This window comes from Thermomonospora cellulosilytica (assembly GCF_014138835.1).
GTDB lineage: Bacteria > Actinomycetota > Actinomycetes > Streptosporangiales > Streptosporangiaceae > Thermomonospora > Thermomonospora amylolytica.
In genome coordinates this window covers 2204539-3104168 of the sequence record NZ_JACJII010000001.1, presented here as the reverse complement: position 1 = coordinate 3104168, position 899630 = coordinate 2204539, and the positions used below count along the sequence as shown (strand labels likewise).

869 protein-coding genes, 8 tRNA genes, 3 rRNA genes, 2 pseudogenes and 3 riboswitches (2 of these 885 only partly in view) are annotated in these 899630 nt (G+C 73.0%); of the genes and pseudogenes, 447 read left to right on the top strand and 435 right to left on the bottom strand.

The annotated features are described in order from the left end of the window. Nucleotides 1–410 carry the 3' portion of an RtcB family protein gene (locus tag HNR21_RS14915; RefSeq protein ID WP_220500166.1) on the top strand. 1009 nt of this gene lie to the left of the window's left edge, so 410 of the gene's 1419 nt are visible here — the last part of the coding sequence; its start codon lies beyond the left edge, outside the window; its stop codon occupies nt 408–410. 10 nt (nt 411–420) lie between these two features. On the opposite strand, the gene HNR21_RS14910 is transcribed toward HNR21_RS14915, so the two are convergent. After that, nucleotides 421–864, bottom strand: a complete 444-nt coding sequence (locus tag HNR21_RS14910; protein ID WP_119727637.1) for an archease — start codon at nt 862–864, stop codon at nt 421–423. Between the two features lie 88 nt (nt 865–952). Between HNR21_RS14910 and HNR21_RS14905 the strand changes: the two genes are divergently transcribed. Continuing rightward, a complete protein-coding gene (locus tag HNR21_RS14905) occupies nt 953–1957 on the top strand; it encodes an LLM class flavin-dependent oxidoreductase (RefSeq protein ID WP_119727636.1) in 1005 nt (334 codons plus the stop codon). A gap of 69 nt (nt 1958–2026) precedes the next feature. On the opposite strand, the gene gabT is transcribed toward HNR21_RS14905, so the two are convergent. Continuing rightward, complete coding sequence (gabT, locus tag HNR21_RS14900; RefSeq protein WP_182705695.1) at nt 2027–3373, bottom strand: 4-aminobutyrate--2-oxoglutarate transaminase; 1347 nt, start codon at nt 3371–3373, stop codon at nt 2027–2029. 85 nt (nt 3374–3458) lie between these two features. On the opposite strand from gabT, the gene HNR21_RS14895 reads away from it, so the two are divergent. Both HNR21_RS14895 and HNR21_RS14890 read left to right on the top strand, forming a co-directional pair. After that, entirely contained in the window at nt 3459–4886 is a 1428-nt protein-coding gene (locus HNR21_RS14895) for a PucR family transcriptional regulator (RefSeq protein ID WP_182705694.1), read from the top strand. 77 nt (nt 4887–4963) lie between these two features. Next, on the top strand, nt 4964–6394 hold the full coding sequence (locus HNR21_RS14890; RefSeq protein WP_119727633.1) for an aldehyde dehydrogenase family protein: 1431 nt from the start codon (nt 4964–4966) through the stop codon (nt 6392–6394). Here HNR21_RS14890 and HNR21_RS36375 read toward each other — a convergent pair. From HNR21_RS36375 to HNR21_RS14840, 11 genes are all read right to left on the bottom strand, one after another. After that, a complete protein-coding gene (locus HNR21_RS36375) occupies nt 6366–7763 on the bottom strand; it encodes a sensor histidine kinase (RefSeq protein ID WP_182705693.1) in 1398 nt (465 codons plus the stop codon). The two genes, HNR21_RS14890 and HNR21_RS36375, sit on opposite strands and share 29 nt — an antisense overlap. 423 nt (nt 7764–8186) lie before the next feature. Then, complete coding sequence (locus HNR21_RS14880) at nt 8187–9305, bottom strand: PP2C family protein-serine/threonine phosphatase (protein WP_182705692.1); 1119 nt, start codon at nt 9303–9305, stop codon at nt 8187–8189. Between the two features lie 301 nt (nt 9306–9606). Next, on the bottom strand, nt 9607–9771 hold the full coding sequence (locus HNR21_RS14875) for a hypothetical protein (protein WP_182705691.1): 165 nt from the start codon (nt 9769–9771) through the stop codon (nt 9607–9609). A gap of 55 nt (nt 9772–9826) precedes the next feature. After that, entirely contained in the window at nt 9827–10294 is a 468-nt protein-coding gene (locus HNR21_RS14870) for a ribose-5-phosphate isomerase (protein WP_182705690.1), read from the bottom strand. 56 nt (nt 10295–10350) lie between these two features. Then, a complete protein-coding gene (locus HNR21_RS14865) occupies nt 10351–11520 on the bottom strand; it encodes a hypothetical protein (RefSeq protein WP_182705689.1) in 1170 nt (389 codons plus the stop codon). A 40-nt stretch (nt 11521–11560) separates the two neighbouring features. Continuing rightward, entirely contained in the window at nt 11561–12502 is a 942-nt protein-coding gene (locus HNR21_RS14860; RefSeq protein WP_182705688.1) for an ATP-binding protein, read from the bottom strand. An 83-nt stretch (nt 12503–12585) separates the two neighbouring features. Then, nucleotides 12586–13341: an energy-coupling factor ABC transporter ATP-binding protein gene (locus HNR21_RS14855; RefSeq protein WP_312881038.1), complete on the bottom strand. Its 756-nt coding sequence runs from the start codon at nt 13339–13341 to the stop codon at nt 12586–12588. Then, on the bottom strand, nt 13338–14099 hold the full coding sequence (cbiQ, locus tag HNR21_RS14850) for a cobalt ECF transporter T component CbiQ (protein ID WP_119727626.1): 762 nt from the start codon (nt 14097–14099) through the stop codon (nt 13338–13340). The genes HNR21_RS14855 and cbiQ overlap by 4 nt, the downstream gene beginning before the upstream one ends. Then, nucleotides 14100–14438 carry a PDGLE domain-containing protein gene (locus HNR21_RS34700; protein WP_220500163.1) on the bottom strand — a complete coding sequence of 113 codons (339 nt, stop codon included), beginning with the start codon at nt 14436–14438 and terminating at the stop codon, nt 14100–14102. A 3-nt stretch (nt 14439–14441) separates the two neighbouring features. Then, a complete protein-coding gene (locus HNR21_RS34695; protein WP_198679414.1) occupies nt 14442–15137 on the bottom strand; it encodes an energy-coupling factor ABC transporter permease in 696 nt (231 codons plus the stop codon). A gap of 111 nt (nt 15138–15248) precedes the next feature. Further along, nucleotides 15249–15860, bottom strand: coding sequence for a mycothiol-dependent nitroreductase Rv2466c family protein (locus HNR21_RS14840; RefSeq protein WP_119727625.1), 612 nt, complete (start codon nt 15858–15860; stop codon nt 15249–15251). A 146-nt stretch (nt 15861–16006) separates the two neighbouring features. Here HNR21_RS14840 and pepN point away from each other — a divergent pair, with 146 nt between their 5' ends. Then, complete coding sequence (gene pepN / locus HNR21_RS14835) at nt 16007–18541, top strand: aminopeptidase N (protein WP_182705686.1); 2535 nt, start codon at nt 16007–16009, stop codon at nt 18539–18541. 58 nt (nt 18542–18599) lie between these two features. Here the strand turns inward: pepN and malQ are convergent, their stop codons facing one another. Then, nucleotides 18600–20699, bottom strand: a complete 2100-nt coding sequence (gene malQ, locus HNR21_RS14830; RefSeq protein ID WP_182705685.1) for a 4-alpha-glucanotransferase — start codon at nt 20697–20699, stop codon at nt 18600–18602. A 29-nt stretch (nt 20700–20728) separates the two neighbouring features. Continuing rightward, complete coding sequence (locus HNR21_RS14825; RefSeq protein ID WP_182705684.1) at nt 20729–22135, bottom strand: amidase; 1407 nt, start codon at nt 22133–22135, stop codon at nt 20729–20731. Nucleotides 22136–22350: 215 nt separating this feature from the next. Between HNR21_RS14825 and HNR21_RS14820 the strand changes: the two genes are divergently transcribed. Further along, complete coding sequence (locus HNR21_RS14820; protein ID WP_182705683.1) at nt 22351–23166, top strand: nuclease-related domain-containing protein; 816 nt, start codon at nt 22351–22353, stop codon at nt 23164–23166. Nucleotides 23167–23422: 256 nt separating this feature from the next. Next, nucleotides 23423–25279 carry a dihydroxy-acid dehydratase gene (gene ilvD, locus HNR21_RS14815; protein ID WP_182705682.1) on the top strand — a complete coding sequence of 619 codons (1857 nt, stop codon included), beginning with the start codon at nt 23423–23425 and terminating at the stop codon, nt 25277–25279. A gap of 215 nt (nt 25280–25494) precedes the next feature. Here ilvD and HNR21_RS14810 read toward each other — a convergent pair whose 3' ends face one another. Genes HNR21_RS14810 through HNR21_RS14795 form a run of 4 tightly spaced genes read right to left on the bottom strand, consistent with a single transcriptional unit; the run spans nt 25495 to nt 27855 of the window. Continuing rightward, on the bottom strand, nt 25495–26628 hold the full coding sequence (locus tag HNR21_RS14810) for a phosphatidylinositol-specific phospholipase C1-like protein (protein ID WP_182705681.1): 1134 nt from the start codon (nt 26626–26628) through the stop codon (nt 25495–25497). Between the two features lie 45 nt (nt 26629–26673). Further along, a complete protein-coding gene (locus HNR21_RS14805) occupies nt 26674–27036 on the bottom strand; it encodes a cupin domain-containing protein (protein ID WP_119727619.1) in 363 nt (120 codons plus the stop codon). Nucleotides 27037–27094: 58 nt separating this feature from the next. Next, on the bottom strand, nt 27095–27319 hold the full coding sequence (locus HNR21_RS14800; protein ID WP_182705680.1) for an FmdB family zinc ribbon protein: 225 nt from the start codon (nt 27317–27319) through the stop codon (nt 27095–27097). A 23-nt stretch (nt 27320–27342) separates the two neighbouring features. After that, complete coding sequence (locus HNR21_RS14795; RefSeq protein WP_119727618.1) at nt 27343–27855, bottom strand: HNH endonuclease; 513 nt, start codon at nt 27853–27855, stop codon at nt 27343–27345. A 388-nt stretch (nt 27856–28243) separates the two neighbouring features. Between HNR21_RS14795 and HNR21_RS14790 the strand changes: the two genes are divergently transcribed. From HNR21_RS14790 to HNR21_RS14780, 3 genes are all read left to right on the top strand, one after another. Next, nucleotides 28244–29161, top strand: a complete 918-nt coding sequence (locus tag HNR21_RS14790) for an SCO4651 family lipoprotein (RefSeq protein WP_182705679.1) — start codon at nt 28244–28246, stop codon at nt 29159–29161. 55 nt (nt 29162–29216) lie between these two features. Further along, complete coding sequence (locus tag HNR21_RS14785) at nt 29217–31316, top strand: prolyl oligopeptidase family serine peptidase (RefSeq protein WP_182705678.1); 2100 nt, start codon at nt 29217–29219, stop codon at nt 31314–31316. A 95-nt stretch (nt 31317–31411) separates the two neighbouring features. Then, nucleotides 31412–32176 (top strand): class I SAM-dependent methyltransferase, encoded by a 765-nt coding sequence (locus tag HNR21_RS14780; RefSeq protein ID WP_312881037.1) that lies wholly within the window; start codon nt 31412–31414, stop codon nt 32174–32176. 61 nt (nt 32177–32237) lie between these two features. Here HNR21_RS14780 and HNR21_RS14775 read toward each other — a convergent pair whose 3' ends face one another. Then, nucleotides 32238–32831, bottom strand: coding sequence for a GNAT family N-acetyltransferase (locus HNR21_RS14775; protein WP_119727614.1), 594 nt, complete (start codon nt 32829–32831; stop codon nt 32238–32240). Nucleotide 32832: 1 nt separating this feature from the next. Further along, on the bottom strand, nt 32833–34455 hold the full coding sequence (locus HNR21_RS14770) for an NsdA family TPR-like regulatory protein (RefSeq protein ID WP_182705676.1): 1623 nt from the start codon (nt 34453–34455) through the stop codon (nt 32833–32835). A gap of 415 nt (nt 34456–34870) precedes the next feature. On the opposite strand from HNR21_RS14770, the gene HNR21_RS14765 reads away from it, so the two are divergent. The 4 genes from HNR21_RS14765 (at nt 34871) to HNR21_RS14750 (ending at nt 37708) form a co-directional block, all read left to right on the top strand. Beyond that, complete coding sequence (locus HNR21_RS14765; RefSeq protein ID WP_119727612.1) at nt 34871–35170, top strand: hypothetical protein; 300 nt, start codon at nt 34871–34873, stop codon at nt 35168–35170. A 359-nt stretch (nt 35171–35529) separates the two neighbouring features. Then, entirely contained in the window at nt 35530–36537 is a 1008-nt protein-coding gene (locus tag HNR21_RS14760; RefSeq protein WP_182705675.1) for a mechanosensitive ion channel family protein, read from the top strand. A gap of 49 nt (nt 36538–36586) precedes the next feature. Then, entirely contained in the window at nt 36587–36970 is a 384-nt protein-coding gene (locus HNR21_RS14755; RefSeq protein ID WP_119727610.1) for a globin, read from the top strand. Nucleotides 36971–37093: 123 nt separating this feature from the next. Then, nucleotides 37094–37708, top strand: coding sequence for a hypothetical protein (locus tag HNR21_RS14750; protein WP_182705674.1), 615 nt, complete (start codon nt 37094–37096; stop codon nt 37706–37708). On the opposite strand, the gene HNR21_RS14745 is transcribed toward HNR21_RS14750, so the two are convergent. The 4 genes from HNR21_RS14745 to ettA form a co-directional block, all read right to left on the bottom strand. Continuing rightward, on the bottom strand, nt 37614–38873 hold the full coding sequence (locus tag HNR21_RS14745; protein ID WP_312881036.1) for an MFS transporter: 1260 nt from the start codon (nt 38871–38873) through the stop codon (nt 37614–37616). The two genes, HNR21_RS14750 and HNR21_RS14745, sit on opposite strands and share 95 nt — an antisense overlap. Before the next feature lie 40 nt (nt 38874–38913). After that, nucleotides 38914–39345, bottom strand: coding sequence for an acyl-CoA thioesterase (locus HNR21_RS14740; protein ID WP_182705673.1), 432 nt, complete (start codon nt 39343–39345; stop codon nt 38914–38916). A 281-nt stretch (nt 39346–39626) separates the two neighbouring features. Beyond that, nucleotides 39627–39893, bottom strand: coding sequence for a hypothetical protein (locus tag HNR21_RS14735; RefSeq protein WP_182705672.1), 267 nt, complete (start codon nt 39891–39893; stop codon nt 39627–39629). 915 nt (nt 39894–40808) lie between these two features. After that, nucleotides 40809–42473, bottom strand: a complete 1665-nt coding sequence (ettA, locus tag HNR21_RS14730; protein ID WP_182705671.1) for an energy-dependent translational throttle protein EttA — start codon at nt 42471–42473, stop codon at nt 40809–40811. Between the two features lie 246 nt (nt 42474–42719). On the opposite strand from ettA, the gene HNR21_RS14725 reads away from it, so the two are divergent. Then, complete coding sequence (locus HNR21_RS14725) at nt 42720–43184, top strand: pyridoxamine 5'-phosphate oxidase family protein (RefSeq protein ID WP_182705670.1); 465 nt, start codon at nt 42720–42722, stop codon at nt 43182–43184. Between the two features lie 208 nt (nt 43185–43392). Here HNR21_RS14725 and HNR21_RS14720 read toward each other — a convergent pair whose 3' ends face one another. From HNR21_RS14720 to HNR21_RS14625, 20 genes are all read right to left on the bottom strand, one after another. Then, nucleotides 43393–43740 carry a hypothetical protein gene (locus HNR21_RS14720; RefSeq protein ID WP_182705669.1) on the bottom strand — a complete coding sequence of 116 codons (348 nt, stop codon included), beginning with the start codon at nt 43738–43740 and terminating at the stop codon, nt 43393–43395. A gap of 116 nt (nt 43741–43856) precedes the next feature. Next, entirely contained in the window at nt 43857–45146 is a 1290-nt protein-coding gene (locus HNR21_RS14715; RefSeq protein ID WP_182705668.1) for a sensor domain-containing diguanylate cyclase, read from the bottom strand. A 534-nt stretch (nt 45147–45680) separates the two neighbouring features. Beyond that, the gene (gene ssb, locus HNR21_RS14710) at nt 45681–46202 is read right to left on the bottom strand and encodes a single-stranded DNA-binding protein (protein ID WP_182705667.1); all 522 of its coding nucleotides are present in this window, start codon (nt 46200–46202) and stop codon (nt 45681–45683) included. Nucleotides 46203–46326: 124 nt separating this feature from the next. Continuing rightward, nucleotides 46327–48000, bottom strand: a complete 1674-nt coding sequence (locus HNR21_RS14705) for a GTPase family protein (protein WP_182705666.1) — start codon at nt 47998–48000, stop codon at nt 46327–46329. Nucleotides 48001–48088: 88 nt separating this feature from the next. After that, complete coding sequence (locus HNR21_RS14700; RefSeq protein WP_312881035.1) at nt 48089–49981, bottom strand: GTPase family protein; 1893 nt, start codon at nt 49979–49981, stop codon at nt 48089–48091. After that, nucleotides 49978–51285 carry a uroporphyrinogen-III C-methyltransferase gene (cobA, locus tag HNR21_RS14695; RefSeq protein ID WP_312881034.1) on the bottom strand — a complete coding sequence of 436 codons (1308 nt, stop codon included), beginning with the start codon at nt 51283–51285 and terminating at the stop codon, nt 49978–49980. The genes HNR21_RS14700 and cobA overlap by 4 nt, the downstream gene beginning before the upstream one ends. A 134-nt stretch (nt 51286–51419) precedes the next feature. Beyond that, nucleotides 51420–53162, bottom strand: coding sequence for a nicotinate-nucleotide--dimethylbenzimidazole phosphoribosyltransferase (gene cobT / locus HNR21_RS14690; protein WP_182705664.1), 1743 nt, complete (start codon nt 53160–53162; stop codon nt 51420–51422). Continuing rightward, the gene (gene cobC, locus HNR21_RS14685; protein WP_182705663.1) at nt 53146–54168 is read right to left on the bottom strand and encodes an Rv2231c family histidinol phosphate aminotransferase CobC; all 1023 of its coding nucleotides are present in this window, start codon (nt 54166–54168) and stop codon (nt 53146–53148) included. The genes cobT and cobC overlap by 17 nt, the downstream gene beginning before the upstream one ends. Beyond that, on the bottom strand, nt 54158–55072 hold the full coding sequence (locus HNR21_RS14680) for a sirohydrochlorin chelatase (RefSeq protein ID WP_220500162.1): 915 nt from the start codon (nt 55070–55072) through the stop codon (nt 54158–54160). The genes cobC and HNR21_RS14680 overlap by 11 nt, the downstream gene beginning before the upstream one ends. After that, the gene (locus tag HNR21_RS14675) at nt 55072–55692 is read right to left on the bottom strand and encodes a precorrin-8X methylmutase (RefSeq protein ID WP_182705662.1); all 621 of its coding nucleotides are present in this window, start codon (nt 55690–55692) and stop codon (nt 55072–55074) included. The genes HNR21_RS14680 and HNR21_RS14675 overlap by 1 nt, the downstream gene beginning before the upstream one ends. Further along, a complete protein-coding gene (locus tag HNR21_RS36000; protein ID WP_312881033.1) occupies nt 55689–55874 on the bottom strand; it encodes a 4Fe-4S binding protein in 186 nt (61 codons plus the stop codon). The genes HNR21_RS14675 and HNR21_RS36000 overlap by 4 nt, the downstream gene beginning before the upstream one ends. Then, nucleotides 55871–57676 (bottom strand): precorrin-3B C(17)-methyltransferase, encoded by a 1806-nt coding sequence (gene cobJ / locus HNR21_RS14665; RefSeq protein ID WP_182705660.1) that lies wholly within the window; start codon nt 57674–57676, stop codon nt 55871–55873. Before cobJ ends, HNR21_RS36000 begins: the two co-directional genes overlap by 4 nt. Next, nucleotides 57673–58950: a precorrin-6y C5,15-methyltransferase (decarboxylating) subunit CbiE gene (cbiE, locus tag HNR21_RS14660; RefSeq protein ID WP_182705659.1), complete on the bottom strand. Its 1278-nt coding sequence runs from the start codon at nt 58948–58950 to the stop codon at nt 57673–57675. Before cbiE ends, cobJ begins: the two co-directional genes overlap by 4 nt. After that, nucleotides 58947–60143 carry a cobalt-precorrin-5B (C(1))-methyltransferase gene (locus HNR21_RS14655; protein ID WP_182705658.1) on the bottom strand — a complete coding sequence of 399 codons (1197 nt, stop codon included), beginning with the start codon at nt 60141–60143 and terminating at the stop codon, nt 58947–58949. The genes cbiE and HNR21_RS14655 overlap by 4 nt, the downstream gene beginning before the upstream one ends. Continuing rightward, nucleotides 60140–60946, bottom strand: coding sequence for a precorrin-4 C(11)-methyltransferase (gene cobM, locus HNR21_RS14650; protein WP_182705657.1), 807 nt, complete (start codon nt 60944–60946; stop codon nt 60140–60142). Before cobM ends, HNR21_RS14655 begins: the two co-directional genes overlap by 4 nt. Next, on the bottom strand, nt 60943–61662 hold the full coding sequence (cobI, locus tag HNR21_RS14645; RefSeq protein ID WP_182705656.1) for a precorrin-2 C(20)-methyltransferase: 720 nt from the start codon (nt 61660–61662) through the stop codon (nt 60943–60945). The genes cobM and cobI overlap by 4 nt, the downstream gene beginning before the upstream one ends. A gap of 46 nt (nt 61663–61708) precedes the next feature. Beyond that, entirely contained in the window at nt 61709–62242 is a 534-nt protein-coding gene (locus HNR21_RS14640) for a GNAT family N-acetyltransferase (protein ID WP_182705655.1), read from the bottom strand. After that, the gene (locus HNR21_RS14635; protein WP_182705654.1) at nt 62239–63597 is read right to left on the bottom strand and encodes a cobyrinic acid a,c-diamide synthase CobB; all 1359 of its coding nucleotides are present in this window, start codon (nt 63595–63597) and stop codon (nt 62239–62241) included. Before HNR21_RS14635 ends, HNR21_RS14640 begins: the two co-directional genes overlap by 4 nt. After that, entirely contained in the window at nt 63594–64196 is a 603-nt protein-coding gene (gene cobO, locus HNR21_RS35265; RefSeq protein ID WP_182705653.1) for a cob(I)yrinic acid a,c-diamide adenosyltransferase, read from the bottom strand. The genes HNR21_RS14635 and cobO overlap by 4 nt, the downstream gene beginning before the upstream one ends. Nucleotides 64197–64209: 13 nt before the next feature. Beyond that, a complete protein-coding gene (locus tag HNR21_RS14625) occupies nt 64210–66195 on the bottom strand; it encodes a putative cobaltochelatase (protein ID WP_182705652.1) in 1986 nt (661 codons plus the stop codon). A 73-nt stretch (nt 66196–66268) separates the two neighbouring features. Next, a riboswitch (cobalamin riboswitch) is annotated at nt 66269–66389 on the bottom strand. A gap of 126 nt (nt 66390–66515) precedes the next feature. On the opposite strand from HNR21_RS14625, the gene HNR21_RS14620 reads away from it, so the two are divergent. Further along, on the top strand, nt 66516–67382 hold the full coding sequence (locus tag HNR21_RS14620) for an oxygenase MpaB family protein (RefSeq protein ID WP_182705651.1): 867 nt from the start codon (nt 66516–66518) through the stop codon (nt 67380–67382). Between the two features lie 21 nt (nt 67383–67403). Here the strand turns inward: HNR21_RS14620 and HNR21_RS14615 are convergent, their stop codons facing one another. Continuing rightward, a complete protein-coding gene (locus tag HNR21_RS14615; protein ID WP_182705650.1) occupies nt 67404–68021 on the bottom strand; it encodes an ATP-binding protein in 618 nt (205 codons plus the stop codon). Nucleotides 68022–68200: 179 nt separating this feature from the next. Between HNR21_RS14615 and HNR21_RS14610 the strand changes: the two genes are divergently transcribed. The 3 genes from HNR21_RS14610 (at nt 68201) to HNR21_RS14600 (ending at nt 70382) form a co-directional block, all read left to right on the top strand. Further along, nucleotides 68201–69040 carry a helix-turn-helix domain-containing protein gene (locus HNR21_RS14610; RefSeq protein ID WP_182705649.1) on the top strand — a complete coding sequence of 280 codons (840 nt, stop codon included), beginning with the start codon at nt 68201–68203 and terminating at the stop codon, nt 69038–69040. Nucleotides 69041–69045: 5 nt separating this feature from the next. After that, entirely contained in the window at nt 69046–69255 is a 210-nt protein-coding gene (locus HNR21_RS14605) for a DUF397 domain-containing protein (protein ID WP_198679409.1), read from the top strand. 107 nt (nt 69256–69362) lie between these two features. Then, nucleotides 69363–70382 carry an LLM class F420-dependent oxidoreductase gene (locus HNR21_RS14600; protein ID WP_182705648.1) on the top strand — a complete coding sequence of 340 codons (1020 nt, stop codon included), beginning with the start codon at nt 69363–69365 and terminating at the stop codon, nt 70380–70382. Nucleotides 70383–70486: 104 nt separating this feature from the next. On the opposite strand, the gene HNR21_RS14595 is transcribed toward HNR21_RS14600, so the two are convergent. Next, nucleotides 70487–70702 (bottom strand): hypothetical protein, encoded by a 216-nt coding sequence (locus HNR21_RS14595; RefSeq protein ID WP_182705647.1) that lies wholly within the window; start codon nt 70700–70702, stop codon nt 70487–70489. 250 nt (nt 70703–70952) lie between these two features. Here HNR21_RS14595 and HNR21_RS14590 point away from each other — a divergent pair, with 250 nt between their 5' ends. The 3 genes from HNR21_RS14590 to HNR21_RS14580 all read left to right on the top strand — a co-directional run bounded on the left by HNR21_RS14590 (nt 70953) and on the right by HNR21_RS14580 (nt 72826). Beyond that, a complete protein-coding gene (locus HNR21_RS14590) occupies nt 70953–71294 on the top strand; it encodes a hypothetical protein (RefSeq protein ID WP_182705646.1) in 342 nt (113 codons plus the stop codon). A gap of 87 nt (nt 71295–71381) precedes the next feature. Continuing rightward, nucleotides 71382–72065 (top strand): DUF4328 domain-containing protein, encoded by a 684-nt coding sequence (locus HNR21_RS14585; protein ID WP_182705645.1) that lies wholly within the window; start codon nt 71382–71384, stop codon nt 72063–72065. Nucleotides 72066–72106: 41 nt separating this feature from the next. Continuing rightward, nucleotides 72107–72826 carry a sulfite exporter TauE/SafE family protein gene (locus HNR21_RS14580; RefSeq protein WP_182705644.1) on the top strand — a complete coding sequence of 240 codons (720 nt, stop codon included), beginning with the start codon at nt 72107–72109 and terminating at the stop codon, nt 72824–72826. Nucleotides 72827–72967: 141 nt separating this feature from the next. Here HNR21_RS14580 and HNR21_RS14575 read toward each other — a convergent pair whose 3' ends face one another. The 5 genes from HNR21_RS14575 to HNR21_RS14555 all read right to left on the bottom strand — a co-directional run bounded on the left by HNR21_RS14575 (nt 72968) and on the right by HNR21_RS14555 (nt 77060). After that, nucleotides 72968–73612: a class F sortase gene (locus HNR21_RS14575; protein WP_182705643.1), complete on the bottom strand. Its 645-nt coding sequence runs from the start codon at nt 73610–73612 to the stop codon at nt 72968–72970. A 2-nt stretch (nt 73613–73614) separates the two neighbouring features. After that, on the bottom strand, nt 73615–74463 hold the full coding sequence (locus HNR21_RS14570) for a hypothetical protein (protein WP_182705642.1): 849 nt from the start codon (nt 74461–74463) through the stop codon (nt 73615–73617). A 261-nt stretch (nt 74464–74724) separates the two neighbouring features. After that, a complete protein-coding gene (locus tag HNR21_RS14565) occupies nt 74725–76197 on the bottom strand; it encodes an MFS transporter (protein WP_182705641.1) in 1473 nt (490 codons plus the stop codon). Nucleotides 76198–76317: 120 nt separating this feature from the next. Further along, nucleotides 76318–76602 (bottom strand): DUF6504 family protein, encoded by a 285-nt coding sequence (locus HNR21_RS14560; RefSeq protein ID WP_182705640.1) that lies wholly within the window; start codon nt 76600–76602, stop codon nt 76318–76320. Nucleotides 76603–76787: 185 nt separating this feature from the next. Then, nucleotides 76788–77060: a hypothetical protein gene (locus HNR21_RS14555; RefSeq protein ID WP_246442164.1), complete on the bottom strand. Its 273-nt coding sequence runs from the start codon at nt 77058–77060 to the stop codon at nt 76788–76790. Nucleotides 77061–77355: 295 nt separating this feature from the next. On the opposite strand from HNR21_RS14555, the gene HNR21_RS35995 reads away from it, so the two are divergent. After that, a complete protein-coding gene (locus HNR21_RS35995) occupies nt 77356–79023 on the top strand; it encodes a serine/threonine-protein kinase (protein WP_281402046.1) in 1668 nt (555 codons plus the stop codon). Here HNR21_RS35995 and HNR21_RS14545 read toward each other — a convergent pair. From HNR21_RS14545 to HNR21_RS14535, 3 genes are all read right to left on the bottom strand, one after another. Continuing rightward, the gene (locus HNR21_RS14545; RefSeq protein ID WP_119727576.1) at nt 78996–79961 is read right to left on the bottom strand and encodes an alpha/beta hydrolase; all 966 of its coding nucleotides are present in this window, start codon (nt 79959–79961) and stop codon (nt 78996–78998) included. The genes HNR21_RS35995 and HNR21_RS14545 overlap by 28 nt on opposite strands. 56 nt (nt 79962–80017) lie before the next feature. After that, nucleotides 80018–83722, bottom strand: a complete 3705-nt coding sequence (gene cobN / locus HNR21_RS14540) for a cobaltochelatase subunit CobN (RefSeq protein ID WP_182705639.1) — start codon at nt 83720–83722, stop codon at nt 80018–80020. A gap of 40 nt (nt 83723–83762) precedes the next feature. Further along, nucleotides 83763–83933: riboswitch (cobalamin riboswitch) on the bottom strand. A gap of 77 nt (nt 83934–84010) precedes the next feature. Continuing rightward, complete coding sequence (locus HNR21_RS14535; protein ID WP_182705638.1) at nt 84011–84166, bottom strand: hypothetical protein; 156 nt, start codon at nt 84164–84166, stop codon at nt 84011–84013. A gap of 59 nt (nt 84167–84225) precedes the next feature. Between HNR21_RS14535 and HNR21_RS14530 the strand changes: the two genes are divergently transcribed. Then, nucleotides 84226–84726 carry an SAM-dependent methyltransferase gene (locus tag HNR21_RS14530; RefSeq protein WP_182705637.1) on the top strand — a complete coding sequence of 167 codons (501 nt, stop codon included), beginning with the start codon at nt 84226–84228 and terminating at the stop codon, nt 84724–84726. A 166-nt stretch (nt 84727–84892) separates the two neighbouring features. Continuing rightward, nucleotides 84893–85255 carry a cupin domain-containing protein gene (locus HNR21_RS14525; protein ID WP_119727574.1) on the top strand — a complete coding sequence of 121 codons (363 nt, stop codon included), beginning with the start codon at nt 84893–84895 and terminating at the stop codon, nt 85253–85255. Between the two features lie 149 nt (nt 85256–85404). Here the strand turns inward: HNR21_RS14525 and HNR21_RS14520 are convergent, their stop codons facing one another. The 5 genes from HNR21_RS14520 to HNR21_RS14500 all read right to left on the bottom strand — a co-directional run bounded on the left by HNR21_RS14520 (nt 85405) and on the right by HNR21_RS14500 (nt 90055). Further along, nucleotides 85405–85977, bottom strand: coding sequence for a hypothetical protein (locus HNR21_RS14520; RefSeq protein ID WP_157995780.1), 573 nt, complete (start codon nt 85975–85977; stop codon nt 85405–85407). A gap of 134 nt (nt 85978–86111) precedes the next feature. Beyond that, nucleotides 86112–86765, bottom strand: coding sequence for a DUF1444 domain-containing protein (locus tag HNR21_RS14515; protein ID WP_182705636.1), 654 nt, complete (start codon nt 86763–86765; stop codon nt 86112–86114). Between the two features lie 62 nt (nt 86766–86827). Then, a complete protein-coding gene (locus HNR21_RS14510) occupies nt 86828–88321 on the bottom strand; it encodes a cobyric acid synthase (RefSeq protein ID WP_182705635.1) in 1494 nt (497 codons plus the stop codon). After that, nucleotides 88318–89259: a cobalamin biosynthesis protein gene (locus HNR21_RS14505; RefSeq protein WP_182705634.1), complete on the bottom strand. Its 942-nt coding sequence runs from the start codon at nt 89257–89259 to the stop codon at nt 88318–88320. The genes HNR21_RS14510 and HNR21_RS14505 overlap by 4 nt, the downstream gene beginning before the upstream one ends. Beyond that, nucleotides 89243–90055, bottom strand: a complete 813-nt coding sequence (locus HNR21_RS14500; protein ID WP_312881030.1) for a phosphotransferase — start codon at nt 90053–90055, stop codon at nt 89243–89245. The genes HNR21_RS14505 and HNR21_RS14500 overlap by 17 nt, the downstream gene beginning before the upstream one ends. Before the next feature lie 131 nt (nt 90056–90186). On the opposite strand from HNR21_RS14500, the gene HNR21_RS14495 reads away from it, so the two are divergent. The 8 genes from HNR21_RS14495 to HNR21_RS34690 all read left to right on the top strand — a co-directional run bounded on the left by HNR21_RS14495 (nt 90187) and on the right by HNR21_RS34690 (nt 96214). Next, nucleotides 90187–90807: an MSMEG_1061 family FMN-dependent PPOX-type flavoprotein gene (locus tag HNR21_RS14495; protein WP_182705632.1), complete on the top strand. Its 621-nt coding sequence runs from the start codon at nt 90187–90189 to the stop codon at nt 90805–90807. A 53-nt stretch (nt 90808–90860) separates the two neighbouring features. Then, entirely contained in the window at nt 90861–91871 is a 1011-nt protein-coding gene (locus HNR21_RS14490) for an iron-siderophore ABC transporter substrate-binding protein (RefSeq protein ID WP_182705631.1), read from the top strand. A 4-nt stretch (nt 91872–91875) separates the two neighbouring features. Continuing rightward, nucleotides 91876–92910, top strand: a complete 1035-nt coding sequence (locus HNR21_RS14485) for a FecCD family ABC transporter permease (protein WP_182705630.1) — start codon at nt 91876–91878, stop codon at nt 92908–92910. Beyond that, nucleotides 92907–93947, top strand: coding sequence for a FecCD family ABC transporter permease (locus tag HNR21_RS14480; RefSeq protein WP_220500161.1), 1041 nt, complete (start codon nt 92907–92909; stop codon nt 93945–93947). Before HNR21_RS14485 ends, HNR21_RS14480 begins: the two co-directional genes overlap by 4 nt. Then, nucleotides 93947–94786: an ABC transporter ATP-binding protein gene (locus tag HNR21_RS14475; RefSeq protein ID WP_182705629.1), complete on the top strand. Its 840-nt coding sequence runs from the start codon at nt 93947–93949 to the stop codon at nt 94784–94786. Before HNR21_RS14480 ends, HNR21_RS14475 begins: the two co-directional genes overlap by 1 nt. A gap of 230 nt (nt 94787–95016) precedes the next feature. Beyond that, complete coding sequence (locus tag HNR21_RS14470) at nt 95017–95319, top strand: DUF6247 family protein (RefSeq protein WP_182705628.1); 303 nt, start codon at nt 95017–95019, stop codon at nt 95317–95319. Further along, a complete protein-coding gene (locus tag HNR21_RS14465) occupies nt 95316–95558 on the top strand; it encodes a type II toxin-antitoxin system RelE family toxin (protein WP_182705627.1) in 243 nt (80 codons plus the stop codon). The genes HNR21_RS14470 and HNR21_RS14465 overlap by 4 nt, the downstream gene beginning before the upstream one ends. Nucleotides 95559–95788: 230 nt before the next feature. Continuing rightward, entirely contained in the window at nt 95789–96214 is a 426-nt protein-coding gene (locus tag HNR21_RS34690; protein ID WP_220500160.1) for a hypothetical protein, read from the top strand. Between the two features lie 559 nt (nt 96215–96773). On the opposite strand, the gene HNR21_RS14455 is transcribed toward HNR21_RS34690, so the two are convergent. After that, nucleotides 96774–96847: transfer RNA gene (locus HNR21_RS14455), tRNA-Arg, on the bottom strand. Between the two features lie 375 nt (nt 96848–97222). Between HNR21_RS14455 and HNR21_RS14450 the strand changes: the two genes are divergently transcribed. After that, on the top strand, nt 97223–98362 hold the full coding sequence (locus tag HNR21_RS14450) for an SDR family oxidoreductase (RefSeq protein ID WP_182705626.1): 1140 nt from the start codon (nt 97223–97225) through the stop codon (nt 98360–98362). A 126-nt stretch (nt 98363–98488) separates the two neighbouring features. Continuing rightward, nucleotides 98489–100126, top strand: coding sequence for a cytochrome bc1 complex cytochrome b subunit (gene qcrB / locus HNR21_RS14445; protein ID WP_182705625.1), 1638 nt, complete (start codon nt 98489–98491; stop codon nt 100124–100126). Nucleotides 100127–100295: 169 nt separating this feature from the next. Here qcrB and HNR21_RS36370 read toward each other — a convergent pair whose 3' ends face one another. Continuing rightward, nucleotides 100296–101471 carry a zinc-dependent alcohol dehydrogenase gene (locus HNR21_RS36370; protein ID WP_182705624.1) on the bottom strand — a complete coding sequence of 392 codons (1176 nt, stop codon included), beginning with the start codon at nt 101469–101471 and terminating at the stop codon, nt 100296–100298. Next, nucleotides 101468–101920 (bottom strand): hypothetical protein, encoded by a 453-nt coding sequence (locus HNR21_RS14435; RefSeq protein ID WP_119727563.1) that lies wholly within the window; start codon nt 101918–101920, stop codon nt 101468–101470. Before HNR21_RS14435 ends, HNR21_RS36370 begins: the two co-directional genes overlap by 4 nt. Nucleotides 101921–102041: 121 nt before the next feature. Here HNR21_RS14435 and HNR21_RS14430 point away from each other — a divergent pair, with 121 nt between their 5' ends. Further along, a complete protein-coding gene (locus tag HNR21_RS14430; RefSeq protein WP_182705623.1) occupies nt 102042–102275 on the top strand; it encodes a hypothetical protein in 234 nt (77 codons plus the stop codon). Between the two features lie 54 nt (nt 102276–102329). Here the strand turns inward: HNR21_RS14430 and HNR21_RS14425 are convergent, their stop codons facing one another. Then, the gene (locus HNR21_RS14425) at nt 102330–103079 is read right to left on the bottom strand and encodes a hypothetical protein (protein ID WP_182705622.1); all 750 of its coding nucleotides are present in this window, start codon (nt 103077–103079) and stop codon (nt 102330–102332) included. Nucleotides 103080–103234: 155 nt separating this feature from the next. Beyond that, entirely contained in the window at nt 103235–103570 is a 336-nt protein-coding gene (locus HNR21_RS14420) for a hypothetical protein (RefSeq protein WP_182705621.1), read from the bottom strand. Nucleotides 103571–103745: 175 nt separating this feature from the next. Here HNR21_RS14420 and gvpJ point away from each other — a divergent pair, with 175 nt between their 5' ends. From gvpJ to HNR21_RS34685, 15 genes are all read left to right on the top strand, one after another. Next, on the top strand, nt 103746–104135 hold the full coding sequence (gene gvpJ / locus HNR21_RS14415; protein WP_119727560.1) for a gas vesicle protein GvpJ: 390 nt from the start codon (nt 103746–103748) through the stop codon (nt 104133–104135). Then, nucleotides 104132–104881: a GvpL/GvpF family gas vesicle protein gene (locus HNR21_RS14410; protein ID WP_182705620.1), complete on the top strand. Its 750-nt coding sequence runs from the start codon at nt 104132–104134 to the stop codon at nt 104879–104881. Before gvpJ ends, HNR21_RS14410 begins: the two co-directional genes overlap by 4 nt. A gap of 1 nt (nt 104882) precedes the next feature. Continuing rightward, entirely contained in the window at nt 104883–105122 is a 240-nt protein-coding gene (locus tag HNR21_RS14405; RefSeq protein WP_119727558.1) for a gas vesicle protein GvpG, read from the top strand. Between the two features lie 3 nt (nt 105123–105125). Then, nucleotides 105126–105386, top strand: a complete 261-nt coding sequence (gene gvpO / locus HNR21_RS14400; protein ID WP_119727557.1) for a gas vesicle protein GvpO — start codon at nt 105126–105128, stop codon at nt 105384–105386. Nucleotides 105387–105405: 19 nt separating this feature from the next. Next, complete coding sequence (locus HNR21_RS14395) at nt 105406–105966, top strand: gas vesicle protein (RefSeq protein WP_182705619.1); 561 nt, start codon at nt 105406–105408, stop codon at nt 105964–105966. Continuing rightward, a complete protein-coding gene (locus HNR21_RS14390) occupies nt 105959–106756 on the top strand; it encodes a GvpL/GvpF family gas vesicle protein (protein WP_182705618.1) in 798 nt (265 codons plus the stop codon). Before HNR21_RS14395 ends, HNR21_RS14390 begins: the two co-directional genes overlap by 8 nt. A gap of 4 nt (nt 106757–106760) precedes the next feature. After that, the gene (locus HNR21_RS14385; RefSeq protein WP_233358975.1) at nt 106761–106946 is read left to right on the top strand and encodes a gas vesicle protein; all 186 of its coding nucleotides are present in this window, start codon (nt 106761–106763) and stop codon (nt 106944–106946) included. Next, the gene (locus HNR21_RS14380; protein ID WP_119727553.1) at nt 106943–107233 is read left to right on the top strand and encodes a gas vesicle protein K; all 291 of its coding nucleotides are present in this window, start codon (nt 106943–106945) and stop codon (nt 107231–107233) included. The genes HNR21_RS14385 and HNR21_RS14380 overlap by 4 nt, the downstream gene beginning before the upstream one ends. Before the next feature lie 119 nt (nt 107234–107352). Beyond that, entirely contained in the window at nt 107353–108564 is a 1212-nt protein-coding gene (locus HNR21_RS14375) for a winged helix-turn-helix domain-containing protein (protein ID WP_182705617.1), read from the top strand. 82 nt (nt 108565–108646) lie between these two features. Then, nucleotides 108647–110164: an acetaldehyde dehydrogenase ExaC gene (gene exaC / locus HNR21_RS14370; RefSeq protein WP_182705616.1), complete on the top strand. Its 1518-nt coding sequence runs from the start codon at nt 108647–108649 to the stop codon at nt 110162–110164. Beyond that, nucleotides 110164–110616, top strand: a complete 453-nt coding sequence (locus HNR21_RS14365; RefSeq protein ID WP_119727550.1) for a DUF779 domain-containing protein — start codon at nt 110164–110166, stop codon at nt 110614–110616. The genes exaC and HNR21_RS14365 overlap by 1 nt, the downstream gene beginning before the upstream one ends. 84 nt (nt 110617–110700) lie before the next feature. Further along, on the top strand, nt 110701–112440 hold the full coding sequence (locus HNR21_RS14360; RefSeq protein ID WP_182705615.1) for an RNA ligase family protein: 1740 nt from the start codon (nt 110701–110703) through the stop codon (nt 112438–112440). Then, the gene (locus HNR21_RS14355) at nt 112440–115304 is read left to right on the top strand and encodes a poly(A) polymerase (protein WP_182705614.1); all 2865 of its coding nucleotides are present in this window, start codon (nt 112440–112442) and stop codon (nt 115302–115304) included. The genes HNR21_RS14360 and HNR21_RS14355 overlap by 1 nt, the downstream gene beginning before the upstream one ends. A gap of 287 nt (nt 115305–115591) precedes the next feature. After that, nucleotides 115592–116557 carry a hypothetical protein gene (locus tag HNR21_RS14350; protein WP_220500158.1) on the top strand — a complete coding sequence of 322 codons (966 nt, stop codon included), beginning with the start codon at nt 115592–115594 and terminating at the stop codon, nt 116555–116557. Further along, nucleotides 116472–116861, top strand: coding sequence for a hypothetical protein (locus tag HNR21_RS34685; protein ID WP_220500157.1), 390 nt, complete (start codon nt 116472–116474; stop codon nt 116859–116861). The genes HNR21_RS14350 and HNR21_RS34685 overlap by 86 nt, the downstream gene beginning before the upstream one ends. Here HNR21_RS34685 and HNR21_RS14345 read toward each other — a convergent pair. After that, nucleotides 116858–118084 (bottom strand): hypothetical protein, encoded by a 1227-nt coding sequence (locus HNR21_RS14345; protein ID WP_182709001.1) that lies wholly within the window; start codon nt 118082–118084, stop codon nt 116858–116860. The genes HNR21_RS34685 and HNR21_RS14345 overlap by 4 nt on opposite strands. A gap of 116 nt (nt 118085–118200) precedes the next feature. Between HNR21_RS14345 and HNR21_RS14340 the strand changes: the two genes are divergently transcribed. Beyond that, nucleotides 118201–120402 carry an MMPL family transporter gene (locus tag HNR21_RS14340; protein ID WP_182705613.1) on the top strand — a complete coding sequence of 734 codons (2202 nt, stop codon included), beginning with the start codon at nt 118201–118203 and terminating at the stop codon, nt 120400–120402. A gap of 22 nt (nt 120403–120424) precedes the next feature. Further along, nucleotides 120425–121078: a TetR/AcrR family transcriptional regulator gene (locus HNR21_RS14335; RefSeq protein WP_182705612.1), complete on the top strand. Its 654-nt coding sequence runs from the start codon at nt 120425–120427 to the stop codon at nt 121076–121078. A 62-nt stretch (nt 121079–121140) separates the two neighbouring features. On the opposite strand, the gene HNR21_RS14330 is transcribed toward HNR21_RS14335, so the two are convergent. Continuing rightward, nucleotides 121141–122487: an alpha/beta fold hydrolase gene (locus HNR21_RS14330; RefSeq protein ID WP_182705611.1), complete on the bottom strand. Its 1347-nt coding sequence runs from the start codon at nt 122485–122487 to the stop codon at nt 121141–121143. Nucleotides 122488–122766: 279 nt separating this feature from the next. Between HNR21_RS14330 and HNR21_RS36365 the strand changes: the two genes are divergently transcribed. Beyond that, nucleotides 122767–123984 (top strand): PucR family transcriptional regulator, encoded by a 1218-nt coding sequence (locus tag HNR21_RS36365; protein WP_182705610.1) that lies wholly within the window; start codon nt 122767–122769, stop codon nt 123982–123984. Here HNR21_RS36365 and HNR21_RS14320 read toward each other — a convergent pair. The 3 genes from HNR21_RS14320 to HNR21_RS14310 all read right to left on the bottom strand — a co-directional run bounded on the left by HNR21_RS14320 (nt 123937) and on the right by HNR21_RS14310 (nt 129020). Beyond that, a complete protein-coding gene (locus HNR21_RS14320; protein ID WP_182705609.1) occupies nt 123937–125355 on the bottom strand; it encodes a cytochrome P450 in 1419 nt (472 codons plus the stop codon). The two genes, HNR21_RS36365 and HNR21_RS14320, sit on opposite strands and share 48 nt — an antisense overlap. A gap of 169 nt (nt 125356–125524) precedes the next feature. After that, on the bottom strand, nt 125525–126616 hold the full coding sequence (locus HNR21_RS14315; protein WP_182705608.1) for an acetate/propionate family kinase: 1092 nt from the start codon (nt 126614–126616) through the stop codon (nt 125525–125527). A gap of 28 nt (nt 126617–126644) precedes the next feature. Further along, the gene (locus HNR21_RS14310) at nt 126645–129020 is read right to left on the bottom strand and encodes a phosphoketolase family protein (protein WP_182705607.1); all 2376 of its coding nucleotides are present in this window, start codon (nt 129018–129020) and stop codon (nt 126645–126647) included. A gap of 181 nt (nt 129021–129201) precedes the next feature. Between HNR21_RS14310 and HNR21_RS14305 the strand changes: the two genes are divergently transcribed. The 4 genes from HNR21_RS14305 to HNR21_RS14290 all read left to right on the top strand — a co-directional run bounded on the left by HNR21_RS14305 (nt 129202) and on the right by HNR21_RS14290 (nt 135735). Continuing rightward, the gene (locus HNR21_RS14305; protein ID WP_182705606.1) at nt 129202–130041 is read left to right on the top strand and encodes an acyl-CoA thioesterase; all 840 of its coding nucleotides are present in this window, start codon (nt 129202–129204) and stop codon (nt 130039–130041) included. Nucleotides 130042–130220: 179 nt separating this feature from the next. After that, entirely contained in the window at nt 130221–130757 is a 537-nt protein-coding gene (locus tag HNR21_RS14300) for a hypothetical protein (RefSeq protein WP_182705605.1), read from the top strand. 204 nt (nt 130758–130961) lie between these two features. After that, nucleotides 130962–132128 carry an FKBP-type peptidyl-prolyl cis-trans isomerase gene (locus HNR21_RS14295; protein WP_119727537.1) on the top strand — a complete coding sequence of 389 codons (1167 nt, stop codon included), beginning with the start codon at nt 130962–130964 and terminating at the stop codon, nt 132126–132128. Nucleotides 132129–132378: 250 nt separating this feature from the next. Further along, nucleotides 132379–135735 (top strand): transglycosylase domain-containing protein, encoded by a 3357-nt coding sequence (locus HNR21_RS14290; RefSeq protein WP_182705604.1) that lies wholly within the window; start codon nt 132379–132381, stop codon nt 135733–135735. A 73-nt stretch (nt 135736–135808) separates the two neighbouring features. Here HNR21_RS14290 and HNR21_RS14285 read toward each other — a convergent pair whose 3' ends face one another. Further along, on the bottom strand, nt 135809–136204 hold the full coding sequence (locus HNR21_RS14285) for a DUF8711 family protein (RefSeq protein ID WP_182705603.1): 396 nt from the start codon (nt 136202–136204) through the stop codon (nt 135809–135811). Nucleotides 136205–136454: 250 nt separating this feature from the next. On the opposite strand from HNR21_RS14285, the gene HNR21_RS14280 reads away from it, so the two are divergent. From HNR21_RS14280 to HNR21_RS14270, 3 genes are all read left to right on the top strand, one after another. Beyond that, entirely contained in the window at nt 136455–139421 is a 2967-nt protein-coding gene (locus tag HNR21_RS14280; protein ID WP_182705602.1) for an SseB family protein, read from the top strand. After that, nucleotides 139418–139786: a UCP033725 family protein gene (locus HNR21_RS14275; RefSeq protein ID WP_119727532.1), complete on the top strand. Its 369-nt coding sequence runs from the start codon at nt 139418–139420 to the stop codon at nt 139784–139786. The genes HNR21_RS14280 and HNR21_RS14275 overlap by 4 nt, the downstream gene beginning before the upstream one ends. A 142-nt stretch (nt 139787–139928) precedes the next feature. Beyond that, nucleotides 139929–140948: a hypothetical protein gene (locus HNR21_RS14270; RefSeq protein ID WP_182705601.1), complete on the top strand. Its 1020-nt coding sequence runs from the start codon at nt 139929–139931 to the stop codon at nt 140946–140948. Between the two features lie 18 nt (nt 140949–140966). On the opposite strand, the gene HNR21_RS14265 is transcribed toward HNR21_RS14270, so the two are convergent. Further along, nucleotides 140967–141782, bottom strand: coding sequence for a TrmH family RNA methyltransferase (locus HNR21_RS14265; protein WP_182705600.1), 816 nt, complete (start codon nt 141780–141782; stop codon nt 140967–140969). A gap of 39 nt (nt 141783–141821) precedes the next feature. After that, nucleotides 141822–142811 (bottom strand): endonuclease/exonuclease/phosphatase family protein, encoded by a 990-nt coding sequence (locus HNR21_RS14260; protein ID WP_220500156.1) that lies wholly within the window; start codon nt 142809–142811, stop codon nt 141822–141824. A gap of 389 nt (nt 142812–143200) precedes the next feature. On the opposite strand from HNR21_RS14260, the gene HNR21_RS14255 reads away from it, so the two are divergent. After that, nucleotides 143201–145747 (top strand): substrate-binding and VWA domain-containing protein, encoded by a 2547-nt coding sequence (locus tag HNR21_RS14255; RefSeq protein ID WP_182705599.1) that lies wholly within the window; start codon nt 143201–143203, stop codon nt 145745–145747. Between the two features lie 267 nt (nt 145748–146014). Beyond that, nucleotides 146015–147562, top strand: coding sequence for an RNA polymerase sigma factor (locus tag HNR21_RS14250; RefSeq protein WP_182705598.1), 1548 nt, complete (start codon nt 146015–146017; stop codon nt 147560–147562). 62 nt (nt 147563–147624) lie between these two features. On the opposite strand, the gene HNR21_RS14245 is transcribed toward HNR21_RS14250, so the two are convergent. Continuing rightward, nucleotides 147625–148710: a phosphotransferase family protein gene (locus HNR21_RS14245; RefSeq protein WP_182705597.1), complete on the bottom strand. Its 1086-nt coding sequence runs from the start codon at nt 148708–148710 to the stop codon at nt 147625–147627. Between the two features lie 388 nt (nt 148711–149098). Here HNR21_RS14245 and HNR21_RS14240 point away from each other — a divergent pair, with 388 nt between their 5' ends. Then, nucleotides 149099–149767 (top strand): hypothetical protein, encoded by a 669-nt coding sequence (locus tag HNR21_RS14240; protein ID WP_233358974.1) that lies wholly within the window; start codon nt 149099–149101, stop codon nt 149765–149767. A gap of 29 nt (nt 149768–149796) precedes the next feature. Here HNR21_RS14240 and pdxR (HNR21_RS14235) read toward each other — a convergent pair whose 3' ends face one another. Then, on the bottom strand, nt 149797–151194 hold the full coding sequence (pdxR, locus tag HNR21_RS14235) for a MocR-like pyridoxine biosynthesis transcription factor PdxR (protein ID WP_182705596.1): 1398 nt from the start codon (nt 151192–151194) through the stop codon (nt 149797–149799). A 71-nt stretch (nt 151195–151265) separates the two neighbouring features. On the opposite strand from pdxR (HNR21_RS14235), the gene HNR21_RS14230 reads away from it, so the two are divergent. The 5 genes from HNR21_RS14230 (at nt 151266) to HNR21_RS14210 (ending at nt 154044) form a co-directional block, all read left to right on the top strand. Next, entirely contained in the window at nt 151266–151934 is a 669-nt protein-coding gene (locus HNR21_RS14230; protein ID WP_182705595.1) for a pyridoxamine 5'-phosphate oxidase family protein, read from the top strand. A gap of 59 nt (nt 151935–151993) precedes the next feature. Further along, nucleotides 151994–152929: a DUF2510 domain-containing protein gene (locus HNR21_RS14225; protein WP_182705594.1), complete on the top strand. Its 936-nt coding sequence runs from the start codon at nt 151994–151996 to the stop codon at nt 152927–152929. 56 nt (nt 152930–152985) lie between these two features. Next, complete coding sequence (gene orn, locus HNR21_RS14220) at nt 152986–153609, top strand: oligoribonuclease (protein ID WP_119727523.1); 624 nt, start codon at nt 152986–152988, stop codon at nt 153607–153609. A 67-nt stretch (nt 153610–153676) separates the two neighbouring features. Next, nucleotides 153677–153749 (top strand) — tRNA-His (locus tag HNR21_RS14215). A gap of 222 nt (nt 153750–153971) precedes the next feature. Continuing rightward, nucleotides 153972–154044 (top strand) — tRNA-Lys (locus HNR21_RS14210). Between the two features lie 106 nt (nt 154045–154150). Here HNR21_RS14210 and HNR21_RS14205 read toward each other — a convergent pair. Further along, nucleotides 154151–155668 carry an alpha-L-fucosidase gene (locus HNR21_RS14205; protein WP_182705593.1) on the bottom strand — a complete coding sequence of 506 codons (1518 nt, stop codon included), beginning with the start codon at nt 155666–155668 and terminating at the stop codon, nt 154151–154153. A gap of 138 nt (nt 155669–155806) precedes the next feature. Here HNR21_RS14205 and HNR21_RS14200 point away from each other — a divergent pair, with 138 nt between their 5' ends. Beyond that, nucleotides 155807–156982, top strand: coding sequence for an ADP-ribosylglycohydrolase family protein (locus HNR21_RS14200; protein ID WP_182705592.1), 1176 nt, complete (start codon nt 155807–155809; stop codon nt 156980–156982). On the opposite strand, the gene HNR21_RS14195 is transcribed toward HNR21_RS14200, so the two are convergent. From HNR21_RS14195 to HNR21_RS14180, 4 genes are all read right to left on the bottom strand, one after another. Further along, on the bottom strand, nt 156967–157791 hold the full coding sequence (locus HNR21_RS14195) for an SAM-dependent methyltransferase (RefSeq protein ID WP_182705591.1): 825 nt from the start codon (nt 157789–157791) through the stop codon (nt 156967–156969). The genes HNR21_RS14200 and HNR21_RS14195 overlap by 16 nt on opposite strands. A gap of 404 nt (nt 157792–158195) precedes the next feature. Beyond that, entirely contained in the window at nt 158196–158732 is a 537-nt protein-coding gene (locus HNR21_RS14190; protein WP_182705590.1) for an rRNA adenine N-6-methyltransferase family protein, read from the bottom strand. Nucleotides 158733–158825: 93 nt separating this feature from the next. Beyond that, the gene (locus tag HNR21_RS14185; RefSeq protein WP_312881028.1) at nt 158826–160076 is read right to left on the bottom strand and encodes a sensor histidine kinase; all 1251 of its coding nucleotides are present in this window, start codon (nt 160074–160076) and stop codon (nt 158826–158828) included. Then, nucleotides 160073–160729 carry a response regulator transcription factor gene (locus HNR21_RS14180; protein WP_119727518.1) on the bottom strand — a complete coding sequence of 219 codons (657 nt, stop codon included), beginning with the start codon at nt 160727–160729 and terminating at the stop codon, nt 160073–160075. The genes HNR21_RS14185 and HNR21_RS14180 overlap by 4 nt, the downstream gene beginning before the upstream one ends. 368 nt (nt 160730–161097) lie before the next feature. On the opposite strand from HNR21_RS14180, the gene HNR21_RS14175 reads away from it, so the two are divergent. The 5 genes from HNR21_RS14175 to HNR21_RS14155 all read left to right on the top strand — a co-directional run bounded on the left by HNR21_RS14175 (nt 161098) and on the right by HNR21_RS14155 (nt 166465). Continuing rightward, on the top strand, nt 161098–161643 hold the full coding sequence (locus tag HNR21_RS14175; protein WP_182705589.1) for a hypothetical protein: 546 nt from the start codon (nt 161098–161100) through the stop codon (nt 161641–161643). Next, nucleotides 161640–162869, top strand: coding sequence for an efflux RND transporter periplasmic adaptor subunit (locus HNR21_RS35990; protein ID WP_312881027.1), 1230 nt, complete (start codon nt 161640–161642; stop codon nt 162867–162869). The genes HNR21_RS14175 and HNR21_RS35990 overlap by 4 nt, the downstream gene beginning before the upstream one ends. Continuing rightward, nucleotides 162866–163564, top strand: a complete 699-nt coding sequence (locus HNR21_RS14165; protein WP_182705588.1) for an ABC transporter ATP-binding protein — start codon at nt 162866–162868, stop codon at nt 163562–163564. Before HNR21_RS35990 ends, HNR21_RS14165 begins: the two co-directional genes overlap by 4 nt. Then, nucleotides 163561–164766, top strand: a complete 1206-nt coding sequence (locus tag HNR21_RS14160; RefSeq protein WP_182705587.1) for an ABC transporter permease — start codon at nt 163561–163563, stop codon at nt 164764–164766. The genes HNR21_RS14165 and HNR21_RS14160 overlap by 4 nt, the downstream gene beginning before the upstream one ends. A gap of 124 nt (nt 164767–164890) precedes the next feature. After that, entirely contained in the window at nt 164891–166465 is a 1575-nt protein-coding gene (locus tag HNR21_RS14155) for a carboxylesterase/lipase family protein (protein WP_220500155.1), read from the top strand. 73 nt (nt 166466–166538) lie between these two features. Here the strand turns inward: HNR21_RS14155 and HNR21_RS35985 are convergent, their stop codons facing one another. Both HNR21_RS35985 and HNR21_RS14150 read right to left on the bottom strand, forming a co-directional pair. Next, on the bottom strand, nt 166539–166652 hold the full coding sequence (locus tag HNR21_RS35985) for an LPFR motif small protein (protein WP_281402045.1): 114 nt from the start codon (nt 166650–166652) through the stop codon (nt 166539–166541). A gap of 82 nt (nt 166653–166734) precedes the next feature. Further along, entirely contained in the window at nt 166735–167121 is a 387-nt protein-coding gene (locus tag HNR21_RS14150; RefSeq protein WP_182705586.1) for an SSI family serine proteinase inhibitor, read from the bottom strand. A gap of 587 nt (nt 167122–167708) precedes the next feature. On the opposite strand from HNR21_RS14150, the gene HNR21_RS14145 reads away from it, so the two are divergent. Beyond that, the gene (locus HNR21_RS14145) at nt 167709–168332 is read left to right on the top strand and encodes a DUF3618 domain-containing protein (RefSeq protein WP_182705585.1); all 624 of its coding nucleotides are present in this window, start codon (nt 167709–167711) and stop codon (nt 168330–168332) included. A 65-nt stretch (nt 168333–168397) separates the two neighbouring features. Here the strand turns inward: HNR21_RS14145 and HNR21_RS14140 are convergent, their stop codons facing one another. Beyond that, entirely contained in the window at nt 168398–169651 is a 1254-nt protein-coding gene (locus tag HNR21_RS14140) for an IS30 family transposase (RefSeq protein WP_220500154.1), read from the bottom strand. 62 nt (nt 169652–169713) lie between these two features. Continuing rightward, a complete protein-coding gene (locus tag HNR21_RS14135; RefSeq protein WP_182705584.1) occupies nt 169714–170889 on the bottom strand; it encodes an acyl-CoA dehydrogenase family protein in 1176 nt (391 codons plus the stop codon). A gap of 252 nt (nt 170890–171141) precedes the next feature. On the opposite strand from HNR21_RS14135, the gene HNR21_RS14130 reads away from it, so the two are divergent. Continuing rightward, nucleotides 171142–172275: a hypothetical protein gene (locus HNR21_RS14130; protein WP_182705583.1), complete on the top strand. Its 1134-nt coding sequence runs from the start codon at nt 171142–171144 to the stop codon at nt 172273–172275. On the opposite strand, the gene egtC is transcribed toward HNR21_RS14130, so the two are convergent. The 3 genes from egtC to HNR21_RS14115 form a co-directional block, all read right to left on the bottom strand. Continuing rightward, entirely contained in the window at nt 172263–173027 is a 765-nt protein-coding gene (egtC, locus tag HNR21_RS14125; RefSeq protein ID WP_182705582.1) for an ergothioneine biosynthesis protein EgtC, read from the bottom strand. The genes HNR21_RS14130 and egtC overlap by 13 nt on opposite strands. An 83-nt stretch (nt 173028–173110) precedes the next feature. Further along, nucleotides 173111–174883, bottom strand: a complete 1773-nt coding sequence (locus HNR21_RS14120) for an N-acetylglutaminylglutamine amidotransferase (RefSeq protein ID WP_182705581.1) — start codon at nt 174881–174883, stop codon at nt 173111–173113. Between the two features lie 68 nt (nt 174884–174951). Beyond that, nucleotides 174952–177453, bottom strand: a complete 2502-nt coding sequence (locus tag HNR21_RS14115; protein ID WP_182705580.1) for a carboxylate--amine ligase/circularly permuted type 2 ATP-grasp protein — start codon at nt 177451–177453, stop codon at nt 174952–174954. Between the two features lie 237 nt (nt 177454–177690). On the opposite strand from HNR21_RS14115, the gene HNR21_RS14110 reads away from it, so the two are divergent. The 5 genes from HNR21_RS14110 to HNR21_RS14095 all read left to right on the top strand — a co-directional run bounded on the left by HNR21_RS14110 (nt 177691) and on the right by HNR21_RS14095 (nt 180954). After that, the gene (locus HNR21_RS14110; RefSeq protein WP_119731657.1) at nt 177691–177924 is read left to right on the top strand and encodes a hypothetical protein; all 234 of its coding nucleotides are present in this window, start codon (nt 177691–177693) and stop codon (nt 177922–177924) included. Nucleotides 177925–178031: 107 nt separating this feature from the next. Beyond that, nucleotides 178032–178262, top strand: coding sequence for a hypothetical protein (locus HNR21_RS14105; RefSeq protein WP_119727501.1), 231 nt, complete (start codon nt 178032–178034; stop codon nt 178260–178262). A 100-nt stretch (nt 178263–178362) separates the two neighbouring features. Continuing rightward, nucleotides 178363–179328, top strand: a complete 966-nt coding sequence (locus tag HNR21_RS34680; RefSeq protein ID WP_220500153.1) for a glycoside hydrolase family 43 protein — start codon at nt 178363–178365, stop codon at nt 179326–179328. Nucleotides 179329–179372: 44 nt separating this feature from the next. After that, nucleotides 179373–179840, top strand: a complete 468-nt coding sequence (locus tag HNR21_RS34675; protein ID WP_220500152.1) for an RICIN domain-containing protein — start codon at nt 179373–179375, stop codon at nt 179838–179840. Between the two features lie 283 nt (nt 179841–180123). Further along, on the top strand, nt 180124–180954 hold the full coding sequence (locus HNR21_RS14095) for a nitroreductase/quinone reductase family protein (protein WP_182705579.1): 831 nt from the start codon (nt 180124–180126) through the stop codon (nt 180952–180954). A gap of 10 nt (nt 180955–180964) precedes the next feature. Here HNR21_RS14095 and HNR21_RS14090 read toward each other — a convergent pair whose 3' ends face one another. From HNR21_RS14090 to HNR21_RS14070, 5 genes are all read right to left on the bottom strand, one after another. Beyond that, nucleotides 180965–181393: a cupin domain-containing protein gene (locus tag HNR21_RS14090; RefSeq protein ID WP_182705578.1), complete on the bottom strand. Its 429-nt coding sequence runs from the start codon at nt 181391–181393 to the stop codon at nt 180965–180967. Nucleotides 181394–181508: 115 nt separating this feature from the next. After that, nucleotides 181509–182048, bottom strand: coding sequence for a cysteine hydrolase family protein (locus tag HNR21_RS14085; RefSeq protein ID WP_182705577.1), 540 nt, complete (start codon nt 182046–182048; stop codon nt 181509–181511). An 85-nt stretch (nt 182049–182133) separates the two neighbouring features. Next, nucleotides 182134–183483, bottom strand: a complete 1350-nt coding sequence (locus tag HNR21_RS14080; protein ID WP_220500151.1) for an alpha/beta hydrolase family protein — start codon at nt 183481–183483, stop codon at nt 182134–182136. A 5-nt stretch (nt 183484–183488) separates the two neighbouring features. Next, nucleotides 183489–184982, bottom strand: a complete 1494-nt coding sequence (locus HNR21_RS14075; protein ID WP_182705575.1) for a long-chain-fatty-acid--CoA ligase — start codon at nt 184980–184982, stop codon at nt 183489–183491. Between the two features lie 33 nt (nt 184983–185015). Beyond that, nucleotides 185016–186377 carry a PucR family transcriptional regulator gene (locus HNR21_RS14070; RefSeq protein ID WP_119727495.1) on the bottom strand — a complete coding sequence of 454 codons (1362 nt, stop codon included), beginning with the start codon at nt 186375–186377 and terminating at the stop codon, nt 185016–185018. Nucleotides 186378–186626: 249 nt separating this feature from the next. Here HNR21_RS14070 and HNR21_RS14065 point away from each other — a divergent pair, with 249 nt between their 5' ends. Genes HNR21_RS14065 through HNR21_RS14045 form a run of 5 tightly spaced genes read left to right on the top strand, consistent with a single transcriptional unit; the run spans nt 186627 to nt 191303 of the window. After that, nucleotides 186627–187385: an ABC transporter ATP-binding protein gene (locus HNR21_RS14065; protein ID WP_182705574.1), complete on the top strand. Its 759-nt coding sequence runs from the start codon at nt 186627–186629 to the stop codon at nt 187383–187385. Next, nucleotides 187382–188113 (top strand): ABC transporter ATP-binding protein, encoded by a 732-nt coding sequence (locus HNR21_RS14060; protein ID WP_182705573.1) that lies wholly within the window; start codon nt 187382–187384, stop codon nt 188111–188113. Before HNR21_RS14065 ends, HNR21_RS14060 begins: the two co-directional genes overlap by 4 nt. Nucleotides 188114–188115: 2 nt before the next feature. Further along, nucleotides 188116–188997 (top strand): branched-chain amino acid ABC transporter permease, encoded by an 882-nt coding sequence (locus HNR21_RS14055; protein WP_182705572.1) that lies wholly within the window; start codon nt 188116–188118, stop codon nt 188995–188997. Beyond that, on the top strand, nt 188994–190028 hold the full coding sequence (locus HNR21_RS14050; protein WP_182705571.1) for a branched-chain amino acid ABC transporter permease: 1035 nt from the start codon (nt 188994–188996) through the stop codon (nt 190026–190028). Before HNR21_RS14055 ends, HNR21_RS14050 begins: the two co-directional genes overlap by 4 nt. Before the next feature lie 3 nt (nt 190029–190031). Then, nucleotides 190032–191303 (top strand): ABC transporter substrate-binding protein, encoded by a 1272-nt coding sequence (locus tag HNR21_RS14045; RefSeq protein ID WP_182705570.1) that lies wholly within the window; start codon nt 190032–190034, stop codon nt 191301–191303. Nucleotides 191304–191366: 63 nt separating this feature from the next. Here the strand turns inward: HNR21_RS14045 and HNR21_RS14040 are convergent, their stop codons facing one another. From HNR21_RS14040 to HNR21_RS14025, 4 genes are all read right to left on the bottom strand, one after another. Then, nucleotides 191367–191657 carry a DUF2218 domain-containing protein gene (locus tag HNR21_RS14040; protein WP_182705569.1) on the bottom strand — a complete coding sequence of 97 codons (291 nt, stop codon included), beginning with the start codon at nt 191655–191657 and terminating at the stop codon, nt 191367–191369. A gap of 61 nt (nt 191658–191718) precedes the next feature. After that, a complete protein-coding gene (locus HNR21_RS14035; RefSeq protein WP_182705568.1) occupies nt 191719–193251 on the bottom strand; it encodes a penicillin-binding transpeptidase domain-containing protein in 1533 nt (510 codons plus the stop codon). A 169-nt stretch (nt 193252–193420) separates the two neighbouring features. Beyond that, nucleotides 193421–193981: a dihydrofolate reductase family protein gene (locus HNR21_RS14030; protein WP_182705567.1), complete on the bottom strand. Its 561-nt coding sequence runs from the start codon at nt 193979–193981 to the stop codon at nt 193421–193423. 21 nt (nt 193982–194002) lie between these two features. Then, nucleotides 194003–194584 carry an NADPH-dependent FMN reductase gene (locus tag HNR21_RS14025; protein WP_182705566.1) on the bottom strand — a complete coding sequence of 194 codons (582 nt, stop codon included), beginning with the start codon at nt 194582–194584 and terminating at the stop codon, nt 194003–194005. Nucleotides 194585–194690: 106 nt separating this feature from the next. Between HNR21_RS14025 and HNR21_RS14020 the strand changes: the two genes are divergently transcribed. Beyond that, nucleotides 194691–197879: an AfsR/SARP family transcriptional regulator gene (locus tag HNR21_RS14020; protein ID WP_182705565.1), complete on the top strand. Its 3189-nt coding sequence runs from the start codon at nt 194691–194693 to the stop codon at nt 197877–197879. A gap of 1 nt (nt 197880) precedes the next feature. On the opposite strand, the gene HNR21_RS14015 is transcribed toward HNR21_RS14020, so the two are convergent. Together HNR21_RS14015 and HNR21_RS14010 are read right to left on the bottom strand one after the other, a co-directional pair. Beyond that, complete coding sequence (locus HNR21_RS14015) at nt 197881–198567, bottom strand: hypothetical protein (RefSeq protein ID WP_182705564.1); 687 nt, start codon at nt 198565–198567, stop codon at nt 197881–197883. 10 nt (nt 198568–198577) lie between these two features. After that, nucleotides 198578–199417 (bottom strand): MBL fold metallo-hydrolase, encoded by an 840-nt coding sequence (locus HNR21_RS14010; RefSeq protein ID WP_119727484.1) that lies wholly within the window; start codon nt 199415–199417, stop codon nt 198578–198580. A 237-nt stretch (nt 199418–199654) separates the two neighbouring features. On the opposite strand from HNR21_RS14010, the gene HNR21_RS14005 reads away from it, so the two are divergent. From HNR21_RS14005 to HNR21_RS13995, 3 genes are all read left to right on the top strand, one after another. Beyond that, the gene (locus HNR21_RS14005; RefSeq protein ID WP_182705563.1) at nt 199655–201364 is read left to right on the top strand and encodes a S8 family peptidase; all 1710 of its coding nucleotides are present in this window, start codon (nt 199655–199657) and stop codon (nt 201362–201364) included. Nucleotides 201365–201535: 171 nt separating this feature from the next. Further along, nucleotides 201536–203347, top strand: a complete 1812-nt coding sequence (locus HNR21_RS14000; RefSeq protein WP_182705562.1) for a bifunctional metallophosphatase/5'-nucleotidase — start codon at nt 201536–201538, stop codon at nt 203345–203347. A gap of 260 nt (nt 203348–203607) precedes the next feature. Next, the gene (locus tag HNR21_RS13995; RefSeq protein ID WP_182705561.1) at nt 203608–204837 is read left to right on the top strand and encodes a helix-turn-helix domain-containing protein; all 1230 of its coding nucleotides are present in this window, start codon (nt 203608–203610) and stop codon (nt 204835–204837) included. Between the two features lie 384 nt (nt 204838–205221). Here HNR21_RS13995 and cyaB read toward each other — a convergent pair whose 3' ends face one another. Both cyaB and HNR21_RS13985 read right to left on the bottom strand, forming a co-directional pair. After that, nucleotides 205222–205776: a class IV adenylate cyclase gene (gene cyaB, locus HNR21_RS13990; RefSeq protein WP_182705560.1), complete on the bottom strand. Its 555-nt coding sequence runs from the start codon at nt 205774–205776 to the stop codon at nt 205222–205224. Continuing rightward, on the bottom strand, nt 205763–206569 hold the full coding sequence (locus HNR21_RS13985) for a helix-turn-helix domain-containing protein (protein ID WP_220500150.1): 807 nt from the start codon (nt 206567–206569) through the stop codon (nt 205763–205765). Before HNR21_RS13985 ends, cyaB begins: the two co-directional genes overlap by 14 nt. Before the next feature lie 448 nt (nt 206570–207017). Here HNR21_RS13985 and HNR21_RS13980 point away from each other — a divergent pair, with 448 nt between their 5' ends. After that, the gene (locus HNR21_RS13980; RefSeq protein ID WP_182705558.1) at nt 207018–207275 is read left to right on the top strand and encodes a hypothetical protein; all 258 of its coding nucleotides are present in this window, start codon (nt 207018–207020) and stop codon (nt 207273–207275) included. Nucleotides 207276–207288: 13 nt separating this feature from the next. Here HNR21_RS13980 and HNR21_RS13975 read toward each other — a convergent pair whose 3' ends face one another. Further along, the gene (locus HNR21_RS13975; RefSeq protein WP_182705557.1) at nt 207289–208242 is read right to left on the bottom strand and encodes a pirin family protein; all 954 of its coding nucleotides are present in this window, start codon (nt 208240–208242) and stop codon (nt 207289–207291) included. A 78-nt stretch (nt 208243–208320) separates the two neighbouring features. Here HNR21_RS13975 and HNR21_RS13970 point away from each other — a divergent pair, with 78 nt between their 5' ends. Both HNR21_RS13970 and HNR21_RS13965 read left to right on the top strand, forming a co-directional pair. Then, nucleotides 208321–208761 carry a carboxymuconolactone decarboxylase family protein gene (locus HNR21_RS13970; RefSeq protein WP_182705556.1) on the top strand — a complete coding sequence of 147 codons (441 nt, stop codon included), beginning with the start codon at nt 208321–208323 and terminating at the stop codon, nt 208759–208761. Between the two features lie 177 nt (nt 208762–208938). Continuing rightward, on the top strand, nt 208939–209421 hold the full coding sequence (locus tag HNR21_RS13965; RefSeq protein ID WP_182705555.1) for an HU family DNA-binding protein: 483 nt from the start codon (nt 208939–208941) through the stop codon (nt 209419–209421). Between the two features lie 2 nt (nt 209422–209423). Here HNR21_RS13965 and HNR21_RS13960 read toward each other — a convergent pair whose 3' ends face one another. The 5 genes from HNR21_RS13960 to HNR21_RS13940 form a co-directional block, all read right to left on the bottom strand. Beyond that, entirely contained in the window at nt 209424–209816 is a 393-nt protein-coding gene (locus HNR21_RS13960) for a DUF4180 domain-containing protein (protein WP_182705554.1), read from the bottom strand. Next, a complete protein-coding gene (locus HNR21_RS13955; RefSeq protein ID WP_182705553.1) occupies nt 209809–210687 on the bottom strand; it encodes an alpha/beta fold hydrolase in 879 nt (292 codons plus the stop codon). Before HNR21_RS13955 ends, HNR21_RS13960 begins: the two co-directional genes overlap by 8 nt. Then, nucleotides 210684–211100, bottom strand: coding sequence for a helix-turn-helix domain-containing protein (locus tag HNR21_RS13950; protein ID WP_119727474.1), 417 nt, complete (start codon nt 211098–211100; stop codon nt 210684–210686). The genes HNR21_RS13955 and HNR21_RS13950 overlap by 4 nt, the downstream gene beginning before the upstream one ends. Before the next feature lie 75 nt (nt 211101–211175). Then, nucleotides 211176–211928, bottom strand: a complete 753-nt coding sequence (locus HNR21_RS13945; RefSeq protein ID WP_182705552.1) for an enoyl-CoA hydratase-related protein — start codon at nt 211926–211928, stop codon at nt 211176–211178. Between the two features lie 49 nt (nt 211929–211977). Next, the gene (locus tag HNR21_RS13940) at nt 211978–213777 is read right to left on the bottom strand and encodes an acyl-CoA dehydrogenase (RefSeq protein WP_182705551.1); all 1800 of its coding nucleotides are present in this window, start codon (nt 213775–213777) and stop codon (nt 211978–211980) included. 193 nt (nt 213778–213970) lie between these two features. On the opposite strand from HNR21_RS13940, the pseudogene HNR21_RS36360 reads away from it, so the two are divergent. The 4 genes and pseudogenes from HNR21_RS36360 to HNR21_RS13925 form a co-directional block, all read left to right on the top strand. After that, nucleotides 213971–214279: pseudogene (locus HNR21_RS36360) on the top strand (SAM-dependent methyltransferase); the annotation flags it as partial. Nucleotides 214280–214382: 103 nt separating this feature from the next. Then, nucleotides 214383–214700, top strand: a complete 318-nt coding sequence (locus HNR21_RS36355; RefSeq protein ID WP_312881022.1) for an SAM-dependent methyltransferase — start codon at nt 214383–214385, stop codon at nt 214698–214700. A gap of 338 nt (nt 214701–215038) precedes the next feature. Continuing rightward, nucleotides 215039–215314: a DUF4235 domain-containing protein gene (locus tag HNR21_RS13930; RefSeq protein WP_119727471.1), complete on the top strand. Its 276-nt coding sequence runs from the start codon at nt 215039–215041 to the stop codon at nt 215312–215314. Then, entirely contained in the window at nt 215311–216390 is a 1080-nt protein-coding gene (locus HNR21_RS13925; RefSeq protein ID WP_246442156.1) for a YihY/virulence factor BrkB family protein, read from the top strand. The genes HNR21_RS13930 and HNR21_RS13925 overlap by 4 nt, the downstream gene beginning before the upstream one ends. Here the strand turns inward: HNR21_RS13925 and HNR21_RS13920 are convergent. Genes HNR21_RS13920 through HNR21_RS13910 form a run of 3 tightly spaced genes read right to left on the bottom strand, consistent with a single transcriptional unit; the run spans nt 216380 to nt 218148 of the window. Continuing rightward, nucleotides 216380–217399, bottom strand: a complete 1020-nt coding sequence (locus HNR21_RS13920; protein WP_220500149.1) for an alcohol dehydrogenase catalytic domain-containing protein — start codon at nt 217397–217399, stop codon at nt 216380–216382. The two genes, HNR21_RS13925 and HNR21_RS13920, sit on opposite strands and share 11 nt — an antisense overlap. 13 nt (nt 217400–217412) lie before the next feature. Next, nucleotides 217413–217706 (bottom strand): hypothetical protein, encoded by a 294-nt coding sequence (locus HNR21_RS13915; protein WP_182709000.1) that lies wholly within the window; start codon nt 217704–217706, stop codon nt 217413–217415. Nucleotides 217707–217722: 16 nt separating this feature from the next. After that, on the bottom strand, nt 217723–218148 hold the full coding sequence (locus HNR21_RS13910; RefSeq protein ID WP_182705549.1) for an SRPBCC family protein: 426 nt from the start codon (nt 218146–218148) through the stop codon (nt 217723–217725). Between the two features lie 97 nt (nt 218149–218245). Between HNR21_RS13910 and HNR21_RS13905 the strand changes: the two genes are divergently transcribed. Further along, on the top strand, nt 218246–218995 hold the full coding sequence (locus HNR21_RS13905; RefSeq protein ID WP_233358967.1) for an SDR family oxidoreductase: 750 nt from the start codon (nt 218246–218248) through the stop codon (nt 218993–218995). Nucleotide 218996: 1 nt separating this feature from the next. On the opposite strand, the gene HNR21_RS13900 is transcribed toward HNR21_RS13905, so the two are convergent. Continuing rightward, nucleotides 218997–219761: a MerR family transcriptional regulator gene (locus tag HNR21_RS13900; protein WP_182705548.1), complete on the bottom strand. Its 765-nt coding sequence runs from the start codon at nt 219759–219761 to the stop codon at nt 218997–218999. Nucleotides 219762–219850: 89 nt separating this feature from the next. Here HNR21_RS13900 and HNR21_RS13895 point away from each other — a divergent pair, with 89 nt between their 5' ends. The 4 genes from HNR21_RS13895 (at nt 219851) to HNR21_RS13880 (ending at nt 225421) form a co-directional block, all read left to right on the top strand. Beyond that, nucleotides 219851–220699 carry a PHP domain-containing protein gene (locus HNR21_RS13895; RefSeq protein WP_182705547.1) on the top strand — a complete coding sequence of 283 codons (849 nt, stop codon included), beginning with the start codon at nt 219851–219853 and terminating at the stop codon, nt 220697–220699. A 69-nt stretch (nt 220700–220768) separates the two neighbouring features. Further along, nucleotides 220769–222094, top strand: coding sequence for a cytochrome P450 (locus HNR21_RS13890; protein ID WP_220500147.1), 1326 nt, complete (start codon nt 220769–220771; stop codon nt 222092–222094). Nucleotides 222095–222367: 273 nt separating this feature from the next. Further along, a complete protein-coding gene (locus HNR21_RS13885) occupies nt 222368–223324 on the top strand; it encodes a hypothetical protein (protein WP_182705545.1) in 957 nt (318 codons plus the stop codon). A 297-nt stretch (nt 223325–223621) separates the two neighbouring features. Beyond that, the gene (locus HNR21_RS13880) at nt 223622–225421 is read left to right on the top strand and encodes a protein kinase domain-containing protein (RefSeq protein ID WP_182705544.1); all 1800 of its coding nucleotides are present in this window, start codon (nt 223622–223624) and stop codon (nt 225419–225421) included. Between the two features lie 54 nt (nt 225422–225475). Here HNR21_RS13880 and HNR21_RS13875 read toward each other — a convergent pair whose 3' ends face one another. After that, entirely contained in the window at nt 225476–227290 is a 1815-nt protein-coding gene (locus HNR21_RS13875; RefSeq protein ID WP_220500741.1) for a class I SAM-dependent methyltransferase, read from the bottom strand. 249 nt (nt 227291–227539) lie between these two features. Between HNR21_RS13875 and HNR21_RS13870 the strand changes: the two genes are divergently transcribed. The 3 genes from HNR21_RS13870 to glpK all read left to right on the top strand — a co-directional run bounded on the left by HNR21_RS13870 (nt 227540) and on the right by glpK (nt 230962). Further along, complete coding sequence (locus HNR21_RS13870) at nt 227540–228466, top strand: alpha/beta hydrolase (RefSeq protein WP_182705542.1); 927 nt, start codon at nt 227540–227542, stop codon at nt 228464–228466. 125 nt (nt 228467–228591) lie between these two features. Further along, nucleotides 228592–229419 carry an MIP/aquaporin family protein gene (locus tag HNR21_RS13865; RefSeq protein ID WP_182705541.1) on the top strand — a complete coding sequence of 276 codons (828 nt, stop codon included), beginning with the start codon at nt 228592–228594 and terminating at the stop codon, nt 229417–229419. Nucleotides 229420–229444: 25 nt separating this feature from the next. Then, a complete protein-coding gene (glpK, locus tag HNR21_RS13860) occupies nt 229445–230962 on the top strand; it encodes a glycerol kinase GlpK (RefSeq protein WP_182705540.1) in 1518 nt (505 codons plus the stop codon). Between the two features lie 223 nt (nt 230963–231185). On the opposite strand, the gene HNR21_RS13855 is transcribed toward glpK, so the two are convergent. From HNR21_RS13855 to HNR21_RS13825, 7 genes are all read right to left on the bottom strand, one after another. Next, nucleotides 231186–232430, bottom strand: coding sequence for a styrene monooxygenase/indole monooxygenase family protein (locus tag HNR21_RS13855; RefSeq protein WP_182705539.1), 1245 nt, complete (start codon nt 232428–232430; stop codon nt 231186–231188). A 21-nt stretch (nt 232431–232451) separates the two neighbouring features. After that, nucleotides 232452–233084 (bottom strand): GTP-binding protein, encoded by a 633-nt coding sequence (locus HNR21_RS13850; RefSeq protein ID WP_119727458.1) that lies wholly within the window; start codon nt 233082–233084, stop codon nt 232452–232454. Beyond that, nucleotides 233062–233406 (bottom strand): DUF742 domain-containing protein, encoded by a 345-nt coding sequence (locus HNR21_RS13845; RefSeq protein WP_119727457.1) that lies wholly within the window; start codon nt 233404–233406, stop codon nt 233062–233064. Before HNR21_RS13845 ends, HNR21_RS13850 begins: the two co-directional genes overlap by 23 nt. A gap of 31 nt (nt 233407–233437) precedes the next feature. Next, nucleotides 233438–233914 carry a roadblock/LC7 domain-containing protein gene (locus HNR21_RS13840; RefSeq protein WP_246442152.1) on the bottom strand — a complete coding sequence of 159 codons (477 nt, stop codon included), beginning with the start codon at nt 233912–233914 and terminating at the stop codon, nt 233438–233440. Further along, complete coding sequence (locus HNR21_RS13835; protein WP_182705538.1) at nt 233911–235107, bottom strand: ATP-binding protein; 1197 nt, start codon at nt 235105–235107, stop codon at nt 233911–233913. The genes HNR21_RS13840 and HNR21_RS13835 overlap by 4 nt, the downstream gene beginning before the upstream one ends. A gap of 1251 nt (nt 235108–236358) precedes the next feature. After that, nucleotides 236359–237849, bottom strand: a complete 1491-nt coding sequence (locus HNR21_RS13830; protein ID WP_182705537.1) for a carboxyl transferase domain-containing protein — start codon at nt 237847–237849, stop codon at nt 236359–236361. After that, a complete protein-coding gene (locus HNR21_RS13825; protein ID WP_182705536.1) occupies nt 237846–239006 on the bottom strand; it encodes a CaiB/BaiF CoA transferase family protein in 1161 nt (386 codons plus the stop codon). Before HNR21_RS13825 ends, HNR21_RS13830 begins: the two co-directional genes overlap by 4 nt. Nucleotides 239007–239200: 194 nt before the next feature. On the opposite strand from HNR21_RS13825, the gene HNR21_RS13820 reads away from it, so the two are divergent. Continuing rightward, nucleotides 239201–239734 carry a superoxide dismutase family protein gene (locus tag HNR21_RS13820; RefSeq protein ID WP_182705535.1) on the top strand — a complete coding sequence of 178 codons (534 nt, stop codon included), beginning with the start codon at nt 239201–239203 and terminating at the stop codon, nt 239732–239734. A 104-nt stretch (nt 239735–239838) separates the two neighbouring features. On the opposite strand, the gene ku is transcribed toward HNR21_RS13820, so the two are convergent. Then, entirely contained in the window at nt 239839–240723 is an 885-nt protein-coding gene (gene ku / locus HNR21_RS13815) for a non-homologous end joining protein Ku (protein WP_119727451.1), read from the bottom strand. A 113-nt stretch (nt 240724–240836) separates the two neighbouring features. Here ku and ligD (HNR21_RS13810) point away from each other — a divergent pair, with 113 nt between their 5' ends. The 7 genes from ligD (HNR21_RS13810) (at nt 240837) to HNR21_RS13780 (ending at nt 246018) form a co-directional block, all read left to right on the top strand. Further along, nucleotides 240837–241823 carry a non-homologous end-joining DNA ligase gene (gene ligD / locus HNR21_RS13810; RefSeq protein WP_182705534.1) on the top strand — a complete coding sequence of 329 codons (987 nt, stop codon included), beginning with the start codon at nt 240837–240839 and terminating at the stop codon, nt 241821–241823. Further along, nucleotides 241801–242703 (top strand): non-homologous end-joining DNA ligase, encoded by a 903-nt coding sequence (ligD, locus tag HNR21_RS13805; RefSeq protein WP_182705533.1) that lies wholly within the window; start codon nt 241801–241803, stop codon nt 242701–242703. The genes ligD (HNR21_RS13810) and ligD (HNR21_RS13805) overlap by 23 nt, the downstream gene beginning before the upstream one ends. Before the next feature lie 188 nt (nt 242704–242891). Then, complete coding sequence (locus tag HNR21_RS13800) at nt 242892–244232, top strand: FAD-dependent oxidoreductase (RefSeq protein WP_182705532.1); 1341 nt, start codon at nt 242892–242894, stop codon at nt 244230–244232. Nucleotides 244233–244266: 34 nt separating this feature from the next. After that, nucleotides 244267–244449, top strand: coding sequence for an Rv3202a family protein (locus HNR21_RS13795; protein ID WP_119727447.1), 183 nt, complete (start codon nt 244267–244269; stop codon nt 244447–244449). Nucleotides 244450–244579: 130 nt separating this feature from the next. Further along, nucleotides 244580–245200: a TetR/AcrR family transcriptional regulator gene (locus tag HNR21_RS13790; RefSeq protein WP_119727446.1), complete on the top strand. Its 621-nt coding sequence runs from the start codon at nt 244580–244582 to the stop codon at nt 245198–245200. 180 nt (nt 245201–245380) lie between these two features. Then, complete coding sequence (locus HNR21_RS13785; RefSeq protein WP_119727445.1) at nt 245381–245608, top strand: DUF3107 domain-containing protein; 228 nt, start codon at nt 245381–245383, stop codon at nt 245606–245608. A 131-nt stretch (nt 245609–245739) separates the two neighbouring features. Continuing rightward, on the top strand, nt 245740–246018 hold the full coding sequence (locus tag HNR21_RS13780) for a GlsB/YeaQ/YmgE family stress response membrane protein (protein ID WP_246442149.1): 279 nt from the start codon (nt 245740–245742) through the stop codon (nt 246016–246018). 66 nt (nt 246019–246084) lie between these two features. Here the strand turns inward: HNR21_RS13780 and HNR21_RS13775 are convergent, their stop codons facing one another. After that, on the bottom strand, nt 246085–247899 hold the full coding sequence (locus tag HNR21_RS13775) for a serine/threonine-protein kinase (RefSeq protein WP_119727444.1): 1815 nt from the start codon (nt 247897–247899) through the stop codon (nt 246085–246087). Continuing rightward, the gene (locus HNR21_RS13770) at nt 247899–249653 is read right to left on the bottom strand and encodes a serine/threonine-protein kinase (protein WP_182705530.1); all 1755 of its coding nucleotides are present in this window, start codon (nt 249651–249653) and stop codon (nt 247899–247901) included. Before HNR21_RS13770 ends, HNR21_RS13775 begins: the two co-directional genes overlap by 1 nt. A 343-nt stretch (nt 249654–249996) precedes the next feature. On the opposite strand from HNR21_RS13770, the gene HNR21_RS13765 reads away from it, so the two are divergent. Beyond that, nucleotides 249997–251802 (top strand): DEAD/DEAH box helicase, encoded by a 1806-nt coding sequence (locus tag HNR21_RS13765; protein WP_376766587.1) that lies wholly within the window; start codon nt 249997–249999, stop codon nt 251800–251802. A 97-nt stretch (nt 251803–251899) separates the two neighbouring features. Here the strand turns inward: HNR21_RS13765 and HNR21_RS13760 are convergent, their stop codons facing one another. Then, nucleotides 251900–252706, bottom strand: a complete 807-nt coding sequence (locus tag HNR21_RS13760) for a glycerophosphodiester phosphodiesterase (protein ID WP_312881020.1) — start codon at nt 252704–252706, stop codon at nt 251900–251902. Between the two features lie 127 nt (nt 252707–252833). Here HNR21_RS13760 and HNR21_RS13755 point away from each other — a divergent pair, with 127 nt between their 5' ends. Together HNR21_RS13755 and HNR21_RS13750 are read left to right on the top strand one after the other, a co-directional pair. Further along, nucleotides 252834–253715, top strand: coding sequence for an alpha/beta fold hydrolase (locus HNR21_RS13755; RefSeq protein ID WP_182705529.1), 882 nt, complete (start codon nt 252834–252836; stop codon nt 253713–253715). A gap of 75 nt (nt 253716–253790) precedes the next feature. Next, nucleotides 253791–254702 (top strand): oxygenase MpaB family protein, encoded by a 912-nt coding sequence (locus HNR21_RS13750; protein ID WP_182705528.1) that lies wholly within the window; start codon nt 253791–253793, stop codon nt 254700–254702. Between the two features lie 76 nt (nt 254703–254778). Here the strand turns inward: HNR21_RS13750 and HNR21_RS13745 are convergent, their stop codons facing one another. Genes HNR21_RS13745 through HNR21_RS13735 form a run of 3 tightly spaced genes read right to left on the bottom strand, consistent with a single transcriptional unit; the run spans nt 254779 to nt 257105 of the window. After that, the gene (locus HNR21_RS13745) at nt 254779–255654 is read right to left on the bottom strand and encodes a RecB family exonuclease (protein ID WP_182705527.1); all 876 of its coding nucleotides are present in this window, start codon (nt 255652–255654) and stop codon (nt 254779–254781) included. 40 nt (nt 255655–255694) lie between these two features. After that, complete coding sequence (locus tag HNR21_RS13740) at nt 255695–256402, bottom strand: MBL fold metallo-hydrolase (protein ID WP_182705526.1); 708 nt, start codon at nt 256400–256402, stop codon at nt 255695–255697. Nucleotides 256403–256460: 58 nt separating this feature from the next. Then, nucleotides 256461–257105, bottom strand: coding sequence for a DUF6758 family protein (locus HNR21_RS13735; protein WP_182705525.1), 645 nt, complete (start codon nt 257103–257105; stop codon nt 256461–256463). A gap of 72 nt (nt 257106–257177) precedes the next feature. Between HNR21_RS13735 and HNR21_RS13730 the strand changes: the two genes are divergently transcribed. The 3 genes from HNR21_RS13730 to HNR21_RS13720 are packed head-to-tail and all read left to right on the top strand — an operon-like array spanning nt 257178 to nt 259360. Further along, nucleotides 257178–257579, top strand: coding sequence for an NUDIX hydrolase (locus tag HNR21_RS13730; RefSeq protein WP_182705524.1), 402 nt, complete (start codon nt 257178–257180; stop codon nt 257577–257579). A 36-nt stretch (nt 257580–257615) separates the two neighbouring features. Continuing rightward, nucleotides 257616–258257 (top strand): nicotinamide riboside transporter PnuC, encoded by a 642-nt coding sequence (gene pnuC / locus HNR21_RS13725; protein WP_182705523.1) that lies wholly within the window; start codon nt 257616–257618, stop codon nt 258255–258257. Then, a complete protein-coding gene (locus tag HNR21_RS13720) occupies nt 258254–259360 on the top strand; it encodes an AAA family ATPase (protein WP_182705522.1) in 1107 nt (368 codons plus the stop codon). The genes pnuC and HNR21_RS13720 overlap by 4 nt, the downstream gene beginning before the upstream one ends. Here HNR21_RS13720 and HNR21_RS13715 read toward each other — a convergent pair. The 4 genes from HNR21_RS13715 to HNR21_RS13700 are packed head-to-tail and all read right to left on the bottom strand — an operon-like array spanning nt 259347 to nt 263583. After that, on the bottom strand, nt 259347–260660 hold the full coding sequence (locus tag HNR21_RS13715) for a CPBP family intramembrane glutamic endopeptidase (RefSeq protein WP_182705521.1): 1314 nt from the start codon (nt 260658–260660) through the stop codon (nt 259347–259349). The genes HNR21_RS13720 and HNR21_RS13715 overlap by 14 nt on opposite strands. A gap of 44 nt (nt 260661–260704) precedes the next feature. After that, the gene (locus HNR21_RS13710) at nt 260705–261646 is read right to left on the bottom strand and encodes an HpcH/HpaI aldolase/citrate lyase family protein (protein WP_182705520.1); all 942 of its coding nucleotides are present in this window, start codon (nt 261644–261646) and stop codon (nt 260705–260707) included. A 21-nt stretch (nt 261647–261667) separates the two neighbouring features. Continuing rightward, a complete protein-coding gene (locus HNR21_RS13705; RefSeq protein WP_182705519.1) occupies nt 261668–262621 on the bottom strand; it encodes a serine hydrolase in 954 nt (317 codons plus the stop codon). Continuing rightward, entirely contained in the window at nt 262618–263583 is a 966-nt protein-coding gene (locus HNR21_RS13700) for a LysR family transcriptional regulator (protein ID WP_182705518.1), read from the bottom strand. Before HNR21_RS13700 ends, HNR21_RS13705 begins: the two co-directional genes overlap by 4 nt. Before the next feature lie 111 nt (nt 263584–263694). On the opposite strand from HNR21_RS13700, the gene HNR21_RS13695 reads away from it, so the two are divergent. Continuing rightward, nucleotides 263695–265338 carry a penicillin-binding transpeptidase domain-containing protein gene (locus HNR21_RS13695; RefSeq protein WP_182705517.1) on the top strand — a complete coding sequence of 548 codons (1644 nt, stop codon included), beginning with the start codon at nt 263695–263697 and terminating at the stop codon, nt 265336–265338. A gap of 16 nt (nt 265339–265354) precedes the next feature. Beyond that, entirely contained in the window at nt 265355–265870 is a 516-nt protein-coding gene (locus HNR21_RS13690) for a hypothetical protein (RefSeq protein ID WP_182705516.1), read from the top strand. Here the strand turns inward: HNR21_RS13690 and HNR21_RS13685 are convergent. Beyond that, a complete protein-coding gene (locus HNR21_RS13685; protein WP_182705515.1) occupies nt 265867–266772 on the bottom strand; it encodes an RNA polymerase sigma-70 factor in 906 nt (301 codons plus the stop codon). The two genes, HNR21_RS13690 and HNR21_RS13685, sit on opposite strands and share 4 nt — an antisense overlap. Beyond that, on the bottom strand, nt 266769–267101 hold the full coding sequence (locus tag HNR21_RS13680) for a carboxymuconolactone decarboxylase family protein (RefSeq protein ID WP_182705514.1): 333 nt from the start codon (nt 267099–267101) through the stop codon (nt 266769–266771). The genes HNR21_RS13685 and HNR21_RS13680 overlap by 4 nt, the downstream gene beginning before the upstream one ends. 196 nt (nt 267102–267297) lie before the next feature. Here HNR21_RS13680 and HNR21_RS13675 point away from each other — a divergent pair, with 196 nt between their 5' ends. Both HNR21_RS13675 and HNR21_RS13670 read left to right on the top strand, forming a co-directional pair. After that, the gene (locus tag HNR21_RS13675; protein ID WP_119727426.1) at nt 267298–268620 is read left to right on the top strand and encodes a magnesium transporter MgtE N-terminal domain-containing protein; all 1323 of its coding nucleotides are present in this window, start codon (nt 267298–267300) and stop codon (nt 268618–268620) included. Then, the gene (locus tag HNR21_RS13670; RefSeq protein ID WP_119727425.1) at nt 268617–269135 is read left to right on the top strand and encodes a DUF1003 domain-containing protein; all 519 of its coding nucleotides are present in this window, start codon (nt 268617–268619) and stop codon (nt 269133–269135) included. Before HNR21_RS13675 ends, HNR21_RS13670 begins: the two co-directional genes overlap by 4 nt. On the opposite strand, the gene HNR21_RS13665 is transcribed toward HNR21_RS13670, so the two are convergent. Beyond that, nucleotides 269114–269602 carry a MarR family winged helix-turn-helix transcriptional regulator gene (locus HNR21_RS13665; RefSeq protein WP_312881019.1) on the bottom strand — a complete coding sequence of 163 codons (489 nt, stop codon included), beginning with the start codon at nt 269600–269602 and terminating at the stop codon, nt 269114–269116. The genes HNR21_RS13670 and HNR21_RS13665 overlap by 22 nt on opposite strands. 79 nt (nt 269603–269681) lie before the next feature. Between HNR21_RS13665 and HNR21_RS13660 the strand changes: the two genes are divergently transcribed. Next, nucleotides 269682–270833 (top strand): Mrp/NBP35 family ATP-binding protein, encoded by a 1152-nt coding sequence (locus tag HNR21_RS13660; RefSeq protein WP_376766586.1) that lies wholly within the window; start codon nt 269682–269684, stop codon nt 270831–270833. A gap of 150 nt (nt 270834–270983) precedes the next feature. On the opposite strand, the gene HNR21_RS13655 is transcribed toward HNR21_RS13660, so the two are convergent. From HNR21_RS13655 to sigE, 5 genes are all read right to left on the bottom strand, one after another. Next, a complete protein-coding gene (locus HNR21_RS13655) occupies nt 270984–271331 on the bottom strand; it encodes a sec-independent translocase (protein WP_182705512.1) in 348 nt (115 codons plus the stop codon). Nucleotides 271332–271417: 86 nt separating this feature from the next. Beyond that, entirely contained in the window at nt 271418–273220 is a 1803-nt protein-coding gene (locus tag HNR21_RS13650) for a S1C family serine protease (protein WP_246442144.1), read from the bottom strand. A gap of 83 nt (nt 273221–273303) precedes the next feature. Continuing rightward, entirely contained in the window at nt 273304–274386 is a 1083-nt protein-coding gene (locus HNR21_RS35240; protein ID WP_182705511.1) for a sigma-E factor regulatory protein RseB domain-containing protein, read from the bottom strand. Continuing rightward, a complete protein-coding gene (locus tag HNR21_RS13640; RefSeq protein WP_182705510.1) occupies nt 274383–274988 on the bottom strand; it encodes an anti-sigma factor family protein in 606 nt (201 codons plus the stop codon). The genes HNR21_RS35240 and HNR21_RS13640 overlap by 4 nt, the downstream gene beginning before the upstream one ends. A 13-nt stretch (nt 274989–275001) precedes the next feature. Continuing rightward, nucleotides 275002–275616 carry an RNA polymerase sigma factor SigE gene (sigE, locus tag HNR21_RS13635; RefSeq protein WP_233358963.1) on the bottom strand — a complete coding sequence of 205 codons (615 nt, stop codon included), beginning with the start codon at nt 275614–275616 and terminating at the stop codon, nt 275002–275004. Between the two features lie 252 nt (nt 275617–275868). On the opposite strand from sigE, the gene HNR21_RS13630 reads away from it, so the two are divergent. Continuing rightward, nucleotides 275869–276471 (top strand): O-methyltransferase, encoded by a 603-nt coding sequence (locus HNR21_RS13630; RefSeq protein WP_119731646.1) that lies wholly within the window; start codon nt 275869–275871, stop codon nt 276469–276471. Between the two features lie 108 nt (nt 276472–276579). Here HNR21_RS13630 and HNR21_RS13625 read toward each other — a convergent pair whose 3' ends face one another. From HNR21_RS13625 to HNR21_RS13605, 5 genes are all read right to left on the bottom strand, one after another. Further along, the gene (locus tag HNR21_RS13625; protein WP_182705509.1) at nt 276580–278034 is read right to left on the bottom strand and encodes a leucyl aminopeptidase; all 1455 of its coding nucleotides are present in this window, start codon (nt 278032–278034) and stop codon (nt 276580–276582) included. Nucleotides 278035–278130: 96 nt separating this feature from the next. Continuing rightward, a complete protein-coding gene (locus HNR21_RS13620) occupies nt 278131–278298 on the bottom strand; it encodes a DUF3117 domain-containing protein (RefSeq protein ID WP_103938117.1) in 168 nt (55 codons plus the stop codon). A gap of 198 nt (nt 278299–278496) precedes the next feature. Then, nucleotides 278497–279072, bottom strand: coding sequence for a DNA-3-methyladenine glycosylase I (locus HNR21_RS13615; protein ID WP_182705508.1), 576 nt, complete (start codon nt 279070–279072; stop codon nt 278497–278499). After that, on the bottom strand, nt 279069–279506 hold the full coding sequence (locus HNR21_RS13610; protein ID WP_182705507.1) for an SRPBCC family protein: 438 nt from the start codon (nt 279504–279506) through the stop codon (nt 279069–279071). The genes HNR21_RS13615 and HNR21_RS13610 overlap by 4 nt, the downstream gene beginning before the upstream one ends. Next, entirely contained in the window at nt 279503–280042 is a 540-nt protein-coding gene (locus HNR21_RS13605) for a hypothetical protein (protein ID WP_182705506.1), read from the bottom strand. The genes HNR21_RS13610 and HNR21_RS13605 overlap by 4 nt, the downstream gene beginning before the upstream one ends. A gap of 9 nt (nt 280043–280051) precedes the next feature. On the opposite strand from HNR21_RS13605, the gene HNR21_RS35235 reads away from it, so the two are divergent. Continuing rightward, nucleotides 280052–280612, top strand: a complete 561-nt coding sequence (locus HNR21_RS35235) for a hypothetical protein (protein WP_246442140.1) — start codon at nt 280052–280054, stop codon at nt 280610–280612. A gap of 126 nt (nt 280613–280738) precedes the next feature. Here HNR21_RS35235 and HNR21_RS13595 read toward each other — a convergent pair whose 3' ends face one another. The 4 genes from HNR21_RS13595 to dapE form a co-directional block, all read right to left on the bottom strand. Then, nucleotides 280739–281890 (bottom strand): RNA-guided endonuclease InsQ/TnpB family protein, encoded by a 1152-nt coding sequence (locus tag HNR21_RS13595; RefSeq protein WP_182705505.1) that lies wholly within the window; start codon nt 281888–281890, stop codon nt 280739–280741. Nucleotides 281891–282101: 211 nt separating this feature from the next. Next, entirely contained in the window at nt 282102–282695 is a 594-nt protein-coding gene (locus HNR21_RS13590; RefSeq protein ID WP_119727415.1) for an LOG family protein, read from the bottom strand. Beyond that, on the bottom strand, nt 282695–283495 hold the full coding sequence (locus HNR21_RS13585; RefSeq protein ID WP_182705504.1) for an LOG family protein: 801 nt from the start codon (nt 283493–283495) through the stop codon (nt 282695–282697). Before HNR21_RS13585 ends, HNR21_RS13590 begins: the two co-directional genes overlap by 1 nt. A 56-nt stretch (nt 283496–283551) precedes the next feature. Continuing rightward, the gene (dapE, locus tag HNR21_RS13580; protein ID WP_182705503.1) at nt 283552–284607 is read right to left on the bottom strand and encodes a succinyl-diaminopimelate desuccinylase; all 1056 of its coding nucleotides are present in this window, start codon (nt 284605–284607) and stop codon (nt 283552–283554) included. A 163-nt stretch (nt 284608–284770) separates the two neighbouring features. Between dapE and HNR21_RS13575 the strand changes: the two genes are divergently transcribed. Continuing rightward, on the top strand, nt 284771–285565 hold the full coding sequence (locus HNR21_RS13575) for a putative protein N(5)-glutamine methyltransferase (RefSeq protein WP_119727413.1): 795 nt from the start codon (nt 284771–284773) through the stop codon (nt 285563–285565). A gap of 18 nt (nt 285566–285583) precedes the next feature. On the opposite strand, the gene HNR21_RS13570 is transcribed toward HNR21_RS13575, so the two are convergent. Further along, nucleotides 285584–285862, bottom strand: a complete 279-nt coding sequence (locus HNR21_RS13570) for an isoamylase early set domain-containing protein (RefSeq protein WP_182705502.1) — start codon at nt 285860–285862, stop codon at nt 285584–285586. 149 nt (nt 285863–286011) lie between these two features. Continuing rightward, nucleotides 286012–286848: a 2,3,4,5-tetrahydropyridine-2,6-dicarboxylate N-succinyltransferase gene (locus HNR21_RS13565; RefSeq protein WP_182705501.1), complete on the bottom strand. Its 837-nt coding sequence runs from the start codon at nt 286846–286848 to the stop codon at nt 286012–286014. Nucleotides 286849–286892: 44 nt separating this feature from the next. On the opposite strand from HNR21_RS13565, the gene HNR21_RS13560 reads away from it, so the two are divergent. After that, complete coding sequence (locus HNR21_RS13560) at nt 286893–287735, top strand: hypothetical protein (RefSeq protein WP_182705500.1); 843 nt, start codon at nt 286893–286895, stop codon at nt 287733–287735. Between the two features lie 157 nt (nt 287736–287892). Here the strand turns inward: HNR21_RS13560 and HNR21_RS13555 are convergent, their stop codons facing one another. After that, complete coding sequence (locus tag HNR21_RS13555; RefSeq protein ID WP_182705499.1) at nt 287893–289035, bottom strand: acyl-CoA dehydrogenase family protein; 1143 nt, start codon at nt 289033–289035, stop codon at nt 287893–287895. Nucleotides 289036–289120: 85 nt separating this feature from the next. Between HNR21_RS13555 and HNR21_RS13550 the strand changes: the two genes are divergently transcribed. After that, on the top strand, nt 289121–289834 hold the full coding sequence (locus HNR21_RS13550) for a MerR family transcriptional regulator (protein WP_119727408.1): 714 nt from the start codon (nt 289121–289123) through the stop codon (nt 289832–289834). Nucleotides 289835–289912: 78 nt separating this feature from the next. Here the strand turns inward: HNR21_RS13550 and HNR21_RS13545 are convergent, their stop codons facing one another. The 8 genes from HNR21_RS13545 to fdxA form a co-directional block, all read right to left on the bottom strand. Further along, entirely contained in the window at nt 289913–291613 is a 1701-nt protein-coding gene (locus HNR21_RS13545) for a polyamine aminopropyltransferase (protein ID WP_376766624.1), read from the bottom strand. A 516-nt stretch (nt 291614–292129) separates the two neighbouring features. Continuing rightward, nucleotides 292130–292579, bottom strand: a complete 450-nt coding sequence (locus tag HNR21_RS13540) for a DUF350 domain-containing protein (protein WP_182705497.1) — start codon at nt 292577–292579, stop codon at nt 292130–292132. Beyond that, nucleotides 292579–293358: a hypothetical protein gene (locus tag HNR21_RS13535; protein WP_182705496.1), complete on the bottom strand. Its 780-nt coding sequence runs from the start codon at nt 293356–293358 to the stop codon at nt 292579–292581. The genes HNR21_RS13540 and HNR21_RS13535 overlap by 1 nt, the downstream gene beginning before the upstream one ends. Further along, nucleotides 293355–293759, bottom strand: a complete 405-nt coding sequence (locus HNR21_RS13530; protein WP_182705495.1) for a DUF4247 domain-containing protein — start codon at nt 293757–293759, stop codon at nt 293355–293357. The genes HNR21_RS13535 and HNR21_RS13530 overlap by 4 nt, the downstream gene beginning before the upstream one ends. Further along, on the bottom strand, nt 293756–294256 hold the full coding sequence (locus tag HNR21_RS13525) for a DUF2617 family protein (protein WP_119727404.1): 501 nt from the start codon (nt 294254–294256) through the stop codon (nt 293756–293758). Before HNR21_RS13525 ends, HNR21_RS13530 begins: the two co-directional genes overlap by 4 nt. Nucleotides 294257–294261: 5 nt before the next feature. Next, nucleotides 294262–294867 (bottom strand): DUF4178 domain-containing protein, encoded by a 606-nt coding sequence (locus HNR21_RS13520; protein WP_182705494.1) that lies wholly within the window; start codon nt 294865–294867, stop codon nt 294262–294264. Between the two features lie 103 nt (nt 294868–294970). Continuing rightward, entirely contained in the window at nt 294971–296080 is a 1110-nt protein-coding gene (gene dapC / locus HNR21_RS13515; protein WP_182705493.1) for a succinyldiaminopimelate transaminase, read from the bottom strand. A 204-nt stretch (nt 296081–296284) separates the two neighbouring features. Next, complete coding sequence (fdxA, locus tag HNR21_RS13510) at nt 296285–296611, bottom strand: ferredoxin (RefSeq protein ID WP_119727401.1); 327 nt, start codon at nt 296609–296611, stop codon at nt 296285–296287. A 113-nt stretch (nt 296612–296724) separates the two neighbouring features. Between fdxA and HNR21_RS13505 the strand changes: the two genes are divergently transcribed. Continuing rightward, a complete protein-coding gene (locus HNR21_RS13505; protein WP_182705492.1) occupies nt 296725–296967 on the top strand; it encodes a putative acetyltransferase in 243 nt (80 codons plus the stop codon). A 39-nt stretch (nt 296968–297006) separates the two neighbouring features. Here HNR21_RS13505 and HNR21_RS13500 read toward each other — a convergent pair whose 3' ends face one another. From HNR21_RS13500 to HNR21_RS13485, 4 genes are all read right to left on the bottom strand, one after another. Further along, a complete protein-coding gene (locus HNR21_RS13500) occupies nt 297007–297876 on the bottom strand; it encodes a PH domain-containing protein (RefSeq protein ID WP_182705491.1) in 870 nt (289 codons plus the stop codon). 135 nt (nt 297877–298011) lie between these two features. Then, nucleotides 298012–298782 carry a polysaccharide deacetylase family protein gene (locus tag HNR21_RS13495; RefSeq protein WP_182705490.1) on the bottom strand — a complete coding sequence of 257 codons (771 nt, stop codon included), beginning with the start codon at nt 298780–298782 and terminating at the stop codon, nt 298012–298014. A gap of 63 nt (nt 298783–298845) precedes the next feature. Beyond that, entirely contained in the window at nt 298846–299715 is an 870-nt protein-coding gene (locus HNR21_RS13490) for a crotonase/enoyl-CoA hydratase family protein (protein WP_182705489.1), read from the bottom strand. Nucleotides 299716–299807: 92 nt separating this feature from the next. Further along, nucleotides 299808–300206 (bottom strand): hypothetical protein, encoded by a 399-nt coding sequence (locus tag HNR21_RS13485; protein WP_119727396.1) that lies wholly within the window; start codon nt 300204–300206, stop codon nt 299808–299810. Between the two features lie 156 nt (nt 300207–300362). On the opposite strand from HNR21_RS13485, the gene HNR21_RS36350 reads away from it, so the two are divergent. The 7 genes from HNR21_RS36350 (at nt 300363) to HNR21_RS13450 (ending at nt 308538) form a co-directional block, all read left to right on the top strand. Continuing rightward, on the top strand, nt 300363–302195 hold the full coding sequence (locus HNR21_RS36350; RefSeq protein WP_312881017.1) for a class I SAM-dependent methyltransferase: 1833 nt from the start codon (nt 300363–300365) through the stop codon (nt 302193–302195). A 10-nt stretch (nt 302196–302205) separates the two neighbouring features. Continuing rightward, on the top strand, nt 302206–302865 hold the full coding sequence (locus HNR21_RS13475; protein WP_182705488.1) for a hypothetical protein: 660 nt from the start codon (nt 302206–302208) through the stop codon (nt 302863–302865). 325 nt (nt 302866–303190) lie between these two features. Beyond that, nucleotides 303191–303745 carry a hypothetical protein gene (locus HNR21_RS13470; protein WP_182705487.1) on the top strand — a complete coding sequence of 185 codons (555 nt, stop codon included), beginning with the start codon at nt 303191–303193 and terminating at the stop codon, nt 303743–303745. 790 nt (nt 303746–304535) lie between these two features. Next, a complete protein-coding gene (locus HNR21_RS13465; RefSeq protein ID WP_182705486.1) occupies nt 304536–305294 on the top strand; it encodes a hypothetical protein in 759 nt (252 codons plus the stop codon). 200 nt (nt 305295–305494) lie between these two features. After that, nucleotides 305495–306751: an IS256 family transposase gene (locus tag HNR21_RS13460; protein ID WP_376766621.1), complete on the top strand. Its 1257-nt coding sequence runs from the start codon at nt 305495–305497 to the stop codon at nt 306749–306751. 202 nt (nt 306752–306953) lie between these two features. Next, nucleotides 306954–307553, top strand: a complete 600-nt coding sequence (locus HNR21_RS13455) for a cysteine hydrolase family protein (protein WP_182705485.1) — start codon at nt 306954–306956, stop codon at nt 307551–307553. A gap of 7 nt (nt 307554–307560) precedes the next feature. After that, nucleotides 307561–308538, top strand: coding sequence for a GlxA family transcriptional regulator (locus HNR21_RS13450; RefSeq protein ID WP_182705484.1), 978 nt, complete (start codon nt 307561–307563; stop codon nt 308536–308538). Here HNR21_RS13450 and rraA read toward each other — a convergent pair. After that, nucleotides 308490–308969, bottom strand: coding sequence for a ribonuclease E activity regulator RraA (gene rraA / locus HNR21_RS13445; RefSeq protein ID WP_119727390.1), 480 nt, complete (start codon nt 308967–308969; stop codon nt 308490–308492). The genes HNR21_RS13450 and rraA overlap by 49 nt on opposite strands. A gap of 180 nt (nt 308970–309149) precedes the next feature. Here rraA and HNR21_RS13440 point away from each other — a divergent pair, with 180 nt between their 5' ends. Continuing rightward, complete coding sequence (locus HNR21_RS13440) at nt 309150–310790, top strand: serine/threonine-protein kinase (RefSeq protein ID WP_246442138.1); 1641 nt, start codon at nt 309150–309152, stop codon at nt 310788–310790. 6 nt (nt 310791–310796) lie between these two features. On the opposite strand, the gene HNR21_RS13435 is transcribed toward HNR21_RS13440, so the two are convergent. Continuing rightward, on the bottom strand, nt 310797–311252 hold the full coding sequence (locus tag HNR21_RS13435) for an Lrp/AsnC family transcriptional regulator (RefSeq protein ID WP_119727388.1): 456 nt from the start codon (nt 311250–311252) through the stop codon (nt 310797–310799). A 166-nt stretch (nt 311253–311418) separates the two neighbouring features. Between HNR21_RS13435 and rocD the strand changes: the two genes are divergently transcribed. Beyond that, nucleotides 311419–312615 carry an ornithine--oxo-acid transaminase gene (gene rocD / locus HNR21_RS13430; RefSeq protein WP_312881563.1) on the top strand — a complete coding sequence of 399 codons (1197 nt, stop codon included), beginning with the start codon at nt 311419–311421 and terminating at the stop codon, nt 312613–312615. Nucleotides 312616–312645: 30 nt separating this feature from the next. Here the strand turns inward: rocD and HNR21_RS13425 are convergent, their stop codons facing one another. From HNR21_RS13425 to HNR21_RS13410, 4 genes are read right to left on the bottom strand one after another with little or no spacing between them, the layout of a single operon-like run. Continuing rightward, entirely contained in the window at nt 312646–313158 is a 513-nt protein-coding gene (locus HNR21_RS13425) for a flavin reductase family protein (protein ID WP_233358962.1), read from the bottom strand. A 41-nt stretch (nt 313159–313199) separates the two neighbouring features. Beyond that, the gene (locus HNR21_RS13420; RefSeq protein ID WP_182705482.1) at nt 313200–313682 is read right to left on the bottom strand and encodes a DUF6113 family protein; all 483 of its coding nucleotides are present in this window, start codon (nt 313680–313682) and stop codon (nt 313200–313202) included. A 22-nt stretch (nt 313683–313704) separates the two neighbouring features. Further along, nucleotides 313705–314604, bottom strand: a complete 900-nt coding sequence (mshB, locus tag HNR21_RS13415) for an N-acetyl-1-D-myo-inositol-2-amino-2-deoxy-alpha-D-glucopyranoside deacetylase (RefSeq protein ID WP_182705481.1) — start codon at nt 314602–314604, stop codon at nt 313705–313707. A gap of 13 nt (nt 314605–314617) precedes the next feature. Beyond that, the gene (locus HNR21_RS13410) at nt 314618–316165 is read right to left on the bottom strand and encodes a serine/threonine-protein kinase (protein WP_182705480.1); all 1548 of its coding nucleotides are present in this window, start codon (nt 316163–316165) and stop codon (nt 314618–314620) included. A 193-nt stretch (nt 316166–316358) separates the two neighbouring features. Here HNR21_RS13410 and HNR21_RS13405 point away from each other — a divergent pair, with 193 nt between their 5' ends. Continuing rightward, the gene (locus tag HNR21_RS13405) at nt 316359–318437 is read left to right on the top strand and encodes a S9 family peptidase (RefSeq protein ID WP_182705479.1); all 2079 of its coding nucleotides are present in this window, start codon (nt 316359–316361) and stop codon (nt 318435–318437) included. A 13-nt stretch (nt 318438–318450) separates the two neighbouring features. Here HNR21_RS13405 and HNR21_RS13400 read toward each other — a convergent pair whose 3' ends face one another. Further along, the gene (locus HNR21_RS13400; protein WP_182705478.1) at nt 318451–320211 is read right to left on the bottom strand and encodes an ABC transporter ATP-binding protein; all 1761 of its coding nucleotides are present in this window, start codon (nt 320209–320211) and stop codon (nt 318451–318453) included. A gap of 9 nt (nt 320212–320220) precedes the next feature. Further along, nucleotides 320221–321945: an ABC transporter transmembrane domain-containing protein gene (locus HNR21_RS13395; RefSeq protein WP_182705477.1), complete on the bottom strand. Its 1725-nt coding sequence runs from the start codon at nt 321943–321945 to the stop codon at nt 320221–320223. 316 nt (nt 321946–322261) lie between these two features. Between HNR21_RS13395 and HNR21_RS13390 the strand changes: the two genes are divergently transcribed. From HNR21_RS13390 to HNR21_RS13360, 7 genes are all read left to right on the top strand, one after another. Continuing rightward, nucleotides 322262–323476 (top strand): PP2C family protein-serine/threonine phosphatase, encoded by a 1215-nt coding sequence (locus HNR21_RS13390; protein WP_233358961.1) that lies wholly within the window; start codon nt 322262–322264, stop codon nt 323474–323476. Then, nucleotides 323473–325182 carry a sensor histidine kinase gene (locus HNR21_RS13385; protein ID WP_182705476.1) on the top strand — a complete coding sequence of 570 codons (1710 nt, stop codon included), beginning with the start codon at nt 323473–323475 and terminating at the stop codon, nt 325180–325182. The genes HNR21_RS13390 and HNR21_RS13385 overlap by 4 nt, the downstream gene beginning before the upstream one ends. Continuing rightward, entirely contained in the window at nt 325175–325612 is a 438-nt protein-coding gene (locus HNR21_RS13380) for a response regulator (protein ID WP_119727379.1), read from the top strand. Before HNR21_RS13385 ends, HNR21_RS13380 begins: the two co-directional genes overlap by 8 nt. Nucleotides 325613–325792: 180 nt before the next feature. Then, nucleotides 325793–326491: a succinate dehydrogenase cytochrome b subunit gene (locus HNR21_RS13375; protein WP_182705475.1), complete on the top strand. Its 699-nt coding sequence runs from the start codon at nt 325793–325795 to the stop codon at nt 326489–326491. 63 nt (nt 326492–326554) lie between these two features. Beyond that, complete coding sequence (locus HNR21_RS13370; RefSeq protein ID WP_182705474.1) at nt 326555–328495, top strand: fumarate reductase/succinate dehydrogenase flavoprotein subunit; 1941 nt, start codon at nt 326555–326557, stop codon at nt 328493–328495. A 17-nt stretch (nt 328496–328512) separates the two neighbouring features. Further along, on the top strand, nt 328513–329268 hold the full coding sequence (locus HNR21_RS13365) for a succinate dehydrogenase/fumarate reductase iron-sulfur subunit (protein ID WP_182705473.1): 756 nt from the start codon (nt 328513–328515) through the stop codon (nt 329266–329268). A 167-nt stretch (nt 329269–329435) separates the two neighbouring features. After that, nucleotides 329436–330425 carry a LysR family transcriptional regulator gene (locus tag HNR21_RS13360; RefSeq protein WP_119727375.1) on the top strand — a complete coding sequence of 330 codons (990 nt, stop codon included), beginning with the start codon at nt 329436–329438 and terminating at the stop codon, nt 330423–330425. A 74-nt stretch (nt 330426–330499) separates the two neighbouring features. On the opposite strand, the gene HNR21_RS13355 is transcribed toward HNR21_RS13360, so the two are convergent. From HNR21_RS13355 to sdhC, 4 genes are all read right to left on the bottom strand, one after another. Continuing rightward, on the bottom strand, nt 330500–331207 hold the full coding sequence (locus tag HNR21_RS13355; RefSeq protein WP_182705472.1) for a Crp/Fnr family transcriptional regulator: 708 nt from the start codon (nt 331205–331207) through the stop codon (nt 330500–330502). A 381-nt stretch (nt 331208–331588) separates the two neighbouring features. Then, nucleotides 331589–332359: a succinate dehydrogenase/fumarate reductase iron-sulfur subunit gene (locus HNR21_RS13350; protein ID WP_182705471.1), complete on the bottom strand. Its 771-nt coding sequence runs from the start codon at nt 332357–332359 to the stop codon at nt 331589–331591. Further along, nucleotides 332356–334323 carry a fumarate reductase/succinate dehydrogenase flavoprotein subunit gene (locus tag HNR21_RS13345; protein WP_220500143.1) on the bottom strand — a complete coding sequence of 656 codons (1968 nt, stop codon included), beginning with the start codon at nt 334321–334323 and terminating at the stop codon, nt 332356–332358. The genes HNR21_RS13350 and HNR21_RS13345 overlap by 4 nt, the downstream gene beginning before the upstream one ends. A gap of 13 nt (nt 334324–334336) precedes the next feature. Beyond that, complete coding sequence (gene sdhC, locus HNR21_RS13340) at nt 334337–335140, bottom strand: succinate dehydrogenase subunit SdhC (RefSeq protein ID WP_182705470.1); 804 nt, start codon at nt 335138–335140, stop codon at nt 334337–334339. Between the two features lie 855 nt (nt 335141–335995). On the opposite strand from sdhC, the gene HNR21_RS35230 reads away from it, so the two are divergent. From HNR21_RS35230 to HNR21_RS13305, 7 genes are all read left to right on the top strand, one after another. Continuing rightward, nucleotides 335996–336286 carry a DUF4282 domain-containing protein gene (locus HNR21_RS35230; protein WP_119727371.1) on the top strand — a complete coding sequence of 97 codons (291 nt, stop codon included), beginning with the start codon at nt 335996–335998 and terminating at the stop codon, nt 336284–336286. Nucleotides 336287–336336: 50 nt separating this feature from the next. Beyond that, nucleotides 336337–338721, top strand: a complete 2385-nt coding sequence (locus HNR21_RS13330; RefSeq protein ID WP_182705468.1) for a protein kinase domain-containing protein — start codon at nt 336337–336339, stop codon at nt 338719–338721. Between the two features lie 22 nt (nt 338722–338743). After that, complete coding sequence (locus HNR21_RS13325) at nt 338744–339883, top strand: response regulator receiver protein (RefSeq protein WP_182705467.1); 1140 nt, start codon at nt 338744–338746, stop codon at nt 339881–339883. Continuing rightward, nucleotides 339880–341799 (top strand): AAA family ATPase, encoded by a 1920-nt coding sequence (locus HNR21_RS13320; protein WP_182705466.1) that lies wholly within the window; start codon nt 339880–339882, stop codon nt 341797–341799. Before HNR21_RS13325 ends, HNR21_RS13320 begins: the two co-directional genes overlap by 4 nt. Beyond that, the gene (locus HNR21_RS13315) at nt 341796–342521 is read left to right on the top strand and encodes a 4Fe-4S single cluster domain-containing protein (protein WP_182705465.1); all 726 of its coding nucleotides are present in this window, start codon (nt 341796–341798) and stop codon (nt 342519–342521) included. The genes HNR21_RS13320 and HNR21_RS13315 overlap by 4 nt, the downstream gene beginning before the upstream one ends. Then, entirely contained in the window at nt 342518–343783 is a 1266-nt protein-coding gene (locus HNR21_RS13310; RefSeq protein ID WP_182705464.1) for an FHA domain-containing protein, read from the top strand. Before HNR21_RS13315 ends, HNR21_RS13310 begins: the two co-directional genes overlap by 4 nt. Nucleotides 343784–343953: 170 nt before the next feature. Beyond that, nucleotides 343954–344379 carry a DUF4282 domain-containing protein gene (locus HNR21_RS13305; RefSeq protein ID WP_119727366.1) on the top strand — a complete coding sequence of 142 codons (426 nt, stop codon included), beginning with the start codon at nt 343954–343956 and terminating at the stop codon, nt 344377–344379. A 167-nt stretch (nt 344380–344546) separates the two neighbouring features. On the opposite strand, the gene typA is transcribed toward HNR21_RS13305, so the two are convergent. Then, complete coding sequence (typA, locus tag HNR21_RS13300) at nt 344547–346403, bottom strand: translational GTPase TypA (RefSeq protein WP_182705463.1); 1857 nt, start codon at nt 346401–346403, stop codon at nt 344547–344549. Nucleotides 346404–346594: 191 nt separating this feature from the next. On the opposite strand from typA, the gene HNR21_RS13295 reads away from it, so the two are divergent. Then, nucleotides 346595–347131 carry an RBBP9/YdeN family alpha/beta hydrolase gene (locus HNR21_RS13295; RefSeq protein ID WP_182705462.1) on the top strand — a complete coding sequence of 179 codons (537 nt, stop codon included), beginning with the start codon at nt 346595–346597 and terminating at the stop codon, nt 347129–347131. 191 nt (nt 347132–347322) lie between these two features. On the opposite strand, the gene HNR21_RS13290 is transcribed toward HNR21_RS13295, so the two are convergent. The 11 genes from HNR21_RS13290 to HNR21_RS13240 form a co-directional block, all read right to left on the bottom strand. Then, nucleotides 347323–347715, bottom strand: coding sequence for a (deoxy)nucleoside triphosphate pyrophosphohydrolase (locus HNR21_RS13290; RefSeq protein WP_119727363.1), 393 nt, complete (start codon nt 347713–347715; stop codon nt 347323–347325). 42 nt (nt 347716–347757) lie between these two features. Next, complete coding sequence (locus HNR21_RS13285) at nt 347758–348243, bottom strand: MarR family winged helix-turn-helix transcriptional regulator (protein WP_182705461.1); 486 nt, start codon at nt 348241–348243, stop codon at nt 347758–347760. 82 nt (nt 348244–348325) lie between these two features. Beyond that, nucleotides 348326–349378 (bottom strand): bifunctional lytic transglycosylase/C40 family peptidase, encoded by a 1053-nt coding sequence (locus HNR21_RS13280; protein WP_182705460.1) that lies wholly within the window; start codon nt 349376–349378, stop codon nt 348326–348328. Between the two features lie 48 nt (nt 349379–349426). Then, nucleotides 349427–350071 (bottom strand): hypothetical protein, encoded by a 645-nt coding sequence (locus HNR21_RS13275; RefSeq protein ID WP_182705459.1) that lies wholly within the window; start codon nt 350069–350071, stop codon nt 349427–349429. Next, nucleotides 350071–352587, bottom strand: coding sequence for a type IV secretion system protein (locus HNR21_RS13270; RefSeq protein WP_182705458.1), 2517 nt, complete (start codon nt 352585–352587; stop codon nt 350071–350073). The genes HNR21_RS13275 and HNR21_RS13270 overlap by 1 nt, the downstream gene beginning before the upstream one ends. Nucleotides 352588–352598: 11 nt before the next feature. Beyond that, nucleotides 352599–355064: an ATP-binding protein gene (locus HNR21_RS13265; RefSeq protein ID WP_182705457.1), complete on the bottom strand. Its 2466-nt coding sequence runs from the start codon at nt 355062–355064 to the stop codon at nt 352599–352601. A 751-nt stretch (nt 355065–355815) separates the two neighbouring features. After that, on the bottom strand, nt 355816–360102 hold the full coding sequence (locus HNR21_RS13260) for a TcpE family conjugal transfer membrane protein (RefSeq protein WP_182705456.1): 4287 nt from the start codon (nt 360100–360102) through the stop codon (nt 355816–355818). A gap of 89 nt (nt 360103–360191) precedes the next feature. Next, nucleotides 360192–360473, bottom strand: a complete 282-nt coding sequence (locus tag HNR21_RS13255) for a hypothetical protein (protein ID WP_119727355.1) — start codon at nt 360471–360473, stop codon at nt 360192–360194. A gap of 102 nt (nt 360474–360575) precedes the next feature. Further along, on the bottom strand, nt 360576–361583 hold the full coding sequence (locus HNR21_RS13250; protein ID WP_312881013.1) for a conjugal transfer protein: 1008 nt from the start codon (nt 361581–361583) through the stop codon (nt 360576–360578). 475 nt (nt 361584–362058) lie between these two features. After that, nucleotides 362059–363150, bottom strand: a complete 1092-nt coding sequence (ychF, locus tag HNR21_RS13245; protein WP_119727353.1) for a redox-regulated ATPase YchF — start codon at nt 363148–363150, stop codon at nt 362059–362061. Between the two features lie 63 nt (nt 363151–363213). Continuing rightward, nucleotides 363214–364278 (bottom strand): alpha/beta hydrolase, encoded by a 1065-nt coding sequence (locus tag HNR21_RS13240; RefSeq protein WP_312881012.1) that lies wholly within the window; start codon nt 364276–364278, stop codon nt 363214–363216. A gap of 88 nt (nt 364279–364366) precedes the next feature. Here HNR21_RS13240 and HNR21_RS13235 point away from each other — a divergent pair, with 88 nt between their 5' ends. Together HNR21_RS13235 and HNR21_RS13230 are read left to right on the top strand one after the other, a co-directional pair. Next, nucleotides 364367–365680 carry a DNA recombination protein RmuC gene (locus HNR21_RS13235; RefSeq protein ID WP_119727351.1) on the top strand — a complete coding sequence of 438 codons (1314 nt, stop codon included), beginning with the start codon at nt 364367–364369 and terminating at the stop codon, nt 365678–365680. Further along, a complete protein-coding gene (locus HNR21_RS13230) occupies nt 365677–366237 on the top strand; it encodes a DUF6542 domain-containing protein (RefSeq protein WP_182705453.1) in 561 nt (186 codons plus the stop codon). Before HNR21_RS13235 ends, HNR21_RS13230 begins: the two co-directional genes overlap by 4 nt. 25 nt (nt 366238–366262) lie before the next feature. Here HNR21_RS13230 and HNR21_RS13225 read toward each other — a convergent pair whose 3' ends face one another. Beyond that, the gene (locus HNR21_RS13225) at nt 366263–367228 is read right to left on the bottom strand and encodes a 4-hydroxy-3-methylbut-2-enyl diphosphate reductase (protein ID WP_119727350.1); all 966 of its coding nucleotides are present in this window, start codon (nt 367226–367228) and stop codon (nt 366263–366265) included. 231 nt (nt 367229–367459) lie between these two features. On the opposite strand from HNR21_RS13225, the gene HNR21_RS13220 reads away from it, so the two are divergent. Then, nucleotides 367460–368194: a DUF8129 domain-containing protein gene (locus HNR21_RS13220; RefSeq protein WP_182705452.1), complete on the top strand. Its 735-nt coding sequence runs from the start codon at nt 367460–367462 to the stop codon at nt 368192–368194. Nucleotides 368195–368218: 24 nt separating this feature from the next. Here the strand turns inward: HNR21_RS13220 and HNR21_RS13215 are convergent, their stop codons facing one another. From HNR21_RS13215 to HNR21_RS13205, 3 genes are all read right to left on the bottom strand, one after another. Further along, nucleotides 368219–369604, bottom strand: coding sequence for a tyrosine-type recombinase/integrase (locus tag HNR21_RS13215; RefSeq protein ID WP_182705451.1), 1386 nt, complete (start codon nt 369602–369604; stop codon nt 368219–368221). 93 nt (nt 369605–369697) lie between these two features. Beyond that, complete coding sequence (locus tag HNR21_RS13210; protein WP_182705450.1) at nt 369698–369943, bottom strand: hypothetical protein; 246 nt, start codon at nt 369941–369943, stop codon at nt 369698–369700. A gap of 273 nt (nt 369944–370216) precedes the next feature. Next, the gene (locus HNR21_RS13205; protein WP_182705449.1) at nt 370217–370714 is read right to left on the bottom strand and encodes a hypothetical protein; all 498 of its coding nucleotides are present in this window, start codon (nt 370712–370714) and stop codon (nt 370217–370219) included. Between the two features lie 128 nt (nt 370715–370842). Between HNR21_RS13205 and HNR21_RS13200 the strand changes: the two genes are divergently transcribed. The 33 genes from HNR21_RS13200 (at nt 370843) to HNR21_RS13040 (ending at nt 390756) form a co-directional block, all read left to right on the top strand. Beyond that, the gene (locus tag HNR21_RS13200) at nt 370843–371061 is read left to right on the top strand and encodes a helix-turn-helix domain-containing protein (protein WP_182705448.1); all 219 of its coding nucleotides are present in this window, start codon (nt 370843–370845) and stop codon (nt 371059–371061) included. Between the two features lie 166 nt (nt 371062–371227). Beyond that, nucleotides 371228–371425 (top strand): helix-turn-helix transcriptional regulator, encoded by a 198-nt coding sequence (locus tag HNR21_RS13195; RefSeq protein WP_182705447.1) that lies wholly within the window; start codon nt 371228–371230, stop codon nt 371423–371425. Beyond that, complete coding sequence (locus HNR21_RS13190) at nt 371422–371625, top strand: hypothetical protein (RefSeq protein WP_182705446.1); 204 nt, start codon at nt 371422–371424, stop codon at nt 371623–371625. Before HNR21_RS13195 ends, HNR21_RS13190 begins: the two co-directional genes overlap by 4 nt. After that, nucleotides 371622–372005 carry a hypothetical protein gene (locus HNR21_RS13185; RefSeq protein ID WP_182705445.1) on the top strand — a complete coding sequence of 128 codons (384 nt, stop codon included), beginning with the start codon at nt 371622–371624 and terminating at the stop codon, nt 372003–372005. Before HNR21_RS13190 ends, HNR21_RS13185 begins: the two co-directional genes overlap by 4 nt. Beyond that, on the top strand, nt 372002–372175 hold the full coding sequence (locus HNR21_RS13180; RefSeq protein ID WP_182705444.1) for a hypothetical protein: 174 nt from the start codon (nt 372002–372004) through the stop codon (nt 372173–372175). The genes HNR21_RS13185 and HNR21_RS13180 overlap by 4 nt, the downstream gene beginning before the upstream one ends. Then, nucleotides 372172–372903, top strand: a complete 732-nt coding sequence (locus HNR21_RS13175) for a hypothetical protein (protein WP_182705443.1) — start codon at nt 372172–372174, stop codon at nt 372901–372903. The genes HNR21_RS13180 and HNR21_RS13175 overlap by 4 nt, the downstream gene beginning before the upstream one ends. Further along, nucleotides 372903–373322, top strand: a complete 420-nt coding sequence (locus HNR21_RS13170) for a hypothetical protein (RefSeq protein WP_182705442.1) — start codon at nt 372903–372905, stop codon at nt 373320–373322. Before HNR21_RS13175 ends, HNR21_RS13170 begins: the two co-directional genes overlap by 1 nt. Continuing rightward, nucleotides 373319–373711 (top strand): hypothetical protein, encoded by a 393-nt coding sequence (locus HNR21_RS13165; protein ID WP_182705441.1) that lies wholly within the window; start codon nt 373319–373321, stop codon nt 373709–373711. The genes HNR21_RS13170 and HNR21_RS13165 overlap by 4 nt, the downstream gene beginning before the upstream one ends. Next, entirely contained in the window at nt 373711–373887 is a 177-nt protein-coding gene (locus tag HNR21_RS13160) for a hypothetical protein (protein ID WP_182705440.1), read from the top strand. The genes HNR21_RS13165 and HNR21_RS13160 overlap by 1 nt, the downstream gene beginning before the upstream one ends. Next, entirely contained in the window at nt 373884–374102 is a 219-nt protein-coding gene (locus tag HNR21_RS13155) for a hypothetical protein (protein ID WP_182705439.1), read from the top strand. Before HNR21_RS13160 ends, HNR21_RS13155 begins: the two co-directional genes overlap by 4 nt. Beyond that, nucleotides 374099–374707, top strand: a complete 609-nt coding sequence (locus HNR21_RS13150) for a RuvC family protein (protein WP_182705438.1) — start codon at nt 374099–374101, stop codon at nt 374705–374707. The genes HNR21_RS13155 and HNR21_RS13150 overlap by 4 nt, the downstream gene beginning before the upstream one ends. Further along, the gene (locus tag HNR21_RS13145) at nt 374704–374892 is read left to right on the top strand and encodes a hypothetical protein (protein WP_182705437.1); all 189 of its coding nucleotides are present in this window, start codon (nt 374704–374706) and stop codon (nt 374890–374892) included. Before HNR21_RS13150 ends, HNR21_RS13145 begins: the two co-directional genes overlap by 4 nt. Continuing rightward, nucleotides 374889–375182 (top strand): hypothetical protein, encoded by a 294-nt coding sequence (locus tag HNR21_RS13140; protein WP_182705436.1) that lies wholly within the window; start codon nt 374889–374891, stop codon nt 375180–375182. The genes HNR21_RS13145 and HNR21_RS13140 overlap by 4 nt, the downstream gene beginning before the upstream one ends. Further along, a complete protein-coding gene (locus HNR21_RS13135; protein WP_220500142.1) occupies nt 375176–375598 on the top strand; it encodes an Lsr2 family DNA-binding protein in 423 nt (140 codons plus the stop codon). Before HNR21_RS13140 ends, HNR21_RS13135 begins: the two co-directional genes overlap by 7 nt. 28 nt (nt 375599–375626) lie before the next feature. After that, nucleotides 375627–375989, top strand: a complete 363-nt coding sequence (locus tag HNR21_RS13130; protein ID WP_182705435.1) for a YfdP family phage-associated protein — start codon at nt 375627–375629, stop codon at nt 375987–375989. Between the two features lie 2 nt (nt 375990–375991). Next, a complete protein-coding gene (locus tag HNR21_RS13125; RefSeq protein WP_182708618.1) occupies nt 375992–376846 on the top strand; it encodes a DUF2303 family protein in 855 nt (284 codons plus the stop codon). Continuing rightward, nucleotides 376843–377223, top strand: a complete 381-nt coding sequence (locus tag HNR21_RS13120; protein ID WP_182705434.1) for a hypothetical protein — start codon at nt 376843–376845, stop codon at nt 377221–377223. Before HNR21_RS13125 ends, HNR21_RS13120 begins: the two co-directional genes overlap by 4 nt. After that, complete coding sequence (locus tag HNR21_RS13115; RefSeq protein WP_182705433.1) at nt 377220–377570, top strand: hypothetical protein; 351 nt, start codon at nt 377220–377222, stop codon at nt 377568–377570. The genes HNR21_RS13120 and HNR21_RS13115 overlap by 4 nt, the downstream gene beginning before the upstream one ends. Then, the gene (locus HNR21_RS13110) at nt 377567–378061 is read left to right on the top strand and encodes a hypothetical protein (protein WP_182705432.1); all 495 of its coding nucleotides are present in this window, start codon (nt 377567–377569) and stop codon (nt 378059–378061) included. Before HNR21_RS13115 ends, HNR21_RS13110 begins: the two co-directional genes overlap by 4 nt. 166 nt (nt 378062–378227) lie before the next feature. Further along, complete coding sequence (locus tag HNR21_RS13105; RefSeq protein ID WP_182705431.1) at nt 378228–379076, top strand: hypothetical protein; 849 nt, start codon at nt 378228–378230, stop codon at nt 379074–379076. Nucleotides 379077–379140: 64 nt separating this feature from the next. Continuing rightward, entirely contained in the window at nt 379141–379788 is a 648-nt protein-coding gene (locus tag HNR21_RS13100; RefSeq protein ID WP_182705430.1) for a hypothetical protein, read from the top strand. 86 nt (nt 379789–379874) lie between these two features. Beyond that, on the top strand, nt 379875–380162 hold the full coding sequence (locus HNR21_RS13095; protein ID WP_182708999.1) for a hypothetical protein: 288 nt from the start codon (nt 379875–379877) through the stop codon (nt 380160–380162). Nucleotides 380163–380246: 84 nt separating this feature from the next. Beyond that, on the top strand, nt 380247–382667 hold the full coding sequence (locus HNR21_RS35980) for a bifunctional DNA primase/polymerase (RefSeq protein ID WP_182705429.1): 2421 nt from the start codon (nt 380247–380249) through the stop codon (nt 382665–382667). After that, nucleotides 382664–383032 carry a hypothetical protein gene (locus tag HNR21_RS13085; protein WP_182705428.1) on the top strand — a complete coding sequence of 123 codons (369 nt, stop codon included), beginning with the start codon at nt 382664–382666 and terminating at the stop codon, nt 383030–383032. The genes HNR21_RS35980 and HNR21_RS13085 overlap by 4 nt, the downstream gene beginning before the upstream one ends. After that, nucleotides 383016–383954, top strand: coding sequence for a hypothetical protein (locus HNR21_RS13080; RefSeq protein WP_182705427.1), 939 nt, complete (start codon nt 383016–383018; stop codon nt 383952–383954). Before HNR21_RS13085 ends, HNR21_RS13080 begins: the two co-directional genes overlap by 17 nt. A 5-nt stretch (nt 383955–383959) precedes the next feature. Next, nucleotides 383960–384235, top strand: a complete 276-nt coding sequence (locus HNR21_RS13075) for a hypothetical protein (RefSeq protein WP_182705426.1) — start codon at nt 383960–383962, stop codon at nt 384233–384235. Nucleotides 384236–384239: 4 nt separating this feature from the next. Further along, nucleotides 384240–384551, top strand: a complete 312-nt coding sequence (locus tag HNR21_RS13070) for a hypothetical protein (RefSeq protein ID WP_182705425.1) — start codon at nt 384240–384242, stop codon at nt 384549–384551. A gap of 123 nt (nt 384552–384674) precedes the next feature. Beyond that, on the top strand, nt 384675–385184 hold the full coding sequence (locus tag HNR21_RS13065) for a helix-turn-helix domain-containing protein (RefSeq protein ID WP_182705424.1): 510 nt from the start codon (nt 384675–384677) through the stop codon (nt 385182–385184). Then, a complete protein-coding gene (locus tag HNR21_RS13060; RefSeq protein ID WP_182705423.1) occupies nt 385181–386461 on the top strand; it encodes a PBSX family phage terminase large subunit in 1281 nt (426 codons plus the stop codon). The genes HNR21_RS13065 and HNR21_RS13060 overlap by 4 nt, the downstream gene beginning before the upstream one ends. A gap of 84 nt (nt 386462–386545) precedes the next feature. After that, nucleotides 386546–387007 carry a WDGH domain-containing protein gene (locus HNR21_RS13055; protein ID WP_182705422.1) on the top strand — a complete coding sequence of 154 codons (462 nt, stop codon included), beginning with the start codon at nt 386546–386548 and terminating at the stop codon, nt 387005–387007. A gap of 3 nt (nt 387008–387010) precedes the next feature. Beyond that, nucleotides 387011–388612, top strand: a complete 1602-nt coding sequence (locus HNR21_RS13050) for a phage portal protein (protein ID WP_182705421.1) — start codon at nt 387011–387013, stop codon at nt 388610–388612. 6 nt (nt 388613–388618) lie between these two features. After that, on the top strand, nt 388619–390553 hold the full coding sequence (locus tag HNR21_RS13045; RefSeq protein ID WP_182705420.1) for a phage minor capsid protein: 1935 nt from the start codon (nt 388619–388621) through the stop codon (nt 390551–390553). Further along, the gene (locus HNR21_RS13040) at nt 390550–390756 is read left to right on the top strand and encodes an Rmf/CrpP fold protein (RefSeq protein WP_182705419.1); all 207 of its coding nucleotides are present in this window, start codon (nt 390550–390552) and stop codon (nt 390754–390756) included. Before HNR21_RS13045 ends, HNR21_RS13040 begins: the two co-directional genes overlap by 4 nt. Here the strand turns inward: HNR21_RS13040 and HNR21_RS13035 are convergent. Further along, nucleotides 390744–391040: a hypothetical protein gene (locus HNR21_RS13035; protein ID WP_182705418.1), complete on the bottom strand. Its 297-nt coding sequence runs from the start codon at nt 391038–391040 to the stop codon at nt 390744–390746. The two genes, HNR21_RS13040 and HNR21_RS13035, sit on opposite strands and share 13 nt — an antisense overlap. Nucleotides 391041–391135: 95 nt before the next feature. Beyond that, the gene (locus HNR21_RS13030) at nt 391136–391420 is read right to left on the bottom strand and encodes a hypothetical protein (protein ID WP_182705417.1); all 285 of its coding nucleotides are present in this window, start codon (nt 391418–391420) and stop codon (nt 391136–391138) included. Between the two features lie 177 nt (nt 391421–391597). Between HNR21_RS13030 and HNR21_RS34670 the strand changes: the two genes are divergently transcribed. From HNR21_RS34670 to HNR21_RS12940, 19 genes are all read left to right on the top strand, one after another. Next, nucleotides 391598–392296, top strand: a complete 699-nt coding sequence (locus HNR21_RS34670; RefSeq protein ID WP_220500140.1) for a hypothetical protein — start codon at nt 391598–391600, stop codon at nt 392294–392296. Nucleotides 392297–392349: 53 nt separating this feature from the next. Then, a complete protein-coding gene (locus HNR21_RS13020; protein WP_182705416.1) occupies nt 392350–393573 on the top strand; it encodes an SU10 major capsid protein in 1224 nt (407 codons plus the stop codon). A gap of 48 nt (nt 393574–393621) precedes the next feature. Continuing rightward, nucleotides 393622–393816 (top strand): hypothetical protein, encoded by a 195-nt coding sequence (locus HNR21_RS13015; RefSeq protein WP_182705415.1) that lies wholly within the window; start codon nt 393622–393624, stop codon nt 393814–393816. A 3-nt stretch (nt 393817–393819) separates the two neighbouring features. Continuing rightward, nucleotides 393820–394170, top strand: a complete 351-nt coding sequence (locus tag HNR21_RS13010; protein WP_182705414.1) for a hypothetical protein — start codon at nt 393820–393822, stop codon at nt 394168–394170. 180 nt (nt 394171–394350) lie between these two features. Further along, on the top strand, nt 394351–394743 hold the full coding sequence (locus HNR21_RS13005; RefSeq protein WP_182705413.1) for a head-tail connector protein: 393 nt from the start codon (nt 394351–394353) through the stop codon (nt 394741–394743). After that, a complete protein-coding gene (locus tag HNR21_RS13000; RefSeq protein WP_182705412.1) occupies nt 394743–395072 on the top strand; it encodes a hypothetical protein in 330 nt (109 codons plus the stop codon). Before HNR21_RS13005 ends, HNR21_RS13000 begins: the two co-directional genes overlap by 1 nt. Then, nucleotides 395069–395410 (top strand): minor capsid protein, encoded by a 342-nt coding sequence (locus HNR21_RS12995; protein ID WP_220500139.1) that lies wholly within the window; start codon nt 395069–395071, stop codon nt 395408–395410. The genes HNR21_RS13000 and HNR21_RS12995 overlap by 4 nt, the downstream gene beginning before the upstream one ends. Next, a complete protein-coding gene (locus tag HNR21_RS12990; protein ID WP_182705411.1) occupies nt 395407–395829 on the top strand; it encodes a minor capsid protein in 423 nt (140 codons plus the stop codon). The genes HNR21_RS12995 and HNR21_RS12990 overlap by 4 nt, the downstream gene beginning before the upstream one ends. A 14-nt stretch (nt 395830–395843) precedes the next feature. After that, the gene (locus HNR21_RS12985; RefSeq protein ID WP_182705410.1) at nt 395844–396296 is read left to right on the top strand and encodes a phage tail tube protein; all 453 of its coding nucleotides are present in this window, start codon (nt 395844–395846) and stop codon (nt 396294–396296) included. A 2-nt stretch (nt 396297–396298) separates the two neighbouring features. After that, nucleotides 396299–396754, top strand: coding sequence for a hypothetical protein (locus HNR21_RS12980; protein WP_182705409.1), 456 nt, complete (start codon nt 396299–396301; stop codon nt 396752–396754). Nucleotides 396755–397038: 284 nt separating this feature from the next. Continuing rightward, nucleotides 397039–399888 (top strand): phage tail protein, encoded by a 2850-nt coding sequence (locus tag HNR21_RS12975; RefSeq protein ID WP_182705408.1) that lies wholly within the window; start codon nt 397039–397041, stop codon nt 399886–399888. 3 nt (nt 399889–399891) lie between these two features. After that, complete coding sequence (locus HNR21_RS12970) at nt 399892–400767, top strand: phage distal tail protein (protein ID WP_182705407.1); 876 nt, start codon at nt 399892–399894, stop codon at nt 400765–400767. A 10-nt stretch (nt 400768–400777) separates the two neighbouring features. Further along, nucleotides 400778–401863 carry a hypothetical protein gene (locus tag HNR21_RS12965; protein WP_182705406.1) on the top strand — a complete coding sequence of 362 codons (1086 nt, stop codon included), beginning with the start codon at nt 400778–400780 and terminating at the stop codon, nt 401861–401863. 3 nt (nt 401864–401866) lie between these two features. Next, nucleotides 401867–403024 carry a hypothetical protein gene (locus HNR21_RS12960; protein WP_182705405.1) on the top strand — a complete coding sequence of 386 codons (1158 nt, stop codon included), beginning with the start codon at nt 401867–401869 and terminating at the stop codon, nt 403022–403024. Beyond that, complete coding sequence (locus tag HNR21_RS12955; RefSeq protein WP_182705404.1) at nt 403021–403560, top strand: hypothetical protein; 540 nt, start codon at nt 403021–403023, stop codon at nt 403558–403560. Before HNR21_RS12960 ends, HNR21_RS12955 begins: the two co-directional genes overlap by 4 nt. Continuing rightward, the gene (locus HNR21_RS12950) at nt 403560–403925 is read left to right on the top strand and encodes a hypothetical protein (protein ID WP_182705403.1); all 366 of its coding nucleotides are present in this window, start codon (nt 403560–403562) and stop codon (nt 403923–403925) included. The genes HNR21_RS12955 and HNR21_RS12950 overlap by 1 nt, the downstream gene beginning before the upstream one ends. 14 nt (nt 403926–403939) lie before the next feature. After that, a complete protein-coding gene (locus HNR21_RS35975) occupies nt 403940–404065 on the top strand; it encodes a hypothetical protein (protein ID WP_281402044.1) in 126 nt (41 codons plus the stop codon). 2 nt (nt 404066–404067) lie between these two features. Further along, nucleotides 404068–404859 carry a peptidoglycan-binding protein gene (locus HNR21_RS35215; RefSeq protein ID WP_246442132.1) on the top strand — a complete coding sequence of 264 codons (792 nt, stop codon included), beginning with the start codon at nt 404068–404070 and terminating at the stop codon, nt 404857–404859. Nucleotides 404860–404931: 72 nt separating this feature from the next. Then, nucleotides 404932–405171 carry a hypothetical protein gene (locus HNR21_RS12940; protein ID WP_182705402.1) on the top strand — a complete coding sequence of 80 codons (240 nt, stop codon included), beginning with the start codon at nt 404932–404934 and terminating at the stop codon, nt 405169–405171. 67 nt (nt 405172–405238) lie between these two features. Here HNR21_RS12940 and HNR21_RS12935 read toward each other — a convergent pair whose 3' ends face one another. From HNR21_RS12935 to HNR21_RS12925, 3 genes are all read right to left on the bottom strand, one after another. Then, nucleotides 405239–405415: a hypothetical protein gene (locus HNR21_RS12935; RefSeq protein WP_182705401.1), complete on the bottom strand. Its 177-nt coding sequence runs from the start codon at nt 405413–405415 to the stop codon at nt 405239–405241. Next, complete coding sequence (locus HNR21_RS12930) at nt 405412–405582, bottom strand: hypothetical protein (RefSeq protein WP_182705400.1); 171 nt, start codon at nt 405580–405582, stop codon at nt 405412–405414. Before HNR21_RS12930 ends, HNR21_RS12935 begins: the two co-directional genes overlap by 4 nt. 294 nt (nt 405583–405876) lie before the next feature. Continuing rightward, on the bottom strand, nt 405877–406842 hold the full coding sequence (locus HNR21_RS12925) for a hypothetical protein (RefSeq protein ID WP_182705399.1): 966 nt from the start codon (nt 406840–406842) through the stop codon (nt 405877–405879). 188 nt (nt 406843–407030) lie between these two features. On the opposite strand from HNR21_RS12925, the gene HNR21_RS12920 reads away from it, so the two are divergent. The 3 genes from HNR21_RS12920 to HNR21_RS12910 all read left to right on the top strand — a co-directional run bounded on the left by HNR21_RS12920 (nt 407031) and on the right by HNR21_RS12910 (nt 409210). Next, entirely contained in the window at nt 407031–407288 is a 258-nt protein-coding gene (locus HNR21_RS12920) for a GntR family transcriptional regulator (RefSeq protein ID WP_182705398.1), read from the top strand. Nucleotides 407289–407751: 463 nt separating this feature from the next. Then, complete coding sequence (gene xseA / locus HNR21_RS12915) at nt 407752–408963, top strand: exodeoxyribonuclease VII large subunit (RefSeq protein WP_182705397.1); 1212 nt, start codon at nt 407752–407754, stop codon at nt 408961–408963. 10 nt (nt 408964–408973) lie between these two features. Continuing rightward, nucleotides 408974–409210, top strand: coding sequence for an exodeoxyribonuclease VII small subunit (locus HNR21_RS12910; protein WP_376766585.1), 237 nt, complete (start codon nt 408974–408976; stop codon nt 409208–409210). Here HNR21_RS12910 and HNR21_RS12905 read toward each other — a convergent pair. Beyond that, nucleotides 409207–409902 carry a DUF4245 domain-containing protein gene (locus HNR21_RS12905; protein WP_312881006.1) on the bottom strand — a complete coding sequence of 232 codons (696 nt, stop codon included), beginning with the start codon at nt 409900–409902 and terminating at the stop codon, nt 409207–409209. The two genes, HNR21_RS12910 and HNR21_RS12905, sit on opposite strands and share 4 nt — an antisense overlap. Nucleotides 409903–409922: 20 nt before the next feature. Then, nucleotides 409923–410630: a TetR/AcrR family transcriptional regulator gene (locus tag HNR21_RS12900; protein ID WP_182705395.1), complete on the bottom strand. Its 708-nt coding sequence runs from the start codon at nt 410628–410630 to the stop codon at nt 409923–409925. Between the two features lie 221 nt (nt 410631–410851). Here HNR21_RS12900 and glpX point away from each other — a divergent pair, with 221 nt between their 5' ends. Further along, nucleotides 410852–411904: a class II fructose-bisphosphatase gene (gene glpX / locus HNR21_RS12895; RefSeq protein WP_182705394.1), complete on the top strand. Its 1053-nt coding sequence runs from the start codon at nt 410852–410854 to the stop codon at nt 411902–411904. A gap of 9 nt (nt 411905–411913) precedes the next feature. On the opposite strand, the gene HNR21_RS12890 is transcribed toward glpX, so the two are convergent. Then, on the bottom strand, nt 411914–412528 hold the full coding sequence (locus HNR21_RS12890) for a DUF1707 SHOCT-like domain-containing protein (protein ID WP_182705393.1): 615 nt from the start codon (nt 412526–412528) through the stop codon (nt 411914–411916). Nucleotides 412529–412602: 74 nt separating this feature from the next. Between HNR21_RS12890 and HNR21_RS12885 the strand changes: the two genes are divergently transcribed. Next, nucleotides 412603–413310, top strand: a complete 708-nt coding sequence (locus HNR21_RS12885; RefSeq protein ID WP_182705392.1) for an MFS transporter — start codon at nt 412603–412605, stop codon at nt 413308–413310. Nucleotides 413311–413436: 126 nt separating this feature from the next. Further along, the gene (locus tag HNR21_RS12880) at nt 413437–414360 is read left to right on the top strand and encodes a tyrosine-type recombinase/integrase (RefSeq protein ID WP_182705391.1); all 924 of its coding nucleotides are present in this window, start codon (nt 413437–413439) and stop codon (nt 414358–414360) included. A gap of 58 nt (nt 414361–414418) precedes the next feature. Here HNR21_RS12880 and HNR21_RS12875 read toward each other — a convergent pair whose 3' ends face one another. Both HNR21_RS12875 and HNR21_RS12870 read right to left on the bottom strand, forming a co-directional pair. Then, nucleotides 414419–414964, bottom strand: a complete 546-nt coding sequence (locus HNR21_RS12875) for a hypothetical protein (protein WP_182705390.1) — start codon at nt 414962–414964, stop codon at nt 414419–414421. Nucleotides 414965–415320: 356 nt separating this feature from the next. Next, on the bottom strand, nt 415321–415941 hold the full coding sequence (locus HNR21_RS12870) for a helix-turn-helix domain-containing protein (protein WP_182705389.1): 621 nt from the start codon (nt 415939–415941) through the stop codon (nt 415321–415323). 156 nt (nt 415942–416097) lie between these two features. Here HNR21_RS12870 and HNR21_RS12865 point away from each other — a divergent pair, with 156 nt between their 5' ends. The 35 genes from HNR21_RS12865 (at nt 416098) to HNR21_RS12695 (ending at nt 436070) form a co-directional block, all read left to right on the top strand. After that, the gene (locus tag HNR21_RS12865) at nt 416098–416295 is read left to right on the top strand and encodes a helix-turn-helix domain-containing protein (protein ID WP_182705388.1); all 198 of its coding nucleotides are present in this window, start codon (nt 416098–416100) and stop codon (nt 416293–416295) included. A 151-nt stretch (nt 416296–416446) separates the two neighbouring features. Beyond that, nucleotides 416447–417244 carry a phage antirepressor KilAC domain-containing protein gene (locus tag HNR21_RS36345; RefSeq protein ID WP_182705387.1) on the top strand — a complete coding sequence of 266 codons (798 nt, stop codon included), beginning with the start codon at nt 416447–416449 and terminating at the stop codon, nt 417242–417244. Further along, nucleotides 417241–417504 (top strand): hypothetical protein, encoded by a 264-nt coding sequence (locus HNR21_RS12855; RefSeq protein WP_220500138.1) that lies wholly within the window; start codon nt 417241–417243, stop codon nt 417502–417504. The genes HNR21_RS36345 and HNR21_RS12855 overlap by 4 nt, the downstream gene beginning before the upstream one ends. After that, nucleotides 417501–417674, top strand: a complete 174-nt coding sequence (locus HNR21_RS12850; protein ID WP_182705386.1) for a hypothetical protein — start codon at nt 417501–417503, stop codon at nt 417672–417674. Before HNR21_RS12855 ends, HNR21_RS12850 begins: the two co-directional genes overlap by 4 nt. Nucleotides 417675–417756: 82 nt before the next feature. After that, nucleotides 417757–418224: a hypothetical protein gene (locus tag HNR21_RS35205; protein ID WP_246442127.1), complete on the top strand. Its 468-nt coding sequence runs from the start codon at nt 417757–417759 to the stop codon at nt 418222–418224. Next, nucleotides 418221–418673: a hypothetical protein gene (locus HNR21_RS12840; RefSeq protein ID WP_182705385.1), complete on the top strand. Its 453-nt coding sequence runs from the start codon at nt 418221–418223 to the stop codon at nt 418671–418673. Before HNR21_RS35205 ends, HNR21_RS12840 begins: the two co-directional genes overlap by 4 nt. Further along, nucleotides 418670–419149 carry a hypothetical protein gene (locus HNR21_RS12835; protein ID WP_182705384.1) on the top strand — a complete coding sequence of 160 codons (480 nt, stop codon included), beginning with the start codon at nt 418670–418672 and terminating at the stop codon, nt 419147–419149. The genes HNR21_RS12840 and HNR21_RS12835 overlap by 4 nt, the downstream gene beginning before the upstream one ends. After that, complete coding sequence (locus HNR21_RS12830) at nt 419149–419406, top strand: hypothetical protein (protein ID WP_182705383.1); 258 nt, start codon at nt 419149–419151, stop codon at nt 419404–419406. The genes HNR21_RS12835 and HNR21_RS12830 overlap by 1 nt, the downstream gene beginning before the upstream one ends. Next, nucleotides 419403–419987 carry a hypothetical protein gene (locus HNR21_RS12825; RefSeq protein ID WP_182705382.1) on the top strand — a complete coding sequence of 195 codons (585 nt, stop codon included), beginning with the start codon at nt 419403–419405 and terminating at the stop codon, nt 419985–419987. The genes HNR21_RS12830 and HNR21_RS12825 overlap by 4 nt, the downstream gene beginning before the upstream one ends. After that, nucleotides 419984–420487: a hypothetical protein gene (locus HNR21_RS12820; protein ID WP_182705381.1), complete on the top strand. Its 504-nt coding sequence runs from the start codon at nt 419984–419986 to the stop codon at nt 420485–420487. Before HNR21_RS12825 ends, HNR21_RS12820 begins: the two co-directional genes overlap by 4 nt. Continuing rightward, nucleotides 420484–420936: a hypothetical protein gene (locus HNR21_RS12815; RefSeq protein ID WP_182705380.1), complete on the top strand. Its 453-nt coding sequence runs from the start codon at nt 420484–420486 to the stop codon at nt 420934–420936. The genes HNR21_RS12820 and HNR21_RS12815 overlap by 4 nt, the downstream gene beginning before the upstream one ends. After that, nucleotides 420933–421367 carry an HNH endonuclease gene (locus tag HNR21_RS12810; RefSeq protein ID WP_182705379.1) on the top strand — a complete coding sequence of 145 codons (435 nt, stop codon included), beginning with the start codon at nt 420933–420935 and terminating at the stop codon, nt 421365–421367. The genes HNR21_RS12815 and HNR21_RS12810 overlap by 4 nt, the downstream gene beginning before the upstream one ends. Before the next feature lie 14 nt (nt 421368–421381). Further along, nucleotides 421382–421762 (top strand): helix-turn-helix domain-containing protein, encoded by a 381-nt coding sequence (locus HNR21_RS12805; protein ID WP_182705378.1) that lies wholly within the window; start codon nt 421382–421384, stop codon nt 421760–421762. Further along, nucleotides 421759–422442, top strand: coding sequence for a hypothetical protein (locus tag HNR21_RS12800; RefSeq protein ID WP_182705377.1), 684 nt, complete (start codon nt 421759–421761; stop codon nt 422440–422442). Before HNR21_RS12805 ends, HNR21_RS12800 begins: the two co-directional genes overlap by 4 nt. Then, a complete protein-coding gene (locus tag HNR21_RS12795) occupies nt 422439–422849 on the top strand; it encodes a hypothetical protein (RefSeq protein ID WP_182705376.1) in 411 nt (136 codons plus the stop codon). Before HNR21_RS12800 ends, HNR21_RS12795 begins: the two co-directional genes overlap by 4 nt. After that, a complete protein-coding gene (locus HNR21_RS12790; RefSeq protein ID WP_182705375.1) occupies nt 422846–423487 on the top strand; it encodes a hypothetical protein in 642 nt (213 codons plus the stop codon). Before HNR21_RS12795 ends, HNR21_RS12790 begins: the two co-directional genes overlap by 4 nt. After that, entirely contained in the window at nt 423484–423678 is a 195-nt protein-coding gene (locus tag HNR21_RS12785; protein ID WP_182705374.1) for a hypothetical protein, read from the top strand. The genes HNR21_RS12790 and HNR21_RS12785 overlap by 4 nt, the downstream gene beginning before the upstream one ends. Nucleotides 423679–423730: 52 nt before the next feature. Beyond that, a complete protein-coding gene (locus tag HNR21_RS12780; RefSeq protein WP_182705373.1) occupies nt 423731–424129 on the top strand; it encodes a hypothetical protein in 399 nt (132 codons plus the stop codon). Beyond that, nucleotides 424126–424587 carry a DUF6248 family natural product biosynthesis protein gene (locus HNR21_RS12775; RefSeq protein WP_182705372.1) on the top strand — a complete coding sequence of 154 codons (462 nt, stop codon included), beginning with the start codon at nt 424126–424128 and terminating at the stop codon, nt 424585–424587. Before HNR21_RS12780 ends, HNR21_RS12775 begins: the two co-directional genes overlap by 4 nt. Next, a complete protein-coding gene (locus HNR21_RS12770) occupies nt 424584–425072 on the top strand; it encodes a hypothetical protein (RefSeq protein WP_182705371.1) in 489 nt (162 codons plus the stop codon). Before HNR21_RS12775 ends, HNR21_RS12770 begins: the two co-directional genes overlap by 4 nt. Next, complete coding sequence (locus tag HNR21_RS12765) at nt 425069–425563, top strand: hypothetical protein (RefSeq protein WP_182705370.1); 495 nt, start codon at nt 425069–425071, stop codon at nt 425561–425563. The genes HNR21_RS12770 and HNR21_RS12765 overlap by 4 nt, the downstream gene beginning before the upstream one ends. After that, the gene (locus HNR21_RS12760; RefSeq protein ID WP_182705369.1) at nt 425551–425973 is read left to right on the top strand and encodes a type 2 periplasmic-binding domain-containing protein; all 423 of its coding nucleotides are present in this window, start codon (nt 425551–425553) and stop codon (nt 425971–425973) included. Before HNR21_RS12765 ends, HNR21_RS12760 begins: the two co-directional genes overlap by 13 nt. Continuing rightward, nucleotides 425970–426893, top strand: a complete 924-nt coding sequence (locus HNR21_RS12755; RefSeq protein WP_182705368.1) for an LvrA C-terminal domain-related protein — start codon at nt 425970–425972, stop codon at nt 426891–426893. Before HNR21_RS12760 ends, HNR21_RS12755 begins: the two co-directional genes overlap by 4 nt. Beyond that, nucleotides 426890–427711 (top strand): ATP-binding protein, encoded by an 822-nt coding sequence (locus tag HNR21_RS35970; RefSeq protein WP_182705367.1) that lies wholly within the window; start codon nt 426890–426892, stop codon nt 427709–427711. The genes HNR21_RS12755 and HNR21_RS35970 overlap by 4 nt, the downstream gene beginning before the upstream one ends. Further along, nucleotides 427708–427929, top strand: a complete 222-nt coding sequence (locus tag HNR21_RS12745; protein ID WP_182705366.1) for a helix-turn-helix transcriptional regulator — start codon at nt 427708–427710, stop codon at nt 427927–427929. The genes HNR21_RS35970 and HNR21_RS12745 overlap by 4 nt, the downstream gene beginning before the upstream one ends. Beyond that, nucleotides 427926–428189, top strand: coding sequence for a hypothetical protein (locus HNR21_RS12740; RefSeq protein ID WP_182705365.1), 264 nt, complete (start codon nt 427926–427928; stop codon nt 428187–428189). The genes HNR21_RS12745 and HNR21_RS12740 overlap by 4 nt, the downstream gene beginning before the upstream one ends. Further along, entirely contained in the window at nt 428186–428452 is a 267-nt protein-coding gene (locus tag HNR21_RS12735) for a hypothetical protein (RefSeq protein WP_182705364.1), read from the top strand. The genes HNR21_RS12740 and HNR21_RS12735 overlap by 4 nt, the downstream gene beginning before the upstream one ends. Further along, nucleotides 428449–429249 carry a hypothetical protein gene (locus tag HNR21_RS12730; protein ID WP_182705363.1) on the top strand — a complete coding sequence of 267 codons (801 nt, stop codon included), beginning with the start codon at nt 428449–428451 and terminating at the stop codon, nt 429247–429249. Before HNR21_RS12735 ends, HNR21_RS12730 begins: the two co-directional genes overlap by 4 nt. A 375-nt stretch (nt 429250–429624) precedes the next feature. Next, nucleotides 429625–430044 carry a TnsD family Tn7-like transposition protein gene (locus HNR21_RS12725; protein WP_182705362.1) on the top strand — a complete coding sequence of 140 codons (420 nt, stop codon included), beginning with the start codon at nt 429625–429627 and terminating at the stop codon, nt 430042–430044. Beyond that, a complete protein-coding gene (locus tag HNR21_RS12720) occupies nt 430041–431360 on the top strand; it encodes a PBSX family phage terminase large subunit (protein ID WP_182705361.1) in 1320 nt (439 codons plus the stop codon). The genes HNR21_RS12725 and HNR21_RS12720 overlap by 4 nt, the downstream gene beginning before the upstream one ends. Before the next feature lie 140 nt (nt 431361–431500). Beyond that, nucleotides 431501–432244, top strand: a complete 744-nt coding sequence (locus HNR21_RS12715) for a GIY-YIG nuclease family protein (protein ID WP_182705360.1) — start codon at nt 431501–431503, stop codon at nt 432242–432244. Further along, nucleotides 432244–433767: a phage portal protein gene (locus tag HNR21_RS12710; protein ID WP_182705359.1), complete on the top strand. Its 1524-nt coding sequence runs from the start codon at nt 432244–432246 to the stop codon at nt 433765–433767. The genes HNR21_RS12715 and HNR21_RS12710 overlap by 1 nt, the downstream gene beginning before the upstream one ends. Before the next feature lie 2 nt (nt 433768–433769). After that, complete coding sequence (locus tag HNR21_RS12705) at nt 433770–433955, top strand: hypothetical protein (protein WP_182705358.1); 186 nt, start codon at nt 433770–433772, stop codon at nt 433953–433955. Then, nucleotides 433939–435867 (top strand): phage minor capsid protein, encoded by a 1929-nt coding sequence (locus HNR21_RS12700; protein ID WP_182705357.1) that lies wholly within the window; start codon nt 433939–433941, stop codon nt 435865–435867. The genes HNR21_RS12705 and HNR21_RS12700 overlap by 17 nt, the downstream gene beginning before the upstream one ends. Next, complete coding sequence (locus HNR21_RS12695; protein ID WP_182705356.1) at nt 435864–436070, top strand: Rmf/CrpP fold protein; 207 nt, start codon at nt 435864–435866, stop codon at nt 436068–436070. The genes HNR21_RS12700 and HNR21_RS12695 overlap by 4 nt, the downstream gene beginning before the upstream one ends. On the opposite strand, the gene HNR21_RS12690 is transcribed toward HNR21_RS12695, so the two are convergent. Together HNR21_RS12690 and HNR21_RS12685 are read right to left on the bottom strand one after the other, a co-directional pair. Beyond that, nucleotides 436058–436309, bottom strand: a complete 252-nt coding sequence (locus tag HNR21_RS12690; protein ID WP_182705355.1) for a hypothetical protein — start codon at nt 436307–436309, stop codon at nt 436058–436060. The two genes, HNR21_RS12695 and HNR21_RS12690, sit on opposite strands and share 13 nt — an antisense overlap. Beyond that, the gene (locus HNR21_RS12685) at nt 436309–436554 is read right to left on the bottom strand and encodes a hypothetical protein (RefSeq protein ID WP_182705354.1); all 246 of its coding nucleotides are present in this window, start codon (nt 436552–436554) and stop codon (nt 436309–436311) included. Before HNR21_RS12685 ends, HNR21_RS12690 begins: the two co-directional genes overlap by 1 nt. Nucleotides 436555–436693: 139 nt before the next feature. Between HNR21_RS12685 and HNR21_RS12680 the strand changes: the two genes are divergently transcribed. From HNR21_RS12680 to HNR21_RS12585, 19 genes are all read left to right on the top strand, one after another. Then, the gene (locus HNR21_RS12680) at nt 436694–437353 is read left to right on the top strand and encodes a hypothetical protein (RefSeq protein WP_182705353.1); all 660 of its coding nucleotides are present in this window, start codon (nt 436694–436696) and stop codon (nt 437351–437353) included. 24 nt (nt 437354–437377) lie between these two features. Beyond that, the gene (locus tag HNR21_RS12675) at nt 437378–438382 is read left to right on the top strand and encodes a major capsid protein (protein ID WP_182705352.1); all 1005 of its coding nucleotides are present in this window, start codon (nt 437378–437380) and stop codon (nt 438380–438382) included. Next, a complete protein-coding gene (locus HNR21_RS12670) occupies nt 438382–438552 on the top strand; it encodes a VIT1/CCC1 transporter family protein (RefSeq protein ID WP_182705351.1) in 171 nt (56 codons plus the stop codon). Before HNR21_RS12675 ends, HNR21_RS12670 begins: the two co-directional genes overlap by 1 nt. Nucleotides 438553–438554: 2 nt before the next feature. Further along, nucleotides 438555–439244, top strand: a complete 690-nt coding sequence (locus HNR21_RS12665; RefSeq protein WP_182705350.1) for a hypothetical protein — start codon at nt 438555–438557, stop codon at nt 439242–439244. 1 nt (nt 439245) lies between these two features. Continuing rightward, nucleotides 439246–439632, top strand: a complete 387-nt coding sequence (locus HNR21_RS12660; protein WP_182705349.1) for a hypothetical protein — start codon at nt 439246–439248, stop codon at nt 439630–439632. Continuing rightward, nucleotides 439629–439976 carry a hypothetical protein gene (locus tag HNR21_RS12655; protein ID WP_182705348.1) on the top strand — a complete coding sequence of 116 codons (348 nt, stop codon included), beginning with the start codon at nt 439629–439631 and terminating at the stop codon, nt 439974–439976. Before HNR21_RS12660 ends, HNR21_RS12655 begins: the two co-directional genes overlap by 4 nt. Nucleotides 439977–439986: 10 nt before the next feature. Then, the gene (locus HNR21_RS12650) at nt 439987–440337 is read left to right on the top strand and encodes a hypothetical protein (protein WP_182705347.1); all 351 of its coding nucleotides are present in this window, start codon (nt 439987–439989) and stop codon (nt 440335–440337) included. A gap of 4 nt (nt 440338–440341) precedes the next feature. Continuing rightward, entirely contained in the window at nt 440342–440791 is a 450-nt protein-coding gene (locus tag HNR21_RS12645) for a minor capsid protein (protein ID WP_182705346.1), read from the top strand. A gap of 12 nt (nt 440792–440803) precedes the next feature. Then, entirely contained in the window at nt 440804–441526 is a 723-nt protein-coding gene (locus HNR21_RS12640) for a phage tail tube protein (protein WP_182705345.1), read from the top strand. A 19-nt stretch (nt 441527–441545) separates the two neighbouring features. Then, entirely contained in the window at nt 441546–442067 is a 522-nt protein-coding gene (locus HNR21_RS12635) for a DUF7426 family protein (protein WP_182705344.1), read from the top strand. Nucleotides 442068–442262: 195 nt separating this feature from the next. Beyond that, nucleotides 442263–444425, top strand: a complete 2163-nt coding sequence (locus HNR21_RS12630; protein ID WP_182705343.1) for a phage tail family protein — start codon at nt 442263–442265, stop codon at nt 444423–444425. A 1-nt stretch (nt 444426) separates the two neighbouring features. Continuing rightward, nucleotides 444427–447183 (top strand): hypothetical protein, encoded by a 2757-nt coding sequence (locus HNR21_RS12625; protein WP_182705342.1) that lies wholly within the window; start codon nt 444427–444429, stop codon nt 447181–447183. Between the two features lie 12 nt (nt 447184–447195). Further along, nucleotides 447196–447693 carry a hypothetical protein gene (locus HNR21_RS12620; RefSeq protein WP_182705341.1) on the top strand — a complete coding sequence of 166 codons (498 nt, stop codon included), beginning with the start codon at nt 447196–447198 and terminating at the stop codon, nt 447691–447693. Between the two features lie 3 nt (nt 447694–447696). Continuing rightward, nucleotides 447697–447993, top strand: coding sequence for a hypothetical protein (locus HNR21_RS12615; protein ID WP_182705340.1), 297 nt, complete (start codon nt 447697–447699; stop codon nt 447991–447993). 15 nt (nt 447994–448008) lie between these two features. Further along, nucleotides 448009–448344 (top strand): hypothetical protein, encoded by a 336-nt coding sequence (locus HNR21_RS12610; protein ID WP_182705339.1) that lies wholly within the window; start codon nt 448009–448011, stop codon nt 448342–448344. A gap of 542 nt (nt 448345–448886) precedes the next feature. Further along, a complete protein-coding gene (locus tag HNR21_RS12600; RefSeq protein ID WP_182708998.1) occupies nt 448887–449045 on the top strand; it encodes a hypothetical protein in 159 nt (52 codons plus the stop codon). Beyond that, on the top strand, nt 449045–449797 hold the full coding sequence (locus tag HNR21_RS12595) for a peptidoglycan-binding protein (protein WP_182705338.1): 753 nt from the start codon (nt 449045–449047) through the stop codon (nt 449795–449797). The genes HNR21_RS12600 and HNR21_RS12595 overlap by 1 nt, the downstream gene beginning before the upstream one ends. 41 nt (nt 449798–449838) lie before the next feature. Then, complete coding sequence (locus HNR21_RS12590; RefSeq protein ID WP_119728327.1) at nt 449839–450054, top strand: hypothetical protein; 216 nt, start codon at nt 449839–449841, stop codon at nt 450052–450054. A 12-nt stretch (nt 450055–450066) separates the two neighbouring features. Further along, nucleotides 450067–450258 carry a hypothetical protein gene (locus HNR21_RS12585; protein WP_119728326.1) on the top strand — a complete coding sequence of 64 codons (192 nt, stop codon included), beginning with the start codon at nt 450067–450069 and terminating at the stop codon, nt 450256–450258. Nucleotides 450259–450510: 252 nt separating this feature from the next. Here the strand turns inward: HNR21_RS12585 and HNR21_RS12580 are convergent, their stop codons facing one another. From HNR21_RS12580 to HNR21_RS12550, 7 genes are all read right to left on the bottom strand, one after another. Continuing rightward, the gene (locus HNR21_RS12580; protein WP_157995869.1) at nt 450511–450981 is read right to left on the bottom strand and encodes a PIN-like domain-containing protein; all 471 of its coding nucleotides are present in this window, start codon (nt 450979–450981) and stop codon (nt 450511–450513) included. After that, on the bottom strand, nt 450911–451579 hold the full coding sequence (locus tag HNR21_RS12575) for a DUF433 domain-containing protein (RefSeq protein WP_119728324.1): 669 nt from the start codon (nt 451577–451579) through the stop codon (nt 450911–450913). Before HNR21_RS12575 ends, HNR21_RS12580 begins: the two co-directional genes overlap by 71 nt. A 154-nt stretch (nt 451580–451733) precedes the next feature. Next, on the bottom strand, nt 451734–452516 hold the full coding sequence (locus tag HNR21_RS12570; RefSeq protein WP_119728323.1) for a DUF2637 domain-containing protein: 783 nt from the start codon (nt 452514–452516) through the stop codon (nt 451734–451736). A gap of 79 nt (nt 452517–452595) precedes the next feature. Further along, nucleotides 452596–453234, bottom strand: coding sequence for a hypothetical protein (locus HNR21_RS12565; protein WP_182705337.1), 639 nt, complete (start codon nt 453232–453234; stop codon nt 452596–452598). Nucleotides 453235–453307: 73 nt separating this feature from the next. Beyond that, entirely contained in the window at nt 453308–453595 is a 288-nt protein-coding gene (locus HNR21_RS12560) for a hypothetical protein (protein WP_182705336.1), read from the bottom strand. A gap of 262 nt (nt 453596–453857) precedes the next feature. Then, nucleotides 453858–454145 carry a hypothetical protein gene (locus HNR21_RS12555; RefSeq protein WP_182705335.1) on the bottom strand — a complete coding sequence of 96 codons (288 nt, stop codon included), beginning with the start codon at nt 454143–454145 and terminating at the stop codon, nt 453858–453860. A 146-nt stretch (nt 454146–454291) separates the two neighbouring features. After that, nucleotides 454292–454543: a hypothetical protein gene (locus tag HNR21_RS12550; protein WP_182705334.1), complete on the bottom strand. Its 252-nt coding sequence runs from the start codon at nt 454541–454543 to the stop codon at nt 454292–454294. A 98-nt stretch (nt 454544–454641) separates the two neighbouring features. On the opposite strand from HNR21_RS12550, the gene HNR21_RS12545 reads away from it, so the two are divergent. Continuing rightward, nucleotides 454642–454899 (top strand): GntR family transcriptional regulator, encoded by a 258-nt coding sequence (locus HNR21_RS12545; RefSeq protein WP_182705333.1) that lies wholly within the window; start codon nt 454642–454644, stop codon nt 454897–454899. Nucleotides 454900–454967: 68 nt separating this feature from the next. On the opposite strand, the gene HNR21_RS12540 is transcribed toward HNR21_RS12545, so the two are convergent. Next, nucleotides 454968–455252 (bottom strand): hypothetical protein, encoded by a 285-nt coding sequence (locus HNR21_RS12540; RefSeq protein ID WP_182705332.1) that lies wholly within the window; start codon nt 455250–455252, stop codon nt 454968–454970. 176 nt (nt 455253–455428) lie between these two features. Between HNR21_RS12540 and HNR21_RS12535 the strand changes: the two genes are divergently transcribed. Continuing rightward, complete coding sequence (locus HNR21_RS12535) at nt 455429–455878, top strand: MFS transporter (protein WP_182705331.1); 450 nt, start codon at nt 455429–455431, stop codon at nt 455876–455878. 15 nt (nt 455879–455893) lie between these two features. Here HNR21_RS12535 and HNR21_RS12530 read toward each other — a convergent pair whose 3' ends face one another. Further along, on the bottom strand, nt 455894–456121 hold the full coding sequence (locus HNR21_RS12530; protein WP_119727341.1) for a hypothetical protein: 228 nt from the start codon (nt 456119–456121) through the stop codon (nt 455894–455896). 34 nt (nt 456122–456155) lie between these two features. Next, nucleotides 456156–457562, bottom strand: a complete 1407-nt coding sequence (gene pdxR, locus HNR21_RS12525; RefSeq protein ID WP_119727340.1) for a MocR-like pyridoxine biosynthesis transcription factor PdxR — start codon at nt 457560–457562, stop codon at nt 456156–456158. A gap of 141 nt (nt 457563–457703) precedes the next feature. On the opposite strand from pdxR (HNR21_RS12525), the gene HNR21_RS12520 reads away from it, so the two are divergent. Then, the gene (locus HNR21_RS12520) at nt 457704–459344 is read left to right on the top strand and encodes a fumarate hydratase (protein WP_182705330.1); all 1641 of its coding nucleotides are present in this window, start codon (nt 457704–457706) and stop codon (nt 459342–459344) included. A 3-nt stretch (nt 459345–459347) separates the two neighbouring features. Here HNR21_RS12520 and HNR21_RS12515 read toward each other — a convergent pair whose 3' ends face one another. Next, the gene (locus HNR21_RS12515) at nt 459348–460739 is read right to left on the bottom strand and encodes a serine/threonine-protein kinase (RefSeq protein ID WP_182705329.1); all 1392 of its coding nucleotides are present in this window, start codon (nt 460737–460739) and stop codon (nt 459348–459350) included. A gap of 176 nt (nt 460740–460915) precedes the next feature. Between HNR21_RS12515 and HNR21_RS12510 the strand changes: the two genes are divergently transcribed. After that, entirely contained in the window at nt 460916–462169 is a 1254-nt protein-coding gene (locus HNR21_RS12510) for a serine/threonine-protein kinase (RefSeq protein WP_182705328.1), read from the top strand. A 167-nt stretch (nt 462170–462336) separates the two neighbouring features. Continuing rightward, nucleotides 462337–463728 carry a class II fumarate hydratase gene (locus HNR21_RS12505; RefSeq protein ID WP_182705327.1) on the top strand — a complete coding sequence of 464 codons (1392 nt, stop codon included), beginning with the start codon at nt 462337–462339 and terminating at the stop codon, nt 463726–463728. Nucleotides 463729–463776: 48 nt separating this feature from the next. On the opposite strand, the gene HNR21_RS35195 is transcribed toward HNR21_RS12505, so the two are convergent. The 9 genes from HNR21_RS35195 to HNR21_RS12460 all read right to left on the bottom strand — a co-directional run bounded on the left by HNR21_RS35195 (nt 463777) and on the right by HNR21_RS12460 (nt 474899). Next, nucleotides 463777–464319 carry an aggregation-promoting factor C-terminal-like domain-containing protein gene (locus HNR21_RS35195; protein ID WP_246442119.1) on the bottom strand — a complete coding sequence of 181 codons (543 nt, stop codon included), beginning with the start codon at nt 464317–464319 and terminating at the stop codon, nt 463777–463779. A gap of 181 nt (nt 464320–464500) precedes the next feature. Then, the gene (locus HNR21_RS12495) at nt 464501–465118 is read right to left on the bottom strand and encodes an aggregation-promoting factor C-terminal-like domain-containing protein (RefSeq protein WP_182705326.1); all 618 of its coding nucleotides are present in this window, start codon (nt 465116–465118) and stop codon (nt 464501–464503) included. 657 nt (nt 465119–465775) lie between these two features. Continuing rightward, complete coding sequence (phoH2, locus tag HNR21_RS12490; RefSeq protein WP_119727334.1) at nt 465776–467104, bottom strand: RNA 5'-3' helicase PhoH2; 1329 nt, start codon at nt 467102–467104, stop codon at nt 465776–465778. 264 nt (nt 467105–467368) lie between these two features. Continuing rightward, nucleotides 467369–468184, bottom strand: a complete 816-nt coding sequence (locus HNR21_RS12485) for an isoprenyl transferase (protein ID WP_119727333.1) — start codon at nt 468182–468184, stop codon at nt 467369–467371. A gap of 108 nt (nt 468185–468292) precedes the next feature. Then, the gene (abmR, locus tag HNR21_RS12480) at nt 468293–468814 is read right to left on the bottom strand and encodes an ATP-binding transcription factor AbmR (RefSeq protein ID WP_182705325.1); all 522 of its coding nucleotides are present in this window, start codon (nt 468812–468814) and stop codon (nt 468293–468295) included. Between the two features lie 248 nt (nt 468815–469062). Beyond that, nucleotides 469063–470226, bottom strand: coding sequence for a C40 family peptidase (locus HNR21_RS36340; RefSeq protein ID WP_312881004.1), 1164 nt, complete (start codon nt 470224–470226; stop codon nt 469063–469065). A gap of 256 nt (nt 470227–470482) precedes the next feature. Continuing rightward, nucleotides 470483–472474, bottom strand: a complete 1992-nt coding sequence (locus HNR21_RS12470; RefSeq protein WP_182705323.1) for a thioredoxin domain-containing protein — start codon at nt 472472–472474, stop codon at nt 470483–470485. 60 nt (nt 472475–472534) lie between these two features. After that, nucleotides 472535–473902, bottom strand: coding sequence for a dihydrolipoyl dehydrogenase family protein (locus HNR21_RS12465; protein ID WP_182705322.1), 1368 nt, complete (start codon nt 473900–473902; stop codon nt 472535–472537). Between the two features lie 52 nt (nt 473903–473954). Further along, nucleotides 473955–474899 carry a ribonuclease Z gene (locus HNR21_RS12460; protein WP_119727328.1) on the bottom strand — a complete coding sequence of 315 codons (945 nt, stop codon included), beginning with the start codon at nt 474897–474899 and terminating at the stop codon, nt 473955–473957. A 78-nt stretch (nt 474900–474977) separates the two neighbouring features. Here HNR21_RS12460 and HNR21_RS12455 point away from each other — a divergent pair, with 78 nt between their 5' ends. Next, nucleotides 474978–475451, top strand: coding sequence for a pyridoxamine 5'-phosphate oxidase family protein (locus tag HNR21_RS12455; RefSeq protein ID WP_182705321.1), 474 nt, complete (start codon nt 474978–474980; stop codon nt 475449–475451). A 61-nt stretch (nt 475452–475512) separates the two neighbouring features. Here HNR21_RS12455 and HNR21_RS12450 read toward each other — a convergent pair whose 3' ends face one another. From HNR21_RS12450 to mca, 5 genes are all read right to left on the bottom strand, one after another. Next, the gene (locus tag HNR21_RS12450) at nt 475513–477501 is read right to left on the bottom strand and encodes a hypothetical protein (protein ID WP_182705320.1); all 1989 of its coding nucleotides are present in this window, start codon (nt 477499–477501) and stop codon (nt 475513–475515) included. Nucleotides 477502–477574: 73 nt separating this feature from the next. After that, on the bottom strand, nt 477575–478123 hold the full coding sequence (locus HNR21_RS12445) for an OmpA family protein (protein WP_182705319.1): 549 nt from the start codon (nt 478121–478123) through the stop codon (nt 477575–477577). Next, nucleotides 478120–478656, bottom strand: coding sequence for a hypothetical protein (locus HNR21_RS12440; protein ID WP_182705318.1), 537 nt, complete (start codon nt 478654–478656; stop codon nt 478120–478122). Before HNR21_RS12440 ends, HNR21_RS12445 begins: the two co-directional genes overlap by 4 nt. A 231-nt stretch (nt 478657–478887) precedes the next feature. Continuing rightward, nucleotides 478888–479187, bottom strand: a complete 300-nt coding sequence (locus tag HNR21_RS12435; RefSeq protein WP_182705317.1) for a hypothetical protein — start codon at nt 479185–479187, stop codon at nt 478888–478890. Continuing rightward, nucleotides 479178–480032 (bottom strand): mycothiol conjugate amidase Mca, encoded by an 855-nt coding sequence (mca, locus tag HNR21_RS12430; protein WP_119727327.1) that lies wholly within the window; start codon nt 480030–480032, stop codon nt 479178–479180. Before mca ends, HNR21_RS12435 begins: the two co-directional genes overlap by 10 nt. Before the next feature lie 165 nt (nt 480033–480197). Between mca and HNR21_RS12425 the strand changes: the two genes are divergently transcribed. Both HNR21_RS12425 and greA read left to right on the top strand, forming a co-directional pair. Further along, nucleotides 480198–480581: a DUF4307 domain-containing protein gene (locus tag HNR21_RS12425; RefSeq protein WP_157995763.1), complete on the top strand. Its 384-nt coding sequence runs from the start codon at nt 480198–480200 to the stop codon at nt 480579–480581. A gap of 139 nt (nt 480582–480720) precedes the next feature. Then, entirely contained in the window at nt 480721–481221 is a 501-nt protein-coding gene (gene greA / locus HNR21_RS12420) for a transcription elongation factor GreA (RefSeq protein WP_119727325.1), read from the top strand. Between the two features lie 103 nt (nt 481222–481324). On the opposite strand, the gene HNR21_RS12415 is transcribed toward greA, so the two are convergent. After that, nucleotides 481325–481822, bottom strand: a complete 498-nt coding sequence (locus HNR21_RS12415) for an Lrp/AsnC family transcriptional regulator (protein ID WP_119727324.1) — start codon at nt 481820–481822, stop codon at nt 481325–481327. A 124-nt stretch (nt 481823–481946) separates the two neighbouring features. Here HNR21_RS12415 and hppD point away from each other — a divergent pair, with 124 nt between their 5' ends. The 5 genes from hppD (at nt 481947) to HNR21_RS12390 (ending at nt 488504) form a co-directional block, all read left to right on the top strand. Next, entirely contained in the window at nt 481947–483041 is a 1095-nt protein-coding gene (hppD, locus tag HNR21_RS12410; RefSeq protein ID WP_182705316.1) for a 4-hydroxyphenylpyruvate dioxygenase, read from the top strand. A 77-nt stretch (nt 483042–483118) separates the two neighbouring features. Further along, nucleotides 483119–483784 carry an RDD family protein gene (locus HNR21_RS12405; protein ID WP_182705315.1) on the top strand — a complete coding sequence of 222 codons (666 nt, stop codon included), beginning with the start codon at nt 483119–483121 and terminating at the stop codon, nt 483782–483784. Nucleotides 483785–483839: 55 nt separating this feature from the next. Continuing rightward, the gene (locus HNR21_RS12400) at nt 483840–485375 is read left to right on the top strand and encodes a M1 family metallopeptidase (protein WP_182705314.1); all 1536 of its coding nucleotides are present in this window, start codon (nt 483840–483842) and stop codon (nt 485373–485375) included. Nucleotides 485376–485483: 108 nt separating this feature from the next. Next, complete coding sequence (locus tag HNR21_RS12395) at nt 485484–486980, top strand: M1 family metallopeptidase (RefSeq protein WP_312881003.1); 1497 nt, start codon at nt 485484–485486, stop codon at nt 486978–486980. Between the two features lie 99 nt (nt 486981–487079). Beyond that, the gene (locus HNR21_RS12390; RefSeq protein WP_182705312.1) at nt 487080–488504 is read left to right on the top strand and encodes a M1 family metallopeptidase; all 1425 of its coding nucleotides are present in this window, start codon (nt 487080–487082) and stop codon (nt 488502–488504) included. Between the two features lie 52 nt (nt 488505–488556). On the opposite strand, the gene ilvA is transcribed toward HNR21_RS12390, so the two are convergent. Genes ilvA through HNR21_RS12375 form a run of 3 tightly spaced genes read right to left on the bottom strand, consistent with a single transcriptional unit; the run spans nt 488557 to nt 492003 of the window. Next, complete coding sequence (gene ilvA, locus HNR21_RS12385) at nt 488557–489765, bottom strand: threonine ammonia-lyase (protein ID WP_182705311.1); 1209 nt, start codon at nt 489763–489765, stop codon at nt 488557–488559. Nucleotides 489766–489814: 49 nt separating this feature from the next. After that, nucleotides 489815–490822 carry an ROK family protein gene (locus HNR21_RS12380; RefSeq protein WP_182705310.1) on the bottom strand — a complete coding sequence of 336 codons (1008 nt, stop codon included), beginning with the start codon at nt 490820–490822 and terminating at the stop codon, nt 489815–489817. Nucleotides 490823–490833: 11 nt separating this feature from the next. Then, complete coding sequence (locus tag HNR21_RS12375; protein WP_182705309.1) at nt 490834–492003, bottom strand: FIST signal transduction protein; 1170 nt, start codon at nt 492001–492003, stop codon at nt 490834–490836. Between the two features lie 161 nt (nt 492004–492164). Here HNR21_RS12375 and HNR21_RS12370 point away from each other — a divergent pair, with 161 nt between their 5' ends. The 3 genes from HNR21_RS12370 (at nt 492165) to HNR21_RS12360 (ending at nt 496228) form a co-directional block, all read left to right on the top strand. After that, nucleotides 492165–493583 (top strand): sigma 54-interacting transcriptional regulator, encoded by a 1419-nt coding sequence (locus tag HNR21_RS12370; RefSeq protein ID WP_246443813.1) that lies wholly within the window; start codon nt 492165–492167, stop codon nt 493581–493583. Nucleotides 493584–493711: 128 nt separating this feature from the next. After that, entirely contained in the window at nt 493712–495685 is a 1974-nt protein-coding gene (locus HNR21_RS12365; protein ID WP_119727314.1) for a vWA domain-containing protein, read from the top strand. Nucleotides 495686–495721: 36 nt separating this feature from the next. Continuing rightward, nucleotides 495722–496228, top strand: coding sequence for a hypothetical protein (locus HNR21_RS12360; protein WP_182705307.1), 507 nt, complete (start codon nt 495722–495724; stop codon nt 496226–496228). A gap of 4 nt (nt 496229–496232) precedes the next feature. Here the strand turns inward: HNR21_RS12360 and HNR21_RS12355 are convergent, their stop codons facing one another. Together HNR21_RS12355 and HNR21_RS12350 are read right to left on the bottom strand one after the other, a co-directional pair. Beyond that, complete coding sequence (locus HNR21_RS12355; protein ID WP_312881000.1) at nt 496233–497210, bottom strand: alpha/beta hydrolase; 978 nt, start codon at nt 497208–497210, stop codon at nt 496233–496235. Nucleotides 497211–497293: 83 nt separating this feature from the next. Then, nucleotides 497294–498442 carry a cystathionine gamma-synthase gene (locus HNR21_RS12350; protein WP_182705306.1) on the bottom strand — a complete coding sequence of 383 codons (1149 nt, stop codon included), beginning with the start codon at nt 498440–498442 and terminating at the stop codon, nt 497294–497296. Nucleotides 498443–498602: 160 nt separating this feature from the next. Here HNR21_RS12350 and HNR21_RS12345 point away from each other — a divergent pair, with 160 nt between their 5' ends. Continuing rightward, nucleotides 498603–500768, top strand: coding sequence for an MMPL family transporter (locus tag HNR21_RS12345; RefSeq protein ID WP_182705305.1), 2166 nt, complete (start codon nt 498603–498605; stop codon nt 500766–500768). Between the two features lie 461 nt (nt 500769–501229). Further along, nucleotides 501230–501904: a hypothetical protein gene (locus HNR21_RS12340; RefSeq protein ID WP_220500137.1), complete on the top strand. Its 675-nt coding sequence runs from the start codon at nt 501230–501232 to the stop codon at nt 501902–501904. Between the two features lie 148 nt (nt 501905–502052). Here HNR21_RS12340 and HNR21_RS12335 read toward each other — a convergent pair whose 3' ends face one another. Genes HNR21_RS12335 through HNR21_RS12320 form a run of 4 tightly spaced genes read right to left on the bottom strand, consistent with a single transcriptional unit; the run spans nt 502053 to nt 504272 of the window. Beyond that, complete coding sequence (locus tag HNR21_RS12335) at nt 502053–502358, bottom strand: hypothetical protein (protein ID WP_182705303.1); 306 nt, start codon at nt 502356–502358, stop codon at nt 502053–502055. Next, nucleotides 502355–502735 carry an SgcJ/EcaC family oxidoreductase gene (locus tag HNR21_RS12330; protein ID WP_182705302.1) on the bottom strand — a complete coding sequence of 127 codons (381 nt, stop codon included), beginning with the start codon at nt 502733–502735 and terminating at the stop codon, nt 502355–502357. The genes HNR21_RS12335 and HNR21_RS12330 overlap by 4 nt, the downstream gene beginning before the upstream one ends. Before the next feature lie 43 nt (nt 502736–502778). Continuing rightward, the gene (locus HNR21_RS12325; protein ID WP_182705301.1) at nt 502779–503363 is read right to left on the bottom strand and encodes a PadR family transcriptional regulator; all 585 of its coding nucleotides are present in this window, start codon (nt 503361–503363) and stop codon (nt 502779–502781) included. Nucleotides 503364–503423: 60 nt separating this feature from the next. After that, nucleotides 503424–504272, bottom strand: coding sequence for an alpha/beta fold hydrolase (locus tag HNR21_RS12320; protein ID WP_182705300.1), 849 nt, complete (start codon nt 504270–504272; stop codon nt 503424–503426). A gap of 86 nt (nt 504273–504358) precedes the next feature. On the opposite strand from HNR21_RS12320, the gene HNR21_RS12315 reads away from it, so the two are divergent. After that, nucleotides 504359–505075: a TetR/AcrR family transcriptional regulator gene (locus tag HNR21_RS12315; protein WP_182705299.1), complete on the top strand. Its 717-nt coding sequence runs from the start codon at nt 504359–504361 to the stop codon at nt 505073–505075. Between the two features lie 150 nt (nt 505076–505225). Here the strand turns inward: HNR21_RS12315 and HNR21_RS12310 are convergent, their stop codons facing one another. Further along, the gene (locus HNR21_RS12310; protein ID WP_119727308.1) at nt 505226–506593 is read right to left on the bottom strand and encodes a cystathionine beta-synthase; all 1368 of its coding nucleotides are present in this window, start codon (nt 506591–506593) and stop codon (nt 505226–505228) included. 198 nt (nt 506594–506791) lie between these two features. Between HNR21_RS12310 and HNR21_RS12305 the strand changes: the two genes are divergently transcribed. The 4 genes from HNR21_RS12305 to HNR21_RS12290 all read left to right on the top strand — a co-directional run bounded on the left by HNR21_RS12305 (nt 506792) and on the right by HNR21_RS12290 (nt 511034). Beyond that, entirely contained in the window at nt 506792–507823 is a 1032-nt protein-coding gene (locus tag HNR21_RS12305; RefSeq protein ID WP_182705298.1) for an SGNH/GDSL hydrolase family protein, read from the top strand. A gap of 151 nt (nt 507824–507974) precedes the next feature. Further along, nucleotides 507975–509294: an outer membrane protein assembly factor BamB family protein gene (locus HNR21_RS12300; protein WP_246442116.1), complete on the top strand. Its 1320-nt coding sequence runs from the start codon at nt 507975–507977 to the stop codon at nt 509292–509294. Nucleotides 509295–509427: 133 nt separating this feature from the next. Next, entirely contained in the window at nt 509428–510648 is a 1221-nt protein-coding gene (locus HNR21_RS12295) for an acetyl-CoA C-acetyltransferase (RefSeq protein ID WP_182705296.1), read from the top strand. Between the two features lie 158 nt (nt 510649–510806). Further along, a complete protein-coding gene (locus tag HNR21_RS12290) occupies nt 510807–511034 on the top strand; it encodes a DUF4287 domain-containing protein (RefSeq protein WP_119727304.1) in 228 nt (75 codons plus the stop codon). 71 nt (nt 511035–511105) lie between these two features. Here the strand turns inward: HNR21_RS12290 and HNR21_RS12285 are convergent, their stop codons facing one another. The 5 genes from HNR21_RS12285 to HNR21_RS12265 form a co-directional block, all read right to left on the bottom strand. After that, entirely contained in the window at nt 511106–511897 is a 792-nt protein-coding gene (locus HNR21_RS12285; RefSeq protein ID WP_119727303.1) for a Bax inhibitor-1/YccA family protein, read from the bottom strand. Nucleotides 511898–512053: 156 nt separating this feature from the next. After that, a tRNA-Leu gene (locus tag HNR21_RS12280) sits at nt 512054–512127 on the bottom strand. 127 nt (nt 512128–512254) lie between these two features. Continuing rightward, nucleotides 512255–513556 (bottom strand): class I SAM-dependent methyltransferase, encoded by a 1302-nt coding sequence (locus tag HNR21_RS12275; protein WP_182705295.1) that lies wholly within the window; start codon nt 513554–513556, stop codon nt 512255–512257. Between the two features lie 18 nt (nt 513557–513574). Next, the gene (locus tag HNR21_RS12270) at nt 513575–514939 is read right to left on the bottom strand and encodes an NAD(P)/FAD-dependent oxidoreductase (RefSeq protein ID WP_182705294.1); all 1365 of its coding nucleotides are present in this window, start codon (nt 514937–514939) and stop codon (nt 513575–513577) included. Between the two features lie 211 nt (nt 514940–515150). Continuing rightward, nucleotides 515151–515972, bottom strand: coding sequence for a uracil-DNA glycosylase (locus tag HNR21_RS12265; protein WP_182705293.1), 822 nt, complete (start codon nt 515970–515972; stop codon nt 515151–515153). A gap of 113 nt (nt 515973–516085) precedes the next feature. Between HNR21_RS12265 and HNR21_RS12260 the strand changes: the two genes are divergently transcribed. Next, on the top strand, nt 516086–516736 hold the full coding sequence (locus HNR21_RS12260) for a DUF2510 domain-containing protein (RefSeq protein ID WP_220500135.1): 651 nt from the start codon (nt 516086–516088) through the stop codon (nt 516734–516736). A 67-nt stretch (nt 516737–516803) separates the two neighbouring features. Here the strand turns inward: HNR21_RS12260 and HNR21_RS12255 are convergent, their stop codons facing one another. Genes HNR21_RS12255 through eno form a run of 4 tightly spaced genes read right to left on the bottom strand, consistent with a single transcriptional unit; the run spans nt 516804 to nt 520026 of the window. Further along, a complete protein-coding gene (locus tag HNR21_RS12255) occupies nt 516804–517739 on the bottom strand; it encodes a Ppx/GppA phosphatase family protein (RefSeq protein WP_182705291.1) in 936 nt (311 codons plus the stop codon). Further along, the gene (locus tag HNR21_RS12250; protein WP_182705290.1) at nt 517736–518275 is read right to left on the bottom strand and encodes a DUF501 domain-containing protein; all 540 of its coding nucleotides are present in this window, start codon (nt 518273–518275) and stop codon (nt 517736–517738) included. The genes HNR21_RS12255 and HNR21_RS12250 overlap by 4 nt, the downstream gene beginning before the upstream one ends. A 32-nt stretch (nt 518276–518307) precedes the next feature. Then, a complete protein-coding gene (locus tag HNR21_RS12245; RefSeq protein ID WP_312880999.1) occupies nt 518308–518733 on the bottom strand; it encodes an FtsB family cell division protein in 426 nt (141 codons plus the stop codon). A 9-nt stretch (nt 518734–518742) separates the two neighbouring features. Further along, nucleotides 518743–520026, bottom strand: coding sequence for a phosphopyruvate hydratase (eno, locus tag HNR21_RS12240; RefSeq protein ID WP_182705289.1), 1284 nt, complete (start codon nt 520024–520026; stop codon nt 518743–518745). A 293-nt stretch (nt 520027–520319) separates the two neighbouring features. Here eno and HNR21_RS12235 point away from each other — a divergent pair, with 293 nt between their 5' ends. Genes HNR21_RS12235 through HNR21_RS12225 form a run of 3 tightly spaced genes read left to right on the top strand, consistent with a single transcriptional unit; the run spans nt 520320 to nt 523001 of the window. Beyond that, on the top strand, nt 520320–521360 hold the full coding sequence (locus tag HNR21_RS12235; RefSeq protein WP_182705288.1) for an ABC transporter substrate-binding protein: 1041 nt from the start codon (nt 520320–520322) through the stop codon (nt 521358–521360). After that, on the top strand, nt 521357–522136 hold the full coding sequence (locus HNR21_RS12230) for an ABC transporter ATP-binding protein (protein WP_119727296.1): 780 nt from the start codon (nt 521357–521359) through the stop codon (nt 522134–522136). The genes HNR21_RS12235 and HNR21_RS12230 overlap by 4 nt, the downstream gene beginning before the upstream one ends. Next, nucleotides 522126–523001 carry an ABC transporter permease gene (locus HNR21_RS12225; RefSeq protein WP_182705287.1) on the top strand — a complete coding sequence of 292 codons (876 nt, stop codon included), beginning with the start codon at nt 522126–522128 and terminating at the stop codon, nt 522999–523001. Before HNR21_RS12230 ends, HNR21_RS12225 begins: the two co-directional genes overlap by 11 nt. A 6-nt stretch (nt 523002–523007) precedes the next feature. On the opposite strand, the gene HNR21_RS12220 is transcribed toward HNR21_RS12225, so the two are convergent. Further along, on the bottom strand, nt 523008–524105 hold the full coding sequence (locus tag HNR21_RS12220) for an NAD(P)-dependent alcohol dehydrogenase (protein ID WP_182705286.1): 1098 nt from the start codon (nt 524103–524105) through the stop codon (nt 523008–523010). Further along, nucleotides 524102–524872, bottom strand: a complete 771-nt coding sequence (locus HNR21_RS12215) for a helical backbone metal receptor (protein ID WP_182705285.1) — start codon at nt 524870–524872, stop codon at nt 524102–524104. The genes HNR21_RS12220 and HNR21_RS12215 overlap by 4 nt, the downstream gene beginning before the upstream one ends. A 49-nt stretch (nt 524873–524921) precedes the next feature. On the opposite strand from HNR21_RS12215, the gene HNR21_RS12210 reads away from it, so the two are divergent. Next, nucleotides 524922–525368 (top strand): DUF4334 domain-containing protein, encoded by a 447-nt coding sequence (locus HNR21_RS12210; protein ID WP_182705284.1) that lies wholly within the window; start codon nt 524922–524924, stop codon nt 525366–525368. 220 nt (nt 525369–525588) lie between these two features. Here the strand turns inward: HNR21_RS12210 and icmF are convergent, their stop codons facing one another. The 3 genes from icmF to HNR21_RS35185 form a co-directional block, all read right to left on the bottom strand. Next, nucleotides 525589–528825 (bottom strand): fused isobutyryl-CoA mutase/GTPase IcmF, encoded by a 3237-nt coding sequence (gene icmF, locus HNR21_RS12205; protein ID WP_182705283.1) that lies wholly within the window; start codon nt 528823–528825, stop codon nt 525589–525591. A gap of 69 nt (nt 528826–528894) precedes the next feature. Next, nucleotides 528895–529425: a MarR family winged helix-turn-helix transcriptional regulator gene (locus HNR21_RS12200; protein ID WP_182705282.1), complete on the bottom strand. Its 531-nt coding sequence runs from the start codon at nt 529423–529425 to the stop codon at nt 528895–528897. 255 nt (nt 529426–529680) lie between these two features. Continuing rightward, nucleotides 529681–529899 carry a hypothetical protein gene (locus HNR21_RS35185; RefSeq protein WP_246442113.1) on the bottom strand — a complete coding sequence of 73 codons (219 nt, stop codon included), beginning with the start codon at nt 529897–529899 and terminating at the stop codon, nt 529681–529683. A gap of 162 nt (nt 529900–530061) precedes the next feature. On the opposite strand from HNR21_RS35185, the gene HNR21_RS12195 reads away from it, so the two are divergent. Then, the gene (locus tag HNR21_RS12195; RefSeq protein ID WP_312880997.1) at nt 530062–531711 is read left to right on the top strand and encodes an NAD(P)/FAD-dependent oxidoreductase; all 1650 of its coding nucleotides are present in this window, start codon (nt 530062–530064) and stop codon (nt 531709–531711) included. Beyond that, entirely contained in the window at nt 531711–533120 is a 1410-nt protein-coding gene (locus HNR21_RS12190) for an ATP-binding protein (protein WP_119727288.1), read from the top strand. Before HNR21_RS12195 ends, HNR21_RS12190 begins: the two co-directional genes overlap by 1 nt. A 91-nt stretch (nt 533121–533211) precedes the next feature. On the opposite strand, the gene HNR21_RS12185 is transcribed toward HNR21_RS12190, so the two are convergent. The 4 genes from HNR21_RS12185 to mfd all read right to left on the bottom strand — a co-directional run bounded on the left by HNR21_RS12185 (nt 533212) and on the right by mfd (nt 540979). After that, the gene (locus HNR21_RS12185) at nt 533212–535593 is read right to left on the bottom strand and encodes a penicillin-binding protein (protein WP_157995761.1); all 2382 of its coding nucleotides are present in this window, start codon (nt 535591–535593) and stop codon (nt 533212–533214) included. Between the two features lie 104 nt (nt 535594–535697). Further along, the gene (locus HNR21_RS12180; RefSeq protein WP_182705280.1) at nt 535698–536672 is read right to left on the bottom strand and encodes a nucleoside triphosphate pyrophosphohydrolase; all 975 of its coding nucleotides are present in this window, start codon (nt 536670–536672) and stop codon (nt 535698–535700) included. 1 nt (nt 536673) lies between these two features. Then, nucleotides 536674–537375 carry a SurA N-terminal domain-containing protein gene (locus HNR21_RS12175; protein WP_182705279.1) on the bottom strand — a complete coding sequence of 234 codons (702 nt, stop codon included), beginning with the start codon at nt 537373–537375 and terminating at the stop codon, nt 536674–536676. Nucleotides 537376–537439: 64 nt separating this feature from the next. Further along, the gene (mfd, locus tag HNR21_RS12170) at nt 537440–540979 is read right to left on the bottom strand and encodes a transcription-repair coupling factor (RefSeq protein ID WP_182705278.1); all 3540 of its coding nucleotides are present in this window, start codon (nt 540977–540979) and stop codon (nt 537440–537442) included. A gap of 220 nt (nt 540980–541199) precedes the next feature. Between mfd and HNR21_RS12165 the strand changes: the two genes are divergently transcribed. From HNR21_RS12165 to HNR21_RS12155, 3 genes are all read left to right on the top strand, one after another. Further along, entirely contained in the window at nt 541200–541901 is a 702-nt protein-coding gene (locus HNR21_RS12165; protein WP_312880996.1) for a class I SAM-dependent methyltransferase, read from the top strand. Nucleotides 541902–542026: 125 nt separating this feature from the next. Beyond that, on the top strand, nt 542027–543535 hold the full coding sequence (gene cysC, locus HNR21_RS12160) for an adenylyl-sulfate kinase (RefSeq protein WP_119727285.1): 1509 nt from the start codon (nt 542027–542029) through the stop codon (nt 543533–543535). A 75-nt stretch (nt 543536–543610) separates the two neighbouring features. Beyond that, nucleotides 543611–544612, top strand: coding sequence for a sulfite exporter TauE/SafE family protein (locus HNR21_RS12155; RefSeq protein WP_182705276.1), 1002 nt, complete (start codon nt 543611–543613; stop codon nt 544610–544612). A gap of 5 nt (nt 544613–544617) precedes the next feature. On the opposite strand, the gene HNR21_RS12150 is transcribed toward HNR21_RS12155, so the two are convergent. Next, nucleotides 544618–545403: a LamG-like jellyroll fold domain-containing protein gene (locus HNR21_RS12150; protein WP_182705275.1), complete on the bottom strand. Its 786-nt coding sequence runs from the start codon at nt 545401–545403 to the stop codon at nt 544618–544620. A gap of 198 nt (nt 545404–545601) precedes the next feature. On the opposite strand from HNR21_RS12150, the gene HNR21_RS12145 reads away from it, so the two are divergent. The 4 genes from HNR21_RS12145 (at nt 545602) to HNR21_RS12130 (ending at nt 551159) form a co-directional block, all read left to right on the top strand. Next, on the top strand, nt 545602–546459 hold the full coding sequence (locus tag HNR21_RS12145; RefSeq protein WP_182705274.1) for a hypothetical protein: 858 nt from the start codon (nt 545602–545604) through the stop codon (nt 546457–546459). Nucleotides 546460–546613: 154 nt separating this feature from the next. Then, nucleotides 546614–548395: a Wzz/FepE/Etk N-terminal domain-containing protein gene (locus HNR21_RS12140; RefSeq protein WP_182705273.1), complete on the top strand. Its 1782-nt coding sequence runs from the start codon at nt 546614–546616 to the stop codon at nt 548393–548395. Then, on the top strand, nt 548386–549963 hold the full coding sequence (locus HNR21_RS12135; RefSeq protein WP_182705272.1) for an O-antigen ligase family protein: 1578 nt from the start codon (nt 548386–548388) through the stop codon (nt 549961–549963). The genes HNR21_RS12140 and HNR21_RS12135 overlap by 10 nt, the downstream gene beginning before the upstream one ends. Then, nucleotides 549960–551159: a hypothetical protein gene (locus HNR21_RS12130; protein ID WP_119727280.1), complete on the top strand. Its 1200-nt coding sequence runs from the start codon at nt 549960–549962 to the stop codon at nt 551157–551159. Before HNR21_RS12135 ends, HNR21_RS12130 begins: the two co-directional genes overlap by 4 nt. Nucleotides 551160–551317: 158 nt before the next feature. Here the strand turns inward: HNR21_RS12130 and HNR21_RS12125 are convergent, their stop codons facing one another. Then, a complete protein-coding gene (locus HNR21_RS12125) occupies nt 551318–554125 on the bottom strand; it encodes a PKD domain-containing protein (protein WP_182705271.1) in 2808 nt (935 codons plus the stop codon). Between the two features lie 332 nt (nt 554126–554457). Between HNR21_RS12125 and HNR21_RS12120 the strand changes: the two genes are divergently transcribed. The 4 genes from HNR21_RS12120 (at nt 554458) to pssD (ending at nt 558383) form a co-directional block, all read left to right on the top strand. Then, complete coding sequence (locus HNR21_RS12120; RefSeq protein ID WP_182705270.1) at nt 554458–555447, top strand: glycoside hydrolase family 26 protein; 990 nt, start codon at nt 554458–554460, stop codon at nt 555445–555447. Next, entirely contained in the window at nt 555440–556309 is an 870-nt protein-coding gene (locus tag HNR21_RS12115; RefSeq protein WP_312880995.1) for a sulfotransferase family protein, read from the top strand. Before HNR21_RS12120 ends, HNR21_RS12115 begins: the two co-directional genes overlap by 8 nt. Beyond that, nucleotides 556306–557850, top strand: coding sequence for a lipopolysaccharide biosynthesis protein (locus HNR21_RS12110; RefSeq protein ID WP_182705269.1), 1545 nt, complete (start codon nt 556306–556308; stop codon nt 557848–557850). Before HNR21_RS12115 ends, HNR21_RS12110 begins: the two co-directional genes overlap by 4 nt. Before the next feature lie 98 nt (nt 557851–557948). Then, nucleotides 557949–558383 (top strand): PssD/Cps14F family polysaccharide biosynthesis glycosyltransferase, encoded by a 435-nt coding sequence (gene pssD, locus HNR21_RS12105; protein WP_119727276.1) that lies wholly within the window; start codon nt 557949–557951, stop codon nt 558381–558383. Nucleotides 558384–558397: 14 nt separating this feature from the next. On the opposite strand, the gene HNR21_RS12100 is transcribed toward pssD, so the two are convergent. Next, complete coding sequence (locus tag HNR21_RS12100; protein ID WP_182705268.1) at nt 558398–559597, bottom strand: RNA-guided endonuclease InsQ/TnpB family protein; 1200 nt, start codon at nt 559595–559597, stop codon at nt 558398–558400. Between the two features lie 53 nt (nt 559598–559650). Between HNR21_RS12100 and HNR21_RS12095 the strand changes: the two genes are divergently transcribed. Further along, the gene (locus HNR21_RS12095) at nt 559651–561138 is read left to right on the top strand and encodes a glycosyltransferase (protein ID WP_312880994.1); all 1488 of its coding nucleotides are present in this window, start codon (nt 559651–559653) and stop codon (nt 561136–561138) included. On the opposite strand, the gene HNR21_RS12090 is transcribed toward HNR21_RS12095, so the two are convergent. The 11 genes from HNR21_RS12090 to glmU form a co-directional block, all read right to left on the bottom strand. Continuing rightward, nucleotides 561135–562301, bottom strand: coding sequence for a glycosyl hydrolase (locus HNR21_RS12090; protein ID WP_182705266.1), 1167 nt, complete (start codon nt 562299–562301; stop codon nt 561135–561137). The two genes, HNR21_RS12095 and HNR21_RS12090, sit on opposite strands and share 4 nt — an antisense overlap. A gap of 172 nt (nt 562302–562473) precedes the next feature. Beyond that, a complete protein-coding gene (locus HNR21_RS12085) occupies nt 562474–563427 on the bottom strand; it encodes a sulfotransferase (protein WP_246442111.1) in 954 nt (317 codons plus the stop codon). Nucleotides 563428–563436: 9 nt separating this feature from the next. After that, entirely contained in the window at nt 563437–564705 is a 1269-nt protein-coding gene (locus HNR21_RS12080) for a sulfate adenylyltransferase subunit 1 (protein ID WP_182705265.1), read from the bottom strand. 2 nt (nt 564706–564707) lie between these two features. Continuing rightward, the gene (locus tag HNR21_RS35965) at nt 564708–564833 is read right to left on the bottom strand and encodes a hypothetical protein (RefSeq protein WP_267898980.1); all 126 of its coding nucleotides are present in this window, start codon (nt 564831–564833) and stop codon (nt 564708–564710) included. Further along, complete coding sequence (gene cysD / locus HNR21_RS12075) at nt 564833–565747, bottom strand: sulfate adenylyltransferase subunit CysD (protein WP_119727273.1); 915 nt, start codon at nt 565745–565747, stop codon at nt 564833–564835. Before cysD ends, HNR21_RS35965 begins: the two co-directional genes overlap by 1 nt. A gap of 24 nt (nt 565748–565771) precedes the next feature. Then, nucleotides 565772–566614, bottom strand: a complete 843-nt coding sequence (locus tag HNR21_RS12070) for a 3'(2'),5'-bisphosphate nucleotidase CysQ (RefSeq protein ID WP_119727272.1) — start codon at nt 566612–566614, stop codon at nt 565772–565774. Nucleotides 566615–566755: 141 nt separating this feature from the next. Further along, entirely contained in the window at nt 566756–568231 is a 1476-nt protein-coding gene (locus HNR21_RS12065) for a sugar transferase (RefSeq protein WP_119727271.1), read from the bottom strand. Between the two features lie 241 nt (nt 568232–568472). Beyond that, nucleotides 568473–569057: an aminoacyl-tRNA hydrolase gene (pth, locus tag HNR21_RS12060; protein ID WP_182705264.1), complete on the bottom strand. Its 585-nt coding sequence runs from the start codon at nt 569055–569057 to the stop codon at nt 568473–568475. Nucleotides 569058–569297: 240 nt separating this feature from the next. Next, nucleotides 569298–569930, bottom strand: coding sequence for a 50S ribosomal protein L25/general stress protein Ctc (locus HNR21_RS12055; RefSeq protein ID WP_182705263.1), 633 nt, complete (start codon nt 569928–569930; stop codon nt 569298–569300). Between the two features lie 320 nt (nt 569931–570250). After that, nucleotides 570251–571228, bottom strand: coding sequence for a ribose-phosphate diphosphokinase (locus HNR21_RS12050; RefSeq protein ID WP_119727268.1), 978 nt, complete (start codon nt 571226–571228; stop codon nt 570251–570253). 28 nt (nt 571229–571256) lie between these two features. Further along, nucleotides 571257–572723: a bifunctional UDP-N-acetylglucosamine diphosphorylase/glucosamine-1-phosphate N-acetyltransferase GlmU gene (gene glmU / locus HNR21_RS12045; protein WP_182705262.1), complete on the bottom strand. Its 1467-nt coding sequence runs from the start codon at nt 572721–572723 to the stop codon at nt 571257–571259. A 319-nt stretch (nt 572724–573042) separates the two neighbouring features. Between glmU and HNR21_RS12040 the strand changes: the two genes are divergently transcribed. Further along, nucleotides 573043–573114 (top strand) — tRNA-Gln (locus HNR21_RS12040). A 1-nt stretch (nt 573115) separates the two neighbouring features. On the opposite strand, the gene HNR21_RS12035 is transcribed toward HNR21_RS12040, so the two are convergent. Further along, nucleotides 573116–573703, bottom strand: coding sequence for a hypothetical protein (locus HNR21_RS12035; protein ID WP_182705261.1), 588 nt, complete (start codon nt 573701–573703; stop codon nt 573116–573118). A gap of 522 nt (nt 573704–574225) precedes the next feature. Between HNR21_RS12035 and HNR21_RS12030 the strand changes: the two genes are divergently transcribed. The 3 genes from HNR21_RS12030 (at nt 574226) to HNR21_RS12020 (ending at nt 576682) form a co-directional block, all read left to right on the top strand. Beyond that, a complete protein-coding gene (locus tag HNR21_RS12030; protein WP_182705260.1) occupies nt 574226–575170 on the top strand; it encodes an acyl-CoA desaturase in 945 nt (314 codons plus the stop codon). A gap of 26 nt (nt 575171–575196) precedes the next feature. Continuing rightward, nucleotides 575197–575982, top strand: a complete 786-nt coding sequence (locus HNR21_RS12025; RefSeq protein ID WP_233358947.1) for a TetR/AcrR family transcriptional regulator — start codon at nt 575197–575199, stop codon at nt 575980–575982. A gap of 358 nt (nt 575983–576340) precedes the next feature. Beyond that, nucleotides 576341–576682: an eL19 family ribosomal protein gene (locus tag HNR21_RS12020; protein ID WP_182705259.1), complete on the top strand. Its 342-nt coding sequence runs from the start codon at nt 576341–576343 to the stop codon at nt 576680–576682. A 178-nt stretch (nt 576683–576860) separates the two neighbouring features. Here HNR21_RS12020 and HNR21_RS12015 read toward each other — a convergent pair whose 3' ends face one another. Continuing rightward, nucleotides 576861–577694 carry a trans-aconitate 2-methyltransferase gene (locus HNR21_RS12015; RefSeq protein ID WP_182705258.1) on the bottom strand — a complete coding sequence of 278 codons (834 nt, stop codon included), beginning with the start codon at nt 577692–577694 and terminating at the stop codon, nt 576861–576863. A gap of 311 nt (nt 577695–578005) precedes the next feature. Here HNR21_RS12015 and HNR21_RS12010 point away from each other — a divergent pair, with 311 nt between their 5' ends. Then, a complete protein-coding gene (locus HNR21_RS12010) occupies nt 578006–578281 on the top strand; it encodes a WGxxGxxG family protein (RefSeq protein WP_119727262.1) in 276 nt (91 codons plus the stop codon). A gap of 163 nt (nt 578282–578444) precedes the next feature. Next, nucleotides 578445–578933, top strand: a complete 489-nt coding sequence (locus tag HNR21_RS12005) for a MarR family winged helix-turn-helix transcriptional regulator (RefSeq protein WP_119727260.1) — start codon at nt 578445–578447, stop codon at nt 578931–578933. 78 nt (nt 578934–579011) lie between these two features. On the opposite strand, the gene HNR21_RS12000 is transcribed toward HNR21_RS12005, so the two are convergent. The 8 genes from HNR21_RS12000 to metG form a co-directional block, all read right to left on the bottom strand. Next, complete coding sequence (locus tag HNR21_RS12000) at nt 579012–580766, bottom strand: ABC-F family ATP-binding cassette domain-containing protein (protein WP_182705257.1); 1755 nt, start codon at nt 580764–580766, stop codon at nt 579012–579014. Nucleotides 580767–580996: 230 nt separating this feature from the next. Beyond that, the gene (locus HNR21_RS11995; RefSeq protein WP_182705256.1) at nt 580997–581398 is read right to left on the bottom strand and encodes a hypothetical protein; all 402 of its coding nucleotides are present in this window, start codon (nt 581396–581398) and stop codon (nt 580997–580999) included. A 73-nt stretch (nt 581399–581471) separates the two neighbouring features. Then, nucleotides 581472–582356 (bottom strand): 4-(cytidine 5'-diphospho)-2-C-methyl-D-erythritol kinase, encoded by an 885-nt coding sequence (locus HNR21_RS11990; protein ID WP_312881561.1) that lies wholly within the window; start codon nt 582354–582356, stop codon nt 581472–581474. Nucleotides 582357–582389: 33 nt separating this feature from the next. Next, nucleotides 582390–583472 (bottom strand): glycoside hydrolase family 26 protein, encoded by a 1083-nt coding sequence (locus HNR21_RS11985; protein WP_246442108.1) that lies wholly within the window; start codon nt 583470–583472, stop codon nt 582390–582392. Then, nucleotides 583402–584349, bottom strand: a complete 948-nt coding sequence (rsmA, locus tag HNR21_RS11980) for a 16S rRNA (adenine(1518)-N(6)/adenine(1519)-N(6))-dimethyltransferase RsmA (RefSeq protein WP_182705254.1) — start codon at nt 584347–584349, stop codon at nt 583402–583404. Before rsmA ends, HNR21_RS11985 begins: the two co-directional genes overlap by 71 nt. A 42-nt stretch (nt 584350–584391) precedes the next feature. Further along, nucleotides 584392–585186: a resuscitation-promoting factor gene (locus tag HNR21_RS11975; protein WP_182705253.1), complete on the bottom strand. Its 795-nt coding sequence runs from the start codon at nt 585184–585186 to the stop codon at nt 584392–584394. A gap of 236 nt (nt 585187–585422) precedes the next feature. Then, nucleotides 585423–586256, bottom strand: coding sequence for a TatD family hydrolase (locus HNR21_RS11970; protein WP_119731630.1), 834 nt, complete (start codon nt 586254–586256; stop codon nt 585423–585425). 66 nt (nt 586257–586322) lie between these two features. Beyond that, nucleotides 586323–588119, bottom strand: coding sequence for a methionine--tRNA ligase (metG, locus tag HNR21_RS11965; protein ID WP_182705252.1), 1797 nt, complete (start codon nt 588117–588119; stop codon nt 586323–586325). A gap of 137 nt (nt 588120–588256) precedes the next feature. Between metG and HNR21_RS11960 the strand changes: the two genes are divergently transcribed. Next, nucleotides 588257–589810 carry an ArnT family glycosyltransferase gene (locus HNR21_RS11960; RefSeq protein WP_182705251.1) on the top strand — a complete coding sequence of 518 codons (1554 nt, stop codon included), beginning with the start codon at nt 588257–588259 and terminating at the stop codon, nt 589808–589810. Between the two features lie 6 nt (nt 589811–589816). Here HNR21_RS11960 and HNR21_RS11955 read toward each other — a convergent pair whose 3' ends face one another. Next, nucleotides 589817–591598 (bottom strand): hypothetical protein, encoded by a 1782-nt coding sequence (locus HNR21_RS11955; protein ID WP_182705250.1) that lies wholly within the window; start codon nt 591596–591598, stop codon nt 589817–589819. A gap of 69 nt (nt 591599–591667) precedes the next feature. After that, nucleotides 591668–592951, bottom strand: a complete 1284-nt coding sequence (locus tag HNR21_RS11950; RefSeq protein ID WP_312880991.1) for a glycosyltransferase family 2 protein — start codon at nt 592949–592951, stop codon at nt 591668–591670. Between the two features lie 250 nt (nt 592952–593201). On the opposite strand from HNR21_RS11950, the gene HNR21_RS11945 reads away from it, so the two are divergent. Next, a complete protein-coding gene (locus HNR21_RS11945; protein WP_182705249.1) occupies nt 593202–594731 on the top strand; it encodes a glycosyltransferase family protein in 1530 nt (509 codons plus the stop codon). Between the two features lie 22 nt (nt 594732–594753). Here HNR21_RS11945 and HNR21_RS11940 read toward each other — a convergent pair whose 3' ends face one another. Beyond that, nucleotides 594754–595056 (bottom strand): hypothetical protein, encoded by a 303-nt coding sequence (locus HNR21_RS11940; RefSeq protein ID WP_119727247.1) that lies wholly within the window; start codon nt 595054–595056, stop codon nt 594754–594756. Nucleotides 595057–595183: 127 nt separating this feature from the next. Further along, a complete protein-coding gene (rsmI, locus tag HNR21_RS11935) occupies nt 595184–596032 on the bottom strand; it encodes a 16S rRNA (cytidine(1402)-2'-O)-methyltransferase (protein ID WP_312880990.1) in 849 nt (282 codons plus the stop codon). Nucleotides 596033–596169: 137 nt separating this feature from the next. Between rsmI and HNR21_RS11930 the strand changes: the two genes are divergently transcribed. Next, nucleotides 596170–597819: a dolichyl-phosphate-mannose--protein mannosyltransferase gene (locus HNR21_RS11930; RefSeq protein WP_246442104.1), complete on the top strand. Its 1650-nt coding sequence runs from the start codon at nt 596170–596172 to the stop codon at nt 597817–597819. A 143-nt stretch (nt 597820–597962) separates the two neighbouring features. On the opposite strand, the gene HNR21_RS11925 is transcribed toward HNR21_RS11930, so the two are convergent. After that, nucleotides 597963–599180 (bottom strand): MFS transporter, encoded by a 1218-nt coding sequence (locus tag HNR21_RS11925; RefSeq protein ID WP_312880989.1) that lies wholly within the window; start codon nt 599178–599180, stop codon nt 597963–597965. 118 nt (nt 599181–599298) lie between these two features. On the opposite strand from HNR21_RS11925, the gene HNR21_RS11920 reads away from it, so the two are divergent. The 8 genes from HNR21_RS11920 to HNR21_RS11885 all read left to right on the top strand — a co-directional run bounded on the left by HNR21_RS11920 (nt 599299) and on the right by HNR21_RS11885 (nt 611298). Next, complete coding sequence (locus HNR21_RS11920) at nt 599299–600294, top strand: LacI family DNA-binding transcriptional regulator (protein WP_182705247.1); 996 nt, start codon at nt 599299–599301, stop codon at nt 600292–600294. Nucleotides 600295–600403: 109 nt separating this feature from the next. Further along, complete coding sequence (locus HNR21_RS11915; protein ID WP_182705246.1) at nt 600404–600622, top strand: hypothetical protein; 219 nt, start codon at nt 600404–600406, stop codon at nt 600620–600622. Beyond that, complete coding sequence (locus tag HNR21_RS11910) at nt 600619–601434, top strand: MOSC domain-containing protein (protein ID WP_312880987.1); 816 nt, start codon at nt 600619–600621, stop codon at nt 601432–601434. Before HNR21_RS11915 ends, HNR21_RS11910 begins: the two co-directional genes overlap by 4 nt. A gap of 47 nt (nt 601435–601481) precedes the next feature. Further along, nucleotides 601482–604787 carry a DUF4132 domain-containing protein gene (locus HNR21_RS11905; RefSeq protein WP_182705245.1) on the top strand — a complete coding sequence of 1102 codons (3306 nt, stop codon included), beginning with the start codon at nt 601482–601484 and terminating at the stop codon, nt 604785–604787. A gap of 16 nt (nt 604788–604803) precedes the next feature. After that, complete coding sequence (locus tag HNR21_RS11900) at nt 604804–605904, top strand: ATP-binding protein (RefSeq protein WP_182705244.1); 1101 nt, start codon at nt 604804–604806, stop codon at nt 605902–605904. Further along, entirely contained in the window at nt 605904–608180 is a 2277-nt protein-coding gene (locus tag HNR21_RS11895; protein WP_182705243.1) for a DUF5682 family protein, read from the top strand. The genes HNR21_RS11900 and HNR21_RS11895 overlap by 1 nt, the downstream gene beginning before the upstream one ends. Then, entirely contained in the window at nt 608177–609325 is a 1149-nt protein-coding gene (locus tag HNR21_RS11890; protein ID WP_182705242.1) for a VWA domain-containing protein, read from the top strand. The genes HNR21_RS11895 and HNR21_RS11890 overlap by 4 nt, the downstream gene beginning before the upstream one ends. Then, nucleotides 609325–611298 (top strand): YehQ family protein, encoded by a 1974-nt coding sequence (locus tag HNR21_RS11885; RefSeq protein WP_182705241.1) that lies wholly within the window; start codon nt 609325–609327, stop codon nt 611296–611298. The genes HNR21_RS11890 and HNR21_RS11885 overlap by 1 nt, the downstream gene beginning before the upstream one ends. Before the next feature lie 119 nt (nt 611299–611417). On the opposite strand, the gene HNR21_RS11880 is transcribed toward HNR21_RS11885, so the two are convergent. Then, nucleotides 611418–612149: a methyltransferase domain-containing protein gene (locus tag HNR21_RS11880; RefSeq protein ID WP_312881560.1), complete on the bottom strand. Its 732-nt coding sequence runs from the start codon at nt 612147–612149 to the stop codon at nt 611418–611420. After that, complete coding sequence (locus tag HNR21_RS35180; protein ID WP_281402043.1) at nt 612122–612646, bottom strand: DUF6069 family protein; 525 nt, start codon at nt 612644–612646, stop codon at nt 612122–612124. The genes HNR21_RS11880 and HNR21_RS35180 overlap by 28 nt, the downstream gene beginning before the upstream one ends. 102 nt (nt 612647–612748) lie before the next feature. On the opposite strand from HNR21_RS35180, the gene HNR21_RS11875 reads away from it, so the two are divergent. Further along, the gene (locus tag HNR21_RS11875; protein WP_182705239.1) at nt 612749–613174 is read left to right on the top strand and encodes a MarR family winged helix-turn-helix transcriptional regulator; all 426 of its coding nucleotides are present in this window, start codon (nt 612749–612751) and stop codon (nt 613172–613174) included. 117 nt (nt 613175–613291) lie between these two features. Here HNR21_RS11875 and HNR21_RS11870 read toward each other — a convergent pair whose 3' ends face one another. Further along, nucleotides 613292–613678, bottom strand: a complete 387-nt coding sequence (locus tag HNR21_RS11870; RefSeq protein ID WP_119727229.1) for an Hsp15 family ribosome-associated heat shock protein — start codon at nt 613676–613678, stop codon at nt 613292–613294. Between the two features lie 303 nt (nt 613679–613981). Between HNR21_RS11870 and HNR21_RS11865 the strand changes: the two genes are divergently transcribed. Then, nucleotides 613982–614473, top strand: a complete 492-nt coding sequence (locus HNR21_RS11865; protein WP_182705238.1) for an NUDIX domain-containing protein — start codon at nt 613982–613984, stop codon at nt 614471–614473. A 204-nt stretch (nt 614474–614677) separates the two neighbouring features. Here HNR21_RS11865 and HNR21_RS11860 read toward each other — a convergent pair whose 3' ends face one another. Continuing rightward, nucleotides 614678–615097 (bottom strand): integrase, encoded by a 420-nt coding sequence (locus HNR21_RS11860; RefSeq protein WP_182705237.1) that lies wholly within the window; start codon nt 615095–615097, stop codon nt 614678–614680. A 343-nt stretch (nt 615098–615440) separates the two neighbouring features. On the opposite strand from HNR21_RS11860, the gene HNR21_RS11855 reads away from it, so the two are divergent. Then, nucleotides 615441–615887, top strand: a complete 447-nt coding sequence (locus tag HNR21_RS11855; RefSeq protein WP_182705236.1) for a DUF6069 family protein — start codon at nt 615441–615443, stop codon at nt 615885–615887. A gap of 91 nt (nt 615888–615978) precedes the next feature. Here HNR21_RS11855 and HNR21_RS11850 read toward each other — a convergent pair whose 3' ends face one another. After that, nucleotides 615979–616458 (bottom strand): hypothetical protein, encoded by a 480-nt coding sequence (locus HNR21_RS11850; protein ID WP_182705235.1) that lies wholly within the window; start codon nt 616456–616458, stop codon nt 615979–615981. A 60-nt stretch (nt 616459–616518) separates the two neighbouring features. Here HNR21_RS11850 and HNR21_RS11845 point away from each other — a divergent pair, with 60 nt between their 5' ends. The 6 genes from HNR21_RS11845 to HNR21_RS11820 all read left to right on the top strand — a co-directional run bounded on the left by HNR21_RS11845 (nt 616519) and on the right by HNR21_RS11820 (nt 621621). Further along, a complete protein-coding gene (locus HNR21_RS11845; protein ID WP_182705234.1) occupies nt 616519–617496 on the top strand; it encodes an aldo/keto reductase in 978 nt (325 codons plus the stop codon). A gap of 93 nt (nt 617497–617589) precedes the next feature. Further along, nucleotides 617590–618462 (top strand): RNA polymerase sigma factor SigJ, encoded by an 873-nt coding sequence (gene sigJ, locus HNR21_RS11840; RefSeq protein ID WP_182705233.1) that lies wholly within the window; start codon nt 617590–617592, stop codon nt 618460–618462. Between the two features lie 67 nt (nt 618463–618529). Continuing rightward, nucleotides 618530–619696: an NAD(P)/FAD-dependent oxidoreductase gene (locus HNR21_RS11835; RefSeq protein WP_182705232.1), complete on the top strand. Its 1167-nt coding sequence runs from the start codon at nt 618530–618532 to the stop codon at nt 619694–619696. Nucleotides 619697–620024: 328 nt separating this feature from the next. After that, nucleotides 620025–620618: a sulfite oxidase-like oxidoreductase gene (locus HNR21_RS11830; RefSeq protein WP_182705231.1), complete on the top strand. Its 594-nt coding sequence runs from the start codon at nt 620025–620027 to the stop codon at nt 620616–620618. After that, a complete protein-coding gene (locus HNR21_RS11825) occupies nt 620588–621346 on the top strand; it encodes a ferredoxin reductase (RefSeq protein ID WP_182705230.1) in 759 nt (252 codons plus the stop codon). Before HNR21_RS11830 ends, HNR21_RS11825 begins: the two co-directional genes overlap by 31 nt. Then, nucleotides 621343–621621: a DUF6510 family protein gene (locus HNR21_RS11820; protein ID WP_182705229.1), complete on the top strand. Its 279-nt coding sequence runs from the start codon at nt 621343–621345 to the stop codon at nt 621619–621621. The genes HNR21_RS11825 and HNR21_RS11820 overlap by 4 nt, the downstream gene beginning before the upstream one ends. A gap of 358 nt (nt 621622–621979) precedes the next feature. On the opposite strand, the gene HNR21_RS11815 is transcribed toward HNR21_RS11820, so the two are convergent. The 8 genes from HNR21_RS11815 to galU all read right to left on the bottom strand — a co-directional run bounded on the left by HNR21_RS11815 (nt 621980) and on the right by galU (nt 627056). Further along, nucleotides 621980–622192: a hypothetical protein gene (locus tag HNR21_RS11815; RefSeq protein ID WP_182705228.1), complete on the bottom strand. Its 213-nt coding sequence runs from the start codon at nt 622190–622192 to the stop codon at nt 621980–621982. Nucleotides 622193–622411: 219 nt separating this feature from the next. Continuing rightward, nucleotides 622412–622485: transfer RNA gene (locus HNR21_RS11810), tRNA-Ala, on the bottom strand. A 73-nt stretch (nt 622486–622558) separates the two neighbouring features. Then, complete coding sequence (sepX, locus tag HNR21_RS11805; protein ID WP_182705227.1) at nt 622559–623125, bottom strand: divisome protein SepX/GlpR; 567 nt, start codon at nt 623123–623125, stop codon at nt 622559–622561. Between the two features lie 173 nt (nt 623126–623298). Further along, nucleotides 623299–623937, bottom strand: a complete 639-nt coding sequence (locus HNR21_RS11800; protein WP_233358940.1) for a GNAT family N-acetyltransferase — start codon at nt 623935–623937, stop codon at nt 623299–623301. A gap of 36 nt (nt 623938–623973) precedes the next feature. Further along, nucleotides 623974–624474 carry a MogA/MoaB family molybdenum cofactor biosynthesis protein gene (locus HNR21_RS11795; protein WP_182705226.1) on the bottom strand — a complete coding sequence of 167 codons (501 nt, stop codon included), beginning with the start codon at nt 624472–624474 and terminating at the stop codon, nt 623974–623976. After that, a complete protein-coding gene (moaC, locus tag HNR21_RS11790; protein WP_119727212.1) occupies nt 624471–624944 on the bottom strand; it encodes a cyclic pyranopterin monophosphate synthase MoaC in 474 nt (157 codons plus the stop codon). The genes HNR21_RS11795 and moaC overlap by 4 nt, the downstream gene beginning before the upstream one ends. Nucleotides 624945–624954: 10 nt before the next feature. Next, entirely contained in the window at nt 624955–626145 is a 1191-nt protein-coding gene (gene glp / locus HNR21_RS11785) for a molybdotransferase-like divisome protein Glp (RefSeq protein WP_182708606.1), read from the bottom strand. 5 nt (nt 626146–626150) lie between these two features. Beyond that, a complete protein-coding gene (gene galU / locus HNR21_RS11780) occupies nt 626151–627056 on the bottom strand; it encodes a UTP--glucose-1-phosphate uridylyltransferase GalU (protein WP_182705225.1) in 906 nt (301 codons plus the stop codon). Between the two features lie 34 nt (nt 627057–627090). Between galU and HNR21_RS11775 the strand changes: the two genes are divergently transcribed. The 9 genes from HNR21_RS11775 to HNR21_RS11730 all read left to right on the top strand — a co-directional run bounded on the left by HNR21_RS11775 (nt 627091) and on the right by HNR21_RS11730 (nt 637530). Continuing rightward, nucleotides 627091–627702, top strand: a complete 612-nt coding sequence (locus tag HNR21_RS11775; protein ID WP_182705224.1) for a 5-formyltetrahydrofolate cyclo-ligase — start codon at nt 627091–627093, stop codon at nt 627700–627702. 77 nt (nt 627703–627779) lie between these two features. Then, complete coding sequence (locus tag HNR21_RS11770) at nt 627780–628775, top strand: 2-hydroxyacid dehydrogenase (protein WP_182705223.1); 996 nt, start codon at nt 627780–627782, stop codon at nt 628773–628775. A gap of 94 nt (nt 628776–628869) precedes the next feature. After that, nucleotides 628870–630354 (top strand): potassium/proton antiporter, encoded by a 1485-nt coding sequence (locus HNR21_RS11765; RefSeq protein WP_182705222.1) that lies wholly within the window; start codon nt 628870–628872, stop codon nt 630352–630354. A 228-nt stretch (nt 630355–630582) separates the two neighbouring features. Beyond that, nucleotides 630583–630882, top strand: a complete 300-nt coding sequence (locus tag HNR21_RS11760; protein ID WP_119727204.1) for an FmdB family zinc ribbon protein — start codon at nt 630583–630585, stop codon at nt 630880–630882. A gap of 1068 nt (nt 630883–631950) precedes the next feature. Then, the gene (locus tag HNR21_RS11755) at nt 631951–634089 is read left to right on the top strand and encodes an MMPL family transporter (RefSeq protein ID WP_182705221.1); all 2139 of its coding nucleotides are present in this window, start codon (nt 631951–631953) and stop codon (nt 634087–634089) included. Nucleotides 634090–634178: 89 nt separating this feature from the next. Continuing rightward, entirely contained in the window at nt 634179–634550 is a 372-nt protein-coding gene (locus HNR21_RS11750; RefSeq protein ID WP_119727201.1) for a cupin domain-containing protein, read from the top strand. Nucleotides 634551–634620: 70 nt separating this feature from the next. Next, on the top strand, nt 634621–635430 hold the full coding sequence (locus HNR21_RS11745; RefSeq protein WP_182705220.1) for an S-methyl-5'-thioadenosine phosphorylase: 810 nt from the start codon (nt 634621–634623) through the stop codon (nt 635428–635430). A 528-nt stretch (nt 635431–635958) separates the two neighbouring features. Next, nucleotides 635959–636759, top strand: coding sequence for an SAF domain-containing protein (locus tag HNR21_RS11740; protein WP_246442100.1), 801 nt, complete (start codon nt 635959–635961; stop codon nt 636757–636759). Nucleotides 636760–637128: 369 nt separating this feature from the next. Beyond that, nucleotides 637129–637530, top strand: coding sequence for an NUDIX hydrolase (locus HNR21_RS11730; protein WP_182705219.1), 402 nt, complete (start codon nt 637129–637131; stop codon nt 637528–637530). A 46-nt stretch (nt 637531–637576) separates the two neighbouring features. Here the strand turns inward: HNR21_RS11730 and HNR21_RS11725 are convergent, their stop codons facing one another. Continuing rightward, nucleotides 637577–638620: a D-alanyl-D-alanine carboxypeptidase family protein gene (locus HNR21_RS11725; protein ID WP_182705218.1), complete on the bottom strand. Its 1044-nt coding sequence runs from the start codon at nt 638618–638620 to the stop codon at nt 637577–637579. A gap of 462 nt (nt 638621–639082) precedes the next feature. On the opposite strand from HNR21_RS11725, the pseudogene HNR21_RS36620 reads away from it, so the two are divergent. Next, nucleotides 639083–639181 (top strand): annotated as a pseudogene (locus tag HNR21_RS36620) (IS5/IS1182 family transposase); the annotation flags it as partial. Between the two features lie 302 nt (nt 639182–639483). On the opposite strand, the gene HNR21_RS11715 reads toward HNR21_RS36620, so the two are convergent. Next, nucleotides 639484–639921: a hypothetical protein gene (locus HNR21_RS11715; RefSeq protein ID WP_182705216.1), complete on the bottom strand. Its 438-nt coding sequence runs from the start codon at nt 639919–639921 to the stop codon at nt 639484–639486. 711 nt (nt 639922–640632) lie between these two features. On the opposite strand from HNR21_RS11715, the gene HNR21_RS11710 reads away from it, so the two are divergent. Next, nucleotides 640633–641319: a hypothetical protein gene (locus HNR21_RS11710; protein WP_182705215.1), complete on the top strand. Its 687-nt coding sequence runs from the start codon at nt 640633–640635 to the stop codon at nt 641317–641319. On the opposite strand, the gene HNR21_RS11705 is transcribed toward HNR21_RS11710, so the two are convergent. Then, nucleotides 641214–641642 (bottom strand): helix-turn-helix domain-containing protein, encoded by a 429-nt coding sequence (locus tag HNR21_RS11705; protein WP_182708604.1) that lies wholly within the window; start codon nt 641640–641642, stop codon nt 641214–641216. The two genes, HNR21_RS11710 and HNR21_RS11705, sit on opposite strands and share 106 nt — an antisense overlap. 79 nt (nt 641643–641721) lie before the next feature. Here HNR21_RS11705 and HNR21_RS11700 point away from each other — a divergent pair, with 79 nt between their 5' ends. Continuing rightward, entirely contained in the window at nt 641722–642171 is a 450-nt protein-coding gene (locus tag HNR21_RS11700) for a hypothetical protein (protein ID WP_182705214.1), read from the top strand. A 159-nt stretch (nt 642172–642330) separates the two neighbouring features. Here HNR21_RS11700 and HNR21_RS11695 read toward each other — a convergent pair. Next, a protein-coding gene (locus tag HNR21_RS11695) for an IS5 family transposase (RefSeq protein ID WP_182705030.1) occupies nt 642331–643145 on the bottom strand; the annotation gives its coding sequence in 2 pieces (ribosomal slippage) (nt 642331–642803 and nt 642803–643145; 816 coding nt in all). Nucleotides 643146–643458: 313 nt separating this feature from the next. Between HNR21_RS11695 and HNR21_RS11690 the strand changes: the two genes are divergently transcribed. Further along, nucleotides 643459–643531, top strand: a tRNA-Arg gene (locus tag HNR21_RS11690). A 128-nt stretch (nt 643532–643659) separates the two neighbouring features. Here HNR21_RS11690 and HNR21_RS11685 read toward each other — a convergent pair. From HNR21_RS11685 to HNR21_RS11630, 12 genes are all read right to left on the bottom strand, one after another. Next, entirely contained in the window at nt 643660–645108 is a 1449-nt protein-coding gene (locus HNR21_RS11685) for a tyrosine-type recombinase/integrase (RefSeq protein ID WP_182705213.1), read from the bottom strand. After that, entirely contained in the window at nt 645108–645308 is a 201-nt protein-coding gene (locus tag HNR21_RS11680) for a helix-turn-helix transcriptional regulator (protein ID WP_182705212.1), read from the bottom strand. Before HNR21_RS11680 ends, HNR21_RS11685 begins: the two co-directional genes overlap by 1 nt. Nucleotides 645309–645346: 38 nt before the next feature. After that, a complete protein-coding gene (locus HNR21_RS11675) occupies nt 645347–646924 on the bottom strand; it encodes a YfjI family protein (protein WP_182705211.1) in 1578 nt (525 codons plus the stop codon). Beyond that, complete coding sequence (locus HNR21_RS11670) at nt 646921–647805, bottom strand: bifunctional DNA primase/polymerase (RefSeq protein ID WP_220500133.1); 885 nt, start codon at nt 647803–647805, stop codon at nt 646921–646923. The genes HNR21_RS11675 and HNR21_RS11670 overlap by 4 nt, the downstream gene beginning before the upstream one ends. A gap of 356 nt (nt 647806–648161) precedes the next feature. Beyond that, the gene (locus HNR21_RS11665) at nt 648162–648416 is read right to left on the bottom strand and encodes a hypothetical protein (protein WP_182705210.1); all 255 of its coding nucleotides are present in this window, start codon (nt 648414–648416) and stop codon (nt 648162–648164) included. A gap of 24 nt (nt 648417–648440) precedes the next feature. Beyond that, on the bottom strand, nt 648441–648719 hold the full coding sequence (locus tag HNR21_RS11660) for a hypothetical protein (protein WP_182705209.1): 279 nt from the start codon (nt 648717–648719) through the stop codon (nt 648441–648443). Between the two features lie 145 nt (nt 648720–648864). Further along, nucleotides 648865–651105 carry a cell division protein FtsK gene (locus HNR21_RS11655; protein ID WP_182705208.1) on the bottom strand — a complete coding sequence of 747 codons (2241 nt, stop codon included), beginning with the start codon at nt 651103–651105 and terminating at the stop codon, nt 648865–648867. Continuing rightward, nucleotides 651105–652193, bottom strand: a complete 1089-nt coding sequence (locus tag HNR21_RS11650; RefSeq protein WP_182705207.1) for a DUF2637 domain-containing protein — start codon at nt 652191–652193, stop codon at nt 651105–651107. The genes HNR21_RS11655 and HNR21_RS11650 overlap by 1 nt, the downstream gene beginning before the upstream one ends. Nucleotides 652194–652252: 59 nt before the next feature. Continuing rightward, nucleotides 652253–652648 carry an RRQRL motif-containing zinc-binding protein gene (locus HNR21_RS11645; RefSeq protein WP_182705206.1) on the bottom strand — a complete coding sequence of 132 codons (396 nt, stop codon included), beginning with the start codon at nt 652646–652648 and terminating at the stop codon, nt 652253–652255. Nucleotide 652649: 1 nt separating this feature from the next. Then, nucleotides 652650–653099 (bottom strand): DUF3307 domain-containing protein, encoded by a 450-nt coding sequence (locus tag HNR21_RS11640; RefSeq protein WP_182705205.1) that lies wholly within the window; start codon nt 653097–653099, stop codon nt 652650–652652. Beyond that, nucleotides 653099–653404 carry a WhiB family transcriptional regulator gene (locus HNR21_RS11635; protein ID WP_182705204.1) on the bottom strand — a complete coding sequence of 102 codons (306 nt, stop codon included), beginning with the start codon at nt 653402–653404 and terminating at the stop codon, nt 653099–653101. Before HNR21_RS11635 ends, HNR21_RS11640 begins: the two co-directional genes overlap by 1 nt. Nucleotides 653405–653519: 115 nt before the next feature. After that, nucleotides 653520–653663 carry a hypothetical protein gene (locus HNR21_RS11630; RefSeq protein ID WP_182705203.1) on the bottom strand — a complete coding sequence of 48 codons (144 nt, stop codon included), beginning with the start codon at nt 653661–653663 and terminating at the stop codon, nt 653520–653522. A 126-nt stretch (nt 653664–653789) separates the two neighbouring features. Between HNR21_RS11630 and HNR21_RS11625 the strand changes: the two genes are divergently transcribed. Continuing rightward, nucleotides 653790–654119 (top strand): helix-turn-helix domain-containing protein, encoded by a 330-nt coding sequence (locus HNR21_RS11625; RefSeq protein WP_220500132.1) that lies wholly within the window; start codon nt 653790–653792, stop codon nt 654117–654119. 148 nt (nt 654120–654267) lie between these two features. Continuing rightward, nucleotides 654268–655668, top strand: a complete 1401-nt coding sequence (locus tag HNR21_RS11620; protein WP_182705202.1) for an NsdA family TPR-like regulatory protein — start codon at nt 654268–654270, stop codon at nt 655666–655668. Here HNR21_RS11620 and HNR21_RS11615 read toward each other — a convergent pair. Next, the gene (locus HNR21_RS11615) at nt 655665–656594 is read right to left on the bottom strand and encodes a phosphotransferase enzyme family protein (protein ID WP_182705201.1); all 930 of its coding nucleotides are present in this window, start codon (nt 656592–656594) and stop codon (nt 655665–655667) included. The two genes, HNR21_RS11620 and HNR21_RS11615, sit on opposite strands and share 4 nt — an antisense overlap. Nucleotides 656595–656716: 122 nt before the next feature. Here HNR21_RS11615 and HNR21_RS11610 point away from each other — a divergent pair, with 122 nt between their 5' ends. Next, nucleotides 656717–657646 (top strand): YDG/SRA domain-containing protein, encoded by a 930-nt coding sequence (locus HNR21_RS11610; RefSeq protein WP_182705200.1) that lies wholly within the window; start codon nt 656717–656719, stop codon nt 657644–657646. 882 nt (nt 657647–658528) lie between these two features. Here the strand turns inward: HNR21_RS11610 and HNR21_RS11605 are convergent. Then, on the bottom strand, nt 658529–658807 hold the full coding sequence (locus tag HNR21_RS11605) for a site-specific integrase (RefSeq protein WP_182705199.1): 279 nt from the start codon (nt 658805–658807) through the stop codon (nt 658529–658531). Between the two features lie 324 nt (nt 658808–659131). Between HNR21_RS11605 and HNR21_RS11600 the strand changes: the two genes are divergently transcribed. Further along, complete coding sequence (locus HNR21_RS11600; protein ID WP_182705198.1) at nt 659132–659641, top strand: SMI1/KNR4 family protein; 510 nt, start codon at nt 659132–659134, stop codon at nt 659639–659641. A 157-nt stretch (nt 659642–659798) separates the two neighbouring features. Next, nucleotides 659799–660719, top strand: coding sequence for an IS5 family transposase (locus tag HNR21_RS11595; protein WP_182705197.1), 921 nt, complete (start codon nt 659799–659801; stop codon nt 660717–660719). 148 nt (nt 660720–660867) lie between these two features. Here HNR21_RS11595 and HNR21_RS11590 read toward each other — a convergent pair whose 3' ends face one another. Then, a complete protein-coding gene (locus HNR21_RS11590) occupies nt 660868–661305 on the bottom strand; it encodes a hypothetical protein (protein WP_220500131.1) in 438 nt (145 codons plus the stop codon). 349 nt (nt 661306–661654) lie between these two features. On the opposite strand from HNR21_RS11590, the gene HNR21_RS11585 reads away from it, so the two are divergent. The 3 genes from HNR21_RS11585 to HNR21_RS11575 all read left to right on the top strand — a co-directional run bounded on the left by HNR21_RS11585 (nt 661655) and on the right by HNR21_RS11575 (nt 664892). Next, nucleotides 661655–663238, top strand: a complete 1584-nt coding sequence (locus HNR21_RS11585; protein ID WP_182705195.1) for a hypothetical protein — start codon at nt 661655–661657, stop codon at nt 663236–663238. A 331-nt stretch (nt 663239–663569) separates the two neighbouring features. Then, entirely contained in the window at nt 663570–664169 is a 600-nt protein-coding gene (locus HNR21_RS11580) for a hypothetical protein (RefSeq protein ID WP_182705194.1), read from the top strand. An 18-nt stretch (nt 664170–664187) separates the two neighbouring features. Further along, nucleotides 664188–664892: a spermine/spermidine synthase domain-containing protein gene (locus tag HNR21_RS11575; RefSeq protein ID WP_182705193.1), complete on the top strand. Its 705-nt coding sequence runs from the start codon at nt 664188–664190 to the stop codon at nt 664890–664892. 286 nt (nt 664893–665178) lie between these two features. Here HNR21_RS11575 and HNR21_RS11570 read toward each other — a convergent pair whose 3' ends face one another. The 4 genes from HNR21_RS11570 to HNR21_RS11555 form a co-directional block, all read right to left on the bottom strand. Further along, nucleotides 665179–666690 carry an NCS2 family permease gene (locus HNR21_RS11570; protein ID WP_182705192.1) on the bottom strand — a complete coding sequence of 504 codons (1512 nt, stop codon included), beginning with the start codon at nt 666688–666690 and terminating at the stop codon, nt 665179–665181. A gap of 148 nt (nt 666691–666838) precedes the next feature. Continuing rightward, complete coding sequence (locus HNR21_RS11565; protein ID WP_182705191.1) at nt 666839–668518, bottom strand: AMP-binding protein; 1680 nt, start codon at nt 668516–668518, stop codon at nt 666839–666841. Nucleotides 668519–668538: 20 nt separating this feature from the next. Next, nucleotides 668539–670179: an AMP-binding protein gene (locus HNR21_RS11560; RefSeq protein ID WP_182705190.1), complete on the bottom strand. Its 1641-nt coding sequence runs from the start codon at nt 670177–670179 to the stop codon at nt 668539–668541. A 75-nt stretch (nt 670180–670254) separates the two neighbouring features. After that, nucleotides 670255–671076, bottom strand: a complete 822-nt coding sequence (locus HNR21_RS11555) for a LuxR C-terminal-related transcriptional regulator (RefSeq protein ID WP_182705189.1) — start codon at nt 671074–671076, stop codon at nt 670255–670257. 229 nt (nt 671077–671305) lie between these two features. Between HNR21_RS11555 and HNR21_RS11550 the strand changes: the two genes are divergently transcribed. Next, the gene (locus HNR21_RS11550; protein ID WP_182705188.1) at nt 671306–671671 is read left to right on the top strand and encodes a DoxX family protein; all 366 of its coding nucleotides are present in this window, start codon (nt 671306–671308) and stop codon (nt 671669–671671) included. A 135-nt stretch (nt 671672–671806) separates the two neighbouring features. On the opposite strand, the gene HNR21_RS11545 is transcribed toward HNR21_RS11550, so the two are convergent. Next, nucleotides 671807–672139, bottom strand: a complete 333-nt coding sequence (locus HNR21_RS11545; RefSeq protein ID WP_119727183.1) for a cupin domain-containing protein — start codon at nt 672137–672139, stop codon at nt 671807–671809. A 71-nt stretch (nt 672140–672210) separates the two neighbouring features. On the opposite strand from HNR21_RS11545, the gene HNR21_RS11540 reads away from it, so the two are divergent. After that, nucleotides 672211–673308: a GlxA family transcriptional regulator gene (locus HNR21_RS11540; protein ID WP_182705187.1), complete on the top strand. Its 1098-nt coding sequence runs from the start codon at nt 672211–672213 to the stop codon at nt 673306–673308. On the opposite strand, the gene HNR21_RS11535 is transcribed toward HNR21_RS11540, so the two are convergent. Together HNR21_RS11535 and HNR21_RS11530 are read right to left on the bottom strand one after the other, a co-directional pair. Further along, nucleotides 673205–673858, bottom strand: a complete 654-nt coding sequence (locus HNR21_RS11535) for a hypothetical protein (RefSeq protein ID WP_182705186.1) — start codon at nt 673856–673858, stop codon at nt 673205–673207. The genes HNR21_RS11540 and HNR21_RS11535 overlap by 104 nt on opposite strands. 97 nt (nt 673859–673955) lie before the next feature. Further along, on the bottom strand, nt 673956–674606 hold the full coding sequence (locus tag HNR21_RS11530) for a maleylpyruvate isomerase N-terminal domain-containing protein (RefSeq protein WP_182705185.1): 651 nt from the start codon (nt 674604–674606) through the stop codon (nt 673956–673958). A gap of 361 nt (nt 674607–674967) precedes the next feature. On the opposite strand from HNR21_RS11530, the gene HNR21_RS11525 reads away from it, so the two are divergent. Continuing rightward, entirely contained in the window at nt 674968–678306 is a 3339-nt protein-coding gene (locus HNR21_RS11525) for a hypothetical protein (protein WP_182705184.1), read from the top strand. 13 nt (nt 678307–678319) lie between these two features. Here the strand turns inward: HNR21_RS11525 and HNR21_RS11520 are convergent, their stop codons facing one another. The 3 genes from HNR21_RS11520 to HNR21_RS11510 are packed head-to-tail and all read right to left on the bottom strand — an operon-like array spanning nt 678320 to nt 680349. Continuing rightward, on the bottom strand, nt 678320–678922 hold the full coding sequence (locus HNR21_RS11520) for a CGNR zinc finger domain-containing protein (RefSeq protein ID WP_220500130.1): 603 nt from the start codon (nt 678920–678922) through the stop codon (nt 678320–678322). Nucleotides 678923–678932: 10 nt separating this feature from the next. After that, nucleotides 678933–679844 carry a pyridoxamine 5'-phosphate oxidase family protein gene (locus HNR21_RS11515; RefSeq protein ID WP_182705183.1) on the bottom strand — a complete coding sequence of 304 codons (912 nt, stop codon included), beginning with the start codon at nt 679842–679844 and terminating at the stop codon, nt 678933–678935. Nucleotides 679845–679884: 40 nt separating this feature from the next. Beyond that, nucleotides 679885–680349: a VOC family protein gene (locus tag HNR21_RS11510; RefSeq protein ID WP_119727176.1), complete on the bottom strand. Its 465-nt coding sequence runs from the start codon at nt 680347–680349 to the stop codon at nt 679885–679887. Nucleotides 680350–680548: 199 nt separating this feature from the next. Between HNR21_RS11510 and HNR21_RS11505 the strand changes: the two genes are divergently transcribed. Then, entirely contained in the window at nt 680549–680719 is a 171-nt protein-coding gene (locus HNR21_RS11505) for a hypothetical protein (RefSeq protein ID WP_157995748.1), read from the top strand. 159 nt (nt 680720–680878) lie between these two features. Beyond that, nucleotides 680879–682744: a serine/threonine protein kinase gene (locus HNR21_RS34665; protein ID WP_312880986.1), complete on the top strand. Its 1866-nt coding sequence runs from the start codon at nt 680879–680881 to the stop codon at nt 682742–682744. Between the two features lie 69 nt (nt 682745–682813). On the opposite strand, the gene HNR21_RS11495 is transcribed toward HNR21_RS34665, so the two are convergent. Further along, entirely contained in the window at nt 682814–683056 is a 243-nt protein-coding gene (locus tag HNR21_RS11495) for a DUF397 domain-containing protein (protein ID WP_119727175.1), read from the bottom strand. Further along, nucleotides 683057–683923, bottom strand: coding sequence for a Sco1979 family transcriptional regulator (locus HNR21_RS11490; protein ID WP_182705182.1), 867 nt, complete (start codon nt 683921–683923; stop codon nt 683057–683059). A 351-nt stretch (nt 683924–684274) separates the two neighbouring features. Here HNR21_RS11490 and HNR21_RS11485 point away from each other — a divergent pair, with 351 nt between their 5' ends. From HNR21_RS11485 to HNR21_RS11460, 6 genes are all read left to right on the top strand, one after another. Next, complete coding sequence (locus HNR21_RS11485; protein ID WP_246442096.1) at nt 684275–684763, top strand: ATP-binding protein; 489 nt, start codon at nt 684275–684277, stop codon at nt 684761–684763. Between the two features lie 32 nt (nt 684764–684795). After that, nucleotides 684796–685014: a DUF2277 domain-containing protein gene (locus tag HNR21_RS11480; protein WP_119727174.1), complete on the top strand. Its 219-nt coding sequence runs from the start codon at nt 684796–684798 to the stop codon at nt 685012–685014. A 128-nt stretch (nt 685015–685142) separates the two neighbouring features. Further along, complete coding sequence (locus tag HNR21_RS11475; protein ID WP_119727173.1) at nt 685143–685496, top strand: STAS domain-containing protein; 354 nt, start codon at nt 685143–685145, stop codon at nt 685494–685496. A 375-nt stretch (nt 685497–685871) separates the two neighbouring features. Beyond that, complete coding sequence (locus tag HNR21_RS11470) at nt 685872–687143, top strand: M16 family metallopeptidase (RefSeq protein WP_119727172.1); 1272 nt, start codon at nt 685872–685874, stop codon at nt 687141–687143. Then, a complete protein-coding gene (locus HNR21_RS11465) occupies nt 687140–688498 on the top strand; it encodes a M16 family metallopeptidase (protein WP_182705181.1) in 1359 nt (452 codons plus the stop codon). Before HNR21_RS11470 ends, HNR21_RS11465 begins: the two co-directional genes overlap by 4 nt. A 95-nt stretch (nt 688499–688593) precedes the next feature. Beyond that, nucleotides 688594–689487 carry a hypothetical protein gene (locus HNR21_RS11460; protein ID WP_182705180.1) on the top strand — a complete coding sequence of 298 codons (894 nt, stop codon included), beginning with the start codon at nt 688594–688596 and terminating at the stop codon, nt 689485–689487. A 10-nt stretch (nt 689488–689497) separates the two neighbouring features. Here the strand turns inward: HNR21_RS11460 and HNR21_RS11455 are convergent, their stop codons facing one another. Further along, the gene (locus HNR21_RS11455; protein ID WP_182705179.1) at nt 689498–690304 is read right to left on the bottom strand and encodes a hypothetical protein; all 807 of its coding nucleotides are present in this window, start codon (nt 690302–690304) and stop codon (nt 689498–689500) included. A gap of 864 nt (nt 690305–691168) precedes the next feature. Between HNR21_RS11455 and HNR21_RS11450 the strand changes: the two genes are divergently transcribed. Then, entirely contained in the window at nt 691169–694324 is a 3156-nt protein-coding gene (locus HNR21_RS11450) for a M14 family metallopeptidase (RefSeq protein WP_182705178.1), read from the top strand. 100 nt (nt 694325–694424) lie between these two features. On the opposite strand, the gene HNR21_RS11445 is transcribed toward HNR21_RS11450, so the two are convergent. Beyond that, complete coding sequence (locus HNR21_RS11445) at nt 694425–695819, bottom strand: serine/threonine-protein kinase (protein WP_182705177.1); 1395 nt, start codon at nt 695817–695819, stop codon at nt 694425–694427. Between the two features lie 252 nt (nt 695820–696071). Here HNR21_RS11445 and HNR21_RS11440 point away from each other — a divergent pair, with 252 nt between their 5' ends. Then, nucleotides 696072–697241 carry an IS110 family RNA-guided transposase gene (locus HNR21_RS11440; RefSeq protein ID WP_182708600.1) on the top strand — a complete coding sequence of 390 codons (1170 nt, stop codon included), beginning with the start codon at nt 696072–696074 and terminating at the stop codon, nt 697239–697241. Nucleotides 697242–697411: 170 nt separating this feature from the next. Here HNR21_RS11440 and HNR21_RS11435 read toward each other — a convergent pair whose 3' ends face one another. Continuing rightward, nucleotides 697412–699244 (bottom strand): N-6 DNA methylase, encoded by a 1833-nt coding sequence (locus HNR21_RS11435; RefSeq protein ID WP_312880985.1) that lies wholly within the window; start codon nt 699242–699244, stop codon nt 697412–697414. A gap of 552 nt (nt 699245–699796) precedes the next feature. Between HNR21_RS11435 and HNR21_RS11430 the strand changes: the two genes are divergently transcribed. The 5 genes from HNR21_RS11430 to HNR21_RS11410 all read left to right on the top strand — a co-directional run bounded on the left by HNR21_RS11430 (nt 699797) and on the right by HNR21_RS11410 (nt 705628). Next, nucleotides 699797–700369: a sigma-70 family RNA polymerase sigma factor gene (locus HNR21_RS11430; RefSeq protein ID WP_198679369.1), complete on the top strand. Its 573-nt coding sequence runs from the start codon at nt 699797–699799 to the stop codon at nt 700367–700369. A 68-nt stretch (nt 700370–700437) separates the two neighbouring features. Next, entirely contained in the window at nt 700438–700830 is a 393-nt protein-coding gene (locus HNR21_RS11425) for an SSI family serine proteinase inhibitor (protein WP_182705176.1), read from the top strand. 237 nt (nt 700831–701067) lie between these two features. Continuing rightward, entirely contained in the window at nt 701068–701814 is a 747-nt protein-coding gene (locus HNR21_RS11420) for a GAF and ANTAR domain-containing protein (protein ID WP_182705175.1), read from the top strand. A 148-nt stretch (nt 701815–701962) separates the two neighbouring features. Next, nucleotides 701963–703861: a SpoIIE family protein phosphatase gene (locus HNR21_RS11415; RefSeq protein WP_182705174.1), complete on the top strand. Its 1899-nt coding sequence runs from the start codon at nt 701963–701965 to the stop codon at nt 703859–703861. A 246-nt stretch (nt 703862–704107) separates the two neighbouring features. Continuing rightward, nucleotides 704108–705628, top strand: a complete 1521-nt coding sequence (locus HNR21_RS11410; RefSeq protein ID WP_182705173.1) for a bifunctional serine/threonine protein kinase/MFS transporter — start codon at nt 704108–704110, stop codon at nt 705626–705628. A 249-nt stretch (nt 705629–705877) separates the two neighbouring features. On the opposite strand, the gene proS is transcribed toward HNR21_RS11410, so the two are convergent. The 5 genes from proS to HNR21_RS11385 form a co-directional block, all read right to left on the bottom strand. Next, a complete protein-coding gene (proS, locus tag HNR21_RS11405; protein WP_312880984.1) occupies nt 705878–707326 on the bottom strand; it encodes a proline--tRNA ligase in 1449 nt (482 codons plus the stop codon). A 218-nt stretch (nt 707327–707544) separates the two neighbouring features. After that, the gene (locus HNR21_RS11400) at nt 707545–707946 is read right to left on the bottom strand and encodes a DUF2795 domain-containing protein (protein WP_182705171.1); all 402 of its coding nucleotides are present in this window, start codon (nt 707944–707946) and stop codon (nt 707545–707547) included. Between the two features lie 29 nt (nt 707947–707975). Next, complete coding sequence (locus tag HNR21_RS11395; protein WP_182705170.1) at nt 707976–708935, bottom strand: LLM class F420-dependent oxidoreductase; 960 nt, start codon at nt 708933–708935, stop codon at nt 707976–707978. A 16-nt stretch (nt 708936–708951) separates the two neighbouring features. Continuing rightward, nucleotides 708952–709173, bottom strand: coding sequence for a DUF6158 family protein (locus tag HNR21_RS11390; protein ID WP_119727161.1), 222 nt, complete (start codon nt 709171–709173; stop codon nt 708952–708954). 101 nt (nt 709174–709274) lie between these two features. Further along, entirely contained in the window at nt 709275–710813 is a 1539-nt protein-coding gene (locus HNR21_RS11385; protein WP_182705169.1) for a bifunctional phosphatase PAP2/diacylglycerol kinase family protein, read from the bottom strand. A gap of 195 nt (nt 710814–711008) precedes the next feature. Here HNR21_RS11385 and HNR21_RS11380 point away from each other — a divergent pair, with 195 nt between their 5' ends. The 3 genes from HNR21_RS11380 (at nt 711009) to HNR21_RS11370 (ending at nt 713364) form a co-directional block, all read left to right on the top strand. Further along, the gene (locus HNR21_RS11380; RefSeq protein ID WP_376766584.1) at nt 711009–711914 is read left to right on the top strand and encodes an ABC transporter permease; all 906 of its coding nucleotides are present in this window, start codon (nt 711009–711011) and stop codon (nt 711912–711914) included. Beyond that, nucleotides 711907–712719 carry an ABC transporter ATP-binding protein gene (locus HNR21_RS11375; protein ID WP_376766583.1) on the top strand — a complete coding sequence of 271 codons (813 nt, stop codon included), beginning with the start codon at nt 711907–711909 and terminating at the stop codon, nt 712717–712719. Before HNR21_RS11380 ends, HNR21_RS11375 begins: the two co-directional genes overlap by 8 nt. A 108-nt stretch (nt 712720–712827) precedes the next feature. Continuing rightward, nucleotides 712828–713364, top strand: coding sequence for a YbhB/YbcL family Raf kinase inhibitor-like protein (locus HNR21_RS11370; RefSeq protein WP_182705167.1), 537 nt, complete (start codon nt 712828–712830; stop codon nt 713362–713364). Between the two features lie 84 nt (nt 713365–713448). Here HNR21_RS11370 and HNR21_RS11365 read toward each other — a convergent pair whose 3' ends face one another. After that, complete coding sequence (locus tag HNR21_RS11365; protein ID WP_119727157.1) at nt 713449–714789, bottom strand: KamA family radical SAM protein; 1341 nt, start codon at nt 714787–714789, stop codon at nt 713449–713451. Nucleotides 714790–715029: 240 nt separating this feature from the next. Here HNR21_RS11365 and HNR21_RS11360 point away from each other — a divergent pair, with 240 nt between their 5' ends. From HNR21_RS11360 to plsX, 3 genes are all read left to right on the top strand, one after another. Beyond that, nucleotides 715030–715887 (top strand): alpha/beta hydrolase, encoded by an 858-nt coding sequence (locus HNR21_RS11360; protein ID WP_182705166.1) that lies wholly within the window; start codon nt 715030–715032, stop codon nt 715885–715887. 86 nt (nt 715888–715973) lie between these two features. Further along, complete coding sequence (locus HNR21_RS11355) at nt 715974–716363, top strand: hypothetical protein (RefSeq protein ID WP_119727156.1); 390 nt, start codon at nt 715974–715976, stop codon at nt 716361–716363. A 118-nt stretch (nt 716364–716481) separates the two neighbouring features. After that, nucleotides 716482–717615 (top strand): phosphate acyltransferase PlsX, encoded by a 1134-nt coding sequence (gene plsX / locus HNR21_RS11350; RefSeq protein ID WP_182705165.1) that lies wholly within the window; start codon nt 716482–716484, stop codon nt 717613–717615. Nucleotides 717616–717628: 13 nt separating this feature from the next. On the opposite strand, the gene HNR21_RS11345 is transcribed toward plsX, so the two are convergent. The 5 genes from HNR21_RS11345 to deoC all read right to left on the bottom strand — a co-directional run bounded on the left by HNR21_RS11345 (nt 717629) and on the right by deoC (nt 721843). After that, nucleotides 717629–717874, bottom strand: a complete 246-nt coding sequence (locus HNR21_RS11345; protein ID WP_182705164.1) for a DUF2630 family protein — start codon at nt 717872–717874, stop codon at nt 717629–717631. A 38-nt stretch (nt 717875–717912) separates the two neighbouring features. Further along, entirely contained in the window at nt 717913–718257 is a 345-nt protein-coding gene (locus HNR21_RS11340) for a hypothetical protein (protein ID WP_182705163.1), read from the bottom strand. A 223-nt stretch (nt 718258–718480) separates the two neighbouring features. Next, nucleotides 718481–719341: an aldehyde dehydrogenase family protein gene (locus HNR21_RS11335; protein WP_182705162.1), complete on the bottom strand. Its 861-nt coding sequence runs from the start codon at nt 719339–719341 to the stop codon at nt 718481–718483. Next, entirely contained in the window at nt 719334–720776 is a 1443-nt protein-coding gene (locus HNR21_RS11330; protein ID WP_119727152.1) for an aldehyde dehydrogenase family protein, read from the bottom strand. The genes HNR21_RS11335 and HNR21_RS11330 overlap by 8 nt, the downstream gene beginning before the upstream one ends. Before the next feature lie 125 nt (nt 720777–720901). Further along, nucleotides 720902–721843, bottom strand: a complete 942-nt coding sequence (gene deoC, locus HNR21_RS11325; protein WP_119727151.1) for a deoxyribose-phosphate aldolase — start codon at nt 721841–721843, stop codon at nt 720902–720904. Between the two features lie 169 nt (nt 721844–722012). Between deoC and HNR21_RS11320 the strand changes: the two genes are divergently transcribed. Next, entirely contained in the window at nt 722013–722819 is an 807-nt protein-coding gene (locus tag HNR21_RS11320; RefSeq protein WP_182705161.1) for an SAM-dependent methyltransferase, read from the top strand. A 12-nt stretch (nt 722820–722831) separates the two neighbouring features. On the opposite strand, the gene HNR21_RS11315 is transcribed toward HNR21_RS11320, so the two are convergent. Beyond that, nucleotides 722832–723431: a hypothetical protein gene (locus HNR21_RS11315; RefSeq protein WP_182705160.1), complete on the bottom strand. Its 600-nt coding sequence runs from the start codon at nt 723429–723431 to the stop codon at nt 722832–722834. Between the two features lie 188 nt (nt 723432–723619). On the opposite strand from HNR21_RS11315, the gene HNR21_RS11310 reads away from it, so the two are divergent. Then, nucleotides 723620–726478 carry a helix-turn-helix transcriptional regulator gene (locus HNR21_RS11310; protein ID WP_182705159.1) on the top strand — a complete coding sequence of 953 codons (2859 nt, stop codon included), beginning with the start codon at nt 723620–723622 and terminating at the stop codon, nt 726476–726478. Between the two features lie 465 nt (nt 726479–726943). Here HNR21_RS11310 and HNR21_RS11305 read toward each other — a convergent pair whose 3' ends face one another. Then, nucleotides 726944–727756, bottom strand: a complete 813-nt coding sequence (locus tag HNR21_RS11305) for a class I SAM-dependent methyltransferase (RefSeq protein ID WP_246442093.1) — start codon at nt 727754–727756, stop codon at nt 726944–726946. 472 nt (nt 727757–728228) lie between these two features. Beyond that, entirely contained in the window at nt 728229–728987 is a 759-nt protein-coding gene (locus tag HNR21_RS11300; RefSeq protein ID WP_182705158.1) for an IclR family transcriptional regulator, read from the bottom strand. Nucleotides 728988–729257: 270 nt separating this feature from the next. On the opposite strand from HNR21_RS11300, the gene HNR21_RS11295 reads away from it, so the two are divergent. Then, complete coding sequence (locus HNR21_RS11295; protein WP_182705157.1) at nt 729258–731195, top strand: acyl-CoA dehydrogenase family protein; 1938 nt, start codon at nt 729258–729260, stop codon at nt 731193–731195. 3 nt (nt 731196–731198) lie between these two features. On the opposite strand, the gene HNR21_RS11290 is transcribed toward HNR21_RS11295, so the two are convergent. The 6 genes from HNR21_RS11290 to HNR21_RS11265 form a co-directional block, all read right to left on the bottom strand. After that, entirely contained in the window at nt 731199–731558 is a 360-nt protein-coding gene (locus HNR21_RS11290; protein WP_119727144.1) for a MerR family transcriptional regulator, read from the bottom strand. Between the two features lie 104 nt (nt 731559–731662). Further along, nucleotides 731663–732100 (bottom strand): Hsp20/alpha crystallin family protein, encoded by a 438-nt coding sequence (locus HNR21_RS11285; protein ID WP_119727143.1) that lies wholly within the window; start codon nt 732098–732100, stop codon nt 731663–731665. Between the two features lie 344 nt (nt 732101–732444). Beyond that, on the bottom strand, nt 732445–733593 hold the full coding sequence (locus HNR21_RS11280) for an acetyl-CoA C-acetyltransferase (protein ID WP_119727142.1): 1149 nt from the start codon (nt 733591–733593) through the stop codon (nt 732445–732447). A 118-nt stretch (nt 733594–733711) separates the two neighbouring features. Further along, on the bottom strand, nt 733712–735748 hold the full coding sequence (locus HNR21_RS35955) for an MFS transporter (RefSeq protein ID WP_182705156.1): 2037 nt from the start codon (nt 735746–735748) through the stop codon (nt 733712–733714). 58 nt (nt 735749–735806) lie between these two features. Further along, the gene (locus tag HNR21_RS11270; protein WP_182705155.1) at nt 735807–737843 is read right to left on the bottom strand and encodes an MFS transporter; all 2037 of its coding nucleotides are present in this window, start codon (nt 737841–737843) and stop codon (nt 735807–735809) included. Between the two features lie 177 nt (nt 737844–738020). Continuing rightward, nucleotides 738021–738434 carry a hypothetical protein gene (locus HNR21_RS11265; protein WP_182705154.1) on the bottom strand — a complete coding sequence of 138 codons (414 nt, stop codon included), beginning with the start codon at nt 738432–738434 and terminating at the stop codon, nt 738021–738023. 106 nt (nt 738435–738540) lie between these two features. On the opposite strand from HNR21_RS11265, the gene HNR21_RS11260 reads away from it, so the two are divergent. Both HNR21_RS11260 and HNR21_RS11255 read left to right on the top strand, forming a co-directional pair. Further along, the gene (locus tag HNR21_RS11260; RefSeq protein WP_182705153.1) at nt 738541–738705 is read left to right on the top strand and encodes a hypothetical protein; all 165 of its coding nucleotides are present in this window, start codon (nt 738541–738543) and stop codon (nt 738703–738705) included. 80 nt (nt 738706–738785) lie between these two features. Beyond that, nucleotides 738786–739616 (top strand): class I SAM-dependent methyltransferase, encoded by an 831-nt coding sequence (locus tag HNR21_RS11255; RefSeq protein ID WP_182705152.1) that lies wholly within the window; start codon nt 738786–738788, stop codon nt 739614–739616. Between the two features lie 89 nt (nt 739617–739705). Here HNR21_RS11255 and HNR21_RS11250 read toward each other — a convergent pair whose 3' ends face one another. Continuing rightward, nucleotides 739706–741928: an ATP-binding SpoIIE family protein phosphatase gene (locus HNR21_RS11250; protein ID WP_182705151.1), complete on the bottom strand. Its 2223-nt coding sequence runs from the start codon at nt 741926–741928 to the stop codon at nt 739706–739708. 158 nt (nt 741929–742086) lie between these two features. Beyond that, the gene (locus HNR21_RS11245) at nt 742087–742788 is read right to left on the bottom strand and encodes an iron-dependent transcriptional repressor DtxR (RefSeq protein WP_119727135.1); all 702 of its coding nucleotides are present in this window, start codon (nt 742786–742788) and stop codon (nt 742087–742089) included. Between the two features lie 122 nt (nt 742789–742910). Here HNR21_RS11245 and HNR21_RS11240 point away from each other — a divergent pair, with 122 nt between their 5' ends. Continuing rightward, the gene (locus HNR21_RS11240; RefSeq protein WP_182705150.1) at nt 742911–743606 is read left to right on the top strand and encodes a UdgX family uracil-DNA binding protein; all 696 of its coding nucleotides are present in this window, start codon (nt 742911–742913) and stop codon (nt 743604–743606) included. A 47-nt stretch (nt 743607–743653) separates the two neighbouring features. Here the strand turns inward: HNR21_RS11240 and HNR21_RS11235 are convergent, their stop codons facing one another. Together HNR21_RS11235 and pdxH are read right to left on the bottom strand one after the other, a co-directional pair. After that, nucleotides 743654–744940 (bottom strand): MFS transporter, encoded by a 1287-nt coding sequence (locus HNR21_RS11235; RefSeq protein WP_312880982.1) that lies wholly within the window; start codon nt 744938–744940, stop codon nt 743654–743656. Continuing rightward, nucleotides 744937–745626, bottom strand: coding sequence for a pyridoxamine 5'-phosphate oxidase (pdxH, locus tag HNR21_RS11230; RefSeq protein WP_119727132.1), 690 nt, complete (start codon nt 745624–745626; stop codon nt 744937–744939). The genes HNR21_RS11235 and pdxH overlap by 4 nt, the downstream gene beginning before the upstream one ends. A gap of 126 nt (nt 745627–745752) precedes the next feature. Here pdxH and HNR21_RS11225 point away from each other — a divergent pair, with 126 nt between their 5' ends. Continuing rightward, nucleotides 745753–746865, top strand: coding sequence for a citrate synthase 2 (locus HNR21_RS11225; RefSeq protein ID WP_182705148.1), 1113 nt, complete (start codon nt 745753–745755; stop codon nt 746863–746865). A gap of 197 nt (nt 746866–747062) precedes the next feature. Here the strand turns inward: HNR21_RS11225 and HNR21_RS11220 are convergent, their stop codons facing one another. Further along, nucleotides 747063–749951: a type 1 periplasmic-binding domain-containing protein gene (locus HNR21_RS11220; RefSeq protein ID WP_182705147.1), complete on the bottom strand. Its 2889-nt coding sequence runs from the start codon at nt 749949–749951 to the stop codon at nt 747063–747065. A 140-nt stretch (nt 749952–750091) separates the two neighbouring features. On the opposite strand from HNR21_RS11220, the gene HNR21_RS11215 reads away from it, so the two are divergent. Next, nucleotides 750092–750391 carry a hypothetical protein gene (locus HNR21_RS11215; protein WP_182705146.1) on the top strand — a complete coding sequence of 100 codons (300 nt, stop codon included), beginning with the start codon at nt 750092–750094 and terminating at the stop codon, nt 750389–750391. A gap of 64 nt (nt 750392–750455) precedes the next feature. Beyond that, nucleotides 750456–751577: a phosphoserine transaminase gene (gene serC / locus HNR21_RS11210; RefSeq protein WP_182705145.1), complete on the top strand. Its 1122-nt coding sequence runs from the start codon at nt 750456–750458 to the stop codon at nt 751575–751577. Between the two features lie 534 nt (nt 751578–752111). Here serC and HNR21_RS11205 read toward each other — a convergent pair. Then, nucleotides 752112–753041: a class II glutamine amidotransferase gene (locus HNR21_RS11205; protein WP_182705144.1), complete on the bottom strand. Its 930-nt coding sequence runs from the start codon at nt 753039–753041 to the stop codon at nt 752112–752114. 196 nt (nt 753042–753237) lie between these two features. Between HNR21_RS11205 and HNR21_RS11200 the strand changes: the two genes are divergently transcribed. Together HNR21_RS11200 and HNR21_RS11195 are read left to right on the top strand one after the other, a co-directional pair. Next, entirely contained in the window at nt 753238–754287 is a 1050-nt protein-coding gene (locus HNR21_RS11200; protein ID WP_246442091.1) for a YjiK family protein, read from the top strand. Between the two features lie 115 nt (nt 754288–754402). After that, on the top strand, nt 754403–756319 hold the full coding sequence (locus tag HNR21_RS11195) for a hypothetical protein (RefSeq protein WP_312880981.1): 1917 nt from the start codon (nt 754403–754405) through the stop codon (nt 756317–756319). A 10-nt stretch (nt 756320–756329) separates the two neighbouring features. On the opposite strand, the gene HNR21_RS11190 is transcribed toward HNR21_RS11195, so the two are convergent. From HNR21_RS11190 to HNR21_RS11155, 8 genes are all read right to left on the bottom strand, one after another. Next, nucleotides 756330–757118 carry an SDR family oxidoreductase gene (locus HNR21_RS11190; protein ID WP_182705142.1) on the bottom strand — a complete coding sequence of 263 codons (789 nt, stop codon included), beginning with the start codon at nt 757116–757118 and terminating at the stop codon, nt 756330–756332. A 47-nt stretch (nt 757119–757165) separates the two neighbouring features. Beyond that, nucleotides 757166–757657: a pyridoxamine 5'-phosphate oxidase family protein gene (locus tag HNR21_RS11185; RefSeq protein ID WP_182705141.1), complete on the bottom strand. Its 492-nt coding sequence runs from the start codon at nt 757655–757657 to the stop codon at nt 757166–757168. Between the two features lie 124 nt (nt 757658–757781). After that, on the bottom strand, nt 757782–758195 hold the full coding sequence (locus HNR21_RS11180; RefSeq protein WP_119727124.1) for a hypothetical protein: 414 nt from the start codon (nt 758193–758195) through the stop codon (nt 757782–757784). 81 nt (nt 758196–758276) lie between these two features. Further along, nucleotides 758277–758840, bottom strand: a complete 564-nt coding sequence (gene thpR, locus HNR21_RS11175; RefSeq protein WP_182705140.1) for an RNA 2',3'-cyclic phosphodiesterase — start codon at nt 758838–758840, stop codon at nt 758277–758279. A gap of 72 nt (nt 758841–758912) precedes the next feature. Next, nucleotides 758913–760520, bottom strand: a complete 1608-nt coding sequence (locus HNR21_RS11170; RefSeq protein ID WP_182705139.1) for a TerD family protein — start codon at nt 760518–760520, stop codon at nt 758913–758915. A 19-nt stretch (nt 760521–760539) separates the two neighbouring features. Beyond that, nucleotides 760540–761112, bottom strand: a complete 573-nt coding sequence (locus tag HNR21_RS11165; protein ID WP_182705138.1) for a TerD family protein — start codon at nt 761110–761112, stop codon at nt 760540–760542. Nucleotides 761113–761232: 120 nt separating this feature from the next. After that, nucleotides 761233–762444 carry an MFS transporter gene (locus tag HNR21_RS11160; protein WP_376766582.1) on the bottom strand — a complete coding sequence of 404 codons (1212 nt, stop codon included), beginning with the start codon at nt 762442–762444 and terminating at the stop codon, nt 761233–761235. A 50-nt stretch (nt 762445–762494) separates the two neighbouring features. Further along, a complete protein-coding gene (locus HNR21_RS11155; RefSeq protein WP_182705137.1) occupies nt 762495–762974 on the bottom strand; it encodes a MarR family winged helix-turn-helix transcriptional regulator in 480 nt (159 codons plus the stop codon). Nucleotides 762975–763140: 166 nt separating this feature from the next. On the opposite strand from HNR21_RS11155, the gene HNR21_RS11150 reads away from it, so the two are divergent. Then, a complete protein-coding gene (locus HNR21_RS11150; RefSeq protein ID WP_182705136.1) occupies nt 763141–763497 on the top strand; it encodes a DUF2530 domain-containing protein in 357 nt (118 codons plus the stop codon). A gap of 7 nt (nt 763498–763504) precedes the next feature. Here HNR21_RS11150 and HNR21_RS11145 read toward each other — a convergent pair whose 3' ends face one another. Together HNR21_RS11145 and HNR21_RS11140 are read right to left on the bottom strand one after the other, a co-directional pair. Then, complete coding sequence (locus HNR21_RS11145) at nt 763505–766504, bottom strand: sacsin N-terminal ATP-binding-like domain-containing protein (RefSeq protein ID WP_182705135.1); 3000 nt, start codon at nt 766502–766504, stop codon at nt 763505–763507. A 2-nt stretch (nt 766505–766506) separates the two neighbouring features. Then, on the bottom strand, nt 766507–767337 hold the full coding sequence (locus HNR21_RS11140; protein ID WP_376766581.1) for a DUF3027 domain-containing protein: 831 nt from the start codon (nt 767335–767337) through the stop codon (nt 766507–766509). Nucleotides 767338–767447: 110 nt separating this feature from the next. Between HNR21_RS11140 and HNR21_RS11135 the strand changes: the two genes are divergently transcribed. Next, the gene (locus HNR21_RS11135; RefSeq protein WP_182705133.1) at nt 767448–768806 is read left to right on the top strand and encodes an MFS transporter; all 1359 of its coding nucleotides are present in this window, start codon (nt 767448–767450) and stop codon (nt 768804–768806) included. Nucleotides 768807–768849: 43 nt separating this feature from the next. Here the strand turns inward: HNR21_RS11135 and HNR21_RS11130 are convergent, their stop codons facing one another. The 3 genes from HNR21_RS11130 to HNR21_RS11120 form a co-directional block, all read right to left on the bottom strand. Continuing rightward, complete coding sequence (locus HNR21_RS11130) at nt 768850–769245, bottom strand: cold-shock protein (RefSeq protein ID WP_119727115.1); 396 nt, start codon at nt 769243–769245, stop codon at nt 768850–768852. Nucleotides 769246–769317: 72 nt separating this feature from the next. Next, on the bottom strand, nt 769318–769980 hold the full coding sequence (locus tag HNR21_RS11125; protein ID WP_182705132.1) for an HAD family hydrolase: 663 nt from the start codon (nt 769978–769980) through the stop codon (nt 769318–769320). A 207-nt stretch (nt 769981–770187) separates the two neighbouring features. Next, nucleotides 770188–770670 carry a GNAT family N-acetyltransferase gene (locus HNR21_RS11120; protein ID WP_182705131.1) on the bottom strand — a complete coding sequence of 161 codons (483 nt, stop codon included), beginning with the start codon at nt 770668–770670 and terminating at the stop codon, nt 770188–770190. A gap of 186 nt (nt 770671–770856) precedes the next feature. Here HNR21_RS11120 and HNR21_RS11115 point away from each other — a divergent pair, with 186 nt between their 5' ends. From HNR21_RS11115 to HNR21_RS11080, 9 genes are all read left to right on the top strand, one after another. Further along, a complete protein-coding gene (locus HNR21_RS11115) occupies nt 770857–771474 on the top strand; it encodes a TetR/AcrR family transcriptional regulator (protein WP_119727112.1) in 618 nt (205 codons plus the stop codon). 91 nt (nt 771475–771565) lie between these two features. Continuing rightward, a complete protein-coding gene (locus HNR21_RS11110; protein WP_182705130.1) occupies nt 771566–773953 on the top strand; it encodes a helicase-associated domain-containing protein in 2388 nt (795 codons plus the stop codon). Nucleotides 773954–774844: 891 nt separating this feature from the next. After that, a complete protein-coding gene (locus HNR21_RS35170) occupies nt 774845–775381 on the top strand; it encodes a hypothetical protein (RefSeq protein ID WP_246442089.1) in 537 nt (178 codons plus the stop codon). Between the two features lie 6 nt (nt 775382–775387). Beyond that, nucleotides 775388–776179, top strand: a complete 792-nt coding sequence (locus tag HNR21_RS35165) for a TROVE domain-containing protein (RefSeq protein ID WP_312881558.1) — start codon at nt 775388–775390, stop codon at nt 776177–776179. 339 nt (nt 776180–776518) lie between these two features. Further along, entirely contained in the window at nt 776519–778045 is a 1527-nt protein-coding gene (locus HNR21_RS11100; protein ID WP_182705129.1) for a class I adenylate-forming enzyme family protein, read from the top strand. Nucleotides 778046–778232: 187 nt separating this feature from the next. Next, nucleotides 778233–778682, top strand: coding sequence for a helix-turn-helix transcriptional regulator (locus HNR21_RS11095; protein ID WP_119727108.1), 450 nt, complete (start codon nt 778233–778235; stop codon nt 778680–778682). Nucleotides 778683–778687: 5 nt separating this feature from the next. Continuing rightward, entirely contained in the window at nt 778688–779098 is a 411-nt protein-coding gene (locus HNR21_RS11090; RefSeq protein WP_182705128.1) for a VOC family protein, read from the top strand. Between the two features lie 28 nt (nt 779099–779126). Beyond that, complete coding sequence (locus HNR21_RS11085; protein WP_182705127.1) at nt 779127–779597, top strand: nitroreductase family deazaflavin-dependent oxidoreductase; 471 nt, start codon at nt 779127–779129, stop codon at nt 779595–779597. Nucleotides 779598–780066: 469 nt separating this feature from the next. Then, nucleotides 780067–781719 carry a DNA repair helicase XPB gene (locus tag HNR21_RS11080; RefSeq protein WP_182705126.1) on the top strand — a complete coding sequence of 551 codons (1653 nt, stop codon included), beginning with the start codon at nt 780067–780069 and terminating at the stop codon, nt 781717–781719. A gap of 283 nt (nt 781720–782002) precedes the next feature. Here HNR21_RS11080 and rrf read toward each other — a convergent pair. The 9 genes from rrf to HNR21_RS11035 form a co-directional block, all read right to left on the bottom strand. Further along, nucleotides 782003–782119, bottom strand: a 5S ribosomal RNA gene (gene rrf, locus HNR21_RS11075). A gap of 192 nt (nt 782120–782311) precedes the next feature. Then, nucleotides 782312–785428, bottom strand: a 23S ribosomal RNA gene (locus HNR21_RS11070). Nucleotides 785429–785886: 458 nt separating this feature from the next. Then, nucleotides 785887–787403: ribosomal RNA gene (locus HNR21_RS11065) — 16S ribosomal RNA — on the bottom strand. The 16S, 23S and 5S rRNA genes sit together here, the layout of an rRNA operon. Before the next feature lie 641 nt (nt 787404–788044). Continuing rightward, a complete protein-coding gene (locus tag HNR21_RS11060; protein WP_182705125.1) occupies nt 788045–788392 on the bottom strand; it encodes a hypothetical protein in 348 nt (115 codons plus the stop codon). A 1220-nt stretch (nt 788393–789612) separates the two neighbouring features. Beyond that, nucleotides 789613–790239, bottom strand: a complete 627-nt coding sequence (locus HNR21_RS11055; protein ID WP_157995744.1) for a phospholipid scramblase-related protein — start codon at nt 790237–790239, stop codon at nt 789613–789615. Nucleotides 790240–790373: 134 nt separating this feature from the next. Beyond that, nucleotides 790374–791999 (bottom strand): chaperonin GroEL, encoded by a 1626-nt coding sequence (gene groL / locus HNR21_RS11050; protein ID WP_119727102.1) that lies wholly within the window; start codon nt 791997–791999, stop codon nt 790374–790376. Between the two features lie 576 nt (nt 792000–792575). After that, nucleotides 792576–792854, bottom strand: a complete 279-nt coding sequence (locus tag HNR21_RS11045; protein ID WP_182705124.1) for a MoaD/ThiS family protein — start codon at nt 792852–792854, stop codon at nt 792576–792578. 32 nt (nt 792855–792886) lie between these two features. Further along, nucleotides 792887–794128: a threonine synthase gene (gene thrC, locus HNR21_RS11040; protein ID WP_182705123.1), complete on the bottom strand. Its 1242-nt coding sequence runs from the start codon at nt 794126–794128 to the stop codon at nt 792887–792889. A 15-nt stretch (nt 794129–794143) separates the two neighbouring features. Further along, nucleotides 794144–794285: riboswitch (SAM riboswitch) on the bottom strand. A 159-nt stretch (nt 794286–794444) separates the two neighbouring features. Next, nucleotides 794445–795506, bottom strand: a complete 1062-nt coding sequence (locus HNR21_RS11035) for a cation diffusion facilitator family transporter (protein WP_182705122.1) — start codon at nt 795504–795506, stop codon at nt 794445–794447. Between the two features lie 99 nt (nt 795507–795605). On the opposite strand from HNR21_RS11035, the gene HNR21_RS11030 reads away from it, so the two are divergent. After that, complete coding sequence (locus tag HNR21_RS11030; protein WP_182705121.1) at nt 795606–797075, top strand: alpha,alpha-trehalose-phosphate synthase (UDP-forming); 1470 nt, start codon at nt 795606–795608, stop codon at nt 797073–797075. Between the two features lie 157 nt (nt 797076–797232). On the opposite strand, the gene HNR21_RS11025 is transcribed toward HNR21_RS11030, so the two are convergent. Together HNR21_RS11025 and HNR21_RS11020 are read right to left on the bottom strand one after the other, a co-directional pair. Then, the gene (locus tag HNR21_RS11025; RefSeq protein ID WP_182705120.1) at nt 797233–798249 is read right to left on the bottom strand and encodes a sulfotransferase family protein; all 1017 of its coding nucleotides are present in this window, start codon (nt 798247–798249) and stop codon (nt 797233–797235) included. 187 nt (nt 798250–798436) lie between these two features. Further along, nucleotides 798437–798988 carry an RNA polymerase sigma factor gene (locus HNR21_RS11020; protein WP_119731607.1) on the bottom strand — a complete coding sequence of 184 codons (552 nt, stop codon included), beginning with the start codon at nt 798986–798988 and terminating at the stop codon, nt 798437–798439. Nucleotides 798989–799104: 116 nt separating this feature from the next. Between HNR21_RS11020 and HNR21_RS11015 the strand changes: the two genes are divergently transcribed. Further along, nucleotides 799105–801012, top strand: a complete 1908-nt coding sequence (locus tag HNR21_RS11015) for a serine/threonine-protein kinase (protein WP_182705119.1) — start codon at nt 799105–799107, stop codon at nt 801010–801012. On the opposite strand, the gene HNR21_RS11010 is transcribed toward HNR21_RS11015, so the two are convergent. The 3 genes from HNR21_RS11010 to HNR21_RS11000 form a co-directional block, all read right to left on the bottom strand. Further along, nucleotides 801013–802611, bottom strand: a complete 1599-nt coding sequence (locus tag HNR21_RS11010) for a serine/threonine protein kinase (protein WP_182705118.1) — start codon at nt 802609–802611, stop codon at nt 801013–801015. A gap of 146 nt (nt 802612–802757) precedes the next feature. Then, nucleotides 802758–803579 (bottom strand): trehalose-phosphatase, encoded by an 822-nt coding sequence (gene otsB / locus HNR21_RS11005; protein WP_182705117.1) that lies wholly within the window; start codon nt 803577–803579, stop codon nt 802758–802760. Between the two features lie 19 nt (nt 803580–803598). Then, nucleotides 803599–803910 carry a DUF3263 domain-containing protein gene (locus HNR21_RS11000; protein ID WP_182705116.1) on the bottom strand — a complete coding sequence of 104 codons (312 nt, stop codon included), beginning with the start codon at nt 803908–803910 and terminating at the stop codon, nt 803599–803601. 166 nt (nt 803911–804076) lie between these two features. Between HNR21_RS11000 and HNR21_RS10995 the strand changes: the two genes are divergently transcribed. Continuing rightward, nucleotides 804077–804895: an SAM hydrolase/SAM-dependent halogenase family protein gene (locus tag HNR21_RS10995; protein WP_182705115.1), complete on the top strand. Its 819-nt coding sequence runs from the start codon at nt 804077–804079 to the stop codon at nt 804893–804895. 49 nt (nt 804896–804944) lie between these two features. Here HNR21_RS10995 and HNR21_RS10990 read toward each other — a convergent pair whose 3' ends face one another. The 3 genes from HNR21_RS10990 to HNR21_RS10980 all read right to left on the bottom strand — a co-directional run bounded on the left by HNR21_RS10990 (nt 804945) and on the right by HNR21_RS10980 (nt 808169). Continuing rightward, complete coding sequence (locus HNR21_RS10990; RefSeq protein ID WP_220500125.1) at nt 804945–805217, bottom strand: SHOCT domain-containing protein; 273 nt, start codon at nt 805215–805217, stop codon at nt 804945–804947. A 122-nt stretch (nt 805218–805339) separates the two neighbouring features. Continuing rightward, nucleotides 805340–807457 carry a S8 family peptidase gene (locus tag HNR21_RS10985; RefSeq protein WP_182705114.1) on the bottom strand — a complete coding sequence of 706 codons (2118 nt, stop codon included), beginning with the start codon at nt 807455–807457 and terminating at the stop codon, nt 805340–805342. A 250-nt stretch (nt 807458–807707) separates the two neighbouring features. Beyond that, a complete protein-coding gene (locus HNR21_RS10980) occupies nt 807708–808169 on the bottom strand; it encodes a hypothetical protein (RefSeq protein ID WP_182705113.1) in 462 nt (153 codons plus the stop codon). Nucleotides 808170–808307: 138 nt separating this feature from the next. On the opposite strand from HNR21_RS10980, the gene HNR21_RS10975 reads away from it, so the two are divergent. Next, a tRNA-Thr gene (locus HNR21_RS10975) sits at nt 808308–808381 on the top strand. Nucleotides 808382–808507: 126 nt separating this feature from the next. Here HNR21_RS10975 and HNR21_RS10970 read toward each other — a convergent pair. Further along, nucleotides 808508–809395 (bottom strand): LysR family transcriptional regulator, encoded by an 888-nt coding sequence (locus HNR21_RS10970; protein ID WP_182705112.1) that lies wholly within the window; start codon nt 809393–809395, stop codon nt 808508–808510. Between the two features lie 252 nt (nt 809396–809647). Here HNR21_RS10970 and HNR21_RS35950 point away from each other — a divergent pair, with 252 nt between their 5' ends. Then, complete coding sequence (locus HNR21_RS35950; RefSeq protein ID WP_281402040.1) at nt 809648–809770, top strand: hypothetical protein; 123 nt, start codon at nt 809648–809650, stop codon at nt 809768–809770. Then, the gene (locus HNR21_RS10965; RefSeq protein WP_182705111.1) at nt 809767–810687 is read left to right on the top strand and encodes a GNAT family N-acetyltransferase; all 921 of its coding nucleotides are present in this window, start codon (nt 809767–809769) and stop codon (nt 810685–810687) included. Before HNR21_RS35950 ends, HNR21_RS10965 begins: the two co-directional genes overlap by 4 nt. A 99-nt stretch (nt 810688–810786) precedes the next feature. On the opposite strand, the gene HNR21_RS10960 is transcribed toward HNR21_RS10965, so the two are convergent. Continuing rightward, nucleotides 810787–812034, bottom strand: coding sequence for a PP2C family protein-serine/threonine phosphatase (locus HNR21_RS10960; protein WP_182705110.1), 1248 nt, complete (start codon nt 812032–812034; stop codon nt 810787–810789). Further along, the gene (locus HNR21_RS10955; RefSeq protein ID WP_182705109.1) at nt 812031–812354 is read right to left on the bottom strand and encodes a hypothetical protein; all 324 of its coding nucleotides are present in this window, start codon (nt 812352–812354) and stop codon (nt 812031–812033) included. The genes HNR21_RS10960 and HNR21_RS10955 overlap by 4 nt, the downstream gene beginning before the upstream one ends. A 163-nt stretch (nt 812355–812517) precedes the next feature. Between HNR21_RS10955 and HNR21_RS10950 the strand changes: the two genes are divergently transcribed. Next, complete coding sequence (locus HNR21_RS10950; protein WP_220500124.1) at nt 812518–814347, top strand: alpha/beta hydrolase; 1830 nt, start codon at nt 812518–812520, stop codon at nt 814345–814347. Nucleotides 814348–814576: 229 nt separating this feature from the next. On the opposite strand, the gene HNR21_RS10945 is transcribed toward HNR21_RS10950, so the two are convergent. The 9 genes from HNR21_RS10945 to HNR21_RS10905 all read right to left on the bottom strand — a co-directional run bounded on the left by HNR21_RS10945 (nt 814577) and on the right by HNR21_RS10905 (nt 830478). After that, nucleotides 814577–816703 (bottom strand): glycoside hydrolase family 3 protein, encoded by a 2127-nt coding sequence (locus tag HNR21_RS10945; protein ID WP_246442084.1) that lies wholly within the window; start codon nt 816701–816703, stop codon nt 814577–814579. A gap of 261 nt (nt 816704–816964) precedes the next feature. Continuing rightward, on the bottom strand, nt 816965–818887 hold the full coding sequence (locus HNR21_RS10940; RefSeq protein WP_182705107.1) for a lectin: 1923 nt from the start codon (nt 818885–818887) through the stop codon (nt 816965–816967). A 110-nt stretch (nt 818888–818997) separates the two neighbouring features. Continuing rightward, nucleotides 818998–822447: a discoidin domain-containing protein gene (locus tag HNR21_RS10935; protein ID WP_182705106.1), complete on the bottom strand. Its 3450-nt coding sequence runs from the start codon at nt 822445–822447 to the stop codon at nt 818998–819000. Nucleotides 822448–822466: 19 nt separating this feature from the next. Then, entirely contained in the window at nt 822467–823783 is a 1317-nt protein-coding gene (locus HNR21_RS10930) for a discoidin domain-containing protein (RefSeq protein WP_182705105.1), read from the bottom strand. A 61-nt stretch (nt 823784–823844) separates the two neighbouring features. Then, on the bottom strand, nt 823845–825989 hold the full coding sequence (locus HNR21_RS10925; protein WP_182705104.1) for a discoidin domain-containing protein: 2145 nt from the start codon (nt 825987–825989) through the stop codon (nt 823845–823847). After that, complete coding sequence (locus HNR21_RS10920) at nt 825986–827320, bottom strand: GH1 family beta-glucosidase (RefSeq protein ID WP_182705103.1); 1335 nt, start codon at nt 827318–827320, stop codon at nt 825986–825988. The genes HNR21_RS10925 and HNR21_RS10920 overlap by 4 nt, the downstream gene beginning before the upstream one ends. A gap of 39 nt (nt 827321–827359) precedes the next feature. Continuing rightward, on the bottom strand, nt 827360–828199 hold the full coding sequence (locus HNR21_RS10915) for a carbohydrate ABC transporter permease (RefSeq protein ID WP_182705102.1): 840 nt from the start codon (nt 828197–828199) through the stop codon (nt 827360–827362). Next, on the bottom strand, nt 828192–829160 hold the full coding sequence (locus tag HNR21_RS10910; RefSeq protein WP_182705101.1) for a carbohydrate ABC transporter permease: 969 nt from the start codon (nt 829158–829160) through the stop codon (nt 828192–828194). The genes HNR21_RS10915 and HNR21_RS10910 overlap by 8 nt, the downstream gene beginning before the upstream one ends. A gap of 4 nt (nt 829161–829164) precedes the next feature. Continuing rightward, a complete protein-coding gene (locus HNR21_RS10905) occupies nt 829165–830478 on the bottom strand; it encodes an ABC transporter substrate-binding protein (protein WP_182705100.1) in 1314 nt (437 codons plus the stop codon). 170 nt (nt 830479–830648) lie between these two features. On the opposite strand from HNR21_RS10905, the gene HNR21_RS10900 reads away from it, so the two are divergent. Next, nucleotides 830649–831836, top strand: a complete 1188-nt coding sequence (locus tag HNR21_RS10900; RefSeq protein WP_182705099.1) for an ROK family transcriptional regulator — start codon at nt 830649–830651, stop codon at nt 831834–831836. Nucleotides 831837–831973: 137 nt separating this feature from the next. On the opposite strand, the gene HNR21_RS10895 is transcribed toward HNR21_RS10900, so the two are convergent. The 4 genes from HNR21_RS10895 to HNR21_RS10880 form a co-directional block, all read right to left on the bottom strand. After that, nucleotides 831974–832336 (bottom strand): histone-like nucleoid-structuring protein Lsr2, encoded by a 363-nt coding sequence (locus HNR21_RS10895; protein WP_119727060.1) that lies wholly within the window; start codon nt 832334–832336, stop codon nt 831974–831976. A 135-nt stretch (nt 832337–832471) separates the two neighbouring features. Next, a complete protein-coding gene (locus HNR21_RS10890; protein WP_182705098.1) occupies nt 832472–832636 on the bottom strand; it encodes a hypothetical protein in 165 nt (54 codons plus the stop codon). Nucleotides 832637–832640: 4 nt separating this feature from the next. Continuing rightward, nucleotides 832641–834029, bottom strand: a complete 1389-nt coding sequence (locus HNR21_RS10885) for a glycosyltransferase family 2 protein (protein ID WP_220500123.1) — start codon at nt 834027–834029, stop codon at nt 832641–832643. A gap of 34 nt (nt 834030–834063) precedes the next feature. Continuing rightward, a complete protein-coding gene (locus HNR21_RS10880) occupies nt 834064–834720 on the bottom strand; it encodes a class F sortase (RefSeq protein ID WP_312880977.1) in 657 nt (218 codons plus the stop codon). 115 nt (nt 834721–834835) lie between these two features. Here HNR21_RS10880 and HNR21_RS10875 point away from each other — a divergent pair, with 115 nt between their 5' ends. From HNR21_RS10875 to HNR21_RS10860, 4 genes are all read left to right on the top strand, one after another. Next, nucleotides 834836–835027, top strand: a complete 192-nt coding sequence (locus tag HNR21_RS10875) for a hypothetical protein (protein ID WP_182705097.1) — start codon at nt 834836–834838, stop codon at nt 835025–835027. Next, entirely contained in the window at nt 835024–836388 is a 1365-nt protein-coding gene (locus HNR21_RS10870) for an alkaline phosphatase family protein (protein ID WP_182705096.1), read from the top strand. The genes HNR21_RS10875 and HNR21_RS10870 overlap by 4 nt, the downstream gene beginning before the upstream one ends. A 69-nt stretch (nt 836389–836457) precedes the next feature. Then, nucleotides 836458–836865 carry a MerR family transcriptional regulator gene (locus HNR21_RS10865; protein WP_182705095.1) on the top strand — a complete coding sequence of 136 codons (408 nt, stop codon included), beginning with the start codon at nt 836458–836460 and terminating at the stop codon, nt 836863–836865. Between the two features lie 82 nt (nt 836866–836947). Beyond that, entirely contained in the window at nt 836948–837568 is a 621-nt protein-coding gene (locus HNR21_RS10860) for an alpha/beta hydrolase (protein WP_157995741.1), read from the top strand. Nucleotides 837569–837605: 37 nt separating this feature from the next. Here the strand turns inward: HNR21_RS10860 and HNR21_RS10855 are convergent, their stop codons facing one another. The 3 genes from HNR21_RS10855 to HNR21_RS10845 all read right to left on the bottom strand — a co-directional run bounded on the left by HNR21_RS10855 (nt 837606) and on the right by HNR21_RS10845 (nt 839192). Continuing rightward, entirely contained in the window at nt 837606–838361 is a 756-nt protein-coding gene (locus HNR21_RS10855) for a VIT1/CCC1 transporter family protein (RefSeq protein ID WP_182705094.1), read from the bottom strand. Nucleotides 838362–838537: 176 nt separating this feature from the next. Then, nucleotides 838538–838825: a hypothetical protein gene (locus tag HNR21_RS10850; RefSeq protein WP_182705093.1), complete on the bottom strand. Its 288-nt coding sequence runs from the start codon at nt 838823–838825 to the stop codon at nt 838538–838540. Beyond that, the gene (locus HNR21_RS10845) at nt 838815–839192 is read right to left on the bottom strand and encodes an ATP-binding protein (RefSeq protein WP_182705092.1); all 378 of its coding nucleotides are present in this window, start codon (nt 839190–839192) and stop codon (nt 838815–838817) included. The genes HNR21_RS10850 and HNR21_RS10845 overlap by 11 nt, the downstream gene beginning before the upstream one ends. 347 nt (nt 839193–839539) lie before the next feature. On the opposite strand from HNR21_RS10845, the gene HNR21_RS10840 reads away from it, so the two are divergent. Beyond that, nucleotides 839540–841054, top strand: coding sequence for a helix-turn-helix domain-containing protein (locus tag HNR21_RS10840; RefSeq protein ID WP_220500122.1), 1515 nt, complete (start codon nt 839540–839542; stop codon nt 841052–841054). A 56-nt stretch (nt 841055–841110) separates the two neighbouring features. On the opposite strand, the gene HNR21_RS10835 is transcribed toward HNR21_RS10840, so the two are convergent. Next, a complete protein-coding gene (locus HNR21_RS10835) occupies nt 841111–841941 on the bottom strand; it encodes an alpha/beta hydrolase (protein WP_182705091.1) in 831 nt (276 codons plus the stop codon). Between the two features lie 233 nt (nt 841942–842174). Beyond that, a complete protein-coding gene (locus tag HNR21_RS10830) occupies nt 842175–843770 on the bottom strand; it encodes a phosphodiester glycosidase family protein (RefSeq protein ID WP_220500121.1) in 1596 nt (531 codons plus the stop codon). 288 nt (nt 843771–844058) lie between these two features. Between HNR21_RS10830 and HNR21_RS10825 the strand changes: the two genes are divergently transcribed. Then, nucleotides 844059–845237, top strand: coding sequence for an MFS transporter (locus tag HNR21_RS10825; RefSeq protein WP_220500120.1), 1179 nt, complete (start codon nt 844059–844061; stop codon nt 845235–845237). Between the two features lie 161 nt (nt 845238–845398). Next, nucleotides 845399–846364, top strand: a complete 966-nt coding sequence (locus HNR21_RS10820) for a DUF5954 family protein (protein WP_182705089.1) — start codon at nt 845399–845401, stop codon at nt 846362–846364. On the opposite strand, the gene HNR21_RS10815 is transcribed toward HNR21_RS10820, so the two are convergent. From HNR21_RS10815 to fusA, 3 genes are all read right to left on the bottom strand, one after another. Further along, nucleotides 846340–847233 (bottom strand): hypothetical protein, encoded by an 894-nt coding sequence (locus HNR21_RS10815; RefSeq protein ID WP_182705088.1) that lies wholly within the window; start codon nt 847231–847233, stop codon nt 846340–846342. The genes HNR21_RS10820 and HNR21_RS10815 overlap by 25 nt on opposite strands. A 57-nt stretch (nt 847234–847290) precedes the next feature. Further along, nucleotides 847291–848196 (bottom strand): oxygenase MpaB family protein, encoded by a 906-nt coding sequence (locus tag HNR21_RS10810; protein WP_182705087.1) that lies wholly within the window; start codon nt 848194–848196, stop codon nt 847291–847293. A gap of 174 nt (nt 848197–848370) precedes the next feature. Continuing rightward, nucleotides 848371–850452 (bottom strand): elongation factor G, encoded by a 2082-nt coding sequence (fusA, locus tag HNR21_RS10805; RefSeq protein WP_182705086.1) that lies wholly within the window; start codon nt 850450–850452, stop codon nt 848371–848373. A gap of 256 nt (nt 850453–850708) precedes the next feature. On the opposite strand from fusA, the gene HNR21_RS10800 reads away from it, so the two are divergent. Next, nucleotides 850709–851485 (top strand): thioesterase family protein, encoded by a 777-nt coding sequence (locus HNR21_RS10800; protein ID WP_182705085.1) that lies wholly within the window; start codon nt 850709–850711, stop codon nt 851483–851485. A gap of 16 nt (nt 851486–851501) precedes the next feature. On the opposite strand, the gene HNR21_RS10795 is transcribed toward HNR21_RS10800, so the two are convergent. After that, nucleotides 851502–852407 (bottom strand): S1C family serine protease, encoded by a 906-nt coding sequence (locus HNR21_RS10795; protein WP_220500119.1) that lies wholly within the window; start codon nt 852405–852407, stop codon nt 851502–851504. Between the two features lie 155 nt (nt 852408–852562). Here HNR21_RS10795 and HNR21_RS10790 point away from each other — a divergent pair, with 155 nt between their 5' ends. The 3 genes from HNR21_RS10790 to HNR21_RS10780 all read left to right on the top strand — a co-directional run bounded on the left by HNR21_RS10790 (nt 852563) and on the right by HNR21_RS10780 (nt 855106). Continuing rightward, complete coding sequence (locus tag HNR21_RS10790; RefSeq protein ID WP_119727042.1) at nt 852563–852952, top strand: hypothetical protein; 390 nt, start codon at nt 852563–852565, stop codon at nt 852950–852952. Beyond that, nucleotides 852949–854448 carry an NADH-quinone oxidoreductase subunit NuoF family protein gene (locus tag HNR21_RS10785; protein WP_182705084.1) on the top strand — a complete coding sequence of 500 codons (1500 nt, stop codon included), beginning with the start codon at nt 852949–852951 and terminating at the stop codon, nt 854446–854448. Before HNR21_RS10790 ends, HNR21_RS10785 begins: the two co-directional genes overlap by 4 nt. A 100-nt stretch (nt 854449–854548) precedes the next feature. Beyond that, nucleotides 854549–855106 (top strand): Uma2 family endonuclease, encoded by a 558-nt coding sequence (locus tag HNR21_RS10780; protein WP_182705083.1) that lies wholly within the window; start codon nt 854549–854551, stop codon nt 855104–855106. Nucleotides 855107–855260: 154 nt separating this feature from the next. On the opposite strand, the gene HNR21_RS10775 is transcribed toward HNR21_RS10780, so the two are convergent. After that, nucleotides 855261–855611: a helix-turn-helix domain-containing protein gene (locus tag HNR21_RS10775; RefSeq protein ID WP_182705082.1), complete on the bottom strand. Its 351-nt coding sequence runs from the start codon at nt 855609–855611 to the stop codon at nt 855261–855263. Nucleotides 855612–855613: 2 nt separating this feature from the next. After that, nucleotides 855614–855994 (bottom strand): type II toxin-antitoxin system RelE/ParE family toxin, encoded by a 381-nt coding sequence (locus HNR21_RS10770; RefSeq protein ID WP_312880976.1) that lies wholly within the window; start codon nt 855992–855994, stop codon nt 855614–855616. Between the two features lie 222 nt (nt 855995–856216). Here HNR21_RS10770 and HNR21_RS10765 point away from each other — a divergent pair, with 222 nt between their 5' ends. Both HNR21_RS10765 and HNR21_RS10760 read left to right on the top strand, forming a co-directional pair. Further along, nucleotides 856217–857221 carry an ATP-binding cassette domain-containing protein gene (locus HNR21_RS10765; protein ID WP_182705081.1) on the top strand — a complete coding sequence of 335 codons (1005 nt, stop codon included), beginning with the start codon at nt 856217–856219 and terminating at the stop codon, nt 857219–857221. Further along, nucleotides 857218–858057, top strand: coding sequence for an ABC transporter permease (locus HNR21_RS10760; RefSeq protein ID WP_182705080.1), 840 nt, complete (start codon nt 857218–857220; stop codon nt 858055–858057). The genes HNR21_RS10765 and HNR21_RS10760 overlap by 4 nt, the downstream gene beginning before the upstream one ends. 27 nt (nt 858058–858084) lie before the next feature. On the opposite strand, the gene HNR21_RS10755 is transcribed toward HNR21_RS10760, so the two are convergent. After that, nucleotides 858085–861222 carry an ATP-binding protein gene (locus HNR21_RS10755; protein WP_182705079.1) on the bottom strand — a complete coding sequence of 1046 codons (3138 nt, stop codon included), beginning with the start codon at nt 861220–861222 and terminating at the stop codon, nt 858085–858087. Between the two features lie 202 nt (nt 861223–861424). Between HNR21_RS10755 and HNR21_RS10750 the strand changes: the two genes are divergently transcribed. Further along, on the top strand, nt 861425–861925 hold the full coding sequence (locus HNR21_RS10750; protein ID WP_182705078.1) for a DUF4383 domain-containing protein: 501 nt from the start codon (nt 861425–861427) through the stop codon (nt 861923–861925). Nucleotides 861926–862166: 241 nt separating this feature from the next. Here the strand turns inward: HNR21_RS10750 and recQ are convergent, their stop codons facing one another. From recQ to HNR21_RS10735, 3 genes are read right to left on the bottom strand one after another with little or no spacing between them, the layout of a single operon-like run. Continuing rightward, nucleotides 862167–864011 (bottom strand): DNA helicase RecQ, encoded by a 1845-nt coding sequence (gene recQ / locus HNR21_RS10745; protein ID WP_182705077.1) that lies wholly within the window; start codon nt 864009–864011, stop codon nt 862167–862169. A 58-nt stretch (nt 864012–864069) separates the two neighbouring features. Beyond that, nucleotides 864070–864381, bottom strand: a complete 312-nt coding sequence (locus tag HNR21_RS10740; RefSeq protein WP_182705076.1) for a DMT family transporter — start codon at nt 864379–864381, stop codon at nt 864070–864072. Next, nucleotides 864378–865022 carry an FMN-dependent NADH-azoreductase gene (locus tag HNR21_RS10735; protein WP_182705075.1) on the bottom strand — a complete coding sequence of 215 codons (645 nt, stop codon included), beginning with the start codon at nt 865020–865022 and terminating at the stop codon, nt 864378–864380. Before HNR21_RS10735 ends, HNR21_RS10740 begins: the two co-directional genes overlap by 4 nt. Nucleotides 865023–865111: 89 nt before the next feature. Here HNR21_RS10735 and HNR21_RS10730 point away from each other — a divergent pair, with 89 nt between their 5' ends. The 4 genes from HNR21_RS10730 (at nt 865112) to HNR21_RS10715 (ending at nt 870544) form a co-directional block, all read left to right on the top strand. Beyond that, nucleotides 865112–865663, top strand: coding sequence for a TetR/AcrR family transcriptional regulator (locus tag HNR21_RS10730; protein WP_119727032.1), 552 nt, complete (start codon nt 865112–865114; stop codon nt 865661–865663). Nucleotides 865664–865763: 100 nt separating this feature from the next. Then, nucleotides 865764–867047, top strand: a complete 1284-nt coding sequence (locus HNR21_RS10725; RefSeq protein WP_182705074.1) for a hydroxyacid-oxoacid transhydrogenase — start codon at nt 865764–865766, stop codon at nt 867045–867047. Beyond that, nucleotides 867041–869821 carry an FAD-binding and (Fe-S)-binding domain-containing protein gene (locus tag HNR21_RS10720; protein ID WP_312880975.1) on the top strand — a complete coding sequence of 927 codons (2781 nt, stop codon included), beginning with the start codon at nt 867041–867043 and terminating at the stop codon, nt 869819–869821. The genes HNR21_RS10725 and HNR21_RS10720 overlap by 7 nt, the downstream gene beginning before the upstream one ends. 12 nt (nt 869822–869833) lie before the next feature. Further along, a complete protein-coding gene (locus HNR21_RS10715) occupies nt 869834–870544 on the top strand; it encodes a GntR family transcriptional regulator (RefSeq protein WP_182705073.1) in 711 nt (236 codons plus the stop codon). A 24-nt stretch (nt 870545–870568) separates the two neighbouring features. Here HNR21_RS10715 and HNR21_RS10710 read toward each other — a convergent pair whose 3' ends face one another. After that, nucleotides 870569–871399 (bottom strand): UTRA domain-containing protein, encoded by an 831-nt coding sequence (locus tag HNR21_RS10710; RefSeq protein ID WP_312880974.1) that lies wholly within the window; start codon nt 871397–871399, stop codon nt 870569–870571. A gap of 50 nt (nt 871400–871449) precedes the next feature. Continuing rightward, complete coding sequence (locus HNR21_RS10705) at nt 871450–872298, bottom strand: GntR family transcriptional regulator (protein ID WP_182705072.1); 849 nt, start codon at nt 872296–872298, stop codon at nt 871450–871452. 277 nt (nt 872299–872575) lie between these two features. Here HNR21_RS10705 and HNR21_RS10700 point away from each other — a divergent pair, with 277 nt between their 5' ends. The 3 genes from HNR21_RS10700 to HNR21_RS10690 all read left to right on the top strand — a co-directional run bounded on the left by HNR21_RS10700 (nt 872576) and on the right by HNR21_RS10690 (nt 873722). After that, entirely contained in the window at nt 872576–872905 is a 330-nt protein-coding gene (locus HNR21_RS10700; RefSeq protein WP_182705071.1) for a hypothetical protein, read from the top strand. Further along, a complete protein-coding gene (locus tag HNR21_RS10695; RefSeq protein WP_182705070.1) occupies nt 872902–873396 on the top strand; it encodes an ATP-binding protein in 495 nt (164 codons plus the stop codon). Before HNR21_RS10700 ends, HNR21_RS10695 begins: the two co-directional genes overlap by 4 nt. Nucleotides 873397–873530: 134 nt before the next feature. Continuing rightward, nucleotides 873531–873722: a DUF397 domain-containing protein gene (locus HNR21_RS10690; protein WP_119727025.1), complete on the top strand. Its 192-nt coding sequence runs from the start codon at nt 873531–873533 to the stop codon at nt 873720–873722. Between the two features lie 119 nt (nt 873723–873841). Here HNR21_RS10690 and rlmB read toward each other — a convergent pair whose 3' ends face one another. From rlmB to HNR21_RS10670, 4 genes are all read right to left on the bottom strand, one after another. Continuing rightward, nucleotides 873842–874765 carry a 23S rRNA (guanosine(2251)-2'-O)-methyltransferase RlmB gene (gene rlmB / locus HNR21_RS10685; RefSeq protein ID WP_182705069.1) on the bottom strand — a complete coding sequence of 308 codons (924 nt, stop codon included), beginning with the start codon at nt 874763–874765 and terminating at the stop codon, nt 873842–873844. A gap of 109 nt (nt 874766–874874) precedes the next feature. After that, nucleotides 874875–876275: a cysteine--tRNA ligase gene (cysS, locus tag HNR21_RS10680; protein WP_182705068.1), complete on the bottom strand. Its 1401-nt coding sequence runs from the start codon at nt 876273–876275 to the stop codon at nt 874875–874877. Nucleotides 876276–876318: 43 nt separating this feature from the next. Continuing rightward, the gene (locus HNR21_RS10675; protein ID WP_182705067.1) at nt 876319–877089 is read right to left on the bottom strand and encodes a DUF6585 family protein; all 771 of its coding nucleotides are present in this window, start codon (nt 877087–877089) and stop codon (nt 876319–876321) included. Nucleotides 877090–877171: 82 nt separating this feature from the next. Next, nucleotides 877172–878365 (bottom strand): homogentisate 1,2-dioxygenase, encoded by a 1194-nt coding sequence (locus tag HNR21_RS10670; RefSeq protein ID WP_182705066.1) that lies wholly within the window; start codon nt 878363–878365, stop codon nt 877172–877174. A gap of 263 nt (nt 878366–878628) precedes the next feature. Here HNR21_RS10670 and HNR21_RS10665 point away from each other — a divergent pair, with 263 nt between their 5' ends. The 3 genes from HNR21_RS10665 to fahA all read left to right on the top strand — a co-directional run bounded on the left by HNR21_RS10665 (nt 878629) and on the right by fahA (nt 882068). Further along, the gene (locus tag HNR21_RS10665; protein WP_182705065.1) at nt 878629–879855 is read left to right on the top strand and encodes a DUF2637 domain-containing protein; all 1227 of its coding nucleotides are present in this window, start codon (nt 878629–878631) and stop codon (nt 879853–879855) included. A gap of 91 nt (nt 879856–879946) precedes the next feature. Continuing rightward, complete coding sequence (locus HNR21_RS10660; protein ID WP_182705064.1) at nt 879947–880834, top strand: hypothetical protein; 888 nt, start codon at nt 879947–879949, stop codon at nt 880832–880834. Beyond that, nucleotides 880797–882068 carry a fumarylacetoacetase gene (fahA, locus tag HNR21_RS10655; protein ID WP_182705063.1) on the top strand — a complete coding sequence of 424 codons (1272 nt, stop codon included), beginning with the start codon at nt 880797–880799 and terminating at the stop codon, nt 882066–882068. Before HNR21_RS10660 ends, fahA begins: the two co-directional genes overlap by 38 nt. Before the next feature lie 271 nt (nt 882069–882339). Here the strand turns inward: fahA and ispF are convergent, their stop codons facing one another. Both ispF and HNR21_RS10645 read right to left on the bottom strand, forming a co-directional pair. Continuing rightward, entirely contained in the window at nt 882340–882807 is a 468-nt protein-coding gene (gene ispF / locus HNR21_RS10650; RefSeq protein ID WP_198679355.1) for a 2-C-methyl-D-erythritol 2,4-cyclodiphosphate synthase, read from the bottom strand. 23 nt (nt 882808–882830) lie between these two features. After that, nucleotides 882831–883313, bottom strand: a complete 483-nt coding sequence (locus HNR21_RS10645) for a CarD family transcriptional regulator (RefSeq protein WP_119727017.1) — start codon at nt 883311–883313, stop codon at nt 882831–882833. 363 nt (nt 883314–883676) lie between these two features. Between HNR21_RS10645 and HNR21_RS10640 the strand changes: the two genes are divergently transcribed. After that, nucleotides 883677–884453: a hypothetical protein gene (locus HNR21_RS10640; RefSeq protein WP_182705062.1), complete on the top strand. Its 777-nt coding sequence runs from the start codon at nt 883677–883679 to the stop codon at nt 884451–884453. A 171-nt stretch (nt 884454–884624) separates the two neighbouring features. Next, complete coding sequence (locus HNR21_RS10635; RefSeq protein ID WP_182705061.1) at nt 884625–885323, top strand: copper chaperone PCu(A)C domain-containing protein; 699 nt, start codon at nt 884625–884627, stop codon at nt 885321–885323. A 69-nt stretch (nt 885324–885392) separates the two neighbouring features. Here the strand turns inward: HNR21_RS10635 and HNR21_RS10630 are convergent, their stop codons facing one another. Continuing rightward, the gene (locus HNR21_RS10630; protein WP_512700786.1) at nt 885393–886064 is read right to left on the bottom strand and encodes a winged helix-turn-helix domain-containing protein; all 672 of its coding nucleotides are present in this window, start codon (nt 886062–886064) and stop codon (nt 885393–885395) included. A 5-nt stretch (nt 886065–886069) separates the two neighbouring features. After that, nucleotides 886070–887290 carry a sensor histidine kinase gene (locus tag HNR21_RS10625; RefSeq protein WP_182705059.1) on the bottom strand — a complete coding sequence of 407 codons (1221 nt, stop codon included), beginning with the start codon at nt 887288–887290 and terminating at the stop codon, nt 886070–886072. A gap of 158 nt (nt 887291–887448) precedes the next feature. On the opposite strand from HNR21_RS10625, the gene phoU reads away from it, so the two are divergent. Next, nucleotides 887449–888111, top strand: coding sequence for a phosphate signaling complex protein PhoU (gene phoU, locus HNR21_RS10620; RefSeq protein ID WP_182705058.1), 663 nt, complete (start codon nt 887449–887451; stop codon nt 888109–888111). A gap of 350 nt (nt 888112–888461) precedes the next feature. Here phoU and HNR21_RS10615 read toward each other — a convergent pair whose 3' ends face one another. From HNR21_RS10615 to mshA, 3 genes are read right to left on the bottom strand one after another with little or no spacing between them, the layout of a single operon-like run. Next, nucleotides 888462–889283, bottom strand: coding sequence for a phosphoglyceromutase (locus HNR21_RS10615; RefSeq protein WP_246442078.1), 822 nt, complete (start codon nt 889281–889283; stop codon nt 888462–888464). Between the two features lie 10 nt (nt 889284–889293). After that, the gene (locus HNR21_RS10610) at nt 889294–889779 is read right to left on the bottom strand and encodes a type III secretion system chaperone family protein (protein WP_182705057.1); all 486 of its coding nucleotides are present in this window, start codon (nt 889777–889779) and stop codon (nt 889294–889296) included. Further along, nucleotides 889776–891077: a D-inositol-3-phosphate glycosyltransferase gene (gene mshA / locus HNR21_RS10605; RefSeq protein ID WP_220500118.1), complete on the bottom strand. Its 1302-nt coding sequence runs from the start codon at nt 891075–891077 to the stop codon at nt 889776–889778. The genes HNR21_RS10610 and mshA overlap by 4 nt, the downstream gene beginning before the upstream one ends. A 100-nt stretch (nt 891078–891177) precedes the next feature. Here mshA and HNR21_RS10600 point away from each other — a divergent pair, with 100 nt between their 5' ends. After that, entirely contained in the window at nt 891178–891942 is a 765-nt protein-coding gene (locus tag HNR21_RS10600; protein WP_182705056.1) for an SDR family NAD(P)-dependent oxidoreductase, read from the top strand. Between the two features lie 45 nt (nt 891943–891987). Here HNR21_RS10600 and HNR21_RS10595 read toward each other — a convergent pair whose 3' ends face one another. Beyond that, nucleotides 891988–892833, bottom strand: coding sequence for a class I SAM-dependent methyltransferase (locus HNR21_RS10595; protein WP_312880973.1), 846 nt, complete (start codon nt 892831–892833; stop codon nt 891988–891990). A gap of 96 nt (nt 892834–892929) precedes the next feature. On the opposite strand from HNR21_RS10595, the gene HNR21_RS10590 reads away from it, so the two are divergent. Next, entirely contained in the window at nt 892930–894537 is a 1608-nt protein-coding gene (locus HNR21_RS10590; RefSeq protein WP_182705055.1) for an AMP-binding protein, read from the top strand. Between the two features lie 29 nt (nt 894538–894566). Here HNR21_RS10590 and HNR21_RS10585 read toward each other — a convergent pair whose 3' ends face one another. Continuing rightward, nucleotides 894567–895079 carry an O-acetyl-ADP-ribose deacetylase gene (locus tag HNR21_RS10585; RefSeq protein WP_182705054.1) on the bottom strand — a complete coding sequence of 171 codons (513 nt, stop codon included), beginning with the start codon at nt 895077–895079 and terminating at the stop codon, nt 894567–894569. Between the two features lie 149 nt (nt 895080–895228). On the opposite strand from HNR21_RS10585, the gene HNR21_RS10580 reads away from it, so the two are divergent. Then, nucleotides 895229–896065 carry an NAD-dependent epimerase/dehydratase family protein gene (locus HNR21_RS10580; protein WP_119727006.1) on the top strand — a complete coding sequence of 279 codons (837 nt, stop codon included), beginning with the start codon at nt 895229–895231 and terminating at the stop codon, nt 896063–896065. Nucleotides 896066–896391: 326 nt separating this feature from the next. Then, nucleotides 896392–896841 carry an ATP-binding protein gene (locus HNR21_RS10575; RefSeq protein ID WP_182705053.1) on the top strand — a complete coding sequence of 150 codons (450 nt, stop codon included), beginning with the start codon at nt 896392–896394 and terminating at the stop codon, nt 896839–896841. Between the two features lie 17 nt (nt 896842–896858). Here the strand turns inward: HNR21_RS10575 and HNR21_RS10570 are convergent, their stop codons facing one another. Both HNR21_RS10570 and HNR21_RS10565 read right to left on the bottom strand, forming a co-directional pair. Then, nucleotides 896859–897767, bottom strand: coding sequence for a M56 family metallopeptidase (locus HNR21_RS10570; RefSeq protein ID WP_119727003.1), 909 nt, complete (start codon nt 897765–897767; stop codon nt 896859–896861). Beyond that, the gene (locus HNR21_RS10565; protein ID WP_119727002.1) at nt 897764–898174 is read right to left on the bottom strand and encodes a BlaI/MecI/CopY family transcriptional regulator; all 411 of its coding nucleotides are present in this window, start codon (nt 898172–898174) and stop codon (nt 897764–897766) included. The genes HNR21_RS10570 and HNR21_RS10565 overlap by 4 nt, the downstream gene beginning before the upstream one ends. A gap of 92 nt (nt 898175–898266) precedes the next feature. Here HNR21_RS10565 and HNR21_RS10560 point away from each other — a divergent pair, with 92 nt between their 5' ends. Further along, nucleotides 898267–899625 carry a cytochrome ubiquinol oxidase subunit I gene (locus tag HNR21_RS10560; RefSeq protein WP_182705052.1) on the top strand — a complete coding sequence of 453 codons (1359 nt, stop codon included), beginning with the start codon at nt 898267–898269 and terminating at the stop codon, nt 899623–899625. After that, on the top strand, nt 899622–899630 hold the 5' end (the start) of the coding sequence (locus tag HNR21_RS10555) for a cytochrome d ubiquinol oxidase subunit II (RefSeq protein ID WP_119727000.1). 885 nt of this gene lie beyond the right edge of the window; 9 of the gene's 894 nt are visible here — the first part of the coding sequence; the start codon lies at nt 899622–899624; its stop codon lies beyond the right edge, outside the window. The genes HNR21_RS10560 and HNR21_RS10555 overlap by 4 nt, the downstream gene beginning before the upstream one ends.

Sequence of the window (899630 nt, the reverse complement as noted above, 5' to 3'; positions counted from 1 at the left end):
GGCGGCTGTGCGTGCACCGCAAGGGGGCCACGCGGGCACTGCCGCCCGGTCACCCCGACCTGCCGCCAGACCTGCGCGAGGTCGGCCAGCCGGTGCTGATCCCCGGCACGATGGGCACCTCGTCGTACGTCCTGGTCGGTGTGCCGGGCGGGCGGGCCTTCCACTCCACCTGCCACGGCGCCGGCCGGGTGCAGAGCCGCCACCAGGCCGCCCGCGGGGTCAGCGGCAGGCACCTGCGGGACACGATGGAGGCCCACGGCATCGCGGTGCGCGCCTCGTCGTGGCGCGGCCTGGCCGAGGAGACCCCGGACGCCTACAAGGACGTGTCCGCCGTGGTCGAGGCGAGCGAGGGGGCGGGGCTGTGCCGCAAGGTCGCCCGCCTGACCCCGATCGGCGTCGTCAAGGGCTGAGGCCTCCCCGTCACACGTCGATCGTCACCGCGCACGACCAGCGGCCGTCTTCTGGGCCGAAGCGCAGGTCGTGCAGCGACACCGCCTTGGGCACCGCGCCGACCGCGGTCGCCTCCGCCGCGTCCCCGACCGACAGCCGGGCCGCCGGCCTGCCGTCCGGCGCCCGGGTGATCTCGGCGCCGAGAACGACCTCGCCGTCGACGTCCAGCCGGTAGATCACCTCGTCCAGCACGGCCACCAGCACGTCCGCGTCCGGTCCCGGCGGCACGTCCACCGTGACGGTCCACCGCGTCCGGACGCCGGAGGTGTCGGCGAAGGACTCCACCAGCCCGGCCACCGCCTCGGCGATGCAGCGTTCCCAGGTCGGCCCCCACGCCTCGATCCGCAGGTCCGCCGTGTGCGGGACACCGCGATGCCCGCCCTCGCCGGCGGCCGGAGTGGACGACGGTCTCACGCGCCCCGCCTACCCCCGCCCGTACCGGCGAAACAACGGGACGGGCGGGCCGGGAAGACGGCTCCGCGGGCGCGGGTTATGCCACTTCATGAGCATTCCCTTCTCCGTCCTCGACCTGTCCCCCGTGGTCACCGGCTCGACCTCCGCCCAGGCCCTGCGCAACACCCTGGACCTGGCCCGGCACACCGAGCGGCTGGGCTACCACCGGTACTGGCTGGCCGAGCACCACAACATGCCCGGCATCGCCAGCTCGGCGACCGCGGTGCTGATCGGCCAGGTCGCCGCCGCCACGGAACGGATCCGGGTCGGCTCGGGCGGCGTGATGCTCCCCAACCACCCGCCGCTGGTGGTGGCCGAGCAGTTCGGCACCCTGGAGGCGCTGTATCCGGGGCGGATCGACCTGGGCATCGGCCGCGCCCCCGGCACCGACCAGAGCACCGCCCGGGCGCTGCGGCGGGCCACCGGGCCGCTGTCGGTGGACGACTTCCCCGAGCAGCTCGTCGAGCTGCGCCGCTACTTCGACGACGACAGCGCCGCGACCCCGGCCGCGGGAAACCGGCCGCCGATGTGGCTGCTGGGCTCCAGCGGCTACAGCGCCCGGCTGGCGGGGATGCTGGGCCTGCCGTTCGCGTTCGCCCACCACTTCAGCGCCGAGAACACCCTTCCCGCGCTGGCGCTCTACCGCGAGTCGTTCCGTCCCTCGGCCGACCTGGACCGCCCGTACGCGATGGTCGCCGTGTCGGTGACCGCCGCCGAGACCGACGAACGCGCCCACGAGCTGGCCCGCCCGCAGGCCCTGCAGTTCCTGCGCCTGCGCCAGGGCCTGCCCGGTCCGCTGCCCAGCCCCGAGGAGGCCGCCGCCCACCCGTACACGCCGCTGGAGCAGGAGATCATCGCCTCCCGCCTGGACTCCCAGGTCGTCGGCGGCCCCGGCACCGTGCGCGCCAGGATGGACGCCTTGATCAAGTCCACCGAGGCCGACGAGGTCATGGTCACCACCAGCGTCTACGCCCACGCCGACCGCCGCCGTTCCTACGAGCTCCTGGCGGACCTGTACGACCTGGCCGGCTCACCGGCCGCGCAGGTCGTGTGAGCGCGTCAGGGCCACCGGTGGAGGAACGCCGAGCGGAGAGGTGCGGTGGCGGCGTTCCGGGCCGGGACGTCAGGCCGCGTCGAAGGCCCGCTCCAGGATCTCCAGGCCCTCGTTCAGCAGGTGCTCGGGGATGACCAGCGGGGGCAGGAAGCGCAGGACGTTGCCGTAGGTGCCGGCGGTGAGGACCAGGAGCCCGGCCTCGTGGCAGCGGCGGGCTACCTCGGAGGTGAGGCCGGGGTCGGGGTCCTTGGTGCCGGGACGGACCAGCTCGATGGCGGTCATGGCGCCCCGACCCCGGACGTCGCCGATCGAGGGGTGGCGTTCGGCCAGGGCGCGCAGGCGGGGCAGCATGATCTCGCCGATGCGGCGGGCCCTGGCGGTGAGGTCGCCCCGCTCGATCTCCTCCAGGACGGCCAGGGCCGCCTCGCAGGCCAGCGGGTTGCCGCCGTAGGTGCCGCCGAGACCGCCGGGGTGGACCTTGTCCATGATGTCGGCGCGGCCGGTGACCGCGGCCAGGGGCAGGCCGCCGGCGATGCCCTTGGCGGTGGCGACCAGGTCGGGCACGACGCCCTCGTGCTCGCAGGCGAACAGGTCGCCGGTGCGGGCGAAGCCGGTCTGCACCTCGTCGGCGATGAACAGGATGCCGTTGGCGCGGCAGAACTCCGCCAGCGCCGGCAGGAAGCCCCGGCCGGGCACGATGAAGCCGCCCTCGCCCTGGATCGGCTCGATCACCACGGCGGCCACGTTCTCGGCGCCGATCTGCTTGGTGATCTGGTCGATGGCCTGCGCCGCCGCCTGCGGGCCGCACTCGTCCGGGCCGGTCGGCCAGCGGTACGGGTAGGCCAGCGGCATCCGGTAGACCTCGGGGGCGTACGGGCCGAACCCGTGCTTGTACGGCATGTTCTTGGCGGTCAGCGTCATCGTCAGCAGCGTCCGGCCGTGGTAGCCGTGGTCGAAGACGACGACGGCGGGCCGCCCGGTGGCGTACCGGGCGATCTTGACGGCGTTCTCCACCGCCTCCGCGCCGCTGTTGACCAGGAACGAGCGCTTGTCGTGGTCGCCGGGCGTGATCCGGTTGAGCGCCTCGCACACCGCCACGTACGACTCGTACGGGGTCACCATGAAACAGGTGTGGGTGAACCGGCCGGCCTGCTCGCGGACCCGCTCGACCACCCGGGGGTTGGCGTTGCCGACGTTGGTGACCGCGATGCCGGAGCCGAAGTCGATCAGCGAGTTGCCGTCCACGTCCACGACGACGCCGCCGCCCGCCTCGGCGACGTAGACCGGCAGCACGCTGCCCACCCCGGGCGGCACCGCGCCGGTCCGCCGCCGCTGCAGCTCCCGCGACCGGGGGCCGGGGATCTCGGTGACGAGACGGCGCTCCTGCTTCAGGGTGAACGTGTGTTCGCTGGTCATGGCCGCGACGATAGGTCGGCGGGATCTAGGCTGCACCATACGGACCGTCCATGTGCGGTCGCCCGATTGGACACTGTGGAGAACCGTGCCGCCCACCCTCGCCGCCGTCGCCGCACTCCCCCGCCTGGACCTGCGGATCCTCACCGGCCCCCCGGACGCCCTGCGGGCCCCCGTGCAGTGGGTCGCGGTCAGCGAGCTGGAGGACCCCACCCCGTTCCTGGAGGGCGGCGAGCTGCTGCTGACCACCGGGATGCGGCTGTCGGCCGAGGGCGCCGGGCCGTACGTGACCCGGCTGGTCCGGCGCGGGGTGACGGGGCTGGGCTTCGGGGTGGGACTGGGTCATCCGGTGGTGCCGCCGGAGCTGGTCGCCTCGGCCGAGGAGCACGGGCTGCCGCTGCTGGAGGTGCCGCGCCCCACCCCGTTCATCGCGATCGGCAAGGCGGTCTCGCAGATGCTGGCCGCCGAACGGTACGAGGCGGTGACGCGGGCGTTCCAGGCGCAGCGGGCGCTGACCCGCGCGGCGCTCAAGGGGCCGCGGCGGCTCGTCGCCCGGCTGGCCCGCGAGCTGGACGGCTGGGCGCTGCTGCTCGGCCCGGCCGGCGAGGTGCGGCAGGCCGCGCCCGAGTCGGCGCGGCGGCGGGCCGGCGACCTGGCCGGGGAACTGGACCGGCTGCGCGGCGGCGGGGCGAGCGCGGCGGTGTCCGGGCGGGACTCGCACGTGGTGATCCACCCGATCGGGGTGGCGGGACGGCCGCGCGGGTTCCTGGCGGTGGGCACGGCCGAGCCGTTGCCGCAGGTCGCGCACACGATCGTGGGGGCGGCGGTGGCGCTGCTGACGCTGCGGTCGGAGTCCTCCCCGTCCGGGCGGGCGCTGCGGGCCGCGCTGGCGGGGCTGCTGCTGGGCGAGCCGTCCCCGGGCGACCTGCCCGGCCTGCCCGAACCCCCGGTCAGGGTGCTGGCCTGCGCGGCGGGCCCGCAGGTGCCGGACGTGCTGGAGGCGGGCCCGGCGGCGGACCGATGCCTGGCGGTGCGGCGGGCGGACGGCTGCCTGGTGATCGTTCCCGAACCGGTGGCCGAGCAGGTGATCGCGGCGCTCGCGGCCACCGGCCCGGTCGGCGTCAGCGACCCGGCCGACCTGAACGGCCTGGACCGCGCGCTGGCCCAGGCCGACCAGGCGCTCGCCGCCGCCCGCCGCCGTCCCGGCCGCCCGGTGCTGCGGTACGGGAACCTGCCGGGCCAGGGGGTGCACGGGCTGGTCGACCCGCAGGCGGCACGGGGATTCGCCGACGCCCTGCTGGGGCCGCTGCGGGCGGAGGACCCGGAGCTGGTCCGTTCGCTGCACGCCTACCTGGCCGCCAACGGCCAGGGCGAGGCGGCGGCGCGCGCCCTGGGCGTCCACCGGCACACGCTGCGGCACCGCATGCGCAGGGCCGCCGAGATCCTCGGCCGCGACCTGGACGACCCCGGCGTACGGGCCGAGCTGTGGTTCGCGCTGACCCTCCCGCCCCCGTGACAGTGTGTCCACCCCGGATGCCGGGAGTGGACGCGGTGGAGAGTGGGAGGCCGGAGGCTCGGGGATAGCGTGGAGGCATGCCCGAGACGACCCCCTTCTGGCTGGCAGGCCGGCCCGCCACCGGCGACGGCGAGCTGGCCGTGACGCACCCCTACGACGGACGGCCGGTCGGCGCCGTCTCCGTGCCGACCGACGAGCAGGTCGAACAGGCGGTCGCCGCCGCCGACGCGGTCCGCGCGCAGGCCGCCGCGCTGCCGCTGCACGTGCGGGCCGAGGCGCTCGCGCACGTGGCCCGGCGGCTGGGCGAGCGCGCCGCGGAGATCGCCCGGCTGATCACCGCCGAGAACGGCAAGCCGCTGCTGTGGGCGCGCGGCGAGGTGTCCCGGGCGATCTCGACGTTCCGGTTCGCCGCCGAGGAGACCCGCCGGTGGAGCGGCCGGACCCAGCGGCTGGACACCGACCCGGCCGCCGAGGGCCGGATGGCCTACGTCTCCCGGGTCCCGCACGGGCCGGTGCTGGCGATCACGCCGTTCAACTTCCCGCTCAACCTGACCGCGCACAAGGTCGCCCCGGCCGTCGCGGTCGGCGCGCCGGTCATCGTCAAGCCCGCCCCGGCGACCCCGCTGTCGGCGCTGCTGCTGGGCGAGATCCTCGCCGAGACCGGGCTGCCGGAAGGAATGTTCTCGGTGCTGCCGGTGCCCAACGAGCGGGCCTCGGCGCTGGTGGAGGACCCGCGGCTGCCGGTGGTGTCGTTCACCGGGTCCGGCCCCGTCGGCTGGATGATCAAGGACCTGGTGCCGCGCAAGCACGTGACGCTGGAGCTGGGCGGCAACGCGGCGGTGGTGGTGTGCGCCGACGCCGACCTGGACCACGCCGCCGCCCGGATCGGGCTGTTCTCCAACTACCAGGCCGGGCAGAGCTGCATCGCCGTGCAGCGGGTGTACGTGGCGCGCGAGGCGTACGAGTCGTTCGTGCCCAGGCTCGTGAGCGCGGTCGAGGGCCTGGTCACCGGGGACCCGTGGGACGAGGCCACCCAGGTCGGGCCGCTGATCAGCGAGGACGCCGCCCGGCGGGTGGAGTCGTGGGTGGCCGAGGCGGTGGACGGCGGGGCCAAGGTGCTGACCGGCGGCACCCGCGAGGGGGCCTCGTTCGCGCCGACCGTGCTGGCCGACGTGCCCGCCGACGCCAGGGTGTCCTGCGAGGAGGTCTTCGGCCCGGTGCTCCTCGTGCAGCCGTTCGACACCCTCGACGAGGCGTTCGCGCTGGTCAACGACTCCCGGTACGGGCTGCAGGCGGGCGTGTTCACCCGCTCGCTGGACGTGGCGTTCCGGGCGAACCGGGAGCTGGAGGTCGGCGGCGTGGTGATCGGCGACGTGCCGTCCTACCGGGCCGACCAGATGCCGTACGGCGGGGTCAAGGAGTCCGGGGTGGGCCGCGAGGGGCTGCGGTCGGCGATGGAGGACTTCACCTACGAGAAGGTCATGGTCCTGACGGGCCTCCGTCTTTGAGCGGCAGCCGCATCATCAGCAGCGCCCCGCCCTCCTTGCTCTCCCCCGCGGTGAGCGTCCCGCCGTGGGCGGTGACGATGTCGCGGGCGATCGGCAGGCCCAGCCCGGAGCCGTGGGCGTCGCGCTCACGGCTCTCGGGCAGCCGGGTGAACCGCTGGAACACCCGCTCACGGTCCTGCGCCGGGATCCCCGACCCGTCGTCGGCGACCTCCAGCACCGCGTCCGGGCCGTCCCGGTAGACCACGATCCGGATCTGCGAACGGGCGTGCCGTTCGGCGTTGTCCAGCAGGTTGGTCAGCACCCGGATCAGCTGGGTGCGGCTGCCGTGCACGATCACCGGGTGCGCCACGTCCTGCACGTGGACGTGCACCGGGACGCGGCGGAGCCGTTCGGTGGCCTCGCTGCGGGCCAGCTCCCCCAGGTCCACCGGCTGGCGCTCGCCGCGCACCCCGGCGTCCAGCTTGGCCAGCGTCAGCACGTCGGTGACCACCCGCTGCAGCCGGTCGGCGTCCGACAGCGCCGCCATCGCCACCGCCGGCCAGTCCTCGTCCTCCGGATGCGCCAGCGCCACCTCCAGCTGGGTGCGCAGCGCGGTCAGCGGGCTGCGCAGCTCGTGCGAGGCGTCGGCGACGAACTTGCGCTGCCCCTCCACGAACCGCTGCAGCCGGTCCAGCGTGATGTTGACCTCGCAGGCCAGGTCGGCCACCTCGTCGTCGGCGTCCGGCACCGTGACCCGGCGGCTCATGCAGCCGCCGGTGATCTGCGACAGCTCCCGCCGCATCCGGTCGAACGGCCGCAGCGCCCGGCCCACCGACCGCCACACGATCACCCACACGCCCGCCAGCACGACCGGCATCACCACCACCGCCAGCCGGGCGAACGTCTCCTGCACGTCGTACAGGTCCGACATCGGGGTGGCCGCGACCACCAGGTACCTGTCGCCGGGGGCGCTCACCCGGACGGAGGTCGCGTACAACGGCATCCCGTAGCCCGGCGCGCGGATGATCCGGCTGACCGCCACGTCGTCCCGGCCGGGCACCGGCGCCTCGGCCATCGCGGGGCGGCCGCGCAGCGCCGGGCTGGAGGCCACCACGCGGCCGTTGCGGTCGACGACCTGCAGCAGGTAGTAGCCGGGCACCTCGGGGAGCAGCTCGCCGGGCGGGGCGCCCTCGCGTGCCTCGTCGGCGATCCGGTACGCGGCGGCGCTGCCGCGTTCCTCCAGGCCGTCGAGCGCCATCCGGTGCATGAGCTCGTAGAGGCCCAGCACGCCGACACAGAAGATCAGCGCCACGATCCCGGTGGCGATGAAGGTCAGCCGCCACTGCATCGATGTGCGTGAGGCCCGTCGCCGCCGCTCGTCCTCGGCCACCCGCCGTCAGCCCTCCCTCGACCGTCGCCGTTCCCAGGGGGGTTGATCGTTTGGCATTCCAAAGGACCAGCAGAGCTGGTTGTAACCAAGTCATTGCCGGGCGAAACCTCGGCGCGCGGACCGGGACCCGGGACGCCGCGCGATCGCGACGTCCGTGCGGGCGGAACCTCCCACCCCTGGGGTACCGCCCGCACGGACGACGGTCTTCCGCGCCCACCGCCGGCCGTTCGTCTTCGCCCGTCGAGGAGGATCCCGTTCGACGACGAACCCGGCCGGTCTGATCGACGCGACCCCGTGCCGTTCCCCCTCCTGGGAGGGGGCGGCCCGGCGGCCTGTCTCCACAGTGGCGCGGTCACGTTCATCCGATGAAACATCGAGATGACGATCTCGTTTCCGGCACCCGGACATCCCGGGCGCGGGCGATCAGCTCCGCCAGATCAGCACCAGCGCGCAGTCGTCGTCGCGGGCGGCGGCCATCCGCTGCACCAGCTCCTTGGCGCCCTGCCCGAACCCCTGCGGCACCAGCCGGTCGGCCTCGGTGAGCAGCCGGTCGATGCCCTCGTCCAGGTCCCGGCCGGGGGCCTCGACCAGCCCGTCGGTGTAGAGCAGCAGCGCGTCCCCGGGCCGCAGCGTGCCCCGGGCGGGCTCGCACTGCAGCTCCGGAACGACCCCGAGCACCATGCCCTTGGTCTCGTTGACCTGCCAGGTGCCGTCGGTGGAGTCGAACTGGGCGGACGGCGGATGCCCGGCGGACTCCACCACGTAGTCGCCGGTGGTCAGGTCCAGCACCAGGTGGACGGCGGTGACGAAGCCCTCGTCCCAGCGCTGGCGATGCAGATAATCGTTACAGGAGGGCAGGAAACGGTCAGGTTGGATCGATCCAAGCAGCCCACCGAACGCCCCCGACAGCATCAGCGCCCGGGTGCCGGCGTCCACGCCCTTGCCGGACACGTCCACCAGCGCGACCTCCAGCGTCCGCTCGTCGCAGGCCGACACCACGAAGTCGCCGCCGAACGAGGACCCGCCCGCCTGCAACAGCACCACCTGGGCGTTCCAGCCGCCCGGCAGCGGCGGCAGCTCGCCCTGACGGCGCAGCCGGTCGCGCAGCTCCAGCAGCATGTACTCGCCGCGCAGCCCCTGCACCCCGAGCTGCTGGCGGGTCCGCGCCAGGGTCAGCGCCAGCACCGCCGTGATCACCACGGTCGCGATCATGCCCAGGCCGACCCTGCGCACCCCCAGCTGCCACATGTCGTAGCCCAGCATCACCGCGACCACGCCGAGCAGCCCCACCAGCGTGCGCACCCGCAGCAGCAGGCCGCCCGCCAGCACGGTCAGCACCAGCGCGCCCGACGGCGCCCACGCCTCCGACCAGGTGGCGCTGACCCCCAGCGCCACCGCCACCAGCGCCAGCACCACGAACACGTAGCGCTCACGGGTCCACCGCCGGCGCCTGAGCCACCGGTACGCCCGCACGAGAACCGGGATGCGGCGCAGGAAGGCGCGCATCCCCGGCGGCAGGCGGTGGACCAGACGTTGCAGCATCTCCGGCAGACTACCGACCAACCACGGCACCCGGCGGGAAATGGCGTGCCTCTTGTGGGGGGGCGACCCCCCACACCCCCCGCACGCGGCTCGGACCATCCTCGCCGCCCGGGTTCCGCTCGCCTGGCGGCTCGCTCCACCCGGGCGGCTGCGGTGGTCCGACCGCGCTCGATCGGCCGGAGCTCCGCCTGGGGGCTCCGCTCCGGCCGATCGAGGAGTGGCCTGTCTCGAGTTGTTGTGGAAGTTCTGGGGGCTCTGCCCCCAGACCCCCGTCTCGATTTTCGGACAGGGGTGTGAGGGGTTATTTGCGTTTGCTTTGGCGGCGGCGTTCGGCTCTGGCGGACTTGCGTCGCGGGGCGGGGGGCGGGGGCTCGGGGGGGCGTTCCTCGCCCTCGGGGTAGGGGCGGGAGACGTCCCGGGCCCGCATGGCCGCGTCGATCGTGATCCGCATGCCCGGCTGGGTCATGGCGTCACCTCCGCCGACCATCCTGCCGTCGTTCCGCCGCGCCGGACAGGCCCGGCTACGGGAGCGGGGGGAGCTTTCCGGTGGTCTCGTAGTCGGCGAGCATGCCGATGCGGCGGGTGTGGCGCTCCTCGTCCGAGTACGGGGTGGCCAGGAAGACCTCGACGAAGCGGGTGGCGGTGTCGAGGTCGTGCTGGCGGGCGCCGATGCTGATGACGTTGGCGTCGTTGTGCTCGCGGGCCAGCCGGGCGATGTCCTCGCTCCACACCAGGGCGGCGCGGATGCCCTTGACCTTGTTGGCGGCCATGGCCTCGCCGTTGCCGGAGCCGCCGAGCACGATGCCGAACGAGCCGGGTTCGGCGGCGGTCCGCTCGGCGGCGCGCAGCACGAACGGCGGGTAGTCGTCCACCGCGTCGTAGACCTCCGGCCCGCAGTCGACCGGCTCGTGGCCGTTGGCCGACAGCCATCCGATCAGGTGCTGCTTGAGCTCGAAGCCCGCGTGGTCGGATCCAAGAAAGACGCGCATGCGGGGAAGTCTTTCAGGACCGCCCGCCGGGACCGAAAACAGGGTCCGGGAAACCGTCAGGCCGGCGGCACCAGAGGCCGGTCCGGGGGCTCCTCGGACGCGTCGGACCCACCGGACTCGCCCGGTCCGCCTGGTCCGCCGGGTCCGCCGGGTTCGCCGGATCCGCCGGAGGCGGGTACGTCGTCGGCCGGGAGATCGTCGCGGTCGTCCGGAAGACGTTCCCCACCGGAATCGGTGCGGGTCCAGTCCGCTGGGAGTTCCGCTTCGAAGTCCGCGCGGGTGAAGTCCGCGGGGGGCTCGGCGTCCCGGCCGATACGCCCCCGGTCCTCGGCGGGCTCGGCCTCCTGGCCGACACGAGGCCGGTCTGTGCCCGGCCCGGCGTCCTGATCGGTACGGGCCTGTTCCCCGGCTGGTCCGGGGTCCTGGTCGGTGTGGGTCCAGGCCGCCGGTTGCGAGGGCTGGGCCGCGGCGATGGCGGCCGGGGCGTCGGGGGTGTGGGCGACGGGCGGCGCGTAGCCCGCCGGAGGGAGCTGGGGAACCGGCAGGCCCCCGGTCGGTCCCGCCCCGGGGGACGGCGGCGGGGGCGCCCAGCCCTGCGGGGCGGGCTGTCCCGGCGGCGGCGCGTAGGGCTTGGCCGCGGGATGGTTCGGGGGCAGGGAGCCGCCGGCGGCCGGCGCGGGGCTCGCCCAGGGAGGGGCGGACGAGGGGTTCCGGGCGTCGCGGGTCGCCAGGAACGCCACCAGGCACGCCAGCGCGGGCAGCCAGCCGTACACCATCCCCCAGAACAGGCCCTGCGCCATGTGGTTGAGCATGACGTTCCGCATCAGGGACGACGGGAAGTCGCCGACGACGACCAGCAGCGTCCCGCGGACCAGGCCGGTGATCGCCGCCGCGACGAGGGCCGCCCACCAGCCGAGGACGAGCGCGCCGAACGCGCCGCGCCGCGGCTCCAGGGACCGGGCGCCCGCCAGGATCAGCACGGCCAGCAGGCCCAGCAGCACCAGCAGGCTCACATCGATGCCGACCTGGTCGAGGACCGGGCCGCGCCCGACCACCCAGGCCGGGAAGTGCAGCCACCGGGCCAGGTCGCGGACCAGGGAGTCCTCGCTCGCGGTTCCGTCACCGTTGGCCAGATCCCCGAACCACTGGTTGCCGAACACCAGCGCCATCAGGGCCGTCGTTCCGACACCGGCCAGGAGCATCGCCAGGACCCGCCGCACCGCCATGGCGGGCAGGCTAGCGGCCCCGCACCCCGGCCCGGTAGCCCTAGATCGGCTGCGGCACCCGGAAGCCCGGGTCGATCTGGGCCTCCAGATCCTCCCCCACGGCGCGGTTGGCCCAGCTCCGGGCGTTCTTGACGTGGAACTCCACGGCCTGCCGCCAGAACCTGTCCCAGTCCCGGGTCCGCCCGTCGACCTGGCGGCGCATCAGCTCCAGCGCCGCCTCGTTCTCGGGCTCCAGCGCGACGCCCTCGCGGCCCTGCTCCAGCGCGCGGACGGCGGCGGACTGGCCGAACCAGGTCAGCAGGTCGTCGCCGACGTGCGAGCGCAGGTACGCCACGTCGTCGGGGCCGGTCACCTTGTTGCCGACGACCTTGATCGCCACGTCGTAGTCGGCGGCGTACTCGACGTACTGGCGGTAAACCCCGACGCCCTTGCGGGTGGGCTCGGCCACCAGGAACATCAGGTCGAACCGGGTGAACAGCCCGGAGGCGAACGAGTCCGCGCCGGCGGTCATGTCGACCACCACGTACTCCCCGGGCCCGTCGACCAGGTGGTTGAGGTAGAGCTCCACCGCCCCGGTCTTGCTGTGGTAGCAGGCCACGCCCAGGTCCTCCTCGGTGAACGCGCCGGTGACCAGCAGCGTCGCGCCGTTCACCTCCTGGCCGAGGGCGTGCACCGGGTCGTCGCCGCCCAGCCGCAGCAGCCGGGAGCCGCGGCCGGGCGGGGTGGTCTTGACCATGCTGGCGGCCGAGGAGATCCGGGGATTGTCGCCGCGCAGGTACTCCTTGATCTCGGTGAGGTGGTCGCCGAGCGCGGGGATCTTGGCGGCGCGGTCCTCGTCGAGGCCCAGCGCGACGCCGAGGTGCTGGTTGATGTCGGCGTCGATGGCGACCACCGGCCGCCCCTGCCCGGCCAGATGGCGGACGAACAGCGACGAAAGGGTCGTCTTGCCGCTGCCCCCCTTGCCGACGAACGCGACCTTCACGGCATTGCCTCCCGAAGTGGATATGAAAACCGTTGCCATTTGCAGCAGGCACGAGCCTAGCGAAGGACGGCGCGAAGGGAGGACTAACGCGAGGCGATGGCGCGGGGATCGAACCCGTACGGCAGCTCCAGCCGGTGGGCGCGCATCAGCGGCTCGTCGGCCAGCAGGTCCAGGGTGGGGCCGTCGGCGACGATCACCCCGCCGGACAGGATCAGCGACCGGGGGCACAGCTCGGCCGCGTACGGCAGGTCATGGGTGACCATCAGCATGGTCACGTCCAGGCCGGTCAGGATCTCGGCCAGCTCGCGGCGCCCGGCCGGGTCGAGGTTGGACGACGGCTCGTCCAGCACCAGGATCTCCGGCTCCATCGCCAGCACGGTCGCCACCGCCACCCGGCGGCGCTGGCCGAAGCTCAGGTGCTGCGGGGGCCGGTCGGCCGCGTGCAGCATGCCGACCTGGGTGAGCGCGCGCTCCACCCGCCGGTCCAGCTCGGCGCCGGTGACGCCCAGGTTGGCCGGGCCGAACGCGACGTCCTCGCGGACCGTGGGCATGAACAGCTGGTCGTCGGGGTCCTGGAAGACGATGCCGACGCGCCGCCGGATCTCCCGCAGGGTCCTGCGGTCCTCGGGGTCGACGGTGAGCCCGCCGACGCGGACGGTGCCCGCTCCCCCGTGCAGGATCCCGTTCAGATGCAGCACGAGGGTGGTCTTGCCCGCCCCGTTGGGGCCCAGCAGGGCGACCCGCTCGCCCCTGCCGATGGTCACGTTCACGCCGAACAGCGCCTGCGTGCCGTCCGGATAGGCGTACGCCAGGCCGCTCACCTCAAGCGAAGGGGTCACCGCACCATCCAAGCACCGGAGGCGACGAGCGCGGCCAGCGCCGGCAGCACGGCGGCGGCCGCCCACTGGGCGCGGGTCGCCGCCGCGTCGTGCAGCACGGGCATCCGGCCCTCGTAGCCGCGGCTGAGCATGGCCAGGTGGACCCGCTCGCCGCGTTCGTAGGAACGCAGGAACAGCGCGCCCGCCGACCGGGCCAGGACCCCGAACGCCCGCACGTCACGGGCCTCGAAGCCGCGAGCGGCGCGGGCCACCTTCATCCGCCGCATCTCCCCCACGATCACGTCGGCGTACCGGACCATGAACGCGGCGATCTGCACCAGCAGGGAGGGCAGCCGGAGCCGTTCCAGCCCCAGCAGGAGCTGCCGCAGCTCGGTGGTGGCGGCCAGCAGGACCGAGGCGGCGGTGCCGAGGCTGGCCTTGGCCAGGACGTTCCACGCCGACCACAGGCCGCTCTCGCTGAGCGCCACGCCCAGCACCTCCACCCGCGGCCCCTGCGCGACGAACGGCAGCAGCACCGCGAACACCACGAACGGGACCTCGATCGCCATGCGCCGCAGCACGAACCCCGCGGGCACCCGGGCGGCCGCCGCGACGGCCGCGAGCAGGACCGCGTAGACGCCGAACGCCCAGACCGCCTCGCGCGGCGTGCTCACCACGGCCAGGACGAACAGCCCGGCCGCGGCCAGCTTGCACTGCGGCGGCAGCCGGTGGACCGGGGTGTCCCCCGGCCGGTGCAGCCGCCGCCCCAGACCGTCCATTCAGCGCTCGGCGGAGGCGCCCGCCGGGGCCTTCTCGTCGCGCCCGTCGCGGCGGCGCACCAGCCAGAACAGGCCGCCGCCGACCGCGGCGGTCAGGCCGACGCCGAGCACGCCGGCCAGCCCGCCGGACAGGCGCTCGTTCTCCACGCCCTTGACGCCGTAGTCGCTCACCGGGGAGTCCGACAGCGCGTGCTCCTTCTCCTGCGCGGCGAAGCCCTTGTCCTCGGCGACCTTGGTGAGCCCGTCGGGGTCGCCGCTGGCGTAATAGCTGAGGACACCGGCCACCACCAGGGCGACCAGGAGGAAGGCGAGCAGGAAGCGCCGGTTGGCGGTCTTCATGGGTCAGGCCTCCGCGGGCTCGGGGGTGCGGATCTCCAGCGGCGCGGCCTGGCCGCGCAGGCCGTGCACCAGGTCGGGGCGGACCGCGGCGACGGTGCCGACCGTGAGCGCGGTGATCACGCCCTCGCCGATGCCGATCAGGACGTGCACGCCCAGCATCGCGGTCAGGACCGCGCCGAGCGGCAGGTCGGCGGTGCCGCCCAGCGCGAACAGCGCCACGAACACCAGCGCCGAGGCGGGCACCGAGGCCAGCGCCCCCAGGAAGGACCCCACGGTGACACCGGTCCGGCGCGGGGCGCTCGCCGGCCACAGCCGGGTGACCAGCCGGAACACCCCGTACCCGACGAGCACCCCGGTGAGCGCCATCAACGTGACGTTGATCCCGTACGCGGTGACGCCGCCGTCGGCGAAGAGCATCTGCACCAGCAGCACCACCGAGATGCACAGCACCCCGGCGTACGGGCCGACCAGGATGGCGGCCAGCGCCCCGCCCATCAGATGGCCGCTGGTGCCGGCCGCCACCGGAAAGTTGATCATCTGGGCGGCGAACACGAACGCCGCGCTCAGCCCGGCCAGCGGGGCGGTGCGGTCGTCCAGTTCGCGGCGGGCGCCGCGCAGGCACACGGCGATGCCCGCCGCCGCCACGACGCCCGCCCCCACCGACACCGGGGCGTCGAAGAACCCGTCAGGTACGTGCACCGCGCCTCATCCTCCTACCCGTCAGACCGGACATGCCGGACAGGCTCAGTCTGCGGGCAGGAGGATGCAGTTGCAAGTCATGTGCAACTAGGCCCCGGTGGCAGCTGCGGCTCAGTCGAAGCTGGGGTCCGCGGTCCGGCTCCGCTTCAGCTCGAAGAAGCCGGGCACCGAGGCCACGGCCAGCACGCCGTCCCACAGCTTCACGGCCTCCTCGCCGCGCGGGATCGGGGTGACCACCGGGCCGAAGAAGGCCACGTCCCCAACGGCGATCACCGGGGTGCCGACCTCCTCGCCGACCCGGTCGATGCCGTCCTTGTGGGAGGCGCGCAGCGCCTCGTCGTACTCGGTCGACTCGGCCGCCGCCGCCAGCTCGGGGTCGAGGCCGGCCGCCTTGAGCGCGTCCTCGATGGTCTCCCGGTCGAACGGGCGCTTCTGGTGGTGCCGCCGGGTGCCCAGCTCGGTGTAGAGATCGCCGAGGACCTGGGGGCCGTACTTCTGCTCGGCGGCGATGCAGACCCGTACCGGGCCCCAGCCCTCGGCGATCAGCTTCTTGTACTTCTCCGGAACGTCCTTGTCCTCGTTGAGCACCGACAGGCTCATGACGTGCCAGCGGGGTTCGATCGGCCGGTGCTTCGCCACCTCGTGGATCCAGCGGGAGGTGATCCACGCCCAGGGGCACAGCGGGTCGAACCAGAAGTCCACGGGGGTGCGGGCCTGCGTCACTGCAGCCTCCAGTCAGGGGTCGGACATTCGTTCATCCCGGACAACCGAAGCACGCGCCCCGCGATTCCCGCCCGCGCTGCAGGGGACACCGGCGACGGCCGGTTGATAGACATGGACGAGCGGTTAACCGACATCAAGGAGTGGATGTGGCAGGCAACCTCACGCGCGACGAGGCGCGGGAACGGGCCCGGCTGCTCGAGGTCGAATCGTACGCGGTGGATCTGGACCTGACGACCGGCGACGAGCGGTTCGGATCCACGACCGTGGTCCGGTTCGGCTGCGGGGAGCCCGGCGCGTCCACCTTCATCGACCTGCACGACGCGGTGGTGCGGGAGGTGGTGCTGAACGGGCGGTCGCTGGACGTGGCCTCCTACGACCCGGCCAAGGGGCGTTTCCCGCTGCCGGACCTGGCCGCGGACAACGAGCTGCGGGTGGTCGCCGACTGCGCCTACTCCCGGTCCGGGGAGGGCCTGCACCGGTTCGTGGACCCGGTGGACCGGCAGGTGTACCTGTACACCCAGTTCGAGACCGCCGACGCGCACCGGATGTACGCCTGTTTCGACCAGCCGGACCTGAAGGCGACCTTCCGGTTGTCGGTCACCGCGCCGGAGGGCTGGGAGGTCGTCACCAACGAGGCGGCCGAGTCTGCGGAGAGGGGCCGCTGGACGTTCGCGCCGACCCCGCGGATCTCCACCTACATCACGGCGCTGGTGGCCGGGCCGTACCACGTGGTCCGCGACGAGTACCGGCGGCCGGACGGGTCGGTGATCCCGCTGGGGGTGTTCTGCCGGGCGTCGCTGGCCGAGCACCTGGACGCCGACGCGATCATCGACGTGACCCGGCAGGGCTTCGCCTTCTTCGAGGAGGTCTTCGCCCGGCCGTACCCGTTCGGCAAGTACGACCAGCTGTTCGTGCCCGAGTTCAACGCGGGCGCGATGGAGAACGCCGGGTGCGTGACGTTCCTGGAGGACTACGTCTTCCGGTCGCGGGTCACCGACGCCGCCTACGAGCGCCGCGCGGAGACGATCCTGCACGAGATGGCGCACATGTGGTTCGGCGACCTGGTCACCATGCGCTGGTGGGACGACCTGTGGCTGAACGAGTCGTTCGCCACCTACATGAGCGTGCTGTGCCAGGCCGAGGCCACCCGCTGGAAGGGCTCGTGGACCACGTTCGCCAACCTGATGAAGGCGTGGGCCTACCGGCAGGACCAGCTCCCCTCCACCCACCCGATCTCCGCCGACATCCCCGACATCCGGGCGGTGGAGGTCAACTTCGACGGCATCACCTACGCCAAGGGCGCCAGCGTCCTCAAGCAGCTCGTCGCCTACGTGGGCCGGGACAACTTCCTGGAGGGCGTGCGGCGCTACTTCGACCGGCACGCGTGGGGCAACACGGTGCTGGCCGACCTGCTGGACGCGCTGGAGGAGACCTCCGGGCGCGACCTGACCTCCTGGTCCAAGGAGTGGCTGGAGACCGCCGAGGTCAACACGCTGCGGCCGGAGTACGAGACCGACGGGGACGGCACGTTCACCTCGTTCGCCGTGCTGCAGGAGGCCAAGCCCGACCACCCGACGCTGCGCTCGCACCGCGTCGCGATCGGCCTGTACGACCGCACCGACCAGGGCATCGTGCGCCGCAGGCGGGTCGAGCTGGACGTGGTGGGCGCCCGCACCGAGGTGCCGGAGCTGGTCGGCGAGCGGCGGCCCGACCTGGTGCTGGTCAACGACGACGACCTGACCTACGCCAAGATCCGCCTGGACGAGCACTCGCAGCGGACCCTGGTGGAGGGCATCGGCGACATCGTGGAGGGGCTGCCGCGGGCGCTGTGCTGGTCGGCGGCCTGGGACATGACCCGCGACGCCGAGATGGCCACCCGCGACTATGTCAAGCTGGTGCTGTCGGGCATCCGCGGGGTCACCGACATCTCGGTGGCGCAGACCCTGCTGCGGCAGGCCCGCACCGCCCTGCAGCAGTACGCCGACCCGGCCTGGCGCACCACCGGTCAGCAGATGATGGCCGACGCGCTGTTCGAGCTGGCCCGCGAGGCCGAGCCGGGCTCGGACTTCCAGCTGTGCTTCGTGCAGGCGTTCGCCGCCGTCGCCACCTCCAACGAGCATCTGGCGTTCGTACGGGGGCTGCTGGAGGGCACCCAGTCGCTGGAGGGCCTGACCGTCGACACCGAGCTGCGCTGGGCGCTGCTGCGGCGGCTGGTGGTGACCGGCGCGGCCGGTCCCGCCGAGATCGACGCCGAGTACGCCCGCGACAGCACGGCCGCCGGGGAGCGGCACGCCGCCGGCTGCAAGGCCGCCATCCCCACCACCGAGGCCAAGGCCGACGCCTGGTCCCGGATCATCGGCGGGGAGCTGCCGAACGCGCTGTTCCGCGCCACGCTGGGCGGGTTCGTCGAGCCCGAGCAGGCCGACCTGCTGACCCCGTACGTGGAGCGGTACTTCGCCGAGGTGGGCCGGATCTGGGCGGAGTGGAGCAGCGACATGGCGCAGACGTTCGCCGAGGTCGCCTACCCGTTCCTGATCATCGACCAGTCCACGGTGGCCCGCACCGACGCCTACCTGGAGGCGGAGAACCCGCCGCCGGCGCTGGCCCGGCTGCTGTCGGAGGGCCGCGACGGCGTGGCCCGCGCCCTGCGCGCCCGCGCCAAGGACGCCTCCGCCGGCTGACGCCCGCCGCGGTTTCCGGCCCGCCGCCCCGCCGGGGCGGCGGGCCGTGCCGTGCCGGTCAGCGGTCGCGCACCGCGGTCAGGGAGCCGCGGATGCGTCCGGCCGGCAGGTCCTCCAGGAGAACGGGCTCTCCCCGGGCGTCGGCCAGCGGGACCCGCCAGTTGGGGTACTCGTGGGAGGTGCCGGGCTGGTTCTGGGTGCGGCGCTCGCCCACCAGGTCGGTGAGGGCCACGCCGAGGAGACGGGCGGGGGTGCGGGCCAGGAACGCGTGCAGGGCGTCGGTGATCTCCTGGTCGTGGTCGGTGGAGCCGGCCGCCAGGGCCTGCACGATCTTGTCGGGGTGGGCGGCCAGCAGGCCCTCCTCGTGCAGCAGGCGCAGCCAGTCGGCGAGCTGGCGGCGGTGGTCGGCGCGCTCCTCGGCGGCGGGGCGGGTGAGCAGGTCCAGCCGGTCGCGCAGCTCGACGTGGTCGCCGTGCAGGTAGCCGGTGATGGGCGGCATGTCGTGGGTGCCGACCGTGGCCAGGGAGGTCTCCCGCCAGTCGGCCGGGCGGCGGGGGCGGCCCTCGGCGTCGCGTTCGAACCACAGCAGGGACGTGCCGAGGACGCCGCGGCTCGCCAGGTCGTCGCGGACGTCGGGTTCGACGGTGCCCAGGTCCTCGCCGATCACCACGGCCCCGGCGCGGGCGGCCTCCCAGACCAGGCAGGACAGCATGGCGTCGCGGTCGTAGCCGACATAGGTGCCGTCCGCCGGGGAGCCGCCCTCGGGCACCCACCACAGGCGGGACACCTGCATGGCGTGGTCCAGGCGCAGGCCGCCGCCGTGCCGGAGGGCGGCGGCGAGCATGGCCCGGTAGGGGCCGTACTCGGCCTCGGCGAGGCGCCCGGGATGCCAGGGCGGCTGGCCCCAGTCCTGGCCGCGCTGGTTGAACTCGTCCGGCGGGGCGCCGACGCTCATGCCCTCGGCGAACAGGTGCCGGTGGATCCAGGAGTCGGCGCTGCCCTGGGCGACCCCCACCGCCAGGTCGTGGACGACGCCGATGGGCATCCCGGCCCGGCGGGCGGCGTCCTGGGCGGCGGCGAGCTGCTCGTCCACCTGCCACTGCAGCCACAGGTGGAAGTCGACCCGCGGGGCCAGGCGCTCGCGGGCGGCGGCGACGGCCGGGCTCTGCGGGTTCCGCAGCTCGGCGGGCCAGCGCCGCCAGTCGGGGCCGTGCTCCTCGGCCAGCGCGCACCAGGTGGCGAACGCGGTCAGCGCCTCGCCCTCGCGTTCCTTGAAGCGGTCGAACGCCCGTTGCCGTCCGGTGCCGCGGGGCCGGCGGTGGAGCAGTTCCAGGGCGGTGCGCTTGAGGGTCCAGATCCGGTCCCGGTCGATCTCGTCGAGGGTGCGGACGCTCCGGCGCACGGGGGCCGACAGGGACTCGACGCGGGCCCGGTCGGCGTCGGGCAGCGCCGCGTACTCCGGGATCTCCTCGATCCGCAGGTAGATCGGCGCGGCGAAGCGGCGGCTCATCGGCGAGTACGGGGACGGGTTGATCGGCGCCGCGGGCTCGGTCGCGTGCATCGGGTTGACCAGCACGAACCCCGCCCCGAGCTCGCGCGCCCCCCAGGCTGCCAGGTCCGCCAGGTCCCGCAGGTCGCCCATGCCCCAGGACGCGCGGGACCGCACCGAGTACAGCTGGGTCATCAGCCCCCACGCGCGGGGGACGTCCTCGAGCCGGTTGGGGGCGACCAGGAGGGCCGCCTCCTCCTCGTGCGCCTGCTCGTGGGACCCGCGCCTGGCCCGCAGCCGGTGCCAGCCGTACGGGGTGTCGTCGGGGAGCCTGCGGCGGCCGAGCAGCACCAGCGTCTCACCGCCGTCCAGGGTCACCGTCAGCTCGACGCCGTCACCGGGAACGGGGAGCTCGTCGTCGCCCGGCGGGCCCGCGGCCCCGGGCTTGCGGTAGACGACCACCGGGGGCAGCAGCCGGGTGCGGCGGCGTTCCTCCAGGCCGGCCAGGGCGTCCCGGACGGCGGCGGGGGTGGAGGCGTCCACGCCGAGCGCGCCCAGCACCGCCACGATGGTGTCCGGAGGGACGGCCGCCCTGCGTCCCCGCCAGTCGATGTACTCGGTCCCGACCCGATGCGCCCGGGCCAGCCTGATCAGTTGCTCGTCCGCCACGGCTTATGACATGCCCGCCGGGGGCCGCCTCAGCCGTACCAGATCTCCGGACGGCGGTCCCGCCACGGCCGGGCGGCCTCGAGCTGGGCGGACAGGGAGATCAGCGTGCCCTCCCCGCCGAGCCGCCCGGCGATCATCACGCCGATCGGCAGGCCGGCGTCGTTCCAGTACAGCGGGACGTTGACGGCGGGCTGGCCGGACAGGTTGTAGGCGGCCGCGAACGGGGTGAAGTGGTGCTGGCGCCGTAGGTTCTCCGCCGGGTCGGCCTCGTGGAAGTGGCCGATGGGCACGGGCGGCGCCGCCAGGGTGGGCGACAGGATCGCGTCGAAGGCGTCCATCGCCGCGAACGCCCTGCGCAGGGCGCCCTGGATGCGGGCGTGCGCCCGCATCAGCGCGGTGCCGGTGACGCGGCGGCCCCGTTCGCGCAGCCACCGGGTGAACGGCTGGAGCCGTTCCTCGTCGGCGGGGTCCACCGGGTCGAGGGTCGCCAGGACCGTCCACAGGGTCTCGAAGTCGGCCGCCAGTTCGGGGCCGAACAGCGGCGGCGCGTCCACCATCTCGTGCCCCAGCTCCTCCAGCAGGGCGGAGGCGTCCTCGAACGCCGCCGCGCAGTCGGGGTGGATCTTGGCGTCGGGGACCATCGGGTCGATGCGGCGGGCGATCCGCAGCCGCCCGGGGTCCCGGTCGGCGCAGGCCAGGAAGGATCCCGGCGGCGGGGGCGCGGCGAACAGGTCCCCGTGGAACGGGCCCCGCATGGCGTCCAGCAGGGCCGCGGCGTCGCGCACGGTGCGGGCGATGGGCCCGTCGGTGACCAGGCCGAACAGGTCGGGCGCGGCGGGGCCGCGGGAGATCCGGCCGCGGGTCGGTTTGATCCCGAACACCCCGCAGGCCGAGGCGGGGATGCGGACGGACCCGCCGCCGTCGCTGCCGTGCGCCGCCGGAACCAGCCCGGCGGCGACCGCGGCGGCCGCCCCGCCGCTGGACCCGCCGGCCGACCGGGTGAGGTCCCAGGGCGTCCTGGTCGGGGGCGACACGGCCGATTCGGTGTAGCAGGTCAGCCCGAACTCGGGGGTCGCGGTCTTGCCGAGCGGCACCGCGCCGGCCGCGCGCAGCCTGGTCACCACGAGGTCGTCGGCGTCGGCGACCCGGTCGGCGCACACCGCCGACCCGCAGGTCGTGCGCATGCCGCGCACCGCGGTCAGGTCCTTGATCGCGACCGGGACCCCGTGCAGCGGCGGGACGTCCTCCCTCCGCCGCGCCGCCCGTCCGGCCTCCGCCACGGCCTGCTCGGCGGCCACCGTGACGAACGCCCCCACCCGCGGGTCCAGCCGTTCGATGCGCGCCAGGCAGTGCTCGACGAGCGTCACCGGGGACAGCTCTCCGGCCCGGACGGCGGCGGCCTGCTCCAACGCGGTCAGCTCGTGGATCGGGGTCACACCGGAACGCTAGAGGGACCCCGCCGGGCGATCAAAGTCAGGGTGATGGCACCGTTAGAGATGAACGGAAAACTACCCTTCGGCGCAAGGTTCAACCGGACAGATCCGGCGACAAAACTATGGATGCGGCACCACTAGTCGCCCGAACGGCGCGATCACTACCCTCCGCGCAGAGGATCATGCCTCCCCGTCCGAAAGGAACACGGAGAGTCACCATGGCGACCATGGAGCGGGGCAAGCCCGGCCGGTCCGAGGACCGGCCCGAAGGCCACCCCACCGAAAGCACGCTCGGCGGAACCGGCGGACGGCCCCCGCGTCTCCCGCGCCCCCCTGCCGACCTGCGCAACGATCCACGGGTGCGCCTGTGGGGCATGCGGCTGGCGGCGGCCGTCGTCCTCGGCATCCTGTTCACCATCGCGGCCGGCTGGCGGATCGGCCTCGGCGCCGCGGTGCTCACCGTCGTGGCCGACGTCTACCGCCGGTCCCGCTCCCACACCGAGGTCGCCGCCTGGGGCAAGTCGGCGGCGGCCGAACGGCGCACCGAACGGCAGCTGCGGTCGCTGGCCAAGAACGGCTACCGCATCCTGCACGCCCGCGCCGTCCCGCTGGACGACCAGGGCGTCAGCGACGGCAAGATCGACCATCTGGTGGTCGGCCCCAGCGGCGTGTACGCCATCGACTCCGAGAAGTGGGACAAGCGGCTGCCGGTCCGCACCCTGTCGCACCGCAAGCTGTTCCACGGCCCGTTCAACAAGAAGGACCGGCTCGACGAGGCCCGCTGGGAGGCCGAGCAGGCCAGCAAGCGGCTGTCGGCCAAGGTCGGCTTCGAGGTGCCGGTGCAGGCCTCGGTGGCGATCTACGGCCCGTCCATCCCGTGGAAGGTGATGCGGGTCCGCGACGTGGACGTGTACGCCGGCAACCGGGCGCGCGCCTACCTGCGCCGCCGTCCCCGGATCCTCACCGAGGAGGACGTGCAGCGGATCTACGAGGCCGCCGAGGAGGCCCTGCCGCCGAAGTACCCCACCAAGTAGGCGGCGGACGGGCGCCCCGGGCCGCCGCGGCGGCCCGGGGCGCCGGCCGTTCACGGGCGGGCCGCGGGCGCGCGTGCGGCGGGGCGGCGGGTAGCATCGAACGGACCGGCCGCACGAGACCTCTGGTGGGCCGGGTTCAGCGCCGCGATCCGCCGCTGCCGCCACATCCCAGGCCCCGGTCAGGCCGGCCGTCCCACCCGCGACGCGCGGACCTACGATCGGGGGCACCGCCGACGAAGGTTTGGAGAGGTCCCCAATGCCACCGCTCAGGTCACGCACCGTCACGCACGGCAGGAACATGGCGGGCGCCCGCGCCCTCCTGCGCGCCACCGGGGTGGCGCGCGAGGACTTCGGCAAGCCGATCGTCGCGGTGGCCAACAGCTTCACCCAGTTCGTGCCCGGTCACGTCCACCTGCGCGAGGTCGGCGAGGTGGTGGCCGAGGCGGTGCGCGAGGCCGGCGGGGTGCCGCGCGAGTTCAACACCATCGCGGTCGACGACGGCATCGCGATGGGCCACGAGGGCATGCTGTACTCGCTGCCGTCCCGGGAGCTGATCGCCGACGCGGTCGAGTACATGGTGCAGGCGCACCGCGCCGACGCGCTGGTCTGCCTGTCCAACTGCGACAAGATCACCCCGGGGATGCTGCTGGCGGCGCTGCGGCTGAACATCCCGACCGTGTTCGTCTCCGGCGGGCCGATGGAGGCCGGCAAGCCGGTGAGCGGGATCGCCGGCGGGCACAAGCTGGACCTGATCGACCCGATGATCGCCTCCGCCGACGAGTCGGTCTCCGACGCCACGCTGGCGGAGATGGAGGAGAACGCCTGCCCGACCTGCGGCTCCTGCTCGGGCATGTTCACCGCCAACTCGATGAACTGCCTGACCGAGGCGATCGGGCTGGCGCTGCCGGGCAACGGCACCATCCTGGCCACCCACACCGCCCGCAAGAGGCTGTTCCAGGACGCCGGCCGCCGGGTCGTGGAGATCGCCAGGCGGTACTACGACGAGGACGACTCCTCGGTGCTGCCGCTGAGCATCGCCACCCGCGACGCGTTCGAGAACGCGATGGCGCTGGACGTGGCGATGGGCGGCTCCACCAACACGATCCTGCACCTGCTGGCCGCCGCCACCGAGGCGGGCGTGGACTTCGGCCTCAAGGAGATCGACGAGCTGTCCCGCCGGGTGCCGTGCATCTGCAAGGTCGCCCCGGCCACCGCCAAGTACCACATCGAGGACGTGCACCGGGCCGGCGGCATCCCCGCCCTGCTGGGCGAGCTGGACCGGGCCGGGCTGCTGCACCGGGACGTGCACACCGTCCACTCGGCGACGCTCGGCGAGTTCCTCGCCAAGTGGGATGTCCGCTCCCCCGACGCACTCCCCGAGGCCCGCGAGCTGTGGCACGCCGCCCCCGGCGGGGTCCGCACCACCCGGGCCTACAGCCAGTCGGCCCGCTGGGAGGAGCTGGACCTGGACCGCGAGCAGGGCTGCATCCGCGACGTCGAGCACGCCTACACCAAGGACGGGGGCCTGGCCGTCCTGTACGGCAACATCGCCCCCGACGGCGCCATCGTGAAGACCGCCGGCGTCGACGAGGAGCTGTGGACCTTCACCGGCCCCGCCGTGGTCTTCGAGAGCCAGGAGGAGGCCGTGGAGGGCATCCTCGGCGGCAGGGTGAAGGAGGGCGACGTCGTCGTCATCCGCTACGAGGGCCCCAAGGGCGGCCCCGGCATGCAGGAGATGCTCTACCCGACGTCGTTCCTCAAGGGCCGCGGCCTCGGCAAGGCCTGCGCCCTGATCACCGACGGCCGCTTCTCCGGCGGCACCTCGGGCCTGTCCATCGGCCACGCCTCCCCCGAGGCCGCCGCCGGCGGCGTCATCGCCCTGGTCGAGAACGGCGACCGCATCGTCATCGACATCCCCCGCCGTTCCCTCGAACTCGACGTCCCCGCCGACGAACTGGCCGCCCGCCGCGAGAGGCTCCTGGCCGAGCTGGGCCGCTACCGCCCCCGCGACCGCAACCGCCCCGTCAGCACCGCCCTGCAGGCCTACGCCGCCATGGCGACGTCGGCCTCCACGGGCGCAGCCCGCGACCTCACCCAACTGTCCGGCAACTGAGCGCGGTCCGGGCACCGCAGCCGACGCCGCTGGAGCGAGCCCCCAGGCGAGCGGAAGCGGCGGCGGCGAGGATGCCCGGATCCGCGTGCGGGGGGCGTGGGGGGTCGTCCCCCCACCCAAAACACGCGCCGCCGTGAGGGGCTCACGGCGGCGCGGACCGTCGGGGAGGACGTGGGGGGGTGTCCCCGCGATGCGGGGGCTTAATCGTCTGCGGGCTATGGGGTTGTGATCGTGCAGGTGGCGGGGGCGGTCACGGGGTTGCAGCGGGCGGCGGCGCCGTTCGGCAGGGAGACGTGGTAGTCGGTGCCCCAGCGGGCGGACATGCCGGGGGCGGGGTAGTCGGTGCTGACCCACTGGGCGCCGCTGGCGAGGGCGGCGTCGCGGCGGGCGGTGTCGCCGGAGCGGGCCTCGAGGGTGTCGGCGTCGGCGCGGGTGCGGACCAGGTAGCCCTGGGCGACGAGGTCGCGGATGGCGGGGGCGGGGTCGTTCCGCTTGACGAAGGCGGCGTCGGGGCGGCCGGGTTCGGAGCTGGTGAACATCAGGCGGCCCTCCAGGCTGGGGTTGCCCTCGACGTAGCGGTCGCGGTGGACGCCGGTGTTGTCCATCAGGAACATGACCTTGCCGCGCGACTCGGCGAGGGTGGGCCAGCCGCCCTCCCGGACGGACTGCTCGAGGGTCCGGCCGGGGTCGCGGACGGTGTCGGGGGTGATCAGGTCGCCGGCGGCGAACACCGAGCGGATCTCCTGCTCGACGGCGAGGATGCGATCCCGGGTCCAGGTCACCAGGGGGACGGACAGGTCGCCGACCGGGAGGGAGTCCTTGAACTCCAGCAGGATCGCGACGGGGACGTGGCCGGGGTCGGCGCGGGACCAGTCGCGCACGGCGGCCAGGCAGTCGACGAGCTTGAGGCAGTTGCTGCGGTAGTCCAGCCCGGCGACGTGCAGGACCTTGGTGCCGGGCTCGCGCATGCGGGGGTCGTACTCGGCGGGCTGGCCGGTCAGGGTGCGGATGAGGGGGCGGGCGTACATGCCGCCGTTGGGGTCGGCGTACAGGTCGAGCTCGATCTGCCGGACCCGCTGCCCGGCGAGCTGCTCGCCGAGCGGGCGGTGGCTGTACTGCCAGGCTCCGGCCTGGTCTCCGGCGAACAGGGAGACCAGCGCGAACTCACGGGCGCTGGGCTCCAGGTGGTAGCTGTTGTGGCTGCCGACGACCTGGATCTGGTTGAGGCGAAGCTCGGTGTCGGCGCCGGCCGGGACGCCCGGCCAGACGGCGACGGCGGTCAGCGCGGTGCCGGCCAGGACGGCGGCACGACGGCGGAACGAGGCGGGGGACGGGGGGCGGATCCTCATGAACGTGAGAAAAACTCACCTCCGCCGCCCCGTCAACCGCCTCGATCATTCGTCCCGGTGAACGGTGGACGGCGAGAAGGCGGGCACGCAGACCGCGATGTACTCGGCGCCCTCGGGCCCGGGCGAGCTGTAGCGGATCCACTCGCCCGGACGGGTGTGCACGGCCTGCCCGGCGCGCACCTCCAGCACCCCGTTCTCGTGCTCGACGGTCAGCGCGCCGCGCAGCACGACCGTGTACTCGTCGAACTCGGGCCGCTGCCCGGGCTCGGACCAGCCGGACGGGCTGCGCATGTGCGCGATGCTCAGCCCGCCCTCACCGGTGTTGACCCTGCCGACGTACTCGTCGATCGTCTTGGGCGGCTCCCCCGCGGCGGTCACCCGCGACGGCTTGTCGATCAGTTCAGGCATGCCGTCAAGCATGCCCGAACCGCGCGCGAGGGGCGTCGGGGGGACGCCCCAGCATGAATCACGCGCAGCAGCCGCCTCCGCAGCAGCCACCACCGCCGCCGCCGGACGGGCCGGGCGACGGGGCGGACCCCGTGCCGCGGCCGGTGACGGCGACGGTGGACAGCAGCTTGACCGTGTCGTCGTGGCCGGCGGGGCAGGTGGCGGGCGCGGACGCCTCGCTCATGGGGCGGGACACCTCGAAGGTGGACCCGCAGGCACGGCAGCGGAAGTCGTAACGTGGCACGCCGTCCAGGATAATCCGCCCGGTCAGGCCGCCGACTGCGTCACGTACGGCGCCCACTGCGGGTCGCCGCTCTCCCCCGCCGCGCCGATCAGCCGCCAGTGCACCCCGCGCGGCACCACCGGGGTCACGTTCAGCACCCAGCCGAGCTCCTCCAGCAGCTTGTCGGCCTTGCGGTGGTTGCAGGCCGAGCAGGAGGCGACGCAGTTCTCCCAGGTGTGCTTGCCACCGCGGCTGCGCGGGATCACGTGGTCGATGGTCTCGGCCCGGTGCCCGCAGTAGGCGCAGCGGTAGTTGTCGCGCCGCATCAGCGCCGCCCGGGTCAGCGGCACCCGGGTGCGGTACGGAATGCGCACGTAGCGCCGGAGCCGGATCACCGACGGGACGTCGATCGACATCGTGGCCGAATGCAGCACCGCGCCGGTGGCGTCGTGGTGGACGATCTCGGCCTTGTCCCGCAGGACCAGGCACACCGCCCGCCGCAGCGGGAGCGTCGTGAGTGGTTCGTAGGACGCGTTGAGCAGGAGGACCTGGCGCATCACACGCCCTCCGCCCCATGCGTTCCGATCGCCTCGGCGTATGCGCTCCCGCGTCTGCTACGCCGAGGCTCGAGTATGGACTCCGGCACCTGCGCACCCGTCATGTGGGCCTCCCCAGGGGCGATCGAGCTGAAAACAGTGTGGCTGCTGATCCGGGCTTCCCGCTACCCCATAAATTCCCCGAAAGCGGCAGCCCCTCCACCTGGCGGCCCGTTGATACCAACTCGTCACCTGCACGCGGCCCCATCGTCCCCGGGCCCTTCCGGATCCGTCATTTCCGTGCCGCCCGCAGTGGCCGGGATCGGCCATCACCTGCGTACCGCCGCCTGGAACGTCCGATCCGGTTGGTACGTTTCGTCCGCACATTTCAGCGATCATGAGGATCAGGATGCGTTTCGCACGTTCGGTGGCCCTGTCCGCCGCCGCCATGCTCGTGTTCACCGGCTGCGGGTCGGAAGGCGACCCGCAGGCCGGGGACAATCCCGGGAGCGGTTCCGGGAACGGCTCCTCCGCCGCCCCCGCCCGCACCGGCCCGCTGTCGCTCCCCCAGCTAGCCGAGTCGGTCGACGTCCAGCTGGCGGCGAAGAAGTCGGTCAAGGTGACCGTGTCCCAGGACGGCGCGCCCGCGACGGTCACGGTCTCCACCCGCAACGGCGCCCCCGAACTGGCGCTGCAGATACCGCCGGACGAGAACGGCGGCGCGGTGCACGTCCTGCGCCTGCGGGACGGCCTCTATGTCATGGAGGAAACCGGCGGCAAGCCGTGGGTGAAGTTCCCCACCGGCAGCAGGAACCCCCAGGGCCAGATCTCCGCGGCGATGCTCGGGCTGGCGGAGGCCATGATCCGCACCTCCCAGCAGAAGGAGCTGCTGACCGCCGGCGGCGTCATCGCCGGGCAGGTCCCCGAGAAGGTCGGCTCGGTCGACACCACCCACTACACGGTGCGGGTCGACGTCGCCAAGGCCGTGGAGAAGATCGACCGCAAGGCGTTCGTGACCCGGCACTGGGCCCTGGTGCAGGACATCGCGACCGGGAACCGGCTGGCCGGGGCGCAGCAGCCCGCCACCGTCACCGACGCGCAGGCCGACGACCTGGCCCGCCGGTTCGCCAGGGCGATGGGCGGCAAGCCGGCCCGCTACGAGTTCTGGGTCGACGCGCAGGGCGTCCCGCACAAGTACACGGTGACCTTCCCCGCCCGCAAGGACACCAAGGCGACCCTCACCTTCGCCGAGTGGGGCACCGCGCAGATCACCCCGCCGCCCGCCGGCCAGGTGACCGTCGCCTCCGACCAGCCGCTGGGCGGCTGACCGGCCTGGCGCGGCGTGGCCGCCGCCGGTGCGAAGGGCGCATAAGGTTCGTTTCATGAGCCGCCCGCAGTACCCGCCCGCGCCGCGCCAGGACATCGTCGACGACCTGCACGGTCACCGGATCCCCGACCCGTACCGATGGCTGGAGGACCCCGCCTCGCCGGAGACCAAGAGCTGGCTGGCGGCGCAGGACGAGCTGCTGCGTTCCGTGCTGGAGGGCCTGCCGGGCCGGGACCGGCTGCGCGGGCGGATCGCCGAGCTGCTGCGGGCGGGCGGGGTGGGCCCCCCGATCTGGCGCGGCGAGCGCCGGTTCTTCACCCGCCGCACCGCCGACCAGGAGCACGCCGTCCTCTACACGGTCGACCCGGACGGCGCCGAACGGGTGCTGATCGACCCGATGGAGATCAACCCGGACGGCACCACGACCCTGGACTCCTGGCAGCCGGACCTGGAGGGCCGGCTGCTGGCGTACATGATCTCGCACGGCGGCGACGAGGAGTCGCTGCTGTACGTGCTGGACGTGGCCACCGGCGAGCGGATCGAGGGGCCGATCGACCGGACCCGGCACTCCCCGATCGCCTGGCTGCCCGCCCGCGACGGCGAGCCGCCTGCGTTCTACTACGTCCGCCGGCTGCCGCCGGGCGCGGTGCCCGAGGACGAGACCCAGTACCACCGGCGTGTCTACCTGCACCGGGTGGGCGCCGACCCGGAGACCGAGGACGTGCTGGTCTTCGGCGAGGGGATGGACAAGACCAACTACTACTCGGTCGCGGTCAGCCGGGACGGCCGCTGGCTGACGGTGTCGGCGTCGCAGGGCACCGCGCCGCGCAACGACCTGTGGATCGCCGACCTGGCGGAGTCCGCCCCGCAGGCGCCCGCGCTCAAGCCCGTCCAGGTCGGGGTGGACGCCGAGACCTGGCTGTACGTCCGCAACGGCCGGTGCTACGTGTCCACCGACCGGGACGCGCCGCGCGGGCGGCTGTGCGTCACCGATCCGCAGACGCCCGAGTACGAGTCCTGGCGGGAGCTGATCGGCGAGGATCCCGAGGCGGTGCTGACCGACTACGCGGTCCTGGACGGCCCCGAACTGGACCGGCCGCTGCTGCTGGCGGGCTGGACCCGGCACGCGATCAGCGAGATCACCGTGCACGACCTGGAGACCGGGGAACGCCTCGGCCAGGTGCCCGTCCCGGGTCTCGGCTCGATCGGCGGGCTGGTGACGCGGCCGGAGGGCGGCCACGAGGTGTGGTTCTCCTACACCGACAACACGCATCCGGTGTCGATCCGCCGATACGACGCGCTGACCGGACAGACCTCGCTGTGGGCGTCGGCGCCCGGCACCGTCGACGTGCCCGAGGTGGAGACCCGGCAGATCACCTACACCTCCTACGACGGCACGCAGGTGCGGATGCTGGTGATCGCCGCGCCCGGCGACCACGGCCCGCGCCCGACGATCCTGTACGGGTACGGCGGCTTCAACATCTCGCTCACCCCGGCCTACTCGGCGAGCGTGCTGGCGTGGGCGGAGGCGGGCGGCGTGTACGCCATCGCCAACCTGCGGGGCGGCTCGGAGGAGGGCGAGGAGTGGCACCGCGCCGGGATGCGCGACCGCAAGCAGAACGTCTTCGACGACTTCCACGCCGCCGCCGAGAAGCTGATCGCCGACGGCTGGACCACCCGCGAGAAGCTCGGCGTCTCGGGCGGCTCCAACGGCGGGCTGCTGGTGGGCGCGGCCATCACCCAGCGCCCCGACCTGTACGCGGCGGCGGTCTGCTCGGCCCCGCTGCTGGACATGGTCCGGTACGAGAGGTTCGGGCTCGGGCAGACCTGGAACGACGAGTACGGGTCCGCCGAGATCCCCGAGGAGCTGGAGTGGCTGCTGGCCTACTCCCCGTACCACCACGTGCGGGAGGGGGTGGCGTACCCGGCGACGCTGTTCACGGTGTTCGACGGGGACACCCGGGTGGATCCGCTGCACGCCCGCAAGATGTGCGCCGCGATGCAGCACGCCACGGCCTCCGACGCGCCGGTGCTGCTGCGCAACGAGACCGAGGTCGGGCACGCCGGCCGGGCGGTGAGCCGTACGGTGAACCTGGCGGCCGACACCCTGTCGTTCCTGGCCGCCCACACCGGGCTGAGGCTCGACGGAGCGTGAGAGCTGGGTCACATTCCGGGCGGAATGCTCACCACGTCCATGGCAGACGGTGATCCAATGAGGGGATGAGCGTGACGGCCGTTGCAGGAGGCGGCGTGTACGAGCGGGTTCGCGGGCTGCTGGCCGCCCCGCCCGCCGAGCCCGACACGTCCGCCGGTTACCTGGATCTGCTGGGCCCCTCCGACGAGCCCGCGCCGACGCCCGCCCAGCGGGTGATGCAGTCGGCGTTCCTGCCGCACATCTACGAGCGGGTGTGGCGGCCGGTCGGCTTCAACCTGGCCAAGGGCTGGCCGGCCGGGCCGGACACCGCCGAGGAGAACGAGCTGGCGCGGAGCTGGCTGGCGCTGGGCCGCCCCGCCGACCCGCGCAAGCCGGACGCAACGGTGCTGGACGTGGCCTGCGGCCCGGGCAACGTGACCCGTGCCCTGGCCGAGGGCGTGGGCCCCGGCGGCCTGGTGGTCGGCCTGGACGCCTCCCGCACCATGCTGGCCCGCGCCGTGGCCGAGCCCGCCCCCGCCACGGTCGGCTACGTGCGGGGCAACGCGGTGACCCTCCCGTTCGCCGATGACGCGTTCGACGCCGTGTGCTGCTTCGGCGGCCTCTACCTGTTCGACGACCCGTGGTCGGCCCTCGACCACATGACCCGCGTGCTCAAGCCCGGCGGCCGGATCGCCGTCCTCACCTCCCGGCGCCCGAACCTGCCGCTGCTGGGCACCGGCACCGAGCTGGCCGGCCGTCTCACGGGACTGCGGGTCTTCGGCGACCGGGAGCTGGCCGCCGCCCTGGAGGACCGCGGCTTCCGCCAGATCAGGCACCGCCGCCTGCCCCTGATGCAGTTCGTGGGCGGACGTCTGGGCTGACCCGCCCCTGGGAAGGAGGCGGGTCGCACCCCCGCACCGGACCGCGCCGCCGGTGCGGGGGTCAGTCCAGGGTCTTCTCGAAGTAGACGTTGGTGATGCCGCCGATGGGCTCGCGGCGGGTCTCGCGCCAGCCGGCCCGCCGGTAGAGGCGCATCGCGGGCTCCTGGAGGTCGGTGGTGTCGCAGTGCAGGGTGCGGTAGCCGAGTTCGACGGAACGTTCCTCCAGGGCGGCCACGATGGCCGAGCCGTAGCCGCGGCGGCGGACCTGGGCGTCGACCCGCAGGCGGACCATCTCGGCGGTGTCGGTCCTGGGCGGCAGGCCGATGGCGTAGCCGCCGTGGGCGCGGGTGACGCCGGTGGCGATGATGTCGGCGCGGCGCAGGCCGCCCATCGCGACGACCCGGCCGCCCAGCTCGCCGACCACGAACTCGCCGGTGCGGCGCAGGTAGATGTCCTCGATCTGGAACAGGTCGTACTCGTAGTAGACGCCGTCGCCGGGACGCAGCCCCACCTGGGCCAGGCCCTGGCGGTGCAGGTCGAGGACCGCGGCGTGGTCGCGGGGGGTGTAGCGGCGGATCAGCAGGCCGCCGAACCGCCAGACGGGCGGGTCGTGGTGGTGGCGCACCAGTGTGGCGTCGCCCTCGAGCGCCGACATCTCACACCTGCTCGGCGGGGTCGGTGCGGCGGGCGGGGGCGCTGGTCGCCGGAGCCGACAGCGCCTCGCGGAAGCCGCGCAGCCGTTCGATCTCGCCGTGCCGGGCGGCCACCGCGGCGCCGACCTGGCGGGCGCGGTGCACCAGGATGTCGGACCGGTGCTCGGCGGGCAGCTCGGTGATCGCGTCCTGGGCGACGTCCAGCGCCGCGTCGGCGTCGCCGGCGTGCAGCCGGCAGATGGCGCGGTCCAGCCGCACCAGGGTCAGGTCCACCCAGTCGGTCGGCGCGTACAGGGTCAGCGCCCGGCTGAGGACCTCGTCGCCGGCCCTGTGGTCGCCCAGGTTGGTGAACGTGTCGCCCTCGTAGAACGCCATCTGCCGTTCGGTGAAGCCGAACGCCAGGTCGCTGGTGTGCGCCTTGGAGAGCTGGTCGAACACCGACCGGCCGCGGACCAGGGCGCGGCGCGCGCCGGGCGCGGCGTCCGACCGCCCCCGCATGGCCAGCAGGCCCAGCGCCCGCGCCTCCACCGCGGGCGCCATCGCCGCCGCCACGCTGGGCGCCCGCCCGGCCAGGTCCTGGGCCTTGCGGGCCAGGTGCAGCGCCTCGCGGGGGTCGCCGTAGTACATCGGCACCAGCGCCTCGCGGACCGTCACCCAGGCGCGCAGCGCCCGGTCGCCGGTCTCGTCGGCGGCGGTGCTGGCGGTGCGGAAGAACGACCGGGCCAGCCGGTGGTCGCCCAGGTTGATCATGATCAGCCCGCTCAGCCCGGCCAGCTGGGCGGCGATCCGGCACAGCCGCTCCTGCAGTTCGACCGGCTGCCGCTGGGCGCACATCCGGCGCACCTCGCTGAAGTCCAGCAGCACGTCGCACAGCATCCGCAGCGACGGGGTGGCCTGGTAGAGCCGGCCGTACCCCAGGGTGGTCTCCTCCCACTGGTCCAGCATGGTGGGCGAGACCGTGGCGCTCACCAGGGTGTCGTCCATCCTGCGGCGCAGATGGTCCACCGCGCCGAGGAACTCGCCGTCCAGCGCCACGCCCGCCCCGGCCAGCAACTGCAGCAGCGTTCTGCGAAGCACCGCGTCCTCCTCTCCGACATCGGCCGACAGCGGGCCGTCGGCCCCGCGGCGGTCGACAGTGATCCACTGACGGTCGTCCGGCATCGGCACGACCACGTTCCCGACCAGGGGCTCGGGTTCCTCCCGAGGACGGGGGACGGGCGCCGGCCCGTCGGCCGGCCGGTGGGCGTGCGTCCGCCCGCAGATGCACGGGCCCTGGCAGCCCAGCTCGTCCGGTTCGGCCCGGTAGACGGCGCACAGGTAGTGCAGGTACGCCGGGCCGGGCCGCTTGTGGCCGCTCTCGTAGGCCGACAGCAGCGTCTCGCCGAGCTTGGGCGGCGGCTTGCCCTCCAGCTCGTACAGCGCCCTGACCTGGGCGACGATGTCCGACAGCGCCACCCCGAGGGCGAGCCGGCGGGCCTTGATCCGGGTGGTGCCGAACAGCGGCCCGCACTGTTCGTGGATGTCGGCGGCGATCTGGGCCGGCGTGCGCCCGCGGGCGAGGCCGTGCGCGCGGACCCGGCGGGCGATGTCGGTCTCTGTGGGGGCGTCCCCCCGGCGTTCCGGCATGCCTAGGGCCTCCTCACCTGCGAGGCGGTGCGTTCCGCCCCGGGTGTGCGCACCCGGGGCGAGACCGGTCCTCCCCTGTGGTCCGGCGCACTTTCCGGGCGAAAGCTGACGTTCTGGCCACGACTGATGACATCGCGCACACGCAGCGTAACCCTCGTACCCTTACAGGCCAACCCATTCCCAGGAAACGGGATAGGGCACGGCGAGTCCTCCACGCCCCGGGTAGAGATTTGTCCTCCGGAGTTGGATGAACCTATCCCCGCGGTCTGCATTTCCACGCCTCGCGATGGGGCGGGACGCTTGACCCGCCCCGGTGAAACTTGCAATTCTCAGCCCGGGTAACCAAACGCAGCCAGACGATCACGCAACCAGAACCCTGTTCAACGCTCACCTGCACGCGAGGAGGGGGTGCACGGTGGCCAGCGAGGACCGCGTCGGCTATCTGGAGGATCTCGGACAGGCCGTGGGGGCGTGCGGGCTCCTGGCCAGGGTGGTGCGCACCCGGTCGGGACCGGCGTTCCTGCGGGTGGTCAATCCGGAGGCCGGCAGCCTGGCCGAGGACGTGACCTGCGCCCCCGCCCCGGGCGCGGGCGAGCACTACTACTGGTGGTCGTGGGGCGAGCGGCTGCACCGGGTGGACGATCCCGGCGGCGCGGCGTCCAAGCTGGCGCGCGTCCTGCAGCCGCACGACCGGCGGCGCACCTCACGAAGCTGAACCCTTTCCGCGTCGGCGCGGGCCGGAAAGGGTTCACAAGGCCGGTCGTGTCCCGTACGGGCGCGGCGGGGAACGGCGCGGCAGCCGACGCCCGGCGGGACACGACCGCCGTCCTTGGAAAACGACGATCCATTCCTTCCCGACAGTCGCCCCATAATCGGGCATGATTCCGGCCGGGCCGGCGGGCGGACCGGGCGACCGAATTAAATTCGCGTTGATTTGTCCGGTTCAGCGGGGCCGGTCGGCCGGCCCGGCCGGCCTGACAGGTGGGTCACATCGGCGTGCGGATCGTACGGACCGCTCCGGCCCGTCCCCTACGATCGGCTCGTACCGCAGGTCACCCACCCTGGAGAGTCCTCGTGCCGGATGCCGCGGCCCCCGGGGCGGCCGCCCCCCTGTTCGACATCGACGCCCGACCCGAGACCTACTGCGGCGAGCAGCCGATGCTGCCGTGCCGGTTGTTCTGGAACCTCACGCACAGCCCGGACGCCACCCGGTTCGTCCACGACTACCGGCTGGACCTGTGGACCAACCGGCTGGCGGTGATCGTGATCACCCTGGTGATCGCGCTGACCCTGCGCCGCGTCGCGCACCGCGCGATCACCCGGATCACCGTGCGGATGGCCGAGGGCACCAAGCCGGAGCGGCTGCGCGAACGCGGCCGGACCGCGCACGACGGCAGCACCGCGCTGCTGACCGAGCGACGCCGGCAGCGCGCCCAGACCCTCGGCTCGGTGCTGCGCAGCATCGCCTCCATCGTCATCATGGGCACTGCGGTCTTCAGCGCGCTGGGCGAGCTGGGCCTGAACCTGACGCCCGTCCTGGCCAGCGCCAGCGTGATCGGCGTGGCGGTGGGCTTCGGCGCGCAGAACATCGTCAAGGACTTCCTGGCCGGGCTGTTCATGCTGCTGGAGGACCAGTTCGGGGTCGGCGACGTGGTCGACGTGGGCCCGGCCAAGGGCACCGTGGAGGCCGTCACCCTGCGGGTCACCCGGCTGCGCGACGTCAACGGCGTGGTCTGGTACATCCGCAACGGCGAGATCCTGCGGGTCGGCAACGAGTCGCAGAACTGGGCCCGCGCGGTGCTGGACATCCCGGTCGACTACGGCGAGGACACCGCCAAGGTCAAGGAGGTCCTCAAGACCACCGCCGACGAGCTGGCCGCCGACCCGGCCTGGTCGGACATCGTGCTGGAGGAGCCGTCGGTGTGGGGCGTGCAGGGCCTGACCGGCGAGGCGGTGGTGGTCCGGCTGGTGGTCAAGACCGCGCCGGGCAAGCAGGGCGACGTGGCCCGCGAGCTGCGCGAACGGGTCAAGGTCGCGTTCGACGCCGCGGGCGTCACGGTGGCCACCCCGCCGCCGGCGTGACGCGGACCCCTGCCCCGCGGGCGTTCGGCTCGCATAGGGTGGAGGCACCATGGCCCAAGAAGTGACCTTCTACGAAGCGGTGGGGGGCGAGGAGACCTTCCGTCGCCTGGTCCACCGGTTCTACCAGGGCGTCGCCGAGGACCCCCTGCTGCGCCCCCTCTACCCCGAGGAGGACCTCGGTCCCGCCGAGGAACGCCTCCGCCTGTTCCTCATGCAGTACTGGGGCGGCCCCCACACCTACAGCATGCGGCGCGGGCATCCGCGGCTGCGGATGCGGCACGTCCCGTTCACGATCGGGCTGAAGGAACGGGACGCCTGGCTGCGGCACATGCGGGACGCGCTCGACGAGGTGGCGCTGCCGCCGGAGCTGGACAAGATGATGTGGGACTACCTGACGATGGCGGCCCACAGCCTGGTCAACAGCCCGGACTGACCGCCGCTGCCCTGGCTCGTACGGATACCTGTCGATGACCCCGTGTTTGCCCTGCCGTCGTTAGCGTGGCCACAGGGTGCGGATCGCCAACTCGGCCCATCTGAGCAGGCAAGGAGACAGGCGATGTTCGTACAGGTCATCCAGGGCAGGACGAACGACCCCGCGGGGCTGCGGCAGTCGCTGGACCGCTGGATGCGGGATCTGTCCCCGCACGCCGTCGGGTGGCTCGGCAGCACGTTCGGCGTGACCGGTGACAACACGTTCATCGGGATCGCCCGCTTCGAGTCGCCCGAGGCCGCCCGCCGCAACAGCGAGGGCCACGAGCAGGGGCAGTGGTTCGCCGAGACCTCCAAGTTCTTCGAGGGCGAGGTCACCTTCCACGACTGCACCGACGTCGAGCTGATCGCCCGGGGCGGCTCGGACGACGCCGGGTTCGTGCAGATCATCCAGCAGCGGATCCGGGACCGGGAGGCGCTGCGCGACTTCTGGACCGAGGCGCGGGAGCGGGCGATGATGGAGCTGCGCCCGGACATCATCGGCGGCGTGTTCGCCGTGCATCCGGACGGCGGCTGCACCACCGTGCTGTACTTCACCTCCGAGGAGGCCGCCCGGGAGGGCGAGCGCAAGGAGATGCCGCCGGAGATCAAGGCTCAGTGGGAGAAGGAGATGCAGTACTACGAGGGCGAGCCGGTCTTCTACGACCTGCGCGAGCCCTGGCTGTACTCGCCCTCCTCCTGATCCGTCCGGTCCCGGCCGGCACCAGCGGCACGGCCGCCAGCCCGAACGCCGCCGCGACGGCGAACGCCAGCGGGTAGCCGCCGGTGCCGCCGATCAGCGCGCCGGCCGCCGGCGGGGCGAGGACCGCCATCGCGTTCTGCGCGGTGTTCTGCACGCCCAGCGCGCGGCCCGCCCAGGCCCGTCCGGCGTGCTCGGCGACGGCGGTGAACGCCAGCCCGTTCGGGCTCACCGTGATCACCCCGGCGACCAGCAGCACCGCGACGGCGGCCGGCGACCCGGCGGCGGTCCCGGCCGCCAGCGCCGCCATGACCGCGGTGACGGCCGCCGCGACCAGCCGCAGGGGCCGCAGCCGCGTGCCCGCCCGGTCCGACCAGATCCCGGCGGCGATCCGGGCCGCGGCCCCGGCGACCGCGACCGCGGCCAGCGCCCGGCCGGCCGTCGCCGCGTCCCACCGGTGCTCGTCGATCAGGAAGACCAGGGCGAACGTCCCGACCGTGAACTGGGGGACGACCAGCAGCGCGCTGGCCGCGTGCAGCCGCCACAGCACCGGCGTGCGGTAGGGCGCCGCGGTGCGGGCAGCGTCCTGCGGGGCGTCGTCGCGGCGCGGGTCCCGGACCAGCAGCGCGACCAGCCCGGCGGCGGCCGCGCAGCACACGGCGGTGACCAGCAGCGGAACGCCCAGGCCGCCGCCGGCCAGCGGCGGGTACAGCAGGGCGGCCAGCCCGATGCCCAGCGGCGTGGAGGTCTGCCGCAGCCCCATCGCCAGGCCGCGTTCCCTCGCCGCGAACCACCCCAGGATCAGCCGCCCGCCCGCCGCGTGCACCGAGGCGCCGCCCGCCCCGGCCGCGACCAGGCACGCGCCCATGAGGGCGGGCCGTTCCTGGGCCGCCGCCGCCGCGAGCAGCGCCGCCCCGGCGGCGCCCAGCCCCAGGCTCAGGACGATCCGTTCACCCCAGCGGTCGGCCGCCGCGCCCCAGGCGATGAGCGCGGCCATGAGCCCCACGGTCGGGCACACCACGACCAGACCCGCCTCGCCCAGCGAGAGCCCGCTGCGGCGCAGCGCGGGGATCAGGTACGGCAGCCCGTACTGGAACATGCACCCGGCGATCGTGGCGCCCAGGCCGACCGCCAGGACCACCCATCGGCGCCCATCCGCTTCGTCCACATGTTGACACTACATGTCCACATACTGGACGCGGGCGGGGTCACTCCCTGGGCAGGTAACGGGCCAGCGCCTCCTGCTCGGCCTCGGTGAACCGGCGCAGCCGCCCCTTCGCCACGTCGAACGCCGCCATCGTCGAGGTCGCCGTCGCGTACACGTGCTCGTCGTCACGGATCTCGTAGGCCAGCTTGAACGAGGCCGTCCGCACCTCGGTCACCCACGTCTCCACCCGCACCGGATCCACGGTGAACAGCAGCGGCCGCCGGTAGTCGATCTCGTGCCGGACCACCACCATCCCGCGCACCGGCCGCTCCCCCTTGCGCACCGGGTCGCTGTGCAGCATCTCCAGCCGGGCGTCCTCCAGGTACCCGAGGAACTTCACGTTGTTCACGTGTCCCTGCGAGTCGATGTCCCCGAATCGGATGTGGAACTCGTACACGTGCCGGAACTGTGCGGAGGGTGCCTCAGTGTCCATGTCCTCGCCCGGGGTCGGCGGCATCCGTCAGCGGACCTCCCGGCCTCGCCGCCGCATCCACACGGCACCGGCGGCGACCCGGAGCGGTGCCCGCCCGTCCCTTCCGGGATCGCCGAGCCCGCCGAAAAGGTCCGCTCGCCCCAGATCGTAATCCCCGCCCCGGCCCTCTCCCAGGGCACCCCACTGTGGGCTCTCCCATCCGGCACCCGCTCCCCTTACCGGCCGGAACACCCTCACACAGGCGCCGGGCCCTCCGTGGCCGTGGGCGTCCGGTCGTCCGTTCAGGAGCCGGAGGGCCTGGTCGTGGTGCCCCGCACCAGGGCGATGAAGTGCTCCATGCACTGCAGGCACTGGGCGGCGTGGCGGCTCAGCCGCTGGATCTCCTCCTCTCGGAGGACCTCGCCGTCAGGGGCGAAATCCCGGATGAACGAGCACCGTTCCGGCTCCGGACTCGTCTCCTCATCGGCGAGCCCCCGCACCGCCGTCGTCTTCAGCACCACCGAACCGACCTCGTCCTCCCCAGGAGCCCCCGCCCCACGACCGACCATGAGCGGACCCTCCGGACGCCTCGGGTCCGTGGAGCGCCCGCGGGCGAGCTGTGACCGCAGCCGTTCCGTCAGCCGGGCCGCCCAGTAGCGCGGCAACGCGCTCGCCCCCTCCCGCCAGCGCACGGTACGCCGGACCGCGGACCGTAACGGGGCCGGGAGCACGGCGTTCGGCATGGGGGCCGGCGGCCTGGCGCGGGCGTCCGGTCCGTGGGCGGGCCGTCCCGGGTTCGGGGCGGACGCCGGGTGGCGCGGAAGGTCGGCCACGGGGGGCTCCTCTGCGGGGCGTCGTGATGGTCTCGCGTGCGGCGGCCGGCTGGAAATCACCGCCGCGGGTCGGCACAAACGCCGACATGCCTTGGAAAAAATACCGATCACACCATCGACTGCGCCAATTCGATCATCATCGCCGCAGGGTGAAAACCGGCATCGCAGAGCACAAGACTACAACTCCCCCAATCATGTCGAGGGGGAAAACCGTGCACAGATCTCCCGGCGGGGTCCCATCTTGGAACGGAATTCCACTCTGACGCCTGGTCGCCGGTCGCGTTCCCCGGCCGTTCGACGGGCGGGCGAGCGCCCCGCTCCGCCATATGACTCCATGGTCATCAGCTTTGTGCGGCGCCGCACGCGAGCATGGCCGTCACTCGAGGAGTGCCGGAAGCCGTACGACGGGAACGAGGGCACGGCCAGTGCATAAGGGTCTGGAGCGTCAGCGGTCTCCAGTCGGCGCCCGAGCGGCGGGCGGTCGAGGACGTTCCCTGCGGCGAAGCCGTTCGTCGGGAAATCGGAGTGGCGGCGGGGTGCCGGTGATTTCCTGCCGGAGGAATCCGGAAACGGGTGGGAATTGTCCGGGAGCGCGGACATGGAAAACCCCACCACCGGGCCGTGCGCGCGGTGGTGGGGTTCTCGGGGGCGTCAGTCGCGGGTGAGCTTGCGGTGGGTGACGCGGTGCGGGCGGGCCGCCTCGGGACCCAGGCGCTCGATCTTGTTCTTCTCGTAGTCGGCGAAGTTGCCCTCGAACCAGAACCAGCTCGACCCCTCTTCCCAGGCCAGGATGTGGGTGGCGATGCGGTCCAGGAACCACCGGTCGTGCGAGGTGATCACGGCGCAGCCGGGGAACTCCAGCAGGGCGTTCTCCAGCGAGCTCAGCGTCTCGGTGTCCAGGTCGTTGGTGGGCTCGTCCAGCAGCAGCACGTTGCCGCCCTGCTTGAGGGTGAGCGCCAGGTTCAGGCGGTTGCGCTCACCGCCGGACAGCACGCCGGCCGGCTTCTGCTGGTCGGGGCCCTTGAAGCCGAACGCCGCCACGTACGCGCGCGAGGGCATCTCGACCTGGCCGACCTTGATGTGGTCCAAGCCGTCGGAGACGACCTCCCACACGGTCTGCTTGGGGTCGATGCCGCTGCGGGACTGGTCGACGTAGGAGATCTGGACGGTCTCGCCGATCTTGAGGGCGCCGGAGTCGGGGGTCTCCTCCCCCACGATCATCCGGAACAGCGTGGTCTTGCCGACGCCGTTCGGGCCGATCACGCCGACGATGCCGTTCGGCGGCAGGTTGAACGACAGGTTCTCGATCAGCAGGCGGTCGCCGAAGCCCTTGGTGAGGTTCTCCGCCATGATCACCGTGCTGCCCAGCCGGGGGCCCGGCGGGATCTGGATCTCCTCGAAGTCCAGCTTGCGGGTCTTGGCGGCCTCGGCGGCCATCTCCTCGTACCGCTGGAGCCGGGCCTTGCTCTTGGCCTGCCGCGCCTTGGGGTTGGAGCGGACCCACTCCAGCTCCTCCTGCAGGCGCTTCTTGCGCTTGGCGTCCTTGTTGCCCTCGACCTTGAGCCGCTCGGCCTTCTTCTCCAGGTAGGTGGAGTAGTTGCCCTCGTACGGGTAGCAGCGGCCGCGGTCCAGCTCCAGGATCCAGGTGGCCACGTTGTCCAGGAAGTACCGGTCGTGGGTGACCGCCAGGACGGTGCCCTCGTACTTCTCCAGGAACTGCTCCAGCCACTGCACGCTCTCGGCGTCCAGGTGGTTGGTGGGCTCGTCCAGCAGCAGCAGGTCGGGGGCCTCCAGCAGCAGCTTGCACAGCGCGACCCGGCGGCGCTCGCCACCGGACAGCTTGGTGACGTCGGCGTCGCCCGGCGGGCAGCGCAGCGCGTCCATCGCCTGCTCCAGCTGGCTGTCCAGGTCCCAGGCGTTGCGATGGTCGAGCTGCTCCTGCAGCTTGCCCATCTCCTCCAGCAGCTCGTCGGAGTAGTCGGTCGCCATCTTCTCGGCGATCTCGTTGTACCGGTCGAGCAGCGCCTTGGTCTCGGCGACGCCCTCCTCGACGTTGCCGAGAACGGTCTTGCTCTCGTTGAGCGGCGGCTCCTGCTGCAGCATGCCCACGGTGAATCCGGGCATCAGCCGGGCCTCGCCGTTGGACGGCTGCTCCAGACCGGCCATCATCCGCAGCAGCGTGGACTTGCCGGTGCCGTTCGGCCCCAGAACGCCGATCTTCGCCCCCGGCAGGAAGTGCAAGGTGACATCGTCGAGGACGACCTTGTCGCCGTGCGCCTTGCGCACGCGCTGCATCGTGTAGATGTACTCCGGCATGCCTCAAAGCCTATGGGGTACCGGCCACCACTCGTTGCAGCCCGACCGACCCCTGCACCCACTTCCGCCCCACCGTCAACAAAAGCCCCACACCCACCCGATGCGGCAATGGCCGACCCCGCGCCGCATCCCGGACGACACGGAGGCGACTCCGCGAAAGGGCGGATCGCGTGGCGTTGGAGAGATTCCCGGCGGGGTAGGAGCGACCACCAGGAGAGTTCGAACGCCGATGGCGGGGGATCACTGATGACCGACAACGACCTGCACGGCACCCCGGCCCCCGGACGCGAACCGGTGACCCAGCATCTGGACGAGACCGAGTGCCTGCGGCTGATCGCACCCGGCGGCATCGGACGGCTGGCGTTCACCGGCCGCTACGGCGTGACGGTACTGCCGGTCAACTACAAGCTGCACGAGGGCACCATCGTGTTCCGCACCTCGCACCACGGCGCCACCGACGAGGACCTGCGCACCGGCATCACCGGCGCCGAGTACAAGGTGGGCTTCGAGATCGACCACCTCGACCCCGACCGGAGGGAAGGCTGGAGCGTCCTGATCCAGGGGTCGGCGCACCACGTGGACTCCGCGGCCGAACGCGCCGCGGTCCAGCAGGCGGGCATCGAACCCTGGCCCGGCGGGGACAAGGAGGCGTTCATCCAGATCATCCCCACCCGCATCACCGGACGACGCATCATCCGCGCCGACGCCTGAGCGCCTCCCAAAGTGACCGCGCGGCGTGCGCAAGGCATGCGCCGGTCGCACAGCCCCGGCCACCCTGACCCGCACCTTGAGGATCCAGTCCTCCCCGTACGGGCTGCGCCGGTCCGCACAGCCCCGGTCATCCCGCCGTCTGCCGCGTGATCTCTCCCTGGCGTCACCGCGTGGCAGGGGTCTCCACGGTTTCGGCCGGATACGCCGCCTAAGCCCCCGCCTCCAGGGCGTCGGCCCGCTTCCGCAGTTCGGCGGCGATGTCGTCCCAGTCCGGGCCATGCAGGTGGAGGCTGTCCGCCGCCTCCCGCATCAGCAGCGGGTCGTCGGGCCGCTGGAGGACGGCGAGCCGGTACGCCAGGTTGCGGATCCACACCGGGAGATGTCCATCGACCAGGTGGGGCGACAGCTCCCGCAGCATCGCCAGGATCGAGTCCGCGTCGGCGAAGGTCAGTTCCTCGACGAAGCGGTGCTCATGGTGGTCGGCGTCGCACTCGGGCGTGGGCCGGTACTCGTCGCCGTAGAGACAGCGGGCATGTTCCGTCAAGGTCCTGTGCACGCCTCCAGAGGCTAGAACGCCTCCGGCGCGGCCGGGACGCTGGATCCACCGGGCGGAGCCCGGCGCCGTCCCCGCCTGGATCGGCCGGTGCCGCCCGGGCCCGGGAGGTGGGGCGGTCAGGCTTCGGGGGCGTCGGGGGTGCGGGGGTCGTCCAGGGCGGGGAGGCAGACGCGGTCGCGGCCGGACTGCTTGGCGCGGTAGAGGGCGAGGTCGGCGGCGGCCAGCAGTTCGATGAGGTCCTGGCCGTGGGTGCGCAGCAGGGAGACGCCCACGGAGATGGTGACGCCTATGGTGCCCTGCTCGGCGGGGATGGCCAGGCGGCGGACGCGGCCGCGGAGGCGTTCGGCGACGCGGCAGGCCTCGACGGTGTCGGCGCCGGGGAGCAGGACCACGAACTCCTCGCCGCCGAAGCGGCCGACCACGTCGTAGTCGCGGAGCTGGCTGCACAGGGTGCCGGCCACGCTGATGAGGACCTGGTCGCCGACCAGGTGGCCGTGGGTGTCGTTGACGCGTTTGAAGTGGTCGATGTCGATGAGCAGCAGGGCCAGCGGGTCCTGGGTGCGGTGCGCGCGGGACAGCTCGGTGTCGGCCTCGCGCTGCCAGGCGTCGGCGTTCAGCAGGCCGGTCTTGGCGTCGGTGCGGGCGGCGGCCTGCAACTGCTGGTGCATCAGGCTGCGCTGCAGCAGGACGGCCGGGGGCAGCGCCAGCAGCAGCAGGAACAGCGACAGCGTGCTGATGATGGTCACGATGACGCCGACGCACAGCTCCACCACGTCCAGCAGCAGGCTCTCGCGGTTCCACAGCACGTCCCGCCAGCGGCCCCCGGGGTTGGCGGCGTGCGCGGCGATCGCCACCAGCGCGGCGTTGACCACGGTGAACAGCGCCGCGCACCCCACCGCCACCGGAACGCCCGGGTAGACGTCGATCATCCACTGCGGCGCGCCGCGCAGCGGATCCGGCACCACCAGGTGGAACACGGTGGACGCGCAGGCCCCCGCCAGGCCCAGCGCCGAGGTCACCAGCACCCGCCGGTACAGCAGGGTGCGCCGGACCCGGAACTGCAGCAGCGCCTGCATCGGGATCGGCATCACCAGCGCGTACACCGGCGGGAGCAGCAGCGCCACCGGCAGCCACCAGGCCGACAGCAGGTCGCGGGCGACCCCGGCGGGCATCCCGAGCCGCCGGGTGACCTCGACGCACACCACCCCGCAGGCCAGCAGCGCGCCGAACGTGCCCAGCTCCTCCAGCCGCACGGGGGTCCGGACGATCCCGTCGACGGTCAGCGCCAGATACAGCCCGACGACCGCGACCACATAGCTCACCAGCAGCGAGGGCCGCCGGAACCGGCGCCGAGGCACGCCCGCCAGCTCCCCGCGGCCCTCGGCGGACGACTGCACTGCCGTCATCCTTCCCCCCAATCCTCACGTTGTGTAACACGATAGTTTCAACCCGTGCGACGCGGGCCGGAAACCGCCACCTTCTTCACCCGCTCATCCCGCAGACGACACTCGCCCACGCCCGGCACGGACCCGGAGGGCCGCACCCCGTCCGGCACCCCGGCCCCGCCATCCCGCCGACCACCGCCACGCCCGGCACGGCGCACAGGCCCGCCACAACTCGTCTCGGCGCCTCGGCCTCATCCACGAGGCCGCCCGGTCACGGCCACGCCTGGCGCTGAGCAGCAGTCGGCCCAGGCCGCCGCGGTGCCCTGGCCTTCTGTCCCGCACGCCCTGGCCGTGCCCGTCAGGACGCCGTCGAACGGCCGCCCGCCGTATCGGGCATCCGCGTCCGGCGCCGAACCGGCTGCGGCTCTGGTCTCGTCTGCCCCGCCGTCCCCTGTCGGGCGCCGTCCGTATCAGGTGTCTGGAATCCCGTCCGGGCCAGGCGGGACGGGGTTGCGCGAGGAGGGCCCGGCGCCCCGGGCGCCGGGCCCTGCGGGGTCAGGCGGCCTGGGTTTCGAGTGCCTCGGCGGCCTGGGGTCCGGCCTGGTCGTCGGAGGGGCCGGGGGTGGCGTCCTCGGGGTCCGGGGGGTCGGCGGTGAGGGACCACTGGTCGGTGAGGTCGCGGGCCTCCAGGCGGTCCTCCTCGGTCATGGTGCCGCGCTGGATCCGGCGGAACTGGGCGCTGCCCCGGCTGAGGTCGTGGCCGACGGTGGTGGCCTCGACCTCGGCGGAGAAGCGGAGCCGGCCGTCCTTGACGTACTCGCGGACGCGCAGCCGGCCGGAGACGATCACCGGCTCGCCCCGGCGCATGTCGCTGGCGTTGACGTTCTCGGCCAGGGACCGCCAGCAGTTGACGGTCAGGAACATCGACTCCTGGTCCTGCCACTGGCCGGTCTGCCGGTCGTAGCGGCGGGGCGTGCAGCCGACCCGCAGCGCCAGGAAGGGGGTGCCGTTGGCCGTCATCGTGTAGAAGGGGTCCTGGGCCAGCCAGCCGATGACGGTGACGTGCGCTTCGTTCATCTCGCGGTCCTCCACTCGGATGCGGTGCGCGACCCGTTCGGGCCGCGCACCGCCCACGGTGGCGGACCCGCGCCCGGCGGCATAAGCCCCGGCGCGGAATGTGGAAAACCGGCGCGAGAACCGGTCAGGCGTCGTTCAGCAGCGCGTTGGCCTCGTCCCGGAAGCGGGCGTACGTCCGCAGTTCGTCGGCGACCGGGTAGAGCACCCGCTCCTCGGCGACCTCGGCGATCCGCTCGCGCATCTGCTCCTCCATGCGCTCGCCGTGCCGGGCCGACGACAGCGCCACCACGTTCCGGCAGGCCGAGGAGGTCAGCGCGCCCATGCCGAGCACGCAGCCGAGCAGCACCGCCACGTACGGGATCAGGCCCGCGTCGCCGACCAGGGCGGGCGGGTCGTCCGACAGCCCGGCCACCCCGTAGGCCACCAGCAGCGCGATCCACACCAGCGACAGCACGCTGACCAGCACCAGGAAGTACTGCCAGGTCTTGATCAGCCACCACCAGCGGGGCACCTGGTTGAACTCCGGCAGCACGTCCTTGAGCGAGTCGCCGAGCGCCTCCGGCAGGTCGGCGGCGTGCGAGCGGGACGCGGCGCGCACCGCGCGGGCCCAGTCCTCCGGCAGCCCGGCGGTGACCTCGTCGGTGACGCCGTGCAGCGCGGTGTCCACGTCGCCCTGCTGCGCGCCGACCGGCCCGGTGAACGCGCCGCGCAGTTCCTCGCGCAGCTCGGTCAGCCGCATCTTGCGCAGCGGGTCGCTGCGCAGCCGGGCCGCCAGCCTGGCGACCGGCCAGCCCACGTAGTCCTCGGCGCGCAGCTCGTAGGCGCTCTCCATGGCCTCGGCGACCGCGGGGACGCCGGCCGCGTCGGTCAGCGCGTCGACCAGTTCGGCGGCCCGCCGTTCACCGATCATGGCCGGCGGCTCGGCGGCGGCGGCGTACCCGGCGAACCGCCCCACCAGCCGGTCGACGTCGGCCGACAGCCGCTCGATGCGGGCGCGCCGGGCGGCGACCGTCTCGACCAGCACCGCGCGCAGGTCGGCGATGCCGCCGTCGACGACGGTGGAGGTGGTCACGATGCGCGGCTCGGCCAGCCCCTCGGCCTCCAGCAGCCGGCGCAGGTCCGACACGCAGTCGCCGACCTCCTCCGGCTGCAGCCGGTCGACCTGGTTCAGCACGATGACGGTGACGCCGGCGTGCCGGGCGTAGGGGACGATGTAGTCGCGGTGCAGCGCGGCGTCGGCGTACTTCTGCGGGTCCACCACCCACACCAGCAGGTCGGCGACCGACACGAACCGGTCGACCTCGGCGCGGTGCATCTCGGCGATGGAGTCGTGGTCGGGCAGGTCGATCAGCACCAGGCCCTGCAGCGAGCCGGCCGGGCCGCCGGACCCGTCGGGCTCCAGCGCGCCGGCCCGGGCGTACCGGTGCCGCTTGTCGACGTCCAGCCAGTCCAGCAGCGGCCCGGCGCCGTCCAGCCCCCACACGCAGGCGTGCGCCTTGGAGGTCATCGGGCGGCGCACCCCGACCGGGGACAGGTTCAGCCCGCAGATCGCGTTGAACAGCGAGGACTTGCCGCTGCCGGTGCCGCCGGCCAGGGTGACGACGGTGTGCTCGCCGGACAGCCCCAGCCGCTGTCCGGCCCGTTCCAGCAGCGCGGCGGTGTCGGCCAGCAGACCCGGGTCGATCCGTCCGCTCCCCAGGTCGACCAGCCGCTGCAGCCCCTCCAGCCGGGCGGTCAGCCCGGGTCCCGCACCGGAGTCCTGCTCCTGCTCCTGTGCCGCGGTCGTGGTCGTGGTCATCGGGTTCACCTGCCGACCTCTGGATCGTCCGGGGCCGCGGCGGGGCCGAGGCGGCGGCCCGGCGCGCGCACGCGGCCGGTGGATGCGCTCATCGGGCGACCTCCAGCTTGTGGGTGGCCTGGTACAGCCGGACGGCGGCGGTCTCGTCGGGGATCTCGGCGGCGTCCAGCGCCTGGCCGTACCTGATCGCCTCCTCGTCGAACAGCATGCCGATGCGGCTGCGCAGGTCGGCGCGGGCCTTGGCGCTCATGCCGCGCAGCGACTCGGCCCCGAACAGCGCCTTGAGCAGCCGCTGCGGCACCGCGCTGGTGCCGCCCTCGACCGACACGTCGGCGGTGCCGTACCCGAGCAGGCCGATCATCAGGACGATGGACAGCGCCTCCTCGTCGAAGGTGACCAGCTTGGCCACCGTGCGCTTGGTGACGCCCTCGGTGCGGACCAGTTCCAGCACGTGGTCCTGCCAGGAGGAGACCGCCCGGCCGACACGGCGCGGCAGCTCCGGGGACACCCCGGACAGGCCGTCCGCCGGGCCCGCCAGGATCTGCCCGCCGGCCGGGTGCGCCCGCCAGCGGTTCAGCACGTCCTCGGCGGCGTGCTCGGCGGCCGACATGATCAGCGACTCCAGCCCGGACCGCAGCGCGGCCTTGAGCGCCCGCAGCCGGGCCGGGTTGCGACGTCCCTTCCTGCCGCCGCGGTGGCCGCTGCGGCCGCGCTGGACCCGCAGCGCGCGCAGCAGGTCACCGGTGCCGGCGAAGTCCTGCCAGCGGGCCAGCACCTCGCCGCGCAGCAGCGACCCGTTGCGGGTGGCCTCGTCCAGCTCGGCCAGCGCGGCGGCGTAGGCGGCCTCGACCTCCTCGCGCAGCACGGTGCGCACCTCGGCCTGCGCCTCGACGTGCTTGGCCAGCTCGGGAACGCGGACCCGGAAGCTGTCCAGCACGCCGCCGAACGTGTCGCGGATGACCTTGGTGCGCCGGGCCGGGCTCTCGGCCAGCTCCAGCAGCCAGGCGCGGATCTCCTCGACGGTCTCCTCCGGCAGCCGGCTGTTCTCGATCCGGGTCTCGGGGATGGTGAACCGGCGGGCGTCGCCGACGCCGTGCTCGTCCAGCATCTCGGCGAAGTGGTCGACCACCTCCGCGCCGGCGCCCTGCGGCACCCGCGACAGCACCACGCCGATGGTGGCGCCCTGCTCCTTGGCGCGCTGCAGCATCTGCCAGACCTGGGCGTCGGCGTACCGGGCGGCGGTGGTGACGCACAGCCACAGGTCGGAGGCCGCCATCAGCTTGGTGGCGAACTCGAAGTGGTCCTCGAAGACCGAGTCGAAGTCGGGGCTGTCCAGCAGCGCCAGGCCCTCGGGCAGCCGGTCGCTGCCGATCACCACGAGCTGGTCGCCGGCGATGGCGTCCGGGGCGGGGCCGGGGACGCGGCCCATGTCGGGCAGCAGCGGCCCCTTGAGGAACCAGTCGGCGTGGTCGGGATGGCAGACCAGGATCGGGCTGGAGGTGGTCGGCCGCAGCACGCCGGTGGCGCTGACCCGGGCCCCGACCAGCGTGTTGACCAGGGTGGACTTGCCCGCCCCGGTGGAGCCGCCGAGCACCACCAGCATCGGCGCGCTCTTGCCGCGGATCCGCGGCAGCACGTAGTCGTCGAGCTGGCGGCGGATCTCGGCCTGGGCGGCGCGCGCCTCCTCCACGCCGGGCACCTCGAGCACCAGCCGCACCTGGTCGACGTGGTCGCGCAGCTCGGTCAGCACCCGGGCCAGGTCGACCTCACGGGCCGGGTCGGGCGCCACGGTGTACTCGACCGGCTCGGCGACGGTCTCCTCGGCCGGGTCGCCGTGCTCGTCGGAACGCCCGGTGGAACGCCCGGCGGAGTCGGCCTCGGCCGCCGCCGCGGCGGCGTCGACGGTCTCGGGGGCGGATTCGGCCGGCCCGCCGCCGGGCCGGTCGCCGTGAACCGCGCTCTGATCTGCTGGGGATGTCACGGAGCCCGTCCCATATCTCCATGCTGATCTGCCGGGGGTGCCGCGGAGCCCGCCTCGGCGGCCGGGTAGTCCGCTCGTATCATGTCGATCTCTCGCGCCACGTCCACCACGTCGCCCACGACCACGATCGCCGGAGGCCGCACACCGGCCGCCGTCATCTCCTCCACCACCGTCTCCAGCGTGGCGAAGAGGGTCCGCTGCTCCGGAAGGGTACCGTCCTGGACGACGGCCACGGGCGTGTCAGGCGACCGACCATAGCGCATCAGGGCGTTGGCGATGCGGGCCATCCGCTCCACGGCCATGAGGAGCACCAGGGTGCCGCGGGAACGGCCCAGCCCCTCCCAGTCGACGGTGGAGGCGGGGTGACCGGGGGCCACGTGCGCGGACACCACGTGGAACTCCTGGGCCACGCCGCGGTGGGTGACCGGGATGCCGGCCGCCGACGGCACCGCGACCGCGCTGGTGATGCCGGGGACCACGGTCACCGGGATGCCGTGCCGGGCGCAGTGCAGCACCTCCTCGGCGCCGCGGCCGAACACGAACGGGTCGCCGCCCTTGAGTCGCACCACGAACCTGCCGGCCCTGGCGTGCTCGACCAGGTAGTCGTTGATCCGTTCCTGGGTGACGGTCCGGCCGTAGGGGATCTTGGCGGCGTCGATCACCTCGACGTCGGCGGGCAGCTCGTCCAGCAGCAGCCGGGGGGCCAGCCGGTCGGTGACCACCACGTCGGCCTGGGCGAGCAGCTGCCGGCCGCGCACGGTGATCAGGCCGGGGTCGCCGGGGCCGCCGCCGACCAGCGCCACGCCGACCGGCTTGCGCCGGGAGTGGCGGGTCGCCCCGCCCAGCGGTTCCAGGGTGGCGTCGCGCAGCCCGTCCACGACGGCGTCGCGGATCCCGGCGGCGCGGCGCGGGTCGCCGCCCGCCAGCACGCCGACGGTGGTCTCCCCCACCTGGCCGCTGGCCGGGGTCCAGGCGGCGGAGGCCTCGGCGTCGTCGGCGCGCACGCACCAGATCCGGGCCTCCTCGGCCTCGGCGGCGACCGCCTCGTTCACCTTGGGGTCGTCGCTGACGGCCTGCACCAGCCAGGCGCCGTCCAGGTCGCCGGTCCGGTACGGGCGGCGCTGCCAGGTGATCCGGCCGTCGGCGATCAGATCCTCCAGCGAGGGGGTCACCTCGGGGGCCACCAGCACCACCTGCGCGCCGGCCGCCAGCAGCGCGGGGACGCGGCGCTGGGCGACCCGCCCGCCGCCCACGACGACGACTCGGCGCCCGCGCAGTCGCAGGCCAAGGAGGTAGGGCGGCACGGTGCTCTCTCGGTCGGGACGGTCTGGACGGCGGGGAGAAGACGTGACGGGCATGGCTTTTCGACGACCAAAGGTACTCGGGTTCAGGGGCATATGGAGAGTGGTCGACCGCAGTCGATAGCGGAGCGTGACACTCAGGAGCGGTCGTGTCCGCTCTTGTCGCTGACGCCCGCCGCGTCGAACGTGGCGACCTCGTGCAGCACGCGCACCGCGCCCTGCACCAGAGGCAGCGCCAGCAGGGCCCCGGTGCCCTCGCCGAGCCGCAGCTCGAGGTCGACCAGCGGACGTAGTCCCAGCTCCTCCACGGTAACGGCGTGTCCGGGCTCGGCCGAACGGTGCCCCGCCACGCAGGCGTCCACCGCCCGCGGGCACAGCGCCGCCGCGACCAGCGCCGCCGCCCCGGCGATCACGCCGTCCAGCACGACCGGGACGCGGGCCGCCGCGCCGCCGAGGACGAACCCGGCCAGCGCCGCGTGCTCCAGCCCGCCGACCTCGGCCAGCACCCGCAGCGGGTCGGCGGGGTCGGGCCGCGCCCGGTCCAGGGCGGCGCGGACCACCTCGATCTTGTGGCGGTGGGTGGCGTCGTCGATGCCGGTGCCGCGGCCGGTGACCCGCTCCGGCGGCAGGCCGGTGAACGCGGCGATCAGGGCGGCCGACGCGGTGGTGTTGGCGATGCCCATGTCGCCGGTGAGCAGGCAGCGGTTCCCGGCGGCGACCAGGTCGCGGGCGACCTCGATGCCGGTCTCCATCGCCCGGCGGGCCTGCTCGGGCGTCATCGCGGGCCCCCGGGTCAGGTCGGCGGTGCCGTGGGCGACCTTGCGGGGCAGCAGGCCGGGGGCGTCCGGCAGGTCGGCGGCCACGCCCACGTCCACCACGGTGACCTCGGCGCCGACCTGCCCGGCGAACGCGTTGACGACCGCGCCCCCGGCCAGGAAGTTGGCCACCATCTGGGCGGTGACCTCCTGCGGCCAGGGGGAGACGCCCTGGGCGTGCACGCCGTGGTCGGCGGCGAAGATCGCGACGGCGGCGGGTTCGGGGACCGGCGGCGGGCAGGTCCCGGCGAGCCCGGCCAGCCGGACCGACAGGTCCTCCAGGGCGCCGAGCGCGCCGGGCGGCTTGGTCAGCCGGGACTGCAGGTCGCGGGCCTCGGCCATGGCGGCCTCGTCGAGGGGCCGGACGGCGGCGACGGTCTGCTCGATCAGATCCACGGGTTCCTCTCCTGGCAGGCCACGACGGCCGTAGGACTCCTGGTGGACGGCCCAGGCCAGCGGGCGGCGGCGCGCCCAGCCGGTCAGGGCGAGCCGGGGCGCGGGCGGGAACTCGGCCACATGCCCCAGGCACAGGTAGGCGATGACCTCGAGGTGGGCGGGCAGGCCCAGCTCGGCGGCCAGTTCGCGTTCGGAGAAGAAGCTGACCCAGCCGACGCCGAGACCTTCGGCGCGGGCGGCCAGCCACAGGTTCTGCACCGCGCACGCCACCGAGTAGGCGGCGGTGCGGGGCTGGGCGTGCCGGCCCAGCGGGTTGCGTCCGCCGCGGGTGGGGTCGCAGGTGACGGCGATGTTGACCGGCGCCTCCCGGATCGCCTCCACCTTCAGCCCGGCGAACGCCCTGCGGCGGGCGGGCGTGAGGCTGCGGGCGTACGCCTGCCGCTGGGCCTCGGCCAGCGCCCGGACGCGTTCGCGGCGGGCCGGGTCCCGGATGACCAGGAAGTCCCAGGGCTGGGTGAGGCCGACCGAGGGGGCGCGGTGGGCGGCGGCCAGCACGCGGGTGAGCGCGTCGTCGTCGACCGGGTCGGGCAGGAAGCCCTCGCGGATGTCGCGGCGTTCGGCGATGACCTGGTAGATCGCCTCGCGGGCCAGGTCAGCGGCGGAGGTCATCGAGCGTCTCCAGCAGGGTGTCGTTCGTCGCGGGATCCCGTACGGCGATCCGCAGCCAGTCGGGGCCCAGGCCGGGGAACGTGTCGCCGCGCCGGACGGCCAGGCCCCTGGCCCGCAGGCGCTCGCGCAGGTCGTGCGCGCCCGGGGTACGGACGCACAGGAACGAGGCCCGCGCGCCGGGGACGGGCGACAGGCCGCGGCGGCCGAGTTCGGCGGCGAACCGGTCGCGTTCGGCGGCCATCTCCCGCGCCCAGGCGTCGGCCTCGGCCAGCGCGGACGGCTCGCAGCACGCCTCGACGGCGACGAGGGCGGGGGTGGAGACCGCCCACAGCGGCTGCGCCTCGGCCAGGGCGGCGACCAGCGGCGGCTCGGCGAGGACGTATCCGGCGCGCAGCCCGGCCAGCCCCCACGTCTTGGTGAGGCTGCGCAGCACCACCAGCCCGGGGAGGCGGACGGCGGCGAGGCTTTCGGGCTCGCCGGGGACGCAGTCCATGAACGCCTCGTCCACCACGACGGTGCGGCCGGGGCGGGTCAGCGCGGCGATCTCGGCGGCCGGGTGCAGCACCGAGGTCGGGTTGGTGGGGTTGCCGACCATCACCAGGTCGGCGTCGGCGGGGACGCGCGCCGGGTCCAGCTTGAAGTCACCGTCCAGGATCGCCCGTTCCACCGGGTGACCGGCCGCCCGCAGCGCCGCCTCCGGCTCGGTGAACTGGGGGTGCACCACGACCGCGCGGCGCGGCGCGAGCGCCCGTGCCAGCAGCACGAACGCCTCGGCGGCCCCGGCGGTCAGCAGCACCTCGTCCGGGGCGCGGCCGTGCCGGGCGGCCACCGCGTCGCGGGCGGCGCTCGGGTCGGGGTAGGCGGCCAGGTCGCCGACCGAGCGGCGGATCCGCTCGGCCAGCCAGGCGGGCGGGGTGCCCGGCCGCACGTTGACGGCGAAGTCGGCCAGCCCTCCCCCGACCTCGGCGTCCCCGTGGTGCCGCAGGTCGATGCCGTCAGTGCCCATGGCCGTGACCGTGGGCGTGCCCGTGGCCGTGGGCGTGGGCGGGGTCGTCGGGGTGGTGGTGCGGGGTCTGCGGCGCGCCGACCCGGTCCTCGAAGCCGGGCATGGCGATGCGGTAGACGCAGGTGTCGCAGTTCATCCGGATGTCCCCGGCGAGGGCCTCGGCGTAGCGTTCGGCGACCAGGTCGGCCAGGCCGTCGCAGTCGCCGATGACCTCGGCGCAGCGGACGTCCAGCTCGGGATGCCCGGCCGCGTACTCGAGGGACTGCTCGACCACCCGGTCCGGCAGGACGCCGGGGAACAGGAAGTACGGCAGCACCACGATGCGGCGGGCGCCCAGGCGGCGGCAGCGTTCCAGGCCCTCGGCGACGCCGGGACGGGCCAGCGACACGAACGCCGCCTCCACCGCCATCAGCCCCGGCCCCTGGTCGGGTCCGCCCGCGCCGCGCCCCTCCCAGAACAGCCGGGCGACCTTGTGCACCTCGGCGTTGGCGTCCGGGTCGGTGGAGCCGCGCCCCACCAGCAGCACGGCGGTGTCCTCGCCGGGGGGCATGACGGCGCGCAGCCGTTCCTCCAGCAGCGCCAGCAGGGTGGGGTGGGGGCCGAGGGGACGGCCGTAGACGTACGACAGGCCGGGGTGGCGGACCTGCTCGCGGGCCATCGCGCCGGGGATGTCGCCCTTGCCGTGCCCGGCGGCGACCAGCACGATCGGGACGGCGGCGATCCGCCGGTGGCCGCGCCCGTACAGCTCGGCGACGGCCTCGGTGAGCGGCGGCGGGGACAGTTCGATGAACCCGCCGGCCACGTCGACGGGCATCCGGGCGCGCAGCCGGTCCACGAACTTGCCGAACTCGGCGACGCCCGTCTCGTCACGGGTTCCGTGGCCGACCATCAGCAGCGGCGTCATCACCGGGAGCCTCCGTGGTACAGCAGGGCGTTGACGGCGGCGGCGGCGACCGCCGAGCCGCCCTTCTCGGAGACGTTGGACACCTGCGGCAGCCCGGAGTCGCGCAGCGCCTGCTTGGACTCGGCGGCGCCGACGAACCCCACCGGCAGGCCGACCACCAGCGCGGGCCGCACGCCGAGCCGGATGATCTCCTCCAGCGCGGTGGGGGCGCAGCCGACGACCCACACCGCGCCGGGGCCGACCTCGGAGTACGCCAGCCGGATCCCGGCGGCAGAACGGGTCAGGCCCGCCGCCCTGGCCATCCGCGCGGCGGCCGGGTCGGCGACGTAGCACAGGGCGCGGCGGGCGGTGATCCCGGCGGCGACCATCTCCACGTCGGCCACCACGGGCGCGCCCGCCCGCAGCGCGGCCAGCCCGCGTTCCAGGTGGGCCTCGTCGGTGACCAGGTCGACGGCGTACTCCAGGTCCGCGCTGGCGTGGATGACCCGTTCGGCGACCGCCCGCCACAGCGGCGGCATCGGCGACAGGTCGACCCGGGAGCGCAGGATCTCGTACGAGCGCACCTCGATCGGGTGGGGGCGGCGGGTGGCGGTGCCGCCCGGGGGGCCGGGCTCGGTCATGCTTCTCCTCGACGGGGCTCGGTGGGGTCGATGGCGTCCACCGGGCAGATCTCGACGCATTCCAGGCAGCCGGTGCACAGGTCGGCCCGTACCAGCAGGGTGGGGCCGTGCGGCCGGATGGCGTGCTCGGGGCAGGTCAGCAGGCAGGCGCCGCAGCCGGCGCAGCGCTCGGTCACCGTCACGCCCACCGGTACCCCCGGGGGGTGACGAATCGCCCGGCGACGGTGCGGCTGCGCGCCGAGCCGACCAGCACGACGGTGAACATGTCGACCCGCGCCGGGTCCAGGTCGGCGAGCGTGGTGACGGTGACCGACTGGTCGGGGCGTCCGGCGTTGCGGACGACGCCGACCGGGGTGGCCGGGGGGCGGTGCTCGGCGAGGACGGCGAGCGCCTTGGGGAGCTGCCAGTCCCGGGCCCTGCTGCGCGGGTTGTAGAAGCAGACGGTGAAGTCGCCCTCGGCGGCGGCGCGGACCCGGCGTTCGATGATCTCCCAGGGGGTGTGCAGGTCGGACAGGGAGATGTAGGCGTGGTCGTGGCCGAGGGGCGCACCGAGCAGGCTGGCGGCGGCGACGGCGGCGGTGATGCCGGGCACGCCCTCGACCTCGATGTCCTCCCCGGCGAACTCCAGCGCCGGGCTGGCCATCGCGTAGATCCCGGCGTCCCCCGACCCGATCAGCGCGACGGCGTGCCCGCCGCGCGCCTCCTCGACGGCGGTACGGGCGCGTTCCTCCTCCTGGCCGAGGCCGCTGGCCAGCACGCGGGTGCCGGGCCGCAGCAGGTCGCGGATCTGGTCGACGTACTGGTCCAGCCCGACGACGACCGACGCCCACCGCAGGGCGTCGGCCGCCCGGGGGGTGAGCAGGTCCCGCGCTCCGGGCCCGAGCCCGACGATCGTCAGCCGCCCTCTGGGCACGAGCCGGGCGACGGCGACGGTGGCGTTCGCGGTCTTGCGCTTGGCCACGACCAGCTCGGCCCCGCGCCCGAACGAGCGGGCCGCCCGCAACGCCGCCGCCTCGGCCACGCTGGGCGTGCCGACCTCCGCCCGGACGACCTCCGAGGGATTGGGAACGTCCACCCCGGCCAGCACGTCCGCCGGGAAGGTCACCACCTCCCAGCCCCGTTCCCGGGCGGCCTCCAGGATCCCGGCCTCGTCCGCCTTGAGATCGACGGTCGCCACGCACCGCACCGACGCCGGGGAAAGCCCCGCCTCCCCCAGCGCCCGGTCGATCAGGTCTCCGACCTCCTCAGCGGACACACCGCGCGCCGACCCGACCCCCACCACCAGAGACGGCGGCCGGTACACCAGCTCACCGCCGCGCGCGAGCGCCGTTTCCGGTGACCGCTCCACGACGGCGCCCACCGACGTGTCAAGGGTGTGATCGACATCGGGTGCGGACGAGCCGTCCGTCTCGGCAGGGAACGGCGAGAGCCGGTCGGTGATGCGGATCGTCAGGGGGGTGTCGGCGTCGGGGCGGACGTTGGGCGGCAGTGGGGGCAGCGGCCAGGTCTGGTCGGCGGCCAGGCGGACGGGATCGCCGGACAGGACGGCGGCGCCCACGCGGGGGAGCATGTCCGGATTGTCCACCGTGAAGCCGAGGTCGTCACCGTAGGAGTCGAGGGCTGTGACGTTCCCCTGGTCGCTGGCGGTGGTGATGGCGGCCGTGCACCCCAGGGCGGCGGCCAAGCGGTGGGCGAGGGCGTTCGCGCCATGGTGGCCGCCCACGACGGGCACGGCGAACTGCAGGGCCTCGTCCACGCAGACGACGGCGGGGTCCTCGGTCTTGTGGCCGAGCAACGGGGCCAGGATGCGGACGGTGGCGCCCACGGCGAGGAACGCGACGATCTGGTCGCAGGTGCGCCAGGCCTCCCGGAGGGCGTCGGCCGGGCCGGTGTCGGTGAACGGGCGGACCTCGCCCGGCCAGCGTTCGGCCAGCGTGGCGGCGGCGGCCCGGCCGGCTGCGGTCGCGGCGACGATACCGATCAATGGTCGGCCTCCGGGAGTTCGGCGAGGGTCTGGGGACGGCGGGCGGGTTCGGGCCGGGGGGCCGGGGGCGGTGCGGCGTCGCGGTCGCCCCAGACGACGAAGACGGGGTTGGTGGCGGCCAAGCGGTGCACGTCGCCGGGGAGCGGGGACAGGCGGCTGGCCTGGAGCTGTACGGCCTGGGCGGTGAGGCCCTCGGCGGTGAGGGCGTCGAGGGTGGGGCGGACGCGTTCGACGGAGGCGAGGGCGACCACGACGCTGCGCAGGGCGCGGGCGGCGCAGGCGCGCACGACCTCGGGTCCCCCGCCGCCGACGAAGACGGCGTCGGGGTCGGGCAGGTGGTCCAGGATGGCGGGGGCCTCGCCGCGCGACACCGCAACCCGGACGCCGTGGGCGCGGACGTTGGCGCGGATCCGGTCGCAGGACTCCGGGTCGCGTTCGACGGCGACGGCGGCGGCGCCGAAGCGGGCGCACTCGATGGCGACCGAGCCGCTGCCCGCGCCGATGTCCCAGACCATGTCGCCGATCCGCGGACCCAGCCTGGCCAGCGCGAACGCCCGCACCTCGGCCTTGGTGACCACCGAGTTGCGGTGCTCGAACGCCTCCTCCGGCAGCGCCCACGACGACGGTCCGGGGCGGGCGCCGGCGATCCAGCCCCGTTCCCCCACGGAACGGCCGGAGTCCAGGACGAGCACCACGTTCGGGTCGCGCCACGGCCGGGTGGTGGCCTCGGCGGGGCGGCAGCGGACGACCCGTTCGGACGGGCCGCCCAGGTCCTCGCACACCACGAACGTGCGGGGATGCTGCGGGAACAGCGCCCGGCCCAGCTCGGCGGGACCGGCGCCGGGAGCGGTCAGCACGGCGACCTTGGGGTGGGCGCGGCAGGCGTTGACGGCGCGGCGCAGGTCACGGCCGTGCGCGGAGACCACCAGCGCGTCGTCCCAGGGCAGCCCGGCGCGGGCGAACGCCTGCGCGACCGACGACAGCGCGGGCAGCACGTGCGGCTCGTGGCCGCGCTCCCGCAGCGCCCGCACGATGCCGAAGAACCCGGGGTCGCCGCTGGCCAGCACCACCACGTCCCCGGACGCCTTGTCGACCTCCTTGTCGATCTCGTCGAGGGCGGCGCCGACGCCGCCCATCACGACCGTGCGGGCGCCCGGCGGCACCCGCACGGCCGCCAGGTGCCGGGCACCGCCCACGACCAGGCGCGCCCGCGCCAGCCGCTCCGAGGCCGGAGCGGGCAGCGGCGACCCGTCGTACCCGACCACGGTGATCATCGCGCCAGCCGCCCGTACATGGAGACCATCCGCTCGCCGGTGAAGTCCACCATCACCACCTGGACGGCCAGCTCTCCCCCGGCCTCCTCGGCGGCGAACCGTTCCAGCACCCCGGCGACCCGGCGGCACAGCTCGCGCCCGCAGCGGCCCAGCAGCCCGGCGTCCTCCCACAGCTCGTAGGCGTGCCGGGCGGTGTTGGCGGCGGCGACCTCGGCGGCCAGTTCGGCGCTGCCGCCCATCTCGGTGGTGATCTCGGCGAGCAGGTCGGTGGACACGCGGGAACGGGTGTAGTGGGTCATCAGCACCCCGGCGGCGAGCTTGGTGAGCTTGCCGACCATGCCGACGAAGACCACCTGCCGCAGCCCGTGCTGCACGGCCCGCCGCAGCGCCGCCCCGGTGAAGTCGCCGACCTCCACGAAGCACACCTCGGGCAGCCTGGGCAGCATCTTCATGGCGCCCTTCTCGGTGCGCCCGCCGGTGCACAGCACGAGGGTGTCCTCGCCCTGGGCGGCCATCACCGACACGGCCTGTTCGACGCTGGCCCGCCAGGAGGCGGTGGAGAACGGCCGGACGATGCCGGTGGTGCCGAGGATGGAGATGCCGCCGAGGATCCCCAGCCGCTTGTTGGTGGTCTTGCGGGCCATCCGCTCGCCCTCGGGGACGGAGATCACCACCCGGACGCCGCGTCCGGTGCCGGGCTCGGCGGGCCGTTCGGGCGGGGCGTCCAGGTCGGTGCCGGTCAGCGCCTCGGCGACGGCGTGGGTGATCATGCGGCGGGGCACCGGGTTGATCGCCGGCCCGCCCAGTTCCAGCCCCAGGCCGGGCTTGGTGACCACGCCGACGCCCTCGCCGCCGTCCAGTTCGATGCCGGGCCGGTCCAGCCAGGACACGTCGGCGGTGATGTGCGCGCCGTGGGTGACGTCGGGGTCGTCGCCGGCGTCCTTGACCACCACGGCCCGCGCCCGCCCGCCGGTCAGCGCGGACTCCTCGACCCTGAACGTCACCCGGTTGCCGGACGGCAGCGCGATCTGCACGTGGTCGGCGTGCCTTCCGGTGCGCAGCAGGGCGGTGGCGGCCTTGGCGGCGGCGCTGGCGCACGAGCCGGTGGTCCAGCCGGTGCGCAGCGCCCGCTGCCGGACCTTCATGGTGCGCGGCATGTCCGGCTCGCGCAGCTCTGGTTCCTCGGAGGTCATGGCCGGTGAGCTTCCCTCAGCTCCGCCCTGGCGCTGCGGTCGGCGCGCCGGAACCCGTGGAAGTGGCCCGGGTGGTACAGGTGCGAGCGGGTGCCGCCCGCCGCCAGCGCCGGGCCGACCAGCACCAGCGTGTGCTTCCACAGCCTGTGGGCCTTCATGGTGTCGGCCAGCTCGCCCAGCGCGCAGCGGACGATCAGCTCGTCGGGCCAGGTGCACTGGTAGGCGACCACGCAGGGGGTGTCCGGCGGGTAGCCGCCTTCCAGCAGCTCGTTCTGCAGCTGCCGGGACCGGGCCGCCGACAGGAACAGCGCCATCGTCGTCCCGTGCCGGGCGAACTCCCGTACCTCCTCGCCCGGAGGCATCGGGGTCTTGCCGCCGCCGAGCCGGGTCAGGATCACCGACTGGGCGACCTCCGGGATGGTCAGCTCGCGCTGCACGGCGGCGGCCACCGCGCTGAAGCTCGACACCCCGGGGATGACCTCGGTCTCCAGCCCCAGCTCGCGGCACCGGTCGATCTGCTCCTGCAGCGCCCCCCACAGGGCCGGGTCGCCGGAGTGGATGCGCGCCACGGTCAGCCCCTCGTCGCGCGCCCGCTCGTAGTACGGCAGGACGCCCTCCATGGGGAGCTTGGCCGAGTCGAGGATCTCGGCGTCGGCGCGGGCGTGCTCCAGGACGTCGGGATGCACCAGGCTGGCCGCCCAGATGACCACGTCGGCGGCGCCGATCGCCCGCGCGGCCCGCAGCGTCAGCAGGTCCGCCGCCCCCGGCCCGGCCCCGACGAAGACGACCTTTCCGCTGGTCACAGCTTGCCTCCTCGGCTGACACGGGAGCTGGGGACGATCAGGGTGGACAGGTACGGCACCGGGCCCGCGAGGTCCCGGGCGGGCCGGATCTCCTCGCCGGGCAGGCCCAGGCGGACCCCGCAGACCGCGTCGTCGATACGGCCGGTCTCCTTGAGGACCGCCACGACCTCCTCGGCGACGGACCCGAACTTGTAGGCCACCACCGTGTCGCAGGTCTGCAGCGCCTCACGGAAGCCCTCGACGCCGCCGGTCAGCGGGACCAGCCCGAGGGATTCGGCGCCCTCGGTGAGCACGGTGCCCGAACGCGACGCCAGGTCCTGCATGGCCGTGATCCCGGGAACGGTCTCCACGGTGACGGCCGGGCGGCGTTCCCGCACCGCCTGCGCCAGGTAGGTGAACGTCGAGTACACGTTGGGGTCGCCGATGGTGGCGAACGCGACCGTGCCCGCGCCCTCGTCGAACGCCCGCACCACCCGGTCGGCCGCCCCGTCCCAGGCGGCGGCGCGGCGCGGGGTGACCCCGCCCCGGTCGTTCAGCGCGAACACCACCCGCTCGGCCCGGTCGGTGTAGGCGCGCACCACCGACTCGGCCCGCCCCGGCTCGTCCAGCGCCATCACCGGAACGAGGGTCAGGTCGGCCTCCCGCAGGATCCGCACCGCCTTGACGGTGACCAGCTCCGGATCACCGGGCCCCACCCCGATCCCGATCAGCCTCATTCCGCTTCCCTCGTCTCTCGTCGCTTCCCGGCCCGTCCGGCCCGGATCAGGGCTCGGCGAGCCGGGCGAACATCACCAGGTCCGTCCGCACCCCGCCGGGCAGCAGGCCGGCCCGGCGCAGCACGGCCTCGCGGACGAAGCCGGCGCGTTCGGCGACCCGCTGGGACGGCTCGTTGCCGACCGCCGCCAGCAGCTCGACCCGGTACAGGCCCTCGGCGAAGGCGTAGTCCACGACCCGGTGGACCGCCTCGGTGATCAGGCCCCGGCCGCGCGCCCACGGGGCCAGCCAGTAGCCGATCTCGACCCGGCCGAACATCCAGTCGGCGCGCTGCAGGCTCACCGAGCCCGAGCAGCGGCCGTCCACCTCGACCGCGAAGCCGATCTTGTGCACCGGGTCCTCGTGGACGATCCGGGTGCAGAACTCGCGGGCCTGCTCGGCGTCCTCGTCCGGCGCCCACAGCATCCAGCGCAGCATCTCGGGGTCGCGGGCGGCCTCGACCACGTCGGGCACGTCGCGTTCGGCGAACGGGCGCAGCAGCAGCCGGTCGGTGGTCAGGGTGACGCCTCGGTCGAACGTCATCGGCGGGCCTCCATCGCGTCCACGAGACGCCGTGCGATCTCCGGTCGGCCGGTCCAGTGCAGGTGCAGGTAGGAGGCGACGCAGTTGCCGGTGGCGAACCCGTCCTTGCGGGAGCCGCGCGGACGCATCGCCCACTGCCAGGCCGGCGCCGGTCCGTGGGCCGGGTCGACGGCCGTGCGATGGAATTCATGCCCGTTCAGCCGTTCGCCCGTACGGGCCACCACCGAGTCGGTGAGCGCGACGGCGGTGCGGTAGCCGAGGGTGAGCCGGGGCGTCATCGCGGCGGTGGCGTCCAGCACCCCGCACATCGGCACCCCGTCCAGCTCCCGCACCAGGTAGAGCAGCCCGGCGCACTCGGCGTACACGGGGGCCCCCGAGGCCGCCAGCCGCCGGATCTGCGCGCGGAGCGGCTCGTTGGCCGACAGCTCCTTGGCGTACATCTCGGGGAAGCCGCCGCCGATCACCAGGCCCCGGGCGTCCTCCGGCAGGGACTCGTCGCGCAGCGGGTCGAAGCGGACGACCTCGGCCCCGGCGGCGGTCAGCAGTTCCTCGTTCTCGGCGTACCCGAACGTGAACGCCGCCCCTCCGGCGACCGCCACCACGGGCCGCGCGCCGCCGGGAGCCGGTTCCACCGCGTCGGCGGGGCTCCAGGCGGGCGCGGTCAACGGCGGTGCGGAACGGGCCAGGGCCAGCAGCGCGTCCAGGTCACAGCTCTCGGCGACGATCTCGCCCAGCCGCCGTACCGTCGCGACCGCCTCGGCGTCGCGTTCGGCCGCCGGGATCAGCCCGAGGTGGCGGGAGGGGGTCGCCACGTCGTCACGGCGCCGCAGCACCCCCAGCACGGGCACCGACAGCTCCTCGACCGCGGTACGGCACAGGTGCTCGTGCCCGTCGGAGCCGATCCGGTTGAGGATCACCCCGCCCAGCCGCACGTCCCCGTAGCCGCGGAAGCCGTGCACCAGCGCCGCCACCGAACGCCCCGCCGCCGACGCGTCCACCACCAGCACCACGGGCGCGTCCAGCAGCCGGGCGATGTGCGCGGTGGAGGCGAAGTCGTCCCGGTCGTTCGCCCCGTCGTACAGGCCCATCACGCCCTCGACCACCGCGATGTCCGCACCGCGCGCCCCGTGCCGCAGCAGCGGGACGATCAGGTCCTCGCCGGACAGGAACGGGTCCAGGTTGCGCCCGGGACGGCCGGTGGCCAGCGCGTGGTAGCCGGGGTCGATGTAGTCGGGCCCGACCTTGTGCGGGGAGACCGCCAGGCCCCGCGCCGCCAGCGCCGCCATGAGCCCGGTGGCCACCGTCGTCTTGCCCGCCCCGGAGGCCGGGGCGGCGACGACGAGCCGGCCAGTCACCACTCGATGCCCTTCTGGCCCTTCTGGCCCCGGTCCATCGGGTGCTTGACCTTGCCCATCTCGGTGACCAGGTCGGCGAACTCCACCAGGTCGGGGTGCGCGTCCCGGCCGGTGATCACCACGTGCTGCCGGCCGGGGCGGTCCCGCAGCGCCTGGATCACGTCGGCGACGTCGATCCACCCCCACTTGATCGGGTAGGTGAACTCGTCCAGCACGTACAGCCGGTAGGTCTGGGCCGCCAGGTCCCGCTTGATCTGCTCCCAGCCCTCGCGGGCGTCGGCGGCGTGGTCGGCCTCGGTGCCGGGCCGCTGGATCCACGACCAGCCCTCGCCCATCTTGTGCCAGGTCACCGGGCCGCCCTGACCGGACTCGCCGAGCACCCGCAGCGCGGTCTCCTCGCCGATCCGCCACTTGGCGGACTTGACGAACTGGAACACCCCGATCGGCCAGCCCTGGTTCCACGCCCGCAGCGCCAGCCCGAACGCGGCGGTGGACTTGCCCTTGCCCTGCCCGGTGTGCACGATCACCAGCGGCCGGTTGCGGCGCTGCCGGGTGGTCAGCCCGTCGTCGGGAACGTGCTCCGGCCTGCCCTGTGGCATTCTCGGTCCTCCCTCACGCCGCCCGGGCGTCGCGGACGACCCGCGTCAGCCCGCCCGCGGCCAGCTCCTCCAGCCGTACGGCCTGCGCGCCCATCCGGTCGGCGAGCCGTCCGGCCAGGCCGAGCCGCACCGGCCCAGACTCACAGTCCACCACCACGGCGGCGACGCCGCGCAACAGGGCGGCGGCCCGGGCCGGGTCGGGGCCGTGGGTGTTGCGGCCGTCGGTCACCGTCACCAGCAGCGGGCGGCGGGCCGGATCGCGCAGCCGCTCCACCCGCAGCACCTCGGCGGCCCGCAGCAGCCCGGCGGCCAGCGGGGTGCGGCCTCCGGTGGCCAGCCGTTCCAGCCTGCGGGCGCCGGCCTCCACCGAGGAGGTCGGCGGCAGCACCAGCTCGGCCCCGGTGCCGCGGAACGTGATCAGCCCGACCTTGTCGCGCCGCTGGTAGGCGTCCAGCAGCAGGCTCAGCACCGCGCCCTTGACGGCCCGCATCCGCTGCCGGGCCGCCATCGAGCCGCTGGCGTCCACGACGAACAGCACCAGGTTGCCCTCGCGCCCGTCCCGAACGGTCTCGCGCAGGTCGTCGGGCGTGATGATCAGGCCGGTCCCCGTACGCCCCCGTGCCCGCTGGTGGGGCGCGGCGGCGCGGAGGGTCGCCATCAGGTGGACGCCCCGCGACCCGGGCCGCGCGCCCGACACCCGCCCGTAGGGGGTGCGGGCCTTGGAACGGCGGCCGGGCGCTCCGTTCCCGACGCCGGGGACGGTGAACAGCCGCGGCTTGTAGGCGGCGTCGGCGGGCGCGGGCTCACCGTCGCTCGACGCTCCCGGCGGGCTTCCGGCGTCCGCTGTGGCGGCGTTCCCCTGCGTCGGGGAGGGCGTGCCGTCCTCGGGTGCTCCGTCCGGCGCCGCCGGGCCGCCGTCGGCCGGGGCCGGGGGCCGCCCGCCGCCCGGGCCGTCGGGGTCGTCGTCGGGCGGCTCGGGGTCGGCGTGCTCCCGGAGGGTCTGGTCGAGCTTGTCCTCGTCGAGGCCGGGGGCGTCGAACGGGTCGCGGCGGCGGCGGTGCGGCAGCGCCAGCCGGGCCGCCTGCCGGACGTCCTCGGCGGTGACGGCGTCGCGGCCGTGCCAGGCGGCCAGGGCGATCGCGGCGCGGGCGGTCACCAGGTCGGCGCGCAGCCCGTCCACCTCGAACGTCGCGCACACGGCGGTGATCTGGCGCAGCGCCGCGTCGGTCAGCGCCACGCCGGGCAGCCGTCCGCGGGCGGCGGCGATCCGCGCCGCCAGCTCGGCCTCCGCCTCGGCCCACTCGGCGGCGAAGCCGTCGGGGTCGTCCTCGAACCGCAGCCGCCGCCGCACCACCTCGGCGCGTTCGGCCGGATCGCGGGTGGCGGCGACCTCGACGGTGAGCCCGAACCGGTCCAGCAACTGGGGCCGCAGCTCGCCCTCTTCGGGGTTCATGGTGCCGACCAGCAGGAACCGGGCGGCGTGCTGGACAGAGACGCCCTCGCGCTCCACATGGGAGCGGCCCATCGCGGCGGCGTCCAGCAGCAGGTCGACCAGGTGGTCGTGCAGCAGGTTGACCTCGTCGACGTAGAGCACGCCGCGGTGCGCGGCGGCCAGCAGTCCGGGTTCGAACGCCTTGACGCCCTCGGTGAGGGCCCGTTCGATGTCCAGCGACCCGGTCAGCCGGTCCTCGGACGCGCCCACCGGCAGTTCCACCAGCCGGGCGGGGCGCTGCGCGGCCCCGGCGCCGTCCGGCGGGTGCGGGCCGTCCGGGCAGGAGGGGTCGGGGGCGGCCGGGTCGCAGGAGAACCGGCAGCCCGCCACGACCGTCACCGGGGGCAGCAGCGCGGCCAGCGCCCGGACGATCGTGGACTTGGCGGTGCCCTTCTCGCCGCGGACCAGCACCCCGCCGACGCCCGGCGAGACCGCGTTGATCAGCAGGGCGAGCTTGAGGTCGGCCATCCCGACGACGGCGGAGAAGGGGTAGCGGGGGGCGCTCATGGAGCCCCGGCCGATGCGGGGGCGGCAGGCGGCATGGTCGATACGTCCTTCCTCGGGTGTCCACGCCCGTGAGGTCCGGCTCCACACGACGGCCGGCGTTCCTGGCTCCCCGCCGGCGTGCCGGCGGGTCACAGTTGCGGGACAGCCCCGGATTCGCACCGGGTTCCACCGCGTCCGTCGCCTGCACAGGATGACACACCGTCCGGCCCGGCCCCTAGTCACGGTGGGGTGACACCGCTCGCAGCCGCCCACCGGAAGGTATTGGACGAAATGTCGACAACTCTATTGGCAGGTCGCCAATAAAGTGCTTCACTGGCGGCATGGACGATCTCGCCGCCACCGGGCGCACGCTCCCCTACCGCCCCGGTGACGTCTGCTGGACGGTGCTCCGCGAGCCGGTGCAGAACCTCGGCCTGTCCACCCTGCTGCTGCTCCAGGTGACGCATCCGCTGGTCGCGGCGGGCGTGGAGCAGTTCTCCAGCTACGCCTCCGACCCGTTCGGACGGCTGTGGCGCACCGCCGACATCATGCTCAAGATGTCGTTCGGCGACCCCGAGGTGTCGGCCAGGCAGTCGGCCCTGTTCCGCCGCATCCACAAGCGCGTGGAGGGCACCAGCGACGAGGGCGTGCCGTACCGGGCGCTGGACCCCGACCTGCTGATGTGGGTGTGGGCCACCGGCGCGTGGGCCTCCCTCGACCTGTACGAGCGGACCTTCGGGCGGCTGCCCGACGCCGAACGCGCCCGCTACTACGAGGAGCAGAAGCTGCTCGCGTACGCCTGCGCCATCCCCGAGGGGCACTGCCCGCCGGACCTGGAGGCGTTCGGGGAGTACTTCGACCGGGTCATCGAGACGGAGCTGAAGCCGACCCGGCTGTCGGACAAGCTCATGCACCGCCACCCCGACTCCCCGCGGCTGCCGCTGCCCGGCCCGGTCGCCTCCGCCTACACCCGGTTCAACATCCTCGCGGCGGGCGCCCTGCTGCCGGTGCGGGTGCGCGAGATGCTGGACGTCCCGTGGAGCCCGGCGCGGGAACGGGCGTTCAACGCGATGCTGGCCGCGCACCGGGCGGGCGCCCGGGTCGTTCCCGCCAGGGTGCGCCACCGGCCCGTCGACTACCTGGTGTCCCGGGACCGGCCGCTGCAACTGCTGCGCACCCCGCCGGGCAGGCGGCGCCGCGCGGCCTGAACGGCCCCGCCCGCCGCGCCGCTACCGGGTCTCGCCGGTGACGCGGCGGGCGCCGTCGAACGAGGCCGGCTCGCCGCACGCCACCGGGGGCAGGGCGAACCACACGGCCTTGCCGGGCAGCCGCCCGCCGAGCCTGGACCGCTCCCGCCGGATGCCCCAGCGCCCGCCCGACAGCTCCCGGACGATGCTCAGCCCGCGGCCGAAGTCGCCGGAGGTCCACGAGTAGCCCGGCAGGCGCGTGTCGGGCAGCCCGTCGAAGATCGCGCAGCGCAGCTCGCGGACCCCGGGGCGGCGCTGCGCGGGCACCGCGCCCGGCCCGGCGGGCTCGGGCTCGGCCGGGTACAGCCACAGCTCGTACGGCCCCCGGCCGTCGGCGTGCTGGTAGGCGTTGGTGGCCAGCTCGCTGACCATCAGCTGGGCGTCGGCGATCAGGTCGGCGGGGACGCCGAGCGCGCCGAGCGCCTGCCCCAGGACCGCCCGCGCCTCCCGGGCGCATCCGGGGCCGGCCGGCAGCGCCCACGCCCAGCCGGTGCGCTCCCGTTCGCCGGCCTCGACCGGCCCGCCGGCGTCGGGAACGGACTCGGGGCCCCGGCCCGCCGGGGCGGTGACGGGACCGCCGATCTCGGGTGAGGTCTGCACGGGAGAGTCGCCTCCAGCCGCTGCGTCAGGTGTACCGATTGTCACGCTGGGTCCCCGACCGATCACACGGACACAGCGTCTCGTGAAAGTTGCACGGCCGCAACCGACTCGGGAACTTTTGCCCACGGGGCACGACGTTCGCGTTGTGCGGTGCGGACCGAAACACCACACTTGCGCCCATGACGTACCGCCCCACGGTCCGAGGCCGCCGGCTGGCGCGGGAACTGCGCCGGCTGCGCGAACAGGAACGGCTCACCCTGCAGGACGTCGCCGACCGGCTCGGCTGGTCGCGGGCGACGGTGTCCAGGCTGGAGACCGGGCAGACCCGGCCGCGGCACACCGACGTGGCGGTGATGCTCGACCTGTACGGAGTGCCCAGCCCGCAGCGGGACGCCCTGATCGCGCTGGCCAAGCAGGCCGGGCAGCGCGGCTGGTGGACCGCCTACGCCGACGTGTTCGCCGGCAGCTACGTGGCGCTGGAGGACGAGGCGTCGCTGATCCGCTCCTGGGACGCCCAGCTCATCCACGGGCTGCTGCAGACCGAGCAGTACGCCCGCGCGGTGATCACCGCCGGCCGGATGCTGCCCACCGAGGCCGACGTGGAGCGCCGGATCGCGGCCCGCAGGGCCCGGCAGGCGCTGCTGGACCGGCCGAACGCCCCCGAGCTGCAGATGATCTTCGACGAGGCGGTGCTGCGCCGCCCGATCGGCGGCCCGGCGGTGATGCGCGAGCAGCTGCGCCATCTGGCCGGGCTGGCCGAGCGCCCCAAGATCACGGTGCGGATCCTGCCGTTCACCGCGGGCGCCCATGCCGGACTTGATGGCAGATTTACGATTTTGTCGTTCCCGGACCCCGCCGACCCCGATATCGCCTATGTGGAGGGGACCATGGGCGACGTTTACCTTGAGAGCTCAGTGGAAACAGGACAACATGGGTCGAGATTCGACCGGATCATCGATGCAGCCCTCTCCCCGGAGGAATCCGCGCACCTCCTAGCAGAGGCAGCGAAGGAGTACTAAGGGTCGTGAAGCACGTCCACCCCGCATTCGACGAACTGTCCGGCGCCGTCTGGCGCAAGTCCTCCCACAGCGGCAGCGGTGACCAGTGCGTGGAGGTCGCCGCGCTCGGCGACGGCCGGCGCGCGCTGCGCGACTCCAAGGACCCGCAGGGTCCCGCGCTGGTGCTGAGCCCCGCCGGCTGGCGGTCGTTCATCCAGGGCGTCGGCAGCCGCTGACCCCCGCCGCGCCAGGCACCTCCGGACGCTCGCTCACCCGTTCCTTCCCGAGCCACTAGAACGTGTTCTAGTATCGCGGTGCGTCGCGACGACCGGAGGTGCTCTGCGTGTCCACCCCCCTCAAGCTCGGGATCAACGTCGGCTACTGGCAGCGCGGGATCGACGACCAGACCGAGACGGTGCTGGCCGCCGAACGCCTGGGCTACGACTGCGTGTTCACCGCCGAGGCCTACGGCTCCGACGCGTTCACCACGCTGACCTGGTACGCGGCCCGCACCAGCCGGATCAGGCTGGGCACCGCCGTGGCGCAGATGTCGGCCCGCACCCCGGCGGCCACCGCGATGCACGCGCTCACCCTCGACGCCCTGTCCGGCGGGCGGCTGATCCTGGGCCTCGGCGCGTCCGGCCCGCAGGTGGTGGAGGGCTGGTACGGGATGCCGTTCCCCAGGCCGCTGGCCCGCACCCGCGAGTACGTCGACATCCTGCGCAGGATCTGGCGCCGCGAGGAGCCGGTGACCAACGACGGCCCGCACTACCCGCTGCCGTACCCCGGCGGCACCGGCCTGGGCAAGCCGCTGAAGTCGATCGTCCACCCGCTGCGCCCCGACATCCCGGTCTACCTGGGCGCCGAGGGGCCGAAGAACATCGCGCTGGCCGCCGAGATCGCCCAGGGCTGGCTGCCCCTCTTCGTGGACCCGGCCAAGATCGACGCCCTGTTCGGGGAGTCCCTGGCGGGCCGGCCACCCGGCTTCGAGATCGCCGCGACCGTCACCACCATCGTCACCGACGACCTGTCCGCCGCCCTGGAGCTGGCCAAGATCCCGCTCGCCTTCTACATCGGCGGCATGGGCGCCAGGGACCGCAACTTCCATCTGGACCTGATCGCCCGCCTCGGTTACGCCGACCAGGCCGCCAAGGTCCAGGAGCTCTTCCTGGCCGGCCGGCGCGACGAGGCCGTCAAGGCCGTTCCCGACGAGCTGGCCGACTCCATCTCCCTGCTCGGGCCCCTCCCCCGCATCCGCGAACGCCTCCGGCTGTGGCGCGACAGCCCCGTGACCACCCTGCTCATCGCCGGGGTCCGCGACGAACCCACCCTGCGCGCCCTCAAGGAGGCCGCCGAGTCCTGATCCCGATCGGACCCTGATCGGACACGGCACGGCGCGCCGTCCCGGGCCGGGACGCGTTCGAGGCCGACTTCGAACGCGCGGGCCGGGGAGGGCGCGCCGTGGTCTCAGGCGGCCAGCGGGGTCCGGTGGCCGGGCTTGGCGGGCAGGGCGGTGACGGTGGCCAGACGGTCGTCCGGCCCGGCGGGCGAGGCGGGGGCCTCGGGGTAGGCGTTGGTCATCAGGCCGGCGTACTCGGTGAGCCAGGGCTCGATGAGCGTGCGCTCGGCCGGTCCGTGCAGCGACGCGTGTGCGATGTGGGCCGTGCCGTCGTGGATGTTCATGCCGCGGTCCCCTTCCGTGTCGCCGTGGCGGGGCTGCCCTGAGGTACGCCCCGCAGGCTCGAGGGGTTCATTCCCCCTGTTCACATCAAGCTATCCAGCCCCACCGACATTCCCGTCGAACAGAAAATCGATCCCGCGGGGCGGGCGGGGGCCGCCGTTCCCGTCCGTGCGCCGGTCCGGGGCGGTGGAACGATGGGCACATGACGACCTCCGTGCCGACCGCCGCCCGGGAGTGGAGGCCGGGCGTCCTGTGACCCTGCCCACACTGTGGATCCTCGCGGCCACCGGCTGGCTGCTGATGGCGATCGGCCTGGCCCGCGCCCCGGCGGACATCGCCCGCACCGCCGCCCTGACCGCGCACGCGCTCACCCCGTTCGGGGTGCTGCTGGTCAGCGCCGCCCTCGGCTACGGGTCGCTGTTCGCGCTGCTGGCGCTGGCCGCCGAGTGGTGGGCGGCGGTGCTGGTCACGCTGGGACGGCCGTGGCGGCTGGCCGACCCTGCGCGGCACGGGGCGGCCGGGCCGGTCCGGCTGGCCGCCTGGCTGGCGGCGTTCGGCACGCTGGCCGCCGGGCTGACGGCACTGATCGTTTGACCTGGGCGTTCGCGTTGTGACCCGGCATCGGCCAAATGTACGTAGCATCTGGGTGAAAGGGCCGCAAAGACCGTCCGGAGGTGGCCAATGCCGTGTGCGCTGTGCGGCGACATCATCCCCTCACAGGTCGCCCGGTGCCCGGCCTGCGGCGCCTGGGCTCGTCGGCGTGACTTCCGCGCCGTCGGCGTCGCGGTGTTCATGCTGCTGGGCTTCAACGCGTTCATCGCCTTCGGCGCGGGGATCAGCCTGCTGCGGATGAACCGGCCGCTGGCCGAGCTGACCAGGGACGGCTACGACGCCGTCGCCACCGCGCAGGCGCTGGCCCCGTACGCGGACGTGTTCACCATCTCCACGGTGCTGGGCGCCATCACCGGCGTGCTGTACCTGGCGTGGCTGTGGCGGGCGGCCGGGCAGGCCGCCGGGCCGCGCCCCTACCCCCGGCGCTGGGTGGTGCTCGGCTGGCTGATCCCGGTGGTCAACCTGGTGCTGCCGCCCCGGATCGTGCACGACGTGTGGGTGAGCAGCGGCCGGTTCAGCGTGGCCGGGCGGCACTCGGTGGGCGTGCTGGTGGGCGCCTGGTGGGTCAGCCTGCTGGCGGCGGTCGGGCTGGGCCAGGCGTTCCCGAACGGCGCCGAGAGCCTGCCGGAGGCCCGGTTCAGCGTGCATCTGGGCGTCGCGGCGGCGGCCTGCCACGCGCTGGCGGCGGCGCTGTGCATGGTGTCGGTCTTCCAGATCACCCGGCTGCAGCTGGACCGTCCCGTGGCGACCTGACCGCCGGGCGCGCCGACGCGCCCGGTAACGTTCCATGGCCTATGGCCGACCTGGACTTCCTGCTGATCGGCGGGCTGGCCGCGCTGCTCGGCGCGATCGTGCAGAGCAGCGTCGGGCTCGGTGTGGGACTGGTCGCCGCGCCCGTCGTCACGCTGCTGTACCCGTCGCTGATGCCCGGCGCGATCCTGGTGGCGGCGGTGGTGCTGCCGCTGGCCACGCTGTCCCGGGAGCTGCGGCACGCCGATCTGCGCGGCCTGGGCTGGGCGTTCGGCGGGCGGGTCGCCGGCACCCCGCTGGGGGTGTGGGTGGTCGCCGCGGTGCCGCTGCGGGTGCTCGGGGTGCTGGTCGGCGCGATGGTGCTGGCCGCGCTCGGGGTCACGCTGTGGTCGGGGCGGGTGCCGCGCAACCCGGCCACGCTGACGGCGGCCGGGCTGGTGGCGGGGGCCACCGGGACCGCCTCGGCGATCGGCGGCCCGCCGATCGCGCTGCTGTACCAGCGGGAGAGCGGCCCGCGGGTGCGCGCGACGCTGGCCGTCTTCTTCACCGTGGGGGCGCTGCTGTCGCTGGTCACCCTGGCCGCCGTCGGGCGGCTCCCGGGCGAGCAGGTGGCGGCGGGGCTGGCGCTGACCCCGTTCGTGCTGGCCGGTTTCGTGCTGGCGGGGCCGTTGCGGCGTTTTCTCGACGGCGGTCACATGCGGGTCGCCGTCACCGCCGTGGTGGGCCTGTCGGCGGTCGTCCTGATCGTGCGCAACCTGCTCTAGATCGTGCCCGGCCCGCTCCGGCCGGCGCCATTTCCCGCAATTCACCGGACGACCGGAATTCGTTCACCGCATCCGATGTCCGGGCGCCGGAAAATGCCGCCCGGTCCCGCGCCGGAACGCGGGACCGGGCGAACGCTCCGATCAGGCCGCCACCATCTTCGCGTAGACGATGAGGTTGTCCTTGTAGTGGCCGGACCGCGGGTCGAAAGCGCCTCCGCAGGTCACCAGGCGCAGCGCCGAATGGTCCAGTTCCTCGCCGAAGACCTGCCGGTGCGGGAACGCGTTCTTGTCCACCCGCCGCAGCTCGGTGACGGCGAACGTCACGGTGGACCCGTCCTGGCGGGTCACCCGGATCCGGTCGCCCTCGGCCAGCTCCTTGAGCCGGTAGAACACCGCCGGCTTCTTGTTGGCGTCGACGTGCCCCAGGATGACCGAGGGTCCGGCCTCGCCCGGGGTCACGCCCTCGGAGTACCAGCCGGCCAGGTTGGGCCGCGACAGCGGCGGCTCCTGCACCCGGCCGTCGGGCAGCAGCCCGACCCCCTCCACCGGGGCCGAGACACCGATCTTGGGGATGGCGATCCGGGTGGGCCGGGACTCGCCCAGCGGCACGACGCCGGCCGCCTGGGTGGTGCCCTGGCCGGCGGCCGGGGGCGCCGAGGACGCCGGGCCGGAGGGGGCGGCGCCGTCCTCGCCGCCGCAGGCGGCCAGCAGGGATGCGGTGAGCAGCACACCGGCCGCCGTGCCCAGGACACGGCGGCCGGCGGCCGCGGTGAAGCGTCCGGTCAACGTTACGAACGCCCCCGCGCCGTCCGGCGGCGCAGCACGACGACGCCCAGGCCCGCGGCGAGCGCCGCGCCGGCGCCGGCGGCCATCAGCGGCATGGCGGAGTCGCCGCCGCGCTGCTCCAGGTAGAGGGTGCCGTCACCGGTGTTGATCGGGCCGGTGGGGATCCTGGTGCCCGGCTTCGGCTTCATGTCGCCGCCGTTGCCGTCGCCCGGGTCGGTCGTGTACTTGACCGCACCGTGGTCCTTGCAGATCACCGTGGCGGTGGTCGGGTTCGGCAGGGTCTGCTTGAAGGTGCCGGTGCCGCGCCACGTGTTCTCGCCGACCTTGGTCACCGTCAGCGGGCTCTGCGTGAAGCCGTTGCCGGTGATGGTCACCGCGGTCGGGCAGGTCACCGTGAAGGTGGTGCTGCCCCCCGGCACCACCCGGCGGCTGGACAGCTGCACGTCGTCGTACCCGAACGAGAACGCCGGCCTGGTCGGCGTCGGCTTGGGCGTGCCCGGCCGCTTGCCCGGCGTGGTGGTCAGCGACAGGGTGGCGGTGCCGCCCTCGATCTCGCAGGTCCACTTGGCGACGTAGGTCTTGCCCGGGGTCAGGCCGGACCGGGTCTTGCCCTTGGCGGTCCAGGTGGTGGGCTGCCCGGCGAAGGCGGGCGGCGCCGCGAACAGGCCGCTGTCGGACTGCAGCTGGGGAGCGGTGGTGCAGCCGGTCGCGGTCAGGGTGAGCGTGTCACCGGGGTAGAACGGGTTCGGGGTGGCCGAAATCGACGGCTGCGCCGCCGCGTACGCCGGTGCGGCGAAGGCCAGCGCGGCGGCGGCCGCGCCGGCACCGGCCAGGGCGAAGGTCTTGCGCATGATTCTCCGTAACACTCTCGGTACTTACGGACATTGGCCACTGTTACGACGCGTCAATGCGTTTCACGGTTGACGGAATTTCCCCGCGTTACACGATTGAGATGTTTGAAACAGATGACCGGAGTGCAGGAGCATACAGATAGGGACTGACGTTCGCCCGCATTCCGGACGCCGGTGACCGGAAACGGCCACCAGCGGACCGCCGGAAAACACCGGCGAAAGTCCGCTGGCGGCCGTCTCGTTTTTTCTGAAAACCGCTGGTCAGGCGCCGATCGGCTGGCGGGCTTCAGTGGCCTGCACGGAGCCCGCCGAGGGCGCCCGCCGGGTCCGCGGCATGGTGACCGAGATCACCAGGGACAGCAGGGCCAGGCCCGCGCCGATGGCGAACGCCAGGGTGTGGCCGGCGGTCAGCGCCTCGGCGGCCGACGTCCCGGCGGCCCGCAGGTCCTCGGCGCGGCCCGCCGACAGGGTGATCAGGGTGGCCGAGCCGAACGCCGCGCCGACCTGCTGGGTGGTGTTGAACAGCCCGGAGACCACCCCGGAGTCCTCCTCGGTGGCGTCCGACATGCCCAGCCCGGCCATCGACGGCAGCGCCAGCCCCGCGCCCAGGGAGGCCACCAGCATCGGGCCGAGCAGGTGGACCGCGTACGCGCCGTCGTGCGGGGCCTGGGACAGCCACCCCAGCCCGGCGGCGATCAGCACCAGCCCGGCCGACAGCACCGCCCGTGCGCCGAACCGGGCGGTCAGCCGGGCGGAGACGAACAGCGACACCAGGCCGATCACCAGCGCGGTGGGGAACATCCCCCAGCCGGTCCGCGCCGCCCCGTACCCGAGGACCTGCTGCATGTAGAGGGCGACGATGAACTGGAAGCCGAACATGCCGGCGACGGTGAGCAACTGGACCAGGTTCGCGGCGGCGACGTTCCGCGAGCGCAGCACCCGCAGCCGCAGCAGCGGCTGGGCGGCGGTGGCCTGGCGGACCACGAAGCCGGCCAGCAGCGCCAGGGCGAGCGCGCCCAGGCCGAGGGTCCGCGCCGAGGTCCAGCCCCGCCGTTCCGTCTCGACGATGGTGTAGACGGCGAGCATCAGCCCGGCGGTGACCAGCGCGGCGCCCAGCACGTCGGCCCCGCGGCGCAGTCCCAGGCCCCGGTCGGCGGCCAGCACCCGCACCGCCAGCCCGCCGGCGACCACGCCCACCGGCACGTTCACGAAGAAGATCCAGTGCCAGTCCAGCGCGTCGGTGAGCACTCCCCCGGCGACCAGGCCGACGGAGGCCCCGGCCGCGCCCACGGAGGCGTACGCGCCGATCGCACGGGCCCGTTCGCGGGGCTCGGGGAACAGCAGCACCACCATGCCGAGCCCCACCGCCGAGGCCAGCGCGCCCCCGGCGCCCTGCAGGAACCTGGCGGCGATCAGCAGTTCCTCGGAGGTCGCCAGCCCGCACAGCAGCGAGGCCAGCGTGAACAGGGCCATCCCGGCCAGGAACACCCTCTTGCGGCCGACCAGGTCGCCCAGCCGGCCGGCCAGCAGCAGCAGCCCGGCGAACGGGATCAGGTAGGCGTTGACCACCCAGGCCAGCCCGGAGGCCGACAGGCCCAGGTCGGCCTGGACGGCGGGCAGCGCCACGGTGACGATCGTCCCGTCCAGGATGATCATCATCGAGGCGGCGCAGAGCAGGACCAGGGCGAGCCATCGGGAGCGCGCGGGGGTCGGGTCGGCGGGCACGGCGGACATCGGTCATCTCCTTCGCTGTGACGACGGAGACGACAGTAGCAGATAGTTTTGTTACAGACTATCTTCCGGCAATCGTTCCGCTTCGGACTCGTTCATGACATGACGGCGCGGCCCGCGGGCTCAGTCCCACATCCGCGAGAGGGTCCAGGCGTCGCCGGAGGGCTCGTGCCGCAGCTCGTACACCCCGACCTCCTCGGCGGGGGTCGCCTCCACCCGCCAGAACTCGCGCTCTCCCGGGTTCTCCCAGAACGGGTCGCCGGTGTGCTGCTCGCGCCACCAGTCCCGGGTGGTGACCCAGTGCTCCAGCACCCGCAGCACCCGGTAGGGCCGGTCGCGCCAGACGAACCTGACCGGCCGGCCGCCGCACACGGCCACCTGGACCGGATCCCCGAACACGCGCGCCATCAGCCTGCTCCGCCTCCGCACGCCGGACGCCACCACGGGGCGGCCCGGCCGGCATGCCGCATCGATCCACGCAGAGCGCCGCACGGGGAAAGGCATGCGGCTCTCGTTCGAACAGATGTTCGGCAGCAGTCTAGGAACCGGGGCGCGCGAGCCGCAAACCCGCCACGCCCGGCACCAGAAAGGGCTCAGCCGAGCAGCCGGGCGATCTGGTCGGCGGCCAGCGCGGGGCGGCCGACGTCGCCGGTGCCGCCACCGGCCCACAGATAGCACCAGGTCTCGCCCGCGGGCATGGCCACCACCATCACCTGCCGCCGGGTCACCGGGTGGGCCACGTGCAGCACCGACTCGCCCGGCCCGGCCAGCCGCCAGCTCAGCCCGCGGGCCTCGATCTCGTACGCCAGCGCGGCCAGATGGTGCCGCCGCGCATCGGCCATCTCCTGGGCGCCGAACGGGGGCAAGTCAGCCGCCTCGCCGGTGCGAGGAGCTCACGACCTGTGGCAGTCTGTGAACAGGCGGTGACATAAGGCAACCCCGTCCCAAGGATGACCCGCTAGATGCCCGAACGGCCGCCGCTGATCCGTCAACCGGCCGCAACGGGACAATAGCGGGTTCGATCACACGATTTCGTCCTTACGCAGACGTGGCGTCCGTTCCGACGGTTCCCGGGCCGCCGGAACGCCGGAGTTCGGGCGATCCACCGGAAATCTCACCGCTAAGGTGGCCCTCGCCAGGCAACCGACCCCCAGGACGACGATGACCCCGATCGGTGACCCGCTCCACCCGGACGACCCCCGTGAACTGGGCCCGTACCGCCTGCAGGCGCGGCTGGGCCGCGGCGGCATGGGCACGGTGCTGCTCGGCGCGGACCCGGCCGGACGCCGGGTGGCGGTCAAGGTGATCAACCGCGAGCTGGCCGGGGAGCCGGCGTTCCGGGAACGGTTCCGCCGCGAGGTGACCGCCGCCCGGCAGGTCCGCCGGTTCTGCACCGCGCCGGTGCTGGACGCCGAACTGGACCGCGACCCGCTGTACGTGGTCACCGAGTACATCGAGGGACCCAGCCTGGAGCGCGCGGTGGCCGAGCGCGGCCCGCTGCCCGGCTCGGACCTGGAGGGCCTGGCGGTGGGGGTGGCGACCGCGCTGGCGGCCATCCACGGCGCCGGGATCGTGCACCGCGACCTCAAGCCCGCCAACGTGCTGCTGTCGGCCACCGGCCCGCGGGTGATCGACTTCGGCATCGCCCGGGCGCTGGACGCCGCCGACGGGCCCACCCGCACCGGCCAGTTCGTCGGCACCCCCAGCTACCTGCCGCCGGAACTGCTGCGCGGCGAGCCGGTCACCCCGGCCTCGGACGTGTTCTCCTGGGGCTGCGTGATCGTGTACGCGGGCACCGGGCGGACCCCGTTCGGCGGCAGCACGGTCCCGGAGATCCTCTACAAGGTCGCGCACTCCGAGCCCCGGCTGGACGGGCTGGACCCGGCCCTGCGGGACCTGGTGGCCGCCGCGCTCGACAAGGACCCGCGCAAGCGGCCCACCGTCCAGGACCTGCTGGCCCGGCTGGTCGGCCAGGAACGGCCCGACCCGGCGCGCCTGGCCGAGACCCTGCAGGCCTCCTGGCACGGCCCGGCCGCTCACGGCATGCACCCGCAGACCGCCGCCCACGGCGCGCATCCCCGGACCGCTCCCCACGGGGCGATGCCGACCCGGGCCGACGACGTTCCGCCGCGGCCCCGGCGGCGCGGGCCGCTGCTGGGGGCGGTGGCCGCGGTCACCGCGCTGGCGGTCGCCGCGGGAACGGTCGCCTGGTTCGCGCTGCGGTCCGGCGAGCAGGAGGCTCCGGCGGTGAGCTCGCTGGACAAGGTGCTGCTCAACGACAACTTCAACGACCCGCAGTCCGGGTGGGAGCCCGGCGTGTTCAACGACCGCTACAAGGACGGCCACTACACGCTGCCGGTCACCAGCATCGTCGACGCCTCGGCCTGGTCACGGACGCCGGTGAAGGAGACGCTGCCCAAGTCGATCGTCACCGACGTCAAGGTCCGCGTCGACTCCGAGGGCGGCAACGCCGAGGGCGGGGTCTACTGCGGTCGCGACGACCTGTGGTACGAGCTGCTGCTGCGGCGCGACGGCACCGCCCGCGTCCGCAAGGTCACCAAGGAACGCGGCCTGGAGCTGGGCTCGCCCGCCAAGACCACGATCGACCCCAAGGCGTTCAACCGGGTCACGGCGCGCTGCGCCCAGGGCGAGGGCGAGATGACGCTGACGCTGTGGGTGAACGGCAGGCGGCTGGTCGAGGTCACCGACCGCGACCGGCCGCCGCTGCCGGTGGACCAGGTCGGGCTGGTCGCCAACCGGCTGTCCACCAAGGAGCCCGGCCTGACGGCGGTCTTCGACGACTACACGCTGGGCGGCTCGGGCAGGTAGCCGCGGATCCACCGGTCCAGCTCGGTGAACACCTGGTCGCGGGCCTCCTTGTTGGACAGCACCAGGTCGTGGACGCCGTCCTTGATCCGCACCAGCGTCACGTGCGGGCCCAGCTTGGGCGCCCAGCGGACGATGTGGTCCACGTCCAGCACCACGTCGGCGACCGACACCGCCTCCGCCGCGGCCCTGCCCCGGGCGCTGCGGGTGGAGGCCATCACCAGCACCGGCACGTCGATCTCCAGGCCGGCGTGCACCCGGGCGTGCGCCCGCCGGATCGCCGCCAGCCAGGCCGCCCGCACCGGGAACCCGAACATCGGCTTCCACTCCAGGTCGAACTCCCACTCGCCGTCGTGGTCGCGGTGCAGGCTGCGGACGTAGATGCCGGCCGGGGGCGCGGGCAGCTTGGCCTTGGGCCAGCGGGCGCGCAGCGTCCTGGAGAACACGTCGCCCGCGATCCGGACCGGCGCGGGGATGTTCATGTCGAAGAACGGGCTGTTGAGGAACAGGCCCTGCACCAGCCCCCTGCCCCTGACCCGGTCGGCCCACAGCGAGGTGGTCAGCCCGCCGGTCGAGTGGGCGTTGACCAGCAGCACGTCGTGCCCGTCCTCCTCGCGGATGATCCGCACCGCCTCGTCGATCTCGGCGAAGTACTCGCTGATGCTGTGGATGAAGTTGGGCGTCTGGTGGGGCAGCAGGGACCGGCCGTACTTGCGCAGGTCCAGCGCGTAGAAGTCGAACCCGCGTTCCACGTAGAAGTCGGCCAGGTGCTTCTGGAAGAAGTAGTCCACGAAGCCGTGCACGTACAGCACCGCCCGCCGGCAGGGGTCGGTGGCCCGCCGCCGCACCAGCGTGGCGACGACCTCCCCCTCGGAGTCCTCCCCCATCGGCAGCACGATCGCCTCGTACTCCGGTCCGAGCACGTCCACCGAAACGTCCATGGCCTCTCCTTTTGCGCGCGTTCCGCCAAGATTAGGGGCAAGGGGCCGGCGGGGCATCAGTCGCCGGATTCCAGGTCCCCCTCGAGTTCCAGATATGTGGCGCGGAGACGGTCCAGGACGTCCGGATCCGGGTCGGCCCACAGCCCGCGGTCGGCGGCCTCCAGGAGGCGTTCGGTGATGCCGCGCAGCGCCCACGGGTTGGACCGGTTCATGAACTCGCGGTTCTCGGGGTCGAAGACGTATTCCTCGGCGAGGGTCTCGTACATCCAGTCGTCCACGACCCCGGCGGTGGCGTCGTACCCGAACAGGTAGTCCACGGTGGCGGCCAGCTCGAACGCGCCCTTGTAGCCGTGGCGGCGCATCGCGGCGATCCAGCGGGGGTTGACGACGCGGGCACGGAACACCCGGTGCGTCTCCTCCGCCAGGGTGCGGGTCTTCACCTGGTCGGGAACGGCCGAGTCGCCCACATAGGCGGCCGGGCTGGCGCCGGTGAGGGCGCGGACCATGGCGACCATGCCGCCGTGGTACTGGAAGTAGTCGTCGGAGTCGACGATGTCGTGCTCGCGGGTGTCGGCGTTCTTGGCGGCCACCGAGATCCGCCGGAACGCGGCCTCCATGTCGCCGCGGGCCTCCCGCCCGTCCAGGCCGCGGCCGTAGGCGTAGCCGCCCCACACCGCGTACACCTCGGCCAGGTCGCGGTCGTCGCGCCAGTTGCGGGCGTCGATCAGCGGCAGCAGGCCCGCCCCGTACGCGCCGGGCTTGGAGCCGAAGATCCGCGTGGTGGCGCGCCGCCAGTCGCCGTGGGCCCGGCGGTCCTGGAGGGCGTGGGCGCGCAGGTAGTTGCTCTCGGCGGGCTCGTCCAGCTCGGCGACCGCCCGGATCGCGTCGTCGATCAGCCCGATGACGTGGGGGAACGCGTCGCGGAAGAAGCCGGAGATGCGCAGCGTCACATCGATCCGCGGCCGTCCCAGCTCCTCCAGCGGAACGATCTCGAAGCCGGTGACACGGCGGGAGGCGTCGTCCCACACCGGACGGCAGCCGATCAGCGCCAGCACCTCGGCGATGTCGTCGCCCTGGGTGCGCATGGCGCTGGTGCCCCAGACGGTGAGGCCGACGCTGGAGGGGTACTCGCCGGTGTCGTCCAGATGCCGCCTGATCAGGGAGTCGGCGAGGGCGACGCCGACGTCCCAGGCGTTGCGGGACGGGATGGCCTTGGGGTCCACGGAGTAGAAGTTGCGGCCGGTCGGCAGGACGTTGACCAGCCCGCGGGTGGGCGACCCGGACGGGCCGGCGGGGACGTGGCCGCCGTCCAGGGCGTGCAGCACGGCGTCGATCTCGTCGCGGGTCGCGGCCAGCCGGGGCACCAGTTCCTCGGCGGCGAACGCCAGCAGGGGCTCCATGGCCGCGCCGCCGCCGTCGAGGACCGAGCCGCAGACCTCCCCGAGGGCGGAGGCGTCCCAGCCGTGCCGTTCCATGGCCTCGACCAGCTCGCGGGCCAGGTCCTCCAGGATGTCGACCACGTCGGAGGCGGTGCGCGGCGGCTCGGACCGGCGGGCGGCCAGCCGCCGCGGAACGGGGATCGCCCCGGGCGGCGCGGTCTCGGCGCCTCCCTCGACGTGCACCCTGCGGCCGGGCTCGGCGAGGAGTTCCTTCTCGTCCACCCCGTAGGTGCGGGCGATCGCGGCGCGCAGGCCGGGGAACGCGCCCTTCGTGCCGCCCCAGACCTGGGTGGCGCGCAGGATCGCCAGGAGCAGGTTGACGCGGGCCTCGCCCTCGGGGGCCTGGCCGAGGATGTGCAGGCCGTCGCGGATCTGCACGTCCTTGATCTCGCACAGGTAGCCGTCGACGTGCAGCAGGAAGTCGTCGAACTCGTCCTCGCCCGGCATCTCCTCCTGGTGCAGGTCGTGGTGGAGCTGCGCGGCCTGGATCAGCGTCCAGATCTGCGCCCGCACCGCCGGGAGCTTGGCCGGGTCCAGCGCCTGCACGGTGGCGTACTCGTCGAGGAGCTGCTCGAGCCTGGCCAGGTCGCCGTAGGTGTCGGCGCGGGCCATCGGCGGCACCAGGTGATCCACGACGGTGGCGTGGCCGCGCCGCTTGGCCTGGGTGCCCTCGCCGGGGTCGTTCACGATGAACGGGTAGATCATCGGCAGGTCGCCCAGCACCGCGTCGGGGGCGCAGGACGCCGACAGGCCCAGGCCCTTGCCGGGCAGCCATTCCAGCGTGCCGTGCTTGCCGAGGTGGATGACCGCGTCCGCGCCGAACGACTCCTCCAGCCAGCGGTAGGCGGCCAGGTAGTGGTGGGACGGCGGCAGGTCGGGGTCGTGGTAGATCGCGATCGGGTTCTCCCCGAAGCCGCGGGGCGGCTGGATCATCAGCACCACGTTCCCGAACCGCAGCGCGGCCAGCACGATGTCCTCGCCGTCCACGTACAGCTCGCCGGGCGGCTCGCCCCAGTGCTCGCGGATCCGCTCGCGCAGGTCGTCGGGCAGTGCGGCGAACCACTTGGCGTACGTCTCGAGCGGGACGCGGGCGGCGGCGTTGCGGAGCTGCTCCTCGGTCAGCCACTCCACGTCGTGGCCGCCGGCGGCGATCAGCGCGTGGATGAGGGCGTCGCCGCTGCCGGGGTCCTGCCAGAGGGTGTGGTCCTCGCCGAGGTCGTAGCCGGTCTCGGCCATGCGGCGCAGCAGCCGTACCGCCGAGGTGGGGGTGTCGAGGCCGACCGCGTTGCCGACCCGGGAGTGCTTGGTCGGGTACGAGGACAGGACGATGCCGACGCGGCGCTGCGTGGCGGGCTTGTGGCGGAGCCGGGCGTACCGGACGGCGATCCCGGCGACGCGGGCGGCGCGCTCGGGGTCGGCCCGGTAGGTGGGGACGCCGTCGGGGCCCTCCTCCTTGAACGAGAACGGCACCGAGATCAGCCGCCCGTCGAACTCGGGGATCGCCACCTGCATCGCCGCGTCCATCGGCGACAGCGCCGCGTCGGACTCCTCCCAGGCCGCCCGGGAGGTCGTCAGGCACAGCCCCTGGATCACCGGCACGTCCAGCGCGGCCAGCGCCCCGGCGTCCCAGGCGTCCTCGTCGCCCCCGGCACTGGCCATGGACGCCACCGACCCGCCGGCCGCCAGCACGGTCGCGACGAGGGCGTCGGCCCTGCCCAGCAGTTCCAGCAGTCCCTCGTCGGCGCCGCGCAGCGACCCGCAGAAGACCGGCAGCGCGTTGGCGCCCCTGCGCTCGATGGCGTCGCACAGGGCGTCCACGAACGCGGTGTTGCCCGACAGCTCGTGCGCCCGGTAGAAGACCACGCCCACCGTGGGCCTGCCCTCGCGCCAGGGCCGTTCCCCGTGCACCCCGTACGCGGGCATCCTGACCGGCGGCTCGAAGCCCTCGCCGGTCAGCAGCACCGTGTCCGACAGGAAGCGGGCCAGTTCCCGCAGGTTGGCGACGCCGCCCTCGCGCAGGTAGTCGAGCGCCTCCGCCGCGACCCCGGCCGGAACGGTCGACAACGCCATCAGCTCGGCGTCCGGGTCCGCCTCACCGCCCAGCAGGACGAGCGGCAGCCCGGTGGCCCGCAGCGCCTCGACGCCCTCCGGCCAGGTCTTGCGCCCGCCCAGGAGCCGGACCACCACCACGTCCACGTCCCGGGTGAGGCCCGGCAGGTCGCCGGGGTCCAGCCGGGCCGGGTTGGCGGTCACGTATCCCGCCTGCGCCTCCCGCGCGGCGAGCAGTTCGGTGTCGGCCGTGGACAGCAGCAGTACACGCATCGGGCGCCTCCCCCGGGGTCTCCGCGCCCCGGCTCGCAGCGAAGCGGACACGACGACGGGCAGTCTCCTGGCTCCCGGATCACCGGGCCCTCCCCGGCCTTCCAGCCTCGCGGCCGTGGCCATCGTCGAGGAGGCCCCTCCCCGGTCACAGTTGCGGGACAGCCCCGGATTCGCACCGGGTTCCTGCCCTGCCGTCGCCCGGCAGTCTACGGCCCGCCCCTCCGGACGGCGGGCACGGGTGATCACCACGCGACGGGCCGGCCTTCGTCATGGGGGCCGCCGGACGCGTCAGCCGGGATGGCGGGTGGCCTCGTCCAGCGGCGTCGGGGCGGATTCGGCGATCGCCTGTGCCGTCGGCGGCACCTCCTGAGCGGCCACCAGGTCCTCCAGTGGGGTGCGCGGCGGCAGCGTCCGCCAGCGGTCGTCTCGCCGATCATCGCTCATGCGCCCATCATGCCCGGCCGGTCCCGATTTCTGTCACCCCCGGCCCGTACAGTGCGGGCATGACGGTGCCCGAACGGCTGGCGTGGGCCGTGGACGTGCTGGACGTGCGGCCCGGCGACCGGCTGCTGGAGATCGGCTGCGGGCGCGGGGTGGCCGCGGCGCTGGTGTGCGAACGGCTGGACGACGGCCATCTGACCGCGATCGACCGTTCGGCGACGGCGATCGAGGCGGCCCGGCGGCGGAACGCCGAGCACGTCGCGGCGGGCCGGGCCTCGTTCGAGCAGGTCAGTCTGGAGGAGGCGGACCTGGCCGGCCGCCGCTTCGACAAGATCTTCGCCGTCAACGTCAACCACTTCTGGGTCCGCGACCCGTCCCGCGAACTGGAACGGCTCCGCCGGGCCCTGTCACCCGGCGGCGCGCTCCACCTCTTCTACGACCCGCCCTCGGACGCCAAGGCCGCCGAGGTCGCCGCCGGGATCGGCGCCGCCCTGACCCGCTGCGGCCTCACCCCGGCCGTCCTCCGGCGGGACCGCCTGCTGTGCGTCACGGCCCGCCCGTGACGCCCCGGCGGGGCTGAGCCCGCCCACGCGGACGGCGGGGGTTCGGTAGGGGGCGTCGGCGCTGGGGAAGCGCCGAACCCGCCCGCGCGGGCGGCGGGCACGCCGTGTCCTTGACGGTGCCCTGGAACGGTGCAAGCGTGAAATTCCGGACGGAAGGGGGACCGTCATGATCGAAGTGAAGACCCTCGACAAGCCCGACGAGCGCCGGGACTTCCCACGGGGGCATCTGGAACTGGTCCAGCTCACCGGCCTGGTCTTCGGGATGGCCACATTCGAGCCCGGCTGGCGCTGGTCGGAGTCGGTCAAGCCGATCGCGGGCACCGACCTGTGCGAGTTCCACCACAACCTCTACTGCGTTCAGGGCCGGATGCGGGTCCGCATGAAGGACGGCAGCGAGCAGGAGATCGGAGCCGGCGACATCGCCGTCGTCCCGCCCGGCCACGACGCCTGGGTGCTCGGCGACGAGGCCTGCGTGATGTACGACTTCTCCGGAGGCATCGACGACTACGCCAAGGCCAGGACCACCTGACACCCGTCCACCCGGCGACCCCGCCGAGGCGGGGCCGCCGCCTCGTCCGCCCGCACACCGTCTCCGCACCAGTGGGCGCCCCACGAAGGCCGTTGCGCGCAGGTCGGCGGTGCCCGTTCCGGGCCGGTGAGCGACCCGCTCGGACGGGGTCAGGGGTCGAGGCGGCGGAGGATGGGGGTGAGCAGGTCGTTCAGTTCCCTGACCATGACGATGACGGCGTCGTGGGCGGCCTGCTCGACGTCGGCGTGGGGGCCTTCGGGGGCGGCGGGGAGGTGGTCGAGGGGGACGGGGGCGTCGATCAGGAGGGTGGGGCGCAGGTGGGGGCTTTTGCTGACGTCCTCGTCGGAGGGGTGGAGGAACTGGCCGAAGGTCCGGGGCCAGCCCCGCCAGCCGCGGTCGTGCCACCACTCGCGGGAGGCGGTGAGCTCGGCGGGGGGCGGGGAGGCCAGCATGACGTGGGCGGTGAGGCTGCCGTCCCAGGTGTTGCGGGAGCAGTCGGTGTACAGGATGCGGCGGTGCCAGCGGACGTAGCCGGGGGTCAGGGACGGCGTGGTGGCCAGCCGCCAGGCGGTGGACGCGAACGTGACGGGGGCGATGTCGCCCCAGCTGTCGGCGAAGAGGGAGATGTTGCGGCGGACGTGCTCGCCGTAGCGGCTGATGCCGAGGTCGGAACGCTCCCGGTCGTAGTCGTGGTCGATCCAGAACGCCTCGTGCCCGCCCAACCCGTCCTCCCGGCGCTTCGCGACAAGACAACCTGCCTCAGCCAGTCTCCGCGAAGCCCCGCCCGTTTCCGCCGGATTCCGTTCTCAGCGGAACGACCGGGAGGGTCAGCGGCGGGCCCGTACCGTAACACCGGTCATGCGACGATCTCCCATGAATTTCCGCGGCGCACCAGCAGTTCCCGGGTGAGCAGCAGCGACGCCCGGCCGGGCACCGGCCCGCCCGGCGGCAGCCCCGCGATCCGCTCCCCCTCGGGCGGCAGGTAGCGCTCGTCGGCCCAGATCTGGTCGACCACCCAGCGGAGCTTGTCGATCCCGTCCGGATGCCCGGTGCCGGTCGCCACGAACAGGTCGCGGGCGGGCAGCGCCACCACCAGGTCGCCGTCGACGTCCTGGCCCAGCTTCTCCACGAACCCGTCGTCGAGGACGAGCGCGGCCTCCAGGTCGCCGCCCGCGCTCACCGACACCGCCCGCGCGTCCGGATACCAGGTGAACGACACCTCGGGGCGGCGCACCCGCAGGTTGGCCACCGCGCGTTCGCGCAGCTCGGCGGGCTCCACCCCGAGCCGGGCGCAGTGCCGGGGGGCGAGCCGCTCCAGCTCCCCCTCGGGCCGGTCGAACGCGTACCCCACCAGCAGGTCGCCGGTGAACGGCTCGGCGATCGGCAGTTCGCCGTCCGGCAGCGGGAACTCCAGCTGCATCCGCACCGGAACGCGCGCCCGCATCACCGGAACGATCTGGGCGAGCGCCTCCGCCCGGGGCGGGACGGCGCTGTGCCGGGACTGCCTCATGCACGACCCTCCTGCGGCTCTGGCTTGTAAAACGGATCACCCTACCGGCTTTCGCGGGCCGCTCACGGGCCGCCCGGGGGCACCACCGGCAGGCCGGCGGGGGCGCCGCGCTCGATCAGCCGCCACAGCGCGGCGGTGTCGAGATGCCGCTCGACCAGGTCGCCGAGCGCGTCCAGCCGGGCCTCGCGCAGCGCGCCGAAGGACACGTCCGGGGCGGGCGTGAAGTCACGTCCGGCCACGTCGGCGACCTCCCGCAGGAACGCCCGGCGGAAACCGTCGTTCTCCAGCGCGCCGTGCCAGGTGGTGCCCCACACGCTACCGACCCGGCAGCCGTCCAGGAACGGACGCGCGCCGTCGCGGACGGTGGCGACGCCGTGATGGATCTCATAGGCCGACACCGGGTGACCGTAGGCGGTGCCGGTGGGCCGCCCGAGGGTCTTGCCGGGGGCGAACTCCACCCGCACCGGGAGCAGGCCCAGGCCGTCGACCCGGCCCGCGCCGGACTCGACCTCGTCGACGATCTCCTCGGCGAGCATCTGGTAGCCGCCGCAGACGCCCAGGACGGGGGCTCCGCGGTGCGCGCGGCGGACGATCTCGTCGGCGATGCCCCTCGCCCGGAGCCAGGCCAGGTCGGAGACGGTGGCGCGGGAACCGGGGAGCACGACCAGGTCGGCGTCGGCCAGCTCGCCGGGGGTGGTGGCGTACCGGATCGCGACGCCGGGCTCGCAGGCGAGGGCGTCGATGTCGGTGAAGTTGGAGATCCTCGGCAGCCGCACGACGGCGACGCGCAGGGTCTCGGCGCCGTGCGGGGTTCCCGCGTCCGGGGGCGGGGCGTTCAGGCTGAGGCTGTCCTCGGCGTCGATCTGGGCGCCGTCCAGCCAGGGCAGCACGCCGTAGGTGGGGCGGCCGGTCAGGTTCTCGAGCTGGCGCAGACCCGGCTCCAGCAGGTCCATCGCGCCCCGGAACTTGTTGATGACGAACCCGGCGACGAGGGCCTGGTCGGCGGGTTCCAGCAGGGCGACCGTTCCGTAGAGGGCGGCGAACACCCCGCCGCGGTCGATGTCGCCGACCACCAGCACCGGCAGCCCGGCGGCCCGCGCCAGGCCCATGTTGGCGATGTCGCCGTCGCGCAGGTTGATCTCGGCGGGGCTGCCGGCGCCCTCGCAGATCACCACGTCGTACTGGTCGCGGAGGATCCGCAGGCTCTCCAGGGCGACGTCGCGCAGCCGCTGCTTGTGGTCGCGGTACTCCAGGGCGTCCACGTCGGCGACCGGCCTGCCGAGCAGCACGACCTGGCTGCGGCGGTCGCTGCCGGGTTTGAGCAGCACCGGGTTCATGTGGGCGGTGGGCTCGATCCGGGCCGCCTGCGCCTGCATCGCCTGGGCGCGGCCGATCTCCGCGCCGTCGGCGGTGACCATCGAGTTCAGCGACATGTTCTGGGCCTTGAACGGGGCCACCCGCACGCCCTGGCGGACCAGCCAGCGGCACAGCCCGGCGGTCAGCACGCTCTTGCCCGCGTCCGAGGTCGTTCCGGCGACCAGCAGCGCACCGTTCAACGTCGTCTCCAGCGCGTCAGGGCGGCCGCCGCGCAGACGGCCGCGGCGGCGAGGCCGACCGCCCGGGACAGGCGGACGGCACGGCGGATGTCCTCGGTCTCCGGCGGGGCGCCGTCGCCCAGCTCCGGGCGGTGCTCGGTCCTGCCGCCGTAGACGTTGACGCCGCCGAGGCGGACGCCGAGCGCTCCGGCGAACGCGGCCTCGCAGCGTCCGGCGTTGGGGCTGGGGTGGGCGGCGCCGTCCCTGCGCATGGTGGCGTACGCGTCGCGCGGGCCGCCCCCGGCGAGGGGCGCGCAGGCCACGGTGAGGACGGCGGTGAGGCGGGCGGGCGCCCAGTTGGCCAGGTCGTCCAGGCGCGCGGAGGCCCAGCCGAAGTTCCCGTACCGGTCGTTGCGGTAGCCGACCATCGCGTCGAGGGTGTTGACGGCCCGGTAGGCCAGCAGCCCCGGCACTCCCGCCACCGCGCCCCACACGAGGGGGGCGACGACGGCGTCGGAGGTGTTCTCGGCGACGGACTCCACGGTGGCGCGGGCCAGGTCCGCGGCCTTCAGCCCGGCGGGGTCGCGGGCGCACAGGTGGGGCAGGCGGGCGCGGGCGGCGTCGATGTCGTCCGCCTCCAGCGCCGTCGCCATGGCGTTCCCCTCCCGGCCGAGGGACGTACCGCCCAGAACGGCCCAGGTGGCGACGGCGGTGAGGGCCGTTCTCGCCGAGGGGGTGCGGGCCAGGCGTTCGGCCGCGACACCGGTGGCCGCGGCGGCCCCCACCAGGAGGGCGGTGTAGGCGATGCCGCGCCGCCTGGAGTCCGCGTACATGCGGCGTTCCAGCGCGCTCGCCGCCCTGCCGAACGCCGCGACGGGGTGGCCGCGCCGAGGGTCCGCGAAGACCGCGTCCAGCGCGACACCGGCCAGCAGCCCCAGCGCCCTAGACGAGCCGGGCATCCAGCGCGTCCCAGTTGAGGTCCAGCCAGTCCTGCGCCCGGCGGATCCTGCCCCCGACGCCGTCCCGCCACATCCGCGCCCAGCCGCCGCCCAGATGCTCGGCGCGCGCCCGCATCGACTCATGCGAACGCTCGAACCGCAGCCGGGCCACCGCCAGCACCCGGCGACGCTGGTCGTGCGGCAGCCCGTAGGCGTCGCAGAACCGCCGGATCCGCCGCCCCACCGCGTCGGCGTCCAGCCTGCGGAAGACCGGCTCCCGATCCGCCGGGTCCGCCATGGGCGCCCACGTGCGCAGCGTGTTGACCACGTCGAACAACCGCGTCGTGGGCCGCGCCAGATCGAAGTCGATCAGCCCGTACGGCACCCCGTCCCGGAAGATCACGTTGTCGGGCGTCACGTCGCAGTGCCCGATCAGCTCCGGCGGGTCGTCCACGTTCGTGGTGAACGCCGTGTCCCAGGGCGCGTCCGCCGGGGCCTCGTACAAGCTGACCGCGTCGTGGAACCCCCGCAACAGCCGCGCCACCCCGACCAGCGCGTCGTCGGTCGCCGCATACTCCGGCAGGGGCCGCCCCGGAGCCTCCCCTTCCAGGTATGTGAGCACCTCACGCCCCTGCTCGTCGATCCCCAGGAACCGGGGAGCCCCCGCGAACCCCACCAGCTCCAGATGCCGCAGCAACCCGTGCACGGCGGAACTGTGCGCCCGCAACGGCCGCCGCACCGTCTCCCCCACCCGCACGACGCCCTCGGTGACGTCCCCGCCCCCGAGCACGACCTCCCGCCCCTGCTCCACAGTCACGGACCACAAAGATAGGCCGCCCCGTGCCCTCCGCATGCCACCCGGAGCCCCGACCTCCCTTGGATGAGCGGCCTTAGGCGAGGCTAACCTAAGCTGATCTTGTCTCCCGGATTTGCAGGAGTGCCTGGGGTATGGCTGGCGAGTCGCTGTCCGACTACGAGCACGACGCCGTCGACTCGGTCGAACGGCTCAGGGAAGTCTACGGTGAGCCGAACCGGCTGGTCATCGACAAGGTCGCCGATCGCCTCGACGCGACGACGGCGCGCTTCGTGGCCGCCTCGTCCCTGGTCATCGTGGGCAGCCAGGGGGCCGACGGCCGGCTGGACGTGTCCCCCCGCGGCGGTCCGCCCGGCTTCGTGCGGGTGCTCGGGGAGCGGCTGCTGGCGATGCCCGACGCCAAGGGCAACCGGCGTCTCGACACGCTGCGCAACGTCGCCGAGACCGGCCGCGTCGGGATGCTGTTCCTCGTCCCGGGCCGCCCGGACACGATCCGGGTCAACGGCCGGGCCCTGATCAGCATGCGGCCCGAACTGCTGGAGCGGATGCCGACGGAGGGCGGCAGGCCGAACGCCGTGCTGCTGGTCGAACCACGGGAGGTGTTCATGCACTGCCCCCGTGCGCTGAACTTCTCCGGCGCCTGGAAGCCGGAGGAATGGCTCGCTCCCGGCGCGGCGCCGTCGGGCGGGGAGATGCTGGCCGCCCGGATGGCGGAGCTGGGACGGGACCTGACCGCGGCGCACGCCGAGCCGTGAGTTAGGTTAGCCTTGCCTAAGTTTCGCTGATCTTCGGGTGAATTGGAGGGCGCATGCGCTTTGCCCTGCCCAGGAGGCTGCGCGGCCTGCTGGCCGCGTCGCTCGTGGTGACCGCGCTGACGACCGGGTGCGCCGCGGAGGACGTCCCGGGCGCCGCCGGGGGTTCCGGCGGGGGCGGTGATGGAACGTTCCCAGTAACGCTTCGGACCGAGTTCGGCGACGTCACCATCCCCAAGCGGCCGCAGCGCGTGGTGGCGCTCGGCTGGAGCGACGCCGAGACCGCCCTCGCGCTGGGCGTCGAGCCGGTGGGGGCGGCCGACTGGCTGGGGGTGGGCGGCGACGGGCTCGGGCCCTGGGTGAACGCCGAGTACACCAGGCCCCCGGCCATGCTCGGCACCCTCGAGGTGAACATGGAGGCCGTCGCCGGGCTGCGGCCCGACCTGATCCTGGACACCCGCTCCGACGGCACCCGGGAACGCTACGAGCGGCTCAGCGAACTCGGCGTTCCCGTCGTCGGGATCCCGCCGGGCGCCAAGGCGTACCTGACCCCGTGGGAGAAGCAGCTCGAACTGGTCGGCAAGGCGCTCGGCAGGAGCGCCGAGGCCGACCGGCTGCGCTCCGACCTGGAGGCCAGGTTCGCCCAGGTCCGCAAGGAGCACCCGGAGTTCGCCGGCAAGCACGTCGTGGCGGGCGTGCGCAGCGCCGACTCCTACGCCGCCTACGTCGACGGCGACGGACGCGTGGAGTTCCTCAAGAGGCTGGGCTTCGTCAACTCGCCGAAGATCCAGCGCCTGGCCGCCAAGGACCAGTTCACCGTCACCGTCTCCAACGAGCGGATGGACCTGCTGGACGGCGACCTGACCCTGATGTTCCTGATCGGGCGCAGCCCCGAGGAGGTCACCGGCGACCCGCTCTACCAGGCCGTCCCCTCGGTCAGGGCCGGGCGTTCGGTGCTGCTGTCGGACAAGGCGGTCAGCGACGCCCTCTCCAGCGCCTCGGTTCCCGGGATGACCTACGCGCTGGACAAGGTCGTCCCGCAGTTCGCCGAGGCCCTGGCCGAGTGAGCCCGTGAGCACGACCGGTCTGCCCGTCACGGCGGCGTCCGGCGGCGCGCTCCGGTCCGCGGGCCTGGCCGCACTGGGCGTCGCGGTCGCCGTGACCGCGGCGCTCAGCATCGCCGTCGGCGCCAAGCAGCTGCCGCCGTCCACGGTGCTGGACGCGCTGCTCCACCTCGACCGCGGCGACCCCGACCACCTGATCGTGGTGGAGCTGCGCGTTCCGCGCACCCTGATCGGCCTGCTGGCCGGGGCCGCGCTCGGCCTGGCCGGAGCGATGGTGCAGGGGCTCACCCGCAACCCGCTCGCCGACCCCGGGATCCTCGGCGTGAACGCGGGCGCGGCGCTGGCGGTCGTGCTGGCGATCAGCGTGCTGGGCGTCGGCGACCTGTCCGGGTACGTGTGGTTCGGGTTCGCGGGCGCGGCGGCGGCCGTGGTGCTGGTGTACGGCATCGGCTCGCTCGGCCGGGACGGCGCCACCCCGCTGAAGATCACGCTGGCCGGCGCGGCGCTGACCGCCGCGCTCGGCTCGTTCACCACCGCCGTCCTGCTGACCGACACCATGTCGTTCGACCAGTTCCGGTTCTGGCAGGTCGGCGGGCTGGCCGGGCGGGACGCCGCGGTCGTGGCACAGGCCGCGCCGTTCCTGGCCGTCGCGATGGTGCTGGCGCTGTGCTGCGGGCGCGTGCTCAACGCGCTGGCCCTGGGCGACGACATGGCCCGGGCCTGGGGCCGGAACGTGGCGGTGAGCCGGGCGGTCTGCGGGCTGGCGATCGTGCTGCTGTCGGGCGGGGCGACCGCGCTGGCGGGTCCGATCGCCTTCGTCGGGCTGGCGGTGCCGCACCTGGCCCGGTTCGTCACCGGCCCCGACCACCGCTGGCTGCTGCCGTACTCGATGCTGCTGGGCCCGCTGCTGCTGCTCGCGGCCGACATCGCCGGACGGGTGGTGGCGCGGCCGGGCGAGATCCAGGCCGGCATCGTCACCGCGGTGATCGGCGCGCCGGTCCTCGTGGCGCTGGCGCGCCGGCGGAAGGCGGCGGCATCGTGATCACCGCACCGGAGGCCGCCGTACGGACCGTCGCCCGCACCCGCGGCCGCGGCGCCGCCCGGGTGCGGGCGGTGAGCGCCGTGCTGGCGCTGGCCGCGCTGGCGATGTTCGGCCTGAGCCTGTGCGTCGGCGACTACCCGATCCCGCCCGGCGAGCTGATCGCCTCGCTGACCGCGCGGGGCACCCCGGCGGTCGACTACGTGGTGCACCGGCTGCGGCTGCCCCGGGCCGAGCTGGCGGTGCTGGTCGGCGCCGCGTTCGGGCTGGCCGGCGCGATCTTCCAGCAGGTGGTGCGCAACCCGCTGGCCAGCCCGGACGTGATCGGGGTGACCTCGGGCGCGAGCGCCGGCGCGATCGCGCTGATCGTCCTGGCGGGCGCGTCCGGCCCGCTGCTGCCGGTGGGCGCGCTGGCCGGCGCGCTGCTGACGGCCGCGTCGATCTACCTGCTGGCGTGGCGGCGCGGGGTGACCGGCCACCGGCTGGCGCTGGTCGGCATCGGCGTCGCCGCGGGCCTGAACGGCGTCGTGTCGTTCCTGCTGACCAGGACGGACGTCAAGGTCGCGGCCGAGGGGCTGCTGTGGCTGACCGGCAGCCTGTACGGGCGGGCCGACCACGTGGCCCCGCTCGCGGCCGCGATGGCCGTGCTGGTCCCGGCGGCGTTCCTGCTCGGCCGTTCGCTGCGCGCGCTGCAGCTCGGCGACGACCCGGCGCGCGGCCTGGGAGTGGACGCCGAACGCCGGCGGCGGGCGCTGCTGCTCGTCGGGGTCGCGCTGACCGGGGTGGCCACGGCCGCCGCCGGGCCGATCGCGTTCGTGGCGTTCGTGTCGGGCCCGATCGCCGCCCGGCTGACCCGCGGCGGCGGCCCGGGACTGCTGCCCGCCGCCCTGGTCGGCGTCCTGGTCACCCTGACGGCCGACTTCGCCGCGCAGCACCTGATCCCCGGCACCCGGCTGACGGTCGGCGTCGTCACCGGCGCCGTGGGCGCCCCCTACCTGCTCTGGCTGCTGGCCGTCGCCGACCGCGGAGGACATCGCTGATGAACGAGACCACCCTGCACACCGAGGGGCTCCGGCTCGGGTACGGGTCCCGGACGGTGGTGGACGGCGTGTCGGTGCGGATCCCGCCCGGCCGGATCACGATGGTCGTCGGCCCGAACGCCTGCGGCAAGTCCACGTTCCTGCGCGGGCTGGCCAGGCTGCTGGGTCCGGCGGCCGGAACCGTCTACCTGGACGGCAGGGACATCCACGCCATGCCGAGCCGGCAGGTCGCCACCCGGCTCGGCATCCTGCCGCAGAGCCCGGTCGCGCCCGAGGGCATCACGGTCGTCGACCTCGTCGGCCGGGGCCGCCACCCGCACCAGGGCTGGTTCCGGCACTGGACGCCGGCCGACGACGAGGCGGTCGCCGCGGCGCTGACCGCGACCGGAACGCTGGAACTGGCCGGGCGGCCGGTCAACGAGCTGTCGGGCGGCCAGCGCCAGCGCGTATGGATCGCGATGGCCCTCGCCCAGCGCACCGGGATCCTGCTCCTGGACGAGCCCACCACCTACCTCGACGTCGGCCACCAGATCGAGGTGCTGGACCTGCTGGCCGACCTGAACGCGGCCGAGGGCACCACCGTGGTGGCCGTGCTGCACGACCTCAACCTGGCCTGCCGCTACGGAGACCACCTGATCGCGATGAAGGACGGCCGGGTGGTCGCCGAGGGCCCGCCCGCGGAGGTGGTCAGCGAGCAACTGGTGACCGAACTGTTCGCCATGCCGTGCCGCGTGATCGACGACCCGGTGTCGGGCACCCCCCTCGTCGTGCCGATGGGCCGCCACCACGTCCTGGAGGAGAACGGCACGCCCGCCTCCGCACCGTCCGGCCTGCGATGACCGTTCACCACCGGGCATCCGCCAGCAAGATCATTCCGTACATGTCCCGGATCTTGGTCAAGCCGTCGATGCGATGCGCCGTCCCTGGGCGGTTCCCGGCCCGAGGCGGTACCCGGATCGTAGACTCTGCCTTGGGTGTACCTGACCATGGCTGACCACACCTGACCATGGCTGACGACAGGTGCGCCGACACGTTCCGCCATGTATCGATGCGTCCGAGGAGAGGGACCATGACGGCCGAGCCGATCGACCACGGCCCGCCGAACCCTGAGGACATCCTGCGGCGCCTGCCGGCGGACGAGCGAGACCGGTTCCTGCGGGAGTACCACAGCGCCTTGGACGCGGCCCACGAGCTGTGGCGCTTCCGGCAACTCCAGGACGTGTTGCGGCTGTGGCACCTGCGTGCCGTCGCGTACGCCCAGCCCGACTTCGCCGACCGCGCCGAGCAGGCCCGCACCGGCGACCCCGCCGCCTTCGTACCGGCGGCCGAAGCGATCCCCGGCTGGCCCGACCGCCCGGACGACTCCCGTTGAGCTACCGCGTCGAGCTGCACGCGACGGCACTGGCCCAGATCAAGGGCCTCCCTCCAGAAGCCTTCGACGCCCTGGTGACCACCCTCGCCGACGCGGCCACCACCCCGTGGGACACGATGGCCATGCGCCCGAACGAACCCGAGTACCGTCAAGCCATCTTCGGCGCCTTCGGCCTGGTCTCCTACGTGGACGAGCCCGCCGAGGTCCTCCGAGTCTTCGACATCACCTGGACCGGCTGAGCCTCCGATGCCCTGATCAATTGCCGCCCGTTCGGCCCGACCGCCTTGTCCGACAGCACGATCCGGAGCACTCGTCCGCCGTACACTGCCCGCTCGCAGCGCTGTTCGATCTTGGCTGAGGCGGGTGTACGCGGTCTATGTGGCATCTCATGTGGGCTCCTCTGGACGAGGCGGAGCGCCTTCGGTGGACTTTCACCCCGTTCGTGAGCGTGGGACCGCTGCGGTTCGGGATGAGCCCTGTCGAGGTCTCGGCGGCGCTCGGCGTTGACCGTCCGACCGTGTCGACGCCTGGTCGCCATGACGATTTCTTTGACGTGGGGGTGAGGACCTACTACGGGGACTCCAGGCAATTGATGTGCGTTGCGGTCGACGCACTCCGTGGTCCGCAGGTCCTGCTGGATGGCCTGCCGTTGGTGGGACGGGCACCGTCCGAGCTGGCGGATCAGTTCGAGGATTACGTGAACTCGCAGGGCGCGCGGGTGTGCATCTCGCTGGAAGGCGATCCAGGGTGGGACGACATCGGGCTCCAGTTGCGCGCGCAGCGGGCCGGGGACTTCCTTCTCACCCGGCCGGTCTTCGCCGCCCGCGAGTGGTCCCACCGCATCGGAGACAGCTCAGAGGGTCCTCTTCCCCAAGAGGAGTGGGCGGTGCGCTGACGCGTTCCACCCGCGCCACCGTCCACACCGGTCCGGAGCGCTCGGCCACCTGAGCCGCGAGAGCTGTGACAGACAGAACCACGCGGACGAGCGCTCCGGCCTGCCAGGGGCTCGGGGCAGCGTGCCCCCGAGCAGCGCTCGCCATGCCACTGCCCAAGCCCTGACTCCGGCGGAGCTGGCCGGCTACATCGTCATGCGTGCACGCGGGTCCTCGCCCGAGGAGGCGTTGGCGGTACTGGTGGCCAGGAGCCGGGCCCGACTGCCCGATCCGCATCGAAGATCCCAGCCGCGGCGGGTCGTGATCATCGCCTCCCGGAGGGAACCCGATCCCCCGCACGGGCGACCCCGGCGGACGCGCCCCACCCTCAAGGCCGATGCGCAACCCGTTCGCCCCGGCCTAATTCGACTGCGCCAAGGCACGCTGGTGCCAGACGATGACCGGCCGTCAAGCCAAGCGCATCGGCCGCCCGAGCCACGCCCAGCGGACGGCGAATGACACGGGAGCACCCCTTGGAGAAGGAAAAAGCCAGTTCAGAGGGCTTTTGGCTGGGGAAGGGAGCGCGCCCGGCAGGATTCGAACCTGCGACCGTCGGATTAGAAGTCCGGTGCTCTGTCCAGCTGAGCTACGGGCGCTTGCACTCACCTTGCTTGGCCGGTGGCCGTGGGCCGTGGCTTTGCGTCGGCCGGCCTGGCGGCCGGGTGCCGCCCCACAGTGTAGGGGTGGGGGCTTCGGGGCTCCAGCCGTAAAGGGTGTGGGGTTTCGGGGGGAAGCAGGGGCGGGGGTCCGAGTCGCCGGGTGTGAGGTGGATTACTCGGCCGTGGGCGGGGTGGGAGCGTCTTACGGGCGGTCGCCTCGCCGTGACCGTTCGTACGGAATGCCTGTTCGGGCTGTCTCGAGCCGGTCGGCGGCGTGGTCTGACGGCTTGCGGCGGGTGGGCGAGGACTGAGCCGGGAGGGCCGGGGTACGCACCGAAGCTCCGTAGTCCGACGACGAAGGGGTGAAGGCGCGTGAAGGTCAAGGGCAAGGTCGTCGTCATCACCGGGGCGTCCAGCGGGATCGGGCGGGCCACCGCGCTCGCGTTCGCGGAGCGCAAGGCGAACGTCGTGGCGGCGGCCCGCGGCCGGCCGGCGCTGGACTCGGTGGTGGCCGAGTGCGCGGAACGCGGGGGCGCCGGGCTGGCGGTGCCGGTCGACGTGACGGACGCCAAGGCCGTCGACGAGCTGGCGCGGCGGGCCGTGGAGCGGTTCGGGCGGATCGACGTGTGGGTGAACTGCGCGGCGGTCAGCGTGTACGGGGAGTTCACCGAGGTGCCGCTGGAGGACTTCCGGCGGGTGCTGGACGTGAACGTGATGGGGTACGTGCACGGGGTCCGGGCGGCGCTGCCGTACATGCGCCGGCAGGGCAAGGGCGTCATCGTGAACGTGGCGTCGATCGCCGGGGTCGTCACCCAGCCGTACGCGCATCCGTACGCGATGTCGAAGTTCGCGGTCCGGGCGATGAGCGCGAGCCTGCGGCAGGAGCTGGCGCTCCGGGGCGAACGGGGCGTCAAGGTCTGCGCGGTGCTGCCCGCGACGATCGACACGCCGTTCTTCCAGCACGCGGGCAACTACACCGGGCGGCGGGTGCGGGCGATGCCGCCGGTCTACACCCCCGAACGGGTGGCCCGCACGATCGTCGACCTGGTGCGGCTGCCGCGCCGGGAGGTCGTGGTCGGGCCGCTGGGACGCGGGATGGTGCTGCAGTCCAGGATCGCCCCGGCGCTGGTCGAGCGGATGATGGCCGGCCAGATGGACCGCAGCCACCTGTCCCGCAAGGAGCGGGCGGAGGACACCTCCGGCATCCTGTACGAGCCGCCCGCGGGCACCGGGACGGTCACCGGCGGCTGGCACGGCCGGCGCAAGACGGCGGTACGGCGCGGCGCGGCGATGGCGGCACTGGCCGCGGGCGGGGCGTGGCGGCTGCTGCGCGGCTCCCCGGCGGGCGCCGCCGGGCCGGCCAAGGCCACCAGGGCCACCAGGGCCGCCAAGGCGGCCAAGGCGGCCAAGGCGGCCGGGGTGGTCAGGACCGGAGGTCGCAGGCCGGTCCGGTCCGCGACCCCAAGGATCACCCCTCCCAGGGCAAAGAGAACCCTGGTGAAACTGCCGTAGTGCCCCATTAGGCCAAATAGCCCCGGCTTGGGCGCAAGGACCGCGGACCAGGGGGTAGCACTCGAGGCACCGCGGCGGCCCGGCCGGGGCGCCGCCGCGCGTTCCCAGCGCGGGAGGTGGGCCGAGGTGACGAATCCGCAGCGGCCGGGGCAGGCTCCCGGGGCGCTCCGGGCCACCGGACGCGCCGTCGACGACCGGTTCGGCGGCGGCGGGTTCGGGGCCAAGGCGCTCAAGAAGGCGTTCCCCGACCACTGGAGCTTCCTGCTCGGTGAGATCGCGATGTACTGCTTCGTCATCGTGCTGCTCACCGGGGTGTTCCTGACGTTCTTCTTCAAGCCGAGCGCCACCCCGGTCATCTACGACGGCTCGTACACCAAGCTGAACGGCGTGGAGATGTCGGAGGCGTACGCCTCGACGCTGCACATCTCGTTCGACATCCGGGGCGGGCTGCTGGTGCGGCAGATCCACCACTGGTCCACGGTGATCTTCCTGGCCGCGATCCTGATCCACATGCTGCGGAACTTCTTCACCGGAGCGTTCCGCAAGCCCCGCGAGCTCAACTGGGTGATCGGGGTCGTGCTGTTCATGCTGGTGCTGCTGAACGGGCTGTTCGGCTACTCGCTGCCGGACGACCTGCTGTCGGGCACCGGGCTGCGGATCCTGCACGGGGTGCTGCTGTCGATCCCGGTGGTGGGCACGTACCTGGCGATGTTCCTGTTCGGCGGGGAGTATCCGGGCGAGGAGATCATCCCGCGGCTGTTCACCATCCACGTGCTGCTGATCCCGGGGATCCTGCTGGCGCTGCTGCCGCTGCACGCGGTGATCCTGACCTGGCGGCAGACGCACACCACGTTCCCCGGCCGCGGCGCCAGCGAACGGAACCAGAAGGGATACCCGTTCTTCCCGGTGTTCATCGGCAAGACCACCGCGTACCTGTTCTGGGTGGTCGGGGTCTGCACGCTGCTGGCGACGTTCGCGCAGATCAACCCGGTGTGGCTGTACGGGCCCTACGATCCGGGGGCGATCAGCGCGGGCTCGCAGCCGGACTGGTACATGGGCTTCCTGGAGGGCTCGCTGCGGCTGATGCCGGCCTGGGAGATCGTGCTGTGGGGGCACAACATCACGCTCAGCGTGATCATCCCGGCGCTGGTGGTGCCGGGGGCGCTGTTCGGCGGGCTGATGCTGTATCCGTGGATCGAACGCTGGGTGACCGGCGACAGGAGCGCCCACCACCTGCTGGACCGGCCGCGCGACGTGCCGGTGCGCACCTCGATCGGCGTCGCCGGGATCGTGTTCTACGGGGTGCTGTGGCTGGCCGGGGCCAACGACATCATCGCCAAGACCTTCAACGTCCCGCTGTTCGGCACCACCTGGTTCTTCCGGTTCGCGGTCATCCTGGGGCCGATCATCGGCTACATCGTCGCCTACCGCTGGTGCCTGGGGCTGCAGCGGCGGGACCGGCACCTGCTGGAGCACGGCCTGGAGACCGGGATCATCCGGATGGCCCCCGAGGGCGGGTTCTCCGAGATGGAGGTGCCGCTGTCGAGGGAGGCGGCCTCCCCGCTCACCGACGAGCGGCGGCCCGCCGCGATCCCGCTGGAACGGCCGCGAGGCGACGGCGCCCGCGCCCCGAAGGCCCCCGGCCGGCTCCGCCTGGCCCTCAACCGCCGCTTCCTGCGCGACCTGCGCGAGCCGGTCGCCCCGCACCCGGACGGCGAACGCGCGGCCGAACGCCCGGCCGTCGAGCAGCGCGGGGAGCGCTGACCCGCACACGGCCACACGGGTGAGCCCTCCTCCCCGTGTGGCCGGGGCGTGGCGATCTGCAGAGCACGGGGGGCGTCGGCCGTGGCCGGGGCGTGGGCGGCCCCGTGCGACGCGGCGCTCGGGCCGTCCCGCCCGGACGGCGGGATTTCCGGCCCGTCAGGCGGCCGGGTCAGGCGGCCGGGCGGAAGACGGCTCGGACGCAGCCGTCCTTCTTGTGTTTGAACATGTCGTAGCCGCGCGGGGCCTGGTCCAGGGGCATCTCGTGGGTGGCCAGGTGGCGGGTGCTCAGCTCGCCCTTGGCGATGCGTTCCAGCAGCATAGGGATGTACCGCTGGCCGTGCTGCTGGGCGGCCCGCAGCGTCAGGCCCTTGTTCATCACCGCGCCCAGCGGGAACTTGTCGACGACCCCGCCGAACACGCCGAGGACGAACACCGACCCGCCCTTGCGGCAGGCGTGGATCGCCTCGCGGACGGCGGTGGGCCGGTCGGTCTGCATCCGCATCTGCTGCTTGACCTGGTCGTAGGCGTACTCGATGCCGGTGCTGTGCGCCTCCATGCCGACCGCCTCGATGCACACGTCCGGGCCGCGCCCGCCGGTGCGTTCGCGCAGTTCGGCGCCCACGTCGGTGGTGGTGTAGTCGATGGTCTCCGAACCGACGTGCTCGCGGGTCATGGCCAGCCGTTCGGGGAAGCGGTCGATGGAGATGACCCGTTCGGCGCCCAGCAGCATCGCGGCGCGGGCCGCCATCTGGCCCACCGCGCCGCAGCCCCACACCGCCACCACGTCGCCGGGCCCGACCCCGCCGAGGTGGGCGCCCATCCAGCCGGTGGGCGCGGCGTCGGAGGCGAACAGGGCGCTGAGGTCGTCGACCCCGTCGGGCACCGTGAACGCCCCGTAGTCGGCGAACGGCACCCGGACGTACTCGGCGTGGCTGCCCCGGAAGCCGCCCATCGCGTGGGAGTAGCCGTACACCGCGCCCGTCTCGTAGCCCCAGGCGGCCTGGCCGAAGCCGGGGTTGGTGTTGGAGTTGTCGCACAGCGACCACAGGTCGTTGGCGCAGTACCAGCAGCGTCCGCAGCCGATGAACGAGCAGACCACCACCCGGTCGCCGACCTCGTGCCGGCGCACGCCGGGCCCGACCTCGACGATCTCGCCGAGGAACTCGTGGCCGATCACGTCGCCAGCGCGCATCGCGGGGATGTAGCCGCCGAGCAGGTGCAGATCCGAGCCGCAGGTGGTGCTGGCGATGACCCTGACGACGGCGTCCTGGTCGTTCTCGATCCTGGGCTCGGGGACGTCCTCGACGGAGAGCCTGTTGACGCCCTCCCAGCACACCGCCTTCACAGCCGTCCCTCCCCTCCGGCCCGCCGGGTGGCCAGTTCCAGCAGCCTGCCGCCCGGCGTGGAACGGGTGGTGGGCGGTGTGTCGGGGCGCAGCACCTCGCCGGTCTCCAGGATCGACTTGGCGTCCCGCAGGGCGCGCCGCAGCGCCTCGCGGGGGCTTTGGCCGCCGACGCGCCCGGTGGAGGTCAGCCCGTTGCGGGGCCGGACGGCCAGTTCGGTGCCGCGTCCGCCGGGGGCGGTGTCGATCCGCATCTCGACGGAGTCGCGCAACCCGGCCAGCGGCTCGGGCAGCCGGCCCGACACCTCTTCGGGCGGGCGGTTCACGGTGACCACCAGCCACCGGCCCGCCTCCTCCTGCGGGGGTCTGCCGGTGGCGCGGTTCATCAGCCGCCGCACGATCCCCATGGCGACGCCCGCGCTCAGCGCGGCGAGGGCAACCGAACGCCTCATGTCTCTCCTCCGCGGGTCGCCGGAACGACGGGCGTGGTCATCCCCGCCGTACCGCCGTGAAACCTCCCGTTCACCGGGAAGGGAGCGAAGCGTCCGGAATCGACGTCCAGGAGGGACGACCATGACGATCACCGTGGACCACGTGCGGGAGCTGCTGGGCTCCGACTCCCCCGACGCCACCCTGGTCCTGGTGGGCGGCCGCCCGAAGGTCACCACCACCCCCGCCGCGGAGAACGGCCTCGTGGTGGCCAGCCGCGCCGACCTGTGGAAGGACCGCGACACCCCGCCCGGCGACGAGGACCTGCGGCGCCTCGCCGAGATCCTGAACACCACCGTCTCCGAACTCGGCGGCTGACCCCGGCGCCGCCCGCCTCGCCGGGACGGCCGCCGGGCCCGGCGGCCCGAAGGGTCATGAGGGGTTGCTGGGACGTCCGGCGACCAGGTCGGCCATGGCGGTGAAGACGCGCTGGGCGGGGCGGTGCAGGCGGCGTTCGCGGACGCGGGCGCGTTCGGCCTTGCGGGAGCCGGGCGGGTAGCGGCGGCGCGCCCACGGGGAGCCGGGCCGGGCCAGGCGGATCGCGCCGACGATGGCGATGACCGAGATGAACAGGCCGAGCAGGCCGGTCCAGATCTTGCCCTTGAGCAGGGCGACGGTCGAGAACGCCAGGTTGGCCAGGACGGCGAGGGCCACCTGCCACAGCGCGCCGGAGTCCTCGCCGCCGATGTCGTCCACCCCGAGGGGGCGCAGGCCCAGCAGGACCAGGCCGCACAGGGCGACGGCGATGAAGACGACCTCCACCGACAGCCGGCCCTGCTCGCTCCAGTAGACGTCCTTCAGCAGCAGGACCAGGGCGAACTCGTCCAGCACCAGGGCCATGCCCGCGCCGAACAGCGCCGCGGCGACCGCGGCCCAGCCGGAGCCGTCGTCGGTGACGGCCAGGCCGCCGACCCCCCCGACGCACATGAACACCAGCCCGAACACCACGTGGTGGACGTGGTGCCCGCCGGGCGTGACGTTCCCGGGCCACCACCGCACCTGCCGGCGGATCATCCGCACGCTGAACCTGATGAACAGGAACGCCGCGATGAACGCCGCGAAGAAGCACAGCAGCCGCAGCCGGCCCGCGTCGACGATCTCCCGGGTGAACCACTCCCCCATGGCCGACACCCCCCTGACCTGCTGCCCTACCCGGCAGTGCCGAGCCGACCCACCGGCGGAGGGCTCACCGCGGGGCAACGGCGTCATGGCCGGTCAACGGTGCCGCCCGCCGGGTCTCGTTCGAGGCCGGCGGGCGGCTCGTCGTCCGGGACGGGTCAGCGGGTGCGGCGCCAGCGGCGGAAGGCCACGAGGCCGGCGAGGAGGGCGGCCACGGCGACCAGCAGGCGGGGCAGGCGCAGGAGGGCGAGCAGGCGGGTCAGGGCCAGGCCCTTCAGCAGGCGGGTCGCGGTGCCGGCCACGGTGCCGGCGGCGGCCTTGGCCCCGGCGACGGCGGCGGTCGGGGCGGAGGCGGCGGCACGGGCGCGGGTGGCGGCGTGCCTGGCGCCTCCGGCGGTGTTCTGGGCCGTGGCGGAGATCCGGTCACGGCCGGTCCTGACGGCCTCGCCGGGCTTGGCGAGGTCTTCGGTCCTGGGTGCTCGGGGAGTCTTCATGGGGATTCTCTAAGGGTCTCGGGAACGTCTGAGGACCGGCAGGTACCCCCCTCTTGACGTCCTATTCGCGGACTTGGTCCGGATATGACCGAAAAGCAGCGATCTGTTTGATCGCCGGATCACCGGGCACCTCGTGGCGGTACGCGGACACGACGAGTGTCAGGAGGTGGGCAAAATGCCCGCGACCGTGCAACGACAGGGCCCGTCCGTCGAACGACCTTCGTCCAGCGGACTGGCCGACGTGGTCGAGATGATCCTGGACAAGGGCCTGGTCATCGACGCCTATGTGCGGGTGTCGCTGGTGGGCATCGAGCTGCTCACGGTGGACGCCCGCGTCGTGGTGGCCAGCGTCGACACGTACCTGCGCTTCGCGGAGGCGGTGAACCGGCTGGACATCGCCAACAACGACACCAGCCAGGGCCTCCCGCAGATGATCGAGACGATGCAGGAGAGCGGCGCCCGCAGCAAGACCCGCGGGGTGCTGCAGGCCACCGAGGAGAAGGTCAAGGAGAAGCTGGGCCGGGGCACCGACCGGCAGCGCACGGCCAAGGGGGACGGGGCGTGAGCGTTCGGTACATCTACGGGATCACCGGCGCCGGTGTCGAGCTGCCCGCGGACCTGCGGGGGCTCGGCGACCGGCCGGTGGAGCCGGTGGCGCACCGCGACTGCGCGGTGCTGGCCAGCGAGCTGGACGCCGACCGGCCGATCGGCACCCGGGAGGACCTGCTCGCCCACGAGCGGGTGCTGGAACGGCTGGCCCGCGACGAGGTCACGGTGCTGCCGTTCCGGTTCGGCGCCGTGCTGCCCGACCGGGACTCGGTGCTCGGCGAGCTGCTGGAGCCCAACCACGACGAGTTCGCCGCCGAGCTGGCGCAGCTCGAGGGCATGGTCCAGCTCACGCTGAAGGGCAAGTACGTCGAGGAGACGGTGCTCGGCGAGGTGATGCGCGAACGCCCCGAGATCGTCGAGCGCCGGGAAGCCCTCAAGACCGTCCCCGAGGACGCGGCCTACTACGACCGCATCCAGCTCGGCGAGATGATCGCCCAGTCGCTGGAGGACAAGGCCCGCGGCGACGCCGAGTACGCGCTGGACCGGCTGGCCCGGCACGCCGAGCGGACCATCGCGCATCCGCCGCGCCGGTCCGAGGAGATCCTCGACGCGGCGTTCCTGGTCCGCCGGGACCGCCGGGCGGAGTTCGACCGGGCCGTGGACGAGCTCGGCCAGGAGTGGAACGGCCGGGTGCGGCTGCGGCTGCTGGGTCCGCTGCCCCCGTACGACTTCACGGGGCACGCCGAGGAACGGGGCGGCTGAGGTGGGCCTGTTCACCGGCCTGGTCACGCTGCCGCTGGCCCCCGTGCGGGGAGTGATCCGGCTGGCCGAGCTGATCCAGGAGGAGGCGGAGCGGGAGCTGTACGACCCGATCCGCCTCCGCCAGCGCCTGGACGACGTCGCCGCCGCCCGCGAGGCCGGCGAGATCTCCGACGAGGAGGCCGACGAGATCGAGCGGGAGCTGGTCGAACTGTTGATGAATCCGCCGGTGAGGAGGGACTGACCGATGGCCGGCACGCTGGCGCGGGCGGCCCGGGAGGCCATCCGCCAGGTCGAGGAGATGACCGGCCGCCAGGTCGAGGGCGTCACCGCGACCCGGCGCACCGAGAACGGCTGGGTCGTGGACGTGGAGGTGGTGGAGACCCGCCGCATCCCCGACACCGCCGACATGCTGGCGGTCTACCAGGTCGAGCTGGACGGCGACGGCGAGGTGACCGGTTACCGGCGCGCCCGCCGCTACCAGCGCGGCCGGGCCGACGACGACTAGACGACCGGAGGGGGAACGCATGTCCCAGGTCGAGTGGGCCGGCCCGGCCGCGTCGGCGCGGTCCTCGGCGCGGTCCTCCGAGGGCCGGTACCAGCCGGCGAACCTGGCCGACCTGCTGGAACGGATCCTCGACAAGGGCATCGTGATCGTCGGGGACATCCGGGTGAACCTGCTCGACATCGAGCTGCTCACCATCAAGATCAGGCTGCTGGTCGCCTCGGTGGAGCGCGCCAAGGAGATGGGCATCGACTGGTGGGAGCACGACCCGGCGATCTCCTCCAAGGCCCGCCGCGAGGCCGAGCGGGAGCGGCGGGACGTGCTCGAGGAGAACCGGATGCTGCGTGAGCGGCTGGCCGCCCTGGAGGCGCGGCTGTCCGCGCCGCCGGAGGTCGAGGCCGGGGACGGCGCGTCGGACGACGGCGCGTCGGACGAGGCCGCGGCCGGCGCATCACGCAGGACCGGCGCCAAGACCTCGGCCAAGAGCAGCGCCAAGACCGACGCCGAGACCACCGCGAAGACCGGCGGGACCAAGCGCAGGACCGCCGCCGACAGCGCCGGGGAGGAGGACGCTGATGAGTGACCAGGGCGTCTACCTGTACGCCGTCGCCACCGGCCTGAGCGCCGGGGACCTGGCCGGCGTGCCCGCGCTGGCGGGCGGCGCCGTCCGCGTCGTCGAGCACGACGGCCTGTGCGCCGTGGTCAGCGACGTACCGCTGCACGAGTTCGGCGAGGAGCCGCTGCGGGAGAACCTGGAACGCCTGGAGTGGGTGGAGGAGACCGCCCGCACCCACCACGAGGTCGTGACCGCCGCCGCTCAGGCCGCCTCCGCCGCCGCGCCGGTGCGGCTGGTCACGGTCTACCGCGACGACGACCGGGTCCGGCGGCTGCTGGACGAGCGGCGTGCCACGTTCACCTCGGCGCTGGAGCGCATCGACGGACGCGGCGAGTGGGGCGTCAAGGTCTACGCCGCCGAGCAGGACGACGCCGAGCCGGCGGAGTCCGCGCCCGTGGACTCCGCCAAGCCCGGGACCTCGTACCTGATGCGCCGCAGCGCCCAGCGCCGCCGCCGGGAGGACAGGTCCCGCAGGCTGGCCGAGCAGGCCGAGGAGCTGCACGAACGGCTGGCCAAGGTCGCGGTGGCCTGCCGCCGGCATCCGCCCCAGGACCCCAGGCTGTCCGGCCGCTCCGAGCCGCAGCTGCTGAACATGGCCTACCTGGTCGACGACGTCCGGGCCGACCGGTTCACCGGCGCGGTGGAGGAGGCCGCCGCCGCGACCACCGGGCTGCGGGTCGAGGTGACCGGGCCGTGGCCGGCGTACTCGTTCATCGAGCTGGACGGGGAGGTGGACGGTGCGGGGCGGGATCGTTGACGTCGTGGACGCTCCGCCCGGCGAGCGGGTCGCGCTGGTCGACCTGCTGGACCGGCTGCTGGCGGGGGGCGTGGTGCTGGCCGGGGACCTGGTGATCTCGATCGCCGAGGTGGACCTGGTGCGGGTGTCGCTGCACGCGCTGATCACCTCCATCCGGGAGGAGAGCGCCGCGGACGGGGAGGCGCCGTGACGGCCCGCCCGGTGCGGCGCATCGAGACCGATCCCGAGCAGGTCGAGCGGGATCTGGTCAAGCTGGTGCTCACGCTGGTGGAGCTGATCCGCCAGCTGATGGAGCGGCAGGCCATCCGCCGGGCCGAGGGCGGCGACCTGGCCGACGAGCAGATCGAGCAGATCGGCCTGGCGCTGATGCGGCTGGAGGAGGCCATGCAGAAGCTGCAGGACCACTTCGGCCTCGACCAGGCCGACCTCAACCTCGACCTCGGCCCCCTCGGCACCCTGCTGCCCGAGACCGGCTGACCCGGCGCGCCGATGGATGACCCAGGTCACACCGTGCTCTAATAAGACGAACCGGGCGCTCGAGTCGTTCAGCCGGAGGCCGCCACCGGCCGCCCCGGCCGGTCTGTGGAGCGAGGCCGATGGGAGTGGACAGTGCGCTGCGCAGCCGCCGTGCCGTGCTGCAGCGTGAGTGGGCGTCGTGGCTGGAGGGCGCCGGCCGGCTGAGGGTGCGGGCCGAGATCGCCGACTCGTGGCGGCGGTCCATCAGGGCCGTCGACCCGGCACGCCCCGCCGCCCCGGTGGACGACGAGGCGGACCGGCGGTGGCCGGACTCGCCGCTGCACGACCCGGTGCTGGCGGTCTCCGACGAGCTGAGGACGGTGGCCGAGGACGCCGGGTTCGTCGCGGCGGTCACCGACGAGTCGGGGACGATCCTGTGGACCTGCGGCGGGCGGGTGATGCGCCGCCGGGCGGAGGCTGTCAGCTTCGTTCCCGGCGGGCGCTGGGACGAGCAGTCGATGGGCACCAACGCGCTGTCGCTGGCCCTGCGCACCGGGAGGCCGCATTCGGTGTTCTCCGCCGAGCATCTGGTGCAGGCGCTGCACGGCTGGGTCTGCTACTGCGCGCCGATCCACGGGCCGGACGGGCGGGTGCTCGGCGTGCTGGACATCTCCACCACCTGGGACCGTTCGCATCCCCTCGGCCTGCCGACGGTGCGGGGCCTGGTGTCGGCGATCGAGGGCAGGCTGGCGACCCGGCTCGGGCGGGGCGGGCTGATCCAGGGACGGGCCGGATGGCGGCTGGACTGCCTCGGCGGGGCGGAACTGCTGCACGGCGGGGCTCCGGTCAGGCTGCGGCCCCGGCAGATGGAGATCCTGACGCTGCTGGTCCTGGAGGGGCGGGCGCTGTCGCCCGAACGGCTGTACGACGCGCTCTACGGCGAGCGCCGGGTCAGCGTGGCCACCCTCAAGGCCGAGGTCTCCCACCTGCGGCGGGCGCTGCGCGGGGCGCTGTCGGTACGGCGGTACGAGCTGACCGAGGATGTGGGGTGCGACGCGGTGGACGTGCTGCGGGCGCTGCGGGCCGGGCGGCTGGACGAGGCGCTGGACGCCTACCGGGGGCCGCTGCTGCCCGAGTCGGACGCGCCGGGCATCGCCGGCTGGCGCGAGCACATCGACGTCGCGCTGCGGGAGGCGGTGCTGCGCGATCCCCGGCCCGAGCCCGCGCTGCGGTACGGCGAGCTGCATCCCGAGGACCTCGCCGTTCACGAGCACGCCCTGAGCAGGCTGGGGCCCGGTGACGCGCGGCGCGGGGTGGCGCTGGCACGGCATCGCGCCGCCCTGTCCGGCTGAGCGCCGCGCCAACCTTCCGCCAACCTCGCCGTCGCATCGTGTTCCCCGTCACATTCCTTGTTACGACGGCGAGGAGAACGTCATGGTCTACCTGCCTCCGGGCCGGGACGGCGCGATCGTCCAGTACGCCGCCCAGTACGACAACTTCATCGGCGGCGAGTGGGTGCCGCCGGTGGAGGGGCGGTACTTCGACAACCCCTCCCCCGTGGACGGCAAGGTCTTCACGCGGGTCGCCCGTTCCGGCGCCGCCGACATCGACCTCGCCCTCGACGCCGCGCACGCCGCCGCCGACAGGTGGGGCCGCACCTCGCCCGCCGAGCGTTCGGTCATCCTCAACCGGATCGCCGACCGGATCGAGGAGAACCTGGAGAGGCTGGCCGTCGCCGAGTCGTGGGAGAACGGCAAGCCGGTCCGCGAGACGCTGAACGCCGACCTGCCGCTGGCGGTGGACCACTTCCGCTACTTCGCCGGGGTGGTCCGGGCCCAGGAGGGCGGGATCAGCCAGATCGACGAGGACACCGTCGCCTACCACTTCCACGAGCCGCTCGGGGTGGTCGGGCAGATCATCCCGTGGAACTTCCCGCTGCTGATGGCGACCTGGAAGCTGGCCCCGGCGCTGGCGGCCGGCAACGCGGTGGTGCTCAAGCCCGCCGAGCAGACCCCGGCCAGCATCCTGCTGCTGGTCGAGCTGATCGCCGACCTGCTGCCGCCGGGCGTGGTGAACGTGGTCAACGGCTTCGGGGTGGAGGCCGGCAAGCCGCTGGCCACCAGCCCCCGCGTCGCCAAGGTCGCCTTCACCGGGGAGACCACCACCGGCCGGCTGATCATGCAGTACGCCGCGCAGAACATCATCCCGGTCACGCTGGAGCTGGGCGGCAAGAGCCCCAACATCTTCCTGCCGGACGTCATGGCCGCCGACGACGACTTCCTGGACAAGGCCGTCGAGGGCTTCGTGATGTTCGCGCTCAACCAGGGCGAGGTGTGCACCTGCCCGTCCCGGGCGCTGATCCACTCGTCCATCTACGACGAGTTCATGGGCCGGGCGCTGGAGCGGGTCCGGGCGATCAAGGGCGGGAACCCGCTGGACCCGGAGACCATGATCGGCGCCCAGGCCAGCAACGACCAGTACGAGAAGATCCTGTCCTACATCGACATCGGACGGCAGGAGGGCGCCGAGGTCCTGGCCGGGGGCGGGCCGCGGACCGTGCCGGGCCTGGAGGGCGGCTACTACATCGAGCCGACCGTCTTCAAGGGCAGCAACGACATGCGGATCTTCCAGGAGGAGATCTTCGGCCCGGTGGTGTCGGTGACCACGTTCGACTCCCCCGACGAGGCGCTGAAGATCGCCAACGAGACCCTGTACGGGCTGGGCGCCGGGGTGTGGACGCGGGACGGCGGCACCGCCTACCGGTTCGGCCGGGCCATCAAGGCGGGCCGGGTGTGGACGAACTGCTACCACGCCTACCCCGCGCACGCCGCGTTCGGCGGCTACAAGCAGTCCGGCATCGGGCGGGAGAACCACCGCATGATGCTCGACCACTACCAGCAGACCAAGAACCTGCTGGTCAGCTACTCCCCCAAGGCGATGGGCTTCTTCTGATGCACGACCGGACCCCGCGTGGGCCGGCTCGCCCGGTGCCGGCCCACGCGGCCCCGCCCCGCCTGGAACGGGTCCGGCTCACCGAGGCCGCCGAGGAGCTGCTGCGGCGGCTCGAGGACAGGCACGGCCCGCTGATGTTCCACCAGTCCGGCGGCTGCTGCGACGGCAGCTCCCCGATGTGCTATCCGCGCGGGGAGTTCCAGGTCGGGGCGTCCGACGTGCTGCTCGGGCATGTCGCGGGCGACACGCCGTTCTGGATGAGCGCCGCCCAGTACGCCTACTGGCGGCACACCCACCTGACGGTGGACGTGGTGCCGGGGCGCGGCAGCGGCTTCTCGGTGGAGGCGCCGGAGGGGGTCCGGTTCCTGCTGCGCTCGCGGCTGATGACGGACGAGGAGCTGGAACTGCTGGAGGCCGAGCCCCCGCTGCCCACGGGTGCGTCCGTGACCTGATCCCCGCCGGATATTCGGTGGAACGGGCGATCCGGGCGCCGCTAGCCTCGCCGTGCGCGACGGTCGTTCACGGGGGGCAGGGGCATGCGAGTGCACTATCCGCGCACTCCGCACCTGCCCTGGTCGCCAGGGGTGTCGGCGGACGACGTGCGGGCCGGGAGCCTGGCGGGGCTGGTGGGACGCGAGGTCGTCGTCACCGAGAAGCTCGACGGGGAGAACACCACCCTGTACGCGGACGGGCTGCACGCCCGTTCGCTGGACTCGGCCCACCATCCGTCGCGGGCCTGGGTGAAGGCGCTGCACGGCAGGATCGCCCGGCTGATCCCGCCGGGGTGGCGGGTGTGCGGGGAGAACATGCACGCCCGCCACTCGATCGCCTACGACGATCTGGAGAGCTGGTTCTACGCCTTCTCGGTGTGGGACGGGGACCGCTGCCTGGACTGGGACGCCACCGTGCGGTTCGCGCGGCGGCTGGGGGTGCCGGTGCCGCGGGTGCTGTGGCGCGGGGTGTTCGACGAGAAGGCGATCCGGGCGATCAAGCCGGACACCGCACGGCAGGAGGGGTACGTCGTGCGGACCGTCGAGGGGTTCTCCTACGACGAGTTCCCCCAGCGGGTGGCCAAGTGGGTCCGCAAGGGGCATGTGCAGACCGACGAGCACTGGATGTTCGGCCCGGTGGTGGAGAACGGGCTGGGCCCTGCGGCGGCGCTGTGGGAGGTGCGGTCCGGCGGCGCCCCGGACGCCGCGGCACTGCTGACGGCATTGGGGATGCCCGAGGTCGAGGCGGACGAGGCGGCCCTGGCCGACGTGTACGGGCGACTGGATCTGCTGGGCCGGTCGGGGGACGCGCGGCTGGCGGGGGCGCTGGCGGCGCTGCTGCACGGGGCGTACCGGTCGTGGCTGGGGCCGCGGCTCGTGGCGCCGCTGGGGATGCCGCCGGCGCGGCGGGTCGCGGACCTGGTGGGCCTGCACGGCGCGCTGCACCGGGACTTCCCCGACGACGGGCGTCGTGCCGGGCTGGCGCGGATGGGGCTGGCCGCCGACCTGGGGGTGCTGCACGCGGTCTCCGCCGCCGCGCTCGCCGGTCGTACGGACGAGGAGGCCGCCGAGGCCCGCGAGCAGGTCGAGTGGTCGATGTTGCACGCCGAGGACGCCGGGCTGCTCGGCGAGGCCCCGCTGGCGGGACTGCGAGAAGGCGTACGCGAGGCGCTGACCGGCGTGCACTGCGAGCGGGACGCGGCGGACTACTGCTGGGCGGAGATCTGCGAGGCCCACGTATTGGGGCGGGGACCCACCGCGGCGACGGCGCTGACGCTGACCAGGCGATGGGACGACGACGGCTTTCCCCGCCTCATCGTCACGGTGGGTCCTTCGGGCAGCGGCAAGAGCACGTTCGCCCGTTCGCTCCCCGGCGTGGACAGGGTCGTCTCGATGGACGAGCTGCGGGAGAAGCGGAGGTCCCGGGCCGACCAGCGGGCCAACGCCGAGGTGCTGCACGAGGCGCTGGACCGGCTGGACGAGGCGCTCCGCGACGAGGAGACCGTCGTCTGGGACGCCACCGCGCTGAACCGGCACCAGCGCTCCCAGGTGCAGGCGGTCGCGCGTCGCCGTCAGGCGTTCGTGACGTACGCGGTCCTGATGGCGCCGGAGGAGACCCTGATGCGGCGCAACCTCCGGCGCGAGCATCCGGTGCCCCCGGGCGTGCTGGCGCAGCAGATCCGCCGGTTCGACCCGCCGTATCCCGGGGAGGCGCACCGCACCTGGTACGTCGGGCCGGACGGCGGGATCGGGGACGTCGCGGGGACGCTGGACGAGGAGTGGTGATGCGCACCAGCGAGGAGGTCTACCACCGGATCCGCTGGGATCCGCGGTTCGACCCCGCCCGGTTCACGGTGGGGGTGAACGTGCGGGGCGCGGACACCAAGCGGGTGCCGCTGCCGTCGTTCGTGCCGGGCGGCGACATCCCCTGGCACCGGGTGCTGTTCTTCGAGGCCGACGGGGAGATCGTGTGGGACCGGTCGACCGGCCGGGACGTGCTCGACTCCTCCCCCGCCGGGCGGACCGCGCACCGGCGGCTGCTGCGCGAGCCGTTCTTCGCGCCCCGGACGCCGATCGCGTTCGACCCGGCGAACGGGTGGCGGCCCGCGCGGATCCCGCCCTTCCCGCCCTCCGCGTCCGGTCCCGCCGCGATCCGGGTGCTGACCTGGAACACCCTGTGGGACCGCTACGAGGCCGACCGGATCGACACCGCCCGGCGCAGGCCGTTGCTGGTGGCGGAGCTGGAGCGCGCCGACGCCGATGTGATCGCGCTGCAGGAGGTCCAGCCGGAGCTGCTGGCGCTGCTGCTGGCCGCCCCGTGGGTCAAGGCCGGGTACGCGCTGAGCACCGGCCCGTCGGCGCGGGACGTGGCCGAGTACGGGCTGGTGCTGCTGAGTCGGCTGCCGGTGCTGGAGGCGGGCCGGGTGGCGCTGGGGCCGCACAAGGCGCTGGACGCCGTCACGGTGGCCGGTCCGGCCGGGCCGCTGGCGGTGGCGGTCACCCATCTGACCAGCGACCACGCCGAGGAGGGAGCCGCCCGCCGGGACGCCGAGCTGGCCCGGCTCGCCGAGGCGCTGGGATCGGTGGAGGCCGACCTGGTCGTGCTGGGCGACTTCAACGACGGGAGCGAGCTGCCCGCCAGGACGCTGGGACTGCGGGACGCCTGGACGGAGGCGCACGGGCCGCGGGACACGACGGCGACGTTCGATCCGGCCGCGAACCCGCTGGCGGCGATCACCTCGATCAGGGGCCGCGCCGCCCGGCTGGACCGGGTGCTGCTGCGCGGCGCGCAGATGTCCGTCGCCCGGGTCGAGCTGCGCGGGGACTCCCCCGCCACGGAGGACGGCCTGTTCCTGTCCGACCACTACGGCGTGCAGGCGGACCTGACCGTGGGGACCGCCGAGGACGGCGTGTCGGACGCGCGGCCGACGCCCCGGACGGCGGTGGCGTGGGTGCCTCCGCGGGAGGTGTGGCCGGTGATCCAGCGGGTCCGCGCCGAGCACGATCCGGCGTTCGACCGGTGGCCGCCGCATGTGAACGTGATGTTCGGGTTCGTGCCCGAGTGCGATTTCGAGGAGGCGGCCCCGCTGGTGGCCGAGGCCGCCGCCGGGGTCGCGCCGTTCACCGCCCGGCTGGAGGGGATCGGCTCGTTCGCCCACCGCGAGCACTGCACGGTCTGGCTGGACCCGGCCGCCGCCGGAGACGAGCCGTGGCAGGCGCTGCGCGGGGCGCTGGAACGCGCGTTCCCCCGCTGCCGGGGCCGTTTCCGCCAGTACGTCCCCCACCTGACCCTGGGCACCGCGCCCACACCCGGCGCCCTGCGGCCGGAGCTGCCCGCCATGTCCGTGCGGGTCGGCGAACTGGTGCTGCTCTCACGGCGGGGCTCCGAGCCGATGCGACCACGCGCGACCGTGGCCCTGGGCACCGGCGAGATCCGCTGGCTCGACGACGACCCGCCCCGGGCAGAACACCCGCACGCCGCTGCCGCCCCGGCGACGACCGATGGCGGTACGGGTGCCGACGTGACCCGGGGGCTCGCTCCGGTCTCTGGGGCCGACACGGCGGGTGAGCTCGTTCCGCATGTCGTCGCCCGGCTCCGGGAGGCGTTCGGGGATGGCGTCGTTCATGTGACGGGGTCGCGGCGGCTGGGGTGCGCGTTGCCGGGGGCCGACCTGGACCTGGTGGTGGCGCTGTCCTCCGTGGAGGGCGTTCGCGAGCGGGTGGCGGCGGCGATCCCGGAGGCGAGCGGGCTCCGCAGGGTGGTGGCGGCGACCGGAGCCGGGCTGCGGATGCGGGTCGGGGCCCTGGACGTGGACCTTCTCCTGGTGGAGACCGGGGACATCCCGCCCGGCGAGGCGGTGGCCCGGCGGAACGAGCTGGACGAGGCGGCGGCGATCGCGCTCGGCGGGGTCTCCGACGCGGACGCGGTGCTGGAAGCGGCCGGGGACCGGCGGGAGGAGTTCCGGTGGCTGGCCCGGCGGGTGAAGGCGTGGGCCAGGGCGAAGGGGCTGGACGCGGCGCCGTTCGGCGGGCTGCCGGGCATCGCCTGGTGCGTGCTGGCGGCGCGCACGGTCCGTGACGCCGCCGCGGGCGACGACCTGCTGCGGGAGTTCTTCGCCCGCTGGGCGGCCTGGGACTGGCGGGATCCGGTCGGTCCCGAGGACGTGCCGCCGGGCGACGCGCCCGTGCGGATCTGCACGCCCTCCGCGCCGTTCCGGCTGTGCAGCGAGCAGGTCGGCGCGGGCGGGCGGGACCTGCTGACGGCCGAGCTGTACGCCGCCTGGGAGGCCCTGGAGTCGGGGAACGAGGCCGCGCTGACCTCCCCGCCGCCGATGCACCGGCGCCACGCGGCATGGGCCGTCGTGACCGTGCGGGCGGACCGGGACGACCGGTTCGCCGAAAGGCTGGGACGTGTGCGGGGCCGCATGCCGTCCCTGCCGGCCGCCCTGGAGGACGCCGGGATCCGCGACGCGCACGCCTGGCCCCGCCCGTTCGAGACCGGCCCCCGCCTGGCCCGCTACGCGGTCGGGCTCGGCCGCCGTCCCGTGGACGCCGCCGCCCTGTCGGGCATCGCCGCGTCCTGGGCGGCCGGCCTGCACGGCGTGACGGTCGAACGCAGGGAATGCGGCGAGGTCCCCACCCTGCGGTGATCGGAAAGGCCGAGGACCCGCCCAGTGGCTGGACGGGTCCTCGACGGGTGACGCCGATGTGCGGGTCGCCTCTCGGCGAAAGGCACAACGCGGCTCCAGCCGAACGGTATTCCGCGAAGGCGATAGGTGAGGCCCGGGGACACCAGGCACACCGGCGACATGGAGTAGAACCCCCGGCCGGGCGGGATTGTTCCCGGCGGCGGGAAACTTTCCGACGATCCCGCCGTCGGCCCGCAGGACCCGGCCGTTCCCGCCGTGACGCGGCGTCGCTGCGGTAGTTTGCCCGGATGACTGAAGATCGTTCCCAGCGGCGGCGGCAGATCGGCTCGGCCGCGGTGCTCGGCGGGCTGGCCGGGGCCGCGCTGGCCGGGCATCGGGGGCGGCGCGCCGGGTGGGCGGGGGCGCTGGCCGGTGCGGCCGGGCTGGGGGCGGCCGAGGCGGTGGCGCGGGCGCGGCAGCGGCCCGGCCGGATCCCGCCGCTGTGGTCGCGGATCGCCTCCGGCACGGCGGTGGCGGCCTCGCTGGGCTGGGCCGGCGGCAGGCTGACCGGCGCGGGCCCGGTGCTGGTGGGGACCGCGAGCGGGACGGTCACCGGGGCGCTGGGCGTACGGCCGCAGAAGGTCGCGATGGGCCCGGTGCTGGGCGCGGCGGTCGGCAGGGGCCTGGCGGGACGGCCCGCGCCGGTGGTGGCCGCGGCCACGGTGCTGACGTACCGGGCGCTGTCGGCGCTGGTGTTCCGGGACGAGCAGGTCAGCCTGCTGGCGGAGCGGGTCCCGGCGGAGGAGCTGCCGTTCGTGGTGCCGCTGGAGGCCCGTTCACGGTACGTCGGCACCGGCTACGTGCGGGACCTGGCGGAGGCGATCGGCGGGACGTACACCGCCGACGCCTCCGACGTGGGCATCGTGGCGTCGCTGGACGAGCTGGCGGGCCCGGAGTTCGACCCGGCCGGGGTGGACGGACCCGCTGGTGCGGGAGTTCTACGAGCACACCACCCGCTTCACCCTCGACATCGTTCCGCGGTGGCGGCTGTGGGTGCGGCCGGGCTACCTGCTGTACCGGACGCTGGTGGCGCGCCCGCTGGGGCAGGCCAGCGTGCCGACCAACCAGCGGGAGGCGCAGCGGGGCATGCGCAGCCGGATCGACACGATCACGCCGGAGGACTCGGACGTGATCGCGGTGCGCGGGTGGATCCGGTCGTTCGCCGACACCGACGAGCCGATCTACGTGGGGATCTACACCACGTACCGGCATGAGGGGCGCGGTTATGTGAGCGTCGGGTTCCCGGTGCCGCAGGGCGGCTTCACCGCCACGCTGCTGCCGCTGGACCGGCCGGGCGGCGGCCTCACCCTGACCAGCCGCAGCGACCTGGCCCATCCCGGTCACTATCTGACGTTCGTGGATCCGCAGACCCGCGACCTGACGACGCTGGCGGTGCACGGCTTCTCCGAGCACCTGGACGTGTACGTGGAGAACGGGGAGCTGAAGGCCGAGCACGCGTTCCAGCTCTTCGGGACCCCGTTCATGACCCTGCACTACCGGATCCGCCGCAAGCCCTAGCGGACCGGGTTGCCCCGGAGGTTGCCCTCGCCGCACGGCCAGACGCCGGTGTCGATGGGCGCAAGGTCGGTGCGGGCGAAGAAGAACCGGCTGCCGACCTTCCAGTCCTGGGTGAGGGTGAACGCCAGCAGGCCGCCGTCGAGCAGCAGCATCCGTCCGGTGCCCTCCCAGCCCTCGGCGGTGTGCAGGGTGCGGACGTTCAGGTCGGGGTCGACGGTCTGCAGACGCCCGTCGCGGAAGAACGCGGCCCTGCCGTCAGAGCTGAGCACCGGACCGGCCGTGTAGTAGCCGGGTAGCACCGGGCCGTCGGTCATGCTCGCGTCCCGGTGCAGGCGGCGCACCCGGGAACGGGACGGCAGGACGTTCTCCAGCTCGATGACGCGGGTGCGGCCCCGGCTGCTGACCAGTGGGCGGCCGTGGCTGGGCCACTGGAGCACCACCCGGCCGTCCCGGTCGTACAGGCTCATCTCGAACGCGCCGTATCCCTGTGCGCCGATGTAGAAGGACCCCGGCCCGGCGATGGCGCGGTCACCGGTCGGCATGGGCGGCGTGGTCCACAGGTGCTCCCCGGTGTCCACGTCCAGGCAGTGGCTCAGGCCGATGCCGCTGGAGTAGTCTAAGAAGGTCGCCAGCGCCCTGTCACCGGACACCAGCAGCCCCTCCCGGCCCTCGACAAGCATCGAGGTGGGGGTCCACGGGCGCATGGGCCGCATGCTCTGCGAGTCGCCGATGCGCATCTCGACGACGCCCCGGTAGGACAGGCCCGGCACGGGCAGCTCCGTCGACCAGCGGCGCTTCCCCTCGCCGTCGAGCCGTTCCACGCGGACGCCCCGGTACGGCTGGGAGCCCCAGGCCACCAGGAACCCGTCGTCCAGGATCACGAACGCGCCGAGCATCTCCTCCGGCAGCGCCCCGTCCGGCTCGATCCGGCGCCCCGGCGTCCCGTCCGGCCCGACTTCGCACAGCACCCGCCGGTCGATGAACCAGATGCCGCCGTCCGGGGACACCCGGAGATCGGCGCCCCAGACCACCTCGCGGCTCCATCGGAGCGCGCCGTCCAGGTCCACCGCGCACAGCAGTCCGCCGCCCAGGTCCACCGCGTCCCGCTGTCCGATGTCCGGGCGTCCGCACAGCGCGTACACCGGGCCCTCTCCCCCGGCGGCGGCCAGAGAGGCGGCGTTCCCGGGCAGGTGGACGCGTTCGAGCGTGGTCGCAGGGGGCATGGCGCCCGATCGAACCACCGGGGCGGCGGGTGAGCAAGCACACGTTCTCGATACATCAGTGCATCGGATACCTTGAGCCATCGGATACATCAATGTATTGAATCTGGGGGAACGGCATGGCGACGCTCCTGTACCGGCTGGGGCGGCTGTCCGCCCGGCGCCGGCTGGCGGTGATCGGGATCTGGCTGGTCCTGCTGTCCGCCGCCGTCGCCGGGACGGCGGCCTCCGGCGCGCAGACCGACGACGAGTTCCGCATCCCGGGCACCGAGTCCCAGCAGGCCCTCGACGTGCTGGCGGAACGCTTCCCGGCGGCCTCCGGCACCTCGGCGCAGATCGTCTTCGTCGCGCCCGAGGGCGGCACGGTCGCCACGCCGCAGGCCAGGGCCGCGATCGGCCGGGCCGTCTCCGCCGCGGGCACCGCCCCGCAGGTGGCGGCCGTGGTCGACCCGTTCACCGCGCGCACCGTCTCCCGCGACCAGCGGGTGGCGCTCGCCCAGGTGCGGTACCCGGTGGAGACCGCCGAACTGGACGACGGCTCCCTGGAGGAGCTGGAACGCCGGGTCGCGGTCGCCGGGCGGGCGGGCCTGCGCGTGGTCGTCGGCGGCGACGCCTACCAGGCCACCGGCGTCCCGGTCGGGGCCAAGGAGCTGGTCGGCGTCGCGGTCGCGCTGGTGGTGCTGCTGGTGACGTTCGGGTCGCTGCTGGCCGCCGGGATGACCCTGGTGGCCGCGCTGGTCGGGGTGGGCGTGGGACTGGCCGGGCTGCTGTCGCTGACCGAGCTGGTCACGCTGTCGTCCACCGCCCCGACGCTGGCCCTGATGATCGGGCTGGCCGTGGGCATCGACTACTCGCTGTTCCTGCTGTCGCGGCACCGCGCCCAGCTCGCCGGGGGGATGAGCGTGCCGGAGTCGATCGGCCGGGCCACCGGGACCGCCGGCGGCGCGGTGGTGTTCGCCGGGCTGACCGTCGTCATCGCGATGGCGGGGCTGGCGATCGTGCGGATCCCGTTCCTGACCGTGATGGGCCTGGCCGCCTCGCTGACCGTCGCGATCGCGGTGGCCGTCGCGATCACCCTGCTGCCCGCGCTGCTCGGCCTGGCCGGGGAGCGGCTGCGGCCCGAGCCGGGCTCGCGCGCCGCCCGGCTGGCCACCGGCGAGGGCTCCGGCTCGCTGGGCGAACGGTGGACCCGGCTGGTGATCGCCCGCCCCGCCGTCACCGTGCTCGCGCTGGTCCTGGGGCTCGGCGTGCTGGCGCTGCCCGCCCGCGACCTGAGCCTGGCCCTGCCCGACCACGGGCGTTCGTCCCCCGAGACCGGCGAACGGCAGGCGTACGACATCATCTCCGCGAGCTTCGGGCCGGGCTTCAACGGGCCGCTGATGCTGATGATCGAGCCCGGGGCCTCCGGCGAGGCCGGCCTGCCGCAGGCCGCCGGCCGGGTCGCCGCCGCGGTCGCGCGGACGCCGAACGTCGCCGGCGTCTCCGCGCCGCAGCTCAGCCCGGCCGGGGACGCCGCGATCGTCCAGGTGATCCCGCGCACCGGCCCCGCCGACGAGGCCACCGCCGACCTGGTCCGCGCCATCCGCGACCGGTCCGGCGAGCTGGAGCGGGCCACCGGCACGACCATCGCCGTCACCGGCAACACCGCCGCCGGCATCGACGTCTCCGACCGGCTGTCGGACGCGCTGCCGCCGTTCGCCGCCGTGGTGGTGGGGCTGGCGCTGGTGCTGCTGACGCTGGTGTTCCGGTCGGTGGTGGTGCCGGTCAAGGCCGCCGCCGGGTTCCTGCTGTCGGTGGGGGCCGCGTTCGGGATCGTGGTCGCGGTGTTCCAGTGGGGATGGCTGGCCGAGGCGTTCGGCGCGCACACCACCGGGCCGGTGATCAGCTTCCTGCCGATCATCGTGATCGCGGTGCTGTTCGGGCTGGCGATGGACTACGAGGTGTTCCTGGTGTCGCGGATCCGGGAGGACTTCGTGCACGGGGCCGCCCCCCGCGAGGCCGTCGTGACCGGTTCCCGGCACGCCGCCCGGGTGGTCACCGCCGCCGCGCTGATCATGTTCTCGGTGTTCGCCTCGTTCGTGACCACCGAGGACGCGGTGGTCAAGCCGATGGCGCTGGCGCTGGCCGCCGGGGTGCTGGTGGACGCGTTCGCGGTGCGGATGACGCTGGTGCCGGCGGTGCTGGCGCTGGCCGGGCGCGCCGCCTGGTGGCTGCCCGCCCGCCTGGACCGGGCGCTGCCCCGCGTCGACGTCGAGGGCGAGTCGCTGGCCGCCGCGCCCGCCCCGTCCGCCGCCCCCGAGCCGGCGGGCCTGCGCCGATGACCGCGCAGGCTACGCTGCTGGCGTGACGAGCGCAGGTCCCGGTTCCGAGTCCAAGCCCAGGCGGGTCACCAGGCGCCGGGCCGAGACCCGCCGGCGGCTGCTGGACGCGGCCCTGGACGTGTTCGCCGAACGGGGCCTGCGCGGCGCGAGCATCGAGGAGGTCTGCGACCGGGCCGGCTACACGCGCGGCGCGTTCTACTCCAACTTCCGCACCCTGGACGAGCTGCTGCTGGCGGTGGCCGACGACCGCTGTGAGCAGGCCCTGCGGCATCTGGGCGAGATCCTGGCCGCGCCCGGCCTGCTGGAGGGCGACGGCGAGGCGGCGCTGGAGAAGGCGGTCGACACGGTGCTGTCGGCGATGAGCCACGACCGCCGCTGGTGGCTGGTGGAGACCGAGCTGGTGCTGCACGCCGCCCGCGACCCCCGGGCCGCCGTCGAGCTCCGCCGCCAGCGCGACCGCTTCACCGAGCAGCTCACCGCCCTGGTCGCCAAGGCCGTCCACCAGGCGGGCCGCACGTTCGTCACCCCGCCCGAGGACGTCGTCCGCGTCATCGTGGCCCTCCACGACGGCGCCCTGGCCCAGCGCCATCTGGAGCCGGACGCCGCCGCCCCCGGCCGCCTGGAACGCCTGGCCCTGCCGGTCCTGTTGCGCCACTTCACCAGCGCGGGCGGCTGAGCCGGAAAGGCCCGTGGGCCCGCTCCCGGCGGGGACTGAGCGGGCCCACGGAGTCCGTGGTGTCAGGACGCGTAGTCGTTGAAGTTCACGGTCACGGTGTGGCTGGACGAAGGCCAGTTGGGGATGGCGAGCCGGACCGCCCGGCCGGTGCCGCCGCGCTGGACGGTCTCCAGCGTGACCGTTCCGCTCGCGTTCGCCGACGCCTGCAGGAACACGTCGGTGGCGGTCATGAACGGCAGGGTGTCGAACAGCCCGAACGAGCTGCCGGGGTTGGAGCGCCGGTCGGAGAACCGGTCGAAGACGAACAGGCCGATGGCGCGCTTGTCGCGCGGGGCGGTGCCCTCGTTGATCACGGAGACGCCGTTGACGGTGAGCCGGTCGCCGTTCGCGCCCTGGTCGCCCCACCACTCCTTGTTGCGGTAGGCCAGCAGCGCCACGTGGTTGGGGCTGCGCTGGATCAGCCGGTCCACGCCCGTGCCCGGGTCGGAGCTGAGCAGCCGGACGCCCAGGTCGGTGCGGCGGAACGGCTCGAAGTACAGGTGGTGCTCCTGGGTGGTGTCGGCGCGGGTGAGCCGGAACTCGTAGTGGGCGCCGCCGCTGCCGTTGAACGGACCCCACGAGCCGTCGGCGGCGACCCGCATCGTCGTGACGGGGGTCTGGCCGGTCCGTCGTCCGGTCGCGGGGTCGATCTGGAACACGTCGATCGAGGCGTTGCCGGGAGGGACGTTGCTGGGGAAGCGGACCGCCTTGCCGGCGATCTGGATCTGCCCGCTCTGGGCGACCACGTCGGTGGTGCGGGGGCGCTCGCCGGTGAGGAACTCGTACATGGCCGCGAACGTCGCCGGCGAGGAGGCGTTCTCCACGTGCGACTCGTTGTTCATGTGGACGTTGGTGGCGCCGGTGATGGACGCGGTCTCACGGCCCTCGGCCCACACCGCCAGGGTCGGCACGCCGCCGGGCGGGGAGGTGGCGGTCATGCCGTCGATGTTGACGTACCGCGCGACCTTGGCGGCCCGCTGCGCGGAGCTGTTGAGGTACTCGTGCGAGATCGCGGTCCCCATCGAGTGCCCGGCCAGGTCGACCTTGTCGGCGCCGTGCCGCTGCCGGACCTCGTCGATCTTGCGGTCCAGCTTGGTGATCACGTCTTCGCGGGACTCGTTGGTGAACAGCGAGTCGTAGTCCACGAAGTCGACGTAGTCCGCCGGGTAGCCGTTGGAGGCGAACCGCTTGGCCTGGGTCTGGAACTGGCTGCCGGAGCCGAAGAAGCCGTGCACGAACACGATCGGCCGCATGGTGGCGGCGCGGGCGGCGTCACCGATGGCGGGCGCCATCGAGACCGCCAGGGCCAGCACGGCCAGCAACACCAGCGCCAGACGCGCGGCGGGGGATGTTCGGCCGGTGAGACGCATGTCGGATCCTCCTGCGCTGAGACGGATGCCTGTTTTGTAGGCATCCGGGGCGGCCGACGCCTCGGCGCAGCGGACAAACTCCGCCCGGACGTTTGTCAGCGGGCCGAGTCCCCCGCCGGTGAACTCGCGTCGCTCCCGTCACGGCGGTCCCGGATCACGGTGCGGGCGCCCATCGGCCGCTGTGCGCCCGCACAGCCGTTCCCGCTTCTGAAATGTCCCGGCTCGTGGAACGATGTTCGGCCCGGGAGACACCGAGGTGACCGAACTCCGGAGGATCCAGTGGCGGCGGCGTACACCTCCAAGGAGCACCTGGTCATCCAGACGGCGGTGCGCGGGCTGTACGACCGGCTGCCGCAGCTGACCGACCGTCTGGTGGAGGAGATGCGGCGCGGGCAGGACCCGCCGCCCGGCGACGACCGCTCGTTCTGGAAGTCCACCTACCTGGGGCTGCACGCCGTCCTCGACGCGGTGGCCTCGCGCGGCGGCCGGCGGCCGGACCTGAACTTCGCGCGGCGCATGGGCCGCGGGTACGCCGAGCGGCGGATCCCGCTCGACACCGCGCTGCGGGCGTACCGGCTGGCGGGCTCCGTCCTGTGGGACGGCATGGTGGACGTCATCCGGTCGCGCCACCCGGACGACCTGCCGGTGCTGGTGATCAGCGCCCGCCGCACCTGGCAGATGATCGACGAGCTGTCGGTGGCGGTGTCGGAGTCCTACCGGCAGACCGAGCGGCGGCTGCGCGACGCCGACGGCGAGCAGGGCTACCGGATGCTGGACCTGCTGCTGGACGGGCGCGGCGACGCCGAGACGGCCCGGCGGGCGGCCGCGGCGCTGGACCTGCCGCCGCACGGCCGGTACGCGGTCGTCGCGGTGCCCGCCGCGGGCGTCCGGGCCGGGGACGGGCTGCTGCCCGAGGAGGCCGAGGGCCTGCGGTTCGTGTGGCGGGCCCGTGGCGACGCCCGGTACGGCGTGGTGCATCTGGGGTCGGCCGGGCTGGACGCCGTGGAGCGGGCGCTGCGGCCGCCGCCGGCCCGCGACGCCGGCATCAGCCTGGTGGTGGAGTCGCTGACCGGGCTGGCGCGGGCCCGCCGGCTGGCCGCGATCGCGCTGCGCACCTGCGCGGGCGCCGGGCCGCGGATCAGCCGGCTGGACCGCCACCTGCCGGAGGCGCTGGTGGCGGTCCAGCCGGAACTGGCCGGTCACCTGCGGGACGCGGTGCTCGGCCCGGTGCTGGCCCTGGAGCCCGCCGAGCGGGACGTCCTGCTGCGGACGGTGCGGGTCTGGCTGGACTGCGCGGGCTCGACGACGGCCGCCGCCGAACGCCTGTACTGCCATCGCAACACCGTGCTGAACCGGCTGCGCCGGGTCGAGCACCTCACCGGCCGCCGGCTCGCCGACCCCCGCCAGGCGGTGGAGCTGGCCCTGGCGGTGGAGGCGGTGCGGCTCGGCTCAGCGGGCGCCGCGGCGCAGGCCGCGCAGGAAGCGCCACAGCGCTGAGCGGGGCTGCTCGGGCCGCGGGGCGTCCGGCTCGGGCTCGAACACCGGCTGCGGCGCGGGCGACGGGACGGGCTGCGCCGGGCGGGGCGCCAGCTCGTACCGGACCGGCAGCGAGCGCAGGCCGCGCATCAGCGGGGACGAGCGCCAGGGGAGCTGGTCGGGGGGCAGGGTCAGCGACAGCGCGCCGAAGCGGGCGAACAGCCGGTCGATCGCGGTCTCCACGATCATGGTGGCCAGCTCGACGCCCAGGCAGTGGTGCGGGCCGGCGCCCCAGGCCAGGTGGGCGCGGGTCTGGTAGACGCGGTCGGCCCGGTCCAGGCCGGCCCCGCCGGTGAACGCCGGGTCGGCGTGCGCGGCGGCCACCGACAGCATCACCGGCTCGCCCGCCCTGATCAGCCGGCCGCCCAGCCGGACGTCGGTGGACGGGCAGCGCATGGTGAGGTTGGCCATCGGCGGGCTGGCCATCGCGACCCGGTTGACGGTCTCCCGGATCAGCCCGGCCGACAGGCTGTCGCGGACCCCGGCGCCGCCGTTGATCACCTCCACCACGGTGTTGTTGATCAGCACGCCGGGGAAGTCCCCCGCCACCCCGACCAGCATCATCAGCTCGCGGGACAGCTCGTCCACGGTGAACTCGGGGCGGGCGGCCAGCATGTGGGAGGGGAAGTCGTCGCCGGGCCGGGCCATCTTGGCGGCGGCCAGCTCGGCCAGCGCGGCCAGCAGCCGTTCCAGGGCGGGGCCGGAGTCGGGGCCGGCGTCCAGCACCCGCCACATGTCCATCAGCACCTCGTCGCCGGCGCCGTTCGCGAAGCCCAGCAGCCGGTCCACCACCATCAGCGGCAGCGGCCGGGCGTACTGGGCGGACAGGTCGGCGAACCCGCTGCCGCCACTGCCCTCGGTCATCACGTCGATCAGCTCGTCGGCGTACCGGGCGGTGGCCGCCCGCAGCTCCCTGGCCTGCGGGGAGGCCGGGTCCTGGAACGGCCGCAGCGCCGCGTGGTAGGCGCCGCGCAGCTCCTCCAGCCGCCGGCCCTCCTGGAAGACCACGTGGTCGACCTCCAGGGCGGGCAGCAGCGGCCAGTCGCGCGGCACCCGGCCCTCGGCGTAGTCCCGCCAGGCGTCCAGCCGCTTGCTCCAGACGCGGTCCCGGTTCTGCATGACCTCCAGCACCTCGGCGTAGCCCAGGGCCAGCCACACCGGCACGCCGAGCAGGTCGACCGGGGCCACCGCGCCGTGCCGGGCCCGCAGCGACTCGTAGACCAGGGCGGGCCGGGCCTCGTAGTCCCGGGTGATGAGGGGGTCGGTGGCCAGCTCGCGCAGGGACGGCCGCTCGGTGGACGACGGATCGGTGGCTTGGACGGGCCTATCCATCACGTTCCCTCACTTCGATCGCAGATCGTCTGCGAATCCATCGCTCCCACCCCGAGACGAGCGCTGGATCGACAGTCAGGCGAATACGGGCGACCAAATCTAGCGTGACTGGAGGGAAAATTGTGGCACATCCGATTCGTCCGATCGCGTGCCGTAACGGAGGCCCCCGCTAGCGGCCCAGCACGCGGCGCACCCCGGCGGCGATCTCCAGGTCCTCCCGGGAGGTGACGACGAGGGTGCGGACGGCCGCGCCCGGGGCGGTGACGTCGGCGTCGCCGCGGACGGACCCGTTGGCCCGCTCGTCCACCGCCACCCCCAGGTACGCCAGCCCCTCGGCGACCTCCCGCCGCAGCTGCGCGTCGTGCTCGCCGACCCCGCCGGTGAACACCAGCGCGTCCAGGCCGCCCAGGGCGGCGGTCATGGCGGCGACGCAGGCCCGCAGCCGGTGCAGGTAGACCGCCAGCGCCAGCCGGGCGTCGGCGTCGCCCCCGGCGGCGCGCCGCCGGATCTGCCGCATGTCGCCCGTTCCCGCCAGCGCCTGGAGCCCGGAACGGCGGCTGAGGGCCTCGGACAGCTCCTCGGCGGAGATCCCGTGCTTCATCAGCCACAGCACCAGGCCGGGGTCCAGGCTGCCGGGCCGGGTCGCCATGACCAGCCCGTCCATCGGGGTGAAGCCCATCGTGGTGTCCACCGACCGGCCCCCGGCGACGGCCGCCAGCGACGCGCCCGACCCCAGATGGCACACCACCAGCCGCAGCGCGGCCGGGTCGGCGTCCAGCATCTGCCCGGCCCGGCGGGTGGCGTACGCGTGCGACAGCCCGTGGAACCCGTACCGCCGCAGCCGGAAGCGGTCGCGCCACTCGGCGGGCAGCGCGAACGTCGCGGCGGCGTCCGGCATCCCGGCGTGGAATGCGGTGTCGAAGCACGCCACCGCGGGCGCGTCCGGCAGCTCCCGCCGGATCTCCCCCAGCGCGTACAGCGACAGCGGCTGGTGCAGCGGCGCCAGGTCGGCCAGCTCGTACAGCCGCTTGGTCACGTCGTCGTCGATCAGCACCGGCCCCCGGTACTCCGCCCCGCCGTGCACGAACCGCACGCCGACCGCGTCCGCCGGGGGCAGGCCCGCCAGCGCGCCGGCCAGCACCTCGCCCTCGCGCTCGGCCGGGCCCGTGCTCAGCTCGGCGTGCCCGACCAGGGAGTCGTCGTCCTCCAGGATGCTGATCTTGAGGCTGCTGGATCCGGGGTTGACCGTCAGGACCCGCATCGGCCGTTCCTCTCCTCTGGCAGGGCCTCTAGTAGGGCCAGCTCCAGCCGGTGATGTCGGCGGGGTCCTGGCCGTGCTCGCGGGTGTGGTCGCGGTGGCGGCGGCGCTCGTCCATCATGTGCTGCCGCACGTGCCCGGCCCGCCCGCCGAGCTCGGGCACCCGGTCGATGACGTCCATCACCAGGTGGAAGCGGTCCAGGTCGTTCATCATCACCATGTCGAACGGCGTGGTGGTGGTGCCCTCCTCCTTGTAGCCGCGCACGTGCAGGTTGCCGTGGCCCCTGCGGCGGTACGTCAGCCGGTGGATCAGGTACGGGTAGCCGTGGAACGCGAAGATGATCGGCCTGTCGGTGGTGAACAGCGCGTCGAACTCCGGATCGGACAGCCCGTGCGGATGCTCGGCGGCGGGCTGCAGCCGCATCAGGTCCACCACGTTGACGACCCGGACCCGCACGTCCGGCAGGTGGCGGCGCAGCAGGTCGACCGCGGCCATCGTCTCCAGCGTCGGAACGTCCCCGGCGCAGGCCAGCACCACGTCGGGGTCGGCCCCCGAATCGGTGCTCGCCCACTCCCAGATGCCGATGCCGCGGGCGCAGTGGGTGACCGCGTCGTCCATCGACAGCCAGTTGGGCGCGGGCTGCTTGGCGGCCACCACCACGTTGACGTAGTCCCGCGAGCGCAGGCAGTGGTCGGCCACCGACAGCAGGGTGTTGGCGTCCGGCGGCAGGTAGACCCGGATGATCTCGGGCTTCTTGTTCATCACCACGTCCAGGAAGCCGGGGTCCTGGTGGGTGAAGCCGTTGTGGTCCTGCCGCCACACGTGCGAGGACAACAGGTAGTTCAGCGAGGCGATCGGCTGCCGCCACGGCAGGCTCCGGGTGACCTTCAGCCACTTGGCGTGCTGGTTGAACATCGCGTCCACGATGTGGACGAACGCCTCGTAGCTGTTGAACAGCCCGTGCCGCCCGGTCAGCAGGTAACCCTCCAGCCAGCCCTGGCACAGGTGCTCGCTGAGCACCTCCATCACCCGGCCGGACGGGGCCAGGTGCTCGTCGGTGTCCAGCCGTTCGGCCTCCCACACCCGGTCGGTGACCTCGAACACCGCGCCGAGCCGGTTGGAGGCGGTCTCGTCCGGGCCCATGATCCGGAAGTTGTCGGGATTGCGGACGATCACGTCCCGCAGGAACCCGCCGAGCACCCGGGTGGGCTCGTCGAACGTGGTGCCGGGCGCCTCGACCGGCACCGCGTGGCCGCGGAAGTCCGGCATGACCAGCGGGCGCAGCAGGAGGCCGCCGTTGGCGTGCGGGTTGGCGCTCATCCGCCGGTCGCCCTCGGGGGCCTGCGCGCGGACCTGCGGCACCGGCCGGCCGTCCTCGTCGAACAGCTCCTCGGGCCGGTACGACCGCAGCCACGTCTCGAGCTGGGCCAGGTGGTCGGGGTCGTCGCGCACCCCCGACAGCGGCACCTGGTGGGACCGCCAGGTGCCCTCGACCGGCAGGCCGTCGACCTCCCGGGGACCGGTCCAGCCCTTCGGGGTGCGCAGGATGATCATCGGCCAGCGGGGGCGGGCCCCGTCGTGGCCCTCGCGCGCCGCCCGCCGGATCGCGGCGATCTCGTCCATCGCCCGATCGAGGGTCTGGGCCATCTCCCGGTGCACGGTCTCCGGGTCGCTGCCGGACACCACGTAGGGCTTGTGGCCGTACCCCTCGAACAGGGCCAGCAGCTCGGCCTCGGGGATGCGGGCCAGCACCGTCGGGTTGGCGATCTTGTAGCCGTTCAGGTGCAGGATCGGCAGCACCGCGCCGTCGCGCGCCGGGTCCAGGAACTTGTTGGAGTGCCAGCTCGCCGCCAGCGGCCCGGTCTCGGCCTCCCCGTCGCCCACGATGCAGGCCACCACCAGCCCCGGGTTGTCGAACGCGGCGCCGTAGGCGTGCGCGAGCGCGTACCCCAGCTCCCCGCCCTCGTGGATCGACCCGGGCGTCTCGGGGGCGACGTGGCTGGGCACCCCGCCGGGGAACGAGAACTGCCGGAACAGCCGCCGCATCCCCGCCTCGTCCTGCGACACCTCCGGGTAGACCTCGCTGTAGGTGCCCTCCAGCCAGGCGTTGGCCACCGCGGACGGCCCGCCGTGCCCGGGGCCCATGATGTAGATCATGTCCTGGTCGCGGGCCCTGATGACCCGGTTGAGGTGCGTGTAGCAGAAGTTCAGGCCGGGCGAGGTGCCCCAGTGGCCCAGCAGCCTCGGCTTGATGTGCCCGGCCGTGAGGGGCTCGCGCAGCAGCGGGTTGTCCAGCAGGTAGATCTGCCCGGCCGACAGGTAGTTGGCGGCCCGCCAGTGCGCGTGCAACGCCTGCAGTTCGTCGTCGGTGAGGGCGGGCGCGGTCGGTGTCGTCACGTCGGTCATGGAGCCGTTCCTCCGTGGTCGGTGCCTCCAGGACGGGCACGGCTCCGCCCGTCCCGCGCGGGGGACGCAAGCCGACCTGCCCGCGATCGGGCGGAACGAACCTCCCCGGCGCGGCCGGGGCGCGGTGAGCGCGGGATCACGCGCATGCGACCATGTCGGGCAAAACCGAAGGGGATTCGAGATGCCGGACGAGACGTCGGAGGAGATGCCGGACGCCCGGGCCGCCGCCGCCCAGATGTTCGCCCTGGAACCGCTGGACGGCGACGCCTTCGTGATCGCGCCCGACGGGCACGGCCGGGAGCGGCTGTTCGGCGGGCAGGTCGCCGCGCAGAGCCTGCGCGCCGCCTGCCTGACCATCGAACCCGGCCGCCCGCCGCACTCGCTGCACGCCTACTTCATCCGCCCCGGGATGCCCGGCGAGCCGCTGCGGCTGGACGTGGACCGCACCCGCGACGGACGGGCGTTCTCCACCCGGCACGTGACCGCCAGCCAGGGCGGCAAGCCGATCTTCGAGATGGTGGCCTCCTTCCACGACCCCGAGCCCGGCTACGACTGGCCGCCCCCCGAGCCGCCGCGGGTCCCCGGCCCCGAGGGACTGCCCCGGCCGGGGGTGCTGCGGCTGATGCGGCATCCGCGGATGTTCGACATCCGGCTGGTGCGCAGGCCGCCCGCGGACCGGTTCCCGCTCCCCCACCCGTTCTGGATCCGGGCCTCCCAGCGGCTGGACGACGACCCGGGACTGCACGCCTGCCTGATCACCTACCTGTCGGACATGGCGGTGGTCAGCAGCGCCCGCGCACCGGGCTCACCGCGCGACCTGGCGCAGGCGGTGACCCTGGACCACGCCGTGTGGTTCCACCGGCCCGCCCGCGTCGACGAGTGGCTGCTGTACTCGGTCGACCCGGTCACCAACCACGGCGCCCGGGGCCTGGCCCGGGGGTCGCTGCACACCGCGGACGGCGTGCTGGTCGCCTCGATCGCCCAGGAGGCGCTGCTGCGCCCCGCGACCCCACAGGGCTGACCCGTTCTCGACCGGGCCCCGGCAGGAGGGCCGGGCGACCCCCGGCTACCACGGTGGGAGCAGCCGGCCTCGCCCCGGCTGCTCCGCACGGGTGACCCCGCGATCCTCCGACCATGCGACGACGGCCCCCATGCCGTCCGGCGACCCTGCGGGTGTCCGTTCCAGAGAGGAAGCCCGCGATGTCCGTCGTCGAACGTCCCGCACGCACCGCCACCGGCAGAACGCGGCTGACCCCGCGAGCCCGCAAGGCCCTGCTGCTCACCCACGTCCTCGCGTCGGTCGCCCTGGTCGGGGAGGTCTGGGCGCTGGTGGTGCTCAACCTGACCGCCACGCTGACCGGCGATCCGGGGCTGGCCGAGTACGCCTACCGGCTGCAGACGCCGCTGGTCTTCGCGGGCGGCATCCCGCTCAGCATGATCTCCCTGGCCAGCGGCATCACACTCGGCCTGGGCACGCACTGGGGCGTGCTGCGGCACGTGTGGGTGGCCGTGAAACTGCTGCTGCTGGTGGCCACGATCCTGGTCGGCGCCCTGCTGTCCGACCCCGAGGCGCTCGCCGCGGCCGCCGAGGTGACGGCCCGGCGGCAGTGGGAGCAGAACGCCGAGGTCGCCGTCCAGTTCGCCATGCTGCTGGCCGCCACCGCGCTGTCGATCTACAAGCCCAGGGGGCGCCTGCCGCGCCGCCGGACCCGGAACGGTTCGGCCGCGCGTGACTAGACTGCGTTCGGCACGGCCCCGCATCCGGGGTCACGGCCGGGCCAGGCTTGGTGGGGTTCACCGCTCCCATCCGGTTCCGGCGACCGGTCCGGGCCGATACATTCGGTCCGGTCTTGTTCGCACGGTTTCACACTCCCCTTAGGCCGGTGCTGGCAAGGTGTGTGTGCTCTTTGAGGTGTCGTCTAGCCGGAGACAGTGAGGAAAATGCCCGAGGATGACAAGCCGGGCGGCGGCGGGTCGGCCCCGGCCCCGCGCCTGAAGGCCAAGCTGCCGAGCGCCCAGGGCATCAAGCGGCCGGACTTCACGCCGCACGGGATCAGCGCGGGACGCGACCGCCGGATGCCCGCGCGCCCGTCCCCGCTGACCGCGGCGCAGGCCCGCAAGCGGCGGCGGATCACGATCGCCGCGCTGCTGGTGGTGGCGCTGGCGGCGGGCGGCCTCGGCTACTGGTGGTTCACCCGCCCCGGCCCGACCCTCGAGGTCACCGGCGCGTTCGGCAAGGAGCCCAAGGTCGAGATCCCCGACGAGGTGCGGCCCACCGGGAAGCACTCCGCCAAGGTCCTGATCCAGGGCAAGGGCGCCAGGCTCGCCGCCAACGACCTGGTGTACCTGCACTTCGCCTACTACCGCTGGCCCGGCACCAAGCCGTCCCCCTCCGCCGGGACGGGCCAGGGCGAGGGCGAGGGCCAGGACAACGGCAAGATCGCCAGCAGCTACGCGCAGGGCGGACCCCGCGGGCTGACCGTCGGCCGCAAGGACGCCACCGGCCTGGACAAGGCCATCGACAAGGCGCTGATCGGCCAGCCGGTCGGCAGCCGGGTGATGGTGGAGGTGCCGCCGAAGGACCTCGGCCAGGCCGCCGCGGAGTTCGGGCTGGCCAAGAACGACTCGCTGCTGTTCGTGCTCGACCTGGTCAAGGCGTTCCCCTCGGTGCTGCCGGACGAGCAGAAGAAGTTCGACGAGGACGGCCTGCCCACCGTCGAGGCCAAGAAGGGCCAGGCGCCCGAGGTGAAGGTGCCCGACGAGGAGGCCCCCGACAAGCTCGTGATCAAGACCCTGATCGAGGGCAAGGGCCCGGCCGTGGCCAAGGGCGACCAGGTGATGACCAACTACAAGGGCGTCATCTGGGACTCGGGCAAGGAGTTCGACTCCAGCTGGAAGAACGGCTCCCCGCAGCCGTTCGAGATCGGCACCGGCAAGACCATCCCCGGCTTCGACAAGGGCCTGGTCGGCGTGAAGGCCGGCAGCCGGGTCATGCTGGTCCTGCCGCCCAAGGAGGGCTACGGCAAGGAGGGCAACGAGCAGGCCGGCATCAAGGGCGACGACACCCTGGTGTTCATCGTGGACGTCCTCGGCACCGCGCCCAAGTGATCCAAGATCGTCCTGCCGAGACGGCGGCGGACTCCCGGCCGGGGGTTCCCGCCGTCTCGCCGTTCCGGTCGCCCGCCGCGTGACCGCCCGGACGCCGCCCATCCCTCCGCACCGTCCGGACGGCGTCCGCGACAACCATCGGAAAGTGTTGACCGTCATGAATGTGGAAGCCATCGAACGTGAACGTTGACGTACCGGCACAGCGGACGACCTCGGCGGACATCCGTCACTGGAACATCACGGGGGGCGAGTGAGCAGCAGCGGCAAGGGCGCCGACGAGACCAGGTCCGGTTCTCCGGAGGACCCGCCGCCCCCCGCCCGGGCGGACGGCGAGCCCGCCGTCCCCGCCCCAGACCCCCCGGCCGCCCCGGATCCGGCCGCCCAGAACCCACCCGCCGTCACCGGCCCGTCCCCCACCGACCAGATGCCCACCGACCCCGAGCCCACCGAGCCCACCGAAGCCCCGGCCCCCACCGAGCCCACCGTCGTCTCCGACGCGGACTCGGTCACCGCCAACGCCTGGTGGAAGACCGTGGAACTCCCCGAGACCCCCGCCGATCCCCCGGCGCCCGCAGAGGAGAACCCTCCGAGCGAGGCCACGGCCGTCGACCTCCCACCCCTCCAGGACACCGCCGCACCGGCAGCGCCCCCGACGACGGACGAGCCGACAGACGACGCGCCCGTCGACGGCCCGGCGTCCTCCGCGGAGAACGTCTCGGATGAGGCGACAACCGCCGATCCTCCGGCCGCCCGCGACGCCGACCCGCTGACAGCGGCCCCGGCGGCGGACGAGCCCGCGGACGACACGACCATCGACGACCCGCCCCTCCAGGACACCGCCACATCGACGGCGGCCTCAGAAGAGAACGCCCCGAACGAGGCCACGGCCGCCCACGACACCGACCCACCGGCGGCGGACGAGCCGGGAGACGACGCGGTGCCTCAGGGTGCCGCCACGGGGGCGGGGGCCTCGGAGGAGAACGCCTCGGCCAAGACCACGGTCGTTGATCTCCCGGTGCTCGAGGAGGACGACCCGGCGGCGGCCTCGCAGGAGGATCGGTCGGCGGACGATGCGTCGGCCGGTGCTGCGGCGTTCCAGGACGCCGGCACGCCGGGGGCGGCCTCGCAGGGGAACGCCTCGGGTGAGGCGACTGCCGTTGATCTTCCGGTGCTCCAGGGGGACGGGGCGTCGGGAGGCTCCTCGGCGCTCCGGGGTGCCGCCGCCGTGGGGGCTGCCGGGGCGGCTGCGGGAAGTGCTTCCGGTGGGGGTTCCGGGAGCGGTGTTGCCGGGGAGGACCAGGACGCAGGCGGAACGGAAGCGAACTCCGAGGCCGCCGCGGACGTCAGTATGGGAGAGGTCGAAGACCAGAAGACCGGCGAGCCGGAGGGGGACGCGGCTGTGGGGGCGGCTGCGCAGGAGGCAGGAAAGGACGGCAGGGGCGGCAGGCGGCGCAAGGAGCGCGGCCGGGCGGCGCGGATCACGCGCCGGGTCGCCTTCGCAGTGCTGGGCTTCCTGCTGCTGGCGATCGCCGCGTTCACCGTGGCGTACCTGCTGACCCCGGTGCCCTCCCCGCAGGAGGACGCCGTGGCGCAGGGGCCGGAGTTCTACTACAGCGACGGCAAGACGCTGATCGCCAAGATCGGGGTGAACCGGCAGAAGGTCGAGCTGGACGCGGTCCCCGAGCACGTGCGCGACGCGGTGATCGCCGCGGAGAACCGCAGCTTCTACGAGGACCCCGGGGTGTCGGTGCGCGGCACGGTCCGGGCGTTCTGGTCGACCGTCACCGGCGAGCAGCTGCAGGGCGGCTCGACCATCACCCAGCAGATGGTCCGCAACTACTACCAGGGCCTCGGCCAGGAGCGCACGGTCAGCCGCAAGCTCAAGGAGATCATGGTCGCGCTGAAGGTGGACAGCCAGCGCGACAAGGACTGGATCCTCGAGCAGTACCTGAACACGATCTTCTTCGGCCGGGACGCGTACGGCATCCAGGCCGCCGCGCACGCCTACTACAACAAGGACGTCGGGGAGCTGACCAAGGCCGAGGCCGCCTACCTGGCCGCAGCGATCCAGCAGCCCACCCCGTTCGGCGACCCCACCGGGGAGAACCGGGCGATGGCCGAGGGCCGCTGGCGGTCGGTGGTGCGGGCGATGGTCGAGACCGGCGCGCTCGGCCCGGACGAGGCCGCCCGGATGACCTTCCCGGCGCCGGTCAAGCAGAAGGTCACCGACGTCCTCAAGGGCCAGACCGGCTACATGGTCCGGATCGCCCAGAAGGAGCTGCGCGAGCGCCGCGGCTACACCGAGGACGAGATCAACCGCAGCGGGCTGAAGATCGTCACCACCTTCGACAAGCGGCTGATGGACGCCGCCGAGAAGGCGGTCAAGGCCAACCTGCCCAAGGGCACCGGCAAGACCACCCTCACCGGGCTGGTGTCGGTGGACCCCGAGACCGGGCAGGTGGTCGCCTTCTACGGCGGCCGCGGCTATCTGGAGGAGCAGCTGTCCACGTCGTTCGGGCACTGGGCGCAGGCCGGGTCGGGCTTCAAGCCGATCGTGCTGGCCGCCGCGCTCGACGCCGGCAAGACGCTGAACAGCACGGTGAACGGGGCGTCGCCGCAGTACTACAACGGCCACCCGGTCAAGAACAGCGGCGGCACCAGCTACGGGTACGTCAACCTGGTCACCGCCACGCAGAACTCGGTGAACACCGCGTACGTGAACCTGGGCCAGGAGATCGGCCTGGACAAGGTCACCGACATGGCCGTCAAGATGGGCATCCCCGAGGGCCAGCTCACCCAGAACGACGCCAACAAGGCCCCGACGTTCCCGCTGGGCGTGGCGTCGGTGCGGGTGGTGCAGCAGGCCGGGGTGTACGCGACGTTCGCCGCCGAGGGCGTCTACCACACCCCGTACGTGGTCAAGTCCGTCAAGGAGCTCGACGGCGACGAGCACGAGTACACCGAGAAGGGCAAGCGGGCGTTCAGCGAGCAGATCGCCCGGGACGCCACGTACGCGATGACCAAGGTGGTGCAGGGCGGCACCGGCACCGCCGCCCAGCTGTACGACGGGCGGGACGTGGCGGGCAAGACCGGCACCACCGACAACGGCAACGCGCTGTGGTTCAACGGGTTCATCCCGCAGATGGCGACCTCGGTGGCGATCTTCCGCAGCGACAGCCCCACCAAGCAGGTCGACATCGGCGGCTACAGCGCGTACGGCGGCGTGCTGCCGGCGCAGATCTGGCGGTCGTACATGACCGAGGCCGTCAACATCAAGAACCTGTCGCCCAAGAGCTTCGGGCCGCCGTCCACCTACGCCTCCGGGGGCGGCGGGTACGACCCGTCGCCGGGCGGGGGCGACTCCACCGGCCGCCCGGACGGTCCCGGGAACGGGCCGGACCTGAGCCCGCCGCCCGGCGACGACGGGCCCGGCACCGGTGATCCGGAGGAGCCGGGCGGGCCGCCGGACGAGCCGGAGGAGCCGGAGGAGCCGGACCCGCCGTTCGAGCCGCCGGGCGGCGGAGGCGACGGTGACGGCGGCGGCGGCTTCCGCGGGCTGGGCGCGCTGCCCCAGCAGAGCGGAACGTCCGGTACCCGCCGCGCCTAGGCCCGCAGGACGGTCCCGCAGGACAGTGACGCGCCCGCCGCGAAGCCGCGGCGGGCGCGTCGCATGTCCGGGGTCACTCGCAGGCGCCGCCGAGCCGTCCGGGGGTCTGGGCGAGGGTGCTGTTGAGCGGGGCCGCGTCCCCGGTCGCCAGCGCCTTGGCGGCGGTGCGGAGCCGGGCGGACTCGTCCTTGAGTGCCTTGCGCAGGGCGGCGTCCTCGGCGGTGTCCGCCAGCGTGTCCAAACGTCCGGCGAGCTGCTCGGTGACCTGCTTCCACTGGGCCGGCTCGTTGGCGGGGACCTGGTTCAGCCGGCCCACGTACTCCTGGACGGCGCGCCTACTGTCGGCGCACACCTCGCTGGTGTTGCCGCCGAACATCGCGCAGCCTCCGGCGCCCACGGCCGCCAGCGCCAGCACCGCCGCCGCGGCCGACCCCCGCAGCGCACCCCCGCGCCGCACCCCGTAACGCATCGAACCCTCCCAGACTGGACCCCACCGGCGGTGCCCATCCTTGCGCATCCGCCACCTCGTGCGCGCCCGTCCCGGCCCAGGTGGAACGCGCCGTATCCGCCGCCTACTCTGAGCCGGAGCCCCCGTGCGCACGTCCGCCCGCCCGCTCGGGGGCGGGCGCTTGCTGTCCATTCGCCCGTGTAGCGTAAGCGGGTCCGTAAGTGTGCTCGGTGGCATGGGGGCGCACTGAGCCTCACAGGGGGTGGCGAACGTGGCCGACGCGTGGCGGCCGGCGAACGATCTCGAACACCGGATGCGGGACGCCGTGCAGGCCGGTGACCAGGAGACCTTCTTCCGGGTGCTGGCGGAGGCCGAGCTCGTCGTCCCCGTCCCGCCCGACCTGGTCGACGAGGTGCTGGCGGGACGGGCGCAGCCGCCGTGGCCGTCCCGCGAGGAGCACGGCCGGGTCCACGTGCTGGCGTTCACCTCGGCGGCGGCGATGCGGGAGAGCTTCGGCCCGGCCCACCGGCACTTCGTCACGCTGCGGTTCCGGGACGCGGCGGCGGGCTGGCCGGACGCCCGCTGGTGGCTGCTGGTCGACGCGGGCCTGCCGATCGAGGCCCGGCTGCCGTCGTGGTTCCTGACCCAGCTGGTCGAGGGCGACCCGCGCCCGCCGAGCGCCGGCCCGCTGTCCGCGCCCGCTCCGGCCCAGCCCGCTCCGGCCCAGGTCGCTCCGGAGACGGCGGCGGAGGAGGAGCGGCCGGCCCCGGTGGTGACCGCCCGGCACGCCGCCGGTGCGGCCAAGGACGCGCCCGAGCAGCCGTTCCAGCCGGCGAACGACGTGGAGCGGGAGCTGCTGCGGGCGCTGGCCGCCGACGACGAGGACGCGTTCCTCAAGGCGCTGGCCGGTGCGGAGGTGCTGCTGCCGGTGCCGCGGGACATGGACTACGCGCTCAAGCCGGGCCGCGCGGGCTTCCCCTGGCAGACCGGGGAGGTCGAGGGGCACACGGTGATCCCGGTGTTCACCTCGCCGGAGCGGATGCGCGACCTGATCGGCGACGCCGCGGCCGGGCAGGGTCCCGCCGAGCACATCACGCTGCCGTTCGCGGCGGTGGCGCGGTACTGGCCCGACCGGGACTGGGGGCTGGCGGTCAACGGCGGCACCCCGGTGGGGGCCATCCTGCCGGGCGACCGGCTGGCCGGGCTGTCGGAGTGGGCCGACGAGGTCGCCGCGCGGCGGGCGGCCGACGGGTTCGAGCCGCAGAACGACGTCGAGCGGCGGCTGGTCGAGGCCGCCGCCCTGCCGGACGGCGACGCGTTCCTCAAGGTGCTGGCCGGGGCCCAGGTGCTGGTGCCCGCCGACCCCGAGACCCCGTGGGGGATCCGCCCGGACGACCCGGAGTTCCCGTGGCGGCCGGTGCCGGTGCGGGGGGCGCCGGCGGTCCAGGTGTTCACGTCGCTGCGGTGGATGCACGAGGCGATCGGCCCGTCCCGGTTCGTCATGCCGGGGTTCTGGGAGGTCCTGGCGGCCTGGCCGGACGACGGGTGGACGCTGGTGGTCGACCCCGGCACCCCGATCGGCACGGTGCTGACCGCCGACCGGATCCGGGACCTGGCCAAGGCGATGACCCCGGCCGAAGCCCCCGAACCGGTCCGGGAACCGGCCCCCGAGCCGGTCCGGGAGCCGGCCCCCGAGCCGGTCCGGGAGCCGGCCGCCGCGCCGGTGGCCGACCGGCCGGAGGAGCCCGCGCAGGACTGGGTGCCGGCCCGGCCCACCGAGCCCCCCGCGCCCGCCGAACCCGCCACGCCCGTCGAACCCCCCGCGCCCCCCGCGCCCGCCGAGCCCGCCGCGCAGCGCGCCGAGCCGCTCGAGCCGCCCGCCCGGCCCGAGCCGGTGGAGCCGCCCGAGCCGCCGTTCGAGCCGGGCAACCGGATCGACCAGGAACTGTACGAGGCGGCGCAGGCCGGGGACACCGACGCGTTCCTGCGGGTGCTGCTGGCGGCCAACGTGCTGGTGCCGATCCCGGCGGACGCGCCGCTGGAGCTCACCCCGACCCAGCCGGAGTTCCGCTGGTCGGCGGCGATGCGGGACGCCGCCACGGTGCAGGTGTTCACCTCGCTGCTGCGGCTGCGCGAGGTGATGCCCGCCTCCCGGTTCGTGTACGCCGACTTCCGGGAGCTGATCCGGCACTGGCCGCGCCCCGACTGGGCGATGGCGCTGAACCCGGGCACCCGCATCGGCGCCTCGCTGGAGGGCGACCAGGTGCAGGCGCTCAGCGAGTGGGCGACCCGGGTGGGCCTGTTCCGGCCCCGGCCGCAGGTCCCGCCCGCCCCGGTGCCGCCGGCCTCGCTCGGCGCGCCCGCCCCGCGGCGCGACCCGCGTCTGGACGACCCGGCCGAGACGGTGTTCGACCTGCCGCCGGTGACCGACGACATGCCGCCGCCCGGCGACCCCACGGCCACCATGGTCGACGGGCCGCGCGTGGACGACCCACTGCGGACCACCGCCGACGCGGTGGAGGCCGCCGCGGGCGGCGACCCGACGCAGACGGTGATGGACCCGGCGACGGCCGAGGCGATGGCGCAGGCGGCGGCCGGTCCCGCCGGGCCGTCCGGACGGCCCGAGCAGCCCGAGCGGCCGGTGGCCGGTGCCGCCCGGCGGGCGCGGCCTCAGCAGGCACGCCCGCCGGAGCAGTCCGCCGGTCAGCCCGCCGTGCTGCAGAAGGTCGTCCCGCACGGCCATGTCGGCTGGTATCTGGAGCAGGGCTACGACCGGGTCGGCGGGTTCGTGCACCTGGTCTCCGACGTGGCCGAGCTGCAGACCCCGGCGCAGCTGTACGAGGTGCTCGGGCTGCTGTACGAGGACTCCCCGTTCTCCCTGGACGACGAGGGCGTGTACGTCATCCGCTGGCCGGGGTACTGCCCGGACCTGTACCGCATCCCGTTCGGCGGGCGCACCGAGGAGGAGGTGCGGTCCTGGGGCGAGGCCGGCTGGGTGCAGGAGCGTCCGCCGTTCCTGGGCACCGGGTTCGCCCCCGGCAGCGCCGGGTCGATCCGCGAGTACAAGGTCGACAGCGCCCGGCTGCCGTACGGGGCGGAGATGTACTACCTGGGCCGGGACGGGACCGAGCGGTTCGTCGCCATGTACGACCCGGACCGGCTGGCCTGGCTGCGGCCGGAGCAGGAGGAGGGTGACGGGGCCGCGGAGCACGAGGACAGGGCGGAGGTCGGCCGATGATCCGTGACGGGTACCTGGCGACCTGGCAGGGGGTCGAGTACGAGGCCAGCCCCGGCGCCGACGGCCGGGTCAGGCTCTACACCACCGGCCCCGCCGAGGGCTTCCGGGAGGTCCGGCCGGGACGGCACTGCCGGGTGGTGCCCGCCGAGGAGGTGGACTCCCTCCGGTACGTCCGCACGGCCTGCACCTGGCGCGGTGAGCCTTTCATCGTCGTCGGGGAGCACGACAACTGGTTGCGCGTCGAATATGCCGGCGGGCGCGCTCATGTGGCGGAACGGCTCGAACTCGACCGGATCGACCACGGAGTGTGGCAGGCCTGGGCGGCTCGCTCGGAAGTAGAGGATCTTCACGAAATATTCGTGTGATCCAGGTGACCCGGCCCCGGGTTGCCCGGGAGGATGATCCGTGTTGCGATGGTTGCGCACACCCAGTCCGGGTAAAGGCGCGGTGTGACGGAGCCCAAGGCGGGTCGTTCTGGTCGAAGGCGATCGACGGAGGTACGGGGGCGTGTTCCGATCGGCGGGCAACCCGATCGTGCTGGGACTGGGGACGGCGGCCGTCCTCGCACTGGGAGTCACCTACCCGGCCTGGGCACTGGACGACGCCTCCTCCAGCACCTCGCAGCCGTCCGGTGACGAGGCGTCGGACCGGGTGAGGATCACGTTCGCGGTGACGGAGCCGGTCCCCAGGGGCAAGGGGTTCGAGGTCAAGGTCACGGTCACTCCGCTGGAACAGCCCGAGCCGACTCCGACGCCATCGTCTTCCGAGTCGCCGAGTCCGACTCCGAAGCCGGAGGACCCCCTCGCCGGGATGAAGCTCGTTCTGAGGGCCCCGAACGTGCCGGCGCTCACCCTGTCGCGGTGCACCGTCGCCGAGCCCTGCGCGCTGGCGACCCCCGAGGACCCCGATGCGGCGGGTGACACGGAGACCATCCTCGTCACGATCCCCAAGAGCTACACGCCCAAGAATCTGACGCTGATCGCCAAGGTCACCGCCGAGGGCGTCGAAGTGGGCTCGGATGAGGAGACCGTGACGGTCAGGCAGCCGCCGCCCCCCTCGCCGACCAAGACCTCTCCCAAGCCCACCAAGACCCCGTCCAAGGACCCGGGGCGGCTGGACCGTTCCCCCACCTCGGGGTCGTCGGGCTCCGGCGGCGGTTCCTCGAGCGGATCGGGCGGCTCGTCGGTGTCCGGCGGGGTCGCCTACACGCCGCCCGCGCCCAACGGGTCGGCCGCCACGCTGCCGCCGGTGAGCCTGCCGCAGGCCGGCGCCCCCGCGCCCACGATCGCACCCGGCACGGCGGGCACGACCGGGACGGTCGCCCCGCAGACGGCGCTGCGCAGCGGCACCGATCCGGTGGCCTACCGGCAGGAGTTCGACCAGCTCGCGCGCACCCAGGCGGCCTGGCTGTCGGCCCTGGTCGTGGCGTTCTGCCTGCTGGTCGCCCAGCTCCGGCTGAACCGCGGCCGGACCGCCACCGCCGCCGCCCCGGCCCGCCGCCGCAAGGGCGCCCACCGCCGCCGCTGACCGGGCCGTTCCGGACGGTCAGGACCGCATCAGCCCGTAACAGGCGATGGAGGCGGCGGCCACCACGTTGAGGGAGTCGACGCCGCGGGCCATCGCGCCGGGGCTCATCGGGATGCAGACCGCCTCGTCGGCCGCCTTGAGCCAGCGGGAGGACAGGCCGTCTCCCTCCGTGCCCAGCATCAGCGCCACGCGTTCGCCCCACACCGCCTTCTCGATCGGGACGGCCGACTGGTCGGGGGTCAGGGCCAGCAGCCGGTGGCCCGCCGCGCGCAGTTCGCCGAGCCCGTGGTGCCAGTCGGTCATCCGGGCGTACGGGATCGCGAAGACCGCGCCCATGGACACCTTCACCGAACGCCGGTACAGCGGGTCGGCGCAGCGGGGCGACAGGACGACCGCGTCCACGCCGAGCGCCGCCGCGCACCGGAAGATCGCGCCGACGTTGCCGTGGTCCACCAGGTCCTCCAGGACGAGGACGCGGCGGGCGTCGGCGACGAGTTCGGGCACCGGGGGCAGCGGACGGCGGGCCATGGACGCCAGCGCGCCCCGGTGGACCGGGAAGCCCACGATGCCCTCCAGCACGGCGTCGTCGGCGACGTACACCGGGGCGTCGACGCGTTCCAGCAGGTCGGCCAGGGGGTCGAGCCAGCGCGGGGCCATCAGCAGGGAACGGACCGGGTACCCGGTCTCCACGGCGCGGCGGATGACCTTCTCCCCCTCGGCGATGAACAGTCCGTGCTCGGCCTCCAGGCTCTTGCGCAGCTGCACGTCCCGCAGCCGCACGTAGTCGGCCAGCCGCGGGTCGGCGGAGTCCGCGACGGTGATCAGGCGCCCCATGCCTCCAGTCTGCCGTGCCGGCCGGAACGCCCCGTCCGGTCAGGGCAGGCGGATGTCGGCGAACACGGCCCGGTGGTCGCTGCCCGGCACGTCGTGCACCGCCACGTCGCGCACCGCGCAGCGGCGGTCCACCAGCACGTGGTCGATGGTCAGGTAGGCGGGCAGCCGGGGGTCCCGCCAGGTGTGCACCAGGCCCTTGCCGACGCGGTCGGCGGCGTCGGCGTACCCGCGGTCGAGGAGGCCCCGCAGCTCGGCGTGGTCCAGCGTGGCGTTGAAGTCCCCGGCCAGGACGCGCACGGTCCCGTCGCCGGCGGGGGGCAGGGCGCGCATGTCGTGCCGCCACTGCGGGATGGCGGCGCGGGTCACCGGGGGCGGCGGGTGCACGGCGGTCACCTCCACCCGGCGGCCGCCGGGGAGGGTGAACTCCGCCCGGGGCATCGCGAAGACCGTGCCGGGCACGGCGGGCAGCGCCCGCAGCGGGTACCGCGCGTACAGGCCGGTGCCGCCGGCCCCGGTCCGGGCGTCCAGCACCTTGTGCGGCAGCAGCCTCCCCAGTCCCGCGCCCTCCAGCCGGGGCACCGCGTCCGGGGTCAGCTCCTGCAGGCTCAGCACGTCCACGTCGTGGCGCCGTACCAGGTCGCGCACGGCCTCCGGGTCGGCCTCCCCGAACAGCAGGTTGACGGTCAGCACCCGCAGCGCGGGGCCGCGCGCGTCCGGCTGGCCGCCGCCGACCGCCCGCGGCAGCACGCAGAACGCCAGCACCAGCATGACCGCCGCTCCGCCGATCACGGCGCGGCGGCGGCGCAGCAGCGCGGCGAAGGCGACCGGCAGCACCGAGGCGGCGGCGATGTAGGGGGTGAACGACACCGGCGGGGTGGCGGCCGCGCCGATCCAGGGGGCGCGGTCGATCCCCGCCAGCCGGGCCAGCGCCCACAGTCCCCAGCAGATCACCGCGGCCCAGGCCAGCGCCGAGACCCACAGGTCCGGCCGCCCCGCGGCCCGCGTCCGGTCGCGCTGAACGTCGTCCACCCGTCGCCCCCGTCTCCCTCGCCACTGCCCCCACAGAGTGTTGACGTCACGGTACGCGACGAAGTTTCCGCAAGATCAAAAACGGACTTTTCCGAACAAGCCGGTCAAAAGCCCGGCGGCCGGGTCCGGCAGGGGCGTACCATGCCGGGAAGGCCTCGCGGGAACCGGACGTACGCGACATACAGCAGAAGTCCATCGGGCGTGTGATCGGCGGCACGGGCGACCGCGTCCCACCGCGGCCCCCGGGCATCGTGGCCCGGCGCCGGGGAGACCCTCCACACGCTCATTGACCTGCGAGATCACGTCTTGCGGCGCTTTGTCACCGTACAACGGTGCGGCTACAGTGCCGGGAAGCATTTGGGACGGTATCTGGTGAAACGAGGACAGTCGTGAGCGGACGTCATCGCAATGACCTGCCGGACGAGCACGGCGAAGGCGGGCACGAGGCATCTGCTCCCCCGCCCTACGGCGGGTCCGGCGCGGACACGTCCGACTGGTTCACCCCCCGCGACACCCAGGGCCGACCCATCGCCGGGCGGTCCTCGGACTACGGCGAGGACCCGCTGACCTCGCCGCCGGGCGGCTCACCCGGCTATCCGGCCGGCGGCCCCTCCTCCGGCAGGTACCAGTCCCGCCCTTCCGGAGGGTACGAGCGTCCCGGCGGCAGCGGCGGCTACCAGCAGCCCGGCGGCGGATACGAGCATCCCGCGGGCAGCGGCGGATACGAGCGGCGCCCCGCGGGCGGCGGCGGCCATGAACAGCCCGGCAGGTACGACCGGCCCGCCGCGGGCGGCGGTTACGGACAGTCCGGCGGCTACGAGCGGCCCGGCACCGGCGGCTACGGGACGCCCGGCCGCCACGACGTGCCGGGCGCGGCGGGCGCGGCTGGTCGCGGGGGCTCCGGGGAGAGCGACATCCCCGACTGGTTCGGCACCGAGGGCGGCGGACGGCGGTCCGGGTTCGAGGCCGGCGGCTTCGGCGGCGCCTCCGACCCGGGCTACGGACCGGGGCGTCCCGGCGGTCCGGGCGCCGGCCGGGAGCCGGGCGAGCGCGATGAGGGCGGGTCCTTCGCCGGGGCCGGCTACGGCGCGTACGAGTCCATCAGCCGGTCCGACGGCGGCCCCACCCTCGGCGGGCGGTCCGGCGGCGGCCGGTCGGGCGGCGGCTCGCGCCGTTCCGGCGACTACGACAGCGGCGACTACGAGTACGGCCGGCGCCGCAAGCGCCGCGGCGCCGGGATGATCGGCCCGATGGCCGGCGCGGTCGGCCTGGCGCTGCTGCTGGGCGTCGGGGTGTACGCGTTCGCCGGGGGCGGCGGCTGCGGCGACGACGCGCTGTCCCTGGACGTGGCGGTGGCGCCGGACATCGAGCCGGCGGTCGCCAAGACGGTCGGCCGGTTCAACGACGCCGAGCACGAGGTCGACGGCAAGTGCGTCAAGGCGACCGTGCGGGCGGCCGAGCCCTCCGCGGTCTCCACCCTCCTGCAGGGGCAGAGCGTGGAGAGCGCGGGCAACCGGCGCCCAGACGTGTGGATCCCCGACTCTTCGCTGTGGGTCTCCCTGGTCCGCACCTCCGAGAAGGGCAAGGACGCGGTCCAGCCCACCAAGACCTCGGTGGCGCAGAGCCCGATCGTGGTGGCGATGCCGCAGCAGCTCACCCAGAGCCTGCGGCAGAACGGCACCATGACCAACCCGTCCTGGGACAGCCTGCTGAGCGTGGCGGGCGGCAGCCAGGCCGGGACGGTCACCAAGAACCAGCTCCTCCCGGCCAGGAGCGTGCGGCTGTACCTGCCCGACCCGTCCCGCAACGCGGCGGGCATGGGCTCGCTGCTGATCGCCAACACCCTGCTGGCCAACGACCCGGACCGGGAGTCGGTGCTCACCGGCATCGTGCGCAAGATGCGGGAGAACACCACCCCGACGGTCAAGTCGCAGTTCGCCTCGTTCCGCCGGGACCGCCAGGGCCGCTACCCGATCGCGCTGTCCTCCGAGCAGGCGGTGTGGGCGCACAACCGGGACAAGCCGCAGGAGCCCGCGGTCGCGATCTACCCCACCGAGGGCACCCTCCTGCTGGACTACCCGCTGGCGGTCAGCACCGCCGACCCGGCCCGCCGGCAGGCGGCCCGGCTGCTGGAGCAGGCGGTCAACACCGAGCCGGCCCGTGAGGACGTGCGCGGGCAGGGCTTCCGCTCCGCCGACGGCAAGGCCCCCACCACGTTCGACGACGACAGCGGGGTCGACCCGCGGCGGGTGCGCCAGCTGCCGGCGCCGCAGCCGGCCGTGGTCCAGGGGCTGATGCAGGCCTGGGCCAAGCTGTCGCTGGGCATGCGGATGCTGTCGGTGATCGACATCTCCGGCTCGATGCTGGAGAGCAGCGGCGGGGTGACCCGGATGCAGGCCACCGCCCGGGTGGCGCAGGGCGGGCTGTCGCTGATGTCCAACGACAGCGAGCTGGGCCAGTGGGTGTTCTCCACCGAGGTGGACGGAAGCAAGGACTACAAGGAGACCGTCCCGATCGGCCCGCTGGGCGAGCGGATCGGCTCCACCACCCGCCGTCAGCTGATCCTGTCCAGCCTGTCGCAGATGCGGCCCAAGCCGAACGGCGACACCGGGCTCTACGACACGATCCTGGCCGCGTACGAGCACATGACCGGCACGTACAAGCCGGAGTTCGTCAACTCGATCGTGCTGTTCACCGACGGCAAGAACGACGACGACAACGGCCCGACGCTGAACCAGACGCTGGACCGGCTGCGCGGGATGGCCGACTCCACCAAGCCGGTGCAGGTGATCATCATCGGCATCGGGAGCGGCATCGACGTCAACGAGCTCCGGCAGATCGCCGCGGTCACCGGCGGCAGCGTGTACGTGGCCAGGACCCCCGCCGAGATCCAGAAGATCTTCCTGCAGGCGATGTCGCGGCGCATCAGCAACTGATCCGTTCGTCCGGGGCCCGGCCCCGGACCCCTGATGAGCAGGTCAGGCGACCCTCGCTGCGATGCGGTCGCCTGACCTGTTCCCGTCTGGGCCCCCTGCCGGGCGCTCAGCCGGTTTGACGAAAATTGCGTGGAATCTCGTGTCAACCAGCGGAGTGCACCGGCCGTCCTGTTAGATGGAGGCCCGACGGGAGCGGGGCGTCGGGCCTCCACGCATCCCGTGACCGGTATCAAGCCCTCGAGTGCCGCAGCACGGGAGAATTTCACAGTGTCCGGATGGCCGAGCAGCGACCGCGACGACGACCGGCGTCTGACCGAGGCCCTGGCGGCGGGTGACATCGACGCCCTGACGCAGCTCTACGACACCCACGCCCCCAGGCTGTACGACTACTGCCACGCCCTGCTGCCCGACCAGGCCGCCGCGGCCGCCGCGCTGCGCGACGTCTTCCTGGCGGCCTGCGCGCACGCCGGCCGGCTGGCCGACCCCCACCTGCTGCGGGCCTGGCTGTATGCGCTGGCCCGCACCGAGTGCCTGCGCCGCCGGCGGGCCCGCGACCGGGACGGGCGGCGGCCCGAGCGCGGCTGGATCGTCGACCCGCGCACCGGCGAGGCCCGGCCGCCGGAGCCCGCCCCGGAGGCCGACGGCGCGTTCCTGGACGAGGAGGACCGGACCCGCCGGCTGGAGATGCGCAAGCTGGTGCACGGCGCGCTGGCCGGGCTGCAGGGCCGTGAGCGCGAGGCGATCGACCTGCTGATGCGGCACGGCATGACCCCGGCGGAGCTGGCCGGTGTGCTCGGCCTGGACGACACCACGGCGGCGGAGCTGGCGGTGGCGGCGCGCGCCGCGCTGGAGGACGCGCTGCGGGTGCCGGCGGTCGCGGAGTTCGGGCGATGTCCCGAGGTGACCGCGATGGTGACCGGCAAGCAGCGCCCGCTGGATCCCCAGGTCGTCCGGGACGTGGACGGGCACATGGCCGAGGGCTGCCCGATCTGCGCGCAGGACCGCACCCGGCTGGCCGCCGCGGCGCTGCTGCGCACGCTGCCGGTGGCGCTGGTCCCGTTCGAGCTGCGCGCCCAGGTGCTCCGCGCGGCCGTCGACCCGGCCGGCGAGCAGGCGCGGCTCGCCGCGGCCCGCAACGTCGAGCCGCTGGACGAGTGGGGCTGGCCGCTGCCGGCGGGCGCGGCGGCGACTCCGGCGGGCGCGGCCGAACCGCAGCGGCGGCAGCGGCTGCTGCCCGTGCTCGCGGTGGCCGCCGCGGTGGTCGTGGTGCTGGGCGCGGCGTTCTGGCTGCTGCCCGGCGGCGGGGAGGACCCCGCCGTGGGCGGATCCCGGCCGGGACCGCCGGTGCCCGCGGACACGGGCGTTCCCAGCGACACCGGGTCGCCGGAGGAGTCGCCGGCCCCGGAGCCGAGCAGCCCCTCGGCGAGCCCGACCACGCCGTCGGCGTCCCCGTCGACCGCCTCGCCCACCCCCACGGCCAGCCCCACGACCACCCGGCCCGCTCCGCGGCCGCAGCCGCCTCGGCCCCGGCCGGGAACGCTCCAGGTCAGCGGTTGCCGGATGGAGGAGGGTCAGCGCTCGTGCACCATCCGGATCACCGCGCAGGGCGGCGCCGTCGACTGGCGCGTCACGGGGACGCGCGGGCCGATCAGAGTGTCGGGCGGCGGCGGCAGGCTGGCGCCGGGCCAGACGGAGACCCTGACGGTGAGTCGTGACGACGGCTGCGACGGCCCCGGCTCCGACGGGTCCGGAACGGTGTACTTCTCCCCCGACGGCGCGGCCAGGGTGAGCTGGGAGTGCGGCTTTTGGGACTGACGGGCGGCGCGCCCGGGGCCCGCGGCGCCTGACCGCGTCCCGGACCCCGGGCGTCCCCCGGGTCACCAGGGGGTGCGGGTGTCCAGGATCCGGTGGGCGCGCTCCAGCAGCAGCGGCACCGCGTCCCCGATCTTGTCGAAGCCCTCGCCGACCGTGGCGCCCTGCAGGAAGCGGGCGTGGATGCCCTCCAGGATGACGGCCAGCTTGAAGCAGGCGAACGCGACGTAGAAGTCGATCTGCGACAGGTCGAACCCGGTCATGTCGGCGTACCGCTCGGCGAACTGCCGGCGGGTCAGGAAGCCGGGCGCGGCGGTGACGGTGGCGCCGACCGGGAGCCGGTCGGCGTCGTCGGCCTGCGCCCAGTAGGTCAGCGTGAGGCCGAGGTCCGACAGCGGGTCGCCGAGCGTGGACATCTCCCAGTCCACGACCGCGGCGATGTCGGGCCGCGGCTCCAGCACCGCCAGCGCGTTGTCCAGCCGGTAGTCGCCGTGCACCAGCCCGGACCGGCCGTCGTCGGGCAGCCGTTCGCCGAGCCGCGTCACCAGCCGGTCGTACTCGGGCAGGTCGCGGGTCGCCCCGGTGGCCACGATGGCCTCCCGCGAACGGTCCCACTGCTGGCCCCACCGCTTGAGCTGGCGGGCCATGTACCCGGCGGGGCGGCCGAAGTCGCCGAGCCCGGCGGCCTCCACGTCCACGGTGTGGATGGCGGCCAGCACCTCGGCGAGCCGTTCGCTCAGCTCGCGGGCCTGCTCGGGGGTGACGTCGGCGGCGTCCTCGGCGGTGCGCAGCACCCGCCCGTCGACATGGTCCATCAGGTAGAACCGGGCGCCGATCACCTCCTCGTCCGCGCAGAACGCCAGCGGGTTCGGCACCGGCACCCCGGTCCCGCCGGACAGCGCCGACAGCACCCGGTACTCGCGCGCCATGTCGTGGGCGGTGGGCAGCACGTGCCCGAGCGGGGGCCTGCGCAGCACGATCCGCCGCCCGCCGTCCAGGGTGATCCCGTAGGTCAGATTGGACCGGCCTCCGGCGATCAGCCGTACCGTCTCGATCGGACCGGCGTCCGGCAGCGTCCGCTGCAGCCAGGCCGACAGCCGGGGCACGTCCACCCCGGGAACCTCGGTCGTGCCCGTGCGCGACTCGCTCATGCCGGCCTCCCTCGTCGCGTGCTCGCTCATGGCGAACTATTAGAACGCAACTCGGTTTGCGATGGCGGATCCGGGTGGGCCTTATCGTCCCGTGATGACCGCACCGGTGGACCGTTGGCCACATCCGGTCTCCTCACGGAGCTTTCCCACCACACCGGGCACACCGGCACCACCTGCACCGACGCCCCGTCGGCCGAGGTCATGAGCAACCTGGATATCCCACCGGTTCGGGTGGTTACATGCCACCGGGGCGGATGCCGGCCGCCCTGCCACCACAGGGTCGCGGCGTACCGGAGAACAGGCCTGGCCTGGACTTACCGGTCAGTGTGGGCTAACAACGAAGGATTGAACCTTTCGGGGCCGATCACCCGATTGGGGGGGACGCGCAGTGGCCGACGCATGGCTACCCGGGGCCGGACGCATTCCGGCCCGCCAGGACGGCGGACGTCTGAAAGGAGGTGCTCCCAGGGTCGTCTGGTTCACCAGCGAGAACGACCCGCGGCGGGTCTCGGCCCGCTCGGCGGCCTGTGACCTGGCCCGCCAGGGGCGCCCCCCGCATCTGGTGTGGAACCCGGTGACCGGCGAGATCGTCCAGTTGCTGCCCGTCACCCGGGCCGCCTGCCTGCTGGCCGAACCGGTCCGCGCCGAGGGCCGCGCCTGCGTGCAGATCGTGGTGATCGGGCTGGCCCGTGAACCTTTCACGGCCGGTCCGCTCAACGGCCTGGAGCGCATCATGCGCTGGCTGGACACCTGGTCGGTGCCGCGCCGCTGGCCCGCCGGCCCGCCGCTGCCGTCCCCGCAGTCCTACCACTCGGCCCGGGAGCGCCGCCCGTGGGCGCGCGGCGGGCACTTCGGCGCCTCGCAGGTGCCCGAGTCGATGCTGCCCGACCCGGGCGGCCTGGACGTCCACCGCATCACCGGCGGCGACGCCCCCATGATGGGCGTGCCGCGCCCCCGCCAGCCGGTCGGCGAGCAGACCGATCCCCCCGCCGCACTGATCCCGCACCGGCTGCCCAGGCCCGCCGCCGAGCCGGTGCTGACCCCGGGCGCCGTCTGAGCCCCGGGCCGCCCCTCGGAGGAACGGGGTCACCCCGTCCGGCCGCCGCCCAGTTCGTCGATCAGGGCGCGCACCCGGCGGCAGCCGTCGCGCAGCAGGGCGGCGCGGGTCGCGCCGTAGCCGATCACCAGGCCGGCCGCCGTGGGCGCACCGGCGTAGTGGCGGACCAGCGAGTCCAGCAGCAGGCCCTCCCCCGCGGCCGCGGCCGTCACCCGTTCCGTCAGGTCCCGCGGCAGTTCCACGACCAGGTGCAGGCCCGCGCCCTCGCCCCGCAGCGGCAGCCCGGCGAACGCCTCCACGACCACCGCGCGGCGGCGGGCGTACTCGGCGCGCATCCGGCGGATGTGCCGGTCGAGGTCGCCGCGTTCCAGCAGCAGCCGGACCGCCTCCTGCGGCACCACCGCCGTCCGGTCGCTCAGCTCCAGCCGCCGCCGCGCCACCGCCGCGGCCAGGCCGGGGCGGGCCGCCAGCCAGCCCACCCCGATGTCGGCGGTCAGCCGCTTGGACATGGTGCCCAGGTAGACCACGGTCTCCGGGTCCAGCCCGTACAGCGCGGGCAGCGGGGCCACGTCGAAGCGGAACTCGCCGTCGTAGTCGTCCTCGGCGACCAGCGTCCCGGTCCGCCGCGCCCACGCCAGCAGGGCCTGGCGGCGCGGCACCGGCAGCACCCCGCCGAGCGGGTACTGGTGCGAGGGCGTGGTGTAGATCAGCCGCAGCCCCTCCGGCAGCGCGTCCACCACCAGCCCGTGCTCGTCCACCGGGCACGGCACGACCTCGGCTCCGCGGGCCTCCAGCACGGCGCGGGCCCGCCCGTACCCGGGTTCCTCGACGCCCACCCGGTCGCCGGGCCGCAGCACGGCGGCGGCCAGCATGTCCAGCCCGTTGGTCGCCCCGCGGGTCACCACCACCTGCTCGGGGCGGCAGGTCACACCGCGGGTGCGCCGCATGTGCTCGCACAGGGCGGCGCGCAGCCCGGCCAGTCCCCACGGGTCGGCCCGCCCGCTCGGGGCGATCTCGGCGGCCTGCCGCCAGGCGCGGCGCCAGGCGGGGGTGTTCAGGTCGCCGACCCACGGGATGCCGGGACGCAGGTCGACGCACCCGTCGGGCGGCGCGTCGGCGAAGGCCGCGTCCACCGGGACCGGCCCCGCGGCGGGCGCGGGGTCCGGGTGCACGTCGGCGACGTACGTGCCCGAGCCGTGCCGCCCCTCCAGCCAGCCTTCGGCGTACAGCTGGGCGTACGCCTCCATCACGACGGTGCGGCTGACGCCCAGCGCGGCGGCCAGGGTCCGGCTGCCCGGCAGCCGTTCGCCCGCGGCCAGCGCGCCGTCCCGGATCGCCGCCCGCAGCCGCGCGGTGAGCTGGGCGGTCAGCGGTTCGGCGGCGGACCGGTCGAGGGGCAGCGGCAGGTCGGCGGCGGCGAGGGGCATCGAAGTGGTCTTTCGATATCGGCGGAAAGTGGCTCTGGGGAGGATGCCACTGCCCGCCTAGCGTACGGGGCATGAGCCAGCCAGCACTGTCCTCCACTCCCCGCACCGAACTGCGCCGGGGCCGGGCCCGCGGCGTGTCCGACCGGAACGCGCTGTACGAGGTGCTCGACGCCGGCATGATCTGCCACCTCGGCGTCGTCGTGGACGGCACGCCCCGGGTGATCCCCACCGCCTACGGCCGCATCGGCGACGTCCTCTACGTGCACGGCTCCACCGGGGCGCGGAGCCTGCGGGACGCCCCCGCCCAGGACGTCTGCGTGACCGTCACCCATCTGGACGGGATCGTGCTGGGCAGGTCGGTGTTCCACCACTCGGTGAACTACCGCTGCGCGATGATCTACGGCACGCCCCGGCTCGTCACCGACCCCGACGAGGTGCTCGCCGGGCTGCGGGCCATCATCGAACGGCTGGCGCCCGGCCAGTGGGACGCGGCCCGGCGGCCCACCCGCAAGGAACTGGCGGCCACCGCGGTGGTGGCGATCCCGCTGGACGAGGCGTCGGTCAAGATCCGCCAGGGCCCGCCCGTCGACGAGGAGGACGACTACTCCCTGGACGTGTGGGCGGGGGTGGTGCCGGTCCGCCAGGTGCTCGGCGAGCCCGTGCCGGACCCGCTGCTGCCTCCCGGAATCCCGGTGCCCCGGCATGTCGCCGCCCTGGCCACCACCGGCGACCTGCGATGATGGTCCGTTTTCGGGAACGGGTGACCGGTTTGTAATGTACGCCGCATAACCTCGGCGCCATGAGCGGCCAGACTCCGGCGGGCTGGTACGCCGATCCGTACGGCATGCCCGGCCTGCGTTACTGGGACGGCAGCCAGTGGACCGAGGCCACCCGCCCCGCCGACGACGCACCGTCCCCTCCGTTCGCCCCGTACCAGGGCGGGACGACGCCACCGCCCTGGACGGCGCCGGTCAAGGAACAGCGCGGCAACACCGCGCTGGTGGCGGTGCTGGCCGGGGGCGGCGTGGTGGCGGTCGTCCTCATCGTGCTGGTCGCCCTGTTCGCCACCGGCGTGCTGGGCGGCGACGACTCCGGGACGACGGCCGCAGGCCCCGGCCGGACCGCCCCCGCGCCTTCGGCCACGACCGGGCCCTCCTCCTCCCCGTCCGCCACGTCCCCGGTGGCCGGCACGATCACCGACCGGGAGGCCGGCATCTCCTACGCGCGGCTGGGCGGCAAGTGGCAGGCCGACCCCATCAGCAAGGAGAGCTTCGTCTACCAGATCTACGGCATGCGCCAGGGCCAGTCCGCCGTCGTCCAGGAGAACTACGACAAGCAGGGCGGGGCGTACGTGGCGTCGGTGTACTCCGGGCCGCTGCCGAAGGAGGTGCCGTACGAGGGCGCCGACGACCTGGCGACGGCCGCCAACATGTTCGCCCGCACCATCGTCTCCACCCCCGGGCAGTACGCCAGCTACCCCTCGCCGCACGGCACCCAGGAACTGGAGGCCGCGCCCCGCGAGATCGACGGGCACGACGCGTACCTGGTCAAGCTGAAGCTGACGTTCCCGCAGGCGCAGACCCAGGGCTGGAACTTCACCTCCGAGACGGTGGTGGTGATCCTCATCGACCGGGGCGAGGACGAACGACCCGCCGTGCTGTGGATGAGCATGCCCGACAGTCACCCCCACGGCGGCGACCTCGACCAGGTGATCGGCTCGGTCAAGGTGCTGTGAGCGGCGGCCCGCCCGGTGCGGGCCCGCCCCGCCCCCGGGCGGATTAGGGTTGAGCCATGAACGACCTGTTGGTGTGGGCAGATTGCGAGATGACCGGCCTCGACCTGCGCAGGGACGCGCTGGTGGAGATCGCCGTCCTGGTCACGGACAGCGAACTCAACATCCTCGACGCGGGCGTGGACGTGGTGATCAAGCCGCCCGAGGAGGCCCTCGCGCAGATGTCCAAGGTCGTCCGCGACATGCACACCGCCTCCGGCCTGCTGGAGGCGCTGCCCGGCGGGGTGTCGGTCGGCGAGGCCGAGGACATGGTGCTGACCTACCTGCGCACCCATGTCCGCGACCCGCGCAAGGCCCCGCTGTGCGGCAACTCCATCGCCACCGACCGGTCGTTCATCGCGCGTGACATGCCCGCCCTCGACGCCCACCTGCACTACCGGATGGTGGACGTGTCCTCCATCAAGGAACTGGCCCGCCGCTGGTACCCCCGCGCCTACTTCGCCAGCCCGCAGAAGACCGGCGGCCACCGCGCCCTGGCCGACATCACCGAGAGCATCCGCGAGCTGCGCTACTACCGCCGCGCCATCTTCGTCCCCGAGCCCGGTCCGGACACCGACACCGCCCGCGCCGTGGCCGCCGAGGTGGTCGCCGCCTCCGCCGCCCCGTCCCCGCAGAACGGGTAGCCGCCCCCGCGCGCGAACACCCCCCGAAAGCCGCTACACTTCTCTAGGCCGGTTCAACCGGCACGCGGTGGGTGTAGCTCAGTCGGCAGAGCACCAGGTTGTGGTCCTGGGTGTCGGGGGTTCAAGTCCCCTCACTCACCCTCACTGGGCGACCAGCAAGGCCCCGGTCACCGATGCGGTGACCGGGGCCTTGGTCGTTGTGCGGCTCCTTCCGCCCACCGGCCGGCCGGCGGCGCGGCGGCCGGCTCGAGGCCGGGCGACGGCCGGCCCGCCGAGCCCCCGTCAACCGATTCGCGTAGCCCGCTCCCTGCTGATAAAGTTCCTGACGTCGCGAGCGAGAGGCACCGCCTCCCACCCGACGAGCGCCGTTAGCTCAATTGGCAGAGCAGCGGACTCTTAATCCGCGGGTTCGGGGTTCGAGTCCCTGACGGCGCACCCGCCATACGAGAGGCAGGCACGAGAGATCGTGCCTGCCTCTCGTCGTTTCACGGCTCTCCCAGGCCGGTCCTGTCGTCGTTCCTTTGCGCAGGCGCCGGGCGGGCTACAGGGGGCGGGGGCGCGAGGTGCGGGAGCCGCAGTCCAGTTCGCTGATCACGGCGGGGGCGCCGCCGGCGGTGGCCAGGGCCTCCAGGCGCAGGTAGCGGGCGGTGGTGGGGCGGAAGGCGGCGAGTTTGAGGGTGTGGTCGGCGGGCCATTCGCCCCGGGCGACGGTGCGGAAGGACGTGCCGTCGGTGCTCGCCGTGATGCGGTAGGCGGTGATGTCGCCCTCGGTGTTGAAGTCCTCCAGGACGTAGTCGTTCCTGGTGTCCTGGCGCGGCAGGTAGGTGAGGGCGTCGATGCCGGTGTGGACGCGGCCCAGGTCGAGGGTGACCGCCTGGGGGGCGTGCACGGTGGGCGGGGCCGCCGAGGTCCAGAGGGTCTGGTCGGCCTGGCCGTTCCAGCCGAAGTCGCTGTGGCCGTCGATGGCGGGCAGCGGGTCGCCGCTGGTGGCGGTGACGGCCGCCGGGGTGAGCGGATGGGCGATCGCGGCGGGCTGGGGCGGCAGCGGGGGGCGGGTGCGGTCGGGGCGCCAGCGGCGGCCCACCTCGTGGAGCGTCCGCACGACGGTGTCGTCCAGCAGGCCCTGCGGGTTGGGCGGGCAGTTCAGGATGAACGTGCAGTAGCGGGGCTCGAGGACCTTGAGGTGTCCGTCGACGATCTGCTCCACGGTGAGGAGATCCGCGGGGGTCGACGGGTGCCAGAACCAGCCCGCGGGGGCGATGGTCTGCCCCTGGGTGGCGGCGTAGGTGTTGCCGGGCGGGCAGAACACGCCGCCCTTGGTCTCCTCGATGAACAGCAGGTCCGAGTGCCAGGGGACGCTCAGCCCGTTCAGGTCCAGCACCAGGCAGTCGGGCTGCAGGGCGGCGATGTGCGCGCGGATCTCCGGCCAGGGCAGGGTGCGGTGGCCGAACGCCCAGTGCCAGGCCCAGCCGTCGAGGATCAGCAGCGGGATCGGGCCGTAGCCGGTGAGGAGTTCGGTGAGCTGGGCCTTGACGAAGTCGATCATCCGGCGGGTGATGGGCGGGCGGTCGTCGAAGCCGGCCGGGCCGACGCCGTTCGTGCGGTCCCAGATGGAGAAGTACAGGCAGGGCGCCAGTCCCCGGGAGCGGAACGCGCGCACGTACTCGCCGACCACGTCCCGGCGGACCGGGCTGCTCGCCACCGAGTAGGCGGTGTGCCGGGACGGCCACAGGCAGAACCCGTCGTGGTGCTTGGCGGTGAGCACCCCGAACCGCATCCCGGCGGCCCTGGCGGCGTCCGCCCACTGACCGCAGTCCAGTTCCGCGGGCGTGAACGACATCGGGTCCCGGAACGGCTCCACCCATTCGGCGTCGTGGAATGTCCCCATGTTGAAGTGCAGGAACATTCCGAAACGCCAGTCGACGATCCGGCTCTGCAGGAAATGGCGCCGGCCGCGGGAGCCGGCGGCGGCGGGCGGGGCCGCCGGGAACGGCAGACCGGCGGCCACCGCGGCGGCGCCCAGCAGACTGCGGCGGGACGGCGAGAAGGGCTCGGGCATGGTGTCCTCTCGGGGGCGGGACGTCGGAACACCGGCCGGGGAGACATAATCGAAGCGCTTCGACACCGAAGCGTAGATCGCGCGTCGCGCCCGCACAATGGCCGCCCGGTAAGCGCGGGCCGTATTACAGTGACCGGAATGCCGGACACCACGCACCCGCACCCCGACCGGATCCTGGGATGCCTGCTCGGCGGTGCGATCGGGGACGCGCTCGGGGCGCCGGTCGAACGGCTGTCCCTCGGCGACATCCACCGCCGGTACGGCCGTGACGGGATCCGCGGGTACGTGGGCAGGCCCGGCTCGCGGGGCGCGATCACCGCCGGCACCCAGCTGACGCTGTTCACCGCGCACGCGCTGGTGCAGTCGTCGGTGCGGGCCCGGGCGCGCGGCATCGGCGGCGCCGCCACCGGCATCCTGCAGGCCACCTACCTGACCTGGCTGAACGGGCAGTCCCGGGAGACGACGCCGCAGCCGTTCCGGCTCGGCGGGTGGCTGGCGGCCGAGCCCGCGATGACCGAACGCCGCAAACCGCCCCGGTCCTGCCTGTCGGCGCTGGACAGGGCGGCGGCGCGCCGCGACCCCGGCCGTCCGCTGGGCACCCCGGAGCAGCCGATCAACGACTCCAAGGGCTGCGGCGCGGTGGTCCGCACCGCCCCGTGCGGGTTCGGGACCTCCTCCCCCGAGGCGGCGTTCGAGCTCGGCTGCCGGGCGGCGGCGCTCACCCACGGCCACCCGAGCGGCCATCTGCCGGCGGGGGTGCTGGCGGCCACGGTGTGGGGGCTGGTCCGCGGCAGGCCGCTCACCACGGCCCTCGAGGAGGCGTGCGAACTGCTCCGCCGCCGCGACGGGCACGAGGAGACCGCGACCGCGATCGAGGCCGCCGTCGACCTGGCCGCGCAGGGCCCCTCCACCCCGGAACGGGTCGAGTCCCTGGGCGGCGGCTGGACCGGCGAGCAGGCCCTCGCCAGCGCGCTCTACGTGGTGCTGCGCGCCGAGGACGACGTTCCCGAGCTCCCGGAGGGAGGGTGGCATCCGGACCCGCGTCCGGTCCGCGTCGCGACCCATGCCCTGCTGCGGTCGGTGAACCACTCCGGCGACAGCGACTCGGTCGGCTCGATCACCGGCAACCTGCTCGGCGCCCGCTACGGCGGCCAGGTGTTCCCCGGCCACTGGCAGGCCGGCCTGGAGGTCCGCCACACGGTGGTCCAGATGGCCGCCGACTGCGCCCTGGAGTTCGGCATGAGCCCGCCCACCGAGCCCGACGGGTACGGCACCCCCGCCATGGACTGGCTGCTGCGCTACCCCGAGGCCTGACCGGGGCCCGACAGGGCGACGCCGGCGTACATGAGGACCTGGGCGGGGGGCCTGACCGGGCCGGTGGAACGCCACTGGCTGGTGGCGACCAGGCCCGGCTCGACCAGGCGGAAGTCGCCGAAGAACGCCGCTATCTCCGCCCGGGTGCGGGGGACCAGGGGGATCCCGGTCTCCCGGGTGAACAGCTCGGCGGCCCGGCGGGCGCCGGCGCCCGCCAGGTCGGCGGCCAGATGCGACACCAGCAGGGCGCTGCCGGGGGCGAGCGCGTCGCGCAGCTCGGCCATGACCTCCCGCGGGCGGTCGTCGTCGGCCAGGTGGTGCAGCACCGACGACAGCACGACCGCGACGGGCCGGTCCAGGTCCAGCAGCGGCAGGTCCGCCAGCAGCTCCCGGGGGCGGGTCAGGTCGCCCGGGGCGACCCGGACCTCGTCGCCGCCGGCCAGCAGGGCACGGGCGTGGGCGAGCACGATCGGGTCCCGGTCGACGTAGACGACCCGGACGCCGGGCGCCTGGCGGCCGGCGATCCGGTGGACGTCGTCGTGGCCGGGCAGCCCGCAGCCGATGTCGAGGAACTGCCGCAGCCCCGCGGACGCCAGCCAGCGCACCGCCCGGCCGACGAACGCCCGGTTCTCCCGGGCGGCCACGGCCAGCCGCGGCTGCAGCCGCAGCATCCGGTCGGCCAGGTCCCGGTCGTCCTGGTAGTTGTCCTTGCCGTCGAGCAGGTAGTCGTAGACGCGGGCGGCGCTGGCCCGGTGCGCCGGAGGGCGCCCGCCGTGCACGGACCGGCCGTGACCGGTCAGGTCGTCCACGGACATCACCGGCCGACCCGTCCGGTGTCCGGCCACCGCCGGTCCCGGCCGATGCCGGAGGCGGCCGGCCGATCCTTCGCTGACATCCTCACCTCGCCCCGTCCCGGTACGGCGCGTCGCACCGGAGATTACCGACGATAGACGGGTCTGGTCAGTAAATGGTCAGACCGCCGGGAAAGACGCCCGGCGGCCGGACCGCGCTCCGCGGCGACCCGGCTGGTGACGGGGCCGTTACCGGGGCGCATCGGCCACTTGCGGCCATCCGGCGGCGCGCGCCGGCGGTGACCGATACCGGCCGCACCGGCTACCGGACCGGACGGACCGGCCGGCCTCGGGGCGGTGACCGGCTACCGGACCGGGCGGACCGGCCGGCCTCGGGGCGATGATCGGCGTCCGCGGGGCCGTCAGCGACGGCGCACGACGAGGACGGCCGAGTCGACCCTCGGCGGCGGCCGGAACGCCCGGCGCGGCAGCGGCCGGCCTGCGGTGAGGATCCAGCGTCCCCGTCCGGCGTCGGCACGGCGGCCTTCGGTGTAGCGGCGGACCACGGCGCGCGGCAGCACCAGATCCGCGGCGACCAGCCGGGACCGCGGGGCGAGCAGCATGTCCAGCAGCGGGCTGGAGATCCCGTAGGGCGGGCTGGCGACCACATGGAACGGCCGCTCGGGCAGCCGCAGCGCCAGCGCGTCGGTCTGCACCACCGTGACGGGCGCGTCCGCGAAGCGTTCACGCAGCGCGCGGGCGCGGCCGGGATGCAGTTCCACCGCGATGACGCGGGCCCCGGCGGCCACCAGGTGCGCGGTCAGCTCACCGCGCCCGGCCCCGATGTCCAGCACGAGCTGCCCGGGGCGCACACCGGCGCCGGCGACGATCCGCGCGGCCCATTCGTCAGTGAGCGGGTGCCATCCCCACGCCCGTCGCGACCGCCCGGAGGCGGGCACGGCGGATCACCATGAACATCATCGTCATGCGGGCCACGCTAGGCGCCGGGCTCTGCTCCGGGCAAAAGGTTTTCGGCGGAAGGCGCAGGCTCCCTAGGTCCCCGGTCCCGCCGCCTCGGCACCGGGGGCGGGCAGGACGACGGTCACGGTCAGCCCGCCCCCGTCGCGGGGGCGGGCGGTGACCTGCCCGCCGTGGGCCTGTACGACGGACCGGACGATGGACAGTCCCAGTCCGGCGCCCTTGGCGGTGACCAGCCGGTCGCCGTCCAGCCGGCGGAACGGCTCGAACAGGGTGGGCACCTCGTAGCCGGGGATGACGGGACCGGTGTTGGTCACCGTCAGCTCGGCCCGGCCGTCCTCGCGGGTGCGGCTGGCGACGTGGACCCGGCCGGAGCCGTCGCCGGTGTTGTGCCGGATGCCGTTCTCCACCAGGTTCTGCACCATCCGTTCCAGCAGCAGCGCGTTCCCGGAGGTGACGGCCTCGCCGGGCTCGTGGTGCACGGTGACGTCCGCCTTGTGCGCCTCGCCCTCGGTCTGCGCGACGACGTGGGCGACGATGTCGGCCAGGTCGACCACGGCCCGCTCGGTGATCTCCTTCTCCGAACCGGCGAGCAGCAGCAGCCCGCTGATCAGCTTCTCGTGCCGCAGGTTGATCTGCAGCAGGTCCTCGCCGAGCCGCCGCACGTCCGGCGACGCCGACGGGCGGTGCATGGCCATCTCCACCAGGGCGCGGCCGAGGGTGAGCGGGGTGCGCAGCTCGTGCGAGGCGTTGGCGACGAACCGGCGCTGCCCGTCGAACGACCGGTCCAGCCGCTCCACCATCGCGTCGAAGGCGTCGGCGAGCCGTTTGACCTCGTCGTCGGGGCCGCGCAGGGCGATCCGCTCGTGCAGGCCGCGGTCGGCGGCCGGCGCCCCGGCGATCCGCAGGGCGGTCTCGGTGACCCGGTGCAGCGGGGCCAGCACCCGGCCGGCGATCAGCCAGCCCAGGCCGGTCGCCACCCCGCCGACCACGGTGAGCGCGATGGCGCCCTGCCCGAGCAGCGTGGTCACGGCGGCGTCGCGCAGCCGGTCGTTCTGCCGCTGCCGCCACCGCTCGGCCGCCGCCCCGGTGAGCACGTCGCCGTCCGGGGTGAACATGAACTTCTGCGGGACCGGCCCGGACGGAGCGGGAGGCTGCGTCGACTGGACGAGCTGGCCGACGATCAGCCGCCCGGGCCGGTCGAGCTGCTGCCCGAACAGCACGTACGTGACGCCCAGCAGCACCATGCCGGCGACCAGGAACAGGCCGCCGTACACCAGGGTGAGCCGGGTCCGCAGGGAGATGCGGCGCAGGCGCGGTCTCACCGGATCCGGTACCCCTCTCCGGTGACGGTCTCGACGACCGGCGGGTCGCCGAGCTTGCGGCGCAGCTTGTGCACCGTGAGCCGGACGGCCCCGGTGAACGGATCGGCGTTCTCGTCCCACACCTTCTCCAGCAGTTCCTCGGCGGAGACCAGGGCGCCGTCCGCGCGCAGCAGTTCGGCCAGCACCGCGAACTCCTTGCGGGACAGCGGCACGTACCGGCCGTCGCGGAACACCTCGCGGCGCGCCGGGTCCAGGGTGATGCCGGCGCGGCGCAGCACCGGCGGCGCCGCGGGCCTGGCCCGCCGCCCGAGCGCCTGCACCCGGGCGGCCAGCTCGGCGAACGCGAACGGCTTGGTGAGGTAGTCGTCGGCGCCCAGCCCCAGCCCCGCCACCCGGTCGGTGACCTCGGCGGCGGCGGTCAGCATCAGCACCCGGGCCGCCGACCCGCCCGCCACCAGCTCACGGCACACGTCGTCGCCGTGCACACGGGGCAGCGAACGGTCCAGCACCACCACGTCGTAGTCGTTGACGCCCACCCGCTCCAGCGCGGCCTCCCCGTCGTGGGCCAGGTCCACGGCGTGCGCCTCGTTCCGCAGCCACTCGGCGATCGCGTCGGCGAGCAGCGGCTCGTCCTCCACCACCAACACCCTCACGCGTGCCTCCTGTGGGGGGACGACCCCCCACACCCCCCGCGGGCGGATCCGGGCATCCTCGCCGGCCCGTCCTGCGCTCGCCTGGCGGCTCGCTCCGGACGGGCCGGCTGCGGTGCCCGGACCGCTCAGGTGAACCGCCGCTCCGCTGGCGCTCCGCGGCGGTTCACCTGTGTGGGGTCTGCCCCTGGTTGCTGTGGAAGTTCTGGGGGCTCCGCCCCCAGAGCCCCGGTCGGATTGTCGGGTCGATGGTCGCAAGGGGGGTGTTTCGTCGGTGTTAGGAAGCGTGGAAACGTCGGGGAAACGGGGGGTTCCGTTGCATGGCTCTCGCGGGCCGGAGTGGCCGGTCGGCGTGAGCGAAGGAGAGAGCGATGCGACGGTGGACGCGTGGGGCGCTGGCGGGGGTGCCGTTGGCGCTGGTGCTGGCGCTCGGCGGGTGCGGGTCGGACGGCGACGGCGGCGGGGTGGCCACCGCCGGTGGGGACAAGAACGCGGGCGGCGGCGGTGGAGGGGGTGAGCAGCTCAGCCCGGACGAGCGGAATCTGAAGTTCGTCCAGTGCCTGCGCGAGCACGGGCTCAAGGTGGACGACCCCGAGCCGGGCAAGGGCGTGATGCTCAAGTTCGGGCCGAACAGCGGGGTCGACCGGGCCACCGTGGAGAAGGCCATGCAGGCGTGCCGCAGGTACGCCCCCCAGCAGATGCAGTCGGCGAACCCGCAGCAGCAGGAGAACGCGCGCAAGTACGCCGCCTGCATGCGCGAGAACGGGGTGGAGGCGTTCCCCGACCCCGAGCCCGGCCAGATGGGCATCCGGATCACCCCGGAGGTCGGTGAGGACCCCGACTTCGAGAAGGCGCAGCAGGCGTGCCGGGACATCCTGCCCGGGGGCGGGCCGCAGGGCGGCGGAGGCGGACGGTGACCGCGCAGGAGGAGCTGAGCAAGGGCGCTCCGGCGGAGCCGGGCACGGGCGTTGCAGCGGAGCCGGGCGAGGGTGCTGCGATGGAGCCCGGCGAGGAGGGCCGGGAGGAGGCGGGCGTGGTGCCCGCGGGTGAGCGGCGGTCCCGGCGGCGCAGGGGCCGGCGGGGACGGCGGGTCGCGGTGGCGGCGGCCGTCGTGGTGGCCGGGGGGATCGCGGCGGCGGCCGTCGTGGCTGCGGGCGGCGGGGGCTCGCCGGGCGGAACGGCGGCGGGGGCGCTGCCGCCGGCGACCGCGAAGGTCACCCGGCAGACGCTGGCCGACACCCGGGACGCCGACGGGCAACTGGGATACGGGCCGGCCCGCACGGCGGGCAGCCGGGCGCGCGGGACGCTGACCTGGCTGCCGGACAGCGGTGACCGGGTCACCCGGGGCAGGTCGCTGTTCGAGGTGGACGGCGACCCGGTGACGTTGATGTACGGATCGATGCCCGCGTACCGGACGCTGCAGTCGGGGATGGAGGGCAGGGACGTCCGCCAGTTGGAGACGAACCTGCGCAGGCTCGGCTACGACGGGTTCACCGTGGACGACGAGTACACCGCCGACACCGCCGACGCGGTCGCCGAGTGGCAGGACGACCGGGGCCTGCCCGAGACGGGGACCGTTCCGCTGGGCCAGGTGGTGTTCGCCGACGGGGCGGTCCGGATCGAGGCGCTGGAGGCCGCCGTCGGGGATCCGGTGCAGCCCGGCGGCCGGGTGCTGTCGTACACCGGCACCGACAAGGCGGTGACGGTGGAGCTGGAGGCCGCCGACCGGCGGCTGGCCGAGAAGGGCGCGAAGGTCGAGATCACGTTGCCCGACGAGCGCACCGTGGCGGGCCGGGTCACCGAGGTCTCCACGGTGATCGAGCCCGGCGAGGGCGAGGGCGACGAGTCGCAGACCATGATCGAGGTGATCGTCGAGCTGACCGGCGAGGAGGCGCAGCAGGCCGCCGACGAGTACGCCCTGGCGGCGGTGGACGTGACGTTCACCGCCGAGACCAAGGAGAACGTGCTGACCGTCCCGGTGGCGGCGCTGCTGGCGCTGCGCGAGGGCGGCTTCGGCCTGGAGGTCGTGCGCGGCGGCACGACGACCCTGGTGCCGGTGCGGACCGGGCTGTTCGCCGACGGCCGGGTGGAGGTCTCCGGGAACGGCATCGCCGAGGGCACCGTCGTGGGGATGCCGAAATGATCGAGCTGACCGACGTGACCAGGTCCTATCCGGGCGGGGTCACCGCGCTGGCCGGGGTGTCGCTGCGCATCGCCCGCGGCGAGCTGGTGGCCGTCGTGGGCCCGTCCGGGTCGGGCAAGTCCACCATGCTCAACGTGCTCGGCACGCTGGACCGGCCGACCTCCGGCACGGTGCGGATCGACGGGTACGACGTGGCGGAGCTGTCGGACGCCGAGCTGTCGGCGCTGCGGGCCACCCGGATCGGGTTCGTGTTCCAGCACTTCCACCTGGCGGCGGGCGTTCCGGCGCTGGACAACGTGGCGGACGGGCTGCTGTACACCGGGCTGCGGCGGGCCGAGCGCCGGCGGCGGGCCGCGGCGGCGCTGCGCCGGGTCGGGCTCGGCCACCGGCTGGACCACGAGCCGCACGAGCTGTCCGGCGGGGAGCGCCAGCGGGTCGCCATCGCCCGGGCGGTGGCGGGCGAGCCGCCGCTGCTGCTGGCCGACGAGCCGACCGGCGCGCTGGACTCGGCGTCCGGGGCGGGGGTGATGGACCTGCTGCGGGAACTGCACGCGGCGGGCACCACCGTGGTGATCATCACCCATGACCGGGAGATCGCCGCGAGCCTGCCCCGGCAGGTGCGGATGCGCGACGGGCGGGTCGTGAAAGACACGGCGGACACGGCCGATGCGGCCCTGTCGGGGGCGGGCCGGTGACCGCCACGGAACTGCGCCCGGCCCGGCTGTGGCCGGGCGACGTGGTGCGGGTCGGCGCGGTGGGGCTGCGCACCCGGCCGCTGCGGGCGTTCCTGTCGGCGCTGGGCATCGCGATCGGCATCGCCGCGATGGTGGCGGTGGTGGGGATCTCCTCGTCCTCGCGGGCCGAACTGGACCGGACGCTGGCGTCGCTGGGCACCAACCTGCTGACCGTCGCGCCGGGCACCACGCTGACCGGCGGGCAGGCCCGGCTGCCGCTGGAGGCCGAGGCGATGGTCGGCCGGATCGCGCCCGTGCAGGCGGTGTCGGCGATCGGCCGGATCCCGGACGCCAAGGTCTACCGCACCGGCCGGATCCCCGAGACGGACACCGGCGGGATCGCGGCCTACGCCGCCCGCACCGACCTGCCCGCCGTCACCGGGGCGCGGCTGCGCGGCGGCGCCTGGCTGAACGAGGCCACCGGCCGCTACCCGGCGACGGTGCTGGGGGCAAAGGCGGCCGAGCGGCTGGGCATCGGGAAGGCCGGCCCGGACGCGCAGGTGCTGATCGGCGGCGAGTGGTTCACCGTGGTCGGGGTGCTGGAGCCCGCCCCGCTGGCCCCCGAACTGGACAGCGCGGCGCTGGTCGGCTGGCCGGTGGCGGAGGAGCGGCTGGCGTTCGACGGGCACGCGACCACCGTCTACACCCGTTCGGCGGACGCCCACGTGGAGGACGTGAGCGCGGTGCTGGGCGCGACCGCCAACCCGGAGGCGCCGAACGAGGTGGAGGTGTCGCGCCCCTCGGACGCGCTGGCGGCGCGGCAGGCCGCGGGCGAGGCGTTCACCGGGCTGCTGCTGGGCGTGGGCGCGGTGGCGCTGCTGGTCGGCGGGGTCGGGGTGGCCAACACGATGGTGATCTCGGTGCTGGAGCGGCGCGCGGAGATCGGGCTGCGCCGGTCGCTGGGGGCCACCCGGGGGCAGATCCGCCTGCAGTTCCTGGCCGAGTCGCTGCTGCTGTCGGCGCTCGGCGGGATGGGCGGGGCGCTGATCGGGGCGCTGGTCACCGTGGGGTTCGCGGCCTCGCGGGACTGGCCCGCGGTCGTCCCGGCATGGGCGGTGCTGGGCGGGGTGGCCGCGACGGTGCTGATCGGGGCGCTGGCGGGGCTGTATCCGGCGCTCCGGGCGGCCCGGCTGTCGCCCACGGAGGCGCTGGCCGCCCCGTGACCGCGGGATCGCGGGGGCCGTCCGGTGACCATCGGACGGCCCCTCGATCTTGTATGACGTTCTAGAAAGTGATTCTATTCACATCGCGGGGGAGGTCCGGGACTCCAGAGAACGGAGAGATGCCGTGAGATCGAGGACCGTCGCAGTACTCGTGGCCGCCCTGTCGCTCACCGGCCCGCTCGCGTCGGCCGAGGCCCGTGCTCCGGCCCCGGCCGAGCCGCCCGCGGTGGTGCGGACCGACAAGGGCGCCGTGCGCGGCGAGGTCCAGCAGGACCACCGCCGCTTCCAGGGCATCCCGTACGCCAAGCCCCCGGTCGGCGAGCTGCGCTGGAAGGCGCCGCAACCCGCCGACCCGTGGACCGGGGTCCGCGACGCCACCAAGCCCGGCGGCCAGTGCGCCCAGCTCGCCCCCGCCTACGGCGGCCAGACCACGTACGGGGAGGACTGCCTCTACCTGAACGTCACCACGCCCGGCCGCACCGGCAAGAAGAGGCTGCCGGTCATGGTGTGGGTCCACGGCGGCGGCAACACCACCGGCGCGAGCACCAACTACAACGCAGCCAAGCTCGCCGTGGACGGGCAGGTCGTGGTCGTCACCCTCAACTACCGTCTCGGCGCCCTCGGCTGGCTGGCGCATCCCGGGCTGGAGGGCGGCGACCGCGTCCAGGCCGGCAACTACGGGCTGCTCGACCAGCAGGCGGCGCTGCGCTGGGTGCGGCGCAACATCGCGGCGTTCGGCGGCGACCCGCGCAACGTGACGCTGTTCGGCGAGTCCGCCGGGTCGATCGACACCTGCGCCAACATCGCCTCCCCCACCGCCGCCGGGCTGTTCCACAAGGCGATCCCGCAGAGCGGGAGCTGTGCCGGGCCGTCGCGGACCGAGCAGGGCGCCGAGGCCGACGGGGCGCGGCTGGCGGCGGCCGTGGGCTGCGCCGGCCCGGCCGCCGAGGTCGCCGCGTGCCTGCGGGCCACCCCGGTCAAGACGCTGCTGGAGACGTTCGCCGCCCAGGGCATGACCGCCGGGCCGGTCGCGGGCGGCGACCACGTGCTGCCGCTGCCGCCGCGCGAGGCCATCGAACGCGGCAGGTTCAACCGGGTGCCGGTGATGCACGGCAACACCCTGGACGAGATGCGGCTGTACGTGGCGCTGTCGTACCCGCGGCCGATCACGGCCGAGCAGTACGAGCAGATCGTCCGGACCTCCTACGGGGCCGACGCCGACGAGGTCCTGAAGAGGTACCCGGCCGCGAACTACGACGAGCCCAGGCACGCGCTGGCCGCCATCCAGACCGACTTCGGCGGGGTGCTGTCGACCTGCCTGCACCAGACGGCGTTCCGGAACTTCCGCCGGGCCGGGGTGCCGGTGTACGCCTACCAGTTCGCCGACCGGGGCGCGCCGCCGCTGATCGACGTGCCCGGGTTCGACGAGGGCGCCGAGCACGCCACCGAGCTGACGTTCCTGTTCCCGGGCCTGCTCGGGGAGCTGGACGAGCCGCAGCGGCGGCTGTCGGACCAGATGGTCGCCTACTGGACCTCGTTCGCCCGCACCGGCCGCCCGAAGGCCGCCGACGCGCCGAAGTGGCCGCGCTACCGCGCCGCCGGTGACGTGCTGAGCCTGGCTCCGGGCGCGGACGGGATCCGCACCGTGAACACCGCCGAGGCGAGCAACTGCGCGTTCTGGGAATCGCTGGGACGATGAGCGCCGAATGAATTCCGGGCGGCCGGAAAACCCGGCCGCCCGGAATTCATGTCCGGATACGGGGCCGCCGCGCTCACCGGCGTGCGCGGGACGGGGACAGCAGCCGCGCGATCACCCGGAACGGCAGCGTCACGACATTGATCAGCGTGCTCAGGATCATGCGCACGGCGGCGCTGATGCGTCTCATTTCCCTTCTCCTTCGGGGTATCGGAGGGTTCTCCTCCGATACCCCGGATCGCGAAGGGCATTCCACCCGGTCCCGGCCGGGATCAGAAGTGGAACACGTTGCCGCCGGTGGCGACGTCGGCGCAGGCGTCGTTGGTGCACACCTTGCTGAAGTAGACGCTCCGGCCGTTCCAGGTGCCGGACGCATAGGCGGTCACCGGCTCGTACACGGCGACGCAGACGGCGTTGGCGGGCGGGATCCGGGTGATGTCGCCGTCCGCCTTGGCCAGGTCCGCGCAGGCGTCCGCGGCGTCCGGGTGGGTGCCGCCGACGGGGTCGCAGGACAGCGTGACGGTCTCCGTCACGCCGGTGTCGTGCCAGCGGATGCCGAGGGTCAGTCGCCCCGAGTCCGCCAGGGCGGCGGGGGCGGCGGTCACCGACAGCGCCGCCGCCACCATCGCCAGGGTGGTCGCCGATCTCAGCCCGCGCATGGAATCCTCCTCGAGTCGGGCGGAGCGGGGTGCACCACCGATGACAACACAGGATCACCGGATCGCCCCTGGCAGGATCCGGCCAATCCACCGGCGCCGGAAAGCGGATCATGCGATTTCTCCGACGATGCGCTGGTGGCGGCCGTGCATTGTCAGGGGAAAACAATTTTCTTCGCAGCCGCCCTTTCACCGTGTTCCACGCTTCTCGGTGAACGCGCGCAGGGCCTCGGCGGTGCCGGCGAAGTTCGTCGCCGGGCCGGGCCCGCAGGCCCGGCGCCGGCACTGAACGTGCCGCCCACTCCGGTGATCACGCCGCAGCGCAGCTCGGCGTCCACGTCCAGCAGGTCATGGCCGCCTGCATCTCCTCGGCGGAGGCCCGTCGAAGGTGTCGGACGTCCGGCGCGTCGTGCGGGCCGGGCTGCGCGCCGCGCCCACCGAGGCCGCCTCCGCCTGAGCGACGTTCGCGCCGGTCAGCGCACGTTCGCGCGGGACGACAGGGGACCGTCACGCCCGCGCCGGGTTTAGCGCCCCCTGACCGGGCACTGAACGGGCTTGTACCGAAGGGCACAGCGAAAGGCGCGAAACCTATGACGACCAGCGAATCGAGACCCGCCACCGAGCGGGGCACCCCGACCGGCACCGAGGAACTGGAGGCCGGGATCGAGCGCACCCGGGCCGACCTCGGCGACACCGTGGAGGCGCTGGCCGGCAAGGCGGACGTGAAGGGCCGCGCCAAGGACAAGGCCGGACAGCTCAAGGAGCAGGCGGCCGAGCGCCTGCGGGCGGCCCGCCACAAGGCCGCCCCGGCCGGTGAGAAGGCCCAGGCCAAGGGCCAGGAACTGGCCGAGCGGGCCAAGTCCCCCGAGACCCGGGCCAAGGCCGGCAAGGGCGGCGCCGCCGCGGTGGCCGGCACCGGCGCGGTGGCGACGGCGGTCTGGGTGATCCGGCGGCGGCGCGCCGCCCGCAACCTGTCCCGCGCGCAGCGGGCGATGCGGATGGCGCGCCAGGCCGGCCGCGCCACCTTCAGGGCCGGCGCCGCCACCGGTGCGGCGGCGGCCAAGGCCCGCAGCGCCGCCCCCTCCGTCCCCGCCCCGCGCGCGGGCGCGGGTGCGGGCGCGGCCGTCGCGACGGCCGTGCTGGTGATGACCGTGGTCCGGATCCGGCGCCGCCGGGCCGGGCGGACGGAGACCGGCACCGGCTTCCCGCAGTGAGCCGGATGCGCCGGAAGGCCCGCCGGGCGGTCGGCGGATTCAACGGGTCGTTGCAACACAGATGGTCAACTGGCGGTTGCCAGTAGCTTAGCGAGACGCTGGGCTGGGGTTTCCCAGCCCAGCGTTTTGCGTGGTCGGCTGTTGAGACGGGCGGCGATCGCGGCGAGGTGTTCGGGGGTGTGGACCGACAGGTCGGTGCCCTTGGGGAAGTACTGGCGGAGCAGCCCGTTGGTGTTCTCGTTGGAGCCTCGTTGCCAGGGCGAGTGCGGGTCGCAGAAGTAGACGGGCAGGTTGGTGGCGAGGCTGAACTGCTGGTGATCGGCCATCTCGGCGCCTTGGTCCCAGGTGAGGGACCGTCTCAGCTCGGCGGGCAGCGTGCGCATGGTGGTGGTGAGGGCGGCGGCGACGGTCTGGGCGTCCCGGCTGCCGGGCAGCGGGACGAGCAGGACGTAGCGGCTGGCGCGCTCGACCAGGGTGCCGATCTGGGACTGGTTGCCCGCCCCGATGATCAGGTCGCCTTCCCAGTGGCCGGGGACCGCACGGTCGTCGGCCTCGGCCGGCCGCTTTGAGATCATCACCATTGGGCCGGTGAAGCGAGGTTGGCGCTGGTCGGGACGCCGGTGGGGTTTGCGGACGGTCCGCCCCGTCCGCAACGCCCTGGTGAGTTCGCGGCGTAGTTCGCCGCGGCCCTGGACGTAGAGAGCCTGGTAGATCGTCTCGTGGGACACGTGCATCTCCGGGCGGTCGGGGTGGGCCAGCTTCAGCAGGTTGCTGATCTGCTCGGGGCTCCATTCCCGCTCAAGCCCGGCCCGCACCGCTTGCTTGAGCTCCGGGTTGGCCGCGATCTTCCCTTGTTTCGGGCGGGGCCTGCGGGCGTCGGCACGGGCCTGGGCGGCATGCGGCCGGTAGTCGCCGCTGCCGGGGTGACGGTTGCGTTTGATCTCCCGGCTGATCGTCGAGGCCGGTCGGCCCAGCTCAACGGCGATCTGCCGGATCGAGATCTTCTCCCGCCGCCGGTCGGCGATCACGATCCGCTCGTCCTCGCTCAAGTACCTGCCCGAACACGAAGGCGGCTCCACCGGCACGTTCGCCGGTGGAGCCGCCTTGTTCTTCCCGGACGCTCTGCGTCCGTTCCGCCAGCGCCTGCCGGTCTTCGGGTTCACCCCGACGATCCGGCACGCGGCCTCGTTGCCGTGGCCCTGCCGCATGAGCTCGAAGTATGCCGCCCGCTCAGCGGCCAGCTTCACCGGCCCCTGCGGCGACCGAACCCCACGGATCTCGAAGTCCAACACAACCCCCCAAGAACTGAGGTGTTGCATCGACCCCTAGAACCCAAGGTCCCGCCCGGCGGGCCTTCGCCGTCGCGAGGCCGCGCGGAAGGTCACACGAAGGCGCTCAGCCCGGTGATGGCCCGGCCCACGATCAGCGTGTTGATCTCGCGGGTGCCCTCGTAGGAGTACAGCGCCTCGGCGTCGGCCACGAACCGGCCGATGTCGTAGTCCAGCACGATCCCGTTCCCGGCCAGCAGTTCGCGCGCCCAGCCGACCACCTCCCGCATCCGGGTGGTGCAGTACGCCTTGGCCAGCGCCGAGTGCTCGTCCCGGTAGGTGCCCTCGTCCTGGAGCTGGGCCAGCCGCACCACCATGCCCAGGCAGGAGGTGGTGTTGCCGAGCATCCGCACCAGCAGGTCCTGCACGAGCTGGAACCGGCCGATCGGCCCGCCGAACTGCTCGCGCTCCTTGGCGTAGTCCAGCGCGATCTCGTAGGCGGCCAGCATCACCCCGACCGCCTGCCAGGCCACGCCGCTGCGGGTGCGGCGCAGGATCCCGGCGGTGTCCCGGAAGGAGCGGGCCTTCTGCAGCCGGTTGTCCTCCGGCACCCGGCAGCCGTCCAGCACGATGTCGGCGTTCTGCACCGAGCGCAGCGCCATCTTGTTCCGGATCTTGGTGGCGGTGAACCCGGGCGTGCCTCGTTCCACCACGAAGCCCTTGACGTGCCCGTCTTCCACGTCGCGCGCCCACACCACGACCAGGTCGGCGAACGTGGCGTTGCCGATCCAGCGTTTGGCGCCGTCCAGGAACCAGGTGTCGCCCACCCGCCGGGCGGTGGTCCGCAGCCCGCCCGCCACGTCGGACCCGCCCTGCGGCTCGGTGAGCGCGAACGCCCCGATCTGCTCCATCCGGCTCATCGGCGGCAGCCAGCGCTCCCGCTGCCCGGTCGAGCCGCAGGCGGCGATGCTGCCCATCGCCAGGCCGGTGTGCACGCCGAAGAAGGTCGCCATCGACGGGTCGGCCCGCGCCATCTCCATCGCCAGGAACCCGCTGAGCAGGCTGCTGGGCCGCAATCCCGGGACCTCGTCGTAGGCCAGGCCCGCGATCCCCAGGTCCGCGAACCCCTTGACGAGTTCCACCGGGAACTCCTCACGCCGCCAGAACTCGTTGGCGATCGGCACCACCTGCGAGCGCAGGAACTCCCGCACCCGCAGCAGGATGTCCCGCTCGTGGTGCGACAGCATGTCCTCGAAGCGGTAGATGTCCCCGGTCAGCACTTCCGGCATGGCGCTTCGCCTCCTCGGCCCGCGCCGTCCCTCGGCGCACGCGTCCTCGCCTGCGCTGTTTCCCGGAACGGCGGACCTATTCCGGCGGTGGGCGCACCGGCGGGCCCGCGCCGCGCGCGGTGGGGCTTTCACCAATCTCTCAGGGCGGGGACTGAAAAGTCGGCCAATGGCGGGGCGAATTCTTGTTCCCGTTCCGGGGCGCCCATATCGTCCGGGAACACCCGCTCCACCCCGGGATCGAGGAGGGACGTCATGAGATCCGTTCTCCTTGCCGCCGCGCTGGTCGCGGCCGGCGGCGTGGTCGCCGTCCTGCCCGCCGGGCCCGCCGAGGCCGCCTGCGGGGACCGCGCGTACCAGGCGGAGGCGGTCCGCAGCGGGAGCCTGTGGGTGGCGCGGAACGGGAGCCGGACCGTCTACACCGGCACCGACATGCGCGCGGCGGTGCAGGCCGCGATCGACAGCCTCCCGTCGGGCCGTACGGCCAAGCAGTGGGTGCGGGTCAGCGGCGACGGGTCCATCGGCGCGGGCTCGCGGATCTCACTGCGCAGCCACACCGGCATCGACTTCTGCGGCACGGTCAACGTGACCGGTTCCGGGTCCGGCGACAACGCCCCGGTCTACGCGCGCGGCGTCCGCGACATCGAGGTCGGCTATCTGAACGTCACCGGCACCCCCCGCTACGGGATCTTCATGCGGAACGTGGAGAACGTGGTGCTCGGCGACATCCAGATGCGGGTCTCCAGCGGCCTCGGCGTGCGGATCGACAACCACGGCGACCGCACCGTGCGTTCCCGCGACATCCGCATCGGCCAGGTGTACGTGGCCGGGACCAGCGACCACGGGGTGGAGACCTACGGGGTGGACGGCCTGACCATCGACCGGGTCACCGCCCGTGACACCGGCGGCTCGGGCCTGCTGCTCAACGACACGATCAACGCCACCGTCGGCCGGGTGGACGCGGACGGCGCGGGCACCGGCACCGGGTACGCCGCGCTGCGGTTCGCCAACCGCAACGGCCGGATCGGCTCCAGCTACCCGACGAACATCCGGGTCGGCAGCGTCAAGGCGCGCGGCGGCGGCCGGGGCGTGTTCTGCGTCTCCGAGAGCGGCGGCGCGGTGATCGACGAGATCGACATCGCCGGCACCGGCGGCAACGCCATCCTGCTGGAGAACTGCTACAACATGACGATCGCCCGGGTCTCCGGCACTGTCGCCGGCGGCGGCGAGATCCGCGTCGCCGCGCGCACCGAGTTCGCCCCGTCCCGCGACATCACCCTGCAGAACCTCACGGTGTCCGACACCGCGATCCGCTGGAGCCCCTGCACCGGCACCAACATCCGCCTGAGCAACGTCACGCGGATCAACGCCCCGCTCTACTGGTGCTGAACGGCCGTCTCCCCGGCCGGGCGCGGAACCCGGCGGACGGCGAGGGGACGGACCTCGACCGACGAGGCGTCGGCCACCAGCAGGCAGCGGTCGGGAACGGTCACCCAGCCGTCCTCGTCGTCGTGCGGCTCGCTGGCGACCAGCACCCCGTCCTGGTGACGCCGGTAGCACAGCGTCTCGGCCCAGGTGGTGGCGACCACGACGACGCCGTCCGTGGCCAGCATGTTGAGGCAGGCGTTCGCGTCGAGGGCGGCGATGTCGCCCAGCAGGTCCTCGACCGTCTCGGCGAGCGGGCGGCCGGCCTCCAGCCGCTGCCACAGCACCGCCGCCAGGAACGCCGAGTCGCACGTCGACTCCGGCGCCCGTCCCGGCTCCAGCAGAGGGGCGGTCAGGCCCACGTCGAGGTGCCCGTTCAGGCTCAGCAGGTGACGGCCGTCGGTGAACGGGGCGTTGGCGGCCTCCTCGATCGGCATGCCGGGGCTGGCGCCGCGCGCCGCGCCGACCACGCATCCGGCCGCGATGTCCGCCGCCATCAGCGGGAACGCCGAGTCCTCCCAGATCGGCACGGTGGTGCGGAACACCGCGGGCGCCCCGCCCGCCGGGTACCAGCCGGCCCCGAACCCGTCCCCGTTGACCAGCCCGGCCTGCTGCCAGCGCGGCGTACGGGCCTGCCGCGGCAGCCCGTACGCGGGCGCGAAGAACAGCTCGTGCAACGTCCGGGAGGAGCCCACCCAGGCGAAATGACGGCACATGGACGTGTGGTCTCCCCTCGCTCGCGGACGGCGTAGGGGCGATTGTCCAGGTCGCCCCACGCCGCCCACAAGACGCCGGAAGGTCACAGGTCATGTGTCTGCAGCCACAGTTCCAGCAGCGCGATCTGCCAGAGCTGGCTGGCGCCGAGGGTGGTGCGGTGGTCGCCGGGCGCGGCCAGCAGCCGTTCCACGTAGTCGGACCGGAACAGCCCGCGCGCCTTGGCCGCCGGGGCCGACAGCGCCTCGCGCACCATGTCCAGGTACGGGCCGGACAGATGCCGGATCGCCGGGACCGGGAAGTAGCCCTTGGTCCGGTCGATCACCTCGTCGGGGACCAGCCCGCGCGCCGCGTCCTTGAGCACGCCCTTGCCGCCGGAGGCCAGTTTCAGCTCCGGCGGGCACGCGGCGGCCAGCTCCACCAGGTCGTGGTCCAGGAACGGGGTGCGCGCCTCCAGCCCCCACGCCATGGTCATGTTGTCGACCCGCTTCACCGGGTCGTCCACCAGCATGACCGTGGTGTCCAGGCGCAGCGCCGCGTCCACGGCGGTCTCCGCGCCGGGCGCGGCGAAGTGCCCGCGGACGAAGTCGAGGCTGGCGTCGGCGTCCAGCAGGTAGGGCTCGTTCAGGATCCCGGCCAGGGCGTCGTGCCGCCGGTCGAAGAAGACCCCGGCGTACGCCTCCGCCGCCCGGTCGCGCGGCACGTCCGCCAGCGGCGGGTACCAGTCGTACCCGGCGAACACCTCGTCGGCGCCCTGCCCCGACTGCACCACCTTGACGTGCCGCGACACCTCCTGCGACAGCAGGTAGAACGCCACCGCGTCATGGCTGACCATCGGCTCGCTCATCGCCTCGACCGCCCCGGCCAGGGCGGGCAGCAGCCGCGAGTCGTCGACGGGGATCTTGTGGTGGTCGGTGCCGAACCGCCGCGCCACCAGGTCCGAGTAGCCGAACTCGTCGCCGGACTCCCCGCCCGCCGCGGCGAACCCGATGCTGAACGTCGTCAGGTCCCGCTGCCCGGCCTCGGCCAGCAGCGCCACGATGAAGCTGGAGTCCAGGCCGCCCGACAGCAGCACCCCCACCGGCACGTCGGCGACCATCCGCCGGTCCACCGCCGTGCGCAGCCCCTCCAGGACGGCGTGCCGCCACTCCTCGGGGGTCAGGTCGCGATGGCGGGTGAAGTCCGGCACCCAGTAGCGGTGGTCCTCGGTGGTGCCGTCCGGCCGTACCGTGCGGACGGTGGCGGGCGGCAGCTTCTCCACCCCGCGCAGGATGGTGCGCGGCGGCGGCACGACCGAGTGGAACGTCATGTAGTGGTGCAGCGCCACCAGGTCCAGGTCGGTGTCCACCCCTCCCCCGGCCACCAGCGCCGGGAGGCTGGAGGCGAACCGCAGCCGTGCGGCGTCGCGGGTCAGGTACAGCGGCTTGATGCCGAGCCGGTCGCGGCCCAGCACCAGCGTGCCGGTGTCGCGCTCCACGATGGCGAACGCGAACATCCCCTTGAACCGGTCGACGCAGTGGCGGCCCCACCGGTGGTACGCCTTCAGCAGCACCTCGGTGTCGGAGGCGGAGAAGAAGCGGTAGCCCTCGGCCCGCAACTCCCGCATCAGCTCCCGGTAGTTGTAGAGGCAGCCGTTGAACACCCCGGCCAGGCCCAGCTCGCCGTCCACCATCGGCTGGGCGGCCCGCTCCGACAGGTCGATGATCTTCAACCGGCGGTGGCCGAGGGCGACCGGGCCCTGCACCCACAGCCCCGCCCCGTCCGGGCCGCGCGCCTCCAGCGCGGCGGTCATCGCGGTCACCGCGGCGACGTCGGGCCGCGCGCCGTCCAGCCGCAGCTCTCCGCTCAGCCCGCACATGGGCGGCTCCACGGGGTGATGACGGACATGACGAGGATCAGTCCCTTCTCACATGCGTTCCACGTCGGTCAGGGCAGCAGCCAGGTGTCCTTGGACCCGCCTCCCTGGGAGGAGTTGACGATCCGGCTCCCGGCGGGCGCGACCCTGGTCAGCGCCAGCGGCAGCACCGCCGGCTCGGACCCCTGCACCACGAACGCCCGCAGGTCCACCGCGCGCGGCTCCAGCCGCCCGTCGACGAACGTGGGGTGCGTGGACAGGTCCACGGTCTCCTGGGCGATCCACCGTTCGGGTTCGGCCGTGATGCGTTCCCGGGCCTCGTCCAGCTCGTCGGCGGAGGCGTCGGGGCCGACCACCACGCCCATGCCGCCGTACCCGTCGACGGGCTTGACCACCAGCTCGGCCAGCCGGTCCAGCACCTCGGCGCGCTGCTCGGGGTCGCGGCACAGGTAGGTCGGCACGTTGTCCAGCAGCGGCGATTCCCCCAGGTAGTACTCGATGAGCCGGGGGACGTAGGCGTACAGGGCCTTGTCGTCGCCGACGCCGTTGCCGGGCGCGTTGGCCAGCGTGACCGCGCCCCGTTCCATCGCCTCCGTCAGGCCCGGCACGGCGTCGAACAGCTCGTCCTCGTCGATCCGCCGGTACAGCACCCGGACCGGCCTGCCGTCGTCGAGGTGCACGCCGTCCGCGTCGCAGACCAGCCGGTCCGGCGTGACCAGCGGGACCGCCAGCTCCTGCGCCAGCAGCCGGTGCTCGAAGTACGCCGAGTCCTGTGGCCCCGACGTCACCAGGGCGAGGGCGGGCGCGGCGCGGGTCAGGGCGGCGCGCAGCACGCTCACCGCGCGGGAGGCCGCCGCCGTGGGCAGGGTCGAGGTCAGCTCGGGCATGACGCGGGCGGCCAGCCAGCGGTTGGCCATGGCGTACCCGATGCCGGACGGCACCCTCAGGTTGTCCTCCAGCACCGACCAGCGGCCCGCCCCGTCCCGCACCAGGTCGATCCCGGCGACCGCGCACCGCACCGCCGAACGCGGCACCCGGCGGCCCTCGGGCAGCAGGCCGGGCGACTCGTCGGCGACCCAGGCGGGCAGCACCCCGTCCCGGATCACGGCGCGCTCGCCGTACACGTCGTGCAGGAACGCCTCCAGCGCCCGCACCCGCTGCCGCAGCCCGCGCTGCAACGGCCGCCAGTCCTCGGCGGCGATCACCCGGGGCACCAGGTCCACCGGGAACAGCTGATCGGCGTCCTCACCGGCGACCCGGAACGTCATGCCCAGGTTCCGCTGCACCCGCCGCCGCTCGCGGTCGCGTTCGGCCAGCCCCTCCGGTCCCAGCCGGTCCAGCGCGTTCATGATCGTCCCGTACGGGCTGCGGGCGGTGCCGTCGAACACCACCGCCTCGTCGGCGTCGGTGCGGTAGCCCGCCAGCATCCGGGTCACCGCGCGGCGGGCCGGGCCGGCGTCCGGCGTCCACTCGATGTTGGCCCGGGTCTCGGCCAGCAGCAGCTCCACCACCGCGTCCATCCCGCCCGCGGCGAACGCGGCGCGCTGCCGGGTCGCCGAGTCGCCGCGGGCCAGCGCCGCCTCGGCCAGCTCGCTCACCAGCTCCCAGTCCCCGGTCCCCTCCAGCTGCGGGCGCAGGCCCTCGACCAGCGCGCGGACCAGCTCGCCGGCCGGCTGCGGCTCGCCGGTCGCCGGGTCGACCAGCTCCCCGCCGAGCCCGGACCGGGCGGCCCGCCAGGTCGCGGCCCGCACCAGCGCCGGATGCCCGGGCCGGGGCGGCTCGCCGGCGTCGATGGCGGCCAGCTCGCGGATCACCAGCGCCCGGAACAGCCCGGCCAGCAGCACCACGTCCTCCACCCGCGGGCAGGCGTCGCACACCCGCAGCTCCACGGTGGGCAGGTGGGCCGAGGGCCGGATGTCGAAGTAGGCCATGCCCCGGTCGCTGATCACCCCGGAGCGGACCAGCTCGTCCAGCAGCCGGTCGTACTCGGCGGCGGAGGCCAGCCCGTCCACCGGCCCGGTGGTGGGCCAGCGCTGCCACAGCAGGGTCCGGTAGCTGGCGTAGCCGGTGTCGGAGCCGAGCCAGTACGGCGAGCTGACCGACAGCGCCAGCAGCGGCGGCACCCACCGCCCGAGCCGGTGCGCCACCGCCACGGCCGAGTCGCGGTCGCCCACGTCCACGTGCACCTGGGCCCCGCAGATGAGCTGCTCGCGGGCTAGGAGCTGGTACTCGTCGAGCATGTTCTCGTAGCGGGGGTCGGGCGTGACCTTGAGCGCGTCCAGGTCCACCACCGGGACCGTCCCGGCCGCCACGATGCCCATCCCCAGCGGCTCGGCCGCGGTCACCACGCCGCGCCGCAGCGCGGCCAGGTCCTCGGCCAGATCGTCCAGCCGGACGAACGGCCGGCTGTTGGTCTCCACGACCGACCGCTGCAGCTCGGCCACGAACCGGTCCGGCGGCAACTGCTCCAGCAGGCTGTCGGCGCGCGGCAGCAGCCGATGGGTCCGCAGGTCGACGGTGTGGAACTCCTCCTCGACCCCCACGGCCACGAGTCCGGGACGTTCGGCCGTCATGTGCGGTCACGCCCCGGATACGGCGCCGGTGTCCGTTGTGCGTTCAGTGGCGCTCCCACCCGAGTCCGACGATTGACGCCCGGCAGGATGCCCGGTAAAGGCCGGGTTATGCCGAGATCATGTTTCCCGCCCGGACGGCTCGTTGGCCCAGGCCGCCGGACCCGTGACGGCGGCCGCCCGGCGCGCGGGGCGGCGCGGGGATCCCGGCATCGCCGGGACGGCCGCATACTGGTGGAGATGAGTTCTTCGCGAGCCGCTCGGCGGCGCCACCTGCCCACCAGTCCCTTCAACAGCGAACCGGAGCCCGAGCCGCCCGCGGTCGAGCACTACGAGCTGCAGGATCGGGTCAGCCACGACAAGTACGGCCTCGGCCGGGTGATCGGGGTGGACGAGGGCGTGTCGGTCCTCGTCGACTTCGGATCCCAGAAGCTGCGCATCCCCGCGCCCTACGCCAAACTCGTCAAGCTCTGATCCGCCCCGGTCGACGGCCGCCGGGCAGGAGAGCGCTCCGGCGGCGTAGAATTGTGCCCGGGTGTCTCCCCTTTTCCAGTGGCGACAAGTATGCGACGGAGCCTGCGATGTCGTCTGTTCTCCTTGCGCTCATCGCACTCGCCCTGCCCGTTCTGGGCGCCGTCGTCCCGTCCCTGCTCGACGACCGGGGCACCGCGGACGGCCCGGAGCGGCTGGCGAGGCTGCGCACCCTCGTCGGCGACGGTGCCGCGGCCACCGGCGAGCCGCACAGCAACGTGCGCGTACTCCCGGCGCACACCGCGACGCTGACCGACACCGAGTACGACCGGGCCGCCTGAGCGGCCCGGTCCCCGGGACCGGTGATCGCACCGATGGCGGCGCGCCGGTTCCGTGCCACGGTCGACGCAGCAGTGTCCGCCTCCTGCGGGAAGGTGAGCCGTGGCCGGTCGTCGCGCCCTCGTGCCCTCCACCGTCGTCACCGCGCTCCTGGTCGTCGCCGCCCTGCTGGCCGGGGTGCCGTCGGCCGCCGCGGCGCCGGGGCGGCCGTACGCCAACCCGGTCAAGGCGCAGAAGGGCGCCGACCCGTGGATCGCCTACCACGACGGGCACTACTACCTGGTCACCACGTCGTGGACGTCCGAGCTGACGATGCGGAGGTCGCCGACCCTGGCGGGGCTGGCGACCGCCCCGAGCGTGCAGGTCTGGTCGGACGCCACGGCGTCCCGCTGCTGCAACATGTGGGCGCCGGAACTGCACTCGTTCGACGGGCGCTGGTACCTGTACTACTCGGCCGGTCCGGCGGGTGACGACTACGCGCGCAACCAGCGCACCCACGTGCTGGAGAGCGTCGGGTCCGACCCGATGGGGCCGTACGTCTACAAGAACAGGCTGTACGCGCCGGGCAACGACGTCGGGCTCATCGACGGCAGCGTCCTGCGGCTGAACGGGAACCTGTACTTCCTCGGCAGCGTGTGGGGCTCCACCCAGAACATCGTGATCGCCCCGATGAGCAGCCCCTACCGGATCAGCGGGGCGCTGTCGACGATCTCGACCCCCACCTACTCGTGGGAACGGCAGACCGCCGCCGTCAACGAGGGGCCCGAGCCGCTGCAGCGCGGCGGCCGGACGTTCATCGTCTACTCGGCGAGCGCCTGCTGGAGCCCCGACTACAAGCTGGGCCGCCTCACCTACACCGGGGGCGACCCGCTGCGGGCGTCCGCATGGTCCAAGCATCCGACGCCGGTGTTCCAGCGCGACGACGCCAACGGGGTGTACGGGCCGGGGCACAACGGGTTCTTCACCTCCCCGGACGGCGCCGAGAGCTGGATCGTCTACCACGCCAACGACCGGTCCACCGACGGCTGCGACAACGGGCGCACCACCCGGGCGCAGAGGTTCACCTGAACGCCGACGGAACCCCGAACTTCGGCAGGCCCGTCCGGCTCGGCGTGACGCTGGACGGCCCGTCCGGCGAGACGGCCGCCACCCCCGCGGCCTACCGGCTCGTCAACCGCAACAGCGGCAAGTGCCTGGGCGTGGCGGGCGGCTCGTCCGCGGACGGCGCGAACGTCGCCCAGTACGCGTGCGGCGACTCCGCCGCCCTGCGCTGGCGGATCGAGGATCTCGGCGACGACACCGGCCGGCTGGTGAACGCGGCCTCCGGTAAGGCGCTGGACGTCGCCGACTGCGGCACCGCGGACGGCACCGACATCCGGCAGTGGTCGTGGCTGAACAACCCCTGCCAGCGGTTCCGCATGGTCGTCTCCGATTCCGGCGGCTGGGTGCGGCTGGTCAACGCCGCCAGCGGAAAGGTCGCCGACGTGGCCGACTGCGGCACCGCGGACGGCGTCGACGTGCGGCTGTGGACCTGGCTGAACAACGCCTGCCAGCAGTGGCGCCTCGAACCGGCGGCTTGACGGATCGAAACGAGCACGCCTTTAATGGGCGGCGTGTCGTGCCGCGCCCGACCGGATGAACGGCGGTGTGCGGGCGGCACCCGACACAAGGGGATGGTCGCCATGACGATGGAACGCGCCTGATCTGAATTCGCGCCCCGCGCGTCGTCCCCTTTTCCCGAGAACCCGTGTTCTCCCCGCCGTCTTCGCCGTGTCCTCACACGTGCCCGGGATCGGCGCGCGGTCGCCTGCCAGTCCTTTTCTCCCGTTCTCCCGCCGTCTATTTCGGAGTGTACGACCGCGCATGCCCGCAGACTTCAACCAGCAGATCATCGAGGAATTCCGCGCCGGCAACGGCCGGGTGGGCGGCCTCTTCGAGGGGGCCAGGCTCATCCTGCTCACCACCACCGGGGCCAGGAGCGGACGGCCCCACACCGTTCCCCTGGGCTACCTGATCGACGGGGAACGCCGCGTCGTCATCGCCTCCGCCGGGGGCTCCCCCAAGCACCCGGCCTGGTACCACAACCTGCTCGCCCATCCCCGGGTCACCGTCGAGGACGGGGCGTTCACCTACGAGGCGGACGCCGTGGTCCTGGAGGGCGAGGAACGCGACCGCGTCTTCGCCCGCGCCGTCGAGGCCGACCCCGGCTGGGCCGAGTACGAGGCCGAGTCGGGCCGGACGCTGCCCGTCGTGGCGCTGGAGTTCGTGACCGGCGGGCCGAACGCCCACGCGCTGGGCGAGGGGCTGAAGGCCGTGCACGACGCGTTCCGCCGCGAGCTGGCGATCCTCCGCAGGGAGGTCGCCGAGGCGGGGCCGCGGCTCGGCGCCCAGCTCCGCGTCAACTGCCTGGCGTTCTGCCAGGGGCTGCACCACCACCACACGATCGAGGACGCGCAGACGTTCCCGTTCCTCGGCGAGCGGCATCCCGAGCTGGCCGCGACGCTGGCGCGGCTGCGCGCCGAGCACGTGACGGTCCAGCGGCTCCTGGAGCGGTTGCAGGAGCTGGTCTCGGCCGGCGATGCCGACCCGCGGGCGCTGCTGCCGCAGGTGGAACGGCTGTCGGCCGAGCTGGAGGCGCACCTGGACTACGAGGAGGAGCAGCTCGTGCAGGTCCTGAACGGCGTGCGGCCCTAGCCGTCCGCCGTCACCGGAAGCCGCAGCCGGGGTTGGGGACGTCCTGGGCCAGCGGCCTGCCGACCGGGTTGACGTACAGGGCCTCCAGCACCACCGGGGTCGTGCCGAGGTTCCGGCCGATGTGGACGTGGTCGGGGCCGCTCGGCTCGACGACGACGTCCCCGCGGGGATGCACCATCGTGGTCGTGCAGTCGGCCAGCGTGCGGGTCAGGGTCCCGGCCCTGACCACCGCGTACAGCCGTCCGTCGTGGTAGTGCCAGCCGGTGCTGCCGCCCGGCGCGATGGTGATCTCCCGGAGCACGTACTCCACGTCGCCCACGGTCCGCTGGGCGATCGTGCGGGCCTGGACTCCGTGGGAGGGGGTGGCGGCGGCGGTCTCCGGCATCAGGGTGAGCGCTGTGCACACGGTCAGCCCCACGGCCAGCAGACGAGCGGGCATCGGCGACGCCTCCTTTCCCGCTTTCCCGGCAGGGGTCGTCGCCGCCATGCTCCCCCGGCTCCGCACGCGCGGGAACGAGGATCGGGGAAGGCGGCCGGATACGGTCAGCCGGAAGTCAGCCGAAACAGGTGGCGGCGGTGACGATGTCGGCGCGCATGTTGCGCTCCATCATCCGCAGCGCCGCCTCCCCCAGCCCGGGGTCGATGTGCGCGACCGTGTCGCGCGGCACCCTGATCCGCAGGTGGCGGACGTAGGCGTCCAGTGCGCTGTAGAGGATGCACTGCTCGGTGACCTGCCCGGACAGCACGACCTCTTCGACGCCCTCGCGCAGCAGCAGGTATTCCAGCGCGGTGCCGTAGAACGCGCTGTGCCGCACCTTGGCCAGGAACGCGCAGTCGTCGGCGGGCACGATCGGCTCCACCAGGTCCGGCCGCCGCCCCCGCAGCGCCTTGTCGATCATCTGGTCCCGGGTGGCCGAAAAGTCCCCGTAGTTGTCGTTGACGTACAGCAGCAGCACGTCGTCGCGGTCCCGGGCGCGTTCGACCAGGCTGCGCAGCGGGGCGACGATCTTCTCGACGCTGCCCGCCAAGACGTCGGCGTCCTCGTGGTCGTACGGGTTCAGCATGTCGATCACGATCAGGGCGCTGGTGCTCACCTCCCGGCACTGCCCCGCTCAGGGCCGTTCATGCGGAAAGCGGCGTGCGCCCGATCGGGCGCACGCCGCTTCGAGGTGCGGGGTGTCAGCAGGCCGGGAAGAGCGGCCGGGTGCCGGTGGAGTGGGCGGCCGGGTCGGTGAAGCGGCAGCCGTAGTCCGGGTCGGCGACGGTCCGGCGGCGCATCACGTCGTCGCCGGCCGGGCGGACCCCGTCGCGCTCCCAGCGGACCAGGTCGTTCCAGGCGGTGATGACCTCGTTCGGGCTGAACTCGCAGTGCCCCACCGAACGGATGGCGCGCTGCACCAGCAGCCCGTCACGGTGGTGGCGGGCGGCGTCGGCCTTGTAATCCTGCTCCATGGAGAACGGGACGAACAGGTCGCCGAGGTTGTGCAGGGACACCACCGGGGCGGACAGCCTGCCGCGGATCGCGGGGATCTGGGTCAGCCGGCCGGTGTGGCGGGAGGCCGGGTCACGGGGCTTGACCCGCTGGACGGTCCGGTTCACGTTCACCGGGGCGCTCGGCCAGTAGAAGGTCTTCGCGTTGGTCGAGATCCTGGCCGGGTCCTGGGCGAGCGTGCCGCCGGGCACCGAGCCGGACAGCCCGAACAGGTAGTCCTTCCAGTACGCGAACGCCGCGTCGTCGCCCGGCCGGTCCCCGCCGGTCCGGTTGATCACGATGGCGCGGAACTGCCTGCCCAGCTCGTTGGCGGGGTCGGGGGCGGTGGGCGTGAGGCCGGTCAGGCCGAGCTTCTGCTGGATCCGCGGGACGACCGTGCCCGCGTAGTCCGGCGGCAGCGGGTAGGAGCCCAGGTCCGCCAGGTCCTGGGCGACCACCTGGTAGTCCAGGAAGAAGTCGAACAGCTCGTGGTCGCCGAGCACCCCGCACATCGGCAGGGCCCCGTCGTAGAAGCCGGGGTACTCCTCGATCGACCGGGCGGTGACGTGCCCGCCCATCGACACTCCGGCGATGAAGGTCTTGTGCGGCCTGCCGACCGTCCTGGCGAAGTGCGACGCCAGGTCGCGGGTGCTGAGGACCCCGGCCCGCACGTCGTAGTCGTTGCCGTAGTACGACGAGGCCGCCCAGGCGTACCCCTGGTTCAGCAGGTGCTGGCGCAGCCCGAAGCCGGGCGGGTCGACGGTCAGCACGCGGGTGGCCCCGCGGAACCCGTGCGCCCACATGACGAGCTGCCCGTTCCAGTTCGGCGGCACCTCGATCTTGTAGGCGGCGTGCTCGTGCACGCCCTGCAGCACGCGGCTCGGCTGCCCGTTCACGATGGCCGGTGCCATCGGCGGGTTGCTGACGGTGTAGCCGGGCAGTGGCTGGTCGCCCGGCACCGGGTCGGCGGGCGGCGGCGGCTCGGCCGTCGCGGGGGTGGCCGTCAGCGCGACGGCGCTCAATCCGGCGGCCAGCACGGTCGTGAATCGACGACGCAAGACCGTCACCTCCTGGGGGCGGGCAGGTCGGCGGGAAGCCCGATGGCGCGTTTGAGGATCTTCCCGGTGGGACTGGTGGGCAGCTTGTCGGTGCACCTGATCAGGCGCGGGTACTTGTAGGCGGCGACCCGTTCCCGCACGAAGTCGCGCAGCTCGTCCGGGTCGACCGGATCGCGCAGCGCGACGACCGCGGCGATCTCCTCGCCGAGCTCGGGATGCGGGACGCCGACGACGGCGGCCTGGCGGACCGCGGGATGCTCGTACAGGACCTCCTCGATCTCCCGGGGGTACACGGTCCGGCCGCCCCGGATGATCACGTCGCGGCGCCGGTCGACCAGGTAGAAGTAGCCGTCCTCGTCGACCCGGCCGAGATCGCCGGTGTGGAACCAGCCGTCGCGCAGCGCCGTGGCGGTGGCGTCCGGGTCGTTCCAGTAGCCCTTCATCACGTTCGGGCCGCGGATCACGATCTCGCCGATCCGGCCGGGCGGCAGTTCCGCCCCGTCCTCGCCGACCACCTTCATCTCCACCCCGGCGATCGGGCGGCCGATCGAGCCGGGGCGGCCGCCGGGGCCGGACCGGTTGGTGGCGGCGACCGGGGAGGTCTCGCTGAGCCCGTAGCCCTCGATGATCGTGCAGCCGAACCGGGTCTCGTAGGCGCGCGCCACCGCCGGGGGCAGCGCCGAGCCGCCGCTCACGCACAGCCGCAGCAGCGACAGGTCGGAGACGCCGGGCTGGTCCAGCAGCGCGATGTACATGGTCGGCACGCCCGGCAGGACGGTGACGCCCTCCCGCCGGATGATCTCCAGTGCCCGGGCGGGGTCGAACCGCGGCATCAGCGCCAGCCGGCCCCCCGCGTGGACGGTGGCGTTCAGCGCGCAGGTCTGCCCGAACGCGTGGTACAGCGGAAGCGCTCCCAGCACCACGTCGTCCACTCCCAGCCCGTACATGCGCGCGACGGTGGCGGAGTTGCCGAGCAGGTTGCCGTGGGTCAGCTCGACGCCCCGGGCGCGGCCGGTGGTCCCGGCGGTGTAGAGGATGACGGCCGTGTCGTCCGGCGCGGTGGGCGCGATGTCGTGCTCGGGCGGCACCCCGCGCAGCAGCCGGCGGAACTCCTCGGGCACCACGAACAGGCAGTCGGTGCCGGTGACGGACGCCGCGGCCTCGACGGTCTCGGCGTAGGCGTGCCAGGCGATCAGCAGCCGGGCCCGGCAGCCGCCCACGTAGGCGGCGATCTCGCGGCGCTTCAGCAGCGGGTCCAGGGGCACCACGACCGCGCCGGCCCGCAGCACCCCGTAGTAGACGACCGCGAACTCCGGCACGTTCGGCAGCATGACCGCCACCCGGTCGCCGGGCCGCACCCCGCGCCGCCGCAGGAACGCGCCGGTCCGGGCGCTGAGCACCTCCAGCCCGCGGTAGGTGAGCCTCGCCTCGTCAAGCGCCAGAACCGTCCTTGTGCCGATGCGCTCGGCGGCGGTGCGCACCCGGTCCGCGAGGTTCATGACCCAGACCGTACGTCGGCGCTCCGGGCCTCCTCATTGGTCGCGGAGACCAGTCTTTTCCGCGGCGGGTTTGTGCCCCGCGGGCAACGAGTCGTACAGGGCGATGGCGACCAGGAGTTCCACCAGGTCGGTGATGTGCCGCAGGTTCCGGCCGGTGCGCTCCTGGATGCGGCGCAGCCGGTACTGGGCGGTGTTGTGGTGGATCTGCAGCCGCTCGGCGGCGGCCCGCAGGTTGAGGTCGGCGGCGGCGAACGCCCGGATGGTGGCGGTCAGCACCCCGCCGCGGGCCCGGTCCTCGGCCAGCAGCGCGGTGATCCGCGGGTCCACCAGGTGGCGGGCGGTGTCGTCGGCCCGCATCGCCAGGTACTGGAACGGGGTGATCCGCGGCAGCGCCGCCACTCCCCCGTCCTCGGGCAGGAACTCCAGCACCGCGCGGGCCTCCCGGTAGGCCTGCGGGATCTGCTCGATGCCGTGCACCACCGTGCTGATGCCCAGGGCCAGCACGATGCCCTCGCCGAGCAGGCCCTCGCGGACCTCGGCCAGCCGGTCGCACAGCCGCCCGGCCGCCGCCGCCCCGTCGCCGGGGCCGAGCGCGGCGATCGCCACGATCTCCGAGTGCCGCACCACCGACAGGGTGCGCCGGCCGTTCACCCCGGTCCGGGCGAGGGCGGCGCAGGCGGCGTGCCGGGCGTCGGCGCCCTGGTCGGGGCCGGCCGCCACGGCCTGGTCGCCGGTCGCCTGCTTGGGGCCGACCAGCACCGCGGTCACCACCACCAGCGGCTCGTCCGATCCGGGGGTCAGGCCGTGCGCGTGCGCGGCGGCCAGTTGCGGGCCGCGCGTGGGCGCCTCCCCGGCCAGCAGCGTCTCCAGCAGGTCGCGGCTTTCGCGCACCGCCTCGGCGGCGGCGTACTGCTGGAACTCCACGTACGCGTTGGCGGCGTGGGTGCTGGCGAAGTCGCAGTACCGCATCAGCGGCGCGGCCAGCGTCAGCGCGGCCTCGTGCCCGGCCGACGACCGGCCGGCGCACTCCACCACCGCCTCCCAGAACACCTGCTGCCCGACCCGGAACGCGTTGATGTAGTCGGCCAGCGCCAGCCCGGCGCGGGCCCGCCGCATCGCGGCCCGGCGGGTGTAGGCGATGTCGTCCAGGGTGACCGTGCGGTCCTCCAGCAGCACCGCCAGCTTGGTGCGGTAGTGCCGCAGCACCTGGTCGCGGGCGTCGGCCAGGATCTCGGGCGGCATCGCCGCGTACGCGGGGATCTCGGCGCGCATGGTGATGATCGCCCGCTCGGCCAGATCCTCGACGCGATCCAGGAGCCGGGCGAGGATGCGCGCGCGTTCAGCGCGGACCGTGTCCGCACCGGTGAGCGTTTCCGTGCTGAAACCACCGGCCATGTGCGGATGATCCATGTCCGGTCCAGGCACGTCAACGGTCCGTAACACGTCCGAGACATATCCCGGGCGGCTACCGCCAGTAACAGGGGCGGGGCTGTGTTCAGCGGACAAGGCGGGCATCACATCTTGGGTTCCTGCGCCCAATGCGACCGCTGACCGGCGGATTTTACGCTGACGCCCTGCTGGCGGGCCGCCCGGCGGTGCCAGATCACACACCCCGTTCCGCTCCCACCCCGCCCAGGAGGCCGGATGCTGGAGGTTCATGATCTTACCGTTCGGTTCGGTGGCATCACCGCGCTGGACGGCGTCGGCTTCACGGTGGCGCAAGGCGAGATGGTCGGGCTGATCGGCCCGAACGGCGCCGGCAAGACCACCCTGTTCAACTGCCTGACCCGGCGGTACGACGCGGACGCCGGGTCGGTGGCCTACGAGGGGCGGAACCTGCTGGCGGCGCCGCCGCACGCGATCACCCGGCTCGGCATCGCCCGCACCTTCCAGAACCTGGGCCTGTTCAGCCGGATGTCGGTGCGCGACAACGTGCTGGTCGGCGCGCACACCCACGGCAGGGCCGGGTTCTGGTCGGCGGCGCTGTGGCTGCCGGTGCTGCGCGGCGAGGAGGCCGGGCTGCGCCGCGCGGCCGACGAGGTGCTGGAACGCCTCGGCCTGACCGCGGTGGCCGACCATCCGGCCGCCGGGCTGCCGTTCGGCACCCTCAAGCGGGTCGAACTGGCCCGCGCGCTGGCCGCCCGCCCCCGGCTGCTGCTGCTGGACGAGCCGGTGAACGGGCTCAACCAGGCCGAGGTGGCGGAGTTCGCGGCGACGCTGCGGGCGATCCGCGCGGACCTGGACCTGACCGTGATCGTCGTCGAGCACCACATGGGGTTCGTGATGGGCACCTGCGACCGGGTGGTGTGCCTGGACTTCGGCCGCAAGATCGCCGAGGGACCGCCCGAGGAGGTCCAGCGCGACCCCGCCGTCATCGAGGCCTACCTGGGGACGCCCGCATGAAGGACAAGGACGAGGAGTTCCTGGTCGTTCGGGACCTGTACGCCGGTTACGGCGACGCGAAGGTGCTGCACGGCGTGAGCCTGACCGTGGCGCGCGGGGAGGTGTGCGCCATCCTCGGGCCGAACGGGGCCGGCAAGACCACCCTGCTGCGGGCGCTGTGCGGGATGGTCAAGGGCCGCGGCGTCATCCGGCTCGACGGCGCCGACCTGGTCGGGCGGTCGCCCGACACGGTGGCGCGGCTGGGCGTCGCGCACGTTCCCGAGGGGCGCGGCACGTTCATGCCGCTGACCGTCGAGGAGAACCTGCGGCTCGGCGCGTTCACCCGCCGGGACCGCAAGGCGGTCGAGGAGGACCTGGAACGGGTCTACGGCTACTTCCCCGTGCTGAAGCAGCGGCTCAAGCAGGCGGCGGGCAGCCTGTCCGGCGGCGAGCAGCAGATGGTGGCGCTCGGCCGGGCGCTGATGCTGCGGCCCCGGGTGCTGCTGCTGGACGAGCCGTCCCTGGGGCTGGCGCCGCTGGTCACCCGGGAGCTGTTCGGCATCGTGCAGGCCATCAACGAACAGGAGCGGACCACCGTGGTCGTCGTCGAACAGAACGCCCATCTCGCGCTGGGCATCGCGCGGCACGCGCACGTCCTGGAGACCGGCCGGATCGTGCTGTCGGGCACCGCCGCCGACATCCGGGCCGACGAGCAGGTCGCCCAGTCCTACCTCGGCTACCGGGTGTGATCATGGCCGACTTCATCCAGCAGATCGTGGTGGGCCTGGGCTCCGGCGCCATCTACGCCAGCCTGGCCCTGGCCCTGGTGCTGATCTACCAGTTCACCGGGATCGTCAACTTCGCGCAGGGCGAGCTGGCCATGTTCTCGGCCTACATCGCCTGGACGTTCCTGGACGCGGGACTGCCGTTCTGGGTCGCGCTGCCGGTCACCCTGGTCATCTCGTTCGTCGGCGGGATGCTCATCGAGCGGATCGTGATCCGCCCGGTGGAGGGGGCGCCGGAGCTGACCATCGTGATCGTCACGGTGGGGCTGTTCATCTTCGTCAACGCCGCCGCCGGATGGATCTGGTCGTTCCTGATCAAGGACTTCCCCAACCCGTTCCCCGACGGGGCGCTGCGCGCCGGCGGGGTCAGCGTCGGCTACTCCACGCTGGGCGTGCTGGCCGTGGTCGGCGTGGTGATGGGCCTGCTGTACCTGCTGTTCCGGCACACCAAGATCGGCCTGGGGATGCGCGCGGTGGCGACCAACCCCGAGTCGGCGCGGCTGGTGGGCATCCGGGTCGGCTGGACGCTGGCGCTGGGCTGGGGGCTGGCCGCCACGGTCGGCGCGGTCTCCGGGGTCCTGGTCGCCCCGCTGCTGTTCCTGGAGCCCAACATGATGGGCGGCGTCCTGATCTACGCGTTCGCCGCCGCCACCCTCGGCGGCATGGACAGCCCGCTCGGCGCGGTGATCGGCGGCCTGGTCGTCGGCGTCGCCGAGACCCTGGCCGGGGCGTACGTGGACGCCATCGGGTCGGACCTGAAGGTCGGGGTCCCGCTGGTGATCATCCTGGCGGTGCTGCTGCTGCGGCCCCAGGGCCTGTTCGGCAAGGCGGCGGTGGAGCGGGCATGAGCGAGGTGACCAAGACCCAGGAGGCGCCCGAGGCGCCGGTGGGCAAGAGCGGGCCGGGACGGTCGTGGCTGCGGTTCCTGTCGCCCGACCGGGGCCACTGGCTGTGGATCGTGCTGGTGATCGCGCTGATCCTGCCGTTCCAGCTGGTGCCGTTCCGGGTGTTCCAGCTGACCATGGTGCTGGTCTACGCGGTGGCGCTGCTCGGGCTGAACCTGCTGGTCGGGCACGGCGGGCAGATCTCGCTGGGGCACGGGGCGTTCTTCGCGGTCGGCGCGTACACGGCGGCGATCATGATGGACCGCTGGGACACCCCCTACCTGCTGACGCTGCCGGTGGCGGCGGCGGTGGCGTTCGTGCTCGGGCTGGGCCTCGGGGTGCCGGCGGCCCGGCTGCACGGGCTGTACCTGGCGCTGGTGACACTGGCGATCGCGATCTTCCTGGTGCCGCTGCTCAAGCGGTTCGAGGACTTCACCGGCGGCTCGATGGGGCTGACGCTGGCCAAGCCGCAGCCCCCGGCGTGGAGCGGGCTGGCCGAGGACCAGTGGCTGTACTTCCTGGCGCTGGCGGTCGCGGTGGCGGCGTTCGTGCTGGTCGCCGGGCTGCTGCGGTCAAGGGTCGGGCGGGCGCTGCACGCGCTGCGCGACAACGAGATCGCCGCCGAGGTGATGGGCGTGCGGCTGGCGTTCTACAAGACGCTGGCGTTCGCCTGGAGCGCGCTGCTGGCCGGGGCGGCCGGCTGCGTCTACACCTGGGTGATCGGCTTCGTCTCCCCGGACTCCTTCACCGTCAACCTCTCCATCACGCTGCTGGCCGGGATCGTGGTCGGCGGGCTCGGCTCGCAGGCCGGACCGGTCCTCGGGGGGCTGTTCGTGATGTTCGTTCCCTCGTTCGCACAGGACGTCAACAAAGGCGCACCCGGCGTCATCTTCGGCCTGCTGATCATCGTGGTGATGTACGTGGCTCCGACGGGGCTGGCCGGGCTGGCGGGACGGGCGGCGCGCTCGTTCAACAGAACCCTCCGGAAGGAGTAGCAGATGGGTGTTTCGGCGATCCGGTGGACGGCGGTGACCGCGGCCGTGCTGCTGGCGGCGACCGCCTGCGGCCGCGGGGACGAGGCGTCGAACGGCGCCCTGCCCGCCGAGTGCAAGGGCCAGCAGACGACGGGCATCACCGACAAGAGCATCAAGCTCGGCGGGATCTACCCGCTGTCGGGCCCGGCGTCGGCGTACGGCGACATCCCCAAGGGCATCAAGGCGTACTTCGACTACGTCAACGCCGAGCAGAACGGCATCGGCGGGCGCAAGGTCGAGTTCGTCGTCCGCGACGACGGCTACCAGCCGCCCAAGGCGGTCGAGGAGGCCCGCCGGCTGGTGGAGCAGGAGCAGGTGTTCGCGCTGTTCCAGACGCTCGGCACCCCGTCCACGGCGGCGACCTGGGACTACACCAACCAGCGCAAGGTGCCGCAGGTGTTCGTGGCCACCGGCGCCTCGCTGTGGGGCACCGACAAGAAGCACCCGTGGACCATCGGCTGGCAGCCCAACTACATCTCCGAGGCCCGCGTCTACGCCCAGTTCCTCAAGACCGAGAAGCCCAACGCCAAGGTCGCGGTGCTGTACCAGAACGACGACTTCGGCAAGGACCTGCTGGGCGGCTTCAAGAAGGCCATCGCCGGCTCGCAGGTCCAGGTGGTCGACGAGGAGAGCTACGAGGTCTCCGACCCGACCATCGACCCGCAGATGCGCAACCTGGCCGGGTCGAAGGCCGACGTGTTCCTCAACATCACCACGCCCAAGTTCGGCTCGCAGGCGCTGGCGGCGGACGCCAAGAACACCGACTGGAACCCGCTGCACATCATCAACAACGTGGCCGCGTCGGTCACGGTGCTCAAGCCGGTGGGCTTCAAGAACGTCCAGGGCGTGGTGTCGGCGACCTACTACAAGGACCCGAACGACCCGCAGTGGGCCAACGACTCGGAGATGAAGCTCTACCGGGAGAAGATGGCCAAGTACGCGCCGGGCGCCGACCCCAACATCCCCTACCACGCGTTCGGCTGGGCGTCGGCCAGCAGCTTCCACAAGGCGATGCAGGCGGCCAAGTGCCCGACCCGTGAGGGCCTGCGCGACTCGGTCCGCAACCTCAACAACGTCGAGGTCCCGATGCTGCTGCCCGGAATCACGCTGCAGACCGGCCCCGACGACGGCTTCCCCATCGAGTCCATGCAGATGATGCGGTTCAAGGGCGAGCGGTGGGAGCTGTTCGGCGAGGTGATCGACACCCGGAAGGTGTTCGGCCCGGTCGCCGAGTGATCCCGTGACCCCCCGGACCCGGCCCGGCGTGCAATCCCCCCCGCGCGCCGGGCCGGCCCCTGTTCAGGACCGGGTCCAGCGCACGGTCATCTCGTCGCGGGTGCCGAAGCGCTCCAGGTGGCGGCCGACCACGTCCTCCACGCGGGCCAGGGACTCGGCGTCGGGCGCGGCGGCGGTCAGCACCAGCACGCCGTCCTCGCCGTTCAGCTCGCACGTCCCGGCGCCCTCGGGGAACGTGATCGTGCCGTGGTCGCCCTCGGCGCTGGTGGCGAGCCGGCGGCCGAGGTGGTCGCAGAGCTGCTTGATGTAGCGGGCGGGCCGGTCGGTGGGCACGCGGGCGATGGACTCGATCATGTTCGGATTCCCCTCTCGGAGTGCGGCCGGTGCGCACCATCACCACCGTACGTCCCGGCCGTCAGCCCTTGAGGAAGCGGGCGGCCAGGGGTGCGGCGGCGTCGGCGCCGGAGCCGCCGCCCGCGACGAGGACGGCGAAGGCCAGGTCGTCCCGATAGCCGATGAACCAGGCGTGGGCGGCGTCGCCCGTGCCGATCTCGGCGGTGCCGGTCTTGCCCGCCGTTCCGGAGGGCAGGCCGGCGCGGTCGGCGGTGCCGTCGGTGACGACGGCGCGCATCATGTCGCGGAGCGCGGAGGCGTTCGGGATGCGGCGGGAGGGCTGGGGGCGCTCGCCGCTCTCGCGGATCCGGTCCGCGTCGACCAGGCGGGGCGGGCGCCAGGTCCCGTCGGCGACCGCCGCCGCGACCAGGGCCATCGTCAGGGGGCTGGCCTGGACGCGGCCCTGGCCGATGGCGGCCTCGGCCAGTTCCGCGCCGCTGCCGGGGTCGGGGAACGAGGCCCGGGTGGCGGGGACGCCCGGGGTGATGGGGCCGTCGAAGCCGAACATGCGGGCGGCCGAGGCCAGCGCCTCCGCTCCCGCCCGTTCGACCGCCAGCGTCGCGAACGTCGTGTTGCAGGAGTGGGCGAACGCGTTCCGCAGCGAGGTGCCGCCGAGGGCGAGGTCGTCGGAGTTGCGGATGGTGCGCTGCGCGGTGACCGCCGAGGCGGGGCAGGACACCGGCGAGCCGGAGGACATGCCGTCCGACAGCAGGGCGGCGGCGGTGACCACCTTGAAGGTGGAGCCCGGCGGGTAGGCGCCCATGAACGCGTTGCGCCCGCCCAGCCCGTCCGCCACCGCCAGGACCTCGCCGGTGGACGGCCGGATCGCCACGATCGCGGCGCCCCTGCCGGAGATCGCCTTCTCGGCCGCGGCCTGGATCCGGGGGTCCAGGGTGGTCTCGACGCGTTCGGCCTCTCCGGTGCCCAGCAGCGCCAGCCGCCGGGGACGGGGGGCGCCTTGGTCGGTGAACTCGACGGCCCAGCCGCGGCTGTCGTCGTCCTGGCCGAAGCGGTCCGCCAGGGCGGTGATGTAGGACCCCAGCGGCCCGCCGGCGGCCAGTTCCCCGCCGTCGCGGTCGAGGAACGTGGCGGGTGCGAACCCGGTGTCGGTGAGCTTCCACCGGCCGGGGCCGCGCAGGTCGGGGTGCAGGGTCGCCGGGGACCACAGCACCTTCCACTCCCGGTCCACCAGGGCGATGCGCACGGTCGACCGGAACCTCCAGGTGACGCGCCCGCCGAGGTTGCGGGTGACCTCGTACTCCTGGTGCGCGGCGGTCTCCCCGTCCCGGACCAGCGGGCCGGGCTTGAGCCTGATCGAGTAGACGTGCAGTCCCGCGGTGAGCGCCCGGTGCTGGGCGAGGAAGTCGCCGGGAGGGTCGGCGACCATCCGCCGCATCGTCTCCAGCCGGCCCGCGCGCCAGGCGGAGAAGTACTCGGCGGAGACCTCCTCGGGGCTTCCCTGCACCCGTCTGGACAGGGTGAACGCGGCCAGTGCGCTCGCCGCGAGCACGACCGCGATCACCGCGCCCAGCCACACCAGCCCGCGAGCCCGCATCCCCGTTCCCTCCGCCGCTCCAGGATCTTGATCCTCCCGGAGAACCGGCCGGAACGGGTGACCGCATCCGGACACCGGGCGCGGCCAACGGTCGGCCCCCGGCTGCCGAGGGGTGGCGGCCGACGACCGTGTCCGGGCACCGGCCGGTGCCCGGACACGGTCCGCGCGGTCACTCCTTGGGCGCGGGCGTGTAGGTCGCGATGATCACGCCGGTCTTGAGGATCCTGGTGTCGGCCAGCTCGAACGAGGCCTTGAAGCCCTCGGCCAGCAGCAGGCCCTCCGGCTCGTTCTCGCCGGCCAGGACCGGGTGGATCCACAGCCGCAGCTCGTCCAGCAGGCCGTGCTCGATCATCAGCCGGGTGACCGGGCCGAAGCCGTACTGCAGGATGTCCTGGCCGGGCTGCTCCTTGAGCCGGGCGATCTCCTCGGGGACGTTCTCGGAGATCACGGTGGTGTTCTTCCACTCGGGGTTCTTGAGGGTGGTGGAGACCGCGTACTTGGGCATGGTGTTCATCCGCACGCCGAAGTCGCCGGTGGCCTCCTCCATCTGCGGCCAGGCCTCCGCGAAGCCCTCGTAGGTCCGGCGCCCCATGATCAGCGCGTCGCAGGAGAACAGCTGCTCGTTGGCGAATCCGGCGGCCTCCTCCTGGAAGTACGGGCCGGTCCAGATCTGCGGGTTGGAGATGACGCCGTCCAGGGAGACGTAGGTGGAGTTGATGATCTTGCGCATGGGATTCCTCCGTCGGGTCGGTCAGACGATGTAGGGGTGCTCGTGCCGGGCCTCCCGGAGGGCGTGCGCCCACCAGGTGAGCCGGGCCAGGGTGGTGCGGGCGGCGGTGTTGCAGTCGGCGCCGGGCTTGGGCCAGGACCCGTCCGGGGCGAACTGCTCCCAGTAGCACGGCAGGCTGATCCCGTCCCGGATCGTCACCGCGTGCAGTTCGGCGAACACCTGCCTGAGCTGGGCGGCGGCGGTCAGGCCGCCGGACTCCCGCCCGTAGGTGATCAGGGCGACCGGCTTGGCCCGCCATTCCTCGTCGTACCAGTCGATCGCGGTCTTCAGCGGCGCCGGGTAGCCGCCGTTGTACTCGGGGCAGACCACCGCGAACGCGTCGGCGGCGGCCAGCCGGGGCGCCAGCGCCCGCACCGGGGCGGGCCGCTCGTCCTCGTGGTCGGGCAGCGTCTGCGGCAGCCCGGCCTCGGCCAGGTCGATCACGTCGACGTCCAGTCCGCCGTACCGGCGGGCGCGGGCGGCGAACCAGCCGGCCACGGTGGGCCCGAACCGGCCGTCGCGCGTGCTGCCGATGATCACGGCGAGCCGCAGCCGATCGGTCATCTCCCGCCTCCCTTCGTGGTCCTGCCCGTCGAGTCCCACGGTGCCGGAGGGCGTTTACGGTTTGTTTACGGTCGATTTCCGGTCCCGGCCGGTTATCGTGCGGGCCATGCGATTCGGCGTGCTGGGCCCGCTGGCGGTGTGGACCGACGAGGGCGCCGCCGTGCCCGTTCCGGGCCTGAAGGTCCGCGCGCTGCTGGCCGACCTGCTGGTGCACGAGGGCCGGCCGGTGCCCGCCGACCGGCTGATCGACGACCTGTGGGGCGGGCACCCGCCCGGCAACCCGCCCGCCGCGCTGTCGGCCAAGGTCTCCCAGCTCCGCCGGGTGCTGGAGGACGCCGAGCCGGGGGCGCGGGCGCTGGTGGCGTCCCGCCCGGCCGGATACCTGCTGGAGGCCGACCCGCAGCGGGTGGACGCGCTGCGGTTCCGGGCGCTGCTCGAGCGGGCCCGCGGCCAGGCCGAACCCGCCGGGAAGGCGGCGGTGCTGGCCGAGGCGCTGGCGCTGTGGCGGGGCCCGGCGTTCGCCGACTTCGCCGACGAGCCGTTCACCCAGGCCGCCGCCGCCCGGCTGGAGGAGCTGCGGCTGGTGGCGCTGGAGGACCACGCCGAGGTGCGGCTGGCGCTGGGCGAGCACGCGGTGCTGGCCGGTGAGCTGGGCGACCTGGCGGCGGCGCATCCGCTGCGGGAACGGCTGCGCGCCCTGCACATGCGGGCGCTGTACGGGGCGGGCCGGCAGAGCGAGGCGCTGGAGGAGTTCGAGCGGCTGCGCGCCGCCCTGGCCGACGAGCTGGGCCTGGACCCGGGCCCGGAGCTGGTGGCGCTGCAGCGGGCGATCCTCAACCAGGACCCCGCCCTGGACGCGCCGGCCGCGCCGGCGCCCGTGTCCGCCGTCCGTGCCCCCACCAACCTGCACCCGCCCGCGACCCCGCTGATCGGCCGGGACGAGGCGGTCGCGGAGCTGACCGCGCGGCTGGGCGCCGAACGGCTGGTGACGCTGACCGGGCCGGGCGGGGTCGGCAAGACCCGGCTGGCGGTCGAGACGGCGCACCGGATGTCGGAGGCGTTCCGGGACGGCGTGTGGCTGGTGGAGCTGGCCGGGTACGACCGGCCGACCGCCGCCGAGCTGGCCGACGTGGTGGCGCGGGTGCTGGAGATCCGCGACGCGCCCGGCGCGAGCCTGGTCGAGGCGCTGGCGGCGCGGCGGCTGCTGCTGGTGCTGGACAACTGCGAGCACGTGGTCGAGCAGGCCGCCGAGCTGGCCGGCGGCCTGCTGCGCGCCGCGCCGGGCCTGACGGTGCTGGCCACCAGCCGGGAGCCGCTGGACCTGCCGGGCGAGGTGGTGTGGAACGTGCCTCCGCTGGAGGTTCCCGGCCGCGACGCCGAGCCGGACCCGGACGCGCTGGCCGCCGCCGGGGCGGTGCGGCTGTTCGTGGCGCGGGCGTCGGCGGCGGCCCGCGACTTCCGCCTCGACGAGGGCAACGCGGCGGCCGTGGCGGTGCTGTGCCGCAGGCTGGACGGCATCCCGCTGGCGCTGGAGCTGGCCGCGACGCGGGTGCGGGCGCTGGGCGTGCACGGGCTGGTGTCCCGGCTGGACGACCGGTTCCGGCTGCTGGCGACCGGGCAGCGGGGGACGCCGCTGCGGCAGCGGACCCTGCAGGCGATGATCGGCTGGAGCTGGGACCTGCTGACCGGGCCGGAACGGGCGGTGCTGCGGCGGCTGGCGGTGCACGCGGACGGCTGCACGCTGGAGGCGGCCGAGGCGGTGTGCGCCGGGGCGGACGTTCCGGCGGACGACGTGCTGGACCTGCTGGTGCGGCTGGTGGACCGTTCGCTGGTGGTGATGACCGACGACGCCGGGCCGCGCTACCGGCTGCTGGAGTCGGTGGCCGCCTACTGCGTCGACCGGCTGGACGAGGCCGGTGAGCACGCCGAGGTCCGGCTGCGTCACCGCCGCCACTACGTCGGGCTGGCCGAGCGCGCCGAGCCGGAGCTGTACGGGCCGGAGCAGGCCCGGTGGCTGGGGGTGCTGGACACCGAGGCGGCCAACCTGCGCGCCGCGTTCGACGACGCGATCGCCCACCGGGACGCGGACGGGGCGTTGCGGCTGGCCAACGCGCTGACCTGGTACTGGTTCCTGCGCGGGCGGCTGGGCGAGGCGCGGCGCGCCCTGGCCGCGGCGCTGGGCCTGGCGGGCGGCCCGGCCGCGCCGCGGGCCAGGGCGGCGGCGTGGCTGGTGGGGTTCGAGGCGCTGCAGGGCGACCTGGCCGGCTGGGTCGGCCGCCGTGACGAGGCGCTGCGACGGCTGGAGAAGGCCGGCGACCCGGCGGCGCTGGCCCGCGCCCGGTGGTTCATGGCGTTCACCGGCGGGGAGGGCGCCGACCTGGCCACCGGCCAGGAGCTGCTGGACAGCGCCGAGGAGGGCTTCCGGGCGTGCGGGGACCGGTGGGGCGAGGCCGCCGTGCTGGTCCAGCGCGCCCTGTACGTGCACTCCCGCGGCGACCTGGCCGCGTTGCGGCGCTGCACCGAACGGGCGGCGCGGCTGTTCGACGAGATCGGCGACCGGTGGGGGCGGCTGCAGGCGGCGACGTGGCTGGGCGCGCACGCCGAGCTGAGCGGCGACCTCGACCGGGCCGAGCGGCTGCAGGCCGACGCCCTGCGGCAGGCCGAGGAGCTGCGGCTGTGGCCGGACGTGGCGATGCTGCTGGGCTGGATGGGCTGGGTCGCGATGCTGCGCGGCGACCACCGGGCCGCGCGGGCGCGCTGCGAGCGCCTGCTGCGGCTGGCCGCCGAGCAGGGCTACCGTTCCGCCCGTGAGCTCGCCGAGGTCACGCTGGCCTGGACCGCGGCCCGCAGCGGCGAGCTGGAGGCCGCCGAGGACCTGCTGCACCCGCTGCTGGAGTCGGCGGACCGCGCCCCCGGCGACGCCCCGCCGATGCATCTGACGCTGGTGCTGGCCGGGCTCGGCCAGGTGGCGGAGCGGCGCGGCGACGCCGACCTGACCTGGAAGCACTACCACGAGGCCCTGACGATCGCGGCCCGCTACGACGCCCCCCGGGACACCGCGTTCTCCCTGCAGGGGATGGCCGGTGCGCGGATCCTGGCGGGCCGCCACGCCGAGGCCGCCCGGCTGCTGGGCACGGCGGCGGCGATCCGGCGGGCGCACGGGCTGGCCCCCGGCGCCTCCGAACGCGCCGACATCGACCGGCTCACCGACCTGGTCCGCGCGGCCCTGCCCGAGCCGGAGTTCGGCGCCGAGTACGAGCGCGGCGCCGTCCTGTCCCCCGCCGACTGGCTCTAGGTCACCGCCGCGCGGCCTCCCGCCGATCGGGGGCGGGCCGGTCACCGCCGCGGCGGGACCTGGCGTAGGACAGGCGGCGGAACCGCTGGAACGGGCCGGTCGGCCGCAGCCCCGGCAGGCAGTTGAGCTGCGGGTCGAACGCCTCGGTGTCGGATGAGCCGCCGGGCAGCGGGGTGTGGACCCGCAGCGTCCCCCACGGCTCCCACGACCCGGACAGTGCCGCCGTGACCAGGCTGAACGCCAGCGGCCCGGCGGAGATCGCCGCATCGAGCGCGTCGAGGTCGCAGGGGATACGGCGGCCGGGGGCGGGCAGCAGCCCCAGCACGCGGACGCGGCCGCCCACGTCGTACGGCAGCAGCGTGGTGTAGGGGACGGTGAACGACCGGCGCACCCGCAGCAGGTGCCGGGCCACCGGCCCGGTCCCGGTCGTGGCGAACAGCAGGTCCACCGGCCCCGCCGCCGCGTGCACCCGGAACGCGACGCCCAGGACGTCGGGCAGGCCGCCGGGCGTCGAGGTGGACTTGGAGATCCGCACCACGACGTCGTGGTCGCCCTTCTCGATCGGGGCGTTCACCGTGCCGGTCAGGTGCAGCGTCGCCCGGTAGTTCCGGCCCCGGGGGTGCAGGGCCCGGTCGTGCCGCAGCCGCGCGGCGACCTGGAACGGGATGCTGAGGATCCGCGCGATCACGCCGTCCTCCTCAGCGGGCGTGGGCGCCCAGGGGGACGCTCGCGCCGCGCGCGACCGGGATCAGCCGGTCGGCCAGGCCGCGCCGCCGCAGCTCGTCCTCGAGGTCCGACAGCGGGGACTTCATCACCGTGTAGTCGTCGTAGTGCACCGGCACGGCCCTGGGGACCCGCACCGTCTCCAGCCAGTCCGCGCCCTGGCGGCCGTCCATGGTGACGGTGAGCAGGTTCAGCAGCCGGGTGCCGCCGAGGTGGACGATGCCGAGGTCGATGCCGGGGAACCGGTCGCGGATCTCGGCCAGCCCGTCGTACATGATCGTGTCGCCGCTGATGCAGATCCGCAGGTCGGGTTCCCCGCCGCCGCCGCCGAACTCCAGCAGCGACCCCATCACCGGCGGCAGCAGCCGGTGCAGCGGGGCGGGGGCGTGCCGGCCGGGCAGCGCCGTGACCCGCACCCACCGGTCGTCCCGGGTGATGCGGTGCTCCCGCCAGGTCTCCAGCCCGACCGCCTCGGTGAAGCCCCGTCCGCGCAGGGTGCCGGCGGCGGCCGGGGTCGTCATGATCGGCAGGATCCGGTCCAGATGGCGTTCGGCCACGTCGTCCCAGTGGTCGCCGTGCAGATGGGACAGCACCACCCCGTCGAGTTCGGGCAGTTCGGCGACGTCCAGGGCGGGGTCGCGGAGCCGCCGGCTGGTCAGCCCGTACCCGAGATGGACGCGCCGGCCGAGCGGCACGAAGTTGGGATCGGTCAGCAGCGTGAAACCGCCGAAACGGATGATCACGGTGGCGTTGCCGACGAACGTCACCGCGTCCTGGGCGAGGGCCGGGCCGGAACCCCCCGGTTGTGCGGCCATGACGCGTCCTTTCCACGCGATCGTCCCGACGCGATCGGGGCGTGCGCATCGGCCCTACCCCGCGGCGAGCCCGGCATTCCGGTCGTGGAAGTGACTCTTCGGCAAAGCCGCCATCTCACTTCTTCACACAACAGGTCCCGTTTCGTGATGTGCACGAGGGTCGTCAACGAATGGGGGAATGAGTAGCGTCGCCAGGCGGGTCATAGCCGGGCCTTTTTCCCTTACCGGAGGTGTGAAGTGCGGCGAGCCGTCCTCGCAGTCACCGGCGTCGTCACAGCGACGGCGCTGGCGCTTCCCGCGTACGCGGAGCCGACCAGATCGCAGGCCACCGGGCAGGCGGCCGAATACGTGGTGCTCTACGAGGAGGGCGCCTCCCTGGAGAAGGCCCGTGCGGCCGTCAAGGCGGCCGGCGGCACGATCCTCCGGGAGAACACCTCGATCGGGGTGGCCACGGTCCGGACCACCAACACCCGGTTCGTCGCCGACGCCGGCCGGCAGGACGGGCTGGCGGGCGCGGCCGCCAACCGCACCATCGGCCAGGCGCCCAAGGCCGTCCGGAACGCCCGCAGGCAGGAGAACGTCGAGAAGGAGGGCCGCGGCACCACCGGGCAGCGCGGACCCGCGCGCGGCGACAGGGGCTCCGAGCCGCTGGCCGACCTGCAGTGGGACATGAAGCAGATCGGCGCCACCGACAAGGGCTCCTACAAGATCGAGCGGGGCGACAGGAGGGTGCTGGTCGGCGTCATCGACACCGGCATCGACGGCTCGCACCCCGACATCGCGCCCAACTTCGACCGGCGGCTGAGCCGCAACTTCACCACCGACATCCCGGTGGACGCCGACGGCAACGAGGTCGACGGGCCGTGCGAGTACACCGGCTGCGTGGACCCGGCCGACGTCGACCACAACGACCACGGCACGCACGTCGCGTCCACCATCGCCTCGCCGCTCAACGGCCTGGGCATGGCCGGGGTCGCGCCGAAGGTGTCGCTGGTCAACCTGCGCGCCGGGCAGGACTCGGGCTACTTCTTCCTGCAGGCCACCGTGGACGCGCTGACCTACGCCGGCAACCACGGCATCGACGTGGTCAACATGTCGTTCTACGTGGACCCGTGGCTGTTCAACTGCGAGGCCAACCCGGCCGACTCCCCGGCCGACCAGGCCGAGCAGCGGGTCATCATCCAGGCCGTGCAGCGGGCCCTGGACTACGCCCGCGGCAGGGGCGTGACGCTGGTGGCGGCGGCCGGCAACCAGGCGGCCGACTACACCAAGCCGTACACCGACACCTCCAGCCCGAACTTCGCCTCCGAGCCGGGCGAGACCCCGCGGACCCGCCAGATCCCGCCGAGCTGCGTGTCGATGCCGTCCGAGGGCCAGGGCGTCATCCCGGTGTCGGCGACCGGGCCGAGCAAGCGCAAGTCGTACTACTCCAGCTTCGGCAACGGCTACGTCGCGGTCGCCGCGCCCGGCGGCGACAAGTACGACACCGCCGACCGCAGGCTGGACGACAACGCCGGCATCTGGGCCGCCTACCCCGAGAGCCTGGCGCGGGCGCGCGGCGAGCTGAACCCCGACGGCACCCCGAACGTGCCGTACATCATCCGCAGCTGCAAGGGCGACACCTGCGGCTACTACCAGTCGATCCAGGGCACCTCGATGGCCTCGCCGCACGCGGCCGGGGTCGCCGCCCTGATCGTCAGCAAGTACGGCCGCAAGGACCGCGGCGGGCTCACGCTGAACCCGCGGATCACCGAGTCGATCCTGCGCTCGACCGCCACCGAGACCGCCTGCCCGCCCGGCGGCACGTACACCTACGAGCGGTTCGTGCGCCAGGCCGACGGCACCTACACCCGGGTCGTCACCACCCACACCTGTGAGGGCACCGAGAGCCGCAACGGCTTCTACGGCGACGGCATCGTCAACGCCCTGAGGGCCGTCAAGCGCTAGTCCTTCTCATCGCGTGCGGCCCCGTACCCGCCTTTCCGGCCGGGTGCGGGGCCGCATCGCGTGGAGCCGTTCGCCGAGCGGCGGGCGGATTTCCTGGCAAGTACTGATCAATCCCTCCGGCCCGCCGCTGCCTAGGATGCCCGGCAGCCGTTCACGTTCCAGGAGCCTTCGATGACATCCCACGTACGCTCGCGCCGCCTGCTCACGGTGGCCGCGGCCGCCGTCCTCGCCGTGGCGGGGCCGCTCGCGCCCGCCGCCTCCGCCGGTCCCGGACGCGGGGTCGACTTCCAGCTGACCGTCCTGCACAACAACGACGGGGAGTCCAAGCTGCTGGGCGCCCCGGGCCAGCCCGACTTCGGGGGCGTGGCGCGCTTCGCCACCCTGGTCGACAGGCTGCGCGCCGAGGGCGAGAAGGGCGGCCGGCGCGGCGCGATCATGGTGTCGTCCGGCGACAACTTCCTGGCCGGGCCGGAGTTCAACGCCAGCCTCCGCAAGGGCGTGCCGTTCTATGACGCGCTGGCGCTCAAGGCCGTCGGGTACGACGCGATGGCGATCGGCAACCACGAGTTCGACTTCGGCCCCGACACGCTGGCCGACTTCATCGAGAGCTTCGGCACGGACGGTCCCCCGTTCGTGTCGGCCAACCTCGACATGAGCGACGAGGAGCGGCTGGCCGCGCTGGTCGAGCGGGGCACCGTCGTCTCGTCGGCCACCCTCCGCCGGGGCGGCGAGCGGATCGGCGTCGTCGGGGCCACCACCCCCGCCCTGGCCTCCATCTCCAGCCCCCGCCGGGTCAAGGTGCTGCAGAACGTGGCCGGGCTGATCCAGGACGAGGTGGACGCGCTGTCGGCGCGCGGCGTCGACAAGGTCGTCCTGATCAGCCACCTGCAGGGCCTCACCGAGGACCGCGCGCTGGTCCCGATGCTGCGGAACGTCGACGTCGTCATCGCCGGCGGCGGCGACGAGCTGATGGCCTCCGACACCACCCCGCTCGTCCCCGGCGACACCATCACCAAGGACCCCGCCACCGGGCAGCCGTTGCGCTACCCCCTGTACGCCAGGGACGGCGCGGGGGTGGACGTGCCGGTGGTGACCACGGCGGGCGACTACAAGTACGTCGGCCGCCTGGTGGTGGACTTCGACCGGCGCGGCAAGGTCGTCGGCGTCGACCGCTCCAGCGGCCCGGTCCGGGTGTCGGGCGTCGCCCCCGACGCCGTGGCCCCCGACCCCGAGGTGCAGCGCACCGTCGTGGAGCCGGTGAAGCAGTTCGTGGACGGGATGGCCGCCAACGTCGTCGCCCAGTCCGCCGTCGCCCTCGACGGCCGCCGCGACCCCGGCGTCCGCACCAAGGAGACCAACCTCGGCAACCTGATGGCCGACTCGCTGCTGGCCTCCGGCCGCAGGAACGCCGCCTCCTACGGCGTCACCCCGCCCGACGTGGCCCTGCAGAACGGCGGCGGCATCCGCAACAACAACCTGATCCCCGCCGGGCGGATCACCGAGCTGGACACGTTCTCCATCGCCCCGTTCGGCAACTTCGTGTCCGTGGTCCCGAACGTGCCGCGCGCCCAGTTCAAGGAGATCCTGGAGAACGCCGTCTCCCGCGTCCCGGTCGCCGACGGCCGCTTCGCCCAGGTGGCCGGCTTCCGCTTCGAGTACGACCCGAGCGGCACCGCCCAGGTCGTCAACGACGCCGGCACCGTCCTGACCCCCGGCACCCGCGTCCGCACCGTCACCCTCGACGACGGCACCAAGATCGTGGAGAACGGCCAGGTCGTCCCCGGCCCCGCCCTGTCGGTCGCCACCAACGACTTCAGCGCCCGCGGCGGCGACCAGTGGCCGTTCCGCGGCCTGCCGTTCACCACGGTCGGCGTCACCTACCAGCAGGCCCTGCTGGCCTACATCACCGGCGACCTGAACGGCCAGATCACCGCCACCGCCTACCCGGAAACCGGTTCGGGCCGCATCACCACCGCTCCCTGATCTGAAAGTCCAACGCCCCGCCTCTCGAGGCGGGGCGTCTTTCATTTCCCTGTCCCGGCCCGCAGCAGCGGCCTGATGCAGCCCTCGACGTGCCTGCCGCGCCGGTCGCGGCTGTGACCAGCACCTCGCCCAGCACGGCGACGAACGCCTTCCGTTCACTGGTGGCTGCTGGCCGGCTGGACCACTCTGGTGTCCTGACGTCACAAGGCTCCGCACCGTAGCCTGGTGAGTGCGACGTCCCCCAGGGAGGTGTGGGGCCTATGCCCGACAGCAGCAGCGTGCTTGACCCGGCGGCTCCCTTCAACGCGCGACTGCGGTATCACCGGGAACGGACAGGAATGTCCCGGGCGGTGCTCGGCGGCCTCGTGGGTCGGTCGGCCGGGTGGGTCAAGGGGCTGGAGTCCGGGCGGCTGCTCCAGCCGCGCCTTCCGATGCTGGCGCGGCTGGCCAACGTCCTCGGCGTGGACCTCGAAGACCTCACCGGCGAACAGGGCCTCCCCGTGACCACCTATACCAAGGCCGCCCACGAACATCTCCCGGCGGTGACGGCGGCGCTCACCGACTACCCCATCGACACGACCGGCGTGGAACCGCTCCAGCCCGCGGAACTGGCCGCCAAGGTCGCGCAGGCGTGGCAGCTCTGGCACGGGGCCGCCCGGCAGCGCACCGCCGTCGCCGTCGTCCTGCCCGACCTGATCCGGCAGGCCCGCCTGTCCGCGCGGCTGCTGGACGGGCCCGATCGGCGTGCCGCACATCGCCACCTGGCGCAGGTCTACCACCTGGCCCAGCTCTTCCTGTCGTACCAGCCGGTCCCGGAGATGCTGATGCTGTCCGGGGACCGGGCGATGGGGGCGGCGCAGGACGCCGACGACCCGCACGCCATCGCCGCCGCCGCCTGGTACATGAATCACGCGTTCCGTAGCGCCGGGGAACGAGATGAGGCCCGCATCGACCTGGCCACCCGCGCGGCCCGGCTGCTACGGCCCGACCGTGGCGGGGAAGACCTGGCCCGATGGGGGCTGCTCCAGCTCGCCATCGCCCTGTCGCATGCGAAGTCCGGCCGTGAGGGGCACGCCCTGGGAGCGTGGGACGAAGCGCACCGTGCGGCCCGCGCCCTCGGGGACGGCTACTCGCATCCGTGGCTGATCTTCGGACCCGGGATGGTCGACGCGTACGCGGTGACGATCCAGGCGGACCTGATGCACGCCGGTACGGCGACGCGGCTGGCTGATCGGCTGGAGCTGGACGGCATGCCGTCGGCCACCCGCCGGTCGTTCCACCTGGCGGAGGCGGCCCGCGCCTACTTCCTGCGACGCGAACACCTGGGCACCGTGCATCTGCTCCGCAAGGCGTACCAGGTGTCCCCCGACACCACCCGGTTCAGCCTGTTCGCGCGGTCGGCGGTGCTGGAGCTGTCGGAGACGGGCGGCCCGGCGATCCGTGATGACGTGGCGGAGCTGTCCCGGGATCTGGGGCTGACCGCCGCATGATCCTCTGAGAGGTACAGGTTGTACCCCTCGGCGTAGGGGGACGGCGTGAGCCGTTGGGCATGCGCCACGCTCCTACCGTCCCTGTCATGAGACAGTTGCGGAACGTTACGAGGGTGTACGACCCCGATCAGCGGGCGACCGCCGCCCGTCTCGAAGCGCAGTACCGTCCCCGCTGGGCCGTCTGGTGGGGAACGGGGACCCGCCGGTTCTGGGCCGTTCCGTGCTGGCAGGGCGCTCCCGTTCTGATCGTGGAAGGCCGGAACGTCGATGAGCTTCTGGCCGCAATGCGCGCCGCCGAGACCGGTCCGGCCCGTACCCCGATCGGCGCTTGGGGGCGGCCGTGATGACCACCGATGGAGAGCGCCGCCAGGCCCTCGACGGCCTTCACAGGCGCGCCTGGAGAACGGCGTCGGTGTACTGCTCAGTGGTCAGGTCGTCCTTGGTGACGCCCAGTTCGGCCAGCACGGCGCGCACGTCGGCCAAGGCGCTCTCGACATCACCGGGGTCGGCCATGGTCTCCAGCTCGACGAACGTGCCGTTCAGCTCGGGAACGGTGACGACGGTGGCGAGCATGTCGCGGCCTCGGGCGGTGAACCGGTAGTTCGCGCAGTGCTTGGTCAGGCTCACGTACTCAACGGCTCCCAACGCCCGAAGCACGGTGTCGATCACGGCCGGGTCGGCGACCTTGGTCTCATGCTCGGGCTTGCTGCCGGACGCGGCGTCAACGGGCGGCTCCTTGTAAGTGAGAACGGTCCGCCGCACACCGCCGGTCTCCACCACACGAACGCGCAGCTCCCGGCCTTCACCGGTAAGGGTGCCATCCGGCCGGTCGTAGTAGGTGTCCCGGTAGACGCTCAGCTCTTCGTCCGCCCGTTCACGGAGCCGGGCACGCAGTCCCTCGGGATCGCGGACGCGCGCCTTCAGCTCAGCCTCGATCACCGGCCATCCCTTCCCCTGGGCGCCGGGATCGGCGCCACATGTCGTCGAACTGCCGTCGGAACCCTGTGTGCAGCACGCCGTTGGCCGCTGCCGTCAACTTGTACACCGCCGACCGGTGGCCTTCATAGCTGGTGCCGAACGCGGACAGGTAGAGCGTCCCGTCGAAGCGGAGCATGCGCCAGGTGGGCAGTTCGTCGTACAGGCGGACATGCAACCGGATGCGAGGATGCGCATCCAGTTCGGCAAGCCGGGCCAGCGACAGGCGGATGCCGGCGATGAACGCCTCGGCGGACTCGGCGATCTCCTCCGCCCGCACCGCCGCGGCGGGTGCGTCGGGGTTCAGCAGCAGCGCCCGCACCGTGACGGGAGTCGGCCGGTTGGTCAGCGGTCCGCGTAGGAGGGAGTCGTTCAAGGCCAGCAGGCCAAGGGCGCGCACGGCGAGGATGTCGGCTTGAGCAGCCGTGCCAGCCTGCTGGCGCAGTTCCCGTGCGGCCTCGGCCTGATCGGTGAACACGCGGGCGATCTCGGCGTGACCGGTCAAGGTACCGGACTCGGCAGCGCGGCGAGCGGCCAAGCCGAGTAGGGCGCGGGCGTCATCGGGCATGGTCAGACCGTCAGCGATGCGCTCGAACACGTCCAGCCGGGTCACGGTGCGCTTGCCGTTGATGATCTCGTTCATGCGGCCCTGGCCGAGGCCGGTCGCGACCGCGAGCCGAGCCTGACTGGCGCCGGTGTACTGCTGGGCGAACCGCAGCACCGCGCCAACGTCCCGGGCGGCGAGCGCCGCGCGCAAGTCACCTCGCCGCCACGCGGACGCGGGTAATTCGACGGGTCCGTATCCTGCGTTCTCCATCTCACGATGAGAGTACATCTCACGGTGAGATACCCGCCGAGGGATCGAATGCGCCACCTGGCGCGATTTCACTGAGCACCCGAACCACTATCGTCACCGAGGGAGATGGAAGGGTGCGAACGACAGCCCAACGGCAACGACCGCCCGCCGCCCCCAGGCCGTACGACCCCGATCAGCGGGAGACCGCCGCCCGTCTCGAAGCGCAGTACCGTCCCCGCTGGGCCGTCTGGTGGGGAACGGGGACCCGCCGGTTCTGGGCCGTTCCGTGCTGGCAGGGCGCTCCCGTTCTGATCGTGGACGGCCGGAACGTCGATGAGCTTCTGGCTGCAATGTGCGCCGCCGAGACCGGTCCGGCCCGTACCCCGGTCGGCGCTTGGGGGCGGCCGTGATGACCACCGACGGGGAGCGCCGTGACGCGCTCAACGCGCTTGCCGCCGTGCTGCGTGGTCAGGGTTACCGCGTCACCGTCGCCGGCTGGCATCTGTCGGCCGGTGACGGGTCCGGGCGGGTCGCCGAGGTGTGGGTGCAGCGCCGTGCGGACGACAACGGGCGGCTGTGGTTCACCCGTTCCGGCGGCGCTCCGATCTGCGAGGTGGGCCAAGCGATGGACGCCGTGGTGGACGTCAAAAGTCAGTTGGCCGAGTAGGCCGCCGGTCCGGTCAGGCGATCGTGTTTCCGTGGCGGTCTCGGGACTTGAGGCGGACGGTGGGCATGGCAGGGGCGGGGAGCGGGGGTGCTTCGCAGTCGGGGACCTTGCCGAAGCGGCGGCCGTTCGCCCAGTCCTCGCGGGCCTGGACGATCTCCTCGTGGGAGCGGGCGACGAAGTTCCACCACATCACGAGGGGTTCTTCGAAGGGTTCGTCGCCGAGGAGGAAGAGGCGGGTCTCGTCGTCGGCGTGGAGGGGGATCTCGGTGCGGCCCTGGCCCAGGTAGAGGAGAGAGCCGGGGGTGAGCGGGGTTCCGGCGGCCTCGGCGGTGCCGGTCATGACCAGGACGGCGTACTCGAACGCGGGGTCGGCGGGCAGGCGGCAGGCCCCGTTCAGCATGATCTCGGCGCCGACCAGCGGGGTGTGGACGGTGGCGGGGGAACGGGTCCCGTCCAGCTCACCGACGACCACGGTGATGTCGGCGTCGTCCTGCCGCAGGGTCGGCAGGGCCGGGTGGTGCTCGAAGGCCGGCTCGCCGTGGCGCGCGCTCTCCGGCAGCGCCACCCACAACTGGAGGCCGTGCATGCCGGGTGGGTGGTCGGGCGGCGACTGCTCGGAGTGGGCGATGCCGTGGCCGGAGGTCATCAAATTGAGCTGGCCGGGGCGGATGGGCTGGGCGCTGCCCAGGCTGTCGCGGTGCATGATCTCGCCGTCCGCCAGCCAGGTCACGGTCTGCAGGCCGGTGTGCGGATGCGGCGGCACCTGCATGCCGGGGCGGCCGGTCACGTCGTCGGGGCCGAAGTGGTCGGCGAAGCACCACGCGCCGACCATCCGGCGGCTGCGCTGCGGCAGCAGGCGGCGGACCGTGGTGTAACGCCCCAGCGGAACGTCGTGTCCCGGCAGGAGCACGCTTTCGGGCTCGGCCACGGTAGCGACCGTGCAGCCGTACATCGTCTGGTCGGTCATGCCTCGAATCTGCCCGGAATTTCGTGTCACACGTGCCGGTGGTCCGTCGTCTCCCTGGTGACGAAGGGAGAGAACGACATGCCGAGACTGGATCTGATGGCGACGGCGGCCGAGCCGTACAAGGCGTTCATCCAGGCCAACACCGCGATCACCGAGGGTCCGCTGGACCGGACCGTGTTCGAGCTGGTCAAGCTGCGGGCCTCGCAGCTCAACGGGTGCGTGTTCTGCATCGACATGCACTCGCACGACGCCCTCGAGCACGGCGAGGACATCGACCGGCTGCTCCAGCTCGCCGCCTGGCGGGAGTCGGAGCTGTACACCGAGGCGGAACGGGCGGCGCTGGCCTACACCGAGGCCGCCACCCGCCTCGGCGAGCACGGCGTGCCCGACGAGGTGTGGAACGCGGTGACCGAGCACTTCTCCCCCGAGGAGGCCGGTCACCTGGTGGCGGCGGTGGCGCTGATCAACGCCTTCAACCGGCTGGCCGTCCCGCTGCAGACCAAGCCGCCGCGCCGCTGATCCACTCGTCGGGGCCTGAGGGGCATCCCCGGAAGGACACGTCGCCGGGCCGGGACCACGGCCCACGGCCCGGCCCGGCGACGTTCCGGTCACGAAATCCGGCCCGCCGTCCACGGAACATCCGCTTGATCTACATTGACCGCCAGGTGAACGAGCGACGGCCGAAAGGTGCTGCCGGTGAACAGGACCGAGCTGATCGAGGCGGTGGCAGCACGCGCGGGCAGTGACCCGGCGGCGGCCCGGCGGCATGTGGACGCCGTCTTCGAGGAGATCATGGAACGGGTGGCCGCCGGGGAACGGGTCCTGGTGACGGGCTTCGGCACGTTCGACAGGCTGTCCCGCCCGGCCCGCACCGCCCGCAACCCGCGCACCGGCCAGCCGGTCGAGGTGCCGGCCACCGAGGCGCCGCGGTTCCGGGTCGGCCAGACGTTCCGCGACCGGGTGGGCCGCGGCGTCCCCGCCGCCGAGGCCCCCGCCGCCCCGGCGGCCGAGGAGGTCCCGGTGGTCGAGGAGGCCCCGGTCCCGGCGCCGGCCAAGGGCAAGAAGGCCAGGAAGGGCGGCAAGGCCGAGGCTCCCAAGAAGAAGGCCAAGGCCGGCGCCGAGGCTCCCAGGAAGGGCAAGAAGGCCGCCGAGCCCAAGGGCAGAAAGAAGAAGAAGTAGCCTCAGACCGAGCCGCGGACGGCGCGGATCCGGGCGAACTGGGCGCGGAGGTCGTCCAGGTCGGCGGCGAACCGGACCCGCCCGGTGCCCCGGCCGTACTCGCGGACGAGGTCCCGCAGGGCGTCGCTGGCGGCGACGTGCGCGGAGATGTCACCGAGGACCGCGACGCCCATCCCGTAGCCGGCGAACTTCTGGAGGATCGCGCCGGCCACGCCGGTGCGCAGCCTGAAGAAGTCCTCGTGCAGGCGGGCGACCGGAATGACGACCCAGCCGGCGTCCTGGTACCCCGCGTTCCCGATGAGGTCCAGGGCGTCCTGCTCGCCGCCGATCGGCGCGCCGTCCGGTGCGCACATCAGCACCGCGACCCCGTCGACGTGCTCCACGGCGTCAGGCATTGCGGACCCCTTCCCCGGCGGTGAGGAACTCCAGGACCGGACCGGTCTGGTCGCGCAGCAGGTGCCCGGCGTCGGGCAGGCGGCGGACCACCGCGTGCGGCACCGCCCGTTCCACCCGGCGGCGGGTGCCGTGCGAATCCAGCAGCCGGTCCCGGTCGCCGACGATCACCAGCAGCGGCATGGCCGACCGCGCCAGCCGCTCCAGTTCCGCGTCGCCGATCACCGGGATCCGGTCCCGCCGGGGGCGCAGGTGCCGGTTGACGAGCCCGAGGAAGTCCATGATCGCCTGCTCGTGGGGCGTCACCGGGGGCCCGCCGCCCAGGACCAGCCGCATGGCCCGGCCGCGGCCCCACTCCCCGAACGGCATCAGCGCCTGGGCGGCGAGGACCGCGCTCCACCGCTGCCTGCCCAGCCCGGCCGGGCACAGCAGCGCCAGCCGCTCCACCCGGTCCGTGCGGCGGATGGCGTAGTCGAGGGCGATCCATCCGCCGAACGACACGCCGACGAACGCCGCCCGCCGCACGCCCAGCCCGTCCAGCACGTCGTCCAGCCACAGCGCGTGGGCGTCGGAGTCCAGCGGGGGGCGGGACGGGGCGCTCAACCCCGGTTCGCCGATCACGTCGACCGCGTACACACGCCGGTGCCCCGACCAGACGGCCGCGTCGCCCGCCCAGGTCAGCGCGTTCGAGCCGGCGCCGTGCAGCAGCACCACCGGTGGCGCGCCGGGCGGGCCGCAGGCCACGACGAACGTGTCGCCCTCGCGGGTCGGCACGGTCCGGTGTTCGGCGGGCACCGGCCATCCGGCCAGCAGTTCCCGGTAGCGGTCCCGGACGGCGCGGGCGCCGGCCGCGGAGGTGAACACGCCGTTCATCGCCCCTCCAGCAGGGTGTGGACGATCTTGAGCAGCTCGGCGGTGCCCTCCGGGCCGCCGAGCAGGATGATCTTCGCGGCGGCGCGTTCGGGGTCGTGGACGACCTGGATCCGCAGCGGCCCCAGGTCGTGGGCGTGCGCGGTGGCCGACGTCAGCACGGTGGTGAGCCGGTCCAGTTCCGCCCGGTCGATCCCGTCGACCTGCACGATGCTCGTCACGTCGACCCGGCGGCGCGGCGCGGCCTGCGGGAGCGGGCGGCCGGTGAACTCGGCGAGGTCCTCCGGCGCGATCCGGTACTGCTTGCCGATCCGGACGGCCTTCAGCCGCCCGTCCCGGATGTAACCGCGGACGGTCTTGACATGGAGGCCGAGCAGGTCGGCCACCTGCTCGACCGAATAGGGCTGTGCGGGCACGACGATCCCTTCGAGAGCACCTGTCGCACTCTCGAAACTACCCTATTTTCCTCTGTGATGGGGAACGATGGGGAACTACAGCGCCCATCGGGGAGGGCGCTTCTCGAAGAACGCGCGGCGTCCCTCGGCGGCCTCCTCGCTGGCGAAGAACTCTGCCGAGACCCGCTCGGCCAGCGGGAACGCCTCGTCGCGCGGCATGCCCCGCAGCTCGGCCAGCAGGCTCTTGGTGCGGGCGACCGCCTTGGGCTCGGTGGCGCGGAACGCCTCCAGCAGGCCGCCGACCGTCTCGTCCAGCCTCTCGCGCGGGCAGGCCGCGGTGACCAGCCCGTGCTCGGCGGCCTCGGCGGCGCTGAAGGTCTCGCCGGTCAGGAAGTAGCGGGACAGGGCGCGGGGGCTCATCCGGTCCCGCAGCACCACCGCGATCATCGCGGGCACCACGCCGATCCGGACCTCGGTGAACGCGAACGTCACGTCGTCGGGCGCCACCGCCAGGTCGCAGGCCGCCACGATGCCCAGGCCCCCGGCGCGGGCCGGGCCGTTCAGCCGGGCGATCACCGGCTTGGGCAGGTCCATGATCGCGGCCAGCAGCTCGGGGATCGAGGGGCCGCCGGTCACCCCGGCCTGGATCTCCTTGAGGTCGGCGCCGGCGCAGAACACGGTGCCCGCCCCGGTCAGCACCACGGCCCGGATCCCGTCGTCGGCCGCGACCTCGGCCAGCCGCTCCCCCAGCCCGGTGCGCACCGCCACCGACAGCGCGTTGCGCCGCTCCGGCGCGTTCAGGGTGATGGTCGCGATGCCGCGCTCGACCTCCAGCAGAACCTCGCTCATGACGCCCTCCCGTGAGTTGGACGCGATCATGTTCCTACATCGCGCCCGGTCAGAACCACGCGGGGTCCATGTCCAGGGTGGTGCGGTCCAGGCTCGCCAGCAGGTCGAGCTGGGGGCCGGTCCGGGGCAGCTCGTAGCGGAAGAAGTACCGGGCGGCCTGCCGCTTGCCGGTGTAGAAGTCGCCGTCCTTGCCGTGGGCGGCAAGCACCTGCTCCAGCCACATCCAGGCGACCACGATGTGCCCGGCGGCCTCCAGGTAGACCGAGGAGTTGGCGAGGGTGACCTCGACGTCGCCCGCGCTCCACAGCCTCACCGTGACCTCGGCGAGACGGTCGAACGCGGCCTGCAGGCCCTCGGCCATGTCGGCGGGCTCCCCGCCCGCCTCCCGGGCGCGCCGCACCGTGGCGGCGATGCTCTCCCCCAGCACCCGCAGCCCGGCACCGTCGTTGAGCACGACCTTGCGGCCGAGCAGGTCCAGGCCCTGGATGCCGTGGGTGCCCTCGTGGATGGGGTTGAGGCGGTTGTCGCGGTAGAACTGCTCCACGTTGTACTCGCGGGTGTAGCCGTACCCGCCGTGGACCTGGATGGCCAGGGAGTTGGCCTCCAGGCACCACTGCGACGGCCAGCTCTTGGCGATCGGGGTGAGCACGTCCAGCAGCGTCGCGGCCCGCTCCCGCTCGGCCTCGCTCTCGGCGGTCCGCTCCTCGTCCACCAGGAGGCTGCAGTACAGGCCGAGCGCCAGGCCGCCCTCCACGTAGGACTTCTGCGCCAGCAGCATCCGCCGTACGTCGGCGTGCTCGATCAGCGGCACGGGCGGGGTCGCGGGGTCCTTGGCACCGACCGGCCGCCCCTGGAGACGGACCTTGGCGTACTCCAGCGCGTGCAGGTAGCCGGTGTAGCCGAGCGCCGTCGCGCCCAGGCCGACGCCCACGCGGGCCTCGTTCATCATCGAGAACATGTAGGCCAGCCCCTTGTGGGGCTCGCCGACCAGGTATCCGACCGCTCCGGCACGCCCGCCCGGAGTGTGGGCGCCCTCGCCGAAGTTGAGGACGGTGTTGACGGTGCCGCGATAACCCATCTTGTGGTTGAGGCCCACCAGCGCGATGTCGTTGCGCTCGCCCAGGGAGCCGTCCTCGTTCAGCAGCACCTTGGGGACGATGAACAGCGAGATGCCCTTCACCCCGGGCGGCCCGCCGGGGATCTTGGCCAGCACCAGGTGCACGATGTTGTCGCTGAGGTCGTGCTCGCCCGCGGAGATCCACATCTTGGTGCCGGTCAGCCGGTAGGTGCCGTCCGGCTGCGGCTCGGCGCGGGTGGCGATGTCGGCCAGCGACGACCCCACCTGCGGCTCCGACAGGCACATCGTGCCGAGGAACCGCCCCTCCATCATCGGCCGCACCCAGGTGTCCACCTGCTCCGGGCTGCCGTGCGCGACCAGCAGGTTGGCGTTGGCGATGGTCAGGAACGGGTACGCGGCGGTGCCCACGTTGGCGGCGTGGAAGAACGACAGCACCGCCTTGGACACCACGTTCGGCAGCTGCATGCCGCCGAGCTCCTCGTCGAACTCCCCGGCGATCAGCCCGGCCTCGGCGAACGTCCGCACCGCCTTGCCGACCTCGGGGATCATCACGACCCGGCCGTCGGGCCCCAGCCGCGGCTCGTTCGCGTCATTGGCCTTGTTGTGCGGGGCGAAGTGGTCGGCGGCGATCCGCTCGCCGAGCTCCAGCACCGCGTCGAACGTCTCCCGGGAGTGCTCGGCGAAGCGCTCGCGGGCGGTCAGCCGGGTGACGTCGAGCCACTCGTGCAGCAGGAAGTCCAGGTCACGGCGGGACAGCAGCAGGGCGGGCATGGGCATCCTCGGGTCGGGCAGGTGAGCGTGCGCGGACCCACGGTACGCCCGCCGCCGCGGTGACCCGGACCGGCCCCCGCCCCGCGGCGCACCGGGCAACGGACGGACCGAAACACATGTCGAAGGCCGTCGCCGCGGCGTCCGGCCGCCGTAGCTTCACTTCGTGAAAATCCTGGTCAAGACGGTTGTTTCAATGGCGGCGGCCATTGTCGCGCCATCCCGGAACGGCCGGATCCGGCTATCCGCGTGCCCGTTCCGGCCGCCGGGCGTCAGGATGGGTCTCCCCTACAGGTTGTGCTGGAGCTTCCCCATGACGACACCCGAAGCGATTCCCGGAATCGACACCTCGGTGCCGCATTCCGCGCGGATCTGGAACTACTGGCTCGGCGGCAAGGACAACTACGAGATCGACCAGATGGTCGGCGACCAGGTGGCCCGGGTCTACCCCGACATCGTGCGGATCGCCAGGAACACCCGGCTGTTCCTGGGCCGGGCGATCACCTATCTGGCCGGGGAGGCGGGCGTCCGCCAGTTCCTCGACACTCGACCAGGCCAGGGAACTGCTGGACTTCACCCGCCCGGTCGCGCTGATCCTGCTGGGCGTCATGGGCCACATCACCCCGTACGAGCGGGCCCGCGAGATCGTCGCCACCCTCGTCGACGCCCTCCCCTCGGGGAGCCACCTGGTCCTCGGCGACGGCGTCGACACCGACCCGGCGGGCGTGGAGTCCATGAAGCTGTACGCCGACAGCGGCGCCATCCCCTACAACCTGCGCAGCCCCGAGGAGATCACCGCGTTCTTCGACGGCCTGGAGCCCGTCGAGCCCGGACTGACCTCCCCCACCCGCTGGCGGGCCGAGGACCCCGCCCCCTGGCCCAACATGCACGATCCCAACATCTGCGGCGTGGCCCGCAAGCCCTGACCCCGCCGGTGCGGGCCGCCGCGTCGGCGGTCCCGCACCCCGTCTCTCACCAGCGCGTCCGCATCACCGGCGGCCGGTCCCCGCGCCGCCGCGCCCGCCGCCGGAGCCCCCGCAGCACCGCCACCGCACGACGCTCCCCGAGCATCGCCAACCACCTCGTATGCACCCGACCCGCCCCACTCGGCATGCACGAATGCTAGGAGTCCCGCCCCGCGCACACACCGCGATCACCGAAACCCACCGGCGGCCTGGCGCGGAAAGGCGGTTTAGGGCGGCGCTGGGGGGAACGGGCTGAATCTGCGGAAGGCCATGCGACGGGCTGCACGGAGGGATCGACGATGGTCTACAAGGTGTTGTCGCTGGTCTCCAGCGTGCTGGGCGGCATCGTGGCCGGGATGCTGTTCAAGCGAATATGGAAGCTGGCCGCCGGGGAGGACGAGGCCCCGGACGTGGAGGACATGAGCCGCGGCTGGGTGGAGGTGCTGGCGGCCGCCGCGCTGCAGGGCGCGATCACCGGGATGGTCAAGGGCGCCACCAAGCGGGCCGGCGCCCGGAGCATGCACCGCACCCCCACCGGCCGGACGAGCAGGGAGACGGCGGGTATCGCGCGATGAGCAGACGCACCGAGGATCGCCGGGAGAACGCACCGCACACTCCGCCGCCGGACGCGCACGAGCGGGGGCCCGACAGCCTGTCGGAGATGCCCAAGGCGTCCTGGGGGGCGGCGGTCAAGCGGACGTTCCGGGAGTTCAAGGACGACAACCTGACCGACTGGGCGGCGGCGCTGACCTACTACGGGGTGCTGTCGATCTTCCCGGCCATGCTGGTGATCGTGTCGCTGGTCGGGCTGGGCGGCCAGTCGGTCTCGCAAGGGCTGATCACCAACGTGGGCGAGCTGGCCCCGGGCGCGGTCCGCGACGTGCTGGCCAACGCGCTGAACGAACTGCAGCGCGGGCGCGGCGGGGCCGGGCTGGTGGCGATCCTCGGCCTGCTGGTGGCGATCTGGTCGGCGTCGGGGTACGTGGCGGCGTTCATGCGCGCCTCCAACGCCATCTACGACGTGCCGGAGGGCCGGCCGATCTGGAAGACCCTGCCGCTGCGGGTGGGGGTGACGCTGGCGGCGCTGGTGCTGCTGTCGGCCTCGGCCATCGCGGTGGTGATCTCCGGGCCGATCGCGCAGAAGGTCGGGGACCTGCTGGGGCTGGGCGCGCAGGCGGTGACGGTGTGGAACATCGCCAAGTGGCCGGTGCTGCTGGTGGTGGTCAGCTTCCTGTTCTCGCTGCTGTACTGGGCGTCGCCGAACGCCCGGCAGGGCTTCAAGTGGGTGACGCCCGGCGGGCTGCTGGCGCTGGGGGTGTGGCTGCTGGCCTCGGCGGGCTTCGCGTTCTACGTCGCCAACTTCGGCTCCTACAACAAGACCTACGGCAGCCTGGCGGCGATGATCATCTTCCTGGTGTGGCTGTGGATCAGCAACACCGCCCTGCTGCTGGGCGCCGAGCTGGACGCCGAACTGCAGCGCGGCAAGGCCATCGCGGGCGGGCTGACCCCCAGCGACCGGGAGCCGTACGTGGAGCCCCGGGACACCCGCAAGTTCCCCGAGGACCTCAAGCAGGAGGTCGAGCCCACCAAGAGCGACACCAAGAGCGACGCCAGGACCGGCACCAGGACCGACAACGACCTCAAGGACTGAGCACCAGGCGGATCGGGGCGCCCTGCTTGGTGCGCAGGCGCTCCACCGCCTCGGGCGCCTCGGCCAGCGGCAGCACGCCGCTGACCGAGCGGGAGAACTCCACCCGCCCGCCCCGCACCAGCCGCACCAGCTCGACGACGTGCCGGAAGACGGAGCCGTAGTGGCCGCGGACGTCCTGCATCCCGACCGTGAACGCGGTGCCGCGGGTGATGGTCAGCAGCCCGTCGGTCAGCCCCACCAGCACCAGCCGCCCGCCGCGGGCGCGCTCGGTGCCCCGGGCCAGCACGGCGACCGCCTGCTCGCGGACCGGCGCCGCCCCCGCGAAGTCGAACGCCGCGTCGAGCCCGTGCCCGCCGGTGGCGGCGAGGATCCGTTCGGCCAGGTCCGGGGCGGCGGGATCCAGCGCCAGGTCCGCGCCGAACTCCAGGGCGCGGTCCCGGGCGGCGGGCAGCGGGTCCACCGCGACGACCGGGTGGGCGCCGATCATCCGCAGCAACTGGACGGCGTGCGCGCCGAGCCCGCCGACGCCCCACACCCCCGCCGCCTCGGCCGGGCGCACCCCGCCGGTCGCGGTGATCGCCGCCCACGGCGTGGACACCGCGTCCGGGATGAAGCACGCCTGCTCGAACGGCAGGTCGTCCGGGATCGGCACCGCGGTGTGCGCGGTGGCCAGGGCGTACTCGGCCCAGCCGCCGTCGTAGTCGACGCCCCGGGTGTGGATCGCCCCGCCGCGTTCCTCACCGGCCTGGAGCAGCACCCGCTCGCCCGCCCGGCGGCCGGTGACGCCCTCGCCCACCGCGTGGACGGTGCCGGCGACCTCGTGGCCGAGGGTGACCCGGTCGCCTTCCAGCAAGTGGGGGGTGAGCACCCCCTCGATGAGGTGGACGTCGGACAGGCACACCCCGGCCGCCGCCACCTTGACCAGTAATTCGCCGGGGCCGGGCTCGGGGACCGGGACCCGCTCCATCCGCAGCTCCCGGTCCCGCACGTGCAGGCGGCCGGCGAGCATCGTGGCCACGGTGTCAGGCCCGGCCGCCGGTCGACTGGGTGCCCTCCTCGAAAGGCTCGTCGCCCTGGTCGCCGGGCGGCAGGCCGGCGTCCTCGTCGCGGGCGAACTCCCGCTGCTGGGACGGCTCGGCGGTCTCCCCCGGCCGCATCCGGACCCCGGCGAGGATGTCGTCCTCGGGCGGCTGGTAGCCCTCGGCGGCTCCGGCGGTGCCCGGCACGACCCGTTCCCGCACCTGGCTCTCGTGCCCGGAGTGCGCGCCAGGTCCACGGTCGATCCGGCTGCGGTCCTCGTCGTTCGGCGTGCTCATCGGCTCTCCTCGTTGATCAGTAGCCCGGCTGGGCGACCCGGCGGCCGACCTCCTCGGCGAGCCGGTCCAGCGACCGTTCCAGCGAACGCCGCGTGACGTCCCCGGCCCGGCCGGAGCCGCTCGCCTCCGGCTGGTCGCCCAGGAACGACAGGTGCACCACGACCTCGCTCGCCCCGGCGCCGGCGTCGGTGACCTGCAGCCAGCCGGTGTAGTCCGGCCGCTCCTTGATGCCCCACTCCAGCCGGAGCTGCTCGGGGACCTTGCGCATCAGGCCCTGGTGGGTCTCGCGGCCGGTCTCGGCGTCGGCCTCGGCCAGGCCGGGGGCGATGTCGCGGACGTGGATCTCCTCGGGCAGCCAGCGGTCCATCGTGGACACGTCCGACGCCACGTCGAACACGACGCGGCTCTCCGCCGGCATGCCACGGGTCGCTTCGTACTCCATGGAGCCTCCCTCCTGAACGCCCGAGCGCCCTACCCGGGGTCATCTGAGGCAAACCGGTGTTGCCCGGGCGCGGCCGGGCGCGGTTGGATCGTTGATCGTGGAATCGACGACACGGGTGGCCCTGGTCAGCGGGGCGTCGCGAGGGCTGGGCGCGGCGATCGCGCGGCGGCTCGGCGCGGACGGGTGGGCGGTGGCGGTCAACTACCGGGCGGGCGCGCAGGCGGCCGGGCGGGTGGTGGACGACATCCGCGCGGCGGGCGGCGTCGCGGAGGCGTTCGGCGCGGACGTCACCGACGAGGAGGAGGTGACGGACCTGGTGGCGCGGGTGGCCGACCGGCTGGGCCCGGTGCGGGCGCTGGTCGCCAACGCCACCGGGCCGCAGCCGGCCGTCCCGTTCGAGAAGCTGACCTGGCGGGACCACCTGGACCAGCTGGAGTTCTTCGTCAAGAGCCCCACGCTGCTGGCCCAGGCGGTGCTGCCGGGGATGAAGGAGCTCGGCGGCGGGCGGATCATCCAGATCGGGTCGGACGTGTTCGAGCGCGCCCTGCCCGGCATGTCGGCCTACATCGCCGCCAAGGGCGCGCAGATCGGCCTGACCCGGTCGTGGTCGCGGGAGCTGGGCAGGTACGGCATCACCGTGAACCTGGTCGCCCCCGGCTGGATCCCGGTCGAGCGGCACGCCGGGGCCTCTCCGGAGGACCTGCGGTCCTACATCGACGACGTGCCGCTGGGGCACATCGGCGTTCCCGAGGACGTGGCCGCCGCCGTGTCGTTCCTGGCGTCCGACGCCGCCGGTTACATCACCGGCGAGCGGATCACCGTCAACGGCGGCCACACCATCGGGTGACTCAGCGGCCCTCCTGGCGGTCGGCGTTGGCCAGGATCGCGTCGTGCACGTACTGCGCCAGCCCCTCGGCCGCCCGGTCGTAGGTGGCGGTGAAGCGCGGGTCGCTCACGTACAGGTCGGCGAGGCCCCGGTGGATCTCGACGGTGCACTCGTAGAAGCCGTCGGTGATCGACTGCCGGTGCCGTTCGGCCAGGTCCATCGCCCGGGCGTCGGCGGCGGGCACGCCCGCCGCCATCGCCTCGACGAACCCGCGGATGATCGCCTCCTGCTCGGCCTTGATCCGCTTCCAGTCCTCCTTGGTGTAGGAGGCGACGCGGCGCTGCGACTCCCGGTAGGCGTCGGTGCCGCCCCACCGCTCCTCCGCCTCGGCCTCGTACCGGTCCGGGTCGAAGTCCCCGAAGACCTCGAACCGCTCCTCGGGCGTCAGGTTGACTCCCACTCTCCTCGCCTCCATCGCGAGCTCGATCGCGTCGACCATCGCGCGCAACCGGTCGATCCGGCCCCTCAGCAGCTCCCGCTGGCGGCGCAGGTGCGTCAGGGCGTCGGCGTCCGGGTCGTCGAGGATCTTCGCGATGTCCTCCAGCGGGAATCCGAGCTCCCGGTAGAACAGGATCTGCTGGAGCCGTTCCAGGTCGGCGTCGTCGTAGCGGCGGTAGCCGGTGGCGGTCCGCGCGCTCGGCGTCAGCAGGCCGATGTCGTCGTAGTGGCGGAGCGTGCGCACCGTCACCCCGGCGGCGTCGGCGACCTGCCCGATCGAGTAGCCCATGGACTCCCTCCCTTCACGGGCTTGCGAGGTCCAGGCTGGGATCTGACGTTACGAGAGGGTCAACCCGATTACCCGAGAGGATGCCCGCAATGCGCATCGACCTGCACAGTCACAGCACCGCCTCGGACGGCACCGAGCCGCCCGCCGAGGTGGTGCGGCGGGCGCGACAGGCCGGGCTGGACGTGCTCGCGCTGACCGACCACGACACGGTGGCGGGGCTGGCGGAGGCCGAGGCGGCGCTGCCGGACGGGCTGACGCTCGTTGCGGGGATGGAGATGTCGTGCGCGCGGGACGGGCTGAGCATCCACCTGCTGGCCTACCTGTTCGATCCGGCCGACCCGGAGCTTTCCACCGAGTGCGCCCGGGGCCGCGAGTCCCGCGACTCGCGCGGGCGGCTGACCGTGGAACGGCTGAACGCCCTCGGCGTGCCGATCACCTGGGAGCAGGTGACGGCGCTGGCCGGGGACGCGCCGGTGGGCCGCCCGCACATCGCGCGGGCCATGGTCGCCGCCGGGGTGATCGACGATCCGGCGCAGGCGTTCACCGAGGAGTGGATCGGCGGCGGAGGCCGCGCCTTCGTGCGGCGGTACGCCCCCGACCCGGTCACGGCGGTACGGATGGTGCGGGCGGCCGGCGGCGTTCCGGTGCTGGCCCATCCCAAGGCCGCGCAGCGCGGCCGGACGGTGAGCGACGCGCTGATCGCCGAGCTGGCCGGAGCCGGGCTGTTCGGCGTGGAGATCGACCACGCCGACCACGACGACGCCGCCCGCGCCCACCTGCGGGGCCTGGCCGCCGAGCTGGGGCTGGCCGCCACCGGCTCCAGCGACGACCACGGCGACCTCACCGGGCACCGGCTGGGAGCGCACACCACCGACCCCGAGGTGTACGAGCGGATGGTGGCACAGGCCACTGGCGCCACACCCGTCCGCCGGGTTTAACCATGAGGCGGGGGGCATCCCGGCAGCATGACCGCTCTCGACACTCCCCCCGTCATCACCGGATCACGGATGAACACCGCGTCCGTGGCCGACACCCTGCGCATCGGCGCCCTCGTGCTCGGCCCCACGGTGGCGCGCGGCGTCCTGGCCCGCAGGCCGCGGGTCGTCCGGCTCGCCGAGGCCGCCGACGCCGACCGCCGCGCCGGGCGGCTGCTCCAGCGGATGCGGGCCAAGTACGGTCCCGGCCCGCTGATGCTGCGGTTCCCCGTGCGCAGGCTGGCGCTGGTGCTGTCCTCCGATGACGTGGGCCGTGTCCTGGCCGGGTCGCCGGAGCCGTTCGCCCTGGCCAGCCTGGAGAAGCGCAAGGCGCTCGGGCGGTTCCAGCCGCACGGGGTGCTGATCTCCACCGGGGCGGACCGGGCCGAGCGGCGGGCGTTCAACGAGGCCGTGCTGGACACCGCCCAGCCGGTGCACCGGTACGGCGAGACGATCTGCGTCAAGGTCCGCGAGGAGGCGGAGCTGCTGCGCGAGCAGATCGGCCGGACCGGCGAGCTGGACTGGGACCGGTTCCGGGTGGCCTGGTGGCGGGTGATCCGCCGGGTGGTGCTGGGCGACGCGGCCCGCGACGACCACGAGATCAGCGACCTGCTGACCACCCTGCGGATGAACGCCAACTGGTCGTACGCCCGCCCGCCCCGCCGGCGCGTGCGGCGGCGGTTCGCCGAGCGGCTGCGGCACTACCTGGAGGAGGCCGAGCCGGGCAGCCTGGCCGAACTGGTGGCCCGCACTCCCCGAAGCGACCGCACCGAGCCGGCCGACCAGGTGCCGCAGTGGCTGTTCGCGTTCGAACCGGCGGGGATGGCGGCCTACCGGGCGCTGGCGCTGCTGGCGACGCATCCCGAGCAGGCCCGCCGGGCCCGCGAGGAGGTCGACGGCCGGGATCTGGAGCGGCCGCAGGAGCTGCCGTTCCTGCGGGCCTGCGTGCAGGAGTCGGTGCGGCTGTGGCCGACCACCATGGCGGTGCTGCGCGACACCACCACCGAGACCGTGTGGGACGGCACCCGGATGCCCGCCGGGACGGGGCTGCTGATCCACACCCCGTTCCTGCAGCGGGACGAGGAGACCCTGCCGTACGCCGACACGTTCGCGCCGTGGATCTGGCTGGACGGCACCGCCCAGGAGAGCTGGTCGGACATCCCGTTCAGCGGCGGGCCCGGCGAGTGCCCGGGCCGGAACCTGGTGCTGCTGACCACGAGTTGCTTCCTGGCGATGCTGATCCAGCGGCATGACTTCCGGCTGGTCTCGGGGCAGCCGCTGACCTACGCCCGGCCACTGCCGCGCACGCTGGAGCCGTTCGGGCTGCGGCTGCGGGCCCGGCCGCGGGCGGCGTCCTGACCGGCGCGGATCGCCGCGCGAAATGACGCCCGGCAGCGTTCGGGACAGTTTACCAAGTGATTGACTGAGCATTCTCACAATTGACAGACAACGGTCATGCGGTCACTCTGTGGTGCACTGCGGTCGGCTCGTCTGACCGATCATTTCCGACCGCGGAGATGATCTGCGGGAAAGTGAGAGCACCAGGAGGCACCGATTCGGTCAGCGCCGCCGTTCCCCGCCGACGTCCCCGCTGATCGCAGCGGCGGCGCGCCCCCACCCCGAGGAGTGACCTTGTCCATCACCAAGCCCGTCCGAACGCTCGCGTTCGCCGCCGGCACGGCCGGGGCGCTGGCCGGCGCGCTGCTCGCCCCGGCGACCGCCGCGGCCTCCGCCCAGGCCGCGGCGGCCCCGCAGACCAAGACCGTGCGGTACGGCCCGTTCACCATCCCCGCCGCGACCTCCACGGAGCACGGCGAGCTGCCCAACCAGGTGCGGCTGAACGTCGAGAAGCCGTGCACCAACTGCTACATCACCGGTTTCGCGCCCAACCTCGTGTACGCCGACGGCACCCGGGCCAACATCAACACCGGCCCGATGCTGCACCACGTGGTGTTCTTCAACTCCGCGCAGCGCGACGTCGTCTGCGGCGGCCCGCGGCGGATCATGTCGTCCGGGAACGAGCGGGTCAAGAGCGCCTTCCCCGCCGGCTACGGCCTGAAGGTCGGCTCCGGTGACCGCTGGACGATGCTGTACGACCTGATGAACCACGGTCACGAGGAGAAGACCGTCTACATCGAGTACACCTTCACCTACGAGCGCGCGTCGCTCCTCTCCCGGACCAGGCCGGTAACCCCGATCTGGATGGACGCCGGCGGCTGCGCCGACTCCTCCTGGGACACCCCCGAGGGCCAGCCCAGTGAACGGTCCCGCACCTGGACCTCCACCATCTCCGGCAACCTGGTCCACATGCGCGCCCACCTGCACCACGGCGGCATCGACGTGCGCACCGCGAACACCACCACCGGCCAGGAGCTGTGCCGCAGCGCGGCCGTGGAGGGCGTCGACCCCGAGTTCATCGACCACCACGGCAACACCGAGGTCTCGGACATGCCGCCGTGCACCGGCTCCCCGTCGCTGGGCCGGATCAACCGCGGCGACACCCTGCAGATCACCGCCCGCTACAAGGCCACCGACCACGCCCACCACGGCGTGATGGGCATCATGACCGGCTACGTCCACGAGAGCTGACGGCCGGCGGCGTCCCCGAGGGGTCCTCCGCGCCGGGAGGACCCCTCGGGTTTTTCACATGTCAACTCTTCCGGCGGATTGTAAGGCGACCGGGAATTCGGGTGCAGGGTCCTTCAGTGCACTGACAAAGGGCACCACAAAATCACCTTCCGATCGATCATGCCGGACCGGTGATCGGCACTCCCGTGAGGCATCGCCCGATCGTTTTCCGGAACGTTCCCGATCCGGCGGCACCGGGGGGGCCGACTATGCTGCTGCCACCCCCGACCCCGGGTGATCCACCCGATGGAGGCGCCCATGCCGCCGCAGCCCCGTCCGCTGCGCCCGAACGACCCTCGTGAGATCGGCGGTTACGCGCTGGTCGGCAGGCTCGGCGAAGGCGGGCAGGGCACCGTGTACCTCGGCCGGTCGGACTCGGGACGGCAGGTGGCGGTCAAGGTGCTGCGCGCCGACCTGGAGGAGGGGTCGGACGCCCGCCGCTACCTGGACCGGGAGCTGGCCGCGGTACGGCGGGTCGCCCCGTTCTGCACCGCCCGGATCATCACGATCGACGTGGACGGGGACCAGCCGTACGTCGTCAGCGAGTACATCGACGGGCCGTCGCTCCAGCGGCAGGTGGCCGAGCAGGGACCGCTGCACGGCGACGAACTGCTGCGGCTGGCCATCGGCACCGCCACCGCCCTGGCCGCCATCCACCAGGCCGGCGTGGTGCACCGCGACCTCAAGCCCGCCAACGTGCTGCTCGGCCCGGACGGCCCCCGGGTCATCGACTTCGGCATCGCCCGCCCGCTGGACGCCACCTCCGCCACCATGTCGGCGGCCGTCGGCACCCCCGCCTACATGGCGCCCGAGCAGCTCGCGGCGGGATCGGCCGGGCCGCCGCTGGACATGTTCGCCTGGGGCTGCACGATGGCGTTCGCGGCCAACGGGGTCCCGCCGTTCGGCAACGACTCGATCCCCGCGGTGATGCAGCGGATCCTGCACGGGGAGCCGGCGCTGGGCGCGCTCGGCGGCCCGCTGCGCGACCTGGTCGCCGCCTGCCTGGACAAGGACCCGGCCCGGCGGCCCACCGCCCTGCAGGCCCTCACCGCCCTGCTCGGCGGCGGCGAGCACCGCGACCCCCTCACCGAGGGCACCTGGGCCGCCGCCTCCGCGACCCCGCCGCCCGCGCCCCGGCCACCGGCCACCCTGCCGCAGGCCGCGAACCGGCCTCCCGCGACCTCGCCATCGGGGCGGTCATCATCCCCGCCGCAGGCCGTGGCTCCGCCGCCGTTCGCCGTTTCGCCGATCGCCCCGCCGCCGGGGCCGCCCTACTCGTCGGCCCCGTCCCCGCCGCCCAGATCCCGGGCCGGGCAGCTCGCGGTGGCCGCGGCCGCCGCCGTCCTGCTGGTCCTCGGCGGAACGACCGCCGTCCTGCTCAACCGTGACGGCCCCGGCGACCCCGGTGCCGCCGTAGGCCCCTCTCCCTCCTTCGGAACGACCGCCTCCAGCCCCACGACGACACGCCAGGGCGAGGAGGCCACGAACGCCAACGGCACCTGCCGCTACCTGGCGGCCACCAACGGCACCGGCGAGCAAGCCGGGACGCCCCCGGCGCGTCCCGCGGCCGACGGCCCCGTCCCGGCGACCCTGACCACCGACCGGGGCACCATCGCCCTGGAACTCGACGGCGCCAAGGCCCCCTGCGCGGTCAACTCGATCATCCACCTGGCCGGGCGCGGCTTCTACGACGGGAACCGCTGCCACCGCCTGACGACCGTCTCGTCGCTGCGCATCCTGCAGTGCGGCGACCCCACCGGCGACGGCACGGGCGGCCCCGGCTACCGCTACGCCGTCGAGAACACCGAGAACGCCCGCTACACCCGGGGCGTCGTCGCGATGGCGCGATCCTCCGAGCCCGACTCCAACGGCAGCCAGTTCTTCATCGTGTACGGGGACGCCCAGATCCCTCCCGACTACACGATCGTCGGCCGGGTGACGTCCGGGATGGAGGTCGTCGACCGCGTCGCCCAGGGCGGCGTCGAGCCGGGCCAGTTCGAGGGCGACGGCGTCCCCAAAACCCCCATCACCATCCAGCGGTTCCGTACCGGGACCTAGGCGGCGGCTCCGGCGCTCCCGCGAACGCCCGATCCCGCCGGCCGGCGGCGGGCTCTAGGCGTCGGTCTTGCGGGCGATGATGCGGTAGGCGTTGCTGGGGCCGCGCTGGAGCGGCATGGTCAGCAGGTCGGCGGCGAGGGCCAGGCCGACCACGGGGACGGCCAGGAGCTGGGCGGTGATCGCGCGGGCGTAGCGGGCGGGGCCCGGCGGGCGGGCGCCCTGCCAGGGGCGTTCGACGTCCAGGCCGATGAGGTTGATCAGGGCCGCGGCGGCCGGGGTGATGTCGGCGCCGCGGCGGGAGTCGCGGCGCTGCTCGGCCAGCACCTTCAGGCCGCGGGTCTCCAGGGCCTCCTTCAGGTTGCCCAGCGGGATCATGTGCAGGTGCTGGGGCGGCAGGTAGGGCAGCCACAGCCCGCGCAGCAGCCGGGCCATCGGGCACTCGGGGTCGGGCATCTCGATCAGCAGGTGCCCGCCGGGCTCCAGGATCTTGGCGGCCAGGTCCAGCTCGGCCAGCGGGTCGGGGGTGTGCTCCAGGTAGTGGTGCATGCTGATCATGTCGTACCGGCCGATCAGGTCCGGGCCGACGTCCAGGAACGGGGCGCGGTAGGCGTCCTCGATCCAGCCGCGCCGGGCCGCCTCCTCCACCCCGTCGCCCATGTCCAGGCCGTCGAACCCGGTGTCGGGGAAGACCGTGCGGGCCACCCGGCAGAAGTGGCCCTTGCCGGTGCCGACGTCCAGCCAGCGGCGGGGCCGGGCGAACCGCTCGGCGAGCCGGGCGCGGCGGAAGTAGTCGTCGGTGGTGGAGCTGAGGATCAGCTCGGCCGACAGGTCGCCGAGCCCGTCGTAGGCGTCCCGGTAGTAGAAGTCCAGCCCCTCGGGGGTGAGCCGGGGGTTCTGGAAGACGTGCCCGCAGCCGCGGCAGCGGTCCAGCGGGAACCGGCCGGGCTTGGCCTGCACGATGTCCCGGGTGACCAGGTGGCGCACCAGGTCGCGGGAGCCGCACCAGGGGCAGTCGGCGCGGCGCTCGCCGAGGTAGCGCTGCACGCCGGCCTCGATCTCGGCGGCGTAGCGGGCGCGGGCCTCCTCGCGCCGTTCGATCAGCCGCCGCTCCCAGCGGCTGCGGGGGGCGCGCAGGGTCCGCCAGATCGTCAGCGGCACGCGCACCGGCCGCAGCCAGGCCGCCCGGTGCAGGTCGGCGGGCCGCAGCGCCGTCCCGGCGAAGACCAGGTACGGGATCAGGCAGTACAACAGCACCAGGCCGAGCCCCGCCCACAGGTCGATCAGCGGGCCGGACAGCACCAGCAGGTAGGCGCCGCCCGTGCCGTACAGGGTGCGTGGCAGGGTCAGGGAGGGCGGCAGGTCCAGCGCCTGCGAGCGCAGCCAGGCCCGCCGCTGGTCGGTCCGGTCGGTCGCCGGGAACGGGGCGACCGCCATGTCCGCGGTGTCGACGTAGAACCGGACCCGCGCCGTCGCCTCGCCCATCTCGCCCGCGTCCAGCCCGCCGCGCGGGTCGATGCCCGAACGCGCCAGGCCCTCGCCGTCCACCAGCACCGCGTACCCGGCGCCGCGCCCCATCCCGAACCGGTTCTTGCGGTAGGCGCGCGGATCGACGTTGCGGACCAGGTCGAGCGCCTGCTCGGCGGGCAGGTCGTGCGGCACCAGGTCGAGCATGCCGATCCCGCCGCGGCGGGCGTGCTCGGCGGCGGCCCGCAGCACCCGGTCGGGCACCGCGGCGTCCTCGGCGGTGAGCGGGGCGTAACCGGCCGGGGCGGGGGCCGCCGGCGGGGACGCGAGCCTGCGCAGCCCGGTGACCCGGTGGCGCAGCCGCAGGCCGTTGGCGACGAGGACGGCGGCCACCAGCCAGATCATCCAGTTCACGGGTGTGTCTCCCCAGACTCGGCCCCGGCGTGCGGACGGGTCGTGATCGATCGCCGTGGGCTGGCAGACTGACGCACCGCCACAAAACGGGACAAGTAACCCGGGTCGACAACGGCGGGCGGTCCGGTGTCACCCGGCTGACAAGACCCCCCGCCGTTGTCATGCGACTGACAAGACGCCGCCCGCACCGGTGCGTCCGCCGACAGGTGTCACGGCGGCCGGTGCGGCAGACTGCCCGGCATGGCGATCACTCGCAGACCGCCCGGGTCGCTGCTCGGCGAACGTCGGCTGGGCTCCAGACTGTACGAACTGGACGTGGCCTCGGACGCGGTGGGCCGGACCGTGAAGGTCCGTTTGCTCGTTCCGGAGGGATGGTCGCGGGAGGCCGATCGAACCTGGCCGCTGCTTTACCTGTTCCATGGCGGGGCCGACGACCACCGGTCGTGGACCCGGGGGACCGACGTGGAGCGGCTCAGCGCCCGCCACGGGGTGATCGTCGCCATGCCGGACGGCGGCGTCGCCGGCGGCTACACCAACTGGTGGAACTTCGGCCGGCCCGGCGGCCCCGCCTGGGAGACGTTCCATCTCCACGAGCTGGGCGGGCTGCTGCGCCAGGCGTACCGGGCCGGGGAGGCGCAGGCGGTGGCCGGGGTGTCCGGCGGCGGGTACGGGGCGCTGATCTACGCGGCCCGCAACCCCGGCAGGTTCCGGTACGCGGCGGCGTTCAGCTCCCCGTGCACCATCCGCTCCCCCGTCGTCTCGACCGCGCTGCTGCTGGCCACCTGGCGGGTCGGCAAGGTCAACCCGCTGCGGATGTGGGGCGTGCCGGTGGTGCACGACCGCGTCTGGCGGTCGTTCGACCCGACCTGCATGGCCGAGGGGCTGCGCGGCACCGGGCTGTACCTGTCGGCGGGCACCGGCAGGCGCGGCCCGCTGGACCCGCCGGACGACCCGATCGACCACGCCGCCGGGGCCGAGCCGATCGTCCGCCGCACCGTCCCCCGGTTCCTGCGGCGGCTGCGCGGGCTGGGCATCCCCGCCACCGTGCACCTGTACGACCGGGGCACGCACAGCTGGCCGTACTGGAACCGCGAGCTGCACCACGCCTGGCCGCTGATCATGGAGGCGCTCGGCCCGGACCGGCCCCCGGACCGAGCCCCGGACTGAACAAGTCAGGAAATCTTTCCGTATCGACTTGAATCTGCCGTTGCCCCTCCTACGGATCCGGCCTAGCGTCCAAAAAGGGGCGCTGCCCACCCCGCTCGCGGCGCTCCGCCGACCGAGGAGGACACATGGCGGAACGCGATCCGGTCCCGCAGCGGCTCGCCGAGCTGGCGGCCGAGTTCACCGGGACGATGATCCTCATCCTGTTCGGCTGCGGCGTCGTCGCCCAGGTGGTGGCGGGCGGCCTCGGCGACCACGACAGCATCGCCTGGGCGTGGGGGCTGGGCGTCACGCTGGGCGTGTACGTGGCGGCCCGCATCAGCGGCGCGCACATCAACCCGGCGGTCACCGTGGCGCTGGCGGTGTTCAAGGACTTCCCGTGGCGCAAGGTCGCCCCGTACGCGCTGGCGCAGACCCTCGGCGCGTTCGTCGCCGCGCTGATCGTCCGCTGGAACTACAGCGAGGTGCTGGCCAAGGTCGACCCCGACCACACCATCAAGACCCAGGGGGTGTTCTCCACCCTGCCCGGCAACGGCACCCTGCCGGTGGGCACCTGGGGGGCGTTCCGCGACCAGATCATCGGGACGGCGATCCTGCTGTTCCTGGTGCTGGCGGTCACCGACGCCCGCAACGACGGGCCGGCCGCCAACCTGGCCCCGGTGGTGATCGGGTTGATCGTGGTGGCGATCGGGATGGCCTGGGGCACCAACGCCGGGTACGCCATCAACCCGGCCCGCGACTTCGGGCCGCGACTGGCCTCGTTCCTCACGGGGTATGGCGGAGCATGGCGTGATCAGTACGGTGAGCTGTACTTCTGGGTACCCATCCTGGGGCCGCTGATCGGCGGCGTGCTCGGCGCCGGGCTCTACAAGGCGCTGATCGGCCGGTTCCTGCCGGCCGGCGGCGGACAGCAGCCGGTGGACCTGCCCAGCCGGTCCAAGTACGAGGCGGCCTGAGCCGCACGGGCAACGAGGAGGAGCGATGGCCGACTTCGTCGGAGCGGTCGACCAGGGCACGACCAGCACCCGCTTCATGATCTTCGACCACGGCGGCAACGAGATCGCCCGCCACCAACTGGAGCACGAGCAGATCCTGCCGCGCGCCGGATGGGTCGAGCACAACCCCACCGAGATCTGGGAGCGCACCCGCGCGGTCATCCAGACCGCGCTGACCAAGGCGAACCTGACGCACTCCGATCTGGCCGCGCTCGGCATCACCAACCAGCGGGAGACCTCGGTGGTGTGGAACCGGCGCACCGGGCGGCCGTACTACAACGCGATCGTCTGGCAGGACACCCGTACCGACAGGATCGCCTCCGCGCTGGACCGCGACGGCCGCGGCGACGTGATCCGCCGCAAGGCCGGGCTGCCGCCCGCGACGTACTTCTCCGGCGGCAAGATCCAGTGGATCCTGGAGAACGTCGAGGGGGTACGGGAGGCCGCCGAGGCGGGCGACGCGTTGTTCGGCACCACCGACAGCTGGCTGCTGTGGAACCTCACCGGCGGTGTCGACGGCGGGGTGCACGTCACCGACGTGACCAACGCCAGCCGCACGATGCTGATGGACCTGGAGACCCTGGACTGGGACGACGAACTGCTGTCGTTCTTCGGGATCCCGCGTCAGATGCTGCCGCGGATCAGGCCGTCGGCCGACCCCGCCGGGTACGGGGTGACCCGCGCCGGCGGCCCGCTGGGCGGGGAGGTGCCGCTGTCGGGGGCGCTGGGCGACCAGCAGGCCGCGACCGTGGGGCAGGTGTGCTTCTCGCCCGGCCAGGCCAAGAACACCTACGGCACCGGCAACTTCCTGCTGCTCAACACCGGCACCGAGCCGGTCCGCTCGTCGAACGGGCTGATCACCACGGTCTGCTACCAGTTCGGCGACAACAAGCCGGTGTACGCGCTGGAGGGCTCGATCGCGGTCACCGGGTCGGCGGTGCAGTGGCTGCGCGACCAGCTCGGCATCATCTCCAACGCGGCGCAGAGCGAATACCTGGCCCAGCAGGTCGAGGACAACGGCGGCGTGTACTTCGTCCCGGCGTTCTCGGGGTTGTTCGCCCCGTACTGGCGGTCGGACGCGCGCGGCGCCATCGTCGGGCTGTCCCGCTTCAACAGCAACGCCCACATCGCCCGCGCCACCCTCGAGTCGATCTGCTACCAGACCCGCGACGTGGTCGAGGCGATGCAGCAGGACTCCGGCGTGGTGCTGGACGTGCTGCGGGTGGACGGCGGCGTCACGGCGAACGAGCTGTGCATGCAGATCCAGGCCGACGTGCTCGGCGTCCCGGTGTCCCGCCCGGTGATCGCCGAGACCACCGCCCTCGGCGCCGCCTACGCCGCGGGCCTGGCCGTGGGCTTCTGGAAGTCCACCGAGGAGCTCGGCAAGAACTGGAACGAGGACCGCCGCTGGCTCCCCCAGTGGACCGAGGAGCAGCGCGAGCACGGCTACGCCGGCTGGAAGAAGGCCGTCGAGCGCACCCTCGACTGGGTCGACGTCCACTGACGAGGTCCAGAACGCCGGTCGGCCCCAGGTGAGCGTTCACCAGGGGCCGGCCGCGTCCCTGTAGAGGGCGCGGGCGTACCGGCCCCCGCGCCCTCAGCGCTCCGTCGGGATCCCCCTGGACCGCCAGCGCTCTGGTAGGCGGCCGTCGTCTCCAGCGGCCTGCCGGCCTGTTCCAGACGCCGTGCCGATTCGAGCAGATCCCGGGGATCGTTCCCGGGACGGGTCAGGAGGCGGTGCCCTGGCCCGACAGCGAGGCCAGGTAGGCGTCCGCCCCCGCGGGGTCCAGGAACCACTCGGACAGGTCCGCCGGGTAGGCCGCGCCGTGGGCGAAACGGTCCGCGACGGCCTGGTTGGTGACGGCGGCGCCGAAGATCCGCATCACGTGCTCGGGGGGCGGGCCGAGCATCAGGTTGGTGTAGGCCGTGGGGTGCTTGGCGTACTCCCAGTAGGCGTCGAACGTCTCCTGCATCCACTGCCGGTCGAACGGGCGGTCGCCGTGCTCCATGATGCGGCGCTGGTAGATCGCGGCGCAGTGGGTGGCGTTGTTGGCGCCCTGCCCGGTGACCGGGTCGTTGGCGACCACCACGTCCGCCATCCCCAGCACCAGGGCGTCCGGGCCGAGCTCGCCCACCGGGTGCCGGACGACCGGGGCGTAGCCGCCGAACAGGGTGCAGCGGGCGTCGGTGGGCTCGGCGTCGAGGGTCAGCTCGTACTCCCACGGCATGTACCGCCGCAGCAGCTCGCGGGTGCGGTCCAGGAACGCCTTCGGGTCGGGCCGGTCGGCCCACACGTCGAACGGGCCGCCGGGGATCTGCTCCCACAGGATGATGTCGCACGGCCCGGTGTGGGTCAGCGCCGGCATCAGGATCATCTCGCCGATCCCGGGCACCACGTTCACCCGCACGTGCGGCTCGGGGTAGTCCGGGCGGGGCTTCATGCCGTGCAGGTAGATGCAGGCCAGCATCCGCTGCGGCCGGTCGAACGGGGAACGGGAGGCGTCCCGGTCGAACAGCTCCACCAGCTCGCCCTTGCCCGCCGCGATGATCGTCAGGTCGTAGAGCGCCGACAGCCCCTCCAGGTCGGAGGTCATCACCGTGTGGTAGACGACGTTGCCGCCGCGCGACTCGAACAGCTCCAGCCAGCCGGCCATCTTGACCCGCTGGTCCACCGACTGGGCGTACTCCCGCCACCGGCCGATGAACGTCCACGCCTGCGTGCCGGGCGGGTCGATCATGGTGGAGCGCTGCCCGACGATCTGCGGGGCCTGCTCCTCCCACAGGTTCAGGCCCCGCTCGCGTTCGTGCCGCAGCGCCGGCGCGAACAGCACCTGGGTGGACATGACACGGCCGGCGCGGATCTCCTCGGGGGTGCGCGCCGACATGACGGTGACGTCGTAGCCCTCGGCCTGCAGGCTGAGGGCCAGCTGCAGGCCCGACTGCCCTGCGCCGACGATCAGGATCTTACGCATCGGTGCCTTTCACGAGGGGTGTCAGCGGGCCGCCCGGGGAGCGCGGCCCGAGGTGACCTGGAGGGTGTGCGTCAGCGCCGCGGTGAGGGCGGTCACCACCGAGGCCCGGCTGCGGGCGTCGCAGGTGATCAGCGGCACCCGGGCGGGCAGCCCGAGCGCGTCGCGCACCTCCTCCAGCGCGTGCGTCTGGACGCCGTCGAACAGGTTGACGGCGACCACGAACGGCACGTCGGAGTCGTTCTCGAAGTAGTTGACCGCGGGGAACGACACCTCCAGCCGGCGGGTGTCGACCAGCACCAGCGCCGCGCTGGCCCCCCGGCACAGGTCGTCCCACATCGGCCAGAACCGCGGCTGACCGGGCGTGCCGAACAGGTAGAGCACCAGGTTGCCGCCGGACAGCGTGATCCGGCCGAAGTCCATCGCGACGGTGGTGGTGGACTTCACGTCGGCCGGGGCCAGCGGGTCCACCGACTTGCTCGCCTGGGTCATCCACGCCTCGGTGTTCACCGGCGGGATCTCCGAGACCGCGCCGACCAGGGTGGTCTTGCCCACGCCGAACCCGCCCGCGACGACGATCTTGGCCGAGGTGCGCGCCGCGCCCTGCCGGACCGGCGCCCCGTGCGACGGCGCCTCAGGCGAGTTCGCGAAGGCCATGGATGACTTCCTTCAGCAGGCGTGGATCGTAGGGGGAGTCGTAGGTCTCCGGGTGGATCAGCACCCGCCCCGCCGAGGCCAGGTCGCCCAGCAGCACCCGGGTGACGCCGAGCGAGACCCCGCAGTGCGCCGACAGCTCGGCCACCGACTCGGCGGACGCGTGGGCCCGCTCGTACAGCCGGCGGGCCTCCGGCAGCAGCCGGGAGGCGTACGCGGGGTCGTAGTCCGGGGCCGACACCAGCGTGTGCATGTAGAGGTTCCGCCGGGTGCGGGTGCGCCCGCCGGTCAGCACGTAGGGCCGCAGCCAGGGGTTCCCGGTCATGGTCGTGTCCTCGCTCCGGACGGCCGGCCGGTCATGACGCCCTCTGGCCGAGGTTGAGCCGGCGCAGGTCGTCGCGGACCTGCGGGGTCAGCAGGTGGCCCACGCCGTCCACCAGCTGGGTCATCTTGTAGGCGACCGCGCCGAGGTTGGCGCCCTCCTCGACCAGCACCGCCAGACCGGCCAGCGGGCCGATCCGCATGAACAGGAAGTGCCCGGCCGGGAACTTGAGCATGATCTGCTCGCAGCCGCTCTGCCCGACCTTGGCGGCGATGTTGTGGCCGAGGCTGAGCAGCCCGCTGCTCATGGCCGACAGCGGGTCGGCCAGGTCGGCGTCCATGCCTCCGGCGACCACCAGCGGCAGCCCGTCGGAGGACACGATCAGCGCGTGCCGCACCCCCGGCGTGCCGGTGGCGAAGTCGTTGAGCAGCCAGCCGAATTCCGCGGGATCGCGGACCTGGCGGCCGTTGCCGGTCATCTGGGTGTCCTGTCCTTCCTCATGGGGCCTCATGGGGCCTCGTGGTGGCCGCCGGTCTCCCGCCGGGCTTCGGCGTGACCGGCGGCGAACGCGTCCAGATCGGCGGCGAACGACCGGCGGGCCGCGGCCGCCTCCTCGGCGGTGGTGTCCCCGGCGGCCGGGGCGGCGGGCCCGGAGCCGGCGGCGGCGCCGTTGCCGCGCAGGCTGGCCCGTTCCCGGCGCGGCAGGCCGCCCGGGGTGACCGGGGCGGCGGGCTCGACCTGCCGCACCATCGTCAGGTGCCCGGACGGGCCCTGCTCCGCGGGCTCCGCCGATCCGCCCTCCGGGGCGGGCGGGGCGGCCGGTTCCGCGGGGATCTCGCACAGCAGGCCCGCCGGAACGGTCACCATCGCGGTCGTCCCGCCGGAGCCGCCGCCGGCCGTGGCGGCGCGGCAGGCCAGCCGTACGGCGATGTCGTGCCTGCGGGCCAGCCGGTGCACCACCGGGAACCCGGTGTGGATCCCGGCCTGGTCGTCGATCTGCGGCACCGGGCCGGCCAGCCTCCGGTTGATCTCGGCGAGCCGGCCGGCATCGATGCCGATGCCGGTGTCCTCGATCCGCAGCATCACCGCGCCGTCCTGCAGCAGGTGCCCGCTGACGGTGACCGCCCCCCGGGAGTAGCGGGTGGCGTTGTCCAGCAGCGCCGCCAGCAGCGCGGCCACGTCGTCGGCGGCGTAGGCGACCACCGCCAGCTCGGCCACCGTGCCGATGACGACCTGGGTGTACCGCTCGATCGCGGACGTCGCCACGCGGATCACGTCCACCAGGGACGAGGTGTGGCCGTCCAGCTCCTCCCCTTCCCGTCCGGCCAGCACGCGCAGCTCGCGCGCGGCCCGCCGCATCCGGGTGACCGCGTGGTCCACCCGGTAGAGCCGTTCCAGCCGCTCCGGGTCGTCCTCGTCGTTCTCCAGCCGGTCCAGCGCCGGCCGCAGCTCCTCGGCCAGCAGCATCATCCGCAGCGCGAACTGCTCGGCCACCACCGGCCACACCGCCGCGGCGTCCGGCCCGGCGTCCTCCTCCCCCGCCAGCACCGCCGCCAGCCCCGGCCGCCGCCCGGCCACCGGCTCGACGGCGGCCTCGGACCGCGCCACCGCCTCGAACCGTCCCGCCGTCCCCCGCTGCACGACCGCCCCGGCCTGCCCCGCGGGCGCGACCTGCCCGCCCGCACCAGCCTGAGCCCCCCACACGGGCTGCCCCTCCGCACCGGCCGGAACGACCGTCCCAGGCTGCCCGGCCACACCGGGCTGCGTCCCCCAGGCAGGCTGCCCCTCGCTTACGGACGGAACGACCGACCCGTGGCCCCCTGCCGACGCAGGCTGCCCGGCCACGCCAGGCTGCGCACCCCACACGGACTGCTCGGCCGCCCCGGGCTGTCCCCCGCCTGCGGGCTGAACGGCAGACCCGGACTGAGCCGCCGGCACAGGCCGCTCGGCCTCGCCAGGCTGCGCACCCCACACGGACTGCTCGGCCACCCCGGGCTGTCCCCCGCCTGCGGGCTGGGCCGTCGACGCGGGTGGTGCGGCCACGCCAGGGTGCGCCACGCCCCACGCGGAGTGCTCCGCCGATCCGGGCTGTCCGCCGCTCGCGGGTGGAACGGCCGGGCCGGGATGCGCGCCCCACGCAGGGTGTCCGGTCGCGTCGGGCTGGGTGCCCCAGGCGGGCTGCCCTGTCGACGCGGGGTGTCCCTCTGCTGCGGGCAGGGCGGCCGGCTCGGGCCGGGTGCCCCAGGCGGGCTGGCCTGGGGGCGTGGGATGCGTCTGGGGGGTGGGTCCGGGGAGGGCGAAGGGCTGGGTCGCCGGGCCCTGCGGGGGGTACCCCTGCGGCCAGGCGGTCTGGGGGGCGGCCGGATAGGGCCGGGGCGCCTCCGGATCCGCCTGGTGCGCGCCCTGGGCGGCCGATTCGGGTCGCCGGTGTTCGGGCGGGGTGCTGTCGCCGGACAGCCAGCCGGTGAGGCGGTGGCGGAGTTTCGGTCGCCTGCGATGTGCCCCGGTGGTGGTGTTCTCGGGCGGACGCCCGCGCCGACCCATCAGACGGTGCCCTTCATGTCGCGTGCACGGCCCGGGCCGCGCGCCGGGCCCCGGGGCGCGCACGCGCTCTGCGGCGGGCGCACATCGCCGGTGGCCTGCGAGGCGGCGCCGGATGCGGTGGATCATGCTGGCACACCGCCGCCGCGACCGGAAAGGCGGCCGGAAAAGGGTTACTCGAATCAACCGGATTCGCTCAGCCGAAATCCGGAAAGCAGGCCCCTTATGGGACGAATGCCAGGTATGACCGGTTGGTCACCATCGTTCCGTCTCCGGCCGCGAACTGGGCGGGCGCAGCCCCCGGCGGACCGGTCGCGGAGGTGCCGCCGCGTCACCTCGCCGGGTTTTCGGACACGAATTTTCAGGTTTTGGGACCTCAGAGACCGGAATCCGTGGCGATGCGTGATCCGGGCGCTACCGCAGCCCGGCGAACCGGGCGTGCCGGGCCGCCAGCCGGGCGGCCGGATCGGTCCCGGCCAGCGCCCGCAGCCCCGCGGCCACCAGGGCGGCGGCGCGGGCGCAGAACTCCACCGGCTCGGCGGCGGCGTCCGGGCGTTCGGGGATGATCCGGTCGACGATCCCGGCGGCGCGCAGGTCGGCCGCGCGGACGCCCTGGGCCTGCGCCATCTCGGCGGCGCGGTCGACGGTGCGGTGCACGATCGCCGACGCGCCCTCCGGCGGCAGCGGGGACAGCCAGCCGTGCCGGGCGCACAGCACCCGGTCGGTGGGCAGCAGGGCCAGCGCCGCGCCGCCGGTCCCCTCGCCCAGCAGCACCCCCAGCGTGGGGACCGCCAGGGTGGTCAGCTCGGCCAGGCAGCGGGCGATCTCCCCGGCCAGGCCGCGTTCCTCGGCGTCGGCGCTCAGCACCGCGCCGGGGGTGTCCACCACGGTGACCAGCGGCAGGGCCAGCTCGCGGGCCAGCCGCATGCCGCGCCGGGCGACCCGCAGCCCGGCCGGGCCGAGCGGATGGCCGGTGCGCTGGCTGCGCCGGTCCTGGCCGACCACCACGCACGGCACGCCGCCGAACCGGGCCAGCGCGAGCAGCAGCCCGGGATCGGCCTCGCCCTCCCCGGTCCCCGACAGCACGCTCACGTCGACCGCCGCGTGCCTGAGCAGCTCCCGCACCCCCGGCCGGTCGGGGTCGCGGGAACGTTCGATGGACTCCCAGGCCGGAACGTCCTCCGGGACCTCCTCGGCGGCGTCCGCCGGCTCCCCGGCCTCCCCGGTCGCCTCACCGCACAGCACCGACAGCGCGCGGGAGGCGATCTCCGGCAGCTCGCCGACGTCCACCACCGCGTCCACCAGGCCCTTGGCGGCGAGGTTCTCGGCGACCTGGACGCCCTCGGGGAACGGCTCGCCGTGCAGCGCCTCGTACACCCGCGGCCCCAGAAAGCCGATCAGCGCGCCGGGCTCGGCGGCGGTCACGTGCCCCAGCGAGCCCCACGAGGCCAGCACCCCGCCGGTGGTGGGATGGCGCAGGTAGACCAGGTAGGGCAGCCCGGCGGCGCGATGCCGCATCACGGCGGCGGTGATCCGGGCCATCTGCACGAACGCCGCCGTGCCCTCCTGCATCCGGGTGCCGCCGGAGGAGGGGGCGGCCAGCAGCGGGATCCGCTCGGCGGTGGCGCGCTCGACCGCCGCCACGATCCGGTCGGCGGTGGCGACGCCGATCGACCCGGCCAGGAACCGGAACTCCGACACCACGAACGCCACCCGCCGGCCGCGCAGCAGCCCCTCGCCGGTGATCACGGCCTCGTCGCAGCCCGACCGTTCCCGCGCCGCGGCCAGCTCGGCGGCGTACGCGGAGCCGGGCTCGGCCACCGGGGGCGGCGGCCGGTCCCAGGGCTTGCGGCTGCCGGGGTCCAGGATGGCCTCGGCCAGCTCGCGAGCCCCGAGCCGGGTCATCGTCCGGCCGCCCGGTCGGCCTCGTCGAGCCAGGCCAGCACCGCCTCGGTGTGCTGGCCGAGCAGCGGCGGCGCGGTGTGCTCGCGGGGCGGCTCCCCGTCGAACCGCAGCGGCGGGCCGGGCAGCTCGATCGGGCCGAGCTGGGGGTGGTCCACCTCGACCACCAGGCCCTGCGAGCGGGTCTGCTCCCACTCGTACACCTCGTCGATGGAGCGGATCGACCCGGCCGGGATGCCGGCCTCGGCCAGCCGGTCCAGCCAGACCTGCCGGGGCGCGGTCACCAGCGCCTTCTCGATCTCGGCGGACAGTTCGGCGCGGCGGGCGGACCGGTCGGGGATGGTGGCGTAGCGCTCGTCGTCGGGGTCGATGCCGACGATGGGGGCGAACCTGCGCCACAGGTTCTGGTTGGCGACGCCGATCTGGATCTCCCCGTCGGCGCAGCGGAACGTCCCGTACGGGGCGATGGACGGGTGGTCGTTGCCGATGGAGACCGGCACGTCGCGGCCCACCGTCCAGCGGGTGCCCTGGTAGGAGTGCGCTCCGACGACCGAGGCCAGCAGCGAGGTCCGCACGACCCTGCCCCTGCCGGTGCGGGTGCGCTCGTAGAGGGCGGCGACGACCCCGTACGCGCCGTTCATCCCGGCCAGCACGTCGCAGATCGACAGGCCCACCTTGGAGGGCTGCCCGGGCGGGCCGGTGACGCTCATGATCCCGGCCTCCCCCTGCATGATGGCGTCGTACCCGGGACGGCCGCCCTCGGGACCGTCGTGCCCGAACCCGGTGATGGACAGCACGACCAGGCCGGGGTTGAGCTCGTGCAGCCGCTCGACCGGGAAGCCGAGCCGGTCCAGCACGCCGGTGCGGAAGTTCTCCACCAGCACGTCGGCGTGCCGCACCAGGCGGGTCAGCACGTCGCGGCCCTGGTCGGACTTCAGGTCGAGGGTGATGGACTCCTTGTTGCGGTTGCAGGACAGGAAGTAGGTGCTCACCTTGTCCTCGCCGGCGAACGGCGGGCCCCACTGCCGGGTCTCGTCGCCGGTCTCGGCCTCCACCTTGATCACTCGGGCGCCGAGATCGGCCAGCATCATCGTCGCGTGCGGGCCGGCCAGCACCCGGCTCAGATCGACGACGACGATGCCTTCCAGCGGTCCGGACAACGTGTGCTCCTCCTCCGGCGACGGCGAACGTCGATTATCTCCCGGAACGCCCCACCGGGTTAAGGCCGACCCGTTCCGCCGATAACGGACGACCCCCGGCGGCGGGCCGGACCGTGGTGGCGACGCGGAACGGATCAATCACATGGTGTAGTGTAATCGACACACATAGTGATACTTCCTGGAGGAGGGAAGCCATGCCGCGCCTGAAGCGCACCGCGCTCGTCGCCGCGCTGGCCGGGGCCGCCGCGCTCGCCACCGCCGCGCCCGCCACCGCGGTCCCCGCATTATGGATCGTCGACGCCTACGGCCCGACCTACACCTACGACGCCGCGTACCGCACGGTCAGGACGCACGTCCGGTTCGCGGAGGCGCCCGGAGGGACGTGGGTGGCGCTGATCGCCACCGGGTTCCCCGCGCACGCCGTGGGCAGGCGGTTCGGGGCCCACGTCCACGTCAACCCGTGCGGCCCCAGGCCCGAGGACGCGGGCGGCCACTACCAGGTCCCCGGGGCGCCTCCCGGGACGCCGCTGGCGGCCCGCGAGATCTGGCTGGACTTCACCGTCGGCCGGGACCGCGTCGGGCGCGCCGTCGCCGCCCGCCCCTGGTACGTCAGCCGGGCCACCTCGCGTTCGGTGGTCATCCACGAGCACCGCACCAACCCCGTCACCGGGGACGCCGGCGGCCGGCTGAACTGCACCACCATCCCGTTCACCGCCACCGGGCGCTGAACACCCCACGGCCTGGCCCGCCCCCGGCAGGCGGGCCAGGCCGCCCGAGCGATCGCGGTCCTCGACCAGGTCGTCCCGCCGCCCCGGCCCGCATCCGGACAGGCTCAGGCCGACTTGCGGCTGCGGCCCTTGGCCTGGGTCTTCTTGCCGGTGCTCTTCTTCGCCGGCTTTTCGGCGGAGGGCTTCTCCCCGCCCTTCCCGCCGTCGCCCTCGTCGCGTCCCCGCTTGGCCGCCTCCACGCTGGCGCGCAGCGCGCTGAGCAGGTCGGCGGCGGCCGGCTCCTCCTCGGGGACCTCCGGCCGGACGACCTCCCGGCCCTCCACCTTGGCGTCGATCACCGCCTGCAGCGCCTCCCGGTAGGCGTCCTTGTAGTCGGCGGGGTCGAAGTCGCCGGACATCGTGTCGATCAGCGACTCGGCCATGGTGAGCTCCTGGGGCCGCACCTTGACGTCCTCGTCCAGGAACGGGAAGTCCGGGGTGCGGATCTCGTCCGGCCACAGCATGGTCTCCAGCACGAACACGCCCTCGCGCACCCGCAGCGTGGCCAGCGACTCCCGCTGGCGCAGCGCGATCTTGACCACCGCCACCTGCCCGGACCGCTCCAGCGCGTCGCGCAGCAGCACGTACGGCTTGGCCCCGGTGTCCTCCGGCTCCAGGTAGTAGGACTTGGCGAAGTAGATCGGGTCGACCTGCTCGGCCGGGGTGAACTGCAGCACGTCGATCCGCCGGCTGGTGGACAGCGGCAGGTCGGCGAAGTCCTCGTCGGTGAGCACCACCATCTCGCCGGTGGGCAGCTCGTACCCCTTGGCGACGTCGGAGTACGGCACCTCCTCGCCGTCGACCGTGCACACCCGCTTGTACCTGATGCGCCCGCCGTCCTCGCGGTGCACCTGGTGGAACGCCACATCGCGTTCCTCGGTGGCCGAGTACAGCTTCACCGGGATGGTGACCAGGCCGAAGGAGATCGCGCCCTTCCAGATGCTGCGCATGACCGCTCCTTACCCGCTGCCGCCACCCCCTAGCGTCGCAAGATTGCGCATTTTGGGCTACATGTCCCATTAGATCCTTTTCCGTCTCCGCAACGGCGGGGTACAACTCCGCTATGACCATGCCGTGGCCGGTGGCGCCGATGACGGCGGTCACCGGCGACCTGCCGGAGGACGCCGCCCAATGGGCTCTCGAGCTCAAGTGGGACGGCGTGCGCGTCGTCTCCTCCGTCACCCGGGACGGCGTGCGCGCCGTGAGCCGCCGCGGCACCGAGGTCGTCGCCCGCTATCCCGAGCTGTCCGGGCTCGCCGACCTGGTGCACGGCCACGAGGTGGTGCTGGACGGCGAGGTGGTGGCGTTCCAGGGCGGCCGTCCCAGCTTCGAGCGGCTGCAGCGCCGGATGCACGTCGCCCACCCCGACGCCCGGCTGATCCGCCAGGTGCCCGTCCGGTACGTGGTCTTCGACGTGCTGTACCTGGACGGCCGTTCGCTGCTCGGCATGCCGTACGCGGACCGGCGCGCCCTGCTGGACGGGCTGGAACTGGCCGCGGTGGGCACCATCGAGGCCCCGCCGTACCTGCACGCCGCCGACGGCGGCCAGGTCAAGGAACTGCTGGAGTACACCTGGGAGCAGCGGCTGGAGGGACTGGTCGCCAAGCGGCTGGACTCCCCGTACCGGCCCGGACGGCGGGTGGACTTCTGGCGCAAGGTCAAGAACTTCCAGACCCAGGAGGTCATCGTCTGCGGCTGGCGGCCGGGCCACGGCCGCCGCGAGGGCGGCGTCGGCTCGCTGCTGCTGGGCGTGCACGACGGCAAGGGCCGGCTGTGCTTCGCCGGGCACGTCGGCACCGGCTTCACCGACCGCGCCCTGGACGAGATCTACCGGCTGCTGTGGCCGCTGCGCCGCCCCACCAGCCCGTTCGACGAGGTGGTCCCGCGCGAGCACGCCCGCGACGCCCAATGGGTTGAGCCGCTCCTGGTCGGGGAGGTCGCCTACAGCACGTGGACCAGGGAGGGCCGGCTGCGCGCCCCCTCGTGGCGCGGCCTGCGCGACGACAAGGACCCCTCGGAGGTCGTTCATGAGCCGCAAGGTCCGGGTTGAGGTGGACGGGCGGGAACTGGCGCTGTCCAACCTGGACAAGGTGCTCTACCCCCGGCACGGTTTCGCCAAGGGCGAGGTCGTCGACTACTACACGCGGGTGGCGCCGGTGATGCTGCCGCACGTGCGGGACCGGCCCGCGACCCGCAAGCGCTACCCGGACGGCGTGGAGGGCCAGTCGTTCTTCGAGAAGAACGCGCCCTCGCACACCCCCGGCTGGGTGCGCACGGTGAACCTGCCGACCCCGGGCAGCGCCAAGGGCCGCGAGTCGGCTGACTTCGTGGTGATCGACGACCTGGCGACGCTGGTGTGGCTGGCCAACCTGGCGGCGCTGGAACTGCACGTCCCGCAGTGGCGGGTGGGGCCGCGCGGCAAGGTGCACGAGCCGGACCTGATGGTCTTCGACCTGGACCCGGGCGCGCCCGCGACGATCGTGGACGCCTGCCGGGTGGCCTGCGCGCTGCGCGACCTGCTGGCCGAGGACGGGCTGACCGCCCATCCCAAGACCAGCGGCAAGAAGGGCCTGCACCTGTACGTGCCGGTGCGCAGGACGAGCCGGACCGAGGAGTACGCCAAACGGGCGGCGCGGCGGCTGGAGGACGCCGACCCCCGCCGGGTGATCAGCCGGATGGAACGGCGGCTGCGCCGGGGCAGGATCTTCGTGGACTGGAGCCAGAACAACCCGGCCAAGACCACCGTCGCGCCGTACTCGCTGCGCGCCTCCCGCGGGCCCGCCGTGTCCGCCCCGGTGACCTGGGACGAGGTGGAGTCCTGCGCGAAGCCGGAGGATCTGGCGTTCGACGCCGAGGCGGTGCTGGAACGAATCGACCGGCACGGCGACCTGCTGGCCCCGCTGCTGGAGGAGGGTCCGCCGCTCCCCTGACCTGTTCCTTCCGGGGGCCGATTCCCAGATCCCCGAGAGGCCGGCCGATTCCCGCTCCGCCGGCGCTCCGCTGCGGCCGGCCGACCTGCTTGCGCTTTGTGTTCGATTGGGCACGCAGAGGCGCGGCGATTCCGCCACCATTGCCCTACGGGGGATCACCGAGATCGACGGCGGCGGGGAGGGACGACGTGCCGGTGACGATGAATCCGCATTACGACGTCGTGGTGCTGGGCGGGGGAACGGCCGGTGAGCCGGCCGCGGTGGAGCTGGCCGAGGCCGGACGGGACGTGGCGCTGGTGGAGGGCCGGGGGACGCCGTACCGCGCCGCCCTCCCGGCCGCCTCGCTGCTGCACTCGGCGCGGCGCGGCGAGGCGTGGGAGACCGCCGTGGCGCGCCGCGACGAGCTGACCGCGGGTCCGGACGGCGCGGCGCCGGAGCGGGCGGGGGTCACCGTGCTGCGCGGGTACGGCCGGATCACCGGGCCGGGCCGGGTCACGGTCGGCGAGACCACCGTGACCTGTGACGACATAGTGATCTGCACCGGCAGCGAGCCGGTGGTGCCGGGCATCGAAGGGCTGGCCGACGCCCCGATGTGGACCGCCGACGAGGCGCTGGCCGTGCCGGACCTGCCGCGCCGGCTGGTGGTGCTGGGCGGCGGCGGGGCGGGCTGCGCGCTGGCGCAGGTCTACGCCGCGTTCGGCTCCCAGGTGACGCTGGTGGAGCAGGCCGGGCGGCTGCTGTCCGCCGAGGCCCCGTTCACCGGGGAGATCCTCGGTGACGCGCTCCGCCGGATGGGCGTGGACCTGCGGCTGGGGACGGAGCCGGTCAAGGTGGAGCGCACCTTCCCGGGGGTCCGGCTGTGGCTGTCGGACGGCGGCGCGCTGGACGCCGACCGGGTCCTGGTCGCCGCCGGCCGCCGCCCCCGCACCGAGGACCTGGCGCTGGCCGAGGCGGGCGTGGACCTGACGCCGGGCGAGCCGCTGCCGGTCGACGAGTACTGCCGGGTGCTGGGCGTCGAGGGGCCCGTGCCGGGGCTGTGGGCGGCCGGCGACGTGACCGGCCGGCGCACCGTGCACGCCGCCGCCTACCAGGCCCGGGTGGCCGCCGCGGGGGTGCTCGGCAAGCGCCGCGAGGCCGACTACCGCGCCCTCCCGCGGGTGGTGCCGACCAGCCCGGCGGTGTACGCGGTCGGGGTGTCGCCGCAGGAGGCCGCGAACGCCGGGATGGACCTGCTTTGCGCGGGGTACGATCTGGCCGCCACGACCCGGGGCCGCGTGGAGCGCACCGGCCTGACCGGGCGGATGGACGGCGGGGCCGGGGGCCGGGTCGAGCTGTACGCCGACCGCTCCACCGGCCTGCTGGTCGGCGCCGCCGCCGTCGGGCCGTACGCTGAGGAGTGGATGGGCGAGATCACGATGGCGATCCGGGCGGAGATCCCGCTGGCCGTCCTCACCGAGGTCGTGCACGCGGTCCCGGCCTACGGGGAGGCCGTCGAGGCGTCGCTGCGCGAGCTCGCCGCACGGCTGTGAACGGTTGTGGAAGGCCGGACGACGAGGGGGCTTGATGAGCGAGAGGGACGAGCGGGACGTGGAGGCGCCGGAGGTGGACGCCTTCGAGCAGCGGCTGCCGCTGACCGACGAGGAGGACCGGCCGGTCTGGCGCGAGGAGGTCCCGTTCGACGCCAACGAGGCCGACGCCGTCGAGCAGGACCGGATCGTCGAGCTGGACGAGGACGACTACCGGTGACCTGTGCGCCGCCCGCGGGAGGACCCCCGGGAGGCGCTCCGAAGGTGACCTTCGAGGTTACCCGCGCGTAGGATATGGCGAACGAGAGACGAGGCGGCGCCCGCCGCCCGCGAAGCGATCGGAGAGTGCGGTGACCGCGACCCCGGACGCCCGTCCACGTGGCACCCGGCTGCCCCGGCCGGCCCGACGGCGGCAGCTGCTCGGCGCGGCGCAGGAGGTGTTCGTCGCGCAGGGCTACCACGCCGCCGCGATGGACGAGATCGCCGAGCGGGCGGGCGTCAGCAAGCCGGTGCTGTACCAGCACTTCCCGGGCAAGCTGGAGCTGTACCTGGCGCTGCTGGACGAGCACGCCGAGGCGCTGGTGAAGATCGTGCGCGAGGCGCTGGAGTCGACCACCGACAACAAGCGCCGGGTGCAGGCCAGCATGCAGGCGTTCTACGACTTCGTGGCCGGTGACGGGGAGGCCTACCGGCTGGTGTTCGAGTCCGACCTGCGCAACGTGGCCCCGGTGCGGGCCCGCGTCGACCGGGCCAACCACCAGTGCGCCGAGATGATCGCCCGGGTCATCGCCGAGGACACCCAGACCCCCGCCGAGGAGGCGTTCCTGCTCGGCATGGGCCTGGTCGGGATGGCCGAGGTGAGCGCCCGCTACTGGCTGTCGCAGCACGGCTCCATCCCCAAGGACACCGCCGAGAAGCTGATCGCCCGCCTGGCCTGGCGCGGCATCTCCGGCTTCCCCGTCGCAGGCTGAGCGCCGCAGCGAGCGCCAGCGAGCGAGGACGGTCAGCCTGCCTCTTGGGGGCGTGGGGGTCCTCCCCCACAAGCAACACGCCTGACCACTCCCGCTTCGCTCGGCGCGTAGCGCGGCTCTCGGGGCTCCAGGGGCGTGCGACGATCGGAGGGACGGACGGTCCGCCGAAGGGAGCATCGGGTGCAGGTGCGCATCGGGGTGCAGTACGTGCCCAAGGAACTCGTCATCGAGACCACGCTGTCCGCCGACGAGGTGCAGCGGGCGCTGGCCGACGCGCTGGCCGCCGAGAACGGGGTGCTGGCGCTCAAGGACGAGCGGGGCGGCCGGGTGGTGGTGCCCGCGGCCCGGGTCGGCTATCTGGAGATCGGCGAGGAGGACCGCCGCACCGTGGGGTTCGGCGGCATGTGATCCCTCCTCCGGCCTGAGCTGCGGGTTTGACCTGCCGTTTAAGTTCCGCCGAGCGGGCATACCGATCTGCGTCCAGCGGGCCGCGGACCACGCGGCCCCCAGAGCGGATGGTGAGTGACGACATGCTCACGATGATCCTTTGGCTGATCGTCGTCGGCGCCGTGATCGGCGGTCTGGCCCGGCTGCTGCTGCCCGGCCGCAACCCGATCGGCGTGGTGCTGACGGTGCTGGTCGGGATCGCCGGCGCGCTGGTCGGCGGAATGATCTCGAACGCGCTCGGCGCGGGCGACCTGGTCGCACTGGTGTTCGCGGTGCTCGTCGCGGCCGGCGGGGTGGCGCTGCTGACCTCCGCCCACCGGGGCGGCGGCCGCGGCGGGGGCTGGCGCCGGACCCGGCGCGGCACCTTCTGACCGACACGGCCGACACGATGCCGAGGCCCCCGCCCGATCCGGGGCGGGGGTCTCGGCGTGCCCGGGTCACCGCGGCAGCAGTTCGGCGAACCTCGGCAGCATCAGGTCCCGTACCCGGTCGTACGGCACGGTCAGCGTCATGAACGTGCAGAAGTCGCCGCCGGCGGGCTGCACCGAGACGGTCATCCCCTGCGCGGTGAACCCGATGTCGACCGGCGCGTCGTTCACCCCCTGGGCGGCCGGGCGCAGGTCGGCCGGGGTGATCCGGGCGGGCGGGGTGCAGGGGGCGCCGGCCGGGTTCGGCTCGGGGGCGGGCTTGGGCACCCGGGACCACAGCGTGCCCAGCCCGGCCGGGGTGAGGGTGGCGGGCGTGAAGACGTCGGCGGCGGCCAGCGCCTTCCCGCTGTCCAGCGCGACGGTCACCGTGATCGCCCAGTCGGAGACGAAGTCGCTGTTGCAGACCCACCCGGCGCGCAGTTCGTAGCGGACCGAGATCAGCCTGCCGGTGCGCAGTCCGGGCACGGCCCTGGCCGAGATCTGCGCGCCGTCGCACTGGATGCCGGGACGCCCCATCTGCGGGTCCTGCCGGACGACGCGCTGCGCGGCCTCGACGGCGGTGTCCAGGGGCGCTCGCAGCGCGGCGTTGATCCGCTCCTGGAGCGCGGCGTCGGTGTGCCCGGTGATCTGCGCGTACCGCATCCCGCGGACCAGCAGCCGCCGCCCGCCGGCGACCTCGATGGTGCGGTCGCCCAGGAGCGGGGTGCTGAACGCGACGTTCTGCACGACCGGGGCGGGGGGTTCGTCCTCGCCTCCGGTGACGGCGGCGACGGTGGTGCCCGCGCCGACCGCCAGCGCGGTGCCCGCCACCGCCATGGTGATCTTGGCTCCGGCCGTCGCCAGCAGCCCGGTGCCGGCGGCCCCGGCGGAGGCCGCCCCGGCCGCCGACGTGCCGGCCGCCGCGGTCCCCGCGCCCATGGCGCCGGCGGCGCCGGACGCCGCGGGGGCCAGCGCGGCGCCCAGCGGGAACATCGCCGCCAGCGCCACCGCCCCGGTCGCCAGCACCCGCACGCCGCGCTGCTCCCAGTCCGGCCCGTACGCGGCGGACGCCACCGACTCCAGCTCGGCGACGAACGCCGCCGCTCCGGCCGGCCGTCGCGTCCCGTCCTTGGCCATGCCGCGTTCCAGCAGCGGCCGCAGGGCCTCGGGAACGGCCTCGACCGGTATCGGGTCGTTCAGGTGCCGGTGCATCAGCAGCATGGGGTCGGGCGCGGAGTAGGGCTTGGCGCCCGTCACGCACTCGAAGAACACGCAGGTCGCCGAGTACACGTCGGTGGCGGGGGTGGCGGGCTCGCCGCGCCACTGCTCGGGGGCCATGTACGCGGGGCTGCCCTCGCGGGAGCCGACCCCGGTGAGGGCCGCGATCCCGAAGTCGATGAGCTTGCTGAGCCCGTCCCCTTGGACCACCACGTTCGCGGGCTTGTAGTCGCGGTGCACCACACCCACCGCGTGCGCGGCGGCCAGCCCCAGCAGCGAGCCCTTGAGCACGGCCAGCGCCGCCTCGGGAGGCATCGCGCCGTGCCGGGCCAGCAGTTCCTTGAGGGAGACGCCGTCGATCGCCTCCATCACAAGCGCCGCGCCCCGCTCCCCCGCCGCGAACCGGTACAGCCGCACCACGTGCGGGTCGGTGACCTTGGCCAGCATGAGGGCCTCCTGGCGGAGCCGCTCCACGGCCTCGTCGTCGCCCTCGCCGCGGGCCAGGTACTTGATCGCCACCGGGGTGCCGGACTCGGTGTGCCGGGCCAGCACCACCCGGCCCTGCGCTCCCGACCCGAGTTCGCGGATCTCCTCGAAGCCCTCCAGACGCCACTGATCGTCGTACATCAAGACCTTTCCGGTGTGGGAGCGGTGGTGAGCGCCGCGAGGACCTGCGGGCTGAGCAGGTCACGGACGCGGTCGAGCGGCAGCGTCTCGGTGTGGCCCGCAGGGCACGGCAGGGTGCTCTGGAACCGCAGCTCCAGTGCCGTACCGGTGAGGGTGAGCAGGATGTCCGGCGGCACGGGATGCCCCAGCGGCGCCCGCCCCGGAGCGAACCGGTCGCGCCGCAGCGGCAGATCGTAGCCGCACTCGCCGCTGTCGGGGGTGGGCGGGGGGAGCCGTTCGGAGAGCCGGTCGATGGAGCCCGGCCGGAACAGGTCGTCGACGGTCACCGCGCGTCCGGTGTCCAGGTCGACGGTGACGGCGTCGAAGCCGCCGGGGTCCTCGTCGGCGACCGAGCAGGTCCGCGTGTCGAACCGGTAGACCACCGACACCAGCCGGGGTCCGCCCAGCCGGATCTCCACCTCCGCGTCCAGTTCGGCGCACCGCGGGGGCGAGGTGGGCTGATGCTCGCCCGCCATGTACCGGCGGAAACTTGTGATCGCGTTGTCCAGCGGCGCGCGCAGCGCCTGGTTGGCCCGGTCCTGCACCGCCCGGTCGGCCAGGCCGGAGACCTGGAGGTAGCTGGCGCCCAGGACCCGGATCGCGGGACGGCCGGTCACCGGGATCGTCCGTTCCAGCGTCGGCGTGCTCAGGCTGACCTGCCGCACCACGGGGGGCGGCTCGTCGGCGACCACCTCGTAGGCGCCCACGCCCGCACCGGCGACCGTGGCGGTGACGGCGACCGCCGCGGTGACCTTGGCGGCTGTGGTCGCCAGGATCCCCTGGCCCGCCGCGCTCGTACCGGCCCCGGCCCCGGCGGCCACCGCCGCTCCGGCCGCTCCCCCGGTCGCCAGCGCCGCCATCGCGAGCGGGAGCACCGCCGCCGTCGCCACGCCGAGCGCGCCCCAGCCGCGGGTCTCCCAGTCCGGCCCGTACGCGCCGCCCGCCACCGCCTCCAGTTCCGTCACGAACGCCGCCGCGCCCATGGGGCGGGCGGCCGGGTCCTTGGCCATCCCGCGTTCCAGCAGCGGGCGCAGCGGCTCGGGGACGGCCTCGGCCGGCACCGGGTCCTCCAGGTGCCGGCGCCGCAGTTCGGCGAGGTCCGCCGCCGGATACGGCCGCGCACCGGTCACGCACTCGAAGAACACGCAGGTCGCCGCGTACACGTCGGTGGCCGGGGAGGCCGGTCCTCCCGACCACTGTTCGGGGGCCATGTAGGCGGGGGTGCCGCCGCCGGACCGCTCCCCGGCCAGCCCCGCCACGCCGAAGTCGATGAGCTTGCTGAGCCCGTCGGGCTGCACGATCACGTTGGCGGGCTTGTAGTCGCGGTGGATCACCCCTGCCGCGTGCGCGGCGGCCAGTCCCAGCAGCGAGCCCTTGAGCACCGCCAGCGCCGACTCCGGGGACATGGGCTCGTACCGGTCCAGCAGGGTGCGCAGCGACGCCCCGCGCACCGCCTCCAGCACGATCGCCGCGCCCTCGGCGGTCTCCACCAGCCGGTGCAGCCGCGCCACGTGCGGGTCGCGGACCTGCGCCAACGCGCGCGCCTCGCCCCGGAACCGGTCCAGCGCCCGCTCGTCGGCCAGCCGCCCCGGATCCAGGTACTTGATCGCGACGAGCTCCCCGTCCGTCTCGTCGCGGGCCAGCACCACCCGCCCCTGCGCGCCTCGCCCGAGCTCGCCCAGCTCGGTGTATCCGGGCAGCCTCCAGTCGGTCATCTCGCTCGCCCGCCACCCCGTCCTCGCCCCGCCGTCCGCGGACAATGCTGGAATATCACGGGCGCCGCCGGCGGGGAACGGGAATGGATCGCCGGCCCCGGCGCGTTACCACATTCGAACGGCTATTGGTGTCAGGAACCTGCAACCGGTACTATGCGTCGCGAAGTGTGACCGCGCGCAGCCACGCAGAGTGATTGCGCATACCCCTGACAGCGGTCGCCGAGGTACTGATTGACGGCTGGTCCCTCCCGCGCGTCGGCGCGGCCACCGGAAGCGGACGGCAGGATTCGAGTCCTGCCGGGTACGACGATGAGATCCGCGGCTTCCGGCGGCACCGCACCAGGTGGGGGAAGGCGAGGGAACGCGCCCACGGGCGCGATCCGGGCGCCGATCCGGGAGCGAGGACCCCGCACTACGGAGGCTGAAAGCCCTGACTACGTTCCGTGAACTCGGAGTTCGTTCCGAGATATGCGACGCCCTCGAGGCCGAGGGCATCGTCGACGCGTTCCCCATTCAGGAACTCGCCCTGCCCATCGGGCTCGGCGGGTACGACATCATCGGCCAGGCCCGGACCGGGACGGGCAAGACCCTGGCGTTCGGCATCCCGCTGCTGCAGCGCATCGAGCACGGCGGCAAGGCCCCGCGCGGGCTGGTGGTCGCCCCGACCCGCGAGCTGGCCCTGCAGGTCACCGACGACCTGCTGGTGGCCGGCGGCAAGCTCGGCACCCGGGTGCTGTCGGTGTACGGCGGCCGGGCCTACGAGCCGCAGATCCAGGCGCTGCGCGACGGCGTGGACGTGGTGGTCGGCACTCCGGGCCGGCTGCTGGACCTGGTCCGCCAGAAGCACCTGGACCTGTCGCAGATCCAGATGATGGTGCTGGACGAGGCCGACCGGATGCTCGACCTGGGCTTCCTGCCCGACATCGAGCGGATCGTCGAACTGGTCCCGGACGACCGGCAGACCATGCTGTTCTCGGCCACCATGCCCGGCGAGATCGTCGCGCTGTCGCGGCGCTACCTGCGCCGGCCGACCAACGTGCGGGCCGAGGCGCACACCGAGTCCGAGGCCACCCCGCAGGTCGCCCAGCACGTCTTCCAGGCCCACCCGATGGACAAGCCGGAGATGCTGGCGCGGCTGCTGCAGGCCACCGGCCGCGGGCTGACCATGGTGTTCTGCCAGACCAAGCGGGCCTGCGACCGGGTCGCCGCCGACCTGGCGGGGCGCGGGTTCGCCGCCGCGGCGGTGCACGGCGACCTGGGCCAGGGCCAGCGCGAACGGGCGCTGCGGGCGTTCCGGCACGGCAAGATCGACGTGCTGGTGGCCACCGACGTGGCGGCCCGCGGGCTGGACGTCGACGACGTCACCCACGTGGTCAACTACGAGTGCCCGGACTCCGCCGAGACCTACGTGCACCGCATCGGCCGCACCGGCCGGGCGGGCAAGGAGGGCATCGCGGTCACCCTGGTGGACTGGAGCGACCTGCCGCGCTGGAAGCTCATCAACAACGCGCTGGACCTGCCGTTCCCCGAGCCGCCGGAGACCTACTCCACCTCCGCGCACCTGTACGAGGCGCTGAGCATCCCGGAGGGCGTCACCGGCACGCTGCCCAAGGAGCGGCGCGACCGCGAGGGCCTGGCCGCCGAGGAGCTGGAGGACATCGGCGAGACCGGCCGCACCCGGTCCCGCGAGGCCGCCCGGGAACCCGAGCGCGAACGCCCCAAGCGCAAGCGCAGCCGCACCCGCAAGCGCACCCGCGGCGGCAGGCCGGTCGACCAGGCCGAGCAGGCCGCCGAGACCGAGCAGACCGAACGGGCCGAGCAGTCCGAGCAGGCCGAGGTCGAGCAGGTCGAACGGGTCGAGCAGGTCGAGGTCGAGCGGGTCGAGGTCCCCGAGCCGGAGCCGGTCGAGGCCGCGGCACCCGCCGAGCCGGAGGTCGCCGAGGCTCCCGCCCCGCGTCCCGTCCCGGCGCCCGAGCCGATCGTCCCGCCGACCGACACCGTCACCGGCGTCCCGCTGGTCACCTTCCAGCCCCCGCCGTCCGACGGCACCGAGCCGGACCTCTTCGAGCCCCCGGCACCCCAGCGGCGCCCGTCCCGCTCCCGTCGCCGCACCCGCGGCGGCCGCCCCGCGGGCGACCGGACGCACTGACACCCCTTCGGATCATCTGATCCGGAGGGGGGCCGGGGGCGGAGCCCCGGAACTTCCCCCGGCCAGGAGAACATCGCAGGTGAACCGAAGCGGAGCGCTAGCGGAGCTTCGGTTCACCTGACGCGGTCCGGGCACCGCGGCCGTCCCGTCCGGAGCGAGCGGAGGACGGGTCGGCGAGGATGTCCGGATCCGCGGACGGGGAGTGTGAGGGGCCGCCCCCCGCACAGGACCCGCGGAGGGCGAGGGCCCGGCGTGGGTGGTCGGTCACCAGGACGGCCACCCGCGGGTCGGTCAGGAAACGGCGCATCAGCGGCTCGGCGTTGACCGTCCACACCATGGCGGGCAGGCCCGCGCGGGCGCACTTGGCCAGGACGCCGAGCCTGGCGAGGCGGTGGTTGACCGCGACCATGTCGGCCCCGCACCGGCGGACCACCGCCAGCGGGGACAGGTCGCGGACCGCGCCGCGCTCCCAGAGCGCCCGGCCCACCGACAGCGCCGTGGTGACCTCGGGGAAGTCCCGCTTGATCAGCCGGATCGACTCCGGATCGCGGGTGGTGACCACGAAGCGGCCCGGGCCGAGCCGGTCCAGCGCCAGCTCGACCGTCTCGTGCTCGCAGCCGCGTTCCTTCAGGTCCAGATGGCCCAGCGCGCGGCCGGCGATGGCCTCCAGCGCCTCGTGCAGCAGCGGCACGGGCCGGCCTGCGGCGGCGCGGATCCGTTCGTAGGTGCAGCGCGCCAGCGGCAGCCGTCCCACGGTGCGGTCGTGGTGGGCCACCAGCCGGCCGTCCCCGGTGCGGCGGACGTCGATCTCCACGTACTCGGCCCCGGAGCCGGCCGCGTTCTCGAATCCGCCGTGGTGGTCGCGGCGGTGCGCGGAGATGGCGGTCATGGCGATACCGTGCACGCGACCCACCGTACGGAGCGCTCCCCGCCTGCGTCCGACGATGCGGGGAACCGGCCAGGACGGACCGGCGAAGCCCCGGTGAAGCGCCGCGGGGCACCGCTCGTGACCCTCGGTATGCTGGCGGCCTGTGAGTACGCCCCGGTTTCTGACCCTGCCGCCCGGTGTGCGCCGGACGGAGATCGAGACCTCCCGCGGCACGTTCGCCGCGCTGGAGGCGCTGCCCGGATCGGGGGTACCCGAACGCTGTCCGGCGCTGCTGGTGCCCGGGTTCACCGGCAGCAAGGAGGACTTCATCGCCGTCCTGCAGAGCCTGGCGCGGCCGGGCCGGCGGGTGGTGGCGATCGACATGCGCGGCCAGTACGAGAGCACCGGCCCGGAGGACGAGGCCGCCTACACCCTGCCCGCGCTGGGCGCGGACGTGCGGGCGCTGCTGGACGTCCTGGGCCCCGAGCCCGCCCATCTGGTGGGGCACTCGTTCGGCGGGCTGGTCACCCGGGAGGCGATCCTGGGGGCGGGCGCGCGCCCGCTGTCGTACACGCTGATGAGCTCGGGGCCGAGCGCGATCACCGGCCCGCGCCGCCGGGACGCCGAGTCGCTGATCACCATGCTGCCGCAGCTCGGCGTCCACCGGATCTGGGCCGAGCACCTGGAGCCGGACGCCCGCGCCGGCCGGCTGCCCGAGGAGATCATCGGCTTCCTGCGCCGCCGGATGCTGGGCAACTCGGTCACCGGCCTGCTCACCATGGCCCGGGAGATCCTGGACGCCCCGGACCGGGTGGAGGAGCTGGCCAAGGTGAGCGACGAGGCCGGCCTGCCGGTGCTGGTGCTGTACGGCGAGAACGACAACGCCTGGGAGCCGCGGGTGCAGGCGGAGATGGCCGAACGGCTGGGCGCCGCCCGGGTGGTGATCCCGGGGGCGGCGCACTCCCCCGCCGTGGAGGCCCCGGAGACCACCGCCAGCGCCCTGGCCGACTTCTGGCGGGCGGCCGAGTGCGGCACCGCCCGCTGACCGGGCCGTCCCCGGACGCCGAGGGCGTGTAACGATACACTTACTCCGGTTCGTCTCACCGACCCGGAGGTCGCCATGGCGGTGACGGTGCAGCCCCCCGAGAGCGTCACCTGGCTCGTCCACATCGACCGGGCGATGTGGGTCGGCGGAGTGCGCGGCCTCATGCTGCAGGCCCTGCACCCGCGCGCCATGTGGGGGGTGTGGCAGAACTCCGCCTTCCGCGACGACCCGATCGGGCGGCTGCAGCGCACCGCCGACTTCGTGGGCGTCGCCACGTTCGGCGCCCCGCGGGACATCGAACGGCTGAGCGCCCGGGTCCGCAAGATCCATGCCAGGCTGCGGTTCGTCAACCGCGACACCGGCGAGACCGAACGGCTCGACCAGCCCGACCTGCTGCGCTGGGTGCACTGCGCCGAGGTGTACTCCTACCTGGAGGTCGCCCGCCGGGCCGGGCTGCGGCTGACCGACGAGATGGCCGACCGCTACCTGGACGAGCAGCGCCGGACCGCCGCCTACGTGGGGCTGTCCGAGGAGCAGGTGCCCGGCGGCGTCGCGGAGATGGCGGCCTACTTCGAGCGGGTGCGCCCCGAACTGCGCGCCACCGAGGAGGCCGTCGAGACCGTCAGGTGGCTGCTGTGGCCGAAGCTGCCGGAGAACCTGCGGTTCCTGAACGCGGGCAAGCCGGCGTACTTCCCGTTCGGGGCGCTGTGCTACTACACGCTGCCGGACTGGGCGCGGCGGATGTACGGGCTGCTGCCGGAGGTGCCGCAGCCCGCGGTCACGGCGGCGCTGCGGTCGTTCCGGCTGGCGATGAACTCGGTGCCGGAGACCCTGCACGACTACTCGTTCATGAAGCCAACCCGGGACATGCTGGACCGCGCCCGCCAGGGCCTGGCCGCCGAGGGCTACGACATGAGCAGGGGACTGATCGGCCTGCGCGACCCCCGCCGCTGGCCCTCCCGCCGACGCCCCGCGACGGCGGCCTGACCGGACTCGGGCCGGGGGTCACGACGCGGGCGGCGGACTGACCGGGTGGCGCGACCGTGACGCGGCCTGAGCGGGCTCAGGTCGCGGGCTCCTCGGCGGCGGTCAGCGCCGCCCAGGGTTCCTTGGCCGGGGCGGCCCGCCTGCCCTCCGGGCAGAGCCGGTTGAAGTCGCACCAGGCGCACAGGTTCCCCGGACGCGGCGGGAAGACCTCGTCGAACGGCGTGTGGTCGATGCCGCCCTCGGGATCCGGGGACGGCGGGGCCGCCGGGCGCAGCCGCTCCCGGTACGCCTCGTCGGCCTCGGCCGCCTCCTCGGCGATCTGCTCGGCGCGGCGGATGTGCCGTTCCAGCGACCCGGCGGTGTGGTCCCAGGCCGCGACCGTCCCGCTGGGCAGATGGTGCAGCTCGACCCGGTGGCAGGGGCGGCGCAGCACCCGCGAGGCGGCGACCGCGTAGATCGCCAGGGCCAGCGAGGAACGCGCGTCGTCCGGGGTCGGCTCGTGCCGCCCGGTCTTGTAGTCCACCACCACCAGCTCGCCGTCCCGGGCGTCGAGCCGGTCGACGCGGCCCTGCACGGCGATGCGGGCGGTCTTGGCGGCGACGGTGCGCTCCACCCCGAGCGGCTCGTCCGCCGGGTCCAGGTCCGCCGCGTACCGTTCGACCATCGCGCGGGCGCGCTCCCGCCACGCGGCGGACTGCTCGGCGTCGCGGAACCCGTCGTCGATCCAGTGCCGGACCACCAGCGCGCCCGCCGCCTCGGGGGTGCGTTCGGACGGCGGCAGCCGCCACCAGGACGCCAGCGCGTTGTGCACGCCGATGCCGAGGCTGTTGTGCGCCCACCGCGGGCCCCTGGGCGGCGCCGGCCGGTCCAGATAGGTCATCCGGTAGCGCCGGGGGCAGTCCAGCCAGGCGTTCAGCCGGGACGGCGTACAGGAGTACAGCCGTCGCGGCATGCCCTCGAAGCCGAGCTGTTCGATGAGGGTGACCCCCGGCTCAGTCGTCGGATTCCCTGGCCAGCTCGCCCCAGCTCTCCCAGCGGGCGTCCTCGTCGCCGACCGTGGTCTCCGGGCCCTGGCCGGGCAGCACCCGGGTGTCCTTGGGCAGCGGGGTCAGCAGCGAGCCGATGGAGTTGAGCTGCTGGCGCAGGTCGGCGAAGTTGCCGGCGATCGAGCCCGGCTTGCCGCGGTGCAGGGTGTCGCCGGAGAACAGCACGCCGAGCTGCTCGCAGTAGATGCTCACGCTGCCGGGCGTGTGCCCCGGCGTGTGGTGCACCTCGAGCTGCACCCCGGCGATCTCGAAGATCCCGCCGTCCTCCAGCCAGATGTCGGGCTCCAGCGACCGCAGGGCCTGCTGGTCGTCCTCGTCCTCCTCCTCCTTGGCGAGGCGGGCGAAGAAGTCGCGCCACAGGATCCGGTCGTGCCGGTGCAGGGCGATCGGCGCCCAGTCGTCCTCGTCCTCTTCCCCGGCGGCCGCCACCTCCAGCACGGCGTTCAGGTGGGCGTCGAGGCCGTCGGTGCAGATGACCGCCATGACCTCCCGGTCGCCGACCGCCTTGAGGATGGCCTCGGCGTCGTGCGCCGGGTCGATCACGATGACCTCGTCGTCGTCCCCGACGATGTAGGTGTTGCTCTCGACCTCGTACTGGGTGTCCTCGAAGGTGCACTTGCCCTTCGACACCACCTGTTCGATACGCGCGTCCACGCGACAGACCTTATCCGCTCCCGGCGGCCCCGCGGCCGTTCCCGGCGCCGCGGGGCCGTTATTCCTCCAGCCGGGGGCAGAACGCGCCGAACGGGATGTCCAGGTGCATGCCCGGATCGCGCAGGTCCAGCAGCTCGAGCTCGTCCACCAGCAGGACCCCGGCCTCGGCGGGCCACAGCACCGTCCACAGCCAGCAACCCATCGCCTCGCCGACGTAGACGGCCCGGTCGGGCGCGCCGTCCAGCGCCCACAGCGGCACCTGGTGGGGGCGGGTGGGCACCGTGCGGATCTCGACGGTGGCGTTCGGCCGCCCGCCGGCGCAGACCCCGGCGGCGGCGGACTCCTCCACCCCGGCGAAGTGGGCGCCCAGCCCCACCCCGGGCTCCTCGGCGATCAGCAGCATGTCGGCGGGGCCGTGCATCAGGTTGGGCCCGGAGAGCGCCACCGCGCAGGCGCGGGCGCCGGTGCGCTCGTCGCCCACGTCCAGGAACCCGGTGACCAGCCAGCCCGCCGGGAGCGGCCAGGGGACCCACACCGGCACCCGGGCGTCCCGCAGCACCGCGGCCAGCCCCTCGGGGGACGGCCGCCGGGCGGGCTGGCGGGGCAGGACGGCTCCGTGCGCGGCACAGGTCCAGTCGCTCGACCACAGTCCCGGCGCGCGCACCGCCCGACCACAGCGCGGGCAGGTGGGCTCGGCCCTCACGAAACCTCACGTTCGTCCGCGTTCGCCCTCCAGTCAAGCCCCTTGGGAGGTGCTTGCACCGAGAATGGGCGGATGAGCACCGTGCGCTGTGTGGGGGCGATCGTGCTGGACGAGGCGGGACGGCTGCTGGTGGTCCGGCGGGGACGGCCGCCCGGCGAGGGGCTGTGGTCGATCCCCGGCGGGCGGGTGGAGCCGGGCGAGTCCGACGCCGAGGCGGTGGCCCGGGAGGTCCGGGAGGAGACCGGCCTGGTCGTGCGGGTCGGCGGGTACGCGGGGACGATCCACCGGCCGGGCCTGCACGGGACGACGTACGAGGTGCACGACTACCTCGCGACCGTGGTGGGCGGGACGCTGCGCCCCGGTGACGACGCCGCCGAGGCCCGCTGGGCGAGCGTCGCCGAGCTGCGCGCGATGCCCACGACCGAGGCGCTGGTCGAGACCCTGACGGGCTGGGGGGCGCTCCCTGCGGAGTAACGTCACCTCGACGTTCGACCCCCCCGGGAGCGTTCCATGTCCCTGCACGACCTGCTGAGGCCCCTGCTGGAGCCGGCGTTCCACCTCGGCCAGGTGCCGACCAGCCGGGCCGAGCTGCTCGGCTTCGTCACCGGCGCGGTCTGCGTGTACCTGGTGGTCCGGCAGAGCATCTGGAACTGGCCGATCGGCATCGCCAACGTGGCGCTGCTGGGCCTGGTGTTCCTGGACGGCGGGCTGTACGCGGACGCGGCCCTGCAGATCGTCTACATCGTGCTGCAGGCGTACGGCTGGTGGGCGTGGCTGTACGGCGGGCGGGACCGCACCCGGCTGGTCGTCACCCGCACCTCCCGGGCCGAGTGGGCGGGGCTGGCCGCCGCCGGGCTGGCCGCGACCGCGCTGATGACCTGGATCCTGGCCGCCCACACCGACTCGACGGTGCCGTTCTGGGACGCGCTGACCACGGCGATCTCGCTGACGGCGACGTACGGGCAGTGCCGCAAGCGGCTGGAGTCCTGGTACCTGTGGATCACCGTGGACCTGATCTACATCCCGCTGTACGCCTACAAGGAGCTGTACCTGACCAGCGTCCTGTACGTGGTGTTCCTGAGCCTGTGCGTGATGGGGCTGGTGGCCTGGCGGGGCGACTGGCGGGCCCGGGAGGCGGTCGCGAGGGCATGACGTTCCGGCACGGCCTGGTGATCGGCAAGTTCTATCCGCCGCACGCCGGTCACCACCACCTGATCGACACCGCGGCCGGGGCGTGCGAGCGCGTCACCGTGGTGGTGGCGGCCTCCACGGTGGAGACGATCCCGCTGGCGCTGCGCACGGCCTGGCTGCGGGAGGCGCATCCGCAGCCGCACGTGGAGATCGTCCCGGTGATGGACGACGCCCCGATCGACTACGGCTCCGACGAGATCTGGTCGATGCACGTGGCGGCGTTCCGGGAGGGGCTGGCGCTGGGGCGCGGGCTGGGCGTGGAGCCGCCGCCGGTCGACGCGGTGTTCAGCTCGGAGGCGTACGGGCCCGAGCTGGCCCGCCGGATGTCGGCGGCGCACGTTCCGGTGGATCCGCCGCGCGAGCGGTTCCCGGTCAGCGGCACGGCGGTGCGGCGGGACCCGGTGGGCTGCTGGGAGTGGCTGTCCCCGCCGGTCCGCGCGTACCTGGCCCGCCGGGTGGTGGTGCTGGGCGCGGAGTCCTCGGGGACGACCACCCTGGCCCGCGCGCTGGCGGCGCACTACGCCGCGCGGGGCGGGGTGTGGGCGGCGACGCGGTGGGTGCCGGAGTACGGGCGGACCTACTGCGAGGAGAAGCTGGCGCTGGCCCGCCGCGAGGACCCGTCGCTGTGGATCGGGGACCTGACGTGGCGTTCGGAGGAGTTCACGCTGATCGCCGAGCGGCATCTGGCGCTGGAGGAGGCCGCCGCGCGTTCGGGGTCGCCGCTGCTGGTGTGCGACACCGACGCGCTGGCGACCTGCCTGTGGCACGAACGCTATCTGCGGACCTGGCCGTCGCGGGTGGAGGCGCTGCACGAACGCGCGCCGCACCACCTGTGGATCCTCACCGACATCGACGGGGTGCCGTTCGAGCAGGACGGCTGGCGGGACGGGGAGAAGATCCGCTCGCGGATGGCCCGGCGTTTCCGGGAGGAGCTGGAACGCCGGGACCTGCCGCACATCGTGGTGTCCGGCCCGCACGACGAGCGGATGGCCGCCGCCGTGCGCGCGGTCGACGACCTGCTGGCGGAGGGCTGGTCGTTCGGGGACCCGCTCACTCCCGCGTGACGGGCGTCTGCGCGACGGGCGTGGACCCGGTCACCGTCTGCAGCCTGAGCCGCCGTGCCAGCGCCACCGCGATCACCGCGTACAGCACCATCGGCAGCACGTCGGCGACCACGTAGGGGAACGGGATCGCCCCCTGCTCCAGGCTCAGCTGCCCCAGCGCGGCGGGGAGCAGGAACGCCACCACGTTGTTCATCACGTGGATGGCGATGGCGGCCTCCAGCCCGCCGGTGCGGACCGTCAGCCAGCCGGTGATCACGGCGAACGCGAAGATCGCCCCCGCCGCCCAGCCGACATAGCCGTGCAGCGACATGAAGCCGACCCCGCTGATGCAGATCGCCAGCCACGGGGTGCGGAACGCCGCGCCCAGCCTGCGGGCCACCCGCCCGGTGCGTCCTTCCAGGGTGCAGCTGCCGATGGACTGCAGCAGCCAGCCGCGGAAGAAGTACTCCTCGGCGGTCGCCTGGACCGGCACCAGCAGCACCACCAGCACCAGCGGGACCCAGAAGGCGCTCCAGCCGACCCAGCTCCCCTCCTCGGCGGCGACGGCGGTGTCGTCCACCAGCAGGCTCGCCCCCCAGCTGAAGAAGAACGACACGATGCTGATCAGCACCGACAGCCCCAGGCACAGCAGCAGCCAGCGCCAGCGCAGCCGCCCGGTCACCGACGACAGGGTGCCCGGCCGCCGCCGCTGGAAGATCGGCGCGGCCAGCAGCACGAACGGCAGGAAGATCGCCACCGACACCAGGGTGAAGCCCAGCTCGGCGTTCACGCTGCCGAACAGCGGCCCGTCCGGGTCGGTGAGCGCGTCCGGATCCCGCCCGGACACCGCGATGTCCACCAGGACCCAGCCGATGAAGATCGGCACCAGCGCCAGCACCCCGGCCAGCACGATCGCGAAGGTCCCGGCGACCGGCCGCCACCACCGCTGGACCCGGTTGCGGGCCATCCGCTGGTAGGGGACCCCGGGCGGGGTCTCCACGATCCAGGGCTCCTTGACCGGGGGCGGCCCGTACGGCACCGGATGGGGCGGCGGGCCCTGATGCCCGTTCCAGCCGTGGCCGGGGGCCGTCCCGTACGCCCCGGGCCAGGGCTGCGGCTGCTGCGGCACCACGTCCTGCGCGGGCGGCAGGATCGGCGCGGGTCCCAGCGGCACCTCGGGTTCCACGGGCGCCGCGGGTCCGGCGGGCTGTGCTGGTCCGGGACCGGCGGGCGGGGCGGGGTCGCCGGAGCGCGGCGCGGCGCCGTCCCTCATGCTCGGGTCGGGTGACGCCCAGCCGCCGGTCTCCTGCTCCTCCGCCACCGGAAAAATCCCCCTCTGTCGATCGGACGAACGGTATGCCCGGTTCAGTTCCCGGGCGGCTGGAAGGACTTGGTGCGCCGCAGCCCCGCGGCACGGCCCTTGGCGGCGATGACCAGGGCCATCTTGCGGGACGCCTCGTCGATCATCTCGTCGCCCAGCGTCGCCGCGCCCCGGCCCTCCACGGTGGTGTGGTACTCGTAGGCGTCCAGGATCAGCTCGGCGTGGTCGTAGTCGTCCTGGTCCGGGGAGAAGACCTCGTTGGCCGCCTCGATCTGCGACGGGTGCAGCACCCACTTGCCGTCGAAGCCCAGCGCCGCCGACCGCCTGGCCACCCGGGTGAACGCCTCGACGTCGCGGACGTTGAAGTACGGCCCGTCGATGGCCTGCAGGTCGTGGGCGCGGGCGGCGAGCAGGATCCGCATCAGGATGTAGTGGTAGGCGTCGCCCTCGGTGTAGCCGGGCGGCTGCTCCCCCACCGTCAGCGTCTTCATGTTGATCGAGGCCATGAAGTCGCCGGGGCCGAACACCAGGGTCTCCAGGCGGGGCGAGGACGCGGCGATGGCGTCGATGTCGGTCATCCCGCGGGCGTCCTCGATCTGCGCCTCGATGCCGATCCGGCCGACCTCGTACCCCATGGTGGTCTCGATCTGGGTGAGCAGGCGGTCCAGCCACCGCACGTCGCCGGGCTCCTGGACCTTGGGCAGCATCACGCAGTCGAGGTTGGCGCCCGCGCCCTCGACGACCTCGATGACGTCCCGGTACGTCCAGTGGGTCCGCAGGTCGTTGACCCGCACCACGCGGATCTTGCCGCCCCAGCCGCCCTCGTTGAGCGCGGCGACCACGTTCTTGCGGGCCGCCTCCTTGGCGGAGGGGGCCACCGCGTCCTCCAGATCCAGGAAGACCTCGTCGGCGGGCAGGCCCCGGGCCTTCTCGATGAAGCGCGGATTGCTGCCGGGGACCGCCAGTGTCGATCGACGCGAACGCATGTGCCGGATGCTATCCGCCCGCTATCGGCCCGGTATGCGCAGGTGTTCGACGGCCAGCCGGGCCGCGGTCCCGATCACCGCGTCGGCCTGCGGGAGCACGGCGGCGGTGCTGAGGCTGCGGGTGAACACCGCGACCGCGTACCGGCCCCCGTCGGGGTACTCCACCACCCCGGCCTCGTTGCGGATGGTGGGCAGGGTGCCGGTCTTGCCGCCGACCCGCACGTCGTCGAACGGGAACCCGGACGCCAGCCGGTGCGGCCACACCTGGAGCCCGAAGATCCGCCGCATCTGGGCGCACTCGGCGGGCGGCGCGGCCTCGTCCCGCCAGATCGCGGCGAACAGCCGGGCGATCTCCGCCGGGGTGCCGCAGGCGGTGCGGGCCGGGTCCAGCGCCCGCAGCCGGCCCAGCAGCCCCGGCTCGTCCAGCACCGCCCACAGCTCGTCCATCCCGCCGACCCCGGCGTCCACCAGCAGCGTGTCGAACAGTTCGCGGCAGCCGCCGGGCACCCGGGTGCGGTGCAGGCCCAGCTCGTCCAGCACGGCGTTCACGGTGTCCGCGCCGACCCGGGCGAACAGGGCGTCGGCGGCGGCGTTGTCGCTGATCGTGATCATCATGGCGGCCAGGTCGCGCAGCGACATCCGCACCTCGTCCCGCAGCATCCCGATCCCGGTCGGTCCCGCGGTCCGCTCGTCCGGGCGCAGCGTCACCTGCTCGGCCGGGTCGATCCGCCCGGCGGCGACCTGCCGGTAGAACGCCACCAGCAGCGGCACCTTGAGCACGGAGGCGATCACCACCGGCTCGTCGGCGCGCACCTCGACCCGCCGGGTCTCGTCGTCGACGTCGATCGCGGCCAGGCATCCGACCACCCCGGCGTCCCGGAACGCGCGCTCGATCCGCGCCGCCACCCGGCTCGTGCGCGCCCCCCGCGGGCCTTCGACGCGTCCTGCGGCGCCGCGCGCCTCCGGCTCGCTCATACCAGGAATCCCGAGGACGGGCGGGCGACGACGCGGCGCGGGACGGCCCGTTCGAGCGGGGTCATCCCGGCGTGGCGGCGCAGCACGCCGGTGGCGATCGACACGAACCGTTCGACGGCCCGTTCCAGCACCGGGTCGCGCCGTCCCCTGGGCCAGGCGCAGGAGGTCCGCAGCACCAGCGGGTCGGCGGCGAACGGCCGCCACACCACGCCCTCGCTGTCCTCGACGCGCGGGGTGAGGGCCACCGCCGTGCCCGCCAGCACCAGGCCGAGCGCGAACTGCGGGTGCCGGGCCTGGTGGACGGCGGCCGGGTCGAAGCCGTGGCGGCGGCAGGCGGCCAGCAGTTCGTCGTGGGCGCCGGGGGCGTCGTCGCGGGGGAACAGCACCGCCTCCCGGTCCGCCAGGTCGGCCGGGTGGAGCGCCTCGCGGGCGGCGTACGGGGAGTCGGCGGGCACCAGCGCCCCGACCGGCTGGGCCAGCATCGGCCCCAGCTCGAAGTCCCGGGCGTCGCAGGGATGCCGCAGCACCCCCACGTCCAGCGCGCCCTCGGCCAGCGCCCGGCACTGCTCGGCGGTGCCGCTCTCCTGCAGTTCCAGCCGCAGGTCGGGGCAGTGCTCGCGGAACGCCTCGATCAGCGCGGCCAGCACCGGCCCGCCCAGCCCGGCGGGCAGCCCGGCGCGCAGCGTGCCGACCGCGCCCAGCCGGGCCCGCGCCGCCAGCGAGTAGATCCGGTCCACCCGGGTGAGGATGTCACGGGCCTCGGCCAGCAGCAGCCGCCCGGGGGCGGTCAGCTCGACATGCCGGCTGGACCGGTCGAACAGCCGGATGCCCAGCTCGTCCTCCAGCCGCCGGATGCGCTGGCTGAGCGGCGGCTGCGCCATCCCGAGGCGTTCGGCGGCCCGGCCGAAGTGCAGTTCCTCGGCGACCGCGACGAAGCATTCCAGATGCCCCACCAGATTCACGACCAGCAACCATATCGGAATCCATATGGACCTTCCGGTCATTGTGTCTTGGACATGAACGCTGGTCAGGTGGTGTGCTGTGGACGGTCCGAGCACGAGGGGGGTTCCAGGATGCGACGGTCTGCGCTGGTCGCCGCGACGGTGGCGGCGGCGGTGCTCGCGGGGGCGGGCGTGTGGTGGTTCCTGCGCGGCGACGACGGCCCGCGCGCCACCGCCGAACGGTATCTGGCCGCCTGGGGACGCGGCGACTACGCGGCGATGCGGGCGCTGGTGGACGCGCCGCCCGCCGACTTCGCCGACCGGCACGCCCGGCTGCGCACGGACCTGGGGGCGAGCGGGTGGCGGTTCACCCCGGCCGCCGTCGGCGAGCCGAAGGACGACACGGCCGGCGGCTCCTATCAGGGACAGGTCACGCTGGGCGGCGGGCGGACCTGGACGTACCACGCCGAGCTGCCGTTCGTCCGCAGGAACGGCGAGTGGCGGGTCGCCTGGAGCCCCCGGGTGCTGCACCCCGGTCTGCAGGAGGGGCAGCGGCTGCGGACCTCGCGGGCGTGGCCCAACCGCGCCGGCATCCTGTCCGCCTCCGGGGAGTCCCTGGTCAGCCACCCGTCCGGCTCGGTGCAGCAGCTCGTCGGCGAGATCGGCAAGCTGCCCGCCGGGCAGGCCCGCAGGCTCGGCGTCCCCTACCGGGAGGGCGACCTGGGCGGGCTGTCGGGGCTCCAGCAGCAGTACGAGCCACGGCTCGCCGGAAAGCCCGCGCTCGCGGTGCAGATCGTGGACGGCGAGGGCGACGTGGTGAAGACGCTGCGGGAGTTCGGCGGCGAGGAGGGCGCGCCGCTGCGCACCACCATCGACATCCGCGCGCAGGAGTCGGCCTCCCGGGCGCTGGCGGACGTGTCCAAGCCCGCGTCGCTGGTGGCGATCCGGGCCTCCACCGGGGAGATCCTGGCGGTGGCCAACAAGCCCGGCGGCTACAACCGGGCGCTGATGGGGCAGTACCCGCCGGGCTCCACATTCAAGATCATCACGGCGGCGGCGCTGGTGGCCGGCGGGGTGTCGCCGTCCTCACGGGTCCCCTGCCCGGCCACCGTCAACGTCGGGGGCCGCGAGTTCCGCAACTCCGAGCGCAAGGACCACGGCACCCTGTCGTTCCGGGACGCGTTCGCCCACTCGTGCAACACCACGTTCGCCCGGATGGCCGTCGACCGGCTCGGGGAGAAGCGGCTCGGTGAGGTGGCCCGCATGTTCGGGTTCGGCGCGCCGATCATCGGCGGGCTGCCCGCGGTGCGCGCAGCGTTCCCCGCCACCGCCGACGCCACCGCCTTGGCCGCCGCCTCGTTCGGGCAGGGCCAGGTGCTGGCCAGCCCGCTCAACATGGCCTCGGTCGCCGCCGCTGCCGCCGACGGGACCTGGCGCTCCCCCAGGCTGGTGTCCGCCGCCGACGCCTCCCGGGCGCTGGACGCCAAGGGCCGCAGGCCCGAGCCGCCGCGCCGCCTGGAGCCCGGCGTGACGCGGGCGCTGCGCAGCCTGATGCCCGCCGTCGTCAGCGAGGGCACCGCCGCGGGCGTCGCCTTCCCGCCCGGGACGGCGGGCAAGACCGGCACCGCCGAGTACGGCTCCGGCGACAGGCCGCCCACCCACGCCTGGTTCGCCGGCTACCGGGGCGACGTGGCGTTCGCCGTCATCGTCGAGGGCGGCGGCACCGGCGCCGAGGCCGCGGCGCCCATCGCCGCCGAGTTCCTGCGGGGCCTGTGACGGTACGCTCTCGGGCATGGGCGATGTCACGGCCGCGCTGATCGAAGAGGCGATGAAGAAGTCGGCGCTGGTGTGGCTGGCGCTGCCCGACCTGCCGCAGCCGCGCGCCGCCTGGCACGTGTGGCACGACGGCGCCGCCTACGTCCTGACCGGCGGCGAGGGCGAACAGCCCCTGCCCGGCCTGCCGGAGGCCGACCGGGTGCTGGTGACCGTGCGCAGCAAGGACAAGGGCGGCCGGCTGGTCTCCTGGGTCGCGGCCTGCGAACTCGTCGAGCCCGGCACGGAACTGTGGGACGCGGTCACGCCGCTGCTGGCCAAGGAACGGCTCAACGCCCCCACCCACGAGGGCCAGACCGAACGCTGGGCCGAGGAGTCCTACGTCGTCCGGCTCACCCCGACCGGGGAGGTCCCCGAGGCCCCGGGCGAGCACGACGACGGATACGCCGCCGTGCGCCCGGTGCCCACCCCCGCCGCCACGGCCGGGCCCCGCCCCCGCATGTTCGGGGCCCGCCGCAGGCACGCCGACCGCTAGTACGACAGCCGCACCCCCTCGGTGAGGGCGTGCAGCTTGTCCGGGTTGCCCACCAGGTGGACCGCCGACACCCGGCCCTGCTCGTCCACGTCCACCGTCACCGCCGACACCAGCTCGGCGCCGTGGCGGAAGACCAGGCCCGGCGTCCCGTTGATGTCCGCGCGCTCGATCTCCAGCTCCGACACCGTCACTCCGGCGGGCGTCATGATCCGCGTCACGCCGCCCAGCCAGCGGCTCACCCTGTCGGCGCCGACGATGACGCGCCGCGCCGCGCGGACCTTGCCGCCGCCGTCGGACCACACCGTCACGTCCGGGGCCAGCGTCTCCATCAGGGCGTTCACGTCCCCGCCGAGGGTCGCCTCCAGGAACCGCTCCACCGCCCGCCGCCGCACCTCCCGGTCGGCGGGGAACCGGGGCCGGCGGGCCTGCACGTGCTTGCGGGCCCGGGTGCCGAGCTGCCGCACCGAGGTCTCCGACCGGTCCAGCGCCCGCGCGATCTCCGCGTACGGGTAGCCGAACACCTCCCGCAGCACGAACACCGCCCGTTCCAGCGGGCTGAGCGTCTCCAGCACCACCAGCATCGCCATCGACACCGACTCGGCCAGCTCGGCGTCCTCGGCGACGTCCGGGGAGGTCAGCACCGGCTCCGGCAGCCACGGGCCGACATAGGTCTCCCGGCGGGCCTGCGCCGACCGCAGCCGGTCCAGCGACACGTTGGTGACGATCCGCACCAGATAGCCCTTCGGATCGTCCACGTCCGACCGGTCCGCGGCGTCCCAGCGCAGCCAGGCGTCCTGCACCGCGTCCTCGGCGTCGACGGCCGTCCCCAGCATCCGGTACGCCACCGCGAACAGCAGCTCCCGATGCTCGGCGAACACCTCGGCCCGGCTCCGCCCGCTCATGCGCGTTCCCCGCTCGCCCGCGGCGCGCCCTGAGGCACCCGCTCTCCCCGTCGTGTGCCCACTCGTTCCCCGCTCCCCGTCGATCCGGCGCCGCGCGCCTGCGGCCCGCTCACCGCCGCCGATCCCTCCCCGGCGCGGGCCGGGACCTCGCACCGATCCTTGAACCCCTGCCCGGTCAGCCCGGCGGCGGCGTTGAACCGCGACCGCAGGTTCTCCACCGCCACCATCATCGTCGGCTCCACCGGCCGGGCGTCGTCGAACCCGTGCTCGCGCAGGCCCGCCACCAGGTCGTCGGTGACGCCCGGCGGGTTCGGGGAGATCCTCGTCATGGCCGTCGCCTCCTCCTTCCAGGACACCTCACCGGAACGACGAGGCACGGCCCCGGAACGTGACATCGCCCACGGATGGGGAACCCGCCCATGGGTAACCTCTGTCCCGAAACCTGCGGTCCTGGGTCAGGTGTCCGCGGCCGGGGGTCGGGGTCGCTACGGAGGTCGCCGCCGATCGGACAGGAGAGGGGAAACCGTGAGCGCTCCGACGCGGGTGTTCATCGCCAGGCTCGCCGGCGTGGCCGTGTTCGACCCGGCCGGCGACCAGGTGGGCCGGGTCCGTGACGTGGTGGTGGCGCTGCGGGTGGGCCGCCGGCCGCCGCGGGTGCTCGGGCTGGTGGTGGAGGTGCAGCCGCGCCGCCCGGTGTTCCTGCCGATCACCCGGGTCAAGATCATCGAAGTCGACCAGGTGGTCTTCGACGGCCGCCTGAACATGCGGCGCTTCCAGCAGCGGGAGGCCGAGACCCTGGTGATCGCCGAGCTGCTGGACCGCACCGTGCGGCTGCTGGAGGACGACTCCCCGGTCTCCGTGGTGGACGTGGCGATGGAGCCCACCCGCTCGCGGGACTGGCTGGTGACCAAGGTCGCGGTGCGCCGCGGCGGGGGGCGGGGCGCGCTGCGGCGGCGGCGCGGCGAGCTCTTCGTGGTCGACTGGGACGCGGTGTCCGGGATGTCCGGGGTGGAGCACGGGCAGGGCGCCGCCGGGCTGATCGCCGCGTTCGACCGGCTCAAGGCCGCCGACCTGGCCAACATCATCCACGAGCTGCCGGAGAAGCGGCGCACCGAGGTGGCGCGGGCCCTCGACGACGAGCGGCTGGCCGACATCCTGGAGGAGCTGCCCGAGGACGAGCAGGTGGAGATCCTCGGGCATCTGGACTCCGACCGGGCCGCCGACGTGCTGGACGCCATGGACCCCGACGACGCCGCCGACCTGCTCGGGGAGCTGCCGGCCGAACAGCGGGAACGGCTGCTGACCCTGATGGAGCCCGAGGAGGCCGCCCCCGTGCGGCGGCTGCTGAGGTACGCGGCGGGCACCGCGGGCGGGCTGATGACCACCGACGCGGTGATCCTCCCGCCGGACGCCACCGTCGCCGAGGCCCTGGCGCACATCCGCAACCCCGACCTGGACCCCGCGCTGGCCGCCCAGGTGTACGTGTGCCGCCCGCCCACCGAGCCGCCCACCGGCCGCTACCTGGGCACCGTGCACTTCCAGCGGCTGCTGCGCGAACCGCCGTCCGCGCTGGTCAGCGGGATCGTGGACACCGAGCTGGCGCCGCTGCGGCCGACGCTGTCGCTGGAGGCGGTGGCCACCTTCCTGGCCACCTACAACCTGGTGGCGGCGGCCGTGGTGGACGAGTCCGGGCACCTGCTCGGCACGGTCAGCGTCGACGACGTGCTGGACCACCTGCTGCCGGAGGACTGGCGGGAGACGGTGATGGAGGCGGCGGCCGACGAGTCCACAGACCCCGAGGAGGAGGCCTTGCGCCGTTCCGCCCAGGCCCGGGAGGAGGCCCGATGACCACCCGGCACCACCGCCTGGACCAGCCCCTGGAGCAGCGCCGCACGCTGCTGCCCCGGCCGCACTACGACCCCGAGTCGTTCGGCCGGCTGTCCGAACGCATCGCCCGGTTCCTGGGCACCGCGCGGTTCCTGGTCTACATGACCGGGTTCGTGGTGTGGTGGATCGGCTGGAACACGCTGGCCCCGGAGGCGCTGCGGTTCGACCCGTACCCGTTCATCTTCCTGACCCTGATGCTGTCGCTGCAGGCCTCGTACGCCGCGCCGCTGATCCTGCTGGCGCAGAACCGGCAGGACGACCGCGACCGGGTGCAGTACGAGCAGGACCGGGCGCGCGGCGAGCGGGCGCTGGCCGACACCGACTACCTCACCCGGGAGATCGCGGCGCTGCGGCTGGCCATCGGCGAGGTCGCCACCCGCGACTTCCTGCGCTCGGAACTGCAGCAGATGCTCAAGGAGCTCGACGGGCACCGGACGGCGCACCCCGACGGCGACTACGCCTCCCGCGGCGCCTGAACGGGCACCGGCCGTTCCTCCCGCTCGCCGGTCAGCCGGGCCAGGATCTCCCCCAGGGCCCGCTGCTCCTCCGGGTCGAGCCGGTCCAGCACGTACCGGCGCACCGCCCGCCGGTAGGTGGGGGTCGCCTCGGCCAGCCGCATCCGCCCGGCCGGGGTCAGCACCGCGTACAGCCCGCGGGCGTCGCTGTCGCAGGACTGGCGCACCACCAGCCCCTCGGCCTGCAGCCGGTCGACCAGCCGGGTCAGCCCGCTGCGCGACAGCAGCACCCGGTCGGCCAGGTCGTTCATCCGCAGCCGGCCGCCGGGCGCCTCGCCGAGGTGCATCAGCACCTCGTAGGAGCCCAGCGCCAGATCGTGGGCGGCCAGCAGGTCGGCCTGCAGCCGCCGGGAGATGGTCACCTGCGCGCGCAGCAGGGTCCGCCACACCGCCGGCTCGGCCGGCGCTGACAGGGTGGACGTCCTCACGCCCCGATCGTATTCCGCCCGCGGCGCGTGAGCATGGTTACCGGGGCGGATTGGCGGACGACTCCGCGGAGTTCATACCATGGACGGCATGGCCTCCCCTGTGACGATCGACCAGGTGACCGCGGCGCTGGCCACGGTGGTCGATCCCGAGATCCGCAAGCCCATCACCGAGCTCGACATGGTCAAGAGCGTCGACGTGGCGCCCGACGGGGCGGTGCGCGTCGCGGTGTACCTGACCGTGGCCGGCTGCCCGATGCGCGACCGGATCACCAAGGACACCACCGAGGCGGTGTCCAAGGTCCCCGGCGTGACCTCGGTGCAGGTCGAGCTGGACGTGATGAACGACGAGCAGCGCAGGGCGCTGCGCGAGAAGCTGCGCGGCGGCGAGGCCGTCAAGGAGATCCCGTTCGCCAAGCCCACCTCGCTGACCAAGGTGTACGCGGTCGCCAGCGGCAAGGGCGGGGTCGGCAAGTCCTCGGTCACCGTCAACCTGGCCGCGGCGCTGGCCGCCCTCGGCCGCAAGGTGGGCGTGGTGGACGCCGACATCTACGGCCACTCGGTGCCGCGGATGCTGGGCGTGGACGGCCGTCCCACCAAGGTCGACGACATGATCATGCCGCCGTCGGCGCACGACGTGAAGGTCATCTCGGTCGGCATGTTCACCGCCGGCAACCAGCCGGTCGTCTGGCGCGGCCCGATGCTGCACCGCGCGCTGCAGCAGTTCCTGGCCGACGTGTACTGGGGCGACCTGGACGTGCTGCTGATGGACCTGCCCCCGGGCACCGGCGACATCGCCATCTCCGTCGCCCAGCTGCTGCCCGCCGCCGAGATCCTGGTGGTGACCACCCCGCAGCAGGCCGCCGCCGAGGTCGCCGAACGCGCCGGCGCCATCGCCGCGCAGACCCACCAGCAGGTCGCCGGCGTCATCGAGAACATGTCCTACCTGGAGTGCGCGCACTGCGGCGAGCGCAACGAGATCTTCGGCTCCGGCGGCGGCCAGCAGGTCGCCGACGCCCTCGCCCGCACCCTCGGCACCAAGGTCCCCCTCCTCGGCCAGATCCCCCTGGACACCCGCCTGCGCGAGGGCGGCGACCGGGGCGTCCCCCTGGTGCTGTCCGACCCGGACGCCACCGCCGCCAAGGAGCTGCGCGCCGTCGCCGAGACCCTGGCCGGCCGCTCCCGCGGCCTGGTCGGCCGCTCCCTGGGCATCAGCCCCACCCGCCGCGGCTGACCCCCGCCCGACCCGACGAGCCCGGTCGTCTGCCCACGACCGGGCTCGTTCGTTGCACGGACCGTCCCGGGACCCCTTCGCCCGCAGGCGATGTCCGTCAAGTGCAGAGAGCCCGGCCGCGCGTGCGGCCGGGCTCGTCGCGTCGGTGGGTCAGGTGGCCTCGGGGTCGTACGGAGGGCGCTCGCCGTAGTCCAGCTCCTCGTGGGCGGGGGCGGCGTAGGCGGGGGACGGGGAGGAGGCTCCCGGGTACGGGTCGTCGTCGAGGTCCTCGAGCAGGTGCTTGCGGACGAAGGTCTTGGGGTGCAGGTCGGCGATGTCGAAGTCCTTGAACTCCGGGCCGAGGCCCTCCTGCAGGTCGCGCTTGGCGTTGTTGGCCATCATCCGCAGCTGCCGCAGGGTCCGGCCGGCCTGGGCGGCCACCTGGGGCAGCCGGTCGCCGAAGATCACCAGGGCCAGTACGACGAGCACCAGCATCTCGCCGAGTCCGACGTCGAACACCCATCCTCCACAAGCGCCGGGGGCCGGGCCTGCGACGGCCCGGCCCCCTCAGCGTATCCGCAGCGCGGATCACCCCGAACCGAACATCAGTTGGCCGCGGCGAGAACGACGTCGACCGTCTGCTCCTGGCCGCCGCGCCGGAACGTCACCTTGACCCGGGTGCCGGGCGCCTTGGCCTGGATGGCCGCCGACAGCTCGATCTGGTCCTGGACCACCTTGCCGTCGATGGCGGTGATGATGTCGCCGGGACGCAGCCCGGCCTTGTCGGCCGGGCCGTTCGGGACGATCGGCTGCACGCCGTTCTGCTCCCGGTCGGCGATCCGCACGCCCGGGCCGGGGAAGGCCGGGTCCATCCCGATGCCCAGCAGGGTGCGCTTGGCGCTGCCGGTGTTGATGATCTCTTGGGCGATCCGGCGGCCGTGGTTGATCGGGATGGCGAAGCCCAGTCCGATGTTGCCGCCCTGCTCGCCGAGGCCGCCGCCGAGCGTGACGATCGCGGTGTTGATGCCGACCACCCGGCCGGAGCCGTCCACCAGCGGGCCGCCGGAGTTGCCGGGGTTGATCGCCGCGTCGGTCTGGATGGCGGGGATCACCGAGGCGTCGGCGCCCTCGCCCTGGGTGGGCACCGCCCGGTTCAGCGCGCTGACGATCCCGGCGGTGACCGAGCCGTCCAGGCCCAGCGGAGAGCCGATCGCGATCACCGGGTCGCCGACCGCCAGGCTGTCGGAGTCGCCCATCTGCAGCGCCGGCAGGCTGTGCGTGGTCTGCGGCTTGAGCACGGCGATGTCCGACGTCGGGTCGCGGCCGGTGATCTGGGCGGGCGAGGTCTTCTTGTCGTGGAAGACGATCTCGATCTGCCCGCCGGACGCCGCCGGGGACACCACGTGGTTGTTGGTGATGATGTAGCCGCCGTTGACGATGAACCCGGTGCCGCCGGACTGGTCGCCGCCGGCGTTCACCCGGACGGTGACCACGCTGGGGGTGACCTTCTGGGCGATCCCGGCGACCGAGTCCGGCGGGCGGACCTTGTTCTGCCCGCCGCCGCCACCGCCGCCGAGGCTGACCGTTCCGGGGGAGTCGTCGGTGGCCATCACGCCGATGCCGGCCCCCATGGCGCCCGCCACCAGCGCGACGATCAGCGCGATGACCGCCAGCACCCCCAGCGGGACGCCGCCGCGCCGGGCCGACGGCGGGGCCGGGACCGGCGCCCAGTTGGGCGCGCCGCCCGGACCGCCGGGACCGGCCGGTCCGGCGGGACCGCCGAACGACCCCAGCGGCGCCGCGCCCGGAGGCGGCGGCGCGGTCGACAGCGGCGGTCCGCTCGGCGGAGGCGGCCCCTGGTGCAGCGGCCCCTGGTGCGGCGGGGGCGGCCAGCCCTGCGGGTCCTGGTTGGGCGGGACGAAGCCCGGACGGCCCCTGCCCTCCGGCGGGTAGACGCTCTGCGACGGCTCCTGGCCGTACGGGGAGGGCTCCTGGTAGGGGGGCGGGGGCGGCTGCTCGGACCGCACCGGCGCGGGCGCCTCCTGGTACGGCGGGGGCGGCTGCCCGTACGGCTCGTACTGCGGCGGCGGGGGCGGCGCCTCGGGACCGGCGGCCGACATCTCCATCATCGGCGGCGGGGCCGACACCAGCAGCTTGTCGCCGGGGACCGGGCCGGGAGCGTCCGGCGGGGCGAACCCGGCGTCCGCGGGCTCCTCGCCGCGCGGCGGGTCGGCGGGCAGGTCGGAGGGGTCCTGGTCGCCCGCCGGCTCCCCGCCGGGGACCTGGACGATGTCGTCGGCGGTCGGGGGCACGGCGCCGGGGGCGCCGGAGGGCTTTTCGGCACCGGCGCCGGCGGCGCCCTCCTCGCGCGGCGGATCATCGACAGACCGGCGGCTGTCTTCCGTCATCTGCGCCATCTCTCCTAGCGGGCATGTCGTCGTCGTCCAGGGCCATCGTGCCCGTCACGACATGTGATGAGCATAAGACCCGATCAGTTCCAGGGATTCGCCCATGTACCGATTCGGGACGCCCCGCGCCGCAGGCGTTCCGGCCATCCGGCGCCGTGCGGGAACGCGGCCACCACCGCGTCCGAGGCGGACTGCGGGGCGTCGGTCAGAACCGTATAAACATAGCCATCGCCGCCCCACACGGCCCAGCGTTGGCGGACCTCGCGCCGGAAGACCGTGCGCCCGCCGCTCCCGGTGCGCCGCCATCCGGCCAGCCGCCGGGCGTCGAGCCGGCCGCGCTGCACGAACACCGACACGTCGGCGAGCCCGTCGGTGTAGCCGAGATGCAGGGCGTGCCCGTCGGAGGCCCCGGAACGCCGTACGCCCTGCAGCGCGAACCCGCCCGGCAGCTCGTCGGGCACCGGCCACCCGGCCGCGCGCAGCTCGGCGACCTCGGCGGCGGCGACCGCGGCCCACGGGGCGGCCGGTGCCGGAGTCGCCGCGGACATCAGGACGGTCTGCGGCACGGTGATCCGCAGCTCGGCGAAGCCCGCGGCGGCGACCACCCGGCCGGTCTCGTCGAGCAGTTCGCGGCGCAGCATCAGCCCGGTCTCGGCGTCGATCCAGAACCGCCCGGCGGCGCTGCCGTCGGCGCGCCGCGCCTCGACCACCTTGGCCCGCCGCCGGCACACCAGCCCGTCGGCCGCGCGCACCACCGTGTAGTTGCGGGCCAGCAGGTCGAGGGTCTCGGGCGTGAAGCCGGTCAGCCCGCCGGCGGTCGCGGCGGCTCCGGCCAGGCTCCCGGTCGCGGACGCGGCGGCGCGGACCGGGGAGGCGTCGCCGACCAGCGTGGCGCCGCCCGGCGCGTGGCGCACGGTCACCACCGTCCGGACCGGCGCGCCGGAGTGGTAGGCGGTACGGGTCTGGGTGCCCTCGTACGGGGTGGCGCGGGCCGCGGCGGCGGTGCCGCGCAGCAGGTCCAGGGCCTCCGGGTCGCTGTCGGCGCGGCGCCCCGCGCGGACGTCCCCGGCCAGCGTCCAGGCCAGCAGCAGGGCGGCGGCGAGCCCGCCCACCACCCACGGGCCCCGCCTGCCGAACGGGGCGGGCGGCGCGAAGGCCTGGCTCACGGCGCGGCCGGCGCGGGGGACGTCTCCGTCATCGGCAGGACGCCGTTGGTCAGCGAGTGCTCGACCTCCAGGCGGTCGAACGCCGGGATCACCGGCGGCTGTCCCTCTCCCGGCGCGGCGCCCGCCAGGTAGGAGGCGGACCCGAGGCCGAGCACCACGGCGGCGGCCCCGGCGGCCAGGTAGCGGCGCGGGATGCGGCGGCGGACCGCCACGGCGGCGGCGCCGCGCCGGTCGACCCGGCCCGCGGGACGGGTGTCGCGGGGCCGCGGCATCACGGCGCGCGACGGCACCGGGGACGGGCGCAGCGGCGGCAGCGCGTACGGGCCCGGTCCGTCGCCGGGCGGCGGGGCGGCGCCGGCGTCGGGCGGTGCTCCCAGGGCCATCAGCCGGCGCAGGAAGTCGTCGTCGGGCAGGTCCGGCGCACCGGCCGGATCCGCGGGAGGAGCGGCCAGCGCGCGCAGCCGGTCCTTGATCCGGCGCAGCGTGTCGGCCTCTTCCCGGCACCGGTCACAGCCGGCCAGATGCGCGAGCGCGCGGTCGCGCTCCTCATGATCCAGCTCACCGTCGACCAGGGCGGTCAGGCGCTCCCCCAGGCAACTCACGCGTGGTCCTCCCTCAGGTCCTCTGCCGGGCCTCCGGCGCCGCCGGGCGGCGCGGCGCACGGTGCTCCAGGGCGGCCCGCAACTGTGCCCGGCCCCGGTGGATCCGGCTGCGCACCGTGCCGAGCTTCACGCCCAGTGTGGCGGCGATCTCCTCGTAGGACAGGCCCTCGATGTCGCACAGCACCACGGCCGCACGGTACTCCGGGGCCAGCGCGTCCAGCGCGGCCTGCACGTCGGCGTCGAACCTGCGGTCGTCGTAGGCCTGCGCCGGGGTGGGCTCGCGCCCCTGCAGCCGGTCCGCGGCGTCGTCGGCCAGCCCCTCGAAGCGGATCCGCTGCCTGCGGCGCGCCATGTCGAGGAAGAGGTTGGTGGTGATCCGGTGCAGCCAGCCCTCGAAGGTCCCCGGGGTGTAGTTCGACAGCGATCGGAACACCCGGACGAAGACCTCCTGGGTGAGGTCCTCGGCGTCGTGCGGGTTGCCGGTCAGCCGGTACGCGAGCCGGTACACCCGCCCGGAGTGCTCCCGCACGACCTCGTCCCACGACGGAGGCTCCCACCGGGCCTCCGGCGCATGGTCGCGATCGCGCGCCGCGACCCCTCCGGTCAGCGACAGCGCCGCGACGTTCATGGGCGCACCTCCAGCGCTCTGCCTGCCATGGCCGTTCCTCTCTGACGACGAACCTGCCGCGTCGAGACGACACGGTCACGCCTGGGCTGGGCGTTCGTGGACCGACTCACCGATAGGAACGCCGGGGGACGCCGATTGGTTCCCGGGCGCGCGCGGTCGCGGCCGGACGACCGAACCTCGATATTGTTCGTGCAGCACACCAGGGCACTGAGGGAGGCAGCCATCGACGCGGTACAGGCCACCCTGGCTTTCGTGGAGGAGTACCTCCCCGAGGACGAGGCGCTGCTCGACGCCCGCCGGCTCGGCGAGGAGGTGGGCGCCACGCCGATCGGCCCGGCCGGCGGGGCGGCGCTGCGCTTCCTGGCCGCCATGCTGGACGCGCGGACCGTGGTGGAGATCGGCTCGGGATGCGGGGTCTCCGGCATCTGGCTGCTGCGCGGGATGCGCCCGGACGGCGTGCTGACCAGCGTCGACCTGGAGCTGGCGAACCAGCGGCTGGCCAAGGAGGCGTACGCGGCGGCCGGGTTCAGCCCGTCGCGCACCCGGATGATCGTGGGCCGGGCGCTGGACGTGCTGCCCCGCCTCACCGACGGCGCCTACGACATGGTGTTCTGCGACGCCGCCAAGCAGGAGTACCCCGAGTACCTGACCGCGGCGCTGCGCCTGCTGCGCCCCGGCGGGGTGGTCGCGTTCGACAACGCCCTGTGGCACCACCGCGTCGCCGACCCGTCCCGCCGCGACCCGGAGACCCAGGCGATCCGCGAGGTCGTCCGCATGGTCCGCGACGACGACCGCCTGGTCCCCCTCCTCCTCCCGGTGGGCGACGGCCTCCTGTGCGCCCTCAAGAGGGCCTGATGGCCGTGGCGTGTTTGGTCGTCGCGGCTCCGCCGCGACGGCTCGCGGGCCCTGGGACGCCCGCTCGCAGTGGCCTTCAGCGCGGTCGGGTGCAGGGCCTGTGGGAGGTCAGGCGGTCGTGAGGAGGGTGAGGAGGAGACGGACGCCGTAGCCGGTGGCGCCCTTGGTGAGTTCGGCCTCGTCGGAGGTGGAGCGGGCGGGGCCGGCGATGTCCAGGTGGGCCCAGGGGCGCTTGCCGGCGAACTCGCGGAGGAAGAGGGCGGCCATGATGGCGCCGCCGCCGTAGCCGCGGCGTTCGATGTTGGCGACGTCGGCGACCTCGGAGTCGATGCCCGGGCGGTAGTCGTCGACGAGGGGCATCCGCCACAGGGGCTCACCGGCGGCCTCGCCGGCGGCCAGGAGCCGGTCGGCGAGGGCGTCGTCGGTGGCGAACAGGGCGCCGTGCCGCAGGCCCAGGGCGACCTTGGCGGCGCCGGTGAGGGTGGCGACGTCGATGACCTCGTCGGGGTCCAGGTCGGCGTCGGCGTAGGCCAGGGCGTCGGCGAGGACCAGGCGGCCCTCGGCGTCGGTGTTGAGGACCTCGCTGGTCTTGCCGCCGTAGTGGGAGATCACGTCGCTGGGCCGCATGGCGCTGCCGGAGAACGCGTTCTCGGCGGCGGCGACCAGGCCGGTGACCCTGACCCGCGCGTTCAGGGCGGGCAGGGCGCGCAGCACCGCCATGACCGCGCCGCCGGCGGCCATGTCGGTCTTCATGGTCTTCATGTTGTCGGTGGGCTTGAGCGAGAGCCCGCCGCTGTCGAACGTGATGCCCTTGCCGACCAGCACCACGTGCCGGTCCGCGCCGCCCTCGGGCTCGTAGGTCAGCTCGATCAGCCGGGGCGGGCGGGGCGATCCGGCGCCGACCGTCAGCAGCCCGCCGAAGCCCTCGGCGCGCAGGGCGTTCTCGTCGCGGATCCGCACGCCCAGGCCGGCCGCCTCGGCGAACTCCACGGCCCGGTCGGCCAGCCAGGCCGGGCCCTTGTCGGTGGAGGGCTGGTTGGCCAGGTCGCGGGCCTGCGCGACGGCCTGCGCGACGATCACGGCGCGGTCCACGGCGGCCCGGTCGGCGGTGCGCACCGTGACGGCGCCGACCGCGCGCTTGCGGGGCTCCTCGCCGATCCAGAACTCGTACGACCCCAGCAGCAGGCCCTCGGCGAACGCCGCCGGGTCGCCCTCGGGCGGGACCGCCACCAGGTGCTCGCGGCCCTTGGCGCGGCGGGCCAGCGCCGCACCGGCACGGCGCAGCGCGCCCGGCGAGCCGTCGCCGACCCCGTACAGCAGCAGCTCCGCGGTCCGGTCGCCGAGCCGCAGGGGGCACGCCAGCACCTCGCCGGCCTCGCCCTTGGCGTCGTGGAACGCCAGCAGCTCGGCCGGGTCCACCGGCGGCGAGACGCCGAGCCCGGCGACGTCCGCCTCGGGACCGGGCCGGACCGGCACGGCCACCAGCTCGGCGCCCTCGGCGAGCGCGATCTCACCGGCCGGACGGCCGTCGCCCGCCGGGCTGATCCGGGTACGGATCGGCATGACTCCCCCTGAACCGCCGCCGGGGCGGCGGCGTCGCCACGGTGGCGGCCCACCGGGGGGCCGCCACCGCGAATCCTCGGATCGGATGCCCGCTGGTCAGCCGACGACGTTCTTGAGAGCGTCGCCCAGCTCGCTGGCCTCCTCGGCGGAGAGCTCGACGACGAGGCGTCCGCCGCCCTCCAGCGGGACGCGCATCACGATGCCGCGCCCCTCCTTGGTCACTTCGAGCGGACCGTCACCCGTCCGCGGCTTCATCGCCGCCATGCGTGCATCCCCTTCCTGCCTAGGGCCGCGTGCCGGACACCTTTGGCCGCGTGGCCGCCGTTCGCATCCGCATCATCAGTAGTGGTCCATTATCTCGTGTTCCGGGCGCGAAGTGGTAACGATCAGCATCCGGATCGTCCCGGCCTTGGCCCCCGCTCCCGGCCGGGCCGCGTCTTCGCAGGTCAAAGCCCGGGTCGTTCAGCGGTATGCACCGCGGCGGCAGCAGCCGGCCAGATGGTCGTCGACCAGGCCGCACGCCTGCATGAGGGCGTACGCGGTCGTCGGGCCCACGAAACGGAAGCCGTGCCTCTTCAGCTCCCTGGCCAGCGCGGTGGAGCCGGGGGTGGAGGCGGGCACGTCGGCGGTGGTGCGCGGGACGGGCGCGTCCGGGTCGGCGTACCGCCACACCAGCGCGGCCAGCCCGCCGGGCAGTTCCAGCGCGGCGCGGGCGTTGGCGACGGCCGCCTCGATCTTGGCCCGGTTGCGGACGATGGCGGCGTCGGCGAGCAGCCGTTCGACGTCCTGCGGCCCGTACGCGGCGACCTTCGCCATGTCGAAGCCCGCGAACGCCGCCCGGAAGGCCGCCCGCTTGCGCAGGATGGTGATCCACGACAGGCCGGACTGGAACGCCTCCAGGCACAGCCGCTCGTACAGGCCCTGGTCGTCGGTGACCGGGCGGCCCCACTCGTCGTCGTGGTAGGCGATGTAGTCGGGGGCCGACAGCGCCCACGGGCAGCGCGCCAGCCCGTCCGTCCCCGGGACCGCCGGGCTCATCGGGTCGCCCCCGCCAGCCGCACCAGCCGGCGCAGGCCCAGCAGCATCAGCGCGCGGACCGGCCGGCGCAGCAGCACCCATCCGGCCCGGCCCAGCGGCCCCAGCGGCAGGTCCAGCCGTTCGGCCCACAGCACGGTGCTGCCGCCGCCCGGCAGCGGGGCGGTCTCGAACCAGGCCTCGCCGCGCACCAGCCGCCCGGTGTGCCGCACCGCGACCCGGCGGCCCGGCGTCCACTCGGTGATCACCATCGTGTCGGTGAAGCCGACGGGCCCGACGCCGGTCCGCCCGACCAGTTCGGCGCCGACCCCGTGTCCGCCCTCGGCCCTGGTGAACGGCATCCACTCGGCGTGCCGGGGCCAGTCGGTGAGCACCTCGAACACCTTGTCCGCGGGCGCGTCGCAGGTCACGTCGGCGCTGATCGACACCCGGCTCACCGGGCCTCCTCGTCCACCGGCCGTCCGTCGTAGGGCGGCGGGAACGGGTCCCGGTCGTCGGGCGGGGTCGGCTCCGGCTCGTCCAGGCTCGTCTTGTCCAGGCTCACCGGGGATCGCGCCTCGTCCTCCAGGCGCTCCTCGTCCTCGTAGGGGTCCTCGTAGGGGTCCTCGTAGGGGTCCTCGTAGGGGTCCTCGTGGCGGCGGCGCAGCTCGGCCAGCTCCCGTTCCAGCTCGGCCAGCCGGGCGTCGCGTTCGTCCAGCGCGTAGGCCAGCCGGTGCAGCGCCTCGTCGGCGATCTCGGGCTGGTAGCCCCACAGGCCGTGCGGCAGGTGCAGGTACCTCACGTCCGAGCCGGTCAGCCGCCGCCCGGTGGGCATCTGCAGGGGCGGGACGTCGGGATGCGCCTCGGTCAGCTCGCCGCCCCGGCCCATGGCGATGGCGATGACCGCCGCCAGCACGGCCAGACCGGCCAGGACGAGGACCACCAGCACGATGTCGCTCCCCTCGGTTCGGGCTCCCACCGGGGATCGTGCCACGATCGGAGCATGGAGTTGCGGCTTGCCTCGAGGGTGTTCGGCGCCGGAGATCTCGCGATCTGGCTGACCGGCTCGATCGACGGGGCCGAGGGCATCCCGGAGGGCGTGGACATCGTCACCTCGGCCCGGCCCGCGCCCGCCGGGCCCGGGCCTGTGGTCGCGATGACCGTTCCGGCTCCAGCCTATGCCGCGCCCAGCCTGTACGTGGGCGACGAACTGGCCGAGGAGGCCGCCAAGGCCGGGGCGGGGCTGGTGTGCCGGGATCCGCGGCGCGCGCTGGAGGCGGGGGTACGGCCGGACGGCCTGATCGTGGACGCCGGGCCCCGGCCCTCCGTGCAGCGGGTCGAGGACATGACGAAGGACGGGCTCGCCGTCCTGGTGCGCCTTGACGACGAGCCCGTCCGCGAGGACTCCGGCCTGCTGGCCGCGGCCTCCGTCTATGCCTGGCTGGGCGTCCGCGTGTTCGCGGTGGCCGCGCCGGACGTGCCGGCGGTCCGGCAGGTCCTCGACATGGTCGCCGCGATCAAGGGCGACCGTCCCCCCACCCTGGCCCGGCGCGGCCTGGCCTGACCCCACGCTCGGCGTAGCTGGCCACGAATTGACGCGCTCCCCGGCCCGGAGGCCGGGGATTCAGTCCGCGCCGTGGGTGCGGCGCCCCTGATGGCTTCCTGTTTCACCGGGTCCCGCCCACCGCCGTCAGGCGACGGGTCTTACGGTCCCTCCGCAGGCGTTTAGCCTGTCCGCCCGCCCGGCGGCCAGGATGTTCTTCGCGGCGTTGACGTCCCGGTCGTGAACCGCGCCGCACGGACAGGCCCATTCCCGTACGTGCAGCGGCATCGACTCAGCGAGCGTCCCGCACGATGAGCACGTCTTCGACGACGGGAACCAGCGATCCACCTTGGCGAAGGTACGGCCGTACCGGGCCGCCTTGTAGGCCGGCATGCCGACGAACTGGGACCAGCCCGCATCGTGCACGCTCTTGGCCAACCGGGTACGGCCCAGACCGGACACGCACAGGTTCTCCACATACACGGCTTGGTTATCACCGATGATCCTCGTGGAGAGTTTGTGCGCGAAGTCCCGGCGCGCGTCGGCCACCTGAGAGTGCGCGCGGGCGACTCTCAGTCTGACCCTGGTCCAGTTGGCCGATCCCTTGACCTTGCGGGACAGGGCCCGCTGGGCCTTCTTGAGCCGCCGTTCGGCCCGGCGCAGCCACCGCGGGTTGGTGACCTTCCGTCCGTTGGACAGCACCGCGAAATGGGTGAGGCCCAGGTCGAGGCCGACCTCACCGGCCGTCTTCGGCAACGGCTCGGCGTCGACCTCGACCACGAACGAGGCGAAGTACCGCCCGGCCGCGTCCTTGACCACCGTCACGCTGGACGGCTCTGACGGCAGGCTGCGGGACCAGCGCACCGGCACGTCCCCGATCTTGGGCAGCCGCAACCGCCCGCCCGCCGTGATGGCGAACCGGGCATTCCTGGTGAAGCGGATCGACTGCCGACTGTCCTTGCGTGACTTGTACCGGGGCTCGGCGATCCTCGCCCCCGCGCGCTCACCGGTGATGGAGGCGAAGAACGCCCGGTGGGCGCTGTTGAGGTCGGCCAGCGCCTGCTGCAGCACCACCGCCGGCACCTCGCAAGGCCAGGCGCGTTGCGGGGTCTTCTTCGCCTCGGTGATGACCCGCCTGGACAACTCGGCGTTCGGGATGTACGGCAACCCCCGCTCATGGGCCTCCCGCCGTGCGCGCAGCCCGTCGTTGTACACCACCCGCGCACACCCGAACGCCCTGGCCAGCGCGCGGCGCTGACCGGCGGTCGGGTAGAGGCGGAAGTTGTACCGCAACTGCACACCGCGACCATAACGCCACCCTCCGACAGAACACCAAGGGTTTATTCGCGTCCTTGGGGCGCTCCTTCGCATGAAAGCAAGTCATGCGAGCGTGTCGGGCACCGATGAACCCGCGGTGAACGCGCCGGGGCGACGCCGTGATCTTCCCTCGGGCCTGCTCTGTCCGCGGACGAAACAGGTCAGCGGGCCTCCCAAAGGTCTTGCGCGCCCGTCAGGGCTCGGCCTCGGCGTAGTCCTCGGCGGTGGGCCGCAGGGCGACCTGGCGGCCCTCCAGGAGGTCGAAGGCCTCGGGGATCGAGCCGGTCCAGCCGATCGCGTCGAAGATCCTCGGCCGGGCGAAGCCCTGCTCGGTGAGCCCGACCATCAGCTCCCGCAGCGGGTCGTACACCCCGTACGGGTCCAGGATGACCAGCGGCTTCTCGTGCATCCCCAGGGTCCGGGCGGTCCAGATCTCGAACAGCTCCTCCAGGGTGCCGATGCCGCCGGGCAGCACCAGGAAGGCGTCGCTGCGGCGGTCCATCTCGCCCTTGCGGGACCGCATGTCGGGGGTGACGATCAGCTCGTCGTTGTCCTCGTCGGAGATCTCGACGCTGACCAGCGCCCGCGGGATGACCCCGACGGTGCGGGCGCCGCCGGCCCGGGCGGCGCGGGCGATCGCGCCCATGCAGGAGACCTGGGCGCCGCCGCTGACCAGGGTGTGGCCGCGGCGGGCCAGCTCGGCGCCGGCCTGCTCGGCGAGCTCGATGAAACGCCCGTCGATGCGGCTGCTGGAGGCGCAGAACACGCAGATCGCCAGACCGCCCATCAGCTGGCCGCCTCGTCGGCCGCCTCGCGCACCGCGGCCTCCTCCTCCAGCCGCCGCCGGTGCTCGGCGTGCGCGTCCAGGATCACCTGGACGACCTCGGCCGGGTCGTCGGTCAGGTGCACCAGGTCCAGGTCGGTCTCGTGGATCTTGCCGGCGGGCAGCATCACGCTCTTGATCCAGTCCAGCAGTCCGCCCCAGAACTCGGTGCCGACCAGCACGATCGGGAACCGGGTGACCTTGCGGGTCTGCACCAGGGTGAGCGCCTCGAACAGCTCGTCCATGGTGCCGAACCCGCCGGGCAGCACCACGAACGCCTGGGAGTACTTGACGAACATCGTCTTGCGGACGAAGAAGTACCGGAACTCCAGGCCGATGTCGATGTGGTCGTTCAACCGCTGCTCGAACGGCAGCTCGATGCCGAGCCCGACCGACACGCCGCCGCCCTCGACGGCGCCCTTGTTGCCGGCCTCCATGATCCCGGGGCCGCCGCCGGTGATGACCGCGTACCCGGCCTCGGCCAGCCGGCGGCCGATCTCCACCCCGAGCTCGTACTCCGCGGAGCCGGGTGCGGTGCGCGCGGAGCCGAACACGCTGACCGCCTTGCCCAGCTCGGCCAGCAGCCCGAAGCCCTCCACGAACTCCGCCTGGATGCGCAGCACCCGCCACGGGTCGGCGTGCAGCCAGTCCGCCGGGCCCACGCTGTCCAGCAACCGTTCGTCGGTGGTGGTCCGCGGAATGGCCTTGCCGCGCAGCATCGCGGGACCCTGCCGGTGCATGCGCTTGTCGCTCTCGGAGTCCATGGCGTTCACGGTAGCCGCCCCGGGCATGGCGCATTCAAGCGAAATTCGGGTGACCGTCAGGTGAGCCAGGCCCGCATCCGCTCCTCGCACTCGCGGATGCGCGGGATCTCCACGTACTCGTCCTTGGTGTGCGACAGCGGCGGGTCGCCCGGCCCGTAGTTGACGGCGGGAACGCCCAGCGCGGAGAACCGCGCCACGTCGGTCCATCCGAGCTTGGCGCGCGGGGTCCCGCCGACCGCCGCCACGAAGTCGGCCGCCGCCGGGTGGTGCAGCCCCGGGCGCGCCGCCTCGGCCCCGTCGACCACCTTGACCGTGAAGCCCGCGAACAGCTCCCGCAGGTACGCCTCGGCCTCGTCGAGGGTCCTGTCGGGGGCGAACCGGTGGTTGACGGTGACGACGCACTCGTCGGGGATGACGTTGCCCGCGACGCCTCCGCGGATGAACACGGCGTTCAGCCCCTCGTGGTACTCCAGCCCGTCCACCACGGGCTTGCGGGGCCGGTAGGCGCGCAGGATGTCGATGATCTCCCCGGCCCTGTGGATGGCGTTCGACCCCATCCACGACCGCGCGCTGTGGGCGCGTTCCCCCGGCGCGGTCACCTCGACGCGGATGGTGCCCTGGCAGCCGCCCTCGATGGTGGCGTAGGTGGGCTCCATCAGCACCGCGAAGTCGCCCTCCAGCACCTCCGGGCGGGACAGGGCGAGCCGGGCCAGCCCGTTGCGGGCCTCCTCGACCTCCTCGCACTCGTAGAACAGGTACGTCACGTCCCGCCTGGGCTCGGCGACGGTGGCGGCGAGCTTGAGCATCACGGCCAGCCCGCTCTTCATGTCGGAGGTCCCGCACCCGTACAGCCGGTCCCCCACGACCCTCGACGGCAGGTTCCCGTTCACCGGCACCGTGTCGAGGTGCCCGGCGATCACCACGCGTTCCGCCCGCCCCAGCTCCGTACGGGCGATCACCGCGTCCCCGTCGCGTTCCACCCGCAGATGCCCCAGCGGCGCGAGCGCTCCTTCCACCGCGTCGGCCAGCGCCTTCTCCGCTCCGCTCACCGACTCGATGTCGACGATCGCCGCCGTCAGCTCCGCAACATCCACACCCAGGTCAAGCCCCATGCCCCGACCCTACCGATTCAGCGGCCCCCGGCCGGGGCCGCGTGGACGCCGGCGTACTCCCGCCCGGCCGGTCCGCACGATCTCGCCGGTGACCTCGCGCCGGGCGGGGGCCGGCCCAAAACCAGATGTCAGCCGGTGGCGGCCGGGTTAGGCTCTTCGCCCCATGGGCATTTCGCCGCCTTTCCAGGCCGTCGTCGAGAGACTGCGGAGCGCCGGGTGCGTCTTCGCCGAGGACGAGGCCCGGCTGATCGTGTCCACCGCCCGGACACCGGACGAAGTCGCCGTGATGGTGGAACGGCGGGCCATCGGGCTGCCGCTGGAGCAGGTGCTGGGCTGGGCGGAGTTCTGCGGCCTGCGGGTCGCCGTGGACCCGGGCGTGTTCGTGCCGCGCCGCCGCACCGAGTTCCTCGTCCGGCAGGCCGTCGCCCTCGCCCGGCGGGGCGGGGTCGTCGTCGACCTGTGCTGCGGGTCCGGGGCGCTGGGCGTGGCGGTGGCGGCGGCGCTGGGCGAGGTGGAGCTGCACGCCGCCGACCTCGACCCCGCGGCGGTGCGGTGCGCCCGGCGGAACGTCGAGCCCCTCGGCGGCCACGTCCACGAGGGCGACCTGTTCGCGGCGCTGCCGTCCGCGCTGCGCGGGCGCATCGACGTGCTGCTGTCGAACGTTCCCTACGTCCCGACCGGGGAGGTCGGGCTGCTGCCGGCGGAGGCCCGCCTGCACGAGGCCCGGATGGCGCTGGACGGCGGCGCGGACGGACTCGACGTGCTGCGGCGGGTGGCGGCCGAGGCGCCGCGGTGGCTGGCGCCGGGCGGTCACCTGCTGGTCGAGACGAGCGAACGGCAGGTGGCGGCGGCCGCCGGGGCCTTGTCCCGGCACGGGCTCACACCGCGGATCGCCCGTTCCGAGGAACTGGACGCCGTCGTCGTCATCGGGGCGCGGGGAACGGGAACGCCCGGCTGATCCCGTCGCGCGGCCCGCTCAGGGCAGGGTGATCAGGCCGCCCTGCTGGTCGACCGAGTCCGCCCCCTCGTCGTCGAACCACAGCCCGCCCGTCCCCAGATACCGGAAACGGTAGGTCCCGGGCGCCAGGGTCACCGACACGCTGCGGGTCCCGTTCCGCCGCCTGAGCAGCTCGTGCCGGCCCGGCTCCCAGTCGTTGAAGTCACCGACGACGCTGACGGTGCCGGCGGGCTCGTCCGCCGGGAGGCTGAAGGTGACCCGGGTCTTGTGGCCGAACAGACGCGAACGCCTCAGCATGACGCCTCCCTGCGGGCAGCAGACCGTGATGAGGCCATTGTCCGGGTTCTTCGCAGCCCGTGCAGGGGAATTGCGCGGTCCGTAACGCGGTGTTCACAGCGGCGCGGTCCCGGGCACGGCTGGCCGCGCCCGGGAGCCCCGCCGGCGGGTCACGCGTTGACGCCGTGCTCGCGGAGGATCTCGTTCAGGGCGAGCTTGTCGTGCTGCCGGCCCTCCTCCAGGCGCTTGAGGACGAGCACGCACGGCACGCCGAACTCCCCGCCGGGGAACTTCTTGTTCCGGGTGCCGCCGACGCAGACGGACCAGGCGGGGACCTCGCCGCGGGGCAGTTCCTCGCCGGTCTCGACGTCGAAGACGCGGGTGGTCTTGGTGAGGATGGTGCCGGCGCCGAGCTTGGCGCCCCTGCGCACGCGGGCCCCGTCCACGACCATGCAGCGCGAGCCCACGAACGCGTCGTCCTCCACGACCACCGGGACGGCGTTCGGGGGCTCCAGGACGCCGCCGATGCCGACGCCGCCGGACAGGTGGACGTTCTTGCCGATCTGGGCGCAGGAGCCGACGGTGGCCCAGGTGTCGACCATGGTGCCGGAGTCGACGTAGGCGCCGATGTTGGTGAACGAGGGCATCAGCACGACGCCGGGGGCCAGGTAGGCGCCCCAGCGGGCGATGGCGCCGGGCACGACGCGCACGCCGTCCAGCCGGGTCTTGAGCGGGATCCGGTCGTGGTGGTGGAAGTCGCCGACCTGGGCGCGCACCATGCCGAGGACCTTGAAGCTCAGCAGGATGGCCCGCTTGGCCCGCTCGTCGACGACGACCTCGTCGGTGGCGGGGTCGACGAACGCGACCCGGGCCTGCCCGGTGTCGATCTGGTCCACGGCGGCGACGATGGCCGCGCGGGCCTCGCTGTCGTCGGGGCTGAGCTGGTCCCGCCGCTCCCACAGCTCGTCGATGACGCCGGGGATCGGGCTGGTGAACGTATCGGTCATGACAGGTGAGCTTAGTGGGGCCGATCAGCCGGTACGGTCTTGGTGTGCGGGGTTGGGATTGGAGGCGCTGGCGCCCGGCCGCCGTGGTGCTCGCCCTCGTGGCGGCCATGGGCGCCGGCGGTTACGCGGTATGGACGTACGCCCGGCCGTACCTGCACGGGTCCAACTGCGAGGTGCGCACGGCCGAGGGCTCGGTGCCGCTCGACCTGGAACAGGCGGCCAACTCGGCGACGATCGCGGGTGTGGCGTTCCGCAAGTCGCTGCCGGAACGCGCGGTGGTGATCGCCTACGCGACGGCGATCCAGGAGTCGCACATCCGCAACCTGGCCGGCGGCGACCGGGACTCGGTCGGCATCTTCCAGCAGCGCCCGTCGCAGGGCTGGGGCCGGGTGGACCAGTTGCGCGACCCGGTGTACGCCACCAGCAAGTTCTACGACTCGCTGGTGAAGGTGAAGGACTACCTGGACCGGGATCTGCACGACGCCGCCCAGGCGGTGCAGCGCAGCGCGGACGGCACGGCGTACGCGCCGCACGAGCCGCGCGCCAAGCAGCTCGCCGAGGCCTACACCGGCCGTCGCCCCGCGGCGGTGCGCTGCTGGTTCTCCCCCGGCAAGCGGGTCGAGCCCCGGCTGCAGGAGGCGATGCGCACCCTGCACGAGACGTTCGGCACGAGCCGGCTGCCGGTGACCCGCGCCGGCGACCAGTACCGGATCAAGGTCCCCACCCGCCGCGCCGGCTGGGCGGTCGCCTCCTGGGCGGTCTCGCACGCCCAGGCCCACGGCATCTCCGAGATCCGCTTCGCCGGCCTGCACTGGGACGCCGAGGCCGGCCACGACGGCTGGACCGAGCACGACCAGTCCCCCACCACCCACGTCATCGTCCGCTGAGGACTCCGGAGGGCGGCCGGGGTCGCTCCCCCGGCCGACGCGGCAGTCCGCGCACCGCAGCCGGTCCGCCCGGAGCTAGCCCTTGGGCGCGCGAGGACGGACCGGCGAGGATGCGGTGGCCCGGGGGTCTGGGGGTCGCCTCCCAGAGGGAAGCGCGTCAGACGCCGAGGGAGCGGCCGATGATCTCCTTCATGATCTCGGTGGTGCCGCCGAAGATGGTCTGGATGCGGACGTCCTGGTAGGCCTTGGCGATCGGGTACTCGGTCATGTAGCCGTAGCCGCCGTGGAGCTGGACGCAGCGGTCGACGACCGACTTGAGCAGCTCGGTGTTCCAGTACTTGAGCATGGCCGCCTCCTCGGCGGTCAGCTCGCCCTCGGACTCCTTGAGCACGCACTGGTCGGTGAAGGCGCGGGCGACCGTGATCTCGGTCTTCATCTCCGCCAGCGTGAAGCGGTTGTGCTGGAACTTTCCGATCGGCCGGCCGAACGCCTCGCGGGTCTTGCAGTACTCCAGGGTCTGCTCGAAGGCGGTCTCGGCGCCGGCCAGGGCGGTGGCGCCGATGGACAGCCGCTCGCGGGCCAGGTTCTGCATCAGGTAGATGAAGCCCATGCCCTCTTCGCCGAGGAGGTTCTCCTTGGGGACCCGCACGTTGTCGAAGAACAGCTCGGCGGTGTCCTGGGCGTGCATGCCGACCTTGTCCAGGTTGCGGCCGCGTTCGAAGCCCGCCATGCCGCGCTCGACGACCAGCAGGCTGACGCCGCGCGCCCCGGCCGCCGGGTCGGTCTTGGCGACCACGATGACCAGGTCGGACAGGATGCCGTTGGAGATGAACGTCTTGGAGCCGTTCAGGACGTAGTGGTCGCCGTCCCTGATCGCGGTGGTCTTGATGCCCTGCAGGTCCGAGCCGGCGGCGGGCTCGGTCATCGCGATGGCGGTGATGATCTCGCCGGAGCAGTAGCCGGGCAGCCAGCGCCGCTTCTGCTCCTCGTCGCACAGCCGCAGCAGGTAGGCGCCGTTGATGTCGTTGTGCACGGAGAAGCCGGGGCCGTGCACGCCGGCGCGGGCGAACTCCTCGTTGATGATCAGGTAGTAGCGGTAGTCGTCGATGCCGCCGCCGCCGTACTCCTCGGGGACCTCGATGCCGAGCAGCCCCTGCCGGCCGGCCGCCAGCCACACGTCGCGGGAGACGATGCCGTCCTTCTCCCACTGCTCGTGGTACGGGGCGATCTCCTTCTCGATGAACGACCGCACCATGTCGCGGAAGGCCTCGTGCTCGGCGGTGAAGATCTCGCGTCCCATCCCGGCGGGTCTCCTCAACTGGGTAAGTGATTTCTGATACAGCCGTAATGTAACACTGGCACTGTCATATGAGGGAGGGGGTGCCGTGGAGCTCACGGTGGACGAGCTGGCGGCCCGCGCGGGGGTGACGGTGCGCACCGTGCGCTACTACGCCGGGCGCGGCCTGCTGCCCCCGCCGCGGCTGCGCGGCCGCACCGGCCTGTACGGCCCCGAGCACCTGGCCCGCCTGGAGCTGGTGCGCGAGCTGCAGTCGCTCGGCCTCACACTGGCCGCCATCGAACGCCATCTGGAACGGATCCCCGAGGACGCCACCGCCGAGGACCTGGCGCTGCAACGGGCGCTGCTGTCGCCATGGACCCCCGACCGCCCAGAGGACCTGGACCGGCACGAGCTGGACCGCCGGGCCGGACGTCATCTGGGCGACGAGACCATCAAGCGGCTGGCGGCGCTGGGCGTGGTGGAGGAGCTGCCCGACGGCCGGATCCGGGTGGTCAGTCCCGGGCTGCTGCGGGTCAGCGCCGAGCTGGCCGAGCTGCCGCTGCCCCTGGAGACCCTGCTGACCTCCCACGAGGCCGTCCAGCGCCACACCACGGCGCTGGCCGAGGAACTGCAGCGCAACTTCCAGGAGACCGTGGTGCGCCCGTACCGCGAGCGGGGCCGCCCGCCGCAGGAACGGGAGATGCTGATCGAGGTGGCCAACCGGCTCAAACCCCTGATGATCCAGTCGCTGGTCAACTCGTTCCAGCAGGCCGTCGACCGGGTCATCCGCAGGTCCGTCCCCGACGACGGGAACGCCTAGCGTCCGCACCGGACCGGCCGGGCACGGCGGCGCCGAGCAGGTGCCCGCCGCGCGTTCCGGGACCGGGGCGGGAGCGCCCTAAAGGTCGCGCCACTCCTGACGCTGGTACTCCACCAGCGTCGGCTTGACCAGCGTGTTGATCTCCACGTCGGTGCGCCGCAGGTCCCGGGCGAACACCGCCGACGCCTGCAGCACCTGCTGGTCCAGGAACCGCAGCCCGCCCGCCACGGCCGGGTCCACCCGCAGCCCCGGCGCCCGCTCCCCCTCGGTGGCCAGCACGAACCCCCAGTCCCCGAAGCTCGGCACGTCCAGGTGGTACGGGGTGGTGGCCAGCCCGGCCGCCCCGATCGTCCGGCCGATGCACCAGAACGACTTCGGCGCGAAGAACGGCGACCCCGACTGCACCACCGCCCGGCCGCCGGGGGCCAGCGCCCGCCGCAGCAGCCCGTAGAACTCCTGCGAGTACAGCTTGGCGGTGGACACGTCGTCCGGGTCGGGGAAGTCCACGATCACCACGTCGAACCCGGCCGCCCGCTGCGCCACCCGCCCGCGCAGCCAGGTGAACGCGTCCGCGTTGACCACCCGCACCCGGGGGTCGTCGAACGCGCGCCCGTTCAGCTCGGCCAGCTCCTCGTAGCCGCGCGCCAGCCGGATCATCTCCGGGTCCAGCTCCACCAGCGTCACCTGCCGCACGTCGCGGTACCGCAGCACCTCCCGCAGGCCCAGCCCGTCGCCGCCGCCGAGGACCAGCACGTTCGCCCGGGGCCCCACCATCGCCGGATGCACCAGCGCCTCGTGGTAGCGGTACTCGTCGATCGAGGAGAACTGCAGGTCCCCGTTCAGGAACAGCCGCAGGTCGGGCCGCCCCGACAGCCGCACCGACCGGGTGATCACGATCTCCTGGTACGGCGTCTGCTCGGCCAGCGCGATCGGGTCCCGGTACAGCGCCTGTCGCGCCGACACCTCGAACCGGTCCGCCAGCGCGTACGTCCCGCCCAGCACCACCAGCACGCCCGCCAGCCCGGCCCACAGCACCGCCCGCGCCCCGCGCCGCACCTGCCCGCGGAACAGCCACAGCACCACCGCCATGCCCGCGACGGCGTTGCACGCCCCCACCAGCAGCGCGCCCTTGATGTGCCCGAAGATCGGCAGCAGCAGGAACGGGAACGCCAGCCCCCCGATCAGCGCCCCCACGTAGTCGGCGGCGAACAGGTCCGCCACCGCGCTGCCCGCGTCCTGCTTGCGGATCCGCTGCAGCAACGTCATCAGCAGCGGGATCTCCGCCCCGATCAGCAGCCCCACCGCGAACGCCACCACGACCAGCGCCGGCACGTACAGCCCGAGCCAGGCGTACGCCGCGTACAGCGACAGCACCGACAGCCCGCCCAGCAGCGCCAGCGCCCCCTCGACCCCGGCGAACGCGATCACCGCGTGCCGCTGCAGCGGCTTGGCCGCCAGCGACCCGACCCCCATCGCGAACACCATCACCGACAACACGATCGACGCCTGCGTCACCGAGTTGCCGATCAGGTAACTCCCCAGCGCCACCAGCGCCAGCTCGTACACCAGCCCGCACGCCGCACACCCGAACACCGCCATCAGCACCAGCGCCCTGGCTGTGCTTGCCCGCCGCGCCTCCGGCGCGGCGGCGAGCGCGCGTAGTTGATCGCGCTCGCTCCGCTCGCGCGGCTCGCGCGCCCGGGGACGCGCGGCCGTTCGGTCGTCGCCTTCAAGATCGCTCGTTCCTCGCGATCTTGAAGGCTCCTCCCTCACGGCCACGCGGGCGCGCTCGCGGTGGCCTTCAGCACCTTCGGGTGCAGGGTCCGACTCACCACCCCGCGCGCTCCCAGCAGACCCGGCCGCCCCCGTCTCCGAGCCCGCCCCGGACGACTCGCCGTTCTGGGCGTCTCCGGCATCCGGCTCGGCACCGCGCACGCCTCCGGCGGACTCCGCCGCGTCCGGGGGAGCCGCCGACGACTCGCCGTTCTGGGCGTTCTCGGCGCCATCGCCGTGCTCACCGCGCTGGTCAGCGGTCACCGCATTCCCCCTTTGTCCGGCGGCAGGCTACCGGCCCGCACGAACGGCTCACGCCTGCCTCGCACTCCGGCGACGACAGGCGTGAACTCCCAAGATCTCCAAGACCCCGCACCCGAAGGCACTGGAGGCCACCGCGAGCGCGCCCGCGCGGCCGTAAGGGAGGAGGCTTTCAAGATCGCGAGGAACGAGCGATCTTGAAAACGACGACCGCACGGCCGCGCGTCCCCAGGCGCGCGAGCCGCGCGAGCGGAGCGAGCGCTAATAGATCGCGGCCGCCACGATGGCGGCGATGGCCAGGTCGGTGGCGGCGACGACCCAGCAGGCGGGGGCCATGCCGCCGCCGGTCGGGGTCTGGCCCTCCTCGCCGACCACGGTGGCGCCCAGGCTGCCCGGGGTGAGCAGGTCGAGCAGGTAGAACGCCAGGGTCATGATGACGATCCCGAGCACCCCGTACACCGCGGTGCTGGCCAGGCCCTCGGCCAGGCCGTCCTCGCTGGCGGCGATGGCGGTGGTGACGATGGCGCCGACCCCGGCCAGCTTGGCGGCCAGGATGAGGGCCGCGCCGCGGTTGTGCTCGGTCCAGATCTGGCGGCCCAGCTTGCCGGGGGTGGTGATCTCGACCACCAGGAACCCGAGGGCCAGCAGGGCGACGCCGACCGCGCCGTACGCCAGCGCGGCCCCGCCTTCCTCGATGAGCTCGTTCAGCATCAGGCACTCCTACGGCTGCGTACGACGGCGAAAACGATCCAGATGAGGCCCACGGCGATGAGCGTGCCGCCGACGGCCATCCACACGTAGCGGGCGATCCCGGGCGGGGTGGCCCTGTCCCCGGAGGTGGGGGCGGAGGCGGCGGTCTGCGGCACCGGTGGGGCGGCGCCCTTCTCGGCGACGATCATGGGCAGTGCCCCGACCGCGTCGGCGAGCCGGGCGTTGGCCTGGGCGCCGAGCAGGTCGGCCCGGGTGATCCCGGCCCGCGTCAGGTCGGCGTCGCTGAGCCCGACCGGCAGGTTGGCGTCGATGTCGGTGACGACCGAGGTCCACTCCTCGTCGAGGATGTCGTACTGGTAGCTCGCGGTGAACACCACCCACTTGGGGCACTGCCGGGGGTGGTCGCGGGGGTCCAGGCCGGTGCCGAGGTTGGAGCCCACGTCCGTCTCGCCGTCGCCGGGGACGGGGACGTCGGTCGCGCTGGGCGGCAGGGGGACGGCCGGGTTCGCGGGCCGGACCGGGGTGGTGTACTCGTCGTACCCCCAGCTGGTGTCGGTGTCGATCACCCAGCCGTAGCAGATCCGCTGGGTCCGGGTGGCGTCGTTGAGCCGTTCCACCAGGTGCTCGGCGCCCCGGGAGCCGAACAGCCCGCCGCCGGTGATCACCACGTCGTCGTCGTTGTCGCTGCTCTCGGCGGCGATGACGATCCCGACGATGACCAGGGAGATGACGATCGTCCAGACCCAGATGTGGGCGGTCTTGCCGCTGTTCTGGCTCACTTGCCGCCTCCGCCCGGGCCGCCGCCGCGGAAGGTGGAGGCGCGCCCGCCGGGGCCGCCCCAGCGGGAGCCCACGTAGCTGTGGTGCCGCCGGTAGCCCCGGTCGATGTCGTCGACCAGGACCTGGCTGCCGCCCGCGACGGGGAGCACCGCCACGATGTGCCTGGGGTAGCGCAGGAACACCCCGGACGGGTCGTAGGCCCGGTCGCTGGGCTTGAACTTGCGGGAGATGGCGGCCGCCACGCTCAGCGGCGCCCCGTTGGCCTTGTAGACGCCGTTGCCGATTCTGGTGTAGTGCGAGCTGATCCAGCCGTGCGGCGAGGTGTTCCCGCTGACCAGCGCTGCGGCCAGCACGATCGCCCCGAGCACGGCCGCGATGCCGCCGCCCACGTAATGTCTCACGCGATCTCCAGGAGGGTGCGGGTGACGACGATCTCCCTGGTCTGGGGGTAGGCGTGCCAGGTGCGCCAGCCCAGGGAGCCGGTGTCCGGATCGCCGTCCAGGGCGAGCGCGGTCACCGCGTGCGGGGATCCGGGGAACGTTCCGGTGAGCGCGTCGTCCCGGTCGGCGAGCCGTTCGCACAGCCGCCGCACGGTCGACGCGAACGCCGCATCGGTGGGATGGGCCTCGACGCGGGCCCGGAAGTCGTAGCCCCAGCCGGCCACGTCGGCGCGCATGCCGCCGGGCAGCGGCCCGGGATCGCCGGGCAGGCAGGCGACGGTCTCGCTGACCGGTCCGGCGAAGATCTGGTGGGAGGCGCCGAGCAGGCGCAGCTCCACCCGGATCCCGCCGCGTTCCACCGGCAGCACGGCCAGGGCGTCCAGCGGCTCCAGGCCCAGCGCGAACGACAGCGCGTCGGCGCGGGTGTCCAGGTAGGGGGTGTCGAGGGCGGCGCGCACGGCGGTCAGCTTCCCGGGTAGATCGTCATCGTCCCGGTGGGAACGCGTTCACCGGTGCCGGCCTCCCAGGCGCCGCCGTCGAACCGCTCGAACGACAGGTAGCGCCCGCCGGGGCCCTCGTAGTCGGCGTACTCGACCCGGCCGCCGGTCCCGAGGCCGGTGGTGCCCTCGGTGCGGTACTCGGCGGTGCCGTGCTCCTCGCGCCGGTACTCCACCCCGTCCAGGGTCAGCGTGGGCCTGTCGGGCCTGAGGTCGCCGACGTCGCGTTCGGTCCACCAGACGACCTCGAGGTCGGGGTCCTCCTCGACGGAGATCCACACCTTGGCGCCCTCGGCGGTGTCGGCGTCCAGCAGGTGCTCACTCCAGGTGTAGCCGCCCTCCCGGAACCGCACCGAGCCGCGCACGAAGTACCGGGTGCCCAGGTACTCGACCAGGTCTCCGGCCTTGAGCGAACGGGGGTCCCCGGCGACCTCGCCGACCGAGGCGAACGGGTCGGCGGGCCGTGCGGGCTCCTGCTGCGGGCGTTCCTTGGAGCGCCGGACCAGGACCACGATGAGGACGACCAGGGCGACCAGGATCAACGCCAGCAGCGCGATCACCGCTGCCTGCATGCCCCACCTCCACCTGCGGGTTCCGGCCCATCACCCGGCGTGCCGGATCCTACCGATCGGGTAGGCGCCGGACGCAACATGCATCCGATGTCAGATCGGCCGATCAGGTTCCAATTCGGTCTCGGAGGCGGGAGACCGCGGCGTCGACCCGTTCGTCGGTGGCGGTGAAGGCGACCCGGACGTGCCGTGCCCCGGCCGCTCCGTAGAACTCGCCGGGCGCCACGCAGATGCCGAGGTCGGCGAGGTGGGCGACGGTGTCCCAGCAGGGCTCGTCGCGGGTGGCCCACAGGTACAGCGACGCCTCGGAGTGGTCGATGCGGAAGCCGTGCGCGGTCAGCGCCTCCCGCAGCGCCGCCCGCCGCCTGGCGTAGCGGGCCTTCTGCTCCTCCACGTGGGCGTCGTCGCCGTACGCGACGGTCATCGCGGCCTGCACCGGCGCGGGAACGATCATCCCGGCGTGCTTGCGGATCTCCAGCAGCCCGGCGACCACGGCCGGGTCGCCGGTGACGAAACCGGCCCGGTAGCCGGCCAGGTTGGACCGCTTGGACAGCGAGTGCACCGCCAGCAGCCCCTCGTGGGAGCCGCCGCACACGTCCGGGTGCAGGACCGACACCGGCTGCCTGGCGGGGTCGTCGTCCCAGGCCAGCTCGATGTAGCACTCGTCGCTGACCACCAGCGCGCCGCGTTCGCGGGCCCAGGAGACCACCTTGCGCAGGTGCTCGGCGGGCAGCACCCGGCCGGTCGGGTTGGACGGCGAGTTGACCCAGATGATCTTGGGGGTGACCGGGCCCAGGGTCAGCAGCCCGTCGGCGGCCACCGGCTCGGCCCCCGCCAGCCGGGCGCCCACGTCGTAGGTCGGGTACGCCAGCGTCGGGAACACCACCCGGTCGCCCGGCCCGGCGCCCAGCAGCGTCGGCAGCCAGGCCACCAGTTCCTTGGTGCCGATCACCGGCAGCACGGCGGCCGGGTCGGCGCCCGCCACCCCGAGCCGGCGGCGCAGCCATCCGGCGACCGCCTCGCGCAGCGCGGGCGTGCCGTAGGTCTGCGGGTAGCCCGGTGCGTCCGCCGCCTCGGCCAGCGCCCGCCGGACGGGCTCGGGCGTCGGGTCGACGGGCGTGCCGACCGACAGGTCCACCAACCCGCCGGGGTGGGCGGCGGCCCGCCGCTTGTAGGGGGCCAGCCGGTCCCAGGGGAAGTCCGGGAGCGTACGCACCGTTCCGTCTCTCCTCGTCGTCGGCCCGCGCACGATGTCCGCCCGGTACAACCGTCAGGCCGTGGCCTCGAGGCGAGGCCACGGCCTGACGGTCGTACGACGTGCACGGGGTCGTCCTCCCGCCGCGCCGCGACGGGGGCCGGTCATCCGCGGGGCCGTCCCCCCGCACCGGTCACGTCCCGGGGAGCGCTCCCGGGCGGCCGGTCACTCGTCGTGGGTCTGCGGCGGCAGGGCGGCCACGTACGGGTGGTCCTTGTCGATCTTGCCCACCTTGGAGGCGCCGCCGGGCGAGCCCAGGTCGTCGAAGAACTCCACGTTGACCTTGTAGAATTCCTTCCACTGCTCCGGCACGTCGTCCTCGTAGTAGATGGCCTCAACCGGGCAGACGGGCTCGCACGCACCGCAGTCGACGCACTCGTCCGGGTGGATGTAGAGCTGACGCTTGCCCTCATAGATGCAGTCGACCGGGCATTCCTCAATGCACGCCTTGTCGAGCAGGTCCACACAGGGCTGCGCAATGACGTAGGTCACGTCGTGACTCCTCTCGGGTTCTTCCGGCCCCGCCGTGCGCCACGGCTCACCGCAAGCTCGCACCACCTAGTATTGCGGCAGCGGGACACTTCATTCGACAGGGGGTCCGCCTGATGTCCGCCCACTTCGCCGCCCGCCTCGTGGTCTCCGTCTCGGAGGCGGACGTGGGGCGGCGGGTGTCGCTGCGCCGCCGCCTGCCCAGCGGGCAGTACAGCGACGTCGTGGGCGTCCTCGAGTCCTGGGAGAACGGGGTCCTGACGGTCCGCCGCCGCACCGGCGAGCTGGTCGAGGTCCCCCGCGACGTCGTCGTCGCCGGCAAGGTCGTGCCGCCCCCTCCCCCGCCCCGCCGCCGCTGACCGTTCAGCCGTCCCCGGCCGGGGGCGGTCGCCCCGGATCTAGTCGGCGGCGCCCAGGCCGCGGCGGCGGATCAGGTCGACCAGGTCGTCCAGGTCCAGGCCTTCCGGGCCCCGGCCGTCGGTCAGGGCGGTCAGCGTCACGATGCCGCCGCTGTGCCGTTCCAACTCCACCTGCCGGATCGGGACGTCCTCCTTGAAGCGCACGTCCTTGACGTCCGACCAGGGAACGAACGTCGTGCGGAAGGCACCCCGGCTGCGAACGCCCTCGGCGTCGATCACGGTGACCGCCCGGGCCAGTTGCAGCCCGACGATGCCGGTGATGATCGCCAGGACGGCGGGGAGGCCCGCCAGTTGCGGCGTGCCGGTGAGCGTGCCCGCGGCCACCGCGCCCGCCGCGAACGCCCCGGCGACCGTGAACAGGACGACGAGCGCCCCGCGCCCGCCCACGCGGCGTTCGACGCGCTCCGGATCGGCGAGGGCCTGTTCGGGCTCGGGCGCGTGCTCCTCGATCCGCCGCTGGAGCAGGCCGAGCATCTCGTCGGCCGTCAGCGTCCCGCCGGAGTGGCGCAGCGCGCCGGGCAGCACGATCATCCGGTCGTCGGAGTGCACGACGGTGACGGTCCTCCCCGACCGGTAGGCCGCCATCACCGCCGACCAGGGCACCAGCCGGGCCGTGCGCAGGCTCCGGATCCACAGCCCGTCCGGCCGCACCTCGATCCGCATCCGCAGCCAGGCGCCGACCACCAGCGCGGACACCGCCACCATCAGGAACGTCAGCCACAGCGCCTGCGGCGCGCGGACCACCCCCAGGGCGGCGAGCGCCATGGCCAGGGCGACGGAGACCGCCAGCGGCCATCCGCCGGAACGGCGCAGTACCAGAGTGCCGGAGGGGTCTTCGGCAGGGGGCATCGAGTCGTCGTCTCCATGCGGCGATACGGTCACGGGGAGATATGGTCCCGCATCCCCGTCGTTCCGGGCCCCGAGCACGCCTGGCCGCATCCGGACCCGGCGGGACCGGACGGGCTCCTCGTCCGGCGCACCCGCTCAGCGGTGCCGGTACGGGCTGCCGGGGCGTAGTGGGACGCCGCGGAAGAGTTCGGAGACGGTGACGAGCTCGTAGCCCTGGCGTTCCAGCCGGGCGACCAGCTCGGGGATCGCCGACACGGTCGGGCCGTGCGTGTCGTGGAGCAGGACGATGCCGCCGGGACGGGTGTCGCGGACGGTCTCCTCGATCACCCGTTTCATCCGTTCCGGTTTCCGGGCGCGCCAGTCCATGGGGTCCACGCTCCACATCACCTGCGGCAGGCCCGCCACCCGGCCGACCCGGGCGTCGGTGACCGCGTACGGGGGCCGGAACACCCTCGGCCGCACCCCCGTCACGTCATGGACGGCGTCCTGGGTGCGGTCGACCTCCGCCCTGATCGCCCCCTCCGGAAGCCCCGGCAGCCGGGCGTGCGACCAGGTGTGGTTGCCGATCTCGTGCCCCTCGGCGACGATCCGCCGCACCACCGCCGCGTTCGGCCGCACCTGCCTGCCGACGACGAAGAACGTGGCCCGCGCCCGCGTCGGCCGCAGCAGGTCCAGCAGCCGCGCGGTGTGCGGGCCGGGCCCGTCGTCGAACGTCAGCGCCGCGCACCGGGCCACGGCGCAGTCCACCGCCCGGGACGGGGTGGCCTGGGCCGTTCCCCGGGCCGGGCGCGGCTGCTGGGTCCGGTCCGCCGCCACATGGATCCGATGGTGGCCGTGTCCGCACGCCGATAACAGCGCCAGCCCGGCCCCCGCGGTCACCAGAACCGCCGTCGACCTGATCAGCACAGATCACCTCCGATGGCTCTCGCGCCACCGGAATACCCGCCCCGACCAGGACGAACCGGTCGTTCAGCGCAGCGGCCAGTCGGGCACCTGGGGCGGCAGGTCGGTGCTGACCCGCATCGGGAACTCCGCCGGGCGCTTCTCCAGGAACGAGGTGACCCCCTCGGCGGCGTCCGGGGACGCGCCCATCGCGGCCATCAGCCGGGAGTCGGCCTCGTGGGCGGTCCACGGGGTGGTCGCCGACAGGCCCGACCACATCAGCCGCCGGATCGCCGCCACCGACACCGCCGAGGTGTTGTCGGCGATCTCCCGGGCCAGCCCGTAGGCGGCCGGCAGCAGCTCGTCGGGCGCGTACACCCTGGAGACCAGCCGCCCCTCGAGCGCCTCCCGGGCGTCGAAGATCCGGCCGGTCGCCACCCACTCCATGGCCTGCGAGATGCCGACCACCCGGGGCAGGAACCAGCTCGAGGCCGCCTCGCTGACGATGCCGCGCCGCGCGAACACGAACCCGAACCTGGCCTTCTCCGACGCCAGCCGGATGTCCATCGGCAGCGTCATCGTCACCCCGACCCCCACGGCCGCCCCGTTGAACGCGGCGATCACGGGCTTGAGGCACCGGGCGATGCGCAGCGCCACCGTTCCGCCGCCGTCGCGGGGCGTGCCGTCCTCCAGCACGTCCTCACCGGCGAACATGTCCTGGCGCTTGTCCTTGTTGAACGTGTCGCCCCCGGCCTCCAGGTCGGCCCCGGCGCAGAACGCCCGCCCCGCCCCGGTCACCACGACCGCCCGCACCTCGTCGTCGGCGTCGATCCGGTCGAACGCGTCGAGCATCTCGTTGCGCATCGTGAACGTGTAGGCGTTCATCCGGTCGGGCCGGTTGAGCGTCACCGTGGCGATCCGGTCCTTCACCTCGTACTCGATCTCGGTGTACGTCACCGTGGGCCCTCCTCGTGTCTGGCGGCGCGCCGATCGAACGTGATTCTAGGATCACGTTCGCGCACCGTACGCGCGCGTCCGCGGGCGGCGCGCTAGCTGCGGGCGGCGGGGAACAGGCGGGTGGCCAGGTCGAGCCGCCACTGGTCGAGGGTGCCGGCGAAGTCCCCGGGCGGCACGGGAGCCAGGTGCTCGCCGTCGTTCCGCAGGCCGATGACCGTCTCGTCCCATCCGGTGGACCGTTCGCCGACGGCGGCGCGCAGGTCGTCCGGGGTGAGGGCGACGGTCGCGGGCACGTCGTCGCCGGACCGGGCCGCGGCGGCCAGGCGGAAGGCCAGCACCGCGAGGATCCGCGCCCACGCCTGGCCGAGGTACGGGGGCAGGCCGGTGACGGCGATCTCGGGCAGGCCGCGCGCCGACAGGCCCGAGGTCCGCAGCGTCAGCCCGGCGGGCTCCTCCCGGCCGGTGACGGTCACTGCGCCGTTCGTCCCCATGTCGGCACCGTACCGGGCGGATGGGCGGATTTCCCAACGGGACGCAAGCGACCGAACGTTCCCGCCCGACCGCTGGCCGTAACGTCCGGGGCGGAGTGACGTATGCCCTGCGGCAACCACCGCTCCAACGGCTTTCGGGTCGGCTAAGTTACGAGCGTGAACTGGGCCGTTGCGACGTACGACACCGCCTTCGGATACGTCTCCGCGCACGGCGCTCCGCTGGTCGACCTGCTCGATCCGCAGCCGGACGAGCGCATCATCGACCTGGGCTGCGGCACCGGGACGTTCTCGGCCGCCATCGCCGAGCGCGGCGCCACGGTGCTGGGCATCGACGGGTCGCCGGAGATGATCGCGCAGGCGGCGGCGACCTACCCGGACCTGTCGTTCGCGGTCGGCGACGCCCACGACTTCACCACCAGCGAGCCGTACGACGCGGTGGCCTCCAACGCCGCGCTGCACTGGATGACCCGCGACCCGGACGCGGTGATCAACGCCGTGCACGCCGCGCTGCGCCCCGGCGGCCGGTTCGTCGCCGAGATGGGCGGCGCCGGCAACTGCGCCGAGCTGATCGCCGCGATGCAGACCGCCTGGCGGATCTTCGGCCTGAACGAGCCCGAGCTGCCCTGGTACTTCCCCACGCCCGCCGAGTACGCCACCCGGCTGGAGAACGCCGGGTTCACCGTCCGGCTGCTGGAGTACTTCGACCGCCCCACCCGGATGACCGAGGGTCCCAACGGCGCCGCCGACTGGGTCCGGGTGTTCGCCGCCGGCGCGCTCAAGGAGGTCCCGCCGGAGATCGTCGAGCCCCTGCTGGCCCGCATCAACGAACTGGCCGCCCCCGCCCTGCGCCGCGAGTCCGGCTGGGTCGCCGACTACGTCCGCCTCCGCTTCGCCGCCGTCCGCAAGCCGGACGGCAGCACCCCCATGCCGGAGGGCCCGAACGCCCCCGGCCAGGGCGCGCCCCGAGGCGGCGCCCCGTCGGACGGCCCGGTCAACATCCGCACCCGCCCCACGGTCCCCCCGCAGGCCCCCGGCACCCCGCCCCCCACGGCACAGGCTCACGCCACCGCCCAGCAGCCGCCCACCGGCCCCGGCACACCCCCACACGGCACGCCGGGCACCGCCCACTCCAACGGGACGCCCGCCCCCGGTCAGCACCCGGCCGCACCCACGGGCGCCCCACACGCACAGCCACACGGCACGCCCACCGCAGGCCCGCATCCCACCGGCCCCAACGGGGCGCCCACCGCAGGCCGGCGTCCGGCCGCAGACGCCTCGCCTACGCAGGCGCACGGCACGCCCACGGCCACCGCCCAGCAGCCGGTCGGTCCCACCGACACGCCTTCTGCGCATCCCAACGGACCTGCGGGCGCACCCGCCGCACAGGCCACGCCCACGGCCACCGTCCAGCAACCGCCCGCGGGCGCGCCCTCCGCGCACCCCAACGGAGCGCCCGCCGGGCAGCAGCCGACCGTGCCTGTCGGCGCCCCGCACGCTCAGCCACAGGGAGCGCCCGCCGCCGGGCAGCCCTCGACCGCGCCGCAGCAGGCGGCCGGGCCTGCGGGTACTCCGCCGCACGGGACGCCTGCGGGTGTCCCGCACGGCGTTCACCAGCAGACGCCGCCCGCATCCGGGGCGGTCCCGCACATGGCCGGGGCCACCGCTCCCCAGCAGGTCCAGCCCGGTGCGACCGTTCCCCAGCCGGCGCATCCCCCCATGCCCGAGACCGGCATCCCGCCGGCGCAGGCGGCCAATCCCGCCGCGGCGGGCCACGCCCCGACCGCACCGCAGCAGGTGCCTTCGCCGCAGGCCGCCGTTCCGCCGATGCACGCGCACGGTGCCGTTCCGCCGGACGCGGCCGGCCCGGTGATGACGGCGCCGCCCGGTGGCCCGATGCCGCATCCGGGTGTCACCGAGACGGGACCGTTGCCTCCCGTTCCTCCGGTGGGGGAACCTCCGTCCGAATCCCCAGCGGCCCCCGGGCGCTGACCGGATCGCGATGTCCGAGACGGCACGGCTGTACGACGCGGCGGGCGACCGGCTCCAGGACCTGCCGCCGGGCCCGCTGCACCTGCACGTTCACGGGAACGGCCTGCGCGCCTTCGTCATGGCCGACGTGCTGCGCCGTGTCCTGGCCCGGCGGCGCCGCCGCGTGCTGACCACCCGTTCAGGCCCGCCCCCGCAGGACTGGAGGCCGGCCGACCACAACATCCCCGACTTCGACGAAGGCGACCCGGCGACCGCCCACGTGGTGATCGCCGAACGCCCGGTGCCCGCCTCTCACCTGGTCCTCACTCCGGCCCTGGAGCACGTCCCCGCGGACGCGGACCCGGTGACGCTGCGCCTGGCGATCCTGCGCACCCGGTACCGCGAGCCGGTGAACGTCGCCGAGGAACTGGAGGCCGCCCGTCCCCGGCTCGGGCGCTGGCGGACCCTCATGGCCCAGTGGGCCGACTCCCCCGGCAGGCCCCTCAACCGCCCCTACGCCGACGAGGCCGAAGCCGCCCTCACCGACGACCTCGACACCCCGGCCGCCCTGGCAATCCTGGAACGCCTGGCCGACGACCCCGACGTGGCCCCCGGCTCCAAGCTGGAGACGTTCATCCACCTGGACCTGCTCCTGGCCCTGGACCTGGTCAGCGAGATAGGCCGCCACTAACACCGGCTCCAGCAGCCTCCCGAGCCGCTCGTCGTTCCCACCGCGGAATGCGACATCAGAACGGGCCGCCCACCACCGCAAACCCGACCACCACCCACGGTTTCGCCCCCGGGAACCGTCCGTTCACGACGGGCGCTTACACCACACCCCCAGCGGAACGCGCACAACCGAGACAAATCCAAGCATCCCGAAGGACACACTCCCCTAACCGGCCACCCGTTAGCCAACCGTGACGCAACGAACCTCTTTTCCCGCCACATGCGTCTCTGTAAGCTTCGCTCCGTACCCCGCATCCCCAAGAAGCCGCATCCGATCAGGGGTTGGCATGCTCGCCCGGACCGTTCGGCCCCTAGGCCCCCTAGCCCTGGCCGGACTGATCACAGCCTGCGCCTCGAACCCCGCCGGCGGCACGTTCCGCCCCTCCGGCACCCTCACCGACCCGGCCGCGACCGCCGCCACCCCGGCAGCCCCCGAGGCCCTGCCCACCGAGCAGGTCGACGCCCAGGTCCTCCGCAGCTACGCCGCCTACCAGCAGGCCTACAAGAAGGCCTACGAGACCAACGACCCCTCCCATCTCCCCCCGGTCGCCACCGACCCCCTCCTCACCACCGTCACCGAGGACATCGAGAAGACCCGCGCCAAAGGCGAGATCTGGCGCTTCGTCAACATCTCCAACCCCCAGGTCTACGCCCGCTCCAAAGACGGCCGCACCGTCTACGTGGTCGACTGCATGCGCACCCTCGCCGCCTACCGCTACTCCACCAAAACCGGCAAACGCCTGGGATCCAGCAAGGGCGGGACTTACCGCTACCGGACGGCTGTCAAATACACATCGGGAACCTGGAAAGTTTCGAATACAAAGCGAGACAAGCCATGCTGACCTCACCGAGCAACACCCGGTCTCGCCAGAGCAGCGGCCAGCCACTTGTGAGCATACGTCACGGCATAGCACGCGCCGCTGCGGTAACGATCGCCAGTTCGACCGTTCTGTTGGGCAGTACGGTCATGGGCACATCGCAGTCTCACGCCGACCCATGCAGTGCGGGAGGGCAGGGCATTGGGTGCGGTGTGAGCGACGGAGGCTCGGGGTCCGGCACCGGCGGTACCGGCTCAGGAGGAGGTGGTGGCGGATCCACGGACATCCCGGAAGTAGACCAAAATGGCGAAGGCGGCCCAGGGGCCACCGACCCCGAGCCCGAACCGCCACCCGCGCCTGCAACACAGGACCTGGCCGAGCAGGCTCGTTCATCGGCGCAACTGCCGCTTCCCACGGTGCACACCGCACCGAGCAATAAAACTTTCGTCGGCCTCCGCACCAGGCTATGGGTGGACGGCTTCGAACCGGTGTCCACGGCACCGATCAGTGCGGGAGATCAAACCGTTGTCGCGACTGCGACTCCGAGCAGCGTGACCTGGCATCTGGGAGAGACGAGCATCATCTGCCAGAGCCCGGGCGGCAGGTCCAGCGACGCGTGCAGCTATGTGTTCCGCCGCTCCTCTACGAGCGCGCCCGGCGGCGCCCACCAGATCACCGCGACCATCACCTTCAATGTGACCTGGACGTGCACCGGGAGTGATTGCGACTCCCCGGGCGGAGCACTGGACCCCTTGACCAGCACATCATTGCCGCATCCTCTGGTCGTCAGTGAGATCCAGACCAACTCTCGGCCATGATGACGAGAGACTCCACTCGAGCGACGAACCGCAGGGGCCGGCTCATCGCCGTCACCCTGGCCGCGATCGCCGGCATCACAAGCTGCAGCGGCAGTGACGAGCGGCCCCGCACTCGTCAGGCGCCGACCACCTCACCTTCTCCCAGCGCACCTCCCCGCTACACGGCCGAGCACGTCAGGGCGCGTCTGCTGACACCGGAGGAAGTCGGCAAGGAAATCTTCAGCGCTCCGGTCGAGTTCTTGCCGTTCAAATCCAAGAAAGCCCCCTCCTGCTCACTGTCGGAAGTCAAGCTTCCAGGCGATCCTGAACTCATTTTCCGCCAGTTCGCCAACCGAACCCGGCGGGCGGCCGACGAGGTGCGCTATGCACAGTTGATCGCCCGCTTCCCCAGTCCGGCAGGTGCCGCCGAGGCCTACACGACACTGAGACAAAAGGCTCGTTCCTGCCCGGCGAAGCAGCATGTTCCGCCCAGGCGGGTGAGAAAGAATTTCACGCTGTTCCCACACGATGACACATGGCGGGTGAACGAGGACTCGCTCATGGGGTGGCAGCACCTGCGGGGCCTTGAGAGACAGGTCATACCCAGGAACTACACCAAGTACAACGTACTGCATTACATGTACGACTACGCGGTGCGCGGCAATCTCCTGATCGCGACGGCTTATTGGGAGCGGACGGAGCCTGACGGATCCGGTGAGCCGACGGCCGGGCGGGCCACCGAGATACTCACGAAGCAACTGCGCAAGTTGGGCTGACAGCCGCTCGATGTCAGCCTCTTGAATTCCCGGCTCCGGGAGGCTTTCGCCAGGCGTTATCTGGTCTCGGTCGCCGTTCCGCCGCGGATCACGAGTCTGACGAGTCAGGGTGGCCGTATGGGACTGTACGGTTTTCGGTGTAACTCCTGATCAAGGAGTGACACCTGATGACGACAACTGAAGCGAAGGCGGACGCCGCAGTGGCCAAGTCCGACGAGCCGGCCGGGGTCGACCAGGACCTGATCGGTCAGCTGGTGGCCCAAGCCCGCGGGCAAGGGCTGGATCTGACCGGTGAGGGTGGGCTGCTGCAGCAGCTGACCAAGCGGGTGCTGGAGTCCGCGCTCGAGGGCGAGATCACCGACCACCTCGGCTACGACAAACACGAACGGGCCGCCGTGGCCGGCGCCAACTTTCGCAACGGCCACCGGACCAAGACCGTCACCACCGAGGTCGGCCCGGTCGAGATCGACGTTCCCCGCGACCGTGAGGGCACGTTCGAACCGAAGATCGTCCGCAAACGGCAGCGCCGCCTGAGCGGGGTGGACGAGATGGTGCTGTCGCTGAGCGCCAAGGGCCTCACCCACGGCGAGATCTCCGCCCACCTGGCCGAGGTCTATGGCGCCAGCGTGTCCAAGCAGACCATCTCCACCATCACCGACAAGGTCATCGACGGCATGACCGAGTGGCAGAACCGGCCGCTGGACCCGGTCTACCCGGTGATCTTCCTGGACGCCATCCAGGTCAAGATCCGCGACGGCCAGGTCGCCAACCGTCCGATCTACGTGGCGCTGGCGGTCACCGTCGACGGCACCCGCGACATCCTGGGTCTGTGGGCCGGCGACGGCGGCGGAGAGGGCGCCAAGTACTGGCTGCAGGTCCTCACCGAGCTGCGCAACCGGGGGGTGGCCGACGCGTGCATGGTGGTCTGCGACGGGCTGAGCGGCCTGCCGGATGCGGTCGCGCACGTGTGGCCCCAGGCGCTGGTGCAGACCTGTATCGTCCACCTGCTGCGCAACTCCTTCCGCTATGCGGGACGCCAGGACTGGGACGCCATCGCCAGGGCGCTCAAGCCGGTCTACACCGCGCCGACCGAGTCGGCGGCGACCGAACGATGGCTGGAGTTCGCCGAGGAATGGGGGAGCAAGTACCCGGCGATCGTGCGGCTGTGGGAGAACGCCTGGGCCGAGTTCGTGCCGTTCCTGCAGTTCGACCCCGAAATCCGCACGGTGGTGTGCTCCACCAACGCGATCGAGTCGGTGAACGCCCGCATCCGCCGCGCGGTCAAGGCCCGCGGGCACTTCCCCAACGAGCAGGCCGCCCTCAAGTGCGTCTACCTGGCCATCATGAGCCTGGACCCCACCGGCACCGGCCGCCGACGCTGGATGAAGCGCTGGAAGCCCGCCCTGAACGCCTTCGACATCGCCTTCGAAGGCCGCCTGGCCGCAGCCCGAAACTAACCCGAACAAGATCCAGTTACACCGTTAACTGGACAGACCCGGCCGTATCGATCCGGGGGCGGCTGGGGCCGTTGTGAGCGGGTCGCTGCCTGAGGTGGTGGTTCTCGAGGGCTGACGGGGGCGGTGGCGGTGACCGGATCGGTCCGGGGTGGGGCCGGATCGGGACTGGTGGAGCGGGGGTGGGGGACGGGAGGGTGGGGGCATGACGCGAGCGGTTGTTGTGATCGATGTGCAGGAGTCGTTCCGGCGGCAGGAGATCTGGGCCGCCAGTTCCAATCCGGAGATCGTGGGGTCGGTCCGCCGGCTGGTCGAGGACGCCCGGGAACGGGGGGACCTGGTGGTCTGGGTCCTGCACGCGGAGCCCGGGTCGGGGACGGTGTTCGATCCGGCGTCGGGGTTCGTCCGGCTGATGGACGGGCTCGAGGTGCGGGACGGGGAGCCCGTGCTGACGAAGAGTTCGCACAATGCGTTCACGACCACGAACCTGCAGCAGGTGCTGACCCTGCGGGGCGTCCGGGAGGTCGTGGTGTGCGGGATCCGGACCGAGCAGTGCTGCGAGACCACCGCCCGGCTGGCCTCGGACCTGGGGTACGCGGTGACGTTCGTGGTGGACGCGACGGCCACGACGCCCATCCCGCACCGGGATGCGCCCAGGGACCGGCCGGTGGAGGAGGTGCTGGCCGACCCGCTGACGCTGGGGACGGACGAGATCATCGAGCGGACGGTGTACGCGCTGGCGGGACGGTTCGCGAAGGTCCGTACCGTTGGGGAGGTGGTGGCGACGGCACCGGTGGGAGGGTGACCTGATCGTGCGGAGGGTGGTCTTCCTGCTGGTCCCCGGGGTGCACCTGCTGGATCTGGCGGGGCCGGCGCAGGTGTTCTCGATGGCGGCGGACCTGGGGTTCGGGTACGAGCTGCGTTATGTGGCCGAACGGCCGGACGTCCTCTCGGCGCAGGGGATGACGCTGCAGGCCGAGACGCGGTGGCCGGAACTCGGGCCGGACGACCTCCTCCTGGTGCCGGGATGGCGGGCTCCCACGTTGCGGGGGCACGGGGGAATCGGGTGGGAGCTCGCCGCCCGGCTGGCCGAGCATCACGCCAGGGGCGGGACGGTCGCGAGCGTGTGCGCGGGGGCCGAGGCGCTGGGGCGGGCCGGGCTGCTGGACGGGCGGCGCTGCACCACCCATCACGCGCTGCAGGACGAGCTGGCCGAGCGGTATCCGAAGGCGACCGTGGTGCGGGACGTGCTGTTCGTCATCGACGACCGGGTGGTGACGTCGGCGGGGATCGCCAGCGGGATCGACCTGGCGCTGCATCTGGTGGCGGTGCGGCACGGGCCGGGGGCGGCGGCGCGGGTGGCCCGGTCGATGGTGGTGTACGCGCGGCGGAACGGGGAGGAGCCGCAGGCCAGCGTGATGCTGCGGCACCGGGCCCACCTCAGCGACGTGGTGCACCGGGTGCAGGACGTCATCGACGCGCGGTTCACCGAACGGCTGACGCTGGCGGAGCTGGCCGCCGCCGCGGGGATCGGTGAACGCACGCTGACCAGGGCGTTCGTCCGGGCGACCGGGCTGACGCCGCTGCGCTACCAGCAGTTGCTGCGGCTGGAACGGGCCGAGCACCTGATCGGGCAGGGCGCCACGGTGGAGGCCGCCGCCCGGGCGGTCGGGTTCCAGGACGCCCGGATGCTCCGCCGCCTGCGCTCCCGCGCGGAACGGCGTGGGCCGGGGGACGAGGGTCAGACCAGGCGGCGGGAGGCCACCACGATGCCGTCCTCGTCGCTGTAGAGCCAGTGGCCGGGGGTGAACTCGGCGCCCCCGAACCTGATCGGGATGTCGACCTCGCCCGCGCCCGCCTTGGCGCTCTTGCGCGGGTTGGAGCCCAGCGCCTTGATGCCGAGGTCCAGGGTCCGCAGGGTGGCGACGTCGCGGACCGCCCCGTGGATCACCACGCCGGACCAGCCGTTCTCCACCGCGGACGCGGCGATCATGTCGCCCATCAGCGCGGAGGCCAGCGAGCCGCCGCCGTCCACGACCAGCACCCGTCCCTCGCCGGGACCGTTCAGCACCTGCTTGACCAGGGCGTTGTCCCGGTGACAGCGCACGGTCGCGATCGGCCCGGCGAACGCCGTGCGGCCCCCGTACTGCCGGAACTGGGTCTGGCAGCTGGCCAGCTCGGCGTCGAACTCGTCGATCAGATCGGCGGTCGCGAACTCCATGGCGCAGAGCGTACTCCCCGGCGATCAAACGCCCCCGGCCGGGGCGGCCGACAACGGCCACGACCGCCGTGCGCGAAAACCCTGACAGGACATGGCCGCCCAAGGTAGGAAATCGACGACGCCCCCGCGCGCGATCACGCAGAGATGATCGGGCGGCGCCGCTCCCGAGGAGGTGCCTCGTTGAGGCCGAACGACGTGTTCGAACCGCTGCTCCCCGACGACCCCGCCCAGCTCGGCGGGTACCGGGTCCTGGCGCGGATCGGGGCGGGCGGGATGGGCCGGGTGTACCTGGCCGCCACCCAGAGCGGGCGACGGCTCGCGATCAAGGTGGTGCGGCCCGAGTTCGCCGACGATCCGGAGTTCCGGCGCCGGTTCCGCCAGGAGGTCACCGCCGCGCAGCGGGTGCAGAGCCTGTACACCGCGCCCGTCATCGACGCCGACCTCGACGGGCCCCGGCCGTGGATGGCCACCGCGTACGTGCCCGGTCCGTCGCTGGCCGCGGTCGTCGCCGGGAACGGGCCGCTGGCGCCGCAGACGGTGCGGCCGCTGGCCGCCGGGGTGGCCGAGGCGCTGGAGGCGATCCACCGCGCCGGGATCATCCACCGCGACCTCAAGCCGTCCAACGTGCTGCTCGCCGAGGACGGCCCGCGAGTGATCGACTTCGGGATCGCCCGCGCCGCCGACGCCACCCCGCTGACCCGCACCGGGGTACGGATCGGCACCCCGCACTTCATGGCGCCCGAGCAGGCCCTGGGCCGCCCGTCCACCCCGGCCGTGGACGTGTTCGCGCTGGGCGTGCTGGTGTTCTTCGCCGCGACCGGCCGGTCCCCGTTCGGTGAGGGGCCGGACCCGGCGGTGCTGTACCGCATCGCCCGGGAGGAGCCCGACCTGACCGGCTGCCCGGACGACCTGCGCCCGCTGATCGAACGCTGCCTGCGCAAGGACCCGGCGGCCCGGCCCGCGCTGCGCGAGCTGATGGACGAACTCAACCCGGGCGGCGCCGCCCCGGAGCCCGGCTGGCTGCCGTCCGAGGTGACGCGGCTGCTGGCCCCCTTCTCCGCCGCCCCTCCCCCGCCGACCGGCGCGTTCGCGGGACCGCCCGGCACGCCCCCGACGGCTCCGGTGCATCCCGTCCCGGGAACGCCGCCGGGCGGCCACGGCATGAGGTCGGGACTGCTGGTGGCGGCCGGCGCCGGGATGGCGGCGCTGCTGCTGGTGCCGGCGCTGGCCTTCGTCGCCTTGTCCGGCGACTCCGCTTCAGAGGATCCGGGGAGGGCGGACGCGAGCGCCTCCGCCCCCACCGCGGCTCCGCGGCCGGGCGCGAACGGGGGCGGGGACGACGGGACCCAGCCGTCTCCCCCGCCGTCCCCGCGTCCACGGCCGACGGGGGAACCCGTTCACCTGGCCGATCTGACGCCGCGCGGGGACTCGCTGCTCGTCGGCAGGTGGTCGACGCTCGGCAAGGCCTACCCCGAGAGCCTCGGCGTCGCCGCCGGATGCGACGGCGAGAACACCCGGGAGGCGGTCTTCGACCTGGGGGGACCGCATCGGTTGTTCGTCGCCGACGTCGGCGTGGACGACACCGCGACCGGATCGGACCGTGATGAGGAGGTCCGCTTCGTGGTGTACGCCGACCGCGACCAGGACGGAAGGGCGGACGAGGACGAAGAGATCGGTGTCAGGGCCGCCCGGCACCGTCTCCCGGGCCACATCGAGGCCGACCTGGGCGGCGCCGACTCCGTCATCCTCTACATGGAGACCGCCGACATCTGCCTGCCCAAGGCGGCCGCCTTCTGGGGAACGCCTCGCGTCTACAAGTGACCGGGGTCAGGTGTCGGGGCCGTCGGTGGGGCGGCCGATCAGGCGGGACAGGACGATGGAGGTCTTGGTCTGCGCGATGTTGGGCTCGCGGCGCAGGCGTTCCAGGGTCTCCTCCAGATGGGCGATGTCGCGGGCCCGCAGGTGGATGAGCGCGTCGGCCTCGCCGGTGACGGTGTAGGCGGCGATGACCTCGGGATGCTTGCGGACGCTCTCGTAGGTCTCCTCCGGTGACCGGGCGCCGTCGTAGAAGATCTCGATGAACGCCTCGGTGGTCCAGCCCAGCGCGGCCGGGTCGACCACCGCGGCGAAGCCGGTGATGACGCCCTCCTCGCGCAGCCGGTCGACCCGGCGTTTGACGGCGGGCGCCGACAGCCCGATCGCGTCGCCGATCTGGGCGAACGAGGCCCGGGCGTTCTCCAGCAGATGTGCAACGATCCGGCGGTCAAGCTCGTCAAGACGCAACGAACACCAGCTCCGAAGTCGGTATCGGCAATTGGTCTGCCCCCTGGCCCGAACATACGCTGGACCCGGGCCCGTGACCAGCCGCCGGGTCCGCAGCACCGGGCCGATCCCCGGTGCCGACAGTCATCGCCCGGCCACGGTTCGGCCGGCGGACCGCCGGAGGAGCATCGTGACGCGTACCCAAGCGCTGCGTGCGCTGTCGGAGGAGCACAGCGCCCATAACTACCACCCGCTGCCGATCGTGATCGCGGAGGCCGAGGGCGCCTGGGTGACCGACGTGGAGGGCCGCCGCTACCTGGACATGCTGGCCGCGTACTCGGCGGTCAACTTCGGGCACCGCAACCCGCGGCTGATCGCCGCCGCGCAGCGCCAGCTGGAGCGGGTGACGCTGGTCAGCCGGGCGTTCGACCACGACCAGTTCGGGCCGTTCGTCAAGGAGCTGGCCGAGCTGGCCGGCAAGGACATGGTGCTGCCGATGAACAGCGGCGCCGAGGCCGTGGAGACCGCGCTCAAGGCCGCCCGCAAGTGGGGGTACGAGGTCAAGGGCGTGCCCGCCGACGAGGCCAACATCATCACCTTCGAGGGCAACTTCCACGGCCGGACCACCACGATCATCAGCTTCTCCACCGACCCGGACGCCCGGAACTCCTACGGCCCCTACACCCCCGGCTTCCGCACCGTCCCGTACGGGGACGTCGACGCCCTCAAGGCGGCGATGGACGAGGCCACGGTCGGGGTGCTGATCGAGCCGATCCAGGGCGAGGCGGGCGTGAACGTGCCGCCCAGCGGGTTCCTCACCGCGGTGCGGGAGCTGTGCAGCGCGGGCGGGGCGCTGATGATCGCCGACGAGATCCAGTCGGGGCTGGGCCGCACCGGCACCACGTTCGCGGTCGAGCACGAGAACGTCGTCCCCGACATGTACCTGCTGGGCAAGGCGCTCGGCGGCGGGATCCTGCCGGTGTCGGCGGTGGTCGCCGACGCCGACGTGCTGGGGGTGTTCCGGCCCGGCCAGCACGGCTCCACGTTCGGCGGCAACCCGCTGGCCTGCGCGGTGGCCCGCGAGGTGATCGCGATGCTGCGGACCGGCGAGTACCAGGAGCGGTCCCGGGTGCTGGGCGCGCACATGCACGAGCGGCTCGGCGCGCTGCCCGGCGACGCGGTCCGCGAGGTCCGCGGGCGCGGCCTGTGGGCCGGGGTGGAGCTGAACGGCAAGGCCCGCCCGGTCAGCGAACGGCTGATGGAGCTGGGCGTGCTGGCCAAGGAGACCCACGAGACGACGCTGCGGCTGGCCCCTCCGCTGGTGGTCGAGAAGGACGACCTGGACTGGGCGCTGGACCAGCTGGAGATCGCGCTGCGCGACTGAGCGCGCCCGCCCCAGGTCCCGGAAACGCCCCTACGCCAGACCCCGGTACCGGCCCTCGAAGAACAGCAGCGGCCGGGCGCCGGGGTCCGGCGTGTCCACCGCCAGCACCTCGCCGACGACGATGCTGTGGTCGCCGCCCTCGTGCACGGCGTGGGTGCGGCACTCCAGCGACGCGACCGCCTCGGTGAGGATCGGCGCCCCGGTCTGCGGGCCGCGCTTGAACGGGTGCTCGCCGAGCCGCCCGTCGTCCAGCGGCCGGCCGCGCGTGGCGAACCAGGTGGACAGGTCCTGTGCGCCCTCCGGCAGCACCGACACCGCCCACTGCCCCGAGCGCAGCACGGCGTCGTGGAAGCGCGCGACCTTCTCGGCGCAGAACAGCACCAGCAGCGGGTCCAGCGACACCGAGGTGAAGGCGTTGACCGTCATGGCGTGGTCGACCCCGTCGGCGACGGTCGAGACGATGGTCACGCCGGTGGCGAACCGGCCGACCACCCGGCGGAACTCGGCGGTGTCCACCGGTGGGGGGAGGGCATTGTCGTTCACGATGCAACAACACTACCCAGGCGCCCCAGTGGCACCGCGGGTCAGCCCCGGCCGCGCAGCCCCGGCCCCACCAGCCAGGATCCGGCGGGGGCGGCGGACCGGGTGACCGCGACGGCCAGCCCGCCGCTCACCATCCCCCCGACCAGGAACACGTAGCCCGCCAGGTCGCCGGCGATGAGCAGGTCGCCCTCGGAACGCTCCGCGGACGCCAGGATCACCACGGCCATCCAGGTCGTCCACGGCGTCGCCGCGCCCAGCTTGCCGCCCATCCCCCAGCCCGCCAGCCGGCAGACCGCGAAGTTCACCGCGACCAGCGCGAGCGCCGCGACCGGGACCGTCCCGGCGGACCAGCCGTAGTGCAGGGAGCCGACGACGCCGAGCAGCACGCCCAGCAGCGCCAGCACCCCGTAGGCCGCGCCGGCGACGACCGCCGCCTCCCGCCCGGACGCCGGCGCCGCCGGGGGCGGTGCCGGCGCGCCGTCGTCCTTGGTCAGCGGCACCCCGCCGTTCGGCTTCTCGTCCACGGCCACCGAGGGTATCGGCCCGTCATTCCAGCCCGGGCAGCCCGGCGAACAGGCCGCTCTCCCGCCCGTCGGCCGCCCTCGGCCCGCCCGGCCCGTCCAGCAGCGTGTAGTACTCGGCGCCGAACGCCTGCTGGCCGATGTTGTTGGACAGCGCGAAGAACGGCCCCACGTCCTCGGCCGCCACGGTGATCTGGGTGCGGTGCGCGCGCAGCGCCGCCAGCTTGGCCGGCAGGTGGGCGCGGGCGTCCACCACCGTGGTCACCTGGTCGTCGGGCACCCCGTAGCCGAGCTGGTCGATGCTGGTGACCCGCTTGAACGGGTGCCGGGACTCGCGCATCAGCGCGATCGACCGGGCCAGCACCGTGCGGGGCGTGGCGGTGGCGTAGAGCTTGGCGGCCCGCCACGGCTCGCCCCGGCCGTGCGCCGGGTCGGCGGCCAGCTCGCGGGCCCGCAGCGTCACCCGGTGCGCCTGGATGTGGTCGGGATGCCCGTAGTGGCCGTGCTCGTCGTAGGTGACGATCACCTGCGGCCGCACCTCGCGGATGACCGGGACCAGCTCGGCGGCGGCCTCGTCCACGTCGGCCCGCCAGAAGCAGCGGGGGTGGTCGTTGGACGGGGCGCCCATCATGCCGGAGTCGCGCCACCGGCCCGGACCGCCGAGGAAGCGCTGGTCGGTCACCCCCAGCGCGGAGCACGCCTCGGCCAGCTCCCCGATCCGGAACTCGCCCAGCCGGTCCTCCTTGTCGGAGGCCAGATGGCGCAGCTCGTCGGGGACGATCTCGCCCTCCTCGCCGAGCGTGCAGGTGACCAGGCAGACGTGCGCGCCCTCCGCGGCGTACTTGGCCATGGTGGCGCCGGTGCCGATCGACTCGTCGTCCGGGTGGGCGTGGACGAACAGAATCCGCCGCTCCGTCTCGCTCATACGCCGACCCTACTCAGGGCGCCGGAACGACATGTCGGCTGGTCCCTTCGCTGCCACCGCCGCCGGCGCCGCCGCCGCTCCCGCCGGTGCCGCCGGTGTCGCCCCCGCCGTCACCGCCGGTGCCCCCGCCGCCGGTGTCGCCGCCGCCCGTGTCGCCGCCGCCGTCGCCCCCGCCGGACGGCGGGCTGGTCGGCACGGTGGTCGGCGGGGCCGTGACGGTCGGGTCGCCGGTGGGCGGCGCGGTCTGCCCGCCGGTGGGCTCGGGCGCCGGCTCGGTGTAGGTGGGCTCCTGCGTCTCCTCCGGCTCCTGCGGCGGGAGCTGCGGCTGCTGCTCCTCGACGGTGCTGGAGACGGTCGGCGACGGGGTGGGCGTGCCGGACGGATCGTCGCCGCGCGCCGCGTACACCAGGCCGCCGATCAGCAGCAGCACGCCCGCGACCGCCGCGACCGTGGCGATGACCGGGCCCCTGGACCTGCCGTCGCCGGAACGGCCCGGCGGCTGCGGGTAGCCGGGGACGCCGGGCAGCGTGCCCTCGCTCACCGCGGCGTACCGGCCCCTGGGGTGGGTGTCCTGCCCGGCCAGCTGCTGCCCCTCGGCCAGCACCTCGGTGGGCAGCTCGCCGCCCGCGGCGACCGCGCCCGCGCCCATCGCGGCGGCCATCTCGGGGCCGGCGATCCGGGTGGCCTCGGGCGCGGCCGGCTCGTCGAGGCGGGTCGCGTCGGCGGCCGGAGGAGCGGGGGGCACCGCGCCCGCCACCGGGCCTCCCCCGCCGATCAGCCGCATCATCAGCGCCTGCGCGGTGGGCCGCGCCTGCGGGTCCTTGTTCAGGCACTCGCGGATCAGCCCGGCCAGGTCGTCCGGCACCCCGGTCAGGTCCGGCTCCTCGTTCAGCAGCCGGTTGATCACCGCGGGAATGGTGTCCTGGCCGAACGGGGGCCGCCCGGTCGCCGCGAACACCATCGTCGAACCCCACGAGAACACGTCCACCGCCTCGGTCAGCGCCGAGCCCATCACCTGCTCGGGCGCCATGTAGGCGGGGGTGCCGATGGCCTTGGTGCTGGCCGCCGAGCCCGGGTCCAGGGCGCGCGCGATGCCGAAGTCGATCACCCGGGGGCCGTCCGGCGCCATCAGCACGTTGTGCGGCTTGAAGTCGCGGTGCACGATCCCCGCCTGGTGGATCGCCACCAGCGCGGTCATGGTGCCGATGGCCAGCCGGTCCAGGGCGGCGCCGGCCCGCGGGCCCTCCTCGGTGACCAGCTTCTGCAGCGACTTGCCCGGCACGAACTCGCTGACGATGTACGGCCGGTCCCCGGCCACGTCCGCCTCCAGCACCTGGGCGGTGCAGAACCGGGCGACCTGCTTGGCCGCCTGGACCTCGCGCACGAACCGGGCGCGGGCGGTCTCGTCCTCGGTCAGGTCGGCCCGCAGCAGCTTGATGGCGACCTTGGTCCCGTCGGCCGCCAGGCCGAGGTAGACCACGCCCTGGCCGCCTTCGCCGAGACGCTCGACGATCTCGTAGGTACCCAGCCGCCGCGGATCACCCGGCTGCAGCTCCGGCATCGACCACTCCTGTACGCGAGGACCTAGGGGCAGAACCTCCGAAACTACCGGAGGGGCGGGCGCGGTGACGCGCCCTCGAAGGAGTGGACGGCGATCATGGGGGTGTCGTTCGCCTCATCCGGCATCACATTCCCCGATCGGCGTCCGTCATGCCCGTTCCCGGCCCGCCCGAGGGGGCTGGCAGACTCGGACCATGACCATCAGCTTCCCACGGCAGAGTGCCCGTACCCGCCGGTTCACCCTGGGCGTCCCGCGCGGCTTCCAGATCGCGCCCGACGGCTCCGTCCTGGCGTTCCTGCGCACCAGGTCGGGCACCGACCCGGTCACCTGCCTGTGGACGCTGGACCTGGCCACCGGGACCGAACGGCTGGTCGCCGACCCCGCGGAGCTGCCCGTTCCGGGTGAGGAGAATCTGCCCCCGGAGGAACGCGCCCGCCGCGAACGGGCCCGCGAGCAGGCCGGCGGGATCGTCGGGTTCGCCGCCGACCGGGAGCTGCGGACGGCGGCGTTCGCGCTGGGCGGGCAGCTGTTCCTGGCCGACCTGCGGGAGGGCGCGGTGCGGGCGCTGCCGGCCGCGACCCCGGTGTTCGACCCGCGGCCGGACCCGTCCGGGCGGCGGGTGGCGTACGTGTCGGGGCGGACGCTGCGGGTCGTCGGCGTGGACGGCGGCGGCGACCGGGCGCTGGTGCGGCCGGAGAGCGACCAGGTCTCCTACGGGCTCGCGGAGTTCATCGCGGCCGAGGAGATGGGCCGGATGCGCGGCTACTGGTGGTCGCCGGACGGGGCGTCGCTGCTGGTGGCGCGGGTGGACGAGACCCCGGTGACGCGCTGGCACATCGCCGACCCCGCCAACCCCGACCGCCCGGCGACCGAGGTCGCCTACCCGGCGGCGGGCACCCCGAACGCGTACGTGGCGCTGTACCTGATCTCGGTGGAGGGCGACCGCAGGCCGGTGGTGTGGGACCGCTCGGAGTTCCCGTACCTGGTCACCGCCGTGTGGGACCGGCACGGCCCGCTGGTCGTGGTGCAGTCGCGGGACCAGCGGGTGATGCGGGTGCTGACGGTGGACCCGGCCGGCGGCGACACCTCCGTGCTGCACGTCTCGCACGACCCGGTCTGGCTGGAGATCGTTCCCGGGGTGCCCGCCCGCACCGGTGACGGCGCGCTGGTGTGGACGGTCGAGGACGCCGAGACCGACACCCGGCGGCTGACCGTGGGCGGCGAGCCGGTCACCCCGGCGGGCCTGCAGGTGCGCTCGGTGCTGGGCGTGGAGGGCGACTCGGTGCTGTTCACCGCCTCCGAGGAGCCGACCGAGGTCCACGTGTGGTCGTACGCGCCGGGCGAGCTGACCCGGCTGAGCGAGGGGCGGGGGGTCTTCGGCGGGGTCCGTTCGGGCAAGGTCACGGTGCTGACCGCCTCCCGGCTCGACCGCGACGGCGTCGAGGTGCGGGTGACGGCGCCGGGCGGCTCGCACGAGATCGCCTCCCGCGCGGAGACCCCGGTGATCACCCCGTCGGTGCACCTGCTGAACGCCGGGGAACGGCAGGTCCGCACCGCGATGCTGCTGCCGGCCGGATGGAAGCCGGAGGACGGGCGGCTGCCGGTGCTGATGGACCCGTACGGCGGGCCGCACGCCCAGCGGGTGCTGGCGGTGCGCCGCGCCTACAACGAGGCCCAGTGGCTGGCCGACCAGGGCTTCGCGGTCGTCATCGCCGACGGGCGGGGCACCCCGGCGCGGGGCGTGCGCTGGGAGCGCGCGATCCACGGCGACTTCGCCGGCCCGGTGCTGGAGGACCAGATCACCGCGCTGGAGGAGGCCTCCCGCCGGTTCCCCGACGCCCTGGACACCGGCCGGGTGGGGATCCGCGGCTGGTCGTTCGGCGGCTGGCTGGCGGCCCTGGCGGTGCTGCGCCGCCCGGACGTGTTCCACGCGGCCGTGGCGGGCGCCCCGGTGACCGACTGGCGGCTGTACGACACCCACTACACCGAGCGCTACCTGGGCCACCCCGACGAGGAGCCGGAGAACTACGTCCGCAACTCCCTCATCGAGGACGCGCCCCGGCTGGAACGCCCGCTGATGCTCATCCACGGCCTCGCCGACGACAACGTGGTGGCCGCCCACACCCTCCGCCTGTCGTCGGCCCTGCTGGCGGCCGGACGCCCGCACACCGTCCTGCCGCTGTCGGGGGTCACCCACATGACCCCCCAGGAGGTCGTGGCGGAGAACCTGCTCCACCTGCAGGTCGACTTCCTCAAGACCCACCTCGGGTAATCCGCCCGGGCGGTCACCCGTCGCTCGTGCCGTGCCAGGACCTCCACAGCGCGGCATAGGGGCCACCGGCCCTGATGAGGTCGTGGTGGGAGCCGAGTTCGGTGATGCGGCCGTTCTCGACCACCGCGACGCGGTCGGCGTCGTGGGCGGTGTGCAGGCGGTGCGCGATGGCGACCACGGTACGGCCGTGCAGGACGGCCGCCAGCGAGCGTTCCAGCCTGCGGGCGGCCCGCGGGTCCAGCAGGGAGGTGGCCTCGTCCAGGACCAGGGTGTGCGGGTCGGCCAGCACCAGGCGGGCCAGGGCGAGCTGCTGGGCCTGGGCCGGGGACAGGGCGTGGCCGCCGGAGCCGACCACGGCGTCCAGGTCCGGGCCGTCCCAGTCGACGGCCTCCAGCGCGGCGCGGACCTGGTCGTCGGTGGCGTCGGGACGGGCCATCACCAGGTTGTCGCGCAGCGTGCCGCGGAAGACGTGCTGCTCCTGGGTGACCAGGGCGACGTGGCCGCGCAGCTCGTCCAGCGGCAGGTCGGTCAGCGGCACCCGGTGCCCGGCAGCACCGTCGGCGCCGACCGTGACCGCGCCGGTGCGGGGGCCGTGGACGCCGGCCAGCAGCCTGCCGAGGGTGGACTTGCCGGCGCCGCTGGGGCCGACGACCGCCAGCCGCTCCCCCGGCCGCAGCGCCAGGTCGACGCCGTGCAGGACGTCCCGGCCGGTGCGGTACGCGTACCGGACGTCACGGGCCTCCAGCGCGGGCTCCCCGGAGATCTCGGGCGCGCCGCCCGCCGAGGGGGCGCGGTCCGGCGGCACGTCGCCGACGCCCAGCAGCCGGGCCAGGGCGGCGCCGCCGAGCTGGAGCTCGTCCAGCCGGCTCAGCACCCGCTCCAGCGGCCCGGCGAGCTGCTGGACGTACAGGACGGCGGCGGTGACCTGCGCCAGCGACGCCCAGCCGTGGACGTGGAAGATCCCGCCGGCCAGCAGGGTCAGGCTCACCTGCAGGCCGAGCGCCAGGGTGATGCCGGGGAAGTACACCGTGCGCAGGCGCAGGGTGTACCGCTCGCAGGCCCAGCTGGCGGCGATGTCGGCGTCGGTCCGCCGGTGCCGCCGCTCCCGCAGGCCGAACGCCTCGATGGTGCGGGCGCCGACGACGGTCTCGGCGAGCCCGTCGGTGAGGGTCGCCCAGGCCTCGTTCTCCCGCAGGTAGCCGTTCCGGGCGCGGGCCAGGTACCAGCGGGTCACCAGCCAGTACAGCGGCACCGCGACCAGGCCCGGCAGCACCAGCAGCGGCCCCACCAGGATCACCGCGCCGGCCGTGAACGCGATGATCACCAGCGAGATCAGCGTGTCCGGCACCGCGAAGCGGACCACGTTGGCCAGGCTCCCCACGTCCCGGGAGGTACGGCTGACCAGGTCGCCGGTGCCCGCGCGCTCCACCACCGACAGCGGCAGCGCCAGCACCCGCTCCACGAACTCCTCGCGCAGCTCGGCCAGCACCTGCTCGCCGAGCCGGGTCGAGGCGTAGTACGCCTGCCGCTGGAGCACCCCCTGGGCGACCAGGAACACCGCGATGGCCAGGGCCACCCCGTCGGCGGCGGCGCGCCCGTCGGACACGTCCTCCACCAGGTCGCCCAGCAGGCGCGGCACGACCAGCCCGGCCGCCGCCGCCAGGGCGTGCAGCGCCAGCGCACCGGCCAGCGCGCGGGGATGCCGCAGCGCCAGCCGCCGCGCGTACGCGCGCACCTGGCGGGGCGTGGCCACCGGCAGGATCTGTGCGCTCATCGCCGCTCCTCACGCCGTCCCGGAGACCCGGTCGGCGTCCTCGTTCCTGGTCACCGCCGCCGCGTAGCGCGGCTCGGCGTCGAGCAGGTCGCGGTGCGCGCCCTCGGCGACCACCACGCCGTCCTCGACGAACACCACGTGCTCGGCCCGGTCGAGCATCAGCGGGCTGGTGGTGCACACCAGCGTGGTGCGGCCCGCCCGCGCCCTCCTCAGCCGTTCGGCGATCCGGGCCTCGGTGTGCGCGTCGACCGCGCTGGTCGGCTCGACCAGCACCAGCACCTCGGGGTCGGCGGCCAGTGCCCGGGCCAGCCGCAGCCGCTGCTGCTGCCCGCCGGAGAACTCCCGGCCCGCCTCCACGACATGGGCGTCCCGTCCGACCGCGGCCACGATGTCCTCCGCCGACGCCGCCGCGATCGCCGCGTCCAGGTCCCGGCCGGGGTCTCCGCAGGAGAGCGTGTCGGCGAGCGGCCCGGACAGCAGAACGTCCTCGTTGACCGCGACGATGATCCGTTCCCGAAGGCGGGCCAGGTCCCGCAACGGCACCCCGCCATAGGTGACGTCGACGTCGCCGGCCTTGTCCGCCTCGGTGTACCGGCCCAGCCGGTCGGCGATGGCGCGGGCGTCGGCGGCGGACGCGGCGGCCAGCGCGGTCAGCCGGCCGTGCCGGACCACCAGCCCGGAGAGGGGGTCCACCAGGTCGGCCGGGCGGGCCGGCTCCCGGGTGCCCTCGCCGTCCGGTTCGGGGTCCAGCGCCAGCAGCGCGACGACCCGGCTCGCGGCGACATGCCCTTTGGTGAGCTTGTCGGCGGCCTCCCCCAGCGTCGCCATGGGAAGGACCAGGAACACCGCGTACCCGTACACGGTGACCAGCTCGCCGGGGCTCATCGCGCCCGCCAGCGCGGACCGCGCCCCCAGCCACACGACCGCCACGGTCAGCAGTCCCGGCAGCAGCACCTCCGCGCCCGCCAGCATCGACTCCGCACGGGCCACGTCCACCCCGGCCCGCCGGACCCGCTGGGACTGGTCGCGGTACCGGGCGGCGAACAGGTCCTCCCCGCCGACGCCGCGCAGCACCCGCAGGCCCGCCACGATGTCGGTGGCCCGGGTGTTCAGGTCGCCGACCAGCTCCCGCAGCCGCCGGGTGTGCCGCCGGTACGGGCCCAGCAGCGGCGCCGCGACCAGCAGGACCACCGGCACGCCCGCCAGCACGACCAGGCCCGGGCCGGGGTCCGTGGCCAGCATCAGCCCGATCACCGCCACGATCACGACCACCGAGGAGGTGCCGCGGATCACGATGTCCAGCGCGTCCCCGATGTGCGACACGTCGGTGACGCCGACGCTGACCACCTCGCCGGTGCTGATCCGGCGGGACAGGGTGGCGCCGAGCCGGGCGGCCTGCCGGGTCACCACCTGGGTGGTGCGGTACGCCGCCGCCAGCCAGCAGAACACCGCCCGCCGGTGCCGCATCGCCCCCGCCGCGGCCTGCAGCCCGAACAGTCCCAGCAGCACCGCCGACCAGGCCAGCAGCGCGCCGGTGTCCCGGGCGGCCACGCCCGCGTCGATCGCCCGGCCGATCGCCAGGGGGATCAGCGCCAGCGCGGCCATCCACACCACGCCCCAGCCGATGCCGCGCAGCAGCGGCCCGGCCTGCGTACGCGCCAGCCACCACAGATATCGCCCCGGGGTGCGATGGTCGGGGACTCCCGGATCGGCGGCCGGTAGTGCATCCTTCACGCAGCGACCCTAGGCAGGCCCGTCGCCGGAAGACGAACGGTTTTCCGGCGGCCCCTGGCACTCGCCGCAGGCCGCGCGCGTTGGTGACAAGCGAGGGGAAGGAGGTAAGGTCAAGGGCATGCGGAGCGGCCCCCAGACCCTTCGCGACGACGCCGCTCCAGAGCCGGGGCCTCCGGCGGCCGGTCCCGAGCCGCTGCCCGGCACGGCCACCCGTGTGGCCGGTGACGCCATGCCGAGCCGTTACCCGAGCCATGCTTATGCCCATGCCGAGCCTGCCTGCGGGCCAGCGCCCGCGCCGACCATCCGAAGGCCTTTAGTGAGCACGACCAGCGACCACCCCACCACGGTACTGCCCGGGATCGACGGCAGGCTGCGCCTGCTGCTCATCGAGGACGATCCCGGGGACGCCTTCCTGGTCGAGGAGCTGCTGGCCGACTCCGGGCTGGACGTGGAGATCCTGCACGCCCGCACGCTGGGCGAGGCGCGGCGGCGGATGTCGGGCCGCATCCACTGCGTGCTGGCCGACCTGTCGCTGCCCGACGCCGGCGGGCTGGAGCTGCTGCAGGAGGTGCTGTCGCTGACCGACCGGGCCGCGGTGGTGGTGCTGACCGGACTGGCCGACGCCCACCTGGGGGTCCGGGCGGTCGCCCTGGGCGCCGAGGACTACCTGGTCAAGGGCGAGGTGGACGGGCCGCTGCTGGCCCGTGCGATCCGGTACGCGATCGAGCGCAAGCGGGCCGAGGAGAGCGAGCGCCGGCTGGTCGAGGCGCGCATCGTCAGCCGGGAGAACGCCCGGCTGGAGCGCGGCCTGCTGCCGGTGCCGCTGATCGACGACGAGGCGCTGCGGCACCACGCCCGCTACCGGCCGGGCCGCCGCCGGGCGCTGCTGGGCGGGGACTTCTACGACACGGTGCAGACCGACGACGGGTCGGTGCACCTGATGATCGGCGACGTGTGCGGGCACGGCCCCGACGAGGCCGCGCTGGGCGTGTGCCTGCGGATGGCCTGGCGCACCCTGGTGCTGGCCGGGCACACCGGCGGGCAGCTGCTGGCCACCCTGAACACCGTGCTCGGGCACGAACGGCGCAGCGACGAGCTGTTCACCACGGTCTGCACGATCACCGTGGACCCGTCGCTGCGCACCGCCCGGATGCACCTGGCCGGGCACCCGCCGCCGCTGCTGCTGGCCGGGGACGAGGTGGCCGCCGTTCCCGACGAGCCGTCCGGCCCCGCGCTGGGGCTGCCGACCGACCTGGTGGACGCCGGCGCCTGGCCGGCCGCCGAGATCGCGCTGCCCGCCTCGTGGGGGCTGCTGCTGTACACCGACGGGCTGATCGAGGGCCGGATCGGGGAGGGCTCGGTGCGGCTGGGCACCGAGGGCCTGGTGACGCTGGCCCGGGACGCCCGCCGCGCCGGCAAGGCCGGCGGCGCGCTGATCGACGCCCTGGTCGCCGAGGTCGAGCGGCTCAACGGCGAGGAGCTGACCGACGACGTGGCGGTGCTGCTGCTGACCGGGCAGGAGCGCCGTTGAGCACCGAGGCGCCACGGATCGAACAGGCCGACCGGCCCGGGCGGGCCGAGCCGCTGCCCGGGTCGATGAGCGCCGGGTCGCCGCTGCCGCCCAAGCTGGCCCCGCTGAAGCCGCCCGCGCCGCGCCGCGGGCTGAGCCGGATCAAGGTGGGGCAGTGGTTCAGCGCCGCCGCGCTGCTGCTGTCGGTCATCCTGCTGGCCTCGCTGGTGCTGTCGGCGCTGGCGCTGCAGGGCAACAACCGGGCCCGGGACGCCCTGATCGACCATGTCGACCCGGCCGCGCTGCAGCACTTCCAGCTGACCACCGCGCTGGACGAGCAGGACACCGCGATCCGCGCCTACCAGCGGCACCGGCGGCGCGCCGACCTGGCCGCCTACCGGGAGGCGGTGGCCCAGGAGGACCGGGCGGTGACCACCATGCGGCGGCTGCTGGCCGACGTTCCCGAGGCCGAGCCGGCGCTGGACCAGCTCGCCCGGGCCGGCGCGGCCGCCGCCACCTGGCGCGCCCAGTTCGCGGTGCCGCTGGCCGGCGGCGCGGACATGACGCCGGAGCTGAACGAGACCGGCCGCACGCTGTTCCGGGAGGCCACCGCCGCCAACTCGGCCACCCAGCGGGAGCTGACCGAGCTGCACGGCACCTACGACGCCCAGCTGCGCGAGCGGGCCCGCACGCTGTACCTGTCGCTGGCGTTCACCGGGATCGTGATCGTGCTGGTGGCGATCGCGGTGGTGGTGCTGATCCGGCGCACCGTGCTGGGGCCGATCGGGCGGCTGACCGAACGGGTGCGGGCGGTCTCGCAGGGCGACTTCGCGCATCCGCTGGACATCTCCGGCCCGGCGGAGCTGGCCGAGCTGGCCGGGATCGTGGACTCGATGCGGCACCGGATCGTGCAGGAGTGGCGGATCAGCTCCGAGGCGCGGCTGCTGGCCGCCGAGCAGGCCGCCGAGCTGCGCCGCTCCAACGCCGAGCTGGAGCAGTTCGCCTACGTGGCCAGCCACGACCTGCAGGAGCCGCTGCGCAAGGTGGCCAGCTTCTGCCAGATGATCGAGCGCCGGTACGGCGACAAGCTGGACGAGCGGGGCCGGCGCTACATCGACTTCGCGGTGGACGGCGCCAAGCGGATGCAGGCGCTGATCAGCGACCTGCTGATGTTCTCCCGGGTGGGCCGTTCGGAGCGGCCGATGGAGCCGGTCGACCTGAACCGGACGCTGGAGCGCACCCGGCACGACCTCGGCCACGCCATCGAGGAGACCGGGGCGCGGATCGAGGCGGACGAGCTGCCGGTGGTGACCGGAGACCGTACCCTGCTGGCGATGCTGCTGCAGAACCTGGTCGGGAACGCCATCAAGTTCCACGGCGACGAGCCGCCCCGGGTGCGGCTGGCCGTGCGGCGCTCGGCCGAGCACCCGGACATGTGGGAGTTCGCCTGCAGCGACAACGGGATCGGCATCGACCCCAAGTACGCCGAGCGGATCTTCCTCATCTTCCAGCGGCTGCATCCGCAGGACAGCTACTCGGGCACCGGGATCGGGCTGGCCATGTGCCGCAAGATCGTGGAGTACCACGGCGGGCGGATCTGGCTGGAGACCGACCACACCGGCCCCGGCACCACGTTCCGCTGGACGCTGCCCGCGCAGGAGGCGGGCGCCCGGGCGCGGCGGGCGGACCACGACACGACGGAAGGCGACGAGACAGGCGATGAGTGACCCCGTGCGCGCGATCGAGGTCCTCCTGGTCGAGGACGACCCCGGGGACGTGCTGCTGACCCGCGAGGCGTTCGAGGACAACAAGGTCGGCAACATCCTCAACGTGGTCAGCGACGGCGAGGAGGCGATGGCCTACCTGCGCCGCCAGGGCGAGTACGCCGACGCCCGCCGGCCGGACCTGATCCTGCTGGACCTCAACCTGCCCCGCAAGGACGGCCGCGAGGTGCTCGGCGAGGTCAAGGCCGACCCCGACCTGCGCTCCATCCCGGTCGTGGTGCTCACCACCTCCGAGGCCGACGAGGACATCCTGCGCAGCTACCACCTGCACGCCAACGCCTACGTCACCAAGCCGGTCGACTTCGAGCGCTTCATCGAGGTCGTCCGCCAGATCGACGACTTCTTCGTGACGGTGGTCAAGCTCCCCAAGTGAGGGTGCTGAGACGCTCGGACGGGCGGTCGGGTTTCCGTGACCGTCTGTGAGGTCGCTCACCTCGAACGACGTTCGGAATGGGACGAAAGTCCCACACCGCACGGTTCATAGCCAAAGGCTATGGAAACGAGTGTCTTGATGACTTGGACGGGCTGAGCTCGGCGGACCTACCGTGCCGCCGTGGTTCAAACTTCACCCCGCGCGATCCCGGCGCTGTACCGCTCCACGGTCGGCAAGAAGACGATCATGGCCGTGACCGGCGCCGTCCTGGTGCTGTACCTGGTGGCCCACATGGTGGGCAATCTGAAGATCTTCTTCGGGCCGGAGGAGATCAACGAGTACGCCGCCTGGCTGCGGACGATCGGTGCGCCCGTCCTGCACCACGAGTGGTTCCTGTGGATCATGCGGGTGGTGCTGCTGGCCTCGGTGATCCTGCACATCACCATGGCGGTGCAGCTGACCGCCCGGGCCCGCAGGGCCCGGCCCGTCCGCTACCGGCACCGCGCCAGGGTGCAGGGCTCGTACGCGGCCCGCACCATGCGGTGGGGCGGCGTGATCATCGCCCTGTTCGTGGTCTACCACGTGCTGGACCTCACGACCGGCACCGTCAACCCCGGGTACGTGCACGGCGACGTGTACCGCAACGTCGCCGCCGACTTCGCGCCCGAGCGCTGGTACGTGACCCTCTTCTACGTGCTCGCCGTGGTGGCGGTGGGCTTCCACCTGCGGCACGGCCTGGTCAGCGCCGCGCAGAGCCTGGGCGTCACCAGCCCGCAGCGGGCCCGCACCCTGAACCTGGCCGCCACCGCGTTCGCCGTCGTGCTCGTCGCCGGCTACCTGTCCGTGCCGTTCGCGGTCACCGTCGGACTGGTGGACTGAGCCCTTTTCCACCGCCCGTCCACCCGCAGATCGCAGCGACCGAGTGAAAAGGGTTCACCCATCATGAACGACACCTTCTACAAGAGCGGCGAGCCGATCGCCGACACCAAGGCGCCCAAGGGCCCGATCGCCGAGCGCTGGAGCAGGCGCAAGTTCGAGGCCAAGCTGGTCAACCCGGCCAACAAGCGGAAGAAGACGATCATCATCGTCGGCACCGGGCTGGCCGGCGGGTCGGCCGGCGCGACGCTGGCCGAGCTGGGCTACAAGGTCGTGCAGTTCTGCTTCCAGGACAGCCCGCGGCGGGCGCACTCGATCGCCGCGCAGGGCGGCATCAACGCGGCCAAGAACTACCGCAACGACGGCGACAGCGTGCACCGGCTGTTCTACGACACCGTCAAGGGCGGCGACTTCCGGGCCCGCGAGTCCAACGTGCACCGGCTGGCCGAGATCAGCACCCAGATCATCGACCAGTGCGTGGCCCAGGGCGTGCCGTTCGCCCGCGAGTACGGCGGCCTGCTGGACAACCGGTCGTTCGGCGGCGCCCAGGTGTCCCGCACGTTCTACGCTCGCGGCCAGACGGGGCAGCAGCTGCTGCTGGGCGCCTACCAGGCGCTGATGCGGCAGGTCGACGCCGGGAACGTGGAGCTGCACCCGCGGCACGAGATGCTCGAGCTGGTCATGGTGGACGGCCGGGCCCGCGGCGTGGTGGTCCGCAACCTGGTGAACGGGGAGATCAAGACCTACACCGGTGACGCGGTGGTGCTGGCCACCGGCGGCTACGGCAACGTCTACTACCTGTCCACCAACGCGATGGGCTCCAACGCCACCGCGATCTGGCGGGCGCACAAGCGCGGCGCGCTGTTCGCCAACCCGTGCTTCACCCAGATCCACCCGACCTGCATCCCGGTCAGCGGCGACCACCAGTCCAAGCTGACCCTGATGTCGGAGTCGCTGCGCAACGACGGCCGGGTGTGGGTGCCGGTGAAGGCCGGCGACACCCGCCACCCCAACGACATCCCCGAGAGCGAGCGCGACTACTACCTGGAGCGCATCTACCCGGCGTTCGGGAACCTGGTGCCGCGCGACATCGCCTCCCGGGCCGCCAAGAACGTCTGCGACGAGGGCCGCGGCGTCGGCCCCGGCGGGCGCGGCGTCTACCTGGACTTCGCCGACGCCATCAAGCGGCTGGGCCTGGAGGCGGTCAGGGCCAAGTACGGCAACCTGTTCGACATGTACGAGCGGATCACCGGGGAGAACCCGTACGAGGTCCCGATGCGGATCTACCCGGCCGTTCACTACACGATGGGCGGGCTGTGGGTCGACTACGACCTGGAGTCCACCATCCCGGGCCTGTTCGTGATCGGCGAGGCCAACTTCTCCGACCACGGCGCCAACCGGCTCGGCGCCTCCGCACTGATGCAGGGCCTGGCCGACGGGTACTTCGTGCTGCCCAACACCATCGGCGACTACATCGCCAGGAACAACACGCTCGGCGAGGTGCCGGCCGAGGCCGTCGCCGAGGCCGAGAACAGGGTGCAGGCCCAGATCGAGAAGCTGCTGTCCGTCGACGGCGACCGCACCGTGGACTCCTTCCACCGCGAGCTCGGCCACATCATGTGGGAGTACTGCGGCATGGAGCGGACCGAGGAGGGGCTGCGCAAGGCGCTGGAGATGATCCCGGCGCTGCGCGAGGAGTTCTGGCAGCGGGTCAAGGTGCCGGGCTCGGCCGACGACCTCAACCAGTCCCTGGAGAAGGCCGGCCGGGTGGCCGACTTCCTGGAGCTGGCCGAGCTGATGTGCGTCGACGCCCTGCACCGCACCGAGTCGTGCGGCGGCCACTTCCGCGCCGAGTCCCAGGACGAGGACGGCGAGGCCAAGCGCGACGACGTCAACTTCTCCTACGTGGCCGCCTGGGAGTGGGCCGGGCTCGGCGAGCAGCCGATCCTCCACAAGGAGGCCCTGGAGTTCGAATACGTCAAGCCGAGCCAGCGCTCGTACAAGTAGGAAAGCCGGACCTCACCATGAAGCTCACCTTGCGCGTCTGGCGCCAGAAGGGTCCCGAGGACGAGGGGCGGATGGTCGAGTACCAGCTCGACGACGTCTCGCCCGACATGTCCTTCCTGGAGATGCTGGACGTCCTGAACGAGAGGCTGATCCTGGAGGGCGAGGACCCCATCGCCTTCGACCACGACTGCCGCGAGGGCATCTGCGGCATGTGCTCGCTGGTCATCAACGGAACGCCGCACGGGCCGGAGAAGGCCACCACGACCTGCCAGCTGCACATGCGCAAGTTCAAGGACGGCGAGGTCATCGACATCGAGCCGTGGCGGGCCCAGGCGTTCCCGGTGATCAAGGACCTGGTGGTGGACCGGTCCGCGTTCGACAGGATCATCGAGGCGGGCGGCTACATCTCCGCGCCGACCGGCTCGGCCCCGGACGCGCACGCGGTGCCGGTGCCCAAGCCGGACGCCGACCGGGCGTTCGAGGCGGCCGAGTGCATCGGCTGTGGCGCCTGCGTGGCGGCCTGCCCGAACGGGTCGGCGATGCTGTTCACCGCCGCCAAGGTCACCCACCTGGGGCTGCTGCCGCAGGGCCAGCCGGAACGCTACGACCGGGTGGTCAAGATGGTGGAGGCGCACGACGAGGCCGGGTTCGGCGGCTGCACCGTCACCGGCGAGTGCACCGTGGCCTGCCCGAAGGGCATCCCGCTGGACACCATCACCCGCCTCAACCGCGACTACCTGGCCGCCACCGCCGGCCGCAAGAAGAAGTCGTAGGAGTTCCCTCCCCCTGAGCGAGGGGCGTCCCGCCATGTCGAGACCACTGGCGGGGCGCCCCTGATCCATTTCCGGCGGCCGGGTGGACCACCTCGTACGCTGGGTGAAGTCCGCTACGGGCGACCAGGCCGAAAATCGGGGAATCGCACTCCGTACGCTCTTGAACTGTGCAGTTGCAGCAGCTCGCGTACTTCATCGCCGTGGCGGAGATCCGGCACTTCACCCATGCCGCCGAGGCGCTGCGGGTGGCGCAGCCGTCGCTGTCCAAGCAGATCCGCGCGCTGGAGACCGAGCTGGGCGCGCCGCTGTTCAGCCGGGCCCGCGGCAACATCGCGCTGACCCCCGCCGGGGAGGCGCTGCTCCCGCTGGCCAAGCGGATCCTCGCCGACGTCGAGACCGCCCGCCTGGAGGTGCAGGAACTCGTCGGGCTGCGCCGCGGCCGGGTCCGGCTCGGCGCCACCCCGTCGCTGTGCGGTGGCCTGCTCGCCGACGTGCTGCGCCGTTTCCACGACACCTATCCCGGCATCCGCCTGCTGGTCGAGGAGGGCGGCTCCCGGGACCTGGTGCGCGAGCTGACCCGCGGCTCGCTGGACCTGGCCCTGGTGATCCTGCCGCTGTCCGGCGACGCCCCGCTGGAGACCACCTCGATCCTGCGCGAGCACCTGGTGGTGGCGTTCCCCGCGCCCGGTTCCACCACCCGCGGCACCCAGCTCCCCCGCCGCCACTACCTGCGCGTCGAGGACCTGCGCGACCGGCCGCTGGTGATGTTCCGCCCCGGGTACGACCTGCGCGAGGCCACCATCACCGCCTGCCGCCAGGCCGGTTTCGAACCCCGCTTCGCCGTCGAGGGCGGCGAGATGGACGCCGTCCTGCGCTTCGTCGAGGCGGGCCTGGGCGTCGCCGTCGTCCCCAGCATGGTCCTGGCCGGCCGCCCCGGCCTGCGCGGCATCCCCCTCACCACCGACGAGCCCCCGAACGGCGCCCGCCGCGGCGCCCCCGCCCCCGGCCTGCTGCGCACCATCGCCATGGCCCACCGCAAGGACGTCACCCCCACCCACGCCGCCCGCGCGTTCCAGCAGGTCCTCCAGACCTACATCAGCGAGGCCGCCCGAGCCGGCACCCTCCCTCCCGGCGTGGAAGCCCTCGTCGATCCCTGAGCCCTCGCACCCGATGTCGCTGAAGGCCACCGCGCGCACGCGCGCTCGCCGTCACGCCGGAGGCGCGACGAAGATCAGCGCGCGTGGCGGCGCAGGGCCTGGAGGTCGTGGACGATGACGCGGCGGCGGCCGGTCTCGATCCAGCCGTGGGAACGCAGGGTGCGCAGGGCCTTGCTGACCGCCTCGCGGGACGCGCCGACCCAGCCGGCCAGCTCCTCCTGGGTGAGGTTCAGGGTGATCCGGACGCTGCCGGCGGGCTGGGCGCGGTGGGCGGGATCCCGGCGGGGCTGGTAGGGCTCGCTGTAGCGTTCGGCCAGCTCGACCAGGCGCTGGGCGACCCGGCCGGTGGTGTCGAACATGCCGAACTCGATGCGCTTGCGGTCGGCGTCCCGCCAGCGCTGGCACAGCATCCGCATCAGCAGGACCGACACCCGGCTGTGCGCGTGCAGGAAGTCCATGAACTCCGCCGCCGACAGCGCCTGCGCACGGGCCGGTTCCAGGGCGGTGACGGTGGCCGAACGGGGCAGCCCGTCGATCGCCGAGACCTCCCCCAGCAGCGCCCCGGGACCGCGGACCGCCAGCAGCACCTCGATGCCGCCCGCGCCGTAGGAGCAGGCCTTGACCATGCCGGACAGCAGCACCGCCACCCAGGTGGTGGTCTCCCCCTCGGTGAACAGCGTCTCCCCCCGGGCGAACCGGCGTTCCCGGCCGCGGCGGAGCAGATCGGCGCGTTCCTCCTCGGTCAGCTCGGCGAGGAACGAACCAGCCTCGTACGCGCTCATGAGGTCACTACATCACGGGATATGTGCACTTATCCCTACTTCCCCGGCAGCGGACCGGCCACGCTGGTGTCCGTGCCGTGCGCTGCCGGAGCGCAAGGGGAACGGCCGTTGGTGGGCGGCGTCGCCGGGGCACGCCGCCCACCGCACCCAAGCCCCCAGAACCCCCTCCGAAGCCCTGCACCCCGACGTGCCCCGAAGACCCTGCACCTGACGACCCGAAGACCTCGCACCCGAAGGCGCTGAAGGCCACCCGCGAGCGGGCCCGCGTGGTCGTGAGGAGGAGCGGGGCAAGATCGCGAGGAACGAGCGATCTTGCCCCGCGACGACGAACGGCCGCGCGTCCAAAGGCCCGCGAGCCGCGCGAGCGGAGCGAGCGCAAAACTAACTAGACGGGGTGTCCTGGCCCTTCTTGACGATCCCGAGCTTGGCGCCCAGCCAGACCAGCGGGTCGTAGCGCTTGCCGGCCACCCGTTCCTTGAGCGGGATCAGCGCGTTGTCGGTGATCTTGATGTGCTCGGGGCAGACCTCGGTGCAGCACTTGGTGATGTTGCAGAAGCCCAGCCCGTGGTCGTCCTGGGCGATCTGCCGCCGGTCGGACTCGTCGGCCGGGTGCATCTCCAGCTCGGCGATCCGCATCAGGAACCGCGGCCCGGCGAAGGCCGGCTTGTTCTCCTCGTGGTCGCGGATGACGTGGCAGACGTTGTTGCACAGGAAGCACTCGATGCACTTGCGGAACTCCTGCGAGCGCTGCACGTCCTGCTGCATCATCCGGAACTCGCCCGGCTTGGTGTCGCCGGGGTTGAAGGACGGGATCTGCCGCGCCTTCTCGTAGTTGAACGACACGTCGGTGACCAGGTCGCGGATCACCGGGAACGTCCGGATCGGGGTGACCGTGATCACCTCGTCCTCGGCGAACGTCGACATCCGGGTCATGCACATCAGCCGCGGCATGCCGTTGATCTCCGCCGAGCACGACCCGCACTTGCCGGCCTTGCAGTTCCACCGCACCGCCAGGTCGGGGGCCTGGGTGGCCTGCAGCCGGTGGATGATGTCCAGGACGACCTCGCCCTCGTTCACCTCGACGGTGTAGTCGACCAGCTCGCCCTCGCCGGCGTCCCCGCGCCAGACCCGGAACTTCGCCTGGTAGCTCACTTGCCGCCCTCCTCGGTCTCGGCGCCGGCGGTCCTGTCCACGGAGACCTGCTCCCCGTCCCCGGCGGCCGCCCCGGCGGGCAGCTCCTCGGGGGTCATGTACTTCTTCAGCTCGGCCACGTCGAACAGCGCGAGCAGGTCCTCGCGCATCGACTCCATCGGCTGGCGCCTGATCTCCACCCGCGGGTCGTCGGGGTCGCCCACCAGCCGGCACACCAGGTTGACCTTGCGCCACTCGGCGGACATCTCCGGATAGTCGTCACGGGTGTGCCCGCCGCGGCTCTCGGTCCGTTCCAGCGCGGCCTTGGCGATGCACTCCGACACCAGCAGCATGTTCCGCAGGTCGAGGGCCAGGTGCCAGCCGGGGTTGTAGCCGTGGCCGCCCTGCACCGACACGTTCACCACCCGGGCGCGGAGCTTGTCCAGCGCCTCCAGCGCCTGGACCAGCTCCTCCTCCTTGCGGATGATGCCGACCAGGTCGTTCATCGTCTGCTGCAGCTCGGCGTGCACCGCGTACGGGCTCTCCCCGCCCTCCCGCTCGAACGGGGCCAGCGCCTCGGCGGCGGCCCGTTCGATCTCCTCGGCGTCGGGGGCGGGACGGGCCTCGCCCAGGGAGTCCACGTACTCGGCGGCGCCCAGCCCGGCGCGGCGGCCGAACACCAGCAGGTCGGTCAGCGAGTTGCCGCCGAGCCGGTTGGAGCCGTGCATGCCGCCGGCCACCTCGCCCGCCGCGAACAGGCCCGGCACCAGCGCCGCGGCGGTGTCCGGGTCGACCTCGACCCCGCCCATCACGTAGTGGCAGGTCGGGCCGACCTCCATCGGCTCCTTGGTGATGTCGACGTCGGCCAGCTCCTTGAACTGGTGGTGCATGGCCGGCAGCCGCCGCTTGATCTCCTCGGCGCCGCCGGGCATCCGGCCGACCACGGTCAGGAACACGCCGCCGTGCGGGGATCCCCGCCCGGCCTTGACCTCGGAGTTGATCGCCCGGGCCACCTCGTCACGGGGCAGCAGCTCCGGCGGGCGGCGGTTGTTGTCCGGGTCGTCGTACCAGCGGTCGGCCTCCTCCGGGGTGGTGGCGTACTTGTCCTTGAACACCTCGGGGATGTAGTCGAACATGAACCGCTTGCCCTCGGAGTTGAGCAGGATGCCGCGGTCACCGCGCACCGACTCGGTGACCAGGATCCCCTTGACCGAGGGCGGCCAGACCATCCCGGTGGGGTGGAACTGGACGAACTCCATGTTCAGCAGGGTCGCCCCGGCCAGCAGCGCCAGCGCGTGACCGTCGCCGGTGTACTCCCAGGAGTTGGAGGTGACCTTGAACGCCTTGCCGATGCCGCCGGTGGCCAGCACCACCGCCGGGGCCTCGAACACCACGAACTTGCCGGTCTCGCGGACGTACCCGAACGCGCCGGCGATCCTGCCGTCCTTGACCAGCAGCCGGGTGACGGTGGTCTCGGCCCACACCTTCAGCCGGGCCTCGTAGTCGCCGAACTCGCGGTGGTCCTCCTGCTGGAGCGCCACCACCTTCTGCTGCACGGTGCGGATCAGCTCCAGGCCGGTGCGGTCGCCGACGTGCGCCAGCCGGGGGTACTCGTGGCCGCCGAAGTTGCGCTGGCTGATCTTGCCGTCCTTGGTGCGGTCGAACAGCGCGCCCCAGTGCTCCAGCTCCCAGACCCGGTCCGGGGCCTCCTTGGCGTGCAGCTCGGCCATCCGCCAGTTGTTGAGGAACTTGCCGCCGCGCATGGTGTCGCGGAAGTGGACCTGCCAGTTGTCGTTGGGGTTGACGTTCCCCATCGCGGCCGCGGCGCCGCCCTCGGCCATGACGGTGTGCGCCTTGCCCAGCAGCGACTTGGAGATGATCGCCGTCTTCTTGCCCTGCAGCCGCGCCTCGATCGCCGCGCGCAGCCCGGACCCGCCGGCGCCGATCACCACGACGTCGTAGGAGTGCCTTTCGATCTCGGTCATGATCAGTCGATCCTCAGTCGATGAAGCGCAGGTCGGAGATGACGTCGGCGGCCACCAGCCACACGTACAGGTCGGCCACCACCAGCGAGCCCAGGGTGATCAGGGCGAACTGGCCGTGCCGCTCGTTCAGCTTCGACACCACGCCCCAGGCCCAGTAGCGGACCGGGTGCTTGGAGAAGTTCTTCAGCCGGCCGCCCACGATGTGCCGGCAGGAGTGGCAGGACAGCGTGTATCCCCACAGCAGGATCACGTTGGCCAGCAGGATCAGCGAGCCCAGGCCCATCCCGAACCCGCCGGTCTCGCCGTGGAACGCCAGGATCGCGTCGTAGGTGTTGATCAGGGAGATGAGGAACGCCGCCGCCCAGAAGTAGCGGTGCAGGTTCTGCCCGACCAGCGGGAACCGCCGCTCGCCGGTGTACTTGCGGTGCGGCTCGCGCACGGCGCACGCAGACGGGGAGGCCCAGTACCCCCGGTAGTAGGCCTTGCGGTAGTAGTAGCAGGTCAGCCGGAACAGCAGCAGGAACGGCAGGGAGACCGCGGCCAGCGGGATGAAGAACGGCAGCTCCGGCAGGAAGGTGCCGAAGTGCGCCGAGCCCTCGACGCACTCGGTGCTGACGCAGGGCGAGTAGAACGGGGTGAGGTAGTGGTACTCGTCCACCCAGTAGTGATCGCCCATCATGGCCCGGAAGGTCGCGTAGCCGACCCACGCGGTGAACACCACCACGATGAAGATCGGATAACTGCGCCAGTTGTCGGTCCGGAGCGTTTTTGCGGAGATCTGCGCGCGCTTCTTGGTCGGCGCTTCCACAGTGCTCATCGATGGCACTCCAGTGTTCGAGTCATCGCTCGTGCGGATATGTCGTGCACATCTGCGGCCGTCGCGCCACGGCTACATGCAGTACACGCGCTGGTGGCTAGGCGACCCTACGCCACCAGCCTGGCACTGTGACACACCTAACAGCCAGCCCGGACATGTGACCCTGGCCACAGCGCGCCGCATCGTACCCGCAGGTGCTGCGGTGATGCCATCCACCTATGCAACCGATCGCCCCTGACTATCCCGGAACGCCCGATGCCGCCGGGCTTCGAGGCTCCCGGAGGTGCCGCGGAACGGCGTCCCGGCGGCGTAGGCGGGACGCTCGCCGGCGGGCTCCGCACCTGGTGAGGCGCCCGCCGCGGCAGCAGGCGGCCGGTGGGCGGCCCGGGCGGGCGCGGACGCGGGCCCGGGCGGGATCTGAGCCGCTGGGCGGCTTGGGAATGGCCGCCGGAACGGTGTGGGCGATCCCGCCGATTGGCCGCGTCGCCATTTCGAATATGCGCCGGGTGCGCCGCCGTGCGGCATGGTCCGCCGCCGGGCGTGTTCGGCGGGACGGTATGAAGATGTGACACGGCGGGGCGGGTCCCGGCACCGCCCCCGGGAACCGTTCTAGAGTCGGTTTGCCCGCCATGTCGCACGCCTTCAGGGAGACCAGGGACGATGACCAACCCCCCGCCCCCCAACCCCGGCCAGGGACCGGCCTCCGGAGGGGGCGCCGGACCGGGCCACGGCCCGGGGCCCGCACCGCGGCCTCCTCACCCCCAGGGCCCCCCGAGCCCCCCGCAGGGCGCGCCGTACCCCGGCGGACCGTACGGCACCGGCGGCCACCCGCGGCCGGCTCCCCGGGAGAAGGGTGTGCTCGGCGCACTGCTGGACACGAACTTCGACCACCTGGTGACGCCCAAGCTGATCAGGCTGTGGTACGTCATCGCGCTGCTGCTGATCACCCTGCAGTGCGCGGGCTTCCTGTTCACCGGACTGTGGGTGGTCACCTGGGACAACGGCTGGGCCTGGGGGGTCATCATGGTGGTCGCCTCCCCCCTGGTCTGGCTGTTCGAGGCGCTGATGGTGCGGATCCTGATGGAGGCGGTGGTCGTCCGCTTCAAGGGGGTCGAGCATCTCCGGGTCATCAAGGACAAGATCTGAACCGGCGCGTTAGGCTCACCGCAGTCACAGCGGCATCGACGGAGCGGTAAGTGACCGAGTTCGAGGAGTCCCCGCAGCCGACGCGGCGGGACCCCGGGGTGACGCACCGCGACCCGCAGGCCCCCGGCGTTCCGGGTCCCCGCGATCCGGGCGCCACCCGCCGGGACGGCCCCGGCACGCCCGCCGGCCCGTTGATCCGGCTGCCGGGCGCGCTGGCCGAGCGGTTCGCCGTCGAGGGCGAGCTGCCGGTGCAGGGGGCCGAGTCGGACCTGGTGCTGGTCCGCGACGCCGCCGGCCGGCGGTACGTGGTCAAGGTGTTCCGGCGGGGCTATGCGGCCGACCGCGAGGTGTGGGCCAAGCTGCCCGCCCTGGACTCCCCGCACGTGATGCGGATCCTGGAGACCGGGCACGCCGACGGCCGCGACTACGAGCTGTCGGAGTACGCGCCCGCCGGGAACCTGCGGGCGCTGATGAGCGGGCCCGTTCCGCCCGCGACGGTCGTCGAGGTCGTCGCGCAGCTGGCCGCCGGGCTGACGGCGCTGCACGGGGCGGGCATCGTGCACCGCGACCTGAAACCGGAGAACGTGCTGCTGCTGGGCACCGACCCGGTGCGGGTGGCGATCACCGACTTCGGGCTGAGCAAGGTGCTGGACCAGAGCGTGGTGTTCGCCTCCTCGTCCCGCACGCTGGCCTACGCCGCCCCCGAGTCGCTGTCCGGCCAGGTCTCCCCCGCCCGGGACTGGTGGTCGCTCGGCATGATCGTGCGGGAGCTGGCCACCGGCCGCACGCCGTTCGCCGGGCTGAGCGAGACGGTGGTGGTCGACCATCTGGCCACCCGGTCCATCGACAACTCCGACATCGCCGATCCCCGGCTGCGGCTGCTGTGCCAGGGGCTGCTGGCCCGCGACCCGCGGCTGCGCTGGACGGGCGAGCAGGTCACCGCCTGGCTCTCCGGCGAGTCCCCGCCGGTGGCCGCCGAACGGCCGGCGCCGCAGCCGTCGGGGCCGGGGCTGCCGTTCGCGGGACGGCGGTTCACCGACCGGGCCGAGCTGGCCCGCGCCCTGGTGGAACGGTGGGAGGAGGCGGCGCGCTACTTCTTCGCCCGGGGCGAGCGGGGGGAGGCGTGGCGGGCGCTGCGCGACTGGCTGGCCGCCTTCCCCGACGACAGCCGCATCGCGCTGATCGACGGCTACCTGGCGACCTCGCTGCCGCCGGACGTCAAGGTGCTGCACCTGGTGCGGTGGCTGGACCCGAGCCTGCCGCCGCACTACCTGGGCCGCCGGGTCGCCCCGGACGACCTGCCGGGGCTGGCGGCGCTGGCCGGTGACCCGCGCCATCCCGACCACCGCGCCGCCTGCCTGATCGGCCGGGCGCTGTGGGAGCACCGGCTGCTCCCCGAGCTGGCCGCCTTCCAGGGGGCGGAGGAGCTGCGCGGCGTCGACGACCGGTGGCGCGCCCATGTCGCGGAGTGGAACCGGCTGGCCGCCTGGCTGCGCACCGGGTCGGGCCCGCAGGCGCCCCCGCCGTTCGGCGGCATGGTCCGGCCGCCGGACGCGGGCGACCGCCGGGCCGACGAGCCCCCGGTCGTGCTGCTGACCCTGCTGGCGCTGGCCGCCCGGCCCGCCGAGACGACCCGGACGCTGGCCGAGGCCGCCGCCCGGGCCCGCGCCTCGGTGCGGGAGCCGGTGCCCTGGTTCGGCGAGCTGGCCGCCTGGGCCGGCGGGAACGACTCGCTGCGGCTGCTGGCGGTGGTGCGGGCGGCCCCCGACGCCGTTCTGGCCGCCCAGGCGATCGCGCAGGACCGGCGGTCCGCCGAGCACCGGCTCGCCGAACGCACCCGCCACTGGGCCGAACGGGAGCGGCGGCGCCTGGCCGGACGCGGGGCCGCCACCGCCCGCGCGGTGGCCTGGACGCTGCCGCTGCTGGCGCTCTGGCTGTTCGGCAGCTGGGTGGTGGGAGCCCTCGGCGGTGGGGACGGCCAGGGAACATCCGGGACCTTCAGCTTCCACGGCGGCGACGGAGTGCCGTTCGCGCTGCTGGCGGTGGTGTCGGTGCTCGCCTGGGCCGGGCAGTGCGGGGCGGAGGTGCTGCTGGCGCGGCGGCAGGGTGCGGACTACCTGCCGTACGGGCCGTGGTCCTGGCTGTCGAAGGCGCTGAACGCGGGCGGTCGGGGACTGTCGCGGGCGTCGCAGACGGTGTCGGCGTCGGCGCGGGCCACCGGGCGGCGCGGCTGCGGGCCGCTGCTGTTGCTGGCGATCGTCCCGCTGCTGATGGTCCTGCTGCTGGTGAGCCTGGTCACGGCGATGGCAAGCCTGCTGTGGCTGCTGGTGCTGGTGGCGGCGCCGGTCGCGCATGCGATCGTGGCGGGGGTACGGCTGCACCATTGGAAGGCCGAGCACGAGCGCGCCAGGCGGGAGTCCCTCGGGACGGCCTGACCGGCGCCTGGAGGAGCTGTCGATGAGTAGCGGGGTGGAGGCCGACGTCGTGCTGGACGCGGCGGTCGTCCTCAGCCTGGGGATGACGCGCGTGGCGGGGCGGGCCGCCGGGCTCACCGCGGCCGGGGCGCAGGCGCTGGCCGCCGCGGCCCAGGGCCGGGCGGACGCGCGGGCCGCGGCGCTGGCCGAGATCGAGCGCCAGGACCGCGCGGTGCGGGAGGTGATCGACCGCAACGCCCGGATCGCCGCGCTGGCCGACGCGCAGCGGGAGGCCGGGGTGCAGGTGCCGCTGCCGGCGCCGCTGCCGCCCGGCGACCAGGCCCCCGAGGAGCTGGCCGCCTGGTGCGAGGCGACCGACCGGGCGCTGGCCGAGGCGCAGCGGCGGATCAGCGAGCACGTCGCGGCGAGCGTCGCGGCACGGGTCTTCGGCGTTCCCGCGGAAGGGCTGCGCGCCGACCTCGGCGGCCCGGCCGCGCCGCAGGACGGGACGCACCGGCGGGAACGGGCCGCGACCCTGGTCAGGGTGCTGGGGCGGCTGGCTCCGGACGCCTCCCCCGCCGACCGGGAGCTCGTCGCCGAGGCCGCCGGGCGGCTCGCCGACGCCGGCACCGACGCCGAGGCCGAGGCGCTGCTGACCGAGGTCCGGCTGCGGGTGCAGCAGGCCAACGAGCGCACCGCCGCCCGCCGCGAGGAGGAGCGCCGGCAGGCGGCGCTGCGGGACGCCGCCGCGCAGGCCGAGGCCGAGCGCCGGTACGTGCAGGACGCGGTGACCGCCGCGTTCGAGGAGCTGGGGTACGAGGTCGACGCCGGGTTCGAGACGCTGACCGCGCGGGACGGCGAGGTGGTGCTCAGCCGCGGGGCCTGGCCCGACCACCGGGTGCGGATGCGGGTGGAGGACGGCCGGACGATCCGGGCCGCGATCGTGCGGACCCGGGAGCCGCGCAGCGAGGACGACCGGCGCCGGGACGTGGAACGGGAGCGCCAGTGGTGCGAGGCGTTCGAGGAGGCCCGGCGGCGGATGGCGGCCGCGGGGGTGACCGCCACGGTGACCTGGCGGATCGAGCCGGGGGAGCACGAGCTGCCGGTGGTCTCGCGGGCACGGCAGACTAGAGCGCGGACCAGGCAACGAGCACGTGAGCGTGGGCGGGAGCGCGAGACATGACGGAGTCGCCGACACTGGGGGGACGGCTGCAGGGCTGGCCGGCGTTCGTCCGGGAGCTGGACGCCACGCTGTCGGTGCACTCGCAGTACGTGCTGTCGGGCAACCTGTACGACAGCTTCCTGGCCCCGCCGCCGCCCGAGGGCGGCCCGGCGCGGCTGCTGCCGCTGCGCGACCTGCTGTGGGAGGCGCTGCGCTCCAGCGGGTTCTCCTGCGTGGTGGTGTACGACCCGGTGGACGGGCTGCTGGTGCACCCCGACACCCCCGACGAGATCGGGGAGGAGGCGGCCGCGGCGGCCGAGCGGCTGCTGGGCGGCCGGATCAAGCCGGAGGACAAGCCGTCGCTGGAGGCGCTGACCCGGCAGCTGGCGGCGGTGGCCCGCCCGGCGGACAAGATCCGGGCGGCGTTCGTGATCGACTCCGCCTCGCGGATCGCCCGCAGCCCGACGGACCTGGAGCCGGCCGAGCGGGACTTCTTCCGGTACTGCGAGAAGCTCTCGCGCACCGCCCGGCCGGTCGTGGTGCCCGGGGCGCGGCCCAAGCCGCTGTACAACCCGATCCTGTGGCTGGTGGAACGGCCCGGCGACCTGCCGCCCTGGCTGACCGCCGGGAACGAGAACATCCGGGAGATCACCATCCCCCGGCCGCATCTGGGCGACCGGCAGGAGACCGCCCGGCTGCTGGCCCGGGCGTTCGGGGTGCGGGACGTGGCCGCCGACCCGGCGGCGGCCGAGGCGTGCGACGCGTTCGCCGAGCAGGCCGACGGGCTGACCCTGCAGTCGATGATCGAGATCACCCGGCTGGCCCGCGAGCGCAACGTCAAGCTGGCCGACCTTCCGGACGCGGTGCGCACCTACAAGCTGGGCGTGCTGGACAACCCGTGGAGCCGCGGCCATCTGCGGCGCCGGGTGCTGGAGGGCGAGAGCAAGGTGCCCGAACGGGTGGTGGGCCAGCCGCAGGCGGTCACCAAGACCCTGGACATCCTCAAGCGGGCGGTGCTGGGGCTGTCGGGGGCGCAGGCCACCCGGTCGGGCAGCCGGCCGCGCGGGGTGCTGTTCTTCGCCGGGCCGACCGGGGTGGGCAAGACCGAGCTGGCCAAGGCGATCACCGAGCTGATCTTCGGCGACGAGTCGGCCTACCTGCGGTTCGACATGAGCGAGTTCTCCAGCGACCACGCCGGGGAGCGGCTGATCGGGGCGCCGCCCGGCTATGTCGGGCACGAGGCCGGCGGGGAGCTGACCAACGCGATCCGCGAGGACCCGTTCCGGGTGATCCTGTTCGACGAGATCGAGAAGGCGCATCCGCGGATCCTGGACAAGTTCCTGCAGATCCTGGAGGACGGCCGGCTGACCGACGGGCGCGGCAACACGGTGCACTTCTCCGAGGCGATCCTGATCTTCACCTCGAACCTGGGGATGTACGTGGAGGCGCCCGGCACCGCCGCCGGCCGGCTGGACGGCGGGTTCTCCCCCGGCGCCCGGGTGCAGAACATCCACCCCGGCATGTCGTACGGCGAGATCGAGACCAAGCTCAAGGGCGCGATCTCCGACCACTTCACCACGGTGCTGAACCGGCCGGAGCTGCTCAACCGGTTCGGCGACAACATCGTGGTGTTCAACTTCATCTCCGCCGACGCCGCCGACCGGATCTTCGAGCTGCAGCTGGCCAACATCTGCCGCCGGGTGGCCGACGAGCACCGGCTGGCGCTGACCATCAAGGGCGAGGTCCGCAAGACGCTGCGCGAGTGGTGCACCAGCGAGCTGGACAAGGGCGGCCGGGGCATCGGGATGGCGCTGGAGTCCTACTTCGTCAACCCGCTGGCGCGGGCGCTGTTCGACCGGGAGCTGACCGGCGACGAGGAGATCGTCGTGGCCGGGATCGCGCGCCGCGGCAGTATCGTCGAGCTGGAACTGCAGTGACCCCGCCGCTGCTGCTGGCCAAGGCGCACTATCCGGTCACCACGCTGGGTCCGGGCGTGCGGGCCGGGATCTGGACGCAGGGCTGCACCCTGCGCTGCCCGGGCTGCCTGTCGCGCGACACCTGGGAGCCGGATCCGGCGACCGCGGTGCCGGTGGAGACGGTGCTGGGCTGGCTGGAGTCGCTGCCGCAGCGCCCCGACGGGATCACCGTCTCCGGCGGGGAGCCGTTCCAGCAGCCGGAGGCGCTGGCGGCGCTGCTGCGCGGGATCCACCGGTGGCGGGCGAACTTCCCGACGGACATACTCGTCTACAGTGGATATGTCCACTCACGGCTCTCGCGATCGGCGGTGACCCGCGACATCCTGGATCTGTGCGACGCCGTCATCACGGGGCCGTACATCGACCGGCTCAATCCCGTGGGCGCCGAGGGGGGAAACCCCGCCGGGCGCTCACTACTGTGGAGGGGATCGGCAAACCAGCGTGTCGTGCCACTGACCGCCCTGGGTCGCGAGCGGTACGGGTCGCCGGTCGGCGGCGACGGACCGGCGGACGCCGTCCCCGGCGAGGGAGGGCGGCCACGGGTGCAGGTAGCGGTTGACGAGGGGCCGGAGGGAAGGCGGGTGTACTACATCGGGATCCCGCGACGAGGCGACATGGATCGCCTCACGTCGATGCTGGAGAAGGCCGGAGTGCATGCGGGGGAGGTGTCCTGGCGGCCATGAGCAATCCCACCTGTCCCATCTGTGACGAGCCGTTCCAGCCCGGTGACCTGCTCTGCATGTCCTGCGGGGCGAACCTGGCCAGGGTCGGGGGCGCGCACCGCCACGGCCCGACGCACGGGCACCAGGCGCCGCAGCCGCCCGGGCCCGGGTACGACGCCCCGCCGCAGCAGTACGGGCCGCCGGCGCAGGACGCCTGGTCCCCGTCTCCGCAGCAGCCCCAGCAGGGCCCGGCACAGCAGGACGCGTGGGCTCCGCCTCCGCAGCCGCAGCCCCAGCAGCCCCAGCAGCCCCAGCAGGATGCCTGGTCCCCGCCGCCTCCAGTGCAGCAGGGGCAGCAGATGGGGCAGCCCGACGCGCAGTGGGGGCCGGGGCAGCAGCAGGCGCCCGCGCCGCAGTGGTCGCCCGCCCAGGGCGGCCAGCAGGGCGGCGGCGCCGACTGGCCTCCCGCCCAGGGCGGTCAGCAGAACGCCGACGCGGGCTGGCAGCAGGGCGGCCGGCAGCAGGCGCCCGACCCGGGATGGCCGTCCGGCGGCCGGCCGGGTCACGACGCCGGGTGGCAGCAGGGCCAGCAGGGCGCCGACGCGGGCTGGCAGCAGCAGGGCCAGCAGGGGCGCGACGCCTGGCAGCCCTCTCCCCAGGGCGGCGGGCAGGCCGCCGACGCGGGGTGGACGCCGGCGCCGCACCAGCAGCCGCCCGCGCCGCACCAGCAGGGGCACCAGCACATGCCGCCCGGTCCGGGGGACCACCCGATGCCGCCCGCGCCGCAGCACGGCGGCCGGCCGGTCACTCCCCCGCCGCACGGCCGGGAGGCAACGCTGCTGCCGCCGGACGAGCCGCACCAGCACCAGCACGGCGGGGACAGCACCGCGTTCATGTGCCCGCACTGCGAGGCGGTGCTGAGCAACCCGGCCGCCGCGCAGTGCGACGTCTGCCTGCGGCCGGTGCGCCAGCAGACCCCGGTGCTGCGGGTGGTGTTCCCCTCCGGTGAGCTGAAGATCTCGGTGGGCCAGCATCTGGTGCTCGGCCGCGACGCCGGCCAGTCCCCGGTGGCCTCCACGTTCACCCAGTACGACAACGTGTCGCGGCGGCACTCGACGGTGTGGCTGGATCCGTCGGGCACCGCCTGGGTGCGCGACGAGGGCTCCACCAACGGGACGTTCGTCAACGGCGAGCGCCTGCCGCGCGGGGTGGAGGCGCCGCTGCGCCACGGCGACGAGCTGCGGCTGGCCGCCGACGTCGCCGGGACCGTGCAGCTGAGCTGACCGCCCGCCGGTGACGGGAGGGTGACCGGGCCGGACACGGTCCGGTCACCGATCGCTGACATTACGGTGCACAGGCCCCGGGAAGCCCCGGTTCGCGGTGATCTCTCCGATAAGGTCGTTGCGCGTACCCCGCCTCCGCATCCGCACGACCCCCCAGTCAGGAGTTCCCGATGGGCACCCCCTACGGCCAGCCCGGCGGCTGGCAGCAGCCCGGCCAGCCCCAGCCCTATCCGACGCATCCCGGCGGCGGCTACGGGCCGCCCGCGGGCCCGCGCTACGACAACGACAAGGGCTTCCTCGGCTCGCTGTTCGACTTCACCTTCGACAACTTCATCGCGCCGAAGCTGATCAAGTTCCTGTACATCGTCAGCCTGGTGCTGCTGACGCTGCTGGCGATGTTCTACATGGTCGCCGGGTTCACCATGATGGTGAACGACGAGCCCAGCGCGATCATCGGGCTGCTGGTGATCATCCTGGCGCCGATCGGGTGGTTCCTGTACGTGATGATGACCCGGGTGTGGCTGGAGCTGATGATCGTGATGTTCAAGATCAGCGAGGACATCAAGGACATCCGGGACAGCCGCACGCTGCGCTGACCGCCTTCCGGCGGGCCCTGGCGGAACCGTCCGGCCACGGTGCGGAAGGCGCGCTGATCCCGGGTCCGGCCGGGCCGTCGCAGGCCGCCGGCCGTTCGCGGAGACACCGAACCCCGCTCCACCTCGCAGGTGGAGCGGGGTTCTGCCGATCCGGGGCCCGGAACGGATCAGTTCGCGGCGCGCTTGGCGCGGGCGCGGGCGCGCTCCCGCTCCTTGGCGTCCAGCACCACCTTGCGGATCCGGATCGCGCCGGGCGTCACCTCGACGCACTCGTCCTCGCGGATGAACTCCAGCGCCTCCTCCAGGCTGAGCACCCGCGGCGGGGTGAGCCGCTCCAGCTCCTCGCCGGTGGAGGAGCGCATGTTGGTGAGCTTCTTCTCCTTGGTGATGTTGACGTCCATGTCGTCGGCCCGGGAGTTCTCGCCGACGACCATGCCCTCGTACACCTCGGTGCCGGGGCCGACGAAGAAGGTGCCGCGCTCCTGCAGGTTCATGATGGCGTGCGCGGTGGCCGCGCCGGCCCGGTCGGCCACCAGCGAGCCGGACGGGCGGGTGCGCAGCTCGCCGAACCACGGCTCGTAGCCCTCGAACACGTGGTGGGCCATGCCGGTGCCGCGGGTGTCGGTCATGAACTCGGTGCGGAACCCGATCAGCCCGCGGGCCGGGACCAGGAACTCCATCCGCACCCAGCCGGTGCCGTGGTTGGTCATGTGCTCCATCCGGCCCTTGCGGACCGCCATGAGCTGGGTGACCGCGCCGAGGTACTCCTCGGGGATGTCCACGGTCAGCCGCTCCACCGGCTCGTGCTTCCTGCCGTCGATCTCGCGGGTGACCACCTGCGGCTTGCCGACGGTCAGCTCGTAGCCCTCGCGGCGCATGTTCTCCACCAGGATGGCCAGCGCCAGCTCGCCGCGGCCCTGCACCTCCCAGGCGTCGGGGCGTTCGGTGGGCAGCACCCGGATCGACACGTTGCCGACCAGCTCGCGGTCCAGACGGTCCTTGACCATCCGGGCGGTGACCTTGGTGCCCTTCTCCCGGCCCGCCATCGGGCTGGTGTTGGTGCCGATCACCATCGAGATCGCCGGCTCGTCCACGGTGATCAGCGGCAGCGGGCGCGGGTCGTCGGGGTCGGCCAGGGTGTCGCCGATCATGATGTCCGGGATGCCGGCGATGGCGACGATGTCGCCGGGGCCGGCCTCGTCGGCGGGCCTGCGCTCCAGCGCCTCGGTCATCAGCAGCTCGGTGATCTTGACCTTCTCGATCCCGCCGTCGTGGCGGCACCAGGCGACCTGCTGGCCCTTCTTGAGGGTGCCGGCGTGGATCCGGCACAGCGCGATCCGGCCGAGGAAGTTGGAGGCGTCCAGGTTGGTGACGTGCGCCTGCAGCGGGGTGTCCGGGTCGAAGGTCGGCGCCGGGATGGTCCGCAGGATCGTCTCGAACAGCGGCTCCAGGTCGGGGCTGTCGGGCAGTTCCCCGTTGCCGGGCTTGTTCAGCGAGGCCCGGCCGGCGCGGCCGGAGGCGTACACGATCGGGAAGTCGATCTGGTCCTCGTCGGCGTCCAGGTCCATGAACAGCTCGTAGGTCTCGTCCACGACCTCGTCGATCCGGGCGTCCGGCCGGTCGGTCTTGTTGACCACCAGGATCACCGGAAGCCGTGCCGCCAGCGCCTTGCGCAGCACGAACCGGGTCTGCGGAAGCGGGCCCTCGCTGGCGTCCACCAGCAGCACCACCCCGTCCACCATGGACAGCCCGCGTTCCACCTCGCCGCCGAAGTCGGCATGGCCCGGGGTGTCGATGATGTTGATCGTCATCCCGTTCCGGCGGATGGCGGTGTTCTTGGCCAGGATCGTGATGCCCTTCTCCCGCTCCAGGTCGCCTGAGTCCATGACCCGTTCGTCCACGTCCTGGTTGGCGCGGAAGGCTCCGGACTGCCAGAGCATCGCGTCGACCAGGGTCGTCTTGCCGTGGTCGACATGAGCAACGATCGCGACGTTGCGGAGGTCGTCGCGGGTGGAGAGGGGCATGCGTGTTCTCGCCTCGGGATCTGGGTGATGGAGCCGCCGCAGGACGGGACGCGGCAGATCGATTCTACGTGGCGGCCGATGACGGCTCTCACCGCGTTCTCACGGGTGGGCACGGACCGTCCGGCGTCCGCGCCCACGGCCAGGAACGCCCCGGCGCGGGCCGGTATTCCGGCGGACCCTAGGATCGCGCCATGACACAGGTCCTCGTGCTGCCCGGTTACGAGAACTCCGGTCCCGGGCACTGGCAGACGTTGTGGGAACGGGAGAACCCCGGATACCGGCGCGTCGAGCAGCGCGACTGGTCGTTCCCGCAGGCCGGCGAGTGGACCGCGGCCCTGCACGAGGCGGTCGCGGCGGCGTCCGGGCAGGTCGCGCTGGTGGCGCACAGCCTGGGCTGCATCGCGGTGGCGCGGTGGGCGGCCGAACACCCCGGCACCGCCCGCGACCTGGTGCGTGCGGCGCTGCTGGTCGCGCCCGCCGACGTCGAACGGCTGCCCGATCTCCCGCTCGGGTCGTTCGCGCCCATCCCGCGCCGGGCGCTGCCGTTCCGCACGACGGTGGTCGGGAGCCGGAACGACCCGTACATGGCGTTCGAACGGACCGTGGAGTTCTCCGGAGCCTGGGGCGCGGACCTCGTCGACCTCGGCGACGCAGGTCATATCAACGCCGACAGCGGACTCGGATCCTGGCCGGAGGGACGGCGGCTGCTGGACGACCTGCTGGCCTGACCTGCCGGTCCGGGGAACGACCCCAGACCCGGGCAGGAGGGTCAGGCGATCCTCGTTCCACAGCACTCCACCGAGATCGCCCGACCTGTTCTTCTGAGGGACGCCCCCCAGACCCTCGAAGGGAAGGTTCAGGCGGTTCTCGCTCTGCAGGGCTCCGCTGCGGTCGCCTGACCTCGCGGTCCGCGCCGGGCTCAGCGCAGGTGCTCGCGCAGGGCGTCCACCACGGGCAGGTCGCCGGGCAGCCAGTCGACGTCGTACAGTTCGGCCTCGCCCAGCCAGCGCAGCGCCAGGTGCTCCAGCGCGGCCGGCTCGCCCTCCACGATCCGGGCCGTCCAGACCCGCAGCACGCTGCCCAGGTCGGCCAGCGGCCAGTCGCCGCCGATCCGCCCGGTCAGCCGGATCTTGACGCCCAGTTCCTCATGGCACTCGCGGACCAGCGCGTCCTCGTCGGACTCGCCCGGATCGACCTTGCCGCCGGGCAGCTCCCAGCCCCCGGCCAGCCGCGCCGGCTCGGCCCGCTGCGCGGCCAGCAACCGGCCGTCGCGGATGATCGCGGCTCCGACCACGATGACGATGACGACCACCCCAATCCACCGCGGCCCGCGCCCGCCGCGGGCCGGAGCCCATCATCTCGCGGCCGGGCCGCCGCCGTCCCGGGCCCGCCCCCGTTCGCCGGGGAACGCCAGCCGGCCCAGCAGCGCCAGCAGCGCCCGCCGGTCGCCGACGCCGCCGAAGTAGTCGTCGTCGGCGCCGGCCACCACCTCCATCGCCCGTTCGGCCAGCTCCCGGCCCTCCGGGGTGATGGTGAGCACCCGTTTGCGGGCGTCCCGCGGGTCGACCGCCCGGCGCAGCAGGCCCTTGTCCGCCAGCACCCGCACCACCTGGCTGGTCATCATCACGTCGGTGGCCGCCTGGTCGGCCAGCTCCCGCTGGCTGGGGCAGCGTCCCTGCGCGTCGAACCGCCACAGCCCCTCCAGCAGCACGTACTGCACGTAGGTGAGGCCGAGGGGCTTGAGCGCCATGGTGACCCGCCGCTGCCAGCGCAGCGTCGCCCGCCACAACAGGTATCCCGGGCTGATCCCCGGGCCGCCGAACGTCCGTGTGCGTGTCATCTGGTCTCCGCGTTCCGCCGCCGCCCTGCGCAGGGCAGCGTGCCCAGCCGGAACGGGGAGAATCCGGCGGCCGGCCTGGCCGTCAGCCGGACCGGAGCCTTTCGATCTGCCGCTTCAGCTCCGGCTTGGCCAGCGGGCGGGTGACCCCGACCCAGTCGGACCGCTTGTAGCTCTGCACCCCGATGTTGGGCACGCAGGTCGAGCAGCGGGCCACGACCATCTTGCCGTTGCCGATGACCAGGCCCACATGGCCGGGACGGCTCCAGGACGTTCCGGGACCGGAGTTGAAGAACACCAGGTCGCCCGGCTGTTCCCGGCCCTTGGGGATCTTCACGCCGAACGGCCACTGGTCCCAGGTCGTCCGGGGGATGGTCAGCCCCACCGACCGGTAGGCGCCCTGCATCAGGCTGGAGCAGTCCCAGGCGTCCGGGCCGTTGGCGCCGAAGATGTAGCGCTTGCCGCGCTGCGCCATGGCGAAGTCGATGATGCGCCGGACCAGCTCGTCGGCGTTCTCCGGCAGGCCCTCGGTGTCGGAGCACAGCGGCCCGTCGGCCTGCACGACCTGGAAGTCGCCGCCGCCGTAGCGCTTGGACCACGACAGCACCAGGTCGACGTACTCCCAGGAGTGGTTGTAGGCGTACAGCGCCGAACGCATCCGCTCGGGGGCGCCGTTGTGCTTGAGGTAGCGCGCGGCCGAGGGGATGGCGTCCTCGGGGTCGTACCGGTCCTTCCTGCCGTCCTTGTCGCCGTCGACCGCGAACGCCTTCCAGGTCGGCTCCAGGAACTGCATGGGGCCGCCCGCGCCGGCGTGGTTCTCGCCCGACGACACGCCGGGCAGGGTGGAGGTGCCGTGGTTGGTCTCCACCTTCCCGACCCCGGCCAGCACGTTCCACGGCAGGCCGTAGTCCTTCCCGGCCTTCTTGTAGAGCTCCAGGTAGTTCGCGGGGATGGAGCGGGCGTCGGTGGTCTCGTCCGGCTGCTGCGCCGCCGTCCTGGTGTCGACGCAGGCGGCGCCGGAGGTGCCTCCGCCGTACAGGAACTGCCCGGCGCCCATGAACACCGGCATGACGATCAGGGCCGCGAAGAGCGTGCCGACCGCGGCGGCGGCCCCCAGGAATAGCAGCTGCCGTCTCATCCCGCCTCACTCACCTGTCGCCGAATCGCCCTGGCCCGCGCGTCCCGGTCATCCGGTGTCCCCGGCCTGGCCTGCGTCGGCGGGCTCGAACGCGTAGACCCGCAGGGCGTTGCCGTCGCGCGACACCGTGACCGCGAACCGCTTGCTCTCGTGGGTGGTCTGGCCGTTCCGGGTGAGCTGCTGGTTGCCGGTGACCAGGAAGATGATCGAGTTGGCCTCGATGTCGCGGACGCTGTCGAGGGTGGCGGTGCCCTGCGCGACCACCTGCTCGCTGCGCCGCTGTTCGAGCAGGCCCGGTGCGGACACGCCGCGGGCGATCTGGGTGACGAGTTCCTCGGTGGCCAGGGGCTCCAGCCGCGCCACGTAGGCCTGCGGGTCCTCGTCGTACCGGTAGGTGCCGTACGCGGCGGTGAACCGCTGGGCCAGGTCGGCCGCGGCGGCGAAGTCCCGCTTGGGGAACGGCAGCAACCGGTAGATGTCGAAGCTGTCCGGCGTGATGGTCGAGGAGATCCCGGGCGGCGCCACCGACGGTACGGCCGGACCCGGCGGGGGCGTGGTCGCCTGGGCGGCAGGGGGCTCCTCGGTCTCTTCGCCGCCTCCGGGACCGGCCACGGTCAGGTAGACCCCGACCGCGGCCAGCACCACCGCCAGCCCCGCGAACAGCAGCCTGCGCCGGCCATCCGAGAGCTCCATCAGTCCTCTCGCTCACTCGCACCTTCGGCGGGACGAAGCCAGAACGGCATCGGCGGGCCCTCGTCCCGAGGCGTGCTCCCCCACAGCGGGGGCGGGGTCCTGCGGTCGCCTCCCGAAGCTCCGCCGTCCCCACCGGACCTGGGCCGCGGCACACCGGCGGCCGGGTCGGACGGCCTGCCGTTGCGGCGCGCGGTCCCCGACCCGGCGGAGCCGCCGGAATCCCGGGAACCGCCACCGAGCCCGCCCCTGCCGGACCCACCGCCCGAGCCCCGGCCGGACGAGCCGCCGGAACGGCGACCCGCACGAGAGTCGCCACCGGTTCCACGGCCACCACCGGAGGGGCGGGTACCGCCGGAGATCCGGCCTCCGCCGGAGGCACCGGCTCCCTCGCCGCGCGGGCGGCTCCCGCCGCCGGACGAGCGGCCTCCGACACCGGCGCCCACGACGCCCCCGGCCTCACCGCCGCCTTCGCCGCCGGATCCCCGTCCGGCCCGGGCGCCCACCCAGGAGGTGGGCCTGCCCGTTCCGCCGCCGGACGCGGCACGGTCCGAACCGCCGGAGTCGCCCGTGTCGGCGGCCGTGGCCAGGCCACCGGAGCGTCCGGTGCCGGCCGAGGACCTGCCCCGGGTGGACAGGTTGAGCGGCGGCGCGCTGGTGCGCGGACGGCCCGCCGCGGCGGCCGTTCCACCGCCGCGGCTCTTGCCCGCCACGACCGCACCGGCGGCGTCGCCGTTGGCGGCGTCGGCCGTGGCGAGGGCTCCCCGCCGGTCGGCCGCGGCGGTCGTCCCGGCGGCGGCGTCGCCCAGCGCGGTGCCCTCGGCGGCCGGATCGCGCTTGGCCCAGCGCGCCAGCCGGTACCCGGCCGCCCCCGGTACCACGGCGGTCGCGGCCCCCACGGTGCTCTTGCGCGCCTCGGCGATCGACTTGTCCAGATGGACCTCGCCCTTGTCCCGCGCCCCGACGGCCGAGTATCCGACCGCGGAGAACAGGTGCTGGAACGGCTTGCGATAGATGAACGCCGCGATCGTCACCAGCGAGATGAGCATCACCTGCAGGCCCCATGGCAGGCCCTCGCTCAGGATGAGCCCGTACGTCCACAACAGCAGGGCCAGCACACCGATCAGCGCCGCCTGTTTGAGCAGCATGGACAGCAGCAGTTCCAGCCAGCGCATGGCGATCACCCGGCCGATGCCCGGATGGATGCCGATGCCGAGGAAGATCGGTCCCGCCACCAGCAGCAGCAAGAAGGCGATCTTCACCACGATCAGGGCGATCGCGACCACCAGCACCAGCAGACCCGCGACGCACGCCGCGAACAACGCCCCGAGCGCGACGGCGAACCGGGCGGTCCAGTTCTTGCCCTGGAAGAGGGGATAGACGCCGGGGTGCTCCTCCTTGATGTTCTCGGCGACCTGCTTGTAGGCGTCGGCCTTCTTGCTCAGGTCCAGCTGTGACTGGCCGTGCGCCTCCGACAGGTCGACCGCCTGGGACCACAGCAGCCTGTCGGCGTTGTCCTTGACGATCTTGGCGTTGGGGTCGGTGGTGCCGAACTCGCCCATCAGCCAGGGCTTGCAGACCAGCGCCACCCACAGCCCGTTGGCGTTGCGGGTGGTGGCGTCGACGTCGGGAGAGGCCGCCGGATTCTCCCCGTTGGGCGAGGGGATGCAGACCGCGCCCTTGTTGTCGGCCTGCGGCAGCGCGGCGTTGAACGCCGCGCTGGTCGCCTCCGAGACCTTGGTGCCCAGGGTGGTGAAGTCGGCGGGCCTGGCCACCAGCCAGATCAGCGCGACCATCGCCGCGACCATCCAGATGGTGCCCTCGGTGACGCGGCTGGCCCGCTTGCGGACCAGTCCCCACCAGGCCAGCCAGATCGCGCCGAGGATGACCACCCACGACCAGTAGCGGGCGTTGAACGTCTCGCCCATGCCGCTGATCACGTCGTCGACGGTGTTCTTCAGCCAGCCCAGCAGCGACTCGGAGGCGGCCGCCTGGTAGACGGTGATGGTCGTGCGGTCGATCACCCGCGCCAGCGTGAACGTGGTGTTGGCCAGCGCGTTGCCCATCATCGCCATCGCGTCCGCGCAGCCCATGTCGACCGCGTACCAGTGCTGGCCCGCGCTTCCGTAGCGGTCGTAGTAGGTCAGCTCCTCGGGCGGCGTCCGCTTGAGCTCCTCGCTCGGGTACCCGGGCGGCTTGATCATGCCGTCCAGACCCGATCCGTACATCTCCGGTGACGGGTTGTCCGCCGGACGGCAGGGGTCGCTGCCGAACGGGTCGGCCGCGGCCGGGGCGACGGGGCTCAGCATGAACAGCGCCAGCACCGCCAGCAGCACCGCGGTGCGGCGGCGCCGGCGGGGCGGGCCGGAGCGCCGGCCGCGCCGGGACGGGGTGATGCCCTCGGCCGGGGAGCGCTGCAGCCCCGCCGGCCGCCGGGCGGGCCCGCCCCTGACGGCCGGCAGCCGGACACGGCCGCGCGCACCCGCCGGCCGGACGCGGCTCCGCCAGGACCCGTTCATGGGCAGACCTCCTAGATCGTGAGGGGGGACGACGGGCCAACCCGGGTCGGGTTGGTGTCGAGCCGGCGCAGCAGCTCCTCGGAGATCAGATCCACCCCGATCCGGCCGGCCCGGCCGTCCAGATCGCGGAAGACGCACTCGCCGTTGCCCAGGTTGCGCAGCACGGCCTTGTGCTCCTCCGACGGCTCCACGCCCAGCAGCGACATCACGTTGCCGACCTCGTGCCGCTCGGAGGAGCGGAACGAGAACACCGACGACAGGCAGTTGGTCACCTGCTCGTTCAGCAGGTCCCCGGCGTTCTGGGAGACCAGGATCAGGGCGGTGTTGCGGGACCGGCCCATCCGCGACACCTCCGGCACCAGCTTGGCGCCCTCGGGGGTGGAGGTGATCGCCCACGCCTCGTCCAGGAAGATCGCCTTGGGCAGCCTGCGGTCCAGCCCGTGCATCAGCCGCCGGGCGAACTGCGAGACCAGGTACATCAGCGCGACCGACAGCCGCTGCTCGTAGGAGTAGTCGTCCCGGGAGATCGCCACGTCCGGCAGGGTCAGCCCGCCGAGGGTGAACACGGTGGTCCAGCCCTCGGTGTCGATCCGCTCCCCGCCGGAGGGGTCGAAGCACAGCCGGGCCAGCCGCATCTCCGACATCGACCGCAGCACCGCGCCGAGGTTCCTGGACGCCGGGTCCTGGGCGGACTCCAGGTAGTCGACGACCTTGCCGAGCGAGGGGCGGTCGGCGTTGGCGACCGCGCCGACCGCCTGGATCATCGCCGACTCGCGCTCCTCCGACATCCGCGGCAGCAGCAGCCGCAGCGTCTCGGTGGCCATGGTCTTCTTGGCGGCCAGGTCGTCGTCGAAGGAGAACGGGTCCAGCAGGCCCGGGGCGGCCGACCCCAGCGGCAGGATCCGGGCCTTGCGTCCCCGCGACTGCAGCAGTTCCACCAGGGACTCGGCGTCGCCCTTGGGGTCGATCGCGGCGACCGTCACCCCGCGCAGCGCCATCTGGTAGATCAGCAGCAGCGCCAGGGTGGTCTTGCCGCCGCCGGGCTCGCCGGTGATCGCCACCGCGGTCGGCCGGTTGCGGGCCGCGGCCACCAGCGGGTCGAAGTGCACGATGGACCGGGCCCGGCCGAGGGTCTCGCCGATGTACGGGCCGACCCAGCCGTTCCCGGACTCGTCCTGCCGGTCGCCCAGGTCCACGGTGGCGATCGGCATGCCGCCGGCGATGGTGCGCAGCGGCTGCCGCTGGGCGTAGGCGCCGAGCCGGATCCGGTCGCCCGGCAGCGACTCCAGGAACAGCGAGAACTGGTCGCCGGTGGAGTTGACCACGTCGATGCCGATGTCGCGGTAGTGCTCGACCACCGCGTCCACCCGCTGGGCCAGCAGTTCCTCGGTGGGCGCCGACACGATCAGCCGGTGCCAGCCGTACACGAACGGCAGCCGCTCCTTGGTGATGCCGTGCTCGAGCATCCGCGCCGCGTCGATCTGCTCGGCCAGCGCCAGCGGGGCCTCCGCGCCCGCCTCCCGGATGTGCTGGTCCATGTCGCGGGCGTGCGCCAGCTTGCGGGAGACGTCCTTGGACGCCTTGGCCGGGGAGATCAGCTTCATCCGCGAGCTGATCTCCACCGGGAACGGCAGCGCGTCGGAGAAGTGCAGCCACGGCTCCCCGTCGGGGAACGGCATCAGGTCGGGGAAGCGCGCGAAGCTCAGGTACGCCACGTAGGAGGAGCTGATCGCGCCGCCGCTGCCGTTGCTGCCGGGCTGCTCCATCCGCAGGAACGAGCGGCCGTTGTGGATGGCGCCCTCGACCAGCGCCTCGATCTCCCCGGCCCCCCAAGTGCGGCGCTGCACCGCCGACGGCGGCGGGTCGGTCAGCGACCCGGTCACCGCGTGCCGGAACAGCCAGGCCACCTCGGTGGCGGTGGCGTGCCGCGCGTACAGGGCCGACCCGCCGAGCGCCCGCCCGATCCGTTCGGCCTGCTCGGTCCAGCGGGCGATCTCCTTGGCGTCGATGGCGTCGTCCTCGATCCCGAGGACCTGCTCGCTGCGCTTGTAGAAGCCGAGCAGCTGCGACAGCACCCCACCGGACAGCTGCGCGCCCATCCCGCGCGGCCCGAGCCGCACCCCGAGGTAGACCTCCTTGGTCCAGAAGTCCTGCGCCCAGACGTGGGCGTACATCTCCTCCAGGTACTCGTGCCAGCCCGGCCCGCCGTCGGAGGTCCGGTCCAGGTTGCGCGCCCACTCGGCCGCCGGGTACGTCCGGTGCGCGATCCGCAGGTGGATCTCCGCGTCCTGCATCCGGATCCCGGCCAGCGCGATGGTGATGTTGGTGGCCAGCGCCTCGCGCTCCTCGCCGGTGGTGAACTCGTACGACACCGTCGGCAACCGGAAGTAGGCCCACGCCGCCTGGTCGGTCAGCAGGATCCGGTCGTCGAAGTACCGCACCGACAGGCGGCTGGAGCGTGCCTTCGCTCTGCTCATCTCACCAGCTCCACTCGCCCGTACGACCCCAGGACCGCCGCCCCGCCCGGCGGCGCGCCGTTCTCGCCCGCACCCGGGAGCGCACCGGCGTCCTCCCGGCGCGCCCCACCCGCGCGTGGTCCGTTCACAGGGTCCCCCACCCTCTCCAGAACGCCATGTCGCTCAGAGGTCACAACACCACACCCCCGAGCCGCTCCCACCGATCCGGCACCCTCGCCGCGACCTCGAACCGCCCGAACGACCACTCCGCACCGCACACCCCGCGACGCCCGAGCGCCGGCCCTCACGCCTTCACCGGCGCCATGACGACGTCCTGGTGCCGTCGTGCACGGCACCAGGCGGGCGGCGCACGCCGGCATACGCCGGCCGTGGGCCTGAACGCCGGACCACAGGACTTCGCAGGCGCCATGGCGGCTTCCCTGCGGCATCGTGCGCGACACCGCGCCATCTGCACACCTCGTCCCGCGACGACCATGGACTCGGGTGCCGGACCACAGGGCCCCACCAGCGCCGTGGCGGCTTGCCGGTGCCGTCGTGCGGGGCATCGCGGCGTATGCGAGGGTGCGGGTCGGGCGTGCGCCGGAGGCCGGGCACGGACTGCTCGGCGCCGCGGGTGCGGTGGCCTGCCGGGGCGGCCGTCGCGCACCCGGTGCGGTCACGCGGGTCGTGACGGTGTCCCGGCCGGGGAACACGCGCCCTGTGGCAACGGCGGGCGGGGTGGCCGGGGGTGTGGAGGGCGGGTGGAGGGTGGTCATCGGGTGCCCTCCTGATGCCGTTCCACGTCCTCCTGCCGGATGTAACGCTCGGGTAGCTCGGTGAAGCCGCCGGCGATGACGCCGGCGAGCGCAAGGTAGGCGCGCCGGGTGGGCGAGCGCAACGACTTCAGCTCGTTGCGCGGCGCGCGGTCCATGCTGAGGTGATCGTCCCACGGAATGCGGACCAGCGCCCGGCAACGCCCCCGGGCGACCGCCTCGGCCTGCTCGACGTCGTCCATGCTGCGGCGGCTGACCCCGTTGATGACGGTGACCGCGCGGGAGCGCAGGTCGTCGTAACCGTGGCCGTCGAGCCACTCGAAGGTCATGGCCACCGCCCGGGGGGCGTCCGCGCTGGCCGGGGCGACCAGCACCAGCTGGTCGGCGTGCGGCAGGATGCGGGCGACCACGGCCGCCGCGGCGTCCAGCAGCGTGATCGAGTAGAACCGGTCGATGGTCCGGATGGCCAGCGCGTAGTCCCGGTCGTCCAGCGCCTGCAGCGGGTTCTTGCCCGCGGCGATCACGTCGAGGCCGGACTTGGCCTGCGAGGTGTACCGGCGCATCGCGGTCAGCGTGGTGACCTGGTCCGCCCTGGTGATCAGGCCGGTCAGGGTCTCGTGGGTGTCGCTGCGGCTGCGCCGCGCCAGCGCCCCGGGGCCGGGGTTGACGTCGACCGCGACCACCGGCTCCCCGCAGTGCTGGGCGAACGTGTGCCCCAGCATGAGCGCGGTGACGGTCTGTCCCGCGCCGCCGGTGCAACCCAGCACCACGATGTGCCGCGAGCCCTGGAACGGGCGCTGCAGCCGTTCCACGTACTCCTGGTCGATCTGGCCGTGCCCGCCGCCGACGGCGTGGATCAGCCTTCGCAGCCCGCCGCTCTGCGCGGTGTCCTGCTCGGGCCCCGGAGGCGTGATCGCCGGGGTGGCGGGCTGCGGCGGAGGAGGCGGCGGCGGAAGCGGCCGCGGCCGTACCGGCGAGGCCGGTCCCGACCGCATCTCCCGGTCCGCGGCCGGTGGCGGCGCCTGCTCGGGCACGCCGTCCGCCGCCTGGTCTGGCGCCTGCCCGCCCGCCGGACCCGCGGCCGGCTGTCCCGGCGTCCCGTACGGCACGCCCTGCGGCCCTGTCCCGGCGTTCCCCCGGCCGGGTCCCGCGGCGGGTCGCCCGGCCTCCGGCGGCCACACGGGCGGCGTCCGGTCCTGCCCCGATGCCGGAGGCCGACCTGCGGCCCCGGCCCGGCCCGGTGGAACGGAGCCCGCCCCGCCGGGCGGCCGTCCATGCTCCGCCTGTCCAGGACGTTCCGGCGGTCCGGCCTGCCCCGAGGGAACGGTGCTCGCCCCTGGGCGCCGTCCATGCTCCGCCTGCCCTGGGCGTTCCGGTCGTCCGGCCCCGGGCGGCACGCCCGGCCCGGAGCCCATGCCTCCGGCCGGTCCCGGCTGTCCGGCGGTGCCCGGGGCGCCCGCCGGACTCGCCGGACGGGCCTGCCCCGGCCGTCCGCCCGTTGCGGGACCACCCGGTCGCCCGGTACCCGGCTGCCCCGCCGGCCGCCAGGTCGGGCGTGCTCCGGCCGGGCGAGGCGCGGGGGGACGCGGCGCGGGAGCGCCCTCGCCGGTTTGCGAACGCGTCGTGCCCGGCGTTCCGGCCGGGGGCTGGGCCACGGGCGGCGGTGCCGCCGGAGGCAGCCCGCCGGGCGGCGTCACCGTGCCGCTGTCCTGCGCCGCCGGGATCCCCGGCACCTCCGGTTCGCGGACCTGCTCGCCCCGTCGCGCGGGTCCCGCCCCGGGCTCGGGCAGCGGCGGCCACACCAGCTCGTCGGTCGTCGCAGGCCGCACCGGCCGCGAGAGCCCGTCCTGCCAGGGCTTGGACGGCGCCCTGGTCCGCCGGTCCTCCCGCAGGTCCGGCTCGTCCCCTTCGGATCCGGCATCCGCCGGACCAGCCTGAACGTCCTCGCTCTCGGGCTCGCCGCCCTCTTCCACCGGCGTCTTCCGCCCGGCGGCCCCGAACGCCTCGGGCACCTGCGGGATGTCGGGCACGGTCGTCCCGGCGACCTGTGGAATGTCCGGCCGGGTCGTCCCCGCGGCCCGCCCGGCGCCCGACCCCGCAGCGGCCGCATCCGGCTCCCCGGCGTCCGCCTCTCGTTCGTCGTGGCCGTCCACCCGCTCCGCGACCTGCTGCGGAATGTCGGGCCTGGTGACAGGAGCGGGCTGCACGGCACCGCTCCCGCCGGTCATCTCACCGGCCTTCCGCTCACCCGGCTCAGCAGCGGCCTCTCGCCGCGCTCCCTCGCCGGCCTCGGAACGCTCCGCGTCCTCATCGTCAACCGGACGTTCCACCTCGGACACCGCACCATCGGCTCCCGCGCTCTGCGACGAGCCTGCACGATCCCCGCCATGGACCGCCTGCCGAGAGTCACCCGCATCCCCGGCAGATCGCTGCACATCCTCGGCATCGACATCCGCCAGGCGCGCGTCCTCACCCGGTGCAGGCTCATCGACGGCCTCATCCTGGGGAACGTCCGCCTCCGCATCCACCGAAGCACCGACTCCGGAGGGCTCACCGGCCATCCCCGGCACCGGCTGCTGCGGGATATCGGGAGCAGTGTCACGAGGCACCGCCGCACCGGCGTCATGGCCGGACTCCCCATCCCCGGCCCGAGAGCCCTCGGAACCGGCATCGGCCGACTGCTGCGACGCAGTGGTCTCCCCGCGCGCACCGGCTTCTTCGGCACCCGGCGCCCGTACGGGCTGCTGCGGAAGGTCCGGAGCCGTGTCACGGGGCGCAGGCACAACCTCATCGCGGCCCGGCTCATCGGCGCCATCCGCTTCACCCGCCAGGCCGGAATCCGGCTGTGCGGACGGCCGAGAAGCCGCGGTTGCCCTGTCTTCTTCGGAGCCATCCGCGCTCTGAGCTGCCGACGCCTGTACGGGCTGCTGCGGGATGTCCGGATCCGTGGCACGGGGAGGCGGCACAGCCGCATCACCGCCGGGCTCCGCGTTCACGTCCTGGAGAGCGCCGGCATCGGCAGGCCGCTGCGGCATCGCGGCGTCCTCGACCGGCTCCCCGCGCGCACCGGCATGTTCGGCGCTCGGCGTCCGCGTGGACTGCCGCAGAAGATCCGGGGCGGGGGCATCGTGGCCGGGCTCGCTCGGGTCGTTCGGTCCTGTGGGCAGGCCGGTGGTCGATCGTGCGGACGGGTGGGAGGCCGCTGTCTCCTCATCTCCGGAGACGGCGGCATGGGAGGTGGGCCGGCCGGTGCCGTCGGCGGCATCGGTCGGGACGGAGGTCGCCGTCTCGTCGGAGAGGGCCGAGGGCTGCGTCGCCGCGGGCTGAGGGAGGTCCGAGGCGGCGGGGGGCCGGGGGTGTGCGGGGGCCTCGGGGGCCGTTCCGTCGGTGGTGGTGTGGGGGGTCGCCGGTTGGGCTTCCGGGATGTCCGGGGCGGGGGGCTCGGGCGGGGTGGCGGGGTCCACGGCCTGCCAGACCTCGGCGGCCTCGCCCGGGCGCTTGATGCCGGAGGCCAGGGCGCGCTTGCCGGAGCCGGTGGGGCGGGCGGGGGGCGTCTCCAGGCGCGGAGTGGCCGGGGGGCGTTCCAGGGTGGCGGGGTCGGGGGTGGCGGTGGTGGGCTGGGGGCCGGACGGGAGGAGGGGCGGTGCGTCGGACTCGTGGGAGATGTCGCGGGGCATGGTGCGCCGCCAGGACTTGGCGGCGCGGGTGGAGGGCTGAGGGGCGGCGGGGCGGCCGGCGACCTTGACGTCGGAGGCGGGGGCGGCCGCCGCGGGGGGCTGCGGCCGGGCGTGGTGGACGGGGACCACGGCGGGGTGGCCCTTGGTCTTGCGGGTCTTGCGCTGGGCGCGGACGGCGGCGCGGGCCGGGGCGGTGGCGGCGGCGGTCGCCGCGGCGGGGGCGGCCGTGGCGGTGCGGTCGCCGCGGCGGTGCCAGATGCGGGCCACGACGACGACCTCGCGGGGCTCGCGGATGGGGGTCAGGCGGCACCAGGTGCGGGGCTCGGACAGGTAGCGGGCCTGGGAGAGCAGCAGTTCGGTGAGCCGCTTGCCCTCGATGACCGGGCGGGTGGCCAGCCAGGTCACCACGCCGGGCGGGACCAGGTACAGCACGTGCCAGGGCGGCTCGAAGGGGGCGCCGACCAGCATCAGCAGCAGCACCCAGGGGACGAACACGCCGACGAAGACGCCGATCTGCACCAGCGGCAGCGGCATCGGCAGGCGCAGGTCGTACAGCTTGTACAGCCGTTTCTCGATGCGCCAGATGTTCGTGTACGTGGGTAGATCCACGCCCCTACTCCCCTAACTGGGACGAGCACAGGCGCGTCGCCGGGCGCTTCGCAGGCCCCGCACCGGTGCTCGCCCGGACGGCGTACCGGTCAGCTCAGGTCGACTCCCAGCGCGCGGGCAATGGCCTTGGCCGTGGTCTCGATGATGTTCGGCACATAGAAGATGATTCCGATTCCGATCGCCAGGACGATGAATTGCACGAAGCGGGTGATCTCACGGGTGAACAGGAAGAAGATCGCCACGATGGACACGATGACGAGGAACAGCGGCCCGAAGATCTGGCGCAGCCAATCGGCCAGCTGGTCGGTCTGCAAATCGTCCGGCGAAGCCAGAATCTGGTCGGAGATCGACGCCATGGTGTGCAGCAGCATCGACTGACTACCTCTCTGGTTCGGCGGGTGGGTCGGGGTTGCGGGAGGTCCGGGGGTCGGGAGGGGTACGGGGGGCACGGCCTCGGCTCGCGCCGGGGCCGGTCATGGTCCGGTGGGGCGGCCGGCGCCGCGGATGTCTCTGACGTACCAGGTGCCGTCCTTCTTCACCACGGTGAACTCGTAGGTCTGCTCCAGCTCGGCCGCCGTGGGCCCCCCGCCCTGGGCGGGCAGCCGCCAGGTGACCGTCACCGTGACGGTACGCCGGTCGGCCGCGCCGCGGGGGGCGACCACCTCACCCAGCCGGACGAATGTGACCGATCCCCCCAGGCCGGTGATCGGCGCGCCGTCGGTGAACCGGGACAGCGCGGCGGTGTCGCTGGCCGCGTAGGCCGGGAAGAAGCTGCCGAACAGGGCGGTGCGCAGCTCGTTCTCCAGCGCCGGGTCGCGCTCGCCGACCCCGCCCTGCGGCAGGGCGGCCAGCGCCGGGGGCGGCAGCAGCGCCGGGCGGCCGGAGACGACCAGGGCGCCGTTGCTCGCGTAGACCGGCACGGCCAGCGACAGCCAGCGGTCCTCGGCCCGGGCCAGCAGCGTCACGACGGCGTTGTGCTCGTCGCGCACCTGCACACCGGCGACCTGGGTGGACTCCACCCGCAGCGAGCCGGCGCCGTTCCAGCCGAACTGGCCGATCGAGCCCTCGGGCAGGAACGCCCGCAGCCGGCGCTCGCGGTCGGCGGCGGTCTGCTCGTCGTAGTTGAGGTAGACGTCGCCGAACTGCAGCGCGAACGCCGAGGCCGCGGCGACCGGGAAGCGGCTGGCGGGCGGCGGCGTGGTCGCGGCGGGGGTCGCGCCGCCGTCCTGGGTGAACCGTTCGAACGGGGCGCGCACGCCGTTCACCACGATGACGATGATCAGGGCCCACAGCAGGGCGCGGCCCACCCACACCCACCAGCGGCCGCCGGAGCCCGCCCAGCGGCCGCCGCCCGAGCCGGACCCGCGGCCCCGCCGGCCCTTGCGGGACCCGTCGTCGGGAGCCTGCGGCACGGCCGGGGCACCGGTGGCGAATCCGGTCATCGCGTCGTCGTGGACATCCGTGTCCCCGCCGTGCGTCACGGCATGCTCCCGCGCCAACGCTCGCCGAGCCATCACGCCTCCGCTCGCGCCTGCCCCCGATCGGCGCGGTCATCCTGCCTGCACTTGTCTTGGTCGGGACATGGGCGGTCAAGGGCCCGCTCAGCCTAACCCCGGCCCAGCCTAACCACGGAAGTCAATTGTTCCAGCGCCCGTTGGGCGAGCACACCCCGGCACGCGGCTGTGGATAACCGAAAGCACAGGACGTCGGAACAGGGAAGATGACCGAACAGTGACGTTCCGGTATCCCCCGTCCGAGGACAATTGCCCAGGTCAGCCACCCGCAATGGCACACCGATCCGGTTAACGCCGCTGACCTGCGACAATCCGGCACCGCTGTGGTGAGAATCCCATATCCCCGGACAGGACCCCGCAGAACGCCGCAGCCCCGGGGGTCTGCCCCGGGGCTGCGCGCAAACGTCTGACCTGCCCTTTCGGGTCCGCCAGAGCGACGGGCTCACACGTTGAAGCGGAACTCCACCACGTCGCCGTCCTGCATGACGTAGTCCTTGCCCTCGATGCGGACCTTGCCGGCGGTGCGGGCGGCCGCCATGGACCCGGCCTCGACCAGGTCGTCGTAGGAGACCACCTCGGCCTTGATGAAGCCGCGCTGGAAGTCGCTGTGGATGACCCCGGCGGCCTCGGGGGCGGTGGCGCCCTTGCGGATGGTCCAGGCGCGGGCCTCCTTGGGCCCGGCGGTCAGGTAGGTCTGCAGGCCGAGGGTGTCGAATCCCACACGGACCAGCTGCGACAGCCCCGACTCCTGCTGGCCCAGCCCCTGCAGCAGCTCCAGCGCCTCGTCGTCGGGCAGCTCGATCAGCTCCGACTCGATCTTGGCGTCCAGGAAGATGGCCTCGGCGGGGGCGACCATCTCGCTCAGCCGGCCGCGCAGCGCCTCGTCGCCGAGCTCGGACTCGTCGAGGTTGAACACGTACAGGAACGGCTTGGCGGTCAGCAGCTGCAGCTCGCGCAGCAGGGACAGGTCGATCCCGGCCTCCGCGGCGCCGGCGAACAGGGTGGTGCCGCCGTCCAGCACCTTGCGGGCGGCGGTGACGGCGTCGACCACGGCGAGCCCGTCGCGGTCCTTCTTGGTCCGCGCCTCCTTCTCCAGGCGCGGCAGGGCCTTGTCGACGGTCTGCAGGTCGGCCAGGATCAGCTCGGTGTTGATGGTCTCGATGTCGCGCAGCGGCTCCACCGCGCCGTCCACGTGGGTCACGTCGGGATCCTCGAAGACCCGGATGACCTGGCAGATCGCGTTGGTCTCGCGGATGTTGGCCAGGAACTTGTTGCCCAGCCCCTGCCCCTCGTAGGCGCCGCGCACCAGCCCGGCGATGTCCACGAACTCCATGGTCGCCGGGATGATCCTGGCGGAGCCGAAGAGCTTCGCCAGGACCTCCAGCCGCGGGTCGGGCACCCCCACCACGCCGACGTTGGGCTCGATCGTGGCGAACGGGTAGTTGGCGGCCAGCGCGTCGTTCTTGGTCAGCGCGTTGAACAGCGTGGACTTGCCGACGTTGGGCAGCCCGACGATTCCGATGGACAGGCTCACGTCAGGCGAGTCTATTGGCTGCCCGGAGGCCCTCCGGCCGCGGCGGCGCGCAGGCGGCCCCGATCAGCCCTCCACCCGGCGCAGGAACGCGGCGATGTGCCGGAACGCCGCCTTGCCCTCGGGGATGAAGTCGGCGAACACCGGGAAGACGTGCACCAGCCCGTCCCACTCCTGGTGCGTCACGTCCACCCCGGCGGCGCGGGCGCGGGCGGCCAGGTCCCGTACGTCGTCGCGCAGGATCTCGGTGCCGCTGGCCATCAGCAGCATCGGCGGGAGCCCCGTCAGGTCGCCGCGCACCGGTGAGAACAGCGGGTCGTCGTCCGGCTTGCCCGCGCAGTAGCGGCGGCCCAGCGAGGCGAGCTTGCGCGCCGGGATGAGGACGTCGCTGCGCTCGTTCAGCTTGTGCGAGTCGGCCTCGCACATCAGGTCCACCCAGGGCGACAGGCAGATGGCCGCCCGGGGCGGCGGCAGGTCACGTTCCTTGAGGGACTGCAGCAGCGCGAGCGTGAGGTGGCCGCCCGCCGAGTCGCCGCCGACCACGATGTCCTCGCCCCGGTACCCCTGCTTGAGCAGGTGCCCGTACGCGTCCAGCGCGTCCTCCAGCGCGTCGGCGGGCGTGTGCGCGGGCACCAGCCGGTAGTCCAGGGACAGCACCGGACGCGCGGTCGCCGCCGACAGCCGCCAGTTGAACGGCCGGTAGAGCCGCGGGCTGCCGAAGAAATAGCCGCCGCCGTGCAGGTAGAGCAGGACCCTGCGCTCGTCGGGCGCGCCCGCCCGCACCCATTCGCTCTCCCCCGAACGGCCGATGCGCTCCGGGACGATCGTCACGCCCCGCGGCACCCGCTGCAGCCGTCCGAGGCGGTCGGTGACCCGCTGGATGCGGATCAGCCCGGCGTCCCCGTCCGGGGCGTTCTCCCATGCGGAACGGCCGAAGATCCGGATGAACCGGCCGACGACGCGCGCCTGCGGGCTGGGGCGGTCCTCCGGTCCGAGCGCCAGCGCCGCCGCGACGCGCCGCTGCGCGCGCGTGACCGGCCGGAAGGACGGAACGTGGGGGGTCGTGCCCGGCAACTCGGCCTCCTGTGCGTACGCCCAGGTCACCCGGTGGGGGTGTCCGTTCGGCACCACTTTATGAACACTGAGTCTAATTGCTGCGGCCGGGGCGTCCCGGCGCGTCGCGTCGGCTCGTTCACACGGCGATGTCACGATTTCCGTCATGGATCTCGCGCTGCTGCTCGGCCTGGCCCTCGGCCTGGCGCTGGGAGCGGTGGCCGGGTACGCGCTGGCCACCACCCGGTCGGCCGCCCTGATCGCCCGCGCCCGGGCCGCCGAGGAGCAGGCCGCCCATCTGGAGGAACGGCTGGCCGGGCAGTTCGAGCGACTGTCGGCGCAGGCGCTGGACGCCAGCAACCGGCGGTTCCTGGAGCTGGCCGACGCGCGGCTGAAGGCGGCCGGGGCCGAGGCCGCCGGGGAGCTGGAACGGCGCAGGCAGGCCGTGGAGCACCTGGTCGCCCCGCTGCGCGAGACCCTGGCCAAGGTCGAGGAGCAGCTCCGCGAGGTGGAGACCGGCCGCCGCGAGTCGCACGCGATGCTGGCCAAGCAGGTCGAGTTCGTCCGCCGCAGCTCCGAGGAGCTGCGGGCGGAGACCCAGGCGCTGGTGCGGGCGCTGCAGCGGCCCGACGCCCGGGGCCGCTGGGGCGAGCTGCAGCTGCGCCGGGTGGTGGAGCTGGCCGGGATGACCCGGCACTGCGACTTCGACGAGCAGGCCACCGCGTACACCGACGACGGGCGGCAGCGGCCGGACATGGTGGTGCGGCTGGTCGGCGACAAGACGATCGTGGTGGACGCCAAGGTGCCGCTGACCGCCTACCTGGAGGCCGCCGCCACCGACGATCCGGCGCGGCGCGCCGCCCGTCTGGACGCCCACGCCCGGCATCTGCGCGACCACGTGGACCGGCTGGCCGCCAAGGAGTACTGGAAGGCGTTCGCGCCGGCGCCGGAGTTCGTGGTGCTGTTCATCCCCGGCGAGGCGTTCCTGGCGCCGGCCCTCGAACGCTCCCCCGAGCTGCTGGAGTACGCGCTCGCCCGGCGGGTGCACATCGCCACCCCGACCACGCTGGTGTCGATGCTGCGCACCGCCGCGTACGCCTGGCAGCAGGCGGCGCTGTCGCGGAACGCGCGGGCGGTGTTCGAGCTGGGCCGGGAGCTGTACGAGCGGCTCGGCACCATGGGCGGGCACCTGGACGAGCTGGGCCGGTCGCTGTCCGCCGCGGTCCGCGCCTATAACCGTACGGTGGGGTCGCTGGAGAGCCGGGTGCTGGTGAGCGCGCGCAGGATGAAGGACATGGGGCTGGTGGACGGTGCGCTGGACGGCCCGCAGCCGGTGACCGACAGTCCCCGCAGCCCGTCCGCCGCCGAGTTCGACGGCCGGTCCGGGCCGGTGGAGGCCGTGGACGCCGGGCCGTACGCCGCCGGGCGCGCCGTTCCCGGCAACGGCGCGGCCCCCGCCGGTGAGGAGGAGCCGAGATGACCCCGACCGCAGCGCGCAAACCGTCCAGGAGCGCCCGGCGCAGGGCCGCCCCGCCTCCCGCGACCCGGCGCGCGGACGGGGCGAAGGGGGCGGTCACCGGCCGCGGCGGCGTGGTGATCCTGTTCGCGCTGGCCCTGCTGGGCGCGCTGGCGGGGCACTGGCTGAAGTCCCCCCCGGCGGCCGGGCTCGGCTTCGTGGCCGGCTGCGTGCTGGCCGCGCTGACCACCCGCCGGGCCGACCTGCTGACCCTGGTGGTGTGCCCGCCGCTGGTGTTCCTGCTGGCGACGCTGACCGCCCAGCTGCTGACCTCGCTCGGCAAGGAGTCGCTGCTGCGGGTGATGCTGGTCGGCCTGGTCACCTCGCTGTCCGCCGCCGCGCCCTGGCTGTTCCTGGGCACGCTGCTGGTGGTGGTCGTCGCCGTGCCGCGCGGCCTGCTCACCGCCGTCCGCGAACTGCGCACCCGCCTGGCGGGCAGCCGCATCCTCCAGGAGGACGAGGAGGAGGACCCCGTCCGCTGGGACGAGGCCCCTCATCCTCACCACGGCGAGGTCGGCTGAGCCCCGCCGCGACGGCCTCCCCCGATCAGACCGGGGTGATGCGCAGATCCCTGCGGAGCTCGTGGGGAAGGGCGAAGCGCATGCTCTCGGGGACGGACTCGACCTCCTCGACGCGGTCGTAGCCGCGTTCGGCCAGCCAGTCCAGGACGCCGCGGACCAGGACCTCGGGGACCGAGGCGCCGCTGGTGACGCCGACGGTGGTGACGCCCTCCAGCCAGGCCGGGTCGATCTGGTCGGCGTAGTCGACCAGGTAGGCGGCGTCGGCGCCGTACTCCTTGGCGACCTCGACCAGGCGGACCGAGTTGGAGGAGTTGGTGGAGCCGACCACGATGACCAGCTGGGCCTCGGCGGCGATCTGCTTGACCGCGGTCTGGCGGTTCTGGGTGGCGTAGCAGATGTCGTCGGACGGCGGGTCGACCAGGTTGGGGAAGCGCTCGCGGAGCTTGGCGACGGTGGCCAGGGTCTCGTCGACCGACAGGGTGGTCTGCGACAGCCACGCCACCTTGTCGGGGTCGCGGACCTGGACGTTCGCCACGTCGTCGGGGCCGTCCACCAGGTGGACGTGGTCGGGGGCCTCGCCGGAGGTGCCGATGACCTCCTCGTGGCCCTCGTGGCCGATCAGCAGGATGTCGTAGTCGTCGGCGGCGAACCGCCGGGCCTCCTTGTGGACCTTGGTCACCAGCGGGCAGGTCGCGTCGATGGTGCGCAGGTTCAGCCGGGCGGCCTCCTCGTGCACCACCGGGGCCACGCCGTGCGCGGAGAAGACCACGATGGCGCCCTCGGGCACCTCCTCGGTCTCGTCGACGAAGACCGCCCCGCGTTCCTCGAGGGTCTTGACCACGTGCACGTTGTGCACGATCTGCTTGCGGACGTAGATCGGCGCCCCGTACTTCTCCAGCGCGATCTCCACCGTCTGCACGGCACGATCGACGCCCGCGCAGTAGCCACGGGGTTTGGCGAGCAGGACACGGCGCTCACTGGTGGAGGTCATGCGGCAATTGTACGAACCACCCGGTGGCCCGTGTCGCGGCGCCGCCGGCGGGTAGGCAGACCTCACTGTGCCGCCTCACTGTGACGTGATCCACGGCCCGGATCCCGCGAACGCGTTGACCCGGGGTGACCGGCCTGGCACCGATGCGGCACAGTGATACGAGACGGCCGTGTGGTAAGCGCGCTCGGACCGCTCCAGACCATGCAAGGGACCAGCAGGGAGACGAGGACGATGACGAAGTCGCCGCGCCGCCTCAAGCAGCAAGTCCGGGACGCCGTGGGCGAGCAGGTCCGGGACCTCCCGCTGCACGCCGTCCGGCTGGCGATGTTCGGGGTCGGCCGGGCGCTGCTGCTGAGCGATCGGGTGACCAGGGACTACAAGGAGATGCGCGAGAACGGGGTCGGCCCGGTGCTGGGCCGGCTCGGTGAGGACGCCAGGCAGACGGCCAGGCAGACCGCCGAGAAGGTCGCCGGCCGGGTGGCGACCCTGATGCGCGGCGCGGAGGAGGAGAAGGAGGAGGCGGCCGGGTCCCAGACCCCGGTCGCGACCCCGCCCGCGCCCCGCCCGCGGCCCGCGCCGAAGCCGGCGGCGGAGATCTCGGTCGGCAAGCCCGCCCGGGAGCCGGTCGCCGAGCCCGCGCCCGAGCCCGGCAACCGGGCCGCGCCCAAGCCGGCCGAGCCGCCGAGCCCCAGGCCCGCCGCGCAGGGCGGCACCGGCCCCGCGCCCGCGAAGGCCGAGGAGGCCGGGAAGGCCGAGCCGAAGCCCGCGCCCGCCGCGCCCAAGAAGGCCGACCTGCCGGTGCCGAACTACGACGAGGCGTCCCTGCCCCAGCTCCGCGCCCGGCTGCGGGGCCTGACCGCCGAGCAGGTCGAGATGCTGCGCGAGTACGAGCGGCAGCACGCCGCCCGCGCCGAGATCCTGCGCATGTACGAGAACCGCCTCGCCAAGCTGAACGGGGGGCGCTGAGCTGGGCCGCAGCCCTGCCCGAGATCACGAACTGCCGGTGAAGGGCACATCCGGGGCACTTCGGCCGTCGCCGGTGCCCCGGAAGAAGTCGTCCACACCGCGGCGGCCAACGTCCGCGACGTCCGGCATGAAGTGGGCATAGGTCCGCAAGGTGAACCCCGGGTCCGTGTGGCCCATCCACCGGGCCACCTTGAGGATGTCGGCACCGGCGGCCAGGACCATGCTGGCGTAGGTGTGCCGCAGGCCATGGAACCGGCCGTTCTCATCCGGCGGCGGGGGCGCCCCCGCCGCCTTGCGAGCCGCAGTCCATACGTGGGTGAACGCCTGCCGGTACCACGGCAAACCGTCCGCCTTCACGAACAGCAACCGGTAGGTGCGGGGCTTGCCGTCCGGCCGCCCCCACGGCAGCGTCACCTCCACCGGCTTCCGCTTCTTGATCTGCTCGGCGAGCCGCCTGGCCAGCGTGTCCGACAACGGCACGGTCCGCTCCTTGCGCCCCTTCGGCAGCGCGAACACCAGCCGGTACTCCCCGTCCGCGTCCCTGATCCGCTTGATCTGCCGCCGCACGAGGATCTTCCGGTCCTTGCCGAGGAACTGGATGTCCTCCTCGGCGAAGGCGAACACTTCGGCCAGGCGCAGGCCGGCGGCGGCGCCCAGGTCCACCATGGCCGGCGACTCGTGCCGCCGGTCGAGCTCGGCCCGCGCGGCCTCCACCATCTGCAGCGTCCACGGGACGATCTCCCGGTCGGGCACGGTCGGCAGCCGCACCACCGGCGACTGCACCGGGTTGCGGGAGATCCGGCCGTCCTCGATGGCCGCGATGAAGATGGTCGACAGGGTGGTGGCGATGGCCTTGATGTACCCGGGCGCCAGGTTCTTGCCCTCCAGGCTCTTGACCCACTGCTGGATCGCCGAGGGCGATTTGGCCAGCGCCCCCAGCTCCCGGTGCCCGATCGGTGAGCTGCCGGGGGCGCGGCGGCTGCGCGGCCCGGCCTCCACGTCGTAGATGTGCGCCAGGTGCTTGTCGATGGTCTCCAGGCTCGCCGGGTCGGAGGCCAGGCTGGAGCGCCACCGCTTGGCGTACTGCTCCAGGGTGATCTTTCCCAGCTCGGGGTCGATGTAGGTGCCGGCGTCCAGGTCGGCGCGCACCTTGGCGTCGAACGCCTCAGCGTGCCGCTCAGGGTCGTCACCGTACCTTTCGCTGAAGTTCTTCTTGGGCTGGCGCCGTTTCCCGTCCGCGTCGATGACGTCCCAGCGGACCTGCCAGCGCTTCCCCACGCCGTGCACCTTGGTGGGGTAGAGCTTGGTCCTGCCGCGCCCGCACTTGCAGGGCTGAGGCCGCTTCTCGGGATCCGGGTCGTCCCACCCTTCCGGTGGGTGGGACAGGTGCCATCGGTCGTATACCGCCATGACGAGTCTCCAGGGGGTTGAGGGGTTACAAGAGGGCCGCCCGCGGATGGGCGGGGACATCCACGGGCGGCCTGGCGGGGTGGCGGGGTGGCGCTAGTTGAGGTGCCGCGCCTTCCAGTCCTCGTTGGGCTGAGCCTGTGCGCCCTGGCCGTCCTGCACGACCTGCTTTTCCATCGCGTCCAACTGCTCCCGTTCGAGCTGGACGATGCGGATGAGCAGGGGTGTCAGTGCGTCAACGATCCGAGAGATGACGCAGGTGACGTTGCCGGCGGCGATGACTCCTACCACGGCGCACACGGTCAGCACCCAGAGGGCGTGGGCAGTGTGCAGATCGTCCATGGCCACTCCCAGCGCGTACGTGGTCACGGCGATTGTGGCCAGTACCACCTGGAGGCGGTTGGGGCGAAGGTCTCGCATGAGGCGTGCTCCTCGCTATGAGGGCTCCGCGCTGGTCACACACACCCGGTCGTGCTCAGCGTCGTCAGTCCCTGCCGATGTTGTGGTGGAGGGGCTCACAATGCTGGCGTTTCGGACGCCCGCAACGCAAGTGTTGATCGAGTTCACAGGAGTAACAGTAGGCTTACCTGACCTTGACCGTCGCCCGCCAGGTTGTTATTGACTTTCGGTCTCAGACGTTGAGTCTTCAACTTCTTTTCGGAGGAGTTCCCAGAGCACCTGGGCCCGGTCGCGCTGCGGCCGTCCCAGGCGTTCCTGGATCCGGCGCATCGTCTCCTCGGCGTCGTCCAGCAGCCGGCGCACCTCGTCCAACCCTTCGCTCTCGGCTGCAGCTCCCGGCGCAGAGTCGGCAGGGGGAAGCGCCACGAGGGCGGGATCCGACAGCGGATCGAAACCTTCGTCGTAGATGCGATCGACGGTGCCGGGTGGCCATTGCAGCGCTTCGTCGATGCCGCGCGCGGTGAGCGGGACGGGCCGGTACTCGCCCCGCCGGATCTGCCTGAGGCCGGCGTCGCTGATGGGGACCTCGCGGGCGACGTCTATCAGACGTTTCCGCAGCTCGAGCAGGCGAGCCTTCATGGCGCGGTCGAGCACCTCGTGAGGCGGGAGTCCTGGCATCGGGGAAGCTCTCTCCGGCATCAGCTTGCGCAACATAGCGCAAGAAAACACAAGTCTGATTGTCCCACGGTATGGCATCCAGGTGAGCTGAACCTAACCTCCCACGGCCTTGCGGGCACTTGCGCCCTCTTGCGCTTCCGGTGACTTGTGCTAACTTGCGGTGCATGCAGAACACCGAAAGCCCGATGCGCAGGGAGCGGATCCGACGGGGACTCACCCTCGCTCAGGTCGCCGCGGCGTGCACCGAGCTCGGCGTCCCCCTGTCGGAGTCCCAGGCATCCCGCATCGAACGCGGGGAGCACGCGGGCCGGCCGGAGACGCGGGCGGCGCTCGCCAAGGTGCTGGGGCTGGACGCCTACTCCGATTTCGGGGTGTCGGCGTGAAGGCCCGGACGCTGGCGCTGCTCGCGGCCGTGATCGTCGCCATGTCGCCGACGCCGGCGCGGCAGCCGATGGTGCCGTGCCCGCACTGCGGTACGGAGAACGACCCGGCGCGCGGGTCGAAGAACTGCTGGTCCTGCCACCTTCCGTTGGACGGGAGCGGATCCTGATGGCCGCCGCCACGAAGTCCCGGCCCCGGCCGGGCTACGCCAACACCGACCAGGCCGCCGCGTACCTCGGCGTCGCCAAGCAGACGCTCGCCAACTGGCGGTCCACCGGGCGCGGCCCGAAGTTCTCCCGGCGTGGCCGAGTCGTCCGCTACCGGTGGGCCGACCTGGACGCCTGGATGGCGGGTGAACAGCGGTGATCGCCGCCGTCCGGCATCTGGCCGGTGTGGTCGCCGGCCGCGTCCCCAACCCCGTCGCCTGTGACCGCTGCCGTACCCGGCGGCAGTCGATCAGCCTGCGCGACGCCCGGCTCCTCGCCGAGCACGGCCATCTGCTGTGCCCGTGCGGGGGCCACGAGTTCTCCCTGCCCCGACTGCCCCGAAGGAGGGCCGTCCAGTGATCACCCAGAGGAACGTCGAGCTCGCGCCGCCGATGCTGCGGCGGGCGCTGGCCAACCTGGCGAAGTCCTGGCCGGTCGGCACCGCCGACCGGCACCCGAACGGCTGGACCGGCCGCGTCTCGGTCGACGAGAACGCGGTCGCCGGCTGGCCGTACGACCTGACCGGCGGGCCCGACGCGCACGCCCTCACGCTGACCGGCGTGCCGGTCGTGTGCGTCACCGCCACCATCGGCGGCGTCCCGGTAACGGCGTGGTACCGCACGAGCGTGCTGTCCCGGCTCGTCGCGGAGCGCCAGATCGCCGTCCGGCCGGGCCCGGCCGGCAAGCCCGCGGCGAAGCCTCGCGTCGCCCGGGTCCGGACCCGCCGGAGCGCCCGGTGAGCTCGCAGAGTAAGCCCGCCAACTCCCGCCGCCACCCGGCCGAGGTCACCGCTGACCGGCTGGCCGCCGACGTCGAGCGCTGGCACGACCAGTTCACCCCGAAGGAGCGCGACGCGGTCGCCCTCGTGCGCGCCCGTCTGCTGGACATTGCCGAGGGGGTGAGCCGGTGACGCGCCGCCGCCCGTTCGCCGAGGCCGTCGCGTGGGCGCGGGGGCTGGTCGCCGCGCTGACCGACGACATGCCCGACGCCGCCGACGATTCCCCGCTGTCCGACCTCGCCGAGCGCATCGCCCATCTGCGGGCCGAGGTCGCCGAAATGAGCGAGGCGGCCTCCGCTGCCACGGAGACCGCCCCCGACACCAACCCCCCGAAGGAGGTACAGGTGCTGTCCAACACCAACCGTACCGCGGAGCCGCCCAGCGAGGCGTGCCCGACGTGGTGCCGCTACCAGGATCTCGGCCCCCACCGCGTGCACGTGTCCGACCACCTCGGCACCGACGCCGTCGCCGTGCAGGTCACCAGCCTCGGCACCCGCGCGGCGACGATCCAGGTGGTGTCCAAGGCGTTCGCCGACACCATCGACTACGGCACCGTCCCGCTCACCACCGGACGGCAGGCCCGTGCGCTGGCCGCCGCGTTCACCCAGACCGGCGCCTCCGGCGAGGCCGCGGCGCGGCGGAAGGCGGCGGCACTGCTCGAGGAGCACCACCCCGAGACGTACTGGGAAGCCGCCCCCGGGGCGGAGGAGCCGAACGTGTGGGGGCAGATCTGCGGCTCCCGCGCCCACGGCGGCCAGCCCGTGACCTGGCCGTGCGACGTGGCGGTCGACGCCGGCCTGGCCGAGCGGCCGAAGACGGTCGACGACGCCGTGCCGACCACGAACAGGAGCCCGTTCTGATGGCCGCCCACGAGACCCCCATCGACGGTGTTCCGGTGCCGCGGCTGACGGTGCGTCTGGAGAAGGAGGCGACTGAGATGCGCGCCCGCGGGCAGCGGGACCGGCAGACCGCGATCGCCGCCCGCGCCGCCGCCGAACAGGCCCAGGCCGAGGCCGCCGAGCTGGCCGCCGCGCTGAACGAGGTGCGGCGGCTGATCGAGCAGGCGTCGGCGCGGCTGGAGGACGCGCTGCGACGGGCCGACGAGCACGCCGGCCGGGCCGCGCTGCACCAGCAGGCCGCCGACGAGGCCCTGGCCGACGCGGCGTACCTGAACGGCGTGATCGCCCGCGCCCGCCAGATGACGCCCGAGACCACGCCGGACCCGGCCGACGCCCTGAAGGCGACCGGCCTCATGCCGGAGGGAGGCACCGACCGGTGACCACCATGACCCGCACCCCGAACACCGCGCTGTTGCGGCTGGTGCTGACGCACATCGAGATGCACCCGCACCAGTGGCGGCAGGACATGTGGCGCACCGACTGCGGCACCGCCTTCTGCTACGCCGGGTGGACGGTGCTGCTGTCCGGTGGCCGGTTCGCGGTCGAGCCCGACGACCCGAAGATCCACTACTCGACCTTGGTCGTCCCGCCCGGCACCGACCCCACCGACACGACCGCATGGCGGCGCATCGACGAGTACGCCGCCGAGCTGCTCGGCATCCCGGTGGACCCCACCCACCGCTTCGCCCACCCCCTGTTCCGCCCCGCCAACACCCTGGACGACCTGCGCCGCATCGTCCGTCAGCTCTGTGAGGGGGCGACGTCTTGATGCTGCTCGAGATCCTCGCCGTCCTGCTCGCCCTGGCCGTCGCCGCCGCCGTGGCCGCTGCGGTGCACGGGCTGTTCGACCCGCCGACCGGCCGGCACAGCGCCGCCCACCTGGCGGTGACGGTCCCGGAGATGGTGCCGCCGCGCTGGGTCAACTGCACCGGAGGCTACCGATGACCCTGACCATGACCCCCGGCGAGCTGCTGCTGCTCCTCGCTGTCGCGATCGCCCTCGCCGCCTTCCTCGGGCTGCTGGCCGGTGACGCGATCGGCGCCGACCGCGGGTACTCCCGGGGGCTGGCGGACGGTCGTGCCGACGCCCGGCGGCGGGCCGCCGCCCGCGACCGGGCCGACGTCGACGCCGCGGCCGACCTGTGGAGCGACCAGTCGTGACCGGCGACACCAAGGACACCCGGACCGGCGGTGAGGCAGGGAAGGCCGCCGCCGGTCCGGGCCTCCGGGTCATCGGTCTGGACTTGTCCCTGACCAGCACGGGCCTGGCCTGCCACTGCGGAATCCACCGCATCAAGTCCCACCCCCGCCTAGAGATCACCCGCTTCTCCCGGCTGCGGATCATCGCCCTCGGCGTGATGCACCACGTCCTCGGCTCCCCCGAGATCTGCACGCCCGGCCAGCGCGCCGACCTGGTTGTCGTCGAGGACCTGGCGCTGAGCCGTTCCACCGGCCAGCACCTCACCCGCGCCGGGCTGTGGCACCTGGTCATGAACGAGGTCGACAACGAAGGCATCCCCTACGTCATCGTCTCTCCGACGTCGCTGAAGAAGTACGTCACCGGCCGCGGCAATGCCGGCAAGGACGAAGTCTTGGCCGCCGCGATCCGCCGCTGGCCCGACGCGCCGATCCATGGCAACGACGAGGCCGACGCCTACGCCCTGCAGGCGATGGGGCTGGACTACCTCGGTCACCCGCCTGCCGCCATGCCCCAGACGCACCGTGCCGTGCTGGACGCCATCCATTGGCCGGAGGTGGCTCGGTGATCTCCCCGGCCGTCGACACCCTCTTCCCTGTCCTCGTCGAGCCGTCCAGCGACGGCACCGGCGGGTGGACCGCCACCTGCCGCAACCCGCGGTGCGAGGACGCGCCGCACGTCATCGCCCGCCGCGGTACCCCCGAGGAGGCGCAGCGGGCCGCCGACCCGCACCGCAAGGAAGTGAACCGGTGACCGGCCCGGCCGGGCGGGTGCTGCTGCTGGAGGCCGAGCGGATGCGCCCGGTCCCCAGCGGCAGCACCGCGCGGCTCATCCGCCAGACCATCGCGATCCTCGCCCAGGCCATGGCCGACCGGGAGCTCGCGCCGCGCGCCCCGGCCGCCGGCAAGGCCGACCGGGTCGAGGACTACGCGTGGCTCCGCGCCAACAACGTCGGCCCCGACGAGGCCGCCGCCCGGGTGGGCGTGTCGGCGGGCACCGGTCGCCGACACGAGCACGAGATCAAGGAGAACCCCAAGTGCTGATCGCCCACCGCTGCACGAAGTGCGGCCACCCCGACTACCAGCGGCGTCCCGACAAGACGCGCCCGGACGAGCTCGGGCACTGCGAATGCGGCTGCCTGTGCACCCCGGGCAAGCCAGAGCTGATACCGACGTTCAACTTCATCGGCCAGCGGATCGAGCGGATCGTCGAGCCCGGGGCCCGCCTGGACGGGGACGGCAGCGACTCCCTCGCCGACGGCGCTCCCGTCCGGGCGTGCGGCTGCGACGCCTGCAAGGCGCTGTACGCCCACCTCACCACCGGCGCCCCCGCCCCCGAGCCGACGGAGCCGACGCCGGCCGAGTACCGGGCGTGGGCCGCCGCCAACAACATCCCCTGTCCGCCGTCCGGCCGCATCCCCGCCGCGGTCCGGGAGGCATACACCGCCGCCCACTCCTGACCAGATGACAGAGAGGAACCCCTTCACCTTGACCACCACCAACGACCCGGCCGGCGCCCGGCAGGTGCGCCCGTTCGCCGCGGTGCTCCAGGAGCTCGCCCGCGGGCAGGTGCACGACGAGGCGTCCGAGCGGCTGCACGAACTCGTCGACGCCGTCCGCGAGCACGGCGCCAAGGGCACGCTGACGCTCGTCCTGGAGGTCGCGCCGATCGCCAAGGGCGACGTCAGCGCGTTGACCGTGACCGGCAAGGTCACCGCCAAGCCACCCGTCGGCACCCAGGCCAGCGCGTTCTTCGTCGACGACGCCGGCAACCTGTCGCGCCGCGACCCGCGGCAGACCGAGATCCCCATCCCCGTCCGCGACGACGCCCCCGTCAGGAGCGCCCGGTGACGATGCGCACCAATCCCCTCAACCCCACCACCTCGCCGCCGGTCCAGGTCCCTCGGACCGAGGCCGACGCCATCATCGAGACCGCGATCCTGTCCGCCGAACCCGCCGAGCTGGAGCCCGGCAAGGTCTACGCCGTCGCCACCACCGCCGGCGTCGAGAAGATCGACCTCACCGGCAACGAGTACCGCGACACCCCGAAGCGGAAGACCGGCACCGTCCAGGTCCGCGACGTCGACTCGTTCGGCCTGTACTGGGACAAGCACGCCGATCTGGACGTCGCCGAGATCTACGCCGACATCGACCGCGACCAGATCACCGCGGTCATCGACGCCCACGGCACGAACGAGCCCGGCTGGCGGCAGCACCGGCTCGTCTACACCGTGCGCCGCACCGACGCGTGGAACACGTGGCTCGCCGCCGACGGCCGGCTGATGGGACAGACCGAGTTCGCCGAGCTGCTCGAGGCCCGGCTCCCGGACATCGCCGCGCCGGACGGCGCCGACCTGCTCGAGCTGGCCCAGACGTTCGAGGCCACTACCAACGCCGCCTTCAAGTCCGGCAGCCTCCTCGCCAACGGCGAGCGTCAGCTCGTCTACACCGAGAGCATCGAGGCGTCCGGCGGTCGGGGCAAGCAGATCACCATCCCCAAGCAGATCGTGATCGTGCTGTCCCCGTACGAGGGCTCCGCGCCCGTGACGCTGACCGCCCGGTTCCGGTACCGCATCACCGACGGGCACCTGCGGCTCGGCTACGTCCTGGACCGGCCCGCCGAGGCGCTGGCCGCCGCGTTCGAGGACATCGTCGCCAAGGTCGAAGAGCGCACCGAGCACACCATCATGCGGGGCGTCCCGGCATGACCACCACCCCGGGCAGGACGTGCCGCCACTACACGACCGGCGTCGGCCACTGCGGCGCCGAGGGTGTGCGGTTCTTCCTGCCCGGGTGGCGGTGCCCACGGCACACCCCCGCCGCCATCGCCGGCGAGCCGGAGGTGTCCGGGCAGTACTGCGCCCCCGCCAGGTGCTACTGCGGGCGCCCCGAGTGCCCGGCCTACCCGACGTACGGACGGCCGGACCCCTACGCCGGGGAGCTGGACGCGTGGGCCGTGATCGACGCCCGCGCGATCGCGTCCGGCCGCCGCCGATCCAACCCTGCCGACTACGCCGCCGCCCGCGCCACGATCACCGCGCAGCGCGAGCGGGACGCACGACTCCGCAGGAGCAACCCCTCATGACCCGACGACGCCCCACCATCACCTGCCGCTGCTGCGGGAAGACCGGCCAGCACGGCGCCCACGGCTGGATCCGGAGCTGCTACGAACGGTGGCTCAAGGCCGGCCGCCCCCAGGAGGGGCCGCCGCCGCCGATGCCGCTCGAGGAGATCCGCGCCCGGTCTGTCCAGGCGCGGCGACCGTGCGGGCCGAAGGCCGCGCGCATGGACGACTTCGTCACCGTGCGCCTGACCCGCCGCCGCGAGAACGGCGAACCGATCAGCATCGCCGAGGCCGCCGCCGCGGTCGGCGTGTCCAAGCGCACCGCGGAACGATACGCCGCCGCCCTCAAACAGCAGGCCCGCCGATGAGCCGCCGCCGCTGCATCCCCCTGCCCGGGCAGCCCGGCGAACCGGTCGGCTTCGCCTGCGTCTCCGGGCCGCTGACCGACACCGACCGCGCCGCACTGGCCGAAGCCGACCGGGCGCTCCGCAACCAGACCGACGAGGACCCAACCATGACCGACCCGACCCCACCCGACGACGAGCCCGCCGCCGTGGACCTGAAGGTCGCCGGCGTCGACGGCTGGTATCTCATCCTCCGCAAGATCCGCGAGGAGAAGGCCCGCCTCGAGATCGTCGAGCAGCAGGCCCGCGACGCCATCGAGAAGGCCCTCGGCGACGCCGTCGACGGCGTCATCGACGGCCGCCCGGTGGTGCGCTGGCACCACACCGCCGCGCCCCGCCGATTCGACAAGAAGGCACTGGCGAAGGACCACCCCGACCTGATCGAGAAGTACACCGTCGTCGGGAAGCCCGGCCGCCGGTTCGAGCTCGTCGACCCCAAGGACGGCGCCCAGTGACCCGCCGCCGGACCACCGACTCCCGACCGGTGTGGCCACACCTTCTCCTGCCGCTACTAGCCGTTGCCGTGTTCGAGCTGCTGCTGATGCACCACGCCCACACCTACACGGTCGAGCTGCGCTTCCCCCGACCCGCCGTCGAGACCAACACGACAGGAGGTGCTCGGTGACGCGCGACCCAGCGGCCCAGGCCGCCGGCAACATCGACACCAGCCGCGTCGGCTGGCCCACCCCCGCCGACCTGGAGGCCGTCCCCGACCCCGCCGAACAGCTCCGCCGCGAGCTGATGTGGGCCATCGAGAACCGCATCGACTACGCCCCCCGGTCGCTGCAGACCCGGCTCGGGCCGTCCGAGCTCGGCCACCCGTGCGCGCGGAAGCTCGGCTACAAGCTCGCCGGTGTCGAGATCTCCAACCCGGGTGACCCCGCCTGGTATCCGACGATCGGCACCGCGGTGCACGGCTGGCTCGAAGAAGTCATGCGCTGGCTGAACGGGCACCTCGGCACCCTCGCCGAAGGCGGACCCCGCTTCCTCCTGGAGCACAAGGTGTCCGTCGGGGAGATCTGCGGCGAGCACATCACCGGCACCTGCGACGTGTACGACCGCGTCACCGGCATCGTCGTCGACTGGAAGGTCGTCGGCGAGAAGCAGCTCAAGAAGTACAAGGACGAGGGCCCCGGTGACCAGTACCGCGCCCAGGCCCACCTGTACGGGCGGGGCTGGCAGCGGCGCGGCATGCCCGTCACCAAGGTCGCCGTGATGTTCCTGCCCCGCGACCGGATGCTGCACGCCGCGCACATGTGGTCCGAGCCGTACGACGAGCAGATCGCGGTCCAGGCGCTCACCCGAGCCGAGGGCATCACCACCATGGTCCGCGGCATCGGCAAGGCCGCCCTGCCGATGCTCCCCACCGCAGACGCCTACTGCACGTTCTGCGACTACTTCCTCCCCGGCAGCACCGAGCTGGAGGAGGCGTGCCCCGGGCACCCCGGGGCCACCGGCTACCTCAAGTAGCCACTCACCCCGGCCCGATCAGACCCGATCCGGCCTGACCCAACAAGGAAGGAACCCACCACCCATGTCCATCTGGGACGACCCCGACATCCGCGTCGGCGGCGACTTCGTCAAGTTCAACGCCCCCGGCGACAGCGTGTCCGGCACCATCCAGGCGATCCGCAAGCACAAGTTCGACGACGGCTCCGTCGCCCCCCAGGTCTTGCTCGTGACCGACGAGGGCGAGGAGAAGACCCTCACCGCCGGGCAGATCCGCCTCAAGACCGCCCTGGCCACCGAGCGGCCCGAGGCGGGCGACTGGATCCGCATCACCCTCACCCAGATCGAGAAGCGCGCCGGCGGCAAGGACCTGAAGCACTTCACCGTCGAGATCCGCCGCGGCCAGGGCGCCCCCGCCCAGCCGCAGCCCCCCGCGGGTCAGACGATGGGCGCCGGGCCCGGCTGGGGTGCCCCCGCCGCCCCTGCCGCCCCGGCGGCGATGCCGCAGCAGTACCCGCCGCAGGCCGTCCCCCAGGCGGCACCGCAGCAGTACGCCCCCGCCGCGCCCCCGGCCGCGCCGATCCCCTTCAACGAGCTGCCCACGCCCCCGGCCCAGCCCGCCCCCCAGGCGGCGCCCGCGGCCCCCGGCATGGCCGCGCTGACCCCCGAGCAGCAGGCGGCCATCGCTGCCCTCACCCCGGAGCAGCGCGCCGCCATGGGCCTGCCCGGCTGACCCACCCCCAATCCAGTCCGGTGCCCGCCGTCGCCTCACCGCGGCGGCGGGCACCAGGCCCCGACCCCTCACCCAGAAAGAGACCGATGACGAAATCCAGGCACTACCGCCAGGCCGAGCAGCTCGTCGACCAGGCACACCACTTCACCTACGGCGACGGAGCCGACCCGGTCACCGGCGCCGCGCTCGCCGCCGAAGCCCAGACGCACGCCATCCTCGCCCTCGTCGACGCGCTCACCACGCCGACCCGGGCCGCCGTCCCCGACTCCGTGCTGGACGTACTCCGAGTCATCGTCAACGACTCCGACGTCCCCGACACCGTCCGCACCAAGATCTGCAACGCCGTCGGCGTGGATCTCTGCCCCGACGCCTGACCTTCAGCCCTCGACCCCGGCACCGGCCGGGCCCCGGCTCGCGACCGATCGGGGGCACGTGATGCAGCAGCCACAGAGGACCGCATGACCGGCCCCTACGCCAGCGCGTACGACGCGTACCGCCGCGCCGGCTGGACCGGCGTCATCCCCCTGCCCGCCCGGAAGAAGAAGCACCCACCCTCCGGCGTCACCGGCGACAACGGCCACTGGCCCTCCTACGCCGACTGCCAGGCGTGGGCCGACGGCCCCGAAGGCGCCGGAAACATCGCCCTCCGCCTGTCCCGGCACGTCCTCGGCATCGACGTCGACAACTACGACGGCAAGACCGGCGCCACGACGCTCGCCGACGCCGAACAGCGTTGGGGCACCCTCCCACCCACGTGGCGCACCACCTCCCGAGACGACGGCACCTCCGGCATCCGCCTGTTCCGCATCCCCGAGAACCTCGCATGGCCCGGCGAACTCGGCCCCGACGTCGAACTCATCCACGCCGGCTACCGGTACGCCGTCGTCTGGCCCAGCATCCACCCCGAAGGCCGCACCTACCGGTGGATCAGCCCGGACGGCCTCACCTCCACCACCATCCCCGACCCCGACCAGCTCCCCCCACTCCCCCAGACGTGGGTCGACGGCCTCACCGGCGGCCGGGAACACACCACCACACCCCGCAACACCCTCGCCGACGACGCCGCCCGCGCCTGGATCATCACCCGCCCCGGCGCCACCACCGAACCATGCGCCCGCCAAGCCCGCGCCACGCAACAGGCCCTCGTCGAACTCGCCGGCCCCGGCTCAGCCCACAACGCCGCCCGCGACGCCGCCCTACGCGCCATACGCCTCGCCGACGAAGGCCACGCGGGCCTCGTCGGCGCCCTCACCGCCGTCCACAAAGCGTTCATCGCCAACGTCACCAACCCCCACCGCGCGGGCACTGTCCGGTTCCCCCGCCAAGCCGAAGCCGAATGGACCGCGCTGGTCACGTCCGCGGTGAACCTGGTGACGGCGACCTCCTCCGGTTCGAGCACCTGCGACTGCTCCGGGCAGCTCACCGGCCTCATCGTCTCCGGCGCCTACCCCACGGCAGGCGCCACGGCGCTCACCCCGCCCACACCCCTCCCAACCCCACCCAACCCAGCAGCAACCCCACCGGCACCCGACCCGACCCCCACCAACCCCGCCAGCCCCGCCCCCCAGACCCGATCCCGCACGTCCTGGTGGCCACGCAACCTCGCGCCGGTCCTCGACGGCCAGGAGGACGAACCCGGCCCCGCCGTACTCGCCCGCGCCGACGGCGCACACCTCTTCTACACGGGGAAGGTGAACGCCATCCTCGGCGAGTCCGAATCCGGCAAAACCTGGATCCTCCTCCTGGCCGTCGCCCAGACCCTCGCCGACGGCGGCACCGTCACCTACCTCGACTTCGAAGACACCGCCGCCGGCATCGTCGGCAGGTTGCGCGCCCTCGGAGTCCCCGACACCCACCTCACCCGACTCCACTACATCGGCCCCGACGAAACCCTCCACGCCACCGCATCCGACGACCTCCGCGAACACCTGGACGCCGCCCAGTCGACACTGGTCGCGCTCGACGGCGTCAACGCCGCCATGACCCTCCTCGGACTCGACCTGGAGAAGAACAAAGACGCCACGAGCTTCGCCCAGCTCCTCCTCAAGCCCCTCGCCGCGGCCGGCGGCGCAGTCGTCATGGTCGACCACGTCCCCAAACACAAAGACAACCGCGGAAAAGGCGGCATCGGCGCCCAGGCGAAACGCGCCATGATGGACGGCTGCGCCATCAGCGTCGAAGTCGTTGAACCATTCGGCCGAGGAATGACCGGCCGCCTCCGCATCTTCGTCGACAAAGACCGCCCCGGACACGTCCGCGCCGTCTCCAAAGAAGCCAAATACGTCGGCATGGCCGTACTCACCAGCGACGCAGAAACCGGCGCCGTGACCGTCGCCATCCACCCGCCCGACATCACCACCCCCGGCGCCGACAAGGCCGCCGGCGACCGCATGATGCTCATGGAAGCCATCAGCGACCACCTTTTCGAGAACCCGCCGAAGACGAGCGTCAACGGCATCTCCCTCGCCCTGTCCCGCCGCAAGGAAGACGTCGCCGCCGCCCTGGACGAGCTCGTCGACCGCGGCTACGTCGACCGCGACGGCACCCCGCAGGGACGTGGTTTTGCCCACACCCTGATCCGCCGCTACTTCGTCGCCGACGACATCGCCACCCCGCACCCCTCTGACCAGGGCCGGAACCACTCGGAACCACTCGGAACCACTCGGGAACCACTCGGGAACCACTCGGGAACCACTCGGGCCGAATCCCGGGCGAGTGGTTCCGGCAGCGGAGACACCCCCCGAAGGGGGGTCTCCCCCGGGAACCACTCCGGCCGGGGCACCCCGGAACCACCCGAGCCCGCTACGATCGTCATCGACGGCAGGGTGATCGACACCCGCACCGGCGAAGACCTCGGACCCGCCGGAGCCCCCGAATGATCCCGGCCTGGCTCCAACGCACCCGCGCCGGCGACACCAGCCGCGCCGCCACCCTCCGCCTCTGCCGCAAATGCCGCGCACCCGTCATCGTCGGCCTCGACGCCGACCGCGCCGCACGCACCGCCTACTGCGACCCCACACCACTCACCGAATTGGGCGAAGCCGTCGCCGTCATGCAAAACCGGCGCACCTACGACCTGATGTCCGGCCCATCACGAAAAGAACTCTCCCCACGCGAAGCCGACCACATCAGAAAACCCCGCCTCTACCCCGTGCTCGCCGAACACAAATGCGGCGCCCCTCTCGCCGCATTCGCAGTACCCGCACCGGCCCGACAGGACATCGACGATGAACCGCCCTTCTAACCACGCCGACGACCAGTCGCCGCGCTCGGTCGCCGGCCCGGCCGCGCGCACACCAGCCCGGCAACACCTGCCTGCCGTCGACCGCGCCCTCGCCAACCTCGCCGACCTCCAAGACCTCGTCGTCGGCCTGGCGCTGCTCCGCGACCCGGCCGTGCGCCGCCCCTGGCGGGAGACACCGCTCGACCCGTACGCGCGGGCGGAGCTCGACGACGAGGCCCGCGCCGACCGCGCCGACCGCAACGAGCTGGCCCCCGGCGAACACATTGATGCCGCACGGCCCGACGTCCTGGACCTCCTCGCCGACACGCTGTCCCGCGCCGAGGATCTGGCCTGGCACCTGTCCCGGGCCGCCTGGTGCCCCGTCCTGCCCCCGTCCTCCTGGACGTCGGCCACCGCGGACCCCCGCCGCTACCTCGCCCACGCCGCCGCCTGCCTCCCCACCGCCGTCCTCGGCTGGGAGAACGGCGGGGACATCGCCCACTGGGCCGCGGCGGTGACCGGCGCCATGCTCGCCGACCTCACCGCCGCCCTCGCTCTCCACGTCGACGGCCAGACCGTCAAGACCATCTGCCCGTGGTGCAAGGGCGGCCTGGCCGGCACCTACACGTGGCGCGTGCGGATCGTTCCCGGCGGCGAACCCGCGATCGTCTGCGAGTCCGGCACCTGCCAGCCCCCGTCCCGGGATGTGACGACGTGGTGGGGTGGGACGCCGGTGTGGCCGCTGCGGGACTGGCCATGGCTCGCCCGCCGCCTGGCGCATCTGGCCCGCCGCGCCGCCCCCGCCACGCCGGACGTGCCGTTCGCCCGGGCCGAGGGCGCCACCGGCCGCGCCGGCACCCCCACCGACCTCACCGCCGCCCGCGCCCTCCTCGGCGGCCTCGTCGACGAGGCCGCCTGGAAGCCCACCGGAACGGAAGGATGAACCCCATGACCCCCGACAAGCCCGCCCCTCCTCAGCTCCCCGACCTCGGCCAGCCACTTGCCGACGCCCTCGCCGAGGCCGGCCGTACCCTCGGCCACGCCCTCGCTGGGATCCGCTTCACCCTCACCGCGCAGGGCGCCCTCGCCAGCGTCCTCACCGGCGACGAGGCCGCCGCCCGGACCGCGCTCGCCACCCTGGACGACGACCAGCGCCGCACCGTCCACCTGGCCGCCTCCCGCCTCGCGATCCTCGCCGCCCTCACCGCCGGCATGGAAGGCTGACGGCATGGACTACCAGGGACCTGCCACCCTCACCATCGACGGCGTTGACTACGACGTCACCGCCGACCTGTATCGGAAGGACGGAGGCTGGCGCGGAGTCGTCACCGGCCACGACATCGCGGTCGCCGCCTTCCTCCACTACGACGACGTCCGCCGATATCAGCTTCGGCTGCCCAACGGACGCGCCGGCGAGGTGGTCTTCAGGGGCAGCACGTTCACGGTCGCCGATCACGCTGCCGAGACCAGATCCCAGAGCATGATCATCGAAGGTACGGGCCCGGCACCGTTTGACACCGGGCCTGTGGATAACCGATGATCAGAGCTGTTCTTCGCATGCCCTCCTAAAGGGCGCCAACGCCCCGCGCAGTAGGCGGGGCGTTCTGCTGTCCAAACCCGCCTGGAGGCCCACCATGGCCTGACCCCCCGGGGGGTGGTGCCGATGGCAGCCGGCCGCCCCATCACCGACCACGACCGCCGCCGCGTCGCCGAACTCCACGCCGCCGGAAAGACCCGGAACGAGATCGCCCGCGAGATCAACCGCGCACAATCCACCGTCTCAAAGATCGCCGCCGAACTCGGCCTCACCTTCGACCGCCGCCGTACCGCGGAGGCCACCCGAGCGAAGCAGGCCGACGCCAAGGCCCGCCGCGCCCAACTCGCCCTCAACCTCCTCGCCGACGCCGAACGCATGCGCGCCCAACTCTGGGAACCGGCCACCATCTACAACTTCGGCGGCAAGGACAACGACTACAACGAACGCCAGGTCGACAAGCCGCCGCCCCGCGACCAACGCGACATCGCCCACACCACCGGCATCCTCATCGACAAGCACATCCGCCTCATCGAGGTCGACGCCGACCAGGGCATCGACGACGGCAAGGCGATGCTCACCCAGCTCGCCACCGCCCTCGGCCAGGCGTGGGCCGCCGGCCAGAACACCCAGCAGTGACCGACCTGCTCGACGCGCTGCCACTGTCCCGCAAGCAGGTCGACTACGTCGTCAACAGCACGGCGTTCATCAACCTCAGCGAGGGGTCGATCCGCTCCGGCAAAACCATCTCCAGCCTGCTCCGCTGGCTGATCTACGTCGCCAACGCACCCCGCGGCGGCGAACTCGTCGTCGTCGGCCGCACCCGCGACTCGCTCGCCCGGAACGTCTTCGGCCCGCTGATGGACCCGGGCATCTTCGGGCCGCTGGCCAAGCTCACCCACTACACCCCCGGCGCCGCCACAGCCACCATCCTCGGCCGCACCATCCACGTCCTCGGCGCCTCCGACGCGAAGGCCGAGAAGGTGCTCCGCGGCCTGACGTGTGCCGGGGCGTACGTCGACGAGCTGACCGTCATCGCCGAGGACTTCTTCCAGCAGCTCATCGGCCGCTGCTCCGTCCCCGGCGCGCAGATCTTCTGCACCACCAACCCCGACTCCCCGGCGCACTGGGTACGGACCCGCTTCCTGGACCGCCTGGCCGACCTGCCCGACTGGCGCGTCTGGCACTTCACCCTCGACGACAACCCCGCCCTCCCCGACGAGGTCAAGCAGCGGTACCACCGCCAGTACACCGGCCTGTGGCGCCGCCGCTTCATCCTCGGCGAGTGGGTCGCCGCCGAAGGCGCGATCTACGACATGTGGGACCCCGACACCCACGTCGTCCCCTGGGAGCAACTCCCCACCATGGCCCGCCTCATCGGCGTCGGCCTGGACTACGGCACCACCAACCCCACCGCCGGCATCCTCCTCGGCGTCTCCGCCGACGGCCGCCTCTACCTCGTCGACGAGTGGCGCCACGACCCCAAGCACGACGCCACCCGCCTGACCGACGGCCAGCTCTCCGCCAGCTTCCGCGACTGGCTGGCGAAGCCGCACCTGCCGACCGGACAGACGCTGCCGATCGAGTGGATCGTCGCCGACCCCTCCGCCGCCTCGTTCCGGACCCAGCTCGCCGTCGACGGCATCCACACCGCCCGCGCCGACAACGACGTCCTCCGCGGCATCGGCCTCACCGCCACCCTCCTCACCGAGCGGCGGCTCCTCGTCGCCGACCGCTGCCGCGGCTTCATCCGCGAGGCCCCCGGCTACTCGTGGGACCCCGACGCCACCCTGAAGGGGCTGGACGAGCCCATCAAGGTCGCCGACCACAGCCTGGACGCCGGCCGGTACATCCTCGCCACCACCGAGGAACTCTGGCGCCCGATGCTGCGCAGCCCCCTCGGCCTCGCCGCGTAGCAACCCCTGATCCCCGGTCCGGCGCGTGCGCGAGGGGTCGCGCGCCGGACCGGCACCAACCCCTCACACCCCTCGGAGGCATCCATGGCCGCACCCGTCCGCCTGCCGATCCGCATGACCATCGGCGACATCGACACCCCCATCGAGGTCGGCACCGTCGAGTTCCCCTACGCCCCCGGCACGGGCGGCTTCGCCATCGACTACCCGAGCCTCGCCAGCGCGCTCCGCCAGGCCGCCGACAAACTCGACCCGGGCCCGACGAACGAGGTCTACCGCGAGCGGGCTCGCCTGGTCGCCTACCTCGCCGCCCAGCACCCCGGCGACGCCGTCATCTCCTACAGCGACCCCAGCACACCGGGCTGGCCCGTCATCACCATCAACACCCCCGCAGGCCAGATGTCCTGGCACATCAGCCCCGACGACATCGACGTGTTCCCCCCGTCGATCCTGCGCGTGCACCCCGAGGACCCCCGCGCCACCTGGGACGGCCACACCACCGCGGAGAAGCACGAGCGCCTGGCCAACCTGACCAGACAGGGGAGGTGACCGATGCCCCTTCCCGCCGGTAACGAGGTCTGGCCGCCCCCCGCGCTGGACCCCGTCACCACCCAGCTCGCCGTCTGGTCCGCGTGGTACTCCTCCGACCTGGACGCCATCAGCGCCCTGTACGGAGGCCCCACCGCCGGCGACCCCGCCCGCGGCAACGCCTCCGCCCAGAACGCCGCCCGCGACTCCTGGCGCCTCCGCATCGGCCGCACCATCGCCCGCTGGTTCTGGGGCACCCCCACCCCGGCGACGGAGAAGCGCACCAAGCTGCACCTGCCGATCGCCCGCGACATCGCCAGCACCAGCGCCGACCTACTGTTCGGCGAGCCCCCGACCTTCACGGTCGAAGCCACCGAGACGCAGGCCCGGCTCGACGAGCTCACCGGCAGCCACCTGTGCGCCACCCTCACCGAGGCCGCCGAACTGTGCGCCGGCATGGGAGGCATCTACCTGCGCATCTGCTGGGACAAGACCCTCCGCGACCGCCCATGGATCTCCGCCGTGCACGCCGACGGCGCGATCCCCGAATGGCGCTGGGACGCCCTCGTCGGCGTGACGTTCTGGCGAGAGATCGCCGTCGACGGCCAGAAGGTGATCCGGCACCTGGAGCGGCACGAGCCCGGCCACATCCTCCACGGCGTCTACGAAGGCACCGCCACCGACCTCGGCAAGCCCGTCGACCTCGCCGCATTCCCCGAGACGGCCGGCCTTCAGCCGGTCATCGAGACCGGCACCCCGGGCCGGTTGACCGCTGGCTACGTCCCCAACATGCGCCCCGCCCCGTGCTGGCGGCACGAGCCCGCCGGCGCCAACCTCGGCCGCGCCGACTTCGACGGCGCCGAGCCTTTGATGGACGCCCTCGACGAGACCTACAGCAGCCTCATGCGGGACATCCGGCTCGGCAAGGCACGACTGCACGTCCCCGCCGCCTACCTGGAATCCCAGGGCCCCGGCAAGGGCGCCCTGTGGGAGGACCGCGAGCTGTACGTCCCCATGACCGCGCTCGGCGCCAACAAGCTCGACGCCGGGCTGCAGATCTCAGAGACCCAGTTCGCCATCCGCGTCGACGAGCACCTGCGCACCGCCGCCGACCTGCTCCAGCGCATCGCCCAGACCAGCGGCTACTCCGCCCAAACGTTCGGGTTGCAGGGTGACGGCGGCCTGGCCACCGCCACCGAGGTCGACGCGCGCAAGGACCGCACCACCGCCACCCGGGCGAAGAAGGTCAACTACTGGGCACCCGAGCTCTCGGAGTTGGCCCTGACGCTCCAGCTCGTCGACAAGGCCGTGTTCGGCCACGGGTACACGCCGGAACGCCCGGACGTCGACATGGGCGACGGCGCCACCGAGTCCCCCCGGCAGATCGCCGAGACCCTCGAGCTGCTGCACCGCGCCGAGGCCGCGTCGATCGAGACCAAGGTGCGGATGCTCCACCCGGACTGGGACGACGTCCGCGTCCGCCAGGAGGTCGACGGCATCCGGCAGGACAGTGGCATGTTCGACCCGATCGAGGCCGCCGTCGACGACACGTTCCGCCGCGGCGGCGACCCGGCCGACCCGACCCAGCCGGCGCCTACCGACCCGGCCGTCCCACCCACCGAGTAGCCACCCATGGCCGTCGACCCCGACATCGTCGACGAACTCGCCGCGCAGGTCGCCGCCGTCTACCAGGAAGCGGAGACCGCACTCGTCCGGCTCATCACCCGCCACCTGGACGCGGGCCTGGACTCCCCCGCCGCGGAGCGCCGCCTCGGCGGCATCCGCGCCCTCCGCCGCGCCGCCACCGCCGTCATCGCCGCCCTCGAGGCCGACTCCTCCGACACCATCCGCCGCACCCTGGCCGACGCCTACCGGCACGGCTGGACAAGCGCCCTGGCCGACCTCCCCGAACGCTGGATGCCCCGGTCCGGCATCGGTCAGGCCGCCCGCGCCGCCCTCGCACAGATCCCCGGATTCGGCTTCGTCGAGGCCCTAGCGTCCGCGTTGATCCGCGACTTCGGCGCGGTGCACGGCAACATCCTCCGCAACGTCATGGACGCCTTCCGGTCGGTGCAAGCCGCCGCCGCCGCGCGGATCCTCACCGGCGTCCAGACCCGCCGCCAGGCCAGCCAATCGGCGTGGCAGGCCCTCGTCGACCGCGGCATCACCTCATTCGTCGACAAGGCCGGCCGCCGCTGGCGCCTGTCCTCCTACGTGGAGATGGCCGCCCGCACCAACGCACAGAGAGCCGCCACCCAGGCCCAGGTCGACCGGCTGTCGACGCTCGGCGTCGAGCTGGTGTACGTATCCGACGCCGTCCAGGAGTGCGAGCGCTGCCGCCCCTGGGAGGGCAAGATCCTGCGCACCACCGACGGGCCGCTCGAGGTCGTGACCGAACACGCCACCCGGGACATCCCCGTCACCGTCGAAGCCGCCGGCACTCTCGACCAAGCGCGCGCCGCCGGCCTGTTCCATCCGAACTGCCGCCATTCGATCTCGGCGTATCTGCCCGGGGTGACCCGCGTCCCCCGCGCCCACGCCGACCCCGACGGCTACAAGGCCCGCCAGCGCCAGCGCGCCCTCGAGCGCCGCATCCGCAGGGAGAAGGAGCGGGAGCAGGCCACGCTCACCGACGAGGCCCGGACCGCCGCCCGCCGCCGGATCCGAGCCGCACAGGCGGCCCTCCGCGAGCACCTCGCCGCCAACCCCGGCCTCAAACGCCTGCCCTACAGGGAGCAGGTCGGCGGCGGCAACATCCCGCCCCGCGACCAGCGCGGCGACCCGGCCGGCGGCCTCGGACCACCGTCCGAGCCGACCATCGACGGCGGACCCGCCCCCGCGCCCGCCCGCCGCACGGGCCGGACCCTGCCACCCGACGAGCCGGTCGACGACCGCCGCCAGCCCGGCCTGGGCCAGGCCGCCATCGACGACCCGGACCGCCCGGACCCGCGGGACATGAGCGACGAGCAGCTCGACCAGGCGCTCATGGACGCCCTCGCCGGAGCGGGCGACCAGGACTGGATCGACCGCCTGGCCGCCGAGGTCGACCGCCGCGAAGCCGAGGCCCGCGCCCGCGAAGCCGCCCGGGAGCGGGACCGGCAGCGCCGCGAGGAACGGGAGCAGCAGCTCGCCGACCGCGTCATCGAGCTCATCGACCAAGGGTGGCCCGAAGAGGACGCCGTCGCCGAGGTCTACGGCATCTCCGTCGAGCGGCAGCGGCGGCAGCGGGCGATCGACGACCTCCGCGCCCAGGGGTACAGCGGCGCCGGGTTCGAGGAGCTGGCGCGGCAGGCGTACCGCGACTACGTGCACCAGCAGTGGCTCGACGCCGAGGCCGCGACCCGCGGGCACATGGTCACCCGGGAGGGACAGGCCCGCGGCATCGACCCCAAGTCGCTGTTCACCGGGCCGGAAGCGCGGGCGCGGAGATGGGCGTCCGACGACCTCAAGGCGTGGTGGGATGAGCATGGACGCCTCACGTTCGAGGAGTTCAAGGCGCAGCTCATCGACGATTTCGAGGCGATCCGTAGACGCCGCGACAGATCCGGGGGAGACTTCCTCGCATGACCGCCACGCCCGCCGACCGCGCCGCCGCCATGCGGCTCGTGCTCGCGCACGCCGAAGGCAGGCGGGCGGCCAGCGAGGGCCGGGCCATGTCGTCCTGCCCGTACGACCGGCACGCCGACGACCCCGTCACACGCGCCCGCGCCCGCATGTGGCTCCGCGGCTACGACAAGGTCAACCCGTTCCCCGTCGACTACTCCGGCTGAGAGGTCTTGCGCGGCCGACCGCCGCCGGCGCCCCGGCCCGGCCGTCCGCGATACCAGGCCCAGATCTCCGGTTCCCGCCGCGGCGACCATCCCGGCTTGCCGTCGTGAAGGATGTCCGGCGCGGGGAACGGCCGGTACGTCTCCCCTGACTCGTATCGGTCTTGCCACTTGCGCACGGCGTCGCCGGACACCCCGAACCACTTGCCGATGTCGTCGCGGGACAGGTAGCGCAGCACCTTGCCCTCGGGGGCGGGCGGGCCGTCGGTCAGGTAGTCGTCTCCCACGAGGACACCCTTGCCAGCGGCGGCGCGCGCCGCAACCCCGGACCACCACGTAGCGGCGGCGCCGGGGTCGTCGGGCGGGGGCACCAGGTACCCCATCAGGCGGCCGGCCGGTAGCAGGCCAGGTCCGCCTCGTCGACGCGGACCGCGTAGGTCACGGTGCCGTGCCGCTCCAGGTGCTCGCCGCCGGACAGGTCGATGACGAGCTGCTCGCCCACCGGCTCGGCGGCGGGGGCGGCGGGCAGGGCGAACAGGACGGGCTCGCCGTGCTCGTCGGTCGGCTGCTCGACCTCGGCGACGGTCTCCTCGGCGGTCTCGGCGTCGGCGAGGGCGTCCCAGATGTCGGTCTGGTCGTTGATCAGGGCCACCTGTCGGTCGATCATCGCTGCTCCTAGAAACGTTGTCCGAGATTGGGACAACGTTAACGCGACCCCATAAACGTTGTCCAGCTTTCGGACAACGTTTCTTGAGACTCCCTCCGCCCGGAGCGGAGGGCCACCCACCGGCCAGGGCCAGGCGCCCGGCCACCCCACCCACGCGAGCACCCCAGGAGGGTCCGCATGACCACACCCGCCCAGCCGGCCCCGGCCCCCCAGCCGCCGGCCCCGACCCCACCGCAGACCGGCACCCCGCCGGCGCCCGACCCCCAGCAGCCGCAGGCCGCGCCCGCCGCACCGCAGGCGCCCACGCAGCCCGTACCGCAATCGGCTCCGGCTCCGGCCGCTCCGGTTCCGACCCCGCCCACTTGGCAGCCCCCCGCGCAGCCAGCCACCGGCAACAGCAGCGACGGCGAGGGAGACGGCGGGGACCGCGACCTCTCCAAGCTCCCCCAGTGGGCCCAGCGTGAACTGACCAAGGCCCGCGAGGAGGCCGCGAAGTACCGCGTCCGAGCCCGCACCGAGACCGTCCAGCGGCACGCCTACGCCGTCGCCGGCCAGCTCGGCGCCAACCCCGACGCCCTGCTCGGCTCGGTGGCGTTCGCCCAGGCCGCCGAACAGCTCGACCCGAACGCCGCCGACTTCCCGGCGCGGCTCGCCGAGATGATCCAGTCGGCGCTGGCGGCGAACCCGTGGCTGGCCGCCCAGCCGACCACCCCGGCCACGCCCCCAGTACCGCCCACCAGCGGCGGCCAGTTCCCAGGCGCCCCCCAGGCGCCCGCGCCGACCCTTCAGCAGCAGATCGCCGAAGCCGAGGCCAAGGGCGACTGGAAGACCGCGCGGCAGCTCAAGACCGCGCTGATGGTCCAGTCCACTCAGTAACCGCCCGGGCGGCCATGAGCCTGCCCGGACCCCCATAGGAAGGAGACTCCCGCATGGCGGGTATCACCGGGCAGGCCACCACCTTCGGCCTGCCGAACTTCGTCGGCGAACTGTTCGCCGTCACCCCCACCGACACCCCGTTCCTGTCGGCCATCGGCGGACTGACCGGCGGGGAGGCCGCCAACGCCACCCTCTTCGAGTGGCAGGGCTACGACCTGCGCGACGCCTCCGCCTCCCGGCAGCGCGTCGAGGGCGCCAACGCCCCCGCCGCCGAGGCCCGCGTCCGCTTCAACGTGACCAACGTGGTCGAGATCCATCAGGAGGCCATCGAGGTCACCTACACGAAGATGGCCGCGGTCGGCCAGTACGCCTCCACCGGCTCGGCCAACCCCAACGCCGTCGGACTCGCCGGCTCCAACCCCGTCGTGAACGAGCTGGACTGGCAGATCGACCAGGCACTCAAGCAGATCGCCCGCGACGTCGAGAAGTCCTTCATCACCGGCAAGTTCGCCAACCCCGGCACCAACGCCAGCCCTCGCAAGACCCGCGGCATCATGGAGGCCACCGTCACCAACGTGTCCGACAAGGGCACCCTCAAGGGCACGGCCACCATCGAGGCCGACGACGAGAACTTCACCATCGCCGCCCACGGCATGACCAACGGCACCGCCGTCACCGTCCGGAACCTGACCGGCGGCGCCGACGGAGTGCTGGAGGAGAACCGCATCTACTACGTGCGGGACAGCGCCGCCAACACCTTCAGGCTCGCGCTCAAGCCGGGCGGCGCCGCGATCACGTTCTCCACCGACGGCGGCGCCGACGTCTACACCCTCACCGCCCTGACCGAGGCGATGGTCCTGGACCTGCTCCAGGACGTGTGGGACGCCGGCGGCATCCAGGAGTCCGACACCGCCGCGGTCATGGTCAACGGCACCCTCAAGCGGGCCCTGACGAAGATCTTCATCACCGACAAGGGCTTCCAGGAGCAGTCCCGCGACATCGCCGGTGTGCACGTCATGACGATCGAGACCGACTTCGGCCGGCTCAACGTCATGCTGAACCGGCACATGCCGTCCGCCGCGCTCCAGGTCGTGTCGCTGGAGGAATGCGCGCCCCGGTTCCTGCCGATCCCCGACAAGGGCTTCCTGTTCGTCGAGGAGCTCGGCCGCGAGGGCTCGGCGGAGCGCAGGCAGATCTACGGGGAGATCGGCCTGAAGTACGGCAACGAGAAGGCCCACGGCAAGCTCCTGGGCGTCACCGCACCGGCCGGGGCCTGAGCGATGAGCCGGTTCCGTTGCGCGCGGTTCCCGGCCGGGACCGCCCACGTGCGCACCACGGCGGGCATCGTCACCTTCACCGACGGCACTGCCCACGTCGACGACGCTGAGCTGGCCGCCGCACTCCGCGAGGTGCCCGATGTGTTCGGCATCGCCGAGGAGGGCGGCGCGAAGGGGCCGTCCTCTTCTCCGGCCCGTCCGGCGCGTAGCTCCACGAACCGCCGCCGCACCAAGGAGGACTGATCGATGGCACGCCAGGACATCACCAGCAGCCAGATCAACCAGATGTCGTCCCGGGGCGTGGTCACCCCCGTGACGGTGGCGGCGCACGTCGACGGGCACGCCTTCGTCAACGACGGCAAGACCATGGTCACCTTCGAGAACACCAACGCGGCCACCCGCACCGTCACCGCGAAGGTCCCCGCCGTCGTCGACGTGAACCTCGACGTCCCGGACCGGCAGATCACCCTGCCGGCCACCACCGGCCGCGGGCAGCTCGGACCGTTCGGGCCCGAGTACACCCAGCCGGACGGCAAGGTGCACATCGACTTCTCCGCCGACGCCGGTGTCGTGTGCACGTACTGGCGGCTGCCGTGACCACCTACGAACGTCTCGGCGACTCCGGGGAGGTCGTCGAGCGCGTCACCCCCGTGCCGGGCGGCTACGAGGACACGCGGCTCGGAGTCGCCGCGCTGGAGGGCAAGGGAGGGTGGCGGGTCGCCGGCCAGCCGGAACCGCCGCCCCCCGCCCCACCCCGGGAGAAGGAGGAGGGCGAGGATGCCGACGTACGCGACCCCGGCCGACCTCGGCGAGCTGCTGGCGCCCGCCCCGGCGCCCGCTAACGCCGCCCGGCTCCTGGCCCGCGCATCCCGCATCATCGCCCGGGAGACCCTGTGCGCCGTCTACGACGTCGACCAGGCGGGACTCCCCACCTCCCAGACGCTCAAGGACGCGCTGCGAGACGCCACCTGCGAGCAGGTCGCCTACTGGCTGGAGACCGGCCGCGACGAGGGCATCGGCACCGGCTACACCTCGGTCGGGATTGGATCGGTCAACCTCACCCGCGCCGGCGCGGGCGGCGGGGATGAGGACGACGGCGACGCGTGCGAGCAGGCCCTGCTGATCCTCCAGCAGGCCGGGCTGACCGGCCACGGCCCGGTGGCGTGCTGATGCCCGGCATCCCCTCGTTCCTGCTACGCCACGAGGTCGTCGTCGAGCCGCTGATCGGTGAGGGTCCGTTCGGGTCGACGTACGGCCCCCGCACCGCGGTGCGCTGCTTCCGCGACGACAAGCGCCGCCTGGTCCGCGGGACGGACGGCAGCGAGGTCGTCTCCGAGACGACCCTCTACATGCGGCTGTCCGAGACCTGCCCCGTCGGGTCCCGCGTCACCCTCGACCAGGGCACGGCCGGCGAGCGGGTCACCACCGTCATCACCGCCGCGCGCCGCGACGGCGGCGGCCTCCCGACACCCGATCATCTGGAGGTGACGCTGCTGTGACCGTCCGCATGACCTGGAATGGCCCCCAGGTGCAAGCCGCAGAACGGGAGGCCGCCGAACGCGGCGTCGCCCTGGCCGCCGAGCATCTCCTCGGCGCGTCCCGTCAGCGTGTCCCGCTGGAGGAGGGGACCCTGGAGCGGTCCGGCGTGGCCAGCACGGACGGCCTGGAGGGCGCCGTGTCCTACGACACGGTGTACGCCGTCCGCCAGCATGAAGAGCTGACCTGGCGGCACGACCCGGGTAGGACGGCGAAGTACCTCGAGGGCCCCCTCGAGGAGGAGTCCGCCGTGATGCTGGAGATCGTCGCCGCGCAGATCCGCCGGGCGCTCCGGTCATGACGCTGCTGGAGGAGTTCGCGCGGCTCCTGGAGCTCCGCGGCCTCGGCGAGTACCACGAGGACGGCAGCGCCGGCGGCAGCATCTTCCTGGCCGCGCTCCCGTCGAGCCCGGACCGCTGCAAGGCCATCGCCCTCTACGGCGGCGGCGACGCCGACTCCCGCCTGGCCTACGACGAGCCGAGCCTGCAGGTCCGCTGCCGCGGCACCACCGACCCCCGCACCGCCGAAGCCGACGCCCAGCAGGTGTACGACGCGCTGCACGGCCTCGGCATGCTCACCCTGCCCGGCGGCACCTGGCTCCAGCTCATGCTCGCCAAGCAGTCCGGCCCCGTCTACATCGGCCGGGACGTCAACGGCCGCCACGAGTGGACGGTGAACCTCCAGGCGGAGATCAGCCGACCCACACCCCACCGCGTCTAAGGAGGGCGCACACCATGACCCTGCGGAAGATCAACGCCCGCGACATCATCGTCCAGGTGCAGGCCGCCGACGGCACCACCTGGATCGAGGTCGCCGGCCTCAACAGCGTGACCGTCAACCCCGGCGAGAACGAGGAGACCGCCGAAACCACCACGTTCGCGTCCCAGGGCGCCTACGAGCAGGAGGTCATGCAGCGCGGCGCACAGCTCACCCTGGAGGGCTTCCTGCTCAAGGACGACGCCACCGGCGCGCAGGACCCCGGGCAGCTCCGCTGCGAGACCCTGGCCGCCCAGGTCGGCGTCGCCTCGCTGGGGAAGGCGCGGTTCCGGCACCCGGTCGACACCCAGTGGAAGGTGTGGAACGGCACGTTCTCCCTCGGCGAGCAGGGCGGCGGCAACAACGACAAGACCGGATGGCAGTGCACCATCACCCGGTCCGGCGCCTCCTCCACGATGGCGGTGTCCTGACCATGACCGAGAACCCCTCCACCATCGACGCCGACGAGGTCGACGAGGCCGGCGAGGCCGGCGAGACCATCGACTTCAATGCGTGGCTGGCGACCGAGCAGGCCGCACGCGGCGGCGGCAAACGCATCCGCGTGTTCGGCAAGGTCATCGCCCTGCCCACCGACCTGCCACTGGGCTTCACCCTCGCCCTGGACCAGACCTCCGAATCGTCCGACCTGGACGACGTCAAGAAGATGGTCGCCGCCCTGTACGGCGACGACGCCCTGGACCACTGGGTCAAGGAGGGCCTGGGCCTGTTCGGATTCCAGGTCCTCCTCGCCTACGGGTCGGCGGTCGCCGCCGGCCAGACCGTCACCCTCGACGAGGTCGCCGCCAAGGTCCGCGAGGCCAACAAGCAGCGGGAGCAGGGAAAAGCCCAGAAGCCCGGCAGGGGCAAGAAGGGCAAGAGACAGCGCTGATCCGGCGGATCCGCCGCCACTGGCCGCTGATCATCGCGGACTTCTGGAGGGAGTACCGCATCACCGCCGGCCAGCTCTACGACCTGCCGACACGCCAGTTCTTCTGGCTCCTGCAAGGACTCTCTGAACAGTCGGTGTTTCGGCAGGTCACCGGAGGCGAACCCGTCGAGGTGTCCGGTGAGGACGCCCGCTCGCTGATCGCCTCCCTGTAACCCTTCCCCGCCCCCGTCCCCACACGCGCGCCCGCGCGCACACAACTGCATAGCGACTGGTGAGGGGGTGTCATGGCCCTCACGATCGGCGAGTTGGTCGCCCTCATCCGTGCCGACGACAGCGGTTTCCGCCGCGGCGTGCAGGGTGCTCGCCGCGAGCTGGACGGCCTGTGGCGCGACGCCAACGGCCGACTCCGAGATGCACAGGGCCGGTTCGCCACCGCGGGCGAGGAGTCCGGCCGCGGCTGGGGATCCCGGCTGGGCCGCGCCGCCGGCACCGCCCTGGCCGCCGGGCTCCGTGGCGTGGTCGGCACCGCCCGCACCGCGGGCACGGCCCTCCTCAGCGCCGCCCTCCCCCTCGCCGCAGTCGCGACGACCGCAGCGGCGGCGGCCCCGCTGCTCGCCCCGGTCGGCGCCGAGCTGCTGGCGGTCGGCAAGGCCGCCTTGTCCGCGGGTCCGGCGCTGCTGGCGCTCGGTGTCGCCGCGAAGATCAGCAAGTTCGCGCTGACGGAGATCTTCAAGGAAGGCAGCGCGGCACGCCAGGCGCTGTCCCCGCTGGCCGACGCCTTCACCAAGGCCGGTGAAGCAGGATCGCAGGCGGCTGCACGCGGCATCCGCCCCCTGGCCAACGAACTACGTAAGGCCGCGTTCCCGATCGTCGAGAAGTTCATGATCGGCGTCGGGAAGGCCGCCAACACCGTTCAGCGGGAGTTTCTCGGCTGGGCCAAGTCCGCGCCGGGACTCGCAACCCTGAAGGGCATCCTCGACCCGATCAGCGCCTCCATGCAGGCCCTCGCACCGAAGGTCAGCAAGGTCGCGATCGAGTTCGTGGCGATGCTCGGCCGGATCATGGGCATCAGCACCGCCGCCGGCACGTCCGGGCTGGGCCGCGTGCTGGACATGGTCGCCGAAAAGCTCCGCGGCATCACCGCCGCCAGCGTCCAGGGCGGGCTGGACAAGCTCGCCTCCACGTTCAACACCATCCGGAACGTGGTGTCGACGGTGGCCGGATGGCTCGGCACTCTTGTCGACGCCTACCGGACGTACAACACCGAATTCCGGCTGATCGCCGACGCCGTGTCCATCCTGGCCATTGCGTTCGGTGGCCCGGTCGTCGCCGCCATCGGCGCCGCCGGTCTGATCATCAGGCATTTCGACCAGGTCAAGGCCGCGTGGGAAAGCCTCAAGGCCGCCTTCGCAGGCGGCGGCGGGTCCGGTCCGCTCGGCAGCTTCATCAACAACCTGCGGACCGCAGCGAACGAAGTACTCCCGTCCCTCAAGGGCGCATTCGAGCAGATCAAGGCCGCCGTGCTCCCGGTGCTCCAGGAGATCGGCGGGAAGATCGTCAACGAGCTGGTTCCCGCGATCGGTGAGCTGGTCGCCGCGCTGGCGCCGGTCGTGTCGTGGCTGATCGACAAACTCGGCCCGGTCGTCGCGAACACCTTCAAGAACATTCTCAATGTCGTGTCGGGTGCGATCAGCATCATCACCGGCGTCATCAAGGTGTTCACCGCCATTCTGACCGGCGACTGGGGTAAAGCCTGGGAGGGCATCAAGCAGATCCTGTCCGGCGCCTGGCAGATCATCAAGGCAGTCGTCAGCCAGGCCATCAACATCATCAAGGGCACCATCAGCATCGGCCTCGACGTCATCAAAGCGGTCTTCACCCGCGTCTGGAATTCCATCAAGTCGCTGGTGTCCACCGTCTGGAACGGCATCAAGTCGCTGATCTCCGGGGCGATCGGAGCTGTCAAGAACACCATCACCCGCCACATCAACACCATCAAATCGGGATGGTCGCAAGGCTGGAACGCCATCAAGTCGGCCGCGGCGAACGCGATGAACTCGCTGCGGAACGCCATATCCAACGGCGTGTCCCGGGTGGTGTCGATCGTGCGCGGAATTCCCGGCAAGATCCGCAGCGCCCTCGGCAACCTCGGGTCGCTGCTCGTTGCAGCCGGACGCAGCGTCATCCAGGGTCTGATCGACGGCATTTCGACCATGCTCGGCAAGCTCAAGGGAATGCTCAACAAAGTCACCGGCCTGATTCCCGATTGGAAGGGGCCGATGTCCAAGGACAAGCGGCTCCTGTACAAGACAGGGCAGGCCATCATGGGCGGCCTGATCAGCGGGATGACCGGCACCGTCGACAAGATCAAGTCGACGGCGGGGCAGATCACTGAGCAGATCCGCAAGGCGTTCGCGGGCAGGCGCACGACGATCGATGACCGGCTGATCGCCTCGCTGCGCCGGTCCACAGCCCAGCTCACCACGCTCGCCACCCAACGCGACAAGATCGCAGCCCAGCTCAAAGAAGCCCACGACTTCGCCGCCGGCACCGCTTCGAACGCGCAGCAGTTCGCCGGGCTGGCCTCGCTGCGGGCCACCACCGCCGCGGGCATCCGCACCGGCCTCCAAGGCAGGCTCACCACCCTGCGCAAGTTCGCAACCGACATCCGCACGCTCGCGGCGCGCGGGCTCAGCAAGGGTCTGCTCCGCCAGCTCCTGGAGGCCGGTCCCGAAGCCGGCGGGCAGCTCGCCGCCGCCCTGGCCGCCGCCGACGGCGACACCCTCGGCGCGATCCAGGCCGCGCAGCGGGAGATCGACGCGGTATCCGATCACCTCGGCCAAGTGGGGGCCGACGTCCTGTACGACTCCGGCCGGGGCGCCGCACGCGGGTTCCTGGCGGGGCTGATCGATCAGCAGAGGGCGATCGAGGCACAGATGTCCAAGATCGCCTATGGGTTCGCGGGGCAGGTCGCGCGCGCTCTCGGCGGCAAGGCGCCCCGCCCGCCCGCCACCCGGGATGACAGGGCGACCGCGCGCGCCGCGGTGCACATCGAGAACTACCACGAAGCGCCCCGCGGCTCCGCACGCGCGACCGCCGAGGAGCTGCTGTTCCTGGCGACGGCGAGAGGGTAGACGGTGGCTCCTGGCGACCTGATCACCGGCGACGGCCAGATCGAATGGCGCGGCCTGCTCCTGGGCGCCGGCACCCCCTACGGGTGGCTCGGCCTGGACGGCTGGCGCGACCTGCCCGGCGTCGACACCGGCAACATGCCCCGGCCCGCCCGGCACGGCTCGTGGCCCGGGCGGGTCCTCGCTCAGGAGCGGGTCGTCACCTTCACGTGCCTCGTCCGCGCGCTGGTCGCCGACTTCCCCGCCGCGGTGGCTGCCCTCGAGTCCGCGATGACGCTGTCGGAGACCGGCGCCGAGGAAGCCCTCGTCGTCTCCACCCTGTCCGAGCGGCGCCTCGTCTACGGGCAGATCACCGGCCGGGCCATGCCGATCGACAAGGCGTACCGCGTCGGGCACGGCCGCGCGACCCTGCAATGGGTGTGCGCCGACCCCCGCAAATACTCCCTGGTCGAGCACACGGAGACGATCCCCCAGCCCGCCGTCTCCGGCGCGGGACTCGTCTACCCGCTCACCTACCCGCTCACCTACGGGCCTGCCCCGGAGACCGGCACGCGCACGGTCACCAACGCCGGTGACGTCCCCACCTCGCCGACGATCACGTTCACCGGCCCGTGCACCGACCCCGCGCTGATCAACGTCGGCACGGGCACGCGGCTGGAGTTCGCCCTGCCCCTGGCCGCCGGCGAGGAGCTGGTCGTCGACACCGCCGCTGGGACGGTGCTGCTGGGCGGCATGGCGGACCGGCTGTACACGCTGACCGGGGCCTCCGTGCCTGTGGAGGCGTTCGAGCTTCCCCCCGGGGACAGCATGCTCGCGTTCCGCGGCGGCGGGTTCTCCGGCGGCGCCACCTGTGACGTGACCTGGAGAGACGCATGGATGTGAGGAGCACGCTGTGACGGTTCGGGTGTTCGCCCAAAAGGACGGCGCCACGGCGGAGGATCACCGCCTGGCGTTGTCGGCGTTCATGGGCCTCGGCGCCGCCGGTGTCTTGGACCGCCGCGCCGGCGTCTTCCCCTCGCCGGGGGCCGCCGCCCTCACCAACGTCGGCCCGATGACCGCCCGCGTCGGCACGTTCATGGCCTGGGCCGACGGCACCAGCAGTTCGCTGCAGGGCGGGTATCCGGTCGTCGTCGACGCCCCCGTCGACGTCACCTACGACCCCGGCGAGGCCGGAGTCGCACGCGTCGACCGGGTCGTCCTGGAGATCCGCGATAACCCCTACGACGCGTCCGGTTTCCAGGACGGCCGTGTCCGCATCGTCAAGGGTCAGGCCAGCGGGGCGGCCAACCCGGTGCCGGCCAACAGCATCCTGCTGTACGAGACCACCGTCCCCGCGGGCGCCAGCGCGGGCGGCGGCGGGTTCAACATCACCGCCGCCTCCGTCGCGAAGTTCCCCTACGCCTGCGCGGCCGGTGGCATCCTGCCCGTCCGGGACGCCGCCGACGAGGCCACCATCACCCCGTACGAGGGCATGCGGATCTACCGGCTCGACGGCCAGGACCCCCGCCTGTACCGGGGTGGGGCGTGGGTGTGGGACGCGCCGCCCCGCGCCTGCCGGAAGATCGCCGACCAGACCGCCCCCAGCACGACGCTCGTCAACGACAACGAGCTGTTCGTCTCGACGCCGGCGGACACCCTGTGCGAGATCACCGGCGAGCTCTACTACTCGGCGGACCCCGCCGCCGACTTCAAGGTCGCATGGACCGGCCCGTCCGGCTCGTTCATCGACTATTCGATCCACGCCGCCGCCCCCTCAGTGGCGGGCACCACCGGGTCGGTGGTGTTGGACCGGCAGGACATCTCCAAGACCCCCATCCTGGGCGGGGCGGGCACCACGGTGCACATGGTGGCCAGGATCGACGGCATGTACTACTCCGGGTCCGGCGGGCAGTTGCGGGTGCGGTTCGCGCAGGCCAACACGCACGCCTCGCCGGTCACGATGCGGTTCGGGTCGCACTTCGTGCTGCACCGGGTCTGAGCCGTGGCCGTCCAGTACCGCTACCAGTTCTGCGATCTGCTCACCGACCGGCCGCTGGCGGACCTGCCCCTCACCGGCGTGAGCTTTGACCGGCGCATCATCCAGGCCGGCAGCTTCCGCGGCACCATCCCCGTCCCCAATCGGCGGATCGCCGAGGAGGTCCGCAAGGTCGTGCCCACTGGCCCGGGCGAGATCCAGACCGGCCCGGGCCGCACCGTCGTGCACGTCCACCGGAACGGCGCCCTGTGGGGGACTTATCTGATCTGGCAGGCCACCCCGCAGGCTGATGAGCGGGGCCGGATCAGCGTCGAGATTCAGGGCGCCGCGCTGGAGTCGTACCTCGCGCGTCGGGAGATCCGGCAGGACGTCACCTACTCCGGTGCCGACCAGACCAGCGGCATCGCCGCCGGCCTCGTCAACCACATGCAGGCCGTGCCGTCCGGGAACATCGGCCTGACGGTGGTCGCCGCTCCGTCCGGGGTGTTCCGTGATCGCGCCTACCGGCGGTCCGAGGCGGGCACCTACGGGCAGCGGCTCACCGAACTCGCCAGCGTTGACGGCGGCTTCGAGTGGATGATCCGCACCTACATCAGCGGCGGCGCGCGGATCCGCGAGTTCCGCACCGGCTACCCCCGGCTCGGCACCGATGTCCCGGCCGCCGACTGGACCTTCGCGCAGCCCGGCAGCGTGCTCTCGTGGTCGTATTCGGCGGACGCCACCGCCGCCGCCACGTCCTACCAGGCCCGCGGCGACACCACCCAGGACGACGCCGCCGCCGACGGCGAAGCCCTCATGTCGGCTGAGGCTCACGCCGACGCCTACCTGGACGCCGGGTGGCCGCGGTTGGACGCCACTGTCGACCACTCCACCGTGACCGAGCAGGACACCCTCGACGCCTACGCCCGATGGTGGGCCGCGACGAGGCCGGGCGTGATCCGAGTGCCCCAGGTCACCGTCCGCCTGGACGAGGAGACGCCGGTCGACCCCAACCAGCTCGGCCGCTACGCCAAGATCACACTCGTCAACGACTGGTTCCCCCTCGCCGATGGCAAACCGACGTTCTCCCAGCGCTGGCGGGTGATCGGCCTGGAAGTCACTCCCGAAGACCGACAGGGCCAGGAGCGGGTGAAATTGCTGTTCGCAGAGGGAGACGACGCGTGACCGGCCTGCCCGCCTACCCGGCCGACTGGGCGACCCTGTTCACCACCCTGGACCGGCGTGTTCGGGAGGCGTACACCGCCGCCACCCGCCGCCCGTTCGTCCCCCCGCTGCACGCCCGCAAGGTCAACGACGGGCCACCGGCCAACGCGACCATCACCCTGACCGACGACCCCGACCTCACCGTCCCCGTCCAGGCAGGCACCGTCTACGAGCTGCGATGCCTGCTCATCTATGCCGCCGACCCCGCCGCCGACCTCAAGGTCGGATGGACGGCCCCCGCCGACGCGACGCTGACATGGTGGCGCACCGGTCTCAACGCCGCCGGCGCCGTCGACACCCCAGCACTCACCCTCGCCGACACGGTCGCGCTGGCCGGGGTCACGTCTGCGTCGACGCGGCAGGCTGCGCAGCTCGGCGGGATCCTCACCGTCGGCACGACGGGCGGCCATCTGGCGCTGCGGACCGCGCAGCAGACCTCGCATGCCTCCGACGCCACCGTGTACGCCCCGTCGCTGCTGATCCTGGAGCGCCTGTAGTGACCATTGAACAGCCCCCATCGTCCCGGCTGGAGCTGGTGATCTTGGAGATGCGGGGATCCGTCGACGTGCGGCTGGCTGAGATCGCCGGGCACCTGGCCCTGCTCGACCAGCGGATCGCGGCGACCGAGCAGCGGCAGGAGGACCGCGAACGCGCCGCCCGCGAGGCCCGGGAGGCGCAGGCGCAGCAGCTCGCCCGGCTGGACGAAAGGGTCGATGCGCTGGAGTCCAACGTCGTGACTCGCGCTGATTTGAACAGCCGGTGGCAGCGGACGGCCGCGGCCCTGGGGCTGCTGATCACCGTCATCGGGATCGTCGCGTCCGCACTCACCGCCGTGATCATCGCGATCGTCAACAACCCCTGACCCCTGGAGGCCCCATGTCCACCATCCCTCTGCCCGACCCTGTGGCCGGGCCGACCGAACCCGACGAGGAGCAGGTGCTCCGCGACCTGTACGGCGAGCCCGACTCCGGCGGGTTCTTCCGCGGCGAGGAGGTGAGCTGACCATGGGCACCGCAGCGGGCATGCTCGCGGCGGCGCGCGCCGACATCGGGCTGGCCGGGCGGCCGAACCGGATCACCCGGGACTACTCGGCACGGCACGGCAACGGCTTCCTGTCCGCGCCGTGGTGCGACATGGCGATCACCTACTGGGCCCGTAAGAGCGGCAACCAGGCGGCGGTGCTGCCTGGGGGCGATCGCGCCTACACGGTGTGGCACGCCCAGGACTTCCAGCGGGCCGGCCGCTGGCACCCGGGGACCGTCGCCAACCTCAACCGGGCCAGGCCGGGGGACATCGTGTTCTTCGACTGGGGCGAGTCGGACTCGATCGGCGCGATCGACCACGTCGGCATCGTGGAGAAGGTGCTCGGCGGCGGGCGCGTGCAGACCATCGAGGGCAACACCGGCGACCGGTGCATGCGCCGCATCCGCTCCGCCGCGGTGATCGCCGGCTACGGACGGCCCGCGTACGACGAGGGCGACGAGGGCGACGAGGGCGACGAGGGCCAGGAGGAGAAGCCCCAGCCGAAGCCGCGGCCGAAGCCGATCGTCCAGGCTCCGCCGTTCCCCGGCCGATACCTGCGCTACCGGCTCGGCCGGCCGATGATGACCGGCTCCGACGTCGCCCGCTGGCAGCGCCAGATGGTCGCCCGCGGCTGGCGCATCACGGTCGACGGGTGGTACGGGCCACGGTCGGCCGAGATCTGCCGGGACTTCCAGGAGGAGAAGGGCCTCGAGGTCGACGGCATCGTCGGCCCGGCCACCTGGGCGGCGGCCTGGGAGGCGCCGGTCACCTGACCCGGCATATCAGCCGGTATGAATTCGGGCCGTCCGAAGAACGGCCCTTCTGACCTCGAGGAGGGTCCCCACATGTACGACTCGATCATGCGCACCGTCGTCCCGCTCGTGGTGGCGGTGCTGCTCGGCCAGGCCGCGAAGGTCGGCCTGGCCCTGCCGGAGGGGGCGGTGACGGAGATCGTCACCGTCGTCGCCGGCGCCCTCTACTACGCCCTGGCGCGGGTCCTGGAGCGGGAGTTCCCGGCGGTCGGCCGGCTGCTCCTGTCCGCCGGGCTCGCCCGGGGCACAAACCCGAGCTACGTGCGCCGGTAGCCCCGACAACGAACCGCCCCCGCCCCCGCCCTCGGGGAGGGCGGGGGCGGCTTCGTCATGCCCGAAGTCAGGCGGCGCGGCGCCACTCCTCGATCGTCTGCCTTATCGCCTCGTCGGTCAGACGCTCCCGCCGCACCCGCCACCGGCGCTCAGCCTCATCCCACGCGGCGTCGATGACGATGATGGCCCCGGCTGTGGCGATGACGGCGACGAGGACGGCGAGCGCCTGCAGCACCCCGATCATCTCCCCTCCTGGTCGGGTTCGGGCCGTAGCGCATCGAACACCTCTCGGGCACGCTCCAGCGTGCCCGCATCGCCGCGGGTGGGGTGGCCGGCCGTGGGGAGATTGTCCAGGATGACGTCGAGCGCCGCCGCCCTTTCGGAAAGTCGGTATCGCTCCCGTTCCTCCACCTCCGCCCCTCCCCTTGTCGATGTGGAGGGCCCCGCCGCACTCCCCCCTCGGCGGCGGGGCCCTCTCCTAACCCTCGGAGCCGCGGGTCCGATCCCCACGCGGCCCCGAGGGCGCCGCACCCCCGGCATCAACCCCGCAGACGGTGAGAGGCCGGGGCATGCGGCGGTATGGAGCGGCGGCGCCTCTCCGCGCATGCGCCGCCGCCGTCCGGGGGGCGGGCACGCCGGTCCCTCCACCACGAGGACGTCCGACGTGCCCGCCGTCTCTACCAGCGCATAGGCCCGTACTGGGTGTTACATCTGGGTCAGCCGGTCCCGGATCTCCCGGATCGGCTGACCGATGCGCTGCTCCGCGATCCGGACGATCTCGTCCACCCGGCCGCGCAGGACCGGCTCCAACCGGCCCTCGGCACGGTTGAGCGTCTGGTGTACCGCGTCGACCGCGGCGGCCACGTCACCCGACCGGGCGCGGCCCTCGGCCACGTCCAGGCGGGCGTGCGCCCGCAACAGCCGGGCCTGTGGAGGCAGGGTGCGCAGGGCTTCGAGTGCGTGCTCCTCGGCCGCGGTGCGCAGGTGCGGCCAGCGCACCAGCGCCCGGGACACGGTCATGTGCGCGACCGGTGTCGACCAGCGGTCGATCCGTCCCGCGTAGGGAACGTCGGCGAGCGTCACCGCCGTCTCGGCCGCCCGGACCGTGGCCCGGGAGTCGCCGAGGATGCTGAGCACCCGCGCGGCTTGGCCGGCGGCCATGCCGCGCAGCTCGGCCGTGGTGGCGTAGGCGGCGGCCAGGTCGGCGTCCGCGTGGAGCCGGCGGCGGCCGAGCCGCCAGTACATGGCGGCGTTCGCCGCCCGCGCGTGGGCGAGGGAGATGAGCGTGGAGTCGCCGACCATGCGGGCGTACCGGTGGGCCGTCTCGAACCACCTGATCCCGTTCGCCTGGTCGGCCAACGTGATCGAGTTGGACCCGGCGATGACCGCGACCCGGGCCCGCAGGTCGTGCACGCTCGTGCGGGCGTGCGGGTAGCGGTCCAAGTTCGCCCAGCAGGCCACGATCGCGACCTGGAGATCGCGTGCGGGCACGGTGCCCATCCGCTGATACAGGGACTCGACCTCGGCCCCGAGTCGGGCCCGCTCGTCGTGCGTTGTGCCCTGCTCCTTCTCCAGTCGCACGTAGGGTGCAGCGGCGGACAGGAGCGGTGCGGTGGCGACCATCCCGGCCGCCTTGAGCGCGTTGATCAGGATGTCGCGTCTGGGCTGCATGTCCTGAGAGTCAGCAGCCCGTGGCCAGATGTCCATGCAGGGTAGACCTCCCCTGACTGCCCGGTAAGCCCCGAGTGGGCTCACCGGGTGTGGCGGCGTTGTGACCGCAGAGTACGACAGGTAGACCATGGCTGACCAGGGTTCACCGTACCTTGGTCGGGTAATCCCTGGTCAGTACGTTCCGGCCCATGTCCATCGACCATGACGACGCCAGGGCGCCCTACCAGCAGCTCGCCGACATCCTTCGGGGGAGGATCGCCAGCGGGAAGTATCCGGTTGGGCGTCGGCTGCCATCGCTCATGGAGCTGGAGTCTGAGTTCGACCTGAATCCCAAGACGATCAGAAAGGCGATCGACGTGCTCCGGGCCGAGGGGCTGGTGCAGACCTCTCCGGGTCGTGGGGTGTTCGTGCTCGCGCAGAAAGCAGAGCCGCCCGCCGACGAGTAGCCGGCGGGCGGACCCTCTCTCCTCCTACGCCGCCACAGCGTGGGAAGGGACACCACGAGGGTACTGGCGAGGCGACTTACCGGGAGATACCGGGGGCACATCGAGGGCACATCGACGCGGGAAAATGAGGTATCCCGAGGTATCTCCCGGTAAGTCGTTCTGGCAGCTCAGACCGCGATTGCGATCATCGCCGCAGGTCACACGCCCCCCGCTTTCGAAAGTACGAGAACCGCCTCGCCAAGCTCCACGGCAACGGCAACGGCAACCGCTGACACGACACCGCGCGCCCCGGGGACGGCGTCCCCGGGGCGGGGGCGTGTGCGGGTCACCCCGCCGCCGCGTCGGTGAGGACATGGTCGGCGTCCACCTCGTGGAGCGTCCACGGACGGCCGGCAGACCCTCGAAGAACTTAGCCTCGTTAGCTTTCGTGGTGAGCCCGGTCACGGGGGCTAGGCTGCCGGGCATGGCGATGGAGACCTCCGCGGAGTCCCCGGTCCCGGTCCGCACCGTGCTCAACGCGGTGGCCGGCTGGATCGGCCGGCTCGGCCGGATCTGGGTCGAGGGCCAGATCACCGAGCTGAACCGGCGCGGGAGCACCGTCTACCTGACGCTGCGCGACCCGGTGGCCAACATGTCGGTCCGGGTGGTCGGGCCGCGCGCGGTGTTCGAGGCGGCCGGCCCGGCGGTGACCGACGGCGCCCGGGTGGTGGTCCACGCCAAGCCCGACTTCTGGGTCAACCGGGGCACGTTCTCGCTGGCGGCGCTGGAGGTCCGTCCCGTGGGGGTGGGCGAGCTGCTGGCCCGGCTGGAACGGCTCAAGCAGGTGCTGGCCGCCGAGGGCCTGTTCCGGCCCGAGCGCAAGCGGCCGCTGCCGTTCCTGCCCCGCGCGGTCGGGCTGATCTGCGGCCGGGACTCCGACGCCGAGCACGACGTGCTGGAGAACGCCCGGCGGCGCTGGCCCGCGGTGCGGTTCAAGGTGGAGAACACCGCGGTGCAGGGCTCGCATGCGGTCGGCGAGGTCATGGCGGCGCTGCGCAGGCTGGACGCCGACCCGGAGATCGACGTGATCGTCATCGCCCGGGGCGGCGGGGCGATGGAGGACCTGCTGCCGTTCTCCGACGAGGCGCTGGTCCGCGCGGTGGCCGCCGCCCGCACCCCGGTGGTCAGCGCCATCGGGCACGAGCAGGACAGCCCGATCCTGGACCTGGTCGCCGACGTGCGGGCCTCCACCCCGACCGACGCGGCCAAGAGGGTCGTCCCGGACGTGCGCGAGCAGCTCCAGCTGGTGCGGCAGCTGCGGGACCGGGGGCGGCGCTGCGTGGCGGGCCGGGTGGAGCGCGAGCTGGCGTGGCTGGAGGCGATGCGGTCGCGGCCCGCGCTGGCCGACCCGGTCCGCGAGATCGAACGCCAGCACGAGCAGATCCTCGCCCTGCGCGACCGGGCCCGCCGCTGCCTGTCGGCCGCCCTGGACCGGGCCGGCGACCACCTCTCCCACACCCGGGCGCGGCTGCTGGCGCTCTCCCCCGCCGCCACCCTGGAACGCGGGTACGCGATCGTGCAGCGCCCGGACGGGACGGTGCTGCGGTCGGCCGGCGACGCCGGCAAGGGCGACGAGCTGCTGATCCGGCTGCCGGACGGCCGGTTGCGGGCCACCGCCGACGGTCCGGCGGACTAGGCTGAACGGCGTGACGGACGCACCGAGGCCCTCGTACGAGCAGGCCCGCGACGAACTCGCCGAGGTCGTTCGGCGGCTGGAGGCGGGCGGGCTCACCCTGGAGGAGTCGCTGAACCTCTGGGAACGCGGCGAGAAGCTGGCGGAGATCTGCGAGGAGTGGCTGGAGGGCGCCCGCGCCCGCCTGGCCGCCGCGATGGCCGAGCCGCGGCCGGACGGGGCGGACGGCCCCGGCGCCGCGCCGTTCTAGCCGCCCGCGGTCGGGCTCGCGGTCGCGCCGGGCGTGGCGGGCGTGGCGCTCGGGGAGGCGTTGCGGGGCTGCGGCCGAAGCGAGGCGGCCAGCACGCCCAGTTCCTCGTAGGAGGCGGTGCCGGTGACGACCAGGGTGACGTCGGGCAGGGTGCGCACCAGCGAGCGCTGGTCCTTGTCCTTGCGGTAGTAGCGCTGCCAGGTCTGCCCGGCGACCTGCTGCACGCCGACCGGCTCGCGCGAGTTGGTCATCCGCCACAGGTACTCGCTCACCGGGCGTTCGTCGCTCTGCTCCAGCGCCGCGTACTCGTCGGACGGGGTGACCATGCCCAGGTGCCAGGCGACCGGCTTGTCGGCCTCGCCCAGCCCGGTGAGCCGCGAGCTGGTGGCCCGCCACATCACCGGCAGGTTCTCCGGCGCGTACGGGGTGTACGGGGCTTCGTTGCGCAGCGTGAGCAGGTGGCCGCCGTAGTCGGCGGTCGGCAGGGTCTCGGTCTCGTCCTTCGGGGTGAGCAGCACCACCACGCCGGCCATCAGCAGGCAGGCCAGCATCGCCAGGGTGTAGCCGCCCAGCCCGGTGGTCAGCCGCTTGTAGACCCCGGGCGTCACCTCGTACGGGCCCTCGGCGGCGGGGGCCTGCGCGGGGGCGGCGGGCGGCGGCGCTTCGTCGGTGCGGGAGGTCTGGTCGGTCACCCTGCCAGGATCGCGCACGGTCAGGACTGCTCCGCACGGGGGCTGCGGATCGTGGCGATGATGGCCATGATGTCGGCGGCCATCCTGCGGGCGGCGGCCTCGTCCTCGTTCAGTGAGATCTCCGTCACGGCCGCCGCCATCGCGCCGGTGAGCACGGTGACCAGCGGCTCGTCCACCTCGCCGGTGGGGGCGTGGAACAGCGCGGCGTTGCGGCGGGCCCACTTGCGCAGCCGCTTGTTCATCACCCGGTCGAAGCCGGGCGGGCCGTCGCCCTGGATGAACAGCCGGGAGATCCGCCGGTCGGCCAGGCAGCCGTCCAGGTAGGCGGTGGCGCCCGCGATGAACAGCTGCATCGGGTCGGTGACCCCGGCGGCCCGCGCCGAGTGGACGGCCTCGCGGGTGCGCTCCTGCTGCCGGTTCTGGAACTCCTCCCACAGCGTCAGGTACAGGTCGGCCTTGCCGCTGAAGTGGTGGTAGAGGCTGCCGACGCTGGCTCCCGCACGGGCCACGATGTCGGTGACCGCGGCCTGGGCGAACCCGGACTCGGCGAACACGTCCCGCGCCGCGGCCAGCAGGGCGCTGCGGGTGGCCGCGCCCCGGTCCGACACCCGGGCCGGCGCCTCGCCCCTGCCCCTGGCCTGCGGCGAGGGGGACCGGGGGGCGGTGCTCGCCGGGGACGCGCCGTCCGTGGCGGCCTCGCCGGACGGCGCATGGATGTCGCTGTTCATGAGTGCAGAGATTACGCCCTAGGCGGGGGCGCCCACGATTCCTTCCGGCGGCCGGTCGCCCGATCGCGGCCCTCCGTCCGGGCGGGCGCAGGGGAGAACGCCCCCGGCCGGGGTAGGAAACCGGGTCACCCGCACCGGTTCGCTGGTCTGGTCCAATTTGTGGCCCGGGCCGCGGGAAACGGACAATGACCGCCACTGCCGACCGAAAGGGCTGTATCGCGATGTCTGCCATCTCCGCTGGGTCCGATGTCACGTCCGTCGCCTCTCCGCTCGCCACGGAGCCGGCGGCCCCCGACCGCAACCTGGCCATGGAGTTGGTCCGCGTGACCGAGGCCGCGGCGATGGCGGCGGCCCGCTGGGTCGGCCGGGGCGACAAGAACGGCGCCGACGGGGCCGCGGTGAACGCCATGCGCCAGTTGATCAACACGGTGTCGATGCGCGGCACGGTGGTGATCGGCGAGGGCGAGAAGGACAACGCGCCGATGCTCTACAACGGCGAGGAGGTCGGGGACGGCAACGGCGCCGAGTGCGACGTGGCGGTGGACCCGATCGACGGGACCCGGCTGACCGCGATGGGCATGCCGAACGCGATCGCGGTGATCGCGGTGGCGGCGCGCGGCTCGATGTACGACCCGTCCGCGGTGTTCTACATGGAGAAGCTGGTCACCGGGCCGGAGGCGGCCGACGTGGTGGACATCGAGCGCCCGGTCGCCGACAACCTGCGGGCGGTGGCCAGGGCCAAGGGCTCCTCGGTGGAGGACGTCACCGTGGTGATCCTGGACCGGCCGCGGCACGAGGGCATCGTCAAGGAGGTCCGCGAGGCGGGCGCGCGGATCAAGTTCATCACCGACGGCGACGTGGCCGGCGCGATCATGGCGGCCCGCGAGGGCACCGGCGTGGACCTGCTGCTGGGCATCGGCGGCACCCCGGAGGGCATCATCGCGGCCTGCGCGGTCAAGGCGATGGGCGGGGTGATCCAGGGCCGGCTGTGGCCGCGCGACGACGCCGAGCGCGGCAAGGCGGTCGCCGCCGGGCACGACCTGGACCGGGTGCTGACCACCGACGACCTGGTGACCTCCGACGACGTGTTCTTCGCCGCCACCGGGATCACCGACGGCGAGCTGGTGGACGGGGTGCGGTACCGCAAGGGCCGGGCGATCACCAGCTCGCTGGTGATGCGGGCGCGCAGCGGCACCATCCGCCGGGTGGAGAGCGAGCACCAGCTGGCCAAGCTGCGCGCCTACAGCGCGATCAACTTCGACCAGGCGGTCTGAGCGGCCCGGTCAGCGGTCCTTGCGGAGGCGTCCGCGCATCCTGTCGCGCAGCGTGCGCTTGGGGGCGCGGGCGCGCACCGACCCGAACAGCATCCGCCCGCCGACCTCGACGACGGGCCCCTCGCCGGCGGGTCGTACGCGCACGTCGCGGGTGCTGAGGATGGTGCGGCCGGTGACGTTCACGGCGACGCCGTCGGGGACCAGCAGCCGGACCCGCCCGCACAGCACCAGCGCGTCCAGCACGACATGGCGGCGCTGCAGCACGGCCTCGCGCAGGTCGAGCTCGACGGTGCCGAACAGCGCCAGCAGCGGCAGCTTCACCGGCATCACCCAGCGGCCCTCGCGGCGCAGCGTGCCGAACGTGACCTGCAGCGGGCGGTCGTCGACCAGGATCGGCTGCGCCTCGGGCGGGCCGAGGTCGGTGGTGAGGCCGGTCAGCTCGCCCAGGGTGCGCGCCCGGTAGGCGCGTTCGGTGCGTTCGGCGTGCTCGTCCATGGTGAGCCGCCCGTCGGCCAGGGCCTCGCCGAGCACCGCGGCCACGCGTTCGCGGTCGGCGTCGGAGGCGCGCAGGTCGTGCACGCGCGTCACCGGCCGGGCCGGTGTCTGGCTCTTGGGGAGGTCCACGTCTAGACGATAACCGGCCGGGGCCCTACGCTGACGTGAATCTTCTTCACGTTGACCCTGGCCGGGGGGCGCCCATGACCGTTCGGGACCGTCAGGCGCGGCTGTCGGCGTACGCGGCGTTCGCCGTCCAGGGGCTGTGCTTCGCCGCGCTGGTGACCCGGGTGCCGCGGGTGCAGGACGCGCACGGCATGAGCGACGGGGCGCTGGCGCTGGTGCTGCTGCTCGTTCCGCTGGTCGCGGGGGCGGGCAGCGTGGCGGCGGGGGCGCTGTTCGCCCGCCACGGCAGCGCGCCGGTGCTGCGGGTCGCGCAGCCGGGAGTGTGCGTCGCGGTGGTCCTGTTCGGCCTGACCGGCGGCGGGACGCCCGTCCTGTACGCGGCGGTGGTGCTGTTCGGGCTGTGCGTGGGCGCGGTGGACGCGGCGATGAACGCGCAGGCAGTGGCGGTCGAGCGCCGGTACGGCATCAGCCTGCTCACCGGCTTCTACGCGGTGTGGAGCGTGGCCGGGATCTGCGGCGGGCTGTGGGTGGCGCTGGCCAACCGGCTGGATCTGTCGCTGCCGGTGGGCTTCGCCGTCCCGGCCGTGGTGGGCGCGGCGGTCTCGCTGGCCACCGGTCCCCGGCTGGTCCGCAAGGCCGAGGAGGGCACCGGGCCGTCCGCCGAGGAGATGAGGGCGGCGGCCGTGCGGGTGCCGTGGCGTCCGGTGCTGGTGGTCGGCGCGGCGATGGGCGTGTTCTACCTGGCCGACGCCGCCGTCTCCAACTACAGCGCGAAGTATTTCTAGTCTGCTGGGGGCTCATCCCGTATCGTTTGGGGTCATTACGCTGGCGAAACTACCGCATGTGCGCGGGGCTGGCCAGTGTATGCCGTTCGTACCGAAGATACTGTCAAGTTCATTCGGAGTCCCCCCATGTCGACCCCCTCACAGCCTCCCGTCGCCGCCGACCTGCTCGACCTGCTCGCCTCCTGGGAGCGGGAGCTGCGGATCGCCAAGCTGTCCCCGGCCACCCTGCGCACCTACGGCCGGTCCGTGCGGGAGTTCGCCGCCCACCTGGCCGCCCTGGACGACCCGCCGGCCACGGTCGAGGACATCACCCGCGAGCACGTCCAGGACTGGATCGGCGGCATGGTCGCCGCCGGGCGCAAGGGGTGGACGGTCAACACCCGGTTCGCGAACCTGCGGACGTTCTTCTACTGGCTGGTCGATGAGGGCGAGATGCCCGCGAACCCGATGGAGAGGATGCGGCAGCCGAAGGTCGAGCAGGAGCCGGTGGACGTGCTCACCGAGGACGAGGTGCGGGCGATGCTGGCCGCGTGCGGGGGCGACTTCACCGGCCGCCGCGACGAGGCACTGATCCGCGCCTACGCCGACGGGGGGATGCGCTGGAGCGAGTGCGCCAACCTGAAGATGAGCGACGTGGACATGGACCAGCAGGTGTTCTGGGTGCTGGGCAAGGGCGGCAAGACGCGGGCGGTGCCGTTCGGGGAGCGCACCGCCCGGGCGCTGGACCGCTACCTGCGGGCCAGGCGGAGGCACCCGAAGGCGGCCGGGACGGACCGGCTGTGGGTGGGCCGGCTCGGGGGGTTGTCGGCGCATGGGGTGCGGTGGGCGCTGGAGGAGCGCGCCCGCAAGGCGGGGGTAGAGAATTTCCATCCGCACCGGTTGCGGCACACCGCCGCGCACCAGCTCCGCAAGGCGGGGATGAACGACCAGGACATGAAGCGGATCTTCGGGTGGCGGTCGGGGAAGATGCTGGAGCGGTACGGGGAGTCGGTGGCCGATGAGCGGGCGCGGGAGGCGCACCGCCGGCTGTCGTTCGGGGACCGGCTGTAGAGACGGGTGGCTGCCCGTGCGCGAGCGGGGACGCGCACGGGCGGCCAGGACGGGGCGGTCAGGACAGGTGGTGGCCGCCCACCGCGCGGAGTCCCTGGCGGGCGATGACCTCCTGGACGGCGGCGGCCTGCGCGGATGAGGCTTCGGCCATCTTCCGCAGCCGCTCCCGCATGTGCTCATCGATACCGTCGATGCGGTCTTCCACGCGCTGCTCCGCGGCCGTCAGGGCGGCGGTGAGGTCGTTCAGGCCGGTCAGGATCTCCCGCTGGAGGGCGGCGAGGTTGGCCATGACCTCCCGGTGCCGTGCGGCGTCCTCGGCGCGGAATCCGCCGACCTGTTCGAGGATCCGGCCGCGCATGCGGGCGGCGGCGGCGTGGCCGTCGTAGTTGGCGCCCGCGACGGCGAGCATGGCCGTCACACCGAACGACGTCAATCCCGGGTTGAAGATCCACACGGCGGTGTGCTCTCCGTGTCCGAGGTGGACGAGGACGCCCGTGATGATGAGAACCGTGCCGATCAGGGCGGTGATGGCGGCGGCGACGTAGCAGGTGCGGGCACGCATGCGCATGACGTCGGCGTGGGTGTAGTGCATGGTCTGGGCCATGGTGGGGAACCTCCCTGATTCCTGAAATTCCGGGGGGGGGGGGGGGCTCCTCGTTGAGTCCTTTGCGGGAGGGGTCGCAGAGCGGGCGGGCTCATCAAGGGCATTCAGTTGTGATCACATCCAGTGGGGGGAGCGGGCGGTTAATGCTGCTCACAGGAGCCCGGTGGGTCAAGTCGCAATTCCCAGCGTTCCGGACATGGCGGCGGCCACCGAGTGCGATCAGCACTGGTGGTCGTGGCGTTGAAGTTTCAAGGAATGGTCAAGTTCCCTGGTAGCGCTACACGCTGTGACGAGTTTCGGGCATGACCGCAATCCGGGAGGTTTCCGACTAAGGGCAGGTTATGGTGGCGGCCGGGTCAGCCCGCCTCCTCCATGTAGGCCTCCAGCAGCCGGCGCGCGGTCCTCAGCCGGTCGGGGTCCTGTTCACGCAGTTCGTCCAGCATCGACTGCACCGCCCGCCAGTCCTCCAGCGCCTTGTCCACCGCATCGCCTCCCTCGGCAGGCTGTTCACGGTTCGGCAGGGGAGTCGGATCGCCCCCTTCGATGATCGCTTCGACGCTTCCGGGTCGCCACCTCAGCCGGTGCTCGATGCGGCGCTTGTCGCCGCGTCCCAGGTCCTCAACGCCGTACGGGCCGGTGATGTCCCGCACGCCGTCCATCAGCTCTGACCACGTCAAGCCAAGCTCCGACGCTCTGGCCCGCATGTGATCGACCAGCAATTCGCGGGCTGTCGGATGGTCGGCCGGGATGATGCCGGCGAGCCGGAGGGCCCGCTCGGGATCGATCTCCAGATGCGCAGCGACCCGGGCCACGGTTGACGCCTGAGGCGGTCGTGGCTGGGTCTTCCAGTTGTCGATGGTGCCCCTGCTGATTCCGAGTCGGCGCGCTAGCTGGATCTTCGTCCAGCCTCGGCGTATCCGGATCTCTTCGACGTGGTCGTACAGCGGTTTGGCGGGGGCGGCGGGGTGCTCACTCATGCTCACAGATGTAGCACCGTGCCGAGAGCAGTAGTCAGCTTGCCACGCTCAGAGCTGTCTACTGGTGCACAGACATGTGTCATTGCGTCTACAGTTGCCGAGAGACGTTCAGAGCTATACGCTGAACTCTGAACAGCACTGAACAACGGAGAGCACATGTCCTACCTCACGAGAGCCGAGGTGGCGGCCACGCTCCGGGTTCACGAACGGACCGTCGACCGGTACGTCCGGCAGGGCCTTCTGAAGGCCATCAAGGCGCCCGGTCCCAACGGATCCGTGCGGATCAGCGAGGAATCGCTGAAGGAGTACCTGGAGTCGCAGACCGTTCAGCCTTCGGCGAAGGCGGCCTCTTGACCCCCGCACCCCGGCGCCAGCCGGACATCACCTGCCCCTACCCGGACTGCGGCCGGTCGAACGATCCGTCACGCGGCTCCAAGAACTGCTGGTACTGCTCCCGCCCCTTGGACGGCAGCGCTGGCTCGACACCCCGAGAGGAGGGTTCGAGGTGACCGGTCTTCAGGTCTTCGGCAACGGCGAGTTCGAACTGCGGATCACGCCGTCCGGCGACTCGTTCACCGTCGAAGCCCCGGGGCTGGCCCGCGCGCTCGGCTTCAGGGACGCGAACACCCTCGTTCAGTCCATCCCCAACGAGGAGAAGGGGTACGGGCTGGCCCGTACCCCCGGCGGTGACCAGTGCGTCTGGACGCTGACCGAGCCCGGGTTCTACCGGGCGATCGGCCAGCGGCAGGCCGCCCGGGTCAAGGATGAGCGGATTCGCGAGCAGGTCACCCGGTTTCAGAACTGGGTGTACCGGGAGGTGCTGCCGGCGATCCGGCGGACCGGCTCCTACTCGGTGGCCGACGCCTACCAGATCCCCCGCACCCTCCCCGAAGCGCTCCGCGCCTACGCCGCCGAGGTCGAAGCCCACGAGGCCACGCAGGCCGCGCTCGCCGAGGCCGCCCCGAAGGCCGACGCCTGGGACGCCCTCGCCGAGGCGCACGGCGACTACTCCCTGCGGGAGGCGGCGCAGATCCTCAACCGCGACCCGCTGATCTCCACCGGGCAGAACCGCCTCGCCCGCTACCTGCGGGACATCGGCTGGGCCGACCGCACCGGGCAGCCCTACCAGGCCCAGGTGGACGCGGGCCGGCTGGTGCGCCGCACCACCTCCTACGAGCACCCGCGCACCGGGGAGCGGGAGGCCACCTGCCAGACCCGCATCACCGTCAAGGGGCTGAAGGAGCTGCGTCAGCGGCTGGCCGGGCAGCGGCAGCTCACGGTGATCGACGGGGGTGCCGCATGACCCCCGAGCAGCGTTCCCTGCGCGCCCGCATCGCCGTCAACACGAGCTGGGCCAACACCCGCGACCGCGCGGCCCGCACCGCGAACGGTACCGCCGCCTCCCCGGCGTCCTTGTCGTACTGGGAGAAGCGAGTGGACCCGGACGGGGTGATGGACGAGCGGACCCGCGCGCTGGCCGCCGAGAACGCCCGCAAGGCCCACTACCAGCGGATGGCGCTGAAGTCCGTCCAGGCCCGCGCCGAGAAGCGGAGGACCGCATGAGCCCCGACCTGCTGGCCGCGCTCATCGTCGCCGCCCTCGCCGCCGTGGCGGTCCCCGCCGCCGTACTGGCCAGCCTGGCGGTCGACCGCCGCCGGGTGCGGGCGGAGACCGCCGAGATTGCCGCCACCGGCTGGGAGATCCGCCGGCGGCTGCCATACCGGCCCTACTGACCAGCGTGCCCCCGCCTACGGACCCAACCCGCGGCGGGGGCCAACCCCCTCATCCACAACCCATGAAGAAAGGACGAAGGGCATGACCATGATGCCCGATGCGGCGTCCCCGCCGCTGACCGTGCAGCAGACCCGCGAGGAGCTGACGCGCCTCGCCCGGCTGGCCCGGCGCCTGCCGAACAGCGACGCCGCCCGGCTGGCGTACGAGCTGTCGGCGATCCGGACGCTGGGCGGCCGCCGCCGCTACCTGGCGTCCGAGGTGAACGCCCTGCTGCGCGGCGACACCGGCCAGCAGCCCGAGACGCCCTCGACGGACCGCGACGACCTGACCGGCCACACCATCACCGTCGAGACGGTGACGGACGCGATCCGCGCCCGCGCGATGATGCCGGTCGCCAGCGTCGGGAAGCTGGCGGTGCTGGAGCGCACCGACGGCCGGCTCGGCAAGGTCTGCGCGGTCGTCGAGGCGACCGACGGGCGGTACACGGCGGACGTGGCCCGGTCGCTGGCCGCCGCCTACGGCGCGACGTTCGTCGAGGTGGCCCGATGAGCGCCCGCTACACCCCCGGCGAGTACGTCGACATCGCGGTCAGGAACGCCCGCGTCGTGCGGGTCGGCCAGGACGACATCGGACGCTCGTTCCTGGAGGTCGCGCACGGTGAGCTGAACACGCTGACCAGCGTGGAGCTGGACGACGTGTTCGTGACCATCACCCGCGCGGCCCCCGCCGAGTGGCCGCCGCGGCCGGGCGACCTGTGGCGAGACCGCGAGGGCCGCTTGCACTTCGCTTCGGCCTACGCCCCGGACTACGACAACGCCGAGGACTGCCGCGGCATCAACGACGAGGGCTGGCGGGTGGTGCTGCTGTCGCAGCACTCCGACGACTCGTGCAACCCCGGCAGCCAGATGCACCGCCCGGAGTACGTCAACCAGCGGTACGGCCCGCTGACCCTCGTGCACCGCGAGCCCGCCGCCCAGGACGGCGGTGAGGCCCGGTGACCGCCCACGACTCGTGCCCGCCGTGGTGCCGGTACCAGCACCGCAAGCACACCCGTGCCCACTTCTCCGACCAGCTCGGCAACAACCGCGCATCGGTGCGGATCTACCAGCTCCCCGGCCGCGACCCGCACATCAACATCTCCCCCGGCGAGTTCGCCGCGTTCATCGACTTCGGCGTCTGCCAGGTGTCCCGCCGCCAGGCGCTGGCGCTGCTGGCGGCGGTGGAGGCGGACCCGGCCGGCCTGGCCGCCGCGCTGCGCCGGGCGGTCGCGCTCGTCGAGGACCACCGCCCGGTCACGCGGTTCGAGGCCGCGCCGGGCGCGGAGGAGCCGGACGCGGTGCACACGGTGTGCGCGTCGCGGGTGCATCCGGACCCGGAGCCGTGGCCGTGCCGGGACGCGGTGGACGCCGGCCTGGCCCCGGCGCCGGAGCCCGCGGTGTTCGTGCCGGACCCGACCGCGGAAGCGCCGTTTTGATGGCCGCCCGCATCCTGTTCGCCCTGGCCCGCGCCGCCCGGCGCGCGGCCGGGGCCGCCCGGCGGGAGACCGCCCACCTGATCGAGGTGATCCGGGACCGCGAGTACGTCGGGCCCCGGCTGTGCGCCCGCTGCGAGTCCTACACCACTCACGCCTCCCGGGGCGCCGTCGCCGAGTGGCGCCGGTCGGGGGTCATGCCCTGCCGGTGCGGCTACGGCGCCCTGACGCCCGTGTTCGACGAGGAGCCCACCCGATGAGCCGATTCAACCCCGAGGACACCGGATACATCGACGTCGCCTCCCGGCTGGTCGAGTTCCGCACCAAGCACCCCGAAGGCTCGTTGCAGCCCGCCAACCCCGACCAGCCGTACCGGCTGGAGCGGTTCGGCGAGCAGGCGTTCGTCGTCTACGTCGCCGCCGCCTACCGCACCCCCGACGACCCGCGTCCCGGCATCGGCGTCGCCTGGGAGCCGTTCCCCGGCCGCACCCCCTACACCCGCAACTCGGAGCTGATGAACGCCGAGACGTCGGCGTGGGGGCGGGCGATCCTCGCCGCGCTGGCGGCCGACTCCAAGAAGGGCATCGCGTCGGCCGAGGAGGTCCGCAACCGGCAGGCCGAACGGGAGCCACAGCCGGCTGCCGAGCCGGTCACCGACCACGAGTGGCTGGCGGACATCGAGAAGCGCATCCGGGAGGCGGCCACCCTCGCCGAGCTGGACGCCCTCGCCAGGGAGATCCAGCTTGCGCGGCAGAACGGCCGATGCGAGCAGGTCCACTTCGAGCACCTGCGGGTGGTCGGCGGGCAGCGCCGCACCGAACTGCAAGGAGACGCCGCGTGAGCATGCACGAGGACGCGGCCCGGCTGGCCGTCCTGCGGGAGCTGGCCGCGCGCATCAGGACGGCGCGGGACGCCGCCGCCGAGGGCATCCGGGACGGGTGGGAGCCGGGCGACCGGGCGACGGCGAAGCTCCCGGACGGCACGCCGGTCGGGTCGGTCACCCTCGCGAAGGGCCGGGCGAAGGCCGACGTGACCGACGAGGCCGCCTTCCTCGAATGGGTCGCCCGCACCCACCCCGAAGAGCTGGAGACGGTCACCGTCACCCGCGTGGACCCCGAGTTCCGGGAGCGGCTGATCTCGGCCGCCCGGCAGCTCGGGGCCGCGGTGGACCCGGCGACCGGCGAGGAGGTGCCCGGCGTCACCGTGACGGTCGGGGAGCCGTACCCGCAGGTGCGGCTGGACCCGGCCGCCGGTGAGGCCATCGCGAAGGCGTGGCGGTCCGGCGGGCTGGCCGAGCTGGTCGGCGGGCTGCTGGAGCTGGAGAGCGGGGCCGAGTCGTGAGGGACCCGCTGCCGAAGAACCAGCGCCGCGCCATGGACCTCGCCGGGGCCGCCCTGACCGCCGCCCGCGAGGACGAATGGAAGCGCGCCGGGCGGATGCTCCAGCGGATCAACGACGAGTGCGGCCCGGACGGGATGCAGCGGGCCATGCTCGCCTTCTGCGACACCGCCCTGACCCGCTCGGAGATCACCCCCGGGGGACCGGTCCGGATCGCCTTCAAGGCCCTGGACGGTGACGGGCGGATCACCGGGGCCGACGAGGTGCCGCGCCCGGAGATCGTGTGGGCGGGCCGGATGTTGGGTGCCCGCGCCGCCGACGACCGGGCCACCTGGGACGCGCTGATCGACGCGCTGCCGGACGACCCGCGAGAGGTCGGGCGGCACGTCGGCGCCGTGCTGGAGGTGGTCGTGATGACCATCCGCCTCGCCGAGCAGGGCGGTGCGTCGTGAAGCGCGGCCGTCCCCTCCGCCGCCGCACCCCACTGCGGCAGGTCTCCCCGCGCCGGGCCTCCCGGGGGCGCTCGGCGCGGTCGGGGACCGGCCCGACCCTGACCGTCCGCCTGCTGGTGCTCCAGCGCGACGGGTGGGCGTGCGTGCTGTGCGGCGGCCGGGACGACCTGCAACTCCACCACCGCAAGCCGCGTCGCATGGGCGGCCGGGCGGACGGCTCCCCGATCAACTCGCCGGCGAACCTCGTGACGCTGTGCGCCGACGACCACGCATGGGCCGAGTCCCGGCGGGCCGAAGCGCTGGACATGGGGCTGCTGCTGCACGAGGCCGACGACCCCGAGCAGGTGCCGGTGCTCACCACCCGGCGTGGCCCCATCTACCTCGACGACGTGGGCGGGTGGCGGTCGGCCACCGGGGACGGTGCGCAATGAGCCCAAGGACCGGCATGAACACCGCCGACGCCTTCGCGCAGCGCGCATGGAAGCGCCGGGTGGAACTCGGCCTCAGCCAGACCGAGCTGGCCCGCCGCATGGCGGACCGGGGTTTCCCCTGGCATCAAGTGACGGTCTCCCGCACCGAGTCCGGCGAGCGTCCCATCCGCCTCGACGAGGCCGCAGCGCTTGCCGGCATCCTCGGGCTACCGGTCGTCTTCATCGACGCCGATCAGCCCACCGAAGGGCTTGCGGCCGACCTCGCCGAAGCCACTCGCACCATCGCCGCACTGAGACAGCGCGTCGCCGACCTGGAGCGCCAGCTCGGCAAGGCGAACGCCCGCGTCTCGCACCTGGAGGGCGTGATCGCTCAGGTGAAGGCGGCGGTCCGATGAACACCCGCCACGAGCGCACGCTGCGGGAGCTGTTGCAGCTCGCCGCCAACACCATCTGCCCGGCCCCCGATGGGCTGGAGCGGATCCGCGCGGGCATCGCCGCCCGCGCCACGAACGAGGCCGCCGCCGGGAGTGAGGCCCCGGCGGCGGCAACGGCCGACAACACCAAGGAGGCATCGGCCATGACCACCGTACAGAAACACCCCCTGGAGCTGGAGCCCGGCGACCGGGTGGTGAACCCGTATGACGACCGCGAGGTCATCGTCACCGCCCCGCCGGTCCGCTGCGAGGACCGGGTCAGCATCGACTACCGCATCCCCTCCAGGGTCACCCCGAGCGGCGTCGGCCGGATGGCCGTGGACATCCACCGGCCCCTGGAGGTCCACACCACCCCCGAGCAGGACCAGCGGACCGCCGCCGTGGTGCTGGCCGACCTGCTGTCCCGGGGCCTGCCTGCCCTGTCGTGGACGCTGCTGCGGACCTCCCCTGACGCCCTGAACGGGTCGGCGGGCGGGCTGCGCACCGCCGACGAGGTGGCCGCCGTGGTGGCGGACTGGGCCGACGCCCTCGGCGTGGAACCGCAGCGGAGCACGTCGCCGTACGAGGGCGACGGCGTCATGCACACCGCGTCCGCCGTCGTCCAGGGCATCCGCGTGACGGTGACGGGGGTGGCCCGGTGAGCCCCGCCGCCGAGCTGCGCGCCGCCGCCCGCACCCTGCGCGCCTTGGCCGCCGACGCCACCCGCGGCCCTTGGTCGACACTGCCCGGCGCCGCAAACGTCTGGCACTTCCTGTCCTCAGACTCGGACGCCGGCGGCGATGCCGCTCCGGTCCTAGTGGTGCCCGGCGTCGGCGTGCGTCTCGGCAACGCCGCGTGGATCGCCCGGATACACCCGGGCCTGGCCGAGCCGCTGGCCGACTGGCTGGAAGCCGAGGCGAAGAAGGTCGAGGCCGGCACCTACACCGACCTCGGCGGCCCCTTCCACGCCGCCTGCCACGGCCGGTTCGACGAGGACTGCTCCTGCTTCGACGAAGTCCTGGCCGTCGCCCGCGTGATCAACGGCACCGAGGAGGAGACCTCCGCATGATCGACATCGCTACGGACCTGCGGGAGCAGGCCGCCCGCTATGAGGCCAGCGCCCGCGCCACCCTCGAAGCCGCGCCCGCTCCCCTGCCGGACCTGGAGGAGGTCCGCGCCAAGCTCCTCGCCGACCTGGCCGACGTGGACCGTCGCATCGCCGCCCGCCGGGACGCCGAGCGGCGGCACGCCCACCTGATGGACGTCGCGCAGAAGCTCAACGCGCTGGCCGCCGAGACCGGCTTCACCCCGCCGGGCGGGACGCCGGTGGTCGCCTCGGTGGTGTGGGACGACCTGTCCGTCCCCGAGGTGTGGGGGCTGGTGTGCGCCGAGCCCGCGCCGATCGGCCAGGCCAGCGTCCCCACCCGCATCGGGCCGATCTGCGGGATGCCGATCGAGGAGGAGCCGTGCCCGCATCACGGCACCCGGTCGCCCGCCGGCAACGACGGCGTCCGCCGCCTGTCGGAGCTGACCGAGCCCGCGCCCCTCGGGGAGGCCGTCGCCGGCCAGGCCGTCACCGCCACCCGACCGCAGGAGGTGCCCCCGCCGCCGGTCGGCGGTCGGTTTCCAGCGGCTGAGGACGTGGTGGACGGGCCCGGGGAGACGGGTCCGCAGGGCGGCGTGAACGAGGAGGGGCAGCAGCCGTGACCCGCAAGATCCGCATCTCGGTGGAGATCTACGACCACCACCTCGGCGACGACTACGAAGACCTCCCGGACGGCTGGGACGACTGGACACAGGCCAAGCAGGAGGAATACCTCGTCAACCTCGTCAAGGACTACCTGGCCAACGCCGCGGGTGCTGGCGCATCCGTCGTGGAGGTGCCGGGCGATGAGTGACGACGCCCGCCGGACCCCCGGGGCCCAGCGACCCGGGGCCACCCGGCCAGACATGGACACCCTGCGCGCGGACATCGAGCAGGCGATCCGCAAGATCCCGTTCTTGAGTCTCACTCCCCGCCGGGCCGCCGACGCCGCCATGGCCAAGGTGTGGCCCGCCCTGGACGCCTTGGCCGCCGAGCGGGATCGGGCACGCGACCAGCGGGACGCCCGCGCCGAGCAGGTCCGCCGCGCCCGCGCCCACCACCGGGTGCACCGCTGCACGCCGGACTGCCCGTGCGGCGGCGAGGGCGACGGCCGGGTCTGCGACCACTGCGACATGCCGTGGCCGTGCCCGACCTACGAGGCGCTGTCGCGGGACGGCTGGCAGGACGCCCTCGATCTCGTCACGGCGCATCGTGAAGCCCTCGTCGCACTGAAGGAGGCGCGGGCCGAGCGGGAGACCCCGTGACCGGCCCGCGCCGCGTGGTGGACGTGCCGCTGCCCGACGAGATCACACTGCCGCCGGCCGTCGGCCCCACCCCCGAACAGGCGGCGTGGATCCGCGAGCACGTGTGGACGAAGGCAATGCGCAAGAGCTACCGGGAGACGCCGGAGGCGTACCACGCCTGCGCATGCCAGTACGGGATGACGACCTGGTGCAACATCGGCCAGCACGACCGCTGCCACCGCGCCACTCCGCAACCCGACTGGGAAACCATCATCTGCGGTCCGGACGGCATGCACCCGCTGCACTTCGCCGGGTACTACCGGCACCCCGTCCGGGCCAGCGCCACCGGCCCGCATCCCAGCGCCCTGCCGTTGGTGTGGCTGGCGGACCGGGTGTGCCGGTGGGTGTGCCCGTGCGCCTGCCACGCCACCCCAGCCGCGCCCGTCCAGCTCGACCTGTTCGCGGAGGTGACCGCGTGACCGCCCTCCAGCCGTGCGGCACCCACGCCGCCTACATGCGGCACCTGCGCCGCGGCGAGAAGCCATGCGACGCCTGCCGCGCAGCCCGCCGCGCCTACAACACCCGGCACGCCCGCAAGGCCCGCGCCCGGCTGCCCGTCGCCGACTGCGCCTCCTGCCGCCGGCGGCGGCCGATCCTCCGCTACGGCTGGTGCGAGTCGTGCTGCACCCGCTGGTACCGCGCTGGCAGTCCAGAAGGCGGCCCGCCGCCGCTGGGCGATCCGTACGAGAAGTCGCTGAAGGCCCGCGCCGAGATGGGCCCGCTGGCCTACCGGCAGGCCCAAAGGCTCGACGAGGCCGTCAAGGCGGGCGGCTGGCACGCCGACCCCCGCCCGCAGACCGCCGCCCGCGCCCGCGACGTGGTCCGCGACCGCGCCCCGGCCGCCTGGGTGGACGACCTGCTGGACGCCCTCGGCCTGGCCCATCTGCTGGAGCGTGCCGCGTGACCGCCCCCGACCGGCTGCGCGCCCTCGTCGCCGAGTGGGACGAGCTGCGCGCCGACCTGACCGCCCACGCCGACCTGCTGGAGGCCGCCGCCCTGCCGGCCGCGCTGGTGGTGCGCGGCCGGGTGCGGATGTTGGACGACTGCGTGCGCGACCTGCGCGCCGTCGTGGACCTGATGGAGGCGACCATGACCACCCCCGACGAGCCGTCCCGGCCGGTGGAGTCCGGCCGGGACGCGGCCCCCACCTCCCCCGCCATACGCTGGTCCGGCTGGACCCTCGCCTGGACGGCGTGGATCGCGTTCTTCCTGGTGGTGGAGGCTGCGGCGCTGTTCCGCAAGGCCCCCGGCGACACGTTCTCCGAGCACTGGTGGTCGCTGTTCCGGGTGCGCGCCCGGGTGCCGGTGCCGGTGCGTGTCGCGCTGCTGGCCGTCCAGGTCGGGTTCGGGATCTGGCTGGTCGGCCACCTGGCGTTCGGGTGGTGGACGCTGTGACCGCCGACCAGCCCGGCCCGGAGCAGGACGCGCGGGAGGAACTGGCGGAGTTCCACGCCGGCTACACCGCCCCCTGGCTGGCATGGGCCGTCTACCAGCGTGATCCGGCCCTGGTCGCCGAACTCCTCGAACCCCTGGACGTCCAGAGCCTCCGCGCCCTGGCCGTGGTGCTCGCCTCCCAGATCCCCCGGCCGCGGACCCGCCCCGACGACGGGGTGGTGGACGAGATCGCCGTGCGGCGGGCCGCGGACGGGGACGTGGGGCCGTTGACGCGGGCGGAGCGGGCGGCGGCGGTGCGGCTGATGCACCGGCGCGGCGCCTCCTGGACCGAGATCGAGACCACGTTGCGCGTGTCCGGCGCCACGATCTCCCGGCTCGTGGGTCTGAAGACGGAGAGGAAAGCCGGTTGAGCGACGGAACGTACCGCGGCCGGTGGATCGATGAGGTGTTCCGCACCCGTTCCGTGTCCGCCGAGGTCCAGGTGTTCCTGTTGTGGCTGGCGCACTACTACATGTCGCCGGCCGGGGTGGTGTCCGAACGCCGTGAGGATCTGGCGGCGGCGTTCGGCTGCCACCCGCGGAAGGTCAGCGAGAAGTTCCGTGCGGCGATCGACGCCGGTCTGCTGGAGCGGGCGGTGCGGGGGCAGAAGGGCCGGAACGCCGAGTATCGGGGCATCGTTCAGGGTGCCGACACCCGGCACCCTGACAGCCCCGTTCAGGGTGCCGACACCCGGCACCCTGAGTCCGTTCAGGGTGCCGGTTTTTATCACCCTGAAGACCCGGGACAGGGTGCCGACACCCGGCACCCTGAGTCCGTTCAGGGTGCCGACACCCGGCCTCCTGAAGGCGTTCAGGGTGCCGACACCCGGCACCCTGCTATAGGGGACCTTCCACCTCAGCCCGAGAACAACATCAACCACCGTCAGAACATCGGCTCCGCCGACGGTGGCCGGATCGTGCCTCTCTTCGGAGAGACGACCACCCCGGGAACACACACACCGCCCGCACGCGCGGGCGACGAAGACCCGGCGTTCACCGCGTTCTGGAAGACGTACCCGCGGCGCGTCGGCAAGGGCGCCGCCCGCAAGGCGTGGGCGAAGGCGATCAAGGCCGGCGCCGACCCGGACCAGATCATCCTCGGCGCCCGCCGGTACGCCACCGACCCCCGCCGCTCGGCCGCGGACATCCGGTACACCGCGCACCCGGCCACCTGGCTCAACGCCGAGCGGTGGACCGACGAGCCCGCACCCACCCCGCCCGCTCCGCCCCGCCCGACCAACCAGCACTTCGAGCAGGCCGCCGCCGATTCACTCGCAGAGGTGTTCCAGTGACCGACCCGACCCCCCTGGCCGACGCCGTCCGCGCCCTGGACCTCGGCAGCCCGCTGGCCGCCGCCCTGGCGCGGGTGGCCGACGAAACCCCCGAGCAGCGCGCCGCCGCCTACCTCGCCGACCATCGCGAGGCCCTGGCGGAGCAGGCGACCGCCCGCGCCCGGTACCGCCGCGCCCGCTACGAGGACGCCCGCCCGCCCGAGTACGCCCACGCCGACCTGACCCGGCTGCACCCCCAACAGGACCCCGGCGGGCGCGGCACCGGATGGCTCCGCAGCAATGCGAAGAACGCCCTCCTCATGGGGCCCAGCGGGCACGGCAAAACCCACCTGGCCTACGCGATCGCCAACGCCGCCGTCCAGGCTGGCCTGTGGGTCGAGGCTTGGAGCGTGCTGGAGCTGGTGCAGACGCTCGCACCCCTGCCTCGGCACGCCCGCGACGACGAGGTCCGCTCCCGCCGCCAGGAGAACACCCTGGACTGGGCCAAAACCTGCGACCTGCTCATCCTGGACGACCTGGGAGCCGAGGAGGCGACCGGGTACGCCGCCGACCGCTGGCGGGCGCAGCTCCTGGACATCCTCACCGCCCGCGACGGCCACCCGCGCCGCCGCACCATCGTCACCGTCAACGGCGGCGCCACCGCCGGCCTGGCCCCGGAGCAGGCCGCGCAGGTCCGCCGGGACGCCGCCGCGATGATCGCCGCCCGCTACTCGGCCCGGGTCGCCACCCGCCTCCAGCGGGGATGCCTGGGCATCTGGGTGGAGGGCGAGTGCCTGCGCAAGGCACAGGTGTGGGACCCCTTCGAGGAGCGGCCGTGACCCCCGTCCCCGGCCCCTACGCCTACCTGGCCGCCCTGCTGGAGACGCAGTTGCCCGCACTGCTCAAAGACGAACGCCGTCGGCGCGGCCTGTCCCAGCGCGCCGCCGCCCACCAGATCGGCGTCTCCTACTCCACCATCTGCCGCATCGAGAACGGCCACGACTGCGCGCTGTCCAACGCCGCCGCCGTCCTGCGCTGGCTGGAGGAACAGCCGTGACCGACCGTGACCCCGACCTGGCCGCCGCCCTCGACGACGCCACCCGCGAGCTGGAACGCCGGTTCGCCGCCGGGGCGGTCGCCGACCCCCGCGCCCAGGCTGAGGCGTTCATGACGTGGCTGACCGGCCGGGGCCTGCACCTCATCCCCCGCCCCGACCTGCCCGGCCGACGCCCCGGCAGCGGTGCCCCGCCCACCCCCGAGTGGCGGCAGGCCAAGGCCGCCCTGACCCGCAGGACCCGACCCGAGGAGGACCGATGAAGCCCGAAGACGTGCCCGCCGAGCTGGTGGACCTGCTCGCCGACACCGTCGGCGTCCTGACCGAACGCGAGGCCCGCAGGGGCCTCGCCGCCGTGCTGCCCGCCCACGAGGCCGCGGTGATCGCCCGCGCCGCCGACGAGATCGCCCAGGGCTTCATCCTCGCCGACGATGACCCGTTCGACCAGGCCAACAATGCCGTCCGCGATGTCGTTCGCCACCTGCGCGTCCGCGCCGACCGCATCGCCCGAGGGGAGACCCGTTGACCGCCGCCACCGCGCTGCTGTGCCCCCACCACGGCGAGGACCGCCGCGCCGCCCCCACCCTCCGCACCTGCTGGGCCTGCCGGGACCGCATGGCCGCCCACCTCGAAGCCCTGCCCGCCCTGTACGGGCGCCTCGGCGACGCCCTCGTCTCCCCCGTCACCGGCGGCGGCGGACCCCGCGTCACCGGCACCTCATCGGCACCCCTGCCGATCAACCCGGCCGTCGCCGACCACCGCGACCAGATCCGCCACGACCTCGTGTGGTGGACGAAGTACGTGGCGGACGCCCGCGCCCTGGCGCTGCCCGACGACCGCATCGGCGAGATCGCCGGCTGGCTCGCCGCGCACGTCGACTGGCTCGCCGCCGACCCCGTCGCATCCGAGGAGCTTCCGCCGGTGCTGCGCGCCCTCGTCGGCCGCGCACACGGCCTCCTGGACCCCTCCCGCCGCCTGCCCACCGGCGAACGCTGCCGCGTCGTCTCCGACGGCGCTGAGCGCTGCGCAGGGGTCATCTCCATGGTCCAGGAGGCCGATGACACCTGGACCGCCCGCTGCTCGGTGTGCGGACCGCAGGAGGCCGCGCCGTACCTGCGGAACCGCACCGCCGGCCGGTGGGTCACCTGGGAGCGCGTCCAGGCCTACGCCCTGCGCCGGCACCGTGTCCGCATCGGGGGCGACACGGTGCGGCAGTGGGCCCGCCGCGGGCACATCACCGCCCGCACCGAGGGCGGGGCCACGTGGTACGACCTCGGCAGCGTCGAGCGCTACCTGAGCCGCCGGGAGAAGATGGCCGGATAGAGACCTGCCGCCGGGCGTCAACGTCACACCGCGGCCTGCACCTCGGGGCGGAACACCTGTCACCAGGCCCACCGTCAACGCGGACCCGGTGGGCGAAGGCCGGAGAGGCCCTGTGACTTCGGGGGCCGAAGACCCGGCCTGCGCCCGGCGGCACCATCCCCGCGCGTCCAGCTTGCACGCAGGTCAGACCTCTGTCACGCTAGGCAACCTAGAGTGGATCATCTCTGCTCACCGCCCCGCCCGCGCGCGGGGTGTCGCGCTGTGGTGGCGCGACGCCGTCTGGGTCGTCATCGGCCTCAGCCTCTACGCGAACTTCATCGGCGAGTTCTCCGCCTACCAGGCAGCACGGGCCGAGGAGGCCGGGGAGGGAAGCTGATGCCCGCCCCCCTTCCCGACGACGTCCGCGCCGCGATCCTCGCCGACATCAAGGCCGGGACCAAGAGCCGCAACCAGATCGCCCGCGACCACGGCGTCTCCCCCAGCACCGTCACCCGCCTCGCGCAGACCGACGGGCTGGACGAGGCGTTCGACCGGTCCCAGACCGAAAAAGCCACCACCGCCCGGGTGGCCGACAGCAAGGCCGGCCGCGTCGACCACACCGCCGACCTGCTCGACCTGTCCCGCGCCGCCCTCGCCCGCCTCCGCGAACGCCTCCCCGACATGTCCGACCGGGACCTGATCACCCTCCTCGGCGTGGCCGCCGACAAGCACATCGCCCTCGGCCGCCTGGACAGCGACGACCAAGGCCTGTCCGCCGTGGACGCCTGGCTCCGCGACATCATCGGCCAACCGTGACCAACACCGTCGCCCCCCTCGTCGGCAAGCAAGCCGAGTCGGTGCGCCTGGCGACCGCCCGCGGGAACCTGTGGGAGGGCGCCGTCCGGTCGTCCAAGACGGTGTGCAGCATCCTCGCGTGGCTGCGGTTCGTCCGCGAAGGACCACCCGGCCCGCTGCTCATGGCCGGCAAGACCGAACGCACCCTCAAGCGGAACATCATCGACCCGATCACCGAGATGGTCGGGTCGCGCCGCTGCAAGTACAAGGCCGGTGCCGGTGAGGTCGAGCTGTTCGGCCGCACGGTGTACCTGGCGGGGGCGAACGACGAACGCGCCGCCGAGAAGATCAAGGGCCTCACCCTCGCCGGCGCCTACGGCGACGAGATCACCACCTGGCCCAAAAGCTTCTTCGCCATGCTGCTCACCCGGTTGAGCATCGAGGGCGCGCAGTGGTTCGGCACCACCAACCCGGCCGCCAAGAACCACTGGCTGATGGCCGACTACCTCAGCCGGGCCCGCCTGCATCTCACCCGCGACGGGCAGGTGCTCACCACCGCCGACCCCGACGCCCTAGACCTGAACCGGTACTCCTTCAAGCTGGAGGACAACCCGACCCTTCCGGCCTCCTACGTCGCCCAGGTCAAGGCCGAGAACGTCGGCCTGTTCTACCGCCGCAACGTGCTCGGCGAATGGGTGATCGCCGAGGGCGCGGTCTACGACATGTGGGACGAGGACCGGCACCTCGTCACCGACCTCCCGCCCATCGACCGGTGGATCAGCGTCGGTGTGGACTACGGCACGGTGAACCCCTTCGCCGCCCTCGCCATCGGCATCGGCGGCCCGATCGGCGACCGCCGCCTGTACGTCGCCGCCGAGTACCGCCACGACTCCCGCACCGCCCGCCGGCAGCTCACCGACGCCGAGTACTCCCAGCGGCTACGGGCGTGGCTCGCCGACGTCCCCAGACCGGGCGAGCAGGGCAGGGCGCGCGGCATCACGCCGGAACGGGTGTACGTCGACCCCTCGGCCGCATCGTTCATGACGCAGCTCTGGCGCGACCAGGTGCCCGGCATCGCCCCCGCCGACAACAGCGTGCTGGACGGCATCCGCACCGTCTCGTCACTGCTGGGTGGCGGCAGGCTCCTGATCCACCGGTCCTGTACGGGGCTGCTCGCCGAGCTGCCCGGCTACTCGTGGGACGACCGCGCCGCCGAGCGCGGCGAGGACAAGCCGCTCAAGGTCGACGACCACTCGTGCGACGCCCTGCGGTACGGCATCCACTCCGCGGCGTGGTTGTGGCGTCCGCTGCTGCCCGCCCTGGCGCTGGCCGCCTGAACCCCCCGGTCCGACTCTTGCCCGTGTCCCCGGCGGCGTCCCGGGTCGGGCCGGGGCCTGATCTCCGGTCCGGCCGTGGGCCTGAGGGGGTCCCACGCGCCGGACCGGACCCGACCCCCTCACACCCCTCGGAGGTTGCGTTGTCCGCTGCCCTGGAGGAAGACCCGTTCCCTGAGTTTGCATCGCTGGCTAGGCGGATCGACGAGCGATGTTGCAAACTCAACGACGGCGACTGCCCCCGGTGCCGGATGGGCCTGCACCACGAGAACGCGGTCGTTCTCTACAGCCCATCCAAGGGAACGTACGTACCCGAACGCGACTACGTGACGGAGATGTACGAGGACCCCAAGGCCGAGATCTGTTCTGCACGGTGGGCAACCGGCGAATTCGGCGATCACGGCGCGGGTGAACTGTGCGGCCGGTACGCCGAAGAACGCATTGGGGACGTCCCGGTCTGTCGGCACCACTACAAGCGGGCACTCGACTGGGTTCGGACGGAGACCCGCCGCGAGCGGGAACGTCTGCACGCGGAAGCCGAAGCCCGCCGAGAGGCCGCCGAACAGAAGCGGGCCGAACTTTTCCCTCCGCTGGTCTACTTTGTCGAGCGAGACGGGTTCGTGAAGATCGGGTACACCACGAACCTTGACAAGCGGATCAAGGCCATCAGCAAGGGCTCCTGCCTCATTGAGGGCATGACGGTCGGGCCGGTCCGCCTGCTGGCGACCATCCCCGACGCCGGGCTGGACGACGAGAAGCAACTGCACCGCCGGTTCGCACACCTGCGAGTCGGCGGCGAGTGGTTCCGGCCGGACGCCGACCTACGCGCCTACATCGCCGCCTTGCCGGGCTGCGTGACTCCCGACCTGGCGGAGGTGAGTGCCTGATGCCGCTGCCCGACGCCGGGTCACCCTGGCCGCCCAAGACCCTCGCCCCGGTGTACGCCGACTACACCGAAGCCGACGCCTGGTACAGCGGGGACAAGGCCCGGCTCGCCGCCGTCTACGGCACCGGCATCCGCCGCGAACGCGACTGGCACCAGCACCTGACCCGCCTGTGGGCGCAAGCCCGTGACCTCACCCGGCACGAGACCCGCCTGCATGTCCCCCTTGCCGGGGACATCGCCTCAACCTCGGCTGACCTCCTGTTCAGTGAGCCCCCGGCGATCACGGTGGAGACCCCGGCGACGCAGGCCCGGCTGGATCAGATCTGGGACGAGGGCGGCGTCCACATGCGGCTGCTGGAGGCCGCCGAGGTGTGCGCGGGCATCGGCGACGTCTACCTGAAACTCGCGTGGGACGAGGACGTGGCGAAGCGGCCCATCCTCGCCGTCGAGCACGGCGACGCCGCAATCCCCGTGTTCCGGTGGGGCCGCCTCGTCGAGGTCACCTTCTGGCGGGAGCTGGAGCGGTCGGGGGACCAGGTGGTGCGGCTGCTGGAGCACCACGAGCCCGGCGCCATCGTCTACGCCCTCTTCGAGGGCACGTCGACCAGCCTCGGCACCCAGGTGCCGCTGGCGTCCCGCGAGGACACGGCGGACATCGCCGCCCGGGTCGATGTGGACGGCCGCCAGCCCACCGGCATCAACCTGCTCACCGCGATACACGTCCCGAACATCCGCCCCAACCGGCGGCACCGCGGGATGCCGTACGGGCGGTCCGACTACGCCGCCCCCGTGTACGACCTGCTGGACGCGCTCGACCAGACCTACACCTCGTGGATGCGGGACCTGCGCCTCGCCCGCGCCCGCATCATCGTCCCCCGCGGATACCTCCAAGACCTCGGACCGGGCGAGGGCGCCGTGTTCGACGCCGACCGCGAGGTGTACGCCGAGCTGGACATGGACCCCACCCAGGGCGGCGGGATCACCATGACCCAGTTCGCGATCAGGGTCGCCGAGCACGAGCAGACCGCCCGCGCCCTCACCGAGCAGGCCATCCGCGCCGCCGGGTACAGCGTGCAGACGTTCGGGTTCCAGGGTGAGGCCGCCGCGGTGACCGCCACCGAGGTCAACGCCCGCGAACGCCGGTCGATGATCACCCGGGACCGCAAGGCGAAGTACTGGACGCCCGCGCTTCGCCGGATCGTGGAGGCGATGCTGGCGCTGGACCGGGCACTCGGCTGGTCGAAGGTGACGCCCGAGGTGCCGACCGTCGAGTTCCCGCCCGCCGTGTCCGAAGACCCGCGCAGCGTCGCCGAGACCGTCGAACTGCTGGCCCGGGCCGAGGCTGCGAGCGTCGAGACCCGCGTGCGGATGCTGCACCCCGAGTGGGGCGAGCCCGAGATCCGCGCCGAGGTCGCCCGCATCCGGGACGACTCCGGCGCGTTCGACCCGATCGAACGGGCGACCGCCACGCTCAGGCAGGGCACCGGCGAGCCGGCCGCCGACGAGCAACCGGCCGAGCAGTAGCCGTGCGCCTCGCTCTCCGCATCCTCGGAACCGAGGTGCTGGCCATCGAGATCGACACCAGCCCGGCCGGTGAGCCCGAGGAGACGGACGGACCGCCGTTCGGGTTCTCCGGGAGCGGCGGCGGGCAGATCGAACGCGCGGACGGCTGGCCGCCCGACGAGGTGACCGACCATGGCCGTAGACCCTGACCTCGTCGAGGAGATCGCCGCCCAGGTCGCCGCGATCTACCGTGAGGCCGAGACCGCGCTGGTACAGATCATCCGCCGGCACCTGGACGCCGGTCTGGACTCGCCCACCGCCGAGCGCCGCCTGGGTGGGATCCGGGCGCTGCGAGCGTCCGCCCAGGCGATCCTCGCCGCGCTGGAGGCCGACTCCGGCCCGGCCATCCGGCAGGCTCTCGCCGACGCCTACCGGCACGGCTGGTCGTCGGCGCTGGCCGACCTCCCGGAGCCATGGTTCCCTCGCAGCGGCATCGGCCAGGCCGCCCGTGAGGCGCAGCAGGAGATCACCGGCGGGGGATTCGTCGAAGACCTGGCCAACGCGCTCGTCTCGGACGTCGGCGCCGTACAGGCCAACGTGCTCCGTAACGTGGAAGACGCCTACCGGGCCGTCCAGGCGGCCGCCGCCGCGCGGGTGCTGACCGGGACGCAGACCCGCCGGCAGGCCGCACAATCCATGTGGCAGCGCCTCGTTGACCGGGGCATCACCTCGTTCACGGACCGCGCCGGCCGCCGCTGGCGCCTGTCGAGCTACGCGGAGATGGCCACCCGCACCAACGCACAGAGGGCGGCGATACAAGGCCAGGTGGATCGGCTCGACCGCATCGGCGTGAAGCTGGTGTACGTCAGTGACGCCCCACAGGAGTGCAGGCTGTGCCGGCCGTGGGAAGGCAAGATCCTCCGCACGGACGAGGGGCCGCTGGACGTGCAGACGATGCACGCGACCCGGGACGTCCCCGTCACCGTCCAGGCCGCCGCCACCCTGGACACCGCCAGAGCGGCGGGGTTCCAGCACCCGAACTGCCGCCACTCGGTGTCCGCGTACCTGCCCGGGGTGACGCGCGTACCGCAGAACACCGCAGACCCGGAAGGCGACAAGGCCCGGCAGCGGCAGCGCGCCCTCGAACGGCGGATCCGCCGCGAGAAGGAGCGGGAGGCCGCGGCCCTGACCGACGAGGCCCGGACCGCCGCCCGTCGCCGGGTCCGCGCCGCACAGGCCGCCCTGCGGCAGCACCTCGCCGCTCATCCCGGCTTGAAGCGCCTGCCCTACCGGGAGCAGATCGGCGCCGGGAACATCCCGCCCCGCGGACAGGGCGACCCGGCCGGGGACCTCGCCCCGCCCGCCCAGCCGACCATCGACGACGGCCCCGCACCCGCGCCACCGCGCCGGACCCGACCCGAACCCGAGCAGCCCCCGGCGGCCGACGACCGCACCGCGGGGCCGGGCCAGGCGGCGATCGACGACCCGCAGCGGCCCGACCCGGCCGACATGACCGAGGCCGAGCTGGACCAGGCCCTCATGGACGCGCTCGCCGGCGAGGGCGACCAGGGGTGGATCGACGCACTGGCCGCCGAGATCGACCGCCGCGAAGCCGAAGCCCGCGCCCGCGAGCAGGCCCGCGAACGCGACCGGCGGCGCCGGGAGGAACGCGAACAGCAGCTCGCCGACCGGGTCATCGAACTGATCGACCAGGGGTGGCCGGAGGAGGACGCGGTCGCCGAGGTCTACGGCATCAGCGTGGAGCGGCAGCGGCGGCAGCGGGCGATCGACGACCTCCGCGCCCAGGGGTACAGCGGCGCCGGGTTCGAGGAGCTGGCGCGGCAGGCGTACCGGGACTACGTGCACCAGCAGTGGCTCGACGCCGAGGCCGCGACCCGCGGGCACATGGTCACCCGGGAGGGGCAGGCCCGCGGCATCGACCCGCGGTCGCTGTTCACCGGGCCGGAAGCACGGGCCCGCCGGTACGCCACCGACGACCTCAAGGCGTGGTGGGACGAGCACGGACGCCTCACGTTCGAGGAGTTCAAAGCCCAGCTCATCGACGATTTCGAGGCGATCCGTAGACGCCGCGACAGATCCGGGGGAGACTTCCTCGCATGACCGCCACGCCCGCCGACCGCGCCGCCGCCATGCGGCTCGTGCTCGCGCACGCCGAAGGCAGGCGGGCGGCCAGCGAGGGCCGGGCCATGTCGTCCTGCCCGTACGACCGGCACGCCGACGACCCGATCACGCGCGCGAAGGCCCGCATGTGGCTACGCGGCTATGACCGGGTCGCCCCGTTCCCCGTCGACTACTCCTCCTGACGCCGCCGCCCCGATCCCGGCTTCGGCCGGCCGGGCGCACCCTGACCGGGCCGGGCCGCGTGCCACGCCCTGATCTTGCCGACCCGCTCGGGCAGCCACCCGGGCAGCTTCCGCTCGCCCCATGTCGCATCGGGTTTGGGGAAGTCGTCGTAGCGGTCCTGCCACTTGGCGACGGCCTGCGCGGTGACGCCGAACAGGGCGGCCACGGCCGCCCGGTCCAGGTAGTGCACGGGGTCCATCAGGCGGCCACCGGCCGGAAGCACGCCATGCCCTCGTCGTCGAGGCGCACCGCGTAGGTGGTGGAGCCGTACCGCTCCAGGTGCTCGCCCTCGTCGAGGGTGAGCTGCACCGGGCCGGCGGGGGCGGTGGGCAGGTCGAACAGGGCCAGGTCCCCGGCCTGCTCGGTGGTGGTGTCCTCGGCGGTCTCGGTGAGGGCGTCGAAGATGTCGAGCTGGTCATCGACGAGGGCGAGCTGCCGGTTCATCGGAACCCCTTAAGTGTTGTCCGCTGTTGAGACAACACTAACCGATCCTATGAGCGTTGTCCATGCTCCGGACAACGCTTTCTCGTATCCGCATCACGGCCGCCGGGCGCGGCCCCGACCCACGCCCCAGGAGGGCACCGTGACCGACACCCCCGCCGCCGACACCACCCCGGCCAACGACGGGCAGGCCCCGCCGACCGCCGCACCGGCGGCCCCCCAGCAGCCCGCCGAGCAGCCCGGCCAGCGCGACCAGAGCGCCCGGGACGGCGAGGACACCGCGGCGACCATCGCCCGGCTGGAGCGGGAGCTGAAGGAGGCCCGCGCCGAAGCGGGCAAGCAGCGCGTCAACGCCAAGACCAAGGCTGCCGAGGAGGCCAAGCGGGAACTCGCCCAGGAGATCGGCAAGGCCATCGGCCTCGTCAAGGACGACGCCGACGCCGCCCCCGACACTGCTCAGCTCGTCGCCAAGGCCGAGGCGGCGATCAAGGAGAACCGCGAGCTGAGGTTCCGGGACGCCGTGTGGGAAAGCTCGCAGGATCTCGGCGCCGATGCCAAGGCGCTCAACGACTCACGGTCCTTCCTGGCCAAGGCGAGCGCGCTCGACCCGGATGCGAACGACTTCCGGTCCAAGGTTCGCGACCTCGTCAAGAAGGCCCTCGAAGACAACCCCCGATACCGGGCGAACGGCCAGGCGCCGGCGCCCCGCGGCGGCACCGAACCCCCCGGCAGGCCCGGGACCACCGGCAAGGCCGCGACCCTGTCCGACGCCATTGCCGCCCGCTTCGCACAGGGCGGCTGACTCATCTCCCGGAGGTAACACCTCATGCCCGTCTCGCTCGCCCAGGCGAAGCTCATGGCCACGGACGACATCGACGTCCAGGTCATCGACGAGTTCACCAAGTCGTCGTTCCTGATGGAACGGCTCACCTTCGACGACGTCGTCAACGCCAGCGGCGGCGGCGGCACCCTGACCTACGGCTACCAGCGCCTCGTCACCCAGCCCACCGCCGACTTCCGCGCGATCAACTCGGAGTACACCCCGTCCGAGGTCACCAAGCAGCGCTTCACGGTCGACCTCAAGCCGCTCGGTGGGTCGTTCCAGATCGATCGAGTGCTGAACCGGGTCGCCGCCGGCGCGGAGACCGCCCTCCAGCTCCAGCAGAAGATCAAGGCCGCCAACGCGTTCTTCGCCGACCAGGTGATTAACGGTGACACCGCCGTCGACGCGGACGGCTTCGACGGCCTGTCCAAGATGCTCGCCGGGTCGAGCACCGAGTACCTGCCGCTGAACAACGGCGTCGCCACCGGATACATCGACCTGACCACGGTCGACACCAAGTCCGAGGCCCTGGCCGTCATGGCGCACATCGACGCCTGGCTGGCCACCCTCGACGGCACCCCCGACGCCATCATGGGCAACCGCAAGACGCTGGCCCTGCTCAAGTACGTGGCGGCGTGGGCCGACATGATCGACAAGACCACCGACAGCTTCGGCCGCCCCGTCCAGGCGTACAACGGCATCCGGCTCGTCGACCTCGGCACCAAGGCCGGCAGCAACACCGACGTCATCCAGCTCGTCACCCGCGACACCGACGCGGGCGGAGCGGGCGGCAACATCACCGGCCTCGGCGACCTCTACGCCGTCAGGTTCGGCCTGGACGGATTCCACGCGGTCAGCATGGCGGGCGCCCCACTCGTGCAGACTTTCCTCCCGGACTTCGACGCCCCGGGCGCCGTGAAGACCGGCGAGGTCGAACTGGGCCCGACCGCCCCCGTCCTCAAGGCCACCCGCGCTGCGGGCGTGCTGCGCAACCTCAAGAGCGCCTGATGGTGACGCGGCGCAGGGCGGCCACCCGGGAGGAGCTGGAGCAGATTCTCGCCGAGCGTGGCATCGACCAGGACACGGCCCGGCCGGTGCTGGACGCGCTCACCGACCTCGCCGGCCAGCCGGTGGAGGACCTGGTGCGGGTCCGTATCGAGATCGACGAGGAGGTCTGACCATGGCACGGATCGTCGCCCCCAACCGGGGCTACAACGGCCGCATCGGCAACGTCGAATTCAAGGACGGCGTCGCCGAGACCGACGACCCGGCGGTCATCTCCTACTGCCGGGGAGCCGGGTACGAGGTCGACGGCCAGACCGTCGAGCAGGAGCCCGCCGAGACCGTCGAGCGGGTCGACTCCCGCGACGTCGAGCAGGTGCGGTCGGGCACCGCCCTGCGGGACGCCGCCGTCGCCCCGAAGCCGGAGGACTTCCTCCCGCCGACCAACGCGGGCGAGGCCGATCCGCACGGCCCCGAGGTGGTCGCCCCGGGTGCGCACGCGGTCCCGCCCGCCCCGATCGCACCCGGCCCGGTGCCGGCCGACCCGGGCGAGCAGGCCGCGAAGGAGACCGACCTCGCCGAGCGGGTGCTGGTCGAGCGGCAGCCGGTGCCGGAGGCGGTCGCCGAGACGGCCGGGCAGGCCGCCGCGCGGCGGCCGGCCAAGAGTGCCCCGAAGTCGGCGTGGGTGGACTACGCCGTGGCGCGGGGCGCGGCCCGGGACGTGGCGGAGGAGGCCACGAAGGCGGACCTGATCGCCGTCTACGGCGACGAGCGGGAGCCCACGCAGGATCCGGCCGAGGGCGAGCAGGACTCGACCGACCCCGCCGACGAGCCGCCCGCCGACCCGGACGGCGAGCAGGGCGGCTGACGTGGCCTACGCGACGCCCGCCGAGCTGGCGACGTTCCTCGGCCTGGCCGAGCCCCCGGCGGGCGCGGCCCGGCTGCTGGACCGCGCCTCACGGGACGTCGACACGGCCACCGTGACCGCCGTCTACGACACCGACACGAACGGCGCCGCCACCGACCCGGACATCACGGCAGCGCTCAAAGCCGCCACGCTGGAGCAGGCCGCCTACCGGCTGGACGCCGGCGACGGCACCGGCGCGGGGAAGTGGGCGGACGTGTCGATCGGGTCGGCCAAGCTGGGCCGCCGCACCGACGTGACCCCGCCCGCCCAGGCGACGGCCGGGCGCCTGTCGGTCGACGCCTGGCAGATCCTCTACGCGGCGGGGCTGATCGGTCAGGGGCCGTGGTGACCGACATCATCGGCATCCTGCAAGAGATCGGCTACACCCTGCCGGACATCACCATCGAACCCCACCAGGGCCGGGGGCCCTACGGGGACGTATGGGGGCCGGCCGTGGTGGTGCCCGCGTTCGTCGACCAGCAGACCCGCCTGATCCGCGCCGACGACGGGTCGCAGGTGACCAGCCGGACCACGGTCTACACGCGACTGGACGTCGTGTGCCCGCCGCGGTCCCGCATCACCATCCCGGACGGCACCCCGGAGGGCGTGCAGACCCTCGTGATCGCCGCCCTCCGCCGCGACGCCCACGGGCAGCCGGACCTGCCGGAACACCTGGAGATCGTGTGCGAGTGAGGAGGCGGGCATGACGGTGCGGTTCCGGTTGGACTGGGACGGCCAGCGCGTCACCGAGCGGACGAAGGCCGCCGCCGTGCGCGGGCTCGGCAAGGACGCCGAACACCTACTCGGCGAATCCCGGCAGGAGGTCCCGATCGAAGAGGCGACGCTGGAGCGCTCAGGCGTCGCGTCCGTCGACGAGGACACGATGAGCGCCGCAGTCTCCTACGACACCCCGTATGCGGTGCGGCAGCACGAGGATCTGACCTACCGGCACGACCCGGGGCGGAAGGCGAAGTACCTGGAGGACCCGTTCAACCGCGAACGCGGCACGATGCTGGAAATCCTCGCCGCCGAGATCCGCCGGGAACTGGAGTAGCCGGGTGGGATGGAACACCGACCTGCTCACCGGCGTCGCCTCCTACCTCGCCGCCCAAGGTGTCGGCATCTGGCGGGCGGACGGCAGCGCCTACCAGGCCGGGGAAACGGCCATCGTGCTGGCCACGATGCCACCCAACCCCGACCGGGTGATCTGCCTCCAGACCTACCCCGTGTCGGTCGACGGGTCGTGGGACGTGACCGTGGGCCTCCAGGTCCGCACCCGCGCCGGCCGGGACCCCCGCGAGGTCGCCGACCTGTCCGACGCCGTCTATGACGCCCTGGACGGGCTGTCCGGTGTCGAGTTCGGCGGCGTGCGGGTCAGCCAGATGTTCCGCCGATCCGGCGAGGAGCTGTCCGCACCCGGCGGGACGGACCGGCAGGCCGACCGGCACGAGCGCACCGACAACTACTACGTACAGGCCCGCAGGCCATCCGAGCATCGAGATCAGTAAGGAGGGCCCGCTGTGGCCAACGAGATCACCGACCTTGCGCGCCGGTACAGGTGGCAGCTCAACCTCGGCACCGAGGCCGTGCCCGACTGGCAGACCGTCATGGGCACCGTCGAATTCAAGCCCACGGTCGACCCCACCATCCAGGACGACAGCGACTACGAGTCGAACGGATGGAAGGGCAACACCAAGACCGCGCAGGCGTGGAAGATCGAGGCGAAGATCTCCCACAAGTACGACCCGGACACCCTGGCCTACCACCCCACCCACGACGCGCTGGAGGCCGCATCCGAGGCGTTCGGCGCCGACTCCCGCATCCAGGTCCGCTACTTCGACCGGTCCGGCAAGGGCACCGGCCGGCAGGGCTGGGCGCTGGTCACGTGGGCGCCCGAGGGCGGGGACACCGAGCAGCTCGACCGGGTGACGGTGACGCTGACCGGTGACGGGCCGCTGACCAGCATCGCCAACCCGGTCAACGCCACCCCGGCGCCGATCGTGTCGGCCGTGTCGCCGGCGTCCGGGCCGGCCGCGGGCGGTGACCTGGTCATCATCACCGGCGCGAACTTCACCGGCGCCACCGATGTGGAGTTCGACGACGTCAACGTCACCGACTTCACCGTGGTCAGCTCCACGCAGATCGCCGCGATCACCCCGGCCGGGTCCGCCGGGCCCGCGAACGTGGACGTCACCACCCCGAACGGAACCGGCACCGGCACCGCCGCCTACACCTACGTCTGATCGGAGACCTGACCCCCTCATGACCGCATTCAAGGATCTCGGCGATGCCCTTCACGGGGCGTACATCGAACTGCCGCTCGGCGGGCGCGTCTACCGCATCGACGACGTGTCCGCCGAGACCGCCCTCTACGTCGAACGCGTCATGTCGGTCGGCGCGAGCCTGGCCACCGAACAGGCCGTGTCCGACGAGGACATCGAGGTGCTCGACGACGACGGCGAGCGGGACCTGTACCGGCGCGTCATGGGCGACGCCTACGACGAGATGATCCGAGACGGGGTGAACTGGCAGGCGATCAAGCACGCCGGGATGACCGTCATGGTGTGGATCCTCCGCGACGAGGCCACCGCCGCGAAGTACTGGGAGTCCGGCGGGGGTGCGACCGCGATGGGGGAAGCACTGGCCCCGGCGGCGGGGAACCGGGCCTCCCGCCGGGCGTCACAGGCCATGGCGAGAAAGACCCCGTCACCGGCCTCTACGAATGGTACGAGGGCGTCCCGGCCTCGCCCGCCGCGGGATCGGTCACGTGGCAGGCGCTCCTAGAACAGTGGGCCCTCGTCGAAGCTGACCTCCAGTCCGAGTACGGCATCGACGTCGAGTCGGGCATCCTCGCCCACCGGTCCTGGCGGTGGCTCAAGACCCGCATCAAGGGCCTGCTCGCCGCCGACACCCGCATCCATCGCCACTTCCGGCCACCCGAGGACGACCAGCAGCGGTGACCAGCACGGGGGGTGATCTGTGGCCCTCCGGCTGGGTGAGCTTGTCGCCATCATCTCCGCGGACGATTCGCGGTTCCGGCGGACCCTGTCCAGCGTCCACACGCAGCTCATGCGGGTCGGGCAGGCGGGCGCGTTCGTCGGCCTGGCCGGCAGCGCGACGACGTTCGCCGCCGCGCTCGCGCCCGCGCTGGGGCTGCTGGCCGCCGGGCCGACCGTGCTGGCCGCCTTCAAGGTTGGCGTGTTCGCCCTCCAGATGGCCCTCGATGGGCTGGGCGACACCCTCGGCGCCGCACTCGTCGGTGACGCGAAAGCCTTCGAGGAGGCGCTGGCCGAACTGCCCCCGCACGCGCGGGCGGTCGCCGCCGAGCTGGGCGGCGTGTTCTTCGGGATGCAGAAGAACGTCCAGAACGCGTTCTTCGCGCCGATGCGCGCCCAGTCCCGCGGCCTGGCCGACGATCTACGCGGCCCGGTGCAGGGCGGCATGTCCGGAGTCGGCGCTGCTCTCGGCAGGGTCGGTGCCCGCGTCATGGGCGTCGCCCGCGAGGCGCGCACCTTGGCGTTCCTTCGCGGCTTGTTCTTCGGTGTCCGGCAGGGTATCGACGCCGCCGGGGCCGGGGTTCCCGTCCTTGTGCGCGGCGTGCGCGACCTGGCCGCCGTGTTCGTCGATGACCTCGGTCGAGGTGGGGCGGTCCTTGGCGGCCTGATGACCCGCGCCGGGCAATGGCTGTCCGCCATCGCGCAGGGCGGCCGGGCAACCGCCTGGGTCGACAACGCCGTGGACCGCGTGGGCCAGCTCATCAGGATCGCCCGGAACCTCGGCATCGTGGTCGCCGCGGTGTTCGGCGCCGCCAACACCGACGCCGGTGATCTGGCCGGGGGGCTGGAGCGCATCACCGCGCAGATGGCCGCGTGGGCGCAGTCCGCGGAGGGCCAGGCACAGCTCGCCAGCACGTTCGGCCTGATCAACCAAACGGCGTCCGAGTTGGTCGCGATCCTGCCGCTGCTGGTCGGCCCGCTGGGGCTGATCGTCGACATGCTGGAGGCCCTGCCGGGCGGAACCAGCGGCACTGCCGCGCAGTTCCTCGCGTGGTCGCTGGCGATCGGCATGGTCACCTCCCGACTGGGGCCGCTGGTCGGCCTGGCCGGGACCGCTGCGGGTGGTGTCGGCAGGGTCGCCGGTGCGCTGCGCGATGCCGACTCTCCGTCCCGCCGGTTCGTCTCCCGGATGGGGGACGCCGCATCGGCGATGGGGCGGGCGTCGGCCGCCGCCGTCCGGCACGCTGCGACCGCCGCCGCGACCGGTGCCCGGGTGGCCGCCTCCTGGGCGATGATGGCCGCCCGCGCCATGGCCAACGCCGTGCGGATGGCCGCCGCTTGGGTGCTCAGCATGGGCCCGGTCGGGTGGATCATCACCGCCGTGGTCGCCGCCGTCGCGCTGGTCATCGCGAACTGGGACAAGGTCGCCCGGTTCTTCACGACGACGTTGCCGAACGGGATCAGGGCGGGTGTCGGCTGGATCGTCGGGTTCATCTCCGGGGCCGCCCGCCGCGGCTTCCTTGGCCCTGTCCCGTGGATCATCGCGAACTGGACGCGCGTCCGGAACTTCTTCACGCAGACCTTGCCGAACGGTGTGCGCGCCGGCCTCAACTGGGTCGTCTCCTTCGCGACCAGCCTGCCGGGCCGGATCGCCCGCGCGATCGGCAACCTCGGCAGCCTGCTCTACAACGCCGGCCGGAACGTGCTGATCGGCCTGTACAACGGCATGGTCGGCATGGGGTCGTGGCTCTACAACGCGATCCTCAACCTGGTCAAGCGGATCGTGCCGGGCCCGGTGCTGCACGTCCTCGGCATCCGGTCCCCCTCGCGCCTGTTCATGGGCTACGGCGCCAACCTCGCGCAGGGCCTCGCCCTCGGCATGGAGAACAACGCCGGGCTGGTCTCCTCCGCGGCGACCACCCTCGCCGAAACGGCCGCCGGGGCCGGAGTGCCGATCGCCGCGGCCACCACCACGGCGGGGGGCCGGGCGGGCGCGGCAGCCGTTCCGGGCGGCGGCGCGGGGCCGGTCGAGGTGCGGGTGACGCTGGATGCCCGCGGCGCCGATCAGGAGATGCTCAAGTTGCTCCGGAAGGTCATCCGGGTTCAGGGCGGCGGTAACGTCCAGCTAGCGCTCGGGGGGCGGTGACGTGCCGTTCCCAGACGAACCGCTCGACATCCGGGTCGAACTCCAGATCGGCGGAGTGTGGACGGACATCACCGGTGACGTCCGGACCCGGGAGGCCATCACCATCACCCGGGGCCGGCAAGACGAGGGCCAGGCAGCCGACCCCGGGTCATGCTCCCTGGAGATCCGCAACACCAACGGCAAGTACAGTCCGCGCAACCCGTTGTCGCCCTACTACGGCCAGTTCGGGCGGAACACGCCCATCCGGGTGTCGGTGCCGGGCGGGTACCCCTACCTGGCCATGCCGGGCGGGGCGGGTGACCGGCTGTCCTGCCCCGACCGGGCCAGCCTGGACATCACCGGCGACATCGACATTCGCATCGAGCTGACCCCCGACGAGTGGCGGGCCGGGTCGCTGGTCGGTAAGGCCAGCGGATCGCACTGGTCGTGGTCGCTGACGATGGGGGCGCTGTCCGGCGGCGACCTCGTGCCGATCCTCGCCTGGACCGAGGACGGCGTCACCATCAGGTCGCACAACCCGACCACGGCCGCGCCACCTCGAGTCCCCACGGGCAGGCGCGCGCTGCGGGCGACCCTGGACGTCGACAACGGCGCGGGACAACACGTCGCGACGTTCTACTACGCCGACAGCATCGACGGTCCATGGACGGTGTGGGAGGTCCGGACCGGAACCGGCACGACCAGCCTGTGGTCAGGTACCGCGCCCATCGAGGTCGGTGACATCTCCCAGGTGTCCGGCGACACCGTGCCCGGCCGCTACCACGCCTTCGAGGTGCGGTCGGGGATCGACGGGCCCGTGGTGGCGGGGTGGCGTCCCGACGACATGACCGCGGGCTCGTCGAGCTTCACCGACCCGCAGGGCAACGTGTGGACGGTCGCGGGCGCCGCGAGCATCAGCGACCGCGAGTACCGGTTCCACGGCGAAGTCTCCGAGTGGCCGCCCAAGTGGACGCCCGGCGAGCACGACGCGTGGGTGCCGATCCAGGCATCCGGCGTCCTCCGCCGCCTCGGCCAGGGCCGCAAGGCCCTCAAGGGCGCGCTGACCAGGGCCATCGCCGGTCAGACACCGTATGCCGCGTGGTGGCCGCTGGAGGATGCCGCCGGTGCCACCCAGGGCGCATCCGGGTACGCGGGCGGCGCGCCGATGATCGCCACCGGAGACGCCGCGTTCGGGTCCGAGGGAGCCGGCGGGGTCGCCGCGGGCCTGACCGTCAGCGGCACCAATGGCCAGGCGTTCGCCTCCGTGACGGGCTCTCCCACCGAGTGGGCGGTGTCCATCGTGCTGATCCCACCCGCCCAGTGGGTGGTGGACACCGTCAGCCCCGTGATCAGGTGGACCACCCCCGGCGGGACCACCGCCGTCGACTGGAGCCTGTACGTCTTCCCGGACCCGTCAGGGTCCGTGATCGCGGTGCTGGAGATCGCCGACCGCAACGGGGTGATCGTGCTGAACCCGGCGCCGAACTGGGTCCTCAACAACTACCTGACCGGCCCCGGAATGCCGATCCACCTGGCCGTGATGCTCAACCAGTTCGGCGCACAAGTGCTCCTGCTGGTCGCTACGAACGGGAACGAGGACCCGCTGTCCTGGGCATGGGTGGACACCTCTGCCCCCGTCACCTCCATCTATCTGCACACCGCCGCCACCGACACGGTGGACACCGTCGGCGCCGTCGCGCACGTGCTCGTCGGTGGCCGTACCCGGTGGGGGCAGATGCTCGCCCTGGCCACCGCCGCGCAGGGCCACGCCGGTGAGACGGCCGTGGAACGCATCACCCGCGTGGCGGCCGAGGAGGGCATTCCACTTGACGTCGTCGGCGACGAGAGCGAGCAGGTCGGCCCTCAAGGGCTGGCCACGGCACTCGACCTCATCGCCGAGGCCGCCTCCGCGGACGGTGGCGCGCTGTACGAGCGGCTTGACCCGCCCGGCCTGCGGTACCGCACCCGCGTCACCGGCTACAACCGGCCGCCGACGCTGACCTTGGACTACAGCGCAGGCGAGATCGCGCCACCGCTGGAGCCGATCGATGATGACCAGCTCGTCCGCAACGACGTCACCGTCGAACGCGTCGGCGGGTCCAGCGCGCGGGCGATCGATGAGACCTCGCCGCTGTCAGTGCTCCCGCCGCCGGATGGGGTCGGGCGCTATGACGAGTCGCTGTCGCTGAGTTTGTTCGACGATTCCCGGCTCGCCGATATCGCATGGTGGCGTGTCCACCTGGGCACGGTGGACGAGGCCCGCTATCCGACCGTCGCCGTCAATCTGCACCGGCACCCGCACCTGATCCCGGCCGCGCTGGCCACCGACATCCGGGACCGGATCCGCCTGGACGGCCTGCCGCCGTACGTCCCGCCCGGCCCGACCGATCAGATCGTCGAGGGCTACACCGAGACGCTCGGTCTCTACACCTGGCGCATCGAGTTCAACACCTCCCCGGCGTCGCCCTGGGACGTCGCGTACGCCGATGATCCGATGTGGGGGCGGGCGGACACGGACGGCTCCCAGCTCGCGGCGGCGGTCACGGCGGCGGCGACGACCCTGTCGGTTGCGGTGACGGCCGGTCCGCTGTGGACGACCAGCCCCGCCGAATTCCCGTTCGACGTGCTCATCGGCGGCGAGGTCATGACCGTCACCGCGATCAGCGGGGCCGCCTCGCCCCAGACGTTCACGGTGGTCAGGTCGGTGAACGGCATCAGCAAGGCGCACGCGGCCGGCACGGATGTGCGGCTCGCCCATCCCGCGATCATCGGACTCTAGGAGGTCGGTTATATGGCGTGGCCGTGGCAGGCCGGTGAACGCATCACCGCAGGCCGGCTGAACTCGCTCAGCATCTCGGCGATGAAGAGCAGCCCGCAGACGGTGAACAACTCGACCAACCTGGTCAACGACACCCAGCTGTTCCTACCGGGCCTGCTGCCGTCCGCGTGGTACCGGATCGACGCGATGATCAGGTACAGCACGCCGGACAACGCCGACTTCCGGATGGGCTGGACGGTCCCCGCTGGGGCGATTTTCGACTGGAGCCCGCGCGCGTTCGGGTCGGCCGTCACCACCACGACCGGGGACATCCACAGCCCCAGCCTTGCCGCCACGGACGTCGCGGTGATCGGCGGGGCGGGCGGCGGCATCGTCGTCTGCCGCCCGGTGGGGATCATCTTCACCGGCGTCGGCGGCACCCTGCAATTTCGGTGGGCTCAGGGCACGGCGCAGCTCGCCGACACCATCATGCGGATCTCCTCCAGCATCGTCGCGACCAAGATCGGATAGAGCATGCAGGCATACAGCGAGTGGTACCGGTTCGAGCTCGAGTCGGACGGCGGCCCGTTCCCGGTGCTGTTCCGCCCCGAGCACGACTACTCGGGGACGGGCGGTGAGATCGGTGGTGGTAACGCCCCGTCCGGCGCGCACGCCCTGCATGCGGTCGCGCAGGGCATCGCGGACGCGATCTCCGCGCAGGCGTCCCCGGCGTGGGCGCACATGCGCGTGGTGAAGGTTGAGGCGGCCCAGCCCGCCCGCATGGTCGAGATCACCCCGCCCCCGCAAACCGTCGCCGACGAGGGCGCATAGCGACAAGGGGGGCCGGTGCCCAATGAGCCGAGCCTGGGGGAGGTCGTGCGCCGCCTCGACCGCATGGAAGCCCGGCTGGAGGAACTGGTCCGCGAGATGGGCCTACGGGTCGTCTCTGCCGAGCTGTACGCGAGGGACCAGCGCGAACTCGAACGGCGCTTCACCGAACTGGAACGCGACCTGGCGCAGGAGCGCGCCGACCGCGAGACCGCGATCCGCGAACTCAAGACCCAGCAGGTCCAGCAGGGGACGAACTGGCGGCAGGCCGTGTACGCGGGGATCCTGCCGACCCTGTTCATCCTCCTCACCCTGGGTGTACAGATCTGGCTGGCGAGCCGGGGCACCCGGTGACGGGTGAGCGGAGGCGCCCGGCGCGTCCCCGGGTGCGGGCGGTGTTGGCGTGGCTGGTGCTGGCGGCTGCGGTGTGGTGGCTGTCGGAGCAGATCCACGCGATGGGCGACGATCTGCGGCGCGCCGAGCAGCGTGCGGAGCGGTCCGAGCAGATCAGCAGGGCGCTGGAGCGGCAGCTTCGTGAGCACGGCATCCGCCCGTCCGTGACGGTCGAGCCGGGCCCTGCCGGTCCGCCTGGGGAGACGGGACCGCAGGGCGTGCCGGGTTCGCCCGGGCCGTCCGGCCGGCCAGGGGGTCAGGGCCCGGCAGGGCCACCCGGACCTTCGGGTGAGCCGGGTCGGGACGGCGCCCCGGGTGAGCCTGGCGAGCCTGGCCCGGCCGGTCCTCCCGGACCGCAGGGCGAGCAGGGGCCGCGTGGGGAGACGGGCCCGCAGGGGCCGCCGGGGCCGCCGTGCCCGGACGGGTGGCGGCAAGAGGAGACGACCGTGGTGACGGCCTCGGGGCCGCGCCCGGCGCTGATCTGCGTACGTGAGGAGTAAGGCGTGAGCAACGAGCAGCAGGGCGAAGTGCTCTGCATGGACCGGGTGGACGCCCACCCCGACGCCCACCGGGCGACCGAGCCGGACGAGGAGTCCGTCCTGCGGGAGCTGTACGGCGAGCCGGGCGAGGACGGCGTGTACGCCGGGGAGGGGCGGTCCTGATGGGTACCGCAGCGGCGATGCTGGCCGCCGCCCGCGACGACCTCGGCATGTCCGGCCGCCCGAATCCGATCACCCGGGAGTACGCGGCCCGGCACGGCGACGCCTTCCTGCGCGCGCCGTGGTGCGACATGGCCGTGACGCACTGGGCCCGGCAGTCCGGCAATGAGGCCGCCGTCCTGCCCGGCGGGGACCGGGCGTACACCGTCTGGCACGCCCAGGACTTCCAGCGCCTCGGCCGCTGGCACGCTGGCACCGTGGTCAACCTCAATCGGGCCAGGCCGGGGGACATCGTGTTCTTCGACTGGGGTGAGACGAACACGATCGGCGCGATCGACCACGTCGGCATCGTGGAGAAGGTGCTCGGCGACGGCAGGGTGCAGACCATCGAGGGCAACACCGGGGACGCCTGCCGCCGCCGGATCCGCTCGGCGGCGGTCATCGCCGGGTACGGGCGGCCGGCCTACTCGGGGGAGTCGGCGCCGTCGCCGAGCAAGCCCGCCGACAAGCCGGCCGTCACCGCGCCGCGCTGGCCGGGCCGGTACCTGTCGCAGCCACCGATGATGCGCGGGGACGACGTGCGCCGCTGGCAGGCGCGGATGCGGGACCGGGGCTGGCGGATCACGGTGGACGGGGTGTACGGGCCGCGTTCGGAGGAGGTCTGCCGGGCGTTCCAGCGCGAGAAGGGCCTGGAGGTGGACGGCGTGGTGGGGCCGGTCACCTGGCGGGAGAGCTGGGCCGCACCCATCACCTGAGAGCCGGGCGGCACCGGCCGCCCTGACCTGAGGAGATCACCATGTCCGAGCCGACTCTCGGCCAGATCGTCCACTACCGCGGCAAGCAGGGCGCGCAGGCGATGCGCGCCGCGCTCGACTCCGACGAGCACGTCCACCTGTGGGTGTTCACCCCCGGCGAGTCCGGCGGGTTCCCCGAGTTCAACGTCCCGCACGGCCAGGCCGACGAGGGCGGCGACATCCCGCCCGGCTCGTGGTGCTGGCCACCGAGGGTCTGAGGAGGTTCCCTCATGAAGATCAGCGCCTACTGGAAGAGCGTCATCGCCGCCGCCGGGCCGGTCCTGCTGGCCGCGCAGGCCGCCATCGAGGACGGCCGGATCGACAGCGGGGAGTGGATCCCGATCGGCGTGGCGGTCCTTGTCGCGCTGGGCGTGTGGGGCATCCCGAACAAGCCGAAGACCGGCGGGCAGGTTCGGCAGTAGCCTGGAGATCGCCGGGCGGGAGGGGAAGCCCGCCCGGCCTCGATCTCCCGCTCAGGGGGGACGCTCAGGGATGGGTATCCGGCCCACGCGCCGGTCGGCTCCCGCAAGCCGGAAGAGCGGGCCCTGTTCCCCCGCCTCGATGAGCTCGGCGCCGCCGAGCACGAACGCCCCCGTCTCCCTGATGACCGGCCCCTGGGCCGAGGGGAGACGGGGGCGTTTCGTCATGCCCGCGCACCGAGCGGGACGTCCTCGTCAGGGACACACCCGTCCCGGGATCTTGTAGGGGTCCAGACCCTTGGGGGTCAGCTTCCACACGGCCGGCGGCTCGGACATGTGGACCGCGCAGATCTCAGCCAGGCACACCTCGACGAGGCTGACCCGCTCCGCGATCAGCGCGTTGCCGGGGAGCAGGAAGGCATGCAGCTTGGCCTGAAGGTAGGCGCGCAGTTCCCAGGGCCGTTCGAAGATCTTCGCATCACAGCCCAGCACCGCCCAGCCGTGTCGGCCCACGCGCGGCAGCCAGTCCTCATCCGGGGCGCCCTCCGCCTGCTCCCGCGACCCGTAGAGCTCGGCTGGGGTGTGCACGCGATATCCCAGGTTGGTCAGGCACCGGCGGACGGCCCGGGCAACGATGTTCTCGTCGAGGTAGAACTCAGGCGGCGTGCCCGCCCAGGACGACGCGTGCGGCGGACCGGACGTCCTCGGGGGAGACTCCGAGCTCATCGACGATCACCTCGGGGTCCTCGCCCGCCTTCAGCAGCGCGGCCACGTCGGCCACCCGTGTGCGTGAGCCGGCGAAGAAGGGCTGCCCGAACGAGCGGTGCGGATCGACGACGACCTTCGATGGGTGGAACCTCCGCAACTCCATCATCTGCGGGAACTCGTCGGCGCCCCAGTGGAGGTACTGAAGGTAGTCCTCGACGATCTCCCGCATCACCCGCTGTCCGGTGCGGGCCTCGATCAGGCCCTCCCCCTCCCTGGTGCGAGCGAAGTCCCACAGCACGTCGATGCCGTCCGTGGCCAGCTCCCGCGCCACCAGGACGTACTCCATGCTGAACTCCTTCTGGAGCCGCTTGAGCGCGGGGCGGATCTTCCGCGGGTTCACGCCAGCGTCCCGGAGCGCCTCCAGGACGTACGCCTCGGCCAGGGAGATGAAGGTGACGGTGGCCTGCCGGTCGGCCGGCGGCAGGGCGTGCAGGATGGGGCCGCCGCTCTCGTCGCCACGGGCCCATCGCCTCAGCGTCTCGGGGGGTATGCCGAGGTAGCGGGCGGCGTCGGACATGTTCAGCAGCCCGCTGGTGAACCGCAGGTCCTCGGTCACGGCTTTCACCTCCCCTCATCGATGATGCCCTCATCATTACCTGCCCGGAAGGTGCGGTATCGAGCGGACACCCTGTATAGGTTGCAGGTAACCCGTGGGTAGCACGAGATAACTGAAGGTTAGGGTTCTGTCCACATCCGGACGGTTTCGGTGTTCAGGCCGCTGCGGCGAGCGCGGCCCTGATCGCGACTGCCCGCGGGTGACCGACCCGCATCTCCCGGCGGAGGGTGTTGATCGACGGCAGTCGGCCGGTCGCGATCATCGCGGCGTACCGGTCGCGGGCCGCCGCGATCTTCTGCTCGAGGTCCTCCGCGTCGGTACCGGTACCGGTCTCGCCCTGGTCCCCGGCGGTCCCCTCCGCACCGGTCGTCTCGGTGGTCTCGGTGGTGGTCGTGACCTCGGCGACCGGATCGGGACCGGTCGCGGTGACCGGTTCGGGGCCGGTGGTCGCGACCACCGTGAGGACCGGTCGCGCATCGTCCTGATCATGCTCCTGGCGGTGATCCTCCTGCCGGTCCTCGGCGGGCCGCTGGCCCCGGCGGATCATCACCATCAGCAGCTCGACCACCACGACCAGCGTGACCGCCGGCCACGCCGCGATGACCGCGCCGACCGGGCCGTGCTCCAGGCCGTGCAGCACGTTGACCGCGATCGTCGCGGCGATGCCCAGGGCCAGCGCCAGCCAGGCCAGGGGCGGGGCCTGCTGGCGGCGGCGGGCGGAGTCGAGCATCACCAGGGACGCGACCAGCACGAGACCGTCGATCGTGAGGGGGGTGAGGTAGGCGGTCGCGCCGGTCTCGCCGTGCGACCGGGTGACCCCGAGGGCGTGCCGGTAGGAGATGACCGCTGCGATCGCGCCGATCGCGATCACGGTCACGGCGGCGATCGCGGTGATCGCGCGGTCACCGCGGGCGGTGCGGGCGGTAGTGTCGTTCATGGGTTCGGACCTCCAGCGTCCGGATCAAGGCCCCGGGGAGGCGGTGAGGTCGCCAGCCCCGGGGCCGCTTACTTTGGAGTCAGGCGCCAGCTGCGAACGCCAGCGAGACGTGCTTCACGAAGTCCTTGACCACCGATTCGTGACCGAGTGCCTCCAGCACCTCGGCGAACGCGCCGGCCTGATCGGCGATGTCCAGCCGCAGTGGCGGGGTGTAGGCCTTAGAGCTGGCCTCCGTGGGTCGCACGCAGAAGCGGGGTTCGGTCTCGTCGGCACGCCGGGCGATGTAGATGGTGAGGGGGCCGGACTCTGTCGGCTCGCTGTAGTGGGTGTGCGGGGTGGACTTACCTCGGTCTCGACACCAGGGTGGGCAGGTGTCGGGAGCGGTGGGACTGGCCATAGGGCTCTCCTCGGTCGGGTCTCCGTGCTTCTCCAGCGCTTCGACCGTCTTCCGCATAGCGGGGGTCATCTTGGCGAATGCCTCCTCGAGGCTGGCCACGGCCAGGTCCATGCGGGCGCCGCGGCCGGGTCGGGCGGCCTTGGCGGCGCGGACGTCGGCGGCGCGGTAGCGGGCGGCTGGCCGCCCCGATTCGCCGGGTTCGTATCCGGCCGCCTTGACGCCCCAGCGGGACAGGGTGCGGCGGGCGCTGCCGGTGCTGCTGGCGCCGATGTACTCGGCGGCCTGGTCGATCGTCCAGAGGTCGCCGTTATCGTCGGTCATGGTGCGGGGCTCCTTCCCGTGCCGGAGCGGCCCGCTCCCGGGCGCATCGGGTGGCGGGCCGCTCGTTGTGCTTTCAGGCCTGGGCGTAGACGGCGTTGAACGCCGCGCGGATCTGCTCGGTGGCCTCGTCGGTGATCTCCACCCACATGTCCACGTCCACGTCGCGGGGGTTGTCGTCGGCCAGCTCGGGCCGCTGCGGGGTCTCGGTGACGATGGCGGACTCGCCGAGGTCGGCCAGGAAGGCGTGGATGCTGTCGTGCGCCTCGCGGCGGTCGATGCCGTAGCGCTCGGTCATCTCGTCCAGCAGGTCGTAGGCGGGGATGGTGCGGCCGTGGTTCTGGCTGGCGATCGTGGTGGTCATGGAGGCTCCTTCTCCGGCGGGGGCGGCGTGTCCGTCCCGACGCGCTCAACTATGCCTCACGTGAGGCAAGGTGTCAACGGGGTTCGGGATCCCGCATTCCCTGGCGATCTGTCGGCGGCCCGCGCTACAGTCGGTGCCCTGCTCCCCGCTCCGTGCGGGGTTGGCCCAAGGCACGCCAACGCGGAACCTTGCTCCCCGCGCACGCGGGGTTGCGAAGCCCCGCCCGGTCTACGGACCGGGCGGGGCTTCGTCGTGTCCGGGGTCAGGCGTCCGCACGTTCCAGGTGCACGCTGACGTGCCCAGCCTTCAGCGCCACCGACAGGGCAGCCTCCGGCGTCGCACCCCGCCCCACCACCTTCCCACCCGACCGGGCCACCCACCCGGGCGTCCCGGACCCCTGGGCGCGGATCGTCTCCAGCTCCTCGACGGCGCGCTCGTACGCCTCGGGGTCGCCGCTGTGGCCCGCAGTGGGCGCGGTGTCCAGCATCCGAAAGAATGGGCCGAGGCGGCGGCCGACGCCGTGCCAGCGGAGTGCCTCGTCGGGGGTCATGGTCCTCCTCGAGCGGCAGGGTGGGGCCGCAGCGGGAACGAGACTCGCGGGGGTTTCGCTGCGGCCCCGCCTCGGCGATGCCGCGCGCACCGCCGGTCTGGTCGCGGGCACGCCGGGAACTCCCCTCCATCCGGCGTGCCCGCCGTCTACCCGGTGACGGGCCGGTCCCACACCGCCAGCGCGGCCGGGGTGTAGATCACCCGATGGCCTCTGCGTTCCAGTAGCCGGCCAACCGGCTCCCAGCAGGTGCGGCACACCGGATGGCCGAGCCGGTCGCAGACGACGTCGGCAGGAACCGGATCCTCGTGCGGGAGGGCGCGGCAGAGGGCGCCGTCGGGGGCGCGGTCGACGGTGTAGGCGTCGACCGCAATGGGGGTCACAGGACGTGGCGACGTCATGTCTCGCAGGGTACGCCAGCCTGTATCTATCTGTCACGAGATGACTCGTAACAACTCGCGATGACGAGCATTATCGCAGGTCAACTAGCGTCGTCACGGTGAGTGTCGATCTGGAGGGGCCTGAGCCGCTGTACCGGCAGATCGCCGCCGTGATCGCCGGTCGGATCAAGAACGGCACGTACCGGCCGAACCGGGCCGTGCCCTCCGAGGCGCAGATCTGCGAGGAGTTCGGCGTGTCCCGCCGGACCGCCCGGTCGGCCTACGCCGTGCTGGCCGAGCAGGGGCTGATCATCACCGTGCCGGGCAGGGGGACCTTCGTCGCACCCCAGAGCAGCGAACCGCCCGCCGGGCCGTAGCCGGGCGGGCGGTTCGGGGGCCTCGCCGCTTTCGGTCGCCACGTCAAGGGCGAGGAGCTGAGCACAGCCTACAGGGACGCCACGACGGTCAGCAGCCACCAGTGCACGCCTTCCGCCCATCCGGGCGGCAGCGCCAGCACCGCGGCGGCGGCCACGCACCCGGCCGCCGTGCGCTCCGCCGCCCGCACCAGCAGTTCGCGGACCATCTCCCGGACGTCGGTGCCGGGGTGCCGGGCGGCGTGGTCGCGGGCGGCCCGCCAGGCGGCGCGGCGGGCCTGGTGCTGTGCCCACAGGCGGGCGCCGCGGCGGGCGATACGCTCACGTTGCGCCACCCAGTCGGCGTCCTCGTGCATGCGGCCTCCTCGGGGAGGCCCGGCAGACTGTAGATACTGTTCCGTGTCCTGCTAGGTCACGCTCCGCTATTCACCTGGATAGCCGCCAGGTAGTACGCCGCTCACCAGGTCGATACAGCGCGAAATACCTGGAGGACGAGCTGGGCGCGGGCGGGGTGGCCGCTCCGCTCGGCTACGTGGCGTACCAGGTGGCCATGGTGGTGAGCCGGGCGGCGGCCGACTTCGGCGTGCGGCGGTACGGCGGCGTCGCGGTGATCAGGGCGGGGGGCGTCGTCGGGCTGCTAGGGATGCTCGGCGTGGTGGCCGCGCCCGGCGCCCCGGCCGCCATCGCGGCGTTCGCGGTGGCGGGGCTGGGGCTCGCGGTGGTGGCGCCGGTGGCGTTCTCGGCGGCCGGGCGGGTCGACCCGACCGGCCTGGGCGTGGCGGTGGCCCGGCTGAACGTCTTCAACTACGCGGGCTTCGTGCTGGGCGCGGCGATCGTGGGGGCGATCGCGCCGCTCAGCGAGACCGACGGGCTGCGCCTGGCGTTCGCGGCGCCCGCCCTGCTGGTCGCGGTGATCGTGCTGCTGGCGCGGGGCTTCACGACACAGCCGGCCACCACGGCGCGGGCCGCGGCAACCGGCTGAAGGGCTCGGGCGGGGTCACTCCTCCAGGGCGGCCACCGCGTGCTCGCCCTCGCGGGTGGCCTCCTCGGGGGTCATGGTCCGCTGCGCCTCCTGCACCGCCAACGTCGCGGCGTCCATCGCGGCGCGCGCGGTGATGGCGTGCTCGTGCGCCCGTTCCAGATCTCCCAGCCCGAGGCAGTCGAACGCCACCTGCGCGTCGTGTACGGCCAGTTTGAGCTGGCGTGCCGCCTCGTCCAGACTCATCGGTCACCCCTCTTTCGTCCCGGTGGCCCGCCTATTACCCCGGATTCACCTCCGCAATCACCTGCCGCAGCACCTGTACCGACGCCGCCAGACGTGCCTCACCGGCCCGCCCGTAGCCGATGACCAGGGCGGGAGGGGCCGGTCGCGACCACATCGGAGCCGCCCCCTGCAGGACCACGCCGCGTTCGGCGGCCATGGCGACCACCTTGTCCTCGTCGCAGCCCTCCGGCAGCTCGACGTACACGTGCAGGCCCGCCGCCACCCCCTGCACCCGCGCCCGCGGCAGGTGGCGGCGCAGCGCCTCGACGAGGGCGTCGCGGCGGGAGCGGTAGCGGCGCCGCAACGCCCGCAGATGCCGGTCGTAGGAGCCGGTGGCCAGCAGGTGGGCCAGCGCGTGCTGCTCCAGCACCGGCCCGGCGATGTCGGTGGCCGCCCGGTGGCGGCGCAGCCGCCGCGCCAGCCGGTCCGGGGCGACCGCCCAGCCCAGCCGCAGCGCCGGGGCCAGCGACTTGCTCACCGACCCGGCCAGCACCACCCGTTCGGGATCCAGGCCCTGCAGGCAGCCCACCGGCTCCCGGTCGTAGCGGAACTCGGCGTCGTAGTCGTCCTCGATCACCAGGCCGTCCACCGACCGCGCCCACTCGATCAGCTCGGCGCGGCGGTCCGGCGCCAGCACCACCCCGGTCGGGAACTGGTGCGCCGGGGTGATCATCACCGCGCGGGCCGGGGAGGCCGCCAGCGCCGCCACGTCGATGCCGTGGGAGTCCACGCCGATCCGCACCGGCTCCAGCCCGTTGGCCCGCAGCCAGGGGATCTGCCGGTGCCCGGCCGGGTCCTCGACCGCCAGCGCGGTGTGCCCGTCGGCGGCCAGCAGCCGGGCCAGGGTGGACACCACGTGCGCGACCCCGTTCATCACCACGATCCGGTCCGGCGCGGCGTGCGCCGCCCGCACCCGGCCCAGGTACCCGGCCAGCTCGGCGCGCAGCTCGAAGGCCCCGGCCGGGTCCGGGTACGACAGCGCCTCGCTGGGCAGCGTGCGCAGCGCCGTGCGGATCGCCGACGCCCACAGCTCGCGGGGGAACGCCGCCAGGTCAGGTCCCGGCCGCAGGTCGACCGGGCTCGGGCCGGAGCCCAGCTCGCCGGCGGGCTCCTCGTGCCGCCACACCGGCGCGGAGCGCAGCGGCTCGTCCGGGCGGGCCAGCGGCGCCACCCGGGTGCCGTCGCCGCGCCGCGACACCAGGAAGCCCTCGGCCACCAGCTGCTCGTAGGCCGCCACCACCACCCCGCGCGAGACGTCGAGGTCGCGGGCCAGGTCGCGGCTGGAGGGCAGCCGGGTGCCGGCGGCCAGGCGGCCCTGCCGGACGGCGGCGCGCAGCCCGGCGGCGATCTGCGCCGACAGGCGTCCCGCGGCGCGGTCCAGGGGCAGGTGCAGGTCCGTCACATGGCTCTCCCAGGCCGATGATCACCACCAGGGTGGCATGCCCGTGAGGTGCTTCACCAGCCCGATCCGCGCGCGGGCCCGCCCCCGGCGCGTCGTAATCTGAGTGGCGCCCCTGCTCCTGGTGACGCGAGGAACGTGACGATGCCTGAGTTCTCCTACACCGACCTGCTGCCGCTCGGTCCGGACGAGACCGAGTACCGGCTGCTCACCGCCGACGGCGTGGCGACGTTCGAGGCGGGGGGCCGCACGTTCCTGCAGGTCGAGCCGGAGGCGCTGCGGCTGCTGTCGGAGACGGCGTTCCGCGACATCTCCCACCTGCTGCGGCCCTCGCACCTGGCCCAGCTGCGGAAGATCCTCGACGACCCCGAGGCCTCCCCCAACGACCGGTTCGTGGCGCTGGACCTGCTCAAGAACGCCGGCATCGCCGCCGGCGGGGTGCTGCCGATGTGCCAGGACACCGGCACCGCCATCGTCATGGGCAAGCGCGGCCAGCACGTCCTCACCGACGGCCGCGACGCCGAGCACCTGTCGCGCGGGGTGTACGACGCCTACACCAGGCTCAACCTGCGCTACTCCCAGATGGCCCCGCTGACCATGTGGGACGAGAAGAACACCGGCAACAACCTGCCCGCGCAGATCGAGCTGTACGCCGCCGACGGGGACGCCTACAAGTTCCTGTTCATGGCCAAGGGCGGCGGCAGCGCCAACAAGTCGTTCCTCTACCAGGAGACCAAGGCGGTCCTGAACCCCAAGCGGATGCTGGCGTTCCTGGAGGAGAAGATCCGTTCCCTGGGCACCGCCGCCTGCCCGCCGTACCACCTGGCGATCGTGGTGGGCGGCACCAGCGCCGAGTACGCCCTCAAGACCGCCAAGTACGCCTCGGCCCGCTACCTGGACACGCTGCCGACCTTCGGCTCCCCGACCGGCCACGGGTTCCGCGACCTGGAGCTGGAGCAGCAGGTGTTCGAGCTGACCCAGCGGCTGGGGATCGGCGCGCAGTTCGGCGGCAAGTACTTCTGCCACGACGTGCGGGTGATCCGGCTGCCCCGGCACGGCGCGTCCTGCCCGGTGGCCATCGCGGTGTCCTGCAGCGCCGACCGGCAGGCGGTCGCCAAGATCACCCGGGAGGGGATCTTCCTGGAGCGGCTGGAGACCGACCCGGCCCGCTTCCTGCCCGACACCACCGCCGACGAGCTGGGCGGCGACGTGGTGCGGATCGACCTCAACCGGCCGATGGACGAGATCCGCGCCGAGCTGACCAGGTACCCGGTCAAGACCCGGCTGTCGCTGACCGGCCCGCTGGTGGTGGCCCGCGACATCGCGCACGCCAAGATCAAGGAGCGGCTGGACGCCGGCGAGCCGATGCCGCGGTACCTGCGCGACCACGCCGTCTACTACGCCGGCCCGGCCAAGACCCCCGAGGGCTACGCCTCCGGCTCGTTCGGCCCCACCACGGCGGGCCGGATGGACTCCTACGTGGAGCAGTTCCAGGCGGCCGGCGGCTCGCTGGTGATGCTGGCCAAGGGCAACCGCTCCCAGCAGGTCACCGACGCCTGCAAGACCTACGGCGGCTTCTACCTCGGCTCGATCGGCGGCCCGGCCGCCCGGCTGGCCCAGGACTGCATCAAGAAGGTGGAGGTCCTGGAGTACCCCGAGCTGGGCATGGAGGCGGTCTGGAAGATCGAGGTCGAGGACTTCCCCGCGTTCATCGTGGTGGACGACAAGGGCAACGACTTCTTCGCCGACACCACCGGGCCGCTGCTGACCATCGGGCGGCGCTGAGCGTCACTCGTCGTCTTCCTGGGGACCGCCGGGCTTGTCGCCGGGGCGCTTGCCGGAAGGGGTCTGCGGCTCGGTCGTCGGCTCCGGTTCCTTGGAGCCGGTGCCGGGCGAGGCCGGCTCGGTGGTCTCGGACGGCGGCCCGGACGAGCCGGGCGGGGACGCCGGATCCGGTGCGGCGGACCGTGGCCCGCGGGTCCGGGAGCCGTCCGAGGGGGTCGGCGTCGGACCGGCGGCCGGGCGGTCGTCCGTGGGGGCGCCGCCCGGCGGGGTGTCCGGACTGGAGTTGGAGCGGGCGGGGTCCTGCGGGACCCGGGTGGTCACGGTGACCTCCACGCGCGGCGGGGCCTCGGCGCCCGCGTCGCCTGCGGGGGTGGCCCCGACCAGGAAGCCCGCCAGGGTGCCCGCGCCCAGCGACACCGCCGCGGTGGCCAGGCCGGTCACCGCGCGCCGGCGGTCCCGGTGCCGCGGGGCGACGACCGCCTGGGGCACGGGGTCGGGCAGGGGCGGTGCCCACAGCTGCTCCACCGCCAGGGCGGCCGTCTCCTCGGCGCACGGCTTGAGCAGGGCGCTGAGCAGGTCCTCGGCGGTGGGGCGCAGCGCGGGGTCCTTGGCCAGCGCCGCCTCCACCAGCCTGCGCAGCGGCTCCCGCACCCCGGCCAGGTCCGGCGGCAGGGTGAGGATGCCGTGCGCGAGCTGCTCGCCGTCGCCCTCGCCGAACGGGTGCCGCCCGGTGGCGGCGTAGGCGATCAGCATCCCCCAGCCGAACACGTCGCAGGCCGCCCCGGCGGTCCCTCCGGTCAGCCGTTCTGGAGCGATCCACCCGGGGCTGCCCATCACCACCCCGTCCCGGGTCGGGCCCTCGGCGCCCTCCAGCGGATGCGCGATGCCGAAGTCGATGATCCGCGGCCCGTCGGCGGCCAGCAGCACGTTGGACGGCTTGACGTCGCGGTGCACCACCCCGGCCCGGTGCACGGCGACCAGCGCGTCGGCGACCCCGAGGGCGATCGCGTAGACCTGGTCGTGCGGCAGCGCGCCCCGTTCCTGCACGACCTGCGACAGCGGCGGGCCCTGGATGTACTCGGTGACCAGGTACGGCTGCGCCCGGTCGCTGCCGTCCTCGATGACCCGGGCGATGCAGCAGGACCCGATCCGGCGGGTGTGGGCGGCCTCGTCACGGAACCGCCGCCGGGCCTCCGGGTCGGCGGCGTGCGCCGGATGCAGCGTCTTGACGGCCACCAGGCCTCCCCCGGGGTCCTTGGACTCCCCCAGGTAGACCAGGCCCATGCCGCCGTTCCCCAGCCGTCCCAGCAGGCGGTGGCCGCCCACGGTGCGGGGGTCGGCTGGCAGCAGCGGCAGCACTCCGGCGGAAAGCGTCGAGCGCTCCTTGGCGTTCACTGTCGGTCCGGTCCTTCCGCATCGGCGCCTTCGGCGGCCCCGCGCCCGGGCTCGCGGCGGTTCTCCTTCCCAGAGATCGGCGACAGATGCAAGCGAAACCGCGAGACCTGAATGATTCGGTGAACCTGCGGCGATCCCGCCGTGCCGAACGCGCCCATTCCGGTATCTTTTCCGCCATGTCTCAGTCTGAGCGCCTCGTGCTGGCGACGCGCTATCGGCTGGTATCCGAAATCGGCCAGGGTGCGAACGGCACGGTGTGGCGGGGGCACGACGACCTGCTCGACCGCGCGGTGGCGATCAAGGAACTGAGGCTGCCGGCCGATCTGGGCGAGGAAGAGCGGGTGGTCTTCTACCGCCGGTGCCTGCGCGAGGCCCGCGCCCCGGCCCAGTTGCGCACCCCCTCGATCGTCGAGGTCTACGACGTGGTGATCGAGCAGGGCCGGCCGTGGATCGTGATGGAGCTGATCGAGGCGCCCAACCTGGAGCAGCTCATCGAGCGGGAGGGCCCGCTGCCGCCCGAGCGGGTCGCCTACATCGGCCGCCAGCTGCTGGACGCGCTGGCGGTGGCGCACCGCTCCGGGATCGTCCACCGCGACCTCAAGCCGTCCAACGTGCTGCTGGACGGCGACCGGGTCGTCCTCACCGATTTCGGGCTGGCCTTCTCCTCGGGCGCGACCAGCCTGACCAAGTCGGGGCACTTCATGGGGTCCCCGGCCTACGTGGCCCCGGAGGTGGCCGCCGGCGAGCGCGCCACCCCGCAGGCCGACCTGTGGTCGCTGGGCGCCACCCTGTACGCCGCGCTGGAGGGGCATCCGCCGTTCGAGCGCGGCAACGTGATGGCCACGCTCAGCGCGCTGGCCAACGAGGACCCGCCGCCCGCGCAGAACGCCGGGCCGCTGGCCCCGGTGCTCAACGGGCTGCTGCAGAAGAACCCGCTGCGGCGGCTCAGCCACGCCCGTGCGGTGGACCGGCTCGAGCGCGCCATGTCGCCGCGGCGCGCGGCGCGCCGCCAGGCCACCCCCCGGTACCGGCTGGCGGTGGTGGTGGGGCTGGTCGCCGCCACGCTGGCGTCCTGCGGCGTCGGCGTGGGAGCGCTGATCGTCGGGATGGTCCGGGAGAGCCCCGGGCAGGCGGTGGCCGACGACGGGCGCGACGCCACCGCCAGGCCCGTCACCGCGCCGCCCGCCGCGGCGACCAACCCGCTGGTGATCCGGGCGGTCGGCGACACCTGCCGGATCTTCGTCGCCGAGGCCGGATCGCTGAACCTGGAGTTCCGCGGCATGATGGCGCGCGGCGAGGAGCGGGTCTTCGACAAACCCCGGCTGTCGGCGGTGATCTACGACAGCGCCGCCTGCGAGGTGTGGGTCAACGGCCGCAAGCAGCCGATGGGCGCGCCCGGCACCCGGAAGGACTACCTGGTCCAGAAATGATCCGCCGGCCGGGAATGCCCGGCACCGCCGGCACGGCTGCATCTTGACGCAGGGACGCACAGGGAGCCCTCGCCGGCGCGCCCGGCCCTCCGGCCCCGTTCCTTCCGGGGACCGGGGGTAGGACGGGAGCGACGGCGGCGAGGGCGCAGTGGCCGGAGGTGTCGACGATGACCGAGCAGGGCTACCGGGTCGAGCGGGACTCGATGGGCGAGGTGCGCGTGCCCGCCGAGGCCAAGTGGCGGGCGCAGACCCAGCGGGCGGTGCACAACTTCCCGATCTCCGGGCGCGGGATCGAGCCGGCGCAGATCGTCGCGCTGGCCCGGATCAAGGCCGCCGCCGCCGCGGTGAACGCCGAGCTGGGGGTGCTGGAGCCGGACATGGCGGCGGCGATCGCGGAGGCGGCCCGCCAGATCGTGGACGGCCGCTGGCACGACCAGTTCCCGGTCGACGTGTTCCAGACCGGGTCGGGCACCTCGTCCAACATGAACGCCAACGAGGTGATCGCCACGCTGGCGGCCGAGCGGCTGGGCCGGCCGGTGCACCCCAACGACCATGTGAACGCCTCCCAGTCGTCCAACGACGTGTTCCCGTCGTCGATCCACATCGCGGCGACCGAGGCGGTGGTGGGCGAGCTGATCCCCGCGCTGCGGCACCTGTCGGCCTCGCTGGAGCGCAAGGCCGCCGAGTTCGCCGACGTGGTCAAGGCGGGCCGCACCCACCTGATGGACGCCACCCCGGTCACGCTCGGCCAGGAGTTCGGCGGCTACGCGGCCCAGGTGCGGTACGGGGTGGAGCGGCTGGAGGCGGTGCTGCCGCGGCTGGCCGAGCTGCCGCTGGGCGGGACCGCGGTGGGCACCGGGATCAACACCCCGCCCGGGTTCGCCGCCAAGGTGATCGCGGCGATCGCCGCCGACACCGGGCTGCCGCTGACCGAGGCCCGCGACCACTTCGAGGCGCAGGGCGCGCGGGACGGGCTGGTGGAGGCCAGCGGGGCGCTGCGCACCGTCGCGGTCGGACTCAACAAGATCGCCAACGATCTGCGCTGGATGGGGTCGGGGCCGACCGCCGGTCTGGCCGAGATCCGGCTGCCGGACCTGCAGCCGGGATCATCGATCATGCCCGGCAAGGTCAACCCGGTGGTCTGCGAGGCGGTGATCCAGGTGGCCGCGCAGGTGATCGGGAACGACGCGGCGGTGGCGTTCGGCGGGGCGGCCGGCAACTTCGAGCTGAACGTGATGCTGCCGATGATGGCCCGCAACGTCCTGGAGTCGATCCGGCTGCTGGCCAACGCCTCCCGGCTGCTGGCCGACCGCTGCGTGGACGGCGTCGAGGCCGACGCCGAACGCTGCCGCACCTACGCGGAGTCCTCGCCGTCGATCGTCACCCCGCTCAACCGGCACCTGGGGTACGAGGAGGCCGCCGCCGTCGCCAAGCAGGCGCTGCGCGAGCGCAAGACGATCCGCCAGGTGGTGCTGGAACGCGGGCACGTCGACGCCGGCCGGATCACCCTGGAAGAACTCGACGCCGCCCTGGACGTGCTCGCCATGACCGGACGCTGAGCCATTTCCGAGGCCATTCCGGAACGGCCGCGGACCCCTCGGCGAGGCTCAGTACCAGCCCTTGTCGCGGAAATGCGCCCAGGCCCGGCACGGGGTTCCGTAGCGCTGGGCGATATAGCGCAGGCCCCACCTGATCTGGGTGCGCGGGCTGGTCTCCCAGTCGTCGCCGGCCCCGGCCATCTTGGAGCCGGGCAGCGCCTGCGGGATGCCGTACGCGCCGGAGTGCGGATTGCTGGTCAGGTGGTTCCAGCCGCTCTCACGGGTCCACAGCCGGTCCAGGCAGCGGAACTGGCGCGGGTCGGGCCAGCGGCGCTGGATCAGCATCAGGCCGAGCATCCGGTTGTGTTCCGCCCGGCCGCCGTGGTGGTCGCGGCCTTGCCCGCGCCCCGGGCGGCGCTTGGCCGGGCGGTGCGCGGCGAGGCGGCGCGCGGACGGGCGCGCCGTCTGCGACCCGGCCTTGTGGGGCTGGGCGATCCGGTGGCGTTCGGCCCGGCCGGCGGTCTCCTCGGCGACCCGCGCGTCGGCCGCCGGCATCGGGCCGAATGCGACCGCCAACGCGGTCAGCACGGTTCCGGCCCGTTTTTTGCGCATGTCGCATTCACCGTCGTCGTGTTGTCGTGACACGTGAGTGAATGTGCGACGGCGGCGGCTCGCCGAATCGTCGGGGCGGGAACTCTCTGCCGCCGTTTTACCGACCTTTCGACGGCGTCATGCGTTCGGCCCGCGGAAAAGGCGGGCGGTGGGCCGTCCTTTCCGCGGGCCGAGGGGCCGGTCAGTACCAGCCGACGCTCTGGGAGTGCGCCCAGGCCTCGCAGGGCGAGCCGTAGCGGTCCTTGATGTAGCCCAGGCCCCACTTGATCTGGGTGCGCGGGTTGGTCCGCCAGTCGTCGCCGGCGCTGGCCATCTTCTCGCCCGGCAGCGCCTGCGGGATGCCGTAGGCGCCGGAGGAGGGGTTCTGGGCGGTGGTCCGCCAGCCGCTCTCCTTGTCCCACAGCTTCACCAGGCAGCCGAACTGGGTGTCGGGGTCGAACCCGAAGCTCGGCAGCATCGCCTTGGCGATCCGCTGCGCCTCGCCGGCCGGGACGGGGTTCCCGGCGTACGCGCCGGGGGTCCTGGTGGGCTTGGGGGTGGGCTTGCGGCCCTTGGGCTGCAGTTCCAGCCGCCTGCCGGCGTCCTTGCGGGCGGCCTGGTCGGCCCGCTCCAGGTTGAGCCGCCGCCGCTGCTCCTCCAGCACCCGGGGGTCGGGCCGGCGGGGCGCGTCGGCCTGCGGCGTGGACTTGGCGGCGGCGGCGGTCTTCCCGCCGTCGCCGGCCGTCGCGAACGCCGCGACGGCGCCGGCGCCGACCAGCACCACGGCGGCTCCGGCCACCGCCGCGATCCGCAGCGGCATGCGCCCGGACGCGTTCTTGTGGCCGCGGCCCGCCTGGGGGGCCTGCGGCCCGGTCTGCGGGTCCCGGCCGGGCTCGTCGAGCGAGGCACCGGCGACCCGGACGTCCTCGGGGGACGTGGTGGGGGCGAACTCCTGCCGCTCCGGCTCTGCCGGGCCGGTCTGCGGCTCCCATCCATCGCTGCGATCGTCTCGCCTACTTGGGGACCCCGGTCGGTCTCCGTACAAGGCGGCCCTTCCGACGGTCGCACGCGCATGGGCACGCGTACGAAGGCGTCCACCTCCTGGCCGCGGGCCCGCGGTGATCGCCCGCACCGGCCCGGCCGGAGCGGTGACCCGACGGGGGGCTGAGCAGGGACCGGCGGGTCCGCACCGCTCGGAGGTGCTTACGGCTGCACACAATGCCCGAGGTCACCGGGTGGTTCGCAACCAAAACGCAACATTTGGAGCGGTCGCGGCCGATGTCAACTCGGCGCCGAACGCTCCGGATCGCCCGGCAGAGCTGGGATTTGAAGGGTTTACCGGGCTTGGTGTGACCTTTACCACAGTATTGCGGAACGGGATGACGTCAGCACGCATAGTGTCCGCTTGTGAACTCGTGCATGACGACGCGGACCCGCCCGCGGCCGGCCGCGGGCGGGTCCGGGACGAACGCGCCGGTCAGGCTCCGACGTCGCCGAGCAGGTCGGTCACCAGCGCGGCGATCGGGGACCGTTCCGAACGGGTCAGCGTCACGTGCGCGAACAGCGGATGGCCCTTGAGCCGCTCCACCACGGCGGCCACCCCGTCGTACCGGCCGACCCGCAGGTTGTCGCGCTGCGCCACGTCGTGGGTCAGCACCACCCGCGAGCCCGCGCCGATCCGCGACAGCACGGTCAGCAGCACCCCGCGTTCCAGCGACTGGGCCTCGTCGACGATCACGAACGCGTCGTGCAGGGACCGGCCGCGGATGTGGGTCAGCGGCAGGACCTCGAGCATGTCACGGTCCAACACCTCCTCGATGACCTCCGGGGTGGTCACCGCCGACAGGGTGTCGTAGACCGCCTGCGCCCAGGGCGACATCTTCTCGCCCTCCGAACCGGGCAGGTAGCCCAGCTCCTGGCCGCCGACCGCGTACAGCGGGCGGAACACCACGACCTTGCGGTGCCGGCGGCGTTCCAGCACCGCCTCCAGGCCCGCGCACAGCGCCAGCGCCGACTTGCCGGTGCCGGCCCGGCCGCCCAGCGACACGATCCCGACGTCCTCGTCCATCAGCAGGTCGAGCGCGATCCGCTGCTCGGCGGACCGGCCGCGCAGCCCGAACACCTCGCGGTCGCCGCGCACCAGCCGCACCGACTTGTCCGGCTGCACCCGGCCCAGCGCCGAGCCGCGCTCCGACAGCAGCCGCAGCCCGGTGTGGCAGGGCAGCTCGCGGGCCTGCTCCAGGTCCAGCGTCCCGGTCTCGTACAGCTCCTCGACCTGCGCGGCGGTCGCCTCCAGCTCGCGCATCCCGGTCCAGCCGGACTCCACCACCATCTCGGCCCGATACTCCTCGGCGGCCAGGCCCACCGCCGACGCCTTCACCCGCAGCGGCAGGTCCTTGGAGACCAGCACCACGTCCCTGCCCTCGCGCGCCAGCCAGGCGGCCACCGACAGGATGCGGGTGTCGTTGTCGCCGAGCCGGAACCCGTCCGGCAGCACCCCGGGGTCGGAGTGGTTGAGCTCGACGCGCAGCGATCCGCCCTGGTCGCCGAGGGGGACGGCCTCGTCGAGACGGCCGTGCTCCAGCCGCAGGTCGTCCAGCATGCGCAGCGCCTGGCGGGCGAAGTAGCCCAGTTCCGGGTGGTGACGCTTGGCCTCGAGCTCGGTGATGACGACGATGGGGAGCACGACCTCGTGCTCGGCGAACCGGGTCATCGCCCCCGGGTCGGCGAGCAGGACACTGGTGTCGAGGACGTAGGTACGCCGCTGTGGCTGCTGGGTCTGGCGGCGCCGGGAGGTTGTGGCCACTCGCTCTCCTTCGGGCCCCGCCACCGAACCGCCGACGCGCGTCCGTGGGCGGACACCCCTTGGTGTGGTCCGGAGGCGGCCCTCCGGATCGGCTCTTCGGTGCGGGAGAACGACCCCCCGCACCCCCCGCACGCCGCATCCTCGCCGGTCCGTCCTCGCTCGCCCGGGGGCTCGCTGCGGGCGGTGCCGGCCGCGGTGCGCGGGAGAGCGCCCCGGCCCGGCCCGGTGGCCCGCGGCGGGCCGGGCGGCCCTCCGGGGAACGGGTCAGGACCCGAAGCGCCGGTGCCGCGCGGCGTAGGAACGCAGCGCCCGCAGGAAGTCGACCTTGCGGAAGTCCGGCCAGTGGACCTCGCAGAAGTGGAACTCCGAGTGGGCGCTCTGCCAGAGCAGGAAGCCGGAAAGCCGCTGCTCTCCCGAGGTCCGGATGACCAGGTCGGGATCGGGCTGGCCGCGCGTGTAGAGATGCTCGGCGATGTGCTCGACGTCGAGGACCTCGGCGAGCTCCTCGATGCTGGTGCCCTTACCCGCCTGCTCCAGGAGCAGTGAGCGCACCGCATCAGCGATCTCACGCCTTCCTCCATACCCAACCGCGACGTTCACAATCAGCCCGGGGCGGTCGGATGTGGCCTCCTCGGCGTCTTTGAGGACGCGGGCGGTCGAGTCGGGCAGCAGGTCCATCGCCCCGACCGCCTTGATGTGCCAGCCGTCGGCGGCCAGCTTGGCCACCGTGTTCTCGATGATCTCCAGCAGCGGGCCGAGCTCCTTGGCCGGCCGGTTGAGGTTGTCGGTGGACAGCATCCACAGGGTGACCAGCTCGACCCGCGCCTCGGTGCACCACTGCAGCAGCTCGCTGATCTTGTCGGCGCCGCGCTGGTGGCCGGTGTTCACGTCGGCCAGCCCCATGGAGCGCGCCCACCGGCGGTTGCCGTCCAGGATCACGCCGACGTGGCGGGGCACCCGGTCGGTGGGCAGCGACGACTCGACGCGGCGTTCGTAGATCCGGTAGATGGAGTCGCGCAGCGCGGCGTACACCGGGCTGCGCCTGATCGCCGCGGTCAGCCTTCCCCGCCGCACCGTCATGGGCCTACCTCCGCGAGCGTCCCCCGTCGAAACGACGCCTCATTATGGCCCGGATCGCCGGGTTCGCGGCCCAACGACGAGAACTCCCCTCCGGACGAAACCTGCCCGTCAGACCTTGGGACCGGCCGCCCGGGCGCGTTCCACGTGCTGCAACGCCGCCCGCAGCTCGGCCAGCCACTCGTCGGCGTTCCGCCCGACCAGCCGCACGCACCAGGCCAGCGCGTCGCTGCGGCTGCGCGCCACCCCGGCCTCCACCAGGGTGTCCAGCACCCGCCGTTCGGGCTGCCGCAACCTGGTCATCACCGGGACCGAAAGGTTGGTGAACATCTCCCGCCGGCCCCCGCACTCGGCCCCCCAGGAGACCTTGTGCCCGAACCGGTGCTCGGCCTCCCGCGCGATCGCGATCCGCCGTTCCCGGGTCTCCTCCCGGAACCGCGCGATGTGCCCGGCCAGCGCGGCGTCCCGCTCGACGTCCGAGACGTCCCCGGCCAGCTCGGGCGGGGCCAGCCGCCCCACCACGCTGACCTCCTCCCGGTCCACCACGACCTCGGGCGGTCCCTCGAACCATCCCTCCGGCAACCGCCCGGTGAACCACCCGCGCAGCTTCTCCGCTGCTTCGCTTGTAGTCATGTAATCAGTATTACAAGACATCGGGGCCTGGGGGCGGAGCCCCCAGAACTTCCACCCAAGCTTGGGACGGCCCAATCCTCAGTCGGCCGGAGCGGAGCCCCCAGGCGGAGCTCCGGCCGACTGAGCGCGGTCGGACCACCGCAACCGCCCGGGTGGAGCGAGCCGCCAGGCGAGCGGAACCCGGGCGGCGAGGATGGTCCGAGCCGCGTGCGGGGGGCGTGGGGGGTCGTCCCCCCACAAGAGACACGTCACAGCCCCGAGGCCTTCAGGCGGGCGCCCATCTGGGGGTTGACCCGGACGGCGCCCTTCATGTTGCGGGTGTAGACCCGCTGGACCTGGACGACGGTGCCGCGGCGGGGCGCGGCGATCATCTTGCCGTCGCCGATGTAGAGGGCGATGTGGGAGATGTAGCCCGGGGCGGTCGGGTCGTTCGCCCAGATCAGCATGTCGCCGGGGCGGGCCTTGGCGTAGGGGATGACCCAGCCGGCGCGGGCCTGGTCGGCGGCGACGCGGGGCAGGCGGATGCCGGCCCGGGCGAAGGCGTACTGCATGAGGCCGGAGCAGTCGTAGCCGCCCTCGGCCTCCGACTCGCCGCCCCACACGTACGGCCAGCCCAGGCGGCTGTAGGCGGCCCTGATCACGGTCTCGACCTGCTGGGCGTTCATCACCTGGCCCCTGGCGGCGGGCAACTGGCCGCCGGGCGCCGGGGCGTCGAGCTCGGGGCTGACCTCGACGGTCTTGGCGCCCTTGGGCAGCACCTTGCGCAGCGCCCTGGCGATCTTGCCGGCGTCGCGCTTGGAGGCGCTGATCAGCAGCGCGTTCCCGGTGGGGACGCCGAGGTCGCGGGCGGCCCGGCGGGAGACGACCGCGTCGACGTCGGACAGGCCCATGGTGGCGTACGCGCCGACGCGCATCTGCGACTGGCGGGTCCGGCCGCCGACCGGGACCTGGCTGCCGAGCTTGATGCCGCCGTCGTTGCCCATCGTGAACGAGATGGCGATGTCGCCGCCGGCGATGTTGCGCCACAGCGCGTCGGACTCGGCGGTGGGCTCGGGGGTGAACGCCCGGAACGTGGAGGGCTCCACGCCGAGCAGGCCGACGCGTTTGCCGCCGACCATGGCCTGGGCGGCGTCCACGACCTCGATCCGCCTGACGCCCTTGGTCCTGCGGACCCGTTCGACGACGCCGGGCGGGAGCGTGGCGGGCGCGGCGACCAGCAGGTGCGGGGTGGCGCGGCCGCGCAGCGGCGCCACCGTGGCCGGGGAGACGCCCAGGCCGGTGGACGCGGCGACGTAGCGCTGGCTGCGGGTGGACTGCTCGGCCGGGTCGGCGGCCTGCCGCCAGGAGGCGATGACCGCACCGTTGGCCGCGAGGCTCGTCACGATGCCGACGCCGATGACCGTCGGTAGCACGCGGCGGCTCGGCCCAGGCACGGCACCACTCCCTCATCGCGACCCCTCGGCGGGGCTCCGCTCCCCCACCGGCGCGCGCCCCGACTCGCGCCCGGAAATACCCGGACGGAACGCCGCCACCCCGACCCTATGGGCGACGTAACGTCAGACGCACGTGCGTTACTCAGTGGTAACACCAAGACGCAACGAGATCAAGGTCACTCTCCGGTCAAATCATCTGACGCGCCCGGATGTCATGAGGTTCCCGGCACTCCGGTCAGGCCCCGGCGATCTCGGCCTTCAGGTCGGCGGGGGTGGTCACCGGGAGGCGGCAGGTGAACCCGCGGCACACGTAGGCCGCCGGCCCGCCGTCGACCGGGCCCCGGCCCTCCAGCAGCGGCACGTCCGCGGCGGCGCCCGCGTCGCCGACGGTGATCACCGCGCCGGGCGAGACCGCGTCCAGCGCCGCCCGGTGCAGCGCGCGGGTGCGCTCGTCGGCCGGGTCGCCCACGATCGCGATCTCCAGCGGGCCCGCCGCCAGCGCCTCGGCCACCGCCAGGCTCCAGCCGGCGAACCGGGCGTGCTTGTCGGCCAGCAGCGCCGCCGGGCCCAGCGCGGCGACGGCGGCCTCCCGGTGCCGGGCCGAGCCGGTCAGCGCCGCGTACGACAGCAGCGCCCCCGCCGCCGCCGACTGGCCGGACGGGGCGGCGTTGTCGGTGGGGTCCTGCGGACGGCGGAACAGCCGTTCGGCGTCGTCGGCGGTGTCGTAGAACCCGCCCTGCCCGTCGGGGAAGTGCTCCAGCACCGCGTCCAGCAGCGTCCCGGCCAGCCGCACGTGCGCCGGGTCGCCGGTGACGGCGTGCAGCGCCAGCAGGCCCTCGGCCAGGTCGGCGTAGTCCTCCAGCACCCCGGCGTTCGCACCCGGCACCCCGTCGCGGGAGGTGCGCACCAGCCGCCCGTCGTCCGTCAGGTGCACGTTGCGGATCAGGTGGACGATCTGCTCGGCGGCCACCACCAGGTCGGGCCGGCCCAGCAGCGCCCCGCAGTCGGCCAGCGCGGCGATCGCCAGCCCGTTCCAGGCGGCGACCACCTTGTCGTCGCGCGCCGGCGGCACCCGCTGCGAGCGCGCCGCCAGCAACCGGGTCCTGATCCGCTCGTAGAGCTCCCTGTCGGCGGGGTCGGCGGGCAGTTGCAGCACCGAGGCGCCGTGCTCGAACGTCCCCTGCGCGGTCACCTTGAACATCGCCGCCGCCTCGGCCCCCTCGGCGTCGCCGAGGACCTCGCGGAGCTGGTCGGGCGTCCAGACGTAGTACTTGCCCTCCACGCCCTCGCTGTCGGCGTCCATCGCCGAGGCCAGCCCGCCCTCGGCGGTGCGCAGGTCGTGCAGCATCCAGTCGCAGGTCTCCAGCGCGATCCGCCGGGCCAGCGGGGTCCCGGTCAGCCGGTACCAGTGCGCGTAGACGCGGGCCAGCAGCGCGTTGTCGTACAGCATCTTCTCGAAGTGCGGGACCACCCACGCCTCGTCCACCGAGTAGCGGGCGAAGCCCCCGCCGAGCTGGTCGTACATGCCGCCGCGGGCCATCGCCTCCAGGGTGTGCGAGGCCATCGCCAGCGCCTGGGGGTCCTGGGTGCGGGCGTGGTGGCGCAGCAGGAACTCCAGCACCATCGACGGCGGGAACTTGGGCGCGCCGCCGAAGCCGCCGCGGACGGTGTCGTAGGAGGCGGCCAGCGACTCGACCGCCTGGGCGAGCCGGTCCGGCGAGGGCGGCTCCACCCCGCCCGGCAGGGCCGTGCGGGAGGTCAGCGCCTCCACCACCTGCCGTCCCTGGCCCACCACCTCGTCGCGCCTGTCCCGCCAGGCCCGCGCCACCGCGTCCAGCAGCGCGCGGAAATGGCCGCGCGGGTAGTAGGTGCCGCAGTAGAACGGCGCGCCGTCCGGCGTCATGAACACCGTCATCGGCCACCCGCCCTGGCCGGTCATGGCCTGGGTCGCCTCCATGTAGACGGCGTCCACGTCGGGCCGTTCCTCCCGGTCCACCTTGACGTTGACGAACAGCTCGTTCATCAGCCGGGCGGTGTCGGGGTCCTCGAACGACTCGTGCGCCATCACGTGACACCAGTGGCAGGCCGCGTACCCGACGCTGAGCAGGACGGGCACGTCACGCCGCCGGGCCTCGGCGAACGCCTCCTCGCTCCACTCCCACCAGTCGACCGGGTTGTCGGCGTGCTGCAACAGGTACGGGCTGGTCGCGTCCTTGAGGCGGTTCATGCCGACGATCCTGCCCCATGACCGTCGGATAACCCTCTCCGGGCCGTGCTGAGGCCGGGCTCAGGAGTACAGGTCCTCGACGGCGCTCTGGATGGCGCGGTGGAACGTCGGATACGCGTAGATCATGTAGCGCAGCCGCTCGGCCGGGACCTCCCCGTGGACGGCGACCGCCAGGGCGCTGAGCACCTCGCCGCCGTTCGGTCCCGCCGAGGTCGCGCCGACCAGGACCCCGCGGTCGGCGTCCTGGACCAGCTTGATGAAGCCCTCGTTGCCCCTGCCGTGGATCCAGCCGCGCGAGGAGGCCGGGATGCGGGTCATGCCGGTGCGGACGTTGATCCCCCGCTCGCGGGCCTGCGCCTCGGTCAGCCCCACCGCCCCGACCTCCGGGTCGGTGAACGTCACCCGCGGCACCGCCCGGTAGTCGGCGGACGGGCCGCCCTGCCCGAGGATGTCGCGGACCGCCACGTCCGCCTGGTACATCGACACGTGCGTGAACGCGCCCTTGCCGGTCACGTCGCCGATGGCCCACACCCCGTCGGCGGCCCGCATCCACTCGTCGGTCTCGATGAAGCGGGCGTCCTCGTCCAGCCCGACCGCGCCGACGCCGAGGTCCCGCAGCCGGGTGCGGCGGCCGATCGCCACCAGCAGCGCCTCGCCGTGGACCTGCCCGCCGCCGTCGAGGTCCACGGTGAAGCCGTGCGCGTCGTCGTGGTGGACGGCGGTGGCGCGGGTTCCGGTGTGCACCGTGACGCCCTCGCGTTCGAACACCTCGTACAGCAGGTCGCAGGCCTCGGGCTCCTCCACCGCCAGCAGCCGGTCGCGGGCCTCGACCACGGTGACCTGGGTGCGGAAGCGGGCGAACGCCTGCGCCATCTCGGTGCCGATCGCCCCGCCGCCCAGCACCACCAGCGAGCCGGGCGCGGCCTCGGCCTCCACCGCCTCCCGGTTGGTCCAGAACGGGGTGCCCGCCAGCCCGTCGATCGGGGGGACGTTCGGCTCGGTGCCGGGGTTGAGCACGATGCCGCGGCGGGCGCGGAACACCCGGCCGTCCACGGTGACCTCGCCGGGCGCGGTGATCCGGCCGTAGCCGCGGACCAGCCGCCCGCCGGTCCGGGCGAACCGCTCGGCGGCGGCCCGGTCGTCCCAGGAGTCGGTGGCCTCCTCGCGGATCCGCTTGGCGACCTGGGTCCAGTCGGCGGTCACCGTGGAGTCCCCGGACATCCCGGGGATCCGGCGGCCCTCGGCCAGCAGGTCGGCGGCGCGGATCATCATCTTGGTGGGGACGCACCCCCAGTAGGGGCACTCCCCGCCGACCAGCCGGGCCTCGACCGCGACCACCTCCAGGCCGGCCTCGGCCAGCCGGCCCGCCGCGTTCTCCCCGCCCGGTCCCATGCCGATGACGACGACATCGGCCTCTTCGGCTGCCATGCGGGCGTTCCTACCCGCCGCCCCGTCCCGGGAACCGGCCCGAACCGGCGCATCACGCCCCGGTCGCCCGATGCCGGGACGGAACGGGAATCCGGTCCAGGTCGCGGGCGAGCACCACGTCCCCGTCGTAGACCTCGGCGGCCTGCTCGGCGAAGCGCGGGAAGTCCTCGGCGGTGTACCGCTCGGAGAAGTGGGTGAGCACCAGCCGCCGCACCCCGCCCGCCGCCGCGACCTCGCCCGCCTGCCGTGCGGTCAGGTGCGCGTACCTGCGGGCCAGCGGCTCGTCCTCGGCCAGGAACGTCGACTCGATGATCAGCATGTCGACGCCGTCCGCCAGTTCGAACACCGCGTCGCACAGCCGGGTGTCCATGACGAACGCCAGTTTCTGCCCCGGCCGCGGCACGCTGCACTCGGCGAGCGTGACGGTGCGGCCGTCCGGGGCGGTGACGCGGCCCTCCCGCTGCAGCCGGCCGACCAGGGGCCCGGCGATGCCGTGCCCGGCGAGCCGCTCGGGCAGCATGGTGATCCCGTCCGGCTCCTCCAGCCGGTACCCGTACGCCTCCACCGGGTGCTGCAGCCGCCGCGCCGACAGGGTGAACGGCGCCTCGCCGGAGTCGATGGCGGCCTGCGCGCCGCCGATCGGGCGTTCCTCGACGACGTCGGTGTCGACGAACGCCGAGGCGTGCCGCAGCCGTTCCCAGTAGTCCCGGCCCGAGGCGGGGAACACCGCGCGCACCGGGTGCTCGACGCCGTCGCGGGCGATCCGCTGGATGACGCCGGGCAGGCCGAGGCAGTGGTCGCCGTGGAAGTGGGTGACGCAGATCCAGTCGATGTCGTGCGCGGCGACCCCGGCGCGGATCATCTGCCGCTGGGTGCCCTCCCCGGGGTCGAACAGCAGTCCCTGCCCGTCCCAGCGCACCAGATAGCCGTTGTGGTTGCGGAACTTGGTGGGCACGGCGCTGGCGGTGCCGAGGACGAGGAGATCGCGGGTGGACATGCCTTCCATTCTGATTACCGAACGTTATTCTGTTCGCGATCGCACCGTCCGGGACGGGCCGCTAGCTGAGGAGAACCGGTGGGCAACAAGCGCGAGCAGATCAAGATGACCCCGGACGAGATCCAGGAGTTCCTGGCGAGCCAGTTCAAGGTGCAGATCGCCACCGTGGACCCGGACGGCGCCCCGCACCTGGTCACGATGTTCTACACCCTGCTGGACGGCAGGATCGCGTTCACCACCTACGCCCGTTCGCAGAAGGTGGTCAACCTGCGCCGCAACCCGGTGATGACCTGCCTGGTCGAGGACGGCCTGGAGTACGGCGAGCTGCGCGGCGTCAAGCTCAAGGGCAAGGGCCGCATCATCGAGGACCCCGCGGTCCGCACCAAGGTCGGCCGGGTCGTCGGCAGCCGGATGGCCGGTCTGCCGGTCCCCGAGCTGGGCGCCCCCATCGATCCCGTCATCGCCGAGGGCATCGAGAAGGCCCTGGCCAAGCGGGTCGTGGTGGTGATGGAGCCCGACCACGTCACCAGCTGGGACCACCGCAAGTTCTGACCGCGTTCCGGTCGCGGAAGGCGGCCGGAATCGGCCGGAGACTTCCTCCGCGACCGGGCCGTCACCCCGTGGGGTCGGCGGCGCACGGGGCCCCGGCGCAGACGTCGACGACCTCGCCGGTCTTGAGGAACGCGGCCTTCTGTCTGCGGGCGTCGGGGTCGTTGCGCGGGTCGGAGTGCGGATCCCGCCCGTACTCGTCACCGCGCGGCGGCGTGTTGGTCAGCGGCGGGTGCGGCGTGCCGCTGTCCCACACGACGATCGCCGAGCCCCGGTACGGGTACGCCTCGATCGGCGGGATGCCCCAGTACGGGACGAGGTCCGGGTTGCGTCCGGGGGCGATGGCCGGGGTGTGGATGCGGGCCCCGATGGTGCGGGCCTCGACCTCGGCGGCGGTCGGGGACACCTGGTGGTCGCCGAACGCCACGTGCAGGAGCACCTGGTGGCCCGGCGTTCCCGGCAGCGGCCGGTCGGTCATCCACTCGGCGTATCCGTTGGCCTCCCCGCGGTCCCACAGCATCTGGATCAGCGCGAAGCACAACTGCTGGTCGAGCTTGTCCGGGTAGGCCGTGTTCATGACGACGGCGTACTGGTCGAAGTCGACGCTGCGGTTGAGCAGCGTGCTGTAGTTCATCGCCGGGACGCCCAGCACCGCCCGCCGGAAGTCGGTGGACACGGCGGTGAGCGCGCCGCCCATGATGCCGCCCTGGCTGTTGCCGTCGAAGGACAGCCCGGCGGCGGTGTCGATGACGGGCCGCCCGTCCGGCGCGCGGAACGCCTCGTGCGAGACCAGCCCGTCCCGGTGGACCATCGCGCGGCCGAGCCACAGCATGTTGAGCATCCCCTGCTGGAGCCGGTCGGCGATGGTGGCGAACCGGCTCAGGTCGGCGAGCACGGTCACCACGTTGACGATGTCGTCCTGCGACATCCCGGCCCACTTGGTCGCGCAGAACACGAACCCGTGCTCGTCGGCCATGGCCCGCACGTTGCCCGCGCCGACCTCCCCCTCGCTGCCCAGCAGCCCGTGCCCGTACAGGGCGGGACGTGCGGGCGAGGTGAACGCGGCGCGCGGGATCGTGCACTGGAACGTGGGGATCTGCGTGTTGCCCGGCAGCCGCGCGGGCAGCCCGTCGCTCCCGTAGTGGAACTGCGAGCCGGGGATCCCGCCCGGCAGGTTCAGGTAGCTCGGGACGAGGATCCGCCCCTTGACGACCCGGGCCGTCCGGTCCTCCGGCGGGTTGTCGGTGACCTCGGTGACGGTGAAGCGCGGCGCGCCGTCGCCCAGCCGCCGGAACGAGTCGTCGCGGATGTGCAGCATCCGCTCGGTCAGGCTCCGCCGGCTGGCGACGGTGAAGTCCCACGCCAGATACAGGTCCTCGGTCCCGATCCCGTGCCGGGCCAGGTCGCCGAGGGCCCTGCGGGCGTGCCGCTGCCGCTCGCGCAGCGGGTGGCCCTCGGGCAGCTCGGCGCCGACGACCTGGCCGAACGCCTCACCGGCCGGGATGGTCGCCCCCTGGGAGTCCTTGAGCCGGCGCAGCGCCACCACGTACCGGTGCCCGGCCAGGAAGTTGCGGGCCGGGCGGATGATCAGCGCCCGCCGGTCCGCCCGGGTCGCCTGCGCGTCCAGCTCGGCCCAGTACGGCCAGCGCTCCCCGGTGGCGGTGTCGATGATCACGATGGGGGCGTCCGGGGCCAGCGAACGCCCGATGTCGGTGACCGGCGCGGCCCCGGTCCTGGCCAGGTCGATCCCCGGCACCCGGGTGAGCAGCGGCGAGCCGGGCGAGAACCCGTCCGAGCGGTTCCACTCCGTCGGGTCGACGGCCTTGCCCAGCACGTTCCTGGGCATCGCGGACGCCTTGAACGCCACCCGCCGCCCGGTGTCGGTGGCCGGGTCCGGCACGGTGTACCAGTCGTTCGGGAACGGCAGCATGCACGCCGCCGGATCGACCGGGTCGCAGCCGCGTTCCAGGACCCGGGCCGAGGCCGCCGTCCCCGGGGCCGAGACCAGCCCGAGCACCATCGCCGCCGCCGTGAGCAGACCCCGGACCCTCATCCCGACCTCCCAGGAACGCGAGCGGCCCTCATGTTCCGTCGATCACGGCTCCGGGTCAATGCCCGGCCGGGACTCAGCCGGCGAAGGTGATCTCCACCCGGCGGTTCTTGGCCCGCCCGACGGGGTCGTCCTTGCCGTCCGGGGTGGTGTTCGGCGCCACCGGGGCGGTCTCCCCGCGGCCCTCGGCCTCGATCCGCGCACCGGCCCCGAGCAGGCGGGCCAGTTCCGCCCGCACGGCCTCGGCGCGCCGCCGCGACAGCTCCAAGTTGGCGCCGTCGGAGCCGATGGCGTCGGTGTGGCCGACCACCCGCACCGCCCCGGACGCCCCGCGCAGCCGCGGCGCCAGCCGCTCGATCGTGCGCTTGGCGGCCTCGGTGAGCGTGGCGTCCCCGAACCCGAACAGCACGTCGGTGTTGATCCGCACGGTGACCGTGTCCCCGCCGCCGACCTCCTCCTGCAGCGGGACGATCGACCCGTTCAGGTCGATGTCGTCGATGACGGTCTCGATGCCGGTGACGGACGCGGCGATCTCCTGATCGGTGGGCTCCGGGGCGGCCGCGGCCGCCCCGGGCAGCAGCACGAGCGCCGCCACGACGGCCGGCAGCGTCGCGCGGCCCCTCATCGGCTCACCGGGACGTTGCGGAACGGCCCCCACTCACCGACCATCACGTCCACGGCCGGCACGCTCTCCGGCGGCGCGGCGAAGGTGTAGGTCAGGATGTTGCGCTGGTTGTTGCCCAGCTCCTTGAGGTCCTCGGGCTCCAGTTCCTCGGTGCCGGCCTTGACGACCCGGTGCCGCTTGAGGTTGACGGTGTCCAGCAGCGACGCGTCCAGGGAGTGGTTCCCGTTGAGCCGGTAGAGGGTGGGGGCGGGGGCGCCGGCCGGCACCTGCGGGGTGACCGCCAGCGTGAGCTGGGCGAGCTTGCCCGTCACCCGCAGGTCCACGATGGCGATCTCCACCTTGGCGCCCGGGGCCATCGGCGAGTCGAACGTCTGCTTGACGATCGACCTGCTCGTGTCCACGGCCTCGGCGGGTCCCGTGGCCCCGGCCGCCTCGCCGTCCGATCCCTTGGAGTCGCCGCCCCCGATCGCACAGCCGGTCAGCCCCAGGGCCAGAGCGGCGGCGACGGTCATGATCCGCCACGGTGCACGCACGCCATCATCTCCTCGGTCGGCTTCGTCGGACGTCCGGTCAGATACCGATCATGAGCGGTTTGTTCGGACACGTCACCCGAACCCCACCGGCCCACGGGCCGGCCCGGTTTCCGAAAACACCGGCGCCCGCGCGTTTCCCGAGGACGGGCGGCGGCACCGCGCCATCGACCGAAATGCGAACGAGGGCGGACCGGATCCCGGATCCGGTCCGCCCTCGCCGAAGTCTCCCGCTCAGTCCTTGGGAGCCCTGTCGGCGCTCTCGGCCTTCGCGGTGCCGCGTTCGCGGCCCGCCTCGCCGTCCTCGTCATCGGACGCGGCGGCCTGCTCCCGCTCCCACTCCTGCTGCACCAGGTCGGCCTCCCGGGGGACCTGGATCTTGTTCATCTGCTTGTTCATGGAGCGGATCAGCAGGTAGACCGCCGCGCACAGGGCCAGGAAGACGGCGAAGCCGAGGTAGCCGGGGCTCACGGTCTCGTCGTTGAGCTGGAACTCCTCGTTCCTCGGCTGGGCGAGCAGCAGCGCTACAGACATACCTTCTCCCTGACGCCCGCGAACAGGTCGTCCTCGGGCAGTTCGGTGTCCACCAGGGACCTGGCCAAATGGTAGTCCTCGGTGGGCCATGCCTCGCGCTGCACGTCCAGCGGGCACTTGAACCAGAAGCCGTTGGGGTCGATCTGCGTCGCGTGCGCCAGCAGCGCCTTGTCGCGGGTCTCGAAGAAGTCCGCGCACGGCACCCGGGTGGTCACCGTCCACGGGGACGGGGCGTCCTCCAACCGCTTGAGCCAGTCGCCGTACGGGGACTCCAGCCCGGCCTTCTCCATGGCGGCGTGCAGCGCCTCGAGCCGCTCCTGGTTGAAGGTCATGTGGTAGTAGAGCTTGAGCGGCTGCCAGGGCTCGCCGGTGCCGGGGTAGCGGTCCGGGTCGCCGGCCGCCTCGAACGCCTCCACCGACACCCGGTGGCACATCACGTGGTCCGGGTGCGGGTAGCCGCCCCGCTCGTCGTAGGTGAGCATCACGTGCGGGCGGAACTCGCGCACGATGCGCACCAGCGGCTCGGCCGCCGTCTGGAGCGGCTGCAGCGCGAAGCACCCCTCCGGCAGCGGGGGCGGCGGGTCGCCCTCGGGGAACCCCGAGTCCACGAAGCCCAGCCACTCCTGCCGTACGCCCAGGATGTCGCGGGCCCGCGCCATCTCCTCCTGCCGGACGGCGGCGATGTCCGCCTTGATCTCCGGCCGGTCCATCGCCGGGTTGAGGATGTCGCCGCGCTCCCCGCCGGTGCAGGTGACCACCATCACCTCGGCGCCGTCGGCGACGTAGCGCGCCATGGTCGCCGCCCCCTTGCTCGACTCGTCGTCGGGATGGGCGTGCACGGCCATCAGGCGAAGCGGGCCGTCGTCGCAGGAGCTCCCACCGATCGGTGCGTCGGACACTGCACAGTCTCCCTGTTCGTTGACCAGCGGGGGGTTCGGGTACGGGGCATCCCCCGCGGCAGACGACAATTGTCCCTGACAACACCGGCCGACCGCACGGAGATTCCCGCCATGAGCACCAGCGCCAGCCAGCCCACCGCCGACCGCCGCCGGGGCGGGCGGCTCGGGTACGCGGTGATCGGCGTCGTCGTGGCGATCTGCGCCGTGGGCTGGTCCGTCATCATGGCCAACGCCGGCCGCACCCCGGGGATCGAGCAGCAGACCATCTCCTACCGGGTGCTCGGCGACTCCTCGGTCGAGGTCCGCTGGCAGGTCGCCAAGCCCTCCGACCGGGCGGTGCGGTGCGTGGTGGACGCCGTCGACACCGACTTCGCGGTGGTCGCCCAGCGTGAGGTGGTGGTCCCGGCCGGACGCGCCGCGCTGACCCGTACCGACCTGCTGGAAACGACCCGGCGCGCCACCGCCGCCAGGGTCCGGGAGTGTCGCACGATGTGACCGTCTGGCGGATTGCGGGTGAACGCCGAAGGGAACCTTTACTCTCACATGCGGGATAGGCTTGAGGTTTCGCCCGGCCCGCCAGGTCGGTCCGTCGGAGGCGGGCCGAAGAACGATACGTGTGGACAGAGGAGCATCCGTGACCGAGACCCGTGCTGACAACGTCAACTGGCTCACCCAGGAGGCGTACGACCGGCTCAAGGCCGAGCTGGAGTATCTGTCGGGCCCGGGCCGCATCGAGATCGCGCAGAAGATCGAGGCGGCGCGGGAGGAGGGCGACCTGCGCGAGAACGGCGGCTACCACGCCGCCAAGGAGGAGCAGGGCAAGATCGAGGGCCGGATTCTCCAGATCCAGCACATCCTGGAGAACTCCCAGGTCGGCGAGGCGCCCCGCACCGAGGGCGTGGTCGGTCCCGGCATGACGGTCACGGTCGCGTTCGAGGGCGACGACGAGGAGGTCACCTTCCTGCTGGCCTCCCGCGAGGAGAGCGGCGCCCCCATCGACGTGTACTCCCCCAAGTCCCCCCTGGGCGCCGCCATCAACGGCAAGAAGGTCGGCGAGAAGGCCACCTACACGCTGCCCAACGGGCGCAGCATGACGGTGGAGATCCTGGACGCCACCCCGTACGCCGGGGCCTGACGCGCCGTTCCCCCGGGGGACGACGCCCCCGGACTCCCGCACAGCACGTCCACTCCTGGGCATCCCACGGCCCGCCGGCACCGACCCCGGCGGGCCGTCCGCGTCATCCCCCGGCCCGGGGCCGCCGCCCGCCGGCCGCCGCGGCGGCGTGCACCAGCGGCAGCGTGCGGTACGGGACCTGGGTGGCCAGCGAGATCACCGAGGACGCCCGTTCCACGCCGGCCACCGCCAGCACCCCGTCCAGAACCCGCTGCAGGTCCGCGTTGCTGCGCGCGACGATGCGGCACAGCATGTCGCCCGGCCCGGTGATGGTGTGCGCCTCGATCACCTCGGGGATGCGGGCCAGCCGCTCGGCCACCGGGTCGTGCCCGCCCGGCTGCCTGATCTGCAGGGTGACGAACGCGGTCACCGGATAGCCGAGCGCCGCCGCGTCGATCTCGGGCCCGAACCCGCGGATCACCCCGTCGCGGGCCAGCCGGTCCAGCCGCGCCTGCACGGTCCCGCGGGCCACCCCCAGCCGCCGTGACGCCTCCAGCACCCCGATCCGGGGCTCGGCGGTGAACAGCTCGATCAGCCGCCCGTCCAGCGCATCGATCGTCATGGCCGCCCTCGCAGGTGGTCAGGCTGCACAGATCACCGGCGCTTCTCCCAGCAGTACTGTGCAGATTGTCCAGCGTTTCAAGTCACTATTGCACAGGTTGTAGGGCTGGGCCGACATTGATCGCATGAGCGACGTATTTCCGGTCAAGGGCATGGACGCCGTGGTCTTCGCCGTCGGGAACGCCAGGCAGGCCGCGCACTTCTACTCGACCGCGTTCGGGATGCGCCGGGTGGCGTACCGGGGGCCGGAGACGGGCTGCCGGGACGAGGCGGCGCACGTGCTGGAGTCGGGCGGGGTCCGGTTCGTGCTGCGCGGCCCGGTCCGCGCGGGCACCGACCTGGGCCGTCACGTCGCCGAGCACGGCGACGGCGTGGTGGACCTGTCCATCGAGGTGCCCGACGTGGAGGCCGCCTACAAGCACGCGGTGGCGCAGGGCGCCCGCGGCCTGGAGGCCCCGCACACCGTGGAGGACGAGTACGGCAAGGTGGTGCTGGCCTCCATCGCCACCTACGGCGAGACCCGGCACACCCTGGTCGACCGCTCCAACTACTCCGGCCCCTACCTGCCCGGGTACCAGCCGGCCGAGCCGCTGGTGGAGCCCCCCGCCAAGCGTTTCTTCCAGGCGATCGACCACTGCGTGGGCAACGTGGAGCGCATGGACGAGTGGGTGGACTTCTACCACCGGGTCATGGGCTTCACCGACATGGCCGAGTTCATCGGCGACGACATCGCCACCGAGTACTCGGCGCTGATGTCCAAGGTGGTGGCCGACGGGACGCGCAAGGTCAAGTTCCCGCTGAACGAGCCGGCCACCGGCAAGCGCAAGTCCCAGATCGAGGAGTACCTGGAGTTCTACGGCGGTCCCGGCGTGCAGCACATCGCGCTGGCCACCAACGACATCCTGGCGTCGGTGGACGCCATGCGGGCGGCCGGGGTGGAGTTCCTGGACACCCCGGACTCCTACTACGAGGACCCCGAGCTGCGCGCCCGGATCGGCGAGGTCCGCGTGCCGGTGGAGGAGCTGCAGAAGCGCCGCATCCTGGTGGACCGCGACGAGGACGGCTACCTGCTGCAGATCTTCACCAAGCCGGTGCAGGACCGGCCGACCGTGTTCTTCGAGCTGATCGAGCGGCACGGGTCGCTGGGCTTCGGCAAGGGCAACTTCAAGGCGCTGTTCGAGGCCATCGAGCGCGAGCAGGCGCGGCGCGGAAACCTCTGACAAACGGACACGAAACCCCGGCTCAACGGCGCGCCGGGCGGGGTTTGCGGCGGTGGGCGAATGCCGACGCTGACGGTATGAACCCACCGCCGCACGACCCCGGCTCCAGTCCCGGGCCCGAGGACCGGCCGCCCTGGGACCGGCCGCAGCCCCCGCCGTACGAGCAGCAACCCCCTCCCCCCTATGGAGAGCAGCCCCCGCCGTACAAGGGCGAATACGCAGGTCCCCCGCCCTCGTACGGCTGGGGGCCTCCCCCCGGGCCGGCCGCCGGGCTGGCGAGCCGGTGGGCTCGGCTGGGTGCGGCGCTGGTCGACATCATCCTGGTGGGCGCCGTCATCACGCTGGTGACCTGGCCGTTCCTGGACTACGACCGGATCCTGGAGGGCCCCCGCGGGGAGGAGGTGTTCGTCCCGGCCGGACAGTGGGCGGCCAACTTCCTGGGCGCGTTCCTGGCGTTCCTCTACTACTGGCTGATGACCTACAAGTGGGGGCGGACGCTCGGCAAGATGGCGCTCGGCATCCAGGTCGTCCGGGCCGCCGACGGCGGTGCGGTCACCCAGGGGCAGGCGGCCGGGCGGTCGGCGTTCTACAGCGTGCTCGGCGGCCTGTGCGCGTGCATCGGCCTCATCGACGTGCTGTGGCTGCTGTGGGACGAGCGGCGGCAGTGCCTGCACGACAAGGTCGCCGGGACGGTGGTCCGCAAGATGGTCCCGGGAAGCGTCGACCCCTATGCGGGGCGCTGATCGGCGACGGCGCGGCCCCGGGGAGCCGCCGCCGCGGTTTAGGCTGGGCCCCGTGATGACGGCCGGTAAATCCCGCATTGCCCCCTCGAACGCCTCCCGGGCCACCAGGCGCGGCGCCCTGGCCCTGGGCCTGGCGGCCTCGCTGACGGCGTGCACGATCTCCCTCGACGACGAGCCGCGGCCCGGCGCGACCGGCGCGCCCGCTCCCACCTCGAGCGCGGCGGCGGGGCTGGACAGCGCGGGAGACCCGTACGTCCCGGGCGACGGCAACGGGGGCTACGACGTCCAGCACTACAAGCTGACCCTGGACATCAGGCCCGGCCAGGCCACCGAGCTGAACGGCGTCGCCGAGATCACCGCCAAGGCCGCCCGGCGGCTCGACCGGTTCCACCTGGACCTGACCGGGCTGACGGTCTCGGAGGTGACGGTGGACGGCGCCGCCGCGCGCTGGGAACGGCGGGGCAGCGAGCTGATCATCTCCCCGTCGCGGGCGCCGGCCGCCAACGCCAGGTTCACCGTCAAGGTGCGGTACGCCGGAACGCCCAAGCCGGTCGCCAAGCCCCCGCTGGGCACCTACGGGTGGGTGCGCACCTCCGACGGGGTGTTCGTGGCCTGCCAGCCCAGCGGCGCGCACACCTGGTTCCCGGCCAACGACCACCCGAGCGACAAGGCCACCTTCGAGTTCGTGGTGACCGTCCCGCCGGGCCTGACCGCCATCGCCAACGGGGAGCCGTCCGGCGCCCCGATCGGCGGCGGCTCCGGCGCGCCGAGCACCGGCCCGGGCGGCGGGAACGGCGGCGTGGTGCCGGTCGCGCACCGCCGGGCCGCCCCGGTGACCTGGCGGGTCAGGGAGCCGATGGCGACCTACCTGGCGACCGTCACCGTGGGCCGGTTCAACGTCAGGACCGGCAAGACCCCCAGCGGCATCACCAACATCACCGCCGTCGACCCCGAGGTCCGCACCACCGACCTGGACGCCTTCCACGCCAAGAACGCCGAGATCACCGAGGAGTTCACCGAGCTGTTCGGGCCGTATCCGTTCTCCTCGACCGGCGGGCTGGTCGACAACGCGGAGGTGGGCTTCGCGCTGGAGACGCAGACCCGTCCGGTCTACGGGTCGTTCGGCGCCCAGGAGGGGATCGTGGCGCACGAGATCGCGCACATGTGGTTCGGCGACAGCGTCAGCGTGACCTCGTGGAAGGACATCTGGCTGAACGAGGGGTTCGCCACCTACGCCGAGTGGATCTGGTCCGAGCGGGTCACCGGCGTCTCGCCGCAGCAGCAGTTCGACCAGCTCTACGGGCAGGAGGACAACGACGAGCTGTGGGGCGTGCCGACCGGCGACCCGGGCGCGGAGCAGATGTTCAGCTCCGGCGCCGTCTACACCCGCGGCGCGATGACGCTGCACGCGCTGCGCACCAAGGTCGGGGACGGCACGTTCTTCGAGATCCTCAAGACCTGGACGTCGCGGTACCGGCACTCCAACGCCACCACCGCCCAGTTCATCGCGGTGGCCGAGCAGGTCTCCGGGCGGCAGCTCGACGGGTTCTTCCAGGACTGGCTGTACGAGCGGGGCCGCCCGGCCCGGTAAAGAGCCGACAGCGTCCGGTCTGGCAGGGGTGAACGCCCCGCAAGGGCTGCGGAAAGCTCCGGCGGGTGACCGGGAGGACGATCACCGCGCACCGGCAGGGTGATCGGCGTGAACACTCGCGCCCCATTCGGTAAGACGTCCGTCCGGTTCACCGTCGTGACCGCCGCCGCCACCGCGCTCGCGCTGGCCGCGAACGGCGGGAACGCCGCGACCCAGACCGCCTCCCCCGCCTCCGCCCCCGGATCGCCGACGCCGGCCGCCCCGCCCTCCGGGACGCCGTCGCCGTTCGCCTCGCTGACCGGCGCGGCGGGCTCGGCCGGGCTCGGCGACGAGTACTTCCCGTCGGCGGGCAACGGCGGGTACGACGCCCTGCACTACGACGTCGCGCTCGCCTACCGGAAGGACCGGAGCATCACCGCGGCCTCCGTGATGACCGCCCGCGCGACGCAGGACCTCGGATCGTTCTCGCTCGACTACCGGGGGCCGAAGGTGTCCGGGGTGCTGGTGAACGGGCGGCCGGCCGCGTTCGCCCGCAAGGGTCAGGAGCTGGTGATCACCCCGGACCGGCCGCTGGTGGACGGCCGGACGTTCACCGCCGAGGTCCGGTACGCGGGCCGTCCGCAGTCGCGCAGCAGCAGCGAGCTGGGCTCCTACGGCTGGATCCCCACCCGGGACGGCGTGGTCACGGTGTCCCAGCCGGACGGCACCCCGTCGTGGCTGCCGGTCAACGACCATCCGCTGGACAAGGCCACCTACACGTTCCGGATCACCGTCCCGGAGGGGCTGCGGGCCATCGCCAACGGGCGGCCGGTCGAGCCGCCCGCCCGGCGCGGCAGGTCCGCCACCCACGTCTGGCAGGTGACCTCGCCGATGGCCAGCTACCTGGCGATGATCGCCGTCGGGAGGTTCGAGGTGCGGCAGGCCCGGGCCGGCGGCGTCCAGGTGATCACCGCCGTCGACCCCAGGTACGCCAGGCACGCCGCCAAGCTCGAACGCGACACCATCGCCGCGACCACGTGGCTGGCCGGGCTGCTCGGCCACTACCCGTTCCCCACCGCCGGCGGGGTCATCGACGACCCGCAGCTGCACTACGCGCTGGAGACCCAGGAGCGGCCGGTGTACGCCGGGTTCGCCCCGGCGATGAACTTCGTCGTGCACGAGACGGCCCACCAGTGGTTCGGCAACAGCGTCAGCCTCAAGCGGTGGCCGGACATCTGGCTCAACGAGGGCCTGGCCACGTACGCCGAATGGCTGTGGCAGGAGCACCGCGGCAAGGGGAAGAACACCGCGCAGAAGATCTTCAACCGCTACTACCGGCAGCCCGGCAACTCGGTGATCTTCCGGCCGCCGCCGGGCCGTCCGGGCGCCCGCGAGCTGTTCGGGTACTCGGTCTACATCCGGGGCGCGATGACCGTGCACGCGCTGCGGCAGCGGATCGGCGACCAGGCGTTCTTCCGGGTGCTGCGGGCCTGGGCGGAGCTGTACCGGCACGGCAACGCGCAGACCAACGACCTGATCTCGCTGGCCGAACGGGAGTCCGGCAAGCAGCTCGACCGGCTGTTCACCGTCTGGCTCTACCAGAAGGGCAAGCCCAAGAGCTGGTAGCCGCGCTTGCGCAATCGAGATCGAATTGCGCTTGTGCAGGTCGGGAAGCTGCTGGGAGCTTGTGGGCAAGGCAGGTCCGACCATGCGAGGCGACATTCGATGAGCAGAACTCCCGGCGCTCTGGCCGCGGTCGCGCTGACCGCGGCGGCGGGGCTGGTCGTGTCCGCGGCCCCCGTGAACGCGGCCCCGAAGTTCACCCCCGGCGCCGCCGGAGCCGGTGACCCCTACTTCCCCGACATGGGCAACGGCGGATACGACGTCGCCCACTACGACGTGCGACTGCGGTACTCGGCCGCCGACAAGGGCATCGCCGCCACCACCCGGATCAGGGCCACGGCCACGCAGCACCTGTCCAGCTTCAACCTGGACTTCCTGGGCCCGCTGCGGGTGCACTCGGTGACCGTCGACGGCAGGCCCGCCGCGTTCCGGCGGACCGGGGCGCAGGAGCTGGTGATCACCCCCGCCAAGGGGCTGGTCAAGGGCAGGACCTTCAGGGTCTCGGTGGCCTACTCCGGCGTCCCGCAGAAGATCGAGGACGACGCGCTGGGCGTGTCCGGCTGGGTGGCCACCGACGACGGCGCGGTGGCGCTCAACCAGCCGTTCGGCACCGCGACCTGGATGCCGGTGAACGACACCCCCGCCGACAAGGCCGCCTACACGTTCGCGCTGACCGTGCCGAGCGACCTGCAGGCGCTGTCGAACGGCGACTACGCCGGACGCCGCACCGCGGACGGGCGGACCACCTGGCGGTGGCGAATGCCGCAGCCGATGGCCAGCGAGCTCGCCATGATCGCCATCGGGAGGTACAACATCACCTCCGGGCGCACCCCGAGCCGGATCCCCAACATCACGGCGATCGACGAGAACCTCGACACCGCCGCGGGCCAGGGCGCGGGCTTCCACAAGCTGACCTCCGACGTCACCGAGTGGGGCGCCGACACGTTCGGCAGGTACCCGTTCGGCTCGACCGGCGGCATCGTGGACGCCATCGGGGTCGGGTACGCGCTGGAGACCCAGGGCCGCCCGGTGTACGACCGCAAGGGCCGTCCCGGGGTCAACCCCAGCTCCGCGCTGGTCGCCCACGAGATCGGGCACCAGTGGTTCGGCAACAGCGTCACCCCGGCGTACTGGCGCGACATCTGGCTGAACGAGGGCTTCGCCACCTACACCGAGTGGCTGCACAGCGAGCAGCACGGCGGCGCCACCGCGCAGGAGACGTTCGACGAGGTGTACGCCACGCCCGCCACCGACGGCCTGTGGCAGGTCAAGGTGGCCGACCCCGGACGCGACAACATCTACGCGCACGCGGTGTACGACCGGGGGGCGATGACCCTGCACATGCTGCGCAAGGCGGTCGGGGACGAGAAGTTCTTCGCGCTCGTCCGCGCCTGGTACGCGCAGAACCGCGACGGCAACGTCACCACCGCCGACTTCGTCCGGCACGCCAAGCGGTACGGGAACCCGGCGCAGCTCGACGCGCTGTTCAACGCCTGGATCCACACGACCGGCAAGCCCGCGCTGTGATCTGCCTCCGAACGGGCGCGTCCGGCCTCGGGCGCGCCCGTTCGGCGTCCGGTCAGCTCAGCTTGAGGGTGTAGCCCTTGCGGCGGAGCCGGGCCAGCACGTCCTGGCAGTGGTCCGGGCCGCGGGTCTCCAGGTGCAGCAGGACCTCGGCCTCCTCGACGTGCAGCCGGGCGGCCATCCGTTCGTGCATCACGTCCAGCACGTTCACGCCCAGCTCGGCCAGCTCGCCCAGCAGCGTGACCAGCGCGCCCGGCCGGTCGGTCAGGCGGCACCGCACCACCAGGTAGCGGCCCGCCCCGGCCAGCCCGTGCCGCAGCACCTTCGACAGCAGCAGCGGGTCGATGTTGCCGCCGGACAGCACCGCCACCACCGGCGGCTCGAACGCGTAGGCGTGCTCCAGCAGGGCCGCCACCCCGGCCGCCCCGGCGGGCTCGACGACCTGCTTGGCCCGTTCGAGGCACAGCAGCAGGGCCTGGGAGATCGACTCCTCGGTGACCGTGACCACCGCGTCGACCAGCTCGCTGACCAGCGCGTACGTCAGCTCGCCGGGACTGCCCACACTGATCCCGTCGGCCATGGTGGGGCGCGGCTCGATCCGGATCGGCCGGCCCGCCGCCAGCGAGGGCGGGAACGCCGCCGCCCGCTTGGCCTGCGCCCCCACCACCTTGATCTCCGGTTTGAGCGCCTTGGCCGCCCCCGCCACCCCGGAGATCAGCCCGCCGCCGCCCACCGCGGTCACGATGGTGCGGACCTCGGGCAGCTCCTCCAGGATCTCCAGCGCGATGGTGCCCTGCCCGGCGACCACGTCCCGATGGTCGAACGGGTGGATGAACACCGCCCCGCACTCGTCGGCGTACTCGCGGGCCGCGACCAGGCACGCGTCCACGGTCGGCCCGGGGAACACCACCTCGGCCCCGTACGAGCGGGTCGCCTCGACCTTGGGCAGCGGGGCGCCCTCGGGCATGAAAACGGTGGCCTTGCAGCCCAGCAGCGAGGCGGCCAGCGCCACCCCCTGCGCGTGGTTGCCGGCGCTGGCCGCCACCACGCCCCCGGCCCGCTGCGCCTCGGTGAGCCCGGCGATCCGCACGTACGCCCCGCGCACCTTGAACGACCCGGTGCGCTGCACGTTCTCGCACTTGAGGTAGACCGGACCGCCGATCGCCTCCGACAACACCCGCGACTGCAGCAGCGGCGTCGCCACGATCACGCCGCGCAGCAGCTCCCGCGCCGCACGGACCTCATCGACGCTGACGAGTTCCACGCCGCGAGTGTAAGTCCCCCGCCCCTCCGGGGGGCGCGGGGGTCCTCGCTCAGTCGGCGTTCCAGTAGCGGTCGGCGGCGAAGACGAGGGCGGCGGCGCCGACCAGCCCGGCGGTCTGGCCGAGGGCGGCGGGGACGACGCGGACCTGCCGGGCGAAGTCCATCCGGGCGTGCGCGCGCAGGGCCTCCTCCAGCGGGTCGAACAGCAGCGGGCCGGCCTGCGACAGGCCGCCGCCGACCGAGACGACCTCCAGGTCGCACAGGTGGGCGGCGGAGGCGATGGCGATGCCGAGGGCGCGCCCGGCGCGGTCCATGGCGGCGGAGGCGACCGGGTGGCCGCGGCGGGCGTCCTCGGTCAGCTCCACGCCGGTGACGTCGGTGCGGCCGGGCCGCCAGCCCTGCTCCTGGGCCCAGGCGACCAGGCCGGGACCGCGGGCGATCGCCTCCAGGCAGCCCCGGCCGCCGCACTTGCACGGCGGGCCCGCGGGGTCGACGACGACGTGCCCGATGTGCCCGGCGTTGCCGCTGGCCCCGTCGACCAGGCGGCCGTCGAGGATCAGCCCGCCGCCGACCCCGGTGGACACCACCATGCCCAGCACGTTGCCGCGGCCCCGCCCGGCGCCGCGCCAGTGCTCGCCGACCGCCACGCAGATCGCGTCGTTGTGCACCCGCACCGGCAGGCCCGGGTAGCGCTCGCGGAGCCGGTCGCGCAGCGGGAAGTCCCGCCAGGCGGGGATGTTGAGCGGGGAGACCTCCGCGGACGGCCACCGCATCGGCCCGCCGCAGCCGACCCCGATCCCGGCCAGCGGCGGGTCGCCCGCGTCGGCGACCAGCTTGTCCAGCAGCGCCAGCAGACTCCGCCACAGCCCCTCGGCGTCCAGGTCGACGGGCGTGTGCGTGCGGTCGTGGTGGGCGACCCGCCCGCCGGGCTCGACGAGCGCCGCCGCCAGTTTCGTCCCCCCGATGTCGATCGCCAGCGCGAGCCGTTCCGCCGCGCCGCGCTCGGCGGCCCGCAGCCCTTCGATCGCGGTGGCCTCCCACGTCGCGCGTTCGCTCATGAGCGGGTCGTTCATGAGCGGGCCGCCGGGCCGAACGCCAGGATGGAGGCGGTGAAGCCGTGCACGTGGTTGCGGCCGGAGACCGGGCCGATCTCGCCGGCGGCGAAGAACCCGCCGACCCCGGCCGGGCCGAACGTGCGGCGCAGCAGCTTCACGTCGTGGTCGGAGTTGGGGAACATCGCCCGGCCCCGCCCGTTGCAGGAGAACAGCAGCGCCCCCTCCACCGGGGACAGGTCGAAGCGGTTCAGCAGCTCGGCCAGGTCCTCGTCGGCGGCGCCGGCGTCGCGGACCTGGAAGCGGACGGTGCGGCCCACCTCGACCACGTCGCCGATCGCGATGGCGCCGGTGTCGGTGTCCGCGCCGACCACCCCGCGCACCAGGAAGTCGCCGTGCTCGTGCTCCTCGGCGTACTCGTCCATCGCCACCCCGATGAGCAGGCCGCGGGCGGCCATCTCCTGCTCCTCCTCGGGCAGCGTGAGCACGATCTGCTCCAGCTTCTCCAGCGCGGGCATCCCGGCCAGCTCGTACAGCACGTTCTCGTCGGCCTTGGTCACCACCATGTCCGGGCCGATCGGACGGGCGCCCTGGCTGACCACGGTGGCGGCGGTGACCGGGCCGCCCAGCACCACGCCGACCGCGCCGTCGTCGAACACCTCGTCGTTCAGCAGCAGCCGGGTCCGGCCCGCGCCCAGGCCCCCGGCCAGCCCGCCGACCAGCGGCAGGCCGGGCATCGCCTCGGCGGACCGTTCGACGAACGCGTCCACCGGGAAGCTGTAGGGGTCGGCCAGCAGCATGCCGACCACGTCGTCGTCGTGCCCCTCCGGCATCCCGACCACCACCAGGCGGTCCTCGGCGCGCAGCGTCTCCAGCCGGAACGCCTCCAGCCGGGCCTCGGGCAGCGACCCGGCCCAGGCGCTCACCGCGCTGGTCTCCTCGACCCCGCGGCTGCCGCCGATCACTCCGCTGCCGTTGCAGCCGACCACCACCCGGGCGCCGGCCTCCCGGGCCACCGCGGCGGCCCGCCGGGCGGCCTGCGCCGCGGCGTCGGAGTCCTCGGCGACCATGAACACGCAGACCAGGTCGGGGGGCGCGGTCAGCGGCGCCAGCGCCTGCCGCACCGAGGATTCGGCGGCGCCGGTCAGATCGGGTCCGAGGGCCAGGCCATCACCGAATCGCGCCATCGGCTCCCCCTCCCTCACGTGGTCCCTGATAGCGGGTCATGCCTCGATTCTCCCCGCCCGCGGGCCCGGTACCCAACCACCGGGCGGGGTGTGGCCGGGTCCGCGATCGGCACGACCGGGTGCAGTCCGGCCATCGGCGACGTACTGTCGATCGCGTGTCCCTGACTACGAATGAACCCGCGCCGGCCGACACCACCGTCGGCGCGCTGCGCGCCGACGGTCACGTCCAGCGTTCGGTCAAGGCCGAGATCAGGCACAACCTGCTGGAGCGGCTGCGGTCCGGACGTCCCCGTTTCCCCGGCATGGTCGGGTTCGAGGACACCGTGCTGCCGCACGTGGAGCGGGCGCTGCTGGCCGGTCACGACATGGTGCTGCTCGGCGAGCGCGGCCAGGGCAAGACCCGGCTGATCCGGACCCTGGCGGGGCTGCTGGACGAGTGGACCCCGGTGGTGGCGGGCTGCGAGATCAACGACCATCCGTACGCCCCGGTGTGCGTGCGCTGCCGGCGGCTGGCCGCCGAGCTGGGCGACGAGCTGCCGGTGACCTGGCGGCACCGCGACGAGCGGTTCGGCGAGAAGCTGGCCACCCCGGACACCAGCGTCGGCGACCTGATCGGCGACGTGGACCCGATCAAGGTGGCCGAGGGCCGCACGCTGGGCGACCCGGAGACGGTGCACTTCGGGCTGGTGCCGCGCACCAACCGGGGGATCTTCGCCATCAACGAGCTGCCCGACCTGGCCGAGCGGATCCAGGTGTCGCTGCTGAACGTGCTGGAGGAGCGGGACGTGCAGATCCGCGGCTACGCGCTGCGGCTGCCGCTGGACGTGCTGCTGGTGGCCAGCGCCAACCCCGAGGACTACACCAACCGGGGCCGGATCATCACCCCGCTCAAGGACCGGTTCGGCGCCGAGATCCGCACCCACTACCCGCTGGCGCTGGACGACGAGCTGGACCTGATCCGGCAGGAGGCCGCGGTCGCCGAGCTGGGCGCCGAGGTGCCCGACCACCTGCTGGAGGTGATGGCCCGGTTCACCCGGCTGGTCCGCGACTCCACCGCGGTGGACGCCCGGTCGGGCGTGTCGGCCCGGTTCGCCATCGCCGGGGCGGAGACCGTCGCCGCGGGCGCGGTGCGGCGGGCGGCGCTGACCGGCGAGCAGGACGCGGTGGCGCGGGTGTGCGACCTGCCCGCCGTGGTGCCGACGCTGATGGGCAAGGTCGAGTTCGAGGTCAGCGAGGAGGGCCGCGAGCAGGAGGTGCTGGAGCACCTGCTGCGCCGGGCCACCGCCGAGACGTTCCGCCGGACGCTGGGCGGCGCCGACCTGTCGGGGCTGCTGGACAAGTTCGACCAGGGCGCCGTCGTGGAGTCCGGGGAGCTGGTCCCGGCCGCCGAGCTGCTGCGCCGGGTGGGGCAGGTGCCCGGGCTGGCCAAGATCGTGCAGCGGCTGGGGATGTCCGGCGAGTCGCCGGGGCAGGCCGCCGCCGCGCTGGAGTTCGCGCTCGAGGGACTGTTCCTGACCCGCAGGCTGTCCAAGGACGTCACGCCGGACGGCCAGGGCGGGACGGCCACCTACCGCACGTAGGGAGAGATGAGGGAGCCGGAGGCGCGCGGCGCCGGTCTGACGAGGAGCGCGCGGAGCGAGGAACGAGCGAGCACGCGACGAGGAAGACCGGTGCCTCAGGGCGCGCCGCAGGCGACCGGGGGGTAGGCATGAGTCGTTATCGCTACGGGCGTTACCAGGACGGGCCGGATCCGCTGGCGCCGCCGTACGACATCCGGTCCGCGCTGGACGCCATGGGCGACTCGGTGCTGGAGGGCACCACCCCCGGCGAGGCGCTGCGCGAGCTGCTGCGCCGGGGGCTGCCCGGGCAGGACGGCCAGCGCGCCCGGCGCGGCCTGGAGGACCTGCTGCGGCAGGTCCGGCAGCGCCGCCGGGAGCTGCGCGACCGGGGCCGGCTGGACGGCACGCTGGAGCAGGCGCGGGCGCTGCTGGACACCGCGATCGGGCAGGAGCGCGCCGAGCTGTTCCCCGACCCCGGTGACGAGGCCCGGCTGCGCGAGGCGGAGCTGGACACGCTGCCGGCCGACACCGCGCAGGCCGTCCGGCGGCTGTCGGACTACGACTGGCGGTCGGACGCGGCCCGCGCCACCTTCGAGGAGCTGAAGGACCTGCTGCGGCGCGAGGTGCTGGACGCCCAGTTCCAGGGCATGCGGCAGGCGCTGGCCGATCCGGACCCGCAGGCGATGCAGCGGGTCAAGGACATGATGGCCGCGCTCAACGACATGCTCGACGCCGACGCCAGGGGCGAGCACACGCAGGCCGACTTCGACGAGTTCATGCGCGAGTACGGGGACTTCTTCCCCGACGACCCGCAGAACCTGGAGGAGCTGGTCGACTCGCTGGCGCGGCGGGCGGCGGCGATGGACCGGCTGATGGCCTCGCTGAGCCCCGAGCAGCGCGAGGAGCTGGCGGCGCTGATGGCGCAGGCCATGGAGGACGCCGGGCTGGCGATGGAGATGACCCGGCTGGGCGACGCGCTCCGCGCCCGCCGTCCCGACCTGGGCTGGGGCCGTCCGGAACGGATGACCGGGGAGGACCCGCTGGGCCTGGGCGACGCCACCACCGCGCTGGCGGAGCTGGCCGACCTGGCCGAGCTGGAGGCGGCGCTGGCGCAGGACTATCCGGGCGCCCGGCTCGACGACGTCGACGAGGAGGCGGTCCGCCGGGCGCTGGGCCGGCAGGCCGTCGACGACCTGGCCGAGCTGCGCCGCATTGAGAAGGAACTGGAACGCCAGGGCTACCTGCAGCGCAGCAACGGGCGGCTGGAGCTGACGCCCAAGGCGGTGCGGCGGCTCGGGGAGACCGCGCTGCGCCGGGTGTTCGCGCAGATCGACGGCGGCCGGCGCGGTGACCACGACCAGCGGGACGCCGGGCAGGCCGGCGAGCTGACCGGGTCGTCGCGCCAGTGGCGGTTCGGCGACGAGCAGCCGCTGGACGTGGTCCGCACCGTGAGCAACGCCATCCGCCGGAACGCCGCCGCGCCGGCCGGGGACCGTTCGGTGCGGCTCAGCGTGGACGACTTCGAGGTGCTGGAGACCGAACGGCGCACGGCGGCGGCGGTGTGCCTGCTGGTGGACCTGTCGTACTCGATGGTGCTGCGCGGCACGTGGGGGGCGGCCAAGCAGACGGCGCTGGCCCTGCACACCCTGGTGGCCAGCAAGTACCCGCAGGACGCCGTCCAGATCATCGGGTTCTCCAACTACGCCCGGGTGCTGCACCCGACCGAGATGGCGGGGCTGGACTGGGACATGGTGCAGGGCACCAACCTGCACCACGCGCTGATGATCGCCGGGCGGCATCTGGACCGGCATCCGGACTTCGAGCCGGTGGTGCTGGTGGTCACCGACGGTGAGCCGACCGCCCATCTGCGGCCGGACGGGCGTTCGCTGTTCGACTATCCGCCGTCGCACGAGACGCTGGTGCTGACCCTGGCGGAGATCGACAAGATGACCCGGCGGGGGGCCACCCTCAACGTGTTCATGCTGGCCGACGACCACCGGCTGGTGTCGTTCGTGCAGGAGGTGGCGCGGCGCAACGGCGGCCGGGTGTTCGCCCCCGACGCCGGCCGGCTCGGCGAGTACGTGGTCAGCGACTACCTGCGCATACGACGTGGCGGAAAGTGACGGGACGGGCGCGATCCACAGGGTAGGTTCGTGGCCATGTCGACCTCCGATCGCCTTCTGCTGATACTGCACATCGGGTTCGCCATCTTCACGCTGGGGCCGCTGACCGCCGCGACCATGGCCACCCCCCGCTACATCCGGCGGCGCGACCCCCGGGTGCTGCGCTACCTGAACCGCGCCACCCGCATCTACGGGCTGGGGGCGCTGGGGATCTTCCTGTTCGGGCTGTTCCTGGCCGGGGGGCGGTTCGACGAGGTGTGGCTGTCGGCGTCGATGACGTTGTTCATCGTCGCGCTGGTGCTGCTGGTGATCGTGGAACGCGACCAGCGCAAGGCGATCCATCGGGTGGAGGTGGCCGTCGCCGAGGACCGCACCGTCGCGGCGGAGGAGGCCGCCCGGCCCCACCATGAGGGGGCCGAGCAGGGGACGGCCGCAGAGGCCGGGAACGTCGCGCAGGTGGAGCGCGGCCGGATCGCCGCGATCTCGGGTGTGGTCGCGCTGCTGTGGCTGGTGATCCTGGTGCTGATGGTCTGGAACGGATGAGCGCCTAGCGTCCGACCGTCCGGTCGATCCAGCGGGCCATCGCGTCGAAGCGGGCGGGGTCGCGCAGCAGCGCCCCGCCGTGCGCGTTGCCCGGGAGGACCTGCACGGTGGCCTGCACCCCGGCGGAGTTGAGCACGCTGGCCAGCATCCTGCCGTGCACGGCCGGGACGAACTCGTCCGCGCCGTGCATCAGCAGCATCGGGGCGTCCCCCGTCCCGGCGTGGCTGGTGGGGGAGGCGTCCTCCATCCGTTCGAAGCAGGCGGTGTCGGCGTCCGGCGCCTCCGGGTCGCAGCCCAGCAGTTCGCGCACCGCCTGGCGGAGCCTGCGGCGCGGGCGGTCGGCGCCCGGGACCACGCCGTCGTGGTAGGCCCGCTCGAGGGAGACCACCGGGGACAGCGCCACGACGCCGCGGACCCGCGCGCCGCCCTCGCCCAGGGTGCCGAGCTGGGTGGCCAGGTGACCGCCCGCCGAGGAGCCGACGACCACGATGCGGTCCGGGTCGAGGTTCCACCGGCGGGCGTTCCGCTTGATGTAGGCCAGCGCGGCGGTCAGGTCGGCGCGCTGCGCTGGCCACCGGGCGGGGATGAGCCGGTAGTTGGCGGCGAACACCACGTAGCCGCGGCCGGCCAGCTTGCGGGCGGCGTACCTCCAGTCGGACTTGTCACCGGACCGCCAGTAGCCGCCGTGCACCACCAGGACGCCTGGGCGCCGCCGGTCGGCGTCGTGCCAGTAGGCGTCCAGCCGCTGCCGCTCGGCGGGGCCGTAGGCGTAGGTCCGGGTGTTCGGCAGCTCGGGGGTGATCATGACGGCCCGTGCGGTGACGGTGCCGTCCGAGGCCGGCGGCCGGGCGGATGGCGGCGCGGTCGTGGACGGCGGCGCGGTCGCGGGCGGCGACGGCCGCGTGCCCGCCTCGGCCGGGACGACCGCGGCGGACAGCGTCACCGCGGCCAGCGCCGTTCCGTAGACCATCGCCTTGCGCACCGATGCCACCTCCGAGCGGAAACCCAACGGAGATTTTGACATGTCCGGGCGCCGGCATGGATCTTGTCCCGCGAACCCGCCGGTCAGCCCAGCGCCTGCCGCAGGTCCTCCAGCAGGTCCTCGGCGCTCTCGATGCCGACCGACAGCCGGACCAGGTCGTCGGGGACCTCCAGCGGCGACCCGGCCGCCGACGCGTGGGTCATCCTGGCCGGATGCTCGATCAGCGACTCCACGCCGCCCAGCGACTCGCCGAGGGTGAACAGCCTCGTCCGCTCGCACACCCGCAGCGCCGCCTCGGCCGACTCCATCCGGAACGAGACCATCCCGCCGAACGCCTTCATCTGCTTGGCGGCGATCTCGTGGCCCGGATGGCCGGGCAGCCCCGGGTACAGCACGGTGCGCACCGCCGGGTGGGCGGTGAGCATGTCCACGACGGCGGCGGCGTTGGCGCAGTGCCGGTCCATCCGCACACCGAGCGTCTTGATGCCGCGCAGCGTCAGCCAGGAGTCGAACGGCCCGGCGACCGCGCCCATCGCGTTCTGGTGGAAGGCCAGCCGCTCCCCCAGCTCGGCGTCGGAGGTCACCAGCGCGCCGCCCACCACGTCGGAGTGACCGCCCAGGTACTTGGTGGTGGAGTGCACCACCACGTGCGCGCCCAGCGTCAGCGGGCGCTGCAGGTACGGCGAGGCGAACGTGTTGTCGACCACCAGCAGCACCCCGTGGTCGCGGGCGACGGCGGCCAGCCCCTCGATGTCGGCGATGCCCAGCAGCGGGTTGGTGGGCGTCTCCACCCAGATCGCCTTGGTCTCCGGCCGCACGGCCGCCCGGACGGCGTCGAGGTCGGCCAGCGGCACCGGGTCGTAGGCCACGCCCCACCGCTCGTACACCTTGGCGAACAGCCGGTAGGTGCCGCCGTAGGCGTCGTTCGGCACGATGACGTGGTCGCCGGGCACGCAGACGGTGCGCAGCAGCGCGTCCTCGGCGGCCAGGCCGGAGGCGAACGCCAGCCCCCGCACGCCGCCCTCCAGCGCCGCCAGGCACTCCTCCAGCGCCGTGCGCGTCGGGTTGGCCGACCGGCTGTACTCGTATCCTCCGCGCAGGCCGCCCACGCCGTCCTGCTTGTAGGTGGAGACCTGGTAGATCGGGGGGACCACCGCGCCGGTCGTCGGGTCGGGTTCCTGTCCCGCGTGGATGGCCAGGGTCTCGAATCCCCGGTGAACGTCGTTGTCCATGAAACACGAGGCTAATGCCCCTGCGCCCCTCCTGGAGGAGGAGGGCATCCCCCGCAGGTATCAGCGACGATTTCCCCGCCGCGGCCGAATCGCCCGAAGGATCTGGTCCGTACCGTCTTGGGGGTAATCACACAGATCCCATGTTCCAAGGAAGGCGCGGATGTTCGCTGCACTGGCACGCGTCGTCGTAAGACACCCGTGGTGGACGATAGCGGCCTGGCTGGTCGCGGCCGTCGCCATCATCGGGCTGTCCCCCGAGCTGAAGACCGAATCCGACCAGAGTGAGTTCCTGCCCTCGAAGTACGAGTCGGTGCAGGCCATGGAGATCGCCCAGCGGGCGTTCCCGCAACAGGCCGAGCTGAACGCGCTGATCGTGGTGCAGCGGGCCGACGGACGGCCGATCACTCCGGCCGACAGCGCGAAGATCGCGCAGGCCGCGCAGACCATGACGGCGAACGTCAAGAAGTACGCCACCGTCCAGGGCTTCGTGACCAACGAGCAGGCGGTGGCGCCCAACAAGTCGATCCAGCTGATCACCGTGCCGATGAAGACGGCGGCCGGGACGGAGGAGACCAAGGCCCAGTCCAAGGCGATCAAGGACATCCGCACCGACCTGCCCAAGGCGCTGGGCTCCGGGCTGGAGGCCAAGGTCGGCGGTGAGATCGCCGCCTGGGTGGACAACGAGGACTCCTTCGCCCAGGCCTTCGCGATCGTCAGCATCGCCACGTTCGTACTGATCATCGGACTGATCCTGCTGATCTTCCGGGCGCCGCTGGCGGCGGTGCTGCCGATCCTGGTGATCATGGCCGCCGAGCAGGTGTCGATGGGCTTGATCGGCGCGGCGTCCAAGGTGCTGGACTTCTCCGGTGACGACAGCCTGCAGATCATCCTGACCGTGGTGATGTTCGGCGTCGGCGCCGACTACTACCTGTTCCTGCTGTTCCGCTACCGGGAGCGGCTGCGCGCCGGCGAGGACAAGAAGACCGCCCTGATCAGCGCGGTGGAGCGGGTCGGCGAGGTGATCACCTCGGCGGCGGCGGCGATCGCGGTGACCTTCCTGGTGCTGATGCTGGCCTCGTTCGGGATCTTCTCCGCCTGGGGTCCGTCGCTGGCCATCGGCGTGGTGATGATGGGCATCACCTCGCTCACGCTGTTCCCGGCGCTGCTGTCGCTGCTGGGCACCGCGGTGTTCTGGCCGTCGAAGTCGTGGAAGAAGCAGCCCAGGGGCGCCATGGCGGGCCGGCTGGGCACGCTGGTCGGCAGGCGGCCCGCGGTGGTCGCGCTGGCCTCGGCCGCCCTGCTGGCGGCGCTGGCCGCGGGCGCGTTCAGCTTCAAGTCCGACTACGACTTCCAGGCCAGCTTCCCGCAGGACACCGAGTCCGCCCAGGCCACCAAGGACATGCAGAAGGGCTTCCCGGCCGGGCAGACCACCCCGGTCGAGGTGATCGTGCGGTCCACCGACGGGCAGCCGCTCACCCCCGCCGAGCTGAACGCCTTCGGGCAGCAGGCCAGGTCGCTGGAGGGCGTGGGCGCGGTGCAGCCCGCCGAGATCAGCAAGTCCGACCCCACGGTCGGCCGGGTCAACCTGATCCTGGACGGCAACCCCAACAGCAACGAGTCCATCAACCTGCTCAAGGACGACCTGGGCCCGGCGGTGCACGACATCGCCCCGCAGGGCACCGAGGTCAAGGTCGGCGGCGCCACCGCGGCCTACGGCGACATCAACCGGGTGGTCAACCGCGACCTGTCGGTGATCCTGCCGGTCGCCGGGGTGCTGATCGCGCTGATCCTGCTGGCGCTGCTGCGCTCGGTGGTGGCCCCGATCTACCTGGTCCCGGCGGTGCTGCTGGGCTTCGCCGCGACCCTGGGCTCGGCGGTGTACGTCTTCCAGGGCCTGATGGACAAGCCCGGGGAGATCTTCCATCTGCCGATCATGCTGTACCTGTTCGTGCTGGCCATCGGGACCGACTACAACATCCTGATGACCGCCCGGCTGCGCGAGGAGGCCAGGGCGGGCAACGAGCCGCGCAAGGCCGCCGCCCTGGCCGTCGAGCACGGCGGCCCGACGGTCGCCGCCGCCGGGCTGATCCTGGCCGGCACCTTCTCGGTGATGCTGCTGGCCCCGGTCTCGATGCTCCAGCAGATGGGCTTCTCCATCGCCCTCGGCATCGCCCTGTCGGCGTTCGTGATGTCCATCTTCCTGGTCCCGGGCATCACCGCCCTGCTCGGCCACAAGGCATGGTGGCCCGGCCACGCCGACGAGCCCAAGAAGGACCAGGCCCCCGGCGACCCCTCCCTCACCAAGGAGCCGGCGGCCCGGCACTAGAACGTCAGGTCACGGGGGCGATCGTTTCCAGCCGCCCACGCCCGGAGCCGCCCCCGTGACCTGACCCGCCCAACCGATGAGGGCCCGCACCCGCGGGCCCTCATCCCTTTCTCCGCCCCCTCACGTCGAGATCGGACCGACGACAGGACGGCACGAGAACGACAGGCCCACCGCGCGGCCGGGAAGATCGAACGGCCCGGCCCAGGGCAGAAGTAAAGACGTTTCAAATCCGCCCACAACAAGACTTAGACCAGGCGCCGAGCCTCATGGACTAGTGTGGCCATATATGGACCCCCGGGTCGCGGAGCGTGAAACTGTCGCGGTGCATCCGCCTGCGCTCCCATGATCAGTCGACAACAAGGGGGCTTCTGATGTTGAGGACCACAGTTCCCACGCATCGGACGCACACCAGCTCCGTTGCGGCGATAGTCATGACGATACTTGCCCTCACGGCCGCCTGCGTGTCGGTGGAGACCGGCGGGAACACCCCTTCGCCGTCGCCTTCGAGCAATGGCGACGACATCATCGGCAGCTGGACCGGTAACTGCGCCGGGACGGAGAACCTCGAATTCCGCAATGACGGGACCCTCGTCATGGACGGGGACGAGGTTCGCTGGTTCAGACGTGACAGCAGGACCATGGTCGTCACCACCGATGACGACACCACACATGTGGTCGACTTCAGGGTCGAGGGCGACCGGCTCGCGTTAACCGGCGACCTGCTGTCCTCGTGCACCCTCACTCGAGGAGCGGCGAAGAGCATTCATACGCCCACCCCTTCACCCGAGGCGCCGAACGAACCCGAGGAGCCGAGCGAGCCCGCGCCGGCTCCCGACCCGTGCCCGTCGACGGTCGCGGCGGAACTGCCGCCCGGCGCGGGCCCGGGGAGCACACTGATCGCGGCATATCTTTCCGCCGACTTCGAGATCACGCTGTGCTCTGACGCCACCGGGCAGGTTTATTACCATGGGGCCGGCCGGGTCAGCGGCAACTCGATCACGCTGCCCGCACAGTACGAGAATGGAGCTTATATGGCACAGGACGGGAGCTACCTGTACCAGGTCAGGGATCAGAGAATCATGGTCACGAATGACGGAGAGGTGCTCGTCGACCAGCCGTTGGAGCGGATTTCCTAGCAAAGAACCAGAGCCTTCGACCCGCTCTCGGCCAGTGCGAGCGGCCACGACTTCACCGGGCTGTTGCTCCCGGCTCGGCGGAAAGGGAACGAAAGGCAGTGCGAGCGCCCCCCGAGGCGTTCGCCGATGTGTTCACGGTGGTGGTCGGTCAGGGGTTGAGAGTGTGCAGCAGTTTCTGGAAACCGTCGTGCACCTCGGCCTGGAAGCCGACGAAGAAGCGGTTGGCGAGGGGGACGGCCCAGCGGGCGGTGGTGGCGGCGTTGAAGACCAGCAGGGTCACCCGGGTGCCCTGGTCCCCGGGTGACAGGTGGTACTCGGCCCGGTACCACCAGCCGCCCTGGACCACGATGAGCCCGTCCTCCGTTCGGGCGCCCTCCAGGAGTTCGAGCAGCCTGCGTCGCACGTCCGCGATGGGCGCCGCCACGTGGCCGGTCGCCTCGGCGAGCGGCTTCACGACGCCACGCCGGGAACGGGAGTGCGGAGGGTCTTCTGGAAGGAGCCGAAGCGCCAGCCCTTCCCCTGGCGCACCGCGGTGAGGGTGATCACGGAGTCCCGGTCGCCGCCGCCGGACGTCACGACGACCGCGACGTCCGAGGTGAGGAAGCGGATCCTGGGGGTGTCCCGGATGGCCAGGCGCGATCCCCTGGCCGGTCCCGCGAACAGATCCCGGTGGACCGCCTCGATCGCGGCGCGGCCGGTCATGTTCTGGCCGGACCAGGTGATGTAGTCGGCGTCCTCGACGAACAGCCCGGCGTAGGCGGCGGCGTCGCCGTCGTTCCAGGCCTCGACCAGGCGCTCCAGCGACTCCAGAACGGCCGCTTCTTCGAACATCTCGTCCTCCTCGAGGTCGTTGCCCGCCGGGACGGCGGCCGGTTCAGTCCCCGCCCTCCCCTCCGGGTGTCTCCGCCGACGGGTCGGGCCAGCTCAGCTCACCCGAGCGCAGGTCCTCCAGGACGCCGCGCACCCAGGCGAGTTCGGCGGTGTGCAGGGCCCGTGCGTACTCGGTCTCCAGGAGCAGGACCCTGGGCAGGTCGAGCGTCGCGAGGGCGGCCTCGGCGGCGGCGACCGCCCCTTCCAGGGCGGCGGCACGCGCCTGCAGGTAACGGGCGGCCTCGGCGGGCGGGAGGACGCCGATCAGGGAGGTCGCCGTGTACATGGCGCTGGTGTCGGGGTCGAGGCGTTCCATCATCCGCCGCAGCCGGTGCACCAGTTCGCCGCGGCCCTCGTCGGTGATCCGGTAGATGGTGCGCTCCGGCCCCCTGCCCTCCCGATCGGTCCCCACCGCCTCGATCAGCCCGTCCCGGGCCAGGCGGTCGACGGCGTGGTACAGGCTGCGCGGCAGGCCCGAGATGTAGTCCTTGTGGGTGTCCACGATGAACCGGTGCATCTGGTAGGGATGCCGGGGCCGTTGCAGCAGGAACGCCAGCACGGTCGTCCCGACCAGATCCCATCGCCCCATCGCGCCTCCCAGCTATGGCAAGTTGCACTATAGCAAACTGCCATAGCAACCCGGGGCCGTTCAGGGGACGGCGGCGGTCCAGAAGCCGGCGAGCAGGGCGTTGAGTTCGGCCGGGGCGTCCACGTGGGGGTAGTGGGCGGCGCCGGGGACGGACACGTGGCGGGCGCCGATCCGGTCGGCGGTGATGCGGGCGCAGGCCATGAGCGGCACTCCACCGTGTTCCCGGTAGGGGGCGGGGGCGGTCTCCCAGGTTCCGGAGACGACCAGTTTGGGGAACGCGGCGGCGTTCAGGGCGGGCAGCGGGATCCCGGCCTCCCAGCACACGCGCTCGCGCATGGCGGTGGAGACGGCGCGCAGCCGCCGCGGGGTCGGCTCCAGCGGCGGCATGCCGGTCGAGCCGGCGACGGCCCGCAGCCACTGCTCGGGCGTCATCTGCGGAAGGTCGGCGTAGGCGGCGCGGTTGGCGCGCAACGCCGCCGCCACGGCCGGATCGTCGGCCGCCGCCTGGTAGCAGCCGGGTTCGATCAGCGTCAGCGACCGCACCGCCTCGGGGCGGCGGGCCGCCGCGAGCATCACCCCCACCCCGCCGTAGGAGTGGCCCACCAGGTGCGCCCCGTCACCGAGCAGTTCGGCGATGTCGTCGGCGTCGGCCAGATAGTCACCGGCGAACGCCTCCCCGGCGTCCGGGCTGTCGCCGTACCCGCGCCGGTCCACCAGCAGCAACCGGAAGCGGCCGGCCAGCGGGCGCTGCGCGGCGAACCCGAACACCGGGTCGTCGCCCCAGGCGGTGGAGCCGTGCACGAAGATCACCGGCGGTCCGGCGGTCTCCGCGCCCAGCGCGGTCACGTGCACACGGCCCGACAGCGGCCCGTTCGCCCGGAAGACCCGTACGGCGGCGGAGGGGGACATGGGCACTCCTTAAACATCGTTCAATGACCCTGAACGTTGTATAGGAGTGCCGAACGAGCCGCGTCAACCCCGGTACGGTGACCTTCGTGCCGACCTCAGACCCCTCCGCCGGATCGGTGTGGCTGCGTCCCGAGCGCCCGCCGCGCGACCGGCGGCTCGACCGCGGCCGGATCGTCGCCGCCGCCGTCGCCGTGCTGGACGCCGAGGGCCACCGGGGCCTGTCGATGCGCCGGATCGCCGCCGATCTCGGAGTGACCGCGGGCTCGCTGTACTGGTACGTGAACGGCAAGGACGACCTGCTGGAACTGGCGCTGGACCACGTGCTGGGAGAGGTGCGGGCCGACCCCGAGGAGCCGGACTGGCGGCGCGCCCTCGGCGACCTGGCGCGCTCCCAGCGCGCGATGCTGCTGCGCCACCGGTGGGTGCTGCCGGAACTGGCCGTCCGCCCCAACCTGGGGCCGAACGCGCTGGCGCTGGCCGAGACCGGGCTGGGGCTGCTGGCGCGGGCCGGTTTCGCCGACGCCGACCTGGACGCCGCGATGGCGGCGCTCAACGATCACGTGGTCGGCGCGGTCATCGCCGAGATCTCCTGGCGGGACGCGCTGGCGCGGATGAGGGACACCGGGACCGGCTGGGCCGAGCAGGCCGCCGACCACCTGCGCCGGGTGTCCGAACGCCATCCGCTGCTGGCCCGCCGGATGGCCGCGACCCGCGAGATCGACGTGGAACGCGAGAGCGTGCGGCGGTTCGAGTTCGCCCTGCAGTGCCTGCTGGACGGGCTGGCCGCACGCCGCCCGCGATGACTCCGGCCCCGGGCCGGGGGCGACCGCGATCACCGGGGCGCCGCTCCCGCAGATCCACCGCAGGCGCCGCGGTCGCGGACGCCGACGCACCCCGACCCGCCCGAGTGGAACGGACGTGCCCGTTCCACTCGGGCGGCGGGACGCGTCCGGTCAGCTCGCCAGGTGGCTGAGGATGTCCTGACGGGTGAGCAGGCCGGTGGGCTTGCCGTCGTCCAGGACGACGACGGCGCCGGACTTCTCCAGGACGGCGACGGCCTTGCTGACCGGATCGCCCGCGCCGATCATCGGCAGGGGCTCGGCCATGTGCTCCTCGACCCGGTCGGGGAGCTTGGCGTGGCCGCCGACCAGCGCGGTGAGCAGGTCCTTCTCACGGATGGCGCCGACCACCTCGGCGGCCATGACGGGCGGCTCCTCCTTCATGACGGGGAGCTGGGAGACGCCGTACTCGCGCATGATCCCGATGGCCGTCTCCACCGTCTCGTACGGGTGGACGTGGACGAACGCGGGCAGGCCGGAGTTCTTGCCGGCCAGCACCTCGCGGACGGTCGCCTCCTCGGTGGGCGCGGACAGGAAGCCGTAGCTGGCCATCCAGTCGTCGTTGAAGATCTTGGACAGGTAGCCGCGTCCGCCGTCGGGCAGCAGCACCACGACGACGGCGTCGGGCTCGGCACGGCGGGCCACGTCCAGGGCCGCCACCACCGCCATCCCGCAGGACCCGCCGACCAGCAGGGCCTCCTCGCGGGCCAGCCGCCGGGTCATGGTGAACGAGTCCTTGTCGGAGATCGCGATGACCTCGTCGCAGATCGTCCGGTCGTAGGTGGCCGGCCAGATGTCCTCGCCGACGCCCTCGACCAGGTAGGGGCGGCCGCTGCCGCCGGAGTAGACCGAGCCCTCGGGGTCGGCGCCGATGATCTTCACCCGGCCGCCGGAGACCTCCTTGAGGTAGCGGCCGGTGCCGCTGATGGTGCCGCCGGTGCCGATGCCCGCCACGAAGTGGGTGATGCGGCCCTCGGTCTGCTCCCAGATCTCCGGGCCGGTGGTCTCGTAGTGCGAACGGGGGTTGTCGGGGTTGGAGTACTGGTCGGGCTTCCAGGCCCCGGGGATCTCGGCGGCCAGCCGGTCCGACACCGAGTAGTAGGAGTCGGGGTGGTCGGGGGCGACGGCGGTGGGGCAGACCACCACCTCGGCGCCGTACGCCCGCAACACGTCGATCTTGTCCTGGGCCACCTTGTCGGGGCAGACGAACACGCAGCGGTAGCCGCGCTCCTGCGCCACGATCGCCAGGCCCACCCCGGTGTTCCCGCTGGTCGGCTCGACGATGGTGCCGCCGGGCCGGAGCCTGCCGTCCCGCTCGGCGGCTTCGACCATCCGGACCGCGATGCGGTCCTTCACCGAGCCGCCGGGATTGAAGTACTCGACCTTGGCCAGCACCTGTGGGGCCAGTCCCTCGGTCACCTTGCGCAGCCGAACGAGCGGGGTGTCGCCCATCAGCTCGGTCAGCGAGTCATGTACACGCACGATCGACGTCCTTGTCGGATTCCTGCCGCGAATGTGCGTCGCGCTCTCATTGCACTCGTGTTCAACAGAGCTGCAACGACGCATCGTCGGATAAATTCTCTAACCAGACGGTATCCGACGACGGCGTTCGGGGGGATCGGACCTCCACACACTGATCACACCGCGTGACGACACGGCGGGGAACGGGGCGGGTGAGCGATGCTGAGGGCGCGCACGGCACGGCGGATCGCGACGGCGGCGGTGTACGGCGGCGGTGGGATCACGGCGTTGGGCGGGTTGACGTTCGGTCTGCTGGTCGCGGAGGCCAAGATGGCCCGCCGGATCATCCAGGCCACCCCGAACGGCGATCCGCCGGTGGCCGACGGGGTGTACGGGGCCCGGCTGCCGGGCGAGCCGATCTCGTTCGCGGTGCTGGGCGACTCCACCGCCGCCGGGCTGGGCGTGCACCGGCCCGACGAGACCCCCGGCGCGCTGCTGGCCACCGGGCTGTCGGCGATCGCCGGCCGACCGGTGCGGCTGACCAACGTGGCGCGTTCCGGATCGCGCAGCGAGGCGCTGGAAGGGCAGGTCACCCAGGCGCTGACGGCCCGTCCGGACATCGCGGTGATCATGATCGGGGCCAACGACGTGACCGCCCGGATCCCCCCGGCGACCTCGGTGCGGCATCTGGACAACGCGGTGCGCCGGCTGCTGGCCACCGGCTGCAAGGTGGTCGTCGGCACCTGCCCGGACCTGGGCTCGGTCGAGCCGCTGATGCAGCCGCTGCGGTGGATCGCGCGGCGCGCCAGCCGGCAGCTGGCCGCCGCGCAGACGATCGCGGTGGTCGAGCGGGGCGGCCGGACGGTGTCGCTGGGCGACCTGCTGGGCCGGGAGTTCGCCGCCGACCCGCGGGAGATGTTCTCCTCCGATCGTTACCATCCGTCTGCGCGAGGTTACGCCGCGGCGGCCATGGCGCTGCTACCGTCGATGGCGGCCGCGCTGGGTCTGGAGCCCGAACCCGAGCTGGAGCCCGAACCCGGGCGCGGCGTCGGTGTCCTCCCCGTCTACCTCGCGGCGGCCGAGGCCGCCGAGGAGCCCGGCACGGAGGTGGCCGGCACCCGGGTGGAGGGCCGCGAACGCGGTCCCCGGGGCCGCTGGGTCACCCTGCTGCGGCGCCGCGGCGCGCCGGCCGACGACGAGCCGGACGGCCCGGCGGCCGAGGTCGCGCCGGGTCCGGCGGGCGCCGTCTGACGGCCGGGCGGGTCCGTCCCGTCCGCCGCCCGTCCCGACAAAACCGCACACTCCACGCCCCGCACGCTCCGTCAGCACCCCCTGGAGTCCGCCCATGCCGAGGCACGCCCAGCATCGGCCACCGTCCGCATCGCCACGGACACTCTCCGCCATGCTCGCCGGTGCGGCCCTGATGGCGTCCGGCTGCTCCGGAACACCCGGCCCGCCCGCCACGGTCACGCCCGTCCCGCGCTGGTCGGACCCGTCGGTGAACGCGGTGAGCCGGCCGATGAGCGGGAGCGGTGTCACCGCGGTGACCGCGCTGCGGCCCGACGGGGCGCTGGAGACCGCCGTGTACGACCTGGCCACCGGGAACCGCCGCTGGTCGCGCCCGGCCACCATGGCGGGGCGGCCGCCGGGTCTGGGCGTGCAGCCGCCCGCGGTGGCCGGGCCGCCCGCCGCGCCTGTGGTGGCGGCCCTGGAGCCGCGCCGGTCCGGCCGATGGCGGGCGGCGCTGGTGGTACGGGACGCGCGGACCGGCGCGCAGCGCTGGTCCCGGCCGGTGGACTCGACGTTCGGCCCGGCGCGGTGCGGCCCGCACGTGTGCCTGGCGGAGTCCACCGCCCGTCACGATCCCAGGTTCGTGGCCCTGGACCATGCCACCGGCCGCCCGCTGTGGCGGATCCCGGGGATCGCGGAGGTGGTGGCGGCCACCGGGCGGCGCGTGGTGGTCTTCCGGCTGACCCGGCGGCCGGTGCTGGAGAGCCGGGACCTGCGCACCGGCCGGGTGCTGTGGACGTTCCCCGTCGAGCGGGCGGTGGGCCGGGGCGTCAACCTGGCGGGCGGCTGGGCGTTCGCCGCGACCGGCGACATGATCGTGGGCTATCTGGCCCCCTACGCCGAACGGGCGGGCCGGCCGCTGTCGGCGTTCGGCTTCTTCGGGCTGCGGACGCACGACGGGCGGCCGGTGTGGACGCGCCGGGGCCTGCTGCGCGTCTATCCCAGCCCCAGCCCGGCGGTGGCGCCGCTCACCCGGGCGGTGGACGGCCGCGGCCGGTACGGGGACTTCGCGCGCCTCGACCCGCGGACCGGCCGGACGCTGGGGCGGGTTCCGGCGGAGCGGGCCCCCGGGTCGGCGTGGTGGCTGGCGTTCCCCGCCGACCTGTCCCGGCTGGGGTTCCTGGCGCTGGGCGGTCCCGGCGGGGCGGCGGACCTGCGCGGCGGCGGCCGGGTCCCGGCGCGCGGCGTGCTGGCCTGGTCGTTCTGCACGGTCGACCCGGCCCAGTTGCGGATCGAGGGGCAGCACGGGTTCTTCCCGGTCGCCCCGCTGTGCGCCTACGACCTGGGCACCGGCCGGAAGGCGGCGGACCCGGGCCCGCCGCCGGGCTGGTACACCGGCGCGACCGACGGCTGGCGGGTATGGCGGGACGAACAGGGAATGCTGCACGCCGTGCGCGACACCACCGGAACGATGCCGGGCATGTACGGCTGACCAGGTCGGCGCATCGGGGCCGAGGGAACGCGCACAAGGCCGCACCCCGGGATGTGCCGGCCGGGGCGCAACGGCTAAGTTGCGGTATATGACCGGCGAGTAACACCGGTCGCCGACGAAGAGGGAGACCCACATGCCCGAGGCCGTCATCGTCTCGACCGCCCGGTCGCCGATCGGACGCGCGTTCAAGGGGTCGCTGAAGGACATGCGTCCGGACGACCTCACCGCCCAGATGGTCACCGCCGCGATGGCCAAGGTCCCGCAGCTGAGCCCGGACGACATCGACGACCTGCTGCTGGGCTGCGGCCTGCCGGGCGGCGAGCAGGGCTACAACATGGCCCGCGTGGTCGCGGTGCTGCTGGGCTGGGACCAGGTGCCCGGCGCGACCGTCACCCGGTACTGCTCCTCCTCGCTGCAGACCACCCGGATGGCGCTGCACGCCATCAAGGCCGGCGAGGCCGACGTGATCGTCTCCGCCGGGGTGGAGACCGTCAGCCGGTTCGCCAAGGGCAGCAGCGACGGCCTGCCGGACACCGAGAACCCCCTGTTCAACGAGGCCAAGGAGCGCACCGCCAAGGCCGCCGAGGGCGGCGCCGGGGTCTGGCGCGACCCGCGCGAGGACGGCAGGCTGCCCGACGTCTACATCGCGATGGGCCAGACCGCCGAGAACGTCGCCTCGCTGCGCGGGGTCTCCCGCCAGGCGCAGGACGAGTTCGGCGTGCGCTCGCAGAACCTGGCCGAGAAGGCGCTGGCCAACGGGTTCTGGGAGACCGACATCACCCCGGTGACGCTGCCCGACGGCACCGTCGTGTCCAAGGACGACGGCCCGCGGCCCGGCACCACCTACGAGAAGGTCAGCCAGCTCCAGCCGGTGTTCCGGCCGGACGGCACGGTCACCGCCGGCAACTGCTGCCCGCTCAACGACGGCGCCGCCGCGGTGGTCATCATGAGCGACACCAAGGCCGCCGAGCTGGGCATCACCCCGCTGGCCCGGATCGTGTCCACCGGCGTGTCCGGGCTGTCCCCGGAGATCATGGGGCTGGGCCCGGTGGAGGCGTCCCGGCGGGCGCTGGCCAAGGCCGGGATGACCATCGACGACATCGACCTGGTGGAGATCAACGAGGCGTTCGCCGCCCAGGTGCTGCCGTCGGCCGAGGACCTCGGCGTCGACATGGACAAGCTGAACGTCAACGGCGGCGCCATCGCGGTCGGCCACCCGTTCGGCATGACCGGCGCCCGGATCACCTCCACGCTGGTCAACAGCCTGCGCTTCCACGACAAGCAGTTCGGGCTGGAGACCATGTGCGTCGGCGGCGGCCAGGGCATGGCGATGATCGTCGAGCGGCTGAGCTGACCCCGTTTTCGATCGCGGCCCGCCCCCTCGGGAGGCGGGCCGCTCGCCGTCCACGGCAAATGATCTACGTTACGTGTTGGATAGGTCCCCGTTAGGGGGTTGTCACCGAGCCGTCCCTGTTGCATTGTCGGCACAAGAGCCCGCCACTGGAGGTGCCGATGTCACTGAACCACTCGCCGGAAACGCACTCCAAGCTCCTCGCGCGCATCCCCCAGGTCACGGGACGTGACCTTCCCGAGTGGTTCGAGACGATCGAGAACGGACCGTCGTTCCTCCGCTGCGAGGAACGGTCGCACTGGCTGGCCGACGAGCACGGGCTGTCCCGCGGTTACGCCGCGGCGATCGTCCGTGAGCACGAGCGCACCCGCCGGCTCCGCCACTACTGACGGCCCGCGAACGTCGAAGCGGCCCCCGCCGTGCCCGGCGGGGGCCGCTTTCGCGTGCGGCCGGCTTCCGGCTACTCGCGGAAGTACGACAGCAGGCGCAGCAGCTCCAGGTAGATCCAGACCAGGCTGAGCACCAGGCCGAACGCGCAGTACCAGGCGAACTTCTCCGGGGCCCCGGCGCGGACGCCCTGCTCGACCATGTCGAAGTCCAGCAGCAGGAAGAAGCAGCCCAGCAGGATGGCCACCACGCTGAAGGTGATGCCCAGCGGGCCGTTGTCACGGATGCCCAGGTCGGTGTCGGTGAACACGGCGAGCAGCAGGTTCACCAGCATCAGGCCCATCATCGCGAATCCGGCGGCGATGACGAACCGGGCCAGCTTGGGCGTCATCCGGATGATGCGCAGCGAGTGCACCGCCAGCGTGCCGCCGAACGCCAGCGCGGTGCCGATCACCGCCTGGAAGACGATGCCGTTGTAGAGGTTCTCGTAGTAGCTGCTGATCGCGCCGACGCCGACGCCGTACAACGCGGAGAAGGTCAGCACCAACGGCGCGTTGGCCTTCTGCGTGAAGGTGATGAACGCCCACAGGCCGAACTGGAGCACGAAGGCGACCAGGCCGACCGTCAGCGCGGTCGGCAGCGGCAGCAGCGCCCAGGTCAGCGCGCCGGCCAGCATCAGCGTGCCGAGCGCCAGGAAGCCCTTGACCACCACGTCGTCGATGGTCATCGTGCGCTGCACCGGGGGCGTGTGAGCCGGCCGGCCGTACATGTCCTGTACCTGCTGCGGCCCCGGCGCGTACCCTGCGCCGCCGGCCATCTGCTGCCCGAAGCGGTCGCTCCGGAAAGCGGGGTTGTGGCTCTGCATCGCTGGCCTCCGAACTACACGTTCCTTCGACCAGTGTAGACGTGGGGACCCGTCCCGGCGTTCCCGGCGATCATGACGGGTCGGTATCGATACCGGACGCCCTCGGGCGGCGCCGCCGTCCGCAAGCGCCCGAAAAGGGCGCGAAGACCGATTCAGTGCCCCCGGTCGGATTCGAACCGACACCGAAGGCCCTTTTAGGGGGCCTGCCTCTCCCGTTGGGCCACGGGGGCGGCGCCAGCCTATCGAAACCGGCGGGAAAATAAGGCACTCCCGTATTGGACCGAGCCCGGCTTTTGCCCTTTCCAGGACCGAATATTTCCCGAACTCCGGCACTTCCCCACAAATTTCCCGCGCCGCTCAGCGTCCGCCGGGGCGCGCCGCCAGCGCGTCCACCACCGAGTCCCCGGCCCGGCCGTCGCGGTCCCGGCGCACCGCGTGGATCTCGTGCACCCCGATCCGGCCGCTCTCGCACGCCAGCGCGGAGGCGGCCAGGTACAGCAGCCACACCCGGGCCCGGCCGGGGGTGGCCAGCTCCCCGCACTCGGTCCAGTGCCGGCGCAGGTTGGCCGCCCACGACCGCAGGGTGCGGGCGTAGTGCTCGCGCAGCGCGGTGATCTGCCGGACCTCCAGCCCGGACTGCTCCAGCAGCGAGACCACCTCGCCCAGCGGCCGCAGCTCGCCGTCCTCGGGGAACATGTAGCTGGTGGTGAACGTGCGGCGGACCTGGTGCGGGCCGGGACGGCGCAGCGTCTGCTGCACCAGCAGCCGCCCGCCGGGGGCCAGCAGCTCGTGCAGCCGGCCGGCGGGCAGCCCCGACGAGCCGATCCCGCCGCCCAGCTCCGCCCCGCCCAGGCCCACGATCGCGTCGTACGGCCCGTCCCCGGCCGCGGACAGGTCCCCCAGCCGCGGCTCCACCCGGTCGGCCAGCCCCGTCTCGGCGGCCCGTTCCCGGACGTGGTCGGCCTGGGCGCGGGAGCGGGTCAGCCCCACCACCCGCACCGACTCCTTGCGCGCGGCGTGGAAGGCGAACGCGCCCCAGCCGCAGTTCAGGTCCAGCACCCGGGCGCCGGGGAACAGGCCCAGCCGTTCGGTGACCGCCTCGCGCATGGCGCGCTGGGCCTCCTCCAGGTCGTGGGCGCCGTCCCAGTCGCCGCAGCTGTAGGCCATGCTGTCGCCCAGCAGCAGCCGGAAGAACTCCGCCGACTCGCCGAACGGCCCGGCCCGGTCGCCGCCCTGCCCGGCCGGGAACTCCTCCGGCGGCGGCTTGGGCTCGGGACCCACCGCGCCCAGCATCACCGCGGTGCGGACGATCTCCCGCTTGTCGTCGCTGCTCAGCCGGATCGGCTCGTCGCCGTGCCGCATCACCGCCTGCACCGCGCCCAGCGCGGCGAAGATGTCGCCCTCGATGTCCAGATCACCGGCCACGTAGGCGCGGACCAGGCCCATCTCGCCGGGCTTCCACAGCAGCCGGCGCAGCGCCCGGCGGTGCCGGATCACGAACGCCGGGGCCGTGGCCGGGCCGATCGAACTGCCGTCCCAGGCCCGCACCCGCACCGGCAGCTCGGCGGCGGCGGACTGCGGGTCGTCGGGGGCGTGGTCCGGGCCCAGCATGATCCTGGTCAGCAACGGCGCGAGCCGTACGGCGACACCGTCCTGCATGCCCGGCCCACCTTCCTGTCAGCGCCGGAGCGAGGGCTCCCGGCGTCCCGCCGCCAGCGAGAACTCCTCCCGCGGGCGGTGGATCTCCCCCATGGAGACGATCTCACGGCGGAAGAACGTCGCCAGCGTCCAGTCCGCGGTCACCCTGGCCTTGCGGTTGACCGTCGGCATCCGAGACAGATGGTAAGTCCGGTGCAGGAACCAGGCGGGCAATCCCTTGAGCTTGATCCCGTAGACGTTCGCCACACCCTTGTAAAGTCCCAGCCCGGCCACCGACCCGGCGTAGGCGTGCTTGTACGGCCGGCGGGGCCTGCCGCGCAGGTCGGCCACCAGGTTGTCGGCCAGCCTGCGGGCCTGCCGGACGGCGTGCTGGGCGTTGGGCGCGGTGAACTCGCCGGGCTTGGTCAGGTCGGGCACCGCGGCGTTGTCCCCGGCGGCGTACACCCCGTCCAGCCCGACCACCACCAGGTCCGCGCCGACCCTGACCCGGCCGCGCTCGTCCAGCGGCAGGTCGGTGTCCCGCAGCAGCGGGTGGGGCTTGACCCCGGCGGTCCACACCAGCGTCCCGGCGTCGAACTCCTCGCCGTCGCTGAGCGTGATGCGGCCGTTCTCGGCGGACTTGAGCTGGGTGTTCAGCCTGACCTCGATGCCGCGGCGGCGCAGCGCCTCCACGGTCCACCGGCCCATCTCCGCGCCGACCTCCGGCAGGATCCGGCCGGTGGCCTCCACCAGCACCCAGCGCATGTCGCCGGCGTCGATGTTCGGGTACCACCGGCAGGCGTCGCGGGCCATGTCCTCCAGTTCGCCCAGCGCCTCCACGCCGGCGAACCCGCCGCCGACGAACACGAACGTCAGCGCCCGGCGGCGGATGTCCGCGCGCTGGGTGGACGCCGCGATGTCCATCTGGGCCAGCACGTGGTTGCGCAGGTAGATGGCCTCGCCGAGGCTCTTGAAGCCGATGCCGCACTCGGCCAGCCCGGGGATCGGCAGCGTCCGGGAGATGGAGCCGACCGCCACCACCAGCCTGTCGTAGGGGACCTCGCGGTCGCCGTCCTCGTGCAGTTCGGCGCCCACCACGCGGACGGTGGCGCGCCGGGCGGCGTGGTCGATCCGCAGCACCCGGCCGTTCAGCAGGGTGCAGCGGTGCAGCACCCGCCGCAGGGGGGCGACGACGTGCCGGGGCTCCAGGTTGCCGGCCGCCGCCTCGGGCAGGAACGGGTGGTAGGTCATGTACGACTGGGGTTCGACGACGGTGATCTGCACCTGGCCCCGGGAGATCTCCCGGCGGAGCCGGCGCTGCAGCCGCAGCGCGGTGTACATGCCGACATAACCACCGCCGACGACGAGGATCCGTGTGGTCTTGCGCGTGCGCGTATCAGACATGCGGGTCCGGTACCCCCCGCATGGGAGGTGTCACGTGATCCCCGTCGTACGGGCCGCACGGGAAGATCCGGAAGAAACCCGCCGATCTCGCGAACCACACCGGGCACGGCCGCATCTCATCTGGCGAGCGGGGGATGCCGGCGGGTCAGGGCCCGACGGGGGCGCCCAGCGGTTCCGTACCGCTGGGCAAGGCCCTGACCCGGCCCGCACCTCACTCCGCGAGGCGGCGGGCGCGGCCGAACACGGCGTCCAGCATCTCCTCGGTGACCCGGCCGGTGAACGTGTTCTGCTGGCTGGGGTGGTAGCAGCCCAGCAGCGTCACCCGGTCGAACGGCGTCCCCTCCGGCGGGATCAGCGGCACCTCGGCGCCGTGGCCGAACGCCGGGCGCGGGCGCGGCAGGCCGTAGCCCGCCTTCCGCAGCGCCGGCCACATCCCCTGCCAGGCGTAGCCGCCGAGCGCGACGACCACCCGGACGGACCCGGCGGCCTCGGCGACCTCGCGTTCCAGCCACGGCAGGCAGGCGGCGCGTTCGGCCGGGGTGGGCTTGTTGTCGGGCGGGGCGCACCGGACGGTGGCCGCCATCCGGGCGCCGAGCAGGCGCTGGCCGTCGGCGGCGTGGACGCTGGTCGGCCGCGCCGCCAGGCCCGTGCGGTGCAGGGACGCGAACAGCCAGTCGCCGCTGCGGTCCCCGGTGAAGATCCGGCCGGTGCGGTTGCCGCCGTGGGCGGCCGGGGCCAGCCCGACGATCAGGACGCGGGGCTCCTCGTCGCCCCAGCCCGGCACCGGGCGGCCCCAGTACTCCTGGTCGGCGTACGCCCGGCGGCGCCGCACCGCGACCTGCTCCCGCCACTCCACCAGCCGCGGGCAGGCCCGGCACACCGACTGGCGGGCGCACAGCTCGTGCAGGGTGGGGGCTTCGGCGGCCAGGGCGCGGACCTCGTCGGGGGTGTGCGCGACGGGGGTGGCGGGAGTGGCCGGGTCGCCGGGCCATCCCGAACCCGGAGGAACGAAGGGGGCGTTGGCGGAGGTCACGGACCGATCCTCGCATGCGCCGGGAACCCGCCGGCCGGGCCGGGCGGAACACCGTTTGCACGGGTCCGGCGGAGGATACGATCAAGCGAGTCGCCGGTGCTCGGAGGTGCGCGTTGAGTCAGCCGGGCTGGTACTCCGATCCCCACGGTTCGGGCCGCCTGCGGTGGTGGGACGGGCAGCGCTGGACCGAGCACGTCCACCCGCCCGAACCGCAGCAGGCGCCGCAGCCGCAACAGCCGCAACAGGCGCAGCAGCCCGCCGCCGACGCGGTGGTCGCGGACGTGCGCGGATACCGCCTGCACGCCGACCGGCAGGGCATCGCCTACGGCAGCGCCTCGATGGTCTGGGCGGTCGTCGAATGGGTGGCGTACTGGCCGACCGGGCAGGGCCAGTGGGTGTTCCAGGTGGGGCGCGAGCCGTTCCACGGCGGGCCGCGCGTCGAGGTGGTCTGCGACCAGGAGGACCTGTGGAACCGGCTGGTGGAGCTGTGCCGGTCCCATGTCGAGCCGCGGCTGGTCGCCGAGCTGGCCGGGCGGGTGCGGGCCGGGGAGCGGATCGACGTGGGCGCCGGGCTGGGCGTGCATCCCGGCGGGCTGAACGGCGGGCGGGTCTCGCTGGGCTGGACCGCGGTCGGCGGCGCGAGCATCCGGGAGGGCAAGGTGTGGCTGCACCAGGCCGGCACCGAGGCCCCGGTGCTCTACGTCCCGCAGCAGAACCCGAACGCGGTGATCATCCCGGCGCTGCTGGCCGAGCTGAAGCGCTGAGCCGCCCCCCCGAGGGGACGGGCCCCCGGATCCCCGTGAAGCTCGCTCTACCGCGGTCGTCCGCCCCTCAGACCAGCGACCAGGCCAGTCCGTCCAGGATGTCGTGCTCGCTGACCACCACCGCGCCGAACCCGTACTCGCGCATGATCCGGTCCAGGATCAGCGCGCCCATGCCGATCACGTCGACCCGGCCGGGATGCATCACCCCGATGGCCGCCCGCTCGTCGTGCGTCATCCGCAGCAGGTCGCGGGTGACCTGGTGGACCTGAGCGGCGGTGATCCGGGACAGGTGGATCCGGCCGGGGTCGTACTCGGCCAGGCCGAGCGCGATCCCCGCCACCGTGGTCACCGATCCGGCCAGCCCGACCAGCGTGCGGGCCTCGTCCACCGGGACGGTCTCGCGGACGGCGGCCAGCGCGGCGTCGATGTCGGCGACCGCGGCGGCGATCTGCTCGGGGGCGGGCGGCGCGCCCGGCTCGGCCTGGCCGGGGCGGACGTGCCGTTCGGTCATCCGGACGCAGCCGATGTTGACCGACCGGGCGGCCTGCGCGTGCGAGGAGCCCAGCACGAACTCCGTCGAGCCGCCGCCGATGTCCACCACCAGGTAGGGACGCGGCGGGCGCAGCTCGGCCAGTTCCCGGGTGGCCCCCAGGAACGACAGCTCCGCCTCCTCGTCCCCGGTGATCACCTCCGGCTCGACCCCGAAGACGTCCAGCACCCCGGCGACGAACTCGTCCCGGTTGGCGGCGTCGCGGGTGGCGCTGGTGGCCGCGACCCGGACCCGCTCGGCCCCGTGCTGGTCGATCAGCTTGGCGTAGCCGCGCATCGCGGTGAAGGTGCGCTCCAGCGCCTGCGGGGCCAGCCGCCCGGTGCGGTCCACGCCCTCGCCGAGCCGGACGATCTCCATCCGGCGTTCCAGGTCGGTCAGCCTGCCGCCGGCGATGTCGGCGATCAGCAGGCGGACCGAGTTGGTCCCGCAGTCGACGGCCGCCACCCGGGTCATCGATCTCCACCTTCCTGCTCGACGCGTACGCAGGGGCCGCCCCGCCACCACTCCGGCAGGGCGTCCAGGGCCTCGCGGCCGAACGGGTTGACGCCGGGCGCGGCCAGCTCGTGGGCGACCAGCGCGTGCAGGCACTTGACCCGCTCGGGCATGCCGCCGGCGCTCTGGGTGCCGGGCGGCAGCGGCTCGATGCCGTCCTCGTGCGCCGCCTCGTCCCGGCGCCGCACGTAGTCGGCGTGCGCGGCGGCGTACCGTTCGGCCAGCTCGGGGTCCTCGGCCAGCCGCTCCTGCATCCGGCGCATGGTGCCGCCGGCCTCCAGGGTGCCGATCGCCGACGCCGCCTTGGGGCAGGTCAGGTAGTACAGCGTGGGGAACGGGGTGCCGTCGGGCAACCGCGGGGCGGTCTCGATCACGTCGGGCAGCCCGCACGGGCAGCGGTGCGCCACCGCGCGGACCCCGCGCGGCGTGCGGCCGAGCTGCTCGGCGACGGCGGCCAGGTCCGCGGGGGCGGGCCCGTCCTGGCGTCGGTCGGTCACACCTTCCTCGCAATCGGCCGGCGGGCGGCCGGTCAGGGGCGGTCGGCGGCCTCCACCGACCGCCACAGCGTCTCGTACCAGGGGGGCTTGCGGGCGGGGCCGGTCTGCTGGGGGGCGTCGTCGGCGCCGCCGTCCAGCACCACGTAGCACTTCTCCCCCGGCATGCAGTAGTGCAGCCGCCGCCGCGCCTCGCGCTTGATGTACGCCTCGTCGGACAGCCGCCGCCTGTGCTCGGCGAGCCGTTCCACCTCCCGCTGGGCGAGGCGTTCGCGGTGGCGCAGCTCGGCGATCTCCTGGCGCTGGGCGATGTACTCGCGCACAGGGTAGGCCAGGGTGAGCGCGATCGCGCACACCACCAGCGCCAGGATGGCCGCCCGGCCGGTCAGATGGCCGCGGGGCCGCCGGTCGTCGTCATCGGGGACGTCGCCGGCGGCCCGGGGGCCGCGCGTGTCCGGCACGGCGGGCGGTCAGCCGTTCCAGTCGAAGCGCGGGAACGCGGCGGCGCCGGCGTAGCGGGCCGCGTCGCCGAGCAGTTCCTCGATGCGCAGCAGCTGGTTGTACTTGGCGACCCGGTCGCTGCGGGCGGGGGCGCCGGTCTTGATCTGGCCGCAGTTGGTGGCCACCGCCAGGTCGGCGATGGTGGTGTCCTCGGTCTCGCCGGACCGGTGGCTCATCATGCAGCGGTAGCCGCTGGAGTGGGCCAGCGCGACCGCGTCCAGGGTCTCGGTGAGGGTGCCGATCTGGTTGACCTTGACCAGCAGGGCGTTGGCGGTGGCGGCGTCGATGCCACGGCGCAGCCGCTCGGGGTTGGTGACGAACAGGTCGTCGCCGACGAGCTGGAGCCGGTCGCCGAGCCGGTCGGTCAGCGCGCGCCAGCCGTCCCAGTCCTCCTCGTCGAGGGGGTCCTCGATGGACAGCAGCGGGTACGCGTCGGCGAGCTCGGCGTAGTAGGCGCCCATCTCCTCGGCGCTGCGCTTGCCGCCCTCGAACGCGTACACCCCGTCGGAGCAGAACTCGGTGGCGGCCACGTCCAGGGCCAGCGCGACGTCCCGGCCGGGGGTGAAGCCGGCCTGCCGGATCGCCTCCATGATCAGGTCGAGGGCGTCCCGGTTGCTGGGCAGGTCGGGGGCGAAGCCGCCCTCGTCGCCCAGGCCGGTGGCCAGTCCGCGGCCCTTGAGCACGGACTTGAGCGCGTGGTAGACCTCCGCGCCCCAGCGCAGCGCCTCGCGGAAGGTGCCCGCGCCGATCGGGGCGATCATGAACTCCTGGATGTCCACGTTGGTGTCGGCGTGCGCGCCGCCGTTCAGGATGTTCATCATCGGCACCGGCAGCAGGTGCGCGTTGGGGCCGCCGACGTAGCGGAACAGCGGCAGTTCGGCGGACTCGGCGGCGGCCTTGGCGACGGCCAGCGAGACGCCCAGGATCGCGTTGGCGCCGAGCCGGGACTTGCCCGGGGTGCCGTCCAGGTCGATCAGCCGCTGGTCGATCACCCGCTGGTCGCTGGCCAGATAGCCGACCAGCGCCTCGTCGATCTCGTCGTTGACGGCCTTGACCGCCTTCTCCACGCCCTTGCCGCCGTAGCGCTCCCCGCCGTCGCGCAGTTCCACGGCCTCGAACTGGCCGGTGGACGCGCCGGAGGGCACCGCGGCGCGGGCCTCGGTTCCGTCGTCGAGGAGCACCTCGACCTCGACGGTGGGGTTTCCACGGGAGTCGAGGATCTCCCGAGCGAACACTGCCTCGATCGAGGACACGGATCACTCCCTGGTGTCACGGCTCAGCTGGTCCGGTTCCAGAGCCTATCGGGGCCGGGGGCGGGCCGCTCCAAGGGCTCGCCGCATCGGACATTGCGGGCATGACCTGTTGCTTCCGGGGGGCGACTCCCAGACCCCCGCAGAGGGGATCAGGCGATCCTCGCTCCGCCGTGGCCGCCTGACCTCCGGCTTGACGCCACGGGTGGCCGGCCGGCAAGCGACTTGACCGGCAGGCGTCCCACCATGTCTACTTGTGAAGCCAAACAGACATGTTTAGTAGGGATACTCGCGAAATGCTACGCACGCTGAAGCGGCGCACCGCCGCCGTCGCCCTCCTGCTGTTCGCCGGCGCGGGGACGCTGACGGCATGCGGCGGCGACTCCGAGGAAGGCGGCTCCGGGCAGCTCAAGCTCGGCTTCTTCCCCAACATCACGCACGCGACCGCGCTGGTCGGGGTGGACAGGGGGATCTTCGCCAAGCATCTGGGCACCGCCCCGCAGACCGCCACCTTCAACGCGGGACCCTCGGCGGTCGAGGCCCTGTTCGCCAAGGGCGTCGACGCCACGTTCATCGGTCCCAACCCGGCCATCAACGCCTGGGCCAAGTCCAAGGGCCAGGGCATCAGGATCATCTCCGGCGCGGCCTCGGGCGGCGCGGCGCTGGTGGTCAAGCCCGAGATCAAGTCGGTGCAGGACCTCAAGGGCAAGAAGATCGCCACCCCGCAGCTCGGCAACACCCAGGACGTGGCGGCGCGCTCCTACCTCAAGTCCCAGGGCCTGACCGCCAACAAGGACGGCAGCGGCGACGTCAAGATCGTCCCGCAGGAGAACTCGCAGACCATCGAGACCTTCGAGCAGGGCACCATCGACGGCGCCTGGGTGCCCGAGCCGTTCGCCTCGCGGCTGATCCTGGAGGCCGGCGGCAAGAAGCTGGTCGACGAGAAGGACCTGTGGCCGGGCGGCAAGTTCGTGGTCACCCACCTGATCGTGCGGGCCGACTTCGCCGAGGAGAACCCCGAGACGGTGCGCAAGCTGATCGCGGCCACCGTCGAGGTCACCGACTTCATCAACGCCAACCCCGAGGAGGCCAAGAAGTCGGTCAACAACCAGCTCACCAGGCTGTCCGGCAAGCCGATCTCCGGCGAGGTGCTGGACGCGGCGTTCCAGAACATCACCTTCACCACCGACCCGGTGGCGTCCTCGCTGCTCACCGGGGCCAAGAACGCCGAGGCCGTCGGGCTGCTGGAGCCGGTGGACCTGAACGGGATCTACGACCTCACCCTGCTCAACGAGGTCCTCAAGGCAGCCGGGAAGGAGCAGGTCCAGGCGAAATGAGCGCACCCACGACCGCGGCGGTCCGGCTGGAGGGCGTGTCCAAGGCCTTCGGGTCCGGTGACGGCGCCCTGCTGGCCCTGGACAACGTGTCCCTGCAGGTCGCGCCCGGGGAGTTCGTCTGCCTGCTGGGCGCCTCCGGATGCGGCAAGAGCACCCTGCTCAACCTGGTCGCCGACCTGGACAAGGTCAGCGCCGGACGGATCGACGTGGGCGGGGCCCGGGTGGCGGTGATGTTCCAGGAGCCCGCGCTGTTCCCCTGGCTCACCGTGGCCGGGAACGTCGAACTGGCGCTGCGCCAGCGCGGCGTGCCCAAGGCCGACCGCCGCCGCCGGGCCGCCGAGCTGCTGGACTCCATGCGCCTGAGCGGCTTCGGCAGGCGCCGCCCGCACCAGCTGTCCGGCGGGATGCGGCAGCGGGTGGCGCTGGCCCGCGCGCTGGCCCTGACCGTCGACGACACCGGCGCCGGGCACACCGTGCTGCTGATGGACGAGCCGTTCGGGGCGCTGGACGCGATGACCCGCGACCTGCTGCACGACGAGATCGAACGGGTGTGGCGGGAACGCGGGCTGACCGTGCTGTTCGTCACCCACAACGTGCGCGAGGCGGTCCGGCTCGGCGACCGGGTGGTGCTGCTGAGCAGCCGCCCGGGCCGGGTGGTCGCCGAGTTCGACGTGCCGATCGAGCGGCCCCGGCGGATCGACTCCGCCGAGGTCGCCACGCTGGCCGGGCGGATCACCGACCGCCTGCGCGAGGAGGTGGGCCGTCATGGCGGTTGAGACGCGCAGGACGCCCGACGTGGACCGGCAGCTGGCCGGGCTGGACGCGCTGCAGCTGACGGCCGGGACCAGGCGCGGCCTGCCGGCCCGGCTGTGGTCGGCGGCCTGGCCGATGCTGGCCGCGGTCGCCATCGCGGTCGGCGCCTGGGAGCTGGTGGTGCTCAGCGGCTGGAAGGAGCCGTGGGTGCTGCCCGGCCCGCGCCAGGTGCTGCCGGAGTTCTGGCGGGTGGTCACCGACGGGTCGTTCTGGGCGGCGGTCGGGCTGACCATGCGGCGCGCCGCGGTCGGGTTCGCGGTGGCCATCGTGATCGGCACGGCGATCGGGGCGGTGGTGTCCCGGTCCAAGATCGCCCGGCGGGCGTTCGGATCGCTGATCACCGGGCTGCAGACGATGCCGTCGATCGCCTGGTTCCCGCTGGCCATCCTGCTGTTCCAGCTCAGCGAGTCGGCGATCCTGTTCGTGGTGGTGCTGGGCGCGGCACCGTCCATCGCCAACGGGCTGATCGCGGGCGTGGACTACACCCCGCCGATCCTGCTGCGGGCCGGCAAGGTGATGGGGCTGCGCGGCCTCGCGCTGTACCGGCACCTGATCCTGCCGGCCTCGCTGCCGTCGTTCGTGGCCGGGCTCAAGCAGGGCTGGGCGTTCGCCTGGCGCAGCCTGATGGCCGGCGAGCTGCTGGTGATCATCGGCGACACCCAGTCGGTGGGCACCCTGCTGCACTTCGCCCGCGAGCTGTCCGACACCGAACGGATGATCTCGGTGATGATCGTCATCCTGATCATCGGCGTGCTGGTGGACCAGCTGTTCGGGCTGGCCGACCGGACGCTGCGGGAGCGCTGGGGCGTGAACACCGAGACCGACTAGGACCGGTCAGGGCAGCACCAGCACCGGCTTGACCGCCTCGCCGGTGCGGGCGGCGGCGATCGCCTCGTTCACGTCGGCGAACGAGTAGGTCCGCACCAGCCGCTCCACCGGCAGGTCACCGGCCAGATGGTGCTCGATCAGCCGGGGGACGAAGCGCTGCGGGATCGCGTCGCCCTCGATGGAGCCGCGGATCCCGCGGCCCATCATCAGCATCGTCTGGTCCAGCTCGACCGGGTTGGCGCCGCCGCGGAACCCGACCGTGACGCACATGCCGGGAGCGGCCAGCGACGCCACCGCCGCCCGGACCGCCTCGGGCCGGCCGACGCACTCGACGGCGTGCTCGACGCCGCCGCCGGTCAGCTCCACGATCGTCTTCGCCGGGTCGCCCTCGGCGGGGTCCACCAGGTCGGTGGCGCCGAGGGCCTCGGCGAGCTTGCGGCGGCGCGGGTCGGGGTCCACGGCGACGATCCGCGAGCAGCCCGCGATCCCGGCCGCCATCACGGCGGCCAGGCCCACGCCGCCGGTGCCGTGGACCGCGATCGTGGAGCCCCTGCGGGGCCGCAGGACGTTCAGCACCGCCCCCGCGCCGGTCTGCACGCCGCAGCCCAGCGGCGCGAGGTATTCGAACGGCACCTCCTGAGGCACCCGCACCACGTTGCGCTCGGTGGTCAGGGAGTGGGTCGCCCAGGACGACTGGCCGAAGAAGTGCCCCCGGATCGGCGCGCCGTCCCGGGTCATGGCGGTGCTGCCGTCCAGCCGCAGCCCGGTGTAGTTGAGGGCCACCAGATTCGCGCAGTACGCCATCCGGCCCTGGCAGCAGGCCGGGCACAGGCCGCACCAGCCGAAGCTGATCACCACGTGGTCGCCGGGCTGGACCGCCTCCACGTCCTCGCCGACCGCCTCCACGACCCCCGCGCCCTCGTGGCCGGGCACCAGCGGCGGCAGCGCCGGGTCGTGGCCCGCCATGGCGACCAGGTCGGTGTGGCAGATCCCCGCCGCGACGACGCGGACCAGCACCTCGTCGGCGCGGGGCTCGGCCAGCTCGGTCTCCTCCAGCGCCGGCGGCCCGGCCGGATCGCGCAGCACGGCGGCGGTGATCTTCACGGGGCCTCCTTGGCGAGCTGGGCGCGCAGCACGTCGGGCGCGGTCACCAGCGACGGTCCGTACCAGGTCAGATGACGCCCGCTGACCAGGGCGCAGGGGATGCCGGGGAAGCTCTCGGGGCCGTCGTCGGCGGTGAACCGGTACGGCTCGTCGGGCAGCACCACCACGTCGGGCCGCGCCGCGACCAGTTCCTCCAGCGGGATCCTGGGGTAGCGCTCGGAGTGACCGGCGTACAGGTTGTCCACGCCGAGCCGGGCCAGCACGTCGCCGGCGAAGGTGTCGCGGCCCACCACCATCCACGGCCGCCGCCACACCGGGATCACCGCGCTCCGGCGGCGTTCCGGCTCCGGCTGCGCCGCCCACACCCGTTCGGCCTCCTCCAGCCACGCCGGAACGGGCAGCCCGCACGCCTCGGCGAGCATCCGCCGCAGCGAGACCAGGGCCTGGTCGAGGGTGCGGACGACGGTCACCCACACGCAGATCCCGGCCTCGCGCAGGGCGGCCAGGTCGGAGGCGCGGTTCTCCTCCTCGTTGGCCACCACCAGATCGGGGCGCAGCGCGAGGATGCGGTCCAGGTCGGGGTTCTTGGTGCCGCGCACCCGGACGACGTCCAGGCCGGCCGGATGCGTGCACCAGTCGGTGGCGCCGACCAGCAGCCCGGGATCGGTCGCGGCCACCGCCTCGGTCAGCGACGGCACCAGCGACACCACCCGCCGCACCCGGTCCGGCGGGGCCACCGCGGCCCCCGTGTCGTCGCGCAGCGCCATCCTCGTCTCCCGGTTGACCTTAAACCGAACCCGATTCTAGTGTCGGTGCATGAACGCGGAACAGCGACTCGCGAAGATCGTCGGATCCGGCCAGGAGTGCTCCCGCGACGAGGTGGACCCCCTCTTCGCCCGGCTCCAGCCGGTGACCTGCGACTTCATGCTGGGCACCTGGCGGGGCGGCCTGTTCAACGACCACGACGCCCTGGCCGGGATGCTGCTCGGCATGAACTGGTACGGCAAGCGCTTCACCGGCCCGGACCACGTCGAACCCCTGCTGTGCCGTTCCGCCGACGGCTCCCTGTACTCCTACGAGAAACTCGGCCTGGCCCGCCTCCGCGAGGTCTCCTTCCGCGGCACGGTCTCCGCCGCCATGATCTACGACCAGCGGCCCATCATCGACCACTTCCGCCGCGTCACCGACGACCTCGTCGTCGGCGCCATGGACGCCAAGGGCCAACCCGACATCCTCTACTTCCACCTCACCCGAACCCACTGAAACCCCACCCGGCCGTCCCCAAGACCTCGCACCCGACAGCCCTCCGGCCCTGCACCAAGGGTCCTGAAGGCCACCGCGAGCGGGCTCGCGTGGTCGTGAGGAGGAGCGGTTCAAGATCGCGAGGAACGAGCGATCTTGAACCGCGACGACGAACGACCACGCGTCCAAAGGCCCGCGAGCCGCCGCGCCGGAGGCGCGGCCATGAACACGCGCGGCAAAACTACACGTTCCTGCGGTACTGGCCGCCGGCCTCGAAGAGGGTCTCGGTGATCTGGCCGAGGGAGCAGACGCGGGCGGCGTCCATCAGGACGGCGAAGGCGTTCTCGCCCGACATGGCGGCCTCGCGGAGGCGGCGCAGGGCGGCGGGGGCCTCGTCGGAGTGCGCGGCGTGGAACTCGGCCAGGCGGCGCAACTGACCCTGCTTCTCCGCCTCGGTGGCGCGGGACAGCTCCAGCGGGCCGCGCCCGTCCTCGGCGCCGTCCGGCCGGGTGAAGGTGTTGACGCCGATGATCGGCAGGCTGCCGTCGTGCTTGCGCTGCTCGTACAGCATCGACTCGTCCTGGATGCGGCCCCGCTGGTAGCCGGTCTCCATCGCGCCGAGCACCCCGCCGCGCTCGCTGAGCCGCTCGAACTCGGCCAGCACGGCCTCCTCCACCAGGTCGGTCAGCTCGTCGATGATGAACGAGCCCTGGTTGGGGTTCTCGTTCCTGGCCAGGCCCCACTCCTTGTTGATGATCAGCTGGATGGCCAGGGCGCGGCGCACCGACTCCTCGGTGGGGGTGGTGATCGCCTCGTCGTAGGCGTTGGTGTGCAGGCTGTTGCAGTTGTCGTAGATGGCGATCAGGGCCTGCAGCGTGGTGCGGATGTCGTTGAAGTCCATCTCCTGGGCGTGCAGCGACCGGCCCGAGGTCTGGACGTGGTACTTGAGCTTCTGGCCGCGCTCGCTCGCGCCGTACCGCTCGCGCATGGCGATCGCCCAGATCCGGCGGGCCACCCGCCCCAGCACCGAGTACTCGGGGTCCATGCCGTTGGAGAAGAAGAACGACAGGTTGTGGGCGAAGTCGTCGATGTGCATGCCGCGCGCCAGGTACGCCTCCACGTAGGTGAAGCCGTTGGCCAGCGTGAACGCGAGCTGGGTGATGGGGTTCGCCCCGGCCTCGGCGATGTGGTAGCCGGAGATCGACACCGAGTAGAAGTTGCGGACGCCGTTGCGGACGAACCACTCCTGGATGTCGGCCATCATCCGCAGGCTGAACTCGGTGGAGAAGATGCAGGTGTTCTGGCCCTGGTCCTCCTTGAGGATGTCGGCCTGCACCGTGCCGCGCACCGTGTGCAGCACCCGGGCGCGCAGGGTGGCGGCCTCCTCCTCGCTCGGCGGGCGGCCGTTCTCGGCGGTGAACCGGTCGACGGCCTGGTCGATCGCGGTGTTGAGGAAGAACGCCAGGATCGTCGGGGCCGGCCCGTTGATCGTCATCGACACCGAGGTGGTCGGGGCGCTCAGGTCGAACCCGTCGTAGAGCGCCTTCATGTCCTCCAGCGTCGCGATCGACACCCCGGACGTGCCGATCTTGCCGTAGATGTCGGGGCGTTCGGCCGGGTCGTGGCCGTAGAGGGTGACCGAGTCGAACGCGGTGGACAGCCGCGCCGCCGGCATCCCCTCCGACAGCCTCTTGAACCGCCGGTTGGTGCGGTACGCGTCGCCCTCCCCGGCGAACATCCGGGTCGGGTCCTCGTCGGCCCGCTTGAACGGGAACACCCCGGCGGTGAACGGGAAGAAGCCCGGCAGGTTCTCCGACCGCAGGAAGCGCAGCAGGTCGCCGTCGTCGGACAGCCTCGGCAGCGCCACCCGCGGGATGCGGCTGCCCGACAGGGTCTCCCGCCACAGCGGGGTGTGGATCTCCTTGTCGCGGACCCGGACCACCAGTTCGTCGCGGGAGTAGTCGTCGCGGATGTGCGGCCAGCGCTCCAGCAGGGTGCGGGCCTCCTCGCCGATCCGCTCCTCGGTCTCGGCGAGCAGCCGGTCCAGGTCGGCGGTGCTCCCGCCGCTGGCGGCGACCAGCTCGCGGGCGGTCCGCAGCCGCTGGCGGCGGCGCACCAGCTCGGCCTGCGCGGCGGTCTCGGCGTGGTAGTCCCGCACGGTGCGGGCGATCTCGGCCAGGTAGCCGGAACGCTCCGGCGGGATGATCGCCTGGATCTTCGACGACACCTTGGCCGTCACCCGGGGCAGCGCGCCGGGCGCGTACGGCAGGCCGTGGTCGGCGAGCCGTTCGCGCAGCTCCTGGTAGAGGGCGGTGACCCCGTCGTCGTTGAAGCGGGCGGCGATGGTGCCGAACACCGGCATGTCCTCCGGCTTGGCCCCGAACGCCTCCCGGTTGCGCACGAGCTGGCGGCGCACGTCGCGCAGCGCGTCCTCGGCGCCGCGCCGTTCGAACTTGTTGATCGCCACCGCGTCGGCGAAGTCCAGCATGTCGATCTTCTCGAGCTGGGAGGCCGCGCCGAACTCCGGCGTCATCACGTACAGCCTGACGTCGGCGTACGGCACGATCGCGGCGTCGCCCTGGCCGATGCCCGGGGTCTCCACGATCACCAGGTCGTGCCCGGCGGCCTTGCACGCGGCGATCACGTCGGGCAGGTGCTCGGGCAGCTCGTGGGCGCCCCGGGTGGCCAGCGAGCGGAAGTAGACGGTGTGGCCGTCCAGGGAGTTCATCCGGATCCGGTCGCCCAGCAGCGCCCCGCCGCTGCGGCGCCGGGTCGGGTCGATGGCGATCACCGCGATCCGCAGCTTGTCCTCGGTGTCCAGCCGGAACCGGCGCACCAGCTCGTCGGTCAGCGAGGACTTGCCCGACCCGCCGGTCCCGGTGATCCCCAGCACCGGCACCTGGCGGCGGCCGGCGGCCTCCCGGACCGCCCGCAGGTCGTCCTCGCTCGCCTTCCCCGCCTCGATGACCGTGATGGCCCGCGCCAGCGCCCGTACGTCGCCCGTGGTCAGCGCCTCGCCGAACGCCTCGCCGGGCTGCGCCGCAAGGTCCACGTCGCAGGCGGCGATCATCGTGTTGATCATCCCGGCCAGCCCGAGCCGCTGCCCGTCCTCGGGCGAGAAGATCCGCGCCACCCCGTGCCGGTGCAGCTCCTCGATCTCCTCGGGCACGATCACGCCGCCGCCCCCGCCGTACACCTTGACGTGCCCGGCGCCGCGCTCGGCCAGCAGGTCCACCAGGTAGCGGAAGAACTCGACATGGCCGCCCTGGTAGGAGCTGATCGCCACGCCCTGCACGTCCTCCTGGATCGCCGCCTCGACGATCTCGGCGACCGAGCGGTTGTGCCCCAGGTGGATCACCTCGGCGCCCTGCGACTGCAGGATCCGCCGCATGATGTTGATCGCCGCGTCGTGGCCGTCGAACAGCGCCGCCGCGGTGACGAACCGGACATGGTGCTCAGGACGGTGCAGGGTACCCATGTCCAAAATAGTAGGACGTCCAACTATCTGCCGTCCACACAACGAGGGGCCGAAAAGGCAAAGAAGACGTCAGCCCGCCGGGCTGGCCCACGGATCGGCGACCTCGGGCCCGAAGTCCCCGGCCGCCCGCCGGATCCCGCGCAGCAGCCCGCTGAGGCGCACCGCGTCCTGCTCCGACAGCGCGCCCAGCCCGAACGAGATCCCGTTCAGCACCTCGGTGGCCTCCACCGCCACCTTGTGCCCCCGTTCGCTGATCTCCGCCAGCACCCGCCGCCGGTCCGCCGGATCCGGCACCCGCCGCACCAGCCCCGCCGCCTGCAGCCGGTCGATCGTGTTGGTGATGCTGGTCGGATGCACCATCAGCCGCTCGCCCATCTTCCCCAGCGGCAGCCGCCCGGCCCGGCTGAAGTGCAGCAGCACCAGCGCCTCGTAACTGGCGAACGTCAGCCCGTACGGCTTGAGCGCCCGCTCCACCTCCCCCAGCAGGATCTGCTGCACCCGCATCACCGAGGTGATCGCCGCCATGTGCTCAGCATGTTCGGGCCACCGGCGCAGCCACTGCCGGCGGGCTTCCGCGATCGGATCCAAGGGGGCTGTCATCACCGGTCACCGTACAGCCCCCAACAGATGATCGTCCGGGGGTCTGGGGGCGGAGCCCCCAGAGCTTCCACGGCACCCCGGGACCGCCCGATCCTCAGTCGGCCGGAGCGGAGCCCCCAGGCGGAGCTCCGGACGGCTGAGCGCGGTCCGGGCACCGCAGCCGACGCCGCTGGAGCGAGCCGCCAGGCGAGCGGAAGCGGCGGCGAGGATGCCCGGATCCGCGTGCGGGGGTGTGGGGGTCTCCCCCCACAAGGATCACGCCTCCCCGAGTCGGGCCCTGAGGCGGTCCCGGGCGGCCTCCAGGTTGGCGATCATCGTGGCCTGTTCCTCACGGGCGGCCAGGTCCTCGCCGGCGTCGCCGAAGTCCTGGGGCTCGCCGGTGGGGGCGCCGCGCTGGGCGCGCAGGGCGGCCAGGTCGATCTCGATCTCGTGCAGCCGGGCGCGAAGACGATCGGTGTCGTCGGCGGCGCTCATGGTGGTCGTCCCCCGTTCTGGCGATACCTGGTGCAGGTGTGGCGTTCCCTGCAGGAACGCGGTCAATCGGGGGGTCGGAGCCGGTACGGGGGGCATGCCGATCCCCGTCGCACCCCGTACGCTGCGATCGGGACAGGGCGGGACGGAGGGGAAGGGGACCAGGTGTCCAAACCGGTGATCCTGACGGTGGACGACGATCCCGGGGTGTCCCGGGCCGTCGCGAGGGACCTGCGCCGCCGGTACGCCGAGTCGTACCGGATCGTGCGGGCCGAGTCGGGACCGCAGGCGCTGGAGACGCTGAAGGAGATGCGGCTGCGCGGGGACGAGGCGGCGGTGCTGGTCGCCGACCACCGGATGCCGGAGATGACCGGGGTGGAGTTCCTGGAGCAGGCGATGGACCTGTATCCGTTCGCCCGCCGGGTGCTGCTGACCGCCTACGCCGACACCGACGCGGCGATCCGCGCGATCAACGTGGTGGACCTGGACCACTACCTGCTCAAGCCGTGGAACCCGCCGGAGGAGAAGTTCTATCCGGTGATCGACGCGCAACTGGACGCCTGGCTGCGGCAGGACCGGGAGCGACCCGAGGAACTGCGGGTGATCGGGCACCGCTGGTCGGCCCGGTCGTACGAGATCCGCGACTTCCTGGCGCGCAACCAGGTGCCGTACACGTGGATGCTGGACGAGGACCCCGAGGCCGCCCCGCTGCTGGCGGCGGCCGGGGGCGGCTGCCGGCTGCCGCTGGTGGTGACCTCGGACGGCACCATCCTGCAGGCCCCGGCGGACGCGGAACTGGCCGCCGCGGTGGGCCTGTCCACCACGCCGGACGCCGACTTCTACGACCTGGTGGTGGTCGGCGGCGGGCCGGGCGGGCTGGGCGCGGCCGTGTACGGGGCGTCGGAGGGGCTGCGGACCCTGCTGGTGGAACGGCACGCCACCGGCGGCCAGGCCGGGCAGAGCTCGCGGATCGAGAACTACCTGGGCTTCCCCGACGGGGTGTCCGGCTCCCAGCTGGCCGACCGGGCCCGGCGGCAGGCGGTCAAGTTCGGGGCCGAGCTGCTGACCGCCTGCCCCATCACCGGCCTGGAGGCGCGCGGGCGGGCGCGGGTGGTGCGGCTGGCGGACGGGCGGGAGATCGCCGCGCACGCGGTGATCCTGGCGATGGGCGTCAGCTACCGCCGGCTGACCGCCCCCGGCCTGGAGGACCTGGTCGGCCGGGGCGTCTACTACGGGGCGGCGCTGACCGAGGCGCCGGCGTGCGCCGGGCAGGAGGTCTACGTGGTCGGCGGGGCCAACTCCGCCGAGCAGGCCGCCGTCCACCTGGCCAGGTCCGCCAAGAAGGTGCACATCCTGATCCGCTCCGAGGGCCTGGAGAAGTCGATGTCGCACTACCTGATCCAGCAGATCGAGGGCATCGACGACATCGAGGTGCACCCGCACACCGAGGTCGCCGCCGCCGAGGGCGGGGACCATCTGGAACGGCTGGTGCTGCGCACCCCCGAGGGCGAGCGCACGGTCGACGCCCAGTACCTGTTCGTCTTCATCGGCGCGCAGCCGCACACCGAGTGGCTGGAGGGCGTGGTGGAACGGGACGAGCGCGGCTTCGTCCTGACCGGCCCGGACCTGGTGGCCGGGGGCCGCCGTCCCGCGGGCTGGCCGCTGCACCGCCAGCCGTACCACCTGGAGACCAGCATGCCGGGCGTGTTCGCGGCCGGGGACGTACGGGCCGAGTCGATGAAACGGGTGGCCTCGGCGGTCGGGGACGGGGCGATGGCCGTCGCGCTGGTGCACCGCTATCTGGAGAAGGCGTGATGGGCACGAAGATCGCGATCGACGAGCTGCGCCCGCTGTTCCTGTTCGAGGGGCTGACCGACGAGCAGCTGGGGGTGCTGGCCGAGTACGGCCGCGTCCACGAGTACGAGCCCGACAGCGAGGTGTGCCGCCAGGGCGACCCCGCCGAGTACCTGTACGTGCTGCTGGACGGCGAGATCGCGCTGACCAAGAACGTCCAGGGCCACGAGGTGGAGCTGACCCGCGGCAGCCGGCCCGGAGTGTACGGCGGCGCCACCCAGGCGTACCTGGGCGACCGGATCGAGCAGCGCTACCAGAACACGCTGCGGACGCTGGCCCGCACCAGGCTGTTCGCGCTGCCGGCCCGCAAGTTCGCGCACATCGTCGCCGCGTGGTTCCCGATGGGCCGGCATCTGCTGGAGGGCCTGTTCTTCGGCATGAGCAACGCCAAGCAGCTCGTCGACCAGCGGGAACGGCTGACCGCGCTGGGCACCATCACCGCCGGGCTCACCCACGAGCTCAACAACCCCGCCGCGGCGGCCGCCCGCGCCAACGCCGAGCTGGGCGACCGGATGATCTCCGCGCAGCAGCTGCTGGCCAAGCTGGCCGTGCGCGGGGTGGACTGCCACCGGCTCAGCGAGCTGGTGATGGCCCCCGAAAGGCTCGCCAAGCGCGCCGCGCAGGCCGCCTCCCGCACCCCGTTGCAGGTCAGCGACGCCGAGGACGAGCTGGGCGAACGGCTGGACTCGCTCGGCGTCCAGGACGCGTGGGAGCTGGCCCCGATCCTGGTGTCGGCGGGTTTCGAACCCGCCGACATCGACGAGGTGAACACCCTGGTCGGCGCCGAGCACCTGCCGCTGGCGCTGCGCTGGCTGGCGGTGGCGCTGGAGGTCGGCCAGCTCCAGGAGGAGATCACCGACGCGCTCACCCGGATCACCGCGCTGCTCGGCTCGGCCCGCCAGTACTCCCAGCTCGACCGCGCCGCCAACCGCCCGGTCGACCTGCGGGAGCTGCTGGACAGCACGCTGACCATGATGAAGCGCAAGATCGGCGACGGGGTGCGGGTGCGGACCTCCTACGACCCGGACCTGCCGCAGATCACCGTGTACGCGGCCGAGCTGAACCAGGTGTGGACCAACCTGATCGACAACGCCCTGTACGCGATGGGCGGGTCGGGCACGCTGACGGTCCGCACCGCCCGGGAGGGCGACCGGGCGCTGGTGGAGATCGCCGACACCGGCCCGGGGATCCCCGAGGAGAACCTGGAGCGGATCTTCACCCCGTTCTTCACCACCAAGCCGGTCGGCGAGGGCACCGGGCTGGGCCTGGACATCTCCTGGCGGATCGTGGTGGACCGGCACGGCGGCGACATCCGGGTCGAGTCCCGCCCCGGCGACACCCGCTTCCAGGTGCTGCTCCCGATCTCCTAGCCGGGTCAGGCGACCGCAGCGGAGCTCTGCGGAGCGAGGATCGCCTGACCCGCCCTTCGGGGTCTGGGGGTCGCCCCCCCAGAACAACGGGTCAGTCGGGGATCGGCGGGTCCTCGGGTCCGTCCGGGAACGGGAACGGGTCCCGCGGTTCGTCGGGGAATGCGTCCTCGGGGACGTCCTCCTCGGGCCGCCCGCTGCTGGGCCGGATCGTCACGGTCGTGCCGGGCTCGTGCGCGGTGCCCGGCCCGGGCTCGATCTCGGCGACCCGGCCCTCGGGCACGGTGGAGTCGACCTCGTCGCCGACGTCCACGGTGAACCCGGCGGCGCGCAGCCGGGCGATGGCGGCCGACAGCCGCATCCCGCGCACGTCCGGGACCCTGATCCGGTCCTCGCCGCTGCCCCGGCTGAAGTACCGGGAGGGCGGCCGGTGGAAGGCGCTCGCGGCACGGCCCGACAGCGCACCGATCATGCTGTCGTGCCAGATCGGGGCGGGGATGGTGGCGCCGAACACCGGCCCGTAGCAGCGGCCGTCCATGCACAGGCTGGACATCGGGTACTTGTAGCCGCCGCGCGGGTCGCCGACCCACACCGCCGCCGCCAGTTCCGGGGTGTAACCGGCGAACCAGGCGGCCGAGTAGTCGTCGACGGTGCCGGTCTTGCCCGCCGCCGGCCGGCCGATGCCCAGCCCGCGGGCGGTGCCGCGGGTCAGCACGCCCTGCAGCACGTAGTTGACGGCGTCGGCGACGCCCTCGTCCATCACCTGCTTGCAGTCGGCGGACGGCACCTTCAGCTTCCTGCCGCTGCTGTGGGTGATGGAGGTGATGGCGATCGGCTTGCAGTACTCGCCGCGGGCGGCGAACGCGGCGTAGGCGGCGGCCAGCCGCAGCGGCGACACGGTGTTGGCGCCGAGCGTGAACGAGGGGACCTGCTCCAGCGGCTTGCCGTCGGCCCGCTTCATGCCGAGCCGTTCGGCCATCTCCACGGTGTCGCACAGCCCCACCTCGCGCTGCAGCGCCAGGAAGAACGTGTTGACCGAGTGGTGGGTGCCGGTGACCAGGCTGAAGCTGCGCCCGCCCTCGCTCTCGGCGGAGTTGCGCAGGCCGACGGAGGGGTCGCCGACCGACTCCCCGTCGCAGTTCTCGTAGCCGGTGGGGGTGAACCGGTGCGGCGCCATCAGCCGGGTGCCGAACGGCATGCCCTCCTCCAGCGCCGCCGCCAGCGTGAACGCCTTGAAGGTGGACCCGGCCTGCATGCCGATGCTGGAGCCGTGGCTGGCGTCGGCGGCGAAGTTGATCCAGGTCTTGCCGCGTTCGGAGTTGGGGCCGAGCTTGCGGTCGACCACCATCCCCTTGATCTTTCCGGTGCCCGGTTCGATGAGTACCTCGGCGGCGGCCTTGCCGGCGGAGTTCTTCGGCGGCACATGCCGGTCGACGGCGCGCTGCGCGGCCCGCTGGGTCTGCGGGTCCAGCGTGGTGCGGATGGTCAGCCCGCCCTGTTTGAGCAGGCGCTCGCGTTCCTTGGCGGTCCTGCCGAACACCGGGTTGGTGAGGATCTCCCGCTGCACGTAGTCGCAGAAGAACGGGGCCCTGCTCTCGGTGCAGCCGTTGGGGGTCTCGGTGATGTCCAGCTCGATCGGGTCGGCGGCGGCCCGGCGGGCCTGCTCCTGCTCGATCCAGCCCAGCTCGACCATCCGGTTCAGCACCAGGTCGCGGCGCTTGCGGGCGGTGCCGGGGTGCAGCCGGGGGTTGTAGGCGTTGGGGTTGCGCACGACGCCGGCGAGGGTGGCGGCCTCGGCCAGGTCCAGGTCCTCGGCGGACTTGGAGAAGTAGCGGCGGGCGGCGGCCTCGATCCCGTACGCCCCGTCCCCGAAGTAGGCGATGTTGAGGTAGCGCCGCAGGATCTCGTCCTTGGACAGCCGCTTCTCCAGCGCCACCGCGTACCGCAGCTCGTTGATCTTGCGGGCGGGGGTGACCTCCAGCGCCCGGCGCTGCTCGGCCTCGGTGTCGGCCTGTTCCAGCAGCAGGTTCTTGACGTACTGCTGGGTGATGCCGGAGCCGCCCTGGGTGACCTCGCCGGAGTTCAGGTTGCTGACCAGCGCCCGCAGGGTGCCGCGGGTGTCCAGCGCGCCGTGCTCGTAGAACCGGCTGTCCTCGATGGCCAGCACCGCCTTGCGGGCGATCGGCGCGACCTGGTCGAGGCGCACCTCGACGCGGTTCTGGTAGTAGAACGTGGCGATGGTGGACCCGTCGGCGGCCAGGATCCGCGACCGCTGCGGCGACGGCGTCAGGCTGAGACCGGCCGGCTCCCGCTGGAACCAGTCGGCCCCGTCCCGCGCGCTCACCCCGGCGGTGCCGACCAGCGGCAACGCCAGCAGCGCCACCAGCACCCCGGCCAGCGCGCCCATGCCGACCAGCCCGCGCACCGCCTGGGCGGCGGTGGCGCGCCGGTCGCTGTCGAACGATCGTGGCGGCACGCCCTGATCGTAGACCGGACGAAACCCCCGCCCCTAGCACCCCCACCGATACCCTCGCGGCCGGCGACCGCTCACAACGGGGCGTCCGCGGCGTCCGGGCGCCGTCAGCCGCGGTCGCGGGACTCCCAGGCGCGGATGCGGGCGGCGTACTCGCGGGCGACGGCGCGCAGCGCGGCCTCGGGGTCGGTTCCGTTCCGCTGGGCGCGGCGGGCCAGCGCGAACAGTTCGGCGCCGACGCCCTCGCCGAGATCGGCGTGCAGGTCCTCGGGGGCGTCGGCGCGGGCGGCCCGGCGGCAGAGCTGGGCGGCCAGGGACAGGGCGGGCTGGCCCATCGCGACCCCGTCCAGGACGGAGGGCCTGCCGCCCTTGGCGGCGCGTTCGGCCTGCTTGATCTGCTCCCAGTTGGCGTTGACCTCGTCGGCGTCGGCGACCGACACGTCGCCGAACACGTGCGGATGGCGGCGCACCAGCTTGTCGACGATCCCGGCGGCCACGTCGTCGATGGTGAAGCGGGTCTCGTCGGTGCGCTCCTCGGCCACCCGGGCGTGGAACGCCACCTGCATCAGCACGTCGCCGAGCTCCTCGCGCAGAGCCGCGTAGTCGCCGTCCTCGACGGTGTCGGCGAGCTCGTACGCCTCCTCCAGCAGGTAGGGCACGAGGGTGGCGTGGGTCTGCTTGCGGTCCCACGGGCACTCGCGGCGCAGCGTGTCCATCACCGACACCAGGTCCAGCAGCCGCGCCCCCGGCAGGTCGTAGGACCCGTGCAGGACCTCCACGTCCACCGGGTCCGGCGCGTTCACCACCAGCTCCCCGACCCGGCGCATCAGCGGCTCGTCGCCGTCGGGGTCGGCCACCCACACCACCGTGCCGGAGGCGGCGGCCGCCACCAGCTCGGCGGCCAGCTCGGGCACCTCCCGGTCGGCGACCTCCACCGCGACGCCGGCCTCCCGCAGGTACGGCAGCTGCGGCTGGCCGGAGCGGGCCAGCACCCGGTCCGCCGAGCGCAGCGCCTGCCACGCCCGCCAGCTCAGCAGGCCCGCCGCCACCCGGTGGGTGGTCGCCAGCATGATCAGAGCCATGTCAGCCCGCGTCCCCCGGCAGTTCCCCGGTGCCGGTCTCGCCGCGCGACAGCCTGGGGACGGTGGGCATGACGGCCAGCCGGGATCCGTCGAACATCCGGGACACGTCGAACGCGCCGCCGTAGCGGGGGTTGATCCGGACGTCCAGCCGCCGGACGGCGTCGGCGTAGAGCCGCATCGTCTGCTGCTTGGCCTGCTCGAGGCGGTCGCGGGTGGCGCCCGGGCCGAAGCCGTGCCGCATCAGCACCGTCTGCAGGATCACCTCGTGGCGGGCCAGGTCCCGGGCGTGGCGCTCGGGAAGCCCGCTGGCCAGCGTGATGGACTCGGCCCGCTCCAGCCCGCCGGCCTGCTCGATCAGCCCGTCGATCTGGCCCGGGGAGACGGCGATCCGCTCGGCGCGGGCCACCTCGTCCGACAGCCGGATCATCACCAGCCTGGTCAGCGCCTCGCGGAGCTGCGAGTCGGACACCGCGTCCATCGGCAGCCGCTGGTCGGGGGCCAGCGCGCCGGCGCGCCGCATGTTGGCCTCGGGGTCGGCGCGGAACTGCTCGTTCCACTCCTGCACGGTGCGGTGCAGCGCGGCCGTGGTGATCCGCTCGTCCCCGATGATGGCCGCCGAGCCCATCTTCGTCGGCTGGCAGCCGGTCAGCACGAGGACGGCGGCCCCGGCGGCCAGCGCCGTCTTGACAGCGGTACGGAACACGGGGCTCCCATCGTCGAAGATCGTCTTGCGCCCGTCGCGGGCACCTCCCGGGGTCCGCGCCATCCTAGGCGCGGGCCGGTTCCAGCAACAGCGCCTCCACCAGGTCGGTGGCCCACTTGAGCAGGGCCACGTCGCGCAGCGGGCGGCCGCCCAGCGGAGCGGTCCTGGGCGCCGGCACCAGCAGCGTGTTCGTCGCGGCCTTGTAGATGCTCTTGGGATAGAGCCGCTGCAGCCGCACCTGCCTGGAGTCCGGCAGCTCGACGGGCGCGAACCGGATGTGGTTGCCCTGCACGGCGACCTCGGTGAGCCCGGCCTTGCGGGCGCGGACCCGGAACCGGGCCACCGCCAGCAGGTTGAGCACCGGCTCGGGCGGCTCGCCGAACCGGTCCTTGAGCTCGTCGAACACCGCGCCGATCTCGTCGTCGGAGGTGATCGCGGCGATCCGCCGGTAGGCGTCCAGCCGCAGCCGCTCCCCCGGCACGTAGTCGTGCGGCAGATGGGCGTCGACCGGCAGCTCCACCTTGGTCTCCGGCAGCTCGACCGGCTCGGCCTCCCCGCCCGCCCTGGCCTTCAGCTCGCGGACCGCCTCGCCGACCATCCGCACGTACAGGTCGAACCCGACCCCGGCGACGTGCCCGGACTGCTCGACGCCCAGGATGTTGCCGGCGCCGCGGATCTCCAGGTCCTTCATCGCCACGTACATGCCGGCGCCCATCTCGGTGTGCTGGGCGATGGTGGCCAGCCGCTCGTGGGCGGTCTCGGTCAGCGGCGCCTCCGGCGGGTACAGGAAGTAGGCGTACCCGCGTTCGCGGCCCCGGCCGACCCGGCCGCGCAGCTGGTGCAGCTGGGACAGGCCGTAGGTGTCGGCGCGGTCCACGATCAGGGTGTTGGCGTTGGGGATGTCCAGGCCGGACTCGACGATGGTGGTGGCCACCAGCACGTCGTAGTTCTTCTCCCAGAAGTCGACCATGACCTTCTCGAGCTGCTGCTCGTTCATCTGGCCGTGCGCGGTGGCGATCCGCGCCTCCGGGACGAGCCGCTGCAGGGTGGCCGCCACCCGGTCGATGGACCGCACCCGGTTGTGCACGAAGAACACCTGGCCCTCGCGCAGCAGCTCGCGGCGGATGGCGGCGGCGATCTGCCTGTCGTCGTACGGGCCGACGAACGTCAGGATCGGGTGCCGCTCCTCCGGCGGGGTGAGGATGGTGGACATCTCCCGGATGCCGGTCAGGCCCATCTCCAGGGTCCGCGGGATCGGGGTGGCCGACATCGCCAGCACGTCCACCTGGGTGCGCAGCCGCTTGAGCTCCTCCTTGTGCTCGACCCCGAACCGCTGCTCCTCGTCGATGATCACCAGGCCCAGGTTCCTGAACCGGCTCTGCGCCGAGAACAGCCGGTGCGTGCCGATCACCAGGTCCACGGTGCCGTCGGCGACCCCGCGCATGGTCTCGTTGATCTCGGCCTCGGTCTGGAACCGGCTGACCGGCCGCACCACCACCGGGAACGGCGCGAACCGCTCGGTGAACGTCGACAGGTGCTGCTGCACCAGCAGCGTCGTCGGCACCAGCACCGCGACCTGCTTGCCGTCCTGGATCGCCTTGAACGCCGCGCGCACCGCGATCTCGGTCTTGCCGTAGCCGACGTCGCCGCAGATCAGCCGGTCCATCGGGACCGGCTTCTCCATGTCCCGCTTGACCTCCTCGATGGCGGCGAGCTGGTCGGCGGTCTCCACGTACGGGAACGCGTCCTCCAGCTCCCGCTGCCAGGGGGTGTCCGGCGCGAACGCGTGGCCCGGGGTGGCCATCCGCGCCGAGTACAGCCGGATCAGCTCCCCGGCGATCTGCTTGACCGCCTTGCGGGCCTTGGACTTGGCCTTGGCCCAGTCGGAGCCGCCGAGCCGGTGCAGGGTGGGCGCCTCGCCGCCGACGTAGCGGGTGATCTCCTCGAGCTGGTCGGTCGGCACGAACAGCCGGTCCCCGCGGGCGTACTCCAGCACCAGGTACTCGCGGGTGGCGCCCTGCACGGTGCGGCTGACCATCTCCACGTAGCGGCCGACGCCGTGCTGCTCGTGCACCACGTAGTCGCCGGGCCGCAGCTGCAGCGGGTCGATGCCGCCGCGCCGCCGGGACGGCATCCGCCGCATGTCGCGGGTGGAGGCGCGCTGCCCGGTCAGGTCGGTCTCGGTGAGGACGGCGAGCTTGACCGACTCCCACACGAAGCCGCTGCCCAGCCGCCCGGTGGTCACGTGCGCCACCGCGGGCTCGGGCGGGGCGGGCAGGTCGGTGAGCCGGGCGCCCAGGCCCTCCTCGCGCAGCACCTCGGCCAGCCGTTCGGCGGGGCCGTGCCCGGCGGTGACCAGCACGACCCGCCACCGGTCGTCGATCCAGCGCTTGATGTCGCCGATCACCCGGGCGGTGTCGCCGCGGTACTGCTCGGCGGCGTGCACGTCCAGCCGGACCGCGGCCTCGTCCTCGCCGGTGAGCGCGGTGACCGTCCAGCGCGGCAGGCCGAGCCGGGCGGCCTGGTCGCGGACCTCCTCCAGGGTGCGGAACGCCGCCGCGCCCAGGTCGATCGGGGACTGCCCGCCGGCGGCGGCGTTGACCCAGCTCGCCTCCAGGAACTCCTGGCTGGTGCGGACCAGTTCCTCGGCGCGGGTGCGGATCCGCTCCGGCTCGCACACCAGCAGCGTCGAGCCCTCCGGCAGCAGGTCGACCAGCAGTTCCATACGGTCGGCCAGCACCGGGGAGAACGCCTCCATGCCCTCGACGGCCTCGCCGTCGGCGATCCGGGTGAGGATCTCGGCCAGCGCCGGGTGCTCGGCGGCCAGGGCGCGCGCCCGTTCCCGGACGGCGTCGGTCAACGGCAGCTCGCGGCACGGCGGGGCCCACAGGCCCTCCCGCGCCTTGCTTATTACGCCGCCCGAACCCACCTCCAGGGACCGCTGGTCGGCGGCCTTGAAGTAGCGGATCTCCTCGACCGTGTCGCCCCAGAACTCCACCCGCAGCGGGTGCTCCTCGGTGGGCGGGAACACGTCCAGGATCCCGCCGCGCACCGCGACCTCGCCGCGCTTGTCCACCAGGTCCACGCGGTGGTAGCCGGCGTCCACCAGCCGCCGCACCACGTCGTCCATGTCGGCCTCGTCGCCGGTGCGCAGCCGTACCGGCTCCAGGTCGCCCAGCCCGGACACGATGGGCTGCAGCACCGCGCGCACCGGGGTGACCACCACGTCCAGCGACCCGCTCGCCGGGTCGTCGGGGTCGGGGTGGGCCAGCCGGCGCAGCACCGCCAGCCGCTGCCCCACGGTGTCCGAGCGCGGCGACAGCTTCTCGTGCGGCAGCGTCTCCCAGGCCGGGAAGTGCGCCACCCGGCGCGGGTCCAGGAAGCAGGTCAGCGCCGCCTCCAGGTCCTCGGCCTCGCGGCCGGTGGCGGTCACCGCCAGCAGCGTGCCGGATCCGGGGATACGGGCCAGCGCGGCGGCCAGCACCGGCCACAGCGACGGCGGGGCCACCACGTCGTGGTCCCGGCGGGCCTCGGTGTGCGCGCGCAGCGCCTCGGCGAACACGCGGTCACCGGCGGCGACGTCGAGAAGTCCGGTAAGAGTCATGATCATCCAGGGTCCGGCCCGGCGCCCGGCCGACGGCCCCGGTCCTGCACCGGGGCAGCCCGAAGACCCGGGACGGGCGTCGACCCCGGGTCGGCCCCCAGTCTACGCCGGGTCGGCCGACGCCCATCCGGGTCGCGACCGCCACGGAGGGTTGCCATGGGACACGTCAAGATAGCGCAAATAGCGGACGCTCCGGAGTCGGATGGCTACTCTGCGAAACGTGACCGATCTGCGTACGCCGCCGGTCAACGACGGCGATCTGTTCTCCGCACGGGCCCGCCAGTACGCCCTCGAGCATCGCGGGCAGACCATCGAGATCCTGGAGGCGGGCTGCGGCTGGGGCCACGGGCTGGGGCTGACCGACCTCGACTGCCAGGTCACCGGGGTGGACATGGATCTGCCGGCGCTGCGCGCGCACGCCGAGGCCCGCACCGACCTGCACGCCCGCCATCTCGGCGACCTGCGCACCGTGCCGATGCCGCCGCGGACCTTCGACATCGTGCACGCGCCGTACCTGATCGAGCGGGTGCCGCACGCCGAGCTGGTGCTGGACCGCTTCGTGGCCGCGCTCAAGCCCGGCGGGCTGCTGCTGGTGCGGCTGCGGGACCGCAGCACCGCCTACGGCCTGGTGGACCGCCTGCTGCCGGCCCGCGAGCGGCGCGCCCGCGGGGCCGGCGGCCCGCCGCCGGCCGTCTACGACGAGGTCGCCTCCCGCAAGGGCATGCAGTGGTACTGCATGATGCGCGGGCTGACCATCGCCGAGGAGCACCCCTCCGCCCACATGCTGGCCACCGCCGGGCCCGCCGTCGCCGCGCTGTGCCGGCTGGTCGCCGCGGCCGGCCGGGACCGGCTGCCCGGCGGGCACAGCGAGGTGGCGCTGGTGATCCGCAAGCCGGAGAACCGGTTCGCCCGGGTGATCTAGCCCGTGATCCGGCCCACGGTGGACGCGGGTGCGCGCGCCGCCCGCGAAAGCAGTATTTTTTGCCGCGTACCCCTACTTGACCTGGCCGGCCCGGTGACGAGTCCGGGCCGGGAACGGAGACTGCGGTGACCGCCGAAGCCGGCCTTCCCGACACGTTGCGCGACCTGCCGTCCTGGACCCCCGACCCGGTCGAGCTGGCCGATCTGGAACTGCTGCTCACCGGGGCGTACCGCCCGCTGACCGGTTTCCTCGGCTCGTTCGACGCGGCGATGGTGATCGCCGGCGGCCGGCTGGCCGACGGCACCCCCTGGCCGGTACCGGTCACCCTGACGGTCCCCAAGGACCTCACCGTCCACGAGCGGCTGGTGCTGCAGGACCCCGAGGGCGTGCCGCTGGCGGTGCTGCGGGTCACCGAGACCTGGCAGGACCCCACGACCTCCGACTGGCGGCTGGCCGGGCCGCTGGAGCCGCTGCGCGCCCCCGCGCACGGGCCGTTCCACCGGCTGCGCCGCCGTCCCGACGAGGTGGCCGCCGAGCTGCCCGAGGGCCCGGTGCTGGCGGTGGCCACCCGCGAGCCGCTGCACCGCAAGCAGCTCGGCCAGGTCCGCCAGCTCGCCGACAAGCTGGGCGCGACCGTGCTGGTGATGCCGCTGCTGGGCGGCGACCACGACGAGTCCCTGGTGCGGGCGCTGCTGGCGGTGCGCCGCGACCTGCCCGACGGCGCCCGGATCGTCCCGGTGCCGCTGCCGTCGCGGCCCGCCGCCGACCCCGAGCGGGACCTGCGGCTGCGCTCGCACGTCGCGGCGGCGTACGGGGCCACCCACCTGATGGGCGCCGAGTCCGCCGAGGAGGGCGAGGGCGACGCCGAGGGCGCGGGCACCGCGATCCCGGTCGCCCGCCCCGAGCCGTGGGCCTACGACGCCGACGTGGAGGTGTGGCGGCCGGTCGCCCGGATCGAGCCCGACCACGTGCAGGCCGAGCTGACCCAGGCCGAGCTGGAGGACCTGCTGGACCGCGGGGAGCCGATCCCCGAGTGGTTCACCCCGCCCGCGGTGGCCGCCGAGCTGGCCGTGGCGCGCCCGCCGAAGCTGCGGCGCGGGCTCACCGTGTTCTTCACCGGCCTGTCCGGGTCGGGCAAGTCCACGGTGGCGCGGGGGCTGGCCGACGCCCTGGTCGAACGCGGCGGCCGCACCGTCTCGCTGCTGGACGGGGACGTGGTGCGGCGGCTGCTGTCGGCCGGGCTGACGTTCTCCAAGGCCGACCGGGACCTGAACATCCGGCGGATCGGGTACGTCGCCGCCGAGATCACCCGGCACGGCGGGGTGGCGATCTGCGCGCCCATCGCCCCGTACGCCGCCACGCGCGCCGAGGTGCGGCGGATGGTGCAGGCGGCCGGGGACTTCGTGCTGGTGCACGTGGCCACCCCGCTGGAGGAGTGCGAGCGCCGCGACCGCAAGGGCCTGTACGCCAAGGCCAGGGCCGGGCTGATCCCCGAGTTCACCGGCGTCTCCGACCCCTACGAGGAGCCCGACGACGCGGACCTGGTGCTGGACACCTCGCGGCTCACCCCCGAGGAGGCGGTGGGCCGGGTGCTCGACCTGCTGGTCGCCGGAGGCTGGGTCCGCCCCGAGTAGACCCCGGGCACGCCCCATCGTCTATGGTGGGGCCTGCTTTGCCCCGGTTTCCGATATAACAGGTAGGGCATCCCGATGCACTTTGACTACACGATGGCCCTCGGCTCCTTCCTGGTCGCCATCGTCGTCGGGCTCACCGGCATGGGCGGCGGGGCGCTGATGACCCCGATGCTGGTCACCTTCTTCGGGGTCTCGCCGCTCACCGCCGTCTCCAGCGACCTGGTGGCCGCCGCCGTCATGAAGCCGGTCGGCAGCGCGGTGCACTACCGGCAGGGCACCATCCACATGCCGCTGGTGATCTGGCTGTGCGTCGGCTCGGTGCCGGCGGCGTTCTGCGGCGTGCTGGTCGCCCGGGCCCTCGGTGACGGCGAACGGGTCCAGGACGTCATCCAGACCTGCATGGGCGTCGCCCTGCTCATCGCCGCCGCCGGCCTGACCGTGCGGATCTACCAGGCCATGGTGGACCGGGTGGCCCGCCATCCGGACGCCCGGCGGCGCACCGCCCCGCCCGGCGACCCCGCCGCCGTCGCGCCGCCGGAGATCAGGGTCAAGCCGGTCCGGACCGCCCTGGTCGGCGCGATCGGCGGCCTGGTGGTCGGGATCACCTCGGTCGGCTCCGGCTCGCTGATCATCGTGGCGCTGCTGGCCCTGTACCCCATGCTCAAGGCCAACCAGCTGGTCGGCACCGACCTGCTGCAGGCGGTGCCGCTGGTCATCTCCGCCGCCCTGGGCCACCTGCTGTTCGGCGACTTCCACCTGGACATCACGCTGGCGCTGCTGGCCGGCTCCATCCCCGGCGTCTACATCGGCTCGCGGATCTCCTCGCGCGCCCCCGGCGGCCTGATCCGCCGGGCACTGGCCCTGGTCCTGCTGGCCTCCGCCCTGAAGATGTTCGGCCTCGGCCCCTCCGCGATGGCCTGGACCATCCTGGGCGCCGTCGCCGCCGGCCTCCTCACCTGGCTCTGGGTCCGCCACCGCCACGGCCTGCCCTTCCTGCCCCGGCGCGGCGCCTCCGCCTCCGGCGGCGAGCACGGGTCGCGGGCCCGGCAGGACGCCGTGGCGAACGCGGACACCTGACGGCGTCAGCCCGCCGCGAAGAAGACCTCGTCCAGTTCCCCGTGGAACTGGTCGTTGGCGGCCACGGCGTTCGTCCCCCCGGCCATCACCGGCATCCCGGCCGGGGCGACGGCGAGGCTGGGCGCGACCGCCCCGGCGCCGGTGACCTCGCCGTCCACCAGGATCCGCAGCTCCCCGGCGGTGCGGCGGCAGGTCACCTCGTGCCACCGCCCGTCGGCGACCCCCGTCCGCGACTGGACCAGCACGAACGGCGCGCCGTTCGCCGCCCGCAGGACGCAGCTCGGCCGCCCGCCGCGGGCGTCGTCGATCTGCAGCTTCCACTGGGACGTCAGGGACGTGCCCTTCTGCACCAGGTTGGAGCCGTGGGCGGTCGTCAGGTCATCGGCCCGCACCCGGACCCGCACGCCGAACGTGAACGGCGAGGTCCCCGGATCCAGCGCCGGATCGTCGGGCCCCTGGATCACCGCGTGCGGGCAGCCGGTCCCGGCGCCGGTGCACACGGCCGGGAACCGCACCGCCCCGCCCGTGCCGTCGTGCCCGGGCCGCACCGCCCCGATCCGCCCGCCGGAGACGGCGACCACCGTTCCGGAACGCCCCGTGCCGCTGTCGTCGGCCACCTCGGCCACCGGGTCGGACACCTCGTCGAACCGCCAGCGCAGGCGTTCCTCGGCGGACCGCGGCGCCGTGGCGGGCCGGGACGCCGCCGCGGGCGACGAGGCGGCCGGCGACGTGCCGCCGTCCCCGCCGCACCCGGCCGCCAGGATCAGCGCGACCGCCCCGGCACCGGCCATCCGGCTGCACCCCTGCATGCGTCGACGCCCCCCAGACACGCGGGCCGGATGTCACCGGCCGTCCCCGGGCACGGAATGTATCCCATCGGATACCGAAGTAAGCGCACTTGACACCACTCTCCGGAACCGCGCGAGAGGGGCGATCCGGGCGAGTAACGTATGCCCCCGGATCAGCCGCCAAGAGAGAGATCAACCTCGGTGAAGCAACATCCCGGCCCGTCTCGCATCTCGCCGCGCCGCGTCCTGGCGCTGCTCGCCGCCGGCGCGCTCCTGCTGCTCGGCCCGTTGTCGGGGCCCGCCCGCGCCGCCGCGCCCGTGGCCGACGCGCAGACCATCGCCGACTCGCTGCTGGAACACGAGGGCCTGTACGTCCACTCGCAGGCGGACAGCAGGCGTTACAACGACGCCGTCCTGGAGCGGCTGCGGACCGCGCGCGACTCCGGGCGGCTGCCGGTGTACGTGATCGTGCTGCCGGTCAAGGCCGCCCCGGCCGACGCCGCCGGGCAGGACGCGCTGCTGCGCCAGGTGGCCCAGACGATCGGCCGCTCCGGCACCTACATCCTGCAGGCCGGGCCGGCCATGCGGGTGCACTCCACCGCGCTGACCCCGGCGACCGTGGCCCGGCTGACCGCCCAGGCCAGGCCCGCCGGCCGGGCCAACCCGGCGCAGACGCTGGTCAACCTGACCGGTCTGGCCGCCAGGGCCAAGCAGGAGACCTCCGCGCCGGGCCCGCACGCCAACGGCGGCAAGGTCATCCCGCCCAGCCCCGCGGACGAGAACGGCAACGGCCTGGTCATCACGCTGGTCGCGGGCGGGCTGGTCGTGGTGGCCCTCGCCGGCGGGCTCCTGCTGCTGCGCCGGCGCGGCAAGGCGAAGAAACCCGCGGCCGGGCAGCCGGCCGGCGGCCCGCAGCCCGCCGCTCCCGCCCAGGGGACCGGCCCGGGGCAGGGTCCCGCCCAGCCCACGGCGCAGAGCCCCGCCCAGCCTCCGGTGCAGGCCCCCGAACGGCCCCACCCCGCCCCGGGCTCCGACGGCGCTCCGCCCGCGGCCCGCTGACGACCACGGTGCGGCGCGCGGGTCGCGCCGCACCCCGATGGAGAGCACGCGCTCACCTCCGCGCCGGGCGAAGGTCAAGGTAATGTAATCTCGACTTTTCCGGCCCGCCCCCATGCCCGTGTGCGCCCCGTCGACCGAGGAGTTCGCGCAACCGATGGACCCGTCACCCAGGCCGGACACGACCGAGATCACCGACTACGCCGCGATGCTGCGCCGTCGCTGGCGGTTGATCGCGGCCTGCACGTTCGGCACCTTCCTGGCCGCGCTGCTGGTCTTCCTGCTGATGCCGAAGTCCTACACGGCGCAGGCGTCGGTGCAGGTCACCCTCACCGGCGCGGAGGACGCCAACAGCAACGCACGCACCAACGACGGCATCAACCTCGACACCGAGGCCCAGCTGGTGCGGTCCGCCGAGGTCGCCGAGCGGGCCAGGGCGCTGCTGAAGTCGTCGCAGTCCGCGAACGCGCTGTCCAAGAACGTCGTGGTCACCGTTCCGCCGAACTCCACCATCCTCGACATCGCCTACACCGGCGACTCGCCGCAGGCCGCCAGGGCGGGGGCGGACGCGTTCGCGCAGGCCTACCTGGACAACCGGCGCGGCAGCGCCGAGGCCCGGCTGCGCGAGAGCATGCAGACCATCAACGAGCGGATCACCAGGGTGACCGCCGAGATCCAGGAGCTGAACGCCAGGATCCGGACGCTGCAGCGCGGCTCGGCCGAGCGGTCCACCGCCGCCACCCGCCAGCAGCTGCTGAACGACGAGCTGGAGAAGCTGAACGGCCAGCTGTCGCAGGCCAACGTCACGGCCTCCAACCTGACCCCCGGCACCGTCATCACCAAGGCCAACGCCCCGCGGAACCCGTCCTCCCCCAAGGCCCAGCTCTACCTGCCGGGCGGGCTGATGGCCGGGCTGCTGATCGGGCTGCTCGGCGCGGTGATCCGGGACCGGACCGACAAGCACGTGCGGCACCCCGCCGACATCGAGCGGGTCACCGGGCTGCCGGTGCTGCTGGCCACCCCGTTCGGCCGCAAGGCCGCCCCGGTCGGCCTGTACGACGCGCGCAGCCGGATCGGCCAGCGGGTCAACCAGCTGTGCCACCTGATCTCCGCCACGCTCGGCCACGGCCACCACATCATCCTGGTCACCGGGGCCAGCGACGGCGCGGGCACCGGCATCGCCGCGGCCAACCTGGCCGCCGGGTTCGCCCGTACCGAGTCGCGGGTGCTGCTGCTGTCGGCCAACCTGAGCAGCACCGCCAGCTGCCGGCTGCTGGGGGTGCGGCCCGGACCGGGCCTGGCGGAGGTGCTGCTGGGCCGCAAGGGCCCCGGCGCCGTCGTGCAGGAGTCCACGGTGGTGCCGAACCTGCAGGTCATCCAGCCCGGCAAGGACGTGGAGGCGGCCGCCGAGCTGCTGCAGCGCAGCGCCATGGAGCAGTTGCTCAACCGGCTGCGCAAGACCGCCCGCTACATCATCGTGGAGACCGCCTCCCCGGTGGAGAGCGCCGACGCGCAGGCCGTCGCCGACGTGGCCGACGCCGCCGTGATCGCGGTGGAGATCCCGCGCGCCCGTTACGAGGACATCACCGACAGCGTCCGCCAGCTCGACCGGATGGGCACCGCGGTGCTCGGCGCGATCGCGCTGCCGGTGCAGCAGCAGGTCGCCGCGCCCGCCGCCCCGGCCGCCCGCCCGGCCGGGCAGGGCCGTGCGGCGCAGCCGGGACGCGCCCCGGCCGCCCGCACCAAGCCCGCCCGCCGGGCGCTGCCGACCTCCCCCGTCACCGACCCCGCCGAGCCCGGCGACTCGATCGTGTGGAAGGGCTCCGCCGCGGGCGACCCCACGTCCACCGCGCCCGATCCCGGTGCGCCGGACATCGACCCCGCGCGGCCTGAGCCCGGGGTCGCCGACCGGCCGGCCGACCCGGCCCCATGGTCGTAACGGGACATCGCGACAAGGCCCCGCAGGCCATCCAGTCGCTGGAGGGGGGCACGCTCCCCGGCCTGCGGCGGATGCCCGTCTGGCCGCTGTACGCCCTGTTCCTGGGTTATCCGCTGTGGTGGGCGCTGGGGCTCACCTCGGTGATCTGGGTGCTGGCGGCGTTCCCGATGGCGATCGCGCTGGCCCGGCGGGGCCGGATCCGGGTGCCGCGCGGGTTCGGGCTGTGGCTGCTGTTCCTGCTGTGGGTGCTGGTCGGGGTGACCGCCCTCGGCATGGTCGCGCCGGACACCATGCCGGACTCCGGCGGCCTGATGGGCTACTCCCACCGGCTGCTGCTCTACCTGGCGGCCACCGTCATGCTGCTGTACGTCGGCAACCTCACCGAGCAGGAGATGCCGCAGCTGACGGTGGCCAAGCTGCTGGGGTTCCTCGGCGTGGTGACGGTCGTCGGCGGGCTGGCCGGGGTGACGGTGCCGACCCTGGAGTTCACCTCCGCGCTGGAGATGCTGCTGCCGCAGCGGCTCACCGGCGACAAGTGGATCGAGGAGATGGTCCACCCGGCCGTCGCCCAGCTCCACCAGGTCATCGGCAGCGCCCCCGAGCCGCGGCCCAAGGCCCCGTTCGAGTACACCAACACCTGGGGCAACAACCTGTCGGTGCTGCTGATCTGGGCGGTGGCGGCCTGGTGGGCGCACGGATCCCGGGGCCGCCGGTGGCTGACGGCGCTGCTGCTGGCGGTGGCGATGGTCCCGATCGTCTACTCGCTGAACCGCGGCGTGTGGGTCGGGCTGATCATCGCGGTGCTGTACGTGGCGGTGCGGCTGGTCCTGCGGGGCAGGATCATGGTGATCGGGGCGCTGATGGTGGCGGCCCTGCTCGCGATACCGGCGTTCGCGGTGACCCCGCTGGGCTCCCTGGTGCAGGCCCGGCTGCAGAACGGGCACAGCGACAGCATCCGCACCACGCTGGCGCTCAAGTCGGTGGAGGCCGCCCGCAGCTCCCCGATCATCGGGTACGGCACCGGCCGCGCCATGCGCGGCAGCGCCTCGTCCATCGCGGTCGGCCGCTCCCCCTCCTGCCGGCAGTGCGGCAACGCCCAGATCGGCAGCACCGGGCAGCTGTGGCTGGTGCTGATCTCGCACGGGCTGGTCGGCACGGTGCTGTACTTCGGGTTCTTCGTGCACGCCATGTGGCGGTACCGGCGGGACGACTCGGCCATCGGGATCGCCGGGTCCCTGGTGGTGCTGCTGTCGTTCTGGTACGCCACCACCTATCCGTCCGCGGGCTCCCCGCTGTGCCTGACGTTCATCGCGATCGCGCTGCTGTGGCGCAACGACCTGGCGCGCCGGGAGCGGATGGCCGCCGAGCGGGCGGAGTGGTGGCTGCGGTTCAAGCGGGCACGGGCGGAGCATTCGCGCGGCCTGCGGCCGGTCAAGCCGCCCGCCGGGCCCGCCAGGCCCACCGGGCCCACCGGGCTCGCCAAGTCCGCCAGGGCCGCCCGGCGCAAGGGGATCGGGACGGCGGTCCCGATGGTCGAGGACAGGGAGACGCGGGTGAGCGTCAGGTGAACGACAACGGCACACGGGTCTCGGGACGGGTCCGCTACCTGCACCAGATCGGGGCCCTGCTGTGGCCGGGCCACCAGGTCACGATCGGCCGGGAGCGCTCCGGGCGGCCGGTGCGCGAGTACCTGCTGGTCCCGCACGCCAGGGAGCCCCGGCTGATGCTGCCCGCCCCGCGGCGGGCGGCGGCCGCGGCGGTGATGGGCTTCAACAAGGGCCGTTCCCGGAAGGCGGCGACGCTGTCGCGGGCGCTGTGGGCGGGCCTGCGGTCGGGGGCGGCCGGTCCGCTGCTGCGGGACCGGCTGCGGGTGTACGGCGACGGCTCGGGCATCGAGGACCACCTCGGCGAGGTGCTGGGCCGGGACGTGCTGATGGGACTGCACGTGGGGCCCGACCGGGCCAACCGCAAGCCCGTCGCCCAGCTGCTCACCCCGCGGGGCGTCACCGTCGGGTACGCCAAGATCGGCTTCAACCCGCTGACCCGGGAACTGGTGCGGGCCGAGCGGACCGCGCTGGAGATCCTGGCGGAACGTCCGCTGCGGACGCTGCGGGTGCCGCGGGTCGCCTACGCGGGCCGCTGGAACGACCTGGAGATCCTGGTGCTGGAGCCGCTGCCGGTGTGGGACCGGCAGGTGCCGGCCGACCCGGCCCGGCTGCACGCCGTGATGCGGGAGGTCGCCGAGGCCGGCGGGGTGGAACGGCACCGGCTCGCCGGCAGCCCCTACTGGAAGGGGCTGCGGGAACGGGCCGGCGGGCTGGACGGCCCGCAGGCGGACGGCATCCGCACCGCGCTGGACCGGCTGGCGGCCGTGCACGGCGACCGGGAGGTGCCGTTCGGGGCCTGGCACGGCGACTGGACCGCCTGGAACATGGCGGTGCTGCCGGACACGATGCTGGTGTGGGACTGGGAGCGGTTCACCCAGGGCGTCCCGGTCGGGTACGACGCCGTCCACTTCCACATGTGGGACGCGCTGACCGAGGGCGGGGTGGAGCCGCGGAAGGCCGCCGCCGACGCGGTCGCGGCGGCGCCCCGGCTGCTGGCCCCGTTCGGCCTGGACGCCGAGACGGGCACCGTGGTGGCGCTGCTGTACCTGGCCGAGCTCGGCACCCGCTACCTGATCGACCGGCAGGACGAGGCGGGCGCGGCGCTGGGCCGGTTGGACACCTGGCTGCTGCCGGTGCTGACCGAGCGCACCGCCTGATCCCATGCCCTCTGGGGGCCGGCCTCGGAGGGCGAAGATCCTCGCTCCGCTGCGGTCGTCCTGTTCCTTCCGGGGCCGACCCCCAGCCCCCGGAAAGCGGTTCGGAACATACGAAAAGCGGGGCCGCCGGAGCGGCCCCGCTCATTCGTTCCCCGGGACTACGGGGCGGGGTTCAGCACGATCGTCCACATCAGGCCGTTGTTGGCGGTGACGTTCGCGGTCGCGGCCAGCCCGCCGTAGGACCCGGTCGGGACGGCCCCGGCGGAGTCGGCGACGAGGGTGCTGATGCTGGCGGTCGTGCCGCCGCCGCTGCCGGCCCGGCGGGTCACCACCGACGGGGCGGTCCACGAGGTGGTGGTGCCCTTGTCGGACCAGTAGGAGACCACCCAGCGGCCCGCGCCGGTCACGTTGGCCGTGCCGGTGGTGTGGACGGTGCCCTGCCCGTCCATCCGCGACACCGCCTGCGCGATCGGGTCGGCCCCGTCGACGTTGCGGTAGACCAGCAGCCGCAGGTCGGTCTTGACGGTGGCGCTCAGCGGGACGGTCACGTCCGCGCCGGCGTCGGCGGCGGTGGCGGTGCGGCGCCACACCTTGCTGTTCATCGCCGCGTTCCCGGCGGTGGCGACCTGGGTCCAGCCCGGCGGCGGGACCGCCGTGGCGCTGGTGTTGTTGGCCGTCAGGATCAGCAGCATCTGGTCACCGGGCTGGACCCCGGCCGGCACGGTCACCTTGGGCGCGTTGCTGTTGCCGTTGTAGCCCGCGGTGGCCCGGTAGCCGATGGAGGTGTCGATGACCTGGATCTGCTTGGTGGTGCTGCCGGTCTCGCCCTTGTTGTCGGTCACCGTGAGCTTGACGGTGTAGGTGCCGGGCTGCTCGTAGGCGTGGTCGGGGGCGGCGCCGGTGCCGGTCCCGCCGTCCCCGAAGTCCCAGGCGTACTTGCTGATCTGGCCGTCGGAGTCCTTGGAGGCGGTGGCGTCGAACGAGCACTTGACGGCCTGGCAGGACGAGGTGAACGAGGCGGTCGGCGCGGCGTTGGGGACCCCGTCGAAGACGAACAGGGCGCGGGCCCGCCAGTCCCCGGTGGCGACGGTGGTCGCGGTGCCGGCGACGGGCTTGCCGTCGGTGAACTCCACGCTGCGCAGCGCGCCGTTGTTGCTGCGGCTGGCGTAGTAGATCTTGTTGCCGGCCTTGAACATGCCCTGCACGTCGGACCAGCTCACCCCGGTGACGGGGCCGGAGGCGGTGTAGGCCTCGGCGCCGACGATGCCGGACTCGGGCTCGAAGAACCGGTAGTACAGGTTCGAGTTGCCCGCCTTGGTGTAGTAGATCCGGCCGTTGGTGAAGAACATGCCGGTGATGGAGCTCACCTCGGAGTGCCAGGTGGTCATCCGGGCGAGCTGGTCGGCGGTGTTGACCAGCGTGGCGGCGCCGTAGGTCTGGCCGTTGTAGGTCCGCTTGTACAGCTCGCCGTTCGCCATGCCGTAGTACAGCGTGCCGTCCAGCATGAACCCGCCGCGGACCGAGGACCAGTCGATCCCGCCGCCCGCGACGGCGGCGGGCGCACCGGCGGTGGTGCCGTCGAAGGAGCGCTTGTCGACGTTGTCGTCGGGGTTGACGGTCTGCACCCCGCCCGCGGCGTACACGTCGCCGGGCAGCGTGGCGGGCGTCGGCTGACGGATGTCCTTGCCGGTCAGCGGGAACTTGGCGATCTTCTGGCGCAGCTCGCCGGCCACCCGGTCGGTGTCGCTGCCGATCCACAGGCCGTCGCTGGTGGGGACGATGTCCTCGACGGCGTGACCGCGGTCGCGGCCCGGGTTCCAGCTGTAGGGCAGCCCGTTGACCGGGTTGACGGCGGCGACGCCCGACCGGGCCACCGCGCCCTGGCAGGGCCTGTCACCGCAGTACGGGTTGTTCAGCCAGCGGTTGTGCCCGCCGACGTAGATCGCCTCGCCGGTCAGCGCCACGTTGGTGAGGGTGTCGCCGCCGGTGTAGTTGACCCAGGTCGGCTGGATGTTGGTGCCGGTGGCGCCCGTCTCCCAGCGGGTCAGCGTGTCGCACAGCAGGCCGGCCCGGTAGGCGCCGGTGGTGGCGATCACGAAGTATCCGCCGCCGGGGGCGAACTCCACGTCCCGCAGGTAGGTCTCGACCGAGGTGGAGCAGGCGGCCTCGAACCGCTTGGTGTAGTAGTCGGCGACCTCGGCCTTGTCCCCGGTCAGGTCGAGCATCGCGAACTGGTCGCGCAGCTGCCCGCCGACCTGGGTGAAGTTGCCGATCACCACCAGCTTGCGCTGGTCGGGGGAGATGGCGAACTGCCACACCTTGGTGGTGCCGCCGTTGTGCAGGCCGGAGATGTTCAGGTTGACGAAGTCGTCGCGGGCGCCGGTCTCGGGGTTCAGGGTGGCCAGCCCGGTCCGGGAGACGCCGCCGACGGTGGTGAAGGTGCCGCCGATGTAGAGCCGGCCGCCCGCCAGCTCCAGGTCGCGGACCTGGCCGTTGAGCGCGGCGGGCTTGAACGTGGTCACCCGGGCGCCGTTGGTGACGTTGATCCGCGCGACGCCCTTGCTGTTCGCGCCGCCGACGGTGGCGAAGTTGCCGCCGATGTAGACCGTGTCCCCGTCCGGCGCGGCCAGGATGTCGCGCACCGGCTGGTCCACGTTCGGCTGGAAGCCGGTGTCCAGCTTGCCGGTGGTGGCGTTGAAGGCCGCCAGGTACCGGCGGTTGACGACGGTGCTGCTGCCGGCGTCCTTGAGCTGCGTGAAGGTCCCGCCGATGATGACTTTGTTGCCCACCTGGGCGATGGCGTACACAGTGCCGTCCACCACGTTGGGCGACCAGTCCACCGGATTCGGACTGACCAATCGGTCCTGCGGCAGCCGCTCGGCCTGTGCGGGCGCCGACAGGCCGAACATCCCGGCCAGTGCCAGCGACCCGGCGAGCAGCACGCTACGCGCTCGTCCAGTTATCAAGGTCACTCCTGAAAGACGCCCCCATGAGGGCCGGCCAAGGCGCGTTTCGGTGCGGCCCTTCCCCCGTCGTCCGCGATCACCGCGCCACCTAGCGGCGGCCAGACTATCGCCTGACCGCTTGATCACCTACACGTTCGCCCGGGTTCGCGGTCATTGATGAGATGCCGGTAAGAAGTCCATAACATTCGGCGTCCCGCCGATTCGGGAGGTAAACCCGCAGGACTTCTCGGGCGTCTTCTCCCTTCGGCCGGGTCCGGACGGGGCGGCGCCGCTCCGGCCCCGGAACCCCCGACGCACACGTCCCGGACAAATGAGAGGGCCCGATCCACGCGATGACCGCGCGCCGCCGCATCCGCGCCGTCTGGCTGCTCCTTCCCGTGCTGCTCGTGGCGGCCGTGATCGTGGCCGTGACCCGGGACTCCGGCGGCCCCGACGACCCGCCGGCGGACGGCGGGCCCCGGCCGCCCGAGCACGGCGCCTGGTTCGGCGCGTACGTGGACCCGGCGGGCGGCGACTTCAGCCAGGAGGGGCTGATCGGGGCGCTGGCCGACTACGAGCGGCGCATCGGCGGGCCGCTGGATCTGGTCCGCACCTACTACCCGTGGGACAAGGACTTCCCCCGCGAGATCGACCGCCGGGTCGTCGGGAACGGCCAGGTCCTGATGATCGGCTGGGGCGGCACGAGGCTGGCGAGGATCCTGTCCGGGCGGCAGGACGGGCTGATCCGGGAACGCGCCCGCGGCCTGGCCGGGCTGCGGGGTCCGGTGCTGCTGGCCTGGCGGGGCGAGATGGACCGGCCCAACCTGCGCGACGAGATCCGCACCCCGGCCGACTACGTCGCCGCCTGGCGGCGGATCCGCCGCATCTTCGCCGAGGAGGGCGCCCGGAACGTCGGCTGGGTGTGGTGCCCCACCGCCGAGGGGTTCGCCGACGGCCGGGCGCAGCGGTACTACCCGGGCGACGACCAGGTGGACTGGCTGTGCGCGGACGGGTACGCGTTCCCCGACCTGGTGCCGCCGGAGCGGATCTTCGACGCGTTCACCGGCTGGGCGCGGGGGCGGCCCGGCAAGCCCGTCGTCATCGGCGAGTACGGCGCCGAGTCCCACGACGGCCGGCGGGCGGACTGGCTGCGCGCGTTCGGCGCCTACGTCAGGCGGAATCCGCAGATCAAGGCCGTCGCCTACTACGACCGTCACCACCGGCACAGCGAGCAGACGATGATGTACTACTCGCTGCGCGACGATCCGGCATCGATGGCGGCGTTCCGTGATCTGGCCGACGACCCCTACTTCGACCCCCAGAGGAGACGACGACGTGGCTGACTCCCTGCCGATCGCCCGGCCGCTCAAGGACGCCGCCCGGCGGGGCGTGCGGACCATCGGCAGACTCACCCACGAGGCGCGGATGACGCCGGACTTCCTCATCGTGGGCGCGCAGCGGTGCGGCACCACATCCCTGTTCCGCTACCTGCGCGAGCATCCGGCGATCCTGCGGGACCGGCTCGACAAGGGCGTGCACTACTTCGACATGCACTACGACCGGGGCATGGCCTGGTACCGGGGGCACTTCCCGCTGACGGCCACCGCCCGGATGGTGCAGCGGCGGGTCGGGGTGCGGCCGCAGACGTTCGAGGCCAGCCCGTTCTACATGTTCCATCCGCTGGGGCCCGAGCGGATCGCCCGCGACCTGCCGGGGGTGAGGCTGATCGCGATGGTGCGCGACCCGGTGGAGCGCGCGTTCTCCGCCCATGCGCAGGAGGTGCGGCGCGGGTTCGAGACCGAGCCGTTCGAGCGGGCGCTGGAACTGGAGGAGGCCCGGCTGGCCGGCGAGGTCGAGAAGATGCTGGCCGACCCGCACTACCTGAGCTTCAGCGTGCAGCACCACGCCTACCGGGCGCGGGGCCGCTATGTGGAGCAGCTGGAACGCATGGAACGGCTGTTCGGCCGCGACCGCATCCACGTGATCGACAGCCACGAGCTGTCGGCGAACCCGGAGGCCGTCTACGACCGGCTGCTGGAGTTCCTCGGGCTGCCGAACCTGGGCTACCCGACGTTCGAACGGCACAACGCCGCGCCCCGTCCCGCCCCGATGCCCGAGTCGGTGCGGCGGGAGCTGACCGAGCACTTCGAGCCCTACGACGCCCGCCTGGCGGACTGGCTCGGCCGGGAGCCGTCCTGGCGATGACGGTCACCGGCAAGCAGCAGCCCGCCCGGGGCCGTGCCGACCTGCGGTCGCTGGCGCGCGGCGGCACCCTCAACATGGTCGGCGCCGCCGTCACCGCGGCCGCCCAGTTCCTGGCGGTCGCGGCGGTCACCCGCGGGTTCTCCCCACGGGAGGCGGGGATCTTCTTCGCCGCCACCACGGTGTTCCTGGTGGGGCTGGCGCTGGCCCGCCTGGGCACCGACATCGGCCTCGTCTACCACATCGCCCGTGCCCGGGCCCTGGACGCGACGGGGCGGGCGGCGGCGTTCGTCCGCACGGCCGTCCCGCCGGTGCTGGTGGCGGCGACGCTGACCGGGGCGGTGCTGTGGGCGTTCGCGCCGCGGCTGGCCGCGTGGTCGGTGGACGGGGATCCGGGGCACTTCGTCGGCTACCTGCGGGTGCTGGCGATCTTCCTGCCGATCGCGGCGATGTCGGACACGGCGCTGGCGGCCACCCGGGGGTTCCGGGAAATGCGGCCGACGGTGCTGGTGGAGAGCATCGGCCGGCAGACGATCCAGCTCACCGCCCTGGTCACGGTGTCCCTGGCGGGCAGCGGCGCGCTGCTGGGGCTGGCGTGGGCGGGGCCGTACGCGTTCACGGCGGTGGCGGCGGCGCTGTGGCTGCGGGCGATGCTGCGGCGGCACACCGCCGGCGCGCCGCCCTCGGCGTCCGCGGGGACGGGGCGGGAGTTCTGGGGCTACACCTGGCCGCGCGCGGTGGCGGCGCTCGCCCAGCTGATCCTGCTGCGGTTCGACATCGTGCTGGTCGCGGCGCTGCTCGGACCGGTGGAGGCCGCCGTCTACACCGCCGCGACCCGCTACATCCTGGTCGGCCAGATCGGCAACCAGGCCCTCGGGCAGGCGGTCGCCCCGCAACTGTCGGAGGTGCTGGCGCGCGGGGACCGGCGGGCCGCCGCCGACCTCTACCAGACCGCCACCGCCTGGCTGGTGCTGATCACCTGGCCGCTGTACCTGATGCTGGCGTCGTTCGCGCCGTTCGCGCTGCGGCTGTTCGGCGAGGGGTACGAGACCGGCGCGGACGTGGTGCTGGTGCTGTCGCTGACGATGCTGTTCGCCACCATCTGCGGGCAGGTCGACACGGTGCTGATCATGGCCGGGAGGACCACCTGGAACCTGGCCAACATCGTCACCGCGATGACCGTCAACATCGTCGCCGACCTGATCCTCATCCCCCGGATCGGGATCGTCGGCGCGGCGGCCGGCTGGGCGATCGCGCTGGTGGTCAAGAACGTCGTGCCGCTCGCCCAGATCGCGTTCGCGCTGCGGCTGCACCCGTTCGGCCGCGGCACCCTCACCGCCGCCGCCCTCGCCGCGCTGTCCTTCGGGCTGCTGCCGCTGGCGGTGCGGCTGACCGCCGGGGACGGCTTCGCGGCCGTGCTGGCGGCGGGCGCGGCCGGTCTGGCCCTGTACGCGGCGGGCTGCCGGTGGCGGCGCGACGCGCTGAGACTGCGGGAACTGCGCCGGGCCCGCCGGGGCGGAAACCGGCCAGAACCCGCATCCTGACCATGTCCGAGCAGGTCACGGGATAGAGTCTGTGTCCTCCCCCGCCTCCCCCCGCATGATGAGGAGCCTTTGTGCCTTCCGGTACGCATGTCCTTCTCGTGGGATCCACCGGCGGCCATCTCACCCAACTGCTGGCGCTCAAGCCCTGGTGGGAACGGCACGAACGGTCCTGGGTGACGTTCCGGTCCCGGCACGCCGAGTCGCTGCTGTCCGGTGAGCGGATCGCCTGGGCCTACCACCCCACGACCCGCAACATCCCCAACCTGATCCGCAACACCTGGCTGGCCTGGCGGCTGCTGCGCCGCGACCGCCCCGACGTCATCGTCTCCACCGGCGCCGGCGTGGCGTTCCCGTTCTTCCTGCTGGGCCGCCTGTGGCGGATCCCCACCGTCTTCATCGAGGTCTACGACCGGATCGACTCCCCGACCCTGACCGGCCGGCTGGTCCGCCCGCTGGCCTCGCTCTTCCTCGTCCAGTGGGAGGAGCAGCGCCGCTTCTTCCCGAACGCCGTCGTCGTGGGGAACCTGCTTTGACTTCCTCCCCCGTTTCACGAGTGGGAGAGTCCACCCCTCACAGGATGGGTTTCCTGCTTCGTCGCCGACCGCACCCCGGGAACACCGGCGTGACTGACGTCAGCTCCACAGGCCGTCACCGCTCGACCAGCGGCCAAGATGTTCTGGGCGGCGTTGAGGTCCCGGTCGTGCCGGGTGCCGCAGTCCGGGCATGTCCATACCCGGATGGAGAGGCTCAGTTGCGGGAGCCGGTGTCCGCAGCGCGAGCAGATCTTCGACGACGGATACCACCGGTTGACGACGATGAGTCGACGCCCCGCCCGCTCGCACTTGTACTCCAGTTGGCGCCGGAACTCGCTCCACCCGCAGTCGGAGATCACACGGGCCAGACGCCGGTTGCGGATGAGATGTTCGACCGCCAGATCCTCTATGACAATGGTGTCGGCCATGCGCACAAGTCGGGTGGAGGTCTTGTGCAGGAAGTCGCGGCGAGCGTTACGTACCTTGCGGTACGCCCGGGCGACCTTCTCCTTCGCCTTACGCCGATTGGCCGATCCGAGCCGTTTACGAGCCATGCGCCGCTGGTAGCGAGCCAGATTTCTGGCCTTGCGTTCCAGATGACGCGGGTTGGCAAGGCGGTCACCGTCGCTGATCACCGCGAATTCCCGCACCCCCAGATCCACACCGATCTCATGTCCCGTCTTGGGCGCGGGCTCGGGGTCAGCGGTGTCCACGGCAAACGTCACGTACCAGCGGCTGTCGGGCTCGCGAGACACGACCACCATGGTCGGGACCAAGGCCGCCAGATCCACCTGCGGCCACGACCACACAACACGGAGTGGTCGGCTCATCTTGGCAAGAAGCAACTGCCCGTCACGGATGCGGAACGCCGATCGGGTGAAGTGCGCCGACTGTCGGCCCGTCCGGGACTTGAAACGCGGATAACGAGCGCGTCCGGCGAAGAAGCTCAAGAATGCCGAATGCTGGTGGCGCAGAGCCTGCTGCAACGGCACGGACGAGACATCGTTCAAGAACGCCAGCTCAGGTGTGCGCTTCCACATGGTCAGCGCCGCGTCCGTCTCCCGATAAGACGTCCGCCGGCCTTCCGCACGATATCGAGCACTGCGTTCAGCGAGGGTCTTGTTCCAGACCAGGCGTACACAACCGAACGTGCGGTTCAACACCGCCGCCTGCTCGGGGTCTGGATACGCCCGGCATTTGAACGCCGTCCTCACAGAACCGAGTATTGCAGAGAGTTTGCGAGTATGTGCGGAAGTGTAGGTGTCTGGTGAACGATCGACCTCTGGTGCTGGTGACCGTCGGCACCGACTTCCACAAGTTCGACCGGCTGATCGGATGGGTGGACCGGTGGGTCCGCGACACCGGGACCGACCGGGTGCGGTGCGTCGTGCAGCACGGCGCGTCGGCGGCGCCCGAGCACGCCGAGGCGCGCGACATGCTCGACCACGCCGAGCTGCTGCGGCTGATGGGCGAGGCGGCGGTCGTCGTCACCCACGCCGGGGCGGCCACCATCGGGGAGGCGCGGAGGCTGGGACGGCTGCCGGTGATCGTGGCCCGCGATCCGGAGCTGGACGAGATCGTCGACGGGCACCAGATCGACTTCGCCCGCCGGGTCGCCGCCAAGGGCCTGATCGAGCTGTGCGACGACGAGGCGGCGCTGCGCGCACGGCTGGACCGGGTGCTGGCCGACCCGGCGGCGTTCCGGCTGGCCGCGGGGGACGACGCGGCGGCGCAGGCCGAGGCGGTGCGGCGGACCGGGGAGCTGATCGACACGCTGGTCGCGGCGAGCAGGGGCGAGACCGTCACGCCGGCGGACGTCCGCGGGGCGGCCCCCGGGGACGAGGCGTGGCCGTCGGTGACGGTGGTGATCGCCACCCGGAACCGGCCGGAGCTGCTGCGCACCGCGCTCGACTCGGTGCTCGCCCAGGACTATCCGGGCGACGTGCGGTGCCTGGTGGTGTTCGACCAGAGCGACCCGGACAAGGAACTGGAGTCCGGCGACGACCACCGGGGCGTGCGGGTCATCGTCAACGAACGCACCCCGGGACTGGCCGGGGCCCGCAACACCGGGATCCTGGCGGCCGACGGGGACCTGGTCGCGTTCTGCGACGACGACGACGTGTGGCTGCCGGGCAAGCTCCGCGCCCAGGCGGAGCTGCTGCGCGCCGACCCGGCCGCCGAGCTGGTGTGCTGCGGCATCCAGGTGGCCTACGACGACACCGTGGTCGACCGGGCGCTGGACCGCACCGCGGTGACGTTCGCGGAGCTGCTGCGCTCCCGGGTGACCGAGCTGCACCCGTCGACGTTCGTGCTGCGCCGTGCCGCGCTGGTGAACGGGATCGGGCTGGTCAGCGAGGAGGTGCCGGGCAGCTACGGGGAGGACTACGAGTTCCTGCTGCGCGCCGCCCGCCGCGCCCCCGTCCGCAACGTGCCCGAGGTCCACGTGCGGGTGCTGTGGCACAAGAAGTCCTACTTCGCGCAGCGGTGGCGGACCATCGCCGAGGCGCTGGACTGGCTGCTGGAGCGGTATCCGGAGTTCCGGTTCGTTCCCCCCGGCTACGGGCGGATCGCGGGGCAGATCGCGTTCGCCGAGGCCGCGTCCGGGCGGCGGCGGGCCGCGCTGCGCTGGGCGCGCCGCACGCTGCGCGCCAACTGGCGGGAGCCGCGCGCCTATCTGGCGCTGGCCGTCGCCGGGCGGGCGCTGAACGCCGACAAGGTCGTGCAGCGGCTGCACCGGCGGGGCCGCGGCATCTAGCCGGGCCGCCTCTGGTTGACGTAGGGGTCCTGACCGGCCCGCTTGAAGGCCTCCGCCTCGGCGGGCCGGTCGAAGATCCGCCACGGGCATCTCATGCCCTCCGGCGGCTGCCACAGCTGCACGGCCTTGATCTGCGGATAGCGCCTGAGGGTGGCGGGGATCTCCCGGTACCAGCGGACCGACAGCGACGGGTCGGTGTAGCGGACCGAGCCGAGCCCGTTGATCATGTACGGCTTGTCCGGGTCGATCCCGGCCCTGACGCCCTCGGTCTTCAGCCAGTCGTGGAACGGCCTGAGCGTGTCTTCGAACGACATGTGGTCCTCGGCGTCCCAGATCCTCCCGTCGCACAGGTACGCCTGGTAGGCCTCCCAGCCGATCCAGTCGACGTACCGGTCGCCGGGGTAGAAGCTCGCGGCGCGCGGGAAGTTGCCCGCGTACCCGGTCAGCACCCACACCCACACCGCGTTGTCGGCGCCGTTGCGCCGGTACACGTCGTGGACGTGCCGCCACGCCGCCGCGAAGTCCTCCCCCGTTCCCCGGGTGCGGATCTTGGGCCGGGTGTCGGGCTCGTGGTCGAACGTGACGAACACCGGCCGGTCCAGCTCGGCGATCCCGCGGGCCTGCGCGGCGAGGGCGCGGTCCCACCGGCCCTCGGCGATCTCGCGCCACCGCACCCGCCCGCCGCCGAACGCCCGGCCGGCGATGTTGACGTGCAGGATCCGGCCCTGCCGGGCCAGCCTGCGCGCCTCGGCGTTGGGGACGTCGGTGGAGTCGACGCCGTGCCAGAAGTGCACCAGGTCGAACCGCCGCCCGAACCGGGACTCCATGTACTCGAGCGAGTCGATGCCGGGGCTGACGCCCCACCACGCCCCGCACGCGGGCACCAGCTCGGCGCTCACCCCGCCGCACTCCCGCTCCCCGGGCGCGCCGGGCGCGGCGCCGACCCGGGCGGGCCCCTCGGGGCGGGGCGAGCCGGTGATCTCGGCCTCGGCCCGCAGCGGCGGCCCGGCCGGGCGCAGCTCGCGGTACGGGCCGCTCTCGCCCGTCTGCCGCATCGGGGCCGGAACGTCATGACCCCCGGTGAGAACGGCCGTCCCCGCCACCGTGACGGCCAGGATCGCCGCCGCGGTGACCTTCCCCCGGATCCGGCGCGGCGGCTTCACCCCCAGCGGTCCCCGCCTGCCGCCCCCGGGGGACGGCCACCGGAGCCCGGTCATGCGGTCCGCAGGGCCCTCGTTCCGCCGGCGCTCCGCCCGGGCCGCCCGACCTCGTGAAACATGCACGATGTGACGGTAGCCATATCGGATGCCGCAGGTGAACGAGTTGTCAAGATGGTTATGACCGCCCAGTGACCGGGCGGTAACCGTACCGGGTCATCGTCGGCAGCGTCAGCGCCATGACCAGCGCCTGCTGGGCGGCGGGGAACGCGGTCCGCCACGCCTCGTCACGGCGCAGCTCGACCCGGCCGGTGCGGAACCGCATCGGGTTGCCCGCCACCTGGTGGTTGGCGCTCAGCTCCACGGTGACGTCGTCGACGAACGGCGCCTTGGCGTCCGGCAGCCCCGCGAACCCGGCGACCTCGGCGACCGTGTCGGCGGGCGCGGCGACGAAGTCCTCGTACCGCACCCGCAGCGTCGGCACCCCGGCCCGCGCCAGCAGGTCGAAGCCGGCGTTCTGGGCGTTCCAGTGCGCCGCGGTCCTGGCCGGCGACCAGCGGGCCATGAACTCGCCCTCCGCCGACCCCTCGGCCGCCTCCGGGCGCCTGACCACCTTCGACCACGAGTAGGCCACCGCCCGCGGGTCCCGCACCACGTGCACCACCCGCAGGTCCACCTCGTCGCACCAGCGCAGGCAGTGCGCCAGCGACGCCGACTTGCTGGAGTCCACCAGCACCTCGGCCCCGCTGACCCGCCCGACCGCCGCGTACAGCCGCCGGTACAGGTCGTTGTGCCGGTCCACCCGTTCCCGCATGTCCGGACGGAGCCGCCCGCGCGCCAGCACCGGGATGAACCGGGTGCGGTCGGCCGCCGCCTTGCGCGCCAGCGCGTCGGCGGCGTCCAGCCGGTCCCAGCCGCCGAACGCCGCCCGCCCCACCTCGGTCCACAGCGGGCACTCACCGAACGCGACCCCGCAGCCGCAGCGTTCGCCGTCGACGACGCCGCGCTGCCACAGATGCACCACCTCGCCCATCGCGAACGCGCCCGGCAGCTCGCCGAGCAGCCGTTCCAGCAGGGTCGAGCCGCTGCGGCCGAGACCGCCGATGAACAGCACCCGCGCCGGGCCGGTCATCCGCCCGGCCTACCTGGCGTCGGTGATCATGCCGGCCGCCACGGTGCCGTGGGTGGCCTCGTCGATGAGGATGAACCCGCCGGTCAGCCGGTTGCGCGAGTAGTCGTCGACGAACAGCGGCTGGGTGACCCGCAGGGTGATCCGGCCGATCTCGTTCAGCCCGAGACCGTCGGCCTGCTCGTCGCGGTGCAGGGTGTTGACGTCCAGCCGGTAGTGCACGTCCTTGACCATCGCCCGGGCGGTGCGGGTGGTGTGCTTGATGATCAGCTTCATCCGCGGGGTGAGCCGGCGGTCGTCGGTCATCCAGCACACCATCGCGTCGAGGTCCTGGGCGACCCGCGGCTGGTTGTGCGGCCGGGCGATCATGTCGCCGCGGGAGATGTCGATCTCGTCGGCCAGCCGCAGCGTCACCGACATCGGCGGGAACGCCTCCTCGACCGGCCCGTTCGGCCCGTCGATGTGGGTGATGGTGGTGGTCAGCCCGGACGGCAGGTGCACCACCTCGTCACCGGGCTTGAGCACCCCGCCGGCGACCTGCCCGGCGTAGCCGCGGTAGTCGTGCAGCTCCGGGTCGGTGGCCCGGTGCGGGCGGATCACGTACTGCACCGGGAACCGCACGTCGATCAGGTTGCGGTCGGAGGCGATGTGCACGTGCTCCAGGTGGTGCAGCAGCGACGGCCCGTCGTACCAGGGCATGTTGCCCGACCGCTCCACCACGTTGTCGCCGTGCAGCGCCGAGATCGGGATGAACGTCAGGTCCCGGACGTCCAGCTTGGTGGCGAACGCGGTGAACTCGTCGGCGATCTTCTGGTAGACGGCCTCGTCGTAGCCGACCAGGTCCATCTTGTTGACCGCCACCACCAGGTGCGGCACCTGCAGCAGCGTGGTCAGGAACGCGTGCCGCCGGGACTGCTCCAGGATCCCCTTGCGCGCGTCCACCAGGATGATCGCCAGGTCCGCGGTGGACGCCCCGGTCACCATGTTCCGGGTGTACTGGATGTGCCCGGGGGTGTCGGCGATGATGAACTTGCGCCGCGGGGTCGCGAAGTAGCGGTAGGCGACGTCGATGGTGATGCCCTGCTCCCGCTCGGCCCGCAGGCCGTCGGTCAGCAGCGCCAGGTTGGTGTACTCCTCGCCGCGGTCGGCGCTGGTGCGCTCCACCGCCTCGAGCTGGTCCTCGAAGATCGACTTGGAGTCGTACAGCAGCCGGCCGATCAGCGTGGACTTGCCGTCGTCGACGCTGCCGGCGGTGGCGAACCGCAGGATGTCCATGGCCATGGCTAGAAGTAGCCCTCCTTCGTGCGGTCCTCCATCGCGGCCTCGCCGGTGCGGTCGTCGGCGCGGGTCCGGCCGCGCTCGGTGCGGGCCGGCAGGTGCCATGATCTCCGCAAGCTCAGCCCGCGCATCAGAAGTACCCTTCCTTCTTGCGGTCCTCCATCGCGGCCTCGCTGGTGCGGTCGTCGGCGCGGGTCTGGCCGCGCTCGGTGATCCGCGTGGCCATGATCTCCTCGATCACCTCGTCCAGGGTGGTCGCCGTGGACTTGACCGCGCCGGTGCAGCTGGCGTCGCCGACGGTGCGGTAGCGCACCATCGCCTCGAACACCGGCTCGTCCTCACCGCGATGCGCGTACGGGTTGTCGTCCAGCAGCATCCCGTCCCGCTCGAACACCCGCCGGGTGTGCGCGAAGTAGATCGACGGGATCTCCAGGCCCTCCCGCCGGATGTAGTCCCACACGTCCAGCTCGGTCCAGTTGGACAGCGGGAACACCCGCACGTGCTCGCCCTGCCGGATCTTGGTGTTGTACAGGTTCCACAGCTCGGGACGCTGGTTCTTGGGGTCCCACTGGCCGAACTCGTCGCGGAAGGAGACCACCCGCTCCTTGGCGCGGGCCTTCTCCTCGTCGCGCCGGGCCCCGCCGAACGCCGCGTCGAACCGGTGCTCCTCGATGGCGTCCAGCAGCGTGGTGGTCTGCAGCCGGTTGCGGCTGGCCCGCCGGCCGGTCTCCTCCACCACCCGGCCCTTGTCGATCGACTCCTGCACCGACGCCACGATCAGCCGGACCCCGAGCTCGGCCACCCGCCGGTCCCGGAACTCGATCACCTCGGGGAAGTTGTGGCCGGTGTCGACGTGCATCACCGGGAACGGGATCGGCGCCGGCCAGAACGCCTTCTTCGCCAGGTGCAGCATCACGATGCTGTCCTTGCCGCCGGAGAACAGCAGGACCGGCCGCTCGAACTCGGCGGCCACCTCGCGGATGATGTGGATCGACTCGGCCTCGAGGACATCGAGCTGAGACAGCAGGTAGTCACTGCGCTGCATTATCACGGGCTTTCTGTGGGCTGATCAGCCTGACAGGCCTGGCGAGACGTCCCGGATGCCGGCCAGCACCATCGACGCCGACACGGGATGACAGACAAGGATATCGGGCAGCAGCACGTCGCGGTTGTTGTAGGTCAGCGCCGTCCCGTCGATCCTGGTGGCGTGCGCCCCGGCGGCCAGCGCCACCGCGGCGGGCGCGGCGTTGTCCCACTCGTACTGACCGCCGGCGTGCACGTAGGCGTCCACGTCGCCGAGCAGCACCGCGGAGATCTTCGCCCCCGCCGACCCGATCGGGACCAGCTCCACCTTGACGTCCAGCCGTTCGGCCAGCCGCTGCACGAACTCCGGCGGCCGGGTCCGGCTCACCGCGATCCGCAGCAGCCCCGGCGGCGGCTCGGGCGCCACCAGCAGGGTCTGGCCCTCCTTGGCGGACACCACGGCGCCGCCGTTGGCGACGGTGTGCAGGGTGCGGTCCTGGGCGGGCAGGGCGACCGCCCCGGCGACCAGCCGGCCGCGCTCCCACAGCGCCACGTGCACGGCCCAGTCGGTGCGGCCCTCCTCGGAGAACTCCCGGGTGCCGTCCAGCGGGTCGACGATCCACACCCGCTCGGCCTCCAGCCGCGCGAGGTCGTCCTTGCCCTCCTCCGACAGCACCGCGTCACCCGGCCGGGTCCTGGCCAGCTCGGCCATCAGGAACTCGTGCGAGCCCTGGTCGCCGGCGTTCTTGAGCGCCTTGCCGTCGGCGTGCCCGACCCGCGCGCGGATGTCCAGCAGCACCCGGCCGGCGGCGGTCGCCAGCTCGGCTGCCAGGGCGTGGTCGTCGGTCTCGGGGGTGGGCTCGAAAGCGGCCTCGGAGTGGGGGGGCATGAATGTCGACTTCCGGACTCGGTTTGGTGGGTCGCCACCCCATTGTCCACCATGTGCGCACCCGTTCTGTCCGCGGGCGGGGCGGCGGCGGGAACGGCCGGCCCGGCGGGCCGACCGGGCCGGTCAGGCCGGTCAGGCCGGTCAGTACGCCCCGGACGCCCGGATCACCGCCGACCAGGTCTTCCACATGATCTGCAGGTCCATCACCAGCGACCAGTTCTCCACGTACCGCAGGTCGAGCCGCACCGACTCCTCCCACGACAGGTCCGAACGGCCGCTGATCTGCCACAGCCCGGTCATCCCGGGCTTGACCACCAGCCGGCGGCGCACGTCGTCCCCGTACCGCGCCACCTCCTCCGGCAGCGGCGGGCGCGGGCCCACCAGCGACATGTCCCCGCGCAGCACGTTGAACAGCTGGGGCAGCTCGTCCAGGGAGTAGCGGCGCAGCACCCGGCCCACCCGGGTGACCCGCGGATCCTCCCTGATCTTGAACAGCACCCCGTCGTGCTCGTTGCGCTCGGCCAGCTCGGCCTTGCGGATCTCGGCGTCGTCCACCATGGTGCGGAACTTGACCATGGTGAACGGGCGGCCGTCCCGGCCCACCCGGGTCTGCCGGAACAGCACCGGCCCGCCGTCGCCGATCCGGATCGCCAGCGCGATCACCGCCAGCAGCGGGGAGGCCGCCGCCAGCAGCGCCAGCGAGCCGAGCTTGTCCGACAGCTCCTTGACCAGCCGCCGCCCGCCGGACAGCTCCGGATGCTCCACGTGCAGCAGCGGCAGCCCGGCCACCGGCCGGATCGAGATCCGCGGGCCCACCACGTCCATCAGCGCCGGCGCCACCACCAGCTCCACGTCGTCGGCCTCGATCTGCCAGGCCAGCCGGCGCAGCGCCACCCCGTCCATCTCCGGGCACGCCAGCACCGCCACCGAGTCGGCCCGCATCGCCTTGACCACCCGCGCGACCTGGCCGAAGTCCCCCAGCACCGGGACGCCCTCGACGTGCTCGACGGCGTTCTCGCCGCGGCTGAGGGCGGGCGGCAGGCACACCCCCACGATGTGCATGCCGTGGTAGCGCTGCTTCTCCAGCAGCTTGATCAGGTCGGCCACCGCGCCGCGGTGCCCCACCGCCACCACCCGCCGCATGCACTCGCCCCGCCACCGCCGGTGGTGCAGCCGCTTGCGCAGCCGGTACCGCATCACCAGGGTCAGGAACGTGCCCAGCGGCAGCGCGATCAGCACGTACCCGCGGGCGATCTCGGTCTTGGTGGCGTACGCGGCGGTCGCCACGATCGCGGTCATCACCCAGCCGGACCGGATGACCTTGCGGAACTCCTCCGACCCCACGCCGACGAAGCGGGGGTCGTAGCCGCGCAGCACCGACAGCACCGCCACCCACACCATCGGCAGCGCCACGGCCAGTCCCAGGTACGGCAGCGTGTAGTCGTCCGGGACCGGGGTGAACCGGACCGCGAACGCCACCAGGCCGGCCGCCAGCATGGCGACGAAGTCCAGTGCGAAGGCCCAGTACAGATAGCGTGCGAGCCAGTCGGTGGGTCCTCCGCGTTCGCGTGCAGCGTGCGGTGAAGTCCTCACTCCGACTTCGTCGACGACGGCCATGAGCGTCCTCACAAGACTGGGCGACGAAGCACCCCTGAGTTGACCTACATCCCAGGACGCGCACTGGTCGCCTGTGGTTCACACGCCGCTGTGGAACCCCCGATCACGAGTTCTCAAGACGGGGTCAACGAGCGCTCCGGGAGTTTCGGGATCACCCGGCGCCGTCCCGGCATTCTTAGCACACGGCACCGAACGGACGCACAGGATGGCGGGGAAAGGTGGACCGCCGGTCAGTAAAAGATCACGAGGCCGAGCGGGAATGGTAACTGTTCTGCGCCGCCTGCAGCCCCTCGGCCAGCAGGCACTCCACCGCGTCCGCCGCCAGCTCGACCTGCAGGTCCAGCTCCTTGCGCTCGGCCGCGGAGAAGTCCTTGAGCACGAACGCCGCCGGATCCATCCGGCCCGGCGGACGGCCAATTCCAAACCTAACCCGTAGGAATTCCAGAGTTCCCAGCGATTTGGCGATCGACCGCAGCCCGTTGTGACCGCCCGCGCCGCCGCCGCGCTTCAACCGCACCGCCCCGAACGGAATGTCCAGCTCGTCGTGCACCACCACGATCCGTTCGGCCGGCACCTTGAAGAAATCCCGCAGTCCCGCCACCGGGCCGCCCGACTCGTTCATGTACGAACGCGGCTTGGCGAGCACCACGCGCCGCCCCGCCAACCGGCCCTCCACCACATCGGCCCGTGACCGATGCGACCTGAACCGCCCTCCGGTCCGCGCCGCCAGCACGTCCAGCACCATGAACCCGGCGTTGTGCCGGTTGCCCGCATAGCCGGGTCCCGGATTGCCCAGCCCGACCACCAGCCACAGTTCGCCGTCCATCACGCCCGCCCGACCAGAACGTCCACCACCGACAAGCTCCCGCCAACGCCGCAGCGACACCGCAGCACTCCCCCGATCCGCGCGACGACATCCGGCCCACAACCATGCCAGACGCCCCCGCGCACCCCTCGGCGGCCCCGCGACCGGTCCACGAAGGCCGACGCCGCCGGGCCTGCACCGAGCGGAACATGCGGACGGCCCCCGCGGTGCACCCGCCGGGGGCCGTGCCTGAGAGATTCGTTACTCGGCCGCGGGGCCCTCGCCCGCCTCGGCGGCGGGCTCGCCGGCCTCGGCCTCAGCCTCGGCCTCCTCCTCGGGGGCCGGGCCGGTCGCGACGGTGGCGTCCACGATCTGCAGGATCAGGGTCTCCTCGTCGGCGGTCAGCGACGCGCCCGACGGCAGCTTCAGGTCCCTGGCCAGCACCGAGTCCCCGATCTGCAGGCCCGCCACGTCCACGTCCACCGCCTCGGGGATGTGGGTGGCCTCCGCCTCCACGGCGATCTGGATGACCGGCTGCTCGACCCGGCCGCCGGACACCACGTCACCGATCACGTTCACCGGGATCTCGACGGTGACCTTCTCGCCCCGCTTCACCAGCAGCAGGTCCACGTGCTCCAGGAACCCCTTGATCGGGTCCCGCTGCACGTCCTTGGGCAGGGCCAGCTCGGCCCCGTTCGCCAGGCCCTCCACGCGCAGCAGCACGTTCGGCGTCTTGAGGGCCAGCATCAGGTCATGGCCGGGCAGCGTGATGTGCTGCGGAGGGGTGCCGTGACCGTAGAGGACGGCAGGCACCTTGCCGGCCCGGCGGGTGCGCCGAGCGGCACCCTTACCGAACTCGGTGCGCGGCTCGGCGACAATACGTACCTCGGACACGGCGAAGACTCCTCATGTTGCGATCCACGGCCGTCCACACGGGACGTCCGCTACGGACAGTGCGTATCAAGGCGAAGGCTCGATGCGGCAAGCGCCTCGTAAAGATCCAGATGCGGTCCCCGGGGAGTGCGAGTCCACCGTCGGAGCCGTACTGAACGACCCGGGGCACACACGGGCCACCAAGTTTAGCCGATCTCAGGCCGCCCCGACGCCACAGGCCCCGCCGCACCGCCGACCCGCATCGCCCGCCCCCGGAAAGCGACATGCCGGGCCCGCCCCGCGGGCGGCCCGGCATGCGGCTGCGCGCCATCGGCCCCCGGTCAGCTGTGCCCGCCGAACAGGCTGGTCACCGACCCGTCGCTGAACACCTCGTGGATCGCCTGCGCGATCAGCGGAGCGATCGACAGCACCGTCAGCTTGTCGAACCTCTTCTCCTCCGGAATCGGCAGCGTGTTGGTGAGGATCACCTCGGAGATCCGGGAGTTCTTCAACCGGTCCACCGCCGGCCCGGACAGCACCCCGTGCGTGGCCGTCGCCACCACCCGCGCCGCGCCCTGCTCGAACAGCGCGTCGGCCGCCTTCACGATCGTGCCGCCGGTGTCGATCATGTCGTCCACGATCACACAGGTGCGGCCCTCGACCTCGCCGACCACCTCGAACACCTTGACCTCGTTGGCGACCTCGGGGTCCCGGCGCTTGTGGATGATCGCCAGCGGGCAGCCCAGCCGGTCCGTCCACCGCTCGGCCACCCGCACCCGGCCCGCGTCCGGGGCGACCACCGTCACCTGCGAGGTGTCCAGCTTCTGCTCCACATGGCCGGCCAGCAGCTCCAGCGCGAACAGATGGTCCACCGGGCAGTCGAAGAACCCCTGGATCTGCGCCGTGTGCAGGTCCACCGTGATCAGCCGGTGCGCGCCCGCCGTCTTGAACAGGTCCGCCACCAGCCGCGCCGAGATCGGCTCCCGGCCCCGGTGCTTCTTGTCCTGCCGCGCGTACCCGAAGAACGGCGCCACCACCGTGATCCGGGCGGCCGACGCGCGCTTGAGCGCGTCGACCATGATCAGCTGCTCCATGATCCACTGGTTGATCGGCGCGGTGTGCGACTGGATCACGAACGCGTCCGACCCGCGCACCGACTCCAGGAACCGCACGAACGTCTCGCCGTTGGCGAAGTCATAGGCCGCGGTGGGCGTCAGCTCCACGTGCAGGTTGTCGGCGACCTCCTTGGCCAGGTCCGGGTGCGCCCGGCCGGAGAAGAGCATCAGCTTCTTCTCACCGCTCGCCTTGATCCCACTCACCTGAGAAAACTCCCCCTCAAAGGAAAACCTATGCACCGGCGTCCCCGCCGGCGTCGGACTCGTCCGCCCGGCGCCCGGCGGCCCGGCGCGCCGCCTCCGCGGCAGGGGTCCCGGGACGCTTGCGCTCGACCCAACCCTCGATGTTGCGCTGCCGGCCCCGTGCCACCGCCATCGCACCGGGCGGAACGTCGCTGACGATCACGGAACCGGCCGCCGTGTAGGCCCCATCGCCTATGCGCACCGGCGCGACCAGCATGTTGTCGCTGCCCACGCGCACGTGGTCGCCCACGACGGTGCGGTGCTTGCGCACCCCGTCGTAGTTGACGAACACCGACCCGGCGCCGATGTTCGAGCCCTGCCCGATCTCGGCGTCGCCGACGTACGTGAGGTGGGGCACCTTCGCCCCCTCCCCCACCACGGCGTTCTTCATCTCCACGTACGTACCGGCCTTGGCCTTGCGGGCCAGGCGCGTGCCCGGCCGCAGATAGGCGAACGGGCCCACCGACGCCTCCGGGCCGATCTCCGCCCGGTCCGCCACCGTGTTGGAGACCACCGCGCCGGCGCCCACCACCGTGTCGGTCAGCGTCGCGTTCGGGCCGACCTCGGCGCCCTCCTCCAGACGGGTACGGCCGTGCAGCTGGGTGTTCGGGTGGATCACCACGTCGGGCTCGGTGACCACGTCCACGTCGATCCAGGTGGTGGCCGGATCCACCACCGTCGCGCCGGCCCGCATGTGCGCCTCGACGATCCGCTCGTTGAGCAGCCTGCGCGCCTGCGCCAGCTGCACCCGGTCGTTGACGCCCTGCATCTCCACCCAGTCCGGGGCGGTGAACGCCCCGATCCGATGGCCCTGCCCGCGCAGGATCGCCGGCACGTCGGTCAGGTACTCCTCACCGCCGGCGTTGTCGGTCGTCACCTGCTTGAGCGCCGCCTCCAGCAGCTCGCCGTCGAAGGCGTACATGCCGACGTTGATCTCGCGCACCGCGCGCTGCGCCTCGTCGGCGTCCTTGTGCTCCACGATCGCGGTCACCGCGCCGTCCGGGCCGCGCAGGATCCGCCCGTACCCGGTCGGGTCGGGGACCTCGGTGGTCAGGACGGTCGCCGCGTTCCCTTCGCGCTCGTGGGTGCGCACCAGCTCCGCCAGCGTCTCGCCGCGCAGCAGCGGATGGTCGCCGTTGGTGACCACCACCGTCCCGGACAGCGTCCCCACCTGCTCCAGCACGGTGCGCACCGCGTGCCCGGTGCCGCCCTGCCGCTCCTGGACGACCGGCTCGGCCTGCGGGGCGTGCTCGGCCAGATGCTCGATCACCTGCTCGCGGCGGTGCCCCACCACCACGATCAGCCGCTGCGGCTCCAGTTCGCGCGCGGCGGCCAGCACGTGGCCGAGCATGCTGCGTCCGCACAGCTCGTGCAGGACCTTGGACCTACGGGACTTCATGCGGGTGCCCTCACCCGCGGCGAGGACGATCACGGCAGCCGGGCGGCGCGCACTCACGGAGGCTCCTCGGCATCGCGGACTGGGTCGGATGATCGGGCACCGGCGAACGATATGGAGCTAGAACACTCACGACCTGCGTCGACGCAGGCGGCCAGCACAGGCCCGACAGGTGCAGGATACCGCCCCGCCCCGTCCTGTCATCCGGCGAGTCCGGCCCGGCCCCGTCCGGCCGCGACGCCCGCGGAGCACCGCCGCCGATAAAATGATGAAGTCGGCCACCGCACCGAGTATGATCCAGGTGAACCGGGCGCCGGCTCGCACCATCGCCGTCCGGCACACATTTTCATAAATCACAGTAAATGTGCGAAACAATTGATCCGGGGTCGTCTAACGGTAGGACGACAGCTTTTGGTGCTGTTAGGTAGGGGTTCGAATCCTCTCCCCGGAGCTCATTTCCAGAAAATGGATTGTCCGACATTTCCCAGCACCCGTTTCCGTTCCACGCCCCGCCCTCCCGTAAGGGCCGCGGCGAACCAGCCGTCGACGCGTCGATACAGGTCAGAACTCCGCGGCACATCGATCCGCAGACAGCCGTGATACGCCCGGCCGGCGTCGTACACCGCTTTCGGCTGATACCGTTCGATCACCGGGGGACGGAAGTCGCCGGGGTCCGGCCGGAGCCCGCACGCCCAGAATTCGTGGGCCGTCTCCAGATCTCCGCCCTGGCGGATGTGCACCCGAACTGACAGCTCCGAACGGTCGACTCCACAGCATTCCAGGAACGCCGGGAAGATCCTCATGAGCGTTATGTCGCCGCTGACGAGGCACACGCGTTCGGCACGGCGGTGGGGCTTGTCCTCGGCGCCCTCGCACCAGTAGGCGAGGGTGAGGTCGCGCCGGGTGAGATCGCCGATCTCTTGGGCGGCCTGAAGTTCGGCGGCCAGGCGGGCGGCGGCGGTGTGGGCGCGGCGGCTCCTGTCGCCGGGGCCTCGGACGGCACTCGATCGGAGGGTCTGGTACCGGAGGCCATCGTGCACTCGCGTACGGTAGCGGCCGGCTTGGACGTTTGTGGGCGATGTCATACCGATGCGGTGGTCTGGCGGCATCTCATCACCGAATCCGGTCTGACCTGGGTGTTCTCCGGCGTGTCGGTGGAGCCGGTTCGGGTGGTGCTGGTGGGGCTGGTTTAGGGCGCGGGTTATCGAGCACGTCGTCTGCACCGCTCGTCTCCTGGCGGGCGGTGAAGCGGACACGGAACGCGATCTCGGATGTCCAGTACGACGCACTGGCCCCCATCGCGTGGGCGATCGGCGAACTCGGGGCGGGCTCCGGTCGTTGGCCCTGAGGGAGGACGATCGCGCCAGGTACCGGCCCGTGTCCGACGTCGCCGGGCTCGCCGGTCCGGAGCCGGTGCCGAGCACCGGACGGGTGGCCGGGCGGCCGAACAAGCAAATGTGACCTGGGAGACAGTCTTCGTTTTACCGACGGGATCTGTCCAACTTACGGTTCCGTAGGTTACGGTGGCGTAGGTAAGGGTTCCCGACATGGAGAGCGTTCGTATGACTACTGCCCCCGTCCTCGATCGACCCCGAACCGGTTCGCGCCCCGAGCTCGAGCCCGAACAGACCTCCACTGGCAAGCGGGTGCTCGTCGGCGTGTTCACCGGCGTGCCCTTCCTGGCCCTGTTCGCCGCTCTGCCGCTGGCCTGGGGGCACTTCCTGGGCTGGACGGACGTGGCGCTGATGGTCGTGTTCTACCTGGTGTCGGCCGCCGGCATCACGGTCGGCTACCACCGTTACTTCACCCACAGCTCGTTCAAGGCCAAGCGGCCGCTGCGCATCGCGCTGGGCGTGGCGGGGAGCCTGGCCATCGAAGGCCCCGTCATCACCTGGGTGGCCGACCACCGGCGGCACCACAAGCACTCCGACAAGGAGCAGGACCCGCACTCGCCGTGGCGGTTCGGTGACGACTGGAAGGCGCTGGCCAAGGGCCTGCTGTGGGCGCACTACGGCTGGCTGTTCGACGGCGCGCAGACCTCCAAGGAGCGGTTCGCCCCGGACCTGCTGGCCGACAAGGACATCGTGCGGCTGCACAAGCTGTTCCCCGCCCTGGTGGCGGTGTCGTTCCTGCTGCCGGCGGTGCTCGGCGGGCTGCTGACCATGTCCTGGCAGGGCGCGCTGACCGCGCTGTTCTGGGCCGGGTTCGTGCGGATCACGCTGGTCCACCACGTGACCTGGTCGATCAACTCGATCTGCCACACCTTCGGCAAGGAGCACTTCGACGTCCGCGACAAGTCGCGGAACGTGTGGTGGCTGGCGATCCCGTCGCTGGGCGAGTCGTGGCACAATCTGCATCACTCGGATCCGACCTGTGCGCGGCACGGGGTCCTCAAGGGTCAGGTGGACATCTCCGCCCGGATCATCTGGGCGTTCGAGAAGCTGGGCTGGGCCTACAACGTCCGCTGGCCGAATGAGGACCGGTTGGCCGCCAAGAGGGTCGGATGACCCTACGTTCGCGGGATGATTGACGGGTGACTGAACCCGCCCCAAGGTCCCGCCGTAAGAGGATGACCGGCAAGGAACGACGCGAGCAGCTTCTCGAGATCGGGCGGACCCTGTTCGCCGAGCGGGGGCTCGACGGCACCTCGGTGGAGGAGATCGCCGCTGCGGCGGGGGTCTCCAAGCCGGTGGTGTACGAGCACTTCGGCGGCAAGGAGGGCCTGTACGCGGTCGTGGTGGACCGCGAGTTCGAGAGGCTGCTCCGCCTTGTCGCCGACGCCCTCATGGCGGGCACGCACTACCGGCAGAAGCTGGAGAAGGCGGCGCTGGCCCTGCTGGAGTACATCGAGGAGAGCAGCGACGGGTTCCGGATCCTGGTGCGCGACTCGCACGGGGGCACCGGCACCGGGAGCTTCGCCAGCCTGCTCAGCGAGATCGCCAGCCAGGTCGAGCACGTGCTGGCCAAGGAGTTCGACCGGCACGGGTACGACGACAAGCACGCCCCGATGTACGCGCAGATGCTGGTGGGCATGGTGGCGCTGACCGGCCAGTGGTGGCTGGACGTGCGCAAGCCCAAGCGCGAGGAGGTCGCCGCCCACGTGGTGAACCTCGCCTGGAACGGCCTGTCCGGTCTGGAGCCGCGTCCGACCCTGGATCCGCGGCGCCGCCACAAGGAGCGCGAACGCCTCAAGCGCCTCCGCGAGAAGGAGGCGGCCAAGGCCGAGAAGGCCCAGCGCAAGGCCCGCCGCGACCAGCCCGCGGACGCCCCTGCTCCCGCCGACCACCCCTTCGGCACGGCCCCGGGCCCCTCGTACTGACCTACGCTGTCCGCCCCGCCACGCGCCCTCCGGCGCAATCGGCGAGTCGCAAGCCCCACAAGGACCTGACTCGCTCTGCTCCCCGGGCCCGCCGCTCGACACGACCCCCTGCGCGCCCGGCGATCCCCATCACGGAATCAGGTCCGCGCCTGACACCGGCGACCCCGCCCCGCCGAAGCAGTACTCCTGGGATCCCGGCCACCAGAGCCCGCCCTGACGCTGATCGCTTTGCCCGCCGAGGCGGCACCCCAGTGACAACACCCGGCGCCGAATGTCCCTGAACGGCGGCCGGTGAATTTCGTCGGTGCCCGACCGTAGAGTCGAACATGTGTTCGATGATCTGAGGCTGGAGGCCGGTATGGCTTCGTTCGCGGTTGCGAGGTCGGCGGCGCGGGTCAGGCACCGGGAGCACGGTTCCGGAGGCGCGAGAGGGCCGGGGGCGCGACGGGGGTCGGCGGGCGCGCGGGATCGGCCTGGGGATCTGGACACCGTCGCCGATGACTGCGTCACGGCGTTCCTGAGCGCGCTGGACGACTCGCTGTGGCTGCTGGCGGAGGCCCAGCGCGCGCCGTCCTGCGCGTTCGAGAACGCGGCCCGCCCTCAGGACCACATCACCGACCTCCGCCGGCTGGTGCACCGGCTGCAGGGGCTGCTGCTGCGCTGGGAGGAGGTCCCGCCCCAGGCCCCGAGGGGACTGTGACGGCGGGTTCTGGGGCGCGGGCTGCGGTGGCCGTCCGGAGTTCGTCCGGACGGCCACCGGCCAGGGGTCACCGGCTCGGATCACGAGGCCGGGGTCTGGTACGGGCGCCGCCCGCCGTGTGGAGGTCGCACCGCAGGGGAACGAGAACGCCTTGTCCACACGGTGGGCGGCACCCCGCTCAGGGGGGTGGATCGCCGCCGCTGCGGGGGCGGCGGGCCACCACGAAGATCCGCCGGAACGGGAAGAGCGTTCCGTGCGGGCCGGGCGGGTAGGCCGCGCGGAGGGCGGCCCCGTACTCGGCGAGGAAGTCACGGGCGGAGCCGGGGTCGAGAGCGGCGAGGACCGGACGCAGGGTGGTGCCCTTGACCCATTCCAGGACGGCGTCGTCGCCGCCGAGGACCTGGACGTAGGTGGTCTCCCAGGCGTCGACCGCGCAGCCCAGGTCGGCGAGGAGCGCGAGGTAGCCGGCGGCGTCGCGGACCGGGCCGGGATCCAGGAGGCCGCCCAGGCGGTCGCGCCAGCGCGGCGAGTCGCACAGCTCGCGCAGCAGGGTGTGGCTGGGCGCGGCGTGGTTGCCGGGGACCTGGAACGCCAGGCAGCCGGCCGGGGCGAGGTCGCCCACCCAGCGGGCGAGCAGGTCCTCGTGGCCGGGGATCCAGTGCAGGACCGCGTTCGAGACGATCACGTCGACCGGGCGGGCGGGCCGCCAACGCCGGACGTCCTGGACCGTGAAGCGCACGGATGCCTCGGCCGCGGAGGCGACCTGCCGGGCGGCGGCGATCATCTCGGGGGACGCGTCGAACCCCTCGACGGCCGCGTCGGGCCAGCGGCGGGCCAGCTTCAGGGTGTGCTCGCCGGATCCGCAGCCGAGGTCGACCACGTGGCCGGGGGCCCGGAGGGGGATTCGGGCGAGAAGCTCGTCGAACGGGCGGCCGCGCTCGGCGCCGAAGACGCCGTACTGCGCGGGGTCCCAGACGGTGGGCCCGCGTGCGGCGGCCATCTCTCTCGACATCAAGACACATGATGACCGGAAAGTATCTTGATGTCAAGCATTCCACCGGGTTCCATGCGTCCCGCCGACCGGGAGGATGTCCGCGCATGGGACGGGACGGACGGATTTTGCCGCCGGTTACGCGGGGGTTTATAGCGCTTCGGTCATGACCGCCTTACCGGACGGGTAGGGGTCGCCTACCGGGAGGCGCTCCGGCCCGGACGGCCGACACAACCCCACCGCATGCCCTCGGCCCTCCCCATCACGGCGGTCAAGAGTCCCGCCCCACCGCGGGAGCGGGACCCCGATTACGCGAAGGTACGGAGAAGATCATGCGGAAGTTCCTCGTGGCGGCGGGCTTCGCCGCGTTCGCGCTGTTCGGCTCGGCGGCACCGGCACTGGCCCAGCCCGCCGCGCCGGCGGCTCCCCAGGCCGCGGTCGTGGAGGTCGTCCAGGCCGAGAAACAGCCCCAGCCGGACGATGACGGCGGTGGCGGCGGCAACGCCGGTCTGTGGGGCCTGCTCGGGCTGCTGGGCCTGCTGGGCCTCGGCGGGATGGCGCGCCGTAAGCAGGCGGCCCAGCACGACCGGCACGTCGGCACCCGGTAGCCGCACCGCCCCACGCCGTCCGTGGCAGCCGCCGCACGCCCGGTCAGGGCGGCGGCGGGACCGCCACCCGAGCCCCGCTCCGTCCGGGCGGGGCTTCGGCATCGCCCGCCGTCTCCGTGGATCGGAACGGACGTCTTGATGTCGAGACAGGTAGGCTCCTGCCATGGAGGATGAGGTCGATCGGCTGGTCGCGGCCTGGCACGCCGAACGCCCGGACCTGGACGTACGGCCGCTGCACGTCCTCAGCCGCATCTCCCGGCTGGCCCGCCATCTGGACCGCGCCAGGCGCGCGGTGTTCGCCGCCCACGACCTGGAGCCCTGGGAGTTCGACGTCCTGACGGCGCTGCGCCGCGCCGGCCGCCCCTACCAGCTCAGCCCCGGCCGCCTGCTGCGCGCCACCCTGGTCACCTCCGGCACCATGACCAACCGGATCGACCGCCTGGAGGCCGCCGGCCTGGTCCGCCGCCTCCCCGACCCGGCCGACAAGCGCGGCGTCCAGGTCCGCCTCACCGACAAGGGCCGCACCCGGGTCGACGCCGCGTTCGCCGACCTCCTCGCCCGCGAGCACGACATCCTCGCCGGCCTGTCCCCCGCCGAACGCGAGACCCTCGCCGCCCTTCTCCGCACCCTCCTGGCGCCCTTCGACGTGTAGGGGTCGTGCAGGCCGCCGTGCGACGCGCCGGACCGCCGGCGGGGCCTGTTCGAGGCGCCCTTCGACGTGTGGGCAGGGTCAGCCGGTGTCCTCGGCCAGGAGGAGCCATTGCTCCTCCAGGGTGGCGACTTCGGCCTGGACGGCCTTGAGCTGGTCGTTGAGTTCGGTGAGCTTCTCGTAGTCGGTGGCGTGGGCGGCCAGCCGCTCGTGGAGCTCGGCCTCGCGCTGGGCGAGTTTGTCCAGGCGGCGTTCGATCCGGTCGAGCTCCTTCTGGACCTTCCAGGAGTGGGCGGCCGGCTTGGGCTTGTCCTGGGCGGGCTTGGGCTGGGGGGTGGAGCGGGGGGCGGTGGCGGCGCGGCGACGGGCCAGGTAGTCGTCGACGCCGCCGGGCAGGAGGCTGACGCGGCCGTCGCCGAGGAGGGCCACGACGTGGTCGGTGACGCGTTCCAGGAAGTAGCGGTCGTGGCTGACGACGACGAGGGTGCCGGGCCAGCCGTCGAGGAGGTCCTCGAGTTCGGTGAGGGTCTCGATGTCGAGGTCGTTGGTGGGCTCGTCGAGGAGCAGGACGTTCGGCTCGTCCATCAGCAGGCGCAGCAGCTGCAGGCGGCGGCGTTCGCCGCCGGACAGGTCGCCGACCGGGGTCCACTGGGCGTCGCCGCGGAAGCCGAGGCGTTCCAGCAGCTGGCTCGCGGTCCACTCGCGCTTGCCGACGGTGATGCGGCGGCGGATCTCCTCCACCGACTCCAGGACGCGGCGGGCCGGGTCCAGTTCCTCGAGGTTCTGGGACAGGTGGGCGAGCTTGACGGTCTTGCCGCGGACGATGCGGCCCCCGGAGGGGGTCTGGCCGCCGTCGAGCAGGCGCAGCAGGGTGCTCTTGCCGCTGCCGTTCACGCCGACCAGGCCGATCCGGTCGCCGGGGCCGAGCCGCCAGGTCATGTGCCGGAACAGGGAACGGCCGTCCAGTTCCAGCGACACGTCCTCCAGGTCCAGGACGGTCTTGCCGAGCCTGGCGGTGGCGAAGCGGGTCAGCTCGACGCTGTCGCGGGGCGGCGGCTCGTCGGCGATGAGGGCCTGCGCGGCCTCCACCCGGAACTTGGGCTTGGAGGTGCGGGCCTGCGGGCCGCGGCGCAGCCACGCCAGTTCCTTGCGGAGCAGGTTCTGCCGCTTCTCCTCGGCGGCGGCGGCGATCCGCGCGCGTTCGGCCTTGGCCAGCACGTACGCCGAGTAGCCGCCCTCGTAGCGTTCGACGCGGCCGTCCACGACCTCCCAGGTCCGTTCGGTGACCTCGTCGAGGAACCAGCGGTCGTGGGTGACGACGACCAGCGCGCCGCGGCGGGCCTTCAGGTGGCGGGCCAGCCAGTCGATCGCCTCGATGTCCAGGTGGTTGGTGGGCTCGTCCAGGACCAGCAGGTCCGAGTCGGGCACCAGCAGCCGGGCCAGCGCGACCCGCCGCCGCTCGCCGCCGGACATGTCCTCCAGCGGGGCGTCCAGCGGCAGCCCGCCGAGCAGCCCCGACAGGATGTCGCGGATCCGGGTGTCGCCGGCCCACTCGTGCTCGGGCCGCTCCCCCAGCACCGCGGAACGCACGGTGGCGCCCTCGGGGAACTCGTCGCGCTGGGCCAGATGCCCCAGCCGCAGCCCGCGGGCGTGCGTCACACGTCCCTCGTCGGGCTCGATCCGCTTGGCCAGCAGGGCGACCAGGGTGCTCTTGCCCCCGCCGTTGCGGCCGACGATCCCGATCCGGTCGTCGTCGTCCACGCCGAGCGACACGGCGTCCAGCAGCGGCTTGGGACCGTACGCCTTGGTGACGGTCTCGAGATTGATCAGGTTCACGGCACCACCCAGGCTAGTGGCTCCGGCCCCCTCTCCCGGCCACCCGGGCGCCGGTCCGCCGCTCCCGAACGCCCGCAGAACGAGACGATCCGGTGCCGCCGTTGCGGTCCGGCGGTCCCGGGCCGCTGACGCGTGGCGCCTTCAGCGTTCGAGACACCACAGGATCGTCGGCGAACGCCGTCACATGGTGCGGTGAGCTCCGTACGTCACCGCCGGAGACGAGCGCGCCGTCAGAACGAGGACGAGGAGGAGCCGCTGTCGGAACCGGACGAGCCACCGCTGTCGAAGCCCGACGAACCACCGCTGGAGGAACCGCCGCTGTCGTAACCCGACGAGCCGGAGGAGCCGCCGTCATAACCCGAGTAGCCGCCGTAGTACGGGTCGGAGGCCATGCCGCCGACGGCGGGGCCCACGCCCGGGGCGGGCGGGGCGTTGTGGCCGTAGGGACCCCAGCTCGGCTGCTGGCCGTGGGCCTGCCAGTGGGACGGGTGGTGGCCGTGGCCTGGGTTGTACGGCGGCCGGCCCTGCGACGCGCCGTTCGCATTGCGGATCGCCATCACCACCAGGAAGACCACCAGGAGCCCGAAGGCCGCGAAGACCATGAGCAGAAGCAGGAAGGCTGCGAATCCCACCGGAGATCCCTTCGACGGCCGTCATGTCCCCGGTCTGACGCTATGCCGGGCCTTCCCGTTCAGTCCACGGCGTTCACAGAACGGTGGCGCCGGGGACGGGGCCGTGGGCGGCGACCACGCTGCGGGCCACGCCCGCCTCGGTGAGAGCGGCGACCAGGGACTCGGCGTGGTCGGCCGAGTCGGCGAGGAACGCGCAGGTGGGTCCGGATCCGGAGACCAGGGCGCCGAGCGCGCCGAAGGCGCGGCCGGCCTCCAGGGTGTCGCGGAGGGCGGGGCGCAGCGACAGGGCGGCCGGTTCCAGGTCGTTGGCCAGCGCGGCGCCGAGGGCCTTGGCGTCCCCGGCGGCGAGCGCGGCCATCAGGTCGGGCGACGCCTGCGGCGGGCCCGGGCGTTCCCCGCGGGCCTCGCGGAGCCGGTCGCATTCGGCGTAGACGGCGGGCGTGGACAGGCCCCCGTCGGCGAGCGCGAACACCCAGTGGAAACGGCCGGACACCTGCACCGGGGTGAGCACCTCACCCCGGCCGGTGCCGATCGCGGTGCCGCCCAGCAGCGCGAACGGGACGTCGCTGCCGAGCCTGGCGGCCAGCGGGCGCAGGTCCACGTCGGCGCCCCACAGCCGGGCGCAGGCGACCAGCGCGGCGGCGGCGTCGGCGCTGCCGCCGGCCATGCCCCCGGCGACCGGGATGTTCTTGCGGATGGTCAGCGCCGCGTGCGCCGGGACGCCGAGCTGCTGCGCCAGCAGCCGGGCGGCGCGGGCGGCGAGGTTGTCGTCGCCGGTCGGGACGCCCTCGATCGACTCTCCCTCGACCCGCAGCGTGAGACTGTCGGCGGGCGAGGCGGTCACCTCGTCGAACAGCGAGACCGCGTGGAAGACGTTGGCCAGGTCGTGGAAGCCGTCGTCGCGGAGCGGTCCCACGGCGAGCTGAAGGTTCACCTTGGCGGGCACGCGAACGGTCACGGGGGTCACGGCGCGATGGTAGCGGAGCCCGGTTCAGCCGCCCGACGCCACCGGCAGATTGCGGGGGTTGAAGAACGGGGCGGTGGCCATCTCCCGCAGCGCCGACAGCGCCGCGGCGTCACCGGCCAGCGAGAACTCGTAGCGGGGCTCCCCCTTCTCGTCCCGTCCGCCCTCGTCGGAGTCGAAGTACACGACCGCCTTGACCTGCGGGTGCTGCAGGTGGGTGGCGGCCTTGCGGAGCCATTCGGCACGGCGTTCCCCGTAGGAGCGGGGCACCCCGAACTCGGAGATCATCACCGGCTTGGGCCGCTGCTCGGCCCAGTCCATGAAGCCCGCCGCCGCCTCGGAGAAGTCCCGGTAGTCGTAGTCGCCGCCGGGGTAGACGTCCACCGCGATCCAGTCCACCTGGTCGTCGCCCGGGTAGTAGGAGTGGGCGGACCCGCCGCTGAAACCGGAGGCGGTGGGGCACCACACCCAGGCGACGTTGTCGACCCTCTCCTGCCGGAAGATCTCCCGCAGATGCCGCCAGGCGGCGGTGTAGTCGGCGGCCGAGTGGACCCTGCCGCGCTGGGAGGAGGCGTCCATGCCGGGCTGCCAGCGCAGGAACACCGGCTTGCCGAGCTTCCTGAGCGCGCGGGCGCGGTCCCGGACGCGGTCGTCGTGCCGGCCGGCGACGATCTCGCGGGTGTCGGCGCCCTCCCAGGTCAGCAGCAGGTAGCGGCCCTCGGCGAGCAGGTCGGCGTCGGAGTCGCGGGGGAAGTCCTGGGTCCAGGAACGGTAGGCGGCGGCGATGTCCAGCCGCCGCCCCAGGTCCCGCTCGTAGTCCCGCACCACCGTGACGCGGCTGTCGTCGGAGGGCGAGGGCGTCCCGGTGGACGGGGTGGACGGGGCGGAGGGGCTCGGCGAGGGGGACTCCCCGGCGTCGGGCGGGTAGTGGCGCACCGGGTCCACCCAGGCGCCGAAGTAGGCGCCCTTGGCGGGCGGGGTCGGCGCGACGCCGGCCCGGACGGTGGACTGGATCTTCGGGGGGTCCTCGCGGTCCCCGCTACATCCCGGAAGCGCCAGCAGCGCCGCGAGCGTCATCGCCCCGAGGGCCCGCGACCGCCCCTTCACCATGTTCCTCCGTACGTTCGCCGGTGACGAGAGGACGATACTGGGCGATGCGCGCGAAGGCGCCGATATCGAGCGCCTCGCCCCTGGCGCGGGGATCGACGCCCGCCGCGCGCAGCGCCCGTTCGGCGGCGTCCGCCGAACCCGCCCAGCCCGCCAGCGCCGCCCGCAGCGTCTTGCGGCGCTGCGCGAACGCCGCGTCGACGACCGCGAAGACCTCCTCGCGCGGCACGTCAGGCGCGGGCGGCTCCCGCCGGGTGAACGCCACCAGCCCCGAGTCCACGTTCGGCACGGGCCAGAACACGGCGCGGCCCACCGGCCCGGCCCGCCGCGCGTCGGCGTACCAGGCCAGCTTGACCGACGGCACCCCGTACACCTTGCTGCCGGGTTCGGCGACCAGCCGGTCGGCGACCTCGGCCTGCACCATCACCAGGCCGCGCCGCAGCGACGGGAACGCCGCCAGCAGATGCAGCACGACCGGCACGGCCACGTTGTAGGGGAGGTTGGCGACCAGCGCGGTCGGCTCGGGCCCGGGCACGCCGGCGATCCGCAGCGCGTCGTCGTGGACGACGGTCAGCCGCCCGGCGTGCTCGGGAGCGCGGGCGGCCACGGTCCGCGGCAGCTCGCCCGCCAGGACCGGGTCGATCTCGACGGCGACCACCCGGTGCCCCTGCTCCAGCAGCGCCAGGGTCAGCGAGCCCAGCCCCGGGCCCACCTCGAGCACCACGTCGCCGGGGTCCAGGTCCGCGGAACGGACGATGCGCCGCACCGTGTTGGCGTCGATGACGAAGTTCTGGCCGAGCGTCTTGGTCGGCCGTACGCCCAGCCGCGCGGCGAGCTCCCGTATCTCGGCCGGTCCCAGCAGCACCTGTGAGTCCCCCACCCGCCCAGTGTCCCAGTCCCCGCCGGGTGACCCGGACGGCGGTCAGCCGAACAGGTACTTGCCGCAGTGCGGCCACTGGCCCTGCCAGCGGCCGTTCACCTTGTTGTAGAGGAGCTGCGCGCGGTAGGTCTGCTCGGCGGCGGGGGCGTTGGACGGCAGGCCGGTGCCGCCGACCGAACCCCAGGTCTGCAGGGAGAACTGGTAGAGGCCGTAGTAGCCGGCGGGGTTGACGGCGTTGGGGCGTCCGCCGGACTCGCACTTGGCGAGCGCCGGCCAGTTGAGGCGCGCGGCCTCACCGCCCACGCTGGAGGGCTGGGGGCCGACCTCCACGACCCGGGCGACGGGCCTGCGGAGGACCTTCTGCTCGACGACCGCCTTGATCCGCTTGCCCTTCTTGCCGCGGACGTAGGCGGTGGTGACGAGCTTCTCGCCGGGCCTGCCGTTCTTAACGACCTTCTCGCTCCAGGCGGCCAGCCTGGAGTTCTTCCTCCGCCGGACCGGCGGGTCGACCTTGACCTTGCGGGTGACCGGCTTGGACAGCAGCAGCCGGACCCGCACCATGTCCACCGCGGGCTCGTCGAGGCCGGGCTTGACCAGGTAGAACCGGCCGAGCCGGACGTTCGCCTGGGCGAGGACCTCGCGGACGGTGCGGCCGGTGGTGGTCACCGTGGTCCTCCTGCCGTCCACCGTCAACACGATCTGCCGGGGCGTGGCGGTGGGCGTCGCCTTGGGGGCGTCCGCGGCGGCCGGGCGGGTGCCTCCTCCTCCACCGCCGCAGGCCGATGTCGACGCCGCGAGCAGCGCGGCCGCGAGCACGAGGGCGGGGGTACGGCGCACCAACGGGGTCCTCCTGGCGAGACGGCATCAACCGCGCCAGACGATAGGGGCACCCACCACCCCACCGCCACCGAAACCGGGACACTCCACCCGCGTCCGGCAATGGCCGCACGATCCCCGGTAGCCCTCAGATCACCTCATGCAACTTCATGTCCTGCCGTGCGCCGCCTCGCCGGCACCCGGTCCCACCCGCAGCGAGCGTTTCCGCGCCGTGGCCCCGGGGTCGGACGAGGTGATCACCAGGGGCCGTACAGGCGCTCTCCGGTGGCGGCGATGGCGGTGCACAGGTCGGCGACGTCCATGCCCTTGATCTCGGCCATCGCCCGGACGGTGTGCGGGATCAGGTAGGAGGCGTTGGGCTTGCCGCGGTGCGGGACCGGGGTCAGGAACGGCGCGTCGGTCTCCACCAGGATCAGGTCCGGCGGCGCCACCCGCAGCGCCTCGCGCAGGGGCTCGGCGTTCTTGAACGTGACGTTGCCGGCGAAGCTCATCACGTAGCCGCGGTCGGCGCAGATCCGCGCCATGTCGGCGTCGCCGGAGAAGCAGTGGAAGACGACCTTCTCCGGCGGGCCCTCCTCGGCCAGGATGCGCAGCACGTCGTCGTGCGCCTCCCGGTCGTGGATCATCAGCGGCTTGCCGGTGCGCTTGGCGATGTCGATGTGGGCGCGGAACGAGCGGTGCTGGTCCTCCTTGGGGGCCCAGTCCCGGTAGTAGTCCAGGCCCGTCTCCCCGATCGCGCGGACCTGCGGGAACACCGCCAGCTTGGCGATGTCGTCCAGGACCGCGTCGGTGACGCCGGTGGTGTCGTTGGGGTGGATCGCGACGGCCGCGTACACGTCGCCGTGCTCCTCGGCGGCCTGCGCCGCCCAGATGGAGGACTTCAGGTCACAGCCGATCGTCATGATCCGCCGGATGCCGACCGCGTGCGCCGCGGCGACCGCGCGCGGGATCGGCACATCGAGCATCTCCAGGTGACAGTGACCGTCGAAGATCTCGACGGGAAGCGGCTCGGGCAGCGGGGGGAAGCTCGCCCCCGCGAACCCGTCGGACCCGTCGTGTGCGCTCGTCATCATGACTCCGTGTGAGACCCGGCCGCCGATGTCCCGCGACCCCTTTCCGTCACAACGCGGCGGCCGTCAGCCCTCTTCCAGCCGGCGCAGCTCCTCGTCCACGATCGAGGCGTCCAGCTTGGCGAACAGCGGCTTGGGCTTGGTCAGCGGGGTGCCCGGCCGGATCGGGCGGTGCTCCCAGCGGGCCTGCTCGGCCGCGTAGTCCCCGGTGATGATCGGGTAGGAGGGGCCGCCGTCCTCGTCGACCTCGCGGACCTCCGGCATCGCCGCCCAGACGCCCTCGCCGCCGAGCATCGCGTGGACCTTGTCCGAGGACTTGGGCAGGAACGGGGTCAGCAACGTCTTGGCGTCGTCGACGACCTGCAGCGCCACGTGCAGGATGGTGCCCTTGCGGGCGCGGTCCTCCACCTTCCACGGCTGCTGCGCCGACAGGTAGCCGTTGGCCTCGCGGACCACGTCGAACGCCTCGGTGACGGCGTTCTTGAACCGGGAGCGGCCCAGCTCCGCGCCGACCCGGTCGAACGCGGCGCGGCTGCGCTGCAGCAGCGCCCGGTCCGCGTCGGTCAGGTCGCCGGCCTCGGGGATGGCGCCGAACTCCTTGGCCGCCATGTTCAGCGAGCGGTTGACCAGGTTGCCCCACTGGGCGACCAGCTCGTTGTTGTTGCGCTCGCGGAAGTGCTGCCAGGTGAAGTCGGTGTCCTGGTTCTCCGGCCCGGCCACCGCGACGTAGTAGCGCAGCGCGTCCACGTCGTAGCGTTCCAGGAAGTCCTTGACGTAGATGACGACCTGGCGGGAGGAGGAGAACTTGCGGCCCTCCATCGTCAGGAACTCCGACGCCACGACCTCGGTGGGCACGTTCAGCGCGCCCAGGGAGCCGGGCTCGCCGCCCTTGTCGCCCCGGCCGTTGTAGCCCAGCAGCATCGCCGGCCAGATCTCGGCGTGGAAGACGATGTTGTCCTTGCCCATGAAGTAGTGCGACAGCGCCCGCGGGTCCTGCCACCAGGCCCGCCAGGCGTCCGGGTCGCCGGACCGCTTCGCCCACTCCACCGAGGCCGACAGGTAGCCGACCACCGCGTCGAACCACACGTACAGGCGCTTGTCGGGCCGGTCCCGCCAGCCCTCCAGCGGCACCGGGACGCCCCAGTCCAGGTCCCGGCTGATCGCCCGGGGCTGCAGGTCCTCCAGCAGGTTGAGGGAGAACTTCAGCACGTTCGGCCGCCACTCGCCCTGCTTGCCGCGCAGGTAGTCGCCGAGCGCGTCGGTGAACGCCGGCAGGTCGAGCATGAAGTGCTCGGTCTCGACGAACTCGGGGGTCTCCCCGTTGATCCGGGACCGGGGGTTGATCAGGTCGACCGGGTCGAGCTGGTTGCCGCAGTTGTCGCACTGGTCGCCGCGCGCCCCGTCGTAGGAGCAGATCGGGCAGGTGCCCTCGATGTAGCGGTCGGGCAGCGTGCGGCCGGTGGACGGGGAGATGGCGCCCAGCGTGGTCTTCGGGAAGATGTAGCCGTTGTCGTACAGGCCCTTGAAGATCTCCTGGACGACCGCGTAGTGGTTGCGGGTGGTCGTCCGGGTGAACAGGTCGTAGGACATGCCGAGCGCCTGCAGGTCGGAGGCGATGACCCGGCTGTAGCGGTCGGCGAGCTCGCGGGGGCTGACGCCCTCCTTGTCGGCCTGCACCAGGATCGGGGTGCCGTGCTCGTCGGTGCCGCTGACCATCAGGACCTTGTTGCCCGCCATCCGCTGGTAGCGGCTGAACATGTCACAGGGCAGCGCGAAACCGGAGACGTGCCCGATGTGACGGGGCCCGTTGGCGTACGGCCAGGCGGGCGCGGCCAGGATGTGCTGACTACTCGACGAGGACATACCACCAAGCCTAGAGGCCGACGCACGCGGGCTCACACCGATATCAGCGGGCACGGCGGGGCCCGATGCGCCGATACGCTAGCGGCGGTTCCCGCGTCCCCAGTGACGGTCCCCCGACACAGAGGTTGAGATCCGGCATGGCCCAGACCACGGTCCGCGAGTCCGCCACGGAACGCTCCGCCGAGGAGGGGCCGCGCCGCAGGCCGTGGTGGCGGCGCCGGGTGGTGGGGCTGTCGGCGCTGGTGGCGGCCTGCGCGGTGGCCGTGCAGTGGATCATCATGACGCCGCCGCTGTACTACGACCCCTACTACGTGTTCGAGGGGGCGCGGCGCTGGCCGGACATCCCGCTGGACCGGTGGCCGTTCAACGAGGTGCCGCACCAGGTGTCGCGGATCGGGCTGCTGCTGCCGGCCCGGCTGATGCAGGAACTGCTGGGGCCGGGGCAGGCGGCGTACTTCGCGATGGCGGCGCTCGGCGGGATCGTCTTCTACGTCGGCTGCTACCTGCTGGTGCGGTCGCTGTTCGGGGACCGGGTGGGGCTGCCGGCGACGCTGCTGCTGATGGTCCACCCGTTCTTCCTGCTGACCAACCCGTTCGGCGAGCGGGAGATCACCTGGTCGATGGGGGTGATGCTGCCGGACATGCCGGGGGCGGGCCTGTTCGCGGCGGGGGTCGCCGGGCTGGTCGTGGCGAGCCGCCGCACCGGGCGCCGGCAGACGGCGCTGCTGGTGGCGGCGGGCCTGTGCATGGGGTGCGCGTTCCTGATCCGCGACTTCGCGGCGTTCATGTACGTGGGGATCCCGGTGTTCTTCCGGCTGCTGGGGATCTCCTGGCGGCGGCTGTGGGCGGTGGCCGCGCCGATGCTGGGCGTGCTCGCCGTCAGCATGATCCACAACCAGCTGGTGTGGGGGAACGCCATGTCGGCGATCCGGTCGGCGGCCGGGCACGGCGGGGAGCCGAGCGAGCCGGTGACGCGGATGCTGGCGCTGCGGTCGTTCGAGCGGGCGATGACCGACTGGCACCCGCTGGGCTGGGTCTTCGTCGTGCTGCTGCTGCTCAACGCGGTCGGCTGGATCGTCACCCGGGACCGGCGGCTGGCGCTGACGCTGGTGTGGTTCGTGACGCTGGCGGTGCCGCTGACGCTGCTGTCGGGGCTGACCGACCCGCACCACATCACGCTGCGGGGCTGGCTGCTGCGATACTGGTTCCCGGTGCTCCCGGCGTTCCTGGCCGGTGGGCTGGGCGCGCTGACGCTGCTGCTGGCCAGGGTCCCCGCCGCCAGGGTGCGGACCGGGCTGGCGGTGGCGTGCTGCGCGCTGGCGGGGGCGTACGTGCCGGTGGCGGTCGCGCAGGTACCGGACCTGCCGCGCGACAACGCCTGGAACGAACTGCGGGGATGGCTGGACGGCCGGGACGACCTCGAGGTGATCTGGTCGGACCACCGGCTGGCGCAGACGCTGACCTTCTACACCCGCGACGTGTGGGGCCGCGAGCAGTGGCACGGCCGGATCCGGTCCTTCCCGCACGAGTACCGGGCGATCCCGGTGATCGCCGAGGACGGGCCGTTCCTGTTCACCCGCTGGCGCGGCATGGAGCCCGCGATGGTGGCGAACTCGCGGCTGACGCCGCAGAACGGCTACCGGCGGCTGTGGCGCTCCTCGGACGGGCTGCTGGAGATCTGGGCGCGCTGAGCCCGGTCACCGCCGCCAGGCGACCCAGTCGCCCTCGACGGTGCGGCGGCTGCCGACGACGCGCCACCCGGTCGGCGCGCCCGGCCAGGTGCGCTCGGCGGGCACGCCCTTCTCCCAGCGGAACAGCACCAGGTCGGCGTCGGCGGGAGGCCGCCCGCGGCGGCCGTCGAACCACGTCACCTCGCCCCACGACACCTGGTACTGCTGGATGATCCAGATCTTCCACTCGATGGTGCCGTCGATCGCGACCCTGGGACGCGGGGCGGCCGGGTCGACCAGGCCGCTCAGGTCGGCCGCGGCGGTCATCTCGCGGACGAACGGGCGGGAGATGTTCAGCGCGGTGGCCGTGCTCGCCACCAGGTCGACCGCCAGCAGCCCGCCCACCAGCAGCACGGCTCCGCGCCGCCCGCCCGCCGCCGCCGCGACCGCCAGGGCGAGCAGCGCCAGCCCCGCCAGCGTCGCCGCCCACAGCCGGAAGCCGTCCCACGTCCAGGTCAGGAACCCGGTCTCGGGGAAGTCGAACGGGAAGTGCACGTACCCGGCGAACCTGCCGCCCGCCCGCCACTCGATCAGGGCGGCGATCGCCACCGTCACGGCGGTCACCGCGGCCGCCGCCGCCAGGACGGTCCGGCGGGCCGCCGTCAGCAGCACCGCGACCCCGATCGCGAACAGCGTCGGCGCCAGGCACGCCAGGTAGCGGCCGTAGGCGTGGTTGGCGATCCGCTGCTCGTCGGGGAGGGCGGCGGCGGTGGCGAACGCGATCCCGGCCAGCACCACCAGCACCGCGCACGCCAGCGCCCGGACCTGCGGCGGGACGCCCCGGCGGACGGCGGCGGCCAGCACGGCGGCCAACCCGATCCCGGCCAGGCCCCACGTCCCGACGATCAGGTACCAGATCTGGCCGAGGCCGACCGGGATCGTCCAGCCGTAGCCGTCCAGGGTGGTGAGCCGGTCGACGAGCATCGACCCCATGTCGTAGGAGCCGCGCGGGTAGAGCCTGGGCCAGATCCAGCCGTTCAGCAGGGACCCGGCGAGGGCGACCGCGCCGGTGACGGCGACGCCGATGCCGGCCGACCACCACGGCCGCCACCGGGCGACGGCCGCGACGAGCAGCAGCGCCACGTGGACGGTGACGACGACGGTGCCGCGCGAGTGCATCGTGTACGCGTAGGCGGCCAGCAGGCTCGCGCCCGCCCCGTACAGGGCGGTCCGGGCGGGGCCCGCGGAGTCGGCGTCGGCGGCCAGCCAGGAGTGCAGGAGCAGCAGCCAGCCGAGCAGCACCACCGGCAGGATCGCGTCGGTCAGCGCGTACTGGGTGTAGAAGACCGCGGCCGGGAGCAGCGCGGCGGCGTGCGCGACCCCGTACGCCCAGGGCCGCGCCAGGCCCAGCCGGCGCAGCAGCCCGAACGCCGCCACCAGCAGCAGCGCGCCGACCAGCGCGTTGATCACCAGGGCGGTCCGGTACACCGTCACCGGATCGTCGGCCAGCCAGAACGCCGGCAGGATCAGCAGCGGATAGCCGCCCCGGTAGGGGGTGCTGTAGGAGATGTCGGCCTCGGGGCCGCCGGTCAGCAGCCGCGCGGCGAACAGGTAGCCGGTCTCGTCCGGGTTGGCGACCGGGACGGTCTGCCCCGCCGCCAGCGCGATCCGGATCCCGGCCTGCACCAGCCAGCCCACCAGCAGCCACGGCCACCACCGGCGGGCGGGGGCGGGCTCCGGCGAGGCGCCGTCCCCCCGCGCCGCCGCTGCGGCCGTGCGCGGGGTGGGCGACAGCGAGCCCGCCCTCACTGGATCTGGATGCGGACGCGACGGTCGAGGCTCATGTCGATCAAGGTTGCCACGGACCGCCCGCGCGGGTCAGCGCTGCCCGCCCGGCGTGTCGGCGACCGGCTCGGCGGCGTCCTGCCCGGCCTGCTCCGCCCGCTCGGCGGCGACCCGGTCGGCGGCGGCGTCCACCACCACGGCGGCCTCGTCGGCGGCGTCGGTCAGCGGCGGGTGCTCGCGGCGGCGGATGTGCAGGATGCTGACGAACATCGAGGCGAAGATCGCCTGGAAGCTCATCACCAGCGCGGTCGCCGACGGCACCACCATGCGCAGCGACTCGCGCGGGTCCAGCTCACCGAAGTTGTTGACCCGCCAGTGCAGCAGTGAGGCGGCCAGCCCGGCCAGACCGGCCAGCGCCAGCAGGCCGCCCAGCACCAGCCCGCGCTCCATGGTCCACCAGGAGACCAGCCGGTCCACCCGCCGGTCCCGCGGCAGGAAGCCCTCCTGCATCGCGTACACCTTGGTGAACAGCGCGAACAGCACCGACTGGAAGCCGATCACCGTCGCCGCGCCCGCCCCGACCAGGGTGTCGACGTCGAACGCCACGTCGCCGACCCGCACCGGGCCGAACGCCAGCGCCACCCCGGCGACCAGGCCGACCAGCATGAACGCCAGGCCCGGGATCAGGAACAGCCAGCGCGGGCTGTACAGCAGCAGGAACCGCAGGTGCCGCCAGCCGTCCCGCCAGGTGTTCAGGTGCGGCGGGCGGGACCGGCCGTCCTTGGACAGGGTGGTGGGGACCTCGCGGATGTCGTAGCCGGCCAGGGTGGCCTTGACCACCATCTCGCTGGCGAACTCCATCCCGCCGGTCTGCAGCCCCAGCCGCACGATCGAGTCCTTGCGGAACGCGCGCAGCCCGCAGTGGAAGTCGCCGATCTTGCTGCCGAAGAACAGCCGCCCGATGAAGCTCAGCACCGGGTTGCCCAGGTAGCGGTGCAGCGGCGGCATGGCGCCGGGCTCGATCCCGCCCTTGAAGCGGTTGCCCATCACCAGGTCCGCGCCGTCCCGCAACTGCTCCAGGAACGGCATCAGCGCGGTGAAGTCGTAGGAGTCGTCGGCGTCGCCCATCACGACGTACCGGCCGCGGGCCGCCCGGATGCCGCCCATCAGGGCGTTGCCGTAGCCCTTGTCGGCCACCGGCACGACGCGCGCCCCGGCCGCCCGGGCGAGTTGCTGGCTGCCGTCGGTGCTGCCGTTGTCGGCGATGACGACCTCGCCGTCGATGCCGTGCTCCGCGAAGAAGCCGACCGCCTTGCGCACGCAGGTCTCGATCGTCTCGGCCTCGTTCAGACACGGCATCACCACGGACAGTTCCACGGAGATCTCCTTCGTTACCGCTGGTGACCGTCTTGGGTGTTCGTCATTTACTCTTGATGCGTTCCACGGACGGCCGCACTCCATGATGCACGGCCCACGGCCGGGCCGGAGCAGGTGTCCGCTCCGCCCGTCGGCGTCCGTATCGTGTTGCGAAGTCGCAACACGATCGCCCTCGCCGCGACAGCGACAGGCGGCAGGCTTGAGGGACAAGCATACGGGCAGCACGGCCCGGAGAGGTTGGGGTCGGCAATTGAGCAGATCGGCGGCCACCGGGGTGGACGGTGATCCGTCCCGGCGCGCCCTGCCGGCGCGGGTGCGGGCACTGATCGGGCGGCATCCGGCGTTCAGTGTGATCATCGCCATAGCGGTGCTGGTGCGGCTGGCGGCGATGCTGGCCTACCGGCCGGCGGTGTTCTTCAACGACAGCTTCGACTACCTGCACGCCGCACTGGACCCCTATCCCCATCCGCTGCGTCCCTCCGGGTACTCGTTCCTGCTGCTGGCACTGGAGCCGCTGCACAGCTTCGCGGTGGTGGCCGCCGTCCAGCACCTGATGGGGCTGGCCACCGGCGTGATGATCTACGCGCTGCTGCGGCGCAGGTTCGGGCTGCCCGGGTGGGGCGCGGCGCTGGCCGCCGCCCCCGTCCTGTTGGACGCCTACCAGATCCAGCTGGAGCACCTGGTGCTGTCGGACGCGCCGTTCATCTTCTGGGTGACGGCCGCGGTGACGCTGCTGCTGTGGAACGAGCGGCCCGGCCCGAAGGCCGCCGCCGGGGTGGGGCTGCTGGTGGCGGCGGCGTGGCTGACCCGGTCGGTCGGCCTGCCGGTGCTGCTGGGGATCTGCGTGTTCATGGTGCTGCGGCGGGTCGGCTGGCGGACGATCGCGGTGACGCTGGCGGCCTGCGCGCTGCCGGTGGTCGCGTACATGGGCTGGTACTCCCAGGTGCACGGCAAGTTCGCGATGACCGAGAGCAACGGGGTGTTCCTGTTCGCCCGGGCCTACAAGTTCGCCGACTGCCGCAAGATCCCGGACCTGACGGTCGACGAGCAGCAGCTGTGCGTGCTGCCGGACAACAAGCTGCCCAACTCCCAGGACGGCATCTGGGACCGGCGGTCCCCGCTCAAGCGGGTGGTGGACATGCGGTTCGGGCCCCGGCAGAACGAGATCGCCGGGGGCTTCTCCCGCAAGGCGATCGTGGCGCAGCCGGGCGACTACGCGACCGTGGTGGCCGGGGACTTCTTCCGGGCGTTCCGCTGGGAGCGCGAGGTGTTCCCGGACCTGAAGACCTACCGGCTGTACGAGTTCGAGGAGTCGGCGCAGCCGCTGCCGACCTGGTCGATGGACGCCGACTCCACCGCCGCCGACGTGGCCGACGAGTACGAGCGGGGGTCGGCGCAGCCCCGGGTGGTCGAGCCGTTCGGGCACCTCGTCCGGGTCTACCAGGACCACGTGTACCTGCGCGGCACGATGGTCGGGGTGCTGCTGCTGGTGGGGCTGGCGGGGATGGCCCCGCTGTGGCGGCGGTTCGGCGGGGCGGCGTTCCTGCCGTGGACGCTGGCGACGGGGCTGCTGCTGGCGCCGGCGGCGACCGCCGAGTTCGACTACCGGTACGTGCTGCCGGCGGTGCCGCTGGCGTCGCTGGCCGCGGGCATGGCGTTCGCCGGTCCGCTGGGGGCCGCGTCGTCGCGGCGGCGGGCGCGCCGGGAGGCCGCCGCCGGCGTGGACGCGGGAGCGCGGGAGGACACGCCGGAACGGCCCGCCGTCGCCTCGTCGTCCTGACCGGCGGGCCCCGCGGGAGCCGTCAGTACGCCCCCATCCGGCGCAGCCTGGACACCAGGGCCAGGTCCTCGGCGTGACCGCGGTTGCGCACCGGGATCGGCTCGTTCCAGAACCCGGTGAACGCCCTGACGTTCGCGCTGTGGCACTCCGGGCACTCGTGGTCGTACCACGGCGGCGTGGTCTGCTGCCCCGCCTGCTGGTAGACGGCCGCCTCCCGGCCGTGCCCGTCGTCGAAGTGCCGGACGTCGTAGTCCTCGTGCCAGGTGGCCGAGCACCGGCAGCACTGGTAGACCCAGGTCTCGTGGCTGGTCCACATGTCGCGCACGAGCCCTCACCTCCGGTGGTGGCCCGTCGCATCGCCCCGTCCCCTCAATTGTCCCCCCGCGGCGTGCGTGTTGACAGGGGTGGGGGCGGCCTGACCTTTTCCGGGGTCGTCGCCGCGAGGGGGCGCCTCAGCGGCGGGCGGCGACGACGGCGTCGTAGACGACCCGTTTGGGCAGGTCGTTGCGTTGCGCGACCTCGGCGATGGCCGCCTTGCGGGGGGTGCCCTCGCGTTCCAGGGCGGCGACGGCGGCGGCCAGCTCGGCGGGGTCGGTGACCGCCTCGGGGGCGGGGGCGCCGCCGACCACGATGGTGATCTCGCCCTTGACGCCCGCCTCGGCCCAGGCCGCCAGCTCCCCGAGCGGGCCGCGCCGGATCTCCTCGTAGGTCTTGGTCAGCTCCCGGCAGACGGCGGCGGGCCGGTCCGCGCCGAACGCCTCGGCCATCGCCGCCAGGGTGGCGGCCAGCCGGTGCGGGGCCTCGAAGAACACCATGGTGCGGGGCTCGCCGGCCAGCCGCGCCAGGGCGCGGGCGCGCTCCCCCGGCCTGCGGGGCGGGAACCCCTCGAAGCAGAACCGGTCGCACGGCAGCCCGGAGATCACCAGCGCGGTCGTCACCGCCGACGGGCCGGGCAGCGCGGTCACCGGGACGCCGGCCTCGACCGCGGCCGTCACCAGCCGGTATCCGGGGTCGGACACCCCGGGCATGCCGGCGTCGGTGACCACCAGCACGTCCCGTCCGGCCTTCAGCTCCTCGACCAGCTCGGCGGCGCGGCCCCGCTCGTTCTGGTCGTAGTAGGACACCACCCGCCCGGCGGGCCGCACCCCGAGGTCGGCGGCCAGCCGGCGCAGCCGGCGGGTGTCCTCGGCCGCGATCACCTGCGCGTCCGCCAGCGCCTCCCGCAGCCGGGGGGAGGCGTCCTGCGCCCGGCCGATCGGCGCCCCGGCCAAGATCAGCGTTCCGACTCCCGCAGTCCCCACCCCAAGAGCATATTGTTGTGCTCGTCGCGCTTCCGTCTCCCCGAGGATCTTGCACATGCCGGTACTGAGGGCCACCCGCCAGCGGGCCCGCGCGGTCTGGACCGAGGAGGCGTCGAGATCGTGAGGATCGAGCGATCTTGAAGTCGACGAGGGAGGACCGCGCGTTGGAGGCCCCCGAGCCGCGCGAGCAGAGCGAGCACTATGGGCAGGCCCAGCCGGTGCGCGCCAGGGTCGTCAGGCTGCGGGACTGGCTGGCCCCGGCGGTGCCGGAGGGCCGGGTGTGGGGCTGGGTCCTGCCGCTGCTGGTGACGGCGTTCGCGGGGTTCCTGCGGTTCGACCGGCTCGCGGTGCCGAACGCGGTGGTGTTCGACGAGACCTACTACGCCAAGGACTCGCTGGCGCTGCTGGAGTTCGGCTGGGAGCACAACGCGGTCAAGGACGCCGACCGCATGCTGATCGAGCAGGGGCCGAACGCCGACATCTGGGGCGAGGGGCCGGCGTTCATCGCCCATCCCCCGGCCGGCAAGTGGATGATCGCGGTCGGCGAGTGGCTGTTCCAGGCCACCCCGTTCGGCTGGCGGTTCATGCCGGCGCTGATCGGGACGCTGTCGGTGCTGATCCTGTGCCGGGTGGGCCGCCGGATGACCGGCTCGACGCTGCTGGGCTGCGCGGCCGGGTTCCTGCTGGCCGTCGACGGGCTGGCGTTCGTGGCCAGCCGGACGGCGCTGCTGGACGTCTTCGTGATGTTCTGGGTGCTGGCGGCGTTCGCGTGCCTGGTGATCGACCGGGACGTGTCCCGGCGCAGGCTGGCCGACCTGGTGGAGCGGGACGGGGCGACGACGCCGCTGGGGCCGTTCGTGATGCACTGGTGGCGGATCCCGGCCGGGATCTGCCTGGGGCTGGCCTGCGCCACCAAGTGGACCGGGCTGTACTACGTCGCCGCGTTCGGGATCATGGTGGTGCTGTGGGACATGGGCGCCCGCCGCGCCGCCCGGATCCGCAACCCCTACGCCGGGGCGGTCCTGCTGGACGGGCTCCCGGCGTTCGTGCTGCTGGTGCCGCTGGCGGGCGTGGTCTACCTGGCGTCGTGGTGGGGGTGGATCTTCCGGCCGGGCGGCTGGGGACGCGGCCCGGTGGCCGACAACCCGCTGCTGCGGCCGCTGGAGGCCCTGCCGGACCTGTGGAACTACCACAAGGAGATCTTCGGCTTCCACAACGGGCTCTCCACGCCGCACACCTACCAGTCGTGGCCGTGGGACTGGCCGATCCTGCGCCGGCCGGTGGCGTTCTACTACACCGAGCCGCAGGCCGGGTGCGACGCCGGCCGGTGCGCCAAGGAGATCCTGGGCATCGGCACCCCGGCGTTCTGGTGGGGGGCGCTGATCGCGCTGTCGGCGCTGGTCGTGCTGTGGCTGGTACGGCGGGACTGGCGGGCCGGGGCGATCCTGGCGGGCTACCTGGCGGGCTGGCTGCCGTGGTTCGTGCCGGCGTTCCGCGACCGCACGATGTTCCTGTTCTACGCCACGCCGATGCTGCCGTTCATGGCGCTGGCGGTGGCGCTGGCGCTGGGCCTGCTGATCGGCCCGGCCCGGCCGCGCCCGGTCAGCCTGGCCAAGAACCCGCAGGTCGTGCCCTCGGAGCAGCGGCGGGTCGTGGGAGCGGCGGTCGCCGGGGCCTACCTGCTGCTGGTGCTGGTCAACTTCGCCTACCTGTACCCGGTGCTGGCGGCGAAGGTGATCCCGTTCGGGGACTGGGACGCCCGGATCTGGTTCGACTCCTGGATCTGACGGGCGCCCACCCGCCGGCCGGGACGCCGGCCGGCGGCACGGCGGTGATCGCGGCGCCGGCCTCCTCGACGTCGAACCGGCCGGTGATCACGCGGGCGGTGGCGCCCTCCGGCAGCGCGGTCGCGGCCGGGTCGCGGGAACGGTCAGTGGAGCTCGTCCGCGGTCACCTGTGACGGGGGGCGGGTGAGTGGGGCGTCGGGGTGCAGGGTGCGGTGGGCGGCCAGGCAGGTGATCAGGGCCAGCAGGCCGCCGGCGCCGGCGCCGGCGAACGCGCCGGGGACGCCCGCCAGGTCCTGGCCGATGCCCGAGACCGCGGAGCCGAGGGCGGCGCCGGCCCCGATGGCGGCGACGATCCACGCGAACGCCTCGGTGACGGTGCCGCGCGGGGCCAGCCGGTCGACCAGGGTGAAGCTGCAGGCCAGGACGGGGGCCAGGAAGACGCCGGAGGCGAACGCCAGCGGCAGCATGATCGGCAGCCCGGGGGCGAGCGTCAGCGGCAGGTAGCCCGCCGCCAGGCCGGCCAGCAGCCAGGGCAGGCGGCGGTGGTCCTCGCCCGGCCACGGGCGGGCCCCGTACACCAGGCCGCCGGTCAGGGCACCGGCCGACATGGCGGCCAGCAGCAGACCGGAGGCGGCCTCCATGCCGATCCGCTCGGCGTAGGCGACGACCGCCACGCTGTAGACGCCGAGGGCGATGCCCGCGCAGGCCAGGGAGATCAGGATGGTGCGCAGGCCCGCCGAGCGCAGCGGCCCGGCCCAGTCGGCGGCGCGCGGCTCGCCGCGCCACTGGCGGGACGGCCGGGACGAGGTGACCACGAGGGTGCCGGCGATGCCGAGGACCCCGGTGAGCCACAGCGCGGCCTCGGTGGACAGCGCGGCGGCGGCCACCACGATCAGCGGGCCGACGGTGAACAGCACCTCCTGGGAGGCCGCGTCGAGCGCGTAGGCGGCGCGGACGTGGGCGGGGCCGGGCAGGACGGCGGGCCACAGCGCGCGCAGCCCGGCCTCCAGCGGCGGGGTGGCGAAGCCGGCGAGCACCACCGCCGCGACCGCGAGCGGCAGCGGGTCGATGCCGGTCAGCGCCAGCAGCACGAAGCCCACGGCGGCGGCCCAGGCGGAGGCGGTGAGCACGCGGGGCTGGCCGAGCCGGTCCATGGCGCGGCCGAGCACCGGCTGGCCCGCGGCGGTGGCCAGCCCGTAGACCGCGGCCAGCGTCCCGGCCATCGGGTAGCCGCCGCCCTCGGCCCGCACGTGCAGCACGATCGCCAGCGCGCCCATGCCGTTCGGCAGCCGCCCGAGCAGCGTCCCGCCCAGCAGCCTGGCGGCGTACGGCAGCCGCAGGAATGTCGCGTAGGCGCGCACCGGCCCCCCTCGTCCCGAGATCGATTGGTCATACGTATTACTTCGCTTCCGTCATACGTATCACTGAACGGGGTCGCGGCTCTACTCTGTTTCTCGTCCGTTCAGCCAGGAGGCCCCCGTGACGAGCCGTTCGGCCGCCCGACCGACCAGCCGGGACGTGGCGCAGCTGGCCGGGGTGTCGCAGTCCACCGTGTCGCTGGTGCTGGCCGGCAAGTGGGCGGGACGGGTGTCGGCGGCCACCGCCGAGACCGTCCAGGAGGCCGCCGCCCGGCTCGGCTACCGGCCCAACCAGGCGGCCCGCAGCCTGCGGCTGGGCCGCACCCGCACGGTGCTGCTGGTGCTGCCCACGCTGTCCAGCCCGTTCTTCGGCGCGCTCTACACCGGGGCGGCGCGGGTGGCGGCCGAGCACGGCTTCCGCATCGTGGTCTATCCCTGGCCGGACGGCTCGGGGCCCGCCGACAGCCCGTTCGCCGCCCCGCAGGAGGCCATCGACGGGCTGCTGGCCTCGTCGATGGCGGTCGAGGCGCTCAGCGAGTTCGCCGGGACCCCGGTGGTGATGCTCGACAGCGACCCCGCCGGGGCGGCCCCGACGGTGGACTTCGACGTCGCCGACGGGATGCGGCGGGTGGCCCGGCACGTGCTGGGGCTGGGCCACCGGTACGTGGGGCACGTGGCCGCCGGGGTGGACGAGTGGACGTTCCGTTCGCGGGGCCGCGCGCTGGTGGAGACGGTGGTCGCGGCGGGCGGGCGGCTGACCCGGGCGGCCACGGCCATCGACGTGGCCGCCGCCCGGGACGCGGCGGCCGGCCTGCTGGACCGTCCCGAGCGGCCCACCGTGCTGGTGTGCGACGACGACCAGATCGCCGCCGGGGCCTACAAGGCGGCCCGGACGCTGGGCCTGGAGGTGCCCGCCGACGTCTCGATCACCGGGTTCGACGACATCCTGCTGGCGACCGCCCTGGAGCCGGAGCTGACCACGGTCCGGCTGCCCGCCGAGGAACTGGGCGCGGTGGGCATGGCGACCCTGCTGGACCTGCTGGAGGGCGGGAGCCCGCCATCGCGTTCACTGCCCGGCGAACTGGTCGTCCGGGGCTCCACCGCTCCCCCGCCCTGACCGGCTCCGCGGATCCGGGCCGCCTCCCGGCCGCCCGTTCGAGGGAGCGGTCGTGAGAAAGGGCGATGATCGGCGAGCGGATGTCACAGTGGTCGGGTAAAAGATTTCCATGCCCTACGTGCCGCCGATGGTCCACTCGCGCACCGCGAACGGTCCCGCGTACCTGCTCGCCTGGGAACGGACGCCGGACGGGGCGTGGGAGGCGGACATCGCCTGGATCGAGATCGAGGGCGAGGCCCAGCAGGGCCGCACCGCCCGGGTGGCCGCCGACGACGTCACCAAGATCGAGGGCCAGGACTACTCCCGCGTCCCGCGGCGCACCCCGTGACCGCCGTCGCGGAGCTGCGGCGCCATCCGGTCAAGTCGATGCTCGGCGAGGATCTCGCCGCGGCCGAGCTGACCGCCGCCGGAGTGCGCGGGGACCGGCGCTGGGCGGTGGTCGACCGGGAGACCGGCAGGATCGCCAGCGCCAAGAACCCCCGGCTGTGGCGGGGACTGCTGAAGATGACCGCCGCCGCCGACGGAGACGCCGTCGCGATCACCCTGCCCGACGGGAAGCCGGTGCGCAGCTCCGATCCCGACGTCGACCGGCGGCTGTCCGAGGTGCTGGGGCGGCCGGTGGAGCTCGTCCGGGAGGTGCCCGCGGGGGCGACGCTGGAACGGGCCGTTCCCGAGCAGGTGCTGGCCGCCGGGGTGGCGGCGCGGACGGCGGTCGAGGAGGTTCCGCTGGCGGGCGGCACGTTCGTCGACCTCGCGCCGGTGCACCTGATCACCACGTCGACGCTGGCGGCGATCGGGGCGGCGAGCCCGCGCGGCGCCGTGGAGGCGGCCCGCTACCGGCCCAACCTGGTGATCCGGACCGCCGGCTCGGGGTTCGTGGAGAACGACTGGGTGGGGCGTGAGCTGGCGGTCGGCTCGGAGGCGGTGCTGCGGGTCCTGGTATGCACGCCCAGATGCGCGATCCCGACCCTGGAGCACGGCGGACTGCCCCGCGACGCGGACGCGCTGCGCGTTCCGGCCGAGCGCAACCGGGTCGTGCCGGTGCCCGAGCTGGGGCCGCGTCCGTGCGCCGGCGTCTACGCCGAGGTCGTGCGCCCGGGACGGGTGGAACGCGGGGACGCGGTCCGGCTGCTCGGATAAAACCGATCTCCGGGCTTTTGTCGCACCCGTCCCCTACGTTGTGCGCCATGGAAGATCGGCTCCCCGACGAGGACGTTCTCGTCATCCCGGATTCGTGGCTGCGGTCCCTGCATCCCCGGCGCGGCGGCACGCCCGTCCCCGCGGTCACACCGGATGAACAGGCGGTCCAGGCCGTCGCCGAGCTGATCGGGCGGGTGGACGCCGTGGTCGAGGCGCTGCGCGAGGGCCGGCGCGGGGAGCCCGATCTGGCCGAGGCCGCCCGGCGGCACCTCGAGGAGGAGCCCGATCCGGTGGGGGCGGCGGTGATCGCGGCGGTCGTCCTGATGGGCGTCGGCGGGGCCGAGAAGGTGCACCGGTCGTTCTTCGACGCGTGGGTGATCGAGCACGGGCTGCCGTTCGCCGCCTGTGCGCTGGTGGAGGCGTGCCGGATCAAGACGGTGCGCGATGCCGGGAGCGGCGCCTGGCTCGGAGTGGAACGGTGCGAGCGCTGGGCCGCTCCGCAGGTGGGGGTGGAGCCGCTGCGCCGGGCCCGCACGCTGCTGGCGCAGGCGGACGAGCCGGTCTACCAGGAGGCGGTGCAGCGGCTGGCGGACCATCGGGACACTCCGGCGACGCGCTGGGTGGTGTCCTACCTGGTGCCGACCCGGCTGGACTGGGTGGACCAGTGCTGCGCCTCCCCGCCGGGGCCCGCGTGGGGCGATGGCCGGCACACGAGGTGGCTGCTGCTCCACTCGCTCAGTACGGCCGGCCAGCTCGCCGCCCTGGACGACTCGTTCAGGATCTTCTACTCGCGGGAGTGCTCCCCGGCGTTGCTGGCGACCCTGGCGGACGGCCTCGGCACGGACGCACTGGCCCTTCTGCTGCACAACCTCGACCACGCTCATCTGGGCAGCGAGGATCGCAGGCTGGTCTTCGAGGCGCTCGCGGCGCTGCCTTCGGACGAGGCGTTCGGGACACTGCTGGAACGGTCGGCGGACCGTCACGCGCGGGCCGCGCTGCGGACGGCGGCGAAGAACTTCCCGGTGCGGGCGCTGCGGATGCCGGCGGCGGTGCGGACGGCCGACGCCAAGGCGTTGCTGGCCGAGCATGTCGCCCTCCACACCGAGCTGGTCCGGGCGGTGCTGCCCGAGCTGCCCGCCGAGGTGCGCAAGGTGGTCGAGCCGCTCGCGACGTCGGAGCGGGTCCCGGACGCCCCGCCGGAGGCGGTGCCCGCGGCGCTGACCGAACGGCCGTGGGAGAACCCGATCCGGCCGGTCGTCACCGGCCTGCGGTCGCCCGTGACGGCGGAGGTGGTCTGGGCCGAGGGCGAGCGGGAGGAATGGCTCCGCAGCCCGCACCGCATCGACGCTCCGGAGGACCCGGACTGGGAGGCCTACGCTGCGGGCCACCAGAGCAGCAGACGCAGGATCGGACTGGTCCAGGCGCTGGTGTACGGGCCGGTGGAGCTGGTCCGGCCGCTCCTGGTGGAGTTCGCCCCCCACCTGGACGCCTACCGCAGCCATGTCTGGCTGTCGCTGCTCGCCGCCCGCTTCGAGCTGGACGCGCTGCCGCCGATGCTTCGCATGGCCAGACGGGACCCGCTGCGCCTCGGCGGCACGCTGGTGCCGTTCCGCACCGCCGAGGTCGCACTGCTGATGGGCGACTGGCTGGCCCAGGGGAAGAAGGCGCCGGACGCCGCCCGCGCCTGGCTGGACCGGCACGGGACGGCCGCGGTGCCGCTGCTGGTGCCGGCAGTGCTGGGCAAGACGGCCGGGCCACGCCGGTCGGCCGAGCACACCCTGCGCCACATCGCGGCCCGGCACGGGCTCGACGACGTGGTCGAGGCCGCGCGGGCCGCCCATGGGGACGAGGCCGCCGGCGCGCTGGAGTCGGTGCTGCGCGCCCATCCGGCGCAGACCGGCACCGCCGGTCCGCCCAAGATCGGCGACTGGGTGCAGCCCGCGTCGCTGCCCCAGGTGCTGCTGCGCGGCCGGGAGCACGCCCTGCCCGCCGAGGCCGTCCGGCTCCTGATCGAGGTGCTGGCGCTGCCCGTGCCGTACCGGATGGAGGAGATCCGGCAGGCGTGCGATCCGGACTCGCTCGCGGAGTTCGGCTGGGCGCTGTTCGCGGCGTGGCGGGGCCACGGCGCCCCGTCGGCGGACGGCTGGGCGTTCCGGCAGCTCGGCCGGACCGGCGACGACGAGACGGTGCGCAGGCTGACCCCGATCATCCGGGCCTGGCCCGGGGAGGGCGGGCACCGGCACGCGGTCACCGGCCTGGACGTGCTCGCCGAGATCGGCACCGACGTGGCGCTGATGCACCTGAACGGCATCGCCGACAAGGTCAGGTTCAAGGGCCTGCGTGAGGAGGCCCGCCGCAAGGTCGGTCAGGTCGCCGACGCGCTCGGGCTCACCACCGAGCAGCTCGCCGACCGGCTCGTGCCCACCCTCGGCCTGGACGACGGCGGCCGGCTGACCCTGGACTACGGACCCCGCCGGTTCGTCGTCGGCTTCGACGAGCAGCTCAAGCCCGTGATCGCGGACGAGGACGGCAGGCCCCGCAAGGCGCTGCCCAAGCCGGGCGCCAAGGACGACCCGGAGCTGGCCCCCGCGGCCCACAAACGCTTCGCCGCTCTCAAGAAGGACGTCCGCACGATCGCGTCCGGCCAGCTCCAGCGGATGGAGCGGGCGATGACGTTCGGACGCACCTGGTCGGCGGACGAGTTCCGCCGGTACATCGTGGAGCACCCGCTCGTATGGCACGTCGCCCGGCGGCTGGTGTGGCTGGGTGAGGACGGCGGAACGACGACCCCGTTCCGGATCGCCGAGGACCGCACCCTCGCCGACGTCGAGGACGACGCGTTCGTGCTCCCGGAGACCGCGAAGGTCCGCATCGCTCATCCGGTGGACCTCGGTGAGGACGCTGTCAAGGCGTGGCTGGAGGTGTTCTCCGACTACGAGCTGACCCAGCCGTTCCTCCAGCTCACCCGCACGGTCCACGCGCTGACCGACGAGGAGCGCGCGTCCGGGCGGCTGGAGCGGTTCGAGGGCCTCAAGGTGCCCTACGGCGACGTGCTGGCACTGGTGCGGCGCGGCTGGGAACGCGGCACACCGCTGGACGCCGGGGTCGAACGGTGGATCTCCCGGCGCGTCGCCGACGACGTGCACGTCGTGATCGACCTGGATCCGGGCTTCGCGGTCGGCGCGCTGGACGCGACCGGCGACCACCAGACCCTGGAGTACGTGTGGATCGCCCCCGAACCCGACGACTACTGGCCCAGCAGGGGCACCCCGCTGACGTTCGGGCTGCTGCCCGCGGCCGTCGCGTCGGAGGTGCTGGCCGACCTGACCATGCTGGCCGAAGCGGCCGTCTGACCCGCGGAACGAGGACATGACCGCCAACGACACCACCGAGGCGCTGCAGCGCCCGCCCGCCGAGGTGCGGTACGCCGACGAGCTGGAACGGCTGCGCGCCGACGACACCGGGCCGCGCCCGCCGGGCTGGGCGCTGAGCCTGCGGGCGGCCCGCCGGTTCATCGCCGGCGACGACCGGCTCGGCGTCACCCGCAAGTTCGTCGGCGACCCGTCGCTGATCGACCGGGCATTGGTCACCCTGGCCACCAGCCGCGGCCTGATGCTGGTGGGCGCGCCCGGCACCGCCAAGTCGCTGCTGTCGGAGCTGATCGCGGCGGCCGTCAGCGGCGACTCCACGCTCACCGTCCAGGGCGGCGCGGCCACCACCGAGGACCAGATCAAGTACTCGTGGAACTACGCCCTGCTGGTCTCGGAGGGGCCGTCGACACGGTCGCTGGTGCCCGCGCCGCTGCTGCGCGGGATGGCCGAGGGCAAGATCGTCCGGTTCGAGGAGATCACCCGCTGCCCGCTGGAGGTGCAGGACTCGCTGCTGAGCCCGCTGTCGGACCGGGTGCTGGCCGTTCCGGAGCTGACCGGGCCGGACGCGATGGTGTTCGCCCGGGAGGGCTTCAACGTCATCGCCACCGCCAACACCCGCGACCGGGGCGTCAACGAGATGAGCGCGGCCCTCAAGCGCCGGTTCAACTTCGAGACGGTGTTCCCGATCGCCGACTTCGACACCGAGCTGGAGCTGGTGCGGTCGGAGGCGACCCGGCTGCTGGAGCAGTCCGGGGTGGGCGTGCCGCCGCGCCGGGACCTGCTGGAGGTGCTGGTCACCATGTTCCGGGAGCTGCGCACCGGGACGACCGACGAGGGCCGCACCATGGACCGGCCGTCGGCGGGGATGAGCACCGCCGAGGCGGTGTCGGTCGCGCACGCGGTCGGGCTGCGCGCCTGGTTCCTGCGCGGCGAGGAGGGCACCGCCGAGGACCTGGTGGCGTGCCTGGCCGGGACGGTCGCCAAGGACGACGCCGACGACCTGGCCCGGCTGCGCCGTTACCTGGAGCAGCAGGTGCCGCAGCGCAAGGGCCCGCAGTGGAGGGCCCTCCACCAGGCCCGGCACGTCCTTCCCGGCTGATGGCGGTCACCTTCGTCGGCGTCCGGCACCACTCCCCCGCCTGCGCCCGGCTGGTGCGCCGCACCATCGAGACGCTGCGCCCGGCGTACGTGCTGGTGGAGGGGCCCGCCGACTACGGCGACCGGCTGGAGGAGCTGCTGCTGGGGCACGAGCCGCCGATCGCGATCTTCAGCCACCACCGGGACGGTCCCCTGGTGCGGACCTCGTGGTCGCCGCTGTGCGCGCACTCGCCGGAGTGGGTGGCGCTGAACGCCGGCCGGGCGTGCGGGGCGGAACTGCGGTTCATCGACCTGCCGGCGTGGCATCCGGCGCTGGCCGACCGCCGCAACCGGTACGCCGACGCCGAGGAGCGGTACGCGGCGGTCACCCGGCGGCTGTGCCGGGAGTTCACCGTCGACGACACCGACGTCCTGTGGGACCACCTGTTCGAGGTCCCCGACGACGCGGACCTGGCCGAACGGCTGGACGCCTACTTCGACCTGGTGCGCGGCGAGTCGGCGGCGGGGCCGGACGACGCCGCCCGCGAGGAGTACATGGCCCGCTGGATCCGGGCCGCGGACGCCGCCGCGGGCGGGCGGCCGGTGGTCGTGGTGACCGGCGGGTTCCACACCCCGGCGCTGCGGGCGTTGGCGGCCGAGCCCGGCGACGGGCGGTGGCCGGAGGTCCCCGCGCCGCCGGAGGGCTCGGTGGGCGGGAGCTTCCTGGTGCCGTTCTCGTTCCCGCGGCTGGACTCGTTCTCCGGCTACCAGTCGGGCATGCCGTCGCCGGAGTACTACCACCGGCTGTGGGAGCACGGCCCGCAGCGGGCCGCGGACGGGCTCACCGAGGTGGTGGTGGAGCGGCTGCGCAGGCGGGGCGTCACGGTGTCGACGGCCGACCTGATCGCCGCCCGCACCCTGACCGAGGGGCTGGCGCGGCTGCGCGGCCACCGCCACCCGGCCCGCACCGACCTGCTCGACGGGCTGGTGTCGGCGCTGGTCACCGAGGATCTGGAGGATCCGCTGCCGTGGTCGTCGCGGGGACCGCTGCGGCCGGGCGCGCATCCGGTGGTGGCCGAGATGGTGGCCGCGCTCAGCGGTGACCGGGTGGGGCGGCTGCATCCCGGCACCCCCGCCCCGCCGCTGGTGGAGCAGGTGATCGCCGAGCTGGAACGGCTCGGGCTGGACGGGGCCGACCCGGTGACGCTGCGGCTGACCGACGGCGGGGACCTGGAACGCAGCCGGCTGCTGCACCGGCTGCGGGTGCTGGGCGTTCCCGGGTTCGGCCGCGAGTCGGGACCGGCCACCGGCACCGAGGAGGTGCTGGAGGAGCGGTGGACGCTCCGGCCGGGCGAGCACCGGCTGCCGGCGCTGATCGAGGCGGGCGCGTACGGTGCGACACCGGCCGACGCGGCGATGGCGGCGCTGGAGGAACGGGCCGCCGGCGCCCTGGGCGACGCGGCGGCGCTGGCCGGGGTGCTGTTCGACGCGGCGTTCTGCGGCTGCGGGGAACTGGCGGACCGGATCGCCGGGAGCATCGCGGCCGGGATCGCCGCCAGCCCCGACATCGGGGCGCTCGGGCGGGTGCTGGACACCATGCTGGCGCTGTGGCGGCACGACCGGGTGCTGGGCCTGGCGGGCGGCCCGCTCCCCGCCGTCGTCATCGAACGCTGCGTCACCCGGCTGCTGTGGCTGGTGGAGGGTCTGCACGGCGGCCCCGCCCCCGCCGAGCCGGCCCGGCTGTCCGCCATGGCTGCCGTCCGCGACGCGCTGCTGCACGCCGCCGAGGGGGTGGGTCTGGACCGGGCCGCCGCGGTGGCCGTGGCCGCCCGGGTCAGCGCCGACCCGCAGGCCCCGCCGGACCTGCGCGGCGCCGCGTTCGGGCTGTGCTGGTCGCTGGGCCGGACCGCCGACCCGGCCCGCGCGATGCTGGGCGTGGCCTCCCCGCGCACCCTGGGCGACTGGCTCGCCGGGCTGTTCGCGCTGGCCCGGGAGCAGGTGCTGGCCGCCGAGGAGACCGGCGGGCGCAGCGTGCTGACGGTGCTGGACGAGCTGATCGGCGGGCTGACCGCCGAGGAGTTCCTGGTGGCGCTGCCGGCGCTGCGGCAGGCGTTCGGCTACTTCCCGCCCCGCGAGCGGGAGATCATCGCGCGGCGGCTGCTGGACCTGCGCGGAGTCCGCGGATCGGCCCGCTCACTGCTGCGGACCACCGCCGACCCGGTGACGGTCGCGGAGGCGACCCTACTGGAGGAGACCGTGGACCGGCTCCTCACCGAAGAAGGGCTGATGTCGGGATGACGGGGCCGGACCCTGGGCTGGAACGCTGGCGGCTGGTGCTGGGGGAGGCCGCCGAGGAGTGCCTGGGCGGGCTGGGCGACCGGGACGCCGCCCGCGACCGGGCGCTGGACTGGCTGTACGGGCGGGATTCGGAGTACGCCCGGCGCGGCATCCGCCGGGGCGGCGGCCGGGGCCGGGACGCCGAGCGGGACGCGGACCTGAGCCCGTCGCAGGTGACCCCGGTGGACTGGCTGGACGACGTGCACCGGCTGTTCCCCAAGGAGACGATCGAACGGCTGGAACGCGACGCCGTCGAGCGCTACGGGATCCACGAGGTCGTCACCGACCCGGCCGTGCTGGGCCGCATCGAGCCGAACCCGACGCTGCTGCGCGCCGTGCTGCGCACCAAGCACCTGATGAACCCCGACGTGCTGGCCATGGCCCGGCGGATCGTCGCGGCCGTCGTCAAGGAGCTGACGGAACGGCTCGCCACCGAGGTCCGCCGGTCGTTCCACGGCACCCGGTCCCGCCGGCCGAGCCCGTGGCGCAGCGCCCGGGACTTCGACTTCCACCGCACCATCCGCGCCAACCTGGGGCACTACCGGCCGGACGAGCGCAGGCTCTACATCGAACGGCCGTACTTCCTGTCGCGCACCCGCCGCCGGATGGAGCGCTGGCAGCTGATCCTGCTGGTCGACCAGTCCGGGTCGATGGCGGGCTCGGTGATCCACTCCGCGGTGACCGCCGCCTGCCTGTGGGGGCTGCCCGGGCTGAAGACCCATCTGGTCGCGTTCGACACCTCGGTCGTCGACCTGACCGACGACGTCACCGACCCGGTGGAGCTGCTGATGGGGGTGCAGCTCGGCGGCGGCACCGACATCGCCCGCGCCGTCGGGTACGCCGCCGACCTGGTGGACAACCCGCGCCGCGCCATCGTCGCCGTGATCAGCGACTTCTACGAGGGCGGGGACGAGCACCGGCTGGTCCGCACCGTGCGCGGGATGGTGGAGCAGGGCACCCGGGTGCTGGCGCTGGCGGCGCTGGACGAGGACGCCGAGCCCGAGTACGACCGTGAGCTGGCGCAGCGGCTGGCCGACGTCGGCGCGCACGTCGGGGCGATGACCCCCGGCCAGTTGGTCTCCTTCGTCGCGGACGTGATGGGTTGATGAAACGCGCCGATCTGCTCGCGCTGACCCCGGAGGGGCTGGTCTCCCTGGCCAACCGGGGGCTGGTCAAGCGCGCCACCAGGGACGTCGAGGCGGGCGGCGCGCCCGAGCCGTCGGTCGACGCGGACGGGACCGTGCACGGGGACTTCGGCGACGGCGTGACCACGTCGCTGCCCGTGGGCGTGGGCCTGGAGGGGGCGGTCTGCAGTTGCGCGGCGACCGGGATGTGCCGGCACATCGTCACGCTGGTGCTGGCGTACCAGCGGCAGGGGGCGGGGCCCGCCGAGGAGACGGGGCCGGGTCCGGCGGAGGGCTCCGGGGCGGAGTGGTCTCCGGGGGCGTTCGGCGACGAGGAGCTGGCGCGGGTGCTCGGGCAGCACGCGATCGCCGCCGCCCGCCGGGTGTTCCGCGGCGGGTACGCGGCCCGGATCCGGCGGCCCTCGGCGGACGACCCGGTCGCGACGGTGGAGCTGCCGACCTGCACGGTGCGGTTCCTGGTGCCCGGCGAGCTGGGGTACGTGGACACCGACGCGGCCGTCTCGTCCCGCGGCCGGATGATCGTGCTGGCGGTGTGGGCGTTCCGGGCGGCGGACGAGGCCGGGCTGACCGGCCGGGAGGTGCGCCTGGACGTCGGGGGCGCGGCGACCGCCGCCGTCTCGGGCCTGGAGTCCGTGCTGGGCCTGGTGGACGAACTGCTGCTGGACGGGGCGATGAACGCCGGTCCGCTCCCGGCGGGCACGCTGCGTTCGGCGGCCCGCGACCTGGCCGCCGCCGACCTGCACTGGCCCGCCGCCGCGCTGGAGGACCTGGCCGCCCAGATCGCCGCCTACCGCGACCGCGACGCCCGCTACGCCCCCGAGCTCTTCGCCGGGCTGGCGGCCGAGCTGTACGCCCGGCATCGCGCGGCCCTGCACCCCGGCGGCAGTCCCCGTTCCCAGATCCTGGGCACCGACGAGCGGGCGTCGACGCCCCTGCGGCACGTCCGGCTGACCGCGCTGGGCTGCCGGGTCGGCGGCACCGACCGGGAACGCACCGTCTCGGTCTGCCTGGCCCAGGCCGGGTCCGGGATCGTGCTGGTGCTGCCGCGTTCGATGAAGGCCACCGAGGACGAGCCCCTCACCGGGCACGACCTGGCGTCCCGCAAGATCGCCGGCACGGCCCTGCAGACGCTGGCCGCCGCCGAGGTGGTCTCGCAGACCGCGTCCCGCAGCGCCGGCCGCACCGTCAGGCTCGGCGGCGGTCGTCTCACCGGCACCCTGGTCACCCCTCTGGAGCCCGCCACGGCCTGGGCGGACCTCCCCGAACCGCTGCTGGTCCGCGACCTGGCCGCCCTGGACCGCGCGATGGCCGCCCTCCCGCCGCGCCTGATCCGTTCCCGGGTGGCCGCCGAACTGGTCCGCGTCATGGAGATCGCCGAGGTCCGCGACCTGCACTACAGCCCCGCCGCCCAGCGGCTGGACGCCGTGATCGCCGACCGCGCCGGTGCCACCGCCGTCATCTCCGCGACCTACTCCCCCCACTCCCCGGGAGCCCTCGACGCCCTGGCCGACGCCCTGGCCGAAGACCCCCACCGCATCAGCGGATCCGTCGGCCGCGTGGGCGGCACCCTGATCATCGACCCCATGGCGGTCGCGACCTCCCGGGCCGTGGTCGTCCCCGACCTGGCCCCCGGCGACGGCAGCGCGGCCCTGGCCTCCGGCCGCCCCACCGCCCCCGGCCCCCTGACGGCCGCCCTCGAGAACGCCGTGACCGCCTCCGCCGAGGCCGCCCACCGCGGCCTGCGCCACGTCCCCGACGGCCTCCGCGCCCGCATCGCCGAGGCCGCCGGAACCCTCCACCGGACCGGCCTGACCAAAGCCGCCGGCTCCCTCACCGCCCTCCACACCGCCCTGTCCGCCAACGACCCCGACCACCTGATCACCACCTGGGCCGACGCCCACATCCGCCTCCTCACCACCCTTGAGCGTGTCTAGTGTGGGGGGACGACCCCCCACGCCCCCCGCACGCGGATCCGGGCATCCTCGCGTCACCCGGCTTCCGCTCGCCTGGCGGCTCGCTCCAGCCGGGCGCCGCTGCGGTGCCCGGACCGCGCTCAGTCGGCCGAAGCTCCGCCTGGAGGCTCCGCTCCGGCCGACTGAGGGACAGGTTGGTCTGGGGTTGCTGTGGAAGTTCTGGGGGCTCCGGCCCCCAGACCCCCGGCCGGTACGGCCGGTGGCTCATGGCTTGCGGAGAGGCCTTGGGCTGGTCGGTGGTTTCGGGGTCGAGGGCGGGTGGCGGCGGTGACGAAGAGGGGGACGGCCAGGAAGAAGCGGCCGGTTTCGGCGCGGGCGGTCTGGTCGGCGGTCCAGGCGGCGGCCTGGGCGGGGGTGATGGCGCCGGTGGTGCGGGCGGAGTCGGCCATGGCGGTGGCCATGGGGAGCAGTGCGGGGTCGGTGAAGACGGCGGTGTGGACTTCGGTGGTGAGGTCGGTGAAGCCGGCGTCCAGTAGGAGGGCGCGGTAGCGGCGGGCCGCCCGGGGACTGGCGATGGTGTCGGCGCGGGCGTGGACGATGGTGCGGGTCAGGCCGGGGTGGTCGGAGTCGAGGACGAGGGTGTCCCAGTCCTGGCCGATGAGGACGATCCGGCCGCCGGGGGCGAGGACGCGGCGGGCCTCGGCGACGGCTCGGGCCGGGTCGGGGAGTTCGTGGTAGAGCTTCTCGGCGCGGTAGCCGTTCAGCTCCCCGTCGGCGAAGGGCAGGTCGAGGGCGTCGCCGATGCGGAAGTCGGCGTTCGGGCGGCGGCTCGCGGCCAGGGCGATCATGCGGTCGTCGCGGTCCACGCCGATGGCGCGGACGCCTCGTTCGGTGAGTTCGGCGACGGCGCGGCCGGTGCCGCGGCCCGCTCGCCGGCGGCCCGCCGTCCGGCCGTGGTGCGCCGGAACATCGGGATGAGGACCGCCGCGACCGCGACGTGCGCGAGCGCCAGCACCGCCTTGCTCCCGCCGGTCGCCTCGACGCCGGCCACCGGGAAGAACGACACCGCCAGCACGAGCAGCGCGACGACCGTCCAGATCAGCCCGGCCCGGGCGGTCACCCGTTCCAGAACGGCCAGCAGCGCCCATCCCGCCAGCGAGGAGAGCAGCGCGAACACCGCGAAGGCCCCCGCGCCGAGGTCCTTGGGCTCCTGGCCTGGCTGGGTGACCACCAGTTCGTGCCCCAGCACGGGCTCCCCCGCCACCCACACCAGCAGCGCCGCCGCCACCGCTCCGGCCACGCCTGCGAGGCGCTGACCGCGCCGGGCTCCGGCGGAGGGCCGGGTCGTGCTCCAGGCCGTGCTCACCATGAGATCTCCTTGAGTCGAACCATTGTTGAGGATCTCAACCATATGGCAATCACTTGAGATCCTCAACAATCAATGGCGGCAAGGAGCCTTATGATCGGTCGTATGAGCGGGGATGCCGACCAGGTCGTCACCGAGCTGACCGACCTCGTCTTCCAGGTGGCCGGACGCCTGCGCGCGGACTTCAACGCGACCGCCGCCGAGCTGGACCTGCCCCCCGCCCAGGCCCTGGCCCTGATCAACCTGCGCTCTCCGGCCCCCATGCGCGACCTGGCCGAGCTGCTGGCCTGCGACGCCTCCAACGTGACCGGCATCGTCAACGGCCTGGAACGCCGCGGCCTGGTCGTCCGCCGCCCCTCCCCCACCGACCGCCGCGTCAGGCACCTGGTCCTCACCGAGGAGGGCGAACGCCGCCGCGCCGAACTGCGCGCCCGCAGCCATGACAAGGCCGCCGGCATCTTCGCCCTTCCCCCCGAAGGCCGCAATCAGCTCCGCGACCTCCTGGCCGCCCTTCTCGCCGCCCGGGACTGAGCGTCCAGGCGGCCGTGGGCGGCGAGGCCCACGTGACCGACGAGCCCGGGGACGTCGCCACGCCCCCCGTACGCGCGCACCGGCTCGGCTTGCCCCTCGGTCCCGCCGGTCACCGCATCAGGTGAAGAAGCCCCGGTTGCGGAGGCGTTCCAGCTCCCGGCGCTCCCGCTTGGTGGGCCGGCCCGCGCCCCGGTCGCGCCGGGCGACCGGGAGCATGGCCTCGCGCGGCGGCGGGGGCGGGCTCTTGTCGATGAGGCATTCGGCGGCGACGGGCGCGCCGACCCGCTTACGGATGATCCGCTGCACGACCACGATCCGCTCCCGGCCGTCGAGGCGCAGCCGCACCTCGTCGCCGGGCCGCACCACGGTGGCCGGCTTGACCCGGACGTCGTTCACCTTGACGTGCCCTCCGCGGCAGGCGGCGGTCGCCATGGAACGGGTCTTGACCAGCCGTACGGACCACAGCCACACGTCGACCCGTACGGAGTCCTGCTCATCCGCCATACCGCCGACCTTAGCCGCCGACCCGCCGGGCCCGGTCACCTCAGCGGGGCGAAGAAGTCCCCGATGTCCGGACCAGCGTGCCGGGGTCGGCCATCGCGACCATGTGGCTGGAACCGCCCCCGCCCGGCTCGGCGTCTCCCTGCGGGCGCGGACGGGATTCCCGCGGCGGCCGGGTCCGTACGGGTCCACCTGATCGAACGCTCCGGCCGCCATGCTCACCGAGCAGGTCGAAAGCGCCGTCCTTCCGGTGACGTGCTCGTACGGGCCGTTGACGCGGGCGGGCCGGGGCGAGACGGTGACACCGTGCTCGAACCGTCAGCCGTGGAGGGGATGGGGAACGCGCTCGCCGTCGACGAGGTCGGCAACCGGCTCGTGTCCTTCCATCCCGTCGCCGAGGAGACCCGCTTCGACGACGCGCCGCTGCCGCTGGCCCTCGTGGCGGTCTGGCACGGCGACAGCCTGCTCCTGGTGTTCAACCGGTATCGGCGCTGCTGGGAGCTGCCCGGCGGCCACATCGACCCCGGCGAGACACCGCGTCAGGCCGCGGCCAGGGAACTGCGCGAGGAGACCTGCCTGACCACCGGCGATCTCCGCTTCGCCGGCTACGCGAAGTACGTCCTCGCCCCCGACCTGCGCACCGAGTACGGCGCGCTCTACACCACCGAGACCGGCCCGTACGAAGGCTTCACCCCCAACGACGAGATCAGCGCCCTCTGCTGGTGGGACGGCACCCGCCCGCTGCGGGGCCCCGCCCAGCCCCTCGACATCACCCTGGCCCGCCTGGCACGCCCATGAGCCACCGGCCGTACCGGCCGGAAATCAGTGCAGCAGGGCCCGGCGGAACCTCACGCCGCAACGGCGGCGCGGCCTGCGGATCTCCATCAGGCGACGCCCCGTAACCCGCCGGCCACGCGGGGATCCGCCGTCCCCGTGTCACGTATCGACGCGTACACCCGATGCCCGGCGCGCTGACGGACCGGACCTGCTCGTCCTCCGTCGTCAGAGGCTCCGGGACCAGACCTCCACCACCCGCCGGGTCGGGTCGGGGGCGTCCGGGTCCCGGAGGCGGTCGGTGATCAGGAAGGCGGGCAGCCGGAACGCCGCGGCGTGCTCCGCCTCGGTGAGGTGGAACGTGCCGCCGCGCAGATCGGGATCCCAGCCGTGCTCCAGGGCGTACAGGATGATCCGCCGTACGTCCGCCGGGGTCGGATAGACGCCGTCGGTGGCGCAGGCGCCCCACGGGGCGGGCCACGATGCGGACAGCAGATCGGCCTCCAGCGCCCGGCCGTTCTTGCCGGCTCCCCAGGCCCGGACACGGATGCCGCGATGGCAGTCGCCGGAGCCGGGAACGTGCCGGATGTCGGCCTTCCAGGTGAACTCCCGGCCGTCGACGCGCAACCGGCGCAACCTCGTCCGCATGACACCGCCCCCTGCTCTCGCCGCCTGTTTCGGGAGTACGACGGCTCATCCCTCAACGTACGGATGTCCCGGCGGATTATCGAAGGGTTTAGCGAACGCCCTTCGGGGCGCAGGCGTTGCCGGACACCGCCGAAATGCGTACTCCCGTAGGTTCGCCGGAATGTCGGTGGCGGCTTCTGACTCAAAGCGCCGGACTCCACGCGGGCGCGCCTCGGGAAGGACCGGTAAGGGCACCGAAAAGAAGCCGTAAGCGGTCCCGGCCATGGTGGATCCATCAAGCAGAACAGCAGGTCGGCAGGCCCCGAACCGTCCGGTGGCCTACCCCGCCGAAGAGGAGAACCCCATGACCGCCGTCGCCGTGCACACCGTCCAGTCCACCGCCGTCTCCCGGCGCAGGCTCACCCGCGCCGCCGCCATCGCGGGCGCCATGCTGACCGCGAGCGTCCTCTACCTGGCCGGCCGGGCGGCGGGAGCCGACTTCGTCCTCTCCGACCCGGGCACCGGCGAGACCAGTTCCCTGACCCTGGTGCACATGAGCGGGGTCGCCGCGCAGTGCGGGCTGCTCGGCTGGGCCGTCCTGGCCCTGCTGGAACGCCTCACCCGCCATGCCAGGACCATCTGGACCGCCCTGGCCGCCGCCGTGCTGGCCCTGTCGTTCGCCCCGATCTGGCTCCTGCAGGTGGCCGCCGACACCCGCGTCATGCTCATGATCATCCATGTGGCGGTCGCCGCGGCCCTCCTGCCGATGCTGCGCCCGTCGCCCTCGGCCCGCCGCACCCCGGGCCCCTGAAACCGCACGGACCGAACGACGTCCCACCGCGAGAGGCCCTGTCCACCGACCGGCGGACAGGGCTTCCGGCATGGACGGGACCTTCGCGCGCCTACTGCCGGGACTCACCCGTCGCGTCGTCCGGCGTCGACCGCGCGGCCGGGTCGCTCTCCTTGATCCACTGCTGGACGGCGGGGCGCATGAGCAGAAGGCCGGCGCCCACGAGGGTGGCCGCCCACACGGCCACCTTGACCAGGAAGGAGTCGATGGGGTCGCCCTCCAGCAGGACCATCGGAACGACGGTCAGCATGGCCACGAGCGGAATGCCCCCCACCAGGAGCGAGGCCGCCAGCAGAGCGACATGGGCCCGCGCCCTGCCCTGCCAGGTCCTCCACCCGGCGAACCAGACCAGCAGGGTGAGCATGCCCACGCAGGTGAGGAAGACGTGGTTCGGCTCACCGTCACCCGTGTGGTTGACCCTGACATACGCCAGCGCCAAGATCAGCCAGTTCACGGCGATCACGGGAACGGCCACCGCGACCTGCCACGGGCGGCCGGGGCCGGCTCGGTGAGCGGAGGGAAGGCCGGTCATTCCGCCGAGTATAGGTAGATCATCTACGACGGTCCGCTCGGCGCGCGACATAATCCGGACATGGAGCAACGGCATATCGGACGGCTGAACCGCCGGGTTTCGGTTGTGGGACTCGGCACCTGGCAACTGGGCGCGGACTGGGGACAGGTCGAGGAGAGGGACGCGCTGGCCGTCCTGGAGGCGGCGGTGGAGACGGGGGTGACCTTCCTCGACACCGCCGACGTCTACGGCGACGGGCGCAGCGAACGGATCATCGGCCGGTTCCTGCGGGACCACCCGGGGCTGTTCGTCGCCACCAAGATGGGGCGGCGGATGCCGCAGGTCCCCGAGAACTACACCCTGGACAACTTCCGGGCCTGGACGGACCGGTCGCGCGGGAACCTGGGCGTTGACCGGCTCGACCTGGTGCAGCTCCACTGCCCGCCGACCCCGGTGTTCTCCTCCGACGCGGTGTTCGACGCGCTGGACACCCTGGTGGAGGAGGAGCGCATCGCCGCGTACGGCGTCAGCGTGGAGACCTGCGACCAGGCGCTGACCGCCATCGCCCGGCCGGGCACCGCCACCGTGCAGATCATCCTCAACGCGTTCCGCCAGAAGCCGCTGGAGCGGGTGCTGCCCGCCGCGGCCGAGGCCGGGGTGGGGATCATCGCCCGGGTGCCGCTGGCCTCGGGACTGCTGTCGGGCCGCTACCGCCACGACACCGCGTTCGGGCCGGACGACCACCGCACCTTCAACCGGCACGGCGAGGCGTTCGACGTGGGCGAGACGTTCTCCGGCGTCGACTACGACACCGGCGTGGAGGCCGCCCGGGAGTTCTCCGCCCTGGCCCTGCCGGGCGCCACCCCGGCCCAGACGGCGCTGCGCTGGATCATCCAGCAACCCGGCGTGAGCACCGTCATCCCCGGCGCCCGCACCCCCGAGCAGGCCCGCGCCAACGGCGCCGCCGCCGAGCTGCCACCACTGCCCGAGGACACCCTCGCCGGGATCCGCGAACTGTACGACCGCAGGATCCGCCCCCTGGTCCACCACCGCTGGTGACCCCGACCCGGCCGGGGACCGTTCGGGGCAGGAGATCGTTCTGCCTAGGATCGGCGGTCGAGCACTGATCCGCAGGGGGCGGGAGGCCGAGGGGTGGAGCTGACCGGCGCGTTGGCGGAGGCCGACTGGGAATCGCATCGCCCCGCGGTCTTCGGGGCGGCCTACCGGATCCTCGGCACCGTGGCCGAGGCCGAGGACGTGACGCAGGAGGTCTGGTTGCGCGCCGTCGCGGCCGACCTGTCCGAGGTGCGGGATCTGCGGGCCTGGCTGGTGACCCTGGCCGCCCGGACGTCCTACAACGTGCTGAAGTCGGCGCGCGTCCGGCGCGAGTCCTATGTCGGCCCCTGGCTGCCCGAACCGCTGCCGACCGGGCCCGACGCCGCCGACCGGGTGCTCATGGACGAGTCGGTGAGCACCGCGATGCTGGTGGTCATGGAGACGCTCACCCCCGCCGAACGCGTCGCGCTGGTGCTGCACGACGTCTTCGACTTCCCGTTCGGCCGGATCGCCGAGGTGCTCGGCGGCACGCCCGCCGCCAGCCGCAAGCTCGCCTCCCGCGCGCGGGCGCGGGTCGCCGCGGTCAAGGAGCGGCCCCGGGCGTCCAGGGCCGAGACCGAGCGCCTGCTCAAGGCGTTCAAGGCGGCCGCCGACGCGGGGGACGTGGCCGGGCTCGTCAGGCTGCTGCACCCCGAGGCCGTCTATGTCGCCGACGGCGGCGACAAGGCGATCGCCGCGCGCAGGCCGGTCCGGGGCGCCGAGCCGATCGCCCTGCTGATGGTCAGGCTGATCGAGATCAGGCGGCCCGACGCGTTCCAGCTCATCGAGGTGAACGGGCAGCCGGCGCTGGCCACCTACTGTGGCGGCGAGCTGGTCTGGCTCGACACCGTGGAGATCGCCGACGGGCGGATCACGGCGCTGCGGAGACTGGTCAATCCCGACAAGCTCGCCCGCATCGGTCACATCTGAACCCGCCGTCTTGTCTCCCTGCCGAACCCCCCGATCCCCGGGGGCGAGACTGGAAGAGGACGAGACGATGGCGCACGTTGTGATCGTCGGAGGCGGTTTCGCGGGCGTGTGGAGCGCGGCGGGAGCGGCGCTGGCACGCCGGCGGGCGGGCGGGGACGCGGACCTGCGCGTCACGCTCATCGCGCCGAACGAGCACCTGGTGCTGCGGCCGCGCCTGTACGAGCCGGAGCCGGACCTGGCCAAGGTGGAGCTCGGCAGGATCCTGGAGCCGATCGGCGCCCGGCACCTGCGGGCCTCGGTGAGCACGATCGACACCGGCCGCCGCGTGGTGGTGGCAGACGGTGAGGAGATCGGCTATGACCGCCTGGTGCTGGCGGCGGGCAGCAGGCTCGTTCCCCCTCAGGGCCTGCCCGGCGCCGAACGGCTCTTCGACATCGACACCCTGGACGGGGCCCGGCGGCTCACCGACCATCTGCGCGACCGGGAGGAATACTCCGTCGTGGTCGTCGGCGCCGGGTTCGTCGGCCTGGAGGCCGCGACCGAACTGGCCGCCCGGGGCCGGGTACTGCTGGTGGATCAGGCCGCGGTGGTCGGAGAACCGCTCGGCCCGGGCCCGCGCAAGGAGATCGAGGCGGCGCTGGACGAGCTGGGCGTCGAACGCCGCCTCCAGACGACGGTGACGGAGGTCGGCGACGGATACGCCGTCCTGTCCGACGGCACCAGGGTCGAGGCGGACGCGGTGGTCTGGTCCGTGGGGATGCGGGCCAGCGAGCTCACCCGGCAGGTCTCCGACGAGCTCGACCACCTCGGCCGGGTGCCGGTGGACCGGCGGCTGCGCGCCCTTCCCGAGGTGTTCGTCGCCGGGGACACCGCCGCGGCGCCGTTCGACGCCGAGCACACGGTCATGCAGGCCTGCCAGCACGCCACCCCGATGGGCAAGGTCGCCGGGTACAACGCGGCGGCCGACCTGCTCGGCGTGCCGCTGCGCGACTTCACCCCCGCCCCGTACGTCACCTGCCTGGACCTGGGCGGCGCCGGTGCGATCTTCACCCGGGGCTGGGACCGCAGGGTGATGGCCTCGGGCGCCGAGGCCAAGGAGGTCAAGAAGCTGATCAACCAGTACATCCACCCGCCGGTCGACGACGCCCAGCAGATCCTCGCCGCCGCCGACCACGTCTACACCGAGCTCCCCTTCTTCCCCCTCGACGAGGAGAAGACCGCCCCCGCCGCATGAACCCCGCACCCGGGACGCGGCGGCCCACCGGCCGCCGCGTTCCCCGACTCCCGCACGGCCACCCCAACACGGTGCCGGATGAAGAGGCCGGGCAGTGGATCTCCGGCACCGAGACCAGCCTTCACCTCCGAGGAACCAGGCGGTCACCGCCCGGCTGATCGTGCGGCCTCCTCCCCGCCCGATCGAACCCGTCGGCCGAAACACCGCCGGGACCGGCCTTGTGGGAGGTATGCGCGTGCGGCCACGGCGGCTTCAGGGGCGGTAGTTACGATGGGTGACGGACCGACCATACGCGCGCCGCTTCGGCGGACGAAGGGGGTGAGGTCCCATGGGCATCGTCTCGCCCGGGTTCTCCGGTCGCCGCCGGGCCGCCGACCTGCCGCCGGGCCAGTACCTGACCGAGGACTTCCCCGTGTTGTCCGCCGGGCCGACCCCGCAGGTGCGGCTGGAGGACTGGAGCCTCACCGTCACCACGGAGACCGGGCAGGAGCACCGGTGGACGTGGGAGGAGTTCCGCGCGCTGCCGACCGAGCAGCCGACCGTGGACCTGCACTGCGTCACGCGTTGGTCCAAGCTCGGCACACGCTGGGAGGGCGTCTCGCTGGACACCCTGCTGGCGGACGTGGAGACCACCGCCGACTACGCGCTCGCCCATTCCTACGGCGGCTACACCACGAACATGCCGCTCGAGGACCTGCTCGACGGAAGGGCCTGGATCGCGTTCCGGTTCGACGGCGAGGCGCTCACGCCGGAACACGGAGGCCCGGCACGGCTGCTCGTCCCGCATCTGTACCTGTGGAAGAGCGCCAAGTGGGTCCGCGGCATCACGCTGCTCCACCAGGACCAGCCGGGATTCTGGGAGACCGCCGGCTACCACGACTACGGAGACCCATGGCGCGAGCAGCGGTACTGGGGCGACTGACCTGGCGGGTCGGGACGGTGCGCGCCGTGCGGGACGAGACCCCGACAGCGCGCACGCTGGTCCTCGACGTCCCCGGCTGGCCGGGACACGAGGCCGGCCAGCACGTGGACGTCCGGCTCACCGCGGCGGACGGTTACACGGCCGTCCGGTCCTACTCCCTGGCGAACGCCCCGGACGCCGACCGGGTGGAGCTGACCGTGCAGCAGGTCCCGGACGGCGAGGTCTCCCCGTACCTCACGCAGGCGCTCGCGGTCGGCGACCCGCTGGAGATCCGCGGACCGGTCGGCGGCTGGTTCGTCTGGCGGCCCGACCAGCCCGAGCCGGTCCAGCTCGTGGCCGGCGGTTCGGGCATCGTTCCGCTGATGGCGATGGTCCGGGCGCACGGAACAAGCGGCGGCAGGGCGCCCATGCGGCTGCTCTACTCCGTCCGGGACCCCGCGTCGGCGCTGTACCGGGCGGAGCTGGCGGACCGCGCGGCGTCCGACGGCGGACCGGAGGTGACCTACGCGTACACCCGGGCTGCTCCCCCGGGCTGGCCGCGTACCCCAGGCCGGATCGACGCGGACCTGCTGGCCGCGGCGACATGGCCGCCCGAGGCCGGGCCCTCCTGCTATGTGTGCGGGCCGACCGGCTTCGTGGAACGGGTGGCGGACCTGCTCGTCGCGGCCGGGCACGAGCCCACCCGGATCAGGACCGAACGCTTCGGACCGAGCGGAGGATCCCCATGAACACCGAGACGCCTGCCCACCTGGACGGGAACGCGGCCGCGGGAGCGCTGCGCGAAGTGTTCGCGGTCGACCTCACCACGGCCGCCGGACGGTGCGAGAACTGCGGCCGTACGGCGGTGCTCGCCGAGGCGCGGCTGTACACGCGGGCGCCCGGCCTGGTCGGCCGGTGTCCGGGGTGTGAGGCCGTCCTCTTCCGAGTCGTCCGCGGCCCCGATCGCACCTGGCTCGATCTGCGGGGCCTGACGTGCATCGAGGTGAGCACCCCGGACGCGTGAGAACCCCCGGCGGCCGACCCTGACCCACGGGCCAGCTCATGATCTCCGCATCCGTACGCCTGGAACGTTCGGTTTCCACGGTCGGCAGGCCGCCGCCCTGGTCAGACGTACGGTGATGATCGCTCGGGCACACCGCCGCGCGGGTGCGCCGCCGTACTTCTCCGCTGTACGGCAGTCCCCGCGGATCGCCTGGTCAGGGCGTGGTGTCCTCGCCGTTCAGGACGCGGGTGAACCACTCCAGCGACCCGGTGTTGAGCGCCTCCTCGGCCAGCCGCTTGGCGGACGCGGTCCGGAGCTGGGCGAGCCTTGAGCAGCCCGATCTCGTACAGGAACCCTGTCAGCCGCTCCAGCTCGCGCGTCATGCTCGCCCTTCTCTCACCGGCCGTCCGCCATACGTGACCGTCGAGGACTTCTTCCACTTCCCCGCGTCCAGCACCCGGCCGGCGCGTTCGCGCAGCCTGCCGACCGTGCCGGGCTCGACGTGGACCAGGGGCGGCCGATACTGGAGCAGCGCCCACACGGTGTGGGCGACGACGTCCAGATAGACGTCATGAGCCTCCGGCTTGTCCACCAGACGCGACGGCAGCCTGGTGCCTCTCCATGACCGCGTGGGCAACTCCACCATGAACGTGTCGGCGGCCTGGGGGTCCGCGCAACTTCAACCGCAGCTTCGCCATGGCCTGCGATCGGGCGGGCGCTGCGCAAGCTGGGCGAGCGGTTCGCCTGACGGCGTGGCCGTGCGGAGACCACGAAGGGCGGTTCCGGGATCGGAACCGCCCTTCGTCCCGGGTGGAGCTGAGGGGATTTGAACCCCTGACCCCCTCGATGCGAACGAGGTGCGCTACCGGACTGCGCTACAGCCCCGAGGACGCAGCAAGATTAGCAAACTTCGGGGGTGGTTCGCGCATCGGTACCCGGCGGAGCGCGGAGGAGGGGGTCAGTCGCCCACGGCGCGGCGGTCTTCGGCGTACTGGTCGAAGACGTCCTGGTCGGTGGCCGGGGTGAGTTCGATGACCTCGGCCTGGGGGGCGGGGGGCTCGGCGGCGCGGCGGGCGGCGGCCGCGGCGCGGGCCTGGGCCTGGGCCTGGCGGCGGGCGGCGTCGATGCCGGCGGCCACGCGGAGGAGGGCCAGGTGGGCGAGGAAGAGGACGGCCGCGGGGAGAGCGGTCCACCAGGGGGCCTGGCGGGTGGCGACGAGGGTGACGGAGGCCAGCAGGAAGAGGGTGAGGCCGAAGGTGCGGCGGCGGCGCCGGGCGATGACGGCGGCGCGGGTGGAACGGCGGCGCCGGCGCGGGGACGGGGGCGCCGGGTGACGGTGCTCGACGACGGTGTCGCCCTCGTCGGCGACGGGGTCCTCGGCCTCGCCGGGCTCCTCCAGGGCGAGTTCCTCGGTGAGGTCGGGGTGCTTGGCGAGGACGCGGGAGGCGTCGCGGCGGAGCCACATGGGAACGAGGACGACGGCCCAGACCGCGACGATGGCGAGGTAGAGGAGGGTGCTGCTCAAGGACCCTCCCCGAGCGCACGCCGAGGACGGGGGCTGACTCTCGGCGCGCGCATGTTCACGTCCCGCACGGTAGGACCCGGTGTCAGCGGTTGACGAGCATTAGGGGCGGTGTGTCGCCAGATCGTGACCCGGGTTACCCGCCGTTTACCGCGGCTTTCTGCGGCGAAGGAATCCTACGCGCCGGAAGAGGGACGCGGAAATGCCTGCTTGGCGCCCGCGCGCCAGCGGGAACGCAGCCCGCCCGGCACGTCTTCCACGGTCAGCGCGTAACAGATGTGGTCACGCCAGGCGCCGTCGATGTGCAGATGGCGGCGGCGAATTCCCTCTTCCCGGAAGCCGAGCTTTTCCACCACGCGACGGCTGGCGGTGTTCTCGGGACGGATATTGGCCTCCACCCGGTGCAGGCCCACGGTGAAGAAACAGTGGTCCACGGCCATCGCGACGGCGGTGGGGATGACGCCGCGGCCTGCGACGGCGCGGTCCACCCAGTAACCGATCTGCGCCGATCTGGCCGAGCCCCAGACGATGGCGCCGATGGTGAGCTGGCCGACGAACCGGCCCTCGTAGGTGACCACCCACGGCAGCGCCAGCCCCTGCCGGGCCTCCCGGCGCATCAGGTGCACCATGCTGATGTACGGCCCGAGCCCGGTGCGGAACAGGGGCGTCTCCGGGTTGGTCGGTTCCCACGGCCGCAGCCAGTCCGCATTGCGCACGCGGGTGTCCCGCCAGGCCGCGGCGTCCCGCATCCGCAATGGACGCAGCCCGACCGGGCCCTCCGTCAAGGTGACCGGCCAACCCCGCAAGCGCTCCACGTTCTCATAATCCCCCGCGGGGCCGCGGTGACGCCATCACTCGGCGCCGGGAACACCGTCCGGCCGGGGATGGTCGCCGCCGCGGATCTGCTCGACCGCATGCCCGAGCACGGGCCCGAGCACCGCCATTCCGTCGCGGACGCCCCCGGTGGATCCGGGGAGGTTGACGATGAGGGTGCGCCCGGCGATCCCGGCGATCCCGCGGGACAGGATCGCGGCGGGCACCTTGTCGCGGCCCTGCAGCCGGATGGCCTCGGCGATCCCGGGGACCTCCCGTTCGATGACGCGGCGGGTCATCTCGGGGGTCAGGTCGGTGGGGGTCAGGCCGGTGCCGCCGGTGGTGACGACGACGTCGTAGCCGCGCGCGACGGCGTCGGCCAGCGCCGCGGCGACCGGCTCGCCGTCCGGGACGACCACCGGCCCGTCGACCTCGCAGCCCGCGTCGGCGAGCAGGCCGGCCAGGACGGGCCCGGAACGGTCGGGGTAGATCCCGGCAGCCGCCCGGTTGGAGGCGGTGACCACCAGCGCCCGGATCATGCGGGCCTGCGCCAGACGCCGGTCTTGCCGCCGGTCTTCTCCTCGACCCGCACGTCGGTGACGACGGCCGCCGGGTCGAGCGCCTTGACCATGTCGATCAGCGCGAGCCCGGCGACGGCGACGCAGGTCAGCGCCTCCATCTCGACGCCGGTGCGGTCGGCGGTGCGCACCAGCGCCGTGATCGCCACGCCGTCGTCCCGTACCTCCAGGTCGACCCGGACGCCGTGGATCGCGATCGGGTGGCACAGCGGCACCAGGTCGGGGGTGCGCTTGGCGGCCTGGATCCCGGCGATCCGCGCCACCGCCAGCGCGTCGCCCTTGGGCACGTCCCCGGAACGCAGCGCGGCCACGCACTCGGCCGACAGCCGGACGAACCCGGTGGCGGTGGCGGTGCGCACCGACACGTCCTTGGCCGACACGTCGACCATGCGGGCGTGGCCCGACTCGTCCAGGTGGGAGAACTGTGTCATCGCTCCCCCATCATGGCAGCCGCCAGATCTCGACCTCTTCCCCGGCCGCCATGTGCTCGCGCTCCTCGGGCACCACGATCAGCGCGTCGGCGGCGGCCAGCGCGCCCATCTGGTGCGACCCCTGCGCCGAGGCCGGGGTGACCGCGCCGCCGCCGGTCAGCCGTCCGCGCAGGTAGTGCCGCAGGCCGCGCGGTGATCTCACCGGCTCGGCGAGGACGGCGGTCCCGGCCGAGGGCGGCTCGGGCGGCAGCCCCTGCATCGCCCGCAGCGCCGGCCGCACGAACACCTGGAACGACACGTACGCGCTGACCGGGTTGCCGGGCAGCGTGAAGACCGGCACCCCGTCCAGCAGGCCGAACCCCTGCGGCTTGCCCGGCCGCATCGCGACCTTGGTGAACGTCAGCGTCCCGGCCAGCGCCTCCTTGACCACATCCCGGGCGCCCATCGACACCCCGCCGGTGGTGATCACCGCGTCGGCCCGGGTGAGCTGCTCGCGCAGCGCCGCCAGCACCTTCTCCGGCGCGTCCACCAGGGCCGAATGCCGGAACCCGACCCCGCCGGCCTCGTGCACCGCCGCGGTGATCATGAAGCTGTTGGAGTCCCAGATCTGGCCGGGCGCCAGCGGCGAGCCGGGTTCGCGCAGTTCGTCGCCGGTGGACAGCACCACGACCCGCGGCCGGGGCCGTACCCGCACCCGGGCACGGCCGACGGCCGCGAGCATGCCGATCTGGGGCGCGCCCAGCCGCACGCCCGGCTCCAGCACGACCTGGCCCTCCGCCACGTCCTCGCCGGCGCGGCGGATGTAGTGCCCGGGCGGCACCGAACGGTCGATCCGCACCGACACGATCCCGCCGTCGGTCCACTCGACGGGGACGACCGCGTCGGCCCCGGCCGGGACGGGCGCGCCCGTCATGATGCGGGTGCACATGCCCGAGGCGATCGCCGAGACCCCGGTGTCGCCGGCCGCCACGTCACCGACCACCGGCAACGTGACCGGGGTCTGCTCGGTGGCGCCCGCCACGTCCGCCGCGACGACCGCGTACCCGTCCATCGCGGAGTTGTCGAACGGCGGGAGCGGGACGGGCGCGGCCACCGGCTCGGCCAGGATCGTGCCCTCCGCCTCCAGCAGCGCCAGGTCCAGCGGGGTCAGCGGCCGGACCGCGGCGAGGATGGCGGCCAGGTGCTCGTCGACCGTGCGCACCGGACTCACGCGCCGTGCTTGTTGACGAACTCGCGCAGCCAGGGCATGAACTCCGGCGCCAGGTCGGGGCGCTCGGAGGCGAACTGCACCAGGGTGCGCAGGTACTCCAGCTTGTTGCCGGTGTCGTAGCGGCGCCCGCGGAACAGCACCCCGTGCACGCCGCCGCCCTGCTCGGCGGGCATCCCGGCCAGGGTGCGCAGCGCGTCGGTGAGCTGGATCTCGCCGCCGCGGCCCGGCGGGGTCTCCTCCAGCACGGCGAACACGGCCGGGTCGCAGATGTAGCGGCCGATGATGATCCACCGGCTCGGGGCGTCCTCGGGGGCGGGCTTCTCCACCAGGTCGGTGATGCGGACGACGTCGTCCTCCTCGGTGGGCTCGATCGCCGCGCAGCCGTACGCCGACACCTGGTCCGGCTCGACCTCCATCAGCGCCACGACACTGCCGCCGTGCCGCCGCCGGACCTCGATCATGCGGGTGAGCAGCGGGTCCCGCTCGTCGATCATGTCGTCGCCGAGCAGCACCGCGAACGGCTCGTTCCCCACGTGGGCGCGGGCGCAGGAGACCGCGTGGCCCAGCCCCTTGGGGTCGCCCTGCCGCACGTAGTGGATGTTGGCCAGCTCGCTGGACTCGCGGACGGCCGCCAGGCGCTCGGTGTCGCCCTTGGCGTCCAGCGCCTCCTCCAGCTCGTACACCCGGTCGAAGTGATCCTCGATGGAGCGCTTGCTGCGTCCTGTGATCATCAACACGTCGGTGAGCCCGGCCGCGACCGCCTCCTCGACCACGTACTGGATCGCCGGCTTGTCGACGATCGGCAGCATCTCCTTGGGGGTGGCCTTGGTGGCGGGCAAGAATCGGGTACCGAGACCGGCCGCCGGCACGACCGCCTTCGACACAGGTTTCATCTCAGTCATGGACAGACCCTAACCACTCCGTGAGGACGCACACGTGCAGGACGCCGACTCGAAACACACCGTTCGCAAAAGGCTGCTGGCGGCCCGGGCCGGCATGGACGCGGGCGCGCGCTCGGCCGCCGGGCGCGCCGTCCGGGACGCCCTGCTCGGCCTTCCCGAACTGGAGATGGCCGCCTCGGTGGCGGCCTACGCGTCGTTCGGGAGCGAGCCCGACACCCACGGCCTGATCTTCGCATTGTGGAAGCGGGGGACGTACGTCCTGCTGCCCCGGCTGCTGCCGGACGGGGACCTGGACTGGGCGTCGTACGAGGGTCCCGACTCGCTGGCCCCGCGCGGCCCGATGCAGGGCAACGGCGGGTCGGGGGCGCTGGGGATGCTGGAGCCGACCGAGCCGCCCCGGGGCCCGGAGGCGATCAGGGCCGCCGACGTGATCCTCGTTCCGGCGCTGGCGGTGGACCGCACCGGGATGCGGCTGGGGCGGGGCGGCGGCTCGTACGACCGTGCGCTGGCGCGGGTGGGGCCGCAGATCCTGACGATCGGGCTGGTGTACGACGACGAGCTGGTGGACTCCCTCCCCGCCGAGCCGCACGACCAGCGGCTGCGCGCCGCCGTCACCCCGTCCCGGGGTCTGGTCCGTTTCTCCTGACCCCGTGGCCCCGCCCGTGCCGGGGACGGCGGCGGACGGGTTAACCTCCCGGGCACGAGCCGGCAGGGAGGTAAGGGATGAACGACGGGCGTCCGTGGCGGTTGGCGGCGCTGCCCCCGCTCGGGGAGGAGATCATCCGGGGGATGTTCGCGCCCCTGGGCGACGCCGTGGAGGTGATCGTCCCCAAGAGCCGGGACGAGGCGGGGCTGCACGCGGCGCTGGCCGACGCGGAGCTGGTGGTGGGCGACTTCACCGGGGCGCTGGCCATGGACGCGGCGGCGGTGCGGGCGGCGCCCCGGCTGGCGTTCGTGCAGATGCCGCAGGTCGGGGTGGACAGCTGCGACCTGGACGCGCTGACGGCGGCGGGGGTGCCGGTGGCCAACACGGCGGGGGCCAACGCACGTTCGGTGGCCGAGTGGGCGGTGGGCGCGGCGTTCGCGCTGTGCCGGCACCTGGCGTGGGGCGACCGGCGGATGCGGGAGGGCGCCTGGTCGCAGTCGGAGCTGCTGGCCCGCGGCACCCGGGAGATCCGTTCGCTGCGGGTCGGGGTGCTGGGGTACGGGGCGATCGGGGCGGAGGCGGCCGGGCTGTTCGCGGCGCTGGGCTGCCCGGTGTCGTACTGGAGCAGGCGCCGGCGGCCCGAGGCCGTGGCGGAGTACCGCGAGCTGGACGACCTGCTGGCGACCTCGGACGTCCTGGTCCTGGCGCTGCCGCTGACGCCGGAGACGGCCGGGCTGCTCGGGCCGCGGCGGCTGGCCATGCTGCCGCGGGGCGCGCTGCTGATCAATGTGGCGCGGGGCGGGATCGCCCCGGACGACGCGGTGCTGGCGGCGCTGGAGTCGGGGCGGCTGGGCGGCGCGGCGCTGGACGTGTTCGAGAGCGAGCCGCCGCCGGCCGACCATCCGCTGCGCCGGAACGAGAACGTCCTGCTGTCCCCGCACGCCGCCGGCGCGACCCGGGAGGCCCAGTTCGGCATCGTCCGGGTGGTGCAGGACAACATCACCGCGGTGGTGGAGGGACGGCCGGTGCGGAACGTGGTCAACGGGGTGGACGCCCGGATCCGACGGCGCTGAAACCCTCAAGAGTTAACCAGATTTGCGTGGTCCCACCCCCTTTTCTGTAGGCTCACTACACCGACTCTGATCGCTCGGCCTCGAAGGGTGGGATGTGCGGCTCGACATCTGGTTGCTCGTCGGGGCCGCACTGGTGCTCGCCGCGATCCTCGCGGTGCGGGTGTCCCACCGGCTGGGACTGCCCAGCCTGCTGGCCTACCTGGGGCTGGGGCTGCTCATCGGCGAGTCCGGGTTCGGCATCCAGTTCGACGACGCCGAGCTGGCGCAGACGCTGGGCTGGGCCGCGCTCGTCCTGATCCTGGTCGAGGGCGGCCTGACCACGAGCTGGCGCAACGTCAGACCGGCCGTGCCGGTGTCGCTGGTGCTGGCCACGGTCGGGATCGCGATCAGCATCGTGGTCGTGGCGGCCGCCGGGCACTGGCTGCTGGATCTGGACTGGCGGCTGGCGTTCCTGCTCGGCGCGGTGCTGGCGCCCACCGACGCGGCGGCGGTGTTCTCGGTGCTGCGCCGGCTGCCGATCCCGCACCGGATGGCGGGGATCCTGGAGGCCGAGTCCGGGTTCAACGACGCCCCCGTCGTGATCCTCGTGGTGCTGCTCAGCGCGACCGGCGGGCACGACATGGCGCCGTGGACGATGGTCGCGCTGGTGGTGTACGAACTGGCCGCCGGGGCCGCGGTGGGGCTGGCGGTGGCGTGGCTGGGGATCCTCGCGGTGCGCCGGGCGGCGCTGCCGGCCTCCGGCCTCTACCCCATCGCGGTGCTGTCGCTGGCGGTGGGCTCGTACGGGGCGGCCACCCTGATCCACGCCAGCGGCTTCATGGCGTGCTACCTGTGCGCGCTGGCGCTGGGGAACGCCCGGCTGCCGCACCGCCCCGCCACCCGGGGGTTCGCCGAGGGCATCGCGTGGCTGGCGCAGATCGGGCTGTTCGTGATGCTGGGGCTGCTGGCGTCCCCCTCCGAACTGCCCGGCCAGATCGTCCCGGCGCTGATCGCCGGGTCGGTCCTGGTCCTGGTCGCCCGGCCGCTGTCGGTGTGGCTGTCCACGATGGGCTTCGGGCTGGGGCGTTCGGAGAAGGCCTTCCTGTCCTGGGCGGGGCTGCGCGGGGCGGTGCCCGTGGTGTTCGCCACGGTGCCGATGTCGGAGGGCGTGCCGGGGGCGGACCGGCTCTTCGCCCTGGTCTTCGTGATCGTGGTGGTGTTCACCCTGCTCCAGGGGCCGACGCTGCCGCCGGTGGCCCGCCGGCTGGGCGTCACCGTGGAGGGCGAGGCCGTCGACCTCGACGTGGAGGCCGCCCCGCTGGAGGAGCTGAAGGCCGACCTGCTGGAGGTCCGCATCCCGGAGAACTCCGGTCTCGCCGGCGTGGAGATCTTCGAGCTGCGCCTGCCCGCCGAGGCCTCCATCACCCTGATCGTCCGCGAGGGCCGCAGCTTCGTCCCCGGGCCCACCACCACCCTGCGCGGCGGCGACACCCTGCTCGTCGTCACCACCGCCGACGTCCGCGAGACCACCGAACGCCGCCTGCGCGCCGTGAGCCGCCGCGGCAAACTGGCCGGCTGGTTCGGCGAGACCGGCGATTGATCCTCGACACCGGGTCATGTCTTCGGCCTGGACGGCCGGTCTTCGGTCCCGGCATGGCCACGGGAGATCGGCGTGCGGGAAGATCTCGGGAACGTCGTTCGGCCTGGTGGGCGGCGGGTGAGGGATGCCGTGGGGTGAGCATCGCGGCGCGAGCAGTACTATTAGCAGTCGACTGATGAGAGTGCCAGTCTGCGGTCTTGCGCGGACTGTGGCGGCAAGGAGGAGACCGTGCCGACGTACCAGTACGTTTGCACCGATTGCGGCGAGCCCCTTGAGGTCGTGCAGAAGTTCAGCGACGACGCGCTGACCGAGTGCCCGGCGTGCAGCGGCCGGCTGCGCAAGGTCTTCTCCGCGGCCGGGATCATCTTCAAGGGCAGCGGCTTCTACCGCACCGACAGCCGTGGCGGGAGCGGCAAGTCCACCGCCGCCTCCACCACGTCGTCCTCGTCGTCCTCGTCGGGCAGCGGCTCGGACTCCTCCTCGACCTCGTCCAGCACGTCGAGCAGCAGCGACTCCAAGGTCGCCTGACCGCTTCACCACCGCCCCGGTGATCCCCGCCGATCACCGGGGCCTTGCCGTGCCCGCTTTCGCCGGGGGTGTAGCCTCCTGCACCGCCACTTCGGGTGCAGGCACCACTGCGCTCTCCCCGCCTCCTCACGAAGACTCGGGTCATCCACAACGCCGACCGTGAGGAGCCCGGCCATGTCGCACTCTCCCCTCCCGAGCCACAGAACGGCTCACCACCGACACCACAGCGGGCTCACCCGCACCACTGCCGAACGCTGCGCGTCCCCCGCCGCCCCGAACTCCCGGCAGACCCCGGCCCCTGACGCGACTCCGCCGCCTTCGGCCTCCGGAACGCATCGGCCGCCACGTCCAACCGCCTGACGCGCCTCCGCCACCTCCGGCATCCGGCCGGCCAGGCGAGGACACGTACTCCAGCCGACGTAGAGCGGGCGGGGCGCTGCTCCAAGCGATGCACCGCCGTTCACTCCCGCTGGACGACGCGCCGCCCGGCTGCTTCCCCCGACCATCGGGTCATGCCCACGCAACGGAACGAGCGCCCCGATCCGGCCATCACGGTCATGCAGCACCGTGCCAGGCGGGCAGGGGTTTCCGGATGCCCTCCGCTCGTTGCCGCCGCCCGAGGACGCACCCCAAGACCCCGTCGCCAAGTGCCCTGGTGGTGTCGATCCGGTTGATCGGAGACGGACGTTCGGTGCGTCCGGCATCGACTGACGAGGCGACCGGCGCGTGCCTCGTGGCCGCTTTGGCGACGCGGCCCAGGGCGGTGAGGCAGAGGGGCATCGGTGGGGCCGGGGCCGACCGTTCGAGAAGGGCGGCGCTGGTGGGGCGCGTATCGGTGCCGGTGGGAGCGAGTGGTCGGGGGGTCGTGGGGCAGGGGTGGGGGCCAGGGCCCTGTCAGGGGTGGTTCAGGGATGGGCCAGGGCGGGTCCCCGATGCCCCGGAGGGGCGGGGGTGACGAAGGTTGAAGCGAGCGGGGCGGGCCGGACGGATCGAGACAGCACTTGACTCCTCTCGCACAGCGAGACAATCTCCGAAGCCAAACGCGACATATCTCGAAAAGGGGAAAGCATGGCTGGATCAGGTCAGGAGCCGCCGGGCGGGGTGTGGGCCCGGCTCGCCGCGCTGCCCGCGGGCAGACGCGGCAAGTGGGCGGTGCTGGCGGTGTGGGTCGTCCTGCTCGCGGTGCTCGGCCCGATGGCCGGTCGGCTCGGCGAGGTCGAGGAGAACGACGCGGCGGCCTGGCTGCCCGGCGGCGCCGAGTCCACCCAGGTCGCCGAACTGGAGGAGCGGTTCCGTACCGAGGAGACCGCGCTGGCCGTCATCGTCTACGAACGGCCGGACGGGATCACCCAGCAGGACCGCGCCAAGGTGCGGGCCGACCTCGGCGCGCTGGGCGAGCTGCCGGGGGCGCGGCAGCCGCAGGGACCGATCCCGTCGCAGGACGGCAAGGCGCTGCAGGTCCTCCTGCCGCTGACCGACACCGACCTCATCAAGGCCGTCGACGAGGCCCGCGAACTGGTCGAGCGCGGCCCGCCCGGGCTGAACGCGCACGTCACCGGGCCCGCCGGGGGCGGCGCCGACATGATCAAGGTGTTCGAGACCATCGACGGGTTCCTGCTGATGGCGGCCGGGATCGTGGTCATCGTGCTGCTGCTGTTCATCTACCGCAGCCCGGTGCTGTGGCTGGTCCCCGTGCTGAGCGCGCTGGCCGCGCTGGGACTGGCGCAGAGCATCGTCTACCTGCTGGCCGAGCACGCCGGCCTGACCGTGAACGGGCAGAGCGCCGGGATCCTGACCGTGCTGGTCTTCGGGGTCGCCACCGACTACGCGCTGCTGCTGGTGGCCCGCTACCGCGAGGAACTGCACCGCCATCGGGACCGGCACGAGGCGATGGCGTTCGCGCTGCACCGCGCCGGGCCCGCGATCGTGGCGTCGGCCGGCACCGTCAGCCTGGGCCTGCTGTGCCTGATGGTCGCCGCCCTCAACTCGACCGCCGGGCTGGGGCCCGTCGCCGCCGCCGGCGTGATCACCGCGCTGCTGGCCATGACGACGCTGCTGCCGGCGCTGCTGGTGATCTTCGGCCGGTGGCTGTTCTGGCCGCTGGTTCCCCGGTACGACGCCAAGTACCTGGCCCCGGAGGCGTACGAACGGGAGCACGGCGTCTGGGCCAGGGTCGCCGGCCTGGTCGGCCGCCGTCCGCGCCTGCTGGCCGGGGTCGTCGCGCTCGTCCTGGCGGGGATGACGCTGGGGCTGGGGTCGCTCAAGGCCGAGGGGCTGAGCGACGCCGGGCAGTTCGTCGACAAGCCCGACTCGATCGTCGGCGCCGAGGTCGTGGCCCGGCACTACCCCGGGGGCTCCGGCTCCCCCACGGTCGTCATCGGGAACGCCGCCGCGGCCGCGCCCCTGGCGGAGGCCGTCCGCGGCACCACGGGCGTGGCCTCCGTCGGTGAGCCGCGTACCGCCGGTGACCTGGTCCGCTACGAGGTGACGCTGCGCGACCGCGCCGACAGCCAGGCCGCCCGGGACACCGTCGAACGGCTCCGCACCACGGTCGACGCGGTGCCCGCGGCCGACGCCAAGGTCGGCGGCGTCACCGCCACCACCCTCGACACCAACCGGGCGGCCTCCCGCGACAACCTGGTGATCATCCCGATCGTCCTGGTGGTGGTGTTCGGCATCCTGATCGCGCTGCTGCGCTCCCTGGTGGCGCCGCTGCTGATGATGGCCACCGTGGTGCTGTCGTTCCTGGCCACGCTGGGGGCCTCGGGGCTGATCTTCCAGCACGTGTTCGGGTTCGAGGGCACCGACGCCGGGTTCCCGCTGCTGGCGTTCATCTTCCTGGTGGCGCTGGGGGTGGACTACAACATCTTCCTGATGCACCGGGTCCGCGAGGAGTCCCAGTCGCTGGGCACCCGCCGGGGCGTGCTGCGCGGCCTCACCGTCACCGGCGGCGTGATCACCTCGGCCGGGCTGGTCCTGGCCGCCACGTTCGCGGCGCTGGCCACCCTGCCGCTGGTGTCGATGGCCGAGATGGGCTTCGTGGTCGCCTTCGGCGTCCTCCTCGACACCATCGTCGTCCGCTCCCTGCTGCTGCCCGCCCTGTCGTACGACCTGGGCCGCCGCATCTGGGCCCCGAGCCGGCTGGCCCGCCACGACCCGTCCCCCGACCCCGGCGAGCCCCACCGCGTCCTCCAACCGATCGCCTGACCCCCGGGAGGCGGCCTCGCAGCGGTGCCGGACCGCTGCGAGGCCGCCTTCGTCATGCCGGTCGGGAGGGCTGCTACCGTCCGGTTTCCATGGACGACGGCGTTTACGTGGGCAAGGCGGACCGGGACGCGGCGCTGGACCGGGGATGGCTGCTCGGGCACTTCAAGGACCCGTCGGACCTGCGCCACAGCGACGCCGTGGAGATCAAGTGGGGCGTCCATCCGCGCGGCGACCGGCGTGCCCGGTGGACGACCGGGGAGGAGCGCACGGCGCTGCTGGTGCTCATCAGCGGGCGTTTCCGCCTGGACTTCCCGCACCGTTCGGTGACGCTGTCCGAGCAGGGCGACTATGTCGTGTGGGGCAAGGGCGTGGACCACTCCTGGTACGCGGAGGAGGAGTCCGTCGTCCTCACCGTGCGCTGGCCCTCCATTCCCGGATACCGGGTGGACGCCGAGGGCTAGCCTCTGGAGGGTTTTCCACAATGCGCACCGGGACTCCCGGTGCGGGCGGGCGCTGGCTAGGGTCGGCGGCATGGCTACCACGACTGCTGAGATCGGGGTCATCGGCGGCTCCGGGTTCTACTCGTTCCTCGACGATCTGGACGAGGTGACGGTCGAGACTCCGTACGGCCCGCCCAGTGATCCGATCGCGGTGGGGACGGTCGCCGGTCGCCGGGTGGCGTTCGTGCCCCGGCACGGCCGCGACCACCGCTACCCGCCGCACAAGATCCCGTACCGCGCCAACCTGTGGGCGCTGCGCTCGCTGGGCGTCCGGCAGGTCATCGCCCCCAGCGCGGTCGGCTCCCTGACCCCCGCGCACGGCATCGGCACGCTCGCCGTTCCCGACCAGCTCGTGGACCGCACCTACGGGCGGATCCAGACGTACTACGACGAGGGCGCCGCCATCCACGTGTCGTTCGCCGACCCGTACTGCCCGACCGGCCGCCGCACCGCCGTCGCCACCGCCCGGGAGGCCGGCTGGGACCCCGTCGACGGGGGCACCCTCGTCGTCATCGAGGGCCCGCGCTTCTCCACCCGGGCCGAGTCGCAGTGGTACGCGGCGCAGGGCTGGACGCTGGTGGGCATGACCGGCCATCCCGAGGCGGTCCTGGCCCGCGAACTGGCCCTCTGCTACACCCCGATGTGCCTGGTCACCGACCTGGACGCGGGCATCGAGGAAGGCGAGGGAGTCACCATGGAGGAGGTCTTCCGCGTCTTCGCCCAGAACGTCGACCGCCTGCGCACCCTGGTCGTCCGGCTGATCGAGACCCTCCCGGCCGACCGTTCCTGCCCCTGCCCCCGGACCCTGGACGGCATGAAACTCCCCATCGAGCTCCCCTGACATTCCGCCCGCCGGACGCCCCGGGCCCGCTCGGCGTTTCACATCTCACGGCGAATCCGACATCACACGGCCGGTGCCGCTCACGGCGGCACCGAGGAATGTCCAACGTCGCGGACGTCCCGCGCGCGAACCCCCACGCGCTCGCGTGCTGCCGCAACGGCACCCACGGGGCGCCGAGCAGTCGGGCGGCGGCGAAACGCGGCCAGCGGCACCACACCCCGACCACATCCGCGATGCCCCCATGGCACCGGACACACGATACGGACGCACCGGCTCGCTCCGGCGGCGGACGGCACGCGGCATGCGAACGACACGGACGGCGAGAACGCCCGACCACACGGCACAACGGCCCATCGACAACAGACAACAGCACGGCACATACGGACGACGCGGGCGGCAGGAACGCCCGGTCGTACGGCATGACAGTCCATCGGCGACAGACGACATGCGGCATACGGATGGCGTGGGCGTCGATTGTTCGCGCCCTCGCCCCCTCGGAGAAGGCGTTCAGCCGAGAAAGGAGCAGACATGAAAGGTCGCACGGCCTCTTCACCGAAAGGCGGCATGAACCTCTGGGGCAGGCGCTTACTGCGTCACCGGCGGCCGGTGGCGGCGCTGCTGGCGGCGCTGTCCGTGGCGTTCGCGGTGGCGGCCGTCCGGCTTCCCGGGCCGGCCGGTGTGCGGGTGCTCGTCGCGGCACGCGACCTGCCGGCGGGCACCGCGCTCCGGCCCGGCGACCTGCGCCCGGCAGTCCTGCCCGCCACGGCGGTTCCGGACGGGACGATCCGTGCGCGCGTCACGGGACGGATCCTCGCCGGCCCGATGAGACGCGGGGAGATCATCACCGATGCGCGCACGGTCGGCAGCCGGCTCCTGGCCGGGTACGGCCCGGATGTGGTGGCCACCCCGATACGCCCCGCCGACCCCGGCACGGTGCGTCTCCTGCGCCCCGGCGACCGGGTCGACGTCCTGTCCAGCGACGCCCCCGCCGATCCGGCCGACCCCGGTGTCAGCCTCGACGACCTGCATCCGAACGCCCCCACCTCGCACACCCGGGCGGAGCCGGAGCCGCCGGATCCCTCGGCCGGCACGTCCCGGCCTCCCGTTCCCCCATCGAACGGCGCGGCCCGGGCAAGGGTGGTCGCAACGGCCGTCCCAGTGATCGCGGTCCTCCGCGAGGACCCGGGAACAGGCGAGCCCGGCGGCCTGATCATGCTGGCCACCACCCGAGAACAGTCCGCCGCCCTGACCGCCGCCTCAGGCACACGCCTCGCGGTCGCACTCGTGACCACCCCGCGCACCACCGGAGCACACCCCCCGCCTCCCTGACCCGACCACACGCACCCAGCGCCCTCCGGGCGAAGGGTGCACTCGACCAGGCCAGGGAGAACACGACGACGACAGACCGTCCACACCATGTGTCCGGGCAAGCGAGACACCCGTCCGGGCCGTTCGCTGCCGCCATTGCCCCCGGAGGTCCAGCCCGCCACCATCTGAGTCCCACGGCCCGGGCGTCCGTGCGGGCCGTGGGCCTTCAAGCCGATCAAGTCCGCCCAGGCCCGCCGGTGCGCGGTCAACGCACCCCACCTGGTGGCTCTGCGCCGCGCGGGAGCGACCTTCACAGGCGGCGGACTCCTCGAACGCCCCCGCGAACACGCCGTGTGAACCCGCCCGCCCATCACCGACAGGAGAACGACGATGGCCGCGACCATTGACAAGATCGCCTGGATCCATCTGGACGACGGCAGGATCCTCAGCACCCGATCACGCGGCAAGGACGTCTACTACATCCCCGGCGGAAAACGCGAGCCCGGCGAAACCGACCTCGACACCCTCGTCCGGGAGATCCGGGAGGAGCTCGCCGTCACCATCGTCCCCGCCACCGCCCGGCACCTGGGCACCTTCCAGGCCCAGGCGCACGGCCACGCCCACGGCGTCATGGTGCGGATGACCTGCTACACCGCCGACCACCAGGGAACACCGGTCCCCAGCAGCGAGATCGAAGAACTCGTCCGGCTCGCCTACCGCGACCGCGACCGCGTGTCCCCCGTCGACCAGATCATCTTCGACCACCTCCATCGGACCGGCCGGCTCCACTGACCCGGACCACGAACCGATCCACGGGCCGACCGCTCCTCGTGGGCGGTCATTCGGAGCCGTACTCCCAGTGCCAGGGTTCGAAGGGGTTGCTGTAGGCCCAGCTGGGATGGAACCAGCCGTATCTGCGGGAGTTGGCCTCCATCCAGTTGAACTGGGCGGAGCCGGAGATCTGGACGCCGCCGCAAAGGTCCAGTGCGGTGCCCAGTCCGTGGTTGCTGCGGCCGGGCACGGCGGCGAACCCGGGACGCTGGTAGTAGACGCGCTGCTGGTCCGCCAGGCTCCGGTACGAGTCGGTGACGCAGATGTCGCGGCCGAAGTGCTTCTTGTAGGCGGCGTTCAGCTTGTAGAAACCCCGGGCCGCGTCCGCGCGCAGTTGCTCGCCCCTCTGGGGCAGGTCGCACAGGTACTTGGCGGGGATCAGGCCGTTGGGGTACTTGCGGGCGTCGGCGACCAGATCCTTGGGACACTCGAGCAGCAGCCTGCGTTCACGGCTGACCTCGAGCTTGTCGAGCATGGCGGTCAGCTGGGCGGTCAGTTCGGCCGACCGCTGCTTGAGGGCCTGGATCTGCTGCTGCAGCCTGGTCTGCTCGACCGCGTTCCGCGACTGGAGCTCCTGCGCGGTGGTGGCCAGTTGCTGGTAGCGGCGCTGCAGCTCGTCGGCCCGGCGGATCAGCGCCTCCTGCCCGTTCGCGATGTGCGTCAGGTCGGCGGCGACCCGCAACGCCGACTCCGAACCCTGCGCCGAGAAGATCACCATGGAGCCGCCGACGCTGGGGGTCTGGTACATCGTGTTGGCCAGCCGGGCGAGCGGCCCCCGGATCCGGTCCAGCTCCGTCTCGGCCTTGCCCAGCTCCTTGAGCGTGTCGCGCAGCTTGGCCTGCGACTCGGCCAGCTCCTTCTTACGGCTCTCCCACTCCTTGGTGGCCTTCTCAAGGTCCTCGCGCGCCTTGTCGGCCTCGCGGCGCAGTTCGTCGACGGGGTCGGCCGCCACGGCCGCCGCCCACACCGAGCCTTGCGGTGCGCAGACCACCGCCAGCAGCGTCATCGCCAGGACGAACGCCCTCAGCGGCGCTGATCGCGGGACCAGCACGTGCGTGTCCTCCGGGTACCAGGGTGAACGGATCGCACGAACGCTACTACACGTTCGTATCTGAGACCGGGCGTAACCATGCCCAACACGCCTTTTCGAACACTGTTCTATCCCGCCCGAACACCACCGTCCGACGCCTCCGCCCAGGTGCCGGAGTACTGGCGGGCCACCCCTGAGGAGACGCGGTCGTCCTTAGGGAATCCAGTGTCATCGACCACCCATGCCACCGAACGACCACGCCCGCGGTCCGCACCGTCAACCGCCACTGAATCGCGGAGAAATCCCAGGTCGAGAAGACCATGAGCTGCTGCACCCTCTGATGATCCGCCCTCAGCCGCTCGGCCATCGACCGCATCGATCCGCACCGCCCGTCCAGCAGCAGATAGGTCACTCCCCTCGGCCCGCCGATCACGGCGCACGTCAACGGCGGGAACACCTGGGTCGCGAACGCCCTCCAGCCACCACCGAAAGATCCGTGCCCGCGCCGAACACCTTCTGGCCCGGCTCAAGACCTACAAGATCATGCGCGACCACCGCCGCCCGTCCAGGCCACCGCACAATCGCCCTCACCGGTCGAACCGCCAACCGGTCGGCAGCGACGCCCGGATCAAGTTACGAGACATCGCTCAGGCGGCGATCACTCGATACTCAGGGCGGCGCACAGCCATCAGAGCAATCCGCGAGCACCTCGGGCACATGAGCCCCCGGCCGGCTGCTGATCGGACCGCAGGGCGAGGCAAGGCGGCCTTGGGCGGAGGCTCCGCATCAACGCCAGAGCTCACGACGTGCCCCACGCAGCGTGCCTGGCCATCAATCGACCGAGTGCGAGCCCGAACGCCTCTGGACGGACCAGAGAGGTCCCGTCAGTCCCTGTCGTGGTCGTCGTAGTCGTAGCCGTGACGTTCACACCAGTGCCGCACCCAAGGGTTGCGCCGTCCGTACTCGGCACAGATCTCCGCCTCCGGCCGTCTGGTCTGCCGGCCCGGTGGCCTGGTCGTCACCTGAGGCCGCGGCGCCTTCCTCTTGACCTTGGGCTGCGGTGTGGCCTCGTTCCGCTTGGGCGGCACGTATTCCCCGAACGTCGGATGGACGGTGGGGGTCGTCCGCGGCACGGCCGATTCGACCTGCTCGCCCGCAACCGCTCGCTGCGGCTTGCGCTCCGCCTCCGGATCGGGCCACAGAACGACGACCCCGCCCAGCACCAGCCCGGGAACGACGAGGGCACCGACCAGCGCCCTTCTCCCGCGCGCGAGCCGCCGCCACCGGACGGGCGCGGGCTTCCCACGATGCTGACCTGTCACGACATGGAAGGGTATCGACCTCACCACAACCGAAACAGCCCAACCAAACACACCACAGACACCAACGACCGCATCCCACCCCAACGCTCACCCCGCCGCCCCACGCCCGAGCACTCCGCCCCCAGCCGACTACTCTCCGCGTACGCCGCACCCCAACCAACGAAGCCCCAGGCCACCCGCCCCACCACCACGAGGACGCTCCCCACCCGCAGCCAGACCACAGACCGCCCCAACCCCAACCGACCGCCAATCGAGAAGCGTTCACGAGAAGCACCCGCTACCCTGATCAGTGGCCGCAGGACCGCCCGGAGCACGAACGCACCGCACGCGGGCGACGACCAACCACCCCGCACGGCCGCCGGATCGACTCCAGTAGGCTCTACCTGCGCCAGGCCCCCGTAGCTCAGGGGATAGAGCAACGGTTTCCTAAATCGATCACGCGGGTTTTCCCGCCCGCGAAGATCTCCCAGCCAGGACACTCACAGCCCGCCTGATCAGGGCGAACGCTCCCCCAGTCCCTTTGCAGCCATAGGCAGCCATATGCCATCGCATGCGGCCGGTTGTCAGCGTTCGCGGAACATACGCGGAATGATCTTGGCGCGTTTGCGCAGGTGAGCACGGGAGCGCCAGCGCCCATCCCGGAGAGGCCGATACGAGACCGAGGCACCGGCGTGTGAACGTCATGTCCGTAGCGTCTGGTTGGATGCGCGCATGACCGCTCATGACGTGGCGCAACTGCTACCGGACATCGCCAGGCTCCATGACCTGTGCCGATCCCTGGCAGTGCTGGAGGCGATCCTCAGCCCCGAGTGGGAGTACCGCTACTACTCCTTCAATGCGGACTGGTCCTGCGAGGAGGAGATGGCCTCGATGCGCAACGGCTCCGGCGACGAGTACTCGATCATCTTCTCCCCGGCCGGTGCGTATGTCCGCGGCTTCGCCCATGAGTCGGTGATGAGCCCGTACGCGAACGAGGACCACGAGCCGTGGCCCGGAGTGCTCGACTCGGTTCCCGAGGTCTTCCGGAGCTGCGTGCAGGAGCCGGCCTTCTGCGATGAGAACGGCGTCCCGATCGTGACCGTCTGTCTGTGGCGCCAGGCCGACGACGACCGCTGGCATGTGGGCGAGATCGACTACCCGCAGAACGAAAGCGACCCTGACGGATCGGCAGACCTGTTCGGACTACTCACCAATCCGTCCCCCGAGGCTTATCAGCAGTTCGCCGAGGACTACTACGAAGTCCCCGTAGACCTCGAGGCGGTACGCCACATCTACGCGCTCCACCCCCTGACTCAGGATCTCGTATCCCGGCTGAATCCAGAGATCCTCATCGGCGACTTGACCGAAGACCTCGCGCAAGCCCGGTACCCGACAGCGGACAGCGCCAACGGCGCATAGTCCGAGCGAGATGGCGCCATCTTCGCCGGGGCGGAACAGCCAAAGGGGTTCCGCACGAGACGGAACCCCTTTGCAGACGCCCGAGGGTCAGGCGGCTCACGCACCAGGCCGGCCAACCGCTCGAACTCCCCAGCTTCGAGCCCCAACGCCCTCAGCAGCCGGACCACCACCTCGGCATCAGCGACCCGCCACCCCGTCTCCACCCGAGACACCGTCGGCTGCGGCACCCCAGCCCGCCGAGCCAACCCCGCCCCCGACAGCCCAGCAGCCACCCGCAACCGCCGAAGCTGCCGCCCCACCTCAGCCAGCCGCTCGTCACCCATAACCGAGCGTTCTACCACCAGCCGCCAAGCCATCTCATCGCGTTGACATTCAAGTCGCCGCTGACTGACCCTTTCGCCTATGGACGGCGGTGAGCGGTTGAGCGAAGAGGACTACGCGTCCATCCACCGCGCCGGACGACTGCTGGCCGAGCAGGGATGGGGCGCCGTGGTCACCCTCAACCAGATGATGGACGCCTGGCGAGAGCTCGTGGAAACCCTCGAGCAGGAGGAGTACGACAGCATCTTCGCCTACGAATGGGACCATGACCTGCGCTGTCGGGACTGGCTCCACACCGCCTGGCCCATGCTCACCGCTCGGATCCAGGAACTGCGCGCGCCAGAGCTCCAAGCCCTCGACGACCGCTACCGACAGGCGACCGTCCCTCTCCAAACCCCCGACCAGCCATCCTGCGACCCGCACGATCCCCCGACCCGGTGGTGGCACCATCGCCGTCCCCGAGTGGTCAACACCGACCACTCGAAAGACCTGCCACGGTCATGGTCTCTTCCCGAAACACCGATCCCCTGACCAGACCACCGGCCCCATGACCACGGCAAGGCTCTGCGCACCAAGCGGTGCACGGCACCTTCACCGATCCCTCACACGAACGCGTCTGACCAGCAGGTCCGCGGCTCGCAGGAGACCGAACCTGCCGGATGAGACCTCCGATGTGGCTAAGAGCGTGTCCTACGTGGTGAGCTTGATGAGTCGCTTGTAGCAGGTGAGGGCGGCGGCCAAGCCGAGGAAGGCCAGGTAGTTGCGGGGATGGCGTTCGTAGCGGAGGGTCAGGCGGCGGTAACCGAGCAGCCAGGCGATCGTCCGCTCGACGACCCAGCGGTGCCGTCCCAAGCGGTCATCGGGTTCGATGCCCTTGCGGGCGATGCGGGGTTTGATCCGCTGTCTTGCCAGCCATCGCCGCAGGTCAGTCTGGTCATAAGCCTTGTCGGCATGGAGCTTGCCGATTCGTCGGCTCGGCCCTTTCTCCGATGCCTGTCTCATATGGCCGGCGACCATCGGCCTCAGGCCGTGGCCGTCGTGGACGTCGCCGGCCGAGAGGCCGACCATGAGGGGCAGCCCCCGCCGGTCGGACAGAACGTGCAGCTTGGAACCCGGCTTACCTCGGTCCACGGGGCTCGGACCTGTGTGTTCGCCCCCTTTTTGGCCCGTACGTGGGCCGAGTCCAGCACCGTGCGAGACAGATCGAGCAGATCCCGGTCGGCGAGCCGGTCCAGCAGCGCCTGGTGCAGCCGACCCCATACCCCGGCCCGCGACCAGATCAGGAATCTGCGGTGCACGGTGGACTTCGATGCCGGAAAGCATGGCGGTAGATGCCGCCATGCACATCCGCTGACCAGGACATACACGATCGCTGCGAACACCGCTTCATCATCGATGTTCGCCGTCCCGCCACCCTGCGGACGCTTGTTCGGCCGCGGCAGCAAGGGCCGTACGACCTCCCACAGCCCGGCGGGGACGATCCAGCTCCACTGTTCATCTGGCACGCCAAGATCAACGAGCGGTCACCACGTAGGACAAGCTCTAAGGTGCTGCCGCGGGGCTTCCGGTGCTCGGGCCGTGGCCGGCCCTGCGCTCCGGGTCCCCTTGCCCTCTGGCAGCGCAGGTGCTGTCTCAGTCGTGGCCGACAAGAGTTCCAGCCAGATAGCCCCGCGCAGAACGCTCGGTTGGCGTCGTACCCTGTATCCGGACGACGGCCAGAGCCGCCGGACCTTGCCGGGCCGCAGTGCAATATGCATGCAATGATCACGCTGCGCTGCGGACGGCCGGGCGGGTCCGCTAGGCTCTGACCAGCATCAGGCCCCCGTAGCTCAGGGGATAGAGCAACGGTTTCCTAAACCGTGTGTCGCAGGTTCGAATCCTGCCGGGGGCGCCTCGCCAGACCAGCGCAGAACAGCGCCCTACCTGCGGGAACGCGGTAGGGCGCTGTCGTGTGTTGTCCGGCTGTCTACGGCTGGCGTCGGCTTCCTACGACTGTCTGTGCCGAATACGTGCCGAAGTTCAGGGAGCCTTGGGGGTGCCCTCCTGGCTGCCGTCGCCGTCGCCGGGTTCCTCGCGTAGGGCTTCCTCGATGCGTCGCCGGGCGGCCTTGTCCTGACCGACGATGCACTTGGCGTAGACACGCAGCAGTACATCGACGCTGTGGCCGGCCCACTCGGCGACCTGGGTCGGAGGTACGCCACCGTTGAGCCAGGTGGACACGCAGGCGTGCCGCAGGTCGTACGGTCGTTTCGCCAGCGGCGAGGCGTACTCGGCTGGGCTGAACACGGCCTTGCGAGCGGCTTCCCACGCGCGCCGGTAGGTGATCATCGGGAGCTCTCCCCCACGGATGCCGTAGAACACCCGCCCGTCCGGTCCCGGGCCGAACTTCTCCAGGTGCGAGCGAAGCAGCTTGGTCAGCGGTGGGGGCGTCGGCACTCGGCGCCACTCCCCTTGCGCGCGGGCCTTGAGTCGGCGCGTCTCGCGGCGGGCGCCGTCGTCGGTCCACTCGGCGCCGGGCTCCGATGCGACCTCGCAGAAATAGAGCTCTCCCCAGTCATCGGCGGGCGGCTCCCACTTCTGGGTTTCTTCGTTCCACACCAGAGGCGGAAGGGTGATGTTCTCGACGCGCAGGTTGACGGCCTCTTCCGGCCGTAGACCGGCGTAGTACATCATCGCGAAGAACGCAACCAACCGCGGGCCACTCCGCCCCTGGGCGCGAACGGCATCGAGCAGCCGCCGCGCTTGGGCGGGATTCACCACGGATCGGCGGTCTACCTCGTGAGACGCTTTGGGCGCCTTCCACTTGGTGGTCTTGACCGGATTCGCGGCAAGCAGCTTCCGTGTGATCGCGTACTCGCAAGCGTTGTGGAGTACGGCACGGTTGCGGGCGACGGTGGTAGCGGCGGCCGGTTTCCCGTCCTGCTTTGTGGCGATGGCATCGAGCACACAGCGGAACACGTCCGGGTCCGCCAGGGCCATCACGGGTTTGGTGTTGCGTGACAGCCACTTGAGGACATGGGTGTATTCATCCGGGCAGGCATCACGGTTCTTGGTGTTGAATCCCCACTTGCGCAGAGCCTTGCGGATCTCGCCGTCATCCGGCTTCCCCCGCTGGCTGGCGAGCATGGCCAGCGTTGCGGCGGTGAGTGCGCGGGCAATGTCGCGGCGGTACTTGCCGGCGGCGTGTTTCCATTTCATGTCCACATAGGACACGGCGAAGTCGTACCACGTGGTGTTGTGGTTGCCGCGCGCCCACGAAACCGGCCGCCCCGTGGTGAGGTCGAACGCCTCGCCCTTGCGCGCGGCGGTGCGCAGCTCAGCTTTGAAGCTGTCGGCCTGCGCCTTGACGCGGAAGGGCTCTTTCCACGTCTTGGTGCCGGTCTTCCATCGGACGGTGTAGGTCGTGACGCGCTTGCCGCGGTAGACCTCGGTTTTGTAGATGCGAACGTCGTACGTGATGGTGTTCATCAGGCGGCGTTGTCCTTACGGGCGTCCCACCAGGCATCGAGGGCGTCTCGGCTGATGCGGAGACCCCCGTTAGGGACCTTGACGCTCTCGGGGGCGAGTCCCTTGGCGCGCCACTCGTAGAAGGTGGATCGGGAAATCTTGATTTCGGCGCACACCTCGGCGACGGTGAGCCATTCGGTACGGCGACGGGAAGTCTTCATGTGGCGTTCCCCTCGTTCGGCGTTCGGGTGATCGGTTGTCACTGGGTGGCCGGCGGCGTGCTTGGTGGCTGTGCGCCGGCGTGCAGGCAGGGGTGAACGTGGTAGGTCGGGGACGGGGGGCGCCCGGGGCCTTTGCGTTCGGGTGCGGGTTGGTGTCGTATCCAGCCGTGTTCCTCCAGGAGTTCGAGGCCGGGGCGAAGGTCGGCCACCTTGCGGTAGGTGGCGCTGCGGATGCCGTTGAAGAGCTGGCGAACGGTGAACTGTTCAGGCCGGTGCTTCTCCAGCCATGCATGAATGGTCCGGGCGGCTTCCAAGTCGGGATCGGCGCCCATGGCGTCGAATACGGCGAGTGCGTGTTGGGCGTAGTACTCGCCGATGGTGATGGCGGCCTTGATGGTGTCGGCGCTGATCGGGTGCCGGTACCCGTCTTCGATGTGCTGGGCGAGGTGCAGCAGTCCGGCGATGCGGGCAACGGCGCCGTCGTACTTGCTTCCCCAGTCGGCGATGTGGGCAAGGTCGCCGGTGTGGGGCCGCAGGCGTTCCTCGGTGCGCTGTCGGTGCGCCAGGAACACGGGACGCGCGTCCGGAGCAAGCAGCAGCCGGGCGGGGTCATCCCAGTCGTGCATCACGCTGACGAGCCGGGCGAGGTTGGCGGCGTAGGTCTCGGTGATCCGGTCGGGAACCGGGTCGGGTTCGGCTTCCCGGTATCCGACGTTGCTGGGTGGGATGGCGTACAGGATGCGCGCGAGCAAGCCCTTGCCGCGGAAACCGGGGGTCCGGGCAAGGTCGGCGAGCACTTCGGGCTGAACGGCGATCCCGAGCGTGAGCGCCGGCCGGTCGATGTGCTCGGCTGGCCGGCCTTGCCGGTCCACCCTGAGCATGTCGCCGGCATGGCCCTTCAGGAACACGCCCAGGTTGGGCGTGCTGGAGTAGCGGCCGGCCATGATGTTGAAAATCTCGCCTTCGGCCGACAACACCGCCAGCCGGCCACCCTGGGCAGCCAACAGCGACGTTGCCGTTTCCGGCGTCACGTCGTCCACCACGAGTTTCGGTTGGACAGGCACTGTGATGGACTCGGCAACCATGGCGGCATCGGTCGCTTCGGCCAGCTTGTCCGGGTCACCACCCGGCTTGCCGCTGTTGGCAGCAACGGCGGCGGTCTTCTCAGCCGCGGCGCGCGCCACCCGAAGCGCCAACTCGGCCTCGATGATGCGCGGCTTGATGCGCTCGATCAGGTCTTTCTCGGCGGCGAGCAAGGGTTGCGTCATCGCCCGGAACACCGGCGACTTGCGGGAACCGGGCGGCATCGCCACCACGGTGAAGATGTTCACCGGCTCCACCCACGAACCGCGCACGTTGACCAGCGCCCGACCGCCCGCGGCCGTCGATAGCGCGGCCAGCGCCACGCACGCGGCAAGATCGGGCGGGGTCTGGGTTTCCTCGGCGACCGCAGCCACCATGGCGCCCACCCATTCGGGCAAGGCGTCGGTCGGGAACGTCGGCAGGGTGCGCCGGCGAACGCCCAACGGTACGGGGTCGTCCCAGGGCTGGGCGTGCAGGGCGGCCAACTGCTGATCGGCGCCCACCGCGGCGAGGATCTGGTCAGCGCTGGTCATGCCGCCCCCATCCGCGGCCGGCGAGCGCCCGAGGTGAAGCCGCTGCGAATGGTCGCCTCGCACTCGCGCGCCGACAGTCCGATGTGCTGGCCAGCCGCAAACAGGCAGTCGAACACCAACGGTTCGGGCAGCATCCCCGCGGCGGCGAGCTGGCCCAGCGCGAACGCCGCTTGATTCAGGGTGTGATTGCGGTTGCCCGGGGTCGCGTCGAGAACGCGCTGAACCTCGCCGCGCAGCGCGGCGCCGGCGTAGCCCGCGGCGTGCTCCCGCGGTATCTCCGGCATCCTCGCCGGGCCGCCGGCCGGCCGGTCCGACGCGGTGAGCAGGCCGGCCAGCCACCCGGGCAACGGGGCGGGGGCGGCATCGCTCACAACCGTGTAGGCGCGGCCGGCGACGATGCTTCCCGCGGCCACCACGTAGCCACCACGGGCGCGGGTGTCGATCAGCCAGCCCAACCGGCCGGCGCTGTTGCGCAGCTCCAGGCCGGCCAGCGCGGTGAAGTACAGATGCATCCCGCCGCGGCCGGTCCGCACCGTGTACGTGTCGAACGGGAACGGCTGGCCGTGCCGCTCGCACAGCGCCGCGAACACGTCGGCGCCGTCGTTGATACCGGGTTCGCGCGCCCACTCGGCCGGCGGACGCTCCCCCGCCTTCGGTACGTCCAGGTCCACCACGATCAGCCCAGACGGGCCGCACGCGATCCCGACGTTGTATGCGGCGTGCTCCCAGCACCGGCGGATGCGGGCCTTGTCGACAGCGGTCGCGCGGCGTTCCCAGTCAGCACGCAGCGCCGGCCGCTTGTCGCCGGGCCGCAACGGGAACACGCACCACCCGCGTTCGGCGTGCGCGAGCGCAGCCCTCATCAGGCCGGGGGCGGTCACTCCTGCTCACCTCCCGCCGGCTGGCATGGCGGGGCCGGTCGGCCGTCGTAGTTGTTGACGTACGTGCCGTCCGGAAGCCGCCACTCGGTGAACCATCGGCGCCCGTACGGCGAAGGACGCTTCTGGGCGTGCGTGCCGCAGCGCTCGCAGGTGGCGTTGTATGCGTCGCGGCGCTGCCACTTGTGCCGCGGCCGACGGGTAGGAGAGTCGAGTGTGGCCGGCGGGGTCGGGACGGGCGGACTCTGGTGTGACATGGTGAGAGTGCTCCCTTCGTGGCCTTCGGGCCTGATCGGTTGGGGCAAGGGGTGGCCCGGCGGGCGTGCTTGGTGGCTGTGCGCCGGGCCACCTTCCTGGCCTTACGGCTGGGGAATGCTGGGTCGTCCCGGCTGGGTGGCGTCCGCGCCGGGTCCGGGCTCGATCAGGTAGAGGTCGAAGTAGCGGCGGGCGCCACCGCCGCGGCGGTTGGGGTAGGCCGGGGAGATCTCGCCGACCTGGCAACGACCCTCGGACAGTTCGGGCAGCAGCCGGGACAGGAGTTCGGCGACCGAGCCGGCGTCATCGCCCTCGCCGGACAGGCGGACCTTGACGACGCGGACCTTGGGGGCGTTCATGGCGGTGCTCCTCTGCGTGGTGGGTCAGCGGGTGCGGCGGTCGCGGTCGTGGGTGTGCTTGAGGTAGGTCCAGATGCGGCGGCCGGTGCGGATGCGGGCGCCGTTGCCGCCGCAGCGGTTGCAGTAGCGCCACGCGCGGCCGGACGGTGAGCGGAACTTGCCGGCGCCGTCGCATTTACGGCATGACCCAAACGGCCAGATCACGCAGTGGATCACGTAGGCGATGCCGGCGAGCGTGGCCAGCGCCAGCAGCGCGGCGGGGTGGGTGGCGGTGTCGGTAGCGGCGGCCAGCAGGGCGGGCATGGGGGGCCTCCTGGGGGCTGGTCTGGGGTTTTTCGGGCAGGCGGGGCTACGGGCTACATGCCTGATCACGGGCGGGTTTGGGGTCTACGAGGGGGGTCTACGGGTAGCGGGGGCGGGGTCTACCCGTAGACCCCTCTCCGACCGGTCACCGTCCGGCGTTCTGGGTCTTGTCGAGGGCGGCGGCGATGTGCTCGCGGACGATGCCGCGGCTGTTCTCCCGCTCGCCGTTAGGGCCGGTCCGATTCACCTGCACGGTGCGGATGCCGTACGGCTTGAGGGCGTTGGCCAGCGCGGTGGCCTTGGCGGTCTTGGCGTCGGTCTCGCTGGTGTTCGGGGGCAGGTCGGCCCACGGCCCGTACACGGCGGGACGCAGGTCGGCGAGCCGGTCCACCAGCACGTGAGACCAGATCTTGTCTTCGGTGTCGGTGGTGACGGCCAGGATGTCGGCCAGGATGGTGGCCTCGTCGCCGGTGTCGGGGGTGTGGTCGGTGCCGGCCGCGTATCCGGTCAGGTAGCCGGTGGCCTTGCGCATGGCGCGGGCGCGGTGGGCGATGGTCTCGGCGGTGGGGGCGTCGATGTACATCGAGCGGACGATGCGAGGGTGGTCGCCCTCGCCGCGCAGGTAGCAGATGCCCTTGTCGGACAGGCTGAACATGGTGGCCTTGATGCCGGTCTTATGCGCCGACGTGCCCAGCACCATGTCGTTGGCATCGTGGTCCATGACCTTGAGGCAGATCCGCATCCCGGCGTTGGCGGAGATGGGCTTGGGCAGGGACTTGGCGTCGGGGCGCTGAGTGGCCAGGATCAGCACGATCCCGACCGCCGGGCCACGCTTGACCAGGTCGGTGCAGATCTCCTCAAACTCCGCCCCGTGCTTGGGGTGTTCGAACCACACCTGGCACTCGTCCACCCCGACCACGATCGGATGCAGCCCCAGCGCCTTGTCAGACGCCAACTCCGGGGTGACCTTGTTCTCCGGGCAGCGGTCCTTGGGCAGGTTGCGGATCACTTTCGTGCGGCGGCGCAGCTCCGTGCGCAGGGCGCGCAGGTCGGCCAGCGCGTAGGCGATGTCCTCATCTTCGTCGCCGGCCCGGTAGGCGTGCGCGACGGGAGCGAGTGGGGACAGGTCGCCGGTGCCCTTGAGGTCGTAGACGTGCAGTTCGGCGCGCACGTCCAGGCCGGCGATCAGCAGCAGCAGACGCAGGATGAACGTCTTGCCCATGCGCGGGATGGCGCCGATGATCACCGACACGAACATCAGCGTGACCTCGACGAACCGGCCGCGCTGGTCGGTGCCGAACGGGGCGGGCTGGAACAGGTCCGCCTTGCCGACCTTGGCCAGTGGCCACGCCGGTTGCTTGGTCTTGGACATCGGCCGGTCTCCGACCCACAGCACCAGTCGGCCGGCGTGCTCGTCTTCCTCGCCCGGTTCGGGCCACACACAGCCCAGCGGGCGACGCAGCCCGGACGCGAGCTTGGCGCGGCGTTCCATGATGTCGTTGGCGGTCACCCCGTACGGCAGGTCCAGTTCCACCCGCCAGCCGGGGCCGTCGCGGGTGATCGGAGCGGGGAACCAGTCCTTGCCGCCCGTAGCGGCGACCGCCTTGTTGATCTCGGCGATACCGAGCGATGCCAGCGCCCGAACCACGATTTCCGATGTGATTTTCGGGGCCTTGGTCGAGACGACCGCGGTGTCGAGAATGCGCTTGTCCTGTGGGGTGCCGATCCAGCCCAGCACCGCCACCAGTCCGGCCAGTACGCCGGCCTGCGTCAGTCCATCGGCGGCCATCACTGCCGAGGCGGCCAGTCCGGTACCGGCCAGTCCGGCGCCGGCCACGATGCGGCGCCACCGCACGCGGTCGTCACGCTCGCGCAGCAGCTTCAAGTAGGTGTCGGCGTCCTTGCGGTCGGCGGCGTGCATCCGCAGCGGCATGGCTTCGGCGTCGCACGTCCATCGCCACGTGCCGATCAGCACGCGCCACAGTCCGCGCGGCGAGCGCAGTGCCAGCCGCAGCCCGTACAGCGGGACGCGGGCGGCGTGGTAGCCGGCCACGTGGCCGGCGTAGCCGACCGCCCACCGCGCCGTCGCGCGGGCTTCGTCGCGGTCGCGCAGCCATGGGGCGATGATCGGTCGGCGCTGCCCGGTGTCGGCCAGCATCCGTGCCCGGATGTCCGGCCGGCCGGTGTCGGGCTGGTCAACCAGAACCGTGCCCTCCAGCACCTCGCCGGCGTCGTGGTCGGCGCCGTCCGGGTCGCTGGTCGCCGGGGCGGGCGGGAACGGCGGGCGGGCGCCACCATCGGCGCCGGCCGCCGCAGTGGCAGGCGGGGCGGGGTCAGGGCGAACAGGCAGGTTGATGACTTCGCCCATGGGCTCGTTGGTGGTCATCAGGCGTCACCTCCGGCGGCGGCCATAGCGGGTTCAGGTGCGGGTTCGTGGGTGGGGTTGGTAGTGGTCAGGACGCGGGCGCGCAGGCGGGCGCCGGTGCGTTCGGAGACCTTGAGGCGGCGACCCAACTCGGCGCCGGTCATGTCCGGGTTGGCGGTCAGCAGCGCACGCGCCTTGTCCGCCAGCCGGTCACTTCGCTTGGCGGACTTACCGCTGGTCCTGCGGGCAGACGGACGGGGCCGCTTCATGGCGGACACTCGGGGCGTGCCGGCGTCCGGAGCGCTGTCCGCCGGTGTGTCGGGTGCGTTGTCCGGCGTGTTGTCCGCTTTGGTGTCAGGGGTCGTGTCGGCCATGCCGGCGGCCGGCGTGTCCGACGTTCCGGCCTCCAGGGCTGGCCGGCCAGTGTCGGCCAGCGCAGTCGGTTCACCGGCGGACGGGGCGTCACCGAGGGCGGGGGCCAGTTCGCCGAGTCGGTACAGGGCGCGGATACGGCGGGGCGCCTTCCACCGCCACGCCACCGTGCCGTAGGTGTCCTGTAGGTCGGTTTTCACCAGCAGCCGGGCACGCTCGCGTTCCAGCGCGGTCGGGTAGCTGCGGATCTCCCACAGCACCATCCGGCGCCACAGCGCGGCCGTCCGGATCGGTGCCAGCAGCCACCGTGACGCCCGGATGCGATCCATCCGAGTGCCCGCGGCGATGCCGGCGCGGACCTTGACCACGTGCGCGGCGATCTCCACAGCGGCCACCCACAGGCACGGCAACAGGGCGTGCGCCACCTGGCCGAACACCGTGTCCTCGCCGGCCACATTCAGGTAGACCGTCGCGGCGGTCAGCGCCCAGACGATGAACCGCAGCCACCGAACCCGCATGTCGAGACGGGCCAGCACGATGTCAAGCGCGGCAAAGATCGCAATGCCCAGGTCGATGCCCAGCGGCACCGTCCAGGCCAGCCGGCCGAAGGACGGTTCGGCGGCGTGCATCACCGCGGCGAAGCTGTTGATGAAGCCCAGCAGTCCCAGCGCGCCGACCAACGCGGCCACCACGCATACGGCGGTGAACTCGTTGCCCGACAGCGCGCGGGCCTTCACGTCGCGGTCATCACCGGGCGGGGCGCCGAAGGACGGGGGCGAGGTCGAGTTGAGGGGGGTCATGACGCGATCTCCCATGCGTCGGCGCAATCCAGGCAGACGCCCGAACGGCGCGGCAGGACGTAACCGGCGTCAGCGCCGCACTCGGGGCAGACGCGGCGAGCCTTGAGGGCTTTGGCCAGCGCGGCGCGCTGGGCAGGGCTGGCGGTCCGCTTGGGCAACGCCAGCCGAACGTCGTACAGGTAGGCGGCACGGACTCCGCCCGGGGCGTTGTACCGGCGCGACCGCCACAGCACTTGACCGGCGATCGTCTGGCCACCCGGACGCAGCCCGCGGGCGGCGAGCTGGCGACGGGTCAGCAGGTGCGGCGGCGCCATCCGCCACGGCCAGGTAGGAACGCCGTAGCGGGTGCCGGCGGGGTCGAAGAACGCGGCCATGGTCCGGTGGGCGGCCATCTCAGCCCACCCCCAGGCAGGCGATCAGGGCGGCGACGAACAGCCAGCCGATGTGCCAGGACTGGTCCAGGGCGTAGGCGCCGGTACCGGCCGGCGCGGCGGCACCGTCGCCAAGGGCGGCGAACTCGCCCTTGCCGACCCACCGGGCCAGCCGCATGAGGGTGGTGCGGCGGTCGGCCCAGTAGTGGGAGATGCCGTCCACCGTCAGCGCGGCCAGCACCGCCCACACGTTCAGCGGCAGTCCCAGTACCACCGCGGCCAAACCGAGGGCGGCGGCCTTGCCGGCGGCCAGCGTCATCACGTGGCGGGCGCACAGCCAGCGGCCACGCCAGCCGGGGCCACCCTTGCCGAGGGCTTCGGCGCTGCGCTGCGCCCAGTGGTCGCCCACCTCGTGGGCGGCGTACAGCGCCACGAACACCGCGGCGAACACGCTTGCGTCGGCGCCGAACATTACGCGGCCTCCCCCAGCGTGAGCGGGAACAGGGTGTCGATCTCATCGGCGGTGAAGCCGGCCCAGATGCCGCGCTCCGGCCGGATGCGAACGGCGTAGTCCAGGCAGAACAGCCGGGCCGGGCACTCCTGGCAGAGCTGCCGGGCGACCTCCTCGCGCGCGGCGCGTTCCTCGTCGGACTCGCTGTCCGGGTTGTCCGGGCCGTCGTGCAGCTCGGGGAGGGCGCTGCACTGGCCCACGTGGTCCAGGTCTTCGATCAGGTCCCAGATGTCCAGGTCGAACATCTGGCTACGCAGGACGTTCACGGTTCGGGACTCCCTTGCTTGGATGGCCGGGTTGGGATCGGTCGGAGCGGGCGCCCTGGCGGCGTGCTTGGTGGCTGTGCACCAGGGCGCCCGTGGGTCTGGTTGGGCGTGCTGGTCAGCCCAGCGCGCCGGCGAACGTGCTGATCGCGGCGACGGCCTTGTTCACGAACTCGGCGGCCTGCGCCGGGTTGTTGAACACGTAGATCGCGGCCACCACGCCGGCGATCATCTGGCCGTACTTCTTCGGCTGCGGGAACATCTCGGACCTCCTTGGGCGCCGTGAGCGCAAGTATTAGCGCTGATATTGGCGCTGTCAACAGCGCCGGTTCTGTGAGTACGCTTCGGGGGTGCGGGATCGGGACTAGTGCCTGTTCAGGAGGGTGCTGTGGGTGACTGGGCGGCCGTCGCGCGAGCGGTCAACGAGCGGATGCGGGAGCTCGACATCACGCAACGGGAGCTCGCCGAACGCTCCGGGATCTCGCCGGCGACGCTGCGAGAGATCCAGCAGGGCACCAACCGCCAGCGCTCTCGCTCGACCCTCGCGGCCATCTCCCGGGCGCTGCGCTGGCCGGAAGACCACTTGCGCCGGATCTCTGTAGAGGGCCAGGCCGACAAGCCCACCGCCGAAGATGCGCCGGCGCTGGCCAGCCTGCGGGAAGAGCTCGCCGAACTTCGCCAGCGTGTCGAAGCGCTCGAATCCCGCTTGGGCAAGTAGCAGAACCGGCAAGGTCATCACCTCCTTCCGAACCCTCGACTCCGGGTCAGCGGGCTCGTTACCTTGAGACGCAACCCAGCTTGGTTCGCCCCCTGGGGTGCACAACAGAGCACACCGGGGGGTGCAGATGTGCACTCGGAGACGAGGGATGGCGGACAAGGCTCCGAACGATCGGCTTGCCCGCTTGATGGAGCAAGCCGGCTTCACCTCACACAAGGCGTTCGCACGTGCGGTGATGGAGGAGTCTCGGCTGGCCGGCGAACCGCTCACCCGGTGCGATCACACGTACGTCTCGCGCTGGCTGGCCGGCATGAAGCCGCGTGGCAAGGCGCCGGTGTTCATCGCTGCCGCGCTGAGTCGGCGCCTGGGCCGGTCCGTGTCGGTTGCCGAGATCGGCATGGCGACGGCACCCAACATGCTGCCTGCCGATCTCGGCATGACCTACAGCGCGCCGGCGAGCTCGAACGCAGAGGAGTTGACGCACCTCTGGCAGGCAGACCTTGAGAACGCCACCCTCGTCATCAAGGGCAAGGTCGATCCCGAAGCGTGGAACCGCGCATCGCTGCAATGGCTGGTCAGTCCGGAGAGCCCACGGATAGACCGGCCGGCATCCGGACCAAGGATCGGGCTGCCAGACGTTGAGCGGTTCCGGGCCACAGTCGACATGTTCGCCCAGCTCGACAACCGTTTTGGTGGTGGCCACGCTCGCCAATCGCTCATCCAGTATCTAGCCACGGACGGCGAGCGGATGTTGCGTGGCCAGTACACCGACGCGGTACGGAGGGCGCTGTTCTCGGCGGTAGCCGAAGCGACGTTGCTCGCCGCATGGATGTCATATGACAGCGCCCTACACGGGCTAGCGCAGCGGTATTTCATCCAGGCGTTGCGCCTTGCCCAGGCTGGCGACGATCGGCTGTTGGCGGCGAGCATCCTCGATGCCATGAGCCACCAAGCCACGTTCGTCGGGCGGTTCAGCGATGCCGCGAACCTTGCCCGGGCCGCGCGCAGCGGCACGCAAGGGTTGGCAACGCCGACACTCACCGCGCACTTCTACGCCATGGAAGCGCGCGCCCTTGCTCGGCTCGGCGACGCTCGCGCTTGCGACTTGGCGCTGTCCAACGCCGTGCGAGAGTTCGAGCGCAGGAACGTAGACAACGATCCCGAGTGGATTCGCTACTTTGATGACGCCGAACTATCGGCGGAGTTCGGCCACTGCTTCCGGGACCTGGGCCGACCGGTAGACGCATCGGTCTACGCAAACCAATGCCTAGGAACCATTGATGATGGTATCTATGCGCGAAGCGACTTCTTCGCCACGATGGTTCTAGCCGATGCCTACCTAGGCGCCGGCGAACTTGAGCAGGCAGGCAAGGTCGCCCTACGTGCCCTAACGCTGGGCGAACAACTCCGGTCCGCTCGCTGCGTGAGCTACCTACGGGAGTTCAACCAGCGCCTAACCAACATCGGCAAGTCGGCCGAATTGAGCAACTTCTACGAACAGGCAGCCGGCTCACGGCTGTGGCGCATTGCGTCCAGCCGATCAGCCTAGTAAGGCTGCCAGTCCTTCCGACTGGATCCCGTCCGCAACGCAGCTATGCGTTTCGCCGCTTCCTGGGCGGTCCGCTCGCTCTCACCGGACTTCTGCGCAATCCACGTGACCATGAGAAATTCCCGTACATCACGCATCACCGGATACCCGGGCCATTGCATGATGTCGAACCCGTAGACCTTCGCGAAGGTCTTGTACTCCTCGCGAGTGTGCCACCCGAAGCTATCGAAGTAGATGGCAGTCAAAGCAAGGTCCCACTCACGCGGACCGATGGCAAAGCCGTCCAGGTCGATAAGTTTCGCCACTCCATGCCGGTCACGCAGCACGTTGCCGACTCCGGCGTCTCCGTGGATCACTCCTTGAGGGAGGACGAAACGAAGCGCGGCATAACTCTGCTCTAGTTCAACCAGCCGGGCAGCCAGAAAACGCCGGTCTTCACCGCTGATCCCAGTACTGGACTCGATGCGATGCCGTGCATTCCCAAACGGAACATGTGCCGGCAACTCCAAGTCGGGCGGCGGTTCGAGCGCATGAAGCTTGGCAAGAATGTCCGCTATCTCGCTGACCGATGCGTATTCATCACCGTCATCAGACAGTGCCTCCCAGAACGTGACGGCATGCCCATCAACGATCACCGGCTGTTCAACGGGCGTAGCACGCACGGCGGGGTAGTCGACCGACGCCAGCCAACGAGCCACAGCGACCGCGCGGCGGGCCTGCTGGGTGCCGACGTGCCGGCGAGAGATCCGGACAACCACGGGTAGCGCCGCAAGCCGGTAGACAGCGTTCGAGCCCAGCCGCATGAGCTGGGCGCCCTTGGCATCCAGGCCAGCCGCAGCGCAAGCACGTTCAAGCGTCAGGGCTGCGCTGGCCGGCGTCCATGTCTCCTTGTCGAGGTCTGCCACACGTACCCACTCACCGGTCATACCTAGCAAGCTACCTCTCACTGGTGCTTGGGCTCCCTCCCCCCCAGCAGACATGCCAGGCAAGAACAGGTGAGACCCCACGGACCTCAGCGAATGTCGGTAGAGGCTGGCATCCTGTGACCATGGCATACAAGCGAACGTTTGGTCACATCCCCGGCCACCCAGAAGGCAGCACCTACAGCAGCCGCAAGGAGGTCCAAGCCGCCGGACTCCATGCACATGAGCAGGCCGGCATCTCCGGTACTGCCAAGCAGGGTGCAGACGCTATCGTCCTGAATGGTGGGTATCCTGACGATCGCGATTACGGTGATGAAATTATCTATACCGGACATGGCGGCCAGGACCCCAACACCAAAAAGCAGATCAAACATCAAGACCTCAACGATTGGGGCAACGCAGCGCTTGTCCGCAGTCAGCTTGAAGGACTTCCCGTCCGAGTCATCCGCGGATTCAACGGGGACAAGTCTTATTCACCAGCGTCCGGATATCGGTATGACGGCCTATACCGGGTTGCGGCTCACTGGTTCGCTGACCACGAAGCCGACCCCAGGTTCCGCGTCTGCCAATTCCATCTGATCAAAATCAAGGATGAAGCCGAGGCCGGCATCCTCGTTGACCAGCCGATAGAGACCTCACTTGAAGAGGATCTAGCACAGAAGCAGGGTCCCGCCCCTCACAAGCAAACAACGGTTAACAAGGCAGTCCGAAACGCCGAGGTCGTCAGAAGAGTTAAGGAGTGGCACCAGCACCGTTGCCAGGTATGCGGCATCATCTTGCAAGTTGATGCCGGCCCTTACAGCCAAGGGGCACATATCCGCCCCCTGGGCCTCAAGCACGGTGGCCCTGACATGGAGAGCAATATGCTCTGCCTGTGCCCTAACGATCATGTTCGCTTCGACAACGGGGCCTTGTACATCACCGACGATTTGAAGGTCGTGAACGCGCTGACCGGTGAGGTTATCGGACCGCTGCGCACCCATCCGAGGCACAAGATTGACCTCGACCACGTCCGATACCACCGGAGCCAGCTCCGAAGCATCCCTGAGAGCTGAGCCCAGGCGGCTCCCTGCCGGGAGAGTCTGGCGTACACCGGTCCGCCTACCGTCTCACTGTGCTATGGGAGCAAGGCCGGCCATGTAGCCACGCAGAACCCGCAGAACCCGCAGAACTACCTTGCCGGCCATCACTGCAGGCCAGGGGCGTTGCCTAGGCAGGGCGGCAGGGCACGCAGAATCCCGCAGAACCTTCGCAATATTCGAGCCGGGCCATGGGATGCCGGCGGACACTCACGAGCTCACTGCCCTACGGCCGGCACAGAGTCTATTTGTGCGGGGATTCTGCGGGATTCTGTGTGGAGCTCCCTGGCTGACGGACAAGCGCTATGACCAGGGACGATGCCGCCCGATGGGGTTTGTGCGGGTTCTGCGGGTTCTGCGGGCCATTCGGGTGGCTCCCGGAAGGTACTCCATCCCTCATGCGGCCAAGTTCGGCGATCGGGGCGACGGGCTTCTGTTCCAGGTGATCACTCAGAACCCTCTCTCAGATGCCCGCTGAGCGCCGTTCAGCCCGCTACGAAGCCCGGAACCTAGGCACCCCATGACGATCTCGTCTGAGCGGGGTTGAGCCTTGATCGTGCCGAATACATGCCGAAACCACGGTTTGCGAACCGTGTGCACTCGGAGTATTAGCAGGTCACCGCCCATAGAGATGATGGACAGCGACCCTGATTCCTAAACCGTGTGTCGCAGGTTCGAATCCTGCCGGGGGCGCCCAGATGATCAGTGAAACCCCTGCCTGACCAGCAAGAATGCCGTCAGGTAGGGGTTTCGCCGTGTGCGGCCGTGTGCCGCCGGATGTCGCCGTGCGCCGCTGGTTACGGGTAGGACGCGGGTACGCCGCGGGACATGCTCGGGATGGACTCCCCGGGGCGCGGGTCAGGGCTGCTGACGGTTGAGCACGTTGTCGATGCGCTGGAACCAGGTGTCATCGAATCCGTCCATGACCTGCGAATAGGTCTTGTGGAGGACTTTGACGCTGTGGCCGGTCCATTGGGCAACCTGCTTGGGCGGCATCCCGGCGTAGAGGCGGACCGTCACCCCCGAGTGCCGCAGGTCGTACGGGCGACCGGCCAGCGGCGAGAGGCGCTGTTCAGGAGTCAGGCCCAGCGTTCGAGCTTCCTCCCACACCCGCGACAGCGACGAGACCGGGATCACACCCTCCGGTCAAGACGACGGCGCGCAGCGTCGCCGCAGCGCCCGGCGGTTCACCGCCCGGAGTGTGCGGGTGTGGGCGCCGGTCACCGGGCGGTGAACCGCCGGGCCACGACCGGCGAGGGACACCGAAGAGCGCGGCGGCGGTCTGGAACAGGCCGGGTCGCCGGCCGCGACCAGCGAGGGGCAGCGTCTGATCCAGTGAGCGACGAGGTCCGGCCATCGCCGTACGCTTCGCAGCCAGGGGGCGGGATCTCCCGAGGAGAGCCATGCTCCGATGAAGGCCGGATCGCAGGGGATGGGCAGATGCACTGGGCGGTAGAGCAGTTGACCGCTGTCTTGGAGCCGCCTGCCGGTGGCGGGGACCAGGTCGACTGGGAGCGGGTCCGGGAGGAGTACGGGGTGACGTTCCCGGCCGACTACCGGAGCTTCGTGGAGACCTATGGCGGGGGCGTCATCGACGACTACATCGGTATCAGCACCCCGCCGGTGGAGGGATCGGTGTACGGGCATCTCCTGGGAGAAGGCCCGTTCGTCTCGGGGCAGCGGCATCCGGAGGGGTGCCCGTACTACCCGGACCCGGGTGGGATCCTGCTCTGGGGATACAGCACGCACGGCGATGACGCCTACTGGCACTGCACGAGCGAGGACCCCGACGAGTGGACGGTGTTGATCTGGAGGCGCCAGGTGCCGTCCCTTGAGGAGACCTGGTATCCCTTCGACGGCGGGATGGTGGAACTCCTGCTCGCGAGCATCAGGGACGGCCGCCCCAGCCCGTTCAGCGCTCCGAGTGTCCCCTCTCCCAGGTCGGTGTTCACCAGCTGGCGCGACGAGTAGCCCAGACACGCAGCCGGATGGTCGATCGAGTGCGCATCTAGGTCGTGTTTAGGAAGTCCTGTTGGTCGGTTTGGTCGGGCATGTCGGTGCCTGGATGCAGGTGAGGTCTCCGGTAGATGGATCAACGACCAAGAAGACCATCAACGCGGAGACCTCGGTGGCCAGGGTATCGATCACAGCGCGCAGGGACCTGACGGACCGGCAGTGGCGGGTGCTGCAACGGGTGCTGGGGCGGCTGCTGCCCCGGGACGGGCGGCTGGGCAGGCCGGCCAAGTGGACGCGCCGGCAGTTGCTGGACGGGATCCGGTGGCGGACCCGGGTGGGCGCCCCGTGGCGGGACGTGCCCGAGCGGTACGGGCACTGGCAGTCGGTCTATGGCCTGTTGCGGCGATGGCAGCGGGAGGGGATCTGGCCGCTGATCTGGGCGAAGCTGATGGCGTTCGCCGACGCCGCCGGGCTGGTGGGCTGGAGCGTGTCGGTGGACTCCACCATCAGCCGGGCCCACCAGCACGCCGCAGGCGCTCGCCGTGACCATGCCGGTCAGGTCGAGCCGCCGGGCCCGGAGCCGGCCGATCACGGGCTGGGCCGCTCGCGGGGCGGGTGGACCACCAAGATTCATCTGGCCTGTGAGCAGGGCCGCAAGCCGCTGTCGGTGGTGCCGGCGGGCGGGCAGCGCGGGGACAGTCCGCAGTTCGTGCCGGTGCTGGAACGCATCAGCGTGCCCCGATGCGGGCCGGGGCGTCCCCGCAGGCGCCCGGAACGGGTGCTGGCCGACAAGGCGTACTCGTCTCGGGCCAACCGCGCCTATCTGCGCCGCCGCCAGATCACCGCGACCATCCCCATCAAGGCCGACCAGGCCGCGCACCGCAAGGCCAAAGGCTCGGCCGGAGGACGGCCACCGGCGTTCGACCCCGGCGCCTACCGGCTCCGCCATGCCGTGGAATGCGGCATCAACCTGCTCAAACAGCACCGCGCGGTCGCCACTCGCTATGACAAGCTCGCCGTCCGCTACCAGGCCACCATCCACATCGCCGTGATCGACATCTGGCTCCGCACCCTCACCAAGACCACTTTCTAAACACGGCTTAGGGCTCCGCCGCCCCCGAACCCCGCGTCGGAGCGGTCGGCTGCGCGGAGTCGTCTGTCACACCGTCGCGCCGTCCGCGCGGACGAGCGCCCCGGACCGGCATGACGGTGTGTTGCTTCCCTGCGGCAGAGCCGTGTTCCTAGGCGAGTTCGAGCAGGTGACTGCTCGGCCCATAGTTGATCTTCCAATCGGCGCAGCACCCCAGTACGCCGTCAGTGATGCACCGCACCCCCACGCTGACCCAACGCACCTCATCGTCGGCATGCAGCGAGAAGCCGACCACCACGTCGAACACGTCTGCCCCGCAGGGGCAGACGACCTCCTCGGGCTCGGCGTCTTCCCAGAAGTCTCCGCTGTCGAGCATGCGAAGGACCTGGCCGCAGCCCACGCAGGTTCGCTCCACCGCGCCCTCTAGCGGATCAGCGCGAAGTCGGAAGGAACGGCCATCACAGTCGGTGCACACCGCCTCGGCAGTCCGATCAACGCGGTAGCCGCCCGCCGCAAGCTCCTCCAGATACTCAGCGAGGTCGGCCGCGTTCTCCCCGCGCCACCATTCGCCGCTGATGTCCATCGCCATCGCAGCAAGGTAGCGCGCGGGAGTGACGGCAACGGTGACGGGAACATGGGCGAACACCAGTGCACCCGAACGGCCGCCAATGGCAGGACAGCGGCAGCCCTGGCCGGGTGAGCCGGGGGCGGCCGGCTCCTGGCTCACCCGGTCTCAGCCCGATCCTGCGCGCGGGCGGCCCAGATCACGCTGGTCGATCCGTTCCGCTTCGTCCAGGAGCGGCGCCGCTCAGACCGGCCCTCATGGAAGTCGCATCCCACCCAGTGAGAATTTGATTCTTGACATACGAAAACCGTACTGCAACTCTACTTTGGGCTGCCGTGACGCGGGTCACAGGGTGGCGGAAGGAGGGCGGTGCATGTCGGACCTGACGATGCTGGAGCCGGGAACCGGCTGGTCACGCACTCGACGGCGCGTCCTGGGGACGCTCGTGCTCACCGGCCTGGTGGCGGGCGCCGCCGTCGTGAACGTCGTGCCCTCTGCCAGGGCGGACGCGTCCGCCCTGTTGCCTGCGAGAGTGTCGGTGGACTTCGGGTCCGAGCAGGGCCGGTTGCCGCGCCCGGAGAGGTACAACAACTTCGGCAACGTCACCGCATGGCCCGAGCAGCGTTCCGACGACGTCGCGTTCCTCAACGAGCAGGGTCTCCACGGCGACGTCTATCGGGTCTGGCTCAGCAGCCCCAACGCGCCCGCCGAGGACGACATCTTCAACCGGTGCGATCTGGCGGCCAAGACGTGCGACTGGTCCAGGCTGGACGCCTACCTCACCCAGGCGAGCACCGTGTCCGACTCGGTGCTGGTGAACCTCAACCCGATCGACTTCGTCGAGGGCGACAGGCCGCTGAAGGAGCTCGAGCCGCTGCTCGAGCTGATGCTGCGGAGCCTGAAGAAGGAGTATCCCCGGGTCAGGTACGTCGAGGTGTTCAACGAGCCGGACTGGAACTTCCACGGGGTGGAGCGCCGGCAGGGACGCCCGGCGGACCAGACCACCTTGCGACCCGACGAGCTCTACCGCTTCTACGTGCCGTTCTACGAGGCCGTCAACGAGGTCAACAAGAGGCTTCGCCGTGCCGACCGGCTCCAGGTGGGCGGGCCGGCGCTGATGTTCATGGACCCCAAGTGGCTGCAGCCGTTCCTGGACGACTACGCCGCCGACGGGAACCCCCGCAAGCGCCTGGACTTCATCTCCTACCACTCCTACCTGAAGTGGGACGACGACTACCGGGTGCCCACGCTCTACAACGAGGATCTCCGCGTGGTGGCCTCGGACCGGGCCACCCTGCGGGCATGGCTGCGGAAACGCCGCCTCCCCAAGGACATCCCGGCCTTCGTCACCGAGACGGGCGTCTATCCCGGTCCGGCGTTCGATGACCCCGACCCCCGGAACGACTACCTCCGGCAGGCGGCCGGCCTGGCCACCTACGGCTACTTCTACGCGGGCCAGCCCGGCACCTACATGTTCAACTGGTGCGTCCGGCACCGGGTCGAGGAACGCAAGGACCAGCTGGTGACCCGCACCCCGGGCGGGCCGCTCACCGGCACGTTCACCCCCTACGGGAACATGATGCTGATGCAGTCCAAGATGAAGGACACCAGGGTGTCCGCCGTCTCGGGCGGCCTCCAGGGGGACAACGGCGTCTACGCGCTCGCCTCCAAGGACGACACGGGCGCATCGCTGATGGTCTGGAACTGGCAGCACGTCCACGACGACAGCTACCGGGCGACCATCGACATGTCCCGGTTGCCGTCCGGGCTCAGGCACGGCCCGGTCCGCCGGCGCATGTTCAGGATCGACCAGACGACCAGCAACTACTTCACCGATCCGCGGCGCGCCGACCTCCAACTGGTCGACGAGAGGATCGTCCGGCCCGGCAAGACCCATTCCGAGAGCATCGATCTCACGCCCAACGCGATCTATCTGATCCTCCTCGAGACCGCGTGAGGCGAACCAGCGGGCCGACCGCCCCGGACAGGGCGGCTCACTGAGAATCGGCCAAGTCCCGGCCGCCGGATCGAGTGGTACCGCCGCCAGGTACCGCCGGTCCGGCGGCCGCGCCCTCTTCGCAAGGCCACCGGAGGATCGCCTTGGTGTCAGAGTCGGGAACCATCTCCGACCACGCCGGACGCCGAGGCGGCCTTCACCTCCGGCTCGGCCGCGAACGCCGGTGATGCCGCATTTGTGGGTGAGGGCGACATACTGGGCGGGCTGGGGCGGGTGGCGGCTCCTGGGGGTGAAGGCGGTGGGGATGGCGTATCGGCGGTTGAGGGTGGTCATGGCGGGGGCGGGTGTCGTGCTCGTCGCCGGGTGCGGGAGTGCGGCGGGGCCTTCGGATGCGGAGCTGGTGGAACGGGCTCGGCAGATCGGGGTGGACAAGGAGCTCGTCCATGTGATGGAGCTCAAGGGGTTTCGCCGGGCGGTCGGGGCGATGGGGGTGTACGGGGACGACGGGTTCCAGGACGTCTACGTGTCGGACACGGGTGTGGACGTGCGGTTGACCGTGGAGCGGCGTGGGCTGACGGTGGCGGACTGTCCTCGGCTGCCGATACCGGCGATGGATGTGGCCGGGGCGGGCGTGCGGTGCGTGCAGGACGGGGACGGGTGGCGGCGGACCGGCGGGGATCGGCAGGAGTACGCGGTGACCCGGGGTGATCTGCTGGTGCGGGTGAGCGGGCAGGTCGGCAGGACCACGTTCGGCCTGCTGCGGGACGCGGCGGCCGGTGCGAAGCCGGCCTCGCCCGCGCAGCTGGACGAGATGCTGCCGCCGGCGAACGGGTCCGGGAGCGGTGGCGGGGAGATCTCGCCGCCGCCGCGCGGGGATCTGCCGCCGCACGGGGACGGTGCTCCGGACAATCATGTGGGGCCCGGGGGCTGACCGCTAGCGTGGGCGGGCATGAGCAGGCGTTTCGAGGAGCTGGACTGGCGGCCCACCCCGATGGGGGAGATCAGCCTGCGGCGGCGGCGCGATCCGGTGACGGGCGAGGACGTGTACGAGGTCAAGCTCGATGACGACTTCCTGATGTCGAGCCTGTTCACCGCCGGGGAGATCGCGCTGGCCCGGCTGGGTCTGGAGCCGCTGCCCCGCGATGCGGACCTGGACGTGCTGGTGGGCGGGCTGGGCCTGGGCTACACCGCCCACGCGGTGCTCCAGGACCCGCGGGTGCGTTCGCTGGTGGTCGTGGAGGCGCTGGGCGAGGTGATCGAGTGGCATCGGCGGCGTCTGGTGCCGCTGGGCGGGCCGCTCACCGAGGATGCCCGCTGCCGCCTGGTCCGGGAGGACTTCTTCGCGGTCGCCGCCGGGCGCGCCGACCCGCCGGGCGGGCCGTTCCACGCGGTGATCGTGGACATCGACCATTCACCCCGCCACGTGCTGAACCCCGCCCACGCCGCGTTCTACGAGCCCGAGGGCCTGCGCAGGCTCACCGCGCTGCTCCACGACGGCGGTGTCTTCGCCCTGTGGTCGAACGACCCGCCCGACGAACGCTTCGAGAGGGACCTGGCCGCGGTGTTCGCCGAGACCCGGACGCACGTCGTCGAATTCCCCAACCCGCAGCAGGACCGCCCCGCCGCCAACACGGTCTACGTCGCCCGGATCTGACCGTTCCGGTACGGGGCGTTCGAAAACTCCGCGGCGAACGCGACCGGACACCGACGGCGCCCACCTCAGCGGACGATCGGTGAACACTTCCGGGTGATGCCCGCCGGAAGCGTCGGCGCAGGTCAGTGCCAGGTCCGTGCACCATGAGAAGGGCCACCAGGCCGTGGAGATCGTCGCTCATCGATGTCCCGCGCTCGACGACCCGGCCGGCGGCCTCCGGGCCGGTGTCGCGGCCCCATGACAAAGGACCGGCGGCCACGAGGCCGCCGGTCCCGATGCCCGCGCGTCAGGCCACGTTCAGGAACTCCTTGACCGGGTCCAGCGCGAAGTAGATGACGAACAGGGCGGCGATCAGCCACATCAGCGGGTGGATCTCGGCGAACCGGCGGCGGGCCGCCTTGATGACCACGTAGGCGATGAAGCCCGCGCCGATGCCCGCGGTGATGGAGTACGTGAACGGCATCAGCACGATGGTCAGGAACGCCGGGATCGCCACGTCGTAGTCGCTGAAGTCGATGTTGCGGATCTGGGTCATCATCAGGAACCCGACCACCACCAGCGCCGGGGTGGCGGCCTCGAACGGCACGATCGCCACCAGCGGCGAGAAGAACATGGCCACCAGGAACAGCGCCCCGGTCACCACGCTGGCCAGCCCGGTGCGGGCGCCCTCGGCGACGCCGGCGGCCGACTCGATGTAGGTGGTGTTGGACGACACCGACCCGGCCCCGCCGGCCGCGGCGCCGACCGAGTCGACCAGCAGGACGTTCCGCACGCCCGGCAGGTTGCCCCGCTCGTCCAGCAGGCCGGCCTCCGCTCCCACGCCGACCACGGTGCCCATCGTGTCGAAGAAGTCGGCCAGCATGATCGTGAACACGAACAGCAGGGCGGCCACCACCCCGACCCGCTCGAAGCTGCCGAACAGGCTGAAGTCGCCGAGCAGGCTCAGGTTCGGGGCGCCGACCACGTCCTCGGGCAGTTTGGGGACGTTGAGCTGCCAGCCGTCCGGGTTGATGACCGGCTTGCCGTCGGGGCCCGGACCGGCGTTGAAGGGGCCGACCTTGGCGATCGCCTCCACGATCACCGCGAACACGGTGGTCACCACGATGCCGATCAGGATCGCGCCCCTGACCCGCCGCGCCACCAGCAACGCCGTCAGCAGGAGCCCCACGCAGAACACCAGGGTCGGCCACCCGGACAGGCTGCCGGTGGCGCCGAGCTGCACCGGCACCGTCGCCTCGCCCACGGCGCCGGGGATGCGCCGGACGAACCCGGCGTCCACGAAGCCGATCAGCGCGATGAACAGGCCGATGCCCACCGCGATGGCGGTCTTCAGCTCGGGCGGGATGGCGTGGAACACCGCCGTGCGGAACCCGGTCAGTACCAGCACCAGGATGACCAGGCCCTCCAGGACGACGATGCCCATCGCGTCCTCCCACGACATGCCGCTGGCCACGCTGAACGCCAGCACCGCGTTCAGCCCCAGGCCGGCGGCCATCGCGAGCGGGTAGCGGCCGATCACGCCCATGGCGATCGTCAGCAGCCCGGCGATCAGCGCGGTCGCCGCCGCCACCAGCGGGATCGCCCCGCCGGGCTGGGTGGAGTCACCGAGGAACCGCCCGTCGGCGTCGGCGACCGTACCGATGATCAGCGGGTTGAGCACCACGATGTAGGCCATCGTGAAGAACGTGGCCAGCCCGCCGCGCACCTCACGGCCGACGGTGGAGCCCCGCTCGGTGATCCTGAAGTACCTGTCGAGCCCGCTCCTGGACTCCTTGACCTGCGCTTCCTGTGCGTTCACGGCCGCAGACTGGCAGATCGGACCACCGTTCCCAAGGGTACGGACGAAAACAAAACCACAACGATCCGTAAGCCTCACCGACGGCCGCCTGGCCCACTGCCTGCGGCGATGCAGTGGGCCAGGTCACGGTCGGCGCGGAGGGCGACGCTCAGGAGGTCAGCACGTCCTCCTCGCGGTACTCGGTGCCGGACGCCCCCGAGGCGGCGTGCGCGCGCAGCTCGACCCGCCGGATCTTGCCGGAGATGGTCTTGGGCAGCTCGGCGAACTCCAGCCGCCGGATCCGCTTGTAGGGGGCCAGGTGCTCGCGCGAGTACCGCAGGATCTCCGCCGCGGTCTTCTCGTCGGGCGTCCACCCGGCGGCGAGCACCACGTACGCCTTCGGCACCGCCAGCCGCACCGGGTCGGGCGCGGGCACCACCGCCGCCTCGGCGACCGCGTCGTGCTCCATCAGCACGCTCTCCAGCTCGAACGGCGAGATCCGGTAGTCGGACGCCTTGAACACGTCGTCGGCCCGGCCCACGTAGGTCAGGTAGCCGTCCTCGTCCCGGGAGGCGATGTCCCCGGTGTGGTAGTAGCCGTTGCTCATCGCCTCGGCGGTGCGCTCGGGGTCGCCGTGGTAGCCGACCATCAGCCCGAGCGGCCGCCGGGACAGGTCGATGCAGATCTCCCCCTCCTGCGCCGGCTTCCCGGTCGCCAGGTCGATCAGCTCGATCTTGTAGCCGGGGACGGGCCGGCCCATGGACCCGGGCTTGATCGGCTGGCCGGGGGTGTTGGCGACCTGCACGGTGGTCTCGGTCTGCCCGAAGCCGTCGCGGATGGTGACGTTCCACGCCCGCTGGACCTGCTCGATGACCTCGGGGTTGAGCGGCTCGCCCGCGCCGACCACCTTGCGCGGCGGGGTGCTCAGGCGGCCCAGGTCGGCCTGGATGAGCATCCGCCACACGGTGGGCGGGGCGCAGAAGCTGGTCACCTTGCAGCGGTCCATCTCGCGCAGCAGCCGTTCGGGGTCGAAGCGCGAGTAGTTGTGGATGAAGACGGTCGCCTCGGCGTTCCAGGGCGCGAAGACGTTGCTCCAGGCGTGCTTGGCCCAGCCGGGCGAGGAGATGTTGAGGTGCACGTCGCCGGGTTCGAGCCCGATCCAGTACATCGTGGACAGGTGCCCGACCGGGTAGGAGGCGTGGGTGTGCTCGACCAGCTTGGGCTTGGCGGTCGTCCCGGAGGTGAAGTACAGCAGCAGCGGGTCGCTCGCCTTGGTGGGCCGGTCCGGCGTGAACGCGGTGTCCGCGGAGTAGGCGTCGGCGTACGAGAGCCAGCCCTCGACCTGCCCGCCCACCGCGATCCGCGTGTAGTCGCCGGCGACGTCGGCGAACTTGCCGGTGTGCTCGGCGGCCACCACCACGTGCCTGGCGGCGCCCCGTTCCACCCGGTCGCGCAGGTCGTCGGGGGTGAGCAGGATCGTCGCGGGGATCACCACGGCGCCCAGCTTCATCGCCGCCAGGGTGGTCTCCCACAGCTCGACCTGGTTGGCGAGCATCACGATGATCCGGTCGCCGCGGGCCACCCCGTGTCCGGCCAGCCAGTTGGCGACCTGGTTGGAACGCGCCGACATCTCGGCGAACGACCAGCGGCCCTCGGCGCCGTCCTCCTCGACGATCCACAGCGCGGTCCGGTCGTTGCCGCGCGCGATCTCGTCGAACCAGTCCAGCGCCCAGTTGAACTCCTCCAGTTCCGGCCAGGAGAACTCGCGGTACGCGGTGTCGTAGTCCTCCCGGTGCCGCAGCAGGAGGTCCCGGGCGGCGCGGAACCGTTCGTAGGCGGGCGTGCCCATCGCTGTGTCTCCCTCTTGGATCAGTGCCCGGCGTCGCCGGGCAGGCCGAGGATCTCCACGGCGCGCTCGCGCATCTCCACCTTGCGGACCTTCCCCGTGACGGTCATCGGGAACGAGTCCACGACGTGCACGTAGCGGGGGATCTTGTAGTGCGCGAGCCTCCCCGTGCAGAACTCGCGGAGCTTTTCGGCGGTCAGCTCCGGCGCCCCTTCGCGGAGCTTGACCCACGCCATCAGCTCCTCCCCGTACTTGGCGTCCGGAACACCGATGACCTGCGCGTCCACGATGTCGGGGTGGGTGTAGAGGAACTCCTCGATCTCGCGCGGGTAGATGTTCTCGCCGCCGCGGATCACCATGTCCTTGATCCGCCCGGTGATGGACACGTACCCGTCGGCGTCCATCACCGCCAGGTCGCCGGTGTGCATCCAGCGGGCGGCGTCGATCACCTCGGCGGTCTTGTCGGGCTGCTCCCAGTAGCCCAGCATCACCGAGTAGCCCCGGGTGCACAGCTCGCCGGGCTCGCCGCGCGGCACGGTGATCCCGGTGGCCGGGTCCACGATCTTGACCTCCAGATGCGGGTGGACGCGGCCGACCGTGGCGACCCGCCGGTCCAGCGAGTCGTCGAAGCGGGTCTGGGTGGACACCGGCGAGGTCTCGGTCATGCCGTAGCAGATGGTCACCTCGTGCATGCCCATCCGCTCGATGACCTGCTTCATCACCTCGACGGGGCAGGGCGAGCCGGCCATGATCCCGGTGCGCAGGGTGGACAGGTCGGCCGACTCCAGCGCGGGGTCGTTCAGCTCGGCGATGAACATGGTCGGCACCCCGTACAGGGAGGTGCAGCCGTGCGCGGCGACCGCCTCCAGGGTGGCGGCGGGGTCGAACGAGGGGGCCGGGATCACCATGCAGGCGCCGTGGGTGGTGGCCGCGAGGTTGCCCATCACCATGCCGAAGCAGTGGTAGAAGGGCACCGGGATGCAGATCCGGTCCTGCTCGGTGTAGCGGCACAGCTCCCCGACGAAGAAGCCGTTGTTGAGGATGTTGTGGTGCGAGAGCGTGGCGCCCTTGGGGAACCCGGTGGTGCCCGACGTGTACTGGATGTTGATCGGGTCGTCCATGGTGAGGGTCGCGGCGATCTCGCGCAGGACCGCCGGGTCGGCCTCGCGTCCCTCGGCGACCATGGCGTTCCAGTCCTCGCCCCCGATGAGCAGGACGCGCTCCAGGCCCGGGCACCGCGGGCGGACCTGCTCGATCATCGCGGCGTAGTCGGAGGTCTTGAAGGCCGGCGTGGCGATGAGGGTGCTCACCCCGGCCTGCTCGAGGACGTACTCCAGCTCGTGCACCCGGTAGGCCGGGTTGATGTTGACCAGGATCGCGCCCAGCTTGGCGGTGGCGTACTGGGTGAACGTCCATTCGGCGCAGTTCGGCGCCCAGATCCCCACCCGGTCGCCCTTGCGCACGCCCCGCCCGTGCAGGCCGAGCGCGACGGCGTCGACCTCGGCGGCCATCTCGGCGTACGTCCAGCGGCGGCCGGTGTGGTGCTCGATCAGGGCGTCCCGGCCGGGGTGGGCCCCGACCGTGCGGTCGAAGTTCGCCCCGATGGTGTCCCCGAGCAGCGGGGTGTCGGACGTTCCCGACGCGTAGCTCAGCTCGACGGCCATGAGAGCCCCCTGTGACCGGCATCACGTATGTGTCAGCGATCAGGGTGACCTGGGAAGCGGCGCGCGCACTACTACCTAAAGGGAGTAGCCGAGGGCGCGGGCGGCGTTGACGGCCTCGATCCGGTTGCGGGCGCCGAGTTTGCGCATCACGCTGCGCAGATACGCCTTGACGGTGCCCGGGGACAGGCCCATCCGGGCGGCGATCTCGGCGTTGGGCAGCCCGGCGGCGGCGTGCGCCAGGGCCTCCAGTTCGCGGCGGGACAGCACGGCCCGCGGGACGGCCGTCCGCCGCGGCAGGGGGTCGCCGGTCATGCGGCGGCGCAGCGCCTCCAGGTCGGCGCGTACGGCGGGATCGGCGACCCGTTCGATGATCGCGCCCAGCTCGCGGCAGGCGTCGCGCAGGCGCATGTCGGCGGGCGCGCTCTCCAGCGGCGCGGGCGGCCGGGGCGGGGCGGCCAGCCGGCGGCGGACCTCTCCGGCCAGGCCCATCGCCAGCCGCTGCATCCGCTCGCCCAGTTCCAGCCGCTGCCGCAGCCCCGCGTACAGCACCCCGGTCACCTGGCCGGCGGTGACCACCGGAACGGCCATGATCGAGTGCAGGCCCTCCCGCGACACCGGCCCGTCGTAGTGGTGGCTGATCTCCCGCGCCCGCACGTAGTCGGTCACCGTGACCGGTCGTTTGAGCAGCATGGCCTTGCCCCCGAGCCCCGTCCCGTTGCGGATGACGAGATCCTGCAACGCGGCCGTGCGCGTCCCCCGCAGCCGGTGGATCACCATCCGGTCCCCGCCGGGCACCACCCTGGCCCCGAACGCGACGTCCACCCCGGCCCTGTCGACCAGCGTGGTGAGCGCACCGTCGACGGCGTCGGCCCACCCGTCATCCAGCCCCGCGACCATCTGCACCACCTCGCGTGACGCCTGTCACCTCAGTGTGACATCACGCACATTATCCCGCTGCCGCCCCCGTCCCGACCTGGCGGTACCCGCGGCTTTCCCGGCCGCATGCCCCGGATGCTATTGACGATCTGTCAATATTTGCTGGCGATATGCCAATATGACCCCCTCGCCGTCGATCCCCCTGGGGCATGCCCGAGAGTGGTGCCACCCCCGTGACGAGGAGACCGAGATGACCGACCGCTCCACCCGTGGCCTGGTGGCCCTGCTGGCCGGTGCCGGGACCATGCACTTCCTGGCGCCCCGCCCGTTCGACGCCCTGATCCCGCGCCGCCTGCCCGGCCGCCCGCGCGCCTGGACGTACCTGAGCGGCGTCGCCGAGCTGGCGTGCGCGGCGGCGATCGCCAACCCGCGCACCCGCCGGGCCGGGGCGCTGGCCGCCGCAGGGCTGTTCGTCGCGGTCTTCCCCGGCAACGTCAAGATGGCCGTCGACTGGCGTCGACGCCCTCTCCCCCAGCGCGCCGTCGCCTACGGCCGCCTGCCGCTGCAGGTGCCCCTGGTCCTGTGGGCGGCCCGGGTGGCCCGCTCCGCCGACTGAGGCCGCGCGCCTCGACGGGCACGCCCTGACCGTTGAACGGCGCCTCGGCCACGCCGACCCCGGCTCGGCCGAGGACCGCCGGTCATCTGTTACGGACGGCCGGTTCCGGGGTGACGCCGTGTGCCCATGGGCGGTCTAACCCTCCGGGTAGAAGAGGAACAGCGTGCAGCCCGTCGTCGTCTGCGGGACGTGCGAGGAGCCCGCGGGGGCGTGGATGAAGGTGCCTGCCGGATAGTCCCGGTCGCCGTCGTTGAAGACGCCGGAGAGCACGAAGACCTCTTCGGGGCCCGGTTCGTGGACGTCGACCCCCTGCCAGCGCGTGTTCGCGTCCATCTCCAGCACGGCGGCCTTCGCGCCGTTGTCCCCCTCCCACAGCAGGCGCGCGCGGATGCCTGGGAACAGTTCACGGACCGGGGCGTCCCGGACGGCGGACCACACACAGGCGGGCGTGTTCTGCTCTGTCGTCATGGGGGTCATCCTGGCGGCCGGCCGTCGCCCCGCCGAGTGTCAGGAAAGACATCGTGCGGTACTTTCCTGCCATGCATCGCGTGGTGGCGCTCGTCCGCCCGCCGCAATCGACCTTCGAACTCGCCTGCGCGGCCCAGGTGTTCGGGATCGAGCGGTCCGGACTCCCGACGCGGTGCGCCTTCAGTGTGTGCACCGAGCGCCCCGGCCCGGTCCCGACGTACGCCGGGTACGACATGCTCGTGACCGACGGGCTGGACGCACTCGACCGTGCGGACACCGTGGTCGTCCCGGGCTGGCTGCCCGCCAAGGAGCCGCCCTCGCCCGCGGTCGTCCGGGCGCTGCGCCGCGCGCACTCCCACGGAACGCGGGTGGTCAGCATCTGCTCCGGCGCCTTCGCGCTGGCGCACGCCGGTCTGCTGGACGGACGACGGGCGACCACCCACTGGGCGCTGACGGACGAGCTGGCCGCGCGCTTCCCGCACATCCGGGTCGACCCGAACGTGCTGTACGTGGACCACGGTGACGTGGCCACCAGCGCCGGGGCCGGGGCCGGCTTCGACCTGTGCATGCACCTGGTCCGCCGCGACCAGGGCGCCCGGTACGCCGCACATATCGCACGGACCATGGTCATGCCGCCCCACCGCGAGGGCGGGCAGTTGCAGTACTCGGCGCCGCCGCACCCCGTACAGATCGACGGCACGCTCGCGCCGTTGCTGGAGTGGATCACCGCCAGGCTCGGCGAACCCCTGACCATCGAGAGCATGGCCGCGCACGCGGGCGTCTCAACGCGCACCCTGGCCCGGCGGTTCGCCGACCAGCTCGGCACCAGCCCCGGGCAGTGGCTGCTGGCCCAGCGGATCGCCGCGGCCCGGGACCTGCTGGAGTCCTCCGACCTCCCCCTGGACGCCGTCGCCCGCCGCGTCGGCCTCTCCTCGGCCACCAACCTCCGCAGGCGCTTCCTCAACACCCTGGGCACAACACCGGGCGCCTACCGCCGCGCGTTCCGAGCCGGACCACGATACGGACGCACACCTGCGAGAAAAGCCGATCCTCAAGGTGGCGAGGCTATTGCGAGAAGACCCAGCCGATCGCCTGCCGGGTCAGCTCGTCCTCGATCACCGAGTTCCCCGGGCCCTGCGGCCGGGCCTCCTCCTCGACGGGGTCGGTGAGGTAGGCGCTCCTGGTGCGCGGGTCGGCGATGACGCCGTTGAAACGCAGGTCCCCCGCGAAGAGGAGGACGCCGTAGCCGTCGGTCATGGCATGCCACGCCTCGGGGCGGAACCTGGCCCGGTGCCGCCCGGCCACGCTGTGGTCGGGGGCCAGCAGGGACACCCGGACCTCGACGCGGGCCCCGCCGCCCTCCCCGACGCGTTCGATCCGGCACGGCCACGCCTGCCACGGCTCCCGCTGGAGCATCTCGCTCATCGTCCGCACGAGCCGCCGGTTCGCCTTCGCCGCCCTCTGGACCTCCACGGCGATGATCAGCAGCCCGACCGGCCCGACGAAGGCGATGATGGCGAGCAGGGCGCTGCCCCCGCCGCCGCTCGCGGCCCAGCTCCAGCCGAGGATGCAGAGCCCGAGGAGCAACGCGATGACGAAGAGCGTGATCCAGAGCGGGATGCGGATCCAGCGCGAGGAGGGGAGCTCGGCGATGGCCCAGGGAGTCATCTGGGCCGCAGGCCGGGGCGTGATCGCGTATCCGTACTGGCGGGCGAGCATGACAAGCAGTATCGAGCCCGCCCGCCCCCCGAACTCCCCATATCGACCGGAAACGGTCACAGGTCGCCGGTCGCGCTCCAGGCGGCGTTCGAGGGCGTCAGGGGCGGGGAGTGCCGTCCCAGCGCCATGTGGTGAGGCGGGGGCGGCCGGGGAGTTCAGCCCGGCCGGTGGCCCACAGGAGGGTGGGCCAAGGGTCCGTGTCGTGGGGAGCGTCCGGGAACAGGCGGGCGAGCACCCGGGCGCAGAGGTCGTCCGGCGGCGTCCAGGCGAGCCCCAGTCCCTCGGCGAGGTCGTGGGTGTGCACGAGGGTCTCCACGATCCCCATCGCTGCGAATCCCTCGGGGTCCGACGCCCCGTACGCGTGGTAGGCGCGGACGTGCGGCGGCCTTGCACGGACCATGGCCACCAGCAGCGCGCCGCTCGCCTCCAGCGCTTCCAGCAGCCCTGCGGGACCCGCCGCACGTTTTGCGTACAAGGCGTTCCCAGGGCCTCCGGGGCGCCGGCTCTCGTACGCGAACGGCACCGAACCGTTCAGAGGCGGCGTCCTGGGACCCAACTGGACCGCGTAGTAGAAGAGGTCGTCGCAGAGATGCTCGACCGTCTCCCAGCAGTCCCACTCCAGCGAGCCCGCCTTGCGCCCCCACGCATCCTCCGGCGCCTCGCGCAGCACATCGACGGCGAGATGCACGGCGCGTTCGAGATCGTCCGCCGTCACGAACGGCGGCACGTCCTGTGAAGATCGCGACATGCCCTGCACCGTAGGCGATGTCCTGCCATGCCCCCACCGCTTTTCCGCGTGAGCAGACGTCCCGCCACAGGGTGCGCCGATCGGGCGCCCGCGGCCCTCCAGTACGGGCGCGGGAACGCTCATCCCATCACAAGGCGGACCGGCCGGCACGGGCCAAGGATCCCACGGTCCGGTACGGCCAATCCGGTGCCGCCGTAAGGGCGAATCGTCCACGGCACGGGACCGGGCGCGTACGAGGGCGCATAAGAGCAGGCCATGGCGGGGACAGGACGATGATCCTCAATGGAACGATGTCAGGGCGTGAGACGCTGATCCTGGCGGGAATGCACACGCGAACGTGAAGCGGCGGCCGAGGGGAAGTATGGAGACGGCGCAGCACCCAGCACAGCCCGACGGGCCGGTCGGCGGCCCCCCGTCACCGCTCCACGAGCAGGTCGAGTCCGCCTACCTCCCCGTGGCGCGGTGGCTGGAACGGCTGGACGACGGGCCGCGGCTGGAGGCGGTCCGCGCCCTGCTGGAGGAGCAGGTGGCCGGGGACTGGTCGGACCTGGCCAAGCTGCTGGTCGACCCCGCCATGCTGACCCGGCCCACCGGCCCGACCGGGACCCTCGCCGTGCCCGCCGTCGACGATCCTCGGGCGCTGTTCTACGAGGACTACCGCCTGGGGCTGATCCCTCCGGCGGATCCGGAGCCCGAACCCGAGCCCGAGCCCGCCGAGCCGGTCACCGGCACCGCCGAGGAGATCGTCCAAGCCGCCCTGGACGCCCCGCACGCCCGCCTGATCCAGGCCCCGCCCGGCCCCGAGCGCACGGCCCTGCTCGCCGACCTCGTCCGCCGCCTGGCCGCCGCGGGCAGGCGCACCCTCCTGCTGTCCGCGGACCGGCCGGACGACCTCCTCGACGCCCTGCAGGACGTTCCGGCGATCGACGCCGACCCCTCCTCCGACGGCCCCGACCCCCTGGACGAACTGGTACGGCTCCGCCGCGAGCTGCTGTGGCTGGAGCAGTGGCCCCGCGACAAGGCCGCCGTCCAGGAGTGCCGCGAGCGCGGTGAACGCCGCCGTACCGAGCTGGCGGACGAGGAGCGGCGGCTGGTCGAGGCGATCGAGGCGGCCGGGGAACGCATCGAGACCGCCGGCCACCGGGCGGCCGAGGCCGTCGAACGCCGCGACCAGTCCGCCGAGGAGCACCGGCAGGCCGCCGAGGAGGCCGAACGCGCCCGTTCCGCCTGGCGGGAGCTACAGGCCGTCGCCGACGCCGCCGCCCGCGAGGCCGAGGAGCGCACCCGCGCCGCCGACGCCGCCGAGGCCCGCCACATGGAGCTGACCGGCCAGGTCCGCTCCTGCGAGCAGGAGCTGCAGGCCGCCCGCGACCGCGAGGCCCAGGTGAAGACCGAGCTGGCGCAGGCCGAGCAGGCCCTCCCGCAGGCCGAACGCGAGACCGAGCAGCTCGCCGCCGCGGCCGCCGAGGCCACCGCCGCCCAGCACGCCAGCTACTACCGGCTGGCCGCCGCCGAGTCCGCGCACTCGGCGGCCAAGCGCAAGCTCAACTGGGGCCAGCGGCTGCACGTGGCGCCGCAGCCCCGCGAGGTGGACGAGGCCCGCCGGCTGGTCAAGTCCCGCAGGCGGGAGGCCGAGGAGACCGCCGAGCGCGCCCGCGTCGCCGTGGAGGCCCACCAGCATGCCGAGGCCCTGCGCGCCGGGCTGGTCCGGTTCATCGAGGGCAGCCGCCATGAGCTGGTCTCCCTGGCCCAGACCCAGGAACGCCTCCGCGAGCGGCTCGCCTCCCTGACCGCCGCCCGCGACACCGCGTACACCGAGATGCAGCGGCTGGCCCGTGAGTCCGCCGGGGCCGTCGACCAGGCCACCGAGACCCTGGCCGCCGCCCGGCACGCCGCCCAGGTCGCCGCCGAGGCCGAGGCCCACGCCGCCGAGGCCCTCCGGGCCGCCGAGACCGCCGCCGCCGAACTGGCCGCCGCCGAGACCGAGGCCGCCGAGGCCCGCGACCGCCTGGCCGCCCTCGAGTCCGACCTGGAACGCCACCGCACCGCCGCCACCGCCGAACTGGCCGACCTGGAGACCGAGCTCACCACGTTCACCGAGGCCGAGGAACGCTCCCGCCGCCACGTCCGGGAGATCTGCGACGCCGACCCCGCCGACGACCTCCTGGCCCGGTGCCGCCAGGAGCACATGACCCGGATCGAGGACCTGTCCTCTCGCCTGGAGGCCACCCTCCTGGTCCACGCCACCTACGAGGGCTTCCCCCAGGGGCCCCACGCCCGGACCACCGTCTTCGACACCCTCCTGGCCTTGGACGCCGACCGGACATCCGACCCCGACCTCCTCGTCGGCGCCGTCCGCACCCACCACTGGATCCTGGTCGCCGATGGCCAGGGCCGCCCCCCGCTCCCCCAGGACGCCGACGACACCCCCGCCCCCGCCCCCGACCGCCTGACCCAGAGCGCCTTCGAACGCTGCCTGACCGCCGCCCCCGCCCTCTGCCACATCCTCACCACCGAGGCGGAAGGCCACCCGGCCGAAGACCCCACCCCACCCACGGACACGGAGCCCTCCCGCCTCCCCACCGACGACACCGCACACGCCCTGCCGCCCGTCTCGCCGAACGTGGCCCCGTCCCCCACGAACGACGACACAGCCGAGCCCTCGCTCGAACCCACCTCGGCAGAGCCCGACACCCCCTCCCCGTCGCCCGAGGCCACACTCCCGCTGCCTGCCGACCCAACCCCCGACACACCAGCAGCGAACCCCGCCCCGCCCACAGAGAACGCCAGCGCAGACACTCCCCACCCGGCCACCACCGATCCCGTCCCCACCCCGGACACCCCCACGGCAGGCAACGCACCCGTCGCCGAAGACCCGCTCCCCACCGCCGACGCCACCCGTGCTCTGCAGATCGTTCCGCCCGACATGGCCCAGCCCGCCCCGGACGGTGACGCGGTCCAGCCCCCGTCCGAGGTCCCCTCGGCAACACCCGACCCCGCCGAGACCCCCCTCCGCCCCTCCGACGCCACGATCCCGCTGTCCACCGTCCCGACCCCGGCAGCGGCCACCGACACGCCCTCGGTGAAAGCCGTCCCACCCACAGAGGGCGACACCGCCCCCAGCACCTCGGCCAGCCCTGACGAAGCCGACGCCACCACCGCCCACCCAGACGGCACCATGGCCGAGGTCCCCACAGCCGACACCCCGGCCATCACGAACGGCGGCACGCTCGAGGCGAGCGACGGCACCACCAAACCGCTGCCCCCCGCCCCACCCCTCAGCGGCACCACGACCACCGGCCCGTCCCCCCAGGCCACGCCGCAGCCGGAAGACGAGGCCACCGGCACGGAGACCAGGACACCCGCAAACACCGAACCGACTGCCGACGCACCGGCCCGCCACCCCGAAGACAGCACATCCCTCGGGGGCACGGCGACACCGACGACGGATGCGGTCACCGGAATGGACGTTCCAAGCCCAGCGCCCGCCGACGAAGACGGCGACGCCAAGGCAGCGCCCCCAGTGCCCCCGTCAGGGAGTGACGCGGCCACCGACGCGGCTGCCGGTGCCGAGGGCGAGCGAGGCGGTTCCGTTGTGTCGGCGCAGGCGGACGGTGCCGGTGACCGGGCCGAGGGCTCGGGGTGGGTCGGGCCTGAGGACGCGACCCGGCCGTTGAAGGTCGTTCGGGAAAAGGACTAGCCGCCCGGGGCGTTCAGGGGGTCTTGGGGCGGTGGCGGTCGTAGTGGCGGGCCACGCGGGCTCGGTTGCCGCAGCGGGGGGAGCACCACTCGCGGCGAGGGTGGTTCTTGAGGAAGAACAGGATGCAGCCGGTTCTGCCGCAGGCGCGCAGGGCGGTGCGGCGGGAGCCGCCCAGGATCTCGATGGCGGAGCGGGCGATGGCGGCCAGGGCGGCGTCGACGGGGGGCGCGGTGGTCCTGGGGGTGACGGCGGGGGCGTCGCCGGACCAGGACAGGTGGGGCCAGGCAGGGGCCAGGGCGGCGGTCTCGTTGAGGTGGTCGATCAGGTCGGCGGCCGGGGGGTGGCCGTCGACCACGGCGCGGTTGCAGGCGCGGATGGTGTCGCGGAGGCGGACGAAGGCGGGCAGGTGGGCCGGGGTCAGGGCGGCGACGGCGGCTTCGGCGACGCCGGGGTCGAAGGCGTCGGCATGGTCGCGTAGCCAGGCGGCCAGGTGGCCCGGCTCGGCCAGGCCCTCCTGGGGGGTGCCGCGCACGGCATAGCGGGTGTTGCCGAACTCGATGGCCAGGGGCTCTCCCAGCGCCGGGGCACCGCCGTCCGTCAGACCGTCCTTCTCCACGACCACCTTTCTATGGTGTCAGCTCCGCCACGGGTGGGTTGAAGCGGTGATACTCGCCGAACCGCCAGTGCAGGGCGAGCGCCCCCGGGATGGACACCACCCGGTCGATCTCGAAGTCCACCATCTGCCGTGCGCCCGGCACCGAGGCGGCGCGGCCGGGGTCGAAGTCCACGCGGGCGCGGCCGGTCAGGTGGAGGGTGTCGCCCCGTTCCCAGTCGATGAACAGCAGACCGGCGGCCGGGTTCAGCTCCAGGTTGCCGAGCGTCATGTACATGCCGTTCCCCACGTACTCGGGCCAGGTCAGCCGGTCGGTCCCGGTCACCTGGACGAAACCGGGGTTGCCGCCACGGTGCGAGACGTCGGTGCCGTGCCCCGGCGCATGGGTGGCGATGAAGAACGTGTCCGCCCGCGCGACGGCCTCCCGCTGCGCCGTGGTGAGCGAACGCCCCGTCACGGGCTCGCCCGGAACACGAGGCGGAACGTCCTCGACGATGTGGCGGGTCTGGATGTACTTGGGGCAGTTGGAGTACACCTGCTCGGTCCGGACGACGAGGCGGTCGCCGTCACGGCGCGCGACGCCGTTGGCCCGCATGCGGCGACGGGTGGGCGGCTCGATGGCGATCAGGCCGATGTCGTGCTCGTCCTCGTAGTGGACGGACACCAGCCGGGGCAGCGCGTCGATGACGATGCGCCGGTCCCCCGGCCCGGTCGTGACGAATCCGGCCGGGCCGGTGACCGCGTCGGCCCACACGGTGCCGTCGTCGGCGGCGGTGCCCACGGCGATCAGCCGCTGCCGGCGCAGGAAGCCCGCGGCGACCTCCGGGATCGCGGCGCGGGTGCCCGCCGATCCCCAGCCGTCACGGGTCACGCCGTTGCGCCGCTGCACGGCGATCTCTCCGGGGTGGCCCGAGTGGTATGCCATGGTCGTTCCCTCCGCCGATTCCGGACCGTTCGGCGATCGTCTAGAAGAAGCCGCAGGTGGGGGCCGTTCCGGAGGGGGCGGGCCGGTCCTCGGCGCCGGACGGGGCGTAGATCTCCAGCCGGATGCCGTCGGGGTCGGTGAAGAACACCCCGCCCGAGCCGGCGCCCTCGCCGTGCGCCACGACCCCCTCGTGGAGGAACGTCGCGCCCAGTTCGCGCAGGGCCTGTTCGGCGCGGCGGACGGCGGCCATGTCGGGCACCCGGAAGGCCAGGTGGTGCAGGCCCGGCAGGCCGGTCGGGAAGCGGCCCTCGCTCTGCTCCCACAGCGTGATCAGCAGGGTGCCGTCGTGGCCGAGGAACGCGAAGCGGCGGCCGGTCTCGTGCGACTCGTTCAGCACCTCCAGTCCCAGGGCGGCCCGGTAGAAGGCGACCGAGCGGTCCAGGTCGGTGACGTTGACGCCGACGTGGCCGGTGGTCGGCGCGGTCGTGACTGCGGTGGCCCCCATGGAGCCCTCCTAACGGTAGGAACGCATTGCAAACGTTAGACAGGATGCCACAGGTTTCTAACGAAGGGAAGGCGGTACATGCGTTAGCAGTCACGGGCATGATTCGTACGAAAATCCCGTACGGACGGAATAAGCGGTCGATCTTGGGCGTTCGCACCGGACGGGCCGACGGCCCACGCGACCTACAGGGAGGGATCCGATGAACGGCAACAGCAGCATTCTCCGGCCGAGGACCACCGACGAGCGCCGTCCGATCAGGTCCCATTCGCTGCGGGCGCTGGCGGTGGCCGCCCGGCTGGAACGCCGCGGCCTGGCCGCGGAGGCGCCGCCCGGCCGCCCCGAGGGCGACCCCGCGCCCGCGGCGGCCTGAGCAGTCCACCTCGGCCCGCCGGACGTCACGATGAGCGGCCGGGCGACCACAGACGGTCGCCCGGTCGTTCGCCGTCCGGCACGGGCCCGCCCGCAATGCCCATAAGGTGAAGCCCGGCACAGTGTTGCGCCCGAGCCCCCTGTGACGAGAGAGACCACCGTGACGGACCGGACCACGCCCGACGCCCGCCCTCTGCGCGCCGGGGATCCCGCCCGCCTGGGCGCGTACGAGATCCTCGGCCGGCTGGGCGAGGGCGGTCAGGGCTCGGTCTACCTGGGCCGGCCGGCGGGCGGGATGGCCCCCGGCGACGGGTTCGTGGCGATCAAGCTGCTGCACGCCGGGCTGACCTCCGACCCGAACGCCCGCGGCCGGTTCGTCCGCGAACTGGAGGTCGCCAAGCGGGTCGCCCGGTTCTGCACCGCGCAGATCCTGGACGCCGACGTGGAGGGCGACCAGCCGTACATCGTCAGCGAGTACGTGCCCGGCAGGTCGCTGTTCCGGCAGGTGATGGAGGAGGGGCCGCGCACCGGCGGCGCCCTGGAACGGCTGGCGATCAGCACGCTGACCGCGCTCACCGCCATCCACCGGGCCGGCATCGTGCACCGCGACTTCAAGCCGCACAACGTCATGCTGGGCCCGGACGGCCCGCGGGTGATCGACTTCGGCGTGGCGCGGGCGCTGGGCGCGGCCGGGGAGACGCAGAACGTCGGCACCCCCGCGTACATGTCGCCCGAGCAGTTCAGGGGCGAGCCGATCGGGCCGCCCACCGACATGTTCGCCTGGGGCACCACCATGGTGTTCGCCGCGACCGGCCGTCCCGCGTTCGGGAACGACGACCTGGCCGCGGTCATGCACCGCATCCTCACCGGCGAGCCCGACCTGGGGAACCTGTCCGAGCCGCTGCGCGGCGTCGTCACCGCCTGCCTGTCCAAGGACCCGGCCCGGCGCCCCACCGCCCGTCAGGCGCAGGAGCTCCTGGTCGGCTCCAACAACGCCGCCCCGTACGACATCCCCGGTGCTCTCCAGGCTCCACCGCAGCCCATCGACCCCGACGCAGGCGACACCCCGCGCATCCCGTCGCCCCCGCACGCCCCGGAGGGCAACACCCCGGCCTCACCCGCCGGCAGCCCCGGTGCGAGCAGCGACACCCCACCGTTCGCCTCGCCCCCATACGCCCCCAGCCCCGCCCCGGAACGCAACACCCCAGCCCCACCCGGCGGCGCCCCCGGTATGGGCGGCGACACCCCGCCGTTCGCCTCGGCCGCGACCGTGCCTCCGTACGCCTCCGCAGCAGGGGGCAACCCGCCGCCGTCCGCGTACGCCCCGGTCACGGGCGCGGCGGGTGCTCCGCCTCAGAGTGGGCGGCAGCGCGGCAGGCTGGTGCCGGCGGTGGCCGCCGCCGCGGTGACGGCGCTGGTCGTGGGGGTGTCGGTATGGGCCGCCACCCGGTCCGGCGGCGACGGGGCCGCGGCCTCGGGCACCGACGTGGTCGCGAACGGTCCCGGCACCACCCAGAGCGGCGACCCGAACGCCCCCGGCGGACCGGGGAGCGCCGCGCCCGGCAAGCGCCGCTCCCCCAGCACATCCGGCAAACCGACCGGCTCGGCCAAGCCCAAGAACGGCACCCCGTCCCCGACCGGCCGGCCCAGCGGAGGCACCGGCGGGGGCGGCGCCACCCAGCCCGAGCGCCCCAACCCCTACAGCCCCCAGCAGGTGTGCAACTCCGGCGGCCACGGCGGCGGGTACTACGTCCAGCGGTCCAGCAGCTTCCCCGGCGGCACCGTCTACCAGCTCTACAACGGCTCCGGCTACAACTGCGCCGTCACGATCAAGACCAGGAACGTCGGCAAGGCCACCAAGGTCTGGACCAGGATCGAGGCCCAGAACGGGGGCGGCGACAGCGACAGCGGCTCCTTCCAGTACTACGCCGGCCCGGTCTACGTCTCCGCCAAGGGCGTCTGCGTCCGCTACTCCGGCGGCACCTCCACCGGCAGCGCCGGCGCCCCCTGGGGCAACTGCGGCTGACCCGTCACGGACACCACGACCCCGCCGGAACGGGACGTCCACGGCGGGGTCGGGGGCGGTCGGCGGAGGTCAGTTGGGAGCGATCAGATGGTCGAAGTCACCGTCCTTGGCGCCGAGGATCAGCGCCTCGATCTCGGGACGTGAGTAGATCAGTGCCGGGCCCTCGGGGAACCGGCTGTTGCGCATCGCCACGCTCCCGCCGGGGAGCTCGGCGACCTCGACGCAGTTGCCCTGGGAGTTGCTGCGCCGGGACTTGTGCCACCGGGCGCCGTGCAGCTCGGCGGCGGGCATTCCGTTGTAGGTCTTGAGCATCTAAGTCTTCCTGAGAAGTTCGTCGAGCATCTCGACGGTGCGCTCGGGGGTCTCGCTGTCGACGCACAGGCGTTCCATCGCCTGCAGGTAGGCGTCGACGTCGTCGCGCTTGTCCAGGTAGAGGGCCCCGACGAGGTTCTCGACGTACACCACGTCCGGCAGGTCCGGCTCGGGAAACCGCAGGATGGAGAACGCCCCGCCCTCGGCGGCGTGCCCGCCGAACCGGAACGGCATCACCTGGATGGTGACGTTGGGCAGTTTCGACATCGCGATCAGATGTTCGAACTGCCCCCGCATCACCTCGGGGCCGCCGATCCGCCGCATGAGCGCGGCCTCGTCCAGCACCGCCCACAGCCGGGGGCCGTTCTGGGCGTGCAGCCGCCGGGCCCGCTGCATGCGCACCGTGACGCGACTTTCGATCTCGTCCTCGGTGGCGCCCGCGTTGCCCAGCCGGATCACCGCCCGCGCGTAGTCCTCCGACTGCAGCAGGCCGGGCACGAACTGGCACTCGTACGTCCGGATCATGGCGGCGGCCTCCTCCAGGCCGACATAGGCCTGGAACCACCTGGGCAGCACGTCGTTGTACCGGTGCCACCATCCCGGTGTCTTGGCATCCCGCGCCAGCTGCAACAACGCCTCCCGCTCCGCCTCGTCGGTGACGTCGTACAGCGTGAGCAGGTCGGCCACGTCTCGCTCTTTGAAACTGACCCGCCCCAGCTCCAGACGGCTGATCTTCGACTCCGACGCGCGGATGACGTACCCGGCCTCCGCGCGGGTCACGCCCTTGGCCTCGCGCAGCCTGCGCAGCTGCGAACCCAGCAGGATCCGACGGACCGTGGACCCTGCGCCCGGCGTCTCCGGAGTCACGCCCAACCTCCCGCTAGATGGCGGACAGCGCACTAAGTGTGCCACTGCAGTGTCCTCTCCGCGCGATCCCTCCGATCTTGAACGGGCCCCCGGCTCGCACGGGCTCAATGAACTCGCATGAGTCGGATGCACGTGCATCGGGCCTTGCATTCGCACGCTACGATGCGCAGGATAACGCACGGGACTTCCGAGCAACTCGGGCTGCACATCGAGATCGGACTGCGGGGTCTGGGGATGACGTCACGCCAGGTACGCGAGGAACCGCGATGGGGCTGGTCTCCCCTCGTGACGGCCGGTCGGCCGCCGGCCGGAAGGTGCGGGCACGGCGCCCGCCCGCCCGGTGCGACCCCGGTGCCGGAGTCCCTCCATCTGCCCCCCGACCTCGACCGCGCACTCGGCCTGCTGATGGCCGACGCCCCCGGAACGGTCGCGCTGACCGTCCGCCCCGACCCCGAAGCCGTCACCGAGGCCCGTCACTTCGTCACCGGCAGACTCGACGACTGGGACCTCGGCGCCCTCACCGACGACGTGGCCCTGGTCGTCACCGAACTGGTCACCAACGCCCTCCGGCACAGCCTCCCCGCCTGCGCCGGCCTGCTCCCCCCGACCGCCGTCCCCGGCGCCATCCAGCTCCGTCTCCTGCCCGGCCGGTCCGCGGGCACCCCCTGGCTGCTGTGCGGCATCCTCGACGGCACCCGCCAGGGCCCCCAGCGCAAGGAACCCGACTACATCGCCGAGACCGGCCGCGGCCTGCACCTGGTCGACTCGTTCACCCACCGCTGGGGCTGGCGCGGCCTGCCCCACGGCAAGGTCGTCTGGGCGCTGTTCCAGATCCCCTAGCCGTCGCGGCGGCGGGGAGGAGAATCGAAGACATGTGCCGCAGCATCAAGACGCTCCGCCCGCCGTTCACCGACCAGCCCACCGACGAGGACGTGCGCGCCGCCGCCCTGCAGTACGTGCGCAAGGTGTCCGGTTTCCGCACCCCCGCCGCCCACAACGCCGAGGCGTTCGACCGCGCCGTCGAGCAGATCGCCGCGGCCACCGCCGAACTGCTCGGCTCCCTACGGGTACGGGGCTCCGCCCCGCGCTGAGACCGACCCGGCGCACCGCGTTCCGGCGCCCGGCCGGATAGGTTCCGCCCGCCTGGGTATGGACAGCATCCGGTCGGCAGGACCCACCGGCCGAACCCGCCCCCAGAGACGAAAGCGCAGGATTATCCGTGGAATTCGCGGTTGAGCATCGCGTCGAGCAGGACGTCACCGTGGTCAAGGTGACCGGGGAACTCGACGTCTTCAGCAGCCCCCGGCTGCGCGAGAAACTGCTCGACGTCATCGACACCGGCCCCGTCCGCCTCGTGGTGGACCTCAGCGACGTCACCTTCCTGGACTCCACCGGCCTCGGCGTACTGGTCGGCATCTACCACCGCCTGCGCGCCCGCAACGGCACCATGTCGTTCGTCGGCGCCAACGACCGGGTCCGCCGGGTCTTCCACGTCACCCAGCTCACCAAGATCTTCGTCCTGTACGACGACCTCGACGAGGCCCTGGCGGCAGAACGCGGCGTCACTCGTTGATCGTGTGGGGGGACGACCCCCCACACCCCCCGCGGCGGATCCGCGCATCCTCGCCGGCCCGTCCTGCGCTCGCCCGGGGCTCGCTCCGGACGGGCCGGCTGCGGTGCCCGGACCGCCCAGGTGAACCGCCGCTCCGCTGGAGCTCCGCGGCGGTTCACCTGTAAGAGGTCGTCCCACGTCGCCGTGGAAGTTCTGGGGGCGCCGCCCCCAGACCCCCGTCCCGATTTCCGTTTCGATGGGGTTCGAGGTCCGTGACGGCGGTGCCGTGCTCGGGGCGGGTACGGTGAGCAGGAAGAATCAAGGGGTTATGCCGGCCTGCCGTCGTACGGGGGGCGGTCGTCGCGGGTGCGGGCATCGACGGGACGGGAGCGCTTCGTGGCTGAACAGCCGCTGCATGAGCACACGCTCGGCAATGGGCTGCGGGTGGTGGTCTGCGAGGACCACGTGGTGCCGCTGGCCGCCGTGAACATCTGGTACGCGGTGGGGTCGCGGCACGAGCAGACCGGGGTGGACGGCAAGAGCCGGACCGGGCTCGCGCACCTGTTCGAGCATCTGATGTTCCAGGGGTCGGCGAACGTGGCGGAAGGCGAGCACGCGGCCCTGTTGGAGAGCGCCGGGGCGACGTTCAACGCCAGCACCTCGTTCGAGCGCACCAACTACTACGAGACCGTCCCGGTGAGCCACCTGGAGCTGGCGCTGTGGCTGGAGGCGGACCGGATGGGGACGCTGCCGGCCGCGCTGACCCAGGCCAACCTGGACAACCAGCGGGACGTGGTCAAGAACGAGCGCCGCCAGCGGTACGACAACCAGCCGTACGGGACGGCGTTCGAGCGGCTGTGCCGGCTGACGTTCCCGCCCGGGCACCCGTACGCGCACACCCCGATCGGCTCGATGGAGGACCTGGACGCCACCACCATCGAGGACTGCGTGGAGTTCTTCCGCACCTGGTACGCGCCCGGCAACGCGGTGCTGTCGGTGGTCGGCGACGTCGACCCCGGGGCGGTGATCGAGATGGCCGAGCGGTATTTCGGGGCCATCCCCGCCGGGCCCGCCGCGCCGCCCGCCCGGCCCGGGGGGCTGGAGCCGCTGACCGAGGTGCGGCTGGAGGAGGTGGACGAGGAGGTCCCCTCGCCCGCCTACTTCGCGATGCTGCCGCTGCCGGTCGACGGCGGATCGGAGATCGAGGCCGCCGAGCTGGCCGTGGAGATCATCGGCGGCGGGACCGGGTCGCGGTTGTACGACCGGATGGTGCGCCGCGACCAGATCGCCACCGAGGTGTGGACCGGGGTGACCCGGATGGTCGGCGGGCCGTCGCTGGCCATCGTGGAGGCGGTCGGGCCCGACCCGGCCAAGATCGCCGAGGTGCTGGACGAGGAGCTGGCCCGGTTCGCCGCCGAGGGCCCCACCGAGGACGAGACGGCGCGGGCCACCGCGCAGGCCGAGCGGGGCCTGCTGGAGCGCACCGAGACGGTGACCGGGCTGGCCAACGCGCTGTCGGCGAACGCCACCCAGTTCGGCGACCCGGCCCGGACGTTCACCGCCGCCGCGCGGGCCGCCGCGGTGACCGCCGAGGAGATCAAGGACGCGGCGCGGCGCTGGCTGGCCCCCGGCGCCCGCACGGCACTCAGCTACGGAGGCGCCCGGTGACGACCCTCATCCCCGACTTCCCCGCCCGTCCGGTGCCGGGACCGATCCCGCCGTGGCCGTTCCCGGCCGGGGTGACCGGTCAGATCCCCGGCGGGCCGGCCACGCTGCGCTGCGACCTGCCGGGACGGCGGCTGGCGGCGGTCCGGCTGGTGCTGGACGCCGGGGCGGGCCGCGAGCCGGCCGGTCAGGACGGGGTGGCCACGCTGGCCGCGCACGCCCTGCTGGAGGGCACCGAGCCGGGCGGCGGGACCGCGCTGGCCGCCGCGTTCGAACGGCTGGGCGCCAGCCTGTACGCCACCGCCGACCTGACCTCGCTGCGGATCGCGCTGGACGCCCCCGCGACCCGGCTGGGCGCCGCGCTGGAGCTGCTGTCGGACGTGGTGCGCCGGCCCGCCCTCGACGACGCCGACGTCAAGCGGCTGGTCCGGGAACGGCTGGAGGAGATCGCCCAGGAGGACGCCGACCCCGGCGCGCGGGCGATGCGCGAGCTGCGGGCCCGGCTGTTCCCCGCGGGCAGCCGCCCGGCCCGGCCCACCGGCGGGTCGCCGGACACGGTCAAGGAGCTGACCGGCGAGCAGGTGCGGGCGTTCTACTCGGCGGTGGCGCCGGCCGAGGGCACCGCGGTGATCACCGGGGACCTGGCCGGGCTGGACGCCGAGGCGATGCTGGCCGAGGCGTTCGGCGGCTGGCGGGCGACCGGGAGCCCGCTGGCCCCGCCGGACACCGCGGCGCCCACCCCGGGGCCGCGGCTGGTGATCGTGGACCGGCCCGGCTCGGTGCAGACGTACCTGTCGTTCGGGCACGGGGTGCCGCCCCGGTCGCACCCGGACTGGCCGCTGCTGGCGGTCGCCTGCCACGTGCTGGGCGGCGGGCTGACCTCCCGGCTGAACGCGCTGCTGCGCGAGGAGAAGGGCTACACCTACGGAATGCGCGCGGGGTTGCTGCGGATGCGGCACTGCGGGGTGTTCGTGGCGCAGGGCTCGGTGCACACCGAGGTGACCGCCGACGCGGTGACCGACGCGCTGGGCGCGCTGCGCAGCATGCTCGACGGGGTCGGCGAGGCCGAGTGCCGGGCCTCGGTGAGCGCGCTGGCCGACCGGGCGCCCGCCGACTACGAGACCGCGCGGTCGGTGGCCGCCGAGTTCGCCGACGCGGCGTCCGCCGGGCTGGGCCCCGACTACCCGCGCCGCTACCTGGACGACCTGCGGGCGGCGACCGCCGACGAGGTGGCCCGGGCGTACGCCGAGCACGTCCGCCAGGACGCCCTCACCGTGATCGCGGTGGGCGACGCGGCGCAGATCCGCGGCCCGCTGGAGGATCTCGGGCACACCGAGATCACCGTCGTGGAGGGCTGACCGGGCGGCCTGTCCCGGACATCTGCCGTGCGGGACCGTGCCGGTGCGGTGAGCTGCGGTTAGGGTCGTCTCGCAGCCCTGCCTCGAGGAGCGGTATGTCGACCTGGATCCTGATCCTGCTGTGCCTGGCCGTCGCCGGGCGGGAACTCTACCTGGCGTTCGACCGCAGGCTGCCGCAGGCGCAGGAGGAGATCCGCCGGCTGCGCGCCCGGGTCGACGAGCTGGAACGGCGGCCGGACACGGCGACCGTGCCCGAGGAGGAGCCCGAGGACGAACCCGAGCCGCAGGCCGGGCCGCTGACCCGGGGGACGCCGCCGCGCCCGGCCCGGGCCAGGGCCACCGCGGCGGCCGCGGTGTCGGCGGCGCTGACCCGGCGGCTGGAACGCGAGCTGGCCGAGACCACGGCCCGGCTGGCGGCGCTGGAGCACCAGGTCCGGGCGGCCCGCGAGGCCGAGGCCGCCCGGGCGGCGGCGCTGGACGGCGTCGAGCAGACCGTCGGCGCCCTGCACCGCGAGATGATCGAGCGGCTGGAGCGCGCCGACGACACCGCCCGGGGCCTGCTGTACGCCGAGGAGGCGGCCACCGAGCCGCTGCTGACGGACGCCTACGAGCACTGCGTGGCCAAGGCGGGCCTGCGCGTCCGCGCCAAGGAACCGGTCCCCGGCGCCCCCTGGTGGACCGGCTACCTGCTGTCCGGCGCGGACCCGGAGGAGGTCGCGCCCCGCCTGGTGGCGCAGGCCCGCTTCCTGCCGGACCCGGCCGGCGCCTCCCCCCTGTCCGCGCTGCTCACCGAACTGGCCGCGCTGGACGGCACCGGCCTCGCCCGCATCGGCGCGTTCGCCGCCGTCCGCACCCGCGACGCCCTCCTGTGCGGCATCCTCACCGACGCCCCCGACACCACCGACCCGGTGGAACTGGCCGCCCACCTGGAAGGCCACGCCACGACCCTGCGCTGGGACCCGGCCCGGTTCGCCGCCGCGGTCCGCTGAGACGGCCCGGTCAGGGCCGCAGCAGGCGGGCCGCCGCCTGGCCGGTCGCCGGGTCCTCGTCGATCAGGAAGCCCAGCGGGCACCAGGGACGCCGGTCCGCGTCCAGATGGATCACCAGCCCCAGGCCCAGCCCGGGGTCGATGCAGCCGACGTGGCGCAGGCCGCGGAGTTCCCGTCTGGTCTGCTCCCAGGTCGCCGGGGTCCGGGGGTCGTACAGCGCCGTGGTCACCGTCCGGCACGCGTACCGCCACAGGGCCGCCGCGTCCAGCACCCGGACGCCCGCCTCGCGCAGGTCGGCGACGATCACCACACCGGCGTCCGGCCCCTCGGCGGCCTCGCCCGCGGCCTCCGGCCCGATCGGCTCGTCGTTCGGCCGCGCCGGGCCGCCGAACGGCCGGTACAGCGACCGGGGGTTCAGCGTGTCGATCACCAGGACCCCGTGATGCCGCTGGCGGAACCCGGCCCGCCCACCGGAGCGGACGCCCAGCGCCGTCCACCCCTCCGCGTCCCCGCGCGCGGCGTCACCGCCCAGAACCCCCACCCGCGCCCCGGCGAACCGCGCGCTGAGGTCCAGCACCAGCCCCGAGGCGTCGGCCCACACCGGGAACGGCGCCTCCGGATACGCGTACGCCGGGTCCGTCCCGTCCCCCAGCGCCTCGTCGACCCGGAGCGTGAGCGCCCCGCGCACGCCCGTTCCCGCGAACACCCCATCGGCGACCACCAGCATCGCCTTCCAGGTGTCCCCGCCCACGAACGCCCGCAGAAAGTCCCCCGAGGGCCGCGCCGCCTCGTCCTCGGCCGCGAACGCTCCCTCCAAGTCCCCTGAGGACCGCTCCGCCTCATGTCCCGGCGTGTCCTCCGTCGGCTCAGCCGACAGCCCACCCGGCTTCTCCCCCGGCACAGGCCGTACGCCCACCACCGCGGACTCGTCATCGGCCACCCGGCCGGGCGAGGGCGCGACCTCGGCTGATCCGGCGGGCACCCCGCGTGTGCTCTCCTCCGGGGCGGGCCCGGCGTCGACCACCGCAGGCTCGGCGTCAACCGGCCGAGCGTGCGAGGGCGTGGCCTCGGGTGGTCCGGCGGGCAAATCGCGCGCGTTCTCCCCCGGCACGGGCTCGGTGTCCGGAGGCTCCTCCGTCGTCCGGGTGGGCTCGGGGGCCGGGGCGTCTCGGGTGTCGGTGGGCGTCCGGGGCCGGGCCGGTGTCGTGGCGGCGGGACCCAGCGGGGCGACCTTGACGTCGTCCGGGGAGCTTGCGGCTGCCGGGCGGTCGGGTGAGGGGTCGTTCTCGGTGACCGGGGCCCAGTCCTGCGCCGGTTCGGGGGGCGCGGGGGGCCGGTCGGCTGGGTCCGGGGTCGGAGGGCCGCCCATGTTCATGGTGTCGATCGTCGGGGCCGGCCGGCGGGATCGCAAGTCGAACGGTGCACGAGCGGCCCGCCGTCCGCACTCGGGCCAGAAAACGGCCTTGTAAAGACATTGGCGAAAAAGAGCCACAATCCGGGCGGCACCGGACGCCAGTTCCGGCCAGGGGCCGTGGCATCGCCGAACGCTCTACCACCTCGGCGGGCGCTCAGCACACACCAATGGCCACAAGCGGCAATTGTCACTATTCGCACATTGACACCCCAAGCCCCCCGGCAGATGATCGCCCCGCCCCCATTCGTCCCGGCCCTGGGAGGCGCGATGACGCGCAGGCACTTCCGGAAACGAACACCCACCATCCTCGTCGCCGCGGCGGCGCTCCTGGCCGGAGTGCTGACCGCGCCCGCCCAGGCGAGCCCGCGACCGGGCACCGCCGACCAGCGGGTGGACGTCTACACCGGCGACCTGTCCGCCGAGCAGATCAAGGCCCTGCAGGCGGCCGGCGTCGACCACGCCGAGACCCTGGTCACCCGGGGCGCCCGCGCCCGTGACCCGCGGGTCCGGGTGGAGCTGACGCTGACCGGCGTACAGGCCCGCGACCTGGCCAGGCGCGGCATCAAGCTGCAGCCCAAGAAGGTCGACGGGCAGACCGTCGCGCAGCGGTCGGCCAAGCAGCAGGAGAAGGTCTTCCGCCCCTACAGCGGCGAGGGCAACATCCGCGAGGAACTGCTGCAGGTCGCCCAGGACCACCCCAACATCGCCAAGGCCGTCGACATCGGCCGCAGCGTCCAGGGCAAGCCGATCACCGCCGTGCGGGTCAGCAAGAACGTCGCCACCCTCAGGGACCGGCAGCGGCCCGCCGTGGTCTACCAGGCCACCCAGCACGCCCGTGAGTGGATCACCCCCGAGATGGTCCGCCGGCTGCTGCACCACTACGTGAACGGCTACGGCACCGACCCCGAGCTCACCCGGATCATCGACACCACCGACCTGTGGTTCATCCCGGTGATCAACGTGGACGGCTACGACCACACGTTCACCCCGGGCAACCGGCTGTGGCGCAAGAACCTGCGCGACAACGACGGCGACGGGAAGATCACCGCCCAGGACGGCGTCGACCTGAACCGCAACTTCCCCTACAAGTGGGGCTACGACAACGAGGGCTCCTCCCCCCTCCGCACCAGCGAGACCTACCGCGGCCCCTCGCCCGCCTCGGAGCCGGAGACCCAGGCCCAGATCAGGCTGTTCGAGCGGATCCGGCCCAAGTACGCCATCAACTGGCACTCGGCCGCCCAGCTGCTGCTGTACGGGGTGGGCTGGCAGGCCCTCACCTCCAGCCCGGACGACCTGATCCACAAGGCGATCCTGGGCGACATCGACACCCCCGCCGTCCCCGGCTACATCCCGCAGCTCGGGGCGCAGCTCTACACCACCAACGGCGAGACCGACGGGCACATGGAGGAGACCTTCGGCACGCTGACGCACACGCCGGAGATGTCCACCTGTGAGGTCGCCGCCGCCTCCGACCCGGACGACGCCTGGGAGCCGGGCGACTGCGGCAGCGGCTTCGAGTTCCCCGACGACGAGAAGCTGATCGCGGCGGAGGCCGCCAAGAACTACCGGTACGCCGTCGACGTCGCCAAGTCGGCGCACAACCCCGACCACCCGTACTCGCCGGTCGGCCGGACCGTGCCCGACTTCGACCCCGACGAGTTCGCCGTCTCCTACGGCGACCGCCAGCAGGCCGCGTCGGTGATCCGCCGTTCGCTGCGGGACAAGCGGATGCACTACCGCGTCAACGGCGGCCGGGTCCGCACCGCCGACGTCCGCGAGTGGCAGGGCGGCGAGCGGTACGGCGACGACGGCACCCACTACTTCGCCGAGTACCGCGGCGTCGTCGGCGGCCAGCGGCCCGGCGACAAGGTCGAGGTGTGGTTCTCCGGCGTCAAGCCCGGCAAGGGCAGGGTCTCCAGCGGGCACTTCACCTACCGGGTCCGCGACGACCAGGACGCGCGGGTGCTGGTCCTGGCCGACGAGGACTACAAGGGCGTCAACCCGACCTACCCGGCCGGGACGAACGCGCCCCGCTACGCCCAGCAGTACGTCGACGCCATCAGGGCCAACAAGATCAAGTCGGTGGTCTGGGACGTCGACGAGGACGGCGTGCCGCACGACCTCGGCGTGCTCGGCCACTTCGACGCGGTGGTGTGGTACCTGGGCGACAACCGGCTCACCCAGGACGCCGCCGACGAGCCGGTGAACTCGGTGATCGGCCCGTTCCCCGACTCGCAGGTCGCCGACCGCGCCAAGGACCTGGTGCTCAACGTCCGGTCGTACCTCAACGAGGGCGGCAGGCTGCTGCACACCGGCGAGACCACCAGCTACTTCGGCCCGCTGCGCGGCGCCAACGGCGGCGGCATCTACTACGGCCTGAAGGGGCACCCGGAACGGCCGTGCTTCCTGTCCAGCAGCTTCCGCGACGACTGTGAACTGCTGTCGGACGACTTCGTGCAGTACTACCTGGGCGCCTACGACCGCGCGGTGGTGGGCTCGCCGACCGGGTTCACCGGCGAGGGCAGCCCCTTCGACGGGACGAACGCCGGCCTGGCGGGCACCTCCACCAACCCGCTGAACGAGGCGGGCGGCTTCCAGGTCACCAGCACGGTGCTGCCGACCGGCGAGTTCCCGCAGTTCCGCAGCTGGAAGGCCGGTGACTACGTCGGCGCGGCCGGGCCGTACGAGCCGGTCGAGGGCTCGTGGTACGTCGCCGGCACCCACCAGGACGCCCTGTACCGGCGGCTGACCCGCACGATCGACCTGACCTCGGTGACCGCCGAGCAGGCCCCGGCCCTGCAGGCGCAGCTGTCGTTCAGCCTGGAGACCGGGTACGACCACGTGATCGTCGAGGCCCGCACCGAGGGCGGCGACGACTGGACGACGCTGCCCGACAAGAACGGGCGGACCTCCTCGGACGTGCCGACCGAGTGCGAAGGGGAGTTCCTGCTGGAGATGCACCCGCATCTGACGCACTACATCACCGGCGGCAACCCGTGCTCGCCCACCGGCTCCACCGGCCGCTGGAACTCCTTCACCGGGGAGTCCGGAGGCTGGGTGCCGGCCGCCTTCGACCTGTCGGCCTACGCCGGCAAGAAGGTGGAGGTGTCGATCGCGTACGTGAGCGACCCGTTCACCGGCGGGACCGGGCTGTTCATCGACGACACCAAGGTCACCACCACGGCCGGGCAGCTCGACGCCGAGGGCTTCGAGTCCGGGCTGGGCCCGTGGACGATCGCCGGGGCGCCGGAGGGCAGCCCGGGCAACGCCGCGGAGTTCGTCCGCTCCGAGGCGATGATCGACTCGGTGTCGGCGGTGGTCACCGGTGACACCGTGCTGCTGGGCTTCGGCCTCGAGCAGGTCGGCACGCCGGCCGCCCGCAACGCGCTGATCGGCCGCGCGCTGCGGCACCTGCTGCGCTGATCCCCGGCTGATCGCGGTGGTCCGGGGGTCGCCCCCCCGGACCACCGGAGAGGACCCCGAGGGCCCCGGCCGCCTCCACCGGCCGGGGCCCTCGGCCGTTCTAGCGGTACGCCGTGTACGGAACGGGCGGCGGGTCGCGGTCCAGCAGCCTCAGCCGCTGCACGGCCACCACCATCGAGTGGAAGAACCCGCCGAACCACATCAGGAACAGGTAGCCGGCGGCGACCCCGTCCAGCGGATGGGTCTCCTCGGGGATCGACACGATCAGGCCGAGCAGCCCGACCGACAGCAGCATGTAGACCACGGCGGACGCCAGCCAGCCCTTGTTCTGGTGCCGCAGGCCCACGTACAGGAACCCGATCCAGTTGAAGAACCCCAGGCCGAGCGCGCTCGGCAGCGTCCACAGCAGATGCCGCAGCAGCCGGCCGAAACTCCGCTGCGGCCGGGCCGCGCCCGCGGGCATCGTTCCGGGCACGTGCTGCGGGTATCCGCCGTAGGCCCCGCCATGGCCGGCGGTGGACGCGGCGCTGTAGGCGGCGTACGGGTTCTGGGGGGCGGCCGTCGAGGCGGTCGTGCCCGACAGCCGGACCAGGATCCGCGCGTAGGTGTGGATCGCGCTGGAGGCCCCGCCCACCGGGTCGATGTCGCCCAGCCGCGTCGCCTCCCCCACGTAGGGCAGCAGCCGCTCGTAGACCTCCCGGGCCGAGCCGGGCCGCTGGGCGGGGTCCTTGGCCAGCAGTTGCCGCACCAGCCAGTGCAGCTCCGGGTTGAGGTCGGTGCGGTGCAGCGGGGCGGGCGTCTCCTGCAGATGCTTGGCGATCATCGCGTGCGCGGTGGTCGCCGCGAACACCGGGCCGCCGGACAGCATCTCGTACAGCACGCAGCCGAGGGCGTACAGGTCGGTGCGCGGGCCGGGCCGCTCGCCGCGCAGTTGCTCGGGCGCCATGTACGCGGGCGTGCCGATCACCGCGCCGGTGTGGGTGATCCGGGTGAGCCCCGGGCCCGCCTCCAGCACCGTGGCCACCCCGAAGTCCAGGACCTTGACGGTGCCGTCGCGGGTGAGCATGAGGTTCTGCGGCTTGATGTCGCGGTGCACCAGTCCCCGGTCGTGCGCGATGGCCAGCACCGCGCAGACCTGCGCGGCGATCGCGGCGGCCCAGCCGACCGGCAGCGGCCCGTGCGCGTCGACGAGGTCGGCCAGGGAACGTCCCTCGACCAGCTCCATCACCAGGTAGAGCCCGCCCGCGTAGGGGCCGGCGTCGTGCACGGCGGGCACCCCGGGGTGCTGCAGCCCGGCGGTCACCGACGCCTCCCGGGTGAACCGGCGCAGCAGTTCGGTGGAGTCGCCGTGCGCGGCCATCTGGTCGTCGGTGAGCAGCTTGACCGCGACCCGCCGGCCGCCGAGCCTGCGGTCCCGCGCCTCCCACACCTGTCCCATGCCGCCCCGGCCCAGCGGGGCGATCAACTCGTACCGGTCGGCGAGCACCTCGCCCACGGCAGTCCTACCTTTCAAGCGGGTCTGATCTGGTCATTCGTAAGATCGGAGGGCCCGGGGGCTTTGGGTATGGCTGCCATGGTTGAGCCGGCTGATGGCTGAAGGGACTTGGCCGCCCAGGGCCCGGCGACGACTCGACCGCCCATTGGGAGATGCGGCTCGATCGCTGTGTAGGACAACGTCGGCGAGGTCGTCTGCGGGATCGATGTGACGGGTCGGCGGAGGTGAGGGGTGCTCCGGATCTGGGCGGGGATGGACATCGGCAAGCAGCACCACCACTGCGTGGTGATCGACGCCGACGGGCGGCGGTTGCTGTCGCGGCGGGTGGCCAACGACGAGGCGGCCCTGCTGGAACTGATCGCCGACGTCCTGGATCTTGGCGAGGATGTGCTGTGGGCGGTCGACCTCAACCATGGTGGCGCCGCGCTGCTGATCGGGTTGCTGCTCGCCCAGGGGCAGCCGGTGGCCTACCTGACCGGCCGGGCCGTCCATCACGCCTCCGGCGCCTACCGGGGCGAGGGCAAGACCGACGCACGCGACGCCTTCGTCATCGCCGACCAGGCCCGCATGCGCCGTGACCTGGGGCTGCTGCGGCCCGGTGACGAGATCGCCACCGACCTGCGCATCCTGACCACCCGCCGCGCCGACCTGGTCGCCGACCGCACCCGGCAGATCAACCGGCTCCGCGCCCAGTTGCTGGAGATCTTCCCTGCCCTGGAACGCGCGCTGGATCTGACCGACAAGGGCCCGGTCATGCTGCTGACCGGCTACCAGACCCCGGCCGCGATCCGCCGCGCCGGAGCCCGGCGCATCCACGCCTGGCTGAAAGACCGCAAGGTCCGCGGCGCCGCCGCCTTGGCCCACACGGCCGTCCAGGCCGCCCAGGCCCAGCACACCGCCTTGCCGGGCGAGAAGCTGGCCGCCGCCATGGTGGCCCGCCTGGCCGGGGAGGTGATGCGCCTGGATGAGCAGATCGCCGAGCTCGACGCCCTCATCCAGGCCCGGTTTCGCGAGCATCCGCACGCCGAGGTGATCACCAGCCTGCCCGGCATGGGACCCCGGCTCGGCGCCGAGTTCCTGGCCGCCACCGGCGGTGACATGACCTTGTTCGGCAGCGCCGACCGGCTGGCCGGCTACGCCGGCCTGGCCCCCGCCCCGCGCGACTCCGGCCGCATCAGCGGCAACCTGCGCAGACCCCGCCGCTACCACCGCGGGCTGCTGCGGGTGTTCTACCTGTCGGCGCTGGTCAGCCTGCAAGCCTGCCCGGCATCGCGGGCCTACTACGACCGCAAACGCACCGAGGGCAAAACCCACCAGCAGGCGCTGCTGTCCCTGGCCCGCCGCCGGGTCAACGTCGTGTGGGCAATGCTCCGCGACGGAACGCACTACCAACCCTCACCAGCCGCCACGCCTGCGGCTTGACATCAGCATTGGGAAGTCCCTTCGCCATCGTTCGGTCGAACGGGTCAGGCGGCCGCGACGGAGTCCTGCGGAGCGGGGATCGCCTCACCCGGTTCTCGGGGTCCGGGGGGGCGCCCCCGGACAAGCAGGACTCAGTCTGGCGGAACGGACGGCCCGGGGCGACCGGTCGCTCAGTCCCGGTCGGGTCCGAGGGCGCCCTCGGCGATGCCGTCGGCCAGCAGCCGGGCCAGCTCCCCGCCCAGGTCCGCGCCCGCGCGCAGCGCCGCCGCCAGCTCGTCCATCCGGCGGAACAGCGCGCCGAGCCGGCGCTGCTCCTCCACCGGGAGCCGGGGGACCAGCGCCCGGCGGATGCCGATGCGGCTGCCGGAGGAGACGGCGGTGGACTGCCGGACGTTGGCCGAGCTGCGCAGGATGCCCGCCAGGTAGTGCGGGTCGAGCAGGTCGGGGTCGGCGCGGACCAGCACCAGGTACGGGCCGAGGACCGCGCCGCCCCGCTCCACCACCCGGGCGGCGAGGCTGCGGGCGGCGGCGGTGACGACGACGTCCCCCTCCTCGGCGATGATCCAGCGTTCGCCGTCGTCCAGCAGGTCCGGCGGGACGTGGGCGGACGGCTCGCGGCCCTCGATCACGTCCTGCGCGGTGAGCAGCGGAACGCCGGTGCCGGCGGTGGCCGGCTCGCGGCGCAGCGGCGCCTGCCGCACGGTGAGCGCGCCGGCGCGGACCAGCTCCGACAGCGGGACGACCGGGACGTCCTGGGCGCGTTCGGCGGGACGGGCTGCGGGCAGCAGGGCCGCCATCCGCTCCAGGGTGCCGGCCAGCCGGGCGCGGGTCTGCAGGAACCGTTCGGCGGTCCGCTCGGTGCCGCCGGCGGGCAGGTGCCGGCCGGGGGTGACGTCGACGTCCTCGTCCAGCAGGTCGATCAGCGGCACCGCGCGCCCCACCCCGGGCCGGTCCAGTTCGGGGTCGGACTGGAAGTCCCGCCAGGCCGCCGTGATCTGCGCCGCGTCGCCGCCCTCGACCATCAGCACGGTGGACGGGCCGGGCTCGGCCCCGGGGCGGCGCAGCAGCCACAGCTGGGCGGAGCCCGGCAGCGCGACGACCGCCCGCAGCGCGCCGCGCCGCAGCAGCTGGGCGCGGATGCGGCGGCCGGAGCGGCGGCCGGCGGCGGCCGGCGGCATCGCGACCACGGCGAGCCCGCCGGGCGCCAGATGGGCCAGCGCGTGCTGCACCCAGGCCAGCTCGGGCTCCATCCGGGGCGGCAGCCCGTACTCCCAGCGGACGTCGGTGGTCAGCTCCTCGTAGCCCCAGTGCCGTTCGTTGAACGGCGGGTCGCACAGCACGGCGTCCACGGTCGTGCCGGCGAAGCCGTCGGCGCGCAGCGAGTCCCCGGCGGCGATCTCGGCGCCGGGACCGCGCAGCGCCAGCCGGATGCGCGCCAGCCGGGCCAGCGCCCCGTCCTGCTCCTGCCCGAGCAGCCGCTGCGGCGAGCGCCGCGCCAGGGCCCGGACCAGCAGCGTGCCCGCCCCGCAGGCGGGGTCGAGCACCGAGGTCGTGCCGGGGTCGAGCAGGTCGGCCATCAGCTCGGCGACGGCGGCGGGGGTGGGCCCGATGCGGCGCGGCTGGACCTCCAGGAACCGGCCGAGCAGGAACTCGTACGCCTCGACGGCTCCGCGTTCGGCGGCCAGCTCGGTCACCGCCGCGAACGCGGGGTCGGTCGCCTGGTTCAGCAGCATCTCGCCGGCCTCGGCCAGGGTCTCGCCGAGCCCGGTGTCGTCGGCGCGCGAGCGGACCTGCTGCCAGGCCCGTTCGGCGGGCGGCACCTGGCGCAGCTTGCCCTGGGCGCGCAGCCAGTCCTCGACTTCTCGCAGCGCGAACTGCGGGCTGGTCGCGGTCCCCCCGACCGGTCGGGGGAAGTCGGGGTGACGGCGGCGCCAGTTGCTCACCGCGGCCCTGCCCACGCCCGCCAGCCGGGCGATGTCCGCCGCGGTCACGGTGTCCGGCACGTCTGTCGGCCTCCTATCGCCCCCACCAGGGTGAGCCTACCGGGCGGTGTTCAGGCGTGTCGACACCGTCTGAGTTGTGAACTCAATTCACGCAACACCTTGGGGAGATGCGACGCGCCCCCGGATCCGGGAGGCGCCGGAACGTCAGGCTCGACGCGACGGCCGCCGACCGCGCTCACGACGGCGGCCGCGGCCCGCCTCCCGCCGCCCCCGCGCCGGGGGATTTCCGTCATGTGACGAACGGCACGCAACCCTTTTACCCTGGTCAAGCGTCTTATTACTCGAAAGCGCACCCCGGGTGCGCGGACGGCCCAGACCGTCCGCGGCGGGCGCCCCGAACGAAGGCCGCCACCGCCCGGAGACATCCCCCCATCCCCGCTCCGTCCACGACCGCGACCGGCGCCGGGGCCGGTTTCGAACCAGTGGGTCGGGCACGACGTACCTCCCGACGAAGGGCGACGTACGTCAGGGAGTCCCGCGAGTTCCCCGGAGGGCGGCTGTGGCCGCGGGCCGCAGACCGCCCGGACACCGAAACGAACCACCAGGAGAGCGATGATGACTGTCGCCGCACCGCGCGCCGAGCACCGCGCGCGATACGAACGCGACGTCCTTCCCTACACCGACCCGCTCTACGCCAGTGCCGTCCGGATGACCCGCAACCCCGCCGACGCCGAGGACCTGGTGCAGGAGACCCTGGCCAAGGCGTACGTGAACTTCCACCAGTTCGAAGAGGGCACCAACCTCAAGGCCTGGCTGCACCGCATCCTCACCAACAACTTCATCAACTCCTACCGCAAGAAGCAGCGCGAGCCGCAGCGCGCCGGACAGGACGAGATCGAGGAGTGGCAGCTGTCCCGCAGCTCCTCGGTGTCGGCCGGGTTCCGTTCCGCCGAGGCCGAGGCGCTGGACCGGATCCCCGACTCCCGGGTGATCGCCGCCCTGCGCGCGCTGCCCCGCGACTTCCGCGACGCGGTCTACCTCGCCGACGTCGAGGGCTACTCCTACAAGGAGATCGCCGAGATGATGGGCACCCCGCTCGGCACCGTGATGTCGCGGCTGCACCGCGGACGCCGGCAGCTCCGCGAGATGCTGGCCGCCGACCGCGGACACGCCCTGGCCGCCTGAGCGGCGCGACCCCCGACTGTCGATACGGTGGGCGACGTTCCGATCACCATCCGTCCTCAGGAGCGTCGATGCCGCACCTCGCCGCCCGCATCCTCACCGGAGCGGCACTGACCATCGCCCTGCTGCCGGCCGTGCCCGCCGCGGCCGCCGCGGCGACCGGGACCGATCTCCGGCTGACCCTCACCCATCCCGCCTCCGACACCTCGAGCACCCGCACGGTCACCCTGACCTGCGAGCCGCCGGGAGGCACCCATCCCCGCGCCGTGCGGGCGTGCGCGGACCTCGCCCGCTCCGGCGGCCGGTTCGTGCGCGAAGCGCCGCACACCGTCTGCACGCTGGAGCACCGGCCCGTGGTGGCCGAGGCGGCGGGCCGGTGGCGGGGCCGCCCCGTGCGGTGGACGGGCTCGTTCCCCAACGCGTGCGTGCTGCGCGCCCGCGGCGGCGCGATCTTCCGCTTCTGACCGGGCGGCACGGCCCCGGCGGCCGGAACGTGCATGGGAGCGGTCTCGGCGGGTACGGGCGGTGCACGTCACCAGACGACGCGGGCACCGGCACCGGTGCCGGCTCCCGACGGGCACCGCCGACACCGTGCCGGGCCGGCGGAGGGACGAGGAACCATGATCCAACCGGATCCGCCCGGCCGTTCCAGGCTCCCGCTCCGGTGGGCGGGCCGTCCGGCTGCGGATAACGTTGGGCCCATGCCTGCCTCGGACACCGTCATCACCGACGAGCTGGCGGTGGAGATCGCCCGGCTCGGCATGGTCCGCGAGTCCTCCGACGTCGCCACGCTGCACCGGCTCACCCAGCTCGCGGCCCGCGCGGTGACCGGCTGCGCCGGCGCCGCCGCGATGCGCTGGACGCTGGACGAGCCGCCCGAGCCGCTGGCCTCCGCCAGCAGCCATCCCGACCTGGCCGAGCTGGTCGACCTGCAGATCGAGCAGGGCGAGGGGCCGATCTTCGACGCGGTGCGCGACCGCCGCGCCGTCCGCTGCGACGACACCCTGGCCGAGACCCGCTGGCCCGGCCACGTCGCCGCCATGCTGCGCCGCGGCGTCCGCTGCTTCACCACCACCGTGCACGAGTACGAGCAGGTGCTGGTCACGCTGACGGTGTACGGGGTGGTGCCGGGCGCGCTGGACCCCCGCCAGCAGGCCCTGGCCTCGCTGCTGCTCGCCCAGGGCGGGGCGGCGGTGTCCAACACCCGCGAGTTCGACGACGTGCACCGCACCGCCGTGCAGCTGCAGCAGGCCGTGGAGGCCCGCGCGGTGGTCGACCAGGCCAAGGGCATCCTGATGCACGCGCTGGGCTGCGACGCCGACCGCGCGTTCGCCGAGCTGCGCCGCATCTCGCAGACCCGGCACGTCAAGCTGACCGCCATCGCCCAGCGGATCGTCTCCGGACAGGTGTCCGATGCCGCGCTGCGCCGCCGGGATGGGTACGAATGACGACGTGGTGAGCTCCGCGATGGCGGAGATCACCCGACCGGTCGTACGCACAGCATCGCGCGCGGCGGCATAAGCTGCGCTTCGACGACCCGTGACGGCGGGAACCGGCGCCCCGGTGCGCCGGATATGACGGTCTAGGGAGCCATGCATGCCGGAACAGCTCGAACCGGGCGTCCTCATGCGCGAGATCAACGATCTCGAGGGGCGGATCGGGGAACTGCGCCAGGCCGCGGCGATGCCCGATCCGGACCTGCGGGCGACCCTGGACGCGGCGCTGGTGGAGCTGGAGCTGGCCCTGGCCGCGCTGCGCACCATCGGAACGGTGCAGGCCAGCGGGGAGGGCCGGACGGCCGCCGCCGAGTCCGAGCGCCGGGTGCTGCGCACGGTGTTCCAGGACGCGCCGGTGCCGCTGTTCCTGCTGGACCGGGACGCCAGCGTGCGGCGGGTCAACCGGCAGGCCGCCACCCTGCTGGGCACCTCCCCCGGCTACGTGTCCGGCAAGTCGTTCACCGTCTTCTGCGACCTGCCCACCCGGGCGGCGCTGCGCTCGCAGCTGGCCGCGGTGGTGCGCACCGGCCGCCGGCGGCGCACCCAGGTCCGTTTCCTCAGCCGCAACAAGCCGGTCGAGGCCGTGGTGACGCTGGCCCGGGTGTGGATCCGCGGCGAGCCCGACCCGATGGTGGTGGTCGCCGCCACCCCCGCCACCGGCCGGCTGCCCGCACCGGAGAGGCCGCAGGGCCGGCAGGCCGAGGACGAGGCCGTGGCCACCGTGGTGCACCGGATGGACGTGCTGGCCACCGCCAGCGAGATGCTGCTGGACGAGCCGGTGTTCAACGAGCCGGTGGCGCTGCGCCGGTGCGCCCGGCTGCTGGCCGCCGAGCTGGCCGACTGGGTGTTCATCGACGTGGTCCCCGACCCCACCGCCGCCGGCTCCCGGGAGACCGAGCTGCACCGCCAGGTGGTCATGGGGCCGGGCGGCGAACGCGCCGAGGAGCTCACCCACCTGCTGCAGGAGCTGGACCCCACCCCCGGCACGCTGCCCCGCTCGGTGTACGCCGGCCGCCAGGGCACCCTGCACCCCCATGTCGCCGAGCTGGGCATGCTGGGCTCGCTGCCCGACGGCAGCCCGGTGTGCGGGGCGATCGGCGCGACCTCCGTGCTGTGCGTGCCCATCGAGGACGGCCAGACCTGCATGGGCACCATCACCATCACCGGCAGCGGCGAGCACGGCCCGTTCGACCTGATGGACCTGGGCGTGGTGCAGCGGCTCGGCCGCTACCTGGCCCTGGTCATGCGGGCCGCCCGGCTGTACCGGCGGCGCGCCGAGGTCGCCGAGTCCCTGCAGGCCAGCCTGCTGCCGCGGGCGCTGCCCGGCATCCCCGGCATCGAGGTGGACGCCCGCTACCTGGCCGCCGCGCACGGCGTGGAGGTCGGCGGCGACTTCTACGACGTGTTCGAGACCGCCACCGGCTGGGGCTTCGTGCTGGGCGACGTGTGCGGCAAGGGCGAGGAGGCCGCCGCGGTCACCGCCACCGCCCGGCACGGCATCCGGCTGCTGTCGCGCTGGAAGACCGAGCCCGCCGAGGTCCTCACCATGGTCAACACCGCCCTGCTCAGCGAGGACCGGTTCGTCACCGCGGTGCTGGCCGGCATGGAGAACCTCGGCGACGGCGTCCGCATCACCCTGAGCACCGCCGGCCATCCCCCGGCGATCATCATCCGCGCGGACGGCACCATCCGCACCACCAGCGGCGGCGGCGTCCCGCTGGGCCTGTTCGAGGACTTCGAGCCCGCCATCGAGTCCGTCGAACTGGGCGAGGGCGACACCCTGTTCCTGCACTCCGACGGCGTCCTGGACGCCTGCGACATGATGCGCGAGCGCTTCGGCCAGGAGCGCCTGGCCGAGATCCTCGCCGCCGGCGCCTCCATGCCCGTCCGCGACCTGCTGCTGTCGGTGGAACGCGCCCTCGTCGACTTCTGCGACGGCGACCTCAGCGACGACGTCTCCATCCTCGCCCTCCGCGTCCTCCCCCAGACCCTCAACTAGGGGCCTGTTCCGAAGACGAGGACGGCCGGGTCCTCAAGACCGCCCGCGCCCGGTCCGGGCGCGGGCGGCGATCGCCCCGGCCCCGTACGGGTACGGCGACCGACCGTCCACAGCGATCGTCACGGCCTTAAGCTGCTCCCGTATCCGATGAGTCGGAAACCTCCAACGTCCGGCGATGTGGGTGGGTTCAGAACGCACGAGGGCCGGTGCCGCGGTTCTGCCGGTGCCGCCGCGGAAGGGAGACCGATGCCGGAGGTCACGCCTCTCCAGCCGGGTGATCCGTCGCGATTGGGCGACTACCCGTTGGCCGGCCGTCTGGGCGAGGGCGGGCAGGGCGTCGTCTACCTCGGGCACGGCCCGGACGGCGAGCGGGTGGCGGTCAAGCTGCTGCGGGCTCGGCTCGATCGCGGCGGCAAGGCGTACGCCCGGTTCGCGCGTGAGGTGGCGATCGCCGAACGGGTGGCGCCGTTCTGCACCGCTCGGGTGATCACCGCCGATCTGCTCGGCGACACCCCGTACGTCGTCAGTGAGTACGTCGAGGGTCCCTCGCTGCAGGAGAGCGTGCGCAGCGGCGGACCGCTGACCGGAGCGGCCCTCGACCGGCTCGCGATCTTCACGGCCACCGCTCTGGCGGCCATCCACGAGGCCGGTATCGTGCACCGGGACTTCAAGCCGGGCAACGTGCTGCTCGCCCCCGACGGTCCCCGGGTGATCGACTTCGGCATCGCCCGGGCGCTCGACGCCACCTCGACCATCACCAGCCAGGTCATCGGCACGCCGGCGTTCATGTCGCCGGAGCAGATCAACGGCGAGGAGATCGGTCCGCCCAGCGACATGTTCGCCTGGGGCGGCACCATCGTCTACGCCGCCACCGGCGCCCCGCCGTTCGGAGGCGACGCCTTCCCGGCCATCCTGAACCGGATCCTGCATCACGAGCCGGACCTCGGCGCGCTGACCGGCCCGCTGCGCCACGTGGTCGCAGCCGCGCTGAGCAAGGATCCCGGGCAGCGCCCCACCCCACGGGACGTCCTGGACCACATGGTGGCCGGCCGAGCCACCCCGGTCATCGTGGGACGGCCGGGCACGCCGCCGGAACCGTCCGCACCCCCGCCACCGCCGGGCCAGGTCGCCGCAGCCGGGCCTCCGCCCACGCCTGGTCCGATACCGGCGCCCGCGGCACCGGCGATGCCGCCCCCGTCCGCCCGGCCGTCCGCCGGCCAGCAGCTGATCGGGCCGGTGCTGGGCGGCCTCGTCGGGCTGTACCTGCTCACCGTGACGACGGGATCCGGGTGGACGGAGCACGCCCGGATGGACCTGGCGCTGGCGGCGTCACAGATCCCGTGGGTGTCCGCCGCCTACCCCGTGGCCGCGGCGCTGACCGTGCCGGTCGGGACGGTGCTCGGCAGACGGTGGCCGAACGCGGTGGCCGCGGCCTCCGCCGTCCTGATGGCCGTCGGATCACTGCTCGGCTTCCTGGCGGTGGACTACACGCTGCTGCTGGCCGGCCGGATCGTGTCCGGCCTGGGCGCGGGGGCGCTCGTCGCCGAGGCGGTGGGGCTCGCCCTGCGCGCGGGACCCCGGCGGGCGTCCGCGATCGGACCGGCGGCCGGGCTCGGCGCGCTCGCCGCCGCCCTCGGCCTCGTACTGGCGGCGACGCTCCCGTGGCGATGGGCCTTCCTGATACCCCTGCCGCCACTGCTCCTCGCGGTGCTCGTCTCCATCGTCAGCGGCATCACCACGGTCGGCAGTCGGCCCGCGAACCGCTGAGACCGCGACCACACCGTCATCGCCGCACACCGATCCACCCCCGCGACCACGGGGACGAGAGGCCATCAGCGCATGAACGCGCTCAGAGCCCGCACCCGAAGGCGCTGAAGGCCACCGCGAGCGCGCCCGCGCGGCCGTGAGGAGGAGCGGTTCAAGATCATCGCGAGGAACGAGCGATGATCTTGAACCGCGACGACGAACGGCCGCGCGTCCCCAGGCGCGCTCGCCGCCGCGGCTCCGCCGCGGCCATCAATACGCCTTGCCGAAGATGATGCGCTTGCCGTAGGGGCTGGGGCGGGCGCACTTGACGCAGACGCCCTCCTCCGCCGGGCCCTCGGCGGGGATGCAGCGGGGGGTGGCGGCGGTGTCGGCCTTGATGTCGTCCTCGCACTCGGTGCGGCCGCAGTGGAAGGCCAGCGCCCAGCCGCCGGAGACCTGGGCGCCGAACTCGTCCCAGGTGTCGACCAGACGGGTGTGGTCGTTGCGGAACCTCTCGGCGCGGGCCAGCAGGAACGCCTGGAAGTCGGCCAGGATCTGCGGCATGACCTCGGGGACCCGCTCCAGGGGGATGGTCTCCTTGCCCTGGCCCTCGACGGTGGGCAGGCGGCGGGCCAGGGTGGCGACGCCGTTGGCCAGGTCGCGGGGGCCGATCTCGACGCGGACCGGGACGCCGCGCATCTCCCAGTCGTTGAACTTGAAGCCGGGCGACAGCTGCGGGCGGTTGTCGTCGACGTGCACGCGGATGCCCATGGCCTTGATGGCGGCGCCCAGGCGGCGGGCCTCGGCGGCGGTGGCCTCACCCTGCTCCTTGCGGCCGATCGGGACGATGACGACCTGGTAGGGGGCCAGGCGCGGGGGCAGCACCAGACCGGAGTCGTCGCCGTGGGTCATGATCACACCGCCGATCATGCGGGTGCTCATCCCCCACGAGGTGGTGTGGGCGAGCTGGAGCCTGCCCTCCTCGTCCTGGTACTGGATCTCGAACGCCTTGGCGAAGTTGGTGCCGAGGTAGTGGGACGTGCCGGCCTGCAGCGCCCGGCCGTCGCGCATCATGCCCTCGATCGTGTAGGTGCGCACCGCTCCGGCGAAGCGTTCACCGGCGGTCTTCTCGCCGGGGACGACCGGCATGGCGGCCAGCTCGCGGGCGACGGCGGCGTAGGTGTCCAGCGCCCACATCGTCTCCCGCATCGCGTCGGCCTCGTCGACGTGCGCGGTGTGGCCCTCCTGCCACAGGAACTCGGTGGTGCGCAGGAACATCCGCGGCCGCATCTCCCAGCGGACCACGTTCGCCCACTGGTTGAGCAGCAGCGGCAGGTCGCGGTGCGAGTCGATCCACTTGGCCATGTACTCGCCGATGACCGTCTCGGAGGTGGGCCGCACCACCAGCGGCTCCTCTAGCTCCTTGCCGCCGGCGTGGGTGACCACCGCCAGCTCCGGGGAGAAGCCCTCGACGTGCTCGGCCTCGCGCCGCAGGTACGACTCCGGGATGAAGACCGGGAAGCAGGCGTTGTCGTGCCCGGCGTCCTTGATCCGCCGGTCCAGGTCGGCCTGGAGCAGCTCCCAGATCCGGTACCCGTACGGGCGGATGACCATGGTCCCCCGCACCGGCCCGCGGTCCACCAGCTGCGCCCGTACGACCAGCTCGTTGTACCAGGCGGAGAAATCCTCGCTCTGCGGCGTCACACCTTCACGACTCACGCACAAGAGGGTACTGAACCTTTTTCGGCGTCGCTGTGTCCCGCCTCGATGTTCCCGGCGGTGAGCTGGGACGCCGCCCGCCCGGACCGGTCCCGGCGGGCTAGCCGAAAAGGTTCGGGCACCGCCGTGCCACCGCGGGCGCGCACATCGGCCGCCCGGGCACGGCACGGCCCGGACGCCGGTGGTGCGGCGGCCGGGCCGGTGCGGTGCGCGTGCCGCTAGATGCGGTGCTGCTCGGTGTGGATGCCGATGGCGCGGGCGATCTCCCCCACGTTGTGGAACTGGCGGTCCTTCGGCAGCCCCGTCATCGCGGTGATGATGTTGTCCGGGGCGTGGTTGCGCTCCAGGAACGTCAGGATCCGCCCGCGGTCGGCCGGGAAGTCCAGCGGCGCCAGCACCTGGGCGATCTCCGAGCGCCACTCCACCTCGCGGGCGGACATGTCGGCGCCGCCGCCCTGGCGTTCCGGCGGCATCTGCGCGGAGCCGGGCGGCTGGTCGAACGGTTCGGGCTGCTTCCACTCCTCGGCGTGGGTGGGACCGCCGCCGCGGACCATCCCCTCGGTCTCGTGCTTGAGCTCGTCGTCCGCGCGCGGGCCGCGCTTGGCGCTGTCTCGGGGCATGAACATGCACTCCCTTCGGTGCGACCCGGTCAGCCCTGCCGCAGGCGGGGCAGGACCTCCCGGGAGTAGAAGTCGAAGAAGCCCTCGGGCTCGGGGCCGATCTGGTTGATGTAGATCTCGTCGAAGCCGGCCTCCACGAACGGGCGGATCGCCTCGACATGGCGGTCCACGTCCGGCCCGCAGGGCATGTTCTGCCTGATCATCTCCTCGGTGACCAGCTCGGAGATCTGGTCGAAGTGCCGGGGCAGCGGCAGGATCTGCGCGGCCTCGCCGCCGACCTGCTCGTTGCGCCACAGCCGGTGCACGGTCTTGACCGCCTGGCTCTCGTCCTGCGCCCAGCAGACCTTCAGCCCGGCCTGCATCGGCTTGCCGTGCCCGCCGGCGTTGCGGAACGCGTCGACGATCTGCCGGTCGGGCATCGTGGTCACCAGCCCGTCGGCGACCCGTCCGGCCATCGCCGCGGCCTTGTCGCCGAACGCGGAGACGTAGATCGGCGGCGGCTGGGACGGCAGCGAGTAGATCCGGGCGGTGTCCACCGTGTAGTGCCTGCCGTGGTGGGTGATCTGGCGGCCGGTGAACAGCTCGCGGATCACCTCGATGGCCTCCTCCAGCATCTCCCGGCGTTCGTCGGCGGTCGGCCAGCGGGCCCCGGTGATGTGCTCGTTGAGCGCCTCGCCGGTGCCCAGGCCGAGCACGAACCGGCCGTCCAGCAGGATCTGGCTGGTCGCCGCGGCCTGCGCGACGATCGCCGGGTGGATGCGGACGGTGGGGCAGGTCACCGCGGTGGTGACCGGCAGCCGCACCGCCTGCGACAGCGCCCCGATCACCGACCAGACGAACGGGCTGTTGCCCTGCTCGTCCAGCCAGGGATGGAAGTGGTCGGAGATCCACAGGCACTCGAAGCCGGCCTGCTCGGCCAGCACGGCCTGGCGGACCAGCTCCTTGGGCCCGTGCTCCTCGCTGGCCAGGAAGTATCCGAACCTCGGCATGACGACGGCTACCTCGTCACCTCGCCCGTGCGCCCTCGCGCAGCCGTTCCGGGCTCACCTCCCGGTCGGGATGCCGCCGGACGTACTCGGCCTCCAGCTCGGCCGTGCGCCGCGTGTGCTCGGCGAGCGCGTGGTCGGAACCGTGCCGCAGCGTGTCCATCCGGGTGTCGTACAGGCTGGACAGCTCGCGCAGCAGGTCGGCTTCGCTGAGCTCGGCGGGCTCGACACCGATCGACATCGGCTTCCCCCTTCGGCCGGAATCGTGTACGGACTCGGGTGAGCCCCTACCCGATCGCCGCCGGGCAAACATCGGGGGACGGGCCGCCGCCCGGGAGCGCGTCACCTGCGGGGGGACCCCCACCCTCCGTGCGCCGGGCGGAACACCGCCAGCGCGGACGGGCGTTCGCCGATCTCCACGAGCGGGCCGGTGGTGCAGGTCTCGCCGTCCAGGGCCAGCCGCAGCCCGCCCGGGGCGGCCAGGGTGAGGGCGGTGGCGTTCCAGCGCCGGTAGCCGGGCATCAGGTGCAGGTGGCCGAGCAGCACGGCGGCCAGCGTGCGCACCCTCGGCACCCGTCCCGCGGTGCACACCAGCCGGACGTCCAGCCGCCCGTCGTCCAGCCGTTTGCGCCAGGTCGGGGTGGGACCGCGCGACCCGTACACGCCGTTGCCGACGAACCCCATCCAGACCCGGCGCGGCCGGCCGTCCACGACGACCTCGACCGGCTCGGCCCGGCGCAGCGTCCGGACTGTGGCGATGGCCAGCGCCGGCCACTTGCCCAGGCGTCCCTCCATCCGTTCGCGGCGGTCCACCACCTCGGTGTACGCGCCGAACCCGGCGGTGTTGAGGAAGATCCGCTCCTCCCGCCCGGGCTCCCGGACCACGCCCACGTCCACCCGGGTCAGGTGCCCGGCCCGGTACGCGGCCACGGCGTCGTCGGGATGCTCCACGCCCAGCGCCCGGGAGAAGTGGTCCAGCGTCCCGCACGGCACCGTGAGCAGCGGGACGCCGTGCCGCAGCGCCGCCTGCGCCCCGGCGTTCACGGTGCCGTCGCCGCCCGCCACCGCCAGCACCCGGGCCCGGGAGGCCGCGTCGTCCAGCAGCTTGCCCAGGTCGTCGTCGGGACCGGCCTCGACGATCTCGGCGGCGGGCAGCTCGCGGAGCAGCGTCGCGCTCACCAGGTCGCCGTCGGCGGCGGCGGTGTTGACCACCGCGACCAGGCCCTCGCCGTGCTCGTTCACCAGCGTGGGGACGTCGGTGCGCCAGGCGGTGGCGGCGACCGGCGGGCGGGCCGGCCACACCAGCCGGGTGCCCAGCGCCGCGCCGGCGCCGATGCCGAGCCCGGCCAGCACGTCGCCGGGGTAGTGCGCCCCGGTGTAGATCCGGGCGAACGCCACCGCCGCGGCGGCCGTGGCGATCGGGGCGGCCACCGCCGGGGACGCCTCCATGGCCACCCCGGTGGCGAACCCGGCCGCCGAGGCCGAGTGCCCGGACGGGAACGCGTGCGAGGTCGGCAGCTTCCACCGGATCCGCACCGGCGGGACCAGGTCCACGATCGGGCGGCGGCGCCGGAAGGCGTGCTTGCCGATCAGGTTCACCGCCGGGCTGGCCACCGCGATGGCGATCGAGCCGCGCAGCGCGGCCCGCCGCAGCCGGGGCCGCCGGCTGGCGCCCAGCAGCGCGGCGATGCCGAACCACAGCACGCCGTGGTCGGCGGTGCGCGACAGCCGGGGCAGCACGTACTCCAGGCCGGGCAGGTGCGCGGCGGCGACCGCGTCGAACGCCCTGCGGTCCAGGGCGCCGAGTCTGTGCAGCGGCCGGTGCCGCGACCGGGGGCGGGCGGGGGCGTCCAGGGGTGCGCGTCCAGGGTCGGCAGGCATGCCGGGGGTATCCCCCGCTGGACGGGACTGACGCCGGGATGGGCGAAACGTCCGGAGATCACGAATCGGTGGCCACTCGAGGGCGAACGTCCCCCGGCCGTTCGCACCTGCAATAGGCTTCCGCCCATGAGTCACCCGGAACGGGTCGGTCCGACGGGTGGCGAGTCGGTAGACACGATCGCGGAGCCCCCTGCCTTGGCTGGAAAGAGCGCCGAGTCCCTGGCCGAATTCGCCGCCCGCCACGGACTGACGCAGAGCGCGGCACGCCCCCCGCTGCGCGGTTATGTCCGGCAGCTGTGGCAGCGACGCACGTTCATCTGGAACTTCGCGTCCGCCAAGAGCATGTCGATGTACACCTCGTCCCGGCTGGGACAGGTCTGGCAGGTACTCACGCCGCTGCTGAACGCCGGCGTGTACTTCCTGATCTTCGGTGTGCTGCTGGGCACCAACAAGGGCGTCACCAACTACACGGCCTTCCTGATCACCGGGGTGTTCGTCTTCACGTTCACCCAGCGGTCGCTGACGGCCGGCGCCAAGTCGATCGGCAACCACCTGTCGCTGATCAGGGCGCTGCACTTCCCCCGGGCGTCGCTGCCGTTCGCCTACGTGATCGTGGAGCTGCAGCAGCTGCTGGTCTCGATGGCGGTGCTGGCGGTGCTGGTGCTGGTCACCGGGGAGCCGCTGAGCCCGCACTGGCTGCTGGTGGTGCCGGCGCTGGTGCTGCAACTGGTGTTCAACGTCGGGATCAGCCTGGTGATCGCGCGGATGGGCGCGTTCGTGCGGGACATCCAGCAGCTGCTGCCGTTCATGACGCGGGCCTGGCTGTACTTCTCGGGCATCTTCTTCATGACCGCCGCCCTGGCCGAGCGCGAGACGCTGCGGGAGTACCCGTGGATCGGGGAGCTGCTGCAGGCCAACCCGGCGTCGGTCTACATCGAGCTGGTGCGCACCGCGCTGATCGAGAGCTACCGCGGCGACCTGGCCGCCCACCACTGGGGTTACGCGCACCTGTGGTGGTACGCCCTGGCCTGGGCGCTGGTGGCCTTCATCGGCGGGTTCTGGTACTTCTACCGCGCGGAGGACAGGTACGGCCGTGGCTGAGGTCAAGGAGATGGCGCGGGTGACGGGCGCCCCCGAGGTGGTGATCGACCCGAACCGCGAGCCCATCGTGGTGGTCGACGACCTGCACATCATCTACCGCGTGTACGGCGGCAGCGCCGGCAAGGGCAACGCCGCCACGGCCCTGATGCGGATCCTGCGCCGCCAGAACCGGCCGCAGATGAAGGAGGTCCACGCCATCAAGGGCGTCTCCTTCGTGGCCTACCGGGGCGACGCGATCGGCGTGATCGGCACCAACGGGTCGGGCAAGTCGACGCTGCTGAAGGCCATCGCGGGGCTGCTGCCGCCGCACAGCGGCGGGGTCTACACCCAGGGCCAGCCGTCGCTGCTGGGCGTGAACGCGGCGCTGATGCGGGACCTGTCCGGCGACCGCAACATCATCCTGGGCTGCCTGGCGATGGGGCTGACCCCGGAGGAGACCAGGGCCAAGTACGACGAGATCGTCAAGTTCGCCGATCTCAAGCCCGGGTTCATCCACTACCCGATGTCGACGTACTCCTCGGGCATGGGGGCGCGGCTGCGGTTCGCCATCGCGGCGGCGCGCACCCACGACATCCTGCTCATCGACGAGGCGCTGGCCACCGGGGACGCCAAGTTCAAGCGGCGCAGCAAGGCCAAGATCGAGGAGCTGCGCAAGGACGCCGGCGCGGTGTTCCTGGTGGCGCACAACCTCGACGTGGTCGAGGAGACCTGCAACCGGGTGATCTGGCTGGACGACGGCCGGATCCGGATGGACGGCGACACCCGCGAGGTGATCGCCGCCTACACCGAGGCCACCGGCAAGTAGCCGCTCACCGCCGGACGCCCCCCGGGCCGGACCCCGGGGGGCGTCCGGCGGTGCGGTACTGGTAGCGATAGCAGTGTCCACGACGTCACAGCAGACAGGGAGACCGCCATGGCCGACCGGACGGCCGACCAGCCGCCGCTTCCGCACGAGTTCCTGCCCGAGGTCCCGGCGTTCACCGTCGAGAGCGACGACATCGCCGACGGGGAGCCGCTGGACGAGCGGCACGTGTTCGACGACTGGGGCTTCTCCGGCGGGAACGTCTCGCCGCACCTGCGCTGGTCAGGCTTCCCCGCCGAGACCAAGAGCTTCGCGGTGACCTGCTACGACCCCGACGCCCCGACCGGCAGCGGGTTCTGGCACTGGGTGAAGTTCGACATCCCGGCGGAGGTGACCGAACTGCCGCGCGGGGCCGGGGCCGAGGACTCGCAGGTCGGGATCCAGTCCCGCAACGACTACGGGATCAAGGCGTTCGGCGGGGCCGCCCCGCCGCCCGGCAGGCCGCACCGGTACGTGTTCACCGTGCACGCGCTGGACGTGGAGTCGCTGGGGATCGACTCGGAGGTGATGCCGGCGGTGGCGGGGTTCAACATCACCGCGCACACGCTGGCCCGGGCGTACATCACCCCGACCTACCAGTCCTCCTGAGCCCGTCGGTCCGGGGACGACCCCGGACCCGGACGTCCCGGAAACGCGCCGTGCCCGCCCACCGCGGGCACGGCGCGTTCCGCGTCACCTCCTGGGGGCGTATTCCAGGTCGTCGTGCGGGAACCGGTCGGCGAAGGCCGGCTTGAGGTCGTCCAGCCACACCGCCTCCGGGTCGTACTTGGCGAAGAACGGCCTGCCCACCAGTTCGGGGTCGCGGCACTGGATGAAGTGCAGCGCGAAGACCTTCTCCCCCGCCAGTTCCAGCACCCCGTCCACGCAGACCTTGCCGGGGGTCGCCGACATGGACGGGCCGCGCACGGTACGGGCCAGCCCGGAGACGTGCTTGTAGGCGTCCCGGAAGATCTCCCACGCCCGGCCCAGCGGCACCGCGAAGTAGTCCTGCGGACCGGTGTCGCGCTCGACGAACATGTAGTACGGCACCATGCCCATCCGGGTCTGGGTGCGCCACATGGTCTCCCAGACCCTGGGGTCGTCGTTGATCGAGCGGATCAGCGGCGCCTGGGTGCGGATGACCGCGCCGGTGTCGCGGATCCGGCGGACCGCGTCGTGCACGATCTGCGGCTCCAGCTCGCGCGGGTGGCTGAAGTGCGCCATGAACGCCAGGTTCTTGCCTGCGTCCACGACCTGCTCGAACAGCCGCAGCATGTCGTCGGCGTCGGGGTCGGTGACGAACTTCTGCGGCCAGTAGGCCAGCGACTTGGTGCCGATCCGGATCGACTCGACCTGCTCCAGCTCCAGCAGCGGCTCCACGTACCGGCGCAGCACCGGCTCGCCCATGATCATGGCGTCGCCGCCGGTGATCAGCACGCTGGTCACCTCGGGGTGGGCGGCGATGTAGTCCCGCAGCTGGTACGCGTCGTCGCCGGCCAGCTTGAGGTCGGGGTCGCCGACGAACTGGGCCCAGCGGAAGCAGTAGGTGCAGTACGCGTGGCAGGTCTGGCCCTGCTTGGGGAAGTACAGCACCGTCTCGTCGTACTTGTGCTGCATCCCCGGGACCACGCCGTCCCCGAAGGTGGGGACGTTGAGCTGGAGCTGCCCGGCCGGGTGCGGGTTGAGCCGGGCCCGGATCCGGTTCGCCTCCGCCTCGATCTCCTGCCGGGGCGCCTCGCGGCGCAGCAGGTCGGCGATGCGGGCCACGTCCTCGGCGGGGAGCATGTCCTCCTGCGGGAAGACCAGCCGGTAGATCGGGTCGTCCGGCACGGCGGACCAGTCGATCAGCTCCTCGATCACGTAGCTGTTGGTCCGGAACGGCAGCACGGTGGCGACCGCCCGGATGGCGAGGCGCTGCTCCGGTGACAGCCCGGCGCGAACGGTGAGTTCGTCCAGGTGTTTGGCGGTGAAGGCGCGGAACTTGCGGCCGGTGGATCGCACCGCGGTCGGCGCCGCGTCGTTGACCAAGGTCACGTGGCAGTACTCCTTGTGATCATGTGGGTGGCCCCATCGGACCCTGCGCCCCGTGTGCTGGCGGATGGCTACCCTCCCCCTACGTTAAAGATAAGCCCCGACTCGGGCATAACCGGCACACGAGCACGACCTGGGCGGTAACGAGCCACCTGTACAACGATCCAAAGCCGGGAAAGTGGCGGCCGGATCCGGGGTGATCCCGGCGTTCCCTATCCTGGGCACGGGCCGTGAGGAGGTGGCGTGACCCGGACCGGGGGCACGGTGGTCGAGATCGCCGGCGAGCGGATCCACCTGGTGCGGGCCGGGCCGCCGGACGCCCCGCCGGTGCTGCTGACCTCCGGGCTGGGCGGCGCCTGGTTCGACTGGCAGGGCGTGATCGACGCGCTGGACGACCACCGGGTGCTGTGCTTCGACCGGCCGGGGGCCGGGCTGAGCCCGCCCGGCCGCAGCCGGCCCAGCCTGCGCCGGGAGGTCCGGCTGCTGGCGGCGCTGGCCCGTGACGCGGGCCCGCCGGTGACGGTGGTGGCGCACTCGATGGCCGCCTTCCAGGCCGAGGCGCTGGCCCGGGTGCATCCCGAGCTGGTCCGCGGCCTGGTGCTGCTGGACCCCAGCCACGAGACGTCGACCTGGTCCGACATGCGGATCTCGGCGGCCGTGCAGCCCGCCCTGCGGCTGGCCGGCCGGCTGCTCGGGCTGACCGGCGTGCCCTGGCTGGTCGCCCCGCGGGTCCGCCGGTCGCTGCTGCGGTGCGCCAGCACCCGCCGGCCCCCGGTGCCGGACGCGGCCGTCCGCGCGGTGTACGGGCGGGGCACCGTGCTCGGCACGCTGCTGGCCGAGAACGCCGCCTACCGGGAGATGGCCGCCGACGTGCTGGCACTGCGCGAACGGCTGCCGTTCCCGCCGATCCCCCTGGTGGTGCTGACCGCGCGCGCCGGGGCGGCGGGGCATCGTGAGCTGGCCGCCCTCAGCCCGTACGGCCGCCAGATCGACCTGCCGGACGCCCTGCACCTGGTGCAGGCGGACCGGCCCGACGCGGTGGCGGCGGCGGTCCGGGAGGTCGCCGCCGGGCCGCCGGGCGAGCGGGAGGAGGCGTCGTGACCTCTCGGGAATGGAACGGCCAATTCTCCGGCAAGCCCGGCCGCCGGGGCGGATGAGCCGATGCCCGGTGGGCGACCTTACGCAGTGTGAAGCTGCTCATAGGAGCGATCGCCGCCGCCATAGTCGTCGCCGTGGGCGTCGGCGTGTTCGCGTACTCGGCGATGACCGAGGAGAAGGAACTGCGCCACCCGACCCAGGCCGAGCTGCGCCGCGCCATGCCGGACCTGGCCGCCGCCGAGCTCAAGAGCCGGGGCCATGCCCTGCGTCGCCCGCTGACCTGTACGGACATGACGGGCTGGACCGCCCGCAGGATGCGGGTGCGGTGCACCGGCGTCACGGCGCAGGGCCTGCCGGTGGAGGCGTACGGGGCGGCCGAGAAGGCGACCCGCGTCGAGTACTTCACGATCCTGGTCGACGGGCGCCCGGTGGTGCAGAACGCGCCGTGCCTGGCCGCCGACTGCCGCCCCGAGGACTGACCGGAACCCACCGGGGAACGACCACGACGCACGGTGACCTACGATGCGTTGAGCCGACTTCGGTGAACCGCCCCCGCCCCCGACCGCGCCCACGCGGTGAACGAGCCTGGAGCCCGTGATGACCGGCCAAGACACGGGCGCGCAGCCGCGGCCCGTGGCGATCGACACCATGGGCGGCGACCACGCGCCCGAGGAGGTCGTCGCCGGCGCGGTGGCCGCGTTCCGCGAGCACGGCGTCCGGCTGCTGCTGGTCGGCCCGGCCCCGCGGATCAGGGCCGAGCTGGACGCGCACGGCGTGGGCGGGGAGATCCCCGTCGTGCACGCCGAGGAGGCGCTGGCGATGGACGAGGGGGCGCTGGCGAGCTGGCGCAAGCCCCGCTCCACGGTGGCCGTCGCCTGCCACCTGATCAAGACCGGCCGGGCCTCGGCGCTGGTGTCGGCCGGCACCACCGCCGGCGTGGTGGCGACCTCCAGGCTGCGGCTGAAGGCCCAGCAGGGCGTCATGCGCCCCGCCATCGCGGTCACGCTGCCGACCCGGCCCCGGCCCACGGTGCTGCTGGACTCGGGCGCCACCGCCGACGTCAAGGCCGAGTCGCTGGTCCAGTTCGCCGCGCTGGGCACCGCGTACGCCCAGGTGGCGCTGGGGGTGGAACGGCCGCGGGTGGGGCTGCTGAGCATCGGCGCCGAGCCGGCCAAGGGCAACAAGGTGGTGCGCCGGGCGCACGAGCTGCTGGCCTCCGGCCAGCAGGGGGTGGAGTTCGCCGGGAACGTCGAGGGCGACGACCTGCTCACCGGCAAGGTCGACGTGGTGGTGACCGACGGCTTCACCGGCAACGTGGCGCTGAAGACGATGGAGGGCGCCGTCCGGATGGCGATGGCGGAGCTGTCCGCGGCGATCCGGTCCAGCGCCCCCGCGAAGGCCGGCGCGCTGCTGCAGCGCCGCAGGCTGCGCGAGCTGCGGGAGCGGCTGGACTCGGAGACCTACGGCGGCGGGGTGCTGCTGGGCCTGAACGGCACGGTGGTCATCGCGCACGGGGCCTCCAACGCCCGCGCCGTCGCCTCGGCCTGCGTGCTGGCCCACGACCTGGCGGCCGGGCGGATCGTGGAACGCATCCGCGACCAGATCGCCGCCACCCGCACCTCGCGGTTCGGCCGCCGGCACGCCGCCGACAAGGGCGACCGGGACAGGGGCGACCGGGACACCGGGCCGCAGCCCGAGCAGCCGCCCGCCCCGCCGGACGCGGGCCAGTGACCCGGCGCGGGAGCTACTGCAGGTAGCGTTCGACCTCGTCGGCCGGGCGGGTGTGCGCCCGGTCGGGGTCCTCCCCCGCCCGGGCCCTGGCGCGGCGCTGCCGGAGCAGGTCCCAGCACTGGTCGAGCGCCACCTCGAGCTGACGCAGCCGCTGCTGCTCCTCCTGCCGGGTCAGCCGGCCGTTCTCGTGCATCTCGCGCAGCCGGTGCTCCTCTTCGACGAACTCGCCGATGCGCGAGAGGATGTCCCGCTCGTCCATGACCCGCTCCCTGCGTTCGCGGTCCTACCCGCGTCGCACTACCCCTCCGCGGTGCTCCCATCCCTCTTCGCCGTGGTGCGCCGCGCGGCGGTCTTCCCGGCGGTCCCGGCGGTCCTCGTGGTCCCCGCGGCCCTCGTGGTCCGGGCGGTCTTGGCGGTCCGGGCGGTCCGGGTCGTGGTGCGCTTGGCGGTGGTCTTGCGGGCGGCCGTCCGGGACCGGGTGGTCCGGGCGGCGGGGCGGCGGGACGCGGGACGCCGGTCGGTGATCAGGATCAGGCCGGTCAGGGACTTGGCGAAACCCGCCATCGCCTTGGTCATCGACAGCGCGGTGGTCACCGTTCCGGTCGCCGCCGACACCAGCCGGCCGGCCGCCGCCCTGGGCATGGATGAACGCTTTGTAGGCACTTGACAACCCCCCGTGTTGATCAGATACGGGGGTCTATTCCACCCGCGCCTTCCCGCTACACCCGGGTCAGGTGACCGCGGCGAAGCGAGGATCACCTGACCCGGCCTTCGGGGGCCTGGGGGTCGCCCCCGGACGAAACAGGCTCAGGTGACCACGGCGGGGATCACCTGAGCCTGTTTCCGGGGATCGTCCTCGGACGGGTCAGACGCCGACCGGATGCCAGACGGTCTTGGTCTCCAGGAACGCGGTCATCCGGCGGGTGCCCGGGTCGGCCGTCCAGTCGTCGGCGCCCGGTCGCAGCACCCGCTTGAGGTTCCCGGCGGCGGCCTCCTCCAGGGAGGGCACCAGGTCGGCGGGGGCGCCCGCCAGGTCCAGGGCGTTCACGTCCATGTGCGCGGCCAGCCACGGCGCCAGCTCGGCGCGGCGGCCGGTCAGCACGTTCACCACCCCGCCGGGCAGGTCGGAGGTGGCCAGCACCTCGGCGAGGGTGATCGCGGTCAGCGGGGCGGGCTCGGAGGCCACCACGACGCAGGTGTTGCCGGACACGACCACCGGGGCGACCACCGACACCAGCCCGAGCAGCGGCGAGTCGGGGGCGACCACCGCGACCACGCCCATCGGCTCGGGGGTGGAGAAGTTGAAGAACGGCCCGGCGACCGGGTTGGCCGATCCGGTGACGGCGCCGATCTTGTCGGCCCAGCCCGCGTACCAGACCCACCGGTCGATCGCCGCGTCGACCTCGGCGGTCGCGGCGTTCCTGCCGGCCCCGGCGGCGCGCAGTTCCTCGACGAACTGGCCGCGCCGTCCCTCCAGCATCTCGGCGATGCGGTAGAGGATCTGCCCCCGGTTGTAGGGGGTGCGCCCGGACCAGCCGCCGAACGCCTTGCGGGCCGCGCTCACCGCGTCGCGGGCGTCCTTGCGGGAGGCCTGGGAGGCGTTGGCCCAGAAGTTGCCCTTGGCGTCGTTCACCACGTACGACCTGCCGGACTCCGAGCGGGGGAACGCGCCCCCGATGAACAGCTTGTAGGTCTTGCGCACCGCAAGCCGCGTCGGCTCAGACATCGAGGTAGGCCTCCAGCCCGTGACGGCCGCCCTCGCGGCCGAAACCCGACTCCTTGTAGCCGCCGAACGGGGCGGCGGGGTCGAACTTGTTGAACGTGTTGGCCCACACCACGCCCGCGCGCAGCCGTTCGGCCATCCACAGGATCCGCGAGCCCTTCTCCGTCCAGACCCCGGCCGACAGCCCGTACGGGGTGTTGTTGGCCTTCTCCACGGCCTCGGCGGGGGTGCGGAACGTCAGCACCGACAGCACCGGGCCGAAGATCTCCTCCCGGGCGATCCGGTGCGACTGGGCCACGCCGGTGAACACCGTCGGGGCGAACCAGAAGCCCCGCGACGGCAGCTCGCACGGCGGGGACCAGCGGGTCGCGCCCTCGGCCTCGCCGATCTGCGACAGGGTGCGGATCTTGTCCAGCTGCTCGGCGGAGTTGACGGCGCCGATGTCGGTGTTCTTGTCCAGCGGGTCGCCGACGCGCAGGGTGGCCATCCGGGTCTTGAGCCGCGCCAGCAGCTCCTCGGCGACGGACTCCTGCACCAGCAGGCGGGATCCGGCGCAGCAGACGTGGCCCTGGTTGAAGAAGATCCCGTTGACCACGCCCTCCACGGCCTGGTCCAGCGGCGCGTCGTCGAAGATCACGTTCGCCGCCTTGCCGCCCAGCTCCAGGGTGAGCCGCTTGCGGGTGCCGGCCACCATGCGGGCGATCTGCTTGCCGACCTCGGTGGACCCGGTGAACGCGACCTTGTCGATGCCCGGATGCCCGACCAGGGCCCTTCCGGTCTCGCCCGCCCCGGTGACGATGTTGACCACGCCCGGCGGCAGCTCGGCCTGCCGGCAGATGTCGGCGAACGCCAGCGCGGTCAGCGAGGTGGTCTCGGCGGGCTTGAGGACGACGGTGTTGCCGCAGGCCAGCGCGGGGGCGATCTTCCAGGCCAGCATCAGCAGCGGGAAGTTCCAGGGGATGACCTGCCCGGCCACCCCCAGCGGGCGCGGGTCCGGCCCGAACCCGGCGTGGGCGAGCTTGTCGGCCCAGCCGGCGTAGTAGAAGAAGTGCGCCGCCACCAGCGGCAGGTCCACGTCGCGGGACTCGCGGATCGGCTTGCCGTTGTCGATGCTCTCCAGCACCGCCAGCTCGCGCGAGCGCTCCTGGATCAGCCGGGCGATGCGGAACAGGTACTTGGCCCGCTCGCGGCCGGGCATCGGCCCCCACACGTTGTCGAACGCGTTCCGGGCGGCGGCCACCGCGCGGTCCACGTCGGCGGGACCGGCCTCGGTGATCTCGGCCAGCACCTCCTCGGTGGCGGGGTTGACGCTCTTGTAGCTGCGGCCGTCCTGCCCCTCGACCCACTCGCCGTTGATGAACAGCCCGTACGCCGGCCGGATGTCGACGATCGACGCCGACTCGGGCGCCGGCGCGTACTCGAAAACGTTCTCGCTCATGCGTCTTCCCCGCTCGCCTGCGGACCGCTTTGAGGCACGGCCCTTCGTCGTCGCGTGCTCACTCGTTCCTCGCTCCGCGCGCTCCTCCTCAGGACCGCGCCGCGCTCCTCCGGCTCGCTCATGGCTCAGTCCAGGGTGAAGTAGTCGGGGCCCGAGTACACGCCCGTGGCCAGCTTGCGGCGCTGCATCAGCAGGTCGTTCAGCAGGCTGGAGGCGCCGATCCGGAACCAGCGGGGGGTCAGCCAGTCGGGGCCGGCGGTCTCGTTCACCAGCACCAGATGCCTGATCGCGTCCTTGGTGGTGCGGATCCCGCCCGCGGGCTTGACGCCGACCTGCCGCCCGGTCGCGGCGCGGAAGTCGCGGACCGCCTCCAGCATCACCAGCGTCACCGGCAGCGTCGCCGCCGGGGAGACCTTGCCGGTGGAGGTCTTGATGAAGTCCGCGCCGGCCCGCATCGCCAGCCAGGAGGCGCGGCGCACGTTGTCGTAGGTGACCAGCTCGCCGGTCTCCAGGATCACCTTCAGATGGGCGTCGCCGCAGGCCTGCTTGACGGCGACGATCTCCTCGTACACCTTCAGGTAGTCGCCGGCCAGGAACGCGCCCCGGTCGATCACCATGTCGATCTCGGTCGCGCCGGCCGCCACCGCGGCGCGGGTGTCGGCCAGCTTGGCCTCCAGCGGCGCCCGACCCGCCGGGAACGCGGTCGCCACACTGGCCACCCCGATCCCCGAGCCGCGCAGCGCGGCCGTGGCCACGCCCACCAGGTCCGAGTACACGCACACGGCCGCGACCTTCGGCACCGCGGGGTCCTCGGGGTCGGGCCGCACCGCCTTGGCGCACAGCGCGCGCACCTTGCCGGGCGTGTCCGCCCCCTCCAGCGTGGTCAGGTCCACCATCGAGATCGCCAGGTCGATCGCGGCGGCCTTGGCGGTCGTCTTGATCGACCGGGTGGCCAGCCGGGCGGCCCGTTCCTCGGCCCCCACCTGGTCCACTCCCGGCAGCCCGTGCAGGTAGGCGCGCAGCTCGGCGTTGCCGCCGGGCGCGTCCGTCAGAGTCTCCGTTGACACCCGCTAAGCATCACCCATGCGCCCCGACCTCACAAAACGGACCCGTCCGGCGCGACCGGCAGAACGGAACCAGGCGTTTCACCCGTATCCCCGCATGGCATGAGGGGTGAACGGCGCCGTCGCCAGTACGATCGAGGGTCAGGTTTTCGCGACGTCTCTAGGAGCCACCGTGTCGTCGGCAGGATCGGTCTCCCCACGCTCGGACCAGGCCGCCAATCCGGCGCGGATACACGACTACCTGCTGGGCGGGCGGGAGAACTACGCGGTCGACCGGCGCGCCGCCGAGCATCTGCTGAACATCGTGCCGGCCACCCGGCAGCTGGTCGCCTGCAACCGGCGCTTCCTGCACCGGGCGATCCGGTACGCCGTGCGGGACGCCGGGATCCGGCAGTTCCTCGACATCGGCTCGGGCCTGCCGGCCCAGGAGAACCTGCACCAGACCGCCCAGCGCTCCGATCCCTCGGCGCGGGTGGTCTACGTCGACAACGACCCGGTGGTGGTGGCGCACGGGCGGGCGCTGCTGGCCCACGGCGACCGCACCGCCATGGTCACCGGGGACGTCCGGGACATGGACACGGTACTGGGGAACCCGGAGGTGACCCGGATCCTGGATCTGGCCGAGCCGGTCGCCGCGCTGCTGGCGACGGTGCTGTCGTGCCTGCCCGACCGGGACCGGCCCGGCGACCTGGTGCGGGGGATCGCCGACCGGCTGCCGGCCGGCAGTGTGCTGGTGTTCAGCCATCCCGCCGCCACCGACCGGCGGCTGCGCACCCGGCTGACCGAGCTCATGCTGGGCGTCACCGGCGGCATGTGGGGCCGGGTGCGCGACCCCGAGGAGTTCGCCGTCTGGTTCGAGGGCCTGGAACTGGTCCCGCCGGGCCTGGTCGAGGTGTCGGCCTGGCGGCCGGACCCGGGCGAGACGGTCAACCCGCCGTCCGAGGCCATGGTGGTCGGCGCGATCGCCCGGGTGCCCTAGCGTCCCGGTGCCCTAGGTCGAGTACCGCTGGCGGGTCAGGGTGGCCTCGGAGGCGGTGTCGTCGGAGAGCATCTTGGCGCGGGTGCTGTACCAGTCGTACTCGACGGTGCCGCTCGAGTCCAGGGTCAGGGTGATGTAGCCGGTGGGGGCGTCCTCGCAGTCGCCGCCGGACTCGCTGCCCTGGGTGATGGTCTCGTACATCACGACCCGGGTGGCCGTCACCGACTCCACGCTGAGCCGGCCCGTGCACTCGTAGCCGGTGTAGGTGGAGACCCCGGTCGAGGCCCCCTCGGTCAGGGTCAGGGTGGCGGTGAAGTTCCGCCGGTCGCCCTTGGTGTTGAGGTAGTAGCCGCTGCCGTTCCACGTCCCGGCGAACACCTCGGTGATCGCCCGCGGGTCCGGCGGCGGGGTGACCTGGGCCTGGGTGACGCGGATCTCGGGCTCGTCGTCGTCGCCGGCCTGCGTCAGCAGGTAGCCGAACGTGCCGAGCAGGGCCACCACCACGGTGCCGACGATGACGAGAAGGATCAGCACGTTGGCCGGGTCCCGGCGCGGCGGAGGGACCGGAGGTCCGGGCGGGATCGGGGAGTACGGCTGGTAAGGACCCTGCATGCTCTGCTCCTGGCGTGGTCCGCGCACCGCGGGGGGACGGGTGCGGTCACCGGCGATCACCCCTTTGGACGCCGCCACGGCGGCCCGGGTTTCCCCGATCATCGGAAAATCGCCGATTCCTCCCGGACGCGGCAGGCAGGACGGAAATCGGGGAGAGTTCGCCGGTTTCCGGATGGCATCCTTGGGACGTGAGCGCACGATCGGTCAGTCCCGTCCTCGTCGGCAGATCGGCCGAGCTGAGAATGCTGGAGACTGCGCTCGGCGAGGCCCCCGGCGCGGTCCTGGTGGGTGGGGAGGCCGGGGTCGGCAAGACCCGCCTGTTGCGCCACTTCACCGACCGGGCGGCGGCCGCCGGCGCACGGGTGCTGGTGGGCGGCTGCCTGGAGCTGGGCTCGGACGGCCTGCCGTTCGCGCCGTTCACCGCGGTGCTGCGCGGGCTGGTGCGGGAGACCGGCATCGACGGGGTGGCCGGGCTGCTGCCGCGCTCGGCGACCGCGGGGCTGGCCCGGCTGCTGCCGGAGTTCGGCGAGCCGGAGAGCGACGCGGCCTCCGGCGAGGACCGCGCCCGGCTGTTCGAGCTGGTGCTCACCCTGCTGGAACGGCTGGCCGAGCGCTCCCCCACCGTGCTGGTGATCGAGGACGCGCACTGGGCCGACCGCTCCACCCGGGACCTGCTGGCGTTCCTGATCCGCAACTCCGGCACCGCGCCGCTGCTGATCGTGGTGACGTACCGGACCGACGAGCTGCACCGCACCCATCCGCTGCGCCGGCTGCTGGCCGAGCTGGACCGGGTGGAACGGGTGCGCCGCGTCGAGCTGACCCGGCTCACCCGGGGCGAGGTCGCCGATCTGGTGCGCGGGCTGCTGGACCGCGAGCCGCCGGCCGGGCTGGTGGAACGGGTGTGGGAGCGCGGCGAGGGCAACCCGCTGTTCGTGGAGGCGCTGCTGGCCCGCGACGGCAGCCTGGCCTGCGCGCTGCCCGAGTCGCTGCGCGACCTGCTGCTGGCGGCGGTGCAGAAGCTGCCCGAGGAGACCCAGGAGACGCTGCGGCTGGCCAGCGCCGGCGGCACCCGCATCGAGCACGCCCTGCTGGCCGCGGTGTCCGGGATGGACGACACCGCGCTGACCCGGGTGCTGCGGCCCGCCGTCGAGGGCAACGTGCTGGTGGTGGACGGGGACGGGTACGCGTTCCGGCACGCGCTGATCCGCGAGGCGCTGCACGACGACCTGCTGCCGGGCGAGCACACCCGGCTGCACACCCGGTACGCCGAGGCGCTGGAGAACGAACCGGAGCTGGTGCCCTCGGGCCGGCTGTGGGTGGAGCTGGCGCACCACTGGTACTCCGCGCACGACCCCACCTGGGCGCTGGTCAGCGCCTGGCGGGCGGCCGGCGACGCGCGCAAGGCGGTGGCCTACGCCGAGTGCCTGGCGATGCTGTCGCGCGTCCTGGAGCTGTGGGACAAGGTCCCCGACGCCGCCGAGCGCATCGGCGCCGAACGCCACGACGTGCTGGAGCAGGCGGTGCTGGCCGCCGAGCTGGCCGGGGAGCACGAACGCGGCGTCAAGCTGGCCACCGCCGCGCTGCGCGAGATGGAGGCGCTCGGCGACGACGCCCGCTGCGCCGCCCTGCTGGAACAGCGCGGCCGGATGGGCTACGAGCTGGCCCGGCCCGGCTACCTCGACGACCTGCGGGCCGCCGCCGCCCGGCTGCCCGCCGAACCGCCCAGCGCGGTGCGGGCCCGGGCGCTGGCCTCGCTGGCCACGTTCGCGCGGCACCTGTCGGGCACCGACGAGGCGCGCGTGGCCGCGCAGGAGTCGCTGGCCATCGCCCGCCGCATCGCCGACACCCCGGCCGAGGTCAACGCGCTGCTCACGCTGGCCTGCGTGGACATCGACTACGACGGCGGGCTGGAGGAGCTGGTCGAGGTCGAGCGGATCGCACAGCGGTCCGGCAACCAGCGGCCCCTGCTGCGGGTGGCGGTGCTGCGCTCGCACTACCTGGAGGGCTCCGGCCGGCACGCCGAGGCGGTGGAGGTGGCCGCGCAGGGCGTCGAGCTGGCCCGCGAGTTCGGGCTGTCCCGCACGCACGGGACGTTCCTGTCGATCAACCTGGCCGAGCCGCTGGTGTCGCTGGGCCGCTGGGACGAGGCGCTGACCTGCCTGCGGCAGGCCCTGGACCAGGACCCGGCGATCTCCATCCGCACCTCGCTGCACGTGCTGGCCGGTGAGGTGGCGCTGGCCCGCGGCGACCTGGCCGAGGCGGAACGCCACCTGTCCCCCGCCCGCGAGATGATGTGGCGCAAGGCCCAGGACTTCTTCGCCATGCTGCGGCTGGAGTCGGCGCTGCGGCTGGCCCAGGGCCGTCCCGCCGAGGCGCTGGAGGCGGTGGCGGGCGTGCTGGACAACCCCGGCCTGCCCGACGACGCCCGCTACACCTGGCCGGTCCTGGTGATCGGCGCGGGCGCCTGCGGGGAACTGCCCGACCGGGCGGCGGCCGCGGACTGGCTGGAACGCATCGAGAAGCGGGCCGCCGGCCTCGCCGTGCGCGGCCCCCTCCAGGAGGCGCACCACGTCACCTTCGCCGCCAAGGCCGCACTGGCCCACGGCCGCCGCGACGCCGCCGCCTGGGACGCCGCCGCCACCGCCTGGGAGCGCATCGGCCAGCCCTACCCGCAGGCCAAGAGCCTCGCCCACGCCGCCGAGGCCGCCCTGGCCGACGGCGACCGCCAGAGCGCCGCACTGCGCCTGCGCCGCGCCGCCGTCCTGGCCGAACGCCTGCAGGCCGCCCCGCTCCAGCACCGCATCGCGGACCTGTCCCGCCGCGCGGGCCTGGGCGCCCCGGCCGAACGCCCCGCCCCCAACCTCACCCCGCGCGAACTGGAGGTCCTCCGCCTGGTCGCCCAGGGCCGCACCAACCGCGAGATCGCCGCGGCCCTGTTCATCTCCGCCAAGACCGCCAGCGTCCACGTCTCCAACATCCTGGCCAAGCTCGAGGCCCCCACCCGCGGCCACGCCGCCGCCACCGCCCGCGACCTCAAGCTCGTGTGAGCGCGCGTGTTCGATTGCGCTCGCTCCGCCCGCGCGGCTCGCGGGCCTTGGGACGCGCGGTCGTTCGTCGTGTTGCTCGTGGGGGACGACCCCCACACTCCCGGAGGGCGGGCGGACCATCCTCGCTCGCCGGCGCTCGCTGCGGTGGTCCGCCCGCGCAAGATCGCTCGTTCCTCGCGATCTCGCCCCGCCCCTCCTCACGACCACGCGGGCTCGCTCGCTGGCGGCCTTCGGCACCTTCGGTGCAGGGGCTTCGGTCTGGGGGCGGTGGGGGCTCCCCTCCCTAGCTCCCACCGCCTGGCCTTCGGGGCGGCCGCCGGTGTCCGGCGTGCCCGTCAGGGACTCGAGTCTGGTCTGGACCGGGCTGTGGGGCATCGGTAGACCTCCCGATATTCGGATCGGGAAAGCGAGAACGCCCCGCGGCTCCGCCTGGGTGAGCCGCGGGGCGTTCCGGGTGTGGATGCCTCAGTTGGGGACGCGGGCGACGCAGAAGACGGTCTGGCCGAAGGGGGGGCGGATGACCCTCTCGATCAGGCGGGTGGTGGGGACCACGGTGCGGTCGTAGATCTTGACCAGGCGGGGGTCGGGGTAGCCGGCGCCGCCGCGGCGGACCGCGAACCACCAGGCGATGCCGCCGAGGAAGTTGATCGGCTTGCAGACCTCGGGGATCAGCCCGGCCTCGCGGACCGACCTGGTCAGGGTGGCCGGGGTGTAGCGGGTGACGTGGCCGACCTTGCGGTCGAAGTCGCCGTACAGCTGCATGTAGCCGGGGACCCAGATGACGATGCGGCCGCCGGGCAGGGTGACCGCGGCGAGGTCCCTTAGGGCCTGCACGTCGTCCTTGATGTGCTCCAGCACGTTCATCATGACGACGGTGTCCACCTTCTGGCGGATCTGGATCTCGGTGGGCAGCGCCAGGTCGATCACCTCGACGTCGGGGTTGCCCTCGTAGCGCTTGCGGAGCTGCTCCACGCAGTACGGGTCGTTGTCGCTGACCACCAGGTAGTCCAGCCGGCCGGCGAACTGCTCGGAGAAGTGGCCCAGCCCCGAGCCCACCTCCAGCATCGACCGGCCCACGTGCGGGGCCACCATGTCGTACTCGTACTTGCGGTAGTTGCGGGCCTCGTCGCCGCCCAGATGGTTCTCCAGGGCGCCCTCACCGGCCGCCGGCTGGACGATCTCGCCGTCCCCCGCGGGGGGAGGGGCGGGGCTCTCCTTGGTGCCCAGCAGCTTCAGGAGCGTGCCGGCAATGGACTTCTGCTGCTTCGATGACTGCATTGGTTTCCGCTCGCTGAGTGCACCACCCGGCTGGCACCGACGTGCTGCTTGCGTTCGACTCGACGTTCTCGCCGGACCGGCGCGGCGACCGCCGGGACGGGGCGGCGGGCCGATCTCGGGCGCGTAGACCGCCCCAGTCTAACGGCACCTCTGAGACCCCCACCGCCCCACGCGAAGGATCCCTCCCCCCACCCGCAGATCCCCACCTCCGGACGAAGATCCCCACTTCCGGAAATCGAGCCGGGGGCCTGGGGGCGGAGCCCCCAGAACTTCCACAGCAACCCCAGGCCAACCTGTCCCTCAGTCGGCCGGAGCGGAGCCCCCAGGCGGAGCTCCGGCCGACTGAGCGCGGTCCGGGCACCGCAGCCGACCACGGCGCAGCGAGCCCCCAGGCGAGCGGAGCCGGGGGCGGCGAGGATGCCCGGATCCGCGTGCGGGGGGTGTGGGGGTCGCCCCCCCCACAAGCAACACGTCACACGCTGAGCGACAGGGTGCGCTGGATGCGGGCGGCGGTGGCCTGGAGGCGGTGGGCGGAGGCCTCGATGGCGGGGAGGCGGCCGGGGCGGCAGGAGACGGCCAGGGCGCCGACGACGGTGCCGGAGGCGTCGGTGACCGGGACGGCGGCGCAGCCGGTGCCCAGGGCGTACTCCTCGCGGTCGACGGCGAGCCGGGCGGGGGTCCGCAGGATGCGCAGCAGCTCGCGGGGGTCGGTGATGGTGTGCGGGGTCAGGTCGACCAGGGGGTGCCGGGACAGGTAGTCGCGGCGCAGGTCCTCGTCGAGCTGGCGCAGCACGCACTTGCCGATGGCGGTGGCGTGGGCGGCCTCGTCGAAGCCGACCCACAGGTCGACGCGCGGGGTGCGCGGGCCGTCGGCGATGTCGATGATGCGGATCTCGCCGTCCTCGTGCATCCCGAAGTAGGCGGCGGCCTTCAGCTCGTCGCGCAGCGCGACCAGGGCGGGGCGGATCCGGGCCAGCAGCGTCTGGGTCCGGCTGCGGTCCTGCAGCGCCTGCAGCCGGTCGCCGAGCACCCACACGCCGGTGGGCAGGCGGCTGGCGTACCCCTCGTGGGCCAGCGTGCGCAGCAGGTGGTAGGTGGTGGCCAGCGGCAGCCGCGCCTCCCTGGCGAGCTGCTTGGCGGGCGCGCCGTTGGGGTGCGACGCCACCGCCTCCATCAGGTGCAGCGCCCGCTGCACCGAGGCGATGAGAGTCGGCTTCCGCGTCTCGTCCATCACGGACAGCGAACCCTTCCGACCTCACTCGGTCAAGGCGTTTGCCGATACTCACGACATTGGATCACTTCCCCGCCCCGCGGTACAGCCGATCCACCGAATTCGTTCCGGGGAATCGGTGCAATGGAACGGTCTCTTTTCCATGGACCGCAACGATCATCCGCGCCGCGCCCGCCGGGTCGTGTTCCGCCGCGGAACGGGTACGACCGATCCTGCGTGAAGTGCCGCACACATTCTCGATCTCACCTGCACATCGGTGAAGGAGCCGCTATGAGCACTGCGTCCGAGCCGGGCGGGGGCGCCGCCGTCGACGAGCGCACCGCCCGCAGGGTCGCCGAGGCCGCCCGCCAGACCGAGTGGCGCCTGCCCAGCTTCGGCAAACAGCTGTTCATGGGACGGCTGCGGATGGACCTGATCCATCCCCATCCGCGGCCTCCCGACGAGGCCGCCGCCCGGGGCGAGGCGTTCCTGCGCAGGCTGCGCGAATTCCTCGCCGAGCACGTCGACCCGCAGCGGATCGAACGCGAGGCGCGCATCCCCGACGAGGTGGTGGCGGGCCTGCGGGAAATCGGCGCGCTGGGCATGAAGATCGACGAAAAGTACGGCGGGCTGGGCCTGACCCAGCTGCATTACGGCCGGGCGCTGATGCTGGTCGGATCGACCAGCCCGGCGATCGGCGCGCTGTTGTCGGCGCACCAGTCCATCGGGGTGCCGCAGCCGGTCAAAATGTTCGGCACCGAGGAGCAAAAGGCGCGCTGGCTGCCCCGCTGCGTCAACGAGATCAGCGCGTTCCTGCTCACCGAGCCCGACGTGGGCTCCGACCCGGCCCGGCTGCGCGCCACCGCGGTGCCGACCGAGGACGGCCGCGAGTACGTGCTGAACGGCGTCAAGCTGTGGACCACCAACGGCGTCATCGCCGACCTGCTGGTGGTGATGGCGCGGGTGCCGGAATCGCCCGGCCATCGCGGCGGGATCTCGGCGTTCGTGGTGGAGGCCGACACGCCCGGCATCACGGTGGAGCACCGCAACGCGTTCATGGGCCTGCGCGGCATCGAGAACGGCGTCACCCGGTTCCACGACGTGCGGGTCCCGGCGGACCACCTGATCGGCCGCGAGGGCTCCGGGCTGAAGATCGCGCTGAGCACGCTGAACACCGGCCGGCTGTCGCTGCCCGCGCTGTGCGCCGCGGCCGGCAAGTGGTCCACCAAGATCGCCCGGGAGTGGTGCGCGCAGCGGGTGCAGTGGGGCCGCCCGATCGGCGAGCACGAGGCCATCGCCACCAAGCTGTCGTTCATCACCGCCACCTCCTACGCGCTGGAGGCGATGGTGGACCTGGCCGGGGCGCTGGCCGACGACGAGCGCAACGACATCCGGATCGAGGCGGCGCTGGCCAAGCTGTACGCCTCGGAGATGGCCTGCCGGATCGCCGACGAGCTGGTGCAGCTGCGCGGCGGCCGGGGCTACGAGACGGCCGAGTCGCTGGCCGCCCGGGGCGAGCGCGGGGTGCCCGCCGAGCAGATGCTGCGGGACCTGCGGATCAACCGGATCTTCGAGGGCTCCACCGAGATCATGCACCTGCTGATCGCCCGGGAGGCGGTGGACGCCCATCTGGCGGTGGCCGGGGACATCATCGACCCGGACGTCGCCCGCGCCGACAAGGTGCGCGCCGCGGCCAGGGCGGGCGGGTTCTACGCCCGCTGGCTGCCCACGCTGGTGTCGATGCCGGGCCTGGGCGGCAAGAACGGGTACGCCGGGTTCGGCCCGCTGGCCGACCATCTGGCCTTCGTGGAGCGGGCCTCCCGGAAACTGGCCCGCTCCACGTTCTACGCCGCCGCCCGCTGGCAGGGCGCGCTGGAGCGGCGGCAGGCGTTCCTGGGCCGGATGGTGGACATCGGCGCCGAGCTGTTCGCGATGAGCGCGGTGTGCGTGCGGGCGCGGATGGACGCCGGGTCCGGCGGCAGGGGCCTGACGCCGTACGAGCTGGCCGGCGCGTTCTGCGAGCAGGCCCGTGTCCGGGTCGAGGCGCTGTTCGAGGCGCTGTGGCGCAACACCGACGCCCGGGACTCCAGGCTGGCCCGGCGGGTGCTGGCCGGCGAGTTCTCCTGGCTGGAGGAGGGCGTGCTGGACATGTCCATCCCCGGCCCGTGGATCGCCGACTCCGCTCCCGGCCCCAGCCGGACCGCCGACGTCCACCGCCACATCGGCTGAGGGCTAACCGCCGCTCCGGGCCCGGCGGCGGGCCTGCAGGTCGCGGATCTGCCGGCGGGCCTCGGCGAGCTCGTCCTCCAGCTCGCGGACCTGCTGTTCCAGCTCCAGGATGCGGCGGATGGCGTTCAGCGTCATGCCCTCGCCGGCGAGCTCGGCGACGTACTGCACGCGGCGGATCTCGACGCGGGAGTAGCGGCGCTGGCCGCCGCTGGTGCGGACCGGGCGGACGACCCCGAACTCGTCGAGCCGGCGCAGGAACGCCTGCTGCAGCCGCAGCATCGAGGCGACCTGACCGACCGAGTACAGGGGGGCGTGGGCGTCGTCCACCGGCAGCCTGGTGGTGTCGTCGGACGGCGAACTCATGGGTCACAGCCAATCATCGACCGCGATGAGACCGGTAGCGAAAGGTGCGGCGAGCCCGCTGACGGCGCTCGCCGCACCTGCCCGACGCCGGTACGGCCCCGGGGTCATCCGGTGATCGACTTGTGCGTCTCGGCCCGCTGGACCTCGACCTTGCGCGGCCGGGCCCTCTCCAGCACCGGGATCCGGACCGCGAGCACGCCGTTGTTGTAGGCGGCCTCGATGCCGTTCGCGTCCAGGTGCTCCGACAGGTAGACGCGGCGGGTGAAGGTGCCCATCATCCGCTCGCGGACGAACACCCGGTCGTCCTCGCCGAACTCCTCCTCGCGCCGGGCGCTGACGCTCAGCACGCCGCGGTCGACGGTGACCTCGATCGAGTCGGGGTCGATGCCCGGCACGTCGAAGCGCAGCACGACCTCGTCCTTGCGCCGGATGCCGTCCATGGGCATCACGCTGCCGCCCGCCTGGCCGGCGAACTGCCTGCTCAGCCTGTCGAACTGGCGCTCGAACTCCTGCACGAAGGGGTCGATGGAAGTCAGCAGCATGGTCGTCGCACCTCCGTTGCGGATCCCCTGCTTCCCTCTCTGCTGGGAGCTAACCTCCAACCAGAGTTAGATGTTCCCGCCAACCAGAGCTTCAAACACCCGAAGACACACCAAGGGGCGGACCCCCACCGGGATCCGCCCCAAGGCCCAGATCTATCGCTCCCGCCGCCTCAAGACCTCGCACCCGAAGGTCCCGAAGACCACCGCGAGCGGGCCCGCGTGGCCGTAAGGGAGGAGGCTTTCAAGATCGCGAGGAACGAGCGATCTTGAAAACGACGACCGCACGGCCACGCGTCCCCAGGCCCGCGAGCCGCGCGAGCGGAGCGAGCGCAATCAAAGCGCAATCAAACACGCTCGATGATGGTGGCGTTGGCCTGGCCGCCGCCCTCGCACATGGTCTGCAGGCCGTAGCGGGCGCCGGTGCGCTCCAGTTCGTGCAGCAGCTTGGTCATCAGCACGCCGCCGGTGGCGCCCAGCGGGTGGCCCAGCGCGATGGCGCCGCCGTTGGGGTTGGTCTTGGCCGGGTCGGCGCCGATCTCCTTCAGCCAGGCCAGCACGACCGGGGCGAACGCCTCGTTGATCTCGGTGACGTCGATGTCGTCGATGCTCAGGCCGCTCTTGGCCAGCGCCTTCTCGGTGGCCGGGATGGGGCCGGTGAGCATGTAGACCGGGTCCGAGCCGCACACCGCCAGGGTGTGGATGCGGGCGCGCGGGGTCAGGTTGTGCCGCTTGACGGCCTCCTCGGAGGCCAGCAGCAGGGCCGAGGCGCCGACGGAGATCTGCGAGGACACCGCGGCGGTGATCTCCCAGCCCTCGCGCAGCGGCTTGAGCGAGGCCATCTTCTCCAGGGTGGTGTCCGGGCGGACGCCCTCGTCCTGGGCGAGGCCGTTCAGCGGGGCGATCTCCCGGTCGAAGTAGCCGTTCTCCAGCGCCTTGGCCGCCCGCTGGTGGCTGGTCAGCGCGAACTCCTCCAGGTCGGCGCGCTTGAAGCCCCACTTCTCGCACATCAGCTGGGCGCCGCGGAACTGGGAGATCTCCTGCTGGCCGTAGCGCTCGCCCCAGCCGGGGCCCCACGGCAGGCCGGCGGTCGGGCCCTCGGGGCCCATCGGGACCGAGGAGCCCATCGGCACCATGGCCATGTTCTCCACCCCGGCGGCGACCACCAGGTCCTGGGTGCCGGACATCACGGCCTGCGCCGCGAAGTGCACGGCCTGCTGCGAGGAGCCGCACTGCCGGTCGATGGTGACGCCCGGCACGTTCTCCGGCAGCCCGGCCGACAGCCAGGCGGTGCGGGCGATGTCCAGGGTCTGCGCGCCGACCTGCATGACGCAGCCCATGATCACGTCCTCCACCGCCGCCGGGTCGACCCCCGTACGGTTCATGAGCTCCTTGAGCACATGGGCACCGAGGTCGGCGGAGTGGACGTCCTTCAGGGCACCCTTCTTGGTGCCCACGGGGGTACGGACCGCGCCGACGATGTACGCCTCGGCCACGACGCCTCCAAGTATCTCTGCGTAGGGGTTCCGTCCCGGAGCAAACCGAGCGGGATTCGGTTGTCGGTACGAGGTTACATCCTGGCGCCCGCCACGTCGCGGGCCCGCCCCACCGGAATCAGCGACCGGCGCGTACCCGCAGGTCAGCCGGTACGTCCAGGGAATCACGGGACAGATCCGACAGCAAGGCGGCCAGCTCCCGGCGCTCCTCGGGCGCCCAGCCCGCCAGATGCAGGGCCAGTGCCCGGCCGCGGGCCTCGTACAGCCGCTCCACGGTGGCCCGGCCCGCGTCGGTGATCTCCAGCCGCCCGTCCCTGCGCACCACGTACCCGGCCCTGACCAGCTGTTCGACGTACGGGCGCCCGCGCTCGACCGACACCTCCGCCTGCCGGGCCAGCTCCGCCGACGACACCGACCCCTCCTCGGCGATCCGCGACAGCGCCCACATCGAGCCCGGCGGCAGGTGCACGTCGGCGATCGCCCCGAGCAGCATGTACATCTCCCGGGCCCCCGCGTCCCGCAGCGCCAGCCGGCTCAGCCGGCCCGCGACCTCCTGCCGCGAGGAGCGGAACGTCGGCGCCGCCCCCGCGCCCTCGCCCAGGTCCGGGCCCGCCCTGGCCAGGCCGCGCAGCGGGATCTCATGGACGGCCAGCGCCAGCAGCGCCGCCACCAGCGCCACCGGGGCCAGCCACAGCACCACGGTCTGGATCGCCTCGCTGAACGCGTCCAGGAACTGCATCCGCACCGGCCCCGGCAGCGCCTCCACCAGTTCGGGGTCCTCGGCGGCCTCCTGCGCGGCGAACTCCGGCGGCACCCCGCCGCCCGCCGCGATCCGGTCGATGTTGCCGGCCAGCCGCGCGTTGTAGAGCGCGCCGAACGCCGCCACCCCGAACGCCCCGCCGATCGACCGGAACCACGTCACCCCCGAGGTCGCCACCCCCAGGTCCCGGTACGGGACGGCGTTCTGCGCGGCGGTGATCAGCACCTGCACCACCGCGCCCAGCCCGAACCCGACCAGCACCAGGGCCGCGTTGAGGTGCAGCCCGCCGGTGTCGCGGTCCACCCGGCCCAGCAGCAGCAGACCCGCCGCCGCCAGCGCCATGCCCCCGATCGGGTACGCCTTGTACCGCCCGTACCGGGTCACCAGCCGGCCCCCGCCGACCGAGGCGACCACCGCCGCGGCCACCGCGGGCAGCAGCAGCATCCCCGACGCCAGCGGCGAGTAGCCCTTGACCACCTGCATGAACAGCGGCAGGTAGATCATCACGCAGAACATCACGACGCCCAGGCAGAACGCCACCGCCGCCGGCACCAGGAACGCCCGGGCGGTGAACAGGCGCAGCGGCAGCACCGGCTCGCGGGCCCGCCTCGCCGACGCGTACCAGGCCAGCCCCGACAGCACCGCCCCGGCCGCCAGCGCCCAGATCACCGGGGAGGTCCACGGGTAGCGGGTGCCGCCCCAGGTCGCGATCAGCACCAGGCAGACGGTGGCGGCGCCGAGCAGCGCCATGCCCGCGTAGTCGATCTCCTGCCGCCGGTACCGGGTGTCCCGGGGCAGCACCCGATGGATGACGATCAGCGCCAGCACGCCCAGCGGCAGGTTGATGTAGAACACCCAGCGCCAGCCGACCTCGACGAAGAAGCCGCCCAGCAGCGGCCCCAGCACGTTGGACGCGGCGAAGTTGGCCCCGAAGATGCCCTGGTAGCGGCCCCGCTCCCGGGGCGAGACCAGCGCCGTCATGATCGCCGTGGACAGCACCATCAGCCCCGCGCCGCCCACCCCCTGCAGCGCCCGGAACGCCACCAGCTGCGGCATGTTCCGGGCCAGCCCGCACAGCGCCGAGCCCGCCAGGAAGATCACGATGGACAGCAGGAACAGGTTCTTGCGCCCGTACTGGTCGCCGAGCTTGCCCCACAGCGGGGTGAACGCGGTCGAGGCGAGCATGTAGGCGGTGACCACCCAGGCCAGGTTCTCCGCGCCGTGCAGCTCGGCGGCGACCGTGGGCAGCGTGGTGCTCACGATCGTCTGGTCCAGCCCGCCCAGGAACATCGCCAGCAGCAGCACCCCGAGCAGCACGTGCAGCCCGCGGCCCCGCATCGGCGCTCCGGCGGGGTGCTCCGCGTGCGTGACGGCGGCCTCGCGTTCGGCGTCCATCGACCGGCTCCCCTAGGCGACCTGCGACAACGCGGTCCCTACCCCGGCGGGGGCATGGTCACGGCCGGGCCGGGGCGCGCAGGTCGGGCGGGGCGTCCAGGGAGTCCCGGGCCAGCTCGGCCAGCAGCCGGGACAGCTCGGCGTGGTCCTCCGGCGACCAGCCCGCCAGATGCCGGGCCAGCCCCCGGTTGCGGGCCGCCAGCAGCCGTTCGGCGGTGGCCCGGCCCGCGTCGGTGATCTCCAGCCGCCCGTCCCTGCGCACCACGTACCCGGCCCTGACCAGCCGGTCCACGTACGGGCGGCCCCGCTGCACCGGGACGCCCGCCCGCCGGGCCAGTTCCGCCGACGACACCGACCCCTCCTCGGCGATCCGGCACAGCGCCCACATGCTCCCCGCGGGCAGGTGGACCTCGGCGAGCACCCCGAGCCGGGCGTACATCTCGCGGGCCCCGGCGTCCCGCATCATCAGCCGGCTCAGCCTGCCCTCGACCTCCTGCCGGGACGTGCGGTACGTCGGCGTGCCGGCCATGCCCTCGCCCAGGTCCGGGCCCGCCTTGGCGGTGGCGCGCAGCGGGATCTCGCGCAGCAGCAGGGCCAGCAGGACGCCGGCCACGGCGACCGGGACCGCCCACCCGAACACCTCGGCGATCGCGTCGTTGTAGGCGTCCAGGAACCGCACCCGCAGCGCCGGCGGGAGCGTGCCGATCAGCGCCGGGTCCTCCCCCGCCGCCCGCGGGTCGAACCCCGGCGGCAGTCCCGCGGTCCCGGCGATCCGGGCGATGTCGTGCTCGAGCCGGGAGGAGAACAGCGAGCCGAACACCGCCACCCCGAACGAGCCGCCGATCGACCGGAAGAACGTCACCCCGGCCGTCGCCGCCCCCAGGTCCCGGTACGGCACCGCGTTCTGCGCCGCGATCACGGTCACCTGCATGACCAGCCCGAGCCCCAGTCCCAGCAGCAGCAGGTAGCCGTTCATCACCGCGGTCGAGGTGGTGCGCTCCAGCCCCGACAGCAGCCACAGCGCCAGCGCGGTGATCGTCATCCCGGCCACCGGGAACACCTTGTAGCGGCCGTACCTGCTGATCAGCTGCCCGCTGCCGATCGAGCCGACCAGCATCCCGGCCACCATCGGCAGCAGGTGCACCCCCGACAGCGTCGCCGACACGCCGTGCACCACCTGCAGGTACAGCGGCAGGTACGTCAGCGCCCCGAGCATCGCGAAGCCGACCGCGCAGCCCAGCGCCGCCGACACCACGAACACCTCGACGCCGAACAGCCGCAGCGGCAGCACCGGCTCGGCCGCCCGGCGCGCCGACGCCAGCCAGCCCAGCGCGGCCGTCACCGCCGCCGCCAGCAGCCCGACGATGACCGGCGAGCCCCAGGCGTACGTGGTGCCGCCCCAGGTCGCCGCCAGCACCAGGCAGATCGTGGCCGTCGCCAGCAGCGCGATCCCCGGATAGTCGACCGGATGCCGCTCGTGCCGCCGGTCGGCGGGCAGCACCGCCACGATCACCGCCAGCGCCGCCGCGCCCAGCGGCAGGTTGACGTAGAACACCCACGGCCAGGACAGGTGGTCGACGAAGAAGCCGCCCAGCAGCGGTCCCAGCACGCTCGACACCCCGAAGACCGCGCCGAAGAGCCCCTGGTAGCGGCCCCGCTCACGGGGCGGCACCACGTCCCCGACGATCGCCATGGCCAGCGACATCAGCCCGCCGCCGCCCACCCCCTGCAGCGCCCGGAACGCGATCAGCTCCGGCATGGTCCGGGCCAGCCCGCACAGCGCCGAGCCCACCAGGAAGATCACGATGGACGCCAGGAACAGGTGCTTGCGCCCGTACTGGTCGCCCAGCCGTCCCCACAGCGGCGTCACCGTGGTGGTGGCCAGCAGGTACGCGGTCACCACCCACGACAGGTGCTCGGCGCCGCGCAGGTCGCCGACGATGGTGGGCAGCGCGGTGGCGACGATGGTCTGGTCCAGGGCGGCCAGCAGCATCGCCATCATGAGCGCGCCGAGGATCGCGTACAGCCGCCCCCTGCGCGGCGGCCCCGCCGGCCCGGTCGCCACGGCCGTACCGGCCCTGCCGCCAACACGCATCGGTCACCCCCCTGCCTCCGGGTGGGTGTGTACCCAGCCGGGGACGGGAGGCGAACCGTGTCGTCATTTCGGTGCCCGGAGGTCGTTCCCGGGCGGACGGGTCAGGCGACCGCGGCGGAACTCCGCGGAGCGCGGATCGCCCGGCCCGTTCTTTCGAGGGTTCCCCGGGCCGGCGGGTCAGCCGGTCAGGTCCTTGGCGACCTTCGCCGCACCGAGCCCGGTGGCGCCCAGCGCCACGGCCGAGAACGCGGCGGCGGCCCACAGCGGCACCGCCGGTCCGCCGCGGGCCCTGCGGGACTTGATCGAGGCGATCGCGTCCAGCGCGTCCACCGCCACGCCCAGCCGGGCCCACGCCGACCGGGCCTGTCCCTTGCCGAGCAGGTAGCCGGCCCCGAGTGCGATCTCCCGCGAGGCGAACAGCCGGGTCGCCATATCGCGCCCGGCGTCCGGGCCCTTCCCCAGCCCGAGGACCCGGGCGGTCATCCCCGGGGCCAGGAACGCCGCCGCGCCGAGCGCCACCCGGCCCCGCGCCAGGTGCACCATCAACGCGTCGACGCGGTCCGCCTGCCGAACTTCAGTCACATCTGCCACAGCCGGAGCGTATCCCCCACCCGAACACAATTCGACTCCGGGTCGAACAAGACCGGACGGCCCGCTCCGGTGGACCGCCGCCCGTCCCGCCCCGATACTGGGCCCAATGGACGTCACAGGGTTCATACTGCTGGTCTTCATCGGGCTGATGGCCGCGTACCTGCTGCGGTACGTCGCCGCGCGGCTGCGCTGGCCCGTGCCCGGCTACAAGGGCATCATCGTCGTCTTCGTCATCGCCATGCTGGCCATATGGGGGCAGTCCCTGGATTGACGGCGATGTCCGAACTTCCGCGCCGAGACGGCCGTCTCAACTGAGACAGCTGCTTCCCCGCGCGGCAAGGGAGTTCCGACGTGTCACCCACCACGGCCAAGGTCCACGGGCAACGGAGCTCCGCCTCCCCGCATCTGGACCGGCTCGTGGACTTCGCCGAACCCGTCCCGACCGACGAGTGCCTGGACCTCGGCTGCGGGAACGGCCCGCTCCCCGCGGCGCTGGAACCGCTGGTACGGCGGGTGACGGCCGTCGACGCCGCACGTTCCGCCGCCCGCGTCGCAGCCGGTGCCCCGGCTCCCCAGGCCGCGCCCGTCCCCCCGCCCGCCCCGGTCCCCCCGGCCGAGCTGACCCCGGGCGGCCGGATGCCGACCGTGGTGTTCGACCCGGCCCGTTACCGGGGCGGCGACGGCACCTCCACGGTGTGCACCGACGCCGCCGCACTGCCCTACCGGGACGGAACGTTCACCCTGGTCACCTCGCGGTTCGCACTGCGACGGCTGGGCGACCCGGCGCGCGCGCTGCGGGAGATGGTCCGGGTCTGCCGCCCCGGCGGCCGGGTGGTCGTCGCCGAGGTGGTCCGCCCCTCCTACGACGCCCCCGCCCGCGACCGCCTGGAACGCCTCCGCGACCCCGCCCACCCGGGCCTGCCCGCCCTGGACGACCTCGCCCGCCTGCTGACCGAGGCGGGCGCCCGTGTCCGCCGCCTGGACCGCATCAACGTGGAACGCCCCCTGGACCAGTGGCTGGCCGACGCGACCGACCCCGCCATCGCCGAGGGCATCCGCCAGGCCCTCATCGACGAACTGGACGGCGGCCCCCGCACCGGCGCCCGCCCCCGGGTGATCGGCGGCGAACTCTGGTACACCGACACCTGGGCCCATCTGGCCGCCGAACCCCACCGCCCCTGACACCCCGAGCCCCACCTGGGATCTCCGCAAGGCCCTGCACAAGAAGGCGCTGAAGGCGCCCGCTCGCCGCCGCGCCGGAGGCGCGACAATCAAATAGGCAGTTCGAACCAGACGGCCTTGCCGTCGGTGGTGGGGCGGGCGCCCCACCGGGTGGCGAGCTGGTCGACCAGGTACAGGCCGCGGCCGCCCTCGTCGGTCTCCCCGGCGCTGCGGATCCGCGGCAGCCGCAGGTCGGAGTCGAACACCTCGACCCAGATCGACTCCGAGCCGCGCCGCAGCCGCAGCGTGAACTCCTTGACCTGCGGTTCCCGGCGGCCCAGCTCCATGCCGAGATCCCACAGCTCCTCGTCCAGCAGGGATTCCTCGTCCTCCAGGCCCGCCCCGGACAGCAGCGCCGGCTCCGGGCGCGGCGCCGGGCTGCCGGCCGCGTGCAGCACCACGTTGGTGACCACCTCGGAGACCAGCAGGCAGGCCAGCTCGGCCTGCTCGGGTTCCATCCCCCAGGAGGCGAACGTCTGGGCGGCCATCCGGCGCGCCTCCGACACCATGATCGGCTCGGCGGCGAAGGTGCGCTGCTCGACCGCCAGCTCCTCCGGCGAGGTGCGGATCACCACGATCGCCACGTCGTCGTCGATGTCGCCGGGCACCGCCTCGAACGCCGCCTCGGCGACCGCCTCGACGTCGCCGTCCGCGGCGGCGGCGACCGCCTCGCGGACCATCCGGCGGGACTCGTCGCGGGTGTAGTAGTCCCCGTCGGCCTTGGGCCGCCGGTCGATCAGCCCGTCGGTGTACAGCACCAGGGTGGCGCCGGGCTTGAGCTCGCGGCTCTCCTCGTTGAACAGGATCTCCCCGCCGACGCCGGAGCCGCGCACGCCCAGCATCGCGCCCTTGCTGTCGAACTCCAGCTCGGTGACCTGGCCGTCCTGGATCAGCAGCGGCGGATCGTGCCCGGCGTTGGCGAACAACAGCACCCGCGACCAGGCGTCGTAGACGAAGTAGGTGCACGACACCAGCGGCGCCCGGGGCCCGTCCTCGTCGGCCCGGCCCGACCGCCGGGCCGGGCTCAGGGTGCGGGTCCACTCGTCCAGCTCGCGCAGGATCTCCGCGGGCGGCTTGTCGGCCTGGGCGAACGCCCGCAGCGCCGCCCGCAGCTGGCCCATCACCGCCGCGGCCCGCGCGCCGCGGCCCTCCACGTCGCCGATCACCAGCCCGACCCGGCCCGCCGACAGCGGGATCACGTCGTACCAGTCGCCGCCGACCTGGGTCTGGATGCCGTGCCCGTGCGACTCCAGCGGCCGGGCCGGCTCGTACCGCCAGGCGATCTGCATTCCGTCCAGCCGGGGCGGGACGTCGCCGGGCAGCAGGTCCTTCTGGAACGCCAGCGCGGTCTCGCGTTCGGTCTCGAACAGCATCGCGTTGTCGACCGCCAGCGCCACCCGGCTGGCGATCGCGCCGACCAGGTCGCGGTCGAAGCCGTCGTAGTGCGGGTCGGGCCGCTTGCTCAGGTTGGACAGCGCCAGGGTCATCACGCCCAGCAGCTCGCCGCGGGCCAGCAGCGGGGCGGAGATCGCCGAGGTGACGCCCATGTCGTCGGCGGCCTGGCCCGGGCCGGCGTAGCGGGCCTGCGCCATGTCCTCCACCAGCACCGCGTCCCGGCGCTGCATCGCCTTGGCGGCATGGTGGCCCGGCGGGTACGACACCGGCTCGTCGACCTCGGCCCAGGTGCCGGGCGGCGGGCTCCAGCCGCCGGCGTGCCGCGACACCCGGCGGATCAGCCGGTCCCCGCTGAACAGGTCGATGAAGCAGTGGTCGGCGAACTGCGGGACCAGCGTGTCGGCCATCTGCCGCAGCGTGGTGGCCAGTTCCAGCGATCCGGCCAGCCGCTCGCCGACGCGCTCCAGCAGGCCGTAGCGCTCCTGGTCGCGCTGGTTGCTGCGGAACGCCTCGCGGGCGAAGATCACGATCCCGTCGATGGCCCCGGACGGGTGGCGCAGCGGCACCGCGTGCGCCCGGGTGTAGACGGTGGAGCCGTCGTCCCGGATGTTGCTGAACGTGCCCTCCCAGACGCCGCCCTTGAGCACGTGCCGGGCCAGCTCGGCGGCCTGGGCGTGGTCCTCCTCGGCGATGCCCAGCGACAGCACCGACCGGCCGATGAACTCGTCCCCGTCGAAGCCGAACAGCCTGCGCGCGAAGGCGTTGCCGTAGATGACGTTGCTGAACCGGTCGCAGACCACGACCGCCATCTCCATCTGGGACAGCACGGTCTCCGGCGGCAGCTGCGCCTCGATGGCGGACTCACTCCACCGCGTCATCGGACCTCAGCTCCCCCGTCGCTGCACTGACCGGACCCTCACCGGCACCGCCCACGCCCGTCTGGTTGTTGAACGACGAAAACGCGTTCCGGATACGCGGGAACGACCTCTCGCTGCGGAGATTCTCGGCACGGAGCGGCGACGTCAACGGGAGATGATCAGCGCTTGGTGACGAACACGTGGTCGGCCAGCCGCCGGGGCAGCTCGCTCGCGGAGTCCGGCTCACCGTCACACGTCACTCGTACCCCGTCCTCACTGGTTGCCAGGATCACCTCACGTCCGGGCCGGATGCCCAGTTCCTTGAGGATCAGCATCAGGTCGCTGTCGCTCTGCACCTGCTCGCTGATCCGGCGCACCACCGCGGGCGTGCCGCCCGGGGTGGCGATGTCGGTCATCACGCTGAGCGGGCCGGCGGTCTCCTCGCCGTCGGCGGGCACCCCCAGCTCGTCCAGGCCGGGAATCGGGTTGCCGTGCGGGCAGTGCGTCGGGTTGCCCAGCAGCGACACCAGCCGCCGCTCGACCTCCTCGCTCATCACGTGCTCCCACCGGCAGGCCTCGATGTGCACGTCCTCCCAGGGCAGGCCGATCACGTTCACCAGCAGGCACTCGGCCAGGCGGTGCTTGCGCATGACCCTGGTGGCCAGATCCCGGCCGGCGGGGGTGAGCTCCAGGTGCCGGTCACCCTCGACCCGCAGCAGGCCGTCACGCTCCATCCGGGCGACCGTCTGGCTCACCGTCGGGCCGCTCTGCGACAGGCGTTCGGCGATACGCGCACGGAGGGGGACGATCCCCTCCTCTTCGAGCTCGAACACCGTCCGGAGATACATCTCCGTCGTGTCGATCAGGCCGTGTGAGGTCAATGCTCCCTCCGCTCTCGAAGCTTCAAGTCTACTTCGCCTGAGCCGTGCCGGGGCGCCCCTCAACGGCCCCCGGGACGCGTCACGGACGTGATGGGCGTCCTGGTGGGTAGAGGAAACGCGTTATGAAGGTCGAATCTTCCCACGACGCGAGCCCCTACGTGCCGGAACATGCGGATTTGGCAGGGCTGTCCCGCGCCGCGGCCGGATGCCGGGGATGCCCGCTGTACGCCGACGCAACCCAGACGGTGTTCGGCGAGGGCGAGCCGAGCGCCCGGGTGGTGCTGGTCGGCGAGACGCCCGGCGACCAGGAGGACCGCCAGGGCAGGCCGTTCGTCGGCCCGGCGGGGCGGCTGCTGGACCGGGCGCTGGAGGAGGCGGGCATCGCCCGCGACGACGCCTACGTCACCAACGCGGTGAAACATTTCAAGTTCACCGTGTCCGGGGGCGGCAAACGCCGGCTCCACAAGACGCCGAGCGCCCGGGAGATGGCCGCCTGCCGGCCGTGGCTGCTGGCCGAACTGCAGGTCATCGACCCGGAGGTCATCGTGGTGCTCGGCGCCACCGCCGGGAAGGCGCTGCTGGGGCCGGACTTCCGGGTGACCAGGCAGCGCGGGCGGCTGCTGCCGTGCCCTCCGCCGGAGACACTGGGCACCCGGCGGGCCGCCCGCGCCGTCGAGGAGGGCGATCCCGCCACCGCGCCCGCCCGCATCGTGGCCACCGTCCACCCGTCGGCGGTGCTGCGCAGCGACGACCGTGAGGCCATGTACGCCGGAATGGTCGAGGACCTCAGGGTCGCCGCCCAGGCCCTCGGCGCCTAGCGTCGCGCGTTCCGTCCAGGGGACGCCCCCGGGCCAGGCGATCCTCGCTAGGGCTCGCCGCGGTCGCGCGTGTCGTACCGCAGCAGGGCCGGGACGCACAGGGACGCCACGACCACCAGGACCGCGCAGGCCAGGCCGCCGCCGACCCAGGAGGCGGTGACGCCGGCGATCGCGGCGGTGGCCCCGGCGCGCAGGTCGCCGAGGCGGGGGCCGCCGGCCACCACCACGACGAAGACGCCCTGCATCCGGCCGCGCATCTCGTCCGGCGCGTACGTCTGCAGCATGGTCTGCCGGAACACCGCCGAGACCAGGTCGGCCGCGCCGCCGACCGCCAGCAGCGCGACGGCCAGCCACAGGTTCCCGGCGAGCCCGGCGGCGGCGACCGCCAGCCCCCACACCACGATCGCCAGCACCAGCGCGACGCCCTGCCGGTGGACGCGCTGGATCCAGCCCGACATCAGGCCGCCCAGCACCGAGCCGATGGAGATCGCGGCGAACAGCCAGCCCACCGCCTCGCCCCCGCCGAACCGGGTCTCGGCCACCTCGGGGAACAGCGCCCGCGGCATCGCCACGCCCATCGCGATGACGTCCACCACGAACGACATCAGCAGCACCGGCTGGGTCGCCAGGTACCGCAGGCCCTCGATCACCGAGCGCAGGCCGGGACTGCCGGTGCGGTCCTCCAGCGGCGGGACGGGCGGCAGCCGCAGCGCCGCCCACAGCCCGACCGTGAACAGCACCGCGTCCAGGGCGTAGGCGGCCGAGTAGGTCCAGCGGGCCAGGATCACCCCGGCCAGCAGCGGCCCGGCGAGCATCCCGATCTGGCCGGCGGTGAAGGTGAGGGTGTTGGCGGAGGCGACCTCCTCGGGCCTCATCAGCCTGGGAATGATCGCGCCGCGGGTGGGCGAGGCGACCGCGAACCCGGACGCCTGGACCGCCACCGCGACCATGATCAGCCACAGGCTGCCCAGCCCCAGCAGCGCCTGCGCCAGCAGCAGCAGCGTGGCCGCCCAGGTCACGCAGGACGACAGGAACAGCAGCCGGCGCCGGTCCATGTGGTCGGCGATCGCGCCGCCCCACAGCCCGAACGCGATCAGCGGCACCAGGTTGACGACGCCGAGCACGCCGACCCAGAACGAGGAGCCGGTCATGTCGTACACCTGGACCGGCACCGCCACCGCGGTGACCTGGAAGCCGATGTACGACACGCCCTGCCCCAGCCACAGCCGCCGGTAGGCGGGGTTGCCCAGGGGCCGGGTGTCGATGGCCAGCCGCCGCCACCACGAGGTCCTCGCGGGCCCGGCGGCGGGCGGGGAGTCCTTCGCCGTCGTCACGGGCAGAGTCTCTCGACGACCCATCCGTCCCGTTCACCCGGGGAGCGGCGGTAGCGGATCCGGTCGTGCATCCGGTCCGGCCGGCCCTGCCAGAACTCGATCTCCTCGGGGACCACCAGGTAGCCGCCCCAGAACGGGGGCTTGGGCACCTCCGGGGCGTCCGGCCTCTCGGCCGGGTCCGGCCAGCGGGCGGCCAGTTCGGCGAACCGGGCGTCCAGTTCCTCCCGGGAGCCGATCACCGACGACTGCCGGGAGGCCCAGGCGCCGATCTGCGACCCGTGCGGGCGGGTGCGGAAGTAGGCGGCCGACTCCTCCTCGGGCAGCGGGTGCACCGGTCCGGACACCCTGACCTGCCGCTGCATCGGATGCCACGGGAACACCAGCGCGGCCCGCGGGTTGGCCGCCAGGTCCCGCCCCTTGCGCGAAGTGTGGTTGGTGAAGAATCTGAAACCGTCCGTTCCGTACCCTTTGAGCAGAACGATCCGCGCACTGGGCTCCGCCTCGGCCGAGGCGGTGGCCAGGATCATCGCGTTGGGTTCGGGGAGTCCGGCCGCCACCGCGTCGGCGAACCAGGCGGCGAACAGGTCGACCGGATCGTCGGGCAGGTCGGCGGGAAAGGAGGATCGCCCCGGGACGGCACCGTCGTAGTCGGTGCGCAGCCGGGCCGGGTCGGGGTCGTGTCGCACGGTGGCAGAGCCTCTCACCTGGGCCGAACGCGGGTTGCGGGGACCTGGGTACTGAGCGGTAACCCGGACAGGGTTCAATGAAGCATCACCGCCTTATCACTCTTGGGGACGAAAGGCAGGACGAACATGTCCGACTTCAAACCCGGTCTTGAGGGGGTCGTAGCCTTCGAGACCGAGATCGCGGAACCGGACAAGGAGGGCGGCGCCCTGCGGTACCGGGGCGTCGACATCGAGGAGCTCGTCGGCCGCGTCTCCTTCGGTGACGCGTGGGGCCTGCTGGTGGACGACAGCTTCGACCCGGGCCTGGCGCCGGCGGAGCCGCACGTCCTGCCGCTGCGGTCCGGCGACGTCCGGGTGGACGTGCAGGGCGCGCTGCCCGCGCTGGCCACCGCCTACGGCATGCGCCCCCTGCTGGACATCACCGACGAGGAGGCCCGCGCCGACCTGGCCCGGACCTCGGCGCTGGCGCTGTCGTTCGTCGCCCAGTCGGCCCGCGGCATCGACAAGCCGATGGTGCCGCAGCGCCGCGTCGACGAGGGCCAGACGATCACCGAACGCTTCATGATCCAGTGGCGCGGCGAGCCCGACCCCCGGCACGTGGCGGCCATCGACGCCTACTGGGTCTCGGCCGCCGAGCACGGCATGAACGCCTCCACCTTCACCGCCCGCGTCATCGCCTCCACCGGCGCGGACGTGGCCGCCAGCATCTCCGGCGCGATCGGCGCCATGTCCGGCCCGCTGCACGGCGGCGCCCCGGCCCGGGTGCTGCCGATGATCGAGAAGGTCGAGCAGACCGGCGACGCCCGCAAGGTCGTCACCGACATCCTCGACTCCGGCGAGCGGCTGATGGGCTTCGGCCACCGCGTCTACCGCGCCGAGGACCCGCGCGCCCGGGTGCTCCGCCGCACCGCCAAGGAGCTGGGCGCCCCCCGCTTCGAGGCCGCCAAGGCCCTGGAGGACGCCGCGCTGTCCATCCTCCGCGAGCGCCGCCCCGACCGCGCCATCGAGACCAACGTGGAGTTCTGGGCCGCGGTCATGCTGGACTTCGCCGAGGTTCCCCCCGCGATGATGCCCGCCATGTTCACCTGCGGCCGTACCGCCGGGTGGGCGGCGCACATCCTGGAGCAGAAGCGCACCGGCCGCCTGGTGCGCCCGAGCGCCCGCTACGTCGGCCCGGGCCCCCGCCCGATCACCGAGGTCGCCGGCGCCGACGCCGCTCTCAAGCGGAACGCGAGCTGACGTCCGAGCCCATGGAACGGGGCCTGCGGGAGCTTCCTCCCGGCGGGCCCCGTTCCCGTCAGGTGGCCACATGTGGTCAGGTTCGGGACTCCGACGGGCCGGACGACGCCCGCACCGCCGCGCCGGCGTTCACCGTGGCACGCCGCCCGGCGGGCGGATGCGCCCGGCGGCGCTCCCCCTGACGATCCGCAGCGGCGTCATCGGCGCGTCCCCGGGCAGTCGGCGTTGCCGGCCTGGTCGCCGACCAGCCGGCCGCAGACCGCGACGGCCGTCCGCTCGCCCGTGGGCAGGACCTCCAGCAGCAGCACCGGCTTGTCGGGGACCAGGTGCCCCTGGTCGCGGGGGCCGAAGTGGATCAGCCCCGTCGCCCCCTGCATCCGGGCGCCCGGGCCGGGCTCGGTCAGCTCCGACAGCACCGCCGCCGCGGTGGGCAGCGCCCCGCCCTGCTCGGCCATCACCCGCTGCGACACCCTGATCATGGTGAACGCCGCGTCGTAGGCGATCGCCGAGTGCGCCAGGGAGGGGCGTTCGACGGCCGGGGCGTTCGGGCGGACGAGCCCCCGCACCACGGTCTCGAAGGTCGGGTAGAACACGTGCAGCGGCTGGCTCCCCACCCACCGGGGGTTCCAGGCCTCCTGGGCGGCCAGCGGCGTGTAGAACAGCTTGATCGACGGGGTCCGGCCGATCTCCTCGGCGTTGTCGCTGACGTACTTGGTCACCTCGTCGCCGCCCAGCACGATCCGCCGGCCGCCGCAGGAGGTGTTGGCGAGCTGGTTGATGAACGCGCGGAACTCGTCGGACCGGCCCGCGTAGTAGAACACGTCCGCCGGGTCCTGGCAGGCCCGCAGCACCAGCCCCGGCACCTCGCCCGGATTGCGGTACCGCAGCATCTCCACCTCCCCGCCGCCCCGGCGGAACGCGGTGGCGAAGTCCTCGGCCAGGTTGGTGCTGTAGGTGTCGTCCCTGGCGTCGTCGTAGAACACGTCCGCCGAGGCCGCCGGGGTGCCGTCCGGGCTCAACCGGCCGCTGCGCGCCCAGTACGCCGCGTGGTCGGCCAGCCGCCGGTTGGTGGGCGCCAGCCGGAAGTAGTACGGCGAGAAGCCCTGCGCCTGCTGCCCCAGGCGGTCGTAGGTGCTGGTGGTGCCGACCATCGGCAGCGCCGCCTGCGACAGCCGCCGGATCGCCCCCCCGGTCTGCAGTTTGCTGTCGCCGAAGCCGACCACCCCGACGATCGTGCGGTCCGACAGCGCGCGGTCCCGGATGCGCTTGGCGACCTCGTCGGCGTACCGGAACCGGGACCCGGCGTTGGCCACCAGCACCCGCAGCAGCGGCTCGCTGTTGGCGGCGTTGTGCAACTGCTGGGCGATCGCCAGCCCCACCAGCTCGCCGTGCACCCCCGACAGCAGCGCGCTCTGCGGGCTCCCGGCCCCGGGGTTGGCGGTGAGCGCCCCGATGTAGACGATCGTGACGTACCGCCTGCCGGACGTCTCGACGGCGTCGTTCTGGGCCCGGATCCGGCGCTCGGCGCTCTCCAGCCGCTTGTCGAAGTAGAACGACCCGTCGGTCAGGCCGACGCACTCGCCGTTGGCGGCGCGCCAGACCGTGCGCGGGTCGCAGTAGCGGACGCTCTGCACCGTCACCACGGTGACCGAGGCCGCCAGCACCAGCAGCGCGACGATCCACGGCGTGAACGGGTGCACGAGCCAGTGCCGCCGCCGCGGAGGGAGGGTGGGCGCCGACTGGCCGTCGCCTCTGCCGAGGTTCACCGAGATGTCCCGGTTGTAGCCCAGCGCGATGGCGCGCCGCCGGTCGTCCCAGTGGTCGATGTAGGACTGCAGCGCGTTGTCCAGATCGACCGGGCGGTGTCGCGTCGCCTGCGGACGGAGCCGATCGGCGAACGCCGCGACCTCCTCGTCGTCGGTGCCGGCACAGGCCACGATCACCAGGGGATCGAAGGCGATGCGCGCCGCCGCCTGCTCCGGGCCGATCCGGTCCCGTTCCCGCAGTTCCTCCGCCGTCAGCGGACCGGTGCTCCGGTGGGAGCGCCTCAGCCGGTCCGCCCGTACCCGTTCGACCAGCTCGACGAAGCGCCGGGCCAGCCCCATCCGGCGCTCCGCCTCGGCCGGGTCGTCCCGGACGGTGGGGTCCAGGATGACGGTCGGATAGCGCACCCGCGCCCACGTCGCCCGGCGCCAGCTGCGCCGGTACCCCTGGCGCAGGTCCTCGAGAAAGGCCGCGATGAGCAGCTTGTCCAGCTCGTCGTCGGACAGCCGGTTGCGGTTGATCAGCTTCACCGCGAACGTCAGGAAGTCCGGAGCGGTCCCCGGCCCGTACGGCTGCCGGGGGAACCACCGGTAGCGCCGCCGGCTCGCCCAGTCCCAGGTGATGATGCCGGCCTGACCGACGATCACCACGACTCCGGCGAGCGCGGTCATCGCCGCCGCCGCCAGGTCCAGGGCGCTGGCGGCGGTCGCGCTGACCAGTGCGATGACCGCCACCGCGATCGGGGCGATCTGCTCCAGATAGCTCAGCACCGAGGCGAGTTTCGGCTTGCCCCCGCCGTTCTCGTCCGGCAGCACCCGCTGGCGCCGGCTGCGTATCCCCGCCGCCAGCACCCGGCGTGCCGCCTGCGGATCACTGCTGCTCACGCCCATCAGCCGGGTCACCAGTTCCCGGTCCTCTTCGGGCCCGGCGCCGTCCGGCACCTGGTCGTTGTTCGCCTCCGCCGCCAGTCGCATGACACGCAGCGAGTTCAACCACAACGCCATGCTGAGCAGCTGGAAGCGCAGCGGCGGCTCCAGCCGGGGGGTGCTCTCGGTGAACCGGTAGACGACCTTGCGCAACAGGTCGGTGATGCCGGCGCCGGGATCGCGCACCTTGGCGACGACACCGCCGTCATTGCCGCAGTCTTCTTTCAGGTGCTGTGCGACGGAAAGCCAGGTGCCCGAATCCACGGTCAGCAGCAACGGACGCAGCCGATCCCCGGCCCGGGCCGTGGGCCGTCGCCGAAGCTGCCGCAGCACCGCCGTCAGTTGCGGATGCTGGTGCGTCAGATTCGGCGGAGCACCCTGACTCGCCTGAGTCATCACCCGTCACCTCCCCGCCCGCACCCAAAGTCCCGACCATGCAATCGGTCAAGCGGCCTTAGGTGAAAGGTCAAAAGACACTCAGTATCAAAGATCGGGCCGACGCAGGTTCGCGCAACGGGGTTTGCCATCATGGGCGCGTGACCGATCCCGCCACCGACGACGAACGCGCCGCCGAGCGCGAGGAGCTGCTGCGGTACGAGGCCGAACGGGAGGCCAGGCGCAGGCGGAGGGACGCGGCGTCGCGCCGGGCGGTCGGCTGGATCGCGGCGGTCGCGCTGGCGTTCCTGCTGTACGACTCGGGGGGAGCGCTGGCCGAGGCCGCCCGGGCGGGCCGGCCGTGGGGCACGCACGCGGTGTTCACGACGGCGGCGGCGCTCGGGCTGCTGTGGCTGCTGTGGGCGCTGGTCCGGGGAATCCGGGCGCGGCACCGCAGATGAGACGTTCATCTCGGCATGTGGACGGCTTCGAGTTGGATCACGCAGGTCAACTAAGGTGTTCGTCGTGACCGAGAACGCGAACATCGCCATCCCCGAAGACCTCAAGCCCGCCGACGGCCGCTTCGGATGCGGTCCGTCCAAGGTCCGTCCCGAGCAGCTGCGCGCGCTCGCCGAGTCGGGTGCGACCTACCTGGGCACCTCGCACCGCCAGGCACCGGTCAAGTCGCTGGTGCGCCGGGTCCGCGAGGGGCTGGCGGAGCTGTTCTCGCTGCCCGACGGATACCGGGTGCTGCTGTCCAACGGCGGCACCACGGCGTTCTGGGACGCCGCCGCGTTCGGCCTGGTGCGCGACAAGTCCCAGCACCTGACGTTCGGCGAGTTCTCCAGCAAGTTCGCCAAGGTCACCAAGGGCGCGCCGTGGCTGGCCGACCCGTCGGTCATCGCCTCCGACCCCGGCACCCACCCGCAGCCGCGGGCCGAGGAGGGCGTGGACGTCTACGCCCTGACCCACAACGAGACCTCCACCGGCGTGGCCATGCCGATCAGGCGGGTCGGCGGCGAGGACTCGCTGGTGCTGGTGGACGCCACCTCCGGGGCCGGGGGCCTGCCGGTGGACGTCAGCGAGACCGACGTCTACTACTTCGCGCCGCAGAAGTGCTTCGCCTCCGACGGCGGGCTGTGGGTGGCCCTGGTGTCGCCGGCCGCGCTGGAGCGGATCGAGGAGATCGCCTCCTCCGACCGGTACGTCCCGGAGTTCTTCAACCTCAAGACGGTCGTCGACAACTCCGCCAAGGACCAGACCTACAACACCCCGGCGGTCGGCACGCTGCTGCTGTTCGCCGAGCAGATCGAGTGGATGAACGCCCAGGGCGGCCTGGCCTGGACCACCGCCCGCACCGCCGACTCGGCGCAGCGCCTGTACACGTGGGCGGACAAGACCTCCTACACCACCCCGTTCGTCGCCGACCCGGCGCAGCGCTCCCAGGTCGTGGGCACCATCGACTTCGTGGACTCGGTCGACGCCGCCGCCGTCGCCAAGGTCCTGCGGGCCAACGGCATCGTGGACACCGAGCCGTACCGCAAGCTGGGCCGCAACCAGCTGCGCATCGGCATGTTCCCGGCCATCGACCCCGCCGACGTCGAGGCCCTCACCGCCTGCATCGACTACGTCGTCGAGCGGCTCTAGTCACTTGTGGGGGGGCGACCCCCCACACCCCCCGCACGCGGTCCGGGCATCCTCGCCGACCCCGGCTCCGCTCGCCTGGCGGCTCGCTGCGCCGTGGTCGGCTGCGGTGCCCGGACCGCGCTCAGTCGGCCGAAGCTCCGCCTGGAGGCTCCGCTCCGGCCGACTGAGAGGCAGGTTGGTCTGGGGTTGCCGTGGAAGTTCTGGGGGCTCCGCCCCCCAGACCCCCGGCCGGATCATCGAGTGCTTGGGTGTTCAGGCCGTGTCGTCGAAGTGGTGCATGGCGTTCGCGTGTTTCGGTCGCCTCGCCGAACAATGCCGGGAGCACCGGTCGGTCCGCCCCCTGGGGGCTGACCGCGTCCTCGGGGCCTTGATGGCAGGTGCTGGGGGGTGCTCGGGCGTGCGTTCGTGGGCGCAGAGTCGCGGACGCGGGCCACAGACGTGCTGGGGCGGCCATGGGTTGGGACGTAGGCGCGGGGTCTCGGGCGGGGCCGCAGGGGCGTGAGAGTGCTTCTCTGGGGCCGGCGGGGTGGTCGGTCAGGCCACCGTCGCGAATCCGCCGGTGTCGTGGCCGACGCCGGGGCGGTGCAGGACGTGGCGGAGCTGGGCGCGGTCGCGGTCCCGGTCGGCCGGGGTGAAGCCGGCCCAGACGCGTTCGTCCAGGTCGGCGGGACGGGCGGTGGGGACGAACTCGGCGCGGGCCACGATCCGCGGCTCGGGGCGGCGGGCGATCTCCAGGTAGGTGCCCTCGCGCAGCATCACCGCCGAGGCGAACCGGACCCGTGTGTTGGCGCGCACCTCGCGGAACCAGCGGGGGTTGGACGCCCAGTACATGTTCTGCTCGGTGTCCACCGCCACGGCCAGCGGGCTCAGCGCGGCCCTGGCCAGGTGCACCCGGTCCGGACGGGCCCGTTCCACCCAGGTCAGCGCGGCCCGGCCGACCAGCGCCCGCAGCACCTCGCTGATCGACACCGGGTCGGTCCGGCCGGCCAGCGCCTGGAAGATCGCCTCGCTGTCGGTGCCGCCCAGGCCGGGCGGCAGCGCGAACCGCCGGCGCAGCGCGCCCGCCGCCACGTCACCGTTGTGCGCGGCCACGATCCCCGCGCCCGGTCCGGACACCGCCAGCGGCGCCGCGTTGGCCAGGTCGGCGGGCGAGCCCTGGGTGGCATGGCGGGTGTGGCCGACCGCGACCGGGGCGACGTCCAGCAGCGCCAGCAGCAGGTCCGACCGCCAGACCCGCCCGAACCGGCCGCGTCCCTTGACGATCCGGCAGCCGTCGACGCTGATGTCGGCGGCGTCCGGCGGCACCGGAGCGGCGGAGGTCACCGCCCGCCCGGTGAACAGCGCCACCCCCGAGGAGTCGTCGCCGCGTTCCTCGGCCAGCATCCCGAGCAGGACGAACGCGTCCGACGCCCACTCCGGGTGCGCCGCCGAGGGGGATCGCAGCAGTCCGAACAATCCGCACATGCCTGATGAGATGCCGGGCGGGCCGGAGGGGTTCGGCAGGGGGATCGGGCACCGTCCGGCGCCGAATAGGCTTCACCCCGTGAACCGCCCACCCCGATGGCTCCTCCCGACCGTCCTGACCGTGCTGATCCTCGCCGTGGTCCTCGGCGCGCTGCTCGGCTGACGCACCGGCCCCGAATAGGGGATGATCGGACCGATGTCCACTTCGGCGGGGGTCTGGGAGGTCGTCCCCACCTGGCACGGGAGGCGGCCGATGAGGATGCGGGCACGGATCGCGGCGGGATTCCTCGCCTGCCTGCTCGCGGGAACGTGGGCCGCGCCGCCCGCGTCGGCCGCCGAAGGCGACGACGCCGTCAGGGTGATGACGATCACCGACGAGCGGATCGTGGAGTCCAGCGGGCTGGCGGTCAGCCGGCGGCATCCGGGCGTGCTCTACACCCACAACGACTCCTCCGGCCGGGCGGAGATCTTCGCGGTCGGGCCGGACGGGCGGACCAGGGCCGTCATCAGGCTCGCCGGCGCGGGCGCGCGCGACTGGGAGGGCATGGCCGCCGGCGTCGACGAACGCGGGCGCCCGGCGCTGTACGTGGCGGACATCGGCGACAACCTCGGCGGGGCGTGGCCGTACGTGACGGTCTACCGGGTGCCCGAGCCGGCCCGGCTGCGCGACCAGACGCTGCGGGCGACGGCGTTCCGGTTCAAGTACGCCGACGGGCCGCGCAACGCCGAGACGTTCATGATCAACCCGCGCACCAACCGGCTGTACGTGGCCAGCAAGCTGCTGGCCGGCGGGGTGTACGAGGCCCCGGCGCGGCTGCGCACCACGGGCTTCAACACGCTGCGGCGGATCGGCTCGGCCCCGGCGATGGCCACCGACGGGGCGTTCTCCCCGGACGGGCGGACCCTGGTCATCCGCACGTACTGGTCGGCGCAGGTGTACGCGTTCGACGACCGGGCCGAGGACAAGCTCGACCCGCTGGCCCGGGTGGACCTGCCCCGGCAGGAGCAGGGCGAGTCGATCACGTACGCGGCGGACGGACGCTCGCTGCTGGCCGGGTCGGAGGGATCGGCCCAGCCGGTGTGGCGGGTGCCGCTGCCCGGCCGGACCCTGCCGGCCCCCACCGCGACCCCCGCCCCGGACACGGCGGCCGAACGGGACCGGCCCGATAACCGGAACGTCGGCCTGGCACTGGTGATCGGCATCGCGCTGGCGCTCGGATACGGCGTTCTGCGACGCAGATCCTGACCGTCCCGGACCAGTGAGGTATCCGACCGGAAAGTGGGCGGCGAGAACGGCGCGGGACATGTCAGGATCGGGGATTGTGCACCCAGAGCTCGTCGGTCGGTCCTGGACGGGACCCGTGGGGCGGCGACGCCCGATCGGCTCCGGGCCGTTCACGCTGGCCGCCCTCGTCGTGGCGATCCTGCCGCTCCGGCCGGCCGGGCTGTGGGCGGCCCTGATCGGCGCCTGCGCGGCGCTGCCCTGGCTGCTCGGCGCGGTCCTGCCGCGCCGGCCCCGGCCGTACTGGCGGCTGTCGGCGGCCGGTCTGGAGCGGGTGGACCCGCGCGGCGAGGTCCTGCTCCGGTACGAGCGCGAACGGATCGAGGAGCTGGCGCTGACCGCCGCGGACGGCCGGCTGACGATCTTCCACAAGTTCGGCCGGACCGCGGTCGGCGAGCTGGCCGCGATGGGGTTCGAGCCGCTGCCGTTCTACGTGACCGCGCGGCGGCTGGGGCTGCCGGTGCGGGTGCTGGACGGCGACGGCGGGCAGGGCCTGGACCACATGGCCGAGCAGCGGCTGGCCGCCCAGGAGGCCGAGCTGCTGGCCGCCGTGCACGAGCCGCGCCGGCTGCCCGACGAACGCCGTGAGCCGACCCGGCTGAACGCCGCCCCGCAGGGCCCCGGGCGGCGCCGGGTCGGCCTGCTGGGCGTGCTGATGGCGCTGCTGGCCGCGCTGGTCGTGGCCCGGATGGCGCTGACCGATCCGGCCGGGCCGCCGGCCGGGACCCGGCTGGCCGCGGCCGGCTGGACGCTGGCCGGGATGACCGCGCTGCAGGCCGCGTACCGCCGGATGCTGCGGGACCGCCCGGTCCGCTGGACGATCACCGCGGGCCGGCTGGTGGTGCAGGGCGGGCCGCGCCGCCGCGACCGGCGGCTGTCGCGGGCGCTGCGGGTGCACGCCGCCGACGTGGCCGCGCTGGTGGTCGGTCCCGGCGTGCGGGTCGACCCGGTGACCGGGCAGCCGGTCCGCTGCCCGCTGTCGGTGCTGGCGTTCGACCACCGGATGGGGCTGGTGGCGCGGCTGCCCGCGGACGGGCTGGAGGAGTTCCAGCTGGTGCACGAGCTGCACGAGCACGGCTACCGGGTGATCACCCCCACCGCCCGCGACCCGCGGCCCTCCGGCTACGGCCTGGACGGGCTGCCGGAGGTGTTCTCCCAGGTGCCCGGCGGCCGGCTGGTGGTCACCGACGACGGTCTGGGCTGGGCGGACGCGGCCGGCGAGGTGGTGCTGCGGATGCCGGAGGACCGGCTCGGCGGGATCGAGCTGCTCACCATCGGCGGGCACGCCTGGGTCCGGCTGTACGGGTCCGACGGTGAGGAGTTCTTCGCCGCGCCGCTGTCGGCGCTGCGGATCTCCCGGACCGACCTGCGCGAGTCGGCGCGCAAGGCGGGCCTGCCGGTCACCGACGCCGAGTACGACGCGTATCTGTCGGCCGCCTTCCACGGCGTCGTGGAGGCCATGACGGGCCCGTCCGCCCCCGCCGCGGCCGGTGACCCGCCGGAGCCCGTCGAGGACGGCCCCGGCGTGCTGCTGGACGCCACCCGCAGCTCCCGCATCGGCACCTACCTGCTGAGCGTGGTCATGTGCGAGGTGGTCGCCGTGCTGGGCGCGCTGTGGCTGGGCGACGGGCTCGGCGGCCCGCTGCGCACCCTGTCCTGGGTGGCCCCCGCGGGCCTGGTGATCGGCCTGGCCGGCTACTGGGTCTACGACCGCAACCGCGACCAGCTCCGCATCTCCCCGCAGGGCATCGCCGTCGTCAGCCGCCGCGGCCGGGTCTCCTGGACGCTGTCCCGCGCCACCGTGGGCGGCATCGGCATCGACGAGTCCGTCGAACGCGTCCCCCGCCTGGTCGTCTGGAGCCCCGCCGGCCGCGTCCTGCGGCAGGTCACCTTCCCTCCCGACCTCGACGAGCTCCGCCGCGCCTGCGAGCGCTACGGCCTCCCCTGGGGCCCGCCCGACGCCGACCGCCCCGCGCCCCCGCCCCCGGAGCTGTGACCCGGCGCGGTCACATGACCCAGCGGCGGAAGCCGCCCTCGCTGTTGATGGTCTGGCCGGTGATCCAGGCGCTGTCGTCGGAGGCGAGCCAGCGGACCAGGCGGGCGACGTCGTCGGGGGCGCCCCAGCGCCCGGCGGGCAGTGCGCGGGCGACGCTGCGGGTCAGCTCCGGGTCGGCCCATCCGGTGTCGACCGGCCCGGGGTTGACGGCGTTGACGGTGATGCCGCGGTCGGCGAGGGCGTCGGCCAGCGACAGGGTCACCTGCTGGACGGCGCCCTTGCTGATGGCGTACGGCAGCTCACGGCTCATCGGGGCCAGGTGCTGACCCGAGGTGAACAGGATGATCCGGCCGCCGGGACGCGAGTCGTCGTGCTGCGCCGCGTACGCCTGGGCGAGCAGGACGCTCGCGCGGGCGTTCACCGCCCAGCACAGATCCAGCTCGGCGGCCGTGACCTCGGTGAGGTCCTGTATGGAGCTGCGGGCGTGGTTGGCCACCAGGACGTCCAGCGCCCCGAACGTCTCGACGGCGTGCGCGACGACCCGGGCCGGGGCCTCGGGGTCGGCGAAGTCCGCCGCCACGTGCGCCAGCCGCGGCCCGATCCCGCCGAGCGCGGCCAGCACCCCGTCCGTCCCCGCCGGGTCGGCGCCCCAGGGCTGCTCGGCGTCGTGCGGGGCCCATGAGTGCACCAGCACCCGGGCGCCGGCCGCCAGCAGGTCCCGCGCGATGGCGAATCCGATGCCGATCCGGCGGCTGACCCCGGTGACCAGGGCCACCCGTCCTTCGAGATCACCTTCCATGGGCGCACCCTAGTCGGGGGCCGCCGGCGGGCGCGATCGAATATGCCTCAGGTGCGTTCGAAGTGGCGGAGGGGCTGACCGGGGCGCCACAGGTCGATGTGCAGGCGGTCGCCCTGGACGCGGGTGCGCACGACCTCGTGGATGTCGGCGCGGAAGAAGTGCGAGTCGGGGAACGCCGCCGGGTCCAGGCCACGGTCGCGCAGCAGGTCCTCGATCTCGGCGCGGTCGGTGATCTCGACGGCCCGGCCGGTGAACTTGGCGTCGCCCGGCCAGCTCGACGGATCCTCCTCGTCGGGCGTCACCGAGGCGGTGTGCAGTGCGAACCGCGGGTCCCGGCGCAGGTCGAGGGCCTTGCGGGCGCCCGGCATGGAGCCGAAGCACAGCTCGTCGCCGATGAAGTACGCCTCGATGCCGCTGATCCGCGGCGAGCCGTCGGCGCGCAGGGTCGCGATCGTCTTGTGCCGGTGCGCGTCCATGAGCGCCCGCACCTGCCGGGCGAACTCCGGGGCGGTGTCGGCCACCTCCCGCCAGCGTGCCATGGTCCTCCCTCCTCGTTCGGTGCGATGCCAGGCTGCCATGCGGCACCGACAGAACGGGGCCAGGCCGCCCGGGGGCGGTGCCGGACGGCCTGGCAGGGACGGGTCCGGGAATCAGGTCCCGGGGTCATGTCGTGTCCGGTTCGGCGGGGCCGTGCCGGGTCCACAGCACCGCGGCCAGGAGTTCGTCCAGGTCGGTGATGGTGGGCGGCTCGGCCGTCTCGTCCTGGGTCTGGTCGACGAGGGCGGTGAAGCGGGCGATGTCGGGGTCGTCGGCGTTGGCCTTCAGCCAGGCCGGGCCGGCGCACTCGGCGACCGCGGTCAGCAGGTCGGCCAGCAGCAGCGGGGCGGCCGCCGGGGCGGGATGGAGCTCGTAGGCGGCGGCGGTCCGCAGGATCTCCACGGCGTGCTCGCGGGCCAGCGGCCCGGCCGCGGACCGGTGCACGTACTCGGCGGCGGTCCGGGTCTTGCGCAGCGCGGTCGGCAGGGTGTGCGGCAGTGCGATCATCGAGTCCACCTCCTCGTCCGGCCCTGTGGCCACGGCGGGTGTCCTAGTGAAGCTCACACTCCGGTAACAAGTTTAGCTCCGACCCGCCTTCGGGGCCTGGGGGTCTGGGGCGGGTCAGCGGAGCGGCCAGTGCTGGATCGACTCGTACCGCAGCCCGGGGTTGTGCCTGCCGGGCAGGTGGCTGCGCACCAGGTGCAGCGAGTCGGCGGTCCAGGCCGTCCCCGCGTACGCCGACAGCTCCTCCACCAGCGGCCGCATGTCGGTGGGGCGGCGGCTGCGGGCCAGCGTCAGATGCGGGCGGAACCCCTTGTGCTCCCCCAGCGGGGCCCCGGCGCGGCGTCCGGCGGCGTTCACCGAGGCGGCCAGCCGGGCCAGGACGCCGCGGTCGCCGTACACGCCGGTCCACAGCACCCGGGCGTGCGCGCCGCCGCTGGGGAACGCCCCGGCCCCCGCGAACGACAGCTCGATCTTGGGATACCGCCCCGCGGCGCGTTCCAGCCGCGGCAGCAGCCGGGCCGTGGTCCGCTCGTCGAGTTCGCCGTAGAACGCCAGCGTGATGTGCATCAGGTCGCGGTCGATCCACTTCAGGTCGGGCCAGGCGGACCGGTACGGCCCCAGCAGCCGGTCCAGCTCGTCCAGCACGTCCGGCGGCGGCAGCAGCGCTGCGAACAACCTCATGGGCGGTTCCGAGGAGACACCCGCACAGCCTTCCAGCCGATGCGCGGCGTTGTCATGTGTCGTGGAGGTGGGTTACCCGTACGAGGCGATGGCACGCGCGTGCGCCCCCAGAACGTGGGCGAACAGGCTGGGCGGGCGGGTGCCGTCCCCGGCGTCGGGCAGCACGTCGGGGGTGAGCGTCCAGTCGGTGCCCACCCACGGGTCGGCGATGGTCCCGGTCGCCGCGGGCAGGTTGTTGCACGCCTGCCGGACCCGCAGCGCCCGCACCGACTCGCTCGCCGGGGTGTCGCTCTCCACCAGCAGCACCGGAACGCCGACCAGCGGCCCGTCCTCCACCAGCCGCAGCAGATGGTGGGCGTCCTCGCCGTCCAGCGCCGCGCCGGCGTCCATGATCACCGCCAGCCGCACCGGCGGCCCGGGGGCCAGCCCGGCGGGCGTCTCGTTCTCGTCGCCGCCGACGCCGCGCAGGTCGACCAGGTCCAGCAGGCTCCGCAGCCGCTGCCCGGCGGCCGGGCCGGTGGCCACCCCGCCGCCCAGCAGGCCCTGCACGGCGACCGGGTCGAAGCCGTTCAGCCAGCCCGCCCCCGACAGCCCGGCGTGGTCGATGACCTCCAGCCCGACCAGCCCCGGCGGGACCGCGGCCAGGAACCGGGTGATCAGCGACCAGGCGTAGGCGGCGGCGTCGCCGGGCAGCGTGCCGCGCGAGATCCACACCCCGCGCCGCCACGGCACCCGCAGGATCAGCGGCACCTGCAGGGCGGGCAGCTCGGCGACGCCGAGCGAGCCCAGCAGCACCCCCTCGGCCAGGTCCGGGCGCGGCTGCCAGGTCAGCCAGGCCGGCCCGGCGAACGGCGACACCTCGGCCCCGGCCTGCGCCTCCGCCCCGGTCAGCTCGGCCGCCAGGTGGGAGGAGTCGGCGGTCAGCCGGTCGGAGGCGGCCCGCATCAGCTCGTCGAACCGCCCGCGCGGGACCCGCCCGGCGACCTCGTCGTTGCGGATGTCCAGCGCGTGCTCGGTGGCCGACCGGTACGCCTTGAGGGACCGGCTGGCGTCCTCCCACACCAGCCAGCAGCGTTCGGCGTACCCGACCTCGTGCGGGGAGGCGCCGTGCGGGCCGGGCGGCGCACCGCCGCCGGGGGCGCCCAGCCCGGGGCCGGGCGGCGGCGGGGCCATCGGCTCGCCGGGGTCGTCGACCTCGATGCCGTGCGCGGTCAGCAGCTCGGCCAGGCCGCCCGCGTAGCCCTGCCCGAGGGCCCGGACCTTCCAGCCGGTGCCGCGCCGGTACAGCTCCAGCCCCAGCAGCGCCTTCTCCGGGCCGAGGCCGGTCACGGTGAAGGTGGCCAGGGTGGTGCCGTTGTCGGCGGCCAGCTGCAGCTGCGGGGGCGGCACCGCGCCGAACGACACCGGCCCGGTCAGGCTGACGACGATCAGCACCGCCTGCGCGTCGGCGGGCACCGCGTCCAGGTCCAGGTCCAGGCGCTGCCCGCCGCCGGCCGCCTGCGACCAGCGCACGCCGGCGCCCTCGGGGGCGTTGTAGAACACCAGGTCCTCGTCGGCGCGGGCCTTCAGGTCCGCGCCGACGATCAGCGCGCTGACGTCGACCGGCACGGCGCACGACACGGTCGCGGCGAGCCTGCGCCAGGGCAGGGGCGCGTTGGCGCCGCGCGGCAGTTCGGCCATCTGGGAGGTCGGTTCCGGCTCAGGCGTGGGCGGCGATGGCCGGCAGCATGTCCTGGAACGTGCGGCCCTGGGCGGGCTCGCCGATGGCGTTCATCTTCCAGCCGTTGCCGTGCCGGTAGAGCTTGGCCATCACCATGCCGGTGTGCGCGCCGCCGCCGGTGAGGGTGTAGCGGGCCATCTCCGCGCCGGTGCTCTCGTCGACCAGCCGGCAGAACGCGTTCTCGACCTCGTTGAAGGTCTGGCCGTTGAACGAGGAGACGGTGAACACCAGCGAGCTGACGTGCACCGGCAGCCGGGACAGGTCCACGATCACCGACTCGTCGTCGCCGTCGCCGGCCCCGGTGAGGTTGTCGCCGGTGTGCCGGACCGAGCCGTCGTCGCTGGTCAGCTTGCCGAAGTAGATCACGTCCGCGAGCCGGCCGTCGGCGAACAGCAGGCAGGAGGCGTCCAGGTCGATCTCGCGCTCGCGCGACCCGAAGAACCCCCGCTTCTTGACCGCGTCCCAGCCCAGCCCCATGCGCACCATGCTCAGCTGCTGCCCGCCGGGCTTCTCCAGCGAGATCCGCTGGCCCTTCTGCAATGACACCGACACGGCGTCGCCTCCTTCGTTCGTCCGCCCGTTCGTCCATGTCTCCCGGCCGGCCGCCCGCGGGCGCACCGGAGCCGGGGGACAGCCGGGCAGCCCAAGCCTGTCAGTCGAGACGTGCCGCTGTCATCCCATTCCGGGGCGAACCCGCCGGACCCGCCGCCGCAGCGCCCCGGGGGGCGCCGCCAGGACGGTGACCGCGATCGCGGCCAGCACCGTGACCAGGCCGCCTCCGACGATGCTCAGCCGGGGACCGAACTGCTCGCCCATCCACCCCACCAACGGGGCGCCGAACGGGTTGGTTCCCAGGAAGACGAACATGTACAGGCCCATCACCCGGCCGCGCATGACCTCCGGGACGCTCAGCTGCACGGTGGCGTTGGCGGCGGTGGTGAACGTCATCAGCGCGATCCCGGTGGGCACCAGCAGGGCCAGGAACGCCCAGTACGTCGGGGCCAGCCCGGAGGCGATCTCCAGCACGCCGAACGCCAGCGCCGCGCCCAGCAGCAGCCGCAGCCGGGGGCGGGCCCGCCGGGCCGCCAGCAGCGCGCCGGTCAGCGCGCCGACCGCGAGCATGGTCGAGGCCAGCCCGAACGAGGAGGCGCCGACCCCGAAGACCTCGCGGGTCACCAGGGCGGTGGTCGTCTGGAAGTTCATCCCGAACGTGGCCACGAACCCCACCAGCGCCAGGACCAGCAGGATGTCGCGGCGGCCGCGGACGTAGCGCAGGCCCTCGCGCAACTGCCCCCTCTCCCGGGGGACCCGTTCGGCGACGTGCAGTTCGGCGGGCCGGATCGCCCGCAGGCCGGCCACCACCGCCACGTAGGAGAGCGCGTTGACCAGGAACACCGGGCCGGTGCCGACCCCGGCGATCAGCAGCCCGGCGACGGCCGGGCCGAGCACGCGGGCGCCGTTGAAGCTGGCGCTGTTGAGCGCGATGGCGTTGGCCAGGTCCCGCCGGCCGACCATCTCGATGACGAACGACTGGCGGGCCGGGTTGTCCACGACGGTCGCCAGGCCGAGCCCGAAGGCCAGCGCGTACACGTGCCAGACCCGGGCGGTGCCGGTCATCGCCAGCACGCCGAGCACGAGGGCCAGCAGGCCCATCGCGGTCGCGGTGATCGTCAGCAGGCGCCGCTTGGGGTACCGGTCGGCCAGCACGCCGCCCCACAGGCCGAACAGCAGCAGCGGCAGGAACTGCAGCCCGGTGGTGATGCCGAGCGCGGTCCCCGAGCCGTGGGTGAGCTCCAGGACCAGCCAGTCCTGCGCCACCCGCTGCATCCAGGTGCCGGTGTTGGAGACGACCTGGCCGGCCGCGAACAGCCGGAAGTTGCGCACGCGCAGCGAGCGGAACGTCCCGCCCTTCGCCGGTTCCTCCGGCGCGGGGGTCAGGACTTGCTCAGCTTGTCCAGGATCGGTGCCGCCCTGCGCAGGATCGCCCGTTCCTCCGGGGACAGTTCCCGCAGGCGTTGCGACAGCCACGCCTCCTTGCGGCGGCGCTCCTCGGCCAGCAGCGCCGCTCCCCGTTCCGTCAGCCGCAGCACCACCTGGCGCCCGTCGGTCGGATGCGGGGTGCGCGCCACCAGGTCCTGTTCCTCCAGGGCGGCGATGACCCGGGTCATCGAGGGCGGCTGCACCTTCTCGTGGTCGGCCAGTTCCCGCGGGGTCATCGCGTGGTGCCGGTCCAGTACCGCCAGCACGCTGAACTGGGACAAGGTCGGCCGGGGCGCCTCGTCCGGGCCGGCCGGCCCGGCGGCGGCGCTCACCGACCGCAGTCTGCGCGACAGCCGTGCGACGGCGATGCGCAGTTCTTCGGCCAGCGCCGGCCGGGGCGGCGGCGCGTGGCGCGGGTGCTGTGGCTCGCTCATGGTCGTTCGCAGAAGTCATTGCCTTTGCTAACAATCTACGGTCCGCGGCCATTCCCTCGGCCGCGTGCGCGTCGGCGCTGACTTCGGTTTCCTCCCGGTTCACGGTGGCGCTGGACGTCCATGGTCCCATCCGGGACCTGTCCCGGCGGCTCGGTAGCCTGAACCCATGAGGAGCCCACGGCGCCCGGATCCCCCGCCGCTGCAGACCAACGACCGGCTGATCGCGGCGGCCGGCACCGCCGCGTGGGCGGTCGCGCTGGCGGTGCTGCTGGTCGTCGGCCTCCCCGAGGACGCCCGCTGGTGGCTGTGGGTGTGCGTCTGCGGCATCGTCATCGGCCTCTTCGGCTACTGGTACCTGCCCCGCCTGCACCGCGCCCGCGCCGCCCAGACCCGACGCGGCGCCCCCCTCACCACCCCCGCCGGGCAACCCCCCGTCACCCCCGTGGGGGAGCCTCCCGTCGCCCGTCCCGAGCCCGGCGACCTCCGCGAACACTCCACCACCGCCACCCCCGAGGACCCCTGACCGCCGCTCAGGGCTCCAGATCGCGTTCGGCCAGGGCGGTCGCCGCCGACCCCGGGTCGCGCAGCACCGCCTCCAGCAGCAGCCGGTCGGACCAGCGGCCGGCGGCCCAGGCCAGGCCGCGGGCCAGGCCGGCCGGGTCGCCGGCGTGGACGTCGCCGGTCTCCTCGTCGTACCACCAGGAAACCTTCTGCCCGTCGACGACCAGGGCGTCGTGGGCCAGGTACTCCTGCGGGGCGTCCGGCACGACCTCCAGGGCGGCCCGCGGGACGGGACGCGGCGTGCCGGTGGACTCCACGGTCCCGGCGACCTCCTCGCCCGCCAGCGCCAGGTCCAGGGCCTCGGCCAGGGCGACGGCGCGGTCGTAGGCGGTGATCACCAGCGGCTGGTCGCCGACCAGCGGCAGCACGGCGGGCGTGTCGAGCACGAGGGCGTCCTCGGCCGGAACGACCTCCGGCACCCCGCCGACCAGGGCGCGGACCCGTTCGGGCGGATCGGGCGGCTCGTCGCCGGCGGCCACGCGGTCGGCCAGCGCCGTCCACAGCCGGCGCAGCAGCGAACGGGACACCTCGCGGGCGGGGTCGGCGAGCCGGTCCAGCAGTTCGGCCGGGCCGCCCGGCTCGGCCAGCAGTTCGGCCGCCGACCGGCGGACCCCCAGCGCCCGCGCCAGCACCGGGTCCAGCCCCTCGGGCGCCACGTCGTACAGCCCGGCCAGCTCGACGGCGTCGGCGGTGCGCAGGTCGGCGGGACGGCGGCCGCCCAGCACCGGGTGCCGCCGCAGCCACCAGGCGGTGTACGAGGGCACCCGCACCCGGCGGCCGTCCGCCAGCACCACGTGCGCCGGATCGACCACGGCCTGGCGCAGCGGCGGCTCGGCCAGCAGCCGCAGCGCCGCGTCCCAGTCGTCGACCAGCTCCAGGTCGCGGACCGCCAGCAGTTCCGGCACCAGCGGCGGCAGCTCCTGCGGGCCCAGGCGGGCCAGCACGTCCTCGGCCCAGCGTTCCTCGTCGTCCAGGTCCAGCGACGGGTCGTCGGCCTCGACCTCCAGGTTGACGTCGTTCTCGCGGACCAGCGCGAAGCCGCGCAGCGCCCCGGCGGCCTCCAGCACGTCCTCGCCCCAGCGTTCCACCAGCTCGGGGGCGACCACGCCGAACGGGGCGTCGGGGGCGACGATGTCGCGCAGCGGGCTGCCGGGCAGCAGCAGCTCCCCGGCCGGGTAGAGGTCGCCGTCCTCGCCGGTCAGCGCCAGCTCCGCCAGCCAGGGCTCGTCGCCGGGGGCGAGCATCGCGGCGGCGACCAGGCCCAGCACGGCCTCGGCGACCGGTTCGGGGTCCTCGGCGTCCAGCGAGCCCTCGACCGCCGCCCGCACCGCCGGGTCGGCCAGCACCTCGCGCGGCCCGGCCTCCACCGCGCCCAGCCGCAGCAGCAGCGGGTGCGCCGCCTCCGGATGGACGAACCGCAGCCCCAGCGGCTCCAGCGCCCGCGGGTCCAGCCCCTCCCCCGCGACCAGCAGCCCGCGCGGGCCGCGCACGGTGCGCCCGTCGGCCAGCGGCACCGGCAGCGCGCCCAGCGCGTCCGGGTCGGGCGCGCCGTCCGACAGCGCCTCGTACAGCCGCCGCCACCAGGCCGGCTCCCGGTCCAGGGCGGCCAGCATGTCGATCACGTCGGCCAGGTGCAGCCGCCGCACGCCCAGCGTCGCCAGCGCCGGATGGTCGGCGGGCCACCCGGCGGGCAGCAGGCCCGGCAGCACCTCGGCGAGCAGGTCCAGCAACCGCGGGCCGCCGTCCACGGCGACCATGTCGCGGCCCCTGCCCCGGATCGGCTCGCCGGCGTCGAGCGGCAGCAGCGGGGCCTCGGGCAGCCGTTCCTCGACCGCCCGGCGCAGCCGCGCGTCCAGCGCGCCGCCCGGCAGCCCGCGCGGGACCAGCGACAGCAGCCGCGGGGTCGGCGGCAGCGCGCGCAGCAGGTCCACGTAGGCGTCGGCGGCCCGCTCGACCAGGAAGTCGGTCAGCGGCCCCGGCGCGACGTGCCGCCGGTCGGGGGCCAGCGGGAACGTCGCGATCAGCAACGCCGGGATCTCCAGCCGCTCGTCGCTGGGGGTCGGGGCGTGCAGCACCGCCGGAACGTCCTCCGGCAGGCCCGGCGCCCCCAGCGCGGGGGCCTCGGCGGGCACCGCCCAGCGGACCCGCCAGGTCGGCCGGGCGCGTTCCTCGGTGGGCCGGTCGGCCAGCAGCGCCGGGCCGAGGGTGCCCTCGGCGGTGACGGTGCGCCAGCGGGTCCCGCCGATCAGCACGGTGCCGTCCGGACGGTGGTCGGCGGTGATGGTGCGGACCTCGCCGTCGAGGTCGACCTGCACGACCTCCAGGCCGGGCAGCGCCAGCATCAGCGCCGGGCCGACCTCGGCGAGCTGCCGCCGGACCAGCGCCTGCGCGTCGGCGTCGCGCAACGGCAGCCGCACCACCGTGTCGAACCCCGGCTCGGTCTCCTCGGCCCGGGCCCCGAACGGCAGCCGCAGCACCGGCACGTGCCCGCCCCGGCGCACCAGCTCGTCGGCCAGTTCCGGGATCGCGGCGACCAGCTCCCGGGTGCGGGAGGCCGACCAGCACACCCCCGGCGACCCGTCGGCGGGCAGCACGGCGGGCTCGTCGCTGACCGACACCACCGCGGCGAACCCGACGCCGAACCGGCCGGCCGCGCCGGGCTGGTCGCGCTTGGCCGACGCGCGCAGCGTGGACAGCGCCTCCACCCCGGCGGCGTCCAGCGGCGCCCCGGTGTTGGCGGCGGTCAGCGCCCCGTCGGCCAGCCGCAGCCGCAGCCGGCCGGGCACGCCCGCGCGCAGCGCCGCGTCGGCGGCGTTCTGCGCCAGCTCGATGACCACCCGGTCGCGGTAGCCGCCGAGGGCGTGGTCCTCCTCGGTGTTGGCGTCCTCCCGGAACCGGGCCGGGGACTGCGTCCAGGCCGCCAGCACCCGCCGCCGGATCGCCGCCGCGCCGTAGGGATCCTCGGCCATCGTCAGCTGTGACCGAGGGCCTCTTCGTCGGCCAGCGTCGACACCGGCACCAGGTCGTAGCCCATCTCGTCCACGATCGGCGGCGGGGCCTCCACGCTGGACGGCACCGTCACCGCCTCCGAGTGCGCGCCGCAGCCGTGGTCGGCCGACACCACCCGGCCGTCGTCGGGCGCGTACTCGTTGGCGCACACCCCGAACAACTGCCGCAGCTCACCGGCCAGCGGCAGGTAGAAGCCGCAGGTGGAGCACTGGGCGGGCGCGGAGGCGGCGATCGGGGTGTGCGGCCCGGCGGTGCCCTCGTACCAGCGGGCGGCCACCTCGTCGCGGCCCTCGGCCGACAGCACCCGGGCGCGGCCCAGCCCCAGCTCCCACTGCACCTGCCGTTCGGCCTCGTCCTCGGTGTCGGTGTGGCCGGGCGCCAGCCGCACGTCGTCGGGCGGGGTGGGCAGCAGGTCGCCGGGCCCCAGGTCGCCGGGGCGCAGCCGCTCGATCCACGGCACCCACGGCGGCGGCATCAGCGCGCCCTCGCCGGGGACGAGCACGCACTCGCTGACCGTCACGACCTTGGCGCGGGCGGCGCGGGCCACGGTGACCGCCCACCGCCAGCCCCGGTAGGCCGGGTCCAGGCAGGCGAAGTAGTGCGTGAGCACCCGTTCGGCCTCGGGTTCCATCCCCAGATGCTCGCCGACCGGGCTCGGCGCGGCGGTTTCCTCGGCGGCCGCGCGGGCAAGGTCAACGGCGTCCGCGCAGGCGGCGTCGATGGCGGGGGGTCGGGTCCGGCGCGGTCGCCCGGCGCCGGGCGGGGTGGATCTCGGCTGACGCTGTGCGCTCACCCTTCGATTCTCCCCCATCAACCGGTATGGACAGGCCGGGGCATAGGCCGGACGACGGCCGTGCGGGACCTGCGACATGCAACGCGGAGTGTTCGGGGAGACTGGAGGGCATGGGGGTGCGCTCGGGCCTGGTGGGCACCGTGCGGGCGGCCGGAACCGGCGGCCGCCGGGTCGGCGGTGCGATCCGGCGGGTGACCCACGCCCACGGCGCCGACCGCAGCGGGCTGGGCGGGCTGATCGAGACGACCGCGGTGCACAGCGCCGGTGACGCGCTGGTCGCCGTGGCGCTGGCCGGAACGCTGTTCTTCGGGCTGGACGTCAACCAGGCGCGCGGTCAGGTGGCGCTGTACCTGCTGGTCACGATGGCGCCGTTCGCGCTGGTGGCGCCGCTGATCGGGCCGGCGCTGGACCGGATGCGGCACGCCCGCCGGTACGCCATCGCCACCACCCTGCTGGCGCGGGGGCTGCTGTGCTGGGGCATGGCCGGCGCGGTGCTGCACGGCGACGAGGTGACGCTGCTGCCCGCGGCGTTCGGGGTGCTGGTGCTGTCCAAGGCGTTCGGGGTGCTGCGCAGCGCGGTCACGCCGCGGGTGCTGCCGGAGCGGATCACGCTGGTGACGGCGAACGCGCGGGCCTCGTTCGCCGGCCTGATCGCCGCGTCGGTCACCGCCCCGGCCGGGCTGGGGCTGGCGGCGCTGATCGGGACGGACTGGCTGCTGCGGATCGCGATGGTGGTGTTCGTGCTGGGGGCGGTGCTGGCGCTGCGGCTCCCGGCGCACGTGGACGTCCCCGACGCGGGCGAACGCAGCGCCGCGCCGGGCGAGGGACGGCGCTGGCGGACGCTGCCGCGGGTGGGGCCGGTGGTGGCCGAGGCGATGCAGGCGAACGCGGCGCTGCGGGCGCTGTCCGGGTTCCTGGTGCTCTACCTGGCGTTCCTGCTGCGCGAGAAACGGTTCGAGCCGGTGTCGCACACGGTGGCGCTGGGCCTGCTGGCGGCGTTCGCCGGGGCGGGCGGGCTGGCCGGGACCGGGCTGGGCGCGTGGATGAAGGCGCGCGCACCACAGTTGATCGTGTTCGCCACGCTGACGGTGGCGACGGCGGTGACCGCGGTGTGCGCGGTGTTCTTCGGGCTGTGGGCGGCGCTGGCGGTGGCGTTCGTCGGCGGGCTCGGCCAGTCGCTGGGCAAGCTGTCGATGGACGCGGTGGTGCAGCGGGAGATCGGCGAGGAGGTCCGCTCGTCCACCTTCGCCGTGTCCGAGACCCTGCACCAGCTGGTCTGGGTGCTCGGCGGGCTGGCCGGGCTGGGCACGTCGATCGTGGCCGACGGCCGGGTGGCGCTCGCCGGCGCCGCCGCGGTGCTGGGCCTGTCGCTGGCGCTGCTGCTGGCCGGGCGGGCGAGGCGGGCCGGGCGGCGGCGCCGGGCCGCGACGGCCCGGCGCCCGCCCGAGCCGCACCGGGAACCGGTGTGAACCCGTGTGAACCCGTGTGAACCCGTGCGACGGCGGCGCGCGGTCAGGTGTGCAGGTCGTCGGCGACCGCGCGCAGCACGGCGGCGATCTTCTTGGCCTCGGCGGGCGCCGGGTGCTTGCCGCGCCGGTAGGTGTTGGAGATGCCGTCGAGCAGCTTGATCAGGTCCTCGACGATCGGCACCATCTCGTCCGGCTTCTTGCGCCGGGCCTTGGCCACCGCCTTCTCCACCGACGGCGGGGTCTCCAGCAGGCGCACCGACAGCGCCTGCTGCCCGCGCCGGCCCTCGACCACCCCGAACTCGACACGCTGGCCGGACTTCAGCGACGTCACGCCGCTCGGCAACGCCGAGGAGTGCACGAAGACCTCACCGCCGTCGTCACGGGTGAGGAAGCCGAATCCCTTGTCGGCGTCGTACCACTTGACCTTGCCAGTGGGCACAGGTGACCTCATCCAGCTCTCGCTACGAATTGGCTCAAGCCTAGCCGCCTCGCCGCAAACGGGTGAACCGCGTTACGACGCGGCCCGGCGGCCCGCCAGCCACTCCGGGAAGGCCCCCAGGTCGGGCAGCACCACGTCGGCTCCGTGGGCGCGCAGTTCGGCCGCGTCGAACGGCCCGGTGGCGACCGCGACGCCGAGCGCGGCGGCGGCCCGGGCGGCGTCCACGTCGGCGATGTGGTCCCCCACGAAGATCTGTGCGCCGTGCTCGCGCAGCGCCACCGCCTTGCCGGTGCCGAACAGCCCGCCGACCACCGCGTCCACCGGCAGCCCCAGGTGCTCGACGGTGGCGACGGCGTGGCCGTGGCTCTTGGCGGTGACCACGAGCGTCCGCCCGCCGGCCGCGCGCACCGCCTCGACCGCCTCGAACGCCCCGGGCATCGGCTTGCTGGCGGGCACCGCGATGTCCCCGTACAGCGCGCGGTAGCGGGCGGCCATCTCCTCGATGCGCTCGGCGGGGAACCAGTGCGCCAGTTCGTGCTCCAGGGGCGGCCCGAGCCGGGAGAGGACCTCGTCCACGTCGATGAAGACACCGGTCTCGGCGGCCAGCGCCCGGTAGACGTCGCCGATCCCCTGCCGGGTGTCGGCGAGGGTCAGGTCGAGGTCGAATCCGACGGTCGGGCCGTCTTCCCGAGAGGCGTGGGGGGTCGTTCCCCCACCCGGATCAGCCGTGCGCACCCGCACAGGGTACGCATGGCCCCGCGCCCCCCTGGTAGTGGCGATGCGACGGGATCCGAGTAGGAGGGCGCGGGAGTCCGGTGCGATGTGACATGTGCCGGAACTGGATGTTCCGTCCGAAACCGTGGTTTCGTACTGGTACCTATACCCGCTCGGTAACCGCCCAACCACACCGTTCCGGACCGTGCCCGGACGCGGGATCGGTGCTCAGCGCGCGTCCCACTCCCGCCAGGTGACGTCCACCCCCGGCTCGCACACCGTCTTGAACGGCCAGGTCGCCGTGGTCCACTCGCGGACGAACTCGGCCAGCTCCCGTTCCACCGGGGTGCCCGCCTGGTCGGAGCGGATCCACCAGACCACCCCGGCGTCGGCCTGCGCCCCCGGCCCCGGCGGCAGGATGTGCACCCGCCCCAGCAGCCGCTCCTCGTCGGAGGTCAGCACCGCGTACGTGAACGACCGGCGCAGCTGCCCCTCCTTCTGCAGCCAGCCCAGGTCCACCAGCGCCTGCTCGTACGTCAGGTCCGCGGCGGGCCAGCCCCACCGCTCGCCGAAGCGCTCCCACAGCCGCTCCCGGCTGCTCATCACCGCGTCGTAGTCCTTGACCACGTCGTTCACCGTGATCGGGCGGATGCGGAACCGTTGCCCGGCGACCAGCGTGGGCACGTCGAAGTCCTCGGGCAGGAAGGCCACCTCGACCGACCCCTTCCGTTGAGTTCCCCAAGCCGATTGCTCCGGCCGCCACGCCGCGGCATGTTCCGGAAGCCTAGTGGCCCCCGTATCGGCGCAGTGTCCGATCACCGTTTCGGTCATGCCGGAGCAGGTGCCGGAGGCGGGCGCCGCGGGGATGCCCTACTGTTCTGGCGGAGGGCACACGACATGACGACATCGACACGCGAGCGGATCGTGGCCGAGTCGCTCCGGTTGTTCGCCGACCGGGGCTACGCCGCCACCTCCGTCGCCGAGATAGAAGCCGCCGCCGGGCTGTCCCCGGGCGCCGGCGGGCTGTACCGGCACTTCCGGTCCAAGGAGGAGGTGCTGGGCGCCGCCATCCGCGAGCACATCGCCCGCACCAAGGACCAGATCTCCAGCGTGCTGGAGCACGCCGGGGAGTACGAGGACCGGCCGCTGGAGGTCCGCCTCCGGATGGCCTGCAAGGCCGGCCTGGCCAAGATGCGCGAGGAGCAGGACCTGATCCGGGTGCTGTTCCGCGACCTGGACCAGTTCCCCGGCCTGGTCGCCGAGATGCGCGACGGCCTGGTCAACCCCCTGTACTCGAGCATCGCCACCTGGCTGTCGGCCCAGCCCGAGTACGCGGGCGCCGACGAGGACTGGCAGGCCATCGCCTCCGTGCTCGGCGGCGCGGTGGTCAACTACTGGCTCGCCAACGAGTCCCTGTACGAGTCCCCCTCCCGCGTCGACGAGGCCCGCTTCGTCGACGGCTGGGTCCGCCTCGCCCTCGGCCTCGTCCCCTCCGCACAGCACAGCCCCGCCTGACCCGCTCCCCGCGGGGAACGCCCCCCGCTCCGCTGCGGCCGCCCGCCCCGTCCATCCCGGGGCGTCCGAGGGGCGCACTACCGTGGAGGGGATGGACAGTTACGCCGACTGGCTGCGCGCACGTGACGACGAGGAACTGCGTGCGCTGCTGTCCGCGCGGCCGGAGCTGATCACGCCCGTTCCGGCCGACCTGACCGCGCTGAGCGCACGGGCCGCCGCGCCCGCCTCGGTGGCGCGGGCCCTGGACCGGCTGGACCGGTTCGCCCTGGCGGTGCTGGAGACCGTGCTGGCGTCGTCCCCGCCGGTGTCGCGCCGGGCCGTGGTGGACGCCGTGACCGCCGACACGGACGCCGCCCCGGAGGACGTCGACGCGGCGCTGGCCCTGCTGCGGACCCACGGGCTGGTCTGGGACGGGGAGTCCGGCGGGCTGCGCGGCGCCCCGGGGCTGCGGCAGAGCCTTCCGCACCCGGCGGGCCTGGGACCGCCCGCCGCCGAGCTCTTCGCGACCTACCCGACCGAACGGCTGGTCGCCCTGATCACCGACCTGGAGGGGGCCGAGCCGCGCGGGTTCCCCGACGCGGCCCGGCTGATCGAACGGCTGACCGCCCGGCTGGCCGACCCCGCCGACCTGATCGAGGACGCCGGCCCGCAGGCCCGCGCCGCGCTGGAGCAGCTCGCCTGGGGGCCTCCGGTGGGCCGGGTCGCCGAGGCGCGGCGGGCGGTGCGCGTCGCCACCGCCGAGACCCCGATCGAACGGCTGCTGGCGCGCGGGCTGCTGGCCGCCACCGACGACCGGACCGTCACGCTGCCCCGCGAGGTGGCCCTGCACCTGCGCGGCGGGCGGCTGCTGCGGGACGTCACCGCCCGCCCGCCGGCCGCCGACCCGCCCGCCCCGCGCAGCCCCGAACTGGTCGTGCGCACCGCCGCCGGGCAGGCGCTGACCGCCGTGCGGATGGTGGAGGACCTGCTGGAGCAGTGGGGGGTCGAGCCGCCGCCGGTGCTGCGCAGCGGCGGCCTGGGGGTGCGCGACCTGCGGGCCGCCGCCGCCCGGCTGGACGTGCCCGAATGGCAGGCCGCCGTGCTGGTCGAGACGGCGTACGCGGCGGGGCTGCTGGCCCGTTCCAGCGGCGTCGACGGCGAGTGGCTGCCCACCCGCGCCTACGACCTGTGGCGGCTGCGCGAGACCGCCGAACGCTGGACCGAGCTGGCCGCCGCCTGGCTGCGCACCGACCGGGTGGCGGGCCTGGCCGGGGAACGCGACGAACGGGACCGGGTGATCAACGCGCTCGGCGAGGAACCGGTGCGCGGCGCCGCCCCGCAGATCCGGCAGGCGGCGCTGCGGGAGCTGGCCGACGCCGGCGGGCCGCTGGACGCCGACGCGGTCCGGGCCCGGCTGGCCTGGCGGCAGCCCCGCCGCCGGGGCGCGCTGCGCGACCGGCTGGCGGGCTGGACGCTGCGCGAGGCCGAGCTGCTGGGGTTCACCGGGTTCGGCGCGCTCGCCCCGTACGCCCGCGACCTGCTGGACGGCCGCGACGCCGCCGCGGTGGCCGCCGCGCTGGCCGCCCACCTGCCCGCCCCCGTCGACCAGGTGCTGATCCAGGCCGACCTGACCGCCGTCGCGCCCGGCCCGCTGGTGCCGGAGCTGGCCCGCGAGCTGGCGCTGGCCGCCGACGTGGAGTCCACCGGCGGCGCCACCGTCTACCGCTTCACCGCCGCGTCGATCCGCCGGGCGCTGGACGCGGGACGCACCGCGGGCGAGCTCACCGAGCTGCTCACCCGGCATTCGGCGACCCCGCTGCCGCAGCCGCTGACCTACCTGATCGAGGACGTGGCGCGGCGGCACGGGCATGTCCGGGTCGGCTCGATGGCCTCGTACGTGCGCAGCGACGACCCGGCGGTGCTGGACGAGCTGCTGGCCGACCGGCGCGCCGCCGCCCTGCCGCTGCACCGGCTGGCCCCGACCGTGCTGGCGTCCCGGCTGGGCAGCGCCCAGCTGCTGGAGGCGCTGCGCGGGCTCGGGCTGGCGCCGGTCGCCGAGTCCCCCGAGGGCGGCGTCGTGGTCACCCGGCCGGACGCGCACCGCGCCGAGACGCCGCCCGCGCCCGCCCCCGCGACCCCGTCCGCCGACGGCCACGACCCGGCGATGATCGCCGCCGCGGTCCGCGCGCTGCGCGCCGGGGACCTGGCGGCCCGGCAGGGCGCGGCGGTCGGACCGGCCGGGGTCCCGCCCGCCGACCCGCCCCGGGGCCCGTCGATGGCCACCGTGCAGGAGCTGCGCCAGGCCGTGGAACGCGGCGCCCGGGTGTGGATCGGCTACCTCGACCAGCAGGGCCGGGCCTCCAGCCGGATCGTCGAGCCGGTCCGCGTGGACGGCGGCTTCCTCACCGGATACGACGCCACCCGGGCCGCCGTGCAGCGTTTCGCCCTGCACCGCATCACCGGCGTCGCCGAGGTGGACACGCCAAATCACGAGAACTGACCATAAATGCCATCTCGGCATCCGGGTCCGCTCTAGGATGCAGGTAGGCCATCCATTCCCAAGATCGGACGAATCCGCATGGCCACCATCTATCGGGAACATCCCTGCGATTACTGTGGGACCCCTACACGGAATCGCCGCTTCTGCAGTCATCCCTGCGCTCTGAAGGGAACCCAGGAACAACGGGCAGCCAGCCTAAGAAAGCCCAAGTCGCCCTGCCCTCAATGCGGATGCCCCATCAGAAGCCGAGGCGCGAAGCATTGCAGTCGAGAATGCGCCATCAAAGCCCGCACGACACGGCCTGCACCATGTCGACGCTGCGGCTCCGAAGAACGGACCGGGCGCCGCCGTACAGGGCCTTACTGTTCATGGTCCTGCTGGAACGAAGACCGTTATGAGCGCACTGGCTCCTGCGCCAGCTGGGTTCGCTCCTGGCTCTCCGGGGAAATCAGCGGCACGACCGAAAAGGGCCGACCCGACCACCGGGTCAAGCACGCCCTAGTGTCCTTGCGAGGCCGGCGATGCGAACAATGCGGCTGGGACAAGGTCAACCCAGTCAGCGGACGTGTACCACTACATCTTGATCACATAACAGGGGACCGCAAACGCAACCGCCCCGAAGAGGTCAGGCTCCTGTGCCCCAACTGCCATGCACTGACTCCAACGTACCAACACCTCAATAATTCGCGGGTGAGCGCAACGCGCAAGCACCCAAGCCGCCGACACCTCGAAACATGGATGACCGATCAACCGACAGCCCGAATAACTTATCCCTTGATGGCTCCAGTCAAGGACTGCTATCTGGTGGTTGCCAGGCGTTCCCAGCCCGACTGACCAGGGGACGCGGGCGAGCGGGACGCCCGGTTCCGCGCCCTGGTCGGCGAGGTGGCGGTGACGGACGTCGACTGGCTCACCCGCATGGTCGGCTGGCTGCGCGACGAGGCCGGGATGCGCACGGCGAGCGTGGTGGCCGCGGCCGAGGGCGTCCGGGCCCGCCTGGACGCCTCGCTCAGCGGCGGCAACCGGCGCCTGGTCGACGCCGCGCTGCGCCGCGCCGACGAGCCCGGTGAGCTGATCGCCCACTGGCACGCCCGCTACGGCCGGGCGCTGCCGCAGCCGGTCAAGCGCGGGATCGCCGACGCGGTCCGCCGGCTCTACGACGAGCGTTCGCTGATCAAGTACGACGCCGGCGCGTTCCGGTTCGGCGACGTGCTGGAGCTGACCCACCCGGTGCCGGTCACGGCCCGGCAGGGCGACCTGTTCCGGCACGCCATCGACCGCCGGCACGGCCGCGACCGGCAGATCCCCGGCTCGCTGGAGATCCTGCGGGCCCGTGCCGGGCTGCTGGCGCTGCCGGTGGCCGAGCGGCGCGCGCTGCTGGACCGCCCGAACGCCCCGCAGGTCCTGGCCGCGGCCGGGATGACCTGAGAGTCGCTGGCCGGCTGGCTGCAGGGCCCGCTGACCGCCCGGTTCTGGGAGGCGATCATCCCGAACATGGGACTGTTCGCGCTGATCCGGAACCTGCGCAACTTCGACCGGGCCGGGGTCGGCGACCAGGCCGCCGAACTGGTGGCCGGGCGGCTGGCCGACGCCGAACGGGTGCGCCGGTCGCGGGTGCTGCCGATGCGGTTCCTGGCGGCCTACCGGGCGGCGCCGTCGCTGCGCTGGGCGTGGCCGCTGCAGCGGGCGCTGGACGCGTCCCTGGCGAACGTGCCCCGGCTGCCGGGGCGGACGCTGGTGCTGGTCGACCGGCCCGGCTCGATGTTCTACGCGATGTCGCGGCACGGCAAGCTCACCCAGGCCGACGCCGCCGCCCTGTTCGGCGCCGCGCTGGCGCTGCGCGCCGACCGCGCGGACCTGGTGGAGTTCGGCACCGGCCACCGTCCGGTGCCGTTCCGCCGCGGCGAGTCCTCGCCGACGGTGGTCGAGCGGTTCGGCAACCTGGGCGGCACCAACACCGCCGCCGCGGTCCGCGCGCACCACCGCGGCCACGACCGGGTGGTCATCGTCACCGACGAGCAGGTCTGGGCGGGCCGCGACGGCGAGAATCCCACCCGCGCCGTGCCGGACCGCGTCCCGGTCTACACCTGGAACCTGGCCGGCTACCGCCAGGGCCACGGCCCGTCCGGCGCCGGCACCCGGCACACCTTCGCCGGCCTGTCCGACGCCGCGTTCGCGATGATCCCCCTCATCGAACGCGGCCAGGCCGCCGACTGGCCGTTCTGACAAGGGCGGCTCCGGCAAGGGCGGCGCCCCGTGTTCCCATGCGCGGGGCGCCGCCCTCTCCGTGCGGTACGGCCCCGTCGCCTCCCGCCACGGCTCTCCTCCGTACTCGCGTCGCCGTCGCCCGACGACCGCCCCGAGAGCACGCACCCCACCGGACACCGCCACGCCGCACGTACCGTGCAGGTGACCGGCCTCCGCATCGGCTCCGGCGGCCGGCGGAGGCGATCTAGGGCACGCCGCCCAACGTTCGCGCCGAGGTGTTGGGCGCCGATCCCATTGACGTGTCAACCGTCACACGATCGGCTTTTCCTCAGCACTCCGGACGAAAGGGGCAGCGACATGGAGCGCACTCTCGGCAGGCTCACCGAGCAGGCCTGGGAACGGTTCGACGACTACCCGTCACTGTTCTTCGAAGGCCGCTGGTACCACAGCCAGGAGCTGGCCGAACGCGCCCGGCGGGTGGCCGGAGGGCTGGCCGGGCTGGGCGTGCGGCCGGGTGACCGGGTGGTCGTGATGATGGCCAACTGCCCCGAGGTCGGCATCACCTACCAGGCCCTGTGGCGGGCGGGCGCGGCCATCACCCCGGTGGTGTTCCTGGTGTCCCACGACGAGCTGCGGCACATCCTCGTCGACAGCGGCGCCCGGCTGGTCGTCACCACCTCCGAGGTGCTGCTGACCGTCCAGCTCGCCGCCGACGGCCTGGACGTGCCGATCGTGGTGGCCGGAGACGCCCCCGAGGGCACGATCCCGTACGCCGACCTGGAGCGGGCCGACGAGCTGCCGCTGGTGGACCGCGCCGAGGACGACATGGCCGCCCTGATGTACACCGGCGGCACCACCGGCCGGGCCAAGGGCGTCATGCTCACCCACGCGGGCCTGTACCGGGCGTCGCAGTCCTCCCAGCAGGCCGGAAGGGTGCCGGGGCTGACCCGGGCGCTGATCCCGCTGCCGCTGTCGCACTCGTTCGGCCTGCTGACCACCCTGGTCGGGATGCACACCGACGAGCCGAACGTCGCGGTGCTGATGCGCTGGTTCGACGCCAAGGAGTGGATCCGGCTGGCCGCCGAGCACCGGATCCAGCGCTGCCCGCTGGTCCCGGCGATGATCCACATGCTGCTCGCCGAGCCCGACTTCGGCCGCACCCCCCTGCCGGACCTGAGGTACGTGGTCTCCGGCGCCGCCCCGCTGGCCCGCGAGGCGCTGGAGGAGTTCGAACGGCGGGTGCCCGGCGTCCAGATCCTCGAGGGCTACGGCATGACCGAGACCTGCGCCACCACCGCCGTCAACCGTCCCGGCGACCGCCGCATCGGCAGCGTCGGCAAGCCCCTGCCCGGCTACACGGTGACCATCCGCGACGACGAGGGCCGCGCCCTGCCGCCCGGCGAGGACGGCGAGATCTGCATCGCGAGCGACTCGCTGATGCTGGGCTACTGGCACGCCGAGGACGCCACCGCCGCCGCGATGTCGGACGGTGAACTGCGCTCCGGCGACATCGGCCACCTGGACGAGGACGGCTTCCTCTACATCGTCGACCGCAAGAAGGACCTGATCATCCGCGGCGGCTTCAACGTCTTCCCGCGCGACGTGGAGGACGTCCTGGCCGAGCACCCCGAGGTCACCATGGCGGGCGTCGTCGGCCGCCCCGACCCCAAGAGCGGCGAGGAGGTCGTCGCCTTCGTCTCCCTGGTTCCCGGCGCCACGGTCACCCCCGCCGAGCTCGTCGAGTGGACCCGCGAACGCATCGGCAGGATCAAGTACCCCCGCGAGATCCACGTCGTCGACTCCGTCCCGGTCACCCGTGTCTTCAAGACCGACCGCAAGCGCCTCCGCGAAATGCTCAAGGAGCTCCCCTCCCCGACCTCCTGACCTCTCCGTGGGCCGGTTCCACCTCGACGGAACCGGCCCGCGTCCAGGACACGGCGTGCGAGCTCCGGACAGGAGACCGCGCGCATCCCTCCGCACCCCGGACCCTCACCACCCGACCGGAACGCACCGCGGCCGGGACGCCGGCGGCCCGGGTGACTCCGATGCGACGTGTGGCACGATTTTGCATGTGACCAGCAGATCGGCCGACGAGCAGCGCCTGCGCGACCTCGCGCTGCTGCGCCGCGTCCGCGACCGGATCGACCGGGAGTACGCGCAGCCGCTGGACGTCGAGGCGCTCGCCCGTGGCGTGAACATGTCGGCCGGGCACCTCAGCCGCCAGTTCCGGCTCGCCTACGGCGAGTCGCCGTACAGCTATCTGATGACGCGGCGCATCGAGCGCGCGATGGCGCTGCTGCGCCGTGGCGACCTCAGCGTCACCGAGGTCTGTTTCGCGGTCGGCTGCTCGTCGCTGGGCACCTTCAGCACCCGCTTCACCGAGCTGGTCGGCGTGCCGCCCAGCGTCTACCGGCGCCGGGCGGCGGACGTGGAGGCGGGGATGCCCTCGTGCGTGGCCAAGCAGGTCACCAGGCCGATCAGGAATCGAGAAGCCCCGGCCACCGGGCCGCACCTAGCCTGATCTGCATGGACATCACCATTCACAACACCTTCCTTCCGCACGACGACCCGGAGACCTCCCTGGCCTTCTATCGCGACGTCCTCGGCTTCGAGGTCCGCAACGACGTCGGCGGCGGCAAGATGCGCTGGATCACGGTCGGCCCCAAGGGACAGCCCGGCACGTCCATCGTCCTGCACCCGCCGGCGGCCGACCCCGGCATCACCGACGAGGAGCGCCGCACCATCGCCGAGATGATGGCCAAGGGCACCTACGCCATGATCATCCTGGCCACCGATGACCTCGAGGGCACCTTCGAGCGGCTGGTGGCCGGCGGCGCCGAGGTCGTCCAGGAGCCGACCGAGCAGCCGTACGGAATCCGCGACTGCGCCTTCCGCGATCCCGCGGGCAACATGATCCGCATCAACGAGCTGCGCTGAGGACCGCCGGAGGATCAGGAGGCAACCGATGGCACGGAACCGGCAGTCGGTGGCGGAGGGCGCGAAGGGCGGTTCGCCCGGGGCGGTGTCGCTGTGGATCCAGCGGAAGATGAACGCCCGCATGAACCGCAAGATCCGGCGTGGCCGCGGCAGGTTCATGGGCATGGACGTGCTGATCCTGAACACGGTGGGCCGCCGGAGCGGGCGGCCGCGGGAGACGCCGCTGGCGTGGTTCCCCGACGGTGAGGACGCCTGGCTGATCGTCGCGTCGGGCGGTGGGAGCCGGCACCCGGACTGGTACGTCAACCTGATGGCGCACCCCGACCGGGCGTCGATCGAACTGCCCGGCCGCGACGCCGTGCCGGTGACGCCGCACCGGCTCGACGGCGCCGACCGTGAGCGGGCATGGCGGCGCATCACCGCCGCCCAGCCGCGTTACGCGAAGTACCAGAGCAAATCCGACCGGGAATACCCGGTGATCCGGCTCACCCCGCGGTGACCGCACACGCCCACGGTCGCCGAGCGCAAGCTCAGGCGCATTTTCACGAGGTGCCGTCGATGCTCCGACGGCACCTCGTGCTCTTCCCTGCGGGTGTCGGCCGCGTCCTCGCTTCGGCGGCCAGGCCGCGCACCGGGCCCGCGCACCAGGGCTTCCAGCCGACAGGCGCCTTCGGCCCGTGAGCCACTCGTGCCGGGCGGCTTACCCACGTTCCCCGCGCCCGTCATAGACGACCGGCTCCGCGGCGTACAGCAGCACCACCGCACCATGCGGTCGATCAACCACACCGGCACCGAGCAACGGTCGGCGCGAACGCCGCCTCCGCCCAACCGACCGACGCCATCAAGGGGCACTTCGACGACAGGCTCCAGGGAAGACCAGCACGGCCGATGCTGTTGCAGACTGGGTGTTCCGGCGTCGCCCGCCGGGCCCCGATCCTCCGTGCCCTACCCGACCAGCGAGGTTGCCCGTGACCGACGGTCCGCTCATCGTTCAGTCCGACAAGACGCTGCTGCTCGAGGTCGACCATGAGCTGGCCGACGACTGCCGTCGCGACATCGCCCCGTTCGCCGAGCTGGAACGCGCCCCCGAGCACATCCACACCTACCGGATCAGCCCGCTGGCCCTGTGGAACGCGCGGGCGGCCGGGCACGACGCCGAGCAGGTCGTCGACGTCCTGCTGAAGTACTCCCGCTACCCGGTGCCGCACGCCCTGCTGGTCGACGTGGCCGACACCATGGCCCGGTACGGCCGGCTGCGGCTGGAGAAGCACCCGGTGCACGGCCTGGTCCTGACCTCCTCCGACCGTTCGGTGCTGGAGGAGGTGCTGCGCGCCAAGAAGGTCAAGGGCATGATCGGCGCGCGGGTCGACGACGACACCGTGATCGTCCACCCCAGCGAACGCGGCACCCTCAAGCAGGCGCTGCTCAAGCTCGGCTGGCCCGCCGAGGACCTGGCCGGCTACGTCGACGGCGAGGCGCACCCCATCGAACTGGTCGAGGACGGCTGGGCGCTGCGCTCGTACCAGAAGGAGGCCGCCGAGGCGTTCTGGCACGGCGGCTCGGGCGTCGTGGTGCTGCCGTGCGGCGCGGGCAAGACCGTCGTCGGCGCCGCCGCGATGGCGCACGCCAAGGCGACCACGCTGATCCTGGTCACCAACACCGTCTCCGCCCACCAGTGGAAGCAGGAGCTGCTGCGCCGCACCTCCCTCACCGAGGACGAGATCGGCGAGTACAGCGGCGCCCGCAAGGAGATCCGCCCGGTCACGATCGCCACGTACCAGATCATGACCACCCGCCGGAAGGGCGTCTACCCGCACCTGGAGCTGTTCGACGCCCGCGACTGGGGCCTGGTCGTGTACGACGAGGTGCACCTGCTGCCCGCCCCCATCTTCCGGATGACCGCCGACCTGCAGGCCCGCCGCCGCCTCGGCCTGACCGCCACCCTGGTTCGCGAGGACGGCCGCGAGGACGACGTGTTCTCCCTGATCGGCCCCAAGCGGTACGACGCCCCCTGGAAGGAGATGGAGAACCAGGGCTGGATCGCCCCCGCCGACTGCGTCGAGGTCCGCGTCACCCTGACCGACTCCGAACGCCTGGCGTACGCCACCGCCGAGCCGGAGGAGCGCTACCGCTTCTGCGCCACCACCGAGACCAAGACCCGCGTCATCGAGGCCCTGGTCGAACGCCACCGCGGCGAGCAGACCCTGGTCATCGGCCAGTACATCGACCAGCTCGACGAACTCGGCGAACGCCTCGACGCCCCCGTCATCAAGGGCGACACCCGCATCCGCGAACGCGAACGCCTCTTCGACGCCTTCCGCTCCGGCGAACTGTCGGTCCTGGTGGTCTCCAAGGTCGCCAACTTCTCCATCGACCTCCCCGAGGCCACCGTCGCCATCCAGGTCTCCGGCGCCTACGGCTCCCGCCAGGAGGAGGCCCAGCGCCTCGGCCGCGTCCTGCGTCCCAAGTCCTCCGGCCAGGGCGCCCGCTTCTACGCCGTGGTCGCCCGCGACACCCTCGACCAGGAGTACGCCGCCCACCGCCAGCGCTTCCTGGCCGAACAGGGCTACGCCTACCGCATCGTCGACGCCGACACCGTCCTGGCCGGCGAGGAGATCTGACCCCACCGCCCGGATCCAGCCCGGAACACACCAACCCAGCCCCCCACCCACCCGCCGGCCAGAGCCCCGAGAGGCGCCCGCACCGGCGGGCCGTCCGCGCACAACCGCACCACCGGCGGCGACGGCCCGCCGGCTGTCGGCTTCCCTCGGAGACGCGAGGGCGCGGAGAAGGGCAGGGGAAATACGCGGAGAAGGACCAGGGAAGGCCCCGGGAATGCGAAAGGGCCCGGCCCCCGGCGAAGACGAAGCCTTCGCGGGGCCGGGCCCTTTTCGGATGGTAATGTTCCGGCGGTGTCCTACTCTCCCACACGGTCTCCCGTGCAGTACCATCGGCGCTGGAGGGCTTAACTACCGGGTTCGGAATGAGACCGGGTGTTTCCCCTCCGCCATGACCACCGGAACGCCTCACCCCGGCCGTGCCAGGCACGGCGGGAAACCCGTGGCGTTCCAGCACCCCCCAGAGGGGGTGGTGGACGCGTTATTCAGTTACCAACAACCTACCAACAACCGCGGCCGACAAAGGGCCGGCGGGGTGCGGGGGTTGTTTTCTGTGAACCGCACAGGGACGCGAACATCCACGCTGCAACAGTGGTGTGTTAAGCCGCTCGGCCTATTAGTACCGGTCCACTCCACACCTTACGATGCTTCCATGCCCGGCCTATCAACCCAGTCGTCTCCTGGGGGCCTTACCCCCACACAGGGGGAGGGAGACCTCATCTCGAGGAAGGCTTCCCGCTTAGATGCTTTCAGCGGTTATCCTGACCGAACGTAGCCAACCAGCCATGCCCCTGGCGGGACAACTGGCACACCAGAGGTTCGTCCGTCCCGGTCCTCTCGTACTAGGGACAGACCCTCTCAAGTCTCCTACGCGCGCAGCGGATAGGGACCGAACTGTCTCGCGACGTTCTAAACCCAGCTCGCGTGCCGCTTTAATGGGCGAACAGCCCAACCCTTGGGACCTACTCCAGCCCCAGGATGCGACGAGCCGACATCGAGGTGCCAAACCATCCCGTCGATATGGACTCTTGGGGAAGATCAGCCTGTTATCCCCGGGGTACCTTTTAGCCGTTGAGCGACATCCCTTCCACACGGAGATGCCGGATCACTAGGCCCTGCTTTCGCACCTGCTCGACATGTCTGTCTCACAGTCAAGCTCCCTTGTGCCCTTGCACTCAACACCTGATGACCAACCAGGCTGAGGGAACCTTTGGGCGCCTCCGTTACCCTTTAGGAGGCAACCGCCCCAGTTAAACTACCCACCAGGCACTGTCCCCCACCCGGATTCACGGGCGCGGGTTAGACGCTCGAAACGACCAGAGTGGTATTTCACCAACGACTCCACCCCCACTAGCGTGGCGGCTTCACAGTCTCCCACCTATCCTACACAAGACGCTCCCAACGCCAATACCAAGCTGTAGTGAAGGTCCCGGGGTCTTTCCGTCCTGCTGCGCGAAACGAGCATCTTTACTCGTACTGCAATTTCGCCGGGCCTGTGGTTGAGACAGCGGGGAAGTCGTTACGCCATTCGTGCAGGTCGGAACTTACCCGACAAGGAATTTCGCTACCTTAGGATGGTTATAGTTACCACCGCCGTTTACCGGCGCTTAGATTCTCACCTTCACCCCCACGAGGAGGGTTGAGCGGTCCTCTTAACGTTCCGGCACCGGGCAGGCGTCAGTCCGTATACAGCGTCTTACGACTTCGCACGGACCTGTGTTTTTAGTAAACAGTCGCTTCCCCCTGGCCACTGCGACCACCCCCAGCTCCCACCGCAAGGGCGTTCACCAGGCGTGGCCCCCCTTCTCCCAAAGTTACGGGGGCAATTTGCCGAGTTCCTTAACCACAGTTCACCCGATCGCCTCGGTATTCTCTACCTGACCACCTGAGTCGGTTTGGGGTACGGGCCGCCGGCACACTCGCTAGAGGCTTTTCTCGGCAGCATGGGATCACTCACTTCACCTAAAACGGCTCGGCATCACATCTCACCCTCATGGACCGCGGATTTGCCTACGATCCGGGCTACCTGCTTACCCCAGGTCGACCATCGCCTGGGCTGAGCTACCCTCCTGCGTCACCCCATCGCTTACCTACTACCCCCTCGGGCCCCAGCCTCCCCGCAAGACACCCGGTCCGAAGACCGGGCGGCGGTTCGGGTGGTTAGCATCAGGAGGTTCGGTATGGGCGCGTACCAGCGGGTACGGGAATATCAACCCGTTGTCCATCGACTACGCCTCACGGCCTCGCCTTAGGTCCCGACTTACCCTGGGCGGATCAGCCTGCCCCAGGAACCCTTGGTCATCCGGCGCACACGTTTCTCACGTGTGAATCGCTACTCATGCCTGCATTCTCACTCCCACAGCCTCCACCACTCGATCACTCGGCGGCTTCACCGGCTGCAGGACGCTCCCCTACCCACCAACACCTCAAGTGTCAGTGCCACGGCTTCGGCGGTGTGCTTGAGCCCCGCTACATTGTCGGCGCGGAATCACTTGACCAGTGAGCTATTACGCACTCTTTCAAGGATGGCTGCTTCTAAGCCAACCTCCTGGTTGTCACGGCAACTCCACATCCTTTACCACTTAGCACACGCTTAGGGGCCTTAGCCGATGATCTGGGCTGTTTCCCTCTCGACTACGAAGCTTATCCCCCGCAGTCTCACTGCCGCGCTCTCACTTACCGGCATTCGGAGTTTGGCTGACTTCGGTAACCCGGTGAGGCCCCTAGGCCATCCAGTAGCTCTACCTCCGGCAAGAAACACACGACGCTGCACCTAAATGCATTTCGGGGAGAACCAGCTATCACGGAGTTTGATTGGCCTTTCACCCCTAACCACAGGTCATCCCCCAGGTTTTCAACCCTGGTGGGTTCGGGCCTCCACACCGTCTTACCGGCGCTTCACCCTGCCCATGGCTAGATCACCCCGCTTCGGGTCTACAGCATGCGACTCATACGCCCTCTTCAGACTCGCTTTCGCTACGGCTACCCCACACGGGTTAACCTCGCCACACACCATAACTCGCAGGCTCATTCTTCAAAAGGCACGCCATCACCAACCACAACCCCCGAAGAGGCCGCGGCCTGCGGCTCTGACGGCTTGTAGGCACACGGTTTCAGGTACTCTTTCACGACCCCTCACCGGGGCACTTTTCACCTTTCCCTCACGGTACTGGTCCGCTATCGGTCATCGGGAAGTATTCAGCCTTACCACGTGGTCGTGGCAGATTCACACGAGATTTCACGGGCCCCGTGCTACTCGGGAACACACCCAGAAGCCACCAGAGTTTCGCCTACCGGACTCTCACCGTCTACGGTCGGCCATCCCAAGCCGTTCGACTACCCCAGCGGTTTATCACTCCTTGCCGGCATGGCAGCACCGGCCGGATGGTCCCACAACCCCGCACACGCAACCCCTGCCAGGTATCACACGCGCACGGTTTAGGCTCCTCCGCTTTCGCTCACCACTACTCACGGAATCACATATTGTTTTCTCTTCCAGCGGGTACTGAGATGTTTCACTTCCCCGCGTTCCCACCACCGCCCTATACATTCAGGCGGCAGCGACACCCCATGACAGGTGCCAGGTTACCCCATTCGGAAATCCCCGGATCACAGCCTGGTTGCCGGCTCCCCGAGGCATATCGCAGGCTCCCACGTCCTTCATCGGCTCCCGATGCCAAGGCATCCACCGTATGCCCTTAACAACTTAACAAACCTACAGCGATCAAAGATGCTCGCGTCCACTATGCAGTTCACAAAAAACAACCGGACAACCACACCACACCCGAACACACACGCCCGGGAGGGGCCGTGGCCCCGCAGCCCAGAGAAAACAACCCCCACCCCCAAGAAGAGGGCGAGAAAGGTCCGTTTCCTCAGGACCCAACAGTGTGTCCAACCCACCCGAACCCCACACCAGGAGGTTCCACACCCCGACACCCGACCTCACAGAGGCCGAGCACCCGATCCCTCACCGAAGAGGAACCATCCACCAGCCACAGCTGGGGATGCGGGCAGTACTGACCAGGACGGCGGTCCCGGCAGGTTGAGTAGCCAGTGCTCCACGGTTCTATGAGCAACCACCCCGAGACACGGTCGGCCTCGACGGGCGGTTCCCTGGACCAGGCGCCTCTCACCACTGGTGAGCGGCGTCGGCCGGGTGCTCCTTAGAAAGGAGGTGATCCAGCCGCACCTTCCGGTACGGCTACCTTGTTACGACTTCGTCCCAATCGCCGGCCCCACCTTCGACCGCTCCCCCCCACGAAGGGTTGGGCCACGGGCTTCGGGTGTTGCCGACTTTCGTGACGTGACGGGCGGTGTGTACAAGGCCCGGGAACGTATTCACCGCAGCGTTGCTGATCTGCGATTACTAGCGACTCCGACTTCACGAAGTCGAGTTGCAGACTTCGATCCGAACTGAGACCGGCTTTTAGGGATTCGCTCCACCTCACGGTATCGCAGCCCTCTGTACCGGCCATTGTAGCATGTTTGCAGCCCAAGACATAAGGGGCATGATGACTTGACGTCATCCCCACCTTCCTCCGAGTTGACCCCGGCGGTCTCCCATGAGTCCCCACCATCACGTGCTGGCAACATGGAACGAGGGTTGCGCTCGTTGCGGGACTTAACCCAACATCTCACGACACGAGCTGACGACAGCCATGCACCACCTGTCACCCGCCCCCGAAGGGACCCCGTGTCTCCACGAGTTTTCGGGTGATGTCAAGCCTTGGTAAGGTTCTTCGCGTTGCGTCGAATTAAGCAACATGCTCCGCCGCTTGTGCGGGCCCCCGTCAATTCCTTTGAGTTTTAGCCTTGCGGCCGTACTCCCCAGGCGGGGCGCTTAATGCGTTAGCTACGGCGCGGAGCCCGTGGAAGAACCCCACACCTAGCGCCCAACGTTTACGGCGTGGACTACCAGGGTATCTAATCCTGTTCGCTCCCCACGCTTTCGCTCCTCAGCGTCAGAACAGGCCCAGAGAACCGCCTTCGCCACCGGTGTTCCTCCCGATATCTGCGCATTTCACCGCTACACCGGGAATTCCGTTCTCCCCTACCTGCCTCTAGCCTGCCCGTATCCACCGCAGACCCACGGTTGAGCCGTGGGCTTTCACGACGGACGCGACAGGCCGCCTACGAGCTCTTTACGCCCAATAATTCCGGACAACGCTTGCGCCCTACGTATTACCGCGGCTGCTGGCACGTAGTTAGCCGGCGCTTCTTCTGCACCTACCGTCCAGGTTCGTCGGTGCTGAAAGAGGTTTACAACCCGAAGGCCTTCATCCCCCACGCGGCGTCGCTGCGTCAGGCTTCCGCCCATTGCGCAATATTCCCCACTGCTGCCTCCCGTAGGAGTCTGGGCCGTGTCTCAGTCCCAGTGTGGCCGGTCGCCCTCTCAGGCCGGCTACCCGTCGTCGCCTTGGTAGGCCATCACCCCACCAACAAGCTGATAGGCCGCGAGCCCATCCCCGACCGAAAAAACTTTCCACCACCACCCATGCGAGCAGTGGTCATATCCGGTATTAGACCCGGTTTCCCAGGCTTATCCCAGAGTCGGGGGCAGGTTACTCACGTGTTACTCACCCGTTCGCCGCTCGAGTACCCCCGAAGGGGCCTTTCCGCTCGACTTGCATGTGTTAAGCACGCCGCCAGCGTTCGTCCTGAGCCAGGATCAAACTCTCCATCAAGGTCACACCCACCACCCCCAACAGGAGGCAGCGGAAACCCAGAATGGGAACAAATCCCAGCACGCACACCCCACATCAGGGGCGTGCTGCCTCAAAGAAATCCTCTTGACGAGGACAACAACCCCCACAGGGGCTGTCACAAGGCACTGGCTTTTAACACACTGTTGAGTTCTCAAGAAACGGACACCCACCGTCCGGGACTCTTGCGAGCCCTTTCTCGGGGCGACCTCTTTCAGGTTATCAGATCCGCTCGGCGTGTCAATTCGCCGGCTTTTCTGATGGCCTTTCCGAAGTGCGCCTCAACGCACTCTTCCAGGCTACCGGATCGGCTCGGGCCAAAAGACCTGAACCTTTCCGGGCCCACCATCGGCCGCCGGGCATGGCGAACCAGACCCGATGATCGTTGGTGGTTCCCCCCGGGGCCGGCCGCCTGTCGGCGTCCCGCTCCCCCGTGGGGCGAAGAGAACGTTATGCCCCCGGCGGCACGACGTCAAACCGACGCGCATGCCCTCCGACCGCTCGGCCGGGCCGGTGGTTGTCAACTCCTCAGGACCCTCAGTCATCCCCCGGTCGCCATCAGGGCAAACATGAGAGCCCAAGATTTTTTCGGGCGACCGCACCGGCCTGCGGCGACGCCCAGGTCAGCGCTGGGCCAGCGAGCCCCCGACGAACAGGATCCCCTCGGCCGCGACCCACATCAGCGCCGTGAGCGTCAGCACCGCCTCCAGGCGCGCCGCGTTCCGCCGGGTCCCCGGCAGCGCCCAGGCCGCCACCGCGACGGCCGCCGCGGGAACCGCCAGGACGAGGGAGGCGAGCACCGCGACCCCGAACCCGTCCGCGCATCCCGGCTCACGGTGACCGATGTCACCGCAGAACGCCTGCTCTCCCCAACCCGCCAGCGCGGTACAGGCCCACAGCGCCGCCAGCGCCAGATTCGCCACGGTCGGGATCGCAGGCGAGATCCGCAGCCCGCCGGCCCTGCTCTGCATGACCTCCACGCCCTTGGAGTACCCACGCACTCCCCATTGCAAAGACTCGACCGGTCACCGGCTTCCCAGACATGGGACCTCACGCCTCGTTCCACTCACATGCCGAGGGACAGGCGTGTTGAGGAGCCGACAGGCGGCCGGCCCTGAGGGGCCACCGAACGATCATCGGGTCTGGTCCGCCATGCCGGGCCGATCACGGTGATCCGCCGGCATCTGGAGCTGATGGGCGATGACCGGACGGAACGGGAGGAGACCCGGGCGCTGCTCGCGGAGGAACTGGACCGGAGGAGCCGGATGGTCGGCGGCCTGCTGGTACCGGCCCAGCGTGTCCGACAATCGCGGCAGCCGTGCCGGGGAGAGACGATTGCCGAGCCTCAGCGGTCGTACGCTGCTCGGCTCGCCAGGACGGCCCCTGTGGCGGCCCTTCCGAGAGCTGTCAGACACGACCCAGGGTCTGTCGTCAAAGTGCCCCTGGTGGTGCGACCGGTTGGGCGAAGACCGGCCGTTCGGTGCGTCCGGCGTCGTTCGACGAGGCGATCGGCATGTGCGGACGTTGGCGCGTACCACGCGGACGCCGTACGGCCACTTTGACGACACGGCCTAGGCGGATTGGCTGGACTGCCTGTCGTCCGCCGAGGTGAAGCCGGCCGACCGCACGGCGGGAGGGAACGGGTGCTGCTTCCGGTGATCATTCTCACGGCGCGGGACACCATGGCCGGTTTGGGGCGGGTCGACAACGTTCGCGTTCGAGGAGCTGATGGTTCGCATCTGCCTGCGGCTCCTTCCCGGGACGGAGCCTTCGAGGCCACCGTGTTGTGCGCCGGGGATCTGGAGCCTGCGGGCTCGCCGCGTCCGGGGCGGGGTACGCCGTCGACCTGGCCGCTGGGGAGTCCGTCCCGGCGGGGACGTTCTTCCGGCATCTGGGCCAGGTTCTGACCGAGGACGGTTCCTCGGCCGCGTCTGGGGCCTCGGCTCCGATCTCGGGTCGAACGTCGTGGACGTCACATCCGCGATCTGGGTGGTCATCGCATCGAGATCGTCCGTGGCGTCGGATAGCGCCAGCATCCCTGCTCTGGGCGGGGCGTGTTGCGTTCCCTCGCGGTGATCGCTGGTGGCCGTGCGTTCTCGTACGGCGGGGCTGGAAAGGGACGCCGCCGACGTGGCCGGGTCGGCGGCGTTCGGGCTGTCGGGTCGGGGGCGGCGGTCGCGATGGGAGGGGGTCAGACGATGTCCTTGGACTCGTGGAGGGTGAGGTCCAGGACCGTGGCGAGCACGACGACCAGGGCTCGGAGGGGCTCGCTGAGGCGGTTGGTGAGGAACTCCACCGAGTAGCGGTCGGCGTTGGTGAGGAGTTCGGCGCGCAGGCCCGCCCAGCGCTTGTTGACCTGGGCGACGTGGCGGGACTCGGTGTCGGTCACGGCGAAGCGCTTGAGCGACAGGTCGCCGGTGACCTCGCCGAGCTTGGCGCCCTCGGCGTCCCTGAGGACGTAGTGGCGGGTGGTGCGGACCGCCTCGATGGTGCCGACGACCTCGCCCTCGAAGAGGTCGGACTCCTCGGAGGAGTCGTCACCCGGGCGGCGGACGACGGTGCGGCGGTTGGAGGCCTGCTTCTCGATGACGAGGAGCGGGACCTCGTCGGGGTCGGTGAGCAGGAGGGTCTGGGCTCCGGCCAGGACGTTGCCGGGAAGTGCGGCGCGCACGGCCACGCGGCGGGATCGTTCGTTGGTGTCGGTGGCCACCGCGACGAGGGTGCCGCGCTCGTCGAGGAAGTTGTACCGCGTGCGGGTGGCGACCACTTTGCGGGGCTGCTCGACCCGCAGGGTGGGGAGGGTGAAAAGTTCCGTCACATCGGCAGTATGGCCAATCGGGGACGGCGGGGGCCGCTCATTGGCGGGGTCCGGCCGGAAAGGGGGAGGGCGGCCCCGATGGTCCGGGGCCGCCCTCCGGTGTCGTACCGGTGGTACGGAGTGCAGGACTCGGCTCAGAAGTCCATGCCGGCGTCGCCGCCCGGCATGGCCGCGGCCTTCTCCTTCTCCGGCTTCTCGGCGATGACCGCCTCGGTGGTCAGGAACAGCGCCGCGATGGAGGCGGCGTTCTGCAGCGCCGACCGGGTGACCTTGGCGGGGTCGATGATGCCGGTGTCGAACATGTTGACGTACTCGCCGGTGGCCGCGTTCAGGCCCTGGCCCGGCTCGAGCGAGCGGACCTTCTCGACCACGACGCCGCCCTCGAGGCCGGCGTTGACGGCGATCTGCTTGATCGGCTCCTCCAGCGCCCGCTTGACGATGTTGGCGCCGGTGGCCTCGTCGCCGTTCAGCTCGAGCTTGTCGAACGCCTTGGCGCCGGCCTGCAGGAGGGCGACGCCGCCGCCGGGGACGATGCCCTCCTCGACCGCGGCCTTGGCGTTGCGGACGGCGTCCTCGATGCGGTGCTTGCGCTCCTTGAGCTCGACCTCGGTGGCGGCACCGGCCTTGATGACGGCCACGCCGCCGGCCAGCTTGGCCAGCCGCTCCTGCAGCTTCTCCCGGTCGTAGTCGGAGTCGGTGTTGTCGATCTCGGTGCGGATCTGGTTGACCCGGCCCGCGATCTCGGTGGCGTCACCGGCACCGTCCACGATGGTGGTCTCGTCCTTGGTGACGACGACCTTGCGGGCGCGGCCCAGCATGTCCAGGGTGGTGTTCTCCAGCTTGAGGCCGACCTCTTCGCTGATCACCTGGCCTCCGGACAGGGTGGCGATGTCGCCCAGCATGGCCTTACGGCGGTCACCGAAGCCGGGGGCCTTGACCGCCACCGACTTGAAGATGCCGCGGATCTTGTTGACCACCAGGGTCGCCAGGGCCTCGCCCTCGACGTCCTCGGCGATGATCAGCAGCGGCTTGCCGGCCTGCATCACGGCCTCGAGGACCGGGAGCATGTCCTTGTTGGCCGACACCTTGCCCTGGACGATCAGGATGTAGGGGTCCTCGAGGACCGCCTCCATCCGCTCGGGGTCGGTGACGAAGTAGGGCGAGATGTAGCCCTTGTCGAAGCGCATGCCCTCGGTGAGCTCCAGCTCCAGCCCGAAGGTGTTGCTCTCCTCGACCGTGATGACGCCTTCCTTGCCGACCTTGTCCATCGCCTCGGCGATCATCTCACCGATCTGCGTGTCACCCGCGGAGATCGAGGCCGTCGAGGCGATCTGCTCCTTGGTCTCCACATCCTTGGCCAGCTTGGACAGCTCCTCACTGACCCGCTCCACCGCCGCCTCGATGCCCCGCTTCAGCGACATCGGGTTGGCACCCGCCGCGACGTTCCGCAGGCCCTCACGCACCAGCGCCTGGGCCAGCACGGTCGCGGTGGTGGTCCCGTCACCGGCCACATCGTCGGTCTTCTTGGCGACCTCCTTGACCAGCTCCGCGCCGATCTTCTCCCAGGGGTCCTCCAGCTCGATCTCCTTGGCGATGGACACACCGTCATTGGTGATCGTGGGGGCGCCCCACTTCTTCTCCAGCACCACATTGCGGCCCTTGGGACCAAGGGTCACCTTGACCGCGTCGGCAAGCTGGTTCATCCCGCGCTCAAGACCCCGGCGGGCCTCCTCGTCGAACGCGATCATCTTTGCAGCCATAGGCTCCAGTCCTCCCGGAACGAGGTGGCTATCACGGATCGAGCCGACGCCCGCGACGGACGACCTACCCGACGACAACCCTTCCGCCGCCGGAGTGAGGCCTCATCGCCCCGACCCCAGACTGTGGGATTGTCACTCTCCACAGTAGAGTGCCAACCGTTTTTTAGCACTCTACCCTGCCGAGTGCAAGCGCCGAACCTCTTGCCGCAGGTCGTCTGCGGGACCCGTCAGAACGGCTCTCACCTGGGACGATGCACCGCCTTCGGCGGCGCGGCGCCCGCCGGGCGGCGCGGTGATCATGGAATCGCGGCACGATGGCGGAACCCGGTCCGGCTCTCCCGCTCCTACCCGGCGGCGGTGCGATCGACTCACGCGTCCTCGCCGGAGGGAGGACCGGCGAGCGTGTGCTCGTGGATACCGGTGAGCGCCCCGGGCGGGCCGGGCGTGCTGTGGCGGTTCAACTCGGACTGGAACGCGGCCGGGCGCCCCTCCGTGAAGGGGCGCCCGGTGCGACGCGAGGATCGGGCGACCGTGGTCGCCTGGTCCGGCTCCGGGGATCGTTCCCCGGAGCAGCGGTCAGCCGCCGGCGACGGCCGGGATGATGGAGACCTGGGTGCCGGCGGGAGTGGGGGTGTCCAGGCCGTCGGCGAAGCGGACGTCCTCCTCGCCGACGTAGACGTTGACGAAGCGGCGGATCTTGCCCGAGTCGTCGAGGATGCGCGCGGCGATGCCGCTGTAGTTGGCGTCGAGGTCGGTGATGACCTCGCGGAGGGTGGCGCCCTCGGCCTTGACCTCCGACTCGCCGCCGGTGTACGTGCGCAGGATCGTCGGGATCCGTACCGAAACCGTGCTCAATGTGTTCCCCACCTTCGGTGTCAGGGCGGACGTCAGGCCAGGCCGGAGGCGCGGAAGTCCTCCAGCGTGGGGGCGATCTCGGCGGACGGGCGGGCGACCGGGGCGACCGCGTCGAGGGTCTTCAGGCCGTCGCCGGAGTTGATGATGACGGTCTCCGCCTCCGGGTCCAGCGCGCCGGAGGCGACCAGCTTGCGCAGGCAGCCCACGGTGACTCCGCCGGCGGTCTCGGCGAAGATGCCCTCGGTGCCGGCCAGCAGCCGGATGCCCTCGACCACCTCGGCGTCGGTGACGTCCTCGACCGCGCCGCCGGTGCGGCGGACCACGTCCAGCACGTACGGGCCGTCGGCGGGGTTGCCGATCGCCAGGGACTTGGCGATGGTGTCGGGCTTGACCGGGCGGACCACGTCGTGCCCGTTCTTGAAGGCGGCGGCGACCGGGGAGCAGCCGGTGGCCTGGGCGCCGAACACCTTGTACGGCCTGTCCTCCACCAGCCCCAGCCTGATCAGCTCCTGGAACGCCTTGTCGATCTTGGTGAGCTGGGAACCGGAGGCCACCGGGACCACGATCTGGTCGGGCAGCCGCCAGCCGAGCTGCTCGGCGATCTCGTAGCCGAGGGTCTTGGAGCCCTCGGCGTAGTACGGCCGGACGTTGACGTTCACGAACGCCCAGTCCTCCTGCTCGCCGGCGATCTCCGAGGCGAGCCGGTTGACGTCGTCGTAGTTGCCGCGCACGGTGACGAACGTGCCGCCGTACACCGCGGTGGTGATGATCTTCTGCTGCTCCAGGTCGGCGGGCACGAACACGGCGCTGCGGATCCCGGCGCGGGCCGCGGCGGCGGCCACCGCGTTGGCCAGGTTGCCGGTGGACGGGCAGGCCAGCACCTTGAAGCCCAGCTCACGGGCGGCGGCCAGGGCCACCGCGACCACCCGGTCCTTGAACGAGTGGGTGGGGTTGCCGCTGTCGTCCTTGACCCACAGCCGCTGCATGCCGAGCGACTCGGCGAGGTGGTCGGCGCGGACCAGGCGGGTGAAGCCGGGCTCGGTGTTGGGGGTGTCCTGGACGTTCGACGGAACGGGCAGCAGCCCGCGGTAGCGCCAGATGTTGCGCGGCCCGGCCTCGATGGAGGCGCGGGTCACCCCGGTGAAGTCGTAGGCGATCTCGAGGGGGCCGAAACACTGCTCGCAGGCGTAGCGCGGGCCCAGCTCGTAGGATTCGCCGCATTCGCGGCAGGTCAGGGACGTGGCAGGTCCAAGGTCGGCAGCGTCGAGTGCCATGAAGCGAGGCCTCTCTCCTCATCTGTCCCGCGCCACCCTGGTCGCGGGCCGGAGTTGGCACCCTGTCCCGGCCGGCCTCGCAGGTCGCGAGCGCGTCAGCACCGGGAGGGTTGCCGGGGTTTCACAGGGCCGGTCCCTCCACCCCTCTGGATGAGCGTTATGAAGTTGTCCGCGCAGCCCGTCGGGCGCACGGTGTCCCGCCAGGGTATCAACGCGTTCCGGATCGACCCCGGGCGGTGGACTTGTGCGGGACTTTACCCGATTTGACCGCATCGCAGACAGCGGGGTCTCGCGTTCTGAGACGCGGTAAGCATGATCAGACCCGTTGGGCACCGAGCTGGGTGGGGTCCAGGAAGACGTGCCGGACGATCGGCAGCCGTTCGCGCAGCCGGGCGTCGATGCCGTCGGCGATGTCCTCGGCCTGGTCGGCGCTGATCTCGTCGGCGAACGCGACCTTGGCCGCCACCAGCAGCTCGTCCGGCCCCAGATGCATGGTCAGCAGCTCCAGCACCGAGACCACCCCGGGCGTCCCGGCGATCTCGGCGCGGATCCGCAGCAGGGTCTCCCGGTCCACCGCCTGCCCGATCAGCAGGTCCATGCTGCTGCGGCCCAGCGTCCAGGCCACCCCGACCAGCAGCACCCCGATCGCGATGGAGGCCGCCCCGTCCCACACCGACGACCCGGTGACCTCCCGCAGCGTCAGGCCCGCGGCCGCCAGGGTGAGCCCGACCACCGCCGTGCCGTCCTCCAGCACCGCCGCCTTCAGCGTGGTGTCGGGGGTGCGCCGGACGTGCTCCAGCGCGCTCCGCCGCCGTTCCCGGGCCTCCCGCCGCACCTGGTGGGTGGCCCGCAGCAGCGACAGGCCCTCGAAGAGGAAGGCCAGCCCCAGCACCACGAACGCGACGGTCGCGTCACCGTGCTCGCCGGGCGAGACGATCTCGCCGACCCCCTCGAAGATCGAGTAGCAGGCCCCGGCCACGAAGATCCCGACGGCCGCGATCAGCGACCAGAAGTACCGCTCCTTGCCGTACCCGAACGGGTGGCGGCGGTCGGCGGGCCGTTCGCTGCGGCCCAGCGAGGCCAGCAGGAAGCCCTGGTTGAGGGTGTCGGCCAGGGAGTGCGCGGCCTCGGCGAGCATCGCCGAGGAGCCCGCGATCAGCCCGGCGGCCAGCTTGGTGACGGCGATGGCGATGTTGGCCGCGCCCGCCGCCAGCACCGTCTTGCGGGTCTCGGCGGAACGCCGCGCGGGGGCGTCCGGAGGGGCCTCGAAGGTGCCGGGGCGGCCCTCGTCCTGGCCGAAACCGGCCCCGTCAGGGGGTTGACGCGGCGGCACGCCGGTGTCCCAGGACGGCGCACCGCCGGTGTCGGAGTGACCCATGCGCGGCTGATTTCCGTGTGGCCGCCGGTCAAACGCCGCCCGGCGGAAGACGGGACCCGTCGCGCGGGCCGGTGACCGCCTCGTGTCACACTGCCGGGCATGAGTGACTCCGCGCTTGGGGCCGCCGACCGGCAGGTGCTCGTCGCCTCGAACCGAGGCCCGGTGTCGTTCACGTCGGCCGAGGACGGCACGCTGTCGATGCGCCGCGGGGGCGGCGGGCTGGTCTCCGGCCTCGCCGGGGTCGCCGCGGGGAACGGCGGGAACAGGCCGATCTGGGTGTGCGCGGCGCTGTCGGACGCCGACCGGCAGGCCGCGCGGCAGGCCCCCGACGGGCGGCTGGACAAGGCCGGGCACGACACCGGGGGCGCCTGCGTGCGGATGCTGGACATCCCGGCCTCGACGTTCCACCGGGCCTACAACGGGGTGGCCAACTCGACGCTGTGGTTCGTGCACCACCTGCTGTACGACACCCCGAACGCGCCGCACTTCGACGCCCGGGCGCGGCGGGACTGGCAGTCGTACGAGGCCTACAACGCGGCGTTTGCGGACGCGCTGGCCCGGGACGCCGAGCCGGGGGCGCGGGCGGCGATCCAGGACTACCACCTGTCGCTGGCGCCGCGGATGCTGCGGGAACGCCGCCCCGACCTGAAGATCGCGCACTTCTCGCACACCCCGTGGGCCCCGCCGGAGTACTACCGGCTGCTGCCCGACGACCTGGGCGTGCAGGTGCTGGAGGGCATCCTGGGCGCCGACCACGCCGGGTTCCTGGCCCGGCGCTGGGCGGACGCGTTCATGGACTGCTGCGAGACGCTGCTGCACGCCAAGGTGGACCGGACGGCCGGCACCGTCCACCACAAGGGCCGCACCACCCGGATCGGGGTGCACGGGCTCGGCGTGGACGGCGACGACCTGATCGCCCGCGCCGCGCAGCCCGACGTGGCCGAACGCGCCCGGGCGCTGCGCGAGCAGGTGGGCGACCGGCAGCTCATCGTCCGGATCGACCGCACGGAGCTGTCCAAGAACATCGTGCGGGGCCTGGCCGCCTACCGGGAGATGCTGGCCAACCATCCCGAATGGCACGGGCGGGTGGTGCATCTGGCGTTCGCCTACCCGTCGCGGCAGGACCTGGCCGAGTACCGGGACTACACCGCGGCGGTGGAGCGGACGGCGGCGCAGATCCGCGAGGAGTTCGGCACGCCCGCCTGGGATCCGCTGATCCTGCAGGTCAAGGACGACTACGCGCGCACGCTGGCGGCCTACGGGATGGCCGACGTGCTGCTGGTCAACCCGATCCGCGACGGGATGAACCTGGTCGCCAAGGAGGGGCCGGTGCTGTCGCGGCGGGGCTGCGCGCTGGTGCTGTCCCGCGAGGCCGGCGCCGCCGCCGATCTCGGCGAGGACGCGCTGCTGGTCAACCCGTACGACGTGTCGCAGACCGCGGAGACGCTGCACCGGGCGCTGCTGATGCCGCCCGACGAGCGGGCCGAACGCTGCCGGCGGCTGGCCGCGGCGGCCACGGCGCTGCCGCCGCGGCGGTGGTTCGCCGACCAGCTCGCCGCCCTGGACTGACGTTCAGGCGACCGCAGCGAAGCGAGGATCGCCTGAACGTCCCATCGGGGGCCTGGGGGTCGTCCCCCAGACGGAACGCGTCAGGCGACCGCAGCGAAGCGAGGACCGCCTGAACGTCCTCTCGGGGTCCGGGGGTCGTCCCCCGGACGGGAACACGTCAGGCGGGGGCGGGGGCGTCGTACTCGGGTTCGCCGAGGCGGCAGGCCACCGGGCCGGGCTCGCGGTAGCGGACGATGCGGTCGCGGACGATCCGCTTGCGCTGGATGTTCCGGCGGTGCAGCGCGACCCGGGCGTAGCGGGCCAGCAGGCGCATCGACGGGCGGCCCTCGCCGCTCAGCTCGTAGCCGTAGGCCCGCAGCCGCGAGCCCAGCACCTGCTCGGCGAGCGCGATCTCCCACGGCTCCAGCCGGTGCTCCCAGGACCGCACCCGGTCGGTGGTGACGGCGTTCCGGGTGCGCACGTGCCACTTCTTCTTGGGCGGGACGGTCAGCCGGGCGATCTCCTGCGGCTCGGTCATCCGCGGGTCGAACTCCTCGCCGAGGAACCGGCACAGCCCGGCCAGCTCGGCGGCGGGGTCGGCGACGAGCCGTTCGTACTGCAGCTCGTAGTAGGAGTCGGGGCCGAGCCTTCTGGCGTGCCTGCGGCCGTAGTCGATCGCCTCCCGCCAGGCGGAGATCGCGTGGTAGGTGTCCCCGGTGTACCAGGGCATCTCCTTCAGGGAGGCCACGCAGTCCCGGCCGTCGCGGATCAGGTGCACGAACTGGGCGTCCGGCCACAGCCGCCGCAGCACGTCCACGTGCTTGAAGTAGCTCGGCCGCTTGTCGCCCCAGCGCGGCTTGCCGTGCTTGCGGGCGTACGCGCGGAACACGATGCCCAGCGCCGAGCCCATCGTCGGCGGGCCGGCCACGATCTCCTCCACGATCTCGCCGGGGTCCAGGCCCAGGTCGCCGAACTTGGTCTCCCTGCGGCCGGTGATCCACTCCGCCAGCGCCCGGCGGTTGGCCGGATCCCGCAGGTCTCCGAACGAGCGCCGGGCGGTGTAGGCCGGGAGCAGGAACCGCGTCTCGGCGGGGATGGCGATCCGCTGGTGGGAGTGCAGCATCAGCTGCAGCAGCGTCGTCCCCGAACGGGGGCAGCCGATGACGAAGATGGGCCGGTCCGGTTGAGATGCCATGGGCACATGCTGCGGGACGGCCGCGGGACCGCGCGGCCGTCCTGCGGGCAGGATGGGACGAGCATTAACGACTCTTGACGGGCCGTGGCCGAACTTTCGGGGGGCAACCCCCGGTCCCCGAGGAGACCGGGCCGTGGCGGTCCTCGCTCCGCCGCGGTCGCCCGCCCGTCCCCTGCGCCCCGGAGGGTCAGCCGTAGGACTCGCCCAGCGTCTGGCGGACCTGCTTGCGGGCCTCGTGGATGCGGGACTTGACGGTGCCCAGCGGCAGGCCGAGCTGCTCGGCGATCTCGGCGTACTCCAGCTGGGAGATGTCCCGCAGCACCAGCGCCTGGATCAGGTCCGGCTTGCGGGCCTCCAGGTCCTCCATGGCGTCCAGGATGTCCACCCGGGACCCGGCGATCACGCTGGTGCGGCGCGGGTCGGGCCGCTGCTGCGGCAGCTCGCCGGCCTGCTCCACGCTGCGCCGCTTGAGCGAGCGGTACGTCGAGCGCGCCGAGTTGGCCACCACCACGTGCAGCCAGGTGCTGAACCGGGAGCGGCCCTCGAACCGGTGGATGTTGCGCGCCACCTGCAGCAGCGCGTCCTGGCAGGCCTCCTCGGCGTCCTGGCGGCAGGGCAGGAACCGGGCGGCGTGCCGCAGCACGTCCGGCTCGATGCGGCGCAGCAGCTCGTTCAGCGCGCTCTGGTCGCCCTGGGCCGCCTTGACGGCCAGTTCCTCGGTCCGTTCGTCAAACGCCATGGCCGTCTTCGCCTCCATACCGGTCGGAGCGCCGGTCACCTGGTGTCGTCCGGCTCATCATCACGCCCTCCGGCCGGGTTTCCCCGCGGACCCCGTTTGTTGGGCATGATACGTGGGTGTCCATACCGTCTTCAGTCGGCCGTTACCGAATCGAGCGCGTCCTGGGCTCCGGGGCGTTCGCCGCGGTGTGGCTGGGGCACGACGACGCGCTGGAGGCCCCGGTCGCGATCAAGGTGCTGTCCGGAAGCCTGCTGGATGACCTCGACGTTCGCAACCGGTTCCTGGAAGAGGCGCGGATCCTGCGGCGGGCGGACTCCGAACGGCTGGTCCGGGTGCACGACATCGGCGAACTGCCGGACGGGCGGCCCTACTTCGTCATGTCGTACGCCGACCGGGGGACGCTGGCCGACCGGATGCGGCAGCGGCCGCTGGACGTGCCGACCGCGCTGGCGCTGGCCGAGGAGATCGCCCGGGGCGTGCAGGTCATCAACCGGCTCGGGGTGATCCACCGCGACCTCAAGCCGTCCAACGTGCTGTTCCAGTCCACCCCCGACGGCGGGGAACGGCTGCTGATCGCGGACCTGGGGCTGGCCAAGGCGATCGCGCACGCCTCCGGGGCGTTCACCCTGCCGGTGGGGACGCCCGGGTACATGTCGCCGGAGCAGGCGCGGTTCGGCGGCGGGCTGGACGTGCGGGCGGACGTGTACGGGCTGGGCGCGCTGACGTACCACATGGTGACGGGCAAGGCCCCGGGCCCGGCGCCGGTGAAGAAGCGGCCCAGCGAACTGCGCGCGGAGCTCACCCCGGAGTTCGATCAGGTGATCCTGCGCGCCATGGAGGTCGATCGGGAACGGCGGTATCCGACGGCGGAGGCGTTCGCGGAGGCGCTGGCGTCGCTGCGGGCCTCCGTCACCTCGGGCGGCCCCGCACAGAGCGCCCAGAACGCGCCGTCGCAGCGCGGCGGGCGGCCGGGCGGCGCCCGGCCGTCCCGGGACCGCGCGCCGAGCGAGCCGGTCGAGCCCGAGCCGCCGACCACTCCGGACGTTCATCCGGCCAGGCGGCGGGCCGCCCAGGCACAGGGGCCGCAAGGGCCGCAGGGGCCGCAGGACGCGCGGCCCGGCGAGCCCGACGAGCGGAGCACCGCCCAACTGCCGATGCCCGAGGCAGGCCGCAGGCCGCAGCCTCCGGCGGGCGACCAGACGGTGGTCGATCCGCCGCAGGGGGGCTTCCGCACGGCGGGGCCCGAGGAGCCGGGCGAGGACCGCACGATCGCGATCTCGCGGGACCAGTTCCCGCCGGGGCCGCAGCCGCCGAGGCCGCAGGCTCCTCCCCCGGGTCCGGGCCCGGCCGCCGGTCACGGGACGCCCTTCCCCGGGCCCGCGCCGCAGCCCCCGAACGGGCAGAACAAGGGGCGCGGACGCTGGATCGCCCTGGCGACCGGCGCCGGGATCGTCGCGGTCGCGCTGGTCGGCGGGCTGCTGCTGGGGCAGATCGGCAGCGACGACGAGCCGGACGGGCCCGCGACGCCCACGCTGCCGGCCGACTTCACCGCGGTCGCCGACCCGTCCGGCAAGATCAGGGCGTCGGTGCCGAGGGCGTGGGCCAGGCTGCCGCAGCCGACGACCTGGCAGCCCTCCACGGTGGGGCTGGCCGACGCGCAGGCCAGGCCCGTGCTGCGGGCCACGCCGGGCACGTTCCAGCAGTTCCTGGACAGCGCCGCCAAGACCCCCGGCGTGTTCATCGGGCTGACCACCGACGTCGCCCAGGGCAAGCTGCCGCCGCCGACGTTCTCCGAGCACGAGCAGTGCACCAAGGGCCGGCCGGAGAACTACACCGCCCCGGACCGGAGCCTGTCGGGCACCGTCACCCGCTACACCGCCTGCCGCACCGGCACCCCGTCGATCACCGAGGTCGGGCTGGTCGACCGGAACCGCAGGTTCGGTCTGTGGATCCGGGTGAAGGAGGTCGACGGCCGCAAGGTCACCGACGACATCCTGCGCACCCTCAAGGTCACCGGCCCCTGATCAGCGGGGGAACGGCACCTCCTTGACCGGGGCGTCGGTCATGTAGGCCGGCTTCCACACGTACAGCCGCAGGTCGCCGGGCTGCGGGTCCTGCTCGACCGGCACGTCCAGGGTCACCCGGATCACGTACGAGGCGCCGGGGGCCATGTAGCGGTCGCCGTCCGCGCCGCCGCTCGGCGGGCCGCCGGACAGCCGGGTCGTCACCTGCGGCCGGGCCGGGGGCATGCACATGTCCTCGGGCACGCCGTTCTGCCACATGCACCGGCCGCGGGCGTCCTCCGGCAGCAGGTCCCGCTTGACGAACACGTCGGCGGTGTAGAGATCGAGCAGCACCGCCCGGTCCATCGGGTTGCCGAGCACGTACTCGGCATGGAGATAGGTGCCGTCCGCCGGGGAGGCCGAATGCACGGTCGGCTCGGTGCCCCAGCCGACCGCCGACAGCCGGTAACGGTCGCCCTGGGCGGTGGAGATCTGCACCGCCGGGCCGGTCCGCGTCACCTGTCCCTGCCCGGTGGGGCCGCCCGCCACCAGGCCGGACGGGCGCACGGAGTCCGCGCTCCGCCACACGAACACCAGGGCGGCCGCCGCGACCACGCCGACCGCCATCCCGGCGAGCAGGCTGCGGCGGCGCGCGGCCCGCCTGCGGGCGGCCCCGCGGGCCCGGCGGCGGGCCGTACGGCCGCCGATGTGGACCTCGACGCCGCCGGCGTCCCGCGGATCCGGCCCCACGGTGCTCTCCGGCGGGCGGGTCTCACGCCGGGGGGCGACGGCCGGCAGCGGGTCGGGGGCCGTGCGGCGGGAGGAGGCGCCGGGCAGCGGCAGCCCGGCCTCCCGCAGCCACCGCACCACGTCGGCGGCGGACGGCCGCAGCCGGGAGTCCTTGACCAGGCAGCGCAGCACGATCTCCTGCAGCCGCCCGGACATCCGGCCCGGGTCGGGCTGGTGCCGCAGGATGCGGGTCACGGTGGCGGGATCGTCGTCCGGGCCGAACGGGTGCCGTCCGCAGGAGGCGTAGATCATCGTGACCGCCCAGGCGAACACGTCCGCCGCGCCGGTCAGCTCCCCGCCGTACAACTGCTCGGGGGCCTTGTAGGCGGGACGCCGCACCCCCGGCTCGTGGCCGGTCAGGGCGTCCAGGGCGAAGTCGGCGACGCAGGGCCCCTGGGGGCCGAGCAGGACCGTCTCCGGCCTCAGTCCGCCGTGGACCAGCCCGGCCTCGTGGACGGCGGCCAGCCCTTCGATCGTGCCGGCCGCCAGCCGGTGCAGCGCCTCCCCCGAGCACGGGCCGTGCCGTCCGACGGCCTCCGCCAGCGACGCGCCCCGTACGTGTTCGCTCACCAGGTACGCGCCGTCGGCCTCGGTGTCGCCCGCCAGGACCCGCGCCACGTAGGGCGAGTCGACCGTGCGGGCCTTGGCGACCACGTCGGCGACGCGCGCGGGCGGTCCCGAGGCGATCCGGTGGATCGTCACGGCCCGGCCGGAGGGGTCCCGGCCCAGGTAGACGGCCCCACGCTCACCGGCCGCAAGGCGACCGATCAGGTGGAAACCCCCCAGCGTCCGGGGATCTCCCGCCCTCAGCGGCACAGCCTCACCAGGCATCGTTCGCTCCCGCTCCGGTTACTCGACGATGCGCCTAGTTTGTCGCAATTTGACCCGTAAGTAACACTGCGCGTTCGCAAAACGCCCGGACCGGGAGCTTCACCCGGGCGACAAGCGCCCGCCGTCCCGGGCGCCCGGGGAACGGGTCAGGAGACGGAGGCCGCCAGCTCCTCGAGGAGGGCGACCACCCCGGCGGGGCCGTCGACCACCACGTCGGCCTGCTCGGCCAGGGCGGTGACCTCGGTGGAGCCGCTGCAGATCTTCAGGCCGGGGACCCCTTCGGCGCGCAGGGCGTCGACGGCGGCGTAGGCGGCCAGGTCGCCCAGGTCGTCGCCCGCGTACAGGACCGCCGAGGGCGTGCGGGAGGCCAGGAAGTCGCGCAGCGCCAGGCCCTTGTCGATGCCGGGCGGGCGGAGCTCCAGGACGTAGCGGCCCGGCTCGACGTGCAGGCCGGTGCGTTCGGCGAGGGCCTCCACCAGGCCGCGCAGCCGGTCCAGGGCGACCTGGGGCTCGGCGCAGCGGCGGGTGTGCACGGCCAGGGCGTGGTGCTTGTCCTCGATGTGCACGCCCTCGGGCGCGCCGGCCGCCTCGAGCATCGCGGGCAGCTTGGCGCGCGCCTCGGCCACGCCGGGGGGCGGCTCGGGAACGGTCAGCTCCCCGTCCGCCCAGCGTTCCAGGCCGTACTGGCCCAGCACCTGCAGGCCGGGCACGTCCGCGAACCCGCCGTACTCGACGGCGAGGGCGGCGGGCCGGCCGGTGACGATCACGACCGCGCCGACCAGCGGGGCGAGCCGGGCCAGCGCGGGCGCCGCGCCGGGGTGGGCGCGGGCCTCGGTCGGGTCCTCGACGATGGGCGCGAGCGTTCCGTCGAAGTCCAGGGCGACGACGGCGTCGGCGGGGGCCTTGCGGAACGCGGCCAGGGCCTCGCCGCCCGCGGCGGTCCGGGAGTTCACCGATGGTGCGGTCATGCGCCCAGTGTCGGACACCTCAGGGGCGGATGCCGAACCGGCGCGCGGCGCGCTGGCGCTGCCGCTGGGCCCGCATCCGGCGCAGCCGCTTGACCAGCATCGGGTCGTGGCGCAGCGCCTCGGGATGGTCGATCAGGATGTTGAGCAGCTGGTAGTACCGCGTCGCCGACATGTCGAACTCGTCGCGGATGGCCTGTTCCTTGGCGCCGGCGTGCTTCCACCACTGGCGTTCGAAGGCCAGGATCCGCCGGTCGCGGTCGGACAGCGGCCCGGGCGGGAAGGGGTCCTCGCCCGCGGGGTCGTCGGGTCGCAGGGCCGAACCGTCGTCCATGGCGCCCTCCCGAGAGGGCCCGTCCATGCGCTCGGGCCGCACGGATCGTTCCCCTCTGTGATCTTTGATCCCGGTCGTCCGGGTTTCGGCGGTGCCATGCTAACGAGCCCCGCCGACATCTTCCCGCCGTTCCTCCGGAACGCCGGGCGACGTACGCTCTCAGCACGTGGCGGCATATCAGTGTCTGACGTTCCTCACCGACTACGGGCTGGAGGACGGGTTCGTCGCGGCGTGTCACGGCGTGGCGGCCCGGATCAGCCCCGACGTGCGCATCATCGACATCACCCACCTGGTGCCCCCGGGCGACGTGCGGCGGGGCGCGGCGGTGCTGGCCCAGACGGTCCCCTACCTTCCGCCCGGCGTGCACGTGGCGGTCGTGGACCCCGGGGTCGGCACGCGGCGCCGCGGCATCGCCGTGGCGGCCGGGGAACGGGTGTTCGTGGGCCCCGACAACGGGCTGCTGTCGTGGGCGGTGCACGAGGCCGCCGGTGACGGCCGGGTGCGCGCCTACGAGCTGACCAACGAGGACCTGTGGCTGCGGCCGGTGTCGGCGACGTTCCACGGGCGCGACATCTTCACCCCCGTGGCGGCGCACCTGCTGAACGGGCTGGACATCACGAAGGTGGGGTCCCCCCTCCGGACGGAGGAACTGGTGACCCTGCCGACGCCGATGCGGCGGATCCGGGACGACGCCGTCGAGGGAGAGGTGCTGACCGTCGACCGGTTCGGCAACGTCCAGCTCTCCGTCCCGGCCGCCGACCTGGAACTGCTGGGCGTGCGCCCGGGCGGGTCGGTGCTGCTGTCGCTGGGCAAGCGGCAGCTGCCGGTGCGGTTCGAGCGCACCTTCGGGTCGGTGCCGCCGGGCGAGCTGGTCGCGTACGCGGACTCGGCCGGGTGCGTGGCCCTGGCGGTCAACTCCGGGGACGCGGCGCAGCGGCTGAACCTGCCGCCGGGCGCCCACGTGCGGATCGCCCCCGCCCGGTGACGACGGCCGGGCCGGTGACCCGCACCGGCCCGGCCACCGCCGTCGCGGGTCAGGGCTCCGTGCGCAGGGCGGACATGCGGACGTGGTACTCGTCCTCGTCGATCTCGCCGCGGGCGAACCGTTCCGCCAGGATCGTGCGCGCGCCCGCCAGCGGGTCCTGCGCGCGGGCGGCCGGGCGCGCCGAGGCCCGCCGCCACAGCAGGTAGCCGGCGGCGGCCAGCACGGCCAGCCACAGCAGCCCGAACGTGATCGGGAAGACCGGCCAGAACGCCGGCGGGCCCCCCTGCTCCCACGGCCCGTGGGCCGTCATCGCGATCATCATGGTCGTCGACCTCCTCGCCTTGCGGTGCGTGTACCGCGATGGTCGGCGAGGGGCCGGGGCGGGGTCGTCGTACGGGCGGAGGCTTCGCGGCTACGCCCGGTGCGGTAGCGGGCCGGGCGGGCCTACCACCAGGACGGCCGCTGGTCGTCGTCCTCGGGCCGCGCGCCGCGCCGGTCGGCCTCCTGGGCCGTCCCCGGGTCGACGGCCGGGAACGCCCGGGTGGCCAGGTCGTCCTCGTCGGCGCGCAGGGCCGGGGCGGGGTCGTCCTCCTCGGGGCGGGTGACGGGCCAGGCCAGGTCCTGGTCGTTCACCGCGCGGAACGGGGCGGTGGGCGAGGCGGGGTCCACCGGCCCGGTCCCCGTCTCGGGCACGGCGGGCGGCTCGAAGCCGGGCAGGGCGAACGGCGGCTCGGGGTGCCGGCTCTCGGGGACCACGGGGACGTCCCGGCCGAAGTCCAGCGGGGCGTCGTCGTCGCGGGGCACGGCGCGTTCCTCGCCGAACGGGCTGCCGGACAGGGGGTCGTCGCCGAAGCCGGGGACGGGATCGTCGGCCTGCGGGCGGGCGTGGACGCTGGGGAAGGACTCGGTCTCCGGCTCCCCCGCCGGGTCGTAGGGGCGCAGGTTCTCCGGGTCCAGGGGGTGGTGGCCGTTGCCGTTGCCGTTGGGCGTTCCCGCGGGGACCTCGCCCGCCGGGGGCAGGTGCAGGTCGGGCTGCGGCATCCACGTGCCGGAGTCGGAGGTCGGGACGTGCGGGGCGGCGGGTTCGGACGGCCAGGACTCGGCGGGCTCCTCGCGTTCCGGCCAGTCCAGGGGCGCGACCCTGCGGTCGTGCGGCTCGGCGGGCCAGGCGTGCTCGGCGGCGGCCACCGGCTCGGGCGGCGCGGCGACGAACCCGTCCTCCTCCTCGCCCCGGGAGCGGCGGCGCTGCCGCCAGCCCAGCAGCAGCCCCGTGACCACCATCGCGCCGCCGCCGGCGACCACCGCCCACAGCAGGGTGTCGGACTCCTCGGCGGGCGGCTCGGCCGTCGCCGCCGGGGGCGCGGTGGTGGGCTCGGCGGTGGCCTCCGGGCCGTGCGCGGCCTTGCTGATCTGGGCGGCGACCTGCATGGCGCGCAGCGCGTCCAGGGAACCGGAGCACACCTGGGCGCCCGTGGCGGCCTGCCCGCTCTGCTCGCCGCGCTGGACGACGCCGCGGACCAGCGCCTGGCGCACCTCGTCGGGGGTGAGCCGCGGGAACCGGGCGCGGATCAGCGCGGCGACCCCGGCGACGATGGCCGACGAGGGGCTGGTGCCGGTGCCGAGCACGTACTTGTCGCCGGGGGCGGGGCTGATGATGTCGACGCCGGGCGCGCACACCGACACGTACGAGTTGCGGTTGGTGTCCTCCCAGGGGCGCATCTTCTTGTTGAGCGCGCCGACCGCGATGACGCCCGGGTAGGCCGCCGGGAAGTTCTTGCGGTTGGGGCCGGACCCGTCGTTGCCCGCCGAGGCGATCAGCACCACGCCCTTGGACAGGGCGTACCGGACGGCCTGCTCCTCGGTGGTGTTGCCGTTGTAGAACGCGCGCCCGCCGCCCAGCGACATGTTGATGATGTCGGCGCCGTTGTCGACCGCGTACCGGATGCCCTTGGCGACGGCGTCCCGGCTCTGCCCGGCCAGGTTCCCGTTCTGCCGCAGCGGGTCGTCGTTCTCCCAGGTCACCCGGATGGACAGCACCTTGGCGCGGGGGGCGATGCCCATCACCCCGGAGGACTGGCCGGGACCGTTGCCGTGCCCGGCGATGATCCCGGCCATCGCGGTGCCGTGCCCGCCCCAGTACCTGCCGCCGGGCTGCCGGTTCCCGCCGGTGTAGTCGGGGCCGTCGATCACCTGGCCGGTCAGGTCCTTGTGGGTGCCGTCCACGCCGGTGTCCAGCACTGCCACCGTGACGTCCCGGCCCCTGCCCCACCGCCAGGCCCGGGGCACCCGCATCGCGTTCAGGTACCACTGGCGGGAGCGCACCATGTCGGTCGGCGCGGCGGCGGCCCGCAGGGCGCCGGCCGCGGGGGGCCGCGACCCGGGCCGTTCCCGGGGCGGCTCGCGGTGGTGCAGCACGGCCGCCGGAACGACCGCGGCCGCCACCAGCGTGACGAACGTCAGCCCGGCGGTGACCCGCGCCGCGTGCCGCGGGGCGCCGGAGGGGCCGCCGGTCGCGCCGGGATCGTCGGTCGGTTCCGGTCGGCGTCGGCCGGCGGGGGACACGGCACCAACCTCCTCGCGGCATCGGCCGTTGGGCGTGGGGACGGCTTCGTTCGGGACGTGGTCCGCGCACCGGGCCGGAGGACGGGCCCGTCCGGGCCGTCCGGTCCGGGGCGTTCCCCCGTGCGCGGCCAACATTGTGCCACGGCCGCCCACGCCGACTCGGGCGCTCGGCGCATTCGGGCCCGGTACGGGACACCGGCACCCCTTTTGCCCCGGCCGTCAGTCCCTGGTCACAACCGGTGACGTGATGTCAGTAACAGGCCCCGTAAGGCCGGTCGCAGTAGACGATCCGCCCCTGCAGGCGCTCCTGGACCTCCTCCACGAACGCCTCCGGTCCGGTGACCAGCCAGGTCCCGCCGTAGAGCACGGCGAACGGGCCGCGGTCCCCGGTCGACGCCTGCGCGGCCCCGGTCTTCCACCCCGGCAGCATCGAGTCGACGGTCACCCCGAGCCGGGGATCGACCACCTCGGCGGCCACGTACCGGTCGCTGAACCGGCACTCCACCCGGCCGCGGTCCCCCCGGCAGCCGGTGGCCCCGCTGTCCACCAGGACCTCGGCGATCTCCCTGGTCTCCCCTGTCACCCCCGGCACCCCGGGGGCGGCCCGGTCGGCGGTCTCGGGGTCCCCGTCGAGCAACACGAAGACCACTCCGGCGGCGGCGAGCGTTCCCCCGACCGCTCCGGTCAGGGCCAGCAAAGACTTGGCTTTCACCCGCCCCAGGATGCCGTACTCACCGGTAACAAAAGTCCCTCCAGCCACGTGACGGTCACCACGTAAGCGATCACTGCCGCAAAACCCCGCAGCGCCCGCCCCCGCCGCGGCGGTATTGTGGCCTTCGGCACGAGCCCAGCCCCTGTAGCTCAGCTGGCCAGAGCAGCCGCCTTGTAAGCGGCAGGTCGCCGGTTCGAACCCGGCCGGGGGCTCTCACACCTCTCTGACCTGCGCAAACGGGCGTAGAACGCGTTCCGCCGCCGGTGTGATCACGTCCACGGTCCGTCCTGGCTCGTGGCGGTGTGCCCGGTGAGCAGGCCGTCGTGATCTGTCGGCTGTTACAGGGCCAGGGGGCCGAGGTCGGACACGACCTGGGCGAAGCGGTTGACGGCGTCGGTTTCGTTGTCGCCGCGCCAGATGAGCGCCCAGTGGGCCAGGGGCGCGTCATGGATGGGCACGTAGGCGATGTCGGGCCGGTTGAAATAGCGCGCGGTCTGGGCGTGCACGGGGACCACCGCCTCACCGGAGGCGACCACCGCGATCACCTGGAGGATGTCGTCGGCCTTGGGCCCCACCGTGATCGGGCGGCCGCTGGGCGTGCGGGAGGGGACGACCGCCTCGCTCCAGTACCGGGGCATGGCGGTGTCGATGATGACCTGGTCGGCGAGGTCCTCGTAGGAGACCGACTCCCTGCCCGCAAAAGGATGGCCGGCCGGGACGCAGAGCACGATCGGCTCGGTGAACAGGACGGGCCCGACGGTCAGGTCGGGCTCCCTGACGGGGAGCCAGAGGATCGCGATGTCGACCTCGCCGTTGCGCAGCGGCCCGAACGGGTGACCGAAGGCCATGCTGCGGATCTGCAGTTCGGTGCCGGGGTTCCGGTCGGCGAAGGTCTCCAGGAACAGGCGGAGGTCCTGGGCGTTGCCGCCGCCGATCATGCCGATCCGCAGCACCTCGGTCTTCTGGCGGGCGGCGAGCACGGCCCGCTTCACGCCCTCCTGCAACCCCTGGTAGTGCGGGTGGAGGTCGTTCCTGAGCCGCTCGCCCAGCGGGGTGAGGCGGACCGTGCGGGAGGTGCGCTCGAACAGCGGCCCGCCGATGCGGCGCTCGAGCTTCTTGATGACGTGGCTGACCCGGGACGGGGTGATGTGCAGCCGCTCGGCGGTACGGCCGAAGTGCAGCTCCTCGGCCAGCGCCAAGAAGATCTCGATGTCCCGAAGCTCCATGAACCCCCCGATCGTGAACCTAACGGTCATCGCTGCGTTGACACAATCCGCATCGATGACCCGTCGGGCAACGCTGCCTTGCCGACATCGCCGTTGTTCGGCGGCGGCCGTCCCGCCAGCCTTTTGACAGGCGCTCTCGGCGCGCTGACCTGCGGTCGGCGATCGGCGCGCCACTGGCCGGCCGCACCGGGAGCGGTCGGGACCAGGCGGCATCACCGGCCCCGCAGGGCCGTCCAGCGACTACGGAGTGACATGACCGAGCGGGTGTTGATCTCAGGGGCGGGCATCGCCGGCCCGGCGTTGAAGAAGGCGGGCCTGACGGAGGAGAGCCGGGCGCACCAGACCGGCGACGCGGTCCCGGCGTACCGGGCATGACGAAGGCCGCTGACGACGTCCGGTCCTGGCCGACGCGAGTGCGCATCACCCGGGTCGACCCGGCGGCCGAGGAGCCGGACGGGCCGCGCGTGCGGGTCTGGCACGCGGTGGTCGCCGCGTCCATGGCCCAGGACGCGCCCGGCACCGCGCCCGCGGCCCCCGGCCGGTTCCATGCCCAGCTGACCGCCGGAGAGACGGTCGTCTGGACGGCCGCCCGCGCGGGCCGGGTCGTGGGACTGGCGGTGCTGCGCCTGCCGTCCATCACCGTCACGGGACGCGCGCAGGTGCACGTCCACCCGGCCCATCGGCGCCGCGGCGTCGGCGACCGGCTGGTGACCGCGCTGACCGCCGAGGCGCGCGCCCGCGGCCTGCACCGCGTCATCGCGGCCGTGCCCGTGGGCGGGCCCGGCGACGCGTTCTGCCTGCGGCGCGGTCTGACCCGCCTGCGCACGCTGCACCATCTGCTGCTGTCGCTGCGCCAGGTGCATCCGGGCTGGCTGGACGAGATGGTCGCGGTCGAGCATCCGGGCTACCGGCTGACCGAGACGGCGCGGATCGCCGCGCCCGGCCGCCAGGACGCCGTCCCGGGCGACGTGCTGCTGACGGTCGCCGCCGAGCACGGCCGCAAGGTCGTCGGCTGCACCGAGGTGGTGGTCCCCACGGGCCGCGGCCCCCACGCGACCCAGCACGACCGCCCACCGGCCGACGGCCACCACGGCCTGGGACTGGACCTGTGGGTCAAGGCGGCGATGCTGCGCCTGCTGTACGACCAGTACCCACAGGTCACCCAGATCGCCACCGACAACCCCGGGCACGACACCGCCCTGCTGGCCGTCAACCGCCACCTGGGGTTCCGGCTGCACCACCGCATCAACGAATACCGCCTCGACGTCACCGGATCGTCGGCCACCGACTGACCGCGCCGCGCGGCTCGGCACCTTCCCATCCCCTTTTCGAGAGGACCCCCCGATGACACACGTGATCTCCAGCCGTGAACCGGAGAAACGGACGGCCGGTCAGTCGGTGGCCTTGCCGGTGTCGGCGCCGGCACTCGTCCGGCGCTGGTCGGCGCGGGTGCCGTACCAGTCCAGGCACATGACGGTGGCGTCGTCCTGGAGGCTGTCGTCGCAGGCTCTGCGGACCTCCATGCTCAGGGCGCGGACGGCTTCGCGGGGGTGCAGGCCGGTGGTGTCGCGGACGAGGGCGGGCAGGTCGAGGGCGTCGGCGTTGCGTTCCTGCATGCCGTCGGTGAGCAGGATCAGCCGGTCGCCGGCGCGCAGGTCCAGGTCCTGGACGCGGTAGGGGTTGTCGGAGCCGAGTGAGGAGACCCCGAAGGGCAGGTCCACCTCCAGGGGGATCTCCTGCACCCTTCCTTCGCGCAGCCGCAGCGGCCGGGGATGCCCGGCGTTGACCAGCCGGCAGCCGCCGTCGGACAGGCCGATGCGCAGCAACTGCCCGGTGGCCATGCCGCCGCGGCCGTGCTCGGCCAGCGCCCGGTCGCCCTGCCGGGCCTGTTCGATGATGTCGCAGCCGTCGCGGCGGGCGCTGCGCAGGGCGCCGACCAGCAACGTGGCCAGCAGCGCGGAGTCCACGTCGTGGCCCATGGCGTCGGTGATGGACAGGTGCAGGGTGTCGCGGTCCAGGATGTAGTCGTAGGTGTCGCCGCCGATGCTGTCGGCGGGCACCAGGGCGGCGGCGACGGTGAACTGCGCCGCCTCACAGCAGGGGGCCGAGGGCAGCAACTGGTACTGGATCTCCGAGGCCAGGCTGATCGGGGTGGTGCGCCAGCCCCAGTGGTACAGATCGGTGAAGCGGCGATCGGTGACGATGACGTAGGCCAGCGCATGGGCCACCTCGCCGACCTCCCGCAACGCCTCCTCATCGTGCTCGTCGGCGTGGGGCAGGGTCAGCTCCAGCACGCCGATGGCGTCGCCGCGGTTGGTGACCGGCGCGATCATCCGCTGCCCGCCGTCCCCGGCCGGTTCCCGGTACGGCCGCTGCGTGCGCATCACCCGGTCGTAGACGCTGCCGGCCAGCTCGATGCGCTCGGCCCGCCGCCCTTCCTCACTGTTCTCGGCGTCCTCGTCGTCCTGGCCGCCCGCCAGCCGTACCAGTTCCTGGCCCAGGACATCCACGAACAGGAAGGAGGCCGACACCGCCCCCAGCCGCTCGCCCAGGAAGCCGGCCACCACGTCGATCGCCTCGACCGGCGAGGCGTCCTCGACCGCCGCCAGCAACCCTGCCAGCTCCGGATTCCTGCTCATCCCACCCCCTGAACGTCCCTCCTCTTCCCCGCCATCACCCGGCGCATTCCGCCCCGCAGTCCGGGGAGCGCGACGGCGGTGCCGCGCATGAACGGCTTCACGGCATTTCGCCGTTCATGCCGCCGGTCGCCGGTCATGAGATCCGCACCGGCGACCGGCGGATCGATGCCGCCGTCGTTCGTCCGGCCACAACCGGTCACGACGGCGGTGGTCTCGGCGGCGTCGCGTCCCTGGTCCTTCCCGCGCGCGGACCGGCCGTGAATTGCCTGTTCACGGCCGGGGCGCGGCGTTTTCGGCGGCGGACCGGCAGGCGCGCGCATCCTCCTTTCGGCCGATCTTTGGCCACTGCACACCATCCCGGCGTATGGCGCATTCCGCATCGGCGGCTGAGGAAACTGACCAGGCCGCAGAACACGATCAATGCGGCGAACCGCTCCCCGTCAAAGGGTTCTCCCTCCTCGACCCCCCAGAAAGGGAAGCTGCATGCGCCTCAGACACCGGATGCTCGCGATCGGCCTCGGCGGCCTGATGGTCGCGCCGATCGTGCCCGGCACGGCCATGGCCGCGCCGGGCGCCCCCGCGGGCGTGCCGACGCTCCAGGCTCCCGCCGGTGACGTGACCAGTCCGGCCGAGAAGAAGCGCGTCGACCGCGTGCCCGCGCCGAAGCTCGGCTGGTACGAGTGCTACGAGGGCGCCGAGTGCGCCACCGTGCGGCTGCCGCTGGACTACGACAACCCGAAGGGCGCCACCACCGAGATCGCGGTGCTGCGCGTCAAGGCCCGCAACCCCAAGAAGCGCATCGGCAGCCTGTTCGTCAACCCGGGCGGCCCCGGCGGCCAGGGCACCGCCATGGCGTACCAGGCGCAGTACTTCCTCGGCAAGGAGGTGCTGGACCGGTTCGACATCGTCGGCTTCGACCCGCGCGGCATCGGTTTCAGCGCCAACATCAAGTGCTTCAAGTCCCCCAAGGACCAGGCGCTCGCCTACGCCGGCTTCGACGTGCCCTTCCCGATCGGCCAGAAGGAGGAGGCAGCCTTCATCAAGTCGGCCAAGGCGGTGGGCAAGGGCTGCTCCACCACCGGCAAGCCGCTGGCGGGCTCCATGTCGACCGCCGAGGCGGCCCGGGACATGGACGTGCTGCGGCGCGCGGTCGGCGACAAGAAGCTGTCGTACCTGGGCTTCAGTTACGGCACCGCGCTGGGCCAGTACTACGCCAACATGTTCCCCGACCGGGTGCGCGCCGTGGCCGTGGACGGCGTCATCAACCCGGTCTCGTGGGTGGGCACCAAGAAGACCGCCGGCCAGATCCTGGACGACCGGCTGTACTCGGCCGACGGCGCGTTCAAGGCGCTGCGCGAGATCCTGGTCCGCTGCGGCAAGGCGGGTCCGGCCAAGTGCTCCTTCGCCAGGTACGGCGACCCGGTGAAGAACATGGACGTCCTGGCCAAGCGGCTGAAGGCCGAGCCGGCCGACCTCGGCGACGGCCTCGAGGTCACCTACGCCACCCTCGTGAGCTGGCTGCTCGGCGACCTGTACGCCCCCGACGGCTACCAGATCGTCGACCAGGACCTCACCGACGTCTGGGTCGCCAGCTCGCCCGCCCAGACGGTGTCCGCCGCCCGGGCGAACACCGCCAGGCAGGCCCTGGCCGCCCGGCTCCGGGACCGGCGCGCCAAGGAGAAGCAGGCACGGCAGGCCGCGCAGCGGGTCATCGGACGCGACTTCCCCTACGACAACGGCCTCGAGGCGTTCAGCGGGGTCACCTGCACCGACGCCCTGCACCCGAAGGACGCCGGCGCGTGGCCCAGGCTCACCGCGGCGTCCGACAAGCGCGCGCCCTACTTCGGCCGGGCATGGGCCTGGAGCACCGTCCAGTGCGCCGGCAACTCCTGGACGGTGCGTGACGAGGACGCTTACACGGGGCCGTTCAACCGGCGCACCGCCAAGCCCGTCCTGTTCGTGGGCAACTACTGGGACCCCGCCACCAACTACAACGACGCGGTGTCGTCCAACAAGCTGCTGCCGAACAGCCGCCTGCTGTCCAGCGACAGCTGGGGGCACACGGCCTACGGGACCTCGGCGTGCGTGACGAACGCGGTCGACCGCTACCTGGTGCAGGGCACCCTGCCCGCCGCGGGCACGGTCTGCGTCGGTGACATCCAGCCGTTCGCCGACGCCGCCCCGGGGGCGCGCAAGGTCCGGGGCCGCGCGGACGCCAGTGTCCTGGCCAAGCAGGTCACCAGGGCGACCGGCACGCAGCTCCCGCCGGTGGCCGCACGGGTGCCGTCGCCCCTCCTCCAGGGCACCCCGTGACCTGACGAGGCGGAGTGCCGGCCGGATCGTCTTCCGCACATGGATCCGGCAGGCACCCTCCGGCGGCGACCGGCGGGGGTCCCACCCCATGCCGGTCGCCGCTTCGTTTCCGTGCGGCGCGAGGCGGTGGCCATGCCCGGCCCGATGGCCGGGACACCGCGGCGCCCCTCCGCCGGACGCGACGAAGCCGCCGTGGACGCTCGAGCGGCGTCCACGGCGGCGGGTGGGGTTACCTGCTGACCTGGGCCAGGAGTTTGAGGGCTCGGTCACGGTCGCCGGTCAGGAGGGCGTGGTCGGCGTCGGCGATGAGCCGGGCCCAGTCGGCCGGGGCGCGGCCTGCGATCACCGCGGCCTGGGCCTTGTCGAGGGCGCGGGCGGCGGCGTCGCCGTGGCGGGTGCCGGTGCGCAGGCCCCAGCCGAAGGGGTACTGCGGGCGGTAGTCGGCGTCACCGACGTTGATCGGGACCTGGTCGGCGGTGGCGGGCCAGGACACCGGGAGGCGGCCGGTGAAGGGGCGCCTGCCGAACAGGACGTCGGCGACGCCCGCTCCCTCACTGCCCGGCAGCCAGGAGGCCACCAGGGCGTCGATGCGGCCGTGCGGGTCGGCGACGATCTGCGGGCGACCGGAGACCACCAGGACGACGCACTTGTCGACGGCGGCGCAGACCTTGTCGACGACGGCCTGGTCGGCGGGTTGCAGGGTGAGGGACTTCTGCTCCTGCTGCGGGGTGCTGCACCAGCCGCATTCGGGGCCGCCGACGTCGCCGTAGCCCTCGGCGTAGGGGGTCTCGCCGACGACCACGACGCCCACGTCCGCTCCCTCGACGGGTGCGGAGGCGTCCTGGCTGTAGGTGATCTTCGCCTTGGGGGCGACCTCGCGGATGCCCTCCAGGATGGTGGTGCCGGGGATGATGTCGCCGGACTCGCCCTGCCAGGTCATCGTCCAGCCGCCGGCCTGGTTGCCGATGTCGTCGGCGTTGCGGCCGGCGACGTACACCGAGGCGTCGCTGTCGAGCGGGAGGGCGCCGCCGGTGTTCTTCAGCAGCACCTGCGACTTGGCGACGGCCTCACGCCCCAGCGCCCGATGGGCGGCGCTGCCGACCTGGTCGACGTCATCGAGGGTGGCGTACGGGCGTTCGAACAGCCCGAGCTGGAACTTGGCGGTCAGGATGCGGCGGACGGCGTCGTCGACGCGCGCCTGCGGGACCCGCCCGGCCTGGACCTCCGCCAGCAGCAGTTGCTGGAACTGGGGGGCGTTGTTGGGCTGCATGAACATGTCGATGCCGGCGTTGACCGCGGTGCGGACCTTGTAGGCGGTCAGCCCGGTGTTGTCCGGCTCGCCGGGGTCGGGGATCTGATGGATGCCCTCCCAGTCGGAGATGACGAACCCCTTGAAGCCCAGCCGGCCCTTGAGCAGGTCGGTCAGCAGCTCCCGGTTGGCGTGCATCTTGATCGGGTTCCCGACGCCGTCCTCGGTCCAGTCCACGCTGGAGAAGGACGGCATCACGCTGCCGACCCGATGGGCCTTCAGCGCGGGCAGGTAGGGGGCGACGTGCAGCCGGTAGAAGTCGGCCCGGCTGGTCACCGTGACGCCCTGGTCGATCGTGTACTTCTGCTCCCACCAGGGCTTGCCCTCGTTCGCCTCGGCGACGGAGGCGTCGTAGCGGGTGCCGCCGTCACCGGCGAAGTGCTTGACGGTGGCCAGGACGCGGCCGTCACGGCCCAGCCGCCCGCCCTGCAACCCCTCGGCGATGGTCGACATCCTCGACACCAGGGCCGGGTCCTCGCCGAAGCTCTCGTAGCTGCGGCCCCACCGTTCGTCACGCGACACGCACAGGCACGGGGAGAAGTTCCACGGGATGCCGGTCGCGCGGACCTCCTCGGCGGTGGCCCGGCCGATCCGCTCCACCAGCCGCGGGTCGCGGGTGGCGCCCAGCCCGACGTTGTGCGGGAAGATCGTCGCCCCGTGCACGTTGCCGTGCCCGTGCACGGCGTCGATCCCGTAGATCAGCGGGATCTTCAACCGGGTCTGGAGCGCCTGCTCCTGGAACGTGTTGACCATCCTGACCCAGCCGGCGGGGGTGTTGTCGGCCGGGACCGATCCGCCTCCCGACAGCAGCGAGCCGAGACGCTGCGTGGCGACCTTGGTGGGGTCGTCGGTGACCGCGGCCCGCTCGGCCTGGGTCATCTGGCCGATCTTCTCCTCCAGGGTCATCCGGCCGAGCAGGTCGGCCACCCTGCGTTCCACCGGCATCTTGGCGTTCAGGTACACCGGCGTCGTCTCGGCGGCGGACGGCGCCGCCGGCACGGCGACCAGCGGCCCGGCCACGGCGGCCACGGCGGCCACGGCGGCCATCACCGTGCGGGCCGTTCGGCGTCTGGCTCGGGGAATTCTCCGGATGCCCATAAGGCGGTCTCCTCGGATGGACGGGTGTTCGTTCACCGTCATGACCGGTCCGGCCGCATGCGGTGGACCGGTCGTGGCGGAGCCTGGGACGACGATTTCCGGTCGGCGTTCACGACGGGGCGGACGAATTGGGATCGGACCTTAATATGCGACGTGAAATTATGTCGTGAAAGCATTGTCGTCAAGACTTGCCGACCGGCGGAATCGGTGTTATCCGGGGGCGGTCCATTTCTGGTTGGCGCCGCCGGTGCAGGTCCAGATCTGCAGCCGGGTGCCGTCGGCGGAGCTGTTGCCGGTCGCGTCCAGGCATTTGCCGGCGTACGCGTTCACCAGGTCGCGGCCGGCCGTGTGGGTCCACTGCTGGGAGGCGCCGCCGTGGCAGTCCCACAGGTGCGTCTGCGCGCCGTCCGCGGTGCTGGGCCCGGCCACGTCCAGGCACTTGCCCAGCGCCCGCAGCGTGCCGTCGGCCCCGCGGGTCCACCGCTGGGCGTCGGTGCCGTTGCAGGTGTAGAGCTGCACGGGCGTGCCGTTGGCCGTGCCTGCGCCGGCGACGTCGACGCACTTGCCGCCCAGGCCGGTGATCTGGCCGGTGGCGCCGCCGCCGGACTGCGTGCCCGACCAGGTGAACGTCGCCGAGGTACGGGCGGGCAGGGTGTAGGTGAAGGACTGGCCGCCCCAGACCACTCGGATCGACTGGGCGCCGGTGCCGCCGTTGTGGGCGATCAGGGCCTTGGAGCCGTCGGGATTGAGGTACGCGACGTTCTGTACGGCGGTGTTGGTGGAGTCGATGCGGCGGGCGCCCGGCTTCACGAACTTGGTCAGGTGGCCCATCGTGTAGTACTCGATGGTGTAGTCCACCTGACCTGCGCGGCTGCCGCCCTCCTGGACGGTGACCAGGCCGGTGCACGTGCCGCAGCCGCCGTTGTGCGGGCCCATGTTCTGGTTGAGCGCGATGCTCCATTTCACTTCTGCGCTGGACCAGTTGCGGGCGTGCTCGATGATGTCGCCCATGTCCTCGTTGTGCTGGTTGGAAACCCAGGTCCCGCCGGAGTGCTCGGTGTTGAACTGCGTCATCGACGGATACTGGTCGTGCACCTGACCGCCCACCGAGGGGCTGCCGAAGTAGTCGTGCCATCCGATGCCGGCCGACAGCGGGTCGGTGCGCAGCGCGGTGTCGGCCACGATCTGCGCGCCGAAATTCGCGTAGTCGCCGTAGTTCCAGTCGAAGTGGATGACCTTGGTGTTGATCCCCGCGGCGCGGAACGCCGGGTACACGTGGTTCTTGGTGAACTCCACCAGCCCGGAGGGGTTCCAGGACATGCCGGGGTAGTTCATGGCGGTCGGGTTGGAGGCCTGGCAGCAGTTCGGCTCGTTCTGCACCGAGACGTAGTCCACCGGCACGCCGGCCGCCTGGTACGACTGGACGTACTTGACCAGGTACTGGGCGTACATGGGGTAGTACTCCCACTTCAGCCAGCCCATCTGGTCCATCCGGCCGTTGTCCTTCATCCAGCCCGGCGCGCTCCACGGCACGCCCTTGACCCGAAGCTGCGGGTTGAGCTGCTTGGCCTGCTGGGTCAGCAGCCGCACGTTGGTGTCGTATCCGTTGGCGCCGAAGTCACTGAGGTCGCAGCAGGTGTCGTCCAGGGAGACGTGGCCCGGCCGGGACAGGTCCGAGGCCCCGATCGGGTTGCGCACGAACGACAGGCCGATGCCGTCGACCGGGTGGAACAGCCGGCGCATCACCGCGTCGCGGGTGGCGGCGCTGACCGGCCCGCCCCGCAGCAGGTACGCCGTCGTGTCGGTGATCGACGCGCCGCCGCCGACGAACTGCTGGTAGCGGACGTTCTCGTCGACCGTGATCGTGTGCGTGGCGGCGGGGCTGCTCGCGGCGAAGCTCACGGAGGGCTGCTGCTGGAGGCCGCGGGTCACGACCCGGCCGCCGGAGTCGGACGTGGTGGTCAGGTGGACGTTCACGGTCTCACCGGCGGCCAGCGCCGGCGGCGCGACGGCGACGGTGACCAGTGCCGCGCCGACCGTCGCCGCCAGTGCACCGGCGGCCAGCACGGTACGGCGTCGGCGGGGAGCGCCAGGGGTCGGATGCGCCGGGGGTGGGCTGCCTGTCGTGGGCATGGGGGCATCTCCCTTGTTCGGGGGCGTGCCGGCACAGGCGAGGCCGGCTGCGGATGACCGGCCGGCGCACCGCCGGGCGCGACGGTGCGCCGGCCGATCGTTCTTCGCGGTCATCGCCAGCCTTGGAGACCTGCTCCGTAGGGGTAGAGGGGATCGCCGTAGGTGGTGGGGACGGGGCGGCCGGCGTTGATGTGGGCGCGGATCTCGGAGCGCTGGGCCGGGGTGGCGCCCAGGTCGTAGGGGATGGTCCAGTCCTCGACGGTGTCGGCGGGGACGTCCGTGCCGCCCGGTTTGAGGATCTGGTCGAGGGAGCGGGGCATCTGCCAGGGCAGCCTGCCGCTGGGGGCGTAGTCGCCGAACAGCAGGGCGGCGGTGGCCGGTCCCACCTCCTCGCCGCCCCGGTAGGTCAGCACGATGGCGTCGGCCAGGTCGTGCCATTCGGTGATCACGGTGGGCCGGGGCAGGGTCATCACCACGACGACGGGGACGCCCTGGTCGTGGAACCGGCGGATGAGCGCGAGCTGGTCGGGCGGCAACTGGGGTTTCTCCTTCACCCAGGCGGTGGCGTGGGTGTAGGTGGGCTCCCCGACCGCCACGACGGCCAGTTCCGGATCCGGTGCGGTGTCCTGGTGGACGGTGACTCCGGCGGTCGCGGCCCGGTCCCTGATCGCCTGCAGCAGGGTCCTGGAGCCGTGCTCCGCGTGGAAGTAGCTGGTCCAGATGCAGCAGGCGGTGCCGTCGGTGGCGGTGGGTCCGGTGACCACGATGTCGTCGCCGGCCCCGAGCCTGACGGGCAGCACGCCGTCGTTCTTGAGCAGGGTGTTGGCCTCCCGCGCCGCCTGGTTCGCCAGGGCGACGTAGGACGGCTGGTGGAACCGGTAGGGGCCGTTGACCGGGTCCCCGTAGGGGCGTTCGAAGATCCCGAGCTGGAACTTCAGCCGCAGGATCCGGGTCACCGCGTCGTCGATGCGGGCCATCGGGACAGACGCCAGGAACTGGGACATGGTGAAGCCCGAGGCCCCGGGGTCGGCGCCGCCCATCACGTCCGAGCCCGCGTTGGCGGCCTTGATCCACACGCCGGAGGGCAGCCAGTCCGTGGTGATCAGGCCCGTGTAGCCCAGCTCGTTGCGGAGGTGGTCGAGGATGGGCTTGCTGTCCCCGGCGCCCGACCCGCCGGGATCGAGGAACCTGGCCCCGGCGTAGCCGGGCATGATGTTGACGGTGCCCGCCTCGATCGCCGCCCGGAACGGGATCATGTGGTACTTGATCGTCACCTCGTCGTAGACGATCTCGGCCTCTCCCCCGGCGCCCTCGCCGGGCCAGTGCTTGACCGTGGCCAGGACCGAGTGCGGGTTCAGCTCCGGCCCGCCCTGCAGTCCCGTCACCAGCGCCCGGACCTGGGCGGCGGCGACCTGGGCGTCCTCGCCGTTGCCCTCCTGGATCCGCGGGTAGATCACCTTGGTGCCGACCTCGGCGAGCGGTCCGAGCACGCCGCGGGTGCCGACCTCGAGCTGCTCGCGCCGCTGCATGTCGCCCAGCCTGTGGTCGAGCGGGTAGTTCTTGGCCGCGGCCAGCGCGCTCTGCAGCGGGTAGGTGGTCTGGTATCCGGCGATGGTGTCGCCCGCGGAGACCGGCGGGATGCCCAGCCGGGTCCCGGCCGAGCGGAGCAGCACGTCGTGCAGGTCGCCGGGCTGCGCGGGGCCGAAGTGCCAGCCCGACCGCGGGTGCTGCTGGGCGTTGTAGAACATCTGGTACGCCTTCTCCTCCGCCGTCATCCGGCCGAGCAGGTCGCGCACCCGGGTCTCCACCGGCTGCCGCCAGTCCTCGTACGGCTCGATCGTCCCGTTCCGGTTGAGGTCCCGGGCGCCGCCGATGATCGGGACGCCGTCGTCGACCTGCTCGATCTCGGGGAGGTAGACGCTGAAGGTGCGGACGGCCGAGGTGGTCCGGCCGTCGGACCCGTTCACGGCGACCACGAACCACCTGTACGTCCAGCGGTCGGCGATGTCCCAGGTCGGGGTGTAGCCGGTGCCGGTGGTCTCGGCGACCTTGGTGTAGAGGTCCAGCAGGGAGCCCGACGCGGTGAAGTCGTAGTCGGACCGGCTGACGTTGATCCACACCTCGTAGCGGACGGTCCCCGGCACGGCCTGCCACGACAGCGCGGGACGCCGGGTGCTGGTGATCATCGCGCGGTCGGCCGGGGCGGACAGCGCGAACTGGCCGGTGGTCCCCGGCGCCCTGGTGGGCCTGGACAGCAGCGGCGGGGTGTCGGCCGCGGTGTCGACGGTGCCGTGGACCTGGAACTCCCACAGCGAGTAGCCGTAGCCGGTCGCGCGGGCCGTTCCGGTGAACCGGACGTAGCGGCCCCTGCCCGAGACCGCGAGGTTCTCGACGCCGCCCTTGCCGGTGGTGGTGCTGTAGAGGGTCCGCCATGTGGAGCCGTCGTCGGACGCCTCGATGCGGTAGCCGGTGGCGTAGGCCGCCTCCCAGTTGAGGGTCAGGCCGGTGATCGTTCCGACGCCGCCGAGGTCGACCCTCAGCCACTGGTCGTCGCCGGGGAGGCTGGCCCAGCGGGTGGTGGTCCGCCCGTCCAGGGCCGCGGCGGGCGCGTTGCCGCCCTCCCAGGACGAGGCCGTCACCTTCTTGAACGCGGAGATCGGTGTCCCGGTGGGAGCGGCGTCGCCGGTGTGGACGGCGAACTCCCACAGCGAGTACCCGTAGCCGGTGCCCCGGGCGGTGCCGTACATGCGCACGTACCGGCCGGTGCCGGTGACCTCCAGGCTCTGGGTGCCGCCGCTGCCGGTGCCGGTGGTGTGGACGGGCGTCCAGGTCGAGCCGTCGGTGGAGACCTGGATCTGGAACGCCCTGGCGTAGGCGGCCTCCCAGTGGAGCACGACCTTGCAGATCGGCTTGGCCGTACCGAGGTCGACCTGGATCCACTGCGGGTCGCTGGGCGCGCTGGACCAGCGGGTGCCGGTGTCACCGTCGACGGCGGCCGAGGCGGGGGTGCCGGCGTTCTCGGTGGACGAGGCGGTGGCGGGTCTGTTCAGGGCGGCGTTCGTCGTGCCGCAGGCCGATCCGCCGGTCTCGCCGTAGACCTGGAACTCCCACAGCGAGTACCCGTAGCCGGTGCCGCGGGCGGTGCCGTACATGCGCACGTACCGGCCGGTGCCCGTGACGTCCAGTTCCTGGGTGCCGCCGCTGCCGGTCGTGGTGGAGTAGACGTCGGTCCAGGTCGAGGCGTCGGCCGAGACCTGGATCTTGAACGCCTTGCCGTAGGCGCCCTCCCAGCGGAGCACCACCCGGCTGACCGTGGCCGTGGCGCCGAGGTCGACCTGGATCCACTGGGGGTCGGAGAAGGCGCTGGACCAGCGGGTGCCGGTGTCGCCGTCCACTGCGGCCGAGGCGGGATAGGCGCCGTCCTCGGTGGACGAGGCCGTGGCGGTCCTGCCCTGCGACAGCAGGACGGGGGCCGCGTGGGCGAGGCGGGCCGGGATGAGGCCGGTGGTGACGAGCATGAGCGCCACGGTGAGCACCGTGGTGAGTCTTCGGGGATTCATCGCGGACTCCCGGGGACGGCTACCAGCCGACCGCGACCAGCAGGTACTGCGGGTCGTGATGCGAGATGAACGACGACTGGTCGGCGTAGTCGTCGTAGGGGAAGCCGTACGCCAGCTTGTTGATCGCGTGGTCGTGCCAGAACTTGGCGTAGTAGTTCGCCGGCGCCGCCCGGTAGAACAGGGACGGGTCCGACCACTGGGACTCCGGCAGCGTCGCCACGTGCCGGTTGAGCGCGGCGCACATGCCGGGTCGTTCGGCCAGCGGACCGGCGCAGCCGGTGACCTCCGCGGTGGTGGCCTGGACGCCGACCGACGCCGCGTAGCCGGTGAAGTAGTTCGCGTGGGCGCCGCCCGGCCGGAACTGGCTGGAGTGGCCGGGTGCGGGGATCCGGTACGGCGCCTCGATCTGGGCGAGATGGTCGAACTCGGCGGGCACCTCGTTGACGAACCGCTGGAAGGTGGCCTCGCGGGACTCCTGGAAGATGTGGCGGTCCTCGCCGACCTCCACGTCGTAGCCGTCATGGGCGCGCAGCCTCATGGCGATCTTGAGGCCGAACCCGTCGACCCTGGTGGTGTTGCCGTTGAACACGTCGGGTCCGACCGTGAACTCGATGAAGTCGCTGTACCTGCTGGTCGGCGAGCCGAGGTGGAAGTACATCCGGCCGGCGGTGTTGACCGGCATGTCGAAGTACGGCTGCTCGGCGATCGAGTGGACCTGGCCGTTGTAGCTCCAGAAGACCTGGTCGTCGGGGAACCGGCCGTTCGTGCGGTTCAGGATCTTGACCATGAGCACGTTCCGGGCGGGCGGGATCGTGGAGGTGTCGCCCCAGAACGCGTCGGAGGAGCCCTCGGTGGTGTGGACGGCGAACTCCCACAGCGAGTAACCCCAGCCCGTGCCCCGGGCGGTGCCGTACATGCGCACGTACCGGCCGGTGCCGGTGACCTCCACGGTCTGGGTGCCGCCGGTGCCGGTGCTGGTGGTGTGGACGGGCGTCCAGGTGGATCCGTCGTTGGAGGTCTGGATCTGGAACGACCTGCCGTAGGCGGCCTCCCAGTGGAGCACGACCCTGCAGATCGACTTGGCCGCGCCCAGATCGACCTGGATCCACTGGGGGTCGGAGAAGGCGCTGGACCAGCGGGTGCCGGAGTTGCCGTCGACGGCGGCCGAGGCGGGGTGGGCGCCGCTCTCGATCGACGAGGCGGTCGCCGGGCGGTTCAGGGCGGCGTTGGCGGTGCCGCAGGCGGCGGCCGTCGCGGGGCGGGCGGCACCGGCCACGGCGCAGGCGGCCAGCAGCGTGAGAGCGGTCAGCGGGGCGGTCAGATTGCGGATCTTCATGAGCGGTTCCTCCGGGGGCGGGGGGAACCCGGCCGGGCGGCCGGGTTCCCGGAGGCGTGCGTCAGGGATAGGAGACGACCACGGAGGGGATCGTCGAGGTGCGCGACGTGGGAGCGCCGGTGTCGTTGATCACGTGGTTGTACTGGCCGTGGCCGCCCAGCGAGACCACCAGCAGGTGGTGGAACCGGACGCCGGGCTTGACCGGGGCCTGGAACCCGTGGTGCTGCCGGATCGTGGGGTCGACGTTGTAGTAGCAGTACGAGCCCAGGCCCCAGCCCTCGTGGGTGTTCACCGAGTCGGCCACCCGGTAGGCGGCATAGCCCTGGATGGGGCCGTTCTGGATGGCCGCCTGGTTGGGCGCGTCGTAGGCCTTCTCGTTCTGGAAGAAGATCGTCCGGCCGCGCTCGCCGAACCACTGCACGTCGTACTTGTTGAAGTGCTCCACGAACAGGCCGGTGGCCAGCACGTCGTCGCCGTTGACGACCAGGCCGTAGTCGGCGCGGTTGGTCTCCCAGCCGACGCCCTCGCCGTGGTCGGCCCGCCAGATCCAGGTGTGGTCGATGATCACGTCGTCGCTGTTGACGACCATGCTGGTGGTGGCCTTGCCGGGGCCGGCGCCGCCGATCCGGATGAACACGTCCTGCACGGTCGTGGGGTCGGCGGCGTGGTCGGCGGCGGAGCCGGCCGGGCCGATCTCCACGAGCGCGGGCGAGTTGACGGGTCCGGCGTCCACCAGGAAGCTCGCCAGCCGCACCCCGTCCACGTCGGCCACCTTCAGCGCGGTGACGCCGTTGTCCGGGATGATCGTCGCCAGTCCGAGGCCGAGCACGACCGTCCCCGGCCGGTTGACGGCGATGGGCTGGTCCACGCGGTAGATGCCGGGGGTCAGCAGCAGGTGCAGGCCCTGTGCGAGGGCGGCGTTGATGCGTGCGGCGCTGTCGCCGGGCTTGGCCACGTAGAACCGGCTCAGCGGCAGGGACGTGCCCGGGGTCGGGCCATTGGCCCAGCTCGTGCCGCGGGCGTTGGTGCGCTTGGCGGGCAGGAACACCCGGTACTCGCCGCCCTCCAGGTAGATGTAGGGCTTCTCGCGGCTGATCGGGGTGGTGTTCAGGGCCGTGTAGGGCGGGTCGGGGAAGGTGTTGCCGGGTGAGCCCTCGACGCCGGAGAACACCATGTTCCACACGCCGTTGAGCCAGCCGCCGACGGAGCTGTCGCGGGTGTACCACTGCTGCTGCGAGTACGGGCCGACGGTCCCGTCGATCTTGCTGTCGGCGATGTAGCCGCCGCTGGCCCAGCCGTAGCCGGTGGGCGCCAGGTTGAGCCCGCCGCGCACGTGCATGCGCCGGAACGGCGCGGCCTGCGAGACGGCCCAGCGGTTGGTGCCGTTGACGGGCACCACCGCCAGGTTCTCGGCCGAACGCCAGAAGTTCTGGGTGGCGTTCCCGTTGAACCAGCCGGCGTCGACGGTGATGTCGCCGTTGATGGTCACGTCGTCGGGGTTGCGGCCGAGCCCGTGGACGGAGGTGTAGAAGCCGAGCTGCGCGTTCAGGCCGCTGTAGGTCCCGGGCTTGAAGAAGACGGCGTGCCGCCCGGTGCCGAACTGCGCCGACTCCTGCTGCCGGAAGATCTGGTCGAGCCGGGACTGGATGGTCGAGGACGGCATCGACGGGTCGAAGACGTGCACGTTGGGACCGAGGTCGCCGCCGCCCACCGGCGGCGGCTCGTCGCCGCTCTCCACGTGGACGGCGAACTCCCACAGCGAGTACCCGTAGCCGGTGCCCCGGGCGGTGCCGTACATGCGCACGTACCGGCCGGTGCCGGTGACGTCCAGACTCTGGGTGCCGCCGGTCGCGGTGCTGGTGGTGTAGATGGGCGTCCAGGTGGATCCGTCGTTGGAGGTCTGGATCTGGAACGACCTGCCGTAGGCGGCCTCCCAGGTGAGCACCACCTTGCAGATCGGCTTGGCCGCGCCCAGATCGACCTGGATCCACTGGGGGTCGGAGAAGGCGCTGGACCAGCGGGTGCCGGTGTCGCCGTCGAAGGCGGCCGAGGCGGGGGTGCCGGCGTTCTCGGTGGACGAGGCGGTGGCGGGCCTGTTCAGGGCGGCGTTGCCGGTGCCGCACGCGGCGGCGTGCGAGGGTGCGGCGGGAACGACGAGCAACGCCGCCAGGACCGCCGCGGCGGTCCAGGCCGATCGGTGTCTCATGGGGCTCCTCTGTGGGCTCGGATGATCTCGGCGTATCGGTGGCCGCTGGCCTTGACGGTGCGCTGCTGGGTGGCGTAGTCGACGTGCACGAGGCCGAACCGCTTGTCGAGGCCGTCGGCCCACTCGAAGTTGTCCAGCAGCGACCAGACGAAGTAGCCCTGGACCGGTGCTCCGGCCTCGGCGGCGCGGGCGACGGCGGCCAGGTGATCCTCCAGGTAGGCGATCCGGTCCTGGTCGTTGATCGAGCCGTCCGCGCCGACCTTGTCGTCCCAGGCCGAGCCGCTCTCGGTGACGTAGATCCGGGGGGCGGTGTAGTCCTCGCTCAGCCACAGCAGCAGTTCGGCGAGGCCGTCCGCGTGGACCTCCCAGCCCATCGCGGTGGTCTGCGCGCCCGGCACCGGGACCTGCCGGGCGTACGGGGCGGGGCCGTCCGGGTCGTCGGCGACGATCTGCCGGAAGTAGTAGTTGAGCCCGACGTACTCGACGGGGGCGGCGATGGTCTCCAGGTCGCCGTCCCGTACGGGCGGCTCGACGCCGTAGACCTCGATCATGTCGGCGGGGTAGCCGCGCCCGTGGGCGGGGTCCAGCCACCACCGGTTGACGTGGCCGTCGGCGCGGATCGCGGCCTGGACGTCCTCGGGACGGTCGGACGCCGCCTGGATCGGGCTGAGGTTGTTGACCAGGCCGATCGAGGGGGACGCCGAGGCGTTCGCCCGGATCGCCGCGGCGCCCAGGCCGTGGGCGAGCAGCAGGTGGTGCGAGGCGTGGACGGCCTGGCGCAGGTCGCGCACGCCCGGTGCGAAGCGCCCCTCCAGGTGCCCGATCCAGGCCGTGCACAGCGGCTCGTTGATCGTCGTCCAGTCGGTGACCCGGTCGCCGAGCCGGGCGGCGACGACGGCGGCGTAGTCGGCGAAGTGCGCGGCGGTGTCGCGGGACGGCCAGCCGCCCCGTTCCTGCAGCGCCGACGGCAGGTCCCAGTGGTAGAGGGTGACGAACGGCCGGATGCCCGCCGCCAGCAGCGCGTCGACGAGCCGGTCGTAGAAGTCCAGGCCGGGGCCGTTGACCTCGCCGGTGCCGCGCGGGATCACGCGGGGCCAGGCGACGGAGAACCGGTAGGCGTCCAGGCCCAGCCGCCGCATCAGCGCGACGTCCTCCCGCCAGCGGTGGTAGTGGTCGCAGGCGACGTCGCCGGTGTCGCCGCCCGCGACGGCGCCGGGGACCCGGCAGAAGTCGTCCCAGATGGACGGCAGCCTGCCGTCCGCGGCGGGCGCGCCCTCGATCTGGTAGGCGGAGGTCGCGGCACCGAAGAGGAAGTCGGCGGGAAGGTTCAAGGCGGTCTTCTCCCAGTGAAGGAACGGCGGCTTGGCGGCTTACTTGACGGCGCCCGCGGTCAGGCCGGCGACGAGGAAGCGTTGCAGCAGCAGGAATCCGGCGACGATCGGCACGGAGACGATGAGCGAGGCGGCCATGACCTGGTTCCAGTAGACCTGGACCTCGGTGGAGTACTCCTGGAGCCCGACGGCGAGGGTCCGGGTGCCCGAGTCGGTCATCACCGAGGCGAACAGCACCTCGCCCCAGGCGGTCATGAACGAGTAGATGGCCACGGCGACGATCCCGGGCATGGCGGCGGGCACCACGATCCGCAGCAGCGCCCCGACCGGGCCGTTGCCGTCGACCATCGCGGCCTCGTCGAGCTCCCTGGGGATCGAGTCGAAGTAGCCGGCCAGCATCCAGATGGCGAACGGCAGCGAGAAGGTCAGGTAGGTCAGGATCAGCCCGAGCCGGGAGCCGTACAGCGCGATCCCGGTGGCGTTCCCGAGGTTGACGAAGATCAGGAACAGCGGGAGCAGGAACAGGATGCCGGGGAACATCTGGGTGGACAGCACGGTCACCGAGAAGATCCGCCGGCCCGGGAAGCGGAACCGGCTGATCGCGTACGCCGCGAAGACCGCGATCGTCACCGACAGCACGGTGGCGGCCCCCGACACGACCAGGCTGTTGAGGAAGTAGCGGCCGAGCGGGATCGTCGTCCAGATGTCGGCGAACGGCCGGAACGTGATCGTCGTGGGGATCCAGTGCCAGTCGCCCTGCACGTCGCCCAGCGGCTTGAGCGCCGAGGTCGCCATGGCGTACAGCGGCAGCGCCGTGAACAGCGTCAGGAACCCCAGCACCAGCCGGCGGGCCCAGCCCACCCAGCGCGGCTCACGCATGCGCCCGCCTCCTTCGCGAGGTCACCGCCAGGTAGCCGACCGTGACCAGCAGCAGGAACAGCAGCAACAGCACGCTCATCGCCGAGCCGAGGCCGAAGTTCCAGGTCACGAACGAGCTCTGGTAGATGTGGATCGAGATCAGCGACGCCTCGCGGGGCGCGGACTCCCCGAACAGCACGTACGGGGTGTTGAAGTCGTTGAACGTCCACAGGAACAGCACCAGCAGCAGCACCTGGTTGACCGGGCGCAGCAGCGGCTGGGTGATCGACCGGAACTGGCGCCACCAGCTCGCGCCGTCGATGGCCGCGGCCTCGTACAGGTCCTGCGGGATGTTCTGCAGCCCGGCCATGACGATCAGGAAGGCGAACGGCCAGGTCCGCCAGACCGACACCACCACCAGCGACCAGAAGCTGTTGCCGCCGATCAGCCAGAACGGCGCGTCCGGCCCGTCCAGCCCGAGCAGCGCGTTGACCATGCCGGTCTCGCGCTGCAGCATGAACGCCCAGGTGATCACCGCCGCGTACATCGGCAGCGCGTACGGCACCAGGAAGAACGCGCGCAGCAGGCCCCGGCCGGAGAAGCGCCGCTGCATCAGCACGGCGGCGGCGGTCCCCAGCAGCCAGGCCGTCCCCACGGACAGGACCGTGAAGGCCACCGTGATCCAGAACGAGTGGAGCAGGTTGCGGCCGACCGCGGAGTCGAAGTCCAGCACCACCCGGTAGTTGTCGAGCCCGGCGGGCGGGGCGGCCGACCAGTTGCGGATGTGGAACTGGGTGAGCCTGCGCAGGCTCATCGCCAGCCCGACCAGCATCGGCACCAGGTGGACGAGCAGTTCCAGCACCAGGGCGGGCAGGAGCAGCAGGTAGGGCAGGGCGATCCGGCGGCCCCGGCGGCGGCGCGGGGGGCGGTCCCCGGCCGCCGCCGTCCGGGCGGCCGGGGGCTTGTCGACCAGTGCCGTCATCGGGTCAGCTTCCGGCGGCCAGTTGCTGGTCGGCCTGGGCCAGCTTGGCCTTGATCTGCGTCACGTCGACGGACCTGCCGGAGGCGACGTCGGCGAACATCGACTTCATCGCGGTGCCGACCAGGGTCTCGAACTGGCTCTCCTGCGGCACCTGGGGCATCGGTTCGGCGGTGCCGCTCAGCACGCTCTGGAAGACCTTCACGTCCTCGCTCTGGAACGCGGGGTCGGCGTAGGCGTCCTTGACGGTGGGCAGCGAGCCGTAGGTCTTGTTCAGCAGCACCTGCTCCTCGGTGCTGGTCATGAACTTCACGAACTCCAGCGCGCCGTCGAGGTTGTCGGTGTTCTTGAACACCGCGAGGTTGATGCCGGCCACGAAGCTGTTCACCCGGCGTCCGCCGGGCGGGAACGGGTCGGGCATCGGGATGGGCGCCACGCCGAGGTCCTCCATGTTCATCCCGACGGCCTGGAACGAGCCGGCGGAGGCCTGGTTCATGAACATCGCGGCCCTGCCGTCGGCGAGGTCCTTGAGCGACTTGGCGGTGTCGGTGTACTCCGCGTTGCTCGGGTTGACGATCTTGTGGACCTGCATGAGGTCCAGGTACTGCTTGATCGCGTTGGCGGCCGGGTCGGAGGCCAGCGTGGGCCTGCCGCCGCCGTCGAAGAACCGGGCGCCGTGCTGGGCGCCGAGGATCGCGGCGTGGTGGGCGTTCTCGGTGACCTGGCCGGCCTGCAGGGTCAGGCCCCACTGGCCCTTGTCGGGCCTGGTGAGCTTCCGGCCGGTCTCGATCAGCTCGTTCCAGGTCGCCGGCGGCCTGTCGATGCCGGCCTCGCGGAACAGCTTCTTGTTGTAGTACAGGCCGTACGCCTGGCCGTAGAGCGGGATGGCGGCGGGCGGCTTGCCCTGCGCCCCGGTTGCCGCCAGGCACGGGCCGAGGAACCTGTCCCGGCCGCCGACCTTGCCGAGCGCGGCGTCGTCGAACGGCAGCAGCGCGCCGGTGGCCTGCAGGGAGGCCGACCAGGTGTTGCCGATGTTGAGCACGTCCGGGCCCTGGCCGGAGGTGGTGGCGGCCAGGATGCGGTTGAGCAGGTCGGGCCAGCCGATGACCTCGAGCCTGACCTTGATCCCGGTCCTGCGGGTGAACTTGTCCAGCTCGGGCTGCAGCACCCGCCGGTCGTGGTCGAGGCTGGTGCCCTGGTTGGAGGCCCAGTAGACGAGCTCCTTCGGGCCGCCGCCGGACGTGCCGCCGCCGCAGGCTACGGCGGTCGTGGCGGCCAGCGCCAGCGCGGCGGCGGCCGACGCCATCCTTGTGATGCCCATGGGGGTCCTCGGGGGTCGGGGGGAACGGATGGATCGGAGGGAGCGGCGTGACCCGGGTCACACCTTTTTTCACGGCTTGATTTAATACGTGGGGAAGCTGGGGGTCAACACTCCGGGATGACTTTTTTCACGTCGTGTCGGAAGATGGGCCCGGATGGGGGAAGGTGGACATGGCCGATCGCAAGCGGGGCACGGTGCGCGACCTGCGCCGGGACAACCGGGCGGCGCTGCTGCGGGCGCTGTACTTCAGCGGCCCGCGCAGCCGGCAGGAGCTCAGCGAGGCGACCGGGCTGAGCCCGGCCTCGGTCAGCAACGTGATGCGCGAACTGCTCGCCGAGGGCATCGTCGCCGAGGTCGGCTCGGTGGACTCCGACGGCGGGCGCCCGCGGGTGCTGCTGCAGGTCGACCCCGAGTACGGCTATGTGGTCGGGGTGGACGTCGGGGAGACCCGGGTGCAGGTCGAACTGTTCGACCTGGCGATGACCGAGCGGGCCAAGGCCGACTTCCCGCTGGATCCGGCCCGGCACCCGGCCGACGCGGTCGTCTCCCGGATCCTGGCGGGCGTCGACGCGGTGCTCGCCGACGGCGGAGTGCCGGCCGAGGCCGTCCTCGGGGTGGGCATCGGCGTGCCCGGCGTCGTCCAGCAGCGTCCCGAGGTGATCGTGGACGCCCAGACCTTCGACTGGGACCGGGTGCCGCTGGAACGGCTGCTGCGCGCGGGCACCGGCCTGCCGCTGCTCGTCGACAACGGCGCCAACACCATGGGCCGGGCCGAGCTGTGGTTCGGCTCGGGCCGCGGCGTCCGGAACGCGGTGGTCGGGCTGATCGGGTCGGGCGTCGGGGCGGCGATCATCTCGCACGGCACCCCGGACCGCGGCTCCACCGCCTCCGCCGGCGAGTGGGGCCACACCCCGGTCGTCGTGGGCGGCCGCAGGTGCCGCTGCGGCAGCCTGGGCTGCCTGGAGGCCTATGTCGGCGCCGAGGCCGTGCTGGAACGCTACACCGAGGCGGGCGGGACGATCACTGCGGCCGACCAGGAGTCCGCGCTGGCCGCCGTGATCCTGGAGGCCGGCACCCCGGGCACCGTCGGGGCCAGGATCATCGACGAGACCGTCGGCTACCTCGGCGCCGCCGTCGGCGGCCTGATCAACCTGCTGAACCCCGAACGCGTCATCCTCGGCGGCTGGGCCGGCCTGCTGCTGGGCGAGGCGTACCTGGACGCGATCCGCGAGGCCGCCCGCCGCCACGCGCTGCGGCATCCCTTCGCGACCACGTCCATCGAGCTGTGCACCCTGGGCCCCGACGCCGTCGCCCTGGGGGCGGCCACCCTCCCCCTGGAGCTCTTCCTCAACGGCTGATCCCGGTCTCCACGGCGTGCCCCGGCATGCATCGGCCCCGGACCGCCGCCGGAACGACCGGACGGCGGGCCGGGGCCGATGCGCCGGCTCCGGGCCGGCCGGTTCTCACCGTCCGGCCCGGGAATCCGTGCGAAGGTTCACCCTTCGGGCCGGGCGTCCGGGTGGGCGGCGATGAACTGCTCGTAGACCTCGTCGGAGATCTTGCCTCGGGCGGTGACCTCGATGCCCTGGGCCTGGGCCCACTCACGGACCTCGGTGTTGGAGTAGCCCCGGATCCGGGGAGCGGCGTCGGCGCTCTTGCGGGCGCGGCCCGCGCGCTTCACGGTGGTCGCCTTCTCCAGGTAGGGGGCGAGCGCCTCCAGCGTCTCGACGAGCCTCTTGTAGTTGGCGTCCCCCAGATCGATGGTGAACTGGGCGCCGGCTACCTCGAAGTCCCGCTTGGCGACGTCCTCCCCGTCGTACCCGTCGATGTCATCGACCATGACGACCTTGGTGGCCATGCACTCCCTCTCGTCGCGTTACTCGGCGACCCAGCATCATAGGAGCCGGGCGGGACACGGCGGACGCGAAGACGCCGACCGCGCCCCATGCCCCGCCCCGGCCCCCGGTCGCCGCGGATCGACGGGCGGGTGTCGTCAGCCCTTCCGGGCGGGGAGGATGCGCTTCACCGCCATTCCGGCGGAGACCAGGGTGAAGACGGCCAGGCCCAGCCAGAGCGCCTGCAGGCCGAGCCAGGGCGAGGCCGCGGCGGCGCCGCCGAAGCCGGCGGCGATGCCGCCGATGGGGGGCGTGTTGTACATGGGGTCACCATTTCCTTTCCTTGCGCCAGGCGGCCTCCCAGAAGGCCCTGGCCTGAACTATCTGGAGAAAGACGTCGAAGACCATCTCGACGACGATCACGGCGGCGATGGCCATCTGGAGCCGCCCGCGCCGGCGGACGGTCACCACCCGCTCCACCATGAAGATCACGGTCACCGCGCCCCAGAGCGGGCTGATCCTGATCCCGCCGAGCCAGATCACCGAGCAGGCCAGCGAGAGCAGATAGGCGGCGATCACCAGGATCCCGATCAGCGACAGCAGTTGCCGGCCCCAGTAGGGCCGGGTGATCGGGGTCCAGCCGTAGTCGACGAGGTTCTCCAGGGCGCCGCGCTTCCAGCGCAGCCGCTGCCGGGCCAGATCCCGCCAGGTGAGCATCACCTCGGTGGTGAGCGTGCACTCCCTGGGGCACAGGATCCGGAATCCCAGGTGCAGGATGGCCAGGGTGAGCTCGTTGTCCTCGGTCAGCACCCGGACGTCGTAGACGTGCGGGAGGCCGGGCAGCCGCCGCTCCCGGCGGGCGGCGACCACCTCCTGCAGCGTGGTGGCGCGGAAGATGGTGGCGGTGCCGGTCAGCACCAGCGCCTTGCCCTTCAGCCGCCGCACGTCCCGGGCGTACCGGGCGTACTCGTTGCGCTGGAACATGCCGACCACGCCGCCGCCGGGCTTGCCGGTGAACGTGCCGCCGACCGCGGCGTAACGGCCGCCGGCCAGGTACGCCAGGCCGTGCCGGATGAACCCGGGGTCGAGCGCCGAGTCGGCGTCCATGACCATGACCGCGTCGGTGGGGCCGAGGATCGGCAGCAGCCGGTCCAGCACCTGGTTCAGCGCGCCGGCCTTCTTGTGCCGGTTGCCGCGCGTGCCGACGATCTCGGCCCCGCACAGCCGGGCGAGCGCGGCGGTGGCGTCGGTGCAGTTGTCGGCGATCACCACGATGTCGTCCGGCGGCCGTTCCTGCCGTCGCAGCGAGGCGATCGTCTCGGTGATCTGGTCGGCCTCGTTGTGCGCCGGGATCAGGACCGTGACCCTCATCTCGGCCGGGTTCACGGGCGGCTGGCCGCGCTTGCCATCCCGGTCCCGGCGGGGAGCCCGGGCGGGCGCCGGCGCGGGGCCGGGAGGCGCGACCGGTCGCCGCACCGGCCGTGCGGGCGCGACCGGCGCCGCCGTCCGGCCGCCGGGCAGGGTCGTCGGCGACGCCGCGGAGCCGCCGGGGCCCCGGACCGCCGGGAACGCCAGGTGTCCCGGTGCGGGGGCGGCGACCGTTCGCCGGGCCGGGGACGGGACGCCGGACGTCCCGGTGCGTTCGGGCCGGGCGAACCGGTGGAGCCCGGTGCGGGTCGCTGCTCCGGCGGTGCCGGGGCGGGAAGGGGAGTTCATCTCATTCTCTAAAGCGCCACGGACCACATAAACGTCACCCGGCCTCTTCGGCGTCGTGGCGCAGCAGGTGCCCGAACGCGATGACGTTGTCGGTGTAGTGGCCGCTCGCGCGGTCGAACCGGCCGCCGCAGGTGACCAGCCGGATCGCGGCGTAGCCCGGGTCCCCGTACACCCGCCGGGTGGGGAACCGGTCCTTGCCGACGCGTTCGACCGAGTCGATCCGGAACACGGCGGTGCGGCCGTCGGCCCGGACGACGCTCGCCAGGTCCCCCGGGCGCAGTTCGCCCAGCCGGTGGAAGACCGCCGGGCCGCGGCGGGAGTCGACATGGCCGATGATCACGGCGGCGCCGCGGCTGCCGGGCGCGGGCCCGAGCCGGTACCACCCGGCCTCCTGGACTCGGCTCGGCGGCGGCGTCTCGACGGTCTGGTCGGCGTTCTTGCCCAGCGGCATCAGGGAGGTCCGCACGCCGATCCGCGGCACCTCCAGCCGCAGCGGCACCGAACGCGGCAACGGCGCCACCGTGGAGGACGCGTGCACGCCGGACGCGCCGGGGCCGGGCGCCCGCGGAGCGGCGGTGGCGGCAGGGCTCTCCGGGAACGCCCGGAGGACGAAGAACGTCGCCGCGCCCAGCCCGGCCAGCCCCACGGCGGCGGCCGCCAGAACGCGCATGCGCTGATCACGGCGCTGCACGGCGCCACCTCCCCCGGCCTGCAGACCACCTCCGCGCCCCCCGCGTTGTGGTGGTGGGAGAACGGTACAGCCCGAAAAGGGAATTTGGGGTCGATAGGAACAAACTCACACCCGCGTGGAGGCCGTCACGTCGTTGTCGGGTCCGGGGCGCCGTCACGTACGCCGCGTCGTCGAGCCGGATCCGGACGTGCGGGCGTCCCTCCTCGAGGGAGGTTTCACGGCGAACGACGTGGAGCAGGTGCTGTGGCATGACCCGGTGGTGTTCCACGGCCGACCGCTCGGCCTCGGGGTGAAGGAGCTTTCGTGAGGCCGCTGGTCGTGATCGACGTGGCCGGGCTGACGCCTGGGCTGCTGGCCCATATGCCCGGCCTCGGATCGGCGGTGAAGGCGCAGGCGATGTTACGGCCGGTGCTGCCCACGGTGACGTGCTCGGTGCAGGCGTCGTTGCTGACCGGGTTGCCGCCGTCCGGGCACGGGATCGTGGGGAACGGGTGGTACTTCCGGGATCTGGGCGAGGTGCTGTTGTGGCGGCAGCATCACGGGCTGATCGAAGGGCCGCGGGTGTGGGACGACGCTCGGCGGGTCAAGCCCGGTCTCACCGTCGCGAACGTCTGCTGGTGGTACGCGATGGGCGCGCCGGTCGACTGGACGGTCACGCCGCGGCCGATCTACTACGCCGACGGCCGTAAGTCCCCCGACTGTTACACCGACCCGCCCGAGCTGAGGGTGGAGCTGACACGGCGCTTCGGGCGGTTTCCGTTGTTCTCGTACTGGGGGCCGAAGGCGGGGATCGAGTCGTCGCAGTGGATCGTGGCGGCGGCCTCGTACCTCCTGGAGAGCAAGCGGCCCGATCTGACGCTGGTCTACATCCCGCATCTGGACTACGACCTGCAGCGGTACGGACCCTCGGGGCCACAGGCCGTCGCCGCCGCCCGGAACCTGGACGTGGCCTTGCAGCCCTTGCTCGATCAGGCCGAGTCTTCGGACGCCGCCGTCGTCGTGCTGTCGGAGTACGGCATCACCGATGTGCGGCATCCGGTCGACATCAACCGTGCGCTGCGCGGCGCGGGGCTGTTGCGGGTCTACCGGCAGGCGGGCATGGAGTACCTGGATCCGTGGACCTCGCGGGCCTTCGCGGTGGCCGACCACCAGCTCGCGCACGTCTACGTCAGGGACCCGGCCGACCTGCCGGGTGTGCGGTCGGTCCTGTCCGGGGTGCCGGGCATCGAGCAGGTCCTGGAAGGTCCCGGCCTGGCCGCTCATGGGCTGGACCATCCCCGGTCGGGGGAACTGGTCGCGGTGGCCGAGCCGCACGCCTGGTTCACGTACTACTACTGGCTGGACGACGATCGCGCTCCGGACTTCGCCCGTACGGTCGACATCCACCGCAAGCCCGGCTACGACCCGGCCGAACTGTTCATGGACCCCGCCGACCCGTGGGTGAAGGCCCGCGCCGCTTTCGCGCTCGCCAGGAAGCGGCTCGGGTTCCGTTCCGCGTTCTCCGTCGTTCCGCTCGATCCCCGGGTCGTGCGCGGCAGCCACGGCCGCCTGCCCGACTCGCCCGCCGACGCGCCGGTCCTGCTGTGCTCCGAAGACCTCGATCAGGACGTCTACGCCGCCACCGAGGTCAAGCCCCTGCTGCTGCGGCTGCTCGGGGTGACGCCCTGAGCCGGTGCCTTGCGTCCGGGACCGGCTCTGCAAGTTAATGTCGGCATGAAGTCGGGCGACGGACGTTCCATGACCATCGGGGAGCTGGCCGGGCGGTTCGGGCTGCGGACCCACGTGCTGCGGCACTGGGAGGCGATGGGCCTGCTGTCCCCCGCCAGGCGGGCCAACGGCCGCCGGCTCTACACCGAGGACCACGTCACGCGGGTGGCCATGATCGTCCGGGGGAAGGCCGCCGGGTTCGGCCTGGAGCGGTTGCGGGACATGTTCGAGGCTCCCGGCCCTGAGCGGCGGCGCGAGCTGCTCCGGGCGCAGCACGCCGAACTGGAACGGCGGATCAGGGAGATCGAGGAGTCCAAGCGGCTGATCGAGCACGCCCTCGACTGCCCGGCGGAGGACTTCCTCCGCTGCCCCCGGTTCCGCCGGCTGCTCGCGGACCTGTCCGCGCCCAAGGGCCTGCCGACCGCCCAGAGCGGTTGACCCCACTCCGCCGGTGGTCGCGCCGGACTTGTCCCTGCTTCTTGCGGGTAATGCGCTCGTCGTGGCGCGGAACGGCAACGGCATGGCACTGACGACGCTCCCCACGGCGTACGGCCCCGTCAGGGGGTACGTGCACGAGGCCCCCGGGGCCGAGGCCGGTGCGGTCATGGTCGGCGGCGTCGGCAACGACGTGGACGGCCCCGGCGGCTCCTACGTGCGCCTGGCTGAGGCGTTGCGGGAGGACGGCTGCACCACCGTCCGGGTGTCGTACGCCCGCACCGGGGACCTGATGCGTTCGGTGGACGACGTGCTCGGCGCGCTGGACTGGCTCGCGCAGCACGGCGTCGGCAGGTCGGTGCTGGTGGGCTGGTCGTTCGGCGGGGCCGTGGTGATCGCGGCGGGCGCGGGCCACGGGGGTGTCGCGGGGGTGGCGACGCTGGCGACGCAGGGGTACGACACGGCGCAGATCCAGTCGGTGGCGCCGCGGAGCCTGCTCCTGGTGCACGGCACCGCCGACTCGGTGCTGTCCTGGTCGATCTCCCAGAGCCTCCATCGGGTCGCCCGCCCGCCCAAGCGCCTGGAACTGCTGGACGGCGCGGGCCACGACATCGCCGGACACGAGGATCGCTTCGAGTCGCTGGTCCTGGAGTGGGCCGTCCCGCTGCTCGGCATTCCCCCGGTGCGGCGGGCGCCCACCTGGTGATCGCCCCCTGCCGGGGGCGACCCGGATCGGGAGGGGGTCAGACCATGCCGGTCGTGCCGAGCAGGGTGCCCGCGCCGTAGGTGACGGCCAGGGCCAGGGCGCCGCCGATCGTCACCCGCAGGGCCGCGCGGAGCCGGGAGCCGCCGCCGATCCAGGCGGCCACCGTCCCGGTGAGCGCCAGGCCCAGCAGCGTGGCCGCGAACGTGACCGGGACGCGCAGGTCCGCGGCGGGCAGCAGGATCGCCAGCAGCGGGAGGATCGCGCCGATCACGAAGGCGACGAACGAGGCCACCGCCGCGTGCCAGGGGCTGGTGACGTCGTCGGGGTCGATGTTGTGCCGCTCGCGGAGCTGGGCGTCCAGGGCGTCCCGGCGGGACAGCTCCACCGCCGCCCGCCGCGCGGTGTCGGGGGACAGCCCGCGTTCGGTGTAGGCGTGGACCAGCGCGCGCAGTTCGCCCTCAGGGTCGCCGGTCAGCGCCCGCCGCTCCTGCTCGATCAGGTGCTTCTCGCTGTCACGCTGGCTGTGCACCGACACGTACTCGCCGAGCGCCATCGACACGGCCCCGCCGATCGCGGCGGCCATCCCCGCCAGCATGATCGGCTGCGTGGCGGCGGTCGCCCCGGCGACGCCCACGACGACGGCCGCGGTCGACACGATCCCGTCGTTGGCCCCCAGGACCCCGGCCCGCAGCGCGTTGAGTTTCTGCTCCAGGCGGCTCGTGGCGGGCCGCTGCTCCGTGGTCGTCTTCGGCGCGGTGTCCGGGCGATATCGGATCGCTACGGACTCCAGCATGTCGTTCACCGCCTCCTTCGTTCCGTCCGGTGGGAACCGTATTCGTGACAACCGGGGAACGATCCCTTGTATTCCAAGGGGAGATGCGACCCGAATCACTCCCGGAAACTTAGCCGAGCCTCACCTGATTCGACTTAGACAAGGCTCACCTAATTTCTCGGGAACGGGGCGACCGGTCACCGGTTCGGGTCATTGTCACCGCCCGTTCCGGGATCGAACGAGCCCCGCGCGTCACGCCGCACCGGATCGCGTTGCGGCCGTCGCACCGGCCGTCCGGCCGCCGAATCGACCAGCGCCATCCGGCGTTCCAGCTCGGCCGGATCGGCGGCCACGATCATTCCGCTGTCGAGGCGGCCATAGGACGCCCCGGGGATGGCGGTGAATCGCCCGCTGTAGTACCCCGGAATGACCGCCCATCCGGGGTGGGAACGCTCCAGCGCGGCGGCGACCTCCTCAGGCTCCATCCCGCCCCCAGGCGAGATCGGCCCAGACCGCCTTGCCCGGACGCCCCGCCTCCGACGCGAGGGGATGGTGCCCCCACCGCACGGCCAGCGCCTCGACCATGAGCAGCCCCCGCCCGCGCCCGTCCCACGGCCCCGGCTCCCGCCGGCACGGCGCCCCCGGCGCGTCGTCCCGGACGCACACCCGAACGACCCCCGCCCCCGCATCCGCCTCGACCAGCACGATCACCCTGCCCGCCCCGGCCTGCCACGCATTGGTCACCAGCTCCGTGAGCACGGTCACCGCGTCCTCGACGACGCTTTCCGCCCCGCACCCGGCGAGCCACCCGGCCGCCCACCGCCGCACCGCCCCGGGAGCCCGCTCCCCCACCGGCCCCTCCCATTCCGCCCGCAAACCGCACAACGACTCCGCGACGCCTCCGCCTCCACCGAAGGCAGCCAGCTCATTCACCTCTCCTGGGAGGGCGTGCGACGCTGACGACATTTCCGAGTGCCGCTCTACTTCAATCGGCCGAGATATCGGCTCAGACAACGTGATCACCCCAACGGCGAGTACCATTTGCGCGTTTTGGGAAGGTTGCCCACCGCGTCTGCGCTTACCGCGGTTCCTCAAGCGTCGGGGCGCGCGCCGCACACGCTCATGCGTCAGCCGCGTTCGCCCATGCGTCGGATGCATGATTTTGTGTCACGGATCACACCGACATCGTTAGACTTCCGGTGGACGACTCGGCTGCGACAACGCGCGAGGTCACCGGCATGAAGACGCTTCCCCCGGCGCGTGACTGCCCACGATGCGGCACCCGCATGGCCCGAGACAACAGCGCCGCGCTCTGCGCGCCATGCCAGCAGCGGAGCCGGGATGTCATGTTCGGCGCGCCCGAGGTGCCCGGCTGGTTCTGGGACTCGTCCCAGCTGCGGCAAGCACTGGCGAGCCGCCACATGGGCAAGGTGGTACGCGCCTTCCGCACGCACCCCTACCATGGGCGCCCCATTTCCCAGTCGGTGGCCGCCGGGTGGCTGTACCTGACCCAGTCCCAGCTCAGCCGCATTGAGAACGGCCCACCCGTCCAGGATCTGGACCGCCTTATTCAGTGGGCGCATATCCTTCGCATACCGGCCGACCTACTCTGGTTCTCCCTGCCCGACGAGGACACCTCTGAGGATGAAACCGAAGCCACCACGCCGGCGTCGCCCGCTGGCATCCTGCCCGAAGAGGACGAATGGCGGAGCATGACTGAGCTATTGCGCCGCACCTTTCTCAAGTGCGGGCTCGCCGCGGTCACGTTGCCCGCCATCGGTCTCGATGAACTCAAGCACATCGCAGCGGCACTGAGCGATGCCCGCCGCTATGCAGATCATGAAGTGGCGACCCACTTCCAACGCCAGCTTGCCGACTGCGCGGCGAACGATCGGACGCGCGGTCCGAAACAGAGCATTCCCATAGCCCTCGGCCTGGTGGCTGCCATCGAGAAGACGGCCGGTGACGCCAAACCCGCCATCCGCCGTTCGCTGCTACGAGTCGGCGCGCAGGTGGCAGAGTTCCTTGGCTGGCTGTACCGGGACATTGCCATGCCAGAACTGGCCGGCTACTGGCGTGACCGCGCTGTGGAATGGGCACAGGCCGCCGGCGACTTTCCCATGCAAGGGTACGTTCTACTGAAGAAGAGCCAGGCGGCGTGGGACGAGCGCGATGCGCTCCGCATGCTCACCCTGGCCGAAGCCTCCCAGGAAGGCCCGTGGAGCCTGCCGCCACGGGTACGGGCCGAAGCTCTACAACAAGAGGCGCGCGGCCATGCCATGCTCGACGGCGATCTGTCCGTCATCGAGTCCAAACTGGAGGACGCCCGCGAACTGCTGGACCAGGACAAGGAGGCCAGGGGCATTGCCGCGCACTACGACGAAGCACTCTTCGGCTTGCAGGTAGCGATCTGCTACAACGAGGCGGGGCAGCCGGACCGCGCCCTCGATCTGTACGAAGAATGGCTTTCGCCACGCACCTTCTCCCGTCGGGACTACGGCTACTTCCTATCCCTCAAGAGCGAGGCGCTTGTGTCGGCGCGGGCACCGGACGATGCCGCCGACACTGGTCTGGAGGCATTGGCCTTGGCGCGTGAAACCTGCTCTGCCCGCACCCACCAAGAGGTCTTGCGCTTGGTGGGGCGGCTGCGACCGTGGAAAAATCGAGAGAGCGTGCGTGAACTGAGAGAGGCGGTACTTCATTCAACGGGGTGACCGGCGGTCGAGCCGATCTTCCGATCACCTCCGGTCTTCCGTACAGCGGAAATCACTTAGTTCGGTCTGGCTCCGCTCAGCCAGTCGGCCACTGTCCGGATGACGTACGCCTGCCACTTCTGCGTCTGGGGGTCGGCATACTGCGGATCGTCGTGGACGGCGAAGCCGTGCTGTGCGCCCTCGATCTCGATGAGCTCGGCCTCGGCACCGAACTGACCGACCGCGTCCCGTGACGACTGCACCGGAATGAAGGTGTCGCCCGTGCCGTGCAGGATGAGCGTCGGCGTGGTGACCTTGCCCAGCTCACGATGTGGTGCGAGATAGAAAACCTCGTTGAGCAGCGCCCGCCCCAGCTTGAAGGTCGGCGAGTGGGCCACATGGCCATGGGCGGCCAGCTCCCGCCCGGCCTCCTCATCGATGCGGTCGCCATGCCAGTACGGTTTCTCGTCCACGAAGCGCCGCTTGTAGTCGAGCAAGGGATTGAAGAGCACCAGGCGGTGCAGGCTCTCCGGATGACGGGAGGCGTAGAACGCGCAGATGCCGCCACCGAAGCTGGCCCCGATGAGGGACACCGGCCCGCTGCCCGTTTCCGCCCGTACGTGCTCGACGGCAGCCCGGATGTCGTTGACGACGCCGGACAGCGTCAGGTCCTCCTGCCTGCCCTCGCTTTCACCGTGGGCACGGAAGTCGAAACGCAGAGAGGGAAGGCCGATGTCCGCCAGGCCGTCCGCCAGCCGGGTGAAGAAGCCGCCTTCCTCACGGGTGACGCCCCCGCCATGCACCAGAACGACGGCAGGACCGTGCACCTCGGTAGGCATGACAAGCGTGCCATGGAGCCGAAGACCGTCGAGGGAGGAAAAGGCGGTGGAGTACTCGGCTGCGGACATGGGACAAGCATAGGGCGGGGCTACGCTCCGTCACGGACTGATATGACTTCTCATGTGATGAGCCGCCCCCGCTACCAGATCCCGGAGCAGGATCGGTGACTGCGTCGAGGTGGCCACCCTGGTCGCCCGGGAACTGGGCGCTGACCTCCACGGCATCGGTGACGACGGCGGACGCCGAGTGAGCAGGGACAGGCCCCTCCGGAATGCGAGGGGCCTGTCCGGTGTCCGGGTCGTCAGCGGGGCAGCAACAGGATCCCGTCGCCGACGCTGCGTTCGCCGGTGGCGTCGGACGGGCGGTTGACCAGGGCGCCGCCCGCGCGGGCCAGGGTGGTGGAGCCGCCGCCGTCGAGGTTCATCGCCTGAACGGCGCCCAGCGCCTTCATCACCTGGGCGGTCTCCAGCACGGACAGGCCCTCGCTGAAGCCCGCCGCACGGCCGTCGACCGCCACCAGCAGCAGCCGCCCGCGTGCGTCCACCCCGGCCATCGTCCGCGGGTTACGGCGCAGCACCCAGTTGTAGTAGAACGACTCGTCCTCGCCGGTGTGCACCAAGCCGTCGCCGCGGGCGTTCACCCACACCCGCCCGTCGCGCACCAGGCGCGGACCGGCACCCAGGATCGAGGTGCGCGGGGAGAGCGCGACCGGGCGGCCGTCGGCGAGGACCCGCTGTGAGAGGTGCAGGCGGGCTCCGGGCCGGGCGTGGGCGCGCAGCCAGTCGGCGGCGGTGCCGATGGCCTGCACCGTACGGCCTTCGGCCGGGATCGCGGTGCCCCGCGTCTCGCGCAGCTCGGTCACCCGGCCCATGCGGTCGAGCACCGCCTCCACGCCCTCGCCGGACGGGCTGGTCGCGCCGTAGCGGGCGGTGAAGGCGACGAGTTCGTCAGGATCGGTGCAGGTGACGTCGTGCTGGGGGCGTTCGGTCGGCTGGTCGCCGCCCACCCCGCCGCAGTTGTTGACGACGCCCGGCAGGCGGTTGACGCCGTCCAGCTCGCGGGCGGCCCCGTCCCCGGCCCGGACGGTGAGCGCGGTCGACACCTGGGCGAACCGCACGCCCGCGCCGCTGGACGGCAGGATCATGGCGGTACGGCCGTTGTTGGCCTCGCTGAGCAGCTCCCCGTCCAGCGCGTAGACGCCCGCCGGGCCGCCCCTGCCCTGCGGGGTGAAGTACGTGCCGTTCACACCGGCCACCGCCCCGCTCGCGCGGACCAGGTCCGACACCTTGTCCATCTCGGTGAGCGGCCCGCCCACCGACGCCGCCGCACGGCCCCGGAAACGGCGCGGGTCGACGGTGAGGACGTGCACCCGCCACGGGCCGGTCGTCGCGCCGCCGTCCTGCCCGGTGTATGCCGTCCCGGCGCGGAAACCGGCGGCGGTGAGCGCGGGGAGGTCCTGCCGGGCCTGCTCCTCGGTCGCGTACCGGCCCACGCGGACCGTGTAGCCGACCGGCCCCGGCCGCACGTCGGCGAAACCGGGCCCGTGCACGGCCTCCACGCGCGGCCGGAACCCCGCCTCGGTGAGCTGCCGCGCCACGCCCTCGGCGGTCTCCTTCGGGGCGATGACGGCGGTGGCCGTGGCCGGGTCGGGCCGCGGCCCCGGATCGCCCGACACCGGCAGCCGTACGTGCAGGGTCCACACGTCGTCGCCGGACTTGTGGCCGCGCACGATCGTGGTCAGGGTGACGCCCGGCGCCAACTCCTCGGTGGACCGTTCCTCCCGCAACCCGGACGGCCCCAGCGGCAGCGGCACGACCTGCCGCGCGGCGGCGGGCGGGGGGACGAGCGCGACGACGGAGCCCACCGACACCGCCGCCGCCAAGATCACGCGTTTCATGACCTGCATGCTGCCTTCGGCCGATGACGCCGGGATGACCGGCGAACGTACATCGGGTGGGCCCGTTCCCCATCATGATCGCTCCCAGCGCGACCGGCCCGCACCGGTGAGATTCCGGCAGGATTCCGGGGAAGGCGGATGCGCCGGACGTTCCCGCTCGCAGACCGCCGTCCTGTCGCCGTCCAGCGAGGTCACGATGAGTTCCGCGCCGTCGCCGTCCACCTCCGTCCGTGCGGGCCGCGCCGAACGGGTCTTCGCCCGACCGCACCGGATCCCGGGGCGGGACCGATGACCGCACCGGCACCGGCCCGGCAGATGTGGCCGTTGTACGCGGCCGGGTTCACCACCGCCTTCGGCGCCCACGGCATCGCCGCCAACCTGGGCGGCTTCTCCGAGGACGCGGTCACCTCGCTGCTGGTGCTCGGCGGCCTGCTCGCCCTGTACGACGGCGCCGAGGTGCTGCTCAAGCCGCTGTTCGGCACCCTCGCCGACAGGATCGGCGCCCGCCCGGTGCTGCTGGGCGGGCTCGTCGCCTTCGCCGCCGCCTCCGCCGCGTACGCGGTGGCCGACAGTCCCGGCTGGCTGTGGGCGGCCCGCCTCGGCCAGGGCGCCGCCGCCTCCGCCTTCTCCCCCTCGGCCTCCGCGCTGGTCGCCCGGCTCAACCCGGCGGCCGGGCACGGCCGGGCGTTCGGCTCCTACGGCTTCTACAAGTCCATCGGCTACACCCTCGGCCCGCTGCTCGGCGGGATCCTGGTGTGGGCCGGGGGCCTGCGGCTGCTGTTCACGGTGCTGGCGGTGCTCGGCGCGGCGGTCGCCGTCTGGGCCGCGTTCGCCGTTCCGGCCGCGCCCCCGCTGCCCAAGGCCCGGCAGACGGTGCTCGACCTGGCCCGGCGCCTGGCCGAGCCCGCCTTCCTCGGCCCGACCGCGGCACTGGCCGCCGCGACCGCCGCGCTGTCGGTCGGGGTGGGTTTCCTGCCCGTCTCCGGCAGGGCGTCCGGGCTGGGCACGGTCGCCACCGGCGCCCTGGTGTCGGTGCTGGCCGCCTGCGCCGCCCTCGTCCAGCCCAGGGCCGGCCGCGCCCTGGACGCCGGGCGCCTGACCGCACGCGGCGGCATCGTCGCGGGACTGCTGCTCACCGCCGCCGGCCTGGCCTGCGCCATGCTGCCCGGCCCGGCCGGCGTCCTGGCCGCCGCCGTGCTCGTCGGCGCCGGAACCGGCCTGATCACCCCGCTCGGCTTCGCCGCCCTGGCCGCCGCCACCCCACGGGAACGGCTCGGCCAGACCATGGGCGCCGCCGAACTGGGCCGCGAACTCGGCGACGCGGGCGGCCCCCTCCTGGTCGGGGCCGTCGCCGCCGTGGCCAGCCTCACCTACGGATACGCGGCACTCGCCGTCGTTCTCGCCGCGGGCATGGTGCTCACGCTCGCCCGCCGCCGCACGGCACCGGCGGACGCGGACCGGACATGACCGCGCCCTCGGCCCGGTGCACCTGTGCCCCGTCGCCGACCGGGCGATCTCCCGCCTTCCGGAGAGCGTCCGGCACCCGTCCCGGCAGCGGAACGGGGGTTCCGTTCGCGTAATCGGCCGTTCTCGCTCCGTGTTCGGTCCGCGACGTCCAGGATGGGCTCATGGCGTTTTCGTTGATGGCCGGGTACGACCGGATCAACGTGGTCGGGGACCTGGATCCCGTCGCGGCGGTGCGCGACCGGGAGATCGGCGAGCGGATGCGCGACTATCCCAGGATGGTCCCGGCCGGGTCGCCCGACTTCGGGCACGCGGTGCAGGTCGGGAACGTGTGGCGGATCGGGTGCCTGGGCTCGGACGATCCCGCGGGCGCCCGGTACGGGCTGGCGAGCACGCTGCGCCGGGCCGTGGCCGAGCGGGAGGTGACCGACCCCGAGGTCGCCGGCGCGATGCTGCGGGCGGCCGACCGGCTGGATCCCGAGGAGGGCGAGCAGCTCGCCAAGGACGAGTGGGAGCTGGGCGACCGCCGGTACCGGGTGATCCGGGTCGAGCACTTCACCCTGCTCGGCGACCGGGTGATGGAGCCTCCCCGGCCCACCGACACCGAGCCGGTCCGGGACGCCCGCCTGCTGCGCGGCCACCCCATCGACCCGATGGCGCCGGCCGGGCCGTGGGAGGCGCAGCTCAGGCTGAACCTGGCCGGGTGGACGCCCGTTCCCCCCGACGCCCCGGAGACCGTCCGGCTCGAGGCCCGCCACGCGGTCCGCACCCACCCCGGCGTGGTGCTGCTGCCGCCCACCTTCGTCGTGGTGGAGATCGACGAGGACACCTGGCGTCCGCTCACCGGCGGGGACGGCCCCGAGGAGGCCCGCGGCAACCTGGCCCGCCGCTTCACCGAACTGCTGCCCCGGCTCCGCGAGTTCGAGGGCGTCCCGCCCGCTCCCGAGGAGCTGGCCGAGTGGGCCGAGATGCGCGCGCGGATCGAGGCGACGACCGGATACGACTTCACCGTGCTGGGACGCCGCTTCCGCATCGTCCGCGTCTCCCGGATGCTGCGCGTCGGCCGCGACGGTCCCGAAGGCCCCCGCCCCTCCGACCAGGAACGCTACGGCCTCCCCGACCTCGTCTGACCGGCCGGGCTGATCGCGGGCTCCGGCCGTTCGTGGCGGGGCAGGGTCACGACGGCCATCGCGATCAGCACGGCTCCCAGTGGCAGCAGGGCCGCTCCGGGACCGTCCGGCCAGGACAGCCGGTACAGGATCGTTCCGGTGAGGAGCAGGTGGGTCTTGGCCACGGCGGTCGCCGCGAACACGACGATCACCATGCGGTGGCGTTGCAGGGCGGCCTGGAGCTGGCCGATGCCCAGGCCCACCGCGACCAGGAACAGGTAGGGGTAGGGGGTGGCCGCCAGGGTGGACGGGTCGAGCCGGGTCATGCCGGTGAGGGCCAGCTCGGCGGTGCCGATCAGGACCCCGGCCGTGACGCCCAGGGTCACTCCCGTCGACGGGCGGGCGTGCGCCCCGGCCGGCCGCAGGTCGCGCAGGACGAACACCGCGACCGGCCCCGCCAGGCAGGGCAGCGTCATCAGGAGCAGGAACGGCGTCGCCGGCGGGACGCCGTCGCCGCCCGTCCCGGCGGCGGCCGCGGCCACCAGCACGGTGCCCAGCGCCACCAGCAGCAGGGAGCCGCACTCGCGTCCGTCCAGCCGCTCGGCGAAACACCCCAGGCCGATCGCCACCAGCACCACCAGCGCCGACATGAAGACCGGCTGGGCGGCGGGCAGCGGCAGCAGGCTCAGCGCGACGATCTGGAGGGCCAGCCCCACCGCCATGATCACCGCACCGGCCGCCCAGACCGGGCTGGCCAGCATCTCGGCGATCATCCGCAGCGGCCGGGTGCCGTGCAGCGTCCCCATCCGGTCGGCGGCGGCCTTGAAGAAGGCGATGCCGGTGAAGTAGACGCCGGACGAGGCGAACGCGACGCCCTCCGCCCAGTTCACGACGCCCCCTCGGGGGCCGGGCGGACGCGGCCGGTGACGACGCGGTGCACCCGGCCCTCACCTGGGGCGGTGGGCCAGGGCGTCCTGCAGGCGCTGGTGGGCTCGGGCGGCCTGGCGGGCGCGGTAGGCGATGGGCATGTAGGCGAGGCGTTCGGGCAGCAGCGGGACGGTGCGCCCGATGGCCGCGCCGAGGGCCTGGAGCTTGCGTTCGTCGGCCGGGGTCCAGGTCAGGCCGAGCTTGCGGCGGGCCGCCTCCGGGAGGGTGCCGACGGTGACGAAGCGGGCGAACCTGCCGCCGGTGAGGCTGAAGGGGACCAGCAGGGGCCGCAGCCAGGCGGGGACGGTCGGGGGCACCTCGTCCATCTGCTCCAGCACCTCGTGCGCCACCTTGTGGGGCACCAGGGTGCCGGTCACCATGTCGTCGAAGTAGACCCAGTAGTCGGAGACCGTCCTGGGCAGCATCCGTTCGGGGACCTGCAGGATGCGGCCCAGGTTGAGGAACTCCTCGAAGATCTGCCGCTCCCGTTCCAGGGTCATCGGGGTCCGCGAGAAGTAGCGCGACGCGGTGACGGTGGCGTAGTAGCCGGACAGGTGGACCCACGCCCACGGCTCGGCGGACAGGGCGTGGTGCCGCCGGCCCTTCTCGTCGACGGCGCTGAGCGGCCTGTGCATCTCGCGCAGCCGCCGGCCCTCCTCGATCGCCGTCTGGCCGCCGTACACCCAGGTCTGCACGGAGGCGAAGCTGCGCACCGCCCGCCCCACCGGGTCGGTGCGGAAGCTGGACATCTTGTCGACCACCGTGCCGATCGCCGGGTGCATGGCCTGCAGGATGAACGCGCTGTTGCCGGCGATCGCCGACAGGTAGAGGCCGATCTCGTCCCACAGGATCGAGCCGGGCCCGAACGGCTTCGGCTCGGGGTCCTTGGGCCTGGCCGGGAGCGCGTGGTCGGTGGTCGTCGTCATGTCCGGCGCCTTTCTCGGAGGGAGGGAAGAGGCCGTTCTCCGCGGGAGGTATGCCGAACATAAGAGTTTGTTGGCGATTTGCCAATAGCTGTTGGCGGACCGCCAACAAGATCCCCTCGCGCAGGCGGGGGCCGCACGGACCCGGGGTGCGGGCCCGTGCGGCCGTGCGGTGCGCTAGGCGTCGCGGGGCGCCTCGGCGTACGAGTCGAACCGCATCGTGTACGAGGCGCGGCCGGAGGTCAGGCCGCGCAGGTCGCCCACGTAGCCGAACATCTCCGCCAGCGGCACCAGGGCGTCGACGACCCTGGCGCCGGAGCGCTCGCGCATGCCGCGGACCCGGCCGCGGCGGGCGCCGATGTCGCCGATGATGTCGCCCATGTGCTCCTCCGGAGTGGTGACCTCGACGGCCATCACCGGTTCGAGCAGCACGGGACCGGCCCGGCGGACCGCCTCCCGGAACGCCTGCGCCCCGGCGATCCGGAACGCCGGCTCGGAGGAGTCCACCGGGTGGAAGTCCCCGTCCTGGAGGATCACCCGCACGCCGACCATCTCGTGGCCCGCGAGCACGCCGGACCGCATCGCCTCCTGGCAGCCGGCGTCGACGGACGGGATGAACTCCTTGGGGATGCGCCCTCCGGTGACCTCGTTGACGAACTCGTACGTCGCGTCGTCCGCCGTGATCGGCTCGACCGAGATCTGGACCTTGGCGTACTGGCCGTGACCGCCGGTCTGCCGGCGCAGGGTGAAGCCGACCTTCTGCACCGCCCGGCGGATCGTCTCCCGGTACGCGACCCGGGGACGGCCGACCGCCACCTCGACCCCGGACTCCTCCTTCATCCGGTCGACCAGCACCTCCAGATGCAGCTCGCCCATCCCGCCGATGACCGTCTGGCCGGTCTCGGGGTCGGTGCGCACCTGGAACGAGGGGTCCTCCTCGGCCAGCCGGGCGATGGCGGCCCCCAGCCGGTCCTGGTCGCCGCGGGCCCTGGGCTCGACGGCGACCTCGATCACCGGCGCCGGGAACTCCATCGACTCCAGCACCACCGGGGCCCGCTCGTCGCACAGCGTCTCGCCGGTCGTGGTCTGCTTGAGGCCCAGCACGGCGACGATGTCACCGGCGCCGGCCGACCCGATCTCCTCGCGCCGGTCGGCGTGCATCCGGTAGATCTTGCCGATCCGTTCCCTGCGCCCCCTGACCGGGTTGAGCACCGTGGCGCCGGTCTCCAGCCGCCCCGAGTAGACCCGCACGAACGTGAGCCTGCCGAGGTGCCGGGCGCTCGTCACCTTGAACGCCAGCGCCGACAGCGGCTCGGTGTCCGACGGTCCCCGCGTGACGGTCCCGCCGTTCGCGAACCCCTCGACCGCCCCCACGTCCAGCGGCGACGGCAGATAGCGCACGACCCCGTCCAGCAGCGGCTGGACGCCCTTGTTCCGCAGCGCGGTGCCGCAGAACACCGGGGTGACCGTGACGTCGTCGGACCGGCCGGAGGCGATCGTGAGCCTGCGGATCGCGGCGTGCAGCCGTTCCCGCGAGGGCTCGGCGCCCGCCACCACCAGCTCGAGGATCTCCTCGTCGTGCTCGGCGACCGTCTCGACCAGCCGGGCGCGCCAGCGCTCGACCGCCTCGGCGTGCTCGGCCGGGACGGCGGTGACCGCGAACTCCTCGCCGTCGCCGGCGCCGTCCCAGACCAGCGCGCGCCGGGACACCAGGTCCAGCACGCCGGTGAAGCCGTCCTCGGCGCCCAGCGGAAGCTGCACCACCAGCGGCACCGCGCCGAGCCGGTCGGCGATCATGTCCACGCAGCGGTGGAAGTCGGCCCCGGCGCGGTCCAGCTTGTTGACGAAGCAGATCCGCGGCACGCCGTACCGGTCGGCCTGCCGCCACACGGTCTCCGACTGCGGCTCGACCCCCGCCACGCCGTCGAACACCGCCACCGCGCCGTCCAGCACCCGCAGGCAGCGTTCCACCTCGACGGTGAAATCGACATGCCCGGGAGTGTCGATGATGTTGACGACGTGATCGGTCCCGGAAAGGGACCAGTGACAGGTCGTCGCCGCGGACGTGATGGTGATGCCGCGTTTTCTCTCCTGTGGCAGGTAGTCCATCGTGGCGGCGCCGTCGTGCACTTCGCCGATCCGGTGCGAGATGCCGGTGTAGTACAGGATCCGCTCGGTCACCGTGGTCTTTCCGGCGTCGATGTGCGCCATGATCCCGATGTTGCGAACGGTGGCCAGGTCCAGCACGGTGGTGACCATCTGGCGCTTCCCTCCTTCGTTCCGCGATCGGGGACGTTCCGCCGGAAGTGACCGGGAGCCGTCTTCACGGCGGCTCGGCCACGATCAGTTCATTGCGATCATCGCGACGGTACGCGAATGCACCGGCGAAAGGCGACGCATTTTTCCCGCCGCCGGCATTTCCGCGCGCCGTGGGCGGAGCCCCCCGGGCGGCCCCCGCGCACCGGGCCGGAGTAGTTTCGGAGCGAACGAACGTCGTCCGCCGGAAGATGGATCGATGAGCGAATCGCCGGAAGCCTTCTACCTCCCCCTCGGCGACGGCCGGTACGAGCCGACCCGCGCCACCGAGAGCCCCTGGGACCCCGCCGCCCAGCACGGCGGCCCGCCCACCGCCCTGCTGGCCCACGTGATCGACCGGACCGTCGAGCCCGGCCTGCGCCTGGGCCGGATCTCGGTGGACTTCCTGGGCCCCATCCCCCGCCGCGAGGTCCGCATCGAGGTCTCCCCCGTCCGCCCCGGCCGTTCGATCCACCTCACCGAGGCCCGGATGATCGCCGACGACCGCCCCGCCGTGATCGCCCGTACCTGGCACATCGCCACCGGCCCCACCCCGCCGGCCACCGGCGAGCAGCTCACCCCGCCCCCGCTTCCCGCGCCCGGTCCCAAGCCCCCGAGGCTCACCGGCTGGGGCTACGGCGAGGCCGTCGAGTGGCGCTACACCCACGGCGCCCCCGACGCCCTGGGCCGCACCGCCGTGTGGGCCCGCCCCCGCGTACCCCTCATCGCGGGCGAGAAGCTCACCGGCCAGGCCGCCGCCCTCATCGTCGCCGACTCGGCCAACGGCCTGTCCGCCGTCCTCCCGATGACCGAGTGGCTCTCCATCCCCCCGACCATGACCACCACCCTCGCCCGCGCCCCCGAGGGCGACTGGGTCCACATGGACGCCCGCACCACCCTGTCCGACGACGGCCTGGGCGTGGCCCGAGCCACCCTCTGCGACCCCACCGGCTACCTGGGCGAGGTCGCCCAGCCCCTCCTGGTCCGCAAACGCTGACCCCCGGCGGTCGCCGCTACTGGGTCGAACCCAGGAGCTGGGCGGCGACCGCCATGGCGCGGTCGATGGGGATGGCGAAGCCGATGCCGATGGAGCCGCCGGGGGCGCGGCCCTCGCCGAGGGTGGCGATGGCGGTGTTGACGCCGATGACCTGACCCCGGGTGTTGACCAGGGGCCCGCCGGAGTTGCCGGGGTTGATGGCGGCGTCGGTCTGCACGGCCCGGATGGTGCGGCCGTCTCCTATCCCCACCTGGCGGTCGAGGGCGCTGACGATGCCGAACGTGACCGTGCCCGCCAGCCCCAGCGGCGAGCCGAACGCCAGCACCTGGTCGCCCACCCGGACCTGGTCCGAACCGCCCATCGGGGGCACCGGCAGGCCCGCGGCGCCGATGGTCAGCACGGCCACGTCCTCCGCGGTGTCCAGCCCGACGATCTCGGCGCGCCGCACCCGCCGGTCCGCCAGCGTCACCGTCACCCCGAACGCGCCCTCCACCACGTGCGCGTTGGTGAGGACGTGCCCCTGCCGATCGATCACGAAGCCCGACCCGGTGGAGCGGGACCCGGCGCGGCGCACCTCGATGGACACCACGCTGCGCCGCATCCGGTTGGCGACGGCGGTCAGGCCGGCGGGCATGTCCGCCCCCGCGGTCCGGGTCTGCGGCAGGACCTCGGAACGCTCGTCCAGCACACGGGTGCCCGCCGTGCCGGCGACCGCGCCGACCAGGGCGGCGAGCAGCACCGCCACCACCAGCACCGGCGCGTGGCCGGACCGCCGCCGGCGTCGCCGCTGGGGCCGCTGGGCGGGCCACGGCGGAGGCGCGGTCCGCGGGTCGGGGGCGTACAGCGGCGGCGGCAGCGGCAGCTCACGGGTGGCGGTGTAGTCCTCGCGGCGGCGGGCGTGGCGTCCGGTGTACTGGTGCAACTCGGCTCCTCGCGCGGTGGAACGACGGGGCGGTGTGCCAAGCAGTACGAGCCGCACCGCTCCGAAGGGTCAACCGCGGCGCGTTGAACCTTCCGGGCCCTCCGCCGCGTACTGCTCGCCGGACGGGTGGCTGGACCGAGGACCGAAGGGCTGACGTGGGCGACAGTGAGTGGGCCCGGCTGCTGGCGGCGCTGGAGACCGACTGCCCCAGGTGCGCGGGCGCCGGCCAGGTCTACAGCGAGGCCTGGCAGGCCTGGCACGAACGCGCCGGCGAGCTGAGCAGGGTGGCGCAGGCCGCGTGGCGGGCCTCGGGCATGCGGCGGCCGCCGCCGGGAGAGCAGCAGGGCGGTGACGCGCCGACCGTGCTGGCGACCATCGAACGGGCCATCGAGGAGCACGAACGGACCCGGCCGGAGGAGGCCGAGCACATCACCTGCGGCACCTGCGGCGGCACCGGCCTGGTGCCGACCGAGGCGGGGCTGCGGCTGGCCGACGTGCTGCGCCGGCACGGGTTCCGGACCGGGACGGACGGGGGGCGGGCATGACCGCGGTGACCATCGCGACCATCGGCGGGCCTCGGCTGACCATGGGCTTCGACCGGTTCGACCGGATAGACCTGGACCGGCACCGGGCGCTGCACGGGGCGCTGCCGACCCCGGACCTGGAGGAGCTGCTGAAGATCACCGAGGCGGTGGACCTGCGCGGCCGGGGCGGCGCGGCGTTCCCGTTCGCCCGCAAGCTGATGGCGGTGGCCTCCCGGGTACGGTCGGCCGGGGGCGACGCGGAGCTGTGGCTGCCCGGCGCGGAGGACGACCGCGACGGCTCGGAGGCGGTCGTGGTGGTCAACGGGGCCGAGGGCGAGCCCGGCAGCCAGAAGGACAAGGTGCTGCTGACCCGCAACCCGCACCTGGTGCTGGACGGCGCCCAGATCGCCGCGTCCGCGCTGGGCACCCGCGACATCGTGGTGGCGGTGGAGAGCGGCGCCGCCGCCCGCGCCGTCCGCACCGCCCTGGCCGAACGCCGGATGGACGCCGAGATCGTCCGCCTGCCCGAACGGTTCATCTCCGGGGAGAGCGGCGCGGTCGTCCGGGCCGTCAACGGCCAGATCCCCATCCCGCCCGGCCGCAAGGTGCGGGCCGCCGAGTCCGGGGTCGACGGCCGCCCCACCCTGCTGTCCAACACCGAGACGTTCGCGCAGCTCGCGGTGCTGGCCTCGCTCGGCCCCGACCTGTACTCCACGGCCGGCACCGACTCCGAACCCGGCACCACCCTGCTGACGGTCGGCGGCTCCACCGTCGTCGAGGTCCCGCTCGGCACCCCGCTGTCGACGGTGTTCGCCGAGTGCGGCGTCGAGCCGGGGCAGGGCGTCCTGGTCGGCGGCTACCACGGCGAGTGGATCACCCCCGACGCGGCGCGCTCGGCGGTGGTGTCCCGCGCCGGTTTCAAGGCGGTCGGCGGCTCGCTGGGCGCGGGCATCATCCTCCCCCTGCCCGAGGGCACCTGCCCGCTCAGGGAGGTGGCCCGCATCGCCGCCTACATGGCGGGCCAGTCCGCGGGCCAGTGCGGCCCCTGCCGTCTCGGCCTGCCCGACCTCTACCGTTCGCTGGAGAACCTGGTCGACGGCTCCGGCTTCCCCGAGCAGGTCCGCCGCGCCGCCGCCGTCGGCCGGGGCCGCGGCGCCTGCTCCCACCCGGACGGCACCGCCCGCTTCGCCCTGTCGGCCCTCACCGCGTTCGCCGCCGACATCGAGACCCACCGCCTGAACGGCACCTGCAACCAGCCCTGCTTCGGGGTCCTCCCCCTGCCCGTCCCCACCGGCGGCGAGACCAAGGTCACCATCGACTGGAGCCGCTGCCAGGGCCACGGCCTGTGCGCCTACCTGCTCCCCGAGCTCATCCAGCTCGACCGCTACGGCTACCCCGTCGTCCTCAACACCGAGATCCCCACCTGGATGGAGACCGACGCGCAACGCGCCGTCGCCATGTGCCCCGCCCTGGCCCTGCGCCTGACCCCCACCATGACCAAACCCACCCGCAAATGACCCCGCGCCGGCATGCCCTCGGTGACGGCGCCGTCATCGGGGGCACTGGTAGTTTCGAATTCACGGCGCCACCACTGCCGAGCCACGAGGGAGCGCATTGATGACTGCCGCCCCGTTCGAGCCTCCGGTGCGAGAGGATCTGCGTCAGGCCCTGGCCGCGATCGAGGTGCTGCCGGGCATGCGGGCCGAGCTCATAGATGGAGAGATCATCGTGTCGCCGACCCCCGATGGTGAGCACGAGACGATCGTCGTCGCGGTGGACGACTGGGTGCGCGAGCACGGGCTGCGGCTGCACCGCAACCTCACGCTGATCAGTCCGGAGGGCGAGTACGTGCCGGACGGGGTGGCCGCGCCCAAGGGGACGTTCGCCGATCGCGACTGGCACAGCAAGCCGGACGGGGTCGTGCTGGTGCTGGAGGTGACGTCGCGGGAGAAGGCCAAGGGCGACAAGGACCGCGGCCCCAAGCGCAGGGGGTACGCCGCCGCGGACATTCCGCTCTATCTGCTGATCGACCGGTACGAGCGCAAGGCCACGATCTTCTCCGACCCCCGGGGCGGCGACTACCACCACAGCACGTCCGTGATGCTCGGCGACGAACTCCAGATCCCCGAGCCGCTCGAAGGGATCCTCGACACCGCCGAGCTGACCTCCTACTGATCACGACATCCACCGCGTTCCCGCCGACGGCCCCCCGCCGGATCGGATCCAGTGCGGTGGCCTCTGACGTCCTGCCGGTTTGATCACACGGCCTTGGGCATGTGGCCCGCCCCTGACCCCACCATGACCAAGCCCACCCGCAAATGACCCGGAACTACGCGGCGGAGTCCTCCGCCTGGTCGCTCACCGGCAGCCTCATCGTCCGGTCACCGAAGTCCGCCACGAGTTCCAGACGCCCGCCCAGCGCCTCCACATAACGGGCGATGGTCTCGATCGTGGCCGTCTCCCCGTGCTCGATCTGTGAGATCCGCGCGACGCTCACTCCCATGGCCGCGGCGATGTCCTTCTGCGCGAGACCGGCCTGCCGCCGCGCCTCGGCCAGCTGACGGCCCCGTGCCTCGGCGATCAGCCGACGCGCCCCGGCCTCGACCTCCTCCCGGGAGACTCCGGCCGCGTACAGCTCCTGCTCCAAGTCCTCCCAGTCCTGGGGCGTCCGCTTCGCCATGCTCACCTCTCGTCGCCATCGGCGGTGTACTCCATGTACAGCCGCTCCGCCAAAGGGATGTTCTCGCGATACCACCGCTCCCAGTTGCCCGCCTTGTCCCCGCCGATCAACAGCAGCGCCGACCGCGTCGGGTCGAAGGCGAACAGCACCCGGATCTCGGAACGGCCACGCGATCCGGGCCTTAACTCCTTCAGATGGTGCAGCCGTGCACCCTTGATCCGGTCGACGAGAGGCCGCCCCAGAGCCGGCCCCTCTTCCCGCAGTGCCGCGACCGCTTGGGCGACCTGTACGGCGGAGTCCAGTTCCTCCTTGATCAGGGTTCGGAACCACGTGGCGTATTCGTCTGTGACCTTCACAGCCCAGGACAACGATACCTTCCACACTTAAGGAATTCCTTAAATTTAGGGTGTCGTCCAGCCCATCGCAACCTCTGTCCGCGACGCCGCGGTCACCGGCCGTGGCGGCCCCCCGCTAGATCGGATCTAGCGGGGGGCCGTCGCGATCTCGCGCCTTCGGGGTGAGGGGGCGTTCCGGAAGCCTGTTGACCCCTGAGGTGAGGAAGAACGATGGTGAGTACGGCAGTGTCCGCGGAGGGAGCCCGGGCCATGAGCGAGTCGGGGGATCCGCCGGCGATCGAGACGGCGGGGCTGGTCAAGTCGTTCGGCAAGACCCGGGCGGTGGACGGCATCGACCTGACGGTGCCGGCCGGAACGGTGTACGGGGTGCTCGGGCCGAACGGGGCAGGCAAGACGACCACGGTCCGGATGCTGGCCACGCTGCTGCGGCCGGACGGCGGGCAGGCCCGGGTGTTCGGGCACGACGTGGTGCGCGAGGCCGACGCGGTGCGGTCGCGGGTCAGCCTGACCGGGCAGTACGCCTCGGTGGACGAGGACCTGACCGGCATGGAGAACCTGGTGCTGCTGAGCCGGCTGCTCGGGCACCGCAAGCCCGCCGCCAAGGAGCGGGCCGCCACGCTGCTGGCGGCGTTCGGGCTGACCGAGGCCGCGGACCGGCAGGTGAAGAACTACTCCGGCGGGATGCGGCGGCGCCTGGACATCGCCGCCAGCATCCTCAACACCCCCGACCTGCTGTTCCTGGACGAGCCCACGACCGGGCTGGACCCGCGCAGCCGCAGCCACGTGTGGGACATCATCCGGGCGGTGGTGGCGCACGGCACGACCGTCCTGCTGACCACCCAGTACATGGAGGAGGCCGACCGGCTGGCCGGGCGGATCGCGGTGATCGACCACGGCAAGGTGATCGCCGAGGGCACCCCGGGCGAGCTGAAGTCCTCGGTCGGCGCGGGCTCGGTGCACATCCGGCTGCGCGACCGGTGGCAGCGCGAGCAGGCGCGGCAGGTGCTGGCCCGGGTGCTGGAGGCCGAGGTGCAACTGGACGCCGACCCGGTGGCGCTGACCGCCCGGATCATGGACGGCGGCAGCCGGGACCGGGCCGCCGCGCAGGCGTCGCGGGCGCTGGCCGAGCTCGACGAGGCCGGCGTCACCGTGGACGACTTCTCCCTCGGCCAGCCCAGCCTGGACGAGGTGTTCCTGGCCCTCACCGGCCACCCCGCCGAGGAGCACGACGACGAGCAGGAGGTGGCCAAGTGACCGCCACGACCACCGCGCCCGACTACACCCCCTCGGCGGAGACGATCTCGGCGGTGCTGTCGCCGGGGGCCCGGCCGTCGCGGCCCAGCGCGCTGTCGGCGTCGGTCACGTTCGGCTGGCGGGCCATGCTGAAGATCAAGCACGTGCCCGAGCAGCTGTTCGACGTCACCGCGTTCCCGATCATGATGACGCTGATGTTCACCTACCTGTTCGGCGGGGCGCTGGCCGGGTCCACCCGGGAGTACCTGCAGTACCTGCTGCCGGGGATCATGGTGATGAGCGTCGTGATGACCTCGATGTACACCGGGGTGACGGTCAACAACGACATCACCAAGGGCGTGTTCGACCGGTTCCGCACCCTGCCGATCTGGCGGCCCGCCCCGATGGTCGGCTACATCCTCGGCGACATGTTCCGCTACACGATGGGCGCCACCGTGATCCTGCTGCTCGGGCTGGTCCTGGGCTTCCGGCCGGGCGGCGGCGTGCTCGGGGTGCTGGCCGGGATCGCGCTGCTGGTGGCCTTCTCGTTCGCGCTGTCGTGGGTGTGGACGATGTTCGGGCTGCTGCTGCGCACCGACAAGTCGGTGATGGGCGTCAGCATGATGGTGCTGTTCCCGGCGACCTTCCTGTCCAACGTGCTGGTCGACCCGGAGACGATGCCCGGCTGGCTGCAGGTCTTCGTGGACGTCAACCCGATCAGCCACCTGGTGGCGGCGGTCCGCGGGCTGATGTCCGGCGACGTCGACACCGGTGAGCTGCTGTGGACGGCGGTCTCCGGCGGCGTCCTCGTCGCCGTCTTCGGCACCCTCACCATGCGGCTGTACAACCGCAAATGAACGACCGTACGCCCGGGGACCGGGCGTTCACAGCCGCCAGGTGACGGGGCGGGACGGGCGGTAGGCGCAGGTGGTGCCGGTGGAGACCGCGTCGCGCAGATGGGCGGCCAGGTCGGGATGGGTCCCGTCGAGCTTGCGGAGGGTGTCGCGGATGCGGGCGGTGACGGTCTTGCGGGCGCGTTCGGCCTCGTCGCCCAGCCGGCGGGTGCGCCCGGCCAGCCCGGCGGCGGCGCGCAGCTCGGCGAGCAGGGCGGCCCGTTCGCGGTCGCCGGCGGCGGCGCGCTCGTCGTCGCCGGCGGCGACGGCCCGGTCGATCTCCTCGTCCAGCTCGGCCAGCCGGCGCTTGTAGCGGATCCTGGCCTCCTCGTCGAGGACCTCGTCGCCGCCCAGCGCGCGGGCGGCGGCGGCCTCCGCGCCGCCCTCGGGGTTGGCCAGCCGCACCGCCGGAACGTCGGTGCCGGGGCCGGACAGCAGCAGGTGCAGGTCCCGCAGCCCCTTGGCGTCGGGCATGTGCACGGTGCGCCCGGCGAACGTCAGCGACCAGACCCGCCCGTCGAACCGGAACTCGCCGCCGGTCTCCCCCGCCCCGCCGTCCCGGGAACGGCGGATCCGCCGGACGCGCGCCGCGATGTGCCGCATGCCGAGCTCGGCGGCCTCGCGCTCCACCTCCTCCAGCAGGGCGGCGGCGCCGGCGTCCCCGTGTTCGGCCAGCACCTCGGCCAGGCCCGTCCGGGCCTCCAGCGCCCAGGGACGGGAGTGCATCAGCTCGGCGGACTCGGCGGCGGCCGTGAACCCCCGGACGGCCTCGTCCCAGCGTTCCTGCGCGGCGTCCACGGCCGCCTGCCACAGCCGGTAGGGGCCGCCGATGTCGCAGCCGTAGACCGAGACCGCCCACTGCCCGGCGTACGGGGACAGCGCGGCGCGGGCCCGTTCGCACAGCTCCGGGTCCCGGGTGGCGGCGGCGACCTGTGCCTGCAGGCGCAGGAACAGCGGGGCGTACATGCCGGGGATCGGCTTGCCGGACCCGGTCAGCGCCTCCAGGTGGTGCAGCGCGGTGTCCGGGTCGTCGCGGTACAGGGCGGTGAGGCCCTCGATCAGCCGGGCGGGGACGCTCCCTCGCGGAGGGGGCCTGCCGGGCGGGTCCTCGTCCGCGCGGCCCTGCAGCACGAGCAGCGCCCAGCGCAGGTGGAACATCACGCCGTGCGCGTCGAAGTGCTCCCCCTCGGGGAAGCACGTCACCTCTTCCAGCAGGTCCGCGGCCTCGGCGAAGCGGCCCTGGAACGCGGCGATGATGCCGCGGTCGGCCGTCGCGGCGGCCTTCTCGTGCGGCCGCCCGCCCTGCTCGGCCAGGGCCAGGGACGTCTCGAACGCGTCGAGATAGCGCGGGTCGCCCAGCTCCAGCAGCGCCACCCAGCGCAGCGCCGCCGCGAACCAGGGCGAGTCGTGGTCGCCGCCCCCGGACGGCATGCGCCGGGTGATCCGTTCGATCTCGCGGGTCAGCCTCTCGCGTTCGGCGGCGGTGCCCGGCCCCCAGATCAGGTGGTGCAGCGACCACAGGAAGTAGGCCAGCGCCTCGTCGTCCTCCTCCCGCCTGGCCAGCGCGCTCGCGTGCACGGCGACCTCCTTGGCCAGCTCCTCGGCCGGCCGGTCCCGCGGCATCGGATCGCCGGTGCCGCCGGCCAGCGCCCGGTGGGCGGCGGCCAGCAGGTCCTCCGCCGGCCGGGCGCGCTCGTCGCCGTCCCCGCAGTGGTGCAGCGTGATCGCGACGCGGGCCAGCACCATCGGGTCGGCGGCGGCGCGGGCGCGCTCGGCGGCGAACTCCAGCAGCGCCCATCCCTCGTCCCGCCGGCCGAGGTGGAGCAGGTCGGCCCCGAGCTCCCCGGCGATCAGCGCCTGCCGGCGCGGTCCCAGCGCGGCCGCCACCTCCAGCGCGCGGCGGCGGTGCCCGGTGGACTCCTCGAACGCCATCCGGGCGCCCGCGTCCCGGGCCGCGTGCTCCAGCCGGCCCACCACCGTCGCCGGGTCGAGCACGTCCCGGGCCAGGTAGGCGTGCCGGGCCTGCTCGGCGGGCAGCAGCCGGCCGGCCAGGCCGGGCGAACGCGCCACCGCCTCGACGACCGCGGCGTGCCGCCGTCCGGGCTCGTCGAGGGAGTCGTAGAGGGTCTCGCGGACCAGATCGTGGGCGAACGCGAACCGGCCGCCCCCGCGCGCCACCGCCAGCCGGGCCGCCACCGCCCGGCCCAGCAGGCGGTCCACCCAGTCGGCGGGCTCGGCGGCGACGGCCGCCAGCACCTGGCGGTGGAACTCCCGGCCCAGCACCGCCGCCGTGGTCAGCAGCCGGACCACCGGCTCGGGCAGCAGCGACAGGCGGCGCTGCACCGCGTCCCGCACGCCCGGGGCGATGGCCTCCACCGGGCCGCCGGCGCTCCACAGCCGCGCCGACTGCTCCACGAAGAACGGGTTGCCCCCGGTGCGCCGGTGCACCTCGGCCACCACGTCGTCGTCGGGCCTGCGGCCGGCGGTCCGGGCCATCAGCTCGCCCACCGCGGCCCGGTCCAGCCCGGTCAGCGTGATCATGGTGGCGCGGGCCGCCAGCGCGGACAGCAGCGGGCGCAGCGGATGGTCGGTCGGCTCCACCTCGACGTCCCGGTACGTGCCCACCAGCAGCAGCCGTTCGAACCAGGCGTGCTGGGCGGCGAACTCCAGCAGCCGCACCGACGCGGCGTCCGCCCAGTGCAGGTCGTCCAGCACCACCGTCACCGGGCGCCGCTGCGAGGCCGCCACCAGCGCGGAGGTCACCCCGTCGTACAGCGCGAACCCGGTGTCGTCGGCGGCGGCCGACTCGCCGAGCAGCACCGCCGTCGCCCCGCCGGACGCCTCCTCCAGTTCGGCCCACTCCGCCGCGCCGCTCGCCCGGCGCAGCCCGCGCAGCACCTGCACCCACGGCCAGTGGCCGGGGGCGCCGCCGGACTCCCAGCACGACCCGCCCAGCACCAGCGCGCCCCGCCGCCGGGCCTCGGCCGCCGCGTCGCCGACCAGCGTCGTCTTGCCGATCCCGGCCTCCCCGGTGACCAGCACCAGCCCGCCGTGACTGTCGATGGCGCGGCCGATCTCGGCGCGCAGCATTCCGGCGGCGTGGTCCCGCCCGATCAGCGGAGCCGTCACGCCGTCTCCGGGGGATGCGCCTGGTGGTCCACGATGCCGATGAGCCCAGAGTGGAGGACGATGTCGAGTTAGAACACGCTATCGAATCGCGCCCGCGGCCGTCCGCCGGTTCCAGGGTAGGCATCGCGGCCGGCAGGTGGATAGGTCGCCCATTGCCGGGTAGAGCGCCCTCACCTGCTCGATGCAGGCATGAGGAGGTGTCATGTCCCACATTGCGCAAGGCGGACGGACCCGTACCGGCCGCAGGGCGATGACCCCCGTCCAGCTCGCGTCCGCCGCCGTCGGCGCGGTCTTCCTGCTGGTCGCGATCCTGGGGTTCATCCCGGGCATCACCACGAACTACGACCAGATGCAGTTCGCCGGGCATGAGTCCGACGCCCGTCTGTTCGGTCTCTTCCAGGTCTCGGTCCTGCACAACCTGGTGCACGCCCTGTTCGGGGTCCTCGGGCTGGCGCTGGCGCGCACCGTCCCGGCCGCCCGCGGCTTCCTGGTCGGCGGCGGTCTGATCTATCTGCTGCTGTGGCTGTACGGCCTGTTCATCGACCACGACAGCGGCGCCAACTTCGTCCCGCTCAACACCGCCGACAACTGGCTCCACCTGGGTCTCGGCGTCGGCATGATCCTGCTGGGCCTGCTGCTTCCCCCGCGCCGCCGTCCCGCCGCCGCCGGCCGCCACACCGCGGAGGCCCCACGCGAACGCTGACACGCTGACGCCCGATCTCCGGACGGGCACCCGGTAAGGCCGCCCTCCCCCTTGGACGCCCAGGGTCGTTCCGGGCCCCGAGCGCCGAGGAGCGGGCGGCCCGGCTCGGGCCCGCCTCGGGCGGACGCAGGCCATGCCCTCGCCGCACCGTTCGCCGGGACCACCCCTCCCGGACGAGCCCCCGGCGAGGTCACCGGCATGCCCTCGGCCCGGCGGCGGCCCGGAACGCCGGACGGAACGCCTAGGCGTCGGCGGCGAGGGTGTCGAGGACCTGCCGGCCGTACTTGGCGAGCTTGTTCTCGCCGACGCCGGAGACGGTGCCGAGTTCGGCGAGGGTGGTGGGGGCGCGCAGGGCGATGTCGCGCAGCGTGGAGTCGTGGAAGATCACGTAGGCGGGGACGCCCTGTTCCTTGGCGGTGGCGGCGCGCCAGGCGCGGAGGCGCTCGAAGACCGGCCGGGCGTGGTCGGGCAGCTCGGCGGGGGCGCGGCGCTCCTTGGCGGCCTTGGCCTTGGCGGCGGTCCTGGCGCGTTCGGGCTCGCGGCGCAGGCGGACCTTGCGGCCCTGGAAGAGGACCTCGGCGCTGGCGGGGGTCAGGCCGAGGGTGCCGTAGTCGGACTCGACCGCCAGCAGGCCCTGGGCCAGGAGCTGGCGGATGACCCCGCGCCACTCGCCCTCCTTGAGCTCGGTGCCGACGCCGAACGGCTTGAGCGAGTCGTGGCCGTGCTGGGCGACCTTGGGGGTGGGCTTGCCGAGCAGGATGTCGACGATGTGGCCGGCGCCGAACCGCTGGCCGCGCTCGTTCCACAGCCTGTGGACGACCGACAGCACCTTCTGCGCGGCGATGGTGCCGTCCCACGCCTCGGGCGGCGTCAGGCAGGTGTCGCAGTTGCCGCACGGCCCGGCCTGCTCGCCGAAGTAGTTGAGCAGCTGCACCCGGCGGCACTCGACCGTCTCGCACAGCGCCAGCATCGCGTCCAGGTGGATGCTCAGCCGGCGGCGGTGCGCGTCGTCGCCCTCGGAGGTGTCGATCAGCCGCCGCTGCAGCACCACGTCGGTCAGCCCGTAGGCCATCCAGGCGGTGGACGGCAGCCCGTCCCGCCCGGCGCGGCCGGTCTCCTGGTAGTAGCCCTCCACCGACTTCGGCAGGTCCAGGTGCGCGACGAACCGCACGTCGGGCTTGTCGATGCCCATCCCGAACGCGATCGTCGCCACCACGACCAGCCCGTCCTCGCGCAGGAACCGGGCCTGGTGGGCGGCGCGGGTCCGCGCGTCGAGCCCGGCGTGGTAGGGCAGCGCCTCGATGCCGTTGTCCACCAGCCAGGCGGCGGTCTCCTCCACCGACGCCCGGGACAGCCGGTAGACGATGCCCGCGTCGCCCGGGTGCTCGGTGCGCAGGAACTGCAGGAGCTGCCGCTTGGGGTTGTCCTTGGGAACGATCCGGTACTGGATGTTGGGGCGGTCGAAGCTGGCGACGAAGTGCCGGGCGTCCTGTAGCTTCAGCCGTTCGGCGATCTCGGCGTGGGTGGCCCTGGTGGCGGTCGCGGTGAGCGCGATGCGCGGCACGTCCGGCCAGCGTTCGTGCAGGTGGGACAGCTCCAGGTAGTCGGGCCGGAAGTCGTGGCCCCACTGCGAGACGCAGTGCGCCTCGTCGATGGCGAACAGCGAGATCGTGCCCTTGTCCAGGAGCTGGCGGGTCTGCTCCAGCCGGAGCCGTTCCGGGGCCAGGTAGAGCAGGTCCAGCTCACCGGCCAGGAACGCGGCCTCCACGGTGCGGCGCTCGTCGTGGTCCTGGGTGGAGTTGAGGAAGCCCGCCCGCACCCCCGCCGCCTGCAGCGCGTCCACCTGGTCCTGCATGAGGGCGATCAGCGGGGAGACGACCACGCCCACGCCCTCGCGGACCAGCGCCGGGATCTGGTAGCACAGCGACTTGCCGCCGCCGGTCGGCATCAGCACCAGCGCGTCCCCGCCGGCGATGACGTGCTCGATGATCTCCTGCTGGCCGGGGCGGAACGAGTCGTAGCCGAAGACGCGGGCGAGCACCTGCCGCGCCCGGCTCACGTCGGGACTCACATCTGGGACGGCCACCCGCCCCACTTTATGGGCATCCGCCGACAGTCGCGGGCGTTCCCCGGGAGGCAACGGGTCAGGCGAGCTTGGCCAGCACGATCCCGGTGACGATCAGGCCGAGCGCGGCGATCCGGCCCGGGGTCACCGGGTCGTCGTTCCACAGCACGCCGAGGGTCACCGCCCCGACCGCGCCGATGCCGGTGAAGACCGCGTAGGCGGTGCCGACCGGCACGGTGTCCATCGCCTTGGACAGCAGCCACACCGCGCCGGCCGCGAGCAGGAAGCACAGCAGGGTGGGCAGCGGGCGGGTGAAGTTCTGCGTCGGCCTGATGCTCTGCGACCAGGCCACCTCGACCAGCCCGGCGAGCACCAGGTACACCCAGCTCACTGCGCCGCCACCGCCCTGATGCGGAGCCTGGCGGCCTGGAGCGAGCGGTCGTGCTCGTCGCGCAGGTGGGCCAGCGCCGGGTCGATCCGGGCGTTGGCCAGTTCGGCGTGCACGAAGACGACGTCCTCGACGGCGAAGTGCCCCTTGAAGAAGTCGCGCAGGTAGCGCTCGTGGTGGTCGAACGGCTCGCGGGGCGTGCCCGGACCGTACGCGCCGCCGCGGGCGCCGATCACCACGAACCGCCGCCCGGCCAGCGACATGCGGGGGAAGGTCACCTGGTCCAGCCAGGCCTTCAGGGCGGACGGGATCGAGAAGTTGTACATCGGCGTGCCGATCAGCACCACGTCGGCGGCCACCAGTTCCTCCAGCAGCGGCTCGACGGTCTTCCACGCCTCCCGCTGGGCGGGGGTGCGCACGGCCTCCCGGTAGCGGGCGATGTCGGTGATGCCGTGGGCGAGCACGTGGTCGCACAGTTCGGTCCACGCCTCGCCGATGTGCGGCACGGGGTCGGCGGCCAGGTCGCGGTAGGTGTAGCCGGCTCCCGGGCGGGCGGCGCGCCAGGTCTCGGCGAACTCGCGGGACAGGGCGCGGGACAGCGACGCGCGGCGGGCGCTGGCGTCCAGGTGCAGCAGGTGGGTCACGGGGTTCCTCCGTCCCGATCAAAGCGGACACTGTGTCCGCTTAAACGGTACGGGATAAGCGGACACTGTGTCCAGATAGACTCGGGGTCATGGAACGAGCCGACGCCGCGCGCAACCGCGCCAAGATCCTGGCCGCCGCCGGCCGGCTGTTCGCCGAGCGCGGCGCGCCGAACGTCACCATGGACGACATCGCGCGCGCCGCCGGGGTCGGCCGCGGCACCCTCTACCGGCGGTTCCCCGACCGGGCCTCGATCGCCGTCGCGCTGCTGGACGAGCACGAACGCGCGTTGCAGGAAAGGCTGCTGCGCGGCGATCCCCCGCTGGGGCCGGGAGCCCCGCCCGCCGACCGGCTGGCCGCCTTCTACGCCGCCATGGTGGAACTGCTGGAGGACCACGCCCACCTGGTCCTCGGCGCCGAGACCGGCCGGTCGCGCTTCGAGGTCGGCGCCTACGGGTTCTGGCGGGCGCACGTCCGCGCCCTGCTGACCGCCGCCGCCGTCCCCGAGCCGGACGCCCTGGTCGACGTGCTGCTGGCGCCGCTGGACCCCGAGGTGTACGGCTACCAGCGGCGGGACCGGGGCCTGACGCCGGCGCAGATCACCGCCGCGCTGACCCGCCTGGCCCGCGGCACGCTGTCCTGAACCCTCCCGGATCGGGTGCGTTCGCCCTGGATGTTGACAGGTTGCATGTTACGTACCACACTCGGCCGAAGTGCCGTGGTCTTGTCGGGGAGGCAGCGCGATGGGCAAGCCGGTCCAGCCCGAGACGATCTTCACCTACGGTTCGCCCGCGCTGAAGTTCGGCGCCGGGGCGGCCGAGGAGATCGGATACGACCTGTCCCGGCTCGGAGTGCGCCGGGTGCTGGTGGTGACCGATCCCGGGGTGGCCGCCACCGGGCATCCGCAGCGGATCGCCGACCGGATGGCCGGGTACGGCGTCGAGGCCCGCGTCTACGACGGCGTACGGGTCGAGCCCACCGACAAGAGCATGAACCAGGCCATCGACCACGCCCAGGGATCCGGGCCGTGGGACGCGTTCGTGGCGGTCGGCGGCGGGTCCAGCATCGACACCGCCAAGGCGATCAACCTGCTGCTCACCAACCCCGGCGGGCTGATGGACTACGTCAACGCGCCGGTGGGGGCCGCGCAGGCGCCGACCCAGCCGCTCAAGCCGCTGGTCGCCGTTCCCACCACCACCGGGACGGGCGCGGAGAGCACCACGATCTGCGTGCTGGACGTGCTGTCGCTCAAGGTCAAGACCGGGATCAGCCACGCCTGGCTGCGCCCGACCATGGCGGTGGTGGACCCGGAGCTGACGGTCACCCAGCCGCCGGAGGTGACCGCCTGCGCGGGGATGGACATCCTGTGCCACGCGCTGGAGAGCTACACCGCCCGCTGGTACGCCGACTACGAGCGCAAGGCCCCCGAGCAGCGGGTCCCCTACTGCGGCTCCAACCCGATCTCCGACATGTGGTCCGAGCAGGCGCTGCGGCTGCTGTCCCGCTCGTTCCGCACGGCCGTGCGCGACCCCGAGGACCTGGAGGCCCGCACCGAGATGGCGCTGGCCGCCACGATGGCCGGGCTGGGGTTCGGGAACGCCGGCGTCCACATCCCGCACGCCAACGCGTACCCGATCGCCGGGCGCGTGAAGGACTTCCGCCCGGCGGGCTACCCCGACGGCGAGCCGCTGGTGCCGCACGGGATGTCGGTGGCGCTGACGGCCCCGGAGGCGTTCCGCTTCACCTTCTCCGCCGCCCCCGACCGGCACGTGCGGGCCGCCGAGCTGCTGGACCCGGCGATGCCCCGGCCCGGCGACCCGGCCGAGCACCTGCCGAACGCCCTGATGCGGCTGATGCGCGACATCGGCATCCCCAACGGCGTCGGCGGCGTCGGCTACACCCGCGAGGACGTCCCCGCCCTGGTGGAGGGCGCGATCAAGCAGCAGCGCCTGCTGGCCACCGCGCCCCGCGAGGTCACCGAGGACGACCTCGAAGGCATCTTCACCCGTTCCCTGTCCCTGTGGTGAACGCCGACCGCACGCCCGAGGAGATCGCCGGCGCGCTGCGGCGGGCGGGACTGGCCGAGACCGACGTGTCCACGCGGCGGCGGGCCGAGTACTCCGCGGACGCCTCGCTGTACCGGGTGGTGCCGCAGGTCGTGGCGTTCCCCCGGACTGCCGACGAGGTGGTCGCGGCGCTGGAGACGTGCCGGTCGCTGGGCGTTCCGCTGACGGCCCGCGGCGCGGGGACCTCGATCGCGGGGAACGCCGTCGGCCCGGGGGTGGTGCTGGACTTCTCGCGGCACATGCGGCGGATCGTCGAGGTCGATCCGGAGGCGGCGACGGCGACGGTCGAGCCGGGGGTGATCCTGGACGACCTGCAGCGGGCGGCGGGGCGGCACGGGCTGCGGTTCGGGCCCGATCCGTCCACGCACAGCCGGTGCACGATCGGCGGGATGATCGGCAACAACGCGTGCGGGTCGCGGGCGCTGGGGTTCGGGCGGACCAGCGACAACGTGGCGGCCCTGGACGTGATCGCCGGAACGGGCGAACGGCTGGACCTGCGGCACGGGGCCGACGCCAAGTCCTCGGCCACGCTGGGCGCGCTGGCCGAGGTCGTGCACGGCGGGCTGGCGACGATCCGGACGGAGCTGGGCCGGTTCGGGCGGCAGATCTCCGGCTACTCGCTGGAGCACCTGCTGCCGGAACGGGGCTTCGACCCGGCGCGGGCGTTCGTGGGCAGCGAGGGCACCTGGGGGGTGCTGCTGGAGGCGACCGTCAGGCTGGTGCCCGTTCCGCGGCGGCCGGTGCTGGTGGTGCTGGGCTATCCGGACATGGCGGCGGCGGCGGACGCGGTGGCGCGGGTGCTGCCGCACCGGCCGATCGCCGCCGAGGGGCTGGACGCCCGGATCGTGGAGGTCGTGCGGCGGCTGCGGGGGGCCTCGGCCGTTCCGGAGCTGCCGCGCGGGGGCGGCTGGCTGTTCGTGGAGCTGCCCGAGGGCGATCCGGCGGCGCTGGTGGCGGACGCGGACGCGCTCGGCCACCGGATCGTCCGCGACCCGGCGGAGGCGGCGACGCTGTGGCGGATCCGGGAGGACGGCGCGGGGCTGGCGGCCCGGTCGCGCGGCGGGCGCTCCTCGCACGCCGGGTGGGAGGACGCGGCCGTCCCGCCCGAACGGCTCGGTGACTACCTGCGGGACTTCGAGGCCCTGATGGCCGAACGGGGCCTGTCCGGGACGCCGTACGGGCACTTCGGCGACGGGTGCGTGCACGTGCGGATCGACTTCCCGCTGCACCGGCCGGGCGGGGTGAAGGTCTTCCGCGACTTCCTGGTGGACGCGGCCGAGCTGGTGGCCGGGTACGGCGGATCGATGTCCGGGGAGCACGGCGACGGCCGGGCGCGCGGCGAGCTGCTGCCGCTGATGTACTCACCGGCCGCGTTGCGCCTGTTCGAGCGGGTCAAGGGGGTCTTCGACCCTGACGACGTGCTCAACCCCGGGGTGTTGGTGCGGCCCCGCCCGGTGGACGCCGACCTGCGGGTGCCCGCCGCGTCGCCGCTGCGGCGAGGATTGGCGTTCGCCTACCACGACGACGGCGGCGACTTCACCAACGCCGTGCACCGCTGCACCGGGGTGGGCAAGTGCCGCGCCGACCTGACCGGCACCGGCGGCGTGATGTGCCCGTCGTACCTGGCCACCCGGGACGAGAAGGACTCCACACGGGGCCGCGCCCGGGTGCTGCAGGAGATGGCGAACGGCTCCCTGGTGCGCGGCTGGCGGTCCCGCGAGGTGCACGAGGTGCTGGACCTGTGCCTGGCCTGCAAGGGCTGCTCGTCGGACTGCCCGACCGGGGTGGACATGGCCACCTACAAGGCCGAGGTGCTCTACCAGACGTACCGGCGCCGTCTCCGCCCCATGTCGCACTACGTGCTGGGCGGCCTGCCCCGCCTGGCGCGGCTGGCCTCCCGCGCGCCGGGCCTGGCCAACCGCCTGCTGTCGAGCCCGCTGGCGGGTGCGGGCAAGCGCCTGGCCGGTGTGGACGCCCGCCGCGACCTGCCGTCGTTCGCCGATCGCACGTTCCGGGACTGGTTCTCGGCGCGCCCGGTGACGGCCGGTGATCCGGTGGTCCTGTGGGTCGACACGTTCACCGACCACTTCACCCCCCACGTGGGGGTCGCGGCGGTGCGGGTGTTGGAGAACGCCGGGTTCTCCGTGCGGATCCCCGATCCGGGCCTGTGCTGCGGCCTGACCTACATCTCCACCGGCCGCCTGGACACCGCCCGCCGTCTGCTCCGCCGTTCCGTCACCGCCCTGACCCCGCATGCGGAGGCCGGCACCCCGATCGTCGGCCTGGAGCCCTCGTGCACGGCCGTGTTCCGTTCCGACGCCCCGGAGCTACTGGGCGGCGCTCCGGTCCCCCGTGTCCGGACCCTCGCCGAACTCCTGCTCGACCGGGACGGCTGGGAGCCCCCCGACCTCTCCGACGTGACCGCCGTGGCGCAACCCCACTGCCACCACCACGCCGTCATGACCTGGAACGCCGACCGTGCTCTGCTGGAACGCTCCGGCGCCACGGTCCGGGCGGTGGGCGGCTGCTGCGGCCTGGCCGGCAACTTCGGCGCCGAACGCGGCCACTACGAGGTCAGCGTCGCCGTGGCCGAGACCGCCCTCCTCCCCGCCGTACGAGCCGCAGGCCCCGAGGCGACCGTCCTCGCCGACGGCTTCTCCTGCCGCACCCAGTTGGCCGCCCTGGGCGACCGCCAAGCCGTACACCTGGCCGAACTCCTGGCCACCGCAACGTAAGAGGACCCCTCGTTGCGCCAGATCACCGGAACGACCAACCTCAACCGCCAGGTGGCCGAGGCCCTGCGCGAGGCCATCCACACCGGCGAGTTGCGCCCCGGCGAGCTCTACTCGGTCACCCGCCTGGCCGAGACCCTGGGCATCTCCCGCACCCCCGTACGCGAGGCCCTGCTGACCCTCGCCGACACCGGCCTGGTCCGCATCGAACGCAACCGCGGCTTCCGCGTCGTACGCCGCAACCCCCGCCACATAGCCGAGGTCTTCCACCTGCGCCTGCTGCTGGAGGTCCCCGCCACCCGCTTGGCCGCCACCGCCGTCACCCCGGACCTGCTGAACGCCCTCCGGTCCGAACTGACGGCCATGCAGGACGCCGCCCAGGCCCACGACGAACCCCGCTTCATGCACCACGACCGCCGCTTCCACGCCCTGATCCTGGAGACCGCGGGCAACTCCCTCCTCACCAACACGGTCGCCACCCTCCGCGACACCATCACGACGGTGGGCGCCTCAACCGCCGATCAGACCCGCTCCCTGTCCGACATAGCCGCCGAACACACCCCCATCCTGCGCGCCTTGGAGGCCGCCGACCCCGAAGCCGCCGCCCAGGCCATGCGCCACCACATCACCCACACCGGCGAACTACTGGTGGCCCAGACCGCCGCCGAAAACGCCGAACCCGTCTCCGAGCCCGACACCGCCCTCCTCCACAACACCCACCCCTGATCCGTGCGGCATCTCGGCCGGACGTCAGAACTCGTCGAGCCCGCCGACCTGGCCGATGGTGAAGATGTGGCGGTTCGCCGAGCAGATCGTCTCGAGGGTGTGGATCGGCGTTCCCTCACTGGAGTAGGAGGCGCGGAGCACCTGGACGACCCACTCGCCCGGGTCCAGTTCCAGGGTGTCGGCCTCGAAGCGGGTCGCCGGCCGGGCGGTCAGGGTCTCCTCCGCATGCCCGAAGGTGTGGCCGAGGGCATGGATCGCCGCCTGCAGCGAGGGCTTGACGAACTCCGGCTCGGCGATGCGCGTCTCCCCGAACAGATCCTTGCGGAAGAACGAGGTGGCGATGCGGACGGGCACGCCGTTGGCGGTCATCATCTTCCGCCGCGCGATGACCTCCGTACCCGGCTCCACGCGCAGGCAGGCGGCGATGTGCTCGGCCGCTTCCTCAGGGCCGACGTAGAGCATCTTGCGATCTGGAGTGATGCCCTGCCGTTCGGCCTCCACAAGGAACAACGAAACCGAACCACGTGTGGCCGGATCGGTGGGCAGGGCCCGCTGCACGATGACCGGCGGCCGTGAACTCGCCGGCGGCACCGGAGCCTTGGCCACCGGCCCTTTGCGCATCTGCGAGACACGCCCCGGCGTGACGCCGAGCGCCTTGGCGATCTCCTCCAGGGTATGCCCGGCCTCCCGCGCCTCCGCGATGGCCCCACGCCGAATACGAGCGGCCTCCTCGGCGATGCCCTGCTGTTCGGTCATCGCACGAGTGATCACCCGCGCCCTCTCAATCGGATCCGCAATGGCCGCTATGTCACGAAGCATCCGCAAGTCCACAGGTGAAGTCTCCAGCTTCCGCAACGCGGAGTCCCCCGTCATGCCTAAGCGGGCAGGGCGAAGGAACCCCGCGGTCATTCCCGGCGGCCCGCCACCGGCGGTCCGTCCGGCCCGTGGGTCGGGTGCGGCCACCTCGCCGACTCGTCGCGTTCCAGGCGGGAGACCTCCTCCATGCGGTCGGAGGGGATGACGACCTGGGTGACCTCCAGCGCGTTCTCGTCCTTGGCCGAGTAGCCGATGCGGACGATCTCCCAAACCGGCAGCGACACCGGGATCTGGAGCAGCGCGGCCTCTTCCTGGTCGGGCATCCGGGCGCGGCGGCGTTCCATCCACTCGATCGGACCGTGCCCGGCCTCCTCCAGCCGGTCGAGCCATGCGCCCGGCCCGGTGCCGTACGGCTCCCTGACCAGCGGCGCGTCGGCGACGCCGCGCGGGTGGATCCACGTCGTGCTGATCTGAAACGGTGGTTCGCCCGGCGGCCCCGTGACCCTGCGGCGGCGCAGAACGGTCGCGCCCACCTTGACGTTGAGCATGTGCGCCAGCCGCGCGTCCGTCATGGGCTCCTCGGCGACGGTGGGCTCGACATGGTGGACCCACAGCTCGTCGCCCTGCGCGGCCGGGAAGCTGTAGCCGCCGATGGCGGGCTTACCGTCCACGACGTGCCGCGAGTTCCGGCGCACCAGGTTGGTGCGCAGGATCACCCGGCGCTTGTCCGGCCGGACGATCGTCCCGCGCCGGGGCACGGCCCACAGCCTGCCCTCGTCCTCCAGAACGCTGATGGCGCGCGCCACGGCATTGCGAGAGGCGCCGTACTCCTGGGCGAGGTCGGCGTGCCGGGGCAGGGTCTCACCCGGCCCCCACTCCCCGTCCTGGATCCGTTTGCGCAGGCTGTCGGCGATCTCTCGATACCGAGTCGACGCCACAGACTTCCACCCCTCCAGATTTGTTGAAGCATATTGACAGCGGGCAGTGTACCGGCCACCATGATGGCGCGATTTGTTGAAGCAAATCGTGGCGGAGTCGGTTCCAAGCCCACAGTAGTCACCAGCACATCTGGGGCTAACCCCCTGGGGGCAGGTCCGGCGGTCGCTCCCAACTCCATGCACCGATGAGGCCGGACAACTGATGCACTGTCAAGATCCGCCGCCCATGGAAGGCGGACTCGGCGTGGCTCCCGGCCGAAACAAGGAGATCAAACGGATGGTGAGGGCGCGGGTGGAGAGTACGGAACGCGGCCCGGCGGGGCAGTGGCGGGCGGGTGGAGAGCTGACGCGCACGCGGATGCGGCTGCTGGGCGAGCTGGCGATGGCGCTGCGGGAGCTGAAGCGGGGCGCCACGCTGGTCGTGGCTCCCAACGGCGATCCCGTTCTGATGGTGCGGACCCGGCTGGGGCTGCGGGTCATGGGAGTGGTGGTGGTCCAGGACGGCGACGGCTTCGCCTACCTGTGGGACGGGACGTGCCGGTGTGCGATCAGGGACGAGGGGTCGCCTTCCGTGGCGGCGGTGATGATCGCCGAGGTGGAACGGTGATCACGGCGGCCCTGCTGGCGTCCGCCGGGGCTCTGGCGCAGGTCCGTTCCCTGGAGCTGGTCCGGTTCCCCGCCGGTGACGGCGCACCGGACGCACAGGTGAACGTACGGGAGGTGCGCGCGTACCTGCGCCGGAAGCTGGAAGCCGCCGAGGTCGACTCGGGCGACGTGGAGCTGATGGCCACCGAGGTCGTGACGAACGCCGTCCGGCACACGGCCAGCGGCCGGCCGGGCGGCCACGTGTGGATGGCGGTGATCGCCACGGCCGGGCGGCTGCGCATCGAGGTCACCGACCAGGGCGGGGCGACGACCCGGCCGGCGATCCCGTCGTACGCCATGCTCGGTGGCCGAGGGCTGCTCATCGTGGAGCGGATGTCGGACCGGTGGGGCTGGGATCGTGACGACGCAGGGCGTACGACCGTCTGGTTCGAAGTGCTCCGCAGCCCTCGGAGCACGAACGGGCCGGAACCGCACCAGGGAGCGAACCGATGAACGAGCCTCGGGCCGTTCGTCCAGGATGCGACCGAGATAGCCTCATATCGGGTGTGGTTCGACCTCATCGGAGATGTCGCGCTGCCCAAGGACGCATCGTTGCGCCTGCTCACCGAAACGATGGAGCGGTTCTCATGATCACCTGGCGGAAGTCCAGCCACAGCGGTAGCACATCGACGCAGTCCGACTGCGTTGAGCTTGCGCGGCTCGGCGAAGGCATCGGCGTGCGGGACAGCAAGACTCCGGAGCGCGGGCACCTCCACCTGTCCACCGAAGGCTTCGCGACGCTCATCGCCCGCGTGAAGCGGAACGAACTGAGCATCTGACCCGGCGGAACCCCAGCGAGCCCCGGCCGCACGCCGGGGCTCTGCCATCTCTGGACCAGGGAAGAGACCCCTGGCAGACGGCCGGTGCGGCGTGCTCTGTTGCGCGCCGCAGGAACCGATCAGCCCATTCTTCTGCGGGCGATCTCGTAGAGGGCGATGCCGGTGGCGACGCCGGCGTTGAGGGACTCGGCGTGGCCGGGCATCGGGATGCCGGCGAGGAGGTCGCAGGTCTCGGCGACCAGGCGGCCCAGGCCCTTGCCCTCGGAGCCGACGACCAGGACGAAGGGGCCGGTGGCCAGTTCGAGGTCGGCGACGGTGACGTCGCCGCGGGCGTCCAGGCCGGCGACGAAGCAGCCGGCCTGCTGGTAGGCCTTGAGCTGGCGGGCCAGGTTGGTGGTCTGGGCGACGGGGACGGTGGCCAGGGTGCCGGCGGAGGCCTTCCAGGTGCCGGCGGTGACGCCGGCGGCGCGGCGTTCGGGGACGACGACGCCGTGCGCGCCGAACGCGGCGGCGGAGCGCACCACCGCGCCGAGGTTGCGCGGGTCGGTGATGCCGTCGCAGGCAACGATCAGCGGCGGGGTGCCGCGTTCCAGCAGGTCGTCGGGGTGGGCGTAGCGGTACGGGCGGACCTGCAGGGCGATGCCCTGGTGGACGGCGCCGTCGGTCATCCGGTCCAGCTCGCCCTTGCCGGCCTGCAGCAGCGGGATGTTGCGGTCGCCGGCGAGCGTGACGGCCTCACGGATGCGCTCGTCGGTGTCGGACATCACGTACAGGGCGGTGCCGGGGACACCCGCGCGCAGCGCCTCCACGACCGGGTTGCGGCCGATCACGAGTTCGGGGGCCTCGGCCCCGCCCGCCCGGCGCGCCCCCGCAGGGCGGCCGGTGCCGGCCGGCTCCGCGGGGCGGGCGCTGCGCGGCCCGATGGTGCGGGTGCCGGTGCGGGCCGCGTTCTTGGCGGCGCGGGCGGCCTGGCGCTTGCCGTGCCAGTGCCGGTCCTCGGCCTTGGGGGTGTAGCTGGGCCCCTTCTTGCGGCGCTTGGCCATGCCGTCGTTCCTCCGAATCCCCTGGGACATGCCGGGGCGGCGAGAGCAGATGGCGGCCCCTTGCGGCGAGCCCCTCATTTTACGCGGCGGGCCGCGACACTCCGGACGGTCAGGACCGCTTGAGCTCCCAGCGGGGGCCGTGCGGGGTGTCCTCCACGACGATCCCGGCCGCGGTCAGGCCGTCGCGGATCTCGTCGGCGGCCGCGTAGTCCTTGCGGGCCCGCGCCGCCTGCCGCTGCTCCAGCGCCACCTTGACCAGGGCGTCCACCACCGGGCGCAGGTCGTCGCCGCCCCCGGCGGCCGTCCACGGCTCGGCCAGCGGGTCCAGCCCCAGCGTGGCGGCCATCGCCCGCACCTGCGCCAGCCGCCGGGTCACCTCGGCCTCGTCGCCCGAGGCCAGCGCGCTGTTGCCGTCGCGCACGGTCTCGTGCAGCACCGCCAGCGCCTGCGGAACGCCCAGGTCGTCGTTCATCGCGGCGGTGAACGCCTCCGGCAGCTCCCCGTCCGGGTCCCCGGCCCCCACGATCTCGGCGGCGCGGGTGACGAACCCCTCGATGCGCTGGTACGCCGAGACCGCCTCGGCCAGCGCCGCGTCGGTGTAGTCCATCAGCGACCGGTAGTGCGCCGACGCCAGGTAGTAGCGCACCTCCGCCGGGCGGGCCCGGTCCAGCAGGTCGTTCAGGGTGACCACGTTCCCGACGGACTTGCTCATCTTCACGCCGTCCACGGTGAGCAGCCCGTTGTGCAGCCAGTACCGGGCGAACCCGTCCCCGGCCGCCCGCGACTGGGCCAGCTCGTTCTCGTGGTGCGGGAAGATCAGGTCGACGCCGCCGCCGTGGATGTCGAACTCCGGCCCCAGGTACTTGGTGGCCATCGCCGAGCACTCCAGGTGCCAGCCGGGACGGCCCTCGCCCCACGGGGTCTCCCAGCTCGGCTCGCCCGGCTTGGCGCCCTTCCACAGGGCGAAGTCGCGCGGGTCGCGCTTGGCGTCCTCGTTGGGCGTGTCGCCGGCCGGGCGCATGTTGTCCAGCCGCTGGTTGGACAGCGCCCCGTAGCGGTCGGCCCAGGACGCCACGTCGAAGTACACGTCCCCGCCGGCGGCGTAGGCGTGGCCCGCCTCGATCAGCCGGCGGATCAGCACGATCATCTCGGGCACGTGCCCGGTGGCGCGCGGCTCCACCGTCGGCGGCAGGCAGCCCAGCAGGTCGTAGCCGCGGGCGAAGACCCGCTGGTTGGCCTCGGCCACCGCGAACCAGGGGACGCCGCGTTCGGCCGCGACCGCGATGATCTTGTCGTCCACATCGGTGATGTTGCGGACGAACGTCACCTCGTACCCGCTGCGGCGCAGCCAGCGCAGCAGCACGTCGTAGATCACGCCGGACCGCAGGTGCCCGATGTGCGGTGCGGCCTGCGGGGTGGCGCCGCACACGTACATCCCCACCCGGCCCTCTTCCAGGGGCTCGAACGGGCGGACGGTGCGGGTGCCGGTGTCGTAGAGATGCAGGCTCACGGTGTCAAGGTTATTGGATCGCCGAACGGCGGCGGCTGCGATTTCAGGCGCGCGCCCCGCGGGCGCCGGCGCGCTCGGCGCGCGACCGCAGCCGCCGGCAGATCTCGACGAGCACCGCCGCGTTCGGCACCCGGTCCAGCGGCACCGTCATGACCTGCGGGGCGTCGGCCCGCCGCACCGTCACCTCGCCGCCGCCGGCGGCCACCGACCGGACCGCCCGCCACGGCACGCGCTCGCCGTTCAGCACGATCCCCTCCCGGTCGACGGCGAACGGCCCGAACACCACCGTCGCACCGCCCTCGACCGCGGCGAGCTGCACCGGCAGCACCCGGCGTCCGACCTCGGCGACCAGCACCTCCCCCAGGTCGCGCACCCCGGGCAGCTCGTCGCCGAGCACGAACCCGCCGCCCTCGGCGTCGGTCACCCGATACCGCCAAGGGGGCCGCCGCCCCGGCGTCCGCCGCACCCCGGCCGTGGTCACGCCGCGCATCTCGTCCCAGCGGCAGGCGTGCGTCCCCCGCCGGGTGACGCGGACCAGGCCGTTCTCGAACGCGTACACCACCAGCCCCCAGCCGCGCAGCGCGCCGCCGTGCAGGATCCACCACACCGCGCCGAGGTAGCCGAACGCCAGGAGCACGCCCAGAGCGCCCAGCCAGCGCGGCCCCACGATCAGGTAGTAGAACGCCGACCACACCGACAGCACGCCCACCGGACCGAGCAACGCCATCCACACGACCGTCCGGCGGAAGTCGTCACGGGCGTCGAAGGTCCGGATCGGGGCGCCGAGACCGTGTTCCCGGGCAAGCGTCGTCACGTGTTCAGGCAATGGCACAAGGTGACGCCTACCCGTCCGGGACTGGACGAATCACCTCATCCGGGCGGAAGTCACCGCGGTGTCACGACAGCCGGGCCCAGCTCCAGGCGTACTCGGGGTCCTCGCAGCGGGCGGCGGCCGGGCCCAGCAGCAGCGGCCGGAACGTGTCGATCATGACCGCGGTCTCGCTGGTCGTGGTGTGGCCGGCGCGGACCGCCTCGATCACCGCCTCGACCGCGCCGGGCGCGGGACCGTGGGTGAACCCGGCCGGGTGCAGCGAGATCGAGCCGACGCCGATCCCCGAGCCCCTGCGCGCCGAGTAGTCGCCGGCGGCGTAGAGCATGAACTCGTCGCTGTCGACGTTGTGGTGGTTGTACGGGATCGGGACGGCCTCCTCGTGGAAGTCCAGCGGGCGCGGGCAGAACGAGCAGATCACGAAGTTCGGCCCCTCGAACGTCTGGTGCACCGGCGGCGGGGCGTGCGTCCGCTTCACGATGGGCTCGAAGTCCTCGATGTTGAACGCGTACGGGTACAGGTAGCCGTCCCAGCCCACCACGTCGAACGGATGGTGCAGGTAGGTCAGCCGGCTCAGCCCGCCCCGCGTCCGCACCACCACCGGCACCTCGCCGCCGTCCACCAGCAGCGGCTCGGTGGGCGCCCGCAGGTCCCGTTCGCTGTAGGGGGCGTGCTCGAGGAACTGCCCGTACTGGGACAGGTAGCGACGCGGCGGCCGGACATGCCCGCGCGCCTCGACCACCAGCGCCCGCAGCGGCTCCCCCGGGGCCGGGACCCAGCGGTGGACGGTCCCGGTCGGGATCACCACGTAGTCGCCGGCGCCCACGTCCAGCGCCCCGTACGTGGACTCGAACCTGGCCCCGCCGGTCTGCAGGTAGACGACCTCGTCCCCCACCGAGTTGCGGTACAGCTCGGTCGGCCCCGCGTCCGCCTCCGAGACCACGAACGAGATCCGCACGTCGTCGTTGCCCACCAGCACCTGGCGCCCGAACACCAGGTCGCCGCCGGCCGGCAGGTCCTGCGTGCGGAACGCCCTGGGCCGCAACGGGTGGTTGGGCTGCAACGCCCCGCCCGCCGCGCCCTCGTCGACCTCCTCGCTCTTGGTGATCGCCGTGGGCGCGTACCGGTGGTAGAGCAGCGACGAGTCGGAGGAGAACCCCTCCTCCCCCATCAGCTCCTCGGCGTACAACCCCCCGTCCGGCCGCCGGAACTGCACATGACGCTTCCGGGGAACCTCCCCCACGACCCTGTAATAAGGCATGACCTGCCTCCGGCGCTCGCTCGCGCTTATGGCCGCGCCTCCGGCGCGGCGGCTCGCGAGCCCGGGTACGCGTGGCCGTTCGTCGTGACCGCGCGGGCTCGCTCGCGGTGGTCTTCATACCCAGATGTGCGGGGTCTCGGCCCTGTGTCAGCGAGGTGTTCGCGGAGGTTCTTCGTTCTGTCTGAGCGGTCGTGTTGCGTGTCGTCGGGATGGAGGGGGTGATCGCCAGCAAGATAGGAATGACCGTTGGCAGGGTTGGTCAGATGAACGTCGTGAGTCCGCTCACCGCCCCCGAGATGAGAGCGATGGCCTCCGAAGACAGCAGTGCGGCGCCGACTGCGGACGGCGCCGGGTCCGGGTCCGGTTCCGTGCCGCCGCCGGCCGCCGGGCGGACGCAGCATCGGCTGATGACGGTGGCGGCCGGGCTGGGCGTGGTGGTGCTCGCGGGCGCCACGTTCGTGCTCACCTACGACGACCTGCGGGCGCTGGCGCTGGCGGGCGGGGCCGCGCGGCGGTGGGCGCCGGCGTACCCGGTCATGGTGGACGTCCTGCTCACGGTGATCGTGGTGGCGCTGGCGGCGGCGCGGAACGCGCGCTGGTGGTCGCGGTGGCCGCGGTGGGCGCTGCTGTTCTTGGTGCTGGGCGGGACGGCGGCGGCCAGCGTCCAGCGGGCGGTGCGCGGGTACGAGCCGCTGCCGGACGAGACGCTGCGGGCGGGTGTCGCGGTCGCGCCGTACGTGATGCTGGTCATCGTGGTGTGGCTGTGGCTGGCGATGTTCCGGCAGCTCCACCGGTCGCCGTCGCGGGCCGCGGCGGCCCCCGTCGCACCGGACGTTCCGGCCGCCGAGTCCGCCGAGACCGCCGAGGCCCCACCGGCTCCGCAGGACGGGCCGCCGCCCGAGCTGCCGGCGACGCGGCCCGACTCCGCGTGGCTGTTCGACGACGAGGACGACCACGACGAGCCGGAGGTGCCGCGGCAGGCTGCCGTTCCTCCGCTGGAGGACGCGGACCCGGCGGTGCCGCCGCTCGACCTGCCCGAACGGTACGACGGCCTTCCCGGGGACACCGGGCCCGCGTTCGAGTCGCCGGAGCCGCTGCACGAGCCGGACTCGGCGTTCGACCAGCCGGGCGACGACGACGCCGAGCCCGTGTTCGCCGCCGACGTCGACGACGACCCCACCCCGCCGGCCGGATACCCGTCGCTGCTGCCCACCGACGTCGAGCTGGTGCGCGGCGGGGCGCGGCCCGAGGTCAAGCCCGCCGCCACCACCCGGCCCGACATCGTGATGCCGGACCCCGAGGAGCTCGCGCAGGCCGCGCACGCCGCGCAGGCCGCGCAGGACGATGACGGCGAGCCCGGGGAGGACCGCGCCGAGGACCCGGACGGCGGCGACCGGGTGCCGTTCCACGACGAGCTGATCGACGAGGACCGCGAGCTGCCGCCGCCGTCGGGGAGCCTGCGCAGCTCGCCCACCCCGCCGCGGGACTGACGCGGGACCAACGCGCGGCTGACCGGGACCGGCCGCCGATATGGCCTCCCGGCACGTGGCGGAACGGCCGATGCCGGGTACTCCAACGGGCGTGAAGCCGCTCTTCGCCCGGATCGTCGACGACGCCGCGCTGTTCCCCCCGGCGCGCGCCGCGATGGACGACGCGCTGCGCGACCACCGGGCGGCGGAGGGGGACCCGCTGGTGGGCCGGTTCCTGTGCCCGGCGTCGCGGCTGGCGGAGCTGCGCCGCCATCTGGTGCCCGAGGACCTGATCGACCTGGTGGTCATCGCCGACACCGGGCTGGAGGGGCTGCCGGAGGCCCTGGAGACGGCCCGGCGGGAGCCCCGGGTGCGGCTGTGCGGGCTGGAGATCGCCCCCGACCCGGACGCCGACCAGGCCCGGGCCGCCGCCGTGATGATCGCCCGGCTGCCCGACGGGATCGGCTGTCACATCGAGGTACGGCAGACCACCGGCTGGCGGGAGACGCTGGACCGGCTGGCCGCCGCCCGCTCCCGGGGCCTGCCGCTGGGCGCCAAGCTCCGCACCGGCGGCCGGGCCGACGCGCCCCCGGGCGGCGAGTACGGGCCGTCCCCCGGCGAGGTGGCGGCGTTCCTGGCGGCCTGCGCCGAACGCGGGCTGCCGGTCAAGTGCACCGCGGGCCTGCACCACGCCGTACGGCACGTCGATCCCGGCAGCGGGCTGGTCCACCACGGGTTCCTCAACCTGGTGGTCGCGGCCTGCCGCTGCGTCACCGGGCGGGGCGCGCTCGAGGAGGCGGTGGCCGCCACCGACGCCCGGACGCTGGCCGAGGAGGCGGCGGGCGTCGACGAGACCACCGCGCGGGCCGCCCGGGACCTGCTGGTGGCGTTCGGCTCCTGCGATGTCCACACCCCCCGCGCCGACCTGATCGAATTGGGTCTGGCGGGGAAAGAAGCAGGTCATGACCGACGAACCATGGGTGCCCGTGCCCGCCGGTAGCGGGTTCGGCATCGAGAACCTGCCGTACGGGGTGTTCGCCCGGCCGGGCGAGCTGCCCCGCGTCGGCGTGGCCGTCGGCGAGGCGGTGCTGGACCTGGCCGGGCTGGCCGCGGCCGGGCTGCTGGACGACCGGCGCTGGTTCGCCTCCGGCTCGCTGAACGGGTTCATGGCGGCCGGCCGCACCGCCTGGCTGGCCGCCCGCGCCCGCATCACCCAGTTGCTCACCGACCCGGCGCACCGGTCGCAGGTGGAGCCGCACCTGATCCCGCTGCCGCAGGTGGAGCTGCTGCGGCCGATCGAGGTGGCCGACTTCGTGGACTTCTACTCCTCCATCCACCACGCGGCCAACGTCGGCCAGATGTTCCGCCCGCACGCCAACCCGCTGGCGCCGAACTGGCGGCGGATGCCGGTCGCCTACCACGGCCGCGCCGGAACGGTCTACGTCTCCGGCACCCCGATCTTCCGCCCCTGGGGGCAGCGCCGCGAGGAGCACGAGCTCGAACCCACCCACGGCCCCTCCCGCCGCCTGGACTTCGAGGCCGAGGTCGGCTTCGTGGCGGGCGTCCCCTCCGCCCCCGGCCACCCGCTGCCGCCCGCGGCGTTCCGCGACCACGTCTTCGGCTTCCTGCTGGTGAACGACTGGAGCGCCCGCGACATCCAGATGTGGGAGTCCCGGCCGCTCGGCCCGTTCCTGGGCAAGTCGTTCGCCACGTCGATCTCCCCGTGGGTGGTCCCCGTCGACGCGCTCGAGGCCGCCCGCGTCACCCCGCCGGCCCAGGACCCGCCGGTGCTGCCCTACCTGCGCCACGACGAGCCGTGGGGCCTCGACATCACCCTGGAGGTCGAGCTCAACGGCCACGTCATCGCGCGCCCGCCGTTCGCCTCGATGTACTGGACCCCGCCGCAGCAACTGGCCCACGCCACCGTCAACGGCGCCCCGCTCCGCACCGGCGACCTCTTCGCCTCCGGCACCGTCTCCGGCGCCGAACCCACCGAACGCGGCTGTCTCCTGGAGCTCACCTGGAACGGCACCGAGGACCTCGTCCTGCCCGACGGCACCACCCGCACCTTCCTGGAGGACGGCGACACCCTCACCATCCGCGCCCACGCCCCCACCGCCACCGGAGCCCGCCTCACCCTGGGCGAGGTCACCGGCACCATCCACCCCTCCCCCGCGGCCCCCGCCCCGGCGATGGCCGGCGGCCGGCGCCCCATCACCGGCGGCCACCCCTAGCACCGGGAGAACGACGGACGCCCTCCCGCGTCACGGCGTCCATGGCCGCCCGGACGACCCGGCGAACGGGCGTACGCCCGCCGGGGCGCGGCACTGCGACATCCGGCATCCCGCTGGTCCTCGGCGTCAACGCTCGTCCGCCGGGACGGCGCGGTCCCGTGGCGTGGGCGCACGGGTCGCGTCGTCCCCTCGAGGCAGGCGAGTCATGGCGATGACCGCACCGAGCGTCCCCGGCCGGGGCGTTCGCCCGTGCCGACCGTGGACGGGGTGGTCAGCCGGGGGGCAGGACGAGGGCGGTGGCGATGGCGGCGAGGCCCTCGCCCCGGCCGGTGAGGCCCAGGCCGTCGGTGGTGGTGGCCGAGAGGGAGACGGGGGCTCCGCCCAGGGCCTCGCCGAGGACCTTCTCGGCCTCGGCGCGGCGGCGGCCGATCTTGGGACGGTTGCCGATCACCTGGATCGCGACGTTGCCGATGGTCCAGCCGCCCTCGGTGAGCAGGCGGGCGACCTCCCGGAGCAGGTCCGTGCCGGAGGCGCCGCGCCAGCGTGGGTCGGCGGTGCCGAAGACGGCGCCCAGGTCGCCCAGCCCGGCGGCCGACAGCAGGGCGTCACAGGCCGCGTGCGCGGCCACGTCACCGTCGGAGTGACCGGTCAGGCCGTCGCCCTCGCCGGGCCACAGCAGACCGGCCACCCACAACGGGCGTCCCGAACCGAACGGGTGGACGTCCGTCCCGACGCCCACCCGTGGAATCCGTGTGTCCAAAGTCAGCTGGTGAGAACCTCGTCGAGGAGGGCCTCGGCCTTGTCCTCGTTGGTCTTCTCCGCCAGCGCGAGCTCACTGACCAGTATCTGCCGCGCCTTGGCCAGCATCCGCTTCTCACCCGCCGACAGACCGCGTTCCTTGTCACGGCGCCACAGGTCGCGGACCACCTCGGCGACCTTGTTGACGTCGCCGGAGGCGAGCTTTTCCAGATTGGCCTTGTAGCGCCGGGACCAGTTGGTGGGCTCCTCGGTGTACGGGGCGCGCAGCACCTCGAACACCTTCTCCAGCCCATCCTGGCCCACGACATCGCGGACACCCACGTCCTCGATGCTCTCGACCGGGACGCGTACTGTCAGGTCGCCCTTGTCGACCTTCAAGACCAGGTAGGTCTTATCCTCACCTTTGATGGTGCGAGTCTCGATGGCTTCAATCCGAGCAGCCCCATGGTGGGGGTAGACGACGGTGTCGCCGACCGTGAAAGTCATGTGACAAGTACCCCTTCCGCTAAGACGAGGATACCACGCGTCCGCCGGTGACCGCATCGGCCTTCCAGGCAAATCCGCAGGTCAAACCCCTAATTGGGGTCTTGACAAAGCGCCTGCAAGGTGTCTGGAGCGGTGTTTTCGCAGGGCAGCGGGGAGCGCTTTCGCCGCCCGGCGAGCCCGGCCGGGCATACTCGCCGGCGCCCCGGGGACACTCCCCGGCGGCCCCCGGGGACCCATAACGGTCCGTTCCGCCATCACCGGCGCATACTGGATGGTGAGCCCCGCCGGACCGCCGGAGACCCCCGGCCGGCCCTCCACCACCCGGTACCGGTGCCCCGGCGGTGCGGAAAGGCGAGGTGCGGCGTGAGGCCTGACGGCGATCCCGAGCACGACGACTACGGCCTGCCCCGGATCGACGTGGTGATCCCCGACGATGCCCGGGAGCTGGAACGCGACCTGATCGCCTACCGGCGCGAGGAGCGCCGCAAACGCCGCCGGGAGCGGATGCGCCGGCTGCTGGGGCCGCTGGGCCGGTTCGGCGTCGCGGTGCCGCTGATCGCCGGCGCCCTGATCATCGCCCTGGTCAGCGGGACCCTGCTCACCGTGCTGGGCCCCCGCCCCACCCCCCGCACCTCCGCGGACCCCGTGGCGGGCCGCCCCTCGGCGGCCCCCGGACGCGTCGGCGGGGTGCTGCCCTCGGGCCGGGTCACCGTGGTCACCGGCGCGACCCCGTACGAGCTGCCCGTGCTGGACCTGCGGTCCGGCGTGATCGGGATCGTGCCGCCCGGCTGCGACTGCGGCGCCCTGGTCGCGGAGCTGGGCAGGGCCACCCGCGCCAACATGGTCAACTTCTGGCTGGTGGCCGACCGCCGCCGGGCGACCGTTCCGGAGCAGGAGTCCATCAAGGAGCTGCGGGCGCTGGCCGGGGAGTCCCATGACGGCGTTCCCGGGCTGGTCTCCGACCCGCGGCACGTCCTGGCCTCCGCCTACGACCCCGATCCGTCCGACGCCCGCCTGACGGCGGTGCTCGTCCACACCGACGGCGTCGTCGCCGACGTCCTGCACGGCCCCGTTCCCGGCCCCGCGCTGACCCAGCGCGTCTCCGCCCTCAAGACCGCCAGCACCCGCGTCCCCCGCTGACCTCGCGGCGGGCGGCGGCCGGGCGGCGACTGGCCGCGCGGCGACCCCGATGGGCGGACCTAGGCTTGTGCTCGCTAATCTTCCTCTGGCGAGAGACGCGCGCCTTGAACGGCCCGGACCGACCAGTGCCCGCGCTCGCCCCCGTATCCCTTTTGCGAGGAGATCGTCGCTGTGATCCGCAACAGCCGCCGAGTGTTCGCGCTCACCGTCGCGGGTGCCGTCGCCTTCGCACCGGTGATGTCCGGCTGCGCGGCCGGTCACACCCCGCAGACGGCCATGCCCACCCAGCTGACCGAGGGCATCAACGTCACGGTGCCGCAGGGCGCCAAGCGGTCGGAGATCGACATCCGCAACATGTTCGTGCTCGGCCCGGCGGCCGGTGCGACGGCGGCGCCGGGTTCGGCCGTCCCGCTGTACGCCACCCTCATCAACCAGGTGCAGGGACGTCCCGACCGGCTGGTGTCGGTGACCTCCCCGGACGTCACCCGGGTGCAGATCGCCGGCGGCGCCGTCGCGCTGCCGGCGGCCGACCAGCAGGGTGGACAGGCGGTGCGGCTGGTCACCCAGCCGGGCCAGGCCCCGCAGGTGATCCTGCAGGGCATCCGGACCCCGCTGATCGGGGGCGAGGACATCGAGCTGACGCTGCGGTTCGAGCGCGCCGGGTCGATCACCGTGCCGGTGCCGGTGGTGCCGGCGCAGGACGAGTACGCCTCGTACTCCCCGGTGCCGACCACGCCCGCCTCCCCGTCGCCGACCGGGACCCGCCGGCCCGGGGTCACCACGTCGCCGACCGTGGGCGACACCGCCGTGCCGGGCACCCCGGGGACGCCGGTGCCGACGCCGACCGTGCCGAGCGCCTCGCCGCACTGACCGGGAACACCGAAAGGGCCGGTCATCCCCCGAGCGGTGACCGGCCCTTTCGTCGTTCCGTGCCGATGATCAGGGCTCGAACTTGTAGCCCAGCCCCCGCACGGTGACGATGTAGCGCGGCGAGGACGGCGCCGGCTCGATCTTGGCGCGCAGCCGCTTGATGTGGACGTCCAGGGTCTTGGTGTCGCCCACGTAGTCGGCGCCCCACACCCGGTCGATGAGCTGCATCCGGGTCAGCACCCGCCCGGCGTTGCGCAGCAGCACCTCCAGCAGCTCGAACTCCTTGAGCGGAAGCTGCACGTTCTCGCCGTTCACGGTGACGACATGGCGTTCGACGTCCATCCGGACCGGGCCGGCCTCCAGGGTGGCGGGGGCGGGCTCCTCCACGTCGCCCTGGCGGCGCAGCACCGCCCGGATCCGGGCGATCAGCTCGCGGGTGGAGAACGGCTTGGTGACGTAGTCGTCGGCGCCCAGCTCCAGGCCGACCACCTTGTCCACCTCGCTGTCCTTGGCGGTCAGCATGATCACCGGAACGTTGGACCGGGCGCGCAGCTCCCGGCAGACCTCGGTGCCGGGCAGCCCGGGCAGCATCAGGTCCAGCAGCACCAGGTCGGCGCCGTTGCGTTCGAAGATCTCCAGGGCGTCGGGCCCCGTCGCCGCGACCGCCACCTCGAAGCCCTCCTTGCGGAGGTTGTACGACAGTGCGTCGCTGAACGACTCCTCGTCTTCCACGACGAGCACACGGGTCACGGTGTGGCCTCCCGGGCGTTGTCCGTCACAGGCCCCTGATGGTTCCTGGGGGCGGTTGCGGGCTGGGTGGTGGGGTTGTCGCCGCGCATCAGCGGCAGCCGCAGCGTGAAGGTGGAGCCGGAGCCCTCCTTGCTCCAGACCGTCACCTCTCCGCCGTGCTTGGTGGTCACGTGCTTGACGATGGCCAGGCCGAGCCCGGTGCCGCCGGTCCGCCGGGAGCGGGCCGGGTCGACCCGGTAGAACCGTTCGAAGATCCGCTCCAGCTCGGCGTCGGGGATGCCGATGCCCTGGTCGGTCACGGTCAGCTCGACGTGGTCGGCGTCGGCCTGCGTGGTCGCGATCACCACCCGGGTGTTGTCGGGGCTGTAGGCGACCGCGTTGTCGATCAGGTTGCGCAGGGCGGTGACCAGCAGCTCCTCGTCGCCGCGGACCCTCAGCCCGACGCGGCCGCCGACGACCAGCTCGATGTCCTTGGCCTCGGCCTTGATCCGGCAGCGGTCCACCGCCTCGCCGACCACGTCGTCCAGGGCGACCGGCCGCGGCTCGGGCAGCGGCTCGTCGCCCTGCACCCGCGACAGGGTCATCAGGTCCTGGACGAGGTTGTTGAGCCGTACGGCCTCGATCTGCATGCGGCCGGTGAACCGGCGGACCGCCTCCGGGTCGTCGGCCGCGCCGGCGACGGTCTCGGCCAGCAGGCTCAGCGCGCCGACCGGGGTCTTGAGCTCGTGGCTGACGTTGGCCACGAAGTCGCGGCGGATGGCCTCGGTGCGCCGCATCTCGGTGAGGTCCTCGGCCAGCACCAGCACCAGCCCGTGCGTGCCGAGCGGGGCCACCCTGACGGCGAACCACCGCCCCTCGGCCCGGCCCCGGCCGCGCGACGGCGGCACCTGGACCTCGGTCTCCCGGATCTCGCCGTCCCGGCGCACCAGCCGGGCCATGGCCAGCAGCTCGTCGACGACCAGCCGGTCCCCGCTGACCACCCCGAACGCGCGTGCGGCGGGGCTGGCCCGGACCACCCGGTCCTCGGCGTCGATCACCACGGCGGAGGAGCGCAGCACCGACAGCACCGAGGCGATGCCCGGCGGCAGCACCGGCCGGTGCTGCGCGGCCTGCTCGATCCGCTGGGCCCGCTCGCTCATCCGTACGGCCAGCCCGGCGGTGAGCCCGATCGCGAGCCCGGCCAGGCCGGTCAGTCCCGCGACTATCTCCACCTGCACACTTCGGATCGTAAGTGCCCGAACGGGTGCGGTTGCACCGGCGGGGCATCGATAGCGGCCGCGTTCGCCAAAAGTTCACTTCGCTTCCTGTAACGGTTCACAATGGTCGGGGATCCTGTGCGCTGGACCGTTCCGCCCCCGACCCCAGGGAAGCCGTAGTGCGCGACATCTACCACGAGGAACTCGACGGCATCTCCGACAAGCTCGTCGAGATGACACGACTGGTCCGCTCGGCCATGACCCGGGCGGTGAACGCGCTGCTGGACGCCGACCTGCGGCTGGCCGAGGAGGTCATCGGCGGGGACGACCGGATCAACAAGATCGACGCGGAGATCGAGGAGACCGTGTTCGATCTGATGGCCCGCCAGCAGCCGGTGGCCGGCGACCTGCGCACCCTGGTCACCGCGCTGCGGATGAGCGGCGACCTGGAGCGGATGGGCGACCTGGCGGTGCACCTGGCCAAGACCGCCCGGCGCCGCCACCCCGAGTCCGCGATCCCGCCCGAGCTGCAGGTCATCGTGCTGGAGATGGGGCAGATCGCCGAACGCATGGTCGCCAAGGCCGGCAGCGTCATCGCCTCCAAGGACGTCGAGCTCGGCATGGAGCTGGACGCCGACGACGACGCCATGGACCGCCTGCACCGCAGGCTGTTCGACATCATGCTGTCCCCCAAGTGGCAGCACGGCGTCGAGCCCGCCGTCGACATCTCCCTGGCCGGCCGCTACTTCGAGCGCTTCGCCGACCACGCGGTCCACGTCGCCGAGAACGTCGTCTACATCGTCACCGGCCAGCGCCCCGAGGAGCTCAACGAGCTGAACTGAGGTGCTTACGGCCGCGCCTCCGGCGCGGCGGTGAGCGGGCCTGGGCCCGCGCGGTCGTTCGTCGTCGTGGTTCGAGATCGCTCGTTCCTCGCGATCTCGAACCGCTCCTCCGCACGACCACGCGGGCCCGCTCGCGGTGGCCTTCAGCGTCTTGAGGTGCAAGGCCAGGCCCGCCTGCGATGATCACCGTCCATCGACGTCGCGCGGGGGCCTTCAACGGCCGGGTGTGCAGGATCGCCGTGGGAGTCGGCGTCCGGGGCATGCCGGGCGTCGGCGGGGTGCACCGTTCCTGAACGGCGACGCCGACCGGCCCGGTCGGCCGGTCGGCGTCGTGGGTGCGGGGTGTGTCCCTACTTCTTCCTGGACTTGCGGTCGGCCCGGCCGGGCTTCTTGGCGGGTTCCTTCTTGGCGTCGGTGCCGGAGGGGGTGGCGGCGCCCTGGTTCTTGACGGCCTCGATGGCGGCCTTGGCGGCCTCGGGGTCGAGGTACTCGCCGCCGCGCTTGAGGGGGGCGAAGTCGTCGTCGAGCTCGTAGACCAGCGGGATGCCGGTGGGGATGTTGAGCTCGGAGATCTCCTCGTCGGAGATGTCGTCCAGGTGCTTGACCAGGGCGCGCAGGGAGTTGCCGTGGGCGGCGACCAGGACGGTGCGGCCGGCGGCCAGGTCGGGGACGATGGCGTCGTACCAGTACGGCAGCAGGCGGTCCACCACGTCGGCCAGGCACTCGGTGCGCGGGATCAGCTCCGACGGCAGGTGGGCGTACTTGAGGTCGTTGACCTGCGACAGCGGGTCGTTGTCGTCGATCGGCGGGGGCGGGGTGTCGTAGGAGCGCCGCCAGATCTTGAACTGCTCCTCGCCGTACTCCTCGCGGGTCTGCGCCTTGTTCTTGCCCTGCAGGGCGCCGTAGTGCCGTTCGTTCAGCCGCCAGGACCGGCGGACCGGGATCCACAGCAGGTCGGCCACGTCCAGGGCGATGTTGGCGGTGCGGATGGCCCGCTTGAGGACCGAGGTGTGCACCACGTCGGGGGTGATGTCGGCGTCCAGCAGCAGGTCGCCGCCGTTGGTCGCCTCGCTCTCGCCCTTGGCGGACAGGTCCACGTCCACCCAGCCGGTGAACAGGCCCTCCGCGTTCCACACGCTTTCCCCATGCCGCAGCAAAACCAAGGTCGCCATGCTCGGAAGCCTACCGGGAGGGGTCGGCGAACCTCGCGAAGGCCTGCAGGTTGGCCAGGCTCTCGCCGCGGGACACCCGCCAGGCCCACTCCTTCTGGATGGAGGTCTTGAAACCGATCTCCAGGGCCTTGTCGAAGTTGTCGTCGGCGTAGCTGAGCACGCTGCCCAGCAGCCGGTCGACCTCCTCGGCGCTGACGGACGCCAGCGGCAGCCGGCCGACCAGGTAGACGTCGCCGGCCTCGTCGAGGGTGAACGCCACCGCGTACATGCGGCCGTTCTTGCGCAGCAGCCAGCGGTAGAACTCCTCGTGGTTCTCGTCCGGCCGGCGGCAGAAGAACGCCTCGACGTGCAGGCTGTGGTCGCCCACGATCAGCCAGGTCATGGTGGCGAGCTTGTGCTCGCCGGGCAGCTTGACGAAGAACGCGCCCTCGCGGGGCTGCTGGTAGTCGAGTTCGGCGTCCTTGAGGGCCTGCTCGATGATCTCGGCCGGGGTCATCGGGGGAGCGCTCCGGTGGGCTGGGCAACGGTCGTCAATGCCCCGGTATACACCTCCAGCAGCCGGTCCACGGTGACCTCCCAGCCGAACCGGTGGGCGTGGCGGACCGCGCCGCGGGCGAGCCGTTCGCGCAGCCGGGGCTCGGCCTCCAGGCGGGCCAGCACGGCGGCGTAGTCGGCGGGGTCGTGGCCGTCGATCAGCACGCCGGACTCGCCGTCGCGGACGGCGGTGCGCAGCCCGCCCACGGCGGCGGCCACCACGGGGGTGCCGCAGGCCTGCGCCTCGGCGGCGACCAGGCCGAACGACTCGTTGTGGGAGGGCACCACGGTCACGTCGGCGGCGCGGTACCACTCGGCCAGTTCCGGCTGCGGGCACGGGGGCTCGAACCGTACGAGGTCGGCGATGCCCAGGTCGCCGGCGAGCTTCTGCAGCCCCTCGGGCCGGGCGCGGCCGGTGCCGCTGGGGCCGCCGACCACCGCGACGACCAGCCGGCGGCGCAGCGCGGGGTCCGCCTCGACCATCCGGGCGGCGGCGCGCAGCAGCACGTCGGGGGCCTTGAGCGGCTGGATGCGGCCGACGAACAGCAGCACGTACGCGTCGCGGGGCAGGCCGAGGCGGCGGCGGGCCACCTCGGTGCCGGACCGCAGCAGCCCGGCGCGGGGCCGGAAGCGGGACAGGTCGACGCCGGGGGTGACGGTGGCGACGCGGGCGGGGTCGGCCCCGTACAGCTCGACGAGCTGGCGGGCCTCCTCGTCGGTGTTGGCGACCAGCCGGTCGGCGGACTCGACGACCTGTTCCTCGCCGAGGACCCGTTCGGGGGGCTCGGGGGTGTCGCCCTCGGCGAGCGCGGCGTTCTTGACCTTGGCCATGGTGTGCATGGAGTGCACCAGCGGAACGCCCCAGCGCTGCTTGGCGGCCCAGCCGACCTGGCCGGACAGCCAGTAGTGGGTGTGCAGCAGGTCGTAGTGGCCGGGCTCGTAGGCGGCCTCGGTGCGCAGCACCCCGGAGGTGAACCCGCACAGCTCGGCGGGCAGCTCGTTCTTGTCCAGCTCCTCGAACGGCCCGGCGACCACGTGCCGGACCAGCACGCCGGGCACCAGCTCGGCCACCGGGGGCAGGTCCCGGGAGGTGGCGCGGGTGAAGATGTCGACCTCGACGCCCCGGGCCGCCAGCCGTTTGGCGATCTCCACGATGTAGACGTTCATGCCACCCGCGTCGCCCGTACCCGGCTGGTCGAGCGGCGAGGTGTGCACGCTGAGCGTCGCAATCCGGCTGATAGGGGCGCTTCGGCGCGACAAGGGACACCACCTCCGTTTGGAGAACCTATCGACCGTACGGTCTGTTCCCGGCGCATCCCCCGCTGCACAGGGCTCGGCGCGGGGGCGGGACAATCGGGGCGTGCGCAAGACGGCGGTGGTGACTGGAGCGAGCAGCGGGATCGGCGCGGCCACGGCCCGGCGGCTGGCGGCCGAGGGCTTCAACGTGGTGCTGGCGGCCCGGCGGCGGGACCGGCTGGACGCGCTGGTCGAGGAGATCAAAGGGACCGTTCCGGGGGCGGGCCGGCTGGCCGCGGTCACCCTGGACGTGACCTCGCAGGAGTCGGTGGACGCGCTGGCCGCGGGCCTGCCCGAGTGCCACGTGCTGGTCAACAACGCGGGCGGCGCGCTCGGCCTGGAGCCGGTCGCCGAGGCGGACCCGGCGGACTGGCGGGCCATGTACGACACGAACGTGCTCGGCCTGCTCCGGGTCACCAAGGCCCTGCTGCCCAAGCTGATCGCCAGCGGCGACGGGCATGTGGTCAACATCACGTCCCTGGCGGGCCATGTCCCCTACGAGGGCGGCGCCGGCTACAACGCGGCCAAGCACGCGGCCTACGCGGTCAACGAGGTCATGCGCCTGGAACTGGTCGCCGAGCCGGTCCGCGTCACCGAGATCGCCCCCGGCCTGGTCAAGACCGAGGAGTTCAGCCTGGTCCGGTTCCGCGGCGACGCCGCCAAGGCCGCCAAGCCGTACGAGGGCGTCCCCGAGCCCCTGGTCGCCGAGGACGTCGCCGACTGCATCGCCTGGGCCGTGACCCGTCCCTCCCACGTCAACATCGACCGCATCGACGTCCAGCCCCGCGTGCAGGCCGCCCCGTACAAGCTCCATCGGGAGGGCTCCTGACCCGTCGCCCGGGCGGCCGTTCCGGAACGACCGGCGCGCGGTCCGTCAGGGCGAGGGCGCGACGGCCGACCAGGGGAAGGTGACCTCGCCCAGGCGCCAGCGGGGGCGGGGGCCCAGGGGCGGGCGGGTGATGACCGGGTGGATCCGGGCCAGCAGGCGGACGGCCTCTATCCAGCGGGCTCTCGGGCCGAAGACGGACTGGGGGGCCGCGACGGCCCAGCAGCGGTCGAAGTCGGCGAGGAGGGTGTGCACGGGCTCGCCGGGGACGTTGCGGTGGATGAGCGTCTTGGGGAGGCGTTCGGCCAGGTCCGAGGGGCGGGGCAGGGTCGGCAGGTGGGCGGCGAAGGTGATGGTGCGGGGGCCTTCGGGGCCCAGGGTGACCCAGACGGCGCGGCGGCCGGTCTCGCTGCAGGTGCCTTCGACCAGGACGCCTTCGGGGGCGAGCCTGGCGCACAGGGTGTCCCAGGCCCGCCAGGCGGCGGGCTCGTCGTACTGGCGCAGGACGTTGAACGCGCGGATCAGGGCCGGGGGGCGGTCGACGGGGAGTTCGAAGCCGCCGCGGCGGAAGGACAGGCCCTCGTACTGGCCGGTGGGGCGGACGCGTTCGAGGAAGGACAGGCCGGCCGCGACGCGTTCGGGCTCGATCTCGATGCCGACGACCTCCAGGCGGGGGGACGCCACGCGGAGGCGGTTGTAGAGCTCGACGGTGGTGACGGGCGAGGCGCCGTAGCCGAGGTCGACGGCCAGGGGGCGGGGGCCGGAGCGCAGGGCCCGGGTCTGGGTGGCGGCGATCCACAGGTCGACGCGGCGCAGGCGGTTGGGGGCGGTGGTCCCCCGGGTCACCTCGCCCATCGGTCTGGCCGGCCTGCCCGGCGTCCTGTGTACGGCCACGGGCTCGATTGTGGCGCGGAGACCGTACCGAATGAGATTCGGTAAGGAATCGGTTACGGTGATCGCCGACACCCCCTACGCCCCCGAGGAGCGTCGATGCTCGACCTGGCGACCCTGCACGAGGCCATCGCGGCGGCCAAGCCGGACTCCGAGTGCCTGGTCTGGCGGGACCGCAGGCTGACCTGGCGGCAGGTGACCGACCGGACGCGGCGGCTGGCGCGGGTGCTGCACGAGCACGGGCTGGGCCGCCGCGACGCGACCACCGAGCCGTGGGAGTCGCCGCACGACCACCTGGCGCTGTACCTGCACAACGGGCCGGAGTACCTGGAGGGCCTGCTCGGGGCGCACAAGGCGCGGGTCGCCCCGTTCAACGTCAACTACCGGTACGTGGACGACGAACTGGCCCACCTGTTCGCCGACGGCCGGCCGGCCGCGATCGTCTACCACGCCAGGTTCGCCGGAACGCTGGCCCGCGTCCTGGACCGGCTCGGCCGCAGGCCCCTGCTGCTCCAGGTCGCCGACGAGTCCGGGGCCGATCTGCTGCCCGGCGCGCTGGACTACGAACAGGCCCTCGACGCCGCCTCCCCCGACCCGTTGGACGTCCGGCCCGACCCCGGCGACCTGCACATCCTCTACACCGGCGGAACGACCGGCATGCCCAAGGGCGTGCTGTGGCGGATCGGCGACCTGCTGTCCGGCCCGCTGGGCGTGCGCCGCCGCGACGGCGGCCCGTTCACCGGTGTCGAGGAGGCGGTGCGGAGCGCGGTGGGCCGCCCCGAGACGCGGGTGCTGGTGGCCCCGCCGATGATGCACGGCGGCGGCACCTGGACCGCGCTGGGCGGCTGGTGCGGCGGCGGGGTCGTGATCATCCCCGACCGGGTGGACCGCCTCGACCCGGCGGGCCTGCTGGCCGTCGCCGCCCGCGAGCGGGTCACCCGGCTGCCGCTGGTCGGCGACGCGTTCTGCCGCCCGCTCGTCGAGGAGCTGGAGCGCGGCGCCCACGACCTGCCGGCGCTGCGCACCATCGTCAACTCGGCCGCCGCCATCAGCCCCGGCGTGCGGGAACGGCTCACCGCGCGGCTCCCGCACGTGCGGATCCTCGACGTGCTCGGGTCCTCGGAGTCCGGCTTCCAGGTCGCGCGGCAGGCCGCCGGGAGCGCGCCGTTCATGCCCATGCCCGGCGCGGCGGTGGTCAGCGACGACCGCACCCGGCTGCTGGCGCCCGGCGACGACGAGGTGGGCTGGCTGGCCAAGAGCGGCACCATCCCGCTCGGCTACCTCGGCGACCCGGACAAGACGCGGGAGACGTTCGTCACCATCGGCGGGCGCCGGCTGGTCGTGGCGGGCGACCGGGCGCGGCTGCTGGCGGACGGCCGGGTCGAGGTGTACGGGCGGGAGGCGACCACCATCAACACCGGCGGGGAGAAGGTGTACGCCGAGGAGGTCGAGGTCGTGCTGCGCGGCGTCCCGGGGGTCGCCGAGGCGCTGGTGGTGGGACGGCCGAGCGAGCGGTGGGGCCAGGAGGTCGTGGCGGTGGTCCGGCTGGAGCGCGAGATGACCGACGAGGCGCTGCGCGAGGGCTGCGCGGCCCGGCTCGCCGGATACAAGGTCCCCAAGGCGTTCTTCCGTACGGAGGAGAGCCTGCGGCTGCCGAACGGCAAGGCCGACTACAAGACCGCGCGCGCCGTGGTGGCGGGCGGCTGACCCGGCGTCTCGGCTCGGGGCCGGCCGTGTCAGACGGCGGCGAGCGCGCTCCGGAACGCCTGGTAGGCGTCCTCGGTGAACAGCACGAACCGCGCCTCCACCACCTGCGAGGGCGTGCTCAGCACCGTGCCTATGGCGATCCGCGCGGCGTCGTGGACCGGCCAGCCGTAGATCCCGGCCGACACCGCCGGGAACGCCACCGTCCGCGCGCCCAGCTCGTCGGCCACCCGCAGCGACTCCCGGTAGCAGGAGGCCAGCAGCTCGGAGCGGTCCTCGGTGGCCGAGTAGACCGGTCCCACGGTGTGGATGACCCAGTCGGCGGGCAGTTCGCCCGCGGTGGTCGCGACGGCGTACCCTGTCGGAAGCCCGCCGCCGAAACGCGAGGCCCGCAGTCTGCGGCACTCGTCGAGGATGGCGGGACCCCCACGCCGGTGGATGGCGCCGTCCACGCCGCCACCGCCCATCAGCGAGGAGTTGGCGGCGTTGACGATCGCGTCCACCTGCTGCTCGGTGATGTCGCCCCGCACTAGAGTGATGTCCATCACATCCCCCGCCCTCCGGCCTGACCGATTGCCAACCTATTCGATACCCAGGTCGTGATAGGCGTTAAATCACTGCGCGTCAGTCAGCACCCGGGTCCAACAGGCCCTAACGTGACAGCGGGCTCTGCCGCTGTACCTGGAGGTCCACTGTGAAGATCCTCGTCGCCGGAGCGACCGGCGCCATCGGACGTCGTCTGGTGCCGCTGCTCGTCCAGGCCGGCCACGACGTCTCGGGCACGACCCGGAGCACCGAGCGGGCCGAGGCCCTGCGGGACGCGGGGGCCCGGCCGCTGGTGGTCGACGTCCTGGACGCCGAGGCGCTGCGCGAGGCGGTCGCCGCCGAACGGCCCGACGTGATCGTCCACCAGCTCACCGACCTGTCCGGAGAGGACTTCGCGGCCAACAACCGGCTGCGCATCGACGGCACCCGCAACCTGGTGGACGCCGCCAGGGCCGCCGGTGTGCAGAAGATGATCGCACAGAGCATCGCCTGGCTGTACGTCCCCGGCTCCACCCCGGCGACGGAGGACGAGCCGCTGGACGAGCGGGCGTTCCCGTACCCGGGAGTGGCCGCGCTGGAGGAGGCCGTGGCGTCCATGCCGCACGGCGTCGTGCTGCGCTATGGAGCGTTTTACGGGCCCGGCACCTGGTACGCGCCCGACGGCGCGATCGCCGCGCGGGTCCGTGCGGGCGAGCTGCGGCCGTCCCCGGCCTGGACCTCGTTCATCCACGTGGACGACGCCGCCACCGCCGCGGTGGACGCGCTGGAGTGGCCGGCCGGCCCGGTGAACGTGGTGGACGACGAGCCCGCCCAGGCCACCGAGTGGCTGCCGGTGTACTGCGAGGCGATCGGCGCGCCCGTCCCCACCGGAGGCCGGCACGCCGCCGCCACCGGCCGCCCGATCTCCAACGCCAAGGCCCGCGGCCTGGGCTGGAAGCCGCAGTATGCGAGCTGGCGCATCGGATTCGAGCACCTGACGGACTGAGTCCCGTCGATCCGGCCCCGCCGTCCCCCCGGGACGGCGGGGCCGACCTCAACAAACCAGTACGGCCTCAACTATTGGCCAGGCCGTACCATTGGCGTGCTCCCTTGGCCTGCCTTGGCCGGAGACCGGGATTCAGCCCGTGCCACGTCGACACGCGGCACCTCTGCGGCTTCCTGCTTCGCCGGGCCGTGCCACGCACGCGCATGGTCTTATCAGCCCTCCACAGGCGTTTAACCTCTCCGCCCGCCCGGCGGCGAGGATGTCAGGTGAATTCTCTGCGTACTCGCCTCACCACGGGACGATGCGAAGGTTCCATGGGGTCACGTGTGAACCAGGACGCTGACCGCAAGGGTGTGGATGAGTTGCAGATGCCGATGGCGGCCTCGCCGGCCAGTGCGGGGCTGGCGTGGAGCCTGGTGGAGGCCCGCCTGATCCGCTGGGGGCTGGACGACGAGGCCCGGTACGACGCGCGGCTCATCCTCACCGAGCTGCTGGCCAACGCCATCGGGGTGACGCCGCTCGGCGGGCACGTCACGGTCCTGTGCAGCCGCGACACGGCCGGTGTGGCGATCGGCGTGGCGGACCGCTGCCCTGACGTTCCGCCCGAGCCGCAGGCCGTCGTGGAGATGCGGCCCGAGGACCTGGACCTGCGCCCCGAGCGCTTCGACGACAACGGCGGCTGGGGGCTGGCCGTCGTGACCGCCCTCGCCGCCGCCTGCGGCGTCACCCGCCTGGACGCCGGCGGCAAGATCGTCTGGGCCAGGCTGCGGGCGTGACCGGCGGGTCGCCGTGTTCAGATCGGAAGGTGGTACAGCAGGAACGGGGTCACGGCGAGGGCGGTGGCCGAGGCCAGGGTGGCTATGCGGGTGACCTGGCTGGGGGGTTCGGGCTCCAGGAGGCGGCGGACGCGGGCCAGGACGGCGGGCTGGTCGACGGAGGCGGCGGACAGCGCGCCGGAGGGGGCGGCGACCGGGCGGGCGGCGGCGAAGCGCAGCAGGGCGGTGGCCAGTTCGCGCGGGGGGCGGTGGCGCAGGGCGCGGTCGTCGGCGGCCATCTCGATCAGCAGCTCGACGGCGTCCAGGCAGCGGCCGACCAGGCTGATCTGGGGGAAGACCTGGCGGAGCGAGGCGAACGGCAGCAGCACCAGGTCGTGGCGCTCGCGGGCGTGCGCGCGTTCGTGCGCCAGCACGGCGGCCAGCTCGGCGTCGTCCAGCAGTTCCAGGGTGCCGGCGCTGACGACGACCTTGGAGGAGCGGACGCCGGGCACGCAGTACGCCGCCGCGGCCGGGTGGTCCAGGACCAGGGTGCCGGGGACGGCGGCGTTCCGGCTGGCGACCAGGGCCAGCAGGGCGCGGTGGCGGCGGCGGGCGCGGTAGATGCGCAGCACCGCGTACGCCAGCATGACCAGCAGCACGGCGGTCAGGCCGGTGCCGGCCAGCAGGGCGGCCAGGTGCCAGGCGTCCAGGCGGGCGGCGTCGTCGGCGATCATCGCGGGGACGCCGCCGGTGATGCCGTCGCCGTACGGCAGGACGGCGTAGCCGATCAGCGCGCCGATGGTGGCCACGCCCCAGGCCAGGCCGAGGGCCTGCCACAGGGCGATGCCGGCGCGCGGCATCCGCCACGGCCAGCGGGCGTTGGACAGCAGGTGCGCGCCGCCCACCGTGCCGACGGCGATCAGGGCGAGCAGCGCGGTGCCGGTCATCCGCCGGGCTCCGCTCTGTCCCGGTCCCCGTCGCGGGCGGTCCCGGTCAGCTCGTCGAGGGCCTGGCGCAGCGCGGCCACCTCGTCCTCGGACACCGAACGGACGAAGTGCGCCAGCGCGGCGTCGCGGTCGCCGGTCTGGTCGAGCGCGCCCAGCATCAGCTCGGCCACGTAGCCCTCGCGGCTGGCGGCCGGGCGGTAGCGCCAGGCGCGGCCGTCGCGCTCGCGGGTCAGGAAGCCCTTCTTGGCCAGCCGGTCCAGCACCGTCATCACGGTGGTGTGGGCGAGGTCCCGCTCCCCGGCGAGGGCGCGGCTGACGTCACGTGCGGTGGCCGCACCGCCGCCGGCGTCCTCGCGTGCCCAGAGGACCTCCATGACGGTGCGTTCGAGTTCTCCCAGACCCTTCACCCCATCGAGGGTACCGGGCTGAGAGCAAGGTCACCACGGTGGGTAGTACTACACTCTTAAGTACTACAAGACGTAGTACTACTATCCGTCGTATGGAGACGTTCGCGATCCTGGCCGACGCGGCGACCCCGGCGGACTTCGCCGCGGCCCGTCAGCAGATGGCGTTCACCCTCGGGTTCCACATCATCCTGGCGAGCATCGGGATCGGCCTGCCCGCGATCACCCTGCTCGCCGAGTGGCGCGCGCTGCGCACCGGGGACCGGGTCTACGCCGAGCTGGCCCGGCGCTGGATGAAGGCCGCCGGAGTGCTGTTCGCCGTCGGCGCGGTGTCCGGCACGGTGCTGTCGTTCGAGATGGGCACCCTGTGGCCGGGGTTCATGGACAAGTACGGCCAGGTGTTCGGCGCGGCCTTCGCCCTGGAGGGCATCGCGTTCTTCATCGAGGCCATCTTCATGGGCATCTACCTGTACGGGTGGGACAGGCTGCCGCCCAAGGTGCACTTCCTCACCGGGATCCCGGTGGTGATCGCGGGACTGCTGTCGGCCTCGTTCGTGGTCACCGTCAACTCCTGGATGAACAACCCGCGCGGCTTCAAGCTGGTGAACGGCGAGGTCACCGAGGTCGACCCGATCGCCGCCATGCTCAACCCCAACACCCCCGTCCAGGCCGCCCACCTGCTCCTGGCGTCGCTGATGGTGTGCGGCTTCACGGTCGCCTCGGTCTACGCGGTGGCGCTGCTGCGCGACCACAGGCGCGGGCGCCCGCTGGACCCGTACCACCGGCGGGGCTTCGCGATCCCGTTCACGCTGGGGGCGGTCTGCGCGCCGCTGCAGGTGCTGGTGGGCGACTGGGCGGTCCGGCACGTGCACGAGCACCAGCCGATCAAGTTCGCCGCCATGGAGGGGATCGAGCACACCGGGGCGGAACAGCCGTTCAAGTTCGCGATCTTCGAGATCCCCGGGGCGCTGTCGCTGATGACGACGTTCGACGTGAACGGGGTGCTGCGGGGGCTGGACTCCTTCCCCGCGAGCGAGCAGCCGCCGGCCGAGGTGGTCCGGATCGGGTTCGAGCTGATGATCGCGATCGGGACGGCGCTGCTGGCGCTGGCGGCCTGGTGGGCGCTGGCCTGGTGGCGGCACCGGCGGGGCCACGAGGGCCTGCCGTACCGGCCGTGGTTCCTGCGGATCGCGGCGCTGGCCGGGGTCGCCGCCGCGGTCGCCATGGAGGCCGGATGGACGACCACCGAGGTCGGCCGGCAGCCGTGGATCGTGTACGGGGTGATGCGCACCGAGGAGGCCGTCAACCCGTCGCCCGGCCTGCGGTTCGGGCTGTACGTGGTGCTGGTGGTGTACGCGGTGCTGGCCGTCGCGACGATCAGCGTGCTGCGGCGGATGCGGCGCCGTCCCGAGCGGGAGCGGCCCGCGGCGAGGGAACTGGAGGTCGTCGGATGAGCTAC

What these genes read in the sequence shown, in the direction of transcription:
- dapE (WP_182705503.1), bottom strand. Translation starts at nt 284,607, where the DNA reads ATGGGGCTTGACCTGGGTGTGGATGTTGCGGAGCTGACGGCGGCGATC.
- HNR21_RS13670 (WP_119727425.1), top strand. Translation starts at nt 268,617, where the DNA reads ATGACCACCCGGCACCACCGCCTGGACCAGCCCCTGGAGCAGCGCCGC.
- galU (WP_182705225.1), bottom strand. Translation starts at nt 627,056, where the DNA reads ATGACTGAGATGAAACCTGTGTCGAAGGCGGTCGTGCCGGCGGCCGGT.
- HNR21_RS11315 (WP_182705160.1), bottom strand. Translation starts at nt 723,431, where the DNA reads ATGCAGGGTCCTTACCAGCCGTACTCCCCGATCCCGCCCGGACCTCCG.
- HNR21_RS14865 (WP_182705689.1), bottom strand. Translation starts at nt 11,520, where the DNA reads ATGGCGGTGCGGCGGGTCCTGGCGATGCTCCTGGCCGGTGTCGGAACG.
- HNR21_RS13100 (WP_182705430.1), top strand. Translation starts at nt 379,141, where the DNA reads ATGTCCATCTGGGACGACCCCGACATCCGCGTCGGCGGCGACTTCGTC.
- abmR (WP_182705325.1), bottom strand. Translation starts at nt 468,814, where the DNA reads ATGACTACAAGCGAAGCAGCGGAGAAGCTGCGCGGGTGGTTCACCGGG.
- HNR21_RS13270 (WP_182705458.1), bottom strand. Translation starts at nt 352,587, where the DNA reads ATGAACGGGTCCTGGCGGAGCCGCGTCCGGCCGGCGGGTGCGCGCGGC.
- groL (WP_119727102.1), bottom strand. Translation starts at nt 791,999, where the DNA reads ATGGCTGCAAAGATGATCGCGTTCGACGAGGAGGCCCGCCGGGGTCTT.
- HNR21_RS13745 (WP_182705527.1), bottom strand. Translation starts at nt 255,654, where the DNA reads ATGCCGCGACGGCTGTACTCCTGTACGCCGTCCCGGCTGAACGCCTGG.
- HNR21_RS12015 (WP_182705258.1), bottom strand. Translation starts at nt 577,694, where the DNA reads ATGTCGAGAGAGATGGCCGCCGCACGCGGGCCCACCGTCTGGGACCCC.
- HNR21_RS12790 (WP_182705375.1), top strand. Translation starts at nt 422,846, where the DNA reads ATGATCGACATCGCTACGGACCTGCGGGAGCAGGCCGCCCGCTATGAG.
- HNR21_RS11740 (WP_246442100.1), top strand. Translation starts at nt 635,959, where the DNA reads ATGAAAGGTCGCACGGCCTCTTCACCGAAAGGCGGCATGAACCTCTGG.
- HNR21_RS34690 (WP_220500160.1), top strand. Translation starts at nt 95,789, where the DNA reads ATGAGCCCTGTCGAGGTCTCGGCGGCGCTCGGCGTTGACCGTCCGACC.
- HNR21_RS14640 (WP_182705655.1), bottom strand. Translation starts at nt 62,242, where the DNA reads ATGACGTTCGACCGAGGCGTCACCCTGACCACCGACCGGCTGCTGCTG.
- HNR21_RS14150 (WP_182705586.1), bottom strand. Translation starts at nt 167,121, where the DNA reads ATGCGCGGGCTGAGATCGGCGACCACCCTGGCGATGGTGGCGGCGGCG.
- HNR21_RS14490 (WP_182705631.1), top strand. Translation starts at nt 90,861, where the DNA reads ATGCGCTTTGCCCTGCCCAGGAGGCTGCGCGGCCTGCTGGCCGCGTCG.
- HNR21_RS11870 (WP_119727229.1), bottom strand. Translation starts at nt 613,678, where the DNA reads ATGGCGGATGAGCAGGACTCCGTACGGGTCGACGTGTGGCTGTGGTCC.
- HNR21_RS13625 (WP_182705509.1), bottom strand. Translation starts at nt 278,034, where the DNA reads ATGCCGATCCGTACCCGGATCAGCCCGGCGGGCGACGGCCGTCCGGCC.
- HNR21_RS13520 (WP_182705494.1), bottom strand. Translation starts at nt 294,867, where the DNA reads ATGCAGGCAGCGGTGATCGCGCTGCTGGCGTTGATCCTGGTCGCCCTG.
- HNR21_RS12365 (WP_119727314.1), top strand. Translation starts at nt 493,712, where the DNA reads ATGAGTCGTTATCGCTACGGGCGTTACCAGGACGGGCCGGATCCGCTG.
- HNR21_RS11170 (WP_182705139.1), bottom strand. Translation starts at nt 760,520, where the DNA reads ATGGCCGAACTGCCGCGCGGCGCCAACGCGCCCCTGCCCTGGCGCAGG.
- HNR21_RS14045 (WP_182705570.1), top strand. Translation starts at nt 190,032, where the DNA reads ATGGGTGTTTCGGCGATCCGGTGGACGGCGGTGACCGCGGCCGTGCTG.
- HNR21_RS11825 (WP_182705230.1), top strand. Translation starts at nt 620,588, where the DNA reads ATGGCGCGAGCAGCGGTACTGGGGCGACTGACCTGGCGGGTCGGGACG.
- HNR21_RS12700 (WP_182705357.1), top strand. Translation starts at nt 433,939, where the DNA reads ATGGCCGTAGACCCTGACCTCGTCGAGGAGATCGCCGCCCAGGTCGCC.
- HNR21_RS11795 (WP_182705226.1), bottom strand. Translation starts at nt 624,474, where the DNA reads ATGATCCGGGCGCTGGTGGTCACCGCCTCCAACCGGGCGGCTGCCGGG.
- HNR21_RS12300 (WP_246442116.1), top strand. Translation starts at nt 507,975, where the DNA reads ATGCTCGCCGGTGCGGCCCTGATGGCGTCCGGCTGCTCCGGAACACCC.
- HNR21_RS11660 (WP_182705209.1), bottom strand. Translation starts at nt 648,719, where the DNA reads ATGCCCGCCCTGCTGGCCGCCGCTACCGACACCGCCACCCACCCCGCC.
- HNR21_RS11900 (WP_182705244.1), top strand. Translation starts at nt 604,804, where the DNA reads ATGACCGCCAACGACACCACCGAGGCGCTGCAGCGCCCGCCCGCCGAG.
- HNR21_RS11860 (WP_182705237.1), bottom strand. Translation starts at nt 615,097, where the DNA reads ATGCGGACGAGGTTGCGCCGGTTGCGCGTCGACGGCCGGGAGTTCACC.
- HNR21_RS13975 (WP_182705557.1), bottom strand. Translation starts at nt 208,242, where the DNA reads ATGACCGACCAGACGATGTACGGCTGCACGGTCGCTACCGTGGCCGAG.
- cobI (WP_182705656.1), bottom strand. Translation starts at nt 61,662, where the DNA reads ATGAGGCTGATCGGGATCGGGGTGGGGCCCGGTGATCCGGAGCTGGTC.
- sigE (WP_233358963.1), bottom strand. Translation starts at nt 275,616, where the DNA reads ATGAACGTCGCGGCGCTGTCGCTGACCGGAGGGGTCGCGGCGCGCGAT.
- HNR21_RS12375 (WP_182705309.1), bottom strand. Translation starts at nt 492,003, where the DNA reads ATGGCGCGATTCGGTGATGGCCTGGCCCTCGGACCCGATCTGACCGGC.
- HNR21_RS11480 (WP_119727174.1), top strand. Translation starts at nt 684,796, where the DNA reads ATGTGCCGCAGCATCAAGACGCTCCGCCCGCCGTTCACCGACCAGCCC.
- HNR21_RS13775 (WP_119727444.1), bottom strand. Translation starts at nt 247,899, where the DNA reads ATGTACGACGATCAGTGGCGTCTGGAGGGCTTCGAGGAGATCCGCGAA.
- HNR21_RS10820 (WP_182705089.1), top strand. Translation starts at nt 845,399, where the DNA reads ATGGCGTTTTCGTTGATGGCCGGGTACGACCGGATCAACGTGGTCGGG.
- HNR21_RS11395 (WP_182705170.1), bottom strand. Translation starts at nt 708,935, where the DNA reads ATGCCGAGGTTCGGATACTTCCTGGCCAGCGAGGAGCACGGGCCCAAG.
- HNR21_RS11000 (WP_182705116.1), bottom strand. Translation starts at nt 803,910, where the DNA reads ATGGACGACGGTTCGGCCCTGCGACCCGACGACCCCGCGGGCGAGGAC.
- HNR21_RS11345 (WP_182705164.1), bottom strand. Translation starts at nt 717,874, where the DNA reads ATGGACGAGCGGGACATCCTCTCGCGCATCGGCGAGTTCGTCGAAGAG.
- HNR21_RS13285 (WP_182705461.1), bottom strand. Translation starts at nt 348,243, where the DNA reads ATGACACGCACACGGACGTTCGGCGGCCCGGGGATCAGCCCGGGATAC.
- HNR21_RS11630 (WP_182705203.1), bottom strand. Translation starts at nt 653,663, where the DNA reads ATGTTCCCGCAGCCGAAGAAGTACGGCCAGATGATCGCCGGCGTGGTG.
- mca (WP_119727327.1), bottom strand. Translation starts at nt 480,032, where the DNA reads ATGGCCGTGCACGCCCATCCCGACGACGAGTCGAGCAAGGGGGCGGCG.
- HNR21_RS13160 (WP_182705440.1), top strand. Translation starts at nt 373,711, where the DNA reads ATGCTGCTCGAGATCCTCGCCGTCCTGCTCGCCCTGGCCGTCGCCGCC.
- HNR21_RS11680 (WP_182705212.1), bottom strand. Translation starts at nt 645,308, where the DNA reads ATGAAGACTTCCCGTCGCCGTACCGAATGGCTCACCGTCGCCGAGGTG.
- otsB (WP_182705117.1), bottom strand. Translation starts at nt 803,579, where the DNA reads ATGACCGCACCATCGGTGAACTCCCGGACCGCCGCGGGCGGCGAGGCC.
- HNR21_RS14425 (WP_182705622.1), bottom strand. Translation starts at nt 103,079, where the DNA reads ATGGGGGAGTGGTTCACCCGGGAGATCGTCGACGCGGGCCGGCTGCGG.
- HNR21_RS14655 (WP_182705658.1), bottom strand. Translation starts at nt 60,143, where the DNA reads ATGACCTCCGAGGAACCAGAGCTGCGCGAGCCGGACATGCCGCGCACC.
- HNR21_RS14175 (WP_182705589.1), top strand. Translation starts at nt 161,098, where the DNA reads ATGCGACGGTGGACGCGTGGGGCGCTGGCGGGGGTGCCGTTGGCGCTG.
- HNR21_RS11550 (WP_182705188.1), top strand. Translation starts at nt 671,306, where the DNA reads ATGACCGACCGCTCCACCCGTGGCCTGGTGGCCCTGCTGGCCGGTGCC.
- HNR21_RS13970 (WP_182705556.1), top strand. Translation starts at nt 208,321, where the DNA reads ATGCCGAGACTGGATCTGATGGCGACGGCGGCCGAGCCGTACAAGGCG.
- HNR21_RS11220 (WP_182705147.1), bottom strand. Translation starts at nt 749,951, where the DNA reads ATGACTCAGGCGAGTCAGGGTGCTCCGCCGAATCTGACGCACCAGCAT.
- HNR21_RS10785 (WP_182705084.1), top strand. Translation starts at nt 852,949, where the DNA reads ATGACCGCGGTGACCATCGCGACCATCGGCGGGCCTCGGCTGACCATG.
- HNR21_RS10915 (WP_182705102.1), bottom strand. Translation starts at nt 828,199, where the DNA reads ATGCGTGAGCCGCGCTGGGTGGGCTGGGCCCGCCGGCTGGTGCTGGGG.
- HNR21_RS13845 (WP_119727457.1), bottom strand. Translation starts at nt 233,406, where the DNA reads ATGACCGGGAACCCCTGGCTGCGGCCCTACGTGCTGACCGGCGGGCGC.
- HNR21_RS11665 (WP_182705210.1), bottom strand. Translation starts at nt 648,416, where the DNA reads ATGAACGCCCCCAAGGTCCGCGTCGTCAAGGTCCGCCTGTCCGGCGAG.
- HNR21_RS12465 (WP_182705322.1), bottom strand. Translation starts at nt 473,902, where the DNA reads ATGGCAGCCGAAGAGGCCGATGTCGTCGTCATCGGCATGGGACCGGGC.
- HNR21_RS13575 (WP_119727413.1), top strand. Translation starts at nt 284,771, where the DNA reads ATGGGCATTTCGCCGCCTTTCCAGGCCGTCGTCGAGAGACTGCGGAGC.
- HNR21_RS11685 (WP_182705213.1), bottom strand. Translation starts at nt 645,108, where the DNA reads ATGAACACCATCACGTACGACGTTCGCATCTACAAAACCGAGGTCTAC.
- HNR21_RS10825 (WP_220500120.1), top strand. Translation starts at nt 844,059, where the DNA reads ATGACCGCACCGGCACCGGCCCGGCAGATGTGGCCGTTGTACGCGGCC.
- HNR21_RS12685 (WP_182705354.1), bottom strand. Translation starts at nt 436,554, where the DNA reads ATGAACCGGCAGCTCGCCCTCGTCGATGACCAGCTCGACATCTTCGAC.
- HNR21_RS11150 (WP_182705136.1), top strand. Translation starts at nt 763,141, where the DNA reads ATGAGGAGCCCACGGCGCCCGGATCCCCCGCCGCTGCAGACCAACGAC.
- HNR21_RS10855 (WP_182705094.1), bottom strand. Translation starts at nt 838,361, where the DNA reads ATGCTGGAGTCCGTAGCGATCCGATATCGCCCGGACACCGCGCCGAAG.
- HNR21_RS12380 (WP_182705310.1), bottom strand. Translation starts at nt 490,822, where the DNA reads ATGAGCGAACGCGCGACGTGGGAGGCCACCGCGATCGAAGGGCTGCGG.
- HNR21_RS12495 (WP_182705326.1), bottom strand. Translation starts at nt 465,118, where the DNA reads ATGCCGCTGCGGATCGCGGCGGTGGCCGGAGCCGCCGTGGTGCTGGTC.
- HNR21_RS14735 (WP_182705672.1), bottom strand. Translation starts at nt 39,893, where the DNA reads ATGGTCGGTCGTGGGGCGGGGGCTCCTGGGGAGGACGAGGTCGGTTCG.
- cobN (WP_182705639.1), bottom strand. Translation starts at nt 83,722, where the DNA reads ATGCGTGTACTGCTGCTGTCCACGGCCGACACCGAACTGCTCGCCGCG.
- HNR21_RS12445 (WP_182705319.1), bottom strand. Translation starts at nt 478,123, where the DNA reads ATGAGGGGCCGCGCGACGCTGCCGGCCGTCGTGGCGGCGCTCGTGCTG.
- HNR21_RS13925 (WP_246442156.1), top strand. Translation starts at nt 215,311, where the DNA reads ATGAGCAGACGCACCGAGGATCGCCGGGAGAACGCACCGCACACTCCG.
- HNR21_RS13940 (WP_182705551.1), bottom strand. Translation starts at nt 213,777, where the DNA reads ATGCCCGCCCTGCTGCTGTCCCGCCGTGACCTGGACTTCCTGCTGCAC.
- HNR21_RS10900 (WP_182705099.1), top strand. Translation starts at nt 830,649, where the DNA reads ATGGCCGATCGCAAGCGGGGCACGGTGCGCGACCTGCGCCGGGACAAC.
- HNR21_RS13680 (WP_182705514.1), bottom strand. Translation starts at nt 267,101, where the DNA reads ATGACGAGGATCTCCCCGAACCCGCCGGGCGTCACCGACGACCTGGTG.
- HNR21_RS13695 (WP_182705517.1), top strand. Translation starts at nt 263,695, where the DNA reads ATGCGACGGTCTGCGCTGGTCGCCGCGACGGTGGCGGCGGCGGTGCTC.
- HNR21_RS13820 (WP_182705535.1), top strand. Translation starts at nt 239,201, where the DNA reads ATGCCGCGCCTGAAGCGCACCGCGCTCGTCGCCGCGCTGGCCGGGGCC.
- HNR21_RS14140 (WP_220500154.1), bottom strand. Translation starts at nt 169,651, where the DNA reads ATGCAACACCTCAGTTCTTGGGGGGTTGTGTTGGACTTCGAGATCCGT.
- ligD (WP_182705533.1), top strand. Translation starts at nt 241,801, where the DNA reads ATGAGCCGCAAGGTCCGGGTTGAGGTGGACGGGCGGGAACTGGCGCTG.
- HNR21_RS11555 (WP_182705189.1), bottom strand. Translation starts at nt 671,076, where the DNA reads ATGGTCGCGGGGCTGGATGACGGGTGGGCCGACGCCGTCGACGGTGCG.
- HNR21_RS14345 (WP_182709001.1), bottom strand. Translation starts at nt 118,084, where the DNA reads ATGCCCCCTGCGACCACGCTCGAACGCGTCCACCTGCCCGGGAACGCC.
- HNR21_RS12530 (WP_119727341.1), bottom strand. Translation starts at nt 456,121, where the DNA reads ATGAGTCTGGACGAGGCGGCACGCCAGCTCAAACTGGCCGTACACGAC.
- HNR21_RS14115 (WP_182705580.1), bottom strand. Translation starts at nt 177,453, where the DNA reads ATGACGGCCGAACGTCCCGGACTCGTGGCCGTGGGGGTCGAGGAGGAG.
- HNR21_RS11270 (WP_182705155.1), bottom strand. Translation starts at nt 737,843, where the DNA reads ATGCGTGTTGGCGGCAGGGCCGGTACGGCCGTGGCGACCGGGCCGGCG.
- HNR21_RS11135 (WP_182705133.1), top strand. Translation starts at nt 767,448, where the DNA reads ATGGGGGTGCGCTCGGGCCTGGTGGGCACCGTGCGGGCGGCCGGAACC.
- HNR21_RS10730 (WP_119727032.1), top strand. Translation starts at nt 865,112, where the DNA reads ATGGAACGAGCCGACGCCGCGCGCAACCGCGCCAAGATCCTGGCCGCC.
- HNR21_RS12085 (WP_246442111.1), bottom strand. Translation starts at nt 563,427, where the DNA reads ATGACCGGCCCGGCGCGGGTGCTGTTCATCGGCGGTCTCGGCCGCAGC.
- HNR21_RS11730 (WP_182705219.1), top strand. Translation starts at nt 637,129, where the DNA reads ATGGCCGCGACCATTGACAAGATCGCCTGGATCCATCTGGACGACGGC.
- HNR21_RS14375 (WP_182705617.1), top strand. Translation starts at nt 107,353, where the DNA reads ATGGGAGTGGACAGTGCGCTGCGCAGCCGCCGTGCCGTGCTGCAGCGT.
- glpK (WP_182705540.1), top strand. Translation starts at nt 229,445, where the DNA reads ATGGCCGACTTCGTCGGAGCGGTCGACCAGGGCACGACCAGCACCCGC.
- HNR21_RS10865 (WP_182705095.1), top strand. Translation starts at nt 836,458, where the DNA reads ATGACCATCGGGGAGCTGGCCGGGCGGTTCGGGCTGCGGACCCACGTG.
- HNR21_RS12590 (WP_119728327.1), top strand. Translation starts at nt 449,839, where the DNA reads ATGTCCGAGCCGACTCTCGGCCAGATCGTCCACTACCGCGGCAAGCAG.
- HNR21_RS12595 (WP_182705338.1), top strand. Translation starts at nt 449,045, where the DNA reads ATGGGTACCGCAGCGGCGATGCTGGCCGCCGCCCGCGACGACCTCGGC.
- HNR21_RS13120 (WP_182705434.1), top strand. Translation starts at nt 376,843, where the DNA reads ATGACCACCACCCCGGGCAGGACGTGCCGCCACTACACGACCGGCGTC.
- HNR21_RS11700 (WP_182705214.1), top strand. Translation starts at nt 641,722, where the DNA reads ATGGACGGCGGTGAGCGGTTGAGCGAAGAGGACTACGCGTCCATCCAC.
- HNR21_RS14110 (WP_119731657.1), top strand. Translation starts at nt 177,691, where the DNA reads ATGAGTTCTTCGCGAGCCGCTCGGCGGCGCCACCTGCCCACCAGTCCC.
- HNR21_RS10860 (WP_157995741.1), top strand. Translation starts at nt 836,948, where the DNA reads ATGGCACTGACGACGCTCCCCACGGCGTACGGCCCCGTCAGGGGGTAC.
- HNR21_RS14025 (WP_182705566.1), bottom strand. Translation starts at nt 194,584, where the DNA reads ATGACCGATCGGCTGCGGCTCGCCGTGATCATCGGCAGCACGCGCGAC.
- HNR21_RS12975 (WP_182705408.1), top strand. Translation starts at nt 397,039, where the DNA reads ATGGCCCTCACGATCGGCGAGTTGGTCGCCCTCATCCGTGCCGACGAC.
- HNR21_RS11845 (WP_182705234.1), top strand. Translation starts at nt 616,519, where the DNA reads ATGGAGCAACGGCATATCGGACGGCTGAACCGCCGGGTTTCGGTTGTG.
- HNR21_RS35235 (WP_246442140.1), top strand. Translation starts at nt 280,052, where the DNA reads ATGGAGTTGCGGCTTGCCTCGAGGGTGTTCGGCGCCGGAGATCTCGCG.
- HNR21_RS13565 (WP_182705501.1), bottom strand. Translation starts at nt 286,848, where the DNA reads ATGACCGATACGTTCACCAGCCCGATCCCCGGCGTCATCGACGAGCTG.
- HNR21_RS12400 (WP_182705314.1), top strand. Translation starts at nt 483,840, where the DNA reads ATGACGGCCGGTAAATCCCGCATTGCCCCCTCGAACGCCTCCCGGGCC.
- HNR21_RS12840 (WP_182705385.1), top strand. Translation starts at nt 418,221, where the DNA reads ATGAGCGCCCGCTACACCCCCGGCGAGTACGTCGACATCGCGGTCAGG.
- HNR21_RS14525 (WP_119727574.1), top strand. Translation starts at nt 84,893, where the DNA reads ATGATCGAAGTGAAGACCCTCGACAAGCCCGACGAGCGCCGGGACTTC.
- HNR21_RS14105 (WP_119727501.1), top strand. Translation starts at nt 178,032, where the DNA reads ATGTCGTCTGTTCTCCTTGCGCTCATCGCACTCGCCCTGCCCGTTCTG.
- HNR21_RS11400 (WP_182705171.1), bottom strand. Translation starts at nt 707,946, where the DNA reads ATGCCCCGAGACAGCGCCAAGCGCGGCCCGCGCGCGGACGACGAGCTC.
- HNR21_RS12510 (WP_182705328.1), top strand. Translation starts at nt 460,916, where the DNA reads ATGTCTCAGTCTGAGCGCCTCGTGCTGGCGACGCGCTATCGGCTGGTA.
- HNR21_RS35955 (WP_182705156.1), bottom strand. Translation starts at nt 735,748, where the DNA reads ATGGACGCCGAACGCGAGGCCGCCGTCACGCACGCGGAGCACCCCGCC.
- HNR21_RS36355 (WP_312881022.1), top strand. Translation starts at nt 214,383, where the DNA reads ATGGGCCACATCACCCCGTACGAGCGGGCCCGCGAGATCGTCGCCACC.
- HNR21_RS11750 (WP_119727201.1), top strand. Translation starts at nt 634,179, where the DNA reads ATGGACGACGGCGTTTACGTGGGCAAGGCGGACCGGGACGCGGCGCTG.
- HNR21_RS11385 (WP_182705169.1), bottom strand. Translation starts at nt 710,813, where the DNA reads ATGCCTGCCGACCCTGGACGCGCACCCCTGGACGCCCCCGCCCGCCCC.
- HNR21_RS13620 (WP_103938117.1), bottom strand. Translation starts at nt 278,298, where the DNA reads ATGGCGGCGATGAAGCCGCGGACGGGTGACGGTCCGCTCGAAGTGACC.
- HNR21_RS11205 (WP_182705144.1), bottom strand. Translation starts at nt 753,041, where the DNA reads ATGTGCGGATTGTTCGGACTGCTGCGATCCCCCTCGGCGGCGCACCCG.
- HNR21_RS13615 (WP_182705508.1), bottom strand. Translation starts at nt 279,072, where the DNA reads ATGAGCCCGGCGGTCCCGGGGACGGACGGGCTGGCGCGCTGCCCGTGG.
- HNR21_RS12065 (WP_119727271.1), bottom strand. Translation starts at nt 568,231, where the DNA reads ATGGCCGTCGTCGACGAAGTCGGAGTGAGGACTTCACCGCACGCTGCA.
- HNR21_RS11430 (WP_198679369.1), top strand. Translation starts at nt 699,797, where the DNA reads ATGATGACTGTCGCCGCACCGCGCGCCGAGCACCGCGCGCGATACGAA.
- HNR21_RS11225 (WP_182705148.1), top strand. Translation starts at nt 745,753, where the DNA reads ATGTCCGACTTCAAACCCGGTCTTGAGGGGGTCGTAGCCTTCGAGACC.
- HNR21_RS13070 (WP_182705425.1), top strand. Translation starts at nt 384,240, where the DNA reads ATGGACTACCAGGGACCTGCCACCCTCACCATCGACGGCGTTGACTAC.
- HNR21_RS13870 (WP_182705542.1), top strand. Translation starts at nt 227,540, where the DNA reads ATGGCGATCACTCGCAGACCGCCCGGGTCGCTGCTCGGCGAACGTCGG.
- HNR21_RS14890 (WP_119727633.1), top strand. Translation starts at nt 4,964, where the DNA reads ATGCCCGAGACGACCCCCTTCTGGCTGGCAGGCCGGCCCGCCACCGGC.
- fusA (WP_182705086.1), bottom strand. Translation starts at nt 850,452, where the DNA reads ATGGTCACCACCGTGCTGGACCTGGCCACCGTTCGCAACATCGGGATC.
- HNR21_RS11335 (WP_182705162.1), bottom strand. Translation starts at nt 719,341, where the DNA reads ATGTCTGAGCCGACGCGGCTTGCGGTGCGCAAGACCTACAAGCTGTTC.
- HNR21_RS13840 (WP_246442152.1), bottom strand. Translation starts at nt 233,914, where the DNA reads ATGAGGCCCCATGAGGAAGGACAGGACACCCAGATGACCGGCAACGGC.
- HNR21_RS11575 (WP_182705193.1), top strand. Translation starts at nt 664,188, where the DNA reads ATGAGCAGGCGTTTCGAGGAGCTGGACTGGCGGCCCACCCCGATGGGG.
- HNR21_RS11185 (WP_182705141.1), bottom strand. Translation starts at nt 757,657, where the DNA reads ATGGCACGCTGGCGGGAGGTGGCCGACACCGCCCCGGAGTTCGCCCGG.
- HNR21_RS13570 (WP_182705502.1), bottom strand. Translation starts at nt 285,862, where the DNA reads ATGCTGAGGCGTTCGCGTCTGTTCGGCCACAAGACCCGGGTCACCTTC.
- pth (WP_182705264.1), bottom strand. Translation starts at nt 569,057, where the DNA reads ATGGACGGCGAACTGTGGCTGGTGGTCGGGCTGGGCAATCCGGGACCC.
- HNR21_RS12210 (WP_182705284.1), top strand. Translation starts at nt 524,922, where the DNA reads ATGAACGCGGAACAGCGACTCGCGAAGATCGTCGGATCCGGCCAGGAG.
- HNR21_RS12405 (WP_182705315.1), top strand. Translation starts at nt 483,119, where the DNA reads ATGAACCCACCGCCGCACGACCCCGGCTCCAGTCCCGGGCCCGAGGAC.
- HNR21_RS14740 (WP_182705673.1), bottom strand. Translation starts at nt 39,345, where the DNA reads ATGGACACTGAGGCACCCTCCGCACAGTTCCGGCACGTGTACGAGTTC.
- HNR21_RS13295 (WP_182705462.1), top strand. Translation starts at nt 346,595, where the DNA reads ATGACACAGGTCCTCGTGCTGCCCGGTTACGAGAACTCCGGTCCCGGG.
- HNR21_RS14075 (WP_182705575.1), bottom strand. Translation starts at nt 184,982, where the DNA reads ATGAACCTCGCGGACCGGGTGCGCACCGCCGCCGAGCGCATCGGCACA.
- HNR21_RS35205 (WP_246442127.1), top strand. Translation starts at nt 417,757, where the DNA reads ATGACCATGATGCCCGATGCGGCGTCCCCGCCGCTGACCGTGCAGCAG.
- HNR21_RS14880 (WP_182705692.1), bottom strand. Translation starts at nt 9,305, where the DNA reads ATGCTGCAACGTCTGGTCCACCGCCTGCCGCCGGGGATGCGCGCCTTC.
- rlmB (WP_182705069.1), bottom strand. Translation starts at nt 874,765, where the DNA reads ATGGCCAAGCGCCGCAAGAAGGGGCCCAGCTACACCCCCAAGGCCGAG.
- HNR21_RS14275 (WP_119727532.1), top strand. Translation starts at nt 139,418, where the DNA reads ATGATCCGTGACGGGTACCTGGCGACCTGGCAGGGGGTCGAGTACGAG.
- HNR21_RS12200 (WP_182705282.1), bottom strand. Translation starts at nt 529,425, where the DNA reads ATGACAGCCCCCTTGGATCCGATCGCGGAAGCCCGCCGGCAGTGGCTG.
- glpX (WP_182705394.1), top strand. Translation starts at nt 410,852, where the DNA reads ATGTCTGCCATCTCCGCTGGGTCCGATGTCACGTCCGTCGCCTCTCCG.
- HNR21_RS35985 (WP_281402045.1), bottom strand. Translation starts at nt 166,652, where the DNA reads ATGAGACGCATCAGCGCCGCCGTGCGCATGATCCTGAGCACGCTGATC.
- HNR21_RS10700 (WP_182705071.1), top strand. Translation starts at nt 872,576, where the DNA reads ATGGTGAGGGCGCGGGTGGAGAGTACGGAACGCGGCCCGGCGGGGCAG.
- HNR21_RS14135 (WP_182705584.1), bottom strand. Translation starts at nt 170,889, where the DNA reads ATGCCGGAAGTGCTGACCGGGGACATCTACCGCTTCGAGGACATGCTG.
- HNR21_RS13170 (WP_182705442.1), top strand. Translation starts at nt 372,903, where the DNA reads ATGGCCGCCCACGAGACCCCCATCGACGGTGTTCCGGTGCCGCGGCTG.
- HNR21_RS11580 (WP_182705194.1), top strand. Translation starts at nt 663,570, where the DNA reads ATGGCGGGGGCGGGTGTCGTGCTCGTCGCCGGGTGCGGGAGTGCGGCG.
- HNR21_RS14305 (WP_182705606.1), top strand. Translation starts at nt 129,202, where the DNA reads ATGCCGGACGAGACGTCGGAGGAGATGCCGGACGCCCGGGCCGCCGCC.
- HNR21_RS14435 (WP_119727563.1), bottom strand. Translation starts at nt 101,920, where the DNA reads ATGAGGCGTTCGGTTGCCCTCGCCGCGCTGAGCGCGGGCGTCGCCATG.
- HNR21_RS12620 (WP_182705341.1), top strand. Translation starts at nt 447,196, where the DNA reads ATGGCGTGGCCGTGGCAGGCCGGTGAACGCATCACCGCAGGCCGGCTG.
- HNR21_RS12875 (WP_182705390.1), bottom strand. Translation starts at nt 414,964, where the DNA reads ATGGCCCAGACCATGCACTACACCCACGCCGACGTCATGCGCATGCGT.
- fahA (WP_182705063.1), top strand. Translation starts at nt 880,797, where the DNA reads ATGACCGACGAACCATGGGTGCCCGTGCCCGCCGGTAGCGGGTTCGGC.
- HNR21_RS13040 (WP_182705419.1), top strand. Translation starts at nt 390,550, where the DNA reads ATGACCGCCACGCCCGCCGACCGCGCCGCCGCCATGCGGCTCGTGCTC.
- HNR21_RS13010 (WP_182705414.1), top strand. Translation starts at nt 393,820, where the DNA reads ATGGCACGCCAGGACATCACCAGCAGCCAGATCAACCAGATGTCGTCC.
- HNR21_RS13355 (WP_182705472.1), bottom strand. Translation starts at nt 331,207, where the DNA reads ATGAGCGCGTACGAGGCTGGTTCGTTCCTCGCCGAGCTGACCGAGGAG.
- gabT (WP_182705695.1), bottom strand. Translation starts at nt 3,373, where the DNA reads ATGACCAGCGAACACACGTTCACCCTGAAGCAGGAGCGCCGTCTCGTC.
- HNR21_RS10585 (WP_182705054.1), bottom strand. Translation starts at nt 895,079, where the DNA reads ATGGACATCACTCTAGTGCGGGGCGACATCACCGAGCAGCAGGTGGAC.
- HNR21_RS12650 (WP_182705347.1), top strand. Translation starts at nt 439,987, where the DNA reads ATGACGGTGCGGTTCCGGTTGGACTGGGACGGCCAGCGCGTCACCGAG.
- HNR21_RS11915 (WP_182705246.1), top strand. Translation starts at nt 600,404, where the DNA reads ATGCCCTACGTGCCGCCGATGGTCCACTCGCGCACCGCGAACGGTCCC.
- HNR21_RS13795 (WP_119727447.1), top strand. Translation starts at nt 244,267, where the DNA reads ATGAGCGAGAGGGACGAGCGGGACGTGGAGGCGCCGGAGGTGGACGCC.
- HNR21_RS11415 (WP_182705174.1), top strand. Translation starts at nt 701,963, where the DNA reads ATGCCGGAACAGCTCGAACCGGGCGTCCTCATGCGCGAGATCAACGAT.
- HNR21_RS12180 (WP_182705280.1), bottom strand. Translation starts at nt 536,672, where the DNA reads ATGGCTCTGATCATGCTGGCGACCACCCACCGGGTGGCGGCGGGCCTG.
- HNR21_RS11060 (WP_182705125.1), bottom strand. Translation starts at nt 788,392, where the DNA reads ATGCAGAGCAGGGCCGGCGGGCTGCGGATCTCGCCTGCGATCCCGACC.
- HNR21_RS12275 (WP_182705295.1), bottom strand. Translation starts at nt 513,556, where the DNA reads ATGCAGGACGGTGTCGCCGTACGGCTCGCGCCGTTGCTGACCAGGATC.
- HNR21_RS11495 (WP_119727175.1), bottom strand. Translation starts at nt 683,056, where the DNA reads ATGCTCAAGACCTACAACGGAATGCCCGCCGCCGAGCTGCACGGCGCC.
- HNR21_RS14355 (WP_182705614.1), top strand. Translation starts at nt 112,440, where the DNA reads ATGCGCACCAGCGAGGAGGTCTACCACCGGATCCGCTGGGATCCGCGG.
- HNR21_RS11010 (WP_182705118.1), bottom strand. Translation starts at nt 802,611, where the DNA reads ATGCCTGGTGAGGCTGTGCCGCTGAGGGCGGGAGATCCCCGGACGCTG.
- HNR21_RS11260 (WP_182705153.1), top strand. Translation starts at nt 738,541, where the DNA reads ATGGACGTCACAGGGTTCATACTGCTGGTCTTCATCGGGCTGATGGCC.
- HNR21_RS13750 (WP_182705528.1), top strand. Translation starts at nt 253,791, where the DNA reads ATGGCGGTGACGGTGCAGCCCCCCGAGAGCGTCACCTGGCTCGTCCAC.
- HNR21_RS11145 (WP_182705135.1), bottom strand. Translation starts at nt 766,504, where the DNA reads ATGGCCGAGGATCCCTACGGCGCGGCGGCGATCCGGCGGCGGGTGCTG.
- HNR21_RS12450 (WP_182705320.1), bottom strand. Translation starts at nt 477,501, where the DNA reads ATGAGGGTCCGGGGTCTGCTCACGGCGGCGGCGATGGTGCTCGGGCTG.
- HNR21_RS13050 (WP_182705421.1), top strand. Translation starts at nt 387,011, where the DNA reads ATGCCCCTTCCCGCCGGTAACGAGGTCTGGCCGCCCCCCGCGCTGGAC.
- HNR21_RS35965 (WP_267898980.1), bottom strand. Translation starts at nt 564,833, where the DNA reads ATGCGCGGGCTGAGCTTGCGGAGATCATGGCACCTGCCGGCCCGCACC.
- HNR21_RS13345 (WP_220500143.1), bottom strand. Translation starts at nt 334,323, where the DNA reads ATGACCGAGATCGAAAGGCACTCCTACGACGTCGTGGTGATCGGCGCC.
- HNR21_RS11300 (WP_182705158.1), bottom strand. Translation starts at nt 728,987, where the DNA reads ATGGACGAGACGCGGAAGCCGACTCTCATCGCCTCGGTGCAGCGGGCG.
- HNR21_RS13215 (WP_182705451.1), bottom strand. Translation starts at nt 369,604, where the DNA reads ATGGCGGTATACGACCGATGGCACCTGTCCCACCCACCGGAAGGGTGG.
- HNR21_RS10935 (WP_182705106.1), bottom strand. Translation starts at nt 822,447, where the DNA reads ATGAATCCCCGAAGACTCACCACGGTGCTCACCGTGGCGCTCATGCTC.
- HNR21_RS13685 (WP_182705515.1), bottom strand. Translation starts at nt 266,772, where the DNA reads ATGAGCGGGCGGAGCCGGGCCGAGGTGTTCGCCGAGCATCGGGAGCTG.
- HNR21_RS13960 (WP_182705554.1), bottom strand. Translation starts at nt 209,816, where the DNA reads ATGCCTGACGCCGTGGAGCACGTCGACGGGGTCGCGGTGCTGATGTGC.
- HNR21_RS12155 (WP_182705276.1), top strand. Translation starts at nt 543,611, where the DNA reads ATGCACTTTGACTACACGATGGCCCTCGGCTCCTTCCTGGTCGCCATC.
- cobT (WP_182705664.1), bottom strand. Translation starts at nt 53,162, where the DNA reads ATGACCTCCGCCGCTGACCTGGCCCGCGAGGCGATCTACCAGGTCATC.
- HNR21_RS14120 (WP_182705581.1), bottom strand. Translation starts at nt 174,883, where the DNA reads ATGTGCGGGCTGAGCGGAGAGCTGCGGCTGGACGGCGCGCGGCCCGAC.
- mfd (WP_182705278.1), bottom strand. Translation starts at nt 540,979, where the DNA reads ATGACTCTTACCGGACTTCTCGACGTCGCCGCCGGTGACCGCGTGTTC.
- orn (WP_119727523.1), top strand. Translation starts at nt 152,986, where the DNA reads ATGAACGACCTGTTGGTGTGGGCAGATTGCGAGATGACCGGCCTCGAC.
- HNR21_RS11850 (WP_182705235.1), bottom strand. Translation starts at nt 616,458, where the DNA reads ATGACCGGCCTTCCCTCCGCTCACCGAGCCGGCCCCGGCCGCCCGTGG.
- HNR21_RS13865 (WP_182705541.1), top strand. Translation starts at nt 228,592, where the DNA reads ATGGCGGAACGCGATCCGGTCCCGCAGCGGCTCGCCGAGCTGGCGGCC.
- HNR21_RS14035 (WP_182705568.1), bottom strand. Translation starts at nt 193,251, where the DNA reads ATGCGGGCTCGCGGGCTGGTGTGGCTGGGCGCGGTGATCGCGGTCGTG.
- HNR21_RS13275 (WP_182705459.1), bottom strand. Translation starts at nt 350,071, where the DNA reads ATGGAGCTCTCGGATGGCCGGCGCAGGCTGCTGTTCGCGGGGCTGGCG.
- HNR21_RS12805 (WP_182705378.1), top strand. Translation starts at nt 421,382, where the DNA reads ATGAACACCGCCGACGCCTTCGCGCAGCGCGCATGGAAGCGCCGGGTG.
- HNR21_RS14315 (WP_182705608.1), bottom strand. Translation starts at nt 126,616, where the DNA reads ATGCGGGTCCTGACGGTCAACCCCGGATCCAGCAGCCTCAAGATCAGC.
- HNR21_RS14010 (WP_119727484.1), bottom strand. Translation starts at nt 199,417, where the DNA reads ATGGCCGCACAACCGGGGGGTTCCGGCCCGGCCCTCGCCCAGGACGCG.
- HNR21_RS10940 (WP_182705107.1), bottom strand. Translation starts at nt 818,887, where the DNA reads ATGCCCACGACAGGCAGCCCACCCCCGGCGCATCCGACCCCTGGCGCT.
- HNR21_RS11100 (WP_182705129.1), top strand. Translation starts at nt 776,519, where the DNA reads ATGGAGCGCACTCTCGGCAGGCTCACCGAGCAGGCCTGGGAACGGTTC.
- HNR21_RS13980 (WP_182705558.1), top strand. Translation starts at nt 207,018, where the DNA reads ATGACCACCGACGGGGAGCGCCGTGACGCGCTCAACGCGCTTGCCGCC.
- HNR21_RS12800 (WP_182705377.1), top strand. Translation starts at nt 421,759, where the DNA reads ATGAACACCCGCCACGAGCGCACGCTGCGGGAGCTGTTGCAGCTCGCC.
- HNR21_RS14420 (WP_182705621.1), bottom strand. Translation starts at nt 103,570, where the DNA reads ATGAAGACTCCCCGAGCACCCAGGACCGAAGACCTCGCCAAGCCCGGC.
- HNR21_RS10990 (WP_220500125.1), bottom strand. Translation starts at nt 805,217, where the DNA reads ATGATGATCGCGATGACGGCCCACGGGCCGTGGGAGCAGGGGGGCCCG.
- HNR21_RS12505 (WP_182705327.1), top strand. Translation starts at nt 462,337, where the DNA reads ATGACCGAGCAGGGCTACCGGGTCGAGCGGGACTCGATGGGCGAGGTG.
- HNR21_RS12615 (WP_182705340.1), top strand. Translation starts at nt 447,697, where the DNA reads ATGCAGGCATACAGCGAGTGGTACCGGTTCGAGCTCGAGTCGGACGGC.
- HNR21_RS13320 (WP_182705466.1), top strand. Translation starts at nt 339,880, where the DNA reads ATGACGGAGTCGCCGACACTGGGGGGACGGCTGCAGGGCTGGCCGGCG.
- HNR21_RS14245 (WP_182705597.1), bottom strand. Translation starts at nt 148,710, where the DNA reads ATGAGCGAGTCGCGCACGGGCACGACCGAGGTTCCCGGGGTGGACGTG.
- HNR21_RS12725 (WP_182705362.1), top strand. Translation starts at nt 429,625, where the DNA reads ATGCCCGCCCCCCTTCCCGACGACGTCCGCGCCGCGATCCTCGCCGAC.
- HNR21_RS13720 (WP_182705522.1), top strand. Translation starts at nt 258,254, where the DNA reads ATGACGTTCCGGCACGGCCTGGTGATCGGCAAGTTCTATCCGCCGCAC.
- HNR21_RS11610 (WP_182705200.1), top strand. Translation starts at nt 656,717, where the DNA reads ATGGCATACAAGCGAACGTTTGGTCACATCCCCGGCCACCCAGAAGGC.
- HNR21_RS14610 (WP_182705649.1), top strand. Translation starts at nt 68,201, where the DNA reads ATGACGTACCGCCCCACGGTCCGAGGCCGCCGGCTGGCGCGGGAACTG.
- HNR21_RS14875 (WP_182705691.1), bottom strand. Translation starts at nt 9,771, where the DNA reads ATGACCCAGCCGGGCATGCGGATCACGATCGACGCGGCCATGCGGGCC.
- HNR21_RS11675 (WP_182705211.1), bottom strand. Translation starts at nt 646,924, where the DNA reads ATGACCAGCGCTGACCAGATCCTCGCCGCGGTGGGCGCCGATCAGCAG.
- HNR21_RS14040 (WP_182705569.1), bottom strand. Translation starts at nt 191,657, where the DNA reads ATGATCGAGTCCATCGCCCGCGTGCCCACCGACCGGCCCGCCCGCTAC.
- HNR21_RS14805 (WP_119727619.1), bottom strand. Translation starts at nt 27,036, where the DNA reads ATGCCTGAACTGATCGACAAGCCGTCGCGGGTGACCGCCGCGGGGGAG.
- HNR21_RS14205 (WP_182705593.1), bottom strand. Translation starts at nt 155,668, where the DNA reads ATGCCCGAGCCCTTCTCGCCGTCCCGCCGCAGTCTGCTGGGCGCCGCC.
- HNR21_RS11590 (WP_220500131.1), bottom strand. Translation starts at nt 661,305, where the DNA reads ATGGCGATGGACATCAGCGGCGAATGGTGGCGCGGGGAGAACGCGGCC.
- HNR21_RS13325 (WP_182705467.1), top strand. Translation starts at nt 338,744, where the DNA reads ATGAGTAGCGGGGTGGAGGCCGACGTCGTGCTGGACGCGGCGGTCGTC.
- HNR21_RS12985 (WP_182705410.1), top strand. Translation starts at nt 395,844, where the DNA reads ATGACCCTGCGGAAGATCAACGCCCGCGACATCATCGTCCAGGTGCAG.
- HNR21_RS13855 (WP_182705539.1), bottom strand. Translation starts at nt 232,430, where the DNA reads ATGCGTAAGATCCTGATCGTCGGCGCAGGGCAGTCGGGCCTGCAGCTG.
- HNR21_RS12110 (WP_182705269.1), top strand. Translation starts at nt 556,306, where the DNA reads ATGACGGTCACCGGCAAGCAGCAGCCCGCCCGGGGCCGTGCCGACCTG.
- HNR21_RS13225 (WP_119727350.1), bottom strand. Translation starts at nt 367,228, where the DNA reads ATGACCTCCACCAGTGAGCGCCGTGTCCTGCTCGCCAAACCCCGTGGC.
- HNR21_RS12435 (WP_182705317.1), bottom strand. Translation starts at nt 479,187, where the DNA reads ATGTCTGTAGCGCTGCTGCTCGCCCAGCCGAGGAACGAGGAGTTCCAG.
- HNR21_RS10965 (WP_182705111.1), top strand. Translation starts at nt 809,767, where the DNA reads ATGACGAAGGCCGCTGACGACGTCCGGTCCTGGCCGACGCGAGTGCGC.
- HNR21_RS11240 (WP_182705150.1), top strand. Translation starts at nt 742,911, where the DNA reads ATGAAGGTCGAATCTTCCCACGACGCGAGCCCCTACGTGCCGGAACAT.
- HNR21_RS12825 (WP_182705382.1), top strand. Translation starts at nt 419,403, where the DNA reads ATGAGCCGATTCAACCCCGAGGACACCGGATACATCGACGTCGCCTCC.
- HNR21_RS12215 (WP_182705285.1), bottom strand. Translation starts at nt 524,872, where the DNA reads ATGGCGCTGCGCGACGACACGGGGGCCGCGGTGGCCCCGCCGGACCGG.
- HNR21_RS12350 (WP_182705306.1), bottom strand. Translation starts at nt 498,442, where the DNA reads ATGGACAACGACGTTCACCGGGGATTCGAGACCCTGGCCATCCACGCG.
- HNR21_RS13210 (WP_182705450.1), bottom strand. Translation starts at nt 369,943, where the DNA reads ATGGACGATCTGCACACTGCCCACGCCCTCTGGGTGCTGACCGTGTGC.
- HNR21_RS10615 (WP_246442078.1), bottom strand. Translation starts at nt 889,283, where the DNA reads ATGGCGACCTTGGTTTTGCTGCGGCATGGGGAAAGCGTGTGGAACGCG.
- HNR21_RS11820 (WP_182705229.1), top strand. Translation starts at nt 621,343, where the DNA reads ATGAACACCGAGACGCCTGCCCACCTGGACGGGAACGCGGCCGCGGGA.
- HNR21_RS14330 (WP_182705611.1), bottom strand. Translation starts at nt 122,487, where the DNA reads ATGCGTCTCACCGGCCGAACATCCCCCGCCGCGCGTCTGGCGCTGGTG.
- HNR21_RS14030 (WP_182705567.1), bottom strand. Translation starts at nt 193,981, where the DNA reads ATGCGCAAGATCATCAACTCCACCTACGTCTCCCTGGACGGCGTCATC.
- HNR21_RS13235 (WP_119727351.1), top strand. Translation starts at nt 364,367, where the DNA reads ATGGATCTCGCGCTGCTGCTCGGCCTGGCCCTCGGCCTGGCGCTGGGA.
- HNR21_RS10570 (WP_119727003.1), bottom strand. Translation starts at nt 897,767, where the DNA reads ATGACCGGCACCGCGCTGCTCGCCCTGATCGCCGTCGGCACGGTGGGC.
- HNR21_RS13365 (WP_182705473.1), top strand. Translation starts at nt 328,513, where the DNA reads ATGAAGCTCACCTTGCGCGTCTGGCGCCAGAAGGGTCCCGAGGACGAG.
- HNR21_RS13080 (WP_182705427.1), top strand. Translation starts at nt 383,016, where the DNA reads ATGAACCGCCCTTCTAACCACGCCGACGACCAGTCGCCGCGCTCGGTC.
- gvpJ (WP_119727560.1), top strand. Translation starts at nt 103,746, where the DNA reads ATGCCCGCGACCGTGCAACGACAGGGCCCGTCCGTCGAACGACCTTCG.
- HNR21_RS12425 (WP_157995763.1), top strand. Translation starts at nt 480,198, where the DNA reads ATGAGCACCAGCGCCAGCCAGCCCACCGCCGACCGCCGCCGGGGCGGG.
- HNR21_RS11115 (WP_119727112.1), top strand. Translation starts at nt 770,857, where the DNA reads ATGACGACATCGACACGCGAGCGGATCGTGGCCGAGTCGCTCCGGTTG.
- cbiQ (WP_119727626.1), bottom strand. Translation starts at nt 14,099, where the DNA reads ATGGACGGTCTGGGGCGGCGGCTGCACCGGCCGGGGGACACCCCGGTC.
- HNR21_RS11705 (WP_182708604.1), bottom strand. Translation starts at nt 641,642, where the DNA reads ATGGGTGACGAGCGGCTGGCTGAGGTGGGGCGGCAGCTTCGGCGGTTG.
- HNR21_RS14200 (WP_182705592.1), top strand. Translation starts at nt 155,807, where the DNA reads ATGCCGGACACCACGCACCCGCACCCCGACCGGATCCTGGGATGCCTG.
- HNR21_RS13310 (WP_182705464.1), top strand. Translation starts at nt 342,518, where the DNA reads ATGAGCAATCCCACCTGTCCCATCTGTGACGAGCCGTTCCAGCCCGGT.
- HNR21_RS12990 (WP_182705411.1), top strand. Translation starts at nt 395,407, where the DNA reads ATGACGCTGCTGGAGGAGTTCGCGCGGCTCCTGGAGCTCCGCGGCCTC.
- HNR21_RS14395 (WP_182705619.1), top strand. Translation starts at nt 105,406, where the DNA reads ATGTCCCAGGTCGAGTGGGCCGGCCCGGCCGCGTCGGCGCGGTCCTCG.
- HNR21_RS12235 (WP_182705288.1), top strand. Translation starts at nt 520,320, where the DNA reads ATGCTACGCACGCTGAAGCGGCGCACCGCCGCCGTCGCCCTCCTGCTG.
- HNR21_RS13945 (WP_182705552.1), bottom strand. Translation starts at nt 211,928, where the DNA reads ATGAGCGAGGTTCTGCTGGAGGTCGAGCGCGGCATCGCGACCATCACC.
- pnuC (WP_182705523.1), top strand. Translation starts at nt 257,616, where the DNA reads ATGTCCCTGCACGACCTGCTGAGGCCCCTGCTGGAGCCGGCGTTCCAC.
- HNR21_RS11535 (WP_182705186.1), bottom strand. Translation starts at nt 673,858, where the DNA reads ATGCTCGCCCGCCAGTACGGATACGCGATCACGCCCCGGCCTGCGGCC.
- HNR21_RS14545 (WP_119727576.1), bottom strand. Translation starts at nt 79,961, where the DNA reads ATGGACGTTTCGGTGGACGTGCTCGGACCGGAGTACGAGGCGATCGTG.
- HNR21_RS35995 (WP_281402046.1), top strand. Translation starts at nt 77,356, where the DNA reads ATGACCCCGATCGGTGACCCGCTCCACCCGGACGACCCCCGTGAACTG.
- HNR21_RS14620 (WP_182705651.1), top strand. Translation starts at nt 66,516, where the DNA reads ATGGACGATCTCGCCGCCACCGGGCGCACGCTCCCCTACCGCCCCGGT.
- HNR21_RS10970 (WP_182705112.1), bottom strand. Translation starts at nt 809,395, where the DNA reads ATGGAGCTTCGGGACATCGAGATCTTCTTGGCGCTGGCCGAGGAGCTG.
- HNR21_RS13045 (WP_182705420.1), top strand. Translation starts at nt 388,619, where the DNA reads ATGGCCGTCGACCCCGACATCGTCGACGAACTCGCCGCGCAGGTCGCC.
- HNR21_RS13540 (WP_182705497.1), bottom strand. Translation starts at nt 292,579, where the DNA reads ATGCTGAACGAGCTCATCGAGGAAGGCGGGGCCGCGCTGGCGTACGGC.
- HNR21_RS12920 (WP_182705398.1), top strand. Translation starts at nt 407,031, where the DNA reads ATGTCCATCGACCATGACGACGCCAGGGCGCCCTACCAGCAGCTCGCC.
- HNR21_RS13085 (WP_182705428.1), top strand. Translation starts at nt 382,664, where the DNA reads ATGATCCCGGCCTGGCTCCAACGCACCCGCGCCGGCGACACCAGCCGC.
- HNR21_RS13110 (WP_182705432.1), top strand. Translation starts at nt 377,567, where the DNA reads ATGAGCCGCCGCCGCTGCATCCCCCTGCCCGGGCAGCCCGGCGAACCG.
- HNR21_RS11970 (WP_119731630.1), bottom strand. Translation starts at nt 586,256, where the DNA reads ATGACGAGCGCACACGACGGGTCCGACGGGTTCGCGGGGGCGAGCTTC.
- HNR21_RS10930 (WP_182705105.1), bottom strand. Translation starts at nt 823,783, where the DNA reads ATGAAGATCCGCAATCTGACCGCCCCGCTGACCGCTCTCACGCTGCTG.
- thrC (WP_182705123.1), bottom strand. Translation starts at nt 794,128, where the DNA reads ATGGCACTCGACGCTGCCGACCTTGGACCTGCCACGTCCCTGACCTGC.
- HNR21_RS12675 (WP_182705352.1), top strand. Translation starts at nt 437,378, where the DNA reads ATGCCCGTCTCGCTCGCCCAGGCGAAGCTCATGGCCACGGACGACATC.
- HNR21_RS13205 (WP_182705449.1), bottom strand. Translation starts at nt 370,714, where the DNA reads ATGTTGCGCAAGCTGATGCCGGAGAGAGCTTCCCCGATGCCAGGACTC.
- HNR21_RS11250 (WP_182705151.1), bottom strand. Translation starts at nt 741,928, where the DNA reads ATGACGCGGTGGAGTGAGTCCGCCATCGAGGCGCAGCTGCCGCCGGAG.
- HNR21_RS14365 (WP_119727550.1), top strand. Translation starts at nt 110,164, where the DNA reads ATGCACGACCGGACCCCGCGTGGGCCGGCTCGCCCGGTGCCGGCCCAC.
- HNR21_RS14595 (WP_182705647.1), bottom strand. Translation starts at nt 70,702, where the DNA reads ATGAACATCCACGACGGCACGGCCCACATCGCACACGCGTCGCTGCAC.
- HNR21_RS11525 (WP_182705184.1), top strand. Translation starts at nt 674,968, where the DNA reads ATGGAGACGGCGCAGCACCCAGCACAGCCCGACGGGCCGGTCGGCGGC.
- HNR21_RS10830 (WP_220500121.1), bottom strand. Translation starts at nt 843,770, where the DNA reads ATGAAACGCGTGATCTTGGCGGCGGCGGTGTCGGTGGGCTCCGTCGTC.
- HNR21_RS10800 (WP_182705085.1), top strand. Translation starts at nt 850,709, where the DNA reads ATGAGCGAATCGCCGGAAGCCTTCTACCTCCCCCTCGGCGACGGCCGG.
- HNR21_RS14770 (WP_182705676.1), bottom strand. Translation starts at nt 34,455, where the DNA reads ATGCCGGAACGCCGGGGGGACGCCCCCACAGAGACCGACATCGCCCGC.
- HNR21_RS13065 (WP_182705424.1), top strand. Translation starts at nt 384,675, where the DNA reads ATGGCAGCCGGCCGCCCCATCACCGACCACGACCGCCGCCGCGTCGCC.
- HNR21_RS11305 (WP_246442093.1), bottom strand. Translation starts at nt 727,756, where the DNA reads ATGCAGTCATCGAAGCAGCAGAAGTCCATTGCCGGCACGCTCCTGAAG.
- HNR21_RS12150 (WP_182705275.1), bottom strand. Translation starts at nt 545,403, where the DNA reads ATGGCCGGTGCCGGGGCGGTCGCGCTGATCCTGGCGGCCGGGTGCGGC.
- HNR21_RS12390 (WP_182705312.1), top strand. Translation starts at nt 487,080, where the DNA reads ATGAGCAGAACTCCCGGCGCTCTGGCCGCGGTCGCGCTGACCGCGGCG.
- cbiE (WP_182705659.1), bottom strand. Translation starts at nt 58,950, where the DNA reads ATGATCACCGTGGTCGGGTACGACGGGTCGCCGCTGCCCGCTCCGGCC.
- HNR21_RS14560 (WP_182705640.1), bottom strand. Translation starts at nt 76,602, where the DNA reads ATGGCGCGCGTGTTCGGGGATCCGGTCCAGGTGGCCGTGTGCGGCGGC.
- HNR21_RS11420 (WP_182705175.1), top strand. Translation starts at nt 701,068, where the DNA reads ATGCCTGCCTCGGACACCGTCATCACCGACGAGCTGGCGGTGGAGATC.
- HNR21_RS13650 (WP_246442144.1), bottom strand. Translation starts at nt 273,220, where the DNA reads ATGACGGAAGACAGCCGCCGGTCTGTCGATGATCCGCCGCGCGAGGAG.
- HNR21_RS12345 (WP_182705305.1), top strand. Translation starts at nt 498,603, where the DNA reads ATGTTCGCTGCACTGGCACGCGTCGTCGTAAGACACCCGTGGTGGACG.
- HNR21_RS12695 (WP_182705356.1), top strand. Translation starts at nt 435,864, where the DNA reads ATGACCGCCACGCCCGCCGACCGCGCCGCCGCCATGCGGCTCGTGCTC.
- HNR21_RS12540 (WP_182705332.1), bottom strand. Translation starts at nt 455,252, where the DNA reads ATGCACGAGGACGCCGACTGGGTGGCGCAACGTGAGCGTATCGCCCGC.
- HNR21_RS12855 (WP_220500138.1), top strand. Translation starts at nt 417,241, where the DNA reads ATGACCCCCGAGCAGCGTTCCCTGCGCGCCCGCATCGCCGTCAACACG.
- HNR21_RS12070 (WP_119727272.1), bottom strand. Translation starts at nt 566,614, where the DNA reads ATGCCCCCCCACTCCGAGGCCGCTTTCGAGCCCACCCCCGAGACCGAC.
- HNR21_RS35185 (WP_246442113.1), bottom strand. Translation starts at nt 529,899, where the DNA reads ATGAGCGCCGCCGACGACACCGATCGTCTTCGCGCCCGGCTGCACGAG.
- HNR21_RS14775 (WP_119727614.1), bottom strand. Translation starts at nt 32,831, where the DNA reads ATGTCGGCGCTCGAGGGCGACGCCACACTGGTGCGCCACCACCACGAC.
- HNR21_RS13195 (WP_182705447.1), top strand. Translation starts at nt 371,228, where the DNA reads ATGGCCGCCGCCACGAAGTCCCGGCCCCGGCCGGGCTACGCCAACACC.
- HNR21_RS13485 (WP_119727396.1), bottom strand. Translation starts at nt 300,206, where the DNA reads ATGGGGACGAACGGCGCAGTGACCGTCACCGGCCGGGAGGAGCCCGCC.
- HNR21_RS14360 (WP_182705615.1), top strand. Translation starts at nt 110,701, where the DNA reads ATGCGAGTGCACTATCCGCGCACTCCGCACCTGCCCTGGTCGCCAGGG.
- HNR21_RS13005 (WP_182705413.1), top strand. Translation starts at nt 394,351, where the DNA reads ATGCCGACGTACGCGACCCCGGCCGACCTCGGCGAGCTGCTGGCGCCC.
- HNR21_RS34700 (WP_220500163.1), bottom strand. Translation starts at nt 14,438, where the DNA reads ATGAAGACCGCCAACCGGCGCTTCCTGCTCGCCTTCCTCCTGGTCGCC.
- HNR21_RS13230 (WP_182705453.1), top strand. Translation starts at nt 365,677, where the DNA reads ATGACCCCGACCGCAGCGCGCAAACCGTCCAGGAGCGCCCGGCGCAGG.
- HNR21_RS11620 (WP_182705202.1), top strand. Translation starts at nt 654,268, where the DNA reads ATGGCGGACAAGGCTCCGAACGATCGGCTTGCCCGCTTGATGGAGCAA.
- HNR21_RS14430 (WP_182705623.1), top strand. Translation starts at nt 102,042, where the DNA reads ATGACGATCACCGTGGACCACGTGCGGGAGCTGCTGGGCTCCGACTCC.
- HNR21_RS11855 (WP_182705236.1), top strand. Translation starts at nt 615,441, where the DNA reads ATGACCGCCGTCGCCGTGCACACCGTCCAGTCCACCGCCGTCTCCCGG.
- HNR21_RS13895 (WP_182705547.1), top strand. Translation starts at nt 219,851, where the DNA reads ATGCGCATCGACCTGCACAGTCACAGCACCGCCTCGGACGGCACCGAG.
- HNR21_RS12010 (WP_119727262.1), top strand. Translation starts at nt 578,006, where the DNA reads ATGCGGAAGTTCCTCGTGGCGGCGGGCTTCGCCGCGTTCGCGCTGTTC.
- HNR21_RS14785 (WP_182705678.1), top strand. Translation starts at nt 29,217, where the DNA reads ATGAGCCGCCCGCAGTACCCGCCCGCGCCGCGCCAGGACATCGTCGAC.
- HNR21_RS10645 (WP_119727017.1), bottom strand. Translation starts at nt 883,313, where the DNA reads ATGACTTTCACGGTCGGCGACACCGTCGTCTACCCCCACCATGGGGCT.
- HNR21_RS13305 (WP_119727366.1), top strand. Translation starts at nt 343,954, where the DNA reads ATGGGCACCCCCTACGGCCAGCCCGGCGGCTGGCAGCAGCCCGGCCAG.
- HNR21_RS14570 (WP_182705642.1), bottom strand. Translation starts at nt 74,463, where the DNA reads ATGCGCAAGACCTTCGCCCTGGCCGGTGCCGGCGCGGCCGCCGCCGCG.
- HNR21_RS11640 (WP_182705205.1), bottom strand. Translation starts at nt 653,099, where the DNA reads ATGTTCGGCGCCGACGCAAGCGTGTTCGCCGCGGTGTTCGTGGCGCTG.
- HNR21_RS12885 (WP_182705392.1), top strand. Translation starts at nt 412,603, where the DNA reads ATGACCGTTCGGGACCGTCAGGCGCGGCTGTCGGCGTACGCGGCGTTC.
- plsX (WP_182705165.1), top strand. Translation starts at nt 716,482, where the DNA reads ATGACCGGCCAAGACACGGGCGCGCAGCCGCGGCCCGTGGCGATCGAC.
- HNR21_RS13455 (WP_182705485.1), top strand. Translation starts at nt 306,954, where the DNA reads ATGACGCGAGCGGTTGTTGTGATCGATGTGCAGGAGTCGTTCCGGCGG.
- exaC (WP_182705616.1), top strand. Translation starts at nt 108,647, where the DNA reads ATGGTCTACCTGCCTCCGGGCCGGGACGGCGCGATCGTCCAGTACGCC.
- HNR21_RS11710 (WP_182705215.1), top strand. Translation starts at nt 640,633, where the DNA reads ATGACCGCTCATGACGTGGCGCAACTGCTACCGGACATCGCCAGGCTC.
- HNR21_RS10560 (WP_182705052.1), top strand. Translation starts at nt 898,267, where the DNA reads ATGGAGACGTTCGCGATCCTGGCCGACGCGGCGACCCCGGCGGACTTC.
- HNR21_RS11330 (WP_119727152.1), bottom strand. Translation starts at nt 720,776, where the DNA reads ATGAGCGAGAACGTTTTCGAGTACGCGCCGGCGCCCGAGTCGGCGTCG.
- HNR21_RS35215 (WP_246442132.1), top strand. Translation starts at nt 404,068, where the DNA reads ATGGGCACCGCAGCGGGCATGCTCGCGGCGGCGCGCGCCGACATCGGG.
- HNR21_RS13505 (WP_182705492.1), top strand. Translation starts at nt 296,725, where the DNA reads ATGTCCGCCCACTTCGCCGCCCGCCTCGTGGTCTCCGTCTCGGAGGCG.
- HNR21_RS10905 (WP_182705100.1), bottom strand. Translation starts at nt 830,478, where the DNA reads ATGGGCATCACAAGGATGGCGTCGGCCGCCGCCGCGCTGGCGCTGGCC.
- HNR21_RS13465 (WP_182705486.1), top strand. Translation starts at nt 304,536, where the DNA reads ATGATGACGAGAGACTCCACTCGAGCGACGAACCGCAGGGGCCGGCTC.
- HNR21_RS14680 (WP_220500162.1), bottom strand. Translation starts at nt 55,072, where the DNA reads ATGACGCCGCTGCTGATGGTCGGCCACGGAACCCGTGACGAGACGGGC.
- HNR21_RS11585 (WP_182705195.1), top strand. Translation starts at nt 661,655, where the DNA reads ATGTCGGACCTGACGATGCTGGAGCCGGGAACCGGCTGGTCACGCACT.
- HNR21_RS10960 (WP_182705110.1), bottom strand. Translation starts at nt 812,034, where the DNA reads ATGAGCAGGAATCCGGAGCTGGCAGGGTTGCTGGCGGCGGTCGAGGAC.
- HNR21_RS13370 (WP_182705474.1), top strand. Translation starts at nt 326,555, where the DNA reads ATGAACGACACCTTCTACAAGAGCGGCGAGCCGATCGCCGACACCAAG.
- xseA (WP_182705397.1), top strand. Translation starts at nt 407,752, where the DNA reads ATGGCGATGGAGACCTCCGCGGAGTCCCCGGTCCCGGTCCGCACCGTG.
- HNR21_RS13880 (WP_182705544.1), top strand. Translation starts at nt 223,622, where the DNA reads ATGCCGCCGCAGCCCCGTCCGCTGCGCCCGAACGACCCTCGTGAGATC.
- HNR21_RS12285 (WP_119727303.1), bottom strand. Translation starts at nt 511,897, where the DNA reads ATGCAGAGCCACAACCCCGCTTTCCGGAGCGACCGCTTCGGGCAGCAG.
- HNR21_RS10780 (WP_182705083.1), top strand. Translation starts at nt 854,549, where the DNA reads ATGACTGCCGCCCCGTTCGAGCCTCCGGTGCGAGAGGATCTGCGTCAG.
- HNR21_RS10955 (WP_182705109.1), bottom strand. Translation starts at nt 812,354, where the DNA reads ATGCGCGCGCCTGCCGGTCCGCCGCCGAAAACGCCGCGCCCCGGCCGT.
- HNR21_RS10895 (WP_119727060.1), bottom strand. Translation starts at nt 832,336, where the DNA reads ATGGCCACCAAGGTCGTCATGGTCGATGACATCGACGGGTACGACGGG.
- HNR21_RS13900 (WP_182705548.1), bottom strand. Translation starts at nt 219,761, where the DNA reads ATGGGCTACTCGATCGGGCAGGTCGCCGACGCCGCCGGGGTGACGGTG.
- HNR21_RS11905 (WP_182705245.1), top strand. Translation starts at nt 601,482, where the DNA reads ATGGAAGATCGGCTCCCCGACGAGGACGTTCTCGTCATCCCGGATTCG.
- HNR21_RS10950 (WP_220500124.1), top strand. Translation starts at nt 812,518, where the DNA reads ATGCGCCTCAGACACCGGATGCTCGCGATCGGCCTCGGCGGCCTGATG.
- HNR21_RS14495 (WP_182705632.1), top strand. Translation starts at nt 90,187, where the DNA reads ATGGCTGGCGAGTCGCTGTCCGACTACGAGCACGACGCCGTCGACTCG.
- HNR21_RS11390 (WP_119727161.1), bottom strand. Translation starts at nt 709,173, where the DNA reads ATGTCGATCGGTGTCGAGCCCGCCGAGCTCAGCGAAGCCGACCTGCTG.
- HNR21_RS14070 (WP_119727495.1), bottom strand. Translation starts at nt 186,377, where the DNA reads ATGGCCGGTGGTTTCAGCACGGAAACGCTCACCGGTGCGGACACGGTC.
- HNR21_RS11110 (WP_182705130.1), top strand. Translation starts at nt 771,566, where the DNA reads ATGGACAGTTACGCCGACTGGCTGCGCGCACGTGACGACGAGGAACTG.
- HNR21_RS13500 (WP_182705491.1), bottom strand. Translation starts at nt 297,876, where the DNA reads ATGCCCCCTGCCGAAGACCCCTCCGGCACTCTGGTACTGCGCCGTTCC.
- HNR21_RS35195 (WP_246442119.1), bottom strand. Translation starts at nt 464,319, where the DNA reads ATGCGCAAAAAACGGGCCGGAACCGTGCTGACCGCGTTGGCGGTCGCA.
- HNR21_RS11285 (WP_119727143.1), bottom strand. Translation starts at nt 732,100, where the DNA reads ATGCTGCTGACTTCCATCGACCCCTTCGTGCAGGAGTTCGAGCGCCAG.
- HNR21_RS14065 (WP_182705574.1), top strand. Translation starts at nt 186,627, where the DNA reads ATGCTGGAGGTTCATGATCTTACCGTTCGGTTCGGTGGCATCACCGCG.
- HNR21_RS12865 (WP_182705388.1), top strand. Translation starts at nt 416,098, where the DNA reads ATGTCCTACCTCACGAGAGCCGAGGTGGCGGCCACGCTCCGGGTTCAC.
- HNR21_RS11540 (WP_182705187.1), top strand. Translation starts at nt 672,211, where the DNA reads ATGCATCGCGTGGTGGCGCTCGTCCGCCCGCCGCAATCGACCTTCGAA.
- HNR21_RS10890 (WP_182705098.1), bottom strand. Translation starts at nt 832,636, where the DNA reads ATGTACAACACGCCCCCCATCGGCGGCATCGCCGCCGGCTTCGGCGGC.
- HNR21_RS13660 (WP_376766586.1), top strand. Translation starts at nt 269,682, where the DNA reads ATGGACGGCATGGCCTCCCCTGTGACGATCGACCAGGTGACCGCGGCG.
- HNR21_RS13710 (WP_182705520.1), bottom strand. Translation starts at nt 261,646, where the DNA reads ATGCGTTCGCGTCGATCGACACTGGCGGTCCCCGGCAGCAATCCGCGC.
- HNR21_RS13955 (WP_182705553.1), bottom strand. Translation starts at nt 210,687, where the DNA reads ATGAACGGCGTGTTCACCTCCGCGGCCGGCGCCCGCGCCGTCCGGGAC.
- HNR21_RS12580 (WP_157995869.1), bottom strand. Translation starts at nt 450,981, where the DNA reads ATGAGCTCGGAGTCTCCCCCGAGGACGTCCGGTCCGCCGCACGCGTCG.
- cobC (WP_182705663.1), bottom strand. Translation starts at nt 54,168, where the DNA reads ATGGGCACTGACGGCATCGACCTGCGGCACCACGGGGACGCCGAGGTC.
- HNR21_RS13555 (WP_182705499.1), bottom strand. Translation starts at nt 289,035, where the DNA reads ATGGGACGCGAGATCTTCACCGCCGAGCACGAGGCCTTCCGCGACATG.
- HNR21_RS14225 (WP_182705594.1), top strand. Translation starts at nt 151,994, where the DNA reads ATGAGCGGCCAGACTCCGGCGGGCTGGTACGCCGATCCGTACGGCATG.
- HNR21_RS10590 (WP_182705055.1), top strand. Translation starts at nt 892,930, where the DNA reads ATGCTCGACCTGGCGACCCTGCACGAGGCCATCGCGGCGGCCAAGCCG.
- HNR21_RS12690 (WP_182705355.1), bottom strand. Translation starts at nt 436,309, where the DNA reads ATGGACCCCGTGCACTACCTGGACCGGGCGGCCGTGGCCGCCCTGTTC.
- HNR21_RS14285 (WP_182705603.1), bottom strand. Translation starts at nt 136,204, where the DNA reads ATGCGTTACGGGGTGCGGCGCGGGGGTGCGCTGCGGGGGTCGGCCGCG.
- HNR21_RS14055 (WP_182705572.1), top strand. Translation starts at nt 188,116, where the DNA reads ATGGCCGACTTCATCCAGCAGATCGTGGTGGGCCTGGGCTCCGGCGCC.
- sdhC (WP_182705470.1), bottom strand. Translation starts at nt 335,140, where the DNA reads ATGAGCACTGTGGAAGCGCCGACCAAGAAGCGCGCGCAGATCTCCGCA.
- HNR21_RS14535 (WP_182705638.1), bottom strand. Translation starts at nt 84,166, where the DNA reads ATGAGCGATGATCGGCGAGACGACCGCTGGCGGACGCTGCCGCCGCGC.
- HNR21_RS14810 (WP_182705681.1), bottom strand. Translation starts at nt 26,628, where the DNA reads ATGAGGATCCGCCCCCCGTCCCCCGCCTCGTTCCGCCGTCGTGCCGCC.
- HNR21_RS13475 (WP_182705488.1), top strand. Translation starts at nt 302,206, where the DNA reads ATGTCCGAGACGGCACGGCTGTACGACGCGGCGGGCGACCGGCTCCAG.
- HNR21_RS14000 (WP_182705562.1), top strand. Translation starts at nt 201,536, where the DNA reads ATGACATCCCACGTACGCTCGCGCCGCCTGCTCACGGTGGCCGCGGCC.
- HNR21_RS14310 (WP_182705607.1), bottom strand. Translation starts at nt 129,020, where the DNA reads ATGACCGACGTGACGACACCGACCGCGCCCGCCCTCACCGACGACGAA.
- HNR21_RS12270 (WP_182705294.1), bottom strand. Translation starts at nt 514,939, where the DNA reads ATGTCTGATACGCGCACGCGCAAGACCACACGGATCCTCGTCGTCGGC.
- HNR21_RS12120 (WP_182705270.1), top strand. Translation starts at nt 554,458, where the DNA reads ATGACCGCGCGCCGCCGCATCCGCGCCGTCTGGCTGCTCCTTCCCGTG.
- HNR21_RS12935 (WP_182705401.1), bottom strand. Translation starts at nt 405,415, where the DNA reads ATGATCGGGGTGCTGCAGGCGCTCGCCGTCCTCGTCGCCGTCATCGCC.
- HNR21_RS13030 (WP_182705417.1), bottom strand. Translation starts at nt 391,420, where the DNA reads ATGATCGACCGACAGGTGGCCCTGATCAACGACCAGACCGACATCTGG.
- HNR21_RS14095 (WP_182705579.1), top strand. Translation starts at nt 180,124, where the DNA reads ATGCCCGCAGACTTCAACCAGCAGATCATCGAGGAATTCCGCGCCGGC.
- ssb (WP_182705667.1), bottom strand. Translation starts at nt 46,202, where the DNA reads ATGAACGAAGCGCACGTCACCGTCATCGGCTGGCTGGCCCAGGACCCC.
- HNR21_RS14295 (WP_119727537.1), top strand. Translation starts at nt 130,962, where the DNA reads ATGCCCGAGGATGACAAGCCGGGCGGCGGCGGGTCGGCCCCGGCCCCG.
- HNR21_RS11295 (WP_182705157.1), top strand. Translation starts at nt 729,258, where the DNA reads ATGAGCACTGCGTCCGAGCCGGGCGGGGGCGCCGCCGTCGACGAGCGC.
- HNR21_RS10670 (WP_182705066.1), bottom strand. Translation starts at nt 878,365, where the DNA reads ATGCCTTATTACAGGGTCGTGGGGGAGGTTCCCCGGAAGCGTCATGTG.
- HNR21_RS14515 (WP_182705636.1), bottom strand. Translation starts at nt 86,765, where the DNA reads ATGAGGCAGTCCCGGCACAGCGCCGTCCCGCCCCGGGCGGAGGCGCTC.
- HNR21_RS12560 (WP_182705336.1), bottom strand. Translation starts at nt 453,595, where the DNA reads ATGACCACCACGATCGCCAGCCAGAACCACGGCCGCACCATCCCCGCC.
- HNR21_RS14050 (WP_182705571.1), top strand. Translation starts at nt 188,994, where the DNA reads ATGAGCGAGGTGACCAAGACCCAGGAGGCGCCCGAGGCGCCGGTGGGC.
- HNR21_RS10850 (WP_182705093.1), bottom strand. Translation starts at nt 838,825, where the DNA reads ATGGAGCCTGAGGAGGTCGCCGCCGCGCTGGAGCGTTCCCACCCCGGA.
- HNR21_RS14350 (WP_220500158.1), top strand. Translation starts at nt 115,592, where the DNA reads ATGACTGAAGATCGTTCCCAGCGGCGGCGGCAGATCGGCTCGGCCGCG.
- HNR21_RS14340 (WP_182705613.1), top strand. Translation starts at nt 118,201, where the DNA reads ATGGCGACGCTCCTGTACCGGCTGGGGCGGCTGTCCGCCCGGCGCCGG.
- HNR21_RS11030 (WP_182705121.1), top strand. Translation starts at nt 795,606, where the DNA reads ATGAGTGACTCCGCGCTTGGGGCCGCCGACCGGCAGGTGCTCGTCGCC.
- HNR21_RS12005 (WP_119727260.1), top strand. Translation starts at nt 578,445, where the DNA reads ATGGAGGATGAGGTCGATCGGCTGGTCGCGGCCTGGCACGCCGAACGC.
- HNR21_RS11515 (WP_182705183.1), bottom strand. Translation starts at nt 679,844, where the DNA reads ATGGCATACCACTCGGGCCACCCCGGAGAGATCGCCGTGCAGCGGCGC.
- HNR21_RS11835 (WP_182705232.1), top strand. Translation starts at nt 618,530, where the DNA reads ATGGCGCACGTTGTGATCGTCGGAGGCGGTTTCGCGGGCGTGTGGAGC.
- ligD (WP_182705534.1), top strand. Translation starts at nt 240,837, where the DNA reads ATGACCATGCCGTGGCCGGTGGCGCCGATGACGGCGGTCACCGGCGAC.
- HNR21_RS11460 (WP_182705180.1), top strand. Translation starts at nt 688,594, where the DNA reads ATGTCGACCTGGATCCTGATCCTGCTGTGCCTGGCCGTCGCCGGGCGG.
- HNR21_RS10690 (WP_119727025.1), top strand. Translation starts at nt 873,531, where the DNA reads ATGATCACCTGGCGGAAGTCCAGCCACAGCGGTAGCACATCGACGCAG.
- HNR21_RS14130 (WP_182705583.1), top strand. Translation starts at nt 171,142, where the DNA reads ATGAGATCCGTTCTCCTTGCCGCCGCGCTGGTCGCGGCCGGCGGCGTG.
- moaC (WP_119727212.1), bottom strand. Translation starts at nt 624,944, where the DNA reads ATGACACAGTTCTCCCACCTGGACGAGTCGGGCCACGCCCGCATGGTC.
- HNR21_RS14165 (WP_182705588.1), top strand. Translation starts at nt 162,866, where the DNA reads ATGATCGAGCTGACCGACGTGACCAGGTCCTATCCGGGCGGGGTCACC.
- HNR21_RS13220 (WP_182705452.1), top strand. Translation starts at nt 367,460, where the DNA reads ATGACGAAGTCGCCGCGCCGCCTCAAGCAGCAAGTCCGGGACGCCGTG.
- HNR21_RS12020 (WP_182705259.1), top strand. Translation starts at nt 576,341, where the DNA reads ATGGCTTCGTTCGCGGTTGCGAGGTCGGCGGCGCGGGTCAGGCACCGG.
- HNR21_RS13920 (WP_220500149.1), bottom strand. Translation starts at nt 217,399, where the DNA reads ATGCTCGCCGGCCGCCTGCACGTGCGGGACCGGGAGCTGCGGATGGAG.
- HNR21_RS13915 (WP_182709000.1), bottom strand. Translation starts at nt 217,706, where the DNA reads ATGAGCACGCCGAACGACGAGGACCGCAGCCGGATCGACCGTGGACCT.
- HNR21_RS13125 (WP_182708618.1), top strand. Translation starts at nt 375,992, where the DNA reads ATGCGCACCAATCCCCTCAACCCCACCACCTCGCCGCCGGTCCAGGTC.
- HNR21_RS14585 (WP_182705645.1), top strand. Translation starts at nt 71,382, where the DNA reads ATGCCGTGTGCGCTGTGCGGCGACATCATCCCCTCACAGGTCGCCCGG.
- HNR21_RS13690 (WP_182705516.1), top strand. Translation starts at nt 265,355, where the DNA reads ATGGGCGATGTCACGGCCGCGCTGATCGAAGAGGCGATGAAGAAGTCG.
- HNR21_RS11025 (WP_182705120.1), bottom strand. Translation starts at nt 798,249, where the DNA reads ATGGCATCTCAACCGGACCGGCCCATCTTCGTCATCGGCTGCCCCCGT.
- HNR21_RS11290 (WP_119727144.1), bottom strand. Translation starts at nt 731,558, where the DNA reads ATGAGTTCGCCGTCCGACGACACCACCAGGCTGCCGGTGGACGACGCC.
- HNR21_RS10765 (WP_182705081.1), top strand. Translation starts at nt 856,217, where the DNA reads ATGAGCGAGTCGGGGGATCCGCCGGCGATCGAGACGGCGGGGCTGGTC.
- HNR21_RS12080 (WP_182705265.1), bottom strand. Translation starts at nt 564,705, where the DNA reads ATGGCCATGGACATCCTGCGGTTCGCCACCGCCGGCAGCGTCGACGAC.
- HNR21_RS12225 (WP_182705287.1), top strand. Translation starts at nt 522,126, where the DNA reads ATGGCGGTTGAGACGCGCAGGACGCCCGACGTGGACCGGCAGCTGGCC.
- ilvD (WP_182705682.1), top strand. Translation starts at nt 23,423, where the DNA reads ATGCCACCGCTCAGGTCACGCACCGTCACGCACGGCAGGAACATGGCG.
- HNR21_RS14390 (WP_182705618.1), top strand. Translation starts at nt 105,959, where the DNA reads ATGAGTGACCAGGGCGTCTACCTGTACGCCGTCGCCACCGGCCTGAGC.
- HNR21_RS13400 (WP_182705478.1), bottom strand. Translation starts at nt 320,211, where the DNA reads ATGAGCGCACAGATCCTGCCGGTGGCCACGCCCCGCCAGGTGCGCGCG.
- HNR21_RS10610 (WP_182705057.1), bottom strand. Translation starts at nt 889,779, where the DNA reads ATGACCCCGGCCGAGATCATCGAGCAGGCCCTCAAGGACGCCGAACTC.
- HNR21_RS11020 (WP_119731607.1), bottom strand. Translation starts at nt 798,988, where the DNA reads ATGGCGTTTGACGAACGGACCGAGGAACTGGCCGTCAAGGCGGCCCAG.
- HNR21_RS11895 (WP_182705243.1), top strand. Translation starts at nt 605,904, where the DNA reads ATGGCGGTCACCTTCGTCGGCGTCCGGCACCACTCCCCCGCCTGCGCC.
- HNR21_RS14705 (WP_182705666.1), bottom strand. Translation starts at nt 48,000, where the DNA reads ATGACCACGACCACGACCGCGGCACAGGAGCAGGAGCAGGACTCCGGT.
- HNR21_RS13280 (WP_182705460.1), bottom strand. Translation starts at nt 349,378, where the DNA reads ATGAGACGGCAGCTGCTATTCCTGGGGGCCGCCGCCGCGGTCGGCACG.
- HNR21_RS13075 (WP_182705426.1), top strand. Translation starts at nt 383,960, where the DNA reads ATGACCCCCGACAAGCCCGCCCCTCCTCAGCTCCCCGACCTCGGCCAG.
- HNR21_RS12830 (WP_182705383.1), top strand. Translation starts at nt 419,149, where the DNA reads ATGGCCGCCCGCATCCTGTTCGCCCTGGCCCGCGCCGCCCGGCGCGCG.
- typA (WP_182705463.1), bottom strand. Translation starts at nt 346,403, where the DNA reads ATGCCCCTCTCCACCCGCGACGACCTCCGCAACGTCGCGATCGTTGCT.
- HNR21_RS14905 (WP_119727636.1), top strand. Translation starts at nt 953, where the DNA reads ATGAGCATTCCCTTCTCCGTCCTCGACCTGTCCCCCGTGGTCACCGGC.
- HNR21_RS34670 (WP_220500140.1), top strand. Translation starts at nt 391,598, where the DNA reads ATGACCACACCCGCCCAGCCGGCCCCGGCCCCCCAGCCGCCGGCCCCG.
- egtC (WP_182705582.1), bottom strand. Translation starts at nt 173,027, where the DNA reads ATGTGCCGTCATTTCGCCTGGGTGGGCTCCTCCCGGACGTTGCACGAG.
- HNR21_RS11200 (WP_246442091.1), top strand. Translation starts at nt 753,238, where the DNA reads ATGTCCACTTCGGCGGGGGTCTGGGAGGTCGTCCCCACCTGGCACGGG.
- HNR21_RS35950 (WP_281402040.1), top strand. Translation starts at nt 809,648, where the DNA reads ATGACCGAGCGGGTGTTGATCTCAGGGGCGGGCATCGCCGGCCCGGCG.
- HNR21_RS10945 (WP_246442084.1), bottom strand. Translation starts at nt 816,703, where the DNA reads ATGGCCGCCGTGGCCGCCGTGGCCGCCGTGGCCGGGCCGCTGGTCGCC.
- ettA (WP_182705671.1), bottom strand. Translation starts at nt 42,473, where the DNA reads ATGCCGGAGTACATCTACACGATGCAGCGCGTGCGCAAGGCGCACGGC.
- HNR21_RS14020 (WP_182705565.1), top strand. Translation starts at nt 194,691, where the DNA reads ATGCGATTCGGCGTGCTGGGCCCGCTGGCGGTGTGGACCGACGAGGGC.
- HNR21_RS14795 (WP_119727618.1), bottom strand. Translation starts at nt 27,855, where the DNA reads ATGCGCCAGGTCCTCCTGCTCAACGCGTCCTACGAACCACTCACGACG.
- HNR21_RS12565 (WP_182705337.1), bottom strand. Translation starts at nt 453,234, where the DNA reads ATGACCGACGATAACGGCGACCTCTGGACGATCGACCAGGCCGCCGAG.
- HNR21_RS13095 (WP_182708999.1), top strand. Translation starts at nt 379,875, where the DNA reads ATGACGAAATCCAGGCACTACCGCCAGGCCGAGCAGCTCGTCGACCAG.
- HNR21_RS35180 (WP_281402043.1), bottom strand. Translation starts at nt 612,646, where the DNA reads ATGGTGAGCACGGCCTGGAGCACGACCCGGCCCTCCGCCGGAGCCCGG.
- HNR21_RS12230 (WP_119727296.1), top strand. Translation starts at nt 521,357, where the DNA reads ATGAGCGCACCCACGACCGCGGCGGTCCGGCTGGAGGGCGTGTCCAAG.
- HNR21_RS10885 (WP_220500123.1), bottom strand. Translation starts at nt 834,029, where the DNA reads ATGAACTCCCCTTCCCGCCCCGGCACCGCCGGAGCAGCGACCCGCACC.
- HNR21_RS14530 (WP_182705637.1), top strand. Translation starts at nt 84,226, where the DNA reads ATGACGGTGCCCGAACGGCTGGCGTGGGCCGTGGACGTGCTGGACGTG.
- HNR21_RS14060 (WP_182705573.1), top strand. Translation starts at nt 187,382, where the DNA reads ATGAAGGACAAGGACGAGGAGTTCCTGGTCGTTCGGGACCTGTACGCC.
- HNR21_RS10750 (WP_182705078.1), top strand. Translation starts at nt 861,425, where the DNA reads ATGTCCCACATTGCGCAAGGCGGACGGACCCGTACCGGCCGCAGGGCG.
- HNR21_RS11530 (WP_182705185.1), bottom strand. Translation starts at nt 674,606, where the DNA reads ATGTCGCGATCTTCACAGGACGTGCCGCCGTTCGTGACGGCGGACGAT.
- HNR21_RS14715 (WP_182705668.1), bottom strand. Translation starts at nt 45,146, where the DNA reads ATGACGGCAGTGCAGTCGTCCGCCGAGGGCCGCGGGGAGCTGGCGGGC.
- HNR21_RS11890 (WP_182705242.1), top strand. Translation starts at nt 608,177, where the DNA reads ATGACGGGGCCGGACCCTGGGCTGGAACGCTGGCGGCTGGTGCTGGGG.
- HNR21_RS11655 (WP_182705208.1), bottom strand. Translation starts at nt 651,105, where the DNA reads ATGACCACCAACGAGCCCATGGGCGAAGTCATCAACCTGCCTGTTCGC.
- HNR21_RS35980 (WP_182705429.1), top strand. Translation starts at nt 380,247, where the DNA reads ATGACCGGCCCCTACGCCAGCGCGTACGACGCGTACCGCCGCGCCGGC.
- HNR21_RS12415 (WP_119727324.1), bottom strand. Translation starts at nt 481,822, where the DNA reads ATGACGATCGATGCGCTGGACGGGCGGCTGATCGAGCTGTTCACCGCC.
- HNR21_RS13850 (WP_119727458.1), bottom strand. Translation starts at nt 233,084, where the DNA reads ATGGCCTTCGCGAACTCGCCTGAGGCGCCGTCGCACGGGGCGCCGGTC.
- pdxR (WP_182705596.1), bottom strand. Translation starts at nt 151,194, where the DNA reads ATGCCCCTCGCCGCCGCCGACCTGCCGCTGCCCCTCGACCGGTCCGCC.
- cysD (WP_119727273.1), bottom strand. Translation starts at nt 565,747, where the DNA reads ATGCAGCGCAGTGACTACCTGCTGTCTCAGCTCGATGTCCTCGAGGCC.
- HNR21_RS13380 (WP_119727379.1), top strand. Translation starts at nt 325,175, where the DNA reads ATGAGTGACCCCGTGCGCGCGATCGAGGTCCTCCTGGTCGAGGACGAC.
- HNR21_RS14265 (WP_182705600.1), bottom strand. Translation starts at nt 141,782, where the DNA reads ATGGGGCGCCTGATCACCGTCGCGGACTCCGCCGACCCGCGGCTGGCC.
- HNR21_RS13265 (WP_182705457.1), bottom strand. Translation starts at nt 355,064, where the DNA reads ATGAGCAGAGCGAAGGCACGCTCCAGCCGCCTGTCGGTGCGGTACTTC.
- HNR21_RS14750 (WP_182705674.1), top strand. Translation starts at nt 37,094, where the DNA reads ATGTTCGTACAGGTCATCCAGGGCAGGACGAACGACCCCGCGGGGCTG.
- HNR21_RS10910 (WP_182705101.1), bottom strand. Translation starts at nt 829,160, where the DNA reads ATGACGGCACTGGTCGACAAGCCCCCGGCCGCCCGGACGGCGGCGGCC.
- HNR21_RS10810 (WP_182705087.1), bottom strand. Translation starts at nt 848,196, where the DNA reads ATGACGACGACCACCGACCACGCGCTCCCGGCCAGGCCCAAGGACCCC.
- HNR21_RS35975 (WP_281402044.1), top strand. Translation starts at nt 403,940, where the DNA reads ATGTCCACCATCCCTCTGCCCGACCCTGTGGCCGGGCCGACCGAACCC.
- HNR21_RS11510 (WP_119727176.1), bottom strand. Translation starts at nt 680,349, where the DNA reads ATGGGGGCCACCGCAGTCACGACCGCGCCGACCACCGGCCACGTCGGC.
- HNR21_RS12900 (WP_182705395.1), bottom strand. Translation starts at nt 410,630, where the DNA reads ATGAACAGCGACATCCATGCGCCGTCCGGCGAGGCCGCCACGGACGGC.
- HNR21_RS12710 (WP_182705359.1), top strand. Translation starts at nt 432,244, where the DNA reads ATGCCGCTGCCCGACGCCGGGTCACCCTGGCCGCCCAAGACCCTCGCC.
- HNR21_RS11565 (WP_182705191.1), bottom strand. Translation starts at nt 668,518, where the DNA reads ATGGGCACGCCCGCCTACGAACGGTTCCGCGCCGCCCGGGACCTCCTG.
- HNR21_RS12880 (WP_182705391.1), top strand. Translation starts at nt 413,437, where the DNA reads ATGTCGACCCCCTCACAGCCTCCCGTCGCCGCCGACCTGCTCGACCTG.
- rraA (WP_119727390.1), bottom strand. Translation starts at nt 308,969, where the DNA reads ATGGAGTTCGCGACCGCCGATCTGATCGACGAGTTCGACGCCGAGCTG.
- HNR21_RS13930 (WP_119727471.1), top strand. Translation starts at nt 215,039, where the DNA reads ATGGTCTACAAGGTGTTGTCGCTGGTCTCCAGCGTGCTGGGCGGCATC.
- HNR21_RS11645 (WP_182705206.1), bottom strand. Translation starts at nt 652,648, where the DNA reads ATGGCCGCCCACCGGACCATGGCCGCGTTCTTCGACCCCGCCGGCACC.
- HNR21_RS14790 (WP_182705679.1), top strand. Translation starts at nt 28,244, where the DNA reads ATGCGTTTCGCACGTTCGGTGGCCCTGTCCGCCGCCGCCATGCTCGTG.
- HNR21_RS10925 (WP_182705104.1), bottom strand. Translation starts at nt 825,989, where the DNA reads ATGAGACACCGATCGGCCTGGACCGCCGCGGCGGTCCTGGCGGCGTTG.
- HNR21_RS11875 (WP_182705239.1), top strand. Translation starts at nt 612,749, where the DNA reads ATGAGCGGGGATGCCGACCAGGTCGTCACCGAGCTGACCGACCTCGTC.
- HNR21_RS11615 (WP_182705201.1), bottom strand. Translation starts at nt 656,594, where the DNA reads ATGACCGGTGAGTGGGTACGTGTGGCAGACCTCGACAAGGAGACATGG.
- HNR21_RS13155 (WP_182705439.1), top strand. Translation starts at nt 373,884, where the DNA reads ATGACCCTGACCATGACCCCCGGCGAGCTGCTGCTGCTCCTCGCTGTC.
- icmF (WP_182705283.1), bottom strand. Translation starts at nt 528,825, where the DNA reads ATGGGTACCCTGCACCGTCCTGAGCACCATGTCCGGTTCGTCACCGCG.
- HNR21_RS13590 (WP_119727415.1), bottom strand. Translation starts at nt 282,695, where the DNA reads ATGGGCGGTCTGGCGATCTGCGTGTTCTGCGCCTCCAGCAGCCGCATC.
- HNR21_RS14300 (WP_182705605.1), top strand. Translation starts at nt 130,221, where the DNA reads ATGTCCGTCGTCGAACGTCCCGCACGCACCGCCACCGGCAGAACGCGG.
- HNR21_RS12135 (WP_182705272.1), top strand. Translation starts at nt 548,386, where the DNA reads ATGGTCGTAACGGGACATCGCGACAAGGCCCCGCAGGCCATCCAGTCG.
- HNR21_RS12670 (WP_182705351.1), top strand. Translation starts at nt 438,382, where the DNA reads ATGGTGACGCGGCGCAGGGCGGCCACCCGGGAGGAGCTGGAGCAGATT.
- HNR21_RS12325 (WP_182705301.1), bottom strand. Translation starts at nt 503,363, where the DNA reads ATGGGGCGATGGGATCTGGTCGGGACGACCGTGCTGGCGTTCCTGCTG.
- hppD (WP_182705316.1), top strand. Translation starts at nt 481,947, where the DNA reads ATGAGCGACGTATTTCCGGTCAAGGGCATGGACGCCGTGGTCTTCGCC.
- HNR21_RS13055 (WP_182705422.1), top strand. Translation starts at nt 386,546, where the DNA reads ATGGCCGCACCCGTCCGCCTGCCGATCCGCATGACCATCGGCGACATC.
- ku (WP_119727451.1), bottom strand. Translation starts at nt 240,723, where the DNA reads ATGCGCAGCATCTGGAAGGGCGCGATCTCCTTCGGCCTGGTCACCATC.
- HNR21_RS12520 (WP_182705330.1), top strand. Translation starts at nt 457,704, where the DNA reads ATGCCTGAGTTCTCCTACACCGACCTGCTGCCGCTCGGTCCGGACGAG.
- HNR21_RS14820 (WP_182705683.1), top strand. Translation starts at nt 22,351, where the DNA reads ATGGCGACCATGGAGCGGGGCAAGCCCGGCCGGTCCGAGGACCGGCCC.
- HNR21_RS13730 (WP_182705524.1), top strand. Translation starts at nt 257,178, where the DNA reads ATGAGCACCGTGCGCTGTGTGGGGGCGATCGTGCTGGACGAGGCGGGA.
- HNR21_RS14565 (WP_182705641.1), bottom strand. Translation starts at nt 76,197, where the DNA reads ATGTCCGCCGTGCCCGCCGACCCGACCCCCGCGCGCTCCCGATGGCTC.
- HNR21_RS14675 (WP_182705662.1), bottom strand. Translation starts at nt 55,692, where the DNA reads ATGACCGAGCCCGGCCCCCCGGGCGGCACCGCCACCCGCCGCCCCCAC.
- HNR21_RS11755 (WP_182705221.1), top strand. Translation starts at nt 631,951, where the DNA reads ATGGCTGGATCAGGTCAGGAGCCGCCGGGCGGGGTGTGGGCCCGGCTC.
- HNR21_RS12940 (WP_182705402.1), top strand. Translation starts at nt 404,932, where the DNA reads ATGTACGACTCGATCATGCGCACCGTCGTCCCGCTCGTGGTGGCGGTG.
- gvpO (WP_119727557.1), top strand. Translation starts at nt 105,126, where the DNA reads ATGGCCGGCACGCTGGCGCGGGCGGCCCGGGAGGCCATCCGCCAGGTC.
- HNR21_RS14230 (WP_182705595.1), top strand. Translation starts at nt 151,266, where the DNA reads ATGAGCCAGCCAGCACTGTCCTCCACTCCCCGCACCGAACTGCGCCGG.
- HNR21_RS14580 (WP_182705644.1), top strand. Translation starts at nt 72,107, where the DNA reads ATGGCCGACCTGGACTTCCTGCTGATCGGCGGGCTGGCCGCGCTGCTC.
- HNR21_RS13255 (WP_119727355.1), bottom strand. Translation starts at nt 360,473, where the DNA reads ATGCTGCTGCACACCATGGCGTCGATCTCCGACCAGATTCTGGCTTCG.
- HNR21_RS14870 (WP_182705690.1), bottom strand. Translation starts at nt 10,294, where the DNA reads ATGCGCGTCTTTCTTGGATCCGACCACGCGGGCTTCGAGCTCAAGCAG.
- HNR21_RS14725 (WP_182705670.1), top strand. Translation starts at nt 42,720, where the DNA reads ATGACCGACAACGACCTGCACGGCACCCCGGCCCCCGGACGCGAACCG.
- HNR21_RS14505 (WP_182705634.1), bottom strand. Translation starts at nt 89,259, where the DNA reads ATGCCCGGCTCGTCTAGGGCGCTGGGGCTGCTGGCCGGTGTCGCGCTG.
- HNR21_RS12330 (WP_182705302.1), bottom strand. Translation starts at nt 502,735, where the DNA reads ATGTTCGAAGAAGCGGCCGTTCTGGAGTCGCTGGAGCGCCTGGTCGAG.
- HNR21_RS11745 (WP_182705220.1), top strand. Translation starts at nt 634,621, where the DNA reads ATGGCTACCACGACTGCTGAGATCGGGGTCATCGGCGGCTCCGGGTTC.
- HNR21_RS12570 (WP_119728323.1), bottom strand. Translation starts at nt 452,516, where the DNA reads ATGAACGACACTACCGCCCGCACCGCCCGCGGTGACCGCGCGATCACC.
- cobO (WP_182705653.1), bottom strand. Translation starts at nt 64,196, where the DNA reads ATGCCACAGGGCAGGCCGGAGCACGTTCCCGACGACGGGCTGACCACC.
- HNR21_RS12585 (WP_119728326.1), top strand. Translation starts at nt 450,067, where the DNA reads ATGAAGATCAGCGCCTACTGGAAGAGCGTCATCGCCGCCGCCGGGCCG.
- HNR21_RS13995 (WP_182705561.1), top strand. Translation starts at nt 203,608, where the DNA reads ATGCCCGACAGCAGCAGCGTGCTTGACCCGGCGGCTCCCTTCAACGCG.
- HNR21_RS14625 (WP_182705652.1), bottom strand. Translation starts at nt 66,195, where the DNA reads ATGAGCGCCCCCCGCTACCCCTTCTCCGCCGTCGTCGGGATGGCCGAC.
- HNR21_RS11085 (WP_182705127.1), top strand. Translation starts at nt 779,127, where the DNA reads ATGGCACGGAACCGGCAGTCGGTGGCGGAGGGCGCGAAGGGCGGTTCG.
- HNR21_RS12030 (WP_182705260.1), top strand. Translation starts at nt 574,226, where the DNA reads ATGACTACTGCCCCCGTCCTCGATCGACCCCGAACCGGTTCGCGCCCC.
- HNR21_RS11450 (WP_182705178.1), top strand. Translation starts at nt 691,169, where the DNA reads ATGACGCGCAGGCACTTCCGGAAACGAACACCCACCATCCTCGTCGCC.
- HNR21_RS11155 (WP_182705137.1), bottom strand. Translation starts at nt 762,974, where the DNA reads ATGAGCGAGCCACAGCACCCGCGCCACGCGCCGCCGCCCCGGCCGGCG.
- HNR21_RS12635 (WP_182705344.1), top strand. Translation starts at nt 441,546, where the DNA reads ATGACCGCATTCAAGGATCTCGGCGATGCCCTTCACGGGGCGTACATC.
- HNR21_RS14320 (WP_182705609.1), bottom strand. Translation starts at nt 125,355, where the DNA reads ATGGATAGGCCCGTCCAAGCCACCGATCCGTCGTCCACCGAGCGGCCG.
- HNR21_RS13000 (WP_182705412.1), top strand. Translation starts at nt 394,743, where the DNA reads ATGCCCGGCATCCCCTCGTTCCTGCTACGCCACGAGGTCGTCGTCGAG.
- HNR21_RS11035 (WP_182705122.1), bottom strand. Translation starts at nt 795,506, where the DNA reads ATGGGTCACTCCGACACCGGCGGTGCGCCGTCCTGGGACACCGGCGTG.
- HNR21_RS13585 (WP_182705504.1), bottom strand. Translation starts at nt 283,495, where the DNA reads ATGGACTCCGAGAGCGACAAGCGCATGCACCGGCAGGGTCCCGCGATG.
- HNR21_RS11440 (WP_182708600.1), top strand. Translation starts at nt 696,072, where the DNA reads ATGGACATCGGCAAGCAGCACCACCACTGCGTGGTGATCGACGCCGAC.
- HNR21_RS10725 (WP_182705074.1), top strand. Translation starts at nt 865,764, where the DNA reads ATGGGCAAGCCGGTCCAGCCCGAGACGATCTTCACCTACGGTTCGCCC.
- HNR21_RS11505 (WP_157995748.1), top strand. Translation starts at nt 680,549, where the DNA reads ATGAACGGCAACAGCAGCATTCTCCGGCCGAGGACCACCGACGAGCGC.
- HNR21_RS12305 (WP_182705298.1), top strand. Translation starts at nt 506,792, where the DNA reads ATGCTGAGGGCGCGCACGGCACGGCGGATCGCGACGGCGGCGGTGTAC.
- HNR21_RS12470 (WP_182705323.1), bottom strand. Translation starts at nt 472,474, where the DNA reads ATGAACCGCCTCAAGGACGCGACCAGCCCGTACCTGTTGCAGCACGCC.
- HNR21_RS13020 (WP_182705416.1), top strand. Translation starts at nt 392,350, where the DNA reads ATGGCGGGTATCACCGGGCAGGCCACCACCTTCGGCCTGCCGAACTTC.
- HNR21_RS11425 (WP_182705176.1), top strand. Translation starts at nt 700,438, where the DNA reads ATGCCGCACCTCGCCGCCCGCATCCTCACCGGAGCGGCACTGACCATC.
- HNR21_RS11410 (WP_182705173.1), top strand. Translation starts at nt 704,108, where the DNA reads ATGCCGGAGGTCACGCCTCTCCAGCCGGGTGATCCGTCGCGATTGGGC.
- HNR21_RS13910 (WP_182705549.1), bottom strand. Translation starts at nt 218,148, where the DNA reads ATGGAGTACGAAGCGACCCGTGGCATGCCGGCGGAGAGCCGCGTCGTG.
- HNR21_RS14090 (WP_182705578.1), bottom strand. Translation starts at nt 181,393, where the DNA reads ATGCCCGCTCGTCTGCTGGCCGTGGGGCTGACCGTGTGCACAGCGCTC.
- HNR21_RS11370 (WP_182705167.1), top strand. Translation starts at nt 712,828, where the DNA reads ATGGCCGACCGGACGGCCGACCAGCCGCCGCTTCCGCACGAGTTCCTG.
- HNR21_RS11340 (WP_182705163.1), bottom strand. Translation starts at nt 718,257, where the DNA reads ATGCCCAGGGCGGCGGCCGGCCGGCTGGTGTCGGCGGCGACCGGAACG.
- HNR21_RS14470 (WP_182705628.1), top strand. Translation starts at nt 95,017, where the DNA reads ATGACGGCCGAGCCGATCGACCACGGCCCGCCGAACCCTGAGGACATC.
- HNR21_RS13405 (WP_182705479.1), top strand. Translation starts at nt 316,359, where the DNA reads ATGACCATCAGCTTCCCACGGCAGAGTGCCCGTACCCGCCGGTTCACC.
- HNR21_RS12555 (WP_182705335.1), bottom strand. Translation starts at nt 454,145, where the DNA reads ATGACCCCCGACGAGGCACTCCGCTGGCACGGCGTCGGCCGCCGCCTC.
- HNR21_RS12780 (WP_182705373.1), top strand. Translation starts at nt 423,731, where the DNA reads ATGGACACCCTGCGCGCGGACATCGAGCAGGCGATCCGCAAGATCCCG.
- HNR21_RS13770 (WP_182705530.1), bottom strand. Translation starts at nt 249,653, where the DNA reads ATGACCGACTGGAGGCTGCCCGGATACACCGAGCTGGGCGAGCTCGGG.
- HNR21_RS12290 (WP_119727304.1), top strand. Translation starts at nt 510,807, where the DNA reads ATGTCACTGAACCACTCGCCGGAAACGCACTCCAAGCTCCTCGCGCGC.
- HNR21_RS12870 (WP_182705389.1), bottom strand. Translation starts at nt 415,941, where the DNA reads ATGAGTGAGCACCCCGCCGCCCCCGCCAAACCGCTGTACGACCACGTC.
- HNR21_RS12295 (WP_182705296.1), top strand. Translation starts at nt 509,428, where the DNA reads ATGCCCGAGGCCGTCATCGTCTCGACCGCCCGGTCGCCGATCGGACGC.
- HNR21_RS12850 (WP_182705386.1), top strand. Translation starts at nt 417,501, where the DNA reads ATGAGCCCCGACCTGCTGGCCGCGCTCATCGTCGCCGCCCTCGCCGCC.
- HNR21_RS12255 (WP_182705291.1), bottom strand. Translation starts at nt 517,739, where the DNA reads ATGACCCGGGTGGCGGCCGTCGACTGCGGGACCAACTCGGTCCGCCTG.
- HNR21_RS11545 (WP_119727183.1), bottom strand. Translation starts at nt 672,139, where the DNA reads ATGACGACAGAGCAGAACACGCCCGCCTGTGTGTGGTCCGCCGTCCGG.
- HNR21_RS14145 (WP_182705585.1), top strand. Translation starts at nt 167,709, where the DNA reads ATGACGACCAGCGAATCGAGACCCGCCACCGAGCGGGGCACCCCGACC.
- HNR21_RS13780 (WP_246442149.1), top strand. Translation starts at nt 245,740, where the DNA reads ATGATCCTTTGGCTGATCGTCGTCGGCGCCGTGATCGGCGGTCTGGCC.
- HNR21_RS12665 (WP_182705350.1), top strand. Translation starts at nt 438,555, where the DNA reads ATGGCACGGATCGTCGCCCCCAACCGGGGCTACAACGGCCGCATCGGC.
- HNR21_RS12460 (WP_119727328.1), bottom strand. Translation starts at nt 474,899, where the DNA reads ATGTCCACCCGCGATCTCCTCGTCCTCGGCACCGCCAGCGCCGTGCCC.
- HNR21_RS10835 (WP_182705091.1), bottom strand. Translation starts at nt 841,941, where the DNA reads ATGTCCGCAGCCGAGTACTCCACCGCCTTTTCCTCCCTCGACGGTCTT.
- HNR21_RS11190 (WP_182705142.1), bottom strand. Translation starts at nt 757,118, where the DNA reads ATGGAAGGTGATCTCGAAGGACGGGTGGCCCTGGTCACCGGGGTCAGC.
- HNR21_RS14755 (WP_119727610.1), top strand. Translation starts at nt 36,587, where the DNA reads ATGGCCCAAGAAGTGACCTTCTACGAAGCGGTGGGGGGCGAGGAGACC.
- HNR21_RS13410 (WP_182705480.1), bottom strand. Translation starts at nt 316,165, where the DNA reads ATGCCGGAGCTGCAGCCGGGTGATCCGCGGCGGCTGGGTACCTACGAG.
- HNR21_RS13890 (WP_220500147.1), top strand. Translation starts at nt 220,769, where the DNA reads ATGAACACCGCGTCCGTGGCCGACACCCTGCGCATCGGCGCCCTCGTG.
- HNR21_RS13875 (WP_220500741.1), bottom strand. Translation starts at nt 227,290, where the DNA reads ATGATCTGGCTGGTGGCCGCCGTCCTCGTCGCCAACGGCCTGCGGCTG.
- metG (WP_182705252.1), bottom strand. Translation starts at nt 588,119, where the DNA reads ATGTCCTCGTCGAGTAGTCAGCACATCCTGGCCGCGCCCGCCTGGCCG.
- HNR21_RS12190 (WP_119727288.1), top strand. Translation starts at nt 531,711, where the DNA reads ATGGGCACGAAGATCGCGATCGACGAGCTGCGCCCGCTGTTCCTGTTC.
- HNR21_RS11830 (WP_182705231.1), top strand. Translation starts at nt 620,025, where the DNA reads ATGGGCATCGTCTCGCCCGGGTTCTCCGGTCGCCGCCGGGCCGCCGAC.
- mshB (WP_182705481.1), bottom strand. Translation starts at nt 314,604, where the DNA reads ATGAGCGAGACGGAGCGGCGGATTCTGTTCGTCCACGCCCACCCGGAC.
- HNR21_RS12485 (WP_119727333.1), bottom strand. Translation starts at nt 468,184, where the DNA reads ATGACGGTGCGGCGGGGAAGGCTGACCGCGGCGATCAGGCGCAGCCCG.
- HNR21_RS11885 (WP_182705241.1), top strand. Translation starts at nt 609,325, where the DNA reads ATGAAACGCGCCGATCTGCTCGCGCTGACCCCGGAGGGGCTGGTCTCC.
- HNR21_RS13705 (WP_182705519.1), bottom strand. Translation starts at nt 262,621, where the DNA reads ATGAGCGAGCCGGAGGCGCGCGGCGCCGCAGGACGCGTCGAAGGCCCG.
- HNR21_RS12735 (WP_182705364.1), top strand. Translation starts at nt 428,186, where the DNA reads ATGAAGCCCGAAGACGTGCCCGCCGAGCTGGTGGACCTGCTCGCCGAC.
- HNR21_RS11090 (WP_182705128.1), top strand. Translation starts at nt 778,688, where the DNA reads ATGGACATCACCATTCACAACACCTTCCTTCCGCACGACGACCCGGAG.
- HNR21_RS12320 (WP_182705300.1), bottom strand. Translation starts at nt 504,272, where the DNA reads ATGTCCCCCTCCGCCGCCGTACGGGTCTTCCGGGCGAACGGGCCGCTG.
- HNR21_RS10665 (WP_182705065.1), top strand. Translation starts at nt 878,629, where the DNA reads ATGAACGTCGTGAGTCCGCTCACCGCCCCCGAGATGAGAGCGATGGCC.
- HNR21_RS13200 (WP_182705448.1), top strand. Translation starts at nt 370,843, where the DNA reads ATGCAGAACACCGAAAGCCCGATGCGCAGGGAGCGGATCCGACGGGGA.
- HNR21_RS14475 (WP_182705629.1), top strand. Translation starts at nt 93,947, where the DNA reads ATGAACGAGACCACCCTGCACACCGAGGGGCTCCGGCTCGGGTACGGG.
- HNR21_RS13115 (WP_182705433.1), top strand. Translation starts at nt 377,220, where the DNA reads ATGACCCGACGACGCCCCACCATCACCTGCCGCTGCTGCGGGAAGACC.
- HNR21_RS12360 (WP_182705307.1), top strand. Translation starts at nt 495,722, where the DNA reads ATGTCGACCTCCGATCGCCTTCTGCTGATACTGCACATCGGGTTCGCC.
- HNR21_RS12550 (WP_182705334.1), bottom strand. Translation starts at nt 454,543, where the DNA reads ATGACGTCGCCACGTCCTGTGACCCCCATTGCGGTCGACGCCTACACC.
- HNR21_RS12140 (WP_182705273.1), top strand. Translation starts at nt 546,614, where the DNA reads ATGGACCCGTCACCCAGGCCGGACACGACCGAGATCACCGACTACGCC.
- HNR21_RS10775 (WP_182705082.1), bottom strand. Translation starts at nt 855,611, where the DNA reads ATGGCGAAGCGGACGCCCCAGGACTGGGAGGACTTGGAGCAGGAGCTG.
- HNR21_RS11985 (WP_246442108.1), bottom strand. Translation starts at nt 583,472, where the DNA reads ATGGTGAAGGGGCGGTCGCGGGCCCTCGGGGCGATGACGCTCGCGGCG.
- thpR (WP_182705140.1), bottom strand. Translation starts at nt 758,840, where the DNA reads ATGAGGTTGTTCGCAGCGCTGCTGCCGCCGCCGGACGTGCTGGACGAG.
- HNR21_RS11560 (WP_182705190.1), bottom strand. Translation starts at nt 670,179, where the DNA reads ATGGCCGTCGAGCTGAGCTACGCGTCGGGAACGTCCGACACCCCGCTG.
- HNR21_RS13470 (WP_182705487.1), top strand. Translation starts at nt 303,191, where the DNA reads ATGCTCGCCCGGACCGTTCGGCCCCTAGGCCCCCTAGCCCTGGCCGGA.
- HNR21_RS11960 (WP_182705251.1), top strand. Translation starts at nt 588,257, where the DNA reads ATGGCCCAGACCACGGTCCGCGAGTCCGCCACGGAACGCTCCGCCGAG.
- HNR21_RS11770 (WP_182705223.1), top strand. Translation starts at nt 627,780, where the DNA reads ATGAACGACGGGCGTCCGTGGCGGTTGGCGGCGCTGCCCCCGCTCGGG.
- HNR21_RS12925 (WP_182705399.1), bottom strand. Translation starts at nt 406,842, where the DNA reads ATGCAGCCCAGACGCGACATCCTGATCAACGCGCTCAAGGCGGCCGGG.
- HNR21_RS12980 (WP_182705409.1), top strand. Translation starts at nt 396,299, where the DNA reads ATGACCGAGAACCCCTCCACCATCGACGCCGACGAGGTCGACGAGGCC.
- HNR21_RS13830 (WP_182705537.1), bottom strand. Translation starts at nt 237,849, where the DNA reads ATGACCCGGCTCGGGGCTCGCGAGCTGGCCGAGGCCATCCTGGACCCC.